Source organism: Micromonospora sp. CA-269861, from assembly GCF_050948505.1.
Lineage (GTDB): Bacteria > Actinomycetota > Actinomycetes > Mycobacteriales > Micromonosporaceae > Micromonospora.
Genome location: NZ_CP192014.1, coordinates 5,479,224 through 6,388,842, shown reverse-complemented (window position 1 = coordinate 6,388,842; position 909,619 = coordinate 5,479,224). Strand labels below are relative to the sequence as shown.

General features: G+C 71.1%; 832 protein-coding genes, 12 tRNA genes, 3 rRNA genes, 21 pseudogenes and 3 riboswitches (2 of these 871 only partly in view). Of the genes and pseudogenes, 540 read left to right on the top strand and 328 right to left on the bottom strand.

Going from position 1 to position 909,619, the window contains the following annotated elements; translation table 11 throughout:
• The 5 genes and pseudogenes from ACQP0U_RS29335 to ACQP0U_RS29315 all read left to right on the top strand — a co-directional run.
• Window positions 1–69, top strand: a pseudogene (locus ACQP0U_RS29335) (NADH-quinone oxidoreductase subunit 5 family protein) (it extends 1,862 nt beyond the left edge of the window).
• Between the two features lie 114 nt (window positions 70–183).
• Window positions 184–1,692 (top strand): complex I subunit 4 family protein, encoded by a 1,509-nt coding sequence (locus ACQP0U_RS29330; protein WP_433313284.1) that lies wholly within the window; start codon window positions 184–186, stop codon window positions 1,690–1,692.
• A complete protein-coding gene (locus tag ACQP0U_RS29325; protein ID WP_433313281.1) occupies window positions 1,689–3,176 on the top strand; it encodes an NADH-quinone oxidoreductase subunit N in 1,488 nt (495 codons plus the stop codon). Before ACQP0U_RS29330 ends, ACQP0U_RS29325 begins: the two co-directional genes overlap by 4 nt.
• A 115-nt stretch (window positions 3,177–3,291) precedes the next feature.
• The gene (gene htpX, locus ACQP0U_RS29320) at window positions 3,292–4,167 is read left to right on the top strand and encodes a zinc metalloprotease HtpX (protein ID WP_433313278.1); all 876 of its coding nucleotides are present in this window, start codon (window positions 3,292–3,294) and stop codon (window positions 4,165–4,167) included.
• 147 nt (window positions 4,168–4,314) lie between these two features.
• The gene (locus ACQP0U_RS29315) at window positions 4,315–5,574 is read left to right on the top strand and encodes an MFS transporter (protein ID WP_433313276.1); all 1,260 of its coding nucleotides are present in this window, start codon (window positions 4,315–4,317) and stop codon (window positions 5,572–5,574) included.
• 328 nt (window positions 5,575–5,902) lie between these two features.
• Here ACQP0U_RS29315 and ACQP0U_RS29310 read toward each other — a convergent pair whose 3' ends face one another.
• On the bottom strand, window positions 5,903–6,397 hold the full coding sequence (locus tag ACQP0U_RS29310; RefSeq protein WP_124774541.1) for a YajQ family cyclic di-GMP-binding protein: 495 nt from the start codon (window positions 6,395–6,397) through the stop codon (window positions 5,903–5,905).
• A gap of 147 nt (window positions 6,398–6,544) precedes the next feature.
• Here ACQP0U_RS29310 and ACQP0U_RS29305 point away from each other — a divergent pair.
• Window positions 6,545–6,628 (top strand) — tRNA-Tyr (locus tag ACQP0U_RS29305).
• A 503-nt stretch (window positions 6,629–7,131) separates the two neighbouring features.
• Here the strand turns inward: ACQP0U_RS29305 and ACQP0U_RS29300 are convergent.
• A complete protein-coding gene (locus tag ACQP0U_RS29300; protein WP_433313274.1) occupies window positions 7,132–8,517 on the bottom strand; it encodes a pentapeptide repeat-containing protein in 1,386 nt (461 codons plus the stop codon).
• Between the two features lie 323 nt (window positions 8,518–8,840).
• On the opposite strand from ACQP0U_RS29300, the gene ACQP0U_RS29295 reads away from it, so the two are divergent.
• From ACQP0U_RS29295 to ACQP0U_RS29285, 3 genes are all read left to right on the top strand, one after another.
• On the top strand, window positions 8,841–9,950 hold the full coding sequence (locus tag ACQP0U_RS29295) for a DUF262 domain-containing protein (RefSeq protein ID WP_433313271.1): 1,110 nt from the start codon (window positions 8,841–8,843) through the stop codon (window positions 9,948–9,950).
• 6 nt (window positions 9,951–9,956) lie between these two features.
• On the top strand, window positions 9,957–10,637 hold the full coding sequence (locus tag ACQP0U_RS29290) for an MAE_28990/MAE_18760 family HEPN-like nuclease (protein WP_433313268.1): 681 nt from the start codon (window positions 9,957–9,959) through the stop codon (window positions 10,635–10,637).
• 405 nt (window positions 10,638–11,042) lie between these two features.
• Window positions 11,043–11,519 (top strand): hypothetical protein, encoded by a 477-nt coding sequence (locus ACQP0U_RS29285; RefSeq protein WP_433313265.1) that lies wholly within the window; start codon window positions 11,043–11,045, stop codon window positions 11,517–11,519.
• A gap of 11 nt (window positions 11,520–11,530) precedes the next feature.
• Here the strand turns inward: ACQP0U_RS29285 and ACQP0U_RS29280 are convergent, their stop codons facing one another.
• On the bottom strand, window positions 11,531–12,052 hold the full coding sequence (locus ACQP0U_RS29280) for a hypothetical protein (protein WP_433313263.1): 522 nt from the start codon (window positions 12,050–12,052) through the stop codon (window positions 11,531–11,533).
• Window positions 12,053–12,973: 921 nt separating this feature from the next.
• A complete protein-coding gene (locus ACQP0U_RS29275) occupies window positions 12,974–13,912 on the bottom strand; it encodes a hypothetical protein (RefSeq protein WP_433313261.1) in 939 nt (312 codons plus the stop codon).
• A gap of 347 nt (window positions 13,913–14,259) precedes the next feature.
• On the opposite strand from ACQP0U_RS29275, the gene ACQP0U_RS29270 reads away from it, so the two are divergent.
• From ACQP0U_RS29270 to truA, 57 genes are all read left to right on the top strand, one after another.
• Window positions 14,260–15,450, top strand: a complete 1,191-nt coding sequence (locus ACQP0U_RS29270) for an epoxide hydrolase family protein (protein ID WP_433313258.1) — start codon at window positions 14,260–14,262, stop codon at window positions 15,448–15,450.
• 690 nt (window positions 15,451–16,140) lie between these two features.
• Window positions 16,141–18,696, top strand: a complete 2,556-nt coding sequence (locus tag ACQP0U_RS29265) for a putative bifunctional diguanylate cyclase/phosphodiesterase (protein WP_433313255.1) — start codon at window positions 16,141–16,143, stop codon at window positions 18,694–18,696.
• A gap of 93 nt (window positions 18,697–18,789) precedes the next feature.
• A tRNA-Thr gene (locus tag ACQP0U_RS29260) sits at window positions 18,790–18,862 on the top strand.
• Between the two features lie 24 nt (window positions 18,863–18,886).
• Window positions 18,887–18,959 (top strand) — tRNA-Met (locus ACQP0U_RS29255).
• Window positions 18,960–19,091: 132 nt separating this feature from the next.
• Entirely contained in the window at window positions 19,092–19,259 is a 168-nt protein-coding gene (rpmG, locus tag ACQP0U_RS29250; RefSeq protein ID WP_007073056.1) for a 50S ribosomal protein L33, read from the top strand.
• A gap of 127 nt (window positions 19,260–19,386) precedes the next feature.
• Entirely contained in the window at window positions 19,387–19,833 is a 447-nt protein-coding gene (locus ACQP0U_RS29245) for a MaoC family dehydratase N-terminal domain-containing protein (protein WP_357355025.1), read from the top strand.
• Between the two features lies 1 nt (window position 19,834).
• Entirely contained in the window at window positions 19,835–20,227 is a 393-nt protein-coding gene (locus ACQP0U_RS29240; RefSeq protein ID WP_433313253.1) for a MaoC family dehydratase, read from the top strand.
• 129 nt (window positions 20,228–20,356) lie between these two features.
• A tRNA-Trp gene (locus ACQP0U_RS29235) sits at window positions 20,357–20,429 on the top strand.
• 212 nt (window positions 20,430–20,641) lie between these two features.
• Window positions 20,642–21,031 (top strand): preprotein translocase subunit SecE, encoded by a 390-nt coding sequence (secE, locus tag ACQP0U_RS29230; RefSeq protein WP_030329860.1) that lies wholly within the window; start codon window positions 20,642–20,644, stop codon window positions 21,029–21,031.
• A 38-nt stretch (window positions 21,032–21,069) separates the two neighbouring features.
• Window positions 21,070–21,792, top strand: a complete 723-nt coding sequence (gene nusG / locus ACQP0U_RS29225; RefSeq protein ID WP_112584800.1) for a transcription termination/antitermination protein NusG — start codon at window positions 21,070–21,072, stop codon at window positions 21,790–21,792.
• A 186-nt stretch (window positions 21,793–21,978) separates the two neighbouring features.
• Complete coding sequence (rplK, locus tag ACQP0U_RS29220) at window positions 21,979–22,410, top strand: 50S ribosomal protein L11 (protein ID WP_124820953.1); 432 nt, start codon at window positions 21,979–21,981, stop codon at window positions 22,408–22,410.
• Between the two features lie 78 nt (window positions 22,411–22,488).
• Complete coding sequence (rplA, locus tag ACQP0U_RS29215; protein WP_433313250.1) at window positions 22,489–23,205, top strand: 50S ribosomal protein L1; 717 nt, start codon at window positions 22,489–22,491, stop codon at window positions 23,203–23,205.
• Window positions 23,206–23,285: 80 nt separating this feature from the next.
• On the top strand, window positions 23,286–24,176 hold the full coding sequence (locus ACQP0U_RS29210) for an ABC transporter ATP-binding protein (RefSeq protein ID WP_433313248.1): 891 nt from the start codon (window positions 23,286–23,288) through the stop codon (window positions 24,174–24,176).
• Complete coding sequence (locus ACQP0U_RS29205; RefSeq protein WP_433313245.1) at window positions 24,173–24,862, top strand: hypothetical protein; 690 nt, start codon at window positions 24,173–24,175, stop codon at window positions 24,860–24,862. Before ACQP0U_RS29210 ends, ACQP0U_RS29205 begins: the two co-directional genes overlap by 4 nt.
• Window positions 24,863–25,200: 338 nt before the next feature.
• Window positions 25,201–25,746, top strand: a complete 546-nt coding sequence (rplJ, locus tag ACQP0U_RS29200) for a 50S ribosomal protein L10 (RefSeq protein ID WP_030489577.1) — start codon at window positions 25,201–25,203, stop codon at window positions 25,744–25,746.
• A gap of 54 nt (window positions 25,747–25,800) precedes the next feature.
• The gene (rplL, locus tag ACQP0U_RS29195) at window positions 25,801–26,187 is read left to right on the top strand and encodes a 50S ribosomal protein L7/L12 (protein WP_091402415.1); all 387 of its coding nucleotides are present in this window, start codon (window positions 25,801–25,803) and stop codon (window positions 26,185–26,187) included.
• A gap of 569 nt (window positions 26,188–26,756) precedes the next feature.
• Window positions 26,757–30,188 carry a DNA-directed RNA polymerase subunit beta gene (locus ACQP0U_RS29190; protein ID WP_091402413.1) on the top strand — a complete coding sequence of 1,144 codons (3,432 nt, stop codon included), beginning with the start codon at window positions 26,757–26,759 and terminating at the stop codon, window positions 30,186–30,188.
• A gap of 80 nt (window positions 30,189–30,268) precedes the next feature.
• A complete protein-coding gene (locus ACQP0U_RS29185) occupies window positions 30,269–34,156 on the top strand; it encodes a DNA-directed RNA polymerase subunit beta' (protein ID WP_433313241.1) in 3,888 nt (1,295 codons plus the stop codon).
• Window positions 34,157–34,250: 94 nt separating this feature from the next.
• Window positions 34,251–34,619, top strand: a complete 369-nt coding sequence (locus ACQP0U_RS29180) for a hypothetical protein (protein WP_433313238.1) — start codon at window positions 34,251–34,253, stop codon at window positions 34,617–34,619.
• A gap of 661 nt (window positions 34,620–35,280) precedes the next feature.
• Complete coding sequence (locus tag ACQP0U_RS29175) at window positions 35,281–35,661, top strand: hypothetical protein (protein ID WP_433321256.1); 381 nt, start codon at window positions 35,281–35,283, stop codon at window positions 35,659–35,661.
• A 508-nt stretch (window positions 35,662–36,169) separates the two neighbouring features.
• Complete coding sequence (gene rpsL / locus ACQP0U_RS29170; RefSeq protein ID WP_007465318.1) at window positions 36,170–36,544, top strand: 30S ribosomal protein S12; 375 nt, start codon at window positions 36,170–36,172, stop codon at window positions 36,542–36,544.
• A 1-nt stretch (window position 36,545) separates the two neighbouring features.
• Entirely contained in the window at window positions 36,546–37,016 is a 471-nt protein-coding gene (gene rpsG, locus ACQP0U_RS29165) for a 30S ribosomal protein S7 (protein WP_007465317.1), read from the top strand.
• 74 nt (window positions 37,017–37,090) lie between these two features.
• Complete coding sequence (gene fusA, locus ACQP0U_RS29160; RefSeq protein ID WP_355580501.1) at window positions 37,091–39,187, top strand: elongation factor G; 2,097 nt, start codon at window positions 37,091–37,093, stop codon at window positions 39,185–39,187.
• 212 nt (window positions 39,188–39,399) lie between these two features.
• Entirely contained in the window at window positions 39,400–40,593 is a 1,194-nt protein-coding gene (gene tuf, locus ACQP0U_RS29155; protein WP_433313234.1) for an elongation factor Tu, read from the top strand.
• Window positions 40,594–40,943: 350 nt separating this feature from the next.
• Window positions 40,944–41,252 carry a 30S ribosomal protein S10 gene (rpsJ, locus tag ACQP0U_RS29150; RefSeq protein ID WP_007073037.1) on the top strand — a complete coding sequence of 103 codons (309 nt, stop codon included), beginning with the start codon at window positions 40,944–40,946 and terminating at the stop codon, window positions 41,250–41,252.
• Between the two features lie 11 nt (window positions 41,253–41,263).
• On the top strand, window positions 41,264–41,929 hold the full coding sequence (gene rplC / locus ACQP0U_RS29145) for a 50S ribosomal protein L3 (RefSeq protein WP_030329888.1): 666 nt from the start codon (window positions 41,264–41,266) through the stop codon (window positions 41,927–41,929).
• A complete protein-coding gene (rplD, locus tag ACQP0U_RS29140) occupies window positions 41,926–42,576 on the top strand; it encodes a 50S ribosomal protein L4 (RefSeq protein WP_030489587.1) in 651 nt (216 codons plus the stop codon). The genes rplC and rplD overlap by 4 nt, the downstream gene beginning before the upstream one ends.
• A complete protein-coding gene (rplW, locus tag ACQP0U_RS29135; protein ID WP_007465304.1) occupies window positions 42,573–42,875 on the top strand; it encodes a 50S ribosomal protein L23 in 303 nt (100 codons plus the stop codon). Before rplD ends, rplW begins: the two co-directional genes overlap by 4 nt.
• A gap of 12 nt (window positions 42,876–42,887) precedes the next feature.
• Window positions 42,888–43,727: a 50S ribosomal protein L2 gene (rplB, locus tag ACQP0U_RS29130; protein WP_030329891.1), complete on the top strand. Its 840-nt coding sequence runs from the start codon at window positions 42,888–42,890 to the stop codon at window positions 43,725–43,727.
• Between the two features lie 12 nt (window positions 43,728–43,739).
• A complete protein-coding gene (gene rpsS / locus ACQP0U_RS29125; RefSeq protein ID WP_007465299.1) occupies window positions 43,740–44,021 on the top strand; it encodes a 30S ribosomal protein S19 in 282 nt (93 codons plus the stop codon).
• A gap of 41 nt (window positions 44,022–44,062) precedes the next feature.
• Entirely contained in the window at window positions 44,063–44,521 is a 459-nt protein-coding gene (gene rplV, locus ACQP0U_RS29120) for a 50S ribosomal protein L22 (protein ID WP_007465297.1), read from the top strand.
• Window positions 44,521–45,390 carry a 30S ribosomal protein S3 gene (gene rpsC, locus ACQP0U_RS29115; RefSeq protein ID WP_091402401.1) on the top strand — a complete coding sequence of 290 codons (870 nt, stop codon included), beginning with the start codon at window positions 44,521–44,523 and terminating at the stop codon, window positions 45,388–45,390. Before rplV ends, rpsC begins: the two co-directional genes overlap by 1 nt.
• Window positions 45,391–45,393: 3 nt before the next feature.
• Window positions 45,394–45,819 carry a 50S ribosomal protein L16 gene (rplP, locus tag ACQP0U_RS29110; RefSeq protein ID WP_053653940.1) on the top strand — a complete coding sequence of 142 codons (426 nt, stop codon included), beginning with the start codon at window positions 45,394–45,396 and terminating at the stop codon, window positions 45,817–45,819.
• Entirely contained in the window at window positions 45,819–46,055 is a 237-nt protein-coding gene (gene rpmC / locus ACQP0U_RS29105; RefSeq protein WP_007465283.1) for a 50S ribosomal protein L29, read from the top strand. The genes rplP and rpmC overlap by 1 nt, the downstream gene beginning before the upstream one ends.
• Window positions 46,052–46,330: a 30S ribosomal protein S17 gene (gene rpsQ, locus ACQP0U_RS29100; RefSeq protein ID WP_030489590.1), complete on the top strand. Its 279-nt coding sequence runs from the start codon at window positions 46,052–46,054 to the stop codon at window positions 46,328–46,330. Before rpmC ends, rpsQ begins: the two co-directional genes overlap by 4 nt.
• Before the next feature lie 93 nt (window positions 46,331–46,423).
• The gene (gene rplN, locus ACQP0U_RS29095) at window positions 46,424–46,792 is read left to right on the top strand and encodes a 50S ribosomal protein L14 (protein ID WP_023358185.1); all 369 of its coding nucleotides are present in this window, start codon (window positions 46,424–46,426) and stop codon (window positions 46,790–46,792) included.
• On the top strand, window positions 46,789–47,109 hold the full coding sequence (rplX, locus tag ACQP0U_RS29090; protein WP_030489591.1) for a 50S ribosomal protein L24: 321 nt from the start codon (window positions 46,789–46,791) through the stop codon (window positions 47,107–47,109). The genes rplN and rplX overlap by 4 nt, the downstream gene beginning before the upstream one ends.
• Window positions 47,109–47,675, top strand: a complete 567-nt coding sequence (rplE, locus tag ACQP0U_RS29085) for a 50S ribosomal protein L5 (RefSeq protein ID WP_433313230.1) — start codon at window positions 47,109–47,111, stop codon at window positions 47,673–47,675. The genes rplX and rplE overlap by 1 nt, the downstream gene beginning before the upstream one ends.
• A gap of 1 nt (window position 47,676) precedes the next feature.
• Window positions 47,677–47,862, top strand: a complete 186-nt coding sequence (locus ACQP0U_RS29080) for a type Z 30S ribosomal protein S14 (RefSeq protein WP_007465272.1) — start codon at window positions 47,677–47,679, stop codon at window positions 47,860–47,862.
• Between the two features lie 116 nt (window positions 47,863–47,978).
• Window positions 47,979–48,386 (top strand): 30S ribosomal protein S8, encoded by a 408-nt coding sequence (gene rpsH / locus ACQP0U_RS29075; RefSeq protein WP_007465270.1) that lies wholly within the window; start codon window positions 47,979–47,981, stop codon window positions 48,384–48,386.
• A gap of 16 nt (window positions 48,387–48,402) precedes the next feature.
• Complete coding sequence (gene rplF, locus ACQP0U_RS29070; protein ID WP_124860508.1) at window positions 48,403–48,945, top strand: 50S ribosomal protein L6; 543 nt, start codon at window positions 48,403–48,405, stop codon at window positions 48,943–48,945.
• On the top strand, window positions 48,942–49,331 hold the full coding sequence (gene rplR, locus ACQP0U_RS29065) for a 50S ribosomal protein L18 (RefSeq protein WP_091402381.1): 390 nt from the start codon (window positions 48,942–48,944) through the stop codon (window positions 49,329–49,331). Before rplF ends, rplR begins: the two co-directional genes overlap by 4 nt.
• Window positions 49,332–49,364: 33 nt before the next feature.
• Window positions 49,365–49,979: a 30S ribosomal protein S5 gene (gene rpsE / locus ACQP0U_RS29060; RefSeq protein WP_074314587.1), complete on the top strand. Its 615-nt coding sequence runs from the start codon at window positions 49,365–49,367 to the stop codon at window positions 49,977–49,979.
• A complete protein-coding gene (gene rpmD / locus ACQP0U_RS29055; RefSeq protein WP_007465262.1) occupies window positions 49,979–50,161 on the top strand; it encodes a 50S ribosomal protein L30 in 183 nt (60 codons plus the stop codon). The genes rpsE and rpmD overlap by 1 nt, the downstream gene beginning before the upstream one ends.
• Window positions 50,161–50,604, top strand: a complete 444-nt coding sequence (rplO, locus tag ACQP0U_RS29050) for a 50S ribosomal protein L15 (RefSeq protein WP_030329906.1) — start codon at window positions 50,161–50,163, stop codon at window positions 50,602–50,604. Before rpmD ends, rplO begins: the two co-directional genes overlap by 1 nt.
• A gap of 232 nt (window positions 50,605–50,836) precedes the next feature.
• On the top strand, window positions 50,837–52,165 hold the full coding sequence (secY, locus tag ACQP0U_RS29045) for a preprotein translocase subunit SecY (RefSeq protein WP_210820364.1): 1,329 nt from the start codon (window positions 50,837–50,839) through the stop codon (window positions 52,163–52,165).
• The gene (locus tag ACQP0U_RS29040; protein ID WP_088950228.1) at window positions 52,166–52,819 is read left to right on the top strand and encodes an adenylate kinase; all 654 of its coding nucleotides are present in this window, start codon (window positions 52,166–52,168) and stop codon (window positions 52,817–52,819) included.
• A gap of 87 nt (window positions 52,820–52,906) precedes the next feature.
• Window positions 52,907–53,758, top strand: coding sequence for a type I methionyl aminopeptidase (gene map, locus ACQP0U_RS29035; RefSeq protein WP_357279159.1), 852 nt, complete (start codon window positions 52,907–52,909; stop codon window positions 53,756–53,758).
• Between the two features lie 155 nt (window positions 53,759–53,913).
• On the top strand, window positions 53,914–54,465 hold the full coding sequence (locus ACQP0U_RS29030; RefSeq protein ID WP_433313226.1) for a DUF1707 SHOCT-like domain-containing protein: 552 nt from the start codon (window positions 53,914–53,916) through the stop codon (window positions 54,463–54,465).
• Window positions 54,466–54,842: 377 nt separating this feature from the next.
• Complete coding sequence (infA, locus tag ACQP0U_RS29025; protein WP_007073013.1) at window positions 54,843–55,064, top strand: translation initiation factor IF-1; 222 nt, start codon at window positions 54,843–54,845, stop codon at window positions 55,062–55,064.
• 91 nt (window positions 55,065–55,155) lie between these two features.
• On the top strand, window positions 55,156–55,269 hold the full coding sequence (gene rpmJ, locus ACQP0U_RS29020) for a 50S ribosomal protein L36 (RefSeq protein ID WP_043965539.1): 114 nt from the start codon (window positions 55,156–55,158) through the stop codon (window positions 55,267–55,269).
• A gap of 266 nt (window positions 55,270–55,535) precedes the next feature.
• Entirely contained in the window at window positions 55,536–55,916 is a 381-nt protein-coding gene (rpsM, locus tag ACQP0U_RS29015; RefSeq protein WP_030329917.1) for a 30S ribosomal protein S13, read from the top strand.
• A gap of 87 nt (window positions 55,917–56,003) precedes the next feature.
• Window positions 56,004–56,411: a 30S ribosomal protein S11 gene (gene rpsK, locus ACQP0U_RS29010; protein WP_007073011.1), complete on the top strand. Its 408-nt coding sequence runs from the start codon at window positions 56,004–56,006 to the stop codon at window positions 56,409–56,411.
• Window positions 56,412–56,424: 13 nt separating this feature from the next.
• On the top strand, window positions 56,425–57,051 hold the full coding sequence (gene rpsD, locus ACQP0U_RS29005; RefSeq protein WP_030489600.1) for a 30S ribosomal protein S4: 627 nt from the start codon (window positions 56,425–56,427) through the stop codon (window positions 57,049–57,051).
• A 98-nt stretch (window positions 57,052–57,149) separates the two neighbouring features.
• Window positions 57,150–58,172 carry a DNA-directed RNA polymerase subunit alpha gene (locus tag ACQP0U_RS29000; RefSeq protein ID WP_007465227.1) on the top strand — a complete coding sequence of 341 codons (1,023 nt, stop codon included), beginning with the start codon at window positions 57,150–57,152 and terminating at the stop codon, window positions 58,170–58,172.
• 34 nt (window positions 58,173–58,206) lie between these two features.
• Window positions 58,207–58,764 (top strand): 50S ribosomal protein L17, encoded by a 558-nt coding sequence (gene rplQ / locus ACQP0U_RS28995; RefSeq protein WP_053653920.1) that lies wholly within the window; start codon window positions 58,207–58,209, stop codon window positions 58,762–58,764.
• Window positions 58,765–58,832: 68 nt separating this feature from the next.
• Window positions 58,833–59,663 carry a tRNA pseudouridine(38-40) synthase TruA gene (truA, locus tag ACQP0U_RS28990; protein ID WP_433313222.1) on the top strand — a complete coding sequence of 277 codons (831 nt, stop codon included), beginning with the start codon at window positions 58,833–58,835 and terminating at the stop codon, window positions 59,661–59,663.
• Window positions 59,664–59,675: 12 nt separating this feature from the next.
• Here truA and ACQP0U_RS28985 read toward each other — a convergent pair whose 3' ends face one another.
• Window positions 59,676–60,752 carry a hypothetical protein gene (locus ACQP0U_RS28985; RefSeq protein WP_433313219.1) on the bottom strand — a complete coding sequence of 359 codons (1,077 nt, stop codon included), beginning with the start codon at window positions 60,750–60,752 and terminating at the stop codon, window positions 59,676–59,678.
• Window positions 60,753–60,854: 102 nt separating this feature from the next.
• Here ACQP0U_RS28985 and ACQP0U_RS28980 point away from each other — a divergent pair, with 102 nt between their 5' ends.
• From ACQP0U_RS28980 to ACQP0U_RS28970, 3 genes are read left to right on the top strand one after another with little or no spacing between them, the layout of a single operon-like run.
• Window positions 60,855–61,460: a class I SAM-dependent methyltransferase gene (locus ACQP0U_RS28980; RefSeq protein WP_433313217.1), complete on the top strand. Its 606-nt coding sequence runs from the start codon at window positions 60,855–60,857 to the stop codon at window positions 61,458–61,460.
• 41 nt (window positions 61,461–61,501) lie between these two features.
• On the top strand, window positions 61,502–63,181 hold the full coding sequence (locus tag ACQP0U_RS28975) for an ABC-F family ATP-binding cassette domain-containing protein (protein ID WP_433313214.1): 1,680 nt from the start codon (window positions 61,502–61,504) through the stop codon (window positions 63,179–63,181).
• A gap of 36 nt (window positions 63,182–63,217) precedes the next feature.
• Window positions 63,218–64,180 carry an aldo/keto reductase gene (locus tag ACQP0U_RS28970; RefSeq protein WP_433313211.1) on the top strand — a complete coding sequence of 321 codons (963 nt, stop codon included), beginning with the start codon at window positions 63,218–63,220 and terminating at the stop codon, window positions 64,178–64,180.
• 74 nt (window positions 64,181–64,254) lie between these two features.
• Here the strand turns inward: ACQP0U_RS28970 and ACQP0U_RS28965 are convergent, their stop codons facing one another.
• On the bottom strand, window positions 64,255–64,905 hold the full coding sequence (locus ACQP0U_RS28965) for a hypothetical protein (protein WP_433313208.1): 651 nt from the start codon (window positions 64,903–64,905) through the stop codon (window positions 64,255–64,257).
• 71 nt (window positions 64,906–64,976) lie between these two features.
• Window positions 64,977–70,808 carry a ThuA domain-containing protein gene (locus ACQP0U_RS28960; protein ID WP_433313205.1) on the bottom strand — a complete coding sequence of 1,944 codons (5,832 nt, stop codon included), beginning with the start codon at window positions 70,806–70,808 and terminating at the stop codon, window positions 64,977–64,979.
• Between the two features lie 312 nt (window positions 70,809–71,120).
• Window positions 71,121–71,230: riboswitch (TPP riboswitch) on the top strand.
• Between ACQP0U_RS28960 and thiE the strand changes: the two genes are divergently transcribed.
• The 7 genes from thiE (at window position 71,225) to thiC (ending at window position 77,098) form a co-directional block, all read left to right on the top strand.
• On the top strand, window positions 71,225–71,851 hold the full coding sequence (gene thiE, locus ACQP0U_RS28955; RefSeq protein WP_433313202.1) for a thiamine phosphate synthase: 627 nt from the start codon (window positions 71,225–71,227) through the stop codon (window positions 71,849–71,851). Its footprint overlaps the riboswitch before it by 6 nt.
• The gene (gene thiO, locus ACQP0U_RS28950) at window positions 71,845–73,002 is read left to right on the top strand and encodes a glycine oxidase ThiO (protein ID WP_433313200.1); all 1,158 of its coding nucleotides are present in this window, start codon (window positions 71,845–71,847) and stop codon (window positions 73,000–73,002) included. The genes thiE and thiO overlap by 7 nt, the downstream gene beginning before the upstream one ends.
• Entirely contained in the window at window positions 72,993–73,193 is a 201-nt protein-coding gene (gene thiS / locus ACQP0U_RS28945; RefSeq protein ID WP_433313197.1) for a sulfur carrier protein ThiS, read from the top strand. Before thiO ends, thiS begins: the two co-directional genes overlap by 10 nt.
• Window positions 73,190–73,969: a thiazole synthase gene (locus ACQP0U_RS28940; protein WP_433313195.1), complete on the top strand. Its 780-nt coding sequence runs from the start codon at window positions 73,190–73,192 to the stop codon at window positions 73,967–73,969. Before thiS ends, ACQP0U_RS28940 begins: the two co-directional genes overlap by 4 nt.
• Window positions 73,966–74,706, top strand: coding sequence for a thiamine phosphate synthase (locus tag ACQP0U_RS28935; protein WP_433313192.1), 741 nt, complete (start codon window positions 73,966–73,968; stop codon window positions 74,704–74,706). Before ACQP0U_RS28940 ends, ACQP0U_RS28935 begins: the two co-directional genes overlap by 4 nt.
• Complete coding sequence (gene thiD / locus ACQP0U_RS28930) at window positions 74,703–75,488, top strand: bifunctional hydroxymethylpyrimidine kinase/phosphomethylpyrimidine kinase (protein ID WP_433313189.1); 786 nt, start codon at window positions 74,703–74,705, stop codon at window positions 75,486–75,488. Before ACQP0U_RS28935 ends, thiD begins: the two co-directional genes overlap by 4 nt.
• A gap of 17 nt (window positions 75,489–75,505) precedes the next feature.
• Window positions 75,506–77,098 (top strand): phosphomethylpyrimidine synthase ThiC, encoded by a 1,593-nt coding sequence (gene thiC / locus ACQP0U_RS28925; protein ID WP_433313186.1) that lies wholly within the window; start codon window positions 75,506–75,508, stop codon window positions 77,096–77,098.
• Window positions 77,099–77,217: 119 nt separating this feature from the next.
• On the opposite strand, the gene ACQP0U_RS28920 is transcribed toward thiC, so the two are convergent.
• From ACQP0U_RS28920 to ACQP0U_RS28905, 4 genes are all read right to left on the bottom strand, one after another.
• Window positions 77,218–80,286, bottom strand: coding sequence for a hypothetical protein (locus ACQP0U_RS28920; RefSeq protein ID WP_433313184.1), 3,069 nt, complete (start codon window positions 80,284–80,286; stop codon window positions 77,218–77,220).
• Between the two features lie 76 nt (window positions 80,287–80,362).
• Complete coding sequence (locus ACQP0U_RS28915; RefSeq protein ID WP_030329959.1) at window positions 80,363–80,671, bottom strand: cupin; 309 nt, start codon at window positions 80,669–80,671, stop codon at window positions 80,363–80,365.
• On the bottom strand, window positions 80,668–81,618 hold the full coding sequence (locus tag ACQP0U_RS28910) for an LLM class F420-dependent oxidoreductase (RefSeq protein ID WP_433313181.1): 951 nt from the start codon (window positions 81,616–81,618) through the stop codon (window positions 80,668–80,670). Before ACQP0U_RS28910 ends, ACQP0U_RS28915 begins: the two co-directional genes overlap by 4 nt.
• Before the next feature lie 2 nt (window positions 81,619–81,620).
• Window positions 81,621–82,406 carry an ABC transporter ATP-binding protein gene (locus ACQP0U_RS28905; protein WP_433313178.1) on the bottom strand — a complete coding sequence of 262 codons (786 nt, stop codon included), beginning with the start codon at window positions 82,404–82,406 and terminating at the stop codon, window positions 81,621–81,623.
• A gap of 270 nt (window positions 82,407–82,676) precedes the next feature.
• Between ACQP0U_RS28905 and ACQP0U_RS28900 the strand changes: the two genes are divergently transcribed.
• Window positions 82,677–83,708, top strand: a complete 1,032-nt coding sequence (locus ACQP0U_RS28900) for an ABC transporter substrate-binding protein (RefSeq protein ID WP_433313175.1) — start codon at window positions 82,677–82,679, stop codon at window positions 83,706–83,708.
• A 103-nt stretch (window positions 83,709–83,811) separates the two neighbouring features.
• Window positions 83,812–84,669, top strand: coding sequence for an ABC transporter permease (locus tag ACQP0U_RS28895; protein ID WP_433313173.1), 858 nt, complete (start codon window positions 83,812–83,814; stop codon window positions 84,667–84,669).
• 210 nt (window positions 84,670–84,879) lie between these two features.
• On the opposite strand, the gene ACQP0U_RS28890 is transcribed toward ACQP0U_RS28895, so the two are convergent.
• Window positions 84,880–86,058: an ABC transporter substrate-binding protein gene (locus ACQP0U_RS28890; RefSeq protein ID WP_433313170.1), complete on the bottom strand. Its 1,179-nt coding sequence runs from the start codon at window positions 86,056–86,058 to the stop codon at window positions 84,880–84,882.
• 444 nt (window positions 86,059–86,502) lie between these two features.
• Here ACQP0U_RS28890 and ACQP0U_RS28885 point away from each other — a divergent pair, with 444 nt between their 5' ends.
• The 4 genes and pseudogenes from ACQP0U_RS28885 (at window position 86,503) to ACQP0U_RS28870 (ending at window position 91,104) form a co-directional block, all read left to right on the top strand.
• Window positions 86,503–89,640 carry a sensor histidine kinase gene (locus ACQP0U_RS28885; RefSeq protein ID WP_433313167.1) on the top strand — a complete coding sequence of 1,046 codons (3,138 nt, stop codon included), beginning with the start codon at window positions 86,503–86,505 and terminating at the stop codon, window positions 89,638–89,640.
• Complete coding sequence (locus tag ACQP0U_RS28880; protein ID WP_007465177.1) at window positions 89,637–90,044, top strand: roadblock/LC7 domain-containing protein; 408 nt, start codon at window positions 89,637–89,639, stop codon at window positions 90,042–90,044. Before ACQP0U_RS28885 ends, ACQP0U_RS28880 begins: the two co-directional genes overlap by 4 nt.
• A gap of 89 nt (window positions 90,045–90,133) precedes the next feature.
• Entirely contained in the window at window positions 90,134–90,499 is a 366-nt protein-coding gene (locus ACQP0U_RS28875) for a DUF742 domain-containing protein (protein ID WP_088950207.1), read from the top strand.
• Window positions 90,480–91,104, top strand: a pseudogene (locus ACQP0U_RS28870) (GTP-binding protein). The gene ACQP0U_RS28875 and the pseudogene ACQP0U_RS28870 overlap by 20 nt, the downstream one beginning before the upstream one ends.
• Before the next feature lie 44 nt (window positions 91,105–91,148).
• Here the strand turns inward: ACQP0U_RS28870 and ACQP0U_RS28865 are convergent.
• From ACQP0U_RS28865 to ACQP0U_RS28840, 6 genes are all read right to left on the bottom strand, one after another.
• Window positions 91,149–92,237: a uroporphyrinogen-III synthase gene (locus ACQP0U_RS28865; RefSeq protein ID WP_433313164.1), complete on the bottom strand. Its 1,089-nt coding sequence runs from the start codon at window positions 92,235–92,237 to the stop codon at window positions 91,149–91,151.
• The gene (nirD, locus tag ACQP0U_RS28860; RefSeq protein WP_387169419.1) at window positions 92,237–92,584 is read right to left on the bottom strand and encodes a nitrite reductase small subunit NirD; all 348 of its coding nucleotides are present in this window, start codon (window positions 92,582–92,584) and stop codon (window positions 92,237–92,239) included. The genes ACQP0U_RS28865 and nirD overlap by 1 nt, the downstream gene beginning before the upstream one ends.
• Window positions 92,581–95,118 carry a nitrite reductase large subunit NirB gene (nirB, locus tag ACQP0U_RS28855; protein ID WP_433313161.1) on the bottom strand — a complete coding sequence of 846 codons (2,538 nt, stop codon included), beginning with the start codon at window positions 95,116–95,118 and terminating at the stop codon, window positions 92,581–92,583. Before nirB ends, nirD begins: the two co-directional genes overlap by 4 nt.
• The gene (locus ACQP0U_RS28850; protein WP_433313158.1) at window positions 95,115–96,554 is read right to left on the bottom strand and encodes an FAD-dependent oxidoreductase; all 1,440 of its coding nucleotides are present in this window, start codon (window positions 96,552–96,554) and stop codon (window positions 95,115–95,117) included. Before ACQP0U_RS28850 ends, nirB begins: the two co-directional genes overlap by 4 nt.
• The gene (locus ACQP0U_RS28845) at window positions 96,551–98,683 is read right to left on the bottom strand and encodes a molybdopterin oxidoreductase family protein (protein WP_433313155.1); all 2,133 of its coding nucleotides are present in this window, start codon (window positions 98,681–98,683) and stop codon (window positions 96,551–96,553) included. The genes ACQP0U_RS28850 and ACQP0U_RS28845 overlap by 4 nt, the downstream gene beginning before the upstream one ends.
• A gap of 206 nt (window positions 98,684–98,889) precedes the next feature.
• Window positions 98,890–99,165, bottom strand: a complete 276-nt coding sequence (locus ACQP0U_RS28840; RefSeq protein ID WP_433313152.1) for a hypothetical protein — start codon at window positions 99,163–99,165, stop codon at window positions 98,890–98,892.
• A gap of 467 nt (window positions 99,166–99,632) precedes the next feature.
• Here ACQP0U_RS28840 and ACQP0U_RS28835 point away from each other — a divergent pair, with 467 nt between their 5' ends.
• The 10 genes from ACQP0U_RS28835 to glmM all read left to right on the top strand — a co-directional run bounded on the left by ACQP0U_RS28835 (window position 99,633) and on the right by glmM (window position 107,041).
• Window positions 99,633–100,400 (top strand): DUF5753 domain-containing protein, encoded by a 768-nt coding sequence (locus ACQP0U_RS28835; protein WP_433313149.1) that lies wholly within the window; start codon window positions 99,633–99,635, stop codon window positions 100,398–100,400.
• The gene (locus tag ACQP0U_RS28830) at window positions 100,391–100,591 is read left to right on the top strand and encodes a DUF397 domain-containing protein (protein ID WP_433313147.1); all 201 of its coding nucleotides are present in this window, start codon (window positions 100,391–100,393) and stop codon (window positions 100,589–100,591) included. The genes ACQP0U_RS28835 and ACQP0U_RS28830 overlap by 10 nt, the downstream gene beginning before the upstream one ends.
• 134 nt (window positions 100,592–100,725) lie before the next feature.
• Complete coding sequence (locus tag ACQP0U_RS28825) at window positions 100,726–101,418, top strand: class I SAM-dependent methyltransferase (protein ID WP_433313144.1); 693 nt, start codon at window positions 100,726–100,728, stop codon at window positions 101,416–101,418.
• Window positions 101,419–101,484: 66 nt separating this feature from the next.
• A complete protein-coding gene (locus ACQP0U_RS28820; RefSeq protein WP_433313141.1) occupies window positions 101,485–102,249 on the top strand; it encodes an SDR family NAD(P)-dependent oxidoreductase in 765 nt (254 codons plus the stop codon).
• 106 nt (window positions 102,250–102,355) lie between these two features.
• Window positions 102,356–102,613, top strand: a complete 258-nt coding sequence (locus ACQP0U_RS28815; protein ID WP_203149772.1) for a DUF6364 family protein — start codon at window positions 102,356–102,358, stop codon at window positions 102,611–102,613.
• The gene (locus tag ACQP0U_RS28810) at window positions 102,603–102,896 is read left to right on the top strand and encodes a type II toxin-antitoxin system PemK/MazF family toxin (RefSeq protein WP_433313139.1); all 294 of its coding nucleotides are present in this window, start codon (window positions 102,603–102,605) and stop codon (window positions 102,894–102,896) included. Before ACQP0U_RS28815 ends, ACQP0U_RS28810 begins: the two co-directional genes overlap by 11 nt.
• A 142-nt stretch (window positions 102,897–103,038) precedes the next feature.
• Complete coding sequence (locus ACQP0U_RS28805) at window positions 103,039–104,421, top strand: nitrate/nitrite transporter (protein ID WP_433313137.1); 1,383 nt, start codon at window positions 103,039–103,041, stop codon at window positions 104,419–104,421.
• A gap of 209 nt (window positions 104,422–104,630) precedes the next feature.
• The gene (gene rplM / locus ACQP0U_RS28800) at window positions 104,631–105,074 is read left to right on the top strand and encodes a 50S ribosomal protein L13 (protein WP_053653864.1); all 444 of its coding nucleotides are present in this window, start codon (window positions 104,631–104,633) and stop codon (window positions 105,072–105,074) included.
• Between the two features lie 20 nt (window positions 105,075–105,094).
• A complete protein-coding gene (gene rpsI, locus ACQP0U_RS28795) occupies window positions 105,095–105,568 on the top strand; it encodes a 30S ribosomal protein S9 (protein ID WP_112626216.1) in 474 nt (157 codons plus the stop codon).
• Between the two features lie 117 nt (window positions 105,569–105,685).
• Window positions 105,686–107,041, top strand: coding sequence for a phosphoglucosamine mutase (glmM, locus tag ACQP0U_RS28790; RefSeq protein ID WP_433313134.1), 1,356 nt, complete (start codon window positions 105,686–105,688; stop codon window positions 107,039–107,041).
• 90 nt (window positions 107,042–107,131) lie between these two features.
• Here the strand turns inward: glmM and ACQP0U_RS28785 are convergent, their stop codons facing one another.
• Both ACQP0U_RS28785 and ACQP0U_RS28780 read right to left on the bottom strand, forming a co-directional pair.
• Entirely contained in the window at window positions 107,132–108,289 is a 1,158-nt protein-coding gene (locus ACQP0U_RS28785; RefSeq protein ID WP_433321253.1) for a pyridoxal phosphate-dependent aminotransferase, read from the bottom strand.
• Between the two features lie 81 nt (window positions 108,290–108,370).
• Window positions 108,371–108,868, bottom strand: a complete 498-nt coding sequence (locus ACQP0U_RS28780; protein ID WP_433313132.1) for an MmpS family transport accessory protein — start codon at window positions 108,866–108,868, stop codon at window positions 108,371–108,373.
• An 838-nt stretch (window positions 108,869–109,706) separates the two neighbouring features.
• Between ACQP0U_RS28780 and glmS the strand changes: the two genes are divergently transcribed.
• A complete protein-coding gene (gene glmS / locus ACQP0U_RS28775; RefSeq protein ID WP_433313129.1) occupies window positions 109,707–111,620 on the top strand; it encodes a glutamine--fructose-6-phosphate transaminase (isomerizing) in 1,914 nt (637 codons plus the stop codon).
• A 3-nt stretch (window positions 111,621–111,623) separates the two neighbouring features.
• Here glmS and ACQP0U_RS28770 read toward each other — a convergent pair whose 3' ends face one another.
• From ACQP0U_RS28770 to ACQP0U_RS28760, 3 genes are read right to left on the bottom strand one after another with little or no spacing between them, the layout of a single operon-like run.
• Window positions 111,624–112,646: an alpha/beta hydrolase gene (locus ACQP0U_RS28770; protein WP_433313127.1), complete on the bottom strand. Its 1,023-nt coding sequence runs from the start codon at window positions 112,644–112,646 to the stop codon at window positions 111,624–111,626.
• Window positions 112,610–113,230, bottom strand: a complete 621-nt coding sequence (locus tag ACQP0U_RS28765; RefSeq protein WP_433313124.1) for a hypothetical protein — start codon at window positions 113,228–113,230, stop codon at window positions 112,610–112,612. Before ACQP0U_RS28765 ends, ACQP0U_RS28770 begins: the two co-directional genes overlap by 37 nt.
• Window positions 113,227–113,523, bottom strand: a complete 297-nt coding sequence (locus ACQP0U_RS28760; protein WP_433313122.1) for a hypothetical protein — start codon at window positions 113,521–113,523, stop codon at window positions 113,227–113,229. The genes ACQP0U_RS28765 and ACQP0U_RS28760 overlap by 4 nt, the downstream gene beginning before the upstream one ends.
• A 174-nt stretch (window positions 113,524–113,697) precedes the next feature.
• On the opposite strand from ACQP0U_RS28760, the gene ACQP0U_RS28755 reads away from it, so the two are divergent.
• From ACQP0U_RS28755 to ACQP0U_RS28710, 10 genes and pseudogenes are all read left to right on the top strand, one after another.
• Complete coding sequence (locus ACQP0U_RS28755; protein ID WP_124860243.1) at window positions 113,698–114,066, top strand: holo-ACP synthase; 369 nt, start codon at window positions 113,698–113,700, stop codon at window positions 114,064–114,066.
• Window positions 114,067–114,120: 54 nt separating this feature from the next.
• Window positions 114,121–115,588: pseudogene (locus tag ACQP0U_RS28750) on the top strand (NAD(P)H-hydrate dehydratase).
• Between the two features lie 90 nt (window positions 115,589–115,678).
• Window positions 115,679–116,797 (top strand): alanine racemase, encoded by a 1,119-nt coding sequence (gene alr / locus ACQP0U_RS28745; RefSeq protein ID WP_433313119.1) that lies wholly within the window; start codon window positions 115,679–115,681, stop codon window positions 116,795–116,797.
• Complete coding sequence (locus ACQP0U_RS28740; protein WP_433313116.1) at window positions 116,794–117,897, top strand: alpha/beta fold hydrolase; 1,104 nt, start codon at window positions 116,794–116,796, stop codon at window positions 117,895–117,897. Before alr ends, ACQP0U_RS28740 begins: the two co-directional genes overlap by 4 nt.
• Window positions 117,894–118,376, top strand: coding sequence for a tRNA (adenosine(37)-N6)-threonylcarbamoyltransferase complex ATPase subunit type 1 TsaE (tsaE, locus tag ACQP0U_RS28735; RefSeq protein ID WP_433313114.1), 483 nt, complete (start codon window positions 117,894–117,896; stop codon window positions 118,374–118,376). Before ACQP0U_RS28740 ends, tsaE begins: the two co-directional genes overlap by 4 nt.
• A gap of 65 nt (window positions 118,377–118,441) precedes the next feature.
• Window positions 118,442–119,143, top strand: a complete 702-nt coding sequence (ung, locus tag ACQP0U_RS28730; protein WP_433313111.1) for a uracil-DNA glycosylase — start codon at window positions 118,442–118,444, stop codon at window positions 119,141–119,143.
• Window positions 119,144–119,243: 100 nt separating this feature from the next.
• A pseudogene (gene tsaB / locus ACQP0U_RS28725) lies at window positions 119,244–119,920 on the top strand (tRNA (adenosine(37)-N6)-threonylcarbamoyltransferase complex dimerization subunit type 1 TsaB).
• A complete protein-coding gene (gene rimI / locus ACQP0U_RS28720) occupies window positions 119,917–120,399 on the top strand; it encodes a ribosomal protein S18-alanine N-acetyltransferase (protein ID WP_433313108.1) in 483 nt (160 codons plus the stop codon). Before tsaB ends, rimI begins: the two are co-directional and overlap by 4 nt.
• Window positions 120,392–121,438, top strand: coding sequence for a tRNA (adenosine(37)-N6)-threonylcarbamoyltransferase complex transferase subunit TsaD (gene tsaD / locus ACQP0U_RS28715; protein WP_433313105.1), 1,047 nt, complete (start codon window positions 120,392–120,394; stop codon window positions 121,436–121,438). The genes rimI and tsaD overlap by 8 nt, the downstream gene beginning before the upstream one ends.
• A gap of 14 nt (window positions 121,439–121,452) precedes the next feature.
• A complete protein-coding gene (locus ACQP0U_RS28710) occupies window positions 121,453–121,707 on the top strand; it encodes a hypothetical protein (protein WP_053660576.1) in 255 nt (84 codons plus the stop codon).
• 24 nt (window positions 121,708–121,731) lie between these two features.
• Here ACQP0U_RS28710 and ACQP0U_RS28705 read toward each other — a convergent pair whose 3' ends face one another.
• The 8 genes from ACQP0U_RS28705 to ACQP0U_RS28670 all read right to left on the bottom strand — a co-directional run bounded on the left by ACQP0U_RS28705 (window position 121,732) and on the right by ACQP0U_RS28670 (window position 129,280).
• Complete coding sequence (locus ACQP0U_RS28705; RefSeq protein WP_433313102.1) at window positions 121,732–122,472, bottom strand: DUF4142 domain-containing protein; 741 nt, start codon at window positions 122,470–122,472, stop codon at window positions 121,732–121,734.
• 125 nt (window positions 122,473–122,597) lie between these two features.
• A complete protein-coding gene (locus ACQP0U_RS28700) occupies window positions 122,598–122,894 on the bottom strand; it encodes a DUF1707 SHOCT-like domain-containing protein (RefSeq protein WP_433313100.1) in 297 nt (98 codons plus the stop codon).
• 19 nt (window positions 122,895–122,913) lie between these two features.
• Window positions 122,914–124,095 (bottom strand): ROK family protein, encoded by a 1,182-nt coding sequence (locus ACQP0U_RS28695; protein ID WP_433313097.1) that lies wholly within the window; start codon window positions 124,093–124,095, stop codon window positions 122,914–122,916.
• Between the two features lie 22 nt (window positions 124,096–124,117).
• Entirely contained in the window at window positions 124,118–125,380 is a 1,263-nt protein-coding gene (locus tag ACQP0U_RS28690) for a sugar ABC transporter permease (protein WP_433313094.1), read from the bottom strand.
• Complete coding sequence (locus ACQP0U_RS28685; protein ID WP_433313092.1) at window positions 125,377–126,195, bottom strand: ATP-binding cassette domain-containing protein; 819 nt, start codon at window positions 126,193–126,195, stop codon at window positions 125,377–125,379. The genes ACQP0U_RS28690 and ACQP0U_RS28685 overlap by 4 nt, the downstream gene beginning before the upstream one ends.
• Before the next feature lie 114 nt (window positions 126,196–126,309).
• Entirely contained in the window at window positions 126,310–127,395 is a 1,086-nt protein-coding gene (locus ACQP0U_RS28680; protein WP_433313089.1) for a sugar ABC transporter substrate-binding protein, read from the bottom strand.
• 179 nt (window positions 127,396–127,574) lie between these two features.
• On the bottom strand, window positions 127,575–128,054 hold the full coding sequence (ybaK, locus tag ACQP0U_RS28675) for a Cys-tRNA(Pro) deacylase (protein WP_433313086.1): 480 nt from the start codon (window positions 128,052–128,054) through the stop codon (window positions 127,575–127,577).
• Window positions 128,055–128,083: 29 nt separating this feature from the next.
• The gene (locus ACQP0U_RS28670; protein WP_433313083.1) at window positions 128,084–129,280 is read right to left on the bottom strand and encodes a THUMP-like domain-containing protein; all 1,197 of its coding nucleotides are present in this window, start codon (window positions 129,278–129,280) and stop codon (window positions 128,084–128,086) included.
• Window positions 129,281–129,625: 345 nt separating this feature from the next.
• Between ACQP0U_RS28670 and groES the strand changes: the two genes are divergently transcribed.
• The 3 genes from groES to ACQP0U_RS28655 all read left to right on the top strand — a co-directional run bounded on the left by groES (window position 129,626) and on the right by ACQP0U_RS28655 (window position 133,539).
• On the top strand, window positions 129,626–129,940 hold the full coding sequence (gene groES / locus ACQP0U_RS28665; RefSeq protein ID WP_030330046.1) for a co-chaperone GroES: 315 nt from the start codon (window positions 129,626–129,628) through the stop codon (window positions 129,938–129,940).
• Window positions 129,941–130,010: 70 nt separating this feature from the next.
• Window positions 130,011–131,651 (top strand): chaperonin GroEL, encoded by a 1,641-nt coding sequence (gene groL / locus ACQP0U_RS28660; protein ID WP_433313080.1) that lies wholly within the window; start codon window positions 130,011–130,013, stop codon window positions 131,649–131,651.
• Window positions 131,652–131,781: 130 nt separating this feature from the next.
• Window positions 131,782–133,539: a molybdopterin-dependent oxidoreductase gene (locus tag ACQP0U_RS28655; RefSeq protein WP_433313077.1), complete on the top strand. Its 1,758-nt coding sequence runs from the start codon at window positions 131,782–131,784 to the stop codon at window positions 133,537–133,539.
• A gap of 301 nt (window positions 133,540–133,840) precedes the next feature.
• Here the strand turns inward: ACQP0U_RS28655 and ACQP0U_RS28650 are convergent, their stop codons facing one another.
• Both ACQP0U_RS28650 and ACQP0U_RS28645 read right to left on the bottom strand, forming a co-directional pair.
• Entirely contained in the window at window positions 133,841–134,401 is a 561-nt protein-coding gene (locus tag ACQP0U_RS28650; RefSeq protein ID WP_433313074.1) for a hypothetical protein, read from the bottom strand.
• Between the two features lie 704 nt (window positions 134,402–135,105).
• The gene (locus tag ACQP0U_RS28645) at window positions 135,106–135,489 is read right to left on the bottom strand and encodes a WhiB family transcriptional regulator (protein WP_091406539.1); all 384 of its coding nucleotides are present in this window, start codon (window positions 135,487–135,489) and stop codon (window positions 135,106–135,108) included.
• Between the two features lie 253 nt (window positions 135,490–135,742).
• On the opposite strand from ACQP0U_RS28645, the gene ACQP0U_RS28640 reads away from it, so the two are divergent.
• Window positions 135,743–136,564: a response regulator transcription factor gene (locus ACQP0U_RS28640; protein WP_433313072.1), complete on the top strand. Its 822-nt coding sequence runs from the start codon at window positions 135,743–135,745 to the stop codon at window positions 136,562–136,564.
• 83 nt (window positions 136,565–136,647) lie between these two features.
• Here ACQP0U_RS28640 and ACQP0U_RS28635 read toward each other — a convergent pair whose 3' ends face one another.
• Window positions 136,648–137,067 (bottom strand): DUF5319 domain-containing protein, encoded by a 420-nt coding sequence (locus tag ACQP0U_RS28635; protein WP_357358508.1) that lies wholly within the window; start codon window positions 137,065–137,067, stop codon window positions 136,648–136,650.
• Window positions 137,068–137,253: 186 nt separating this feature from the next.
• Here ACQP0U_RS28635 and guaB point away from each other — a divergent pair, with 186 nt between their 5' ends.
• Window positions 137,254–138,816, top strand: a complete 1,563-nt coding sequence (guaB, locus tag ACQP0U_RS28630; protein WP_433313068.1) for an IMP dehydrogenase — start codon at window positions 137,254–137,256, stop codon at window positions 138,814–138,816.
• Window positions 138,817–138,846: 30 nt separating this feature from the next.
• A complete protein-coding gene (locus ACQP0U_RS28625; protein ID WP_433313065.1) occupies window positions 138,847–139,965 on the top strand; it encodes a GuaB3 family IMP dehydrogenase-related protein in 1,119 nt (372 codons plus the stop codon).
• Window positions 139,966–140,032: 67 nt separating this feature from the next.
• On the opposite strand, the gene ACQP0U_RS28620 is transcribed toward ACQP0U_RS28625, so the two are convergent.
• Both ACQP0U_RS28620 and ACQP0U_RS28615 read right to left on the bottom strand, forming a co-directional pair.
• The gene (locus ACQP0U_RS28620) at window positions 140,033–143,350 is read right to left on the bottom strand and encodes a ThuA domain-containing protein (protein WP_433313062.1); all 3,318 of its coding nucleotides are present in this window, start codon (window positions 143,348–143,350) and stop codon (window positions 140,033–140,035) included.
• A 214-nt stretch (window positions 143,351–143,564) separates the two neighbouring features.
• Entirely contained in the window at window positions 143,565–144,680 is a 1,116-nt protein-coding gene (locus ACQP0U_RS28615) for a sugar phosphate isomerase/epimerase family protein (RefSeq protein WP_433313059.1), read from the bottom strand.
• A 332-nt stretch (window positions 144,681–145,012) separates the two neighbouring features.
• On the opposite strand from ACQP0U_RS28615, the gene ACQP0U_RS28610 reads away from it, so the two are divergent.
• Together ACQP0U_RS28610 and ACQP0U_RS28605 are read left to right on the top strand one after the other, a co-directional pair.
• Complete coding sequence (locus ACQP0U_RS28610; protein WP_433313056.1) at window positions 145,013–146,419, top strand: M1 family metallopeptidase; 1,407 nt, start codon at window positions 145,013–145,015, stop codon at window positions 146,417–146,419.
• Between the two features lie 108 nt (window positions 146,420–146,527).
• Entirely contained in the window at window positions 146,528–147,985 is a 1,458-nt protein-coding gene (locus tag ACQP0U_RS28605) for a M1 family metallopeptidase (RefSeq protein ID WP_433313053.1), read from the top strand.
• 6 nt (window positions 147,986–147,991) lie between these two features.
• Here ACQP0U_RS28605 and ACQP0U_RS28600 read toward each other — a convergent pair whose 3' ends face one another.
• Window positions 147,992–149,110 carry an LCP family protein gene (locus ACQP0U_RS28600; protein WP_433313050.1) on the bottom strand — a complete coding sequence of 373 codons (1,119 nt, stop codon included), beginning with the start codon at window positions 149,108–149,110 and terminating at the stop codon, window positions 147,992–147,994.
• Window positions 149,111–149,253: 143 nt separating this feature from the next.
• On the opposite strand from ACQP0U_RS28600, the gene ACQP0U_RS28595 reads away from it, so the two are divergent.
• The gene (locus tag ACQP0U_RS28595; protein WP_433313047.1) at window positions 149,254–150,951 is read left to right on the top strand and encodes an FAD-dependent oxidoreductase; all 1,698 of its coding nucleotides are present in this window, start codon (window positions 149,254–149,256) and stop codon (window positions 150,949–150,951) included.
• Between the two features lie 151 nt (window positions 150,952–151,102).
• Entirely contained in the window at window positions 151,103–152,659 is a 1,557-nt protein-coding gene (guaA, locus tag ACQP0U_RS28590) for a glutamine-hydrolyzing GMP synthase (protein WP_433313045.1), read from the top strand.
• Between the two features lie 127 nt (window positions 152,660–152,786).
• Here guaA and ACQP0U_RS28585 read toward each other — a convergent pair.
• Window positions 152,787–153,095 (bottom strand): annotated as a pseudogene (locus ACQP0U_RS28585) (PspC domain-containing protein); the annotation flags it as partial.
• Window positions 153,096–153,238: 143 nt separating this feature from the next.
• Here ACQP0U_RS28585 and ACQP0U_RS28580 point away from each other — a divergent pair.
• From ACQP0U_RS28580 to ACQP0U_RS28570, 3 genes are all read left to right on the top strand, one after another.
• On the top strand, window positions 153,239–154,201 hold the full coding sequence (locus ACQP0U_RS28580; RefSeq protein WP_433313042.1) for an NUDIX hydrolase: 963 nt from the start codon (window positions 153,239–153,241) through the stop codon (window positions 154,199–154,201).
• Window positions 154,202–154,899: 698 nt separating this feature from the next.
• On the top strand, window positions 154,900–155,832 hold the full coding sequence (locus ACQP0U_RS28575) for an NUDIX hydrolase (RefSeq protein ID WP_433313039.1): 933 nt from the start codon (window positions 154,900–154,902) through the stop codon (window positions 155,830–155,832).
• Between the two features lie 345 nt (window positions 155,833–156,177).
• A complete protein-coding gene (locus ACQP0U_RS28570) occupies window positions 156,178–157,128 on the top strand; it encodes a CDP-alcohol phosphatidyltransferase family protein (RefSeq protein ID WP_433313037.1) in 951 nt (316 codons plus the stop codon).
• Between the two features lie 57 nt (window positions 157,129–157,185).
• On the opposite strand, the gene ACQP0U_RS28565 is transcribed toward ACQP0U_RS28570, so the two are convergent.
• The 3 genes and pseudogenes from ACQP0U_RS28565 to ACQP0U_RS28555 all read right to left on the bottom strand — a co-directional run bounded on the left by ACQP0U_RS28565 (window position 157,186) and on the right by ACQP0U_RS28555 (window position 161,063).
• Window positions 157,186–158,439, bottom strand: a complete 1,254-nt coding sequence (locus ACQP0U_RS28565; protein WP_433313034.1) for a phosphatidylserine decarboxylase — start codon at window positions 158,437–158,439, stop codon at window positions 157,186–157,188.
• A gap of 567 nt (window positions 158,440–159,006) precedes the next feature.
• Window positions 159,007–159,255 (bottom strand): annotated as a pseudogene (locus tag ACQP0U_RS28560) (hypothetical protein); the annotation flags it as partial.
• Window positions 159,252–161,063, bottom strand: a complete 1,812-nt coding sequence (locus tag ACQP0U_RS28555; RefSeq protein ID WP_433313032.1) for a PspC domain-containing protein — start codon at window positions 161,061–161,063, stop codon at window positions 159,252–159,254. The gene ACQP0U_RS28555 and the pseudogene ACQP0U_RS28560, both read right to left, overlap by 4 nt.
• Before the next feature lie 155 nt (window positions 161,064–161,218).
• Here ACQP0U_RS28555 and ACQP0U_RS28550 point away from each other — a divergent pair, with 155 nt between their 5' ends.
• The 7 genes from ACQP0U_RS28550 to ACQP0U_RS28520 all read left to right on the top strand — a co-directional run bounded on the left by ACQP0U_RS28550 (window position 161,219) and on the right by ACQP0U_RS28520 (window position 169,490).
• The gene (locus ACQP0U_RS28550) at window positions 161,219–162,484 is read left to right on the top strand and encodes a PspC domain-containing protein (RefSeq protein WP_433321250.1); all 1,266 of its coding nucleotides are present in this window, start codon (window positions 161,219–161,221) and stop codon (window positions 162,482–162,484) included.
• Window positions 162,485–162,486: 2 nt separating this feature from the next.
• On the top strand, window positions 162,487–163,173 hold the full coding sequence (locus tag ACQP0U_RS28545; RefSeq protein ID WP_357602689.1) for a response regulator transcription factor: 687 nt from the start codon (window positions 162,487–162,489) through the stop codon (window positions 163,171–163,173).
• A 580-nt stretch (window positions 163,174–163,753) separates the two neighbouring features.
• A complete protein-coding gene (locus ACQP0U_RS28540; protein ID WP_433313029.1) occupies window positions 163,754–165,394 on the top strand; it encodes a peptide ABC transporter substrate-binding protein in 1,641 nt (546 codons plus the stop codon).
• A 148-nt stretch (window positions 165,395–165,542) separates the two neighbouring features.
• Window positions 165,543–166,469 carry an ABC transporter permease gene (locus tag ACQP0U_RS28535; protein WP_433313027.1) on the top strand — a complete coding sequence of 309 codons (927 nt, stop codon included), beginning with the start codon at window positions 165,543–165,545 and terminating at the stop codon, window positions 166,467–166,469.
• A complete protein-coding gene (locus tag ACQP0U_RS28530) occupies window positions 166,462–167,430 on the top strand; it encodes an ABC transporter permease (protein ID WP_433313024.1) in 969 nt (322 codons plus the stop codon). The genes ACQP0U_RS28535 and ACQP0U_RS28530 overlap by 8 nt, the downstream gene beginning before the upstream one ends.
• 25 nt (window positions 167,431–167,455) lie before the next feature.
• Window positions 167,456–168,484 (top strand): ABC transporter ATP-binding protein, encoded by a 1,029-nt coding sequence (locus tag ACQP0U_RS28525; RefSeq protein ID WP_433321246.1) that lies wholly within the window; start codon window positions 167,456–167,458, stop codon window positions 168,482–168,484.
• Complete coding sequence (locus ACQP0U_RS28520; protein ID WP_433313022.1) at window positions 168,477–169,490, top strand: ABC transporter ATP-binding protein; 1,014 nt, start codon at window positions 168,477–168,479, stop codon at window positions 169,488–169,490. Before ACQP0U_RS28525 ends, ACQP0U_RS28520 begins: the two co-directional genes overlap by 8 nt.
• Before the next feature lie 139 nt (window positions 169,491–169,629).
• Here the strand turns inward: ACQP0U_RS28520 and ACQP0U_RS28515 are convergent, their stop codons facing one another.
• Window positions 169,630–170,019: a chorismate mutase gene (locus ACQP0U_RS28515; RefSeq protein ID WP_433313020.1), complete on the bottom strand. Its 390-nt coding sequence runs from the start codon at window positions 170,017–170,019 to the stop codon at window positions 169,630–169,632.
• Between the two features lie 352 nt (window positions 170,020–170,371).
• Here ACQP0U_RS28515 and pcrA point away from each other — a divergent pair, with 352 nt between their 5' ends.
• Both pcrA and ACQP0U_RS28505 read left to right on the top strand, forming a co-directional pair.
• Window positions 170,372–172,777 carry a DNA helicase PcrA gene (gene pcrA / locus ACQP0U_RS28510; protein WP_433313017.1) on the top strand — a complete coding sequence of 802 codons (2,406 nt, stop codon included), beginning with the start codon at window positions 170,372–170,374 and terminating at the stop codon, window positions 172,775–172,777.
• Between the two features lie 240 nt (window positions 172,778–173,017).
• A complete protein-coding gene (locus tag ACQP0U_RS28505) occupies window positions 173,018–174,223 on the top strand; it encodes a DUF418 domain-containing protein (RefSeq protein ID WP_433313016.1) in 1,206 nt (401 codons plus the stop codon).
• Window positions 174,224–174,328: 105 nt separating this feature from the next.
• Here ACQP0U_RS28505 and ACQP0U_RS28500 read toward each other — a convergent pair whose 3' ends face one another.
• Complete coding sequence (locus ACQP0U_RS28500) at window positions 174,329–175,099, bottom strand: M23 family metallopeptidase (RefSeq protein WP_433313013.1); 771 nt, start codon at window positions 175,097–175,099, stop codon at window positions 174,329–174,331.
• Between the two features lie 273 nt (window positions 175,100–175,372).
• Complete coding sequence (locus ACQP0U_RS28495) at window positions 175,373–176,080, bottom strand: M23 family metallopeptidase (RefSeq protein WP_238644686.1); 708 nt, start codon at window positions 176,078–176,080, stop codon at window positions 175,373–175,375.
• Between the two features lie 475 nt (window positions 176,081–176,555).
• Between ACQP0U_RS28495 and ACQP0U_RS28490 the strand changes: the two genes are divergently transcribed.
• From ACQP0U_RS28490 to sucD, 3 genes are all read left to right on the top strand, one after another.
• Window positions 176,556–176,960 (top strand): cobalamin B12-binding domain-containing protein, encoded by a 405-nt coding sequence (locus tag ACQP0U_RS28490; RefSeq protein WP_088987674.1) that lies wholly within the window; start codon window positions 176,556–176,558, stop codon window positions 176,958–176,960.
• A gap of 432 nt (window positions 176,961–177,392) precedes the next feature.
• Window positions 177,393–178,571, top strand: a complete 1,179-nt coding sequence (gene sucC / locus ACQP0U_RS28485; RefSeq protein WP_433313009.1) for an ADP-forming succinate--CoA ligase subunit beta — start codon at window positions 177,393–177,395, stop codon at window positions 178,569–178,571.
• A 2-nt stretch (window positions 178,572–178,573) separates the two neighbouring features.
• On the top strand, window positions 178,574–179,461 hold the full coding sequence (sucD, locus tag ACQP0U_RS28480; protein WP_433313006.1) for a succinate--CoA ligase subunit alpha: 888 nt from the start codon (window positions 178,574–178,576) through the stop codon (window positions 179,459–179,461).
• A 73-nt stretch (window positions 179,462–179,534) separates the two neighbouring features.
• Here the strand turns inward: sucD and ACQP0U_RS28475 are convergent, their stop codons facing one another.
• Entirely contained in the window at window positions 179,535–179,801 is a 267-nt protein-coding gene (locus tag ACQP0U_RS28475; RefSeq protein ID WP_433313003.1) for a DUF4190 domain-containing protein, read from the bottom strand.
• A gap of 200 nt (window positions 179,802–180,001) precedes the next feature.
• Here ACQP0U_RS28475 and ACQP0U_RS28470 point away from each other — a divergent pair, with 200 nt between their 5' ends.
• A complete protein-coding gene (locus ACQP0U_RS28470) occupies window positions 180,002–181,291 on the top strand; it encodes a cell division protein PerM (protein WP_433313001.1) in 1,290 nt (429 codons plus the stop codon).
• A gap of 54 nt (window positions 181,292–181,345) precedes the next feature.
• Here the strand turns inward: ACQP0U_RS28470 and ACQP0U_RS28465 are convergent, their stop codons facing one another.
• Window positions 181,346–181,897, bottom strand: coding sequence for a DUF4190 domain-containing protein (locus ACQP0U_RS28465; protein WP_433312997.1), 552 nt, complete (start codon window positions 181,895–181,897; stop codon window positions 181,346–181,348).
• A 99-nt stretch (window positions 181,898–181,996) separates the two neighbouring features.
• Between ACQP0U_RS28465 and ACQP0U_RS28460 the strand changes: the two genes are divergently transcribed.
• From ACQP0U_RS28460 to purH, 3 genes are read left to right on the top strand one after another with little or no spacing between them, the layout of a single operon-like run.
• Window positions 181,997–182,191, top strand: coding sequence for a hypothetical protein (locus ACQP0U_RS28460; protein WP_433312995.1), 195 nt, complete (start codon window positions 181,997–181,999; stop codon window positions 182,189–182,191).
• Window positions 182,188–182,808: a phosphoribosylglycinamide formyltransferase gene (gene purN, locus ACQP0U_RS28455; RefSeq protein WP_433312992.1), complete on the top strand. Its 621-nt coding sequence runs from the start codon at window positions 182,188–182,190 to the stop codon at window positions 182,806–182,808. Before ACQP0U_RS28460 ends, purN begins: the two co-directional genes overlap by 4 nt.
• Entirely contained in the window at window positions 182,805–184,376 is a 1,572-nt protein-coding gene (gene purH / locus ACQP0U_RS28450; RefSeq protein ID WP_433312990.1) for a bifunctional phosphoribosylaminoimidazolecarboxamide formyltransferase/IMP cyclohydrolase, read from the top strand. The genes purN and purH overlap by 4 nt, the downstream gene beginning before the upstream one ends.
• A 96-nt stretch (window positions 184,377–184,472) precedes the next feature.
• Here purH and ACQP0U_RS28445 read toward each other — a convergent pair whose 3' ends face one another.
• The 5 genes from ACQP0U_RS28445 to ACQP0U_RS28425 form a co-directional block, all read right to left on the bottom strand.
• On the bottom strand, window positions 184,473–185,510 hold the full coding sequence (locus ACQP0U_RS28445) for an ABC transporter ATP-binding protein (protein WP_433312988.1): 1,038 nt from the start codon (window positions 185,508–185,510) through the stop codon (window positions 184,473–184,475).
• Window positions 185,491–186,522: an ABC transporter ATP-binding protein gene (locus ACQP0U_RS28440; protein ID WP_433312985.1), complete on the bottom strand. Its 1,032-nt coding sequence runs from the start codon at window positions 186,520–186,522 to the stop codon at window positions 185,491–185,493. The genes ACQP0U_RS28445 and ACQP0U_RS28440 overlap by 20 nt, the downstream gene beginning before the upstream one ends.
• A gap of 6 nt (window positions 186,523–186,528) precedes the next feature.
• Window positions 186,529–187,485, bottom strand: coding sequence for an ABC transporter permease (locus tag ACQP0U_RS28435; protein WP_433312983.1), 957 nt, complete (start codon window positions 187,483–187,485; stop codon window positions 186,529–186,531).
• Window positions 187,486–187,580: 95 nt separating this feature from the next.
• Window positions 187,581–188,519, bottom strand: coding sequence for an ABC transporter permease (locus tag ACQP0U_RS28430; RefSeq protein WP_433312981.1), 939 nt, complete (start codon window positions 188,517–188,519; stop codon window positions 187,581–187,583).
• Window positions 188,520–188,716: 197 nt separating this feature from the next.
• The gene (locus ACQP0U_RS28425) at window positions 188,717–190,318 is read right to left on the bottom strand and encodes a peptide ABC transporter substrate-binding protein (protein WP_433312979.1); all 1,602 of its coding nucleotides are present in this window, start codon (window positions 190,316–190,318) and stop codon (window positions 188,717–188,719) included.
• A gap of 449 nt (window positions 190,319–190,767) precedes the next feature.
• On the opposite strand from ACQP0U_RS28425, the gene ACQP0U_RS28420 reads away from it, so the two are divergent.
• A complete protein-coding gene (locus ACQP0U_RS28420; RefSeq protein ID WP_433312976.1) occupies window positions 190,768–191,628 on the top strand; it encodes a bifunctional methylenetetrahydrofolate dehydrogenase/methenyltetrahydrofolate cyclohydrolase in 861 nt (286 codons plus the stop codon).
• Window positions 191,629–191,768: 140 nt separating this feature from the next.
• Window positions 191,769–192,719: a malate dehydrogenase gene (locus tag ACQP0U_RS28415; RefSeq protein ID WP_357764224.1), complete on the top strand. Its 951-nt coding sequence runs from the start codon at window positions 191,769–191,771 to the stop codon at window positions 192,717–192,719.
• A gap of 55 nt (window positions 192,720–192,774) precedes the next feature.
• Here ACQP0U_RS28415 and ACQP0U_RS28410 read toward each other — a convergent pair whose 3' ends face one another.
• The gene (locus ACQP0U_RS28410; protein ID WP_433312973.1) at window positions 192,775–193,611 is read right to left on the bottom strand and encodes an MBL fold metallo-hydrolase; all 837 of its coding nucleotides are present in this window, start codon (window positions 193,609–193,611) and stop codon (window positions 192,775–192,777) included.
• 137 nt (window positions 193,612–193,748) lie between these two features.
• On the opposite strand from ACQP0U_RS28410, the gene ACQP0U_RS28405 reads away from it, so the two are divergent.
• Entirely contained in the window at window positions 193,749–194,966 is a 1,218-nt protein-coding gene (locus tag ACQP0U_RS28405; RefSeq protein WP_124773753.1) for an NADP-dependent isocitrate dehydrogenase, read from the top strand.
• Window positions 194,967–195,279: 313 nt separating this feature from the next.
• Here the strand turns inward: ACQP0U_RS28405 and galT are convergent, their stop codons facing one another.
• The 4 genes from galT to ACQP0U_RS28385 form a co-directional block, all read right to left on the bottom strand.
• Window positions 195,280–196,356: a galactose-1-phosphate uridylyltransferase gene (galT, locus tag ACQP0U_RS28400; protein WP_433312970.1), complete on the bottom strand. Its 1,077-nt coding sequence runs from the start codon at window positions 196,354–196,356 to the stop codon at window positions 195,280–195,282.
• Window positions 196,357–196,368: 12 nt separating this feature from the next.
• Complete coding sequence (locus ACQP0U_RS28395; protein ID WP_433312968.1) at window positions 196,369–197,178, bottom strand: DeoR/GlpR family DNA-binding transcription regulator; 810 nt, start codon at window positions 197,176–197,178, stop codon at window positions 196,369–196,371.
• A gap of 111 nt (window positions 197,179–197,289) precedes the next feature.
• Window positions 197,290–198,819 (bottom strand): adenylyl-sulfate kinase, encoded by a 1,530-nt coding sequence (gene cysC / locus ACQP0U_RS28390; RefSeq protein WP_433312965.1) that lies wholly within the window; start codon window positions 198,817–198,819, stop codon window positions 197,290–197,292.
• Window positions 198,820–198,907: 88 nt separating this feature from the next.
• A complete protein-coding gene (locus ACQP0U_RS28385) occupies window positions 198,908–200,398 on the bottom strand; it encodes a glycosyltransferase family 2 protein (protein WP_433312963.1) in 1,491 nt (496 codons plus the stop codon).
• A gap of 262 nt (window positions 200,399–200,660) precedes the next feature.
• Here ACQP0U_RS28385 and ACQP0U_RS28380 point away from each other — a divergent pair, with 262 nt between their 5' ends.
• The 5 genes from ACQP0U_RS28380 to ACQP0U_RS28360 all read left to right on the top strand — a co-directional run bounded on the left by ACQP0U_RS28380 (window position 200,661) and on the right by ACQP0U_RS28360 (window position 204,834).
• The gene (locus ACQP0U_RS28380; protein ID WP_425782177.1) at window positions 200,661–201,575 is read left to right on the top strand and encodes an ABC transporter ATP-binding protein; all 915 of its coding nucleotides are present in this window, start codon (window positions 200,661–200,663) and stop codon (window positions 201,573–201,575) included.
• Window positions 201,568–202,473: an ABC transporter permease gene (locus tag ACQP0U_RS28375; protein WP_433312960.1), complete on the top strand. Its 906-nt coding sequence runs from the start codon at window positions 201,568–201,570 to the stop codon at window positions 202,471–202,473. Before ACQP0U_RS28380 ends, ACQP0U_RS28375 begins: the two co-directional genes overlap by 8 nt.
• Window positions 202,473–203,384 (top strand): ABC transporter ATP-binding protein, encoded by a 912-nt coding sequence (locus ACQP0U_RS28370; RefSeq protein WP_433312957.1) that lies wholly within the window; start codon window positions 202,473–202,475, stop codon window positions 203,382–203,384. Before ACQP0U_RS28375 ends, ACQP0U_RS28370 begins: the two co-directional genes overlap by 1 nt.
• 1 nt (window position 203,385) lies before the next feature.
• Entirely contained in the window at window positions 203,386–204,096 is a 711-nt protein-coding gene (locus ACQP0U_RS28365) for an ABC transporter permease subunit (RefSeq protein WP_433312954.1), read from the top strand.
• A 93-nt stretch (window positions 204,097–204,189) separates the two neighbouring features.
• Entirely contained in the window at window positions 204,190–204,834 is a 645-nt protein-coding gene (locus ACQP0U_RS28360) for a hypothetical protein (protein ID WP_433312951.1), read from the top strand.
• 44 nt (window positions 204,835–204,878) lie between these two features.
• On the opposite strand, the gene valS is transcribed toward ACQP0U_RS28360, so the two are convergent.
• The 8 genes from valS to ACQP0U_RS28320 form a co-directional block, all read right to left on the bottom strand.
• Window positions 204,879–207,443: a valine--tRNA ligase gene (valS, locus tag ACQP0U_RS28355; protein WP_433312949.1), complete on the bottom strand. Its 2,565-nt coding sequence runs from the start codon at window positions 207,441–207,443 to the stop codon at window positions 204,879–204,881.
• A gap of 93 nt (window positions 207,444–207,536) precedes the next feature.
• Window positions 207,537–209,420: an ABC transporter ATP-binding protein gene (locus ACQP0U_RS28350; protein ID WP_433312946.1), complete on the bottom strand. Its 1,884-nt coding sequence runs from the start codon at window positions 209,418–209,420 to the stop codon at window positions 207,537–207,539.
• Complete coding sequence (locus tag ACQP0U_RS28345) at window positions 209,417–211,273, bottom strand: ABC transporter ATP-binding protein (protein ID WP_433312943.1); 1,857 nt, start codon at window positions 211,271–211,273, stop codon at window positions 209,417–209,419. Before ACQP0U_RS28345 ends, ACQP0U_RS28350 begins: the two co-directional genes overlap by 4 nt.
• A 37-nt stretch (window positions 211,274–211,310) precedes the next feature.
• Entirely contained in the window at window positions 211,311–211,820 is a 510-nt protein-coding gene (locus tag ACQP0U_RS28340; protein WP_433312940.1) for a methylated-DNA--[protein]-cysteine S-methyltransferase, read from the bottom strand.
• Window positions 211,817–213,295 (bottom strand): DNA-3-methyladenine glycosylase 2 family protein, encoded by a 1,479-nt coding sequence (locus ACQP0U_RS28335; RefSeq protein ID WP_433312937.1) that lies wholly within the window; start codon window positions 213,293–213,295, stop codon window positions 211,817–211,819. Before ACQP0U_RS28335 ends, ACQP0U_RS28340 begins: the two co-directional genes overlap by 4 nt.
• Window positions 213,296–213,373: 78 nt before the next feature.
• Window positions 213,374–214,717, bottom strand: coding sequence for an FAD-binding oxidoreductase (locus ACQP0U_RS28330; protein ID WP_433312934.1), 1,344 nt, complete (start codon window positions 214,715–214,717; stop codon window positions 213,374–213,376).
• A gap of 349 nt (window positions 214,718–215,066) precedes the next feature.
• A complete protein-coding gene (locus ACQP0U_RS28325; protein ID WP_433312932.1) occupies window positions 215,067–215,567 on the bottom strand; it encodes a hypothetical protein in 501 nt (166 codons plus the stop codon).
• Window positions 215,564–216,073, bottom strand: coding sequence for a SigE family RNA polymerase sigma factor (locus ACQP0U_RS28320; RefSeq protein WP_433312929.1), 510 nt, complete (start codon window positions 216,071–216,073; stop codon window positions 215,564–215,566). Before ACQP0U_RS28320 ends, ACQP0U_RS28325 begins: the two co-directional genes overlap by 4 nt.
• 139 nt (window positions 216,074–216,212) lie before the next feature.
• Here ACQP0U_RS28320 and ACQP0U_RS28315 point away from each other — a divergent pair, with 139 nt between their 5' ends.
• Together ACQP0U_RS28315 and ACQP0U_RS28310 are read left to right on the top strand one after the other, a co-directional pair.
• Entirely contained in the window at window positions 216,213–216,716 is a 504-nt protein-coding gene (locus tag ACQP0U_RS28315) for a hypothetical protein (RefSeq protein WP_433312926.1), read from the top strand.
• Between the two features lie 58 nt (window positions 216,717–216,774).
• Window positions 216,775–217,509, top strand: coding sequence for a peptidase E (locus ACQP0U_RS28310; RefSeq protein WP_112583751.1), 735 nt, complete (start codon window positions 216,775–216,777; stop codon window positions 217,507–217,509).
• A 3-nt stretch (window positions 217,510–217,512) separates the two neighbouring features.
• Here ACQP0U_RS28310 and ACQP0U_RS28305 read toward each other — a convergent pair whose 3' ends face one another.
• Window positions 217,513–218,082 carry an exonuclease gene (locus ACQP0U_RS28305; protein ID WP_433312923.1) on the bottom strand — a complete coding sequence of 190 codons (570 nt, stop codon included), beginning with the start codon at window positions 218,080–218,082 and terminating at the stop codon, window positions 217,513–217,515.
• A 144-nt stretch (window positions 218,083–218,226) separates the two neighbouring features.
• On the opposite strand from ACQP0U_RS28305, the gene ychF reads away from it, so the two are divergent.
• Window positions 218,227–219,312, top strand: a complete 1,086-nt coding sequence (gene ychF, locus ACQP0U_RS28300) for a redox-regulated ATPase YchF (protein ID WP_433312920.1) — start codon at window positions 218,227–218,229, stop codon at window positions 219,310–219,312.
• Between the two features lie 10 nt (window positions 219,313–219,322).
• Here the strand turns inward: ychF and ACQP0U_RS28295 are convergent, their stop codons facing one another.
• On the bottom strand, window positions 219,323–220,507 hold the full coding sequence (locus ACQP0U_RS28295; protein ID WP_433312917.1) for a hypothetical protein: 1,185 nt from the start codon (window positions 220,505–220,507) through the stop codon (window positions 219,323–219,325).
• A 23-nt stretch (window positions 220,508–220,530) separates the two neighbouring features.
• Between ACQP0U_RS28295 and ACQP0U_RS28290 the strand changes: the two genes are divergently transcribed.
• Entirely contained in the window at window positions 220,531–221,565 is a 1,035-nt protein-coding gene (locus ACQP0U_RS28290; protein ID WP_433312914.1) for a hypothetical protein, read from the top strand.
• A gap of 226 nt (window positions 221,566–221,791) precedes the next feature.
• Here the strand turns inward: ACQP0U_RS28290 and ACQP0U_RS28285 are convergent, their stop codons facing one another.
• Window positions 221,792–222,202 (bottom strand): hypothetical protein, encoded by a 411-nt coding sequence (locus ACQP0U_RS28285; RefSeq protein WP_433312911.1) that lies wholly within the window; start codon window positions 222,200–222,202, stop codon window positions 221,792–221,794.
• 197 nt (window positions 222,203–222,399) lie between these two features.
• Here ACQP0U_RS28285 and ACQP0U_RS28280 point away from each other — a divergent pair, with 197 nt between their 5' ends.
• Window positions 222,400–223,191, top strand: coding sequence for a class I SAM-dependent methyltransferase (locus ACQP0U_RS28280; RefSeq protein ID WP_433312908.1), 792 nt, complete (start codon window positions 222,400–222,402; stop codon window positions 223,189–223,191).
• Between the two features lie 34 nt (window positions 223,192–223,225).
• Here the strand turns inward: ACQP0U_RS28280 and ACQP0U_RS28275 are convergent, their stop codons facing one another.
• The 3 genes from ACQP0U_RS28275 to ACQP0U_RS28265 are packed head-to-tail and all read right to left on the bottom strand — an operon-like array spanning window position 223,226 to window position 225,077.
• Window positions 223,226–224,032: a hypothetical protein gene (locus tag ACQP0U_RS28275; RefSeq protein ID WP_433312905.1), complete on the bottom strand. Its 807-nt coding sequence runs from the start codon at window positions 224,030–224,032 to the stop codon at window positions 223,226–223,228.
• Window positions 224,033–224,086: 54 nt separating this feature from the next.
• Complete coding sequence (locus tag ACQP0U_RS28270; protein WP_433312902.1) at window positions 224,087–224,689, bottom strand: NAD(P)H-dependent oxidoreductase; 603 nt, start codon at window positions 224,687–224,689, stop codon at window positions 224,087–224,089.
• A 13-nt stretch (window positions 224,690–224,702) separates the two neighbouring features.
• On the bottom strand, window positions 224,703–225,077 hold the full coding sequence (locus ACQP0U_RS28265) for a VOC family protein (RefSeq protein ID WP_433312899.1): 375 nt from the start codon (window positions 225,075–225,077) through the stop codon (window positions 224,703–224,705).
• Between the two features lie 114 nt (window positions 225,078–225,191).
• Between ACQP0U_RS28265 and ACQP0U_RS28260 the strand changes: the two genes are divergently transcribed.
• Genes ACQP0U_RS28260 through ACQP0U_RS28250 form a run of 3 tightly spaced genes read left to right on the top strand, consistent with a single transcriptional unit; the run spans window position 225,192 to window position 226,443 of the window.
• A complete protein-coding gene (locus tag ACQP0U_RS28260; RefSeq protein WP_433312896.1) occupies window positions 225,192–225,650 on the top strand; it encodes an SRPBCC family protein in 459 nt (152 codons plus the stop codon).
• Between the two features lie 56 nt (window positions 225,651–225,706).
• Window positions 225,707–225,997: an ArsR/SmtB family transcription factor gene (locus ACQP0U_RS28255; RefSeq protein WP_433321243.1), complete on the top strand. Its 291-nt coding sequence runs from the start codon at window positions 225,707–225,709 to the stop codon at window positions 225,995–225,997.
• 2 nt (window positions 225,998–225,999) lie between these two features.
• Complete coding sequence (locus ACQP0U_RS28250; RefSeq protein ID WP_433312893.1) at window positions 226,000–226,443, top strand: SRPBCC family protein; 444 nt, start codon at window positions 226,000–226,002, stop codon at window positions 226,441–226,443.
• Between the two features lie 541 nt (window positions 226,444–226,984).
• Here ACQP0U_RS28250 and ACQP0U_RS28245 read toward each other — a convergent pair.
• From ACQP0U_RS28245 to ACQP0U_RS28230, 4 genes are all read right to left on the bottom strand, one after another.
• Window positions 226,985–227,719: a class I SAM-dependent methyltransferase gene (locus ACQP0U_RS28245; protein ID WP_433312891.1), complete on the bottom strand. Its 735-nt coding sequence runs from the start codon at window positions 227,717–227,719 to the stop codon at window positions 226,985–226,987.
• 223 nt (window positions 227,720–227,942) lie between these two features.
• Window positions 227,943–228,305, bottom strand: a complete 363-nt coding sequence (locus ACQP0U_RS28240; RefSeq protein ID WP_030337500.1) for a PH domain-containing protein — start codon at window positions 228,303–228,305, stop codon at window positions 227,943–227,945.
• A 10-nt stretch (window positions 228,306–228,315) separates the two neighbouring features.
• A complete protein-coding gene (locus tag ACQP0U_RS28235) occupies window positions 228,316–229,071 on the bottom strand; it encodes a class I SAM-dependent methyltransferase (protein ID WP_433312888.1) in 756 nt (251 codons plus the stop codon).
• Complete coding sequence (locus ACQP0U_RS28230) at window positions 229,068–229,952, bottom strand: LysR family transcriptional regulator (RefSeq protein ID WP_433312885.1); 885 nt, start codon at window positions 229,950–229,952, stop codon at window positions 229,068–229,070. Before ACQP0U_RS28230 ends, ACQP0U_RS28235 begins: the two co-directional genes overlap by 4 nt.
• Window positions 229,953–230,066: 114 nt before the next feature.
• Here ACQP0U_RS28230 and ACQP0U_RS28225 point away from each other — a divergent pair, with 114 nt between their 5' ends.
• Both ACQP0U_RS28225 and ACQP0U_RS28220 read left to right on the top strand, forming a co-directional pair.
• Window positions 230,067–230,420 carry a DUF1801 domain-containing protein gene (locus tag ACQP0U_RS28225; RefSeq protein WP_433312882.1) on the top strand — a complete coding sequence of 118 codons (354 nt, stop codon included), beginning with the start codon at window positions 230,067–230,069 and terminating at the stop codon, window positions 230,418–230,420.
• Window positions 230,417–230,830: a VOC family protein gene (locus ACQP0U_RS28220; protein WP_433312879.1), complete on the top strand. Its 414-nt coding sequence runs from the start codon at window positions 230,417–230,419 to the stop codon at window positions 230,828–230,830. Before ACQP0U_RS28225 ends, ACQP0U_RS28220 begins: the two co-directional genes overlap by 4 nt.
• On the opposite strand, the gene ACQP0U_RS28215 is transcribed toward ACQP0U_RS28220, so the two are convergent.
• On the bottom strand, window positions 230,817–231,125 hold the full coding sequence (locus ACQP0U_RS28215; RefSeq protein WP_112604995.1) for a 4a-hydroxytetrahydrobiopterin dehydratase: 309 nt from the start codon (window positions 231,123–231,125) through the stop codon (window positions 230,817–230,819). The genes ACQP0U_RS28220 and ACQP0U_RS28215 overlap by 14 nt on opposite strands.
• A 183-nt stretch (window positions 231,126–231,308) precedes the next feature.
• On the opposite strand from ACQP0U_RS28215, the gene ACQP0U_RS28210 reads away from it, so the two are divergent.
• Entirely contained in the window at window positions 231,309–231,758 is a 450-nt protein-coding gene (locus ACQP0U_RS28210) for a (deoxy)nucleoside triphosphate pyrophosphohydrolase (RefSeq protein ID WP_433312875.1), read from the top strand.
• Window positions 231,759–231,915: 157 nt separating this feature from the next.
• Here the strand turns inward: ACQP0U_RS28210 and ACQP0U_RS28205 are convergent, their stop codons facing one another.
• From ACQP0U_RS28205 to ACQP0U_RS28185, 5 genes are all read right to left on the bottom strand, one after another.
• The gene (locus ACQP0U_RS28205; protein WP_433312872.1) at window positions 231,916–232,980 is read right to left on the bottom strand and encodes a succinate dehydrogenase/fumarate reductase iron-sulfur subunit; all 1,065 of its coding nucleotides are present in this window, start codon (window positions 232,978–232,980) and stop codon (window positions 231,916–231,918) included.
• Window positions 232,977–234,905, bottom strand: a complete 1,929-nt coding sequence (locus ACQP0U_RS28200) for a fumarate reductase/succinate dehydrogenase flavoprotein subunit (RefSeq protein ID WP_433312869.1) — start codon at window positions 234,903–234,905, stop codon at window positions 232,977–232,979. The genes ACQP0U_RS28205 and ACQP0U_RS28200 overlap by 4 nt, the downstream gene beginning before the upstream one ends.
• Before the next feature lie 12 nt (window positions 234,906–234,917).
• Window positions 234,918–235,724, bottom strand: a complete 807-nt coding sequence (locus tag ACQP0U_RS28195; protein WP_433312867.1) for a hypothetical protein — start codon at window positions 235,722–235,724, stop codon at window positions 234,918–234,920.
• 245 nt (window positions 235,725–235,969) lie between these two features.
• Window positions 235,970–237,376, bottom strand: a complete 1,407-nt coding sequence (locus ACQP0U_RS28190; protein WP_433312864.1) for a TldD/PmbA family protein — start codon at window positions 237,374–237,376, stop codon at window positions 235,970–235,972.
• Window positions 237,377–237,494: 118 nt separating this feature from the next.
• Window positions 237,495–238,931, bottom strand: a complete 1,437-nt coding sequence (locus ACQP0U_RS28185; protein ID WP_433312862.1) for a TldD/PmbA family protein — start codon at window positions 238,929–238,931, stop codon at window positions 237,495–237,497.
• Between the two features lie 576 nt (window positions 238,932–239,507).
• Here ACQP0U_RS28185 and ACQP0U_RS28180 point away from each other — a divergent pair.
• The 7 genes from ACQP0U_RS28180 to ACQP0U_RS28150 all read left to right on the top strand — a co-directional run bounded on the left by ACQP0U_RS28180 (window position 239,508) and on the right by ACQP0U_RS28150 (window position 246,481).
• Complete coding sequence (locus ACQP0U_RS28180) at window positions 239,508–240,563, top strand: ABC transporter ATP-binding protein (protein ID WP_433321240.1); 1,056 nt, start codon at window positions 239,508–239,510, stop codon at window positions 240,561–240,563.
• Window positions 240,564–240,618: 55 nt separating this feature from the next.
• Window positions 240,619–241,635 (top strand): ABC transporter ATP-binding protein, encoded by a 1,017-nt coding sequence (locus tag ACQP0U_RS28175; RefSeq protein ID WP_433312859.1) that lies wholly within the window; start codon window positions 240,619–240,621, stop codon window positions 241,633–241,635.
• Entirely contained in the window at window positions 241,632–242,639 is a 1,008-nt protein-coding gene (locus tag ACQP0U_RS28170) for an ABC transporter permease (RefSeq protein ID WP_433312856.1), read from the top strand. Before ACQP0U_RS28175 ends, ACQP0U_RS28170 begins: the two co-directional genes overlap by 4 nt.
• Before the next feature lie 11 nt (window positions 242,640–242,650).
• A complete protein-coding gene (locus tag ACQP0U_RS28165) occupies window positions 242,651–243,637 on the top strand; it encodes an ABC transporter permease (protein WP_091406222.1) in 987 nt (328 codons plus the stop codon).
• 146 nt (window positions 243,638–243,783) lie between these two features.
• Window positions 243,784–245,526 carry an ABC transporter substrate-binding protein gene (locus tag ACQP0U_RS28160; protein WP_433312853.1) on the top strand — a complete coding sequence of 581 codons (1,743 nt, stop codon included), beginning with the start codon at window positions 243,784–243,786 and terminating at the stop codon, window positions 245,524–245,526.
• 143 nt (window positions 245,527–245,669) lie between these two features.
• A complete protein-coding gene (locus ACQP0U_RS28155) occupies window positions 245,670–246,026 on the top strand; it encodes a PadR family transcriptional regulator (RefSeq protein ID WP_433312850.1) in 357 nt (118 codons plus the stop codon).
• A 2-nt stretch (window positions 246,027–246,028) separates the two neighbouring features.
• Window positions 246,029–246,481, top strand: a complete 453-nt coding sequence (locus ACQP0U_RS28150; protein WP_433312848.1) for a hypothetical protein — start codon at window positions 246,029–246,031, stop codon at window positions 246,479–246,481.
• Window positions 246,482–246,502: 21 nt separating this feature from the next.
• Here the strand turns inward: ACQP0U_RS28150 and ACQP0U_RS28145 are convergent, their stop codons facing one another.
• The gene (locus ACQP0U_RS28145) at window positions 246,503–246,646 is read right to left on the bottom strand and encodes a hypothetical protein (RefSeq protein WP_433312845.1); all 144 of its coding nucleotides are present in this window, start codon (window positions 246,644–246,646) and stop codon (window positions 246,503–246,505) included.
• A 169-nt stretch (window positions 246,647–246,815) separates the two neighbouring features.
• On the bottom strand, window positions 246,816–247,718 hold the full coding sequence (locus ACQP0U_RS28140; RefSeq protein WP_433312843.1) for an NADP-dependent oxidoreductase: 903 nt from the start codon (window positions 247,716–247,718) through the stop codon (window positions 246,816–246,818).
• A 105-nt stretch (window positions 247,719–247,823) separates the two neighbouring features.
• On the opposite strand from ACQP0U_RS28140, the gene ACQP0U_RS28135 reads away from it, so the two are divergent.
• Window positions 247,824–248,222, top strand: a complete 399-nt coding sequence (locus ACQP0U_RS28135) for a winged helix-turn-helix transcriptional regulator (protein ID WP_433312840.1) — start codon at window positions 247,824–247,826, stop codon at window positions 248,220–248,222.
• A 405-nt stretch (window positions 248,223–248,627) separates the two neighbouring features.
• Here ACQP0U_RS28135 and ACQP0U_RS28130 read toward each other — a convergent pair whose 3' ends face one another.
• A complete protein-coding gene (locus ACQP0U_RS28130; RefSeq protein ID WP_433312838.1) occupies window positions 248,628–248,840 on the bottom strand; it encodes a DUF1737 domain-containing protein in 213 nt (70 codons plus the stop codon).
• A gap of 155 nt (window positions 248,841–248,995) precedes the next feature.
• Window positions 248,996–251,140: a prolyl oligopeptidase family serine peptidase gene (locus ACQP0U_RS28125; RefSeq protein ID WP_433312835.1), complete on the bottom strand. Its 2,145-nt coding sequence runs from the start codon at window positions 251,138–251,140 to the stop codon at window positions 248,996–248,998.
• An 86-nt stretch (window positions 251,141–251,226) separates the two neighbouring features.
• On the opposite strand from ACQP0U_RS28125, the gene mshB reads away from it, so the two are divergent.
• The 3 genes from mshB to ACQP0U_RS28110 all read left to right on the top strand — a co-directional run bounded on the left by mshB (window position 251,227) and on the right by ACQP0U_RS28110 (window position 253,177).
• A complete protein-coding gene (gene mshB, locus ACQP0U_RS28120; protein ID WP_433312832.1) occupies window positions 251,227–252,153 on the top strand; it encodes an N-acetyl-1-D-myo-inositol-2-amino-2-deoxy-alpha-D-glucopyranoside deacetylase in 927 nt (308 codons plus the stop codon).
• A 17-nt stretch (window positions 252,154–252,170) separates the two neighbouring features.
• A complete protein-coding gene (locus tag ACQP0U_RS28115; protein ID WP_433321237.1) occupies window positions 252,171–252,608 on the top strand; it encodes a hypothetical protein in 438 nt (145 codons plus the stop codon).
• Window positions 252,609–252,712: 104 nt separating this feature from the next.
• The gene (locus tag ACQP0U_RS28110; RefSeq protein ID WP_433312830.1) at window positions 252,713–253,177 is read left to right on the top strand and encodes a hypothetical protein; all 465 of its coding nucleotides are present in this window, start codon (window positions 252,713–252,715) and stop codon (window positions 253,175–253,177) included.
• A 57-nt stretch (window positions 253,178–253,234) separates the two neighbouring features.
• On the opposite strand, the gene ACQP0U_RS28105 is transcribed toward ACQP0U_RS28110, so the two are convergent.
• A complete protein-coding gene (locus tag ACQP0U_RS28105; protein WP_433312827.1) occupies window positions 253,235–254,206 on the bottom strand; it encodes a GNAT family N-acetyltransferase in 972 nt (323 codons plus the stop codon).
• A 79-nt stretch (window positions 254,207–254,285) separates the two neighbouring features.
• Here ACQP0U_RS28105 and fdxA point away from each other — a divergent pair, with 79 nt between their 5' ends.
• From fdxA to ACQP0U_RS28080, 5 genes are read left to right on the top strand one after another with little or no spacing between them, the layout of a single operon-like run.
• Window positions 254,286–254,612 carry a ferredoxin gene (gene fdxA / locus ACQP0U_RS28100; protein WP_030490464.1) on the top strand — a complete coding sequence of 109 codons (327 nt, stop codon included), beginning with the start codon at window positions 254,286–254,288 and terminating at the stop codon, window positions 254,610–254,612.
• A complete protein-coding gene (gene dapC, locus ACQP0U_RS28095; RefSeq protein WP_433321234.1) occupies window positions 254,609–255,715 on the top strand; it encodes a succinyldiaminopimelate transaminase in 1,107 nt (368 codons plus the stop codon). The genes fdxA and dapC overlap by 4 nt, the downstream gene beginning before the upstream one ends.
• 17 nt (window positions 255,716–255,732) lie before the next feature.
• On the top strand, window positions 255,733–256,761 hold the full coding sequence (locus ACQP0U_RS28090) for a prephenate dehydrogenase (protein WP_433312825.1): 1,029 nt from the start codon (window positions 255,733–255,735) through the stop codon (window positions 256,759–256,761).
• A 10-nt stretch (window positions 256,762–256,771) separates the two neighbouring features.
• Complete coding sequence (locus ACQP0U_RS28085; protein WP_433312822.1) at window positions 256,772–257,422, top strand: SIMPL domain-containing protein; 651 nt, start codon at window positions 256,772–256,774, stop codon at window positions 257,420–257,422.
• Window positions 257,422–258,069 (top strand): nucleoside/nucleotide kinase family protein, encoded by a 648-nt coding sequence (locus tag ACQP0U_RS28080; RefSeq protein WP_433312820.1) that lies wholly within the window; start codon window positions 257,422–257,424, stop codon window positions 258,067–258,069. Before ACQP0U_RS28085 ends, ACQP0U_RS28080 begins: the two co-directional genes overlap by 1 nt.
• On the opposite strand, the gene ACQP0U_RS28075 is transcribed toward ACQP0U_RS28080, so the two are convergent.
• On the bottom strand, window positions 258,066–258,623 hold the full coding sequence (locus ACQP0U_RS28075; protein WP_433312817.1) for a sugar O-acetyltransferase: 558 nt from the start codon (window positions 258,621–258,623) through the stop codon (window positions 258,066–258,068). The two genes, ACQP0U_RS28080 and ACQP0U_RS28075, sit on opposite strands and share 4 nt — an antisense overlap.
• Window positions 258,624–258,778: 155 nt before the next feature.
• On the opposite strand from ACQP0U_RS28075, the gene ACQP0U_RS28070 reads away from it, so the two are divergent.
• Complete coding sequence (locus ACQP0U_RS28070; protein WP_433312814.1) at window positions 258,779–262,120, top strand: S8 family serine peptidase; 3,342 nt, start codon at window positions 258,779–258,781, stop codon at window positions 262,118–262,120.
• A 50-nt stretch (window positions 262,121–262,170) separates the two neighbouring features.
• On the opposite strand, the gene dapD is transcribed toward ACQP0U_RS28070, so the two are convergent.
• Window positions 262,171–263,130, bottom strand: a complete 960-nt coding sequence (dapD, locus tag ACQP0U_RS28065) for a 2,3,4,5-tetrahydropyridine-2,6-dicarboxylate N-succinyltransferase (RefSeq protein ID WP_112675716.1) — start codon at window positions 263,128–263,130, stop codon at window positions 262,171–262,173.
• Window positions 263,131–263,208: 78 nt separating this feature from the next.
• Between dapD and dapE the strand changes: the two genes are divergently transcribed.
• Complete coding sequence (gene dapE, locus ACQP0U_RS28060) at window positions 263,209–264,282, top strand: succinyl-diaminopimelate desuccinylase (protein WP_433312811.1); 1,074 nt, start codon at window positions 263,209–263,211, stop codon at window positions 264,280–264,282.
• A gap of 68 nt (window positions 264,283–264,350) precedes the next feature.
• Here dapE and ACQP0U_RS28055 read toward each other — a convergent pair whose 3' ends face one another.
• A complete protein-coding gene (locus ACQP0U_RS28055) occupies window positions 264,351–264,518 on the bottom strand; it encodes a hypothetical protein (protein ID WP_433312808.1) in 168 nt (55 codons plus the stop codon).
• 154 nt (window positions 264,519–264,672) lie between these two features.
• Between ACQP0U_RS28055 and ACQP0U_RS28050 the strand changes: the two genes are divergently transcribed.
• The 8 genes from ACQP0U_RS28050 (at window position 264,673) to ACQP0U_RS28015 (ending at window position 275,703) form a co-directional block, all read left to right on the top strand.
• Complete coding sequence (locus ACQP0U_RS28050; protein WP_433312805.1) at window positions 264,673–265,527, top strand: TIGR00730 family Rossman fold protein; 855 nt, start codon at window positions 264,673–264,675, stop codon at window positions 265,525–265,527.
• Window positions 265,527–266,072, top strand: a complete 546-nt coding sequence (locus tag ACQP0U_RS28045; protein ID WP_433312802.1) for a TIGR00730 family Rossman fold protein — start codon at window positions 265,527–265,529, stop codon at window positions 266,070–266,072. The genes ACQP0U_RS28050 and ACQP0U_RS28045 overlap by 1 nt, the downstream gene beginning before the upstream one ends.
• Before the next feature lie 337 nt (window positions 266,073–266,409).
• Entirely contained in the window at window positions 266,410–267,885 is a 1,476-nt protein-coding gene (locus tag ACQP0U_RS28040; RefSeq protein WP_433312799.1) for an ATP-dependent helicase, read from the top strand.
• An 11-nt stretch (window positions 267,886–267,896) separates the two neighbouring features.
• Entirely contained in the window at window positions 267,897–269,810 is a 1,914-nt protein-coding gene (locus ACQP0U_RS28035; RefSeq protein ID WP_433312796.1) for a PD-(D/E)XK nuclease family protein, read from the top strand.
• Window positions 269,811–269,832: 22 nt separating this feature from the next.
• Entirely contained in the window at window positions 269,833–273,291 is a 3,459-nt protein-coding gene (locus ACQP0U_RS28030) for an ATP-dependent helicase (RefSeq protein ID WP_433312793.1), read from the top strand.
• Between the two features lie 226 nt (window positions 273,292–273,517).
• Window positions 273,518–273,721 (top strand): transcription antiterminator/RNA stability regulator CspE, encoded by a 204-nt coding sequence (gene cspE, locus ACQP0U_RS28025; protein ID WP_007464836.1) that lies wholly within the window; start codon window positions 273,518–273,520, stop codon window positions 273,719–273,721.
• Window positions 273,722–273,943: 222 nt separating this feature from the next.
• On the top strand, window positions 273,944–275,257 hold the full coding sequence (locus ACQP0U_RS28020) for a DEAD/DEAH box helicase (RefSeq protein WP_433312791.1): 1,314 nt from the start codon (window positions 273,944–273,946) through the stop codon (window positions 275,255–275,257).
• A gap of 245 nt (window positions 275,258–275,502) precedes the next feature.
• A complete protein-coding gene (locus tag ACQP0U_RS28015; protein WP_433312788.1) occupies window positions 275,503–275,703 on the top strand; it encodes a hypothetical protein in 201 nt (66 codons plus the stop codon).
• 220 nt (window positions 275,704–275,923) lie between these two features.
• On the opposite strand, the gene ACQP0U_RS28010 is transcribed toward ACQP0U_RS28015, so the two are convergent.
• The 4 genes from ACQP0U_RS28010 to ACQP0U_RS27995 are packed head-to-tail and all read right to left on the bottom strand — an operon-like array spanning window position 275,924 to window position 279,082.
• Window positions 275,924–276,364: an RrF2 family transcriptional regulator gene (locus ACQP0U_RS28010; RefSeq protein WP_433312785.1), complete on the bottom strand. Its 441-nt coding sequence runs from the start codon at window positions 276,362–276,364 to the stop codon at window positions 275,924–275,926.
• 3 nt (window positions 276,365–276,367) lie between these two features.
• Window positions 276,368–277,252: an ABC transporter permease gene (locus tag ACQP0U_RS28005; RefSeq protein ID WP_433312783.1), complete on the bottom strand. Its 885-nt coding sequence runs from the start codon at window positions 277,250–277,252 to the stop codon at window positions 276,368–276,370.
• Complete coding sequence (locus ACQP0U_RS28000) at window positions 277,242–278,021, bottom strand: ABC transporter ATP-binding protein (RefSeq protein ID WP_433312780.1); 780 nt, start codon at window positions 278,019–278,021, stop codon at window positions 277,242–277,244. Before ACQP0U_RS28000 ends, ACQP0U_RS28005 begins: the two co-directional genes overlap by 11 nt.
• Complete coding sequence (locus ACQP0U_RS27995; RefSeq protein ID WP_433312777.1) at window positions 278,018–279,082, bottom strand: ABC transporter substrate-binding protein; 1,065 nt, start codon at window positions 279,080–279,082, stop codon at window positions 278,018–278,020. Before ACQP0U_RS27995 ends, ACQP0U_RS28000 begins: the two co-directional genes overlap by 4 nt.
• A gap of 173 nt (window positions 279,083–279,255) precedes the next feature.
• Between ACQP0U_RS27995 and ACQP0U_RS27990 the strand changes: the two genes are divergently transcribed.
• From ACQP0U_RS27990 to nudC, 4 genes are read left to right on the top strand one after another with little or no spacing between them, the layout of a single operon-like run.
• Complete coding sequence (locus ACQP0U_RS27990; RefSeq protein ID WP_433312774.1) at window positions 279,256–280,371, top strand: LLM class flavin-dependent oxidoreductase; 1,116 nt, start codon at window positions 279,256–279,258, stop codon at window positions 280,369–280,371.
• Between the two features lie 10 nt (window positions 280,372–280,381).
• Window positions 280,382–281,692, top strand: a complete 1,311-nt coding sequence (locus tag ACQP0U_RS27985; protein WP_433312771.1) for a M16 family metallopeptidase — start codon at window positions 280,382–280,384, stop codon at window positions 281,690–281,692.
• The gene (locus ACQP0U_RS27980; protein ID WP_433312768.1) at window positions 281,689–283,038 is read left to right on the top strand and encodes a M16 family metallopeptidase; all 1,350 of its coding nucleotides are present in this window, start codon (window positions 281,689–281,691) and stop codon (window positions 283,036–283,038) included. The genes ACQP0U_RS27985 and ACQP0U_RS27980 overlap by 4 nt, the downstream gene beginning before the upstream one ends.
• The gene (nudC, locus tag ACQP0U_RS27975) at window positions 283,035–283,994 is read left to right on the top strand and encodes an NAD(+) diphosphatase (protein ID WP_433312765.1); all 960 of its coding nucleotides are present in this window, start codon (window positions 283,035–283,037) and stop codon (window positions 283,992–283,994) included. The genes ACQP0U_RS27980 and nudC overlap by 4 nt, the downstream gene beginning before the upstream one ends.
• Window positions 283,995–284,121: 127 nt before the next feature.
• Here nudC and ACQP0U_RS27970 read toward each other — a convergent pair whose 3' ends face one another.
• The 3 genes from ACQP0U_RS27970 to ACQP0U_RS27960 all read right to left on the bottom strand — a co-directional run bounded on the left by ACQP0U_RS27970 (window position 284,122) and on the right by ACQP0U_RS27960 (window position 285,952).
• A complete protein-coding gene (locus ACQP0U_RS27970) occupies window positions 284,122–284,397 on the bottom strand; it encodes a hypothetical protein (protein WP_433312762.1) in 276 nt (91 codons plus the stop codon).
• 260 nt (window positions 284,398–284,657) lie between these two features.
• Window positions 284,658–284,897, bottom strand: coding sequence for a DUF397 domain-containing protein (locus ACQP0U_RS27965; protein ID WP_433312761.1), 240 nt, complete (start codon window positions 284,895–284,897; stop codon window positions 284,658–284,660).
• A 74-nt stretch (window positions 284,898–284,971) separates the two neighbouring features.
• Window positions 284,972–285,952 carry a helix-turn-helix domain-containing protein gene (locus ACQP0U_RS27960; protein ID WP_433312758.1) on the bottom strand — a complete coding sequence of 327 codons (981 nt, stop codon included), beginning with the start codon at window positions 285,950–285,952 and terminating at the stop codon, window positions 284,972–284,974.
• Between the two features lie 214 nt (window positions 285,953–286,166).
• Here ACQP0U_RS27960 and ACQP0U_RS27955 point away from each other — a divergent pair, with 214 nt between their 5' ends.
• Window positions 286,167–287,540, top strand: coding sequence for an MFS transporter (locus tag ACQP0U_RS27955; protein WP_433312755.1), 1,374 nt, complete (start codon window positions 286,167–286,169; stop codon window positions 287,538–287,540).
• Here ACQP0U_RS27955 and ACQP0U_RS27950 read toward each other — a convergent pair.
• Window positions 287,530–287,772, bottom strand: a complete 243-nt coding sequence (locus ACQP0U_RS27950) for a mycoredoxin (protein WP_030337579.1) — start codon at window positions 287,770–287,772, stop codon at window positions 287,530–287,532. The two genes, ACQP0U_RS27955 and ACQP0U_RS27950, sit on opposite strands and share 11 nt — an antisense overlap.
• Window positions 287,773–287,864: 92 nt before the next feature.
• Between ACQP0U_RS27950 and ACQP0U_RS27945 the strand changes: the two genes are divergently transcribed.
• The 3 genes from ACQP0U_RS27945 (at window position 287,865) to ACQP0U_RS27935 (ending at window position 290,897) form a co-directional block, all read left to right on the top strand.
• Window positions 287,865–290,030 (top strand): ATP-dependent DNA helicase UvrD2, encoded by a 2,166-nt coding sequence (locus ACQP0U_RS27945; RefSeq protein WP_433312752.1) that lies wholly within the window; start codon window positions 287,865–287,867, stop codon window positions 290,028–290,030.
• A 155-nt stretch (window positions 290,031–290,185) separates the two neighbouring features.
• On the top strand, window positions 290,186–290,401 hold the full coding sequence (locus ACQP0U_RS27940) for a hypothetical protein (protein WP_433321231.1): 216 nt from the start codon (window positions 290,186–290,188) through the stop codon (window positions 290,399–290,401).
• Between the two features lie 130 nt (window positions 290,402–290,531).
• Window positions 290,532–290,897 (top strand): WhiB family transcriptional regulator, encoded by a 366-nt coding sequence (locus tag ACQP0U_RS27935; RefSeq protein ID WP_030337583.1) that lies wholly within the window; start codon window positions 290,532–290,534, stop codon window positions 290,895–290,897.
• A 306-nt stretch (window positions 290,898–291,203) separates the two neighbouring features.
• Here ACQP0U_RS27935 and ACQP0U_RS27930 read toward each other — a convergent pair whose 3' ends face one another.
• From ACQP0U_RS27930 to ACQP0U_RS27920, 3 genes are all read right to left on the bottom strand, one after another.
• Window positions 291,204–292,550 carry an ABC1 kinase family protein gene (locus ACQP0U_RS27930; RefSeq protein WP_433312749.1) on the bottom strand — a complete coding sequence of 449 codons (1,347 nt, stop codon included), beginning with the start codon at window positions 292,548–292,550 and terminating at the stop codon, window positions 291,204–291,206.
• Window positions 292,547–293,659: a TOMM precursor leader peptide-binding protein gene (locus ACQP0U_RS27925; RefSeq protein ID WP_433312746.1), complete on the bottom strand. Its 1,113-nt coding sequence runs from the start codon at window positions 293,657–293,659 to the stop codon at window positions 292,547–292,549. Before ACQP0U_RS27925 ends, ACQP0U_RS27930 begins: the two co-directional genes overlap by 4 nt.
• A gap of 222 nt (window positions 293,660–293,881) precedes the next feature.
• Complete coding sequence (locus ACQP0U_RS27920) at window positions 293,882–294,052, bottom strand: DUF5679 domain-containing protein (RefSeq protein WP_167457767.1); 171 nt, start codon at window positions 294,050–294,052, stop codon at window positions 293,882–293,884.
• 513 nt (window positions 294,053–294,565) lie between these two features.
• Here ACQP0U_RS27920 and ACQP0U_RS27915 point away from each other — a divergent pair.
• Window positions 294,566–295,096: a M48 metallopeptidase family protein gene (locus tag ACQP0U_RS27915; RefSeq protein ID WP_238661599.1), complete on the top strand. Its 531-nt coding sequence runs from the start codon at window positions 294,566–294,568 to the stop codon at window positions 295,094–295,096.
• A 63-nt stretch (window positions 295,097–295,159) separates the two neighbouring features.
• Window positions 295,160–295,768 carry a hypothetical protein gene (locus tag ACQP0U_RS27910; RefSeq protein WP_433312743.1) on the top strand — a complete coding sequence of 203 codons (609 nt, stop codon included), beginning with the start codon at window positions 295,160–295,162 and terminating at the stop codon, window positions 295,766–295,768.
• Window positions 295,769–295,888: 120 nt separating this feature from the next.
• Here ACQP0U_RS27910 and ACQP0U_RS27905 read toward each other — a convergent pair whose 3' ends face one another.
• Window positions 295,889–297,127 (bottom strand): zinc-dependent metalloprotease, encoded by a 1,239-nt coding sequence (locus ACQP0U_RS27905; RefSeq protein ID WP_433321228.1) that lies wholly within the window; start codon window positions 297,125–297,127, stop codon window positions 295,889–295,891.
• Between the two features lie 184 nt (window positions 297,128–297,311).
• Here ACQP0U_RS27905 and ACQP0U_RS27900 point away from each other — a divergent pair, with 184 nt between their 5' ends.
• From ACQP0U_RS27900 to ACQP0U_RS27875, 6 genes are all read left to right on the top strand, one after another.
• Window positions 297,312–298,325 carry a YlbL family protein gene (locus ACQP0U_RS27900; RefSeq protein ID WP_433312740.1) on the top strand — a complete coding sequence of 338 codons (1,014 nt, stop codon included), beginning with the start codon at window positions 297,312–297,314 and terminating at the stop codon, window positions 298,323–298,325.
• 96 nt (window positions 298,326–298,421) lie between these two features.
• The gene (locus ACQP0U_RS27895; protein ID WP_433312738.1) at window positions 298,422–301,406 is read left to right on the top strand and encodes a UPF0182 family membrane protein; all 2,985 of its coding nucleotides are present in this window, start codon (window positions 298,422–298,424) and stop codon (window positions 301,404–301,406) included.
• Window positions 301,407–301,594: 188 nt separating this feature from the next.
• On the top strand, window positions 301,595–302,104 hold the full coding sequence (locus ACQP0U_RS27890) for a SigE family RNA polymerase sigma factor (protein WP_433312735.1): 510 nt from the start codon (window positions 301,595–301,597) through the stop codon (window positions 302,102–302,104).
• Window positions 302,094–303,026, top strand: a complete 933-nt coding sequence (locus tag ACQP0U_RS27885) for a hypothetical protein (RefSeq protein ID WP_433312732.1) — start codon at window positions 302,094–302,096, stop codon at window positions 303,024–303,026. Before ACQP0U_RS27890 ends, ACQP0U_RS27885 begins: the two co-directional genes overlap by 11 nt.
• Before the next feature lie 88 nt (window positions 303,027–303,114).
• Window positions 303,115–303,188, top strand: a tRNA-Met gene (locus ACQP0U_RS27880).
• Window positions 303,189–303,325: 137 nt separating this feature from the next.
• Window positions 303,326–303,399: transfer RNA gene (locus tag ACQP0U_RS27875), tRNA-Met, on the top strand.
• Between the two features lie 119 nt (window positions 303,400–303,518).
• Here ACQP0U_RS27875 and ACQP0U_RS27870 read toward each other — a convergent pair.
• Window positions 303,519–307,307: a S8 family serine peptidase gene (locus ACQP0U_RS27870; RefSeq protein WP_433312729.1), complete on the bottom strand. Its 3,789-nt coding sequence runs from the start codon at window positions 307,305–307,307 to the stop codon at window positions 303,519–303,521.
• A 163-nt stretch (window positions 307,308–307,470) separates the two neighbouring features.
• Here ACQP0U_RS27870 and ACQP0U_RS27865 point away from each other — a divergent pair, with 163 nt between their 5' ends.
• Complete coding sequence (locus tag ACQP0U_RS27865; protein WP_030336617.1) at window positions 307,471–307,719, top strand: hypothetical protein; 249 nt, start codon at window positions 307,471–307,473, stop codon at window positions 307,717–307,719.
• A 23-nt stretch (window positions 307,720–307,742) separates the two neighbouring features.
• Here the strand turns inward: ACQP0U_RS27865 and ACQP0U_RS27860 are convergent, their stop codons facing one another.
• Entirely contained in the window at window positions 307,743–309,098 is a 1,356-nt protein-coding gene (locus ACQP0U_RS27860; protein ID WP_433312726.1) for an ABC transporter substrate-binding protein, read from the bottom strand.
• A gap of 137 nt (window positions 309,099–309,235) precedes the next feature.
• Here ACQP0U_RS27860 and ACQP0U_RS27855 point away from each other — a divergent pair, with 137 nt between their 5' ends.
• A complete protein-coding gene (locus tag ACQP0U_RS27855; protein ID WP_433312723.1) occupies window positions 309,236–310,069 on the top strand; it encodes a phosphoribosylaminoimidazolesuccinocarboxamide synthase in 834 nt (277 codons plus the stop codon).
• A 15-nt stretch (window positions 310,070–310,084) separates the two neighbouring features.
• On the opposite strand, the gene glpK is transcribed toward ACQP0U_RS27855, so the two are convergent.
• On the bottom strand, window positions 310,085–311,569 hold the full coding sequence (gene glpK, locus ACQP0U_RS27850) for a glycerol kinase GlpK (protein WP_433312721.1): 1,485 nt from the start codon (window positions 311,567–311,569) through the stop codon (window positions 310,085–310,087).
• Between the two features lie 101 nt (window positions 311,570–311,670).
• Here glpK and ACQP0U_RS27845 point away from each other — a divergent pair, with 101 nt between their 5' ends.
• A complete protein-coding gene (locus ACQP0U_RS27845) occupies window positions 311,671–312,609 on the top strand; it encodes a ribose-phosphate diphosphokinase (RefSeq protein ID WP_433312718.1) in 939 nt (312 codons plus the stop codon).
• Window positions 312,610–312,726: 117 nt separating this feature from the next.
• On the opposite strand, the gene ACQP0U_RS27840 is transcribed toward ACQP0U_RS27845, so the two are convergent.
• Window positions 312,727–313,185, bottom strand: a complete 459-nt coding sequence (locus ACQP0U_RS27840; RefSeq protein ID WP_433312715.1) for an ATP-binding protein — start codon at window positions 313,183–313,185, stop codon at window positions 312,727–312,729.
• Between the two features lie 120 nt (window positions 313,186–313,305).
• Here ACQP0U_RS27840 and macS point away from each other — a divergent pair, with 120 nt between their 5' ends.
• Both macS and ACQP0U_RS27830 read left to right on the top strand, forming a co-directional pair.
• Window positions 313,306–314,439 carry a MacS family sensor histidine kinase gene (gene macS, locus ACQP0U_RS27835; RefSeq protein WP_433312712.1) on the top strand — a complete coding sequence of 378 codons (1,134 nt, stop codon included), beginning with the start codon at window positions 313,306–313,308 and terminating at the stop codon, window positions 314,437–314,439.
• A gap of 14 nt (window positions 314,440–314,453) precedes the next feature.
• Window positions 314,454–315,107: a response regulator gene (locus ACQP0U_RS27830; RefSeq protein ID WP_196924633.1), complete on the top strand. Its 654-nt coding sequence runs from the start codon at window positions 314,454–314,456 to the stop codon at window positions 315,105–315,107.
• Between the two features lie 7 nt (window positions 315,108–315,114).
• On the opposite strand, the gene ACQP0U_RS27825 is transcribed toward ACQP0U_RS27830, so the two are convergent.
• The 3 genes from ACQP0U_RS27825 to ACQP0U_RS27815 form a co-directional block, all read right to left on the bottom strand.
• Entirely contained in the window at window positions 315,115–315,687 is a 573-nt protein-coding gene (locus tag ACQP0U_RS27825) for a DUF5709 domain-containing protein (protein ID WP_112583682.1), read from the bottom strand.
• Between the two features lie 89 nt (window positions 315,688–315,776).
• Entirely contained in the window at window positions 315,777–316,568 is a 792-nt protein-coding gene (locus ACQP0U_RS27820; protein ID WP_433312708.1) for an ATP-binding protein, read from the bottom strand.
• Entirely contained in the window at window positions 316,568–317,566 is a 999-nt protein-coding gene (locus ACQP0U_RS27815; RefSeq protein WP_433312705.1) for an SDR family oxidoreductase, read from the bottom strand. The genes ACQP0U_RS27820 and ACQP0U_RS27815 overlap by 1 nt, the downstream gene beginning before the upstream one ends.
• A 224-nt stretch (window positions 317,567–317,790) precedes the next feature.
• Between ACQP0U_RS27815 and ACQP0U_RS27810 the strand changes: the two genes are divergently transcribed.
• Window positions 317,791–318,990, top strand: coding sequence for a glycosyltransferase (locus ACQP0U_RS27810; protein WP_433312702.1), 1,200 nt, complete (start codon window positions 317,791–317,793; stop codon window positions 318,988–318,990).
• Here the strand turns inward: ACQP0U_RS27810 and ACQP0U_RS27805 are convergent.
• From ACQP0U_RS27805 to aroA, 4 genes and pseudogenes are all read right to left on the bottom strand, one after another.
• A pseudogene (locus ACQP0U_RS27805) lies at window positions 318,948–319,892 on the bottom strand (hypothetical protein). The gene ACQP0U_RS27810 and the pseudogene ACQP0U_RS27805 overlap by 43 nt on opposite strands.
• A gap of 59 nt (window positions 319,893–319,951) precedes the next feature.
• Window positions 319,952–320,770, bottom strand: a complete 819-nt coding sequence (gene hisN / locus ACQP0U_RS27800; RefSeq protein WP_433312699.1) for a histidinol-phosphatase — start codon at window positions 320,768–320,770, stop codon at window positions 319,952–319,954.
• 28 nt (window positions 320,771–320,798) lie between these two features.
• Window positions 320,799–321,794, bottom strand: a complete 996-nt coding sequence (gene rsgA / locus ACQP0U_RS27795; protein WP_433321225.1) for a ribosome small subunit-dependent GTPase A — start codon at window positions 321,792–321,794, stop codon at window positions 320,799–320,801.
• Window positions 321,795–321,930: 136 nt separating this feature from the next.
• Entirely contained in the window at window positions 321,931–323,232 is a 1,302-nt protein-coding gene (aroA, locus tag ACQP0U_RS27790) for a 3-phosphoshikimate 1-carboxyvinyltransferase (protein WP_433312697.1), read from the bottom strand.
• A gap of 102 nt (window positions 323,233–323,334) precedes the next feature.
• Between aroA and ACQP0U_RS27785 the strand changes: the two genes are divergently transcribed.
• The 5 genes from ACQP0U_RS27785 (at window position 323,335) to rsrA (ending at window position 326,650) form a co-directional block, all read left to right on the top strand.
• Complete coding sequence (locus ACQP0U_RS27785) at window positions 323,335–324,045, top strand: SOS response-associated peptidase (RefSeq protein WP_433312695.1); 711 nt, start codon at window positions 323,335–323,337, stop codon at window positions 324,043–324,045.
• A 196-nt stretch (window positions 324,046–324,241) separates the two neighbouring features.
• The gene (locus ACQP0U_RS27780) at window positions 324,242–324,634 is read left to right on the top strand and encodes a WhiB family transcriptional regulator (protein ID WP_433312692.1); all 393 of its coding nucleotides are present in this window, start codon (window positions 324,242–324,244) and stop codon (window positions 324,632–324,634) included.
• Window positions 324,635–324,685: 51 nt separating this feature from the next.
• A complete protein-coding gene (locus ACQP0U_RS27775; protein WP_433312689.1) occupies window positions 324,686–325,303 on the top strand; it encodes an alpha/beta hydrolase family protein in 618 nt (205 codons plus the stop codon).
• A 233-nt stretch (window positions 325,304–325,536) separates the two neighbouring features.
• Window positions 325,537–326,361, top strand: a complete 825-nt coding sequence (locus tag ACQP0U_RS27770) for a sigma-70 family RNA polymerase sigma factor (RefSeq protein WP_366335934.1) — start codon at window positions 325,537–325,539, stop codon at window positions 326,359–326,361.
• Between the two features lies 1 nt (window position 326,362).
• The gene (gene rsrA / locus ACQP0U_RS27765; protein WP_030336658.1) at window positions 326,363–326,650 is read left to right on the top strand and encodes a mycothiol system anti-sigma-R factor; all 288 of its coding nucleotides are present in this window, start codon (window positions 326,363–326,365) and stop codon (window positions 326,648–326,650) included.
• 138 nt (window positions 326,651–326,788) lie between these two features.
• Here the strand turns inward: rsrA and ACQP0U_RS27760 are convergent, their stop codons facing one another.
• A complete protein-coding gene (locus ACQP0U_RS27760; RefSeq protein ID WP_369814844.1) occupies window positions 326,789–326,863 on the bottom strand; it encodes a 50S ribosomal protein bL37 in 75 nt (24 codons plus the stop codon).
• 221 nt (window positions 326,864–327,084) lie between these two features.
• Here ACQP0U_RS27760 and ACQP0U_RS27755 point away from each other — a divergent pair, with 221 nt between their 5' ends.
• A complete protein-coding gene (locus tag ACQP0U_RS27755) occupies window positions 327,085–327,306 on the top strand; it encodes a biotin/lipoyl-binding carrier protein (protein ID WP_030490397.1) in 222 nt (73 codons plus the stop codon).
• On the top strand, window positions 327,303–327,812 hold the full coding sequence (locus ACQP0U_RS27750; RefSeq protein ID WP_433312685.1) for a GNAT family N-acetyltransferase: 510 nt from the start codon (window positions 327,303–327,305) through the stop codon (window positions 327,810–327,812). The genes ACQP0U_RS27755 and ACQP0U_RS27750 overlap by 4 nt, the downstream gene beginning before the upstream one ends.
• 43 nt (window positions 327,813–327,855) lie before the next feature.
• Here ACQP0U_RS27750 and ACQP0U_RS27745 read toward each other — a convergent pair whose 3' ends face one another.
• Complete coding sequence (locus ACQP0U_RS27745; RefSeq protein ID WP_433312683.1) at window positions 327,856–328,431, bottom strand: TetR/AcrR family transcriptional regulator; 576 nt, start codon at window positions 328,429–328,431, stop codon at window positions 327,856–327,858.
• A 111-nt stretch (window positions 328,432–328,542) separates the two neighbouring features.
• Between ACQP0U_RS27745 and ACQP0U_RS27740 the strand changes: the two genes are divergently transcribed.
• Window positions 328,543–330,129, top strand: coding sequence for an MDR family MFS transporter (locus tag ACQP0U_RS27740; protein ID WP_433312680.1), 1,587 nt, complete (start codon window positions 328,543–328,545; stop codon window positions 330,127–330,129).
• A 157-nt stretch (window positions 330,130–330,286) separates the two neighbouring features.
• On the opposite strand, the gene ACQP0U_RS27735 is transcribed toward ACQP0U_RS27740, so the two are convergent.
• A complete protein-coding gene (locus ACQP0U_RS27735) occupies window positions 330,287–332,116 on the bottom strand; it encodes a tetratricopeptide repeat protein (protein WP_433312678.1) in 1,830 nt (609 codons plus the stop codon).
• Window positions 332,117–332,305: 189 nt separating this feature from the next.
• Here ACQP0U_RS27735 and ACQP0U_RS27730 point away from each other — a divergent pair, with 189 nt between their 5' ends.
• Window positions 332,306–333,337, top strand: coding sequence for an SIS domain-containing protein (locus ACQP0U_RS27730; RefSeq protein WP_433321220.1), 1,032 nt, complete (start codon window positions 332,306–332,308; stop codon window positions 333,335–333,337).
• A 25-nt stretch (window positions 333,338–333,362) separates the two neighbouring features.
• The gene (locus ACQP0U_RS27725) at window positions 333,363–334,955 is read left to right on the top strand and encodes a histidine kinase N-terminal domain-containing protein (protein ID WP_433312675.1); all 1,593 of its coding nucleotides are present in this window, start codon (window positions 333,363–333,365) and stop codon (window positions 334,953–334,955) included.
• 35 nt (window positions 334,956–334,990) lie between these two features.
• Here ACQP0U_RS27725 and ACQP0U_RS27720 read toward each other — a convergent pair whose 3' ends face one another.
• Complete coding sequence (locus ACQP0U_RS27720; protein WP_433312672.1) at window positions 334,991–336,499, bottom strand: glycosyltransferase family 39 protein; 1,509 nt, start codon at window positions 336,497–336,499, stop codon at window positions 334,991–334,993.
• Between the two features lie 36 nt (window positions 336,500–336,535).
• The gene (locus ACQP0U_RS27715) at window positions 336,536–337,561 is read right to left on the bottom strand and encodes an aldo/keto reductase family protein (protein WP_433312669.1); all 1,026 of its coding nucleotides are present in this window, start codon (window positions 337,559–337,561) and stop codon (window positions 336,536–336,538) included.
• 62 nt (window positions 337,562–337,623) lie between these two features.
• On the opposite strand from ACQP0U_RS27715, the gene ACQP0U_RS27710 reads away from it, so the two are divergent.
• The 5 genes from ACQP0U_RS27710 (at window position 337,624) to ACQP0U_RS27690 (ending at window position 342,241) form a co-directional block, all read left to right on the top strand.
• Complete coding sequence (locus tag ACQP0U_RS27710; RefSeq protein ID WP_433312666.1) at window positions 337,624–338,535, top strand: ArsR family transcriptional regulator; 912 nt, start codon at window positions 337,624–337,626, stop codon at window positions 338,533–338,535.
• A gap of 292 nt (window positions 338,536–338,827) precedes the next feature.
• A complete protein-coding gene (locus ACQP0U_RS27705) occupies window positions 338,828–340,540 on the top strand; it encodes a nitrite/sulfite reductase (RefSeq protein ID WP_433312663.1) in 1,713 nt (570 codons plus the stop codon).
• Window positions 340,537–340,698, top strand: a complete 162-nt coding sequence (locus ACQP0U_RS27700; RefSeq protein ID WP_433312661.1) for a hypothetical protein — start codon at window positions 340,537–340,539, stop codon at window positions 340,696–340,698. Before ACQP0U_RS27705 ends, ACQP0U_RS27700 begins: the two co-directional genes overlap by 4 nt.
• Window positions 340,695–341,456, top strand: coding sequence for a phosphoadenylyl-sulfate reductase (locus ACQP0U_RS27695; RefSeq protein WP_433312658.1), 762 nt, complete (start codon window positions 340,695–340,697; stop codon window positions 341,454–341,456). The genes ACQP0U_RS27700 and ACQP0U_RS27695 overlap by 4 nt, the downstream gene beginning before the upstream one ends.
• Entirely contained in the window at window positions 341,438–342,241 is an 804-nt protein-coding gene (locus ACQP0U_RS27690; protein WP_433312656.1) for a sirohydrochlorin chelatase, read from the top strand. The genes ACQP0U_RS27695 and ACQP0U_RS27690 overlap by 19 nt, the downstream gene beginning before the upstream one ends.
• Before the next feature lie 86 nt (window positions 342,242–342,327).
• Here the strand turns inward: ACQP0U_RS27690 and ACQP0U_RS27685 are convergent, their stop codons facing one another.
• Together ACQP0U_RS27685 and ACQP0U_RS27680 are read right to left on the bottom strand one after the other, a co-directional pair.
• On the bottom strand, window positions 342,328–342,585 hold the full coding sequence (locus ACQP0U_RS27685) for a WhiB family transcriptional regulator (protein ID WP_088950012.1): 258 nt from the start codon (window positions 342,583–342,585) through the stop codon (window positions 342,328–342,330).
• Between the two features lie 447 nt (window positions 342,586–343,032).
• Window positions 343,033–343,983: a diacylglycerol/lipid kinase family protein gene (locus ACQP0U_RS27680; protein WP_433312653.1), complete on the bottom strand. Its 951-nt coding sequence runs from the start codon at window positions 343,981–343,983 to the stop codon at window positions 343,033–343,035.
• Window positions 343,984–344,026: 43 nt separating this feature from the next.
• On the opposite strand from ACQP0U_RS27680, the gene ACQP0U_RS27675 reads away from it, so the two are divergent.
• The gene (locus ACQP0U_RS27675; protein ID WP_433312650.1) at window positions 344,027–344,416 is read left to right on the top strand and encodes a hypothetical protein; all 390 of its coding nucleotides are present in this window, start codon (window positions 344,027–344,029) and stop codon (window positions 344,414–344,416) included.
• A gap of 22 nt (window positions 344,417–344,438) precedes the next feature.
• Here ACQP0U_RS27675 and ACQP0U_RS27670 read toward each other — a convergent pair whose 3' ends face one another.
• From ACQP0U_RS27670 to sodN, 3 genes are read right to left on the bottom strand one after another with little or no spacing between them, the layout of a single operon-like run.
• The gene (locus ACQP0U_RS27670; RefSeq protein WP_433312647.1) at window positions 344,439–344,846 is read right to left on the bottom strand and encodes an ATP-binding protein; all 408 of its coding nucleotides are present in this window, start codon (window positions 344,844–344,846) and stop codon (window positions 344,439–344,441) included.
• Between the two features lie 32 nt (window positions 344,847–344,878).
• A complete protein-coding gene (locus ACQP0U_RS27665; protein WP_433312644.1) occupies window positions 344,879–345,400 on the bottom strand; it encodes an N-acetyltransferase family protein in 522 nt (173 codons plus the stop codon).
• Window positions 345,397–345,801, bottom strand: coding sequence for a superoxide dismutase, Ni (gene sodN / locus ACQP0U_RS27660; RefSeq protein ID WP_030490383.1), 405 nt, complete (start codon window positions 345,799–345,801; stop codon window positions 345,397–345,399). Before sodN ends, ACQP0U_RS27665 begins: the two co-directional genes overlap by 4 nt.
• Before the next feature lie 117 nt (window positions 345,802–345,918).
• Here sodN and ACQP0U_RS27655 point away from each other — a divergent pair, with 117 nt between their 5' ends.
• From ACQP0U_RS27655 to ACQP0U_RS27645, 3 genes are all read left to right on the top strand, one after another.
• Complete coding sequence (locus ACQP0U_RS27655; protein WP_231398030.1) at window positions 345,919–346,236, top strand: S24/S26 family peptidase; 318 nt, start codon at window positions 345,919–345,921, stop codon at window positions 346,234–346,236.
• Between the two features lie 145 nt (window positions 346,237–346,381).
• Complete coding sequence (locus ACQP0U_RS27650; RefSeq protein WP_433312639.1) at window positions 346,382–347,560, top strand: NAD(P)-dependent malic enzyme; 1,179 nt, start codon at window positions 346,382–346,384, stop codon at window positions 347,558–347,560.
• Between the two features lie 74 nt (window positions 347,561–347,634).
• Window positions 347,635–348,597 carry a zinc-binding dehydrogenase gene (locus ACQP0U_RS27645; protein WP_433312636.1) on the top strand — a complete coding sequence of 321 codons (963 nt, stop codon included), beginning with the start codon at window positions 347,635–347,637 and terminating at the stop codon, window positions 348,595–348,597.
• Between the two features lie 60 nt (window positions 348,598–348,657).
• On the opposite strand, the gene ACQP0U_RS27640 is transcribed toward ACQP0U_RS27645, so the two are convergent.
• Window positions 348,658–349,626, bottom strand: a complete 969-nt coding sequence (locus ACQP0U_RS27640; RefSeq protein WP_433312634.1) for an alpha/beta hydrolase family protein — start codon at window positions 349,624–349,626, stop codon at window positions 348,658–348,660.
• 64 nt (window positions 349,627–349,690) lie between these two features.
• A pseudogene (locus ACQP0U_RS27635) lies at window positions 349,691–350,595 on the bottom strand (alpha/beta hydrolase family protein).
• Between the two features lie 157 nt (window positions 350,596–350,752).
• On the opposite strand from ACQP0U_RS27635, the gene ACQP0U_RS27630 reads away from it, so the two are divergent.
• On the top strand, window positions 350,753–350,926 hold the full coding sequence (locus ACQP0U_RS27630) for a hypothetical protein (RefSeq protein WP_433312631.1): 174 nt from the start codon (window positions 350,753–350,755) through the stop codon (window positions 350,924–350,926).
• A 60-nt stretch (window positions 350,927–350,986) separates the two neighbouring features.
• Here the strand turns inward: ACQP0U_RS27630 and ACQP0U_RS27625 are convergent, their stop codons facing one another.
• From ACQP0U_RS27625 to ACQP0U_RS27595, 7 genes are all read right to left on the bottom strand, one after another.
• Complete coding sequence (locus tag ACQP0U_RS27625; RefSeq protein WP_433312628.1) at window positions 350,987–352,102, bottom strand: acetate/propionate family kinase; 1,116 nt, start codon at window positions 352,100–352,102, stop codon at window positions 350,987–350,989.
• Window positions 352,099–354,168: a phosphate acetyltransferase gene (gene pta, locus ACQP0U_RS27620; RefSeq protein ID WP_433312625.1), complete on the bottom strand. Its 2,070-nt coding sequence runs from the start codon at window positions 354,166–354,168 to the stop codon at window positions 352,099–352,101. Before pta ends, ACQP0U_RS27625 begins: the two co-directional genes overlap by 4 nt.
• 107 nt (window positions 354,169–354,275) lie before the next feature.
• A complete protein-coding gene (locus ACQP0U_RS27615; RefSeq protein WP_433312622.1) occupies window positions 354,276–354,461 on the bottom strand; it encodes a DUF6104 family protein in 186 nt (61 codons plus the stop codon).
• A 133-nt stretch (window positions 354,462–354,594) separates the two neighbouring features.
• The gene (locus ACQP0U_RS27610) at window positions 354,595–358,353 is read right to left on the bottom strand and encodes a multifunctional oxoglutarate decarboxylase/oxoglutarate dehydrogenase thiamine pyrophosphate-binding subunit/dihydrolipoyllysine-residue succinyltransferase subunit (RefSeq protein ID WP_433312620.1); all 3,759 of its coding nucleotides are present in this window, start codon (window positions 358,351–358,353) and stop codon (window positions 354,595–354,597) included.
• Between the two features lie 239 nt (window positions 358,354–358,592).
• The gene (locus ACQP0U_RS27605; protein WP_433312617.1) at window positions 358,593–359,417 is read right to left on the bottom strand and encodes an ABC transporter permease; all 825 of its coding nucleotides are present in this window, start codon (window positions 359,415–359,417) and stop codon (window positions 358,593–358,595) included.
• Window positions 359,414–360,349: an ABC transporter ATP-binding protein gene (locus ACQP0U_RS27600; protein ID WP_433312615.1), complete on the bottom strand. Its 936-nt coding sequence runs from the start codon at window positions 360,347–360,349 to the stop codon at window positions 359,414–359,416. Before ACQP0U_RS27600 ends, ACQP0U_RS27605 begins: the two co-directional genes overlap by 4 nt.
• A 142-nt stretch (window positions 360,350–360,491) precedes the next feature.
• On the bottom strand, window positions 360,492–361,139 hold the full coding sequence (locus tag ACQP0U_RS27595; protein WP_433312612.1) for a hypothetical protein: 648 nt from the start codon (window positions 361,137–361,139) through the stop codon (window positions 360,492–360,494).
• 159 nt (window positions 361,140–361,298) lie between these two features.
• On the opposite strand from ACQP0U_RS27595, the gene ACQP0U_RS27590 reads away from it, so the two are divergent.
• The 9 genes from ACQP0U_RS27590 to ACQP0U_RS27550 all read left to right on the top strand — a co-directional run bounded on the left by ACQP0U_RS27590 (window position 361,299) and on the right by ACQP0U_RS27550 (window position 370,642).
• On the top strand, window positions 361,299–362,072 hold the full coding sequence (locus ACQP0U_RS27590; protein WP_433312609.1) for a GNAT family N-acetyltransferase: 774 nt from the start codon (window positions 361,299–361,301) through the stop codon (window positions 362,070–362,072).
• Window positions 362,069–363,007, top strand: coding sequence for a lysophospholipid acyltransferase family protein (locus ACQP0U_RS27585; RefSeq protein WP_433312607.1), 939 nt, complete (start codon window positions 362,069–362,071; stop codon window positions 363,005–363,007). The genes ACQP0U_RS27590 and ACQP0U_RS27585 overlap by 4 nt, the downstream gene beginning before the upstream one ends.
• Before the next feature lie 98 nt (window positions 363,008–363,105).
• Window positions 363,106–363,930, top strand: coding sequence for a DUF4097 family beta strand repeat-containing protein (locus ACQP0U_RS27580; protein WP_433312604.1), 825 nt, complete (start codon window positions 363,106–363,108; stop codon window positions 363,928–363,930).
• Complete coding sequence (locus ACQP0U_RS27575) at window positions 363,927–364,538, top strand: PadR family transcriptional regulator (RefSeq protein WP_433312601.1); 612 nt, start codon at window positions 363,927–363,929, stop codon at window positions 364,536–364,538. The genes ACQP0U_RS27580 and ACQP0U_RS27575 overlap by 4 nt, the downstream gene beginning before the upstream one ends.
• A gap of 86 nt (window positions 364,539–364,624) precedes the next feature.
• The gene (locus ACQP0U_RS27570) at window positions 364,625–365,326 is read left to right on the top strand and encodes a response regulator transcription factor (protein WP_030336721.1); all 702 of its coding nucleotides are present in this window, start codon (window positions 364,625–364,627) and stop codon (window positions 365,324–365,326) included.
• Entirely contained in the window at window positions 365,323–366,879 is a 1,557-nt protein-coding gene (locus ACQP0U_RS27565; protein WP_433312598.1) for a sensor histidine kinase, read from the top strand. The genes ACQP0U_RS27570 and ACQP0U_RS27565 overlap by 4 nt, the downstream gene beginning before the upstream one ends.
• Window positions 366,880–366,941: 62 nt before the next feature.
• The gene (locus tag ACQP0U_RS27560) at window positions 366,942–368,585 is read left to right on the top strand and encodes a trypsin-like peptidase domain-containing protein (RefSeq protein WP_433312596.1); all 1,644 of its coding nucleotides are present in this window, start codon (window positions 366,942–366,944) and stop codon (window positions 368,583–368,585) included.
• 181 nt (window positions 368,586–368,766) lie between these two features.
• A complete protein-coding gene (locus ACQP0U_RS27555) occupies window positions 368,767–369,438 on the top strand; it encodes a BON domain-containing protein (RefSeq protein WP_433312593.1) in 672 nt (223 codons plus the stop codon).
• A 148-nt stretch (window positions 369,439–369,586) separates the two neighbouring features.
• A complete protein-coding gene (locus ACQP0U_RS27550; protein ID WP_433321217.1) occupies window positions 369,587–370,642 on the top strand; it encodes a glycosyltransferase family 4 protein in 1,056 nt (351 codons plus the stop codon).
• An 18-nt stretch (window positions 370,643–370,660) separates the two neighbouring features.
• Here ACQP0U_RS27550 and ACQP0U_RS27545 read toward each other — a convergent pair whose 3' ends face one another.
• Entirely contained in the window at window positions 370,661–372,166 is a 1,506-nt protein-coding gene (locus ACQP0U_RS27545) for a protein kinase domain-containing protein (RefSeq protein WP_433312590.1), read from the bottom strand.
• A 165-nt stretch (window positions 372,167–372,331) separates the two neighbouring features.
• Between ACQP0U_RS27545 and ACQP0U_RS27540 the strand changes: the two genes are divergently transcribed.
• The 9 genes and pseudogenes from ACQP0U_RS27540 to ACQP0U_RS27500 all read left to right on the top strand — a co-directional run bounded on the left by ACQP0U_RS27540 (window position 372,332) and on the right by ACQP0U_RS27500 (window position 380,597).
• Window positions 372,332–373,165: a patatin-like phospholipase family protein gene (locus tag ACQP0U_RS27540; protein ID WP_433312588.1), complete on the top strand. Its 834-nt coding sequence runs from the start codon at window positions 372,332–372,334 to the stop codon at window positions 373,163–373,165.
• The gene (locus ACQP0U_RS27535; RefSeq protein ID WP_433312585.1) at window positions 373,165–374,181 is read left to right on the top strand and encodes a 1-acyl-sn-glycerol-3-phosphate acyltransferase; all 1,017 of its coding nucleotides are present in this window, start codon (window positions 373,165–373,167) and stop codon (window positions 374,179–374,181) included. The genes ACQP0U_RS27540 and ACQP0U_RS27535 overlap by 1 nt, the downstream gene beginning before the upstream one ends.
• A gap of 9 nt (window positions 374,182–374,190) precedes the next feature.
• Window positions 374,191–374,511, top strand: coding sequence for a divalent-cation tolerance protein CutA (gene cutA / locus ACQP0U_RS27530; protein WP_091406014.1), 321 nt, complete (start codon window positions 374,191–374,193; stop codon window positions 374,509–374,511).
• Window positions 374,512–374,559: 48 nt separating this feature from the next.
• Window positions 374,560–375,567: a hypothetical protein gene (locus ACQP0U_RS27525; RefSeq protein ID WP_433312582.1), complete on the top strand. Its 1,008-nt coding sequence runs from the start codon at window positions 374,560–374,562 to the stop codon at window positions 375,565–375,567.
• Window positions 375,543–376,481, top strand: coding sequence for a hypothetical protein (locus ACQP0U_RS27520; RefSeq protein ID WP_433312579.1), 939 nt, complete (start codon window positions 375,543–375,545; stop codon window positions 376,479–376,481). Before ACQP0U_RS27525 ends, ACQP0U_RS27520 begins: the two co-directional genes overlap by 25 nt.
• Complete coding sequence (locus ACQP0U_RS27515) at window positions 376,367–377,095, top strand: hypothetical protein (protein ID WP_433312576.1); 729 nt, start codon at window positions 376,367–376,369, stop codon at window positions 377,093–377,095. Before ACQP0U_RS27520 ends, ACQP0U_RS27515 begins: the two co-directional genes overlap by 115 nt.
• A gap of 67 nt (window positions 377,096–377,162) precedes the next feature.
• A complete protein-coding gene (locus ACQP0U_RS27510; RefSeq protein WP_433312573.1) occupies window positions 377,163–378,026 on the top strand; it encodes an SCO7613 C-terminal domain-containing membrane protein in 864 nt (287 codons plus the stop codon).
• 136 nt (window positions 378,027–378,162) lie between these two features.
• Complete coding sequence (locus ACQP0U_RS27505; RefSeq protein ID WP_433312571.1) at window positions 378,163–379,218, top strand: fatty acid desaturase family protein; 1,056 nt, start codon at window positions 378,163–378,165, stop codon at window positions 379,216–379,218.
• Window positions 379,219–379,443: 225 nt separating this feature from the next.
• A pseudogene (locus ACQP0U_RS27500) lies at window positions 379,444–380,597 on the top strand (FHA domain-containing protein).
• 53 nt (window positions 380,598–380,650) lie between these two features.
• Here ACQP0U_RS27500 and rocD read toward each other — a convergent pair.
• The 3 genes from rocD to ACQP0U_RS27485 all read right to left on the bottom strand — a co-directional run bounded on the left by rocD (window position 380,651) and on the right by ACQP0U_RS27485 (window position 383,958).
• Complete coding sequence (gene rocD, locus ACQP0U_RS27495; RefSeq protein WP_238662032.1) at window positions 380,651–381,865, bottom strand: ornithine--oxo-acid transaminase; 1,215 nt, start codon at window positions 381,863–381,865, stop codon at window positions 380,651–380,653.
• The gene (gene ddaH, locus ACQP0U_RS27490; protein ID WP_433321214.1) at window positions 381,865–382,680 is read right to left on the bottom strand and encodes a dimethylargininase; all 816 of its coding nucleotides are present in this window, start codon (window positions 382,678–382,680) and stop codon (window positions 381,865–381,867) included. The genes rocD and ddaH overlap by 1 nt, the downstream gene beginning before the upstream one ends.
• A gap of 363 nt (window positions 382,681–383,043) precedes the next feature.
• Window positions 383,044–383,958 carry a thrombospondin gene (locus tag ACQP0U_RS27485; protein WP_433312568.1) on the bottom strand — a complete coding sequence of 305 codons (915 nt, stop codon included), beginning with the start codon at window positions 383,956–383,958 and terminating at the stop codon, window positions 383,044–383,046.
• Window positions 383,959–384,150: 192 nt separating this feature from the next.
• Here ACQP0U_RS27485 and ACQP0U_RS27480 point away from each other — a divergent pair, with 192 nt between their 5' ends.
• Window positions 384,151–384,960: an Fpg/Nei family DNA glycosylase gene (locus ACQP0U_RS27480; protein ID WP_433312566.1), complete on the top strand. Its 810-nt coding sequence runs from the start codon at window positions 384,151–384,153 to the stop codon at window positions 384,958–384,960.
• 158 nt (window positions 384,961–385,118) lie between these two features.
• On the opposite strand, the gene ACQP0U_RS27475 is transcribed toward ACQP0U_RS27480, so the two are convergent.
• Together ACQP0U_RS27475 and ACQP0U_RS27470 are read right to left on the bottom strand one after the other, a co-directional pair.
• Window positions 385,119–386,000 carry an aminoglycoside phosphotransferase family protein gene (locus tag ACQP0U_RS27475; RefSeq protein ID WP_433312563.1) on the bottom strand — a complete coding sequence of 294 codons (882 nt, stop codon included), beginning with the start codon at window positions 385,998–386,000 and terminating at the stop codon, window positions 385,119–385,121.
• Window positions 386,001–386,019: 19 nt separating this feature from the next.
• Window positions 386,020–386,478, bottom strand: a complete 459-nt coding sequence (locus tag ACQP0U_RS27470) for an Lrp/AsnC family transcriptional regulator (RefSeq protein WP_433312560.1) — start codon at window positions 386,476–386,478, stop codon at window positions 386,020–386,022.
• Window positions 386,479–386,571: 93 nt separating this feature from the next.
• Here ACQP0U_RS27470 and ACQP0U_RS27465 point away from each other — a divergent pair, with 93 nt between their 5' ends.
• The 4 genes from ACQP0U_RS27465 to ACQP0U_RS27450 all read left to right on the top strand — a co-directional run bounded on the left by ACQP0U_RS27465 (window position 386,572) and on the right by ACQP0U_RS27450 (window position 390,297).
• Window positions 386,572–387,423 (top strand): TIGR03619 family F420-dependent LLM class oxidoreductase, encoded by an 852-nt coding sequence (locus ACQP0U_RS27465; RefSeq protein ID WP_433312558.1) that lies wholly within the window; start codon window positions 386,572–386,574, stop codon window positions 387,421–387,423.
• On the top strand, window positions 387,420–387,845 hold the full coding sequence (locus tag ACQP0U_RS27460) for a nucleoside deaminase (protein WP_433312555.1): 426 nt from the start codon (window positions 387,420–387,422) through the stop codon (window positions 387,843–387,845). The genes ACQP0U_RS27465 and ACQP0U_RS27460 overlap by 4 nt, the downstream gene beginning before the upstream one ends.
• A gap of 236 nt (window positions 387,846–388,081) precedes the next feature.
• On the top strand, window positions 388,082–389,347 hold the full coding sequence (locus ACQP0U_RS27455) for an AGE family epimerase/isomerase (protein WP_433312552.1): 1,266 nt from the start codon (window positions 388,082–388,084) through the stop codon (window positions 389,345–389,347).
• The gene (locus tag ACQP0U_RS27450) at window positions 389,344–390,297 is read left to right on the top strand and encodes a carbohydrate kinase family protein (protein ID WP_433312549.1); all 954 of its coding nucleotides are present in this window, start codon (window positions 389,344–389,346) and stop codon (window positions 390,295–390,297) included. Before ACQP0U_RS27455 ends, ACQP0U_RS27450 begins: the two co-directional genes overlap by 4 nt.
• A 16-nt stretch (window positions 390,298–390,313) precedes the next feature.
• On the opposite strand, the gene ACQP0U_RS27445 is transcribed toward ACQP0U_RS27450, so the two are convergent.
• The 3 genes from ACQP0U_RS27445 to ACQP0U_RS27435 all read right to left on the bottom strand — a co-directional run bounded on the left by ACQP0U_RS27445 (window position 390,314) and on the right by ACQP0U_RS27435 (window position 393,900).
• A complete protein-coding gene (locus ACQP0U_RS27445) occupies window positions 390,314–391,282 on the bottom strand; it encodes a LacI family DNA-binding transcriptional regulator (protein WP_433321211.1) in 969 nt (322 codons plus the stop codon).
• 72 nt (window positions 391,283–391,354) lie between these two features.
• Window positions 391,355–392,734, bottom strand: a complete 1,380-nt coding sequence (locus ACQP0U_RS27440) for an FAD-dependent oxidoreductase (RefSeq protein WP_433312546.1) — start codon at window positions 392,732–392,734, stop codon at window positions 391,355–391,357.
• Between the two features lie 23 nt (window positions 392,735–392,757).
• Window positions 392,758–393,900 carry a carboxylate-amine ligase gene (locus tag ACQP0U_RS27435; protein ID WP_433312544.1) on the bottom strand — a complete coding sequence of 381 codons (1,143 nt, stop codon included), beginning with the start codon at window positions 393,898–393,900 and terminating at the stop codon, window positions 392,758–392,760.
• Window positions 393,901–394,056: 156 nt separating this feature from the next.
• On the opposite strand from ACQP0U_RS27435, the gene ACQP0U_RS27430 reads away from it, so the two are divergent.
• From ACQP0U_RS27430 to ACQP0U_RS27415, 4 genes are all read left to right on the top strand, one after another.
• Window positions 394,057–394,350 (top strand): DUF6412 domain-containing protein, encoded by a 294-nt coding sequence (locus ACQP0U_RS27430; RefSeq protein WP_433312541.1) that lies wholly within the window; start codon window positions 394,057–394,059, stop codon window positions 394,348–394,350.
• 102 nt (window positions 394,351–394,452) lie between these two features.
• A complete protein-coding gene (locus ACQP0U_RS27425) occupies window positions 394,453–395,208 on the top strand; it encodes a YidC/Oxa1 family membrane protein insertase (RefSeq protein WP_433312538.1) in 756 nt (251 codons plus the stop codon).
• Window positions 395,209–395,280: 72 nt separating this feature from the next.
• Window positions 395,281–396,687, top strand: a complete 1,407-nt coding sequence (locus ACQP0U_RS27420) for a carbohydrate-binding protein (RefSeq protein ID WP_433312535.1) — start codon at window positions 395,281–395,283, stop codon at window positions 396,685–396,687.
• Between the two features lie 144 nt (window positions 396,688–396,831).
• Window positions 396,832–398,232: a chitinase gene (locus ACQP0U_RS27415; protein ID WP_433312533.1), complete on the top strand. Its 1,401-nt coding sequence runs from the start codon at window positions 396,832–396,834 to the stop codon at window positions 398,230–398,232.
• A gap of 51 nt (window positions 398,233–398,283) precedes the next feature.
• Here ACQP0U_RS27415 and ACQP0U_RS27410 read toward each other — a convergent pair whose 3' ends face one another.
• Entirely contained in the window at window positions 398,284–398,955 is a 672-nt protein-coding gene (locus ACQP0U_RS27410) for a DedA family protein (protein ID WP_433312530.1), read from the bottom strand.
• A gap of 69 nt (window positions 398,956–399,024) precedes the next feature.
• The gene (locus ACQP0U_RS27405) at window positions 399,025–399,639 is read right to left on the bottom strand and encodes a DUF1349 domain-containing protein (protein ID WP_433312527.1); all 615 of its coding nucleotides are present in this window, start codon (window positions 399,637–399,639) and stop codon (window positions 399,025–399,027) included.
• Between the two features lie 78 nt (window positions 399,640–399,717).
• Here ACQP0U_RS27405 and ACQP0U_RS27400 point away from each other — a divergent pair, with 78 nt between their 5' ends.
• Together ACQP0U_RS27400 and fabG are read left to right on the top strand one after the other, a co-directional pair.
• Complete coding sequence (locus tag ACQP0U_RS27400; RefSeq protein ID WP_433312524.1) at window positions 399,718–401,370, top strand: alpha-amylase family protein; 1,653 nt, start codon at window positions 399,718–399,720, stop codon at window positions 401,368–401,370.
• Window positions 401,371–401,413: 43 nt separating this feature from the next.
• On the top strand, window positions 401,414–402,172 hold the full coding sequence (gene fabG, locus ACQP0U_RS27395) for a 3-oxoacyl-ACP reductase FabG (RefSeq protein WP_433312522.1): 759 nt from the start codon (window positions 401,414–401,416) through the stop codon (window positions 402,170–402,172).
• A gap of 128 nt (window positions 402,173–402,300) precedes the next feature.
• Here fabG and ACQP0U_RS27390 read toward each other — a convergent pair whose 3' ends face one another.
• Complete coding sequence (locus ACQP0U_RS27390; protein ID WP_433312519.1) at window positions 402,301–402,717, bottom strand: hypothetical protein; 417 nt, start codon at window positions 402,715–402,717, stop codon at window positions 402,301–402,303.
• Entirely contained in the window at window positions 402,710–403,093 is a 384-nt protein-coding gene (locus tag ACQP0U_RS27385) for a hypothetical protein (RefSeq protein WP_433321208.1), read from the bottom strand. Before ACQP0U_RS27385 ends, ACQP0U_RS27390 begins: the two co-directional genes overlap by 8 nt.
• 497 nt (window positions 403,094–403,590) lie before the next feature.
• Here ACQP0U_RS27385 and ACQP0U_RS27380 point away from each other — a divergent pair, with 497 nt between their 5' ends.
• Window positions 403,591–404,499: a Gfo/Idh/MocA family protein gene (locus tag ACQP0U_RS27380; RefSeq protein WP_433312516.1), complete on the top strand. Its 909-nt coding sequence runs from the start codon at window positions 403,591–403,593 to the stop codon at window positions 404,497–404,499.
• A 121-nt stretch (window positions 404,500–404,620) separates the two neighbouring features.
• Here ACQP0U_RS27380 and ACQP0U_RS27375 read toward each other — a convergent pair whose 3' ends face one another.
• Window positions 404,621–404,812: a DUF2795 domain-containing protein gene (locus tag ACQP0U_RS27375; protein ID WP_433312513.1), complete on the bottom strand. Its 192-nt coding sequence runs from the start codon at window positions 404,810–404,812 to the stop codon at window positions 404,621–404,623.
• Between the two features lie 128 nt (window positions 404,813–404,940).
• On the opposite strand from ACQP0U_RS27375, the gene ACQP0U_RS27370 reads away from it, so the two are divergent.
• Window positions 404,941–406,197 (top strand): erythromycin esterase family protein, encoded by a 1,257-nt coding sequence (locus tag ACQP0U_RS27370; RefSeq protein WP_433312510.1) that lies wholly within the window; start codon window positions 404,941–404,943, stop codon window positions 406,195–406,197.
• A gap of 53 nt (window positions 406,198–406,250) precedes the next feature.
• On the opposite strand, the gene ACQP0U_RS27365 is transcribed toward ACQP0U_RS27370, so the two are convergent.
• From ACQP0U_RS27365 to ACQP0U_RS27355, 3 genes are all read right to left on the bottom strand, one after another.
• Entirely contained in the window at window positions 406,251–408,494 is a 2,244-nt protein-coding gene (locus tag ACQP0U_RS27365) for an MMPL family transporter (RefSeq protein WP_433312507.1), read from the bottom strand.
• The gene (locus ACQP0U_RS27360) at window positions 408,494–409,081 is read right to left on the bottom strand and encodes a TetR/AcrR family transcriptional regulator (RefSeq protein WP_433312504.1); all 588 of its coding nucleotides are present in this window, start codon (window positions 409,079–409,081) and stop codon (window positions 408,494–408,496) included. The genes ACQP0U_RS27365 and ACQP0U_RS27360 overlap by 1 nt, the downstream gene beginning before the upstream one ends.
• Before the next feature lie 102 nt (window positions 409,082–409,183).
• On the bottom strand, window positions 409,184–409,618 hold the full coding sequence (locus tag ACQP0U_RS27355; protein ID WP_433312502.1) for a winged helix-turn-helix transcriptional regulator: 435 nt from the start codon (window positions 409,616–409,618) through the stop codon (window positions 409,184–409,186).
• 75 nt (window positions 409,619–409,693) lie between these two features.
• Between ACQP0U_RS27355 and ACQP0U_RS27350 the strand changes: the two genes are divergently transcribed.
• The 5 genes from ACQP0U_RS27350 to ACQP0U_RS27330 all read left to right on the top strand — a co-directional run bounded on the left by ACQP0U_RS27350 (window position 409,694) and on the right by ACQP0U_RS27330 (window position 415,507).
• Complete coding sequence (locus tag ACQP0U_RS27350) at window positions 409,694–411,178, top strand: MFS transporter (protein ID WP_433312499.1); 1,485 nt, start codon at window positions 409,694–409,696, stop codon at window positions 411,176–411,178.
• A 31-nt stretch (window positions 411,179–411,209) separates the two neighbouring features.
• Window positions 411,210–412,169: a non-homologous end-joining DNA ligase gene (ligD, locus tag ACQP0U_RS27345; protein WP_433312496.1), complete on the top strand. Its 960-nt coding sequence runs from the start codon at window positions 411,210–411,212 to the stop codon at window positions 412,167–412,169.
• Between the two features lie 70 nt (window positions 412,170–412,239).
• Window positions 412,240–412,689 carry a helix-turn-helix transcriptional regulator gene (locus ACQP0U_RS27340; RefSeq protein WP_433312493.1) on the top strand — a complete coding sequence of 150 codons (450 nt, stop codon included), beginning with the start codon at window positions 412,240–412,242 and terminating at the stop codon, window positions 412,687–412,689.
• A 5-nt stretch (window positions 412,690–412,694) separates the two neighbouring features.
• Window positions 412,695–413,105: a VOC family protein gene (locus ACQP0U_RS27335; RefSeq protein ID WP_433312490.1), complete on the top strand. Its 411-nt coding sequence runs from the start codon at window positions 412,695–412,697 to the stop codon at window positions 413,103–413,105.
• Window positions 413,106–413,134: 29 nt separating this feature from the next.
• A complete protein-coding gene (locus tag ACQP0U_RS27330; protein ID WP_433312488.1) occupies window positions 413,135–415,507 on the top strand; it encodes an ATP-binding cassette domain-containing protein in 2,373 nt (790 codons plus the stop codon).
• Window positions 415,508–415,517: 10 nt separating this feature from the next.
• Here the strand turns inward: ACQP0U_RS27330 and ACQP0U_RS27325 are convergent, their stop codons facing one another.
• The gene (locus tag ACQP0U_RS27325) at window positions 415,518–415,976 is read right to left on the bottom strand and encodes a hypothetical protein (protein ID WP_433312486.1); all 459 of its coding nucleotides are present in this window, start codon (window positions 415,974–415,976) and stop codon (window positions 415,518–415,520) included.
• Between the two features lie 172 nt (window positions 415,977–416,148).
• Between ACQP0U_RS27325 and ACQP0U_RS27320 the strand changes: the two genes are divergently transcribed.
• A complete protein-coding gene (locus ACQP0U_RS27320; protein ID WP_433312483.1) occupies window positions 416,149–417,510 on the top strand; it encodes a hypothetical protein in 1,362 nt (453 codons plus the stop codon).
• Between the two features lie 62 nt (window positions 417,511–417,572).
• Here the strand turns inward: ACQP0U_RS27320 and ACQP0U_RS27315 are convergent.
• From ACQP0U_RS27315 to ACQP0U_RS27300, 4 genes are all read right to left on the bottom strand, one after another.
• Window positions 417,573–417,644 (bottom strand) — tRNA-Arg (locus ACQP0U_RS27315).
• Window positions 417,645–417,734: 90 nt separating this feature from the next.
• A complete protein-coding gene (locus ACQP0U_RS27310; RefSeq protein ID WP_433321206.1) occupies window positions 417,735–418,427 on the bottom strand; it encodes a winged helix-turn-helix domain-containing protein in 693 nt (230 codons plus the stop codon).
• A 210-nt stretch (window positions 418,428–418,637) separates the two neighbouring features.
• Window positions 418,638–419,306, bottom strand: coding sequence for a DUF305 domain-containing protein (locus tag ACQP0U_RS27305; protein ID WP_433312480.1), 669 nt, complete (start codon window positions 419,304–419,306; stop codon window positions 418,638–418,640).
• 8 nt (window positions 419,307–419,314) lie between these two features.
• On the bottom strand, window positions 419,315–420,115 hold the full coding sequence (locus ACQP0U_RS27300) for a DUF3105 domain-containing protein (RefSeq protein ID WP_433312477.1): 801 nt from the start codon (window positions 420,113–420,115) through the stop codon (window positions 419,315–419,317).
• Between the two features lie 97 nt (window positions 420,116–420,212).
• Between ACQP0U_RS27300 and argS the strand changes: the two genes are divergently transcribed.
• From argS to ACQP0U_RS27250, 10 genes are all read left to right on the top strand, one after another.
• Window positions 420,213–421,880, top strand: a complete 1,668-nt coding sequence (gene argS / locus ACQP0U_RS27295) for an arginine--tRNA ligase (RefSeq protein ID WP_433312474.1) — start codon at window positions 420,213–420,215, stop codon at window positions 421,878–421,880.
• Between the two features lies 1 nt (window position 421,881).
• Window positions 421,882–423,267 (top strand): diaminopimelate decarboxylase, encoded by a 1,386-nt coding sequence (gene lysA, locus ACQP0U_RS27290; protein WP_433312472.1) that lies wholly within the window; start codon window positions 421,882–421,884, stop codon window positions 423,265–423,267.
• An 8-nt stretch (window positions 423,268–423,275) separates the two neighbouring features.
• A complete protein-coding gene (locus ACQP0U_RS27285) occupies window positions 423,276–424,586 on the top strand; it encodes a homoserine dehydrogenase (protein ID WP_433321203.1) in 1,311 nt (436 codons plus the stop codon).
• 139 nt (window positions 424,587–424,725) lie between these two features.
• On the top strand, window positions 424,726–425,775 hold the full coding sequence (gene thrC, locus ACQP0U_RS27280) for a threonine synthase (protein ID WP_433312469.1): 1,050 nt from the start codon (window positions 424,726–424,728) through the stop codon (window positions 425,773–425,775).
• 141 nt (window positions 425,776–425,916) lie between these two features.
• Window positions 425,917–429,195 (top strand): efflux RND transporter permease subunit, encoded by a 3,279-nt coding sequence (locus ACQP0U_RS27275; RefSeq protein WP_433312466.1) that lies wholly within the window; start codon window positions 425,917–425,919, stop codon window positions 429,193–429,195.
• A gap of 128 nt (window positions 429,196–429,323) precedes the next feature.
• A complete protein-coding gene (locus tag ACQP0U_RS27270; RefSeq protein ID WP_433312463.1) occupies window positions 429,324–430,172 on the top strand; it encodes a polysaccharide deacetylase family protein in 849 nt (282 codons plus the stop codon).
• Between the two features lie 11 nt (window positions 430,173–430,183).
• Window positions 430,184–431,428 (top strand): MFS transporter, encoded by a 1,245-nt coding sequence (locus tag ACQP0U_RS27265; RefSeq protein WP_433312460.1) that lies wholly within the window; start codon window positions 430,184–430,186, stop codon window positions 431,426–431,428.
• 64 nt (window positions 431,429–431,492) lie between these two features.
• Complete coding sequence (gene thrB / locus ACQP0U_RS27260; RefSeq protein WP_433312457.1) at window positions 431,493–432,437, top strand: homoserine kinase; 945 nt, start codon at window positions 431,493–431,495, stop codon at window positions 432,435–432,437.
• A 297-nt stretch (window positions 432,438–432,734) separates the two neighbouring features.
• The gene (gene rho, locus ACQP0U_RS27255; RefSeq protein WP_433312454.1) at window positions 432,735–434,861 is read left to right on the top strand and encodes a transcription termination factor Rho; all 2,127 of its coding nucleotides are present in this window, start codon (window positions 432,735–432,737) and stop codon (window positions 434,859–434,861) included.
• A gap of 158 nt (window positions 434,862–435,019) precedes the next feature.
• Window positions 435,020–438,496, top strand: coding sequence for a phosphodiester glycosidase family protein (locus tag ACQP0U_RS27250; RefSeq protein ID WP_433312452.1), 3,477 nt, complete (start codon window positions 435,020–435,022; stop codon window positions 438,494–438,496).
• Between the two features lie 54 nt (window positions 438,497–438,550).
• On the opposite strand, the gene ACQP0U_RS27245 is transcribed toward ACQP0U_RS27250, so the two are convergent.
• Window positions 438,551–439,447: an AAA family ATPase gene (locus ACQP0U_RS27245; protein WP_433312449.1), complete on the bottom strand. Its 897-nt coding sequence runs from the start codon at window positions 439,445–439,447 to the stop codon at window positions 438,551–438,553.
• 275 nt (window positions 439,448–439,722) lie between these two features.
• On the opposite strand from ACQP0U_RS27245, the gene rpmE reads away from it, so the two are divergent.
• Window positions 439,723–439,947, top strand: a complete 225-nt coding sequence (gene rpmE / locus ACQP0U_RS27240) for a 50S ribosomal protein L31 (RefSeq protein ID WP_030333150.1) — start codon at window positions 439,723–439,725, stop codon at window positions 439,945–439,947.
• Window positions 439,948–440,083: 136 nt separating this feature from the next.
• The gene (gene prfA, locus ACQP0U_RS27235) at window positions 440,084–441,172 is read left to right on the top strand and encodes a peptide chain release factor 1 (protein ID WP_433312446.1); all 1,089 of its coding nucleotides are present in this window, start codon (window positions 440,084–440,086) and stop codon (window positions 441,170–441,172) included.
• 97 nt (window positions 441,173–441,269) lie between these two features.
• On the opposite strand, the gene ACQP0U_RS27230 is transcribed toward prfA, so the two are convergent.
• The gene (locus ACQP0U_RS27230; RefSeq protein WP_433312444.1) at window positions 441,270–442,814 is read right to left on the bottom strand and encodes a diguanylate cyclase domain-containing protein; all 1,545 of its coding nucleotides are present in this window, start codon (window positions 442,812–442,814) and stop codon (window positions 441,270–441,272) included.
• Between the two features lie 73 nt (window positions 442,815–442,887).
• Between ACQP0U_RS27230 and prmC the strand changes: the two genes are divergently transcribed.
• From prmC to ACQP0U_RS27210, 4 genes are all read left to right on the top strand, one after another.
• A complete protein-coding gene (gene prmC, locus ACQP0U_RS27225; protein ID WP_433312441.1) occupies window positions 442,888–443,835 on the top strand; it encodes a peptide chain release factor N(5)-glutamine methyltransferase in 948 nt (315 codons plus the stop codon).
• Window positions 443,835–444,482 (top strand): L-threonylcarbamoyladenylate synthase, encoded by a 648-nt coding sequence (locus ACQP0U_RS27220; RefSeq protein WP_091406475.1) that lies wholly within the window; start codon window positions 443,835–443,837, stop codon window positions 444,480–444,482. Before prmC ends, ACQP0U_RS27220 begins: the two co-directional genes overlap by 1 nt.
• Complete coding sequence (locus ACQP0U_RS27215) at window positions 444,483–445,094, top strand: phosphotyrosine protein phosphatase (RefSeq protein WP_433312438.1); 612 nt, start codon at window positions 444,483–444,485, stop codon at window positions 445,092–445,094. It begins immediately after the preceding gene.
• A gap of 106 nt (window positions 445,095–445,200) precedes the next feature.
• Window positions 445,201–447,312: a transglycosylase domain-containing protein gene (locus ACQP0U_RS27210; protein WP_433312436.1), complete on the top strand. Its 2,112-nt coding sequence runs from the start codon at window positions 445,201–445,203 to the stop codon at window positions 447,310–447,312.
• 37 nt (window positions 447,313–447,349) lie between these two features.
• Here ACQP0U_RS27210 and ACQP0U_RS27205 read toward each other — a convergent pair whose 3' ends face one another.
• A complete protein-coding gene (locus tag ACQP0U_RS27205) occupies window positions 447,350–448,813 on the bottom strand; it encodes an SDR family oxidoreductase (protein WP_433312433.1) in 1,464 nt (487 codons plus the stop codon).
• A 35-nt stretch (window positions 448,814–448,848) separates the two neighbouring features.
• Between ACQP0U_RS27205 and glyA the strand changes: the two genes are divergently transcribed.
• The 13 genes from glyA to ACQP0U_RS27140 all read left to right on the top strand — a co-directional run bounded on the left by glyA (window position 448,849) and on the right by ACQP0U_RS27140 (window position 459,851).
• Complete coding sequence (glyA, locus tag ACQP0U_RS27200) at window positions 448,849–450,138, top strand: serine hydroxymethyltransferase (protein ID WP_433312430.1); 1,290 nt, start codon at window positions 448,849–448,851, stop codon at window positions 450,136–450,138.
• Window positions 450,131–450,556: a hypothetical protein gene (locus tag ACQP0U_RS27195; RefSeq protein ID WP_433312427.1), complete on the top strand. Its 426-nt coding sequence runs from the start codon at window positions 450,131–450,133 to the stop codon at window positions 450,554–450,556. The genes glyA and ACQP0U_RS27195 overlap by 8 nt, the downstream gene beginning before the upstream one ends.
• 181 nt (window positions 450,557–450,737) lie before the next feature.
• Window positions 450,738–450,974 carry an AtpZ/AtpI family protein gene (locus tag ACQP0U_RS27190; RefSeq protein ID WP_196929737.1) on the top strand — a complete coding sequence of 79 codons (237 nt, stop codon included), beginning with the start codon at window positions 450,738–450,740 and terminating at the stop codon, window positions 450,972–450,974.
• 11 nt (window positions 450,975–450,985) lie between these two features.
• Window positions 450,986–451,783 (top strand): F0F1 ATP synthase subunit A, encoded by a 798-nt coding sequence (gene atpB / locus ACQP0U_RS27185; RefSeq protein WP_433312424.1) that lies wholly within the window; start codon window positions 450,986–450,988, stop codon window positions 451,781–451,783.
• 67 nt (window positions 451,784–451,850) lie between these two features.
• Window positions 451,851–452,093 (top strand): F0F1 ATP synthase subunit C, encoded by a 243-nt coding sequence (locus ACQP0U_RS27180; RefSeq protein ID WP_130404096.1) that lies wholly within the window; start codon window positions 451,851–451,853, stop codon window positions 452,091–452,093.
• A gap of 28 nt (window positions 452,094–452,121) precedes the next feature.
• A complete protein-coding gene (locus ACQP0U_RS27175) occupies window positions 452,122–452,661 on the top strand; it encodes a F0F1 ATP synthase subunit B (protein ID WP_433312421.1) in 540 nt (179 codons plus the stop codon).
• The gene (locus ACQP0U_RS27170; RefSeq protein ID WP_433312418.1) at window positions 452,661–453,482 is read left to right on the top strand and encodes a F0F1 ATP synthase subunit delta; all 822 of its coding nucleotides are present in this window, start codon (window positions 452,661–452,663) and stop codon (window positions 453,480–453,482) included. Before ACQP0U_RS27175 ends, ACQP0U_RS27170 begins: the two co-directional genes overlap by 1 nt.
• 141 nt (window positions 453,483–453,623) lie before the next feature.
• Window positions 453,624–455,276: a F0F1 ATP synthase subunit alpha gene (gene atpA / locus ACQP0U_RS27165; protein WP_433312415.1), complete on the top strand. Its 1,653-nt coding sequence runs from the start codon at window positions 453,624–453,626 to the stop codon at window positions 455,274–455,276.
• A 4-nt stretch (window positions 455,277–455,280) separates the two neighbouring features.
• Complete coding sequence (locus ACQP0U_RS27160; protein ID WP_210785814.1) at window positions 455,281–456,210, top strand: F0F1 ATP synthase subunit gamma; 930 nt, start codon at window positions 455,281–455,283, stop codon at window positions 456,208–456,210.
• Window positions 456,210–457,646, top strand: a complete 1,437-nt coding sequence (atpD, locus tag ACQP0U_RS27155; protein WP_433312413.1) for a F0F1 ATP synthase subunit beta — start codon at window positions 456,210–456,212, stop codon at window positions 457,644–457,646. Before ACQP0U_RS27160 ends, atpD begins: the two co-directional genes overlap by 1 nt.
• Before the next feature lie 224 nt (window positions 457,647–457,870).
• Window positions 457,871–459,013, top strand: a complete 1,143-nt coding sequence (locus ACQP0U_RS27150) for an LCP family protein (RefSeq protein ID WP_433321199.1) — start codon at window positions 457,871–457,873, stop codon at window positions 459,011–459,013.
• Between the two features lie 88 nt (window positions 459,014–459,101).
• On the top strand, window positions 459,102–459,383 hold the full coding sequence (locus ACQP0U_RS27145; protein WP_030333186.1) for a F0F1 ATP synthase subunit epsilon: 282 nt from the start codon (window positions 459,102–459,104) through the stop codon (window positions 459,381–459,383).
• A gap of 12 nt (window positions 459,384–459,395) precedes the next feature.
• Complete coding sequence (locus tag ACQP0U_RS27140; protein WP_433312410.1) at window positions 459,396–459,851, top strand: DUF2550 domain-containing protein; 456 nt, start codon at window positions 459,396–459,398, stop codon at window positions 459,849–459,851.
• A 231-nt stretch (window positions 459,852–460,082) separates the two neighbouring features.
• Here ACQP0U_RS27140 and ACQP0U_RS27135 read toward each other — a convergent pair whose 3' ends face one another.
• Window positions 460,083–460,655: a cob(I)yrinic acid a,c-diamide adenosyltransferase gene (locus ACQP0U_RS27135; RefSeq protein ID WP_433312408.1), complete on the bottom strand. Its 573-nt coding sequence runs from the start codon at window positions 460,653–460,655 to the stop codon at window positions 460,083–460,085.
• On the opposite strand from ACQP0U_RS27135, the gene murA reads away from it, so the two are divergent.
• Together murA and ACQP0U_RS27125 are read left to right on the top strand one after the other, a co-directional pair.
• A complete protein-coding gene (murA, locus tag ACQP0U_RS27130) occupies window positions 460,654–462,096 on the top strand; it encodes a UDP-N-acetylglucosamine 1-carboxyvinyltransferase (RefSeq protein ID WP_433312406.1) in 1,443 nt (480 codons plus the stop codon). The genes ACQP0U_RS27135 and murA overlap by 2 nt on opposite strands.
• A gap of 99 nt (window positions 462,097–462,195) precedes the next feature.
• A complete protein-coding gene (locus tag ACQP0U_RS27125; protein WP_433312403.1) occupies window positions 462,196–463,044 on the top strand; it encodes a 3-hydroxyacyl-CoA dehydrogenase family protein in 849 nt (282 codons plus the stop codon).
• Between the two features lie 40 nt (window positions 463,045–463,084).
• Here ACQP0U_RS27125 and ACQP0U_RS27120 read toward each other — a convergent pair whose 3' ends face one another.
• The gene (locus ACQP0U_RS27120) at window positions 463,085–463,930 is read right to left on the bottom strand and encodes an ABC transporter permease (RefSeq protein WP_433312400.1); all 846 of its coding nucleotides are present in this window, start codon (window positions 463,928–463,930) and stop codon (window positions 463,085–463,087) included.
• Entirely contained in the window at window positions 463,927–464,778 is an 852-nt protein-coding gene (locus ACQP0U_RS27115; protein ID WP_433312397.1) for an ABC transporter ATP-binding protein, read from the bottom strand. Before ACQP0U_RS27115 ends, ACQP0U_RS27120 begins: the two co-directional genes overlap by 4 nt.
• 151 nt (window positions 464,779–464,929) lie before the next feature.
• On the opposite strand from ACQP0U_RS27115, the gene ACQP0U_RS27110 reads away from it, so the two are divergent.
• Window positions 464,930–466,936 carry a protein meaA gene (locus ACQP0U_RS27110; protein WP_433312394.1) on the top strand — a complete coding sequence of 669 codons (2,007 nt, stop codon included), beginning with the start codon at window positions 464,930–464,932 and terminating at the stop codon, window positions 466,934–466,936.
• 19 nt (window positions 466,937–466,955) lie between these two features.
• Here the strand turns inward: ACQP0U_RS27110 and ACQP0U_RS27105 are convergent, their stop codons facing one another.
• On the bottom strand, window positions 466,956–467,252 hold the full coding sequence (locus ACQP0U_RS27105; protein ID WP_433312392.1) for a DUF1540 domain-containing protein: 297 nt from the start codon (window positions 467,250–467,252) through the stop codon (window positions 466,956–466,958).
• Window positions 467,253–467,332: 80 nt separating this feature from the next.
• Window positions 467,333–467,950, bottom strand: a complete 618-nt coding sequence (locus tag ACQP0U_RS27100; RefSeq protein WP_433312389.1) for a DUF4126 domain-containing protein — start codon at window positions 467,948–467,950, stop codon at window positions 467,333–467,335.
• Window positions 467,951–468,021: 71 nt separating this feature from the next.
• On the opposite strand from ACQP0U_RS27100, the gene nucS reads away from it, so the two are divergent.
• Window positions 468,022–468,681, top strand: a complete 660-nt coding sequence (gene nucS, locus ACQP0U_RS27095) for an endonuclease NucS (RefSeq protein ID WP_433312387.1) — start codon at window positions 468,022–468,024, stop codon at window positions 468,679–468,681.
• A gap of 8 nt (window positions 468,682–468,689) precedes the next feature.
• Here nucS and ACQP0U_RS27090 read toward each other — a convergent pair whose 3' ends face one another.
• Complete coding sequence (locus ACQP0U_RS27090; RefSeq protein ID WP_433312384.1) at window positions 468,690–469,346, bottom strand: methyltransferase domain-containing protein; 657 nt, start codon at window positions 469,344–469,346, stop codon at window positions 468,690–468,692.
• An 80-nt stretch (window positions 469,347–469,426) separates the two neighbouring features.
• Window positions 469,427–470,923 (bottom strand): aldehyde dehydrogenase family protein, encoded by a 1,497-nt coding sequence (locus ACQP0U_RS27085; protein WP_433312381.1) that lies wholly within the window; start codon window positions 470,921–470,923, stop codon window positions 469,427–469,429.
• Window positions 470,924–471,252: 329 nt separating this feature from the next.
• Between ACQP0U_RS27085 and ACQP0U_RS27080 the strand changes: the two genes are divergently transcribed.
• The 7 genes from ACQP0U_RS27080 to ACQP0U_RS27050 all read left to right on the top strand — a co-directional run bounded on the left by ACQP0U_RS27080 (window position 471,253) and on the right by ACQP0U_RS27050 (window position 477,608).
• Window positions 471,253–471,597: an FHA domain-containing protein gene (locus ACQP0U_RS27080; protein ID WP_433312378.1), complete on the top strand. Its 345-nt coding sequence runs from the start codon at window positions 471,253–471,255 to the stop codon at window positions 471,595–471,597.
• 80 nt (window positions 471,598–471,677) lie between these two features.
• Window positions 471,678–472,748, top strand: a complete 1,071-nt coding sequence (locus tag ACQP0U_RS27075; RefSeq protein WP_433312375.1) for an alpha/beta fold hydrolase — start codon at window positions 471,678–471,680, stop codon at window positions 472,746–472,748.
• 137 nt (window positions 472,749–472,885) lie between these two features.
• Window positions 472,886–474,676, top strand: coding sequence for a 3-hydroxyacyl-CoA dehydrogenase family protein (locus tag ACQP0U_RS27070; protein ID WP_433312372.1), 1,791 nt, complete (start codon window positions 472,886–472,888; stop codon window positions 474,674–474,676).
• A gap of 41 nt (window positions 474,677–474,717) precedes the next feature.
• Window positions 474,718–475,212, top strand: a complete 495-nt coding sequence (locus tag ACQP0U_RS27065) for a SigE family RNA polymerase sigma factor (RefSeq protein ID WP_433312369.1) — start codon at window positions 474,718–474,720, stop codon at window positions 475,210–475,212.
• The gene (locus ACQP0U_RS27060; RefSeq protein WP_433312366.1) at window positions 475,209–476,363 is read left to right on the top strand and encodes a hypothetical protein; all 1,155 of its coding nucleotides are present in this window, start codon (window positions 475,209–475,211) and stop codon (window positions 476,361–476,363) included. Before ACQP0U_RS27065 ends, ACQP0U_RS27060 begins: the two co-directional genes overlap by 4 nt.
• Window positions 476,364–476,379: 16 nt before the next feature.
• Window positions 476,380–476,703, top strand: a complete 324-nt coding sequence (locus ACQP0U_RS27055) for a hypothetical protein (RefSeq protein WP_433312363.1) — start codon at window positions 476,380–476,382, stop codon at window positions 476,701–476,703.
• A gap of 92 nt (window positions 476,704–476,795) precedes the next feature.
• A complete protein-coding gene (locus ACQP0U_RS27050) occupies window positions 476,796–477,608 on the top strand; it encodes an alpha/beta hydrolase (protein ID WP_433312360.1) in 813 nt (270 codons plus the stop codon).
• Between the two features lie 46 nt (window positions 477,609–477,654).
• Here ACQP0U_RS27050 and ACQP0U_RS27045 read toward each other — a convergent pair whose 3' ends face one another.
• From ACQP0U_RS27045 to ACQP0U_RS27035, 3 genes are read right to left on the bottom strand one after another with little or no spacing between them, the layout of a single operon-like run.
• Window positions 477,655–478,866: an AI-2E family transporter gene (locus ACQP0U_RS27045; RefSeq protein ID WP_433312357.1), complete on the bottom strand. Its 1,212-nt coding sequence runs from the start codon at window positions 478,864–478,866 to the stop codon at window positions 477,655–477,657.
• A gap of 15 nt (window positions 478,867–478,881) precedes the next feature.
• Entirely contained in the window at window positions 478,882–479,070 is a 189-nt protein-coding gene (locus ACQP0U_RS27040; RefSeq protein ID WP_433312354.1) for a DUF397 domain-containing protein, read from the bottom strand.
• On the bottom strand, window positions 479,061–479,840 hold the full coding sequence (locus tag ACQP0U_RS27035) for a helix-turn-helix domain-containing protein (RefSeq protein WP_433321196.1): 780 nt from the start codon (window positions 479,838–479,840) through the stop codon (window positions 479,061–479,063). The genes ACQP0U_RS27040 and ACQP0U_RS27035 overlap by 10 nt, the downstream gene beginning before the upstream one ends.
• Before the next feature lie 388 nt (window positions 479,841–480,228).
• Here ACQP0U_RS27035 and ACQP0U_RS27030 point away from each other — a divergent pair, with 388 nt between their 5' ends.
• Window positions 480,229–480,567, top strand: coding sequence for a hypothetical protein (locus tag ACQP0U_RS27030; protein WP_433321193.1), 339 nt, complete (start codon window positions 480,229–480,231; stop codon window positions 480,565–480,567).
• Window positions 480,568–480,660: 93 nt separating this feature from the next.
• Window positions 480,661–481,635 (top strand): hypothetical protein, encoded by a 975-nt coding sequence (locus ACQP0U_RS27025; RefSeq protein ID WP_433312351.1) that lies wholly within the window; start codon window positions 480,661–480,663, stop codon window positions 481,633–481,635.
• Between the two features lie 72 nt (window positions 481,636–481,707).
• On the opposite strand, the gene ACQP0U_RS27020 is transcribed toward ACQP0U_RS27025, so the two are convergent.
• From ACQP0U_RS27020 to mce, 4 genes are all read right to left on the bottom strand, one after another.
• Window positions 481,708–483,798: a hypothetical protein gene (locus ACQP0U_RS27020; protein WP_433312349.1), complete on the bottom strand. Its 2,091-nt coding sequence runs from the start codon at window positions 483,796–483,798 to the stop codon at window positions 481,708–481,710.
• Between the two features lie 177 nt (window positions 483,799–483,975).
• Window positions 483,976–485,238: a DivIVA domain-containing protein gene (locus tag ACQP0U_RS27015; RefSeq protein WP_433312346.1), complete on the bottom strand. Its 1,263-nt coding sequence runs from the start codon at window positions 485,236–485,238 to the stop codon at window positions 483,976–483,978.
• 360 nt (window positions 485,239–485,598) lie between these two features.
• On the bottom strand, window positions 485,599–486,954 hold the full coding sequence (ccrA, locus tag ACQP0U_RS27010) for a crotonyl-CoA carboxylase/reductase (RefSeq protein WP_433321190.1): 1,356 nt from the start codon (window positions 486,952–486,954) through the stop codon (window positions 485,599–485,601).
• A 342-nt stretch (window positions 486,955–487,296) separates the two neighbouring features.
• A complete protein-coding gene (mce, locus tag ACQP0U_RS27005) occupies window positions 487,297–487,773 on the bottom strand; it encodes a methylmalonyl-CoA epimerase (RefSeq protein ID WP_433312343.1) in 477 nt (158 codons plus the stop codon).
• A 61-nt stretch (window positions 487,774–487,834) separates the two neighbouring features.
• Here mce and ACQP0U_RS27000 point away from each other — a divergent pair, with 61 nt between their 5' ends.
• The 6 genes and pseudogenes from ACQP0U_RS27000 to ACQP0U_RS26975 form a co-directional block, all read left to right on the top strand.
• A complete protein-coding gene (locus ACQP0U_RS27000) occupies window positions 487,835–489,034 on the top strand; it encodes an acetyl-CoA C-acetyltransferase (RefSeq protein ID WP_433312341.1) in 1,200 nt (399 codons plus the stop codon).
• 55 nt (window positions 489,035–489,089) lie between these two features.
• Window positions 489,090–490,094 carry a methylmalonyl Co-A mutase-associated GTPase MeaB gene (gene meaB / locus ACQP0U_RS26995; protein ID WP_433312339.1) on the top strand — a complete coding sequence of 335 codons (1,005 nt, stop codon included), beginning with the start codon at window positions 489,090–489,092 and terminating at the stop codon, window positions 490,092–490,094.
• Window positions 490,095–490,273: 179 nt separating this feature from the next.
• The gene (locus ACQP0U_RS26990) at window positions 490,274–490,690 is read left to right on the top strand and encodes an Asp23/Gls24 family envelope stress response protein (protein ID WP_433312336.1); all 417 of its coding nucleotides are present in this window, start codon (window positions 490,274–490,276) and stop codon (window positions 490,688–490,690) included.
• 114 nt (window positions 490,691–490,804) lie between these two features.
• Window positions 490,805–492,493: an acyl-CoA mutase large subunit family protein gene (locus ACQP0U_RS26985; RefSeq protein WP_433312333.1), complete on the top strand. Its 1,689-nt coding sequence runs from the start codon at window positions 490,805–490,807 to the stop codon at window positions 492,491–492,493.
• Window positions 492,494–492,745: 252 nt separating this feature from the next.
• On the top strand, window positions 492,746–493,669 hold the full coding sequence (locus ACQP0U_RS26980) for a tetratricopeptide repeat protein (RefSeq protein WP_363889790.1): 924 nt from the start codon (window positions 492,746–492,748) through the stop codon (window positions 493,667–493,669).
• Window positions 493,670–493,735: 66 nt separating this feature from the next.
• Window positions 493,736–494,702: pseudogene (locus tag ACQP0U_RS26975) on the top strand (arginase family protein); the annotation flags it as partial.
• 712 nt (window positions 494,703–495,414) lie between these two features.
• Here ACQP0U_RS26975 and ACQP0U_RS26970 read toward each other — a convergent pair.
• On the bottom strand, window positions 495,415–497,379 hold the full coding sequence (locus ACQP0U_RS26970) for a penicillin-binding transpeptidase domain-containing protein (protein ID WP_433312330.1): 1,965 nt from the start codon (window positions 497,377–497,379) through the stop codon (window positions 495,415–495,417).
• A gap of 289 nt (window positions 497,380–497,668) precedes the next feature.
• Here ACQP0U_RS26970 and ACQP0U_RS26965 point away from each other — a divergent pair, with 289 nt between their 5' ends.
• Window positions 497,669–502,750, top strand: coding sequence for an NAD-glutamate dehydrogenase (locus tag ACQP0U_RS26965; protein ID WP_433312327.1), 5,082 nt, complete (start codon window positions 497,669–497,671; stop codon window positions 502,748–502,750).
• Window positions 502,751–502,823: 73 nt separating this feature from the next.
• On the opposite strand, the gene ACQP0U_RS26960 is transcribed toward ACQP0U_RS26965, so the two are convergent.
• Window positions 502,824–503,516: a class F sortase gene (locus ACQP0U_RS26960; RefSeq protein WP_433312324.1), complete on the bottom strand. Its 693-nt coding sequence runs from the start codon at window positions 503,514–503,516 to the stop codon at window positions 502,824–502,826.
• Between the two features lies 1 nt (window position 503,517).
• Window positions 503,518–504,660 (bottom strand): hypothetical protein, encoded by a 1,143-nt coding sequence (locus ACQP0U_RS26955; RefSeq protein ID WP_433312321.1) that lies wholly within the window; start codon window positions 504,658–504,660, stop codon window positions 503,518–503,520.
• A 602-nt stretch (window positions 504,661–505,262) separates the two neighbouring features.
• On the opposite strand from ACQP0U_RS26955, the gene ACQP0U_RS26950 reads away from it, so the two are divergent.
• Complete coding sequence (locus ACQP0U_RS26950) at window positions 505,263–507,053, top strand: glycoside hydrolase family 6 protein (RefSeq protein WP_433312318.1); 1,791 nt, start codon at window positions 505,263–505,265, stop codon at window positions 507,051–507,053.
• 124 nt (window positions 507,054–507,177) lie between these two features.
• Here the strand turns inward: ACQP0U_RS26950 and ACQP0U_RS26945 are convergent, their stop codons facing one another.
• The 5 genes from ACQP0U_RS26945 to ACQP0U_RS26925 form a co-directional block, all read right to left on the bottom strand.
• Window positions 507,178–507,564 (bottom strand): hypothetical protein, encoded by a 387-nt coding sequence (locus ACQP0U_RS26945; protein ID WP_433312315.1) that lies wholly within the window; start codon window positions 507,562–507,564, stop codon window positions 507,178–507,180.
• Window positions 507,565–507,699: 135 nt separating this feature from the next.
• Complete coding sequence (locus ACQP0U_RS26940; protein ID WP_433312313.1) at window positions 507,700–508,008, bottom strand: hypothetical protein; 309 nt, start codon at window positions 508,006–508,008, stop codon at window positions 507,700–507,702.
• Window positions 508,009–508,024: 16 nt separating this feature from the next.
• On the bottom strand, window positions 508,025–509,683 hold the full coding sequence (locus ACQP0U_RS26935) for a sodium:solute symporter family protein (protein ID WP_433312310.1): 1,659 nt from the start codon (window positions 509,681–509,683) through the stop codon (window positions 508,025–508,027).
• A 196-nt stretch (window positions 509,684–509,879) separates the two neighbouring features.
• Window positions 509,880–510,959, bottom strand: a complete 1,080-nt coding sequence (locus ACQP0U_RS26930) for a hypothetical protein (RefSeq protein ID WP_433312307.1) — start codon at window positions 510,957–510,959, stop codon at window positions 509,880–509,882.
• Between the two features lie 11 nt (window positions 510,960–510,970).
• Window positions 510,971–511,564 carry a hypothetical protein gene (locus ACQP0U_RS26925; RefSeq protein WP_433312304.1) on the bottom strand — a complete coding sequence of 198 codons (594 nt, stop codon included), beginning with the start codon at window positions 511,562–511,564 and terminating at the stop codon, window positions 510,971–510,973.
• Window positions 511,565–511,697: 133 nt separating this feature from the next.
• Here ACQP0U_RS26925 and ACQP0U_RS26920 point away from each other — a divergent pair, with 133 nt between their 5' ends.
• The 8 genes and pseudogenes from ACQP0U_RS26920 to ACQP0U_RS26885 all read left to right on the top strand — a co-directional run bounded on the left by ACQP0U_RS26920 (window position 511,698) and on the right by ACQP0U_RS26885 (window position 522,013).
• Window positions 511,698–513,185: a catalase gene (locus tag ACQP0U_RS26920; protein ID WP_433312301.1), complete on the top strand. Its 1,488-nt coding sequence runs from the start codon at window positions 511,698–511,700 to the stop codon at window positions 513,183–513,185.
• A 284-nt stretch (window positions 513,186–513,469) separates the two neighbouring features.
• Window positions 513,470–515,891 (top strand): annotated as a pseudogene (locus tag ACQP0U_RS26915) (nitrate- and nitrite sensing domain-containing protein).
• On the top strand, window positions 515,891–516,313 hold the full coding sequence (locus ACQP0U_RS26910; protein WP_350858603.1) for a roadblock/LC7 domain-containing protein: 423 nt from the start codon (window positions 515,891–515,893) through the stop codon (window positions 516,311–516,313). The pseudogene ACQP0U_RS26915 and the gene ACQP0U_RS26910 overlap by 1 nt, the downstream one beginning before the upstream one ends.
• A complete protein-coding gene (locus ACQP0U_RS26905; RefSeq protein ID WP_433312298.1) occupies window positions 516,303–516,692 on the top strand; it encodes a DUF742 domain-containing protein in 390 nt (129 codons plus the stop codon). The genes ACQP0U_RS26910 and ACQP0U_RS26905 overlap by 11 nt, the downstream gene beginning before the upstream one ends.
• Window positions 516,673–517,275, top strand: a complete 603-nt coding sequence (locus tag ACQP0U_RS26900; RefSeq protein WP_433312295.1) for a GTP-binding protein — start codon at window positions 516,673–516,675, stop codon at window positions 517,273–517,275. Before ACQP0U_RS26905 ends, ACQP0U_RS26900 begins: the two co-directional genes overlap by 20 nt.
• 86 nt (window positions 517,276–517,361) lie before the next feature.
• Window positions 517,362–518,399, top strand: a complete 1,038-nt coding sequence (locus ACQP0U_RS26895) for a lactonase family protein (protein WP_433312292.1) — start codon at window positions 517,362–517,364, stop codon at window positions 518,397–518,399.
• A 157-nt stretch (window positions 518,400–518,556) separates the two neighbouring features.
• On the top strand, window positions 518,557–520,314 hold the full coding sequence (locus tag ACQP0U_RS26890; protein ID WP_433312289.1) for a substrate-binding domain-containing protein: 1,758 nt from the start codon (window positions 518,557–518,559) through the stop codon (window positions 520,312–520,314).
• 217 nt (window positions 520,315–520,531) lie between these two features.
• A complete protein-coding gene (locus ACQP0U_RS26885; RefSeq protein WP_433312286.1) occupies window positions 520,532–522,013 on the top strand; it encodes a sugar transferase in 1,482 nt (493 codons plus the stop codon).
• A 7-nt stretch (window positions 522,014–522,020) separates the two neighbouring features.
• Here ACQP0U_RS26885 and ACQP0U_RS26880 read toward each other — a convergent pair whose 3' ends face one another.
• Window positions 522,021–523,151, bottom strand: coding sequence for a PP2C family protein-serine/threonine phosphatase (locus tag ACQP0U_RS26880; protein WP_433312283.1), 1,131 nt, complete (start codon window positions 523,149–523,151; stop codon window positions 522,021–522,023).
• Between the two features lie 96 nt (window positions 523,152–523,247).
• Between ACQP0U_RS26880 and ACQP0U_RS26875 the strand changes: the two genes are divergently transcribed.
• Entirely contained in the window at window positions 523,248–523,862 is a 615-nt protein-coding gene (locus ACQP0U_RS26875) for a MarR family winged helix-turn-helix transcriptional regulator (RefSeq protein ID WP_433312280.1), read from the top strand.
• A 28-nt stretch (window positions 523,863–523,890) separates the two neighbouring features.
• Here the strand turns inward: ACQP0U_RS26875 and ACQP0U_RS26870 are convergent, their stop codons facing one another.
• Both ACQP0U_RS26870 and ACQP0U_RS26865 read right to left on the bottom strand, forming a co-directional pair.
• The gene (locus ACQP0U_RS26870; RefSeq protein ID WP_433312277.1) at window positions 523,891–525,501 is read right to left on the bottom strand and encodes a SpoIIE family protein phosphatase; all 1,611 of its coding nucleotides are present in this window, start codon (window positions 525,499–525,501) and stop codon (window positions 523,891–523,893) included.
• A 128-nt stretch (window positions 525,502–525,629) separates the two neighbouring features.
• The gene (locus ACQP0U_RS26865; RefSeq protein ID WP_433312275.1) at window positions 525,630–526,868 is read right to left on the bottom strand and encodes an ROK family protein; all 1,239 of its coding nucleotides are present in this window, start codon (window positions 526,866–526,868) and stop codon (window positions 525,630–525,632) included.
• Between the two features lie 78 nt (window positions 526,869–526,946).
• Here ACQP0U_RS26865 and xylA point away from each other — a divergent pair, with 78 nt between their 5' ends.
• The 3 genes and pseudogenes from xylA (at window position 526,947) to ACQP0U_RS26850 (ending at window position 531,097) form a co-directional block, all read left to right on the top strand.
• On the top strand, window positions 526,947–528,134 hold the full coding sequence (xylA, locus tag ACQP0U_RS26860) for a xylose isomerase (protein ID WP_433312272.1): 1,188 nt from the start codon (window positions 526,947–526,949) through the stop codon (window positions 528,132–528,134).
• Window positions 528,135–528,143: 9 nt separating this feature from the next.
• Window positions 528,144–529,570 (top strand): annotated as a pseudogene (xylB, locus tag ACQP0U_RS26855) (xylulokinase).
• Between the two features lie 93 nt (window positions 529,571–529,663).
• A complete protein-coding gene (locus ACQP0U_RS26850) occupies window positions 529,664–531,097 on the top strand; it encodes an MFS transporter (RefSeq protein ID WP_433312270.1) in 1,434 nt (477 codons plus the stop codon).
• Window positions 531,098–531,184: 87 nt separating this feature from the next.
• Here the strand turns inward: ACQP0U_RS26850 and ACQP0U_RS26845 are convergent, their stop codons facing one another.
• From ACQP0U_RS26845 to ACQP0U_RS26825, 5 genes are all read right to left on the bottom strand, one after another.
• Entirely contained in the window at window positions 531,185–532,858 is a 1,674-nt protein-coding gene (locus ACQP0U_RS26845) for a glycoside hydrolase family 13 protein (RefSeq protein WP_433321188.1), read from the bottom strand.
• 30 nt (window positions 532,859–532,888) lie between these two features.
• The gene (locus ACQP0U_RS26840) at window positions 532,889–533,935 is read right to left on the bottom strand and encodes a LacI family DNA-binding transcriptional regulator (RefSeq protein ID WP_433312267.1); all 1,047 of its coding nucleotides are present in this window, start codon (window positions 533,933–533,935) and stop codon (window positions 532,889–532,891) included.
• 69 nt (window positions 533,936–534,004) lie between these two features.
• On the bottom strand, window positions 534,005–534,973 hold the full coding sequence (locus tag ACQP0U_RS26835; RefSeq protein ID WP_433312264.1) for a carbohydrate ABC transporter permease: 969 nt from the start codon (window positions 534,971–534,973) through the stop codon (window positions 534,005–534,007).
• A 1-nt stretch (window position 534,974) separates the two neighbouring features.
• The gene (locus tag ACQP0U_RS26830; protein WP_433312261.1) at window positions 534,975–536,021 is read right to left on the bottom strand and encodes a carbohydrate ABC transporter permease; all 1,047 of its coding nucleotides are present in this window, start codon (window positions 536,019–536,021) and stop codon (window positions 534,975–534,977) included.
• Window positions 536,022–536,091: 70 nt separating this feature from the next.
• Window positions 536,092–537,438: an ABC transporter substrate-binding protein gene (locus ACQP0U_RS26825; RefSeq protein WP_433312259.1), complete on the bottom strand. Its 1,347-nt coding sequence runs from the start codon at window positions 537,436–537,438 to the stop codon at window positions 536,092–536,094.
• Between the two features lie 249 nt (window positions 537,439–537,687).
• Between ACQP0U_RS26825 and ACQP0U_RS26820 the strand changes: the two genes are divergently transcribed.
• Complete coding sequence (locus ACQP0U_RS26820; protein ID WP_433312256.1) at window positions 537,688–538,461, top strand: peptidoglycan DD-metalloendopeptidase family protein; 774 nt, start codon at window positions 537,688–537,690, stop codon at window positions 538,459–538,461.
• Between the two features lie 51 nt (window positions 538,462–538,512).
• Here ACQP0U_RS26820 and ACQP0U_RS26815 read toward each other — a convergent pair whose 3' ends face one another.
• The 5 genes from ACQP0U_RS26815 to ACQP0U_RS26795 all read right to left on the bottom strand — a co-directional run bounded on the left by ACQP0U_RS26815 (window position 538,513) and on the right by ACQP0U_RS26795 (window position 540,922).
• On the bottom strand, window positions 538,513–539,007 hold the full coding sequence (locus ACQP0U_RS26815; protein WP_433312254.1) for a TspO/MBR family protein: 495 nt from the start codon (window positions 539,005–539,007) through the stop codon (window positions 538,513–538,515).
• Window positions 539,008–539,144: 137 nt separating this feature from the next.
• Entirely contained in the window at window positions 539,145–539,288 is a 144-nt protein-coding gene (locus tag ACQP0U_RS26810; protein WP_007464364.1) for a GPGG-motif small membrane protein, read from the bottom strand.
• Entirely contained in the window at window positions 539,279–540,055 is a 777-nt protein-coding gene (locus ACQP0U_RS26805; RefSeq protein ID WP_091405690.1) for a metallophosphoesterase family protein, read from the bottom strand. Before ACQP0U_RS26805 ends, ACQP0U_RS26810 begins: the two co-directional genes overlap by 10 nt.
• Before the next feature lie 10 nt (window positions 540,056–540,065).
• Entirely contained in the window at window positions 540,066–540,341 is a 276-nt protein-coding gene (locus ACQP0U_RS26800) for a hypothetical protein (RefSeq protein ID WP_433312251.1), read from the bottom strand.
• Window positions 540,338–540,922, bottom strand: a complete 585-nt coding sequence (locus tag ACQP0U_RS26795) for a nucleotidyltransferase (RefSeq protein ID WP_433312249.1) — start codon at window positions 540,920–540,922, stop codon at window positions 540,338–540,340. The genes ACQP0U_RS26800 and ACQP0U_RS26795 overlap by 4 nt, the downstream gene beginning before the upstream one ends.
• A gap of 182 nt (window positions 540,923–541,104) precedes the next feature.
• Here ACQP0U_RS26795 and ACQP0U_RS26790 point away from each other — a divergent pair, with 182 nt between their 5' ends.
• Window positions 541,105–541,773 (top strand): dTMP kinase, encoded by a 669-nt coding sequence (locus ACQP0U_RS26790; protein ID WP_433321185.1) that lies wholly within the window; start codon window positions 541,105–541,107, stop codon window positions 541,771–541,773.
• Here the strand turns inward: ACQP0U_RS26790 and ACQP0U_RS26785 are convergent.
• A pseudogene (locus ACQP0U_RS26785) lies at window positions 541,758–542,449 on the bottom strand (SDR family NAD(P)-dependent oxidoreductase). The gene ACQP0U_RS26790 and the pseudogene ACQP0U_RS26785 overlap by 16 nt on opposite strands.
• Before the next feature lie 163 nt (window positions 542,450–542,612).
• Here ACQP0U_RS26785 and ACQP0U_RS26780 point away from each other — a divergent pair.
• The 4 genes from ACQP0U_RS26780 (at window position 542,613) to ACQP0U_RS26765 (ending at window position 546,924) form a co-directional block, all read left to right on the top strand.
• Window positions 542,613–543,629, top strand: a complete 1,017-nt coding sequence (locus ACQP0U_RS26780; RefSeq protein ID WP_433312246.1) for an NAD-dependent epimerase/dehydratase family protein — start codon at window positions 542,613–542,615, stop codon at window positions 543,627–543,629.
• Window positions 543,630–543,704: 75 nt separating this feature from the next.
• Window positions 543,705–544,619, top strand: a complete 915-nt coding sequence (locus ACQP0U_RS26775) for a MurR/RpiR family transcriptional regulator (protein ID WP_238684507.1) — start codon at window positions 543,705–543,707, stop codon at window positions 544,617–544,619.
• Entirely contained in the window at window positions 544,616–545,557 is a 942-nt protein-coding gene (gene murQ / locus ACQP0U_RS26770; protein WP_433312243.1) for an N-acetylmuramic acid 6-phosphate etherase, read from the top strand. Before ACQP0U_RS26775 ends, murQ begins: the two co-directional genes overlap by 4 nt.
• Before the next feature lie 377 nt (window positions 545,558–545,934).
• Complete coding sequence (locus ACQP0U_RS26765) at window positions 545,935–546,924, top strand: sigma-70 family RNA polymerase sigma factor (RefSeq protein ID WP_196919428.1); 990 nt, start codon at window positions 545,935–545,937, stop codon at window positions 546,922–546,924.
• Window positions 546,925–546,996: 72 nt separating this feature from the next.
• Here the strand turns inward: ACQP0U_RS26765 and ACQP0U_RS26760 are convergent, their stop codons facing one another.
• Window positions 546,997–547,974, bottom strand: coding sequence for an NlpC/P60 family protein (locus ACQP0U_RS26760; RefSeq protein WP_433312241.1), 978 nt, complete (start codon window positions 547,972–547,974; stop codon window positions 546,997–546,999).
• A 500-nt stretch (window positions 547,975–548,474) separates the two neighbouring features.
• Between ACQP0U_RS26760 and ACQP0U_RS26755 the strand changes: the two genes are divergently transcribed.
• Entirely contained in the window at window positions 548,475–548,996 is a 522-nt protein-coding gene (locus ACQP0U_RS26755; RefSeq protein ID WP_433312238.1) for a DUF6232 family protein, read from the top strand.
• A gap of 16 nt (window positions 548,997–549,012) precedes the next feature.
• On the top strand, window positions 549,013–549,138 hold the full coding sequence (locus tag ACQP0U_RS26750; protein ID WP_433312236.1) for a hypothetical protein: 126 nt from the start codon (window positions 549,013–549,015) through the stop codon (window positions 549,136–549,138).
• A 21-nt stretch (window positions 549,139–549,159) separates the two neighbouring features.
• Here ACQP0U_RS26750 and ACQP0U_RS26745 read toward each other — a convergent pair whose 3' ends face one another.
• Both ACQP0U_RS26745 and ACQP0U_RS26740 read right to left on the bottom strand, forming a co-directional pair.
• On the bottom strand, window positions 549,160–549,486 hold the full coding sequence (locus ACQP0U_RS26745; protein WP_433312233.1) for a DUF3817 domain-containing protein: 327 nt from the start codon (window positions 549,484–549,486) through the stop codon (window positions 549,160–549,162).
• 25 nt (window positions 549,487–549,511) lie between these two features.
• A complete protein-coding gene (locus tag ACQP0U_RS26740) occupies window positions 549,512–549,934 on the bottom strand; it encodes a hypothetical protein (protein ID WP_433312230.1) in 423 nt (140 codons plus the stop codon).
• A 131-nt stretch (window positions 549,935–550,065) separates the two neighbouring features.
• Between ACQP0U_RS26740 and ACQP0U_RS26735 the strand changes: the two genes are divergently transcribed.
• From ACQP0U_RS26735 to ACQP0U_RS26725, 3 genes are read left to right on the top strand one after another with little or no spacing between them, the layout of a single operon-like run.
• Window positions 550,066–550,407 (top strand): DUF6158 family protein, encoded by a 342-nt coding sequence (locus ACQP0U_RS26735; RefSeq protein WP_433321182.1) that lies wholly within the window; start codon window positions 550,066–550,068, stop codon window positions 550,405–550,407.
• Window positions 550,407–550,745: a hypothetical protein gene (locus ACQP0U_RS26730; protein ID WP_433312228.1), complete on the top strand. Its 339-nt coding sequence runs from the start codon at window positions 550,407–550,409 to the stop codon at window positions 550,743–550,745. Before ACQP0U_RS26735 ends, ACQP0U_RS26730 begins: the two co-directional genes overlap by 1 nt.
• A 54-nt stretch (window positions 550,746–550,799) precedes the next feature.
• Window positions 550,800–551,339: a DUF1360 domain-containing protein gene (locus tag ACQP0U_RS26725; protein ID WP_184177957.1), complete on the top strand. Its 540-nt coding sequence runs from the start codon at window positions 550,800–550,802 to the stop codon at window positions 551,337–551,339.
• 56 nt (window positions 551,340–551,395) lie between these two features.
• Here the strand turns inward: ACQP0U_RS26725 and ACQP0U_RS26720 are convergent, their stop codons facing one another.
• From ACQP0U_RS26720 to ACQP0U_RS26700, 5 genes are all read right to left on the bottom strand, one after another.
• Complete coding sequence (locus tag ACQP0U_RS26720) at window positions 551,396–551,590, bottom strand: hypothetical protein (protein ID WP_433312225.1); 195 nt, start codon at window positions 551,588–551,590, stop codon at window positions 551,396–551,398.
• A 23-nt stretch (window positions 551,591–551,613) separates the two neighbouring features.
• Window positions 551,614–551,847, bottom strand: a complete 234-nt coding sequence (locus tag ACQP0U_RS26715; RefSeq protein ID WP_433321179.1) for a hypothetical protein — start codon at window positions 551,845–551,847, stop codon at window positions 551,614–551,616.
• 52 nt (window positions 551,848–551,899) lie between these two features.
• The gene (locus ACQP0U_RS26710; RefSeq protein ID WP_433312222.1) at window positions 551,900–552,583 is read right to left on the bottom strand and encodes an SDR family NAD(P)-dependent oxidoreductase; all 684 of its coding nucleotides are present in this window, start codon (window positions 552,581–552,583) and stop codon (window positions 551,900–551,902) included.
• Window positions 552,584–552,704: 121 nt separating this feature from the next.
• Window positions 552,705–553,559, bottom strand: coding sequence for a helix-turn-helix domain-containing protein (locus tag ACQP0U_RS26705; protein ID WP_433321176.1), 855 nt, complete (start codon window positions 553,557–553,559; stop codon window positions 552,705–552,707).
• Window positions 553,560–553,875: 316 nt separating this feature from the next.
• The gene (locus tag ACQP0U_RS26700; protein ID WP_433312219.1) at window positions 553,876–554,970 is read right to left on the bottom strand and encodes a 3-deoxy-7-phosphoheptulonate synthase; all 1,095 of its coding nucleotides are present in this window, start codon (window positions 554,968–554,970) and stop codon (window positions 553,876–553,878) included.
• A 273-nt stretch (window positions 554,971–555,243) separates the two neighbouring features.
• On the opposite strand from ACQP0U_RS26700, the gene ACQP0U_RS26695 reads away from it, so the two are divergent.
• From ACQP0U_RS26695 to ACQP0U_RS26675, 5 genes are all read left to right on the top strand, one after another.
• The gene (locus ACQP0U_RS26695) at window positions 555,244–555,462 is read left to right on the top strand and encodes a hypothetical protein (RefSeq protein WP_433312216.1); all 219 of its coding nucleotides are present in this window, start codon (window positions 555,244–555,246) and stop codon (window positions 555,460–555,462) included.
• Window positions 555,463–555,674: 212 nt separating this feature from the next.
• A complete protein-coding gene (locus tag ACQP0U_RS26690) occupies window positions 555,675–556,964 on the top strand; it encodes a M16 family metallopeptidase (protein ID WP_433312213.1) in 1,290 nt (429 codons plus the stop codon).
• Window positions 556,961–558,298 carry a M16 family metallopeptidase gene (locus ACQP0U_RS26685; RefSeq protein WP_433312210.1) on the top strand — a complete coding sequence of 446 codons (1,338 nt, stop codon included), beginning with the start codon at window positions 556,961–556,963 and terminating at the stop codon, window positions 558,296–558,298. The genes ACQP0U_RS26690 and ACQP0U_RS26685 overlap by 4 nt, the downstream gene beginning before the upstream one ends.
• Before the next feature lie 220 nt (window positions 558,299–558,518).
• Window positions 558,519–559,544 (top strand): aspartate-semialdehyde dehydrogenase, encoded by a 1,026-nt coding sequence (locus ACQP0U_RS26680; RefSeq protein WP_433312209.1) that lies wholly within the window; start codon window positions 558,519–558,521, stop codon window positions 559,542–559,544.
• A gap of 166 nt (window positions 559,545–559,710) precedes the next feature.
• Window positions 559,711–560,151 (top strand): PPOX class F420-dependent oxidoreductase, encoded by a 441-nt coding sequence (locus ACQP0U_RS26675; protein WP_433321173.1) that lies wholly within the window; start codon window positions 559,711–559,713, stop codon window positions 560,149–560,151.
• 14 nt (window positions 560,152–560,165) lie between these two features.
• Here the strand turns inward: ACQP0U_RS26675 and ACQP0U_RS26670 are convergent, their stop codons facing one another.
• Complete coding sequence (locus ACQP0U_RS26670; protein WP_433312207.1) at window positions 560,166–560,747, bottom strand: nucleotidyltransferase family protein; 582 nt, start codon at window positions 560,745–560,747, stop codon at window positions 560,166–560,168.
• 114 nt (window positions 560,748–560,861) lie between these two features.
• On the opposite strand from ACQP0U_RS26670, the gene ACQP0U_RS26665 reads away from it, so the two are divergent.
• The 7 genes from ACQP0U_RS26665 (at window position 560,862) to ACQP0U_RS26635 (ending at window position 567,188) form a co-directional block, all read left to right on the top strand.
• The gene (locus ACQP0U_RS26665) at window positions 560,862–561,545 is read left to right on the top strand and encodes a TMEM175 family protein (RefSeq protein ID WP_433312205.1); all 684 of its coding nucleotides are present in this window, start codon (window positions 560,862–560,864) and stop codon (window positions 561,543–561,545) included.
• A 73-nt stretch (window positions 561,546–561,618) separates the two neighbouring features.
• Entirely contained in the window at window positions 561,619–562,035 is a 417-nt protein-coding gene (locus ACQP0U_RS26660) for a CBS domain-containing protein (RefSeq protein ID WP_433312203.1), read from the top strand.
• Between the two features lie 207 nt (window positions 562,036–562,242).
• Window positions 562,243–562,614 (top strand): SCP2 sterol-binding domain-containing protein, encoded by a 372-nt coding sequence (locus ACQP0U_RS26655; protein WP_124822132.1) that lies wholly within the window; start codon window positions 562,243–562,245, stop codon window positions 562,612–562,614.
• Window positions 562,614–564,674: an amylo-alpha-1,6-glucosidase gene (locus ACQP0U_RS26650; RefSeq protein WP_433312199.1), complete on the top strand. Its 2,061-nt coding sequence runs from the start codon at window positions 562,614–562,616 to the stop codon at window positions 564,672–564,674. The genes ACQP0U_RS26655 and ACQP0U_RS26650 overlap by 1 nt, the downstream gene beginning before the upstream one ends.
• 95 nt (window positions 564,675–564,769) lie before the next feature.
• On the top strand, window positions 564,770–565,522 hold the full coding sequence (locus ACQP0U_RS26645) for a lysophospholipid acyltransferase family protein (protein ID WP_433312196.1): 753 nt from the start codon (window positions 564,770–564,772) through the stop codon (window positions 565,520–565,522).
• A 93-nt stretch (window positions 565,523–565,615) separates the two neighbouring features.
• Window positions 565,616–566,203 carry an isochorismatase family protein gene (locus ACQP0U_RS26640; protein ID WP_433312193.1) on the top strand — a complete coding sequence of 196 codons (588 nt, stop codon included), beginning with the start codon at window positions 565,616–565,618 and terminating at the stop codon, window positions 566,201–566,203.
• 4 nt (window positions 566,204–566,207) lie between these two features.
• Window positions 566,208–567,188, top strand: coding sequence for a GlxA family transcriptional regulator (locus ACQP0U_RS26635; protein WP_433312190.1), 981 nt, complete (start codon window positions 566,208–566,210; stop codon window positions 567,186–567,188).
• On the opposite strand, the gene ACQP0U_RS26630 is transcribed toward ACQP0U_RS26635, so the two are convergent.
• The 5 genes from ACQP0U_RS26630 to ACQP0U_RS26610 all read right to left on the bottom strand — a co-directional run bounded on the left by ACQP0U_RS26630 (window position 567,070) and on the right by ACQP0U_RS26610 (window position 571,441).
• Entirely contained in the window at window positions 567,070–567,792 is a 723-nt protein-coding gene (locus ACQP0U_RS26630) for a hypothetical protein (RefSeq protein WP_433312187.1), read from the bottom strand. The genes ACQP0U_RS26635 and ACQP0U_RS26630 overlap by 119 nt on opposite strands.
• A 72-nt stretch (window positions 567,793–567,864) precedes the next feature.
• Complete coding sequence (locus ACQP0U_RS26625) at window positions 567,865–568,578, bottom strand: response regulator transcription factor (RefSeq protein WP_433312185.1); 714 nt, start codon at window positions 568,576–568,578, stop codon at window positions 567,865–567,867.
• Window positions 568,551–569,759: a hypothetical protein gene (locus ACQP0U_RS26620; RefSeq protein WP_433312182.1), complete on the bottom strand. Its 1,209-nt coding sequence runs from the start codon at window positions 569,757–569,759 to the stop codon at window positions 568,551–568,553. Before ACQP0U_RS26620 ends, ACQP0U_RS26625 begins: the two co-directional genes overlap by 28 nt.
• Window positions 569,749–570,927: a sensor histidine kinase gene (locus tag ACQP0U_RS26615; RefSeq protein WP_433312179.1), complete on the bottom strand. Its 1,179-nt coding sequence runs from the start codon at window positions 570,925–570,927 to the stop codon at window positions 569,749–569,751. The genes ACQP0U_RS26620 and ACQP0U_RS26615 overlap by 11 nt, the downstream gene beginning before the upstream one ends.
• Before the next feature lie 118 nt (window positions 570,928–571,045).
• Window positions 571,046–571,441: a VOC family protein gene (locus tag ACQP0U_RS26610; RefSeq protein ID WP_433312176.1), complete on the bottom strand. Its 396-nt coding sequence runs from the start codon at window positions 571,439–571,441 to the stop codon at window positions 571,046–571,048.
• Window positions 571,442–571,598: 157 nt separating this feature from the next.
• Between ACQP0U_RS26610 and ACQP0U_RS26605 the strand changes: the two genes are divergently transcribed.
• Both ACQP0U_RS26605 and ACQP0U_RS26600 read left to right on the top strand, forming a co-directional pair.
• Window positions 571,599–572,585: a hypothetical protein gene (locus ACQP0U_RS26605; protein WP_433312173.1), complete on the top strand. Its 987-nt coding sequence runs from the start codon at window positions 571,599–571,601 to the stop codon at window positions 572,583–572,585.
• A gap of 31 nt (window positions 572,586–572,616) precedes the next feature.
• Window positions 572,617–573,051: a VOC family protein gene (locus ACQP0U_RS26600; RefSeq protein WP_433312171.1), complete on the top strand. Its 435-nt coding sequence runs from the start codon at window positions 572,617–572,619 to the stop codon at window positions 573,049–573,051.
• Between the two features lie 8 nt (window positions 573,052–573,059).
• On the opposite strand, the gene ACQP0U_RS26595 is transcribed toward ACQP0U_RS26600, so the two are convergent.
• A complete protein-coding gene (locus tag ACQP0U_RS26595) occupies window positions 573,060–574,103 on the bottom strand; it encodes a hypothetical protein (protein WP_433312168.1) in 1,044 nt (347 codons plus the stop codon).
• Window positions 574,103–574,600, bottom strand: a complete 498-nt coding sequence (locus ACQP0U_RS26590; protein WP_433312165.1) for a SigE family RNA polymerase sigma factor — start codon at window positions 574,598–574,600, stop codon at window positions 574,103–574,105. The genes ACQP0U_RS26595 and ACQP0U_RS26590 overlap by 1 nt, the downstream gene beginning before the upstream one ends.
• Before the next feature lie 168 nt (window positions 574,601–574,768).
• On the opposite strand from ACQP0U_RS26590, the gene ACQP0U_RS26585 reads away from it, so the two are divergent.
• Window positions 574,769–575,377: a hypothetical protein gene (locus ACQP0U_RS26585; protein ID WP_433312162.1), complete on the top strand. Its 609-nt coding sequence runs from the start codon at window positions 574,769–574,771 to the stop codon at window positions 575,375–575,377.
• A gap of 40 nt (window positions 575,378–575,417) precedes the next feature.
• On the opposite strand, the gene ACQP0U_RS26580 is transcribed toward ACQP0U_RS26585, so the two are convergent.
• Window positions 575,418–575,840 carry a hypothetical protein gene (locus ACQP0U_RS26580; protein WP_433312160.1) on the bottom strand — a complete coding sequence of 141 codons (423 nt, stop codon included), beginning with the start codon at window positions 575,838–575,840 and terminating at the stop codon, window positions 575,418–575,420.
• 635 nt (window positions 575,841–576,475) lie between these two features.
• Here ACQP0U_RS26580 and ACQP0U_RS26575 point away from each other — a divergent pair.
• On the top strand, window positions 576,476–577,717 hold the full coding sequence (locus ACQP0U_RS26575) for a hypothetical protein (RefSeq protein ID WP_433312157.1): 1,242 nt from the start codon (window positions 576,476–576,478) through the stop codon (window positions 577,715–577,717).
• Between the two features lie 502 nt (window positions 577,718–578,219).
• Here the strand turns inward: ACQP0U_RS26575 and ACQP0U_RS26570 are convergent.
• The 6 genes and pseudogenes from ACQP0U_RS26570 to ACQP0U_RS26545 form a co-directional block, all read right to left on the bottom strand.
• Window positions 578,220–578,789: pseudogene (locus ACQP0U_RS26570) on the bottom strand (hypothetical protein); the annotation flags it as partial.
• Window positions 578,790–578,875: 86 nt separating this feature from the next.
• A complete protein-coding gene (locus tag ACQP0U_RS26565) occupies window positions 578,876–579,181 on the bottom strand; it encodes a cytidine deaminase family protein (protein ID WP_433312154.1) in 306 nt (101 codons plus the stop codon).
• Window positions 579,182–579,261: 80 nt separating this feature from the next.
• Entirely contained in the window at window positions 579,262–581,724 is a 2,463-nt protein-coding gene (locus ACQP0U_RS26560; protein ID WP_433312151.1) for a hypothetical protein, read from the bottom strand.
• A 465-nt stretch (window positions 581,725–582,189) separates the two neighbouring features.
• Window positions 582,190–582,405, bottom strand: coding sequence for a winged helix-turn-helix domain-containing protein (locus tag ACQP0U_RS26555; RefSeq protein ID WP_433312148.1), 216 nt, complete (start codon window positions 582,403–582,405; stop codon window positions 582,190–582,192).
• Window positions 582,339–583,496, bottom strand: a complete 1,158-nt coding sequence (locus ACQP0U_RS26550; RefSeq protein ID WP_433312145.1) for a tyrosine-type recombinase/integrase — start codon at window positions 583,494–583,496, stop codon at window positions 582,339–582,341. Before ACQP0U_RS26550 ends, ACQP0U_RS26555 begins: the two co-directional genes overlap by 67 nt.
• 251 nt (window positions 583,497–583,747) lie before the next feature.
• Window positions 583,748–583,820 (bottom strand) — tRNA-Arg (locus ACQP0U_RS26545).
• A 160-nt stretch (window positions 583,821–583,980) separates the two neighbouring features.
• On the opposite strand from ACQP0U_RS26545, the gene ACQP0U_RS26540 reads away from it, so the two are divergent.
• Window positions 583,981–584,676, top strand: a complete 696-nt coding sequence (locus ACQP0U_RS26540; protein WP_433312142.1) for a hypothetical protein — start codon at window positions 583,981–583,983, stop codon at window positions 584,674–584,676.
• Between the two features lie 21 nt (window positions 584,677–584,697).
• Here the strand turns inward: ACQP0U_RS26540 and ACQP0U_RS26535 are convergent, their stop codons facing one another.
• Window positions 584,698–585,723: an alpha/beta hydrolase gene (locus ACQP0U_RS26535; RefSeq protein WP_433312139.1), complete on the bottom strand. Its 1,026-nt coding sequence runs from the start codon at window positions 585,721–585,723 to the stop codon at window positions 584,698–584,700.
• A gap of 179 nt (window positions 585,724–585,902) precedes the next feature.
• Complete coding sequence (locus tag ACQP0U_RS26530) at window positions 585,903–586,322, bottom strand: HPF/RaiA family ribosome-associated protein (protein WP_433312136.1); 420 nt, start codon at window positions 586,320–586,322, stop codon at window positions 585,903–585,905.
• Window positions 586,323–586,626: 304 nt separating this feature from the next.
• Here ACQP0U_RS26530 and ACQP0U_RS26525 point away from each other — a divergent pair, with 304 nt between their 5' ends.
• From ACQP0U_RS26525 to ACQP0U_RS26515, 3 genes and pseudogenes are all read left to right on the top strand, one after another.
• Complete coding sequence (locus ACQP0U_RS26525; protein ID WP_433312133.1) at window positions 586,627–587,379, top strand: single-stranded DNA-binding protein; 753 nt, start codon at window positions 586,627–586,629, stop codon at window positions 587,377–587,379.
• 256 nt (window positions 587,380–587,635) lie between these two features.
• Window positions 587,636–588,636, top strand: a pseudogene (locus ACQP0U_RS26520) (cobalamin biosynthesis protein); the annotation flags it as partial.
• A gap of 83 nt (window positions 588,637–588,719) precedes the next feature.
• Entirely contained in the window at window positions 588,720–590,261 is a 1,542-nt protein-coding gene (locus ACQP0U_RS26515) for a cobyric acid synthase (protein ID WP_433312131.1), read from the top strand.
• A 337-nt stretch (window positions 590,262–590,598) separates the two neighbouring features.
• Here ACQP0U_RS26515 and ACQP0U_RS26510 read toward each other — a convergent pair whose 3' ends face one another.
• Entirely contained in the window at window positions 590,599–591,000 is a 402-nt protein-coding gene (locus ACQP0U_RS26510; protein WP_433321170.1) for a rhodanese-like domain-containing protein, read from the bottom strand.
• A 366-nt stretch (window positions 591,001–591,366) separates the two neighbouring features.
• On the opposite strand from ACQP0U_RS26510, the gene ACQP0U_RS26505 reads away from it, so the two are divergent.
• The 5 genes from ACQP0U_RS26505 (at window position 591,367) to ACQP0U_RS26485 (ending at window position 596,524) form a co-directional block, all read left to right on the top strand.
• On the top strand, window positions 591,367–591,981 hold the full coding sequence (locus ACQP0U_RS26505) for a uridine kinase family protein (protein ID WP_433312128.1): 615 nt from the start codon (window positions 591,367–591,369) through the stop codon (window positions 591,979–591,981).
• A 67-nt stretch (window positions 591,982–592,048) separates the two neighbouring features.
• Complete coding sequence (locus ACQP0U_RS26500) at window positions 592,049–593,194, top strand: M48 family metallopeptidase (protein ID WP_433312125.1); 1,146 nt, start codon at window positions 592,049–592,051, stop codon at window positions 593,192–593,194.
• 36 nt (window positions 593,195–593,230) lie between these two features.
• Entirely contained in the window at window positions 593,231–594,574 is a 1,344-nt protein-coding gene (locus ACQP0U_RS26495) for a dipeptidase (protein ID WP_433321167.1), read from the top strand.
• 77 nt (window positions 594,575–594,651) lie between these two features.
• Window positions 594,652–594,858, top strand: coding sequence for a hypothetical protein (locus ACQP0U_RS26490; RefSeq protein ID WP_030333429.1), 207 nt, complete (start codon window positions 594,652–594,654; stop codon window positions 594,856–594,858).
• An 85-nt stretch (window positions 594,859–594,943) separates the two neighbouring features.
• Window positions 594,944–596,524, top strand: coding sequence for an ATP-dependent DNA ligase (locus ACQP0U_RS26485; RefSeq protein ID WP_433312122.1), 1,581 nt, complete (start codon window positions 594,944–594,946; stop codon window positions 596,522–596,524).
• Between the two features lie 20 nt (window positions 596,525–596,544).
• On the opposite strand, the gene ACQP0U_RS26480 is transcribed toward ACQP0U_RS26485, so the two are convergent.
• Window positions 596,545–597,366: an SURF1 family cytochrome oxidase biogenesis protein gene (locus ACQP0U_RS26480; protein ID WP_433312119.1), complete on the bottom strand. Its 822-nt coding sequence runs from the start codon at window positions 597,364–597,366 to the stop codon at window positions 596,545–596,547.
• Between the two features lie 229 nt (window positions 597,367–597,595).
• Between ACQP0U_RS26480 and ACQP0U_RS26475 the strand changes: the two genes are divergently transcribed.
• Window positions 597,596–598,999, top strand: a complete 1,404-nt coding sequence (locus ACQP0U_RS26475) for a cobyrinate a,c-diamide synthase (protein WP_433312117.1) — start codon at window positions 597,596–597,598, stop codon at window positions 598,997–598,999.
• Complete coding sequence (locus ACQP0U_RS26470; RefSeq protein WP_433312114.1) at window positions 598,996–599,565, top strand: GNAT family N-acetyltransferase; 570 nt, start codon at window positions 598,996–598,998, stop codon at window positions 599,563–599,565. Before ACQP0U_RS26475 ends, ACQP0U_RS26470 begins: the two co-directional genes overlap by 4 nt.
• Window positions 599,566–599,649: 84 nt before the next feature.
• Here ACQP0U_RS26470 and ACQP0U_RS26465 read toward each other — a convergent pair whose 3' ends face one another.
• Entirely contained in the window at window positions 599,650–601,779 is a 2,130-nt protein-coding gene (locus ACQP0U_RS26465; RefSeq protein ID WP_433312111.1) for a transglycosylase domain-containing protein, read from the bottom strand.
• Between the two features lie 121 nt (window positions 601,780–601,900).
• Here ACQP0U_RS26465 and cobC point away from each other — a divergent pair, with 121 nt between their 5' ends.
• Genes cobC through cobA form a run of 3 tightly spaced genes read left to right on the top strand, consistent with a single transcriptional unit; the run spans window position 601,901 to window position 605,344 of the window.
• Entirely contained in the window at window positions 601,901–602,986 is a 1,086-nt protein-coding gene (cobC, locus tag ACQP0U_RS26460) for an Rv2231c family pyridoxal phosphate-dependent protein CobC (protein WP_433312108.1), read from the top strand.
• Window positions 602,986–604,071 carry a nicotinate-nucleotide--dimethylbenzimidazole phosphoribosyltransferase gene (gene cobT, locus ACQP0U_RS26455; protein ID WP_433321164.1) on the top strand — a complete coding sequence of 362 codons (1,086 nt, stop codon included), beginning with the start codon at window positions 602,986–602,988 and terminating at the stop codon, window positions 604,069–604,071. The genes cobC and cobT overlap by 1 nt, the downstream gene beginning before the upstream one ends.
• 40 nt (window positions 604,072–604,111) lie before the next feature.
• On the top strand, window positions 604,112–605,344 hold the full coding sequence (gene cobA / locus ACQP0U_RS26450; protein ID WP_433312105.1) for a uroporphyrinogen-III C-methyltransferase: 1,233 nt from the start codon (window positions 604,112–604,114) through the stop codon (window positions 605,342–605,344).
• A gap of 1,095 nt (window positions 605,345–606,439) precedes the next feature.
• On the opposite strand, the gene otsB is transcribed toward cobA, so the two are convergent.
• Together otsB and ACQP0U_RS26440 are read right to left on the bottom strand one after the other, a co-directional pair.
• Window positions 606,440–609,004: a trehalose-phosphatase gene (gene otsB / locus ACQP0U_RS26445; RefSeq protein ID WP_433321161.1), complete on the bottom strand. Its 2,565-nt coding sequence runs from the start codon at window positions 609,002–609,004 to the stop codon at window positions 606,440–606,442.
• A gap of 41 nt (window positions 609,005–609,045) precedes the next feature.
• A complete protein-coding gene (locus ACQP0U_RS26440; protein WP_030333449.1) occupies window positions 609,046–610,446 on the bottom strand; it encodes an alpha,alpha-trehalose-phosphate synthase (UDP-forming) in 1,401 nt (466 codons plus the stop codon).
• Between the two features lie 317 nt (window positions 610,447–610,763).
• On the opposite strand from ACQP0U_RS26440, the gene ettA reads away from it, so the two are divergent.
• The 4 genes from ettA to ACQP0U_RS26420 all read left to right on the top strand — a co-directional run bounded on the left by ettA (window position 610,764) and on the right by ACQP0U_RS26420 (window position 614,355).
• A complete protein-coding gene (gene ettA / locus ACQP0U_RS26435) occupies window positions 610,764–612,440 on the top strand; it encodes an energy-dependent translational throttle protein EttA (protein ID WP_433312102.1) in 1,677 nt (558 codons plus the stop codon).
• A gap of 12 nt (window positions 612,441–612,452) precedes the next feature.
• Window positions 612,453–612,899 carry an acyl-CoA thioesterase gene (locus tag ACQP0U_RS26430; RefSeq protein ID WP_357366480.1) on the top strand — a complete coding sequence of 149 codons (447 nt, stop codon included), beginning with the start codon at window positions 612,453–612,455 and terminating at the stop codon, window positions 612,897–612,899.
• A complete protein-coding gene (locus tag ACQP0U_RS26425; RefSeq protein WP_433312100.1) occupies window positions 612,896–613,639 on the top strand; it encodes a hypothetical protein in 744 nt (247 codons plus the stop codon). Before ACQP0U_RS26430 ends, ACQP0U_RS26425 begins: the two co-directional genes overlap by 4 nt.
• 131 nt (window positions 613,640–613,770) lie before the next feature.
• Complete coding sequence (locus tag ACQP0U_RS26420; protein WP_030333460.1) at window positions 613,771–614,355, top strand: YbjN domain-containing protein; 585 nt, start codon at window positions 613,771–613,773, stop codon at window positions 614,353–614,355.
• Window positions 614,356–614,376: 21 nt separating this feature from the next.
• On the opposite strand, the gene ACQP0U_RS26415 is transcribed toward ACQP0U_RS26420, so the two are convergent.
• From ACQP0U_RS26415 to ACQP0U_RS26390, 6 genes are all read right to left on the bottom strand, one after another.
• Window positions 614,377–614,805 (bottom strand): globin, encoded by a 429-nt coding sequence (locus ACQP0U_RS26415; RefSeq protein ID WP_433312097.1) that lies wholly within the window; start codon window positions 614,803–614,805, stop codon window positions 614,377–614,379.
• Window positions 614,806–614,929: 124 nt separating this feature from the next.
• Complete coding sequence (locus ACQP0U_RS26410) at window positions 614,930–616,315, bottom strand: MFS transporter (protein WP_433321158.1); 1,386 nt, start codon at window positions 616,313–616,315, stop codon at window positions 614,930–614,932.
• 232 nt (window positions 616,316–616,547) lie between these two features.
• Window positions 616,548–617,591, bottom strand: a complete 1,044-nt coding sequence (locus ACQP0U_RS26405) for a mechanosensitive ion channel family protein (protein ID WP_433312094.1) — start codon at window positions 617,589–617,591, stop codon at window positions 616,548–616,550.
• Between the two features lie 154 nt (window positions 617,592–617,745).
• Entirely contained in the window at window positions 617,746–618,153 is a 408-nt protein-coding gene (locus ACQP0U_RS26400) for an arsenate reductase ArsC (RefSeq protein WP_433312091.1), read from the bottom strand.
• Window positions 618,150–618,884: an aquaporin gene (locus ACQP0U_RS26395; RefSeq protein WP_433312089.1), complete on the bottom strand. Its 735-nt coding sequence runs from the start codon at window positions 618,882–618,884 to the stop codon at window positions 618,150–618,152. The genes ACQP0U_RS26400 and ACQP0U_RS26395 overlap by 4 nt, the downstream gene beginning before the upstream one ends.
• Window positions 618,881–619,252 (bottom strand): ArsR/SmtB family transcription factor, encoded by a 372-nt coding sequence (locus ACQP0U_RS26390; protein WP_433312086.1) that lies wholly within the window; start codon window positions 619,250–619,252, stop codon window positions 618,881–618,883. The genes ACQP0U_RS26395 and ACQP0U_RS26390 overlap by 4 nt, the downstream gene beginning before the upstream one ends.
• Before the next feature lie 94 nt (window positions 619,253–619,346).
• Between ACQP0U_RS26390 and ACQP0U_RS26385 the strand changes: the two genes are divergently transcribed.
• Together ACQP0U_RS26385 and ACQP0U_RS26380 are read left to right on the top strand one after the other, a co-directional pair.
• Entirely contained in the window at window positions 619,347–619,805 is a 459-nt protein-coding gene (locus ACQP0U_RS26385) for an ArsI/CadI family heavy metal resistance metalloenzyme (protein WP_433312083.1), read from the top strand.
• Window positions 619,806–620,063: 258 nt separating this feature from the next.
• The gene (locus tag ACQP0U_RS26380) at window positions 620,064–620,600 is read left to right on the top strand and encodes an HNH endonuclease (RefSeq protein WP_030333470.1); all 537 of its coding nucleotides are present in this window, start codon (window positions 620,064–620,066) and stop codon (window positions 620,598–620,600) included.
• Window positions 620,601–620,615: 15 nt separating this feature from the next.
• On the opposite strand, the gene ACQP0U_RS26375 is transcribed toward ACQP0U_RS26380, so the two are convergent.
• Window positions 620,616–622,199 (bottom strand): DUF6194 family protein, encoded by a 1,584-nt coding sequence (locus ACQP0U_RS26375; protein ID WP_433312080.1) that lies wholly within the window; start codon window positions 622,197–622,199, stop codon window positions 620,616–620,618.
• A 3-nt stretch (window positions 622,200–622,202) separates the two neighbouring features.
• Here ACQP0U_RS26375 and ACQP0U_RS26370 point away from each other — a divergent pair, with 3 nt between their 5' ends.
• Window positions 622,203–623,027 (top strand): MerR family transcriptional regulator, encoded by an 825-nt coding sequence (locus tag ACQP0U_RS26370; RefSeq protein WP_433312077.1) that lies wholly within the window; start codon window positions 622,203–622,205, stop codon window positions 623,025–623,027.
• Here the strand turns inward: ACQP0U_RS26370 and ACQP0U_RS26365 are convergent.
• From ACQP0U_RS26365 to ACQP0U_RS26355, 3 genes are all read right to left on the bottom strand, one after another.
• Window positions 622,970–623,746: a class F sortase gene (locus ACQP0U_RS26365; RefSeq protein WP_433321155.1), complete on the bottom strand. Its 777-nt coding sequence runs from the start codon at window positions 623,744–623,746 to the stop codon at window positions 622,970–622,972. The genes ACQP0U_RS26370 and ACQP0U_RS26365 overlap by 58 nt on opposite strands.
• A gap of 75 nt (window positions 623,747–623,821) precedes the next feature.
• Window positions 623,822–624,346, bottom strand: a complete 525-nt coding sequence (locus tag ACQP0U_RS26360; protein WP_433312075.1) for a hypothetical protein — start codon at window positions 624,344–624,346, stop codon at window positions 623,822–623,824.
• A 143-nt stretch (window positions 624,347–624,489) separates the two neighbouring features.
• The gene (locus ACQP0U_RS26355; RefSeq protein ID WP_433312073.1) at window positions 624,490–624,954 is read right to left on the bottom strand and encodes an Lrp/AsnC family transcriptional regulator; all 465 of its coding nucleotides are present in this window, start codon (window positions 624,952–624,954) and stop codon (window positions 624,490–624,492) included.
• Between the two features lie 147 nt (window positions 624,955–625,101).
• Here ACQP0U_RS26355 and ACQP0U_RS26350 point away from each other — a divergent pair, with 147 nt between their 5' ends.
• From ACQP0U_RS26350 to ACQP0U_RS26285, 14 genes are all read left to right on the top strand, one after another.
• Entirely contained in the window at window positions 625,102–626,004 is a 903-nt protein-coding gene (locus ACQP0U_RS26350) for a tryptophan 2,3-dioxygenase (protein ID WP_433321152.1), read from the top strand.
• A 20-nt stretch (window positions 626,005–626,024) separates the two neighbouring features.
• Window positions 626,025–627,332, top strand: a complete 1,308-nt coding sequence (gene kynU, locus ACQP0U_RS26345) for a kynureninase (RefSeq protein ID WP_433312070.1) — start codon at window positions 626,025–626,027, stop codon at window positions 627,330–627,332.
• A complete protein-coding gene (locus tag ACQP0U_RS26340) occupies window positions 627,329–628,666 on the top strand; it encodes an FAD-dependent oxidoreductase (protein ID WP_433312067.1) in 1,338 nt (445 codons plus the stop codon). Before kynU ends, ACQP0U_RS26340 begins: the two co-directional genes overlap by 4 nt.
• A gap of 23 nt (window positions 628,667–628,689) precedes the next feature.
• Entirely contained in the window at window positions 628,690–630,171 is a 1,482-nt protein-coding gene (locus ACQP0U_RS26335; RefSeq protein WP_433321149.1) for a 2-hydroxymuconic semialdehyde dehydrogenase, read from the top strand.
• 20 nt (window positions 630,172–630,191) lie between these two features.
• A complete protein-coding gene (locus ACQP0U_RS26330) occupies window positions 630,192–630,989 on the top strand; it encodes a 2-keto-4-pentenoate hydratase (protein ID WP_433312064.1) in 798 nt (265 codons plus the stop codon).
• Window positions 630,986–631,918, top strand: a complete 933-nt coding sequence (locus ACQP0U_RS26325; RefSeq protein WP_433312062.1) for an acetaldehyde dehydrogenase (acetylating) — start codon at window positions 630,986–630,988, stop codon at window positions 631,916–631,918. Before ACQP0U_RS26330 ends, ACQP0U_RS26325 begins: the two co-directional genes overlap by 4 nt.
• Window positions 631,915–632,979: a 4-hydroxy-2-oxovalerate aldolase gene (gene dmpG / locus ACQP0U_RS26320; RefSeq protein ID WP_433312059.1), complete on the top strand. Its 1,065-nt coding sequence runs from the start codon at window positions 631,915–631,917 to the stop codon at window positions 632,977–632,979. The genes ACQP0U_RS26325 and dmpG overlap by 4 nt, the downstream gene beginning before the upstream one ends.
• Window positions 632,976–633,749, top strand: coding sequence for a 2-keto-4-pentenoate hydratase (locus tag ACQP0U_RS26315; protein ID WP_433312056.1), 774 nt, complete (start codon window positions 632,976–632,978; stop codon window positions 633,747–633,749). The genes dmpG and ACQP0U_RS26315 overlap by 4 nt, the downstream gene beginning before the upstream one ends.
• Window positions 633,746–634,168, top strand: coding sequence for a RidA family protein (locus ACQP0U_RS26310; protein ID WP_430497308.1), 423 nt, complete (start codon window positions 633,746–633,748; stop codon window positions 634,166–634,168). The genes ACQP0U_RS26315 and ACQP0U_RS26310 overlap by 4 nt, the downstream gene beginning before the upstream one ends.
• The gene (locus ACQP0U_RS26305) at window positions 634,165–634,689 is read left to right on the top strand and encodes a 3-hydroxyanthranilate 3,4-dioxygenase (RefSeq protein ID WP_433312052.1); all 525 of its coding nucleotides are present in this window, start codon (window positions 634,165–634,167) and stop codon (window positions 634,687–634,689) included. Before ACQP0U_RS26310 ends, ACQP0U_RS26305 begins: the two co-directional genes overlap by 4 nt.
• Entirely contained in the window at window positions 634,689–635,690 is a 1,002-nt protein-coding gene (locus ACQP0U_RS26300) for an amidohydrolase family protein (RefSeq protein ID WP_433312049.1), read from the top strand. Before ACQP0U_RS26305 ends, ACQP0U_RS26300 begins: the two co-directional genes overlap by 1 nt.
• A 164-nt stretch (window positions 635,691–635,854) precedes the next feature.
• On the top strand, window positions 635,855–637,318 hold the full coding sequence (locus ACQP0U_RS26295) for an amidase (protein WP_433312046.1): 1,464 nt from the start codon (window positions 635,855–635,857) through the stop codon (window positions 637,316–637,318).
• Between the two features lie 51 nt (window positions 637,319–637,369).
• Window positions 637,370–637,690 (top strand): aa3-type cytochrome oxidase subunit CtaJ, encoded by a 321-nt coding sequence (gene ctaJ, locus ACQP0U_RS26290; RefSeq protein ID WP_433312043.1) that lies wholly within the window; start codon window positions 637,370–637,372, stop codon window positions 637,688–637,690.
• Window positions 637,677–638,084: a DUF5130 family protein gene (locus ACQP0U_RS26285; RefSeq protein ID WP_354945602.1), complete on the top strand. Its 408-nt coding sequence runs from the start codon at window positions 637,677–637,679 to the stop codon at window positions 638,082–638,084. The genes ctaJ and ACQP0U_RS26285 overlap by 14 nt, the downstream gene beginning before the upstream one ends.
• A 168-nt stretch (window positions 638,085–638,252) precedes the next feature.
• Here the strand turns inward: ACQP0U_RS26285 and pepN (ACQP0U_RS26280) are convergent, their stop codons facing one another.
• On the bottom strand, window positions 638,253–640,802 hold the full coding sequence (gene pepN, locus ACQP0U_RS26280) for an aminopeptidase N (protein ID WP_433312039.1): 2,550 nt from the start codon (window positions 640,800–640,802) through the stop codon (window positions 638,253–638,255).
• A 221-nt stretch (window positions 640,803–641,023) separates the two neighbouring features.
• On the opposite strand from pepN (ACQP0U_RS26280), the gene ACQP0U_RS26275 reads away from it, so the two are divergent.
• The 4 genes from ACQP0U_RS26275 (at window position 641,024) to ACQP0U_RS26260 (ending at window position 644,178) form a co-directional block, all read left to right on the top strand.
• Complete coding sequence (locus tag ACQP0U_RS26275) at window positions 641,024–641,650, top strand: mycothiol-dependent nitroreductase Rv2466c family protein (RefSeq protein WP_433312036.1); 627 nt, start codon at window positions 641,024–641,026, stop codon at window positions 641,648–641,650.
• Between the two features lie 180 nt (window positions 641,651–641,830).
• Window positions 641,831–642,310, top strand: coding sequence for a hypothetical protein (locus ACQP0U_RS26270; RefSeq protein ID WP_433312033.1), 480 nt, complete (start codon window positions 641,831–641,833; stop codon window positions 642,308–642,310).
• Window positions 642,311–642,423: 113 nt separating this feature from the next.
• Window positions 642,424–643,623, top strand: a complete 1,200-nt coding sequence (locus ACQP0U_RS26265; RefSeq protein ID WP_433312027.1) for a DUF1015 family protein — start codon at window positions 642,424–642,426, stop codon at window positions 643,621–643,623.
• A gap of 87 nt (window positions 643,624–643,710) precedes the next feature.
• Window positions 643,711–644,178: a ribose-5-phosphate isomerase gene (locus ACQP0U_RS26260; RefSeq protein WP_433312024.1), complete on the top strand. Its 468-nt coding sequence runs from the start codon at window positions 643,711–643,713 to the stop codon at window positions 644,176–644,178.
• A gap of 11 nt (window positions 644,179–644,189) precedes the next feature.
• Here ACQP0U_RS26260 and ACQP0U_RS26255 read toward each other — a convergent pair whose 3' ends face one another.
• The gene (locus tag ACQP0U_RS26255; RefSeq protein ID WP_433312021.1) at window positions 644,190–644,531 is read right to left on the bottom strand and encodes a hypothetical protein; all 342 of its coding nucleotides are present in this window, start codon (window positions 644,529–644,531) and stop codon (window positions 644,190–644,192) included.
• A gap of 137 nt (window positions 644,532–644,668) precedes the next feature.
• Here ACQP0U_RS26255 and ACQP0U_RS26250 point away from each other — a divergent pair, with 137 nt between their 5' ends.
• On the top strand, window positions 644,669–645,214 hold the full coding sequence (locus ACQP0U_RS26250; RefSeq protein ID WP_433312019.1) for a hypothetical protein: 546 nt from the start codon (window positions 644,669–644,671) through the stop codon (window positions 645,212–645,214).
• 185 nt (window positions 645,215–645,399) lie between these two features.
• Here the strand turns inward: ACQP0U_RS26250 and ACQP0U_RS26245 are convergent, their stop codons facing one another.
• The gene (locus ACQP0U_RS26245; protein WP_433312016.1) at window positions 645,400–646,164 is read right to left on the bottom strand and encodes a class I SAM-dependent methyltransferase; all 765 of its coding nucleotides are present in this window, start codon (window positions 646,162–646,164) and stop codon (window positions 645,400–645,402) included.
• A gap of 130 nt (window positions 646,165–646,294) precedes the next feature.
• Between ACQP0U_RS26245 and ACQP0U_RS26240 the strand changes: the two genes are divergently transcribed.
• The 3 genes from ACQP0U_RS26240 to fxsT are packed head-to-tail and all read left to right on the top strand — an operon-like array spanning window position 646,295 to window position 650,898.
• Window positions 646,295–646,666 carry a CU044_2847 family protein gene (locus ACQP0U_RS26240; protein WP_433312013.1) on the top strand — a complete coding sequence of 124 codons (372 nt, stop codon included), beginning with the start codon at window positions 646,295–646,297 and terminating at the stop codon, window positions 646,664–646,666.
• A gap of 57 nt (window positions 646,667–646,723) precedes the next feature.
• Window positions 646,724–647,701: a trypsin-like peptidase domain-containing protein gene (locus ACQP0U_RS26235; RefSeq protein WP_433312010.1), complete on the top strand. Its 978-nt coding sequence runs from the start codon at window positions 646,724–646,726 to the stop codon at window positions 647,699–647,701.
• Entirely contained in the window at window positions 647,698–650,898 is a 3,201-nt protein-coding gene (fxsT, locus tag ACQP0U_RS26230; protein ID WP_433312007.1) for an FxSxx-COOH system tetratricopeptide repeat protein, read from the top strand. The genes ACQP0U_RS26235 and fxsT overlap by 4 nt, the downstream gene beginning before the upstream one ends.
• A gap of 34 nt (window positions 650,899–650,932) precedes the next feature.
• Here the strand turns inward: fxsT and ACQP0U_RS26225 are convergent, their stop codons facing one another.
• The 3 genes from ACQP0U_RS26225 to ACQP0U_RS26215 form a co-directional block, all read right to left on the bottom strand.
• On the bottom strand, window positions 650,933–652,033 hold the full coding sequence (locus tag ACQP0U_RS26225; RefSeq protein ID WP_433312005.1) for an aKG-HExxH-type peptide beta-hydroxylase: 1,101 nt from the start codon (window positions 652,031–652,033) through the stop codon (window positions 650,933–650,935).
• Between the two features lie 86 nt (window positions 652,034–652,119).
• Window positions 652,120–652,314: a hypothetical protein gene (locus ACQP0U_RS26220; RefSeq protein ID WP_433312002.1), complete on the bottom strand. Its 195-nt coding sequence runs from the start codon at window positions 652,312–652,314 to the stop codon at window positions 652,120–652,122.
• A gap of 131 nt (window positions 652,315–652,445) precedes the next feature.
• Complete coding sequence (locus ACQP0U_RS26215; RefSeq protein ID WP_433311999.1) at window positions 652,446–654,596, bottom strand: M14 family zinc carboxypeptidase; 2,151 nt, start codon at window positions 654,594–654,596, stop codon at window positions 652,446–652,448.
• 168 nt (window positions 654,597–654,764) lie between these two features.
• On the opposite strand from ACQP0U_RS26215, the gene ACQP0U_RS26210 reads away from it, so the two are divergent.
• Window positions 654,765–655,274, top strand: coding sequence for a SigE family RNA polymerase sigma factor (locus ACQP0U_RS26210; RefSeq protein ID WP_433311996.1), 510 nt, complete (start codon window positions 654,765–654,767; stop codon window positions 655,272–655,274).
• Entirely contained in the window at window positions 655,271–656,101 is an 831-nt protein-coding gene (locus tag ACQP0U_RS26205; protein ID WP_433311993.1) for a hypothetical protein, read from the top strand. The genes ACQP0U_RS26210 and ACQP0U_RS26205 overlap by 4 nt, the downstream gene beginning before the upstream one ends.
• Window positions 656,102–656,285: 184 nt before the next feature.
• Here ACQP0U_RS26205 and ACQP0U_RS26200 read toward each other — a convergent pair.
• Window positions 656,286–656,359 (bottom strand) — tRNA-Gly (locus ACQP0U_RS26200).
• A gap of 318 nt (window positions 656,360–656,677) precedes the next feature.
• Here ACQP0U_RS26200 and ACQP0U_RS26195 point away from each other — a divergent pair.
• The 6 genes from ACQP0U_RS26195 (at window position 656,678) to ACQP0U_RS26170 (ending at window position 662,239) form a co-directional block, all read left to right on the top strand.
• Window positions 656,678–656,751 (top strand) — tRNA-Pro (locus tag ACQP0U_RS26195).
• Between the two features lie 138 nt (window positions 656,752–656,889).
• Window positions 656,890–658,236, top strand: coding sequence for a trigger factor (tig, locus tag ACQP0U_RS26190; protein ID WP_433311990.1), 1,347 nt, complete (start codon window positions 656,890–656,892; stop codon window positions 658,234–658,236).
• Between the two features lie 247 nt (window positions 658,237–658,483).
• Entirely contained in the window at window positions 658,484–659,125 is a 642-nt protein-coding gene (locus tag ACQP0U_RS26185; RefSeq protein WP_007464111.1) for an ATP-dependent Clp protease proteolytic subunit, read from the top strand.
• Window positions 659,126–659,135: 10 nt separating this feature from the next.
• Window positions 659,136–659,798 carry an ATP-dependent Clp protease proteolytic subunit gene (locus tag ACQP0U_RS26180; protein WP_030333536.1) on the top strand — a complete coding sequence of 221 codons (663 nt, stop codon included), beginning with the start codon at window positions 659,136–659,138 and terminating at the stop codon, window positions 659,796–659,798.
• A gap of 209 nt (window positions 659,799–660,007) precedes the next feature.
• Window positions 660,008–661,303, top strand: coding sequence for an ATP-dependent Clp protease ATP-binding subunit ClpX (gene clpX / locus ACQP0U_RS26175; protein WP_030488273.1), 1,296 nt, complete (start codon window positions 660,008–660,010; stop codon window positions 661,301–661,303).
• Between the two features lie 138 nt (window positions 661,304–661,441).
• Complete coding sequence (locus ACQP0U_RS26170) at window positions 661,442–662,239, top strand: carbon-nitrogen hydrolase family protein (protein WP_433311987.1); 798 nt, start codon at window positions 661,442–661,444, stop codon at window positions 662,237–662,239.
• Window positions 662,240–662,242: 3 nt separating this feature from the next.
• Here ACQP0U_RS26170 and ACQP0U_RS26165 read toward each other — a convergent pair whose 3' ends face one another.
• Window positions 662,243–662,467 (bottom strand): hypothetical protein, encoded by a 225-nt coding sequence (locus tag ACQP0U_RS26165; RefSeq protein ID WP_112676081.1) that lies wholly within the window; start codon window positions 662,465–662,467, stop codon window positions 662,243–662,245.
• A gap of 698 nt (window positions 662,468–663,165) precedes the next feature.
• Between ACQP0U_RS26165 and ACQP0U_RS26160 the strand changes: the two genes are divergently transcribed.
• The 3 genes from ACQP0U_RS26160 (at window position 663,166) to rrf (ending at window position 668,373) form a co-directional block, all read left to right on the top strand.
• A 16S ribosomal RNA gene (locus tag ACQP0U_RS26160) occupies window positions 663,166–664,680 on the top strand.
• 382 nt (window positions 664,681–665,062) lie between these two features.
• A 23S ribosomal RNA gene (locus ACQP0U_RS26155) occupies window positions 665,063–668,171 on the top strand.
• A gap of 85 nt (window positions 668,172–668,256) precedes the next feature.
• Window positions 668,257–668,373 (top strand): 5S ribosomal RNA (rrf, locus tag ACQP0U_RS26150).
• Together the 16S, 23S and 5S rRNA genes form the textbook arrangement of a ribosomal RNA operon.
• Before the next feature lie 99 nt (window positions 668,374–668,472).
• Here rrf and ACQP0U_RS26145 read toward each other — a convergent pair.
• Entirely contained in the window at window positions 668,473–669,159 is a 687-nt protein-coding gene (locus ACQP0U_RS26145) for a hypothetical protein (protein ID WP_433311984.1), read from the bottom strand.
• 69 nt (window positions 669,160–669,228) lie between these two features.
• On the opposite strand from ACQP0U_RS26145, the gene ACQP0U_RS26140 reads away from it, so the two are divergent.
• The 3 genes from ACQP0U_RS26140 to ACQP0U_RS26130 are packed head-to-tail and all read left to right on the top strand — an operon-like array spanning window position 669,229 to window position 673,609.
• Entirely contained in the window at window positions 669,229–671,847 is a 2,619-nt protein-coding gene (locus tag ACQP0U_RS26140) for a valine--tRNA ligase (protein WP_433311982.1), read from the top strand.
• Entirely contained in the window at window positions 671,844–673,178 is a 1,335-nt protein-coding gene (locus tag ACQP0U_RS26135; RefSeq protein ID WP_433311979.1) for a bifunctional folylpolyglutamate synthase/dihydrofolate synthase, read from the top strand. Before ACQP0U_RS26140 ends, ACQP0U_RS26135 begins: the two co-directional genes overlap by 4 nt.
• Complete coding sequence (locus tag ACQP0U_RS26130; protein ID WP_433311977.1) at window positions 673,175–673,609, top strand: DUF4233 domain-containing protein; 435 nt, start codon at window positions 673,175–673,177, stop codon at window positions 673,607–673,609. The genes ACQP0U_RS26135 and ACQP0U_RS26130 overlap by 4 nt, the downstream gene beginning before the upstream one ends.
• 45 nt (window positions 673,610–673,654) lie before the next feature.
• On the opposite strand, the pseudogene ACQP0U_RS26125 reads toward ACQP0U_RS26130, so the two are convergent.
• Window positions 673,655–675,188: pseudogene (locus ACQP0U_RS26125) on the bottom strand (VOC family protein).
• Window positions 675,189–675,330: 142 nt separating this feature from the next.
• On the opposite strand from ACQP0U_RS26125, the gene ndk reads away from it, so the two are divergent.
• Window positions 675,331–675,756 carry a nucleoside-diphosphate kinase gene (gene ndk / locus ACQP0U_RS26120; protein WP_091409968.1) on the top strand — a complete coding sequence of 142 codons (426 nt, stop codon included), beginning with the start codon at window positions 675,331–675,333 and terminating at the stop codon, window positions 675,754–675,756.
• A 37-nt stretch (window positions 675,757–675,793) separates the two neighbouring features.
• On the opposite strand, the gene sigJ is transcribed toward ndk, so the two are convergent.
• Together sigJ and ACQP0U_RS26110 are read right to left on the bottom strand one after the other, a co-directional pair.
• Entirely contained in the window at window positions 675,794–676,618 is an 825-nt protein-coding gene (gene sigJ, locus ACQP0U_RS26115; protein ID WP_433311976.1) for an RNA polymerase sigma factor SigJ, read from the bottom strand.
• A gap of 50 nt (window positions 676,619–676,668) precedes the next feature.
• The gene (locus ACQP0U_RS26110) at window positions 676,669–677,100 is read right to left on the bottom strand and encodes a carboxymuconolactone decarboxylase family protein (protein ID WP_433321147.1); all 432 of its coding nucleotides are present in this window, start codon (window positions 677,098–677,100) and stop codon (window positions 676,669–676,671) included.
• 229 nt (window positions 677,101–677,329) lie between these two features.
• Between ACQP0U_RS26110 and ACQP0U_RS26105 the strand changes: the two genes are divergently transcribed.
• From ACQP0U_RS26105 to ACQP0U_RS26095, 3 genes are all read left to right on the top strand, one after another.
• On the top strand, window positions 677,330–678,880 hold the full coding sequence (locus tag ACQP0U_RS26105; protein WP_433311973.1) for an alkaline phosphatase D family protein: 1,551 nt from the start codon (window positions 677,330–677,332) through the stop codon (window positions 678,878–678,880).
• A 381-nt stretch (window positions 678,881–679,261) separates the two neighbouring features.
• Window positions 679,262–682,426, top strand: coding sequence for an isoleucine--tRNA ligase (gene ileS, locus ACQP0U_RS26100; protein ID WP_433311970.1), 3,165 nt, complete (start codon window positions 679,262–679,264; stop codon window positions 682,424–682,426).
• Window positions 682,427–682,531: 105 nt separating this feature from the next.
• Complete coding sequence (locus tag ACQP0U_RS26095; protein ID WP_357191444.1) at window positions 682,532–683,221, top strand: lysophospholipid acyltransferase family protein; 690 nt, start codon at window positions 682,532–682,534, stop codon at window positions 683,219–683,221.
• Between the two features lie 74 nt (window positions 683,222–683,295).
• Here ACQP0U_RS26095 and ACQP0U_RS26090 read toward each other — a convergent pair whose 3' ends face one another.
• Window positions 683,296–684,222, bottom strand: a complete 927-nt coding sequence (locus ACQP0U_RS26090) for a hypothetical protein (RefSeq protein ID WP_433311966.1) — start codon at window positions 684,220–684,222, stop codon at window positions 683,296–683,298.
• A gap of 432 nt (window positions 684,223–684,654) precedes the next feature.
• On the opposite strand from ACQP0U_RS26090, the gene ACQP0U_RS26085 reads away from it, so the two are divergent.
• The 11 genes from ACQP0U_RS26085 to ACQP0U_RS26035 all read left to right on the top strand — a co-directional run bounded on the left by ACQP0U_RS26085 (window position 684,655) and on the right by ACQP0U_RS26035 (window position 697,928).
• Window positions 684,655–686,649 (top strand): TIGR03960 family B12-binding radical SAM protein, encoded by a 1,995-nt coding sequence (locus ACQP0U_RS26085; protein ID WP_433311963.1) that lies wholly within the window; start codon window positions 684,655–684,657, stop codon window positions 686,647–686,649.
• A gap of 250 nt (window positions 686,650–686,899) precedes the next feature.
• On the top strand, window positions 686,900–687,340 hold the full coding sequence (locus tag ACQP0U_RS26080; RefSeq protein ID WP_433311960.1) for a hypothetical protein: 441 nt from the start codon (window positions 686,900–686,902) through the stop codon (window positions 687,338–687,340).
• A gap of 10 nt (window positions 687,341–687,350) precedes the next feature.
• The gene (locus ACQP0U_RS26075) at window positions 687,351–688,835 is read left to right on the top strand and encodes a WXG100 family type VII secretion target (protein ID WP_433311957.1); all 1,485 of its coding nucleotides are present in this window, start codon (window positions 687,351–687,353) and stop codon (window positions 688,833–688,835) included.
• 10 nt (window positions 688,836–688,845) lie between these two features.
• Window positions 688,846–690,249, top strand: coding sequence for a type VII secretion-associated serine protease mycosin (mycP, locus tag ACQP0U_RS26070; protein ID WP_433311955.1), 1,404 nt, complete (start codon window positions 688,846–688,848; stop codon window positions 690,247–690,249).
• A 274-nt stretch (window positions 690,250–690,523) separates the two neighbouring features.
• Window positions 690,524–691,219, top strand: a complete 696-nt coding sequence (locus ACQP0U_RS26065) for a TIGR03936 family radical SAM-associated protein (protein WP_433321144.1) — start codon at window positions 690,524–690,526, stop codon at window positions 691,217–691,219.
• A gap of 131 nt (window positions 691,220–691,350) precedes the next feature.
• Window positions 691,351–694,494, top strand: a complete 3,144-nt coding sequence (locus tag ACQP0U_RS26060) for an Rne/Rng family ribonuclease (protein ID WP_433311953.1) — start codon at window positions 691,351–691,353, stop codon at window positions 694,492–694,494.
• 116 nt (window positions 694,495–694,610) lie between these two features.
• Entirely contained in the window at window positions 694,611–695,090 is a 480-nt protein-coding gene (locus tag ACQP0U_RS26055; RefSeq protein ID WP_433311950.1) for a hypothetical protein, read from the top strand.
• Window positions 695,091–695,256: 166 nt separating this feature from the next.
• Window positions 695,257–695,571, top strand: a complete 315-nt coding sequence (gene rplU / locus ACQP0U_RS26050; protein ID WP_007464063.1) for a 50S ribosomal protein L21 — start codon at window positions 695,257–695,259, stop codon at window positions 695,569–695,571.
• 11 nt (window positions 695,572–695,582) lie between these two features.
• Window positions 695,583–695,837, top strand: a complete 255-nt coding sequence (gene rpmA / locus ACQP0U_RS26045) for a 50S ribosomal protein L27 (RefSeq protein ID WP_007464062.1) — start codon at window positions 695,583–695,585, stop codon at window positions 695,835–695,837.
• Window positions 695,838–695,932: 95 nt separating this feature from the next.
• A complete protein-coding gene (obgE, locus tag ACQP0U_RS26040; protein ID WP_433311947.1) occupies window positions 695,933–697,408 on the top strand; it encodes a GTPase ObgE in 1,476 nt (491 codons plus the stop codon).
• Window positions 697,409–697,478: 70 nt separating this feature from the next.
• The gene (locus ACQP0U_RS26035; RefSeq protein WP_433311944.1) at window positions 697,479–697,928 is read left to right on the top strand and encodes a GNAT family N-acetyltransferase; all 450 of its coding nucleotides are present in this window, start codon (window positions 697,479–697,481) and stop codon (window positions 697,926–697,928) included.
• A gap of 75 nt (window positions 697,929–698,003) precedes the next feature.
• On the opposite strand, the gene ACQP0U_RS26030 is transcribed toward ACQP0U_RS26035, so the two are convergent.
• The gene (locus tag ACQP0U_RS26030; RefSeq protein ID WP_433311942.1) at window positions 698,004–698,495 is read right to left on the bottom strand and encodes a DUF4383 domain-containing protein; all 492 of its coding nucleotides are present in this window, start codon (window positions 698,493–698,495) and stop codon (window positions 698,004–698,006) included.
• 230 nt (window positions 698,496–698,725) lie between these two features.
• On the opposite strand from ACQP0U_RS26030, the gene ACQP0U_RS26025 reads away from it, so the two are divergent.
• Genes ACQP0U_RS26025 through ACQP0U_RS26015 form a run of 3 tightly spaced genes read left to right on the top strand, consistent with a single transcriptional unit; the run spans window position 698,726 to window position 700,708 of the window.
• Entirely contained in the window at window positions 698,726–699,595 is an 870-nt protein-coding gene (locus ACQP0U_RS26025) for a hypothetical protein (protein WP_433311939.1), read from the top strand.
• A 31-nt stretch (window positions 699,596–699,626) separates the two neighbouring features.
• Window positions 699,627–700,094 (top strand): phage holin family protein, encoded by a 468-nt coding sequence (locus ACQP0U_RS26020; protein ID WP_433311936.1) that lies wholly within the window; start codon window positions 699,627–699,629, stop codon window positions 700,092–700,094.
• Entirely contained in the window at window positions 700,091–700,708 is a 618-nt protein-coding gene (locus tag ACQP0U_RS26015; RefSeq protein WP_433311933.1) for a DUF3618 domain-containing protein, read from the top strand. Before ACQP0U_RS26020 ends, ACQP0U_RS26015 begins: the two co-directional genes overlap by 4 nt.
• An 81-nt stretch (window positions 700,709–700,789) precedes the next feature.
• Here the strand turns inward: ACQP0U_RS26015 and ACQP0U_RS26010 are convergent, their stop codons facing one another.
• On the bottom strand, window positions 700,790–701,821 hold the full coding sequence (locus ACQP0U_RS26010; RefSeq protein ID WP_433311930.1) for a glycosyltransferase: 1,032 nt from the start codon (window positions 701,819–701,821) through the stop codon (window positions 700,790–700,792).
• Window positions 701,822–701,858: 37 nt separating this feature from the next.
• Entirely contained in the window at window positions 701,859–703,106 is a 1,248-nt protein-coding gene (locus tag ACQP0U_RS26005) for a cytochrome P450 (RefSeq protein WP_433311927.1), read from the bottom strand.
• Window positions 703,107–703,265: 159 nt separating this feature from the next.
• On the opposite strand from ACQP0U_RS26005, the gene ACQP0U_RS26000 reads away from it, so the two are divergent.
• On the top strand, window positions 703,266–703,655 hold the full coding sequence (locus tag ACQP0U_RS26000) for a hypothetical protein (RefSeq protein ID WP_433311924.1): 390 nt from the start codon (window positions 703,266–703,268) through the stop codon (window positions 703,653–703,655).
• 120 nt (window positions 703,656–703,775) lie between these two features.
• Here ACQP0U_RS26000 and ACQP0U_RS25995 read toward each other — a convergent pair whose 3' ends face one another.
• Entirely contained in the window at window positions 703,776–703,994 is a 219-nt protein-coding gene (locus tag ACQP0U_RS25995) for a DUF397 domain-containing protein (protein WP_124817462.1), read from the bottom strand.
• A 69-nt stretch (window positions 703,995–704,063) separates the two neighbouring features.
• Here ACQP0U_RS25995 and pepN (ACQP0U_RS25990) point away from each other — a divergent pair, with 69 nt between their 5' ends.
• Window positions 704,064–706,580 (top strand): aminopeptidase N, encoded by a 2,517-nt coding sequence (pepN, locus tag ACQP0U_RS25990; RefSeq protein ID WP_433311921.1) that lies wholly within the window; start codon window positions 704,064–704,066, stop codon window positions 706,578–706,580.
• Window positions 706,581–706,628: 48 nt separating this feature from the next.
• Here pepN (ACQP0U_RS25990) and ACQP0U_RS25985 read toward each other — a convergent pair whose 3' ends face one another.
• Together ACQP0U_RS25985 and ACQP0U_RS25980 are read right to left on the bottom strand one after the other, a co-directional pair.
• Entirely contained in the window at window positions 706,629–707,834 is a 1,206-nt protein-coding gene (locus ACQP0U_RS25985; protein ID WP_433311919.1) for an FAD-dependent monooxygenase, read from the bottom strand.
• Window positions 707,835–708,023: 189 nt separating this feature from the next.
• Entirely contained in the window at window positions 708,024–708,686 is a 663-nt protein-coding gene (locus tag ACQP0U_RS25980; RefSeq protein WP_433311916.1) for a PadR family transcriptional regulator, read from the bottom strand.
• 166 nt (window positions 708,687–708,852) lie between these two features.
• Between ACQP0U_RS25980 and nadD the strand changes: the two genes are divergently transcribed.
• The 5 genes from nadD to ACQP0U_RS25955 all read left to right on the top strand — a co-directional run bounded on the left by nadD (window position 708,853) and on the right by ACQP0U_RS25955 (window position 712,273).
• The gene (nadD, locus tag ACQP0U_RS25975; RefSeq protein ID WP_433311914.1) at window positions 708,853–709,449 is read left to right on the top strand and encodes a nicotinate-nucleotide adenylyltransferase; all 597 of its coding nucleotides are present in this window, start codon (window positions 708,853–708,855) and stop codon (window positions 709,447–709,449) included.
• 110 nt (window positions 709,450–709,559) lie between these two features.
• Window positions 709,560–709,967 (top strand): ribosome silencing factor, encoded by a 408-nt coding sequence (rsfS, locus tag ACQP0U_RS25970; protein ID WP_433311911.1) that lies wholly within the window; start codon window positions 709,560–709,562, stop codon window positions 709,965–709,967.
• Window positions 709,964–710,593 carry a histidine phosphatase family protein gene (locus tag ACQP0U_RS25965; RefSeq protein ID WP_433311908.1) on the top strand — a complete coding sequence of 210 codons (630 nt, stop codon included), beginning with the start codon at window positions 709,964–709,966 and terminating at the stop codon, window positions 710,591–710,593. Before rsfS ends, ACQP0U_RS25965 begins: the two co-directional genes overlap by 4 nt.
• A gap of 48 nt (window positions 710,594–710,641) precedes the next feature.
• Entirely contained in the window at window positions 710,642–711,496 is an 855-nt protein-coding gene (locus ACQP0U_RS25960) for a DegV family protein (RefSeq protein WP_433311905.1), read from the top strand.
• Between the two features lie 3 nt (window positions 711,497–711,499).
• Window positions 711,500–712,273: an SDR family NAD(P)-dependent oxidoreductase gene (locus tag ACQP0U_RS25955; RefSeq protein ID WP_433311902.1), complete on the top strand. Its 774-nt coding sequence runs from the start codon at window positions 711,500–711,502 to the stop codon at window positions 712,271–712,273.
• Between the two features lie 23 nt (window positions 712,274–712,296).
• On the opposite strand, the gene ACQP0U_RS25950 is transcribed toward ACQP0U_RS25955, so the two are convergent.
• Window positions 712,297–712,518, bottom strand: a complete 222-nt coding sequence (locus tag ACQP0U_RS25950; protein ID WP_433311899.1) for a GntR family transcriptional regulator — start codon at window positions 712,516–712,518, stop codon at window positions 712,297–712,299.
• A gap of 251 nt (window positions 712,519–712,769) precedes the next feature.
• Here ACQP0U_RS25950 and ACQP0U_RS25945 point away from each other — a divergent pair, with 251 nt between their 5' ends.
• Window positions 712,770–712,973, top strand: coding sequence for a hypothetical protein (locus ACQP0U_RS25945; protein WP_433311896.1), 204 nt, complete (start codon window positions 712,770–712,772; stop codon window positions 712,971–712,973).
• Between the two features lie 229 nt (window positions 712,974–713,202).
• Window positions 713,203–713,577 (top strand): VOC family protein, encoded by a 375-nt coding sequence (locus ACQP0U_RS25940; protein ID WP_433311893.1) that lies wholly within the window; start codon window positions 713,203–713,205, stop codon window positions 713,575–713,577.
• Here the strand turns inward: ACQP0U_RS25940 and ACQP0U_RS25935 are convergent.
• Window positions 713,558–714,007, bottom strand: coding sequence for an integrase (locus tag ACQP0U_RS25935; RefSeq protein ID WP_433311890.1), 450 nt, complete (start codon window positions 714,005–714,007; stop codon window positions 713,558–713,560). The two genes, ACQP0U_RS25940 and ACQP0U_RS25935, sit on opposite strands and share 20 nt — an antisense overlap.
• A 101-nt stretch (window positions 714,008–714,108) precedes the next feature.
• Between ACQP0U_RS25935 and ACQP0U_RS25930 the strand changes: the two genes are divergently transcribed.
• Window positions 714,109–714,852, top strand: a complete 744-nt coding sequence (locus ACQP0U_RS25930) for a hypothetical protein (protein WP_433311887.1) — start codon at window positions 714,109–714,111, stop codon at window positions 714,850–714,852.
• A gap of 69 nt (window positions 714,853–714,921) precedes the next feature.
• On the opposite strand, the gene hemC is transcribed toward ACQP0U_RS25930, so the two are convergent.
• Window positions 714,922–715,857 (bottom strand): hydroxymethylbilane synthase, encoded by a 936-nt coding sequence (hemC, locus tag ACQP0U_RS25925; protein ID WP_433311884.1) that lies wholly within the window; start codon window positions 715,855–715,857, stop codon window positions 714,922–714,924.
• Between the two features lie 188 nt (window positions 715,858–716,045).
• Between hemC and ACQP0U_RS25920 the strand changes: the two genes are divergently transcribed.
• The 4 genes from ACQP0U_RS25920 to ACQP0U_RS25905 all read left to right on the top strand — a co-directional run bounded on the left by ACQP0U_RS25920 (window position 716,046) and on the right by ACQP0U_RS25905 (window position 720,906).
• Window positions 716,046–716,873 (top strand): helix-hairpin-helix domain-containing protein, encoded by an 828-nt coding sequence (locus ACQP0U_RS25920; RefSeq protein ID WP_433311881.1) that lies wholly within the window; start codon window positions 716,046–716,048, stop codon window positions 716,871–716,873.
• A gap of 116 nt (window positions 716,874–716,989) precedes the next feature.
• Entirely contained in the window at window positions 716,990–719,329 is a 2,340-nt protein-coding gene (locus ACQP0U_RS25915; protein ID WP_433321141.1) for a ComEC/Rec2 family competence protein, read from the top strand.
• A gap of 177 nt (window positions 719,330–719,506) precedes the next feature.
• Window positions 719,507–720,487, top strand: coding sequence for a DNA polymerase III subunit delta (gene holA, locus ACQP0U_RS25910; RefSeq protein ID WP_433311878.1), 981 nt, complete (start codon window positions 719,507–719,509; stop codon window positions 720,485–720,487).
• The gene (locus ACQP0U_RS25905; RefSeq protein ID WP_433311876.1) at window positions 720,484–720,906 is read left to right on the top strand and encodes a hypothetical protein; all 423 of its coding nucleotides are present in this window, start codon (window positions 720,484–720,486) and stop codon (window positions 720,904–720,906) included. The genes holA and ACQP0U_RS25905 overlap by 4 nt, the downstream gene beginning before the upstream one ends.
• Window positions 720,907–721,030: 124 nt before the next feature.
• On the opposite strand, the gene rpsT is transcribed toward ACQP0U_RS25905, so the two are convergent.
• Both rpsT and ACQP0U_RS25895 read right to left on the bottom strand, forming a co-directional pair.
• Window positions 721,031–721,297, bottom strand: coding sequence for a 30S ribosomal protein S20 (gene rpsT, locus ACQP0U_RS25900; protein ID WP_030491765.1), 267 nt, complete (start codon window positions 721,295–721,297; stop codon window positions 721,031–721,033).
• A gap of 250 nt (window positions 721,298–721,547) precedes the next feature.
• Window positions 721,548–722,534, bottom strand: coding sequence for a phosphotransferase family protein (locus ACQP0U_RS25895; RefSeq protein WP_433311873.1), 987 nt, complete (start codon window positions 722,532–722,534; stop codon window positions 721,548–721,550).
• A 61-nt stretch (window positions 722,535–722,595) separates the two neighbouring features.
• Here ACQP0U_RS25895 and ACQP0U_RS25890 point away from each other — a divergent pair, with 61 nt between their 5' ends.
• The 8 genes from ACQP0U_RS25890 to ACQP0U_RS25855 all read left to right on the top strand — a co-directional run bounded on the left by ACQP0U_RS25890 (window position 722,596) and on the right by ACQP0U_RS25855 (window position 730,311).
• On the top strand, window positions 722,596–723,132 hold the full coding sequence (locus tag ACQP0U_RS25890; RefSeq protein ID WP_433311870.1) for a DUF4240 domain-containing protein: 537 nt from the start codon (window positions 722,596–722,598) through the stop codon (window positions 723,130–723,132).
• Window positions 723,133–723,248: 116 nt separating this feature from the next.
• Complete coding sequence (gene lepA, locus ACQP0U_RS25885; RefSeq protein ID WP_433311867.1) at window positions 723,249–725,126, top strand: translation elongation factor 4; 1,878 nt, start codon at window positions 723,249–723,251, stop codon at window positions 725,124–725,126.
• Between the two features lie 323 nt (window positions 725,127–725,449).
• On the top strand, window positions 725,450–725,734 hold the full coding sequence (locus ACQP0U_RS25880; RefSeq protein WP_124820451.1) for a GlsB/YeaQ/YmgE family stress response membrane protein: 285 nt from the start codon (window positions 725,450–725,452) through the stop codon (window positions 725,732–725,734).
• Between the two features lie 250 nt (window positions 725,735–725,984).
• Window positions 725,985–726,269 carry a GlsB/YeaQ/YmgE family stress response membrane protein gene (locus ACQP0U_RS25875; RefSeq protein WP_179780541.1) on the top strand — a complete coding sequence of 95 codons (285 nt, stop codon included), beginning with the start codon at window positions 725,985–725,987 and terminating at the stop codon, window positions 726,267–726,269.
• 251 nt (window positions 726,270–726,520) lie between these two features.
• Window positions 726,521–727,807 (top strand): sugar ABC transporter substrate-binding protein, encoded by a 1,287-nt coding sequence (locus ACQP0U_RS25870; protein ID WP_433311862.1) that lies wholly within the window; start codon window positions 726,521–726,523, stop codon window positions 727,805–727,807.
• A complete protein-coding gene (locus ACQP0U_RS25865; protein WP_433311860.1) occupies window positions 727,804–728,790 on the top strand; it encodes a carbohydrate ABC transporter permease in 987 nt (328 codons plus the stop codon). The genes ACQP0U_RS25870 and ACQP0U_RS25865 overlap by 4 nt, the downstream gene beginning before the upstream one ends.
• Complete coding sequence (locus ACQP0U_RS25860) at window positions 728,787–729,617, top strand: carbohydrate ABC transporter permease (RefSeq protein ID WP_433311857.1); 831 nt, start codon at window positions 728,787–728,789, stop codon at window positions 729,615–729,617. Before ACQP0U_RS25865 ends, ACQP0U_RS25860 begins: the two co-directional genes overlap by 4 nt.
• A 52-nt stretch (window positions 729,618–729,669) precedes the next feature.
• Window positions 729,670–730,311, top strand: a complete 642-nt coding sequence (locus ACQP0U_RS25855; RefSeq protein WP_433311855.1) for an MOSC domain-containing protein — start codon at window positions 729,670–729,672, stop codon at window positions 730,309–730,311.
• Between the two features lie 140 nt (window positions 730,312–730,451).
• Here ACQP0U_RS25855 and ACQP0U_RS25850 read toward each other — a convergent pair whose 3' ends face one another.
• Together ACQP0U_RS25850 and ACQP0U_RS25845 are read right to left on the bottom strand one after the other, a co-directional pair.
• Window positions 730,452–731,354 carry a phytanoyl-CoA dioxygenase family protein gene (locus ACQP0U_RS25850; RefSeq protein ID WP_433311852.1) on the bottom strand — a complete coding sequence of 301 codons (903 nt, stop codon included), beginning with the start codon at window positions 731,352–731,354 and terminating at the stop codon, window positions 730,452–730,454.
• 221 nt (window positions 731,355–731,575) lie between these two features.
• On the bottom strand, window positions 731,576–732,436 hold the full coding sequence (locus ACQP0U_RS25845) for a hypothetical protein (protein ID WP_433311849.1): 861 nt from the start codon (window positions 732,434–732,436) through the stop codon (window positions 731,576–731,578).
• A 322-nt stretch (window positions 732,437–732,758) separates the two neighbouring features.
• Between ACQP0U_RS25845 and ACQP0U_RS25840 the strand changes: the two genes are divergently transcribed.
• Window positions 732,759–733,523 carry an SDR family NAD(P)-dependent oxidoreductase gene (locus ACQP0U_RS25840; protein ID WP_433311846.1) on the top strand — a complete coding sequence of 255 codons (765 nt, stop codon included), beginning with the start codon at window positions 732,759–732,761 and terminating at the stop codon, window positions 733,521–733,523.
• 48 nt (window positions 733,524–733,571) lie between these two features.
• Here the strand turns inward: ACQP0U_RS25840 and ACQP0U_RS25835 are convergent, their stop codons facing one another.
• On the bottom strand, window positions 733,572–734,360 hold the full coding sequence (locus ACQP0U_RS25835) for an enoyl-CoA hydratase-related protein (RefSeq protein ID WP_433311843.1): 789 nt from the start codon (window positions 734,358–734,360) through the stop codon (window positions 733,572–733,574).
• 19 nt (window positions 734,361–734,379) lie between these two features.
• On the opposite strand from ACQP0U_RS25835, the gene hemW reads away from it, so the two are divergent.
• Window positions 734,380–735,603 carry a radical SAM family heme chaperone HemW gene (gene hemW, locus ACQP0U_RS25830; protein ID WP_433321138.1) on the top strand — a complete coding sequence of 408 codons (1,224 nt, stop codon included), beginning with the start codon at window positions 734,380–734,382 and terminating at the stop codon, window positions 735,601–735,603.
• A gap of 66 nt (window positions 735,604–735,669) precedes the next feature.
• Here hemW and ACQP0U_RS25825 read toward each other — a convergent pair whose 3' ends face one another.
• The gene (locus ACQP0U_RS25825) at window positions 735,670–736,296 is read right to left on the bottom strand and encodes a DUF4870 domain-containing protein (RefSeq protein ID WP_433311840.1); all 627 of its coding nucleotides are present in this window, start codon (window positions 736,294–736,296) and stop codon (window positions 735,670–735,672) included.
• A gap of 225 nt (window positions 736,297–736,521) precedes the next feature.
• Between ACQP0U_RS25825 and hrcA the strand changes: the two genes are divergently transcribed.
• The 4 genes from hrcA to ACQP0U_RS25805 all read left to right on the top strand — a co-directional run bounded on the left by hrcA (window position 736,522) and on the right by ACQP0U_RS25805 (window position 740,231).
• A complete protein-coding gene (gene hrcA, locus ACQP0U_RS25820) occupies window positions 736,522–737,544 on the top strand; it encodes a heat-inducible transcriptional repressor HrcA (protein ID WP_354946410.1) in 1,023 nt (340 codons plus the stop codon).
• Between the two features lie 75 nt (window positions 737,545–737,619).
• Complete coding sequence (gene dnaJ / locus ACQP0U_RS25815; protein WP_181518639.1) at window positions 737,620–738,765, top strand: molecular chaperone DnaJ; 1,146 nt, start codon at window positions 737,620–737,622, stop codon at window positions 738,763–738,765.
• A 1-nt stretch (window position 738,766) separates the two neighbouring features.
• Window positions 738,767–739,501, top strand: coding sequence for a 16S rRNA (uracil(1498)-N(3))-methyltransferase (locus ACQP0U_RS25810; protein WP_433311837.1), 735 nt, complete (start codon window positions 738,767–738,769; stop codon window positions 739,499–739,501).
• A 49-nt stretch (window positions 739,502–739,550) separates the two neighbouring features.
• Window positions 739,551–740,231 carry a hypothetical protein gene (locus tag ACQP0U_RS25805; protein WP_433311834.1) on the top strand — a complete coding sequence of 227 codons (681 nt, stop codon included), beginning with the start codon at window positions 739,551–739,553 and terminating at the stop codon, window positions 740,229–740,231.
• A 31-nt stretch (window positions 740,232–740,262) separates the two neighbouring features.
• Here the strand turns inward: ACQP0U_RS25805 and ACQP0U_RS25800 are convergent, their stop codons facing one another.
• The gene (locus ACQP0U_RS25800; RefSeq protein WP_433311831.1) at window positions 740,263–741,024 is read right to left on the bottom strand and encodes an SDR family NAD(P)-dependent oxidoreductase; all 762 of its coding nucleotides are present in this window, start codon (window positions 741,022–741,024) and stop codon (window positions 740,263–740,265) included.
• A 96-nt stretch (window positions 741,025–741,120) separates the two neighbouring features.
• Here ACQP0U_RS25800 and ACQP0U_RS25795 point away from each other — a divergent pair, with 96 nt between their 5' ends.
• From ACQP0U_RS25795 to ACQP0U_RS25760, 8 genes are all read left to right on the top strand, one after another.
• Window positions 741,121–741,480 (top strand): histidine triad nucleotide-binding protein, encoded by a 360-nt coding sequence (locus ACQP0U_RS25795; RefSeq protein ID WP_124774517.1) that lies wholly within the window; start codon window positions 741,121–741,123, stop codon window positions 741,478–741,480.
• A gap of 11 nt (window positions 741,481–741,491) precedes the next feature.
• The gene (locus ACQP0U_RS25790) at window positions 741,492–742,874 is read left to right on the top strand and encodes a serine hydrolase domain-containing protein (protein WP_433311828.1); all 1,383 of its coding nucleotides are present in this window, start codon (window positions 741,492–741,494) and stop codon (window positions 742,872–742,874) included.
• A gap of 131 nt (window positions 742,875–743,005) precedes the next feature.
• Window positions 743,006–744,064, top strand: coding sequence for a PhoH family protein (locus ACQP0U_RS25785; protein ID WP_130403659.1), 1,059 nt, complete (start codon window positions 743,006–743,008; stop codon window positions 744,062–744,064).
• Between the two features lie 15 nt (window positions 744,065–744,079).
• Window positions 744,080–744,553, top strand: a complete 474-nt coding sequence (gene ybeY, locus ACQP0U_RS25780) for an rRNA maturation RNase YbeY (protein ID WP_272613012.1) — start codon at window positions 744,080–744,082, stop codon at window positions 744,551–744,553.
• On the top strand, window positions 744,529–745,953 hold the full coding sequence (locus ACQP0U_RS25775; protein WP_433321135.1) for a hemolysin family protein: 1,425 nt from the start codon (window positions 744,529–744,531) through the stop codon (window positions 745,951–745,953). Before ybeY ends, ACQP0U_RS25775 begins: the two co-directional genes overlap by 25 nt.
• Complete coding sequence (locus tag ACQP0U_RS25770; protein WP_433311824.1) at window positions 745,946–746,332, top strand: cytidine deaminase; 387 nt, start codon at window positions 745,946–745,948, stop codon at window positions 746,330–746,332. Before ACQP0U_RS25775 ends, ACQP0U_RS25770 begins: the two co-directional genes overlap by 8 nt.
• A 5-nt stretch (window positions 746,333–746,337) precedes the next feature.
• Complete coding sequence (era, locus tag ACQP0U_RS25765; protein WP_091409997.1) at window positions 746,338–747,234, top strand: GTPase Era; 897 nt, start codon at window positions 746,338–746,340, stop codon at window positions 747,232–747,234.
• Window positions 747,235–747,379: 145 nt separating this feature from the next.
• The gene (locus tag ACQP0U_RS25760; protein WP_433311821.1) at window positions 747,380–748,510 is read left to right on the top strand and encodes an acyltransferase family protein; all 1,131 of its coding nucleotides are present in this window, start codon (window positions 747,380–747,382) and stop codon (window positions 748,508–748,510) included.
• On the opposite strand, the gene ACQP0U_RS25755 is transcribed toward ACQP0U_RS25760, so the two are convergent.
• Window positions 748,497–749,306, bottom strand: coding sequence for a DUF4097 family beta strand repeat-containing protein (locus tag ACQP0U_RS25755; RefSeq protein WP_433311818.1), 810 nt, complete (start codon window positions 749,304–749,306; stop codon window positions 748,497–748,499). The genes ACQP0U_RS25760 and ACQP0U_RS25755 overlap by 14 nt on opposite strands.
• Window positions 749,307–749,408: 102 nt before the next feature.
• On the opposite strand from ACQP0U_RS25755, the gene recO reads away from it, so the two are divergent.
• From recO to ACQP0U_RS25730, 5 genes are all read left to right on the top strand, one after another.
• On the top strand, window positions 749,409–750,275 hold the full coding sequence (recO, locus tag ACQP0U_RS25750; protein WP_433311816.1) for a DNA repair protein RecO: 867 nt from the start codon (window positions 749,409–749,411) through the stop codon (window positions 750,273–750,275).
• A gap of 4 nt (window positions 750,276–750,279) precedes the next feature.
• Complete coding sequence (locus tag ACQP0U_RS25745) at window positions 750,280–751,092, top strand: isoprenyl transferase (RefSeq protein WP_433311814.1); 813 nt, start codon at window positions 750,280–750,282, stop codon at window positions 751,090–751,092.
• 71 nt (window positions 751,093–751,163) lie between these two features.
• Window positions 751,164–751,349 carry a hypothetical protein gene (locus ACQP0U_RS25740; RefSeq protein ID WP_030491795.1) on the top strand — a complete coding sequence of 62 codons (186 nt, stop codon included), beginning with the start codon at window positions 751,164–751,166 and terminating at the stop codon, window positions 751,347–751,349.
• A gap of 183 nt (window positions 751,350–751,532) precedes the next feature.
• Complete coding sequence (locus tag ACQP0U_RS25735; RefSeq protein WP_225855276.1) at window positions 751,533–751,733, top strand: thioredoxin reductase; 201 nt, start codon at window positions 751,533–751,535, stop codon at window positions 751,731–751,733.
• Window positions 751,730–752,491, top strand: coding sequence for a pirin family protein (locus ACQP0U_RS25730; protein WP_433311811.1), 762 nt, complete (start codon window positions 751,730–751,732; stop codon window positions 752,489–752,491). Before ACQP0U_RS25735 ends, ACQP0U_RS25730 begins: the two co-directional genes overlap by 4 nt.
• A 154-nt stretch (window positions 752,492–752,645) precedes the next feature.
• Here the strand turns inward: ACQP0U_RS25730 and gndA are convergent, their stop codons facing one another.
• Both gndA and ACQP0U_RS25720 read right to left on the bottom strand, forming a co-directional pair.
• On the bottom strand, window positions 752,646–754,088 hold the full coding sequence (gndA, locus tag ACQP0U_RS25725) for an NADP-dependent phosphogluconate dehydrogenase (protein WP_433311808.1): 1,443 nt from the start codon (window positions 754,086–754,088) through the stop codon (window positions 752,646–752,648).
• A 178-nt stretch (window positions 754,089–754,266) separates the two neighbouring features.
• Complete coding sequence (locus ACQP0U_RS25720; RefSeq protein WP_196919265.1) at window positions 754,267–754,563, bottom strand: thiamine-binding protein; 297 nt, start codon at window positions 754,561–754,563, stop codon at window positions 754,267–754,269.
• A 290-nt stretch (window positions 754,564–754,853) separates the two neighbouring features.
• Between ACQP0U_RS25720 and ACQP0U_RS25715 the strand changes: the two genes are divergently transcribed.
• Window positions 754,854–755,360, top strand: coding sequence for a hypothetical protein (locus ACQP0U_RS25715; RefSeq protein ID WP_433311805.1), 507 nt, complete (start codon window positions 754,854–754,856; stop codon window positions 755,358–755,360).
• 406 nt (window positions 755,361–755,766) lie between these two features.
• Here the strand turns inward: ACQP0U_RS25715 and ACQP0U_RS25710 are convergent, their stop codons facing one another.
• The 3 genes and pseudogenes from ACQP0U_RS25710 to ACQP0U_RS25700 all read right to left on the bottom strand — a co-directional run bounded on the left by ACQP0U_RS25710 (window position 755,767) and on the right by ACQP0U_RS25700 (window position 758,692).
• Window positions 755,767–756,567 carry an energy-coupling factor transporter transmembrane component T family protein gene (locus ACQP0U_RS25710; protein WP_433311802.1) on the bottom strand — a complete coding sequence of 267 codons (801 nt, stop codon included), beginning with the start codon at window positions 756,565–756,567 and terminating at the stop codon, window positions 755,767–755,769.
• Window positions 756,564–757,993 (bottom strand): annotated as a pseudogene (locus ACQP0U_RS25705) (ABC transporter ATP-binding protein). The gene ACQP0U_RS25710 and the pseudogene ACQP0U_RS25705 overlap by 4 nt, the downstream one beginning before the upstream one ends.
• 111 nt (window positions 757,994–758,104) lie before the next feature.
• The gene (locus ACQP0U_RS25700) at window positions 758,105–758,692 is read right to left on the bottom strand and encodes an ECF transporter S component (RefSeq protein ID WP_433311796.1); all 588 of its coding nucleotides are present in this window, start codon (window positions 758,690–758,692) and stop codon (window positions 758,105–758,107) included.
• Window positions 758,693–758,767: 75 nt separating this feature from the next.
• A riboswitch (TPP riboswitch) is annotated at window positions 758,768–758,872 on the bottom strand.
• Between the two features lie 106 nt (window positions 758,873–758,978).
• Here ACQP0U_RS25700 and ACQP0U_RS25695 point away from each other — a divergent pair.
• From ACQP0U_RS25695 to ACQP0U_RS25675, 5 genes are all read left to right on the top strand, one after another.
• Window positions 758,979–759,809, top strand: coding sequence for an alpha/beta fold hydrolase (locus ACQP0U_RS25695; RefSeq protein WP_433311793.1), 831 nt, complete (start codon window positions 758,979–758,981; stop codon window positions 759,807–759,809).
• Between the two features lie 6 nt (window positions 759,810–759,815).
• Window positions 759,816–760,616 (top strand): aminoglycoside N(3)-acetyltransferase, encoded by an 801-nt coding sequence (locus ACQP0U_RS25690; RefSeq protein ID WP_433311790.1) that lies wholly within the window; start codon window positions 759,816–759,818, stop codon window positions 760,614–760,616.
• A complete protein-coding gene (locus ACQP0U_RS25685) occupies window positions 760,613–761,362 on the top strand; it encodes a sugar isomerase domain-containing protein (protein ID WP_433311787.1) in 750 nt (249 codons plus the stop codon). Before ACQP0U_RS25690 ends, ACQP0U_RS25685 begins: the two co-directional genes overlap by 4 nt.
• Before the next feature lie 143 nt (window positions 761,363–761,505).
• Window positions 761,506–762,009 (top strand): DUF6328 family protein, encoded by a 504-nt coding sequence (locus tag ACQP0U_RS25680; protein WP_433311784.1) that lies wholly within the window; start codon window positions 761,506–761,508, stop codon window positions 762,007–762,009.
• 104 nt (window positions 762,010–762,113) lie between these two features.
• Window positions 762,114–764,111, top strand: a complete 1,998-nt coding sequence (locus ACQP0U_RS25675; RefSeq protein WP_433311781.1) for an acyl-CoA dehydrogenase family protein — start codon at window positions 762,114–762,116, stop codon at window positions 764,109–764,111.
• An 8-nt stretch (window positions 764,112–764,119) separates the two neighbouring features.
• Here ACQP0U_RS25675 and ACQP0U_RS25670 read toward each other — a convergent pair whose 3' ends face one another.
• From ACQP0U_RS25670 to ACQP0U_RS25635, 8 genes are all read right to left on the bottom strand, one after another.
• Window positions 764,120–764,287, bottom strand: coding sequence for a hypothetical protein (locus tag ACQP0U_RS25670; RefSeq protein WP_179780499.1), 168 nt, complete (start codon window positions 764,285–764,287; stop codon window positions 764,120–764,122).
• 9 nt (window positions 764,288–764,296) lie between these two features.
• Window positions 764,297–764,905 carry a hypothetical protein gene (locus tag ACQP0U_RS25665; RefSeq protein ID WP_433311778.1) on the bottom strand — a complete coding sequence of 203 codons (609 nt, stop codon included), beginning with the start codon at window positions 764,903–764,905 and terminating at the stop codon, window positions 764,297–764,299.
• A gap of 99 nt (window positions 764,906–765,004) precedes the next feature.
• Window positions 765,005–765,403, bottom strand: coding sequence for a Fur family transcriptional regulator (locus tag ACQP0U_RS25660; protein ID WP_145792480.1), 399 nt, complete (start codon window positions 765,401–765,403; stop codon window positions 765,005–765,007).
• Window positions 765,400–765,699, bottom strand: coding sequence for an ArsR/SmtB family transcription factor (locus ACQP0U_RS25655; protein WP_088988100.1), 300 nt, complete (start codon window positions 765,697–765,699; stop codon window positions 765,400–765,402). Before ACQP0U_RS25655 ends, ACQP0U_RS25660 begins: the two co-directional genes overlap by 4 nt.
• A 64-nt stretch (window positions 765,700–765,763) precedes the next feature.
• Window positions 765,764–766,630 carry a metal ABC transporter permease gene (locus tag ACQP0U_RS25650; protein WP_433311773.1) on the bottom strand — a complete coding sequence of 289 codons (867 nt, stop codon included), beginning with the start codon at window positions 766,628–766,630 and terminating at the stop codon, window positions 765,764–765,766.
• A 3-nt stretch (window positions 766,631–766,633) separates the two neighbouring features.
• On the bottom strand, window positions 766,634–767,395 hold the full coding sequence (locus ACQP0U_RS25645; RefSeq protein ID WP_433311770.1) for a metal ABC transporter ATP-binding protein: 762 nt from the start codon (window positions 767,393–767,395) through the stop codon (window positions 766,634–766,636).
• On the bottom strand, window positions 767,392–768,342 hold the full coding sequence (locus ACQP0U_RS25640) for a metal ABC transporter substrate-binding protein (RefSeq protein ID WP_433311767.1): 951 nt from the start codon (window positions 768,340–768,342) through the stop codon (window positions 767,392–767,394). Before ACQP0U_RS25640 ends, ACQP0U_RS25645 begins: the two co-directional genes overlap by 4 nt.
• Window positions 768,343–768,396: 54 nt before the next feature.
• A complete protein-coding gene (locus ACQP0U_RS25635) occupies window positions 768,397–768,654 on the bottom strand; it encodes a hypothetical protein (RefSeq protein WP_030338196.1) in 258 nt (85 codons plus the stop codon).
• Between the two features lie 29 nt (window positions 768,655–768,683).
• Here ACQP0U_RS25635 and ACQP0U_RS25630 point away from each other — a divergent pair, with 29 nt between their 5' ends.
• The 4 genes from ACQP0U_RS25630 to dusB all read left to right on the top strand — a co-directional run bounded on the left by ACQP0U_RS25630 (window position 768,684) and on the right by dusB (window position 772,261).
• The gene (locus ACQP0U_RS25630) at window positions 768,684–769,025 is read left to right on the top strand and encodes an antibiotic biosynthesis monooxygenase family protein (RefSeq protein WP_433311764.1); all 342 of its coding nucleotides are present in this window, start codon (window positions 768,684–768,686) and stop codon (window positions 769,023–769,025) included.
• 25 nt (window positions 769,026–769,050) lie between these two features.
• Window positions 769,051–769,530 (top strand): hypothetical protein, encoded by a 480-nt coding sequence (locus ACQP0U_RS25625; protein ID WP_238678531.1) that lies wholly within the window; start codon window positions 769,051–769,053, stop codon window positions 769,528–769,530.
• A 114-nt stretch (window positions 769,531–769,644) separates the two neighbouring features.
• Window positions 769,645–771,024: a glycine--tRNA ligase gene (locus ACQP0U_RS25620; RefSeq protein ID WP_433311761.1), complete on the top strand. Its 1,380-nt coding sequence runs from the start codon at window positions 769,645–769,647 to the stop codon at window positions 771,022–771,024.
• Between the two features lie 145 nt (window positions 771,025–771,169).
• A complete protein-coding gene (gene dusB, locus ACQP0U_RS25615) occupies window positions 771,170–772,261 on the top strand; it encodes a tRNA dihydrouridine synthase DusB (protein WP_433321132.1) in 1,092 nt (363 codons plus the stop codon).
• A 679-nt stretch (window positions 772,262–772,940) separates the two neighbouring features.
• On the opposite strand, the gene ACQP0U_RS25610 is transcribed toward dusB, so the two are convergent.
• Together ACQP0U_RS25610 and ACQP0U_RS25605 are read right to left on the bottom strand one after the other, a co-directional pair.
• On the bottom strand, window positions 772,941–773,603 hold the full coding sequence (locus ACQP0U_RS25610) for a C39 family peptidase (RefSeq protein WP_433311759.1): 663 nt from the start codon (window positions 773,601–773,603) through the stop codon (window positions 772,941–772,943).
• Window positions 773,604–774,511: 908 nt separating this feature from the next.
• A complete protein-coding gene (locus ACQP0U_RS25605; protein WP_433311756.1) occupies window positions 774,512–776,179 on the bottom strand; it encodes a beta-N-acetylhexosaminidase in 1,668 nt (555 codons plus the stop codon).
• A gap of 317 nt (window positions 776,180–776,496) precedes the next feature.
• On the opposite strand from ACQP0U_RS25605, the gene ppdK reads away from it, so the two are divergent.
• Window positions 776,497–779,205, top strand: a complete 2,709-nt coding sequence (ppdK, locus tag ACQP0U_RS25600) for a pyruvate, phosphate dikinase (protein ID WP_433311753.1) — start codon at window positions 776,497–776,499, stop codon at window positions 779,203–779,205.
• A gap of 41 nt (window positions 779,206–779,246) precedes the next feature.
• Here the strand turns inward: ppdK and ACQP0U_RS25595 are convergent, their stop codons facing one another.
• A complete protein-coding gene (locus ACQP0U_RS25595) occupies window positions 779,247–779,747 on the bottom strand; it encodes a roadblock/LC7 domain-containing protein (RefSeq protein WP_433311750.1) in 501 nt (166 codons plus the stop codon).
• Window positions 779,748–780,001: 254 nt separating this feature from the next.
• On the opposite strand from ACQP0U_RS25595, the gene ACQP0U_RS25590 reads away from it, so the two are divergent.
• The 3 genes from ACQP0U_RS25590 to ACQP0U_RS25580 all read left to right on the top strand — a co-directional run bounded on the left by ACQP0U_RS25590 (window position 780,002) and on the right by ACQP0U_RS25580 (window position 782,592).
• Window positions 780,002–780,355, top strand: coding sequence for a VOC family protein (locus ACQP0U_RS25590; RefSeq protein WP_091408941.1), 354 nt, complete (start codon window positions 780,002–780,004; stop codon window positions 780,353–780,355).
• A 101-nt stretch (window positions 780,356–780,456) separates the two neighbouring features.
• Window positions 780,457–781,728: a deoxyguanosinetriphosphate triphosphohydrolase gene (locus ACQP0U_RS25585; protein WP_433311748.1), complete on the top strand. Its 1,272-nt coding sequence runs from the start codon at window positions 780,457–780,459 to the stop codon at window positions 781,726–781,728.
• A gap of 15 nt (window positions 781,729–781,743) precedes the next feature.
• Window positions 781,744–782,592: a siderophore-interacting protein gene (locus ACQP0U_RS25580; protein ID WP_433311745.1), complete on the top strand. Its 849-nt coding sequence runs from the start codon at window positions 781,744–781,746 to the stop codon at window positions 782,590–782,592.
• A gap of 7 nt (window positions 782,593–782,599) precedes the next feature.
• Here the strand turns inward: ACQP0U_RS25580 and ACQP0U_RS25575 are convergent, their stop codons facing one another.
• A complete protein-coding gene (locus ACQP0U_RS25575) occupies window positions 782,600–783,805 on the bottom strand; it encodes a low temperature requirement protein A (protein WP_433311742.1) in 1,206 nt (401 codons plus the stop codon).
• A 135-nt stretch (window positions 783,806–783,940) separates the two neighbouring features.
• Here ACQP0U_RS25575 and dnaG point away from each other — a divergent pair, with 135 nt between their 5' ends.
• Both dnaG and ACQP0U_RS25565 read left to right on the top strand, forming a co-directional pair.
• Complete coding sequence (dnaG, locus tag ACQP0U_RS25570) at window positions 783,941–785,821, top strand: DNA primase (RefSeq protein ID WP_433311739.1); 1,881 nt, start codon at window positions 783,941–783,943, stop codon at window positions 785,819–785,821.
• Entirely contained in the window at window positions 785,822–786,358 is a 537-nt protein-coding gene (locus ACQP0U_RS25565) for a hypothetical protein (protein ID WP_433311736.1), read from the top strand.
• 9 nt (window positions 786,359–786,367) lie between these two features.
• Here ACQP0U_RS25565 and ACQP0U_RS25560 read toward each other — a convergent pair whose 3' ends face one another.
• Window positions 786,368–787,387, bottom strand: a complete 1,020-nt coding sequence (locus tag ACQP0U_RS25560) for a TAXI family TRAP transporter solute-binding subunit (RefSeq protein ID WP_433311733.1) — start codon at window positions 787,385–787,387, stop codon at window positions 786,368–786,370.
• Window positions 787,384–789,648 (bottom strand): TRAP transporter permease, encoded by a 2,265-nt coding sequence (locus tag ACQP0U_RS25555; RefSeq protein WP_433311730.1) that lies wholly within the window; start codon window positions 789,646–789,648, stop codon window positions 787,384–787,386. The genes ACQP0U_RS25560 and ACQP0U_RS25555 overlap by 4 nt, the downstream gene beginning before the upstream one ends.
• Window positions 789,649–789,791: 143 nt before the next feature.
• Between ACQP0U_RS25555 and ACQP0U_RS25550 the strand changes: the two genes are divergently transcribed.
• Both ACQP0U_RS25550 and ACQP0U_RS25545 read left to right on the top strand, forming a co-directional pair.
• Entirely contained in the window at window positions 789,792–790,724 is a 933-nt protein-coding gene (locus ACQP0U_RS25550) for an ABC transporter ATP-binding protein (protein ID WP_433311727.1), read from the top strand.
• An 86-nt stretch (window positions 790,725–790,810) separates the two neighbouring features.
• On the top strand, window positions 790,811–791,350 hold the full coding sequence (locus tag ACQP0U_RS25545) for a hypothetical protein (RefSeq protein WP_433311724.1): 540 nt from the start codon (window positions 790,811–790,813) through the stop codon (window positions 791,348–791,350).
• A gap of 11 nt (window positions 791,351–791,361) precedes the next feature.
• Here ACQP0U_RS25545 and ACQP0U_RS25540 read toward each other — a convergent pair whose 3' ends face one another.
• On the bottom strand, window positions 791,362–791,589 hold the full coding sequence (locus tag ACQP0U_RS25540) for a flavin reductase (RefSeq protein WP_433311721.1): 228 nt from the start codon (window positions 791,587–791,589) through the stop codon (window positions 791,362–791,364).
• 267 nt (window positions 791,590–791,856) lie between these two features.
• Here ACQP0U_RS25540 and ACQP0U_RS25535 point away from each other — a divergent pair, with 267 nt between their 5' ends.
• The 5 genes from ACQP0U_RS25535 to ACQP0U_RS25515 all read left to right on the top strand — a co-directional run bounded on the left by ACQP0U_RS25535 (window position 791,857) and on the right by ACQP0U_RS25515 (window position 795,766).
• On the top strand, window positions 791,857–792,645 hold the full coding sequence (locus tag ACQP0U_RS25535) for a helix-turn-helix domain-containing protein (protein ID WP_433311718.1): 789 nt from the start codon (window positions 791,857–791,859) through the stop codon (window positions 792,643–792,645).
• On the top strand, window positions 792,636–792,827 hold the full coding sequence (locus ACQP0U_RS25530; RefSeq protein ID WP_433311715.1) for a DUF397 domain-containing protein: 192 nt from the start codon (window positions 792,636–792,638) through the stop codon (window positions 792,825–792,827). Before ACQP0U_RS25535 ends, ACQP0U_RS25530 begins: the two co-directional genes overlap by 10 nt.
• A gap of 229 nt (window positions 792,828–793,056) precedes the next feature.
• Complete coding sequence (locus tag ACQP0U_RS25525) at window positions 793,057–793,845, top strand: ABC transporter permease (protein WP_433311712.1); 789 nt, start codon at window positions 793,057–793,059, stop codon at window positions 793,843–793,845.
• Window positions 793,846–793,866: 21 nt separating this feature from the next.
• The gene (locus tag ACQP0U_RS25520; protein WP_433311709.1) at window positions 793,867–794,676 is read left to right on the top strand and encodes an ABC transporter permease; all 810 of its coding nucleotides are present in this window, start codon (window positions 793,867–793,869) and stop codon (window positions 794,674–794,676) included.
• 61 nt (window positions 794,677–794,737) lie between these two features.
• The gene (locus tag ACQP0U_RS25515) at window positions 794,738–795,766 is read left to right on the top strand and encodes a YihY/virulence factor BrkB family protein (RefSeq protein ID WP_433311706.1); all 1,029 of its coding nucleotides are present in this window, start codon (window positions 794,738–794,740) and stop codon (window positions 795,764–795,766) included.
• A gap of 72 nt (window positions 795,767–795,838) precedes the next feature.
• Here the strand turns inward: ACQP0U_RS25515 and ACQP0U_RS25510 are convergent, their stop codons facing one another.
• On the bottom strand, window positions 795,839–796,312 hold the full coding sequence (locus ACQP0U_RS25510) for a hypothetical protein (protein ID WP_433311703.1): 474 nt from the start codon (window positions 796,310–796,312) through the stop codon (window positions 795,839–795,841).
• A 542-nt stretch (window positions 796,313–796,854) separates the two neighbouring features.
• Between ACQP0U_RS25510 and ACQP0U_RS25505 the strand changes: the two genes are divergently transcribed.
• From ACQP0U_RS25505 to ACQP0U_RS25425, 17 genes and pseudogenes are all read left to right on the top strand, one after another.
• A complete protein-coding gene (locus ACQP0U_RS25505) occupies window positions 796,855–798,033 on the top strand; it encodes an ROK family protein (protein WP_433311700.1) in 1,179 nt (392 codons plus the stop codon).
• Window positions 798,034–798,166: 133 nt separating this feature from the next.
• On the top strand, window positions 798,167–799,675 hold the full coding sequence (locus ACQP0U_RS25500; RefSeq protein WP_433321129.1) for a sugar ABC transporter ATP-binding protein: 1,509 nt from the start codon (window positions 798,167–798,169) through the stop codon (window positions 799,673–799,675).
• On the top strand, window positions 799,672–800,799 hold the full coding sequence (locus tag ACQP0U_RS25495) for an ABC transporter permease (protein ID WP_433311697.1): 1,128 nt from the start codon (window positions 799,672–799,674) through the stop codon (window positions 800,797–800,799). Before ACQP0U_RS25500 ends, ACQP0U_RS25495 begins: the two co-directional genes overlap by 4 nt.
• A 97-nt stretch (window positions 800,800–800,896) precedes the next feature.
• Window positions 800,897–801,949: a substrate-binding domain-containing protein gene (locus ACQP0U_RS25490; protein WP_433311694.1), complete on the top strand. Its 1,053-nt coding sequence runs from the start codon at window positions 800,897–800,899 to the stop codon at window positions 801,947–801,949.
• A gap of 54 nt (window positions 801,950–802,003) precedes the next feature.
• On the top strand, window positions 802,004–803,179 hold the full coding sequence (locus ACQP0U_RS25485) for a Gfo/Idh/MocA family protein (protein WP_433321126.1): 1,176 nt from the start codon (window positions 802,004–802,006) through the stop codon (window positions 803,177–803,179).
• A 644-nt stretch (window positions 803,180–803,823) separates the two neighbouring features.
• Window positions 803,824–804,990: an inositol-3-phosphate synthase gene (locus tag ACQP0U_RS25480; protein ID WP_433311691.1), complete on the top strand. Its 1,167-nt coding sequence runs from the start codon at window positions 803,824–803,826 to the stop codon at window positions 804,988–804,990.
• A pseudogene (locus tag ACQP0U_RS25475) lies at window positions 804,974–805,567 on the top strand (SCO3242 family prenyltransferase); the annotation flags it as partial. The gene ACQP0U_RS25480 and the pseudogene ACQP0U_RS25475, both read left to right, overlap by 17 nt.
• 378 nt (window positions 805,568–805,945) lie before the next feature.
• Entirely contained in the window at window positions 805,946–806,875 is a 930-nt protein-coding gene (locus ACQP0U_RS25470; RefSeq protein ID WP_433321123.1) for a sugar phosphate isomerase/epimerase family protein, read from the top strand.
• 20 nt (window positions 806,876–806,895) lie between these two features.
• Window positions 806,896–807,504, top strand: a complete 609-nt coding sequence (locus ACQP0U_RS25465; protein ID WP_433311689.1) for an EboA domain-containing protein — start codon at window positions 806,896–806,898, stop codon at window positions 807,502–807,504.
• A complete protein-coding gene (locus ACQP0U_RS25460; RefSeq protein WP_433311687.1) occupies window positions 807,505–808,362 on the top strand; it encodes a TatD family hydrolase in 858 nt (285 codons plus the stop codon).
• Window positions 808,362–809,561: a metabolite traffic protein EboE gene (eboE, locus tag ACQP0U_RS25455; RefSeq protein WP_433311684.1), complete on the top strand. Its 1,200-nt coding sequence runs from the start codon at window positions 808,362–808,364 to the stop codon at window positions 809,559–809,561. The genes ACQP0U_RS25460 and eboE overlap by 1 nt, the downstream gene beginning before the upstream one ends.
• Window positions 809,558–810,973, top strand: coding sequence for an alkaline phosphatase family protein (locus ACQP0U_RS25450; RefSeq protein WP_433311681.1), 1,416 nt, complete (start codon window positions 809,558–809,560; stop codon window positions 810,971–810,973). Before eboE ends, ACQP0U_RS25450 begins: the two co-directional genes overlap by 4 nt.
• On the top strand, window positions 810,970–812,037 hold the full coding sequence (locus ACQP0U_RS25445; protein WP_433311678.1) for a polyprenyl synthetase family protein: 1,068 nt from the start codon (window positions 810,970–810,972) through the stop codon (window positions 812,035–812,037). The genes ACQP0U_RS25450 and ACQP0U_RS25445 overlap by 4 nt, the downstream gene beginning before the upstream one ends.
• Window positions 812,038–812,255: 218 nt before the next feature.
• Window positions 812,256–815,111: a PQQ-dependent sugar dehydrogenase gene (locus ACQP0U_RS25440; protein ID WP_433311675.1), complete on the top strand. Its 2,856-nt coding sequence runs from the start codon at window positions 812,256–812,258 to the stop codon at window positions 815,109–815,111.
• A gap of 75 nt (window positions 815,112–815,186) precedes the next feature.
• A complete protein-coding gene (locus tag ACQP0U_RS25435) occupies window positions 815,187–817,298 on the top strand; it encodes a ThuA domain-containing protein (protein ID WP_433311672.1) in 2,112 nt (703 codons plus the stop codon).
• A gap of 216 nt (window positions 817,299–817,514) precedes the next feature.
• A complete protein-coding gene (locus ACQP0U_RS25430) occupies window positions 817,515–818,018 on the top strand; it encodes a sensor histidine kinase (RefSeq protein WP_433311669.1) in 504 nt (167 codons plus the stop codon).
• Between the two features lie 210 nt (window positions 818,019–818,228).
• Complete coding sequence (locus ACQP0U_RS25425; RefSeq protein ID WP_433311666.1) at window positions 818,229–819,236, top strand: sugar phosphate isomerase/epimerase family protein; 1,008 nt, start codon at window positions 818,229–818,231, stop codon at window positions 819,234–819,236.
• 64 nt (window positions 819,237–819,300) lie between these two features.
• Here the strand turns inward: ACQP0U_RS25425 and ACQP0U_RS25420 are convergent, their stop codons facing one another.
• Window positions 819,301–819,705 carry a hypothetical protein gene (locus tag ACQP0U_RS25420; protein WP_433311664.1) on the bottom strand — a complete coding sequence of 135 codons (405 nt, stop codon included), beginning with the start codon at window positions 819,703–819,705 and terminating at the stop codon, window positions 819,301–819,303.
• 262 nt (window positions 819,706–819,967) lie between these two features.
• On the opposite strand from ACQP0U_RS25420, the gene ACQP0U_RS25415 reads away from it, so the two are divergent.
• The 7 genes from ACQP0U_RS25415 (at window position 819,968) to ACQP0U_RS25385 (ending at window position 830,009) form a co-directional block, all read left to right on the top strand.
• Window positions 819,968–820,040, top strand: a tRNA-Asn gene (locus ACQP0U_RS25415).
• Window positions 820,041–820,194: 154 nt separating this feature from the next.
• A complete protein-coding gene (locus tag ACQP0U_RS25410; protein WP_433311661.1) occupies window positions 820,195–822,312 on the top strand; it encodes an MMPL family transporter in 2,118 nt (705 codons plus the stop codon).
• A complete protein-coding gene (locus tag ACQP0U_RS25405; RefSeq protein WP_433311658.1) occupies window positions 822,302–823,540 on the top strand; it encodes an NAD(P)/FAD-dependent oxidoreductase in 1,239 nt (412 codons plus the stop codon). The genes ACQP0U_RS25410 and ACQP0U_RS25405 overlap by 11 nt, the downstream gene beginning before the upstream one ends.
• A 121-nt stretch (window positions 823,541–823,661) precedes the next feature.
• Window positions 823,662–823,738 (top strand) — tRNA-Ile (locus ACQP0U_RS25400).
• A 442-nt stretch (window positions 823,739–824,180) separates the two neighbouring features.
• Window positions 824,181–824,405 (top strand): helix-turn-helix domain-containing protein, encoded by a 225-nt coding sequence (locus ACQP0U_RS25395; protein WP_433311655.1) that lies wholly within the window; start codon window positions 824,181–824,183, stop codon window positions 824,403–824,405.
• 703 nt (window positions 824,406–825,108) lie between these two features.
• Entirely contained in the window at window positions 825,109–829,167 is a 4,059-nt protein-coding gene (locus ACQP0U_RS25390; RefSeq protein ID WP_433311652.1) for an AAA domain-containing protein, read from the top strand.
• Window positions 829,167–830,009, top strand: coding sequence for a hypothetical protein (locus ACQP0U_RS25385; RefSeq protein ID WP_433311649.1), 843 nt, complete (start codon window positions 829,167–829,169; stop codon window positions 830,007–830,009). Before ACQP0U_RS25390 ends, ACQP0U_RS25385 begins: the two co-directional genes overlap by 1 nt.
• A 503-nt stretch (window positions 830,010–830,512) precedes the next feature.
• On the opposite strand, the gene ACQP0U_RS25380 is transcribed toward ACQP0U_RS25385, so the two are convergent.
• From ACQP0U_RS25380 to ACQP0U_RS25360, 5 genes are all read right to left on the bottom strand, one after another.
• Complete coding sequence (locus ACQP0U_RS25380; protein ID WP_433311646.1) at window positions 830,513–831,079, bottom strand: hypothetical protein; 567 nt, start codon at window positions 831,077–831,079, stop codon at window positions 830,513–830,515.
• 42 nt (window positions 831,080–831,121) lie between these two features.
• Window positions 831,122–831,793: a TMEM175 family protein gene (locus ACQP0U_RS25375; RefSeq protein ID WP_433311643.1), complete on the bottom strand. Its 672-nt coding sequence runs from the start codon at window positions 831,791–831,793 to the stop codon at window positions 831,122–831,124.
• Between the two features lie 147 nt (window positions 831,794–831,940).
• Window positions 831,941–832,393, bottom strand: coding sequence for a hypothetical protein (locus ACQP0U_RS25370; protein WP_433311640.1), 453 nt, complete (start codon window positions 832,391–832,393; stop codon window positions 831,941–831,943).
• 56 nt (window positions 832,394–832,449) lie between these two features.
• Window positions 832,450–833,082 (bottom strand): dihydrofolate reductase family protein, encoded by a 633-nt coding sequence (locus ACQP0U_RS25365; protein WP_433311637.1) that lies wholly within the window; start codon window positions 833,080–833,082, stop codon window positions 832,450–832,452.
• A gap of 76 nt (window positions 833,083–833,158) precedes the next feature.
• Window positions 833,159–836,242, bottom strand: coding sequence for a tetratricopeptide repeat protein (locus ACQP0U_RS25360; protein WP_433311634.1), 3,084 nt, complete (start codon window positions 836,240–836,242; stop codon window positions 833,159–833,161).
• Window positions 836,243–836,455: 213 nt separating this feature from the next.
• On the opposite strand from ACQP0U_RS25360, the gene ACQP0U_RS25355 reads away from it, so the two are divergent.
• The 5 genes from ACQP0U_RS25355 to ACQP0U_RS25335 all read left to right on the top strand — a co-directional run bounded on the left by ACQP0U_RS25355 (window position 836,456) and on the right by ACQP0U_RS25335 (window position 842,648).
• Window positions 836,456–837,250, top strand: a complete 795-nt coding sequence (locus ACQP0U_RS25355; RefSeq protein ID WP_433311631.1) for a hypothetical protein — start codon at window positions 836,456–836,458, stop codon at window positions 837,248–837,250.
• 127 nt (window positions 837,251–837,377) lie between these two features.
• Window positions 837,378–840,143, top strand: a complete 2,766-nt coding sequence (locus ACQP0U_RS25350) for a BTAD domain-containing putative transcriptional regulator (RefSeq protein WP_433311628.1) — start codon at window positions 837,378–837,380, stop codon at window positions 840,141–840,143.
• A 94-nt stretch (window positions 840,144–840,237) separates the two neighbouring features.
• Complete coding sequence (locus tag ACQP0U_RS25345; RefSeq protein ID WP_433311625.1) at window positions 840,238–840,957, top strand: hypothetical protein; 720 nt, start codon at window positions 840,238–840,240, stop codon at window positions 840,955–840,957.
• Window positions 840,958–841,000: 43 nt separating this feature from the next.
• Window positions 841,001–841,885 carry a hypothetical protein gene (locus ACQP0U_RS25340; protein WP_433311622.1) on the top strand — a complete coding sequence of 295 codons (885 nt, stop codon included), beginning with the start codon at window positions 841,001–841,003 and terminating at the stop codon, window positions 841,883–841,885.
• Between the two features lie 268 nt (window positions 841,886–842,153).
• A complete protein-coding gene (locus ACQP0U_RS25335) occupies window positions 842,154–842,648 on the top strand; it encodes a hypothetical protein (protein WP_433311619.1) in 495 nt (164 codons plus the stop codon).
• Here ACQP0U_RS25335 and ACQP0U_RS25330 read toward each other — a convergent pair.
• Complete coding sequence (locus ACQP0U_RS25330; RefSeq protein ID WP_433311617.1) at window positions 842,638–843,822, bottom strand: NAD(P)/FAD-dependent oxidoreductase; 1,185 nt, start codon at window positions 843,820–843,822, stop codon at window positions 842,638–842,640. The genes ACQP0U_RS25335 and ACQP0U_RS25330 overlap by 11 nt on opposite strands.
• Before the next feature lie 82 nt (window positions 843,823–843,904).
• Complete coding sequence (locus tag ACQP0U_RS25325) at window positions 843,905–844,849, bottom strand: RNA polymerase sigma-70 factor (RefSeq protein ID WP_433311614.1); 945 nt, start codon at window positions 844,847–844,849, stop codon at window positions 843,905–843,907.
• A 55-nt stretch (window positions 844,850–844,904) separates the two neighbouring features.
• On the opposite strand from ACQP0U_RS25325, the gene ACQP0U_RS25320 reads away from it, so the two are divergent.
• Window positions 844,905–845,498 carry an HD domain-containing protein gene (locus tag ACQP0U_RS25320; protein WP_433311611.1) on the top strand — a complete coding sequence of 198 codons (594 nt, stop codon included), beginning with the start codon at window positions 844,905–844,907 and terminating at the stop codon, window positions 845,496–845,498.
• A gap of 6 nt (window positions 845,499–845,504) precedes the next feature.
• Here the strand turns inward: ACQP0U_RS25320 and ACQP0U_RS25315 are convergent, their stop codons facing one another.
• The 4 genes from ACQP0U_RS25315 to ACQP0U_RS25300 all read right to left on the bottom strand — a co-directional run bounded on the left by ACQP0U_RS25315 (window position 845,505) and on the right by ACQP0U_RS25300 (window position 848,378).
• The gene (locus ACQP0U_RS25315) at window positions 845,505–846,725 is read right to left on the bottom strand and encodes an MFS transporter (RefSeq protein ID WP_433311608.1); all 1,221 of its coding nucleotides are present in this window, start codon (window positions 846,723–846,725) and stop codon (window positions 845,505–845,507) included.
• Between the two features lie 86 nt (window positions 846,726–846,811).
• The gene (locus ACQP0U_RS25310; RefSeq protein ID WP_433311605.1) at window positions 846,812–847,291 is read right to left on the bottom strand and encodes a hypothetical protein; all 480 of its coding nucleotides are present in this window, start codon (window positions 847,289–847,291) and stop codon (window positions 846,812–846,814) included.
• Between the two features lie 9 nt (window positions 847,292–847,300).
• Window positions 847,301–847,774 (bottom strand): N-acetyltransferase family protein, encoded by a 474-nt coding sequence (locus ACQP0U_RS25305; RefSeq protein WP_433311602.1) that lies wholly within the window; start codon window positions 847,772–847,774, stop codon window positions 847,301–847,303.
• A gap of 10 nt (window positions 847,775–847,784) precedes the next feature.
• Entirely contained in the window at window positions 847,785–848,378 is a 594-nt protein-coding gene (locus ACQP0U_RS25300; RefSeq protein ID WP_433321120.1) for a TetR/AcrR family transcriptional regulator, read from the bottom strand.
• Between the two features lie 141 nt (window positions 848,379–848,519).
• On the opposite strand from ACQP0U_RS25300, the gene ACQP0U_RS25295 reads away from it, so the two are divergent.
• The 5 genes from ACQP0U_RS25295 to ACQP0U_RS25275 all read left to right on the top strand — a co-directional run bounded on the left by ACQP0U_RS25295 (window position 848,520) and on the right by ACQP0U_RS25275 (window position 853,167).
• A complete protein-coding gene (locus ACQP0U_RS25295; protein ID WP_433311599.1) occupies window positions 848,520–849,539 on the top strand; it encodes an aldo/keto reductase in 1,020 nt (339 codons plus the stop codon).
• A gap of 56 nt (window positions 849,540–849,595) precedes the next feature.
• Window positions 849,596–850,390: a class I SAM-dependent methyltransferase gene (locus ACQP0U_RS25290; protein ID WP_433311596.1), complete on the top strand. Its 795-nt coding sequence runs from the start codon at window positions 849,596–849,598 to the stop codon at window positions 850,388–850,390.
• A 429-nt stretch (window positions 850,391–850,819) separates the two neighbouring features.
• On the top strand, window positions 850,820–851,089 hold the full coding sequence (locus tag ACQP0U_RS25285; RefSeq protein ID WP_433311594.1) for a hypothetical protein: 270 nt from the start codon (window positions 850,820–850,822) through the stop codon (window positions 851,087–851,089).
• Window positions 851,089–852,126: a hypothetical protein gene (locus ACQP0U_RS25280; RefSeq protein WP_433311591.1), complete on the top strand. Its 1,038-nt coding sequence runs from the start codon at window positions 851,089–851,091 to the stop codon at window positions 852,124–852,126. Before ACQP0U_RS25285 ends, ACQP0U_RS25280 begins: the two co-directional genes overlap by 1 nt.
• Window positions 852,127–852,237: 111 nt before the next feature.
• Complete coding sequence (locus tag ACQP0U_RS25275) at window positions 852,238–853,167, top strand: LLM class F420-dependent oxidoreductase (RefSeq protein ID WP_433311588.1); 930 nt, start codon at window positions 852,238–852,240, stop codon at window positions 853,165–853,167.
• Window positions 853,168–853,200: 33 nt separating this feature from the next.
• Here the strand turns inward: ACQP0U_RS25275 and ACQP0U_RS25270 are convergent, their stop codons facing one another.
• Entirely contained in the window at window positions 853,201–853,623 is a 423-nt protein-coding gene (locus ACQP0U_RS25270; protein WP_433311586.1) for a hypothetical protein, read from the bottom strand.
• Window positions 853,624–853,724: 101 nt separating this feature from the next.
• Here ACQP0U_RS25270 and ACQP0U_RS25265 point away from each other — a divergent pair, with 101 nt between their 5' ends.
• From ACQP0U_RS25265 to bdeA, 3 genes are all read left to right on the top strand, one after another.
• A complete protein-coding gene (locus ACQP0U_RS25265; RefSeq protein WP_433311583.1) occupies window positions 853,725–854,495 on the top strand; it encodes a hypothetical protein in 771 nt (256 codons plus the stop codon).
• Window positions 854,492–855,763: an FAD-binding protein gene (locus ACQP0U_RS25260; protein ID WP_433311580.1), complete on the top strand. Its 1,272-nt coding sequence runs from the start codon at window positions 854,492–854,494 to the stop codon at window positions 855,761–855,763. Before ACQP0U_RS25265 ends, ACQP0U_RS25260 begins: the two co-directional genes overlap by 4 nt.
• Window positions 855,764–855,906: 143 nt before the next feature.
• Entirely contained in the window at window positions 855,907–856,815 is a 909-nt protein-coding gene (gene bdeA, locus ACQP0U_RS25255; RefSeq protein WP_433311577.1) for a bis(hydroxyethyl) terephthalate hydrolase, read from the top strand.
• A gap of 72 nt (window positions 856,816–856,887) precedes the next feature.
• On the opposite strand, the gene ACQP0U_RS25250 is transcribed toward bdeA, so the two are convergent.
• Entirely contained in the window at window positions 856,888–858,027 is a 1,140-nt protein-coding gene (locus tag ACQP0U_RS25250) for a site-2 protease family protein (protein WP_433311574.1), read from the bottom strand.
• 67 nt (window positions 858,028–858,094) lie between these two features.
• Window positions 858,095–858,949, bottom strand: coding sequence for an alpha/beta hydrolase (locus ACQP0U_RS25245; protein WP_433311571.1), 855 nt, complete (start codon window positions 858,947–858,949; stop codon window positions 858,095–858,097).
• A 176-nt stretch (window positions 858,950–859,125) separates the two neighbouring features.
• Here ACQP0U_RS25245 and ACQP0U_RS25240 point away from each other — a divergent pair, with 176 nt between their 5' ends.
• The 4 genes from ACQP0U_RS25240 to ACQP0U_RS25225 are packed head-to-tail and all read left to right on the top strand — an operon-like array spanning window position 859,126 to window position 862,601.
• Complete coding sequence (locus ACQP0U_RS25240) at window positions 859,126–859,998, top strand: ABC transporter ATP-binding protein (RefSeq protein WP_433321117.1); 873 nt, start codon at window positions 859,126–859,128, stop codon at window positions 859,996–859,998.
• A gap of 1 nt (window position 859,999) precedes the next feature.
• Window positions 860,000–860,818, top strand: coding sequence for an ABC transporter permease (locus ACQP0U_RS25235; RefSeq protein ID WP_433311569.1), 819 nt, complete (start codon window positions 860,000–860,002; stop codon window positions 860,816–860,818).
• A 26-nt stretch (window positions 860,819–860,844) separates the two neighbouring features.
• Window positions 860,845–861,975: a sensor histidine kinase gene (locus ACQP0U_RS25230; protein WP_433311566.1), complete on the top strand. Its 1,131-nt coding sequence runs from the start codon at window positions 860,845–860,847 to the stop codon at window positions 861,973–861,975.
• Complete coding sequence (locus ACQP0U_RS25225; RefSeq protein ID WP_433311563.1) at window positions 861,972–862,601, top strand: response regulator transcription factor; 630 nt, start codon at window positions 861,972–861,974, stop codon at window positions 862,599–862,601. Before ACQP0U_RS25230 ends, ACQP0U_RS25225 begins: the two co-directional genes overlap by 4 nt.
• A 16-nt stretch (window positions 862,602–862,617) precedes the next feature.
• Here ACQP0U_RS25225 and ACQP0U_RS25220 read toward each other — a convergent pair whose 3' ends face one another.
• Both ACQP0U_RS25220 and ACQP0U_RS25215 read right to left on the bottom strand, forming a co-directional pair.
• The gene (locus ACQP0U_RS25220) at window positions 862,618–863,529 is read right to left on the bottom strand and encodes a L,D-transpeptidase (protein WP_433311560.1); all 912 of its coding nucleotides are present in this window, start codon (window positions 863,527–863,529) and stop codon (window positions 862,618–862,620) included.
• 75 nt (window positions 863,530–863,604) lie between these two features.
• Window positions 863,605–865,050, bottom strand: coding sequence for an alpha-amylase family glycosyl hydrolase (locus tag ACQP0U_RS25215; protein ID WP_433311557.1), 1,446 nt, complete (start codon window positions 865,048–865,050; stop codon window positions 863,605–863,607).
• 277 nt (window positions 865,051–865,327) lie between these two features.
• Here ACQP0U_RS25215 and ACQP0U_RS25210 point away from each other — a divergent pair, with 277 nt between their 5' ends.
• Genes ACQP0U_RS25210 through ACQP0U_RS25195 form a run of 4 tightly spaced genes read left to right on the top strand, consistent with a single transcriptional unit; the run spans window position 865,328 to window position 870,003 of the window.
• Window positions 865,328–866,956: a hypothetical protein gene (locus ACQP0U_RS25210; RefSeq protein ID WP_433311555.1), complete on the top strand. Its 1,629-nt coding sequence runs from the start codon at window positions 865,328–865,330 to the stop codon at window positions 866,954–866,956.
• Complete coding sequence (locus ACQP0U_RS25205) at window positions 866,956–868,419, top strand: NADH-ubiquinone oxidoreductase-F iron-sulfur binding region domain-containing protein (protein ID WP_433311552.1); 1,464 nt, start codon at window positions 866,956–866,958, stop codon at window positions 868,417–868,419. Before ACQP0U_RS25210 ends, ACQP0U_RS25205 begins: the two co-directional genes overlap by 1 nt.
• A gap of 52 nt (window positions 868,420–868,471) precedes the next feature.
• Entirely contained in the window at window positions 868,472–869,107 is a 636-nt protein-coding gene (locus ACQP0U_RS25200; protein ID WP_433311549.1) for a redoxin family protein, read from the top strand.
• The gene (locus tag ACQP0U_RS25195) at window positions 869,104–870,003 is read left to right on the top strand and encodes a cytochrome c biogenesis CcdA family protein (protein ID WP_433311547.1); all 900 of its coding nucleotides are present in this window, start codon (window positions 869,104–869,106) and stop codon (window positions 870,001–870,003) included. Before ACQP0U_RS25200 ends, ACQP0U_RS25195 begins: the two co-directional genes overlap by 4 nt.
• Window positions 870,004–870,031: 28 nt before the next feature.
• Here ACQP0U_RS25195 and serS read toward each other — a convergent pair whose 3' ends face one another.
• The 5 genes and pseudogenes from serS to ACQP0U_RS25170 form a co-directional block, all read right to left on the bottom strand.
• Entirely contained in the window at window positions 870,032–871,315 is a 1,284-nt protein-coding gene (serS, locus tag ACQP0U_RS25190; RefSeq protein WP_433321114.1) for a serine--tRNA ligase, read from the bottom strand.
• Window positions 871,316–871,411: 96 nt separating this feature from the next.
• Window positions 871,412–872,475, bottom strand: a pseudogene (locus ACQP0U_RS25185) (MerR family transcriptional regulator).
• A 43-nt stretch (window positions 872,476–872,518) separates the two neighbouring features.
• Window positions 872,519–873,700: a saccharopine dehydrogenase family protein gene (locus ACQP0U_RS25180; protein WP_433311544.1), complete on the bottom strand. Its 1,182-nt coding sequence runs from the start codon at window positions 873,698–873,700 to the stop codon at window positions 872,519–872,521.
• 51 nt (window positions 873,701–873,751) lie between these two features.
• Window positions 873,752–874,900: an alcohol dehydrogenase catalytic domain-containing protein gene (locus ACQP0U_RS25175; RefSeq protein WP_433311541.1), complete on the bottom strand. Its 1,149-nt coding sequence runs from the start codon at window positions 874,898–874,900 to the stop codon at window positions 873,752–873,754.
• Entirely contained in the window at window positions 874,897–875,337 is a 441-nt protein-coding gene (locus ACQP0U_RS25170) for a hypothetical protein (RefSeq protein WP_433311538.1), read from the bottom strand. Before ACQP0U_RS25170 ends, ACQP0U_RS25175 begins: the two co-directional genes overlap by 4 nt.
• Window positions 875,338–875,481: 144 nt before the next feature.
• Here ACQP0U_RS25170 and ACQP0U_RS25165 point away from each other — a divergent pair, with 144 nt between their 5' ends.
• Entirely contained in the window at window positions 875,482–878,355 is a 2,874-nt protein-coding gene (locus tag ACQP0U_RS25165) for a LuxR C-terminal-related transcriptional regulator (protein ID WP_433311535.1), read from the top strand.
• A gap of 11 nt (window positions 878,356–878,366) precedes the next feature.
• Here the strand turns inward: ACQP0U_RS25165 and ACQP0U_RS25160 are convergent, their stop codons facing one another.
• The 3 genes from ACQP0U_RS25160 to ACQP0U_RS25150 all read right to left on the bottom strand — a co-directional run bounded on the left by ACQP0U_RS25160 (window position 878,367) and on the right by ACQP0U_RS25150 (window position 880,176).
• Window positions 878,367–878,915: a DsbA family protein gene (locus ACQP0U_RS25160; protein WP_433311532.1), complete on the bottom strand. Its 549-nt coding sequence runs from the start codon at window positions 878,913–878,915 to the stop codon at window positions 878,367–878,369.
• Window positions 878,912–879,409, bottom strand: coding sequence for a redoxin domain-containing protein (locus ACQP0U_RS25155; RefSeq protein WP_433311529.1), 498 nt, complete (start codon window positions 879,407–879,409; stop codon window positions 878,912–878,914). The genes ACQP0U_RS25160 and ACQP0U_RS25155 overlap by 4 nt, the downstream gene beginning before the upstream one ends.
• An 80-nt stretch (window positions 879,410–879,489) precedes the next feature.
• Window positions 879,490–880,176, bottom strand: a complete 687-nt coding sequence (locus ACQP0U_RS25150; RefSeq protein WP_433311527.1) for a BON domain-containing protein — start codon at window positions 880,174–880,176, stop codon at window positions 879,490–879,492.
• 359 nt (window positions 880,177–880,535) lie between these two features.
• Here ACQP0U_RS25150 and ACQP0U_RS25145 point away from each other — a divergent pair, with 359 nt between their 5' ends.
• Entirely contained in the window at window positions 880,536–883,229 is a 2,694-nt protein-coding gene (locus ACQP0U_RS25145; RefSeq protein WP_433311524.1) for a cellulose binding domain-containing protein, read from the top strand.
• Between the two features lie 152 nt (window positions 883,230–883,381).
• On the opposite strand, the gene ACQP0U_RS25140 is transcribed toward ACQP0U_RS25145, so the two are convergent.
• Window positions 883,382–883,780 (bottom strand): hypothetical protein, encoded by a 399-nt coding sequence (locus tag ACQP0U_RS25140; protein WP_433311521.1) that lies wholly within the window; start codon window positions 883,778–883,780, stop codon window positions 883,382–883,384.
• 169 nt (window positions 883,781–883,949) lie between these two features.
• Window positions 883,950–884,090, bottom strand: coding sequence for a hypothetical protein (locus tag ACQP0U_RS25135; RefSeq protein WP_167457621.1), 141 nt, complete (start codon window positions 884,088–884,090; stop codon window positions 883,950–883,952).
• A gap of 385 nt (window positions 884,091–884,475) precedes the next feature.
• On the opposite strand from ACQP0U_RS25135, the gene ACQP0U_RS25130 reads away from it, so the two are divergent.
• Complete coding sequence (locus ACQP0U_RS25130; protein WP_030330302.1) at window positions 884,476–884,838, top strand: STAS domain-containing protein; 363 nt, start codon at window positions 884,476–884,478, stop codon at window positions 884,836–884,838.
• 18 nt (window positions 884,839–884,856) lie between these two features.
• Here ACQP0U_RS25130 and surE read toward each other — a convergent pair whose 3' ends face one another.
• Complete coding sequence (gene surE / locus ACQP0U_RS25125; protein WP_433311518.1) at window positions 884,857–885,684, bottom strand: 5'/3'-nucleotidase SurE; 828 nt, start codon at window positions 885,682–885,684, stop codon at window positions 884,857–884,859.
• Window positions 885,681–886,658, bottom strand: a complete 978-nt coding sequence (locus ACQP0U_RS25120; protein ID WP_433311516.1) for a 1-phosphofructokinase family hexose kinase — start codon at window positions 886,656–886,658, stop codon at window positions 885,681–885,683. The genes surE and ACQP0U_RS25120 overlap by 4 nt, the downstream gene beginning before the upstream one ends.
• Window positions 886,659–886,844: 186 nt before the next feature.
• Between ACQP0U_RS25120 and ACQP0U_RS25115 the strand changes: the two genes are divergently transcribed.
• Window positions 886,845–887,312: an SRPBCC family protein gene (locus tag ACQP0U_RS25115; protein ID WP_433311513.1), complete on the top strand. Its 468-nt coding sequence runs from the start codon at window positions 886,845–886,847 to the stop codon at window positions 887,310–887,312.
• Window positions 887,313–887,344: 32 nt separating this feature from the next.
• Here the strand turns inward: ACQP0U_RS25115 and ACQP0U_RS25110 are convergent, their stop codons facing one another.
• From ACQP0U_RS25110 to ACQP0U_RS25090, 5 genes are all read right to left on the bottom strand, one after another.
• Window positions 887,345–887,845 carry a hypothetical protein gene (locus ACQP0U_RS25110; RefSeq protein ID WP_433311510.1) on the bottom strand — a complete coding sequence of 167 codons (501 nt, stop codon included), beginning with the start codon at window positions 887,843–887,845 and terminating at the stop codon, window positions 887,345–887,347.
• A gap of 142 nt (window positions 887,846–887,987) precedes the next feature.
• On the bottom strand, window positions 887,988–889,052 hold the full coding sequence (locus tag ACQP0U_RS25105; RefSeq protein ID WP_433311508.1) for a coiled-coil domain-containing protein: 1,065 nt from the start codon (window positions 889,050–889,052) through the stop codon (window positions 887,988–887,990).
• 5 nt (window positions 889,053–889,057) lie between these two features.
• Window positions 889,058–889,189, bottom strand: a riboswitch (cyclic di-AMP (ydaO/yuaA leader).
• Between the two features lie 118 nt (window positions 889,190–889,307).
• Window positions 889,308–890,225, bottom strand: coding sequence for a cation diffusion facilitator family transporter (locus ACQP0U_RS25100; RefSeq protein ID WP_433311505.1), 918 nt, complete (start codon window positions 890,223–890,225; stop codon window positions 889,308–889,310).
• A gap of 106 nt (window positions 890,226–890,331) precedes the next feature.
• The gene (locus ACQP0U_RS25095; RefSeq protein WP_433311502.1) at window positions 890,332–892,449 is read right to left on the bottom strand and encodes a HelD family protein; all 2,118 of its coding nucleotides are present in this window, start codon (window positions 892,447–892,449) and stop codon (window positions 890,332–890,334) included.
• Window positions 892,450–892,557: 108 nt separating this feature from the next.
• The gene (locus ACQP0U_RS25090) at window positions 892,558–893,505 is read right to left on the bottom strand and encodes an alpha/beta fold hydrolase (protein ID WP_433311499.1); all 948 of its coding nucleotides are present in this window, start codon (window positions 893,503–893,505) and stop codon (window positions 892,558–892,560) included.
• 171 nt (window positions 893,506–893,676) lie between these two features.
• On the opposite strand from ACQP0U_RS25090, the gene ACQP0U_RS25085 reads away from it, so the two are divergent.
• Complete coding sequence (locus ACQP0U_RS25085) at window positions 893,677–894,303, top strand: carbonic anhydrase (protein ID WP_433321111.1); 627 nt, start codon at window positions 893,677–893,679, stop codon at window positions 894,301–894,303.
• Between the two features lie 74 nt (window positions 894,304–894,377).
• Here ACQP0U_RS25085 and ACQP0U_RS25080 read toward each other — a convergent pair whose 3' ends face one another.
• A complete protein-coding gene (locus ACQP0U_RS25080) occupies window positions 894,378–894,707 on the bottom strand; it encodes a hypothetical protein (protein WP_354942397.1) in 330 nt (109 codons plus the stop codon).
• A gap of 308 nt (window positions 894,708–895,015) precedes the next feature.
• Between ACQP0U_RS25080 and ACQP0U_RS25075 the strand changes: the two genes are divergently transcribed.
• Window positions 895,016–895,507, top strand: a complete 492-nt coding sequence (locus ACQP0U_RS25075; RefSeq protein ID WP_272612885.1) for a DUF3145 domain-containing protein — start codon at window positions 895,016–895,018, stop codon at window positions 895,505–895,507.
• Between the two features lie 94 nt (window positions 895,508–895,601).
• Window positions 895,602–897,323: a glycoside hydrolase family 3 protein gene (locus ACQP0U_RS25070; RefSeq protein WP_433321108.1), complete on the top strand. Its 1,722-nt coding sequence runs from the start codon at window positions 895,602–895,604 to the stop codon at window positions 897,321–897,323.
• Window positions 897,324–897,364: 41 nt separating this feature from the next.
• On the opposite strand, the pseudogene ACQP0U_RS25065 reads toward ACQP0U_RS25070, so the two are convergent.
• A pseudogene (locus ACQP0U_RS25065) lies at window positions 897,365–898,029 on the bottom strand (lipoprotein).
• A 132-nt stretch (window positions 898,030–898,161) separates the two neighbouring features.
• On the opposite strand from ACQP0U_RS25065, the gene ACQP0U_RS25060 reads away from it, so the two are divergent.
• Window positions 898,162–898,380: a hypothetical protein gene (locus ACQP0U_RS25060; RefSeq protein ID WP_030488757.1), complete on the top strand. Its 219-nt coding sequence runs from the start codon at window positions 898,162–898,164 to the stop codon at window positions 898,378–898,380.
• Between the two features lie 49 nt (window positions 898,381–898,429).
• Here the strand turns inward: ACQP0U_RS25060 and fabF are convergent, their stop codons facing one another.
• The 7 genes and pseudogenes from fabF to ACQP0U_RS25025 form a co-directional block, all read right to left on the bottom strand.
• On the bottom strand, window positions 898,430–899,656 hold the full coding sequence (gene fabF, locus ACQP0U_RS25055) for a beta-ketoacyl-ACP synthase II (protein WP_433311494.1): 1,227 nt from the start codon (window positions 899,654–899,656) through the stop codon (window positions 898,430–898,432).
• Between the two features lie 2 nt (window positions 899,657–899,658).
• Window positions 899,659–899,898 carry an acyl carrier protein gene (locus tag ACQP0U_RS25050; RefSeq protein ID WP_030330276.1) on the bottom strand — a complete coding sequence of 80 codons (240 nt, stop codon included), beginning with the start codon at window positions 899,896–899,898 and terminating at the stop codon, window positions 899,659–899,661.
• Window positions 899,899–899,983: 85 nt separating this feature from the next.
• Entirely contained in the window at window positions 899,984–900,928 is a 945-nt protein-coding gene (locus ACQP0U_RS25045; protein WP_433311491.1) for a beta-ketoacyl-ACP synthase III, read from the bottom strand.
• A 5-nt stretch (window positions 900,929–900,933) separates the two neighbouring features.
• Window positions 900,934–901,851 (bottom strand): annotated as a pseudogene (locus ACQP0U_RS25040) (ACP S-malonyltransferase); the annotation flags it as partial.
• Window positions 901,852–901,929: 78 nt separating this feature from the next.
• Entirely contained in the window at window positions 901,930–903,231 is a 1,302-nt protein-coding gene (locus ACQP0U_RS25035) for a PucR family transcriptional regulator (RefSeq protein ID WP_433311488.1), read from the bottom strand.
• 26 nt (window positions 903,232–903,257) lie between these two features.
• The gene (locus ACQP0U_RS25030; RefSeq protein ID WP_433311486.1) at window positions 903,258–903,959 is read right to left on the bottom strand and encodes a response regulator; all 702 of its coding nucleotides are present in this window, start codon (window positions 903,957–903,959) and stop codon (window positions 903,258–903,260) included.
• Window positions 903,956–905,140, bottom strand: coding sequence for a sensor histidine kinase (locus ACQP0U_RS25025; RefSeq protein WP_433311483.1), 1,185 nt, complete (start codon window positions 905,138–905,140; stop codon window positions 903,956–903,958). Before ACQP0U_RS25025 ends, ACQP0U_RS25030 begins: the two co-directional genes overlap by 4 nt.
• 311 nt (window positions 905,141–905,451) lie before the next feature.
• On the opposite strand from ACQP0U_RS25025, the gene ACQP0U_RS25020 reads away from it, so the two are divergent.
• Window positions 905,452–905,781: a hypothetical protein gene (locus ACQP0U_RS25020; protein WP_433311480.1), complete on the top strand. Its 330-nt coding sequence runs from the start codon at window positions 905,452–905,454 to the stop codon at window positions 905,779–905,781.
• A 55-nt stretch (window positions 905,782–905,836) separates the two neighbouring features.
• Here the strand turns inward: ACQP0U_RS25020 and ACQP0U_RS25015 are convergent, their stop codons facing one another.
• A complete protein-coding gene (locus ACQP0U_RS25015) occupies window positions 905,837–906,487 on the bottom strand; it encodes a hypothetical protein (protein WP_433311477.1) in 651 nt (216 codons plus the stop codon).
• Between the two features lie 252 nt (window positions 906,488–906,739).
• Here ACQP0U_RS25015 and ACQP0U_RS25010 point away from each other — a divergent pair, with 252 nt between their 5' ends.
• Window positions 906,740–907,345, top strand: a complete 606-nt coding sequence (locus ACQP0U_RS25010; RefSeq protein ID WP_433311475.1) for a copper resistance CopC family protein — start codon at window positions 906,740–906,742, stop codon at window positions 907,343–907,345.
• A 149-nt stretch (window positions 907,346–907,494) separates the two neighbouring features.
• On the opposite strand, the gene gltX is transcribed toward ACQP0U_RS25010, so the two are convergent.
• Together gltX and ACQP0U_RS25000 are read right to left on the bottom strand one after the other, a co-directional pair.
• Entirely contained in the window at window positions 907,495–908,865 is a 1,371-nt protein-coding gene (gene gltX / locus ACQP0U_RS25005; RefSeq protein WP_433321105.1) for a glutamate--tRNA ligase, read from the bottom strand.
• Between the two features lie 90 nt (window positions 908,866–908,955).
• Window positions 908,956–909,619 carry the 3' portion of an MFS transporter gene (locus ACQP0U_RS25000; RefSeq protein WP_433311472.1) on the bottom strand. It continues 614 nt past the right edge of the window, so 664 of the gene's 1,278 nt are visible here — the last part of the coding sequence; the start codon falls outside the window, past its right edge; the stop codon is at window positions 908,956–908,958.

Here is a 909,619-nt window from a genome sequence, read left to right as displayed (position 1 = left end):
GCCGCCGGCGTCCTGGCCGGCGCGCTGCTGATCGGGCTGGCCGCCGCCCTGATCGGAGTGAACCAGTGAGCGCGAGGAGTGAGCCGGGTTTGCGAGCCCCGCAGTCGCGATCGAAGGCGGTCCAGTGAGCGCGAGGAGTGAGCCGGGTTTGCGAGCCCCGCAGTCGCGATCGAAGGCGGCCCCATGACGCTCGGGCAGGGATTGCTGGTCGCCGTCCTGGCGCTGCCGGCGCTGGGTGCGGTAGCGGTGGCGGCGACGCCCCGGGACCGGGCGGCCCGGCTGGTCGGCACCGTCGCGGCGGCGCTGACCCTGCTGGCGGCGGTGCCGCTGGTGTTCGGCGGTCGGGGCTGGGTCGCCTGGTCGGCCGACGAGCCGGCGGTGCGCCCGTGGCACCAACTGGATCTGCCCTGGGTGCCAGGTCTGGAGTTGCGCTTCCACCTCGGCGTCGACGGCATCTCGTGGCCGCTCGTGGTGTTGACCGCGTTGCTCACGCTGCTCTGCTGCGCGTACACGATGTGGCGGGTCCCGGACGGCGGCAGCGGCCGGGCGCTTGTCGCGTTGCTGCTGGTGGTCGAGGTGGGCATCCTGGGCACCTTCCTCGCCCTGGACCTGGTGCTGTTCTTCCTCTTCTTCGAGGTCGTCCTGCTGCCGATGTACGCGATCATCGCCGGCTGGGGTGGCGCGGACCGGCGTCGGGCGGCCCGGAAGTTCGCCCTCTACACGCTGTTCGGGTCGGTGCTGCTGCTGGTCGGCGTGTACGTCGTGGTCGCCGCCGCCGGCACGGCCGACCTGGTGACGCTGACCGGTGGCGCGGGGATGTCCAGAGGCACCCAGTTGGCCGCGTTCACACTGCTCGCGTTGGCGTTCGCGGTGAAGAGCCCGCTGTGGCCGCTGCACTCCTGGCTGCCCGACGCGCACACCCAGGCACCAACGGTGGGCAGCGTGGTGCTGGCCGGTGTGCTGCTCAAGATGGGCACGTACGGCCTGATCCGGGTCGCGGTGGGGGTGGCGCCGGAGGGTGCCCGTTGGGCGGCGCCGGTGCTCGGTGTGCTGGCCGTCGCCGCGATCCTGATCGGTGCGCTCGTCTGCCTGGCCCAGTCGGACGTGAAGCGGCTCATCGCGTACTCCAGCGTGGGGCACATGGGCTTCGTGCTGCTGGGCGTCGCCACGCTGACCGCCACCGGCATCCAGGCGGCGTTGATCGGCAACGTGGCGCACGGCGTGGTCACCGGCCTGCTGTTCTTCCTGGCCGGGGCGGTGAAGGACCGTACCGGCACGGGCACCCTTGCCGAGCTGTCCGGGCTGCGGGAGACCGCGCCCCGGTTGGCGGGTCTGCTGGCGTTCGCGGCGATCGCGTCGCTGGGCCTGCCCGGGCTGGCCGGCTTCTGGGGGGAGGCGTTCGCGGTGATCGCCGCCGTGCAGGTGGGCGGCCCACTCTGGACCACCCTCGGGGTGCTGGCGGCGGTCGGCGGGGCGCTCACCGCCGCGTACTTCCTGCGGTTGCTGCGCCAGGTCACCCACAACCGTCCGAGCCCCGCCGTCGGGCCGGTCGGCCCCGGCCTGGCCGGTGCGGAGCTGACCGCCTGGGTGCCGCTGGTGCTGCTCGCGTTGGCCATCGGGCTGGCACCGACGTTGGTCCTCGGCGTCGCCGAGGCCCCCGTCGACGCCCTGATCGGGGTGGTCAAACCATGAACGTCGCGCAGAGCGTCGACAGCGTCGCCCTGCTGCCGGCCTACCTGGCCGCCGGCACCGCCGTGCTCGTGCTCATCACCGATCTGCTCGTGGCGCGGCCACGGGCCACGATCGCGGTGGCAGCGCTCGGCGCGCTCGCCACCGCAGTCGGCTCCGCGCTGGTCGGGGCGGATGCGGAGCGGCGGACGTTCTGCGTGGGCGCCGACTGCTCCTGGATCTTCGGCGGTCGCGCGGCAGTGGTCGGCGTGGTGGTCGCGCTGCTCACAGTGGGCGTGCTCGGGCTGTCGGTGCCCGCGCTACGGGCCGGGCGGTCACCGGTCGGGGAGTACGCCTTCCTGCTGGCCTGCTCGATGACCGGCGGCGTGGTGCTCGGCGCGGCCGGCGACCTGATCACGCTGATCGTCGCGCTGGAGACGCTGACCCTGCCGCTGTACGTGCTCGTCGGCCTGCGCCGGGGGAGCCTCGCCAGCGCCGAGGCGGCGTTGACCTTCTTCGTGGTCAGCGTGGTGGCCACCACGCTCACCCTGCTCGGCGCGGCGCTGCTGTACGCGGTGACCGGTGGGCTGCACCTGGACCGGCTCGGCACGTTGCTCGCCGAGCAGTCGGAGGTGCGCGACCTGCCGTTGACCACCGCCGCGGTGGCGGTGCTGCTCGTCGGCCTGGCCTTCAAGGTGGCGGCGGTGCCGTTCCACGCCTGGGCGCCGGCCACCTACGACGGCGCGCCGCTGCCGGTGGCCGCGTACCTGTCCACCGCGTCGAAGCTGGGTGGCCTGGTCGCCCTGCTCGCCGTGGTGCAGCGGGCGCTGCCGGCGGACCAGACCGGCCCGGTGCTCGCCCTGCTCGCGGTGCTCACCATGACCGTCGGCAACCTTGTCGCCCTGCGTCAGCGGCGGACCGTCCGGCTGCTCGCCTGGTCGTCCGTCGCGCAGGCCGGGTACATCCTGGCTCCGCTGGGGGCGTTGGCGCTGGCCGCCGGCCGCACGGACGAGGCACGTTCCGCCGCGTACGCGGCCGCCGTGGCGTACGCCGTCTTCTTCGTGGTGTTGGAGCTGGCGGCCTTCGCCGGAGTGACGGCCCTACGGCCGACGGGTGCGGACGGCGGCACGCTCGACGACCTGCGCGGGGCGGCCCGCCGGCACCCGTGGCGCGGCGCTGCGCTCGGCCTCGCGCTTGTCGGTCTGGCTGGTCTGCCGCCGGGGCTGGCTGGCCTGTTCGCGAAGGTGACAGTGGTCCGAGCGCTGCTGGACGGTGGCGCGGCCTGGCTGGCGCTGGTGGTGGCGCTGAACGCCGTGATCGGGCTCGCCTACTACCTGCGGGTGACCGCCGCACTCTGGGCGCCGACCCCCATCGCCCTCCCGAATGGCGGCGGCGCTGCGACCGTACCCCTGGTGGGTGTGGTGGCGGTGGTGCTGGCGGTGGCGACGGTGGCCGCCGTGGTGCTCGGCCTTGCCCCGCAGTTGGTGCTGGACCTGGCCGGCCGCTGACCTGACCTGCGGTGCAGTCTCAGTCAACTCTCAGCGTTGAGACGGATGGTTGACGGGTACCGGGTTGTTACACCGGTCAGCGGATCCCGGTGATCCGTGCACCGAAGGAGACATCGTGCACCACAACCGTCTGAAGACCGCAGCGCTGCTCGGCCTGCTCAGCGCCCTGATCCTGGCGGTGGGCTACTGGTTCGGCGGCAGCGGCGGCCTGGTCATCGCCGTCCTCGTGTCTCTGGTCATGAACGGCGTTTCCTACTTCTACTCCGACAAGCTCGCACTGCGCTCGATGGGGGCGCAACCGGTCACCGAGGCACAGTTCCCCGAGCTGTACCGGATGGTGCGCGAGCTGGCCACCGACGCGAAGCAGCCCATGCCGCGGCTGTACGTCAGCCCGACCGCGCAGCCCAACGCGTTCGCCACCGGCCGCAACCCGCAGCACGCGGCCGTCTGCGTGACCCAGGGCATCACCGAGATCCTCGACTACCGCGAGCTGCGCGGCGTGATCGGGCACGAGCTGTCCCACGTCTACAACCGGGACATCCTGATCTCCAGCGTGGCGGCCGGCCTGGCCAGCATCATCACCCTGCTGGCGAACCTCGCCTTCTTCATCCCGATCGGCGGCGGGGACGACGAGGACCGACCCAACCCGGCCGTGCTGCTGCTCACCCTGATCCTGGGTCCGATCGCGGCCACGGTGATCCAGTTGGCGATCAGCCGGAGCCGCGAGTTCCAGGCGGACGCCTCGGGCGCCGAGTTGAGCCGCGACCCGCTGGCCCTGGCCAGCGCGCTCCGCAAGATCGATGCGGTGGCCCGACGCCGGCCGTTGCCGGCCCAGGGCCAGCTCACCAGCACCGCCCACCTCATGATCGCCAACCCGTTCCGGGGCGGCGGCATGGCCGCGCTCTTCTCCACGCACCCGAAGATGGAGGACCGCGTCGCCCGGCTGGAGCAGATGGCCCGCAACTCGGGGCCCGTGCAGTTCCAGCGCTGATCCGCTGATCGACCGCATCCGCCCGTACCCGGTAGCGCCGGGTACGGGCGGATCGCTGTGTCGCAGACCTATTCCGCTGTCTTCCGGTCAGGCACCGGCGTTAGGGTCATAACGGCTCACGCTCATTACATCCTCGGGAGGTTCACGGTGACCGCGCTGCGTCAGTACCTGGGTGTCTGGCGGATCCCCGGAGCGCCCATGCTGCTGATCACCGGCATCATCGGGCGACTCGGAATCGGCATGACCCCGCTGGCGCTGCTCCTCGTGGTCGAGCAGGTGACCGGGCGCTACTCGCTGGCCGCCATCGCGGGCGGCATCTACGCCCTCGCCGGTGCCGCGCTCAGCCCGATCGCCGGACGGATCGCCGACCGGGTCGGCCCCAGCCCCGTCCTGCTGCTCACCGCCCTGGCCCACCCGCTGGCGCTCGTCGGGTTGCTGCTGGCCAGCCGCTCCGGCGACGACGCCCTCCCCGTCATCTACCTCGCCGCAGGTGTGGCCGGCGCCACCTACCCGCCGCTCACCGCCGCCATCCGAGGCGCCTGGAACGACCTGACCAGCCCCGCCTCCGGGCGATACCCCCTCCGCAACACCGCGCTTGCCGCCGAAACCACGCTGTTCGAAATCGTCTTCGTCCTCGGCCCGCTGCTCGTCGCCGGCTTCGTCCTCGTCGCCGACGCGGCGGCCGCCCTGATCGGTGCGGCAGTGGTCACCCTGGTCGGCACGACAGCCGTGGCCCTCGGCCGGGTCATGCGCGGCTGGCGCCCGCACCCGCGGGAGCACCACGCCCGCGGGCTCGGCCCACTGCGGGTTCCCGGCTTCCCGGCCCTGCTGATCTGCGTGGCCGGCCTGGGCATCGCCTTCGGGGCCGCCGGAGTGATCGTGCCGGCGTTCGCGAGCGACCACAGCACCGGCGACCCGGAGAGCCTCGCCGGCGTGCTGCTCGCGGTCTGGGGGGTCGGCAGCGCCATCGGTGGGCTGTGGTTCGGCGTCCGCAAACCAGCACCGAACATGACCCGACAGTTCGCCCTGCTGCTCGCCGCCCTGGCCGCCACATTCGCCGTGTTCGCGGTGATGCCCACCCCACTGGCGTTGGGCGTCGCGCTGGTCGCCGGCGGAGCCACCATCGCGCCCGCGCTGACCCTGGAGAACACCCTGGTCGGCCGGATCGCCCCGACCGGCATGCTGAACGAGGCGTACACCTGGGTGGTCACCGTCGCGGTGGCGTCGAGCGCCGCCGGCGGCTCGGTGGCCGGCGTGATCGTGGACCACGCCGGCGGCGTCCGCTGGGCGTTCCTGTTCGCCGGGGCGGCGGTCGCCGTCGGAGCTGCGGTCGCCGCACTGCCCGCCGGGCCCATCGCCCGCGCGGAAACCACAGCGGTACGCACCGAACAGCCCGTCCCCGTCTGACCGCCCGTCGGTTGAAGGCCCGCGCGCCTCGGCCTGGCTGGCCTGTCCCTCGGCCTGGCTGGCCTGTCCCTGGCCTGCGCGGCTCGCGCCTCGGCCTGTGCGGCCTGTGCCTAGGCCTGTGCGCTCGGGCCTCGGCCTGTGCGGCTCGCGCCTCGGCTTGTTCGCTGGCTGGCCTTGCCCTCGGGGCGGCTTCGCGCCTTGATCGACTCGGGTTCCTGAATGTCGCGGTATCCCAGTCGCCCGGATGCCCCGACATTCAGGAACCCGAGTCGATCTCAGCCGGGCGCGTTACGCCCGGGGATCGGTGGTACGCCGGGGTGGGCAGCCCTCAGCGGTAGTTGTTGAACTGGAGAGCGACGCCGAAGTCCTCGCCCTTGAGCAGCGAGATGACGGCTTGCAGGTCGTCGCGCTTCTTGCCCGTCACGCGCAGCTGGTCGCCCTGGATCTGCGCCTGCACGCCCTTGGGGCCCTCGTCACGGATCTTCTTGCTGATGGCCTTGGCCTTGTCCGTCTCGATGCCCTGGATCACCTTGCAGTCGATCTTGAAGATCTTGCCCGAAGGTCGCGGCTCGCCAGCATCCAGCGACTTCAGCGAGATGTTCCGCTTCACGAGCTTCTCCTTGAACACGTCCAGCGCGGCGCGGACACGCTCCTCGGTCTCTGCCTGAAGGCCGATCGCCTCCTCGCCGGACCAGGAGATCTCAGCGCCGGTGCCGCGGAAGTCGAACCGCGTCGCAAGCTCCTTCTCCGCCTGCCGAAGGGCGTTGTCGACCTCCTGGCGGTCAACCTTGCTCACGATGTCGAACGACGGGTTCGCTGCCATGTATCTGCTCCTGCTGTCTGGCGGTCTGGGCCTGCCGTCGGCCGCCGACCAGCGGCACGACCCCCTGACCGTACCCGGTTGCGTCGGTACCGGGGGGAGCCGCTATTCTTGCTTCCGCCGCCGCGTTGCGACGCGGTGGGGTGCCCTGGCGGGTTGCCCGAGCGGCCAATGGGAGCGGACTGTAAATCCGTCGCGAAAGCTTCAGAGGTTCGAATCCTCTACCCGCCACCAGGTGCAGCAACGGCCCCTGACCAGCAGAGATGCTGATCGGGGGCCGTTGTCGTTTGTCTGGCCGAGTCCGGCTGAGTCCAGCCCGTGACGACTGGTTGTGGGCAGATGGTGGGCAGGTCGATCTTGCCTGTCAGGGCTTCTCTGGGGCTGCGAACGCTCGTGCTCTGGGGAGTTGGCGCGAACACGCCTGTAGTGACCGGCTAAGGGCTGCTTGTGGGCTTCGCTGACGGCGGCTAGGCCGGGGGCAAGCCAGTCCCGGGGTTGGACTGGCGCGGCAGTCGGAAGCCCCCGCCCGCGCTCAGGTTGACCTGCCGGCTTCCGTGCCGCCTGGCCGTGGTCGTGCTGCGTCTGGATCAGTGAAGTTCGGGGCGGCGGTCCGGCGGCAGTCGGTGGCTCTCCGTCCCGGCGCCGGAGGCGGCCGGGGCGGCTTGCCGCCGGCCGGCTCACCGGCCGCGCCGCGCGGAGCGCGGTGCCTTGATAACCAATAGGACGATTCGGCAAAGCTATTCGGCGACTCGCTTCGGCCCGTCGTAGCTCGCCCCGCCGAGCGTTGCCCCCTCAAAGTCGGCGTCACCGGTGAACGTGGTGTCGTCGAACCTGGCGACGTTGCTGAAAGTCGTCTCGACGAATATGGCGGTATCGCCGAAAGTCGCCTTACTGAACCTGGCGTCATCGCTGAACGTCGTCTGGACGAACCGGGCGCTTCCGCTGAAAGTGGCCTTGCTGAACCGGGCAACACCGGCGAACGTCGTCTGGTCGAACCACGCACCATCGCTGAACGTCGCCTCGTCGAACCAGGCGTCACCGCTGAACATCGCCTGGACGATCCCGACGGCACCCTTGAACGTCGTCCTGTCGAACCTGGCGACGTTGCTGAAAGTCGTTCCGACGAATGTGGCGGTGCCACTGAACGTGGCCCCGTCGAACCTTGTGAAACCGCGGAAGGTTGCTGCAGTGAAGTCGGCGTTGTGGAGGTGGCAGCCGGTGAATTCGGCGTTGATGAGGGCCGCCTCGGTGAGGTCCAGAACCAGCGTTGGGCCCCAATACGAGGGATTAGGTTCTCTGCCCTGAGTGGCGGGACGCAGGTGGCGAGCGAGGATACGTTGAGCGGCGAGGCGGACTTGTTGTTCTTCTCGTAGCTCTACCGACGGCGTGTCCGGGGCGGTGTCGCCGGCTGCGGCCGTCGGAAGAGTCGGGGCAGGGCTGGTGGGAAGGGACTCGGTGTACTGCAGAGCGTGGGGCATGCGCAGGTAGGCGCAGATCACCTCCACGATGCTCTGCCGGTGGGCAGGATTGTCATGAGCGAGGCGTTCCAGGGCGTAGAGGCCCGCGAGGCGGACCGGGGCCTTGTCCGAGCCAAGCTGGTCGGCAGCCTTGACGTACAACTCGGTGACGCGCTTCTCGCCGGCGTCGTACTCGGTGGCCTGCTGAGTGCGCTCGGCCAACTGCTGCCGACGGAATGCCAGCAGCAGCGCGAAGGCGCCGGTCACCGCTGCGCCGATGGTCAGACCTGTACGGATGGACTCCACCCGCAATTGCGCCCGATGCGTGCCGTCATCCATGGCGGGCAACGAGCCCTGCAGCCAGGCGATCGCGGCCCAGGTGACCACTGCCACCAGGACCATCCCGACCGGGATCACCCACGACCGCAGCGGCTGCACTTGCCGGATTGGCGCTGTCGGCGCAGCCGATGCCTGGCGCTCTTCGGTGGTGCGATGCCAGAACAGCACGCCTACGAGCAGCACCGTCAGGCTCGCCGTCACCGGCAGCAGGACCGGCCACTCGGAGGCCAGGACAGGCCACCATGAACCGGGAACCCGCACCAGCGCGACACCGAGCAAGCCCAGCACCCCGGCGGCAATCAGGGAAACGCTCCACCGCTTCGTCACACTGCAGAATCATGCCCGTACCGAGCAAGCGCAACGCGTCCGCCACGGTGAGGGCTCAAGCGTTGGGCAGCCAGGTGCTGACTCTTGCCTCCTATTCACGCAAGTAACCTAAAGAGGCTTGAGGAATAGGCGGCGGGAAGGGTCTGCTGATGCTTTGGCGGTGGGCACGTGCAGATGCCTTGCAGCGTGGATTCTCGGTCGTGTGATCACGTTTGATCGACAAAGGTGGTCTGCATGCCTAGCCAGATCGTCTGGGCGCAAGTAAAGTTTGCGAGGCTGCACGCTTGTGGCTGGAGTTAGTGGATTGAGTATGGGGGTTCTTGATGAATTTAGAACAAGAGGTAGAGCAGAACCGCCAAAGCATTCGATCCGACGGCTATCAAATGTCAATCGGTGAGGTTGCCAACCTATACCGGGATGGCGAGATCATCATCAGGCCAGAATTCCAGCGGCTGTTCCGATGGTCGATCGAGCAGCAGTCTCGGTTGATTGAATCTATTTTGCTTGACATTCCGTTACCTACGGTCTTCGTCGCCCAAAGAGAGGACGGCGTCTGGGAGGTAGTGGACGGCCTTCAGCGGCTGTCGACTATTCTCCAATTTATGGGTGAGCTTAAAGATGCTGTAACAGGCGAGCTTAAGGGTCCGACCAGACTGGTCAGAACGAAGTATCTTCCGTCGCTCGAGAATGCCACCTTTTCGGAAGGTGCAAACCCCTTTCCTAGCTCGCTGCGGATCAGTTTCAAGAGAGCTCGTCTCGACTTTCGTATTCTCCTTAAAGAGAGCGACGAAGCGGTCAAGTACGAGGTCTTTGATCGTTTGAATAGCGGTGGTTCGCCGACATCCCCTCAAGAGGTGCGGACCGCGCAGCTGCTCATGGCCAACCCTCGCTTTTATGACTGGCTCGACGGACTGCGAAAGTATAACGATTACGTGGACTGTGTACCACTCACGGAGCGTCAGCTCGCGGAGCAGTATGATCTAGAACTCGTAATCCGGTATCTCGTATTCCGCAACAGTTCCAATGCCGAACTGCGTTCGTTCGCTGATGTAGATACCTTTCTAACTGACAGGTCTCTTGAATTCGCTCAAAACAAATCCTTCGCCTACGGCGATCGAGAACGAGAGTTTAAAGACTTGTTCAAAGTGCTCAGCGCTTCAGGGGCGGAGGTTTTCCGCCGCTACAACCGGCCCAAGAAGAAGGCCTCTGGTGCTTTCAGTGTTTCGGCGTTTGAGGCAGCGACCCTCGGCGTGGCGAGTCACTTGGCAGCTTGGCAGGATGTTGCGCCGGAGCGCCGAGCCTCACGGCTAAAAGTTAGGGTTTCTGAGCTGTGGAACGATTCCGAGTTTAACAAAAATTCCGGAGCCGGTGTTCGCGCGACGACAAGGATCCCCAAGATGGGTTCCATCGGCTCTCGGATCTTCCTCCCCTGACCCGCGATGAGCGTCAGGACGATTGAACAACTAGAGGCCGCGCTGACCGAGGAGTTGAAATGGCGGCGGCGCGAGATTCAGCAATGGGAGGGTGTTGCGCGATCTGTGCGGGAACACGAGCTAGCAGCCGTCCTCCGCGGCGGGCTGAGCATTGTATACGGGCACTGGGAGGGATACGTGAAAGCCGCAGCGGCGATGTACTTGGAGTTTGTCGCCAGGAAAGGCCTCTCGATTTCTCAACTGCGCCCCGAGTTGGCGGCGGTGGCCCTTCGAGGGCTACTAGGATCCGGCGAGTCGTCAAAGAAGTCATCGGATCACACCAGGATTGTGGTGGCGCTAAGGGAGAAGTCGCTAGAGCCTGCCCGGCTGCCATACGATCGGGCGACGATCCGAACTTTTTCGAATCTCAGCTTTGACCGGTTTGAAGACATTATGCATTCGATCGGCTGTGATGCGTCTGGTCATGAGATACATAGATCCCTTATTGACAACCGGCTTCTTAAAAACCGGAACTCGATCGCCCATGGGCGGGAGCAGTACGTCACCATCGATGACTGGAAGACAATCCAAGAACGAGTATTTGACATACTTGCAGACGTTCGAACGCAGATATCCAATGCTGCCGCAGTAGGTGCGTATCTGAGAGTCGACCCCGGTGTGCCGAAGCCGCGACACGCACTGGAATGACGATCCGGCGAAAGTCCTCCCATTCTGCAAAATCTATGTTCTGGGCCATCCGATATTGCTCGGCTATGAGGCTGCGGCGTATGGCCCAAGCACTCCGGGCGGCATGGGCTGCCATCAATCATTGCTCCGGGGCGTCACAAACCTCCGGGTTCCAAGGCGTCCCGTAGGACTCTGCGGAGAGACTTAGCGCTCACAACTTGAAGGGATGAACGCGTAACCTCCGCGCTGCATCTCCACCCCGGGGGCCGACGGTGACACGTGGTCCTACGGCACGTCGGCGCGCGCCCGGTCGTACGCGTGTGTACCCGGTTTCCTGTCATTCTGCGGCGGCTCGTCGGGCCTCCGCGAGGCGCTCATCGCGGGGCATTGGCGGGCCGGAGCATAGCGAAAGCGTGCCCGGACCGGGTGGCTGGCGGGAGCGGCCCGCTGTGGGTCGCTTTCAAAGAGGATCGAAGGTGCGGCCGGGGCACTACTTCGCTCAAGGCTCAAGCACCGGGGGAGGGCCGAGACTCGTACGGTCCCGATCCCGCCCGGCTCGTCGAGCTGCTGTGCGCGCACGTCGACAATCACGGCGTCGGCCCGGACGGTCGGTTCTTCCGGGGCCTGCACGGTGGGCCGCTCTCTGAGTCGGTCTACGACCGGTGGTGGAAGCTCGCCCGGGAGAAGGCGCTCACCGAATCGCAGGTCGCCTCGCCGCTCGTACGCCGTCCCTACGACCTGCGGCACGCGGCGGCCTTGCTCTGGCTGAATGCCGGCGTCCCGCCGAACGAGGTCGCCCGGCGCCTGGGCCACGACGTCGCCGTCCTGCTCCGCGTCTACGCCAACTGCATCGACGGCGGAGACGACACGATGAACGACAAGATCGGCGACGCGCTCGGATGAGCGCCCGTGCTTCAGTCCTTCTCGGCGGTCGTTGCGTGGCCGAGAAGGCGCCGAGCTTCACTGACGACGTCCGCGTCAATATCGCTGGTTGCGGTGCTGGTGTGCGGTTGCCAGTCGTGGATGGCGGCTACGAGGTCGTAGGCGTTGTCCAACGCGATCAGTTCGGCTGCCAGGGGAGTGCCGTCGTAGGAGATGAATCGGTATGCCCAAGAGGTGAGATCACGGGGCGCGATGGTCTGTACGAGCAGTCGCCGGGCCATGATTCGGAGGGCTTCCTCCGCGCTCTCTCGGCTTCCCTCACCGTAGTAATCCAGAGAGAGTTCCGACAGCGCGCCTTCGAGCCAACGCCGCAGCTCGTCATTCTCCTCGCCCTTCACCGGCGAGATGCCGGCGAGGATCCCCAGAGTCGGGCTGTCTATACCCGCGGTGAGGCAGTCGCAGGCGGCTTCGATCACCTGAGCCGCGGTGCCAGAACCGACGCTCCAGAAGACAGCGGCGTCCTGGAGGCGAGCGAGAGCATCCTGACCGAGCATCGCTACATGATCCGGCAGCGCGCCCCCGCTGTCGCTGGCTTATCCGCGGCTCGTCTGCTGGCCGTACGATCTGCGGCAGGCGGCGGCCTCGCGGTGGCTGAATGCCGGTGCCCCGCCGGCCGAGGTTGCCCGGCGCCTGGGCCACGGCGTCGCCGCCCTGCTCCGCGTCTGTGCCAAGTGCATCGACGACGGCGACGACACCATGAGCGACAAGATCGGCGAGGCGCTCGGGTGATGTTGCAGCTCAGTGCCATTATCGTGCCCGTGGCAATGAGTCGTGAGCGTCGGCGGAAGGTTGTGAGTGCCTTCGTCACGGCAGGCGCGACCTGGACAGCGGCATCTGCTGGCTTCGCGGAGGCCCCGTCGCGATTCCAATTGATCATGTCGGGCGTCGCTGCTGCCCTAGCCGCCAGCGCGGCGGCCTTCAGCCCGGACGCGTCGGCGCGGTCGGCCGACTCAAAAAAAGGGCCATCTTGCTATGAAACCCTTCGGATGCGACTGCTCGGCTTGGCCCGGGTCCTGGCGCAAGCAGCGGCCTCAAAAAAAATCGTCGAAGCTTAAGTCTGGAAGGTTAGACCGCCTGCGTGGGCGTGGGCAGATGGTGGGCAGTCAGGCGTGCCGGGGCGTTCGGCGGAGTCAAAACCGCAGCTGAGGCGACCTAAGTGGGCCAAGATCACTGGCGCCCTATAGATCCGCCGCGAAAGCTTCAGAGGTTCGAACCCTCTGCCCGCCACCAGGTGCAGACACGGCCCCTGATCAACAGAGATGCTGATCAGGGGCCGATGTCGTTGATCTGGCCGAGTCTGACTTTGCCCCACACGCGTCACTGAGATCAACTCGGTCCGGCTCTCGGAGGTACGTGTCCGGCACCAGCGCGGGGCCGCGACCAGCCGCATGGGTCACCGCCCGGGACTGGCCCCGTCAGCGCGGGCGGTAGATGACCGCTCTGCCGCCGGCGACCGTGGGGACCGACGCGGCGATGCGGCCACGGTCATCGAGGTCGACGACCTCGTCGTACCTGTCGATGCCGGCCAGGGTGAGGTCGTGCAGGACGCCGCGCCGCCACAGCGCCGGGCGGGAGCTTCCGTCGCTGGCCTCGGAGGTGGCCAGGATCTCGCCGCGGTTGTTGATCGCCCGCAGCTCGGTGGAGCTGCCGCCTAGAGTGCCGACATCGACGGCGTGGCTGTGCCGCCAGAGGATGCCGCGCGGGTACAGATCGGCTGAGAACTGCCAGCCGATCACCCACCCGCGGTCGTTGAGGGCGTACGTGTTGCTGCGGTTGAAGGGGCCGGCGCCGAGGTCGGTGACCCGGCCGTCGTGCCAGCGAACGGCGTGGAACCCGTTCGGTGGCATGAATATCCCGCCCGAGACCTGGCCGTGCTCGTTGACGTCGGACACCTCGCTGAGAGGTAGGGGCCGGGCGCGGCCATTCGTCCAGAGGACGGGGCCTGCGTCTGTGTGGCCACCGACCTGACCGCGGTTGTTGATCGCCACGGGCCGGGCGGACGGGCCCAGCGGCCGCAGAACACCGTGGTCCCAGACGTACCCGCCGGAGCCGTCGTCGGGGTAGCCGACGACCTGGCCGCGGTCGTTGACGTCGGTCGGGGTGAAGGCACCGAGATCGGTCATCCGGCCGTGCCGCCAGAGGAACCCGCGGTGCGTGCCGTCGGCGGCCTGGGCGCGGCCGACCACGTCGCCGCGGTTGTTCATGGCGCTGGCGAAGCTGCTGTCGCCGCCGAGGGTGCCGAGGTCCACCATGCGATAGCCGGCCGGGGCGCCGGGGGCGGCGGACGCGGCGCCGGCGGTTGGTGCGGCCGTCAGGGCGGCTACGAGGAGGGCGGTGCCGAGGATGGATGGCATGGGACGGCTCCTTCGGAGCGTCGCCGGGCGAACCGTGCGCTCAGCGTAGGCCCCTCCCGTCGCAGCGCCAGGGTCCCGTCACATGGCCGACAGCCTCGCCGTCCTGCTGCCCCACGTGCCGGGGAGGTGCTGAGACAGGGCGACGGGCCGTCGCGTACGCCGCCGCGCCGTGCTCGGGTTCCGGGGAGGGACGCGGGGGCACCTAATGATCAGGAGCAGTCTGGCTCGTCGAAGGGATCGCTGGTGATCGGCGATTCGCGTTTCGGCCCGGGGTTCGCCGGCCCGCTGTGAGACTGGGCGAGTGCCAGCACCGTCGCTGGCCGGCTCTGACCTGGCGGGTGGGGAAGATGTCCAACGACAACGAAATTCGTCCATTTCGGCTCGACGCGCCGGAGGACGCGATCGCCGATCTGCGTCGCCGGATCGCGACCACCCGCTGGCCCACTCGCGAGTTGGTCACCGACCGTTCGCAGGGGGTGCAGCTGGCGATGATCCAGGAGCTGGCCCGCTACTGGTCGACCGAGTACGACTGGCGGGCGTTCGAGACGAAGCTGAACGCGTTGCCGCAGTACACGACGATCATCGACGGCGTCGAGATCCACTTCATCCACGTGCGCTCGCAGCACGAGGACGCCCTGCCGCTGATCATGACGCACGGCTGGCCGGGTTCGGTCGTCGAGCTGCTCGGGGTGGTCGGCCCGCTCACCGACCCGACCGCGCACGGTGGTGCCCCCGAGGACGCGTTCCACCTGGTGCTGCCGTCGCTGCCCGGCTACGGCTTGTCCGGCGAGCCGATCGAGCCCGGCTGGGACTCCAACCGGATGGGAGCTGCTTGGGCGGTGTTGATGCAGCGCCTCGGCTACTCGCGTTACGTCGCCCAAGGGGGTGACGTGGGTGCCGCCGTCACGGACGCGATGGGTCGCCAGGGTCCCGAAGGGCTGCTCGGCATCCACGTCAACCTGCTCGCCGGGGCGATCGGGATCAAGGACCAACTGCCGGCGACGTCCGCGCAGGAGCGCGCGGCGCACGACGCGCTGAACCTTTTCACGATGGATGGCTTCGGCTACTTCCTGGAGCAGTCCACCCGACCGCAGACGATCGGGTACTCCCTGCTGGATTCGCCGGTCGGGCTGGCTGCCTGGATGTTCGACCATGACACGGACAGTTACTACAAGATCTCCCGCGCGCTCCTCGACGGCGCGCCGACGGGTGGTTTCACTCGCGAGTCCATCGTGGACAACGTGACGTTGTACTGGCTGACCGGCACCGGAGCGTCGTCCGCCCGGTGGTACTGGGAGTTCGGGCGTTTCCTGGCTGCGGCTCAGGCGGCCGGTCAGACTCCGCCGCCGGTCACGGTTCCGGTCGGTTTCACCACGTTCCCCGACGAGATCTGGGCCGCTCCGCGTAGCTGGGCCGAGGCGGTCTACCCCGGCCTCTCGTACTTCAACGAGGCTGACCGGGGTGGTCACTTCGCGGCCTGGGAGGAGCCGGAGCTCTTCGCTGCCGAGGTGCGGGCCGCGTTCCGGCCGCTGCGGTAGGCCCGGGCCCACGCTGCCGAATCGTCGCGAAGGCTACAAAGCCTCGAACCATCCCTCTCCGGCGGTGATAATCGAGAGACTCCGATCCTATGGATCGGAGAGGATTGTTGTGTTCAACTGGTCACCGGTTGCGAACCCGGCCAACCGGTGCTCATCGTCCTGGGGGAGTGGGGAAGGTCCGGTGCCGCCATAGCTGCCGGCTTTGTGTTTCAGGCGGGCTTTGCTACTGGAAGCGGCATCCATGACGTAGATCCAAATTGCGGCTATAACTTGAACACGCATCATCTGCGCGTCTCCTGGGACGAGCCAACGACCTTGCTGGGCATCCGTCGTTGAAGCGTTCGGGCCGGCTGGACGGGCCCGCGCTGCTCAGCCGTCCGACCGCTTTGCGGGCTGCCTCGTGTGTGGCACCATCGTGGAATCTTGCCTTCCCGACACCCCTGCCACGAGGAGCACACGATGTCTGGTCAAAGGCTGGCCCGGCGGGTCGGCATGGTTTTCGCAGTTCTGGCTCTCACTGTGATGGCCGGCGGGGCTTCCGGAAGTTTTGGGGAGTTTCAGGCCTTTGACTACGTCTGGACGGCGCCGCAGCACTAGTCGAGGCAGGCGACACCTCTGTCGCATCGGACGGTGTCGTCAGCCTCGTTCCCGGCCGCGCGTCCTTCGCGGCAGTGACCGGTAAGGAGTGGGATGGCTGGCCGCCGGTCCGCGTCGGGTGGCTCGGGGTCTCCTCGGCGCCCGGCCCAGTACGCATGGTTCATCACCGGCCCGTTGATGTTCCTGGCCGTCGTCTTCTCGATGACGATCGGGCTGGTCACCCCGAACCGACCGCATCCCTCCGGGTCCTGGGGGCTCGCCGCGGTCCTGCTGGGCGTGATGGTGATCGCCGGCCTGCCGATGCTGAACTTCGTCATCGGGCGGCAGTCCTTCGGGGTGCGCCTCGTCGAGATCCCACTCGTGCCGGCGTTCGTCTTTCTTCCGCCGCTGATGGTGGTCCTGGTTTACACCCTCTCCACGCTGATCACCCATCTGCGGTACCGCTTCGGCGCGGAGAAGCTGGCCTTCAACGTCGCCAACGCCGCCGCGGCCGTGTCGCTGGCCGGTCTCGTGCTGCTGGCGCTCCCACCGGTAGTGGGCGTCGGGCCGCGCACGTGGGGCGTGCTCTTCGCATCCGTCGGTACCGTCGTGGTGTCGACCCTCGCCGGCGTGGCCGGAGTGATCGCCATCATGCACGGCCGGCACGCGGCGCTGGGTGTGCTGCGCAGCGGGTTGCCGTCCCTGCTGGCCAACGGTGTCAACCTCGTGGTCGGGTTGATCGTCCTGATCGCGGTCGACAGCACCTGGTGGTCGGCCGTGTTGATCGTCGTGCTCGGGGTCGCGCTCGCGAAGATCTACCGGTCGTACGAGCAGTTCTTCCGCCAGCACCGGACGCTCGGCGACATGTACGAACTCACCCAGGCGATGACCGCCAACGGGCAGAGCGGCAACCTGGCTGACGTCCTTCTCGGTCGGATCCGCGGGCTCATGCAGGCCGAGTACGCGACGCTGTGGCTGCCCGCCCAGGGGCGTCACCCGGAGGTGATGCTGACCGCGCGGGTCGACGACGCCGGCCTGCTGGACACGTCGCCGACGCCGGTGGTCGTTCGCGAGGAGGCCCGCCGTCAGCGCCGCAGTCTGGCGATGGGTGTTCGCCTCGGGGACGAGGAGAGCCTGCGGGGGTCGCTGCGCGCCACCGGGGTGAAGGACATCATCGTGGTGCCGCTCTACTCGGGTCAGGCGGTGATCGGCACCCTCGAGGTGGTCAACCGGCTCAGTGACGTCGGCCATTTCACGCCCGGCGACATCCCCGTCTTCGAGACGGTCGCCGCGCACGCGGCAGTGGCCCTGGAGAATTCGCGGCTGGTCGACAGGCTGCGGCACGACGCGCACCACGACACGTTGACCCGGTTGCCGAACCGGCGGCGGATCACCGGGGCGTTGGACGAGTCGGTCAAGATCCGCGCGCCGGGCGAGGTGGTGGCGCTGCTGCTCTTCGACGTCGACGGGCTGCGCCAGGTCAACGAGTCCCTGGGTCACGCGGCAGGGGACAAGGTCCTCATCGAGGTCGCCAACCGGCTGCGGGCCAGCGCGCCGTCGTCGGCTCTGGTCGGCCGCGCCGGCGGGGACGAGTTCCTGGTGACGCTGCGGTTGGAGAGCGCCGAGGCCGCGCTCGAGCTGGCCGCTCAACTGCGCGACCAGATCCGCGACGAGATGGTCTTCGACGCGCTCACCCTCGACGTGAACACCGCCGTCGGGGTGGCCGTACACCCGGATCACGGCAGTGACGCGGCGACCCTGTTGCTCCGGGTCGACCTCGCCGCCACCGCGGCCAAGTCGGTGCCGGGCAGCGTGCAGCTGTTCAACCCCGCGCTGGAGTCCCGTTCACTGCGCCGGCTGGGCCTGGCCGGCGATCTGCGCCGAGCACTGGACCAGGACGAGCTGGAGGTCTACTTCCAGCCCAAGGTGACTCTGCGGGACCGACGCCTGGTTGGTGTCGAGTGCCTGGCCCGGTGGGAGCACCCGGCGCACGGCACCGTCGCCCCCGAGGACTTCGTGGCGGTGGCCGAGCACACCGGCCAGTTGAGCCGGCTCACCGAGGTGGTGCTCCGCGAGGGCCTTCGCCGCAGTCGGGACTGGGCGCTGGCCGACCAGCCGCTGCCCATCGCTGTCAACCTCTCCGCCCGTACGCTCATCGACCAGCATTTCCCGGACCGGGTCCAGGAGTTGTTGACCGAGTACAAGGTGCCGGCGCAGCGCCTCACCCTGGAGATCACCGAGTCGGGGGTGCTGGACGGCACGGACCGGCCCATCCCCACCCTGCAACGGTTGCGGGATCTCGGCGTACGGCTGTCGGTTGACGACTTCGGCACCGGCGACTCGTCCCTGGCGCACCTGCGCCGGTTGCCGGTGCACGAGGTGAAGGTGGACCGCTCCTTCGTGCAGGGCATGGCGACCGATCCGGGGGACCTGGCGATCGTCAACGCGGTGGTGACCCTCTCCCAGCAGTTCGGCCTGGCTGTGGTGGCCGAGGGGGTGGAGAGCGAGCTGACCCTGGAGCTTCTGCAGGACATCGGCTGTGAGATCGGGCAGGGCTTCCTGTTCAGCAGGCCGCTGCCGTACGAGCGGTTGGCTGCCTGGTTCGGCGCGCAGGTCGAGCCGGAGACGACGGCCAACGGCGAGCTTCCGCGCCTTCGTGTCGTGCCCTGAGCAGGGCGCGGACGATCACCGGGGATCCGATTTCACCTGTCGAGCCGGGCCGTGTACTCTTACTTCTGCGCGCCCCACGGGGAGATCGCGCAGGCCCCCTTAGCTCAGTCGGCAGAGCGTCTCCATGGTAAGGAGAAGGTCTACGGTTCGATTCCGTAAGGGGGCTCGAGGGTTCAGCTGGACCCATCGCAGCGGTGTAGCTCAGATGGTAGAGCAAGCGGCTCATAATCGCTGTGTCGCCGGTTCAAGTCCGGCCACCGCTACTCTCGTCTTCCGGGCTCGTTGCCGGTGGTCGTAAGAATGGGCGCTTCTGGCGCCCACTTTGCATGTCCGCGCTGTCAGCGTCTAGGCTGGCGCGTCGTAGTTGTTTCCGTTAGCGAGGAAGGCACTCCGCCGTGGCGAAGGCTACCGATGTCCGGCCGAAGATCACTTTGGCGTGTGTGGAGTGCAAGGAGCGCAACTACATCACGCGCAAGAACCGGCGCAACGACCCCGACCGCATCGAGCTGAAGAAGTTCTGCCCGCGCGACGGTCGGCACACGGTCCACCGCGAGACCCGCTGATTGCTGGCCGGTCCTCAGGGCCGGCCACTTTCGCAGCTTTTCAATCGCCGATCTGACCGGTTTGGCGCGGCTCCGCCGCCGCCTACCGATCAGGTCGGCGATTGGGCTTTCCGTGTAGGTTCGCGGCATGCCTCTGGACCCTTCCTTCGTCGGCCGGACCTATCCGCCGACGGCCCCCTACCAGGTGGGCCGAGAAAAGATCCGCGAGTTCGCCAGCGCCATCGGCGCCACCGACCCGGCCCACCATGACCCGGAGGCCGCGCAGGCGCTGGGCCACCCCGACGTGGTGGCTCCGCCGACCTTCCCGGTGATCGTGACGATGGCCGCGAGCCGCCAGATCATCGAGGACCCGGCCCTGGGTGTCGACTACAGCCGCCTGGTGCACGGCGACCAGCGGTTCGCGTACACCCGGCCGGTCGTCGCCGGCGACGAGCTGGTCTGCACCAACACCATCGAGGATGTCAGCACCCGGGGTGGGCACGGCTTCCTGACCACGCGCACCGACGTGAGCACCGTCGGCGGGGAGCCCGTGGTCGCCGTCTGGGCCAGGTATGTCATTCGCGGGGAGGCGTGAGATGGAGTTGCCAGCACAGACGTTTCGGGTGACCCGCGCGGACCTGATCCGCTACGCCGGCGCCTCGGGCGACTTCAACCCGATCCACTGGAGCGACCGGGTCGCCACCAAGGTAGGTCTGCCCGGGGTGATCGCGCACGGCATGTTCACCATGGCGCTGGTCGGCCGGGCGGTCACCGAGTGGGCGGGGTCGGCGGACGCGGTGGTCGAGTACGGCGTGCGCTTCACCCGGCCGGTGGCGGTCCCGGACGACGACCAGGGGACCGAGATCGAGGTCACCGCGCGGGTCCGTGAGGTGACCGAGGACGGCCTCACCCGACTGGAGGTGACGGCCACCTGTCTCGGTGAGAAAGTGCTGTCGCAGGCGCGGGCAACCATCCGGACGGCACGCTGAACCGAGCCCGCCACGCGTGGCGGAGAGACCGGTTGGGAAAGTCGGGCGGCTACCCGTACACTGGTCCGCCGTGGGGCAAGTGACCCCTGCTCGGTCGTCTGTGGCCGCGTGGGGCGAGTGTTGCCGCATAGGGGTGTAGCTCAATTGGCAGAGCAGCGGTCTCCAAAACCGCAGGCTGCAGGTTCAAGTCCTGTCACCCCTGCGCCTCAGGCCTGACCGTTCCCGTGGGTCGCGCCGCCAGCTTGGCGGCGTCCGGCCCGTGGTGGTGGCATCGGCGGGGTGGTCCGAGGCAATCGGGCCCTCCGGGTGATCCACCGGCCGCGGCCCGTCGCGGGACGGTTGGGTCCGGCCGGCGTGACCAGCGCCGCGTACGCCACTCGGCGTGCGACCCCAGATTCCGCGACGGAGGGCGAAGTGGCCGACAACAAGCGGCGCGACGACGACGGCGACGATCGTCTCGACGACGAGATCGTCGACGACGTGGCCGACGACGACGCCTCCGGCGCGGACGAGCCGGTTTCCCGGGGAGGCACCGCCACGCGGTCCCGCGCCCGGGCGGAGTCGGCGGACAGCCGACCGACCACGCGGTCGGAAACGGGTCGGGTGGGCGTCTTCGGCCGCATCGCCCGGTTCTTCCGCGAGGTCGTGGCGGAACTGCGTAAGGTCATCTGGCCGACCCGCAAGGAGTTGCTGACCTACACCGCCGTGGTGGTGGCGTTCGTCGCGGTGATGCTGACGATCGTGGGTGTGCTGGACTTCGGCTTCGCCAAGGTCGTGTTGTTTGTCTTTGGCAACTCGGACTGACCGGCTGCCTCCAGCCATAGTGACGGAAGTGAGCGAGCGTGCCTGAGTACGACGAGACCGCCGGACCGGTGGACGAGCAGTCCACGGTCGCGACGGCGGCTGGTGACGAGTCGGTTGAGGCCGCCAGCGAGCCGGAGTTCCCAACGACCGAGCCCGCACCGGACGAGGACTACGACCCCGTCGCGGAGCTGAGGCAGAAGCTGCGCTACGCGCCGGGTGACTGGTACGTGGTGCACTCGTACGCCGGCTACGAGAACAAGGTCAAGACCAACCTCGAGACCCGGATCACGAGCCTCGACATGGAGGACTTCATCTACCAGGTCGAGGTGCCGACCCGGGAAGAGGTCGAGGTCAAGAACGGTAAGCGTTCGCAGATCCAGGCCAAGGTCTTCCCTGGTTACATCCTGGTCCGGATGGAGTTGACCGCCGAGTCATATTCCTGTGTCCGGAACACCCCGGGTGTGACCGGCTTCGTCGGCGCGACCGACCGTGCCGACCGGCCCGCTCCGCTCTCGCTGGACGAGGTGCTGAAGTGGCTGGCGCCGGCCGTCGAGACCGAGCAGAAGAAGGCGAAGCCGGAGATCAAGGTCCTCGACTTCGAGGTGGGCGACTCCGTCACTGTCACCGACGGCGCGTTCGCATCGCTGCCGGCCACGATCAGCGAGATCAACGCCGACCAGCAGAAGCTCAAGGTGCTGGTGTCGATCTTCGGTCGCGAGACTCCGGTGGAGCTCAACTTCAACCAGGTCGCCAAGATCTGACTGGTCGTCGGCGGCGGGCCCGGCCCGCCGCCGACGACGGCGTACGCGCTCTCGCTCGACCTCGGCGGACGAGTGGGCTGCGGCCTGCGCTACTCTAGAATGTCGCCGCTGTCGCACCGCGCTGACCGTGCGCGCCCGAGGGCGGCGACAGCCGCATTTTCCCAGCTCCAAGCCCCAGGAAGTGACATGCCTCCGAAGAAGAAGCTCGTCAAGACGTTCACGCTTCAGCTGCCGGCGGGCCAGGCCACGCCGGCGCCGCCGGTCGGCCCCGCGCTCGGCCAGCACGGCGTGAACATCATGGAGTTCTGCAAGTCCTACAACGCGCAGACCGAGTCTCAGCGGGGCGACATCGTCCCCGCCGAGATCAGCGTGTACGAGGACCGGTCCTTCACGTTCGTGCTGAAGACCCCGCCCGCTGCCCGGCTGCTGATCAAGGCCGCTGGTGTGCAGAAGGGTTCGGGTGTTCCGCAGTCCGAGAAGGTCGGCTCGGTCAGCCGCGCCCAGCTGCGTGAGATCGCCGAGAAGAAGATGGCCGACCTCAACGCCAACGACATCGCCCAGGCCGAGAAGATCATCGCCGGCACCGCCCGGTCGATGGGCATCACCGTCAACGACTGACGTCGGCCCCGGCCTTCGACCCGACCGTGGGAGGGCTCGCGCCGAGCGGCCCGCCAGAGACCACAGGAGTAATCAGCAATGCAGCGCAGCAAGAGCTACCGCAAGGCCGCCGATGTCATCGACCGGTCGAAGCTCTACACCCCCACCGAGGCCGTGAAGCTGGCCAAGGAGACCACCAACGTCAAGTTCGACGCCACGGTCGAGGTCGCCATGCGCCTCGGCGTCGACCCCCGCAAGGCGGACCAGATGGTCCGCGGCACGGTCAACCTGCCGCACGGCACCGGTAAGACCGCCCGCGTGATCGTGTTCGCCAGTGGCGCGAAGGCCGAAGAGGCCGCCGCCGCGGGTGCCGACGAGGTGGGCACCGATGAGCTGGTCGCCCGGATCCAGGGTGGTTGGCTCGACTTCGACGCGGCGATCGCCACGCCGGACCAGATGGCCAAGATCGGCCGGATCGCGCGGATCCTGGGCCCGCGCGGTCTCATGCCGAACCCGAAGACCGGCACGGTGACCATGGACGTCACCAAGGCGGTGCAGGACATCAAGGGCGGCAAGATCACCTTCCGGGTGGACAAGCACTCCAACCTGCACCTGATCATCGGCAAGGCCTCCTTCACGGAGACCCAGCTGGTGGACAACTACGCCGCGGTGCTCGACGAGGTGCTGCGTGCCAAGCCGTCCGCGTCCAAGGGCAAGTACCTCCGCAAGGTCATCCTGACCACCACGATGGGCCCGGGCGTTCCGGTCGACCCGAACCTGGTGAAGAACCTTCGGGAGGACCAGGCCGACGCCTGAGTCGACAGATCGCTCCGCCGGGGCGCCACCACGACAGTGGTGGCGCCCCGGCGCGTTCGAGGTGTGGCAGGCTCGACGCCATGCGGCTGGAGAACGTCTGGTTGCGGTACCACCGGCGGGGGCCGTGGGTGCTGCGGGGCATCGACGTGCGGATCGGTCCCGGCGAGGCGGCGATCGTGCTGGGCCGCAACGGGGTGGGCAAGTCGACTCTGCTCCAGGTGGCCGCGGGGGTCCTCCGGCCGGGCCGGGGCCGGGTCACCGACCGGCCGGCACGGGTGGGCTGGGTGCCTGAGCGTTTCCCCGCCGACCAACCGTTCACAGTGACCCGCTATCTGACCGCGATGGCCCGGGTGGCGGGGCTGGGCAGGGCGGCTGCCGACGAGGCGGTGACCTCCTGGACCGATCGGCTCGGGCTTTCCGCCTTCCGCTCGGTCCGGTTGCCGGAGCTGTCCAAGGGCACCGCGCAGAAGGTCGGGCTCGCCCAGGCGATGCTGCGCACGCCGGGCCTGCTGGTCCTCGACGAGCCGTGGGAGGGGCTGGACGCCACCACCCGCGAGCTGGTGCCCGAGCTGATCGCCGAGGTGCTCGCCGCCGACGGGTCCGTCCTGGTCAGCGACCACCGCGGCGAGACGGTCCGGTTGCCGGCCGCGCGCCGCTGGCTGGTGGCCGACGGCTCGCTCACCGAGGAGACGCCGTCGACCGACGAGACCTTCGCGGTGGTCGAGGTCGCGGTGCCGACCGCGCGGGTCGCCGGCACCGTCGCCCGGTTGCGCGCCGAGGGCCACCAGGTGCTGCGGGTACGCGCCGACGCCTCCACCGCCGCACCCCAGGCCCGACCCGCCGAGCCGTCCCCGTCGGCCGGCGCTGCCCGACCCGCCGAGCCGCCGCTCGGAGTGACCGGCGAGTTGACCACCGAGCAGCCGAGGGCCGCCGATGCGGTGGTCGAGCCGGCAGCGGGGGAGACCCGATGAGCGCCCTGGTCCGGATGCGGCTGGCCGGTCTCCTGCGGACCGGCCGAGCGCTGGCACCGTTGCTCGCCGGCCTGATCACCCTCGGCACCCTCTATGGCGGTGGCCGCGCCCAGCCGGCGGAGGCGTACGGCGTCTCCGCGGTCGTGCTCTTCCCGGTGCTCGCCTGGCAGACCAAGATCCTGTTGGACGTCGAGCCGGACGTGCAGCGTCGGCTGGCACAGGTGACGGTCGGGGTGGCGCGGGAGCGGTTGGCCGGGCTGCTCGCCGCCGGAGTCGCGGCGCTGGTGACAGTGGCCGTCGCGTTGCTCTTTCCGTGGCTGGTCGGCGGGGTGTCCGGCCCGGTCGACCCGGGGGACCGGTCGATTCCGGTCGGGCTCGCGCTGGGATTGTGGGCGCACCTGCTCGTCGTACCCGCTGCGGTTGCTCTTGGGGCGCTGGCCAGCCGGGCGTCGGTGGGCGGCGCCGCGTACGGCGTCGCGGTGTTGGCCCTCGGCGGGGTCGGTGCGGTGGTGTTCGGCCTGACCGGTTCGGTGGCTCCCTGGCTGGCGCCGCCGATCATGGCCGCCGCCCGCACCACAGGTGGCGACGCCGCCGCGCTGACCCTGCTCGGGCTGAGCGGGTGGGCGCTGGCCTGGAGCGCTGCGGTCGTCGGCGGCTACCTGTGGCGGCGGCGGGCCGAGGGCTGACCGCCGGCCGGGCGGGTGGCGTGGCTCACCTGACGCGATTTGGCGCTGCTGGCCTGGGCGCGTACTCTTCAACAGTCATCCGTGTTCTCATGGATGAGGAACCACCCAGAGACCGCTGGTCACCGTGCTCCGGCACGGTCGAAGGTCCCGCGACAACGGGCGACCCGCGTAGGGCGGCAAGCGTAACTCGGCAGTGAACGTGGTCCGCCGACCAGGTGATCTCCGGCCCTCGCCCCGTGCGCCCTGCGCCGGGGCTTTTTCGTTGTCGTGCTGCCTCCGCCCCCGTTCCGGCTTCGGCCGAGACGGGGACCAGCCTCGAGTAACGAGAGAGGAGGGACATGGCGGACAAGCCGATTCGGGCCGACAAGGCCACGGCCGTCGCTGAGCTGACCGAGAGCTTCCGCAGCTCGGGCGCCACCGTGCTGACCGAGTACCGCGGTCTGACGGTTTCCCAGCTCACCCAGCTTCGGCGCTCGCTCGGCGCCGAGACCAGCTACACGGTCGCGAAGAACACGCTGGCCAAGCGTGCTGCGACGGACGCGGGCATCACCGGCCTCGACGAGCTGTTCACCGGTCCTACCGCGCTGACTTTCGTTTCGGGCGACGTCGTCGAGGCGGCGAAGGGGCTTCGCGACTTCGCGAAGGCCAACCCGAAGCTCGTCATCAAGGGCGGTGTCTTCGAGGGCAAGGCCATCACCGCGGCCGAGGTCACGAAGCTTGCCGACCTGGAGTCCCGCGAGGTGCTGCTGGCCAAGCTGGCCGGCGCGATGAAGGGCAACCTGAGCAAGGCCGCGGCCCTGTTCCAGGCCCCGCTGTCGAAGACCGCCCGTCTGGCGGCTGCACTGCAGGACAAGCGCGAGAAGGAGGGCGCCGAGGCGGCCTGAGGCCCCCACGGCGCACCAGTTCTTACTTAACAGAATCAGGAAAGGACGCCAGATATGGCGAAGCTCAGCACCGACGAGCTGCTCGACGCGTTCAAGGAGATGACGCTGATCGAGCTCTCTGAGTTCGTGAAGCAGTTCGAGACGACCTTCGAGGTCACCGCTGCCGCTCCGGTCGCGATCGCCCAGGGTGGCGGTGGCGGCGGCGCTGCTGCCGAGGCCGAGCCGGAGCAGGACGAGTTCGACGTCATCCTCGAGGCTGACGGTGGCAAGAAGATCCAGGTCATCAAGGTCGTGCGTGAGCTGACCGGCCTGGGCCTCAAGGAGGCCAAGGACGCGGTCGAGTCCGCGCCGAAGGCCATCCTGGAGAAGGTCAACAAGGAGACCGCCGACAAGGCGAAGGCCAAGCTCGAGGGTGAGGGCGCCAAGGTCACCCTCAAGTGACCTGACGTTCCACAAACGCGTACCCGGCTCGTGGGCTGGGACACCATCGCGTCGCGGCGGGCGGTGATCCGACACGGATCACCGCCCGCCGTATTGGTGGAGCTGGCTCCGATCGGCCCTGAGCTGGCCTCCGACCAGCGGCTCCGTCGACCGGAACGAGGGCGGCGGGTCGCTCTCCAGGGGGAAACACGGAGTGAGGGCAATACCGGCCCTTGACGCGGCCCGGGGCTGCCAGGCACGCTGACACCAGCAAGACACCGCGCTTGCGACGGCCACGACGTGGGTATGACAGCGGCGGCACCATCGGCCGCAGTAACCCGAGCGGCCCAGTGGGGAGTTGCGTTCTGAGCGGCCCGGCAGACCCCGGTTGACGGGGGCCGAGGCGCGCTCCGCAAACAACCTGCGGGGTGGGCTGGACAGCGGTTAGCCTCTCGGCTACACTGCTAGTTTGCGCTGCCTTCCGACTTGACCCCTGCTCGGAAATGTCCGTTTACGGATATTTCTGGTGGGGTCATTGGAGTGCACGCGTACCAGCCGTTCTGCAGCACCGGTCCTCGGAAGGACGCATCTTGGCAGCTTCCCGCCCTGCGAAGACCAGTCGTACGTCGAGCGCATTCGCTCCCCGCCGAGTTTCATTCGGCAGGATCACCGAACACCTCGAGGTCCCCAACCTCCTTGCCATCCAGAACGAGTCCTTCGACTGGCTCGTCGGCAACGAGGCTTGGCAGGGCCGGTCGGCGGACGACCCGCACGCACGCTCGGGTCTCGCGGAGATCCTTGAAGAGATCAGTCCCATTGAGGACTTCTCCGGCACCATGTCGCTCTCCTTCTCAGCGCCGCGCTTCGACGAGGTCAAGGCCTCGATCGAGGAGTGCAAGGAGAAGGACCTGACCTACTGCGCTCCGCTCTTCGTGACCGCGGAGTTCACCAACAACACCACTGGCGAGATCAAGAGCCAGACGGTGTTCATGGGTGACTTCCCGATGATGACGCCCAAGGGCACCTTCGTCATCAACGGCACCGAGCGCGTCGTGGTCAGCCAGCTCGTCCGGTCTCCGGGCGTGTACTTCGACAAGCAGCCGGACAAGACCTCCGACCGCGACCTCTCCAGCGTCAAGGTCATCCCGAGTCGGGGTGCCTGGCTGGAGTTCGACATCGATAAGCGCGACACGGTCGGCGTACGTATCGACCGCAAGCGTCGGCAGGCCGTCACCGTCCTGCTCAAGGCCATCGGATGGTCGGCCGAGCGGATCCGTGAGAAGTTCGGCTGGTCCGAGCTGATGATGACCACGCTCGAGAAGGACCACATCGCCGGCGCCGACGAGGCTCTGCTCGACATCTACCGCAAGCTGCGCCCTGGCGAGCCGCCGACGCGCGAGAACGCCCAGACCCTGCTCGACAACCTCTTCTTCAACCCGAAGAGGTACGACGTCGCCAAGGTCGGGCGCTACAAGTTCAACAAGAAGCTCGAAGTCGGCGTGCCGATCACCACCGGCACGCTCACCGAGGACGACATCGTCGCCACCGTGGAGTACCTGTGCCGGCTGCACGCCGGTGAGGACGGCTACGAGGCCGACGACATCGACCACTTCGGCAACCGGCGCCTCCGTACCGTGGGCGAGCTGATCCAGAACCAGGTTCGGGTCGGCCTGTCCCGGATGGAGCGGGTCGTCCGCGAGCGGATGACCACGCAGGACGTCGAGGCGATCACCCCGCAGACCTTGATCAACATCCGCCCGGTGGTGGCGGCGATCAAGGAGTTCTTCGGGACGTCCCAGCTGTCCCAGTTCATGGACCAGACCAACCCGCTGGCGGGCCTGACCCACCGGCGTCGGCTGAGCGCGCTCGGCCCGGGTGGTCTGTCCCGGGAGCGGGCCGGCTTCGAGGTCCGCGACGTGCACCCGTCCCACTACGGCCGGATGTGCCCGATCGAGACGCCGGAAGGCCCGAACATCGGCCTGATCGGCGCGCTGTCCACCTTCGCCCGGGTCAACCCGTTCGGCTTCATCGAGACGCCGTACCGGAAGGTCGTCGAGGGTCGGGTCACCGACCAGATCGACTACCTGACCGCGGACGAGGAGGACCGGTTCGTCAAGGCCCAGGCCAACGCGCGCCTGAAGGCTGACGGCACGTTCGCCGAGGACCGGGTGCTCTGCCGTCGTAAGGGCGGCGAGACCGAGGACGTCGTCCCCGGTGCCGTCGACTACATGGACGTCTCGCCCCGGCAGATGACCTCGGTCGCGACCGCCATGATCCCGTTCCTCGAGCACGACGACGCCAACCGGGCACTGATGGGCGCGAACATGCAGCGCCAGGCGGTGCCGCTGGTCAAGGCCGAGGCGCCGCTCGTGGGTACGGGCATGGAGTACCGGGCCGCGGTCGACGCCGGCGACGTGGTTGTCGCCGAGGTCGGCGGTGTGATCGAGGATCTCTGCGCCGACTACGTCACCATCCACCAGGATGACGGCCACCGCCGGACGTACCTGCTGCACAAGTTCCGCCGCTCCAACGCCGGCTCCTGCGTCAACCAGAAGCCGGTGGTCTTCGAGGGCGACCGCGTCGAGGCCGGCCAGGTCATCGCCGACGGTCCGTGCACCGACGAGGGCGAGATGGCACTCGGACGCAACCTGCTGGTGGCGTTCATGTGCTGGGAGGGCCACAACTACGAGGACGCGATCATCCTGTCGCAGCGCCTCGTGCAGCAGGACGTGCTCACCTCGATCCACATCGAGGAGCACGAGGTCGACGCCCGGGACACCAAGCTCGGTCCGGAGGAGATCACCCGCGACATCCCGAACGTCAGTGAGGAAATGCTCGCTGACCTCGACGAGCGCGGCATCATCCGGATCGGCGCCGAGGTCGTCCCCGGCGACATCCTGGTCGGCAAGGTCACGCCCAAGGGTGAGACCGAGCTGACCCCGGAGGAGCGACTGCTCCGCGCGATCTTCGGTGAGAAGGCGCGTGAGGTTCGGGACACCTCGCTGAAGGTGCCGCACGGCGAGACCGGCACGGTCATCGGTGTGCGCACGTTCTCCCGCGAGGACGGCGACGAGTTGCCGCCGGGTGTCAACGAGCTGGTCCGGGTCTACGTCGCCCAGAAGCGCAAGATCCAGGACGGCGACAAGCTCGCCGGCCGGCACGGCAACAAGGGCGTCATCTCCAAGATCCTGCCGATCGAGGACATGCCGTTCCTTGAGGACGGCACCCCGGTCGACATCGTGCTCAACCCGCTCGGTGTGCCGAGCCGGATGAACATCGGCCAGGTTCTGGAGACCCACCTCGGTTGGGTCGCCAAGACCGGTTGGAAGGTCGAGGGTGACGACGCCGACTGGAAGCGCCAGCTGCGCTCCATCGACGCGCACGAGTCCGAGGGCGACACCAACGTGGCCACCCCGGTCTTCGACGGTGCCCGCGAGGAGGAGATCTCCGGTCTGCTCGAGTCGACCCTGCCCAACCGGGACGGCAAGCAGCTGATCGGGCGTACCGGCAAGGCGCAGCTGTTCGACGGTCGTTCCGGCGAGCCTCTGCCGGACCCGATCGCGGTCGGCTACGTCTACATCCTGAAGCTCAACCACCTGGTCGACGACAAGATCCACGCTCGGTCGACCGGCCCGTACTCGATGATCACGCAGCAGCCGCTGGGTGGTAAGGCGCAGTTCGGTGGTCAGCGTTTCGGTGAGATGGAGTGCTGGGCGATGCAGGCGTACGGCGCTGCCTACGCCCTGCAGGAGCTGCTCACGATCAAGTCCGACGACGTGCTCGGCCGGGTGAAGGTCTACGAGGCCATCGTCAAGGGCGAGAACATCCCGGAGCCGGGCATCCCGGAGTCGTTCAAGGTGCTGCTCAAGGAGCTGCAGTCGCTGTGCCTCAACGTTGAGGTGCTCTCCAGCGACGGTGTGGCCCTGGAAATGCGCGAGACCGACGACGAGGTGTTCCGGGCCGCTGAGGAGCTGGGCATCGACCTGTCCCGGCGCGAGCCGAGCTCGGTCGAAGAGGTCTGAGGTGAGCGGGCGGGGGCCGGTTCGCCGGCCCCCGCCCCCACTCGAGAATTAGCAGTACAGACGACGACATAGGGGACATAGTGCTCGACGTCAACTTCTTCGACGAGCTGCGCATTGGTCTCGCCACCGCCGACGACATCCGTCAGTGGTCGCACGGCGAGGTCAAGAAGCCTGAGACGATCAACTACCGCACCCTGAAGCCGGAGAAGGACGGGCTCTTCTGCGAGAAGATCTTCGGTCCGCAGCGGGACTGGGAGTGCTACTGCGGTAAGTACAAGCGCGTCCGGTTCAAGGGCATCATCTGTGAGCGCTGCGGCGTCGAGGTGACTCGCTCCAAGGTCCGCCGTGAGCGGATGGGGCACATCGAGCTCGCCGCTCCGGTGACCCACATCTGGTACTTCAAGGGCGTTCCGAGCCGGCTGGGCTACCTGCTGGACCTCGCCCCCAAGGACCTCGAGAAGATCATCTACTTCGCCTCGTACGTCGTGACGAGCGTGGACGCGGAGTCGCGTCACCGTGACCTCTCGACGATCGAGAACGAGATCCTGGCCGAGAAGCGGCAGTCCGAGAACAGCCGCGACTCGGAGATCGAGAAGCGGGCCGCCAAGCTCGAGGCCGACCTGGCCGAGCTGGAGGCCGAGGGTGCCAAGGCGGACGTCCGGCGCAAGGTCAAGGAGGGCGGAGAGCGCGAGATGCGCCAGATCCGCGACCGGGCCCAGCGCGAGATCGACCGCCTGGACGAGGTGCTGGACACCTTCCGCAAGCTGGAGCCGAAGCAGCTGGTCACCGACGAGCTGCTCTACCGCGAGCTGCGCGACCGGTTCGGTGAGTACTTCACCGGGTCCATGGGCGCCGAGGCGATCAAGGCGTTGGTCCAGAACATGGACCTCGACGCCGAGGCCGAGAGCCTGCGGGAGACCATCCGGTCCGGCAAGGGCCAGCGGAAGATCCGGGCGCTCAAGCGACTCAAGGTCGTCGCGGCGTTCCTGAACACCCGCAACTCGCCGCTCGGCATGGTGCTGGACTGCGTCCCGGTCATCCCGCCGGACCTGCGCCCGATGGTGCAGCTCGACGGTGGCCGCTTCGCGACCTCGGACCTGAACGACCTGTACCGCCGCGTGATCAACCGGAACAACCGTCTCAAGCGGCTGATCGACCTCGGCGCGCCCGAGATCATCGTCAACAACGAGAAGCGGATGCTCCAGGAGGCCGTCGACGCACTGTTCGACAACGGCCGTCGCGGCCGGCCGGTCACCGGCCCGGGTAACCGCCCGCTCAAGTCGCTGTCCGACATGCTCAAGGGCAAGCAGGGCCGGTTCCGCCAGAACCTGCTGGGCAAGCGCGTCGACTACTCCGGCCGTTCGGTCATCGTGGTCGGCCCGAAGCTCAAGCTGCACCAGTGCGGTCTGCCCAAGCAGATGGCACTGGAGCTGTTCAAGCCGTTCGTGATGAAGCGGCTGGTCGACCTCAACCACGCACAGAACATCAAGTCCGCCAAGCGGATGGTCGAGCGTCAGCGCCCGGTCGTGTGGGACGTGCTGGAAGAGGTCATCGGCGAGCACCCGGTGCTGCTCAACCGTGCACCGACCCTGCACCGCCTGGGCATCCAGGCCTTCGAGCCGCAGCTGGTCGAGGGCAAGGCGATCCAGATCCACCCGCTGGTCTGCACCGCGTTCAACGCCGACTTCGACGGTGACCAGATGGCGGTGCACGTGCCGCTGTCCGCCGAGGCTCAGGCCGAGGCGCGGATCCTGATGCTGTCGTCGAACAACATCCTCAAGCCGGCCGACGGTAAGCCGGTCACCATGCCTACCCAGGACATGGTCATCGGTCTCTACCACCTCACCCACCGCACCAACGGTGAGAAGGGCGAGGGCCGGGCGTTCAGCTCGGACGCCGAGGCGCGGATGGCCTTCGACAACGGCGAGCTGCACCTGCAGGCGCCGGTGAAGATCCGCCTTCGTGGCGTGATCGGTGTCGACAACGGCGCTGGCTCCGAGGCGTGGACCGCCCCGGAGGGCTGGGTCGAGGGTGACCCGCTGACCGTGGAGACCACCCTGGGTCGGGTGCTGTTCAACGAGACGCTGCCGCAGGGCTACCGCTTCGTGAACTACGAGATCCGCAAGGGTCAGCTCTCCGCGATCGTCAACGACCTCGCCGAGCGCTTCCCCAAGGTGGCGCTGGCCGCCACCCTGGACGGGCTCAAGGAGGCCGGTTTCCACTGGGCCACCTGGTCCGGCGTGACGATCGGTATGGAGGACGTCATCGCTCCGCCGCGCAAGGCGGAGATCCTGGCGCGGTACGAGAAGGACGCCGACCAGATCGACAAGCAGTACCAGCGTGGTCTGATGACCGCCGAGGAGCGTCGCGGCGAACTCATCGAGATCTGGACCAAGGCGACCAACGAGGTCGCCAAGGAGATGGACACCGCGCTGCCGCAGGAGAACCCGCTGTGGAAGATGATCAACTCGGGTGCCCGCGGTAACCTGCTCCAGCTCCGGCAGATCGCGGCGATCCGTGGTCTGGTGGCCAACCCCAAGGGCGAGATCATCCCGCGGCCGATCAAGGCCAGCTACCGGGAGGGTCTGTCCGTGCTGGAGTACTTCATCTCCACGCACGGTGCCCGTAAGGGTCTCGCCGACACCGCGCTGCGGACCGCCGACTCGGGTTACCTCACCCGTCGTCTGGTGGACGTCTCGCAGGACGTCATCATCCGCGAAGAGGACTGCGGCACCGACCGGGCGATCCCGATGCAGATCGGCGAGAAGCTGGACGGCAAGCTCGTCGTCCACACCCACGCCGAGACCAGCGTGCACGCCCGTACCCTCGCCGACGACATCAAGGGGCCGGACGGCACCGTGGTGGCCGAGCGCGGTCAGGACATCAACTCCATCGGGGTCGACAAGATCGTCGCCGCTGGTGTGGAGACTGTCCGGGTGCGCAGCGTGCTCACCTGCGAGTCGAAGCTGGGCGTCTGCGCGGCCTGCTACGGCCGGTCGCTGCCGACGGGTAAGTCGGTCGACATCGGCGAGGCGGTCGGCATCATCGCCGCCCAGTCCATCGGTGAGCCGGGTACGCAGCTGACGATGCGTACCTTCCACACCGGTGGTGTCGCGGGTGAGGACATCACCCAGGGTCTGCCGCGTGTTCAGGAAATCTTCGAGGCTCGGGTCCCGAAGGGTAAGGCGCCCATCGCCGACACCCCCGGCCGGATCCGGATCGAGGACGGCGAGCGCTCGCGCAAGATCATCGTGGTGCCGGACGACGGCAGCGAAGAGATCGTCTACGACAAGATCTCGAAGCGGGTCAAGCTCCGGACCCACGACGGCGGTCACGTCGCGGTCGGCGAGAAGCTGACCGAGGGCACCATCGACCCGCACGAGCTTCTGCGGATCATGGGTCCGCGGGCGGTCCAGGTCCACCTGACCAGTGAGGTCCAGGAGGTCTACCGCTCGCAGGGTGTGCTCATCCACGACAAGCACATCGAGATCATCATTCGCCAGATGCTCAAGCGGGTGACGGTCATCGACTCCGGCTCGACCGAGTTCCTGCCGGGTGTGCTCGTCGACCGGGCGCTGTTCGAGTCGGAGAACCGCCGGCTCGTCTCGGAGGGCGGCGAGCCCGCCGCTGGTCGTCCGGTGCTGATGGGTATCACCAAGGCCTCGCTGGCCACCGACTCCTGGCTCTCGGCGGCCTCCTTCCAGGAGACCACCCGGGTGCTGACCGACGCTGCGATCAACTCGCGCAGCGACTCGCTGGTCGGCCTCAAGGAGAACGTGATCATCGGAAAGCTCATCCCGGCCGGTACCGGCATCAGCAAGTACCGCAACGTCCGGGTCGAGCCGACCGAGGAGGCCAAGGCCAAGGTCTACTCGATGACCGGTTACCCGGAGACCGACTACGGGTTCGGGCCGGCCAGCGGGCAGGCCGTGCCGCTGGACGACTTCGACTTCGGGTCGTACCGCTAAGCACCAGTCACACGACGAGGCCCCCGGTGAAAGCCGGGGGCCTCGTCGTGTCCGTGCCCACCCACCTCCGGGCCGGGTTCGGCATGATGGGGGGATGACGACCGCACCCGGGCAGGTGTCCGTCGCCCAGCAGGGCCTGCGCCACCCGCTGGACCCGGACCCGGCCCGCGCCACGAAGGCACGGGCGGTCTTCGCGCTGGGCCTGATCGGCATGCTGACCGGGCTGTTCATCGGTGGCGTGGTGCCGGCCACGGTGGCCCTGCAACTGGCCCGGCAGGCGCGCCGCGAGGCGTACGCCTCGGGGGGTTTCCTGACCGGCAGCGTCTGGCTGCGGCGGGGGGAGTGGATGGCCTGGGCCGGCCTGGTGCTGGTCGCGGTCAGCGTGGTGGCCGTGGTGGTCATCGGGGTGGTCCGTCTGGCCGGCGCACCGTTCGGCCACGACTACCCGGCGAACATGGACTGAGTCGCCGGTGGCCGCGCCCGGCGCGGGCGACGGCGCTCGCGACGGTAACCTGGCCGATGTCCGCCGTGTGGCGGTGGCGGCCTTTCGACAGGAGGACCTCGTGACGGAACCGGCGCGGCCCCCTGCGGACGAACCGGCCGGCCCTCCGGACCCGCCGGCCCCTCCGTCCGAGCCGAGTGACTGGGCGCGACCCGGCCCGAGCGGCGAGCCACACCCACAGGTGTCCACCCCGGCCGCGCCGCGCCCTCCGGCGCCGCACCCCGGCTGGGGTCCGACCACGGCACCCGGCTCCGCGCAGCCGTACCCGGTCTCCAGCGCGCCGGCCTCGACGCCGCCTGGCTGGGGCCCGCCGCCGTCCGGTCCCGGTGTGCCGTACGGCTGGGGTCCGCCCTCGTCGGGGCCTGGTGCGCCGCACGGCTGGGGCCCGCCGCCCGGTGCCGCGCCGGGCTGGGGCCCGCCCTCGTCGGGGCCCGGTGTGCCGTACGGCTGGGGCCCGCCCGGGGGTGGACCGGGAGCGCCGTACGGGTGGGGTCCACCGTCCTCCGGTCCCGGTGTGCCGTCCGGGTGGGGCCCGCCGCCGGGGCACGCTCCCGGGTGGGGTGGTGCGCAGGGGCGTTCGGTACCGCCGCCCACCGACGACCAACGCCGGCCGCCGAAGCGGGTGGAGACGGTTTCGGGTACGCCGTTCGGCGTCGTGCACCTGGACGTGGCGCCGGTCACCTCCGGGCTGGCCATCGGGGCGCTGGTGGCGGGGGTCGCCTCGGTCCTGGTCTCGCTGCTGGTGATCTGCTTCGGCGTGGCCTTCAAGAATGACGGCGGGGCCTGGGCGTCCGGAGCGTTCACCGCGCTGGGTGTGCTGGCCGGCGGCGCGGCGGTCGTCATCGGGCTGCTCGCCCGGCGGCAGATCCGTCGGCCGGTCGCGCCCTCAGCAGTCCAGTTCACCGGCCGGGGGCTGGCGATGGCCGGGATCTGCTGCGGTGGGGCGGGGGCACTGCTCAGCCTCCTGGGCCTGGGTCTCGCCCTGCTGCTGACCCTGACGTGAGGGTTGTCACCGATAGATTCGGCACCTGACGGGGGTTTCCCGCGGAAGGCTTCCGGTCCCCCCGGGGGCGATGGGTGCTTCTGCGGGGAAGCCGGTACACTTGTATTCGTAGGTGCCCATCGCGGGCGACGGGGCAGGACGAGATCCGGCCGGCGGGTGTGAACAAGTCGCCGGGCCATTCCGTTTTGACCTGGGCGGTTGTGGTAGGTACTCTTTCCCCTTGTGCCCGGGCATGCCCGGGCAACTCGTGCGTGCGCTGTTTCCGGCTTACGGGCGGCGGCACGACAAGCCAAGGATCCGGGGCGGGGCGACCCGCGCGCCGGTGACAAAACCCGGTACGCACGCGAGAGCGTCGCAACGGGGCCGTGACGAGGGCGACACGCCCGACCGCGGGTGCCGGGGTCTCCGCAAGGCGACCCTGGTCGGAATGTAGGAGAGCCGGTCATCAGGCCGGCTAACGAGCAGACGGCGCGGCCGCGGATGCGGCCGAAGGGAGCGGAGAAACCCGGTGCCCACGATCCAGCAGCTGGTCCGAAAGGGCCGCCAGGCGAAGACGACCAAGACCAAGACCCCGGCGCTGAAGGGTTCCCCTCAGCGGCGCGGCGTGTGCACCCGCGTGTACACCACCACCCCGAAGAAGCCGAACTCGGCGCTGCGCAAGGTCGCTCGCGTGAAGCTCAGCAGCCAGATCGAGGTGACCGCCTACATCCCCGGCGTCGGTCACAACCTGCAGGAGCACTCGATCGTGCTCGTTCGCGGTGGCCGGGTGAAGGACCTCCCCGGCGTGCGTTACAAGATCGTTCGCGGCTCGCTGGACACCCAGGGTGTCCGCAACCGCAAGCAGGCGCGCAGCCGTTACGGCGCGAAGAAGGAGAAGAGCTGACATGCCGCGTAAGGGACCCGCTCCGCGGCGGCCACTGGTCGCTGACCCGGTGTACAACTCGCCGCTGGTCACCCAGCTGGTGAACAAGATCCTGCTCCGCGGCAAGCGTCAGCTCGCCGAGTCCATCGTGTACGCGGCCCTCGAGGGCTGCCGCGAGAAGTCCGGCACGGACCCGGTCGTCACCCTCAAGCGGGCGATGGACAACGTCAAGCCGACCCTCGAGGTGCGTAGCCGTCGTGTCGGTGGCGCCACCTACCAGGTTCCGGTCGAGGTCCGCCCGACCCGGGCGACCACCCTGGGCCTGCGCTGGCTGGTCACGTACTCCCGTGCCCGCCGCGAGAAGACCATGGTCGAGCGGCTCATGAACGAGCTGCTGGACGCGAGCAACGGCCTCGGTGCCGCCGTCAAGCGGCGCGAGGACACGCACAAGATGGCCGAGTCGAACAAGGCCTTCGCGCACTACCGCTGGTAACACCCTGGTTCCGGCGCCTCCGGGCGCCGGAACCGCCACCAGTTGAGTCGAGACGACGATAAGTAGGGATTGAAGTGGCCGCCGCAGACGCGCTCGCCAAGGTACGCAACATCGGCATCATGGCGCACATCGATGCCGGTAAGACCACGACCACCGAGCGAATCCTGTTCTACACCGGCATCACGTACAAGATCGGTGAGGTCCACGAGGGCGCTGCCGTCATGGACTGGATGGAGCAGGAGCAGGAGCGTGGTATCACCATCACCTCCGCTGCTACCAAGTGTGAGTGGAAAGACCACACGATCCAGATCATCGACACGCCTGGCCACGTCGACTTCACGGTCGAGGTCGAGCGGTCGCTGCGGGTCCTGGATGGTGCGGTCGCGGTTTACGACGGTGTCGCCGGCGTGGAGCCGCAGACGGAGAACGTCTGGCGGCAGGCCGACAAGTACAACGTCCCGCGTATGTGCTTCGTCAACAAGCTCGACCGGACCGGCGCCGACTTCTTCCGCTGCGTGCAGATGATGATCGACCGGCTGAACGCCACCCCGCTGGTGCTCCAGATCCCGATCGGGCTCGAGGGCGACCACATCGGTGTCGTCGATCTGATCGGCATGCGCGCCCTCACCTGGCGCGGGGAGACCCAGAAGGGTGAGGACTACGCGGTTGAGGAGATCCCGGCCGACCTGGCCGACTCCGCAGCCGAGTGGCGCGAGAAGCTGATGGAGACCCTCGCCGACGTCGACGACGCGGTGATGGAGAAGTACCTGGAGGGCGAGGAGATCTCCGTCGAGGAGATCAAGGCCGCCATCCGGCGTGCCACCATCGCCGGCAAGGCCAACCCGGTGCTCTGCGGCTCGGCGTTCAAGAACAAGGGCGTCCAGCCCATGCTCGACGCCGTCGTCGACTTCCTGCCGTCGCCGCTGGACGTTCCGGCGATCGAGGGTACGGCCACCGACGGCGAGACCCCGCTGCTGCGTAAGCCGTCCAACTCGGAGCCCTTCTCCGGCCTGGCGTTCAAGATCCAGACGGACAAGCACCTGGGCAAGCTCACCTACGTGCGGGTCTACTCCGGCACGCTCGATTCCGGTTCCCAGGTGGTCAACTCCACCAAGGACCGCAAGGAGCGGATCGGCAAGATCTACCAGATGCACGCCAACAAGCGGGAAGAGCGTCCGTCGGCGCAGGCCGGCGACATCATCGCCGTGCAGGGTCTCAAGCAGACCACCACCGGCGACACTCTCTCCGACCCGGCGAACCCGGTCATCCTGGAGTCGATGACCTTCCCGGAGCCGGTCATCTCGGTGGCGATCGAGCCGAAGACCAAGTCCGACCAGGAGAAGCTGGGTACGGCCATCCAGCGCCTGGCCGAGGAGGACCCGACCTTCCGCGTCCAGCTGGACGAGGAGACCGGTCAGACGGTCATCTCCGGCATGGGTGAGCTGCACCTGGACATCCTGGTCGACCGGATGCGCCGCGAGTTCAACGTCGAGGCGAACGTCGGCAAGCCGCAGGTGGCGTACCGCGAGACCATCCGCCGCAAGGTGGACAAGGTCGAGTACACCCACAAGAAGCAGACCGGTGGTTCCGGCCAGTACGCCCGCGTCATCGTGAGCGTCGAGCCGCTTCCGCTGGACAACGACTCGCCGACCTACGAGTTCGCCAACGCCGTCAGCGGTGGCCGCATCCCCCGGGAGTTCATCCCCTCGGTGGACGCCGGTGCGCAGGACGCGCTGCAGTACGGCATCCTGGCGGGCTTCCCGCTGGTCGGCGTGAAGCTGACCCTGCTGGACGGCCAGTACCACGAGGTCGACTCGTCGGAAATGGCATTCAAGATCGCCGGCTCGATGGTGATGAAGGACGCGGCCCGCAAGGCCGATCCGGCACTGCTCGAGCCGATGATGGCCGTTGAAGTCACCACTCCTGAGGAGAACATGGGTGACGTCATCGGTGACCTCAACTCCCGCCGCGGCATCATCCAGGCGATGGAGGAGCGCAGCGGCGCCCGCATCGTCCGGGCCCTGGTGCCGTTGTCGGAGATGTTCGGCTACGTCGGCGACCTGCGGTCGAAGACCCAGGGCCGGGCTAGCTACAGCATGCAGTTCGACTCCTACGCCGAGGTTCCGCAGAGCGTCGCGAAGGAGATCATCGCCAAGGCAACGGGCGAATAAAGCCCTGAGCAGGTGATTCGTGGTTGGTCGCGGGAGGTTTGACCCGCCCGCGGCCACCACGATCGGATCGCGTGAGACCGGGCCTGTAGGCTTCATCGCCGCAGAACCCACAAAGGCTCTCCGGCCGTCAGGCCGGAAAGGCTGTCGACAGAGTCCTAAGCGCCGACCGGCGCGCCGGGCGTACGAACCAAGAAGTCCACAGGAGGACACCAGTGGCGAAGGCTAAGTTCGAGCGGACTAAGCCGCACGTCAACATCGGCACCATTGGTCACATCGACCACGGTAAGACGACGCTGACGGCGGCCATCACCAAGGTCCTGCACGACCAGTACCCGGACCTGAACCCCTACACGCCGTTCGACGAGATCGACAAGGCGCCGGAGGAGAAGGCCCGCGGCATCACGATCTCGATCGCGCACGTCGAGTACCAGACCGAGTCGCGGCACTACGCGCACGTCGACTGCCCTGGGCACGCCGACTACATCAAGAACATGATCACCGGTGCCGCGCAGATGGACGGCGCGATCCTGGTGGTCGCGGCGACTGACGGCCCGATGCCGCAGACCCGCGAGCACGTGCTGCTGGCCCGTCAGGTCGGTGTGCCGTACATCGTCGTGGCGCTCAACAAGAGCGACATGGTCGATGACGAGGAGCTCCTGGAGCTCGTCGAGCTCGAGGTCCGCGAGCTGCTCTCCTCGCAGGAGTACCCGGGTGACGACCTGCCGGTCGTTCGGGTTTCGGCGCTGAAGGCCCTCGAGGGTGACCCCGAGTGGACCGGCAAGCTGCTGGACCTGATGACCGCTGTCGACACCTCGATCCCGCAGCCGGAGCGCGAGGTTGACAAGCCGTTCCTGATGCCGGTTGAGGACGTCTTCACGATCACCGGTCGTGGCACCGTCGTCACCGGGCGCGTGGAGCGCGGCGTTCTCCTGCCGAACGAGGATGTTGAGCTCGTCGGTATCAAGGAGAAGAGCTTCAAGACCAAGGTCACCGCGATCGAGATGTTCCGGAAGACCCTGGACGACGCCCGCGCAGGTGAGAACGTCGGCCTGCTGCTGCGTGGTACCAAGCGCGACGAGGTCGAGCGCGGCATGGTCGTCGTGAAGCCGGGCTCGAACACCCCGCACACGGACTTCGAGGCGACGGTCTACATCCTCTCCAAGGAGGAGGGCGGCCGGCACACCCCGTTCTTCCAGAACTACCGTCCGCAGTTCTACTTCCGGACCACGGACGTCACCGGTGTCGTCACCCTCCCCGAGGGCACCGAGATGGTCATGCCGGGTGACAACACGTCCATGTCGGTGAAGCTGATCCAGCCCATCGCCATGGAGGAGAACCTCAAGTTCGCGATCCGCGAGGGTGGCCGCACCGTCGGCGCCGGGTTCGTCACCAAGATCGTCAAGTGAACTAGGTAACCCCGATTAGACCCGCCGCCGGTCGTGCGGCATACTAGTCAGGTTGCGTAACGACAGTTCGTCGCCTGTGTTCGGCTTTCGCTGAACCTCCGGGTGGCGAGGCAGTCGAGCGTAGGGTGGTTGGCGGCCCAGTCGCCAACCACCCTCGCACGGCGTTCAGGTCGCGGTAATGCGATCGGCGCCTTGACCCACCGCGCGGTCAGCACCACTCCGGAACCACGGGGCGGAGCCCGGCCCGAGGGCGCGACACGCCCGACCGCGGGGGTCGGCGAAGTGGGCCTGCACCAGCCGGTGCAGGCGCCCGCAACACAGCGGCATCGAGAGAAGGAACAGAAGCCACCATGGCGGGACAGAAGATCCGCATCCGGCTCAAGGCCTATGACCACGAGGTCGTCGACTCCTCGGCTCGGAAGATCGTCGAGACGGTGACGCGCACCGGGGCGCAGGTCGCGGGCCCGGTGCCGCTGCCCACGGAGATCAACCGTTTCTGCGTTATCCGCTCGCCGCACAAGTACAAGGACTCGCGCGAGCACTTCGAGATGCGCACGCACAAGCGGCTGATCGACATCATCGACCCGACCCCGAAGACGGTCGACTCGCTCATGCGCCTCGACCTGCCGGCTGGCGTCGACATCGAGATCAAGCTGTAGGGACCGGACAAATGGACAGGCAAGTCAAGGGGATCCTGGGCGCCAAGCTCGGCATGACCCAGGTCTGGGACAACAACCGTGTTGTTCCCGTGACCGTGGTCGAGGCCGGCCCGTGCGTCATCAGCCAGGTTCGTAGCGCCGAGAAGGACGGTTACTCAGCGGTCCAGCTGGCGTACGGCACCATCGACCCGCGCAAGGTCAAGAAGCCGATCAGCGGGCACTACGCCAAGGCGGACGTGGCGCCGCGCCGGCACATCGTCGAGCTGCGCACCACTGACGCTGGGGAATACTCGCTCGGCCAGGAAGTCACTGTCGAGGAGTTCCCGGCCGGCGTCACCATCGACGTCACCGGCAAGACCAAGGGCAAGGGCTACGCCGGCCCGATGAAGCGGCACGGCTTCCACGGTCTGCGCGCCAGCCACGGTGTCGAGCGGAAGCACCGCTCGCCCGGCTCCATCGGCGCCTGCGCCACTCCGGGTCGTGTCTTCAAGGGCACCCGGATGGCCGGCCGGATGGGTGGCGTGCGCTACACCGTGCAGAACCTCACCGTCCAGGCGGTCGACACCGAGAACAACCTGCTGCTCGTCCGGGGTGCCATTCCTGGTCCCAAGGGCGCGCTCGTTCTGGTCCGTACCGCGGCCAAGAGCAAGGTGAAGAAGGGCGGTGCGGCCAAGTGACCACCGTTGACGTGCGCACCGTCGAAGGCACCACCAGCGGCTCCGTTGAGCTGCCGGAGGACATCTTCGACGTGCAGGCCAACGTCGCGCTGATGCACCAGGTCGTGGTGGCCCAGCTCGCGGCGGCCCGACAGGGCACGCACAAGGCCAAGACCCGCGGCGAGGTCGCCGGTGGCGGCAAGAAGCCGTACAAGCAGAAGGGCACCGGTCGCGCCCGGCAGGGCTCGATCCGCGCGCCGCAGTTCGCCGGCGGTGGCGTCGTGCACGGTCCCGTGCCGCGCGACTACAGCCAGCGGACCCCGAAGAAGATGAAGGCCGCCGCTCTTCGCGGTGCCCTCTCCGACCGGGCCCGCGCCGGGCAGGTGCACGTCGTCGAGGCGTTCGTCTCGGGCGAGAAGCCGTCTACCAAGGCGGCCCTGGCCACGCTGACCAAGCTCACCGAGGCCCGTCGGGTCCTGGTCGTGCTGAGCAGCACGGACGAACTGAACTGGGTGTCGCTGCGCAACGAGCCGCGGGTGCACCTGATCGAGTCCGGCCAGCTGAACACGTACGACGTGCTCGTGGCTGACGACGTGGTCTTCACCAAGGACGCCCTGGACGAGTTCCTGGGCGTGCCCGCCGAGACCACCGAGGAGGGTGGCAAGTGAGCACGATCGCCGACCCGCGCGACATCATTGTGGCGCCGGTCGTCTCGGAGAAGAGCTACAGCGAGCTGAACCGGAACTGGTACACCTTCCTGGTGCACCCGGACGCGAACAAGACCGAGATCAAGATCGCTATCCAGCAGATCTTCAACGTCCGCGTCCTGACGGTCAACACGCTCAACCGCCAGGGTAAGCGCAAGCGCACCAAGACCGGCTTCGGTCAGCGCAAGGCGACCAAGCGGGCGATCGTGAAGCTGGCTGACGGTGACCGCATCGAGGCCTTCGGCGGCCCGGTCAGCTGAGGGGTGTAGACAATGGCTATCCGTAAGTACAAGCCGACGACGCCGGGCCGACGTGGCTCGAGTGTCGCTGACTTCGCCGAGATCACCCGGTCCACGCCGGAGAAGTCGCTGCTGGCTCCGTTGCCGAAGAAGGGCGGGCGTAACGCCCACGGCCGGATCACCACGCGGCACCACGGTGGCGGTCACAAGCGTCAGTACCGTCTGATCGACTTCAAGCGGGTCGACAAGGACGGCGTGCCGGCGAAGGTCGCTCACATCGAGTACGACCCGAACCGCACGGCGCGCATCGCGCTGCTGCACTACGCCGACGGCGAGAAGCGGTACATCATCGCGCCGAAGGACATGAAGCAGGGCGACCGCGTCGAGTCCGGTCCGGGCGCCGACATCAAGCCGGGTAACAACCTGCCTCTGCGCAACATCCCGGTCGGTACCACGATCCACAACGTGGAGCTGCGTCCGGGCGGCGGGGCCAAGCTGGCCCGTTCCGCAGGCGTCGGCATCCAGCTGCTCGGCCGCGAGGGCGCGTACGCGACCCTGCGTATGCCGTCCGGTGAGATCCGGCGTGTGGACGTGCGCTGCCGCGCCAGCATCGGCGAGATCGGCAACGCCGACCAGTCGAACATCAACTGGGGCAAGGCCGGCCGGATGCGGTGGAAGGGCAAGCGCCCGACCGTCCGTGGTGTCGCCATGAACCCGGTCGACCACCCGCACGGTGGTGGTGAGGGTAAGACCTCCGGTGGTCGCCACCCGGTCAACCCGCAGGGTAAGCCCGAGGGCCGCACCCGCCGTAAGGGCCAGCCGAGTGACCGGCTGATCGTCCGCCGCCGCTACGCCACGCGTAAGCGCGGCTGAGGGAGATAAGACATGCCTCGCAGCCTGAAGAAGGGCCCGTTCGTAGACGACCACCTGCTCAAGAAGGTGGAAGTTCAGAACGACAAGGGCTCCAAGAACGTGATCAAGACCTGGTCGCGGCGCTCGACGATCATCCCGGAGATGCTGGGGCACACGATCGCCGTGCATGACGGACGCAAGCACGTCCCGGTGTTCGTGACCGAGGCGATGGTCGGGCACAAGCTCGGCGAGTTCGCGCTGACCCGCACGTTCAAGGGTCACGAGAAGGACGACCGGAAGAGCCGTCGGCGCTGACGCCGCGGGCATACGGATAGAGGGAACAAGGGGTTACAGCGATGCCAGGAAAGGGCGACGCTCCGGTGCTTCCGGGCGCGCGGGCGGTTGCGCGGCACGTGCGCATCTCGCCGATGAAGGCGCGCCGGGTGGTCAACCTCGTCCGCGGCCTGCCCGCGAAGGAGGCGCTCACGGTGCTGCAGTTCGCGCCGCAGGCTGCGAGCGAGCAGGTGTACAAGGTGCTCGCTAGCGCGATCGCCAACGCGGAGAACAACGAGCGGCTGGACCCCGACGCGCTGCTCGTCAGCGAGGCCTTCGTGGACGAGGGCCCGACGATGAAGCGGTTCCAGCCGCGGGCGCAGGGTCGGGCGTACCGAATCCGCAAGCGCACCTGCCACATCACTGTGGCGGTCGAAGCGGTCGCGCCGGCAGCGCCGAGGAAGGCCGCGGCGAAGAAGGCCGCCCCGGCCACGGAGGCCGCACCGGCCGAAGCGCAGAGCAAGACGGAGGACGCCGAGTAATGGGTCAGAAGGTTCACCCCACTGGGTTCCGGCTCGGCATCTCGACCGACTGGAAGTCCCGCTGGTTCGCGGACAAGCTCTACAAGGACTACATCGGCGAGGATGTCAAGATCCGCCGCATGATGTCCAAGGGCCTCGAGCGTGCCGGGATTTCCAAGGTCGACATCGAGCGCACCCGCGACCGGGTCCGGGTCGACATCCACACCGCCCGGCCGGGCATCGTCATCGGCCGTAAGGGTGCGGAGGCCGACCGGATCCGCGGCGAGCTTGAGAAGCTCACCGGCAAGCAGGTTCAGCTGAACATCATCGAGGTGAAGAACCCCGAGTCGGACGCTCAGCTGGTCGCGCAGGGCGTGGCCGAGCAGCTGTCCAGCCGGGTCAGCTTCCGTCGGGCGATGCGCAAGGCCATGCAGTCGGCGATGAAGAACCCGGTCTGCAAGGGCATCCGGGTTCAGGTTTCGGGTCGCCTCGGCGGCGCCGAGATGAGCCGGACCGAGTTCTACCGTGAGGGCCGGGTTCCGCTGCACACGCTGCGGGCCAACATCGAGTACGGCTTCTTCGAGGCCCGTACCACGTTCGGCCGGATCGGTGTGAAGGTCTGGATCTACAAGGGCGACGCCGTCCCGGGCCGGGAGGCTCCGGCCGAGGCCGGTCCGTCCCGCCCGCGTCGTGGTGAGCGCGGCGACCGTCCCGAGCGTCCGCGCCGTGGCCGGTCGGGTTCGTCCGGCACCACGGCTGGTGGCACCGAGGCCGGTCGGGCTGCTGCGACCACCATCGCGCAGCAGGCCGAGACGCCGAGCGGCGAGCCGGTCGACAGCGCAGCTGTCGCCGCCACTGCTGCTCCGGCAGAAACGCAGCAGGAGGGCTGACAGATGCTGATGCCGCGCAAGCCCCCGAAGGGCTTCCGCAAGCCGCACCACCCGGACCGCAGTGGCGCGTCCAAGGGTGGTAACCGGGTGGTGTTCGGCGAGTTCGGGATCCAGGCTCTCGAGCCGGCGTACGTGACGAACCGACAGATCGAGTCGGCACGTATCGCGATGACTCGCCACATCAAGCGTGGTGGCAAGGTCTGGATCACGATCTTCCCGGACCAGGCCCTCACCAAGAAGCCTGCCGAGACCCGGATGGGTTCCGGTAAGGGTTCGCCCGAGTGGTGGGTCGCCAACGTCAAGCCGGGGCGGGTTCTCTTCGAGATGTCCTTCCCCAACGAGCAGACCGCGCGAGAGGCCATGCGTCGCGCGATCCACAAGCTCCCGATGAAGTGCCGCATTGTTACGCGCGAAGTGGGTGAATCCTGATGGCAGCGGGCGTTAAGGCGACCGAGCTGCGTGAGCTCTCCGAAGAGGAGCTGGTCACGAAGCTGCGGGAGGCCAAGGCGGAGCTGTTCAACCTCCGCGTGCAGGCCGCAACCGGGCAGCTGGACAACAACCGGCGGCTGCAGGTCATCCGTCGGGAGATCGCCCGGATCTACACGATCATGCGTGAGCGCGAGCTGGGGCTCTCGGCCGCGCCGACTGAGGTGACTGCATCATGACCGAAGAGACCGCCACCGCCGCCGCGCGGTCGCGCCGCAAGGTCCGCGAGGGCCTGGTGATCAGCGACAAGATGGACAAGACCGTCGTTGTCGAGGTCGAGGACCGGGTTCGGCACGCGCTGTACGGCAAGATCATGCGCCGTACGGCCAAGCTGAAGGTGCACGACGAGCAGAACGCCGCTGGCACCGGTGACCGGGTTCTCATCATGGAGACCCGGCCGCTGAGCGCCACCAAGCGTTGGCGGATCGTGGAGATCCTGGAAAAGGCCAAGTAGCGAAGGCTCGAGCCCGGCGTTGCGTCGGGCGTAGGTTCCGCCAGGCTCCGGCCGCTACGGCGGCCGGAGAACCGGCAGACATAGGAGATAGACGTGATTCAGCAGGAGTCGCGACTGCGCGTCGCCGACAACACGGGTGCTCGGGAGATCCTGTGCATCCGGGTTCTCGGTGGCTCGGGTCGGCGCTACGCGAGCATCGGCGACGTCATCGTGGCCACGGTCAAGGACGCGATCCCGGGTGCCGGTGTGAAGAAGGGCGACGTCGTCAAGGCGGTCATCGTTCGCACGGCCAAGGAGAGGCGCCGGCCGGACGGCTCGTACATCCGCTTCGACGAGAACGCCGCCGTCATCATCAAGGACGGCGGGGACCCGCGTGGAACCCGCATCTTCGGCCCGGTGGGCCGGGAGCTGCGGGACAAGCGGTTCATGAAGATTATTTCCCTCGCGCCGGAGGTGTTGTGACCGTGAAGGTCAAGAAGGGCGACACGGTCGTCATCATCGCCGGCAAGGACAAGGGTGCCAAGGGCAAGGTCATTGCGGCCTACCCGCGGCAGGACAAGGTCCTGGTCGAGGGCGTGAACCGGGTCAAGAAGCACACTCGAATCAGCACCACCCAGCGTGGCGCCAAGACCGGCGGCATCGTCACTCAGGAGGCCCCGATCCACGTCTCGAACGTGCAGGTCCTGGACTCCGACGGCAAGCCGACCCGTGTCGGTTACCGGTTCGACGACAACGGCCAGAAGGTCCGCATCGCGCGTAGCACCGGTAAGGACCTGTGATGACCACGGCTACCGAAAAGACCCTGCCGCGCCTCAAGGAGCGGTACCGCAACGAGATCGTGGGCCAGCTGCGCGAGCAGAACAGCTACGGCAACCCCATGCAGGTGCCGCGGCTGGTCAAGATCGTCGTCAACATGGGTGTCGGCGAGGCTGCTCGCGACGCCAAGCTGATCGACGGTGCGGTCCGCGACCTCGCCACGATCACCGGCCAGAAGCCGCAGGTGCGGCGGGCGACCAAGTCCATCGCGCAGTTCAAGCTCCGCGAGGGCATGCCGATCGGCGCGAAGGTCACCCTTCGTGGCGACCGGATGTGGGAGTTCATGGACCGGCTGCTCTCCATCGCGCTGCCGCGTATCCGCGACTTCCGCGGCCTGGACGGGCGCAAGCTGGACGGGCACGGCAACTACACGTTCGGTCTGACCGAGCAGTCTGTGTTCCACGAGATCGACCAGGACCGGATCGATCGCCAGCGGGGCATGGACATCACGGTGGTCACCACCGCCACGACCGACGACGAGGGCCGGGCGCTGCTCAAGCTCCTGGGCTTCCCGTTCAAGGAGAACTGAGATGGCCAAGAAGGCGCTGATCATCAAGGCGGCCGCGAAGCCGAAGTTCTCGGTTCGCGCGTACACCCGCTGCCAGCGGTGCGGGCGTCCGAAGGCGGTCTACCGCAAGTTCGGGCTCTGCCGGGTCTGCATCCGGGAGATGGCTCACCGCGGTGAGCTGCCGGGCGTGTCCAAGGCTTCCTGGTAAGGGCGACCGCGTCCCGGCCGTCGGCCGGGAACTCCTGCACCGATTAGGTATTGCTCTTCGCCGTAGGCCCGGGGCTGATGCTCCGGGAACCCCGGCGAGAAAGGCTGACGAAATCCATGACGATGACCGACCCGATCGCAGACATGCTCACGCGTCTGCGTAACGCCAACCAGGCGTACCACGATCAGGTGAAGATGCCCTACTCCAAGATCAAGGCGAACATCGCCGAGGTCTTGAAGGCCGAGGGTTACATCGCCACCTGGTCGGTCGAGGAGCCCGAGGAGGGCGCCGTCGGCAAGCGACTGGTCGTCGAGCTGAAGTACGGCCAGAACCGCGAGCGGAGCCTGGCCGGCATCAAGCGCGTGTCCAAGCCCGGTCTCCGGGTGTACGCCAAGTCGGACGGGCTCCCGCGGGTGCTCGGTGGGCTGGGCGTGGCGATCATTTCGACGTCCCAGGGGCTGCTGACCGACCGGCAGGCCCGCAAGCGGAGTGTTGGCGGGGAAGTCCTCGCCTTCGTCTGGTAACGGGAGACTGGTAGAAATGTCGCGAATTGGACGTAAGTCGATCCCGGTACCAGCCGGCGTCGACATCACGATCGACGGGCAGACCGTCAAGGTCAAGGGCCCCAAGGGCCAGCTCCAACACACCCTCGCCGAGCCGATCACGATCGAGCGGGCCGAGGATGGGCAGCTGAGCGTCAACCGGCCGAACGACGAGCGCAAGGCCAAGGAACTCCACGGCCTGAGCCGTACGCTGGTTGCGAACATGATCGTCGGGGTCACCGAGGGCTACCGCAAGAGCCTGGAGATCGCCGGCACCGGTTACCGGGTCACCGCCAAGGGTTCGGACCTCGAGTTCGCGCTCGGGTTCTCGCACCCGGTGGTCGTCCCCGCCCCGGCGGGCATCACCTTCACGGTGGAGCGGCCGACCCTGTTCCACGTGGCTGGCATCGACAAGCAGCAGGTCGGTGAGGTCGCCGCCAACATCCGGAAGATCCGCCCGCCGGAGCCCTACAAGGGCAAGGGCGTCAAGTACCAGGGCGAGGTCATCCGCCGCAAGGCTGGAAAGGCAGGTAAGAAGTGAGCGCCACGCTGCTCAAGCGCCGCCGCGGTGTCGCCGCCAAGCGCGCCGTTGGGCGTGCGCGTCGACACTTCCGCGTCCGCAAGAACGTCAGCGGTACGGCCGAGCGTCCGCGCCTGGTCGTCACCCGCTCCCTGCGGCACATGGTCGCCCAGGTCGTCGACGACACCAAGGGTCACACCCTGGCGTCGGCGTCGACCCTGGACGCCTCGCTGCGCGGTGCGGAGGGCGACAAGAGCGCCCTGGCCGGCAAGGTGGGCGCGCTGCTCGCCGAGCGGGCCAAGGCCGCCGGCGTCTCCAAGGTCGTCTTCGACCGCGGTGGCAACCGGTACGCGGGGCGAGTCGCCGCGCTTGCCGACGCCGCCCGCGAAGCCGGGCTCGAGTTCTAACAACCCCGTCACGAGAGAGAAGGAAGGCTGCTGATGCCAGGTCAACAGCGCCGTGGCGGCGGGTCCGGTGGCAACGAGGGTGGTCGCCGCGACAACCGCCGTGAGGGCGGCCGCGGAAACGCGCCCGTCGAGAAGACCCCGCACCTTGAGCGGGTCGTCGCGATCAACCGCGTCGCCAAGGTCGTGAAGGGTGGTCGTCGCTTCAGCTTCACCGCCCTGGTGATCGTGGGCGACGGCGACGGCACGGTCGGCGTGGGCTACGGAAAGGCCAAGGAGGTGCCCGCGGCCATCGCCAAGGGTGTCGAGGAGGCCAAGAAGCACTTCTTCAAGGTTCCGCGGATCGGTCAGTCGATCCCGCACCCGGTGACGGGTGAGGACGCCGCTGGTGTGGTGCTGCTCAAGCCGGCCTCGGCCGGTACGGGTGTCATCGCCGGTGGCCCGGTGCGCGCCGTGCTGGAGTGCGCCGGGATCCACGACGTGCTCTCCAAGAGCCTCGGCTCGTCGAACCCGATCAACATCGTGCACGCCACCGTGGCGGCCCTGAAGGGGCTTGAGTCCCCCGAGCAGGTCGCGGCGCGTCGTGGTCTGCCGGTGGAGGACGTCGCGCCGGCCGCCATGCTGGCGTCGCGTGCGGGGGTGGCGCACTGATGGCACGCCTGAAGGTCACCCAGCTCCGGTCCGGTATCGGGACCAAGCACAACCAGCGTGAGTCGCTGCGTTCGCTCGGTCTCAAGCGGATCAACGACGTGGTGGTCAAGGAGGACCGGCCCGAGATCCGCGGCATGATCTTCACTGTGAGCCACCTCGTGAAGGTCGAGGAGGTCGAGTAATGACGATCAAGGTGCATCACCTGCGCCCGGCGCCCGGTTCCAAGACCGCGAAGACCCGTGTGGGTCGCGGTGAGGGTTCCAAGGGCAAGACCGCTGGTCGCGGTACCAAGGGTTCCAAGGCCCGCAAGAACATCTCGGCGGCGTTCGAGGGTGGGCAGATGCCCATCCACATGCGCCTGCCGAAGATGAAGGGCTTCAAGAACAAGTTCAAGGTGGTCTTCCAGGTGGTCAACCTGGACCGACTCGCTGAGCTGTTCCCGAACGGTGGTCAGGTCGGCCCGCTGGAGCTCGTCGAGTCCGGCGCGGTCCGCAAGGGTCACCCGGTCAAGGTCCTCGGCACCGGGGATCTCGGCGGTGTGGCGCTCCAGGTGTCTGCGCACGCGTTCAGTGCGTCGGCCAAGGAGAAGATCGCCGCCGCCGGTGGCTCCGTCACCGAGCTGTAAGGCCTACGACCATGGCGCCCGTCCAGTTGTGAGCAACTGGCGGGCGCCATGGTCTGCCTGGGGCCTGAGCGCCCGGTAACATCGGAATCGATTTATGTAGTCGGGCGCATCTGCCCGGACCGGGGTGAGGCTGTTAGAGTCCCATCCCAGCCATGGATTGCGGGCACTCGCCCGTGATCCACCCCGACCCGCCAGGGATCACCGGCGGCCCGCCTCGCGCAGGAGGAAGAAGTTGCTGTCCGCCTTTCTCAGTGCGTTCCGTACGCCTGACCTGCGCAAGAAGCTGCTGTTCACAGTAGGCATCATCGCGGTCTACCGGCTGGGTGCAACGCTCCCCAGCCCGGGCGTCTCGTACGGCAACGTGCAGAAGTGCCTCGACACCATCCAGGGTGACACCACCGGGGTGGTGAACCTTCTCAACCTCTTCTCCGGCGGAGCGCTGCTCCAGCTCTCGGTCTTCGCGCTGGGCATCATGCCCTACATCACCGCGTCGATCATCCTGCAGCTGCTGACCGTCGTGATCCCCCGCCTGGAGCAGCTCCGCAAGGAGGGCCAGGCAGGTCAGGCGAAGATCACCCAGTACACGCGCTACCTGACCCTCGGTCTCGGTGTGCTGCAGGCCTCGGCGTTCGTGGCCCTGGCCCGCTCGGGCCAGCTGTTCCAGAACCGCTGCGACCAGTTCCCGATCATCCCGACCGGCACCGGCATCCCGGACTGGCTGACCCTGGCCATCCTCGTGATGACGATGACCGCCGGCACCGGCATGGTCATGTGGCTCGGTGAGCTGATCACCGACCGCGGCGTCGGCAACGGCATGTCCGTCCTGATCTTCACCTCGATCGCGGCGCGACTGCCCAGCGAGGGTTGGCAGATCAAGACCAGCAAGGGCTGGGACATGTTCGCCCTGGTCATCGCGCTGGTCCTGGTGGTCATCACCGCTGTCACCTTCATCGAGCAGGCGCAGCGCCGCATCCCGGTGCAGTACGCCAAGCGGATGATCGGCCGGCGGATGTACGGCGGCACCTCGACCTACATCCCGCTCAAGGTCAACCAGGCGGGTGTGATCCCTGTCATCTTCGGGTCGTCGCTGCTCTACCTGCCGCAGTTGGCGCTGCAGTTCTTCGACCAGACCGACCCGGGCAAGACCCAGTCGTGGATCCAGAACAACCTGGTCAACCCGAGCAGCCCGATCTACATCGCGGTCTACTTCCTGCTGATCATCTTCTTTACGTACTTCTACGTCTCGATCACGTTCAACCCGACCGAGGTCGCGGACAACATGAAGAAGTACGGCGGGTTCGTGCCGGGCATCCGCCCGGGCAAGCCGACCGCCGACTACCTGGACTTCATCCTCAGCCGGATCACCCTGCCGGGCGCGCTCTACCTCGGCGTCATCTCGATCCTGCCGAACTTCTTCTTCATCTGGCTGGACAACCAGCAGTACCAGAACTTCCCGTTCGGCGGCACCGCTGTGCTCATCATGGTCGGCGTCGGTCTGGAGACCGTGAAGCAGATCGAGAGCCAACTCATGCAGCGGAACTACGAAGGGTTCCTGCGGTAGATGAGACTCGTTCTGGTTGGCCCGCCGGGCGCGGGCAAGGGCACGCAGGCCGAGTTCATCGCCGCGCACCTCTCGGTGCCGAAGATTTCGACCGGAGACATCTTCCGGTCGAACGTCACCCAGGGCACGCCGCTCGGTGTCGAGGCGAAGCGGTACATGGACGCGGGCGAGCTGGTTCCGGACGAGGTCACCATCAACATGGTCCGGGACCGGCTGGCCGAGCCCGACGCCAGCGAGGGTTTTCTGCTCGACGGCTTCCCGCGGACGACTCCGCAGGCGGCCGCTCTGGACAAGCTCCTCGCCGATCTGGGCACCGCCCTGGATCTGGTCCTGGAGCTGGTCGTCGACGACGACGAGGTGATTCGGCGGCTCTCCGGTCGGCGTACCTGCCGGGGTTGCGGCAAGATCTGGCACGTCGAGTTCGACGCCACCACCCGGCCCGGCATCTGTGACAGGTGTGGCGCCGAGCTGTTCCAGCGTGACGACGACAAGCCGGAGACGATCGCCACGCGGCTTCGCGAGTACAGCGAGAAGACCGCACCCCTGGTCGACTACTACGGCGCCCAGGGCAAGCTGGTCGGGATCGACGCCACCGGCCCGGTGGAGGACGTCACCACCCGGGCCATCGACGCGTTGCGGTCGTACGGCGGCTGAGGTCCGGCCGGGCCACGGCGGATAGAGTGCGAACAGCGGGGTGCGCGTTATGTGCCCCGCTGTTCGGCAACGAAAGGTAACCGCTCCATGCGTCGTCCCCAGCTGGACATCCAGCTGAAGACCCCTGACCAGATCGAGAAGATGCGGGCCGCCGGGCTGGTGGTGGCCGAGGCGCTTCGCCGGATGCGGGAGGCTGTTGCCCCCGGCGTGAGCACGGCCGATCTGGACGCCATCGCCGAGGCGACCATCCGCGAGGCGGGTGGCGTCCCGTCGTTCAAGGGCTACCACGGTTTTCCGGCGTCGATCTGCTCCTCGGTCAACGAGCAGATCGTGCACGCCATCCCGTCGCCGAAGCAGGTGCTGCAGGCCGGTGACCTGATCTCCATCGACTGCGGCGCGGTGCTGGACGGGTGGCACGGCGACTCCGCGATCACGGTGGGGGTCGGCGACGTCGACCCGGCGCTGCTGAGGATGGCCGAGGTCGCCGAGGACGCGATGTGGGCCGGCATCGCCGCCGCCGCGCGCGGCGCGGCCAGTGGCAAGGGCCGCCTCACCGACATCTCGCACGCCGTGGAGACCGCTGTCCGCAAGGGCGGCCGGTACGGCATCGTCGACGGCTACGGCGGGCACGGCATCGGCACCGAGATGCACCAGGACCCGCACGTGCTCAACCACGGTCGGCCGGGCAAGGGCCCGCGACTGGTCCCCGGAATGGCGCTGGCCATCGAGCCGATGATCACCATGGCGTCCCCGCGTACCGCCGAGTTGGCCGACGGGTGGACGGTCGTCACCCGGGACGGCTCGGTGGCCGCGCACGTCGAGCACTCGATGGCCCTGCTGCCGGACGGGGTCTGGGTGCTCACCGCGTTCGACGGTGGCCGCGCCCGCCTGGGCGACCTGGTAACGGCACGCCAACCAGCAGCCACCAAAACCCCCTAACCCCACCCCCGACCCACGTCGGCCCAATCGGGCCGCATCCCCCGGTCGATCATGAAGTTATTGCCCTGACACGCCGGTGCGGCTGGCAACAACTTCATGATCGACCGAGGTTGGGGGTCGGGCGGGACTGGCGCGACGGTGGCATGCTTGCCGACATGGACGGGCGCGACGGGATGCGAGCCGCTGATTCGGACCGTGCGGCGGTGGCCGACCGGTTGCGGGTCGCCCTCGACGAGGGTCGGCTGGATCTGCACGAGTACGACGAGCGGTTGCAGCGGGCCTACGCGGCACGCACGTACGCCGACCTTGAGGCCCTGCTCACTGACCTGCCGCCGGTGACGCCTGCGCAGCGGTCGGGCCTGGCACCGGCCGCCGGGTCGGCGGTGAGCCTGCCGGGTGACCAGTTCGATCAGGCCCCCACCAGGGGGGTCGCCGCCCGCTGGTTGGCTGAGGTGTGGTTCCCGTACCTGCAGGTGATCCCTATCGTGGTGGCCATCTGGGCGGTGACGTCGCTGCTCAGCCAGGATCTGCTCTACTTCTGGCCGGGCTGGGTGGCGGGGCCGTGGGGCGCGGTGCTGGTGGTCCGCACGGTCACGGGGTTGGCCGGGGGAGAGCCCCAGCGCCAGGCCGTCAAGCGCCAGCGCCGCCGGGAGCGCAAGCAGGCAAAGCGCGCCGCCAAATCAGACAACCCCCCAACAACCCCCTGAACAACCCCAACCCCCCGACCCCCGCCCCCCAACCCCAACCCCCGACCCCCGCCCCCCGGCCCAGGCCCCGACCCCCGCCGTTGATCATGAAGTTATTGCCGCCGGCTCCGGCGTGTCGTGACAACAACTTCATGATCAACGGCGCTGGGAATGGGGCCGTTGGGGTTGCCGCACTGCGGGGTGGGTGGTCGGTTTGGCGGCGGACTGCAGGCGGGCGTACACTTTCAGATCGGCGCACAGCGTCCACTCCGGCATGCCCACCCTGCGCTTCGGTGGGAGCTGGAGCCGCGGCTGGCGCGGGCTTCTGATTCTGATCAGATTTCCGTGTAAGACGTTGTGGGCCGCCCGGAGCAATCGACGTCAGGACAGCGGAGGACATGCCGAAAAAAGACGGAGCCATTGAGATCGAGGGTCGGGTCATCGAGCCCCTGCCGAACGCCATGTTCCGGGTGGAGCTCGCGAACGGCCACAAGGTGTTGGCTCACATCAGCGGCAAGATGCGGCAGCACTACATCCGCATCCTTCCGGAGGACCGGGTCGTCGTCGAACTTTCGCCGTACGACCTGACCCGCGGGCGCATCGTCTACCGCTACAAGTAGTCCTGACGACGGCCGGGAAGTCCCGTGTCCGTCTTCGACGTCCGGTGTCGCGCATGGCGCGTCCCCGGGCCAGATGGGAAGTAAGGCAACCGTGAAGGTCAAGCCGAGCGTCAAGAGGATCTGCAACAAGTGCCGGGTTATCCGCCGGCACGGCCGGGTCATGGTCATCTGCAGCGACCCGCGCCACAAGCAGCGCCAGGGCTGACTCAGCCCGTCCGGCCGGAACTCGGCCGGGTGGCGTTGGTCCAGGCAGATCCGCAGCGACACACACATCACACATGCTCGTCCCAGCCACGAGCGGTACGCCAGACGTACCTCTGCGTGGCTGACCCCCGGTCGGAGGCCGGGGCCCGCTCGGGCAGCGACCGATCCCGGTCGCCGGCGCTCAACGCGTCGGAAAGACGGGACGGCCGGTAGCGGGGTGGGACGGGTCCACACCTCCGCCACACATCACGAGGAGTACGCCCGCACATGGCACGTCTAGTCGGCGTGGATCTCCCCCGCGAAAAGCGGTTGGAAATCGCGCTCACCTACATCTTCGGGGTCGGTCGCACCCGCGCCCTGGAGACACTCGCCGCCACCGGCATCTCGCCGGACAAGCGCGCTCGGGACCTCACGGACGAGGAGCTCGTGCAGCTCCGCGACCACATCGAGGGCAACTACAAGGTTGAAGGCGACCTGCGCCGCGAGGTCGCCGCTGACATCCGCCGCAAGGTTGAGATCGGCTGCTACGCCGGCATCCGGCACCGCCGGGGCCTGCCCGTGCGTGGCCAGCGGACCAAGACCAACGCACGGACCCGCAAGGGCCCGAAGCGGACCGTCGCCGGCAAGAAGAAGCCCGGCAAGAAGTAGTTCTTAACCGGATGACGGGGTCGGCCACCACCGAGGTGGGTCAGGCCGCAACCCAATCCGGAAAGTCAACTAGGAGCGCACAGACTTATGCCACCGAAGGCTCGTGCCGGAGCCGCTGTAAAGAAGGTCCGGCGCAAGGAACGCAAGAACGTCGCCCACGGGCAGGCGCACATCAAGAGCACGTTCAACAACACCATCGTGTCCATCACGGACCCGACCGGTGCGGTCATCTCCTGGGCCTCCGCCGGCCAGGTCGGCTTCAAGGGCTCCCGCAAGTCGACTCCGTTCGCCGCGCAGCTGGCCGCCGAGGCTGCCGCGCGTCGCGCCATGGAGCACGGCATGCGCAAGGTCGACGTGTTCGTCAAGGGTCCCGGCTCCGGCCGGGAGACCGCCATCCGTTCGCTGCAGGCAGTGGGCCTCGAGGTCGGGCAGATCTCCGACGTCACCCCGCAGCCGCACAACGGGTGCCGTCCGCCGAAGCGTCGCCGGGTCTGAGAGGTAGAGAGAGATGGCTCGTTACACCGGTGCAGACTGCCGCCGTTGCCGGCGGGAGAAGATGAAGCTGTTCCTCAAGGGCAGCAAGTGCGATGGTCCGAAGTGCCCGTTCGAGTCCCGGCCGTTCCCGCCCGGGCAGCACGGCCGTGGCCGTACCAAGGAGACGGAGTACCTGCTCCAGCTCCGTGAGAAGCAGAAGGCCCGCCGGGTTTACGGCGTGCTGGAGAAGCAGTTCCGCGGTTACTACGAGGAAGCCGTTGGCAAGCAGGCGAAGACCGGTGAGGTCCTCCTGCAGATCCTCGAGTCGCGGCTGGACAACGTCGTTTACCGGGCCGGCTACGCCCACTCGCGGGACATGGCCCGCCAGCTGGTCAAGCACGGTCACTTCACGGTGAACGGCAAGAAGGTCGACATCCCGTCGTACCGCGTCAAGGAGCACGACATCATCGAGGTTCGGGGCAAGAGCAAGGAGCTCACCCCGTTCATCGTCGCGCAGGCTCAGGCCGGCTCGAAGACGGTTCCGGCGTGGCTTGAGGCCATCCCGAGCCAGATGAAGGTGCTCGTGCACTCCCTCCCGGCCCGGCAGGTCATCGACACGCAGGTCCAGGAGCAGTTGATCGTCGAGCTCTACTCCAAGTAGTCCGAGCTCGTTCGGTGGCCCGCCCTTCGGGGCGGGCCACCGGAACAGTTTGTGTCGTGGGCGTCAAATAGCGGGCGTCCCGGAAGAGAAGAGAAAAGATGCTCATCAGCCAGCGACCCTCCCTCTCCGAGGAGTCGATCAACGAGACCCGGTCGCGGTTCGCCATCGAGCCGCTCGAGCCGGGCTTCGGCTACACCCTGGGCAACTCGCTGCGGCGCACGCTGCTGTCGTCGATCCCGGGCGCGGCCGTCACCTCGATCAAGATCGACGGTGTGCTGCACGAGTTCACCACGATCCCCGGTGTCAAGGAGGACGTGGTCGAGCTCGTCATGAACATCAAGGAGCTGTGCGTCAGCTCCGAGCACGACGAGCCGGTCAGCATGTACCTGCGCAAGCAGGGCCCGGGCGACGTGACCGCGGGCGACATCCAGCCGCCGGCCGGCGTCTCGGTGCACAACCCGGATCTCAAGCTCGCCACCCTGAACGGCAAGGGCCGGCTCGACATGGAGCTGACCGTCGAGCGGGGCCGGGGCTACGTGACGGCGGCGCAGAACAAGCAGTCCGGCGCCGAGATCGGCCGGATCCCGGTCGACTCGATCTACTCGCCGGTGCTGAAGGTGACCTACCGCGTCGAGGCGACCCGTGTCGAGCAGCGCACCGACTTCGACCGGCTGATCATCGACGTCGAGACCAAGCCGTCGATGGGCCCGCGTACCGCGCTGGCCTCCGCCGGTTCGACGCTCGTGGAGCTGTTCGGGCTCGCCCGGGAGCTGGACGAGACCGCCGAGGGCATCGACATCGGGCCGTCCCCGCAGGACGCCCAGCTGGCGGCGGACCTTGCCCTGCCGATCGAGGAGCTGGACCTCACCGTCCGCTCCTACAACTGCCTCAAGCGCGAGGGCATCAACTCCGTTGGTGAGCTCATCGGGCGTACCGAGGCCGACCTCCTCGACATTCGCAACTTCGGTCAGAAGTCGATCGACGAGGTCAAGATGAAGCTCGCCGGGATGGGTCTCGGGCTGAAGGACTCGGCTCCGAACTTCGACCCGGCGCACGTCGTGGACACCTTCGGCGAGGCCGACTACGACACCGACGACTACCGCGAGACCGAGCAGCTCTAGTCCGCGCTGCCGCCACAACTGAGGAGCACCAAAAATGCCCACGCCCACCAAGGGCCCCCGCCTCGGCGGCAGCCCCTCGCACGAGCGGCTGATGCTGGCCAACCTGGCGACCGCGCTGTTCCAGCACGGCAAGATCCAGACCACCGAGACGAAGGCCCGGCGGCTGCGCCCGCTGGCCGAGCAGCTCATCACCAAGGCCAAGCGCGGTGACCTCGCCTCGCGGCGGCGGGTGCTGGGTGTCGTCAAGGACAAGGACGTGGTCTACGCCCTGTTCGACCAGATCGCGCCCCGGTACTCCAACCGCCCCGGCGGTTACACCCGGATCGTGAAGACCGGTCCGCGCAAGGGTGACAACGCGCCGATGGCCATCATCGAGCTGGTGGAGGAGCTTCAGGTCGCCGAGCCGAAGGTGAACAAGAAGACCGCCGCCCGCAAGGCCGCGCAGCAGGACAAGGTCGAGGCGCTCGCCCCGGCCGACGAGGCCCCGAAGTCGGCTCCGGCCGACCAGGACTCCGAGGCGCCGGTGTCGGCGTCCGGTGACACCGACGCCGCCCGCGAGGACAGCGACGAGGCCACCGAGAACAAGGCCTGATCAAGGGCATTGTCGGGCCCGGCACCCCATCGGGGGTGCCGGGCCCGACCCGTAACAGGAGGTACGAGGTGGACGAGCGGATCCGGCTACGGCTGGACGTCTCGTACGATGGCACCGACTTCTCCGGCTGGGCTGCCCAGCCGACCCGGCGCACCGTGGCGGGGGTGCTCGTCGAGACCCTGGACCTGGTCCTCGGCGCCGGTACGGCGACCGGGCTGACGGTGGCCGGGCGGACCGACGCGGGGGTGCACGCCACGGGGCAGGTGTGCCACCTGGACGTGCCGGTGGACGTGTGGCGACAGCACGAGGGACGGCTGCTGCGTCGCCTGGCCCGGCTGCTCCCCACCGACGTGCGCGTACGGGCGATGACCGAGGTGCCGGCCGACTTCGACGCCCGGTTCTCGGCCACCTTCCGACGCTACGAGTACCGGGTCACCGACGCGCCCTTCGGTGCGGAGCCGCTGCGCCGGCACGAGGTGCTGGCCTGGCCGAAGCCGTTGGACCTGGCCGCGCTGAACGCCGCCGCGACCGGGCTGGTGGGGGAGCACGACTTCGCCGCGTACTGCCGGCGCAAGGAGCACGCGACCACGCTGCGCGAGGTGACCCGGCTGGACTGGCGTCGGGACCCGGACGGCATCCTGGTCGCCACAGTGCAGGCCGACGCGTTCTGCCAGGCGATGGTGCGCAGCCTGGTGGGGGCCATGCTGGTGGCCGGGGACGGCCGCCGCCCGGTGGAGTGGCCGGGCGGGCTGCTGACCCAGCGGGAGCGGTCCAGCGAGGTGACAGTGGCGCCCGCGCACGGGCTGACCCTGGTCGCCGTCGGCTACCCGGCCGATCCGGCCGAGTACGCCCACCGCGCCACCCTCACCCGCCGGCTGCGGGTCCCGATCGAGGGCTGACCGTCCGCGGGGTCAGTTGCCTGGCAGATCGCCCTGGTTGGCGTTGCTGCCGGTCGGTGCCGCCGTGGGTTGTGCGGCGGTGCCACCGTCGGCCCGGCTCTGCAGCACTCCCCGGCTGAGGTGCAGCTCGATCATGTCGAACAGGATCTCGCGGACCTTGGCGTCACCCGCCTTGACCGCCGCCCCGTCCTTGCGGACCACGAGCGCGTACGCCAGGTAGTGGCCACGTACCTGCCAGCCGACGCGTGCCGGAGCGCTGGCCAGGACATCGGTGCCGTCGCTGTCTCCGGCGGTGAGGCCACGGAAGCGGCCCTGCCGCTCGTCGAGCAGTTGCCGGAGCCGGTCCCGGGCTCGTTCCGCGCTGACCTTGTCGGTGAGGTTGAACAGGCCGGCGGTGACCAGGTGACCGCCGTCGGGCGTACTCAGCGTGGCCCGGACGACCTGGTTGCAGCCGAGCCGGACCAGCAGGTCGGCGACCTCGTCGGTGGCGGCGACGGCGCAACTGCCGCTGGACTGGGTCTTGAGCACCTGGTAGCTCGGCTGGCCGTCGGTGAGCTTCAGCTCCTTGCCGGGGAAGAGTTCCTTTGCGGTGAGCGGGGCCTGGTCGGTGTCCCGGGAGTCGAGCGCCAGCCGTTCCGCCGCTGCCGAGGTCGGGGCGGCGTTCGGCTGGTACGTCGGGTTGCTCTGCGGTTGACCGTTCCGGTCGTTGAGCAGCGCGGCGGCACCGAGGCCGCAGAGGGCGAGGAGCACCAGGACGGCCGCGCCGCCGATCAGTACCTGCCACAGTCGGCCGCCGCCGCGCCGAGCCGGCGGCTCCACAGGCGTCGCCGAGGTGTAGATCTGGCTGCGAGGCGGGGCGGGCGGGATGTCGGCACGGGTCGGCGCGGGCTGCGGCACGTTGGCGCGGGTCGGCCCGGGCTGCGACGAGGGCAGTGAGAGCTGGTTCGGCCGGGGCAGCGACGGCGTGGGGAAGCGTGACGGAGAGGGCCCGGCCGGCGGGGGCGGACCGGCGCCGAGCACCGACAGGTCGGACCCGGGCTCCGGGTACTCCTCGAAAGCGTCCTCATCGGACTGGTACCGATACACCATGTCGCCCAGAGTAGGAGTCATTGTCCCTTTAGGGGGTAATTTCGGGTAAATGTACGCGTGGGCCGTGTCAGGTGGGCCCCGGGCCGGTGCGAGAATTGCCGCGTGACCGGCGACCACTACTTCACCGCTCAGCCGACCAGCGACGCCCCGGCGCGCGAGGTCGAGTTCTCCGTCGCCGACCGCGACTACCGGCTCGCCTCGGCCGGCGGGGTCTTCTCCGCCAGCCGACTCGACCCGGGCACCGCGGTGCTGCTGCGCAAGGCCGAGCTGCCCGCCGCCGACACCGCCGGCGACCTGCTCGACCTCGGCTGCGGGTTCGGGCCGATCAGCTGCGTGCTGGCCGACCTCGCGCCCACGAGCACCGTCTGGGCCGTCGACGTCAACGCCCGGGCGCGCGAGCTGACCGCCGTCAACGCGGCCCGGATCGGCGCGGTCGACAGGGTCCGGGTCAGCGCACCGGACGACGTTCCGGAGGGCGTCCGCTTCGCGCAGCTCTGGTCGAACCCACCCATCCGGATCGGCAAGGACGGGCTGCACGACCTGCTGCTGCGCTGGCTGCCGCGACTCGCCCCGGACGGCGTCGGCTGGTTGGTCGTCGCCCGGCACCTCGGTGGCGACTCGCTCCAACACTGGCTCACCGAGCAGAGCTGGCAGGTCGAGCGGTACGCCAGCCAAAAGGGCTTCCGGGTGCTGCGCGTCACCCGGTAATTGGATATACCCCCCGACCCTCACTGGGGCAGGATCCCGGCGTGGGATACGTGGACGTGGCAGGGGTCGGGCACATCCTGCCCGACGGTCGGGAACTCTTCGCCGATGTGTCGTTCCGGGTCGGCGAGGGCAGCAAGGTCGCCCTGGTCGGGCCGAACGGCGCGGGGAAGACGACGCTGCTGAGGATGGTCGCCGGTGACCTGCCGGTACGCAGCGGCGTCGTCGCGCGCGCCGGCGGGCTGGGCGTGATGCGCCAGTTCATCGGCATGATCGGCGACGAGTCGACCCTCGCCGACCTGGCGTTGTCACTGGCACCGCCGGCACTGCGCGACGCCGGCCGGCGGCTCGGCGAGACCGAGGCGGCCATGCGGGCGGCCGAGGCCCACGGCAAGTTCAGCAACGCCGCGGGCAAGGCCCAACTGGCGTACGCCGATGCGCTCGGCGCCTGGGGCGAGGCCGGCGGGTACGACGCCGAGGTGCTCTTCGACACCGTCGCGACCATCGTGCTCGGCCAGCCCTGGGACGCCGTACGGGATCGACCCGTGCGCACCCTCTCCGGCGGCCAGCAGAAGCGCTTCGCCCTGGAGTTGCTGCTGCGTGGCCCGGACGAGGTGCTGCTGCTCGACGAACCTGACAACTTCCTCGACGTGCCCGGCAAACGCTGGCTGGAGGCGCGACTGCGCGAGTCGACGAAGTCGGTGCTCTACGTCTCGCACGACCGCGAGCTGCTGGCCCAGAGCGCCGACCGGGTGGTTGCCGTCGAGGGTGGCAGCGCCTGGGTGCACCCGGGCGGCTTCGCGAGCTGGCACTCCGCCCGGGTGGCTCGGCACGCCCGCCTCGACGAGCTGCGCCGGCGCTGGGACGAGGAGCACCAGAAGCTGCGCGAGCTGATGCTGATGTACAAGCAGAAGGCCGCGTACAACGACGGGTTGGCCTCGCGCTACCAGGCCGCGCAGACGCGGTTGCGCAAGTTCGAGGAGGCCGGGCCGCCGCCCGTACCGCCGAAGGACCAGGACATCCGGATGCGGCTCAGCGGCGGGCGGACCGGCAAGCGCGCGGTCGTGTGCGAGCAGCTGGAGCTCGACGGCCTGACCTTCCCCTTCGACCTGGAGATCTGGTACGGCGATCGGCTCGCGGTGCTCGGTGCCAACGGCACCGGCAAGTCGCACTTCCTGCGGCTGCTGGCCCGCGGCGGCACCGACCCGGACCCGGCGAACGGGCCGGTCGACGGCGCGGGCGCGCTCGCCCCGGTGGCGCACGACGGCACGGCCCGCCTCGGTGCCCGGGTCCGCCCCGGGCACTTCTCCCAGACCCACGACCGGCCGGAGCTGATGTCGAAGACGCTTGTCGAGATCCTCTGGCGGGGTGACGAGCATCGCACCGGGATGGACCGGCACGCGGCGATGGGAGTGCTCAGTCGCTACGAGTTGGCCGCGCAGGGCGACCAGCGCTTCGGCACGCTCTCCGGTGGGCAGCAGGCCCGGTTCCTGGTGCTGCTGCTGGAGTTGTCCGGGGCGACCCTGCTGCTGCTCGACGAGCCCACCGACAACCTCGACCTGGCCAGCGCCGAAGCCCTCGAAGCGGGGCTGAACGCCTTCGAGGGGACGGTGATCGCCGTCACCCACGACCGATGGTTCACCCGCTCGTTCGACCGGTTCGTGCTGTTCCGCGGCGACAGCGAGGTGGTGGAGACCCCGGAACCGGTCTGGGACGTCGGGTGAGCGGTCCCCGGCGACGGTGCGTCCGGCCGGCATAGGGTGGATCTCGTGACTCAAATGACCTATCGCCGGCTGGGCGACTCCGGGCTCGTGGTGTCCGTGGTCGGCATCGGCTGCAACAACTTCGGCCGCAAGCTGGACCTCGACGGCACCCGCGCGGTGGTGGACGCCGCCCTGGACGCCGGCATCACCCTGTTCGACACCGCCGACATCTACGGCGAGCCGCAGGGCGGCTCCGAGGAGCTGCTCGGGCAGGCGCTCAAGGGGCGCCGGGACGACGTGGTGGTGGCCACCAAGTTCGGCATGGATATGAACGGCCTCAACGGGCCAGACTTCGGGGCCCGCGGATCGCGGCGCTACATCGCCCGCGCGGTGGAGGCGTCGCTGCGCCGGCTCGGCACCGACCACATCGACCTGTACCAGATGCACGAGCCCGACCCGGGCACCCCGATCGACGAGACCCTCGCGGCCCTGGACGACCTGGTCCGTGACGGCAAGGTGCGCTACCTGGGCAACTCCAACTTCGCCGGCTGGCAGATCGCCGACGCGGACTGGGTCGCCTCGTCCAACGGCCGGTCCCGCTTCATCAGCGCGCAGAACCACTACAGCCTGGTGGAGCGGTCGGTGGAGGCCGAGGTGATCCCGGCATGTGAGCGGTTCGGCCTCGGCATGCTGCCGTTCTTCCCGCTCGCCAACGGTCTGCTCACCGGCAAGTACAAGCGCGAGGGTCAGCCGCCGGCCGGCAGCCGGCTCTCCGGTGGTGGCCGGTACGCGGAGCGGCTCGCCGCTGCCGACTGGGACACCATCGAGGCGATCGAGGCGTACGCGGCCGAGCGGGGTCTCACGATGCTCCAGGTGGCGATCGGCGGGCTGGCCGCCCAGCCGGCGGTGACCTCGGTGATCGCCGGTGCCACCACGCCCGAGCAGGTGCGTGCCAACGCCGCCGCCGGCACCTGGGAGCCCAGCGACGACGACCTGGCCGCGCTGCGCGCCATCCTCTGAGCCCAACGACACCGGGCCGGGCCGCTTGTCGCGGCCCGGCCCGGTCGTTGTTACTGCGCTTGAGCGCCTGTCGGTCAGTCGCTGCGGCGGCGGCCGAACAGCATGGCCACCCCCATCGCCGCGGCGACGAGCACGAGACCGGCCGCTGCGAACGGCCACCAGCCGGCGGCCCCGCCTGCCGCGTCCGCCGGCTTGGTCACCGCGACCGGCTCGGGCGCCGGCGGTGACTGCGCCGCCCTGGCCTGCACCGTGGCGGTGGCCTCGCTCTGCAGTGGAGCCGGGGACTTCACAGTCACCTTCCACTTGCCGGCGGAGAGCACCGGGCCGCTGCTGTAGAAGCCGTGCCCCTCAGGCTGCGGATCCAGCTGCACCGGCCCGATCCGCTGCCCGTCCGGGCCGGTGGCGGTGAGGACCAACCGCACCACCTGCTCCAGCCGGCGGCCATCGGTGTGGGTGGCCTGGATGGTGACGCCCTCGGCCCCGTCGCCGGCAACCGTGAGTTTGAGCTTGTCGGCCTGCGCAGCCCGAGCGGCCTGAGCCGCCCCGGCGGCCTGAGCGGCCTGAGCCGCCCCGGCGGCCTGAGCGGCCTGAGCCGCCCCGGCGGCCTGAGCGGCCTGAGCCGCCCCGGCGGCCTGAGCGGCCTGAGCCGCCGCCGGGGCGGCGGCGACCAGGGTCAGGGCCAGTCCGACGGACACGGCGGCCAACACCTTGCGGATACCCGTCACGGACATCTCCTCACTACCGATGAGGGAGGCCCCTCCCCGACGCCGCAGCGCCGGGGAGGGGCCTCGTCGGATCAGAGCTGGCGACCGGGTGCCAGCCGGGTGGCATCGCCACCAAGCCGTCCGGTGCCCTTGACCGAGTCACCGTCGTTCGCCTTGACCCCGGCCTTGCTGGCCGCGCCGCCGAGCCGAACGATCATGGCGTCGGCGTCCCGGATCAGGACGTCCCGGATCTCCCCTTCACCCACCAGCGTGGCGTCGGAGGCGAGCGTCCGGAATGCGGTCAGTTGCCGGACCGCCGCCTTGTCGTCACCGGCCGCCTCGGACGCGCGCACAGCGTCGAGCTTGTTCGACAGCTGCTTGTGCGCCTTGGTCGAGAGCCGCCCCGTCGCCTTGAACCGGTCCAGCAGACTCTGCATGTCCCGGAACGAGGTGGTGACGAAGAACCTGACCGTCGAGGTGGTCTTGTTGCCCGCCTTGTCGGTCGCGGTCACGGTCAGCTCGTGCAGGCCGAGCGACAGGTCGTACATGGCCTGCAGAGTGCCGCTGGCATACGCCTGGCCGTCCAACTGGCCGACCACGCTCGCGATGCCCGAGCTCGGGTCGACGGCCTGCCACGACACCCGGATGTCCTGGCTGTCGCCGTAGAGCTGGCCGTCGGCGAGCCCGGACACCAGCAGCGTCGGCTTGGTGCCGTCGATCTTCAAGACCGCCGACTTGAGCGTCTCGGCGTTGCCCGCCTTGTCGGTCGAGCGGTACAGCAGCTCGTGCTGCCCGTCACCGGTCACCTCGACCGGCTCCGAGTACGGCGTCCACGCGCCACCGTCCAGCGACCACTCCACCGTCTTGACGCCGGAACCGGCGTCGGTGGCGGCCAGCACGACCGGGATGGTCCCGTTGTGCCAGCCGGCGTCGTTCGCCGGAGCGAACGTCGCCGAGGTCACCGGCGCAGTGGCGTCGATCTTGACCGAGACGGTCTTCGTCGCCTCCACGTTGCCGGCCTTGTCCGTCGAGCGGAACCGGAGCTCGTGCTCGCCGTCCCCGCTGACCGCCACCGGAGCGGTGTAGGCCGTCCAGGTGGTGGCCCCGTCCAGCTGGTACTCAGTGCTGTCGAGCCCACTACCGCCGGCCTCGTCAGCCCCGCTGAGCGTGATCGTCACCGGCCCGGTGTGCCACCCCTCGGTCGGGGTACCGGAAACCGCCGCTGTGGTGACCGGCGCCGTCTCGTCGGCCACCTCGGTGCTGAGCCGGAAGTAGTCGAACGAGGCGGTCTTCGACGCCGTCTGGTTGGCGCCGAGGGTGAACAGCCCGACCTTCGGGGTGGCCCCGACCGCGCTGTTGGTCAGCGCCGTCAACGCGGTCCAGGTCGTCCCGTCGGCCGAGTACGACGCGGTGAACGTGTCGCCCGTGCGGGCCAACCGCAGGTGCCACACCGCCGAGGTCAGGTTGCCCGCCTCGGGCTGCGGGTTCTGGACCACCCCGGCGATCTCGCTGCGGAACTCGATCCGCCGCGTCACCGCCTGGCCGGCCTGGTTGTCCGCGATGAAGTCGAACTTCAGGTAGTTGTCGTCGTCGGCCTGCACGAGCAGACCGGCCTGCTGGTACTGCTCGTTCAGCAGACTGCCGTCGACCTTCGTCTCCAGGGTCCAGTCGCCCGAGGGCGCGGTCTGGAGGATGAAGTTCTTCGGCCCGGTGTTGTCGGTGCCGTAGATGTCACCGTTGGGCACGTCGATGCGCAGCGCGCCATCGGCGACCCGGTAACCGGCCGGGTCCTCCCGAAGGATCGCGTCCCACCGGCACTTGTCCAGCGTGCTGCCGGTGAACTCGTCCGACGGGTCGACCGGCCCGGCCGGGGCGTCCGGCGTCACCTGGAACGAGTCGAAGGCCGCGTCGACGACAGGTGCCTCGGTGCCACCGTTGAGCGCGAAGACCCCGATCCGCGGGTTGGTGATGCCGGCGAGCGCGGCCGAACGGCCGACCGGGGTGAAGGTCTGCCCGTCGCCCGATGCGGACGCGGTCAGGTTCGTCCCGTCGCTGGTGATCCGCAGGTACACGGTGTCACCCGCCGGTGCGGCGGCGCTGTCGGCGGCCTCGTTGCGAGGCGTGGCAGCCGTCTCCCGGATGAACTCCACCCGCCGGCTGCCGTTGTACAGCAGGTCCAGCTTGGCGTAGTTGTCGTCGTCGCCGTACACCAGAACGCCGGCCTGCTGGTAGTTGGCCGTCACCGGCAGGGTGACCTTTGTGGTCATCTCCCACGCGCCGGTCGGGGCCGCCTGGAGCACCAGGTTGGTGGCGTCGTTGCGAGCGCCGTAGAGGTCACCCACGCCGGTGGGCAGCCGCAGCGCGCCGCCACTGAGCGAGTAGAGCTGGTTCTCCCTGATGACGCTGGTCCAGCGCGCCTTGTCGAGGCTGTTGCCGTTGAAGTCGTCCGAACGCGCCCCGAAGCAGGACGTGTCCGGGGCGTCGACCCGCACCGGCACGGTGGCGTACGACTTGGCGCCCTTGCTGTCGGTCACCGTGAGGGTGGCCGTGAAGGTGCCCGGGCTGGTGTAGGTGTGGCTTGCGTCCAGGGTGGATGCCGTGCCTCCGTCACCGAAGTCCCAGGCGTACGTCAGCGGGGTGTCGCCCTCGGCGTCGGTGGCCGTGCCGTCGAAGGCAACGGTGACCGGTGCGGTGCCGGTGGCCGGGGTGGCAGTGGCGCTGACCACCGGCGGGCCGTTCTCGGTGACACCGCGGCCGACGAAGTCCATCCAGTTGACGTTGAACAGCGAACCCGTTCCGCCGTTCGGGTCGCGGGCCAGGAAGTACAGCGAGCCGCTCGCGGCACCGGTGACCGGTGCGCTCACGTCGGTGTACGTCTGCCACGCGCCGGTCGCCGGCACGGTGGCCGTGGCGACCACCGGTCCGTCAACCGCACCCGCGCGGACCTCGATCCGACCGCCGGCGGCGGCGGAGGCGGCCCGGAACCGGATCTCGGTGATGTTGGTCAGGTCCGCCGGGGCCACCGACCACCAGTCGCCGTCCTCGATGAACCCGATGTTCTGGCCGCCACCGGCGGTGTCGGCGCCGGTCTCCCGCTGCACGCCGGCGTCTCCGCCGCCGGTGCTCACCGGGGCACGCCCGGTGGCGGTGAAGTACTCGGCCTGCTTCTGCTTCGGCTGGAGGACCTCGATCTGCCGGCCGGTCAGGGCACCGGCACCGCCGGCACCACCCTTGTCGGTGTAGGTGGCCTCGAAGACCGCGAAGACGTTCGCCTCGGCGCCGTGCCCGGAGGCGAGCGACGTCTGGACGGTGCCGGTGCAGCCGGTGTGCTGCTCCAGCGGGTGGGCGTGCTCGTCGTGACCGAGCAGCACCTGCAGCCCGACCCGGTCACAGTCGATCTGCCCGTCCTCGGGGTCGGTCACCTTGATCGAGTAACGGACCTGGTCGCCCCAGTTGAAGAAGCCGCCGTCCGGTGGGAACTCGATGGAGACCGTCGGCGCGGTGTTGCCCACGGTGACCGGAACGTTGGCCACCGCGGTCCGACCCTTGGGGTTGGTGACGGTGAGCTGGGCGGTGTAGTTGCCCGCCGTGGCGTACGTGTGGGTCGGGTTGGCCTCGGTGGAGGACTGCCCGTCGCCGAACGTCCAGGCGTAGGTGAGCGTGCCACCGTCCGGGTCCCGTGAGCCGGCGCTGGAGAACGTGACGGTCAACGGCGCCGGACCCGAGGTCGGGTTGGCGGACGCCGCCGCGATCGGTGCGCGGTCACCGGCGGTGTAGTCGATCCGGTAGACGCCGGAGTTGTCGTTGTTGCCGCCGAAGCCGCTGCCCCACTCGATCAGGTACAGCGCGCCGTCCGGGCCGAACTCGAAGTCCATCGGCCGGATCATGCTCAGCCCGGTGAGCAGCTGGTTGATGTCCACCAACGACTTGCCGTCGGGGGTCACCTGCATGGTGTACATCTTGTTCTGGTTCCACTCACCGAGCAGCGCCTTGCCGTCGTAGTACGCCGGCCACTTGCGGTTCGAGTTGAGGTCGGCGTCGTACCGGTAGACCGGGCCGCCCATCGGGGCGCCACCGCCACCGATCTCCGGGTAACGCGCGTCACCGGCGTACCCGTAGTCGACGGTCGCCGGAACCACCGGCGGGAGGTTGGTCAGGCCGGTGTTGTTCGGCGAGTTGTTCACCGGCGCGGCGCAGTCGAACTTCGCGCCGCTCGGGCCGGACGGGAACGTGTAGTCGTTGTACGCCTCGTTCGTGCCCGTGCAGTACGGCCAGCCGTAGTTGCCCGGGGTGACGATGTTCCACTCGACCAGACCGCGGGGGCCCCGGTTCGGGTTGTCCGCGTTGGCGTCCGGTCCGTAGTCCGCTACGTACAGCGTGTTGGTCTTCGGGTCGGTGCCGATCCGGAACGGGTTGCGGAAGCCCATCGCGTAGATCTCGGGACGGGTCTTTTCGGTGCCCGCCGCGAAGAGGTTGCCCGACGGCACGGTGTACGTTCCGTCGTCCTCCGGGTGGATCCGGATCACCTTGCCGCGCAGGTCGTTCGTGTTGGCGGAGGTGCGCTGCGCGTCGTAGTCCTGGCGGCCCGACCGCTCGTCGATCGGCGAGTACGAGTTCGACTCGAACGGGTTGGTGTTGTCACCGGTGGCCAGGTAGAGGTTGCCGTCGCCGTCGAAGGCCATGCTGCCGCCGGCGTGGCAGCAGGTGTTGCGCTGGGTGTCGACCCGCAGCACCTGCTTCTCGCTGGCCGGGTTAATGGTGTCGCCGGTCACCGTGAAGCGGGACAGCAGGTTGCGGGTGACCCCGTCGTTCGGGGCGTAGTACAGGTACACCCAGTTATTGGTGGCGAAGTCCGGGTCGAGCCGGATGCCGATGAGGCCGTCCTCGTTGCCGGTGAAGACGTCCAGGTCGACGGCGGTGACGGTGTTGCCGGTGTCCGGCTTCACGATCTGCACGCGACCGTCGCGCTCGATGTAGAAGACCCGCCCGTCGGGGGCGATGTCCAACTCCATCGGGTTGCTGGTGTTGCTGTCCAGCGTGACCTTCTCGAAGTTCGAGGTCTTCGAGGCGCCGCAGTCGGCGTTCTCGACACCTGCCGCGGTGCGGATGCCGCCGAGCAGGTGGGAGAGGAAGCCGGGCTCGGCGTACGACTCCCGGGTGTGCCCGCCTCCGGTGTACCAGGACCGACCACCGTCGAAGTCCTGACACCAGGCGATCGGGTGGTCCGCACCCATCGCGCCGGCGCCGGCGGTGTAGCTCTTCTCGTCCAGGCTGGCCAGCACGTGGACGTCCGGCCGGGGGTTGGTCTGGTAGTTGTACCACTCGTCGAACCGGGACCAGCGGTCCGGCAGTCCGGCAGTGGACGGGTGGGCGTGATCCTCCACCTTGACTGTGGCCTGCTGGTTCTGCGGGTGGTTGGCGAAGTACGCGCCGACCAGGTCGCCGTACCAGGCCCAGCTGTACTCGGTGTCCGACGCCGCGTGGATGCCGACGTAGCCGCCGCCCGCCTTCACGTAGCGCTCGAACGCCGCCTGCTGGTCGGCGTTGAGCACGTCACCGGTGGTGGAGAGCCAGATCACCGCCTTGTACTTCGCCAGGTTGGCGTCGTTGAATGCGGCGCCGTCCTCGGAGTTGTCCACGGTGAATCCGTTGTCGACGCCGAGTTGTTGGATGGCGGCGATGCCGGTGGGGATGGAGTCGTGCCGGAAGCCGGCGGTCTTGGAGAAGATGAGGACGGAGAAGGGATCGGCTGCGGCCTTTGGCGCCTTCGGCGCCACCTGGCTGACCGGGGATGCGGCTTTCGCATCCCGTGGGGGGACCTGGGCGGCCGCCTGGGCGGGCGCGCCGAACAGGGTGGTCGAGGCCATGGCCAGGGAGATCAGGGTTGCGGTGATGGGTACGCGGGCACGACGAGAACGGGACACGCCGCCTCCTGTGTCGTAGTGACAGAGCTCGCGGGAGTCGGCACGCCGAAGGCCGTCCCTGATGGAGCCGGTGGTCACACCGTGCCAGGGTGTCCCCACCGACATTTTGTCGAATCGCTGAACAAATTAATTCGGCTGGCTCGATGTCGGGCAAGATGCGGACGGGTAACGGTTCTGCAACGGGGGGCGACATTCCGAACAGGACCGCATGAAGTGCCCCATGGATCTTGATCGTTCTGACGCGGCCCGGTCCACCGGCCGCCGCCGCCCCCTCGCCTTGGCAGCCCGGCGGATCTGTCGTACGGTGACACGCAAGTAACCCACGGGAGCCCGGTGTACCGGGCTGAGAGGGGGGCTGACAGCCCCCGACCGTCGAACCTGATCCGGGTAATGCCGGCGCAGGGAGGAGCGTTGCCGTGCCGTCCCTGGGGCGATTGCATCTCATCACCGACACCCGACCCGGTCGCGACCCACTCGCCGTGGTTCGCGCCGCCCTCACCGTGGCCCACGCCGACCTGGTGGTGCAGGTCCGGGTCGAGGATTCCGCCACCGACCGCGAGGCGTACGACCTGACCCGGCGGGTGCTGGCGCTCTGCACGCCGTACGGGGCAACCTGCCTGGTCAACGACAGGTTGCACGTGGCGCTGGCGGTGGGAGCCGCCGGTGGGCACGTCGGTGCCGACGACCTGCCGGTCGCCGCCGCCCGCCGGGTGCTCGGCCCCACCGGCGTGCTGGGGGCCACCGCCCGCGCGCCGGGCACGGCGGGCGAGGCCGTCGCGGCGGGAGCCAGTTACCTCGGCGTCGGGCCGTGCCACACCACCAGCACCAAGACCGGCCTGCCGGACCCCATCGGGCCCGCCGGGGTACGCGCCGTCGTCGACGCCGTCGACGTCCCGGTCATCGCCATCGGCGGAGTGACAGCCGCGCGGGTGCCGGAGCTGAGGGCCGCCGGGGCGTACGGGGTGGCGGTTGTCGGTGCCGTCTCCACAGCCGCCGACCCGGCACGGGCGACCGCCGAGCTGATCGAGGCCCTGACGTGCTGACCGGCCGGTACCCGTCAGCGCCGTCGAGCGACCGGGTCCGGCCGGACGTGGCAGTGGTGGGGGCGGGGCCGATCGGGTTGGCGATCGCCTGGCGATGCGCCGGGCGAGGGTTGCGGGTGGCGGTGCACGATCCGGCACCCGGCTCGGGGGCGTCGGCGGTGGCCGCCGGCATGCTCTCCCCGGTCGCCGAGGCGTACTTCGGTGAGCGGGAGCTGACCGGGTTGCTGCTGGCATCCGCCTCCCGCTGGCCGGCGTTCGCCGCCGAGCTGACCGAGGCCGCCGGAGTCGGGATCGGCTACCGGACCGAGGGCACCCTGATGGTCGGGCTCACCGGCGACGACCTGGCCGAGGCGCGGCGGCTGTGGGCGTACCAGCAGGGTTTGGGCCTGCCCGTGACGCCGCTGCGCCCCAGCGAGCTGCGCGACCGCGAACCGGCGCTCGCCCCACGGGTGCGCGGCGGCGCGCTCGCGCCCACCGACCACCAGGTCGACCCCCGGCTGCTGGTGCCGGCGCTGCGCGCGGCTGCGCAGCGGGCCGGCGCGGTGCTCGTGCCACAGCCGGTCCGACATTTGTCCGATGTGGATGCCGGGGTCACGGTGGTCGCCGCCGGCTGCGGGGCCGCCGCGCTCACCGGCCTGCCCGTGCGGCCGGTGAAGGGCCAGATCCTCCGGCTGCGCGCGCCCGACGGCGTCGCGCCGGGCTTCCGGCACGTGATCCGGGGGTACGCCGACGGCGAGCACGTCTACCTGGTGCCCCGCGCCGACGGCGAGGTAGTGCTCGGCGCGACTGTCGAGGAGCGCTCGGACACCACTGTCACCGCCGGCGCGGTGCAGCGGCTGCTGCGCGCCGGGGTCGACCTGCTGCCCGAACTGGCCGAGTACGACCTGGTCGAGGCGGTCGCCGGGCTGCGCCCGGGCACCCCGGACAACGCGCCGATCCTCGGGCCGCTGCCCGACCGGCCGGGCGTCCTGGCCGCCACCGGGCATCACCGGCACGGCATCGTGCTCACCCCGATCACCGCCGACCTGATCGCCGATCTGGTGCTCGGCGGCGTACCCGACCCGCTGCTTGCGCCCTTTCGCGCCGACCGTTTCGGCGCTGCCGCGGTGGGCGGACCTGAACCGACGATGGAGGGGGACCCGTGGAGTTGACGGTGAACGGGGCCGGACGCGACGTCGCGGCCGGCGCGTCAGTGGCGGACCTGGTCCGCGACATCGTGGCGCACCCGCGTGGGGTGGCGGTCGCGGTCAACGGCGAGGTGGTGCCCCGGACCGGCTGGTCGGCGCGGACGCTGCGCGACGGTGACCGGGTCGAGGTCCTCACCGCGGCGCAGGGCGGGTGAGCGGCATGCCGTTCGAGCTGGGTGGGGAGACCTTCACCTCACGGCTGATCCTCGGCACCGGCGGCGCCGCGAACCTGCACGTGTTGGAGCAGGCGATCCGGGCGTCCGGAACCGAGCTGGTCACCCTGGCGCTGCGCCGGGTGGGCACCGCGCCGGGCTCCACCGGTGGGCTGCTGGACCTGCTGGACCGGTGCGGCGTACGCCTGCTGCCGAACACCGCCGGCTGCCACACCGCGACCGAGGCGGTGAAGGTGGCCCGGCTGGCCCGGGACGCGTTCGACACCGACTGGATCAAGCTGGAGGTGATCGGCGACGAACGGACGCTCCTGCCCGACGGGGTGGAACTGCTCCGCGCCGCCGAGGAGTTGGTCGCCGACGGCTTCACAGTGCTGCCGTACACCAGCGACGACCCGGTGCTCGCCCGCCGTCTCGCCGACGTGGGCTGCGCCGCGGTGATGCCGGCCGGCTCCCCGATCGGTTCGGGGCTCGGCATCGGCAACCCGCACCACATCCGACTCATCCGACAGGGTGTGGACGTGCCGGTGATCCTCGACGCCGGCATCGGCACCGCGTCCGACGCGGCCCTGGCGATGGAGCTGGGCTGCGACGGGGTGCTGCTGGCGAGCGCCGTCACCCGGGCCGCCGACCCGGTGGCGATGGCCACCGCGATGCGGTACGCGGTCGAGGCCGGGCGTCTGGCGGCCGGCGCCGGCCGGATCGAGCGCCGCTTCCACGCGCTCGCCTCCACCCCCGACGAGGGAAGACCCGACCTGTGACCCCGCCGTCCGGAGTTGTCGTGTTGACCGATCGGCTCGTCGCGCGGGCCGCGCTCGACCGGGTCGTGGCGGGAGCCGTGGCCGGGGGAGTGCGCTGGGTGGTGCTGCGGGAGAAGGACCTGCCCCGCGCCGAACGCGCCGCCCTCGCGGCCGACCTGCGCGCGATCCTCGCCGACGTCGGCGGAACCCTCATCGTTGCCGGCCCGGACCCGCTCGGCGGCGACGCCGTGCACCTGCCCGCCGCCGGCCCGTACCCGCCGCCGGCCCACGGCCTGGTCGGCCGCTCCTGCCACCACCAACCCGAGCTGAACCGCCTGACCACCGAGCAGTACGCCACGGTCTCCCCGGTCTATCTCACGAAGACGAAGCCGGGTTACGGCCCACCCCTGGGACCGAATGGCCTGCGAACGCTGGTCGAGGCCAGCCCGGTGCCGCTGCTGGCCCTGGGCGGAGTGGAAACCCCACAACAGGTAACCGCCTGCGTCCAGGCGGGAGCCGTCGGCGTGGCGGTGCTGGGCGCACTCATGCGAGCAAAAGACCCCACCGAAACAGCAGCCACCCTGACCAGCGCTTTCCAAGAGGCGGTCACCCCTGAGCTGACCCAAACCCGGCGCGGAGGCACCAGGTCTCCACGACAGGGGCTGCGGCCGACCGTGCCCACGCAGGGATCAAGCCTGACCGCCCGAAGTGGGCACGGTCGGCCGCAGCCCCAAACCGCAACCAAGGAGGAGAAGTGACACCGCGCACCATCCTCACCATCGCCGGCTCGGACTCCGGCGGCGGCGCAGGTATCCAGGCCGACCTCAAGGTCTTCGCCGCGCTGGGCGCGTACGGCACCAGCGTCCTCACGGCGGTCACCGCGCAGAACACCAGGGGTGTCGACGCGGTGCTGCCGCTGCCCCCGCGCACTGTCACCGAGCAGTTGGACAGCGTGCTCACCGATTTCACCGTCTGCGCGGTGAAGACGGGGATGCTCGGCACCCCGGCGATCGCTGACGTGGTGGCCGAGGCGGCCCGGGACGGTCGGCTGCCTCAACTCGTCGTGGACCCGGTGCTGGTCGCCACGAGCGGTCACCGGCTCGGCGTGGTGGGCGCGGTGGAGCGGCTGCTGCCGTACGCCAGGGTGGCGACCCCGAACTGCGCGGAGGCCGCGGCGATCACCGGACGCCCGGTGGACGACGTGGCCGCGATGGTCGTGGCCGCCGAGGCGCTCGCGGCCGGCGGCCCGGAGTACGTGGTGGTCACCGGGGGCGACCTGGACGGGGGCGAGGCGGTCGACGTGCTGCACGGCGGCGGCGTCACCACCCTGTTGCGCGCGCCCCGGGTGACGACCCGGCACACGCACGGCACCGGGTGTTCGTTCTCGGCGGCGATCGCCGTGCGGCTCGGTCTGGGCGATCCGGTGCCGGCCGCCGTGGGGGCCGCCAAGGAGTACGTGCTCCGTGCGCTGACCGGCGCGCGGAGCTGGGAGCTGGGCGCGGGGCGCGGGCCGCTGAACCACTTCGGCTGGTCCGCTTGATCACCAGGGAGGCTGTCATGCACGCACGAGGCAAGGTGTACGTCGAGGGTTCGCGGCCGGATGTCCGGGTGCCGTTCGCGGAGGTGGGACTGACCGGAGATCTTCCGCCGGTGCGGCTCTACGACACGTCAGGTCCCGGTTCCGACCCGGAGGTGGGGCTGCCGCCGCTGCGCGGGCCGTGGATCGCCGAGCGGGGTGACGTGGCGCCGGTGCGAGGTGCGGGCACGCCACTCGCCGGGGTGGACGGTCGCCGGCCCACCCAGCTCGCGTATGCGCGGGCCGGCGTGGTGACGCCGGAGATGGAGTTCGTGGCGATCCGGGAGAACGTCGACCCGGAACTCGTGCGGGCCGAGATCGCCGCCGGCCGGGCGGTGCTGCCGCTCAACGTCAACCACCCGGAGTGCGAACCGGCGATCATCGGCAAGGCGTTCCTGGTCAAGGTGAACGCCAACATCGGCACCTCGGCGGTCAGCTCGTCGGTCGCCGAGGAGGTGGAGAAGCTCACCTGGGCCACCCGCTGGGGCGCGGACACCGTGATGGACCTGTCCACCGGCAAGCGGATCCACGAGACCCGCGAGGCGATCGTGCGGAACTCGCCGGTGCCGATCGGGACGGTGCCGATCTACCAGGCACTCGAGAAGGTCGGCGGCGACCCGGTGAAGTTGAGCTGGGAGGTGTTCCGGGAGACCGTGATCGAGCAGGCCGAGCAGGGCGTGGACTACATGACTGTGCACGCCGGAGTGCTCCTGCCGTACGTGCCGCTGGCCGTGGACCGGGTCACCGGGATCGTGTCCCGGGGCGGTTCCATCATGGCTGCGTGGTGCCTGGCGCATCACGAGGAGAACTTCCTCTACACCAACTTCGAGGAGCTGTGCGCGCTCCTCGCCAGGTACGACGTGACGTTCTCCCTCGGTGACGGGCTGCGTCCCGGCTCCATCGCCGACGCCAATGACGAGGCGCAGTTCGCCGAGCTGCGCACCCTTGGCGAGCTGACGAAGGTCGCCTGGGCGTACGACGTCCAGGTGATGATCGAGGGCCCCGGTCACGTGCCGATGCACAAGATCAAGGAGAACGTGGACCTTCAGCAGGAGTGGTGCCACGAGGCGCCCTTCTACACGCTCGGTCCGCTGACCACCGACATCGCCCCGGCGTACGACCACATCACCTCGGCGATCGGCGCCGCGATGATCGGCATGTTCGGCACCGCGATGCTCTGCTACGTCACGCCGAAGGAACACCTCGGCCTGCCGGACCGGGACGACGTGAAGGCGGGCGTGATCGCGTACAAGATCGCGGCACACGCGGCGGACCTGGCCAAGGGGCACCCCGGCGCGCAGGCCTGGGACGACGCCCTGTCGAAGGCGCGGTTCGAGTTCCGCTGGGAGGATCAGTTCAACCTCTCACTGGACCCGGAGACGGCACGCTCGTACCACGACGCGACCCTGCCCGCCGAGCCGGCGAAGACCGCACACTTCTGCTCGATGTGTGGCCCGAAGTTCTGCTCCATGAAGATCACCCAGGAGCTCAAGGAGTACGCGGCACGCGGCATGAAGGACAAGTCGGAGGAGTTCGTCTCTGGCGGCAGCCGGGTCTACCTCCCGCTCGCCTGACCCACCCGGTTCCCCCCGGGGCACGGCCGGGCCGTCCTCGCGGCGTCCCGGGGGGCAACCCGAGTGGATCAGGTGGCGGCCGGTCGGTACGCCTGCGCGGCGCGGTGAGTCGCGGCGGTTCAGTCGCGGTGGTGTCGGCCGGTGGAGCGCAACGACCGGCGGCTGTTCTCCTGCTCGGGCTCGTTGTCCGACACCGGCTTGCTCAGACCGGCGACCCAGTCGACGAATTCCTCGTCCTGGGTCGCCAGCGGCTCGGCCGCGTCCGGCGTCCTCGGGTTCTCCTCGTCGGCGCGGGACCGGTTGCGGCGGAACAGCCCGCCGAGCCGCCCTCGCCGGGAGGGCTGCTCTGCCACCTTCGGAGCTGCCGACGTGGCGTCGGTGGGTGCCACATCGCCGCTGTCTGCGGCGGCGCTGGTGCCAGCCGCGTCGGAGGGCGCGCCGAGCGTGCCCGGGAACCCCGTCGGGCCGGGGTGTTCGGCCGGAGCGGTCGTCTCGCTGGCTTCGGTCGGCGCTGTCCGTGCCGTCGAGCTGTCCTGCGATCCCGTCGACCTGGCACGTCGCGAGGTGTCGAACGCGTTCCAGGTGCCGGCCCGGCTCAGGTCCGGCAACGGTGCCCGATGCCGGGGCCTGGGCGTCGGCCCGGTCGGCTCGTCCGACCCGCTCGATCCCTCCGATGACGTTGCCCCCGTTGTCTCCGGCGCGGAGGTCTGCGGTGGCACCGTCCACGTCGAGGTGACCGGCCAGGCCGACGGCGCGGGCGTCCACAGGTCGGCGTCCGGGTCGCTGGCGGCGGCCCCGAACAAGCCGGCCGTGGGGACGTCCTCGGCGGGCCGTGCGCTGCCGGTGCCACCGGCCGCGGCGACTGCGGAATCGGTTGTCGCGTCGGCCGGTGCTGCCTTGCTGCCCGTGCCGGTCTTCGGAACGCGCGGAGATGGCGCGGCTTCCGCACCGGCGTCGCCGGTCGCGGTGGTCGATGTGTGCGTTCCGTCGGTCGCCGTGGTCGGGGACTCCGGGCTGGCCGGCACCTGCGCCGCGCCGGTGCCGGCGGTCGTCGAGGTGGCCGGCGCTCGCTTCGCGCCGGTGGCGGGGCTGGCAGGTGCTCGCTTCGCGCCGGTAGCGGTGGCCCGGGCTGCTGCCGTGCCGGAGGACATGGCCGAGGCGACCTCGGAGGTCGAGCTTGACCGCTCACCCGGGGTCTCCTGGCCGGGTACCGGAGTGGCGGCGTCGGAGCCGGTGCTGTCGGCGGACCTGCCCGGCCGGGCACCCTTCGTGGCACGGCCGGTGACCGTCCCGCTGGTGGCCGTCGCGTCGGCGGTCGTCGCGCTGGTGACCGTTCCGTCGGTGGTCGTCGCGCTGGTGACCGTTCCGTCGGTGGTCGTCGCGCCGGTGGTCGTCGAATCGGCAGGGGACGTGTCGTCAGCCGCGTCGGAGGTGGGGGCGTCCGGAGTGGTCTTCGACTTACGGGTCCGTCGTGGCTTGATCGCCGGCGGCGTCTCGTGCGTGCCGTGGTCGGCCGTGCCCGAGCTGGTCGCCTCAGTGCCGGTCGCGGCCGCGCTGGTCCGGGCCGTGCCCCCGGTGGCGGGGACGGAAGCGTCCGAGCTGATCGGCGTGGTCGGCGCGTCAGTGCTGGTGGTGCCGGCACCGGGTGCGTCAGTGCTGGTGGTGCCGGCACCGGGTGCGTCCGTGCTGGTCGGGACGGCACCGGGTCCGTCCGTGCTGGTCGGGACGGCGGCGGCCTTGCGGGTGGTGCGTCCACCGGTCGGACCGCCGCTCGTGCCCGTCGCCGTGCTGCCGGTCGGCTCGTCGACCGCGCGGCCACCCGCCGGGGTCGTGGTGTCGGCGCGTCCGGCCGTGGTGCTGGTCGGGGTGGCGTCGGTGCTGGCCGAGGGCTCGGTCCTGGCGGGGACGTCATCCCGGGTCGCCGGGGGCGTCTGCCCTGCGGCGGTGAACTCACCTGTCGGCGCGGTCAGCCAGGCTGCGGGCTGAGGCGGACCGGCGGGAGTCGGGCCGACGGGAGACCGAGGAGCGGCGGGAGACGAAGGAGCGGCGGAAGACGAAGGAGCGGCGGGAGTCGGGACGTGCTGGCCGCTCGCGGTGGTCGTCGGCCAGTCCCAGTGGGCCGGGACGGTGCGTACGCCATCGGGGTCGCCCGCTGCCCACGGACCCGCAACGACGCCGCCAGGTTGTGCGGTGGCCAGCTCGGCGTTTGTCGTCTCCGTGTCGGTGCGCTCGGCGGCGTCCCGGTCGTCCGCCGACGCGGTGCCGGGCAGCGCCGGGCCGGCGGGCAGGGGGCGCAGGATGGCGGACGGCTCGATCGCCTGCGGATCGGCGGTACGGGTGCCCGTCGGCCAGCGCAGCAGTGCGGCGGCGGCCGCGCCGAGTGCTCCGGCGAGAATCGCGATCAACGAGCCGTAGTAGGGGGTGGCCTGGTAGCGGTCCACTGCGTCGCCCGGGCCGGCGGTCAGGTAGGCGAACGCCACAAGCACCGGGCCGGCCACCCCGGTGGCCCCGCTGACAAGTGGGGCCTGGCCCCGCCAGCGAGCCAGCCCGGCGGTCGCCGCGCCGGCGAGCAGCGCGATGGTGGGCAGCAGGAGCAGCGCCAGGCGCTGTGCGGCGGCGGCGTCGAGCCAGCTCGGCTCCAGTACGCCGAGCCGGACGGTCGGCAGCGGGCCGGCCGTGCCGAGCGACGGTAGGACGGAGATCAGCGCCAGCAGCCAGACCGCGCCGGCCACGGCAGCCATGTTCCAGCCCAGCTCGGGGCGGAACAGGACGGCGATCGCCGCGCCGGCGCCGATCACCGCACCGACCACGGCGCAGATGCCCACCGCCCAGACCGGGTCAACGGAGATCAGCTCCGCGGCGCGGGCGGGCTGCATGCAGAGCGGGGCGATGACGGTGGCGCCGAGCGCTGCCGCGCCACCGACCGCCAACTGCCGGCCGGTGCTGGCCGCCGGGGCGTCGCGGCGGGCGAGGCGTCCGGTCAGGACGGCGCCGGCGACGGCGGCGTTCGCGGCGAACCAGCCCACCCAGACGAGCTGGGCCGGCCACTGGTTGACGGTCGTACCGGTGAATGCGCCGGTCAGGCGGACGATGCCGAAACCGTACGCGACGCCGAGCTGGCCGGCTCCGGCCAGCACGCTCACCCCGAGCGCCGTGAGCAGCAGTCTGCCCCAGGTCCGAAAGGCCATGTCCGGCACGTTACGCACCTGGTACACCCGATCGCCACCGGCGCGCCGCGCGGCACGCCGGTGGCCATCGGCGGGTCTACTTGAGTTCGACCAGCCGGGCCAGGTAAGTCGTATCCCCGACATTGGTCAACATGTGCACAGCGCCCGGGTCCCGGTAGACCACCCCACCGGTGGGCTCGTCGGCGTCGATCCGGGTCCCGTCGACGGTCTGTACGACGTTCTTGGCACCCTCGATCGCCACCACCAGGTAGGGGTGGTCGTGCCGGTGCAGCGGTTGCCGCTCGCCCGGTTCGAGGCGGATGTGCCAGACCCGGACCCGGTCGTTCTCGTACACGATCTCCTGACCCACCGGTCCGAGTTCGGTTCCGTCGATCACGTCGGTCATCGTGCTCCGTCCAGTTGGGGCAGCACCTCGGCGGCGATCAGCTCAAGGTGGTCGAGATCATCGAAGTCGATCAGGCGTAGGTGGACCCGCGTGGCGCCGATCGCGGCGAACTCACCGATCCGTTGGGCGAGCTGCGCGGGGGAGCCGACCACCGGGTCCTCCGGTGGCAGCGCGCTCTTTTCGTGCAGGGGCGCGGCCCGACGCTGGGCCTCCGCGTCGGTCCGGCCGATGGCGACGACGATCCCGGCAGAGAGCACCAACGGGTCGCGCCCGGACTCCGTCCGTCCGGTGCGCTCACACGCCTCGCGCACCCTGTCGTACGCCTCGGCGGTGGCGGCCACCGACTTGAACGGCATGTTGAACTCGTCGGCGTACCGGGCGGCCAGCTCGGGTGTGCGCTTGGGGCCGCGCCCGCCCACGATGATCGGCGGCCCGGGCACCTGCACCGGCTTGGGCAGGGCGGGAGCGTCCACCAGCCGGTAGTGGTCGCCGGTGAAGCTGTAGGTCTCGCCGACTGGGGTTCCCCACAACCCGGTGATCACGTCAAGCTGCTCGGCCAGCCGGTCGAAGCGCTCGCCAACCGCCGGGAACGGGATGCCGTACGAGGTGTGCTCGCGCTCGTACCAGCCGGCGCCGATGCCGAGGTCAACCCGTCCACCGCTCATCTGGTCGACCTGCGCGACCATCACCGCGAGGGGGCCGGGCAGGCGGAACGTGGCCGACGTCACCAGGGTGCCGAGCCTGATCCGCTCGGTCTCCCGGGCCAGCGCGGCGAGGGTCAGCCAGGCGTCCGTCGGGCCGGGCAGGCCCGGGTCGGCGCCCATCGACTGGTAGTGGTCGGCGCGGAGGAAGCCCTCGTAGCCGCAGGCCTCGACCAGCCGGGCGAACCGGAGCTGGGTGTCGTAGCTGGCACCACGGTTCGGCTCGGTGAAGACCGACACCCGCATGGTCAGTGTCCTTCCGCGCCGGCGGTGGCCGGCTGCTCGCGTTCCATCAGCAGTTCGTGCAGGTCGGCGCTGACCTGGGCGACGTCGGCCAGGTGCGCGTTGCGGCCCAGGGTGCGGGGCCGGGGAATGGCCACGTCGACGACCTTGCGGATCCGGCCGGGGCGGGGGCTCAGCACGACCACCCGGTCGGCGAGCAGCACCGCCTCGTCGATCGAGTGGGTGACGAAGACGATCGTCGGCTTGTTCTCCATGTGCACCCGCTGGAGTTCGCCGGAGAGTTCCTCGCGGGTGAGCGCGTCCAGCGCGGAGAACGGCTCGTCCATCAGCATCACCCGGGGCTCGCCGATCAGCGACCGGCACAGCGACACCCGCTGCTGCATGCCGCCGGAGAGCTCGTGCGGCAGCCGCTTCTCGAAGCCGGCCAACCCGGCCACGTCGAGCAGTTGCCGGGCCCGCTCCCGGTGCTTGGCGCGGCCCCAGCCGAAGACCTCCACGGGCAGCAGGACGTTGTCCAGCACGGTGCGCCAGGGCAGCAGCGCCGGCTTCTGGAACAGCATGGCGATGTCCTGGCGGGGGCGGGTGATCGGCGTACCGCCGACGGTGATCTCACCGGCGGTCAGCGGGAGCAGCCCGGCGATCAGCCGCAGCAGTGTGGACTTGCCGCAACCGGAGCGGCCGAGCACCGCCACGAACTCGCCCTCGGCGACGTCGAGGTCGATGCCGCGCAGCGCCTCCACCCGGCCGGATCGGCCCTCGAAGGTACGGGACACCCCGGACAGTCGGATCATCTCCGGCGCACCTCCGCTGAGTCGACGGTCAGGAATCCGACAAAGGCTAGCCGCCCTGTCGAGGTATGGCACCGCGTGGGGTGGTCGTCAGGTTGTTTCCGTTCCGCAACCCGATACGCCTGGCGTCGCAACTGTGGGTTTCTCGTACGCTGTGCCCGCGAAGAGTCCCCCCACGACGGCGGAGCCCGGCTTCGACCCCTCCCGCCGGCCCGTCATAACAACCCCCTCCGGTGGCCTGCCGGCCCCGGTCGGAAAGGACATGGTGCACAGATGAGAAGGCTGACCCGTACGGTCGCTACGGCCGCGCTGGCCACCGCCCTCGCCCTTGTCTCCGCCTGCAGCAGCGGGTCGGATTCGGCCGACGATGCCAAGGGTGGCGACGGCAAGACGCTGGAGAAGGTGACCTACCTCACCTCGTTCGGCAACTTCGGCCGTGACTCCTACGCCTGGGTGGCGAAGGACAAGGGCTTCTTCAAGGAAGCCGGCTTCGACGTCGAGATCAAGGCCGGTCAGGGCACCGGCGGTGTGATCCAGACCGTCGTCGGCGGCCAGGCCGACTTCGGCCCGATCGACCTCACCGGCGGCCTGCTCCAGCTCGGCAACGGCCAGGCGAAGGACTTCACCGCGGTGGCCGCGATCCAGCAGCGCACGATGGCGGGCATCGCCACCGTCGAGGGCAAGAACATCAGCTCGCCGAAGGACCTCGAGGGCAAGAAGCTCGCGGACACCCCCGGGTCCGTGGTCCGCAACCTCTTCCCGACGTACGCCCGGCTCGCCGGGGTGGACGCCAGCAAGGTGACCTGGGTCAACGGTGAGGCGCAGAACCTGATCGGCACGCTGGCCTCCGGGTCGGTGGACGGCATCGGTCAGTTCGTCGTCGGTCAGCCGACGATCGAGGCGGTGGCCAGGAAGAAGGCCGTCATGCTGCCGTACAGCAACGTGATGCAGGACCTCTACGGCAACGTGCTGATCACCTCCTCGAAGATCGCCAAGGAGAAGCCCGAGATGGTGAAGCGGTTCACCGCGGCGCTGCTCAAGGGCCTCGAGTACAGCCTGGCGAACTCCAAGGAGGCCGCCGACATCCTGAAGAAGAACGTCGACGCCACCAACCCGGTCTCCGCCGCCGCCGAGCTGGAGCTGATGGCCGCGTACGTCCGTTCCGGCAACACCGGCACCGCGATCGGCACCCTGGACAGCGGTCGGGTCGCCAAGAGCATCGCCATCCTGCAGGGCGCCGGCGCGCTGAAGCAGAACATCACCCCCGAGCAGATCATCGACTTCAGCCTCGCGCCGAAGGCCTGATCGTCCGGTCGTCATCAGGGGGTACGTCCCGCCGATTCCGGTGGGGCGTACCCCCGTCGCTCGTCGGCCCCCGGCGGGCCGTGGGATTTCGAGGAGGACAGAGATGACCGACGTCCGGTCAGCGGACCCGGCGGTGGCGGAACCCCCGCCCCCGAGTGCTGGCCCCGAGGCGGGGCGCACGGGTCGAGGTGCCGGCCTCCGGGCCGGGACCGAGGCGGCGCTACCCGCGGTCGGCATCCTGGTCGCGCTGGCGGCGTGGTGGCTGATCGCCCGACTGGAACTGGTCCACCCTGTCGCCCTGCCGCCGCCCGGCGACGTGTTCAGCGCGTTCGCCGAGAAGCCGGCCCAGATGCTGGAGCACACCTGGGACACCACGCTGGAGATCCTGACCGGCTTCGCCCTCTCGGTGGCCGCCGGTGTGCTGATCGGGCTCTCCCTGGCCAGCTCCCGGACGGTGGAGCGGATGTTCACGCCGCTGCTGGTCGCTGTGAACGCGGTGCCGAAGATCACGCTCGGCCCGCTGCTGGTGGTGGCGCTCGGCTGGGGCCAGAAGCCGATCCTGACCATGGTGTTCCTGCTCTGCTTCTTCCCGATCGTGCTGTCCACCGCGACCGGGCTGACCACCACGCCGGCCGATCTGGCCGAACTGGTGCGTTCCTGGAACGCCTCCCGCTGGCAGGCGTTCCGCAAGGTGCGCTTCCCGGCCGCGCTGCCGCAGATCTTCGTCGGGCTCAAGGTCGCCATGCCACTGGCCGCGATCGGCGCGGTGATCGGTGAGTTCCAGGCCGGCGAGAGCGGTCTCGGCTACGTCATCACGCAGTACGCCGGCATCGGCGACGCCGCCACCGCCTGGGCGGCGATCATGCTGGTGGCGCTGGTGAGCATCCTGCTCTACTCGGCGCTCCTGCTGATCGAGCGGTTCGCCCTGCCCTGGGTCCGAGAAACCACAAGCAGCCGCTGACCAAACAGAAGAATTCAATCCCGAACGCGAGCGGGCCGGCCCCCCCAATGAGGAGGCCGGCCCGTTCCGTCGAAGCCGCAGGCGAGAAAGGGTGTGGCCGACCGTGCCCGGCGGAGGGATCAAGCCTGACCGCCCGGAGCCGGGCACGGTCGGCCACACCCCCCACCCGGCACCCGACGAAGCGCCGGAAAGAACCAGAGGCCCGAGCGTCTACCCCGCCAACCGCCAGCGACCATTGCGGGCGACAAGCGTGGTGAGCGCCTGCGGCATCAGGCCGCTGTGGTTGTCCGGCGTCATGCGGATCGGGCCGGACAGGCCGTCCATCTGGGACGTCTCCAGCACGTCCCGGATGCCGTTGCGGTCCACCTTGCCGATCTCACCACCGGCGCGCAGTTCGGCGTCGGCGATCAGCTGGACGGCGTCCGCGGCGAACGACGAGGACCCGTTGTAGCCACCGAAGCGTGCCGTGTAGTCCTGGAACCACTGCCGCCGGGCCGCCTTGGCCGGCGTGGTCGCGATCACGTCGTCGATCACCATGGTCTGCGTGAAGATCAGCGTGGCCTTCTCGGTCGCCTTGGCCGCCGCGCCGAGGAAGAGGTCCCCGGCGGCTGCGGCGTCGAAGTAGATCGACCCGCGGAAGGTGGTCTGCTGGGCGCTGGTGGCGGCAAGTGTCGCCTGCTCCGGCGGGGTCCAGAAGACCATCGCGTCGGGCTTGCCCGAAGCGAGTTGCTGGACCTGCTGGTTGACGTCGGTGTCGGTGGTCTTGATCCGCTGCTGCCGGAGCGAGATCCTGGCCTTGTCCAGCTCGTTCTTGAGTGCGGTCGCGCCCTCCTGGCCGTAGTCGTCGTCGCTGACCAGCATCCCCACCTTGCGGATGTTGTTGCGGCGCAGCTCGGTGGTCAGCGCGGCGGCGCTGTCCGGGGCGTTGGGGCCCAGCTTGAACACGTAGCGCCGTTCGGCGGCCGGCGCGGCGATCGCGCCGGAAGCGGCTAGCGCAATGGTGGGAATCCGCTTCTCGTTGATGGTCCCGACTGCTCCGACCGCGCATTCGTTGCAGCCGCCCATGATGATGGCGCTGACCCGCGAATCGCTGCTGAAGTCGACGATGTTGCGAAGTGACTCGGCCGAGTCGGAACGGTTGTCCTTCACCTTCAGATCGATCTTCCGGCCGTTCAGTGCTCCGGAGGAGTTCAACTGCTCGACCTTGAGTTCGAGGGCTCGCTGGTAAGTCCGGCCAACCGTGGCGGCGGCGCCGGAGAGTTCGAGATCGGCAGCGATCACGATCGGACTCGTGTCCTGCTCCGCCTCGCCGAACTGACAGCCGGTGAGCGTGGTGGCCACTACGGCCGATGCGAGCGCCGCGATGGTCGCGGAGCGGATGGGGCTCAACTCAGTCCTCCAGGTGCGGGCGCGGGCGCTGCCCGGTCACCGCCGCTAATCCGTCCTCAGTGGAGGACGGGATCTCCTCTGCCGTACGGTGTGCGCGAAGCCTGCAAAACCTTGCCAATGGCCGGCGCTGTGGTCAAGCGCGGACCCCGGCAGCATTTTCGGGACGGCCATCCCACATGCTGGGGTAACGCAATGTTTGCAAAAGCTCACTTTGCATACACGCGTGACCACTCTGGAGTTACATGCCCTGATCAGGGGCTTGCGGAAATGAAGGTATCAGTTGCCCGGAACACGGGATGCGCTCCGTCCGACCGTTTCCTACCTCACTGCGGCTTCCCAAACAGGATCATCTCTGATGAAATCGCGGCCGTGCCGCGCGTGGTCCCCTCCGCTTACGGCATGGCTCGGCGGCTCAGGCGGGGAAGAAACGACGGAGGCGATGTCGTGAGCACCGGACCGACGACCCTGCCCGCGCTCGGCGACAGCGGTCGGCGCGCGCGCCGACGGATGCCGAGACTGCGTGACGCCCGGATCCGGTCCAAGTTGGCATTGATTCTGGTCGTCCCGGTGGCGGCGGTGATCGCGCTGGCCACGGTCCGCCTGATCTCCGTCGGCGAGGGTGCCTTCGACGCGACCCGGGCCCGGTCACTGACCGCGCTCTCCGTCGACGTCAGCGCCCTCACCCAGGACCTCCAGGCGGAACGGATGGCCGCGGCCGCCTACCTGGCCGCTCCGCAGCAGCCGGCCGACGCGTACAACCTGAGGGTCCGCCAGACGCAGCAGCAGGTGGACGAGTACCGCGCCGAGCGGGGCCGGATCGGCGAGGTGCCGACCGCCCTGCGGGACCGGCTGGCGGCCATCGACGACCACCTGGCCACCCTGGACGGCACCCGGCAGGAAGTGCTGGACCGCCGGCAGATGGCCGTCGCCGAGGCGGTCCTCCGCTACGGCGTCATCCTCACCGACCTGGTCTCGTACGGGGACGGTCTGGCCCAGTTGCCCGGCGACGAGAGCCTGGCGGACAGCCGTCGCGCGGTCTCCGCCTTCGCCCGCGCCAAGGCTTCCGTCGCCGAGGAGGAGGCCGTCGCCTTCACCGCGTTGTCGGCCGGCCAGCTCGACTCGGAGCAGTTCTCGTCCTTCGTGGCAACGTTGACCGGTCAGCAGGAGGCCCTGGTCGCCTTCTCGCTGGCCGCCGATCCGGTGCAGCGCGCCCTGGTCGACAGCACCGTCTCCGGCGACGCGGTCGGCCTGGCGGACCGGGTGGCCACCGACATCACCCGCTCGGTCGGGCAGCGCCCGCTGGTCACCGCGCAGGACGCCACCGCGGCCATCGGCGCCGTGAACGACCTGATGCGCTGGGCCGAGATCCAACTGCAGGACCGACTGCTCCAGCAGGCCGACGAGGCGCGCGCGAACGTCATCCGGCAGGCCGTGGTCGAGTCGATCCTGGTGCTGCTGACCCTGATCATCGCCGTGTCGCTGGCCGTGGTGCTGGCCCGCTCGCTCAACCACTCGCTGCGCCGGCTGCGTGAGGGCGCCCTCTCGGTGGCCAACCACGACCTGCCCGACGCGGTGCAGCGGCTGCAGAACATGGGCAGCGTGGGTGACGGCGGGGTGGACGAGATCGTCCGACAGGTCCGCGACCCCATCCAGCTCAACACCCGCGACGAGGTCGGTCAGGTGGCGCTGGCCTTCAACGTCGTACACCGGGAGGCGGTGCGGGTCGCCGCCGAGCAGGCGGCACTGCGTACCAGCGTCTCGGCGATGTTCCTCAACCTGGCCCGCCGTAGTCAGACCCTGGTCGACCGGATGATCGGCGAGCTGGACGCGATCGAGCGCGGCGAGGAGGACCCGAAGCGGCTCGCGCAGCTCTTCGAACTGGACCACCTGGCCACTCGAATGCGCCGCAACGACGAGAACCTGCTGGTCCTGGCCGGCGCCGACTCCGCCGTACCGCGTCGTGACGACGCGTTGGTGGTGGATGTCCTGCGCGCCGCCCAGTCCGAGGTGGAGCTGTACAACCGCATCGAGTTCGGGACCGTGGACACCGACATCTCGGTGGCCGCGCACGCTGTCAACGACGTGGTACGTCTCGTCGCCGAACTCCTCGACAACGCCACCAGGTTCTCGCCGCCGAACACCACCGTCGTCGCCGACGGTCGGCGGATCCGCGACTACGTCCTGATCCAGATCGAGGACCGTGGGCTCGGCCTCACCGACGAGCAGCTCGACTCGCTCAACCGGCGGCTGGCCGCCCCGCCGAGCGTCGACGTCGCCGCGTTCCGGCTGATGGGTCTGGCCGTGGTGAGTCGGCTCGCCTCCCGCTACGGCATCCGCGTGGAGCTGCGCCGCAACGTCGAGGGCGGCACCGTCGCCCAGGTGACGCTGCCCGCCGCCACCGTGGTGCTGCCCAGCAACCGAGGCCGCGAGCAGGTGCTCACCCGGCCGCGTCAGCCGATGGCGGTCGAGCAGAACCCGCTCACCCCGGTCGGTCACACCGAGCAGTTCGCCGGTGCCGCCACCACGACGGCCGCGACGCTGCCCGACCAGTGGCGGACCAGTACGCCGGCACCCGCCCAGTGGCAGTCGCCGCTGGACTCGCGGGACACCACCCCGGCCGTACAGGCTGGTGGCTACACCGGTCCGCGCTCGGCCATGCCACCCGCACCCGCCGCGCCGGCACCCGCCGCCCCGCTCCCGCCGGCACGGCCGGCCTACAGCAACGGCGCGGGCGCCTCGCTGGGCAGCCCGACCGTGGCCTACCCGACCGTCGACCCGCTGCCTCGGCGCGGCTCCGGCGCGGACGCCGCGGACGCCGCCGATGGGCGCGGTGTCCAGGGCCTCCCGGTCGGGCCGGTCGCCGGTCCGGGCGCGGTGGCACCGCCGGCCGCGCCGTCGGTGCCCGCCGCGCCGGTCAGCACCCGACCCGACTTCCCCGCCGAGGCGCCGATCTTCCGGGAGATGGAGGCGGTCTGGTTCCGGTCGCACGGCGACGACGCCACCGCGATCTTCACCCGGCCCAACTTCGACGAGCCACCAGCGCCCGCCACCACCGCTGCGGCCGACGCCGGCCTGCGCACCGGCAACGGCGGCCAGCCGAGCGCCGCGCCCGTGCCGGCCGCGCCGCTGGCCCGACCGAAACTGCCGACCCGCACCCCGGGCAGTTCCGGCACCGACGGCACGACCACACCGGGCGCCGGAGGCCTCGGCACCACCATGGACGGGTTCGGCGCGCGGCCGTCGGCGCCACCGACGTACACCCCGCCCCCGGCCGAGCGGACGGCTCCGGCCGCGCCCGCCCCCGACCCGGGGGCATGGCGTACGGCGGCGGACGAAGGCTGGTCCCGGGCCAGCCGGGCTGCCGAGCCGGCTCCCGCCGGGACCACCCGCTCCGGACTGCCCAAGCGGGTGCCGCAGCAACAGCTCGTGCCGGGTGGCATCGAACCGAAGAGCGGCCGGGACCGCAGCCGGCGGACCCCGGATGAAGTACGTGGTCTGCTGTCGGCCTACCACCGTGGTGTGCAGCGCGGTCGCACGGCCGGAACGGATCTGAACAGCACCTCGACCAAGGAGAGCCGATGAACAGGCCAGCTGCCATGCAGGACATGGGTTGGCTGCTCACCAACTTCGCCGACAGCGTGGCGGGCATCGCCCACGTGGTGGCGGTGTCCGCCGACGGGCTGCTGCTCGCGTCCTCCCGGGATCTGCCGGGGGACCGGGCCGACCAGCTCGCCGCGATCACCTCCGGGGTGGTGAGCCTGACCGAGGGCGCGGCCCGGATGTTCAGCGCGGGCGGGGTGTTGCAGACAGTCATCGAGATGGACAGCGGGTACCTCTTCCTGATGTCGATCAGCGACGGGTCTTCGATGGCCGTGCTGGCCGCGCGCAGCTGCGACGTGGGCCAGGTGGGTTACGAGATGGCGCTGCTGGTCGAGCGGGTGGGTGCCGCGCTGGTGCCGCTGCCGCGCGACGCGGTGCGTTCTTAGCACCGGAAGACGGCGCTCGTTCCGAGCGCCGGACCAGGGACGAGAGGCGGCACAGTCCGGCTCGGAAGGGGACGAGGAGGTGATCGGGGATGGACCAACGACGCGTTGACCCGCGTGGCGCGCTGGTACGTCCGTACGCGGTCACCCGTGGTCGTACCGAGCCCCGGCAGGACATCGCCCTCGAGGCCGTCCTCACCGCCTCTCTCACCCAGGTCGCCGAGTCCCGCTTCGCCGGGCACGACAAGCACCGCATCGCCACGGTCTGTGAGGGCCGAGCACAGTCGCTGGCGGAGATCGCCGCGTACACCCGGATGCCGCTGGGCGTCGCCCGGGTGTTGGTCGCCGACATGGTGGCCGAGAGCCTGCTGACGTTACACACTGCTGCTCCCGCCGAGGGGTTCGAGGAGCGGATGGAACTGCTTGGAAGGGTGCTAAGTGGACTTCGCAGGCTATGACCCCGCAGGGGGGGCGGCCGGGCCGGGGAATCGTCTCCGCGAAGATCGTCGTCGCGGGCGGCTTCGGCGTTGGCAAGACGACACTGGTCGGGGCGATCTCCGAGATCACACCGCTGACCACCGAGGCGTTGATGACCGCGGCGGGTGTCGGCATCGACGACCCGTCCAAGGTGCCGGGCAAGGAGACCACCACGGTCGCCATGGACTTCGGCCGTATCACCATGGCCCAGGACCTGATCCTGTACCTCTTCGGTACGCCCGGTCAGACCCGGTTCTGGTTCATGTGGGACGAGATCATCCGGGGGGCGGTGGGTGCCGCCGTACTGGTGGACACCCGCCGGATCACCGACGCGTTCGCCCCACTGGACTACTTCGAGAACCGCAACCTGCCGTACGTGGTGGCGCTGAACAAGTTCGACGGCGCTCCGCAGTACGAGGCCGAGGAGGTCCGCGAGGCCCTGGCCATCTCGCCGCAGGTGCCGCTGGTGATGACCGACGCCCGGCAGCGGGACTCGGTCAAGCAGGTGCTGGTGACCGTGGTCGAGCACGCCATGCTCCGGCTCCAGTCGGAGCACGGGCGGGGCTTCCCGACGCCGGTCGGCTGAACCGTCGCGTCACGGCCGGCACGCGACGGCCGGCCGTGACGTACTCAGTCGACCCGGAGCCGGTAGCCGCGCTTCACCACGGTCTGCACCACCCGGGGCGCGCGCAGGCCGGCCCGTAGGCGGGCGACGGCCATCTCCACGGCGTGCTCGTCCGCGCCCCGGGGCAGCGTCCGCAGCAGCGCCGTACGGGACAGCACCCGGCCCGGGGCCTGGGCCAGCGCCCGCAGCACCGCCATCGGTGCGGGCGCGAGTGGCCGCAGCTCGCCGTCGATCACCGCGGCGTGCCCGCGCAACGTGAGCAGGTGCCCACCGGCCTTGAACGTCACGGTCCGGCGGGGCAGTTCGTCGACGATGGTCCGCACCAGAGCGCCCAACCTGGCCCGGTTGGGCGCGCTCACCGGCACCCCGTGCCGCAGCAACGGTTCGGCGGTCACCGCGCCGACGCAGCTCGCCAGCACATCACCGCGAAACGCGGACAGCACCGCGTCGGTGCGGTCACCGGCGGCACGCAGCAACGCCTCGGCCGCCGGCGCCGAGGTGAACGTCACCGCGTCCACCAGCCGGCCGGCGATCAGGTCGATCAACCGGTGCAGCGGGGCCGGATCGGTCGGCGGTGCCCAACGGTAGACCGGCACCTCGATGACAATGGCGCCCGCCGCCTCCAACGCGAGCGTGCACTCGGGCTGCCGCTCGCCGTGCAACTGCATGGCGATCACCTGCCCGGCCACGCCCCGCCGACGCAGATGGTCGACCACCTCGTCGCAGCTCTCCGAGGCGGGCGACCACTGGTCGTGCAGCCCGGCCGCCCGGATCGCGCCGCGTGCCTTCGGGCCGCGCGCCACCACGTACGAGCTGCCCAGCACGGAGCGCAGCGGCTCGGCCAGCCCCCAGCCCTCGGCCGCCTCCAGCCAGCCGCGCATGCCGATGCCGGTGTTGGCCATCAGGATGTCCGGCGGCTGGTCGAGGCAGGCGCGGGTCGCCTCGCGCAGCTCGGTGTCGTCGGACAGCGGCACGATCCGCAACGCCGGGGCGAGCACCACCCGGGCGCCCCGTCGTTCGAGCAGCGCGGCCAACTCGTCGCGCCGCCGGTCGGCGGTCACACCGATGGTGAAGCCCGCCAGTTCTTCGCGCATCAACCCTCCTGTCGCAGCCGTACCTCGACCAGCCCGTTGCGGCAACGCGCGTCGTGTCGGGCCACGGCCACCCCGGGCAGGTCGAGGCAGTGCCCGCTGCGCAGGTCGTACACCTGCTTGTGCAGCGGTGAGGCGACCGTCGGCACTCCGCCACGGCTGCCGACGATGCCCCGGGACAGCACGTACGCCCCGGAGACCGGATCGCGGTTGTCGATCGCGAACAGCCCGTCGGCGGTTCGGAAGAGGGCGATCTGCACCCCGTCGACCAGGGCGGCGACGCCCCGGTCCGGTTCCAACCGGTCGAGGAGGCAGACGGTGGTCCAGGTCAGTGTGAGGGTCTGGGTCATCGCCGTACCTCCGGTAGGCCGAGGGTGACCGGTTGCCGACGGTGACCGTTGGTCGGCTCGGAGCCGGTCGGGGGATGGTCGCGTACGGGTACCGGCTGGCCGCGTTCCCTGGTGAAGGTGATCGACGGATCCGGTACGTCGGGGGCGTTGACGAAAGAGGTGTAGCGGCGCAACCGCTCCGGGTCGTCCAGGACGTCGCGCCACTCGTCGGAGTACGACGACACGTGTCGGGCCATCGCCGCGTCGAGGTCCTCGCAGAGCCCCAGCGAGTCGTCCACGATGACCGAGCGCAGGTGGTCCAGGCCGCCGTCCATCGCCTCGACCCAGCCGGCGGTGCGTTGCAGCCGGTCGGCGGTGCGGATGTAGTAGATGAGGAATCTGTCGATCAGTGTGATCAGCGCGTCGGTGGACAGGTCGGTGGCGAACAGGTCGGCGTGTCGGGGCCGAAAGCCGCCGTTGCCACCCACGTAGAGATTCCAGCCGGTCTCGGTGGCGATGATGCCGAAGTCCTTGCTGCGCGCCTCCGCGCACTCCCGGGCGCAACCGGAGACCGCCGACTTGAGCTTGTGTGGCGCGCGCAGCCCGCGATAGCGCAGCTCCAGGGCGACGGCCAGCCCCACCGAGTCCTGTACGCCGTACCGGCACCAGGTCTCGCCCACGCACGACTTCACCGTGCGCAGGGCCTTGCCGTACGCGTGACCGGACTCGAAGCCGGCGTCCACCAGCCGCCGCCAGATCTGCGGCAGCTGCTCCACCCGCGCCCCGAACAGGTCGATCCGCTGCCCACCGGTGATCTTCGTGTAGAGCTGGAAGTCCCGGGCCACCTCGCCGATCACGATCAGCTTCTCCGGGGTGATCTCGCCGCCCGGGATCCGGGGCACCACCGAGTAGCTGCCGTCGCGTTGCAGGTTGGCCAGGAAGTGGTCGTTGGTGTCCTGCAACGACGCCTGCTCGCCGTCGAGCACGTGCCCGTTGCCCAGCGAGGCGAGGATCGACGCCACCACCGGCTTGCAGATGTCGCAACCGCGCCCCCGACCGTGTTCGGCGACCAACCGGGAGAAGGTGCGGATGCCGCGTACGCGGACGATCTCGAACAGCTCCCGCCTGCTGACGTCGAAGTGCTCACAGAGCGCGCTGGACTGCGCCACTCCGGCCGCGTCGAGGAGCTGCTTCAGCATCGGCACGCAGGAGCCGCAGCTGGTGCCGGCCCGGGTGCACGCCTTCAGCGCCGGCACGTCCGCGCAACCGTCGGCGATGGCGGCGTCCACGTCGCCCCGGGTCACCGCGTTGCAGGAGCAGACCTGCGCGGTGGCCGGCAGCGCCCCGGCGTCCGCGCCACCGCCGTCGGGAGCGAGCAGCGCCAGCGGCGCGGCCGGCAGCGGACCGCCCACACTGGCGCGCAGCGTCGGGTACGCGCTGGCGTCGCCGACCAGCACCCCGCCGAGCAGGGTGCGCGCGTCGTCGGAGAGGACCAGCTTCGCGTAGACCCGGGTGGCCGGGTCGGTGAACGTGACGTCCAGGCACCCCTCGGTCGCGCCGTGGGCGTCGCCGAAAGAGGCCACATCGACGCCGAGCAGCTTGAGTTTGGTGGCGGTGTCCGCGCCCGGGAAGGTCGCCGCGCCGCCGACCAGGCGATCGGCCACCACCTCGGCAGTCGCGTACCCCGGCGCGACCAGGCCGTGGCAGGTGCCGTCGACCGCCGCGCACTCTCCGACGGCCCAGATCCGCTCGTCGGCGGTGCGGCAGGTCGCGTCGACAAGCACCCCGCCGCGTGGGCCCAGCGGCAGACCGGCGTCCCGGGCCACCTGGTCCCGGGGCCGGATGCCGGCGGCCACCACCACCAGGTCGGCGTCGATGGCGGTGCCGTCGGAGAGTTCCAGGGCCGCGACACCACCGTCCGGGCCGGGACGGATCGCGGTGGTCGCCACCCCGAGGTGGGTCCGTACGCCCAGGTCGTCGACGTACCGGCGGAGCATCGCGCCGCCGGCCTGGTCCACCTGCACCGGCATCAACCGGGGCGCGAACTCGACAACGTCGGTGCTCAGGCCGAGCAGTCGCAGGGCGTTCGCGGCCTCCAGACCGAGCAGCCCGCCGCCGATCACCGCGCCGGCCCGCCGGCCCTTCGCGTACGAACGGATCGCCGCAAGGTCGTCCAGGGTCCGGTAGACGAAGACCCCGGGCAGATCCGTGCCGGCCACCGGCGGCACGAACGCGTACGACCCGGTGGCCAGCACCAGCGCGTCGTAGCGGTATTCGCCGACGGCGGTGGTCACCACCGCTCGGTCCCGGTCGATGGCGGTGACCGGCTCGCCGAGTCGCAGCCGCACCCCGTCGTGCGCTGTGTGCAGGTTGAGTTCGCTCTCGCTCACCCCGTCGAAGTACGCCGAGAGCCGCACCCGGTCGTACGCCGGGCGCCCCTCCTCAGCCAGCACTGTCACCCGCCAGCTGCCCTGTGGGTCACGGGCGCGCAGCGCGTCCACGAAACGCTGCCCGACCATGCCGTTGCCGATGACGACCAGTTCGCCGCCGCTCATCGCGTCACCTCCACCGATTCCGCCTGGCGCAGCCAGTCGACGATGCCGCTCACCGCGTCCCGACATCCGCCGCATCCGGTGCCGGCCCGGGTCGCGGCCACCACCGCATCGACAGTCCGGGCGCCGGAGCGCCAGCTTCTGACCAGTGCGCCCTTGCTCACCGTGTTGCACTGGCAGACAGTGGCCGCGTCCGGCATCAGCGCCGGTGAGGCGGCCGGGCTCGCGCCGACCGCGCCGAGTGCCCGGCCGAGCAGCAGCGCCCGCCTGTCACTCGGCACCGGCTGACCACGGTCGAAGAGTTGGATCACCGTGCCGACCGCCGGGTTGTCGCCGAGCAGGATCGCGCCGATCAGCCGCTCGTCCCGGATCCGCAACCGGGCGTACGTGCCCCGGGTCGGGTCGGCGAAGGTCAACTCCTCGCCCGGCCCGCCAACGGCCGCGTCACCCATCGAGGCGAGGTCGATCCCGGCGGCCTTCAGTCGGGTCACCACCGGCCGGGGCCGGTACCGGGCCAGTGGTTCCGTACCGGTCAGCACGTCCGCGAGCACCTGGGCCTGGGCCCAGGCGGGCGCGACCAGCCCGGTGAGCACGCCGTCGTGCTCGGCGCAGTCGCCGATCGCCGAGATGGACCGGTCGCTGGTGCGCAATCGGTCGTCCACCACCACGCCCCGCCGCACCGTCAGGCCGGCGGCCTGCGCGAGAGCGGTGTCCGGGCGTACGCCGCAGGAGAGCACCAGAAGGTCAGCGTGGATCGACCGGCCGTCGGCCAGGTCGAGGCGGACACCGCTGGCGTCCGCGGCCACGCCGGTCGCCGACACTCCCAGTTGGACGGTGACCCCGAAACCGGCGAGCGTGCCCGCGAGTACCGCACCGGCAGCCGGGTCCAGTTGCCGTTCCATCAGGTGCTCTCTCGGGTGCACCACGGTGGTGGCCAGACCTCGGGCGGCCAGACCTCGGGCGGCCTCCAGACCCAGCAGTCCACCGCCGAGCACCATCGCGGTGCGGGCACCTTCGGCGGCGGCGAGGATCCGCCGGCAGTCGTCAAGGGTCCGGAAGGGGACCACCCGCTCCGGCAGGTTCGCCGGGTCGAGGCCGGGGAGCGGCGGCACCACCGCACGGGCGCCGGTGGCCAGCACCAGGTGGTCGTATCCGATTCGTTCGCCGTCGTCGGTGCGGACCTCCCGGGCGGACCTGTCGACGGCGGTCACCGATACGCCGCTGCGCAGGTCGACGCCGTGCCCGGCGGCCTCGGTCAGTTCCACGTCCGGCTCGTCGATCCGGCCGGCCAGCAGGGTGGAGAGCAGGATCCGGTTGTACGCGCGGTGCGGCTCGGCCCCGAGCACTGTGACCTTCCGGTCGCCCTCCCGGGCGTGCAGCTCACCGGCGAGACGCGCACCTGCCATCCCGTTGCCGACGATCACCACCCGGGCGGTCATGCCTTCTCCACCCGGACCGCGCAGATCTTGAATTCGGGCATCCCGGAGATCGGGTCCACCGCGTCATTGGTCACCGAGTTGGCGCGTCCCGCCCCCGCGTAGTGGAACGGGGCGAACACGGTGTCCGGTCGGATCCCGGTGCTGAATCGGGCCGGAGCGCGGAACTCTCCTCGACGCGAGGTGACCCGCACCGGGTCGCCGTCGTCGATGCCCAGCCGGGCGGCCAGGTCGGGATGCAGTTCGACGAACGCCTCCGGGGCGGCCCGCCGCAGCGCGGCCACCCGTCGGGTCTGCGTGCCCGACTGGTACTGCGCCAGCACCCGACCGGTGGTGAAGTGCAGCGGGTACGTGGCGCAGACCTCCTCGGCGGCCGGCCGGTGGTCGACGGGGTGGAAGCGGGCCCGACCGTCCGGGGTGGCGAACCGGTCGGCGAAGAGTCGCGGCGTGTCCGGCCCGTCCTCGGTCGGGCACGGCCAGTAGACGCCGTCGTCGGCGTCGATCCGGTCCCAACTGATGCCGGCGTAGTCGGCGGCCCCACCGGCGGAGGCGCGACGCAGTTCGGCGAAGACCGCCGCCGGGTCGGCCGGGAACCGGGCCGCCGCGACGGTGGCCGCGGTGTCGTCGGAAGGCAGCCGCGACGCCAGGTCGGAGATGATGGCGAGGTCGGTCCGGACGCCCGGCGGGGGTGGTCGTAGCGCGTGCCGACGCAGCACCCGACCCTCCAGGTTGGTCATGGTGCCGTCCTCCTCGGCCCACTGTGCGGTGGGCAGCACCACGTCCGCCAGCGCGGCCGTCTCGGAGAGCAGGAGGTCGGCGACGACCAGCAGGTCGAGGTCGCGCAACCGGCCCTCGATCCGGGCCGCCCGAGGTGCCGAGACCACCGGGTTCGACCCGAACACCAGCAACGCGCGCGGGCCACCCGGAGTGCCGAGCGAGTCGAGCAGTTGGTAGGCGGGCACTCCCGGGCCGGGAAGCTCGTCGGCCGGCACGCCCCAGACCCCGGCCACGTGCTCCCGGGCCGCCGGGTCGTCGATCTTCCGGTACCCGGGTAGCTGGTCAGCCTTCTGCCCGTGCTCCCGACCGCCCTGGCCGTTGCCCTGGCCGGTGAGGCAGCCGTACCCCGAACCGTCGCGGCCGGGCAGGCCCAGGGCAAGGGCCAGATTGACGTACGCGGTCACCGTGTCGACCCCCTTTGCGTGCTGCTCGGCGCCGCGTGCGGTCAGGATGATCACGCGGCCGCCGGTGCCCAGCGCGCGGGCGGTCGCCTCCAGGTCGGCCACCGGCACCCCGGAGAGCTGTTCCGCGCGGGCCGGCCACCAGGCGGCGACGCCCCGGCGGACGGCGTCGAACCCGGTGGTGCGGTCGGCCACGTACTCCCGGTCGACCCAACCCTCGGTGAGTGCGATGTGCAGCAGCGCGTTGGCCACCGCGAGGTCGGTGCCGGGCAGCGGTTGCAGGTGCAGGTCGGCCTGGCGGGCGGTGGCGGTGACCCGGGGGTCGACGACGATCAGTCGGCCGCCGTTGCGGCGCTGCTCGGTGAGCCAGCGCACCAGCGGCGGCATGGTCTCCGCCGGGTTCGCCCCGACCAGCAGCAGGGTGTCGGCCCGGCCCAGGTCGGCGAGCGGGAACGGCAGCCCACGGTCGATGCCGAAGGCGCGCATTCCGGCGGCTGCCGCCGAGGACATGCAGAACCGTCCGTTGTAGTCGATGTTTCGGGTACGCAGCCCGATCCGGGCGAACTTCCCCAACGCGTACGCCTTCTCGTTGGTCAGGCCGCCACCGCCGAACACGGCGACGGCGTCCCGGCCGGCGTCGTTCTGGACGGCGCGGAGGCCGGCGACCACCCGGTCGAGCGCGGTGTCCCAGCTCGCCGGCTGCAGCGCGCCGGTGGCCGGGTCGCGCACCAGCGGCGTGGTCAGCCGCTCCGGGTGGTCGAGCAGCTCGGCCGCGGTCCAACCCTTCTGGCAGAGCCCGCCCCGGTTGGTGGGGAACTGGCGCGGGTGGACGGTCACTCCGGCGTCGTCGTCGCGCAGCGTCATCCCGCACTGCAGTGCGCAGTACGGGCAGTGCGTCGCCACTTCCCGGGGCGTCCGCCCCGGTGGAGTTGCCGACCGTGCACCGTCTGTCATGTCGGGAAAGCGTGCCGCCGGGCGGTTTCCGGTCCGGGTCCCTTCTGTTTCGGTCCTGTCAAGTGGGGCTCACACCGCACCGGGGCAGCGAGCGCGTTGGAGGGTGCGAGTCGGAGCCTGTGGAGCTGAATCGTTTACGACATCGACGGTTGATTCGTTTGCGACATCAGCTCCAAAGCGGCAGCGCACGTCACCTCGCCGGGCGGTCAGCGCACGTCGTGGCGGTGTGGTCGGCGGGTCAGGGACAGCCAGCCGAGGAACCGGGCGTGGAGTGCCCGCGGGTCAGGGTGAACGCCCAGGGAGTACAGGTCGTGAACCGCGTCCTGCATGTTCGCTGCCAGGTAGAACGCCAGGGCGATCGAATGGCCGTAGAACTCGGTCGCGAGGTGAAGCTGAGCCGGCGCACACGGCCAGGGCGCCGCGCAGTTACGGCAGAGCCACGCCGGGCGCATCGGCTGGTGCGGACGAGGTCGGCGGCTCATCCGGCCCTCACCGGGCCGCGCTTGACCGGCGTGCGGATGGTCGGGCGACGGGCCGCCGAGGCGAGAACGCGAATCACCCGGACGAGGATCGGGCGCAGGAACTGCACACTCGCGGCGCGGGTCAGGTGCAAGACGTCACCCGAGCACGGCTCCTGCGGTATGGGCTTCGGCTCGGGTCTCCGATCGGGCGGCTCATCCGGCACGGTGCTCTCCCCTGGTCGTCACTGTGGGAAGGGGCCGCCCCGTGGTGCTCGCCGTGGAGATCTTGGACAGTTTCCGTTACGCGAGAACGGCAACTGTCCAAGATCTGTGGCAGGCCAAGGGTGGCCCCGACACGAACGCGCCCGACGGGTCTCGGGTCCCTACCGGCCGCGCCGTCTGCCGGTTACATTGCCGAGAGCGATGGGATCAGTACACGACGTAGCTTTATTCCCGGGGACGTTCGGGACGTTCATCGTGGAGGCAGGATGAATCATGCACTTCAAGTGGCCATGGCTGAAGCTGGCGAGACGGCCGAAAGCCTGGCAGCTCAGACGGGGGTAGATCCGAAAACGGCAGCGCGGTGGATAAGCCCGGGACGCGTGCCGCAGCCCCGTCGGCGCGCAAAGCTGGCCGCGCTCCTCGGGAGGGACGTTGGGGACCTCTGGCCGGATGTCCTCAAGCGGCGCGAGCCGCAATGGCTGCGCGAGTGGGTTGACTGGGAACGCGAAGCCGTTGCGATTCGGTGGTTCGAGCACACCTGGGTGCCCGGCCTTCTGCAGACGGACGCGTATGCGCGGGCGACATTGGCGGGCGAAGCGTTGACGCTTGGCGAAGTTGACGATGTGGTCGCCTCCCGCATCGACCGACAGGCCATCCTCCGCCGCGAACGTCCACCCCTTTTGGTTGCAGTCGTCCACGAACTGGTCCTGTACCAATCGGCCTATGGCGACCGATCATTGATGCGTGAGCAGGTCGCCCACCTTGCGCAGTGCGCGGCACTGCCCGCTGTTCAGGTGCTCCTAGTGCCGCAAGGCGTCGGGATGTATCCGGGCCTTGGCGGGGGGTTCATCGTGGCCGAGCTGCCCGACGGCGGGCAGGTCGCACATATCGACAGCCAGGTGCGGGCGCAGATCCTTAATGGAGCTGCGGACGTTGCTACGCTCAATCGCAGGTGGGAACGCATCAGAAGTGAAGCTCTTTCCCGTCAACAGTCCCTCGACCTGATCAGGAAAGCAGCGGGATCATGGACCTGACCGGCGCTCAGTGGCGTAAGAGCACGAAGAGCGGAAACAACGGAGGCTCGTGCGTCGAGGTCGCTGACAACCTCCCCGGCGTCGTCCTCGTCCGCGACACCAAAGACCGCGACGGCGGGATGCTGACCTTCGGGCCGGCGGCATGGGCCGGCTTCGTCGATCTGGCGAAGGTGATCGGCCCCGTCGGCTGACCAGCGCAGCACTAACTGCCCCGGTGTCGTGTAGGTCCCACGGAACCGGGGCCTTCCGTGTGTCCAGGAGGAGGTCCGCGCACCACGCAGCGCTTATAATGTGGGAAAACTGTCTCAAAATTTGGGAGATGGCGATGAGCGTGACGGACGTCTTCGACGCGGTGGCCGGCACCTACGACGAGGCGCGCAGGCGGTTGGTGCCCTGCTTCGACGCCTTCTACGGCACCGCCGTCCAGGTGGCCGCGCCGCCGCTGCGCGCCGCGCTCGCCGCCGGGCGTACCCCGGAGGTGTTGGATCTGGGCGCGGGCACCGGACTGCTCTCGCTGCTGCTGGCAGCCGCGGTGCCCGGAGTCCGGCTGACCCTGGTGGACGGGGCGTCGGCGATGCTCGCTCGCGCTAGCGACCAGTTGGACGCGCGGTCCGTGCCGCACCGGACGGTCCGGGCCGACCTCGCCGACGAGCTGCCGCCGGGCCGGTACGACGCGGTGGTCAGCGCGCTGGCGATTCACCACCTGGACGACGCCGGCAAGCGTGCGCTCTACCGGCGGGCCGCCGCCGCGCTGGCACCGGGCGGGGTGTTCGTCAACGCCGAGCAGGTCGCCGGCCCGACCCCGGAGCTGGACCGGCGCTACGACGAGGAGTGGACGGCGCGGATCACCGAGCTGGGCTCGCCCCCCGAGGAGATCGCCGCCGCCCGGGAACGGATGCGCCACGACCGGCCGGCGACGGTGGCCGACCAGTGCCGGTGGCTCGCCGAGGCTGGTCTGGTCGACGTCGACTGCTACTTCAAGGAGTGGCGCTTCGCGGTGTTCGGCGGTCGGGCCTGACCTCTGTCGTCCATGCTCGGGGAATCGCCGCCGCCGGGCGGGGAACCCGGGTACGAGGAGGACGGCATGGCGGGACGGCTCGACGGCACGGTGGCGCTCGTGACCGGGGCCAGCAGCGGCATCGGCGCGGCGACCGCGCGCAGTCTCGCGGCCGACGGCGCGACGATCGCGGTGCTTGCCCGCCGCCGGGCGAAGCTCGACGAGTTGGCGCAGAGCCTGCGGGACGGCGGTGGGGCAGCGCTGGTGGTCGAGGCGGACATCACCGACCGGTCGCAGGCGGAGTCGGCCGTCGACCGGGTGGTGGCCGAGTTCGGCCGGCTCGACACGGTGGTGAACAACGCGGGGCTCATGCTCGTCGGCCCGGTCGCCGAGGCCCCGCCCGAGGAGTGGGACCGGATGCTCGCCGTCAACGTGCAGGGCATGCTCCACGTCACCCGGGCCGCGCTGCCGCACCTGCTCGCCGCCGCCGAGGCCGCTCCCCGCCGGGTGGCGGACCTGGTCAACATCAGCTCGACGGCGGGCCGGGTGGCCCGGCCCGGGACGGCTGTCTACAACCTCACGAAGTTCGGGGTCAACGGGTTCTCGGAGGCGCTGCGGCAGGAGGTCGGGTCGAAACGGGTAAGGGTGAGCGTGATCGAGCCGGGGACGGTCGAGACCGAGTTGGCCTCGCACGTGCGCGACGGCATCCGGGAGGCGATCGTGCGGCAGACCGAGGGGTTGGAGCTGCTGCAGCCCGCAGACATCGCCGACGCGGTCTCCTACATTGTGACCCGGGACCGGCGGGTGGCCGTCAACGAGATCCTGGTGCGGGCCGCCGAACAGACCTGGTGAGTTCGCGGTATGTCGCAAAGGTCACCGGAGTGCGTTTCGCCGCCTGCGCTGTACGGGCATCCTGCGCGGATGACTGGTGGTCACACCGCTGGGTAATGTGCTCGGCATGACTGCCAAGGTGACTCTCTCGTTCACGGACGAGACGATCGAGGAGGCGCGGCGGTTCGCCAAGCGCGAGGGGCTGTCGCTCTCCGCGTGGATGGACCAGGCCGCCCGGGAGAAGGCGCTGCGCGAGGTCTTCACCGCGCACGCCGCCGCCGTGGGCCGCGCCGGTCTGGATCTGGAGTCCGCCGCCCTCGCCGACGCCCGCGAGGTGGGCATGGTCAACGACCTGTTCTCCGGCGGACGGCCGCGTGCTGCGTAGGGGTGAGATCTGGCGCATCGAGGGCGCCCGGGAACGCCTCGGCCTCGTGATCAGCTCGGACGTCTACAACTCCACAGGCGTGCCCATCGTGATCGTGGTCGAGGTGGTCGAGGAGTCGCTCCTGCGGGACTCGCCCCTCGCCGTCTCGATGGGCCGCTACGTGGTGATGCCCGACCGGATCTCCTCGCCCATGAAGAAGTGGTTCACCGAGTGCGTGGACGTCGCGGACACCGACACCATGCTCCGGGTCGCCCGCGCGCTGCGCATTCTTCAGCAGCTCTGACCGCGCCGGCCGAGCCGCGTGCTCACCATCGCCGCCGGCCGGTGGTGCGACAGCCGTTTCCGGCGCGACCCGCGACGGGCACTGCGAGGTAACCGGGCGTTCCTAGCGTTTCCCCTCGTCACATCGACGAGGAGGAGCCGCCGTGAGCACGCTCACCAGCACCGCAGTCATCGCCGAGCCGCCTGCCGTCACCGGTCGCCGGCAACCGCTGCACGACTGGCGCCCCGAGGACCCGGACTTCTGGCGGGCCACCGGCGCGCCGATCGCCCGGCGCAACCTCTGGGTCTCGATCTTCGCGGAGCACGTCGGCTTCTCGGTGTGGAGTCTCTGGTCGGTCACCGTGCTCTTCCTCGGCCCCGCGTACGGCATCGACCCTGCCGGGAAGTTCCTGCTCACCGCCGTTCCGGCCGCGTTGGGCGCGGTGCTGCGGCTGCCGTACACGCTCGCGGTGGCCCGCTTCGGCGGGCGACGCTGGACGATCATCAGCGCGTTGCTGTTGCTGGTGCCCGCGGTGCCGATGACGGTGCTGCTGGAGCCCGGGGTGTCCTACTCCACCCTGATGGTGCTCGCCTGCCTCACCGGGGTCGGTGGCGGCAACTTCGCCTCCTCGATGGCGAACATCAACCTGTTCTACCCGTCTCGGCTCAAGGGGCGGGCCCTCGGGCTCAACGCCGGTGGCGGCAACCTGGGCGTACCCGCCGTGCAACTGGTCGGCCTGGCGGTGCTCGCCACCGCGGGCGCCGCGTACCCCCGGTTGGTGCCGGCGGTCTACCTGCCGCTGATCGTGCTGGCCGCGCTGGCGGCGGCCCGGTGGTTGGACACCGTGCCCGGGGCGCGCAACGAGCCGGGCGCGCTGCGGGAGGCGGCCCGCGACCCGCACACCTGGGTGATGTCGCTGCTCTACATCGGCACCTTCGGCTCGTTCATCGGCTTCGGCTTCGCCTTCGGCCAGGTGCTCCAGCTCCAGTTCGCCGAGCGGTTCCCCACCCCGGTCGACGCGGCCTGGCTGACCTTCCTGGGCCCGCTGGTCGGCTCGCTGATCCGGCCGCTGGGCGGGCACCTCGCCGACCGGCTTGGCGGGGCCCGGGTGACCTTCTGGAACTTCGTGGCGATGGCGGCCGGCGCGAGCACCGTGCTGTACGCGGCCCGGGAGCGCTCGTTCGGGCTCTACCTGGCCGGGTTCCTCGCCCTCTTCGTCTTCTCCGGCATCGGCAACGGTTCCACGTACAAGATGATCCCGGCGATCTTCCGCGCTCGGGCGGCGGACGCGGTGGCCACGGGTCAACGTGATCCGGAGGCCGCCGCGAGGTGGGCGCGAAGGATGACCGGCGCGTTGATCGGCATCGCGGGGGCGATCGGCGCCTTCGGTGGGGTGCTCGTCAACATCGCCTTCCGCCAGTCGTTCCTCAGCTCGGGCAACGCCGACGCCGCCTACCTGGCCTTCATCGGCTGGTACGCGTTGTGTTTCGCGGTCACCTGGGTCGTCTACCGTCGTCCGAGGGCCGTTCGACTCGCCAACGTGTGAGCTGGGCCACCGTCGGCGCGTCGCCGCGCGGCACCGCACCCCCGTTTTGACCTGCGGACGGGGCGCCGGGTATCGTTGCCTGCTGTTGTACGACATCCAGAGGCGTGCCCCATCAGGTACGCTTGGTCGTTCGTGCGCGCTGGTCCGGCCTGCAAGATCTGGTCACCTCGGCGCGCGACCCCAGACCGACGACGAGACAAGGTAGACCTGTGCGTACGTACAGCCCGAAGCCGGGTGAGATCGAGCGTCAGTGGCACGTCATCGACGCCTCTGATGTCGTGCTGGGCCGCCTGGCCACCCACGCCGCCACGTTGCTGCGTGGTAAGCACAAGCCGACTTTCGCGCCGCACGTCGACACGGGCGACTTTGTCGTCATCGTGAACGCGGGCAAGGTTGCGTTGACCGGCAACAAGCGCCAGACCAAGGTCGCTTACCGCCACTCCGGTTACCCGGGTGGTCTGAAGCAGATCGGCTACGACGAGCTGCTGACCAAGCGTCCCGAGCGGGCCATCGAGCTGGCCGTGAAGGGGATGCTCCCGCACAACAAGCTCGGCCGTCAGCTGATCAAGAAGCTGAAGGTCTACGCCGGTGCCGAGCACCCGCACCTCGCGCAGCAGCCGGTGCCGTTCGAGATCAAGCAGATCGCGCAGTGAGCGCGGGCGAAGGAAGCAGCATGACCGACATCATCGAGACCGAGGTCGCCCCGGAAGCCCCTGAGGCCACCGAGGCGCCGGCGCCCGTCGCCCGCGCGCCTCGTGGTGACCGGCCGATCCAGACCGTGGGCCGCCGCAAGGAGGCCATCGTCCGGGTCCGTATCGTCCCGGGCACCGGCAAGATCACCTGCAACGGCCAGGACCTCGAGGCCTACTTCCCGAGCAAGGTGCACCAGCAGCTCATCAAGGACCCGCTGGTCACCGCCGAGAAGCTTGAGCAGTTCGACGTGATCGCCAACCTGCGTGGCGGCGGCACCACCGGCCAGGCCGGTGCGCTCCGGCTGGGCATCGCCCGCGCGCTGATCATCAACGAGCCGGACGACCGCCCGGCCCTCAAGAAGGCCGGCTTCCTCACCCGGGACGCCCGGGTCAAGGAGAGCAAGAAGTACGGCCTCAAGAAGGCCCGTAAGGCTCCTCAGTACTCGAAGCGCTGACCTTTCCCAGCGCGTTGTACTTCTGACGGACGGCCGGTCCGCCTCCCCTCCACGGGGAGGTGGGTCGGCCGTTCCGCTTTCTCCTCACTGGCAGTGCTCATTCGGAGGTTGGCGGGTATGGGTCGGTTGTTCGGCACGGACGGCGTACGCGGGCGGGCAAACGCGGATCTCACCCCGGAACTGGCGCTGGCGCTCGCGGTGGCCGCCGCGCACACACTCGCCGAGACGGACCGCAGCCATCCGCCGCTCGCCGTCGTCGGCCGGGACACCCGCGCCAGCGGCGAGATGCTGGAGGCCGCAGTGGTCGCCGGCCTGACCAGCGCCGGTGCCAACGTGGTGCGGGTCGGCGTGCTGCCCACCCCCGCGGTGGCGTTCCTCACCGCCGAAGCCAAGGCCGACCTGGGCGTGATGCTCTCCGCGTCACACAACCCGATGCCGGACAACGGCATCAAGCTCTTCGCCGCCGGCGGCCACAAGCTGCCCGACGAGATCGAGATGCAGATCGAGGCGGCCGTCGAGACGAACGCCACCACCGCCTGGGACCGGCCGATCGGTGCCGGCGTCGGCCGCGTGCACGATCTGCTCGACGGTGCCGACCACTACGTCCAGCACCTGGTGGGCACCGTTCCGCACCGGCTCGACGGGATCAAGGTCGTGGTCGACTGCGCCAACGGCGCCGCCGCCGAGGTCGCCCCCGTCGCCTACCGGGAGGCCGGCGCGGAGGTCATCGCCATCTACGCGGAGCCCAACGGGCTGAACATCAACGACGACTGTGGCTCCAACCACATCGAGGCGCTGCGCGCCGCAGTGGTCGAGCACGGCGCCCACCTGGGCATCGCCCACGACGGCGACGCCGACCGCTGCCTGGCGGTCACCGCCGACGGCGACGAGGTGGACGGCGACCAGGTCATGGCGATCCTCGCGCTGGCCATGCGGGACGCCGGCACGCTCACCCAGGACACCCTGGTGGCCACCGTGATGAGCAACCTCGGGCTGCGGCTCGCGATGTCCGCACAGGGCATCCGCCTGATCGAGACGAAGGTCGGCGACCGGTACGTGCTGGAGGAGCTGCGCGCCTCCGGGCTGGCGCTCGGCGGTGAGCAGAGCGGCCACATCGTCATGCCCGCGCACGCCACCACCGGCGACGGGGTGCTCACCGGCCTGCACCTGATGGCTCGGATGGCGGCCACCGGCCAGTCCCTCGCCGAGCTGGCCTCGGTGGTCACCAAGCTGCCCCAGGTGCTGATCAACGTGCCGGTCGGTGACCGGACCGTCGGCGCCGCCGCGCCGGCCGTACGCGCCGAGGTCGAGCGGGCCGAGGCGGAGCTGGGGGAGACCGGCCGGGTGCTGCTGCGTCCGTCGGGCACCGAGCCCCTGGTCCGGGTGATGGTCGAGGCGGCCACCGAGGCGACCGCCCGTGAGGTCGCCGAGCGGATCGCCGAGCTGGTCCGCACCGCGAGCCCCGTCGCCTAGGTCGATTGGACGCTGTGGAGCTGAACCGTTCACGGCATCAGCTCCACAGCTCCCGGAAGTGCCGGAGCTCCCGGAAGTGCCGGCCCGCAGTCAGCCGATCGGCGTCAGAGAGCGCAGCCGGGTGACCGCCTCGGTCAGCACCTCGGGGCGCTTGCAGAAGGCGAACCGGACCAGCCGCCGGCCCGCGTCGGTGTCGTCGTAGAAAACCTGGGTGGGCACCGCCACCACGCCACAGCGCTCCGGCAACGACCGGCAGAACTCCACCCCGTCCCGGCCGCCGAGGGCGGTGATGTCGGCGGTGACGAAGTACGTGCCCTCCGAGTCGAGCACCTCGAACCCGGCGTCGGTGAGACCACCGACGAGCTGGTCACGCCGCTGCTGGAGGCTGTCCCGGAAGCCGGTGTAGTAGTCGTCCGGCAGGGCCAGCGCCACGGCCACCGCCGGTTGCAGCGGCGCGGCGTTGACGAAGGTGAGGAACTGCTTCACCCGCAGCACCGCCGAGACCAGCGCCGCCGGGCCGCTCGCCCAGCCGACCTTCCAGCCCGTGCAGGAGAACGTCTTGCCGGCCGACGAGATGCGCAGCGTCCGCTCCCACATCCCCGGCAGCGCGGCCAGCGGCACGTGCGGGCTCGCCGCGTCAGTGAAGACCAGGTGCTCGTACACCTCGTCGGTGACCGCGTACGCGCCGAACTCCTGGCACAACTCGGCGACCTGCGCCAACTCGGCCGGTGTGAAGACCTTGCCGGTCGGATTGTGCGGCGAGTTCAGCAGCACCAGCCGGGTACGCGGGCCGAACGCCGCGCGCAGCGCCGCCGGGTCGAAGGCGTACCGGCCGTCGACCGTGGGACGCAGCGTCACCGGCCGGCGGACCGCGCCGGCCAGTGCGATCGAGGCGGCGTACGAGTCGTAGTACGGCTCGAAGCAGACCACCTCGTCGCCCGGTTCGCAGAGAGCGAGGATGCTCGCCGCGACCGCCTCGGTCGCGCCCGCCGTGATCACGATCTCGCTGTCCGGGTCGTACGCCAGGTCATGGAACCGCAGCTGATGGGCCGCGACCGCCGCGCGCAGGGCGGGGATCCCCGGCCCGGGCGGGTACTGGTTCTGCCCACTGCGCAGCGCCTCGGCGGCGGCGGCCAGCATCTCCGGCGGGCCGTCGGTGTCGGGAAACCCCTGGCCGAGGTTGACCGCGCCGGTGCGTACGGCGAGGGCGGACATCTCGGCGAAGATCGTCGTGCCGAACGGCCGCATCCGGGCCACCAGCGGGTCGACATCGGTGCTCGTCGTCACCTGCGCCAGCCTACGGCCACCCCGGGTCGGAGCCCAGCCTCACTACGGCGCACAGCGGATGCCGAAGTACCCGCTCTCCTTGATGACCACCGGCTTGCCAGCGCCGGTGATCGTGACGGTGCAGTCCAGCGACCCGTGGTAGTCGATGTCGAGCCAGTCGGCCTCCACCATCACCCGGCTCTGACCGTTGGTTCGGATGGTGGTGCGCCACGGCAGCTTCACGCCGTCGACGTGAATGAGGTCGCTCTCGGCGTCGTAGTACGCGACGTCGACGACACCCGAACCGCTCAGCTCGTAGACCACAGTCACCGGGGCGGGGCCGGACGTCGGTCGGGTGATCGGCTTCTTGCTGGGGGTGGGTGACGCGGTGGGCGGCGCGCTGGGTCGCTCGGGGATGAGCGGCCCGGTGGTCGGCTCGGTCCAGCCGTCGTCGTCGGGAGTGACCCAGGGTTCCTCGGCGAACGGGTCCGAGCCGCTCCCGTCGAGCAGCAGGCTGCCCGCGCAGAGGCAGCCGCAGACGGTCAGCACCAGCGCCACCACGACGGCGATGACGATCCCGACGGCACGGCCGCTGTGCGTGGCCGGGCTGCCGCCGGGCTGCTGATGACCGGGATAGGCGTACGGCGGGGGATAGCCGGGCGGCGGCGGGTAGCCGGGCGGCGGCGATCCGGCTGACGGCGATCACCGTGCTTGTGGCGGTCCGGCGGGCGAGGGCCAGCCGGCGGGCGGTCCGGCGGGCGAGGGCCAGTCTGGGAGCGGCGTCGCGCCAGGTGTGGGCCAGCCCGGTGTCGGGCCGGGAGACGTCGGGCCGGGCGGCGTTGGGCCGGGCGCCGTTGGGCCGAAGGCGTCGGGTGGGGACGGCGTCCACGGCGCGGGCGGTTGGGGCATCCACTGGGTCGCGGGCGGGGGCGGTGCCCACGGCGCGGCCGGCGGTGCCGGTGCCCACGGCGTCGGTGCCCACGGTGTCGGCGGCGCCCATGGCTGGCCCGGGGCCAGCGGGTCGGGTGCTGGGAACGGAGCCGAGGGCGGTGCCGTCGGATCCGCTGCGGGAGAGCCCGCACCCGACGACCCCGACGCGCCGCCGGCTGACGGGTCCGGTGGGGGAGAGGGGGACGGATCGGGCGGGGGCGCGTCGGACATGGCTGCTCCGGGCGGGAGTGGGTATGGGACGAACGAGCCGAGGACGGCCGCGCCGAACCCGCCGAGAGACTGTCGTACCCGATGGCGTGCCGCAACCCCGTCGTGCCGGACGGACCCGAGGTGGGCCGCGAAGCTCGTCCCGGTTGCGACCTCCCAACCACCGATCGCTCAGATTCCGTGATTGATAACCCGACTTTCGAGCACCCAACATGAGTGAAACTGGGTTAGGCTGCGGGCCATGTGTGGAATCGTGGGATACGCGGGCGCGCGCCCCGCACTCGGCATCGTCCTCGACGGTCTGCGGCGGCTGGAATACCGCGGCTACGACTCGGCAGGCGTCGCAATCGTCTGCGACGACCAACTGCTGACCGAGAAGAAGGCCGGCAAGCTGGCCAACCTGGAGAAGGTGCTGTCCGAGCGGGCCGCCGACGACCCGACCTCCTGCGCGGCCAGCCCGATCGGCATCGGTGACGGCACCACAGGCATCGGGCACACCCGGTGGGCCACCCACGGCGGCCCGACCGATCGCAACGCCCACCCGCACGTCGCCCCCGACGGCCGGGTCGCGGTGATCCACAACGGCATCATCGAAAACTTCGCCAAGCTCCGCGCCGAGCTGGAGGCCGACGGCGTCCAGTTCACCAGCGACACCGACACCGAGTGCGCCGCGCACCTGCTCGCCGCCGCGCTGGCCGACCTGCGCGCCGCCGGCCAGCCGGACAGCCCGCAGCTGCTCGCCGCCGGCATGCGCGTGGTCTGCCAGCGGCTGGAGGGCGCGTTCACCCTGCTCGCTGTGGACGCAGGCGTGCCCGGTGCGGTCGTCGGCGCCCGGCGCAACTCGCCGCTGGTGGTCGGCCGGGGCGACGGGGAGAACTACCTGGCCAGCGACGTGGCCGCGTTCATCGAGCACACCCGGGAAGCGGTCGAGCTGGGCCAGGACCAGATCGTGCTGATCACCGGTGACACCATCGAGATCACCGACTTCGAGGGCCAGCCCGCCGCCGGCAAGGACTTCCACATCGACTGGGACTCCTCGGCCGCGGAGAAGGGCGGCTACGACTGGTTCATGCTCAAGGAGATCGAGGAGCAGCCGCAGGCCATCGCCGACACGCTGCTCGGCCGGCTCACCGAGAGCGGTGAGATCGCCCTCGACGAGGTCCGCCTCAGCGACCAGGATCTGCGCGACGTCGACAAGATCTTCATCGTGGCCTGTGGCACGGCGTACCACGCCGGCATGGTCGCCAAGTACGCCATCGAGCACTGGACCCGGATCCCGTGCGAGGTGGAACTGGCCAGCGAGTTCCGCTACCGCGACCCGGTCCTCGACAGGTCCACGCTGATCGTGGTCATCTCGCAGTCCGGCGAGACGATGGACACCCTGATGGCGCTGCGCCACGCCAAGGAGCAGAAGGCCCGGGTGCTGGCGATCTGCAACACCAACGGCTCGACCATCCCCCGCGAGTCCGACGCCGTGCTCTACACCCACGGCGGGCCGGAGATCGCCGTCGCCTCGACCAAGGCGTTCCTCACCCAGGTCGTCGCCTGCTACCTGATCGGCCTGCACCTCGCCCAGGTGCGCGGGATCAAGTTCGCCGACGAGGTGGGCGCTGTCGTAGCGCAGTTGCAGGAGATTCCCGGCAAGCTGCGGGAGCTGCTCGACCGGATCGAGCCCGTCCGTGAGCTGGCCCGGGAGCTGAAGTCCGAGCCGACGGTGCTGTTCATCGGCAGGCACGTCGGCTACCCGGTGGCCCTGGAGGGCGCGCTGAAGCTCAAGGAGTTGGCGTACATGCACGCCGAGGGCTTCGCCGCCGGTGAGCTGAAGCACGGCCCGATCGCCCTGATCGACAAGGGCACCCCGGTCATCTGCGTGGTGCCCTCGCCGGTCGGCAGGGGCATGCTGCACGACAAGGTCGTCTCCAACATCCAGGAGGTCCGGGCTCGTGGCGCACGGACCATCGTGATCGCGGAGGAGGGCGACGAGGCCGTCGTCCGGTACGCCGACCACCTGATCTACGTGCCGCGTACGCCCACCCTGCTGGCCCCGCTCGTCACCACTGTGCCGTTGCAGGTGCTCGCCGCCGAGATCGCCGCCGCCCGGGGGCACGACGTCGACCAGCCCCGCAACCTGGCCAAGTCGGTCACCGTCGAGTAACCCTCAGCGGCCCAGCACGACCCGGGCCATCCCGTCCAGCGCGGGATTGCCCGGGTCCCAGTAACCGGTGTGGCCACCTCGCCCGCTGCCGAAGACCCGACCGCCGAACCCGGGATCGGACGGGTCGTGCCCGAACCACAGCTCGTGCCCGGTCCGGTCGGGCCAACCGAGCACGGCGGCGAGTGGTGCCGCGCCGAGCAGGGCCCGTCGGCCCAGGTCGTCCGGTGGTCGGGCGGCCCGGATCACGTCGTCCGGGGCGGTGCTCGCCCAGACCTCGCCGGGCGGCACCCCCAGGTCGGCGGCGTGTGGCGCACCGACACCGGGGGAGCCGACGAAAACCAGCGCGTCGGCGGCGAGCCCGTGCTCCCGGGCCGCCACACCCACCACCAGCGACCCGTAGCTGTGCCCGAGCACCGTCTGCCGGGCCGGTGGCCCGTCGTGGCTGGCGCGCAGTCCCTCCTGGAAGCGGTGCAACGCCGGCCCGGCGTCCCGGGCCTGGCCCGCCGAGGCGGCCTCGGTGAGCAGATCCGGAGCGTCGTAGTCCAACCAGAGCACCGCCGCGCTGCGCTCACCCGGGGCGAGCGCAGCGCACCGGTCCAGCACCCGGGCCGCCCTGCCCAGCTCGCCGGGGGCGTCGTCCAGGCCGGCGGTCATCCCCGGCACGTAGGTCAGCACCCGGTCGGCGTGGTCCGGGTCGCCGAGCGCCACCACCGCCCGGCCCTCACCGGCCGGGTCCAACCCGAGCAGGTACGCCCGCGGCACCCCGCTGGCCGTCAGCCGCCCGACCAGCTCGTCCAGGCCGGCCAACCGTCCGGCCACCCCGCGCAACCGGATCGACGCGAGCGGCCCCGGCGGCACCCGGGACAGCAGCCGTCGCCGCTCGGCCAGCAACTCCGTACGCCAGACGTCGAGCCGTAACCTGTTGGCCTGGTCGCGGGCGGCCACCGGCAGCCCGTCCAACCGGCCGACCAGGGCCGGCTCGCGCCCGATCAGCCACCGCCGCTGCGCGGGGTCAACCCGGACCACCAGGCGTTGACCAGCGCGGGCGCGGCACCGGGAGCCGGTCGGCCCGGTGGGGGCGGGGACGCCCAGCCGGTGCCGGCGGCCCGGGCCAGCTCGTCCAACCGGTCGGCGGCGACCCGGTCCGCCGCTGCCGCCCCGTCGAGCGCGGCACGCAGGATCGCGGCCACCCCCGTCACTGCCACCCCGGCCGCTGTCCTGCCGGCCAGGTCGGCGGGCCGCACCCGGGCGGGATCGACACGCACCCCGCCCGAGCGGTCCACCAGCAGGCCCGCCGCATCGGCCTGGGCGACCGCCTCGGTGAGGCGTGCCTTCGCCACCGTCAGCCGACCGGCCAACTCGGCAAGCACCTGGTCGACCTCGATCAGCGCGGGTGCGATCGAGGTCAGCTCGTCACGGAGACCGGCGAGCCGAGTGTCCGCCGCCGTGGCTGCCGCACCCGACCAACCGCTCCCCAACCGTCCTCCGGCCGTGCGCAGCCCGCCGACGCGCCGATCGAGCGGCCCGGTCAACCCCGCCCACGCCGCCCCGGTGGCCCGCCACCCGTCCGGATCGGCAGCCCACAGCTGTCGGTACCCGACGCTGCTCACCGGGGCAGGGTGGCGAAGCGGTCGGCGGCCCGGTCGTCCACCGTCTCGTACGCCTCGGCCGCCGCCCGGACCGCCCCGGAGGCCGCCGCGACCCGGACGCCCACCCGGCAGAACCAGGCGTGCCCGGCTGCCTCCAACCCGGCCAGGGCCGCGCCAGCCCGCCACCCGGGTGCCGCCATGACCAGCCCGGGCAGCCCCGCGAGGCCCGACGCCAACCGGCGCGCCTCGTCGTCGAGCAGGACGGCGACCGCCCGCAACTCCTCCGGCTGGACGGCGAACTGCTCGTCGGTCATGACCACACCCCCGTGGACGATCGGCATCGACGCGCTGACGTTAGGCGCGTACCGGAGGTCGCACGGTGCCCTGTGGACAGCCGGCTTCGAGGCGTACCCCGGGGTGTCCACAGGCGTTGCCCAGCGCGAGCCCGACGGCTAATCTGCGGCCCCGACCGCCGGTAGGGTGGTGTGGTGATCGTCGCTGTCGGCATCGACGTCGTCCTGGTCGACCGGTTCGCCCGGGCCCTGGCACGGACGCCGCTGCTCGCCGACCGGCTCTTCACCGAGGCCGAGCGGCACACCCGCTCCGGCAGCCCTCGCTCGCCCGAGTCGCTCGCCGCCCGGTTCGCCGCCAAGGAGGCGGTGGCCAAGGCGCTCGGCGCTCCGGCCGGGCTGAGCTGGCACGACTGCGAGATCGTCCCCGACCCGGATGGCCGCCCCTGGCTGGCCGTCTCCGGCACGGTCGCGGCGGTGGCCGACGCGCGCGGGGTCAACCACTGGCATCTCTCGTTGTCGCACGACGGCGGGATCGCGTCGGCGATGGTGGTCGCGGAACGATGACGTCGGCCGGGAGGGCCGGTCAGGCCCGCCCGCGAACGGAATGGGGCACGTGGCATGAGAGCGGTGTGGCGGGTGGCCGACGTACGGGCGGCCGAGGCGGGGTTGATGGGCACGCTGCCGGAGGGGACGCTGATGCAGCGCGCCGCCGCCGGCCTGGCCCGCCGCGCCGCGCTCCTGCTCGCCGAGCGGGGCGGGGTCTACGGGGGCCAGGTGCTGCTGCTGGTCGGCTCGGGTGACAACGGCGGCGACGCGCTGTACGCGGGGAGCGGTTGGCCCGCCGAGGCGTCCAGGTGTCCGCCCTGCTGCTCACCCCGGCCGGGCGCACGCCGCCGGCCTGACCGCGCTGCGGGCCGCCGGCGGCCGGGTGGTGCCGGACCTCACCGGCACGGTCGACCTGGTCCTCGACGGCATCGTCGGCATCGGCGGCACCGGAGGGCTACGGGCGAACGCGGACGAGGTGGTCCAGCGCCTCGGCGAACTACGCGGACGCGACGGGGCGCGGGCCACAGTGCTGGCGGTCGACGTGCCCAGCGGGGTCGCGGTCGACACCGGCAACGTGCCGCTGACCGCGTCCGGCCGGCCCAGCGCGGTCCACGCCGACGTGACTGTGGCCTTCGGCGCGCTGAAGCCAGCCCTGGTGGTCGGGCCGGCCGCCGCGCTGGCCGGGCAGGTCGAGCTTGTCGACATCGGGCTGCGGCCGTGGCTGCGCGGCACCCCGGCGCTGCGGGTCACCGAGTGGTCCGACCTGGTCGACTGGTGGCCCGAGTTGGGCCCGGCGTCGGAGAAGTACACCCGGGGCGTGGTGGGGGTGGCGACCGGCTCGGCGACCTACCCCGGCGCGGCGGTGCTCTCCGTGGGTGGCGCTCTGGCCGGGCCGACCGGCCTGGTCCGCTACGCCGGCGGCGCCCGCGCGGAGGTGCTGCACCAGCACCCCTCGGTGATCGCCAGTGCGCGAGTCGCCGACGCGGGCCGGGTGCAGGCCTGGGTCTGCGGCTCCGGGCTGGGCACCGGTGCCGACGCGGCAGCCGAGCTGCGTGCCGTACTGGCCGCCCCGGTGCCGGTGGTGCTCGACGCCGACGCCCTGACCCTGCTGGTGGACGGCTCGCTGGCTGACCGGCTGCGGGGTCGGGACGCGCCCATCGTGGTCACCCCGCACGACCGGGAGTTCACGCGTCTCTGCGGGGAGGAACCGGGCGCCGACCGGGTCGGCGCCGCGCTGCGGCTGGCCGCCTGGATGAACGCGGTGGTGCTGCTCAAGGGCGACCGCACGGTGATCGGCACGCCGGACGGTCGGGCGTACGTCAACCCGACCGGCACCCCGGCGCTGGCCACCGGCGGCACCGGCGACGTGCTGGCCGGGCTGCTCGGCTCGCTGCTGGCGGCCGGAGTGCCCGCCGACCGGGCGGCGGCCTCGGCCGCGTACCTGCACGGGCTCGCCGGTCGGGAGGCGGCCCGGGGCGGGCCGGTGACCGCGCCCGACGTGGCGACCGCGTTGCGTCCGGTGCTGGCCCGGCTGGGCTGAACCTGTCGGTTCCGGAGGCGGTGACCGGATCGCCGCGCCGGGACGTGCGTCGCCGCCCGCGGTGATCACGGCGGAAAGTAGGCTGGGCACATGTGGCAGGCCGAGGTACGCGTCGATCTTGACGCCATCCGCGAGAACGTGGGCAGGCTCCGCTCCGGCACCACCGCCGAGTTGATGGCTGTGGTGAAGGCCGACGGGTACGGCCACGGCATGCTCCCGGCCGCCCGCGCGGCGCTCGACGCGGGTGCGGACTGGCTCGGCGTCTGCACCCTCGAGGAGGCGCTCACCCTGCGTCGGGCCGGGGTGACAGTGCCGGTGCTGGCCTGGCTGCTCGCGCCCGGGTTGCCGCTGCACGAGGGGGTCAGCGCCGGGGTGGACCTCGGCACGGCCAGCATGGCGCAACTGGACGAGATGATCGAGGCGAGTCGCCTCGCCGGGCGTCCAGCCCGCCTCCATCTCAAGATCGACACGGGGTTGTCCCGGGGCGGCGCGACAGTCGCCGACTGGCCCGCGCTGCTGGACGCCGCCGCGAAGGCGCAGGCCGACGGCCTGGTCGAGGTGGTCGGCGTGTGGAGCCACTTCGTGTACGCGGACTCGCCCGGCCACCCCACCACCGACCGTCAACTGGCCGTCTTCCACGAGGGGCTGGCCATGGTCGAGCGGGCCGGGCTGCGCCCCCGCTGGCGGCACCTCGCCAACTCGGCCGCCACCCTCACCCGCCCGGACACCCACTTCGACCTGGTCCGCCCGGGCCTGGCGATCTACGGGCTCTCCCCGGTGGCTGGCGAGACGTACGGGTTGCGGCCGGCGATGACCGCCCGGGCCCGGGTGATGCTCACCAAGCGGGTGCCCGCCGGCACCGGCATCTCCTACGGGCACGCCTACACGACACCGGCCGACGCGAACCTGGCAGTGGTCCCGCTCGGGTACGCCGACGGGGTACCCCGGCACGCGTCCAACACCGGGCCGGTGCAGCTCGGCGGCGTACGCCGGACGATCTCGGGGCGGGTCTGCATGGACCAGTTCGTGCTCGACTGCGGCGACGACCCGGTGGCCGACGGTGACGTGGCGACGCTCTTCGGTAGCGGCGTCGACGGCGAACCGACAGCGGACGACTGGGCGAAGGCGGTCGGCACGATCAACTACGAGATCGTCACCCGGTTCGGCGGCACGCGGGTGCCCCGGGTCTACGACGGCGAGAAACCATGAGCTACCGCATTCCGCGTCCCCGGACGGCCGCGGGCCGGGTCGCGGGGATCGTCGGCGCGGCGGTCGGGGTCGCCGCGGCGGGTCTGGCGGCTGGCGTCGCCACCGAACGGACCCTGGTCCGCCGGCTCAAGGCCGACCCGGCCGACCGCTACGCGCACGAGACGTTCGACGAGCAGCGGTACGACGAGGCGTTCCGCCTGGAGCTGCCGGACGGCACGGACATCCACGTCGAGGTGGTCGAGCCGACCCGGCCGGTGCCGGGGCGCCCGACAGTGGTGCTGGTGCACGGCTTCTGCCTGGACATGGGGACGTTCCACTTCCAGCGCCAGATGCTCGCCGCCCGCGGTGACTACCGGGTCGTGGCGTACGACCAGCCCGGTCACGGCCGGTCCGGCCGGCTGGAGACCGGGGAGTACGACCTCACGGTGCTCGGCCGGACGCTGCGCCAGGTGATCGACCGAACCGCCCCGGACGGTCCGCTGGTGCTGGTCGGCCACTCGATGGGCGGCATGACCATCATGGCGTTCGCCGAGCTGTTCCCGGAGCTGTTCGGTGACCGGGTGGTGGGCACGGTCCTGATGGCCACGTCGGGCGGGCTCATCGCGGAGACCAAGCTGGTCGCGCCCGCGCTGCTCGGCCGGGTCGGTGGCCCGGTGCTGTACATGGTCAGCAACGCCACCCGGTACGGCGGCCCGGTGATCGACAAGGCCCGCAAGTCGACGTCGAACGTGGCCTGGCTGCTGACCCGCAAGTACGGCTTCGGCACCCGCAAGCCCAGCCCGTCGCTGGTGTCCTACGTGGAGACGATGAACTCCCGGACGTCGGCCGACACGGTGACCCGCTACCTGCGGACCCTGGCCACCCACTCGCGCTTCCCGGCACTGGCCGCGCTGGCGTCGACTCCGGTGCTGGTGGTGGTCGGTGACAAGGACATGATCACTCCGGTGACCCATTCCGAGGAGATCGTCCGCCGGTTGCCGCACGCCGAGTTCGTGAAGATCAAGGACAGCGGCCACGTGGTGATGTTGGAGCACGCGGACGAGGTCAACGCCGCGCTGGCGCGGTTCCTGGAGTCATTGCAGAGCGTGGAGGAACGGTGAGTCACGTCGTCAAGCTGCCGACCGTCGAGGACACGCGGGAATTCGGCCGGCGGCTGGCCGGGCTGCTGCGGGCCGGCGACCTGGTGCTGTTGACCGGCCCGTTGGGCGCCGGCAAGACCGCGCTCACCCAGGGCATCGGCGCCGGGCTCGGTGTCCTCGGGGACATCACCTCGCCGACCTTCGTGATCGCCCGGGTGCACCGCCCCGATCCGGCCCGGGGCGGCCGGGTGGCACTTGTGCACGCCGACGCGTACCGGTTGGGCACCGCCACCGACCCGCGCGCCGAGATCGACGACCTGGACCTCGACGCGTCGGTCGACGACTCGGTGACCGTGGTCGAGTGGGGCGAGGGCCTGGTGGAGCAGTTGGTGGACGCCCACCTGCGGGTTCGCATCGACCGCCGCGACGACGACACGCGCATCGTCGAGCTGGACCCGATCGGCGGTGACTGGGCCCGGCGGCTCGCCGACCTGGGCTAGGCCGGCCGCTGTCGTACCCGATGCCTAGAGTGCGGGGGACCGACCCGCGCTGTGAGAGGTTTCTGATGCCCGACGACGCTCCCGCCCTGGATCTGCTGGCCCTGCTGCCGGAGCAGTGGCGTGCCGTGCTCACCCCGCACCTCGACCCGGCGCGCACCGCCGCGCTGGCCGAGTTCGTCGCCCGGGAGTACGCGACGCAGACGGTCTTCCCGCCTCTGGAGGACCTGTTCTCGGCATACCGGCTCTGCCCGCCGCAGGGCACCCGGGTGCTGATCCTCGGGCAGGATCCTTACCACCGGGCCGGGCAGGCACACGGGTTGAGCTTCAGCGTCCGCGAGGGTGTGACGGTGCCGCCGTCGCTGCGCAACGTCTTCAAGGAGCTGGGCGAGGACGTGGGCGTCGCCAAGCCGCGCAGCGGCAACCTCGACGGTTGGGCCGCCCAGGGCGTGCTACTGCTCAACGCGGTGCTGACCGTCCGGCAGGCCACCCCCGGCTCGCACGCCAACGCCGGCTGGGAGGAGTTCACCGACGCGACCATCCGGGCACTGAACGCGGCACCGGACCGGGTGGTATTCCTGCTCTGGGGTGGCTACGCCCGCAAGAAGGCCGCGCTGGTCACCAACCCGCAGCACGTGGTGCTGGAGGCGGGTCACCCCAGCCCGATGAACCCGCGCGGCTTCCTCGGCAGCCGCCCGTTCAGCGCCGCCAACAAGGCGCTCGCCGACGCCGGCCTGCCGACCATCGACTGGGAGCGCACCGCCGGCTGAGCTGGCCCTCGGCTGTACGCGCCGCCTGGTCGGGGCGTGCGCTGGGGGCGGGGCGGGGCGTCACCCGGGGCTCCGGGCGGGGCGGCTAGGCTGGCTTACCGTGCTCGTACTCGTGGTGGACAGCTCGACCCCGCGGTCACCGCGGCGCTGGTGGAGGTCTCGGCAGCCGGCGTGGCGTCGCGGGCGCACCGGTGCACGGTCGACGCCCGCGCGCACGGTGAGCTGCTCGCGCCCCAGGTGGACGCGGTCCTCGCCGACGCCGACGCGCGCCCCCGTGACCTGACGGCCATCGTCGCCGGGCTCGGTCCAGGGCCGTTCACCGGGCTGCGGGTCGGTCTGGTCACCGCCGCGACCATGGGTCAGGTGCTCGGCATCCCCACGTACGGTGTCTGTTCGCTGGATGCCATCGGCTACCCGGCGGCGTCCGGCACGCCGGTCCTGGCCGCCAGCGACGCCCGCCGCAAGGAGCTCTACTGGGCCGTCTACGACGGTGCCGGCCAGCGGATCGTCGGGCCCGAGGTGTCCGCGCCGGCGGTGGCCGCCGCCCGCGCCCGCGAACTGGGCGCGACGATCGCGGTCGGTGACGGGGCGCACCGCTACGCCGAGGTCCTGGACCTGCCCGTTCGGGTCGAGCCGCGCTACCCGGACGCGACAGTGCTGGCGCTGCTCGCCGCCGAGCGGATCCGGGCCGGCGCGTCCAGTGAGCGGCTCGTCCCGCTCTACCTGCGCCGCCCCGACGCGGTCGCGGCGACCGGCCGCAAACCGGTCCTGCCATGACGGCGGTACGGCTCGAACCGTTCCGCTGGTGGCACATCGACGACGTGCTGCCGATCGAGGCGGATCTCTTCGGCGCCGAGCAGTGGTCGCCCGCCATGTTCTGGAGCGAGCTTGCCAACCGGCACCACTACCGGGTCGCCGTCGACGAGGACGGTTCGGTACTCGGCTACGCCGGGCTCGCCGGGGTTCCGCCGGACGAGGTGTGGGTGCAGAACATCGCCGTCCGCCGGGACGCCCAGCGGCGCGGCGTCGGCCGCGCCCTGCTGGAGGAGTTGCTCGCCGAGGCGGTCCGGCGCGATGCCCGCAGCACCCTACTGGAGGTCGCCGTGGACAACGCCGCAGCCCAGCGCCTCTACGCGATGTACGGGTTCGAGCCGATCGGGGTGCGACGCGGCTACTACCAACCGAGCAACACTGACGCGCTGGTCATGCGGCGCGACGCCGAGCCGACCGGGGACGGACCACACGACCATGGCTGACGAACCACTGATCCTGGGTATCGAGACCTCCTGCGACGAGACCGGTGTCGGCATCGTGCGGGGGCACACCCTGCTGGCCGACGCGCTCGCCTCCAGCGTCGAGGAGCACGCCCGGTTCGGGGGTGTGGTGCCGGAGGTGGCCAGCCGGGCACACCTGGAGGCCATCGTGCCGACCATGGACCGGGCGCTGCGCGAGGCCGGCGTCACGCTTGCCGACATCGACGCGATCGCTGTCACCTCCGGGCCGGGGCTGGCCGGCGCGCTACTCGTCGGCGTCGCCGCCGCCAAGGGGTACGCGCTCGCCGCCGAGAAGCCCATCTACGGCGTCAACCACCTCGCCGCCCACGTGGCGGTGGACACCCTTGAGCACGGCCCACTGCCCGAACCCGCCATCGCGCTCCTGGTGTCCGGTGGCCACTCGTCCCTCCTGCTCGTCGACGACCTGGCCCGGGGTGTCACCCCGCTGGGCGCCACCATCGACGACGCGGCAGGGGAAGCGTTCGACAAGGTCGCCCGGCTGCTCGGGTTGCCGTTCCCGGGCGGTCCGCCCATCGACCGGGAGGCCCGGGCCGGCGACGCCGCCTCGATCGCCTTTCCCCGTGGCCTGACCGCCGCGAAGGATCTCGCCGCCCACCGGTACGACTTCTCGTTCTCCGGCCTGAAGACGGCGGTGGCCCGATGGGTCGAGGCCCGTCAGCGTGCCGGCGAGCCGGTGCCGGTGGCCGACGTCGCCGCATCCTTCCAGGAGGCGGTCTGCGACGTCCTGACCAGCAAGGCGCTCGCCGCCTGCCGGGCGCAGGGCATCGAGACCCTGGTCATCGGTGGGGGAGTGGCGGCGAACTCGCGGCTGCGGGCGCTGGCCGAGCAGCGGGCCGAGAAGTACGGCATCCGGGTCCGGGTACCCCGGCCGAAGTTGTGCACCGACAACGGCGCGATGGTGGCCGCGCTCGGTTCGCACCTGGTCGCCGCCGGGGTCGCTCCGAGCCGACTGGACCTGCCCGCCGATTCGGCACTGCCGTTGACCACGGTCAGCGTGTGACGGCGGCAGCGGACATGATCGTGCGGATGTGGGAGGCGCGTGCCGAGGCGTACGGAGTCGCCGACCTGATCACCTGGGTGTGCGACACGGCCCTACCCGAGTTGGAGCACGACCCGCTCCACGTCTCCAGCGAGGTCTTCTCCTCCACCGACCACCGCGTGGTGGTCATCTCCAAGTGGCGCAGCAACCCTCGCCCACTGCCGGACCCGCCAGCCCTGCTGGTGGCCCGCGCCCCGCACTCCTGGGATTTCACCCAGGTCGACAGGTGACGCGAGCCACCAACGGGAGCAAGGTCAGCTGCGGCGCAGCATCCGGTAGGTGGCGATGCCGCCGGTGCCCAGCGCGGCGAGGAAGACCAGCCAGACGACCGTGCTGCTGACTCCGGGCTGCGGGCCGGCGTTCGCCCCGGCGGCGGCCAGCAGGCCGTCCTGGCCGGGGGCGGGCAGCGCGGCCGGCGGCAGTTCGGGCCACCGAACCAGTCCGGTGGACTCCAGCATCTGCATGTGATGCGTGACGAAGCCGGTGGCGTCCTCGCAGAGCTTGCGGACGGTGGCGTCCCGGGTGCTGGCCCGTACTGCGCTGATCACCGGGAGAATGCTGCCGTGGGCGACCCGGAGGCGGGTCACGAAGATCTGGTCGAACCGAGCGCCGGAGGCGTCCTTCATCTCCGTCAGCCAGCCCTTTTGTTGGGCCGTCGGCTCGCTCGGGATGGTCGCGCCCAACTTGTTGGCCGCGTCGACCACGAGCTGGTCGAGCCTCTGGTGCTCACCGGCGATGCCGGCGCCGATCTCCCGTACCTTTGCCGACTGTCCCTTCTCGGCGGCCATCTGGCCGGCCGGCATCTCCCACAGCCCGGCCAACCGCACGCCGTTGAGCAGTGTCATGTCGGCGGCGTTGAGCTGTCGCCCGCCGGAGGGGGCGGCGACGGCCGCGCCGGGCAGGACACCGACCCCCGCGATGATCGCGATGAGCAGCATCGCCGCTCGGTGGGTCCGATTGCCCAGTCGGCGATGGGCGGATCTGAGCGGTGCCATGTCTGTGGTGCCTCCTCGGTCCGGACCGGATCGCGTCTGGACCGGGCAGCCGTACCCTGCCGGTTGCCCGTCCGCCCACTGGTACGGACTGATCGCGCGATCAGTTCACCGCAGGGCGACCCGGATCAGCGGGTGACGGAGAGCAAGGCGCCGAGCAGCAGCAGGGTGAGCGCGGCGGCGGCGAAGACCATCAGCAACTCCTGACGCCCGCGCCCGACCGGGCCGGCGTCGACGATCGGATCGGGCAGGGCCGGTAGGTCGCGGGTCAGCGCGGCCAGGTCACCGAGGGTGCGCGCCGTCCACACCGCACCGGCCCGATCGGAGAACTCGTCAAGCGTCAGCCGGCCCGCCGCGGTGTGCTGGTGCAGCGCGGCGACCACCCGGTTGCGGTCGTCGTCGGAGGCGCGCAGCTCGACATCCACGCCGGACAGCGTACGCGGGTCAGCCGACGTCGAGGGGGTCGGCGAGGAGCCGTTCGAAGGCCAGCTCGGCGGCACCGATCAGGGGCGCGTCCGTACCGAGTTTCGGCGTGCGCAGCCGGACGTGCTCCAGGCAGGCCCCGAGCGCGTTGGAGTTGAGCCGGCTGCGGATCTGGGCCGCCGCCGCGAGGTAGAGGTCACGCATGGTCCCCCCGAAGATGACCATCTCAGGGTTGAAGACGTTCACCAGGTTGGCCACCCCGAAGCCGAGCCAGTCACCGGCCTGGCGGACCGCCGTCTGCGCCCGAGCGTCCCCCCGGTCGGCGGCGTCGAAGACCTCGAGCAGCGCCTCACGACCCCGGGCATCGGAGCGTCCGGCGGCGCGCAGGAGGCCGTGCTCGCCGATCTCGGTCTCCCAGCAGCCCCGGGAGCCGCACTCACAGGGCCTGCCGTCACGGACCACCTTCATGTGGCCGACCTCGCCGCCGTACCCACCGTGCCCGGTCAGCCGGCGCCCACCGGCGATGATGCCGGCACCCACGCCGACATCGCCGTACAGGTAGAGGACGTTGTCGCAACCCGCCGCCACACCCCGTGCGTGCTCGGCGAACGCGGCGACGTCGGCGACGTTGCCCACTGTGATCGGCACGTCGATGCCCAACTCGTCGGCGAGGGCCGCGCCGATCGGTTCGTCCACCCAACCGGTGGTGGGGCCGAGTCGGACCAGGCCGTCGTCCCGGCGGACCATGCCGCAGACCGCGACGCCGGCACCGACGCAGATCGCGTCCGCCGGCACCAGTTGCTGCATCTCCTTGACCGCGCCGGCCAGCAGCGGCGCGGCCTCCGCGGCCAGCAGGCCGCGCGGCCGGTCCAGATCCCGGCGGTCCAGGACCGCGCCGCCCAGCCCGATCCGGGCCGCGCGCAGCCGGTCCACCTCCACTGAGTACGCGTACGCATAGACCCGGGCCGACTCGGGCCGGACGACAAGTGACGGTCGTCCGGCCCGGCCGGTCTCCTTCGGTGCCCCTTCGCTGACCAGCCCCACTGCGGACAGGTCGGCGGTGAGCGCACCGATGGTGCTGCGGTTGAGGCCCAGCGTGGTGGTCAGTTCGGCACGCGTGGTCGCCCCGTGGACGTGCACGTGCCGCAGCAGGGCCCCGAGGTTCTGCCGTCGGACGTCATCCTGGCTCGGTCCTGGGCGCATGCTGGTGCTACCTCCCGCGCGGTCAGCGGGTGCCGGTGGCTGCCGCGCGGCGGCGGGAGAGCGCGTCGACGCTGGCGGCGAGCAGCAGCACGACGCCGGTGACCACGTACTTGACTCCCGCGCTGTACCCCATCAGGCCCATTCCGTTTTCGATGACCGCGACCACCGCGCCGCCGAGCACGGCGTCGAGGACGCGGCCCTTGCCGCCGAAGAGGCTGGTGCCACCGATCACGGCGGCACCGACCGCATAGAGCAGTACGTTACTGCCCCCGGTGTTCGGGTCGACGGAGTTGGCCCGGCTGGCCGCCACGATGCCACCGATGGCGGCCATGGACGAGCAGATGACGAAGACCGAGATCCGGATCCGGTCGACGTCGATGCCGGCCCGGCGGGCCGCTTCCCGGTTGCCGCCCACTGCGTAGATGTGCCGGCCGTAGCTGGTGCGTTGGAGCACGAAGGTCCAGATGACCAGCAGCACCGCGATGATCGGCACCACGATCGGCACACCCTTGAGCGAGACGATGAGGACGTTGCGGCTGCGCTCCAGGTTGAGGACGTACATCGCGGTGCCGAGGATGACGGCGAGCCCGCCGATCCGCAGCGCCACCACGGCGATCGGGTCGGTGATCAGACCGCGGGCCACCCGGTTGCGGTGGCGCAGCAGTTGAACCGCCGCGTAGCCGACGACCGCGAGGGCGGTCAGCGCCCAGCCCAGGGTGGGGGCGAGGTTGCGGTTGGCGATGGCGACCAGCACCTCGTCGCGGACCGAGATGTTGGTGCCCTCCTTGACGAGCAGCAACACCACACCCTGGAAGGCGAGGAAACCGGCGAGGGTGACCACGAAGGACGGGATGCCGATCTTCGCGACGAGCATGCCGAGCGTGGTGCCGATGACCACACCGGTCGCGACCGCGGCGAGCACGGCGACCCACCACGGGTAGCCGAGCACCGTGACCACATTGGCCAGCACCGCCGCGCAGACGCCGCTGGCGAACCCGGCGGAGAGGTCGATCTCGCCCAGCAGCAGAACGAAGACCAGGCCCATTGCGATCAGCGTGACCGCCGCGCCCTGGGTGAAGAGGTTGGCGAAGTTGCCGGCCGACAGGAACGACGACGGCCGCATGATCGCGAAGACGGTGCAGAGCACGATCAGGCCGAGCACTGCTGGTAACGCGCCGACGTCGCCACCGCGTACCCGACTCAGGTAGTTGCGGACGTGGCCTCCGACGGTCGGCGCCGGTGTGACGGCCGCGGGGCCGTCGTTCCGCACGGCGGTGGTGGTCATCGGACGCCTCCTGAGATCGAGTCGGCCGGCTGCGGGCCGTCGCCGTTGCTGCCCGGGTCGGTGGCGAGGCCGAGCCCGCCCGAGCGCCCGGCGGTGATCAGCTCGACCACCTGGGCGTGGGTGATGTCGGTGGTCTTCACCTGGGCGACCATCTGACCGAGGTACAGCGCGGCGATCCGGTCGGAGACGGCGAAGACGTCGTTCATGTTGTGCGAGATGAGCACCACGGCCAGGCCGTTGTCGGCGAGTCGGCGGACCAGTTCGAGCACCTGGGCGGTCTGTGCCACGCCGAGCGCCGCGGTCGGCTCGTCCAGGATGACGAGCCTGCTGTTCCAGAGCACCGCCTTGGCGATGGCCACGGTCTGGCGCTGGCCGCCGGAGAGGCTGGACACGTGCTGGCGGAGTGAGGTGACGGTGCGGATGGAGAGCCCCGCCAGGGTTTCCGCGGCGAGCTGTTCCATGGTCGGCTCGTCCAGGACGATGCCGCTGCGCTTCTCCCGCCCGAGGAACATGTTCTGCACGATGTCCAGGTTGTCGCAGAGCGCGAGGTCCTGGTAGACGACCTCGATGCCGAGCGCGGCGGCGTCGCGGGGGCTGCCGATGTGCACCGGTTCACCGTTGAACAGGAACTCTCCGGCGTCGGTGGGGTGGATGCCGCTGATGCACTTCACCAGGGTCGACTTGCCAGCGCCGTTGTCGCCGACAAGTGCTGTCACTTCGCCCGGGTGGACGGTCAGGGCGACGTCGCGGAGCACCTGGACGGGACCGAAGCTCTTGTCGATCCCGCGGAGTTCCAGCAGGGGGGTCGCGGACACGGGGGTCTCCTTCTTAAGGGAGGGTCGGGGCCCGTCCGGCGGGCGCCGCCCGGCACGGGAGGGTGCTCCCGTGCCGGGCGGCGATGGTCGTTCCGGCGGGTACTGCGGCGTCGGTCAGCTGATGCCGGCTTCGGCGCAGAACTTGACGTACGCCGCGGTGCAGACCTCTTCCTTGGTCACGTAGCCGTCGGCGATGACGTCCTTGACGCTCTCCTTGTAGATGGCCTTCGGGGTGAGCAGCACCGAGGGGACGTCCCGGTCACCGTCCTTCACCGTCTGGCCGGTGTCCTTCTTCTCGCCCTTGGCGAGGGCGATGGCCAGGTCGGAGGCGGCCTTTGCCTCTTCCCGGACCGCCTTGTAGACGGTCATGCACTGGTCGCCGGCGAGGATGTTCTGCAGGCCCTCGGTGCTGGCGTCCTGCCCGGTCACCGGCACCTTGCCGTTGAGCTTGTTCTTCTTGAGGATCGAGATGGCCGCGTTGCCGAGACCGTCGTTGGCGGCCAGCACGCCGTCGATCTTGCCGTTGGCCGTGGTGAGCTGCTGCTCGAAGATCGTCGCGGCCTGCGCGTTGTCCCACGCCGGCACCGCGTCCTCAGGGCCCTTGACGTATTCCTTCGAGTCGAACTTCGGCTTGAGCACCGAGTCGTAGCCGGCCTTGAAGAGGGTGGCGTTGTTGTCGGTGGGGGAGCCGTTCAGGTACGCCACGACGGGGTTCTTGACGTTCTTCTCAGTCAGGCACTTCGACAGACCCTCGCCCTGGAGCTTGCCGACGGTCTCGTTGTCGAAGCTGACGTAGTACTGGGCGGAGCCGCCGAGGGTGAGCCGGTCGTAGTCGATGGTCGCGACGCCCTGCGACTTGGCCTTGTCGAGCACGGCCTTGCCGGTGCCGGAGTCCAGGTTGACGATCATCAGGGCGGTGACGCCGCCGGTGATCATCTGGTCGGCGATGGTCTGGAAGGCGGTCTTGTCGTTCTGGGCGTTCTGGATGTCGTACTGGACGCCGGCGGCCTTGAACGCCTCCTCCAGGAACCGACGGTCCGCTGTCTCCCAGCGGGCCGAGGACTTGCTGTCCGGGAGGATCACGCCAATCTTGGGGGTCTTGGCGGCGGCGCCCTTGTCGCCGGAGTCGTCGCCACAAGCGGTCAAGCCGCCGGTCGTGAGCAGGCCCACGGCGGCGATGGTGAGGATCCCCTTACGCATGTGCAGGGTCCTTTCGGAGGTGGGGGAGGTGTTGTTTTGTTGTGTCCGGCAACGTATTTCGCGTCACACCGGCTCCACAAGACCGCGCAGGTGGCTAGTTTGTTGGGAGCGATAACAATTCAGCAACGCGACTGTTACTCCGCGGGTATCCCGTGGAGCAGTCGACGTAACGAAGCTCGTCAGTGGGTCTGCAACGGCGCGGTGCGGGCATCGGTGAGCGCCACCAGATCCGCCGCGGCCAGTTCGAGTTGCAGACCACGCCGACCAGCCGAGACGTAGATCGTCGGCAGGTCCAGCGCGGATTCGTCAAGCACGGTGGGCAGTCGCTTGCGCTGCCCGAGCGGGCTGATCCCACCGCGTACGTAGCCGGTTGCCCGCTCGGCGACCGCGCGGTCCGCCAGCGCCGCCCGCTTGCCGCCGACCGCCGCCGCGAGCGCTTTGAGATCCAGCTCGCCGGTGACCGGCACGACCGCCACGGTGAGCGCGCCGTCGACCTCGGTCACCAGCGACTTGAACACGCGCTCCGGTGCCACGCCGAGCGCCACCGCCACCAACGCGCCGTAGTTCGGGGCGTCCGGCGCCACCCGGTACGGATGGGTGCGATGCGCGATGCCGCGCTTGACCAACAGTGCCGTTGCCGGCGTGCCCTGTCCCGCCACAGCGACGACGTTAGTGCCTGTGTCAGGTGCTAATCGACCGGCCGGCCGACCAGCACCGTCGGTGCGCCGTCGACCCGGGTGAGCACCAGACTCGCCGCCTCGTCCCCGGCCAACCGCAGGTCCCGTCGGAGCTGCTCCGGGGTGAGCGCGGAACCCCGCTTGAGGATCTCCACGCGGCCCACCCGCCGCTCGCGCAGCAGCGCCCGCAGTCGCTTGAGCGAGAACGGCAGCACGTCGGTGATCTCCAGACAGCGCGCGTACGGGGTTCGGGTCGGCTGGTCGGCGTAGAGGTACGCGATGCTCGGATCGCCAAGGGTGGCGTCCAGGTCGGTGGCCAGTTCGGCGACGAGGTGCGCGCGGACCACCGCCGGGTCCGGGTCGTACAGGTAGCGGCGCGGCGGCCCGACCGGCGCCTCGGTGGCGCCCGAGCCGGTGAGCTGGTGGCGGTGGGCCTCGGCGCCCCGCTGGCGGTAGAGGGTGGCACGACGGGGCACCTCCGCCAGCTCACCGCACCAGAGCGCGGCCTCGACCAGGTCGCCGTCCACGCCGACCCACTCCGCCTCCGCGCCGGCCGGGATGAGCGCGTGGTCCAGGCCCGGCGCCACCTTCACCACTGTGCGCGGCACCCGCTCGGCCAGCCCGGTGACGAAGTCCCACGGTGGCGAGTAGGCGCGCGGGTCGAAGATCCGCCGCCCGGTGCCGGTGGCGCGGCGGGCCGGATCACAGAAGACCCCGTCGACCCCTGACACGTCGAACCCGGTCGCGTCACCGCACTCGACAGTGAACAGGTCGGCCAGCCCGGCCGCCTCGGCGTTGGCGGCGGCCATCGCGGCTGTCACCGGATCGGCCTCCACGCCGTACACCCGGATGCCGGCACGGGCGGCGGCCAGCGCGTCGGCCCCGAGCCCGCACCCGAGGTCGGCCAGGGTGCGCACGCCGGCCGCGTACAGCCGGGCGGCCCGACGGTCGGCGACCACCCGGCGGGTGGCCTGCTCCAGGCCGGGACGGGTGAGGAACATCCCAGCGGCGGCCGTGCCGAACTTGCCGACCGCCCGGTGGCGCAGCTCGGCCTGGGTGAGTGCCGCCGCGGCCAACGTCGGCGGCACACCGGCCGTGCGCAGCGCCGACGCCGCGGTCAGTGGGTCACCGCCAGCCAGCCCGGCCGCCGCCGCGAGCGCGGCCGACCCCTCGGGGGTACGCAGCGCCGCCAGCTGATCGAGATCCACCCGGCCATTGTCCCGGCCCGGTCAGGCTGCCCGGACGGTGGTGTCAGCCGGCAGGCCAACCGACGGTAGGAGCATGGCCGCGCGGGGGCGTGTTGCGGTAACCGCCGGCGGAACTGTGGCGACACGGACAGCGGCGCGCTGGCACTCTCCTTGACGGAGTGCTAGCCACGGAATAACCTGCGATTAGCACTCTCACCCTGAGGGTGCCAGCTTCCGGGTCTCGCGACCCGGGTGCGCACGCCAGGCGGACCGGCACCCGCGACGACGGCACCGCCCGGTGGCATGAGGCAGATTGACGCTGGTCAGCCCCGCTGGCCAGCAACGAAACCAGTACCCCAGGAGGGTATGCCCGTGACTACCGCGACCAAGGTTGCGATCAAGCCGCTCGAGGACCGCATCGTGGTCCAGGCGAACGAGGCTGAGACCACCACGGCGTCGGGCATCGTGATCCCCGACACCGCCAAGGAGAAGCCGCAGGAGGGCACCGTCCTCGCTGTGGGCCCGGGGCGCGTCGACGACAACGGCAACCGGGTTCCGGTTGACGTGCAGGTCGGCGACACCGTCCTCTACTCGAAGTACGGCGGCACCGAGGTCAAGTACGCCGGCGAGGAGTACCTGGTGCTCTCCGCCCGCGACGTCCTCGCGGTCATCGAGAAGTAAGCAACCGATCAGTGCCACTGCCCCGGTCCGGCTCGCCGGGCCGGGGCAATGGCGCTTCGAAGGGACATTAATGGCGAAGATCCTGAGCTTCTCGGACGACGCCCGGCACCTGCTGGAGCACGGTGTCAACGCCCTCGCGGACGCGGTCAAGGTCACCCTCGGCCCGCGCGGGCGCAACGTCGTCCTGGACAAGAAATTCGGTGCGCCGACGATCACCAACGATGGTGTGACCATCGCCAAGGAGATCGAGCTCACCAACCCGTACGAGAACCTTGGCGCGCAGCTGGTCAAGGAGGTGGCGACCAAGACCAACGACGTCGCCGGCGACGGGACCACCACCGCGACCGTGCTGGCCCAGGCCATGGTCCGCGAGGGTCTGCGCAACGTGACCGCCGGGACCAACCCGGCCGGCCTCAAGCGGGGCATCGACGCGGCGGCCGCCAAGGTCTCCGAGGCGCTGCTCGGCCGTGCCGCCGAGGTCACCAGCAAGGAGTCGATCGCGAACGTGGCGACGATCTCCGCGCAGGACTCCACGATCGGCGATCTGATCGCCGAGGCAATGGAGCGCGTCGGCCGCGACGGTGTCATCACCGTCGAGGAAGGCTCGATGCTCACCACCGAGCTGGACGTGACCGAGGGTCTCCAGTTCGACAAGGGCTTCATCTCGCCGAACTTCGTCACCGACCTGGAGGGTCAGGAGTCCGTCCTCGAGGACGCGTACATCCTGGTCACCACCCAGAAGATCTCGGCGATCGAGGAGCTGCTGCCGCTGCTGGAGAAGGTCCTGCAGAACAGCAAGCCCCTGCTGATCATCGCCGAGGACGTGGACGGCCAGGCGCTGTCCACCCTGGTGGTCAACTCGCTGCGCAAGACCCTCAAGGTCTGCGCGGTCAAGGCCCCCGGCTTCGGTGACCGGCGCAAGGCGATGCTCCAGGACATCGCGATCTCCACGGGCGCCGAGCTGGTCGCCCCGGAGCTGGGCTACAAGATCGACCAGGTCGGCCTGGAGGTGCTCGGCACCGCCCGGCGCGTCGTGGTCGACAAGGAGAACACCACGATCGTCGACGGCGGTGGCCAGAAGGCCGACGTCGCCGACCGGGTGTCCCAGATCCGCAAGGAGATCGAGGCCTCCGACTCCGACTGGGACCGGGAGAAGCTGGCCGAGCGGCTGGCGAAGCTCTCCGGTGGCATCGCCGTCATCAAGGCCGGCGCGGCGACCGAGGTCGAGATGAAGGAGCGCAAGCACCGCATCGAGGACGCCATCGCGGCGACCAAGGCTGCGGTCGAGGAGGGCACTGTGCCCGGCGGCGGCGCCGCTCTGGTGCAGATCCTCTCGGTGCTCGACGACGACCTGGGCTTCACCGGTGACGAGAAGGTCGGCGTCTCGGTCGTGCGCAAGGCGCTCGTCGAGCCGCTGCGCTGGATCGCCCAGAACGCCGGTCACGACGGTTACGTCGTGACGCAGAAGGTCGCCGACCTCAAGTGGGGCAACGGCCTCGACGCCGCCAAGGGCGAGTACGTCGACCTGGTCAAGGCCGGCATCATCGACCCGGTGAAGGTGACCCGCAACGCGGTCACCAACGCCGCCTCGATCGCCGGTCTGCTGCTCACCACGGAGAGCCTCGTGGTGGAGAAGCCGGAGCAGGCCGAGCCGGCTGCCGGCGGCGGTCACGGCCACGGTCACGGCCACCAGCACGGCCCGGGCTTCTGATCCGGTAGCGACGACACCGGGGCGCACCGCCGTACGGCGGTGCGCCCCGACTCGTCTGGCAGGCTCGCAGGTCATTACCGAACGCTGACGTTGTTGGCGACCCGGCGAGATGATCGCGCACACTGGGCCGATGAGCACCACATCAGGGCGGTACGCCGCGCTGGCCGGAATCACCGCCGCCGCCGTCGCGATCGGGATCGCCGAACCGGTCGCGGTGTTGACCGGCCCCCGGTCGGCGCCCCTGGTCGCTGTCGGCGGGGTCGTCGTCGACGCCGTCCCCGAGTCGCTGAAGCAACTCGCCATCGACCTCTTCGGCACCGCCGACAAGATCGCACTGCTGGTCGGCACGGCAGTGCTGCTGGGAGGCTTCGCCGCGCTCTTCGGCGTACTCGCGGTTCGCCGGCTGGTACTCGGCCTGGCCGGCATCGCCGCGTTCGGCGCCATCGGCGTGGCCGCCGCGTTGACCCGCTCCGGCGCGGACCTCGCCGACGCGCTGCCCTCCCTGGTCGGCGCGGGTCTCGGCGCCCTGGTGCTCTGGCTGTTCATCGCCGGACCGTTCGAGCTGAACCCCTGGCCCTGGTCACCACCCACCCCGACCGCTGGCCCGGTGCCGCCTGCCGGCCCGGTGCCGCACGGAGGTCCGGTTGCGCCCGGCAGTCCGGTGTCGCCTGGCGGTCCGGTTGTGCCCGGCAGTCCGGTGTCGCCTGCCGGCCCGGTGCCGCCCGGCGAGTCGGTGCCGGTGTCGCCGGCGGAGTCGGTGCCGGTGACTCCCGCCGGGCCGACGGCGGCGGTCGAGCCGGTCAGGCCCGCCGAAGTGGACCCGGAGTCGCGACGGCGGTTCCTCACCGGCAGCGGGGTGCTGCTCGGCACGGCCGTGGTGGCCGGACTCGGCGGGCGCTGGCTGGCCGGTCGGCGCGGCGTGTCCGCAGCCCGGGACGCCATTCGCCTGCCCGCGCCTGTCGCCCCCGCGCCGGCCGTGCCGGCCGGCGCGGACCTCTCACTGACCCAGCTCGCGCCGTACGTCACCCCGAACTTCGGCTTCTACCGGATCGACACCGCGCTGGTGGTACCCCAGGTCGACCCGGACACCTGGCGGCTGCGGATCCACGGGCGGGTCGGCAGGGAGCGCACCTACAGCTACGCGGATCTGCTGGCCCGACCGCTCGTCGAGCGGTACATCACGCTGGCCTGCGTCTCCAACGAGGTGGGCGGGGACCTGATCGGCAACGCCCGCTGGCTCGGCGTACCCCTGCGGGAACTGCTCGACGAGGTCGAGCCGGACGACGACGCCGACCAGGTCGTCGGTCGGTCGGTCGACGGCTGGACCTGTGGTACCCCCACCGCCGCGCTCCGCGACGGACGTGACGCACTGCTGGCCGTCGGGATGAACGGTGAGCCGCTGCCGGTCGAGCACGGCTTCCCGGTCCGGGTGGTGGTGCCGGGCCTCTACGGCTACGTGTCAGCCTGCAAGTGGGTGACCGAACTGGAGCTGACCCGGTTCGCCGACTTCGACGCGTACTGGGTGCCGCGTGGATGGTCCCCGCAGGGACCGATCAAGACCCAGTCGCGGATCGACGCACCCCGGGGGCGCAACCGGCTGACCGCCGGGCCGGTGACCGTCGCCGGGGTGGCCTGGGCGCAGCACCGAGGCATCCGCCGAGTCGAGGTACGCGTCGACGACGGCCAGTGGCAGGAAGCCTCGCTGGCCCCGACCGTGTCGGTGGACACCTGGGTGCAGTGGTCCTGGCGCTGGGACGCCACGCCGGGCGAACACCGGCTCCAGGTTCGAGCGACGGACGCAACCGGCGAAACCCAGACCGAACGCACGCAGGACGTCGTCCCGGACGGCGCGACCGGTTGGCACACTGTCACCGTCACCGTCCGCTGATCCACGGCCCAGCGTCCGGGCTGGCACCCCGGACCGTGCATGCAGATCTTGGACACTTTCCGTTCCGCGCGAACGGAAACTGTCCAAGATCTGCGGGCAACCACCCGCCGAACCGTGCCAACCGCCTCCGTCAGGCACCCGGCGGCGCGGCAACCGCGGCCAGCGGACCGCATCCATGCGCTCGCCCGCACGGCACGGGAGACGCCGCTGGCCGGCACCCCGGGGTTGCGGGTGCCGGCCAGCGGTCGGTGTCGTGCGGTGGTGCGGGTGGTGCGGTGCTGCGGTGGTGCGGGTGTGTGGGTCAGCTGTTCCAGTGCTGGGCGACCAGGTCGGTGGCCTGCTGCTCCCACTGGGCGTAGGCGTCCGGGTACGCCGACACCTGCACCGTCTGGGCGGCGTCGGTCAGCGGCATGTCCTGCCACCCGTCAACCTGCTTCAGGCCCTTCAGGAACGCGGTGGTGGAGTAGGCGGGGTCGGTGATCTGCTCCGGCGTACCCCAACCCGAGCTCGGGCGCTGCTGGAACAGGCCCAGCGAGTCATGGTCGTTCATGTCGCCGAGGTGGCCGAGGTTCTCCAGCTTCGACTCCTGCAGGCTCGTCGCGATCGAGATGACCGCGGCGCGCTCGGGCAGGCCGGCCTTCTTCGTCGCGGCGATGATCGCCTTGACGTTGGCGGTCTGCTCGTCGTTGAGGCTGATGTGCGACTGGTCGCCCTGCGGCTTCGGCGCCGCCGACTGCACGGCCACCGCGACCGGCTTGGCATCCACCGGGTTGGCGTGGGCGGCGATCGGACCGGCGAACACACCACCGGCGAACGCGAGACCAGCAACAGACAGCACGCTCTTACGCATGATCGTGTTCATGGGGGAAGCTCCTTCGGGGGTAGGACACCCTGAACGCCAAGGGGGAACAGCGGCAGGGTGTGAGCACCTCGTCCGGCGCTGCACAAACAACAGGGGAGAAGTCTTCAAGGTCGGCGGCCTGCGAGCGGGGGGCTCGTGGCGCCGGGTCCAGGTGTAACGACCGGGGGGCCGGGGTCATTCCGCGGTGGCCCACCTGCCGGCACCCTCATCGTGGCGGTGGCCGGGCGGTCGTTCGTGGGGACTGTAACGACCGGGTGGTGGCTGGCATTCCCACCTGCGCGACCAGCCCAGGGGACCAGGGCCGGACGGCGGTCGGTGGTGCTGCGATCGTCAGGGTATGTAACGACCCCGGCCCGGCCATGATTCCGGCCCACGTGTGCGGCCGGCCACCAGCAAAAGCCGCATACCGCGCAGAAGCCTACCCCGCGTCGAGCTTGAACAGCTCAGACCGGACAAACCGCCCAGGATGTCGTCTTCGCTTGCCTCAAGAGCTGCATAGTCGGACTTGATCCACTCGGCGTCACGGAAGTCGGGGCGTCCGGATGGGCGGGATGCCCCGACATCAAGGAACTCGTGTTGATCATGACCGTGCTGGTGGCGGTGGCGGTGGCTGGCCGAGACCCGTACGCATAAGCGGTCAAACGCGCGAAACCGCGCCTCCCGGGTCGGGGGCGCGGTTTCGCGGATGTTGGGGACGCGTCGGGTCAGGCGACGTTGCGTTGGGCTGGGACTGTCGACTTGTGCGGGCGGCCCAGGCGGGCCTCGAGCCGTGCGACGTCGACGCGGGCGTGTCGGCGGTCTGCCAGGTCCTCCCAGCCGACGGCGAGCAGTCGCAGGCGCTCGGACTCGCTGAAGCCGCCCCACACGCCGTACGGCTCGCGTACCGACAGGGCGTGGGCGGCGCACTCGGCGCGAACCGGGCAGGCGCGGCAGACCGACTTGGCGGCAGACTCGCGGCGCAGCCGGGAAGAGCCACGCTCACCGTCGGGGTGGAAGAACTGGGCGCTGTCGCGCCCTCGGCAGGCACCGAGTCGCTGCCAGTCCCAGAGGTCGACGATGGGTCCGGGCAGTCTACGTACGTTCGACATCAGCACCCCTCCTCCCGCGCGGCTCCGCGAGAATCCTTATGGCCGGCATCCGGGCGGCGGGCCGCGCAGGCGCACCGTTCCCGGCCTGGATCTCCCGGTACCCGGGCTGTCGTCAACTCACACGTGTGTGATCGAAAACGTCCGGGAAATTGCGGCTTTTGCCCCATCTGTCGGAAAAGTTCGAAGGATTGCCGGGAACCCCCTCCCCAGCCGACCGCGTCATGGTCTGCTCGTTGGCGGAGAGGAGACCACAGTGCGTAGCGTTCTTGTATGCGTTCGGACACCACTCGCGGCCCAGCACCTTACTTCTGCTGCCGCGCGACTGGGGTTGTCCGCGATTGTTCGTACCGCCGTCTCTGATCCCGAGGTGATGCTGCGGCTGGCCGAGCGACCGGCCGACGTCGTCCTGGCCGACACGGCCCTCACCCGGCCGGACAGCGCCGGTTTCGTCCGCCGGGTGTTGGCGCGGGCGCCGCAGGCGGCCGTGCTGCTGCTCGGCACCGAGGAGTCCGAGGCGGCGGCGGCCACCATCAGCGCCGGTGCCCGGGGGCTCATCCAGAATGTCGACCATGACCTGACCAGTGCGGTGGCGAAGGCTCTACTGCTGCTCACCGCACCTGGCCGAGCCTCCCGGCAGCGGATCACCGATCCGGCCCGCGACGCTGCGGCGGTGGGTGGTTCCGGTTCTGGTCGCTCCGGGCCGTCGCCGCGTGGCTCCGGCGATCCCGGCTGGGCGGCTACTGCCGCTGACGGCCCGGCCGGTGTGGCGTCGGTGCCGGTGCAGCGGGGCGACGACGAGGCGGAGGCGGGAACCGGCGAGCCGGCGACGCAGACCGACCCGGGCCGTCCCGCCCCGACCGCCCGACCCAGTCGGGCGTCGATCGGCCTGACCGAGCGTGAGCTTCAGGTGCTGCTCGGCATGGCCGAGGGCAAGAGCAACGCGGAGATCGGCCGGGAGCTGTTCGTCTCCGAGGACACCGTCAAGACGCACGCCCGCCGGTTGTTCCGCAAGCTTGGCGCCCGGGACCGGGCGCACGCGGTGGCGGCGGGCTTCCGGGCCGGTCTCGTCGCCTGACGTACGCGCCTGGCAGCCGCGGGGCAAGCCACACGCCCGGGTACGCCTCGCAGCAGCCCGGGTACGCCGGCCGTGCGGCGGCGTCACTTGGTGGCGGTCGGAGTGCCCGGCTCGTCCTCGGTGCCCTCGGACAGGGTGTCGTGCACCCCGTCGGCGTACCCCCGGGCGTAGTCCCAGGTCACGTAGTGGTCCGGGTCGGGGTCGTACGCGGGCTCGTGCACCCGGGGCCGCCCGGAGTTGAGGAGGTGCCGCAGGTTGCCGCGGAGCAGGTCCCAGTCGAAGTAGTGCGGCTCCCGACAGTCCTCGCATTCGATGACCAGCCCGCGGACCCCGATCGGGGCCAGCAGAGCCTGGTAGATCTCCAGGTCGGCGAGGTCTTCCAGCACATCCTGCCGCTCGACGTCGGTCAGCGGATCCGGCGTCGCGTCATCGCCCGGGTCATCCAGACCCGCGGTCGGATCGGCCGGGTCGCCATTGAACGGGTCGATGGGCTCGTCGTGCACCCCCTCACCGTAGACCCAACGCGGCGCGAACGTCCGCCCCCCGGCCTCCGTGCCGGGCCGGCCTGCCACGGACGGGTCGCCCAGCTCACTGGGTACGATGAGGCGACGTGCCGGCATCGTGGCGCGCTCCGGTGCCCGCCCGCGCCACCTCGCTGAAGCCCATCCGAGCAGCTCAGGGGAGCAATCGTGGAAAATTCGCCCAGCACCGATCTTCCGGCCGGCGTCGAGCACGCCGACCTGGGCGGCCACCTGCCCGAGCTGCCGGCCGGCTCCGCCCGGGTGGTTCCGCTCGGCCTCACCTTCGACGACGTGCTGCTCCAGCCGGGCGAGTCGGACGTGGTGCCCAGCCGGGTCAACACCCGGACGAAGCTGACCCGCAACATCGAGTTGTCCATTCCGCTGCTGTCCAGCGCGATGGACACGGTGACCGAGGCCCGGATGGCGATCGCCATGGCCCGCCAGGGCGGCATCGGCGTGCTGCACCGCAACCTCTCGCTGGAGGACCAGGCCCTCCAGGTCGACCTGGTCAAGCGCTCCGAGTCCGGCATGATCACCAACCCGGTGACCGCGAGCCCGAACGACACGCTGCGCGAGGTCGACGAGCTGTGCGGGCGTTACCGCATCTCCGGCGTTCCGGTGGTGGACGGCGACGGCCAGTTGGTGGGCATCGTCACGAACCGGGACATGCGTTTCGTCTCCGAGCCGAACACTCCGGTCCGCGAGATCATGACCCACACTCCGCTGGTCACCGCGCGGGTCGGGGTGAGCAAGGACGACGCCCTGGCGCTGCTGCGTCAGCACAAGGTCGAGAAGCTGCCGATCGTCGACGAGTCGGGTCGGCTGCGCGGCCTGATCACGGTGAAGGACTTCACCAAGAGCGAGCAGTACCCGGACGCCAGCAAGGACGACGCCGGCCGCCTGCGCGTCGCCGCCGCCATCGGTGTCGGCGAGGACGCCTACAAGCGGGCCCGCGCCCTGGTCGACGCGGGTGTCGACGTGCTGATCGTGGACACCGCGCACGGTCACCAGCGGGCCGTGCTGGACATGGTCCGCCGGCTCAAGGCCGACGTGACTGTCGACATCATGGGCGGCAACGTGGCCACGTACGCCGGCGCGAAGGCGCTTGTCGACGCCGGCGCCGACGGCGTCAAGGTGGGCGTGGGTCCGGGCGCGATCTGCACCACCCGGATCGTCGCCGGGGTCGGTGTGCCGCAGGTGACCGCGATCATGGAGGCGGCCCGGGCCGCCCGCCCGGCCGGCGTGCCGGTGATCGGCGACGGCGGCATTCAATACTCCGGTGACATCGCCAAGGCCCTGGTGGCCGGCGCCGACACGGTGATGCTCGGCAGCCTGCTGGCCGGCTGCGAGGAGAGCCCCGGTGAGCTGATCTTCGTCAACGGCAAGCAGTTCAAGACGTACCGCGGGATGGGGTCGCTCGGCGCGATGCAGTCCCGGGGCCAGGCCAAGTCGTACAGCAAGGACCGCTACTTCCAGCAGGACGTGCTCAGCGACGACAAGCTGGTCCCCGAGGGCGTGGAGGGCCAGGTGCCCTACCGGGGGCCGCTCTCCCGGGTGGCCCACCAGCTGGTCGGCGGTCTGCGACTGGCCATGGGGTACGCCGGTGCGGAGAACATCCCCGATCTGCACCGCCGCGGCCAGCTCATCCGGATCACCGCGGCTGGCCTGAAGGAGAGCCACCCGCACGACATCCAGATGACCGTCGAGGCGCCCAACTACCACACCCGCTGACCCATCACCCCCAACCACCTGGAGTCCCCCATGCGTGACGTGGTCGAGATCGGGCTGGGCAAGACCGCGCAGCGCGGCTACCACCTGGACGACATCGCCATCGTGCCGAGCCGCCGTACCCGGGACGTCGACGACGTCTCGACGTCCTGGCAGCTCGACGCGTACCCGTTCGACATCCCGTGCGTCGGTCACCCCTCCGACGCCACCATGAGCCCGTCCTCGGCGGTGCGTCTCGGTCAGCTCGGCGGCCTCGGCGTGCTCAACGTCGAGGGGCTCTGGACCCGCTACGAGAACCCGACCAAGGTGCTGGACGAGCTGGCCGGCCTCGACGAGGAGGCCCGCGCCACCAAGCGGCTCCAAGAGGTGTACGCCGAGCCGATCCGCCCGGACCTGATCGCGGAGCGGGTCCGCGAGCTGCGCGCCGGTGGCGGCACGGTGGCGGTGCGGGTCTCCCCGCAGCACACCCTCGCGCTGGCCCCGGTGATCCTGGACGCCGGGGTGGACATCCTGGTGATCCAGGGCACCATCGTCTCGGCCGAGCACGTGTCCACCACCGACGAGCCGTTGAACCTCAAGGAGTTCATCGCCGACCTCGACCTGCCGGTGATCGTCGGTGGCTGCACTGACTACAAGACGGCGCTGCACCTGATGCGTACCGGCGCTGCCGGCGTGATCGTGGGCATCGGTGGCGACGAGTGGTCGACCACCGAGTCGGTGCTGGGCATCCGGGTGCCGATGGCCACCGCGATCGCCGACGCCGCGGCGGCCCGGCGCGACTACCTGGACGAGACCGGCGGCCGGTACGTGCACCTGATCGCCGACGGTGACATCCAGACCTCGGGCGACATCGCCAAGGCCCTCGGCTGCGGCGCGGACGCGGTGATGCTCGGTGAGCCGCTGTCGCTCTGTGACGAGGCCCCCGCCGGTGGTGCCTGGTGGCACTCGGCGGCGAGCCACCCGTCGCTGCCCCGGGGCGCCTTCGAGGTCTCCGGTGAGCCGCTCGGGTCGATGGAGCAGTTGCTCTTCGGGCCGGCGGACGAGGCCGACGGCCAGCTCAACCTGTTCGGCGGGCTGCGTCGGGCGATGGCCAAGTGCGGTTACCGCGACCTGAAGGAGTTCCAGAAGGTCGGTCTGGTCCTCGACCGCTGACCGATCCGTCAGACGCCGGAAGGCCGGCCCCGCCTGGTGCGGGGCCGGCCTTCGTCGTACCGGCGGGTCAGCCCTCGGTGAATTCCACCCAGTTCAGGTTGCCCAGGCCACTGGTCGGACCGCCGGGTACGGCGCGGTAGACCAGATAGAGCCGGTGCGCCCCGGCCGGTTGGGTCACCGGCACCGCGGTGTTGATGAAGGCCGAGTTTCCGGTGGTCGCGTTCAGCGTGGCCGTGGCGATGACCGGGCCGGTCGGCGAGTCGAGTCTCAGCTCCACCGCCGCCCGAGGTGTGCCGGCGGTGGCGGCCGAGCCGCCGGAGTGCCGCAGCGTCACGGTCGAGACCCCGCCCAGGTTGATCGGGTCGAACGCGACGTGGTCGCCAGGGTCGATGGCGCTGACGTGCTGCCCGCCGCCGGCGTCGCCGGTGGTGGCCACCTCGACGCCCTGCTTCACCTGGGCGTTCTCGGCCTGTTGCCGGGGCGTCTGGATGATCGCCTGGCCCACCGTGGTGAGGGCGGCCTGGCCGCCGCCACCCAGGTCGGTGTACGAGGCGCTGATCCCGCCGTACAGGTATCCGCCGGCGTGGTCACCGCCGTCGGCCGGGGTGGCGAGGGTTCCGGTGCAGCCGGTGGTCGAGCTGTCCGGGTGGCCGTGGCTGTCATGGCCGAGAACGAAGGTCACGGTCACCCGCGAGCAGTCCACCGGTCCGTCCTCCGGGTCCGTCACGGTGACCGTGAACGGCACGCTTTCACCCCAGGTGAAGAAGCTGCCACTCACTGGGGAGGTGACGGTCACCGTGGGCGCGGTGTTACCGACCACGATCTCCCTGGTGAGCACGGCCGTCTTCCCGCTGGAGTCGGTCACCGTCAGCTTTGCGGTGTACGTCCCGTTGGTCGTGTAGGTGAACGACGGGGCCGGATCGGCCGAGTCGACCGTGCCGTCGCTGGTGAAGTCCCAGGCGTACGAGATGGACTCGCCCGGGTCCGGGTCGTAGCTGCCGGCCGAGGAGAACCGCACGGTCAGCGGCGCCGATCCTGAGGTGGGGGTGGCGTCGAGCTTCGCCACCGGTGACCGCTTGCCCTTGACGTACCGGATTACCGACAGCTGCGCGTCCGGGTTGGCCCGGAAGAAGCCGTCGCCGTACTCCAGCAGGTAGAGCGAGCCGTCCGGGCCGAACTCCATGTCCATCGGGTTGTCGAAGACGATGCCCGGAAGGAACTGCTCGACGCCGGTCAGGGTGCCCCGGCCGTCGGTGCGCATCATGAAGATCTTGTCTCGGGTGAACTCACCGAACACCACAGCGTTCTGGTAGTACTCGGGGAACTTCACCTCGGAGGTCGACGTCGGGTCGTACGAGTAGATAGGACCGCCCATCGGACCGACCCCTCCGGTACCGATCACCGGCCACTTGAAGTCGCAGCCGGTCGGCGGGTTTTCCAGGTACGACCCGGCACACGGGGTGCGCGCGTCGAACGTGTACCAGAACTGCGGCTGCTCGACCTTCGGCAGCACCCGCAGACCGGTGTTGCGCGGTGAGTCGTTCACCGGGGCGCCGCAGTTGAACGGGGCGCCGGAGGTCCGGGTCACGAAATCGAAGTCGATGTACGGCAGGCTCGGCGAGTAGCAGTACGGCCAGCCGTAGTTGCCGGCCTTGTTGGTGGCGAACCAGCGGCCGGTGCCGTCCGGCCCCCGGGTGGCACTGGGTACGCGGGAGTCCGGCGAGTAGTCGCCGACGTAGACGATGCCCTTGGCGTCCACGTCGTACCGGAAGGGGTTGCGAAGCCCCATCAGGAAGATCTCCGGTCGCGTCTTGGCGGCGGTGTCCTGCTCCTCGGGGAAGAGGTTGCCGTTCGGGATGGCGTACGTGCCGTTCGCCCGTACCTTGATCCGCAGCAGCTTGCCCCGCAGGTCGTTGGTGTTGGCCGCCGAGCGCTGCGCGTCGTAGCCGGGGCCCTGGGTCGGCGATTCGTTGATCGGCGTGTAGCCGTCGGAGCCTCCGGCGTTGGTGTCGTCGCCGGTGATCAGGTAGAGCAATCCCTTGCCGTCGAACTTGATCTCGCCTGCCACGTGGCAGCAGATGCCGCGGTCCACGTCGACCCGGAGGATCTGCTGCTCGGTGCTCATGTCCAGGCGCGGGGTGGGGGAGTCCACCATCTTTACCCGGGAGAGCTGGTTGTAACCCTTGAACTTGTCCCACACGGTCGGGTCGGTGGAGGTGGCCGGGGCGTCGCCCTCGTTGACACCCGGGGTGGCCGGGTCGTCGACCGGGGTGTTCAGCCTCGGCGCGTAGTAGATGTAGACCCACTTGTTGGTCGCGAAGTCCGGGTCGATCGCCACCGATTGGAGGCCGTCCTCGTCGTGCTGGTACACGTCGACGGTGGTGATCACCGGGCTGGCGCCGGTGGCCGGATCGTAGAGCCGCACCTCACCGCCCCGGGTGTTGTGCAGCACCCGGCCGTCCGGAAGCACGGCCAGCGACATCGGCTCGCCCGGGTCGTCGTTGAGGGTGACCTTCTCGTAGTTGCCGAGCACCGTGGCGCCGCAGTCGCCCTCGACCACGCCGGCGGACCACTGGATGCCGCCGAGCAGGTGCTCGCGGAACCTCGCCGAGCGGTACGTCTCGATGCTGTGCCCGAGGCCGGTGTAGAAGGAGCGGCCACCCTGGTGGTCCTTACACCACGTGACGGGGTGGTCGTACCCCATTGCGCCACCGGTGTAGGTCTTCTCGTCGACAGTGGCCAGCACATGTGCGGTGCCGCGGACGTTGCGGTTGAAGTTGTACCACTCCTCGGTGAGGGTGAGCGTGCGCGGCAACGTCTCGGTGGCCGGGTGGGCCCGGTCGGCCACGTCCACCACGCCACGGACGGGCGGCGTGGCACCGGCCACCTTCGCGCCGACCAGGTCCTGGTAGAAGGCCCAGTCCGGCTCGGTCTCGGCCGCCGCGTGCACGCCCACGTAACCGCCGCCAGCCTTGACGTACGCCTCGAAGGCCGCTTCCTGGCTGGCGTTGAGCACGTCGCCAGTGGTGTTGAGGAAGACCACCGCACGGTACTTCGCGAGTTCGGTGGCGGTGAAGACGGCGGCGTCCCGGCTCACCGCGACGGTGAAGTCGTTCGCCCGGGCAAGCTGCCGGATGGTCTCGACTCCGTCGGGAATGGACGCGCGACGCTCACCGGCGGTCTTGGTGAACACCAGCACCCGGTAGGTCTGTGGGGCGCGGGCGGTGGAGCGCAGCGCGGCCGGTCCGTTCTCCACGACTGCCGGCGTGGTCAGGGCCACGTCGTCGGTCGGTGCGGCGGTCGCGGGGACGGCAGAGGTGAGGGGGATGGTGAGGATCAGTCCAGCGGCGACGGCGAACCATCGTCGTCCGGTCGGTCGGGGCATCGGTTCCTCCGGTGGTCGGCAGACGCGCGGCATCCCCAGCCCGTGGAGGCCGGCAGCACGTCTGCGTGGGGGATGGACCGGGGCGCGTCCCGTCGCCGTACGGGAGGCGCGGGTGAAGGGGCCGGTGTCGATCGGACCCGTCACCGAAAGCCGGCGCGGTGGCCGGTGGAGGGGGCGCGACCGGCGTCCACCGGACGCCGGTCGCGCCGGGGGCTCACTTCTCGACGTAGATCGTCAGGTCGGACATGTTCTGGTAGCTGGTCGCCGCGAAGTCGAGCGACTGGCCCCTGTTGTCCGTGCCGCCGGGGGCGGTGTCCATCTCCCAGTTGGCGTGGTGGAAGTTGCGCTCGCCGATGGTCTGGAAGAACTGCTGGAAGTTGAGGTCGCCGTCGCCCAGCGGGGTCATCTGGTAGCCGTTGGGGACGCTGGTGTCCCGGTCGCCGTCCTTGGCGTGGAAGAGCGGGAACCGGGTGGTCCGGTCTGCCACGGTGAGGATCGGGTCGAACAGGTCGGTCACCTCCTGGCCGGCCGGGTTGACGTACTTCTGGTGCTTGTAGCGGGCCACGTAGGCCCAGTAGATGTCCAGCTCGAAGAAGACGTACCGCGGGTCGGTGATCTCGAAGAAGTACTCCAGCCGGCGGATACCCGAGGAGCGGGTCTGCCGGCCCTGCGCATCGCGCGGGCCACGGTCGATGAGGAAGCTGTACGCGGCGTCGTGGTTGTGCGTGTAGAGCCGCATGCCCCGGGCCTTGGCCTGCCGGCCCAGCTCGTTCCAGATGTCCGCGGCGGCGTCCCACTCGGCCTTGTACGCGCTGTTGGTCGGGTCGCTGCCGGTGCCGATGTTCTTCATGCCGAGTTCCTCGGCGATGTCCAGTTGTTGCTGGAAGGTGGCCGGCTGGATCGAGGCGTGGGTGCCGTTGGCCACCAGGCCGTTGTCGTCGAGGATTTTGCGGATCTCGGCGGGGGTGATCTGCCGGCCCAGGATCTCGGTGCTCTGGGTGTAGCCGGCGAACTCGATCTCCTTGTAGCCGATCTCGGCGAGCCGGGCGAGGACGCGCTCGAAGCCGTACGGCACCCCGCTGTCGTCGGGCGCGGCCGTGATCCGGTCGCGGACGCTGTAGAGGATGATGCCGCGGTTCCTGGCCGGGATCAGCGGTTCGACCCGCAGTTTGCTCGCGTTGCCGGGGTTGGCGAGCGCGGGGGTGCCGGTGGCGAGGACGGGTAGGCCGGCCGCGCCGATCGCGGCGGCGGCGCCGGCGGAGGCGGCGAGCAGGGACCGGCGGCTGAGCCGGCCGGTGGGGGTGGCGTCGGGGGCGGTGTGATCTGGCATCGTTCCACCTTTCGCGACGGCGGTTGCCGTCGATGACGATCAGCAGAGGCGCGACGTGGTCCCGTCGCAGGGCGCCGCCGAGCGCCCGTTGGCCAGGACGTGGGGTGCCGTCCGGACTGTGGCCGACGTGAATGTTCCGACCACGTTACATCTTGGAGACAGACACTAACGTCGGTCTAAGTCGAAAGATAGGTTCGATCGACGGCAGCTTTTGCTCGTTTCGACGAAAGTCACTGATGATCGTCGATACCGGCCGCACGGCCGGCGACGCTGACTACGCTCGTCCTGACCGGAATGCCGCAGGAGGCCGGAATGCCGCAGGAGGAGTGCGCATGATCCTGACCGGACGGAGACTGCGCGTCGCCTCCGCGCTGACCTGCGTGATCGGGCTGGTCACGACCGGTTGCACGGGCAGCGACCGCGACGGGTTCCGGCCCGGTGCCGCCGACGTCGGTGACCCGTACGTGCCGGGGCACGGCAACGGCGGCTACGACGTCGCGCACTACGGCCTCGACGTCCGCTACGACCCGTCGACCGACCGGCTGACCGGTCGAGCCGCCATCACGGCCACCGCCACCCAGGACCTGTCCCGCTTCAATCTGGACCTGGCCGGCCTGGAGGTCCGCGCCGTCACCGTGGGCGACACGGCTGCCGACCACCGCCGCGGCGACGGCGAGTTGGTGGTGACGCCCCGCGACGGCCTGCCGCGCGGCCGGCAGTTCACAGTGACCGTCGACTACGCGGGTGTCCCCACTGCCGTCGACGACGGGGCGTTGGGCAGCGGCGGCTTCCTGCACACCGCCGACGGCGCGGTGGCGCTCGGGCAACCCGACTCGGCAGCCACCTGGTTCCCGGTCAACGACCACCCGTCGGACAAGGCCACCTACGACCTGGCGGTGACCGTCCCGGACGGCCTGGCCGCGCTCACCAACGGCGTGCCGGGGCCGAAGAGCAGCGCCGACGGCTGGACCACCTGGCGCTGGTCGGAGCGCGCCCCGATGGCCAGCTACCTGAGCACGCTCGTGATCGGTGACTACCGGGTGGTGACCGGCACGCACGCCGGCCGGCCGATGGTCACGGCGGTGGCCGCGAGCCTGCCGGCGACCGGCGGCGCGGCCACCTCACTGGCCCGCACCGGCGCGATCGTCGACTTCCTGGCCGACCGCTTCGGCCCGTACCCGTTCGACTCGTACGGGGGGATCGTGATCGCCGACGACCGGATCGGGTACGCGCTGGAGACCCAGTCCCGGCCGGTCTACGGGCCTGGCTTCTTCGCCGACGACCGGCCGAACCCGAGCGTCGTCGCGCACGAGCTGGCGCACCAGTGGTTCGGCGACAGTGTGTCGTTGACCAGGTGGAGCGACATCTGGCTCAACGAGGGCTTCGCCAGCTACGCCGAGTGGTTGTGGGAGGAGCACGACGGCGGCCGGACCGCCCAGCGCAACTTCGAGATCCAGTACGCGGCGACCGACTGGTCGCAGCCATCGGTCGAGCCCGGCCGGGAGCAGATGTTCGGCACTGCTGTCTACAAGCGCGGGGCGCTCGCCGTACACGCGTTGCGCCGGACCGTCGGTGACGACCTCTTCTTCCGCATCCTGCGCACCTGGACCACCGAGCGGGCGGCGGGTAACGCCACCACAGCGGACCTCGTCGCGCTGGCCGAACGGGTCACCGAGCGGCAACTGCGGCCCTTCTTCGACGCCTGGTTGGTGGGTGGGTCGGCCCCCACACTGCCGTGACCCGGCCCTGCCGCCCGGTCGATATGCTGCCGCCTGCGAACGGCGGGTAGCGCCAGTTCGCGCGGAGCGGCGGAGGCCGTGACCGGCCACCGTGCGGAAGGGTGTGGGATGCGGGGGACGCGGCACAAACTGCGAATGGGTGCCGGCCTGCTGGTGACAGGTGCTCTCGCACTGTCCGGATGCAACTCGACGGGCCCGGAGACGGCGTCACCACCGAGCGCGTCCCCCACACCGTCGCGGACGTTCACCGCGGGCGCCGACGGGGTCGGCGACGCCTACTTCCCGACCTACGGCAACGGCGGCTACGACGTCGGGCGGTACACCGTGAAGGTGCGCTACGACCCGGCCAAGGACCAGCTCACGGGTACGACCACAGTGCGGGCCACCGCGACGGCGGACCTGTCCACGTTCAACCTCGACCTGGCCGGCCTGACCGTCAGCGCGGTCACCGTGGACGGCGCACCGGCGACCCACACCCGCAAGCGCAACGAGCTGGTGATCAAGCCGGCCTCCGGCCTGATCAACGGCAACGGGTTCGTCGCCGAGATCACCTACGCCGGCAAGCCGAAACCGCTGAAGAACGAGACGCTCGGCGACGGTGGCTTCCTGCACACCGCCGACGGCGCCATCGCGCTGGGCCAGCCCGAGTCGGCGAGCACCTGGTTCCCGGTCAACGACCACCCGTCGGACAAGGCGGCCTACGACTTCGAGGTCACCGTTCCGGACGGCCTGACCGCGATCAGCAACGGCGTTCCCGGTGGGAAGACCAGCTCGGGCGGTTGGACCACCTGGAAGTGGTCGGAGAAGTCGCCGATGGCCAGCTATCTGAGCACGCTGGTGATCGGCAAGTTCCGGATCACCACCGGCGAGCACAAGGGCCGCCCGGTCTACAACGCGGTCACCACCACCGAGGCCAAGGGGAACGCGGACGCGTCCATCGCACAGACCGTCGCGGTGGCCGACTACCTGGAGAGTGTGTTCGGGCCGTACCCGTTCGACGCGTACGGCGGGGTGGTGATCTCCGACAGCCGGATCTCCTACGCCCTGGAGACGCAGAGCCGACCGGTCTACGCGGCGAGCTTCTTCCGGCAGGGCGAGAACACCGAGGTCGTCGCCCACGAGTTGGCCCACCAGTGGTTCGGCGACAGCGTCGCGTTGGCCAGGTGGGAGGACATCTGGCTCAACGAGGGCTTCGCGACGTACGCGGAGTGGCTCTGGGCCGAGCACACCGAGGCGTACACCGCCAAGTCGGCGTTCGACCGCCGGTACGCCGAGATGTCCGCACAGGTGTGGAGGACGCCGCCCGGCAAGCCGGGCGTGGAGAAGCTGTTCAGCGAGTCGGTCTACCAGCGCGGCGGCATGACGCTGCACGCCCTGCGGGTGGCCGTCGGTGACAAGGCGTTCTTCGAGATCGTCAAGACCTGGGCGGCGGAGAAGCGCGACGGCATTGCCACCACCGCCGAGTTCGTGGCCCTGGCCGAGCGGATCTCCGGCAAGCAGCTCGACGCGCTCTTCGACGCCTGGCTCTACGGCACCAAGAAGCCGGCCCTCCCCAAGCGCCTCTGAGCAGGGTCAGTTCTTGACGACCAGGTTGGGGTGGGCGGACAGGTACGCATCGGCGCGGCCGGCGCGGAGTTCGGTGAGGAACTTCCGGCCGTCGGCGGTCAACTGTTCGCCCCGGTAGGCGCTGCCCTTGCCGACGCCGGAACCGGGTAGGCCGACCAGCGTGAAACGGTTCTCCGGCAGGCCACTGAGGGCGTACGCGATGTCGACGATCTTCCGCCCGCCCACGTAGACGAGCGTGTCGCCCAGCGCCGAGACCACCTGGTCGACGCGTTCCGGTTGCTTGGCCAGGCCCTCGTCCAGGATCTTGCGGGTCATCGCCCGGATCAGCTGCTGCTGGTGACGCTGCCGTGCGTAGTCACCGCCGGTGATGTAGCGCTGCCGCGCGTAGTCCAGCGCCTGCCAGCCGTTGAGGTGCTGCTCGCCCTTCTGGTAGACCTGCTGCGGCCCCTTGTAGCCGCCCGGCGCGCTCTCCCGGTACTTGCCGTCCGGTCGGCGGTGCAGCGACTCGACCCGCTGGTCGACGTAGATGTCGACCCCGCCCAGGGCGTTGACCAGCCGATCGAACCCGTTGAAGGTGAGCACCGCGCCGGCGTCGATGCGCAGGCCGGTGTAACCGCTGACCGTGCTGCGCAGCAACTCGTACCCCTGCGCAGTGCTTGGTTGTTTGGGTTTGCCCGGCACCCGGCTGCCGAAGCTCATCGCGTGCGTGAGCTTGGTCTTGCCGCCCTTGTAGCCGGCCTTCGGGAACGCCGGGATGTCCACCAGCAGGTCGCGGGGGAGCGAGAAGAGGTACGCCCGATCCAACCCCTTGGGGACGTGCAGCACCAGCACGGCGTCCGAGTGCGGCTCCCACCCGGGCACGCTGACCCGGGTGTCCACACCGACGAGCAGCAGGTTGAGCGGGCCGGTGATGTCCGCGCCAGGTGGCGGACCGCTGGGGCTCGGGGTCGGCGTGCCGACAGGTGACGGGGTCGGTGAGCCGGCCACCGGCCCGCCGCCCGGCTTGTTGTCGCCGGTCAGCCGGGTGACCACCACCGCGCCGGCCGCGATCAGCGCGACGGCGGCGAGGGCCGTCAACCCCAGCAGCAGCCACCGTCGGCGCGGCGCCATCGACCCGAGAACCATCGTGTGTTCCTTCCCCGTCTGGTGAACAACGCTCCGACGGGTGCTCCGGGTTGCGGCCGGGAGGCGCCGGGTCGGTCGGCCGGAGCATGATCGCGCGAAAACTGCCGCTGGCGCGAGCGCTACTCGCGAGTAATGATGCGTCCATGCGGTACGACGTGGTCGTCATCGGGTCCGGCTTCGGTGGCAGCGTCACCGCGCTCCGACTGGCCGAGAAGGGTTACTCGGTCGCGGTGCTGGAAGCCGGCCGCCGCTTCGCCGACGACGAGTTCCCGCAGACGTCCTGGCGGGTCCGCCGGTTCCTCTGGGCGCCGAAGCTGGGCTGCTACGGCATCCAACGGCTCGATCTGCTCCGCCCGGCCGACCGACGGTCCGGCGGTGGCGTGCTGGTGCTCTCCGGCGCCGGGGTGGGCGGTGGCTCGCTTGTCTACGCGAACACCCTCTACGAACCGTTGCCGGCGTTCTACAGCGACCCGCAGTGGCGCGACATCACCGACTGGCGCGACGAGTTGGCCCACCACTACGACCAGGCGAAACGGATGCTCGGCGTCACCACGTACCCGGTGGACACCGGCGCGGACCGCGCCATGCGCGCGGTGGCCGTGCGGATGGGGGTGGGGCACACCTTCCACGCCACCCCGGTGGGCGTGCACATCGGCCGGCCCGGCCAGCGGGTCACCGACCCGTACTTCGGCGGTGCCGGCCCGGACCGCACCGGCTGTCTGCACTGCGGCTCGTGCATGACCGGCTGCCGGCACGGGGCGAAGAACACGCTTGTCAAGAACTACCTCTGGCTCGCGGAGCGGCTCGGGGTCACGGTCCACCCGTTGACCACTGTGACCGCCGTCCGGCCCGCCGACGAGGGCGGGTACGAGGTGCGCACCGAACGCACCGGCGCCTGGCTGCGCAAGGGGCGGCAGGTCATCCACGCCGACCAGGTGGTCTTCGCCGCCGGGGCGCTCGGCACCCAGCGGCTGCTGCACGCGATGCGGGCCGACGCGGCACTACCGGGGCTCTCGCCCCGCCTCGGCGAGCTGACCCGGACCAACTCGGAGGCGATCCTCGGCGCCTCGGTGCCCCGCCAACGGGCGCGGTCCGAGCGGTTGGACTACACCGAGGGGGTGGCCATCACCAGTTCGTTCCACCCCGACCCGCAGACGCACATCGAGCCGGTCCGCTACGGGCGGGGTTCCAACGCGATGGGTCTGCTCCAGTCGCTGCTCGTCGACGGCGGCCCGCATCGGGTACGCCGCTGGCTGGGCAGCATCGTGCGGCAGCCTCGGTTGGCCGCGCGGATGCTGTCGGTGCGCGGCTGGTCGGAACGGACGGTGATCGCTCTCGTCATGCAGTCCGTGGACAACTCGCTGACCACCCGCTGGCGGCGTGGCCCGTTCGGCCGCAGGTTGGTCACCGGGCCGGGGCACGGCACGCCCAGCCCGACCTGGATCCCGGCCGGCAACACCGCGGCCCGGATGCTCGCCGACGAGATCGGCGGTACCCCGGGCGGTTCGCTCACCGAACCCTTCGACATCCCGATGACCGCGCACATCCTGGGCGGGGCGGTCATAGGGGCGACCCCGGCCGACGGCGTGATCGACCCCTGGCACCGGGTGTACGGGCACGCCGGGTTGCACGTGGTCGACGGCGCGGCCGTCTCGGCCAACCTGGGTGTGAACCCGTCGTTGACGATCACCGCCCAGGCGGAACGCGCGATGTCCTTCTGGCCCAACAAGGGCGAAGAGGACCCCCGCCCGTCCCTGGGCTCCCCGTACCGCCGCCTACCCGCCGTACCCCCCAGAAACCCGGCAGTCCCGCCAGGTTCCCCAGGCGCGCTGCAACCCTGACCCCTGGCCTCGCCGATCTTGCAGTTTCGGTCGTCGTTCTGTGGCATTTGTGGTTTTTGTCGGGACAGAAAGTGCAAGATCGCGGGGGGTAGAGGATTGCCGGCGAGCCGGGTGCCGGGAACGGTCGTGACTGTCGGTAGGCTTCGTGCACATGAGCCTGCCTCGCCCCGTCCTCGTGGTGGACTTCGGAGCCCAGTACGCCCAGCTCATCGCCCGCCGGGTCCGTGAGGCGAAGGTCTACTCCGAGATCGTGCCGCACTCGATGCCGATCGCCGAGATGCTGGCGAAGAACCCGGCCGCGATCATCCTCTCCGGTGGCCCGTCCAGCGTCTACGCCCCGGACGCGCCGCAGATCGACGCGGGCCTGTTCAGCGCCGACGTGCCGGTCTTCGGCATCTGCTATGGCTTCCAGGCGATGGCCCAGGCGCTCGGCGGCACGGTCACCAGGACCGGCAACCGTGAGTACGGCGGTACCCCGCTGCGCCCCCGCCTCCTCGACCCCGGCGTGCTGCTGCGTGACCTGCCGGCGGACCTGCCGGTCTGGATGAGCCACGGCGACTGCGTCACCGAGGCGCCCGAGGGCTTCACGGTGACCGCCGAGTCGGCGGGCGCGCCGGTCGCCGCATTCGAGGACCTGGCCGGGCGTCGGGCCGGCGTGCAGTTCCACCCGGAGGTCGGGCACACCGCCCACGGTCAGGAGATGCTGACCCGCTTCCTCTACGACATCGCCGGCATCGAGCCGACCTGGACGCCCGAGAACATCATCGACGAGCAGGTCGCCCGGATCCGCGCCCAGATCGGCGACAAGGAGGTCATCTGCGGCCTGTCCGGCGGGGTGGACTCGGCGGTCGCCGCGGCGCTCGTGCACAAGGCCGTCGGTGACCAGCTCACCTGCGTCTTCGTCGATCACGGCCTGCTGCGCGCCGGCGAGGCCGAGCAGGTGGAGAAGGACTACGTCGCCGCCACCGGCATCAAGCTGAAGGTGGTCGACGCCGCCGACAGGTTCCTCGGCGCGCTCGCCGGGGTGACCGACCCGGAGCAGAAGCGCAAGATCATCGGCCGGGAGTTCATCCGGGTCTTCGAGGCCGCGGCCCGCGAGATCGCCGCACACGGCGACGTCGAGTTCCTCGTCCAGGGCACCCTCTACCCCGACGTGGTGGAGTCCGGCGGCGGCACCGGCACCGCCAACATCAAGAGCCACCACAACGTCGGCGGTCTCCCGGAGGACCTGAAGTTCGCGCTCGTCGAGCCGCTGCGCACCCTGTTCAAGGACGAGGTCCGCACGCTCGGCCTCCAACTGGGCCTGCCCGAGGCGATGGTCTGGCGGCACCCGTTCCCCGGCCCCGGCCTCGCCATCCGGATCATCGGCGCGGTCGACCAGGAGCGCCTCGACCTGCTCCGCCAGGCCGACCTGATCGCCCGCGAGGAGCTGACCGCCGCCGGCCTCGACCGGGGCGTGTGGCAGTTCCCGGTGGTGCTCCTCGCCGACGTGCGCAGCGTCGGCGTGCAGGGAGACGGGCGCAGCTACGGGCATCCCGTGGTGCTGCGCCCGGTCTCCAGCGAGGACGCGATGACCGCCGACTGGTCCCGGCTGCCCTACGACGTGGTGGCCCGGATCTCCACCCGGATCACCAACGAGGTCGCCGAGGTCAACCGGGTGGTCCTGGACGTCACCAGCAAGCCGCCGGGCACCATCGAGTGGGAGTGAGCGCCGCTCACGCGGCCGGCGGCGTGCTCGACGGGGTCGTGTTGGACGGGGTCGTGCTGGACGGGGTCGTGCTGGACGGGGTCGTGCTCGACGGGGTCGTCGGCGGGTAGGGCGGCGTCGGGGCGTACCCCTGCGGTGGCCCGCCCGGCGCGGGCCCGGCGGTGGGCGGCGGGCCGTTCTGCGGCGCGACGCCCGCGGCGTGCGGCCAGGCCGGCGCGCCGGTGGGCTCCTCCGGCATCAGGAACCACATGATCGGGTACGCGAACAGCGCGAGCCCGCCGGTGAGCAGGCCGGTGACCGCGAAGATCACCCGGACCAGTGTGGGATCGACGGCGAAGTAGCGGCCGACGCCGCTGGCGACCCCCGCGACCATGCGGTCGGTGGTGGGTCGCCGAAGCTGCTTGTACGGGGCGCGAGGAGCGGTGGTCGATGTCATACCCCCACGGTCCGCGCTGGTGCCCGCCCCGCCCTCGGTGACCGCCCGGATCATTACCCTGACCAATCCCTGACCGGGGCCGGAAAGTCAGGAATCCGACTCTTTTCCGTTCCGGTAACCCGGCCCGGGGAGAATTTGCTTTCGTGACCACCTTGCTGAAGCCGCTCCGCAGGATCGCGGCATACGCAGTTTGTGCTGATTCAAGCGGCCGTGTGTTGCTGGTCCGCGCATCGGAGCGCTCCGGCACCCCCGGCGTGTGGTCGCTGCCCGGCGGGGCGGTCGACCACGGCGAGGACCCGAACCACACAGTCGTTCGTGAGACCGCCGCCGAAACCGGCCTCTCGGTCGCCGTCTCCGGCCTGGCCGACGTGCTCGCCGACATGCGGGCACTTCCGGACCGGGGCATCACCATCCACACCGACCGGCTGATCTACCGGGTGGCCGTACGCGGTGGCACCCTCGCAGACCGGGTCGGCGAACGCCCCACCGACCTGGCCCGGTGGTACACCCTCGACGAGGCGCGCGAGCTGCCGCTGCGCTCGTTCACCGCACGTGCCCTCGGGTTGCCCGCCTCCTCGGCCGACGTGGTGCCCGACGAGGCACCCGAATTCCCCTCCTTCTACGCCGTGCCCGGCCCCGACGGGCTGCACCGGGCCCAGCGCTTCGCCGCGTACGCGGTCTGCACCGACCCCGCCGGCCGAGTCCTGCTCACCCGCATCTCCGACGGCTACCCCGGCGCCGGCTGCTGGCACCTGCCCGGCGGCGGCACCGACTACGGCGAGCAGCCCGGCGCGGCACTGATCCGCGAGCTGGTCGAGGAGACCGGCCAGGCCGGTCGCCTCGTCGAACTGCTCGGGGTCGCCAGCCACCGCGACGCCGCCTCACTCGGTCCCGAGGGCTACCCGATCGACTGGCACGGCGTACGCGCCTTCTACCGGGTCGTCGTCGACCAGCCCAACCCACTGACCGTGGCCGACGTGGGCGGCTCCACCTGCGAGGCCCGCTGGTTCGGCCGCGAGGAGTTGGGCGCCCTCCCCGCCGACCGCCTCACCGAGGTGACCGCCGAAGCAGTCCAGGCAGCCCAACTCACCCGACCGCTCACCTGACCGCGAGGGGCCCCTCGCCCCTCGCCCCTCGCGCCCCGGCCCCGGCCCCGGCCCCGGCCCCGGCCCCGGCCTCGGCCTTGGCCCCGCCCCCGGCCCGGCCCTCGGCCCTCGGCCCTCGGCCCTCGGCCCTCGGCCAAGATCGTGCTCGAACCAGGATGTAGTGGCCTCACCCGCGCACCGATGCCACTACATCCTGGATGTTGCGCGATCTTGCCGAGGGGCACCGCAGCAATGGGGTTCCGAGGGTCTCCCGAGGTAATCCTTGCGCGGCCTGGGGACCCCGCTCGCTGATCAACTCGGGTTCCTTGAAGTCGCGGTGTCCGGAGCGCTGGGATACCGCGCCTTCCGTGAACCCGAGTGGATCACTGTTCGTCTCGACTGCCGTGACGCGAATGGGCTCCACGATGAGGGCTGATGGAGTGGAGCGGACACGCATGCGACCGGGCTTAACGTGCCTTAAGGGGCCAAAAGGGGTCCTAGTCAAGGGTCAGTCACTTCGGTCGGGTCGCCTCGGCTCGGCAGCTCGGCGGGGTTCCCATGCGCCGCTTCGCGTTGATCATGAAGTTATTGTCAGGGCGCGAGATGGATGGCGATAAGTTCATGATCAACGGGCCTGTGGTGCGAAGCGGGGGTAACCAAAGGTGCGATTTACGCGGCGAGTCGGTGCCTATGGGCTTTTGTGGGATTCTGGCCGGGTCTTGGTGGTTCGGGACGGGGTCGAGGGTGAGTTTCCGGGGGCCTGGCGGTTGCCTGGCGGTGTCGTCGGGCATGCCGAGGACCCGGAGCGCGCCGTCGTCCGCGAAGTCGCCGAACAGGCCGAACAGGCCGAACAGGCCGGGCGGACGGCGGCGGTGACGGTGACGCGACTGCTCGCGGTGGTTGCCGATGTGGCCACCTTTACGGAGTACAAGGTCGCGCTGCACACCGACCGGCTGCTGTTCGAGCTCAACATGTCCGAGAGCGCGCGCCCCGAGAGCGCGCGGCCCGAGGGCGCGCGGCCCGAGGGCGCGCGGCCCGAGGGCACGCGGGGTGATGTCGGGGCTGGTCTGGTTGATCAGGCTCGCTGGCTCCCGTTGGCGGAGGTGGCGCAGTTGCCGCTGACCCCGTTCACCGCCGAGGCGCTCGGCCTGCCTGTCACTCCACTGCCGCCCGGGACGCGCCGGTCACTGGATCCGTTCCCGCCGACGCACCCCGACCGTCGGCTGCGCTTCGGGGCGTACGGGCTGGTCACCGACCCTGCTGGGCGGATCCTGCTCACGCAGATTGCGGAGGGCTATCCGGGGGCCGGGCTGTGGCATCTGCCCGGTGGTGGCACCGACCACGGCGAGCAGCCGGCCACCGGGTTGCTCCGGGAAGTGGTCGAGGAGGGTGGGCAGGTGGGCCGGGTCGTGGAGCTTCTCGGCGTCAACAACCTGCACAATCCCGCCGCGCTGGGCCCGGAGGGTCGGCCTCTGGACTGGCATGGCGTACGGGTGATCTATCGGGTGCTGGTGGACGTACCTACTGACGCGGTGGTCACCGAATCCGCCGGTGGGTCGACGGCGCGTGCGGGGTGGTTCACCCGGGCCGAGGCGGTTGACCTGCCGTTGAGCGACATCGCTGCCCTGGCAATCGGACAGAGTGGCCGATAGCACCCCGCTCGGTGAGCCGAGATGGTGACCCTCCGGTACAGTCGAAGGCGGGAATGATGGAGGAAACGGGCGATGAGGCCCGGGATGGGAACAAGCGAGCGGTTCGAGCGGTTTAAGCCAGATATAAGTACCGCCGGCAGCTATCGCCAAGCCATGTTCCCCTATGCGATGGTGTACTCCGCAAAACGGCTGCCGGGCCATGCAAGGTCCGGCACGAGACAGCCGGACACCCGCCACCTGGCGGCCAGCAGATCCGGTGATGGAGGAAACGTGCCGAGAGCCCCATGGCGCCGGCGTCGTACTACTGACAGTCCGCGCCCCGCTGGGCGTCGCTGGGCGGGCCGGTTGCGCCGCAGCAGCACGTTCGCCCGCCAGGTGCTGTTGGTCCGGGTCGGTCGCCGCGACGGTGACCTGCACACGACCGACCTGGCCCCGACCGAGCACCGGTACGCCGACCGGCAGCGCCGTCGCTACGGCCTGGACCGGCTCAGCCGGCCGACACTGGGTGTGGACCCGACACTTGGCCTGGACCGGGCGGACATCGACGCGGTCATGCCGGTCAGCCCGGCGATGCCGCCGATGGCGCAGGCCGACGAGGCCCGCTCGATCCCGCTGCTCCCCGGCGAGCGCACCATCGCGCGCCGGATGAAGTTCGGCCTGGTCAATGCCTGCACGCTGGCCAGCCTGATGCTCGGCATGCTGGCCATCTTCCTGGCCATGCAGGGCGAGGTGCGCATCGCCGCGCTCTGCCTGATCGCCTGCGTCGCCTTCGACGGTCTGGATGGCGCGCTGGCCCGACGGCTCGGTGTGGCCAGCCCGTTCGGCGCACAGATGGACTCACTGGCCGACATGTGCTCGTTCGGTCTCGCCGCGCCGGTCGTGGTCTACGCCTCGCTCGCCGGCTCCGTCTCCACGGCCGCGGCGGCGGTGGCGTGCGCCCTGGTTGCGGCGTGTGCCGCGATCCGACTGGCCCGCTTCAACGTCTCGCCGAAGGACGGCCGGTTCTTCTGCGGTGTGCCCACCACCATGGCGGCCGCGGTGCTTGCCGTGACCGTGGCGATCGGCCTGCCGGTGCCCGGTGCCGTGCTGGTCGCCGGGGTGGCGCTGCTGGCCTTCGCGATGGTGTCGAGCTTCCCGTACGCCAAGCTCGCCCGCCTGGTGAAGCTGCCGCCGTGGCTGTGGTTGGCCCCGGTGATCGGCGCGTTGGTCGACATCCGGCTCACGTTCGCCCTGATCGTGGTGGGCTACCTGGTCAGCGGGCCGGTTCTCTGGCTGCGGCAGCGTCGTACCGCCTGATTTGAGCAGACAGAACGGGGCGCCGCGGACAGCGGCGCCCCGTTCCTCGTTCCGGGGTCAGCGCCAGCGGGCAATGACAGTGGACCCGCCGACCACCTTGTCGCCCGGCCCGACCAGCGGGTCCGCGGCTTCGGCGGGCAGGTAGACGTCGGTCCGGGAGCCGAACCGGATCAGCCCGAAGCGCTCGCCCTTGGCCAGCAGCGCGCCGATCGGCGCGCGCTGCACGATCCGGCGGGCGATCAGCCCGGTCCGCTGCGCGACCACCACAGTGCCGCGAGAGGTGTCCAGCACGGTGTACGCGGCGACGTTGTGCTCGGCGTCCGGCTTCATCGCGTTGACGAAGCCGCCGTCGGCGACGAAGTAGTCGACCACCTTGCCGGCGACCGGGGCACGGTTGACGTGCACGTCCAGCACCGACAGGAACACAGCGATCCGTAGCCACTCGCCGTCGCCGAAGCGCTCGTCGTGCAGCCGCTGCACCGACAGGACCTTCCCGTCCGCGCTGGCGACCACGGCGTTCGGGTCCTCCGGCACGTCCCGCTCGGGGTCCCGGAAGAACGCGGCGACCGGCCCGGCAGCCAGGGCCGGCAGCAGCCACAGCTTGGACGACGGACGCGCCACCCGGGCCAGTGCCGCGAGGCCCAGCGTGATGCCCGCCGCCGCCACGCCGTTGGAGTCGATGTGCATGCCCCGGGTCAGCGGCACGCTCGACGGCCGGTACGCGGGGGCCAGGCTGTCGGCCGTGGCCGGGCTGGCCGGGGTGAACCGCAGTCGGTAGACCCGCACCGGTGGTGAGTTGCGCAGCACCAGGTCGGCGCCGACGCCGTAGAGGGCGTCCTGCCGGGCCAGTTCGGCGGCGGCGCCCTCGGTCCGGCCGGGCGTGGTGACTGTCGCGACGCTCAGCACCGCGCCGTCGGTCAGGTACTTGGCCAACCCCTCGATGCCGCTGCGGGTCGCCTCGGCGGTGCCGGTGAACACCTCGCCGGCGATGACGACCGCGGCGGCCTCGGCTTCGGCCAGCGAGTCGACGACGTTCACCCGGTCGGCGACCCAGCGGCCCTGGGCGGTGACGTGCTCGCGGAGCGCCGCGGCGCCGAACGGCTCGGCGGGCACCACGGTGAGCCGGTCACCGGGGAGCAGCGCCTCGACCGCCGCGGCCAGCACCGCGGAGTCCGGGTTCACCCCGACGAGCAGGGCGGCCTTGGCGTCGTTGATCCGGGCCAGCTCGGCGACGAGGGTACGGGCGGCTCGCTCGCCGATGCGGACCGGACCGGACCGGCCGGTGGTACGCACGGCGGGGGACTGGGTCATGTCGGGCGGGCTCCTGACGGGGGTAGAGACGGGAATCGCGGCGGGGCCGCCATGGGCGGGACGGGCCGGCCGGCGGAGGCGAGATCTCCACCGACCAGCATATGCGCCTGGCCGCGCCGGCCGCACCGCGTGGGGATGCGGTGGACCGACGCGGCCAGGCGCCCGAGGTCAGGCTTCCCTGCGGGGCCCCTCCTGCTCGTCGCCCGGCTGGTCGTCTCCGTTGCCGGGTTGCCCGGAGACGGGCTCGGTCGGCGGCTCCGACGGCGGATGTGCCAGCCAGGCCGGGTGGATCACGTCGGTGGCCGGCGCATCCTCCGCCCGCACCTCGGTGGTCGGCGTCCGCAACGTCGGGTCCGAGGAGAGCGTGGGCTCCGAGGTGAGCGTCGGGTCCGAGGTGAGCGTCGGGTCCGAGGACAGCGTGGGGTACGAGGTGAGCGTCGGGTCGGAGGAGGGAGTGTCCCAGGTGGACCGTTCGGCTTCCCAGACCGGCAGAGCGGCGCCGGAGGTCGACGTGGCGGCACCGGAGACCGGCACGGGCGCACCGGAGCTGGGCGCACCGGAGACGGACGTGCCGGAGACGGGCGCGACGGCCTCGGCGGCGCCGGCCTGGATGGTCGGCTCCGGCTGGCTCGGCCGACCCGAGCGCAGCGCGCCGACCAGCCCGAAGACCCCGATCAGGATGAGTGCGCCGGCCAGGAACCAGCCGACCGGCGGCAGCGCGAGCCCGAGCAGTTGGGCGAGCAGCCACCAGGCGGACAGCGCCAGGAACACGAGCCCGAAGGCGAACGACACCAGATCCGTGCGGTGAGCCTTCACCGGGTCACCTCCAGGTTGCCGGCATTGACGTGGATGTAGAGGCGCAGGGTTCCGCCGCCGGGCCCGTCCGCGCCGACGTCTGTGGATTCCCGCAGGCGGCCGTCCAGCCCGCCGGAGCGGTTGCCGAAGATGGTGGCGTCGCCAGCATTGACGTCGGCCACTGTGGTGACGTCGACGTTCGGCGGCACGACCACTGTCGCCTGCCCGAAGTTGACGGCCACCGTCACCTGGCTGTCCCGTTTCGCGAAGTCGATCCCGCGCAGGTCGAGCACGGCGTCACCGAAGCTGTTCTCGTACCGGTCCGCCAGGTCGCGGTAGTCGGTGGGCGCCCAGGTCACTGCACCGTCGACCCCCCGAATCCGGTCGTAGGACTCGGCGACGGTCGCCGTGCCCAGCGCCGCTGCGGTCACCAGACCGAGCGCGATGAGCCAGCGGGCCCGCCCGAACCACGTGCCGACCAGCAGCCCCAGCGCGATCGTGGCCAACGCGGCAGCGAAGTACGCCGAGGCGCTGATGGCGAAGACGTCGAGCAGGTCGAGCAGGGCGATCAGGCCGAGCACCAGGAAGATCAGCGAGAAGGTCACCGCGCCGAGCGGCGACCGCTCCTTGGGGCGCTTCGGCGGCTTCGGCGGCTTGGGCGGAGGGGGCGCGGCCGGGGTCGGCGAAGCGTACGGGCCGTGCGGCGCGAACGGGGGACGGTAACCGGAGGGCGGCGGGGCGGTCGGATAGCCGGCCGGGGCAGCGGGTGTGCCGCTCACCGGGGCGGACGGCCAGCCGGCGCTGGGCATGGCGGTGCTCGGCCAGCCGGGCTGGGCAGCCGTCGTGCCGGCCGGTTGCCCGGACACCGGGCCCACCCCGGACACCTGCTGCGTCGCGGTGGACGGCAGCGGACCGCTCGTCGGCGGCACGCCGTACGCCGGGATGGTGACGGTGGGCGCCGCCCCCGTCGTGGCGGTGGCGTACTCCCCACCGGTGCTGAACATCGGCGGCGTCGCCGCCGGGCCGGTCGACGGCGCCGCGCCGTACGACGGTGCGGGCCAGGTGACCGGCGGTACGACCGGGCCGGCCGGGTTGCCGGACGGCGCGGCGGGCGGCGGGCCACCCGGGGTGCCCGGCCGTGGATTGCGGCCGTCCCGGTTGAGCAGGAGCGCGCCGGCGACCAGGATGGCCGCGCCGAGCAGCACCGCGCGGAAGGCGTCGGTGACGATGTACGCGAAGCTCGCCGCGACCAGGATGCCCAGGACGATCACCGTCACCGGCGACATGCTGGAGCGACCGCGCCCGAGCATGGACTCGACCGGGGACGCGGTGTCGCCCTCGTTCGGGATGATCAGCCAGGCGGCGACGTACACCAGGATGCCGATGCCCCCGAAGAACCCGAGCACCGCGAGCAGCACCCGCCAGAGCACCGGATCGGTGTTGGTGGCGCGCCCGATCGCCGCGCAGACGCCGGCCAGATACCGCCCCTCGCGCGGTCGGACCAGCCCGTACCGCGAGGTGAAGCCGGTGCCGCCCAGCGGCGGTGGCGGCGCGGACGGACCGGGACCACCCGGCCCCGGTGGCGTGCCGCCCGGGCCGTAGCCGGTGCCCGCCGCGAACTCCGGGCCCGGGCCGTAGCCCGCCGCGGGCGGCGCGTAGCTGTCGGCCGGATCGCCAGGCGCGGTGCCGGCGGTCGCGTCGGTGCCGGAGTGCGGGCCGAACGTGCGGGGCTCGGTCCATTCGCTGGGCGTGGTGGTGGGCGGGGGCGGTGCTGAACCGCCCGGCTGTGCCGACCCCGGTCGGGGCGGCGGGGCAGCTTCCTCGGTCATGCTTCGATCCTGCTGCCCGGTCCACCCGAACGACCTCAGGACCCGACCCTGACCCCACCCTGAGATCCGGCGGCCGGAATGTCGGGGGCGTCCCCGTGGTCGCGGACGCCGCAGCGTGTGACGATCGAATCACCCACCTCGACCTGTCCGCCACTGTGACCAGGGAGCCTCCGATCAGCACCGTGACCCCGCCCCCGCGCCTCTACCGCGCCCCGGAGCACCGGATGGCCGCAGGCGTCGCCGCCGGTATCGCCGACCATCTCGGCATCTCGGTGCTGCGGGTGCGCGTCGCGTTCATGGTCCTGCTCGGGCTGAGCGGGCTCGGCCTGCTGCTCTACGCGGCCTTCTGGGCGGTGGTGCCGCTGCGCCCCGGTGACACCGCGGTGCCGCCGCGGCGGGACGTCGCCCAACTCCTGCCGTTCGTGGGGATCGGGCTGGGTGTCCTGCTGATCCAGGTGATGGTCTTCGACTCGGTCGGCGCGGCGGGCACCGCCGGTTGGTTGGTGGCGATCATCGCGGTCGGCGCCGGGGTCATCTGGCACCAGTCCGCGCCCGAGCGGCGGCGTCAGTGGGGCGACGCGATGCCGGTACCGTGGCTCGGCGCGGTCGTCGAGGAGAGCGACAGGCGCGCCTTCGTGCTCCGGTTCATCGGCGGGGGAGTGCTGGTCGCGGTCGGCATCATCGGCGTCGCGGCCGTCTACTCGCCGGCACAGAACTTCGACGCGGTGATCAATGGCGTGATCTTCGCGCTGGTCGGGCTGGCGGGCGTCGGTGTGGTCGCCGCGCCGGTGCTCTGGCGGACGTACAACCAGCTCCGTTCGGAGCGCGAGGGGCGCATCCGCGAGCAGGAGCGGGCCGAACTGGCTGCGATGGTGCACGACCAGGTGCTGCACACGTTGGCCCTGATCCAGCGCAACGCCAGCGACGTCAAGACGGTGCAGCGGCTGGCCCGGGGGCAGGAGCGTTCCCTGCGCAACTGGCTGTACAAGCCGACCGCCTCGCCGAGCGAGCGCTTCGCCGCCGCGTTGGAGCAGGCCGCTGCCGAGGTCGAGGACACCTTCGCGATCAGCGTGGAGACGGTGGTGGTGGGGGACCGGGAGACCGACGAGAAGGTCGGGGCGCTGGTCGCGGCCGCGCGGGAGGCGTTGGTGAACGCAGCTCGGCACGCAGGCGTGCAGACCGTGTCGCTCTACGCCGAGGTGGAACCGGATCAGGTCAGCGTCTTCGTCCGGGACCGGGGAAAGGGCTTCGATCCGGATACCGTGGAGGACCACCGGCACGGCGTACGCGGCTCGATCATCGGGCGGATGAAGCGGCACGGCGGACGGGCCGAAATCCGGTCCGGCCCGGGGGAGGGGACCGAGGTCCGGTTGATCCTGCCGATCGCCCGGGACTCGTCCGCAGCGGAGAGGAACAGATGACCATGGCCGAGCAGCCGACCGAGCACCTCGACCCGGCGGATGCCCGCCCCGAGCGGCTGCGGGTGTTCCTGGTGGACGACCACGCCATGTTCCGGGCCGGGGTGCGCGCGGAGTTGGGCGCCCACGTCGAGGTGGTGGGCGAGGCGAGCACGGTGGCCGAGGCGGTCACCCGGATCGCCGCCGTCGGCCCGGACGTGGTGCTGCTCGACGTGCACATGCCCGACGGCGGCGGTCGTGCCGTGCTGGAGGCGATGCGGCGTACGCATCCGCAGGTCAAGTTCCTCGCGTTGAGCGTCTCCGACGCGGCGGAGGACGTGATCGGGCTGATCCGTGCCGGTGCCCGGGGGTACGTCACCAAGACCATCTCTCCGGACGAGTTGGCCGCCGCGATCCGTCGCGTGGCCGACGGGGACGCGGTGTTCAGCCCACGGCTTGCCGGGTTCGTGCTGGACGCCTTCGCGGCCCGGCCGGACGCGCCCGTGGCCGATCCGGAGCTGGACCAGCTCACCAACCGTGAGCGGGAGGTGCTGCGGCTGCTGGCCCGGGGGTACGCGTACAAGGAGATCGCCAAGGAGCTGTTCATCTCCATCAAGACCGTGGAGACGCACGTGTCGAACGTGTTGCGCAAGCTTCAGATGTCCAACCGCTACGAACTCTCCCGTTGGGCGGCGGACCGCCGGCTCGTGTGATGGTGCGTCGACACCGGTGAGGATCAGAGAAACCTCCTGCGCGCCCTCGTACACCCAGCCGGTGATCGTGCCCGGGTAGCCCTAGGCGCCCTCATCCGGATGGGTCGAAACATGAGCGGTGACGGACCTCCCATCGGGCCGGGGTGACCCCTGGGTGTGCGCACGGCCCGAGGCTGGATCTTGGGGTGGTGCAACGTATTTCCTGGTCAGTGCCGCCCGCGACGACCGCTTTATGATCATTTTTCAAGTATCGGCAACGTGGCGGGCAACTAACGGCTTGATAACGGCACCTTCACGGAAGCGGCCAGTGGGTGTCACAGTGGCAGCACCTCACCATCGGTGTGTGGCACTCCGTACGCCCCACGACCACGATTCCGCCGATCACGGCGGCCCGTGGCTGTGTCGATTGCGTCGTGTCGCGCCTCGTTGGCGGGGGAGCCCGGCGGATCGGAACATCAGGGGTGTCCCCAACTTCCCTGTGGTCCCGGCGACCCGCGCCCCGGGGTGGTCGGGCGGTGTCACCCCCAAACGTGCGTGAAACCCACGACGGAACCTGGTTAGAAAGAGGAGGCCCCTCGGAATGAGAGTCTCGAAGCGGGCGACGGGCGCGATCGCGCTCAGCGCGGCTGTCGCGCTTGTCGCGACCGGTTGCTCGAGCGGTGACGGCGACGGCGATACCGCCGCCAGCAAGGACGGCTCGATCTCCGTCCACGGCGTCCAGCCGGAGAACCCGCTGGTCCCGTCGAACACCACGGAGACCGGCGGCGGTAAGGTGATCGACTGGCTGTTCACCGGCCTGGTCGAGTACCCGAACGACGGTGGGGCCCCGCGTAACGCGCTGGCCGAGTCCATCAACACCACGGACTCGAAGGTCTTCACCATCAAGATCAAGTCGGGAACCAAGTTCCACGACGGCACCGAGGTGAAGTCGAAGAACTTCGTCGACGCCTGGAACTGGGCCGCCTACTCGCCGAACGGCGCGCAGAACGGCACCTTCTTCTCGGACATCGCGGGCTTCGACAAGACCTACACCTCGGACCCGGACGGCCCGGACGGCCCGCAGAAGGCTCCGGAGCCGTCGGCCAAGGAGCTGTCCGGCCTGAAGGTCGTCGACGACCAGACCTTCGAGGTCACCCTGGCGGCGCCGACCGCGGTCTTCCCGACCAAGCTCGGCTACAGCGCCTTCATGCCGCTGCCGGACGCCTTCTTCACCCAGAAGCCCGAGGAGTTCGGCAAGAAGCCGATCGGCAACGGCCCGGTGAAGTTCGTGTCGTGGGAGGACAACGTCCTCATCAAGCTGACGCGCTTCGACGACTACAACCTTCGCGACAAGATGAAGGTCAAGGACGTCGACGTCAAGCTGTACCAGGATGAGACGGCCGCCTACGCCGACCTGCTGTCGAACAACCTCGACTTCATGGAGGTTGTCCCCACCTCGGCGCTCGCCGGCGACAAGTGGAAGACCGACCTCGGTGACCGGGGCCGCTCGACCGTCACGCCGTCGACCGCACTGATCGCGTTCCCGACCTACGACAAGCGCTTCCAGAACCCGAAGCTGCGTCGTGCCGTGTCGCTGTCGATCAACCGGCAGGAAATCTCGGACAAGATCTTCTTCGGCACCCGCAAGCCGGCCGACAGCTGGGCGAACCCGCTGACCCCGGGCGCCAAGCCGGGCAACTGCACCGCCTGCAAGTTCGACCCGACCACGGCCAAGCAGCTGCTGACCGAGGCCGGCGGCTTCACCGGTGAGATGGTCTTCTACTACAACTCGGACTCCAGCCACAAGGAGTGGATGGACGCCGTTGCGCAGCAGGTCAAGACCAACCTCGGCATCAACGCTCGGGCCGAGGGCGTGCCGACCTTCGCGGTCTTCCGGCAGGGCATCAACGCACACCAGATGAAGGGCCCGTACCGCGCTGCCTGGCAGCAGGACTACCCGGACGTCGAGAACTGGGTCAACCCGCTTTACGTCACGGGTGGCTCCTCGAACGACGGCCTCTACAGCAACCCTGAGGTCGACGCTCTTGCCAAGCAGGCCAGCGGCGCGCCGAGCCTGGAGGCCTCGCACGAGGCGTTCTCCAAGGCCGTCGAGAAGGTCGACCAGGACGTCCCGAGCATCCCGATCTACTTCTACGGCCAGCAGTCCGGCCACTCGGAGAAGATCAAGAAGCTCGAGCTGAACAACGTCGGCGAACTCGACATCACCTCGGTCGAGCTCTGATCCGAACGGTCTGACCCCGGGTCGGGCTCGCCACATCCGGTGAGCCCGACCCGGGGCCGTTCCGCGATTGGGTGTTACAACACTCCACTCGCACGTTGTCACCACCGTGTCGGCCGTCCGACGCGCCCCCTGTCTGGAGGACCACCCCATGGGCCGTTATCTGTTGAGACGGCTGCTCCAACTCGTGCCTGTCTTCATCGGTACGACGTTCCTGATCTACTGGCTCGTCTGGGCCGTCCCGGGCGATCCGTTCGCCGGCAAGTGCGGCGAGCGCCGCTGCCCGGACCAGTACATCGCCTTCATGACCGATAAGTACCACCTCGACCAGAACGTCTTCGTGCAGTACGGCAACTACATGAAGAACCTGCTCCAGGGTGACTTCGGTCAGACGTTCTCGCAACGCGATATCGGCGACATCATCGCGACGGCGTACCCGAACACGCTGAAGCTGGCCCTGGTGGCGCTCGCCATCGAGGCCGTGATCGGCCTGGGCGCCGGCGTGCTGACCGGTCTGCGCCGCAACGGCTTCCTGGACAACCTGGTCCTGGTCTCCACGCTTTTCCTGATCGCGCTGCCGGTCTTCGTCGTCGGCTTCGTGTTGCAGTGGCTGCTGGGCGTGCAGTGGGGCATCGTCAAGCCGACCGTCTCCTCGGAGATGCGGTGGTCCGAGCTGATCGTGCCGGGCTTCGTGCTCGGCAGTGCGTCAGTGGCCTACATCGCCCGCGTGGCACGAACCAGCATCGCGGAGAACCGCCGCGCCGACTACGTGCGCACCGCGATCGCCAAGGGTCTGCCGATGCGCCGGGTGGTGGGCGTGCACCTGCTGCGCAACTCGCTCATCCCGGTGGTCACCCTGCTCGGCACCGACCTCGGTGCGCTGATGGGCGGCGCGATCGTCACCGAGGGAATCTTCGGCATCAACGGGATCGGCCGCGCGGTGTACCGCGCGATCGTGACCAAGGAAAGCGCCACCGTGGTGGGCATCGTGGTCGTCCTGGTGCTGGTCTATCTCGTGATGAACCTGCTGGTTGACCTGCTCTACGCCGCCCTGGACCCGAGGATCCGTTATGAGTGACCCAAGCACCGCATCGATCGTCAGTACCCCTGGCGCGCACCCCACCGACTCCGGCACCCCCGCCACCGCGGGCCAGCCGCAGAGCAACGAGAAGCCCCGTGGCCTGCTCGGTGACGCCTGGCAGGACCTCCGCCGCAAGCCGCTGTTCTGGATCGCGAGCACGCTGATCGTGATCTTCGTGTTGATGGCGCTCTTCCCGGCCCTGTTCGCCCCGGGCGACGCGGTCAACGGATCGCTGTCCCGCAGCCTGGACAAGCCGTCCGGGCACGCCTGGTTCGGGTACGACCTGCAGGGCCGGGACGTCTACGCTCGCGTCATCTACGGCGCCAGCGCCTCCATCCAGGTCGCCGTGCTCGCCGTGCTCGGCACTCTGCTGGTCGGCGGCACCATGGGCATCATCGCTGGCTACCGCGGTGGCTGGGTGGACGGGCTGCTGAGCCGGATCGCCGACGTCTTCTTCGGCCTGCCGTTCGTGCTCGGCGCGATCGTCATCCTGACCACGTTCAACGGCTCGGGCTCGGGCAACAGCAAGATCAAGATCATGAGCCTGGTGACCATCTCGCTGATCGTGCTGAGCTGGCCGGTCGTGATGCGCCTCATGCGGTCCTCGGTGCTCGCCACCAAGGAGGCCGACTACATCGTCGCGGCCCGCGCCCTGGGCGCCGGCACCGGTCGGATCATCCTGAAGCACCTGCTGCCGAACTGCCTGGCCCCGCTGCTGGTCTACGGCACGATCATGGTCGGCTCGTTCATCGGTGCCGAGGCCACCCTGTCGTTCCTGGGCGTCGGTCTGAAGTCGCCGGTGGTCTCCTGGGGCATCATGATCAGCGACGGTAAGGACTTCCTCCGGGTCGCGCCGGGGCTGGTCTTCTTCCCCGCCGCGTTCCTCGTCACCGCAGTGCTGAGCTTCGTGATGCTCGGTGAAGCGGTCCGCGAGGCCCTCGATCCGAAACTCCGCTAGGGGAGATCCAGTGTCCGACATTCTCGTGTCCGAGCAGTCCGCGCCGGGATCCGGCGGGTCCGGGCGTCCCTCCGGCCGGCTGCTCGAGGTCGACGACCTGCGTGTGGAGTTCCGTACCCGGGACGGCGTCGCAAAGGTCATCAACGGGGTCACGTACCACGTCGACGCGGGGGAGACCCTCGCCGTGCTCGGCGAGTCCGGCTCCGGCAAGAGCGTCACGGCGCAGACCATCATGGGCATCCTCGACACGCCGCCCGGCTTCGTGACCGGTGGGCAGGTCCGCTTCCACGGCAAGGACATGCTCCGCATGTCCGACGAGGAGCGCCGCCGCATCCGCGGCGAGGGCATCGCGATGATCTTCCAGGACGCGCTCTCCGCGCTGAACCCCGTCTTCACCGTCGGGTTCCAGATCGCCGAGCAGTTCCGGGTCCGGCGGGGCATGGGCCGCGCGGAGGCCAAGAAGCGCGCGATCGACATGCTCGACCAGGTCAAGATCCCGAACGCCAAGGGTCGATTCAACAACTACCCGCACCAGTTCTCCGGCGGTATGCGGCAGCGCGCGATGATCGCGATGTCGCTGGCGCTCGACCCGGAGGTGCTGATCGCGGACGAGCCGACCACCGCCCTCGACGTGACCGTGCAGGCCCAGATCATGGACCTGCTGGCCGAGCTTCAGCGCGAGCGGCAGATGGGCATGATCCTGATCACCCACGACCTCGGTGTGGTCGCCGACGTCGCGGACCGGATCGCGGTCATGTACGCGGGCCGGATCGTCGAGGAAGCGGACGTGTACGACCTGTACGCCAAGCCGGCGCACCCGTACACGATGGGTCTGATCGACTCGATCCCGCGCCTGGACGAGAAGGGGCAGCAGCTCCGGACGATCAAGGGCCTCCCGCCGAACCTGATGAACATCCCGCCGGGCTGCCCGTTCAACCCGCGCTGCCCCATGGCTCAGCCGGTGTGCCGGGAGAAGGTCCCGCCGCTGCTGCAGGTGGGCAACGCCCGGGCCAGCGCCTGCCACTTCGCCGAGGAGCTGGTGAACCGTGTCTGAGAACATCCTCGAGGTCCGTGACCTGGTCAAGCACTACCCCGTCACGCAGGGTGTGGTGTTCAAGAAGACCGTCGGTCAGGTCAAGGCGGTCGACGGGGTCTCGTTCGGTCTGCGCGCCGGCGAGACGCTCGGCGTGGTCGGCGAGTCCGGCTGCGGCAAGTCGACCCTCGCCCGGGTGCTGATGAACCTGGAGAAGCCGACCGAAGGCAGCGTGGTCTACAAGGGCCAGGACATCTCCACCCTGTCGGGTGGGGCGCTGCGACGCCTGCGTCGGCAGATCCAGCTGGTCATGCAGGACCCGTACACCTCGCTGAACCCGCGGATGACAGTCGGTGACCTGCTCGGTGAGCCGTTCGAGATCCACCCGGAGGTGGCGCCGAAGGGCAGCCGCCGGGCCAAGGTCAGGGAGCTGCTCGACCTGGTCGGGCTCAACCCCGAGCACATCAACAGGTACCCGCACCAGTTCTCCGGCGGTCAGCGTCAGCGCATCGGCATCGCCCGCGCGCTCGCGCTGCGGCCCGAGATCATCGTCTGTGACGAGCCGGTGTCGGCGCTCGACGTCTCCATCCAGGCCCAGGTCATGAACCTGCTGGAGCAGTTGCAGGGCGAGTTCGGGCTCTCGTACGTCTTCATCGCGCACGACCTGTCGGTGGTCCGCCACCTCTCGGACCGGGTCGCGGTGATGTACCTCGGCAAGATCGTCGAGATCGGCACCGAGGACGAGATCTACGAGCGACCGACCCACCCGTACACCCAGGCTCTGCTCTCCGCGGTGCCGGTGCCGGACCCGACGCAGCGGAACAACAAGACGATCATCCGGCTCACGGGTGACGTGCCGTCGCCGATCAGCCCGCCCTCGGGCTGCCGGTTCCGGACCCGCTGCTGGAAGGCACAGGACGTCTGCGCCGAGCAGGTCCCGTTGCTGGAGATCCGGCGGGACTCGGACCACCCGAGCGCCTGCCACTTCGCGGAGAAGCGCGAGATCGTCGCCACCCACGAGGTGTGAGTCACCGAGGCCGCCTGCCGCCGTCACCACGACGACGGCAGGCGGTTTCGTCTGTCCGGAGACCCGGGTCGGCCGCGTGTTGTCCAGCGGCCCCCGCCGTCTCAGTGGGCCGGTTGGCCCAACCGCGGGCCGGTGCGGCTCACAGCGGGCCGCGGCCCGCGCGGAGCAGCAGCAGGGCCAACTGGGTGCCGTCGGCACCGAGCGCGACCCGGAACCGCTCCAGGATCTCCCGTTCACGGGAGAGCACCAGGCGGGTCCCGCCGGACGCCATCCGGGTCACCCCGACCTCCTGGGACAACGCGGCGCGCTCCTGCCAGAGCGTGATCAACGCGTGGTCGATCTCGTCGATCCGTTCCCTGATCTGCACGATCCGCGCGGCGGCGGACGGCTCCTCGGTGCCGGTCTGCTGCTCGGCCGGCTCGGCGTCCGCACCCGTCGGCGGTGTCGCCACCGCGGACTCGGCGCCCTGCGCCGCGGGCTGCCCCGGTCGGATCGGGCCGCCGCTCTGCTCCATCACGTCTGCCATCATCGGGTACCTCTCGCACTGTGGTGCCCGGTGCCCGGAACCTGGGACGGAAAAAGCCCCGGACTCCAGGAGCCCGGGGCTTTAGCAGGTCTGAATCGATCAGGCGCGACCTACGGCAGCCGGACTCCCGGTGCCATAGTAAAAGTAGTAGCGCTCAGCGATCACGCCGTCGAGTATGCCCACGTCGTCGCCGGGTGCGCAAGCATTCCGCGTCGTGAAGGGCGCCTTTCTCACCGGTGGGCGGACCCGGTGGTGGTGCGCGCCGGAGGCGCACGAGCTGCTGAGCGCCGAAGGCGCACGAGCTGCTGAGCGCCGAAGGCGCAGTGTCCGACCGGCGGCATAGACTTGTCGGGCGATGCATCCTCTCTTCGACATCCCCGCGTCCCCGCCTGCGCCGGAGTCCGCGCCGGCCCGCCCGCACCGACCCGGGGCGGCAGCCGCGCGCCTCGATCCGCAGCAGCTGCTCGCCGGGCTGAACGGGCCGCAGCGCGACGCCGTCAGCCATGCCGGCTCGCCGCTGCTGATCGTTGCCGGCGCCGGGTCCGGCAAGACCCGGGTGCTCACGCACCGGATCGCCTACCTGCTCGCCGCTCGGGACGTGCACCCCGGTGAGATCATCGCGATCACCTTCACCAACAAGGCCGCCGGTGAGATGAAGGAGCGCGTCGCCGCGCTGGTGGGCCCCCGGGCCCGCCTGATGTGGGTGTCGACGTTCCACTCGGCCTGCGTGCGGATCCTGCGGGCCGAGCACGAGCACGCCGGCCTGAAGTCGACGTTCTCGATCTACGACGCGGACGACTCCCGTCGGCTCATGCAGTTGGTGACCCGCGAGCTGGATCTCGACCCGAAGCGCTACCCGGCGCGTGGGCTGGCGGCCCAGGTCTCCAACCTCAAGAACGAGCTGGTCGACCCGGAGCAGTTCGCGGCGCGGGCCACCGGGCCCAACGAGCGGGCGCTGGCCGAGGCGTACACGCTCTACCAGCGCCGGCTGCGTGAGGCGCACGCCCTCGACTTCGACGACCTGATCATGACCACCGTGCACCTGCTCCAGTCCCACCCGCACGTCGCGGAGAGCTACCGCCGGCGGTTCCGGCACGTGCTGGTGGACGAATACCAGGACACCAACCACGCCCAGTACGTCCTGATCAAGGAACTGGTCTCCGGCACCGACGGGTTGGAGCCCGCCGAGCTGTGCGTCGTCGGCGACGCCGACCAGTCGATCTACGCGTTCCGGGGTGCGACGATCCGCAACATCCTGGAGTTCGAACGGGACTTCACCGACGCGCGGACGATCCTGCTGGAGCAGAACTACCGCTCCACCCAGACCATCCTGAACGCGGCCAACGCGGTGATCGACCGCAACACCTCCCGCAAACCCAAGCGGCTGTGGAGCGAGGCAGGCGCCGGGGAGCAGATCGTCGGCTACGTGGCCGACACCGAGCACGCCGAGGCCGACTGGGTGGCCCGGGAGATCGACCGGCTGGTCGACGCCGACGAGACCCGCCCCGGCGACGTGGCGGTCTTCTACCGCACCAACGCCCAGTCCCGCGTCTTCGAAGAGGTGTTCATCCGCGTCGGCCTGCCCTACAAGGTGGTCGGCGGGGTGCGCTTCTACGAGCGCAAGGAGGTTCGCGACGCCCTGGCGTACCTGCGGTCGGTCGTCAATGACGACGACACGGTGAGCCTGCGGCGAGTGCTGAACACCCCGCGCCGGGGGATCGGCGACCGCGCGGAGGCGTGTGTCGAGGCGCTCTCCAGCCGCGACCGGATCTCGTTCGGCGCGGCGCTGCGCCGGGCCCGGGAGGCCCCCGGCATCTCCAGCCGGGCGGCCAACGGCATCGGCGACTTCGTGGCGCTGCTCGACGGCGCCCGCGAACTGGCCGAGACCGGCACCCCGGAGGAGGTGCTGGAGGCGCTGCTGACCCGTTCCGGTTACCTCACCGAGCTGGAGGAGAGCCTGGACCCGCAGGACGCCGGCCGGGTGGACAACCTCCAAGAGCTGGTCAGCGTCGCCCGGGAGTACACCGAGCGGATCGAGGCGCTGGGCGAGGAGGGGGAGCGGGCCACGCTTGCCGGCTTCCTGGAGCAGGTGGCGCTGGTCGCCGACGCCGACCAGATCCCCTCCGACGACCCCGACCACCAGGGCGTGGTCACCCTGATGACGCTGCACACCGCCAAGGGGCTGGAATTCCCTGTGGTCTTCCTGACCGGGCTGGAGGACGGCGTCTTCCCGCACCTGCGCTCGCTCGGCGACACCCGCGAGTTGGAGGAGGAGCGCCGACTGGCGTACGTCGGCATCACCCGTGCCCGACAGCGGCTCTACCTCTCCCGGGCGGTGACCCGCTCGGCCTGGGGGCAGCCGTCCTACAACCCGCCGTCGCGCTTCCTGGAGGAGCTACCGACCGAGTTGGTGCACTGGGAGCGCACCGAGGGGTCGTACACCTCGTGGGCCGGCGGGGGCGGCGGCGTCGGCGGCCGTGCGGACCGCGCGCCCGGTGGTCGCGGCAATTTCACCGGTGGCACACCGAAGGCGGCCCAGCTGGCCCAGCGGCTCGGCGTGGACGCCAGCCGGCTCACCACGGCCAGCGAGCTGCCGCAGGGGCCGAAGGTGTCCGCGGGCGACCGGGTCAATCATCAGCGGTACGGGCTGGGGCGGGTGCTCGCCGTCGAGGGGCACGGCCCGGGTGCCCGCGCGCAGATCGACTTCGGCGACCAGACCATGTGGCTGGTGCTCCGGCACGCCCCGGTCGACAAGCTCTGACCCGCCACCTCACGATCGCACCAAATCGAGGAGAGAGTGGCCTCGGGCACCGCTGAGGCCACTCTCTCCTCGTTGTGGTGCGTATCCAGCGGATCGTCGGGCGCGCGTCGCTGTCGGTCCCGGGTAGGGCCAACCCCACCGGTGACCTTCCCGCTCACCGGCTGTCACCCGGACACGCCGCTTCGTACGGTCACAGGACAGTCATCGAACGCGATTCCTGTCCGTTCCGGAGGTTGTCACGTGAGCCAATCCATCAAGGGCCCGCCCGTCGAGAATCGAATGTCGCCCGGGACGCTCTCCCGGATCGTCGATGTCGACGCGTTGCGCGCCGTGGCGCTGCTCCTCATCCTGGTCGTCAACATCGCCTTCTTCGCCTCCGGCTATCCGTTTCACCTGGTTGCGGATCCCGCGCACGACTCGTGGGGCGACAAGGCGGTTCTGTGGCTGGTCGAGCTGCTCTTCACGATGAAGGCGTACCTGCTCTTCTCCTTCCTGTTCGGCTACAGCTTCACGCTCCAGCTCGATTCCGCCGCGCGGCGCGGCGTCGACGTCGTCCCACGGTTCCGGCGACGGCTGGCCGGGCTCTTCGTGCTCGGCATCCTGCACGCGGTGCTGCTGTTCCAGGGCGACATCCTGACCGCGTACGCGTTGCTCGGTCTGGTCCTGCTCGCCATGCGGAGAGTCGGCATCGGGACCGCGCTGCGCGTCGCCGTACTGCTGACCGGCGGGATCGGCTTCGTCCTCGCGCTCGCCGCCACGGGCGGGACCCAGTTGGTCACCGATCCGGCGACCGCACTGGCGGCGGGGCAGCGGTCCACCGAGGCCCTGCAAGGTGGGATCGGCTCGGTGATCAGCGAGCACGTACGGCAGCTGCCGGCGATGTTCGGCACGCTCCTCGTGCAGGGGCCGCTCGCCCTCTCGGCCTTCCTCTTCGGTTACGCGGCCGGGCGGCGCCGGCTGCTCACCGACGTCGCCGGGAATCGGCAGCTCCTGCGCCGGGTGCAGCAGCTGGGCTATCCGATCGGCCTGGCCGGTGCGGTGATCTTCGCATCGGGCGGGGGCACCGCCAACCTGACCGGGCTGACGGCGGGCGTGCTCACCGCGCCGCTGCTCGCGGCCGCGTACGCCGCCACCCTGCTCCAGTTCTTCCAGACCGACCGGGGGCGGCGGGTCGTCACAGTGCTCGCGCCGGCCGGCCGGATGTCCCTGTCGAACTACCTGGGCCAGTCGCTGCTCTGCGTGCTGGTCTTCACCGGCGTCGGGTTGGGCCTCGCCGGTGCCGTCGCGCCGCCGGTCGTCGTCCTCATCGCGATCGCGATCTACGGTGTGCAGCTCGCCGCCAGCGCGGCGTGGATGGCCCGGTTCCGGTACGGGCCGGCGGAGTGGCTGTTGCGGGCCTGGACCGAGCAGCGGTGGCCGCGGCTGCGGACCGGAGACCCCGCATAGTCGGGATCGGTCGCTGCCACGCCGGGGGGTTTCTCATGGACACGGCACAACTCGGGTGCCATGTCCATGAGAAGACGCCACCTGCGACGAGAACCTACAGTCGCCTCAGCAGCCCAGGTCGACGCCGCGCGCCCGCATGAACGGGGCCGGATCGATCTGGTTCCACATGCCCTGGTGCACCTCGAAGTGCAGGTGCGGGCCGGTGGCGTCGCCGGTGGCGCCCTCGTAGCCGATGACCTGACCGGCCTTGACCTTCTGCCCGACGGTGACCGCGATGCGGCTCTGGTGGGCGTAGTGGGTCAGGTACCCGTTCCCGTGGTCGATGAAGACGGAGTTGCCGTACCCGTCGGAGGCGTCGCCGGCCTGGGTCACGGTGCCGGCGGCCGCGGCGTGGATCGGCGTACCGGAGGGCAGCGCCAGGTCGATACCGGCGTGCAGGGTGCCCCAGCGCTGCCCGTAGCAGGATGTGACGGCTGCGCCCGGCATCGGGTCTACCCAGGCGGGTGTGGGCTTGGTGGTCTTCTTCGGCTTCGGCTTGGCCTTCGCGACGGCCGTCTTCGTGGGGGCCGGGCTGGCGCTGACCACCGCCGGGCTCGGCGTCGGGCTGAGCGAGGGGGTGACAGGGGTGCTCGACTCACGGACCGAGCGGTCGGCCCGGCTCGCGGCCTCGGCCCGGGACTGCGCGTCGAGGGAGACGGCGGCGGGTGCCGGGCGGTCGGTGCCGCTGGTGGCGACGGCGACACCACCGAGGCCGAGGGCTACCAGGGCGGCGGCTCCGAGCACGATGAGGCGGTTCCGCCGGCCGGTGCGCTGCGGCTGCGCGGTCTGGCTGGTGTCGGGGGTGTTCTCGTTCTGGACGGGGCTGTCTTCCTGCACGGCGGACCTTCACAGTCGAGGGGCACTTGACCTCGAAATACTGGTGTCGGGCCGAGTTGGGGCAGGCGCGGGGATCGAACCCACGGACCGAGGGTGGACGGTCGGGTGCCCGGATATGACCCACTGTGCGGCGCTACATCCGGAAAAGTGATCATGTTGGCGGGTGCCGTCGGTCACAATCGACTCTGTGACCCGGGACACATCAGCCAGGGTCCCGTAACGCAGAACCGCCCGGATCGACAGATCCGGGCGGTCAACGGTCGTTACGCACCGTCAGGAGGCGGCTACCTCGCTGTAGATTGCCTCGACTTGCAGCTTGATGTCCACTCCGCGCTCCTGGAGGAACGGCACCGGGTCGATCGGCTGCCCCTTGACATGGATCTCCAGGTGCAGGTGGGTGCCGTACGCGTGGCCGGTCTGACCCACGAGGCCGAGCTGGTCGCCCGCCTTGATCTGCTGGCCTTCCTTGACGCTCACCGCGGAGGAGTGGCCGTAGATGGCCTCGCTGCCGTCGGCGTGCTGAACGATCACCGCGTTGCCGTACCCGCCGAACCAGCCGGCCTTGGTGACCAGCCCGTCGTGGATCGCCACGTAGGGCGTGCCCTCGCCGGCGACCAGGTCCACGCCGGTGTGCAGCTTGCCCCAGCGCATCCCGTACGGGGAGTTGAAGTCGTAACCCTGCAGCGGCAGCAGCCAGACCTCGGGCTCGGCGCTGTCCTTGCTGCGGCTGTCCCGGGAGGCGCGGTCGGCGTTGTCCGCACGGGCCGCGGCGTCCTGACTGGTGACCGACGCCTGCTTGAGCTCGTCGAGGACCGTCGGGCTGACGTCCTTGGCATCCGGCAGGGCGCTCGCGCCGAGGGCCACGATGCCGGCCCCGACGAACGCGGTGGTGACGACAGCGGCGTAACGGCTGCGGGGTGGGGTGGGTACGCGGCGGCGACCGCGATATCGATCGGGCTCAGACGACAGGCGCTGGCGCACGCACACCCTCCGTTGTCGGGGTTCCGAAGCGGCCGGTGGGCGTCCCCTGAAGCTCCAGTGAACGTCCGCTGACCGCGTCGTCACCCGTCCATGGACCTGATGACAACCGTGGACACGTTAGCCAACCGGCAGGCGAGTCACAAGCTAGAGCGGAAAATTGGCGTGTCGATCTGTCCGTTTGCGTCCATTATTGTCATGCATCGCGACGCCGAACGGTGCCCCCGTCGCTGCCCGTTCGTCGCCGAGCGTGACCGTTCCGGCGGAGTCGTCCGGCTTGACTCCGGACGGCGCCGGGAGGGTGTCGACGGCCTGCCAGGAACGTGGTGGGGATGGTTCCGGGCCGGACCGTCTCCGGGTTGCTCGGCGGGGGCGCCGGGTGACGGCCGGTGACAGAGCCCGGATTTCCCGAGCCGGGTCCGCCGGGTTACCGTTCGTTAAGGGTGAAGGTCGTCAAGCCGGTGAAGGGTGTGCGCTGATGAGCTCTCGTATTCGGGTCGTCGTCGCCAAGCCTGGCCTGGACGGCCACGACCGGGGCGCGAAGGTCGTCGCGCGTGCCCTGCGGGATGCCGGCATGGAGGTCGTCTACACCGGCCTGCACCAGACGCCCGAGCAGATCGTGGAGACCGCCATCCAGGAGGACGCCGACGCGGTCGGCCTGTCCGTTCTCTCCGGCGCGCACATGACGCTCTTCCGTCGGGTGCTGGAACTGCTCGGTGAGCGGGACGCCCGCGACATCGTCGTGTTCGGCGGCGGCATCATTCCGAACGGCGACATTCCCGAGTTGGAGAAACTGGGCGTCGCGAAGATCTTCACGCCGGGCGCAACGACCCAGGCGATCGTCGAGTGGGTCCGAGAGAACGTGGCCCAGCCGGTTTCCTGAAACACGCAGGTCTGCTGCGGCGACCGGATTTGGGCACGGGGGAGGGGCCGGACGCACCCCTCACACGTCCGGCCCCTCTATGCACGATGCCCCGCCGCCACCCCTCGACCGACAGGGCATCGGCCGTCTCCCGTCATTGCGCTGTTCAGCGCTCCGACACCTGACTCAACGACGCCCCCACGGCAGGGTTACGCAAGCCGGACAACATCGCCCGGACGGTGGATGCCACCCGAGTCATGGCCGGAAACCGGCCACACCTGATGTCCGGTTGTGCATTACCGCACACCGCGCACCCGCTCGGTTGCCGGTGGTGCCGACCTCGCTAGGCTGCGGCCAATGGCCTGTTTCAACTGATGACAGGCGTCAAACTGTTTTCTGAACGCTGGTGGCGGCGCGACGGCGCGCCGCGGAGACGGGACGGGACGCGCAATCGTGGACCTGTACGAGTACCAGGGGCGGGACCTGTTCGAGCGGCACGGCTTGCCCGTGCTGGCCGGCGGCGTCGCCACTACCCCGGAAGAGGCCCGCGCGATCGCCGAACGCCTCGGCGGCCGTGTGGTCGTCAAGGCGCAGGTAAAGGTCGGCGGCCGAGGTAAGGCCGGCGGCGTCAAGCTGGCCGAGGGCCCGGATGAGGCGGTGGCCCGGGCCACGGACATCCTCGGCATGGACATCAAGGGCCACACCGTCCACAAGGTCATGATCACCGTGACCGCGGACGTGGCCGAGGAGTACTACTTCTCGTACCTGCTCGACCGGGCGAACCGCACCTTCCTCTGCATCGCCAGCGTCGCCGGCGGCATGGACATCGAGCAGGTCGCCGCCGAGACCCCCGACAAGGTCGTGAAGGCCCCGATCGACGCCGTGAAGGGCGTGGACGAGGCCAAGGCCCGCGAGATCGTGACCGCTGCCGGCTTCCCGGCCGAGGTCGCCGACCAGGTGGTCGAGATCGCCGTGGGTCTGTGGCAGGCATTCGTCGCCGAGGACGCCACCCTGGTCGAGGTCAACCCGCTCGCCAAGAACGGCGACGGCCGGATGCTGCTGCTCGACGCCAAGATCAGCCTGGACGAGAACGCGGCGTTCCGGCACCCGGACCACGAGGCCCTGGTCGACCAGGCCGCGGTGGACCCGCTGGAGCAGGCCGCCAAGGCCAAGGACCTCAACTACGTCAAGCTCGACGGGTCGGTCGGCATCATCGGCAACGGCGCGGGTCTGGTCATGTCGACCCTCGACGTGGTCGCGTACGCCGGTGAGCGGCACGGCAACGTCAAGCCGGCCAACTTCCTCGACATCGGCGGCGGCGCGAGCGCCGCGGTGATGGCGAACGGGCTGGAGATCGTGCTCTCCGACCCGGCCGTGAAGAGCGTCTTCGTCAACGTCTTCGGCGGCATCACCGCCTGCGACGAGGTCGCCAACGGCATCATCCAGGCGCTGGCCCTGCTGGAGCAGCGCGGCGAGCAGGTCACCAAGCCGCTCGTCGTCCGTCTCGACGGCAACAACGCCGAGGCTGGCCGGGCGATCCTGGACAGCGCGAACAACCCGCTCGTGCAGCGGGTGGACACCATGGACGGTGCGGCCGAGCGGGCCGCCGAGCTGGCAGCTGCGGGGGTCTGATCATGGCTATCTGGCTGACCAAGGACTCGAAGGTCATCGTCCAGGGGATGACCGGTTCTGAGGGTTCCAAGCACACCCGGCGGATGCTGGCCGCCGGCACCAACGTGGTGGGTGGCGTCAACCCGCGCAAGGCGGGCCAGACCGTCGACTTCGACGGCACCGAGCTGCCGGTCTTCGCGTCCGTCGCGGACGCGATGGCCGAGACCGGGGCCGACGCCACTGTCATCTTCGTGCCGCCGCAGTTCACCAAGGCCGCCGTGGTCGAGGCGATCGACGCCGCGATCCCGCTGGCCGTGGTGATCACCGAGGGCGTTCCGGTGCACGACACCGCGTCGTTCTGGGCGTACAACGTGGCGCAGGGCGAGCGGACCCGGATCATCGGGCCGAACTGCCCGGGCATCGCCTCGCCGGGCGCTTCCAACGCCGGCATCATCCCTGCCGACATCACCGGCTCCGGCCGGATCGGCCTGGTCAGCAAGAGCGGCACGCTGACCTACCAGATGATGTACGAGCTGCGCGACATCGGCTTCTCCACCTGCGTCGGCATCGGCGGTGACCCGATCATCGGGACCACCCACATCGACGCCCTCGCGGCGTTCGAGGCCGACCCGGAGACCGACGCCATCGTCATGATCGGTGAGATCGGTGGCGACGCCGAGGAGCGGGCCGCCGAGTTCATCAAGGCCAACGTCACCAAGCCGGTGGTCGGCTACATCGCCGGCTTCACCGCTCCTCCCGGCAAGACCATGGGTCACGCCGGGGCGATCATCTCCGGCTCGGCCGGCACCGCCGAGGCGAAGCAGGCGGCGCTTGAGGCAGTCGGCGTCAAGGTCGGCAAGACGCCGACCGAGACCGCGAAGCTGATGCGGGAGATCATGTCCGGCAGCTAGGGCGTGTCAGGCAACACGAAGGGGGTCGACCGCAACGGTCGACCCCCTTCGGCGTACGCGGGCTCTCCGCTTGTCAGTCGTTGTTCCAGAACGGGTAGTTGCCGCTCGCGCGCAGGATCGCCCCGCCGATGATGTTGATCACGCCGAACGCGATGGCGAGGTAACCGAGCAGCGGCGACTGCCCGTACCGCCGCGCGTCGCGGATGGACAGGTAGCCGAAGACGATGCCGAAGATGCCGCAGCAGATCAGCCCCAGCACGATGCCCAGCACGCCCCAGAGGGTGGTTCGGTCGCGTCCCTGGGCCGGTGGCGGTGGGGGAGGCGGGTATGGCGTCGTCACAGCTTCCTCCGAGCGCTCGTGGGCGACGTGCCGGCCCGGACCGCGACCGGCGGGCCCGTCCCGGATGGCGGCGACTCGCGCCCCCTCTGGGCCGAGGCTAGACCGGCCCGGGTGGGCGGGACGCCGGTTCGGTGAACTCGCCGTCCTTAGGAGGGGTTAACGGACTGCCCACGCCCGCGCGACGTGCCAGAGTAGAGCGGATGTCCCCCGTCACCCCTGACCGTCCCAGCCGTCCCGGCGGTGTGAGCGCCGACGACCGGCCGGTCGACCGTGCCGCACCGGCCCGGCGGGTGCCCGCGCCCCGCGCGGGCGGGTCGCCGCGCGGGCGTGCGCCGTTGCCCGTCGCCGCCGGGGTGGCGGCGTGCTGGGCCGCCCTCACCTCGTACCTGCCGGTTGCCATCGTGCTCGGCCTGGTGCAGCTCAGCGCGGACTCCACCACCCTCACCGGCACGATGCGCACCGCGCTGGCCGGCTGGCTGCTCGGGCACGGGGTGCCACTGCACACCGAGTCCGGTCCGCTCGGGCTCGCCCCGCTCGCGCTGACCGTGCTCGCGTTCTGGCGGTTGACCCGCGCCGGGGTGCACGTCAGCCGCGCGATCGGCGCTCGCGACACCCGTTCGCCGCGCCGGGCGCTGCTCGCCGCGGGCGCTGTCGGCATCGCGTACGCGCTGCTCGGCGCGCTCGCGGCGGTGCTTGTCGGCACCGGCGGTCCGGACGTGTCAGTGATCCGGGCGGGCATCACGTTCGCGGTGGTCGGCGCACTCGCCGCGTTGGTCGGCGCGGTTCGGATCACCGCCGTGACCCGGCTGCTCGTCGCCCGGATGCCGGGCCCGGTACGCGACGGCGTCCGCACCGGTCTGGTGGCCGGGCTGCTGCTGCTCGGCGCGGGCGCGGGCGCGGCCGGCCTGGCGGTGGCCACCGGCGGTGGCGACGCGGCCGACATGATCGGGGCGTACCGGACCGGGGTCGCCGGGCAGGCCGGCATCACCCTGGTCAGCGTCGCGTACGCGCCCAACGCGGCGGTCTGGTCGACGAGTTACCTGCTCGGGCCGGGCTTCGCGGTCGGGACCGACACCGCGGTCCGCACCAGCGAGGTGTCGGTCGGCGCGCTGCCGGCCGTGCCTCTGCTCGCTGGCCTGCCGCGCGGGCCGGTGGACGGCTTCGGCGCCCTGCTGCTCGCGGTGCCGGTGCTGGCCGGGATGGTCGCCGGCTGGTTGCTCGCCCGTCGGGTGGCTCGACTCGCCGGGTCGGAGCGGGCTCCGCAGCGCTGGGCCGAGTTGCTGGCGCCGGCGGTGCTGGCCGGGCCGGTGGCCGGGGTGCTGCTCGGTGCGGCTGCCGTGGTCTCCGGCGGGCCGCTCGGCGCCGGTCGGCTGGTCCAGGTCGGGCCGGTGGGTTGGCAGGTCGGGGCGGTGGCGGCCGGTGTCATCGCGGCCGGCGCGCTCCTCGGCGCCGCCGCCACCCGGGCACTGGCCCGCGGGCCCGCGCAGTAGACGAGCGCGGGGCGCCCCAGGTGAACCCGGAGCGCCCCGTCGAATCCGAGCCTGTCAGGGCTGGGTGGGCAGGTTGACCTGCGCCACGACGCTCAGGATGAGCAGCAGGATGCCCAGCCCGACGCCGACCGCGCCGCAGATCAGACCGGCCTTGGCCTGGCCCGCGTTGTTGGCCTGGCCCTGGGCCACCTTCTGCTTGGCGAGGTAACCGGTCACGATGCCCGCGATGCCGACCGGGATGCCCAGGTACAGGCAGCAGACCAGCGGGATCGACGCGATACCGAGGATCATCGACACCAGGCCGAGGGTGTTGTTCTGCCCCTGCGCCTGCGGGTACCCGGCGTTCGGGTAGGTCGGGGCGCCGTACGGGGGCTGCTGCTGGGCGTACGGGTCCTGGTACGGCGGCTGCTGGCCGTACGGCTGCCCCGAGGTGGGCTGCTGACCGTACGGGGCCTGCGGCGCGGCGTACGGGTCGTGCGGCTGCTGGCCGTACGGCTGGCCGGAGGTGGGCTGCTGGCCGTACGGAGCGGCCGGCGGCTGGGGAGCGGTCGGGTCCTGGTTGGGCTGCTGGCCGTACGGGTCCTGACCGGGGTTACCGGGCTGCATTCGAGAAGCTCCTTGGACTGGTTCCGTCAGTTGGTGCTCTTTGTTTCCATCCATGATCGCGGTCAGTCCTCCCGATGCCCAGTACAGCAGCAGGACGACATGTCTCCCAAAGCAGGCAAACTTGCCCTTGTCGACCGCTTCGTGTGCCGGATCAGGGGCGGTGTGTGGGCCGGCGCGGCGTTCGGCCCGAGCGAGCGGCAGCGTACCGGGTCGACGCACGTCGGCACTGTCGAAGATCGGCGTGCCGCCCAGCCGAAGGGCGTACCTGACCTGCCGGATAGGGTGGCCCGGTGACCGAGCCCGCGCCTGTCGCCCGCATCGTCGTCCTCATCTCCGGCTCCGGGAGCAACCTTCAGTCGCTGCTGGATGCCGCCGCCGACCCCGCGTACGGCGCACAGGTCGTCGCGGTCGGCGCGGACCGCGACGGCATCGCGGGCCTGGACCGGGCCGACGCGGCGGGGGTGCCGACCTTCGTCGAGCGGGTCCGCGACCACGACACCCGGGAGGCCTGGGACCGGGCGCTCACCGCGCACGTCGCGAAGCACCAACCCGACCTGGTCATCTCCGCCGGTTTCCTCAAGCTGGTCGGTCCGCACTTCCTCGCCGCCTTCGGCGACCGCTACCTGAACACCCACAACACGCTGCTGCCGGCGTTCCCCGGCATCCACGGCCCGCGTGACGCCCTCGCCTACGGCGTGAAGCTCACCGGAGCCACCCTCTTCTTCGTCGACGCCGGCATGGACACCGGGCCGATCGTCGCGCAGGTGGCGGTGCCGGTGCTCGACGGCGACGACGTGGACACGCTCACCGAGCGCATCAAGGAAGCCGAGCGGCGCCAGCTCGTCGAGCAGGTCGGTCGCCTGGTCCGCGAAGGCTGGACCATCACCGGAAGGAAGGTCACGGTTCCGTGAGTCCCACTCAGGACGGGCGCCGCCCGATCAGGCGGGCGCTGGTCAGCGTCTACGACAAGACCGGGCTGGTCGAGCTGGCCCAGGCCCTGCACGCGGCCGGCGTGGAGATCGTTTCCACCGGCAGCACGGCGGGCACCATCGCCGCCGCCGGGGTGCCGGTGACGCCGGTGGAGACGGTGACCGGGTTCCCCGAGGTGCTCGACGGCCGGGTGAAGACCCTGCACCCGAAGGTGCACGCAGGTCTCCTCGCGGACCTGCGGAAGGACACGCACGTGGCCCAGCTCGACGAGCTGGGTGTGGCGGCGTTCGACCTGCTGGTCTCCAACCTCTACCCCTTCCAGGCGACCGTCGCCTCCGGCGCCGACGTCGATGAGTGCGTGGAGCAGATCGACATCGGCGGTCCGGCCATGGTGCGGGCCGCCGCCAAGAACCACGCCTCGGTCGCCGTGCTCACCGACCCGACCGGTTACCCGGCGCTGATCGGAGCGCTCAGCGAGGGCGGCTTCACGGTGGCCCAGCGTCGCGCGCTGGCCGCCCGGGCGTTCGCCGACATCGCCGAGTACGACGTCGCGGTGGCCCAGTGGTGCGCCCGGGAACTGGCACCCGCTGACGACTCGTGGCCGCAGTTCGCGGGGCTGGCGCTGCGCAAGTCGACAGCGCTGCGCTACGGCGAGAACCCGCACCAGCCCGCCGCGCTCTACACCGACCCGGACGCCCCGGCGGGGCTGGCCCAGGCCGAGCAGCTGCACGGCAAGGAGATGTCGTACAACAACTACGTCGACGCGGACGCCGCCTGGCGGGCCGCGAACGACTTCGCCGACCAGCCGGCCGTGGCGATCATCAAGCACGCCAACCCGTGCGGCATCGCGGTCGGCGCTGACGTCGCCGAGGCGCACCGCAAGGCGCACGCCTGTGACCCGGTTTCGGCGTACGGCGGCGTCATCGCGGTCAACCGGCCGGTCTCGGTGGAGCTGGCCCGGCAGGTCGCCGAGATCTTCACCGAGGTGGTGGTCGCCCCCGGCTTCGACGAGGGCGCGGTCGAGGTGCTGCAGGGTAAGAAGAACGTCCGGCTGCTGCGGGCACCGGCCTGGACGCCGGCGCTCGTGGAGCTGCGGCCGGTGACCGGTGGTGTGCTGGCCCAGGTCGCCGATCGGGTGAACGCCCCCGGCGACGACCCGGTGAGTTGGCAGTTGGCGACCGGCGAGGCCGCCGACGAGGAGCTGCTGCGGGACCTCGCGTTCGCGTGGCGCGCGGTGCGCGCGGTGAAGAGCAACGCGATCCTGCTCGCCAAGGACGGCGCTACCGTCGGGGTCGGCATGGGTCAGGTCAACCGGGTCGACTCGGCGCAGCTCGCGGTCACCCGCGCGGGCGCCGACCGGGCCCGCGGCGCGGTCGCCGCCTCGGACGCGTTCTTCCCGTTCGCCGACGGCCCGCAGATCCTCATCGACGCCGGCGTCCGCGCCATCGTGCAGCCGGGCGGCTCGATCCGCGACGAAGAGGTCATCGAGGCAGCCAGGAAGGCCAACGTGACGATGTACCTGACCGGCACCCGCCACTTCTTCCACTAACGGTCCCGGCCGACCTCGTTGATCATGAAGTTATTGCCCGTCGGACCGGCGTGTCGGGGCAATAACTTCATGATCAACGGCTGAGGGGCGGGTGGGTCAGGCCGGGGTGACCGGGCGGAGTTCGGCGAAGTGGCAGGCGGACGGGTGGGGGTCCGCTGCTCTCGGGACCGTTTGCGGGTCCTGGGTGGCGCAGATGTCCTGGGCCTTCCAGCAGCGGGTCCGGAAGTGGCACCCGCTCGGCGGGTCGGCCGGGCTGGGCACGTCGCCGACCAGCCGGATCATGTTGCGCTGGTCGCGGGCCTCCGGGTCCGGCACCGGCACGGCAGAGAGCAGAGCCTGGGTGTACGGGTGGGTGGCCCGCTCGTAGATCTCGTCCTCGGTGCCGATCTCGACGATCCGGCCGAGGTACATCACCGCGACTCGGTCGGCGATGTGCCGCACCACGGACAGGTCGTGCGCGATGAAGATGTACGAGAGCCCCAGCTCGCCCTGTAGCTGCTTGAGCAGGTTGATCACCTGGGCCTGGATGGAGACGTCGAGCGCCGACACCGGCTCGTCGCAGACGATCACCTCGGGCTTCAGCGCGAGCGCGCGGGCGATGCCGATGCGCTGACGCTGACCGCCGGAGAACTGGTGCGGGTACCTGTTGATGTGCTCGGGGTTGAGCCCGACCAGGTCCAACAGTTCCTGGACCCGCTTGGCCTTGCTGCCCTTCGGGGCGGCATCCGGGTGGATCTCGAACGGCTCGCCGATGATGTCGCCGACTGTCATCCGCGGGTTCAGCGAGGTGTACGGGTCCTGCATCACCATCTGCATGTTGCGGCGCAGCCGGCGCAGCTCACCCCCGGAAGCCTTGAACAGATCCCTTCCCTCCAGGGTGGCGCGTCCGGAGGTGGGCGTCTCCAACCGCATCAGCAGTCGGGCGAGGGTGGACTTGCCGCAGCCGGACTCGCCGACCACGCCGAGCGTCTCGCCCCGACGCAGCTCGAAGCTCACCCCGTCGACGGCCTTCACCGCCCCGATCTGCCGCTGGAACAGCACGCCCTGGGTGATCGGGAAGTGCTTCACCACGTTGTCGACGGAGAGGATGGTCTCGCCGCGGACCTTGGTGGAGTTAGCGGGCGACGCTGTCATCACGGACCTCCTGCGCGAAGTGGCAAGCGCTGGTCCGGCCGTCGCCGAGGACCAGGTCGTGCGGCACCTCGTCCACGCAGACCTGCTGGACGTACGGGCACCGGGGGTGGAACGGGCAGCCGGACGGGATGCGCATCAGGTTCGGCGGCAACCCCTTGATCGTCGACAGTTCCTGGCCGCGGACGTCCAGGCGCGGGATCGACTCCAACAACCCCTTGGTGTACGGGTGGGCGGGCGCCTTGTAGAGCGAGCGGACATCGGCGTGCTCGACGATCCGGCCGGCGTACATGACCGCGATCCGGTCCGCGACACCGGCGACCACGCCCAGGTCGTGGGTGATCAGGATCATCGCCATGTTGAATTCCCGGCGCAGGTCGGCCAGCAGGTCCATGATCTGGGCCTGCACTGTCACGTCGAGTGCCGTGGTGGGCTCGTCGGCGATCAGCACCTTCGGGTCCAGCGCCAACGCCATGGCGATCATGACGCGCTGCCGCATACCGCCGGAGAACTGGTGCGGGTAGTCCCCGATCCGCTTGGCGGCACCCGGGATCTTGACCAGATCCATCAACTCGATGGCACGACGTCGAGCATCGGCTCGGGACATGCCGGCGCGCTGGCGCAGCGTCTCACCGATCTGCCAACCGACCGGGAAGACCGGGTTGAGGGCGGAGAGCGCGTCCTGGAAGATCATCGCGATCTCCTTGCCGCGTACCTGCCGCCGCTGCTCCTCGGAGCGGGTGAGCAGGTCCTCACCCCGGTAGAGGATCTGGCCGGAGCGGACGAACGCGGGCGGCGTGTCCAGGATGCCCATGATCGCCTGGGCGGTGACCGACTTACCCGAGCCGGATTCGCCGAGCACCGCGAGGGTCTCGCCGGCGTCCAGGTGGTACGACACCCCGTTGATCACCCGGGCGACACCCTCGTTGGTGCGGAACTCGACGTGCAGGTCCCGCAACTCCAGCAGGTGACCGCTTTCAGGTGTGGCAGAGGCGGGCGTGGGTTGAACGGTCATGAGGTATCACCGCAGCTTCGGGTCGAAGGCGTCACGGATCGCGTCGCCGAGCATGATGAACGCCAGCACGGTCAGCGCCAGGAAGGCCGACGGGACGATCAACGGGGTGGCCGCCTCCCGCATGTGGATCCGGCCGGTGTCGATGTCCTGGCCCCACGAGATGGTGGGCGCCTTCAGGCCGATGCCCAGGAAGGAGAGCGTCGCCTCGGCCGCGATGAACGAGCCCAGCGCGATGGTCAGTACGACGATCGCCGGGGCCAGCGAGTTCGGCAGGATGTGCCGCCACATGATCCGGCTGTTGCCGGCGCCGAGCATCCGCGCCGCTGCGACGTAGTCCTGCTCCTTGGCGGTGATCACCGAGGACCGCACCACGCGGGCGGCGGTGGTCCAGCCGAGAAGCGCCAACACGAAGACGACCGCGCCGATCCGCGCCCACTGGCTGTCACTGGACACCCGCTTGAGCAGCACGATCGCGGCCAGCAGCAGCGGGATGCCGAGCACCACGTCGATCACCCGGGAGAGCACCGCGTCGACCCAGCGGCCGAAGTAACCGGCCAGCATGCCGATCACCAGCGCGATGATCCCGGTGCCGAGCGCGGCGAGCGCGCCGACGAGCAGCGACGCCCGGGTGCCGTAGACCGCGCGGGCGTACGTGTCGCAGCCCTGGAAGTCGTACCCGAAGATAGCCCCGCCGGACGGCCCGGCGTGCTGCCGGGAGAGCAGGCAGTCGTTCGGGCTGTTGGCGGTGAACACACCGGGGAGCAGCGCCATCAGGGTGAAGATGACGACAAGCGCCAGCGAGATCCAGAAGATCGGGTTACGGCGCAGGTCGCGCCAGGCGTCCCCGGCCAGGCTGCGAGGCTTCTGCGGTGCGCCGACCTGGTTGGGTGTGCCCGGCTCGCCCGAGGGACCACGCCGGGCGGCCTGGTTCTCGGTGGCCGCCACAGTTTCGAAATCACTCATGACGCCACCTCGCTGCGCTCACTCCTGCCTGCACCTCGCTGCGCTCGGCGCCGGCAGGAGCCCGGAACGCTGCGCTGATGATTCGTCCGCTGCGCTCACTCATAGCGGATCCTCGGGTCGAGTACGGCGTACAGGACGTCCACCACCAGGTTCGAGACCAGGTAGACCACGACGAGCACGCTGACGATGCCCACCACCAGGGGGCCGTCCTCGGTGCGGATGCCGCGGAAGAGGTTGAAGCCCACGCCGGGAATGTTGAAGACGCCCTCGGTGATGATCGCGCCGCTCATCAGGTTGCCCAGTTCCACACCGAGGAACGTGACCACCGGGATCAGTGAGTTGCGCAGCACGTGGACGATGACGATGCGCCGCTTGACCAGGCCCTTGGAGCGGGCGGTCCGGACGTAGTCGGCGCGCAGGTTCTCCGCCACCGACGCCCGGGTGAGTCGTAGGGCGGTGGCCAGCGAGAGCGACCCGAGCACGATGCCCGGCAGCAGGAGCGCGTAGAACGTCGGGTCGGAGCCGGCGGTGGGTGGGAAGAGCTGCCACTTGACGCCCAGGAAGTACTGCGCCAGCGGCGCCAGCACGATGGTCGGGATGCCCAGCACCAGCAGGGTCAGCACCAGCGTCGAGTTGTCGAAGATGCTGGCCCGGCGGATGCCGGCGAGGACCCCGGCGGTGACGCCGAAGATGATCGCCACAGCGAGCGCGATGAGCGCGAGCCGCACGGTGACCGGCCAGGCCTGCTGGAGGATGTCACCGATGTTCCGACCGGTGAGCGACTCGCCCAGGTCGCCCTGGAGCAGGTTCTTCACGTAGTCGAAGTAGCGGTAGAAGAAGCCGCCGACGCCCGTGGCGTCCAGGTGGTACTTCTCGGTCAGGTAGGCCCGTTGCGCTGGCGTCACCGGCCGTTCGCCGGCGAGCGCCTGGATCGGGTCGCCCTGGCCGGCGAATGTCAGCGCGTAGACGATCAGGGTGGTCCCGAAGAACGCCAGGACCATCTGCAGTAGGCGCCGCAGGATGTAGCGGAACATGCTTAGCAGTCTCTCCGGAAATATGCGAAAGGGTCGCAGGACGGCATCTCTGGTCGTACCCGAAATATCTGATACGCGCCGTCCGGCCCGGGGGAGCCGGCACCACCGACGCCGGGTCCGCTGCTGCGGCCCGGCCCCCGTGGTGCGGACCGGGCCACCCGGGCTTGATCGCCCGGGTGGCCCGCACCATGCTCAGCTCAGCTGGCTGCTTCGATCTTGACGAGGTTGACCCGCTGGAACAGGTCCATCTCCACGTTCTTGACCTTGGACGAGTGGCCGAACACGTTCTCGCCGAAGCGGAGCGGGATCACCGGCATGTCCTTGGCCAGGATGTCCTCCGCCTGCTGGTACTTGGCGATCGCCTCGTCCTGCGTCTTGGCGGCGGAACCCTCCTTGACCAGCTTGTCGAACTCCGGGTTGCTGTAGCCGTAGTAGTTCGACGAGCCGTTGGTGCTGTACAGCGGGCCGAGGTAGTCCTCCATGGTCGGGTAGTCCATGACCCAACCCATCCGGAACGCACCCACCGGCGTCTTCTTCTCGACCTTGGTCAGCAGGTCGGCGAACTTCGGCTCGGCCGAGCCGACCGCGTCGACGCCCAGGTTGGCCTTGAGCTGGTTGACGGTGGCGTCGACCCAGTCCTTGTGCCCGCCGTCGCCGTTGTACGAGATGACGATCTTCGACGGGCCGCCGGCGGCCTGGTAGAGCTTCTTGGCCTCGGTCGGGTTGAACTCGCCGGCCTTGCCCGCGGTGTTGTCCCGGTAGCCCGGCAGGACCGGCGAGACGAAGGAGCGCGCCGACTGCTGCGAACCCTTGAAGACCGACTTGGTGATCTCGTCACGGTCGATCGCCATCGAGATGGCCTTGCGCACGTCCGGGTTGCTGTAGTCCTTGTCGAACGTCGGGAACGCGAGGAACTGGAACGACGACATCGGGCTGGTCTTGTACCGGTCGCCCAGGTCGCTCGGCGCGGTGCTCAGGCTCTCGGTCGGGATCGTGGGCAGCACGTCCAGGTTGTCCGCCTGGACGTCTGCGTAGGCCGCGGTGAGCTGCTGGTAGATCCGGAACTCGACGTTCTTGACCTTGGGCTTCTCGCCCGGGTAGGCGTCGTAGCGCTCGACATCGATCTTGCTGTCGTGCTGCCAGGAGCCCTTCATCTTGAAGGGGCCCTGCCCGATCGGCGCCTGCTCGTAGGAGTCCTTGAGCACGCCCGGAGCCGAGAACGCGGCGTCCGGCAGCGGGAAGAACGCGTTGTAGCCCAGCGTCGTCTTGAAGTCGATGTACGGCTCGGACAGCGTCGCGGTGAAGGTGAGGTCGTCGACCTTCTTCAGGCCGGACATCTCCTTGGCCTTCGGCGCCTTGCCCTGCAGGTCGGCGTAGCCAGCGATCTTCTCGAAGAAGTAGTTGCTGTCCTGGCCGTTCGGGGCGTACGCGCCGTAGTTCCACGCGTTGATGTAGTCCTCGGACGTGACCTTCTCACCGTTGTGGAAGGTGAAGCCGTCCTTGAGCTTGATCGTCCAGACCTTGTTGTCGGTCGAGGTGATCGACTGCGCGGCGACCTCGTACGGCTTGTTCTGGGCGTCGTAGTCGACGAGCGGGCTGAACAGGCCGGCGAGCACCTGCGACCCGGACGTCTCGGTGGTGTTGGTGGGAACCAGGTGCTTCGGCTCGGCGATCTGAATGCTGACCGCCGAACTGTCGCTGCCGCCGGATCCACCGTCTCCGCCGCTGCCGCAGGCCGCGAGGCCCAGCGTCACCGCGAGCGGGAGGGCGGTCCAGGCGGCGAGTCTACGAACTCGCATTGAGCCTCCTCATCTCCTCACGCTGCGCAGTCAGGCCCGACGCTGGGTTACGCTGCGCAACAAGCGGTAACGGTAGGTCGGCGGCGGGCCTTCGGCAACGACGCGGTTGCGGGTGGGTAACGGTCCGGGGGTGCCTCTCTTGTTGGAGGCGAGCGAATCTGCTACACGAAACCGGATTTATCGGCGGTGGCCTGCGGGTATCCGGATGGTTGACGAGTTGCTTGGGCCCTCCTGGGTGCAGGTGACGCCGCCTGGGGTGGGGGTCCGGTTTCCGAGACATCGGTCTCGCCTGTCTGGTTCGACCGTGATCGAATCCACAGATTGTGACCGAGAGTGACTAGCGACACGTCACGTACGGTCACTCCGACGATGGTCCGCTCAACTCGGCCCGGACGGCCCCGAGCTGAGGTCGTCTGAATCGCGGGTACCGGCCGTGAGACGATCTGGTCGTGACGGCGACGCTTCTGGACGGCAAGGCAACCGCAGCGCAGATCAAGGACGAGCTGCGCATACGGGTGAAGGCGCTCGCGGAACGCGGCATCACCCCGGGGCTCGGCACGGTCCTGGTCGGCGCGGACCCGGGCAGCCAGGCGTACGTCAACGGCAAGCACCGCGACTGCGCCGAGGTGGGCATCGCCTCGATTCGCCGCGAACTGCCGGCCGACGCCACCCAGCAGCAGGTCGACGACGTGCTGGCCGAGCTGAACGCCGACCCGGCCTGCCACGGCTACATCGTCCAACTGCCGCTGCCGGCCCACCTCGACACCCAGCGCGTGCTCGAGTTGATCGACCCGGACAAGGACGCCGACGGCCTGCACCCGGTCAACCTGGGTCGGCTCGTGCTCGGCTACGACGGTCCGCTGCCGTGCACCCCGCGCGGCATCGTCGAGCTGCTCCGCCGGCACGACGTGGCGCTGCGCGGCGCCACCGTCGCGGTGGTCGGTCGCGGCAACACCGTCGGTCGACCGCTCGGCCTGCTGCTCACCAGGCGCAGCGAGAACGCCACTGTCACCCTGTGCCACACCGGCACCCTCGACCTCGCCTCGCACACCCGTGCCGCCGACATCGTCATCGTCGCGGCCGGCGTACCGGGCCTGCTCACCGCCGACATGATCAACCCGGGCGCGGTGGTGGTGGACGTCGGCATCACCCGCGTGATCGGCGCCGACGGCAAGGGCCGTTACACCGGCGACGTGGCCCCGGAGGTGGCCGAGACGGCCGGCGCGCTGGTCCCCATGCCCGGCGGCGTGGGCCCGATGACCCGGGCCATGCTGCTCACCAACGTGGTGGAGCGCGCCGAGCGCGGCTGAACCGCCCCGTCGGCAGCGCCGAACACGGACGGCGGTGACGTTCGCCCCATCCCGGCGATGGCCGCCGCCCCTGGCCTGATCGGTGCCAGGATGACTGATACGGTCCGGAAAACCGACTGGTATCAGGGAGTGGGACGACCATGGGTAAGAAGGTCACTGTCGTCGGGGCTGGCTTCTACGGCTCCACCACCGCACAGCGCCTGGCCGAGTACGACGTCTTCGACACCGTAGTGATCACCGACATCGTGGAGGGCAAGCCCGCGGGCCTCGCGCTCGACCTCAACCAGTCCCGGGCCATCGAGGGCTTCGAGACCAAGGTGGTCGGCGTGACCACCGGCCCCAACGGTGAGGGCTACGAGAGCATCGAGGGCTCCGACGTCGTCGTGATCACCGCTGGTCTGCCGCGGAAGCCCGGCATGAGCCGGATGGACCTGCTGGAGACCAACGCCAAGATCGTCCGTCAGGTCGCCGAGAACGTCGCCAAGTACGCCCCGAACGCCGTCGTCATCGTGGTCTCCAACCCGCTGGACGAGATGACCGCGCTGGCCCAGCTCGCCACTCAGTTCCCGAAGAACCGGGTGCTCGGCCAGGCCGGCATGCTCGACACCGCCCGGTTCAGCAACTTCGTCGCCGAGGCGCTCAACGTGCCGGTGGCCTCGGTACGCACGCTGACCCTGGGCTCGCACGGCGACACCATGGTCCCGGTGCCGTCGAAGAGCACCGTCAACGGCAAGCCGCTGCGTGACGCGATGCCGGCCGAGCAGATCGAGGAGCTGGTCGTCAAGACCCGCAACGGCGGCGCCGAGGTGGTCGCGCTGCTCAAGACCGGTTCGGCCTACTACGCCCCGTCCGCCGCCGCGGCCCGGATGGCGAAGGCCGTCGCGGAGGACTCCGGCGACGTCATGCCGGTCTGCGCCTGGGTCGACGGCGAGTACGGCATCTCCGGTGTCTACCTGGGTGTCGAGGCCGAGATCGGCGCCGAGGGCGTCAAGCGGGTCGTCGAGACCGACCTGGACGCCGACGAGCGCGCCAGCCTCCTGGAGGCTGCCGAGGCCGTCCGCGCCAAGCAGGGCGACATCTCCAGCATGTAGTCCCCCCGAACCACCCGCACCAGTGAAGGGCGCGTCGGCAGAGCCGGCGCGCCCTTCACCGTCCCCACCCGCCCCGCCCTGCTTCAGGCGGCGCTTCGTGGGGGAGGAAGGGGGTGCCCAGGTGCGGGGTCGCCAGGATGGTGGGGGAGTGGGTGCGGAGGGTGGTCAGCCGGGAGGTGCGGGCCAGTGCCGGGTCCTCCTCGTGGGCGTACGCCAGGTCGGGGTCGACGAGCTGCACCGTGTGCACCAGCAGGTCCCCGGTGAGCAGCATCCGTTCGTCGGCCGAGGTCAGGAGCACCGACTGGTGACCGGGGGTGTGGCCGGGGGTGGGCAGCAGACGTACCGCCTGGGTGAGAGCTGTCTCGCCGTCGACCACCCGGAGCTGGCCGGCGGCGCGCAACGGCGCGATGAGGCCGGCCGGTAGCCCGGGGTTGAGCGTCTCCGCCGCGTCGACCTCGGCGCGCTGCACCAGGTAGCTCGCGTTCGGGAAGTACGGCCGCCCGGGCGTGCCGGTGACCGCCCAGCCGATGTGGTCGCTGTGCAGGTGGGTCAGGACGACTGTGTCGACGTCGGCCGGGTCGATGCCGGCGGCGGCCAACTCGGCGGGCATCCGGCCGGGGACCGGTGCCCAGCTCGCGGCGGGTGCGTCGGCCGGGCCGATGCCGGCGTCGACAAGGGTGACCGGCCCGTCGCCGGCACGGATCGCGAAGCTGCGGAACGGCAGCCACCACTGCCCGTCGGCGGTCACCGAACCGGGGTCGCGCCTGTCGGCCTCGGCCCACTGCGCCGCCGTGGCCTGCGGAAACGCCTCCGCGCGAGGCTGGAAGAAGGCACCCTCGCCATCGGCGAGCGCGGTGACCGTGATAGACCCGAGGGTGCGGTTCAGTGGCATCGGACGATGATTCCAGGGCATTCCTGTTCCGCGCAGCCCAGTTCTGCCGGCCGGTCGAGGCCGGCTGGGGGCTGCCGGCCCAATTGCAGTACGCTCGTACTGCTTGAGCACGTGTCCCCCGAGAGGAGCGCCGGCCGATGGCGAAGATCAAGGTAAACAACCCGGTCGTAGAACTCGACGGCGACGAGATGACCCGGATCATCTGGAAGCAGATCCGGGAGCAGCTGATCCTGCCCTACCTCGACGTCGACCTGCACTACTACGACCTGTCGATCCAGCACCGCGACGAGACCGACGACCAGGTCACGATCGACGCCGCCAACGCCATCAAGGAGCACGGCGTCGGCGTCAAGTGCGCGACCATCACCCCGGACGAGGCCCGGGTCGAGGAGTTCGGCCTGAAGAAGATGTGGCGGTCGCCCAACGGCACCATCCGCAACATTCTCGGCGGCGTCGTCTTCCGTGAGCCGATCATCATGTCCAACGTGCCGCGGCTCGTCCCCGGCTGGACCAAGCCGATCATCATCGGCCGGCACGCCCACGGTGACCAGTACAAGGCCACCGACTTCGTCGTCCCCGGCCCGGGCACGGTGACCATCACCTACACCCCGGCCGACGGCGGCGCGCCGATGGAGATGGAGGTCGCCAACTTCCCCGGCGGCGGCATCGCCATGGGCATGTACAACTACGACGAGTCGATCCGGGACTTCGCCCGGGCGTCGTTCCGGTACGGCCTGGACCGCAACTACCCGGTCTACCTGTCCACCAAGAACACCATCCTCAAGGCGTACGACGGCCGGTTCAAGGACATCTTCGCCGAGGTGTTCGAGACCGAGTTCAAGGCCGAGTTCGCCGCCGCCGGCATCACCTACGAGCACCGGCTCATCGACGACATGGTCGCCGCCGCGCTCAAGTGGGAGGGCGGCTACGTCTGGGCCTGCAAGAACTACGACGGTGACGTGCAGTCCGACACCGTCGCGCAGGGCTTCGGCTCGCTGGGCCTGATGACCTCCGTCCTGCTCTCCCCGGACGGCCGGACCGTCGAGGCCGAGGCCGCGCACGGCACTGTCACCCGGCACTACCGGCAGTACCAGAAGGGCGAGAAGACCTCGACGAACCCGATCGCGTCGATCTACGCCTGGACCCGGGGCCTGGCCCACCGGGGCAAGCTGGACGGCACCCCGGCGGTCACCGAGTTCGCCAACACCCTGGAGCAGGTCATCGTCGACACCGTCGAAGGCGGCCAGATGACCAAGGACCTCGCGCTGCTCATCTCGCGCGACGCCCCGTGGCTGACCACCGACGAGTTCATGAACGCGCTCGACGAGAACCTGGCCCGCAAGATCGCCGCCTGACCAGGGCGTACTGCGTCATCGGAGCCCGCCGGCACCCTGCCGGCGGGCTTCGGCGTGTCCGGGGCCGCCGCGCCGGTCGGCGTCACTGCGCCCGGCGCGCCTCGTTGACCAGGATGGACGAGATGCCAGTCGCGTCCACGGAAGGTTGACCACGGTCGACCCGCGGCACCCGTGCGCCGATCAGCCAGCCTTCCCGGCTGTGCCGTGCACAGCCAGCCGTCCCTTCCCTGCGGGGGGCCCTGTCCCGGGCCCCCCGCGCCCTGTTCCCCGCGCCCGCCTCGCCGGCTTCGGGGCCCACGCCCAGCAGACTTGCTCAGGCGGCGCGCAGCAGATCGGCGGCGCGTTCCGGCGAGATGTCGTTGATGAAGACGCCCATCCCGGACTCGGAGCCCGCCAGGTACTTCAGCTTGTCCGTGGCCCGCCGGATGCTGAACAGCTGCAGATGCAGGTGGCCCAGCTCGCGGTCGATCCGCACGGGCGCCTGGTGCCAGGCCGAGATGTACGGCATCGGCATGTCGAACAGGCCGTCGAAGCGGCGCAGCAGGTCCAGGTAGAGCGGCCCGAAGGCGTCCCGCTCGCTGTCGCTGAGAGCCGGGATGTCCGGCACCACGCGGTGCGGGGCGACGTGCACCTCGAACGGCCAGCGCGCGGCCGCCGGGACGAACGCCGTCCAGTGTTCGTTCTCGGTGACCACCCGATCACCGGTGGCACGCTCGGCGGCCAGCACGTCCGCGTACAGGTTGCCCCCGCCGGTCCGCTCGGCGTGCCGGCGCGCCGCGGCCAGCAGCGCGCGGGTGCGCGGCGTCACGAAGGGGTACGCGTAGATCTGCCCGTGCGGGTGGTGCAGCGTGACACCGATCTCGACGCCCCGGTTCTCGAAGCAGAAGATCTGCTCGACGCCGGGCAGGTCGCCGAGCACCTCGGTGCGGTCGGCGAGCGCGTCCAGGACGGTGCGGACCCGGCGCGGCGGCAGGCTGGCGAAGGAGGCGTTGTGGTCGGACGTGAAGCAGACCACCTCGCACCGGCCGAGGCCCGGCCGGACCGGTGTGAACGGGGTGATCTCCCCGGGCTCCTCGGCCACCCGTCCGCTCAGTGACGGGAACCGGTTCTCGAAGACCACCACGTCGTAGTCGGGTGCGGGGATCTCGGTCAGCCGGTCGCCCACCGACGGGTCGAGGGGGCACTCGTTCGCCGGCGGGAGGAAGGTGCGGGTCTGTCGGTGCACGGCGACCGCCACCCACTCGTCGGTCAGCGGGTCGTAGCGCAGCTGGGACGCGGGGGGAGGCGGCGGCAGGTCCCGGCGGTCCGGCTGGTCGCGGACCGCGTCGTCGCGCTCGTCGAAGTAGATCAGCTCCCGGCCGTCGGCCAGGTCGATCGCGGTGCGCTTCACGGCGCCGTCCCCTCAGTTGTCGGCGTGCGCGTCACGCGGCCCGCCCCTTGTCGCCTTCACCATGATCAGTTCGCCCACCTGTTCGCCGAGTACCCGTCGTGCGGGTGGAGGCAACCGGTCGTCACTGACCAGTACGTGGGCCGCCGTCAACTCGACGATCGAGGAGATGCCGACGGTGCCCCACTTGGTGTGGTCGGCGAGCACCACCAGCTGGTCCGCCGCGGCCACGAGCGCCCGATCGGTCTCCGCCTCCATGAGGTTCGGGGTGGTGAAGCCGGCCCGCTCGGTGATGCCGTGGACGCCCAGGAAGAGCAGGTCCAGGTGCAGTGACCGGACGGCCCCGACCGCGAGTGGACCGACAAGCGCGTCCGACGGTGTGCGTACGCCGCCGGTGAGCACCACCGTCTGGTCCGGACGGCCGCCGGCGTGCAGGATCTCGGCGACCGGAAGCGAGTTGGTCACGACGGTCAGCTCGGGCACGTCCACCAGTCGGCGGGCCAGCTCGGCGGTGGTGGTGCCGGCGGAGAGCGCGACCGCCGCTCCCGGTCGGACCAGCCGGGCCGCCCGGTCGGCGATGGCGGCCTTCTCCGGCAGTTGGCGGACCGACTTGGCGTGGAAGCCCGGCTCGTCGGTCGAACTCGGCCCGGTTGTGGTGGCGCCGCCGTGCACCTTGGCCAGCAGGCCGCGCTCGTCCAGCGCATCCAGGTCACGTCGGATGGTCATGTCGGACACGCCGAACTCGGTGGCCAGCTCGCTGACCCGGACGCCGCCGGTCGAGCGGACCCGCTCCAGGATGGCCGCCTGCCGCTGCTGAGCGAGCATCCGCCGTGCCTCCCGGGGGTCCACGCACCCTCACGCGGTCAAACGTGTTCCAACAAAGATGAACACTATCGCGTAGCGGACAGCTGTGGAAGGAACGGGTACGGCGACGCCTCAGGCGGTGGCGATCTTCAGCTCCACCCAGCCGGTTTCGGTCAGATGGTGCAGCACGGCCTGCACCGCGTCCGCCACGCTCAGATCGGTGGTGTCCAGCACCAGATCGGCGTCGGTCGGCTCCTCGTACGGGTCGTCGATGCCTGTCATCCCGGTGAGCAGGCCGGCCCGCGCCCGCGCGTACAGGCCCTTGCGGTCCCGTTGCTCGCACACCTCCAGCGGGGTGGCCACGTGCACCAGCACGAAACCCGCCCCGGCGGCGAGGGCCATCTCCCGGGCGGTGGCGCGGGCCGCCGCGTACGGGGCGATCGGGCAGCAGATGCCCACCCCACGGTGCCTGGCGATCTCGGCGGCCACCCAGCCGATCCGTCGGACGTTGAGATCCCGGTCGGCCTTGCTGAAGCCCAGCCCGGCGGAGAGCTCCCGGCGCACCACGTCCCCGTCGAGCAGGGTGATCGTGCGGTCGCCGCTCTCCCGCAACGCGTCCGCCAGCCCTCGGGCGATCGTCGACTTGCCGGAGCCGGAGAGACCGGTCAGGAAGACCACGAGCCCTCGCTCGCGACGCGGCGGACGGGCCCGGGCCAGCTCCCGCGCCACGGCGGGCGGGGTGTGCCACTCCGGCAGCGGGAAGCCCCGGTCGAGCAGGTCGTCGATCTCCGGCTGGGTCAGCGCGAGCCGGCGGTTGCGCGGTGGGATGTCCTCCCGCCACCGCCACTGCCCGTCCCGGTTGTCGTACGCGAGTTCGCGTGGCACCAGCACCCGCAGCCCGGCGCCGGAGAGCATCTCCCCGGTGGAGAGCAGGTGGGTGACCCCGTACGCGGCGGAGACCCGGGCACGCAGCAACGCGTCGCTGATCTCCTCGCGTCGGTGCGACAGCGGCACCGCGACCAGGGTGGCCGGCGGCATCCGGTCCCGCGCGGCGAAGATCGTACGGACCAGCGCCTCCGGCGGGAGCCCGTCGGCGCCACCCTCACCGACCGGGATCATCACGAGCAGATGAGCCGCCAGGGTACGGGCGGCATGCGCGATCTGGGCGAGCTGCGGACGGTGCAGCGGCCGATCGGCGATCACGCCGAGCACCCGGCCCGGGGGCAGCAGCGCGCGGACCTCCTCCGGGTTACGGCGCAGTCGCTGGAACGGACCGTGCCCGCCGTCGCCCAGTCGTCGGACCTGGCCGCCCACCCCGGCCACGCCCTCGCGCACCGGCCAGACGTCGGCCACGTCGAGGGCGGCCGCCGGGGCGCCCTCCCCGTCGGTCAGCACGAGCGCCCGGCGGGCCGGGTCGCGCGGATCGAAGCTCTGCGCCAGTGCGGCAGGCACCTGGAGGACGACCGCGACCTGCCACGGTGTGCCGTCGGCCAGCCGGGCGCGTCGGCTCACCGAGACCAGGTCGGCGCGGGTCATGAAGCCGGTCAGAGGGGCGTACGCGCCGGTCAGCAGCAGCTCCAGATCCGCGAGCTCACCGGGACGTGGCGTGTACGCCGGTGCGTCCCGCAGCACCTCGTCGGGCAGCACCCAGCCGTTGCTCATCCACACCCCCCACTCGCTGACCGGCACACAGTTTCGCAGCCGACCGCCGATCGGTCGAGGGCGCCACTCCACGACCCGCGCGGGCGGATCAGCGCTTGATCCGCCGGCCCACCGCCGACCGCACCCGGTTCCACACCTTCCGCTCGTCGCGGATCCGGGGGCGCGAGCCGTCGGCCCGGCAGATGAACACCAGCGGCAGTCGCGCGTCCTCGGTCCAGCCCACGTTGGTGATCCGGGCCTTGAGCAACCAGCTGCCCCTGGTCCGTCCGCCGTTGAGGGCGGCGAAGTCGATCGTGGCGGTGGCCCGGTGCACCAGGTGGACGGTGTCCGCTCCGGTCGTACCGGTGATCCGCTCGGTCTGGAAGGTGAGCGGAAGGAAGATCTCGTCGCCGGTCTCCCGGTGGCGGGCCACCAGGTCCAGGCGGGCCTTGCGCACCTGCGCGGTGGCGTCGAGCACCTCGGGGGCGATCTCCTCCATCGGCAGCATCAGCACGTCGCGGCCGTCGTCGGCACGGAAGCCGACCGGCTGGTTCGCGGAGCGCAGCTCGGCGGCGACGGTCAGCGTGACGGCGTGGTCGGCGTGCCGGAGTTCGTCGATCGTGCCGTGTGCGGCGATGCCCGCCTCCCAGCGGGCCAGCCTGCGCAGGTCCGCGACGCGACCCCGCTCGGCCAGGTACGCCACGGCGCGGAGCAGGGGCGGCAGCCCGGCGGCGACACCAGGGGCGAAGCGGTCCTGGATGACCTTCTGGGTCTCCAGCGCGACCTCCTCCAGCCACGCCTCGGGGGCGTCCAGCAGCCGCTTGCCGCGCAGGCGGCTGAGCATCTCGTTGCGCAGCCAGCGCCGGTGCAACCGGTCCCGCAGCGGACCCGGCTCGGTGTTGGCGTCCACGACGTCCAGCGCCTCCCGCACGCTGGCGAAGTAGCTCGACGGGTCCAGTTGGGCCGCTGTGACGTTACGCGCGTCGCCCCGGTGGACGTGGTGGTAGCAGGTGTAGTCGGACAGCACTGAGGTGTGCCGGGACAGGAAGTAGGCCCGGACGACAAGTGAGTGGTCCTCCAGCCGACGCTTGCCGCCCTCCGGGAACCGCAGACCGTGCTCGTTGAGGAACGACCGCCGGAACAGCTTGTGGCAGGTCAGGCTGTCGATCAGCGGGGAGTTGCCGAGGGTGGCGTCGAAGCGGTTCTTCCGGAACAGCTCCCGCGGCACGGGGCGCCCGTAGCCGGCCATCTTCCCGACCACGATGTCCGCGTCGTTCGCCTTCGCGCAGGCGTACAGCCGCTCCAGCGCCTCGTCGGCGAACCAGTCGTCGTCGTCGGCGAAGAAGACGTACTCACCGTTGGCCTGCTCGATGCCGAGGTTGCGCGGACGCGACGGCCAGCCGGAGTTCTCGATGTGCAGCACCCTGATGTGTGGGTGCTCGGCGGCCAACCGATCCAGTCGCTCGGCCGTTTCGTCGGTCGAGCCGTCGTCGACGAAGATCGCCTCGAACTCGTCCGCAGGCAGTGACTGGCGCAGCAGCGAGGCGACGAGCTTCTCGATGTGCGGGCCGCAGTTGTACGCCGGCACCACGACGCTCACCTTGGGGACGCCCACCTTGGCTATCAGGATCCCTCCCACGTCGTCGGTCGATCACCGGGCGGGTCGCTGCCTGGTGAACGGGAGGTGAATGGTGTCACCTCGGATGCCTCTTTCCCAAGGCGGGGTCCCGCCGAACGCGGGACCGGCGGAAACGTCGCGAGCGTCCCCGGTGGGACCTTAGGGGTCCGCCGGCGAAAGGATCAGGGGAGCGCCGGGGGCGTGCCGGTGTCCATGCTGGGCATCGACTCCCTACGCTGGGCGCGTGACACTGATCGCGACCCAGTCGCTCACCAAGACGTACGGAGGTCGGGTCACCGCGCTGGCCGACCTCACCGTCGCCGTCGAGCCCGGGATCATCGGCTTGGTGGGCGCGAACGGCGCCGGCAAATCCACGTTGATCAAGATCCTGCTCGGCCTGATCGCACCAACGAGTGGTCAGGTCTCGGTGCTCGGCATCGACCCGACCGCGGACCCGGCGGCTGTCCGCAACCGGGTCGGCTACATGCCGGAGCACGACTGCCTCCCCCCGGACCTGTCCGCCGCCGAGCTGGTCACCCACCTCGGCCGGATGAGCGGCCTGCCCCGCACGGCGGCTCGCGAGCGGGCCTCGGAGGCGCTGCGGCACGTGGGGCTCTACGAGGAGCGCTACCGCCCGGTCGGTGGCTACTCGACAGGCATGAAGCAGCGCGTCAAGCTGGCCCAGGCGCTGGTGCACGATCCCGACCTGCTGTTGCTGGACGAGCCGACGAACGGCCTGGACCCGGCCGGCCGCGACGCCATGCTGGCCCTCGTGCACCGGATCGGCACCGAGTTCGGCATCTCGGTGCTGGTCTGCTCGCACCTGCTTGGCGAGGTCGAGCGGATCTGCGACACGCTGATCGCCATCGACGGCGGCCGGTTGCTGCGCGCCGACAACATCTCCGCGATGACCACGGCGACCGACGTGCTCGCCGTGGAGGTCAGCGAGGGCATCGACGAGCTGGCCGCCCGACTCGCCGAGCTGAAACTGCCGGTGGCGCGGGACGGACGACTGCTCCTCGTGCCGCTCGCCGACGACGGCACCTACGACCTGATCCTCGGTGCGGTCGCCGAACTGGACCTGCCACTGCACCGACTGGACCAGCGCCGGCACCGGGTGGCCGAACTCTTCGCCACGAGGGAGCTCACTCATGCCTGAGCCGTCCACCGCCGCCGTGCGCCCCACGCCGACCGGCGTCATCCACGACATCGGCTACCAGCGCTACGAGGGTCCGAGGCTGGGCCGCCGGCAGGTCTTCGGCGCGCTCTACCTGCACGGTCTACGCACCGCGTTCGGGTTCGGGCGCAGCGCCAAGGCCAAGATCTTCCCGTGGCTGGTGGTCGGCATCGTCTCTCTGGTCGCGATCGCCCTGGCCGCGATTCGCAGCCAGACCGGTGAGCCGGCCGCCACGTACGCCCAGTTCGCCGACGCGATGAGCTGGCTTGTCATCTTCTTCGTCGCGGTCGTCGCCCCGGAGCTGGTCTCCCGGGACCTGCGCAGCGGCGTGCTGCCGCTGTACTTCTCCCGGCCGCTGCCCCGCGCCGACTACGCGCTGGCCAAGCTGCTGGCGCTGGTCACCGCCCTCTGGCTGCTGCTCGGCGGCCCGCAGTTGCTGATGTTCCTGGGTGCCGCCTTCACCACCAAGCAGGGCATGCGCGGGGTGTGGAACGAGCTGCTCGACCTGCTGCCCGGGCTGCTCTACGCCGGGCTGTGGGCGGTGGTCTTCGCCTCGATCGGGCTGCTGGTCGCCTCGCTGACCGGCAAGCGCGCCTTCGCCGCCGGTGGAGTGGTGGCGGTCTTCCTGATGACCACCCCGATCGTCGGGGTGCTGAGCATCCTGCCGTCGCGTGCCGCCAACGAGCTGGCCGGGCTCGCCTCGCCCTCGACGCTGGTGCAGGGGGTGGGCATCTGGTCACTCGGTGACCTGCTGGTCGAGGGCGATCCGGGCGAGATGATGATCGGCGGGTTCGGCCCGGTCTACGCCCTGGCGGCGGTGCTGCTGGTCGCCGGCGCGACCACCCTCCTGCTGGCCCGCTACCGGAAGGTCGCCTCCTGATGAGCACGCTGAGCCTGACCGGGGTGTCCCGGTGGTACGGCAACGTGGTCGCGGTCAACGACATCAGCATGGCCCTGGGGCCGGGCGTGACCGGGCTGCTCGGCCCGAACGGCGCTGGCAAGACCACGCTGCTGCACATGATGGCCGGGTTCCTCGCCCCGTCGCGCGGCACTGTCACCCTCGACGACGAGCCGACCTGGCGCAACCCCGACGTCTACCGGCGGTTGGGCCTGGTCAGCGAACGGGAGGCGGTGCAGGGCTTCCTCACCGCGTACGAGTTCGTGCTGGCCAGCGCGAAGCTGCACCGGCTGCCCGACCCCGCGGCCGCGGCCCGACGGGCGATCGACCTGGTGGAGCTGGAGTCGGCGCAGGACCGCCGGATCGGCACGTACTCCAAGGGCATGCGCCAGCGCGCCCGGGTGGCCGCCGCGTTGGTGCACGACCCGCAGGTGCTGCTGCTCGACGAGCCGTTCAACGGCATGGACCCGCGCCAGAGGCTGCACATGATGCAGCTGCTGCACACCCTGGGTGACGCTGGCCGGACGATCCTGTTCAGCTCGCACATCCTGGAGGAGGTCGAGCAGGTCTCCGGCACGGTGCAGGTGATGGTGGCCGGGCGCTTGGCGGCCTCCGGCGACTTCCGGACCATCCGCCGGTTGATGACCAATCGCCCGCACGTGTTCGCGGTGCGGTCGACGAACGACAGGGCGCTGGCCGTCGCGCTGATCGCCGAGCCGTCGGTCACCGGGGTCGAGTTGGACCCCACGGGCCTGACCGTGCGGGCCGGTGACTACGGCGCCTTCACCCGGGCGCTACCCCGGATCGCGCTCAAGCAAGGCATCCGGGTGCGCCAGCTGGTGCCGTCCGACGAGTCTCTGGAGAGCGTCTTCTCCTACCTGGTGGAGGCCTGACATGTCGACAGTTACCTGGATCACCGCGCGCGGGCTGTTCGGCCGGCGTCGGTTCCTGCTGCTGCTTCCGTTGCCGTTGGTGCTGCTCGGGCTGGCTGTGCTCTGCCGGTCGCTGGGGGTGGACCCGGGCGAGTGGGGGCCGCCGGTGCTTGTCGGCCTCGGGCTTGCCGTGGTGCTGCCGGTCGTCGCGCTGATCATCGGCACGGGCGTGCTGGGTGCCGAGATCGACGACGGCACCGTGGTGCACATCCTGACCAAGCCGCTGCCACGGTGGCAGATCGTGCTGCCGAAGCTCGCGGTGGCCGCCGGGGTCACCGCGGTCACCGTCGCGGTGCCGCTCTACGTCGCGGGCGTGCTCGCCGACTCGGTACGCCTCGGTCTGGCCCTGGCTGTCGCGGGGGCGCTCGGCGCGCTGGCGTACTCGGCGTTGTTCCTCGCGCTCAGCCTGGTCACCAGGCGGCCGGTCCTGCTCGGCCTGGTCTACGTGCTGATCTGGGAGGGGCTGCTGGGCAACTTCGTCAGCGGCACCAAGGTGCTCTCCATCCAGCAGTACGTGATCGCCCTCGCCGACCGGATCGCCCCCACCGGGCTACTGGAGACCAGCGTGTCGGTGCCGGTGGCGTCGGTGATGACCGCGCTGGTGAGCGTCGGCTTCACAGTGCTCGCCATCGACCGCCTGCGCTCGTTCAGCGTGGCTGGCGAGACGAGCTGACACCGGTGCGGGCCGCAGTTCCGGCCAGCCCCCGCGCGGCGGTAGGGCTGGCCGGATGGACCGGTCGGGCCCCATCGGGCCAGGCTGATGGGCGTGAGCGTCGAAGCGGAGCAGACGTCGTTGGCTGAGCCATACTCCCGGAGCAGCCGGCCGTGGCTGACCAGCCTGGCCGTCGCCGGGCTGGCCTGTGCCACTGTCGCCACGGCAGCTCAGGGCAGCGGCCAGTTCCACTGGTGGGCGGTGTTCATCCTGATCCCGGCCGCGTTGATCGCGGCGAGCGGCGGGCCGTTGCTGGCCCGTGGCGGTGGCCGGGCCTTCGCCGGGTACATGCTCGCCTGCGTCGGCACTATTGTCTTCGCGGTCGGTGCGCTGCTGATGTTCGGCGTGATGGGGCGAGGGTGGCCGCTCATGGTGGTGCTGCCCTGCCTGGCGGTCGCCGGCACCTACGGCTGGCGGGCGGCCCACCCGCTGGCCCGTGGTCTGCACCGGGCGGTGGCCCTGCTCGCGCTGACCGGAGCCCTGCTCGGCCTGACCCTGCAACTGATCCGGGTCGAGCTGATCCACCTGGAGACCGGCTGGTGGGGCGCGTTCCTGATGCTGGCCGGGGCCATCGTGCTGGGCAACGCGGGGGAGCTGACCCGGCACCGGATGCCGTACCGCCTCCAGGCGATCACCCTGCTGGTGGGGCCCGCCGTGGTCGCGTTCCTGCTCGGGCTGCGTTTTCTGCGCGGTTGGTGACCCGCCGGTCCGCCGCCGCCCGCTCGGGCGGCGGCGGACACCTGTCAGAAGGCGCAGGCGATGACCAACTCCGGGGTACGGTCCGGGAGCAGGTCGAGTTTGCCGATCCGCCCCGCCGCCCGTAGGTCGTCGGCGACCAGGGTGAGCTGCTCCAGCAGCGCCGCCGGGCCGAGCGCCTCCGCCAACGGCACCTCCGCCTTCATCGACAGCTTCCGCTCCGACTTGGCCCGTCGCACCTGGCTCAACGCGTCACTGGCGAGCCGCAGCAGCGCCGGCTCACCCGACCCCTCGATCGTCCTGGCCACCTCGTAGGTGGTGGGCCACGTCGCCCGGTGCACCGAGCCGTACCGCCACCACGACCAGATTTCCTCGGTCACGTACGGCAGCACCGGGGCGAACAACCGCAGCAGCACCGACAGGGCCGAGGCCAGCGCCGCCCGTGCGGAGTCGGCCGCCGCGCCGGTGCCGTAGGCGCGCTCCTTGACCAGCTCGATGTAGTCGTCGCAGAACCGCCAGAAGAACGCCTCGGTCACCTGCAACGCCGCCGTGTGGTCGTACGAGTCGAAGGCGGCGCTCGCGGCGGTGACCACGGTGGCCAGCTCGGCGAGCATGGCCCGGTCCAGCGGGGCGGTCGCCGACGCGCGTAACGCGTCCGCCGCGCCCAGCCCGAGCGCGAACTTGGACGCGTTGAGCAGTTTGGTGGCCAGCCGCCGGCCGACCTTGATCTGCGCCGGGTCGAATGCCAGGTCCATGCCGGGCTTGCCGCTGGCCGCCCAGTAGCGCACCGCGTCCGAGCCGTGCTGCTCCAACAGGGCCAGCGGGGTGACCACGTTCCCCTTCGACTTGGCCATCTTCTTGTGGTCGGGGTCGAGGATCCAGCCCGAGAGCACGGTGTCCCGCCAGGGCAGCACCCCGTGCTCGAAGTGCGAACGGACCACGCTGTCGAAGAGCCAGGTCCGGATGATCTCCTGCCCCTGCGGGCGGAGGTCCATCGGGAAGACCCGGGCGAACAGGTCCGGGTCGGTCTCCCAGCCGCCGACGATCTGCGGGGTCACCGAGGACGTGGCCCAGGTGTCCAGCACGTCCGGGTCGCCGATGAAGCCGCCCGGCCGGCCGCGTTGCGACTCGTCGTAACCGGGCGCCGGATCGCTCGATGGATCGACCGGCAGCGCGGACTCGTCAGGCATGAGAGGGTGGGACCAGTCCGGCTCGCCAATGTCGTCGAGCCGGTACCACACCGGAACCGGCACCCCGAAGAAGCGTTGGCGGCTGACCAGCCAGTCCCCGTTCAGGCCGCCCACCCAGTTGTCGTAGCGGTGTTTCATGTGCGCCGGCACCCAGTGCAACTGCTCGCCCCGGGCCAGCAGCGTGGCTCGCAGCGTCTCGTCCCGGCCGCCGTTGCGCAGATACCACTGTCGAGTCGAGACGATCTCCAGTGGCCGGTCGCCGCGTTCGTAGAACTTGACCGGGTGGGTGATCGGGCGCGGCTCGCCGATCAGGTCACCGGCGTCGGCGAGCATCCCGACGATCTCCCGGCGGGCGCCGTTGACGGTCTGCCCGGCCAGCGCCGCGTACGGCTGCGCCGGCACCCCGTGCGGGGGATCGGGGAGCAGCCGACCGTCCCGGCCGATCACCACACGGGTGTCCAGTCCCAGCTCACGCCACCAGGTCACGTCGGTCAGGTCACCGAACGTGCAGACCATCGCGACGCCGGTGCCCTTACCCGGTTCGGCGAGTGGATGGGCGTACACCGGCACCTCGACGTCGAACAGCGGGCTGCGGACCGTGCCGCCCACCAGGTCGGCGTACCGCTCGTCGTCGGGGTGACAGACCAGCGCCACACAGGCCGGCAGCAGCTCGGGCCGGGTGGTGTCGATGAGCACCTCACGGCCGTCGGCCGTGGTGAACCGCAGCCGGTGGTACGCGCCGGGGCGCTCCCGGTCCTCCAACTCCGCCTGGGCGACAGCGGTGGCGAAGCCGACGTCCCAGAGGGTCGGGGCCTCCGCCTGGTACGCCTCGCCCCGGCGCAGGTTGCGGACGAACGCCCGTTGGCTGGTGGTCCGGGCGATCCGGCCGATCGTCGTGTACGTCAGGGACCAGTCCACCGAGAGCCCGAGCCGCCGCCACAGCGCCTCGAAGGCCTGCTCGTCGGTGACCGTCAGCCGTTCGCACAGCTCGATGAAGTTGCGCCGGGAGATCGGGGTGGGGTCGCGGCGGGCCGCGTCGTCGACCGGAGCCGCAGGTGGCCGCCACACCGGGTCGTACGCCAGCGCCGGGTCGCAGCGCACCCCGTACACGTTCTGCGCCCGACGCTCGGTGGGCAGGCCGTTGTCGTCCCAGCCCATCGGGTAGAAGACGGCCTTGCCGCGCATCCGCTGGTACCGCGCGGTGGTGTCGGTGTGCGTGTACGAGAACACGTGCCCCATGTGCAACTCGCCCGATACGGTCGGCGGCGGGGTGTCGATCGAGAACACGTCGCCGCGCTGCTTCGAGCGGTCGAACGCGTACGTGCCTTCCTCCTGCCAGCGGCGTGCCCAGCTCTCCTCGAGCCCGTCCAGGGTCGGACGCTCGGGACTGCCGGCGCGGGCCGTCCTCGCCGTATCGGTCATACGGCGATCGTAGGCACCTCCCGGGTGCGGGGCGACGTAGTTGCGGCCGAACACACCGGCCGGCGGCGAACGGCAACGACCGGGGCGGCCCCGCTAGATCAGCGAGTCGCGCCACTGGCGGTGCAGGGCGGCGTACCGGCCGTCGGCCTCGGCCAGCACTGCGGGTGGGCCGTCCTCGACGACCTCTCCGCCGTCGAGGACGAGCAACCGGTCAGCCGTCTCCACTGTGGAGAGACGATGGGCGATCACCAGTGCGGTGCGGTCGCGCAGGATGGTGCCGAGTGCCCGCTGCACCAGACGTTCGGTCGGCACGTCGAGCGACGACGTCGCCTCGTCCAGGATGAGCACCGTCGGGTCGGCCAGGAACGCGCGGGCGAACGCGACGAGCTGCCGCTGCCCGGCGGAGAGCCGGCCACCACGTCGGTGCACCTGGGTGGCGTACCCCTCGGGCAGTTGGGCGATGAAGTCGTGCGCGCCGATCGCCCGCGCGGCGGCCTGGACGGCGGCGTCGTCGGCCCCCGGGCGACCGAACCGGATGTTCTCCGCGACGGTCCCGCTGAACAGGTGGTTCTCCTGTGTCACCAGCACCACGGCGCGGCGCAGGTCGGCGTCGCGCACCTCGCGCAGGTCGACCCCGTCCAACCAGACCGTGCCGGTGTCCGGGTCGTGGAACCGGGCGACCAGCTTGGCGATCGTCGACTTGCCCGCCCCGGTCGGCCCGATCAGCGCCACGGTCTGCCCGGCCGGCACTGTCAGGTCCAGCCCGCAGAGAATCGGGGTGTCGGCCCGGTAGCCGAAGCTGACCGCCCGGAAGACCAGCTCGCCTCGGCCGGGCCCGGTCGGCAGCGGTGTGGGCCGGGCCGGTTCGGCGACTGTTGGTCGTTCGTCGAGCACCCCGGCCAGCTTCTCCAGTGCGGCGGTGGCCGACTGCAACGAGTTGTAGAACTGGCTCAGCTCCTGCATCGGCTCGAAGAAGCGGCGCAGGTAGAGCAGGAACGCGGCGAGCACGCCGATCTCGGTCTGCCCGCCGAGCACCCGCCAACCGCCGTAGCAGAGCACCACAGCCACCGTGACGTTGCCGATCAACTTGATCGCGGGCGAGTACGTGGCGATCAGCCGGAAAGCGTGCAGGCTGCTCCGTCGGTAGTCGTCGCCGAGCGCCACGAAGATCCGTTGGTTGCGGGGCTCCCGGCGGAACGCCTGCACCGCCCGGATGCCCCGCATCGACTCGACGAAGTGCACGATGACAAGCGCGACCGCGTCCCGGGTCCGTCGGTACGCGCTCGCCGACGACCGGGCGAACCAGCGGGACAACCAGAACAGGAACGGGAAGGCGAACAGCGTCACGGCCGCCAGCGGCAGGTCCAGCCAGAGCAGGATTGCGGCCACCGACAGGATCGAGAGCCCGGCCAGCACCAGGCTGTCGATCCCACCGTCGACGAGTTCGGCTATCGAGTCCAGGTCGCTGGTGAGCCGGGAGACCATCCGGCCGGACGTGTACCGCTCGTGGAAGCCGACCGACAGCCGCAGGAAGTGCCCGAACACCCGCTGCCGCAGGTCGAGCAGGACGGCCTGGCCGATCCGGGCGGAGAGGGTGAGGAAGCCGCGGCGGGCCGCGTACTCGGTCACCGAGGCCACCGCGAACGCCCCGGCGACGGTGACCAGCGGGCCGGGGTCGCCGGCGCGCAACGGCGGGATGGCCCGGTCGATGCCGATCATGACCAGGTACGGGCCGGACATCGCGGCGGCGTTCTGGGCCAGCAGCAGGGTGACCGCCGTGGCGAGTCGCCTTCGGTGCGGGCGGAGCAGGTTGCCCAACAGGGTGCGGCTGAGCCGGCGCAGCCGGGCCACCGCCTCGGGGCTGGTGTCCTCGGCTCGACTGCGGTCGGCCTCCGGGTCGGTGGCGGTTCCGCGCCAGCGGGTGAGCTCGGGCTCCTCCTCCTCCGGCGGCGGGTCGGCCTGCTTCGGCACGCTCACGAGCGCACCAGCCCCCACCCGTCCGAAGGGGACGGGCTCGGCCCGCTGGCTCCGGGCTGCGGTGGATGCCCGGCGGGCGGCTCGGCGGCGAGCAGCGCCCGGTACGCGGGGACGGTGGCCAGCAGGTCCGAGTGCCTGCCGGTCGCGGTGATCCGCCCGTCCTCCAGCAGGGCGACCCGGTCGGCGAGCGCGATCGTCGACGGCCGGTGCACCACCAGCAGCGCGGTGCTGTCCCGCAGGACCCGGCGCAGCGCCGTTTCGACCAGGGCCTCGGTGTGCACGTCGAGGGCGGAGAGCGGGTCGTCGAGCACCAGCACCGCCGGTCGGCCGAGCACGGCCCGCGCCAACGCCAGCCGTTGCCGTTGCCCGCCGGAGAGGGACAACCCCTGCTCGCCCACCCGGGTGGCCAACCCCCAGGGCAGGTCGTACGCGAAGTCGGCCTGGGCCAGCGCGAGGGCCGCGCGGACCTCGTCGTCACCGGCGTCGGGGCGACCCAGGGTGAGGTTCTCCCGCACCGACATGGAGAAGAGCGTGGGCTCCTCGAACGCCACCCCGACCAGCCGGCGCAGCGAGGCCAGCCGCAACTCGCGCAGGTCGTGCCCGTCCAGGGTGATCCGGCCGGCGGACACCTCGTGCAGCCGGGGCACCAGGGAGAGCAGCGTGCTCTTGCCGCAGCCGGTGGCACCGACCAGGGCCAGCGTCTCGCCCGGCTCGATGCTCAGGTCGATCTCGCTCAGCACCGCAGTGGTGGCACCGGGGTAGCTGAACGCGACCCGCTCGAAGCGCAGTCGACCGTGCACCGCGTCGCGGGGCAGCGCGACCGCGCCGGGAGAATCCACGATCTCCGGCGGGGTGTCCAGCACCTCCTGGATCCGGTCGGCGGCGGTGGCCGCCTCCTGGCCGTTGGCGATGATCCAACCCAGCGACTGCACCGGCCAGATGAGCATCAGTTGCAGGCTGACGAACGCGACAAGCTCGCCGATGGTGAGCGCGCCGTGCGCGGCGGCGGCCGCCCCCGCCGCCAGCACCACGCCCAGGGTCACGTTGGGCACCAGGTCGAGCAGTGCCGAGGTGTTCGCCAGCAGCCGTCCCTTGCCGACTCCCGTGTCGTGCAGCCGCCGGGCAGCGCCGGCGAAGCGGGCGGCCAGCTCGGGCCCCCGCCCGTACGCCTTCATGGTGCGCAGGCCCTGCGCGGTCTCCTCGACGAGCGTCGCCACGTCGCCCTGCTGGTCCTGCATCCGGCGGGACGCCGCGTGGTAGTGCCTCCCGAACCGGCGACTGATCAGCAGCAGCGGCACCGCGCTCGCGGCGACCAGCACCCCGAGCGCCGGGTGCAGATTGATCAGGAGCACCACCACGACCACGTACGTGGTCAGGTTGAGCACCAGGAAGAACACGCCGAAGGAGAGGAACCGGCGGATCACCGACAGGTCGCTGGTGATCCGGGAGAGCAACTGGCCGGACTGCCAGCGATCGTGGAAGCTCGTCGGCAGCCGTTGCAGGTGGGCGTACACGTCGGCGCGCAGCGCCGCCTCCATGCCCACCGCCGAGGACGACTGCACCCACCGGCGGATGAAGATGAGCACCGCCTCGACGACGCCGAGCAGCAGCGCCAGGCCGCCGAGTTGGAGCAGCCCGGCCGGTTCGTGCCGGGCCACCGGCCCGTCCACGACCCGTTGCACGACAAGCGGTACGGCGATCCCGGCCGCGGTGCCGGCGAGCCCCGCGACGAGCAGCCAGGCGAACTCGGCGGCGTACGGGCGCAGGTAGGGGCGTAGCCGCCAGAGGTTGTGCACGGGGCGGGTGCCCGCGGCGGCCCGGGCGGCCGGGTCGCCGTCGCTCTCCACAGGCACTACCAGACGGTAGCGTCAATAGGTGTCGATGCCCCTGTCAGCTTGTTGTCAAGCGCCGCTCATGACCGAGAAGCCACTTCTTCACGTCCAGTCCCCAGCGGTAGCCGCCGAGCGTGCCGTCGGTACGAAGAACCCGGTGACAGGGCACGAAGAGAGCTGCCGCGTTCCGGGCGCAGGCGGCCGCGGCGGCCCGCACCGCCGGCGGTCGACCGGCCAGCGCGGCGTACCCGGTGTAGGTGACAGGGGTGCCCGGTGGCACCTCGCGCAGCACGTCCCAGGCGTGCGCCATGAACTCTCCGCCGGTGCGTTGCCGAACCGGCACCGCGTCGATGGCGGCGAGGTCACCGTCCAGGTAGGAGTGGACCGCCGCGCTGACCGGGCCGAGGTCGGCCCGCTCCCGCAGCGGTGCCCGCAGGGCCGGGTGGACCAGGGGCAGCAGCGCCGCCGGGTCCGGGGTGAAGCCGGCTGCCCGTACGTCACCGTCGGGGCCGGCGAGGATGCTCAGTGGGCCGGTCGGTGTGCTCAGGACGGTGCTGTCGATGTTCATGCCGCTCTCCAGAGTCTGATCGTGGCGTAGGACCGCCAGGGACGCCAACGCTCGGCGTACCCGTCGAGGGCTTTTTGGGTGTCGGGCAGGCCGAGCGCGGCGGCGCCGCGCCGGACCGCGAGGTCGGAGCTGAGCAGGATGTCCGGGTCGCCGAAGGCGCGCATGGCCAGGTAGTTGGCGGTCCACGGGCCGATGCCGGGCAGCGCGAGCAGCCGCCGGACGGCCTCCTCCCGATCCACCCCAGGGGCGAGGTCGACGGACCCGTCCACCACTGCCCGAGCCAACCCCCGCAAGGCCTCCCGCCGCCCCACAGGCATCCCGAACCCCGAGTCCGGCAGGGCCAGAAGGTCCTCGGCGCTCAAGAACCCCCGCAGGTCACCGTGTTGATCATGAGGTTGACCTGGAGTTCGATCTCCATCGACCTCGTCAACCTCATGATCAACATGGTGGGTGAGGAGGCGGGTCAGGGTTGTTCTTGCCGAGGTGACCGAGATCTGTTGGCCGATGACGGCGCGGACTGCCAGCTCGAAGGCGTCGACCGACCGGGGGACGCGGATGCCGGGTTCGGCCGCCACTGCCGTGGCCAGCGCCGGGTCGGCGGCCAGGGTGGCGTCGATGGCCGCCGGGTCCGCGTCCAGGTCGAGCAACCGGCGGCAGCGGGCCACCGCCGGCGCCAGGTCACGCAGGTCGGCGAGCCGCAGGGTCGCCGCCACGTGCCCGTCCGCCGGGGTCAGCGCCACCTGGCCGGTGCCGTGCGGCAACCGCAACCCCCGGTGGTACGTCCCGTCGCGGACCTCCTCCACTCCGGGCAACGCCCGCACCGCGAGGAAGTCCAGCAGCGCTTGGGCGTGCAGCGGCGGGCGGTACGCCAGCCGGAGCGCGATGGTCCCCGCCCCGGCCGGCGCCTGCTGGCGGCCACGGGCCGTGCGCAGGTCCGACGGGGCGCTCGCGTACACCTCGCGAAGCGTGTCGTTGAACTGCCGCACGCTGCCGAAGCCGGCGGCGAACGCGATCTCGGCCATCGCGAGGTCGGTCGTCTCGATCAGGATCCGGGCGGTCTGGGCGCGCTGGGCCCGGGCCAGTGCCAGCGGCCCGGCCCCCATCTCGGCGCTCAACATCCGGTGCAGGTGCCGCTCGGTGTAGCCCAGCCGGGAGGCCAGCCCCGGTACGCCGTCCCGGTCGACAACCCCGTCGGCGATCAGCCGCATCGCCCGACCGACCACATCCGCACGGACGTCCCAGAGCGGCGAGCCGGGCGCGGCGTCCGGCCGGCAGCGACGGCACGCGCGCAGTCCGGCACCCTGCGCCGCAGCGGCGGACGGGAAGAACCGGACGTTCTGCCGCTTGGGCGTGATCGCCGGGCAGGACGGCCGGCAGTAGATGCCGGTGGACGTCACACCGGTGTAGAACCAGCCGTCGAACCGCTGGTCACGGCTGTCCACGGCCCGGTAACACCGCTCGAAGTCCATCTCCATGTCACCGATGATGCCCCGCTCGACAGGCCATCGGCTGGCGGGAATCGGACCTGGGTGTGCAGGTGCGGTGCGGCCGGGTCAGCGGGGGCGTCGGCGGCGTCGGTGCGGCTGACCAGATCCAGTGGGCTGGGCGGACCGGTTCGACTGCCCGGCCCCGGTGGGCAGGCCGGCGCGGTTCGGTTGGGCGGCGCGGTTCGGTTGGGCGGCGCGGCTTGGCTGGGCGGCGCGGCTCGGCTGGGCGGAGCGGCTCGGCTGGCCGGTCAGCAGGGCCGATCGGAACACGCCGTCCGGGTCGTACCGCTTCCACAGCCGCCGGACCCGGGCCCCGGTCTCGCCCGGGTAGATCCGGGCGAACGCGGCCGGATCCGGCCGGCTCTCGAAGTTGACGTACGCGCCGTCGGCGCGCGCCCCGGCGGCCCGCCAGGCGGTGTGCAACGCGGTGTCGGCCTGCGGCGGAAACACCGAGGCCACGATCAGCGTGTCCTGGTGACGATGCGGGTACGCGGTCGCGTCGGCGGCGACGTCGTTGACCGCCCCACCCAACGAGCGGAGTTGAACCACCGCCCGCCCCGGCCCGGTCACCGCTCGCGTCACTGCCCGCGCCCCGCCGTCGTCGAGCGCCGTGAACAGACCGTTGGTGGTCGTGCCACGCTGCTGCCCGACGTTGGGGTTGAGGTGTGCGGTCGGCACCAACGTCGGGTAGGGCAGCAGGTCGGTCCGGTGTTCGAGCACCTTGCCGATGGCGAGCAGGGGTTCCACCGCCGGTCGGGCCCGGCGCAGGCTCTCGGCGGCGACCACGGCGGTGATGGACATGAGGACCGATCGGCCCTCCGCGAACACCACGGCGGCCGCTGACAACTCCCGTGGGGCCTGCGCGAGGTAGCTCGTCCACTCCCGGACGGTGCGACCGTCCGGATGCGCCTCGACGACCAGTTGCGCGACACCGACGTTGCGCTGCTCGGCCGCCTCGATCTCGAAGGCCACCACGATTCCCGCGCCGGCCCCCGCCCCCCGGACCAGCCAGAACAGCTCCGGCTCGTGGTCGGCGTCGGCGCGTACCAGAGTCCCGTCCGCCAGCACCACCTCGACGGCGCGGACGCGGTCGATGGTGAGGCCGTGGGCGCGGACCAGCCAGCCGACACCACCGCCGGTGGCCAGCCCGCCGACGCCGACGCCGCCGTAGTCACCAGAGCTGATCACCAGGCCGTACGGGGCCAGCGCCTTCGCGACGTTCGCCCAGCGGGCACCGGCCTCGACCCGGACCAGCCCGGCCCGCTCGTCGATCACCTGAACCCGGTTGAGCATGGAGAGGTCGATGACCACCCCACCGTTGTTGGACGAGGCGCCGGAGAGGCCGTGGCCGCCGCTGCGGACCGCTATCGGCAGCCGCTGCTCGCGCGCGTAGCGGAGCGCGTCGACCACCTGAGCTGTGGTCTTCGGCAGCAGTACGGCGGCCGCGACGCCGACCTGGTGTACGTCGAGCGCAGGTGCGCGTACCGGCGGTCGCCCGGTGTGACGATCTGCCCCCGCAGGGAGTCGGGCACCCGGGTCATGGCGGTGCTCATCGTTGCCCCCGCAGCGCGCACCTCGGGTGTCCCTGATCGGTCATGACCCAAGAATGAGCGGGCCCACCGGCCTCGACAAATCTGCCTCCTGTCGGAGGGACGCCCGGCGCTCGCCTGTACGGGGAGCGCCACGCGAAGGTGACCGGGATCTCCCGGGTCGACCGGTCAGGCCGGGGCGGAAGCGCCACCGACCTGACCGGTTCCGCTCAGCGCGACGGGCGCGGCGAGGCCGTCGGCCGTCCCGGCACACCGGGCGGGCCCAGCGGAGTCGACGGGCTTGGTGAGGCGATCGGGTTTCCCGGTGCGTCTGGCCTGCCGGGCCGGCCCGGCGGAGTCGACGGGCTCGGCTTGACCGTCGGCTGGCCCGGCCTCTTGGACGGGTCCGCCTTCGCGCCCCCGGGGCTCGGTTCGATCGTCGGCACCACTGTAGGTCCGGACGGGGTGGGTACCGGCGGGCTGGGCACGGCCGGCGGGCCGGCCGGGCTGGGCACGGCCGGCGGAAGCTCGTCCGTGCTGGTTGCGGCCAGCGCGAGCGGAGTGGCGATCAGGATCGCCGCCAGTGTGCTCACCGCCCCCACCGTCACCGTGGCGCGGCGTCGGTTACGCACCCGCCGTTCCGCTCGGCTCAACTGGTCATGCACGATCGGTGCCTCCTCGGCGAGGTCGGTGAGGGTGGAGCGGATGAGGTGCTCGAAGGGTTCGGTCATCGCCGTACCTCCAGCATGTCGACGTCCGGCAGCAGGTCGCGCAGCCGTTGCACAGCGCGATGGGTACGGCTGCGTACGGTGCCCACCGAGCAGCCCAGCAACTCGGCCACCCGGGCTTCGGGCAGGTCCTCGTAGTAGCGGAGGACCACCACCGCCCGCTGCGTCGGTGGCAGGTGACGCAGCGCGGCACGCATCGCCAACCGCACGTCGGAGCCGCCGCTGGGGTCGCCGCCGACCGGTTCGTCCGCCGGGTTGAGCGGTGTCTCCCGCCACCGGCGAAGTCGCCGCCACCAGCTGATCTGCTCGCGGTACATCACCACCCGCAGATAGCCCTCAGGGTCGGCGTGCCGAATGGTTCCCCACTTCGGGATGGTCCGCGCCAACGCCGACTGGAACAGGTCCTCGGCGGCGTTGCGGTCCCCGGTCAGCAGGTACGCGACCCGCATCAGCGCCGGAGTCCGGCTGCTGACGAACTCGGCCAGTCGCGCGCGCTCGTCCTCGTCCACCCACCACCCCCGTTTCGATGTCACAGATACAGACGCCCCAGGTCATCGTCGCTATCCATGATCTGTGGGGTTTTTCGGCCCGAAAGTGTCGGTCGTGCCGGGTAGCGTCCGGCCACCAACTGAAGAAGGGGTGCGGCGGATGACGAGCGTGGCGGGTTGGGCGGCGGCGTCGACACCTGGTGCGTTCCCGCCGTTGCCCCGCGCGGTGGCGCAGTCCTTCTACCGCCGGATGCGGGCCGTCGCGCCGGCCGCGGTGGGCGCCATCGAACGGGACCGGGCGGGCGACCCCGAGCAGAGCTTCCCCCAGACTGCCTGCGGCAGGTTGGTCGGCTCGCTCGACGACGCGGGTCTGCGGGCGCTCGGAATGTGGACGCACCACAGGTGCATGCGCTTCTACGACGACGACACGACGGTGGGTCGCCGGTTGATCCGCGAGATCGCGGCGCGGCCGGGGCTGGGCTGGACGGCCGACGAGGTGCGGTGGATGCTGCGTGAGTCGTTCTCAGCCGGGCCGGCCGCGGCCGACCGGTTCACACTGCCTCGCGCCGCCGCCGCGCAACTGCCGGCGGCCGACCGCCCGGAGCTGGGCCATTGGCCCGAGATCGAGGTGCCCCGCCAACGGCGGCCCGACCAGTCTCGTTGATCATGAGGTTGGCTGCGGCAGGATGGACGTCGCACCGCCCCGACGGAAGGACGCTCCGATGCCCGCCAGCGAACCGACGATCATCGCCACCAGCATGGGCTTCTTCCGGGGCGACCGCGGGCCCTACGACCTGCGGCCCAGCCCGGTCTTCGAGCTGGCGGCCGAGCTGGCCGAGGCCGGTCCGCAGCCGCGGGTCTGCTACCTCGGGCAGGCCGTCGGCGATCAGCCCACGTCGCTGACCGCCGTCTACGGCGCGTTCGCCGACACCCGGTTCCGGCTGTCACATCTCGCCCTGTTCCCCATGCCGAACGTCGAGGACGTCCGCGCTCACCTGCTCGCCCAGGATGTGATCTGGGTCGGCGGCGGCAGCGTGGCCAACCTGGTCGCGGTGTGGCGGGTGCACGGGCTCGACGAGATCCTGCACGAGTGCTGGCAGGCCGGTGTGGTGCTGGCCGGCGTCTCCGCCGGCTCGATCTGCTGGCATGTCGGCGGTGCCACCGACAGCTTCGGCCCCCGGCTGCGCGGCTTCACCGAGGGCCTGGCCTGGCTGCCCTACGGCAACGGGGTGCACTACGACAGCGAGGGCCAGCGCCGCCCGCTGATGCACGAGCTGGTCGGTGACGGCACGCTCCCCACCAGCCACTGCACCGACGACGGCGTCGGCCTGGTCTACCGGGGCACCCGGCTGGTCGAGGCAATCGCGGACCGCGAGGGCGTCTCGGCGTACGAGGTCAGCCGGGGTGCGGACGGCAGCGTGCGCGAGGCGGTCATCGCCCCCCGCCTGCTCGGCTGAGCGTCACGCCTCCTCGACCGCCTGTCGGCGGCGGAGCACCGCGTCGAAGACCTGGGCCAGCTCGGCGGCGTCCTCCCCGGCGTGGTGCGTGTGCGGCATGTCGTGCAGGCCCAGCTCGTGCTTGATCGTGCCCTGCCGGGTCTGGGCCCACTCGCTGCCGGTCAACCCCATCCAGTAGCTGCGGAGATCGACGCCGGAGCCGGTCGCACCGAACGGGCTGTGCCCGACGAAGCGGACGAAGTACCAGTGCACGAACATGCCGTCCCAGACGGCCGGGGCGGCGAGGAAGACCGGACGGCCGACCCGGCGCAGCCCGTCGACCCAGGCCGCAGCGGCGGACATCGCCTCCTGCGCGGTGGGCGCCTCCCGCAGCAGACGGTCCCGGTCCAGGCCGGAGACGGCCAGCGCCGCCGGGACGAACTCGTCGGAGATGGGACGCAGCTCGGTGTAGAAGGTCAGGTCCGGGCGGCCGGCGACGGCCATGCCCAGCGAGATCATGCTGTACGGCCCGGGGATCGGCCCGTCCGCCTCCACATCGACGGCGACGTACAGCTCGGGCAACGTCGAGGTCATCCCACCTCCAGCAGCGGACCCATCGAACCGGGAGGGTAGCAACGCCCAGCGGGGCCCGGAGGGAGCGACGATCGACCATCTGCCGCGCGCCGAATCGGAGCCGCCTGGACCGGCCCGGCCGGGACCGGCGTAAGCTGGCCCGTCGTGAGTCTCACCATCGGCATCGTCGGCCTGCCCAACGTCGGCAAGAGCACGCTTTTCAACGCGTTGACCAAGAACGACGTGCTGGCGGCGAACTACCCGTTCGCCACCATCGAGCCCAACGTCGGCGTGGTCGGTCTGCCCGACGAGCGGCTGGGCAAGCTGGCCGAGATCTTCTCCTCGCAGAAGGTGCTGCCGGCGCCGGTGTCGTTCGTCGACATCGCCGGTCTGGTCCGTGGCGCGTCGAAGGGGCAGGGCCGGGGCAACGCCTTCCTGGCCAACATCCGGGACGCGTCGGCGATCTGCCAGGTCGTCCGGGCCTTCTCCGACCCGAACGTGGTGCACGTCGACGGCAAGGTCTCCCCGGCCGACGACATCGAGACGATCAACACCGAGCTGATCCTCGCCGACCTGCAGACCCTGGACAAGGCGCTGCCCCGGTTGGAGAAGGAGGCCAAGCTCCGCAAGGACCGGCTCGCCGCGGTCGCCGCCGCGAAGGCCGCGATCGAGGTGCTCGACGGTGGCACCACCCTCTACTCCGGGGCCGCCGCCGCCAAGATCGAGCTGGAGCACCTGCGCGAGCTGCACCTGCTCACCACCAAGCCCTTCCTGTACGTCTTCAACGTCGACGAGGCCGAGCTGGCCAACGAGACGTTCCTCGACGAGCTGCGCGCCCTGGTCGCCCCCGCCGAGGCGATCTTCATGGACGCCAAGATCGAATCCGAGCTGGTGGACCTGCCCGAGGAGGAGGCCCGCGAGCTGCTGGAGTCGATCGGGCAGAACGAGCCGGGCCTCAACCAGCTCGTCCGGGTCGGTTTCCGCACCCTCGGCCTCCAGACGTACCTCACGGCCGGCCCCAAGGAAGCGCGCGCCTGGACCGTCCCGGTCGGCGCCACCGCGCCGGAGGCCGCGGGCGTCATCCACAGCGATTTCCAGCGCGGCTTCATCAAGGCCGAGGTGGTCTCGTACCACGACCTGGTCGAGCACGGTTCGATGGCGGCAGCCAAGGCGGCGGGCAAGGTCCGCATCGAGGGCAAGGAGTACGTCATGCAGGACGGCGACGTGGTGGAGTTCCGCTTCAACGTCTGAACCGGGCCTGTCAGGTAGCCTCGGCCTCCGCCAGGAGCTTCTGTGTGTTGGCGCCGTGGGCGGCGGCCTGGTCGTGCAGGCGGGCGGCGGGCCCAGGGCCCCACAGGCGGGCGGCCAACTGCTGGTACTCGGGAAGCTTGGGCATCTTGCTGTCCAGGCGGAACAGGATGGCCAGCGGGCGGCGGCGCCACCAGCGGCTGATCCAGTCGACAGATTGCGTCACCAGCAGCGCGCCGTAGCTCGTCGGCAGGGTCGGGGCGGCGGCCACCTTGACCGCCTTCTCCGTCAGGTTGAGCATCTCGGTCACGGAGACCGCCTCGCGTCGCGGGCCGCTCGCCTCCTCCAGCAGGGTGCGGTAGCGGGCCAGTAGTCTGCGGCGCTCGCGGATCGTGTCAGCGGCCTGCAACTCGGCCTTGAAATCAGCGAAGTAGCGGCGGTATCCGCTGAACTCGTCCCGGACTCGGAGCAACTGCTCGGGAATGTCCTTCAGACTGGACGCGCGGGACAGTACGAGCGCCGCGATCGGCGGGATCGGGATCGTCGACATGGCCGTCCACTCGGCAACGACGTCGCCTCCGGTGAGCGGCTCCTCAAGTGATTCGGCGATCCTGTCGTACAGCTGGCGCGGCAGCGACCGATAGGTCTTCTGGAGCGTGCCGGCGACGAACGGCACGCGGTCGAAGTCGGGGAAGTAGTCGAGGCCGTGCGCGGCGGCCACGACCAGGTAGCCGTTGCCCCGGTACATCCGGTCCCGGACCGAGGAGTCACCCGCGCTGGCGTAGCCGCCGAGGCCGTCGACCTGGGCGAGGAGATTGTTCAGACCGGTCGTGTAGTCCAGGCCGGCCACCGCGCCGTTCTCGCCAGCCTCGGACGGGTCGGTGCCGTTGCCGTCGGTGACCCGCTTGGCGAACTCGTCGGGCAGTCGCAGCGCGACCCGGCGGAGTTCGTCGCGCGACAGGGTCGGAGCGAACGTCCGGTACAGCCCTTCGCGAGCGAGCCGGCTGCTGAGGCCACTGACGTACTCGCCCGAGGCGCCCAGTGCCTCCATGCGGTCGAGGAGTACCGCGGCCTCGCAGAGTGAGCAGAGATCGAGGAACCGGGGCAGGGACAGCGCCTCCGGCCGGGACAGGACACCGCTGGCGTTGGCCATCAGCGTCTGCGTCACCAGCGCCACGTTCTGTTCGATCCCGGCCACGAAATCCATTCTAGGATCGGCCCATGATGCTGGGATCGACGGGCGTCGAGGCGATCGAGTTCGCCGGAACGGATCTCCTGGCCGTGCGCGAACTGGTGGCGGGCGGTCAGATCGTCCTGCTCCGCGACGACGTGCCCGCCGACCGCAGACCGGATCAGTGGCCGTTGGACGTCGTCGAGTCGGTCGGCGAATGTGCTGCGGTGCCGCTGTCCGGTCTCACCGGCGAGGGTGGGCCACGCTATCCGCTGGTCATCGGGCAACGCGAGAGCATCCGTTACCTGTGCTCCTATGCCGACCGGGTGCCATCGCCGCCCTATCCGTACGAGGCCCGGCCGGTGGTGACCGACTACCGCGAGTTCCGGGATCTGTGGGTGGCCGAGCCGGGCCGGTTCACACCGGACGCCGACAGCTACGCCATCGGCCACACGCTGGCGCGCCTGCACTCCCTCAAGATCCTGCACGGCGACGCGCATCGCGGCAACTGGCTGTTCGACCGCGAGGGCCGGGCGATGGTGGCCGACCTGAGACCGGTCTTCCTCCACTGCCCGCCGAGCCCCGAGCAGTGCGCGACCGACATCCGCCCGCTGCTGCCCTCCCTGAACCCGAACGGTTGGATGAGTTTCCGGCTCAGCTACCGCAAGACCTGGCCAGCGGAGGGTCGGGTGATCGACCTGATCCAGCTCACCGACCTGACCGGCTGGGCGGCCGCGTTCCGCACCCGGGACTACGAGCGCGCCGCCGAGCTGATGGGCCGCCAGCTCACCGGCGAGTGCACCCCGATCGTGCGCGTCATGCTGCTCGCCAACCGGGCGATGGCGCGCAGCCGCGCCGGCCGCCACGACGACGCGTTGCGGGACATCGTCGACGCCGCCCAGTTGGCGAAGGCGCGCAGCCCGCACGTGGCCAACGGACTGGGGATCGCCCTGGCCGTCGTGTGGTGCGACAAGGGCGACCGGACGGCGGCACTGGACACGCTGTCGAAGGTGACCGGGCAGCCCGAGCAGTTGCTCGCCCGGCTGGAGCCGGGCGACGCGCAGCTCCCGATTATGAATATGTGAGCCAACGGCCGGTGGACGTCGAGGTGGAGCTCGTTGAGACTCTCGATCCGGAGAGCATTGAAGCGCTCTGGGGTCAGGGGGCAAGGTTGGATGTCCGGCAGGACGGTGCACCCTGCCGCCCTGACTCCATCACTAACGATGGGTGAGGCGAGTCGCTAGGTTAAGGTTCGTTCTTTTCTGAGCTGAGTACGCTGCTTGTTGGGCTGACTCACCATTGTGGGCGTGGTCAGTTGTAGTGGGCGAACTCGGTGTAGTCGTTCCAGATCCAGCCCTTGACGCCGGTGCAGCAGTCCGAGTGCCACCACAGATTTCCGGCGTCATTCACGCAACGCTTGTCGATGCGGAATAGCGTCTTGGACTTCCAGTGGGCGATCACCGAGGACGACCCCGAATAGCTGGTGTGCACTGCGGCGCTGCCGACGATGACCCGCCTCATGTGCGGCGTCCAGTTCGAGCAGGAGGCCAACGTGCCGACCTCCGCCGGTACGGCACCCATCTCGCTCACCATTGCGCTCGGAACGGGCTCGACCGCGGCAGCCGCCGGTGCCGCGATCGGAAGAATGCCGGCAAACGCGAGCGTGAGTGCCCCACCCGCCGCTGCGATTCTCCTCGAGATTGCTTTCACAAATTTCTCCATATCTGTAGGTGTTCTGAGTTGGACGGTATAGCTAGCGCTGTCTCCGCGAAGTCCGCCTCTGGTAACGGATCGATAAACGTGGTTTGACCAGGGGTTAGGTTGTTAGGTCCTCGTAAATGGGCTCAGTGATTACCGCCTCTGTCTGCTGAAGCGGTCTCGGTGCGGGCAGCGGCCGCGAGCGGCGGTACGTTGACCGCATGACGGATCAGTTGCTGCGATCGTCGTTCGGTGCGGCCGCTGCCGCGTACGCCGAGCACCGCCCGGACTACGCGCAGGCCGCCGTGCGGTGGGTGCTTGAGGTTGCGCCCGGCCTGCGGGTGCTCGACCTGGGCGCTGGCACCGGCAAGCTGTCCGCGACGCTGGTCGCGGTGGGCGCTGATGTCGTGGCGGTCGAACCCGACCCGGCGATGCTCACCGAACTACGCCGTACGCTGCCAGCCGTCCGTGCCCTGGCGGGCAGCGCGGAGGCGATCCCGCTGCCGGACGCATCCGTCGACGCCGTGCTGGCCGGCAACGCGCTGCACTGGTTCGACATGGCCGTCGCAGGGCCGGAGATCGCCCGCGTCCTTGCACCCGGCGGCGTACTGGCCGGTCTGTGGAACATCATGGACGACCGGATCGACTGGGTTGCCGGGCTCGAACGGGTCAGCGGGAGTGCGGCCATCGGCCCGCGCGACACGGTGAGCAGTTGGCGCACGGCGACCGCAGACATGCTCGTTCCGGGCGCCGGCCTGGTCGCCCGGTTCGGGTCGGCGGAGCAGGCCGAGTTCCCGCACGGGCAGCGCCGTACCGCCGACTCGCTCGTTGCGACGCTTGCCACGCGGGCCGGGATGCTGGTCATGCCGGCAGAGGAGCGAGAAGCCATGCTCGGCCGGATCGGCGCCTTCCTGGAGAGCAGACCTGAGACCGCCCACGGCGAGTTCACCCTGCCGATGCTGACCGGCGTGCTGCGCGCCCGACTCCGGAGCGCGACACGTCCTACCGGGTGATCCGTCCTGAATGGCCAGCAGGCACATCGCAGCGTCAGGGACGGGCAGCCTTCTCGCCATGGACGGCTGCGTACTCTGCGGCGAGCCAGGGCCCGAGGTCGTCGATGAGCTCGCGGAGCACATCCGGGGATGGCGAGGGCGTGCGGCCGATAGTGGCAGCTCTCCGCATCTGCCCGGCACGTTGCGGGTAGTAGAGCCCGAACACCTCGGCCGACTCGGTGAGATCGCTGGTCCAGCCTCCCCACCGAGGCATGATCAGCGTGAATCCGGTCCTGACGATGCGCCGAGCGACGAGGCGGCTGAGGGCCGCACGTTGGTGGTCGGTGTGCGCTTCGGCTGCCTGGCGGCGCCAACCCGCAAGCGCACGTGACAGGTCACCGTTCGTCTCGCGGGCGAGCAGGGGAGTGGGTCGGTACCGGGGAAGTTGGTCGGCGAGGTCGTCGCCCAGCAGTGGTGTGCACAGGCAGGCGACGAAGAAGCCGAGGTCGTGCCGCTCAAGCTCGCTGAGCAGCGTACGTGCGCTGAACAGCAGAATGCCCACGCCGTCGATCTGCGTAAAGGACCTGTCGAGAGCTTGCTCGACCGCGGTGGCAGCCGCCCGGTCGGCCTCGGTTGGTGCGGTGTGCAGGGCGAGCAGCAGGTCGAGATCGGAGAGCCCGGGGGTGGCGGTGCCACGCGGGATGCTGCCGTAGATGTAGGCGCTGTGCAGCCGTCCATCGTCGAACGAATCGGCGATCCGCGCGCGTGCCGCGTCGACGACACCGGCGAACGCGGCCGGGACCCGACTCAGTGCACCCTCACGCGCAATCGTTCCCTCGACGTCCAGTCCTCTTCCGGCCATGGGGACACTCTGCCGGAGCTGGCGACGACGCTCACCCCCTCGGGAGCGATCTCGCTAGCGCGCGTCGAGCGGTACGGAGATGGCGTCGCGGATCAGGTCTACGGCCTGGTCGACGTTCCGTGTCGTGGACTGGGCGTCGTCCTGCTCGGACTCGTGCACGAACGCTGTCACGCCCCGGCGGCTGCCGCAGTAGTCAACGATCCCGTGCTCGATCTGTGTCCGCAGCGCGTGCCCGTACCCGTGTCGCTCGTAGAGGCCGGCGTCGTCACCGGCGATGGGGAGCAGGTGAGTGGTGAGGCGGTGCAGCCGCGGTCGGATGCCTGTGGACGGGGCGTAGTCGAAGGCCCAGCCCTTGATGAACACCCGGTCGATCCACCCCTTGAGCAGCGCCGGCATCGACCACCAGTAGACCGGGAAGACCAGCACCAGATGATCGGCTCGGCCGATGCGCCGCTGCTCGTGCAGCACGTCGGGCGGGGGCCCGCCGCGCTGCTGGTACGCCAGGCGATCGGCCGGGGTGTACCTCGGGTCGAAGCCCTCCCTCGCCAGGTCGGCGATCTCGACCGGCCCCGGGAGCAGCGCGGCCTCAAGTCGCCGAACCACGTGGTGCGTCAGGGACTCGGGCTCGGGGTTCACGGCTACCAACAAGGTGTGCATGGGTGCAACTGTCCTACTGCTCGGCCCAGGCGCCCAACTCGTTGCCGCTGGGGTCCGTGAAGTGGAAGCGCCGGCCACCGGGGAACTCGTACGGCCCGTTCACCACCTGGCCGCCGGCTTCCTGCACGGCCTGCACGGACCGATCCAGGTCGCTTGAGTAGAGCAGCACCAGTGGGCCGCCCGGCCGCACCGCCTCGTCCAGACGGAGACCGCCGACCTCGGGTGCGGGGTCGCCTTGCGGGCTGCGGATGCCTGCGTACTCCGGCCCGTAGTCGTTGAACTGCCAACCGAACGCGTCGGCGTAGAAGCTCTTGGCCACGGCGAGGTCGGTCACCGTGAGCTCGATGTAGTCGATGGCGTGGTGCCGGTGTGGAGATGGCTCAGACATGCGTCGATCGTGCATGAGGGGTACGACGGAACCGCGACATGCAACGAAAGGTTGCGCGATGGGCGCGGGTCGTCGTAGGTTAAGCGCAACAAAAGGTTGCGAAAGGTGGCGAGCATGGAACAGGGAACGATCGAACGCGACATCCACGTCAACGCGTCCCCCGAGGTCGTCTTCGAGGTGGTCAGCCAGCCCGAGCACATGCGGGAGTGGTGGCCCGACGACGCGCGGTTCGAGTCGGTCGCGGGCGCGCCCGGCGAGCTGGTCTGGCGCGACGATGACACCGGCGAGACGAAGACCGTCGCGTTCGCCGTCGTCGAGGTCGACCCGCCGAAGCGGTTCTCCTTCCGGTGGTGCTTCACCGAGCCGGACCGGAGCGGGCCGGCGCTGCTCGTCACCTTCGACCTGATCCCTGACGGCACGGGGACGCAGATCCGGATGACCGAGACCGGGTTCCGCGAGCTGGGCTGGGAGGTCGCTGTCCTGGAAGAGCAGTACCGCGACCACGAGAACGGTTGGGACCACTACATGCCCCGGCTGGGCGCGTACGTCGCGCGGCTGGTCGCGACCCCGTGAGCGCGGCGGTCGACGACGAGCTGTGGTCGGCGATCGGTGACCCCATTCGGCGTACGATGATCGATCTTCTTCTCTCTGACGGGCCGGGCACGGCCACCTCGTTGAGCAGGCGGTTACCCGTCACCCGTCAGGCCGTCTCGAAGCACCTGGCGGTCCTGGACCGGGTTGGGTTGATCCACGCCGAGCCGGCCGGCCGCGAGCGTCACTACCAGGTGGACGAGGCGCAACTCGCCCGCGCTGTCGCCCAGTTGTCGGCGGTCGGCTCCACCTGGGATGCCCGACTCCGCCGGATCAAGCGCATCGCCGAAACGATCGAACGCCACCGCATCACCAACCAGGGAGGCTGAAAGTGGTCGACATACTGCACCAGGTCGGCGTCGTCGCTCCGCTCGCCGACGTCTACCGAGCGGTGGCAACTCCTGAGGGCGTCGCCGGTTGGTGGTCGATCGACACGACCGGCAAGAGCGAGGTCGGCGGGCAGTTGGCCGTGCACTTCGGTGACGAGGGCGGGTTCGACCTGGAGATCCTTGAGCTGGACCCCGCCGGCCGCGTGCGGTGGCGGGTCGTCGGTGGCCCCGACGAATGGATCGGCACCGAGATCGGTTGGCGTCTCGGCCAGCGAGGTCGGTACACGATCGTCGATTTCACGCACGCGGGTTGGCGCGAGCCGACCGAGCTGATGCACGAGTGCAGCACCAAGTGGGCGATCTTCCTGATGAGTCTCAAGGAACTGGTGGAGACGGGGCGCGGTCGGCCCGCGCCGAACGACGTCCAGATCGGCGACGGGCACTGACCTCGGTGCCGGTTGGACTGCCGGGGGGTCGCGCGCTTCGCCGCGAGATCGCGATCCCCCCGGCGGCCAGGCAGAGAGCGGCTATCGCCAGCGGCCGGTACGGCGATGAGCGCGGGAATCGGGCGGCGTCCGAAAGGCTCGATTTATCGGCTCGGGCGGTCGTCTTCGCTGCGAGGACGGTCAGGGCGCTCGTCTGCTCCCGATTCGGGGTGGTTGCCGAGGAGCGCCGCGCGTAGTCGGTCGTTCTCGCGCTTGGCCCGACGTGCCTGGCTGATAGCGGCCACGAACCAACAGATCCAGCCCAGGGGCACCAACACCCGGCCGATCGTATGGGCCCCGCCGTGCCCCTCCCCCTCGAGGATCCAGCCGACAGCGAGTAGGCCGAGCGCAAGCGCCAACAGAGCCCGTTCGACTCGTTTGGTCATCGTGGGCACCCGCTTCCGCGACGGAGATCGACCCCAGCCCTTCGGTGACAGGTCGTCGTACCCACAGTGACACAGCCACGCCCATGCCCCCGGGAGCCGGAGTCGATCAACCGCTGCTACTCCGCGCGGTAGACGGAGATGTGCGACGGGCTGTCGGCCTCGAACGGTCGTCGGTGCCAGTCGGCGTACCGCTCGGTGAGCCGGAGCCCTGCCTGCTGTGCCATCTCGTCGATCTGGTGCGGCCAGGCGTACCGCATGGCGAACGGCTTCAGGTGCACACCGTCCACGTCGAACGTGATCGTCTGCCGGATGAACCGCTGCGCCGGCCGGTCGTACCTGTGCAGTCGGATCGTCGCGGCGTCCTCGGTGACGGCACGCACCTGCACCTGCTCGTCCGAGTCGAAGCTGCGCGGGTCGGGCACGAACGTCTCGATGACGAACGCGCCGCCGGGCGACAGCACCCGGGCGACGTTGCGGAAGCAGTCCGCCTGCCGCTCGGCCTCCACCAGGTTGAACAGGGTGTTGAAGACCAGGTACGCGAGCCGGAACTCGCCCTGCACCGGTACGTCCGCCATGTCGGCGACGACCACCGGGATTCGCTCGCCGCCGGGTTTCGCCCGCAACTGCGCGAGCATCTCCTCGGACGCCTCGACGCCGTGCACGGCGAGGCCGCGCTCAGCGAGCGGAAGCGCGACCCGGCCGGTGCCGATCGCCAGCTCGAGAACCGGGCCGCCGTCGGCCAGGTCGGCAAGGAAATCCACGGCCGGGGCCGGGTCGGGGTTGGTGCCGCCGTCGTCGTATCCGGCGGCCCACAGTCGGCCGAAGAGGCCAGGATCATCGAAGACCGACATCAGCGGCCTCCGGTGTATGGGTCAGTGGCGCCCAACAGCGCCAGGGGAACAATCCTGCTCACGAAGTCTCGATTCCTCAGGTCGGATGACGGTGGGTTCGGGGGACCTCGTCGTGTTGGCCATGGTGGCTGCTCCCTTCGCGCGGCTGTCGACTCAGGACACCAGAGACGCCGCGGGCCCGGCAAGGCGATTACGCCAGCCGGGCCCACGACGGGACGTACCGTCAGGAGATGTGGTGCAGGATCACGTTGTGCACGTGGTGGCTCTTCTGCGCGCCACGGAACTCCACCTCGTAGGTGTGCGTGCCGACATGGATGGCGATGGCGCCGGTGGAGAAGAACGACCCACCCCACGACTTGTTGCTGACCACGCTCACGCTGGTGATCTTCGAGTACGGGATGCTGGTGATCGCGAACCGCTTCCCGACGAAGGAGCGGTCCTGGATGATCACGCGGCGGTCGGTCAACCCGATGAACCCGGTCCCGGTGCCGACGGCGTCGTAGACGGCGATGATCTGCTCGCCTTCGAGGAGGCCACTCTCGATCTGCTGGACCTGCTCTTTGCGGTCATACGCGATGTTCGCCATACGATCCAGGCTAGAAAACCGACGCCACCGTGCCCACCCGGGCGAGGACCACGAACTCCCCGTCGCCGTGGCCGACGGGCTCGCCGTGCCAGCCCCCGTGCACGCGGTCCACGATGAAGCCCGCCCTGGTCAGCGAGTCGCGCAGCTCGGCCTCGGAGCGGAAACGCAGGGTCGCCGAGCTGAAGATCTCTTCGCCGTCGTCGAAGTGGTAGTGGTGGGTGAAGTCGACCACTCCGTCGCGTACCCCGGTGACCTTGGTCCACGCGCGGACCTCGCCGCCGTCCGGCAGCGTGACCAGCCGGTGCGAATCCACCGGGTTCCACCGCTCCCAGCGACGGTCCGCCGGGTCACGGGCGTCGAACACCAGCCGGCCGCCGGGCACGAGCGCCCCGGCCAGGTCGGCGAGGGTACGCGCCCACTCGGCGTCGTCGACGAAGAACTGCGCGACGTGGCTGGTCAGCACCGCCACGTCGAACGCCCTCTCCGGCAGCAGTGCCGAGGTGCCCTCGATCCAGGTCACCCGCTTGCCGCCCGGCCTGGCACGGGCGGCAGCCAGGGACGCACCGGCCGGGTCCACACCGGTGACGGAGTGGCCGGCGGCGGCGAGGGCGACTGTCAGCCGGCCGGTACCGCAGCCGAGGTCGAGCACCCGGGCGGCCGGAGTCTCGTCGACCGCCGCCTGGAAGAAGTCGTCGTCCGGCCCCCACCGGCACTCGGCGTCGTACACCTGGACCAGCCGGTGGTGGCGGAACTCGGCGTGTCTCATCGGGGGTTCGCGTCGGTCGCGGCGCGGACGAACTCGCGTACCCGGGTGGTGGTGTTGCTGGGCAGCCAGACCGGCCCGCGTTCGATCGGTGGCGCGTCGTGGATGGGCACGTACGCCACGTCGGGGCGCGGGTAGTAGCGCCGCGTGTGCGCGCCCACCGGCAGGACACCCCGGCCCAGCGCGACAAGGGACAGCATCTCGGAGAAGGTGTTCCCGGCGGGCCCTCTCGGCACCGGCCGGCCGGCCGGGGTGTGCTCCGGGGTGCGGTCCCGCTTGAACTCCACCGAGGTCACTGTCGGGTACTGCACCACCGGGTGGTCGGCGAGCACCTCCAACGACACCGAACGCTCCCGGGTGAGCGGGTGACCCGCCGCCACCGCCAGCACCCGATCCTCGGAGAGCAGTGCCGGGCCGGTGGCCATCCTGTCGAACGGGTACGAGGCGATCAACACGTCCGTCGAGCCGTCGAGCAGGCCGGATCGGGTGGTGGACAACTGCGCCTCGTGCACCTCCACCCGGCAGTCGGGGTGCCGTTCACCGAACAGGGCCACCGCCCGGAGCAGCACCGGCGCGGTCCACTCGCCGAGGAACGCCACCCGCAGCGTCCCGGTGACGCCCCGGGCGGCGTCGGTCGCGCGGCGGACGGCATCGTCCATCCCGGCGACCAGCGGGGCCAGCTCGTCGGCGAGCTGCCGGCCGATCGGGGTCAGCCGGACGACGCGGCTGGTGCGGGCGAACAGCGGCGCGCCGATCTGGCGTTCCAGCTTCTTCACTATGTGGCTGACCCGACCGGTGCTGACGGTCAACCGCTCGGCGGTGCGACCGAAGTGCAGTTCCTCCGCGAGCGTCAGGAACGTCTCGACCTCGTACCGCTCCAGCACAGCATTCCCATCGTTGACCTGTGGGCAACGATCGTAGCGGCATCAGGTCTTGGTCGGCGGCCCTCGTCCGGGAATCGTGAACGCGGCAGGAAACACCGAGCGAAGGGCTCTGACGTGAGCATTGACGACTACCTGACCGGCCTGGCCGGCCCACTTCGCGAGATCGGCGAGAAGCTGACGCCGATCATCACGGCGGCGCTGCCCGGGGCGACCGGGGCGATGTGGCACGGGCACCCGGTCTGGGGCCTGGGCGACCGGCCCGGCCAACGTCCGGTGTGCCTGGTCAAGGCGTACGGGTCGTACCTCACCTTCGGGCTGTGGCGGGGGCAGGAGATCGCCGACCCGTCTGGGCGGCTGGTGCCCGGTGCGCGGGAGATGGCGGCGGTGAAGTTGCGCGGCGTCGCCGACGTCGACCCGGCGCTGTTCAGCGGCTGGCTGCGCGCGGCGGCCACCCTGGAGGAGGCGTGAGCGCGGTGCGGGTTACCGGTTTCGACCACCTGGTGCTGACCGTCGCCGACGTGGAACGGTCCCTGGACTTCTACTGCGGCCGGCTCGGGCTGGCACCGGTACGGGTCGACGAGTGGCGTGCGGGCAGCGTCCCGTTCCCGTCGGTGCGGATCAGCCCCGGCAGCATCATCGACCTCGTCCGAGGGGAGCCGCAGGGCGCGAACGTGGACCACTTCTGCCTGGTGGTGGCACCACTGGACTGGGCGCAGGTGATCGAATCGGGTGTCTTCACGGTGCTGACCGGGCCGGTCAGCCGGTTCGGTGCCCGCGGTTCGGCAACCTCGATCTACGTGCGGGACCCGGACGGCAACTCGGTGGAGCTGCGCTGGTACCCGCAGGACGGAGGCTTGGGAACGGTCAGGCCTCGGTGACCGCCCGGTACGCGTCCTCAATGCGGGCGGCCAACAGCACCTCGCCCTCGGTCAGGGGCTCACCGCTGCCGTGCCCGACCCGGATCTGGGTGCTGTCGGCCCGGCGGCTGATCTCGGGTCGCAGATGCAGCGCATCCGCGACGACCTTGACCCGTTCAGTTAGTGCGGCGTGTTGGGTATCGTCGATCACGAGCGTCCTTCGGATCTGCTCGCCCTCGCGTGTCCAACCAGATAGCAAGGTCAACGCGTCGGAAAGGTAGTCGTGCTTGGCCCTGCTGTTGAACAGCACGCGCATCACCGCACCCCCCAAGCGCCGTTGCCGGCTTGTGGCCAAATCGTCGCCATCCCGTGTCTTGTCGGTGTCCCCTAGTCTCTCGCTGCCCGGAGGGGGTGTCCACGCCCACACTTCCGTGTCTTATTGGCCTAGCGGACGGCTACGGTACCCAAACCGCCGATTGATCTGGCACCCTGGACGCCCGTGCGGACCGAACGGGCTAATGGTGGCGGGCAGGCCGAACGACGGGACCTGAAGGTGATCGTCGGTGCGGCGATCATCCGGGATGGGAAGGTGCTCGCCTGTGCGCGTTCCGCCCCACCCGAGGTAGCGGGCATGTGGGAGTTTCCGGGCGGAAAGGTCGAGCCGGGTGAGGCCGAGACCGACGCGTTGATCCGGGAGTGCGCCGAGGAGTTGGCTGTACGCGTCGAGATCGGCGACCGGGTCGGCCGCAACGTACGGATGGCGCACGGCCGCTCGGTGCTCAAGGTGTACGCGGCCCGGCTGCTCGGCGGTGACCAGCCGCAGGCGCTGGAGCACGAGGCGCTCCGCTGGCTCACCGTGGACGAGTTGGACTCGGTCACCTGGCTCCCCGCCGACGCCCCCATCGTGGCAGCGCTCCGCCCCCTCCTCCTCAACTCTCGTCGATCATGAAGTTATTGCCACGACACGCCGCGAGCGATGGCAATAACTTCATGATCACCGGGGGCTGAGGCCGGGGGGCCGGGAGGGGCGGGGCCGGGGGCGGGGTGGGGTGGAAGTGGGACGGGGGCCGTCGCTATTGCCACGGCCCCCGTTGTTGTTCAGGTGATCAGTGCTTGTTGTCCTGCTCCGGGTGGGCGAAGTTGAGGTGCTCCGGAGGCAGCGGGAAGGTCACGTCGTCGCCGAACGGCGACGGCGCGGCGGCCCGGTCGAAGGTGAGCTCGGTCAGCGGCAGCTTGCCCCGGTCGTCGACCGCCGGAGCGGTCGGGTGGGGCACCTCCCGGTGCCAGTTGACGCCGCTCTGCGCCTGCGCCTCAGCCCGCGAATCGTGGGAACCACCCGCGTGCGAGTGCACCCCATCCCGGGCGGAGCCCGGCGTCGCCGAGCCCTGACGGGCGGTGGTCACGCTGGTCTGGGGCGTCTCGCCCCGACGGAAGATCTTGCTACCAAGCCACACAAGGGGATCGTACCTGCGGTCGACGACCCGTTCCTTCATGGGGATGATCCCGTTGTCAGTGATCTTGATGTGCTCGGGGCAGACCTCGGTGCAGCACTTGGTGATGTTGCAGAAGCCGAGGCCCTGTTCGGCCTGCGCGTACTCCTTGCGGTCGGTCCGGGCGTCCAGCGGGTGCATGTCCAGCTCGGCGGCCCGGATGAAGTACCGCGGGCCGGAGAACGCCTGCTTGTTCTCGTCGTGGTCACGGATCACGTGGCAGACCGTCTGGCACAGGAAGCACTCGATGCACTTGCGGAACTCCTGCGAGCGCTCGACGTCGACCTGCTGCATCCGGTAGTCACCCGGGGCCACGTCCGCCGGAGGGGCGAACGCCGGGGTTTCCCGTGCCTTCTCGTAGTTGAACGAGACGTCGGTGACCAGGTCCCGGATGACCGGGAAGGTGCGCAGCGGGGTGACCGTGACGGTCTCGTCGTCGCCGAAGGTCGACATCCGCGTCATGCAACCCAGCCGCGGCTTGCCGTTGATCTCCATGGAGCAGGAGCCGCACTTCCCGGCCTTGCAGTTCCACCGGCAGGCCAGGTCGGGCGCGTCGGTGGCCTGCAGGCGGTGGATGACGTCGAGGACGACCTCGCCCTCGTTTACCTCCACCATGTAGTCCTGGAGGTCACCGCCGGTCTCGTCGCCCCGCCAGATCCGGAACTGACGCTTCGCGCTCATCGGTTGTCCGCCTCTCCAGCGTCGGCAACGAGGGCGTCGAAGTCGGCGAGCTCCTCGTCGGTGAGGTACTTGGCCAGCTCGGCCCGGTCGAAGAGGCCGATCAGCTCCGGCCGCATTTTCGGCAGCGGCTTGCGGATCAGCTGCACGGTGTCGCCGTCCAGCGCGCAGACCAGGTTGACCTGCCGCCACTTCGGCTCCATTGCCGGGTAGTCCTCCCGGGTGTGCCCGCCGCGCGACTCCTGCCGCTCCAGCGCCGCCTTCGCGGTGCACTCCGAGACCACCAGCATGTTGCGCAGATCCAGGGCCAGGTGCCAGCCCGGGTTGTAGCGCCGGCCGCCGGCCGCGCTCACCTTGGCCACCCGCTCACGCAGTTCGGCGAGCCGGACCAGCGCGTCGGCCAGCTCACCCTCCCGGCGGATGATGCCCACCAGATCCCCCATGACCGCCTGGAGGTCCTGCTGAAGGGTGTACGGGTTCTCGCCGGTGTCCCGCTGCAGCGGGGCGAGGGCGGTCTCCACGGCAGCCTCGACCTCGTCCACGGCGACCTTCGGCCGGGCGGCCAGCCCGTCGGCGTAGCTGGCGGCGTGCCCGCCCGCCCGCTTGCCGAAGACCAGCAGGTCGGACAGGGAGTTGCCACCGAGTCGGTTGGAGCCGTGCATGCCGCCGGAAACCTCACCGGCGGCGAACAGCCCGCGTACGTGGCCGAAGGCGGCACCCGAATCCGGGTCCACCTCGACACCGCCCATCACGTAGTGGCAGGTCGGCCCGACCTCCATCGGCTCGGCCGTGATGTCGACGTCGGCCAGCTCCTTGAACTGGTGGTACATCGACGGCAGCCGGCGACGGATCTCGTCGGCCGAGCGTCGGCTCGCGATGTCTAGGAAGACACCACCGGCGGGGGAGCCCCGGCCGGCCTTGACCTCGCTGTTGATGGCGCGGGCCACCTCGTCGCGGGGCAGCAGCTCCGGTGGGCGGCGGTTGTTGTCCGGGTCGGTGTACCAGCGGTCCGCCTCCTCCTCGGTCTCCGCGTACTGCTTGCGGAAGACGTCGGGGACGTAGTCGAACATGAACCGCTTGCCGTCGGAGTTCTTCAGGACACCGCCGTCGCCGCGCACCGACTCGGTGACCAGGATGCCCTTCACCGAGGGCGGCCAGACCATGCCGGTCGGGTGGAACTGGAGGAACTCCATGTTGATCAGCGTCGCCCCGGCACGCAGCGCCAGCGCGTGCCCGTCCCCGGTGTACTCCCAGGAGTTCGAGGTGACCTTGTAGGAGCGTCCGACGCCACCGGTGGCCAGCACGACCGCCGGCGCCTCGAAGAGGATGAACTCGCCAGACTCGCGGTAGTAGCCGAACGCGCCGGCCACCCGGTCACCGTCGAGCAACAGCTCGGTGATCGTCGTCTCGGAGAACACCCTGATCCGGGCGTCGTACGAACCGAACTCCCGCTGGTCCTCCTGCTGCAGCGAGACGATCTTCTGCTGGAGGGTGCGGATCAGCTCCAGGCCGGTCCGGTCGCCCACGTGCGCCAGGCGCGGGTACTCGTGGCCGCCGAAGTTGCGCTGCGAGATCTTGCCGTCCTTGGTGCGGTCGAAGAGCGCACCGTACGTCTCCAGCTCCCAGATCCGCTGCGGCGACTCCTTCGCGTGCAGCTCGGCCATCCGGAAGTTGTTGAGGAACTTGCCGCCGCGCATGGTGTCGCGGAAGTGCACCTGCCAGTTGTCCCGGCTGTTCACGTTGCCCATCGCGGCGGCCGCGCCGCCCTCGGCCATCACCGTGTGCGCCTTGCCGAACAGCGACTTGGAGATGATCGCGGTCTTCTTGCCGGCCAGCCGGGCCTCGATCGCCGCGCGCAGACCGGCGCCGCCGGCCCCGATGACGACGACGTCGTAGTGGTGTCGTTCGATGCGAGTGGTAGTGGTCATGTCAGGGGCCCTTTAGTTGATGAACCGCAGGTCGGAGAACCACTCGGCCGCGAGCGCCATGATGTAGAAGTCGGCCAGCGCCAGGGTGCCGAGGGTGATCCAGGCGAGCTGCATGTGCCGGACGTTCAACGCCGAGACGAAGGTCCAGGCCTTGTACCGCACCGGGTGCTTGGAGAAGTGCTTCAGCCGGCCGCCGATGATGTGCCGGCAGGAGTGGCAGGAGATCGTGTACGCCCAGAGCGCCACCACGTTGACCAGCAGGATGATGTTGCCCAGCCCGAAGCCGAAGCCCTTCGGCGAGTGGAAGGCGAGGATCGCGTCCCAGGTGTTGATCAGCGAGATGATCGCGGCGGCGTAGAAGAAGTAGCGGTGCAGGTTCTGGCCCAGCAGCGGGAAACGGGTCTCACCGCCGTACTCCTTGTGACCGTCCGGGACGGCGCAGGCCGGCGGCGACAGCCAGAACGACCGGTAGTACGCCTTGCGGTAGTAGTAGCAGGTCAGCCGGAACAGCAGCAGGAACGGCAGGGTCAGCGCGGCGTCCGGGATGATCCACCAGCCGGGCAGGAACCGGCCGAAGTGCGAGGCTGCCTCGACACACCTGTCGGTCACGCACGGGGAGTAGAACGGGGTCAGGTAGTGGTACGCGTCGACCCAGTAGTTGTCATGCTGAAAGACCCGGACCGTCGCGTACGCGACCCAGGCGCTGAGCCCGATCACGGTGATCAGCGGGGCGAGCCACCATCGGTCGGTACGCAACGTCTTCGCCGCGATGGCGGCGCGCGCCCGCGCCCCCCTCGGCCTCGTTGCCGTTGAAGTCATTCGAGTCGTCTCCTCGACGGGCCCGTACGGGCGGGCTGGTCTCTCTCCGGTCGGCACGCGGACCGGCGAACCCGCACCCGCTGCCACGTCATGCGCACACCAACGACCACGCCGGATCGACCGACGCAGCTAAGTGACACACGTTACGCCGATCTCTGCGAGCCGTCCGCGCAAGGGACCGTCCCGTGTGTCTGGCCTGCGGAAAAGCCCCCGACGCGCCGGTTTTTCGCGCTCCGGCGAGAACGTCAGCCGGAGGCGCCTCCGGTGAAGTGCCAGGACGCCAGCCGCAGCGAGGGCGCCGCCCACCAGGCACCGTCCACCCGCTCCGGTTGGCGCACCGCCCGCGCACCCAGCCCGAGCACCGCCCCCGGCCCGAGCGCCCTCGGGTACGACTCGGTGAACCGCAGGTCACGGACCGCCCGGACGACAGTGCCGTCCTCGATCAGCCAGACGCCATTGCGGGTCAGCCCGGTGACGACGAGGCTCTTCGGGTCCAGCACCCGCGTGTACCAGAGGTCGGTGACCAGCAGCCCCCGGCGTACGCCAGCCACCAGCGCCGCGGTGTCCGCGTCGACGACCGCGCCGGCCGCCGCGCCGCTGGTGCTCCGGCCCGCCGCGCTGGCCGGCCCCGCCGCCACGCCGGCCAGCCGTAGATTGCGGGGCATCGGCCCCCAGGTCGAACCCCCCGCGACCGCGTGCCCGGTGGACTCCGCGCCCGCCTCGGCGGCGGTCCGGCGATCGTGCGCCACCGCCCGGGTGGTGCCCGCCTCCACAAGCGTCAACGCCCGTCGACCGGTGCCCTCCGCGTCGAACGGCAACCCGGACCCGGCCAGCGGGTCGTCCACCAGCGTCACCGCCCGGTCGAACTGGACTGCGCCCGGCTCCGCGAACGACTGCCGTTCGGCGTACCGCTTGCCGTTGAAGCCGTAGAAGGACAGGTTCTGCAGGAGGTCCGCCACAGCGGCCGGCTCGAACACCACCTCGTAGTGCCCCGGCGGCAGCTCGACCGGGTCGGCCGCCGCCTGCGCCTTCGCCGCCGCCTGCGCGCCCAACTCGGCGCCGTCGAGGTCGGACAACCGGTCGGCGCTGCGCCGGGCCACCCCGTCCGCGCCGTCACTGCGGGCGATGCCGTCCATCGCCGCCTCCACCGAGCGGCCGTACGCCGAGTGCCCGGCCGAGTTGGCGAACGCCGACGACCGGTGCGCGGTACGGCAGTAACCGGCGGTGCTCAGGCCCCCGGCCGCGGCCACGAACGCCCCGACCCGGTCGGCCCGCTGATCCGGCTCGGCGTGCGCGGTGGCCTCGTCGACGGGCGGCGCGTCCGGCGTGGGCATGGGCGGTGCGAGCCCCGGCCAGCCCGGGTCGGGCGGGCAGAGCCGCGCCGCGGTCAGGGTGCGCTCCACCAGGGCGCTCAACCCGTCGGCGGTGACCACGCTGCCGCCGCCGGCGGCCGTCCGACCGTCGACGTGCACCCGCAGTCGGACCCCGACTGTCGACTCGGAGACGTTCTGGTGGATACCGGAGTTGGCGAACCGGGTCAGCGCCAGATCCGCCCGCGTCACCACCGCCTCGGCCTGCGCGCCCGGCCCACCGAGACGCCGAACCAGCTCAACAACCTGCCCTGCCAGCTCCGGCTCACTCCTCGCGCTCACGCTGAGCCACCTTTCGTTCGCGACTGCGGGGCTCGCAAACCCGGCTCACTCCTCGCGCTCACTGAGCCACCTTTCGTTCGCGACTGCGGGGCTCGCAAACCCGGCTCACTCCTCGCGCTCACGCTGAAACCCCCACGCGGACGTTGCGGAACCGGGCCGGCGCGGCCGGGTGGCCGGTGTGCCCGATCTGGCCCGGCTGGCCCTTGCCGCAGTTGGGCGTCCCCCAGGAGACCGTCTCGCTGGAGAGCATGTCCATCGAGCGCCAGAACAGCGGGCCGATCCCGGTGTACGTGGGGTTGCGCAACATCCGCCCCCGCCGCCCCTTCTTGATCTCCCAGCCGACCTCGCAGCCGAACTGGAAGTTGAGCCGCTTGTCGTCGATGGACCAGGACCGGTTGAGGTCCATCAGCACGCCGTCGTCGGTGGCCGCGATGATCTCCTCCAGCGTGTGCGGGCCGGGTTCCAGGCCGACGTTGGTCATCCGCACCATCGGCAGCCGGGCCCACCCGTCGGCCCGTACGCTGCCGCCGTAGTCGAGGCTTGCCATCGCGGCGGAATCCCGGCCGGCGAGCACACCCACCCAGCGGCCATCCCGGACCGCGTCCCGCTTGACCGCCGGGGAGCCCTCGTCGTCGAAACCGAAGCTGCCCAGCGCGCCCGGAATCGTCGGGTCGATAGTGATGTTCATCAGCTCCGAGCCGTAGCGCAACGAGCCGAGCTGGGCCAGGTCCAGCCAGGACGTGCCGGCGAACGCCGCCTCCCAGCCGAGGATCCGGTCCAGTTCGATGGCGTGCCCGACCGACTCGTGGATCTGCAGGGCCAACTGCTCGCCGCCGAGGATCAGATCCGTCTCGCCAGCCGGGCAGGGCGGCGCGGTGAGCAGCGCCCGGGACTCCTCGGCGATCTGCGCTGCGTGCGCGGCCAGGTCCAGTGACTCGACCAGCTCCCACCCCGTGGTGCCGTACTGCCCGCGGTAGCTCGGCCAGGACCGGCGCTGCGTCTCGCCGTCACCGATCGAGGTGGCCGAGATGCCGCCACCGCACTCGCGGATCCGCTGGTCGATCCGGTGGCCCTCGCTGGAGACGAACCACTTCGTGGTGTCCCAGATCTGGTACAGGCCCTCGGCCAGGTCCGCGCCGTGCTGGGCCATCGTGCGGGTCGCGTCGACCAGCAGATCGCCCTTGTCCGAGAGGGGGACCCCGAGCGGGTCGATCTGGCAGCCGGAGGCCCAGCTCGCGGTGACCGCCTCGACCGGCACCAGGTCGACCGGAGGGCCCGGCACCCGCGCGCTCGCCATGGCGGTCCGCGTCGCGCGCCGGCCGGCGTCGCGGGCGGCGGCGTCCGACAGATCGGGTACGGCGTGGAAGCCCCAACTCGCCCCGACCAACGCCCGGACTCCCAGCCCGATGCTCTCGTCCTGGGTCAGTTCCTCCACGTCACCGTTGCGCGCGGTCATCGACTCGTAGCGGCGGTGCATCACCCGGGCGTCGGCGTACCGGGCACCCGCGTCGAGGGCGGCCTGGACGGCGGCGGTGGCCGCGTCGAACTCGGTCATGGACCGACCCTAGGCCAGCCGACCGACACCCGTCAGGCGAGCAACTCCTCCGGCCGAATGGTGGCCCCGCATCTGACGCCGCTGGCGCGGTAGCCCGTTCTCGCCGGTCCCGCTGCCTGCGCCGCTCACGCCCCGCTTGATCGCGCAACATCCTGGTTGTAGTGGTATCGGCGCGTCGGCGATGCCACTACATCCTGTTTCGAGCGTGACCTTGGTGGCGGTGGGCGCCCCAACCCCGCTTCCGGTCTTTCGGGCAGGTGCTCGTTCTCAAGATCCGCGCAGTATCGGGGATGTTGCTGTCTCCTGCTGGTCGGAGGCAGCAACATCGGGGAAGTTGCTCGGATCTTGGCGCGGGGCGCGGGGCGCGGAGCACGGCCATGAACGGGTGTGGATGGCGAGGTGACGGGGGTGCGGCGCCGATGCCGACTCGTTACGCTCGGGCCCGCTGACACGTGCCGGCTTTGTAGCTTATTTTCACCCTCGGGACTTTCCTGTAAGTTCTCTTCGTCACTGAGGGAGGTGGCCGTGGACAGCTCGGAACCGTTGCCGTCCGGCGAACCGGACGACCGACCCGCCGTGCCGGCACAGCGCTCCGACCAGGACGCCTACCTGCGGGTTCGCGATCTCCGGGTGCGGTTCGACACCGAGGACGGTGTGGTGCGCGCGGTCGACGGGGTGTCGTTCGCCGTCGAGCGGGGCCGCACTCTCGGCATCGTCGGTGAGTCCGGCTCCGGCAAGAGCGTCACCTCGCTGGCCATCCTCGGCCTGCACGACCCCAAGCGGACCACCATCACCGGGGAGATCTCCGTGGGTGGCCGGCAGGTGGTCGGCCTCGGAGACGAGGAGGTACGCCGGCTGCGCGGCCGGGACATGGCGATGATCTTCCAGGATCCACTGTCAGCGCTGCACCCGTACTACACGGTGGGCCGGCAGATCGCCGAGGCGTACCGGGTGCACCACCCGAAGGCCAACCGGCGCGAGGCCCGCCAGCGGGCTGTCGACATGTTGGACCGGGTCGGCATCCCGCAGCCGGCGCGCCGCTTCGACCAGTACCCGCACGAGTTCTCCGGCGGCATGCGGCAGCGGGCGATGATCGCGATGTCCCTGGTCAACGACCCGGCGCTGCTGATCGCCGACGAGCCGACCACCGCGTTGGACGTCACCGTGCAGGCGCAGATCCTGGACCTGCTCGCCGACCTCCAGGCCGAGTTCCACTCCGCGATCATCCTGATCACCCACGACCTCGGCGTGGTCGGCCAGGTCGCCGACGACGTGCTTGTCATGTACGGCGGGCGTGCCGTCGAGCGGGGCAGCGTCGAGCAGGTGCTCCGTGCGCCGCAGCATCCGTACACCTGGGGGTTGCTCTCCAGCGTGCCGTCGCTGCACGGCGACGCGGACGCGGACCTGGTGCCCATCCCCGGCAACCCGCCCAGCCTGATCAACCTGCCGTCGGGCTGCGCGTTCCACCCCCGTTGCCGGTACGCGGACCGCAACGGCGACCGGTCCCGGACCGAGGTGCCCGAGCTGCGCGAGGCCGGCGGGGACGGTCACCTGGTCGCCTGTCACCTCGGCGCCGAGGAGCGCGCCACGTTCTACGCCGAGGACATCGCACGAGTGGGGGTGGCTGTGTGAGGGCGAGGAACGCAGCGCAGCGGAGTACCGCAGTCCCGAATGGAGGACTGTGGAGATGACCGATGAGCCACTGCTGCGGGTACGCGGCCTGAGCAAGCACTTCCCGGTACGCCAGGGGCTGCGCGCCACCGGTCTGGTGCGGGCGGTGGACGGGCTCGACTTCGACGTGCGACCAGGCGAGACGCTTGGCCTGGTGGGGGAGTCGGGCTGCGGCAAGACCACCACCGGCCGGATGCTGGTGCGGCTGCTGGAGCCGACGAGCGGCAGCATCGAGTTCGACGGGCGGGACATCACGCACGCCGGCCGCCGCGAGTTGCGCCCGCTGCGCCAGGAACTCCAGATCATCTTCCAGGACCCGTACGCCTCACTGAACCCTCGGCACACGGTGGGCCGGATCGTGGCGATGCCCCTGCAGGTCAACGGCATCAAGCCGCCGGGTGGGATCAAGGCCCGGGTGCAGGAGTTGCTGGAGTTGGTCGGGCTGAACCCGGAGCACTACAACAGGTATCCGCACGAGTTCTCCGGTGGTCAGCGTCAGCGCATCGGGATCGCCCGCGCGCTGGCCCTGCGCCCGAAGCTGATCGTCGCGGACGAGCCGGTGAGCGCGCTCGACGTCTCGATCCAGGCGCAGGTCGTCAACCTGCTGCGCGACCTGCAACGGGAGCTCGGCCTGGCCTTCGTGTTCATCGCGCACGACCTGGCCGTGGTTCGGCACTTCTGCCAGCGGGTCGCCGTCATGTACCTGGGTCGGATCGTGGAGATCGGCGACCGGGCGGACATCTACGAGCGCCCGCAGCACCCGTACACCCGGGCGTTGCTCTCGGCGATCCCGGACGTCACCCAGCTCGGCCCGGCGGGCCGGATCCGGCTGACCGGTGACGTGCCCACCCCGCTGGACCCGCCGTCCGGCTGCCGGTTCCGTACCCGGTGCTGGAAGGCGCAGGACATCTGCGCCACCGAGGAGCCGGCGCTGGTCCCCCGCGACGGTGGCCGGCAGGCCACCGCGTGTCACTTCCCCGAAGGGGAACCAGCCGGGTCGGCTGCCCATGTCGCCGAGGAGGTGTCGTCGTGAGCCTGTCCCCGGTGGAGGGTGTGGCGCTGGCCGAGATCGAGTCCGGTGGGGCCGAGGGCGGGCCCGCGACCAAGGGCGTCGTCGGCCGCTCGCCAGGTCAGCTGGCCTGGCTGCGGCTGCGCCGCGATCGTACGGCGATGGTCAGCGGCGTACTCCTGGTCTTCTTCCTGCTGTTGGGGTTGGCCGCCCCGCTGATCGAGATGGTCTACGGGATCGGCCCTCGGGAGCAGTTCCAGAGTCTGCTGGACGGTTTCGGCATGCCTCTGGGCTACGCCGGCGGCGTCAGCGGCGAGCACTGGTTCGGTCTGGAGCCGGGGCTGGGCCGGGACATCTTCATCCGGCTGATCTACGGGCTGCGGACCTCGCTGTTCATCGCGTTCGCGGCGGCCCTGATCACCGCGACGATCGGGGTCGTGCTGGGCGCGCTCGCCGGCTACCTGGGCGGCTGGCTCGACGCCGTGATCAACTGGATCACCGACCTGACCCTGGCCATGCCCTTCCTGATCATCGCGCTGGCGCTCACCCCCACCATCACGCTGCGCTTCTACGGTGAGCGGGGGCAGGTGTCGTCCGCCTTCGGGGTGGGTGTGCTGATCGCCGTGTTCGCCATCTTCGGCTGGACCAGCACGGCCCGGCTGGTACGCGGGCAGGTGATCGCGCTGCGCGAGCGGGAGTTCGTGGAGGCTGCCCGCGCGAGCGGGGCCGGGCTGGGGCACATGCTCTTCCGGCAACTGCTGCCGAACATCTGGGCGCCGATCCTGGTGTCGTTCTCCCTGGCCGTGCCGCAGTTCATCACCAGCGAGGCGGCGCTGTCGTTCATCGGCGTCGGCCTCAGCGACGAGACGCCGAGCTTCGGCCGAATGATCTACCGCAGTCTGGACTTCCTCCAGACCGACCCGGCGTACGTGTTCTTCCCGGGCATCACGATCTTCGCGCTGGTGTTCGCCTTCAACCTCTTCGGCGACGCGTTGCGGGACGCGCTCGACCCGAAGTCGTCCCGGTAGGGGTCAAAATCATGGCGCGATTTCTGCTCAAGCGACTCTTCTCCGCCACGCTGACCCTGTTCGCGGTGAGCGTGCTGACCTTCCTGATGTTCTTCGCCCTGCCACGCGACCCGGTCAGCAGCATCTGCTCGAAGAACTGCAACCCGGAGCGGCTGGAGCGGGTCCGCGACGACCTGGGCCTCAACGACCCGCTGATCAGCCAGTACGCCGGTTACATGAAGGGCATCGTCACCGGTCGGGACCTGGGCAGCGCCCAGGGCGGCCGGTGCGACGCGCCCTGCCTGGGCTGGTCGTACGTCACCAACGAGGCCGTCTCGGACACCATCGCCCGGGTACTGCCGGTGACGCTGAGCATCGTGATCCCGGCGGCCATCCTCTGGTTGCTGCTCGGCGTGGGGCTCGGCATGGTGTCCGCGCTGCGGCGGGGCACCTGGCTGGACCGGCTGGCGATCGGCTTCTCGCTGACCGGCGCCTCGTTGCAGCTCTACTTCGTGGGCGCGGTGCTGCTGCTGGTCTTCGTCTACAACCTGCGACTGCTGCCGGTGCCGAGCTACACCTCGATATTCGACAACCCGGCGAAGTGGGCCAGCGGGCTGGTGCTCGCCTGGGTGGCGCTGGCCTTCCTCTTCTCGGCCATCTACGCGCGGTTGTCGCGGGCGCAGATGTTGGAGACGCTGTCGGAGGACTTCGTCCGGACCGCGCGGGCCAAGGGCCTGGCCAAACCCAAGGTGTACGGGCGACACGCGCTGCGCGCGGCGATCACGCCGGTGGTGACGATCGCGGGGCTGGACGTGGGCGGGGCGCTGGGCGGGACGGTGATCACCGAGACGACGTTCGGCATTCAGGGGCTGGGGCGTACGGCGGTGGACGCGGTGCGCTCGGGCGATCTGCCCACCATCATGGCCACCGTGCTGATCGCCGCGGTCTTCGTGGTGTTGGCGAACGTGCTGGTGGACCTGCTCTACGCGGCCATCGACCCCCGGGTGCGGCTGCGCTGAGCCGACCGGTGGCCAGCGCCCGGCCGGTGGCGAAATTTATCGACAACTGTTACACAACTCGTAGGTTTTCTTCCTTACGATCCTCGGGACGTCGGCGGTTCTCGCCCCGACGAAACCGCACGGCACATGGGTGAAGGGGGTACTTCATGAGACCACGCGTGGCGGTTGCCGCAGGCGGCGCGATCGCTCTGGTTGTGGCATTGGGTGCGTGCTCGAAGAACACGGGCGAGGGCACCACGGTGGACACCGACCGGACGCAGACCGGGGTCATCGCGACCGACCCCAAGGACTCGCAGGGGCCGGCGGCCGAGGTGAGCGGCGCTGCGAAGGGCGGCACCTTCAGCATCATCCGGGAGTCGCCGATCTCCCACCTCGACCCGCAGCGGACGTACTCGTTCGCCGGTCTGATGGCCAACCCGCTCTTCGCCCGCTACCTGACCACCTGGAAGGACGACGGCAAGGGTGGCCTGGTCCTGGTGGGCGACCTGGCCGAGACGCCGGGCAAGAACGTCAACAACGACTGCAAGGTCTGGGAATTCACTGTCAAGGACGGCGTGAAGTTCGAGGACGGCCGGCCGATCACCTCCAAGGAGATCGCGTACGGCATCGCCAGGTCCTTCGACCCGGACCTGTCCGGCGGCCCGACCTACATCCAGGAGTGGCTGGCCGACACCCCGCAGTTCGACACCAAGTGGGACTTCAAGAAGAACAAGACGTCGCTGCCGCCGGGCCTGAGCACGCCGGACGCCAAGACGCTGCGCTTCGAGTTCGCCAAGCCCCGCTGTGACCTGCCGTTCGCGGTCTCGCTGCCGACCACCGCGCCGCTGCCCGCCGACAAGGACACCGGCGTCGACCTGGACAAGCAGCCGTTCTCGTCCGGCCCGTACAAGGTCGCCAAGAACCAGGTCGGCGTGCAGATCACCCTGGACCGCAACCCCAACTGGGACCCGAAGACCGACCCGGTCCGGCACCAGTACCCGGACCAGTTCGTCTGGAGCTTCGGCCCGACCGCGGACGCCGCCAACAACCGGGTGATCGCCGACAACGGCGCCGACCAGAGCGCGCTCGCCTTCAACACCGTGCCCGCCTCGCTGGTCGCCAAGGTGGCCGGTGACGCCACGCTCAAGTCACGCAGCATCCTCTCGCCGACGCCGAGCGCCAACCAGCTGGTCATCAACAACCAGCGGGTCACCGACCTGAAGGTCCGTCAGGCGCTCAACTACGCGATCGACCGCGAGGGCTTCATCAAGGCGATGGGCGGGCAGACCGTCGCCGCGCCGCTGACCACGCTGATGCCGCCGGCCACCATCGGCTTCAAGGCGTACGACGCGTACCCGGCGGGCGCCAACGGCAACGTCGACAAGGCCAAGGAACTGCTCGGCGGGAAGACGCCCGAGCTGGTCCTCGGTGTCGCCGACAACTCCACCGAGCAGCAGCAGGGCGCCCAGCTCAAGGCCAACCTGGAGCGCGCCGGCTTCAAGATCACGCTGCGGAACATCTCCGACGACGCCAAGCTCGACGAGATCAAGAAGAAGAACAACCCCTGGGACCTGTACATCGGTAACTGGGCGGCGGACTGGCCGAGCGGGGCCTCGATCCTGCCGGTGCTCTACGACGGCCGCACCATCAAGGCCGAGGGCAACAGCAACCAGGCCTACTTCAACGACCCGGCGATCAACACCGAGATGGACCGCATCTCGGCGCTGCCCGCGGGCGAGCAGGGCCCGGAGTGGGCCAAGCTCGACGAGCGGATCATGAAGGAGCACGCGCCGGTGGTGCCGCTCTTCGTCGACGTGGCCTACAACGTGCACGGGTCCAAGGCGGGCGGGATCTTCATCTCCAGCGTCTTCGGCTACCCGTCGTTCGTGAACGCGCACGTCAAGCCGTAAGTCACACCGCAGACCAGAAGGGTCCCCTCCCGACAGCGCCGTCGGGAGGGGCCCTTCTGTTCGAGTGCGGCGTCCCGACGAGATCCCTGGCGAAAACCGGCGAACCGCTTGACCTATATCCGTCACGGATATAGTTTCGCCTCATGGCGAGCACCAGAACCGGCGGGCCCCTCACCCCTGCGGTGCTGCACATCCTGCTCGTGCTCTCGACCCAGGAACGCCATGGCTACGGGATCATGAAGCAGGTCGAGGCCGACTCCCAGGGGAGAGTCACGATGGGGCCAGGGACGCTGTACGGCTCGGTCCGCCGGATGACCGATGCGGGCCTGATCCGCGAGAGCGACAAGAAGATCGACCCGAACCTGGACGATGAGCGCCGCGTCTACTACGGCATCACCGCTCTCGGTCGACAGACCCTCGCGGCAGAGTTGCAGCGATACCGTCAGGTCGTCGCGATCGCCCACGAGCGATCCCTCGTACCCAGGGCAATGGGTATCTGACCATGGACGGACAGGCGCGATACCGGCGTTGGTACCGGAGGGTGCTCGGTCTCTATCCGAGGCCGTACCGCGAACGCTTCGCCGACAGCATGGAGCAGACGTTCGCCGACCTCTGCCGTGAGCGGGCCGGCGGGGGTCGTGGAGATCTCGCCTTCATCCTCTGGATCTTCACCGACACGTTCGCAGGCATCATCCGGGAACGCGCGACAGACCTTGCGAGGTTGACCATGGCCAGGAATGCAACCACCGTCTTCAGGATCGTCAAGTGCCTCGCGCTGGCCATCGGTGGCCTGATGGTGGCGGGGATCGCCACGGTCATGGTGCTGGCGCGGGGAACCGGCGAAGACATCACAGGTGTCGTGGCGCCGGCGCTGCTGCTCACACTCCTGTCAGCGGTGGCTGCCGTCGTCGCGGCCGTCCTGCAGGGCGCGAGCGATCGTCGCAGGCGCGGCTGACGCCGCATCGGCCTTCCGATCTCAGGTCCGCGTCATCGTGGAGGCGTAGCCACCTCCGCCGGGGTAGGTCCACTCGCCGGTGACCGTTGTGTCGTCGGCGCTGAACGTGCCCTCGTAGTACGCCGGGCTGCCCTTCGCGCCGGCCCAGATGGCGTCCAAGGTCACGCTCGATCCTGGATCGAGTGGCTATCTGCCGCCGGGATGCCACTCCATCCTGGATCGAGCGCGATCTTGGGGAGTTGGCCGCGTATCGACGCCCACTGTGCGATCTCCAGCGGCTTGAGATACAAGCCCTGGCGAGCGGCAGGTGCGACGGCCAGGCGTTCGTCGCGGATCAGGGGACGATCACCACGCCGCCGCGTACGCCGCCTTGGGCCAGCCGCTCGTGGGCCGTCGCCGCGTCGGCGAAGGGGTACACGTCAGCGACCCGGAGCGGGATGTCGCCGCTGGTGACGAGTTTGACCAGTTCGCCCAGCCGGGATCCGTCCGGTAGCACCTCCAGCGCGAGGGTCCGGATTCCCCGCACCGGCTCCGGGCGCAGCGGGGGCGACGCGGCCACGTAGCCGCCGCCGTCCCGGATGAGGTCCAGCAGCGAGGAGCCGATCACGGCCAGGTCGATGACCGCGTCGAACGGTCCCGTCGGATCGTCGGTACGCGACAGGAACGCCGCACCCAGCGACTCGACGAACTCGCGGTCGCCGGCCCCGGCGAGTCCTGTGGCGTGCAGACCTGTCGCCCGGGCCAGCGCCAGAACGAACCCGCCGACCTGCCCGGCGGCTCCGGTGACGAGCACTGTGGAACCCGCCGGGAGCGCGAGCAGGTCGAGTGCCTGGGCGGCGGCGAGGCCGTTGGTCGGCAGGGTCGCCGCCTCGGTGGCGGGGACGTCGGCGGGCGCGGAGGTCAGCCAGGCCGCGTCGAGAACCACGTACTCGGCGTGGGCGCCGGCCGTGGTCTGTAGCCATGGCGAGAAGCCGATGACCTCGTCGCCGATCGAGAACTCCTCGACCGACGGGCCGACCGCGTCGACGCTGCCGGCAACGTCCCAACCCGGGGTGTACGGCAGACCGGTCGGCAACGGGGCCGGGAACCGACCGGAGCGGACCATCAGATCGACCGGGTGTACGACTGACGCCGCGACCCGTACCCGCACCTGCCCCGGCCCCGGCTCGGGCACCGGCACCTCGGCCACGTGCAGGACCTCCGGCCCTCCGAACTGTGCATAGCTGACTGCGCGCATCGCCGTCTCCTTCGTGGGATTTCGTGATCACCACGACCGTACGAACCATAGACACTGTGAGAAAGTAGGTACCTTGAAGTGCCTAGGGCACCAAAGGGGGCAACAATGGCGACGTCGACCGCAGCGCAACGCCGCGAGCAGGCCAAACGCGACTACGATGCGTTCCTGGAACAGTGCCCGACCCGTGAGCTGCTGAGCAGGCTCACCGACAAGTGGGTCGCCCTGGTGATCCCCGCGCTCGTCAACGGCCCGCAGCGGCACGGCGAGCTCGCCCAGCGCATCGTCGGCGTCAGCCAGAAGATGCTCACCCAGACCCTGCGCACCCTGGAACGCGACGGCCTGGTCACCCGCACGGTCACTGCCTCGGTGCCGGTCCGCGTCGACTACGAGCTCACCCCGCTCGGCCATGAACTGTTCCCGGTCATGATCGCGATCAAAAGCTGGGCGGAGACGCACATGGACCGCGTCTTCGAAGCCCGGACCCAGTACGACGCACGCCCCTGAGCACCTGCGGCGTCGATTACGTCAGACTCCGCCGCACCGTATCCGTTCATCGGCCTCGCTGACGTGGACTGCCAAGATCACCGCCGCTTGCCGCTGCGCGCACAGGAGATCTTGGACAGTTTCCGTTTCACGCTGACGGAAACTGTCCAAGATTCACGTCCCGGCGTGGGCGCGACTGGTGATCGCCGACGCCCGCTTCGCGGCCCTGCTGCTCGACGTTCGCGTCGGTGACGAGCAGCAGGACGCGTGCGTCTGGTGGAGATGTCCGAGCATGGGCTGATCAGCAAGATCGTCGACCACTGGCCCGAACCGTACGATCCGCCGCAGGGTCGGGAACACCTCATCGAACGTTGGTGATCGTCAGCCTGCCGCTGGGTAACGCGCGTTGGGCTTGAGTGTGCGTCGCTACCTGGCGCTTCCCACGGGCGCCTCGGAGCCGACGGGGCGCGGCAGCACCAACGCTTGAGCGGCGATGACGCGTTCGCCGTCGAAGGTCAGCGCCGGCGATCCATGCAGCTGATAGCCCTGATCGAGAAGCGCGCTGACGCGGGCGCAGAATTCAGCATCATCGGGCCCGGTGATGAGGCGGTAGCCGAGTGGCTTCGTGAGATCCGACACCGCTGCATTGTGCCTGCTCGGATGCCCAAGCCCAGTCCCGGCCAGCTTGCCCAAGGTCACGCTCGATCCTGGATCGAGTGGCCATCTGACGCCGGGGACACCACTCGATCCTGGATTGAGCGCGATCGTGCGAGTGCGGGCCACCCGGCTGCCGCTCACAGCAGGTGGGTACGGAGGAAATCCAGCTCCAGCGGGAGCAGCCTTTCGGCGGTGCCGTTCGCGGCCAGGTGGGTGGCCCCGGTCAACGGCAGCACGGCGTGCGGTCGACCGGCGCTCAGCAGGGCCGCGGAGAGCCGGAGCGTGTGCGCGGCCACCACGTTGTCGTCGGCCATGCCGTGCACCAGCAGCAACGGGCGGGCCTGGTCCGGCCCGGTGACCGGTTCGGCGGCCAACTCGACGAGCGAGTGGTGTGCGTAAATGTCCAGGCCGTCTTCCGGCAACCCCAGATAACGCTCGGTGTACGCGGTGTCGTACAGCGCCCAGTCGGTCACCGGGGCACCCGCGATCCCGCACCGGAACAGCTCCGGGTGGCGCAGCACCGCCAACCCGGCCAACCACCCGCCGAACGACCACCCGCGTACTCCCACCCGACCCAGGTCCAGATCGGGGTGCTTTCCGGCGAGCGCGGTCAGCGCGTCGATCTGGTCGGTCAGGATCACGTCGGCGACCCGACGGTGGATCGCCTTCTCGAACGACGGCGCCACGCCCGGCGTACCCCGGTTGTCGATGGTGACCACCGCGAACCCGGCGTCGGCCCACCACTGCCGCTCCAACCACGCGGCCCGCGCCGCCACTACCTCCTGGTGCCCCGGGCCGCCGTAGATGTCCAGCAGCACCGGCAGCCGCCGGCCCGTCACGTGGTTGTCCGGGTAGAGCACCGCCGCCGGTAGCCGCCGGTCGGTCACCCGTTCCAGCAGCGGCAGCGGAGAGTACGGCGGGGCGGCGGCGAACGACCGCAGCTCGGCGATCTCCTGATCGCCGCGGCGCACCGTCCAGCGCACCCCGGCATGATCAAGCGACGCGACGCCGACGGCCAGCACGTCCCCGCCCACGGCGGCGGTGTACCAGCCGGAGTCGGTGGTGAGCCGGCGTGCGTCCACCCCACCGCCGATGGTGGTGCGGACCCGGAACAGGTGCCGCTCGCTCGGCTCGCCGTCACTCGCCTCCACCAGCAGGTCGGCCGGGCCGGCGGCGGCCGGCAGCCGACCCACCACCCGCCGCACGTACAGCGACGGCGGGGTGAGCAGGGTGCCGTCGGCGAACAAACAGCGGGCGTCGTACCCGTCGTGGGCCAACTCCCCACCGACCAGCACCCGGCCGTCCGGCAGGTGTGCCGGTGTGCCGGCGATCGGCTCGACCCAGCGCGGATCGGCCAGCTCGGCGTGCACCTGCGTCTCACCCGTCCGTGGGTCCACCGCCAGCACCAGCCCGTGCTGCTGCGAACGGCGCAACACGGTGATCAACGGGCTGCCCTCGCCCCAGCTGACCCCGGTCAGGTACGGGTACGTCTCCCGGTCCCAGTGCACGTCGACCCAGCCGTCGTCCAGGTCCAGCAGGTGCAGGCTGACCTCCGCGTTCGGCCCACCAGCCCGGGGGTACGCGACGGCCGTCGGCGCGCTGGCCGGCTCCGCCGGGTCGTGCAGGTGCCACCGCTCCAGCCGGGACTCGTCGACCCGGGCGGCGAGCACCATGCGGCCGTCCGGCGCCCACCAGTACCCCCGGAACCGGCCGAACTCCTCCGCCGCGATGTGCTCGGCCAACCCCCAGCTCACCCCGGCGTCCTCGCCGGCCAGCAGGGTGTCGGTGCCGTCCGGGTCGATCACCCGCAGCTCACCCCGGCGCACACCGTCGGCCGCGTCCGTCACGTACGCCAGCCGCTGCCCGCTCGGATCGGGGCGTGGGTCCAGCACCGGGCCGACGGCGGCCACCTCCACCACGTCGCCGTGCACAAGGTCGGCCCGGAACAAGCGCCCGGCCAGCGCGAACACCGCAACCCGACCGGCGGCGTCCAACGCGTACGAGCCGATGCCGGCGGCGCTGAGGCGCAGCCGCTCGCGCAGCGCGCGTTCGCCGGGGGAGAGGGACCGGACGTCCCCGTCCTCGCCCAGCAGGGTCGCCGGATCGGCGACCAGCCGCTCCGCACCGGTGCCCACGTCCAACAGCCAGAGCGCGTCGGCCGGATCCTCGGGACCGGCCGAGCGCAGGAAGATCACCCGGGAGCCGTCCTCAGCCACCGAGACAGCGCGTGGCGCGCCGTGGCTGAACCGGCGGGTGCGGGCGGCCAGCTCCGGAAAGTCCACAGCCCAAATCGTAGAGCGGGAGCGGAGGTGATGTGGCCGACCTGGGTGGACGCGTCAGCGTTGGCCGGGCCGAACTGCCAGTTAGAGTGACCGTCGTGACGATGCTGCCCGACCGCCGCCTGCTGCTGGTCCACGCGCACCCCGACGACGAGTCGATCGGCACCGGCTCGACGATGGCCCACTACGCCGCCGACGGGGCGCACGTCACGCTGGTGACCTGCACGCTCGGCGAGGAGGGCGAGATCCACGTGCCCGCGCTGGCCCAGCTCGCCGCCGCCGAGGCCGACCAGCTCGGCGGGTACCGCGTCGCCGAGCTGGCTGCCGCGTGTGCCGCGCTCGGCGTCGGCGACCACCGCTTCCTCGGTGGTGCCGGCCGCTACCGCGACTCCGGGATGATGGGCCTCGCGACCAACGAGCACCCCCGAGCCTTCTGGCAGGCCGACCTCGACGAGGCCGCCGGGCATCTCGTGGAGATCATGCGAGAGGTACGCCCGCAGGTGCTCATCACGTACGACCCGAACGGCTTCTACGGCCACCCCGACCACATCCAGGCGCACCGGGTGGCCATGCGTGCCGTCGAGCTGGCCGCTGCCGAGGGCTGTGCCCCGGTCAAGGTCTACTGGACGGCCATGCCGCTCAGCGTCCTGGAGGCCGGCATGACGCACTTCGCCGAGTCCTCCGACAACCCGTTCGGCGGCATCGAGGACATCGCCGACCTGCCCTTCGGCACCCCGGACGCCCAGATCGCCGCCCGGATCGACGGCACCGACCAGCACGCGGCCAAGGAGGCCGCGATGCGGGCACACGCCACCCAGATCCCGGCCAACTCCTGGCTCTACTCGATCGCCGGCAACTTCGGCGGCGAGTTCATGGGCGTGGAGTACTTCACCCTCGCGGTGGGCGAGAAGGGCCCAGGCGCCGGGCCGTACGGCTGGGAGAACGACCTCTTCGCCGGCCTGCCCGCGGAGACCGCCCCGGACCGGTCCCCGGTCGCGGCGGCGGGTCTCCGGTGACCCTGCCGGCCGCACCGATGACGGTCGTGGACGACCAGGAAGCCCCGCCCCCGGCGGGGCCACCGCCGCGACTGGTGGACCTGGGTTTGCGGGTGATCGGTGCGATCGTCGTGGCCGTCGCCGGAGTGCTGACCGGCGTACTGGAGCTGCTGCTCGCCACGCTCCGCGTCGGCGGGCAACTCATCGGCGTGTCGGTAGTCCTCGCCATCGGCGCCAACATCGTGCTGAGCTGGTTCGCGTACGAGGCGGTCGGGCGTCGCTGGGCGGTGGCGCTGCCGGCGGTGCCGTGGTTCGCGCTGATGGTGGTCGCCGCCATCCGGACCAACGAGGGTGACCTGCTGCTGGCCGGCGACAACTGGGTCGGGCTGGCCATGATCGTGGCCGGCGCGATGACGTTCGCGGTGATGGGCTTCCGGCAGATCCTCGCGCCGCAGCCGCCCATGCTCGGCGGCTGACGCCGGGGTGCTGCCGGCTGATGACGTCTCCCAGGTAAGGGTGGTAAATATTCCTGCCAGGGATGCGAACCCCGCGACGGGGCGCACGGCAGGAGGGTCCGGCGATGGACAAGCGGTGGCGTGACATCGGGGTGCTCGTAGCGGCGCTGTTCGCGGTCAACGTGGTCGCCCGACTGATCATCAGGTTCGGCTTCGACGGTGACGACGTCGCCGCCGACCGGGTCTCGCTGGCGATGTTCACGGTGATCGGGCTGATCCTCGCCGTGGTCGCCTTCCGCTGGGGTAGCCGCCGGCCACTGGCGGGATGGTCCGCCGACATGGCCCTCGTGGTGCCGGTGGCGATGCTGCTGACCGTGCTGGTGGGGCCCCTGCTGGTCGGTCACAACCCGTTCGCCGGTGGCGCGGGGACCTTCTTCGCCCAGATCTGGCTCTACCTGCTCGCCACCGGCGCCGGGTTGCTGATCGGCTACCTCGTGCTCACCGCGCTCGGCCGTGACTACCGCTCCCAGCAGCTCAAGCGGTACGCGCAGGTCAAGGCCGCCAAGCCCCGCCGGGTCGTCCGCCGCTGACCACCGCCCAGCCCGACTCACCCTCGTCCGGGCCCGCCTCGTCTGGGGCGGTCCGGGTCAGTCTGGGGCGACCCGGGTCAGGTAGGTGTGGTGGGTGACCAGGCCGAGCCGCTGGTAGAGCGTGACCGCCGCCGTGTTGCGCTGCTCGACCTGAAGGAACGCGTGCGTCGCGCCGCCGGAGGCGCCCCAGGTGGCCAGTTCGTGGATCACGCGGCGGGCCAACCCCTGTCGGCGGGCCGCCGGCAGTACCTCGATCAGGCTGAGGCCCAGCCAGCGCCCCTGGCCGGTCACCGTGCCGCGGCCGACGGCCACCAGGGCGCTGTCGGCGTACACGTGGGCGAAGCGGACCCGGTCCACGGCGGTGAGTACGTGCCGGGCGGCGTCCGGCAGGCCGCCCTTGCGGCCGGCGGCGATGGCGAGCCACTCGTCGCTGGGCGCGGTGTCCAGCTCGACGTTCGCATCGCCCCATCCGCCGGCCTGGCCGTTGGCGGGCGTCGACGTCAGCACTGCGAGCGGTGCGGTCTGCACCAGCGTCGGTGGACGGGCGCTCCAGCCGCGGGCGTCCAACTCGGCGCCGACAGGTGCGGCGAGGGGCAGCGGCGTGTTGATCAACGCGGGTTGGCCCAGGTCGGCGTACCAGCGCTCCACCGCGTCGACCGCGGCCGCCAGCGGTCGGTCCGGGTCGCCGATCGGCAGCGCCGAGTTGGCCCGCCCGGTCCAGCCCTCGGCCGACCGGAGCAGCCAGTCGCCGAGCCGGCCCCGGGTCGGTGCGGGCCAGGCCTCGTCGGCGGCCCGTTCCAGCGCCACGACCGAGGCGGCGGTCGGCCGACGGGTCGGGGGTACGCGCTTGGCGCGGTGGACCTGCGCCACCGGGACCCGTAGCTGTCCCTGCGCGGTGGCCAGGGTGAGATGAGTCTCGCTCAGCTCGACCAGCTCGCCGAGGGCATCGGAAAATTGCGGGCGGCCCTCGCGAATCCCCACAATCCGGCGGACCACGATTCGGTGTCCCACATCCTGCTGTCGGAGCACGATCGACCCCCTCCCCGGCGAGATACTAGGCTCTTACCGTCGCGGGAGATCGCGGCGAGTCTTGCGGAGGAGAAGACCGGTGACCTACATCATCGCCGAGCCGTGCGTAGATGTGCTCGACAAGGCATGCATCGAGGAGTGCCCGGTCGACTGCATTTACGAGGGCAATCGGATGCTCTACATCCACCCCGACGAGTGCGTCGACTGTGGTGCCTGTGAGCCCGTCTGCCCCGTGGAGGCGATCTTCTACGAGGACGACGTTCCGGAGCAGTGGAAGGACTACACCGGCGCGAACTACGAGTTCTTCGAGGACCTGGGCTCGCCCGGTGGCGCCTCGAAGGTCGGCAAGGTGGAGAAGGACGCCACCTTCGTCGCCGCGCAGCCGCCGCGCGGCGAGGGCCACTGAACCGGCCCGCGCCGGTCTCGTCGCGGCTGCCCGAGTTCACCTGGGACACCCTGGACGCCGCGGCCACCCTGGCCGCGGCGCATCCGGAGGGCCTGATCAACCTCTCCATGGGTACGCCGGTCGACCCGGTGCCCGAGGTGATCCGGCGGGCGTTGGCTGACGCGTCCGATGCTCCCGGTTACCCGCTGACCGCCGGCACCCCGGCGTTGCGGGCCGCGATCGCGGCGTGGGTGTCCCGAGCCTGCGGGGCCGGCGTCGACGGTCTCGGTGTGCTGCCGACGATCGGCTCGAAGGAGCTGGTGGCCTGGCTGCCCACGCTGCTCGGCATCGGCCCGGGTGACGTGGTGGTGGTGCCGTCGATCGCGTACCCCACCTACGAGGATGGCGCCCGGCTGGCCGGCGCCACGGTCATCCGTACCGACTCGCTCACGTCGGTCGGGCCGACCCCGCGGGTCCGGTTGGTCTGGGTCAACTCGCCCGGCAACCCGACCGGCCGGGTGCTGCCCGCGGCGCACCTGCGCAAGGTGGTCGACTGGGCCCGCGAACGTGGCGCGGTGGTCGCGAGTGACGAGTGCTACCTGCCACTGGGCTGGTCGGCCGAGCCGGTCTCGGTGCTGTCTCCGCAGGTCAGCGGGGGCAGCTATGCCGGGGTGCTCGCCGTGCACTCGCTCTCCAAGCGGTCCAACCTCGCCGGCTACCGGGCCGGTTTCGTCGCCGGCGACCCGGCGCTCGTCGCCGAGCTGCTCAAGGTCCGCAAGCACGCGGGCATGATCGTGCCCGCGCCGGTGCAGGCGGCCATGGTCGCCGCGCTGGAGGACGAGCGGCACGCCGAGGAGCAGCGGGAGCGTTACCGCGCCCGGCGGGAGGTGCTCAGCGCGGCGTTCACCGGTGCCGGGTTCACCGTCGAGCACTCCGAGGCGGGCCTCTACCTCTGGCTGACCAGGGGTGAGGACTGCTGGCAGACGGTCGACTGGCTCGCCCGTCGCGGCATCCTGGCCGCCGCCGGCGTCTTCTACGGCCCGACCGCCGGGCAGTACGTCCGGGTTGCGTTGACCGAGTCCGACGAGCACATCGCCGCGGTCGCCGGCCGGCTCCGGGCCTGACCCCGGGCGGCCCGGCGATGACCGACGGCATGACCGGGCGGTACGCCAGGGTGCGCGCCGCCGTGATCGGCACCGGGCTGATCGGTGGCTCGGTGCTGCTGCGTCTGGCCGACGCCGGCCTGGACGTGGTCGGATGGGATCCGGACCCGGCCACCCGGGAGCGCGCCCAACGCCGTGGTGTGGTCGCCCCGGCCACGATCGAGCAGGCCGTGGCCGACCGGGACGTGGTCTTCCTCTGCGGCCCGCTGCCCACGCTGCCGCACACCCTGGCCCGGGTCGCCGAGCTGACCGGGCCCGGCTGCGTGCTCACCGATGTCGGCAGCACCAAGGTGGAGGTGACCGAGACGGCCGATCGGCTCGGGCTCACCCAACGGTTCGTCCCGGGGCATCCGATGGCCGGCGCGGAGTCCGCCGGCCTGACCGCCGCCTCGCCGACCCTGCTGGCCGGTGCGGCCTGGGTGCTCTGCCCTGCTCCCGGTGCCGCGTTGGCCGCTTTCCGTTGGTTGACCGGGCTGCTCGCGGAGCTGTTCGACGCCCGGGTCGTGCCGATGTCCGCGCCGGCACACGACTCGGTGGCCGCGCTCGCCTCGCACGTGCCGCACCTGCTGGCGGGTGCGCTGGCCGGGGCGACGCAGCGGGCGCCACTGCGGGACGCGGTGCTGGCGCTGGCCGCGGGGAGTTTCTCCGACGGTACGCGGGTCGCCGGCACTCCGGCGGAACGGACCGCGAACATGCTGCTCGGCAACCGGGACCGGGTACTGCACGAGTTGGCCGAGGTCAGCGCGTTCCTGGACGGGCTGGCCGCCGCCCTGCGGGCCGACGACGCCCAGGCGCTCATCGCCCGCTACACGGAGGCCAGGGCGGCCCGGTCGGCGCTGCGGGACCGACGGTTCACCGGTCAGTCCCGGCGGTTTTCGTTCGACGGCGACCAGGACGCCGAGGTGACCTGGCTTCGCGAGTTGGGCGGCGCCGGTGGGCATCTGACGGGGTGTCAGGTCGACCCGGACGCCGTTTCCTACGCCGCGTGGCTTCCCGTGGCTGACTAGGCTGAGGGGCATGGCGGTGGACGGTCCGGTGGTGCAGGTGCGCGGCGAGGCGTACCGGGAGGTGCCGCCCGAGCTGGCCCGGTTCGCGGTCACCGCGACGGCCCGCGACCGGGACCGGGAGGCGACGCTGACCCGGTTGGCCGAGCGGGCCGCGGCGGTCCGGGTGCTGCTGGACGGCTCCGGGCCGGCGGTGGCGCGGCGGGAGACCGGCGACCTGCGGGTGCGACCGGAGACCCGACGCTCGGGTGAGCGGGTGGTCGCCTGGCACGGGAGCGTCACCACCACCGTCACGGTCACCGACTTCACCGCGCTGGGTGAGCTGATGCTCCGGCTCGCCGACCAGGATCAGGTCGAGGTGGCCGGCCCGTGGTGGGAGCTTCGTCCGGACAGCCCCGCCCATCGTGCGGCCCGGCACGACGCGATCAGCGACGCGCTGCTGCGGGCCCGGGAGTACGCGGAGGCGCTGGGCGCCCGGGTCACCTCGTTGATCGAGCTGGCCGACGCGGGCCCCGCCGACCGGCCGATGTTCGCCCGTGCGGCCTTCGCCGGGGGCGGCGGCGCGGGCGGTGGTCCGCCGGAGCTCGAGCTGGACCCGCAACCGCAGACCGTGCAGGCCGCGGTGCAGGCGCGGTTCACCATCAGCGACCCGGTTCTGGGCTGATGCCGCCGGCCCAGGTGCTGTCCGCCGACGAGTTGGTGGCGCGGGCGTTGTCGCTTGCCGAGGCCGGCCCGCGACAACTGCTCGGCATCGCCGGTGCGCCGGGTGCCGGGAAGTCCACCCTGGCGGAGCAGATCGTCGCCGAGGTCGGGTCGGCTGCCCGCCTGGTGCCGATGGACGGGTTCCACCTGGCGCAGTCGCAGCTGGTCCGGTTGGGCCGCGCCGACCGTAAGGGCGCGGTGGACACTTTCGACGCCAACGGGTACGTCTCGCTGCTGCGCCGGTTGCACCGGTTGGAGCCGACATCGGTCTACGCGCCGGAGTTCCGCCGGGAGCTGGAGGAGCCGGTGGCCGGCGCGATCGAGGTGCCGCCGTCGGTCCGGTTGGTGGTGACCGAGGGCAACTACCTGCTGTTGGAGGATTTCCCCTGGCAGGAGATCCGACCGTTGCTGCACGAGGCGTGGTTTCTCGACCTGAACGCCGAGGTGCGGCATCGTCGGCTGACCGCCCGGCACGAGGCGTTCGGTCGGTCCCCGGAGCAGGCGCGGGCGTGGGCGCTGGGCAGCGACGAGTCGAACGCCGCCCTGATCACCCCCACCGCCGGCCGGGCTGACCTGGTGGTCCGCCTGTCGGAGCCTCCGGCGGCCTAGCCGAGTTCGCGGATCGGCCGGGCCGGGTTGCCGACCGCCACCACGTTGGCCGGCAGGTCACGGGTGACCACCGCGCCCGCGCCGACGACTGTGTTCGCGCCGATCGTCACGCCGGCCAGCACGATCGCGCCACCGCCGAGCCACACGTTGTCACCGATGGTGATCGGCTTGGCCGCCTCCCACTTGTCGCGTCGCGGGCCGGGCTCGACCGGGTGCGTCGGCGTGAGCAGTTGGACGTTCGGGCCGACCTGGACGTCCGCGCCGAGGGTGATCCGAGCGACGTCGAGGAAGACGGCGTTGTAGTTGACGAAGCTGCGCGGGCCGATCCGGATCTGCCAGCCGTAGTCGCAGTAGAACGGTGGGCGGATCCAGGCGTCCTCGCCCAGTTCGCCGAGGAGTTCGCGAAGTGCCGCGATCCTTGCCGGTGGGTCGGCCGCGGGACTGGTGTTGAAGCGTTCCATCAACCGGGCGGCCCGATCCAGGTCCGCGATGATCTCGGGATCGTCGGCGATGTATGGCTCGCCGGCGAGCATCTTGTCCTTCATGGAGGTCACCGCCCGATCATGCCGGCCCGGTTCGTCGGCTTGTGGCGGGTCCGTCATTTTTCGGCCTTCATTTTACATACGCAGTATGCAATTCTGGGTTGTCAATGTGACTCCCATACATCAAGACGCTTGACGAGGAGGATCCGTTGCACCAGGGAAGAAGATTGGCCGCTCTCGGCCTCGTGTTCGTGCTGGCGCTCTCCGCGCCGACTCCCGCCTCGGCCACGGCCGCCGCGCCCGCCCCATCCGGCGGCGCCGGCCAACAGACCGCCCCCAGTGGACCCACCGCCAACCGCTCGACCACCGTCACGCTGATCACCGGTGACCGCGTCACCGTCACCGCCTCCGGTGCCTCGGTCCGGCCCGGTGTCGGCCGCGAGGACGTGCAGTTCCTGGTCCAGCGCGAGCGCGGACGCCTCTCGGTGACGCCGACGGACGCTCTTCCGTTGCTGCGCTCGGGCCGGGTGGACCGGCGACTCTTCGACATCACCGGGCTGGTCGAGGCGGGTTACGACGACGCCCACCGCAACACCCTGCCGCTGCTGGTGGCGTACGGCTCGACGGGCAACGCGCGGCGCACCCCGGCCGCACTTCCCGGCACGCGGGTGATCCGCGACCTGCCGGTGATCCGCGGTGCCGCCCTGAACAGCGACAAGGCTTCCCTCGGCGCGGTCTGGTCGACGGTCACCACCGGTCCCGCTGCGGCCCGGCTCGACGCGGCGGGGGGCGTCGAACGGATCTGGCTGGACGGCCGTCGACGGGTGACCCTCGACCACAGCGTGCCGCAGATCGGCGCGCCCGCCGCCTGGGCGGCCGGGTTCACCGGCTCGGGAGTGTCGGTCGCGGTGCTGGACACCGGCGTCGACGCGACCCACCCGGACCTGGCCGGCAAGGTGGCCGAGGCGCGCAACTTCACCGAGGTCGCCGACGCTCGGGACACGGTCGGCCACGGCACCCACGTGGCCTCGACCATCGCGGGCAGCGGCGCCGCCTCCGGCGGCAAGTACCGGGGTGTGGCGCCGGACGCGACGCTGCTGGACGGCAAGGTCTGTGAGGATGCCGGCTGCACCGACTCGGCGATCCTGGCCGGCATGCAGTGGGCCGCGGTGGAGAAGAAGGCCGCCGTCGTCAACATGAGCCTCAGCGGCTGGGACACCCCGGAGGTCGACCCGGTGGAGGAGGCTGTGCAGACCCTGACCGCGCAGACCGGCACGCTCTTCGTCCTCGCCGCCGGCAACGACGGCGTGGACGGCTCGGTCGGCTCCCCGGCCAGCGCCGACGCCGGGCTCGCCGTGGGCGCCGTGGACCGCGACGACGAGTTGGCCGACTTCTCCAGTCGGGGTCCCCGGGTCGGCGACGACGCGCTGAAGCCGGACATCACGGCGCCCGGCGTCGACATCGTCGCCGCACGGTCCGCCAACGGCGTCATCGGCGATCCGGTGGGGGACCGCTACGTCACGCTCTCCGGCACCTCGATGGCCACCCCGCACGTGGCCGGGTCGGCGGCGCTGCTCGCCCAGCAGCACCCGGGATGGCGGGCCGACCGGCTCAAGGCCACCCTGATGGCCGCCGCCAAGCCGCACCCGGAGCAGACCGCCTACCAGCAGGGCGCCGGTCGGGTCGACGTCGCGCACGCGATCACCCAGCAGGTCACCACCGACCCGGTGAGCGTCTCCTTCGGGCGTACGCTCTGGCCGCACGCTGACGACGCCCCGATCACCCGCACGGTGACCTGGCGCAACGACGGCCCGGCACCGGTCACGCTGGACCTGAGCATCGAGGGCGCCGGCCCCGGCGGTCGAGCGTTGCCGGCCGGCCTGTTCGAGCTGGGCGCCGACCAACTCACCGTGCCGGCGGGCGGCACGGCCGCCACCACCGTCACCACGGACACGCGGCTCGGCGACGCCGACGGTTACTGGACCGGGCGGATCGTGGCCCGATCCGGTGCGGCGGTCGCGGTCACCCCGCTGGCCGTGAACCGGGAGGTGGAGAGCTACACGCTGACCGTTGAGCACCTGAACCGCGCCGGTGCGCGCACCGCGGATCACTGGACCCTCCTGCTCGGGTTGGACACCTACGGCGCCTGGGACCTCGTCAGTTCGGACGGGGTGGCCACCGTGCGGGTGCCCAAGGGGCAGTACGGCCTGAGCGGCCTCGTCTTCGAGCCCGGTCCCGAGGATGAGCAGCGCGGGATGTCGCTGTTGATGCAGCCCGAAGTGACAGTCGAGCGGGACACCCGGATCGTCGTCGACGCCCGCCGGGCCAAGCCGGTACGGACGACAGTGCCGGACCGAACCGCCGTCCCGCAACTGATCGACGTCAGCGGCAACTTCACGGCCGACGACGGCAGTGGGTACGGCGTCGGGCTCTGGGCGGAGACGTTCACCGGCCTGACCAGCGGTCAGATCGGCAAGCCGATCTCCGCCGACAAGTTCGTCGCCACCGTCAGCAGCCAGTGGACCAGGGCGGACCCGGACAACAGCCCGTTCCTGTACGCGCTGGCCGAGGCGATCCCGGGCCGGATGCCCACCGGGTTCGTCCGCAACTACACCCGACGCGACCTGGCCACCGTCGTGCACCGGTTCCGTGGTGGCAACCCGGGCATCGAGGCCGAGCGGATCGTGTACCCCGTGCTGGAGTACAACGTCGGCGGCTCCGCCCTGGTCCTGCCCACCGCCGTGCCCGGCGAGCGGGTCGAGCACTACAACACCAAGGGTGTGAAGTGGGAATCCGACATCTACTTCGGAACGCGGGACGAGGAGGGCTGGTTGATCCCGCAGGCGGTGCTCTTCTCCACCCCCACCGCGTACCGGGCCGGGCGGACGGTGCAGGAGATCTGGAACCAGGCCCCGTACGCGCCGTCCTTCCCGAACCCGCGCTGGCCGGAACAGAGCGTCACCCGGCTCGGCGACACCATCCTGGTCGACGTGCCGATCTTCAGCGACGCGGCCGGGCATCCGGGCGGCTCGCTGAGCGACAGCGAGGGCACCAAGCTCTGGCGGGACGGCAAGCTGGTCGGCGAGAGCGAGTACGCCGGCTACGGACAGTTCACAGTGCCACCGGGTAGGGCGGACTACCGGCTCGTCACGTCGTCGAAGCGGAGCCTCACCGACCTGAGCACCGAGGTGGAATCCAGCTGGACCTTCCGGTCGCGGCACGTCGCCGGCGAGACGCCGGCCCGACTGCCCCTGTCGGTGGTGCGCTTCGCGCCGCCGTTGCGGGTCGACAACAGTGCTCCGGCCGGTCAGGGCTTCGTCGTCCCGGTGCGGGTGCAGCGGCAGCCCGGCGCTCCGGCGGCCCGGGTGGAGAAGCTCGCTGTCGACGTCTCGTACGACGGCGGGAAGACCTGGGGCAAGGCGCGGCTGGTCCGCACCTCCGCTGACGGCTGGTCGGCCCTGTTGCGGCATCCGGCCGGTGCCGGCCACGTGTCGCTGCGGGCCACCGCCCGGGACGCCGACGGCAACACGGCGACCCAACGGATCATCCAGGCGTACCGGTTGCGCTGAGGCGTACCCCGCCGGGTCCGCGGCCGAATGCCGCGGACCCGGCGGGTCCGTCAGTCGTTGGCGTGCAGGGCGGCGTTCAGCTCGATGCCCCGGCCGGTGCGCGGTCGGGCCTCCAGCCCGCCGGTGACCGAGTTGCGCCAGAACAGCAGGCCGTCGACACCGGACAGCTCCCGGGCCTTCACCACCCGGCCGTCGGGGAGCGTGATCTTCGACGCGGCGGTGATGTAGCAGCCCGCCTCGACCACACAGTCGTCGCCGAGCGAGATCCCGACGCCGGCGTTCGCGCCGACCAGGCTCCGCTCGCCGATGCTGATCTTGTCGGTGCCGCCACCGGAGAGGGTGCCCATGATGGAGGCCCCGCCGCCGATGTCGGAGCCGTCGCCGACCAGCACACCCTGCACGATCCGCCCCTCGACCATCGAGGTGCCGACGGTGCCGGCGTTGAAGTTCACGAAGCCCTCGTGCATCACCGTGGTGCCGGCGGCCAGGTGAGCGCCGAGGCGTACCCGGTCGGCGTCCGCGATCCGCACACCGGAGGGCACCACGTAGTCGGTCATCCGGGGGAACTTGTCGACCCCGTACACCGCCAGGTGCCGGCCGGCGGCCCGCTCGATCACCCGCAGCTCGTCCACCCGCTCCGGGGGGCACGGCCCGGCGGACGTCCAGGCCACGTTGGCCAGCTTGCCGAAGATGCCGTCCAGGTTGAGCTGGTTGGGTCGGACCAGGCGGTGCGAGAGCAGGTGCAACCTGAGGTACGCGTCGGACGCGTCCTTGATCGGGTCGTCGAGCGAGCCGATCACGGTGACCACCTGCACGGTACGCAGACCGGGCAGCGGCCGGTCACCGAGCGCTGCCGGCGGCAGGTCGAGCACGTCCGCCTTGTCCTCGCCGGCGACCAGTGGCAGCTCGCCCAGGCCCAGCTTGCCGGTCGGGTACCAGGTATCGAGCACCTGCTCGTCTGCGGTGACCGTAGCCAGGCCGATGCCCCAGGCGGAATCTGCGGACGTCACTGTTACACCTCTCGGTCGCTGCCGGGCTGACCTCGGCTCGCTCCTCGCGCTGACAGACCTGAAGGTACCGTGCGAACCATGGAGAACCCGCTGACCCCCGAGGTCCTCGCCGATCCGGTGCAGCTGACCCGCGCTCTGGTCGACATAGAGTCCGTGTCCTTGAACGAGAAGGCGATCGCCGACTGTGTCGAGGAAGTGCTGCGGGGCGTACCGCACCTGACCACCCACCGGTACGGCAACACGGTGATGGCGCGTACCGACCTCGGCCGATCGCAGCGTGTCGTGCTGGCCGGGCACCTCGACACGGTGCCGTTGAACAACAACTTCCCGTCGACCATGCGCGGCGACCTGATGTACGGCTGCGGCACCTCCGACATGAAGTCCGGCACCGCGTACGCGCTGCACCTGGCGGTGACGCTGCCCGAACCGCGCTACGACGTGACGTACTTCTTCTACGAGGCCGAGGAAATCGAGTCCCAGTACAACGGGCTCAACCTCGTCGCACAGGCGTTCCCGGAGTGGCTGGAGGCGGACTTCGCGGTGCTGCTGGAGCCGACGTACGGCATCGTCGAGGCGGGCTGCCAGGGCACGATGCGCTCGGTGGTCACCACTACCGGCGTACGCGCCCACTCGGCGCGCTCCTGGCACGGGGTGAACGCCATCCACGCCGCCGGTGAGGTGCTGCGACGCCTCCAGACGTACGAGGCGCGCCGGGTCACCATCGACGGCTGCGACTACCGCGAGGGCATGAACGCGGTGCGCATCAACGGCGGCGTGGCCGGCAACGTGATCCCCGATCACTGTGAGATCGAGGTCAACTACCGGTACGCCCCGGATCGCTCCCCGGCCGAGGCGGAGGCGCACCTGCGTGAGGTGTTCGCCGGCTTCGAGGTGACAGTCACCGACGCGGCTGCCGGTGCCGCGCCCGGGCTCGACGCGGCCCCCGCGAAGGAGTTCCTGGCGGCGGTCGGCGCCGCGCCGATCGGCAAGCTGGGCTGGACTGATGTGGCTCGGTTCGCGGCGATGGGCATCCCCGCGCTGAACTTCGGCCCCGGCGACCCGAACCTCGCCCACCACCCCGACGAGCACGTCGAGATCAGCAAGATCCGCGACGGCGCGGCAACCCTGCACCGCTGGCTGGCCCCGGCCTGACCCCGACCCCGACCCCGACCCCAGCTCCGGTCCCGCGCCGCGGCCCGCCGGTGATCAAGAGGTTTGCGTCAGCCGGGCCCGTTATCGGCGACGCAAACCTCTTGATCGGCTCCGGACGGGATGGGGGAGCTGGGGATCGGGTTCTGCTGGCGGGTGCGGCGGCGTTCGGCCACCACGTCTCGGATCCGTCTCTGCATCTGGCGACGGATCCGGATCATCTCGCTGTTGCTGATCACGCTGTCTCCTCCCCCGAAGGCGCGCGCCCGGGCATACCCGGTATGTGAATAGTAAGACGTACGGGAGCGCCGAATAGTTGCCCATGATCCCGAGATATTTCTCGGCGTTCCCGCCCCGCGCACCCGACCGGTGCTGCTCCACTACGGTTGCCCCATGAACCAGAGCAACGGGCGGGAGGCCGGTCGCGGTCCGGGACAGGAACGGCATCGCGGTGCGGTCACTCTGCGCAGGGGGGCGATCTCGAGCAGTACCGCAGACCAACGGTTGCTGGATTCACGGGGGCGTGGCGACTGGAAGACCAAGGACGCCTGGCGCGCGCTGCGCATCCTCGCCGAGTTCGTCGAGGGCTTCGACACGCTCGCCGACGTGCCGTCGGCGGTCAGCGTCTTCGGCTCCGCGCGCAGCGCACCGGACAGCGTCGAGTGTCAGTTGGCCGAACGGTTGGGCGGCGCGCTGGCCCGAGCCGGCTACGCGGTGATCACCGGAGGTGGGCCCGGGGTGATGGAGGCCGCCAACCGGGGCGCCAGCGAGGCCGGTGGGCTCTCCGTGGGGCTCGGCATCGAGCTCCCGTTCGAGCAGGGCATCAACGACTGGGTCGAACTGGCCATCGACTTCCGCTACTTCTTCGCCCGCAAGACGATGTTCGTCAAGTACGCCCAGGCGTTCGTCGTGCTGCCCGGTGGGTTCGGCACCATGGACGAGTTGTTCGAGGCGCTCACCCTGGTGCAGACCGGCAAGGTCACCCGGTTCCCGGTCGTGCTGATGGGTGTCGCCTACTGGCAGGGTCTGCTGGACTGGCTGCGCGACACGATGGCCGCCACCGGCAAGATCGGACCGGTCGATCTGGACCTGATCTGTCTCACCGACGACGTCAACGAGGCGGTCCGGTACATCGTCGCGGCCGAGGCCGCGCTCTCCGCCGAGCAGGAGGCGGTCCGCGAGGAGGCCGTCGCCCGCACCGGCGCGGACCAGCAGGCCGCCGCCGAGCAGGCCCGGGACCACGACTGATGGCGGCGATCTGCGTCTTCTGCGCCTCCTCTCGTACCCTCGATCAGCGCTGGTTGGACCTGGCCGCCGAGACCGGCGCGGAGCTGGCCCGGCGCGGGCACACCCTGGTCAGCGGTGGTGGCTGCGTCGGCATGATGGGCGCGCTGGCGGACGGCGCCCGATCCGCCGGTGGGCGCACCATCGGCGTGATCCCGCAGTCGCTCGTCGATCTGGAGGTCGCCGACCTGGCCTCGGACGAGCTGCTGGTGACCGACTCGATGGCCAGCCGCAAGACCCTGATGATCGACAAGTCGGACGCCTTCCTCACCCTGCCCGGCGGGCTGGGCACCCTGGACGAGTTGTTCGAGGTCTGGACCACCGCCACCCTCGCCCTGCACACCAAGCCGATGGTGCTGATCGACACCGACGGGTTCTACCGCCCCCTGCTGGACTGGCTGGACGCGCTCGCCGACCAGACCTTCCTCAAGCCCGCCGGCCGCGACCTCCTGACGGTGACCACCACAGTCCCCGAGGCCCTCAACGTCCTGGAATCCCACCTAACCTGACCCCCGCCCCGCCCCGCCCCGCCCCTCCGCCCTGCCCACCCCCGCCCCACTGCCGGTGATCATGGAGTTGGCGACGTCGCTCTCGGCGTGTCGCGCCGCTAACTTCGTGATCGACAGGGGTGGATGGTGGGGTGGGGTCGGGATGGGACGGGGGTGGGTGGGGGATTGGGTGGGTGTCGTATGGGTCTGATGGGATGAGCTGATGCAGGCGTACCGGTTGGTGCGGCGGTCCGGAGGGCCGGCGCGGGGGGACGGGGCGACGCCTGACAGCGCTTCCGTGCCCGCCGGCGGCGGCACGTCAGGGGGCGGTGTCGGTGCGTCGGCCGGGCCCGATCGCTTGGCCGGGCCCGCGCTGACGGTTGGCGACAGCGGCTGGCGGGCCGATCCGGTGCAGGCCGAGGTGGTCGGGCACACCGACGGGCCGATGCTCGTGCTCGGTGGCCCGGGCACCGGCAAGACCAGCACCCTTGTCGAGGCGGTCGCCGCCCGGGTGACCGAGGGGGTCGACCCCGAACGGATCCTCGTGCTGACCTTCGGCCGCCGAGGCGCCACCGCGCTACGGCAGCGCATCGAGGCCCGGATCGCGCAGGACGGCCACCGGGTGCTGCGGGAGCCGCTGGTGCGCACCTTCCCGGCGTACGCCTTCGGGCTGCTCCGCCGCGCCGCCGCCGAGCGGGGCGAACCGTCGCCCCGGCTGCTCACCGGCCCCGAGCAGGATCTGATCATCCGTGAGCTGCTGGACGTGGTGGGCGAGGAGCCCGAGGACGACCCGGTCGGCTGGCCGACCGACCTGCGCCCCGCCCTGCGGACCCGGGCGTTCGCCGGCCAGCTACGCGACCTGCTCATGCGCGCCGCCGAACGCGGCGTGGGCCCGATCGACCTGGCCCGGCTGGGTGACAAGCTCGGCCGCGCCGACTGGCCGGCCGCCGCCCGCTTCCTCCGGGAGTACGTCGCCGTGCTGGCGTTGCGCGACGTCAGCAACCGGGGCTCCATCGCGTACGACCCGGCGGAGCTGGTCCGGGCGGCCACCGGGCTGCTGCGCGACGACGAGGAGTTGCTGGCCGCCGAGCGCCGCCGGCTCTCCCACGTCTACCTCGACGAGCTGGCCGACACCGACCCCGCCCAGTTCGAACTGCTCTCGGTCATCGCGGGCGGTGGCAAGTCGCTTGTCGCGTTCGCCGACCCGGACTCCTCCACGTACGCCTTCCGGGGCGCCGATCCGGCCGGGGTGGCGACGTTCCCGCACCGTTTCCGGACGGCTTCCGGTGCGCCGGCCGCACAGGTGCTGCTGAGCACGTCGTACCGGGCCGGGCCGGCTCTGCTCGCCGCGATCGCCCGGCTGGGTCGTCGGCTCCGGGGTCCAGCCGCGCACCGTCGGCTGCACCCCCTGCCGGACGCGCCGCCCGGCGTGGTCGAGGTGCACACGTTCCGCTCGGCGACGAGCGAGGCCGCCTGGCTGGCCCACGCGCTGCGCTCGGCGCACCTGCTCGACGGCGTGCCCTGGTCACGGATGGCGGTGCTGGTGCGGTCCACCGCGTTGCAGCTGCCCACCCTACGACGGGCGCTGCACGCTGCCGGCGTACCCACAGTGGTGCACGGTGAGGATCTGCCCCTGCATCTGCAACCGGCGGTCGCGCCGCTGCTGCTCCTGCTGCGCTGCGCGCTGGAGCCGGAACGACTCGACGAGGAGACGGCCGTCGCGCTGCTGCACTCGCCGCTGGGCGGGGCCGATCCGCTGGCCGAGCGGCGGCTGCGGCAGGGCCTGCGTGCGCTCGCGCTGGCCGGCGGTGACCGACGCCCTCCGGGGAGCTGATCGTCGAGGCGTTGCGCGATCCGGAGGAGCTGGCCAGCATCGACCGCCGCTGGGCGGAGCCGGCGCAGGCGGTGGCCGGGCTGCTGGCCATCGCACGCGAAGCCGCCGCCCGGCCGGGTTCGACAGCCGAGGACGTGCTCTGGGCCGTCTGGCACGCCAGTGGTCTCGCCGAGCGTTGGGCCGGCGCGATCAACCAGGGGCGTCCGGAGGCCGGCGAGGGCGACCTGGCCCGGCGACGGCGAGCGGAGGCGGCCGACCGCGACCTGGATGCCGTGCTGGTCCTCTTCGACGCGGCGGCCCGGTTCACCGACCGGCTGCCCGGTGCCCGCGCCGAGGTGTTCCTCGACCACGTGCTCGCCCAGGACCTGCCGGCCGACACCATCGCCCCGACCGCCGACCGGGGCGCGGCGGTACGCCTGCTCACCGCGCACGCGGCGAAGGGCCTGGAATGGGACCTGGTCGCGGTGGCCGGCGTGCAGGAGGGCATCTGGCCGGACCTGCGGCTGCGCGGCAGCCTGCTCGGCTCCGAGCGCCTTGTCGACGTGCTGGCCGGCCGGTCGGTCGACGGCGCGACCGTGGCGAACGTGGTGGGTCAGACCTCGGCGTTGCTGGACGAGGAGCGCCGGCTCTTCCACGTCGCCGTCAGCCGGGCCCGGCACCGGCTGCTGGTCAGCGCCGTGGCATCGGCCGCCGTCGGCGGTGACGATCACGAGGAGCAGCCCAGCCGGTTCCTGCACGAGTTGGGCCCGAGCACGCCGCCGCCGAGCACGCCGCCGCCGAGCACGCCGCCGAGCACGCCCGGCCCGCCGCCCGGTCCACGCACCGAGCCGTCCTCCGGCGGCGGCACCGGCGGTGCTGCGGCAGGCGAGACCGGGGACGAGGAGCCGGACCGTTCCGGGGCGCTGCCGGTGACCCGTCCACCTCGGGCGCTCACCCTGCCGGCGTTGGTCGCGGAACTGCGTACCGCCATCACCGACCCGGCAGCCCCGGCGGCCCGGCGGCGCGCAGCGGCGGCCGAACTGGCCCGGCTCGCCGCCGCCGGAGTGCCCGGTGCGCACCCCGACGACTGGTGGGGGTTGCGCGTGCTCTCCGACGATCGCCCGCTCGTCGACGACGGAGATCCGGTGCGGGTCACCCCGTCGGCCATGGAGAGCGCGTTGCGGTGCAGCCTGCGGTGGCTGCTGGAGCGGCACGGCGGCAGCGGCCCGACCAGCACCGCGCAGGGCGTGGGCAACCTGGTGCACGCCGCCGCGATGCTCGCCGAGGACGCCAGCGCCGACCGGGGCGCGCTGCTCGACTACGTGGCCGCCCGGTTCGACGCGATCGAGCTGGCGGCCCGGTGGATGGCCGGGCCGGAGCGGGAACGCGCCGAGGCGATGGTCGACAAGTTGCTGCGCTGGCTGGCCACCAACCCGCGTCGGTTGCTCGCCATCGAGCACGAGTTCGCTGTCCGCCTGGACGACCCGAACCGGCCCGTCGACCTGACCGGACGGGTCGACCGGTTGGAGGTCGACGAGGCCGGGCGGCTCGTGGTGATCGACCTGAAGACCGGCAAGTCCACGGCTGTCACCGGCACCGACCTGGCGGAACACCCACAGCTCGGCGCCTACCAGGCGGCGGTGGAGGCGGGGGCCTTCGCCGAGTTCGGTGACGAGTCCGGGGGCGCCGCGCTGGTGCAGCTCGGGACGTCCGCCAAGGACGCCAGGGAGCAGAATCAACCGGCCGCGAGCGAGGGGCCGGCGGCCGGTTGGGCGACCGCGCTGGTCCGGCGCACCGCCGATACGATGGCAGCCGCCACGTTCGCCGCGGTGGCCAACTCGAAGTGCCGGGTCTGCCCGGTGCGCACCAGCTGCCCGGTCTCCGGGCAGGGGCGCCAGGTCGTCGAGCCGCCCACCGTCCGACGCACCCGTGAGGGCGAGGAGTGAGCTTGCGAGGTGTGACAGCACCGTGAGTCAGCCCACCCTGTTCGGCGCGGGTCCCGCGCCGACGCCGCGGCTCGCGGACTCCGGCCCCCGGTACACGCCTGTGGAGCTGGCCAAGCTGCTGCGGTTGCCGGCGCCCACCCGGGAGCAGGCCGCGATCATCGCCGCCCCGGTGGAGCCGCTGCTGGTGGTCGCCGGCGCCGGGTCGGGCAAGACCGAGACGATGGCCGCTCGGGTGGTCTGGTTGGTGGCCAACTCGTACGTGCGGCCGGAGCAGATCCTCGGGCTGACCTTCACCCGCAAGGCGGCAGGCGAGCTGGCCCATCGCGTACGGACCCGGCTCGACCAGCTGATCCGCCGCCTCGGCCGGCAGGGACGGGACCCGCTCGACGATCCACTCGCGGGTGAGCCCACCGTCTCCACCTACCACTCGTACGCGGGGCGGATCGTCACCGAGCACGGGCTGCGGGCCGGCTACGAGCCGTCCACCCGGCTGCTCACCGAGGCGTCCCGCTGGCAGTTGGTCGACCTGCTGGTGCGCAACTACGACGGCGACATGTCCGAGGTGGACCGGATGCCGAGCACCATCACCGACGCGGTGCTGGCGCTCGCCGGGGAGCTGGACGAGCATCTCGTCGCGCCGGACCAGCTGGCGGCCTGGACCGGTCGGTTCTTCGCCGAGGTGCAGTCCCGGCCGGGTCGGGTGTACGCCGACGTGCGCAAGGCGCTCACCCTCCAGCAGACCCGGTTGCGTCTGCTGCCGCTGGTGCGCGCGTACGCCCGGCGCAAGGAGGACTTCGAGGCGATGGACTTCGCCGACCAGCTCGCCCGGGCGGCCCGGGTGGCCCGGGACCACCCGGGGGTCGGCGTGATCGAGCGGGACCGCTTCCGGGTGGTGCTGCTCGACGAGTACCAGGACACCAGCCACGCCCAGGTGGTGTTGCTCAACGCGCTGTTCGGTGGTGGGCACCCGGTGACAGCGGTGGGCGACCCGTGCCAGTCGATCTACGGCTGGCGGGGGGCCAGCGCGGGCACACTGGACCGGTTCCCCACCGAGTTCGCCCGCGCCGACGGTGAGCCGGCCCCGGCGCTGGGGCTCACCACGAGTTGGCGCAACCGACCGGAGATCCTCCGGGTGGCGAACGCGCTGTCCACTCCGCTGCGGGCGGCGGGCGCCCGGGTGCCGGAGCTGCGCTCCGCGCTGACCGTCCGGGACCCGATCCCGCACCGCAGCCCGGGTGGCGCGGCCGGCGGCACTGTGCACTGCGCGATGCTGCCCACGTACGCCGACGAGGCCGACTGGATCGCCGACAGCGTGCTCGCCGCCTGGCGCGGGGCGGCCGGGACGCCCGGCGCGGCCCCGGAGCACATCCCGGTGGCGCGGCGCCCGACGACCGCCGTGCTGGTCCGGGTCCGCAGCCAGATCCCGGCGATCGAGTCGGCGCTGCGTGAGCGTGGCCTTCCGGTCGAGGTGGTCGGGCTGGGTGGCCTGCTGGACACTCCCGAGGTACGCGACGTGGTCTGCACGCTGCGCGTACTGGCCGACCCGACCGATGGCGCCGCGCTGCTGCGGTTGCTCACCGGCGCCCGTTGGCGGATCGGGCCGCGTGACCTGGTGGCGTTGCACCGGCGGGCTCGGGCCATCGCGAACGCCCGGCGACAGGTCGCCGCCGACGAGGCCTCGGAGATCAGCCCTGACCTGTTGGACGAGGCGACTCTGGTGGAGGCGTTGGCCGACCTCGGGCCGGCGCAGGCGTACTCGGCGGAGGGGTTTGCGCGGCTGCGCGCGTACGGCCGGGAGCTGGCGCTGCTGCGCTACCGACTGGACCAGGCGCTGCCGGACCTGATCGCGGACATCGAGCGGACCATCGGCCTGGACGTGGAGGTCGCGGTGCGGGCCGGCCGGGACGGCGCTGGCGACGCGGGCCTGGCCCGGGGGCACCTGGACGCGCTCGGCGACGTGGCCGCCCGATTCAGCGGGGAGACGCCGGGCGCCACCCTGTCCGGCTTCCTGTCCTACCTGGCCGCCGCCGAGGACGAGGAGCGTGGTCTCGCGCCGGGCGAGGTCGAGGTGGTGGAGGGCGCGGTGCAGGTGGTGACCGCTCACGCGGCCAAGGGCCTGGAGTGGGACGTGGTGGCGGTGGCCGGGCTCAGTCGTGGGCTGTGGCCGGGGCCGGTCCGCAACTCCGACCACTGGCTGGGTGGGCTGGGAGTGCTGCCGTTCCCGCTGCGCGGTGACGCCGACGGCCTGCCCGAGCTGGCGCTCGACGAGGCGGGGGACCAGCGGGCCGTGGCGCGGGCGGTGACCGACTTCACCGACGCGTGGCGGGCCCACGACGAGCGGGAGGAACGCCGGCTGACGTACGTGGCGGTGACCCGGCCGCGCCGGCTGCTGCTCTGCTCCGGTTACTGGTGGGGAGAGGGCACGAAGCGGCCGCGAGGTCCGTCGGTCTTCCTGCGTGAGGTGTACGACGCCTGCCTCGACGGCGGGCCGGGGCACCTGATCGACGCGTGGGCGCCGGAGCCGACCCCCGACGCGACCAACCCCACGGCCGAGGTGGTGCTCCGCGCGGAGTGGCCGGCCGACCCGCTGGGCGGTCGCCGGCCGGCGTTGGCCGAGGCGGCCGGGCTGGTGCGTCGCCTGATGGCCGACGGTCCGACGGCGGCGCTCCCCGGGCCGGTCGGGTCGGTGCCTCCCGGGCCGGTCGGGTCGGTGCCTGCCGGGCCGGTGACGCCGATCGGGTCGGAGGCCGAGCCGGTCGAGCCGACCGGGCCGGAGGTGGATCCGGAGGTGGCGCGCTGGCAGCGCGAGGCGGACCTGCTGTTGGCGGAGCGCGCCGAGCTGACCCGGCTCTCCGGAGCGGTCGAGGTGGCTCTGCCCGGAGCGCTGAGCGTCACCCAGCTGGTCGCGCTGCGGCGCGATCCGGCGGCGCTGGCCCGTACGCTGCGTCGCCCGGTGCCGGCCGAGCCCAATCCGTACGCCCGTCGAGGCACCGCCTTCCACGCCTGGTTGGAGCAGCGCTTCGGCGCCGACCGCCTGCTGGACCTGGACGAGCTGCCCGGTGCGGCCGACGCCGATGCCGCACCCGACGAGGCTCTGGTCGAGCTTCAGGAGCGGTTCCTGGCCAGCGAGTGGGCCGACCGGTCACCGGTGGAGGTGGAGGTGCCGTTCGCCACGGTGATCGCCGGAGTGGTGGTGCGGGGCCGGATGGACGCGGTCTTCGCCCGGCCGGGTGGCCGGTTCGACGTGGTCGACTGGAAGACCGGTGCACAGCCCGGCGGGCCGGCGGCTGACGTGGCCGCCGTGCAGCTGGCCGTGTACCGGCTGGCCTGGGCGGAGCTGGCCGGCGTGCCTGTCGACCGGGTGGGTGCGGCGTTCCACTACGTCCGGCACGGGGTGACCGTCCGGCCTGCCGATCTGCTGGATGTGACGGGCCTCACGGCCATGATCGCCCAGTTGCCTGAGGATTCTGCCCAACATTGACCACTGCGGGGAAAACCGTGGTAGGTTGACCGGGTTGCAGTTTTGGTTACCAGAGACTCTGTGTGCGCCTGGCGGGATTGTGGCCCCAGGCGCTCTTTGTTGTGTCCGGAGTTCTCCGGGCGGGGCGACCAGAAGCGACAGGCGATTCGCGCATCCCCGCGCGGAGCGCTCCTCTTCGGGCACGCAACAAGTGCGTGTCCGACGTTCCGTCAAGGAGACGAAACACATGGCTATTGGCACCGTGAAGTGGTTCAACGCTGACAAGGGCTTCGGCTTCATCACCCCGGACGGCGGCGGCGCCGACGTTTTCGCCCACTTCTCGGCGATCCAGTCCTCCGGCTACCGGAGCCTGGACGAGAACCAGCGGGTCGAGTTCGAGGTGACCCAGGGCCAGAAGGGCCCGCAGGCGGAGAACATCCGCCCGCTCTGATCTTCGGATCGGTCAGCATTACCTGTCGCGCCCTCCGGGTGTGACGGTGACGGGACCGGCCCGCCCCGCTGTCGCCTGCCTACGCAGGCGGCGGCCCGGCGGCGGGCCGGCCTGTACTCCCTTCGGTTCGTGCTTGTGAGTCCTGGCGGCCTTTTTCCGCTGGTGACAGCGCCGACTTCGGCGCCCTCCCTCGACACGTGCCGCGTCGAGGAAGGCTTCCGCATGACCACAGTTATTCCTTCTTTCGCTCATACCGGTCTGGCGCCGGCGCTGCTCACCGCGCTGACCGCGCAGGGCATCACGGAGCCGTTCCCGATCCAGTCGGCGACGCTGCCCGACTCGCTCGCCGGCCGGGACGTGCTGGGCCGGGGTCGTACCGGCTCCGGCAAGACCCTCGCCTTCGGGCTTCCGCTGCTGTCCCGCACCGCTGGCCGTAAGGCGCGGCCGGGTCGCCCGCTGGCCCTGGTGCTGGTGCCGACCCGCGAGCTGGCCCAGCAGGTCACCACCGCCCTGGCCCCGTACGCCCGCGCCGTCGGGCTGCGCTGCGCCACAGTCGTCGGCGGGCTGTCACTGCAGCGGCAGGCGGACGCCCTGCGCGCCGGCACCGAGGTGGTCGTCGCCACCCCCGGCCGGCTGCACGACCTGATCAACCGTGGCGACGCCCGGCTCGACCAGGTCGAGATCACCGTGCTCGACGAGGCCGACCAGATGGCCGACATGGGCTTCCTGCCGCAGGTCACCAAGCTGCTGGAGCAGGTCGCGCCGCAGGGGCAGCGGATGCTCTTCTCCGCGACCCTGGACGGCGGCGTGGACCGGCTGGTCCGCCGCTTCCTGAGCAACCCGGTCACCCACTCGGTGGACCCGGGCACCGCGACGGTCACCGCGATGACCCACCACGTGCTGCACGTCGACGCTGCGGACAAGCCCGACGCGCTGACCCGGATCGCCGCCCGTGAGGGCCGCACCATCCTGTTCATGGGCACCAAGCACCGCGCCGACCGGCTGGCCCGTCAGCTGCTCTCCAAGGGCGTACGCGCGGCAGCGCTGCACGGCGGCAAGTCCCAGCCGCAGCGCACCCGGATCCTGGAGCAGTTCCGCAACGGCCAGGTGACCGCCCTGGTCGCCACCGACGTGGCGGCCCGTGGCATCCACGTGGACGGCCTGGACATGGTGGTCAACGTGGACCCGCCGACCGAGGCGAAGGACTACCTGCACCGGGGCGGCCGTACCGCCCGGGCCGGCGAGTCCGGTTCCGTGGTCACCCTGGTCCTGCCGGAGCAGCGCCGGGACGTGTCCCGGCTGATGGCCACCGCCGGCATCCGGCCCGAGTCGGTCCAGGTGCGCCCGGGTGACGGGGCGCTGGCCCGGGTGACCGGTGCCCGCGAGCCGTCAGGTGTGCCGGTGACCATCGTCGCTCCGCCGGCGCCCGCCACTCGGGCACGTACCTCCGGTGGCGCGTCCGCCGAGGGTGGCGCCCGGCCGGCACACCGCGCGTCGGGTCGGTCCCGTCGCCCGCGTCGCCCGCGTACCGTCTGATCCTCTGCGCGTCGACCGACCCGTCCCGCTTCGGCGGGGCGGGTCGGTTTTGTCTGCGCGGTGCCCCGGGCCGGTCGGTGGTCCGTGCCGCCCGACCGGCCAGCCGACCGCGCCGGGTGGCCCACACTTCTGAGTCGGTAATCAGCCTCCGCTGGGTCGGCTGGCCGACTGCGCACCGGGCGGTCGTGGTCGAGGCTGACCGACGGGGGAAGTCGGGCGGGGGGCCCGGCGCGGGAGGGGTGACCATGGCGGGCGAAGCCGGCTCGGGAGCGCTGCGTGAACTGATCCTGGTGGTCGCGGTCGCGCTCGCCGGGTTGTTGCTCGCCATGGTTGCGGCCTTCGCACCCTGGCACGCCACCTCGGCGGGTAACGCTCCCGCCGGTCTGGTGGAGCTGCACAGTCCTGGCGGCCCGGGCCCCGGCCCGGCGAACGCACACGTGGGCTGAGCAGCGACCGGCCTACCGGTGCCGGCGGAGGGGCAGGCCCGGTCAGGATCGGTACGAGATGTGGTCGGGTCGGCGGGGCACCGACCCGACCACATCACCGTCGCCCCCCCGGCGCCCCCGTTCTCATGCGTCGATCTTGCACTTTCGGTTGCCGGTATGCCCGGTAACACCCGTGATGTGAGTGCAGAAAGTGCAAGATCGGCGGGGCGTGGGGGTGGGGTCAGGTTTTTGTGGGGGCGTGGGTGAGCAGGTTGGCCAGGGTGGTGCTGTCGACCACGGTGGCGATCGCCCCGTGCACCGCCAGCCAGACGTCGGTGAGGCCCGCGGCCACTCCGTGATAGCCGGCCCGCTCGGCCGGCAGGCCGCGCACCGTCGTGAGCGAGCCGCCGACCGCGCGCAGCACGTCTCCAACGGTGATCTCGTCGGGTGGGCGGGTCAGCGCGTACCCACCGTCGGCACCGCGATGGCTGTGCAGCAGACCGGCCCGGCGCAGGTCGAGCAGGATGCCCTGCAGGAAGCTGAGCGGGATGTCCTGCACCTCGGCCAGGCTGGCCGCCTTCACCAACTCGCCCGACCTGTCGCCGTCGCCGCCACCACCGGCAGCGGCGGCGACGGCGAGCATCGCCCGGAGCGCGTAGTCGCTGCGCGCGGAGACGTACACGGGTCAGTTGCCCGCCTGGTCGAGCACGCCCCAGCGACGCCGGATGGCCTTGTCCGCAGCGCCGAACGCGGTGTCCACGAGGAGCCCGACGACCAGGATGACGATCATGATGGCCATCAGCCGTTCCGCGTCCGAGAAATCCCTGGCGTAGGTGAGCTGAGCGCCGATCGACGTTCGCGCGGCGATGACCACGAGCAATTCACCGGCCATCAGACTGCGCCACGCGAAGGCCCAACCCTGCTTGAGGCCGGCGACGATCGCGGGCAGTGCGGCCGGCGCGATGACGTATCGGTACAGGTTGAGACCTCGGGCACCCAGGTTGCGGCCGGCGCGCTGCAGCAGTGGCGGGACGTAGTCCACGCCATGGATGACACCGTTGGCGATGGACGGCGCGGCGCCGAGCACCACCACGAAGAAGATCGCCTGTTCGCTGAGTTCGAACAACAGGATCGCCAGGGGGAACCAGGCGATCGACGGCATCGTCTGCAGTGCCGTGATCATGGACCCGATGGCGGCCCGGAGCACCTTCGATCGAGAGACGCCGAGGCCGAGCAGCAGCCCGACGGCTACCGCGGCGGCAAAGCCGATCACCGCACGCCGTGCGGTGGTGGCCAGCCCGTCCCAGAGCGCTTGACTCAGGAAGTAGTCGGCGAGGTCGGCGAAGACCGGCCCCGGGCCAGGCAGGGCCCACGGGTCCTTCCACCCGGTCCAGACCACGGCCTGCCAGATCCCGATGGCGATGGCGAGGGCGGCGAGCTTGGGCCAGGTGGCGGCCCAGATGCGGGCGCCCCGGGAGACCTCCTTGTCCCGGCCGGCGATCTCCAGCGCGTCGAGTCCGGTGATCTCCGCGTCGGTACGCGCCGAGCTGGTGAGGGTGTCACTGGCCATGGCGGCCCACCTCCGTACGGAGCCGCTCGGTGACCTCCGCGGCGATGGCGGCGACCTCGGGGGAGTCGATCCGACGAGGGCGCGGGATGTTCACCTCGGTGGAATAGATGATCCGGCCGGGTCGGCTGGAGAGCAGGATGATCCGGTCGGCCAGCCGGGCCGCCTCGCGGACGTTGTGCGTCACGAACAGCACCGAGAGGTTGCGCTCGGACCAGATCCGCTCCAGCTCGTCGTGCAGGATGTCCCGGGTCATCGCGTCAAGCGCGCCGAACGGCTCGTCCATCAGCAGCACCGGAGTGTCCAGGGCCAGCGTGCGGGCCAGTGCGACGCGCTGCCGCATGCCGCCGGAGAGTTCGTGCGGGCGTTTGCGGCCGAAGTCGGCCAGGTGCACCGTGCGCAACAGCTCGGCCACCCGCTCGCGGCGCTGGGCCCGGGGCAGCCGGCGCAGCTTGAGGGGTACCTCCACGTTGGCGTCGACGGTCAGCCACGGGAAGAGCGCCGGCTCCTGGAACATCAGGCCCGGGTTGGCGTCGCCGGCCAGGGTGATCTGCCCACCGCTGACCCGGTCCAGCCCGGCCACCAGGTTGAGCAGGGTGCTCTTGCCGCAGCCGGACGCGCCGACCAGACAGACGAACTCGCCGGGCGCGACGTCCAGCGACACACCGTCCAGGGCCAGGACGGCGTTCGCCCCGCGCCCGTACACCTTGGTCACGCCGGAGAGCGCGACCGCGGTGGTCGCGCTCTCCGGCGTCGTCGTGGTCGACGTCATGGCTGGACGACCTCGGGCTTCCCCTGCGCCTTCAGCGCGTTGTTGAGGTACTTCAGGTCGTACAGGCCCTTGAGGTCGACCGGCTCGGTCAGGTCCACGTCGACGGCGTGGTCGAGCCCGGCCTTGAGCGAGGACGAGATCGGGTCGTTGGTGAACTCCAACGTCGGCCACGCCTGCTTGATCAGCTTCAGGTCCAGCGGCTTGCCGGTGATCTTGCCGATCGCGTCGGAGATGGCCTGCTGCGCCTCGTCCGGCTTGGTGTTGACGAACTCGTTGGCGGCCACCTGGCCGTCGACCAGCTTCTGCACCACGTCCGGGTGTGCCTTGAGGAACTTGGTGCTCACCAGCAGGTTGGTGATGACGAACTTCTTGTCCGGCCACAGGTCGCGCTCGTCGACAAGCACCTTGCCGCCGGCGTTGACCAGGCGGGAGACGAACGGCTCGGGCACCCAGGCGCCGTCGATCGCGCCGCTGTTGAACGTCTCGACGGTCTGGGCGTTCTCCTGCGGCACGATCTTGACGTCGCCACCACCCTCCTTGGTGGTGGTGAGGCCCTGCTGCTTGAGCCAGTAACGGATCGCCACGTCCTGGGTGTTGCCCAGCTGCGGGGTGGCGATCTTCTTGGCCTTCAGGTCCTGCGCCCCGGCGATGCCGGGCTTGACCACCAGCGCCACGCCGCCGGAGGCCGCGCCGGAGATGACCCGGACGGCCTCACCCTTGGACTTGGAGAAGGCGTTCACCGTCGGGTTCGGACCGATGTAGGTGGCGTCCAGCGCGCCGGAGAAGACCGCCTCGATGGCGGCCGGGCCGGCGTTGAAGGTCTTCGGGTCCAGCTTGACGTTGGTGCCGAGCTTCTCCGCGAAGATGCCCTTCTCCACGCCGACGACCGCCGGCGCGTGGGTGATGTTGGGGAAGTAGCCGAGGCGCAGCGTCACCGGGCCGGAGCTGCCGCCGGCGCCATCGCTGTCGTCGCCGCACGCGGCGGTGCTGCCCAGGGTCGCCGCGCCGACCACGGCGAGGGTGGCCAGGGTGACCAACCGGCGCAGGGGGAGCCGTCTCATCGTCCATCCAATCCGCAGTATTCCTACTTAGTTGGTAGGAAGAGTGGGCCAGGGCGCGGTCAGCGTCAAGACCCATCCACATGGCGGGATGGCCCGTCTCAGTTATGTCGGTATTTCCTACCAGCTTGCTAGGGTAATCGGCATTCGGTCACCGGCAGAGAGGCGACTTCGCGATGACCTTCCACTGGTTCCTGCCCACCTCCGGCGACGGCGACCAGGTCGGTGCCGCCACCGTCGCCGCGGGGGCCGCGAGGCACGACCGGGCAGCGACGGTGGCCTACCTGGCCGAGGTCGGCCGGGCTGCCGAGACCAACGGGTTCACCGCCGTTCTCACGCCGGTGGGTGCCGGCTGCCCCGACCCGTGGATCGTCTGCGCGGCGGTCGCCCAGCACACCGAGCGGCTCGGCATGCTTGTCGCGGTTCGGGCCGGTTTCGCGCTGCCCACCCTCATCGCCCAGCAGGCCGAGGCGTTCCAGGCCATCTCGGGCGGCCGGCTGTCGCTCAACATCGTGACCGGGGGCGACCCGGCCGAGCAGCGGGCGTACGGCGATTTCCTCGGGCACGACGACCGCTACGCGCGTACCGGCGAGTTCGTCGAGGTGCTGCGCCGCGCCTGGGCCGGCGGGCCGTTCGACTACGCCGGAGAGCACTACCGGGTCGAGGGCGGGGGCCTGGCCACCCCACTCGCCGCGCCGCCCCCCGTCTACTTCGGCGGCGCGTCCCCGGCTGCCGAGACGGTGGCCGCCCGACAGGCCGACGTGTACCTGATGTGGGGTGAACCGCCGACGTCGATCGCCGCCCGGGTCGCCCGGGTCCGGGCGCTCGCCGCCGAGCAGGGCCGCACCCTGCGCACGGGCCTCCGGCTGCACGTCATCGCCCGGCCGACAAGCGCGCAGGCGTGGGCGGAGGCCGACCGGCTGCTGGCCGGGATGAGCCCGGAGCGGATCACCGCCGCCCAGGCCCGGTTCCGCCGGATGGACTCGGTGGGCCAGGCCCGGATGGCCGCGCTGAACGCCGGCCGCACCGACGGGCTCACCGTCGCACCGAACCTCTGGGCCGGCGTCGGCCTGGTCCGCGAGGGCGCCGGCACCGCGCTGGTCGGCAGCTACGCCGAGGTCGCGGCCCGAATCGACGAGTACGCGGCGCTCGGCGTCGACGAGTTCATCCTCTCCGGCTGGCCGCACCGCGAGGAGGCCGAGCGGGTCGGCGCCGAGGTGCTGCCGCTGGTGACGGCCCCGGTCGCGGCTGCTCCGGGAAGGTCGCGGGTGGCGGAGGTGTCGACGCGCTAGGGTCGACTCCGTGGCGGCGCGGAGATCCAGAATTCCAGCGACGAAGTATCCGGTCGAGCGGTTCACCCTCGACAACGGCCTGCGGGTGGTGCTCACCCCCGATCGCAGTGCCCCGGTGATCGGGGTGGCGGTGGTCTACGACGTCGGCATCCGTTCGGAGCCGGAGGGGCGTACCGGCTTCGCCCACCTCTTCGAGCACCTGATGTTCCAGGGCTCGGAGAATCTGGAGAAGCTGGCCCACTTCCGGCATGTGCAGGGCGCGGGTGGCACCTTCAACGGCTCCACCCACCTGGACTACACCGACTACTTCGAGACGCTGCCGAGCAACGCGTTGGAACGCGCGCTGTTCCTTGAGGCGGACCGGATGCGTGGCCCCCGGCTGACCGAGGAGAACCTGCGCAACCAGGTCGACGTGGTCAAGGAGGAGATCCGGGTCAACGTCCTCAACCGGCCGTACGGCGGCTTCCCCTGGCTGACCCTGCCGCCGGTCATGTTCGACACCTTCCCGAACGCCCACGACGGCTACGGCTCCTTCGACGACCTGGAGTCGGCGACCGTCGCCGACGCCGCGGACTTCTTCCGCCGCTACTACGCCAGTGGTAACGCCGTGCTGGCCGTCAGCGGGGACATCGACGTGGCCGAGGCGACCGAGCTGGTCACCCGGCACTTCGGCGACGTGCCGGCCCGGCCCGCGCCGCAACGGCCCGACTTCACCGAGCCCGACCTGACCGCCGAGCGGCGCACCTCGTACACCGATGCGCTGGCGCCGCTGCCGGCGGTGGCCGGCGCGTGGCGCGTGCCCGACCCGGTCACCGACTTCGCCGGCTACCTGCCGTACGTGGTGCTGGCCGAGGTGCTCACCGACGGCGACGCGTCGCGGCTGGTCGAGCGGCTGGTGCAGCGGGACCGCACGGTGACGAGCCTCGGCGGATACCTCGGCTTCATGGGCGATCCGTTCGACGTCCGTGATCCCACCGCGCTGCTGTTGCAGGCGCACCTGCCGCCCGGGGGCGATGTGGACAAGGTGCTGCGCACCATCGACGAGGAGTTGGACCGGCTGGCCACCGACGGGCTCACCGACGGTGAGCTGGCCCGTACCCAGGCCCGGATGGCGACGCACCTGCTACGGGACACCGACGCGGTGCTCGGTCGGGCGCTGCGGATGGCAGTGCTGGAGCAGCAACGCGGCGAACCGGGCCTGCTCAACGAGCTGCCCCGGCTGGTCGGCGAGGTCACCGAGGAGCAGGTCCGGGCCGCTGCGGCCACCCTGCGCCCGGAGCGTCGGGCCGCCATCGAGGTCATTGCCGGAGGTGCCCGATGACGACGACCGCCACCACTGCTCCGGTCGGGCCGCGTACGCTGCCGCCGCTCGGTCCGACCCGCAAGCTCAAGGTGCCCAAGCAGGCCGAGCGCACGCTGCGCAACGGTCTCACCGTGATCGCCGTACGCCGGCCCGCCGTGCCGCTCGTCGAACTGCGGCTCTGGGTGCCGTTCGGCCGGGTCCACCTGGCCCGCGGCGCGATGCTCTCGCAGACCATGCTCTCCGGCACCGAGTCGATGACGAGCGTGCAGATCGCCGCCGAGTTGCAGAAGGTGGGCGGCGGGCTCTCCGCGGGCGTCGACCCGGACCGGCTGATGCTCTCCGGCGCGGGCCTGGTCACCGGTCTGGACCGGATGCTGGAGTTGCTGGCCGAGGTGCTGACCGCCGCCAGCTACCCCAGCGACGAGGTGGCCACCGAACGGGACCGGCTGGTCGACCGGATCCAGGTGGCGCAGAGCCAACCGGCGCACCTGGCCCGGGAGGCGCTGCTCAAGCGGGTCTACGGCCGGCACCCGTACGCGACGCAGACGCCGGAGCCCGGCCAGATCCGTGCCGTCCGACCGGCGGCGCTGCGCACCCTGCACGCCGAGCGGGTCCACCCGACCGGCGCGCAGTTGGTGCTGGTCGGCGACGTGCAGCCGGAGAAGGCACTGGACGCGGCCGAGCGGGCGCTCGGCGGCTGGTCGGGTGCCGGGCGTACGGCCGACCTGCCGGCGACCCCGCCGCTGGAGCCGGGGCCGCTGCTGCTCGTCGACAGGCCGGGCTCGGTGCAGTCCTCGCTGCGGATCGCGCTTCCGGCGGTGTCGCGCACCGACCCTGACCACGCCCCGCTGCAACTGGCCAACCTGATCTTCGGCGGCTACTTCTCCTCCCGGTGGGTGGAGAACATCCGCGAGGACAAGGGCTACACGTACGGCCCGCACTCGGTGATCGAGCACTCCGTCGCCGGGTCGGTGCTGGTCGCCGCCGCCGACGTGGCCACCGAGGTCACCGGTCCGGCGCTGTTGGAGACGACGTACGAGCTGGGTCGGTTGGCGTCGCTGCCACCGAAGCCCGAGGAGTTGGAGCAGGCCCGGCAGTACGCCCTCGGCACCCTCCAGCTCGGCATGTCCACCCAGGCGGGGTTGGCGGCGTTGACGAGCGCGTACGCGGGCAACGGTCTGCGCCTGGACTTCCTCGCCGAGTACGCCGCGAGGTTGGCGGGGGCGAGCATCGACGACGTCGCGCAGGCGGCGGCCCGGTACCTGGCACCGGCTCGGGCGGCGATCGTGGTGCTCGGCGACGCGGAGCGGGTCACCCCCGGGCTGGCCGCGTTGACCACGGTGCACACCGAGCAGAAGGCGTGAGCGGGGAGGCGGCGCCGCCGTTGGCGCGGTCCACGCTGGATCGGGCGGCGCACCGGCGGGGTGACTCGCAGTGGTTGACCGAGGCGTGGTTGCGCGCCCGGGTGCTTCTGCTCGACTCGACCGACGAGGGTCGGACGCTGGCCCGCACCGAGACGTCGCCTCCGACGTTGGTGCTGTTCGGTGCGGGTGACGTGCCCGTCGGGTCGGAGTCGACGGCGATGTTCCTGGGTGTCGAGCCGGACGGGGTGCCGGTCTTCGCTGTGGACGCGCCGCTGCCGACGATCCCGGGGACCCGGGCGGTCCACCTCCGCGAGGTTGGCCACCTGCTCGCCGACCGGGAGGCCGGCATCTTCACCACGGCATTGGCGCTTGTCAACTGGCACACCCGCCACGGTTACTCGACGAGCACCGGGGCGCCGACAGCGATGGACGAGGCCGGTTGGTCCCGGGTGGACCGCAATGGTGGGCGGATCTGGCCGCGTACCGACCCGGCGATGATCGTGCTCGTCCACGATGGCGTGGACGGCCCGGACGGCCGCTGCCTGCTCGGCAACAACGTCAGTTGGCAGGGGACCCCGGGTGGTCGGCGCTACTCCTGCCTGGCCGGTTATGTGGAGCCGGGCGAGTCGGCGGAGGCGGCCGTGCTGCGCGAGGTCCGCGAGGAGGTGGGGATCGGGGTCGAGCGCATCGGGTACGTGGGCAGCCAGGCCTGGCCGTTCCCCGGCTCGCTGATGCTGGGCTTCCTGGCCACCGCGAACCCGACCGAGCCGGTGCGGGTCGACCCGTCCGAGATCGCGTACGCCAGGTGGTTCTCCCGCCGGGAGATCGGGGCGGCGTTGGCCGGGCAGACGGTGGACGTGGGGGATGGGGCCCGGCTGATCCTGCCGCCTCCGTCGTCCATCGCGCTGTTCCTCATTCATCGCTGGCTGGACGGCTGGGTGGACGGGGACCGCTGAGCACGGTCCCGACCCGTGGCCGCCGTTGCCGCGGCGGTCACGGGCCGGGAACACGGGCCGTCGTGGTCGGTGGGTGCGAGAAACGCGGCGGGGGAGCCGGTCCGACCACGACGGACGACCTGTGGAATCAGGTGCCGGCGCGGCCCGGTCTGTGTCGGAAGGCGGGCCGCGGCTCGATCAGCGGCAGGACCTTGACCCGTTGCCTGCCGGCGCGGACCGCGCCGACCGTGGCCAGGGCGCGGGCCAGCAGCAGTGCGGCGTCGCGGTCCTCGGCGTGCACGATCTGCCGTCGCGGCTCGGGCGTGGTCGTCTCGTCGCGAAGTCGGTGGCCGTCAGCCCAGGCGGCGGCGATGTCCCCGTCAGCGACGGCGCGGATGTCGGTGCGAACGATCAGGAACCGCATGAGGGTCTCCGGATGAACCGCGACGGATAGCCAGTGTGGAAGTTCCACGTACTCGAGGGTCATGTTACGCCCCGTGTTCGTCCCAGCAACTGAAACGCGCCTATCGTTTTCGAGCCTCGTCCGATCGGCGGATGGCTGCTCAGCATGGTCGGCGGGTCGTCGAGAGCCAGGATTCGGCGGGTCGGCGGGTGTCGGGTTGGCGGGTGCGACGCGACGGGGCCGCCGGCAGTGTGCCGACGGCCCCGTACCCGATCATCGAATCAGTTCAGATCGAACTGGCCCTTCTTCGCTCCGGTGATGAAACCGAGCCATCCGGCACGGTTGAAGAGCAGCACCGGGCCGCCCCGGTCCTTGCTGTCGCGCAGGGCGATCGCCGACGGGCCGGTGGCGAGCGGGGCGACCTCCACGCAGTTGGAGGTCTGGCTGCGCGTGCTGGTACGCCACGGGGCGTCCGCCAACGAGTGGGCGGAGACGGACGGCGTGTTGCGGATGTCGTTCATGGTTCTGCTCCTGATGTGCAGCGATCCGATGGGACGAGTGGTGCCGCACGTCCCGACGGAGGGTCCCCCGTGGATCACCGGTCCGTCAGTCGCCCCGAGTCGCGGCGGCGTTGGGTCGGCGCCGTTGCCGGCCCGAACGCCACTGTGGATGGGGGCGTCGCCTCGGTCAGCCGTCCCGTCGCCTCGATCAGCCAGGAGAGGGTGTCCGAGGCGTTAAGTGCCGCCGTGCATAGCCACTCGAACACCACTTTATAGCGATTTAGCGTGATTGACTCGGTCGACATGACGTCGGTGAAGCCACCTTCGATGGCCAATGTCTCCGGATCGAGGGGATCGGCGAACCGATAGACGGAGAAAGCGGTCGGCGGAAGGTACCAATTTCCGATCTGCGTGTCGCGGAGCAGCACGTGCAGGGCCACGTTGGGCAACAGGGCCAACTCGCAGAGTTGCAGCAGTTGCTCGTGCAGCACCTCCGGCGGCCCGGCTCGGCGGCCGAGAGCCGCCTCCTCCAACACGGCGGTGTAGCGGGGAGCGTGCGGCTCCCGGGTCAGCAGCGACTGGCGAGCCAGCCGCGCCTGCACCTCGGTCTCCGGCTCGTCGCCGGGCTCCGGCTCGCCCGCGCCGGCGTTCACCTGTCGGGCCGACACGATCCGGAGCTGGGCGTACCCGGGAGTCTGCAACAGGCCCGGCACCAGCACAGGGTTGTACTCGGAGATCTCCGCGCAGCCCGCCTCCAGCTCGGCCCAGCCGCGCTGTTGCTGCGTCATCACCGGGAAGTTCTTCAACCAGCCGCGCATGTCGCCGGCCTCGTTGGTGATGCCCAGCAGTTCGTCGTGCAGCGCCTGGTCGGCGCCGTAGAGGTCGAGCAGGTCGCCGACGTCCTGCGGGTCCGGTCGGCTGCGGCCGTTCTCCAAGCGGGACAGTTTGGACGCGGAGGCCCAACCAATACGCTCGATGACCTGATCGCCCGTGAGGCCCGCGGCCTCACGCAGGCGGCGCAGCTCGACGCCCAACCGGCGACGACGCAGGATCGGGCTGGGTGCGGCAGGAGGCACAGTGTCCTCTTTCCCGTCGACCGCCGCAGACGCGACGGTAACTGTATGAAATTCGCCCCCCACGGTCAGTATGGACGGCGCGACCAGTGTCGGAGGGTCCGGCGAGGGCGTGTCTTGCGAAAATCGGACCACGGGAATGCCGGATGACGACGGACCCGCGGTCGCGGCCGTCGACCTCGCCCACCTGGGCACGCCATCCCGCCGGAGGGACCCCATGCGCACGATCCTGCGCCGACCCGACTTCCGCCTGCTCTTCGGCGGCCTGCTGGCCAGCATGACCGCCGAGTCGATCCTGGTGCTGGCACTCGCCATCTGGGTCAAGGATCTGACTGGCTCGAACGGGTTGGCGGGTGCCACGATCTTCGCGGTCATCGCGCCGATGACGCTGGCGCCGCTTGTCGGCTGGGTCGTCGACAGGTACCCGCGCCGGCCGTTCTTCGTGGTCGCGAACGTGGTGACCGCGGCCCTGCTCGTCCCGTTGTTCACGGTGCGCGACGCGGGCGACGTCTGGGTCGTCTATCTGGTGGCCGCCCTGTACGGACTCTCGTCCATCACGCTCGGCGCGGCGCTCAGTGGGCTCATCCGCGAGATGGTGCCTGTCGAGTTGCTGGCCGATGCGAACGGCGTCCTGCAGACCGTACGTCAGGGGATCCGGCTGGTCGGCCCACTGGTGGGCGCGGCGCTCTACGCGGCGCTCGGCGGATGGGCGCTGGCCGGGATCGGCATGGTCGGATTTCTGACCGCGGCGGCGGTGGTGACCGCGCTGCCCACCCCGCAACAGCTGCCGCCGGCCGTACGACTGCGATGGCCGGCCGAACTGGTCGCCGGCCTGCGGCACCTGGCCGGCGAGCCGGCCCTGCGGCGGGCCCTGCTCGGCTACGGGCTCGGGTCACTGGTGATGGGCTTCAGCGAGTCGCTCATCTTCGCCTACGTCGACCAGGGGCTGAACCGGGACGCCGCCTTCGTGGGCGTGCTGCTCACCGTGCAGGGCGTGGGCGGGTTGCTCGGGGGGCTCTGCTCACCGACGTTGGTTCGCCGGCTCGGGGAGGTCGGCACGCTGGCCGCCGGGGTCGCCTTCTTCTCTCCGGCCGCGTTCGCGCTGGCGTACCCCGATCTGCGGCTCGGGTTCGCGGCGGTGCTGCTGGCCGGGGTCTCGCTCCCGCTGACGATGGTGGGGCTGCACACGCTGATCCAGCGTCGGACCCCGCCCGCGCTCGTCGGCCGGGTGGCCGCAGCCACCCAGGCGATGGTCCGCGGGCCGCAGGCGGTCTCGATCGGGGCGGGTGCCCTGCTTGTCGGGTTCCTGGACTACCGGCTGCTGTTCGCGCTGGTCGGGCTGGCCACGCTGGCCGCTGGTAGCTACCTGTGGCGGGGCCGGCACCTGAGCGAGCCCACCGGGGCCCACCCGCCGACGCCGCCCACCTGCCCGACACTCCCGGCGCCCCGCCGACCGGTCGAGGACACCGACCGACCCGGGCCTGCCGCACCCACCGACCGTCGCCCCCGTGACCCGGTCCCGAACACGACGAGCGGCCGCCCCGGGTGGGGCGGCCGCGCACCGAGAATGAACCGGCAGATCAGGCGTTGAGCGTCTCCAGGTGCTGCTTGACCTGGGTGATCGAGGGATTCGTCAGGGCACTGCCGTCGGCGAAGCGCAGCGTCGGCACCGTCTGGTTGCCACCGTTGACGCTCATCACGAACTCCGCAGCCTTCGGGTCCTGCTCGATGTCGACCACCTCGTACCCGATGCCCTCCCGGTCGAGCTGCGACTTCAGCCGGTGGCAGTAGCCGCACCAGGGGGTGGAATACATCGTCAGCATGGTCGGATCCTCCAACTCCTCCGGCCGCGGCTTGCGGATCAAGCCGAGGCTGTTCGCTGCAACGCTAGGAGGAGCTGAGATGATTCCTGGTTGTGGTGGTTCACTCAGCGTCGGAACAGGTGCTCGCCGGGCTGGACCCGGAGCAACGCGCCGCGGTGACCGCACCTGCCGGCCCGGTCTGCATCCTGGCCGGCGCCGGCACCGGCAAGACCCGCGCGATCACCTCCCGAATCGCCCACCGGACGCTCTCCGGGGAGATCTCCCCCCGGCACGTGCTCGCTGTCACCTTCACCGCCCGCGCCGCCGCCGAGATGCGGCACCGTCTCACTCTGCTCGGGGCGCAAGGTGTCCAGGCACGGACCTTCCACGCCGCCGCGCTGCGACAGGTGCGGTACTTCGCCCCCCGGCTGCTGGCCGGCCGCGCCATGCCCGAACTGCTGGACAGCAAAGTTCGACTGGTCACCCTCGCCGCCGCCCGGGTCGGTCTGCGTACCGACCGGGCCGCCGCCCGCGACCTGGCCGGCGAGATCGAGTGGGCGAAGTCGTCGCTCGTCGAGCCGACGGACTACGTGGTGGCCGCGGCCCGGGCGCTGCGCGACACACCGCACGAGCCGGCGAAGGTCGCCGACGTGTTCACCGCGTACGAGCAGCTCAAGCGCTCGAACGGCGTGATCGACTTCGAGGACATGCTGCGCGCCGCAGTGTGGGGCATCGAGGAGCATCCGGACGTCGGCGAGCAGGTCCGTGGCCAGTACCGGCACTTCGTGGTCGACGAGTACCAGGACGTCAACCCCCTCCAGCAGCGGTTGCTGGACGCCTGGCTGGGCGGGCGGAACGACCTGACCGTGGTCGGGGACGCCAGCCAGACGATCTACTCGTTCACCGGGGCGACCTCCGCGTACCTGGTCGACTTCCCCCGCCGGCACCGCCGCGCCACGGTGGTCCGGCTGGTCCGTGACTACCGCTCCACCCCGCAGGTGGTCGGGCTCGCCAACGCGGTGATCTCCCAGGCCCGGGGCACCGAGGCGCGCCTGCGGTTGGAGTTGAGCGGGCAGCGTCCGCCCGGCCCCGAGCCGGACCTGCGGATCTTCACCGACGAGCCGGCCGAGGCGAACGCGGTGGCCGCGCGCTGCCGGTCGCTCATCGACGCGGGTACGCCGGCGAAGGAGATCGCTGTGCTGTTCCGCGTCAACGCGCAGTCCGAGGCGTACGAGAAGGCGCTCACCGAGGCCGCGGTGCCGTACGTCGTGCAGGGCGCGGAGCGGTTCTTCGAACGAACCGAGGTGCGCCAGGCGATGGTCGCGCTGCGGGCCGCCACCCGCTCGATCCCGGGGGAGACGCCGTTGCCGGCCGCCGTCGTCGAGGCGCTCACCGCCGTCGGCTGGGCCCCGGACGCGCCCCCGGCCGGTGGCGCCGCCCGCGAACGGTGGGAGGCGCTGTCCGCGCTGGTCCAGCTCTCCGAGGAGTACGCGGCCACCCCCGAGGTCGTGCCGATCGGCGAGGCCGCCTCGGTGGAGCGCCCGGTCACCCTCACCGACTTCACCGAGGAGTTGGCGCGCCGGGCCGCCCAGCAGCACGTACCGACGGTGGACGGCGTGACGCTCGCGTCCCTGCACTCGGCCAAGGGGTTGGAGTGGGACGCCGTCTTCCTGATCGGCCTCGCCGAGGGCACCCTGCCCACCACGTACGCCAAGACCGTCGAGCAGGTCGAGGAGGAGCGCCGGCTGCTCTACGTCGGGATCACCCGCGCCCGGGAGTGGCTCTGGCTGTCGTACGCCGCCGCGCGCTCGCCGGGCGGACGAGCCCGGCGGCCGTCGCGGTTCCTGCCCCAACTGGACCGCTCCGGCGGCACCGAACGGGCGACCGCCGGCGTCGGCCCGGCCCGCCGTCCCGAGCGGCGGCGAACCCAGATCGTCTCCTGCCGGATCTGCGGCGCCACCCTGCTGGCCGGCCCGGACCGCAAGCTCGGCCGCTGCCCCACCTGCCCGTCCGACATCGACGATGAGCTGCACGAACGGCTGCGCGAGTGGCGGCAGCGGGTGGCCGGTGCGCAGAAGGTCCCGGCGTACGTGGTCTTCACCGACGCGACGCTTGTCGCGTTGGCCGAGCGGCGACCCGGCCGGTCCGAGGAGTTGATCGCCATCGCCGGTATCGGGCCCCGGAAGTTGGGCCTCTACGGGGAGTCGGTGCTGGCCCTCGTGGCTGGTGCCGGGGTGGACGATGTCTGCCCGGAGAAAACTTTCGAAATCCAGTCGTAAATTCGTTTGCCCTCGCCCCGGCGCGAGGAATAGCCTCAGGACACACCACGCGAGCGGCGCCATTCCGGCTGCTCACGGGGTCGGTCCAGTCGATACGAGGAACGTTGAGGGAGGTGGCACCCGTGAAGATCTTCACCTATGAGCGTCTGACGGCGATGCCGTCTGTCCACGCTCCGCTGTCGGCTGTCCGGGTGGCCCTCGCGGCTGCACGACCGTCGGTTCCGCAGGTGCACCAGGTTCAGGCCGAGCTGATCCTGACCGTCGCGCCCGCTGGAGTCGAGGGGACCAGTGGCTTCACGGGCAATGGCATCCGGGTCGCCAAGAAGCGCATGGATGTCCGCGGCGTTCCACCTCGAGGTAAACCGGTCTGACCATCAGACTCCGGCTCACCTCGAGGCCGCGGAACCCGCTTACCGGGATCCGCGGCCTCAGTTTTTTGCCCGCCGTAAGTACGTCGGAATGCGATCCACGAGATCGAAGTGAGAGAGAGGTGACCGGGAGATGAGTCTGGCGTTGGCCCCCCTCGACATGAGCGTCGAGATGGAGGCGAACCTGCCCTGCCGGAAGTTCGACCCCGACCTGTGGTTCTCCGACTCGCCCACCGAGCTCGAGCTGGCCAAGTCGCTCTGCGGGGACTGCCCGCTGCGCGTCGAATGCCTGGCCGGAGCCGTTGAGCGAGCGGAGCCCTGGGGCGTCTGGGGCGGCGAGATCTTCGAGCGTGGCGCGGTTGTCCCGCGTAAGCGGCCCCGTGGCCGTCCGCGTAAGGAGGACGTCGCCCGTGACGCCGCGCTTCGGGTCGAGGCCGAGGCGCGCCTGGCGGCCAGTGGGCTGTCCGAGGTGCGTGGCGCGGTCCGGCTGGCAGCCTGACATGTTCCCGACCCGTTCCAACTACGCCGGTGGCACACCGGCAGTGAGTGAGAAAACGATGTTGAACGTTCCGAGTGGAGCCTTCGAGATGCAACTACTCCACGAAGCGTTGACCCGGGCTCGAATGCGCCGGCCTCAGGCCGGTCGTACCACCACGAGCACTGAGGCAACCCGATCCGCCCGTACCGTCGCCATGACCAGCCGCAGCAAGGCGGCTCGCGACCTGGGCGTTCTCTAGTACCACCCCACGCAGAAGGGCGGGTGCCGACAGGCACCCGCCCTTCCCCATGTCGTCTCTTGACGCCCTCAGGCGACCGGGGCGAAGCCGGGCAGCCAGCGTTCCAGGATGCTCCGGTACGGGGCTTTCGCCTCCAACTGGCAGAGCACCCCGATCGACCCGAGCGTCACCCGGTGGATCAGCAGGTACGACGGTGGCAGGTTGAGCTGCCTGCTCAGCTGGTACGTGGGGGAGCGTGGGCTGGCCAGTCGACCCGCCTCGCCCCGCAGCCAGGCCCGGGTGAACCGGAAGCCGTCCGCCGCGATGGGCTCCAGCATGGGGCGGATGAAGTCGAGCACCCCCTCGGCGTCGATCTCCTCGGCCGAGCCGATGAACCCCTCCGAGCGCAGCCCCGCCACGACCTCGTCGGCGTCGCCGCGCAGGGCCATCGCCGCGATACGACCGATCGGCTCCGGGGTGCCCTCCGGCATCCGGGCCACCGCACCGAAGTCGATCACTCCGAGCCGACCGTCGGGCAGCAGCCGGAAGTTTCCCGGGTGCGGGTCGGCGTGCAGCAGCCCGGCCCGCTGCGGGGCGGAGAGGTGCAGGGTGGCCATCAGCCGGCCCGCCTCGTCCCGATCCTCCTCGGTGCCCTCGCGGATGATGTCGGCAAGCGGGGTGCCCGTCACCCACTCGGTGACCAGCACCCGGGGCGCGGCGTTGACCACCTCCGGGATGTAGATCTCCGGGTCGCCGGCGTACGCGGTGGCGAAGGCGCGCTGCGACTCGGCCTCCAACTCGTAGTCCAACTCTTCGGTGATCCGTTCGCGCAGCTCGGCCAGGAGCGGCTTGACGTCCAGGCCGGGCTGGATGGCCCGGAACATCCCGCCGAGTCGGGAGAGCTGCTTGAGGTCGGCGAGCAGGGCGTCGCCAGCGCCCGGGTACTGGATCTTGACTGCCACGTCGCGGCTGTTCGGAGCGCCCGACTCGTCGAACCCCGGCTCGCGCCAGCGCGCCCGGTGCACCTGGCCGATGCTCGCGGCGGCGGCCGGGACGTCGTTGAACTCGACGAACAGGTCCCGCCAGTCGGGGCCGAGCTGCTCGGCCAGCACCTTGTGCACGCTCGCGACCGGCAGCGGAGGCGCCGCCTCCTGCAACTTCGTCAGCGCCTGCCGGTAGGGCGCGGCGATCTCCTCCGGCAACGCCGCCTCGAAGACCGACAACGCCTGGCCGAACTTCATCGCCCCGCCCTTGAGCTGGCCCAGCACGCTGAAGAGCTGCTCGGCGGTGCGCTGCTGGATCTCCGCGGAGATCACGTCGGAGGCGAGCCCGGTGACGCGCTTCCCCATCCCGAGAACAGTCCGGCCGGCGAAGCCGAGCGGCAGGGCGGCGAGCTTGGCGGTGCGGGACACGGCGCGGCGCGGGATGTCGGTCACCCGGTCATTGTTACCGACCGGAGGGCCCCGTTGCTGCTCTGCGGCCGGGCTGGTGCGGACACTCGGCCCTGTGAGCACCCACACGCCGGATGCGGTGGCCAACCCCGACGACGGAAACGGCCGGCACCGGTGATCTCGATGGCGCCACCCAGCGTCTCCGGCTGACCCCCGTCCAGCTGCGTCAGCGCCTCGGTCAGGGCGTACCCGCAGGCGGCGAGCACCGTGCCTGTCGTTCCGGCGGCCACCGGGTCGGCGGCGGCGAGTTGGGCGGCGAGCCGAGGCCAGTCCGGGTCGCGGTCGGCCCGGTGCAGCTCGACGCAGTGCAGGCAGGGTCCGGCGGGCGGGCGGACCAACGGCCCGATCACCGGTACGCCCTCGCGCAGCGTGACCAGCAGGTGCGGTTGCCGGCGCTGGGCGAGACCGGCGGCGAGCAGCGCGGCAGGCCGGTCCGTGCCGAGCTGGATCACCAGGTCGATCCGCCCGGCGCGGCTCGGGTGGGTGCCGGTGCCCGGTGCGACGCGGTTGACCGCAGCCCGCACCGCCGACGCCAGCGGGCGACCCAGTTCGGTGGCGGGGATGCCCGTGCCGATCAGGTCGACGGGGCGTACCGGGCCGGTGAGCTGGGGGATCACCTGCCCGATGCCGGACTGGGCCAACGCCACAGTCAGCGGCCCGCCGAGCGCCCCGGCGCCGGTGAGCAGGACGCGGGCGGCCCGCCGCCGACGCAGGACCTGCGCCGGTGTGCCGGGCAGTCGGGCGGCGGCCAGGGCCAGCGCGCCGGCCTCCGCCACCAGCCGGGCACGGACCGGACCGGTCAGGTCGCGGGGGAGCAGGCTGTGCGCGGGCACCAGCAGCCCGGCGGCCCGCAGGGCGTCGAGCAGGGTACGCGCGTCGTCGGCGCTGACCTGGGCGCTCGCCGCCTGGGCCAGCACGGTGCGCTCGCTACGGGTGCCGTCGAGCAGGTCGAGCAGGTGGGCGGCCCGGGGGTTGGCCAACTCCAGCAGGACGGCCGGCCCGGGGCCGACGCCGAGCTGGAGGGTGTGCCGGTCCCGCCAGAGCCGGTTGAGACCGGGCAGCAGGGTGGGGCGGGGCAGTACGGTGCGGCTCATGGTCACGAATCGTGACCGCATCTTCGCGTTCGGTCGATCGTTGTCCACAGGTGGTCAGGCTGCTGTCCAGCGCTATCCACAGGTTTTGACGGGTTATCCACAGCCCGTCGTCCGTGTTGTCGGTCACCCGACAGGTCGCCGACGCCCGGCCGCGCCGTACTTCCGATCGGCAACGGGGGCGGGGTGGCCACCGGCCACCCCGCCCCCGTTCACCCGTTCGGGTCAGACCTTGGCCTTACCCAGGATGCGGTTCACTGTTGTACCGCATACCGGACACTTGCCCTTGGCCATGTTCATTCCGGTCTTCGAGACCTCGACGTGCCCCTCGAAGTCCCGCTTCTCCTTGCACTTCACGCAGTAACCGTTGTAGGTCGTCTGGGCCTGGTCGGCCACGGTGCCCTCCTCGTCTCGTCCGCCGGTCAATGCCGTCCCGGCGGGGTGCCCGGCGGCGGGCCACACGGGGCGCCGGCGCTGGGTCTCACTCCGCGGCCACCCTCGTGACCGCTGGTCCGCGGACCCTACCCAGGTCTGGGCAGTTCCATGTCAGCTGTGCATCGACACTGTGAGCAAGTCGACGTCGAGAGTGTGCATGGCGAAATAGGTCGGATAAGTCAGTTTGGCGGGGACACGCCGACCAAACCCTGACAGCCACCCGTGCGAGTGCCCCCGCGGCGGCATCCGGGACGGTGATCACCTACGGTGGGGACGTGCCGCGTACCGGCGCCATCGGCGTTCACGAAGGGTGACGAGATGGCGCGATGGCGCTTTGGTCAAGAAATTTTCGGGACGCCTGGCGACCAATCACCATTTTCTGGGCGCGTGTCGTGCGGTTGACTCTTGCGGACCCCTGGTCAGTGGGCATTAGCTTTCCTTCGTGACACGTAGTCGAGGCTGCGCGGGCCACTGATGGCGGGGACGCGCAAGCCGGTCGTCGAGGTGCGGCGCAGTCAGCGCCGACGACGCACGGTGTCCGCGTACCGTGACGGTGAGCGAGTTGTCGTCCTCATCCCCGACCAGTTCTCCCGCGCCGAGGAGAGCGAGTGGGTCGACCGGATGCTCGCCCGACTCGCCGCCCGGGAAGGGCGCCTCGCCCGCTCCGACGCCGAGTTGCTGGCCCGCGCGAACCGGCTCATCGACCTCTACCTCGCCGGGTACGCCACGAAGGCGGTGCCGGCCAGCGTCCGATGGGTCACCAACCAGAACGGCAGGTGGGGCTCCTGCACGCCGGCCGACCGCAGCATCCGAATCTCGCACCGCGTCCAGGAGATGCCCGAATGGGTGATCGACTACGTGTTGCTCCACGAGCTGGCGCACCTCATCGTGCCCAGCCACAACGCCCGGTTCTGGGCGTTGGTCGGTCGCTATCCCAAGGCGGAACGCGCCCGCGGCTACCTCGAAGGGGTCGCCGCCGCCTCCTGCGCACCGCTCCCCACCTGATCCACACCCCTCTCCCGAGCCGCTGAGCGCAGTGCGTTGGGGGTGGGGCGCTAGGGTCGGGGGATGGCGCGACGGGTGGTGGTGGCGTTGCTCGGGCCGGCGCACTGGTCGCCGCCCGGCGTCGACCTGGCGGAATGGCGAGCTGCCCTCGCGGAAGACGTCATCGACCTGCTCGCCACGCTCAACGAGGTGGAGGTCGCCGTCGCGGTGACCCCGGCCGACCGGGCGCTGGCCGATGCGCTGGTCTGGCCCGGCACGGCGGTGTACGAGGTGGCCGAGCCAACGCCGAACGCCGTGTTCGCCGCGCTGGAGGGGTACGACCAGGCGGCCGTGCTGGTCAGTGACGTTCCTGACCTGCCCGCACTGACCGTCGGCAAGCTGCTCCGCCCACTCACCACCCGACCGGTCGCGGTGGCGCCGGTCGAGGGCGGCGGCCCGGGTCTGCTCGGGGTCGCGGTACGTCTGCCCGCACCGGGCTGGCTACCGACGCTGGAACTGGACACCGCTACGCCGGCGCAGGCGCGCGCCAACGCCCCGCGCCCGGGTGACGTGGCGGTCACCGCCGGCTGGCGACGACTGCGCGGCCCGGCTGACCTGGCCACACTGGACCCAGCCTTCGAGGGTTGGGAAGCGACACGCGCCCTTCTCTCCGGGTCGGGCCGACCCGCCTGAACCGTCAGCCGGCCTGCCGACAAGACCCGAGCCACTGCCCACCAGACCTGCCGAACGCGCGCCCGGGTGCCCGCTGTCGATCATGCGGGCACCCGGGCGCGGGTCGTCGTTGCGCGGACGTCAGGACTTGGCGTCGCCCTCGCCGTCGGTCTCGTCGGGCTTACCGGGCTGGTCCGGCTGACCCGGGGCCTTCTCCTCCACCCCGCCGGGGGCGCTGAAGTCGAAGCTGTCCAGCTCGCTGAGGTCCATGTCGTTCATGGCGAAGGCGACCGGGTCGGCGAAGTCGTCGTCCGACGGGAGCAGGTCCGGGTGGCCCCAGACGGCGTCGCGGCCTTCGATGCCACGGTGCTGGGTGAGCGCGGCCCAGAGCGCCGCGGCCTCGCGCAGTCGGCGGGGGCGCAGCTCCAGGCCGACAAGCGCGGCGAAGGTCTGCTCGGCGGGGCCGCCGGCGGCCCGGCGACGGCGGAACGCCTCGCCCAGCCGGACGACGTTGGGCAGCCGGTCGCTGGCGGCGCTGTCCACGACGTGGCACACCCAGCCCTCGACCAGGGCGAGTGCGGTCTCGAGGCGGGCCAGTGAGGCCTTCTGCGCCGGGGTGTCCTCCGGGGTGAAGATGCCCTCCAGGGCGATCGCCTGCATCGACTCCGGGTCGGTCGGGTCGACCCGGCCCATCGCCTCCTCGATCGCCTCCCGGTTGACCCGGATGCCGGAGGCATACATCTCGACCGCGCTGAGCACGTGCCCACGCAGCCACGGGACGTGCTGGAACAGCCGCTGGTGGGCGGCCTCGCGCAGCGCCACGTAGAGGCGGACCTCGTCCTCGGGCAGTTCCAGGCCCTCGCCGTACGCCCGGATGTTGGCCGGGATCAGCGCGGCCGTGCCGGCCGGGCCGAGCGGCAGCCCGATGTCGCCGGCGGAGAGCACCTCCGCGGCGAGCGAACCGAGGGCCTGGCCGAGCTGACCGCCGAAGAGGGCGCCACCGAGGGAGGCGACCATCGACTGCATCGGGCCGAGCTGGGCGCGCGCCTCCGGTGGCACCAGGTCGCCCATCGCGCCGACCATCCGGCTGGCGACCGGGTCGCAGAGCTTGCGCCACACGTCCAGCGTCTTGAAGATCCACTCGTTGCGGTTCCACGCAACGGGGTTCTGGATGCCGGAGGGCCACGCCGAGGCGGGCTCCAGCCACAGGTCGGCCAGGCGCAGGGCCTCTTCGACCGCGTTGCGCTCGTACATCGACACGGCTGGGTCGCCGGCGGCCGCGAGTTGGCTGGCTGCTACCTGTCGGGCCAGGTCCCAGTTGACCGGCCCGCTGCCCGGCGCGGAGAGCAGGTGCTGCAACTGCGACATGAACTGCTGCATCTGCGCGGGATCGTTGGGGTCTGGTGGCTGCCCACCCGGGAGCGCGAAACCGAACGGAATATCAGGCACGACATCTACGGTACGCGGACCGCGCCCCAGGTCGCCGCTGCTGGCGTTGCGCTGAGGGCGAAGTCGCGTGGCGCATCCGGCGGGTGGCCCGCGCCTGGTCGGTACGCTCTGCGGCATGAGACGTCGTGGCCTGACGGTCCTGCTCGGTGCCCTGTTCACCGCCCTGCTGAGCATCGGTGTGCTCCGGGTGCCGATTCCGTACGTGGTGCTGGGCCCGGGGCCGACGGTCAACACCCTCGGTACGGCCGACGGTAAGGAGGTCATCCAGGTCTCCGGCCGGGAGACCTCGACCTCGGCCGGTCAGTTGCGGCTGACCACGGTGGGAGTGCAGCCCACGGTGCGGTTGCGTGGGGCGATCGCGGGCTGGTTCTCCGACGACGAGGCGGTGGTGCCGCGCGAGCTGGTCTACCCGCCGGGGGAGTCGACGGAGCAGGTCGAGCAGCGCAATGCCGAGGACTTCAAGGCGTCGCAGACCAGCGCGGAGACCGCCGCGCTGCGGGAGCTGGGCTTTCCGGTGCAGGTGGTGATCAAGACGGTGGCCGCGGACGGCCCGGCGGCCGGGGCGCTGAAGGCCGGCGATCTGGTCACCTCGGTCGACGGCCAGCCGGTGCCGGTGGCCGCGAAGGTCACCGAGCTGGTCCGGGCCAAGCCGGCGGGCACGGCGTTGACCATCGGCTACACCCGTGACGGCGTGCCGGCCACCGCGACGGTGACCAGTCGGGAGCAGGACGGTCGACCGCGGATCGGTGTCGAGATCGATCAGCAGCAGCCGCACCCGTTCACCCTCGGCATCGACCTGGGGGACATCGGTGGGCCGAGTGCCGGTCTGATGTTCGCCCTGGGGATCGTGGACAAGTTGACCCCGGCCGACCTCACCGGCGGTCAGATCATCGCCGGCACCGGCACGATCGACGACGAGGGCGCCGTCGGCCCGATCGGCGGGATCGCCCAAAAGCTGGTCGGCGCCAAGCGCGCCGGGGCCAAGGTCTTCCTGGTGCCGGCGGACAACTGCGCCGAGGCGGTCCGCAATCCGCAGCCCGATCTGCCGCTGTTGCGGGTGGGCTCGTTGGACGAGGCGATGACCGCTCTGGAGACGTTGCGCGCGGGCGGTCAGCCGACGCGTTGCTGACCGGTGTGACCGTGCCCCGCCACGCTCAGGAACACCCCGTACTCTGGGTGCCTGGTCGGTGCCGATCATATCGAGCGTGCGGAGCCAACAGTGGTCATGCGTAGCAGCAGCCCCCTCCCGAGGATGAGCCGGCGCGGGCGCGTCACCATCGCTGTCCTGGTCGGGGTGTTCGTGCTCTTCACCCTGCTCGGCTGGGGTGTCCAGGCGTGGACCGACTGGCTCTGGTTCGACGAGGTGCGCTACACCGAGGTCTTCACCGGCGTCCTGCTCACCCGGCTGGTGCTCTTCCTCGCCATCGGTCTCGGCATGGCGGTGATCGTCGGTGGCAACCTGTGGCTGGCCTACCGGTTGCGCCCGCGTCTGCGTCCGCACTCGGTGGAGCAGGCGACCCTTGAGCGCTACCGGATGGTGCTCACCCCGCGTCTCGGCACCTGGATCTCGCTGACCGCCGCGGTGGTCGGGCTCTTCGCCGGCCTGTCGGCGCAGAACCGGTGGAACCAGTGGCTGCTCTTCCGCAACGGCGGTGACTTCGGCATCAAGGACCCGGAGTTCGGCGTCGACATCGGCTTCTACGTCTTCCAACTGCCGTTCTGGCGTTACCTGCTCGGGGTCGCCTTCACCGCTGTGGTGCTGGCCGTGATCGGCGCGCTGGCGGTGCACTACCTCTTCGGTGGGGTCCGCCTGCAGGGCGTCGGCGACCGGATGAGCAACGCCGCCCGCGCACACCTGAGCACCCTCGTCGCGGTCTTCGTGCTGTTGAAGGCCATCGCGTACGTGTTGGACCGGCGGGCGATGCTGCTGGAGTACAACGAGGGCGCCAAGTTGTACGGCGCCGGCTACGCCGACGTCAACGCGTTGCTGCCGGCGAAGGAGATCCTCGCCTACATCTCGATCGTGGTGGCGATCGCGATCCTCGTGTTCTCCAACGCCTGGATGCGCAACCTGGTCTGGCCGGGGATCTCGCTGGCGCTGCTCGGCGTGTCCGCGGTGGCCATCGGCGGCATCTACCCCTGGGCGGTGCAGACCTTCGAGGTCAAGCCGAGCGCCAAGGACAAGGAAGCGCCGTACATCCAGCGCAGCATCGACGCGACGCGGGCGGCGTTCGGGTTGGGGGCCACCGAGACGACCCCGTACGCGGCGAGCAACCTCACCCCACCGGGCAACCTGGCCACCGACACGTCTGTGGTGTCGAACGTGCGGCTGCTCGACCCGCAACTGGTGAGCGAGACGTACACCCAGCTCCAGCAGGTGCGTGGCTTCTACGACTTCGGCCCGAAGCTGGACATCGACAGGTACGGGGTGAACGGCAAGGTCTCCGACTACGTGGTCGGCGTCCGGGAGATCAACTACGGCGAGTTGACCGACCAGCAGAACACCTGGATCAACCGGCACACCGTCTACACCCACGGGTACGGGCTGGTGGCCGCCCCGGCCAACCAGGTGGTCTGCGGTGGGCAGCCGTTCTTCGTCTCCGGCTTCCTCGGCGAGAAGACCCAGGAGGCGTGCTCCTCGCAGACCGAGCAGATCCCGGCCAAGCAGCCGCGCATCTACTACGGCGAGCGGATGGCGGCCGACGACTACGCCATCGTCGGTCAGGCCGACCCGAACAAGAAGGCAGAGTTCGACAGGCCGGTCGGTGAGGGCGGCGGCGAGTCCTACACCTACACCGGTGAGGGCGGCGTGGAGATCGGCTCCTTCACCCGGCGGCTGCTGTACGCCATCAAGGAGCAGGAGTCGAACTTCCTGCTCTCCGAGGCGGTCAACAAGGACTCCAAGCTGCTCTACGTGCGTAACCCGCGCGACCGGGTGGAGAAGGTCGCGCCGTTCCTCACGCTGGACGGCGACCCGTACCCGGCGGTGGTCGACGGTCGGGTGCAGTGGATCGTGGACGGCTACACCACGGCGGCCTCCTACCCGTACGCCGAGAAGGTCAACCTGCAGACCGAGACCACCGACGAGTTGACCAACCGGGGCACCTTCCAGCTGGCCCGCGAGGACGTCAACTACATGCGCAACTCGGTGAAGGCCACCGTCGACGCGTACGACGGCACTGTGAAGCTCTACGAGTACGACGACACCGACCCGGTGCTCAAGGCGTGGAACAAGGCGTTCGGCGGTGACCTGGTGCTGCCGAAGGCGGAGATCCCGGTCGAGCTGAGCGAGCACCTGCGCTACCCGGCGGACATGTTCAAGGTGCAGCGCAACCTGCTCACCAAGTTCCACGTGACCAACCCGGGTGACTTCTACTCCGCGCAGGACTTCTGGCAGGTGCCGAACGTGCCGGACGCCCCGGACAGCGGTCAGAAGCAGCCTCCGTACTACCTGTTCACCCAGTTCCCGGGGCAGGAGAGCCCCCGGTTCCAGCTCACCTCGGCGGTCACCCCGAACGGTCGGCAGAACCTCGCCGCGCTGATCTCCGGGTCGTACGTCGACGGGAAGCCCCGGCTGGAGGTGCTGGAGTTGCCGGATCAGACCCGGATCTCCGGCCCGGTGCAGGTGCACCAGCAGATGACCAACAACGCCAACATCCGCCAGCAGCTCAACCTGCTCTCCAGCAACCAGGCGCAGGTGCAGTACGGCAACCTGCTCTCGTTGCCCTTCGCCGACGGGATGCTCTACGTCGAGCCGGTCTACGTGAAGAGCAACCAGCAGGACGCGTACCCGCTGTTGCAGAAGGTGCTGCTCTCGTACGGTGACGGCGGCTCCTTCGTGGCGCTCGCCGACAACATCAACGACGGCATCAAGCAGTTGGTCGAGCAGGGTAAGAAGGCCGGGCAGGGCACGTCGCCGCCCCCGACGACCGGGGGCAACCCGACGACCCCGACGCCGACGCCTTCGGGGTCCGCGGCGCCGACGCCGACGCCTACCCCGAGCGCCGGCACCCCGCCGCCGGCAGGTGACCTGGCCGCCGCCGCGGACCGGGTGCAGACCGCGATCACCGAGGTCCGGGCCGCGCAGGCGTCCGGTGACTTCGAGCGGTACGGGCGTGCGCTGAAGGCGTTGGACGAGGCGCTCACCGCGTTCCAGCAGGCGCAGCAGGCCGCCGGTGCGCCGAGCGGCAGCCCGAGCGCCGGCGGCTGACCCGACACCGCAGGTAGTTCCTCGCCGAGCCCCCGTCGTCCGGACCACTTCAGGTCCGAACGGCGGGGGCTCTGCCGTGCCCGTCGGTGCGTAGCTGTCACGTCACCGACAGTGCCGTCCAGCACCGCAACCTGCGACGCCGCTCCTCCGTCCTCATTGCGACGGGGTGGGAACGAGGGGGGTCAGCCGTGCGGGACGCGCAGAGCTTCGATGACTTCTACCGCAGCACCGCACGGCGGATGGTGCGGTACGGCTACGCGGTCGCTGGCGACCACAGCGAGGCGCAGGACCTGGTGCAGGAGGCGTACACCCGGGCCTGGCGGCAGTGGGGGCGACTGTCGTCGCATCCGGCGCCGGAGGCGTGGCTGCGGCTCGTGGTGGCCAGGTTGGCGACCGACCGTTGGCGACGTCTGCACAGTTGGCGGGTGCTGCTGAGCCGCAGCGGACCACCGGCGGTCGCACCCCCGCCGAGCGAGGACGGGGTGCTCCTGGTCGGAGCGCTCCGGCAGTTGCCCGCCACGCACCGGCAGGCGCTGGCCCTGCACTACCTCTTCGACATGTCCGTCGAGGAGATCGCCCGGGAGACCGATGTCCCGGTCGGCACCGTGAAGTCCTGGCTGTCCCGAGGCCGGTCCCGGCTGGCCGCGCTGCTGCCCGACCTCTGCGCCGTGGAGTTGGAGGCGAACGATGTCAGTTGAACTGTCTGACCTGTACCGGTCGCTCGGCACTGTCGCGGACGGCCACGAGTTGACGCATCCCGAGTCACTGCGGCGGTTCGCCGACCGGCGTGCCCGAGCCCGGATCGCCGGCTCGACGCTCGCGGTGGCGCTGCTCGTGGGCGGGGTGGCCGTCGGTGGCCGACTGGCGTACCCCGCGGACGGCTCCGCACCGCTGCCGCCGCCCGCCGACACGGCGGGTCCGGTGCCGACCGGGGCGACTTCCCGGCCGTCACCCACGCCGACCCCGGCGTCGACACCGTCGCCCCCGCGGCCGTCGCGGACCGCCCCGAGTGGTACGCCGTCGCAGCCGCCCTCCGGCACGGCGACGCCCCGGCCGCCCACCTCGATCCCGGACCGTGCCTTCTTCGTGCTGGCGGCCCCGAACCGGACCGGCTTGGAATCGTCGGGGGAGGGCCCGGCGCTGCCGGCGCTGTGCGGGACGCGCCTCTCCAGCGAGTCGGCACTGGTCCAGCGCCGGGGCCGGTATCTGGCCTACAAGTTGCCGGAGACGCCGACGGGGAACGTGCCGGACGGCAGCTACCGGCACACCATCACCATCTACCGGACGGGCCGCGCCGACGACGCGTTGCGGGAGTTGCGCCAGGCCGTGCGCGGCTGCCCCGACCAGAAGCTGCCCGACGACAGCAGGACGTGGCGACAGCGGCTGCTGGCCTCGGGGGTGTACGGCGACGAGTCGGTGCTGTTCGAGATGCGGGCCCCGATGCCGGACGGGATGGGTGAGCCGGGCACGGAGGAGGTTCGGCTGGTCCGGGCGGTCCGGATCGGCGACGTGGTGACGGTGCTCTGGGAGCAGGGTTGGGAGCACACGGCAGTCGTTCGGTCCCAGGTCGATGCCGACAGCCGGCGGGCGGTCGCGGCGATCGAGAACTGGCTCGACTGACAACGACCCAGGTCAGCGGTGTGGGTGTCGGCGGTATCGGAGTCGTTTTGCGGTGCCCCGGGTCGGTGCGCTACGGTTAGCGAGCCGACGCGGGGTGGAGCAGCTCGGTAGCTCGCTGGGCTCATAACCCAGAGGTCGCAGGTTCAAATCCTGTCCCCGCTACGAGAGAAACACCAGTTCGAAGCCCGTCTCCGGGTCACCGGAGGCGGGCTTTCGACATTCTGGGACACCGGGCCACAGCGGTTGGTGACCCCCGCTGATCATCGCCGGGGCGGGATGGGTTAGTCTTAACCAGTCGACGCGGGGTGGAGCAGCTCGGTAGCTCGCTGGGCTCATAACCCAGAGGTCGCAGGTTCAAATCCTGTCCCCGCTACAACTGGAAATGATATGAGTCCGGCCCCCACAGTGTGGGGGCCGGACTTGTTTGCTGCCTCTGCGGCATGAGTGCCCCGAAGGGGGCCGGCACCTCGCAGGCGCCGACCCCCGCGGTTCCTACCGCAGGCCGAAGGCCCGGGTGACGGTCTGGGTGACGCCGCCACCGTTGCGCTGCTTGGCGGTTACCCGGATCGACACGAAGTCGGCCCGGTGCGGCGCGTTCAGGGACGCCTGCCAGGTGCCCTTCTTCTCCTTCAGGTCCTGCCGCTGCCAGGTCGCCCCGTCGTCGTAGGAGATCTCCAGTCGGAGCGACGACACGGCGTCCCGAGCCGCGGTGCTGCCCACCACCACCGGCGTGATCGCGAACTCGGTGCGACGCTTCGTCCGACCCGCGAAGTCCACGTCCGTTCCGTAGTCCAACTGGACCAGCGGGATGGCCTGCACCTCAGTGCTGCCCCCGGAGACGAAGCTCCACTCGGTGTGCGTGGCTGTCGAGTAGGGGCTGAACTCGGGCTTGCCCACGGTGTCGACGACCAGCCGGTACGGCAGTTTCTCCGGCGACAGGTCACCCGCACCGACCTCCGGCCAGCCGTCGAACTGGGTCAGCTGCTTGTCGCCCTGATAGAACGTGGCGATCTGCGACATGCTGGCCCCGCCGCTGTGCGCGGCGCCCGCGTCGCCGAACCCCTGGATGTAGGCGCTCATGGCTGTCTCACCACGGAACGGGATCTCGGTGCTCAGCAGCCGTGGCCGGGTGATGGGCCCGAACCAGCGGTCCTTCTGGACGCTGCCCGGCCGGTAGGCGATGGCCTCCGTGTTGGACCGTGCCCAGTCGACGACGTCGGCGTACTGCATCCACCTGATGCCGCCGCCCGCCGAGACCCAGTCGGTACGCGGCCCCGGCGCGACCGGCTCGAACGGGAACGGGCGTGCCGCCGCGTACTCGTACGGCGGGAAGTCCATCCGCGTCTCGCTGGACTGCTTCCCCGGGGGCGGGGAGAAGGTGAGATCGATCCGGGCGAGGTTGCGCGGGTCGGTCTTGGCGGACGGATCCTTCGGCACCCCGCCAATGTGGTAGTCCACCAGGTCGTACAGGTACTTCGCCCGGGGGTGGGCGACGACGACAAGTCGTACCGCGTTGCGGCCCGCGGCGGTGATCTTCTTGATCAGCGCCTCGCCCTCGTCCATTGTCACCGAGGCGACCGGGATCGGCCCGGTCGTCACGGCGTCGGGGTTGCCGTACCAGTCACTTTTGCGGCCCGCGCGGTCGTTGACCACGACGAGCATCGCCGCACCGGCGGTGTGCGCCGCCGCTGCCTGATCCGTGGGGGTCACCGAGTCGTTGCCACGGACGACCACGGCCCTGCCTCGGGCGGAGAGGCCGGCGTAGTCGGCGGTGCCGCCGACGCCCGCGAAGACCGCGTCCAGGCCCGAGGTGCCGTCGGGCAACGGCGGGGAACCGGGCTGGGCGAGCGGGTCGCTGAGGCGCCGGCCGTGGTAGCTGATCGCCAGCGGCGTCTGCTCGGCGCGGATCCGGGTGGTGAAGACGAAGCTGCCCTTCTTCACCTTGTCAGTGGTCGGGAGGGCCCACAGGCTGTCGTAGGCGGCGCCCGGCCAGAAGGTCTCGCGGAGGGCGCTCCAGTCGGTGGGTGTCGGCTCGCTCGAGGTGAAGGAGCGGTAGACGTCGATTCTGCTGTTGACGACGGCGGTCGGTTGGGGTGTCGCCACCTTCACCTGGCGGGCCCGCGAGGCGTCGAGTTCCACTACCCGGTTGGTCGTCAGGTCGACCTCGGGGGCGGTCAGCATCGCGAGCCCGAGGGAGCGCGGCCCGTGCAGGCCTTCCACGTCCGCCGCCGTGACGACCGTGTAGGAGCCGGGCGCCAGGCGGGCGGTGAGCTTTCCGTCCGGCACCCACATGAAGGCGGAGCCGGTCTCGGCGTTGACGACCTCGACCTCGCCGCTCATGGGCCGGCCGGAGCGGTCCTTCAGGTGGATGGTGAGGTCGTACTTCCTGGACTCGACGGCGACTCCGACGGCCGTGTGCACCGCACCGGCTGCGAAGCGGGCCGTGACCTGGGCGGAGTACCTGCCGGCGGTGAGGCCGGCCGGGGCCACCACGACGTCGACAGTCGCGCTCCCGCGACCGGGCACCGTGACCCGGTCGGCGGTCGCCGTGAACGTCCGCGCGGGGGAGGTGCCGCTGTCGACCGAGAGCTGCAACTCGATCGGGCTGTCAGTGGTGTTGGTGTAGGTGATCGTCCGCTTGATCGGCTGTGGGGCGGTGCCCCAGCCGACGAGCCCGGCATCCACCGAGCCGGTCGCGATGACCTGGTCCTGGTGGTAGGCGGCGGCGACGTTCAACCGACCGCTGCCCGCCTGGTAGGCGGTGTAGTCGGGCGTGCGGACGCTGGTGCTCATCAGCGCGTCCTTGATCTGGCGCGCACTCCAGGTCGGGTGTTTCTGCACCAGCAGGGCGGCCGCCCCGGCGACGTGCGGCGCTGCCATCGAGGTGCCACTGTCGACGTAGTAGTAGCCCTCACCCCAGGGGATGTGCTGCGAGCGTGCCGCCAGCACGTTCACGCCGGGAGCGGTCATGTCGGGCTTGAGGGCCTCGTCGTTCAACCGGGGCCCGACGCTGGAGAAGTCCGCCAGGTGGTCGGAGGTGTCCACCGCGCCGATGGTCAGCGCGGCGTCCGCGGTGCCCGGCGCACCAAGGGTGTACGGATCTGGCCCGCTGTTGCCGGCGGCGACGACGAAGAGCGCACCCGTCTCGGCGGTCAGTTGGTTGACGGCCTGGCTCAGCGGGTCGTCCTGGGTGTGCCACGCGCTCACGCCGAGGCTCATGTTGATCACTTTGGCGTGCTCGGCGCGCGCCGCCCACTCCATGCCCGCGATGATCCCGGAGATCGACCCGCTGCCGTTCTGGTCGAGGACCTTTCCGATCACCAGGTCGGCGTCGGGGGCCACGCCCCGTTCCGTACCGCCGGAGGCGGCGCCCGTCCCGGCGACGGTGGAGGCGGTGTGGGTGCCGTGCCCGTTCCGGTCGATCACGTCCTGGCCGGGGATGAAACTGCGGGAGGCGACCACCCGGTCGGCGAGATCCGGGTGGGTGGTGTCCACCCCGCTGTCCAGGACGGCGACCCGGACACCGTTGCCGGTGCCGCCCGCGGCCCACGCCGCGGGCGCTCCGATCTGCGCGGTGGTGTCGGCCAGGGTGGCCTCCGCCCTGCCGTCGAGCCACACCTTGTCGATGCCGGCAGCGAAGGAGGGCACCGGCGCCGCGCCGCTGCGGGCCGACGGCGACTGACCGCCGCGCTGTGCGCCACCGGTGAGGGCCGACCAGAAGTCCGCGGCCTGCGACCTGCGGGTACGGATCGCCTCACCACTGACGGAGGGAAGCTCCAGCGTGGTCTGCGCGCCCGGCAGCGTGGTGCCGGTCTTGAGCTTCGCCGAACCCGTGGTGCGGGTGACGATCAGGGGGAGTTCGGTGGTCCGCGCGTCGTCGTAGCCCTGGGCGATGAGCTGGGTGACGTCGAACAGTTGCTTGTCGAGTCGGCCGGTGGCGAGGTAGGGCACCGCCTCGTCCGGGTACACATAGGTGTCCCGGCCCTCGGTGGAGATACGCACGGAGCCGGTGGCGCCGGGCGCGCGCTTGACGTCCACCGAGGGGGTTGCGCCGTGGACGCCCGGGGTCACCGTCACCCGGTCGCCGGTGATCAGCGTGACAGTGACGGGCGTGCGGTCCGCGTTGCCGCTCTGGGCGGGTCTCGTCGGCGGTGGTGTGGGCGGTGGGGCACCGTGCGCCGCAGTGGGGGTGAGGAGAGCGGCGACCAGGGTGACGCCGACCGCTGCCGCCGCAGATCTTCGGGTGCGAGAGATCCGCGCACTGTCTACAGAGTTGACCATGAGGCGAATCCGATCACCTCAAGACATTCATGTAAAGATCATCATCTTTGCCGGGACGTTGCCAGCACGTTGCGCGCCGGCCGGAGAGTTTCCGCACCATCCGGTCCCGTGATTCGGCGTGGACCGACGTGCCGAGGTTGCACCCTTCAGCGAGGATGGGCACATGTCTTCATTCGGTAAGTGGTGGGGCCGCCTGAGCGCGGTCTTCGGTGCGGTCGTACTGGCGGTCTTCGTGCCTGTCGCGGCCTGGGCGTCCACGGGCACCGGCGAACTCGTGGTGGAGGCCGCCCGGCGGCGGGGCCGCAGCGGCTTCGGGGTGCTCCCGCTGCTGTGCTGCCTGGTGGTGGTCGCGATCGTCGTGTTCCTGGTGCTGCGTCTGATGCGCAACCGTCGGGGTGGCCCGCCGCGCTGACCGGGCCGGCGGCGCCGGGCGGGTCACCAGCGGCCGGCTCCGGGCTGGCCGCCGGTGCTCACGGCCGCCAGGGCCGCGATGGCCTGGGACAGGAAGCGCGCGGTGGCCTCGCGGGTGCCGTCACGCTTGACGCGGATCCGCTCGGCGGCGGTGACCAGCAGCGTCCGCACCTTGGCGTGCCCCAGCGGCGGCGGGGCCGGCGCCGGCCCGAGCAGGTCGGCGATGCTGGCGCCGAACGCGGCGGCCCGTCGCTGGGCCGGGTCGGTGATGCTGCCCTCGGCGTAGCGGCGGACCGCGGCGCTGGCGTTCAGCCCGCGCTCGTGGCCGAGGACGGTGCCAGCCTCACCATTGTTGGTCAGAAAGTTGATTACGTCGATGACCGCGTCCGGGTGGCGGGTGCCCCGGAACGCCGCCCAGTACATCGACGCCCGCGCCCACTGCGCCCCCGGTGGGCCGGGGAAGCCGACGATGCCCAACTCGGACTTGGTGAGTCGTTGCAGCTCCGGTAGCTGGTGCGACCAGGCGAAGGACGCGGCGGTCACCCCGTTCACCACCAGTTGCCGGGCCGGCTCGCCGCTGTCGGCCTGCTCGACGAGCGCCGCGCTCGGCGTGGCCCGCCCCCGGCGGGCCCGCTGCCACAGCTCGAACCACGCGATCAGCTCGTCCGCGCCGAAGCCGAGCTGGTTGCCCCGGTAGAACTCGCCGCCCTGCGACCGCAGCCAGAGCCAGAGCGCCCGGTAGTCGCCCGACCCGTCCATGGTGCCGGCGACCCGGCCGTCGCTGGCATCGGTGACCTGCGTGGCCCAGGAGATGTAGTCGGCCCAGGTCATCCCGGCGCGTGGCTCCGGCATCTGGAGCTCCCGCAGCAGGTCCCGGTTGAACACCACGACGGCGTGGGTCTGCCCGGCGGCCACCGCCATCGTCCGCCCCTCCACAGTGCCGTAGCGGATCAGACCCTCCGGCAGGCCCCGAAGATCCAACTGGCGGTCGGTGAGGTCGAGGATGACCTGACGTTGGGTGTACTCGGTGAGCATGGCGTCGTCGATCTGGATCAGGTCCGGTACGTTCCCGCCGCCGGCCTGGGTGGCCAGCCGGTCGTAGTAGCCGTCGGCACCCTGCCAGGTGACCCGGAAGCTGACCCGGGGGTTGCGGTTCGAGTAGAGCCGCAGCGCCTTCTCGGTGAGCTCGGCCCGCTTGGTGCCACCCCACCAGAAGACCGACAGCTCGACGGGCCCGTCCTGGGTCGAGGTGGCGGCGTCGTCACTGCACCCCGCCAACCCGCCGGACGCGAGCAGAGGTGCGCCGACCAGCGCGCCGAGCAGTCGGCGTCGGCCCGGGTCGGCGCCGAGTCGGTCGAGCGGAGGTCGAACAACGGGCACGGGGCTCTCCTGGACCTACGGGGGTGGCGGTCGGACCATTCACGCAGGCAGCGCACGAAGGTGTCAACGTCCGTCCGGTCACCCTCGGCCGGGTGGTCGAATCAGGCCCGGCGATGTCGCGTGGTGTACTAGGGCGCGTGGAACTTCTGCACTCGGGCAAGGTTCGGGACGTCTACGCCGACGGCGACGACCTGATCCTGGTGGCCTCAGATCGCATCTCGATCTACGACGTGGCGCTGCCGACGCCGATCCCGGACAAGGGTCGCCTGCTCACCGCGCTCTCGCTCTGGTGGTTCGAGCAGCTCGCCGACCTGGTGCCGAACCACGTCATCTCGGCCACCGACGTGCCCGCCGAGTTCGCCGGGCGGGCCATCCGCTGCCAGCGGCTGGACATGGTCCCGGTCGAGTGCGTCGCCCGCGGTTACCTGACCGGCGGTGGCCTGCGGGAGTACGAGCAGACCGGCGCGGTCTCCGGCGTGCCACTGCCGCGCGGGCTCGGCGAGGCGTCGATCCTGCCCGAGCCGATCTTCACGCCATCGAGCAAGGCTCCGGCTGGCGAGCACGACGAGCCCATCACGTACGACGACGTGGTGGACAAGGTGGGCCAGGCCACCGCCGAGCGGCTACGGCAGATCACCATCGACATCTACCGGCGTGGCGCCGAGCTGGCCGCCGACCGGGGCATCCTGGTCGCCGACACCAAGATCGAGCTGGGCTGGGCGCCGGACGGCACCCTGGTCCTCGCCGACGAGCTGCTCACCTCCGACTCGTCGCGGTTCTGGCCGGCCGAGTCGTACCAGCCGGGCCGGGTGCAGTTCTCCTACGACAAGCAGTACGTGCGGGACTGGGCCACCGGCAGCGGCTGGAACAAGCAGGCCCCGGCACCGGACATGCCGGCCGAGGTGGTCGAGGCGACCCGGGCTCGCTACGTCGACGTCTACGAGAAGCTCACCGGCAACCGCTGGGAGTGACCGCCGCAGCGGCGGTCACTCCACCCAGTCGAGGGTGCGCTGCACGGCCTTGCGCCAGTTGTGCAGCTCCCGGTCGCGCAGGTCCGGGGCCATGGCCGGCTCCCACTGCGCGTCGGAGCGCCACTGCGATCGCAGGGTGGCCAGGTCCGGCCAGAAACCGACCGCCAGACCCGCCGCGTACGCGGCGCCCAGGCAGGTGGTCTCGGTGATCCGGGACCGGACCACAGGCACGTCGAGCACATCGGCGAGGAACTGCATGAGCAGGCCGTTCGCGGTCATCCCGCCGTCCACCCGGAGTCGGCGCAGCGCCACATCCGAGTCGGCGTTCATCGCGTCGACCACCTCGCGGGTCTGCCACGCCGACGCCTCCAGCACCGCACGCGCCAGGTGCCCCTTGGTGATGTAGCCGGTCAGGCCGGCGATCACCCCGCGGGCGTCGCTGCGCCAGTGCGGCGCGAACAGCCCCGAGAACGCCGGCACCACGTAGCAGCCGCCGTTGTCGTCAACGGTGCGGGCCAACGCCTCCACCTCGGCCGCCGTGGAGATCAGCCCGAGATTGTCCCGCAGCCACTGCACCAGCGAGCCGGTGACCGCGATGGCACCCTCGAGGGCGTACGCCGGCGGGTGGTCCTTGATCTGGTAGGCGACGGTGGTGAGCAGGCCGTGCGTCGACGGGACCGGGCTGGCGCCGGTGTTGAGCAGCAGGAAGCTGCCGGTGCCGTAGGTGCACTTCGCCTCGCCCGGCTGGAAGCAGGTCTGCCCGAAGAGGGCGGCCTGCTGGTCGCCGAGCGCACTGGCCACCGGCACCCCGGCGAGGACCCCGGTCGCCGTGCCGTACACCTCGGCGGAGCAGCGGATCTCCGGCAGCATCGCCGCCGGGACGCCCATCGCGTCCAGCAGATCCGGTGCCCAGTCCAGGGTTTCGAGGTCCATCAGCATGGTCCGGCTGGCGTTTGTCACGTCGGTGACGTGCTCACCGGTCAGCTTCCAGATCAGCCAGCTGTCCATGGTGCCGAAGAGCACCTCGCCGCGCTCGGCGCGCTCGCGGAGGCCGTCGACCTCGTCGAGCAGCCAGCGCAGCTTCGGCCCGGCGAAGTAGGTGGCCAGCGGCAGGCCCGTGCGGGCCCGGAACCGCTCCTCGCCGTACGCCGAAGCAAGCTCGCGCAGCAGCGGCCCGGTCCGGGTGTCCTGCCAGACGATGGCGTTGGCCACCGGGCGGCCGGTGGCCCGGTCCCAGACGACAGTGGTCTCCCGCTGGTTGGTGATGCCGACGGCGGCCAACCCGGACACGTCGGTGCCGGCGGCCCGCAGCGCCTCCCCGACCACCTGCTGGACGTTGTCCCAGATCTCCTCGGCGTCGTGCTCCACCCAACCCGGTCGGGGGAAGATCTGCCGGTGCTCGCGCTGGGCCACGGCGACGATGTCCCCGGCCCGGTCGAAGACGATGCACCGCGAGGAGGTGGTGCCCTGGTCGATGGCGGCGACGTACTCGGGGGTCACCGCAGCACCGTACCCGGACGGCGGCGCGGCGCGACAGGCGTCACTGCGGGTTCCGGCCCGCCGCCGTCGGTGGCCATCCGCTTCGCCTACGATGTGCGAACGTGCGCGACATCGCAGTTTTCAGTGGAACCGCCCACCCCGACCTGGCCGCCGAGATCTGCGCGCACCTGGGAGTGCCGCTGCACCCGGTGCGGGTCTCCCGGTTCGCGAACGACTGCCTGGAAGTGCAGTTGCAGGCCAACTGCCGGGAGCGGGACGTCTTCCTGATCCAGCCGCTGGTGCCGCCGGTGCAGGAGCACCTGGTCGAGCTGCTGCTGATGATCGACGCCGCCCGGGGTGCCTCCGCCGGCCGGATCACAGTGGTGCTGCCGCACTACGCGTACGCCCGTTCGGACAAGAAGGACGCGCCGCGGATCTCGATCGGCGCGCGGCTCGTCGCCGACCTGCTCACCTCGGCCGGTGCGGACCGGGTGCTCGCGATGACCCTGCACTCGCCGCAGGTGCACGGCTTCTTCAGCGTCCCGGTGGATCACCTGCACGCGCTGCGGGAGCTGGCCACCCACTTCCGGCGCTACGACCTCAGCAACACCGTGGTGGTCTCGCCCGACCTGGGCAACGCCAAGGAGGCCGCGGCCTTCGCCCGGTTGCTCGGCACGCCTGTCGCGGCCGGGGCGAAGCAGCGGTTCAGCGACGACCTGGTCAAGATCAGCGCGGTGATCGGCGAGGTGGCCGACCGGGACGTCATCGTGCTGGACGACGAGATCGCCAAGGGCAGCACCGTGGTCGAGCTGATGGAGCATCTTCGGGGCCTGAAGGTCCGGTCGATCCGGCTCGCCTGCACGCACGGCCTCTTCTCCGGCGACGCGTTGCAGCGGCTCAGCGACCAGGAGGGCGTCCTGGAGATCGTCTGCACCAACACGGTGCCCATCCCTGCCGAAAAGCGGGTCCCCAAGTTGCAGGTCCTGTCGGTGGCACCGGCCCTGGCCGAGGCGACGCGCCGAATCCACAACGGCGAATCCGTCTCCGCCCTCTTCGCCTGACCCCCGCCCCCGCCCCTGACCCCCGCGATCTTGCAGTTTGTGTCGCCGGGCTGAGGGGGTTCGGGTGATTTGTCGGGACAGAAAGTGCAAGATCGCGCGGGGGTGGAGAGCGCGGGGTTAGCGCGGGGTGGTGTGGGAGCGGCTGGTCAGGCCGGTGGTTATGCGGACGGTGGTGCCGGCGGTGCCGGTGACGACCTCCATCGCGTCGGTCAGCTCGCGGGCCAGCCAGAGGCCCCAGCCGCCTGCGGTGTCCGGGGTCGGTCGACTGCGGTCGCCCAGCCGCTGCGGGCTGATCCCCTGCCCGTGGTCGGCGACCTCGCAGACCAGCACACCCGACTCGTGCCAGAGCCGCAGCCAGCCGCGCCCGCCGCCGTGGCGCACCGCGTTGGTGATCAATTCGTTGATCGCGAGCACGAAGTCGTCAAGACGTTGGCCGCTGAGACCCGAGGCGTGCGCGCAGGAGGTGACCGAGTGTCGAATCTCGGTCACCTGGGCCTGGTCAAAGGCTTCGGCGATCAGGAGGGCAGGGTCGATGGGCACAACCGTACGCGGTGCGTGCGGATCTGCGTTCGTCATGGGCCCGTCCCGGCGGCGCATCTCGGAGTATTTCGCGGCTTTTCCACCGTACGTCAGGGTTTCCCGAACCGCACTCGCTGCTCGCCGTGTGGCCGGACCGGTTGTGGCATTCTGACCGCCATGCCGTCGCCGCCGGGTGGATTCGAGGTGCCGCTGTGGCGTGCGCTCACCGTGTTCAGGCTGGCCTCCCTGGTGTACGTCTGCGCGCTCGCGGTGCGCGACGCCGACCGGTACGCCCACCCGTACGCCGTCGGCGCCCTGATCCTGCTGATGATCGCCTGGACCGCGGTGACCGCGATCGGGTACTCCCGACCCGCCTGGCGGCGCTGGCCGCTGCTGCTGGCCGACCTCGGGGTGGTGGTGGCCATCGTGCTGGCCACCCCGTGGGTGGTCGGCCGGACGGCGCTCACCCACGGCGTACCCACACTGGGGGTGGCCTGGATGGCCGGCCCGGTGCTGGCCTGGGCCGTCTCCGGCGGCCGGCGGCGGGGCACTGTCGCCGCGCTGCTGGTCGCCGGCGCGGACCTGGCCACCCGGGAGCGGATCGGTCAGTCCTCGTTCACCGGGGTGATCCTGATGCTGCTCGCCGGAGTGGTGGTCGGGCACGTGGCCCGGCTGGCGGCGAGCGCCGAGGAGCGTCTGCAGCGCGCCGTGGAGCTGGAGGCCGCCACCCGGGAGCGGGAGCGGTTGGCCCGGGGCATCCACGACTCGGTGCTCCAGGTGCTGGCGCTCGTGCAGCGGCGCGGCGCCGACCTGCCCGGGGAGGCCGGCGATCTGGCCCGGCTGGCCGGCGAGCAGGAGGTTGCGCTGCGGGCGCTGATCGCCGGTGCCGGCCCGGCCACCGGCAGCCTCCCGGACGGCGGTGAGGCGGTGGACCTGCGGACCCTGCTCGGCCGGTACGCCTCGGCGGCGGTGGCGCTCTCCGCCCCGGCCACACCGGTGCCGCTGCCCCGACGGGTGGCCGGCGAGTTGGCCGCCGCGACGGGTGCGGCCCTGGACAACGTGGGGCGGCACGCCGGTGGGCGGGCCTGGGTGCTGATCGAGGACGAGGGGGCGACGGTGACCGTGTCGATCCGCGACGAGGGGCCGGGCATCCCGGACGGTCGGCTGGCCGAGGCGGCCGCCCAGGGGCGGCTCGGTGTGACCCAGTCGATCCGGGGCCGGGTGGCCGACGTGGGTGGGACGGTTCGGATCGTGTCCGGCCCCGAGGCGGGGACCGAGATCGAGCTGAGCGTGCCGAGGTCATCGCGGTGAACCCGATCCGGGTGATGGTGGTGGATGACCATCCGATGTGGCGGGAGGGGGTGGCCCGCGACCTCACCGAGGCCGGTTTCCTGGTGGTGGCGACCAGCGGCGAGGGGCGACAGGCCATCCGGGTGGCCGCCGCCGCCCGGCCCGACGTCGTGGTCCTCGACCTGCAACTACCGGACATCTCCGGCGTCGAGGTCATCCTGGGGTTGCGCGCCGCACTGCCCGCCGTGCGGGTGCTGATGCTCAGCGCCAGCGGCGAACAGCAGAGCGTGCTGGACGCGGTCAAGGCCGGGGCCACCGGTTACCTGGTGAAGTCGACAGCGCCCGCCGAGTTCCTGGAGGCGGTGCACCGCACCGCGGCCGGCGACGCCGTCTTCACCCCCGGGCTGGCCGGGCTGGTCCTCGGCGAGTACCGCCGGCTGGCCGCCGGACCGGGGCGGGGGACCGGCCCCGCCGGCGCTGCCGAACCGGCGACGCCCCAGCTCACAGAACGGGAGACGGAGGTGCTGCGGCTGGTGGCGAAGGGGATGTCGTACAAGCAGATCGCCCAGCGGCTCGGCCTGTCGCACCGCACGGTGCAGAACCACGTGCAGAACACCCTGGGCAAGCTGCAACTGCACAACCGGGTCGAGCTGACCCGGTACGCCATCGAACGCGGCCTGGACGACTGACCGGGCGTCAGACCGAGCGCGGCGGCTCCGTCTCGTGGATCGCCAACTCCTCGGCCGTCGCCCCGCCCCCGGCCGATCCGGCGTCGTACGCCACCGAGTCGGTCTCCTGGTCGGTGTGCGACCCCTCGTCCGGCTCCACCAGCCGACCCACCGTGGCGTCGGCCACCGTGCCGAGCTGACCGTGGTCGTAGAGCGAGACAGGTGAGTTCGGGTCCGAGGTCGGCCCGGGATCCATCACGTCGGCGTCCAGCTGAGCCTCCGCCGCGGCCTCCAGGTTGTCCGCCTCGAAGGCGATCTTCGGATCGATCGTGCCGGCCAGCGGGTCGTCCGCCGGGCGCTCGTAGACCTCGCGGTCGAGTTTGTAGTCCAACGACTCACCGTCGAGCTGCTCCTCGGCTGTCGTTCCGAACCGGTCCACCGCCACCGGCGTCCGGTCGCCGGGCAGTTGGGCCGGGTCCGGGCCGTCCGCCTCGCGCCCGGTGAGGACGTCGTCGTTGGCCGTCGAGTCGTCATCGGCGGTGTCGGGCAGCCCCTGCGCCTCGGTGTCGGACACGGGGGTCGGGTACTCGTTGTCGCGCATGTCTGATCACTACCCGCTGCCCTCCCGCCATAACCGGGCGAGCTTCGGCGGTACGGCGCCGAACCGGGCGTCGACGGCGAAAGACCCCGTCAGGCGGCCTCGTCGTCCGGGTGCAGCACACACCAGACCACCTTGCCGTCCGGTACGGCACTGCTGCCCCAGCGACGGGTCACCGTGTCGATCAGCAGCAGGCCCCGGCCGCCGGCCCGGGTCGGTGGGGAGATCCCGGCGAACGTCGGCCTACGCGGGGAGTGGTCGCGAACCGCCAGGTGCAGGGTGCTCTCCTGGGGTGCCAGCCGAACCGTCATCGGGGTCCGGGCGTGCGCCACCACGTTGTTGACCATCTCGGTGATCGCGATGCACGCCGGATCGGCGAGCGTCGCCATGCCCCAGCGCTCACAACCGGTGGCGACCAGCTCGCGCGCCTGCCGGGCGGCTCCCACCGCCGGGGTCAGCTCGGCGGTGAGCACCGCCGCCAGTGGTGACGCCGCGACCGCGGCCAGCGCGCCGTCGAGCGTCGGCCAGGCCGGCACGCCAGCGAACGCGGCGTCCGGGTGGGCGGGCCCGTCCACCGCCGGGTCGCACAGCAGCAGATCCGCGGCGGGCCAGTCGGCGACCTCCCGGCGAACGTCGGCGAAGACGCTCCGCCCGGCCGGGTCGACGACCCGCAGACCTGTCACGTCGGCCACCACCGGACCGGGCCGGGCCACGAGGCGGGCGAGCAGCGCGCCGCGTACCGCCTCGGCTCCGGCGGCGTCGAGCACACCTGTCAGACGGACCACCGCCGACGATTCGTCGACTTCCACGAGACAGCTCGACATGATCGGCCCATTGTGCGCGTCGGTGACGGCCAGCGCATTCTGGCGCTCGACATCGGCCATCAGCGGTCCGACCGGGAGCGGCGGTTGATGGCGGCCAGGGTGCCGACAGCGGTGCCGGCGGCAGCCAGACCGAACGCGGCGGTCATCCGCACCAACTGTCGCCGTCGACCGTTCCAGCCCCCGTCCGGGCGTGCCTGCGCGTCGGCGTGGAACACGTTGCCGCTGCTGTCCACCCGGGCGCCCGGGCCGAACTGGGTGCGGTGGGCGTACCAGCCGAGGGTGCGTTCGACCAGCGCGGGGGCCAGCCGCCACTGCAGGCCGAGCAGCCGGGCCGCCCCACCGGCGTACGCCTCGCGGCGGGGCCGGCGCAGCAGCCGGACGATGGTCTCGGCGACCACCTCCGGTGGGTAGATCGGAGGAGGCGGCACCAGCTCCCGGCCGCTGTGGTTGCCGGTGTGCCGAAAGAACGGGGTGTCGATCGTGGCCGGCAGCACTGTGCAGACCGAGATCTGACCCCGGCCGGTGACCCGCAACTCCTGTCGGACGGTGTCGGCCAGCCCCCGGATGCCGTGCTTGGTGGCGTTGTACGGCGACTGGTACGGCATGGCGACCTCGGCCAGCACCGAGGCGTTGTTGACGAGCACACCGCCACCGGCGGCACCCAGGTAGGGCAGGGCCGCCTTGATGCCGTGCACCGTCCCGAGCAGGTTGACCTCCAGCACCCGGCGGAACTCGGCGACCGGGATCTCGTCGAACAGACCCACTGCGCCCACCGCTGCGTTGTTCACCCAGGCGTCGATCCGGCCGAACTCGGCCGCCGCCTGATCGGCGAGCCGCCGTACCGACTCCAGCTCGGTCACATCTGTCGGTACGACGAGCGCCCGACCGCCCAACTCCCGGCAGCGCTGCGCGACCTGCCGCAGGGCGGGCTCGCTGCGGGCGGCCAGTACGACGGCGGCGCCCCGGCGGGCCAACGCGTACGCGGTTGCCGTGCCGATCCCGCTGGACGCGCCGGTGATCACCACGGTCGATTCGTCGAGGCTGCGGGTCAGCGGCATTCCTCAGCGGTACCCCCGGCCGGGCCTGGTCACACCGGACACGGCTTGTCGATCATCGTCGAACCGTGCCGTCGCGTGCCGCATGTGCTTGCCGTGGCGCAAGTGTCGGTGGCACTCGCGCGGACTCTTCCTGATCTGCCAGGTTTCGGCTCAGCGTCGCGGGGTTAATGGGACGCTCTGACCGGGAGGACCACCGCCGAGGAAAGATCGCAGGGAGGTGACCCATGCGCGTCGGCCTCGTCTGCGCGCACGCCAGTTCCTACCGCCACGCCGACGGGCCGCCGGTCGGTACCCGACAGCACATCGCGCGGGTCGCCGCCGAGCTGGCCGAGCGAGGCCATGACGTCCGGCTCTACGACCGCCGGGACGACCCGGCGCTGCCGGCGACGATGAACGTCGACGGCTACCAGGTGCACCAGGTGCCCGCCGGTCCGCCCACCCCACTACCCACCGCCGAGCTGATCCCGTACGTGACGGAGGTCGGCCGCTGGCTGGCCGACGAGTGGTCGGGTGCCTGGCGGCCCGAGGTGGTGCACGGGCACTACTGGGTCGGTGGCCTGGCCGCCGCGCACGCCGTTCGGGAGACCGACATCCCGGTGGTGCAGACGTTCCACTCGCTCGGCATAGAGCAGCTGCGTCACCTGGGCGGCCACTACGACGGGCCGGGGCAGCGGATCACGCTGGAACGCGCGTTGACCCGGGCGGTCGACATCGCCGTGGCCCAGTCCAACGACGAGGTCGACGAGTTGACCCGGATGGGTCTGCAACGCAGCTCCGTCGCGTTGGTGCCGGCCGGCGTCGACATCGACCTGTTCCATCCCGACGGCGAGGCCGCACCGCGCGAACAGCGACCCCGCATCCTCTCGGTCGGCTCGCTCGCCGCCGGGCACGGCCAGGAGGACCTGGTCCGGGCGATGCGGCTGGTCGGTGACGCCGAGCTGGTGATCGCCGGTGGGCCGCCGGCCGACCAGATGGCCAACCACGCCGAGGCGCGACGGCTGCGCGAGCTTGCCGAACAGCTCGGCGTCGTCGACCAGGTACGGCTCGTCGGGGCGGTGCCGCACGACCAGATGGCCACCTGGTACCGGTCGGCGGACGTGGTCGCCTGCACGCCGCACTACTCCTCGGCCGGGCGGGTCTCACTGGAGGCGATGGCCTGCGGGGTGCCAGTGATCGGCTACGCGATGGGTGGCCTGGCGGACGCCGTCGTCGACGAGGTCACCGGCCGTCTGGTGCCCCCCGGAGACGTACGGGCGCTCGGCGTGTCGATGCGCCGGCTGCTCGCCGACAACGCCGGGCGGTTCGCGTACGGGCACGCCGCGGTGGACCGGGTGCGCAGCAGCTACACGTGGGAGCGGACCGCGGGTGCGTTGGAGCGTCTCTACGAGCGGGTGGTGAGTCGCCGCAAGCCGGTCGAGGCCTGAGCTGACGGTTTTCCTCGACACGTCGGCCGTGGTGCGGTGCCGGACGGTCAGCCCGGCCGGCCGACGCCGACCATGGCGCGGTCCCGACGGCGTGCCACCGAGCGGTGCTGCTGCGGTTCGGCGTACCGGGTCAGACCGATCACCGCGGCCAGGGTGACCAGGAAGCCGGCCGCGGCCAGCCACTCCCGCCCCGGCCAGATCTTGTCGTTGAGCAGCAGCAGGCCGACGATCGCGGCCGGCACGGCGCCCGCCGCGTCCATCGCGGCGACCGCTGCGGTCGTCGAGCCGCGCTGCATGGCCAGACCGAGCAGTAGCTGACCGACGATCGAGTGGGCGATCAGCAGGTAGAAGAGCGGGTCGGCGAGGAACGCCTCGGCGGACGGCGCGGATGCCAGTGGTCGGGCGGCGACCGCGGCCGAGCTGAACGCCAGCCCGGCCAGTGAGCCGAGGGCCACCGAACCGGGTGCCCCGTGCAGCCGGACGGCGAAGACACCGAGCACCGCGATCACGCCGAGCGCCACCAGCAGGGCGATCGAGCCGGCGGCGCCGAGTTGCTTCGACGGCGCCGGCCGGGCGGACAGCACCAGCGCGGTGATCCCCGCGAAGAGCAGTGCCAGCAGCACCACCTCCGCCGCCGGTAGTCGCCACTTCAGCACCAGCACCCCGAGGATGGCGGTCACCCCGAGCCCGGCGGCCACGCTGGCCTGCACGAGGAACAGCGGCAGGTCCCGCCGGGCCAGGAAGGCGAGTACGAAACCGCCGATCTGGCAGCCGAGGCCGACCAGGTACGTCCGGTGCCCGGCGAGGCGCAGCAGCAGGCCCGGATCGAAGGTGTGGTGCACCGTTGTGCGGGCCGCAGCCACCGACTGGAGCAGGTTGGCGAAGCCGTACGCGACGATCATCGCCGCGAGAAAGCACCAGCCGGAGGAGACCACCTGGCGAGGATAGAGGTTGCCGGGGGTCAGCGCTCGGCTGGTCGATTGAGGCGGGCGAGGATGTCGGCGTGCAGCACACCGTTGGTGGCCACCACGCTGCTGTCGGTGCCCGGAGCGCCGGCGGGCGCCGGTAGACCGGCCAGATCCGTGACCGTGCCACCCGCCTCCGTGACGATCGGCACCAGCGCCGCCACGTCCCACAGGGACAACTCCGGCTCGGCCATCACGTCGAGTGCCCCCTCGGCCAACAGCATGTAGCCGTAGAAGTCGCCGTACGCCCGGTTGCGCCAGCTGTCCCGCATCAGGTCGAGCACCGCGTCGAGCCGCCCGGCGCTCTCCCACCCGTTCAGCGACGAGTAGCAGAAGCTGGCGTCCGCGATCCCGCGCACCGCGGACACGCCGATCCGCTCGCCGGCGGCGGGGCCCGGCCCGGCGTACGCGCCCGCGCCCGCGCTGGCCCACCAGCGTCGTCCGAGCGCCGGTGCGGACACCACGCCGACCGCCGGCCGGTCGCCGTCGTAGAGCGCGATCAGGGTGGCCCAGATCGGCACGCCACGGACGAAGTTCTTGGTGCCGTCGATCGGGTCGATGATCCACCGGCGGCCGTCCGGGTCGGCGGACGGCTGTGCGCCGTACTCCTCACCGAGCAGCCCGTCGGCCGGCCGGTGCTCGGCCAGCAGGGCGCGGATCTCCCGCTCCACGGCGGTGTCCGCGTCGGAGACCGGTGTCAGGTCGGGCTTCGCCTCGACGCGCAGGTCGAGCGCGCGGAACCGGGCCGTGGCGATGGCGTCGGCCCGGTCGGCGAGCAGGTGTGCGAGGGCGAGGTCGTCGGCGTACCCGGTCATGCCGGCAACCTAGCCCACGCCCGTCGGGTCACTCGTCGGGCCCGCGCCGGTCGCCCTCGCCGGGGCCGCGCTGGTCGCTGTCGCCGCGCGAGTCACCCTCGCCGGCGCGGGAGGCCAGCAAGCGACGGTACGAGGCCAGCCGACGCGGGTCTGCCTTACCGGCTGCCACCCAGGCGTCCAGCCCACAGTCGGACTCGTCGGCCGTGTGCGGGCAGTTCGGTGGGCAGTCGACGGTGCCCTCCACCAGGTCCGGAAAGCCGTGCAGCAGGCTGTCGGCCGAGACGTGCGCCAACCCGAAGCTGCGGATCCCGGGGGTGTCGATGATCCAGCCCGGGTCGGTGTCGATCCCCGGCACCGGCGGCAGTCGCAGCGCCACCGCGCTGGTCGAGGTGTGCCGGCCCCGGCCGATCGCGCTGACCACGCCCACCGCGCGCAGCGCGTCCGGAACGAGGCGGTTGACGAGCGTCGACTTGCCCACCCCGGAGTGCCCGACCAGCACCGACACCTTGCCGCTCAGCAGCGCACGGAGCGCGTCGAGGTCGGAGTCGGGGCGGTTGAGCACGTACGGCAGCTCCAGCTCGGTGTAGTAACCGAGCACCTCCTCCGGCCCTGCCAGGTCGGCCTTCGTGAGACAGAGCAGCGGCTCGACGTCCGCGTCGTACGCGGCCACCAGGCAGCGGTCGATGAACCCGGTGCGCGGCGGCGGATCGGCCAACGCGCTGACGATCACCAACTGGTCGGCGTTCGCCACCACCACCCGTTCCAGCCGACCCTCGGCGGTGGTCTCGTCGTCGTCGGCGGTGCGCCGCAGCACCGAGCGGCGCTCGGCGATCCGGACGATGCGGGCGAGAGCGCCCTCCGCGCCGGACGTGTCGCCGACCAGGCTGACCCGGTCACCGACCACCACCGACTTGCGGCCCAGCTCGCGGGCCCGCATGGCGGTGACGGTGGGCAGCTCCGCGCCGACCACGCCCCGCTCGGCCCCGGACAGCACGCAGGTGTAGCGCCCCCTGTCGACGGCGATGACGAACCCGTCGACCGCGTCGGCGTGCTGCGGGCGGGTGCGCGTACGCGGGCGCGACGACTTTCCGGGCCGGACCCGTACGTCGTCCTCGTCGTACTCCCGCCGTCTGGTCGCCAGGACCTGTCCTCTTCTCGCGTCAGCTCTTGCCGGTCACCATCGCTGACCATAGTGCCGGGAACTCCGGCATGGTCTTGGAGGTACACCCCACGTCGTCGACCTCGATGCCCGGAACGGCGAGCCCGGCCACCGCTGCGGCGTGCGCCATCCGGTGGTCGTGGTAGGTGCGGAAGACCCCGCCGCGCAGCGGGCGGGGCCGGATCTCCAACCCGTCCGGTGTCTCGGTGATGTCCGCCCCGAGCCCGCCGAACTCCCGCGCGAGCGCGGCGAGCCGGTCGGTCTCGTGGCCGCGGATGTGCCCGACGCCTGTGAAGACCGACGGCGAGTCGGCGAGCATGGCCAGCGCGGTCAGCACGAGGGTCAGCTCGCCCACGTCGGAGAGGTCGGCGGTCAGGCCGTGCACCACGCCGGTGCCACGGACGGTCAGCCCGTTGGTGGTGAGGGTGACCTCGCCGCCCATCCGTTGGAGCAGTGAGCGGAGTTGCTCGACCGGCTGCGCGCTGCTGTGCGGCCAACCCTGCAGGGTCACCTCGCCGCCGGTGACCAGGGCCGCGGCGAAGAACGGCACGGCGCCGGAGAGGTCCGGTTCGATGTCCCAGCCGCGCCCGGTGAGCGGGCCGGGCTCGACGGCCCAGACGTCGGGGGTGCTGTCGTCGACCGCCGCGCCGGCTGCCCGCAGCATCTGCACGGTCATCCGAAGGTGCGGCGCGGAGGGCACCGGCGGCCCGACGTGGCGGACCACGACGCCCCGGTCGAAGCGCGGGGCGGCCAGCAACAGCCCGGAGACGAGCTGGCTGGAGGCGGACGCGTCGATCACCACCTCGCCCCCGGTGACCCGGCCGGTGCCGAGCACTGTCAGCGGAAGGCTGCCGGTGCCGGTGACGTCGATCCGGACGCCCAGCGAGCGCAGCGCGTCGACGAGCGGGCCGAGCGGCCGGGTGCGGACGTACGGGTCGCCGTCGAAGGTGACCTGCCCGTCGGCCAGGCCCGCCACCGGGGGCGCGAACCGCATCACGGTGCCGGCCAGCCCCACGTCGACGTGCGCGGGACCGACCAGCGGGTGCGGCCGGATCAGCCAGCGCTCGTCGTCGCTTATCGACACGTGTGCGCCCATCGCCCGCAGGCCGGCGGCCATCAACTCGGTGTCGCGGGCGCGCAGCGGCCGGGCCAGCGTCGACGGGCCGGCGGCCAGCGCGCTGAGCACCAGGGCACGGGCGGTCATCGATTTGGAACCGGGCAGGCGCAGCGTCGCCGCCACCGGGTCGGATGCGGTCGGTGCGGTCCACGGCTGCGGCGGCCGGGTCGCTGTCAGGTTCCCCACGGTTACATTCTGCCGTGTCGGCGGGTGGGCGGCGGAGCCCGGCATTCGTACTCCCGGTTGGCGGGACAGCCGACCCGGCCTCCGACGCGTTAGCGTGTGCCCATGTGCGGCAGGTACGCGACGACCCGGAGCTCCGGCGAGCTGAGCGCGCTGTTCGAGTCGTCGGACGACTCCGACGGCCTGGTCCGGGCCGATCACAACGTCGCGCCGACCGATCCGGTGCCGCTGGTCCGGGTCAGCCCGGAGGGGCACCGCAGCCTCTGCGTCGGTCGCTGGGGGTTGTTGCCGCACTGGTCCCGGTCCGCCTCGGGTGCCGCCCGCATGATCAACGCGCGGGCGGAGACGGTGGCCACCAGTCGGGCGTACGCGGGCTCCTTCTCCCGTCGCCGGTGCCTGGTCCCGGCCGACGGTTGGTACGAGTGGGTCCGTCTGCCCGACGGCGGACGACAGGCGTACTTCATGACCCCCCGGGACGGCTCGGTGCTCGCTCTGGCCGGCATCTGGTCGGTCTGGGAGTCCGACGCCGACACCCGGCTCACCTTCAGCGTGCTGACGACCGCGGCGCTCGGCGACCTGGCCGAGGTGCACGACCGGATGCCGGTGCTGCTGCCACCCGATCGTTGGTCGTCGTGGCTCGCGCCGACCGACGAGCCGGCACGGCTGCTCACTGCGGCGTCGGAGGAGCAGTTGGCGGGGTTGGAGATCCGCCCAGTGGGTGCGGCGGTGGGAGACGTTCGCAACGACGGTCCGCAACTGACCGCCCGGGTGGCGGTGGCCCCGACGGTGACGCCGCAGGAGTTGACTCTTTTCTGACGCCGACGTGCATTGTCGGCCGCCGATTTGCCAGGGTTCCGCGCGATTCGTCTCCTGGCTGTTCAGTCATGTTCCCGGCAGACCCTTGTCCCGGTGTTGCGAAGTGCGATAGAACACAGCGCCGGTAGTGGCTGTCGATCCGCACGGGGCGGACGACGTCCACAGATCTTGCCGGTCCCACGGGGGAGGTGGGCGGATGACACGGGCACGTATGCCGCGCCCGCACGAGGTGGCGGCGGCGCGGCGAGATCCGCGACTGCTGCGGGCCGTGCGGGAACGGCAACAGGACGACGCGTGGCGTACCAGAGGAACCTGCCAGAGCGTCGATCCGGAGACATTCTTTCCGGCACCGAACGAGCCGGCGGACGCCGCCGTCGCGCTGTGCCGCAGTTGTGACGTGCAGGGGTCCTGCCTGGCCTGGGCCCTCGACGTCGGTGACTGCCATGGCGTGTGGGGCGGCACCACGCCGCGGGAACGGCGGGCGATGCTCGTCGCCTGGCGTGGCGAGGTCGACCCCGACCCGGACGCCATCGACGACGCCGGCCCGCCGGTGCGTGACCGCCTGCTCGCCCTGGTTCCGCTGAGCTGATCGGCGGCCGGGTTCGCACCCGTCGCCCGTCCAACGGCGCAGAATAGGCCGGTGCCACCCAGCAACGAGATCGACACCCCGCGCGGTCCGGCGCGGATCGACACCGACCTGCCGGTCCGCCCGGCCACCGCCCTGCTCGTGCTCGGGCACGGCGCGGGCGGCAGCGTCGACGCGCCCGACCTGCTCGCGGTCCGGGACGCGTCGGTCGCGGCCGGCCTGGCGGTGGTCCGGGTGACCCAGCCCTACCGGGTCGCCGGTCGACGTGCGCCAGCCCCGGCGGGTCACCTCGACGAAGCCTGGGCAGCGGTGCTCGCCGTGCTGCGTGACCGGCATGCCGATGTGCCGACGGTGGTGGTCGGCGGGCGTTCCAGTGGCGCACGGGTGGCCTGCCGGACGGCCCGTGCGGTGGGCGCGGTGGGCGTGCTCGCGTTGGCCTTCCCGCTGCACCCGCCGGGACGGCCGGAACGCTCGCGGGCCGCCGAACTGGACACCGGCCTGCCGACGCTTGTCGTCAACGGCGACCGGGACCCGTTCGGGACGCCGGAGCCGGGGCCGGCCGTGCAGGTGGTGAGCCGTCCGCGTGAGACGCACGATCTGCGCCGGGATCCGGCCGGCACCGCCGCCGCCGTCCGCGACTGGCTGTACGCCCAGGGCTGGGCGGCCAACTGACCCGTCGCCCGGCTCGCCGGGGCGACCGTTTCCGGGGCCGGGCACGGGTCGTTGCATCCGATGGTGCCGTCGTCCCGAGCAGGGCCGGTGACACAAGTCCTCCCAGGCCCTTCCTGGTCCCAGCGCCGGCCGCCGTCGGGGCCGGGACCAGGAACGGGAGGGCCGGCCGGAATGCCCCAAGGGTCATCTCGCGTTACTACCCCCGGACGACTTTTCTGCGAGGGGGGTGACCGGTGCCAACCGAGACACGAAGCCTGGAACAGGACGAACGGGACGCCCGGCAGCTGAAGCGGCTGCTGGATGGCCCGGAGTGGCCGGCGACGGCGGGCCCGGGCGGGGTGGGTGCGGTGAGCACGGGCACACCAGCCGGAAGTGAATCTGCGGGCAGGTCCGTGCGCGTATCCTCGGCGGGAAAGCATCCGACGCGAGGGGATGTGCGGTTGACCACCGAGAAGACGGACGAGCGCAGGGCCCGATTCGAGCGGGACGCGATGCCATTCGTCGATCAGCTCTACGCTGCTGGGCTGCGGATGACACGCAACCCGGCGGATGCCGAGGACCTGGTCCAGGAGACCTACCTGAAGGCGTACGCGGCCTTCCACCAGTTTGAGCAGGGCACGAACCTGAAGGCCTGGCTCTACCGGATCCTGACCAACACCTACATCAACTCCTACCGCAAGCGGCAGCGCCAGCCGATCCAGGCGCCCACCGAGGAGATCACCGACTGGCAGCTCGCCGAGGCCGAGTCGCACACCTCCAGCGGGTTGCGCTCCGCCGAGACGGAGGCACTGGACCGGCTGCCGGACAGTGACGTCAAGGAGGCCCTCCAGCAGTTGCCGGAGGAGTTCCGCCTGGCCGTCTACCTCACCGATGTCGAGGGCTTCTCCTACAAGGAGGTCGCGGACATCATGGGCACGCCGATCGGCACCGTGATGTCGCGCCTGCACCGGGGCCGTCGTAATCTGCGCAAGCTGCTCGAGCGCTACGCGGGGGAGCGGGGCTTCAGTGCGGCCCGCTCAGCGAAGGGCTCGACCGCCGCTGCCGGCCGGGAGGTGTGACGTGAGCTGTGGGGAGCCGCACGAGACGGACTGCCGCGAAGTGCTCGCGGAGGTGTATCTCTACCTGGATCTGGAGTGCGCCGACGAGCGCCGCTCGCTGATCCGGCACCACCTGGACGAGTGCGGGCCCTGCCTGCGCGAGTACGGGCTGGAGCAGGAGGTGCGGGCGCTGGTGGCTCGTTGCTGTGGCAACGAGACCGCACCGGACGAGCTGCGCGAGCGGCTGCGGGTCAAGCTCACCGAGCTGGTGGTCTTCGAGACCAGCGACTCCCGTGAGCTGGCCGACTGAGCGACTGAGCTGGCCGACCGAGCGTCGGCACAAGCTGCGAGACCGGTGGCCCGGGTCGACGTCGACCCGGGCCACCGGTGTGCCCGGCCTCGGCCGGGTCGGGCTGAGCGGCGACGGGCAGCCGGCCCGTCGACCCGTTCAGGAGTTGGGACGCTTGCCGTGGTTCGCGGCGCTCTTCTTACGAGCCTTCTTCTTCCGGGACTTCTTCGCCATGCTGACCTCCTCGTGATGGGTCGGATCCGTCCTGCGCACGACCTCGGCGCCGATGCGGCCACCGGCGGTCCGGCGTCGGGTCCGACCCGCTGATGGTAGTGCGGTCTACACCCGCCGCCTTCCCCAGGGCGGGCCTGCCATCCCGGCTGTGCCGCTGCGCGCCCACCGCCGGTCGACGCATGATTGGATACATCGGCAGGCACGTCGCGAAGAGGGAGGGCCTGGACATGGCCGAGGAGATCCGCGCCGAGATGGTGGCCAACGTCTGGAAGGTCGTCGCCACGGCCGGTGACACGGTGGCCGAGGGCGACACCCTGGTGATTCTCGAGTCGATGAAGATGGAGATCCCGGTCATCGCCGAGTCCGACGGTGTGCTCCAGCAGCTCGCCGTGCACGAGGGCGACGTCGTGCAGGACGGTGACCTGATCGCGGTGATCGCTTGACCGGGTTGCGGGTCCGTTCGGCCGAACCGGCCGACTTCCCGGCGGTGGCCCGGCTGACAGTGGCCGCGTACGAGGCGGATGGCCAGCTCAAGGGCGAGCACGGGTACGGCGAGGTGCTGGCCGACGTGTCGACCCGAGCCGCCAGCGGCGCGGTGCTGGTCGCGGTCGACGAGGTGACCGAGGCGGTGCTCGGCTCGGTCACGTTCGTGTTGCCGGGCACTCCGTACGCCGAGCTGTCCGGGCCGGGCGAGGCGGAGTTCCGGATGCTCGCCGTCGACCCGGGCGCGCAGGGGCGGGGTGTCGGTGCCGCGTTGGTCGAGGCGTGCGTCGACAGTGCGACAGCGTTGGGTTGCACGGCTGTGGTGATCTGCGTCCGGGCCGGGATGGCCGATCCGGCGCACCGGCTCTACTCGCGGCGCGGGTTCGTCCGCTCGCCGGAGAAGGACTGGTCACCCGCGCCTGGTGTGGACCTGCTCGGCCTGCGTCTGGACCTCACGCGCGGCTGAGCCGCCGACCGACGAGCCCTGGGCGTGACGATCGCCCGCCCGGTCAGGCGTCGGGCTCCGTGCCGATGGCGGCCAGCAGCTCGTCGGCCACCTCCAGTGCGAGTTTGCGGCGTTCATCGTCGGTGATGTGCGGCGCGCGTACCGCGAACCAACTGGTGTGCACCGCGAACAGGGACAGCGCGGCCCGCAGTTGGGCGGCGGGGGAGTCGTCGCCCCGGCAGAGCGCCTCGGCCAGCTCCATCATCCGGCCGCGCATCTTCTGGCCGGAGGAGAGGCTCTTGAGCGCGGTCTGGTTCTGCTCGAAGAAGCGCATCACCGACGGCTGGGTGCCGTCGAACATCGTGTCGGCGTACCGGGAGATCAGCTCGCGTCGCATCGCCAGGGTCGCGGGCTGGGTGGCGGCCCAGGCGGTCAGCGCGTCCATCCGCTCCAGCCGGTCCTCGACGAAGCTGGCGACGATGTCGTCCTTGCTCTTGAAGTGGTAGTAGAGCGCGGCCTTGGTGACGTTGAGGCGCTCGGCGATTTCCCGGAGCGAGGTCTTCTCGTACCCCTGCTCGGTGAAGAGCTCGAGCGCGACGGTCTTGATCCGTTCCCGCGTCCCGCCTGTGCTCTCGCTCACCCATGCCCTCCAAATGGCTTGACCGTTGCTCGTACCCAACTTACCGTGCGGCTAGTAAGGTGACTAGCCGGGCGGCAAGTAAGTAAGGCAATCCTCGGGGGGAGCTTACCCATGACTCAGGCAACCCAGGCCGGCACGCGACCCAACAACATCAGGGTCGTGCTGTTCGGGCTGATGATCGCGATGATGCTCGCGATGCTCGACAATATGATCGTCAGCACCGCGTTACCGCGGATCGTGGGCGAGTTCGGCGGGCTCAACCACTTCACCTGGGTGGTTACCGCGTACGTGCTGGGCACCACCGTCTCCACCCCGATCTGGGGCAAGCTCGGTGACCTCTACGGCCGCAAGTCGGTCTTCCTGACCTCGGTCGTCGTCTTCCTGGTCGGCTCCGCCCTCTGCGGCATGGCCGGCTCCGGGATGTTCGGCGGCCCGCAGGACGGCATGGTCCAGCTCATCGCCTTCCGGGCCGTGCAGGGCCTCGGCGCCGGTGGCCTGATGGTCGGCGTGATGGCGATCATCGGTGACCTGGTCCCGCCCCGCGAGCGCGGGCGCTACCAGGGCATGATCGCCGGCATCATGGCCATCGCCATGGTCGCCGGCCCGCTGGTCGGCGGCTTCATCACCGACCACCTCTCCTGGCGCTGGGCGTTCTACGTGAACCTGCCGCTGGGCGGTGTCGCGCTGCTCGTGCTGATCACCACCATGCAGCTCCCGAAGTACCGCACCGAGCACCGGATCGACTGGCTCGGCGCCGGGCTGCTGTCGGTCGGCATCACAGCGATCGTGCTCATCACCACCTGGGGTGGCAACGAGTACGACTGGACCTCGCCGCAGATCCTCGGCCTGGCCGTGCTGGCCGTCGTCGCCCTGGTGGTGTTCGGCCTGGTGGAACGCCGCGTCCAGGAGCCGATCCTGCCGCTGGCGCTCTTCGCCAACCGCAACTTCGCGCTGATCTCGGTGATCGGCTTCCTGCTCGGTTTCGCGATGTTCGGCGCGATGAACTTCCTGCCGCTTTACCAGCAGACCGTGCAGGGGGCGTCGGCGACAAACAGTGGTCTGCTGCTGCTGCCCCTGATGTTCGGCATGCTCGTCGTCTCGCTGGTCATCGGCCGGGCCATCACCAGGAACGGCAGGTACCGGGCGTACCCGATCATCGGTGGTGTGGTGATGACGGGGGGCATGGCGCTGCTGTCCATGCTCGACACCGACACCAGCAAGCTGATGTCCTCGCTGTACATGGTCGTGCTCGGTGTCGGCATGGGCTTCCTCATGCAGACGTCGATGCTGATCGCGCAGAACAGCGTCGAGCAGAAGGACCTCGGCGCGGCCAGCGGCGCGGCGACCTTCTTCCGGTCGATCGGTGGCTCGTTCGGCATCTCGCTGTTCGGTGCCATCTTCGCCAACCGGCTGGCCAACTCCGAGGGCGGTCGGGCCTTCGGTGGCGGCGGCGAGGCCGGTGGCGGGATGGACCTGGCGAAGCTCAAGGAGCTGCCGGCCCAGGCGCGGGAGGCGGTGCTCGGCGGTCTCTCCGACGCCATCTCGCACGTCTTCCTCTGGGCGGTGCTGTTCACCATCGTGATCCCGGTGCTCGCCTGGTTCATCAAGGAGATCCCGCTGCGCACCGCGAACGAGGCACCGCAGGCCACCCCGGAGGAGGAGGCCGAGGTCGCCCTCGGCAAGGCCCCGGTCGCCTGACCCAGTCGCCCCTACTACGCGCCGCGCCAGCCCACGAGGCTGGCGCGGCGTTCCTCATTCCCCCGCGATCTTGCATTTTCTGCACCGACATAAGCCCCCCTTTTCCCACCGAACCGCCAACAGCAAGTGCAAGATCGCGGGGGAAGGGCGGGGCGGGTCAGGCGTGGCGGGTTAGGCGTTGCCAGAGGCGGCGCAGGGGATTGCGGGGGCGAGGGAGTCGGGGAGCCTGGCTGCCCAGCAGTTCGGTGGCCAGGGCCGCCGTCGCCGGGTCCAACTGCGGGGCGGCGAGTGCCAGGTGAGCCAGCGAAGCGGCGATCGGGACCGGTCGGCTCCGTGCCACCGCAGCCGCGTCGGCCAGCCGCTCCGCCACCACCCGGGCCACGTCCGGGCGCACCGAAGGGTCTACCCAGGCGGCGGTGACCAGGGCGAACAGCGCTGCCTCGGTGACCCAGTCCTCGACGCCCCAGATCAGGTCGAGCAGCACCCGGCGTCGGGTCGAGCCCTCCCACGGCTCGTCGGTGCGGTGGTGCAGCAGCCCCAGGCAGGCCCACACCTGCACGCCCCGGACCCAGACCGACGGGTCGTGGGCCGCCAGCAGCCGACCCACCGCGTTGGCCGGCGCCGCCGGTGGGTGCACCAGCAGGCCGAGCAGGTCGGCCAGGTCGAGGCCGGCCAGGCCGACCGCCGCGTCGTACGCCGCCGGTGGGTGCGCCCAGGCCGGGTGGGCGATCTGCCCGATCCGTTCGACGGCCGTCGCCGAGGGCGCCGCCAGGGCGGGCGTGGGGACGGCGTCCGCGTAGTGCCACAACCGCTGAGCTGTCGCCCGTCGGGGCTCGCGCGGGTCGGGTTCCGGTGCGCCGACGACCTCGATCCGCAGCCCGGGGGCTGTGGAGATCGCCGTCCCGACCGCGCTCGGCGGGGCGGCGGCGGGTAGGCGTACGGCACCGCCAAGACCGTTGTCGTCATCGGCCACCGCCTGGCGCATGGCGTCGACAAGGGGCCCGCCGGCCGGGGTGAGTTGGCCGAGCCAGGGCCGACCTCGGCAGCACTGGGCCAGGTCGCCGTGCTCGTGGCTGTCGTCCGGGTGGTCCCGCACGAAGTCGGCGAGCGCGACCAGGTGGGCGAGGTCACCGTCGCGCAGGTGCCGCAGGCGGTGGGCGGTGTGCACCGCGCAGTCGAACGACGGATCGCGCGCCAGTGCCCGCTCGGTCCACTCCAACGCCTCGTCCAACCGGCCGATCTCGGCCAGGGTGCCGGCGATGTCCGCGTAGATCGCCAGGTCGTCGGGGTCCAGCTCGACGGCCCGACCGAGGGCCGCGAGGCCGTCGCGGGTCCGGCCCGAGCTGCGGTACGCGTACCCGAGCCACACCTCGCCCATCTTCGAGGGCTGTGCGCGTACCCCCCGGGTGGCCCAGCGGACCGCCAGCTCGACCTCGCCGAGGCGCCGGGCCAGCGCGGACGCCGCGCCCAGCAGCAGGCCGTGTTCGGGGTGCACGGTGGCCGCGTTGCGGGCAAGCGTGAGGTACGGGGTCAGCGGGGCCCGGCCGATCCGTGGCACCGGGTCGGGCAGTGCGGCGCAGACCTGCATGAGGACGCGGGCGATGTGCTCCGGGTCCAGTCGTTCGGCCAGCTCGGGTGCGGTGACCCAGGGCACTCCGGCCCACTCGGTGCTGGGCGCGTACCCCGTGGCGGCGGCCAGCAGCTCCAGCCCTTCGGCGGGGCGGCCGGCGGTGGCCAGGAGGTGGGCGCGGGCGACTACCGCGCCGACGAAGGTGTGGTGGTTGAGCGGGAAGAGGTCGAGGCCACCGCCGCTCGTCGCGGCGAGACGGGCCAGCGTCTCGTGCACCTCAGGGAGGGTGGGGGCCCGTGCCAGCGCGCCGGCGAGGTGGCCGGCGGCGTGGTGCAGGTCGCCCTCGTCGAGTGCCAGCCGGGCCAGCGCCAGCTCCTCCGTCGCGGAGAGCGCGGGGTCGTCCGTTCCCTCGGGCACGTCGTCCTCTCGTCGCGGGCTAGACCGGGTACATCGGGGAAGTCTAGTTGATATTGAGATCAACTGGTGATCACCTGCGCAGTCCTGCTCGTTAGATTGCTGAAGTACGGTTAAAAGTGCAAGACTGAGCAAGAATCGCGCGGCAACCGCGCAAGGGGAGGGGTTTCCGTGACACGTGCAGGGGCTGGAATGGCCGCCGACATCGACGAGCAGCCGGCCGGCTACGCGCGCCTGCTCTCCGCCGCCAACGCCGCCGAGATCGCCCGGGTGGCGGCGGTCATCGCCGAACGTCGGCCACGGCACGTGGTCTTCACCGCGCGGGGCACCTCCGATCACGCGGCGCTCTACGGGGCCTACCTGACCGAGATCCGGCTCGGCCTGCCCGCCGGGCTCGCCTCGCCCAGCGTCGTCACCCTGTTCGGGGCCCGCCCCGACCTGTCCGACGCGCTGGTCGTCGGGGTCAGCCAGAGCGGCGGCTCGCCCGACCTGGCCGAGGTGCTGCGCGCCGCCCGAGCCTCCGGGGCGCTGACCCTCGCGGTGACCAACGCCCCCGACTCGCCGCTTGTCGACGTGGCCGAGTTGAGCATCGACATCGCCGCCGGGCACGAGCGGGCGGTGGCCGCCACCAAGACGTACACCGCGGAGCTGCTCGCCCTGCTGATGCTGGTGGAGGGGATCCGGGCCGGCGACGGCGTGCTCCCGACCGCCGAACGGGAGGCGCTCGACGCGCTGCCCGAGCTGGCCACCCGCACCCTGGCCGACGCCACCCCGGCCCAGCTCGCGCCGCGCTACCGGTTCGCCCGCCAACTGGTCACCACCGGCCGGGGGTACGCCTACCCGACCGCCCGGGAGGCCGCGCTGAAGCTGATGGAGACCTCGTACCTGCCGGCGCTCGCCTTCTCCGGCGCCGACCTGCTGCACGGCCCGCTCGCGATGACCGACCCGGAGGTCCCGGTGCTCGCCGTGGTCGGCTCCGGCCCGGGTGGCCGGTCGATGGGTGAGGTGCTGCCCCGCCTCGGCGAGCGCCGCGCCGACGTCGTGGTGGTCGGCTCCGCCGACGTGCCGGGCGCCACCCGGCTGGCCGTTCCCGAGGTCGACGAGCGGTACGCCCCGCTGCTGGACATCCTGCCGATGCAGCGGTTGGCGCTGGCCCTGGCGCTCACCCGGGGCGAGGACCCGGACGCGCCGCGCGGGTTGAAGAAGGTCACCGCGACGATGTGAGGCGTGGCGTGGCACCCTGGTCACCGTGTCCACGCTGCGCGACCTCGCCGAGGAGCACACCCATCTCCGTCCGGCCGACATCGACCACCTGCACCGGATCGCCGGCGACTGGCAACTGCTCTCCGATCTGTCCTTCGCCGACCTGCTGCTCTGGGTGCCTGTCGACGCCGACGGCACGTTCCTCTGCGTCGCCCAGGTCCGTCCGACCACCGCGCCGACCGCCTACCAGGACGACCAGGTGGGTCGGATCGTCGGCGGGCCGGAGGTGGCCCACCTGGGGGTGGCGTACTCCCAGGGTCGGATCTGGCGCGAGGGCGACCCGGTCTGGTACGGCGACGTGCCGGCCCGGCACGAGGCGATCCCGGTCCGGCTGCGTACCGCCGAGGGGGAGGCCGGCGAGGTGATCGCCGTGGTGGGGCGGGACACCAACCTCTCCACCGCGCGTACGCCCAGCCAGCTGGAGCTCAACTACCTCACCACTGCCGACGACCTGGCACAGATGATCGCGGACGGCACCTTCCCGCCGCCGAGGCATCCGGGCGAGACCACCTCGGCGCCCCGGGTCGGCGACGGCCTGGTCCGGCTCGACGCCGGCGGCAAGGTCACCTACGCCAGCCCGAACGCGCAGTCCGCGTACCGCCGACTGGGCTACGCCTCCCACCTGGTGGGGGAGGACCTGGCCGCGCTGCACCGCAGGCTGGCCGGCGATCCGCTGGACGGCACCGAGGCGGCGAACGGCATTCTGGCCGCCCTGCGCGGTGAGGCGCCGCCCCGCCGGGAGATCGACGCGCGAGGTGCCACGATGCTCACCCGGGCGCTGCCGCTGATGCCGGCCGGGGTGCCGATCGGAGCGCTGGTGCTGGTCCGGGACATCACCGAGGTCCGCCGCCGGGACCGGGCCCTGATCACCAAGGACGCCACCATCCGGGAGATCCACCATCGGGTGAAGAACAACCTCCAGACGGTGGCCGCGCTGCTGCGGTTGCAGGCCCGCCGGGTGGCGATGCCGGAGGCGCGTGTCGCGCTGGAGGAATCGGTCCGTCGGGTCGCCTCGATCGCCCTGGTGCACGAGACCCTCTCGATGTCCAGCGACGAGGCGGTGGAGTTCGACGGCATCGTCGACCGGGTGGCCAGCGCGGCGACCGAGGTCGCGGCGACCGAGGTGAGCGTCGGCATGCGGCGGCGGGGCAGCTTCGGCGTACTGCCGGCGGAGATCGCCACCTCGCTGGTGATGGTCCTCAACGAGTTGCTGCTCAACGCCGTCGAGCACGGCTTCCCGCCAGCCGAGGAGGGGGAGGAGGCGCTCGTACCCGCCGCCTCGGGCATGGTGCCGGTCGCCGCTCCCGAGGTCGACCCGTCGCTGCGACCCGAGGTGGTGGTCTCGGCACACCGGTTCCGCAAGATGCTGCACGTCTCGGTGACCGACAACGGGCGTGGGCTACCCCCGGACTTCGACGCCGAACGCGGCAGCCGGCTCGGCCTCCAGATCGTCCGGGCCCTGATCACCGGGGAGCTGCGCGGCACCATCGAACTGCGCGCCGGCGCCAACGGCGGCACCGAGGCAGTGCTCGTCGTCCCGCTGGGCCGCAACGCCCACGACGGTCGCTCGCAGACCTGACCGGCCCGAGGCAGCGACCGGGCCGCGTCGGCGGGTCAGTTGTCGGGGCGGCTGGTCAGCAGGGCCACGGTCAGGCCGGGGCGCTGCCAGACCTGGGTGACTGTGAAGTCCGCGCGTAGCGCGTCGCCCTTGGCGTCGGGCACGGCGGCCAGCGGCTGGGCGTGTCGACCGGAGACGACGAGCCACACACGTGTCGTACCGGCCAGGCACTGTGCCGGCTGGGGGCACTCGGCGGCCCACAGGTCGCCGCGGCGTACCTCGTCCTCGGTGACCAGCACGTCGCGTGGCGGGTCGCCGAGGTGGTACTCGATGCCGAGGTCGAGGAAGAGCCAGCTGTGCCGGGGGGAGTAGACCACCGCGTCCCCCGGTCGTTGGCCGTCGGCGATCACCCGTGCCGCCCCGGCGTAGTCCACTGGCGCGCTGCGTGGCCACTCGTGGGTCCGGCGCAGCGCGGCCTGGTCGGGCAGGCCGAGCAGCCCGGCTAGGACCACCACGACGAGCGCGGCCGGAGCGGCCACGGCGGCCAGCGCCGCGCCCGCCAGCAGGCACGCGAAGGGCACTACGAAGACCAGGTACCGGGGCACCCACAGGGGTACGACAGTGCCGGCGGCGAAGAGCAGCAGCACGGGCAGCAGCACCGCGCTGACCGGCAGCAGGGCGCGCCGCCCGAGCCGGGCCGCGCCGAGGGCGGCGACCCCGACCAGCAGACCACCGACCACGCTGCTCTGGGCGACGCCGCCGGGCAGCGCGGTCAGGTCGTCGAGCCGGGCCAGGTGGACCCAGTTCAACTGCCGGGACTGCTGGGTCCGGGCCTTGACCAGCAGCGGGCCGGCCAGCAGCGCGACCGGCAGCACGGCGACCAGCCACCGCCACACCCGCCGGTCCCGCTCGGCGTCGACCTGCGCCGGGGAGGCGATGCCAGCCGCGGTCGGGCCGCGCCACCACGCGATGAGGACGACGAGCGCGTGGGCGGCGAGCACTGTGAGCGCGATCAGGTGGATGAGCCCGAGCGCGGCGACGGCTGCGGCGTAACCGGCCCACCGGGGCCAGCTCGGTCGACGCAGCGCGGTCACCAGCAGCACCGTGGCGAGCACGGCGAGCATGGTGGCCAGCGCGTACGGGCGTGCCTCCTGCCCGTACCGGGAGGTGCCGGGGAGCACCGCGAACAGCAGCCCGGCGAAGAGGCCGCCGCGCCGGTCGACGAGCTGCGCGCCGAGCACGGCGAGCAGCCCGGCGGCCACGGTCATCGCCACCACGGCCGGTACGCGCAGGGCGATCGTGGAGTCGCCGAAGATCCTGGTCCAGCAGTGCATCAGCAGGTAGTACGGCCCGGTGGCGGCGTCGATGGTGTTGGCCAGCCGGGCCAGGTCGCCGGGCGACCGGGTGGCCGCGCTCCAGGTCGCCAGCTCGTCGCGCCAGAGCTGGGCCGAGCCCAGCCCGGTCAGCGTCACCGCCACTGTCACCACCGCCGGGGGAAGCCAGACCGGCAGGCGGCGCAGGTGCTCCCATGCCGCCCCGGCCGACCTCTCGGACAATTGCCCCACGCTCCGAGCCTGCCACGGCCACCCCCTCCGTGGGCGTCAGCCAGCGGCAGGCGGTGGACGCCAGGCGGGCATCACGTCGTTCGGCCGGGCGGTCTTCGCCGGATCACGCTCCACGAGCTCGTCCAGCACGGCGTCGATCCGGGACAGCAGCTCGTCGTCGAGTCGTACCGTGGCGGCCCTGGCCGTCTCGGCGAGCTGTTCGGGCCGTGACGCGCCGACGATCGCGCCCGCGACGGTCGGGCGGCTCAGCACCCACGCCACCGCCAACTGGGCCATCGTGCAGCCGGCTTCCTCGGCGATCGGGCGGAGCTGGCGTACCCGGGAGAGCAGCAGGTCCGACGAGTAGCGGGCGATGAACGAGCCACCGAACCCGTCGGTGGCCCGGGACCCGGCGGGCGGACGTCGGCCAGGTTGATACCGGCCGGTCAGCACGCCCATCGCCAGTGGCGACCAGGCGAGCTGGCCGATGCCGAGGTCGGCACAGGCCGGCGAGACCTCGGCCTCCACCACCCGCCACAGCATCGAGTACTGCGGCTGGTTGGCGACGAACGGGATGTGCAGCTCGGCGGCGAGCCGCAGGCCCGCGCGCAGCTGCGGGGCGGTCCACTCGGAGGCGCCGACGTAGAGCACCTTGCCCTGGCGGACCAGGTCGGCGAAGGCGAGCATCGTCTCCTCCAGCGGCACGCTGTCGTCGTACCGGTGCGCCTGATAGAGGTCGACGTAGTCGGTGCCCAGCCGGCGCAGCGAGGCGTGGCAGCCCTCGATGACGTGCTTGCGGGACAGCCCGGCGTCGTTGGCCCCCGGCCCGACCGGCAGGCACACCTTCGTGCACAGCTCGATCGAGCTGCGCCGGACGCCGCTCAGCGCCTTGCCCAGCGCCTCCTCGGCCCGCCCCTGGGCGTACCGGTCGGCGGTGTCGAACGTGGTGATGCCCGCGTCCAGGGCGGCGGCCACGCACGCTGCCGCCGCGTCGTCGTCGAGCTGGTTGCCGTGGGTGACCCAGTTGCCGTACGCGACCGCGCTGACGCGCAGGCCCGACCGGCCCAGTTGCCTGTACTCCATACCGGGATCCTCGGGCCGCCCCGCGCTGTCGCCGAACCGTTCGAACGTGGTCGAATCCTCAGGTGATCGAGGTTCGGTTCTCGCCCGACGACCTGAGCCGGGTCCGGTTCGTGCACTCGCCCCTGGCCGAGCTGGTGGCCAGCTCCTGGGCGTTGCGCAAGCCCGCGAAGTACTGGATGCACCGCCCGTGGCGCGAGCGCGCGGAGCGGCTGCTGCCGGATGCCGGTCTGGAACCGCTGTTGGCGGTGCTCAGATCGTCGAACGGCTACGTGCCGGACTTCCTCACCCCGATCGGGGTGGCGCCGAACCTGGCCGCCGAGTTGCGGGCGGTCGCCGGCACCGACAGGTCCCGGGTCCGGCGGCAACTGGAGCGGGCCGGCGCGCCCCGGCTGGCCCCGGACGAGCTGGCCGCGCAGCTCCACAGGTACTTCACACTGCTGATCGCACCGGACTGGCCCCGGCTGCGGGCGCTCGCGCTCGCCGACATCCGGCGGCGGACGCTGCTCGCCGGCGAGCAGGGCGGGCGCACCCTGCTCCGCGGGCTGCACCCGTTGATCCGCTGGGACGGCGCGGCGCTGCGGGTGGCCGTCGGCACGACCCGCCCGGCCGGCCTGGACGGACGCCCGTGGACGCTGCTGCCCACCTCGTTCTCCGGGCCGACGGTGCACGCGATCTTCGAGGGCGACGCCGGACCCGCCCTCTGCTATCCGCCCACCGGGCTGGGCGGGCTGTGGGATGCGCCGCCGCCCAGCGCCGCGCTGGGTGCCCTGCTCGGCGGTACGCGGGCGGCGGCGCTCGCCCTGCTCGACTCGCCGCTGAGCACCGGCGAGTTGGCCGCGATGCTGGGTCTCGCGCCGGCGACCGCGTCGCACCACCTCACCACGCTGCGGGACAACGGCCTGATCGCCGGCGTACGGCAGGGTCGGGTGGTGCGTTACGCCCGAACTGTCCTCGGTGACCAGTTGGTCGGCTGACCCTCGGCCCGTGATGTGGGATCCAGCACGCGGACATTGGCCGGCCCCGTTGGGGTGTGGCAGCATGGGCCCATGACCGCCGCAGTCGTCCGCCGCTTCGTGGCACGTCGCCACGTTGATTACGGCCGCGTGCGCAGCGCGATCTGTCCGGCCTACTGACGACGCCCGACCAATCTGTCTCGGGCGCGCTCCGCGCCGGCTGTCTGAAGACACCGTTGTCCCGCCCGCTTCGCCGGGCCGGCCGCCGCGCCCCGCGTACCCCGAGGCACAGCAGACAACGGAGGACGCCGCGATGGCGGTCAGCAGCATCCCGGCCCGTTCCGAGGACCCGACGGCTCGCCCGACCCGAGCGCCGCGCCGGCCACGGGGCGAGGGCCAGTGGGCGCTCGGCCACCGCGAGCCGCTCAACCCCAACGAGCGGATCAAGAAGGACGACGACCCGCTCAACGTCCGGGCCCGCATCGAGACCATCTACGCGCACCGGGGCTTCGCCTCCATCGACCCGCAGGACCTGCGGGGCCGGTTCCGCTGGTGGGGGCTCTACACCCAGCGCAAGGCGGGCATCGACGGCGGCCGCACCGCCGTGCTGGAGCCGCACGAGCTGGAGGACGAGTTCTTCATGCTCCGGGTCCGCATCGACGGCGGCCAGCTCAGCCTGGCCCAGCTGCGGGTGATCGCGGACATCTCCCGGGAGTTCGCGCGGGACACCGCCGACATCACCGACCGGCAGAACATCCAGTACCACTGGATCCGGGTCGAGGACATGCCGGAGATCTGGCGCCGACTGGAGTCGGTGGGCCTGCAGACCACCGAGGCGTGCGGCGACTGCCCGCGGATCGTGCTGGGCAGCCCGGTCGCCGGGGTGGCCCGCGACGAACTGCTCGACCCGACCCCGGCGGTCGACGAGATCGTCTCCCGGTACGTGGGCGACAAGCAGTTCTCCAACCTGCCCCGCAAGTTCAAGACGTCGATCTCCTGGCTGGTGGACACCCCGTACGAGTCGAACGACATCGCCTTCCTCGGTGTCGACCACCCCGAGCACGGGCCCGGCTTCGACGTCTGGGTCGGCGGGGGTCTCTCCACCAACCCGATGCTCGCCAAGCGGCTCGGTGTCTGGGTGCCGCTGGCCGAGGTGCCGGACGTGTGGGCCGGGGTGGTCGGGATCTTCCGCGACTACGGCTACCGCCGACTGCGCAGCCGGGCCCGGTTGAAGTTCCTGGTGGCCGACTGGGGCGTGGAACGCTTCCGCGAGGTCCTGGAGAAGGACTACCTCGGTCGTACTCTGCTCGACGGCCCGGCGCCGACCCTGCCGTCGAAGCCGGTCGACCACGTGGGCGTGCACGAGCAGGCCGACGGGCGGCACTACGTGGGCGCGGCCCCGGTGGTCGGGCGGGTCTCCGGCACGCAGCTCAGCCAGCTGGCAGACGTGGTCGAGGCGCACGGAAGCGACAGGGTGCGGCTCACCCCGTACCAGAAGCTGCTGGTGCTCGACGTGCCGTCGGAGCGGACGGAGTCGCTCGTCGACGCGCTGCGCGGGATCGGCCTGGAGGCCCGGCCGTCGGCCTGGCGGCGCGGCACGATGGCGTGCACCGGCATCGAGTACTGCAAGCTCGCCATCGTCGAGACGAAGGCGCGCGGCGAGGAGTTGGTGGCCCGGCTGGAGCAGCGGCTGCGCGACTTCGACGCGGACATCTCGATCCACATCAACGGCTGCCCGAATGCCTGCGCGCGCACCCAGGTGGCCGACATCGGCCTCAAGGGTCAACTGGTGGTCGGCCCGGACGGCCGGCAGGTCGAGGGTTTCCAGGTGCACCTGGGTGGCGGGCTGGGCATGGCCCAGGGGCAGACCGCCGGCTTCGGCCGCAAGCTACGCGGCCTGAAGACCACCGCCGAGGAGCTTCCCGAGTACGTGGAACGACTGGCTCGTCGCTACCTGGCCGGCCGGAGCGAGGGCGAGACGTTCGCCAACTGGGTGATCAGAGTCGACGAGGAGGAACTGCGGTGAGCAGCGAGAACCGAGCGGCACCTCTGTACTGCCCGTACTGCGGCGAGGAGGACCTGCGGCCGCACGAGGCGGGGCACGGCGCCTGGGAGTGCCGCGCCTGCACCCGGGTCTTCTCGGTGAAGTTCACCGGGCTGCTCAGTCGGACGGTGACCTCGTGAGTCTCGTCTCGGCCGCGAGCCTGCGCCTGGTCGGCCCGGGCGGCGCGACGCCTACCGACCCGGCCCGGCGCGGCCCGGACGAGCTGCGGGCGCTGGCCGAGCAGGCGGCTCGGGACCTGGAGGGCGCCCCGGCGCTGGAGATCGCCCGTTGGGCGGCGCAGACCTTCGGGGACCGGTTCTGCGTCACCAGCTCGATGGCCGACGCCGTGCTGGCGCACCTGGTGTCCCGGGTGGCTCCGGGGGTGGACGTGGTCTTCCTCGACACCGGCCTGCACTTTCCCGAGACGCTTCGGGTGCGCGACGAGGTAGCCCGGACGCTGCCGGTGAACGTCCGGTCGATCCGGCCCCGGCTCACCGTCGGGCAGCAGGACGGCCAGTACGGCCCCCGGCTGTTCAACAAGTCGCCGGACGACTGCTGCCAGCTGCGCAAGGTGGAGCCGCTGGAGCGGGCGCTGACCGGGTACGACGCCTGGGCCGCCGGGCTGCGCCGGGACGAGTCGCCGAGCCGGGCCAACACCCCTGTGGTGACCTTCGACGCGCGCCGAGGCAAGGTCAAGGTCAACCCGATCGCGGCCTGGTCGCAGAAGGACGTGGACGCCTACATCGCCCGCTTCAACGTGCCGGTGAACGAGCTGTTCAAGCAGGGGTACGGGTCGATCGGCTGCTGGCCGTGCACCCGCCGTACCAAGGCCGGCGAGGACGCGCGGGCCGGCCGGTGGGCCATGTTCGAGAAGACCGAGTGCGGGCTGCACGTCTGACCTCCCCGGCGACAACCCTGACCGGCCCCGGTGCGGCCGGCGGGGCGGACCCGGTGGTGCTCGTCGCGCACGGCAGCCGTGATCCGCGGGCGGCCGATGCCACCCGGGCGCTGGCTCGGGCGGTGTCGGCGGCCCGGCCTGGCACACAGGTGTGGGCGAGCTGGCTGGACCACACCGAGCCGGGGCCGACCGAGGTGCTTCGCGACCTGGCCGTGGCCGGTCACCGCCGGGCGGTGCTGGTGCCGCTGCTGCTGACCGCCGCGTACCACCACCGGGTGGACATTCCGGCGGCGGTCGCCGCGGCGGCGCAGTCCGGTCCACCGCTGGCGGTACGGGTGACAGATGTGCTCGGCCCGGCGGACGACACGCCCGATGCTGGGCTGCTGGCGGGGCTGTGCCGTCGGCTGGGTGAGACGGGTCCGGGCCGCTTCGACGCGTTGGTGCTGGCCGCGGCGGGCACCCGGGACGCGCGGGCACGCCGCTCGGTGGGTCGGGTGGCCGATGCGCTCGGCGCGGAGTTCGGGGTGCCCTGCCGGGTGGCGTACGCGTCGGCGGCTCCACCGGCGGCCGGCCTGGCGGTGTCTCGGCTGCGGGCGGCCGGCGCGCGCCGGGTCGCGGTGTCCGCGTACTTCCTGGCACCGGGGCTGTTCCACGATGCGGTGGCCGAGGCGGCCTGGGCGGCTGGCGCGGTGGCGGTCGCCGCGCCGTTGACCGACGCACCGGAGTTGGTCGAGTTGGTGTTGCGTCGGGTCGACGACCGGCCGGTGCTGGCGTCGACGGGGTGACCCGTGCCGGCACGGTGATCCGGCGCCGGACAGCGGAACGCCCCGGCGGGCGAACCCACCGGGGCGTACAGCGTGTCGTTGGGGGATCAGGCGGAGTGAGCGCGCAGGACCCGGAGACCACCGCGCCGCTTGACAGCGCGCCGCTCCTCCTCGCTCATTCCGCCCCAGACGCCGGCGTCCTGACCGGACTCGAGTGCCCACTGCAGGCACTGGTCGGTCACGGAGCAGCGCCTGCAGACGGCCTTGGCCTGCTCGACCTGCAGCAGAGCCGGTCCAGACGTCCCGATCGGGAAGAACAGCTCTGGGTCCTCGTCGCGGCAGACACTATGGTGACGCCAGTCCATGGCGGCAACACTCCTCATTCTGGATGGGTGGCAACAATTGCTTGTCGTGCTTTTCCTATATGCATCCGCGTGCCGGTGGTGACAGTTAGCGTCCGACCATTCGGCAGTGCGTGAGCAGGCGGTTATCGCCGGGGACCTGCTGGAACAGCTCAACCTGACGAGCATATCCAGGCAATGTCCCGGTAACTCAAGTTCGCTTGTGAATACTTTCACGAACAAACGCGATGTCAAGGGTGACGCTCGGAAAAACTCCGGGCGGTGAGCAAGCCCACAACCCATTTGTCCGGGTTCCAGTGCTTTCCTGGTTACCCGCCGTGCCACAGTCGAGGATCAATATAGTACAGTCCGCGTGACATTGCTGACATTTCCGGCACCTGCCCCTCGGTGTGGCGGCGGCCAGGTCGGTCGGTTGTGGCCACCGTGTCGACCAAGGGCAGTACCCGAGACCTAGCAGATTACTCTCAGTGCGGCGGGAACGGAGGTGAATCTGACTTTTTCCCGCTCGCCAAGATAGTCCCCGTCGAGCTGGAACGCCTGCGGGCGGCTGGAGACCAGCGTGAACTCCGCTGTGTCATGGAGTCGTAACACCTGCCGGCCGCGAGGATTCGCTTGCCGGGACAGGAACTGCGTCACTGTCCGTGTTGTGCTAGCCACCCGGAGCTGACGCAACGCCAGCACATCCAGCCCGAGATCGAACGACGCCGCCGGGTTCGGGTTGACCTCCCGGTCGCCCAGGTACGTCCAGGGCGCCGTGTTCTGGATGATGACTGTGGCCAGCTCGGCCTCCGCCGGCTCGCCCGGACGCTCCAGAACGATCGCCGGGTGCCGCCGGTCCGAGGCGAAGAAGTACTGGTTCATGATCGAACGCAGATAGAGCGACGGCGTGGACACCCGCCCCTTCCGCCGGGCCTGCTCCACCCGGTGGATCACCGCGGCGTCCAGACCGAACCCGGCGCAGAAGGTGAAGTAGCGGTCGTCGGCGCGGCCCAGCCCCACCGTCCGGCTCCGGCCCAGCCGCAGCCCCTCCAGGATCATGCTGGTCGCCTCCGGCCACTCCCGGGGCAGACCCACCGCGCGGGCGAACACGTTCGTCGAGCCACCGGGGACGGTCGCCAGCGCGGGCAGTCGCTCGGCCATCGGGGCATCGCCGGCGCGAGCGGGCGGTTCGGCGGTCATCAGGCCGTTCACCACCTCGTTCACCGTGCCGTCGCCACCCAGGGTGACGACCAGGTCGACCCCCTCGGCGGCTGCCTCCCGGGCCAACGCCACGGCGTGCCCACGCCGACGGGTGTAGCGCACGCTGAGATCGACTTCGCTGCGCAGCGCCCGGACGAGCACGTCCCGGCTGCGTTCGCTGGTGGTGGTGGCCTTCGGATTGACCACCAGGACGGCCCGCATGGGCGGCACTGTACCTCTCGGCAGCCCGGGTATCGTGGCGCGCGTGACCATCGACTCGGACCCGATCCCCGTCACGCTCCGCTGGGCGGTCCGGCTGCTGTGGGCAGAGGCGGCAGTCGTCGGGCTGATCGCCGTCTGGCTGATCTGGGCCGACCTCACCGCCACCCGCACCGACCTGCTGGCGGCGCTGCTGGTGACAGTGTTCGCCATCGGGGCGGCGGTCGTGCTCTGGGCACTGGGCCGCGCGCTGCTGCGCCGTCAGGCGGGCGCACGCGCCCCCGCGATCGTGCTTCAGCTGATGCTGCTGCCGATCGGGTGGTTCATGATCCAGGCTGGTCTGGGCTGGCTGGGCGTGCCGCTGATGGCGCTCGGCCTCGGCGTGGGCTGGCTGCTGGTCTGCCCTCCGACGACCCGCGCCCTCGGCTTCGAGTGACAGCGACGGCGGGTCGGGCCGGTCAGTAGCCGCCGGAACGGCGGGTGAGCAGCGCGATCGTGGCCCGACCATCGGTGGACGTGGCGGACGCCGAGGTGGTCAGCGCGGTGAGCACCTTCCAGGCGAAGGACGACTCGCCGGGCAGGGTGGCGCCGCGCACGGTCGGCACGGTCACCTCGACGGTCAGCGCGTCCTCGGTGACCGCGAAGCGGCACTCCAACTCGGCGTCGCGGGTGGCGATGGCGAGCAGCATGGCGCACGCCTCGTCGACAGCGATCCGCAGATCCTCGATCTCGTCGAGCGCGAACTGCAACCGGGCCGCGAGACCGGCGGTGGCGGTGCGAAGCACGCCGAGGTAACCGCCGTCGGCAGGCACCGTGAGGTGCACCACGTCGTCGTCGGTCGCTGGCTGGCCAGTCAGTTGAGTCACGCCTCATCCCCCCGGTCGGGGACTCTACCCGGTCAGTCGCCCGTACGCGTGCCGGCGGTGGTGGCGTGGTCGGCCAGCTCGCGGAGCGCGTCGCCGCTGAGCCGGTAGGGAAGCCATTCGCTCATCTGCTCGGCGCCGATCGAGGCGTAGAAGCCGGCTGCCGGATTCCAGTCGATCATCCACCACTCCAGCCGCTGGTAGCCGCGTCGTACGCAGATGTCGGCCAGGGCGGCGAGCAGCAGTCGACCGGCTCCGGTGCCCCGGGCGGCCGGCCGGACGTAGAGGTCCTCCAGGTGGATGCCGTGCACGCCGGCCCAGGTGGAGAAGTTGAGGAACCACAGCGCGAAACCGAACGGCTCGTCGTGTTCGTCCACCGCGACGTGACCGAAGAGCGCCGGAGCAGCGGCGAACAGGGCCGAGGTCAGCTGCTCGGTGGTGAGATGGCACTGCTCCGGGGCGCGTTCGTACTCGGCCAGCTCGTGCACCATGGCGACGACGGCCGGCACGTCCTCGGGACGTGCCGGCCGGATCGTCGGAATGACCGGAGAGGTCACGCCTTCTTGGTCTCCCAGAAGATCTTCGAGATTTCGTCGATCTTCGCGAGCAGCTTGTCGGCGGTGGCCGGGTCGAGGCTGCCCTTGACGCCACCGGCGCCGGCGAGCTTGGTGGCCTCGTTGAACAGGCTGTGCAGGTTCGGGTACTTCTCGAAGTGCGGCGGCTTGAAGTAGTCGGTCCACAGCACCCAGAGGTGGTGCTTGACCAGCTCGGCGCGCTGTTCCTTGATGATGACGGCGCGGGTGCGGAACTCCGGGTCGGTGTTCGACTGGTACTTCTCGCAGATCATTTTGACCGACTCGGCCTCGATCCGGGCCTGAGCCGGGTCGTAGACACCGCACGGTAGGTCGCAGTGAGCGCTCGCGGTGACGCGGGGCGCAAGGATGCGCGGAAGTCGCATCGGGATCCTCCATGGGAAGTTTGCGATGATCAAAGGCGACATTACTCCTGGGAATGCTCCCCGAACCGGGTGGAGGTGAAACCAGTGGCCGCCGATCACCCGGCTGAGGCCCCCCGGATGCGCAGGCCGCTGACCGCCGTCCTGGTGACCGGCCCGTCCATGGCGCCGACGCTGCGCCACGGCGACGCGGTGCTGGTTCGCCCCGGTGGCCGTCCGATCCGAGCCGGCGACGTGGTGGTCGCGGTCTTCCGGACCCGACCCGATCTGCTGGTGGTGAAGCGTGCGGTCCGGCCGCAGGACGGCGGCTGGTGGCTGCGCGGCGACAACGACCTGATCACCGATGACTCCCGGGCCTACGGGGTGGCCGACGTACGCGGACGGGTGGTGGCCCGTTACTGGCCGCGCCCCGGACGGGTACCTCGTCGTCAGTTATGACCCTGCTCACATCCGAGGGGTGGTGTCGACACTATGCTCGGAAAGTGCCCGGGTGACCCCCCGCACCGCGTGCCACCGCTCGCCGCCCACCTCGCGGCGGGGCCGGCCGCCTCACATCTGCTCGACAGATCCTGGAGTCACCACCATGTCTTCGTCCACCGTGGACCCCGCTGATCCCGTCTTCCTGCTGCACCGGGGCGGCAAGATGGCCGTCACCTCGACCGTGCCGCTCACCAGCCGGGAGGACCTCTCCCTGGCGTACACCCCGGGGGTGGCCCGGGTGTGTGAGGCGATCGCCGCCGACCCCGCCCTGGTGGACGAGTACACCTGGGTGTCGCACACGGTCGCTGTGGTCACCGACGGCTCGGCGGTGCTCGGGCTGGGCAACATCGGCCCCCGGGCGGCGCTGCCGGTGATGGAGGGCAAGGCGGTGCTGTTCAAGCAGTTCGCCGGGGTGGACGCGGTGCCGGTGTGCCTGGACACCCAGGACGTGGACGAGATCGTCGCTGTGGTGCGGGCGCTGGCCCCCTCGTTCGGTGGGATCAACCTGGAGGACATCAGCGCGCCGCGGTGCTTCGAGATCGAGCGTCGGCTCGACGAGGCGCTGGACATCCCGGTCTTCCACGACGACCAGCACGGCACGGCGATCGTGGTGCTCGCCGCGCTGCGCAACGCCGCGACGTTGCTCGACCGCAAGCTCGGTGACCTGCGGGTGGCGGTCAGCGGCGCGGGCGCGGCCGGCGTGGCGGTGACGAAGATGCTGATCGCCGGGGGCGTCAACCCCGACCAGGTGGTGGTCTGCGACTCCAAGGGGATCATCGGCCGACACCGCACCGAGCTGACCGGCACCAAGGCCGAGCTGGCGGCGAGCACCAACGCCGACGGCCGCCAGGGCGACATCACCGAGGCGCTGCGCGACGCGGACGTGCTGGTCGGGGTCTCCGGCGGGCAGATCCCCGAGGCGGCGGTGGCCGGGATGGCACCCGGCGGGATCGTGTTCGCGCTGGCGAACCCGACCCCCGAGGTGCACCCCGAGGTGGCCGCCCGGCACGTCGCGGTCGTCGCCACCGGGCGTAGCGACTACCCCAACCAGATCAACAACGTGCTGGCCTTCCCCGGGGTGTTCCGCGGTGCGCTGGATGCCGGTGCCACCCGGATCACCGAGGCGATGAAGGTCGCCGCCGCGGACGCCATCGCCGGTGTGGTGGCGGAGTCCCTGACCGCCGACGCGATCGTCCCGTCCCCGCTCGACCCGCGCGTCGCGCCGGCCGTGGCCGAGGCGGTCGCCGAAGCCGCCCGCCGCGACGGCGTCGCCCGCCGGTAACACGCACGGCCGGGGGCGCTCCGGCGCGGCACGCGCCGCCGGCCACCTTCTTAACGAGCGCTCAGCTTGTTACCGTGCCGATCATGCGTGCTGCCTTTGCCTCCCGTTTCGACGACGCCGATCCGCTCGCCGCGCTCACCGTCGGCGAGCGGCCCGAGCCGACCCCTCCGGCCGACGACTGGGTGACCGTGCAGTTGCGGGCCACCTCGCTCAACCACCACGACCTCTGGTCGCTGCGCGGGGTGGGTCTCACCGAGGCCCAGCTGCCGATGATCCTCGGCTGCGACGCGGTCGGGCTGGACCCGGAGGGGCGCCCGGTGGTCGTGTACCCGGTGGTCGTCACCCCGGGTGACCCGCGTGGGGTCTCCATCCTCTCCGAGCACTTCGCCGGGACGCTCGCCGAGCGGGTGGCCGTACCCCGATCGAACCTGATCCCGCTGCCCGACGGCATGGCGGAGACCGACGCGGCGTGCCTGCCCACGGCCTGGCTGACCGCGTGGCGGATGCTGACCACCAAGGGCCGCGTCGCGGACGCCGACAGCGTGCTGGTCCAGGGCGCGGGCGGTGGCGTGGCCACAGCGGCCGTCGCCCTCGCCGTCGCGATGGGCAAGCGGGTGTACGCGACCAGCCGCGACGCCGCCAAGCGCGACCGGATCTCGGCCCTCGGCGCCACCGCCGTGGAGCCCGGCGCCCGGCTGCCGGAACGGGTGGACGTGGTGATCGAGACGGTGGGCGCGGCCACCTTCGACCATTCGCTGAAGTCGGCCGCGCCGATGGCCCGGATCGTGGTCTCCGGCGCGACCGCCGGGCACGAGCCCTCGGTCAACCTGCGCCGGGTCTTCGCGATGCAGCTGGAGATCCTGGGTACCTCGATGGGCACGCCCGGCGAGCTGTACGAGCTGCTGGCGTTCTGCTCCGAGAACGAGGTGCGCCCGGTGGTGGACAGCGTCGTCCCGTTCAGCCGGGTCGAGGACGCCTTCGCCCGGCTGCACTCCGGCGACGCCTTCGGCAAGGTCGTCATCGACCACACCGCCTGACGCCGCGCCGCCCCGGCCCCGCCTCGCTGCGATCTTGAGGTGGGGCCGTCGGGCCGGGCGTCAGAGGTGGTCGTCGAAGGTGGCGATGTCACCGCGCGTCGCGTCGGTGGAGATGCGCTTCTTGGCGTCCGCGTCGCCGTAGAGCGACCAGCGCAGGAACTCGACAGACGTGTCCGAGACGACCCGCAGCGTCGCGCCGTCGCCGAGCAGCGCCCGCCCGTGATCGCCCTTGGGCAGGCTCAGCATCGCCTTCGGCCAGGGCACCTTGTCGTACGCGGCCTTGCCCGCCGCGTACTCGACCACCTCGTCCAACTCGCCGTGCACGAACAGTTGCGGCGCGGCCGCGCCGGCGAACGCGGTGCCCACGCCGAGCGCCGTGCCCGCGAACACGACACCCGAGTCCAGTCGCTCGTCCCGGCTCGCCGTGAAGAGGCCGATGGTGGTCACCCCGCCCGCCGAGTGCCCGGCCGCGGCCACCCGCTCGCCGTCCAACCGGCCACGCAACGCGTCACCGGCCTTGCCGTCCAACGCCAACACCTGATCCAACGCGTACGACACGTCGGCGGGCTGGTTGAGCACGTCGAGGACGTTGTTGTCGGCGCCCCGGGAGGTGTGCGGGAACGTCGGAGCGGCCACCACGAAACCCGCCGCCGCCCAGCGGGTCAGTAGCGTGGCGTAGTCGTCCGGCCGCCCACCCAGGCCGTGACTGAACATCACCACCGGGAACCGGCCCTCGGCCGCCGTCGCCGACCGCTTGGCCGCGCCGCCGGACTGCCCGGCCGCCGGGTACCAGAGCGTCGTCGGCAGCGCGCGGCCGTCCCGGTTCAGCTTGAGCTGGCGTACGCCGACCGCGAAGGTGCGCTCCGGTGCCTTGCCGGCCGGGACCTGCGGTGTCGGCGTGGCGGCGGCCTTCGGCTCGGCCGGCGGTGCCTGCCCGCTCCGGCCCGGACGGGTGTCCGTTGAGCAGCCGACCAGACCGGCGATGAGAACGGTGCTGGCCATCAGTGCCTGAGTGACGCGACGCGACATGAATCCGATTGTGCCCTGTCCGGCGGGCGGGCTCGGTCGGGTTCGGCGCGGCGTGCCCATCCGCTCACCCGCCGTCGTGGGCCGGGCGGGACTCGTAACGGGTCAGGGTGGGGGAGTGGGCGTCGGCGGGGAGGCGCGCACCGGCGGCCCGGTCGCCGTAGAGGGTCCAGCGCAGGAAGTCGGTGGTGGTGGCGACGACCGGGCCGAACCCCTGGTGGCCCGGCGTGAGGTACGCGCCGTGGTCCTGGCCGAGCAGGCTGAGGAACGCGGCCGGCCCGGGGTGCGCGCGTACGCGGCCCGGCCGACAGTCACCGGCACCACCGGGTCGGCCGTGCCGTGCACGAAGAGCACCGGCGCGGCCGGCCCGGCGAAGCTGCCCGGCAACCCGCCACCGGCGATCACGATCCCGGCGCGCAGCCGGGCCGGGTGGCCCTCGCTGAACATGCCGGAGGTGGTGAAGCCGCCCGCCGAGTGCCCGGCGGCGGCCACCGAGGTCAGGTCGAGATGCCCGGCGAGGGGATCGACCCGGCTCCGGTCGAGGCCGCCCAGGTGCCGGATCAGCCGCCAGGCGTCGGCCGGCTGGTGGCGTACGTCGGCGCGGGTGAAGTGCGCGGCGCCCTGTCGGGTGTGCGGGTACGCGGGTGCGGCCACCACGAAACCGGCCGCCGCCCAGCGGGTGGTCAGGCCGGCGTGCAGCTCGGGCAGGCTGCCAAGCCCGTGGCTGTAGATCACCACCGGGAACCGTCCGGCCGCCACCCGATCGGTCGACGCCGGGTACCAGATCGTCACCGGCAGGGGGCGCGCCGAGCGCGGATCGAGGGTGAGCGTACGCACGCCGACGGCGTACGACCCCTCGGGCGCCCGACGCGCCGCCACCTGTCCGGTGGACCCGCCGGCCACGGCCGTGGCCGGCGCGCAGCCGGCCAGCAGCGCTGTCACCAGTACGGCCATCAGCCGTCCCGCCCCCATCGTTCCACGGTAGGTGCCCGGGTGGGCGTTACGGCCCCGCCGTCCGGTCCGGGTGCACCCGCCACCCGGTCGGGTCACCTCCACCGGCCGGGTCCACCCCCGGGACGCCGTGGGCCGGGGACGGTGCCGCGTGACCAGCTTCGCTAGGGTCACCGGCATGCCTGAGAACTACACGGACCCCAGCGGCAACACCGAGGCGTTCCGCGCCTTCAACCAGACGCCGGAGGCTGCGGCGCCGACGGAGGCCCCGTCCCGCCTGCCGCTCATCATCGGTGCGGCGGTGGTCGTCGTGGTGCTGGTGGCACTCGTCGCCTGGCTGGCGGCCGGCTGATCGAGCCGCCCCGACTCGTGCGCACCCTCGGGCCTCCCGGGGGTGCGCGCCCTATCGGCGTCAGGCCGCTCCGATCACGTCCCGGGTCTGCCGGGCGATCTCCCGCTCCTCGTCGGTGCGGATGACGTAGACGCTCACCTCGGCGCCGTCGGGCGAGATCACCCGGTCGCCGTCGCCGTCGTTGCGGGCGTCGTCAACTGTGATGCCGAGCCGGCCCAGGCCGGCCAGCGCGGCGGCCCGCACCGGCGCGGCGTGCTCGCCGACCCCGGCGGTGAAGGCGATCGCGTCGACCCGGCCGAGCAGCGCGTAGTACGCCCCGACGTAGCCGGTGATGCGCCGGCAGTACACGTCGAAGGCCAGCGTCGCGGCCCGGTCACCGGCGGCGCGGCGTTCCAGCACCTCGCGCATGTCGTTGACGCCGGTCAGCCCGAGCAGACCGCTGCGGTTGTTGAGCAGGTCGTCGATGTCGTCCACCGACAGCCCGCCCTCCCGGCGCAGGTGGAAGATCACGGTCGGGTCCACGTCGCCGCTGCGGGTCCCCATCACCAGCCCCTCCAGGGGGGACATGCCCATCGAGGTGGCGACGCTGCGACCGTTCGCCACCGCGCAGGCGCTGGCTCCATTGCCCAGGTGCAGGGTGATCGTGTTGACCTGCTCGTACGGGCGGCCCAGCAGTTCGGCGGTGCGCCGGGACACGTACGCGTGTGAGGTGCCGTGGAAGCCGTACCGGCGGATGTCGTACCGCTCGGCGGTCTCAGTGTCGATCGCGTACGTCGCGGCGGCCTCCGGCAGGGTGTGGTGGAAGGCGGTGTCGAAGACGGCGACCTGCGGGACGTCCGGCAGCGCCGCGCGGGCCACCTCGATGCCGGCCAGGTTGGCCGGGTTGTGCAGCGGGGCGAGCGGCACCAGATCCCTGATCGCGGCCAACACCGCGTCGTCGACGAGCACCGGCGCGCTGAACGTCCGGCCACCGTGCACCACCCGGTGCCCGACCGCCGCCAGCCCGGTCAGGTCCAGCCCGCCGAGGATCTGTCGGACCGCTTCGGTGTGGTCCTTCGGGCCACCGCCGGGCTCACCGATCCGCTCGACGGTGCCGTGGTCGAGTGCCCGGTCACCGTCGTAGCGGCGCCACTTCACCGACGACGACCCGCAGTTGAGCACCAGCACCCGGCTCACGACGCCTCCTCGGTGGCCGCCTGGATGGCGGTGATCGCCACCGTGTTGACGATGTCCGGCACGCCCGCGCCCCGGGACAGGTCGTTCACCGGTCGGCGCAGGCCCTGCATGACCGGGCCGACGGCGACCGCCCCGGCGGAGCGCTGCACCGCCTTGTACGTGTTGTTGCCGGTGTTCAGGTCCGGAAAGATGAACACCGTGGCGTGGCCGGCGACCGGGCTGTCCGGCAGTTTCGTCGCCGCCACCGCCGGGTCGATAGCCGCGTCGTACTGGATGGGCCCCTCGACCAGCAGGTCGGGTCGGCGCTCCCGGACCAGCGCGGTGGCCGCGGCGACCTTCTCCACGTCCGCGCCGGCGCCGGAGCTGCCGGTGGAGTACGACAGCATCGCCACCCGGGGTTCGATACCGAACCGGGCGGCGGTGTCGGCCGACGAGATCGCGATGTCGGCGAGCTGGGCCGCGTCCGGGTCGCGGTTGACCGCGCAGTCGCCGTAGACCAGCACCCGGTCGGCGAGCAGCATGAAGAAGACGCTGGACGCCACCGAGACGTCCGGCAGCGTACGGATGATCTCGAACGCCGGCCGGATGGTCGCGGCGGTGGTGTGCGTCGCGCCGGAGACCATGCCGTCGGCTCGACCGGTGGCCACCATCAGGGTGCCGAAGTAGTTGGGCTGCGCCACGATGTCGTGCGCCAACTCGGCGGTGACGCCCCGGTGGGCGCGCAGTCGGGCGTACTCGGCGGCGAAGTCGTCGCGCCACCCGCTGCTGCCCGGGTCGACCAGGTGCGCGTCGCCGAGGTCGATGCCCAGCTCGCGGGTGCGCCGCGCGATGTCGTCCGGCCGCCCGAGCAGCGTCAGCTCGGCCACTCCACGACGCAGCAGGATCTCCGCCGCGCGCAGGATCCGCTCGTCGTTGCCCTCCGGCAACACGAGGTGCCGGGGCTTCGAGCGGGCCCGGTCGATCAGTTCGTTCTCGAACATCAGTGGGGTGACCCGCGCCGACCGGCTGACCCGCAGCCGACGGGCCAGGTCGTCGGTGTCCACACAGCGCTCGAACGCGCCGAGCGCGGCCTCCACCTTGCGGGGGTTGGCCGCGCTGGGCCGGCCCTCGATGCGACTGGACGCGGCCACCGTGTCGTAGCTGTCGAGACGCACGGAGAGCACCGCCAGCCCGGTGTTGAGCCCCTCCACCAGCCGCATGACCCGGGGGTCGGGCTGCTCGCCGAGGGTGAGCACCAACCCGGCCACCGACACCTGCCCGGCCACGTGCGCGGCGCTCGCGGCGACGAGCAGGTCGGCCCGGTCCCCGGGGGTGATCACCAGGGCGCCCTCGGTGAGGTGGCCCAGCAGGGTCGGCACATGCGCCGCGCCGACCACGAAATCCAGCACGTCACGACCGAGCGCGGCGTCGTCCCCGGCCAGCAGGGTCGCGCCGAGCGCCGCCGCGACCTCGGCCACCGTCGGCGCCGACACGCTCGGCACCTCCGGGATGGCGTACGCGGGGACCGGCAGGTCGGGCAGCGTCATCGGCCCCGGCACCCGGTTGGCGATCACCGCGAGCACCGTCGCGCCCAGGTCGGCCAGATCGTGGTACGCCCCCCGCACGGCCGCCGCGACCGCTGCCGGCTCCTGCCCGAAGCCGTCCACCACCGGCACCACCACGCTGCCGAACTCGGTGGCCAGCCGGGCGTTGAAGGCCAGTTCGCGGGGGCGGGCCGGATCGCCGGGGTCGTCGAAGTCGCTGCCCACCACTACCACCGCCGGGCACTGCCGCTCCACCGCCCGGTAGCGCTCGACGATGGCGGAGATCAACTGCTCCCGTCGGCCGTCGGCGACCAGCGCCGCAGCCTCGGAGTAGCTCGCCCCGGCCAGCTCGGACAGCGGGACCTCTACCCGGTACCGCTCGCTGAGCAGGGCGAGGATCGGGTCCTGGCCGGTGTCGGCGACCAACGGCCGGAACACGCCGATCCGCCCGACCTGGCGGGACAGCAACTCCGCCAACCCGAGGGCAATCGTCGACTTGCCCCCGCCGGACCCCACGCTGGTGAGGTAAACACTCCGAGCCACGTTCCCACCCCCTGCCCTGCCCTGTGCTGCTCGTTGATCAAGAAGTTTGCGTCAGCTCCGGCCCCCATCGTGACCGAAACTTCTTGATCACCGGGTGGGGAACGGGGTTAGGCGTCGTTGTCGTCGGGGTCGTCGAGGCGGGCCAGGTAGGTGGCCAGGCGTTCGATGGGGGTTTCGAAGTCGGGGTTGAGGTCGACGAAGTCGCGCAGGCGCTCGCCGAGCCACTCCAGGGTCACCTGCTCTTCGCCCCGGCGCTCGACCAGCTCCTCGATGCCACGGTCGGTGAAGTACATGGGTACGTCCTTGTGCTCGGCCCGGCCCGGCTCGGACCGGGCGGGGTGGGTGGTGAAACCGGGCGTGACCCACGAGAGCCGGGGCAGGACCGTGGTGAAACGGTCCTGCCCCGGCTTCCGTGCTCAGATCAGGTCACGGGCGGGGGAGAGCCGCCTCGATCAGCGCGTTCTGCTCGACCTCGTGGGTCTTGGCCGAGCCGACCGCCGGGGCGGCCGCGGCCGGGCGGGAGATCCGCCGCAGCCGAACGTCGGTGAGGTGCTCCAGCAGGTTGAGCGCGACGAACGACCAGCCGCCCTGGTTGGCCGGCTCCTCCTGCACCCAGGCGAAGTCCTCGGCGTTCGGGAACTGCGCCAGGGCCGCCCGGATCTCCTCCACCGGCAGCGGGTACAGCTGCTCGAGCCGCAGGATGGCGGTGTCGGTGACGCCGCGCTCCTGCCGGGCCTGGAACAGGTCGTAGTAGACCTTGCCGGAGCAGAGCAGCACCCGCTTCACCGCCTCCGGTGCCGGGGCGGCCGTGTCGCGCAGCACCGGCTGGAAGGTGCCGGTGGTGAAGTCCTCCACCGACGAGACGCAGAGCTTGTGCCGCAGCAGCGACTTCGGCGTGAACACCACGAGCGGCTTGCGCTTGGGCGACAGGGCCTGGCGGCGCAGCAGGTGGAAGTAGTTCGCCGGGGTCGTCGGGATGGACACCCGCATGTTGTCCTCGGCGCACATCTGCAGGAACCGCTCCGGCCGGCCGGAGGTGTGGTCCGGGCCCTGACCCTCGTGGCCGTGCGGCAGCAGCAGGGTGATGGCGGAGCGCTGGCCCCACTTCACCTCGCCGGACGAGATGAACTCGTCGATCACCGACTGGGCGCCGTTGACGAAGTCGCCGAACTGGGCCTCCCAGGCGACGAGGGCGTTGATGTTCTCCACCGAGTAGCCGTACTCGAAGCCCATCGCCGCGTACTCGCTGAGCAGCGAGTCGTGCACGAAGAACCGGGAGCGGTCGCCGTCGCCGGTGAGCGACTTCAGCGGCAGGTAGTCGTCGCCGGTGCGGGAGTCGACCACCGAGGCGTGCCGCTGGACGAACGTGCCGCGACGCGAGTCCTGCCCGGCGAGCCGGACGGTGACACCGTCGTGCAGCAGCGCCCCGAGCGCGATGATCTCGCCGAAGCCCCAGTCGATGTTGCCCTCGACGGACATCTTGGCCCGCCGGTCCAGCAGTTGCTGGATCCGCTTGTGCGGGGTGAAGCCCTCCGGCAGGTTGATGTGCGCCTCGCCGACGGCCTTGACCACTGACGCGTCGGTGGCGGTGTCGACCTGCGGCTCCGGCTCCTCCTCGCGGCGCGGCCGGTTGAGCTGGCGCGGTGCCGAGGCGGCGTCCCGGGTGGCCTTGAAGACCTTTTCCAGCTGCGCCTGGTAGTCGCGGAGCAGCTCCTCCGCGTCCTCCACGGTGATGTCGCCGCGACCGATCAGCTCCTCGGTGTAGAGCTTGCGGACCGAGCGCTTCGAGTCAATGATCTTGTACATCTGAGGGTTGGACATCGACGGGTCGTCGCCCTCGTTGTGCCCGCGCCGGCGGTAGCAGACCATGTCGATCACGACGTCCTTGTTGAACGTCTGCCGGTACTCGAACGCCAGCCGGGCCACCCGGACCACGGCCTCCGGGTCGTCGCCGTTCACGTGGAAGATCGGCGCCTGGATCATCCGGGCCACGTCGGTGCTGTAGAGGCTGGACCGGCTGTACTCCGGGGCGGTGGTGAAGCCGACCTGGTTGTTCACCACCACGTGCACGGTGCCGCCGGTGCGGTAGCCGCGCAGCTGCGACAGGTTGAGCGTCTCGGCGACCACGCCCTGCCCGGCGAAGGCGGCGTCACCGTGCACCGCCAGCGGCAGCACGGTGTAGCCCTCCAGCTTGAGGTCGATCCGGTCCTGCTTGGCCCGGACGATGCCCTCCAGCACCGGGTCGACGGCCTCCAGGTGCGACGGGTTGGCCACCACCGACACCTTGACCGCGTGCTCGCCGTCCGGAGTGGTGAACTTGCCGTTCTGGCCCAGGTGGTACTTCACGTCGCCGGAACCCTGCGTCGAGCGCGGGTCCAGGTGGCCCTCGAACTCCGAGAAGATCTTCTCGTACGGCTTGCCGACGATGTTGGCGAGCACGTTGAGCCGACCCCGGTGGGCCATGCCGATGACGACCTCGTCCAGCCCGTTCTCGGCGGAGGACTCCAGCACCTCACCGAGCAGCGGGATCAGCGACTCGCCGCCCTCCAGCGAGAAGCGCTTCTGGCCGACGTACTTCGTCTGGAGGAAGGTCTCGAACGCCTCGGCGGCGTTGAGCCGGTTGAGCACGTGCTTCTGCTCGTCGGCGGACGGCTTCTCGTACTTGCGCTCGATCCGTTCCTGGACCCAGCGCCGCTCCTCCGGGTCCTGGATGTGCATGTACTCGATGCCGACCCGGCGGCAGTACGAGTCGCGCAGCACGCCGAGGATCTCGCGCAGCTTCATCCGCTGCCGGCCGGCGAAGCCGTTGACCGGGAACTCGCGGTCCAGGTCCCACAGGGTGAGCCCGTGCTGGAGGACGTCCAGGTCGGGGTGCTTGCGGATCTTGAATTCCAGCGGGTCGGTGTCGGCCATCAGGTGACCGCGCACCCGGTACGCGTGGATCAGCTCGTGCACCCGCGCGGTCTTGTTGATCTGACCCTCGGAGTTGACCGCGACGTCGCGCATCCAGCGCACCGGCTCGTACGGGATGCGCAGCGCGGTGAAGATCTGGTCGTAGAAGCCGTGCTCGCCCAGGATCAGCTCGTGCATCACCTTGAGGAACTCGCCGGACTGCGCGCCCTGGATGATCCGGTGGTCGTACGTGCTGGTCAGCGTGATGATCTTGCTGACCGCCAGCTCGGCGAGGGTGGCCTCGGACATCCCCTGGTAGGGGGCCGGGTACTCCATCGCGCCGACGCCGATGATCGCGCTCTGCCCCTGCATCAGCCGCGGCATCGAGTGCACGGTGCCGATGCCGCCCGGGTTGGTCAGCGAGATCGTGGTGCCGGAGTAGTCCTCCATGGTCAGCTCATTGCGCCGCGCCCGCCGGACCACGTCCTCGTACGCCTGCCAGAACTGCCGGAAGTCCATCTGCTCGCAGCCCTTGATGGAGGGGACCACCAGGTTGCGGCTGCCGTCCGGCTTGGCCAGGTCGATCGCGATGCCGAGGTTGACGTGTGCCGGGCGGACCACCGCCGGCTTGCCGTTGGCCTCGGCGAAGGAGTTGTTCATCTCGGGGTGCTGGACCAGCGCCCGCACCATCGCGTAGCCGACCAGGTGGGTGAAGCTGACCTTGCCACCCCGCCCGCGGGCGAGGTGGTTGTTGATCACGATGCGGTTGTCCACCAGCAGCTTGGCCGGGACCGCGCGCACGCTTGTCGCGGTGGGCACGCTGAGTGAGGCGTCCATGTTCTGGACGATCTTCGCCGCGACGCCGCGCAGCGGGGTGGTCTGTGGGCCGTCGGCGCTCGGCGCGGCGGCCTTGGCAGCCGGCTTGGCCGGGGCGGCCTTCTCCGGCGTGGCCTTGGGCGTGGCCGGAGCGGCGGCGGTCTTGGCCGGCGCCGACTGGGCGGCGGCCGGCTTGCTCGCGGTCGCCGGCTTGGCCGGGGCGCTTGCCTGGGCGACGCTGGCGGCTGCCTCCGGCTGGCCGTCCGGCTCGGGGGCGGCGGCCGGCTTGTCCGACGATTCGGCGCCGCGCGGGGTGCCCGCGCCCGGTGCCGGGTGGTAGTCGGCGAAGAAGTCGTGCCAGGCCGAATCGACGCTCGATGGGTCGGCGAGGTAGCGCTGGTACATCTCCTCGACGATCCACTCATTCGGGCCGAAACCCGCCAGTGGGTTCTCCTGCGAAGTCTGCTGGGTCGACACGGCCGGTAATCGCCTCTTTCACGCGGGTTTGTGTGGCACGCGGTGTGTCCGTCGCGCCCGATTAGGAGCACGGACTGGACGGCTCCCAGGCTACGCCGTACCGATCCCGCAGGCATTTCCGCCTCGGTCCCGTGGCCGGTTTCACAGAAGATGCCAGAAGTTCAGCAACGCCTGCGTGCTCTCTCGACGGCTGCTAAGGGATCCGGGGTGGCGGCTGCGCAGCCGCCACCCCGGGACCGTCAGGAGATGTCGCGTCGACGCATCAGCAGGGTGCCGACCACGCCGGTCACCACCGCGTACCCGATGAGCACGGCGGCGCCGGCCCAGCGCGGCGGGTTGCCGGGGATGTCCGCCCCGGTCACCATCAGCGACGAGGCCAGCGACGGCACCAGCAGCTGCAGGTTGTTGATCCAGTCGCCCCAGCGCTCTGCCAGGATGGCGATCACGAAGATGGCGCCGATCGAGCCGCCCAGGTAGAGCAGGATGCCGGTCACCGTGGCGCCGATCTGGCTGCGGATCAGCACGCCGATGCCGACGCCGAACACCGCCCAGAGCAGGTACGCGAGCAGGTTCAGGCCGATCGCCCGCCAGGCCGCGTCGTTGCCCAGTTGGGAGTCCAGCCCGACCGCGCTCAGCACCGCCGAACCGAAGACCAGGTTGAGCGCTGTGGTCACCAGCCAGAACAGCAGCGCCAGCACACCCGCCGCGACCAGCTTGGCGCTCATCACGGCGGTGCGGTGCGGGTTGGTGAGGAACGTGGTGGTCACCGTCTGGTGGAAGAACTCGCTCGTCACCACGATGATGCCGAGCAGCATCACGATCAGGAGGCCGAAGAACTGCCCGGTGGTGAACAGGTTGGACGAGAGGGCGTCCGTACTGGCCGCAGCCTCGAACTGGGCGGCCTGCTCGGCCGACACGTCGCCGAGGTTGTTGCTGGTCAGGGCGTCGGCCTGCAACCAGTTGATGAGCAGCGTGAGCGCCCAGAGCGGCAGGCTGATCAACGCGAAGATCCACCAGGTGTTGGTGGTACGGATCTTGAGTAGCTCGGATCGGACCAGGTTCATCGGATGCCCGCCTTTCCGGCCGTCAGCTCCAGGAAGACCCGTTCCAGATCGGGCCGTTCGGTGGTCAGTTCGTGCAGCTCCACGCCGGCCGCGAGGGCGGCGCGACCGATCGCCGGGGCGTCCACCCCGCCGACCAGCAGCACGCCCTGGTCGTCGGTCTCGATTGTTGCCGACTGCGCCTTCAGGGCGGCGGTCAGCGCCTCGGCCTGCGGGGTGCGGACCCGGACCCGGGCGCCCTGCGCCATCGAGCCGAGCACCTGCTCGACCGGACCCTGCCGGACCAACTGCCCGGCCGCGATGATCACCACGTCGTCGGCGAGCAACTGCATCTCCGACAGCAGGTGGCTGGAGACCAGCACCGTACGGCCCTCGTGGGCGAGGTTCTTGAGGAACCCACGCATCCACCGGATGCCCTCCGGGTCCAGCCCGTTGGCCGGCTCGTCGAGGATCAGCACGCGGGGGTCACCGAGCATCGCGGCGGCGATGCCGAGCCGCTGCTTCATGCCCAGCGAGTAACCCTTGAACTTGCGCTTCGCCGCCGGCGTCAACCCGACCAGGGCCAGCGCCTCGTCGGCCCGCTGCTTGGGCAGCCCGGCCGCCGCGCAGATGACCCGGAGGTGGTTGATGCCGGTGCGGCCCTTGTGCGCGCTCGACGCCTCCAGCACCGCGCCGACCTGCCGCAGCGGGTCGGTGAGGTCGGCGTACCGCTGGCCGCTGATGGTGGCCGTGCCGGCGGTCGGCGTGACCAGGTTCAGCAGCATGCGCAGCGTGGTGGTCTTACCGGCGCCGTTCGGGCCGAGGAAGCCGGTCACCCGCCCCGGTGCCACGGTGAAGGACAGGTTGTTCACCGCCCGGACGCTCTTGTACTGCTTCGTCAGACCGGACACCACGATCTGACCGTCGCTGGTGGGGCTTCGCTGCCCGTCAGTCATCGTTCTCCTCCCGTGTGTGGCGTCGAGGTACGCCGTGGCACAGCGTGACGGCCCGTGGCAACAAGGTCAATCAGGCGCGGTCCGTACGTTCGCCTCCGTCGCGGGGCGGAGGCGGCTCCTCCCTGCGGACTACGGCGGGGGTTCAGCGGGCGATCCAGGTTGCCCGGGCCGCGCCGAGCAACGCGCCGTCCGGGCCGTACAGGCTGGTGTGCACGAGCGCCTTGCGCCCATCGACGCGGAGCAACGCCCCGGTCACCACGCACTCGTCGCCCGGCCCCGGCAACGCCGCGACCACGGCAGCCATCCGGCCCAGCAGGTACGGGCGGCCCGGCGCGAGCACCGCCCAACCGCCGGGACAGTCCAGCGCCGCCCAGACCGTAGCGCCGCTGACCTGCTCGGGCGCGCGGAACGGCGCGGCGGTCCCCCCATCCGGCAGCCGGCCGGGGAAGATCCGCAGCCCGTCGGCCCGCTGCGGCCCGCAGACGTAACAGCCGGGGAACGGGTGCTCGACCAGGCCGGGGTAGCGGGTCGCGGCGGCCACCGCCGTCTCCAGGTCGACAGGGGGTACGACGACATCGATCGCCCCGGCCGGGCGCACCTCGGCCACCAGCTCGCCGGACGGGTCCCGGACCTCGCCGTCGACCAGGGTCAGCTCGGTCTCCAGCGGTGGTGGCCGGCGCAGCGTCACCTCGACCGGCCCGGCGTCGCCCGCCTCGGCGGCGAAGATCCCCGCGCTCCAGCCACCGTTGCCGGAACCGGCGGGCCCGTTGTAGCGGCTCTCGATGCGCATCGTCGACCTCCGGTGGTGCGTGTCGGCGCCTTCGCCGGCCTGCCCGGGCAGCCTCGCACGCTCTGCGCCGGGCCTCGCTCGCGGTCTCGCCTGCCGGCGTTCATCCGATCGACACCGGTGGTCCCCGTGAATGGCAACCCGGGCACCTACACAGATCCCATGGCCGTTCTGCATGCCGCTGGCGCACCCCTGAAGACCAGCGGATACACCCTGCTGATCGCCGACGACCCCACCCAGGTCGCGGCCGCGCAACGCCTGCGCCACGAGGTGTTCGCCACCGAGCTCGGCGCCACCCTCCTTCCCGGCGAGGCCGGGTTGGACGTGGACCCCTTCGACGCGTACTGCGACCACCTGATCGTCCGCGAGGACAGCACCGGCGAGGTGGTCGGCACGTACCGGCTGCTGCCGCCGGGGCGCACCACTCGGCGCTACGCCGAGGACGAGTTCGACCTGAGCCCGCTCGACCCCCTCAGCGGCGACCTGGTCGAGGCGGGTCGGTCCTGCGTGCACCCGGACCACCGCTCCGGCGCGGTGATCAACCTGATGTGGGCCGGCATCATCAGGTACCTGCACCTGCGCGGCTCCCGCTGGCTCGGCGGCTGCGCGTCGGTGCCGGTGGCCGACGGCGGGCGGACGGTCGCCGAGGTGTGGACCCAGGCCCGCGCACGGCACCTGTCACCGCCGCCGCTGCGGGTCCGCCCCTTGCGGCCGTGGTTCACCGAGGCGGCCTCCGCCGGCCCGGTCGCCGTTGCCCCGGCCGGACGGGTAGCGGTTCCGCCGCTGCTGCGTGGCTACCTCCGGCTCGGCGCGTGGATCTGTGGCGAGCCGTCGTACGACAGCGACTTCGGGTGCGCGGACTTCTACGTCCTCTTCTCCCTGGACCGGATGAACCCGCGCTACCTGCGGCACTTCCTGGGCGGGGAGCAGCGGTGACCGCCGTGCCGCGCGACCTGTGGCGGCCCTCCTCGGGCTGCGACGACGACTGCCTGCCGGCGGCCGGCGAGGTGCCGACGGTGCCGGTGGCCCGCCGGGTGCTCCGGCTGGTCGCCGCGCTCGGCATGCTGCTGGCCGGGATCGCCGTGGTGCTGCTCCTGCCCGTGCTCCCCATCCGGGAACGACAGGCGCTGGTCAGCGGGTGGGCACGGGCGACCGCGCGCGCCTTCGGCGTCCGCCTCGTGGTCCGGGGCCGGCTGCCCCGGCGGCGGGCACTGCTGGTCGCCAACCACGTCTCCTGGCTGGACATCCTCGCGGTGCTGGCGGTCGCGCCCACCCGGATGGTCGCGAAACGGGAGATCCGTTCCTGGCCGGTGGTCGGTCTGCTGGCCGCGGCGGCGGGCACGGTCTTCGTGGACCGCTCCCGGCCGCTGGCGCTGCCGACCACCGTCGACCGGGTCGCCGACGCGCTGCGCGCCGGGCGGTCGGTGGCGGTCTTTCCGGAGGGTACGACGTGGTGCGCCGGGACCGACGCCACCGACTGCCGCCCCGGCGGTGGTTTCCGGCCCGCGACGTTCCAGGCGGCCATCGACACGGGCAGCCCGGTGGTGCCGCTGCGGTTGACCTATCGCTGCGAGGCCACCGGGTCGACCACCACGGCAGCCGCCTTCCTCGGTGCGGACACCCTGCTGCGCTCGGTGGCACGGGTGGTCACGGCGCGGGAGCTGGTGGTCTCGGTGACGATCGCCGGTGCGCTGCACCCGGCCCGTGATGCCGATCGGCGGTTGCTGGCCCGGGCCGCCGAGTCTGCCGTACACCTGGTGCCGACGGCGGGTGCCGCGGCGCGGGCCCGGCTGCGGCCGGTGCCCACGGTGACGCCGGCCGTCCCCATGCCGACGCCCGCCGCCAATCGGGAGCTGGACCTGGCGGCCTGAGGCGCGAGACTCGCGACAGTCTTGTGGTGTCGCGATGTATCGCGTTACATTCTCCTTCTGTTCGGCGTGCGTCCGCGCGTCGTCGAGAGGGGGACGCCATGGCCGGCTGGACGGTCGAGAGCCCGCAGCGGCTCACACTGGACGCTCCGGTCATCCGGCTGGACGTCCGGCTGATCAGTGGGCGGCTCAACGTGGTCGCCGCCGACGGGCCGACCCGGATCGACGTGACCCAGGTCGGCCGTCGGCCGGTCCTGATCGACCACACCGACGGCCGGCTCAGCATCCGCCAGGAGCGCGGTCGGGGCTGGTCGGACGTCCTTCGCTGGTTCCGGATGATCCATCGCTATCCCCGGGTGGACGTGTCCGTCGCCGTGCCCGCCGACGTCCTTGCCGATCTGAGCCTGGTGGCGGGCTCGGTGGTCGCCTCCGGCCTGCGCCGGCAGACCACCGTCGACGTCGTCGCCGGCCAGATCACCCTCATGGGGCTGCGCGGCAGCACCTCCGCGAAGATCACCTCAGGGCCGGTGGAGGCCCTCGGCGTCCGCGGCGACCTCACCCTGGAGACGGTCTCCGGGGAGGTGATCCTCGCCGACAGCGCCGCCGACCGGGTCCGGGCGCAGACCGTCTCCGGCGCGATCACCTGCGACCTGGACAACCCCCGGCGCAGCGAGATCCGGCTGACCACCATCTCGGGCAGCATCACCGTCCGGGTCCGCGAGGACAGCGACCTCGCCGTCCGGCTGAACACGGCGTCCGGCCGCATCACCAGCGGCTTCTCGCAGCTGCGCCCCTCGACGTTCCCACTGCCCAGCAGCGAGGGGGTGCTCGGTGCCGGCGAAGGTAAGCTCTGGGCTTCCGCGACCTCGGGGAGCATCGCCCTGCTCGCCCGAGCTGTCGACAACGACGTGGAGGAGCTGCCGTGACCGCCGTGTTCAGCCACGGGCGGCTCCGGCTCTACCTGCTCAAGCTCCTCGACGACGGCCCGAAGCACGGCTACGAGCTGATCCGCCTGCTGGAGGACCGGTTCCTCGGGCTGTACGCGCCCAGCGCCGGCACCATCTACCCCCGCCTGCAACGGCTGGAGGTCGAGGGTCTGGTCAGCCACACCGCTGCCGGTGGCCGCAAGACGTACGACATCACCGACGCCGGCCGTGCCGAGCTGCGCCAACGGGCCGGCGAGCTGACCGCGCTGGAGACGGACATCGCGGCCTCCGTGGCGGACCTCTCCAGCCTGGCCGGCGAGATCCGCAGCGAGGTACGCGGCTCGGTACGCGACCTCAAGCGGGAGCTGAGCGAGGCCACCCGGCAGACCCGGCGGGCCCGGTGGGAGCCGCCCGCACCGCCGCCCCGGCCGACGTCGACCGCCGGACCGCAGGCGGAGTTGCTCGACGAACTGGACCAGCGGCTGGCCGCGTTCACCGTCGAGGTGGGCCGGCTGATGCGCGCCCGACAGTTCAGCGACACCCAACTGCGCACCGCGATCCGCCTGCTCGACGGCGCCCTCGACGGGCTACGTCGCCTGCTGCGCTGACCGACGCCACGGACCGGTCGGCGACTCACAGCCTTTTTGCAGGAACCGTCCAGCGCTGGCGCAGTGATGTCACCGATGATGGGCGCATGCCCGCTACCCAGACCGAGGCGCGACTGCTTGTCGTCGAGGACGACCCCAACATCCTCGAACTGCTCTCCGCGAGCCTGCGGTTCGCGGGCTTCGACGTGGCCACCGCGACAAGTGGTAGCGCGGCGCTCAACGCCGCCAAGGACCACCGGCCCGACCTGGTGGTGCTCGACGTGATGCTCCCCGACCTGGACGGCTTCGAGGTCATCCGGATGCTCCGCGAGGGCGGCACGCGTACCCCTGTGGTGTTCCTGACCGCCCGGGACGCCACCGACGACAAGATCCGCGGGCTGACCCTGGGCGGCGACGACTACGTCACGAAGCCGTTCAGCCTGGAGGAGCTGACCGCCCGGATCCGCGCCGTGCTGCGCCGCACCACGACCGGCGAGCAGGCCCCGTCCCGGCTCACCTTCGCCGACCTGGAGTTGGACGAGGAGACCCACGAGGTGCACCGGGCCGGCCAGCGCGTGCAGCTCTCGCCCACCGAGTTCAAGCTGCTGCGGTACCTGATGCTCAACGCCAACCGGGTGCTGTCCAAGGCGCAGATCCTCGATCACGTCTGGAACTACGACTTCCGGGGCGACGACAACATCGTCGAGTCCTACATCTCGTACCTGCGGCGCAAGGTCGACACCACCCAACCCCGGCTGATCCACACTCTCCGCGGCGTCGGGTACGTGCTGCGCAAGCCGGCGGCGTGAACGCGGTCCAGCAGGCGAAGGGACGGGTGCGCAGCGTTCCTCTGCGGGTGAAGCTGGTCACCTCGGTGCTGGCGCTGGTCGCCGTCGCGCTTCTGGTGATCAGCTCGCTGACCGCGTACTTCCTCCGCAACTACCTGGAGGGCCAGGTCGACGGGCAGGTCCGGTCGACCGCCCAGGGCCTCGGCCAGCTGCTTCCGAAGCTGCGCAGCGGTGAGGTCGGCGCGATGCTGCCCAGCGACTACGTCGTCATCGTGGCCGACGAGCGCCAGGTGTACCCGCCCAAGTACGACGACCTCAGCTACGACCCCGACCAACTGCCCGCGGTCCCCACCAGCCGCGCGGGTTTCGAGGCGGAGGAGGGCGAGCCGCAGACCGTCCTGTCCCGCAACGGCTACACCCGCTGGCGGGTGTACTACGCCCCCCAGCCGGACGGCTCCGTGCTGGCCGTGGGTCAGCCGTTGACCGACGTGGACCGGGCGGTGAAGCAGCTCGTCTGGATAGACCTCCTGGTCGGTGGCGCAGTGCTGATCATGCTGGCCTCGGTCGGCGCCGCGATCGTCCGGACCAGCCTCAAGCCCCTCGTCGAGATCGAACAGACCGCCGCCGCGATCGCCGGCGGTGACCTGACCCGCCGGGTGCCCGACCCGGAGGAGGGTCAGGCCGAGCCAACCTCGGAGCTGGGCCGGCTCTCCCGGGCGCTGAACGCGATGCTCACCCAGATCGAGGCGGCGTTCACCGCCCGAGCCGCGTCCGAGACCTCGGCCCGGTGGGCGGAGAGCGCCGCCCGGGATGCCGCCGCCGCCGCTCAGGCGTCCGAGGCGCGGGCCATCCGCTCCGAGGAGCGGATGCGGCAGTTCGTCGCCGACGCCTCGCACGAGTTGCGGACTCCGCTCACCACCATTCGTGGCTTCGCCGAGCTGTACCGGCAGGGTGCCGCCCGTGCGCCGGAGCAGACCGCCGGTCTGCTGCGCCGGATCGAGGACGAGGCGGCCCGGATGGGGCTGCTGGTGGAGGACCTGCTGCTGCTCGCCCGGTTGGACATGGAACGACCGCTCTCGCTGACCCCGGTGGAGCTGCCGGTGCTCGCCTCCGACGCGGTGCAGGCCGCCCGGGCGATGGCACCGGACCGGCGGATCGAGCTGGAGATCGCGCCCGAGTCGGGCCCGCTCGTCGTCTCCGCCGACGACGCGCGGCTGCGCCAGGTGATCGGCAACCTGGTCACCAACGCGCTCGCCCACACCCCACCGGAGGCCGAGATCCGGGTACGGCTGCGCGCCGAACCGGGTGGCTTCGCCGTCGTGGAGGTGGCCGACACCGGCCCCGGCCTCTCGGCGGAGCAGGCGGAACGGGTCTTCGAGCGGTTCTACCGGGCCGACGCGGCACGTACCCGACGGGCCGACGGCAACACCGGCACCGGCCTCGGCCTGGCCATCGTGGCGGCGCTGGTAGCGGCCCACCACGGCTCGGTCGAGGTGGCCGAGACACCCGGCGGTGGGGCCACCTTCCGGGTGCGGCTGCCGCTGCTGCCGCAGGTCGACGGAGCGGGCGAGTGACTTTCAGCCAACTTCCAGGACGGTTCCAGGTTGATTGCAGTGCCGGGGGAGAAGGTAGTGCCATGACCGAGTTCGAGTCCGACCCGCAGCGCCGGCCGGCACCCACCGACGCCGAGCCGTCGCACCCCACCGCCGAGCTGCCGCGCGACGAGCGCGTGCAGTCCGACTCCCCGACCACTCCCGTACCGGTCGTCTCGACCGCTGGTGAGCCGACGGTCGCCACGACCGCCGGTGACGCGGAGACCACCGCCGTCACCCCGGCCGGGTACGCCGGCTCCGCCGCGCCCGCCGGGCCGCCGGCCACCGCTCAGCCGACCGGGTACGAGCCGCCGACCGGCTACGAGCCCCCGGCCGCCACCGCGTCCGCGCCGCCGTATCCGGTCTCCGGCCACCCGACGCCCGGCCAGCCCGGCTACCCGCAGCCGGCCGCCGGCCACTACCCCGGTGCCCCCTGGTACGCGGGGCAGCAGTCCGGCTGGGCCGGCGGGGGCCAGCCGGGTATGGCGTACGCCCAGCACCAGCAGCACCCCCAGCACGCCCAGCACCTGGGACAGCACCCCCAGCACCCCGGGCAGCACCCGCAGCACCCTGGCCAGCCGGTTCCGCCGTGGGGCCCGCAGGTCGCGCCGCCCGGCAGTGGTCCCCGGCCGGGTCGGATCGCCAAGTTCGCCGGTGCCGGCGTCGCGGTGTTCGCCCTGATGCTCGGCTCCGGCGTGGCAGGTGGGGCGCTCGCGCTGGCCCTCGACGGCGACGGCGGCGGTATCACCCGCACCTACTCCGCGGCTCCCGTGATCAACGGGGCTGACCTGCCGAAGATCGCCGCGTCGGTGCAGGACAGCGTCGTCTCGATCACCACCGACAGCGGTGAGGGCTCCGGGGTGGTGCTCAGCGCCGACGGCTACGTGCTGACCAACAACCACGTGGTCGCCTCCGCGGCCGGCGGCGCCGTGCAGGTGATCTTCGCTGACGGCAAGAAGGCCGACGGGAAGGTCATCGGTACCGACCCGAAGACCGACCTGGCCGTGGTGAAGGCCAACGGGGTCAGCAACCTCAAGGCCGCCAAGTTCGGTGACAGCGACGCCATGCAGGTCGGCGACCAGGTGCTCGCCCTGGGCAGCCCGCTCGGCCTGCAGGGTTCGGTGACCTCGGGCATTCTCAGCGCCCGGGACCGCACCATCCGGGCCGGCGAGGGCCAGCCGCAGGACCCGACCCAGCAGCAGAGCCAGTCGGTCAGCTCGATCTCCGGCCTGCTCCAGACGGACGCGCCGATCAACCCCGGCAACTCCGGCGGCGCCCTGGTCAACACCCGGGGCGAGGTGATCGGCGTCAACACCGCCATCGCGACCTCCGGCCAGAGCACCGGCAACATCGGTGTCGGGTTCGCCATCCCCAGCAACAAGGCCAAGGACGTCGCCGGCAAGCTCCAGCGCGGCGAGAAGGTCAGCCACCCGTCGCTCGGGGTCGGCGTCAACCAGGCCGAGGGCGGCGGCGCGCTCGTCGCCTCGGTCACCCCGGGTAGCCCGGCCGAGAAGGCTGGCCTCCAGCGCGGTGACGTCGTCACCCGGTTCGGCGACAAGCCGGTCAACGACTCCGACGACCTGGTCGGCGCGGTGCAGGCCGGCAAGGTCGGCGACCGCGTCGAGGTGCAGTTCAAGCGCAACGGCGCCGACAAGTCGGCAACCGTGACGCTCGCCGAGACGTCCTGACCAGTTATCTGAACCTGCTTCCTCCCTCCGGCGGCGGGTGGCGGGGCCGAGGGGGTCGGCTCCGTCACCCGCCGCTTTTTCCGCCCGGACGGCGGTTCACCCGGATCGGGTGAACCGCCGTCACCCGTCTGCCCGGCAGGTTCGGTGGGCGAGTGTTCGGCGACCGGGACCGGGGGGTGCCATGACCGAGGTGGTGGGTGTCCGCGACGACCAGCGGATCCAACGCGACGTCCTGGCCGAGCTGGCCTGGGACGCCCAGGTGCAACCGAACGAGATCGGTGTGACAGTCGACCAGGGCGTCGTCACCCTGACCGGATTCGTGGACGGTGCCGCGCGCGGCTGGGCCGCGACGCGGTGCGCACAGCGGGTTCGCGGCGTACGGGCGGTGGCCGACGAGATGGAGGTGCGGCTGCCCGGCACTCCGGGGCGTACCGACGCCGAGATCGCCGTCGCCGCCACCCGTGCTCTGGAGTGGGACAGCTTCGTGCCCGCCGAACGGCTGGACGTGACAGTGGCCAACGGCTGGCTGATGCTGCGCGGTGAGGTCGAGTTCGGGTGGCAGCGGCGGGCCGCCGAGGGCGAGGTGCGCCGACTCGACGGCGTACGGGGGATCACCAACCTGATCGAGGTACGGCCCGCGGCACCTCCGGCCGGCGAGCGGCTGCGTCGGGACGTCCAGCGGGCGCTGCTGCGCACGCTCGGCGGCGAGCGGGTGACAGTCGAGGTGGATGGCGACACGCTGGTCCTCGCCGGGGTGGTCCGTTCCTGGTGGGAACGCGATCAGGTCGAGCGGGTGGCGTGGTCCGCGCCCGGGGTGCGGGTGGTCCACGACCAACTCCTGGTGGGCGGGTGATCGTCCGCGATGTCCGGTTTACCCGGGACGCCACTGGGAAACCGCCGCCGACCGGCGGTGCCGCCGCACCGGGGATCAACGGGGAGGACTCGTGGCCGTGAACCACCCGCCTGCGGGCCGCCCCGAGGAGCGGTCGTTGCGCATCGCGATGGTGGTTCCGCCGTGGTTGTCCGTACCGCCGCCCGGTTACGGCGGCCTTGAGCAGGTCGTCGCCGCCCTGGTGGACGCGCTCTGCCGGCAGGGGCACGCGGTGACCCTGTTCGGTGCCGGCGGCGGCCACGGCACGGCGGCCGACGGCTTCGTCTCCACCGTCGCCGAGGTCCAGTACGAGCGGCTCGGCGAGTCACTGCCCGAGCTGGCGCACCTGGCTCGGGTGAATCGGCTGATCACGGCGGCGGACTTCGACGTGATCCACGACCACACCACGATCGGCCCGCTGGTCGCCGGCCGCCGGGCCGTGCCGACGGTCGCGACAGTGCACGGGAACCCCGTGGGGGAGTACGGCGACGTGCTGAGCGACATCGACTCGGGCGTCGCCCTGGTGGCGATCTCGCACGCGCAGCGTCGGTTGAACCCGAATCTGCCCTGGGCCGGCACCGTGCACAACGCGCTGGACATCCAGGGTTTTCCGCGCAAGCACACGCCTGGCGCGGGGCCGGTGCTGTGGCTGGCCCGGTTCAGCCCGGACAAGGGCCCGGACACCGCCATCCGAGCCTGCCGGGCTGCCGGGTTGCCCCTGCTGCTGGCCGGCAAGTGCAACGAGCCAGCCGAGCGTCGCTACTACGAGCAGGTCGTCGCGCCGATGGTCGACGAGGATGTGACAGTCGTGCTCAACGCGGACCGCGCGACGACGCTGCGGATGCTTGTCGACGCCCGCTGCCTGATCATGCCGATCCAGTGGGACGAGCCGTTCGGCATGGTGATGCTGGAGGCGATGGCGACCGGCACACCTGTGGTCGCGCTCAACCGGGGTGCGGTGCCGGAACTGGTCCGGCCGGGGCTGACCGGTCTCGTCGTCGAGCGGTCGGAGGAGCTACCCGCGGCGTTGCTCGCGGCGGAGCGCCTCGACCCGGAGGACTGTGTCGAGCACGTCGCGCAGAACTTCTCCGTCGATCGGATGGCGAGCGGCTACGCGGAGGTCTACCGGCGCTTCGCCCTCGGCCGGCGCGACGTCCGTGAACCGGCCCGGGTGCCGGCGCGCTGACCCACTGGTGTCGCCCTGTCAGGCCCCGGTCGCGCCCAGTTCGGCGATGGCGGCGTCGAGCCGCGACGCGTACGCCGGACTGATGCCGCCCTCACCGAGGCGGACGGTGACCTTCTCGCGCAGCCGGGCCACCGGTGGCGCCAGCTTCTCGCGGCCCGAGCTGACCGCCACGGTCAGGTTGCGCAGCTCGTTGCGCAGGTCGAGGGCCACGTCCTCGCGGATCTCCCCGGCGCTCAGCCCGGCGCCGATCAGCCCGTCGACCCGGTTGGCGGCCTCGGTCAGGGTGCCCGGGTTCGTGGTGGGCGGGCCGGTGGTCGGCTTCGTCGACGGTGGCGCGCTCGGCGCGGTCGGCGTGGTCGGGGTCGACGACTCGGGGGGCGGCGGGTCCGTCGACGGGGTCGTCACCGGGCCGGCGGAGGGTTGCGCCCGGCGGTCCGGTTGCTGCTCGGGCAGCAGTGCCACCCCGGCCAGCGTCACCCCGACGGCCAGCACCAGCAGCAACACCAGCCTGCGCCGGGACCAGCCCGACCCGGTCGCCGGCTCGTCGGCGTCGGAGGAGGCCGCACCGTCCGCTGTGCCCGTGTCAGGGCTTGCCGGGGGCGACGTCGGGACCCTGGCCGTCGCGACGGCGGGCGACTGCGGTGGCAGGGGCTGGGTGGGCACCTGGATGGTCGCGGTCGGGGGCTCGACGGGCAGCGAGTGGTCGCGGAGCGCGGTGGCGACCTGCCGGGCGGTCGGCCGGTCCGCCGGGTTGCGGGCGAGGCTGCGCAGGCAGATCTGGGCCACCGGTGGGGGCAGGTCCGGTAGGTCGGCCAGCGTCGGCGGGGGACCACTGGCCAGCGCGGCGCTGAGCTGCTCCCAGGTGTCCGCCGGATACGGAACCCGGCCGGTGAGCGCCTCGTGCAGCAGCACACCGAGCGAGTAGACGTCTGTGGACGGCTGGGCCGGCGCGCCGTCGAGGCGTTCCGGGGCGACGTACGCCGGGGTGCCGAAGGTCTCGCCGTCCTCGTCCTCGTCGGGTGCGCCGATCCGGGTGGCGATGCCGAAGTCGAGTACCTTGACGCCCGTCCCGGTCATCATCACGTTGGCCGGGGTGATGTCCCGGTGCACGATGCCGAGCCGGTGCGCGGCGGCCAGGGCGTCCGCGACCTGCGCGCCCACCTGGACCGCCTCGGTCCACGGCAACGGCCCTTCGGTGAGCCGTAGCTTCAACTCCTCGCCGGTGAGCAGCTCCATCACCACGAACGAGGTGATCGAGCCGTCCGGGTCGACAGTCTCGCCGTAGTCGTGCACGGAGGTCAGGTGCGGGTGCACCAGCTGGGCGGCGGCCCGTGCCTCCTCGCGCACCATGCCCCGAAATCGCGCGTCGGCGGCGAGGGACGGGGCGAGCACCTTGAGCGCGACCACCCGGTCCAGCACCTCGTCCCGGGCACGCCAGATGACCGACATGCCGCCGGCGCCGATCTGGTCCAGAAGTCGGTATCTGCGAGCCAGCAATCGGCCCGGATGCAGTGCTGCCTTCACGGATCGCACCTGCCTCAGGGGTGGGAGCCGTATCAGGTTGCGCGAATGTGTCCTGCCTGTCAACGCCGTCACCACCCGCCGTCGGCGGACGGTGCCTGCCGTGCGCTGACCGCCCGTCGGCAGCGGCCCGCCGGTCGGCGGCGGGCCCGTGCCAGGATGAGAGACATGGCGGCGGGACCTGTGGCGTTCGTGCTCGGCGGCGGGGGAGTGCTCGGCGCGGTCGAGGTCGGCATGTTGCGCGCGCTGTTCCGCGCCGGCATCCAACCCGACATCGTGCTCGGCACCTCGATCGGCGCGGTGAACGGCGCACTGGTCGCCGCCGACCCGTCCGAGGCGGTGACCGACCGGCTGGTCCGGCTCTGGGCCTCACCGGAGGCGAGCGAGGTGTACGGCGACTCGGTCGCCCGGCAGCTGCGCCGCTTCGCCGCCCGTACCCACCTGCACTCACCCCGGCCGCTGCGTCGCCTGCTCGAGACCGAGCTGGGGGTGGACACCACGTTCGCCGATCTGCGGGTGCCGTTCCGTTGCTGCGCCGCGCACATCGAGCGGGCCGCCGAGCACTGGTTCGACAGCGGTCCGGTGGTGCCGGCGGTGATGGCGTCCGCCTCGGTGCCGGGCCTGCTTCCGCCGATGCAGATCGACGGCGCGCACTACGTGGACGGCGGGATCGTCAACTCCATCCCGATCGGCGAGGCGGTGGCCGTCGGCGCCCGCCGGATCTACGTCCTCCAGGTGGGGCGGATCGAACGGGAGCTGACCCCGCCCCGCCGGCCGTGGGAGATCGCGCAGGTCGCGTTCGAGATCTCCCGCCGGCACCGGTTCTTCCGGGAGATGGCGGCGCTGCCCGAGGGGGTCGAGGTGCACGTCCTGCCGACCGGCGGGCTCAACCCCCGCGACGACACTCCGTGGGCGTACCGGGACATGGCGGCGGTGGGGCGGCGGATCAGTCGCGCGTACACCGCCTCCCGGCGCTACCTCGCCACCCACGTGGAGCGGTGATGCCGCTGCCTCCCCGGTGGCTGCGTCGACTGCTGCTCGCCCCCGCCGTCGTGCTGCTCGCCTTCTTCGTGGTCACCACCTTGCCGGTCTGGGCGCTGCTCGCCGCCGCCGCGTCCCCGCTGGTCCCGGGCCGGTTGCGTCCGCTGCGACTGCTCTGGATCGGCTGCTTCTACCTGGTCTGGGACGCCGCCGCGCTGCTCGCGCTCTTCGTGCTCTGGGTCGTCTCCGGCTGCGGCTGGCGGACCCGGTCGCCGGCCTTCCAGCGTGCGCACTACGTGCTGGCCGGCTGGTTCCTGCGGGTGCTGTTCTGGCAGGCACATTGGACACTGCGGTTGCGCATCGACGTGGTGGGCACCGATCCGGACACCGCGCTGCCCGGCCGGCCCGAGCTGGTGCTCTGCCGGCACGCCGGGCCGGGCGACTCGTTCATCCTGATCCACGGGCTGGTCAACTGGTTCCACCGGGAGCCACGGATCGTCCTGAAGGACAGCCTCCAGTGGGATCCGGCGATCGACGTGCTGCTCAACCGGCTGCCCAACCGGTTCATCGCGCCGACCCCGGAACGCGGCGAGGAGACGGTGCGCCAGGTCGGGCACCTGGCCTCCGGCCTGGACGACAACGACGCGTTCGTGATCTTCCCCGAGGGTGGCAACTTCACCCCCAAGCGGCGGCTGCGCGCTATCGCCCGGCTGCGTTCCCTGGGCCTGGACCGGATGGCCCTGCGTGCCGAGCGGATGCGCCACGTGCTCGCCCCGCAGCCCGGTGGGATGCTCGCCGCGTTGGACGCCGCACCGGACGCCGGGGTCATCTTCGTCGCCCACACCGGGCTGGACCGGATGCTCACCGTCGCCGACGTGTGGCGGGAGCTGCCGATGGACAAGCGGATCGTGATGCGGTTCTGGTCGGTGCCACCGGAGGACGTACCGACCGGACGGCAGGAACGCATCGACTGGCTCTTCGATTGGTGGGCGCAGATTGACGCCTGGATCGCCGCTAATCGGGCTGATGCCGCGTAGGGTGCGGTCGTGGACGAGATCTGCGTGGTGACAACGGTGGTGGATGCGCGCTCGGTCGCCGACGTGCTGGCGGCTGCGGCCGTCGCCGGCAGGCTCGCCGCCTGCGCCCAGGTGGGTGGTCAGGTGGACAGCACCTACTGGTGGCGGTCCGGGATGGAGACGAGCACCGAGTGGTCTGTGCAGTTCAAGACCGCACCGGACCGGCTCACCGCGTTGCTCGACCAGATCCGGGTCAGCCACCCGTACGAGGTGCCGGAGATCCTGGTGTCCAGGGTGGAGAGCGGCAACCCCGACTACGCCACCTGGGTGTACGAGCACACCCGTTCCTGAGTACGCGCACTCTGGGTCGCACCCCGGTCGGCTGTCGATGATGACCGGGTGGATGACACCCGTTACCCCTGCCCCGCCTGCGGTGCACCTGCCGATCTGAGCGCCGGTTGCTCCGGCTGCCGGCGTGCGCCCGATCCGATCGCCGCCGAGGTGGTTCGGCTGAGCCGGCAGGTCGCCGAGCTTGAGCCGGAGGTGGAGCGGGCTCGCCACACGTACACCGAACTGGCCGGACGCCTGTCGGCCGTGTCGCGGCGGCGGGCCGAACTGGCGGCGGTCGTCCGTGCCGGGTTGGCAGCCCCGGTCGCGGCGCGCCCGGTGTCTCCCGTCGGGCCGGTGCCGTCGATCGGCCCGGGTCCCGGGGTCGCTGCCGATGCGCGGCCGGGTGCGGCGGAGACCTCGACCCGGACGATCCAGGGTCTGCTCTTCGTCCTCGGTGGACTCCTGCTGGGCACCGCGGCGGTGGTGTTCACCGCTGTCGCCTGGGCGTCCGTGGGGGTCGGCGGGCGGGCGTTGATCCTGGCGGCGTTCACCGCCCTCGCGCTGGGCGTACCGCTGCTGGCGGCCCGCCGGGGGCTGCGCGGCACGGCGGAGACGTTCGCCGCTGTGGGGTTGCTGCTGGTGGTGCTTGACGGTTACGCGGCCTGGTCGGTGGACCTGGCCGGTGTGGCCGGCTGGCCGGGCAGCCGGTACGCCGCGCTGGTCGGGGGCCAGCGCGGCGGTCGCCGTGGCGTACGGCCGGTGGAGTGGGCTGACCGGGCCCTGGTTCGCCGCTCTGGTGGCTGCCCAGCCGGCGTTGCCGCTGCTCGCCGCCGAAGCCGGGCCGGGTGCGGCCGGGTGGGCGTTGGTCCTGCTCGGGGTGGCGTTGCTGAACCTGGCGGTGCTGGCCGCGCTGCGCGGCCGGGAAGGGCGGCGCAGCTCGTCGGCCGGGTGCTGGCCGGTGTCGGTCACGTCGCCGCGCTTGTCGGCGCTGCCGCCTGCGCGGTGGTGCCGCTGGTCAGTGGGCGGGCGGGGGCTCGCCACTGCTGGCCGGGTTGCCACTGTTGCTCGTCGCGCTGACCGGGCTCGGTGCGGCCTGGCTCGTCGGGGGGCGGGCGCTGCGGGCGGTGGCGGCCGGGCTGCTGGTGCCGGTGCTCGCGGCCGCCCTGCTGCGTCCGGTGGCGGAGCTGTCGCCGAACCTGCTCCTGCTCGCGGCGGCGACGGTGGCGCTCGGGCTGGTCGCTGCCGTGCGGCTCCTGCCGGTGGCGGCCGGGGCGGCTGTGGAGGGTGGCGGCGGTTGGCGGACCGGTCCGCGTGCCGGTGCGCTGTTCGTCGCGGCGGGCACCGCGCAGGTTGCCGTGCTGATCACCATCGGGTTGGCGGTCGCTGCCGTCGGCCGGTCGCTGCCGCCGTGGGGCGGGGCGGGGACGGGGCCGGACCTGCGCTGGGGCTGGCAGCTCGCACCTGCCGTGGCGCTGGCGATCGGCGCGACGGTGCTCCTGCTGCCCGGGAAGGCGCGGGCGGCGCTCGCCACGGCCGGTGCGGTGGTGGTGCTGTTCGCCGTGCCCGCCGGCTGGCCGGCCTCCTGGCCCCAGGTGGTGGCCGTCGACCTGGTCGGCGGGGTTGCGCTCCTGCTCGTCGTGCTGGCCCGCCCGACGACCCCGTCGGTCGCCCTGCTCACCCGTGCGCTCGGCGCTGCCGTCCTGCTCGGGCACCTGTTGCTTGTCGCCCTGGCCGCCCCGACCGGTGCCCTGGTGGCGCTCGGCGTGCTCGCCGTGGCCGGGCTGGCACTTGCCGTGCGACGGGGGCCGGGGCGTACCGGGAGGTGGCCGGTGCGGGTCTGCTGGTCGGGCAGCTCGCGCTGCCCGGGATCGCGGCGGTGGCGCTGTTCGCCGCTGGCGCGCCGCCCTGGTGGCAGGCCCGGCTCGCGCTGGCCGCCGCCGGGCTGTCGCTGGTCGCGGCGCTCGCGGCGCGTCGCCACCGGGTGGAACTGATCGGGTACGCGGTGACCGGCGCCGTCGTCGCGGTGACAGTGCCCGCCCTCGCTCCGCTGGTCGGGGCGGGTGAGGAGCCGCTCGCGCTGTACGCCGCGCTGGCCGCGCTGGGCGTCGCGTTCGTCGTCTGCTGGCTGCCGTCGGCGAGCGCCTCCGGCCAGGCGGCCCTCGGGGACCGGCCGATGGCCGCCGAGCGAGAGTCGGCCCGGTCGGCGCTGGTGCTGGCGGCGGGCGGAACGCTTGTGGTGGTCGCCGTGCTGGCGGCCCTGCCGACGGTGTTGACAGCGCTCGTGTCGCCCCACGGCGGCCGGGACCGGGTGTGGGCAGGGGTGCCCGCTGTCGTCGCCGACCCGACGGTGCTTCCGGTCGGGTTCGCGCTTGTCGTGCTGGCGGTGGCCGCGGCGCTGGCCGGTCGGCGGGTCGGCCTGCCGGTGCTGCCCGCGCTGCCGTTCGTCGCGGCGGCGCTGCCGGTGCTGCTCGTCGCGATCGGCGCGCCGTGGCCGGTGCTGCCGGCCGCCGTTCTGCTCGCCGGCCTGGCCGCGCTGCTGTTCACCGCGTTGGCCGCGGCGCGCCCGCGCTCGCGCCGATCGCCGTACCGGTGGGCGTGGTGCTGATGGCCTCCGGTGTGCTCGGTCTGCTCGCGACCCGGGCCGGGACGCTCGCGGCCGAGGGGCGCTGCTGGTGGCGGCGGTCGTGGTCGCCGCCGGGGCGTGCCGGTTCGAGGTACGGGTCGCCGGTTGTCTCACCGCCGTGGGCGCGGCGTCCGCGCTGGCGGTGACCGCCCCGCTCGCCAGCGGGCTGCCGCTGCGGGCCGCCGCGTACCCACTGCTGGCGGTGGCCGCGTTGGTGCTGGCCGCCGCGGCGGTCAACCCGGCGCGGGCCCGGCTGGGACGGGTGCTGGACGCCGCCGCGCAGGCCGTCGCGCTGGTGGCGGCGGTGCTCGCCGTCGAGGTGGCGCGGGACCTCGCCACCGTCTGCGTGCTCTGGGGTGTCGCCGTCGCGCTGCGACTGCTGCGGCGGGGTGAACCGGCCGGTCGGCGGTGGGCCTTCGCGGGGATCGCCGCCGGCAGCGAGTTGGTCGGGGCCTGGGTGCTGCTGGCCGCCGGTGGGGTGACAGTGGTGGAGGCGTACACCCTGCCGGCCGCGGCGCTCGCCGTCGGCGCGGGTCTGCTGGCGCTGCGCACCCGGCCGGGGCTGACCAGCTGGCCGGCCCTCGGCCCGGGGCTGGTCGCGGCGTTGCTGCCCAGTCTCGTGTCGGTGCTGGTCGGGCCGGACCCGCAGCCGTGGCGGCGACTGCTCCTCGGCGCGGCGGCGACCGGCGCGGTGCTGGCCGGCGCGACCCGCCGCTGGCAGGCCCCGGTGCTGCTCGGCGGCGGGGTGCTGACGCTGTTGGCGCTGCACGAGCTGGCCCGGGGATGGGATCTGCTGCCCCGGTGGATCTACCTGGGGGTCGGCGGGCTGGCGCTGGTCGGGCTCGCCGCCACCTACGAGCGGCGGCGACGTGACCTGGCTCGACTGCGCGCCGCGGTGGGCCGGCTGGGCTGAGCCGAACCACTAGGGGTAGGGCCTGCCCTACCCCCCATTCGGGGGTTGCCGGGGTTACTCAGTGCTACCGCAATCGGGAGACTTGACAATAAGCCCGAACCACCCTGGGACGGGCGCAAGTGGAACGGGAGCATCGATGGCGCTCGGAGCGGTGGCGGAACCGCCGGTACGACGGCGAGGTAGTGACTACGCACAGTTGTCCCGACGGATCAGCCAGGCGGGCCTGCTGGAACGGCGTCCCGGCTGGTATGTCACCCGCATCGCGCTCACCCTCGGTGCCTTCGTGGCCGGCTGGGTGGCCGTGTTCCTGCTCGGCGACTCCTGGTGGCAGCTTCCGCTCGCGGCCCTGATGGCGGTGGCCACCACCCAGGTCGCGTTCCTCGGTCACGACGCCGGGCACCGGCAGATGTTCCGTCGGCGTGGCCCCAGCGAGTTGGTGGGGCTGTTCGCCGGCAACGTGGCGGTGGGGATCAGCTACGGCTGGTGGGTCGACAAGCACAACCGGCACCACGCCAACCCGAACCACGAGGACGAGGACCCGGACGTCGGCGCGGGTGCCCTGGTGTGGACGCCCGAGCAGGCGATGGAGACCCGTGGGATCGGTCGCTGGATGGCCAAGCGGCAGGCGTACCTCTTCTTCCCGATGCTCCTGCTGGAGGGCCTGAACCTGCACGTGGCGAGCATCCGGGCGATCATCGGCCGGGAGCCGAACGGCGGCGGGTACACCGTCCCGATGCGGCACCGGGCGGTCGAGGCGACGCTGCTCGTCGTGCACACCGCCGCCTACGTGGCACTGCTGTTGGCGGTCATGTCCCCGGTCAAGGCACTGCTCTTCGCCGTCGTGCACCAGGCGCTGTGGGGCCTCTACATGGGCTGCGCGTTCGCGCCGAACCACAAGGGCATGCCGATGCCGACCGCCGAGGACGAGTTGGACTTCCTGCGCAAGCAGGTGCTGACCTCCCGCAACGTGCGCGGCAGCCGTTTGGTGGACACCACCCTCGGCGGTCTCAACTACCAGATCGAGCACCACCTGTTCCCGAACATGCCCCGCGCCAACCTGCGCCGGGCCCAGCCGATCGTCCGTGCCTACTGCGTCGAGCAGGGCATCCCGTACGCGGAGACCGGGCTGGTCGAGTCGTACCGGCAGGCACTCGGTCATCTGCACGAGGTGGGGCGGCCGCTGCGCGGCTGAACACCGGGTGGGGGGAAGGCGGGGGCGGTGCCGGACGGCACCGCCCCCGCCTGCGCGTACCGGGTCGATCGACACCCTGCTACCGCTGGTCGATGCCGGCCGTCGTCCCCGGTAGGGTCGGCGCATGGCAGACCTGCTCACCGCGGAAGCGGTGCGAGATGAGCTGGGCGGGCTGACGGGCTGGTCCCCGACCCGGCCGATCGACGACATCGTCGGGAGCGTGGCATGAGATTCGAGATCAGCAAGGTGCTGGACGCCATCGAGGGGCGGGTCTGCACCGACCCGTCGCTGGCCCGAGCCGTGATCGACCTGGCCGAGGTGATCCGCTACCAGGACATCGACGGTGGTCGGCCGGCCAGCCTGCTACGCCTCGGCATGGTCATCGACGCGCTCTCCCGCGAGCTGGAGGAAGACAGCGTCCAGGTCTACGCGGTGGTGCACCGGGCGTTGCTCTCCGACGCCGACCTCACCTCGAATGAGCGGATGGTCGTCCGCCGCTGGGCCGACGACGGGCTCGTCGAAGTGCTCGACAACCCGGGCGACCGGATGCTGGAGGTCGCCGACCTGCTCGGTCTTCCGGTGCTCAGCCGGGTCCGCTTCGACGGGTTGCGCGGTCGGTTCCCGTGGCTCGTCGAGCAGCCAGGTCGGGTGGTCGCCCCGGTGCCCGGCGCCGGCGGGCCGGTGTTCATCGCACACGTCGGTGGTGGGCACGCGCCGGTGGCCGGCAAGCGTTCGCCGACCGGCGTCAAGCTGCTGGCCCGCCAGTGGCGCTGCCCGGAGTCGGGCTGCGCCCTGTTCGGCGGCGGTGGTGGGGGCGGCGCATTCGCCGACCTGGCCGGGGTGCCGACCGCAGCCCCGCCGCGCAGCCGCCGCCCGCGCTGCGCAACGGTGTGCCGACCTGCCCCCGGCACGGCGTACGGCTCGGTGACGCCGGCCCGCGTCCGCGTACCGAGGTGCTCGCGGTGCGCGTCGGCGGCCTGGTCCGGCGGCGGTTCGTGCTCAGCGAGGAGCAGCCGATCGTGGCTGGCCGGGCCCCCGAACAGGACGGCGGGATCATGCTCGGGCAGTGGCTCAACGACGAGGCCCGGCGTTGGATCAGCCGTGGTCACGTCCGCTTCGAGCTGCGGGTCGGCGAGGTCATCGTGACCGACGTCAGCACCAACGGCTCCGGCATCCGCCCGGCGGGCTCGATGGCCGAACCGGACCGGATCCCCCTGGCCCCCCAGCAGTCCCGGGTCCTGGGCGAGAACGACATGGTGGAGCTGTACCCGGGGGTGCAGATCGGTCGGGCCGAGGAGCTGCCCACCGGTGCTCCGTTCACCCCCACCTCGGTGATGGCCGAAGCCCCGACGATGGCCATGCGCCTACCCCGTCCCTGACGCGGAAGGCGGGCGCCGGCAACCCGACGCCCGCCTTCCACCACGTTCCTCGTTCAGCCGGCCAGCACCTCGGCCAACTGGGCCACCGCCAGGTCGATCTCCTCCTCGGTGATCACCAGCGGTGGGGCGAGCCGGATGGTGGATCCGTGGGTGTCCTTGGCGAGCACTCCGCGCGCGGCGAGCCGCTCACACGCCTCCCGGCCGCTCATCAGCGCCGGGTCGATGTCCAGACCGGCCCACAGGCCACGGACGCGTACCCCGACGAGACCCTTGCCGACCAGCCCTTCCAGGCCGGCCCGCAGCCGCTCACCCAGCTCGGCCGAGCGGCGCTGGAACTCGCCGGTGGCCAGCAGTCGGACCACCTCGATCGCCACCGCGCAGGCCAGCGGGTTGCCCCCGAAGGTGGAGCCGTGCTGGCCGGGCTTGAGAACGCCGAGTACGTCGGCGTTCGCGGCCACCGCGGACACCGGCACGATGCCGCCGCCGAGCGCCTTGCCGAGCAGGTACATGTCGGGCACGACGCCCTCGTGGTCACAGGCGAAGGTCGCGCCGGTACGCCCCAGACCCGACTGGATCTCGTCGGCGATGAACAGCACGTTGCGCTCGGTGCAGACCTGGCGTACGCCCGGCAGGTAGCCCTCCGGCGGCACCACCACACCCTGCTCACCCTGGATCGGCTCCAGCAGCACGGCCACTGTGTTCTCGTCGATCGCGGCCGTCAGCGCGTCCAGGTCGCCGTACGGCACGACAGTGAACCCCGGGGTGTACGGCCCGAAGTCGGCGCGGGCGTCCTCGTCGGTGGAGAAGCTCACGATGGTGGTGGTCCGGCCGTGGAAGTTGCCCTCGGCGACCACGATGTTGGCCTGCCCGGCGGCCACCCCCTTGACCTGGTAGCCCCACTTGCGGGCCACCTTGATCCCGGTCTCCACCGCCTCGGCGCCGGTGTTCATCGGCAGCACGAGGTCCTTGCCGCACAGCTCGGCCAGCTCCCGGCAGAAGTCGGCGAACTGGTCGTGGATGAACGCCCGGCTGGTCAGCGTGAGCCGGTCCAGTTGGGCGTGCGCGGCGGCGATCAGCTGCGGGTGCCGGTGACCGAAGTTCAGCGCCGAGTAGCCGGCGAGGCAGTCCAGGTAGCGGCGGCCGTCCACGTCGGTGAGCCAGGCGCCCTCGGCGGACGAGATCACCACCGGCAGCGGGTGGTAGTTGTGCGCTGTCCAGCGCTCGGCGTCCCGGACCGCTCCCGGCGTACGCAGCTTGTCATCCACGATCACTTGCTTGCCTTTCCCTGACGGAGTCGCAGCGTGCAGCACTTCGGTCCGCCGCCGGCCTTACGTAGCTCGGACAGGTCGACCCCGATGGTTTCGTAGCCCCGGTCGCGCAGCTTGGCGGCCAGGTCGGTGGCCTGCGCGGGCAGCACCACGTGCCGCCCGTCGCTGACCGCGTTCAACCCCAGCACCTCGGCGTCGGCCATGGTGGCCTGCACCGCGTCGGGGAAGAGCCGACGCAGCACGGCCTGGCTGCCGGGGGAGAACGCCTCGGGCAGGTACGCCACGGTCCGCTCGTCGAGCACTGTCAACGCGGTGTCCAGGTGGTAGAAGCGCGGGTCGACAAGTTGCATGGTGATCACCGGGTAGCCGAAGACCTCCTGCAACTGGGCGTGTGCGGCGTGCGCCGTACGGAAACCGGTGCCGGCCAGCAGGTGGTCACCGGCCAGCAGGACGTCGCCCTCGCCCTCGTTGACGTGCTTCGGGTCGTACATCTCGAAGCCGGCGGCCTCGAACCAGGCCCGGTACGCCGGCGCCTCGTCCGCGCGCTGCGGGTCACGGAACTGCACGGCCATCGCCTTGCCGTCGATCACGGTGCCACCGTTGGCGGCGAAGACCATGTCGGGCAGGCCGGGCACCGGAGTGATCTCCTCGACGGTGTGGCCCAGGTCAAGGTACGTCTGGCGCAGCTGCTCCCACTGCCGGACGGCCAGCGCGGCGTCGACCGGCGCGCTCGGGTCCATCCAGGGGTTGATCGCGTAATCGACGGCGAAGTACGTCGGCCGGCACATCAACAGGCGCTGGCTGGTGGCGTCCATCGTCATTGTCCTGCTCCCAGGGTCGGGCGCGCCCGGCCACCGTGGCCCACGGGCTGGCGCCGTGGCTCAACGTTATGCGGCGTCAGCGGCAGGATCCACCACTGAGAGTTGCAAATACCGAACATTCATTGCGTCTGAATGGTCCGCGGCTGCGAATCGTTGCGTGCACGGCCGCGTGGGTTGTGATTCGTGTGTCGAGCCACTTGCGGCAGGGAGACTGCCAGACCCCGGACACACTTCAGGGGCGGCGAACCGCCGCCCCTGAAAGGGTGTCGCCCGGCCGGTGAACCACCGGACTGGTCGGGCTGCCGGCGAACCGCCGGCCGTTCGCCGATGCATCACCGGCGAGCGGAACAGTGCCCGCTAGAAACGATCGACAAACTGTGAGTCAAGCCACTCGCGCAGGCGCTGCACCCAGTCGCCGTCGGTCGTCGGCCAGTCGAACTGACCTGTCATCGCGAGCACCCCGATCACGACCGCGGCCAGCCCGATCAGCACGCCGAAGAGCGCGTCGGTCTTGCCGGCCACGTGCCGACGGCGGGTGGCCATCAGGCCGAGCACCGAGAGCACCGCACCGAACGCGCCGAGCCCGATGCCGTACCCGGCCAGGGTCCCGGTCAGCACGAACATCGCACCGACGACCGAGACGATCAGGCCGAGGGTGGCGAGCAGGCTGGCTCGCGGCTTCGGACCGCGCGTCACCGGCGGCTCGGGCGCGGTCGCGCCCGGGGTCGGGTCGACCGGGCGGTCGGTGGTGACCCGGTCGGTGGTGTCGGGCCGACGGGTGGTGCTGTCGAGGTCGGCGTCCCGCTCGGCGGTGCGCGCCGTGGCGTCCCGCTCGGCGGTGCGTGCCGTGGCCGCGACGACGGCGGGCCGGGAGTCGGTCTCCACCTTGTGGGCGGTGCGAGGCTCAGGTGCGACAGTGCCGTTCTGGGGCTCGGGTGCGACGGGGCGGGTCGTGCCGTTCACGGGCTCGGGTGCGACCGGGCGGGCGGTGCCTCGGGACTCGGTCTCCACCGGTCGCGCGGTGGCGGCTCGGGCCACCGCCGCCCGCTCGTTGGCCCGTCGCTCGGCCTCGCTGGTCTGGCTGCCGGTCGCGCCGCTGCGGTACGTCGTCTGGTCGGCATCCCGGTCGGTGACCACCGGGCGGCCGACGCTGTCGTCGGACTGACCGGTCTCGGTGACCGGGGCGTCGCGGCCGTCCACGCGGCCGTCGAGGTTCTCGTCCCGCGTCGGCGCCGGCTCGGACCGGCGGGACAGCGAAGGAATCCTGACCACTACACACCTCCTGTTGAATGCGTGGTGGCCGACGGAAGGGTGGCACCCACGCGGTGTCGCCCCTGGAATACCCACCTGGGCGTTTCCTGACACCAATCCTGGGTACGGACGCCGAGACCGGCCATGCCAGCCGTTGGTCGTGGGCCTGTTGCGCGCGGCCCGGTCGGGCGGGGCTGGCTATCCTTGGCACCCGTGCCAGAGGGACACACGATCCATCGCCTGGCGGCCCGGCACGCCGAGCTGTTCGCCGGGGACAAGCTGCACGCCGCGAGCCCGCAGGGGCGTTTCGCCGACGGCGCTGCCCGGCTCTCCGGGACGGTGCTGGAGGGCACCGAGGCGTACGGCAAGCACCTGCTGCACCACTACGCCGGCGAGCTGACGCTGCACGTACACCTCGGGTTGTACGGCAAGTTCGCCGACGGGCCGGGGGAGCCGCCGGAGCCGATCGGTCAGCTTCGGCTGCGACTGACCAGCGACCGGCACTGGCTGGACCTGCGCGGGCCGACGGCCTGTGAGCTGCTCACCCCACCCGAGGTGGCCGTACTGCGGGACCGCCTCGGGCCGGATCCGTTGCGTGGCGACGCCGATCCGGAGCGGGCGTACGCGCGGATCGCCCGCAGCCCCACACCCCTCGCCGCGCTGCTGCTGGACCAGTCGGTGGTGGCCGGCACCGGGTTGATCTTCGTGACCGAGGCGCTGTTCCGGGCCGGGCTGCCGCCCACGATGCCGGGCCGGCAGTTGACCAGAGGCGGCTGGGACGCGCTCTGGGCCGACCTGGCCGGGTTGATGCGGCTCGCGGTGGCGCACGGCCGGATCGACACGGTCCGCGACGTGCACCTGCCGGAGGCGATGGGCCGGCCGGCCCGGGTCGACCGGCACGGCGGCGAGGTGTACGTCTACCGCCGCCCGGGCGCACCCTGCCACGTCTGCGGCACCAAGGTCAGCCGCGGCGAACTAGCCGGCCGCAACCTCTACTGGTGCCATACCTGCCAAGCCAGCTAACCCCGCTGCCCCCGCCCCGCCCCGTCCCCGCCCTCCTTGCGCCGATCTTGCAGTTTCTGTTGTCGCTATGGGTGGATATGCGCCTTGGGTCGGGACAGAAAGTGCAAGATCGCGGAGCTGGGTCAGGCGCCACCACCTCTTGATTGCCGGGCCGGGCCTCACCCGCCGTCGAGCAGCCAGCGGACCACGTCGATCTTCTCCGGGAAGACGGTGTCGTCGGCGACGCCCCAGGCCAGCGTGTGCCCGATCGTCCAACCTCGGACCCGTTCCCGGTCCAGTCCCAGTTCGGTGCTGAGCCGGTCCAGCCGGTGCCGGACGGCGGCCGGTGAGTGGCCCAACTCGGTGCCGCGCACCATCGGCACGACCGAGAACTCACGCTCCCCGAGAAGCGGCTTCGGGTCGATCGCCAGCCACGGCCCCCGGTCGGCGGCGAGCGCGTCGGCGGCGAGGATGTTGCCGGCGTGCAGGTCCTGATTGACAAGCACCTGCTCACCCTGGCTCGATGCCAGGCCGCTGAGCAGGTCGAGCGCCGCGTCGAGCAGCCGCCGCTCGTACGGTCGGCCGGCCCGTTCCCAGGCCCTGGGCATCCGGTCGGCCCAGCCGGCGGCCTCCTGCGCCAGCGGGGTGAACGGCGTGCCGGCCGGTCGCCAGAGCCGGGGGAGCAGCCCGGTCACCGCGTCCAGCGCCCGGTCCGACGGAAGATCGCGCAGAGGAGTGCCGGGCTGACACCGTTCGAGCAGCAGAGCGCGCCGCCCGGGGTCGTGGGCGAGCAGGCGGATCGCCCCGTCGCCGTCCCAGTGGGCCAACGCGTCGGCCTCGTGCCGGCTCTCCTCGTCGGGGTACTGGAGCTTCAGCACCGCCGCCGTGCCGTCGGGCAGGTCGGCGGGGAGCGCCAGTGAGGCGTACGCGTACCGGAAGGGTCTGCCGAGTCGCAGCGACCACCGCTCCGCGCACTCCGTCAGCCACGTCGGGAGTGTGGTCAGCCAGGCACGACCGGCGGGTGATCCGCGTACCCAGTCGAGCCCTTCGGGTAGATCCATCCGGTCATTCACCGCGGCGTCACGACCGGGGCGGCGTCAGGCGCGGGCCGCGATAGGGCAGGGTGGCGCTGTAGACGACGTTCGTGGTGGTGCTGCCGAACCCGGCGAGATCGTTGACGATCTGTTCGAGGTGCGCCATCGACGTGGCGGCCACCTTCAGCACGTAACAGTCGTCCCCGGTGGTGCGGAGGCACTCCAGGATCTCCAACCGTCGATCGAGTAGTTGGTGCAGCGGTTCGTGCCGGCTGCCGGGGTATTTCAGCCGGACCACCGCCAGCACCGCGAAGCCCGCCTTGGACAGGTCGACCTCGGCGCGGTAGCCGCTGATCACGCCGGTCGCCTCCAGCCGTCTCACCCGTTCGGTGGTGGCCGACGCGCTCAGCTTGACCCGGCGGCTGAGTTCGGTGATCGGCAGGCGACCGTCGCCCTGCAACTCGGAAAGGATCGACCAGTCGAGATTGTCAAGATTCTCGGCCATTCGGCCAATCTATCGGTGAATCAACGGTAGATAACGGCGCAGGCAGGGATCTTGGTGTTCCCGCGCCGGGTCCAGAATGGCTAGCGTGTACGGGTGCAGATTGGCGTGAACGTACCGAACTTCGCCCCGGGTACGGATCCGGACGTGCTGCGGCAGTGGGCGCAGACGGTGGAGGGCCTCGGGTTCGACCTGCTGATGGTCTCCGACCACATCGTGGTGACCCCGGACGTGGCCGAGCAGTATCCTGCGCCGTTCTACGAGCCGTTCACCACGCTGTCCTGGCTGGCCGGGGTGACGAGCCGGGTTCGGTTGGGCACCACAGTGCTCATCGTTCCGTACCGGCATCCGCTGCTCACCGCCCGGATGGCGGCGAACCTCAACCGGCTCAGTGGCGGTCGGTTCGTCCTCGGCGTCGCCGTCGGCTGGGCCCGGCAGGAGTTCGAGGCGCTCGGCGTGCCGTTCCGGCGGCGCGGTGCGCTGACCGACGAATATCTACGCGCCATGCGCGACGCCTGGCAGAACACCGAGGACTACGACACGGCTGCCATCCCGATCTGGGTCGGCGGCAACAGTGACGCTGGCATGCGGCGCGCCGTACTGCTCGGTGACGCCTGGCATCCGCTGCGGGTCACGCCGGGATGGCTGGCCGAGGCGGTCGGACGACTGAGGGCCATCGCCGACGAACTCGGTCGCCCGATGCCCACGCTGGTGCCGCGGATCGCGCTCCAGGAAGCCCGAGAGCCCATCACCGACCCGGACCGGCTCGCCGGTGTCGGCACCATCGATCAGATCATCGCCGACCTCGACCAGTTTCGTCTGCTCGGCGCCGAGACGGTGGTGCTGGACCCGTTCAACGGGGACCTGGCCGAGATCCGTCAGCCCGAACGCGCCTGGCGGACCCTTGCGGCCGTGGCCGCGTACCGCAAATCCCAGGAGGATCGATGACCCCCGACGACGAGAAGTTTCTCCGCCACGCCGTGGCGATCGCCAGCCGGGCCGGGGCTTCCGGCGAACGGCCGTTCGGCTCGTTGCTCGTCGACGCGGACGGCGTCGTGCTCATCGAGGACCACAACACGGTGGTCTCCGACGCGGACATCAGCGCCCATCCGGAGTTGAAGTTGGCCCGCTGGGCGGCTCGGGAGCTCTCGCCCGAGGTGGCCGCCGGCACCACCATGTTCACCAGTTGCCAGCCGTGCGCGATGTGCGCGACCGCGATCGACCGGTCCGGCCTCGGACGTGTGGTCTACGCCCTGTCGACCGAGCAGTTCGAGGAGGTCAAGCCGGCTACCCCGGCGCTGCCCCCGGTTCGCTACGAGGGGCCGGCCCTGTTCGACGAGGCGCGCCAGCCGATCGACAACTACTACTGACCGGAGTTGTTTCGGGGCGGTGTGACGCAGCCGGAATTGACAGTCGGCCGGCTGCCGGAGCAGGGTTGAGAACGTGACAACGATGTCAACGGACAAAAGGGGAGGGAGCGTACACATGATTCTTCCCCGGCCGCGCCCGGTTCGCGGTGTCCCGTTGACGGTTTCCCGGCGCGGACCTGGTCCGTCCGCCGATCCTGGCCGTATGTCCCTTTCCTACCCCACGGTGACCAGCTGAGATGACCGACGTGCCCCGATCCGACGCCGAAACGACCCCCGCTCCGGCGGGGTCGCCAGACCTGCCCGATCTGGACGAGTTCCTCGTCGACCAGACCCGGACGCTGTTCGACACCACCCGCCGCTCGGTCCGGCCCGAGGGCGGGTTCTGGTGGCTCACCGACGACCGCACCCCGGATCGCGGCGAACCGATCCACACCTGGATCACCTGCCGGATGACCCACGTGGCCGCCCTCGCCCATCGCAACGGCGACCCGGACGCCGCCGCCCTCGTCGACCACGGGATCGCCGCGCTCAGCACCCTGCTGCGCGACGACACGTACGGCGGCTGGTTCGCCGCGGTGGACCAGCAGGGAGTGCCCGTCAACGATCGCAAGGCCGGCTACGACCACGCGTTCGTCCTGCTCGCCGCCTCCAGCGCCGCGCGCGCCGGACGCCCCGGCGCGGACCGGCTGCTCGCCGACGTGCTGACCGTCGTGCGGGAGCGGTTCTGGGACGACGCCGCAGGCGCGGTCCGCGAATCCTGGAATCGGGACTGGACGGTCACCGAGGACTACCGGGGCGCCAACAGCAGCATGCACATGGTCGAGGCGTTCCTCGGCGCTGCCGCCGCCACCGGCGACGCGAGCTGGGCCGACCGGGCCCTGCGGATCGCCACCCATCTCGTGCACGGTGAGGCGGCCCGGCACGACTGGCGGCTGCCCGAGCACTTCACCACCGACTGGACGCCGCTGCCCGACTACAACCGGGACCAGCCCGCCGACCCGTTCCGGCCGTACGGCTCCACGATCGGGCACTGGCTGGAGTGGGCCCGGCTGCTGCTGGAGTTGGAGGCGGTGCTGCCGCAGCCACCCCGCTGGCTGCTCGCCGACGCCCGCGCCCTGTTCGCCGCCTCCGTGCGTCGCGGCTGGGCGGTCGACGGCGCTGACGGCTTCGTCTACACCATCGACTGGGACGACCGGCCGGTGGTGCGCGCCCGGATGCACTGGGTTCTCGCCGAGGCCATCGGGGCGGCGATCACCCTGCACCGCCGCACCGGGGACGAGGTCTACCTCGACTGGTACCGGGTCTTCTGGGTGTACGCCCGCCGCAGTCTCATCGACCAGACCGGATGGCGGCACGAGTTGGACCCGCAGAACCTGCCCGCCGATTCTGTCTGGCACGGCCGACCGGACGTCTACCACGCGTACCAGGCGGTACTGCTGTCCCGCGCGGCCGACGGGCTCGGTGGCCCCGGCCCGCTCGCACCGGAGGAGGTGACCGCGTGATCGTCGTCGCGGGTGAGGCGCTGATCGACCTGGTCGTCACCGCCGAGGGTCAGCGGGCCGTGCCGGGTGGCTCCCCGGCGAACGTCGCGGTCACCCTGGCCCGGCTCGACCAGCCGGTACGACTGCTGGCCCGGCTCGCCGACGACGAGTACGGTCGGCAGCTCCTCGAACACCTGAGCGTCAACCGGGTGGGCCTGGAGTGGGCCGTTCGCGCCGAGGAGCCCACGTCGGTGGCGGTGGCCACCCTCAACGCCGCCGGGCAGGCCAGCTACGAGTTCCGGCTGGCCGGTGCGGCGGACTGGCAGTGGACGCCGCAGGAGCTGCCCGAGCTGGCCGGATCACCGGCGATCGCCCTGCACACCGGGTCCCTCGCGCTCGCGTTGGCGCCCGGCGCGGAGGCGCTGGAGGGCCTGCTCGCCCGGGAACACCAGCGGGACGGGCTCACCGTCTCCATCGACCTCAACCTGCGGCCGAGCATCGTCACGGACCGGGCGGCCGAGCAGGAGCGGGTACGCCGGCAGGCGCCCCTCGCGCACCTGGTCAAGGCCAGCGACGAGGATCTGGCCTGGCTCTACCCGGACCGTTCGGTGGCCGACGTGATGACCGAATGGCGTACGGCCGGGGTGTCCTGCGCCGTGGTGACCCGGGGCGGGGAGGGCGCCTGGCTGCTCGCGCCCGACGGCTCGCTGCACGAGGAGCCAGCGGTCCGCACCACTGTTGTCGACACCGTCGGTGCCGGCGACTCGTTCACCGGTGGCCTGCTGGCCGCGCTGGCCGACCTCGACGCGCTCGGTGACCGGCCGGCCGACCGGCTCGCCGCGGTCACCCCGCAGCAGTGGGCCGGGGTGCTCCGGCAGGCCGCCACAGTGGCCGCGCTGACCTGCGCCCGCCGAGGCGCCAACCCACCGACCCGCGCCGAGCTGGAGAAACTCCTCAACCCCGCAAGCTAACCCGGGGCGGGTCAGGTCAGGTCAGGCCGCGCTTGAGCAGCCTGGTGGGGAGGACTGTCGTGGAGGGCGGGGTGTCGTCGCCGGCTACCCGTTGGAACAGCCGCTCGGTGGCGACCCTCGCCAACTCCCTGGTGTCGTACGCGACGACGGTCAGCGGTCGGGGCATCAGGTGGGCGAGTTCGAAGTCGTCGAAGCCGACGAGCGCGGCGTCACTGCCCCGCCGGTGCAGCTCCTGGAGCGCACCGACGGTGAGCCGGTTGTTGGCGCAGAAGAACGCGGTGGGCGGCTCCGGGAGGTCGAGCAGTGCGGCGACCGCCCGCCCGGCCTCCTCGGGAGCGATGAGCCGCTCGCGGACCAGCGACTCGTCCGGCTCGACCCCGGCGGCGTCCAGCGCCGCCCGCGCCCCGGCCAGCCGCTCACGCATCGTGGGCACGCTCGGCGCGCCGAGCAGCAGCCCCACCCGTCGGTGCCCCTCGTCGAGCAGCGCGCTCACCCCGGCGTGGCTGCCACCCCTGTTGTCCAGCAGCACGGCGTCGGCTTGCAGCCCCTGCGGCGGCCGGTCCAGGAACACCACAGGCATGCCCAGCTCGACCTCACGACGCAGGAACGAGTGGTCGAGGCCCGCCGGCACCACCAGCAGACCGTCGACCCGGCGCTGGGTGAAATCCTGGAGCAGAGCGCGTTCCCGCTCCGGGTCCTCCTCCGACGACGCGGTGATCAGCATGGTGCCGTGGGCGGCGGCGATCTCGGCGGCGACACTGGCGATGGTGGCGTAGAACGGGTTGGCGATCTCCTCGATCAGCAACCCGACGGTGGCGTTGAGCTGCCGGGAGCGCAGGTTACGAGCGATGTCGTTGCGCCGGAAGCCCAGCTCGGCGATGGCGGCCAGCACCCGGCCGACCAGTTCCTGCCCCACCGGCTCGTCGTTGACGACGCGGGAGACCGTCTTCAGGCTCACGTCGGCGCGCCGGGCCACGTCGACCATCGTGGGACGCCGACGCATGGTCGGCCGGGTCGGGGTCTGGGTCACGGGGTGGTCCTCCACGGCGGGCGCGGGTCAACGGTTGAGCGCGGCGAGCGCGTCGACCGCTTTTCGGGCGGCGATGAGCACCGGATCCCACACCGGCGCGTACGGCGGAGCGTAGCCCAGGTCGAGCTGCGTCATATCGTCCACCGTCATGCCGTTCCACAGCGCCACGGCCAGCGTGTCTATCCGTTTGGCCGCTTCGGACCAACCGACGATCTGCGCGCCGAGCAACCGACCGCTGGGGCGCTCGGCGATCAACTTGACGGTCATCGGCCGAGCACCGGGATAGTAGCCGGCCCGGTTGGTCGACTCGGCGATCACCGAGACGAACTCGAAACCGGCAGCCGTGGCGTCGCGTTCGCGCAGGCCCGTCCGACCCACCTCCAGGTCGCAGACCTTGGTCACCGCCGTGCCGATCACGCCGGTGAAGGTGGCGTACCCGCCGCCGATGTTGATCCCGGCGACCCGGCCCTGTTTGTTGGCGTGCGTGCCGAGAGGCACGTGCACAGGCAACCCGCTGACCCGGTGCAGGGTCTCCACGCAGTCGCCGGCCGCCCAGATCCCGGGGAACCCGGGCACCCGCATCCGGCGGTCGACCCGGATCGCGCCGGTCGGCCCGAGGGGTAGCCCGGCCGCCTCCGCGAGCGCGGTGTTGGGGCGTACCCCGAGACCCATGACCACGACGTCGGCCGGAATCGGCCCCTCCGCGGTGACCACGGCGGACACCCGGCCGTCGCGCTCCTCGAGGCCGGTCACGGACAGGCTGTCGCGGATCGTGATGCCGAGGCCGCGCATCGCCTCGGCCACCAGCTCGCCCATGTCGCCGTCGACCGTCGACATGGGCTGCTCACCCGACTCCACCAGGGTCACCGAGAGGCCGCGTTGGATCAGGGCCTCGGCGATCTCGACGCCGATGTACCCGCCGCCGACCACCACGGCCCGACGCGGCTGCGGCTCGGCGTCCAGCCAGTCGCGCAGCGCCGAACCGTCGTCGAGGGTCTGCATGCCGAACACGCCGCCCGCGTCGGTGACCGCCCACGGTGGCTTCACCGGCACCGCGCCCGTTGCGTACATGAGGTCGTCGAAGCGCTCGCGGACCTCGCCGCCGCCCGCCAGGTCCCGGGCCACCACCTCGCGGCGTTCCAGGTCGATGGTCGTGACCTCGTGGCGCATCCGTACGTCCATCGCGTACTTCGTGCGGAACGTCTCCGGCTCCCGGGCGATCAACGCCTCGGGGCCGGGCACCAGGCCACTTATCCAGTACGGGATGCCGCACGCCGAGTAGGAGGTGAAGTGGCCCCGCTCGAAGACCACGATCTCCAGGTCGCCGCGGTCGCGGCGGCGTCGGGCCTGGGACGCCGCCGACATTCCGGCGGCGTCCCCGCCGATGACGATCAGCCGTTGCGCCACGGGTTCATCCTGTCACGCGGTGATCAGCCGCGGGTCTGCCGCGCGACGTCCTGCACCACGTCGGTGAGCTTGCCGGTGCGTTCGAACACCGCGCGCTGCCGTGCCGCGCCGCTGCCGTGCCGGCGCAACCCACCCAGCAGGTCGGTCACCTCGGCCCAGTCGCCGTGCTGCTCCAGCGCCGGCCGCATCCGCTCGACGAACCGGTCCACCAGCTCCCAGGCCGGGCGCAGCTCGCCGTTCGTGACGTCGACGGCCTCGCCTTCCAGGCCGTCATGGGCTGCCCGCCAGTGTGCCCCGACCAGCAGGTGGTGGTCGGTCTGCAACGCCGCCCGGCCGGCCTCCACATCCGTCATGGCGGTGGCCACCAGCGCCCGGACCAGCGCGGCGACCAGCACCGCGTCGTCCACCGACGGGCAGACGTCGCCGATCCGCAGCTCCACCGTCGGGTACTTCGCCGACAGGCGGGCGTACCAGTAGAGCATCCCCTCGTCGAGCATCACCCCACTGGAGATCAACTGGCGGATCAGCCGCTGGTAGTGCTCGTGCGACTCCAGGAACGGCGTCGGCGCCACCGACGGCCAGCGCTCCCACTCCACCGAGCGCCAACTGGCGTAGCCGGTGTCCTCGCCACGGGCGAACGGCGAGTTGGTGGTCACCGCGTGCAGCAGCGGCAGCCACGGCCGGACGTGGTTGAGCACCTGCACCCCGGTGTCCGGGTCGGGCACCCCCACGTGCACGTGCATGCCGTTGTTGCCGGGGCCGGGGACGAGCAGCCGGAACCGCTCGATCATCCGGTCGAAGCGGGGCTTGTCCACCACCGGTGGCACCGGGCCGTCCACCGGGCCGGTGCCGATGGCGAGCAGGCGTACGCCGGCCCGCTCGGCCGCGTCGGAGAGCGCCCGACGCAGTACGCCGAGGGAGTGCCGGATCGACGAGAGTTCCAGGCCGGGCGGGCTGCCGATCTCGATCTGACTGGTCTGGAACTCCCGCTCCACCTGTCCGCGAAGTTCGGCCGGCACCTGCTCCATGACCAGGTCGACGGCCGGAACCGCGGCCCCGGTGTGCGGGTCGACGAGCAGGAACTCCTCCTCGACACCCACGGTGAGCAACCCGGTCGCCGCAGCCATGTCGCTGGGCGCCTCTGCCACCTGACCGGTCATCGACATCACCCGTCCGTTCCTACCGTTCGCGGGCCGTCCGCGTTGGTCCGCCGTTGGTTACCCAACGTGGCGATACCGGGAAACGTGGCGGCGGCGCGCCGTACTCGGTGCGGGCCGCCGGATTCGGCTGAGCGACGTGACAGCGGGGCCTACGCTGGGCCCGTGCCGGTGCTGCTGGGCTATGTCGGGGTCGCGTGGATGTCCGCGTTCGCCCAGCTCACCCTGCTCGCGGGCCGACCGGTCGACCTGCTCGCGGGCGCCGCGTTGACCGCCCTGGTGCTGCTCGCGGTGGTGCTGGCGGCCCGGCTGCACGGTCGGGCGGGCGCGGCCGGTGCCGGGCCGCGGTGGGCCGGCCTGCGGGCCCGCTCCCGAAGTCGCCGAATGCCCCGCCAGATCGACCCGGATGCCGCCGGTCGGCCTCGCCCCCGCGCTCCGGGGTGCCCCTCGGCCGCGTAGCGCCTCGCCGCCGCGCTGCCGATCCCGCCGTCACCGGCCCCCCTTGCTGAGCGGATGCCGCCCGGGGGAGGGCCTCACCGGAATCGGACCGAGGGGTTTCCCATGCTTGCCTTCGCACCTCTGCACGACACTGTCGGCGCTGCCGGCAGCGCGCTGTCCTGGCTCACCGGGCTGCTCGAACCACTGGCCGGCGGTGCGGCGACCGCCGCCGCCATCGTGCTCTTCACCATCGCCGTCCGCCTGCTGATCTCGCCGCTGACCGTCGCGCAGGTCCGCGGCGAGCGGCGCCGCGCGGCGCTCGCCCCACAGGTGCGTGACCTTCAGCAGCGGTACGCCGACGACCCGGCGACGCTTCAGCGCGAGGTGTTCGCGCTGTACCGCGCAGCCGGCGCGAACCCGATCGCCGGCTGCCTGCCGTTGCTCCTCCAGGCGCCGTTCCTGCTGGTGCTGTACCGGTTGTTCAGCACCAGCGAGGGTGGCACCGGGCTGCTCGACGAGCGGCTGGCCGGCGTGCCGCTGGGCCACCATCTCAGCGACGGGCTGGCCGGTGCGGCGGGGCCGCTGTTCGGCGTACTGCTGGCGGTGTTGCTGGCGGTGGCCTGGTGGTCGTCGCGGCGGGCCCGCCGGGCGTCGGCGGCGGTGGGCACGGTGGCCGGTACGCCGACCGAGGGGCCGGGTGCTGCCACGCTCGGCCGGCTGCTGCCCCTGCTGCCGTTCACGACGGTGCTGGTGGCACTGGTGCTGCCGCTCGCCGCGGTGATCTACCTGGTGACCACGAGCGTGTGGTCGGCCATCGAGCAGGCGGTGTTGCGTCGTCCGCAAGCGGTTCCGGCGAGCGCCACAAGAGATCGACGTTGACAACTGTTTCGGCTGGACGTACAACTCTGAGAGAGCGCTCTCTCGATCCCGTCCCCGCAGAGAGGCACGTCCATGTCATCTCCCTCGGCGGCAGCCGCCGCCCCGCTCGTCCGACGCCGGCTCCGGCTGGCCTCCGTCCTGCTCGCCACCACCACCGTCCTGGCCGGCGTCACCGTCACCGCGCAGGCGGCCGTGCCGCCACCCCCGGCCGGCTGGAGCACGGTCTGGAGCGACGACTTCACGGGTGCCGCCGGCACCCTGCCGTCGGCCGCCAACTGGATCATCGACACCGGTCACAGCTATCCCGGTGGTCCGGGCAACTGGGGCACCGGCGAGATCCAGAACTACACAGCCAGCACCGCCAACGTCAGCCACGACGGTGGTGGCAACCTGCGGATCACGCCGCTGCGTGACAGCGGTGGCGGCTGGACCTCCGCCAGGATCGAGACCGTGCGCAGCAACTTCAAGGCTCCGTCCGGCGGTGTGCTGGCCATCGAGGGCCGCATCCAGATGCCGAACGTGACCGGCGCCGCCGCCGCCGGCTACTGGCCGGCGTTCTGGGCGCTCGGCGCGCCCTACCGGGGCAACTACCAGAACTGGCCGGGCATCGGTGAGTTCGACGTGATGGAGAACGTCAACGGCATCAACTCGGTCTGGGGCGTGCTGCACTGCGGCGTCGCGCCAGGCGGGCCGTGCAACGAGTCCAACGGCCTCGGCGCGTCCCGGGCCTGCCCGGGTTCGAGCTGCCAGTCCGCGTTCCACACGTACCGGTTCGAGTGGGACGCCTCGATCAGCCCGCAACAACTGCGCTGGTACGTCGACGGGCAGCTCTACCACACCGTCACGCAGAGCCAGGTCGGCGCGTCCGCCTGGTCGCAGATGACCTCGCACGCGGGCTACTTCCTGCTGCTCAACGTCGCGATGGGCGGCGCCTTCCCGAACGGCGTCGCCGGCAGCGGCACGCCGACCGCGGCCACCGTCCCGGGTCGGCCGATGCTCGTCGACTACGTGGCGGTGTACCAGCGTGGCGGTGGCGCCACCCCGCCGCCCACCACGCCGCCCCCCGGCGGCACGATCGACGCGTACGCGCAGATCCAGGCCGAGTCGTTCAGCGGGCAGAGCGGCGTGCTCGTCGAGGCATGCGCGGAGGGCGGGCAGAACATCGCCGCGCTGCGCAACGGTGACTGGGCGCGCTACGACAACGTCGAGTTCGGCTCCAGCGGGCCCCGGGACTTCGTGGCCCGGGTCGCCTCCGGCGCGGGTGGCGGTGCGAGTGGCCTCGTCGAGGTGCGGTTGGACAGCCCGACCGCGGCGCCGATCGGCAGCTTCGCGATCGGCAACACCGGCGGCTGGCAGAGCTGGCGCTCGGTGCCGGGCAACGTGGGTGCGGTGACCGGCCGGCACTCCGTGTACCTGACCTTCACCAGCGGTCAGCCGAACGATTTCGTCAACGTCAACTGGTTCACCTTCCGCCGCTGAGCGGACGCTACCGGGCCGTCCGTCGCCGCGTCACGCGACGGGCGGCCCGATCCGTGCCGACCCCTGGACAGAAACAGTTAACTGTCTTAATAATTGGCGTACACGTCGATGTCCATGGATGCCCGTCCGGGCGCGGAGGGTCGCATGAAACGCTCCAGATCCCTTGTCCTGTCCCTCGTCGCCGCCCTCGTGGCGACACTCGGCGCGGCGTGGGTGGCACTGCCCGCGTACGCCGCCGGGGCCACCGCCAGCTTCGTCAAGACCGCCGAGTGGGGCTCCGGCTGGGAGGGGAAGTACACAATCACCAACGGCGGCAGCTCGACGATCAACGGCTGGAGCCTCGCCTTCGACCTGCCGGCCGGCACCACCCTCGGCAGCTACTGGGACGCGTTGCTCAGCTCCGCCGGCCAGCGGCACACCTTCACCAACAGGTCCTGGAACGGCACCATCGCACCGGGTGCGTCGGTCTCCTTCGGCTTCCTGGCCAGCGGCTCCGGCTCGCCGAGCGGCTGCCAGCTCAACGGCGTGTCCTGCGGCGGCGGCACCCCTCCCACCACGCCGCCGCCGACCACGCCCCCGCCCACCACGCCCCCACCGACCACACCGCCGCCGACGACCCCACCGCCGACGAACCCGCCCACCGGTGGGCTGCCGAAGCACCTGCTCACCGGCTACTGGCACAACTTCGACAACCCCGCCGTGGAGCTGCGGCTGCGCGACGTTCCCGCCGAGTACGACCTGGTGGCTGTCGCGTTCACCGAAGCCACCGCGACGCCCGGCGCGCTCACCTTCGGCGTCGACCCCGGACTGGCCGCCGCGCTCGGCGGCTACACCGACGCGGACTTCACCGCCGACGTACGCACCCTGCACAGCCGGGGCAAGCGGGTGATCCTCTCCGTCGGTGGCGAGACCGGCCGGGTCACCGTGAACAACGCCGCCTCGGCCACCGCGTTCGCCGACACGGCCGCCGCGCTGATCGCCAGGTACGGCTTCGACGGGATCGACATCGACCTGGAGAACGGGCTCAACCCGACGTACATGGGGCAGGCGCTGCGCGCGCTGCGGGCCAAGGTCGGGTCGGGCCTGATCATCGCGATGGCACCGCAGACCATCGACATGCAGAACCCGGCCGGCGGTTACTTCAAGCTGGCGCTCGACATCAAGGACATCCTGACCGTCGTCAACACCCAGTACTACAACTCCGGCGCGATGCTCGGCTGCGACCAGAACGCCGCGTACGGCCAGGGCACTGTGAACTTCATCGTCGCGCTGGCCTGCATCCAGTTGGAGGCCGGGCTCCGCCCCGACCAGGTCGGTCTCGGCCTGCCCGCCGGAGCGGGGGCGGCCGGCGGCGGCATCGTCGCGCCCAGCGTGGTCAACGCCGCCCTGGACTGTCTGGCCCGGGGCACCAACTGCGGCAGCTTCCGCCCGCCGCGCACCTACCCCGGCATCCGTGGCGCGATGACCTGGTCGGTGAACTGGGACGTCAGCAACGGCAACGGCTTCGCCAACACGGTGGGCCCGCACCTGGACACCCTGCCCTGACCGTGCTCGCCGGCGTCCGTCCAGGGCGCCGGCGGTGGGCGGTAACGCGGATCAGCGACCGGCGGTCACCGACCGCCGGTCGTCGCGCGCCCGACGCTTGCGGATCTTACGGACGACCCAGCTAGCCACCATGACGACGAAGACCGCGACGATCGCGTAGTTGAACCAGTCGCTGTAGCGCTCGACGTCCTGCCAACGGCGTCCGAGCGCGTAACCGGCCCCCACGATGAGGCCGTTCCACACGCCGCTGCCGATGGTGGTGAGCAGGATGAACTCACCGAGCGGCATCCGGTTGGCCCCGGCCGGCACGGAGACCAGGCTGCGGACCACCGGCACGACCCGGCCGATCAGCACCGCCCACCGACCGTGCCGCTCAAACCATTTGTCGGCCTTCTCCAGGTCGTCGCTGTCCACCAGCGGGATGTGGTCCAACCAGCGCTTGAGTCGTTCCTCGCCGAGGGCCGCGCCCAGCCAGTAGAGCACCAGCGCGCCGACCAGCGAGCCGACCGTCGCGGCCAGCACCACGAGGAAGACGTTGAACTCGCCCTCGTGCGCCAGGAAACCCGCGAGCGCCAGCACGATCTCGCTGGGGATCGGAGGAACGATGCTCTCCAGCGCCACCAGCAGCGCCACGCCGACCGGGCCCATCGCCTCGATCACCGAGGCCACCCAGCCGGTCAACCCAGTGAACTCGGACGGGTCGCCAGCCTGGGCGTACGCCATGGTCGTCCTTCCGGTCGGCTTGCGGGGATCAGAGGGTCATACCCACCGGGGCCCGCACTACACCTGCGCTCAGTGCTCCGGGTGCAGCGCGGTGTCCGCCGGCCCCTGCCGCCAGCCGGTGAAGACCACGCTAAGACCAGCGCGGGACGGCGCGCAGCAGAACGGACCGGCCACGGCGTCGGCCGTCGGGTCCAGTGGGGCGAGCCGGACCAGTCGCCACGGCTCATCGTCGACCCGGGCGCGGACCGTCAGCGCGTCGCCGGCCCGGCTGACCCGGACGGTCACCTCCCGACCCGCCCACTCCGGCACCGGCCCCACCGACCAGTCGGAGAACTCCCGGGTCACCACCGCGCCGAGCTGCACCTCGGCGTCACTCACCTCGACGCCAGCCTTGGTCCAGGTCCGTTCGTCGACGCGGACGAACACACCGGCCTGGTCGAACTGCGCCGAGAAGTCGAGCCGGAAGCTCACCTCCATGGCGGCGCCCACCGGCAGCGGCGCCAGCAGGGCCGGACCGTTGTCGTGCACGAAGCCGTAGCTGGTCCGCCGCCAGAAGTCGCTGTCCGCCGCCGGCTCGACGATCAGCTCGCCGGCCGGGCCCTCCTCGACGCGTACCGGCGGGTGCAGCCAGGCGCCCCGGGACCAGTCCAACGGTTCGCTCGGCGGTACGAGGTCGTTCTCCATGACGGCACGGTAACCAACGTCGCCCCACGGCCGCCGAACGGGTTTGCCGCGGTGATCGATCGGAGATGTTCCTCCGGCATGGGTGACCGTTGGTATTCCGAAGCCGTCGTCTACTGCCTCGACATCGACACGTACGCCGACTCGGACGGCGACGGGGTCGGTGACATCCGTGGGTTGATCGGGAGGCTCGACTACCTGGCCCGGCTCGGGGTGACCTGCCTGTGGCTGCACCCGATCCACCCGTCGCCCAACCGCGACGACGGCTACGACGCCACCGACTTCTACAACGTGGACCCGCGCTTCGGCACCCTTGGCGACTTCGCCGAGCTGCTGCACCAGGCGCAGAACCGGGGCATCCGCGTGATCATCGACCTGGTGGTCAACCACACCTCCGACGAGCACCCGTGGTTCCAGTCCGCCCGATCCTCGCCGGACTCGCCGTACCGGGACTGGTTCGTCTGGTCCGACACCGAACCGGACGACCGGCACCAGGGCATGGTCTTCCCCGGCGAGCAGGACGAGACCTGGAGCTACGACCGGACCGCGAAGGCGTGGTTCTACCACCGGTTCTACAAGTTCCAGCCGGACCTCAACTTCGCCAATCCGCAGGTCCGGGCCGAGATCAAGAAGATCATGTCGTTCTGGCTCCAGCTCGGCGTCTCCGGCTTCCGGATGGACGCGGTGCCGTTCATCATCGAGCTGACCGAGCCGGGCAACCCGAACTCCCCGAAGGACTTCGAGTTCCTCACCGAGATGCGCCAGCACGTCCAGTGGCGGCGCGGCGACGCCGTCCTGCTGGCCGAGGCGAACGTCGAGCCGGACCAACTACCGACGTTCTTCGGTGACGCCAGCGGTTCCGGCAACCGGATCCACATGCTCTTCGACTTCATGCTCAACGGGCGACTCATGCTCGCCCTGGCCCGCGAGGACCCGGAGTCGCTCATCGAGGCGCTCCGCGACACCCCGAAGCTGCCGGTCGGCGGGCAGTGGGCCACCTTCCTGCGCAACCACGACGAGATCGACCTGTCCCGGCTGACAACCGAACAACGCAACCAGGTGTACGCGAAGTTCGGCCCGGACGAGACCATGCGCATCTACGACCGGGGCATCCGTCGCCGGCTCGCCCCGATGCTCGGCAACGACCGGCGGCACATCGAGCTGGCGTACGCCCTGCAGTTCTCGATGCGCGGCACGCCGGTGCTGCGCTACGGCGAGGAGATCGGGATGGGCGAGGACCTGTCGCTGCCCGGTCGGGAGGCGATCCGTACCCCGATGCAGTGGTCGTACCAGCCGAATGCCGGCTTCTCCACGGCGGACCCGGAGAAGCTGGTCCGCCCGGTGATCGACAAGGGTGAGTTCGGCTACCAGAATGTCAACGTCACCGCCCAGCGGGGCGACGCCAAGTCGCTGCTCGCCTGGTTCGAGCGCATGATCCGTACGCTGCGTGAGGCCCCGGAGATCGGCTCCGGCTCGACCACCCACATCGACGTGGCGATGCCGGCCGGAGTGCTCGCGCACCGGGCCGACGGGCCGACCGGGACGATGGTCTTCGTGCACAACCTGGGCACCGAGGACGTCGAGGTGGACCTCAGCAGTCTTGAGCCGGAGGCCGACCTGCCGATCGACGTGCTGGCCGACCGGGGCTACGGCGAGCTGGGCAAGCTCGGCGCGGTGAAGGTCTCCGGCCACGGATACCGGTGGATTCGCCTATGCCGGGGCTCGGCCTGTTGACGTTAAGCTCCTCCGATCGACCCCACGTTACCGGGAGGTAATCATGTCGGAGGAGTCCCGCGTCGCCATCGTCACCGGAGCCGCACGCGGCATCGGCGCGGCCACCGCCCGACGGCTGGCCGCCGACGGGATGGCCGTCGCAGTGGTCGACATCGAGGAGGCGGCCACCAAGGAGACGGTGGACGCCATCGCCGCCGCCGGCGGCCGGGCGCTCGGTGTGGGCGCCGACGTGTCCGACCGGGACCAGGTCGAGGCGGCGGTGAGCCGTGTCGCCGCCGAGTTGGGCGCGCCCACCGTGCTCGTCAACAACGCAGGTGTGCTCCGCGACAACCTGCTGTTCAAGATGACCAGCGCCGACTGGGACACGGTGATGGGGGTGCACCTGCGCGGCGCGTTCCTGTTCAGCCAGGCCGCCCAGAAGCACATGGTGGACCGCAAGTGGGGGCGGATCGTCAACCTCTCCAGCACCTCCGCGCTGGGCAACCGGGGCCAGGCGAACTACGCCGCCGCCAAGGCCGGTCTGCAGGGCTTCACCAAGACGCTCGCCATCGAGCTGGGCCCGTTCGGGGTGACAGTGAACGCGGTCGCGCCCGGCTTCATCGTCACCGACATGACAGCGGCCACCGCGGCCCGCATGAAGGTCGACTTTGACGACTTCCAGAAGCACGCCGCCGCCGAGATCCCGGTCCGTCGCCCGGGCCGGCCCGAGGACGTGGCACACACCATCTCGTTCCTGGCAAGCGAGGGCGCCGGCTTCGTCTCCGGCCAGGTCATCTACGTCGCGGGCGGCCCACGGGACTGACAGGTACTCCGGACGAGGGCGTTCCCTGAGCGGGACGCCCTCGTCGCCGGGCCCTCGCCCGGTCTTCCCCCCGGTCCTCGCCGGTGTGCGGCGGGCCCGCGCCGGGTGTGCGGCGGGTGTGCGGCGGGTCAGGCGGGTGCGCGGCGGGTGCGCCAGAGCCAGATCAGCCCGAGCACCGGCAGCACCAGCGGGATGTAGCCGTACCCGCTGCCGAACTGCGACCAGACCGTCTCGTCCGGGAAGAGTTCCTTGTCGACAAGGCTCAGGACGCCGACCACGACCACCCCTACCAGCTCCACCGAGCAGCACGCCAGCGCGACCCGTCGGCCGGTGTGCCCGGCGCGGGCCAACCCCACCGCCGCCACGATGTAGATGAGCGCGGCCACCCCGGAGAGCAGGTACGCCACCGGCGCCTCGTCGAACTTGGTGGCGATCTGCAGGCCCGCCCGGCTCGTCGCCGCGATGGCGAAGAGCAGGTAGACCGCGATGAGCAGCCGACCCGGGCCGGAGTTCGTACGCTGCCGAGCCGGCCCTGTCTCAACCACCGAGCACCTCCCAGGTCTGCTGCAGGCGGACCACCACCACCGGGGCCACCAGGCAGACCGCACACACGATCGCCGAGCCCCAGCGGGTCGGCTCCATCCGGGCCAGCACCCAGGCCAGCGGCGGCAGGCACACCAGCGTGACCAGGTAGCCGAAGAAGGCGCCGGGCTCGCCGGGCTGATCCCCGCCGCCGACCGCGACGAGCGCCAGCACGGTCAACACCAGCAACGCCACTTCGAGTACGGCCAGACCGACGAACTGCACCCGATCCGGCGTTCGGTGGCGTACCGCCGCCACCAGCGCCCACGCCGCGACGAGCAGTGACAGCACGATCGGCACGATCGCGACGATCCCGTCCACCGGCGATTCGGCGCCCATTCTGGTCACCGGGCCCACCCGGTCGTTGCCTCGGTCACCGGCACAGCCTACTAACCGTCGTAGTAATGGGGTGACCCCGCCTGGCTGCTCTCGGTCTGGCCGCTCCCGGCGTCTCCGCTGTGGGGCCGGGCCGTCCTGCACCGCCCGCCGCACCTCGGCCGTGTTCCCGGCTCTGCGTCGTGAGATCTTGGACAGTTTCCGTTCGCGCGGAACGGAAACTGTCCAAGATCTGCGGGCCACCAGCGACGGAACCCGTCGTCCGCCTCCGGATGGCGGGCGGCGATCAGCGACCAGGGGGTATGGCTCGGGTCGGGTGCCGGGCGGGCCGCACGGATCTGGTTCGCTCCGCAGGCATCGACCGGAGCGCGTTCGGCCCGGGCGGCACGGGCTGTGAGCTGCTCCGGTTGGTCGACCCGACGCCGGTGCCCCTGGTGGGGCGACTAGCGTGGATCAGGTCCGTGGCGTTGCCGCGGGGTGGGGAAACAGCGGAGGTACACGTGCTGCGGTTCGGTTTGTTCGGCACCGGTCACTGGGCGATCGAGACGCACGGGAAGGCGCTGCACGCACATCCCGACGCGGAGCTGGTGGGGGTCTGGGGTCGCAACCCGGAGCGGGCCTCCGCACTGGCCGAGCGGTACGGGGTGCCCGCCTACGCCGACGTCGACGCGCTGATCGAGCAGTGTGAGGCGGTCGCCGTCGCCCTGCCGCCGGACATCCAGGCCGACATCGCGGTCCGGGCGGCCAGCGCCGGCCGGCACCTGCTGCTGGACAAGCCGCTGGCGCTCAGCGTGGGCGACGCCGACCGTGTCGTGGCCGCCGCGCAGGAGTCCGGGGTCGCCTCGGTCGTCTTCTTCACCCAGCGGTTCCAGCCGAACGTGACGGCGTTCCTCGCCGCCACCGCCGCTGCCGGGGGCTGGCAGCACGGCCGCACCACCGCGTTCGCCTCGATCTTCCAGGACGGCAGCCCGTACGGCGGCTCGTTGTGGCGTCGAGAGCACGGGGCGCTGTGGGACATCGCCCCGCACGCGCTCTCGATCCTCCTGCCGGTGCTGGGCCGGGTGACGCAGGTGGCCGCGATGGACGGACCGAGCGGGATGGTGCACCTGCTGCTCACCCACGAGGGCGGTGCCACGAGCAGCGCCTCGCTCTCCCTGGATGCCCCGACCGAGTCGATGGCCCGGGAGTTCGTGTTCTACGGCGAGAACGGCATCGAGAACGTCCCGTTCGGTGAGAACGACGCCGCCACCGCGTTCGGCGTCGCCATCGACCAGCTCATCGAGCAGGTACGGGCCGGCACCCGGGACCACCGCTGCGACGTCCGCTTCGGCCGTGAGGTGGTCGGCATCATCGCCGCCGCCGAAACCGCCCGCACCGAATCCCGCACCATCCAGGTCCCCCTCCCCTGACCCCAGACCTCGCTGATCATGAAGTTAGCGGCGCGACACGCCGTGCGGAACGGCAATAACTCCATGATCACCGGGGCTGGGCTGGGCTGGGGCGGGGCTGGGCTGGGCTGGGCTGGGCTGGTTAGGTGGGGGTGGAGAGGGCTGCGTTCAACTCGTCGGGGGAGGTGAACTGGTCGGCTGGCAGCGCCTGCAACATCTGCAACATTGCCGTGCTGGCGCCGTTCTCCTGACCCCAGCGGATCAGGTCCTCCCGCGAGACCGGGTAGTCGAGCCCGGCCAGGTACTCCTGCAACTGAACCCCGGTGACGGTCATGTCGGCCGGCTACCCGCTCGCTGTGGTCGTACACCGGCGTGGTCGGCACCCACGACGGCCCGGCGGCCGGCGTGTCGGCTCGCGACGCGCCCACGGTTTGCCGCAGCGGCGGCCGGGTAGCCGCTGGCATGCTGGTTCAGCGGCTCGGCGCGCCGAGCGATTTCGACCCGTTGCTGGAGCGCGTTCGGGACGCCCGGGTGGTGATGATCGGTGAGTCCACCCACGGCAGTTACGACTACTACCGGTTGCGTGAGCAGCTCACCCGCCGGCTGATCGCGGAGTGCGGCTTCTCCTTCGTCGCCGTGGAGGGTGACTGGCCCGACTGTGATCGGGTGCACCGTTCGGTGACGGCCGCGCCGGGCGGCGCGCTCGAACCGCAGCTCGCGCTCGACCAGTTTGAGCGATGGCCGACCTGGATGTGGGCGAATGCCGAGGTGGCCCGGTTCGCCAGCTGGCTGCGGGCCTGGAACGTGGAGCGGCCGGAGGGGCAACGGGCCGGGTTCCACGGGCTCGACGTGTACAGCCTCTGGGAGTCGATGCAGGCGATCTTCGACTACCTGGGGGAGGAGGACCCGAAGTCGCTGGAGGCGGCGCAGGACGCGTACCGGTGTTTCGAGCCGTACGGCAAGAGGGTCGAGGAGTACGGCGCGGCCAGCCGGTTCGTCTCCGCCCGCTGCGAGGAGGAGGTCGTCCGGTTGCTCGCCCGGACCCGCGAACACGCCCTCTCCGACGGCCCGGATCGCTTCTCGGCCTGGCAGAACGCGGAGGTGGTGGCCGGCGCGGAGCGTTACTACCGGGCGATGGTGGCCGGCGGGCCGGACTCGTGGAACATCCGCGACACCCACATGCAGGACACCCTGGATCGGCTGCTGGACCGGTACGGCCCCGACGCCCGGGGCGTCGTCTGGGCGCACAACACGCACGTCGGAGACGCGCGGGCCACCGACATGGCCGCCGACGGGATGGTCAACATTGGTCAGTTGGCCCGGGAGCGGCACGGCGAGGACGCGGTGGCCCTGGTCGGCTTCGGCAGCTACCGGGGCACGGTGATCGCCGCACCCCGTTGGGGTTCGCCGCCCGAGGCGATGGTGGTGCCCCCGGCCCGGGAGGGGTCGATCGAGCGGCGGCTGCACGAGCTGATGCCGGAGCGGGCGCTGCTGATCTTCGGTGGCGACGACCAGCCGGGCTGGGTGACCGACACCGTGGACCACCGGGCGATCGGGGTCGTCTACGACCCGTCGTTCGAGTCCTGGGGCAACTACGTGCCCACCCGGCTCGGTGACCGCTACGACGCCTTCATCTGGTGCGACGACACCACGGCCCTGCATCCGCTGCCGGTGCCGGCGGTCCCCGGCGAGATGGAGACCTACCCGGCGGGCGTCTGACGCAGTGGAGGTGTGGTGCCCGGCGGGGCGCCACACCTCCACCGTCGGACGGGTCAGACGCGCGTCGGGGTGCGGTCTTCGAGGTGGGTGCGCAGGCCCTCGCCTTCGATGTCCACGTTGGGCAGGGCGCGGTTGAGCCAGCGCGGCAGCCACCAGGCACGGTCGCCGAGGAGCGACATCACCGCCGGGACGATCGTCATCCGGACCACGAACGCGTCGATGGCGACGCCGATGGCGAGCGCGAAGCCCATCGACTTGATCACCGGGTCCTCCAGGAAGACGAAGCCCCCGAAGACCGAGATCATGATCAGCGCGGCGGCCGTGACCACCCGTGCGCCGTGCCCCATGCCGCTGATGGTGGCCTGTCGGGCGGTCTCACCGTGGACGAAGTCCTCCCGCATCCGGGACACCAGGAACACCTCGTAGTCCATGGCGAGCCCGAACAGGATGCCGATGAGCAGGATCGGCAGGAAGCTGATCAGCGGGCCGGGCGTGTCCAGGCCGACGAGGTCGGCGAGGTGTCCCTGCTGGAAGACCGCCACCGTGATGCCGAACGTGGCGGCGACGGTGAGCAGGAAGCCCAGCGCCGCCTTGATCGGCACCAGCAGCGAGCGGAACACCAGCATCAGCAGCAGCACCGAGAGCCCGACCACCAGCAGCAGGTAGATCGGTAGCGCGTCGGAGAGCTTCTCGGAGACGTCGATGCCGATAGCGGTGACGCCGGTGAGCAGCACGTCCGCGTCACGGATCCCGCCCACCGCGCCACGGATGTCGTGCACCAGGGTCTCGGTGGCCTCGTCGGTCGGGCCGGTCTTCGGCACCACGCCGAGCAGCGCGGTCCGGCCGTCCGGGCTGAGCTGGGGCGGTGCCACCGCGAGGACGTTCTCGGTGCGCTGGAGCAGGGCGGTCACCTGCGGCACGGCCGCCGAGGTGGCCTGTGGGGTGTCACCGGCGACGACCACCGCGAGCCGGCCGGTGAAGCCCGCTCCGAAGCCCTCGACGGTCAGGTCGTTCGCCACCCGGGCGGGTGAGCCGACGGCTGCCGTCGCGGCGCCCGGCAGGGCCAGCCGCATGTCCGGCGTGGGCAGCGCGAGCAGGCCCAGGCCGAGCAGACCGACCAGGATGACGGGTACGCGGAAGCGGGTGATCAGTCGCGCCCAGCGGAAGCCGAACCGGTTGCGCTCTTCGGTGGTGGTGGTGGTGGTGGTGGTCGTCGTCGCGGCCGGCCGGTCGGTCACGTCCGAGTCGTCCTCGTCAGCGGCGGTGCCGTCGGCGGTGGGAACGGTGCGGAGCCGGCGGGGGAGCACCCGGCGACCGGCGAAGCCGAGCAGCGCCGGCTGGAGGGTGATGGCGACGAGGACGGCGACGGTGACAGTGCCGGCGGCGGCGAGACCCATCACGGTGAGGAACGGAATGTCCACCACGGCAAGCCCGGCCAGGGCGATGACCACCGTGGCGCCGGCGAAGACCACTGCCGAGCCGGCGGTGCCCACGGCCCGGCCGACCGCCTCCTCCGGGGAGAGGCCGTCGAGCAGGTTCTGCCGGTGCCGGGAGGTGATGAAGAGTGAGTAGTCGATGCCGACCGCGAGACCGAGCATCAGCGCCAGGATCGGTGCGGTGCTGGTGAGCTGGATGACGCCGCTCAGCGCGAACAGTCCGGCCATTCCGGCGCCGACGCCGATCAGCGCGTTGAGCATCGTCATGCCGGCGGCGACCAGGGAACCGAACGTGATGATCAGGACGATCGCGGCGACGAGTACGCCGAGCGCCTCGGTGGAGCCGATCTCCGGTTCGCCGCCGAGCACCTCACCGCCCGGGGCGACCTGCCAGCCCTGCGCCTTGGCCGCCGCGCCGACCTCCTCGTACGCGGTGCGCTGCGCGTCGGTCACGTCGTCCCCGCCGCTGGCGAACTGGACCTGGACCAGCGCGTACCGGCCGTTGGGCGAGACCGCGCCGACCTGGAGCGGGTTGACCGCTCCGACCACGCCGGGCAGCGTCGACGCCTGCTGGACCAGCTCCTGCACCACGGCCTGACCCTGCGGGGTGGCCAGTTGGCCGTCGGCGGGCGCCTTGATCGCGATGGTGCCGGTGGCGCCGCTGGCCGCGGGGAACTGGTCGGCCAGCAGGTCGAGCGCACGCTGGCTCTCGGTGCCGGGCATGGTGAAGTTGCTCGCCGTCGGGCCGCGCAGGGTCGCCGCGGCCAGGCCGGCAGCGACGAGTACGACGAGCCAGAGCGCGACGACGAGCCGTCGCCGGCGCAACGCGCCCCGGCCGAGCCGGTAGAGCAGGGTGGCCATCAGGAGTCCTTGTCCTCGGTCGTGGGTGGATGGGGCAGGGGTGCGTCGACGGGCTCGACGGCCCGCCGGGCGAGGGTGAGCAGGGCGGGGCGCAGTTCGTCGTCGGGGATGTCGACGAACTCGGCGCACGCCTCGGAGATGCCGGCGAGCAGCACCAGCGCGGCGATCCGGGCGCCCGGCCGGTCGGAGTGCCCGGCCAGCGCGCCCCGTAGCCGATCGGAGATCTGCTGGATGTGCGCGAACGCTGGCTGGCACAGCAGCTCCGGGAACTCGCCGCGCAGTACCGCGATCTCCTGCCGGAACCGGACCGCGAGGTCGACGAAGCCCTGTGCGGCGACCTCCTGCGCGGCGGCTCCGGTCAGGCCGTTGAGCTTGTCGTCGAGGCTGCGGAGCACCTCGATCGCGGGGGCCATCAGCTCGGCGAGCAGGGCTTCCTTGTTGGCGAAGTGGTACAGCACGGTGGCCTTGGAGCAGCCGACCTCCCGGGCGATGTCCTGCAGGGAGGTGCCCCGGTAGCCGGTCACCGTGAACCGCCGCGCCGCCGCGGCGAGGATCTCGCCGTGCGTGTCGGGTACCGCTCTGACCATGGCCGGTCCACCTCCCGCGATCCAGCATGCCTGACCGATCGGTCAGACCCTGACCGATCGGTCAGACGGAAGCGGTGGCGTTCACCACACCCCTGGCGGGGTTCAGCCGGCGTGCTCGGCGTCGTACCTGGTCCGCGCCTCGGCGATGGCCCGGCGGTGTCGCTCGGCCCAACTGGTCAGCGCGACAAGTGACTCGTACAGCTCCAGCGCCATCGGGGTGGCGGTGTATTCGACCTTGGGCGGAACGGTCGGGTAGACCGTGCGGTGCAGCAGGCCGTCCCGTTCCAGGTTGCGCAGCGTCAGGGTGAGCATCCGGCGGCTGATGCCCTCGATGTGTCGCTCCAGCTCGGTGAAGCGCACCGGCCCGTGCGAGGCGGCCACCAGGATGCCGATGCTCCACTTGCCGCCGACCCGGTCCAGTACCTCGCGGACGGTGCAGGCCCGAGCCTGACCCGGGGTGAACGGCACGTTCTCGGCCGCGCAGGTCAGCTCGGCCTGGACCAGCGCGGACACATCGCTGTTCCTCTGGGACATCAAAGTGCCTCCTTCCGCTCCGGTTCATGGTCACAGACGATGACCTCGGTAACAAACCGTGCACCAAGGAGGGGTTTCGTGGAGCGTGTCGTTGCATCCCGCTGGCCGGCGCTGCTGGTGCTCTGCGCCGGCAGCCTGATGATCATCCTGGACGGGACCGTCGTCGCGGTGGCGCTGCCCGCCGTGCAACGCGACCTGGGCTTCACCGCCGCCGGCCTGGCCTGGGTGGTCAACGCCTACCTGGTCGCGTTCGGCGGGCTGTTGCTGCTCGCCGGCCGGCTCGGCGACCTGCTGGGCCGGCGGAGGGTCTTCCTGGCCGGCGTCGCGCTGTTCACAGTCGCCTCGCTGGCCTGCGCGGTCGCCACCGGTCCGGCCCTGCTGGTGGGTGCGCGGTTCGGGCAGGGCGTCGGCGGGGCGCTGGCCATGGCGGTCAGCCTCGGCATGATCGTCCGGCTCTATCCCGAAGCGGCCGAACGGGCCCGCGCCATCGCCATCTTCAGCTTCACCGGCGCGGCCGGTGCGTCGGTCGGCACCGTCGCCGGAGGGGTGCTCACCCAGGCCGCCGGTTGGCGGACGATCTTCCTGGTCAACGTGCCGATCGGGGCGGCCATCCTCGTCGCGGCCCTCCGCCGCCTCCCGGCCGAGCGGGGGATCGGCCTGCGGGCCGGCCTGGACCTGCCCGGCGCGCTGCTGGCCACCACGGGTCTGATGGCCGCCGTGCTGGGCATCGTGGGAACGGGCGAGCACGGCTGGACCAGCCCTCGGACGCTCGGGGCGGTGGCCCTCGCGGCGCTGTTGCTCGGCGGGTTCGCGCTGCGTCAACGGGTGGCGGCGACCCCGCTGGTGCCGTCCCGGGTGCTGCGCGTCCCGGGCCTGGTGGCGGCGAACGCGGTGCAGTTCCTCATGGTCTGCGCGTACTTCGGGTTCCAGTTCCTGCTCGCCGTGGAGTTGCAACTGGTGCTGGGGCTGGACGCCGCCGCGACCGGCTGGGCCTTCCTGCCCACCCCGGTCGTGATCGCCGTGGTCTCGCTCGGACTGGCCGGGCGGCTGATCGCCCGCTGGGGTGCCCGGACCGTCCTGCTGGCCGGGCTCGTCCTGGCGACCGTCGGCTTCCTCCTGCTCGCCCGGCTGCCCGCCGACGGCGCCTACGTCGTCGACGTACTCCCGGCGATGTTGATCTTCGGGGTGGCCGGCGGCCTCACCCTGCCGGCGGTCACCACACTTGCCATGGCCGGCGCGACCGACACGGACGCCGGGCTCGCCTCCGGCCTGGCCAACACCACCCAACAGGTCGGCGGCGCGGTCGGCCTGGCCGCGCTGGCGACCCTGGCGGCCGCCCGCAGTGACGGGCTGCGGGCCGCGGGTTGGGCCGAGACCGCCGCGCTCGCCGGCGGTTACCGGACCGCGTTCGCCGTGGCCGCCGGTCTCGTGGTCGCCGCGTGGCTGGTGGCGCTGACCACTCTGCCCCGACGCTCGGCCGGGCCGTCCTCGGCCGCCGGTTCGCCGGGCCCGGCGACGGTGGGTACCGCAACCGATTCGTTCCGAAGCGCCGCGTCCGGTTGACCGACGGCATTCAGGCCGGGAGGGTGGTCGGGTGAGTGAGGCTGACGAGACCCGGGACGGCGTGGCCCTGACCAACCTGGACCAGCCGCTGTCCGACCGTGACGACGCGACGAAGCGTGACCTGGTCGACTACCTCGACGCGGTGGGGGACCGGATCCTCCCGCACCTGCGGGGCCGGCCGCTGTCGGTGATCAGGGTCCGCCCCGGCCAGCCGCCGTTCATGCAGAAGAACTTGCCGCGCTACACCCCGGACTGGGTGGGCCGGGCGTCGGTCTGGGCGGAGGCGTCGCACCGGGAGATCTCGTACGCCCTCTGCGACGACCGCCGCACGCTGCTCTGGTTCGCCAACCAGCGGGCTGTGGAGTACCACCCGACGCTGGCCACCGTGGCGGATCTGCACCGGCCGACCCACCTCGTCCTCGACCTGGACCCGCCGGAGGGCGACGGGTTCCGTGCGGCGGTCGACGCGGCCCTGCTGGTCCGCCAGGCGCTCGCCGACGCCGGCCTGGCCGGCGCCGTCAAGACCAGCGGCGCCAAGGGCGTGCACGTCTTCGTCCCGGTGACCGAGGAATCCACCGCCGAGGAGTTGGCCGCCGCCACCCGGGCGCTTGCCGTCCGCGCCGAGCGGCTCGACCCGGAGTTGGCCACTACGGCCTACATCAAGGAGGACCGGGGCGGCCGGGTCTTCGTGGACGCCACCCGGGCGGGCGGAGCGACAGTGGCCGCCGCGTACAGCCCCCGCCTGCGCCCCGGGATGCCGGTCTCCTTCCCGGTCGACTGGGCCGACCTGACCGAGGTGACCCCCGCCGACTTCACCATCCGGACCGCGCCCGCGCTGCTCGCCGGTGGTGATCCGTGGTCGGCGCTGATGCCGGACCCGCAGCCGCTCCCCGCCGACCTGGTGGCCGAGGGTCGGACCATCCCGGTGGCCCGGGTGCAGGCCATGCACGAGGGGAAGCGTCGGGCCCGCGCCCGCCGCGAGGCCGGCTGACCGGCGAGTCGGCCCCCGCCCGCGCCCGGCGAGCGGCCGATTGTCGGTGGGTTGTGGCACGATTTCCCAGGTGAGCAGCAAATCCGACGCGACCCAACGGCTGGGCGACCTGGCGCGGTTGCGCCGGGTCCGCGACCGGATCGACCGGGAGTACGCGCAGCCGCTGGACGTCGAGGCGCTCGCCCGTGGCGTCCACATGTCGGCGGGGCACCTCAGCCGTGAGTTCCGGCTCGCCTATGGCGAATCTCCGTACAGCTACCTCATGACCCGACGGATCGAGCGGGCGATGGCGCTGCTGCGCCGTGGCGACCTCAGCGTCACCGACGTCTGTTTCGCTGTCGGTTGTTCGTCGTTGGGCACCTTCAGCACCCGCTTCACCGAGCTGGTGGGCGTGCCGCCAAGCGTCTACCGGCGGCAGTCGGCGCAGGCGACGGCGGGCATGCCGTCGTGCGTGGCGAAGCAGGTGACCAGACCGGTCAGGAATCGAGAAGCGCGGGTCGCCGAGGCGCAACTAGCGTGACCAGCATGGACATCACCATTCACTCGAGCTTCCTTCCGCACACCGATCCGGACGCCTCCCTGGTCTTCTACCGCGACGTCCTCGGCTTCGAGGTCCGCCTCGACGTCGGGTACGAGGGGATGCGGTGGATCACCGTCGGGCCGGTCGGCCAGCCCAGCACCTCGATCGTCCTGCACCCACCGGCCGCCAATCCCGGCCTCACCGACGACGAGCGGCAGACCATCCTTGAGCTGATGGCCAAGGGCAGCTACTTCGGCGTCAACCTGGCCACCACTGACCTCGACGCCACCTTTGCCAAGCTGGAGGCCAGCGACGCCGAGGTCGTCCAGGAGCCGACCGAGCAGCCGTACGGCGTGCGCGACTGTGCCTTCCGGGACCCGGCCGGCAATATGCTCCGCATCCAGCAAGTGCGCTGAACCGTCCGCGCCCGACACAGGGAGACACGATGAGCACGGCCAGCAAGCCGCACGTCGCCGACAGCCACGACCTGATCCGGGTGCAGGGCGCGCGGGTGAACAACCTCAAGGACGTCAGCGTCGAGATCCCGAAGCGGCGGCTGACGGTGTTCACAGGTGTCTCCGGCTCCGGCAAGAGCTCGCTGGTGTTCGGCACCATCGCCGCCGAGTCGCAGCGGATGATCAACGAGACCTACAGCGCCTTCGTGCAGGGCTTCATGCCGTCGTTGGCGCGGCCCGAGGTTGACCTGCTGGATGGCCTGACCACGGCGATCATCGTGGACCAGGAGCGGATGGGCGCCAACTCCCGCTCCACGGTCGGCACCGCCACCGACGCCAACGCGATGCTGCGCATCCTGTTCAGCCGGCTCGGGCAGCCGCACATCGGCTCGCCCAACGCGTACTCCTTCAATGTGCCCTCGGTGAAGGCGACAGGTGCGATCACCGTCGAGCGGGGCGCCGGCAAGACGAAGACCGAGAAGGCGACCTTCAACCGTCTCGGCGGCATGTGCCCGCGGTGCGAGGGCATGGGCGCGGTGACCGACATCGATCTGTCGGCGCTCTACGACGACAACCTCTCGCTCAACGAGGGCGCGATCACCATTCCTGGTTACAGCATGGAGGGCTGGTACGGCCGGATCTTCCGTGGCTGCGGCTACTTCGACCCGGACAAGCCGATCGCCAAGTTCAACAAGCGGGAGCTGCACGACCTGCTCCACCGGGAGCCGACCAAGATCAAGATCGACGGCATCAACCTGACGTACGCGGGCCTGATCCCGTCGATCCAGAAGTCCTTCCTGGCCAAGGACATCGACGCGTTGCAGCCGCACATCCGCGCCTTCGTGGAGCGTGCGGTGACCTTCACTACCTGTCCCGACTGCGCCGGCACCCGGCTCAGCAAGGAGGCCCGGTCGTCGAAGATCAAGGGAAAGAACATCGCCGAGGCGTGCGCGATGCAGATCAGCGACCTGGCCGCCTGGGTGCGCGGGATCGACGAGCCGTCGGTGGCCCCGTTGCTGGCGGGCCTGCAACACCTCCTCGACTCGTTCGAGGAGATCGGGCTGGGCTACCTGTCGCTCGATCGGCCGTCGGGCACCCTCTCCGGCGGCGAGGCGCAACGCACCAAGATGATCCGCCACCTCGGCTCCTCGCTCACCGACGTCACCTACGTCTTCGACGAGCCGACGATCGGGCTGCACCCGCACGACATCCAACGGATGAACGAGCTGCTGCTCCAACTGCGCGACAAGGGCAACACCGTGCTGGTCGTGGAGCACAAGCCGGAGGCGATCGTGATCGCCGACCACGTCGTCGACCTCGGGCCCGGAGCCGGTACGGAGGGCGGCGCGGTCTGCTACGAGGGCACCGTGGAGGGCCTGCGGGCCAGCGGGACCATCACCGGCCGCCACTTCGACGACCGGGCGGCACTCAAGGAGACGGTGCGGACGCCCACCGGCAAGCTGGAGATCCGGGGCGCCACGGCCAACAACCTGAAGGACGTGAACGTCGACGTACCCCTCGGGGTGCTCGTCGTCGTGACAGGTGTCGCCGGCTCCGGCAAGAGTTCGCTCGTGCACGGGTCGATCCCGGCCGGCGCGGGCGTGGTGTCGATCGACCAGGGCGCGATCCGCGGTTCGCGGCGCAGCAACCCGGCCACGTACACGGGGTTGCTCGACCCGATCCGCAAGGCGTTCGCGAAGGCCAACGGTGTGAAGCCGGCGCTGTTCAGCGCCAACTCCGAGGGTGCCTGCCCGAGCTGCAACGGCGCTGGCGTCATCTACACGGACCTCGGGATGATGGCGGGCGTCGCCGCCCCCTGCGAGGACTGCGAGGGCAAGCGGTTCCAGGCGTCGGTGCTGGAATACCGTTTCGGCGGTCGCGACATCAGCGAGGTGCTCGCGATGTCGGTGACGGAGGCCGAGAAGTTCTTCGGCGCGGGCGAGGCACGTACGCCGGCAGCGCACGCCATCCTCGACCGGCTCGCCGACGTCGGGCTCGGCTACCTGAGCCTGGGACAGCCGCTCACGACCCTCTCCGGTGGGGAGCGGCAACGCCTCAAGCTGGCCACCCACATGGCCGAGAAGGGCGGCGTCTACGTCCTCGACGAGCCGACCACCGGCCTGCACCTGGCCGACGTCGAGCAACTGCTCGGCCTGCTCGACCGCCTCGTCGACGCCGGTAAGTCGGTGATCGTCATCGAGCATCACCAGGCGGTCATGGCCCACGCCGACTGGATCATCGACATCGGCCCCGGTGCCGGCCACGACGGTGGCCGGATCGTCTTCGAGGGCACACCCGCGGCCCTCGTCGCCTCGCGCCCCACCCTCACCGGCGAGCACCTGGCGGCGTACGTCGGCAGCTGACGGCCGACGTTCACGCCACCGACGGTCGGGCGCTCCGTGCCGTCGTGGCGGCGAGGACTCCGCAGGTGGCGGTGATCAGACCGAGAGCGGCAGTGGCCTGGTTGACATACCCGGGCACGGACGAGGTGACGTACGTGCCGCCACGGCTGAGGCGGCACTCGAAGCGGAGCGGTAGGAAGCTGACGTCGTACCCGACGACCAGGCTTGCCATCTGTGGTCCGGCCTGGCGACAGGGCTCGATCGGGGAGGATCCCGCGCCGCCGTCCTCGGCCTGGAGCACCGCGTGGCTGAGGTGGAGCAGACCCCAGGCGTACATGGCGACGGCGCCCGCACCGACGAGGAGCGCCGCCGCCCGCAGGCGACCCGACCGTTCGCTCTTCCGGAACACCGCGCGCAGCCCACGAACGGTGAGGGCGGTCGCGATGGCGGCCCCACCCAGCGCGGCGAGGAGTAACCCGAGAAACAGCATGGCGTCATTCTTGATCTCGTGGCATCGCCGGTCCACGTCGGGTGTGTGAGCGCGGCGGCTGGCACTTGCCTGCTCCTCGCGGGTCGGCCGGGAGGGCGACTCTCTCCTCAGGGTGGGGAGCGCGACGCTGACAACGCGCGACGCGGGGTGCCGGACGGTCGTTGCACCGGGTGTGACCGCCGTCCCCGCCGATTCGCCCACCGCCACCCGCTGGGGTCGCCGCATCGTCATCGGACTCACCGTGGCCGCGTTCGGCCCGTACCTCGCGCCAGGCCTCCGTACCGAGCAGGTGGCCGTGTACGGTGCCGCCGCGCTCCTGTGCCTTGCCGGGTTGTGGGTGCGCCCCCGCTTGACCGCCACCGCGGCCTGGGCCCTCGGGGCACACCTCTGCCTGGCCGCTGTGGCCACCATCGGGGTGGTCCTCCCGCCGGAGAACTACACGCTGTACGAGACCGGGGACGTCGTCGGGGGCCTCGACAACATCGTCCTGCCGCTCGTGGTCGTCGCGGTCGTCGCGATGCTCGTGGGGGCCGGCGCGGACGCGGCCCGGATGCTCCGTGCGGTGTGCACTGTGACAGTCCTGGCGATGGCCGCCAACGCGCTCATCGCCGTGTCCTCGGCGGCAGGTGTCGAGAGCGATCTGCTGGCCGGATTCCGGATCTTCGGGGAGGACGAGAGCGTCGCCGACCGTGCCGAGCAGTTGGGTCGCTACTCGGGGATCTTCAACCAGCCGGCCGAGGCGGGGGTGCTGTACTCGATGGCCGTCCTCGCCGCCCTCTACCTCTACCAGCGGCAGGTCGGCAGGCTGGCGGTCGTGCTGCTGCTCCTCAGCGTCGGCGGGGTGCTCTCGGTCTCGAAGATCTTCCTGCTGGTCGGAGCACCGATCGGGATCGCCTACATCATCCTGGCCACCGGCCGGTGGCGGCGACTGTCGGCCGCCGCCGTCGCGAGCATCGCCGCCTGGTTCACCGCCGACGCCTACCTTGATCAGTGGGACGGGCAGCGGTTCGCCATGCGGCTGTTGCCCGGCAGCGGCGGCGACGACCAGCTGGGCCTCTACACCGCCGGCCGGGTCGGTGGCCAGTCCAGCGTGCAGCATGCCGTGGACGTCTTGACCACACTGTCCCCGGCGACCGGGATGGGCTTCGGCGGGCTGCGGGTCGCCTACGACAACGGCTGGGTGGAGGCGCTCGTCGTCGCGGGCGTCGCAGGCGTCATCCTGCACACCGCCGTCCTGGTCGCGCTCGCCATCGGGTGGTTGCGCACCCGCAATCACCGCCCCGAGTCGCCGTTCACCGGCGCGCTGATCCTGCTGCTCATCGGCGCCTCGACCGGGTTGCCCGCCCTCACGGCCAACCGCTGCGCGACGGTCGTGTGGCTCCTGCTCGGGCTCCTGCTGCTCGTGAGAGCGGACGGTCGCGCCGGCACCTGGTGGCAGCGCCCCGGCCGCGGGCAGCATCGGCAACCACCGACGTTCGTTCCGACCCAGGTGGCAGCGGCCGCACTGCCGGCGGTTGCTCAGCAGACACGATGAAGGCTCCTGACCGATTTCCTGGTCAGGAGCCTCTCGTGGTGGTCAATCTTTCTTAGCAAGTGTGCCCCCGGCAGGATTCGAACCTGCGCCCCCGCCTCCGGAGGGCGGTGCTCTATCCCCTGAGCTACGGGGGCTCAGCGACTGGAGAAGACTAGCAAACCTCCCCTGCGTACGCCGAATCGGTATCGGGTGAGCCGATCGTGTCGGACCGGCCCACCCGGTGCTCAGGCGGCTACCGCCCGCCCGCAGCTGGGCAGCGGGTGCAGGACGATTCGCCGGGGGAGCCGGCGCGGCCACTCGTTGCGCGGCCAGGAGCCGTCCACGATGAGGTGGACGGTGCGCTGCTCCTCGCCGCTGAGCCGCAGCACGAAGTCGCGGGGGAGCGGCGGGTCGACGGTCGGCGTGGTGATCATGAAGCGCACCCGACCGCGAGACGAGACAGCGGAGATGACGTCGGCGGCCGGCATGGTGCCACGTAGCCGGACCCGACCGATCCAGTAGACCTCCGCGAGGTGCTCCTGGGCGGCCCGGGTGATCGCCGGGTACTCGCTGCGGACCCAGCGCTCGACCGCGCTGACGCAGAGCCCGCAGGCCCGCTCGCGCGGCTCGCGCGGACCCAACCCCCAGGCCCGCAGGTACGCCCCGACCGCGCCGGCGTCCAACGGCAGCTCGAAGCGCCGCTGGATGAGCGTGGTGAGGCTCTGCCTCGTCCACAACTCCTCGTCCAGGCCGAACTCGTCGGGGTGGACGCCCCGCAGCGTGTCGATCAGCTCGAGTTCCTGTTCGCGGCTGAGCATTCCCGGCTCGCCCTGCCGCTGTCCGCGACGGACGGCTGCCACCGCCCCGTCACCACCGATGGTGTGGCGTCGGCACCAGCTGGTGACCGAACGCCGTGCGTCTCTGAGTGCAACCCCCACGTCTTGGGCAACGAGCCCGAATCGCAACTGGTCACGATATGTGGGGAGAAAACTCTCTAAGCAACGTAATCGCCTGTGCCGCGCAAAACGCCCACAAGGTACTAATGGGGATGTTCGGGTCGCACCGGCCAGTCCACCCACCCTGATCGACTCGGCCCGCGTCATCGCCGATGTGGCGGGGACGCGGGCCGGGTGCGCCCGTCCGGTCGCTCAGCCCTTGGCCTGCGCCTGGAGCTGCCGGAGGTTGTTCAACTCGGTCTGCTGGGTGGCCTTCATGGTGTTCGCCACCCGCACCACCTCGGCGTTGTCGGTCGCGCCGAGCGCCGCGTCGATCATGTGGATGCCGCCCAGGTGGTGGGCGTACATCAGGGTCAGGAACTGCCTGTCGACCTCGATGCCCTGAGCGTCGCGCAGGGCGGTCATCTGTTGCGGCGTGGCCATGCCCGGCATCAGACCGTCCTTGACGGTCGCCCCGTCGGACATCCACGACATCGGCGGGTTCGACCCGGTCGGGCTGAGACCCCATTCGCGCAGCCAGGTCTGCATCGCGCCGATCTCGCCCTGCTGCCCGGTGGCGATGTCGACGGCGATCTGCCGCACCTCGGGGAGGGTTGCCGACCGGTACGCGATCAGGCTCATCTCCACCGCCTGCGCGTGGTGGGTCGTCATGTCCCGGGCGAAGCCCGCCTCGACCGAGGCGTCACCGGGACGGGTGAGCCGCGGGGTGAGCAGACCGCCCGCGTACCCGAGGAGGAGCCCCACCACCAGCATGATGGCGAGCGCCAGCACGCCGTAGCGCGACGCCGGGGCCCGGCCGCCCTCGTCCGGGACGGCCGGGATCTCGTCGTGCTCGCTGTCGGTGGTCGCCGGAGCGGTCATTGCTGTCCTTACTGGGTGGGCTGCTGCTGCTGGAGCTCGCGCGGCGTGGTGCCGGTGGCGGTGATGCCGGTGTTGCAGAGTGCCGTCGGGCCCTCGACGGAGGCGTTCACCCGCAGGTCCTTGATGAACTCGTCGATCCGCGAGTCGTCGGCGTTGTCGACCTTGAGCTGGTAGCCCCAGGCCTGCAGCGAGATCGGCTTGTCCAGGCCCTCGTACGGGCTCATCAGCATCTTCTCGACACCGCGCACCTTGCCGGCGAGCTTGTCGACCTGGTCCTTGGGCAGGTCCGGGCGGTAGGTGATCCACACCGCGCCGTGCTCCAGGCTGTGCACCGCGTGCTCGCTGGCGATCGGGGCGTCGTAGACGTCGCCCATGCAGTTCTGCCAGGCGGCGTTGTGCACCCCACCCACCGGCGGCGAGTACTTGTAGGTCAGCGGGCCCGACTTGTGCGACTCGTACTTCAGGCTCTCCGGGTCGGACTTGCGGATGTTCGTGATGCCGTCGATGGCGTTGGCCCGCTTGTCCCACGGCTTGGAGCCCTGGAACGACGCCCAGGCGCCGTAGCCGATGATGCCGGCCGCGAGCACGCCCACCGCGACGAAGAGCGCGATCGGCCCCCACGCGCGGCCCTGGCTCACCTTGACCGGGGTGACCGGCTTGCGCGGGCCCTTGCCACCGGCCCGGGGGGAGCCCGTCGGCTTGCCGGAACTGGCCTTGGCGCCGGACGCCGGCCGGCCAGCGGCCGGCTTCTTGCCGGTGCTGACCACGGTCGGGCGGCGCTCAGGGCCACCCGGGGTGCTGATGCTCATCGTGCCTCGTCAAGTCGGTCGGTCAGGGGAGTGGCGGGCCGGATGACGCGCAGGGGAGCCGCCGAGTGCCCGAGTCTACCCCCGATAACATGGTTGGGTGACTCCTGCAGAACTAGCCTCGGTCGTCCTTGCCGCCGCCCACGCCGTCTTCGAGCAGCGTGGGCTCGACCGCGCCGCGCTGCCGGCGACCACGGTGGTGGAGCGACCGCGCAACCCCGAGCACGGCGACTACGCCTCGACGCTCGCGCTGCAGTTGAGCAAGAAGGTGGGCGTTCCGCCCCGGGAGTTGGCGACGGCTCTGGCCGACGAGCTGGGCCGGGCACCGGGTGTCAAATCGGTGGAAATCGCCGGGCCGGGCTTCCTGAACATCCGGCTCGACGCCGCCGCGGCCGGTCAGCTCGCGCGGGTGATCGTCGAGGCCGGCGCGGAGTACGGCCGCAGTGACCGGCTCGTCGGCGAGAAGATCAACCTGGAGTTCGTCTCGGCCAACCCGACCGGCCCGGTGCACATCGGCGGGGTCCGCTGGGCGGCCGTCGGTGACGCGCTGAGCCGGCTGCTGCGGGCCACCGGCGCCTACGTCGGCACTGAGTACTACTTCAACGACGCCGGTTCGCAGATCGACAGGTTCGCCCGGTCGCTGCTCGCCGCCGCGAAGGGCGAGGCGGCGCCGGAGGACGGCTACGGCGGGGCGTACATCGCCGAGATCGCCACCGAGGTGCAGGCCCGCCGGCCGGAGGTGCGCTCGCTCGACGACGACGCGGCCCAGGAGATCTTCCGGGTCGAGGGCGTCGCGCTGATGTTCGACGAGATCCGCAGCTCGCTGCGGGACTTCGGGGTGGAGTTCGACACCTACTTCAACGAGAAGGACCTGCACGACCGGGGTGAGCTGGACCTGGCGTTGAACCGGCTGCGCGAGCAGGGGCACCTCTACGAGTCCGAGGGCGCCACCTGGCTGCGCACCACCGACTTCGGCGACGACAAGGACCGGGTGTTGCGCAAGTCCAACGGCGAGTGGACGTACTTCGCCGCGGATTGCGCCTACTACCTGGACAAGCGCGAGCGCGGCTTCGATCGGGTCGTGATCATGCTGGGCGCCGACCACCACGGCTACATCGGCCGGATGAAGGCGATGTCCGCCTGCTTCGGCGACGACCCGGAGCGCAACCTGGAGATCCTCATCGGGCAGCTGGTCAACCTGCTGCGCGACGGCGCCCCGATGCGGATGAGCAAGCGGGCCGGCACCGTGATCACCCTGGAGGACCTGGTCGACGCGATCGGCGTGGACGCCTCCCGGTACGCGTTGGCCCGCTACTCCAGCGACTCCCCGATCGACATCGACATCGAGCTGTGGACCCGGGCGACCCGCGACAACCCGGTCTACTACGTGCAGTACGTCGCGGCCCGGACGGCGGGCGTTGCCCGCAACGCCGCCGAGGTGGGGCTGGTTCCGGGCGACGCCGACGCGTTCCGCCCCGAGCTGCTCGTCCACGAGAAGGAGAACGAGCTGCTCAAGGCGCTCGCCCAGTTCCCCGCCGTGGTGGCGACGGCCGCCGAGCTGCGGGAGCCGCACCGGGTGGCCCGCTACCTGGAGGAGAGCGTCGCCGCCTCCTACCACCGGTTCTACGACAACTGCCGGGTGCTGCCGCTGGGCGACGAGGAGATCACCGACCTGCACCGCGCTCGGCTCTGGCTCAACAACGCCACCCGCACGGTGATCGCCAACGGCCTGTTCCTGCTCGGCGTCTCCGCACCCGAGAGGATGTGACATGAGGGCTCATGAGGCTGGTGCGCTGCACGGCGACATCGGCAGTCGGGGGCCGGCCTGGCTGCGTACCCCGGAGGACGTCAACGCCCTGCTGCCGGGCCTCTGGCCGCGCAGCGTGGCGCGCGGCGCGGACGGCGCGGTCGCCGTCGCGGGCCTGAGCGTCCGCGACATCGCGGCCGAGTTCGGCACCCCGGTGTACGTCCTCGACGAGGCCGACCTGCGCTCGCGCTGCCGCGACTTCCGGGCGGCCTTCCCGACCGAGGACGTCTTCTACGCGGGCAAGGCGTTCCTCTGCCGCGCGGTGGTCCGGATGATCGCCGAGGAGGGGCTGCACCTGGACGTCTGCACCGGTGGCGAGCTGGCCACCGCGCTCTCGGCCGGGATGCCGCCGGAGCGGATCGGCTTCCACGGCAACAACAAGTCGGTCGCCGAGCTGGGCCGGGCGCTGGACGCAGGGGTGGGGCGGATCATCGTCGACTCGTTCACCGAGATCGACCGGCTCACCGCGCTGGCCCTCGAGCGCGGGGTCCGGCCCCGGGTGCTGGTCCGGGTCACGGTGGGCGTCGAGGCGCACACCCACGAGTTCATCGCCACCGCCCACGAGGACCAGAAGTTCGGCTTCTCGCTGGCCGGCGGCGCCGCCGCGAACGCCGCGTTCAAGATCCTCGACGAGGGTGTGCTGGAGCTGCGCGGTCTGCACTCGCACATCGGCTCGCAGATCTTCGACGCCAGCGGCTTCGAGGTCTCGGCCCGTCGGGTGCTCGCCCTGCAGGCGCAGATCCGCGACGCGCGCGGCGTGGAGCTTCCCGAACTGGACCTGGGCGGCGGCTTCGGCATCGCGTACACCACCCAGGACGACCCGGCGACACCCCAGGATCTGGCCAAGCGGCTTCGCAAGATCGTCGATTCGGAGTGCGCGGCGGAGAACCTGGCCGTGCCGCACCTGTCGATCGAGCCGGGCCGGGCCATCGTCGGGCCGGCCGTCTTCACCCTCTACGAGGTGGGCACGGTCAAGGACCTCGAAGGCATCCGGACGTACGTCAGCGTCGACGGCGGGATGAGCGACAACATCCGTACCGCCCTCTACGACGCGTCCTACTCGGCCACGCTGGCCTCGCGGGCCTCCACCGCGCAGCCGATGCTCGCCCGCGTGGTGGGAAAGCACTGTGAGTCCGGGGACATCGTGGTGAAGGATGAATTCCTGCCCGCCGACGTGCAGCCCGGAGATCTTGTTGCAGTGCCCGGCACCGGTGCGTACTGCCGAAGCATGGCCAGCAACTACAACCATGTGCCCCGGCCGCCGGTGGTCGCGGTGCGCGATGGCCAGGCGCGCCTGATCGTCCGGCGGGAAACCGAAGAGGACCTGCTCGCTTTGGATGTGGGATGACGTCACCTGTGCGCTTGGCGCTGCTCGGCTGTGGCACGGTCGGCCAGGAGGTGGTGCGGCTGCTGCACGAGCAGTCGGCCGACCTGGCCGCTCGGATCGGCGCTCCGCTGGAGATCGCCGGCATCGCCGTCCGTCGGCTCGGCCGCGACCGGGGTGACCTGCCGGTCGACGAGGACCTGTTCACCACCGACGCGCTCGGCCTGATCAAGCGCGACGACGTGGACGTGGTGATCGAGGTGGTCGGTGGCATCGAGCCGGCCCGTGGCTGGCTGGTCGAGGCGCTGCGCGCCGGCAAGAGCGTGGTCACCGCCAACAAGGCGCTGCTGGCCGAGGACGGTGTGGCCCTGCACGAGGCGGCGGCCGAGGGCGGCGGCGACCTCTACTACGAGGCGTCAGTGGCCGGGGCCATCCCGCTGCTGCGCCCGTTGCGGGAGTCGCTGCACGGCGACCGGATCAACCGGGTCACCGGCATCGTCAACGGCACCACCAACTTCATCCTCTCCGCGATGGACGCGACAGGCGCCGGCTTCGCCGAGGCCCTGGAAGAGGCCACCGCCCTGGGGTACGCGGAGGCCGACCCGACCGCCGACGTGGAGGGCTTCGACGCGGCGGCGAAGGCGGCGATCCTCGCCTCGCTGGCGTTCCACACCCGCGTCGGTGCGGCCGACGTGCACCGCGAGGGCATCACCGAGGTGACCGCCGCGGACATGGCCAGCGCCCAGGCGATGGGCTGCACGATCAAACTGCTCTGCATCGCGGCCCGGGGCGTCGACTCCACCGGTCGGGAGACGGTGAGCGTCCGGGTGCACCCGGCGATGATCCCGCGCAGCCACCCGCTGGCCAGCGTCGGGGACGCGTTCAACGCGGTCTTCGTGGAGGCGGACGCGGCCGGGCAGCTGATGTTCTACGGTCGGGGCGCCGGCGGCGCGCCCACCGCCAGCGCGGTTCTCGGTGACGTGGTCGCGGTGTCCCGCAACCGGCTCGCCGGGGTGCGCGCGGCCAGCGAGAGCGCGTACGCGGACCTGGCGGTCCGGCCGATGGGTGAGGCGCTGACCCGCTACCACGTCAGCCTCGACGTGGCCGACCGCCCGGGTGTGCTGGCCTCGGTGGCGAGCGTGTTCGCCAGGCACGACGTGTCGATTGCGACGGTGCGGCAGGGCTCGGCCGGCGGGCCGGCGGGCCGTGACGGCGACGCCGAGCTGGTCATCGTCACCCACGTGGCACCGGACGCCGCGCTCGCCGCGACAGTCGGCGAGCTGCGCGGTCTGGACATCGTCCGGTCGGTGACCAGTGTGCTGCGGGTCGAGGGCGACGCCTGATTCGTTGCATCATCGACGGGACGGCTCGCGCATCCCGCCAGGTGGGTAAGCCGGGGTGTGCCATCGACCGCTGCGGCAGGCTGGTCCAAGGTTGCCCTGATGCTCGGGTGGGCGCGGCGGTAGAGGCGAGGAGAGCGACATGTGGCGGGGTCTGATCGAGGCGTACCGGGACCGGCTGCCGGTCACCGCGGCCACGCCGGTCGTCACGCTGCACGAGGGGAACACCCCGCTGTTGCCGGCGCCGGTGCTGTCCGCCCGGCTCGGTTGCGACGTGCACCTCAAGGTGGAGGGCGCCAACCCGACGGGTTCCTTCAAGGACCGGGGGATGACCCTCGCGGTGTCCAAGGCGGTCGAGGCCGGCAACAAGGCCATCATCTGCGCCTCCACCGGCAACACCAGCGCCTCCGCCGCGGCGTACGCGGCTCGGGCCGGGTTGACCTGTGCCGTGTTGGTGCCGCAGGGCAAGATCGCGTTGGGCAAGCTGGCCCAGGCGTTGGTGCACGGCGCGAAGCTGCTCCAGGTGAACGGCAACTTCGACGACTGCCTGGCGACGGCCGCCAAGCTCGCCCAGGACTACCCGGTCGCCTTGGTCAACTCGGTCAACATCGACAGGCTGCACGGCCAGAAGACCGCCGCCTTCGAGATCGTCGAGGCGCTCGGTGACGCGCCCGACATCCACTGCCTGCCGGTCGGCAACGCCGGCAACATCTCCGCGTACTGGATGGGATATTCGGAGGAGATGGCCACCGGCGCCACCACCCGGACGCCGAAGATGTACGGCTTCCAGGCCGCCGGGGCGGCCCCGATCGTGACCGGCCAGGTGGTTCCGGAGCCGTCGACGATCGCCACCGCGATCCGGATCGGCAACCCGGCGAGCTGGACCAAGGCGCTGGATGCCCGGGACGCCTCCGGTGGTCTGATCGCGTCGGTGACCGACCGGGAGATCCTCTCCGCGTACCGCCTGCTCGCCCGTGAGGTGGGGGTCTTCGTCGAGTTGGGCAGCGCGGCCAGCGTGGCCGGGCTGCTTCAGCAGGCCGCGGCGGGCGCCGTGCCGCCCGGTTCCACTGTGGTCTGCACGGTGACCGGCCACGGGCTGAAGGACCCGGAATGGGCGATCTCCACCGCGCCGGCGCCGGTGACCATCGCGAACGACCCGCTGGCCGCGGCCCGCGCGCTCGACCTGGCCTGAGCGCGCCACCGTCCGGGTGGTGACCGGCGGCGGGCAGGCGGACCGCGGGACGGCCCGGGGGCGGCGGGGGTCGAGCTATGCGAGTCCGGCACACTTTCGGGTATCCCCGCCCGCATTCTCGTTCAGGAGTGAACCAGGCCGATGTCGCTGCTCGCCAGATTCAGCCTCGCCAACCGAGGGCTGATCGCCCTCATCGCGGTGGTGACCACGGTGTTCGGAGCGTTCGCCGTACCGTCGCTGAAGCAGCAACTGCTGCCGTCGCTCGAGTTCCCGGCCGCGTTCATCGTGGCCCCCTATCCCGGCGCCGGCCCCGAGATCGTCGAGTCGCAGGTGACCGAGCCGATCGAGAACGCCCTCCAGGGCATCCCTGGGCTGGACAAGGTCACCTCGACGTCCCGCGAGGGGGCGGCCACCGTCCAGGTGACGTACGAGTTCGGCACCGATCTCGACGACGTGGTCAACAAAATGCAGACCGCGCTGAGCCGGATCGACGCCCAGCTCCCGGAGAGCGTCGACCCGCAGGTCATCGCGGGTAGCACCGACGACCTTCCGGCAGTGGTGCTGGCCGCGGCCGGCGCGGCGGACGAGCGGGCGCTCGCCGAGAAGCTGCGCGCGACTGTGGTGCCGGAGCTGGAGGGCATCGAGGGGGTCCGCACGGTCGAGGTGACCGGCACCCGCGACGACGTCGTGGTGGTCACCCCGGACCCGGCGAAGCTGGCCGCCGCGAAGGTCCAGCCGACGGCCATCGGCGCGGCGCTGAAGACCAATGGCGTCGCGGTTCCGGCCGGCGCGGTGACCGACGGCCCGCTGGCTCTCCCGGTGCAGGTCGGCACGCCGATCGCCACCCTGGAGGACCTGCGCGGCATCGTGGTGGCCCCGGGCGCGGCACCTGTTCGCCTCGGTGACGTGGCGTCGGTCGAGCAGCAGCTCGCGCCGGCCACGGCGATCACCCGGACCAACGGCAAGGACAGCCTGGGTATCGCGATCACCGCGGCGCCGGACGGCAACGCCGTGCAGATCTCGCACGAGATCCGCGACCGGCTCGACGACCTGAAGGACGCCTCCGGCGCGGAGCTGACAGTGGTCTTCGACCAGGCGCCGTTCGTCGAGAAGTCGATCGAGTCGCTGACCACCGAGGGCCTGCTGGGCCTGGTGATGGCGGTCATCGTCATCCTGGTCTTCCTGCTGTCGGTGCGCTCGACGGTGGTCACCGCGGTCTCCATCCCGCTCTCCGTGCTGGTGGCGCTGATCGCCCTGTGGATCGGTGACTACTCGCTCAACCTGCTCACCCTCGGCGCGTTGACCATCGCGGTCGGTCGGGTGGTGGACGACTCGATCGTGGTGTTGGAGAACATCAAACGACATCTGGAGTACGGCGAGGAGAAGCGGCACGCCATCATCACCGGCGTCCGTGAGGTGGCAGGTGCGGTCACCGCGTCCACCCTCACCACGGTGGCGGTGTTCGCGCCGATCGCGCTGGTCGGCGGGTTCGTGGGTCAGCTCTTCGCGCCGTTCGCGATCACCGTGACGGTGGCCCTGCTCGCCTCGCTGCTGGTGTCGCTGACCGTGATCCCGGTCCTCGCGTACTGGTTCCTCAAGCCGCGCGGCGGCACCGCGGACGACGAGGCGGTGCGACGCGCCGCGGAGGAGAAGGAGCTGCGCAGCCCGTTGCAGCGGGCGTACCTGCCGGTGATCGGGTTCGCCACCCGCAAGCGGTCGACCCGCTGGATCACCGTCGGGCTCGGCCTGCTGGTGCTCTTCGGCACCTTCGGTCTGGCACAGAAGTTGGAGACCAACTTCCTGGACGACTCCGGCCAGGACACCCTCAACATCAGCCAGGAGCTGCCGGCCGGCAGTGGCCTGGCGGCCACCGACGCGGCGGCCAAGCAGGTCGAGTCGGTGCTGTCCGGCACCAAGGGCGTCGAGACGTACCAGGTGACCGCCGGCGGTGGGGACAACCCGTGGGCGGGCGGCGGCGGCAACAACGTCGCCAGCTGGTCGCTGGCGCTCGACGGTGACACCGACGCGAAGCAGATGCGTGAGGTGCTGCGCAAGGAGTTCGACAAGCTCGGCGCCGGTGTGGGTGAGATCAGCTTCGGTGGCGGGCAGGAGGCGTCGACCAGCCAGCTTGAGGTGATCGTCCAGGCCAGCGACCCGGAGGCGCTGACCCGGGCCGCCGAGGAGGCGCGGGCCGCGATGGCAGGCGTTCCGGACGTGGAGGACGTCTCCACCAGCCTGGCCGATCGGGTGCCGCGCGTCGATGTGACTGTCGACCGGGTCGCCGCCGGGCGGGCCGGGCTCACCGAGGCCGCCGTGGGGCAGCTCGTGTCGCAGGCGTTCCGGGGAGCGCCGCTGGGTCAGGTCGCGCTCGACGGTCAGCAGCAGAACGTGGTGCTGCGGTTGGGCACGCAGCCGCCGATGACCGTGGAGGAGCTGCGGGCCCTGCCGGTGGGTCCGGTCAAGCTGGGCGACATCGCGAAGGTCACCCAGGGCGAGGGGCCGCAGCAGGTCACCAGGATCGACGGTGAGCGCAGCGTGTCGGTCACCGGCGCGGCGACCGGCTCGAACCTGGGCGCGACCAGCACGGAGTTGCAGAAGCGGCTGGACGGCATCGACGTGCCGGGCGCGAGCTTCACCATCGGTGGTGTCAGCGCGGATCAGGCGGACGCCTTCGCGGACCTGGGCCTGGCGGTGCTGGCCGCGATCGCGATCGTCTTCCTGATCATGGTGGCCACGTTCCGCAGCCTCACCCAGTCGCTGATCCTGCTGATCTCCATCCCGTTCGCGTCGACAGGCGCGATCGGCCTGCTGTTGATCACTGGGACGCCGCTCGGTGTGCCGGCGCTGATCGGTGTGCTGATGCTTGTCGGCATCGTGGTAACCAACGCGATCGTGTTGCTCGACCTGATCAACCAGTACCGGGCGCAGGGCATGGGGGTCCGGGAGGCGGTGGTCGAAGGTGGCCGTCGCCGGCTGCGCCCCATCCTGATGACGGCGGTGGCGACCATCTTCGCGCTGCTGCCGATGGCGTTCGGGCTGACGGGTGAGGGCGGCTTCATCTCTCAGCCGCTGGCGGTCGTGGTGATCGGTGGTCTGCTCAGCTCGACGCTGCTCACGCTGATCCTGGTGCCGACGCTGTACTCGATGGTGGAGCACACCAAGGAGTCGCTGCGGGCGCGGCGCGCACGGCGGCGCTCCGGAGGGTCGGAGGCGACGACGACGGAGACCGACGAGGTGTCGGCTCCCAACCAGGTAGCGGTGCCGAGCGGCGCCCCGGCCCCGGCTGCGGGCGAGGGCCCGCGTCCGGCTGGGCGACCCGCGCCGTCGGCCGCGCTGGTGGAGGGCACGGACCAGTTCGAGGTGCTGCGGCTGCCTCGTAGCCGTACCTCGCCACTGCCTCCGGCGGAGCCGACCGAGTAGGTCGCAGCGCAGTTCGGAACGCCCCCGGCTTGATTCTGCCGGGGGCGTTCCTGGTTCATTTGAGCCGAAACACTCCGCCCCGACCGTCCCATACTTTGTGTAACTTCTTGCATACTCCTCGTAGATGGGTGGGGGTGTGGGTGAAGCGGGGCGGGCGGACGGCCGAGGGCGCGCGCGGGTGGGGGCGACGCGACCTGCTGCGCCGTGGCCTGCTGGTGGTGGGTGGTGTGGCCATCGGCGCGGGGACGTCCGAGGCGTGGTGGGTCACCCATCGCCGGATGCCGATCGCCGGCGGCCCCGCCAGTGCCACCCTCGGTAACGGCCAGCAGGATGTCGGCTCCGGCGCGCTGGAGGTCGTCTGGTCGGGGCGGACCGACCAGCGCCTGGTGGCCCTCACCTTCGACGACGGTCCCGCGCCACAGTGGACGCCGATGGTGCTCGACACCCTGGCCCAGCACCAGGTGCCGGCCACCTTCTTCATGGTCGGCGCGCAGGTCCGCCGGCACGCCGACGTCGTCCGCGACCGGCTCGCCGGGCACGAGGTGGGCAACCACAGCTGGGACCACCGGGACCTGGCCGAGCTGGACGCTGCCGAGGCGTACGACGACCTGCGCCGCAGCCACGACGCGATCGCCGAGCTGACCGGGAGGCCGCCGGCACTCCTCCGTCCGCCGTACGGCCACCTGGGCGGGGCGGTGCTGCACGCGGCGGCCCGGCTGGACTATCGGCTGGTGCTCTGGTCGTTGCAGATGGTGGAGCGCGAGTTCCCCGACGATCCGGCCGGCCACGCCCGGCGGATCGTGGCCGCGGTGCGACCGGGAACGATCGTGCTCGGCCACGATGTGGGGGCGCGCCGGCGGCTGGTCGCACTGCGCGGTCTGACCGACATGATCAACGGGCTACGGTCAAGTGGCTACACATTCGTCACGGTCTCGGCGCTGCTGGGAGCGGGTGTGACTCCGACACTGACCAGGTAGGGTCGCGCTCCGTGGCGTCCACCCTCTCAGTTCTGACCGGCAATCGGAGCTTCCGCAACCTGTTCCTCGCCGAGTTGGTGGTCTTCGGCGCCGACTGGTTCGTCATGGTGCCGTTACTGGTGCTGCTGCCGCACCTGACCGGCAGCGGGGTCTGGGGCGCGCTGGTGCTGGCGGTGGACACCGGCATCGTGGCGTTGCTGCTGCCGTACACCGGCACTATCGCCGACCGCTTCGACCGCCGGAAGATCATGATTGCCGCGAACGTGGCAGCGCTGGCGGGTGTGCTGCTGCTGCTCGGCGTGCGGAACGCCGGAACGGCGTGGCTGGCGCTTGTCGCGATCGGCGTGGTGGCGGTCGCCAAGGCGTTCTACTCGCCGGCCGCCCAGGCCGCGCTGCCCAACGTGCTGGAGCCGCACGAGCTTGCCGCCGGCAACGCCGTCGCCGGCTCGGCCTGGGGCACCATGACAGTGGTCGGTGCCTCGCTCGGCGGCGTGCTCAGCACCGCTGCCGGCCCGTACGCCTGCTTCTGGGTGGCGGCGGCGGGCCTGGCGGTGGCCGCGGGCGTCGCCACGCGGATCCGCCGGCCGTTGCAGGTGCCCCGGGACGCCGACCAACCGGCCCAGCGGACCTGGTCGGCCGTCCGCGAGGCGCTCGGCTACATCGGTCACCGGCCCAGGGTGCTCGCGCTGGTCACGGTCAAGTCGGCGGTGGGCCTCGGCAACGGCGTGCTGACCGTGTTCCCGCTGCTGGCCGGTGTGTACGGTGTCGGCCCGCTCGGCGCCGGCCTGCTCTTCGCGGTACGCGGCGCGGGAGCGTTGGTGGGGCCGATCCTGATGCGTCGGGTGTTGACCAACCGGGCCTGGCTGCTGCCCGGGCTCGCGTTGTCCATGTCGCTCTACGGCCTGTCCTACCTGGGCACCTCGGTGGTGCGATGGTTTCCGCTGGTGCTGCTGCTGGTCTTCGTGGCGCACTTCGCGGGTGGCAGCAACTGGGTGATGTCGAACTTCGCCCTGCAGGGCGAGGTCCCGGACCGGTTGCGTGGTCGCGTCTTCGCCACCGACATGATGCTGGCGACGTTGGCGATCTCGGTGAGCCAGCTGGCGGTGGCCCTGGTGGTGGACGTGGTCGACGAACGGGTGGTGCTCGCCGGCTGCGGCCTGATCACCCTGGTCTACGCGGTCGGCTGGCGGATCGCCACCCGCCGACTCTCGCTCACCGAGCCGGCCGTCGAGCCCGTTCCCGACCCGGCCGTCTGAACGCGGCGGTCCCAGGCAGCGGGCGCGGCGCCGGTTCGTCGGTGCTGAGCCCTAGCATGAGCGCGTGCCGACGAACTTCACCGCCGGGCCGGTCCGGGTCCGGGTTCCCGCGACCAGCGCCAACCTGGGCCCGGGCTTCGACGCGTTGGGTCTCGCCCTCGGGCTCTACGACGACGTGGCCGCCGAGGTCGCGTCGGGCGGCGTCCGGGTCACGGTGACCGGCCAGGGCGCCGGTGAGCTGCCCGACGACGACCGCCACCTGGTGGTGCGGGCCATGCGTGCCGCGTTCGACGTGCTCGGGGCCCACCCGGGAGGGCTGAGCGTGGAGTGCGTCAACCGGATCCCCCAGGCGCGTGGGCTGGGCTCCTCGTCCGCCGCGATCGTCGCCGGGGTGCTGCTGGCCCGTGCCCTCGTCGTCGATGGGGAGCGCCGCCTCGACGACGCCGGCGCGCTCCGGCTGGCCGCCGAGATCGAGGGCCACCCCGACAATGTGGCGCCGTGCCTGCTCGGCGGTTTCACGGTGGCCTGGTCGGAGCCGGGCGGTGCCCGGGCGGTGTCCCTGCCGGTCGCCGACGCGGTGCGGCCCACCGTTTTCGTCCCGGCGGAACGCGGATTGACAGCGATCGCGCGGGCGGCTCTGCCGGCCAGCGTGCCGCATGGTGACGCCGCGTTGACCGCTGGGCGGGCGGCACTGCTGGTGCACGCGCTCACCGCGGACCCGTCCCTGCTGCTGCCGGCCACCGTCGACCGGCTCCACCAGGATTACCGGGCAGCCGGGATGCCGGGCACGTCTCTCCTGGTCAGCGCGTTGCGAGCGGCTGGTGTGGCGGCTGTGGTCAGTGGGGCGGGGCCGACTGTGCTGGCGCTCAGCGAGCCTCCAGCGGGCTTCCCAGAGGGAACAGACTGGGAGATCTGGCAGTTACCGATAGACGTCAGCGGCGCGCGGGTTGCGCGGGGTAGACTTGGACACGCCGAGCGGGACCCTGTTGCCGCAGGTCGGAAGAGTTGATTACGCTCTAGACCTAGCACAGCCGCGAAGCACGCGATCTCCTGCGGGGCGGCGCACCCCCGAAGCTCTCGGCGGTCAGCCCGTCTACCCCTGCCAAAGGCCCACGCCGCGCCGCAGTTTCCACAGGTCGCCGCAGACGGCGAGACCTGCTCACCGACGTTGGTGAGTCGGGATACCGACCGGCTGCTGTGTCACAGACTCCCGCGACGCGTCCTTGCGAGGCGGGTGCACCGAGGCCGCCCGGCCACCTGAGCTCCGACTCCGGGCAGTCCCGGCCTTATCGAGGGAAGGAATCCATTGAGCGACACCACCGACGTGACGTCGGATGTTTCCAACGTCGCTGGCGATGCCACCGCAGCTGCTCCCGCCCGTCGTCGGCGTAGCGGCACCGGTCTGTCGGCGATGCTGCTGCCAGAGCTGCAGAGCCTGGCCGCGTCGCTCGGCATCTCCGGCACGGCTCGCATGCGCAAGGGCGAGCTGATCGCCGCGATTTCCGAGCGGCAGGGCGGCAACGCCGCCGGGACCCCTCGACCACGGGCCGAGGTCGCGGCCGCGGCCGCACCGACCCGCGAGGGGGTGCGCGCCGAGGTGCGGGAGACCGCTGACCGGCCGGCAGCCGAAGGGCGCGGTGCCGAGCAGGCGCCGGCCGAGCCGGCCGCCGAGACCGAGGGCCGCAGCCGCACCCGGCGGAGCCGGACCGCGACGGCGGAGGCCCGTGCCACCGAAGCGCGCCCCGCTGAGGCACGTGCGACTGAGGCACGTGCGACTGAGGCACGTGCGACCGAGACGCGTGCGACTGAGACGCGTACCGACGAGGCGGAAGCCGGCGAGCGGGCCGACCGTGGCGAGAACCGCCGCGACCGGGCCGAGCGTGCCGACCGGGCCGAGCGTCCGGAGCGCGCCGAGCGTTCCGACCGGGGTGAGCGGGGCGAGCGTGCCGAGCGGACCGAGCGTTCCGACCGGGGCGAGCGTGCCGACCGGGGTGAGCGGGCCGAGCGCAACGACCGGGGCGAGCGGGCCGACCGGGGCGAGCGCAACGACCGGAGCGAGCGTTCCGACCGGGGTGAGCGGGCCGAGCGCAACGACCGACCCGACCGCAACGACCGTAACGACCGCAACGACCGTGGTCAGCGTGCCGAGCGGGACACCGACGACGACGACGGCGAGGGTGGCGGTCGGCGCGGCCGGCGCAGCCGTTTCCGGGACCGTCGCCGCGGGCGCGGCGAGCGCACCGAGACCGGTGCCGACACCGGCGGCCGTGAGCCGCAGGTCAGCGAGGACGACGTGCTCGTCCCGGTGGCCGGCATCATCGACGTGCTCGACAACTACGCCTTCGTACGGACGACCGGCTACCTGGCCGGCCCGAACGACGTGTACGTCTCGATGTCCCAGATCAAGAAGTACGGCCTGCGCCGCGGTGACGCGATCACCGGTGCGGTGCGGGCGGCCCGCGAGGGCGGCAACAGCGGTGACCAGCGGCGCGACAAGTACAACCCGCTGATGCGGCTGGACACGATCAACGGGATGGAGCCGGAGGAGGCGCGGCGTCGTCCGGAGTTCTACAAGCTCACTCCGCTCTACCCGCAGGAGCGCCTGCGGCTGGAGACCGAGCCGCACATCCTGACCACCCGGGTCATCGACCTGGTCATGCCGATCGGCAAGGGCCAGCGGGCACTCATCCAGTCTCCGCCCAAGGCGGGTAAGACGATGGTGCTGCAGGCGATCGCGAACGCGATCACCCGCAACAACCCGGAGTGCCACCTGATGGTGGTGCTGGTGGACGAGCGGCCTGAAGAGGTCACCGACATGCAGCGGTCGATCAAGGGCGAGGTCATCGCGGCCACGTTCGACCGTCCGCCGCAGGACCACACCACGGTGGCCGAGCTGGCCATCGAGCGGGCCAAGCGCCTCGTCGAGCTTGGGCACGACGTCGTCGTGCTGCTCGACTCGGTGACCCGGCTCGGTCGGTCGTACAACCTGGCGGCGCCGGCCAGCGGCCGGATCATGTCGGGTGGTATCGACTCCACCGCGCTCTACCCGCCGAAGCGCTTCCTCGGCGCGGCCCGCAACATCGAGAACGGCGGGTCGCTGACCATCATCGCCACGGCGCTGGTGGAGACCGGGTCCATGGCGGACACGGTCATCTTCGAGGAGTTCAAGGGCACCGGCAACGCCGAGTTGAAGCTGGACCGGAAGATCGCCGACAAGCGGACCTTCCCGGCCATCGACATCAACCCGTCCGGTACGCGTAAGGAAGAGGTCCTGCTCGCACCGGAAGAGCTGGCCATCATCCACAAGCTCCGGAAGGTGCTGCACTCGCTGGACTCGCAGGCTGCGATGGATCTCCTGCTGGACCGGCTCAAGCAGTCCCGTACCAACATCGAGTTCCTGATGCAGATCGCGAAGTCGACGCCGGGGGAGTAACCCTCTCCGGGTGACCGACGACGAAGGGGCACGGCCGCTGTGGCCGTGCCCCTTCGTCATGCCCGCTACCCGTCCCCGGAGATACCGATGTGAAGTTTTCCTTCGCTTCAATCCAGGGGTCTTGAAACTTCTATTCATCACCGGGTTGACTGTCGTCCATGCGTACCCGCAGACGATCCGCCCGCCGCACCGGCGTCCTGCTGCTGACGCCGCTGCTCTCCCTGGCCGCGCCGCTGCCGGCCACCGCCGCCCCTCCGGCCCCGACCGTCGTCGCCCCGTCCACCGTCGCCGAGGACGTGCCGTCCGCGTCGTCCAGGCCAGCCGGCTCGATCAGCCTGGCCGCTGACCCTGCCGCCGCGACCGCCTCGAAATCCGCCGCCGACGGCCTGGAGCCGGCCGGCGGCCTGGAGACCACGAAGGCCACCCGGCCGGTCGCGCCGGGCGTGCAGCTCACCTCCTTCGACAGGTACGACGCAGATGGCTGGCTGCGCGCCGACGCGCTCACCACCGACCTCGCCGGCGGGTCCACCGTCGACTACGTCAACTCCGGGGCGGTCAGCAGGGCCGAGCCGTTGCGCAAGGCGGCGGACGCCACGCGGGCCGTCGCCGCGATCAACGGCGACTTCTTCGACATCAACAACTCCGGTGCCGCCCAGGGCGTCGGCATCCGCGGCGGTGAGCTGATCCAGTCGCCGGTCGCGGGTCACCACAACGCGGTGGCGGTCACCACGAACGGGCTCGGCCGGGTGATCGAGGTGAACTTCGACGGTAGCGCCACCCTGCCCACCGGACCGGTGCCGCTGACCCAGTTCAACAACATGGTGCAGGCCGACGGCATCGGCGCGTTCACCGAGCTGTGGGGGACGTACTCCCGGCAGCGAACTGTGGAAGGCGCGGCGCGGGTGATCGAGGTGACCGTTTCCGGCGGTCGGGTGGCCGCGGTGACCGGCGTGGCCGGCAGCGGCCCGATCGCCGCCGGCAGCACCGTGCTGCTCGGCCGTGACGCCGGCGCGGACGCGCTGGCGGGACTTCGCGCCGGAGACCCGGTGACGGTGGCCTGGCGTCCGAAGCCGTCCGACGGCAGCAGCCTGCGCGCGGCCATCGGGGGCAGCAACGTCCTGGTCCGCGACGGCGTCGTCCAGAGCATCGCCGACCCGACGCTGGCGCCGCGCACCGCTGTCGGCTTCACCGCCGACGGCCGCAAGATGATCATGTTGACGGTGGACGGCCGGCAGGTCGACAGCCGTGGCGTGACGCAGACCGAGATGGGCCGGATGATGGCCGAACTGGGCGCCCACCATGCGCTCAACCTGGACGGCGGCGGCTCGTCCACGCTGCTGGCCAGGGAACCGGGCGCACCGGCCGTGCAGGTGGAGAACGGCCCGTCGGACGGCAGTGAGCGGGCAGTGCCCAACGGTCTGGCCATCTACGCGCCGAAGGGCAGCGGCCGGCTCACCGGCTACTGGGTCGAAACGGCCAGCGACCCCACCGCCGCCCCGGGAATCTCGCCGACGCGTGGTGGCCGGCCGGACCGGGTCTTTCCCGGTCTGACCCGCATTCTCAAAGCCGCCGGCTACGACGAGACGTACGGCCCGGCGGCCGGCGCGCCCACCTGGCGGGTGACCCCGGCGGCACGCGGCCGGGTCGACCGTGCCGGGGTGTTCCACGCCGGCGCGCCGGGTGCCAGCACTGTCACAGCGACACGTGGACGGGCCACCGGCTCGCTGGGTCTCACAGTGCTCGGCCCGCTGACCCGGATCGGCTCCACACTGCCGCGGGTAGGGCTGACCGGCCGGGACGGCCAGGCCCTGGTGGGCGTGGTCGGGTACGACGAGAACGGCAACACCGCCCCGATCGAGCCGGCCGACCTGACCCTCGACTACGACAGTGACCTGCTGCGGATCGCCCCGACCGGGGACGGCAACCTCGCGGTCACCGCGCTGCGGGACACCGGCTCCGCTCTGGTCACCATCCACGTCGGCCGCACCAGCACCGTCCTGCCGGTAACCGTCGGGCTCACCGACGTGCCGGTGGCCGGCTTCGACGACGCCGGCTCCTGGCGGTTCAGCCAGGCCCGCGCCAGTGGATCGGTCGCGCCGGCCCCGGGGCACACAGGCACGGGCCTGCGGATGACGTACGACTTCAGCCAGTCCACCGGCACGCGGGCCGCGTACGCCGACCCGCCCGCCTGGATCGAGGTGCCCGGCCAGCCACAGGCGTTCGGCATGTGGATCCACGGCAACGGCACCGGGGAGTGGCCCAGCCTGCACCTGCACGACGCCCAGGACACCCAGCACGTGCTGCGCGGACCACTGATCACCTGGACCGGCTGGCGGTACGTGGAGTTCGCGGTGCCGGCCGGGGTGCAGTACCCGGTGCGGGTGCGCCGGTTCTACGTGGCCGAGACGAACGCCGCGGCGCAGTACTCCAGCGAGGTGATCATCGACGACCTGGTGGCGAAGGTGCCACCGACTGTCGACGTGCCGGCGGTCGCGCCGCGTACCGATCGGGTGGTGATGCGCGACGGCACTGTTGACGGCGCGCCCTGGCGGTTCGCGGTGCTCTCCGACGCCCAGTTCGTCGCCGCCGACCCGGACAGTGACCTGGTCGCCCAGGCCCGGCGGACGCTGCGCGAGGTGAAGGCCGCCAAGCCGGACTTCCTCCTGATCAACGGCGACTTCGTGGACACCGCCTATCCGGCCGACTTCACGCTGGCCAAGCGGATCCTCGACGAGGAGTTGGGCGATGCCCTGCCCTGGTACTACGTGCCCGGCAACCACGAGATCATGGGCGCGCCGATCAGCAATTTCGAGGCCGCGTTCGGTGCCACCTCGCGGGTCTTCGACCACGCCGGCACCCGGTTCGTCACGCTGAACTCGTCCACCGGGACGCTGCGGGGCGGGGGCTTCGACCAGGTACGGATGCTGCGCGAGGCGCTGGACACGGCGGCCACCGACCGGCGTGTCGGCTCTGTCGTCGTCCTGCACCACCACCCGCCGCGTGATCCCAGTCCGGCGCAGGCCAGCCAGCTCGGCGACCGCAAGGAAGCGGCGCTGCTGGAGCAGTGGCTGGCCGACTTCCAGCACCGCACCGGCAAGGGCGCGCTGTTCGTGGGCGGGCACGTCGGCACTTTCCACGCCGATCGGGTGGACGGGGTGCCCTTCACGATCAACGGCAACGCGGGCAAGACGCCGTCCACCCCCGCCGACGAGGGCGGCTTCACCGGCTGGACGGAGTTCGGCGTGGACCCGGTCACCCCGGCCGAGGCCGACCGTGCCCGCCGTGACCCGCTCGTCGAGGGCCCAGCCTGGGTGGACGCGGAGTTCCACGCCCACGTCGACCGGCTCACGATGACGGCCCCGGCCAGCGTCGCCGTGGGCGCCCCGGCGTCGGTCACCGCCACGCTGACCCAGCCTGGCGGGCGTACGGTCCCGGTGGCCGCACCGGTGAGCGCCGACTGGTCCGCGTCGCCGGGGGTGCACATCGGCCCGGCGGTCGGGGTACGCCCATGGCACACCGCACGCTTCGATCCGGCCACCGGCACGCTGACCGCGCTGCGCCCCGGCGCTCCGGTGCGCCTCACCGTCACCGTCAACGCCGTCCGCGCCGAAACCACCATCGCCCTGACCCGGTGAGCGCACGGAGGGCCTTTCCGCACACGGGTGTGTGGGGAAAGGCCCTCCTCGCACTCAGAAGTCGCCGTCGGCCACCTGGAAGACGGTGAGGCCGAGGGATCGCCACATCTGGACCACCTGGACGCGGTCGTCGAAGACGCCAGCCACCCGGTAACGGTCCCGGATCTCCCGGTCGTAGATCTCCCGTTTGACGATCGAGTCCTTCCGGGCGTCGCCGACGGCCCGCAGGTGCAGGCCGAGGTAGGGCACGCGTACGTGTCGGGCCAGCCACGCCTCGGTGGCCGCGCGGGCGGAGGCGTCCCGCCCGGAGCAGAAGACCACCCCGTACCCGGCTGCGTGCATCGCCCGGACCGCCGCGATCACCGCCGTGTTCGGCTGGTCCTGGCCCACCCGGGTCATGTCGTACGGGCTGCGGGAGACGGCCAGCGCGACGGTGCCGTCGATGTCCACCAGAACGATCTCCGTTGGCTCGGTCGACGGTGGGTGCACCACGGCGGGGCGTCCGGTGCGGGCCGATGGCACCGGCAACGGCAGTGTCCGCCCCTGCAGGTACCGCTCGTGCAGCCGGCGGATCGCGTCCTCGCCGACCTGCTCGGCGGCCGGGCGGGCGGCGTCGCGGCGCAGGCACTCGGCCAGCGGCACGTCGGTGAAGTCGTGCACCTCGAAGTCCGCGCCGTGGCGGGCGGCCAGGTCCGCCCAGCCCCGCAGGGTCCGTGCGCGCAGGTTGGTGTCGTCCACGCAGACGTCCGCGCCGGCCCGCAGCAGCGCCTCGACCTGAGCCTGCTGGACGGCGGTCACCTGCGCCTCGGCCCACTGGGTGAACAGCCGCTCGCCGTGCAGCATCCGGCGCAGGTCGTCCCGGTTGACCCGGGAGACGGACGGTTGGAGGGTGCGGGCGAACGTCGTCTTGCCCGAGGCGGGCAGTCCCCGGGTGGCGATCAGGCGGGTCATCGACGTTTCTCCGGCTGGGCGGATGTACCCCGGTCGGGGTACCTGGCGGCGGTCCGTCGGGTGCGCGAATGCCCGGTCGGCGGGCGGGAATGCGGACGGGTGGGCACGTGTTGACGATGCCGGACGAGGTGTGCGGCCCGATTACCGGGTCGGCTCAGGCCCATGGCACACTGGTCAATCGGCCACCGGTTCCGGTTCACGCCCGAGCCCGTCGCGTACGGCGCGACGAGCGATGACGGCGACCCGGCGACCACCAACGAGAGGACCGAGGCGAGATGAAGGCAAACATCCACCCGGAGTACGTGACCACCGAGGTCAGCTGCTCCTGTGGCAACACGTTCACGACCCGCAGCACCGCCAAGGGCGGGGCGATCCACGCCGAGACCTGCAGCGCCTGCCACCCGTTCTACACCGGTAAGCAGCGCGTTCTCGACACCGCCGGCCGGGTCGCGAAGTTCCAGCAGAAGTACGCCAAGGTTCAGGCCAAGAAGGCCAAGTAACTCCTCGTTCGGCGCCCGCGTCCGGTTTTGCACCGGACGCGGGCGCCGTCCGCGTTTTCCTCCATTTCTGCCCGGCCGTTGGCCTCCCGGCCTGCCCGGCCCGGTCGTCGCGCACCGTCGAAGGAGCATCCGCAGCATGAGCAGCGAGCGTCTGGCCGGCCTTCTCGACGAGTACGCGGAGCTGGAGAAGCGGTTGGCTGATCCGGCCATCCACGCCGACCAGGCCACCGCGCGCAGGGTCGGCCGCCGGTACGCCGAGCTGGTGCCGCTGCACAAGGCCGCCGACGAGTTGGAGCAGGCCCGCGCCGATCTGGCCGCGGCTCGCGAGCTGGCCGCCGAGGACCCCTCCTTCGCGGGTGAGGCGGAGTCCATCGCCGGGTCCCTGCCGGTGCTCGAGGAGCGCCTCGCCGAGCTGCTCATTCCGCGCGACCCGCACGACGCCAAGGACGTGATCGTCGAGATCAAGGCCGGTGAGGGTGGCGAGGAGTCGGCGCTGTTCGCCGGTGACCTGCTGCGGATGTACACCCGGTACGCCGAGCGGCACGGCTGGGTCACCGAGGTGATCGACGCACAGGATTCCGACCTCGGCGGGGTCAAGGACGTCTCCCTGGCGATCAAGACCAAGGGTGTGCCGGACGGCGGCAACGGCGTCTGGTCGCGGCTCAAGTGGGAGGGCGGCGTCCACCGGGTGCAGCGCGTCCCGGTGACCGAGTCGCAGGGCCGCATCCACACCAGCGCCGCAGGAGTGCTGGTGCTGCCGGAGGCCGAGGACGTCGACGTCACTATCGACCAGAACGACCTGCGCATCGACGTGTTCCGCTCATCCGGCCCGGGCGGCCAGTCGGTGAACACCACCGACTCGGCGGTGCGGATCACCCACCTGCCGACCGGCATCGTCGTCTCCTGCCAGAACGAGAAGTCCCAGTTGCAGAACCGGGAGCAGGCGATGCGGATCCTGCGGGCCCGGCTGCTCGCCGCCGCCCAGGAGCAGGCCGACGCCGCCGCCTCGGACGCGCGCAAGGCCCAGGTGCGCACCGTGGACCGCTCGGAGCGGATCCGCACCTACAACTTCCCGCAGAACCGGATCACCGATCACCGGATCGGCTACACCGCGTACAACCTGGACCTGGCGCTCGGCGGCGAGCTGGACGGGGTGCTGGACGCCCTCACCGAGGCCGACCGTGCCGCCCGGCTGGCCGGCGACACCGAGCTGACCCGCCGCTGACCGCGCGGCGTCGAGCTGACCGCGCGGCGTCGAGCTGACCCGCCGCTGACCGCAGCGCCGAACTGACCGCAGCGCGCCGTGGCTTCGGCTGGGGCGATCAGCTCGCGCGGGGGCGGGTCTTGGCGCGGAGCATCTCGCGGTCGGCCTGTTCGAAGGCGACGCTGAGCGCGTCGCGCAACCCGCTGCCGCCGGAGACCTCGGCGAAGCCGATGCTCACCCCGACCGGGGTGCCCGGCACCAGCGACTCCCAGTCCTCCAGGCGGACCGCGGCCTCGATCCGGCGGGCCACCTCGGCGGCCTCGGTCATGCCGGTGTCCGGCAGCACCACCACGAACTCGTCACCGCCGTAGCGAGCCACGAAGTCGCCCCGGCGCATCACCCGGTTGATCACACCGGCGATGCGTTGCAGCACGAGGTCGCCGGAGTGGTGCCCGTGCCGGGTGTTGACAGCCTTGAAGCCGTCCAGGTCGCAGACGCCGATCACCACCCGTTCGCCGCGGGTGACCACGGCCGTGATGTAGCGCTCCAGCCGGCGGCGGTTGGGCAGCCCGGTGAGCGGGTCGGTCAACGCCTCGCCCTCGAAGCGCGCCGCCTCGCGGCGCATCTCCTCGTGGTCGATGCGCGCGGCGATGCCGTCGATGTAGACGTCACGCAGCCGGTCGTTGCGCTGTGCGGCGAGCCGGAACGCCAGCCGGTCGGCCCGGTGCGCCGCCAGGTGGTCCCCGGCGCGGGTCAGCGCGATGCTGCGCAGCCGGGCCGGCTCGGCCGCCCCGAGCGTCTCGTTGGACACCTGGACGGTGTCGAGTCGGGCTACCGCCTCGATCGGTCGACCGTCGGCGACGGCGAGGCACACCTGCCCGAGCTGACGCAGGTCGCGGGCGCGGGCGCTGTCCCCACCGTGGCTGATCAACCGGGCCGGCTCGGGGCCCTCGGTCGCCACCTGGTCGCCGAGCGCGGCCTGCCGGGCCGCCGCGTAGCCGTACGCGGCGAGGCTGCTCGGGCGTAGCTGGTTGGCCCGGCCGGCGCGGACGAAGCGGGTCAGGTCGGCGGCCACGTCCCGGAGCACCCGCAGACAACCGTCGCTGTCGCCGTTGTGGTCCAGGGCCACGGCGTTGCGCAGCCGGATGCCCGGCGCGGCGAACGTCTCCTCCGGGATCCCGGCGGTCAGCCCGAGCTGCCGGGCCCGCTCGATGGCGCCCAGGGCGTACCCGTGGAAGCTGAGGTAGCTGTAGGCCATGGCCAGGTCGTGCCAGCCCCAGGCGGTGTCCCGGTCCGGGTCGGCGACGGCGCCCAGCGCCCGGGCCGCTCGGACGAGGTGCATGACGCAGCGGTCCAGTGCGCCCTGGTGGTGCGCCGCGAGCGCGGCCAGGGCGTTGAGGTGGCCGTGCAGATAGGGCTCGGCGAGGTCGCGGACCGCCGCGGACGCCTCTTCGATGGCCCGGGTGAACTCCGCGGTCCGACCGAGATTGATCAGCGCGGAGAGGCGCTGCACCATCGCGTCCGCCCGCGCCGCCGGGTCGGTGGTGGTGCGGATCACACGCTCCAGCAGGACGTACGCCTCTGCGGAGCGGCTGGCCTCCTGCAACGCCCGGGCGTGCGTGAGGGCGTCAACCTGGTCAGCGACCCGGTCGAGCCAGCCCACCCGCCAACCTCCTGTCGTGCGCGCCTGGGCGCACCTGTTCGTCACGTCGCCCGCGACGCTTCATGATTATGTCGTGAGTACTTTGCCGCAACACCCCCCCGAAGGGACAGGCCCCATCCGGCCGTCCGCCGCGGTGGCCCGAGCGGCCCGCGCGCTCGCCGCCGCCGGGGTCGGCCCGGCCCGGGTGGAGGCCGAGGTGCTGACGGCGTATGTGCTGGGGGTCCCCCGGGGTCGGCTGGCTCTCGCCGACGACCTCGCCGACGACCAGCTGGTGCGGCTCGACGAGCTGACGCGCCGCCGCGCCGCGCGTGAGCCGCTGCAGCACCTGACCGGTCGGGCCGGGTTCCGGCACCTGGAGTTGTCGGTCGGCCCGGGTGTCTTCGTGCCTCGGCCGGAGACCGAGCTGTTGGCCGGCTGGGGCGTCGAGCAGGCCCAGGGCCGACCCGACCCGCTGGTGGTGGACCTGTGCAGCGGCTCGGGGGCGATCGCCCTGGCGGTTGCCCAGGAGCTGCCGGGGGCGCGGGTGATCGCGGTGGAGCGGTCCCCGGCGGCGCTGGTCTGGCTGCGGCGCAACGCGGCGGAGCGGGCGGCGGCGGGGGACCGGCCGATCGAGGTGGTCGAGGCCGACGTGACCGCGCCGGACCTGCTTGCGGAGCTGGTGGGCCGGGTGGACGTGCTGCTCTGCAACCCGCCGTACGTGCCGGACGACGTGGTGGTCCCGCCGGAGGTTGCCGGGCACGACCCGGCGGAGGCGGTCTTCGGCGGCGCGGACGGTCTGGTGGTGATCCGCCCGGTCGTCGCCCGGGCGGCGGCGCTGTTGCGCCCGGGGGGCGTGTTCGGTGTCGAGCATGACGACACCCACGGCGCGGCGGTGCCCGGGCTGCTCGCCGAAAACGCCGGCTTCACCGCTGTGGCGGAGCATCTGGACCTCACCGGGCGCCCCCGCTACGCCACCGCGTCCCGACGGGCGGACGGCCAGCACGCCCCGATCGGCGCGGCGTGGCAGACTGACTCCTCGTGATGCTCTACGACTGCCGGTCGCCCGCCGATCGGGACCGCGGCATCGCTGCGGCGATCGAGGCGGTCAAGAACGGCGAGCTGGTCGTCCTCCCGACGGACACCGTGTATGGGATCGGCGCTGACGCGTTCACCCCGTACGCGGTGAAGGCGCTGCTGGATGCCAAGGGCCGGGGTCGGCAGATGCCGCCGCCGGTGCTGATCGGCTCGCGGCACACCCTCGACGGGTTGGTCTTCTCGCTGCCCACCGCCGCACGGGACCTCGTGGAGGCGTTCTGGCCGGGTGCCCTGACGATCGTGGTCGAGCACTCGCCGAGCCTGCAATGGGACCTGGGCGACAAGACCGGCACTGTGGCGGTGCGGATGCCGCTGCACCCGGTGGCGTTGGAGGTGCTGCGCGAGACCGGCCCGATGGCTGTCTCGTCGGCCAACAAGACCGGCCAGCCGGCTGCGGTCACCGCCGACGAGGCGCGTGACCAGCTCAGCTACTCGGTGCGGGCCTATCTGGAGGCCGGGCCCTGCCCGGACCCGGTGCCCAGCACGATCGTGGATCTGACCGGTGAGGTGCCGCAGCTGTTGCGGGCCGGGGCGATCCCACTGGAGAAGCTGCGCGACGTGGTTCCGGATCTCGTCGACGGTCGGGCGGTCTGAGTGCCCCCGTTCACGGTTCTGCACGTCTGCATGGGCAACATCTGCCGCTCGCCGATGGCGGAGCGACTGCTCGCCCTGGCGGTGCGGGAGCGGCTGACCCGGCGTGCACAGGACCCGGCTCAGGCCGAGGAGCTGGTGCACAGCCACAGCGCCGGCACGGGCGGCTGGCACGCGGGCGAGGAGATGAACCCGCCGGCGGCCCGGCAGGTCACCGGCCGTGGTGGGGACGTGGAGGGGTTCGCCGCACGCAAGCTGCGCTCGGACCACATCGACGCCGCCGACCTGGTCCTGACCGCCACCGCCGACCAGCAGGAGTACGTGGTGGCGCTTCGTCCGGACGCGGCGGCCCGTACGTTCGTGCTCGGCGAGTTCGGCAGGCTGCTGGCCGCGGTGGACGCCGCCGCGCTGCCGCCGGGCGACGCCACCCCGGAGGCCGTGTACGCCCGGGGGTTGGCCCTGGTGGCAGCGGCTCACGACGCGCGCCTGGGCGCCTCGGCGCTCGCCACCGATGATCTGGACGACCCGTGGGGTCGTGGCGACCAGTGCTTCAGCCGGGTCGCCGACGAGATCGAGGAGACGGTCCACCCGCTGGCCGGCGCGCTGCTGCCCTGAGCGTGGTGCGAGTTTCCTCCGGGTTTGGGGAAAACCCGGGGCTAAAGGGGTGTTCCGGGTCATTCTGAACGGGTCCTAGCGTGACCGGCTCCTGCGGGGAGAGCTGATGATCCGGGCCCAACTCGACAAACTGCTGACCGTGGTGATCGCCGGAGTGCTGGCCGGTCTGGTGCTGGCCGCCGCCGCCCTGCCCGCGGCCCTGGTCTTCGGAATCGGCTTCAGCGCCCTGTCGACGCCGTACTCGGAGTTGCCGAACACACTCCGTACGCCGCCCACCGCGCAGCGCTCCAACCTCTACGCCAACGACGGCACCACCCTGATCACCTCCTTCTACCAGGAGGATCGAGTGGACGTGCCGCTGCACGAGGTGGCTCCGGTGATGCGCCGAGCGATCGTGGCCGCCGAGGACGTCCGGTTCTACCAGCACAGCGGGGTCGACCTGCGGGGCGCAGTGCGCGCCTTCACAGTCAACAAGCGCGACGGCCGGACCCGGCAGGGCGCCTCGACGCTGACCATGCAGTACGTCCGCAACGTGCTCAGCAACGACCCCCGACTGACCGAGGCGCAGCGGGACGCCGCCACCGAACTCACCACCGTGCGCAAGCTCCAGGAGATGCGGTACGCGCTCGCGTTGGAGCGGGAGCTCGACAAGGACGAGATCCTGACCCGCTACCTCAACATCGCCTACTTCGGCGCCGGGGCGTACGGCATCGCGGCGGCCAGCAAGCGGTACTTCTCCCGGGCCCCGGCCGAGTTGACACTGGCCCAGGCGGCACTGCTCGCCGGTCTGGTCCGCTCGCCGGACAGCGACGATCCGATCAACGGCGACGCCGACAGCGCGGTGGCGCGGCGGTCGTACGTGTTGGAGCGGCTCGTGGAGACGGGGCAGGTGTCGGCGGACGTGGCGGCGGCGGCGCGCGCCGAACCGCTGCAACTGCGGCCCAGCGCGACCCCGAACGACTGCACCGGCGTGCCCGAGGCGCACAACGACTGGGGCTTCTTCTGCGACTGGTTCACCCGCTGGTGGAGCAGCCAGTCCGCGTTCGGGGCCACCGCCGACGAGCGGCAGCGCGCGCTGCGCCGGGGCGGCTTCTCCATCGTGTCGTCGCTGGACCCGGGGGTGCAGCGGGCGACCACCGAGCAGGTGCTGAAGATCTATCCGACGACCCGGGCGGAGGCGGTGCCGACCGCTGTGGTGCAGCCGGGCACCGGGCGGGTGCTGGCGATGTCGGTGAACCGCGCCTACAGCGTGGAGGACAACCCGGTCGGGCAGAAGAACCGCCCGAACACCGTCAACCAGTTGGTGGCCGGCGGCGGCGCGATCGAGGGGTACCAGGGCGGCTCGACGTTCAAGCTCTTCACCCTGCTGGCCGCGCTGGAGTCCGGCCTGCCGCTGTCGACCGAATTCGTGGCGCCGACCCAGCTGCTCACCCGCTTCCCGGTGACCGGGGAGGCGAGTTGCGACGGACGGTGGTGCCCGGCGAACGCCAGCCCGTCGTCGATGGACGGCCCGCGCACCATGTGGAGCGCGTTCGGCCGCTCGGTGAACACGTACTTCGCCTGGCTCACCGAGAGGGTCGGCGCCGACCGGGTGGTGGAGATGGCCGAGCGGCTCGGCATCGTGCTGCGGGCCGAGTCCGACGCCAAGCTGGCCCGCTACGGCGCGAAGGACTGGGGTCCGTTCACCCTGGGCGTGGCCGCGACCACCCCGCTGGACCTGGCCACCGCGTATGCCACGGTGGCGGCCGAGGGGACCTGGTGCGCGCCGCTGCCGGTGGTCTCGATCACCGACTCGGGTGGCCGGCCGGTCGACGCCGCCAAGCCGGACTGCCGGCAGGTGCTCGACGCCGACGTGGCGCGGGCGGCCACCGACGCGGCCCGCTGCCCGGTCGGCGACCAGTCGATGTACGGGCGCTGCGACGGCGCCACCGCACCCGGGTTGCGGGCGAAGCTCGGCCGTCCGGTGGCGGGCAAGACCGGCAGCTCCGAGCGGTACGAGACGGAGACGGTGGTGGCGTTCACGCCGCAGCTCGCGGTCGCCTCGATGGCCGCGAACCCGGACGATCCCCGCGACGCGGTCGGTCAGGCGGTGCAGGCCCAGATGGTGAACGCGGTAGGTGAGGTGCTCGCCTTCGCCCTGCGCGACCAACCGGTCCGCGACTTCGTCCCCCCGAGCGGCCGGACAGCCTTCCAAGCCCAACCGCAAGCCGGCAACTAACCCCCTCCGCCCCGGGACTGGATGGGGCGGGGCGGGGTCAGGGGGATTGTTCGGCGTTGCGGGCTATGTTGCGGGCCATTCCGCCGAAGACCACCGCGTGGAACGGGGCCACCGAACCCCAGTAGGCGTGCCCGGCCAGGCCGCGCGGCAGGAAGACGGCGCGCTGCTGGTAGCGGCTGTGGCCGCCGTCGGCCGGCAGTACCCGCATCTCCAGCCAGGCCCGGCCGGGCAGCCGCATCTCGGCGCGCAGCCGCAGCAACTCGCCCGGCACGATCTCCTCGACCCGCCAGAAATCCAGCGCCTCACCGACCTGGAGGCGGTGCGGGTCGCGTCGCCCCCGACGCAGCCCAACCCCACCGACCAGCCGGTCCAGCCAGCCCCGGATCGACCAGGCCAGGGGGAACGAGTACCAGCCGTGTTCGCCGCCGACGCCCTCGACGACCCGCCAGAGCGCCGCGGGTGACGCCTCCACCGCCCGCTCCCGGACGTCGGTGTACGCGGTGCCGCCGGACCAGTCCGGGTCGGTGGGCAGCGGCTCGGCGGGCGCGTCCGGGCCGCTCGCTGTGGACCAGCGGGTCTCCACCTGGGCGTCGCGCACCTTGGCCAGCGCCAGCGCCACCGCCTCGTCGAAGCCGGTCAGCCCGTCGGGCGGGTCCGGGACGTAGCTGGCGATGTCGTGTTCGTGGGCGACCGCCTCGTGGATCAGGCTCTCCACCAACGGGCGGGCGATCTTGTTCGGCACCGGCGTGATCAGACCGACCCAGTGCGAGGAGAGCGACGGGGTGAGCGGACGGACCGGCACGATGATCCGCCGGCGCAGCCCGGCCACCCGCGCGTAGCGCTGCATCATGTCGCGGAAGGTCAGCACGTCCGGGCCGCCGATGTCGAAGCCCCGGTTGACCTCGGGCGGCAGGTCGGCGCAGCCGGCCAGGTAGCGCAGCACGTCGCGGACCGCGATCGGTTGGATCCGGTTGCGTACCCAGCGCGGGGTGACCATGGCGGGCAGCCGCTCGGTCAGGTAGCGCAGCATCTCGAACGACGCCGAGCCGGACCCGATGATCACCGCGGCGCGGAGCACCGCCGTGGGCACCCCGCTGGCCAGCAGGATCCGGCCCACCTCGGCGCGGGAGCGCAGGTGCGGGGAGGGGACCTCCTCGTCGGACGCCGGCTCCGGGCCGCCCAGGTAGACGATTCGACGTACGCCGGCGGCGCGTGCCGCCGCCGCGAAGTTGGTCGCCGCCGTCCGATCGGCCGCCTCGAAGTCGGACCGGCCCAGCGAGTGCACCAGGAAGTACGCGACGTCCACGTCGGCGAACGCGGGAGCCAGCGTCTCCGGTCGACTCAGGTCCCCCTCGACGATCTCGGCCGCCGAGGCCCACGGCACGTCACGCAGCCGCACCGCCTTGCGGGCGAGGCAGCGCACTGTGTGTCCGTCGGCGAGCAGCAGCGGCGTCAGCCGCCCGCCGATGTAGCCGGTCGCGCCGGTGACGAGGCATCTCACGGGTCCCAGTGTGCGGCCGCCTAGACTCGTTCGCTGTGGAGACCGAGACGAGCACCTTCTGGGGGCCGGATTTCGCGCAGCTCAGGGCCACCGATCCGGAGATCGCCGGGGTGGTCCTGGGTGAGCTGGACCGGTTGCGGGGCGGCCTGCAGCTCATCGCCAGCGAGAACCTGACCTCGCCGGCGGTGCTGGCGGCGCTCGGTTCGACGCTCACCAACAAGTACGCCGAGGGCTACCCGGGCCGGCGTTACTACGGCGGCTGCGCCGAGGTGGACCGGGCCGAGGAGATCGGCATCGCCCGGGCCAAGGAGCTCTTCGGGGCCGAGCACGCCAACCTCCAGCCGCACTCCGGGGCGAGCGCCAACCTGGCCGCGTACGCCGCGCTGGTGCAGCCGGGCGACACGGTGCTGGCGATGGACCTGCCGCACGGCGGGCACCTCACCCACGGCAGCCGGGTGAACTTCTCCGGCAAGTGGTTCAACCCGGTCGGCTACCCGGTCCGGCCGGACACCGAGCAGATCGACTACGACGAGGTACGGGATCTGGCGCGGGCGCACCGACCCAAGCTGATCATCTGTGGGGCCACCGCGTACCCGCGCCTGATCGACTTCGCGCGCTTCCGGGAGATCGCCGACGAGGTCGGCGCGTACCTGATGGTGGACGCGGCGCACTTCATCGGCCTGGTCGCCGGCCGGGCCATCCCGTCCCCGGTGCCGTACGCCGACGTCGTCTGCGCCACCACCCACAAGGTGCTGCGCGGGCCGCGCGGCGGCATGATCCTGTGCCGCGAGTCGCTGGCTCAGCGGATCGACAAGGCGGTCTTCCCGTTCACCCAGGGCGGCCCGCTGATGCACGCGGTCGCGGCCAAGGCTGTCGCGCTGCGCGAGGCCGCCCAGCCGGAGTTCCAGACGTACGCCCGCCAGGTGGTCAGCAACGCCCAGGCGCTCGCCGCCGGGCTGGCCGACGAGGGGATGCGCCCGGTCTCCGGTGGCACCGACACCCACCTCGCGCTGATCGACCTGCGGGAGCTGGGGGTGACCGGCACCGAGGCCGAGCGCCGCTGCGACGCCGCGTCGATCACCCTGAACAAGAACGCCATCCCGTACGACCCGCAGCCGCCGATGGTGGCCTCCGGCATCCGGGTGGGCACACCGAGCGTCACGACGCAGGGGATGCGGGAGGGGGACCTGCGTCAGGTGGCGACAGTGATCGCCCGTGCGGTGCGCACCGATCCCGGCGCTCCGGGCGGGGCCGACGAGCTGACCCGACTCGGTGCCGAGGTGGCCGAGCTGGTCGCGGCGTTTCCGGCGTACCCCCGTGGCTGAGCCCGGGGTGGTCGCGCCGGACACCGACCGGCGGTGGCGACTGCGGCACCTTCCGGTGCTGCTGGCCGCGTCGGCGGCGCTCGCCGCGGTCGCCGCCGTGGTGGGTGCGGTGACCGGCGGCGCTACCGCCGCGCTCGGCGCGGCGGCCGGCGTGGGTGTCACGGTGCTCAGCTACACCCTCACCACAGTGGTGCTGGCCCGGGCCGACCAGATCAACCCGCAGTTGCTGCTGCCGCTCGGCCTGGGCCTGTACGTGCTGAAGTTCAGCCTTCTGGGTGCGGTGCTGGTGGCGGTGGCGTCGACAGGTTGGTCCGGGTTGGTGCCGCTCTGCCTCGGCATCGTCGCCGGGGTGGCAGTGTGGACGGCGGTGCACATCTGGTGGCTGACCACGGTGCACGCCCGACGGTCGCACAGCTGACCCGACGGTCGTCCCACCTTTCGGACGCGCGGCAATGTGTCGGCCTCCGGTCATTTTCCGACGGGCGGAAGGGGAGTAGCGTGCCCACAGACGACGGCGCCCACGAGAAGCCCACACAACCACGGTTGTGCGGGGGGTGAGGCACAGCCTCGTCTTCCCGGCTGATATCGTTCGCCCCGTCATGGCTGGTGACCAAACCCCCCGTCCCGCCGGTGAACCGGACGATTATCCGTCCGGCGCCGGTCAGGGTTGGACCGCGCTCAGCTACCTCATCGGAGGCATGCTCGTGTGGGGTTTCATCGGTTGGCTTGTTGACCAGTGGCTCGACACCGGCGGCGTCGCCACCGGGATCGGCGTCGTGCTCGGTATGGCCGGGGGCATCATCCTGGTCATTCGCCGACTCGGCACGCCTACTTAGGAAGGGACGCGGTGTTCGGACAGGCGAACGTTCTGGCAGCGGGCCAGGCGGGATTCCCACCCACGGTGGACGACTTCTACCTGCCCAGCATCCTGCCCTGGGGTGCGGAGAACTCGTACTGGTTCACCAAGATCACGGCGATGGTCTGGATCGCCGTCGGCGTTCTGATCATCTTCTTCCTGGCGACCTACCGGAACCCGCAGCTGGTGCCGACCAAGAAGCAGTGGTTCGCCGAGTCGATCTACGGCTTCGTGCGCAACAACATCGCTGTCGACATGATCGGGCACGCGGGCGTGCGGTTCGCCCCCTACTTCACGACGCTCTTCTGCTTCGTGCTGCTGACGAACGCGTTCGCGATCATTCCGCTCTTCCAGATCTCGCCGAACTCGCACATCGCCTTCCCGGCGATCCTCGCGATCATCAGCTACGTGCTGTTCAACTACATCGGCATCAAGAAGCACGGCTTCGTCAAATACTTCAAGAACTCGCTGATCCCGCCGGCACCCTGGTACATCCTGCCGCTGCTGATCCCGATCGAGCTCTTCTCCACCTTCATCGTCCGGCCGTTCTCGCTCGCGGTTCGTCTCTTCGCGAACATGTTCGCCGGTCACATGCTCCTGCTGGTCTTCACGCTCGGCGGCTTCGCGATGCTGAGCGCCAACGCCTGGCTGGCCCCGGTCTCGGTGCTCTCCTGGGTGATGACCATCGCGCTCACCTTCCTCGAGTTCCTGGTGATCTGCCTGCAGGCGTACGTCTTCACCGTCCTCACCGCCAGCTACGTACAGGGCGCGCTCGCCGACGAGCACTGATCCACCCGCACCATCCGTTGTCGTCCCGCGTGAGAGTCACGCGTGATAACCAGGAGGAACCACACCAATGGACGCTAGCGTTCTCGCCGAGGTCACCGGTAGCACCGCTGCCATCGGCTACGGTCTCGCCGCCATCGGCCCGGGCATCGGCGTTGGCCTGGTCTTCGCTGCCTACATCCAGTCGACCGCTCGCCAGCCGGAGTCGTCGCGGATGACCCTGCCGTACGTCTGGATCGGCTTCGCCGTCATCGAGGCGCTGGCGCTGCTCGGCATCGCCTTCGGCTTCATCTGGGCCGGCTCCGCCGCCTGATCCAGCCCCTCTGACCGGGAGGTCTTCCATGTACTTCCTCGCCGCTGAGGGTGGTGAGTCCGCCCACAACCCGATCATCCCGCTCTGGCAGGAGGTCGTGGTCGGTACGGTGGCCTTCGCCGTGCTCTGCTTCGTGCTGATGAAGTTCGTCTTCCCCCGCATGGAGCAGACGTTCCAGGCTCGGGTCGACGCGATCGAGGGCGGCATCAAGCGCGCCGAGGCCGCCCAGGCCGAGGCGAACCAGCTGCTCGAGCAGTACCGTGCCCAGCTCGCTGAGGCCCGGACCGACGCCGCCAAGATCCGTGACGACGCGCGGGCCGACGCCGAGGGCATCCGGCAGGACATCCTCGCCAAGGCACGGGAAGAGTCCGACCGGGTCATCCAGGCGGGCAAGGACGCACTCGCCGCCGAGCGGGCCACCATCGTGCGCGAGCTGCGCGCGGAGGTCGGCACGATCGCGGTGGACCTGGCCAGCAAGATCGTTGGCGAGTCACTGGCCGACGAGGCACGGCGTAAGGGCACCGTCGACCGGTTCCTGAGCGGTCTCGAGAGCACGGGGGCCCGCTGATGCAGGCCGCCAGCCGGGAGTCGTACAAGGTCGCGGCCGAGCGCCTCGACGCGTACGTCCGCGGCGCGGAGCCGTCGGCGGTGGCCTCCACCGCCGACGCCATCCTCTCCGTGGCGACCCTGCTGCGGCGGGAGCCGCGGCTGCGTCGGGCGCTCTCCGAGCCGGCTCGCACCGGTGAGGATCGCGGCGCTCTGCTCGGCGACATGCTCGGCGGCCGGATCGGCGCAGACGCGCTCGACCTGCTCGTGGCGCTCGTCGCCGGCCGGTGGTCGGCACCGTCGGAGTTGCTCGACGGCGCCGAGCGGCTCGGCGTGGAGGCGCTGCTGGCCAGCGCCGACAAGGCAGGCGAGCTGGGCGAGGTCGAGGACGAGCTGTTCCGCTTCGGTCAGGTCGTGGCCGGTCAGTCGGCGCTGAGCAACACGCTCGCCGACCCGGTCGCCCCGGTCGAGCAGCGGGCCACCCTGGCCCGTGAGCTGCTCGCCGACAAGGCCCGTCCGGTCACCGTCCGCCTCGTCGAGGTCGCACTCGGCGGGTACGGGGGGCGCTCCTTCACCGGCGCGCTCACCCGGCTCGTGGAACTCGCCGCCGAGCGACGTGACCGGCAGGTGGCGTACGTGACCGTCGCGGCCCCGTTGAGTGACGAGGACGAGCGCCGGCTGGGTGCGAGCCTCAGCGCGATATACGGTCGAGAGGTCTCCATCAAGCAGATGGTGGAGCCCCACGTCCTGGGTGGCGTGAGCGTGCGGGTCGGCTCCGACCTGTACGACGGCACCATCCTGCGCCGCCTCAACGAGACCCGCAACGCGCTCGCGAAGCGCTGATCGGCTTCGCCGCCCCGCGGCTGAGCGGCTCTGCCGCCCAGCGTCGGGGTGGCCGGACCGCACAGCGCCCGGAATGACAGACGCCATTCGGACCGGTCGGTACTAGGTATCCCGGGCCCCTGAATTTTAAGGAAGCAGAGGATGGCCGAGCTGACCATCTCGACGGAGGAGATCCGCGGCGCCCTGGAGCGCTACGTCTCTTCCTACTCGTCCGACGTCTCCCGCGAGGAGGTCGGCACCGTCGCCGACACCGGCGACGGCATCGCCCACGTCGAGGGCCTGCCTTCGACCATGACCAATGAGCTCCTGGAGTTCGAGGACGGCACGCTCGGCGTGGCGTTGAACCTCGACGTCCGGGAGATCGGCGTCGTCGTTCTCGGTGACTCCGCCAAGCTGGAGGAAGGGCAGCGCGTTAAGCGCACCGAGCGGGTTCTCTCCGTTCCGGTCGGCGACGCCTTCCTCGGCCGCGTGGTCAACGCGCTCGGTGAGCCGATCGACGCGCTCGGCGACATCGCCAACGAGGGCTTCCGCGAGCTGGAGCTGCAGGCTCCGAACGTGATGTCCCGGCAGTCCGTCGACGAGCCGCTGCAGACCGGCATCAAGGCCATCGACGCGATGACCCCGATCGGTCGGGGCCAGCGGCAGCTGATCATCGGTGACCGGAAGACCGGTAAGACCACAGTCGCTCTGGACGCCATCCTCAACCAGCGGGACAACTGGCGCACCGGCGACCCGAAGAAGCAGGTTCGCTGCATCTACGTCGCCATCGGCCAGAAGGCCTCCACGATCGCCTCCATCAAGGGGCAGCTCGAGGAGGCGGGCGCGATGGAGTACACGACCATCGTCGCCTCGCCGGCGTCCGACCCGGCCGGCTTCAAGTACCTCGCCCCGTACACCGGCTCGTCCATCGGGCAGCACTGGATGTACGGCGGCAAGCACGTCCTCATCGTCTTCGACGACCTGAGCAAGCAGGCCGAGGCGTACCGCGCCGTGTCGCTGCTGCTGCGTCGCCCGCCGGGCCGTGAGGCGTACCCGGGTGACGTCTTCTACCTGCACTCCCGCCTGCTGGAGCGCTGCGCGAAGCTCTCCGACGAGCTGGGTGGCGGCTCGATGACCGGTCTGCCGATCATCGAGACGAAGGCCAACGACATCTCGGCCTTCATCCCGACCAACGTCATCTCGATCACCGACGGCCAGATCTTCCTGGAGACCGACCTGTTCAACCAGGGCGTCCGTCCGGCGATCAACGTCGGTACCTCGGTCTCTCGGGTCGGTGGCGCCGCGCAGGTGAAGCCGATGAAGAAGGTCGCCGGTTCGCTGCGGCTCAACCTCGCCCAGTACCGCGAGCTGGAGGCGTTCGCCGCCTTCGCCTCCGACCTGGACCGGGCCTCCCGTGCCCAGCTGGACCGCGGTTCGCGTCTGGTCGAGCTGCTCAAGCAGCCGAACTACTCGCCGTTCCCGGTGCAGGAGCAGGTCGTCTCGGTCTGGGCCGGCACCGAGGGCAAGCTGGACGACGTTCCGGTGGGTGAGGTTCGGCGCTTCGAGTCGGAGTTCCTCCAGTACCTGCGGCACAAGCACCAGGGTGTGCTGGCCGGCATCGCCGACAACCAGTGGAACGATGACATCATCGGCTCACTGGACAGCGCGATCGCCGAGTTCAAGCAGGTCTTCCTCAACAAGGACGAGGAGCGTCGGGTCAACGACGCGCCGGCCGCGCCGCTTGAGGGCGACGAGAACCGCGAGACGGTGACCCGCTTCCGCGACGGCGCGACCGACCGCCCGGCCGAGAGCTGATCCCATGGCGGCCCAGGTACGCGTTCTTCGTCAACGGATCCGCTCGGCGAAGTCGATGAAGAAGATCACCAAGGCGATGGAGCTCGTGGCGACGAGCCGGATCGCCAAGGCTCAGGCCCGGGTGCAGGCGTCCCTGCCGTACGCCCAGGCCATCACCGGTGTGCTCACGGCGCTGGCGTCCAACGCGCGGATCGACCACCCGCTGCTCACCCCGCGCGAGCGGGTGCGGCGGGCGGGCGTCCTGTTGGTCACCAGTGACCGTGGCCTGGCCGGTGGTTACAGCTCCAACGCGATCAGGATGGCGGAGTCGCTGATCGCGCGGCTCAAGGCGGACGGCAAGGAGCCGGTGCTCTACGTCATCGGGCGTAAGGGCGTCGGGTTCTACCGGTTCCGCGAGCGGCCGATCGAGGCGAACTGGACCGGCTTCAGCGAGCAGCCGTCGTTCGAGGACGCCCGTACCGTCGGTGAGACGCTGATCAAGGCGTTCACGGCCGGTGCGGACGACGTCGACGGCGGCGCCGGAGCGGACGGGGTGCTCGGCGTCGACGAGTTGCACATCGTCTACACCGAGTTCCACTCGCTGATGACGCAGAACCCGGTTACCAAGGTCATCGGTCCGATGCAGGTGGAGGACCGGCCGCGCTCCGAGGGGCTGCTGCCGGCGTACGAGTTCGAGCCGGAGGCGGAGGCGCTGCTCGACGCGCTCCTGCCGAGGTACATCAACACGCGGATCTACGCGGCGTTGATCGAGTCGGCGGCGAGTGAGTCGGCGGCACGGCGGCGGGCGATGAAGAGCGCCACCGACAACGCCGAAGAGATGATCGAGAAGTACACGCGCGAGATGAACTCGGCTCGCCAGGCCGGGATCACCCAGGAGATCAGCGAGATCGTCGGCGGCGCCAACGCGCTGGCCGCGTCGGGAAGTGAAGTGTGATGACTGCACCAGTAGAGACCAAGACGGCCACGGGTCGCGTGGTCCGGGTCATCGGCCCGGTCGTCGACGCCGAGTTCCCGCGCGACGCCATGCCGCCCCTGTTCAACGCCCTGAACGTCAAGGTGAACCTGTCCGGCGGTGAGAAGACGCTGACCCTGGAGGTCGCCCAGCACCTGGGTGACAACCTGGTCCGTGCCATCTCGATGCAGCCGACCGACGGCCTGGTCCGTGGCGCCGAGGTGCGCGACCGCGGCGAGCCGATCACGGTGCCGGTGGGCGACGCGGTCAAGGGCAAGGTGTTCAACGCGATCGGCGAGGTGCTCAACCTCAAAGAGGGCGAGACGTTCGAGGCCGACGACCGGTGGGGCATCCACCGCAAGGCCCCGGCCTTCGCGGACCTGGAGCCGAAGACCGAGATGCTGGAGACCGGCATCAAGGTCATCGACCTGCTCGCCCCGTACGTCAAGGGCGGCAAGATCGGCCTGTTCGGCGGCGCGGGCGTGGGCAAGACGGTGCTCATCCAGGAGATGATCACCCGGGTTGCCCGTAACTTCGGTGGTACCTCGGTGTTCGCCGGCGTGGGTGAGCGCACCCGTGAGGGCAACGACCTCATCGCCGAGATGACCGAGTCCGGCGTCATCGACAAGACCGCGCTGGTCTACGGCCAGATGGACGAGCCGCCGGGCACCCGGCTGCGGGTGGCGCTCTCCGCGCTGACCATGGCCGAGTACTTCCGGGACGTGAAGAAGCAGGAGGTGCTGCTCTTCATCGACAACATCTTCCGCTTCACGCAGGCCGGTTCGGAGGTGTCCACCCTGCTCGGGCGTATGCCGAGCGCCGTGGGTTACCAGCCGACCCTGGCCGACGAGATGGGCGAGCTCCAGGAGCGGATCACCTCCGTCCGGGGCCAGGCCATCACCTCCATGCAGGCGATCTACGTGCCGGCGGACGACTACACCGACCCCGCCCCGGCCACCACGTTCGCCCACCTGGACGCGACCACCAACCTGGAGCGGTCGATCTCCGACAAGGGCATCTACCCGGCCGTGGACCCGCTGGCGTCCTCGTCCCGGATCCTCGCCCCGGAGTTCGTCGGCAACGAGCACTTCCAGGTGGCCACCGAGGTGAAGCGGATCCTGCAGCGCTACCGCGACCTGCAGGACATCATCGCCATCCTCGGTATCGAGGAGCTCTCCGAGGAAGACAAGATCACCGTGGCTCGCGCCCGGCGGATCGAGCGCTTCCTCTCGCAGAACACCTACGCGGCGGAGCAGTTCACCGGCGTGCCGGGCTCGACGGTCCCGATCAAGGAGACCATCGAGGCGTTCCGGAAGATCAGCGAGGGTGAGTACGATCACTTCCCCGAGCAGGCGTTCTTCATGTGCGGCGGTCTCGAGGACCTGGAGCGCAAGGCTGAGGAGCTGATGAAGGGCTGACCAGCCCCCATCCGATTCGTAGCAAAAAGACTGCCCCGGCAATGCCGGGGCAGTCTTTTGTTCATGTTCGCGCCTTACCATCGTCGCGGTCCGTTACTCGTGGTCGTCACTCCCGAGGCACCCGAGCTACGGTTCGTTCCGCGCGCTCACCTGAACGAGCGTTGATCTTTGCAACCTTTCGACGACGTGCGCCCGTCTTCTCGTTGTGGGCGTAACGAACGGAGCTGCTCGTGGGTAAGGCCGGCAAGAGTGGCCGCAAGCCGTCCATCTGGCGGGGTGTGCCGCGGTGGGCCAGGATCTGCACGGTGTTCGGCACCGTGCTGACCGTGCTCAGCGGCGCGGTGCTGGTCGGCACCGAGGTGCTCATGGCCCGCTACGAGGGGTCCGTCGGCAAGGCCGACCTCTTCGGCGACCAGGCGGCGGGTGCCCAGGCGAAGAAGAGCGACATCAAGGGCCCGCTCAACATCCTGCTCGTCGGTATCGACCCCCGTACGCCGACGGCCGCGCCGCTCGCCGACTCGATCATGGTGCTGCACGTGCCGGCGTCGATGGACCGGGCCTACCTCTTCTCACTGCCACGTGACCTCTACGTGCACATCCCGGAGTTCAAGAAGGCGAACTTCCCGGGCGAGACCACGAAGATCAACGCCGCGATGTCGTTCGGCAGCAAGGTGCCGGGCGCCAACCCCGACGCCGCACGGGGCTTCGAGCTGCTGGCCACCACCGTGCAGAAGGTGACGGGCATCAAGCGCTTCGACGCCGGCGCGATCATCAACTTCACCGGCTTCCAGAAGATCGTCGACGCCATGGGTGGTGTCGACATGTACATCGAGCGCGACGTGAAGTCCGAGCACAAGCAGCCGGACGGCAAGCCGCGTCCGGGCAACACCCGCGGTGAGGGCTACGTCGGCCCGCAGGCGCTCTACAAGAAGGGCAACCGGCACCTGAGTGGGTGGCAGGCGCTGGACTACGTCCGGCAGCGCTACCCGAAGAACGGTGTCCCGGATTCCGACTACGGCCGGCAGCGCCACCAGCAGCAGTTCGTCAAGGCCATGGTCGGCCAGGCGTTCAGCGCCGACGTGGTGTCCAACCCGATCAAGCTGGACAAGGTGCTCCGCGCCGCCGGCCAGTCGCTGATCTTCAACGGTCGGGGCAACAGCGTTGTCGACTTCGGGCTCGCGCTGAAGGACATCCGCCCGAACACCATCGAGATGATCAAGCTCCCCGGTGGCGGGCTCTTCGAAGGTAAGAAGTACCTGGGCGAGCAGTTCCAGGATGGGGTCCCGGACTTCTTCACCGCCCTGCACAACGAGCAACTCGACCCGTTCCTGCTCGAGCACCCGGAATTCGTGAACAAGGCCAAGTAGTCAGGGCGCCGTTGTCCCCACCCGCGTTGGGCGGGCCGCGTCGTCAGGCTAGACTTTCGGCAATCCGTAGCCGCAGCAAGGAGACAGCGTGGCACAGCAGCTTCACGTCGAGCTCGTCGCCGTCGAGGAGAAGGTCTGGTCCGGTGACGCCGAGATGGTCGTCGCCCGGACGACCGAGGGCGAGCTCGGTGTCCTGCCGGGGCACGCGCCGCTTCTCGGCCAGCTCGCCGAGCCCGGCCAGGTTCGCATCAAGCTCGCCGGCGGTGAGCAGGTCGCCTACGAGGTGGCCGGCGGCTTCCTCTCGGTGAGCGCCGACGGTGTCACCGTGCTGGCCGAGAGCGCAACCCCGGTCTCCGCGCAGAGTCGCTGAGCCACACCGCGGATGGAGATCGTCGAAGGGTTCGGGGTCGGCGTTGTCGTCATCCTCGGCGCGCTTCTGACCCTCTTCGTCCGGCGAGCTCTGGTCACCCGCAGCGGTGGCATCATCCGGCTCAGCGTCCGGGTCTCCACCATGCTCGACGGCCGTGGCTGGTCGCCCGGCTTCGGCCGGTTCGCCGGTGACGAGCTGCGCTGGTACCGGATGTTCAGCTTCGCGATCCGCCCCAAGCGTGTGCTCTCCCGCAAGGGGTTGGCCGTGGAGCGCCGCCGGTTGCCCGAAGGTCAGGAACGGTTCTCCATGCCGGCCGACTGGGTGATCCTCCGCTGTACCAGTCACCACGCACCGGTGGAGATCGCCATGGCGCGATCGACCGTGACCGGTTTTCTCTCCTGGCTCGAGGCCGCCCCTCCGGGGGCGGTCTCGCCGCGTATGGCCTCCCAGGACTGGCCGGCTGCCTGAGCCGTCCTTGGTCGCTCTTCCGGGTTTCCGGGGAGCCCGCCCGGCTCCGGGCGGTCAGGCTTGATCCCTGCGCCGGCCGAGCTCCCCCGGAAACCCTTCGTCGGGCACTGTGCGTGTCCCGCTGGTCTGGATGCCCCTGTTTTCATTAGCCCGAGTGGATCAAGCCTCGGCTACGCGTGGTGGGGGCCAGATTGGGAACCCACACCTCGACGTGGTGCGCAGCGCCGACGTTCAGCGGTTGCCGCCCGGTACCCATAGCACATCTCCTGCCGGATTTGCCGTTCTTGACAGGATAAAGAGCAGATCGGAGAGCCGGTTGAGATACTTTGCCGGGAGCGTGCTGGTTCGTTCCGGATCGTGGCTGACCAGCGCCCACGCTGCCCGTTCGGCACGCCGGGCGACGGTCCGCGCCACGTGCAGCAGCGCCGCACCCGTGGTGCCGCCAGGGAGGATGAAGGAGTCGAGCTTGCTCAGGCGTGCGTTGTACTCGTCGCACCAGCCCTCCAGGCGCTCGACGTACTCCTCGGTCACCCGCAGCGGCGGGTACTTCGGCTCCGGCTCGACCGGGGTGGACAGGTCGGCGCCGACGTCGAAGAGGTCGTTCTGCACCGACCCCAGCACGCCGCGAAGCTCCTCGTCGAGGTTTCCCAGCGCGAGCGCGACACCGATCGCCGCGTTGCACTCGTCGACATCCGCGTACGCGGCGATCCGTGGATCGGTCTTCGGCACCTGCTCGTTGTTGCTCAGCCTGGTCATGCCGGCGTCGCCGGCCTTGGTGTAGATGCGCGTGAGGTGGACGGCCATGACGCACAGCCTACGGATTCCCGACCTGACGATCCCGGCGCGGCCGGACAGCACCGCCGGCTGGCCGGTGGTGGTGGGCCCCGGCGACGCCGGCGATCCGGCGGTCAACGATGTCGACGTCATCCGGGTACGCGGTGACGCCCGACTGACCGGCACCGTGCACGTGGTCGGTGCCAAGAACTCGGCGTTGAAGCTGATGGCCGCCGCGCTGCTCGCGCCGGGCCGCAGCGTGATCACCAACGTCCCCCGGATCACCGACATCGCGATCATGGGGGAGGTGCTGCGTCGGCTGGGCTGTGACGTCCAGTTCGACGCGGATGATCCGGTCGACCCGATGGTCGCCCGTGGCGGCGTGGCCCGGTCCCGGTCGGTGACGATCGACGTGCCCGAGCAGCCGGGCGCGGAGGCCGACTACGACCTGGTCCGACGGTTGCGCGCGTCGATCTGCGTGCTCGGCCCGCTGCTGGCCCGTCGGGGGTACGTGCGGGTGGCCCATCCCGGCGGCGACGCGATCGGGTCGCGGGGGTTGGACATGCACATCTCCGGGCTGACCCGGATGGGCGCGGAGATCTCCGGTGAGCACGGGTTCGTCATCGCCTCCGCCCCGCAAGGGCTGCGCGGCGCGGACATCGTGCTGGACTTCCCCAGTGTCGGCGCGACCGAGAACCTGGTGATGGCGGCGGTGCTGGCCCAGGGCACCACGATGATCGACAACGCGGCCCGGGAGCCGGAGATCGTCGACATCTGCACGATGCTCAACCAGATGGGCGCGCGCATCGCCGGCGCGGGCACGTCCACGTTGCGGATCACCGGCGTGCCCGGTCTGCGCCCGGTGCGGCACGCCACGGTGGGGGACCGGATCGTCGCCGGCACCTGGGCGTTCGGGGCGGCGATGACCCGGGGCGACGTGACGGTGACCGGGCTGGACCCGGCCTTCCTGGAGATCGCCCTGGACAAGGTGGTGGCCGCCGGCGGGCTGGTGGAGACCCGGGGGGACGGCTTCCGCGTACGGATGGACGAGCGGCCCCGGGCGGTGGACGTGGTGACGTTGCCGTATCCCGGCTTCGCCACCGACCTGCTGCCGATGGCGATCGGGCTGGCGGCGGTCAGCGACGGCGCCTCGCTGATCACCGAGAACATCTTCGACGGGCGGTTCATGTTCGCCAACGAGATGATGCGGCTCGGCGCGGACATCAAGACCGACGGGCATCACGCGGTGGTCCGGGGGCGGGACCGGCTCTCCGGTGCCCCGGTGCGGGCCACCGACATCCGTGCCGGAGCGGGGCTGATCATCGCCGGGCTCTGCGCGGAGGGGGTCACCGAGGTCTCCCACGTGCACCACGTCGACCGGGGCTACCCGGACTTCGTGGCCGACCTGCGGGCGCTCGGGGTGGCCGTCGAGCGGGGCACCACGCCTGAGGAGCCGGCACTGGAGATCTGAGGTCGGACCCGGCAACCCGGCCCGACCGCCACTTAGCCATCGTTCAGGCTCGCCGACTAGGGTGCAGGCAGGCACTCAATCGCAGCGAGGGAGAAGTAGATGGCGGGTCGACTCGCGGTCGTCGGGGCCGGGTTGATGGGTTCCGGCATCGCCCAGGTGGCGGCGCAGGCGGGCTGGCAGGTGACGCTGCGCGACCTGGACGACGCGGCCACCAGCAGGGGTCTCGGCGGCATTCGGAAGTCACTGGAGAAGTTCGCCGAGAAGGGTCGGATCGAGGCGTCCGAGGTCGAGGCGACGCTGGCCCGGATCACCCCGACCACCGACCTGGAGGCGGCGGCTGACGCGGACATCGTGGTCGAGGCGGTCTTCGAGCGGCTGGAGATCAAGCACGAGGTGTTCCGCGCCCTGGACAAGATCTGCAAGTCGGACGCGGTGCTCGCCACCAACACCTCGGCCATCCCGGTCACCCAGATCGCCGCGGTGACCGAGCGGCCCGAGGCGGTCGTCGGCACCCACTTCTTCTCCCCGGTGCCGATGATGCAGCTCTGCGAGCTGGTGCGCGGCTACAAGACCAGCGACGCCACGCTGGACACCGCGCGGGTCTTCGCCGAGGAGATCGGCAAGACGGTAGTCGTGGTCAACCGGGACATCGCCGGCTTCGTCACGACCCGGCTGATCTCCGCCCTGGTGATGGAGGCGGTCAAGCTGGTCGAGGCCGGGGTGGTGTCGGCGGAGGACCTGGACACGGCCTGCCGTCTGGGCTTCGGGCACGCGATGGGTCCCCTGGCCACCACCGACCTGACCGGGGTGGACGTGCTGCTGCACGCCTCGAAGAACATCTACACCGACACCGCCGACGAGAAGTTCTTCCCGCCGGAGTTGCTCCAGCGCATGGTCACGGCCGGCGACCTGGGCCGCAAGACCGGCAAGGGCTTCTACACGTACTGAGTCGGAGCGACCGGGGCGGGAAGCCGCCCCGGTCGACCGCTCAGCCGTCGCGCTTGGTGGTCCAGCGGAAGGTGGTCAGGCAGAGCACCACACCGATCACGCACCACAGGGCCAGCACCACAGCCACCCGGCCCAGCTCGAACGAGCCGCCCGGCTCCTGGGCGCCGAAGCTCTCCGGCAGGAACACCGACCGCAGCCCCTGGCACATCCACTTGAGCGGGAACAGCGCCGCCACCTGCTGCATCCAGGTGGGTAGGTCGGTGAAGACGAAGAACACCCCGGAGATGAACTGGAGCACCAGGGCGACCGGGGTGACCACCGCCGAGCCGCTGCGGGCGGTGCGGGCCAGCGACGAGATCGCGATGCCGCACAGCGTGCACGCGGTCACCCCGAGCACGGCGACCCAGCCGAAGGTGAACCACTTCGCGGCGGTGCCCGGCAGGTCGAGATCGAACAGCGCCACCGCGACGGCCAGCAGCAGCGCCGTCTCGGCGATGCCGATCGCCACCACCATGATCACCTTGCCGGCGAACCAGACCCACTTCGGCATCGGCGTGCCCCGGTAGCGCTTGAGCACGCCCCGGTCCCGTTCGATCGGGATCCAGATGCCGAGGTTCTGGAAGCTGACGGTCATCAGGCCGGTCGCGATCATGCCGGTGATGAAGTACTGGGTGAACTTGACCCCGCCGCCGATCGTGCCGTCGAAGATCGACGCGAAGATCAGGATCATGATGATGGGGAAGCCCATCGTGAAGACCACCGACTCCCGGCTGCGCAGGAACTGGGTGATCTCCAGTCGGCCCTGGCGCACTGCGAGCGCGCCGGCGTTCGGCCGCTGGCCCCGAGGCGTGGCGACCGCGGAGGCCGGGTTTGTCGTGGTCGTCATCGCGCGTGTCCGATCATGGTGAGGTAGACGTCCTCCAGGCTCGGCCGGGTCACCGTGAGCCCGGGGACCTCGCCGCCGTAGCGCGTGGCGAGGTCGGCCACGAGGGCCGTCGGCGTCGCGGTTTGCGCAAGCTCCAGCGTCCCTTCCGGGGTACGCCAGGAGACCGTCGCGAGGGCCTCCTGGCGATTGCCCAGCCGGTTGGGAGCTGCGACCTCGACCAGCCGGCCGCCGGCGATCACGCCGACCCGGTCGGCGAGGGCCTCGGCCTCGTCCAGGTAGTGGGTGGTGAGCACGATTGTGGTGCCGGCTGCAGCGAGGTCGCGGATCAGCTCCCAGAACTCGCGGCGGGCCTCCGGGTCGAAGCCGGTGGTCGGCTCGTCGAGGAAGAGCAGCTCGGGGCGGCCGATGATGCCCAGGGCCACGTCCAGGCGGCGCTTCTGCCCGCCGGAGAGGGTGTGCGTCCGGGCCTTCGCCTTGTCGGCCAGCCCGACCCGCTCGATCACCTTGTCCGGGTCGTCCGCGTCGGGGTAGAAGCCGGAGAAGTGTCTGATCACCTCGGCCACGGTCAGCTCGTCGAACTCGCCGGTGCCCTGGAGCACGATGCCGACCCTCGACCGCCAGCCCGCGTCCGGCTGGGCCGGGTCCGTGCCGAGCACTGTGACCTCGCCGGCATCCCGGCGGCGGTAACCCTCCAGGATCTCCACCGTGGTGGTCTTGCCGGCGCCGTTCGGGCCGAGCAACGCGAACACCTCGCCACGGCGGACGTCGAGATCCACACCCGCCACCGCCACGTTGTCGCCGTACGCCTTGCGCAGCCCTCGGACGGAGATGGCCAGCTCGTCATCCATGCCGTCAAGTGTGCGTCCTGACCTCGCCCGGGTGGTGCCCGGGGTGTGGCGGTCCGCGCTACTGCGGGCGCTTGGCACCCGGACGTCCCCGACATGGACCTGTGTGGTTTTCCACAGCCCCTTTTACTGAACGGTAACTTAGACTCCGGCCATGGATGAGACGGCATTCCCGGGGCGACTGCCCGAGCGGGACCGCCCGTGGGTGATGCGCACCTACGCCGGCCACTCGTCGGCCGCGGCGACCAACGCCCTCTTCCGCCGCAACCTGGCGAAGGGGCAGACCGGGCTCTCGGTCGCCTTCGACCTGCCCACCCAGACCGGGTACGACCCGGACCACGAACTCGCCGCCGGTGAGGTCGGGCGGGTCGGCGTGCCGGTGGCCCATCTCGGCGACATGCGGGCGCTCTTCGACGGTCTCCCGCTCGCCGACACGAACACCTCGATGACCATCAACGCCCCGGCGATGTGGCTGCTCGCCCTGTACGGCACCGTCGGGCTGGAGCAGGGCGCCGACCTGACCCGCTGTGCCGGCACCACCCAGAACGACATCATCAAGGAGTACCTGTCCCGGGGCACCTACATCTTCCCGCCGGCGGCGTCGCTGCGGCTCACCGCCGACGTCGTGGCGTACACGCTGCGCGAGATGCCCCGGTGGAACCCGGTCAACATCTGCTCGTACCACCTCCAGGAGGCCGGCGCCACGCCCGTGCAGGAGGTCGGCTTCGCGCTGGCCACCGCCGTCGCCGTGCTCGACGAGGTCCGTGACTCCGGCCAGGTGCCGGCCGAGCGGATGGGCGACGTGGTCCAGCGGATCTCGTTCTTCGTCAACGCCGGGGTGCGCTTCGTCGAGGAGATCGCCAAGATGCGCGCCTTCGGTGTGCTCTGGGACGAGATCACCCGGGACCGGTACGGGGTCACCGACGCCCGGCAGCGGCGGTTCCGCTACGGCGTGCAGGTCAACTCGCTGGGCCTCACCGAGGCGCAGCCGGAGAACAACATCCAGCGCATCGTGCTGGAGATGCTCGGCGTGACGATGTCCCGCGACGCCCGGGCCCGCGCCGTCCAACTGCCCGCCTGGAACGAGGCGCTCGGCCTGCCCCGACCGTGGGACCAGCAGTGGTCGCTGCGGATGCAGCAGGTCCTGGCGTACGAGTCGGATCTGCTCGAATATCCCGATCTCTTCGCCGGCTCGCACGTGATGACCGCGCTCGTCGACGAGATCGTCACCGGGGCGCGGGTCGAGCTGGACAAGGTTTTGGAGCTGGGCGGCGTCGTCGCCGCGGTGGAGACCGGCTACCTGAAGAGCGCGCTCGTCGGGTCGCTTGCCGAACGCCGTCGGCGGATGGAGTCCGGTGCCGACGTGGTGGTCGGAGTCAACAGGTACACCGAGACCGAATCCTCACCGCTGACCGCCGCCGGTGCCGGAGCCGTCGAGCAGGTCGATCCGGCGGTCGAGGCGGCTGCTGCGCACGCCGTACGCCGGTGGCGGGCCGACCGGGACGCGGCCGCCGTCGACGCGGCGCTGGCCCGGCTCCGCGCGGACGCCGCGACCACCACCAACCTGATGCCGGCAACCCTGGAGTGCGTGCGGGCCGGGGTGACCACCGGCGAGTGGGCCGGCGCGCTGCGCCAGGTGTTCGGCGAGTACCGGGCGCCGACCGGCCTGGCCGGCGCCACCGGCAGCGGCGGCGAGCCGGGCCTCGCGGCGGTCCGCGAGCGGGTCACCGCCACCGCGCGGGAGCTGGGCAGCGGCCGGTTGCGGCTGCTGGTCGGCAAACCCGGCCTGGACGGGCACTCCAACGGCGCGGAGCAGATCGCGGTACGCGCCCGCGACGCCGGCTTCGAGGTCGTCTACCAGGGCATCCGGTTGACCGCGGGGCAGATCGTCGCCGCCGCCGTGGAGGAGGACGTCGACCTGGTCGGGCTCTCCGTGCTCTCCGGGTCGCACCTCGCCGCCGTGCCCGCCGTGCTCGACGGGCTGCGCGCCGCCGGCCGGGCGGACCTGCCGGTGGTCGTGGGCGGCATCATCCCGGCCGGTGACGCGGACACCCTCCGGGCGGCCGGGGTCGCCCGGGTCTTCACACCGAAGGACTTCGCGCTCACCGGCATCATCGACGACCTGGTGACCGTCATCCGGCGCGCCAACGACCTGCCCTGACCGACGCTGTCCTGGCTGGTCAGCGACCGGTGTAGGTCATGCAGTCGGCCATGTCGTTGTCCGGGCCGACCCGGATGGACGCCGCGTGGCACTCCAGCTGCTCGTTGTGCCGGCAGTCGGAGCGCTGGCATGCGCCCACCTGCGCGATCAGGTTCTCCACGCCGCCCCGGACGGGCGACTCGACGAAGGTGTGGCAGTGGGCGTGATCCATGCTGCCGATCGTGATCGCGAAGGCGTGGCAGTCACCCGACTGGTTGTACGCGCACGCGGCGACCACACATTCCTGGACTCGGGGCATCTCCAACGCTGCGGTCATGCCGACCTCCTCTAGGCTCCTGCCCCGATCCTAGGCATTTGTCGGCCCGCAGAACCCCGGTTCGGCGGCTCCGCCAGCCCTCAGACGCGGAAGCCGGCGGCGCGTGCCGCCTCCCGTTCGCGGCGTCGTTCGGAACGACGGCGGACGAACCAGAAGGTGAAGATCACCAGGCCGACGAGGAAGACGAGCACCAGCACCGGCAGGACGATCGCCACCAGCGAGACCACCACGCTGGTGGCGTCCTCGGCGGTGCTGGCGACCGGGGCGCCGATACCGGCGGTGGTCGCGTTGATCACCGGGCGGGCCGCTGACTTGAGCAGGTGCACACCCAACGCCAGCAGTACGCCGGTGACGACCGGCACCCACTGGTGGGACGAGAAGAAGCTCCCCGGGTCGCTGACCGTCACCGTCTCCGCCGAGGAGCCGGCGCCGAAGGCCAGGCCACCGGCGGTGGGCCGGACCACTGTCTGCACCACGTCGTTGATGTGGTCGACGACTGGCACCTTGTCGGCCACCATCTCCACGGCGAGCAGCAGGGCCATGATGGCGATGACCCAGCCGTTGCCGAGCCAGGTCCAGCCGCTGGGCAGGTCGATCAGGTCGGTGTAACGGCCGAGCAGACCGAGGATGAGCAGGGGTATGTAGGCGTTCAGACCCGCCGAGGCGGCGAGACCGGTGCCGGTGAGGACTTCGAACACGGTCTCAGCATCCCATCGACGCGCCAGTGCCGCTCGCTGGCGACGGGTGGGTGCTCGGCTACCCTCGTCGGGTGCGGTTGGTCATTGCGAAGTGCTCGGTGGATTACGTCGGACGGCTCTCGGCTCACCTGCCGCCGGCCACCCGGTTGTTGATGGTGAAGGCGGACGGGTCGGTGTCCATTCACGCCGACGACCGGGCGTACAAGCCGTTGAACTGGATGAGCCCGCCGTGTCGGCTGGAGGAGGCCCCCGGTGTGTGGCGGGTCGTCAACAAGGCTGGCGAGGAGCTGCGGATCACCCTGGAGGAGATCTTCCAGGACACCTCGTACGAGCTGGGTGTGGATCCGGGCCTGCGCAAGGACGGGGTGGAGGCGCACCTGCAGGAGTTGCTGGCCGCCAACCCGGGCGCGCTGGGTGAGGGGTTCACGCTGGTCCGCCGCGAGTACATGACGGCGATCGGCCCGGTCGACCTGCTCTGCCGGGATGCCAACTCGGGCTCGGTCGCCGTCGAGGTCAAGCGGCGCGGCGACATCGACGGGGTGGAGCAGTTGACCCGCTATCTCGAGTTGATGAACCGTGACCCGCTGCTCAGCCCGGTCGCCGGGGTCTTCGCCGCTCAGGAGATCAAGCCGCAGGCCCGGGTGCTCGCCACCGACCGGGGCATCCGGTGTGTGGTCGTGAACTACGACAAGCTGCGCGGCATCGAGAAGGACGAGCTGACCCTCTTCTGACCGACGCCCTACCGGGTGCGCACCGCGATCAGTGACTTCGGCAGGCCGAACACCCGCTCCACGAGCATCGTCGAGTCGGGGAAGTAGTGGCGCATCTGCGAGCGGTCCAACAGCTCGGTCCAGAGCACCTGGTGGATGGCGGCGTCGTGGCTGCGGGTCGGCTTGTGCCCCAACGGCCAGCGTCGGGCGAGCGCGGTGCGCAGTCGTACCGGCAGGAACTGCATTCCCGGTGCGATCCAGTGTGGCTCGATGGGGAAGTAGCGGTAGGGCGTCTGCACCCAGTGTCGGTCGGCCATCGACCGGGCGGCACCGGCGAAGCGGAGGCGGCGTTCGTGCCCGCCCACATGCTCCAGCACCGAGTTCGAGAAGACCAGGTCGAAGGTGCCCTTCGTCAGGTGCGGCGGCAGGTCGCAGGCGTCTGCCTGCTCGACGTGGGCCCAGTCCGGAACGACGGTGGGCGGCTTCTCCAGGTTGACGACTGTCACGCGGGCCGGTCGGACGGTCGCGCGGTGCCAGGTGCCGAGCCGGCCACCGAGATCGACCACGTGCATGTCGCCGATGTCGGGGAAGGTGCGCGCCAACCAGTCCGATCGGTGCCGACGCCGTCGGGCGCTCCACGACTGGTCACTGTCGACAAGGCGGTAGCGCAATCGATTGGGGCCCATTTAACGCAATGTACCGCCGCGACCACGGTGTATAAACATGTGGATACACCGATCCTTGTTGATGATCGGTAATCCGACACTTACCTCCCGTACATGACCTTGATGGCCTTGACGAGCCGCGCCACGTCGGTGGGGGTGCGGTCGAACGTCATCGACGGCAGCAGCGACCGGGCGCGACGTCGGGTGATCGACTTGGCCCGACCGAACTCACGCAGGCCGTCCTCCCCGTGGATCCGACCGAAGCCGGAGTCGCCGACACCGCCGAACGGCAGGGTGGACATGCCGGCGAAGGTCAGCGTGGAGTTGATCGAGGCCATCCCGGAGCGCAGCCGCCGGGCGATGGCCACCGCGCGCCGCCGGCCGAAGACCGAACCCCCGAGGCCGTACGACAGGGCGTTGGCGCGGGTGACGGCCTCGTCGGCGTCGCGGACCCGGCTGATGGTCAGCGTGGGGCCGAAGGTCTCCTCGCGGACGGCGGCGGACTCCTCCGGGACGTCCACCAGCACTGTGGGGTGGACGTACGGCGGCTGCACGGCGCTCGGGCCGCCGAGCACGGCACGGCCTCCGGAGGTGATCGCGGCGTCGATGTGCCGTCGGATCACCTCGATCTGCTGGGGCATGGTGATCGGGCCGATGTCGGTGCCCTCCGGCCCGACCGTCAGCCGACCGGCGCGGGCCACCACCTTGTCGACGAAGGCGTCGAAGACGGCGTCGACGGCGTACACCCGCTCGATGCCGATGCAGGTCTGGCCAGCGTTGGTCATGCCGCCCCAGACGCACGCCTCGGCCGCGGCGTCCAGGTCGGCGTCGCTGTCGACGATCATGGCGTCCTTGCCGCCGCCCTCGATGAGCACCGGGGTCAGCGTCTCGGCGCAGGCGGCCATCACCTTCCGGGCGGTGGCGGTGGAGCCGGTGAAGGCCAGCTTGTCGACCCCGGAGCGGCACAGCGCCGCGCCCACGTCGCCCAGCCCGTGCACTGCGGTGAACACCTGCTGCTCGGGCACCACCTCGGCGAAGCTGTCCACCAGCCACTGGCCGACGGCGGGCGTGTACTCGCTCGGCTTGAGCACCACGCCGTTGCCGGCGGCGAGGGCGTACGCGGCGGAGCCGATCGGCGTGAAGACCGGATAGTTCCACGGCCCGATCACGCCGACCACCCCGTACGGCTGGTATTCGAGGTGCCCGGAGAACTCGGCGAGGATGAGCCGGGACCGCACCCGGCGTGGACCGAGCACGCGGCCGGCGTTGCGGGCGGCCCAGTCGATGTGCTCGATCGCGGTGACGATCTCGACGATGGCGTCGGCGATCGGCTTCCCGCCCTCGGCGTGCACCAACTCGGCCAACTGCTCGATGCGCTTGGCGAGCAGGGCCCGCCACCGCAGCATCCGCTCGCGGCGGCCGGTGAAGCCGAGACCGGCCCACCACTCGCCGGCAGCGCGGGCGCGGTCGACGGCCTGCCGCACGTCTGCCTCGGTGGCGACCGGGAGGCGACCGGCCTCCGCGCCGGTCGCCGGGCTGGTGGAGACCAACTGACCCGCCTCGATGACCGGAACGCCCGGGATATGCACTGCCGTCATGGCGGAAGTCTAGACCCGAGGATTACTCGCCGGTAGGGTCCCCGATTCGGGGCGGCGGGACCGGCGTCGCACCGACCCGACCGATCGTTGATCAGTGCAGGTCAGGGCGTTGGGGGCGGATGCGGCCCGCCCGAATCGTCGAACGGCAGGTGGCCGGGAGGTGACGAGAGGCTGACCGGCCGGTCGGTATTGACGACTACCGTCTGATGGCAAGCTGACGCGCGGAGTGACGGTGTGGGGTGGAGGGCTGACTGTCCATGGAGGAACATCCGGAACTGATGCCGCTGTTGACGGTCGCGGGTGGACCGATGCGCGGAGCAAGCTTTCGCATGCGCGCCGAACCACAGGTGATCGGCCGCGCGCCGACCGGTCAGGTGGTCATCAACGACCCACACCTGAGCCGCCGCCACGCCGAGGTGTGGCTGGCACCGGAGGGCCCGTCCCTGCGCGACCTGGGCTCCACCAACGGCACCTGGCTCAACGACCGACGGATAACCGATGTGGAACGACTCTCCGACGGTGACGTCATCCGGCTGGGCCGCACCGAGCTGCGTCTGTTCGACCCCGGGGTGGCTCTCACCGACCCGGTGGGGTTGAGCTTCGGCCCGTCCCGACGGGACGTCCGGCCGACCCTGCCACTGCCGCTGGCCGCGCCGCCGGCCACGCGTCGCTGACCGGCTGGCGGTCAGCCACATCGCGCACCGCCGCCGGGTGGCGGTCCGACACCTGGACCGGCGGTCACCCGCGTGGCAGCATGCCGCGGATGGAAACCGAGCAGCGGACCGTGACGGCGAACGGCATCACCCAGGCGGTACGGGTGGCCGGCCCGCCGGACGGCACACCGGTGCTGCTGATCCACGGCAACTGCTCGTCCGCGCTGTTCTGGGAGCCGTTGGTCCGGCGTCTGCCACCGACGCTGCGGGTGGTCGCCCCCGACCTGCGGGGGTACGGCGACTCCGCGACGGCCCCGGTGGACGCCACTCGGGGCCTGCGGGACTTCGCCGACGACGTGGCCGCCCTGCTGGACGACCCGACGCTCTTCGACGCCGACGCGCGCCCGGTGGTGGTCGGGCACTCCCTCGGCGGCGGGGTGGCGATGCGCCTGCTGGTCGACCATCCCCATCGGGTGGGGGCGTTGCTGCTCGCCGCGCCGGTCTCCCCGTACGGCTTCGGTGGCACCCGTGACCTGACCGGCACGCCGACCACCCCCGACTTCGCCGGCACCGGCGCCGGCACGGCGAACCCGGACTTCGTCGCCCGACTGGCGGCCGGCGACCGGAGCACTGACGCGCCGGCCAGCCCGCGGGCCGTGCTGCGAGCCACCTATGTGGCCGATCCCGCCTCGTTGGGCGCGGACGAGGATCTGCTGCTGGACACCGTGCTCTCCACCGCCACCGGGGACGACAACTACCCGGGCACGGCGGTGCCGTCGGAGAACTGGCCGGGCACCGCGCCGGGGGAGCGCGGGGTGCTCAACGCGCTCGCGCCGACCTGGTTCCGGCTCGCCGACGAGCTGGTGGCCGTCGCCGAGAAGCCCCCGGTCACCTGGGTACGCGGGGACGCCGACGTCATCGTCTCGGACACCTCGCTCTTCGACCTGGCGTACCTGGGATCGCTGGATCTCGTGCCCGGCTGGCCCGGCGCGGACGCCTGCCCACCGCAGCCGATGGTCGGCCAGACCCGGGCGGTGCTCGACCGGTACGCGGCGGCCGGCGGCTCGTACCACGAGGTGGTGCTGCCCGCCTGCGGTCACAGCCCGCACCTGGAGCGCCCGGCGGAGTTCGTCGCGGAGCTGCTGGCCCTGACCAGCGCGGCCGCCGGATAAGCGGTCGGTGTCGGCCCCGCTACGGCGTGGGTGAAATAGGCCACGGCGTCTCGACAACTCACCGTCACGTGGCAGACTCGCGCGCATAACCTTAGCGGCCGTTCAGCGGTCGTGCGGAGTCTCTGGGGAGGCCGGTCGTGGCGCGCGAGTTCAGCACCGTTGGCGTGGTGGGGCTGGGCACCATGGGTGCCGGCATCGTCGAGGTCTTCGCCCGCAACGGCATCGACGTGGTGGCCGTGGAGATCTCCGCGCCGGCGCTGGAGCGCGGCCGGGCCACCCTCAAGGGGTCCACCGACCGGGCGGTCGCCAAGGGCAAGCTCGCCGAGGCGGACCGCGACGCCCTGCACGAGCGGGTGCACTTCGCGGTCGGGCTGGACGCGCTGCACTCCGTCGACCTGGTCATCGAGGCGGTGCCCGAGCACCTGGACCTCAAGCAGCGGATCTTCGCCGAGCTGGACCGGGTCTGCCCACCGGAGACGATCCTCGCCACCAACACCTCGTCGTTGAGCGTCACCGAGATCTCGGTGGCCACCAGCCGACCCAACCAGGTGATCGGCATCCACTTCTTCAACCCGGCCCCGGTGATGAAGCTGGTCGAGGTTGTCCGCACTGTCGTCACCGCACCCGAGGTGGTCGCCGACGTGGAGGCGCTCTGCGCCCGGCTCGGCAAGGTCGACGTCACCATCAACGACCGGGCCGGCTTCATCGCCAACGCGCTGCTCTTCGGTTACCTCAACCACGCCGTCGGCATGTTCGAGTCGCACTACGCGACCCGGGAGGACATCGACGCCGCGATGAAGCTCGGCTGCGGCCTGCCGATGGGCCCGCTGGCGTTGATGGACCTGATCGGCCTGGACACCGCGTACGAGATCCTGGACACCATGTACCGGCGCGGTGGGCGGGACCGCCGGCACGCCCCGGTGCCGCTGCTCAAGCAGATGGTCACGGCAGGGCTGCTCGGCCGGAAGTCCGGCCGGGGCTTCTACACCTACGAGCGGCCCGGCTCGCCGGTGGTCGTACCGGACGAGGCGACGCCGCTGGCCACGGAGTCGGCGCTCGCCGACGGCGCGCGCGCCATCGCCAAGGTCGGCGTGGTCGGCTCCGGGACGATGGCCACCGGGATCATCGAGGTCTTCGCGAAGGCCGGCTACGAGGTCGTCTCGGTGACCCGCGGCATGGAGAAGTCCGCGAAGGTCTGCGAGGCGGTGAAGACCTCGCTGAACAAGGGCGTGGTGCGGGGCAAGCTCGCCGAGGCCGACCGGGACGCCGCCCTGGGCCGGATCAGCTGGTCCGCCACCCTCGACCACCTCGCCGACGTCGACCTCGTGGTCGAGGCGGTCGTCGAGGAGCTGAGCGTCAAGAAGGCCCTCTTCGCCAGCCTCGACGAGATCTGCAAGCCGGGCGTGGTGCTGGCCACCACCACCTCGTCGCTGCCGGTGATCGACGTGGCGATGGCCACCCAACGGCCGGCCGACGTGGTGGGGCTGCACTTCTTCAACCCGGCGCCGGTCATGCCGCTGGTCGAGGTCGTCCGCACCATCCGCACCTCCCCGGAGGCCACCGCCACCGCCCGCGCCGTCTGCGCCGCGCTCGGCAAGACCGGCGTCGTCTGCGGTGACCGGTCCGGCTTCATCGTCAACGCGCTGCTCTTCCCGTACCTGAACGATGCGGTGAAGATGCTGGAGGCCAGCTACTCGACGGCCGACGACATCGACCACGCCATGAAGCTGGGCTGCGGCTACCCGATGGGCCCGTTCGAGTTGCTCGACGTCGTCGGGTTGGACGTCTCCCTGGCCATCCAGCGCGAGCTGTACCTGGAACTGCGCGAGCCGGGCTTCGCGCCCGCGCCGTTGCTGGAGCACCTGGTCACCGCCGGCTACCTGGGCCGCAAGACCCGCCGCGGCTTCCGCGACCACTCGCACCGCTGACCGGTGTCAACAGCGGGTGCCGGTGACGGCGTCTGAGTGGTGTGACCTTCGAGGAGTACGTCAGCAGTCGCGGGCCGGCGCTCGTCCGGCTGGCCCGGCTGCTGACCGGTGACGAGCACCGGGCCGAGGACCTCACCCAGGACGTGTTGGCGCGCGCGTACGTGCACTGGCGGAAGATCGCCCGTGCCGACCACCCCGACGTGTACGTGCGCCGGATGATGGTCAACGCCAACACCTCCTGGTGGCGCCGCCGATCCAGCAGGGAGTTGGCCACTGCCGAGTTCGCCGACCGGCCGGGGCGCGGGGACCTGGGCGGCGATGCGGCCGACCGGGACGAGATGTGGCGGCTGATCCTCGGCCTGCCCGACCGGCAGCGCGCGGTGCTCGTGCTGCGCTACTACGAGGACCTCGACGACCCGACCATCGCCCAGATTCTCGGCTGCTCCCCGGTCACCGTCCGCACCCATGCGATGCGGGCGCTCAGCCAGCTGCGGGAGCGCCACGGCGTTCCCACGACGAACGGGAGCCGGCCGTGACCGACCTCGACGAGCGGATCGCACGGGCACTCCGGGAGCAGGCCGACGGGCCCGTGGACACCGACAGCCTGCTGACGGCGGCGGTGAACGGGGGACGGGCCCGGCGGCGGCGACGGCGTGCCGTCATCGGGGCAGCGCTCGGCGTCGCGGTGCTGCTCGGGGCCGGTGTGGCCCTGCGTACGCCGTCGGCCGCGCCGCCACAGCCGGCCGTCACGCCCAGCCCGGTCGTGGTCACGCCGCCCCGGGCACCGGGGATTCCGGGGGCAGCGGCGCAGCCCGCCTTGATCGGCTCGGACCCACAGTTGCTGCACTTCGGGGTCGATCCGTCAGCGGCGAAGCCGGTAGCCTGGCGCTCCGCGGGTGATGTCGAGAGCATGCGACTGGACCTGGGTGGCGGCGTGCAGGCCATGGCGATCGTCGCCGCTGACCCACACACGGCCGAGATCGGTGACCCGAGCCAGCTTTCTGACATCGGCCGCGACAAGGCGAGCGCCGTCACCAGCGACGCGGATCGTGCCTCGCCCGACCGGGTCGTCGACCCGGCGTCGAGGTACAACGGGGTGATACGTCAGCTCGACCGGGTCACAAGGGGTTGGGTGCTGCGCTGGCAGCCCGTGCCGGGCCTGTACGTCCGGGTCGCGGCTCTCGGGGAGACCAGCGCCGAGGTCCGCCGGGCGGCGGCGGCGCTCCGGTTCGACGAGGCCCGCCGCTGTGTCGCGCCGGTTCAGTTGACCGCTTTGCCGCCAGGCGCCCGGATCAGCGCGTGCGAGGTGGCGGTACGGCAGCTGTTCTGGCCCCGGATCGTGAATGTGACGGGAACCACGACGCCCACGCAGATGCCCATCGCGACGTCGGATGACACCGAAGCGGCGTTGACTGTCGCACTCAACGGCGCGGCCACCTTGCCGGTGCGGGTCTACTACTCGCCCCGCCCATCTTCCACCGACAGGGCCAAGGCCAACCGCACGATCGCCGGCAGGCCGGTGTTCGACATGGGTGACTTCTGGCACGTGCTCGGCATCCCGAACACCCTGCTGTCCATGGGGCACGAGAACCGCTGGGAGCGGTCGCCCACGGACGCGGAGGTCAGCACGGTGATTGGCGGGCTCCGGGTCGCCGACGACCTTGGCGACCCGGCCAGCTGGGAGTGACCGTAACCTTGGGCAGGTGAGCCCCCGTCGCAATCGCCCTCGCCGGGACGAGAACGCCAACCTGGACTCCGATCGGGTCCGGCAGGGCGTCGCCTCGGTGCAGCAGTGGACCGACGGCGCCTGGCAGGTACGCGGCATCGGGGCGGGCGCGTCGGTCAAGACGTACCGTTGCCCCGGTTGTAACCAGGAGATTCCACCCGGGGTGGCGCACCTGGTGGCCTGGCCGGCGGACGGCCTGGGTGATCTGACCGACCGGCGGCACTGGCACAGCGGCTGCTGGCGTGCGCGGGAGCGGCGCGGCCCGGCGGTGCAGCGCGGCCGGGGCACCCCGCGCTACTGAGCGGCTCGCCCGGTGCGCCCCGCTGAGCGACCTGGGTCACCCTGTTCGTGCCTGGGCGGGCGGCGGCGGCGACTTCGCGACAGACTTGGGCGGTGAGCACAGCGATCCGCGCGTCGTCGATCCTGCCCGGCCGCCGGGAGGACATCGAACTGCACACCGCCGACGGTCTGCGGCTGGTCGGTGAGCTGGCAGTGCCGGCCGACCGGCCGCCGGTGGCCACCCTGGTCTGCCTGCACCCACTGCCCACCCACGGCGGAATGATGGACAGCCACGTGTTCCGCAAGGCGGCCTGGCGGCTGCCCGCGCTGGCCGACCTGGCGGTGCTGCGGTTCAACACCCGCGGCACCAGCAGCGTGCGCGGCACCAGCGAGGGAGCCTTCGACGGCGCGGTGGGCGAGCGGTACGACGTGGCCGCCGCCATCGAGTACGCGGAGTTCGCCGAGCTGCCCAACATCTGGCTCGTCGGTTGGTCGTTCGGCACCGACCTGGCGCTGAAGTACGGCTGCGACCCGACTATCGCCGGGGCGATCCTGCTCTCCCCGCCGCTGCGGTTCTCCGCCCCCGACGATCTGGCCACCTGGGCCAACTCGGGTCGTCCGCTGGTGGCGTTGGTGCCGGAGTTCGACGACTACCTGCGGCCGGCCGAGGCACGGGAGCGGTTCGCCGCCGTACCGCAGGCCGAGGTGGTCGGGGTTCCGGGCGCCAAGCACCTCTGGGTGGGCGACGCCGAGACGGTGCTCGACGAGATCGTCCGACGGGTCAACCCGGCCGTCGAGGTGCCGCTGCCGACGACCTGGGACGGCCCGATGGAGGCCGGCGACGTCAGCGCGTACGCCGACCGGACGGTGGCAGCCTTCGCCGACACGCCAGTCCCCGGCCCAGCCGCCGGTCAGGCCGGCGGCTGACGTCCCGGCCGCCAGTCACCCGACCGCCGGTCCGGCCGGCTGACGCTCAGCGGCGCTCCTGGCGGGGCAGCACCACCTCGCGGAGGATCAGTTGCAGCGCGGCTACCGTGGGGATGGCGATCAGCGCGCCCACCACACCCAGCAGCGCCACCCCGAGCAGCGCGGCCAGCAGGGCGGCCACCTCGTTGACCTCCACCGAGCGCCGCATCACCTTCGGGTAGATGAGGTAGTTCTCCACCTGCTGGTAGATCAGGAAGAAGACCGCACAGGCGATGCCGGTGGGCAGGTCAGCGGCGAAGCCGACCAGACTCACGATGACCGCGCCCAGGGTCGCGCCGATCTGCGGGATCAGGTCGGTCACCGCGACCACCACGGCCAGCGCGAACGGGTACGGCAGGTCGACGATCAGCGCGAACACGAACGTGGTCGCGCCGGCCAGCACCGCGATGCTCAGCGCGCCGACCATGTACGCGCCCACCTTGGCCAGGATCTCGTCACCGATCAGCTGCACCCGCTGCCGTCGGGATCGGGGCACCAACGAGTAGCCCAGGGAACGCAGCCGGTCGAAGTAGGCCAGGAAGTAGATCGTCAACACCAGCACGGTGAGCGTCCGGAACACCGTGCCGAAGATCAGTTGCGCGCCGCCCAGCACCCCGCCGAGCGCCCGTCCGACCGTCTCCGCGTTGGCCGCGCCCTGCACCCGCTCCACCACGTCGTACCGCTCCACCAGGTCATTGACCGTCGGGTTGCGGCGCAACTCGTCGAGCAGGCTCGGGATCTGGTCGATGAACTGCCCCGACTGGGTGACGATCGGCGGGACCAGCGCCACGATGCCGCCGCACAGCAGCAGCACCACCGTGAGGGCGACCGCCGCCACCGCCAGGCCGTGCGGCACACCCCAGCGGCCCAGTCGGACCACCGCCGGGTTGAGGCCGACCGCGAGGAAGAGCGCGATCACCACCAGCACGAGGATGCCGCCGGCATTGCGAATCCCCAGATAGAGGGTGTACGCCAGCAGCACGCCCAGCGCACCGGTGAAGCCGATCAGGAAGCTGCTGCGGCGCAGTGGCCGCCCCGGTGTGCCGAACTTTCCGGACGGGACCGCCGGTGGCTCGTCCGGGTCGATCCCCGGGGCGGGGACCGGCACCGGCGGTGGTGTCTCCGGCGGCTGTGGCGTTTCCGGCGGCTGTGGCGCCTCCGGCGGTGGGGGGCCGGTGGTCACGTCCGGGTCGTCGCGGGACGGGTCGTGCTGTGGCACCAGGGACCTCCCGGCTCAGGCCGTCGGACGACGGGCGACCGCCACGAACGCCCGCCACGCGGCAGGCGCGAACACCAGCACCGGACCTGTCGGGTCCTTACTGTCCCGCACCCCCACGACCCTGGGCAGGTTGTCCGCCACCTCGACACACTCTCCGTTGCCGCTACGGCTGGACGTGCGCCAGAGCGCGCCGGTCAGGTCCATGAGGTCACAACTTCCTTCATCAGTTCGATCGACTGGCGGCGGGGCAGCGCTCTGTTTCTGATCATCTCCCAGCGCGCCAGCAGCGTAGCCACCTCATGGTCGCCATCGACCACGAGACCGTCAATCTGGTGCTCCATGTGCCCCACCCAACCACCGTCGGTGCCTCGGGCCAGATTGAACGGTCCGGAGAGGCCGACGTGCAGCCCGGTCTCGGCCGGGACGATGTGCAGGCTGACGTGTGGTCGCTCCAAACTGGCGACGAGGTGGGTGATCTGCTCGACCATCAACCCGCGGACCTCCTCGCCGGCACGCCGCAGCACCAACTCGTCGACCACCGCGACGAACTGCGGCGGCTCCGGCTGCACCAGCAGCGACTGGCGGTCCAGGCGGGCGTGGACTCGGCGTTCCACCTCGTCGTCGCTGAGCAGGTCGTCGCAGCGGATCACCGCGCGGGCGTAGTTCTCGGTCTGGAGCAGGCCGGGGACCAGCGTGGGTTGGAAGCAGCGCAGTTGGCGGGCGGTCCGCTCGGCGTCCAGCCAGGGCCGGAACCAGCTCGGCTGGCCGTCCCGCTCGGCGAGCTTGAGCAGGTGGACGAGCAGGCCGCCGGTGGTCAGCACCTCGTCGGCGCGGGCCAGGAAGAGCCGGTCCAGCGGACGCTGGCCCAGCTCCAGCGCCGACACCATCGAGCCGGAGTAGTGCACCAGCCGGCCGAAGTCCTCCTGGCTCATGCCGGCGGCGATCCGCAGCCGGCGCAGTTGCGCCCGGATCATGTCGGCCGTCGGCGCGGCGTCGCGTTCCACAGTGCCTCCGCAGGTCGAGGGTCGTCTCCACCAGATGTCCCGGCGGGCCACGCCGTCGACGCAGTCCCGCCGCCGAGCACGGTGACGCCTTCCGACCGTAACGGTGTTCTCAGCAGACTGTCACGTACCGGATCGGTATGGCTGCGCGTCACCTGTGACCAGCCCGCGTCCGGGCCCACCGCGCGGGCCTGCCGTTGCACGGCGGCGCGTCCGCGCCCAGTCGAGGAGGTCACCCATGTCGACGTCTCGCCATGCCGGCCGGTCCCGGCCCGTCACCGTCACCGTCACCTCGGCGTCGCGGTCGCCCGCCGGCTGCACCCCGCCGGGCTCCGGCTCGGGCGGGAGGGCACGTACCCCGATGTCGGGGCTGCCGCAGCCGCGGCTCGGGCCGTACCCCGTGTTTCCCCGACCCTGCGGCGCGCGGACGCCGCACACTCCGCTGCGACCCATGTGGTGCTGCCGGGCGGACGGCCTGCCGTGGCCCTGCGCGGACGCCCGGCTGCTGCTCAAGGCGGAGTTCGACGAGGATCCGGCCGCGCTGACCATCTACCTCGCCGGTCTCTACCACGAGGCGGCGCACGACCTGTACCAGCTCAATCCCTACGGCGGCCCGGCGCCCAGGGAGTTGTTCGAACGCTTCGTGGCGTGGGGCCCGTTCCGCCGCCCGATCATCGACCCGCCCCCCGACGTCGGCTAAACCCCGCAGATCTTGGACAGTTTCCGTTAGGCCGTAACGGAAACTGTCCAAGATCTGGTGGTGCGGCGGCGGTCAACGGCGAAAGCTGTTCGGATGCTGCCCGCCGATGACGCTGACGCACTCGACTGGCTCGCCTTCGAGCAGGCGGGCGTTGTGACGACCGCGCAGGTCGCCGGGCTGCTCAGCGAGGGGACGGTGCGGGGTCGGATCAGGTCCGGTCGGTGGCGGTCGATCTGCCGCGGAATCCTGCTGGCCGGCAACGGTCGACTCACCCGCGACCAACAACTCTGGGTGGCGGTGCTGGCAGCCGGGCCGGAGGCGGTGCTGGCTGGGGTGTCCGCCGCCGCCGAGGCCGGGGTACGGGGGCTGCGGCGCGAGCCACTGCACGTGCTGGTGCCCGCCGCTCGCCGTGCCGCGCGGACCACACTGCGTCGACTTCCGATCGACATGCCCGCCGTCCTGGTCCATCGCACGACGGTCCTACCCGAGGCCCATCTCCAACGTGCCCGTCCGCCGCGCACCACGACGGTGCGGGCGCTGGTGGACGCGGCCGGCTGGGCGGCCGGCGTGGACGAGGCGCAGGCGGTGCTGGCAGCCGGTTGCCAGCAACGCCGGGTGCTGCCCGAGGAGTTGCAGGCGGTGCTCGACGTCCTGCCCCGGGCCCCGCGTCGGCGGTTGATAAGGCAGACCATCAGCGACATCGCCGGCGGGGCGCAGGCGCTCTCCGAGATCGACTTCCTGCGGCTGTGCCGCCGGGGCCGGCTGCCCGCCCCCGACCTCCAGGAACACCGTGTCGACGCGGCCGGCCGGACCCGCTGGTTGGACGCGTACTGGCGGGAGTGGCGGGTGCAGGTGGAGATCGACGGCGCGCACCACATGGACGCCAGGCAGTGGGCGGCGGACATGCGTCGGCAGAACGACGTCTGGACCAGCGGCGATCGGATTCTGCGCTTCCCGGCCTGGCTGGTCCGGGCCCGCCCCGACGAGGTCGCCGAAACCGTCCGTCGCGCGCTCGTAGCAGCCGGCTGGACGCTCACCCCGACCCTGCGCCACCCGGTGCAGAAGTGAATCTTGGACACTTTCCGTCAGCGGCTGACGGAAAGTGTCCAAGATCTCGAAGCCTGGACGGGCGGGTGCCCGTCACTCCTTCTCGATGGTGACCTTGCTGGGCTTGGCGCTGCGCTCGTCGGTGGTCGGCTTGGTGGGTCGCTTGCCGTTCTCACCGGTGCTAGTGATCTTGGTGGGCTTGGCGCCCCGGCCGCCCTCGCCCGGAACGGCGGCCACTGTCGGCTCTCCGTCCACCCCGGCGCTCGCCGTCCCACCATCCACGGTGGTCACCGGCTCGGCCACCGGACGCGTGGTGGACTGCCCGGACTCGTCCGCGCCCGCGCTCACCGGCTGCTTGTCGTCGGTGGGCTCCGCCTTCAGCCCGGTGCCCGTACCCGACCCGGAGGCCGCGCCGGCGACAACGCTCACGCCGTCGTCACCACCGCCTGGCACGCTGCCGCTCGCGCTGGCGTCCCCGGCCGGCGCGGTCGGGCCGTCGATCGGGCCGGCGACACTCTGCAACCGCAGCTCGGACATCTGACGCTGGAACTCGTCGGACTCCTGCCGGGCCTTCCAGGTCTCCTGCCGCAGATCCGCGAGCTGCTGCTGGGCCTGGGCGATCTCCAGCATCACCTGGGCCAGCTGCTGCCGGCCCGCCGCCGACTCCTGCTGGGTCGCCGCCAGGTGCTGCTGGGTGGTGGCCAGGTGCTGCTGCGTGGTGGCGGCGTACTCCTCGAACTGCCGCCGGGACGCCGCGACATGCTCGTCGGCCTTGCGGCGCTTGTCGGCGGCCTCGGTCTCGGCCTGGCTCAACAGCTCGGCGGCCTCCGCCTCGGACCGCTGGCGCAGAGCCGCCGCGTCCTGCTCGGCCGCCTGCCGGACGCCGGCCGCGCCCTGCTCGATCTCGTTCTTGCGAGTGGTGTACTCGGTCTCCAGCTCGTTCTTGCGACCGGAGTATTCGGTCTCCAGCTCGTCCCTGCGGGTCGTGAAGCCGGTCTCCAGCTCCTGCTGACGGCTGGTGAACCCGGCCTCCAGCTCCTGCTGGCGCGACGTGTGCTGCTTGTCCAGCTCATCGCGACGCTTGGCGAACTCCTGCTCGGCCGTGGACCGTCGCTGCGCCAACTCCCGGTCGGCCGCCTCCCGACGGGAGTTGACCTCCTGCTCCACCCCGGCCCGCCACGCGCCCAGCTCCTGCTGGGTCTGCGCCCGGGTGTGCTGCACGTACGCCTCGGTCTCGGTGCGCATCCGCTGCACGTACGCCTCGGTGTCGGCGCGGCTGCGCTTCGCCGACTCGCTGGCCTGCGTCGTCAGCCGCTCGGCCTCCTGCTGCGCCTTGGCACGCGTGGCCCGGCCGGCCATCGACGCGTCGTCGATGATCTGCTTGGCCTCCTGCTGCACCTTGGCGTGGGTGGCCCGCCCGGCCTCGGTCGCGGTGTCGGTGAGCCGCTTGGCCTCCTGGAGGGCCTTGGCGTGCACCTCCTTGGCGGCATCGCGCAGGTCACTGGCCTCCTGCCGGGCGGTGGCCAGCGTCTCGCGGGCCGTCTCGCGCAGCTTGGTGGCCTCCTGCTGGGCCCGGGAGTGGATCTCCTTGGCGGTGTCCCGCAGCTGGGTGGCCTCCTGCTGGGCCTTCGCCAGCGCGTCCTGCGCCGCCTTGCGCAACTGCGCCGACTCGTCCTTGGCCGACCGCAGTGTCGCGTCCGCCTCGGCACGTCGGGCGGAGCTGTGCCGTTCCTCCTCCGCGCGTCGGGCGGCGAGGGCGATCTCGAAGTCCTTCAGAGCCCGCGCGGCCTGCTCGCGGGCCTCCTCGATGATGTGCTCGGCGGCGGCACGACGAGCCTCGATCTCCCCGTTCGCGTCGGTGAGGATCTGCTCGGCCTGCTCCTCGGCCAGGGTGAGGATCGACTCGACCCGCGGGCCGAGATGCCGGAACGACGCCCTGTCGACCACGTTCATCTGCTTGCGCACCTGGGTCAGGTCGCGCTGGAGAACCTCGACCTGGCCGGCGAGCTTGTGGATCTGTGTGTACGCCTGTTCCCGTTCCGAAGCGAGGGTCGCGATCTCGTGCTCAGCACGCGCGACATAACGGTCGACCTGTTTCTTCTCGTACCCCCGCAGAGCGGACTCGAAGCTGGGCTCCGTCGTCACGTCCCCGCCAAGAGCGAACAGTTCCTCGCCGTGCGACATGCCCCCATCCTCACACGCAACGGGCCCGGCTGGGGCGATACGGACGGGCCTTGTGGGAGCTACTTCACTCCATTGCGGCCGGGAGATACCACGGGCTGGGAAACGCATACGGCGCGAGGTGGCACCGGTTACCCGGTGTCACCTCGCGCCGTCGATGCCCCGACCTGACGCCTCGCGTCAGCCGGCGGTCTCCGCGGGCACCCGCTCCTGACCACCGTCGGTCTTCTTGGCGTCCGGCTTGGCAGCCGGGGCGGCCTGCGCCGGCATTCCCGGAACGATGCCGGCGAGCCCGGACAGCATCTGACCCAGCTGCGAGGTGACAGCGTCCTTCTGCCGGGTGAGGTCCTCGACCTCGCGGCGTGCGGCCTGCGTGGTCAGCTCCGCCTCGGTGCGAGCCTCGGTGAGCAGGCGCTGCGACTCGGCCTTGGCCTCGTTGAGGGTCTTCTCCGAGTGCGCCTTGGCCTTGTCGACAGTCTCGGCGGCGTTGCGCTCCGACTCGACCCGCCGCGCCTCGGCGCGCTGCTCGATCTCCTTGGCCCGCTCCTGTGCGGCCCGGGCACGCTGCTCGGCCTCGCTGACCAGCTTCTGGGTCTGCGCGACCTGGGCGGCGTGGCGCTCGGACTCCTCGCGCTCGGCCTTCTCCCGCCGCTCGGCCAGCTGAAGCTCCAGGGCCTGCAGGTCCTTGTCGCGCTTGTCCCGTGCGTCGGTGAGCAGCTTGGTTGCCTCGGCGCGCTTCTCCTCAGCCTCGCGGGCGGCCTTCGCCCGCTGCTGGGTGATCTCCCGCTCGGCGGTGGCGCGGAGGGTGGCGACCTCCCGCTCGACAGTCGACTTCAGCTCGGCCACCTCGTGCGCGGTGACCGTACGCAGCTGCTTGGTCTCACGGTCGGCGTCGGCGCGCAGCGTGTCAGCCTCGCGGCGGGCCTGCACCCGGACCTCGGCGGCCTCGCGCTCGGCGGCCGTACGCAGGTTGCCCGCCTCGCGCTCGGCGCTCGCCTTCATGGCCGCGGCCTCGGCGCGGGCCTTGTCGGTGATCTCACGGGCCTCGAGGCGGGCGGCGGAGAGGATGCCCTCCGACTCGCGCTTGGCCTCGTTGCGGTGGTCGTTGGCCTGCTCCTCGGCGAGCCGGAGGATCTGCTCAACGCGGGTGCCGAGCCCGGAGAGGGTGGGCCGGCTGTTCTCTTCGAGCTGCTTGTTCGTGTCGGTGAGCTTCTGCTCCAGCGCACTCATGCGCTGCTCGGCCTGGCGGAGCCGACGCTGGGCGTCGTTCATCCGCTGCTCGGCCTCGGCACGGGCCTGCTCGGACTGGGTCAGCGCGGCGGTCATCCGGCCGAGGAAGTCGTCGACCTGATGGGTGTTGTATCCGCGCAGGCCAACGGTGAAATCTGGCTGCGAGTTCGCGTTATCGAAGAACGCGAGAGGGGAGGACTGCTGCTGGGGCATTGGGACATACTGGCAGACGCCCCAGGGTGCTTCGCAAGAGCGGTGCGAAGCTTTCGTGCCCTCTTTACATGGTCAACTCCCGCGATCGGCGAGGTTGGACCAATCGGCGATCTTGGCAGGTCCCGGCTGGTCGGACACCACGCAGCGTGACGCGGAAAAGGGCCCCGGGGTTACCCCGAGGCCCTTTGTTCGATCCGGGTGGCTTATCCGCTAATGGGGGCGGAAGAACAATGAGCGATCAGCGCAATGGTCATCCAGCGTTCCACCGTCCGGCCGGGACCCCGGTGCCGGCGCTGGCGGTCAGTGACCCCGGGACCGGCGCGGTGGCGGTCAGTGACCCCGGGACCGCCGCGGTGGCGGTCAGTGACCCCGGAACCTGTTGATCGCGTCCTCGTGCCGGGCCCGCAACTCCCCGTCGCGTACGCCCAGCCCGTCGGTGGGCGCGAGGCAGCGCACGCCGACCTTGCCCTGGTGGGCGTTGCGGTGCACCTCGTACGCGGCCTGGCCGGTCTGCTCCAACGGGTAGGTGCGGGACACCGTCGGGTGCACCTTGCCCAGCGCGACCAGGCGATTGGCCTGCCACGCCTCGTGGTAGTTGGCGAAGTGGCTGCCGACGATCCGCTTGAGGTGCATCCACAGGTAGCGGTTGTCGTACTGGTGCTGGAAGCCGCTCGTGGAGGCGCAGGTGACGATGGTCCCGCCGCGCCGGGCCACGTAGACGCTGGCGCCGAAGGTCTCCCGACCCGGGTGCTCGAACACGATGTCCGGGTCCTCGCCGCTGGTCAGCTCGCGGATCCGCTCGCCGAAGCGCCGCCACTCGTCCGGGTCCTGGGTCTCCTCGTCCTTCCAGAAGCGGAAGCCCTCGGCCGCCCGGTCGATGACCAGCTCCGCGCCCATCCTGCGGCACAGCTCGGCCTTCTCCGGTGAGGACACCACGCAGACCGGGATCGCGCCGCCGTTGAGCGCCATCTGTGTGGCGTACCCGCCGAGGCCGCCGGACGCGCCCCAGATCAGCACGACGTCGCCCTGCTTCATGTTGGCGCCGTGGTGCGAGACGAGCTGCCGGTACGCGGTGGAGTTGACCAGCCCGGGGCTGGCCGCCTCCTCCCAGCTCAGGTGCCGCGGCTTGGGCATCAGCTGGTTGGCCTTGACCACTGCCAGCTCGGCCAGCCCGCCGAAGTTGGTCTCGAAGCCCCAGATCCGTTGCTGCGGGTCGAGCATGGTGTCGTCGTGCCCGGCCGCGTCCTCCAACTCGACGGAGAGGCAGTGCGCGACCACCTCGTCGCCGGGCGCCCAGCGGGTCACCCCGGGGCCGGTACGCAGCACCACGCCGGCCGCGTCCGAGCCGACCACGTGGTACGGCAGGTCGTGCCGGCGGGTCAGCTCGGAGACCCGGCCGTAGCGCTCCAGGAACTTGAAGGTGGGCAGCGGCTCGAAGATGCTGGTCCACACCGTGTTGTAGTTGATCGCGCTGGCCATCACCGCTACCAGCGCCTCGCCCGGCGCCAGCTCCGGCGTCGGCACCTCCTGCACGTGCAGGGCCTTGCGCGGGTCCTTGTCCCGGGTGGCCATGCCGTCGAACATCCGGGCCTCCTCGGCGCGGACCACCACGCCCCGGTAGGTCTCCGGTACGGGCAGCCCGGCGAGGCCGGCGAGTTCGCGGTCCGGATCGTTCGATTCCTCCGCCGCCATGATCGCTTCGAGGATGTCCTGCACGGTGACCTCCGGTTCGTCCGCACCCGCACGGGCCCGGGTGCTGCCATCGTCGGCGCCGGTGGGCACGACCGCCATGTCGGCATTCGACACATCCGGCACCGGTCGCGCTCCTGTGGGGCCGGACGTTACTGAACGGTAGCTAGGCCGGGAAGTCCTCTGTGAAAAACTGCATCCGCCGATGCGTGAAGGTGTCCAGCGACCCCGCCAACCGCGCACTGACGTGCGCGCACCCCGGGCTCGCCGGCACGCCACCCCCTGTTGATCAAGAGCTTTCGGTCATCTCCGCGGCGCAGGATGACGCAAACCTCTTGATCAACAGGGGTGGGGCAGGGAGGCGGGCGGTCAGTGGTTGGTGGGGGCGGGTTCGACCAGTTCGATGAGGACGCCGCCGGCGTCCTTGGGGTGGACGAAGTTGATCCGGCTGTCCGCGGTGCCGCGCCGGGGAGCGTCGTAGAGGAGGCGCATGCCGCGCTCGCGCAGCGCCGCGCAGGCCGCGTCGATGTCCACCACGGTGTACGCGACCTGCTGCACGCCCGGCCCGTTGCGGTCCAGGAACTTCGCGATCGTCGACTTCGGCGTGAGCGGGGCGAGCAACTGCACGCAGCCGCCCTCGGTGGTCGGCCCGACCGCCAGCATCGCTTCCCGGACACCCTGCTCGGCGTTGGTCTCGACGTGTACGCAGCGCATCCCGAACGTCCGCTGGTAGAAGTCGATCGCGGCGTCCAGGTCGGCCACGGCGATCCCGACGTGGTCAATCTTGCGAAGTCCGATGTCTGTGACGTAGTCCGCACCGGGCTCGACGGGGGAGTTCTCTGCCATGGCGCTAGTCTGGCCGAACAATCGTTAAGGCGTACAGCTCGGCACCCCTTCGGAGGCAGGCATGGCTTCGGTGATCGTCAGCGGCGCGCGGACCCCGATGGGCCGGCTGCTGGGCAACCTCAAGGACCTCCCGGCCACGAAGCTCGGCGGGATCGCCATCAAGGCGGCGCTGGAGCGTGCCGGCGTCAGCCCCGACCAGGTCCAGTACGTGATCATGGGGCAGGTGTTGCAGGCCGGCACCGGTCAGATCCCGGCTCGGCAGGCGGCGGTCGAGGCCGGCGTGCCGATGTCCGTGCCGGCGCTGACCATCAACAAGGTCTGCCTCTCCGGCCTGGACGCGATCGCCCTGGCCGACCAGCTGATCCGCGCCGGCGAGTTCGACATCGTGGTGGCCGGCGGCATGGAGTCGATGACCAACGCCCCGCATCTGCTGATGGGTCAGCGCACCGGCTACAAGTACGGCGACGTGGTGGTCAAGGACCACATGGCACACGACGGGCTCAGTGACGCCTGGGACTGCTGCTCGATGGGCGAGTCGACCGAGCGGCTCGGCGTCAAGCACGGCATCTCCCGCACCGAGCAGGACGCCTTCGCCGCCGCCAGCCACCAGCGGGCCGCCGCCGCACAGAAGAACGGCCACTTCGCCGACGAGATCGCCCCGGTGGTCATCCCGCAGCGCAAGGGCGACCCGCTGGTGATCACCGAGGACGAGGGCATTCGCCCGGACACCACTGTCGAGTCGCTGGCCAAGCTGCGCCCCGCCTTCGCCAAGGACGGCACCATCACCGCCGGCAGCTCCTCGCCGATCTCCGACGGCGCCGCCGCGGTGCTCGTGATGAGCAAGGCCAAGGCGAAGGAGCTGGGGCTGACCTGGCTGGCCGAGATCGGTGCGCACGGCAACGTGGCGGGCCCTGACAACTCCCTGCACTCGCAGCCGTCCAACGCGATCAACCACGCCCTGAAGAAGGGCGGCCTGAGCGTGGCCGACCTGGACCTCATCGAGATCAACGAGGCGTTCGCGCAGGTCGGTGTCCAGTCCACCCGTGACCTCGGGATCAGCCCGGACAAGGTCAACGTGAACGGCGGCGCGATCGCGCTGGGGCACCCGATCGGCATGTCCGGTGCGCGTCTCGTCCTCACCCTCGCCCTGGAGCTGAAGCGGCGCGGTGGCGGCACCGGCGCGGCGGCGCTCTGTGGCGGCGGTGGCCAGGGCGACGCGCTGATCATCCACGTGCCGGGCAAGGCCGCAGGCAGCCAGTGAGCGCGAGGAGTGAGCCGGTTTTGCGAGCCCCGCAGTCGCGAACAAAGATGGTGCTGTGAGCGAGGCGGCCGAGCACGTCCCGGCAGCGGGCACCACGTCGGTGCGCCGCAGTCGGGACGTACCGCTGCTGGTCGAGCGGGCCCGCGCGGGTGACCCCCGCGCGGTGGCCCGCCTGATCACGTTGGTGGAGAACGGTGACGCGCTGTTGCCGGCGATCGCCGCGGCGCTGGCGCCGTACGCCGGGCAGGCCCAGGTGGTCGGGCTGACCGGTTCGCCGGGCGTGGGCAAGTCGACCACCACGAACGAGCTGGTCCGCGCGCTGCGGGCGCACGGGCACCGGGTGGGCGTGCTGGCGGTCGACCCGTCCAGCCCGTTCACCGGCGGGGCGATCCTCGGCGACCGGGTGCGGATGCAGGACCACGCCACCGACCCGGGCGTCTACATCAGGTCGATGTCCAGCCGGGGGCACCTCGGCGGGTTGGCGGCGGCGACGCCGCAGGCGGTCCGGGTGCTGGAGGGCGCCGGCTGCGACGTGGTGCTGGTGGAGACCGTCGGCGTCGGGCAGGCGGAGGTGGAGGTCGCCTCGCTCGCCGACACGACGCTGGTGCTGCTCGCGCCCGGGATGGGTGACGCGATCCAGGCGGTCAAGGCCGGCATCCTGGAGATCGCCGACGTGTTCGTGGTGAACAAGGCCGACCGGGACGGCGTCGACGCCACCGTCCGTGACATCCAGGGCATGATCGCTCTCGGTGAGCGTGGGCCGGGGCAGTGGCGGCCTCAGGTGGTCCGGTCGGTAGCTTCGCGCGGCGAGGGCATCGACGACATCGCCGCCGCCATCGACAAGCACCGGGGTTGGCTGGTCGAGCACGGCGAGCTGCGCCGCCGCCAGGAGGCGCGGGCCGCCGCCGAGATCGAGGCGATCGCGCTCGGCACCCTCCGCGCCCGGATCGGCTCACTGCGCGACGGTACGGAGCTGAGCACGCTCGCCACCAAGGTGGCCGAGGGTGCGATCGACCCGTACACGGCGGCGGACGAGTTGCTCGCCCAGCTCGCCCGCTGACCCGTCACGCAGACCGGGCCGGCGCCGTCGCGTCGACGCTGTGCTCCGGTTGCCTGGAGGCGAAAGTCGTTTCGATTCTTTAGTAGGCTCGCGGCGCGTGGCCGCCGCACGGTCGGCCACGCGAGCGGGCTGACGAATCGGTCGGTCCACAGTGCACCGGGACCAGGGGAGATGTGATCATGACGGACGCGGTGGAGAACGCCGGTGCAGTGCAGCCCGCGACGGGTGCGGCCCGGGGTGTCACGTCGGTTTCCGACGAGGTCGTGGAGAAGATCGCCGGCGCGGCCGCCCGTGCGGTGCCCGGTGTCGCCGATCTTGGCGGTGACGTGGCCCGGTTCTTCAACAGCGTGCTGGACAAGGTCGGCCTGGACGAGGTGGGCGACTCTCGCCGGGGCGTCTCGGCCGACGTGAAGGGCGGCTCGGCAGTCATCAACGTGGTCCTGGTGATCGACGCCGGGCACGTGGTGGCCGACGTGACCGAGGCGGTGCGGGCCGCGGTGATCGAGGCGGTGGAGAAGTACGGCCTGACCGTCACCCAGGTCAACGTCACGGTGGACGACATCGAGCTGAACCAGCCGGGGGCGGCAGCGGTCTGAGGCGTCGACGCCTGCCAGCTCACGTTACCCGTGGGTACGACGCGACTTAGCGATCGTTCAGGTAGGGGCCTTACACTCGACGTGCAGTCGAGGACCCGAGGAGGAGCCCTGCTCATGGACGCCGACGAGATCGACGCCGGACGGGCGCGCTGGCAGGCCCGGTACGACGCCGCGCGCAAGCGGGACGCGGACTTCACCACGCTCTCCGGAATGCCGGTGGAGCCGGTGTACGGCCCGCCCGAGGGCGCCACCTATCCGGGCTTCGAACGGATCGGCTGGCCGGGCGAGTACCCGTACACCCGGGGTTTGTATCCGACCGGCTACCGCGGGCGGACCTGGACGATCCGGCAGTTCGCCGGCTTCGGTAACGCCCAGCAGACCAACGAGCGCTACAAGATGATCCTCGGCGCCGGCGGTGGCGGCCTCTCGGTGGCGTTCGACATGCCGACGCTGATGGGCCGCGACTCCGACGACCCGCAGGCGCTCGGCGAGGTCGGCCACTGCGGTGTGGCCATCGACACCGCCACCGACATGCAGGCGCTTTTCGACGGCATCGACCTGGCCGACGTCACCACCTCGATGACCATCTCCGGCCCGGCGGTGCCGGTGTTCTGCATGTACCTGGTCGCCGCCGAGCGGCAGGGCGCCGACCTGTCCAAGCTGGACGGCACCCTGCAGACCGACATCTTCAAGGAGTACATCGCGCAGAAGGAGTGGCTCTTCGACCCCGAGCCGCACCTGCGCCTGATCGGCGACCTGATGGAGTACTGCGCCCGGGAGATCCCGCGCTACAAGCCGCTGTCGGTCTCCGGCTACCACATCCGCGAGGCCGGCTCGACCGCCGCGCAGGAGTTGGCGTACACCCTGGCCGACGGGTTCGGCTACGTCGAGCTGGGCCTCTCCCGAGGGCTGGACGTGAACGTCTTCGCGCCGGGGCTGAGCTTCTTCTTCGACTCGCACCTCGACTTCTTCGAGGAGATCGCCAAGTTCCGTGCCGCCCGCCGGATCTGGGCCCGCTGGCTGCGCGACGTCTACGGCGCGACCAGCGAGAAGGCCCTGTGGCTGCGGTTCCACACGCAGACCGCCGGGGTGTCGCTGACCGCGCAGCAGCCGGTCAACAACGTCGTACGCACGGCAGTCGAGGCTCTCGCGGCGGTGCTCGGCGGCACGAACTCGCTGCACACCAACGCGCTGGACGAGACCCTCGCGCTGCCCACCGACGAGTCGGCCGAGATCGCCCTGCGTACCCAGCAGGTGCTGATGGAGGAGACCGGCGTCGTCAACGTGGCCGACCCGCTCGGCGGCTCCTGGTACGTCGAGGCGCTGACCGACAAGATCGAGGCCGAGGCGGAGGAGATCTTCGCCCGGATCCGCCAGCTCGGCGGGGACGGGCCGCACCAGATCGGGCCGATGACCTCGGGCATCCTGCGCGGTATCGAGGACGGCTGGTTCACCGGGCACATCGCCGAGTCGGCCTTCGTCTACCAGCAGGCCCTCGAAAAGGGCGACAAGAAGATCGTCGGGGTCAACTGCCACACCGGCACGGTCGCCAAGGAACTGGAGATCCTGCGCATCTCGCACGAGGTGGAGCTGGAGCAGCGCCGGGTGCTCGCCGAGCGCAAGGGCGCGAGGGACGAGTCAGCTGTCCACGCGGCGGTGACCCGGATGGTCGAGGCGAGCCGTACCGACGAGAACATGATCCCCGCCATGCTCGACGCGGTCCGCGCCGAGGCGACCCTGGGCGAGATCTGCGACGCCCTACGCGCCGAATGGGGCACCTACCGAGAACCAGCCCGCTTCTAACCCCACCCCTGCCCCGCCCCTGCTTCAGACCCTGCACCCCCACCCTCCGTCGATCTTGCGGTTTCTGCGGTGACATAAGCCGCAGAAGACCACATATGGGCAACACGTAGCGCAAGATCGGCGGGGTTGGGCGGGGTGCGGGGAGCGGGGTTGGGGAGGGGCTGGGCGGGGGTGGGGGTTGGGGGTGAGAGTTGCAACGTCGGGGTTGCGGGTGAGCTGAGATCTGGGGCTCACGTGCGAGACTAGGTAACCATGAGCGACCCACGGATCACCTCGTCGATCTTCACCCGCGGCGCGGTCGACCTCAGCACGCTGCGTGGCCCCGCACCAGCAAGTACCCGCCCCGGCACGCCCCCGCAGGGCGGCCCGTCCAACGGCGCCCCCGGCGCGCCCACCGCCGGCGGTGACACCGCCATCGTGGACGTCACTGAGGCGACCATCCAGTCCGACGTGCTCGAACGCTCGATGGCCACGCCCGTCGTCGTGTTCTTCGGCGCGGCCGGCTTCCCGGAGAGCGACGAGTTCGCCCCGGTCCTGGAGCGGTTGAACGCCGAGGGCGGCGGCACCTGGGTGCTGGCACGGGTCGACGTGCAGGAAAATCCCCGAATTGCCCAGATGTTCCGGGTTCAGGGCATTCCCATGGTCTACGCGGTCGTCGGCGGCCAGCCGGTCGACGCCTTCTCCGGCGTGGTGCCCGAGGCGCAGCTGCGGCAGTGGATCCAGGCCGTCCTCAAGGCCGGCGGCGTGACCGTCGCCGAGCCGGAGGACCCGCGCCTCGACGAGGCCGACGACGCGCTGATGAGCGGCGATCTGGACGCCGCCGAGCAGGCGTACCGGAAGATCCTCGCCGACGCCCCGGCGGACGCCGCGGCCACGGCGGGGCTGGCCCAGGTCGGGGTGGCCCGTCGCGTGGCCGGCGCCGACCCGTCCACCGCGCTGGCCGCCGCCGAGAGCGCCCCCGACGACGTCGCCGCCCAACTGCTGGCCGCCGACATCGAGGTGCTCAGTGGCCTGGCCGAGCAGGCGTACGCGCGGCTCGTCGGTCTGGTCCGGCGCACCGCCGGTGAGGACCGGGAGACGGTACGCCAGCACCTGGTCTCGCTCTTCTCCATCGCCGGCCCGGACGACCCGGCCGTCGCCTCGGCGCGTCGGGCCCTGGCCAGCGCCCTGTTCTGAGTTCGTAGCACGTTAGCGCGGGCCGGCGTTCCGGCCGGCCCGCCCGACCACCGAGGACGGGAGCTCATGATGCGCCGGATCGCCGTCCTCGACGCGCCGACAAATCTCGGTCTACGGCCACCGACGCCCACGTCGGTCCCCGGTTGCGCCAAGGCGCCCGGCGCGCTGCGTGACCACGACCTGCTGGCCCGGCTCCGCGCCCGCGACGCCGGCTGCGTCACTCCCGCCCGGTACGACCCCGGCGACTGGCGGCCCGGCGACGGGGTGTGCCACGCCCGGGAGATCGCCGACTACTCGCTGGCCCTCGCCGAACGCATCGGCTCGATCATCGACCGGGGCGAGTTCCCGGTGGTGCTGGGCGGCGACTGCTCAGTGCTCCTCGGCTCGGCCCTGGCCATGCACCGCCTCGGCGAGGCCGTCGGCGGGCGGATCGGGCTGGTCTTCGTCGACGGGCACTCCGACTTCCGGCACCCCGGCAACGCCTCCTACGTCGGCGCTGCCGCCGGTGAGGACCTGGCCCTGGTCACCGGGCGTGGGCAGGCCGACCTGGCCGCGCTCGAGGGCCGCCGGCCGTACTTCCGTGACATCGACGTTGTGGTGCTCGGCATCCGCGCTCAGGACGAGTACCGGCTCGACCTCCAGGCCGCCGGGATCACCACCCGACCGGTGCCGGCGCTGCGCGCCGAAGGCGCCGCCCGGACGGCCCAGTGGGCGCACGAGCAACTCGCTGACTGCGCGGGCTACTGGGTGCACATCGACGTGGACGTGCTCGACCCGGCGGTGATGCCTGCCGTGGACGCTCCCGACCCGGGTGGGATCGCCTTCGCCGAGCTGGAGATCCTGCTCGCCGGCCTGGTCGACACCCCGCACTGCCTGGGCGTGGAGTTGACAGTCTTCGACCCCGACTACGACCCGGACGGCTCGTACGCGGCCGAGATCGTCAACACCGTGGTCGCCGGTCTGGCACCGGTGACCGCCCCGGAAGCCGTGCCGCCCCGACTGCTGTCGGCCCGGCCGACGCCCTCCCCGCGGCGTGGCAACGGCCGCACCGCGACCGCCACCGAGCGCGTCGACCGTGCCGAGCGCGCCGACCGTGCCGAGCGGCCCGATGCGGTGGCTGTGCTTGACAGGCTCAACAGCGCTGAGCGGATTGCCGGGCGTGATGTCCCCGCTGACGGCGATTCCGCCGGTGTCGGGCCTGCTGCCCGCGGACCTGCCGGTGGCGGGCCTGCCGCTCTCGGGTCTGCTGGCGTCGGTACACCTGCGGTCGGCGCCCCCGAGGTCGGCAACGCAGGGGTCGGCAACGCAGGGCTCGGCAACGCAGGGCTCGGCGACGCAGGGCTCGGCAACGCAGTGGTCGGCACTCCCGGCACCGGCAACGCAGGGGTCGGCTCAGCGACAGGCGGGGTGTCTTCCGGCGTTCCGGTCGAGGCCGAGTCACCCGCCGGCCGGGCCCAACCCGAGCCGTCGGGCATCGCGGCCGGTATCGCGCCTCTGGTCGAGCGCGAACCGGTCGGCCCGCCGGCGTCGGCCGGCCCAGGGCTCCTCCGACGCACCTCCCCGGCCACGGAGAACCCGCCGGAAAGGCACAAAGCCGACACCGCCTGATCCGGCCCCGGCCACCCGGCCTTGATCGACTCGGTATCAGTGAAACCGGGATGTCCGAGTGGCTCGGATACCGCAGTTTCAGCGAAGTCGAGTCGATCAAGGCCGGGCAGCAGCCGGGCAGCGCCCGGGCGGTCGGGTCAGGAGGCTGGCAGGGCGCGGAGGAAGCGCTCGGCGATCGGGACGGCCGAGGCGGTGCTGGCCCCGCCCTTCTCCACGAAGACGGCGAACGCCACGTCGCCCCGCCAGCCGACGAACCAGGCGTGGGTGTGCGCCGGGTTGTCGTCGTACTCGGCGGTGCCGGTCTTGCCGTACACCTCGCCGGGGACATCCTTGAGCGCGCTGCCGGTGCCGGCGGTGACCACCTCGCGCATCATCGTGCGCAGCGCCGCGACGGATTCTGGCTTCAGTTGCTCGCCCGCCGGGGCCGGCTTGGCCGGCGCCGGGTCGATCAGCAGCTTCGGCTGCTCGAAGCGGCCGCGGGCGACGGCGGCGGTGGCACCGGCCATGGCGAGCGGGCTGACCAGCGTGGTGCCCTGCCCGAACGACGCGGCGGCCTGCTCGGCCAGGCTGCCGCCCGTCGACACCTTGCCGGTGAAGGCGTCCGTGCCGAGGTCCCATTGACCCTCCAGGCCCAGCGAGCGGCCGGCGGCGGCCAGCCCGTCACCGCCGAGCTTCGGTGCCAGCGCGGCGAACGCGGTGTTGCAGGACTTGGCGAAGTCGGTGCGGAACGGGACCGAGCCGAGCTCGAAGTTGTCCGAGTTCTTGAAGGACCGGCCGTCCACGGTGAAGGTCTTCTTGCAGTCCACCGGCCCGTCCAGGGTGACCGCGCCCCGGTCCAGTAGGCCCAGCGTGCTGACCATCTTGAACGTGGAGCCCGGAGGCACCTGGGCGTTGAAGGCCAGATTTTCCCCGGCCGGGCCGGGGCCGTTCGCCGCGGCGAGCACGGCGCCGTCGCTGACCCGGATCGCCACCAGGGCGGACCGGCGCGACTCGGCGCGCAGTGCCCCGTCGGCCGCGTTCTGGACGGCGACGTCCAGTGTGGTCTTCAGCGCCTGCCCGGGCTGCGGCTCCCGGCGGAACAGCTCGGTGCCTGTGGGTTCGAGTTTGCCGCCCTCGACCGGACGTTCCACCACCACGGTCAGCCCGGGGCCGCCGCGCAGTCGCTCGTCGTAACGGCCCTGCAGCCCGCCGTGCCCGACCAGATCGCCGACGACGTACCGGTCGGGGTGTGCGGCGAGGTCGTCGGCCTGCGCCGGGTCGACCGAGCCGAGCACCGCACGGGCGAACTCACGGGTGGGCGCCAGGTCGATCTTGGCGGAGACGAACTTGGTGCCGGGCAGGTCGTAGATCCGGGGCTTGATCTGCCGGTACGCCTCCTCGCGGAGCGACACCACCTCGACGAACGCACCCGGCTCGGCCTTGGACACCCGCTCGGGCAGGTCGGCCAGGTCGACGCCGGGGACCAGCGCCGGGCGGATGGCCTTGAACGCCGCGTCGAGGTCCTTGACGAGCTTCTTGAGGTCGGCCACCCCGTCGGGCTGCACACCCACCCGGACCACCGGGCGCGGGGTCACGAGCGGCTTGCCGGCGTTGTCCAGCACGGCGGCGCGGGCACCGGCGTCGCGGCGCAGCGCCAACCGGTCACCCTTGGTGAGCTGCTCGTGCACCACGGTCGGCTCCCAGATCACCTGCCACTGGTCGTCGTCGCCGTGGGCGAGCCGCACCTCCCGGTCGTACGCCCAGCGGGTCTGACCGGGCAGGGCCCACTCCACCTGGATGGTCGTGGTCGCGATGTCCTTCGTGATCTTCGGCTCACCGCGACGCGTCAGCGTGGGCGGGGTGGCCGCCAGCTCACCGGAGAGCTCCTTGATCTCGCGCGCCACGTCGGCCGACGGCAGCTTCGTGCCGAGCGGGTCGATCAGGCCGACGGCCTGGAGGTCACCGCTGCGCCAGCCCGCGAGGAAGGCGTCGACGGCGCGCTGCGGCCCGTCCTCGCCCGAGCAACCGACCAGGACACCCGCCGCGAGCAGCGCCGTGCTGACGGCGGCGGCCAGCCGGCGGGCGGGGTTCGGCCGGTGGGGCCGGGGGTACGACAAGGGCATGAAGCTGGTCCTTCCGATCTCGGACTGCCCTCGCACGGTAGTACGCGAACGCCGTCCCCAACGTCCCCCAGGTGCTCGGCCGCGCTCAAAGACGGGCCGCGCCCGTGTGATGAACATCGCGTGGCGGGGTATCCCGCAGCCGGCCAACCTCGGACCCGCAACGGGTGAAAGGACAAAGTCCCGATCCGGACGTCTGGCCAGTGGTCCGCCGACGAAGGCGCACAACGGCAGGGCCTAGGCTGGGCGGCAGAGTGACCCACAACGCGGTGGGTCGAGGGGAGTGGCACCGATGGACCGGCGTCCGGCGATCAAACCGGAACCCGACCTCCGGCAGGATGACTCCGGCCGGGACGATGACAGCTTCGATTCGGCGACCGACGGGGACGGCTACGGCCGACTCGACACGGGAGTCACCGGGCTGACCGGGTCGAGCATCGACACCATCTACGATCTGGGCCTGCCGACCGAGGCGTTGGCCGACGACGTGGAGGACGCCGAGCTCGACGAACCCGTCCCCAACGCGGAGCGCCTGGTGGCCCAGGCCGTCGCGCTCGCGGGGGACGACCACGACGCGGCGACACTTGTCGGCCGTTTCTGGCGGTTCGCCCCGGACGAGGAGCTGGTCGGCTTCACGGCAGAGGAGATGCTCGACGCGGCCCGGGCACACCGGGATCTCGCCCAGCAGCGGGTGCCGGGAGAGTTGAAGCTGCGGATCCACGAACCGCACGCGGACCAGCACCACACGGTCGTCGAGATCGTCACGGACGACATGCCGTTCCTGGTCGACTCGGTGACGGCGCTGCTCAACTCGTACCATCTCGACGTGCACCTGCTGGTGCACCCGCTGGTGGTGGTGCGGCGTGAGCCGCTGGGCCGGCTCACCGAGGTCTCCGCGGACGTGGAGCCGGACGACGCGATCGCCGGCGACATCATCGAGAGCTGGATGCGGATCGAGATCGACCCGGTCCGGGACGCGGCCGAACGGGACCGGCTGCGCCGCGAGTTGCAGCGGGTGCTCACCGACGTGCGGGAGGCGGTGGAGGACTGGCCGAAGATGCGGCAGCGTGCCCTCGCGCTCGCCGACGAGCTGGCCTCGGCGCGTACCTCCGACAACCGCCCTCCGGTGCCGGAAAAGGACATCACCGACTCGGTGGAGCTGCTGCGGTGGCTCGCCCACGACCACTTCACCTTCCTCGGTTACCGCGAGTACCGGTTGGTGGACGCCGACGGCGGCGACGCCGCCGACCAGGTCGACGGCAAGGCGTTGGAGGCGGTGCTCGGCACCGGGCTGGGCATCCTGCGCTCGGATTCGCCGGAGGCACGGTCGCTGTCCTCGATGACGCCCGAGGCGCACGAGAAGGTGCTGGAGAAGCGCCTGCTCATCATCACCAAGGCCAACTCCCGTGCCACGGTGCACCGCTCGGCGTACCTGGACTACATCGGCTTCAAGATCTTCAACTCCGCCGGTGACGTGATCGGTGAGCGGCGCTTCCTGGGCCTGTTCTCGACGGCCGCCTACCGGACCAGCGTCCGCGAGCTGCCGGTGGTCCGCCGCAAGGTGGCCGAGGTGCTGGACCGCTCCGGCCTGAGCCAGCGCAGCCACTCGGGCAAGGATCTGATCCAGATCCTGGAGACCTACCCGCGCGACGAGCTGTTCCAGATCAAGACCGACGACCTGTACCACGCGGTGATCGGCGTGCTGCGGATGGCCGGCCGCCGGCAGCTGCGGGTCTTCCTGCGTCGGGACGCGTACGGGCGGTTCATCTCCTGCCTGATCTACCTGCCCCGGGACCGGTTCACCACGCAGAACCGGCTGCGCATGCAGGACATCCTGCTGCGTGAGCTGAACGGCGTCGGAGTGGACTACACCACCCGGGTCACCGAGTCGATGCTGGCTCGGGTGCACTTCATCGTCCGTACCGACCCGACGCGGCCGCCCGGCGACATCGACGCCGACCTGCTGGCCGAGGAGTTGGCCGACGCCACCCGGCTGTGGGACGACGACTACCGCCTGGTGCTGGAGCGCAAGCTCGGCGACGAGCAGGCCAAGCACCTGTTCACCAGGTACGCCGACGCGTTCCCGGAGGGCTACAAGGACGGGCACACGCCGTACGAGGCGATGAAGGACCTGGCGAAGCTGGAGCTTCTGGAGGAGCCCGGCCAGCTCGAGATGCACCTGTTCCGCAAGCAGTTGGCGCCCCGGCCCGGCACCCGCGTGCCGGGTGCGGACCTGGCCGAGGCGATGGACGTCCGGTTCAAGGTCTACCGGTACGGCGAGCCGATGATGCTCTCCGCCGTGCTGCCGGTGCTGCACTCGCTCGGCGTACGGGTGGTCGACGAGCACCCGTACGAGGTGGACCGGATCGACGGTCGGGTCTACCTGTACGACTTCGGCCTCATGCTGCCCGAGGGGCATCACGAGCTGGCCGAGGTGCGCCCGCACGTGGAGAACGCGTTCGCGGCGGCCTGGCGCGGCGAGGCCGAGGTGGACCGGTTCAACGAGCTGGTGCTGCGCGGCGGGTTGACCTGGCGGCAGGTGGTGGTGCTGCGGGCGTACGCGAAGTACCTGCGGCAGGCCGGCACGGTCTTCTCGCAGGACTACATGGAGCAGACCTTCATCGCGTACCCGAAGCTCGCCGCGCTGCTTGTGGAACTCTTCGAGACCCGGTTCGCGCCTGGCGAGTTGAGCACCGAGCAGCGGCAGCAGCGCAGCGGTGAGCTGGTGGAGACGATCCGGGGCGCGCTGGACGACGTGGCCAGCCTCGACCAGGATCGGATCCTGCGCTCGTACCTGACGTTGATCGAGGCGACCCTGCGGACCAGCTTCTACCAGAAGCGCGCCGACGGGCGGCCGAAGGCGTACGTCGCGTTCAAGCTCGACCCGCAGGCCATTCCGGACCTGCCGGCGCCGCGACCGAAGTTCGAGATCTTCGTCTACTCGCCCCGGTTCGAGGGTGTGCACCTGCGGTTCGGGCCGGTGGCCCGGGGCGGGTTGCGCTGGTCCGACCGTCGGGAGGACTTCCGTACCGAGGTGCTGGGCCTGGTCAAGGCGCAGATGGTGAAGAACACCGTGATCGTGCCGGTCGGCGCCAAGGGCGGCTTCGTGTTGAAGCAGAAGCCGGGTGACCGGGACGAGGCGGTCGCCTGCTACCAGGAGTTCGTCGGCGCGATGCTCGACGTCACCGACAACATCGTCAGTGGGCAGATCGTGCCGCCCGAGGACGTGGTCCGGCACGACGGCGACGACCCGTACCTGGTGGTGGCGGCCGACAAGGGCACCGCGACGTTCTCCGACATCGCCAACGAGATCTCCAAGACCCACAACTTCTGGATGGGCGACGCGTTCGCGTCCGGCGGATCCGCCGGCTACGACCACAAGAAGATGGGCATCACCGCCCGGGGCGCCTGGGAGTCGGTCAAGCGGCACTTCCGGGAGCTGGGCCTGGACACCCAGACCCAGGACTTCACTGTGGTCGGCGTCGGTGACATGTCCGGCGACGTGTTCGGTAACGGGATGCTGCTCTCCGAGCACATCCGGCTGGTGGCCGCCTTCGACCACCGGCACATCTTCCTCGACCCGGAGCCGGACGCCGCCACCTCGTACGCGGAGCGTCGGCGGCTGTTCGACCTGCCCCGTTCCTCGTGGGAGGACTACAACACCGAGCTGATCTCGGCGGGTGGCGGCATCTTCCCGCGTACCGCGAAGTCGATTCCGATCACGCCGCAGGTGCGGGCGGCGATCGGCCTCGACGACGACGTCACGCAGATGTCGCCGCAGGACCTGATGAAGGCGATCGTCACCGCCCCGGTGGACCTGTTCTGGAACGGCGGCATCGGCACCTACGTCAAGGCCTCCACGCAGACCAACGGCGAGGTGGGCGACAAGTCCAACGACGCGATCCGGGTGGACGGGCGCAACCTGCGCTGCCGGGTGGCGGGCGAGGGCGGCAACCTGGGCTGGACCCAGCTCGGCCGGATCGAGTACGCGTTGACAGGTGGCCGGATCTACACGGACTTCATCGACAACGCGGCCGGGGTGGACACCTCCGACCACGAGGTGAACATCAAGATCCTGCTCAACACGGCGGTGGCCGACGGGGAGCTGACCACGGCGGACCGGGACGAGCTGCTGGCCGGGATGACCGACGAGGTCGCGGAGCTGGTGCTGCGGGACAACTACGACCAGGCTCGGGCGATCAACAACGCCCAGGCCCAGGCCGCCTCGCTGCTCCCCGTGCACCGCCGGATGATCAACGAGCTGGAGCGTTCGGGCGGGTTGGACCGGGCCCTGGAGGCGCTGCCGCCGGACGAGGAGCTGGCGGTTCGCAGCGAATCCGGCCTCACCGCGCCGGAGTTCGCGGTGCTGCTCGCGTACGTGAAGATCGTCCTGGAGCGGGAGATCCTCACCGAGGGGTTGGCCGACGAGGAGTGGACGACCGACGTCCTGGTCAACTACTTCCCGACGCCGATGCGCGAACGGTTCGCCGACCGGATGGGCCGGCACCGGCTGCGCCGGGACATCGTCACCACAGTGCTCGTCAACGAGGCGATCAACAGGGGTGGCATCTCGTTCATCTTCCGGGTGGTCGAGGAGACGGCGGCCAGCGCGGCAGACGTGATCCGGGCGTACGTGGTGGTCAGCGAGGTGTTCGGCCTGCGCGACCTGTGGGACGCGGTCGAGGCGCTGGACAACAAGGTGGCGCCGGAGCTGCAGACCAGCGTGTACCTGGACACCCGCCGGCTGCTCGACCGGGCGGTGCGGTGGCTGGTCTCCAACCGGCGCTCGCCGATCGACGTGCCGGCCGAGATCGCCCGACTGCGGGACGGGGTCACCCGGTTGCTGCCGGGGCTCGAGGAGCTGTTCTACGGCAACGAGCGCCAGGGCATCGCCGCGCACATGGACTCGATGACCGAGCGTGGGCTGCCTCGCGAGCTGGCGGAGCGGGCGACCCGGCTGATGTACAGCTTCGGCCTGATGGACGTGGTGGAGACCGCGAACGCCAGCGGACGGGACGTCAGCGAGGTGGCCTCGGTCTACTTCGTGCTGTCCGACCTGTTCCGGGTGGACTCGCTGCTGTCGAAGATCTCCCTGCTGCCGCGGGAGGACCGTTGGCAGACGCTGGCCCGGATGGCGCTGCGGTACGACCTGTACGCCGCGCTGGCCGCGCTCACCGCGGAGGTCCTCGACTCCACCCCTGGCGACCTGCCGCCGCACGAGCGGGTGCAGCAGTGGGAGCAGTCGAACGCCACCTCCATCCACCGCGCGCGACGGGCGATGGGGGAGTTCGACGAGTCGCGGGCGGACCTCGCCGCGCTGTCGGTGCTGCTGCGTCAGATCCGCACCCTGGTGCGGACCTCCGCAGCCGCCTGAGTCAGGTACGCCGGACGCGGTCCGGCCGGTCGGGGTGACCCGACCGGCCGGACCGCGTTTCGTTCGTCGCCGGTCACGCCGCCAGGGTGGCGAAGACGACGATGTTGTCCGGGTAGCTCTTCGCTACCTCGTCGAACTGGCCGCCGCAGGTGACCACCCGCAGGCTGGGCCGGTCGCTCGGTCCGTACACCAACTCGGTGGGGAAGGCCGTCTTCGGGTACGACTTGACCGAGTCGACAGTGAAGGTGGCCGGCACTCCGTCGGCGCGGCGCACGGTGATGGTGTCGCCGGGGGTGAGAGCGCCGAGGTCGAAGAAGACGGCAGGGCCGAGCACCGCCGAGTCCACGTGCCCGACGATGACCGCGTTACCCGTCTCACCGGGGCTGGCCCCGGGCTCGTACCACCCGGCCTGGTCGGCCTTGTCCAGTGCGGGGACCTGAACGGTGCCGTCCGGGTTGGTGCCCAACGACATGATCGTCGCGTCGACACCGATCCGGGGGATCTCGATGCTTGTCGGTGCCGAACGGGCCAACCCGGCCGGAGCGTTGTTCCCCTGACCGGCCGACTGCCCGTCGTCGGCGGTGCTCGCCGGCCCGGTGACCTCGGGACCGGCCTGCGCCAGCGGCTGCGGCGGTCGGGGAGTGGGCGTGGTCTTCAGGGAGGCGCCGATCATGCCGGCGCCGATCATGGCCATGGTGACGACGACGGCCGTGCCGGCGGCACGCCACGGTCTCCCGCGACGGCCGCCGGCCGGTGTCGTCGTCACGTCAGACGAGCGAACCATCGGTCCGCCGACGACGCATCAGCACGATCCCGCCCAGCGCGGCAGCGCCGAGCAGGCCCGCCCCGCCGGTGGCCAGACCCCGGTCGGTGCCGGTGCTGACGCCGCCGTCACCACCGTCGACACCGCCGTGCGGCAGCACGACGAGCTCGCCCTCGCCGCAGGAGCCCTTGAGCTCGTAGCGACCCGGCTTGGCGTCCTTGTCGACCTTGGCTTCGCCGTAGTAGACGAACTCGCGCTCCTTGTCCCAGTCACGCTCGTCCGAGCCGTGCTCGTCCTTGTTCTCCCAGCCCTTGTCGGAGCCGTTGTCGGAGCCGTACTCGGAGCCGTGCTCGTCCTTGGACTCCCAGCCCTTGTCCGAGCCGTATTCCGAGCCGTGCTCGTCCTTGTTCTCCCAGCCCTTGTCGGAGCCGTTGTCCGAGCCGTATTCCGAGCCGTGCTCGTCCTTGGACTCCCAGCCCTTGTCGGAGCCGTTGTCCGAGCCGTACTCGGAGCCGTGCTCCTCCTTGGACTCCCAGCCCTTGTCCGAGCCGTTGTCCGAGCCGTACTCGGAGCCGTGCTCGTCCTTGGACTCCCAGTCCTTCTTGTCCTCGTCCTTGGAGTCCCAGTCCTTCTTGTCACGGCTGTCGTCAGCGTCCTGGCCGTGCTCCTCGCCCTTCCAGTCCTTGCTGCCCTCGTCGCCGTAGGCGTCAGCGGCAGCGCCGCCACCCTGGCCGCCCTTGCCGTTCTCGTCCTTGCCCTTGTCGTCCTTGCCGTGCTCGTCCTTGCCGTTCTCGTCCTTGCCTTCGTGGTCCTTGCCGTTCTCGTCCTTGCCGTGCTCGTCCTTGCCCTTGTCGTGGTCGGAGGAGTTCTCCTCCTTGCTCCACTCGCGGTCCTCGCCTCGGTCCTCATCCGCCGGCTTGAGCTTGACCTTGCCGGTGACCTTGGACCACACGTACGCGTGCTCCTGCCGCTCCGGGCAGATCTCGAGGAGCTTGACCTCGTCGCCAGCCTTGACGACGTGCGGCTTGGCGTAGACCTTGCCGTCGTCGTGGCCGTCGGCGAACGCGATCCCCGGTGCGAACACCAGGAGCGACGCGCCGCCGAGCGCGGCGCCCGCAACGACCTTCCCGAGCATCTTCTTAGCCATGACCTGCGTCACTCCATCCCTGTTGTCCTGAGCCCGGCGACAACCGAGCTAAGACCGACGTTAGACCGTTTCATGACTTATGAAGTGAAAGATTCGCGTTTTGACCTTTGATCCAAGTAAGAGGTGAAGGGGTGCTACGCGGCTTTCGCCACACTGAGCGTCGTGTCAGGCGTCGCGCATCCGTCTGAGCGCGGCACGGTGTTCTGTGCTGGCCATGCCCGGCCGGCGTCGGTCATCCGTTGGCGACGGCTCCGGGTTGGTACGCGTCGCTCGGACCGCAGTCGGGGGTATCGTCCGAAACGGCTCCGGCAACACATCGAGCCATTGCCATGGAAGCGCTCCCATGCAAGAATCGGCGAACGCGGTTCTGAGAGCCACACCGCGCAGGCAGGGGAGTCGAGGGCACCCGGTTCACCGGGCGACATCCCGCCGCCGATCAACCGGCCGACGCATCGGCCGGGCACCACCACCACCATCGCCCGTCCGGGTCGGGCGCCCCCCAAAGAATCCCGTTGGCGCCGACGGCCGTCCGTGCAGGACGCCCATCGGGCCGTCTCGCCGGGCCGTACGTGGGCCCGGTCTCGCCCAAGGAGATCAGTGGCATGAATGTGTGGAGAAGGCTAACCGGCCCACGCCGGGCCCTCGCGCTCGCCGGCGCGGGTGCCCTGGTCGCCGGTGGGCTCGTCACGATTCCGGTTACCGCGGCGCAGGCCGCGACGCAGTGCGACATCGCGTACACGAGCAACGACTGGCCCGGCGGGTTCACCGCGAGCGTCACCATCAAGAACGTCGGCGACCCGCTGAACGGCTGGACGCTGGGCTGGACCTTCCCCAACTCCAGCCAGCGGGTGCAGCAGGGCTGGTCGGCCACGTTCACCCAGTCCGGCAGCCAGGTCACCGCCCAGAGCCTGTCCTACAACGGCACCCTGGCCACCGGCGCGTCGACGAGCATCGGCTTCAACGGCGCGTGGAGCGGCAGCAACCCGAAGCCGACCTCGTTCACCCTGAACGGCGTGGTCTGCAACGGTGGCACCACCCCGCCGACGACGCCCCCGCCCACCACGCCCCCGCCGACGACCCCGCCGCCCACCACCCCGCCGCCCACGACCCCGCCGCCCACCACGCCGCCGCCCGGCACCAAGGTCGACAACCCGTACGCCGGGGCGCGCGGTTACGTGAACCCGGAGTGGAAGGCCAAGGCGGACGCCGAGGCCGGCGGAAGTCGGGTCTCCAGCAACCCCACCGCCGTCTGGCTGGACCGGATCGCCGCGATCAACGGCACGCCGGACAGCAGCTCCAACGGCGCCTTCGGGGTGCGGGACCACCTGGACGAGGCGCTGCGCCAGGGCGCCGGTTACATCCAGTTCGTGATCTACAACCTGCCCGGCCGGGACTGCGCCGCGCTCGCCTCCAACGGTGAGCTGGGCCCGGACGAGCTGCCGAAGTACAAGGCCCAGTACATCGACCCGATCGCCGCTATCCAGGGTGAGTCGAAGTACAGCAGCCTGCGGATCATCAACATCATCGAGATCGACTCGCTGCCGAACCTGGTCACCAACACGTCCGGGCAGGCCGGCGGTACGGCGATGTGCGACACGGTCAAGGCCAACGGCGCGTACGTCAACGGTGTCGGCTACGCCCTGGCCAAGCTGGGCTCGCTCGGCAACGTCTACAACTACATCGACGCCGGTCACCACGGCTGGCTCGGCTGGGACTCCAACTTCGGCCCGACCGCCGACATCCTGCGGACCGCCGCCGGCGCCTCTGGCAGCACTGTCAACCACGTGCACGGGTTCATCGTCAACACGGCGAACTACTCGGCGCTGCGCGAGCCGTACTTCAAGGTCACCGACAACGTGAACGGCCAGTCGGTGCGGCAGTCCAAGTGGGTCGACTGGAACTTCTACGTCGACGAGCTGTCCTTCGCCCAGGCGTTCCGCACCAAGCTGGTCTCGGTCGGCTTCAACTCCAACATCGGCATGTTGATCGACACCTCCCGCAACGGTTGGGGTGGCTCCGCGCGGCCCACCGGGCCGGGCGCGACGACCAGCGTGGACACCTACGTCAACGGGGGTCGCGTCGACCGCCGGATCCACCTCGGCAACTGGTGCAACCAGTCCGGCGCCGGCCTCGGCGAGCGGCCCCGGGCCAACCCGGAGACCGGCATCGACGCCTACGTCTGGGTGAAGCCTCCGGGTGAGTCGGACGGCTCCAGCAAGGAGATCCCGAACAACGAGGGCAAGGGCTTCGACCGGATGTGCGACCCGACGTACGGCGGCAACGCCCGCAACGGCAACAACGCATCGGGTGCGCTGCCCAACGCGCCGATCTCCGGTGCGTGGTTCTCGGCCCAGTTCCAGGAGCTCATGCGCAACGCGTACCCGGCGCTCTGATCGGGTAGCTCACGCACCAACCCGCTGCCAGTGGTTGGTGAGGCACTGTTGGCAGCAGGTTCCCCCCGGGGTCCCCGGCTCGACCGTCACAGGTCGGGCCGGGGACCCCTCTTTGCGGGCCCGATCAGGGCACCGTGCGCTCGATCGCCGCCCGGCCCTGCTCGGCCAGGTCACGACGGGCCTTGTCCAGGTTCTCCGGCGTCAGGTCCTGGCCGCGGGCCATCACCAGGTCCTCCGGCTCCCAGGGCTGTTCGCCGCCGGTTCGGATGTTGTCCCCGCCTGCGCCGGTGCCCGTCCCGGTCGCCCCGGTGCCGGCGGCGTACGGGTCGCCGATCAACTCGTCGGTGTCGGGTGCGAGGTCGGCGGGTCGGCTGCGGGGTTCGGCGAAGCCTGGCGTGTCCCGGTCGGGGCCACCTCCGGTCCGCAGCTGCGGCACTGTGGCGTCGTCATCCACCGCCGAGGCCACTTCGGGGCTGTCCTCCAACGGCCGTTGGCGATCGCGATCGGTCATGGCGCTGCCTCCTGTGTCCGACACCGTGCCTGGTTTCCTCGCGTACCCCCTCGTGCCGCGCTCATGCCGCACGGCCCGGCGATCATGCGCCGGGCCGTGCGGAGGGCGTACGGTCGGGCCGGGCAGCCCCGGCGGTCAGGCGCCGGGCTGCTGCTCGTTGGGGGCCGGCGGTTCTGCCGGGCGCAACCACTGCCAGAGCAGCATGAGCAGGCCGAACACGAGCATCGTCAGCCCGGCCCACAGGTTGATCCGTACGCCTTCGGCCTTGTCGATCTCGGCCCGGCTGTCGAAGATGCCGATCAGCGTCACGATGATCCCGTACGCGACGAAGAGGCCACCGATCACCCGGCGGATGTCGAACAGTCGGGCCGCGGCGGAGCGCCGCTGCTCCGCCTGCGTCTCGTCGATCAGTGGGTCCTGTGCCGGCTGGCCGTCGTTGCTCATCTGCCGACCCCTTTCCTCAGAAGACCGGGATGTAGAAGAGGGCGGCCAGCGCGACCGCGATCAGACCGAGCAGCACCGGGGAGCGGTACCAGACGGCATCCCCGGCGAGCACGTCGCCCTTCAGGTCGACGCCGCCCATGCCGTACACCAGCCCGCGCAACTCCTCGTCGCGCTTGGGCGCGGTGAGCGGGGTGAGGATCACGGCGACGACCGCCACCGTGACGAACGCGATGCCGGCGCCCCAGAAGCTCTCCTCCAGGTCGGAGTTGAAGCCGATCACACCGCCCTTGTACAGCAGATACGTGGCCAGCGACGCCAGAGTGCCCAGCAACAGTGACCAGAAGCCGGCCAGCGCGCTCATCCGCTTCCAGAACATGCCGATGATGAACGTGGCGAACAGCGGCGCGTTGAACAGCGAGAAGAGCGCCTGGATGTAGTTCATGATGTTGCTGAAGCCGGCCGCGATGAACGCGGTGCCGATTCCGATCACCACCGCGCCGACAGTCGCCCACCTGCCGATCCGCAGGTAGTAGTCGTCGGACCGGCCGGGACGGATGTACGCCTGCCAGATGTCGTAGGTAAAGACAGTGTTGAAGCCGCTCACGTTGGCCGCCATGCCGGCCATGAACGAGGCGAGCAGGCCGGTGACCGCCACCCCGAGCACGCCGTTGGGCAGCAGGTCGCGCATCAGCAGCGGGATCGCGTTGTTGTACTGCAGGTCGCCGCTCTCCGCGCCGAGCCCCTTCACAGTGACCAGGGCCACCAGGCCGGGAATGACCGTGACCAGGGGAATGAACAGCTTCGGGTACGCGGCGATGATCGGCGTACGCCGCGCGGCGCTCATGTTCTTGGCCGACAGGGCGCGCTGCACCTCGGCGAAGTTCGTCGTCCAGTAGCCGAACGACAGCACGAAGCCGAGGCCGAAGACGATGCCGATCCAGTGCGCGCCGAGCGGGTTGGCAGTGCTGCCGGTGTCCTGCCACGCGTGCAGGCCGGCCTCGCCGAGTTTGGTGTCGCGGACCGAGTCCATCAGGCCGTTCCACCCGCCGACCTTGACCAGGCCGATCACGGTGACCGGGATGAGACCGGCCAGGATGACGAAGAACTGGAGCACCTCGTTGTAGATCGCCCCGGACAGGCCGCCGATGGTGATGTACGCCAGCACGATCGCCGCGCCGACCACGACCGCCGTCCAGAGCGGCCAGCCGAGCAGCGCCTGCATGACCAGGGCCAGCGCGTAGAGGTTCACCCCGGCGATCAGCACCTGGGCGACGGCGAAGCTGAGCGCGTTCAGCAGGTGGGTGGGGCGGTTGAACCGCAGCCGCAGGTACTCGGGCACGCTGCGGACCTTGGAGCCGTAGTAGAAGGGCATCATCACGATGCCCAGGAAGACCATCGCCGGGACCGCGCCGATCCAGTAGTAGTGCAGCGTCATCACGCCGTACTGGGCCCCGTTCGCGGCCATCCCGATGATCTCCAGCGCGCCCAGGTTCGCCGAGACGAAGGCGAGACCGGTCACCCAGGCCGGCAGCGACCGGCCGGAGAGGAAGAAGTCGACGCTGGTCCGGATCGCCCGGCGTGCGGCGAAGCCGACCCCGAGGACGGTGACGAAGTACAGCGCCAGAATCAGGTAGTCCAGCCCGTTCATGTTGAGCCGAAGACCGCCGCCGTCCATCCCGTCACCCCTCGTCCCGACGTCCGCGCTGGTTGCTGCGCGCGCCCTATTACCCCGTCCGCGCGGTTTCACTCCCGAAGGGGGAGACCGCCTCGTTCAGGCCCGGTCGGGCGGTATCGCGCGCGCGACGGCGGTCAGCGCACAAGCTGGCGCCCCGGCCGTCGCGGCCGGGGCGCCAGTTGGTGGTCGGGGTGATTCAGCGACCGAGTACGCGGTCCAGGAAGTCCCGGTAGTTGCGGACCGCCATCCGCAGTTGCTCGGTGTCGGCCGAGCCGGCGTCCTGCCACCCGCCCAGCGTGGTCTTCTGCGCGGCCAGCGCCGAGGAGAGGGCCTGGATGGCCTCCTCCACCAGCGACTGCGCCTCACCGGCCGCCGCCTGCGGGTCGTCGACGAAACGCAGCTGCACGTCCCGCCAGCGGTCCCGGAAGCCCTGCGCGGCGTCCGCGTCGAGGAGCGTGGCCGGTGCGGCCGCGACCGTCGACCCGGCGGGTAGGGATGTTCCGGCGGACTCCAGCGTGGGGCTGGTGTCGTCGCCGGGGGCCGGCTCGCCGTCGGCGTCCGGGTCGACCATCTCCGGTGTCGCGCTGCCGTAGCCGGCCGCGCCCGCCGTGGCGGCGTCCCGGTCGCCGGTCAGATCGGCGCGCCGCTCGGGGTCGCCGTCCGTGCTCCCCGGCGGGACGACGGTCCGCGCGGACGTGTCCGCGTCGGTGCGGTCGTCGAAGTCGGTGCTGTCGTCAGCCTCGGGACGGTCGTCGGCGTCGGTGCGGTCGTCGACGACCACGCTGTCGTCGTCGTCCGGGTGGCGGCGGTGCAGCTCGGCGGTGGGGTCGGCGCGCAGGCCTTCCCGCTCGCCGTCCTCGGCGCCGTCGCCCGGCTGGGCGGTCCGCTCGGCGCGGGGGTCCGGCTGATCCTGCGGGCGTGGGCTGGCCAGCGCGGAGGCGGCCACCGCGTCGGCCACCGTGGTGGCGCCGAACGTCGTGGGCAGCGGCCCCGGCTCGTGGAAACCGCCCTCGTCGGTGGACCTTTCGTCGCGCCGGTGGCGCGGGTCGGAGTCGTCGGTCAACTCGTCGTCGGCCGGGTCGTACGCGGCATCCCGGTCGGTGTCGTCGGTCCGCTCGTGGGCGGCGGTCTGGTCGTCGAAGGTGCCCCGGTCGTCGAGGGCGTCCTCAGGGACGTCGGAGCGACCGGCCCGGTCGCCGGCCGGGGGTACCGGCACGGGCGCGGACCGGACGGCCTCCGGGTGGTCGTTGCTCACCTGCTGCTCTTCCTGGCGCATCGGTGGCCTCCTCAGCGGCTCGTGGCGTCGTGGTCCGGGTGGTGGCGCTGTTCGGGCGTGCGGTGGCCGACCGGCTCCTCGCCCAGCAGGTCGGCGAAGAGTGCGCGGTAGTGCACGACCGCCTGCCGCAGCTCCTCGGTGTTGGCCTCGCCCCGGGAGTTGCGCAGGTGGATCTCGTGCGCGTCCCGGTAGTTGGTGAGCGTGCGGGCGTGCTCGACGGAGAGGTGGGCGATCTGGTCGGAGAAGTCCCCGGTCGGGTAGCCCTGCTCCTCGATGAGCCGGGTGACCAGTTCGTCGGCGTCGCCCACGGTCTCGCCGGGGGAGTCGATGAAGCGGACCTGGAGTTCCTCCCAGGCCGCGGCGTAACGGGCCCGGGACTCCGGGCTGAGTGGGGTGAGCGTGAGCTCGGCATGCCGGCGTTCCCGGTCGCGCAGTTCGCGCTCGGCGGCGGACCGGCTGTCCTGTTCCGCCACCACCCGGTCGTACTCCGGCCCGAACCGGTTGCGCAGCGAGCGACGGCTGTTGAGCGAGCGGGCGGCCACGGCCAGCACCGCGACGATCACCAGCACGACGAGCACGATGACGATTATCTGCGTGGGCGACATGGGCTCCTCCTTCGTCATCTGGTATTCCCTCCCCGCAGTGATCGCCAATCCCGATCCGAGAGACTTTCCTGACGAGGGCACGACTGCCCCACCAAAACTTGACTCATTCCAGAGAAGGCGCTTGGGTGGTGTGATGCACCCACAGGCCAGCAAGCCGATCCTCACCACCCGGCAGGGTCACCCCGTGCACAACAACCAGCAGCAGCGGACGGTCGGCTCGCGCGGCCCCGCCACTCTGGAGAACTACCACTTTCTGGAGAAGATCAGCCATTTCGACCGGGAGCGGATCCCGGAGCGGGTGGTGCACGCGCGTGGGTTCGTCGCACACGGCGAGTTCGAGGCGTACGGGACCATCGGCGACGAGCCGGCCGCGACGTACACCCGGGCCAAGCTGTTCCAGGTCAAAGGCCGCAGGACGCCGGTGAGCCTGCGCTTCTCCACGGTCATCGGCGGCCGGGACTCCTCCGAGGCCACCCGCGACCCACGTGGCTTCGCCGTGAAGTTCCGCACCGAGGACGGCAACTGGGACCTGGTCGGCAACAACCTGCCGGTCTTCTTCATCCGAGACGCGATCAAGTTCCCCGACGTCATCCACTCGCTGAAGCCGGACCCGGTGACCTTCCGACAGGAGCCGAACCGGATCTTCGACTTCATGTCCAACACCCCCGAGTCGATGCACATGCTGACCTGGCTGTTCAGCCCACGGGGCATCCCGGCCAACTACCGGACGCAGGACGGCTTCGGTGTGAACACCTACCGGATGGTCAACGCCGCCGGCGAGGGAGTGCTGGTCAAGTACCACTGGAAGTCGCAGCAGGGCATCGAGTCGCTGACCGAGGAGCAGGCCGCGGCCATCCAGGCGAGCGAGTTGGGCCACGCCTCCAAGGACCTCTACGAGGCCATCGCGCGCGGCGAGTACCCCCGCTGGGAGCTGCACGTCCAGATCATGAGCGACGACGAGCACCCGGAGCTGGACTTCGACCCGCTGGACGACACCAAGACGTGGCCGGAGGACGCGTTCCCGCTGCGCCCGGTCGGCATGCTGACGCTCAACCGCAACGTGAGCAACGTCCACAACGAGAACGAGCAGATCGCCTTCGGCACCGGTGTGCTCGTCGACGGCCTGGACTTCTCCGACGACAAGATGCTTGTCGGCCGGACGTTCTCCTACTCGGACACCCAGCGCTACCGGGTCGGCCCGAACTACCTCCAACTACCGATCAACGCGCCGCGTGAGGACGTCCAGGTCAACACCAACCAGGACGGCGGCCAGATGTCGTACGGGGTGGACAACCGGGCCGGCAACCCGCACATCAACTTCGAGCCGTCCTCGGTGGCCGGTCTCGACCAGGCCGACGAGTCGTACCGGGAGTACCGGCCGTTCGTCTCCGGGCAGGCCATGCGGGCGCCGATCGAGCGGCAGAACAACTACGCCCAGGCCGGTGAGCGCTTCCGCACCATGCCCCAGTGGGAGCGCGACGACCTGGTGAAGAACCTGGTCAACCTGTTGGGTCAGTGCGACAAGCACATCCAGGAGAAGATGGTCTGGCACTTCAGCCAGTGCGACGATGCCTATGGTCGGCGGGTCGCCGAGGGCCTCGGCATCGCCGACCACGCCTGATCCCGCACGTTCGTCGCCGGCTCCGCCGACAGTTGCGACGACGGCCTTCCCACCGCACGCGAGCGCCCCGCCGGTCCGCCGACGGGGCGTTCGCCGTTCCCACCCCGCGCACATCCCGGAGCGTCGATGTCGGCGCGACGGGCGGTAGTGCAACGGCCGTCGATTACGTATCCTGCCCAGGGCGCCCGCGCCGGTGCCCGGCGACGCAGCCGGGCGCGCAGTCGGTCGGCGCGTTGCCCGGCGGTGCCGGCACCCCTCCTGCCACCCTGCACGGGCGAGGTCTGATGAAAACCCGCGACTGGCCGATCCGCTCGAAGCTGACCGCGTTGGTCGTCGCGCCGGTGACCGCCCTCCTGGCGCTGTGGATCTTCGCGACCACACTGACCTTCGGTCCCGCCCTGAACCTGCTCTCCGCCCGCACCCTGCTGTACGACCTGGGCCGCCCCGGCGAGACAGTGGTCACCGAGCTGCAACGGGAACGCCGGCTCTCGGTGGTGCAGCTCGCCGGCGGCACGGAGCTGCCCGCGCTCGCCGAGCAGCGCGGGCGCACCGATCGGGCGGTCGCGGAACTGCGCCGCCGGGTGGACGGGGAGCCCCTGCGCGACGCCGCGGACGACCTGCTGGAGAGTCGGGTCGACCAACTGGTCACCGCCCTGGCGGCGCTACCCAGCGGGCGGAAGTTCATCGACGACCGCAAGGTGGACCGTTCCGGTGCCATCGGCCTCTACAGCGGCATGGTCGCCGCGGCCTTCCAGGCGTTCGCCGGCATGGCGACCCTGAGCGATCCGGACCTCAACCGGCAGGCGCTGGCGCTCACCGCGTTGGGTCGCTCCCGGGAACTGCTCGGCCAGAGCGACGCGCTGCTGGCCGGTGCGCTGACCGCGGGACGGTTCGCCGAAGGCGAGCACACCCAGCTCGTGCAGGCCATCGGCAATCAACGGTGGCTCACCGAGAGCGCCGTGGCCGACCTGCCCGAGACCAGCCGGGTCGCGTACCAACGGTTGACCGAGGGCGAGGCGTTCACCCGGCTGCGCACCTTGCAGGACGCGCTTGTGGTGCCCAACCGGTCCGGTCGGCCGTCGGTCGACGCGGCGGACTGGCAGGCCAGTCAGGACGCGGTGCAGCAGCAGTTGCGGGACTTCGAGCTGTCCGAGGCCGACGCTCTCACCGACCGTTCGGTGCCGATGGCGGTCCGCATCCTGGTGCGGCTGGCCGCCGCCGGCGTGCTCGGGCTCATTGCGGTGGTCGTCTCGGTGCTGGTGGCACTTCGGGTCGGCCGCACCCTGGTCCGGCGGCTCAGCGGTGTCCGCACCGCGGCGCTGGAGCTGGCCGAGCACCGGCTGCCCGACGTGGTGACCCGGCTGCGTCGTGGCGAGCAGGTGGACGTGGCCCGGGAGGCACCACCGCTGGAGTACGGCCACGACGAGATCGGCGAGGTCGGGCGTGCCTTCACCGAGGTGCAGCGCACCGCCGTCCAGGCCGCGGTGGACGAGGTCACCCTGCGTCGCGGGCTCAACGAGGTCTTCCTCAACATCGCCCGGCGCAGCCAGAGCCTGGTGCATCGTCAGCTGCACCTGCTGGACCGGATGGAGCGGCGCAGCGAGGACCCGGACGAGCTGGCCGAGCTGTTCCAGGTCGACCACCTGGCCACCCGACTCCGTCGGCACGCCGAGGACCTGGTCATCCTCGCCGGCTCCGCACCCGGCCGGGGTTGGCGCAACCCGGTCGCGATGGTCGACCTGATCCGCGGCGCGATCTCCGAGGTCGAGGCGTACGAGCGGGTGGACGTCACCGCCGTGCAGCCGGTCGGCGTGCTGGGGCGGGCGGTCGGCGACGTCATCCACCTCCTCGCCGAGCTGGTCGAGAACGCCACAGCCTTCTCCCCACCGGACACCCGGGTCACCGTCACCGGGGCGCAGGTGGCCAACGGGTACGCCCTGGAGATCACCGATCAGGGTCTGGGCATGTCCGTCGCGGCGCTGGAGACCGCCAACACCCGGCTGGCCAGCTCGCCCGAGTTCGACCCGGCGCAGAGCGCCCGACTCGGCCTGTTCGTGGTGGCCCGGCTGGCAGCCCGCCACGGCGTGCGGGTGCGCTTGCGCCCCTCAGGGGAGGGCGGTGTGACAGCCGTCGTGCTGGTCCCCGGCGACCTGGTCACCACCGAGCCGCCGGCCGGCCCCGACCCTGCCACGCTCGGCACCGCGTCGGCCGACCCGAGCCGGCGGCTGGCCCGGACGGCGCGTCGCGGCACCGTGACCCGCCCCCGTACCCGCCCACCGACGGCCCCGTCCGCCAGCACGGCCCCACCCGCCCCGCCCACCGGAGCACCGACCTCGACCACCCCGCCCGACCACGGGCGCGACGAGGGCGGCGGCCTCCGACGAGCCGGCCGACGAGCTGGATGGCCTGCCCCGCCGGGTGCGACGCCGCACCCCCGCCGCCCAGCCCCGGTCGACGGTCACCGACACGCCGTCGCCCCGCTCGCCGGAGGAGGTCCGCCAGGTCATGGCGGCGCTACAGGCCGGCACGGCGCGCGGACGCGCCACCGCCATCACCACCCCGCCGGCACCGACGGGTTCGACGGCACCGGCGGGTTCGACGGCACCGACCGGTCCGGCGGTTCCGGTGGCCCCCACCGACCCGCCGACGACAGCCGAACCGCCGACGACAGCCGAACCACCGACCGCGACTGAGAGGGACGCCTAGTGCGGCATTCGACGAAGCAGAGCGCCGGCCTCGACTGGTTGCTCGATGAGCTGGTGCAACGGGTACCGGCCGCCCGGGAGGCGGTGGTGCTCTCCGCCGACGGCCTGCTGCTCGGCTGCTCGGCCGAGTTGGAGCGCTCCGACGCCGAGCACCTCTGTGCGCTCGCGGCCGGCTTCTCCAGTCTCGCCCGGGGCGCCAGCCGGCACGTGGACGGCGGCCCGGTGCGGCAGACAGTGGTGGAGATGGAGGCGGCGTACCTCTTCGTCACCACCGCCGGGCAGGGTGCCTGCCTGGCCGTGGTGAGCGACGCCGACGCGGACATCGGGCTCGTCGCGTACGAGATGGCGATGCTGGTGATCCGGGTGGGGGAGAGCCTCGCCGCGCCGGCCCGATCGGCAGCGGGTGCCGGAGATGCGGACTGAGCCGCCCGGGCCGCAGCACGAGTGGCTGGACGGCGAAGCCGGCCCGGTAATGCGCCCGTACACGCTCACCGGAGGCCGGGTACGCTCCGCCGTCGATCATTTCAACCTGGTCGCGTTCGTGTTGGCCGGTCCGGACGTCGACGCGGCGAGCTGTCCGCGCCTGCTGCCGGAGCATCGACGGCTGGTCGCGCTGGCCCACCGGCCGGTGTCGGTGGCCGAATTGGCAGCCGAGCTGGACCTCGCGGTCGGCGTGGTCCGGGTACTGCTCGGTGATCTTCTCGCCGAGGGCCTGGTCGCGGTGCACGAGCCGCCGGCCGCCGGCATCCTTCCCGACGACGACATCCTCAAGGCGGTGGTCAGTGGACTCCGTGCGCTATGACCAGGTGGGCACCAGCACCACCGTCCCGCTGGCACTGAAGATCCTCATCGCGGGAGGCTTCGGTGCTGGCAAGACGACCTTGGTGAGCGCCCTGAGCGAGGTCCGTCCCCTGCAGACCGAGGAGGTGTTGACCGGCGCCGGGATCGGCACCGACGACATCTCCGGCGTGGAGGGCAAGTCCACCACCACTGTGGCGATGGACTTCGGCCGGATCACGATCAACGACGACCTTCAGGTCTACCTGTTCGGCACGCCGGGTCAGGACCGGTTCTGGTTCCTCTGGGACGAGCTTGCCTTCGGCGCGCTCGGGGCTGTGGTGCTCGCCGACACCCGGCGGCTGGCCGACTGCTTCCCCTCCATCGACTACTTCGAGCAGCGCGGCATCCCGTTCGTGGTGGGCGTGAACTGTTTCGACGACTCCCGCCGATTCAACCTGGAGACCGTACGCCGAGCTCTCGACCTGGACCCGGACGTGCCGATGGTGCTCTGCGACGCCCGGGACCGGCAGTCCGGAAAGATGGTGTTGATCTCTCTGGTGGAGCACGTCGCCCGACAGCGCGGCGAGCCGGTGTCGGCGGCCTGAGATCCGGGCCGGAAAGCGGGTTAACGGGCGGGCAACGCGGGCAGCCTCTGGTTGGATCACTAAGGATGCCGGCGGAGGAGTTGGACGTGAGCGGTCAGGGTGAGGTCGTCCACATCGGGGGTTACACCGCGCAGAGCGGTGGGCGGGGCAGCGGCATTGTCGCGGCACATCGCGACCCGACGACCGGGGCGCTGACCCCGCTCGGCACGGTGGCGGTCACCCCGTCCCCCTCCTTCCTGGCCCGGCACCCCACCCAGCCGGTGCTCTACGCGGTCAACGAGCTGGCGGACGGGGAGGTCAGCGCCTGGCAGGTCGGGGCGGACGGCGCGTTGGACCCGCTCGGCCGTCGGTCGACCGGCGGCGCCGAGCCCTGCCACCTGGCGGTGCTGCCCGGCGGCGAGCACCTGCTGGCGGCCAACTACGGCAGCGGCAGCATCGCGGTCTTCCCGCTCGACCCGCAGGGCGTGCCCGGCGAGCGCACCGACCTGGTGGTGCACGAGGGGCACGGTCCCGACCCCGAGCGCCAGGACCACGCCCACGCGCACATGGTCTCGCCGGGGGCGGGCCGGGGGCCGATCCTCGCCGTGGATCTCGGCACCGACTCGGTCTACCGGTACGACCTGGACGACGCGACCGGACGACTGGTGCCACGTGCGCCTCGGATCCGTACGACGCCCGGCACCGGCCCCCGGCACCTGGCCCGGCACCCGGACGGGCGGCGCTGCTACCTCGTCGGTGAGCTGGACGCCTCGGTCACCGCGTACGAGCTGACCGACGACGGCGCGTTGCACCAGCGTGGGCGGGTCGAGGCGAGTGAGCGGGCCGGGCACGTCCAGCCGTCGGAGGTCGCTGTCGCCCCGGACGGCCGGTTCCTCTACGTCGCCAACCGTGGTGTGGGGACCGTGGCGGTCTTCACCCTGGCCGGGGATTTGCCCGAGCTGGTGGCCGAAGTGGACACCGGCGGCGAGTGGCCTCGGCACTTCGCACTGATCGGGGAGCACCTCTACGTCGCCGACGAACGGGCGGACATGGTGCGGGTGTTCCGGCGCGACGCCGAGACCGGCGTACCGGAGGCGGTCGGCGAGCCGGTGCCGGTGTCGAGCCCGACGTGCATAATGCCCTGAACGATGGTTTAGAGACGTGAGTGCCGCACTGATTCGGCAACGCCACGGGACTGCTACGTCACTCTGTGTTGCAAAAAGGTGGTCAACTGTTTCTCCTCCGTAACTTTAGTCCGAACGGATGTGGCAGAGACGGCACCTAGTACGCAAGATGGTCACCGTGTCAGCAGGCCGCCATCGCATGCGTTCAAAACTCCACCTAGCCGCCGCCGCCGCAACGGTGGGGGTGCTCGTCGTGACGACGGGCGCGTGGTTCGGCTATCGGGAGTTGATCCAACCCAGCTGCTCGGGGGAGATCCGACTCGCCGTGGCGGTCGCCTCCGAGCTCGCGCCAGCGGTGGACGCCGCTGCGTCCCAGTGGGTCAAGGACGGTGCCGCGGTAGGCCCGACCTGCATCCGCGTCGACGTCTCCGCGTCCGACCCGGTCGACGTGGCGGCCGTGGTGGCTGCGAAGCACGGCGCTGTGCTGGCCGGTGTGGGGCAGGCCAGCGGCACCGCCGTCAGCCCGGATGTCTGGGTGCCCGACTCCTCGACCTGGCTGCTGCGGTTGAAGAAGGACGCGACCGCGTTCGCTCCGACCAACGGCGCGTCCATCGCGCGCAGCCCGATCGTCGTCGCGATGCCCGAGCCGATCGCCACCCGGCTGGGCTGGCCGGACAAGAAGTTCAACTGGACCGACCTGCTCAAGCAGGTCAACAACACCAGCGCGCCGCTGCGGACGGGGATCGTCGAGCCGACCCGCGACGCGGCGGGCCTGTCCGGTCTGCTCTCGCTGACCGCGGCCGCGAACAGCGCCGGCGGCGACGCCCAGCGCAACACCGTCGGCGCGCTCCGCGCACTGGCCACCGGCCGCTCCTCGCTCCGCAACGACCTGCTGGCCCGCTTCCCGACTGCCAACGACTCGACGTCCATCGCCAGTGGTCTCGGCGCGGCCGCCCTGTCCGAAGAAGACGTGATCGCGTACAACAGCAAGAAGCCGCCGGTGCCGCTCGCCGCGCTCTACATGGAGCCGGCGCCGATGCCGCTGGACTACCCGTTCGCGGTGCTGCCCGGCATCGAGCCGAGCAAGGCGTCGGCGGCCCGGGTGCTGTTCGAGCTGCTCACCAGCCCCACCTTCCGTAACCGGCTCGCCGCGCAGTCGCTGCGCGCGCCGGACGGCAACTGGGGCGACGGCTTCAAGGCGCCGCAGGGTGCTCCGAGCCCGTCCGGCGGCGCGCCCACCGCGCCGGCGAACGGCGGCACCGCCGCGGGTGGCCTGGACCCGGCCGCCATCCAGCGGGTCGTCTCCAGCTGGTCGATCGCCACCCAGTCCGGTCGGATGCTTGCCGTCATCGACGTCTCCGGCTCGATGAAGGACGAGGTGCCGAGCGCCAACAACCGCAGCCGGGAAGAGGTCACTGTCGACGCGGCCCGCCGCGGCCTCGGCCTCTTCGACGACTCCTGGTCGATCGGTCTGTGGACCTTCTCCACCAAACTCGTCGGCAACCGGGACTACCGGGAGTTGGTCCCCATCGGGCCGCTCTCCGGCCAGCGGGCCCAGTTGGAGGGCGCGCTCGCCACCATCAAGCCCTCCAGCGGCGACACCGGCCTCTACGACACGATGGCGGCCGCGTACCAGGCGGTGCAGGAGAACTGGCAGCCCGGTCGGGTCAACTCGATCGTGCTGTTCACCGATGGCAAGAACGAGGACGACAACGGCCTCAACCAGCAGCAGCTGCTCGCCAAGCTCAAGCAGCTCGCCGACCCGGAGCGACCGGTCCAGGTCATCATGATCGGTATCGGCGAGGGCGTCAGCAAGGCGGAGCTGGAGTCGATCACCAAGGTGACCGGTGGCGACGTCTTCGTCACCAAGGACCCGAGCGAGATCGGCAGCATCTTCCTCAGCGCCATCGCGCGGCGTCCGCCAGCGCCTCGCTGATCCGACGCTCAGACGTCCAGGGGGCCTGCCGTACCGGCGATTCGGTGTGGCAGGCCCCTTTTCGGCCACCAGGTTGTTGAACAAAAGTGACGGCAATACGTCGGAAGCAATCGGCAGTCATAGTTGTCAAGGCAGGATGTCGACTGTTCCGGCATAGTCGGTCCGCCTCCGGTCCGACCCGTCGGCCGGGGCCATCCTGTACAGAGTGGGAGGGCCGGTGAGCGTGGCGACACTGTTGACCCCCGCCACATCGGCGGAGCCGGAAGGTCGACGCGGCGGGCTGGTGGCGCGCGCCGACGAACGGTCCTACGTCCGGGTCCTGGTCGTGCTGGACACCACCATCCTCATCATCGCGCTGTTGGTCGGGTACGTCACCCGTTTCGGTGACGGTGAACCCACCGGCTCGGAGATCCCGTACGTGCTGGTCGCCCCCGGGTTGGTGCTGGCCTGGCTGATCTCCCTCAAGGCGCTCGGCTGCTACGACGACCGGGTGATCGGCTACGGGGCGGACGAGTACCGGCGGGTCAGCTCCGCCAGCCTGCGCCTGGCCGGGGCGATCGCCATCATCGGCTACATCGCCGACGTCGGCGTCTCCCGGGGCTTCCTGGGCATCTCCTTCGCGGTGGGCACCGTTGGGCTGGAGGTGGCGCGGTTCGCCGCCCGCAAGCGGCTGCACCGGGCCCGCTCGCTCGGCAGCGGCTGGTCCCGCAAGGTGCTGGTGGTCGGCGACACCGCCCACGTGTTGGAGTTGGTCCACACGCTGCGCCGCGAGCCGTACGCCGGCTACCAGGTGGTGGGCGCCTGCATCCCGGACGCGCTGCTCGCGCCGGTGGCACAGCGGTTGGGTGACGTGCCGGTGGTGGGGTCGTTCCGGGGCATCCCGGAGGCCGCCACCGCGATCGGCGCGGACACTGTCGCGGTGACCGCCTCCGGTGAGCTGACCGCGGCCCGGTTGCGCCGCCTCGGCTGGCAGTTGGAGGGGACCGGCGTCGACCTGGTCGTGGCACCCGCGCTGACCGACGTCGCCGGCCCGCGGATCCACACCCGCCCGGTCGCCGGCCTGCCGCTGATCCACGTCGAGGCGCCCGAGTTCCGCGGGGTCCGCAAGCTGGTGAAGGGTCTCGTCGACAGGTCCGTCTCGTCGCTGGCGCTGGCGGTGCTGCTGCCGCTGATCGCGTTCATCGCCCTGGCCATCAAACTGGACAGCCGGGGGCCGGTGCTCTTCCGACAGGTCCGCGTCGGCCGGGGCGGCCAGGAGTTCGGCGTGTTCAAGTTCCGCACCATGGTGGTGAACGCGGACGCGTTGCTCGCCGAGTTGACCGCGCGCAACGAGACCGACGGCCTGATGTTCAAGATGCGCCACGACCCCCGGGTGACCCGCGTCGGCCGGCTGCTGCGCAAATGGTCACTGGACGAGCTGCCGCAACTGGTCAACGTGCTGCTGGGTCAGATGAGCCTGGTCGGGCCCCGCCCGCCGTTGCCCTCCGAGGTGGCCCGCTACGACGGCGACGTGGCCCGCCGGCTGCTGGTCAAGCCCGGTATGACCGGCCTGTGGCAGGTCAGTGGCCGCTCCGACCTGAGCTGGGAGGACGGCATCCGGCTCGACCTCTACTACGTGGAGAACTGGTCCCTCGCCGCCGACCTCACCATCCTCTGGAAGACCTTCGGCGCGGTGCTGAACGGCCGCGGAGCGTACTGAGGACCGGTCAGGCCTGCGGACCGGTCCAGTCCAGGCAGACGACCACCGCGTCGTCGACCAGGTCACCGGCCACGAACGCGCGCAGGTCACCGATCAGTGACCGGACGGCGTCCAGGGGTGCCATCGGCCCGGTCCGCCGCAGGAACCGGTCCAGTGCCGTCTCGCCGTAGCGCACGTTCTGACCGGTGGCCTCGACCACCCCGTCGCTGACCACGAAGACCCGGTCGCCGCGCTCCAGCGGGAACTTCTGCTCGTGGTAGTCGGTCGCCTCGAACATGCCCAGCGGGAACTGCGCCTCCAACGGCTGCTCGGCGACGTCCCCGTCGCGGAGCAGGACCAGTCGGGGCGACCCGGCGTCCACAACCGTCATCATCCCGGAGCGCAGATCCAGCTCCATCAGCAACGCGGAGAGGTGCTGCTCGCCCCGGTACAGGTCGTAGATCGCCTGATCGGCGAGGGCGGCCTGGTCGGCCAGGCTCAGCCCGGCCCGACGCGCGTTGCGCAGCGCGTGGGTGGCCAGCGAGGTGAGCAGGGACGCGGCCACGCCCTCACCGGTGCCGTTGATTGTCGACAACCAGAGCCGTTCCCCGTCGTCGGACCAGTCGAAGCTGTCGCCGCGCACCGCGTACGCCGGCTCCAACTGCCCGGCCAGGCTGAACGAGGGGCGGATCCGGCTGCGGCCGGGGAGCAGGTCCCACTGCATCTCGGCGGCCAGGGTGAGGCGTTGGGTGCGCCGGGCCGCCCGGTAGACGTCGGTGCCGGCGGATACCGCCGCCACCTCGTGGGCGAGCGCGGTGGCGATCTCGGCCAGCGCGGCCACGACCTCCCGGTCGTCCGGAACGGGCGACAGGTGCAGCACCCCGCGACGCTCGCCGCGCATGGTCACCGGCAACCAGGCGGTGCCATCGGTCAGTATCGGCGACTGGTGGTCGAAGGCGCGCCAGGCCGGGTGCCCCGGGCTGGTGATCGAGTCACCCTCGGTGAGTGGCAACAGCTCCGCGAGCCGGTAGTCGACCTGGTAGAGCTCGACGTCGGTGATCCCGTACGACCGGGCGACCACATCCCCGATACCACCGACGAGCCGGTCAGCTGGTGTCTCGTTCAGGGCACGTCGTGCCTGACTGACCGGTTCGCTCATGTCACTCCCTCGCTGCAAGCTCGACCACCAGTGGGTTCGGAGTACTCTCGGGCCACCATGGCCGAACTGAACCGTCCGACGGACCCTGAGACGAGTATGGCTGCCGCGCTGGACGCGGCGGCTGCTGCCCTGCTTGGCATCTGGGAGTCTGCCCGGGAGGGGACCGCCAACCGCGTGTCCGGCGCGCAGTTACGGGCGGTGATGGTGGTGGAGCAGTCCGACGGGATCAACCTGCGCCGGCTCGCCACCCGACTCGACATGCTGCTCAGCTCCGCCAGCCGCCTCTGCGACCGGCTGGTCGCCGCCGGCATGCTGGAGCGCGAGCCGGGCCGCTTCGACCGGCGGGAGATCTCGCTGCACCTCACCCCGGAGGCCCGCCGGCTCGTCGCCGAGCTGCGGGCCGATCGCCAGGCCCAGCTCGACGCGGTGTTGGCAGGGATGAGCCGGGAGGGCCGCGACGCGCTGCTGCGCGGGATGCGGGAGTTCGACGAGACCGCCCGCCGCCAGCAGGCGCAGAACGCGCCGACACCGGGCCAGGGTGACTGGCCGGACGACCCGGACCGGCCCGGTGGCCGGTCGGGGGACTGGTCGGGCGATGCGGGTCGGCAGACCCGAGCGGTGTGGACGGGTCCGTCGGGTGGCCCGGAACGATCGGTAGGCACCACCCGAGAATGGCCTGCCGGCGAGCCGCCGGTGGCACGTACCGCCTGACCAGGGCAGTCGAGCCCGCGCCGGTCGGTCATGCCGGCGCCGGCGCGCCCACGGCCAGCATCGCGATGTCGTCGTGGGCCTGGCCGTCCAGCCAGTCGTCGACCGCCCGGAGCACCCCGTCGATCAGCGCCGCCGGCGGTTGCCCGGCCGCCGGCACGAGCGCGGCACGCAGCCGGGCCTCGCCGAACATCTCCGCGTCGCGCGGGCCGCGCGCCTCGATCACCCCATCGGTGTACGCGAGCAGCAGGTCGCCCGGTTCGAGGTGTACCCGGGTCTCGGCGAACCGTGCGGCGCTCAGCGCCCCCACCGGCATGCCGCCGACCGGGATCGGGGTGACCGTGCCGTCGACGGTGACCAGCAGTGGCGCCGGGTGCCCCCCGCCGGCGATCCGGACGTCCAGCCCGGACGGCCGCCGGTCGAGTGAACCGAGCAGCACCGTGGTGAACTGGCTGCGCCGTGCCGCGTCCGGCGCGTCGAACAGCGCCTGGTTGAGCAGCTGGATCAGCTCCAGCGGGCGTTGCTCGACGAGCCGCAGCGTCTGCAACGACTGGCGGACCCGGCCGGTCAGCACCGCCGCGCCCACGCCCTTGCCGCACACGTCCCCGAGCGCGAACAGGGCACCGCGCGGGTGCGGGAACACCTCGTAGAAGTCACCGCCGATGCGCAGTGTGTCGCCCGCTGCCCGGTAGCCGCCGGCCATGGTCACGCCGGGCACGACGGGCAGCTCAGGTGGGAGCAGGCTGGTCTGCAGCACCCGCGCCAGGTGGGCCTGCTCATCGTGCAGGTCGGCGGTGGCCAGCGCGGCACCCGCGCGGGCGGCGAACTCCCGGGCCAGCTCCACGTCGCGCGGGTCGAAAGCGTCCCGACCGGGCCGACGGATGAGCAGCAGCGCGCCGGCCGACCCGCTGGCGCTGAGCAGCGGGGTGACCAGCACCGTGCCCGCGGGCCCGAACCCGGGCGGCAGCAGGTCGGCGAGGTCGGTACGCGTGGCGGCAGGCCAGGGGCCCGGCTCGGCGCGGTCGCCCGCCAGGGCCTCGGCCAGCCCGGGCACGGTGCCGGTCAGCGCGGGACTGGCCAGCCCGGTGACCGGGGCGGGCTCGCCGTCGGCGTACCGGATCCAGCGGGCGTGCTGCTCGGCCGGTGCGATCGGTCGGGGCAGTGCCACGGCGACGTCGGCCAGATAGGGGACGGCGAGCGTGGTGGTGGCCAGGAGGACCTGGTCCCGGTGCAGGGCCAGCGCCAGCCGGCTGCCGGCCTGGGCGAGGAACGCGGTGCGGGAACGTTCGGCGAGCAGCGCGTCGGCGCGGGCGTGCTCGTCGGTGACGTCGCGGACATACCACGCCCAGCGGGAGCCGGCGAGTTGTCGCCGCACGCCGCGCAGTCGCCGGCCGTGGTGGTCGGCGTCGAAGCGGTCAGCGCCGTCGACGACCGCCCGGGCCAGAGCAGCCACCGGGCAGCGGGCCAGCTCGGTGCCGGCGTCGATCTCCGGGATCAGCTCGGCCGCCATGGCGTTGACCAGGGTGACCCGGCCCGTCCCGTCGGTTGTCAGCACGGCCTCGGCGAGCCCGTCGAGCAGCTCGCGGGCCAACCGCTCATCGGCCGGCAGCGGGGCGCCGCCGGGTTGCCGGGTCGTGGTCAACGCCGGACGCCGGCTCGCGTCTGACGACGTGTGCGCATGCTGCTTCTCGACTCCTCACCGGGGATCGTTGCCTGGGAGCAAGGATACCGATCCTCCCCGACGGAGGCCCACGGCGCTCAGGGTGACGATCAGCCGCAGCGGGCCAGCCAGCCAGCGGGCTGGGCGACGATCCGGCGGGCCACCGAGCCGGCGGCACCTACCGCGGCGGCCTCCGCGCCGAGCGTCGACGGCCGAACCGTGACCGGCGACCACGCGGCGGTGAGCACCCGGGCGCCGATCTCGGCGAGGACCGGGGGACACAACCAGGGCGCGAGCGCCGCGTAACCGCCACCGAGCACCACGGTGTCCAGGTCGAGCAGGTTGACGACGCCGGCCACCGCCACGCCGAGCGCCGTACCGGCGTCGTGCAGCGCCCGCAGCGCGTCGGCGTCGCCGGCCTCGGCCAACTCGGCGAGCCGGGCCGTCGCGGTGTCCGCGGGGAGCTCCGCCCGGGCCAGCCCGGCGGCGGCCACGATCGCCTCCTGGCCGGCGTACTGCTCCAGGCAGCCCTGCCCGCCGCAGCGGCACGGACGGCCCTCGGGGTGGACCGGAAGGTGCCCGATCTCGCCGCTCCACCCGCGTACGCCGCGAAACAGCGCGCCGTCCAGCACGATACCGGCGCCGATGCCCACCTCCCCGGAGATGTGCAGGAAGCTGGACGGGCCGGGTGGCTGGGAGTGCAGCTCGCCGAGCGCCGCGAGGTTGGCCTCGTTGTCCACCACCAGCGCCGGGACGCCGGGAACCTGCTCGATCAGCGGAGGGTGCTCGGCGAGCAGCGCGGGCACCGGCACGTCGCGCCAGCCGAGGTTCGGTGCGAGCCGGACCAGCCCGGCGTCGTCCACCAGGCCGGGCACCGCGAGCGCGGCCCCGATCAGGGTGAGGCCGTGCCGGGCGGCATCGTCGCGGGCTGTCCCGGCCATCTCGACCAGGTGGGCCAGGGCGTCGGCGGGGGCCACCGGGCGCAGGTCGGCGCGGTGCACCGTACGGTGTCGGACCTGGCCGGCGAGGTCCACCACGCAGACCGCCAGGTAGTCGACGTTGACCTCCAGGCCCAGCCCGGCCGGCCCCTGATCCGCCAGGACCAGTCCACGCGCCGGGCGGCCGGCGCCCGAGCGGGGCGCGGGGTCGGACTCACTGACCAGTTGGCCGGCGAGCAGGTCCTCGACCACGGCGGACACGGTGGCTCTGGTCAGGCCGGTAGCGGTCGCCAGGTCGGCCCGGGAGGGCGGTCGGTCGGCCGCTGCGATGCGGCCGAGGACCAGGGCGAGGTTGAGCTCGCGCAGACTGCCCTGACGGACTGCGCCGGCCGGGGCGTGGGTGAGGCTCACCCCTTGACAGTGCCATATGGTGGGCAAATAATTCAATCGCTGAACAAATAGCGGACAACACCACCCCGGAGGTCGCTCATGGCACCCCGTCCCACCCCCGCCGACAAGTTCTCCTTCGGGCTCTGGACCGTGGGCTGGCAGGCCCGTGACCCGTTCGGTGACGCTACCCGTCCCGAGCTCGACGCGGTCGAGGCAGTGCACCGGCTCGCCGAGCTGGGCGCCTACGGCATCACCTTCCACGACGACGACCTGATCCCGTTCGGCGCCGACGCCGCCGGCCGTGACCAGCACATCGCCCGGTTCCGCAAGGCCCTCGACGAGACCGGCCTCGTGGTGCCGATGGTCACCACCAACCTCTTCACCCACCCGATCTTCAAGGACGGTGGCTTCACCAGCAACGACCGCGACGTCCGCCGCTTCGCGCTGCGCAAGGTGCTGCGCCAGGTCGACCTCGCCGCCGAGCTGGGTGCGAGCACCTTCGTCATGTGGGGTGGCCGCGAGGGCTCCGAGTACGACCTCGCCAAGGACGTCCGCGCCGCCCTGGACCGCTACCGCGAGGCGGTGGACCTGCTCACCCAGTACTCCATCGACAAGGGCTACGGCCTGCGGTTCGCTCTGGAGCCCAAGCCCAACGAGCCGCGCGGCGACATCCTGCTGCCGACCATCGGGCACGCGCTCGGCTTCATCTCCCAGCTGGCCCACCCGGAGCTGGTCGGCCTCAACCCGGAGGTCGGCCACGAGCAGATGGCCGGGCTCAACTACGCCCACGGCATCGCCCAGGCGCTCTGGCAGGGCAAGCTGTTCCACCTGGACCTCAACGGCCAGCGCGGCATCAAGTACGACCAGGACCTGGTCTTCGGCCACGGTGACCTGATGAACGCGTTCGCCCTGGTGGACCTCCTGGAGAACGGCGGCCCCAACGGCGGGCCGGCCTACGACGGGCCGCGGCACTTCGACTACAAGCCCTCCCGCACCGAGGACATGGACGGCGTGTGGGCCTCCGCGGCGGCCAACATGAGCACCTACCTGCTGCTCAAGGAGCGCGCTGCGGCGTTCCGTGCCGACCCCGAGGTGATCGAGGCGCTCGCCACCAGCAAGGTCGGCGAGCTGAGCACGCCGACGCTCGGCGACGGCGAGGGCTACGAGGAGTTCCTGGCCGACAGGTCCGCGTTCGAGGATGTCGACGTCGACGCGGTGGCCGCCCGGGGCTTCGCCTTCGTCCGGCTCAACCAGCTCGCCGTCGAGCACCTGCTCGGCGCCCGCTGAGGCCCCGCCATGCCGTTGGTCGCAGGCGTTGACTCGTCCACCCAGTCCTGCAAGGTGGTGATCCGGGACGCGGAGACCGGCGCCCTGCTCCGGCAGGGCCGGGCACCGCACCCGGACGGCACGGAGGTCGACCCGGAAGCCTGGTGGCAGGCGCTGCGCAGCGCCGCCGACCAGGCCGGCGGCTTGGCCGACGTGGCGGCGATCTCCGTCGCCGGCCAGCAGCACGGCATGGTGTGTCTCGACGAGGACGGCCGGGTGGTCCGCCCGGCGCTGCTGTGGAACGACACCCGATCCGCCGACGCCGCCGCCGACCTCATCGAGGAGGCCGGTGGCGGCTCGGCCGGGAGCCGGTTCTGGGCCGAGGCCACCGGCAGCGTTCCGGTGGCCAGCTTCACCATCACCAAGCTGCGGTGGCTGGCCCGACACGAACCGGAGCTGGCCGCCCGGGTGGCCGCCGTCTGCCTGCCACACGACTGGTTGACCTGGCGGCTCGCCGGCGCACCCGGGTTGGGCGCGCTGCGTACCGACCGCGGTGACGCCAGCGGCACCGGTTACTGGTCGCCGGCGACCGGCGACTACCGACTGGACCTGCTGGAGCGGGGCTTCGGTCGGCGGTTGGTGGTGCCCGAGGTGCTCGGCCCGGCCGAGTCGGCCGGGAAGCTCGCCGACGAGCTGGGCGGGCCGGGCGGAGCGCTGCTCGGCGCGGGCACCGGGGACAACGCCGCCGCCGCGCTGGGCGTCGGCGCAGGTCCGGGCGACGTGGTCGTCTCGATCGGCACCTCCGGCACCGTGTTCAGCGTCGCCGACGTGCCGGCCGCCGACGAGAGCGGTGCCGTCGCCGGCTTCGCCGACGCGTCCGGCCGTTTCCTGCCCCTGGTCTGCACGCTCAACGCGGCCCGGGTGCTGGACGCCGCCGCCGCCATGCTCGGCGTCAACCTGGACGAGCTGGCCGAGTTGGCGCTCTCCGCGCCGGCCGGGGCGGACGGGCTGGTCATGGTGCCCTACCTGGAGGGTGAGCGGACGCCGAACCGGCCGCTCGCCACCGGCGCGGTGCACGGCCTGACCCTGCGTACGTCGACCCCCGCGCACCTGGCGCGGGCCGCCGTGGAGGGCATGCTCTGCGCGCTCGCCGACGGCCTGGACGCGTTGACCGCGCAGGGTGCCACCGTCCGCCGGGTCATCCTGGTCGGCGGCGGGGCCCGGTCGGCCGCGGTGCGTCAGATCGCCCCGCAGGTCTTCGGCTGCCCGGTCGTCGTCCCGCCGGCGGGGAGTACGTCGCGGACGGGGCCGCCCGGCAGGCCGCCTGGCTCGCCCTGGGTGGTGCCGCGCCGCCGGTCTGGGCGGTCGAGGGCACCGAGGAGTACGCGGCGGAGTCCGTCCCCGCCGTCCGCGACCAGTACGCCGCGGCTCGCGGGTTGGTGCTCGACCGGCGCTGAGCGTCGGGATCGACGCGGGTGGGTGCCTGTCGGCGGTGACCGGCACCCACCCGCGTGACGACCGCCTCCACGGAGTCTGGTTGGCTGCCGGTCATGACGGTGACCAGTGGCGGGCCCGGGCTGCGCCCGCACGGTCGGGGCGGTGGGCGGGCGCACCGGTTGTACAGCGTCGTGGTGTTCGTGCTGCTCGCCTCGCTGGACAATGTGGCGATCGGGCTGGTCCCCCCGCTGTACGGCCCGATCTCCGACGCGTTCGACGTGTCCGGGCGGCTGCTCGGCGTGGTCACCGCGGTCAGCTTCCTGGTCAGCGCGGTCGCCGCGGTCGGCTGGGCGTACGTCGGGGACCGGACCAACCGCAAGCCGTTGCTCATGGTGGGCACGCTCCTCTGGGCGGCCGGCACCGGCGGTAGCGCGCTCGCCGGCGGTTACCTGACGTTCCTGGCCGCGCAGCTGGTCGCGGCGATCGGCCTCGGCGCGGTCGGCTCGGTGGGCTTCTCCGTGGTCACCGACCTGATCTCACCGACCCGGCGCGGGCTGGTGATGAGCTTCTGGGGGCTTTCCCAGGGGGTCGGAACCCTCGCCGGAACCCTCGTCGGCGGGCTGCTCGGGGCGACCGACTGGCGGCGACCGTTCCTGCTGCTGACCGGCGTCGGTCTGGTCGCCACCCTGGCCTACCTGTTCACGTACGACGTCAGGCGTGGCCAGAGCGAGCCGGAGCTGGCCGGCAGGCTCGACGCGGGCGCCGAGTACGACTACCGGATCAGCCGCGCAGACCTGCCGCGCATCCTGGCCCGGCGGACCAACCGGTGGCTGATCCTGCAGGGTCTGACCGCGCAGGCAGCGTTCGGCTCGCTGGTCTGGCTGCCGGTGCTCTTCGCCGAACGGGCCGAGGCCCAGGGCTACTCGACGTCGACAGCGGTGGTGGTGGGCAGCGTCTTCGCCACCCTGTTCCAGCTCGGTGGGGTGCTGTCCATCGTGGGTGGGCTGATCGGCGACGCGGTGCAACGGCGTACGCCGCGCGGGCGGGCACTTGTCGCAGCGGTCGGCATCCTCGCCGCGCTGCCGTTCTACCTGGTGTTGTTCTTCGTCCCGGTGACCATCGACGTGCCGGACGGCGCGAGCGGCGGCGCGGTGGTCGGTGCGGTGCTGGCCAGTGTGTTCACCGAACCCTCGGTCGGGTTGAGCCTGCTCACCGCGATCGTGGCGCTCGCGCTGACCTCGGCCAACTCGCCGAACTGGTTCGCGTTGATCGCCGACGTCAACCCGCCGGAGCACCGGGGCACGGTCTACAGCCTGGGCAACCTGGTCAACGGGGTCGGTCGCGCGGCCGGCAACGGGCTGGTCGGGGTGGCCTTCCAGGCACTGCGAACGGCATTCCCGCCACCGCTGAACTTCGCCGTCGGGCTGGCCGCGTTCCAGCTCTTCTTCATCCCGACAGGTGTCATGTACTGGCTCGCCTCGCGGACCTCACCCGCGGACATCGACAACGTGCACGACCTGCTCCACACCAGGGCGGACCGCCTCTGACGCGCCATCGCCACGTGCTGCCTCGGGCGAGCGTGAGGGGCCAACATCCGTGCTGTTGCGCGGATCTTGGCCCCCCGCTGCGTCAGATCAGCCGCGCAGCCAGACGGTCACGTCAGCCGGGACCGCACCGTCGTCGTCCAGGGCCGCGCTGGCGGCGAGCACCTCGGCGCCGGCCGGCACCGCCACCGGGGTGGCACCGAAGTTGGTCAGCACGGTCAGCGCACCGTTGCGGAAGCTCAGCACCTCGTCGCCGGAGGGCAACCACTCCAGGGTGCCGCGACCCAGCCCGTGGGCACGACGCAACCGCAGCGCCGTGCGGTACAGCTCGTACGTCGAGCCGGGCACGTCGCGCTGGCGGTCCAGCGCGTACTCCGCCCAGAGAGCGGGCTGCGGCAGCCAGCTCGCGTCGGTCGGCCCGAAGCCGTACGACGGGGCGTCGGCCTCCCACGGGATCGGCACCCGGCAGCCGTCCCGGCCGCGCTGGGTGTGCCCGCTGCGCGCCCAGGTCGGGTCCTGCCGGGCCTCGTCGGGCAGGGTGGTGTGCTCGGGCAGCCCCAGCTCCTCACCCTGGTAGAGGTACGCCGAGCCGGGCAGCGCGAGCATCAGCAGAGTGGCCGCCCGGGCCCGCCGCAGACCGAGCGCGGCGTCCGGCTGCGGGTCGCCGATGCCGATGCCGTTGGGGCGTACGGTGCCGATCGGCAGGCCGAGCCGGGAGGCGTGCCGCACCACGTCGTGGTTGGACAGCACCCAGGTGGTCGGCGCGCCTACCGAGTCGGTCGCCTCCAACGAGCGGGTGATCACCGCGTACTGGGCCGGTGCGGTCCACGCGGCGAGCAGATACTCGAAGTTGAACGCCTGGTGCATCTCGTCCGGGCGGACGTAGCGGGCCAGCCGCTCGGCCGGCTCCACCCAGGCCTCGGCGACCAGCACCCGCTCACCGGGGTAGCTGTCCAGAACCTGCCGCCACTGCCGGTAGATCTCGTGTACGCCGTCCTGGTCCCACATCGGCGGGCGGGGCTTGTCGCCCTCGTTGCCGGAGAGGATCTCCTGGGGCTCCTGCCAGTCGGCCAGGTCGGCCTGCTTGATGAGGCCGTGCGCCACGTCGACGCGGAAGCCGTCCACCCCACGGTCCAGCCAGAACCGGAGCACGTCCAGGAACTCGGCGTGTACCTCGGGGTTGTCCCAGTTGAGGTCCGGCTGCCCGGTGTCGAACAGGTGCAGGTACCACTGGCCGGGCTGCCCGTCGGCGTCGACCGTCCGGGTCCAGGCTGGACCGCCGAAGACGCTCTGCCAGTCGTTCGGTGGCTGGTCGCCGGCCGGACCGCCGCCGTCCCGGAAGATGTACCGCGAGCGTTCCGGGCTGCCGGGCGCGGCCGGCAGCGCGGCCTGGAACCAGCGGTGCGCCGAGGAGGTGTGGTTCGGGACCAGGTCGACGATCACCCGCAGGTTGCGGGACCGGGCCTCGGCGATCAGCTTGTCCGCGTCGGCAAGGGTGCCGAAGAGCGGGTCGATGTCGCGGTAGTCGGCCACGTCGTAACCGGCGTCGGCCTGCGGCGAGGGATAGAAGGGAGAGAGCCACACCGCGTCCACGCCCAGCTCGACGAGGTGGTCGAGGCGGGCGGTGATGCCGGGCAGGTCACCGATGCCGTCCCCGTCCGAGTCGGCGAACGAGCGGGGGTAGATCTGGTAGATGGCGGCCTCGGTCCACCAGCCGGTGGGCGGGTGACCGGAGGGGGTCTGCTGCGTCGGGTCGGTGTTCAGGGTCGTCTCCCGTGTTGCGGTGTGTGGATTTCAGTGTGCCCGGGGCGGTGCGGTCGAATCCCGGACCACCAACCGAGTGGGCAGGACAACCGGAGTGTCGCAACCGGCGCCCCGTTGACTGACGATGGGGCCCGGCGGCCGGGCCCCGAGCGGGTCGAGCAGCATCTGGGCGGCCAGCCGGCCCTGCTCGGCGGCGGGCTGGGCGACGGTGCTGAGCCCGAGCACACCGGCCAGGTCGTGGTCGTCGATGCCGATGACGCTGACGTCCTGCGGCACCCGCAGTCCGACGTCGCGCAGGGCGGTCAACGCGCCCATCGCCATCTCGTCGCAGGCGGCCACGATCGCGGTCGGCGGCTCGCCGCGGGCCAGCAGCTCGGCGGTGGCCCGGTTGCCGCCGTCGATGGTGAAGGTGGACTCGATGTCCAGGGTCGGGTCGGGTCGCAGGCCGGCGGAGCGCAGCGCCGCCTGGTAACCCCGGCGTCGGTCGAGGTGGGTGGTGAAGGCCAACTCGTCATCCGGGTCGCCGGAGATGTGGGCGATCCGGTGATGGCCGAGGTCGATCAGATGCCTGGTGGCGGCCCGCGCGGCAGCCACGTCGTCGATCCGTACGCACGGCCAGTTGGGCACCCTGCTGCCCGAGCTGATGGTGACACCGGGCAGCTCCAGCGTGGCCAGAGCGGTCAGGTCGGCCGGGCGCAGCGGCGTGGCGACGAGCATCATCGCGTCCACCCGCTTGTGCAGGTTGGCCGTACGCAAAACCCGCTGGCGGACCTGCTCCCGGCCGCCCAGGTTGTAGAGCAGCAGGTCGTAGCCGGACTGGTGGAGGTACTCCTCGACCGCCTCGACGACGGTGCTGAAGAACCAGCGGGTGATCCGGGGGACCACCACCGCGACCGTGCCGGTCCGGCCGCCGGCGAGCCGGGACGCGCTCGGCGAGACCTCGTAGTCCAGTTGCTCGGCGGCGGCGAGCACCCGGCGCCGGGTGGCGGCCGAGACCGTCGGCAGCCCGCGCAGCGCCCGCGAGACGGTGGCCGTGGACACTCCGGCCAGCCGGGCCACATCATCGATCCTCGTCACGGTTACCCCCGCTCGGTGCCCGGAGCGCCCGCCGCCGCCCGAGGGGCCAGGCGGCGGCGGGCGCGCGGGTCAGCCCTTGACGCTGCCGGCGAGCAGACCTCGCACGAAGAAGCGCTGCAGGGACAGGAACACGATGAGCGGTACGACGATGCTGACGAACGCACCGGCGGTGAGGCGCTGCCACTCGTTGCCCCGGGTGCCGGCCATCTCGGCGAGCCGGACGGTGAGCGGAGCGGTCTCGTCGCTGCCGCCTGCGAAGATCAGCGCGACCAGCAGGTCGTTCCAGACCCAGAGGAACTGGAAGATGCCGAACGCCGCCAGCGCCGGGGTGATCAGGGGCAGCACGATGGTGCGGAAAATCTTCGGGTGGGTGGCCCCGTCGACCCGGGCCGCCTCCATCAGATCACCCGGCAGTTGCGAGATGAAGTTGTGCAGCAGGAAGACGGCGAACGGAAGCGCGAAGCAGGTGTGCGCGAACCACACCTGGGCGAACTTCTGCTCGTCGACCAGATCCCAGGCCGGCATCAGGGTGACACCGCCGAGGGTGACACCTGTGGAGAAGAACTTCAGCAGCGGCACCAGGGCCATCTGCAACGGCACGATCTGCAACGCGAAGATCGCGATGTAGAGCCAGTCCCGGCCGCGGAAGTTGATCCACGCGAGCGCGTACGCGGCGAGGGACGCGAAGGCGAGCGGGAAGAGCACCGACGGGATGGTGATCGCCAGCGAGTTGATGAAGGACCCGGCGAGCTGCCCGGAGGACGCCGATCGCCCGAACAGGACCTGCTCGTAGTTCTCGAACGTGAACTGCGGGTTGGTGAAGGCCGTCCACCAGCCGGTGGTCTTGATCTCGTCCTCCGGTCGGAGGGAGGAGACGAGCAGACCGAAGGTCGGGATGGTCCAGACCACCGCGATGACGATCGAGACGAGCGTCGCGGTGCGGCTGTTCAACCGCCTGCGGACCCGGCCGGCCGTGGTGGACGGGGTGCCGTCGGTCTTCTGGGTGCCGGCGGCGACGGTGGGCGTTGCGGCAGTCATCTCAGCCCTCCCGCTGTTGACGGAGGTTGCGGATCTGGTAGATCACGACCGGGATGACCAGGATGAAGAGGAAGACCGCGAGCGCGGAACCCTGCCCGCTCTGGCCGTACCGGAACGCCTGGTTGTACATCTCGTTGGCGATCACGCTGGTGTCGTAGTTGCCGTTCGTCGAGGTCCGGACGATGTCGAAGACCTTGAGCGTGGCGATCGTGAGGGTGACCATCACGACGATCAGCGCCGGTCGGATGCTCGGCATGGTGATCTGCCAGAACATCTGCCACGGGCTGACGCCGTCGAGCCGGGCGGCTTCGACGATGTCGCCGGGGATCGCCTTGATCGCGGCGGAGAGCACCACCATGGCGAAACCGGCCTGGATCCAGATCATGATGACGATCAGCAGCAGCGTGTTCAGTGGTGATTCGAGCAGCCACTGCTTGGGTTCACCGCCCAGGCTGACGACGATCTGGTTGAGCAGACCGATCTGGTCGCCCTCACCCCGGTAGGCGTAGACGAACTTCCAGATAATGCTGGCGCCGACGAACGAGATCGCCATCGGCAGGAAGATCAGTGACTTGGCCATGGCCTCGAACCGGGCCTTGTCCACGAGTACGGCGTAGATCAGGCCGAACCCGGTCGCCACAAGTGGGACCAGGAGCACCCAGATCAGGGTGTTGGTCAGGACCCGGAGCATCGCGTCGTCGGAGAACAGGAAGCTGTAGTTGCGCAGCCCTACCCATTCGGTGCTGTCCCCGTTCATCAGGGAGAGCAGCACGGTGCGGATGGCCGGCACGACCAGACCGATGGTGAGCAGCAGCAGCGTCGGCAGCAGGAAGAAGAGCGCGAAGACCCCCTCCCGCTGCCTGCGTCGGCGGGGCAGTGGCGCCCCGCTCACGGAGGCGGCGACGAGCTGCGCCTCCCGTCGCCGGGCGAACCAGGCCGGCACCACGTCGAGCAGCAGTAGCAGACCGCCCACCACCAACACGAAGGCGAGCAGCCCATACATCAGCATGAGGAACTTCGGCTGCTGATCGGCGAAGTCGAACTCCATCAACCCTCCCTTCCGGGTCCACCTCGGCCGGTGGCCCGGCCCGCGTCAGCGGACCGGGCCACCGCCGGGATCACTTAGGCCAGCTGCTCTCGATGCCCTGGAGCACCGGGGCGGTCGCCTTGCCGTTCAGCCACTCGACCATGCCCTTCCAGAACGTTCCCGCGCCGACGCCGGCCGGCATCAGGTCGGATCCGTCGAAGCGGAAGGTGCCCGTCTTGTCCTGCAGAATCTGGACGGACAGCTTGTCGATGGGGCTGGCGACGTTGGCGATGTCCAGCTTGTTGTTCGCCGTGACCCAGTTGCCGAGCTTCGCGCGGCTGTTCACGTACTCCGCGGAGGCGAGGTAGGTCTGCACCGCCTGGACCTCGGGACGGTCCGCGTAGGCGACGACGAACTCGCCAGCGCCCAGCACCGGCTTGCCCTTGGCCGGGTCGATGGCCGGGAAGTAGAAGGCGAACGCGTCGCCGTCCTCGGCCACCTTGGTGCCCTCGGGGAACTGGTTGGCGTAGAACGACGCCTGTCGGTGCATCGCGCACTTGCCGGTGGTCACCGGCAGGCCCGCCTCCTGGAAGGCGGTGGTGGTGATGCTCTTGACGCCGCCGAAGCCGCCGTTGACGTACTTCTCGTTCTTGAGGATGCTGCCGGCGCGGTCGACCGCGTCGACGATCTTCGGGTCGTTGAACGGGATGCCGTGGGTGGTCCACTGGTCGTAGACCTCGGGGCCCTGCGTACGCAGGATCACGTCCTCGATCCAGTCGGTGGCCGGCCAGCCGGTGGCGTCACCGGACTCGACGCCCACACACCACGGCTTCGTGCCGCTGGCGGCGATCTTGTCGCTCAGGGCGATGAGCTGGTCCCAGGTGGTCGGAACCTCCCAGCCCTTCTCCTTGAACGTCTTCGGCGAGTACCAGACGAAGGACTTCACGTTGGCGCCGAGCGGCACGCCGTAGAGCGTCCCGTTCACGGTGCCGTACTTCAGCCAGTCGGCAGGCATGTTCTGCTCGGCGAGGGCCTTGGTGTCGGCGCCGAGGGACTTGAGCTTGCCGGCGTCCGCGAAGCGCTTCACGAGGCCCGGCTGGGGCACGAAGGCGATGTCGGGGGCGTTGCCGCCGTCGACCCGGACGGGCAGCTGCGCCTCGAACTCGCCGCTGCCCTCGTAGGCGATCTCGATGCCGGTGCACTCGGTGAACTGCGACCACGACCGCTCCAGCAGGTCGGCCTCGGCGTCACGGATGGACGCGTAAATGGAGACCTTCTTGCCGTCGTTACCCTGGTACTTGTCGTATGCGGCGCACTCCGCGGAGCCCGCTTTGCTGCTCTTCTTGTCGTCGCCGGTACCGCAGGCGGTGGCGCTGAGCGCCAGCCCGAGTACACCGGCGATCACGAAGGCCTGGCGTGGTCTGGTAAAGACCGCCATGCCGTCCTCCTTCCTAGCCGGCGCGGTCGTGCTGGGACCCGTCGCCGGTCCGATTGGGCGTGCACACATGTAAGCGCTTGCATCCGGCCCGGTCCACCCCCTGTCAGACACGAGCGAGTAACAATCCGGAAACCTGAAGGCTGCCTGGTGGGCGCGCTCCCGGGACATGCTGTGGACTCTTTCGAAGATTGACGATATCTGTCAGGCTGAGCCCACCGTATCGAAGGTTTTCGACATAGGAGGAGCTGTATGCGTAAGCGGTGGATCAGCCTGCTGGTGACGGGTCTCTTCGTCGGGGGAGCGCTGGTGCCGGCGACTCCCGCACTCGCCGCGCCGACCTTCAAGGTGCCGTTCCCGTGCGGCCAGTCCTGGTCCGGGCAGACCCGGTCGGGCCACAGCCCGGCGTACGCCGTCGACTTCAACCGCACCGACGACTCCGGCGACCCGGTGGTCGCCAGCGCCCCCGGCACTGTCGACCGGGTGACCGACCTCGGCGGCACGAGCTACGGCAAGTACGTCCGAATCAACCACGGGGGCGGTTACAGCACCTACTACGCGCACCTCAACGGCTTCAACGTCTCGGTCGGGCAGACGGTCGGGTACGGCAAGGTACTGGGCTGGGTCGGCAGCACCGGGGGCTCGACCGGCCCACACCTGCACTACGAGCAGCGCCTCAACGGCGCCGACATCCAGGTCCGCTTCAACGGCACCCTCGGGCTGTACTGGGGCACCAAGAGCTACACCAGTGACAACGGGTGCTCCTCGGGCGGCGGCAACGGCACCGTCGACACCAGCGGGACGCCGCTGACCGTCCGCTCCGGCCCCGGCACCGGCTACGCCTCGGTGGGCACCGTCGCTGACGGCACCCGGGTGACCATCGCCTGCCAGACCAGTGGCACCACTGTCACCGGCACCTACGGCACCAGTTCGATCTGGGACCGGATCGGCTCCGGCCGCTACATTGCCGACGCGTACGTGTACACCGGCTCCGACGGATACATCCCCGGCGTACCCCGCTGCTGACCCGGCAACAGCCACGGTCCCCGGCGGGCGCCGCCCCCGGGGACCGGTTGGTCAGTTGTTGAGCTGCCAGATCGACAGGTTCAAGGCGGCCGCGAAGGTGACCCAGGCCCAGTACGGCAGCAGCAGCGCCGCCGCCACCCGGGACACCCGGGCGAACAGCACCACTGTCAGGCCGATCGCCAGCCACATCAGCACGATCTCGGCGAACGCCAACCCGTACTGCCCCGCGCCGAAGAACAGCGGGGTCCAGATCGCGTTGAGCACCAGTTGGGCGGTCCACGCCCAGAGGGCGGGGGAGAAGCCGACCCGCCGCCACACCAGCCAGCCGGCCACCGCGATCAGCGCGTAGAGCAGAGACCAGACCGGGCCGAAGAGCCACGAGGGCGGGGCCCAGCCGGGCTGCCGCAGGCTCGCGTACTCGTCGGTGGTGCCCTGTACGCCCAGTCCGCCGATCGCGGCCGCGACGAAGACCGCCGCCGCGAAGCCGGCAAGGGCCCACCATGATCGCCGGCCGGAGGCCGCTGGCGCACCCCGAGATGTCTCCATGGTCGAGATATTTCCACCCGACGAAGGGATCGAACGCCACAAAAACGCCGGGATCGCTGCGGCCGGTGCTCCTGTCGGGAGGACGAAGCTCCGGTCGCGGCGACCCCGGCGGGTCCCGGTACTACGGCTGACGAACGCTAATTGAAGATGCTGACACCACCCGGGCCGACCAACAGCCCGACGACGATGAGGACGATGCCCCACAGGATCTGCCGGCGGAACAGCGCGAGGATGCCGGCGACCACGAGTACGACTGCGAGAATCCAGAGAATCAGCTCCATGACCTCTGACTACCCGACTGGCCGATCGGGGAAACCTGGTCGGTGTCGAGTTGATCGCCAACGTGAAACACGCTGTACGCCTGCTTGATCACGGGGTGCGCGACGTTGCGGACGCGTACCCCTCCGGGGGTCGTGCCGCGCTCGGTGCCGGCGTGCGCGTGCCCGTGCACGGCCAACGCCGTGGGCGCCGAGTCGATCGCCTGCCCCAACTGGTACGACCCGAGGAACGGGTAGATCTCCAGCGGCTCTCCGGCCAGCGTGTCCGGCACCGGTGAATAGTGGGTGAGCGCGACGAGCATGTCGCAGTCCAGTGAGCGCAGCGCCGCACCGAGACGGTCCGCGCTGTCGGTGGTGGTGCGGACGAAGGCCTTCATCTCCGGCTCGCCGAAGTCACTCGCGCACCGCCCGGCGAACCCGCCGCCGAAGCCCTTGACGCCGGCGATGCCGAGCCGACCGCCCGCGCAGTCCAGCACGACCCCGTTGCCCTCCAGCACGGTGATGCCCGCGTCCTCCAGCACCTTGACCACCTGTGGCACCTGGTCACACTGGTGGTCGTGGTTGCCGAGCACTGTCACCACCGGTACGGCCAACCCACCGAACTCCTCTGCCACGCAGCGCGCCTCGGCCTCGGTGCCATGCCGGGTCAGGTCCCCGGCCAGCAGCAGAACGTCGGCGCACTCCGGCAGCTCCTCCAACGCCGGTCGGAACCGGCCGACCACGTCCTCGTCCAGATGCACGTCGCCCACAGCGGCGATCCGGATCACCATGGAACCTCCCTCAGGGCAGTTGCTCGATCTCCGTGGGCGCCTGGGCGCGGATCACCCCGATGTCACTGGTGATCGGCACGTCCGGGAAGCGCTCAGACACCCGACGCAGGATCTCCTCCCGCCGGTGCGCGCTCTCCACCTCGCCGTAGAGCACGAGGGCGCGTTCCCGCCGAACCACTGTGATCCCCTGTTCGGCGACGGCAGGGTCCTCGACGAGCAACCGTTGGATCTCCGCTTCGACGTACTCGTCCGGTGGCGCGGCGCCGATGTCGCGATCGTGGGTCACGATGTCCCCTCTCCTGGCTGGGTGCCGGCGGCCGGCACCACCTCCAGCCGGTCCAGCAGCACCAGGAACGCCTCGGCGTACGGCGAGTGCTGCGTCTCCTTGCGTACCCGTTCCCAGTCGATCTGCTCCCGCAGCGAGCGGGCCAGCGGCAGACCGCGGGCGAAGTCGCAGTAGTGCTGGGAGAAGCTGAGCAGTTTGTGCACCATCAGCTGGCTGGCGGACAGCACCGGCATGTGGATCGCGTCCACCGGGCGGACGACCGTGTCGGCGAACGTCTCCTCGGTCACCGGCGTCTCGATGGGCCGGTGGATCAGGTCCACCATCCGGCCGTCGTCGAAGACCTTCACGAGCCAGTCCTCCGGTGGGCGCTCGGCGACGAAGCCGGCGGCCACCAGAGCCTCCAGCGCCTGCTCGACGTCGGCCTCCCGGATCAGGAAGTCGACGTCGTGATCGCTGGAGTGGCCCCCGTGGGCGTAGACGGCGAAGCTGCCGCCCAGGGCGAACGGAATCTCGGACTGCTTGAGCACGGCGGCGACCTTCTTGAGGGTGTGCACAAGACTCTCGTCCCCGCGCTCAGCCATCTGGTTCCTCCGTCGTCGTGTTGGTGGACCGGCGGTTGGATTTCAAACTCCGGTACCCGGCATTCCGGTCGGCCACACCTGCCGGTGTCGCGGTCGGGCGTCAACAGGGATGAACCATCACAAACCTCGCGGAGCAGGTGCGTGGGTCGGATAACCTGTGGAGAGTGGCCAGATCATCGGGGATGCGACGACGCAAGGCCCGATTGCGCACCGTCGCCCTGATCGGCATCGACGGTTCGGGCAAGACCACTCAGGCACACCGGCTGGCCGACGCGTTGAACGCCGCCGGGCGCCCCGCCACCTACCGCCGTAACGCCAGTGGTCGGCGCTGGCTCGGCCGGCTCGCCCACCGACTCGGCCGGCCGGACGCGCAACGCCTCGTCGGGCGTGACGGCGTGCTGGCCGTGGAGTCGGTGCTGCGCTGGCTGGCCATCGCCGTCGCCCTGATCAGCTGCCTGCTCACCGGCCGGACAGCGGTGATGGACCGCTACTCGGCCTGCCAGTACGCGAGCATCCGGGCGCACGGAGGGCAGCGCTGGGAGCGGCTCGCCCGGGCCGGTTACCGGCTCTTCCCGACGCCGCAGGTGACCTTCCTGCTCGCCGTCGACCCGGCGGAGGCGTACCGGCGCATCGAGGAGCGCGGCACCGACCACGAGACGATGGGGTGGCTGACCGCCGCCGACACCGCCTACCGGGCACTGCCCGAATACCCCAGCTTCGTGCTGGTGGACGCGGGCCGCCCGGCCGAGGAGGTGACCGAGCAGATCCAGGCGCACCTGGAGACCTGGCTGCCGCCGTCCGCGTCGGCCGGGGACGACCTCGGCCCGATGGTGGCTCAGGCCCGCCCGTAGACCGGAACGGTGGCGCCACTGGTCGGGGCGGACTCGGCCGACGCGAGGAACCGGATCACCGGCGCGATCTCGTCCGGAGTCACCCAGCGGGAATGGTCGGCGTCGGGCTGGGCCGCCCGGTTCGCCGGGGTGTCGATGACGCTGGGCAGTACCGTGTTGCAGCGCACGTGCTGCGACCGGTACTCCACCGCCACCGCGTTGGCGAAGGCCAGCACCGCCGCCTTGGCCGTCGAGTAGCCGGCCGCGCCGCGGAACGGGGCGACCGCCGCGCGGGCCGAGACGCAGACCACCGCGCCGCCGCCGGCCGCCACCAGGTGCGGCAGCGCGGCCTGGGTGACCAGGTAGGTCGGCCGCAGGTTGACGGTGAGCATCCGCTCGAACTCCTCGACCGGGGTCTCGTGCACCAGCCCGCCGCTGGCGTACCCCCGACGAGGTTGACCACGGCGCGCAGCGGTGCCGCCGGGTTTCCGGCGGCGGCCTCGACCGCCTGCGCCGCGCCCGCCGGATCGCCCAGGTCCGCGACGACCCGGACCAGTCCGGCCGCCGCCTGCTCCGACCCGGGCCGGGCTTTCCGCTCCGGTACGACCACCCGCCAGCCCGCCTCGACGAACGCGGCGACGACAGCCCCGCCGAGCCCACCGGAACCTCCGGTCACCAAAACGCTGCGCCCTGCCATGAACCCCACGCTAGTGCCCCCGCCCCGTCCCCCGCGCCCCGCTGCGTCGATCATGAAGTTGTTGCCGCTTGGATCGGCGTGTCGCGGCAACAACTTCATGATCGCCGTCTGCCCTGGGCAGACGGGTTGGGTTGTGTGGACTCCGGGGGCGCAGGATCGGTTCATGCGGATCCTGATTCTTGGTGGCACGCGGTTCCTTGGCCGGGAGACGGCCCGGCTCGCCGTCGCGCAGGGGCACGAGGTGACCTGCGCGGCCCGGGGCGTGTCCGGCGTCGTGCCGGCCGGCGCGCGGTTCGTGGCGGCCGACCGCGACGATCCGGAGGCGCTCGTCCCGCTCGCCGACGCGGGCTTCGACGCCGTGATCGACGTGACCCGCCAGATCAGCCACGCCCGGCACGCGCTCGCCGCGCTTGCCGACCATGTCGGCCACTGGTCGTTCGTGTCGACGATCTCGGTGTACGCGGACCACACCACCCCGGGCCGGACCGTGGCGGACGCGCCGGTGCTGGCACCGGCGCCGCCGGACGTGGACGGTCCGATCGGCCCGGATCACCGCTGGTACGGCGAGTGCAAGGTGAGCATCGAGGAGCTGGTCCGCGAGCGGGTCGGAGTGGACCGTTCGTTCATCTGTCGAGCGGGGCTGATCGTCGGCGCTGAGGACCCGAGCGACCGTTTCCCGTACTGGGTGCGGCGGCTGTCGGCAGGCGGCGAGGTGCTGGCCCCCGGGCGCCCGACCGACCGGGTGCAGTTCGTGGACGTCGCCGATCTGGCGCGCTGGTTGCTGCACGCCGCCGGCACCCGCCTCGGCGGCACGTACGACGGCAGCGGTCCGGCGATGTCCCGGGCCGAGATGTTGGCCGGGGTGGCTGCCGGGGTGGGCGTCGCCGATCCGGTCCTGACCTGGGTCGATCAGGAGTTCCTGGTGTCCCAGGACGTACGCGAGTGGTCGGGGGAGCGGGCGCTGCCGCTCTGGGTACGACTGCCGGAGAACGCTGGCCTGATGGACCGGGACGTCCGGCCGGCCCTGGACGCCGGACTGACGGTCCGTCCGCTGGTCGACACCGTTCGGGCGACCGCGTCCTGGATGGCCGCGCACCCGGCGGCCGTCCGGCAGGGTGGACTCGACCCGGCGGATGAGGCGGCGATCCTGGGGAAGTGGCAGGCTGTGCAGGACCGGTGATCCTGGCGATCGAAGTTTCCCCCACCTCGGACAGTCATAGTTGACGCTCACGCTTGGTGAAAGTAAGTTTCATCCGTGGCGAAGAGTCCGAAGATTTCTGCGAGTCACGAGCCCGGTGGGCTGATCGTCCACATCAGCGGGCTGTTGCCATCGCTGTCGCCCGCCGAGCAGCGGGTCGCCCGGCTGGTCGTCTCCGACCCGGCGGCCGCCGCCCGGCGGACAATCACCGACCTCGCAACCGCCGCCGAGACATCGGAGGCGACAGTCATCCGGTTCTGCCGTTCGGTGGGCATGGACGGCTACCCCCAGCTGCGCATCCGCCTCGCCGCCGAGGCCGCCCGCCGGATCGAGCCACCGGACGCCCGAGTGGTCGGCGGTGACATCCCGCCCGGTGCCGACCTCGCCCAGATCATCGCCACCATCGCGTTCAACGACGCCCGCGCCGTCGAGGAGACTGCCGAGCAACTCGACCCTGCCATCTGCGAGCAGGTGGTCGAGGCGATCAGCGGCGCCGGTCGGATCGACATCTACGGCGCCGGCGCCAGCGGGTTCGTCGCCTCGGACTTCCAGCAGAAGCTGCACCGCATCGGCCGGATCGCCTTCTACTTCCCGGACGTGCACACCGCGCTGACCTCGGCCGCCCTGCTCGGCCGGGGTGACGTCGCCATCGGCATCTCGCACACCGGCACCACCTCGGACGTGATCGAGGTGCTGGAGCAGGCCCGTACCCGCGGTGCCGCGACAGTGGCGTTGACCAACTTCCCGCGCTCGCCGATCACCGACGTGGCGGACTTCGTGTTGACCACGGCGGCCCGGGAGACCACCTACCGCTCCGGCGCGACGGCCAGCCGACTGGCCCAGCTCACAGTTGTCGACTGCCTCTTCGTCGGGGTGGCCGCCCGCAACCGGGCCCGGGCCCGCAAGGCACTGGAAGCGACAGCCGAGGCGGTCCAGTCGCACCGGGTGGGTGCCAACCGGAGGCGGGCATGACGGCCGGTGCGGAGATGCCCGCACCGCCCGCTCGCCCGACGGTCCGGGTGGGCGCACCCACCGAACGGCGTAACCCGCTCAGCGTCGACCTGGACCTGATGTCGACCCGGGACGTGCTCACCGTGATCAACGAGGCGGACCGGCGGGTGCCGGCGGCGGTCGCCGCGGTGCTCGACGAGATCGCCACCACCGTCGACCTGGCGGTCGAGGCGCTGCGCGGGGGTCACCGGGTGCACTACTTCGGGGCCGGCACCTCCGGCCGACTGGGGGTGCTCGACGCGGCCGAGCTGGCCCCCACCTTCAACTCGCCCCGACACTGGTTCTGCGCACACCTCGCGGGGGGCCCGGACGCCATGTGGCGGGCCGTTGAGGACGCCGAGGACGACGACCGGGGCGGCGCGGTCGAGGCCGCCAGTTGTGTACGTGCCGGGGACCTGGTGGTCGGTCTGGCGGCCAGCGGACGCACGCCGTACGTCCTCGGGGCGCTCGCCGCAGCCCGCGCGAAGGGCGCTTCGACGGTGCTGCTCTGCGCCAATCCGGAGGCGGAGGCCGCCCGGTCGGTCGACGTGTTCATCGGGGTGGACACCGGACCCGAGGTGGTCACCGGGTCGACCCGGATGAAGGCGGGCACAGCACAGAAGTTGGTGCTCAACACGTTCTCGACAGCCGTCATGGTGCGCCTGGGCCGGGTCTACTCGAACCTCATGATCGATATGGTGGCCACCAACGCGAAACTCCGCGGACGAATGATCTCGATTCTGGTCGAGGCGACCGGCTGCTCCGAGGAGATCTCCCGCCGGGCCCTCACCGAGGCCGACGGCGACCTGAAGACGGCGCTCGTCTCCCTCGTCTCGGGCGCCGAGATCGACGCCGCCCGGGCCGCGCTGGCCCGCTCGGCCGATCAGGTGCGCGGCGCCCTCGCCCTGCTCGCCTCCTAGCGCCAGCCGCCCCGGGAAGCGAACGGGGCCTCGGATTGTTCATCTGGCCGGGGGGTAATAACACCCCCGTGGATGAACCGACCGGTCCACCGGTGCGTATTTGGCAGTGACCAGGATCGCACTGCAGTGGTGACCCGGGTCGCTGTGCCCCCGCGGCGGGCGGTGTTGCCATGGTGCGGTAACCCGTACGTGGTGCCCAGTGGCGAGCCACCCGATGGGGTGCTGACAGCAAACATGGACCGTGCTCTCAGCTACTACTCAGGCATTCGTGACACTTTCGACTCACGACGAGGAATCCCCGACACGTCTCATCTGTTGTGTAGGTGTCAGCACCGATGGGCACAGCAGAAGTTACCAGGGGCTGACAGGCGTGGGGAATGGCAAGGAACCGGGCAACCGGCGCGAGCGAGGGGACCGTGGGCAACGTGGACAAGAACATCGGCATGCGAACCGACGAGGTTGCCGAGGAGCGCGACCTGGTCGGCGTCTACCTGCACGAGATCTCCCGGACGCCACTGCTGGACGCCGCCAAGGAGGTCGATCTCTCCAAGGCGATCGAGGCCGGCCTCTACGCCGAGCACCTGCTCGGTGAGGAAGCCGTTCCCGCCGGTGTCGACCGGGCCGACCTGGAGTGGCTGGTCGTCGAGGGGGAGCGGGCGAAGGACCTCTTCATCCGCGCCAACCTCCGGCTGGTCGTGTCGATCGCCCGGCGCTACGTGCGCTCGGGGATGCCCATGCTGGACCTGATCCAGGAGGGCAACACCGGCCTCGTCCGGGCGGTCGAGAAGTTCGACTACGAGCGCGGCTACAAATTCTCCACCTACGCCACCTGGTGGATCCGGCAGGCGATCAGCCGGGCGATCGCCCAGCAGGAGCGCACCGTCCGTCTGCCGGTGCACCTGGTGGAGGACGTCAACCGGATGCGCAACGTGGCTCGGCAGCTGACCCGTGAGTTGGGCAGCGACCCGGAGCCGGAGCAGATCGCCACCGCCCTCGGCGTCACCGTCGAGCGGGTGAACGAGCTGCGCCGCTGGTCGCAGGACACCGTTTCGCTGGACACCCCGGTGGGCGACGACGGCGACACGAACCTCGGTGACCTGGTCGCCGACAGCGACGCCCCGTCGCCGGAGGACATCGTCCTCAGCGGCCTGGAGCGGCAGCGCATCGAGGGGCTGCTCAACCACCTGGACGACAGGTCCGCCGGCATCATGCGAGCCCGCTACGGGCTGGAGGACGGCCGGGAGCACTCGCTCACCGAGGTCGCGTCCCGCTTCTCGCTGTCCCGCGAGCGGATCCGGCAGCTCGAGATCCAGGCCCTCGGCCGGCTCCGTGAGCTGGCCCGGGCAGAGGGGCTGCAGGCAGCCTGACCTGGTAGTAATGACGGCGAACGGCCGGCGTCCGATAGGGGGACGCCGGCCGTTCGCCGTTGCCGGTCGTGGTTAGCGGACCCGGCCGTAACCCTGGATGGACATCATGTTCATCCCACGCTTGAGCACGTTGCGACCGGCGCTGGGTGCGTCGATCACCTGGCCGTCGCCCACGTAGAGGGCGACGTGCCCGAGCCCGCTGTAGAAGACCAGATCGCCGGGGCGTAGGTCGCCCCGCCCGATGTGGGCGACCGCGCTCCACTGCATCCGGGTGTTGTGCGGCAGCGACCTACCGGCCGCCCGCCAGGCCGCCGAGGTCAGCCCGGAACAGTCGTAGCCGTTCGGCCCGTCGGCTGCCCAGACGTACGGCTTGCCGATCGCGCCGAACGCGTAGCGCACAGCGGTGCCGGCAGCACCGGACACGGCGGGAATGTTCTTGGCCTCGGTCGTCGCCGCCTTGGGCTCGGGTCGCTCGGTGGCGGCCCCGTATGCCTGCCGACGCAGCTCGTACAGCTTGGCCAGGTCCTGCTCGATCTGCTTCTTACCCGCCGTGAGTTGGCGAGCCTGTGCGGCCTGCCGGGTCAGCGTGGCGTCCAGGCGGGCCTTCTCGTCGAGCAGCCGCCGCTGGTTGGCGGTGAAACCGGAGATGCTCTCCTGCCGCTGGCGGGTCAACTGCTCGATCGTGCCGAGCCGGTCCAGTAGTGCGGCCGAGCCGCCGGGACGCAGCAGGGCGTCCGCGGTGCGCAGGCCGCCACTCTTGTACGCGGTCGAGGCGAGCTTCGCCACGTCGGCCCGGCTCTGCTCGACCTGCTGCTCGAGCGGGCCGATGCGGGTCTGTAATCGGGCCACCGCGGCCTCGTTTGTCTTGATCTCCTCACGCAGTTTGTTGTACGACTCGACGACCCGCTCCAACTCGGCCGAGGACGTCTCGATCCGGCGGGTCAGGTCGGCGGGGGACGGCTCGGCCTGGGCCACCGCCGTCGGGGCGATCAGCGCGGCCGACATGCCGACCAGCGCCACTGTGCGCAGCAGATTTCTCAGGGATGACAAGAGCGGAAGGCCCCTCTCCCACGGCCGCCGGGGCTGCTGACGCCCTCGACGACACCGGCCGGGGCCATCCGAGCGGACGGCACTGGGCCGGACCGGCTCGCCCAACCTAACCCGGGACGGTTGTCACTCGCAGTTGAAGCAGGGGCGAAAGTTGGGAGAGTTGCGGGCCGTGCCCCTGGGCTGGGTGGCGCCATCGTGGCTGATGACGCCTCCGAACGAGGGAAGAACGCCCCCTTTGCCGCCTATTGACGGATATACGACTTTCGTCGTTCCGGGCGTATGCCGCCGGATTCCTGGCCTCCATAACCGATAAAACCTGAAATGGATGCTGTTTCTCGGCGATGTCACCCGGTCCTCGGGAGCTGTCGGGAGCCCGTAAATGCCCAGGTCGACTGGCGGTGCCGCAACACAATGAAGTCCGGAGCCGGGAATCCCGTCGACAGGTAGCGATGAATGTCACCGGCGGGTCCACTCGGCCAACCGTCCCCGCGGGAGGAACCGTGAATCGTGAAGGCGCACAAACGCGACCGCCGCGAACGGTGCCGGGCGCCCGGCCGACCCTGCTCTACGCGCGGCCCGGCATCATCGTGACCGTCGACAGGTTCACCGTCGGTCGCACCAGTTACCAGGTCGCCGACCTGACCCATCTGCGTACCACCCGGGGCCCGCACGACCGGATCGCCGTCCGGGCCGTCGTCATCACCGCCAGCATGCTCGGCGGCGTGGGAGTGCTCCTCGGCTTCACCGGCGGTCTGCAACGCCTCACCGCCGAGGCGTACCTGATCCTCGGCGCGGTGTTCCTGCTCCCGGCCGCTCTCGCCCTGGTCGGCGATCGCTGGCGCCCACCACCCCACGAGTTGTGGGGCTGGTACCGGGGATCCGAGGTGCTGCTCTTCAGCGCCGACGACGAGCGGCAGTTCGGCCAGGTCACCCGGTCGCTGCTGCGCGCCCGGGAGGTCAACCGCTACGGCAGTTGGGTCGACCCGCTCGCGTCGGCGGACCCGTGGCGGCCCAACCGCTGACAGAAGACTGAAGATCGTGTCGTGGCGGCCCCGGCCGGGCTATCGCGATGTCCTGGACGCTGATTCGGTCGGTCTGGTGTTGACCGTCATCGGGGCCGGTCTGCTGTTCGTGGTGCTCAGGGACAAGGACAGTTGGGCCTGAGCAGGCCGCCAGCCGCCCGGCTCAGCTGGCGACCGGCTCCGGGGTGCGCTCCGTCGGCCGGGTCAGCCACCCGCTGACCCGGCGCTCGGCGTAGAACGACACGAACGGCACGGTGCCGGCCAGCATCACCAGCAGCATCCGCTTCAGCGGCCAGTCGGCTCGGCGGCTCAGGTCGAACGCGGCCACCAGGTAGATCATGTAGAGGAAGCCGTGCGCCGGCCCGATGGTCTCCACGACGACCGGGTTGTCGAACGCGTACTTCAGCGGCATCCCGATCACGACCAGCAGGATCAGCACCACGCCCACGATCCAGGCGATCACGCGGTACCGGGTAAGGGCAGCGCCCACCTTCGTCCGTCCTTCCGAGCCCGGCTCAGCCGGGATAGTCACCGGGCCGGGCGCCCGGATTGGCGTTCAACCATGACAGGTAGTGGTTGTAGGCGGCCAGGTCGGTGTCCTCGACGACATCGCCTGCGGCCGGCACCCGGGACACCCGCACCGGTCGGCGTACCGCCGGTCGGGACCCGGCGGTGACCACCGGCATCGGCTCGGCGGCCGGATCCGCGGGCGGCGCGTCGGCCTCCACCGCCCTGCGGCGGGCCAGCTTCACCTCACGCCACCACACGTAGACCACGAAGCCAGCGAAGATCGGCCACTCGACCGCGTACCCCCAGCTCAGGCTGTTGCCGGCGGTGGCCCGGCTGATCTGCCACCAGCCCAGCCCGAGGAATCCCACGACCAGCACGACCATGGCCACGTGGCGCGCGATCCACGCCGGGGTCCAGAGCCGCCTCATGGCATCGAGGGTACCGGGGGCGCTGCCGGTCTCCGACACCGTGTCGTAGGTGTCGCCTCGGCGGCGTGGTTTGGCATCTCCACGCCTGGGCAATCGTCTAGACGCCAGCCCAAACGAGATCAAGGGGGGCGATCATGACCGGATCGGTACGTGAGGACGGCTTTGCGTCCAGCGGCAGCGCGGAGATGAGCCCGGAGCAGCGAGTGCCCGAGTGGGGTGGCGACCAGGTCGCCGACCCGGCCGGCGCAACCGGTCTCGACGACGACCTGCCCGGCATCGACCCGACGGAGCTGACCGACGAGGACCTGGTCCGCGAGATGCACAGCCTGCACCGCACCCGCCTGGACACCCTGCGGCACGCGGCGGACTCCGCACTCGCCAACCACCTGCGACGCACGGCAGAGCTGGAGACCGAGTACCTGGCCCGCCACCCGGGTCGCGAGGTCGATCCCAGCCGCCTGCGGGACGCGTGATGCCGGCGCGCGCCGTGCGCGGCATGTCCGCGCCACCCGAGGTGGTCTTCAGCACGGCCACCGACCCCGACCGTGCCTCGGCCTGGCTGCCCGAGCCGCTGCGCGGCGACGGCAGCCCCGCCGCGGAGATCAGTGGTGAGGAGCTGCGCGCCCGCTGGGGCGACGGCCACGCCGACGACTGGTCCGCCGAGATTCGGGTCGAGCCGGCGGATTCCGGCGGCGCCCGGATCCAGCTCGACCTGGCCGACGGGTCGGGCGGGCCCGGCCCGGACCAGCTGGCCGACGAGGCGCTCACCAACCTGGCACGCGAGGTCGCCGACAACCTCCAGGCCGGCTGAGCCGGCCAATGCGGGACGCCGCTCCCGCACCACCACGACACGTGAGGAGATCGGGTGAGCGACACTGGCCTGCGACAGAAGGCGACCCGGCTGCGCCGGGCGTACGCGCCGCACGAACACCGGCCGCTCGGCGGCTACCTGGTCGCGATGGGCGCCTACGCCGGGGTGACCGGGGCTCTCGCCGGCCTGGTCAAGGCGACAGGTCGGCCGGTGCCGGAGCGTCCCGCCCCGTCCGACGTGGTGCTGCTCTCCATCGCCACGCACAAGCTGAGCCGGTTGCTGTCCAAGGACGCGGTGACCAGCCCGCTGCGGGCGCCGTTCACCCGCTACGACCGCCCGATCGGCAGCGGCGAGGTGATGGAGCAGGTCCGCGACTCGGGCAGCCCGACCCGGCACGCCATCGGTGAGCTGCTGAGCTGTCCGTTCTGCCTGGCGGTCTGGGTGGCCACCGGGCTGACCGGCGGCCTGGTGCTCGCGCCCCGGCTCACCCGCCTGGTGGCCACCGCGCTGACGGCGGTCGCCGCGTCCGACTTCCTCCAGATGGCGTACGCGACGGCGCAGCAGGCCGCCGAGGGCGGGCACGACGACGACTGACGAGCAGGACACGAAAGGGGGGCCGGCAGACACCGGCCCCCCTTTTGTCGTACGCCTCAGCGCTGCATGCCGGACCAGCCGTGCGGCGACTCCGGCTCCCGTTCGTCCTCGTCCGCCCCGGTGATGATGTCCCGATCCACGGCCGTGCGGTCGTGCTCGTTGGCGAAGTCCGGCTCGGGCGTGGTGTCAGTGCCCTTCGGGGGCTGGCCCAACGCCGGCACCTTCTCGTCATGATCCTCGTGGTTCGACATGTCGGTGTCCCTTCTGCGGTCGCTCAGCCGACCGAGCCGCCCAGCAGGTCGCTGACCTCGTCCACCGAGTACTCACCCTCGGGGAGCGCGTCGATGCGGGCGAGCAGCTCCGGCGGGAGTTCGGCGGCCACCGCCTGGCGGTAGATCTCCGCCTGCTCAACCCGCTCCTGCGCGCGGAAGATGCCGTCGAGCAGGTCGTCGAGTGCCCGGCTGTCCGGCTCGTCGGTCAGTCGTGCGTCGTCGGTCACGTCGATCAGCTACCCGGGGCGGAATCGGTCAAACGTCACGCCGACGGCCCACGTACGGTGCTCACCAGGGCAGCTCCCCTGCTTCGTCCTGGAAGGTCCCCGTCGGCCCGGTCGGCTCCAGGGTCGCCAGGCGTACGACCTGTCGGGCGCTCTCCTCGACCGATCGACCGATCCCGAAGGCGGCGGTCATGTCGGTGGCGGTGGTGCCCGGTTCGAGGGCGTTGAACTTGATGCCCGGCTGCGACTTGGCGTACTGCACCGTGAGCATGGTGGCCGCGGACTTGGACGCCGAGTACAACGCGAGCGACATGCCGAACTCCGGGCGCTCAGGATTGTTAACCGCCCAGAACGATCCGGCGCTGCTGGAGATGGTGACGACGTTGGGGTTCGACGACTTGCGAAGTAGGGGCAGTGCCGCCTCGGTGACGCGCACGATTCCCACCGCGTTGGTGTCGAAGGACCGCAGAGCGGCGGGGCCGTCGAGCCCGGTCTCCAGAATGCCCGCGTTGTGCACCAGGACGTCGAGTCGGCCCTCGGCCGCGTCGATCGTGGCTAGTGCGGTGCGCACGGATGCATCGTCGGTGACGTCGAGCTGGACGAATCGCGCTCCGAGCGCCGCGGCGGCCTTCTCGCCCCGCTCGACATCACGCGCGCCGATGTAGACGACATGCCCCAGCTCCAGAAGCTGTTTGGCGGTCTCGAAGCCGATGCCCTTGTTGGCGCCGGTGATCAGGGTGACAGTCATGTCCGTCCTCTCGGGGTACATGACCCGAACGGGCCGTGCTGAACGCTATGCGCGGCACGTCGCCGTACCCAGAGCCCTGTGGAGCCCGGGGTCTGGGAGGACCCCCGCTGACCGCGTCTCCTCAGGTGCCGGCCGGCGAGACCGCCGGTGCTGCCCTGCGGGCGACGTGCAGGCCCGCGGAGGCGAGGAGGGCCAGCTTCTCGGCGTTGCTCGACCCGGCGTCGGGGTGATAGACGACGAGCATCAGGCCCTCCGCTCCGGCGATGCTCAACCGTTCACGGTTGAGGATGAGCTCCCCGACCTGCGGATGATGGAGCCGAATCGGCGTCCCACGCTGTCCGCGTACTTCGTGGCGCGCCCAGAGCTGGCGAAACCGGGCGCTCGCCAACGAGAGCTCTCCGGTGAGTTCGATGAAGCGCGGGTCGTCTATGTCGGTGCCCACGGCCTGTCGCAGGTTCGCGATGAAGCACTCGGTGATGTTTTCCCAGTCCGGATGCAGTGCTTGCTCGGCGGGGTTCAGGAACAGATCCCTGAGCTGATTGCCGCCTTCGGCAAGGCTTGGGGAGAGCGCTCTGGCGAGGCTGTTCGAGGCAAGGATGTCGAAATACCGTCCCTCGATGAAGGCCGGCTGGACGAGGGAGCCCAGGAGTTTGAGCGCACCAGCCGGAACGGTTTCCCTACGCGGTCGACGTCTGCGCTTTCGAGGAGTGTCCGCAACCAGCTTCAGCAGGTAGGCCAGGTGCTCGTCGTCGAGCTGGAGTACGCGTGCGATGGACTCGAGCACCTGCACGGACGGGTTGCGGTCGCGGCCGCGCTCCAGGCGCAGGTAGTAGTCCGCGCTGACGCCGGCGAGCATGGCGACCTCCTCGCGGCGCAGGCCCGGCACACGTCGCACGCCCACGTCGGGGACGCCGGCCTGCTGAGGTGTCACCAATGCCCGTCGAGCACTCAGAAACGCGCCAAGGTCGTTCGACATCTCGCTCACAGAATCAATCGTATGACCGGGAGAGACTGTTGACGGGGGCCCTGTCGCACCCCCCGTTGCAGCGGGACCGGGGCAACGCGCGCTGCCCGGCCACCCACGTACGGACAGCGCCGCCCCCGGCCTTGTGGGCCGGGGGCGGCGCTGGTGTCGGTGTGCAGGTCGCCTCTCGGCGAGTGGCACTACGCGGCTCCAGCCGGACGGTATTCCGCGAAGGCTATTTAGGTGAGGCCCGGGGACACTGGACACACCGACACCCCAGTCAACGAGCCGACCCCCGCTCGTGTTCCGGACGCCGAGGTGTCGGCGGTCACACTGTCGTTGGCAGTGTGGCCCGGCGGGCCCGCACGGCCGACGCGAGGTGGTCGAGCACCTCGGCGGTGTCGTCCCAGCCGAGGCAGGCGTCGGTGACCGACCGGCCGTACTCCAACTCCCGGGTCGGGTCGAGCTCCTGTCGGCCGGGCAGCAGGAACGACTCCAGCATCACGCCGGTGATCCCACGCTGGCCGGCGGCCAGTTGGGCGGCCACGTCCGCGGCGACCAGCGGCTGGTTGCGGTGATCCTTGCCGCTGTTGGCGTGGCTGGCGTCGATCACCAGGCGCTCCGGCAGGTCGGCGGCGCGGAGCAGGTCGAGAGCCCCGGCGACCGACTCGGCGTCGTAGTTGGGCCGACCGCCCCCGCCGCGCAGCACCAGGTGCCCGTCGGTGTTGCCCCGGGTGTGCATGATCGCCGGGGTGCCGGAGAAGTCGATGCCGGGGAAGACGTGCGGCACCCCGGCGGCGCGGATCGCGTCCACGGCCGTGCCGATGCTGCCGTCCGGGCGGTTCTTCATGCCGATCGGCATGGACAGGCCGGAGGCGAGCTGGCGGTGCACCTGGCTCTCCACCGTGCGGGCGCCGATCGCGCCCCAGGCCACCGTGTCCGCGATGTACTGCGGGGTGATCGGGTCGAGGAACTCGCAACCCACCGGCAGGCCGAGCCGGACCACGTCGAGCAGCAGCGCCCGCGCCAGCCGCAGGCCGGTGTTGACGTCCCCGCTGCCATCCAGGCCCGGGTCGTTGATCAGGCCCTTCCAGCCGACAGTGGAGCGGGGCTTCTCGAAGTAGACCCGCATGACGATCAGCAGGTCGTCGGCCAGCCGGTCGGCTGCCGTCCGCAGACGCTGCGCGTAGTCGAGGGCGGCGGCCGGATCATGCACCGAGCAGGGGCCGACCACCACCAGCAGGCGGTCGTCTTCGCGGTCCAGCACGCGACCGACCGCGCGGCGGCCGGTCAACACGGCCGACGCGAGCGGGGCGTCCAGGGGCAACTCGTGGTGCAGCAGGGCGGGCGTGGTCAGCGGCACGACACGGTCGATCCGCTGATCGCTGACCCGATCGGTCTCCGGGGTCGTCACGGTGGGCATCCTTCCGCCGACCGTGCCCGGGGCCGGTGCCCGGGACGAGCCGGCTGCTCGTACGCAAAAGGGCAGGAACGACAGCTCCTGCCCAGCCGGCTCGGTCCGTGGTGACGTCAGTTCATGGTGAAGTCACCGGCGTGCGAGCCGGCTGCCTAAACCATCGATAGGAACGCGTCACCGGGCCAGCGTACCCGACCGAACGCGGTCACCCGGCCTGTCGTCCCAAGATGCGGGGCGAACATCGCGTGCCGGAGGTGCGGTCGGGGTAACAGGGGTGCCATGACAGACGAGCAGAGCGACCAGGCGCGGGTGGAATCCCGCGCGCACCATCTCCTGCCCGAGGAGAAGGCGGTGGGCAGCGACGACCCGGAGGCGCAGGCGGAGGCCATCCTCGCCGAGTCGGACATCCGCGCGGCGGACCAGAACGCCGCACCGGACACGGTGCTGGAACGTCGTACCTCGGATCAGACAGTGGCCGCGGTCGAACCGCCGGACTGAGCGGTCGCCCCGCGGGCCCGGCGCGACCCCCGGTAGCTGTGGCCGCGCAGCCGGGCCAGCGGACCTGCCACCCGCAGCTGGGGTGGCAGGTCGCGCCGCGCCCGGTCGAACGCGAGCGGCGCGCCCTCCTCGGCGCTGAGCTGGCGCCCGGGTCGGCTCGCCGACCGACCGCACGTCACCTTTCCGCCCCCGAGATCGGATAGCGTCGGGGGATGCCCGACAGTGGTTACCCCTGGCCCATTCAGACGTCCCGACTGGACAACGGCCTGCGCGTGGTGGTGAGTGAGGATCGCACCGCGCCCGCCGTGGCCGTCAACCTCTGGTACGACGTCGGCTCCCGGCACGAGCCGGCCGGGCAGACCGGTTTCGCTCACCTCTTCGAGCACCTGATGTTCGAGGGCTCGGTGAACGTGGCGAAGACCGAGCACATGAAGCTGATCCAGGGCTCCGGCGGCTCGCTCAACGCCACCACCAACCCGGACCGGACCAACTACTTCGAGACGGTCCCGGCCGAGCACCTGGAGCTGGCGCTCTGGTTGGAGGCCGACCGGATGGGCGGCCTGGTCCCCGCCCTCACCCAGGAAACGCTGGACAACCAGCGGGACGTGGTGAAGAACGAGCGCCGGCAGCGCTACGAGAACGTGCCGTACGGCGACGCCTGGCTGCGGTTGCTGCCGCTGCTCTACCCGCCGGGGCACCCCTACCACCACGCGACGATCGGCTCGATGGCCGACCTGAACGCCGCCGGCCTCGCCACCTTCCAGGCGTTCCACCAGACCTACTACGCGCCGAACAACGCCGTGCTCACAGTGGTCGGCGACGCCACCGCCTCGGACGTGTTCGCGCTGGCCGACAAGTACTTCGGCGCGCTGCCCGCCCGCGACGACATCCCGCCGGCACCGGACGGCCGCAGCGTCCCCGCCACCGGGCAGACAGCCGTCGAGTCGGTGAGCGCCGACGTGCCGGCGCCGCGGGTGTACATCGCCCACCGCAGCTACCCGTTCGGCAGCCCGGGGTACAACGTGATCACCGTGCTCGCCACCATCCTCGGCAGCGGCCGGGGCAGCCGGCTCTACCAGCGCCTCGCCGACGGCGAGAGGATCGCCCAGCCGGACCTGGTCGGGGCGTACGGGGTGGACCTCGCACACGCCCCGGCCCCGCTGATCGCCACCGCCACCGCCCGCCCCGGAGTGAGCGCCGAGCGGCTGGCCGAAGGGCTGGCCGAGGTCGTCGACGAGTTGGCCACCGTGCCGGTCACCGCCGCCGAGCTGGATCGGGCCAAGGCGTTGCTGAGCACCGGGTGGTGGCGTCAGCTGTCCACCGTCGACGGCCGCGCGGACCTGCTCGGCCGGTACACCACGCAGTTCGGTGACCCGGCCCGCATCGCCGACCAGTTGCCGGCCCTGCTCGCGGTCACCGCCGAGCAGATCGCCGAGGCCGCCGCCGACGTGCTCGCCACCGACCGGGTGACCCTGACCTACCTGCCCGAGGAGACCTCATGACGCTGATCGCCGACCGTCCCGGCCCGGGTGCCGCCCGCCCGTACCGGTTCCCGCCGGTGGTCCGCCGCACCGCGGCCGGTGGTCAGGTCGTCGCCGCGCACCTGCCGGGGCAGAACCTCGCGGTGGCCCTGCTGCTGCTCGACGTGGGCGCGGGCCAGGAGCCGGTCGGCAAGGAGGGCCTGTCCGGCGTGCTGGCCAAGGCGTTGGAGGAGGGGACCGCACTGCGGGACGCCGCCGCGTACGCGCTCGCCGTCGAGGGGCTCGGCACCGCGTTGTCGACAGGTCTGGACTGGGACTCGTTCCAGGCCAGCGTGGTGATCCCGGTGGACCGGCTGAGCGCGGCCGTGGAGCTGCTCGCCGAAGCGGTCCGGACACCCAGGCTCGACCCCGCCGACGTACGCCGGGTCCGCGACGACGAGGCCACAGCGCTCCGGATGGACTGGGCCAACCCCGGCCCGCGCGCCGACGCCGCGCTGCGCGCCGACCTGTTCGGCGCGCAGAACCGCTGGGGGCGGCCGATGCACGGCGACCCGGAGTCGGTCGCCGGGCTGGACGTGGAGGACGTCACGGTCTTCCACTCCGAGTGGTTCCTGCGCCCCGGCACCCTGATCGTCGCCGGTGACCTGGACCGGATCGACCTGGACGCCCTGGCCGCCGCGGCGTTCGCCGGCACCGGTGGTGGCCCCGCCGAGCGGGGCGGCCCCATCGAGGTGCCGCTGCACAGCGGTCGGCGGATCATCCTGGTGGACCGGCCCGGCTCGGTGCAGTCCACGCTGCGGCTGGGCCACCCGTCAGCGCACCGGGCGCACCCCGACTACGTGCCGATGACGCTCGCCGGCACGGTGCTCGGCGGGGCGTTCACGTCCCGACTCAACCACCTCCTGCGCGAGGTGCACGGCTACACCTACGGCATCCGTGGTGACTTCGCCGCGTCGCGGCGGTTCGGTCGGTTCGCGGTCAGCTCCGGCGTGCAGACGGCGGTCACCGCGCCGGCCCTGGTCGAGGCGGTGGGCGAGATCACCCGTACCCAGGCCACCGGGGTGACCGAGGACGAGCTGGAGGTGGCCCGCTCCTGGCGGGCCGGGCAGCTCTCGGTCGAGTTGCAGAGCCCCCGGGCGATCGCCTCCGCGCTGACCACCCTTGTGGTGCACGACCTGCCGGACGACTACCACGCGCGTCTGCGCGAGTCGCTGCTCTCCGCCGACGTGGACCAGGTCTCCGCGGCGGCGGCCACCCACCTGCACCCGGAAGCCCTCACCCTGGTCATCGAGGGCGACGCCGCAGTGATCCGCGACGACCTCCAATCCACCGCCCTGGGAAACCTGCTCCCCTAACCCACCCACCCACCCACCTCACCCCACCCGGCCCCGCGCCCCCGGCCCGCCGCGCCGTTGATCATGGAGTTGTTGTCACTCGACACGGCGTGTCGCGGCAATAACTTCATGATCGACGGGAGCGGGGTGGGGGAGGGGGCCGGGGGGTGGGTGTGAGGTGGGACCCGGGGGGTGGGAAAGGGCTCCCGGTTTCGGTGGTGGGGTCGGTAGCCTCGCGGACATGAGGATCGGCATTGTGGGGGCCACCGGCCAGGTCGGTGGCGTGATGCGGCAGGTGCTGGCGGAGCGGGAGTTCCCGGCGGAGCAGGTGCGGTTGTTCGCGTCGGCGCGGTCCGCCGGGCGTACGCTGCCGTGGCGTGACGGCGAGGTGACCGTCGAGGACGCCGCGACGGCTGACTATTCCGAGCTGGACATCGTGCTCTTCTCGGCAGGTAAGGGCACCGCCCTGGAGTTGGCGCCCCGGGTCGCCGAGACCGGCGCCGTGGTGATCGACAACTCGTCGGCGTTCCGGATGGACCCGCAGGTGCCGCTGGTGGTCGCCGAGGTCAACCCGCACGCCGCCCTGGCCCGGCCCAGGGGCATCATCGCCAACCCCAACTGCACCACGATGGCCGCGATGCCGGTGCTGCGTCCGCTGCACGCCGAGGCTGGCCTGGTCGGCCTGGTCGTCTCCACCTACCAGGCGGTCTCCGGCGCCGGGCTGGCCGGTGTGGCCGAGCTGGACGAGCAGGTCCGCAAGGTGGCCGAGCACGCCGCCGGGCTGGCCTTCGACGGGTCGGCAGTGGAGTTCCCCGCGCCGCGCTCGTTCGCCCAGCCGATCGCCTTCAACGTCCTCCCGCTGGCCGGTTCGATTGTCGACGACGGCTCGTTCGAGACCGACGAGGAGCAGAAGCTCCGCAACGAGAGCCGCAAGATCCTGGAGATCCCCGACCTGAAGGTCTCCGGCACCTGCGTCCGGGTGCCGGTCTTCACCGGGCACTCGCTCCAGATCAACGCCCGGTTCGCCCGGCCGCTCACCCCGCAGCGCGCCCACGAACTGCTGGCCGACGCGCCCGGGGTGGCGCTGACCGATGTCCCGACGCCGTTGCAGGCCGCCGGCCAGGACCCGACCTACGTGGGCCGGATCCGCGCCGACGAGACAGTGGAGTACGGGCTGGCCCTGTTCTGCTCCAACGACAATCTGCGCAAGGGCGCCGCGCTGAACGCGGTGCAGCTCGCCGAGCTGGTCGCCGCCGAGCGCCGCTGACCGGCACGGTCGCCGCAACACCGAGCCCACACCGGGCCCCCGCCGTCCGTCGGCGGGGGCCCGGTGCCGTTTCGGGTGGATGCCCCGCCGTTGCGGTGGTCGCCCGCGACGGCCGGCAGGTCGTGCTTGGATGGGTCGGAGACGATCGTCCAACCTGGAGGACACCATGCCGGATGACCGCACCCAGCAGGCGCTGACCGATCTGGTGGCCGACCACTCGATGGGCGTGCTCGCCACCATCAAGCGGGACGGGCGTCCGCAGCTGTCCACGGTGCTCTACTCCTTCGACCGGGACGAGGGCCTGATCCGGGTCTCGGTCACCGACGGCCGCGCCAAGACCGCCAACCTGCGCCGCGATCCGCGTGCCAGCTTCCACGTCAGCAGCGAGGACGGCTGGGCGTACGCGGTGGTCGAGGGTCGCGCCGAACTGACACCACCGTCCGCCGAGCTGGGCGACGACACTGTCGAGGAGCTGGTGGCGCTCTACCGGGGGCTGAGTGGTGAACACCCCGACTGGGACGAGTACCGCCAGGCCATGGTCGACGAGGGACGGATCGTGCTGCGCCTGCACGTCGAGCGGCTCTACGGCATGCCGCCCCGAGGCTGACCCGCCCGCAGCGGTCAGCCCGGCTCGATCACTGTCACGCCGGGCCAACGCCGCGCCGGTTGGTGCCGGGCCAACCGCTGCCGGGATCGGGCCACGTCCACCCGGGCCGGATTGTGCCGCCACACCCCGCCCAGCAGATCCGCCAGGCCGTACGGGGCGCAGACCTTGAGCCGGTCGGCCGAGTCCAGGCGGACGGCCACCGCTGTCGCGTACTCCGGCCAGGTGGCGACGGCCTCGGCCACGCTGCGGTACGGCTCGATCGGGTCGCCGCCGAACCTGGCCGCGTACCAGGTGTGCACCGCGGCCTGGTTGCGTGCCTCCCACGGCGGCTGCGGCCACATGTCGGTCAGCCGGGTGGTGGCCCGGTCGTCGTCGACGCCGGTCAGCCTCGCCGGGTCGAAGAAGACGACGTCCACGTCGCGGACCCCTGCCGGGTCGAACCCGTCGCCGTACCGCTCGCCCCAGACGAGGTCGCGCAGGGCCCCCGCGCCGATCCAGGCGTCCGGCAGCCCGGAATCACGCACCACGGACAGCGCGCGGGTCAGCCAGTCGCTGCCGGCGACCAGGTCCCGCAGCTCGTCCTCGCCCGTCATCATCCGCCCAGGGTAGGCAGCCGAGCCGACGCGTGCCGCCCGTCGGAGGGTGTGCCGCCCGTCGACGGGTATACCGCCCTGCTTCGCCGTCGCGGAACGTCGGGGAGGGGGTGGGCGATGGGTGCCGGCACGAGCAGCGACGAGACCCTTCCGGGCGGTCCGCCCCTGCGGCGGGAAACCTCCCGGTTGCTGTCGTTCAGCGACGGGGTCTTCGCCATCATCATCACGCTGCTGGTGCTCAACCTCCAGCCTCCTCGGGTCGGCCGGGGTCAGCTGCTGCACGCGCTGGTCGAGCAGTGGCCGGCGTACCTCGCCTATGTCACGTCGTACCTGTATGTGGCGGTGAACTGGCTGAACCACCGGGCCGCCTTCAACCGGGTGGAGAACAGCGGAAAGGCCCTCCAGTGGTACAACCTCGGAGTGCTGTTCAGCACCGCGCTGCTGCCGTTCGCCACCTCTGTCGTCTCGCAGGCCATGCGCGACGGCGACCAGGCGGACCAGCGGACCGGCGTGGTCGTCTACGGCCTGGTCGGTGTGCTGGTCTCGGTGAGCTGGCTGGGGCTGTACCACTACCTCACCCGGCATCACGATCTGCTGGACCGGACGGTGCCGCGTCGGTTCTTCCCGGCCGAACGGGCGCGGGCCGCGATCGGCCTCCTGGGGTACGCGTTGGCGATCCTCGTCGGATTCGTGGCCAGCCCGCTGTTCGCGCTGGTGATCTTCCTGCTGCTGCCGGCGTTCTACAGCCTGACCAGCAGCGGTCTGTACGAGCTGCGCCGCCTGCGGCACCCGCGCGGATAGGCCGGGGCCGTCGGCGTTACCCCCTCCCGAGCGGCGGGTAGACGAGCCGTGCCGACACCGAGAGGGGAGCACCATGACAACGGTCGGAGAGTTCATGACGACCCGGTTGGTGACGATGGACGGCAACGACACGCTCATCGCCGCAGCGCAGGAGATGCGTGACAGCGCGATTGGCGATGTGGTGGTGACCGATGGCGACAGTGTGGTCGGCATCGTCACGGACCGGGACATCACGGTCCGAGGTGTCGCGGAGAACATGGACCCGGGTTCGACCCGGTTGAACCAGATCACCACTCGCGACGTGATCACGGTGAGTCAGTACGACGATGCCGTGGCCGCCGCGGACCTGATGCGGACGTACGCCGTACGCCGACTCCCGGTGATCGACGACGGGCGTCTGGTCGGTCTGATCTCGATGGGTGACCTCGCGGTCGAGCGCGAACCGCAGTCGGTGCTGGCCGACATCAGCGCCGACGATCCGAACAACTGACCGTCCGCCGCGGCGCGCGCCGGCTCTCCCCTCCGGGGAGGGCCGGCGCTGTGGCGTCCGTCGACCCTGGTCGGCCGCTCACCCCATCTGGGCGAGGTTGACCGGGGGAGCGGCGGGGACCCGTGCGGGGACGTACAACGCCGGCCGTCCGCGCGACGCGAGCGCGGTGGGTGGACCCCGGCCCGGCAAGTGGGAGGAGTGGACCCGATGGTGGACGCGACCACGAGGTTCTTCGAGGACCTGGACCGGCGGGGGTACGAACCCCTGCTGGCCAAGACCTCCGGGACGCTGCGGATCGACCTGCACGAGGGGGCGCAGACCCGGCACTGGCTGCTGAGGATCGATCACGGTCGGCTGAACGTCAGTCAGGAGGACCGGGAGGCCGACACGGTGATCGGCGCCAGCCCGGTCCTCTTCGACGACATCGCCTCGGGGCGCGAGCACGGCCTGGCCGCGTTGTTGCGGGGGGACATGACGGTGTCGGGCGACGCTCGTCTCGTCGTACAGGTGGAGCGGATCTTCCCGGGTTCCCCGGACGCCCGTGGGCCGCGTCGGCGTTTCGCCGGGGAGGTGCACTGATGGGGCAGAGCAACACGATCCGGATCCTGGACGGCAACACGTTCGTCGTCTGCGAGGACACCGGTGACATCGAGGCGACGCCGAGCGAGCCCACCGGGCTCTTCTCCATCGACACCCGGTTCCTGTCGACCTGGGTGCTGACCGTCAACGGTGAACGACTCAACTCGCTCTCCTTCGACGACCTGCAGTACTTCGAGTCGCGATTCTTCCTGGTCCCGGGGATGGCCACGCACTACATAGACGCGAAGCTGTCGATCATCCGGGAGCGCGCGGTGGGTGGCAGCTTTCGGGAGCAGTTGACCATCCTCAACCACGACGAGAAGCCGATCGACCTGGAAGTCCGGATGGACGCGGCGTCGGACTTCGCCGACCTGTTCCAGGTCAAGGACGAGATCCTCAACAAGAAGGGCGAGATCTACACCGAGGTGGAGTCGGACCGGCTGCGGCTGGGGTACCGGCGGGGGAACTTCCGCCGGGAGACGGTGATCTCGTCGTCGATGTCGGCCCGGTACGACAGCAAGGGCTTCGCGTACACAGTTCACCTGGAGCCCAACGAGCAGTGGGAAGCATCGATCGACGTGCAGACCCACGCGGTCGGGCCCGGCGGCCGGGACCTGCGTTTCGGGCTGCGCATGCACGGCACCGAGCGGCTGGCTCTCCAGCACGACCTGGAGCAGTGGATCGCCGACGCGCCCAAGGTCAACAGTCAGCACGGCCGGGTGGCCAGCACGTACCGGCGAAGCCTGATCGACCTGGCGGCCCTGCGCTTCTCGCCGCTGTCGCTGGGTGGCGCCACCCTGCCGGCCGCCGGTCTGCCCTGGTTCATGACCATGTTCGGTCGGGACAGCATCCTCACCTGCCTCCAGACGCTGCCGTTCACCCCGCAGCTGTCGAAGACGACGCTGCGCATCCTGGCGTCCCTGCAGGGCAGCCGGTTCGACGACTTCCGGGACGAGGACCCGGGGCGCATCCTGCACGAGATGCGCTACGGCGAGACCGCCGCCTTCGAGGAGCAACCCCACTCGCCGTACTACGGCTCGGTGGACGCGACGCCGCTGTTCATCGTGCTGCTCGACGAGTACGAGCGCTGGAGCGGGGACGTCGCTCTGGTCAAGGAGTTGGAGCAGGAGTGCCGGGCGGCACTGAGGTGGATCGACAACTACGCCGACCTGGTCGGCAACGGCTACATCTGGTACGAGCGACGCAACACCGACACCGGCCTGGAGAACCAGTGCTGGAAGGACTCCTGGGACTCGATCTCCTACTCCGACGGCACGCTGCCGCCGTTCCCACGGGCCACCTGCGAGGTGCAGGGGTACGCGTACGACGCGAAGGTCCGCGCGGCCCGGTTGGCTCGCGAGTTCTGGGGTGACCCGGAGTTCGCCGTCCAGTTGGAGCGGGAGGCGGCGGAGCTGAAGGAGCGGTTCAACCGGGACTGGTGGGTGGACGACGGCGAGTTCTTCGCCCTGGCGCTGGACCCGGACGGCCGCCAGTGCGACATCCTGAGCTCCAACATCGGCCACCTGCTGTGGAGTGGGATCGTCGAACCGAAGCGGGCGGAGAAGCTGGCCGCGCACCTGGTCGGGCCGCGGCTCTTCACCGGCTGGGGGGTGCGCACGCTCGCCGAGGGGGAGGCGCGGTACAACCCCATCGGCTACCACAACGGCACGATCTGGCCGTTCGACAACTCGTTCATCGCCTGGGGTCTGCGCCGCTACGGCTTTGCCGAGGAGGCCGCGACCATCGCCAACGGCATCCTCGACGCGGCCACGTACTTCGGTGGCCGGTTGCCGGAGGCGTTCGGCGGCTACCCACGGGAGTTGACCAAGTTCCCGGTGGAGTACCCGACGGCGTGCAGCCCGCAGGCCTGGTCGACGGGCGCGCCGCTGCTGCTGCTGCGCACCATGCTCGGTCTGGAGCCGCACGAGGGTCACCTGGCGGTCGAGCCGCGGCTGCCGGTGGGGATGGGTCGCATCGAGGTGCTGGACATCCCGGGTCGCTGGGGCCGGGTGGACGCGTTCGCCAGGGGTCGGCTGGACCTGGACAGCCTCGGCGACTGACCGTTTCGACAGCCGAACCGGCGGTGACGCGCCACCCGCGTCGCCGCCGGTTCGCCGCTCAGCCGAACCCCAGCCGGTCAGGGTAGATTCTGCGAATGCCGGAGCTCGTGTACCCGCCCGTTATCGCCACCGCCAAGACGCTGTTCCGGGTCCTCGACCTGAAGATCACCATCGAGGGCGCCCACCACGTACCCCGCACGGGCGGGGCGGTGCTGGCCAGCAACCACGTCAGCTACCTCGACTTCATCTTCGCCGGTCTGGGCGCGAACGCGTCAGGTCGGCTGGTTCGGTTCATGGCCAAGGACTCGGTCTTCACGCACAAGATCTCCGGCCCGCTGATGCGCGGCATGCGGCACATTCCGGTGGATCGGCAGGCCGGCGCGGCCTCGTTCCGCGCCGCCGTGGGCGCGCTCAAGCAGGGCGAGGTCGTCGGCGTCTTCCCCGAGGCGACGATCAGTCGGTCGTTCACCGTCAAGGAGCTCAAGAGCGGCACGGTCCGGATGGCCCGTTCGGCGAAGGTGCCGGTGCTGCCGGTCGCGTTGTGGGGCACCCAACGCCTCTGGACCAAGAGTCGCCCGCGCACCCTGACCCGCCGGCACACACCGATCACCATCCTGATCGGCGAGCCGATCGACCCGGCGGACTTCCCCGACCCGAACGTGCTGGCCGCCGAGCTGACCACGCGGCTCAGCGCCCTCGTCGACCGGGCGCAGCGGGACTACCCGGACACTCCGGCCGGCCCGGAGGACACCTGGTGGCAGCCCGCGCACCTCGGTGGCAGCGCGCCCACACCGGAGGAGGCCGCCGCGCTGGACGCCGCCGCCGAGCAGCGCACCCCCGCGCCGTAGTTGGCCGGATCGTTCCGCACTCGGGCAGGATGGTGTCTGCCGGCGCGAACGCCGTCCGGCCAGGATCGACGTATGAGCAGAGCAGCACTAGTCGTGATCGACGTACAAGAGTCCTTCCGTCAGCGCCCGATCTGGGCGTACGGCTCCAACCCCGACATGATCCGCCAGGTCGACCGGCTGGTGGCTGCCGCCCGGCAGCGCGGCGACCTGGTGGTCTGGGTGCTGCACTCGGAGCCCGGTACGGGCGGGTTGTTCGACCCCGCCCTCGGGTACGTGCGGCTGATCGACGGGCTGGTCCCCGCCGAGGGTGAGCCGACGCTCGTCAAGACCGCGCACAACGCGTTCACCACCACGAACCTCCAGCAGCTGCTCACCCAGGCGGGCAGCACCGACATCACCGTCTGCGGAATCCGCACCGAGCAGTGCGTGGAGACCACCGCCCGGGTCGGCGCGGACCTCGGCTACCGGATGACCTTCGTCACCGACGCCACGCTGACCTTCCCCATCCCCCACCGGGACCTGCCGGAGACCGCCACGGTCGCGGAGATCCTCGCCGACCCGCGCACCCTGACCAACGAGGAGATCGTGACCCGCACCGAGTACGCGCTGGCTGGCCGCTTCGCGACCATCCGGACCGTGGACGAGGTGACCGGCGCGACCCTCGCCGGCAGCCGGGGCTGACGTCGTGACCCGGGTCGTCTTCCTGCTGGTCCCGCAGTTGCACCTGCTGGACCTCGCCGGGCCGGCCCAGGTCTTCTCCAGCGCCGCCGACCTCGGGTACGACTATCAGCTGCACTACGTCGCGGAACGCGAACAGGTGCCCACCGTGCAGGGCGTACCGCTGGTCGCCGACACCCGGTGGCCCGACCTGACCCCGGACGACCTGGTGATAGTGCCCGGTTGGCGGCCGGCGGCGCACGGGCCGCAGGGGCCGGTGTCGCCTGGCGATCTGCGGCGGCTCGCCGAGCACCACACGTCCGGCGGCACGGTGGCCAGTGTCTGCGCCGGGGCGTACGCGCTCGGGCGCGCCGGGCTCCTCGACGGCCGACGCTGCACCACCCACCACGAGGTGCAGGACGACCTGGCCCGCCGGCACCCGGCGGCCCAGGTCGTCCGCGATGTGCTGTACGTGGTGGACGACCGGGTGGTCACCTCGGCGGGCATCGCCAGTGGCATCGACGTGGCGCTGCACCTGGTGGCGACCCGGCACGGCCCGGCGACCGCCGCGAAGATCGCCCGCACGCTTGTCGTCTACGCCCGCCGCAACGGGCACGAGCCGCAGGCCAGCGCGCTGATGCGGCACCGCTCCCACCTGTCCGACTCGGTGCACCGCGTGCAGGACCTGATCGACAGCCGGTACGCGGAGCCCCTGCCACTGGCCGAGCTGGCCGCCGCCGGCGGCGTGGCCGAACGAACCCTGACCCGGCTGTTCCGGGCGAGCACCGGCCTGACCCCGCTCGGCTACCAGCAGCTACTGCGGGTGGAGCGGGCCGAGCACCTGATCGGCCACGGCACCACCGTGGAGGCCGCCGCGCGGGCTGTCGGCTTCACCGATGCCCGGATGCTGCGCCGCCTGCGAGCCCGTCCCACGAGGTCGGCTCCGGTCTTGAGCGGTAGTAGTCGTCCCGGGAGTGGAACTCCACAGGCAACGAGCCGGGCAGCGTGATCCGGGTGTCGCCGGCGAGCAGACCGGGGCCGGCCCGCAGCAGCAGCACGTCGCGCTCCTGGGCCGAGAGGTCGACCAGTTGTGGACGGGTGAGCCGGAACATGGCCACCGCCCGGCGGACCTGCCGGGCCAGCGCCACGACCTCGGCGGCCGCTCCGCTGAGGGCCAATGCCGGCTGCTGGATGGTGCGCAGCGCGTCGCAGACGATCAGCAGCTGCGCCGGGTCGTCCTGCTCGGTCGCCGGCAGCTCCAACCGGGACGGCCACTGCCAGCGGATCTGACCGCTCATCAGGCCGTTCACCCGAGCGGGCGGCCGGGCCCGGTGCGTGCCGTCGGCGACCAGTGACAGGTGCGAGCCGCTGCCCACCCAGCAGATGCGCTGATCGGTGACTGTCACCGCGACCGGCTCGGGCAACTGCCAACGGCACCGCGCCTCGCTCGGCCCCAGCAGGTAGCCCGCGACCAGCAGCCGGTGTCGCCCGAGCAGCCGTTCACCGGGCCTCGGTCGCAGGTTGTAGCGGCGGTCCAGGCTCGGGCCCACGTCGTCGTCCGGGGCGTCGAACCGGTGGGGACCGATGAAGAAGGGGGACGTGTCGGCGTGCATCGTCACGACCTTCCGGTCAGCTGGCTGTGTACTGAAGCCTTGCCGACCGGAGCGCCCCTGTCATGACGCCTGTTAGGGGGTCGGCCGGTCGTGTGTCGCCTGTGACCGGTAGATGCCGATCTCCTCCGGGCGGACGAGACCGTCCTCGATCGCACGGGCGAGTAACGCTGCCTTTGTGGCGGCTGGCCGTCCCGCCCGGGTGTACTTGATCCGCGCACGGTCGACGTACTGCTTTACCGTGTGCTCGCTGATCTGCATCCGCCGAGCCACCGAAGCCTTGGACATCGACTGGAACCAGAGCAACAGCGCCTCACGCTCCTTGTCGGACAGCATCGGCCGGTCCGGTCGCGGGTCGCCGACCATCGCGCCGGCCAGCGCCGGCGGCACGTACGGGCGGTCGCTCGCGGCGGCCAGCACCGTCGCCACGCAGTGCTCCCGGCCCTCGTGCTTGGCCAGGAACGCCACCGCCCCGGCGTCCAGCGCGGCAAGCATCGTCTGCGGGTCGGTGTGCTCCGAGTAGACAACCACCCGCCGCCCGGCGGCGCTCAGCTCGGCCAACTTGTCCAACGCCATCCGCCCGTGCAGCCGCAGGTCGAGCAGGACGACGTCGGCGTCCGGCGCCACCCGCAACACCTCGTCCGGGTCGTCGCCGGTGGCGAGCACCGTCAGGCGCGGCTCGGTGGCGAGCCAGGCGCGGACGCCCTCGACCACCACCGGGTGGTCGTCGACGATCGCCACCCCGACCGGCCGATCGCCGGTCACCGCCGCCACCGGGTCTGCGCCCATCTGATGTTCCCGTCCCGTTCGTAGAGGTACCCCACCGGCCCGTCGTCGTGCTCCCCGGATGGCGGGCCGGTCGCCTCCGGCCCCTCCCGGTCCGGTGTGACGAGGCTGACCACCACCTCGTCCGGTCCGGAGACCACTGTCAGTCGCGCCCATCCCCGGGCGTCGGCGAGGGTGCCGGTGAGCGGATCGGCCAGCCGGCGGCGGACCTCCACCGGCAGCGGCGGCGGGGTGCCGATGGTGACCAGGTCGATCGGTAGGCCATTGCGTTCGGCCAGGTCGGCGGCGGCTCGCAACTCGTGCAGCAGCGGGTCGGGCACGTCGTCGGACTCGGCGATCAGCCGGCGCAGCCGAGCGGCGGCCAGCATGCACCGGCGCTGCACCTCCGGGTCGTCCGGGTCGCCCTGACCGGCGGCCAGGTCACCGAGGACCCGCCCGGCCGCCGAGCTGACCAGGGCGAGCCGGTCCCGGCGTTCCCGGAGGCCACGCTCGGCGGCGTCCCGCTCCGCGGCCATCGCATGACCGGCGGCCGAGACGGCGGCCCGCTCCCGAGCCAGGCCGACGATGACAGTGCTGCCCACGAAGACCGCCACCGGCAGCGAGAACGTGCCGTAGACGTACATCACGTAGCGGGCCACGTCGGCCGGGTCGGGGCCGTGCCCGAGCACGGCGACCAGTGCGATCAACGCATGCGTGCCGAGGAGCGCGATCAGCCCCACGACGCGCCGACCCCACACGGCGAGCACGAAGAACCAGCCGAGCGTGCCCCACACCCAGTTCGCGGCGGTGAACAACTGCCGCTCGCCGGCCGCGGCGAAGACGGCCGCGTCGACGACCAGCAGCAGCCCGGCCAGCGGCCACGGCGGCAGCGGGGACCCTTGCAGCAGCCGGACCCCGGCCACCGCGCCGGTCACGGCGACAAGTATCCAGGCGCCGAGCACCACCGCCGGCGCGGCGAACTCCGCGCGGGCGGCCAGCACCGCCGGCAACGCGATCGCGACGTGCCAGGCCAACGCGATGGCGACGGCGGCGATCCGGGCACCCCGGTCGGAGGCGTGCGCGACGGCGGCCGGCGCGGCGAGCGCCGCGGGGGAGGCCGGCTCCCGGGGCGTCGGAACGCTTGTCCGGTTCGGTGCCTCCGGAGCGTCGGTGGGATGCGCCGGGGCGTTCAGGTCAGCCGACACCGGGCCACTCCAGTCGAATACGGGTGCCCGCGCCGACCGCCGAGCGCACCTCGGCCCGCCCGCCGACCGTCGCCATTCGGCCGTGGATCGACTCGCGCAAGCCGTACCGGTGCGGTGGGACGGTGGCCAGGTCGAAGCCGGGGCCGTCGTCGACGACCTCGACCACGACGCCGATCGCGTCGCGGGTCAGCCGCAGCGTGGCCCCGGCGCCCGGTGCGTGGCGGACCACGTTGGACAGCGCCGCGTAGGTGCTCTCGCTTATCGCGTCGGCCACACCGACGGGGACGGCGCAGGACGCCAACTCCAGCCGCACCGCAAGCTCGGGCAGCCGGCTGACCACGGACCGTAACCGTCCGTCGAGCGGCACCGGGCCGTCGCCGGCCACCGGGCCGCCGTCGGTGAGCGAGACGAGGGTACGCAGGTCGGCCGCGCAGCGGTCCCGGAAGGCATCCGAGGGTCCGGCCACCGCGCCCAGCCCCACCATGGTCAGCGTGCCGAGCACCGTGTCGTGCAGATCGCGATTCTGTTGGCGTTCCGCCTCGCGGGCGGCGCGTGCGACCAACGCCTGCCGGGTCAGCCGCTGGTGTTCGACGAAGGCGCGGTCCGCCCGGCCGATGCGGCGGCGCATGACCGCCGCCATCATCGCCGTGCAGGCGGTCTGGGCCAGCAGCGTGGCCGCGTGCGCTCGAGCTTCGGTGGGGTTGCCGGCCGCCTGCGCCCCGGTGACGTAGGTGGCGATGACGAGTAGCCCGGCCGGGATCGACCAGCGCGCCGGCGCGGTGGCCTGCGCGTTGATCACCGTGGTGCTGGCCAGCACGGCGATCCAGCTGCCTTCGCCGGGCAACACCTCGGGCGCCACCAGCACGGGGATGAGGAGGCAGGCCAGCGCGGTCACCGCCACGTCACCGGCGACGAGGGCGGGGCCGATTCCGTGGCGCAGCGCGCGGTGTGCGTACCAGAGGGACCAGCCGGTCAGTGCGCCCACAGCGGGCAGCAGCACCGCCTGTTCGACGGGCGGGGTCTGCACCGACACTGCCACCGCCGCGCCGAACAGCCCGCAGGACAGCCGCAGCAACGCGGGCAACGTGGTGAAGATGAGACCCAGGGCCCCGCCGGCCGGATTGTCCAACGTGGGCGGTGGCACGGCTGGAGTGGCAACGGTCGGCATCGGGAAGTGTCCTTCCGACAACGACCCGGTCCGGGTCCACACGGCGTAGATCGACATCGGACAATAGCATGGGGGCCGCGATCGAGCACCCGATTGTGTGCGGAGTGTCGCTAATGTGTCACTCTGTGCTGCGCGGCTGGAGGAGGTCCCACCGGTTGCCGTAGAGATCGACGAACACCGCTACCGAACCGTACGCCTCGTGCCGCGGCTCCTCCAGAAAACGCACCCCGGCCGCCACCATCCGGGCGTGGTCCCGGGCGAAATCCTCCGTGTACAGGAACAGCCCGACCCGGCCGCCGGTCTGGTCGCCGACCCGAGCCCGCTGCTCGGCGCTGCTCGGCCGTGCCAGCAGCAGGGCCGTCTCCCGGGCCCCGGTCGGGCGGACCACCACCCACCGTGAGCCGTCCGGTCGGGCGGTGTCCTCCACCAGCTCGAAACCGAGGTCGCCGACGTAGAAGTCGATCGCCTCGTCGTACTCCCTGACCAGCAGCGCGACAAGTCCCAGATGTGCCATTCGGCCATTCTGCCGGCGGGTCCTTCGCGCCCCGCCGCCGACGTCCCCACCGGTCATCCGCGTCACGCCTCCGTCCCGGCGGGCCACGACCGTGCGGCCGGGGAACCGGGCGCGCCTGGTCTCCGTCTCATCCTCGGGTGGAAAGGTGGTGAGCCGCATGCGCTCGTCCCGGACGGTACTGGCGGTGGCACTGCTCGGCATGGTGCTGAGTGGCTGCAACGACACGGTGGCCCTGACGCCTGGGAGCGATGAGCCCGCTCTCGCCCAGATCGTCGACGGGTGGACCTCCTGCGCCAAGGAGGCCCCACGGGCCGGTGAGATGATCATGGAGGCGTCGCCGCCGGCCGTGAACGAGCCGGCCATCGGTCGTATCGACCCCGCGTTCACCCCGGTCACCGCCGTGATCTGCGGGCGGGAGATCCGGCCGGGCCCCAACGGCGGCCAGGAGCAGATCGCCACCGAGCGACACGCCAGGGAGATCACACCGCTGCTCACCGCGCTGCGCCTGCCCAGCGAGCAGGCTGGCGGGGAGATCGCCTGCACCCTCGACATGGTCATCCCGCCGTGGCTGGCCCTGGTGGACGACCGGGGACGCTGGCTGCGGCCGCACATCCCCACGGACTCCTGCGGCAAGCCTCGTGCCGAGGTGATCGCCGCGTCGGCCGGGCCGCACTGGACCACCGTGGACACCCGTACCATCCGGCAGATCGAATCCGCGGCGGCCGAGGCCGCCGGATGCGCGCAGCAGTGGACGGACCTGGTGGGGGTGGAGACCAGAAACGGTCGCCCCGGGCCGGTCAGCCCGGCCATTCCGCCGGCCGCCGGGCCGCTGCGCCTCTGCGTCTACGAGGTGCCCGCGTCACTCCAGGACGGCGAGAAGCCGGCGGGCGATTTCGTGTACGGCGGGCCGCTGCCCACCGAGCGCCAGACGGGCGTGCTCCGGGCGCTGTCCAACCGTCGGGCGGTGGTCGACTGTGCCACCCCGGCGACCCGCTTCGCGGTGCTGCGCCCGATCGACGGGACGGGCCCCGATCGGTACGTGGAACTCGACGGCTGCCGACGGTTCCTGGTCGCACCGGCGACAGGTGGCGCGCAGCTCGGCCAGGGCGACGACGCGCTGGCTGCCCTGTTGGGGCCGGTCTAGAAAGTCGGAGGTGGGCGCTACCGTCCCGGTCATGGCAGCTCGGATCTCCCTGACAATGGACTCCACCGACGCGCAGGTGCTCGCCGCATTCTGGAAGACGGCCCTGGGCTACATCGACGAGCCACCACCACCGCCCTTCGCCACCCGCGAGGAGTGGCACGCGCAGTTCGACCTGCCGGAGGACGACCTCCCCGAGCACGGCGCGTGGCTGTGCGACCCGGACGGCGTCGGCCCCTTCCTCTCCATCCTCAACGTGCCCGAGCCCAAGACGGCGAAGAATCGGCTGCACATCGACGTGCGGGTGCCCGGCCACGGCAGCCCCGACGAGCGGTGGGCGCGGATCAGGGCCGAGTCCGAGCGGCTGGTGCGGGCCGGCGGGCGGGTTTTGGAGGAGTTCGACAGGCAACACGTGGTGATGGCCGACCCGGAGGGCAACGAGTTCTGTGTGGCGGCGGCCTCGGCCTGAGAACGCCGTCACCAGCTGCCCGGGCGGTCGAGATCGGGGGCCGGCCGGTACCCGCCGAGGATCGCCAAGCCTTCCGCCTCGGTGTAGCCGTTTCCCCAACCCGTGCGGAACGCCTCGACGACGCACGGCTTGACTGCCATCTCCAGCACGTCGCTGCCCTGCCGCCGTACCCGGTAGGGTCCGGCGACGAGATCCCCCGGCCGGGCCTCACGGCTGTCCGGGGCGAGTTGCGCCCGAACCGTCAGCCAACGACCGGCGTCGTCACCGACCACGAGTGAGCCCTCGACGAACGAGCCCCGCGCCGACCGGCCGAGCGTGACCGAGCATTCCAGCAGCCGTCCGCCGGGTGGCAGCGACTCCAGGCGGAACGGCACGACACAGCGGCGGGCGCCATCGAACCGGACCCGGCTCGCCGTGCCCGTCGCCTCGTCCCTGGTGGTCGCGTACGTGTCCAACTGAGCCCAGAGCCCGTCGGCGGGTTGCCAGCGAACGAACCACAGTTTCCGGTCACCGGAGGGGTCGAACCAGGCGAACCCGGGGCGGTCACCGATCCGTACGTCGGTGCGTGGCTGCGGCCGTCCCTCTGAGGACAAGGTCTGCTGGAGCTCGTTCAGCAACACCTCGCTGCGGGCCAGCACGAAGCGGGCCTGGCCGGTCGGGCCCCGGAACTCGACGCTCTCGGTGCCGCGCCCGGCGCGCCAGGCTGCGTACTCGGCACCGTTCACCAGGGAGTCGGTCGAGAAGTGCACAGTCGCGGGATCGGCGCCGACATCCTCGGGGCGGGTGGTGGCATCGCTCTGTGCTGCCGGCAGCATGAGCGCCGCGGCCGGCGCGAACGGTTCGTCGGTGCGCGGACCGCCCGGGATCGCCAACACCATCGAGGTGAGAGCGACGCACGCCGCCGCCACGCCTCCGGCGATCAGCCCGCGCCGCCGCACTCGCAGCCGCCGGCCGCGATGCCGGGCCTGCTCGACGATCGGTGTCGGGTCGACGTCGCCGCCCGCACGATGCTTGAGAGTGGTGGCGAGCTGCTGATCGAGGTCGCTGAACATCAGAACTCTCCTGCCCGTGCGGGGGTTTCGGCAAGCTGTCGTTGACGCAGCGCCGCCAGGGCGCGGCTCGCATGTGTGCGAACCGTCCCGGCCGAGCAGGAGAGGATCTCGGCGATCGCCGTGTCGTCGAGATCCTCGTAGTAGCGCAGGACGACCACGGTGCGCTGACGCGCCGGCAGATCACAGACCAGCCGCCACAGTGCGTCGCGTTCGGCGACCCCGGCGGCCTCGTCCACGTCGCCAGCCTGATCGAGCACCGCGGCGACGGAGATCTCCCGGCTGCTGCGTCGACGCCACCAGGAGTTGTGGGCGTTGACGAGCATGCGACGGACATAGGCGTCAGGACGGTCCGTCCGCGCGATACGTCCCCACCTCGCGTACGCCTGGGCCAGGACATCCTGAACCAGGTCCTCGGCCCGGTGCTCGTCGCCGGTCAGCAGCCGGGCGAGCCGCACCAGCGCAGAAGTGCGAGCGAACGCGTACTCCTCGAACGTCACGCCCTATTAACGCCGTAGGCGGGCCAACCCGTAGACATCTGCCGGGCACTTTGTGCGAAGCAGGCCCGGATCGACCACGTGACATGCCTACGTGGCCTGACGGACGGTTGCTTCGGGGTCATGGTGATCGGGTGGCCTCGTGCGGATAGGTCGTGTTGAATGCCGGCCATGTCGCTGACGATCGGACCGGCGTTCACCATCCCCGGGTACACCACTTCGGCGCCACCCGATGACGACAGTGAGTCCGAGGTGACCCTGTACGCCGCCGACGTCGTGATGGGCTACCCGGCCTTCTGGTCGTACTACCTGGCCGGGCCACTCGGAGCGGATCGAGAGTCGGGCGCTGCCTTCGCGGTCACCGCAGCCGACTACCAGGAGATGTGCGCGGTCCTCAACGACCCGGAGCGCTGGCCGGTCGTGTCCGTGCGGCTGGATCGGGACGCCTGGCTGCGGATCGTGCACCGCAACGTCGAGGAGGACGAGGCGCTCGACTTCGTGGAGGTGCGACCGGGCCAGCCGGTAAAGGTCTTCACCCTGGATCAGGATGCTGGTTCTTCCACGATGACCTGGGCCGAGCTGCTCGTCGCCGCAGATCTGCCGGACGATCGGCTGACGTGGGGGCAGCGCTTCATCCTGATGCTGCCGATGCTGGACCTGCAGGAACTACCCGCTGACGCCGCAGAGGTCATCGACCGGGCGCTGGAAGGGATCGGCGCCGCGAACCGGGCGGCGGTTGTGGCGGTTGTGCTCGACTCGCTGAACTGGCCTGCCGACTAGGCTGGCGGCCGGCCGGGCGGGCTTGGTTGCACGGCACCGGCTAACGCCGCTTGCCGAGTCGAGGCAGGGGCTGGCGGCTGCGCCACGACTCCGCGCCGCCTCGCAGCCGGTTCCAGTTTCGTCGCAGCCACCACGCGTACGCCAGTGCCAGCACCGCGCCACCAGCGAGGAGGAGGGTTGGGAACAGCACGCCCGGTTCGTCGCCCGACAGGTAGGCACTCCCAGTGGGGTCCATCCGGTCGTAGATCACGTCGACCTTTTCCCCGAAGCTTGGCTCGTCCCAGGGCGAGTGGCTGATCCAGGTGGTGACCTCGTCGCCGCTTCGCGTGGTGAAGCTGACCGACACCCACCACTGCCGGCCGTGTGCCTCGCGCACCGTCCCGACCGCCCGCTCGCCCCGTTCGACCATGTCGTTTCGGTGGCGCAGGTTGCCGAGGCCGCAGGTTACGAGGACAACTGCCATCAGGGCCCCGAAGGCGACGCCGAGGGCCGGGTGCCGGAGCCAGTAGCCGGGGCGCCATCGGCTGCGGATGCTCGGGTCGACCGACTCAATAGGCTGCCCTGTGGTTCGTGGTGCCGTCGCTCGCGAGCGCCGTCGGTACCGCTTGACCACCGCGCCTCCCGTACGTCGCCCTCGCGATGTTTGCGCCCACGGTAGTTGGCTGCGCAAAGCCCTATCGATCTCTTGCGGCTGGGGCTGGCCCCTGCTGTCGTCGCCGTGGGCGAGGCCGCCAAACAGTCTCGACTGGCTCGGCCCTACGAAGGGCTGCACGCGCGCCGTGGTGACCGACTGGCCCGGGAGCGACAGAGCAGTTGACCTGCGGTGGTGAAGGTGCGCCCGGCAGGATTCGAACCTGTGGCCTTGGGATTAGAAGTGGCGTCGACCTGCCACCCGTCTCTGTCTTTGCCTTCTTGAGCTGCTGTTCCTCCGCACCCCGGGTGCCGGAAGTTTCTAAGAGCGCCTTTTCTCTCGCACCACGGATGGCCCCACGGCTTGGCGTGCTGTCATTGGTCCTGCAGCAACAGGCAGCGCAAGAACATGCTTGACCCTGTGAATACCCTGAACTCATGCCTTCGCCGCAACAAGTCCCATCGTCGGTGACCGTCGATGTGCCCTCATGGCTGTGGGGCGGCGCACCAGGCGAATTCTTTGCCAGAGCAAATCTTCGAGTTCGGCGGAGTGCCGCTCAATCTCAGCATTGGCTAGTCCAGACCGAGGAAAGCTATCGTCGGGTTCGACCGGGACTCGTGATTGCAGAACATCTGGCGGGGCCGGCGCAGCGAAGGGTGAGGTTTGACGTCCTAACTCGCCTTGCCCGAGGTGCGGAGGAGCCCGTCAGCCTCAAAGACAAAGTGTCGCTTGACCAAGTGAATGAACTGGGTCAACGTGCCGAAAGCTCTGGCAATTTGGCTGATCTCTTTTACTATTGGCAATTGCTTGCAATGGTTGCTGGTTCAGAAGAGATCGCGACGGTCGTTAAAGAAATACACGCTCGCCTTGTTGACATGCCCGCCGAGGGTAGGACCGATCTGAAACTATTCCAAGACGCGGGTGTTCATTTAATCCACCGGTCGGACGTGCTGATTCACCGAACCAAGCTAGTAGGGGTGTTGCTGCGAATCGCGTATGACGAGACGCTTGCGAGTGGAGATGTGCGGCACCTAAAGGAGTTGAGCGCTGTAGGGGGGCGCGTCTTCTCTAGCAGTGAAAACCTCCTCCAAGGCATCTTGCTGTTTGACACATATTTGGGGCCGCTCCTAGGTGCCATGACCCCGACTTTTTGGGCGTTTGCAGCTCACCGCACCTCCGGCCAGCTGATCTTTAGCTTGGGTCATACAATCAACGGGACGAGGTCGGGGCCTGGGGACCTTTTGCACCTGTTGCCGAGCCAAGGAGCTGTCCGGGCAACGTGGTCAATCACCGACCTGCCGGGATTGGCCTGTTCTGAGGCGGTGTCGTGGTGGGGTGCTCGGCTTGATGCACTGTTCGGTGTCGTTAGCGACCTAGCCGTTTTCGGTGACGGCCAAGGATTCTACAACCCGCGCAAGCATTTGCAGGTGCTCCTGACGGTTGAGCAACTATTCCGCAGAGTAAGTTCCATCTTGACTTCGCCGCGCGATGCTCATGTTCAGCGTGTGCTTCTGTTCACAGTGCTTGATACGCTTGAAAGGTTGACGGGCAGGGATATCGACAGGCTTTGCAACCTGCCGTTCGCCGAGAAGAAGTTGCAGGATTTGGAGTCGAGCATACCGTCTGGGGCTGCCACCATCCTGCTGCCGCTAGCGCGGCGTGCGGTGGCTGCTCTAAGGGAACTTCAAGATGGTTTCTTTATTCAATGAGCCACGCCTGGAGGGCGGATAGTAGGTCTCGCCAGAGATGTTGCTGCAGCCCGTTACGTGAAGCTACTACGAAATGCTACTCATGGACATGGCACTAATAACCCCAGCTTGGTAGATCAGACCAGCGCATTGTTGGCGCACCATGATGGTGACATACCGCACGATCTGCCCTTGTTGGGCTACCTGTACTTGCTGGACTGGCTTTCCCGGATGGAAGACTCCCGGCTCTTTCTCCATAAGAGGAGTTAGCGATGGGGGAGGGGCTGAACCATCTCCGCATCTCCGCATCTCCGCAAACATGGCCTTGAGCTGGGCAAATGCTTGCGGAGATGGAGCGGGGTGGTGAGGGTTTATCTCCGCAAAGAGGTGGGATCTCCGCAGTTGGTTGCGGAGATGCGGAGATCGACGACTCTCTCTGGTCTGATCTCCGCAGGGTGTCTTCCCTGGTGGTAGGGGGCCGGTGCGGCGTTGCGGAGATGCGGAGATGGTTCAGCGGGTTCCACCCCTCGTGCCGCTCGACCCAGAGCACGGAGCGGTCGCCGCGGTCGTTGCGGCCGGCGCGGACGACGTGTTCACCGCGCCAGCGTCCGGCCTGTCCGGTGAGGAGTCGGCCGAGTTGTAGGGGGTTGGGTAGGCGGCCGTTGTGGGTGGTGATGAATTGCCCGTCCCAGGGGTCGTGGGCGTCGCTGCCGAGGTGTATCGGTTCGCCGTCTTGGCGGAGTTCGGCGGCGGTCATCGCACGGCCGCCGTGGCGGTCGTGCCAGCAGGTGAGGAACGCGCGCCAGCGCGTTTCGTCTTCATCGATTTCACGGATGTCGGCGGCGTTGGTGAGGAATCCGTCGATGCCGTGGTGGGCGAGGAACCCGCCGAGGGCTTGTGCCCATGGGGTGAACTGCCGCATCGACAACCCCGATACCCGGGGTGCTCCCCGCCGCGTCCAGTTGAGTACCAGCACGAGTAGGTGCCACAGGACGGTGAGTTGGTTTGCCGGGTCGGTGATCCACTGGTCGAGGTGGGGGATGCCGAATCCGCGTTGGTCGCGTAGCTCGGGGCGGGGCATGTCGGGGTCGAGGCTGTCCGCACTGGTGGTGGGCCCACCCGAAGCCCGTGCAGCGACGTCGGGCGGCCCGCCTAGCTTGCCAACAGCAACATCGCTATTCAGTATGGATAGAAGGGCATCAGGGCGCTGGCGAGATGCTCGGAGGTAATAAGACCTTCGGAATTCGTAATATACACGATGCATTGTGGACCGCCGAGTTCGAAAATCCAGTCCATGCAACTTCCGCAAGGCGTAAAATGCTCCCTCTTGCTTACGATTGCTATGGCGACTGCGCGAGTGCCGCCATTCGTAATCATCGAGGTGAGAGCATTCACTTCGGCGTGCACATCATGCGATCGGAACTTGTGCTCTACGTTGCAGCCGCCGTACACAATGCCGTTGTCGGCTAGGACGGCTGCACCCACCTTGGTCTTCCCTAGCACCCTAGCGTTTTCACGTGCTCTCCAAGCGATGCTGGCAAGCTCCAAGGGAGAGGGTTCCCCGTTCACGAACTCTCCCGTTCCCACCAAGTCTTGAACGCCTCTAACCGAGCTTTCCAAAGTTCTTTCCCTTCCTCAGTTTCCTGTAGATCCCGAGCATGCTCGAGGAGGGGCCAGACTCGATCGGCCCAATGCGCCGAGGCGCCTTCGTATTGAGTTGCCCACGCCACCTGGGATAGGGGCTCCGCAGGAAGCTGGGCAAGTCTAGCGTCTACCTGTGACAAGAACCTGTCAGTGGCATCCACGTCAGAAAGCGCCGCCATTTCTAGAAGCGAGCGAACTGCGCCATAGACGACCCACGAGTACGCGTCACTGTCGATTGCTTCTAAAAGTAGTTGCGCATTTTCGCTGGAGGGGTGGCGTCCTAGCGCATGCACCGCCCTCCATCTAATAGAGTGCGATATGTCGTCTGACGCATGCCGAGCGCCGCGGTACATTGCCCGTATTTGCCGAGCGCCATCGAGGCCCAGATCGCAATGCCTGGCGACCTGGGTGGCCGTCCAGCCAATGAATGGGTCAGGGTTGCTTATTTCCGAAACCGCAAGCTCATCTATTGTGCGAGAGGGCTCCTTCAATTGTCGAAAGAGGCCGTACCAAACTCTGAACCAGCTCGGGCCGGATCCGTCTGAGATCCTTTCGACCTCTTCTACCAGTGCGGCAATGGTCGATGCCTGACCGAATCGAAAGCTAGTTACCCCATCCAGCTTCTCGGTCCACTGCTCCGCCCTGGCACGTGATCCGTTGACCGGGTCGAAGCGTTTCTCCCCCAGCATCGCAGATAGAACCACGGTGAGATGGCGAGGTAAACGCCAGTCGTCCCGCAGTGCGCGTTCTACGCATCGGATAGTGCCGAACCAGTTCCAGTCGTACAGGGCGGTGATGTAGTCAGAGATCCCTTCTTCTGACTGGATTTGGTCCAAAACCATTATGAGTGACTCGTACGTGTTGGCGTCAAAGCTTAATGCGTCAAAGTATTTCGGGGTCCACGCATCGGGTCGTTTTGCAAGGCTGCGGCTCGCAAGGTAGTCATGAAGAAGTTGGTGGTAGAAGGCCGCACTATCGTCATCTGGAATCAGCAGAACGCGAGATTCAATCAGTCGACGTGCAACCAGGGGTCCGGCAGTTGCAACCAGCTCACGGAGGGGGAAGGTTAGGCCCTCCCTTTTTGTGTACATCGCGAGGGCGAAGTCGGCGAGCTTGTCGATGTCGTCTTCACTCAGGCTTAGCCGTTCCCCGAACATGCCATGGATGGCTTGAACGCTGGTCTCCCAGGTCCACCTGCCATCGGTCATGGCGACATCTAGGAAGAACGGGGTCGTTAGTAGTTGCCGTCGGCCTGAATCTTCAAGGGCGTTGTTCCGGGACCTACTGTTTGCCTCGGAGGTATTGGCCAACTCGGAGGGAAGGAGGAGATCGACGTCTGTTTTTCTTAACGGGTTGATCTCCAGGAGCGACCATTCCGGCGGTGAATATCGGGTTGGCGACCTGTCCGTGACTACGAGCGACGATCGGACGATTCCACGTAGATAGGTAGTCAGGGATTCGAGTACTGGCCTACTCAGTCCGCTTGGAAGCTCATTTATGCCGTCGACTAGCCAGTACTGCCTCGCATCTGCGGTCGCGAGGTCGCGATGGATACCTTGAATAAGGGCTGCAGTTGCAGGAACGGCGGACGCTTCGAGGATCTGGTCGACAGTCGGACTCTCACCATCAGCGACGAACTGCTTGTTGCGTTCATGTGCCCATGGCTTCAGGTCCACGAGAACAACAAGAGCGTTTTCGCTTGAATTCAGGCGTGAAGCGAGATCTGTCAATGCGGCACTTTTGCCGGAACCCGCCTTTGCGTGGATTGCTACCTGGCGGTGCGCGGCGACCACTTCCGGCAGGACGTCTAGCGGCTTCTCCGGCGCCTCATTGTCGTGGAACGTCAATGGAAAAAGTCTTGTTGGTCGGCGCCATGTAATTGCTTGCTGGAGTTGACGTCGGTACTCGGCGAGGTCCGCCGAGAGTGACGTGGTGGCCTTTGGCTCGCGATATTCGGAGACCAGTTCGCGAATCTCACGCACTTGATCCGACAAATGCCGATTCTGGTATGAACTCAGAACCACGCGATCGTCTGGGTCGAGCGAAGCCGGAAGTTCGGAAATCGCAAGTTCGGCGAAGTCGGCGGCCATGCTGCGCCGGGTGGCAGCGTCGCGGTCTCCGGAAAAGCAAGCCTCTATACCTCGAACAAGTTCAGGGCTGACCTCCACGCTTGTTTCGATGAGAAGAGACCATGTCTCTTCCAGCGCGAAAAAGCGTTCGAGCCTACGCCGTTCCGCAGCGCTTGGTTCCGGAAGGTTTGTGTTCCTTTTCGAAAGCGCGCGCTGGGCCAGCTTCTCTGCTCTGTTGCGGTCGCCGAGCCTGCCCAGCGCCCGGAAAAGAGAATCCACAGCCTTGCCTGCTAGCGCCCCAGTGAGTGGCTCCATGCTTGACCGCCTTCCTTCGGAGGTTCGGCCTAGGGAGCGGAGACGGCTTAGCTTAGTACGGCAGCAGCATTTTGTGATCACGCGGTGGAACGAGCTGAATCGCCGTTGGCAGCGGCTGTCCCGGCTCGGGGGAGTCCGCGCTGGTAGTGATACCTGACCCCGATGCTGAGTGGTCTGTGCTGACAGAACTCGCGCTTGGTAGGGCCGAGGCCGCGTCTGGGTCGGTGTCCGAAGGGCGGTGTCCTGGCTGCGAAGGTCTATGCCCCGGTCAAGCAGGATTGGGGATGCTCCCCCGGATCTGGGCGCCCCGATCCCCCCCCAGCCGAAGGGCGAAGCCAGGCGGCTCTGGTCGCCCCTGTCTGCCAAAATGCGACCCGCTGGGGAGGGACGCCCCCACGGCTCCTGACGTTCCGCCAGAGGCAAGGGCAGCCGCGACCCGTCATGTGCTAAGCGCACAGTTGCTGCTCATGCGCCTGCGACGGTTGCTCGACGACCTCGGACGACGCTTACCAACCCCTCCGCGGTCAGTAAGGCGGCAGCTCGATGAGCGGTGCCGACCGAGACCCCATAGCTACTAGCTAGGTCGGCGACCGCGGGCACTTGCTCGCCCGGTGCTAGCCGGCCCGTTGTGATCTGATCACGAAGATCGGCGGCGATCGTCTGGTAGGGACTGCTCGCCATGGTTTGCTGCGTCGGTGCGACCGGGCGGGGAGGCATCCGAGCAGCGAGCGTTCCAGCAGCTCGCTGGTCGGACTCCGACAGCCAAGGCGGGCATAGACCCTGAGCGTCGTTGTCCCACCGCCACCGTGGCCGAGTCGCCCCGCGACCGTCCGCACATCAACGCCCGCATTGATCAGCTCCGTCGCCGAGTAGTGGCGCAGGGCGTGGACGTGGCTGTCGATGCCGAGCCGGGCGGCGAGCCGGCCGTACCGCTGGGTGATGGTGTCGGGCCGGTAGCCACGACTGTTGTCCGGCTCAGGGGAGAAGACGTAATCGGCAGGATCGGCGTCGGCGTCGAGCTGCGCCAGGCGGTCAAGGTACCGACCGTGCAGCTCGCGCAGTACCTCGATGGTCTCCGGGTCGAGCGCCACCCGCCGCTGCTGGTGCGTTTTTGTGTCCTTCTCCCGCAGCTCGCCGTGTTCGTCCAGGTAGGCACTGCGCCGCAGCGTCAACACCCCGGCGTCCAGGTCGAGATGCCGCCAGCGCAGCGCACACAGTTCACCGCGTCGGGCGCCCGTCGTCATCGCGAGCCAGACCAACGCGCCCCAGTCCGGGTCGCGCCACGCCTCGGTGATGATGCGGGCCGCGTCGGCCGGGTTAGGTGGCTGAGGGTCGGGGTGGGGCGGCGCAGGTGGCTCGGCCTGCCCGACGGGATTGACGGCGATCCAGCGCCACCGGACGGCGCGACTGAGCGCACCACTGAGGATCCAGTGAATTTGTCGCACGGACGAAGCGCTGAGCGGCTTGCAGGCGTGCGGCCGGCACTTCGCCGTGCAGGTGTGCTCACCTTCTATGCGGTGCTTCACGTACGCCTTACCGCCGCACCAGTCGCGGCAGCGACGCAGGCTCGCGTAAAACGACTCCAACGTCTCGGCGTCGAGTCGGCCAACCGGCAGCTTGCCCAGCACCGGGCGGACGTGCTTGTTGAGCTTGTTCACGTAGCCCATACGGGTGGTGGCCTCAATGTCGGCAACCTCAAACCATCGGTCTAGGAGTTGGTCGAGCGTGGCGCGGGTGCGTGGGTTGCGTCGCTCGTCCACCTGCGCCAGCAACCGCGTACGCGCCTTCTCGGCTTCCTTGGCGGCTGTGCGGCCGGCGGGGATGACTTCGCTGAGGTAGTGCGCCGCTTACCGCTGATCGGGTCGATCCCGGCATAGACCTGCACCCGCAGTGACCCGCTGGGCAGGGTTTTCGATCTCACCGCGCTGGCGCTTGGTGCGTCCGTTCGAGGCTGCCACGGCCACCGGAGCGCGCTCGCACCAGGAATAGCCCATGGGAGCTGGTCAGATTGAGGAAATACCTGTGCGCCCGGCAGGATTCGAACCTGCGGCCTTGGGATTAGAAGTCCCCTGCTCTATCCGCTGAGCTACGGGCGCGTGTGGCGTGGATGTCGCGCCCAGAGGGTACCGCCGTCCCACTGCCCGACGGCGAAAAGGGTGCCCGCGTCCACGTTGCCGAGCAGAGTCTCACGTCCGCCTCGTGGCGGGCATCCGGGTTACCGCGGACCGACCTGGCCTCGGACCGTACCTTTGGCTGGTGTTGCTGGATTCCGACGCCGAGAGCGACGTCGCCTACGAGCTGTGCCAGGTCGTTGGCCGCGCCATCCTGCCGTACCGGTCCTCGGGCGACTTCGGCACCGCGTTCTTCTTTCGCAGCGGTGCCGACCCGGTGGGGGAGTCGCTGCTGACGGCGGCCGACCTGGTGGGGGCGCCGGGTGGCGAGCTGAGTCTGCGGGCGAGCGTCACCGAGCCGGCGGGGGTCGCGCCGGCTGTTGTCGCCGAGGCCGAGATCGTGCCCGGCTGGGCCCGCTTTCCGGGCGACGGGGTCGCGGTGTTGCCGACCGCTGGCCTGCACCGCTATGCCGGCGACGGCGGCTGGCGGTGGCGCGTCCAGCCGGTGCCCGCGGGGATCGCCGCCGGGCCCGAGGTGGTCGCCCGGCTCGGCGCCGACGCCAGTTCCGCTTTCGTGCTGGCCCATGGGGTACGCGAAGACCTGTCGCGCCCGCTGGAGGTCGCGATCGAGCGGGTGGTCCGCGACGGGGACGCCGTGCTGATCACCACGGAGCTGCCGCCGGGGTACGTCGGCGCGCCGGTCTTCATCGTCCAGGCTGACGCCACCGGCGAGGTCTCCCCGTACTGCCTGGGTCTGGTTCTGCCCGGTGTCGGCGCGCACCCGGTGGCGACCTTCGACCGGATCCGTGCCGTCCTACCGGCGACGCCGGGCGACATCTGAGCCGCGACGCCCTCCGATTAGTCAGTTGCCGGGCGTCGCCGCCCCCGTCGCGTCGGCTGTCGGCGTGCTGGTTGGTGGGGCGTCGGCCGGGGCGGTGGGGCCGGCGGCGAGGAACGCCTCGGCCCAGCGGCCCACCTCGTCGAAGACCTTCCTCCGTACGGCGGGGCCGGAGAGCGTGAGGTCGTGCAACCCGCCGTCGAAGCGGGCCAGGGTGACATGGCGACCGAGGCGGGGCGCGTAGCGGACCATGTGTTCGACGTCCAGTACGGCGTCGGCCAGGGTCGCGTTGTCGTGCCACTTGGTGCCCCGGAAGGACCGGGTCGAGCAGGCCAGCAGCACCGGCACCTGGATGTCCAGCCCGGCGCGGAGCCGGCGTTGCCCGGTGCGGATCGCGTTCAGCCAGCCGGCCCGGACGGGGAACCCGGCCAGCGGCTTCCACGCCAGGTCGTAGGTCCACTCGCCGCGGTGGTCGGAGTGGATGCTCTCGCCGTACACGGTGCCCAGCCCGAACGGGAGGATGCGGTGCGGCGCCCTGCGGCCCAGCCGGGACGCGGCGGCCGCGAGGGGTCGGCGGACCGCCCAGGGGGCGTTCAGGTCGAAGAAGGGGCTGTTGAGCACCAGGCCGTCGATGGTGCCGGTGTCACGGCGGGCGTCCGCCCAGAGCGAGATGATCAGGCCGCCGGTGGAGTGGCCCATCGCCAGCAGGGTTTCGTGCCCGTCGTCCTTGCGGATGATCTCGGCGGCGGCGTCCAGCTCGGGGAAGTAGTCGTTGATGTCGTGGCAGAAGTTCGGGGTCTGGCCCGGGAGCAGACTACGACCGTATTTGCGCAGGTCGAGCGCGTAGAAATCCCAGCCCCGCTCGGCGAAGAAGTCGGCCAGGTGCGTCTGGAAGAAGTAGTCGACGAAGCCGTGCACATAGAGCACGGCCCGTCCGGTGGGCTGCTCGGCCCGCCGCCGGACCAGGGTCGCGACAACAGGGCCCTCGTCGTCGGTGCCCAGGTCGATCGTCTGCCGCTCGTACGGCGGCCCCAACACGTCCGGTTCCACGAACGCGACGCTACGCCGCCCGCCCTACCCAGCGGTAGCCCACGCCCTGCCTGGCCCTGCCTCCGCGCCCCGCCCTCGCCTCACCCGCCCCGCGATCTTGCACTTTCTGTCCCGACATACGGGGTGATAGCCGCTATTCGGCATCCGAAAGTGCAAGATCGCGGGGGTGAGGGCGTGGGTCAGGCCGTTTCCGCGTCGGCGCGAAGGGTCGGGTCGTCGGACTCGTCGGACTCGACCTGCGGCTGGGGAACGTCGCGCAGGTGCTTGTTGTGCCGGGGCTCCTGGCGGGTCTTGGCGTCGTTGAGCCGCCGCCGCAGGTCGTCACGGACGTCGTTGAGGGCGGCGTGCAGATCCTCCTCGCCGGAGGTGGTGACGATCTTCTGCCGACCGGCGATCCAGCACTCCAGAGTGACCTTCTGCCCGCGTGCCTCCCGGTCCTTCACTGACACCTCCAGCTCGGTGGCGTCGGCGTGGAAGCCGGCGAGCCGGGCGTCGAGGGTGGCGAACTGCTCGGCGATCCAGTTGCGGTCGCCCTGGGAGAACCCGGCGCCCACCCGCAGGCACTCAGCCACGGTGGCCGGGTTCGCCACGGCGCTCATCGCCGCGCCTCGGAAGCGTTCGCGGAGCCGATGGTGGTGATCGTCATGGCGCTGACCTCTCGTCGACGTGGTGCTGTCGGTGGTGCGTTGATCAAGTCCTTACCCAGTTCGGGCGGGCTGGGAAACCGTGGACGGCGGGTCGGGCGGGTCGGGCGTACCACATCCGGGCGTGATCAGGGCGTTGTCCACAGGTGGGTTCGTCATCCACAGGTCAGGGATGGGCGGTGGCGACGGGCGCCTTCAGTGTCGAGGCTCGGTGTCGAGTCGACTCGCGCTAGCAGGCCCCGATCCCCCTGGAGGGACGATGTTCGACACCTATGTGACTATTGTCGGTAATGTTCTGACTACCCCTGAATGGCGACGTACGACGCAGAGCAACACCCTGGTCGCCAACTTCAAGGTCGCCTCCACCGCCCGCCGCCTCGACCGGGACAGCGGCCGGTGGGTCGACGGCAATTCGCTCCGCGTCCGCGTCAACTGCTGGCGCAAGCTCGCCGAGGGGGTGGCGGCCTCTGTCATGGTCGGCGATCCGGTGGTGGTCTGCGGGCGGCTCTACACCCGCGACTGGACCGACGACGCCGGCAACCACCGCACGCTCTACGAGCTGGAGGCGGTCGCCGTCGGCCACGACCTGTCCCGGGGCCGGGCCCGGTTCCTGCGCAACCGGCCGAGCACGACGACCAGCGCCGTGGAGGACGCAGAAGCCGAGAGCCGGGTGCACGGCGAGCCCACCGAGCCGGTGCCCGCCGGGCAGGCACCCGTGCTGCCCGACGACCGTCCGCTGGACGACGACTTCGAGCTGCCCGACTACGCCGACCTGCGAACCAGCCCGTTCGGCAACATCCCGGTGGACGACGACAGCTCCCCGAGCGGCGGGCAGGTCGACGTCGCGCCGGGTCTCGACGACGAGTTGGCCCCTCCGCCCGAGGCGGACGACGACAACGCCGACGGTGACCTGGACATCGAGTTGGGGCCGGTGCCCGGCGAGGTGCAGCCGGAGCCGGCGCAGCCCGGGCGAGGGCGGCGCGGGCGGGGCCGGATCCCACAGCCAGCCTGACCTGTCGCGTCGACAGTCGCGGGCTGGGCGGCGGTCGAGCTGTCTGCGGTCTCCGGGCTGCGGGGCGCGGCACGACGGGGGCGGGGTGGCGGCGTGACAAGCGTCGTCACCCCGCGTGGCGGCCGTCGGCGGGGCTGGCCTGTCTGGTCGGTTCCGTGGCTCTGGCGTCCGTGCGGCACCGTGGGTTGGGCCGGTTCACGGGGTGCTCGTCTAGGCTGGCCGGCCGGAGGTGGTGCGGGTGCGACGGACAGCGCCGATGGCGAACGCGGTGGGGCTGCTGGCCGGGTACGCGCTGGACAGGCTGCTCGGCGACCCACGCCGGTGGCACCCGGTAGCCGGCTTCGGGCAGGCCGCAGGCGCGCTGGAGCGCCGCCTCTACCGCCCGGACCGAACGGCGGGTGCGGCATTCACCGCGCTGGCCGTCGGGGGCCGGTCCTGCTCGGGGCGGTCGCTGCGGCGGCCACCCGGCACCGGCCGGTGACCCGGGCGGTGATCGTGGCGGCCGGCACGTGGACCGTGCTGGGCGGCCGCACGCTGCGGCACGAGGCGACAGTCATGGGTCGTACGCTGCGCGACGGTGATCTGCCCGCCGCCCGGCGACGCCTCGGCCACCTCTGTGGTCGGGACCCGTCGACGCTCGGCGAATCGGAGCTGGCCCGTGCCACAGTCGAGTCGGTCGCGGAGAACACCTCCGACGCGGTCGTCGCTCCGCTGCTCTGGGGTGCGGTCGCCGGCCTGCCCGGGCTGCTGGGCTACCGCGCGGCGAACACCCTCGACGCGATGGTCGGGCACCGGTCGACGCGCTACGCGCGGTTCGGCACCCCGGCCGCCCGGCTGGACGACGCGCTCAACCTCGTGCCGTCCCGGCTGACCGGGCTGCTCACCATCGCCGTCGCACCGGTAGCGCACGGGGATCGGAACCGCGCCTGGCAGGTGTGGCGGCGGGACCGCAACGACCACCCGAGCCCCAACGCCGGTCAGTGCGAGGCGGCGATGGCCGGTGCGCTCGGGGTCCGCCTCGGAGGTCGCAACATCTACTTCGGGCGCTCCGAGGTGCGGCCGTTCCTCGGTGACGGTCCCCGCCCTGAAGCCCGGCACCTGAAACGGGCCGCCCGGATCTCCGGCGCGGTCGGGCTGGCCGCCGTCGGGCTGGCTGCCGTGTACCCGGTGACCCTCGGCCGGCTGGTCGGCGCGGTGAGCCGGCGTGCGCTGCGCGGTGCCGTGGGTCGGCGAGGGCTGGCCGGCGTTGCGGGTCGGCACGGGCTGGCCGGCGTTGCGGGCCGGCGCGGGCTGGTTGGTGCGGGCGGAGGGGCCGCCGAGGTGCGGCGGGGGAGCGGGCGGTGAGCGGCGGGCTGCTGGTGGCCGGCACGACGTCCGACGCCGGCAAGAGTGTGCTCACCGCTGGCATCTGCCGCTGGCTGCACCGGCAGGGCGTGAAGGTTGCCCCGTACAAGGCGCAGAACATGTCGAACAACTCGGCTGTCGTCGTCGGGCCGGACGGGCGCGGCGGCGAGATCGGGCGCGCCCAGGCCATGCAGGCTGCGGCGTGCGGGCTCGCACCCGACCTGCGGTTCAACCCGGTGCTGCTGAAGCCGGGCAGTGACCTGGCCAGTCAGGTGGTGCTGCTGGGCGAGGCGGTCGACACGATCACCGCCGGCACCTTCCGGCAGCTACGTCCCCGGCTCGCCGAGACCGCGTACGCCGCACTGGCCGAGTTGCGCGAGACGTACGACGTGGTGATCTGCGAGGGCGCCGGCAGCCCCGCGGAGATCAACCTGCGGGCCGGCGACTACGTGAACATGGGGCTGGCCCGGCACGCCAACCTGCCCACCATCGTCGTCGGTGACATCGACCGGGGTGGCGTCTTCGCCTCGATGTTCGGCACAGTGGCCCTGCTCGACCCGGCCGACCAGGCGCTGATCGCCGGCTTCGTGATCAACAAGTTCCGGGGTGACCTCGGGCTGCTCCAGCCGGGTCTGGACATGCTGCGTCAGCTCACCGGCCGCCCCACGTACGGGGTGCTGCCCTGGGCACTGGACCTGTGGCTCGACGCGGAGGACTCACTCGCCTACGGCCGGGTACTCGGCCGACCCGCCGCCCCGCACGGCAGCGAATGGCTGGACGTGGCCGTCGTCCGCCTGCCCCGGATCAGCAACGCCACCGACGTGGAGGCACTCGCCACCGAGCCGGGCGTCCGCGTACGCCTCACCATCGAACCGGCCGAGCTGGCCGCCGCCGACCTGGTCGTCCTACCCGGCTCCAAGTCCACAGTCGCCGACCTCGGATGGCTTCGCGAAACCGGCCTCGCCGACGCGGTGGCCAATCATGTGGCGGCCGGCAAGCCCCTGCTCGGCCTCTGCGGCGGTTTCCAGATGCTCGGCCGCGCCATCCACGACCCGGTGGAGAGCCGGCAGGGCAGCGTGCCGGGGCTCGGTCTGCTGCCCATCGAGATCACCTTCGATCCGCGCAAGACCGTCCGGCAGTCGGTGGGCACCGGCCGTGGTGGCGTCCCGGTGGGTGGCTACGAAATCCACCACGGGTACGTCTCGCACGCCGACCCCGGCCTGACCCCGTTGCTGACCAGCGACGCGGGTGCCGGCGAGGGGGCGGTGCTCGGCGCGGTGCACGGCACGCACTGGCACGGGGCGTTCGAGTCCGACGGGTTCCGCAGGTGGTTCCTCACCGAGGCGGCTCGCCTGGCCGGCCGCAGCGGGTTCCGGGTCGCACCGGCCACCAGCTTCGCCGCCGCCCGGGAACGCTCACTCGACCTGCTCGGCGACCTGGTCGAGGAACACCTGGACACCGATGCCCTCTGGCGTCTCATCGAAGCCGGCCCACCGGCGGGCCTTCCCTTCATCCCACCCGGTCCTCCACCGTCCTGACCGGTCGACCGTCCCTAGTGGAGCGCGGTGGCGCGGCTCCCGCCCGGGGCACCACGGCGCGACAGTGAACCGGCCGCCCTTCACGGCGGGCCCGCGGGTCGCCACGTCCGAAAGATCGTGCTCGATCCTTGATGTAGTGGCCTCGTCCCCGCGACGAGGGGCCTGTTTCCTGGATCGAGCGCGATCTTAAGCCGGGATCGACCGCGAGGCGGCGCGGTGGCGAGGCGGCGAGGTGGCTCGACCGCGCGGCGGTTCGGCCGCGCGGCGGCGTGGTTGCGCGGCCGCTAGATGGCGAGGCGGGCTCGACGGCGCGATGGCGGGAACGCGGTGGTGGGAGTCAGGGGCGGATGTCGGCCGCGCGGTCGGTTGTGGGGAGGCCGGCGGCGAGCCAGGCGTCCACGCCGCCGATCATGTCGGTGGCCCGGCGCAGGCCGAGGGTCTGCAGGCTGGCGGCGGCCAGACTGGAGCTGTAGCCCTGCCGGCACACCAGCACGATCTCCCGGTCGTACCCGGTGGCTTCCGGGATCCGCCAGGCGCTGGCCGGATCGAGGCGCCATTCCAGTACGGTCCGGTCGATGACGACCGCGCCCGGCAGGTCGCCCTGTTCGCGGCGCTGCAGTTCGGTACGGGTGTCGACCAGCAGCGCACCGCCGCGGACCGCCTCGACGGTCTGCTGCGGAGTCAGTCGGTGCAGCCCGGCGCGGGCCTGTTCGAGGAGGGCGTCTATGCCGGGGCTCATCACGTCTCGGAGCACCACCCGATCATGCCGATTCGGTGGCACCCCGGGCGGCGAACGGGCCGCCCGTCACCCGTCGCCGCCCCAATTCCCCCGGACGTGACGGTGGCCGACCAGGACGGTCAGCCGGACGTGTCAACGCGGCCCACGGTGGCCCACCAATCGGCGTGATCGACACGGTCACTGGCAACCTGTGGTCTCGCCGACAGGGACGTCGATGAACCGGAGTCGATCACCCTGCCAGCAGCGCTGACGGCATACTTCGGTCATGCACCACGCGAGGCTGCGCTGGACCCGGAGGCTGCGCTGGACCCGGAGGCTGCGCTGAACCCGGAGGCTGCGCTGAACCCGGAGACTGGCGCGCCGACCGTGGCGGTCGTCGAGGCGTACGCCGAACTGGCTCGTCGGGTGCTCGCGGGCCCGGCGCGGTTGGGGCGGACCCGGCTGGTCGCCGTCGACGGGCCGAGCGGCGCGGGTAAGAGCCGGTTCGCCGCGCAGCTCGCGGATGCCCTGGCGGGGCCGCTCGGCGGCCGACCGCCGGTGGTGCACACCGACGACCTGCTCGACGGGTGGGACGACCAGGTCACCTTCTGGCCCCGGCTCGACGAGTGGGTGCTCGCCCCGCTGCGCGACGGGGAGCCGGGCGCCTACCAGCGGTACAGCTGGGTCCGGCAACGCTTCCTGCCCCGGCCGGTTCCGGTGCCGGTGGCTCCGGTGCTGGTGGTCGAGGGGGTCAGCGCCGCCCGTGCGGTTGTCCGGCCGGAGCTGACGCTTGCCGTGTTCGTCACCGCGCCCGCGTCGCTGCGACTGGCTCGCGCGGTCGCCCGGGACGGGCCGGAGATCCTGCCCGAGCTGCGCCGCTGGCATGACGGGGAGCGGGCGCACTTCGCCGTCGACGAGACCGCGACCCACGCCGACCTGGTGGTGGACGGCGCGCCGACGCTGCCGCACGACGCCGAGCGGTACTACGTGCGGCTGCGCTGAGCGGGGCATGGACGTCGGGCAGCGACTGCGGCACGATGCGGGGAGCTACGGCGAACGGGGAGCCACCATGACGGCAGCGGACGCGCCAGCGCGGCGTCGGATCACCCTCACCGGCATCAGCTCGCGGGCCTGGGAGCATCCGGCCGACCGAGGTGCCCTGGTCGCGCTGCGGGAGCTGCGCGGTTTCGACGACGTGGTGCGGGCGTTCTTCGGGATGTGGAACGAGCGGGGTTTCCGGCTGTCCGTGCTGGCCTCCGGCATCCGGGTCGACCACCGGCAGTACCCGGCGGTCTGGCAGCGCTACACCGAGGCCGCGGCGGCGCTCGACGTGGCCGAGCTGCCCGAGCTGTACGTGACCCAGTCGCCCTGGTTGGGCGCCGAGGCGGTCGGCCTGGAGCGGCCGTTCATCGTGCTCAACTCCGCGTGCGTGCAGCAGCTCGACGAGGACGAGCTGCGCTGCCTGCTCGGCCACGAGTTGGGGCACGTGGGCAGCGGGCACGCGGTCTACAAGACCATGCTCATGATCCTCACCCGCTGGGCGGCGAACCTGAGCTGGTTGCCGGTCGGCGCGATCGCGCTGCGGGCCATCATCGCGGCGATGCTGGAGTGGTGGCGCAAGGCGGAGCTCTCCGCCGACCGGGCCGGCCTGCTCGCCGGTCAGGACCCGGCCGCCGCGCTGCGGCTGCTGATGAAGCTGGCCGGCGGTGGTGACCTGTCCCAGGTCGACACCACAGCTTTCCTGGAGCAGGCCGCCGAGTACGCAGGCGGCGGCGACCTGCGCGACAGCCTGCACAAGATCCGGATGACAGCGTGGAGCACCCACCCGACGCCGGTGGCGCGGGCGGCGCAGCTGCGCCAGTGGATCGACTCCGGGGCGTACGGGCAGGTGCTGGCCGGGGACTATCCGCGCCGCGAGGACGACAGCTCGACGAGCGTCTCGGAGGAGATCAAGGCCGCCGCCGAGTCGTACCGGGAGGAGTTCAGCCGGTCCACCGACCCGCTCGTCGGGTTGCTGCGCCGCCTCGGCGACGGCGCGAGCGACGTCGGCGAGTGGGTGGGCGGCACCGCCGGTCGGGCCCGCTCGTGGATGGATGCGGCCACCGAGGCGGCGGGCCGGGCACACCGTGCCGGCCGGGCCGCCCCGGGCGCGCGGGCCGGTGCCGGCCCGTCCGGAAATGGCGAGGGCACGGGCTCCGCCGACACGCCCAGGTAAGGCCGGCATACGATTCCGGTCATGACCTCACCGATCATGTCCGAGTCCGAGGTGCGGGCCGCCGTCGAGCGGGAGATGCCCGGCGTCCGGGCCGACCTGGAGCGGCTCGTCCGCATCCCCGGCATCGCCTTCGAGGGCTTCGACCACTCGCACGTGGAACGCTCCGCCGAGGCGGTCGCCGAGCTGCTGCGCGGCTGCGGCCTCGACGTCGACATCGTGCGATCCGGCGGCCAGCCGGCGGTGATCGGCCGTCGGGCCGCCCCGCCCGGCGCACCCACCGTGCTGCTCTACGCCCACCACGACGTCCAGCCGGTCGGCGACCGGTCGCTGTGGGAGTCCGACCCGTTCGAGCCGGTGGAACGGGACGGCCGGCTCTACGCCCGGGGCGCTGCCGACGACAAGGCCGGCATCATGGCCCACGTCGCGGCGCTGCGCGCGTACGGTGACGCGCTGCCGGTCGGTGTGGTCCTCTTCATCGAGGGCGAGGAGGAGTACGGCTCCGACTCGCTGGAGCAACTGCTGGTCGAGCACCGCGACGAGATCGCCTCGGACGTCATCGTGATCGCCGACTCCGGCAACTGGGACATCGGCGTACCGGCGTTGACCACCTCGCTGCGGGGCCTCGTCAACTGCTTCGTCGAGGTGCGCACGCTGGACCACGCGGTGCACAGCGGCATGTTCGGCGGCGCCGTGCCGGACGCGCTCACCGCGCTGGTCCGGTTGTTGGCGACGCTGCACGACGACGCCGGGAACGTGGCAGTCGACGGGCTGGTCGGCCGGGAGGGCGCCACCGTCGACTACCCGGAGGACCGGGTCCGGGCCGAGGCCGGGCTCGTCGACGGTGTGCAGTTCATCGGCACCGGCCGGATCACCGACCGGCTCTGGACCAAGCCGGCGCTGGCCATCCTCGGTATCGACGCGCCGTCCACCGGCGAGGCGCCGAACGCCCTGGTCCCGGCCGTAAAGGCGAAGCTCAGCATCCGCCTCGCCCCGGGCGACGACCCCAAGCGGGCGTACGCGGCGGTGCGCGCGCACCTGGAGCGGCACGCGCCGTGGGGTGCGCAGGTGACTGTCATCTTCGAACACGACGGCAACCCGTGCGTGATCGACGCGTCCGGGCCGATGTTCGACGCCGCCCGTTCGGCCTTCCGGACGGCCTGGGACGGCACCGATCCGGTGGACATGGGCGTCGGCGGCTCGATTCCGTTCATCGCCACCTTCCAGGAGATGTTCCCGAAGGCGGCGATCCTGGTGACGGGTGTGGAGGATCCGCACGCCCGCGCGCACGGCCCGAACGAGAGTCTGCACCTGGGGGAGTTCGCCCGGGTCTGCCTCGCCGAGGCGCTGCTCCTGCGCAACGTGGCGGCAGCGAGCAGTTAGGTGTCAGAACGGCAACTTTGGGCCTGATCTGGGAGTTTACGGCGTGTCGGATGGTCAGCTGTTATAGCCTTTCGTACATGAGTACGAACGAGGTGATGGCCCGGTTGGGGGCCGCTGTCAGCGCACTGGGAGACGTCGATGTCTCCGCGTGGTCCGAGGACACGCTCAACGAACAGCTCGGTGAGCTCTCCGCTGCCCTGGTCGCCCTCGACTCGGTGCTCTCCCGGGTTGCCGGCGAGGTCCGCGCCCGAGGGTTGCGCATCGAGGAACCCGTCTCCGCCTGAACCGTCGTCCGCGTGAGCGGGCGGCACCCTGCCGACACCGCCCGGGCACGGCAATGCCCGGGCGGTGTCGGAGGTGACTGGCAGGATGAGCTGTGTGCGGTTCCTCGATCTGGCAGCCACCTCCGCCGCCGTCGGCGCCACCAGCGGCCGACGGGCCAAGGTGGCGCTGCTCGCTGACGCGCTTCGCCGGCTCGACCCCGGCGAGGTCGAGCCCGGCGCCGGCTATCTCGCCGGTGAGCTGCGCCAACGGCAGACCGGGGTCGGCTACGCGAGCCTGCGTGATCTGCCGCCACCGGCCGCCGAGCCGACGTTGACCGTGGCCGCGGTGGACGCGGCCATCGCGCAGATCGCCGCGGTGCACGGCGCCGGCTCGCAGGCTCGCCGTCGGGCGCTGCTCGGTGCCCTCTACGCGGCGGCGACAGCCGACGAGCAGCGCCTGCTCACCGGCCTGTTCAGTGGCGAGCTACGTCAGGGCGCCCAGGCCGGGCTCCTCGCGGACGCGGTGGCCCGGGCCGCCGAGGTGCCGGTGGCGGCGGTCCGCCGGGCGCTGCTGCTCGCCGGTGACCTGCGGGCCGTGGCGGTGGCCGCGCTGGCCGGAGGGGCCGCCGAGCTGGCGGGGTTCGGTCTGCAGGTCGGTCGGCCGCTGGCGCCGATGCTCGCGCAGAGCGCCCCCTCGGTCGACGAGGCCCTCGCCGCGACCGGCACACCGGCGGTGGTCGACGTGAAGCTCGACGGCATCCGCATCCAGGTGCACCGCTCCGGCGCCGACATCGCCGTGTTCACCCGCAGCCTCGACGAGATCACCACCAGGGTGCCCGAGGTGGTCGCCGCCGTCCGTGCCCTGCCCGGCCGGGAGATGGTCCTCGACGGCGAGGCGATCGGCCTGGACCAGACCGGCCGCCCGCTGCCGTTCCAGCAGACGTCGAGCCGGGCCGCCCGACGCACCACCCCCAGCACCACCGGGCGTACCCCGGTCGCCCCGGCGGTGCTCGCGGCGGCCTCCAGCACGGGCGCGACGGTGCTCACCCCGTACTTCTTCGATCTGCTGCACCTCGACGGCCAGGACCTGATCGACCTTCCCGGCCGGGAGCGGTGGGCCGCGCTCGCCGGTTCGGTGGATTCGTCGCTGCTCGTCGGTCGGATGGAGGTCGACGATCCGGAGCAGGCCGCCGCCGCGTTCGCCGCCGCGCTCGACGCCGGGCAGGAGGGTGTGGTGGTCAAGGCACCGGACGCCCCCTACGACGCCGGCCGGCGCGGTGCCGCCTGGGTCAAGGTGAAACCGCGGCACACCCTCGACCTGGTGGTGCTCGCCGTCGAGTGGGGCAGTGGCCGACGCAAGGGCTGGCTGTCCAACCTGCATCTGGGCGCCCGTGACCCGCGCACCGGCGACTTCGTCATGCTCGGCAAGACGTTCAAGGGGCTCACCGACGAGCTGCTGCGGTGGCAGACCGAGCGGTTCCTCGACCTTGCCGTCGAACGCGGCGACTGGGTGGTCCGGGTCCGGCCCGAGCAGGTGGTGGAGATCGCCTTCGACGGGGTGCAGACAAGCTCGCGCTATCCCGGTGGGGTGGCGCTGCGGTTCGCCCGTGTGGTGCGTTATCGCGACGACAAGTCCGCCGCCGAGGCGGACACCATCGACGCGGTTCGCGCCATCCACGCCGGCTGACCGACCGGAGGCGGCTCGGGTCAGGCGGACGCGGTCGGCGTCGGCTCGGCGGCCCGGTCCAGGGGAGCCGGTGTGGTGCCGATGCCGGCGGCCCGGCGGGCCTCTCGACGGGCCACCCAGCCGTAGCCGAAGAGGGCCATCACCGCGAAGAGCCACCACTGCACGACGTAGCCGAAGTTCTGCCAGTTGTTGGTGTGCCCGACCGGCACCGCCTTGAACACCGGATCGGCCGCCGGGGTCTGCTCGTCGAGCAGCAGGTACGCGCCGTAGACCGGATAGGGAAGCTCGTCGGCCAGCCGCGGCACCCCGATCCGCCGGATTTCCAGCAGCCCGTCGCGTCGGTCCACCGCGCCGGCGCCGCTCTCGGTCTCGTGCACCCGACCGACCACCGTCACGTCGCCGCTCGGCGCGGCGGGCACCGACGGCTGGGCGATCGCCCCACCGGGTGCCGGCGGGATCCAGCCCCGGTCCACAAGCAGCGCCGTGCCGTCGGCGAGCACCAGCGGGGTGAGCACCTCGAAGCCGACCCGGCTGTCCACCGTCCGGCCACGGACCAGCACGGTGTTCGTGGGGTCGTACCGGCCGGTGACGGTGACCCGGGTCCAGACCTTGTCCTCGGCGGGGGCCGGACCGGCCGTCCCCGCGCCGCCGGTGGGAGCGCGCAGCGCGTCGGCCAGCGGCACGGGAGCCATCCGCTGGCCCGCGTCGATCCGCTCGTTGACCTCGGTGCGCCCGCGGTAGCGGTCCAGCTGCCAGTTGCCGAGGAACACCATGACGGCGGCGGCGACCAGGGTCAGCGCGAGAGCGCCCAGCCAGCGTGGGCTCAGCAGGAACCGGTACACGGCACCGAGGCTACTCGTATGACCGGCGCCACTGACCTGGACCGGGCCGGGACCGGGCCAGGGCCGCGCCGGGACCGGGCCGGGACCGACGCCCGGGGGCCCGGCCAGGGCCGGGCCGCCCGCCCCGGTTGGCGGTGCTCGCGCCTCCAGCCGGGCGGGTATCGTCACGCCGACGGATCGGCCTCGGTCGTCCCGTCGCGTACCCGCCGCCGCTCGCGAGGAGTCGATGATGACCGTCGTGCCGCGCCTGGTGCTCAGCGCGCCGTCCTCCGGGCACGGTAAGAACGCGCTGGCGATCGGGCTGCTCGCCGCTCTGGCCGAGCGAGGGATCGACGTCGCCGGGTTCAAGCTCGGGCCGGACCACGTCGACGCCGCCTACCTCGGCCTCGCCTCCGGTCGGCCGGGTCGGGTGATCGACCCCCGGCTGGTCGGCCTCGACCGGCTCGCCCCGCTGGTGGCGCACGGTGCCGCCGGTGCCGGGCTCGCCGTGGTGCAGGGCAGCATGGGGCTGTACGACTCGGTAGGTGGCCGTCCCGAGCAGGAGTCCACCGCTGCTGCCGCCGCAGCGCTGCGCAGCCCGGTGGTACTCGTTGTCGACGTGGCCGCGATGGGTCAGTCGGTGGCCGCCCTGGTGCACGGTTTCCGCTCGTACGACGAGCAGTTGTGGCTCGGCGGGGTGATCCTCAACCGGGTGGCGTCGTCGCGACACGAGGCGATGCTGCGCGAGGCGTTGGACGACGTGGGAGTGCCGGTCTACGGCGCGCTGCGTCGCCAGGACCTGCCGGCGGTGCTGCCGTCGCGTCGACACGGTGTGGCCCCGGTGGTCGACGACTCGGCCGACGCCGCCCGTGCGGTCCGCCGGCTGGGCGAGGCGGTCGCCGCCACTGTCGACCTGGAACGGCTGCTCGGGCTGGCCCGCTCCGCCCCGCCGCTGCCGGCGCCGGCCTGGTCTCCCGAGGAGGCCCTCGGCACGTTCACAGCTCCGGCGAACCGCCCGCTGGTGGCGGTGGCCGGTGGGCCGGGCGGCAGCTTCAGCCACCCGGAGACGAGCGAGTTGCTCCGGGCCGCCGGCGCCGAGGTGGTCGTCGTCGACCCACTGCGCGACGAGGCGCTGCCGGTCGGCACCCGCGCGCTTGTCGTCGGCGGCGCGCTGCCCGAGGCGTACGCCGAGCAGTTGTCGGCCAACCGGCGGCTCTGCATCGCGGTGGCCGAGTTGGCGCGGACCGGGCGTCCGGTGATCGCCGAGGGCGCCGGGCTGCTGTGGCTGGCCCGGGAACTGGACGGGCTGCCGATGTGCGGTGTCCTGGACGCGGTCGGTGTGAGCCGGGACGGGGTGGTGGCCGGTTACCGGGAGGCGACCGCCCAGACCGACAGCGTTGTCGCCGCCACCGGCACCGTGCTGGTCGGGCACAAGGCGCACCGTGCGGTGCTCACCCCCCGCGCTGGTCAGCGCCCGGCCTGGAGCTGGGACGGCGGCGCGCCGGAGGGCTTCGTCTGGCGCAACGTGCACGCGTCGCAGCTCACCCTGCACTGGGCCGGTCACCCGGCGACGGCCGCCCGGTTGGTCGCCGCGGCGGCGGCCGACCCGACGAGCGAGGTGGTGCCCGCGCAGCCGGGCGGGGTGTCGGTGTGATCGGTCAGGTGGCGGTGCGCCGGTTCCCGGCGTTGACCGTGTCCACCCCGCGTACCGAGGTGCGTCAGCTCACGGCGACCGACGCGGCGGCGGCCGGGGACATCTTCGCCGACAAGCTGACCCGGCGGTGGCTGCCGCTGCCCGACGACTCCGGCCCGATCGACGGGCTGGCCTGGTGCACCGACCTGGCCCGGCAGCGGCGCGACAGCGGGGAGGGCGACCACTACGCGGTGCTCCGGCGGGAGGACGACCAGATGGTGGGCTCGCTGTGGACGCGGCGCACCGACTGGGGCGCCCGCCTCACCGAGATCTCCTACGCGATGGCGGCGCACGCGCGGGGCTTCGGCCTCGCCGCCGAGGCGGTCGACGCGGTGGCCATCGCGCTGATCCTGGAGCACGGCTTCCAACGGGTCGAGCTGCGGGTGGCACCCGGCAACCTGGCCTCGCGCCGGGTCGCCGAGAAGGCCGGATTCAGCTACGAGGGTCTGCTGCGTAACGCCGGGTTCGTCAGCGGCGGCCGGGTGGACCTGGAACTCTGGTCGTTCGTGGCCGCCGACCTGCGCTGAGCCGTACCCGACCTGCGCTGAGCCGTACCCGACCTGCGCTGAGCCGTACCCGACGTGCGCTGAGCCGGGCCGATCTGGGACCCGTCAGCCGACGATGGCGTCCGATGGTGGGGTGAACTGACGGGTCGGCGTGCCCTTCAGGCCGTCGCGCAGGGTCTCCGAAACCGCCCTGATCGGGATCTGGGACTGCCCGTCACCTACCGCGTTGAACGGGTTGTCCGGGTCGGAGATGAAGCTCGCCGCGGCCAACTCCGGGGTGTAGCCCACGAACCAGGCGGACCGCGTGCTGTCGGTCGTACCGGTCTTGCCGGCCACCGGGCGTCCGACGGTGCCCCGCACGCTGTCGGCGGTGGACCAGCCCCCGCAGCTGCCGCGCGCCGGGCTGTCTCCGGTCGGGCAGCGGGCCGCGTCGGTGGCCGCCCGTGCCGCGTCCGCGTTGACCACCTGCCGGCAGCGGGGCTTGGCCACCTCACGGTGCAGGCCGCCGGGAGTGGCGTACGTGGCGGGTGTGCCGTCCCGGTTCATGATCGCTTGCACCGGAATGGCCTCGCAGTAGCGGCCGTCGGCCGCGATGGCGGCGTACGCGTTCGCCATCTCCAGTGGTGTGGCGTCGGAGACGCCCAGGGTGAACGCGCCCCACTTCTTCGCCTTGGCCGGGGACGCGTGGTCCCGGTCGACGTCGGTGCGCCACCGCAGCCCGAGTTGCTCGGCCAACCGGACCGCCCGGTCCGCGCCGACCTTCTCCTCCAGCCACACGAAGTACGTGTTGACCGACTTGCCGAAGCCGGACCACATGGTCTGCTGACCGGTCATGGCGCCGCTGGCGTTGGAGGGCGCCCACCCGTCGTAGACCTCGGACCGGTAGCGGTGCGGGGCGTTGAACGAGGTGTTGAGGGGCATCCCGGCGTCCAGCGCGGCCAGCATCGGGAACATCTTGAACGTCGACCCGGCCTGGTAGCCCGCCAGGTCACCGCCGCCGAGCAGTGGTGCCACAGTGTTCGGGTAGTTGGCCTTCACCTTCGGCCCGGCCTCGGGGTTGGAACTCTGCGGGTTCTCGGCCAGGTCCAGTGAGTACGTCCGGTTCACCGCCATGGCCTTCACCCGACCGGTGCCCGGCTCGGAGACCACGATGCCGTTGGCGAACGGGCTTCCGGTGGCGTCCTTGGCGCCGACGTTCTTCTCCGCCGCCTCCTGGACCTTCGGGTCGAGGCTGAGCACGATCCGGTAGCCGCCCCGGCGCAGGTTGTCCATCCGTTCCAGCCGGTTCGCCCCGAACGCGGGCTGTGCGCTCCACCAGTTCTTCAGGTAGTCGCAGGCGAAGCCCCAGCTGTTGTACTTCTCCGGCACCGCGGCGCAGTCGTGCGGTGGGGTGGTCAGCTTGAGCCGGATCGGCTCGGACTTGGCGGCGGCTGCCGAGTCGGGGGAGAGGTAGCCGAGTTGACTCATCCGGTCCAGCACGTAGTTGCGCCGCCCGGTGGCCTCCTTCTGGTCGGAGTCGGCCGGGTCGTACTCGGAGGGGGACTTGACCAGTCCGGCGAGGGTGGCGGCCTCGACCGGGGTGAGGTCCTTCGGGGTCTTGGAGAAGAAGATCTCGCTGGCCGCGTAGATGCCGTACGCCCGGTGCCCGAAGTACGCCGAGTTCAGGTAGCGCTCCATGATCTGTTCCTTGCTCAACTCCTTCTCCAGGTCCAGCGCCATCCGCATCTCCTTGACCTTGCGCAGGCTGGTCTGCTGGGTGGCTTCCTGGACCTGCTTGGGCGTGGTCGCGCTGTCCCGCAGGGCCATCCGGACGTACTGCATGGTCAACGTCGAGGCGCCCTGGGAGCCGCCGGAGCGGGCGTTGGACACGAAGGCCCGGGCCACGCCCTTGGGGTCGACGCCGTGGTGCTTGTAGAACCGGGAGTCCTCGGCTGCCACGATCGCCTGCTGGATGTTCGGCGACATGTCCGACAGCTTGGTGTACTGCCGGTACTCCTCGTAGAACATGGTCAGGACGGTCTTGCCGTCGGGGGCGTAGAGGTACGAGGTCTCGGCGGGCAGTGCGGTTTTCAGCACCCGGGTCTTCTGGTCCATGGCGTGCGCGGTGGCCTTCGCGCCGAGCCCGGTGAGGGCGACCAGCGGGTACGCGACGGCGGCGATCACGATTCCGGCGATCAGCCCGGCGCGGAGTAGAGGGACGAGTCGACCAGCGGCAGCAAGGGGTCGGTTGCTCACAGGGTCAAGTTATGACATTTCCGATACGTACATGAGAAGAACTCTTAAACCGGCGAGTGGTGACGCGGCTTACGCCGGGATCGACTGTCCCACCGGCCACCTTCCCGGCAGGATCGCGGACATGTCTGATCAGCCGAGCGCGCTCGACCCACCCACCGGGGTCGAGCCGGACCTCGCCCACCACGGCGACGCGGAGGCCACCGCCGGCCTGATCGACCTCGCCGTCAACGTCCGCCGTGCGCGGCCTCCCGCCTGGCTGGCCGACCCGATCGCCGCGACCCTGACCGACCTGGCCCGCTATCCGGACCCGGCGCCGGCCCGGGCCGCGGTCGCCGCCCGACACCGCCGTCACCCGAACGAGGTGCTGCTCACCGCCGGCGCCGCCGAGGGCTTCGTGCTGATCGCTCAGGCGCTACGCGGCGTTCGCCGCCCCGTGGTGGTGCACCCTCAGTTCACCGAGCCGGAGGCGGCGCTGCGGGCCGCCGGGCACCCGGTCGAGCGGGTGCTGCTCGACGCCGCCGACGGCTTCCGGCTCGACCCGTCCCGGGTGCCCGCCGACGCCGACCTCGTGATGATCGGCAACCCGACCAACCCGACCTCGGTGCTGCACCCCGCCCAGACGGTGGCCGCGCTGGCCCGCCCCGGCCGGGTGCTGGTGGTCGACGAGGCGTTCGCCGACACCACCATCGCCCCCGGGCACCCCGGCGAACCGGAGTCCCTGGCCGAACGCCGCGACCTGCCCGGGCTGCTCGTGGTGCGCAGCCTCACCAAGACGTGGGGCCTGGCCGGCCTCCGGATCGGCTATCTACTCGGCGCTGCGGAGCTGCTGTCCCGGCTGGCCGCCGTCCAACCGCTCTGGGCCGTCTCCACGCCCGCGCTGGCGGCCGCGTCGGCCTGCGCCAGCGACGTCGCGGTCCAGGCCGAACGCGCGATCGCCGCCGACCTCGCCGCCGACCGCGACCACCTGGTCGCGCGCCTCACCGACCTGCCCGGCGTACGCGTCGTCGGCAGTCCCGCCAGCGCGTTCGTCCTGCTGCACCGGCCGGGTGCGACAGTCCTCCGGGCCGCCCTGCGTGAGCGCGGCTGGGCGGTGCGCCGAGGCGACACGTTCCCCGGCCTCGGCGCCGACTGGCTGCGGGTAGCGGTACGCGACCGAAACACCACAGACGCGTTCATCGACGTGCTGCGCGAGATCATGGAGGCATGATGCTGGAGACCACGATCGCGGCGATCCGCCCGGCGGACGAGGCGGCCATGGCCGCCGCCCGGGAGCTGCACGGCCGACTGACCAAGCCGGCGGGCTCGCTGGGCGCGCTGGAGGAGCTGTCGGTACGCCTCGCCGGCCTGGCCGGGGCCTGCCCGCCACCGCTGCCCGAGCCGGCCGCGGTGGCCATCTTCGCCGGCGACCACGGGGTGCACGCCCAGGGGGTGAGCCCGTGGCCGCAGGAGGTCACCGCGCAGATGATCGGCAACTTCCTGGCCGGCGGAGCGGTGGTCAACGCGTTCGCCCGACAGGCCGGCGCCTCGGTCACAGTGGTCGACGTCGGCGTGGCCACCGCACTGCCCACCGAACCGGTCGCCGCGCCGGCCGTCCTCGACCCGGCCGTGCCCCGGCTGGTGGTGGCGTCAGTGCGCCGAGGCACCCGCGACCTCACGGTGACCGCCGCGCTGACCCGGGACGAGGCGCTGGCGGCGGTGCAGACCGGCATCCGGATCGCCGACGAGCTGATCGACGCCGGAGCGGGCATCCTGCTCACCGGAGACATGGGCATCGCCAACACCACCCCGGCCGCCGCGCTGATCGCCGCGTTCACCGGCGCCGACCCGCTCGACACCACCGGCCGGGGCACCGGGGTCGACGACCCGACGTACGCGCACAAGGTGGCAGTGGTGCGTGCCGCGCTGGCCCGGCACACCCCCGACCCGACCGACCCGCTGGGGGTGCTGGCCGCCGTCGGTGGCCTGGAGCACGCCGCCCTGGCCGGGCTGATCCTGGGCGCCGCGGCGCGCCGCACGCCGGTGCTGCTGGACGGTGTCATCGCGGTCTCGGCCGCGCTCGCCGCCGCCGCGTTCGCCCCGGCGGCGGTCTGCGCCATGGTCGCCGGCCACCGCTCGGCCGAGCCCGGTGCCACGGCGGCGCTGCGCCACCTCGGCCTCGACCCGCTCATCGAACTGGGGCTGCGCCTCGGCGAGGGCACCGGCGCGCTGCTGGCGTTGCCTGTGGTCACCGGCGCGGTCCGGGTGTTGCACGAGGTTGCCACCTTCGACTCCGCCGGGGTGGCCGAGAAGTGACCACGCGCAACGAACGAGCCGTCCGACCCGGTGGTGCGGCGTGACCTCCAACCCGTACCCCCTTGGTCTGCGGCTGCACGGGCGGCGGGTGGTCGTGGTGGGTGGCGGCGCGGTCGCCACCCGGCGCGTACCCGCGCTGCTGGACGCCGGTGCGGACGTCCTGCTGGTGGCCCCGGAGCTGACCCCGGCGTTGCGTGCCCGGGCCGACGCGGGTCGGCTGCACTGGGTGCCGCGCCGGTTCGTGCCGGAGGACCTGGACGGCGCGTGGCTGGTCCAGGTCGCGATCGACGACCCGACAGCTGCGGCTTCGGTGAGCGCCGTCGCCGCCGAGCGGCGGATCTTCTGCGTCCGGGCCGACGACCGGACGGCCGCCACCGCCTGGACCCCGGCGGTGACCCGGCACGGCCCGGTCACAGTGGCGGTGCTCGGCGGCGGCGACCCCCGACGGGCGATGACAGTCCGCGACGCGATCCGCGACCTGCTCGCGGTTCGCCTGGCGCCGACGCAGAGCCGGCCCGACGGTGCGACCGCTGCTGTTGGCGTAACAGCCGGGCGGGTGGCGCTGGTCGGGGCGGGGCCGGGGGACCCGGAGCTGATCACCGTGAAGGGGTGGCGGCTGCTCACCGAGGCGGACGTCGTTGTCGCCGACCGCCTGGTGCCCGGGCTGCTCCTCGACGAGCTGCGCCCGGACGTCGAGCTGGTGGACGCCTCGAAGATCCCCTACGGCCCGTCCCGGGCCCAGGAGGAGATCAACCAGATCCTGGTCGACCGTGCCCTGGCCGGCGCCTTCGTGGTGCGGCTCAAGGGCGGTGACCCGTACGTCTTCGGCCGGGGCGGCGAGGAACTGCTGGCCTGCGCGGCGGCCGGCGTGCCGGTGACGGTGGTGCCCGGGGTGACCAGCTCGATCGCCGCACCGGCGGCGGCCGGTATTCCGGTGACGCATCGCGGGGTGGCGCACGAGTTCACTGTGGTCTCCGGGCACCTGGCACCCGACTCACCGGCCTCGCTGGTGCGCTGGGACGCCCTCGCCGGTTTGCACGGCACCCTGGTCATCCTGATGGGGCTGAAGAACCTCGCTGCCATCACCGCCACCCTCATCGCGCACGGTCGGTCACCGCAGACACCGGCCGCAGTGGTCCAGGAGGCCACCACGGGCACCCAACGGGTGCTGCGGTCGACACTCGGCGCGATTGCCGCCGACCTGGTCGCGGCCGACCTGCGCCCGCCCGCAGTCGTGGTGGTCGGCGATGTGGTGGACGCCCTCAACGGCTGACACATCGTCGGATCCGTGCCACCCTTGCCCCGTTCCGGACACGAACCTGACCAGCGGCCCGACGGCTGACTGCGGCGGTGCGCCCCGCTCGTGGCGATTGCCTGCCTGATCCGCGCGATGCGCGTAGCTACCAGCCCGATGCGGGCCGCGGCAGCCGCCACGCCCGTGGTGCCGGTGCCGGCACCACGGGCGTGGCAGGCTAGCGGAGGGGTGTTGCCAAACGCGCCGATGTGGGATATCCCGGCTCTGCTTTAGGCAATAGGAGCGCAATCCCCGGCGCGGTCCGTCACTGGCTGTTGCTGATCCAGCTCGTCCAGGCGCTGCAACTATCGTTACCCACCGGGGAGGGAGCGCACAATTGCCATCTGAGCTGACTTCCCTGGCCGCCATCCGACCGCACCGTTGAGTGCTCGTAGAAATCCTTGTTGCAGATCCCCCAGTTCGGGGCGTCCAGCATGTTCCAGCACTTACCGGCGCGGTAGAGCGACCAGGATCCGTTGGGGCCGCGAAGCTGGTTCTGCCAGTGCAGGTAGGGGCTGCTCCCGTTGGCTCGGGAGTCCTGCACATAGAAGACATCGCCGTATCGCCTGAAGCAGCCTGCGGCGAAGCTTGCAGAAGTGCAGGTCGAATCTTGCCCGGGAGGTCCAAAGGATTCCGCAAGGTCGGGTTCCACTGGCACGATAGGCCCTTCTGCCGCCGCAACCAATTTGTCGACAGAGGTGGCAGATGAAGCCTGGGACGGGGCAATTCCAAAGGCCAGTAAGGCAGCTCCAGCAACGGCGGCCAACCGTATCGCATTGCGTTTTAGCACAGCGTCTCCCGATTTGTTCGAGGTGGTTACCGCAGCGGATGAGCCGGAGTGGCCGGCACCCGACCATCGTGCGCTGTGGCAATTCCGCCGTGAAGGGTTCAGCCTGTTCGGGACTGTCCCGAACACTCCGCGCGGATCAGCCCGGCAAAGCCCGACGCGCGGGCGACCGCAGGCCGCGGCGTACAGACTGACCCGGCGGAGTCGGTGCGGCCACAGTCTGAGGGCCGGACAGACGACGGGGCCGGAGCATGCGCTCCGGCCCCGTCGTCGTGCGTGCGGTCGAACTACTGCTTGAGCATGTTGTCCAGCAGCAGGGCACAGCGGATCAGACCGAGGTGGCTGTACGCCTGCGGGTGGTTGCCCAGGCCGCGCTCGGCGAGCGGGTCGTACTGCTCGGGGAGCAGCCCGGTCGGGCCGGCGGTCAGCACCATCTGCGCGAACAGCTCCTCGGCGTCGGTGCGGCGACCGGTGCGCAGGTACGCCTCGATCAGCCACGCCGTGCAGATGTGGAAGCCGCCCTCACGGCCGGGCAGGCCGTCGTCCCAGTGGTAGCGGTAGACGACCGGGCCGCTGCGCAGGTCCGCCTCGATCCGCAGGACTGTGGAGAGGAAGCGCGGGTCGTCGCCCGGGAGCAGGCCGGAGAGGCCGATCCAGAGCGACGAGGCGTCCATCTCCTCGTCCCCGTACGCGACGCTGTACGCCTCGACGTCGGAGTGCCAGCCGTGCTCCAGCACGTTGGCGCCGATCCGGTCGCGCAGGTCCTTCCACTCGGGCCGGTCCTCACCGCCGTGCTCGCGCATGACGTGCAGCGCCCGGTCGACCGTCATCCAGCACATCACCTTGGAGAAGACGTGGTGCCGGGGTGGCAGCCGGGCCTCCCAGATGCCGTGGTCGGGCTCGTGCCAGCGGCGGCGGACCGCCTCGACCATGTTCTCCAGGACCCGCCACTCGTCGTCGCGGACCGAGCCACGGGCGTCGGCGACGGCCGCGATCAGGTCGGCGATCGGGCCGAAGACGTCCAGCTGCAACTGGTGGTTGGCGAGGTTACCGACCCGGACCGGCCGGGAGCCGGCGTACCCGGGCAGCGTGTCGATGACCGCCTCGGCGCCCAGCTCGTACCCGTCGATGGTGTAGAGCGGGTGCAGTCGCTCCGGGTGCCCGCCGGTGCGCTCGATGCAGCCGTCCACCCAGCGCAACAGCGCCTCGGCCTCCTCGACGGAGCCCAGGTCGACAAGTGCGCGGGCGGTCAGCGCGGCGTCGCGCAGCCAGCAGTAGCGGTAGTCCCAGTTGCGGACGCCGCCCAGCTCCTCGGGGAGCGAGGTGGTCGCCGCGGCCAGGATCGAGCCGGTGGCTTCGTGGCAGAGCCCACGCAGGGTGAGGGCGCTGCGCGCGACCAGGTCACGGGCGGTGGACGGCAGCCGCAGCGAGGCCACCCAGTCCTTCCACGGCTGCTCGGCGGCGGCCTGCCGCTCGTGGATCGGCACCCGGTGGTGCTCCAGGCTGTGCGTGCCGAAGCGCAGCTCCAACACGACCTGCCCACCGGCGGCGGAGAGGTCGACGACCGCCTTGGCGGTCTCGTACCCACCGTCGTTGCCGACCTCCCACTCCACGCCGGGGGAGTAGAGCGCGACCGGCTCGTTGGAGCCGAGCACCAGCAGACCGTCGCCGATCGGCTGCAACTGCACGGCCACCTGACCGAACTCGGGCCTCGGCGCGAACTCGACTTTGGCCTTGCCGCCGCCGGTCAGCACCCGAACCAGTGTCGAGTCGCCGGTGATGACCGCGGGGCTGTCGTCTGGTGTGGTTTCCCGGGCCGGCTTGTCCAGCCAGTCGGTGACGGTGAGCCCGGACCAGCGGGTCTCCACTGTCATCGTGCCGGAGCGGTAGCGCTGGCCCAGCGGGATGCCCCCGCGTTCCGGGGTGATGCTGAAGTGGCCGGCCGGGCTGCCGCCGACCAGGTCGGCGAAGATCGCCGCCGAGTCCGGCTTGGGGTGGCAGAGCCAGCTCACCTTGGCCTCGGGGGTGAGCAGAGCGACGGTACGACCGTTGGCCAGCATGGAGTGCCGTTCGATGGGCACCGCCCGCTCGCCGAACAGCCAGTGCCGCCGGGTCTCCAGCAGCAGCGCCAGTGCCCGTGCGGCCTCCAACGGGTCGGCCACCCGGTAGCTGGCCTGGGTGTCACCGGGGCCGATCTTGATGCCGAGGTCGGGACCGTGCAGGTTGCCGAACGCGTTCTCGTCGGTGATGTCGTCACCGATGAACAGCACCGCGCTGGCGGCGAGCTGGGTCCGGAGCTGGTCGACCGCCGTGCCCTTGTGGGTGGCCACGACGGACAGCTCGATGACCTCCTTGCCCTGGGTCACCGTGACGCCGTCGAAGCTGGCCGGGCCGTTGCGGACCGCCTCGATGGCGGCGGCGGCGATCTGCGGGTCGACGCCGCGGGTGTGCACCGCGACGCTCGCCGGCTTGCGTTCCAGCCGGATGCCCGGGTGTTGTGCGGCGATCTCGCGCAGGGCGTCCCGGACCTGGGTGCGCACGGCTACCAGTTCGGGGGAGAGCCGCTCGACGAAGCCGATGTCGAACTCGGAGCCGTGGCTGCCGACGAGGTGCACCTCGCTGGGCAGCCGCGAGAGCGCGGCCAGGTCGCGCAGCGCCCGGCCGGAGACCACCGCCACGGTGGTCTGCGGCAGCGCGGCGAGGGCGCGGACCGCGGCCACCGACTCGGGCAGCGGGACGGCCGTGCTCGGGTCCTCCACGATCGGCGCCAGCGTGCCGTCGTAGTCGCAGGCGACCAGGAGCTGGGGGACCCGGGCGATCCGGCCGATGGCGGCGCGCAACTCAGGGTCCATGACCCCGGTGGCGACTGCCGCCCCATCGTTGACGGACGTGTTCACTCGGCCTCCGCCTCGGGAACTCCGAGCTCCGAGAGGAAAGACTTGGCCCAGTGGCCCACGTCGTGGGTACGCAGGTGACGTTGCATTGTCCGCATCCGGCGGCGTGCCTCGGTTTTCTCCACGTGCACTGCCCGGAGGAGGGCGTCCTTGACCGCGTCCGGGTCGTGCGGGTTACACAAAAATGCCTGGCGAAGCTCGGTGGCGGCGCCGGCGAACTCACTGAGTACGAGCGCTCCACCCTGGTCGGCACGTGATGCTACGTATTCCTTCGCCACGAGGTTCATTCCGTCTCGGAGCGGGGTCACCATCATCACGTCGGCAGCAACGTACATCGCCGCCAGCTCACTGCGACTGTACGACTGATGGAGGTAATGGACCGCCGGCACGCCGACCCTGCCGAACTCGCCGTTGATCCGACCGACCTCGCGCTCCACCTTGACCCGTAGTGCCTGGTAGTGCTCCACGCGCTCGCGGCTGGGGGTGGCGACCTGAACCATGACCGCGTCGGGAACTGTCAACTTTCCGTCAGCCAGCAGCTCCCGGAAGGCCTTGAGCCGCAACTCGATGCCCTTGGTGTAATCCAGCCGGTCCACGCCCAGGATTATCGTCTTCGGGTCGCCCAACTCGGCGCGAATCTGCTTGGCCCGAGCCTGGATCGCCGGATCGGCGGCCATCCGCTCCATCTCCTGGGTGTCGATCGAGATGGGGAAGGCGCCCGCCTTCACCTGCCGACCGTCGACCTGGATCATCTGGCCCTCGTAGCGCAGCCCGAGCAGGTGCCGGGCCAGCCGGACGAAGTTCTGCGCGGCCAGCCGCTGCTGGAAACCGACGAGGTCGGCGCCGAGCAGACCGCGCAGGATCTCGGTGCGGAACGGCATCTGCATGAACAGCTCGATCGGCGGGAACGGGATGTGCAGGAAGAACCCGATCCGCAGGTCCGGGCGCAGCTCACGGAGCATCGCCGGCACCAACTGGAGCTGGTAGTCCTGCACCCAGACCGTCGCGCCCTCGGCGGCCACGTCGGCGGCGGCCTCCGCGAACCGGGCGTTGACCAGGCGGTACGCCTCCCGCCAGCGGCGCTTGTAGGCAGGTGTCTCCACCGCGTCGTGGTAGAGCGGCCAGATCGTCGCGTTGGACTGGCCCTCGTAGTAGCGCTCCAGCTCCTCGGCGCTGAGCGGGACCGGGTGCAGCCGGATGCCCTCCAGGTCGAACGGCTCGGGGGCCGCGCCGGTGCCACCGGCCCAGCCGACCCAGGTGCCCTTGTGTTCGGCGAGCACGGGATGCAGCGCGGTGACCAGCCCCCCAGGGCTGCGTCGCCACTGCCGGCCCTCGGGTGTGCTCACCTCGTCGACCGGCAGACGGTTCGCCACTACGACAAAGGAGCTACGGACGGTCACGATCGGCCACCTCCGGGTACTGACGGGTCCACCGCGATGAGCGTACTGAGCGTAGCTGCGGCGTCTTGTGCCCCGTGCCGGAGTCTCCTACCCGCCTCGGTCTGGCCGAATCCTAAAGGTGATCTTGTCGACAGCCGGTGGTTCCCGGCACTCTCGCGTACTCCTGAGGCGGGGTGATGTGGGCGAAGCGCGCCGTACCTGTCAGGATTGACGATGGCGTGCGTGTGGCCGGCTCCCGGCCGGCGGCGGCGGGCGGATCTGACAGCCCGCGCCGCGCCGCCGATCAGCGACAGCAACCGACGGAGGTAGCCCGCACCGTGGCCCAGTACATCTACGTCCTGGAAAAGGCGCGCAAGGCGCACGGCGACAAGGTCGTGCTCGACAACGTCACGTTGAGCTTCCTGCCGGGGGCCAAGATCGGTGTGCTCGGTCCGAACGGCGCCGGCAAGTCCAGCCTCCTCAAGATCATGGCAGGGCTGGACAAGCCGAGCAACGGCGAGGCCCGACTCATGCCCGGCTACACCGTCGGGATGCTCGCCCAGGAGCCCCCGCTCAACGAGGCCAAGACCGTGCTCGGCAACGTCGAGGAGGCGGTCGCCGAGACCAAGGCCAAGCTGGAGCGGTTCAACAAGATCGCCGAGCAGATGGCGACCGACTACTCCGACGAGCTGATGGAGGAGATGGGCAAGCTCCAGGAGGAGCTTGACCACCTCGACGCCTGGGACGTCGACTCCAAGCTCGAACTGGCCATGGACGCGCTGCGCTGCCCGCCGCCGGACGCCGACGTGACCCAGCTCTCCGGTGGTGAGCGGCGCCGTGTCGCGCTCTGCAAGCTGCTGCTGGAGGCGCCCGACCTGCTGCTGCTCGACGAGCCCACCAACCACCTGGACGCGGAGAGCGTCTCCTGGCTGGAGCAGCACCTGGCGAAGTACGCCGGCACCGTCATGGCGATCACGCACGACAGGTACTTCCTCGACAACGTGGCCGGCTGGATCCTGGAGCTGGACCGCGGCCGGGCGATCGGGTACGAGGGCAACTACTCCACCTACCTGGAGAAGAAGGCCGCCCGGCTGGCCGTCGAGGGCCGCCGCGACGCCAAGATGAAGAAGCGCCTCACCGAGGAGTTGGACTGGGTCCGCTCCAACGCCAAGGCCCGGCAGACCAAGTCCAAGGCCCGCCTGGACCGGTACGACGAGATGGCCAGCGAGGCGGAGAAGACCCGCAAACTGGACTTCGAGGAGATCCAGATCCCGCCGGGCCCCCGCCTGGGCAGCACGGTGATCGAGGCGCAGAAGCTCAGCAAGGGCTTCGGCGACCGGCTGCTGATCGACAACCTGTCGTTCTCGCTTCCGCGCAACGGCATCGTCGGCATCATCGGCCCCAACGGCGTCGGCAAGACCACGCTGTTCAAGACCATCGTCGGGCTGGAGGAGCCGACCAGCGGGTCGGTCCGGGTCGGCGAGACGGTCTCGCTGTCGTACGTCGACCAGAACCGGGAGGGCCTCAACGGCGACAAGACCGTCTGGGAGGTCGTCTCCGACGGTCTGGACTACCTGATGGTGGGCAAGGTCGAGATGCCGTCGCGGGCGTACATCGCCGCGTTCGGCTTCAAGGGCCCGGACCAGCAGAAGCCGACGAAGGTGCTCTCCGGCGGTGAGCGTAACCGGCTCAACCTGGCGCTGACCCTGAAGATCGGCGGCAACGTCATCCTGCTCGACGAGCCGACGAACGACCTGGACGTGGAGACGCTGTCCAGCCTGGAGAACGCGCTGCTGGAGTTCCCCGGCTGTGCCGTGGTCATCTCGCACGACCGGATGTTCCTGGACCGCGTCGCCACGCACATCCTGGCCTGGGAGGGCGACGACCAGGACCCGGCGAAGTGGTTCTGGTTCGAGGGCAACTTCGAGGCGTACGAGAAGAACAAGATCGACCGTCTCGGCGCCGAGGCCGCCCGGCCGCACCGGGTGACCTACCGCAAGCTGACCCGCGACTGACCGGCCGAGACGGTGTCTGACCGCTTCGTCTACCACTGCACCCTGCGCTGGTCCGACCTGGACGCGTACGGCCACGTCAACAACTCGCGCTTCCTCACCCTGTACGAGGAGGCGCGGGTCGCGTTGATGTTCGCCGGCGGCCGGGCCTGGGGAGTCGGGTCGTTCGCCGACGGCGTGGTGATCCGCCGGCACGAGGTCGACTACCTGCGCCCGGTCGACTACGCGCTCGGCCGGGCCACCGCGGAGGCGGCGCCCACCGTGCGGATCGAGCTGTGGGTGGAGGAGATCCGGGCCTCCCGGTTCACCGTCGCCTACGAGCTGTACGACGGCGAGGTGCTGGCCAGTCGTGCCCGCTCGGTGCTGGTGCCGTTCGACCTGACCCGGCAGGTGCCCCGGCGGATCACCACCGAGGAACGGGACTTCCTGCTCACGTACGCGCCGCAGGGCGGTGTGGGGTGACCCGGCCGGGCACCGCTGAGCCGGGCCGGGTCGCGGGGTCGGCGTCCACGCATGGTGTCGCCGGGGTGGCGGACGCGGGCGCCTTCCTGGCCCGGCTGGTCCGGTTGGATCCGGTCGCGCCGGTCCGGCTGCGGCCGGCCGGCGCACCCGGCCGGGTCGCCCTGTGGGCCCGGCTGCCGTGGCAGGTTCTGGTGGTCCGGACGGTTGCCGGTGGGCCGGCCGACGGTGTCGCCGAGGACGTCACGGTGGCAGCCGCGGAGCTGCTCGCCGAGTTGGAGCGGGGCGGCACGGCCCGGCCGACCCGCCGGGACGCCCAGTGGCGGTGGCCGCTGCCGCCGACGCGGAGCCGCCAGGTGGAGGCGCTGCCCGCTGCCGAGGTGCGACGGATCGCGGACGCGGCGGCCGGCACCCTGCGGACGGCGAGCGAGGAGGGTGTCGCCGGCCGTGCCGTGGGCCAGCGGGCCCTGCGTGACGCGTTGCTCGACCACGTGGCGGTGCTGATCACCCCGGACGGGACGCCCGCCGCGCCGGTCGAGGTGCCGCAGCGGCTGGTGCAGGGAGTGGTCCGGATGGGCTTCCTCGGCACCGCCGACGGCTCGGCGGCCGGCGAGGGAGCGAACACCGTTCAGGTGCGGGTGGCGGGTCGTTGGGTCGGTCTGGTGGGACCGCACGGAGCGGCGTGGTTGCAGAAGGCCACGGATCTTGCCGTGACACCCCTCACTGCTCGTCCGAACGGATGACCCCGGGTCATTCTTCTGGTCAGGGGCGGTCGTTGGGGGGGTGCTTCAACCCGGCTGTCCGGGTACCGTCCATCCTCGGATCCAACGCACCGTAGGCGAGTGGATCCGCTGGGGAGTGAGGTGCGCGAGCGATGCCGTGGTGGTCATGGCGCCCCGGTCCCGCCGACGGCGGCGATCCGGAAACCCGAAGCGGGATCACAGTCGATAGCGCGGTCCGGATCGGGCCGCCCAGCCCTCGCCAGCCGGGGGATGACTGCCCGTCCAACGAGCGGCCCGTGCTGACCGAGATGCCCGCCACCGTCGAGCCGGTGAGTCTGCGCCGGGTCTGTGACGCACTCGATCTGCTCGACGTGCGCTACCTGGCCGATGGCGACGGCAACCTGCTGGCGATGTGGGAGCGGCACGCTGTGCTGGTCACCCTCGAAGGCCCGGAAGACGAGATCCTGGTCATGCGGGCACGTCCGCACGCCACGGTCCCGCCGGACTGGGCCGACCGGGCGTACCGGGTGGTCAACGAGTGGAACCACACCCGCCGGTTCTGCAAGGCGTACATCGGTGACCCGACCGAACGCGGTCAACTGCCGATCTACGCCGAGCTTCAGGTGCCGCTCGGCGCCGGCACCCACGACGCGCTCCTGGTCGAGATGCTCGACTGCGGCGCGGCGGTCGCGACCAGCTTCGTGGACTGGCTGCACGACGAGGGCGCCCTGCTCTGACGCCGTTTCCGGTCGGGCGGGTCAGCCGGCGTTGGCCGGGTCGTCCTCGGCGTTGACCATGAAGTACGCGGCCCGCTCCAGGTAGTCCCAGAGGGTGACGGCGATCTCCGGCTCAAGGTCGAGCCGGTCCACGGCGCGGCGCATGTTCCGCAGCCAGGCGTCCCGTTCGGCAGCGCCGATCCGGAACGGCGCGTGCCGCATCCGCAGCCGCGGGTGCCCACGCTGGGCGGAGTACGTGTTCGGCCCGCCCCAGTACTGCATCAGGAAGAGGGTCATCCGGTCCGCGGCCGGGCCCAGGTCCTCCTCCGGGTACATGGGCCGCAGCAGGGGATCGGTGGCGACGCCGGCGTAGAACTCGTCGACCAGCTTGCGGAAGGTGGGTTCGCCGCCGACCGCTTCGAAGAGGGTCATCGACGCACCGGGACGGTCGGATTCGCCTGCGGAAGTCACAGTTCCATCCTGCCAGGTGCGCCCGGTGACCACCCGACCCGCACGGCGTGCGTCGGATCACGCCGGTTCGACGTCCCCGAATGCCGGGCACCCGGCCCGCTCGGGTCGGCGTCCGGCCGACGGGTCAGGTGACCGCGTGCCGGCGGTGGCCGTTACCGGCATGCGGGTCGGACGTGCCTCCCACAGTGCCGTCGCTGGCCGGCCCGTCCGGTCCGGAGGGCGGCGGATCGGCGTTGGCCACCGAGGCGGCAGTGATCGCGTCGTCCACCGTCTGCCGGTCCGGCCAACTCAGCGCGGCCACCGTCATCAGCACCACCCCGGCCGCGCTCCACACCCCGACCACGATCGGGATGGGGAACCGCTCGGCGAGCACCCCGGTGACCAGCACCGCGAGACCCTGGATGACCTGCACACCGGTAGCCATCACACCGAAGGCGCGGGCCCGGAACCCGTTCGGCAGCGCCTGGACGAACAACCCGTTCGCCATCGGCAGCATGCCGGCCACCGCGAACCCGCAGAGCGCGGCGAGCAGCGCGACCACCAGCGGCGGGGGGTCGAACAGCACCGGCACGAGCACCAGTGGGGCGAGCACCGCGAGCGGTCGCATCAGCTTCAGCCGGCGAGCCGGCCCGAACAGGCGACTCACCAGCAACCCGCCGAGAATGAAGCCGACCGGGTTGGCCACCATGATCGCCGCTTGTGCGGTGCCCGCGCTCACGGCCCCGCGGCCCTCCTCGTTGGCCCAGGCCGCGGCCAGCCCCTCGGGGACGATCGAGAAGAGCATCGCGCTGAACACCAGCACCGCGATGGCCCGCAGCACCGGCGTACGGAACACGATGCCGAACCCCTGGCGAGTCTCCCGCAGCAGGTGGCTGCGGTGCGCCGGGTTCATCACCGCCGGACGGTTGCGCACACCGAGGCGGACCAGCAGGGCCGAGAGACCGAACGTGGCCGCGTTGAACAGCAGCGCCACCTCCGGGTCGATCGCAGCGACAGCGGCGCCGAAGACGTACCCCACGACCTGGGCGGCCTGCCCGACGCTGCTGTTCAGCGACAGCCCCACCACCAGCCGGTCCCCGGTGAGCAACTGCGGAATCAGCGCGGACTTCGCCGCCTGGCTCGGTGGGTTGGCCAACGTGGCGGCGAAGATGAGCACCAGCACCGCCTGGTAGGGCAGGCCGGGAATGGCGATGAGCAGCATCAGCGCCATGCGGATGAGGTCACACGCCACCATCACCCGTCGGTACGCGTACCGCTCCGCGAGTGCGGCGAGCACGGGACCGCCGAGCAGCCAGGGCAGGAAGCTGACCGCGAAGGCAGCCGCGGACAGCGCGACGGACTCGGTCTGCTGATAGACGAGCAGGGTGACGGCGGCCTTCGCGACGTAGTCGCCGACCCAGGAGAGCGCGCCGGCCACGAACACAGCCCGGAACTCGTGCTGGGCGAACACTTCGCGAAATGTGGCGGGGCCTTCCGCGGAAGGTCGCTCGTCAGGCACCGTCGCCTCCATCGGCCCCGGCTCGGCCGCTCGTGGCAGCACGGCCGGAAGCTCTCGTCAGATCTACGGATCAGCGAGGATGTGATCACGCTTTGGTGGGAACGCGTGCTCCGGATTCTGCCCGATCGTCTGACAACTAGCTAGGTCGAACGGGTCGTTCGTCGCCTCCCCGACTGAACGAACGGACGATACCCGAGGGGCCGGCCGGATCGCGACCCCTGAATTACAGGACAGCGTCGCGAAGTCAGGTGGCGCCGCCCTGACCTGTCTCACCCTCGGGCAACGGCCGGGTCGACAGACCGGGATAGATGCGGGCGGCCGCGATCTGCGCGGTGATCCCCGAATTCTCCAGCGCCTCCGCCAGACGCCGACGCAGCTCCCGGCCCACCGCGAACTGCCCGTCCGCGGTCGTCTTCACCACGGTGCGGATGACCGCGCCGTCCACAGTCACCTGCTCGACACCCAGCACCTCGGGCGCCTCCACGATCTCCGGCGACAGCTCTGGATCCATGGCAACCGAGGCGGCCGCGGTCCGTAGAACCGCCGTCGCCTCCTCGGTGCTGTTGAAGCCGATCGGCAGGTCGACCACCACGAGGGCCCAGCCCTGGCTCTTGTTGCCCACCCGGATGATCTCGCCGTTGCGGATGTACCAGAGCACGCCGCGGCCGTCGCGCACTGTGGTGACCCGCAGGCCGACCGCCTCGACCACGCCCATCGCCTCGCCCAGGTCGACATTGTCGCCCACGCCGTACTGGTCCTCGATCAGCATGAAGAGGCCGGCGATCAGGTCCTTCACCAGGCTCTGCGCACCGAAGCCCAGCGCGACACCGGCGATCCCCGCACTTGCCAGCAGCGGAGCCAGGTCGAAGCTGAACTCGCGCAGGATCATCAGCAGCGCGATGCCGAAGACGAACGCGGTGGTCAGGCTGCGCAGCACCGACCCGATCGCCTCGGCCCGCTGCCGCCGCCGCTCGGGTACGAACTCGGCCGGGTCGACCGCGGCGGTGGGCACCCGCTCGCGCAGCGGCCGCAGCATCGTCGGCACCGCACCGTCGGTGGTCGTGCGGACCAGCCGGTTGATCGTCCGGTGCAGCGCCCAGCGGGCCACCATCGCCAGTGCCACGATCAGCAGCACCCGGAGCGGTTTGAGCAGGATCCAGTAACTTCCCTCGGCGAACCAGGCCGACCTGGTGATGTCGTAGATCCACTCGCAGGAGGTGCTGCCCTGGCAGTTCACCGATTCGGTGTTGGACAGGGCTAGGGGCGTCACGCTGGCGGCACTCACCATGTCTTCGTACCGTAAGGAGCCCGAGGGCCCGCCGCCGACCCACCGGCCGGGTGACCGGGCAGCGCGGCGCGCCGGTGGCGCACGGTGGCAGCGGACAGCTTGTCAATCATGCCCGTGACCATAGGAGCCGAGGGCGAGCGCGGGGGCGTTGCGCTCAGCGGTTCGGTTGGATGCTGGCGAGCAGTTCGGTGATCCTCGTCCTGATGTCGTCGCGCACCTGGCGGACGACGTCGAGGGGTTGACCGGCAGGGTCGGTGAGCTTCCAGTCCTCGTAGCGTTTGCCGGGGAAGACGGGGCAGGCGTCGCCGCAGCCCATGGTGATGATGACGTCGCTGCCCTGGGCGGCGTCCCAGGTGAGCCGGGCCGGGGTCTGTCCGGTGATGTCGATGCCGACTTCGCGCATGGCGTCGACGGCGACGGGGTTGATCTGGTCGGCGGGTTCGCTGCCGGCGGAGCGAACCTCGATGGTGTCGCCGGCGAGGTGTCGGAGCCAGCCGGCGGCCATCTGGGAGCGCCCGGCGTTGTGGACGCAGACGAAGAGGACGCTGGGCCTGTCGGTCATCGGGCTTCTGTCTCCTGGGCGAGGTGGGGCACGACCACGGCGTCGGCGGAGTCCTCGGCGTCGGGGTACCAGGCGGCGAGGGCGGCGACGGCGACCAGGCCGCCGACGAGCTGGGCGCCGACGAAGCCGGGCAGGGACGTGGGGGCGATTCCGGCGAAGGTGTCGGTGAGTGCGCGGCCGATGGTGACGGCGGGGTTCGCGAATGAGGTGGACGAGGTGAACCAGTAGGCGGCACCGATGTAGGCACCCACGGCGGCCGGAGCGGCAGTGCCGCGGCCGGTGCGGGCGAGGGCGAAGATCAGGACGATCAGGCCGGCGGTGGCGATGATCTCGGCCAGCCACAGGTTCGCGCCGATGCGGTCGGTGCTTGACCACGTGGCGGCTGGTAGGTCGAACATCAGGTTGGCCAGAACGGTCCCGGTCAGCGCGCCGCAGACCTGGGCGGCGACGTAGGCGGCGAGATCACCGGCGGTCAGGCCGCTGCCGGTGTGACGGCCGAGCCACCAGTCGACGACGGAGACGATCGGGTTGAAGTGCGCGCCCGACACCGGCCCGAAGGTCAGGATCAACGCGCCCAGCGCCAAGGCGGTGGCGATCGCGTTCTCCAGGAGTTGGAGCCCGACGTCGGTGGGTGAGAGCCGGGCGGCGGCGATCCCGGAACCGACGACAGCGGCGACGAGCAGAGCCGTACCGACGAACTCCGCCGACGCGCGACGGGCCAGCAGGCTCACGCGGTGGCCTCCGCGGAGGTGGCGGGGAGGTCCAGAAGCGCGCGGAGTTGCCGGAACGCATCCGGGCGGACCCGGTACCAGACCCAGGTGCCGCGTCGCTCGGACTCGACAAGGCCCGCCTCCCGCAAGACCTTCAGGTGATGGGAGATGGTCGGCCCGGACAGTTCGAACGCGGGGGTCAGATCGCAGACGCACATCTCCGGCACCGAGGCGATCATCGACATCAGCCGTAGCCGGACCGGGTCGCCCAGGGCCTTGAACATCGGTGCGACCACCGCTGCCTGGTTGTTGTCCATCGGACGAACCGCGATCGGCGCGCAACAGGCAACCGCGTCCAGGTTCACCACCGCCAGGGCTTGTTTCGACATTCCTCTAGGTTGACAGATTTCAAAACAGGGCGCAACGTGGGTCCTGTTTCGAAAAGCATCAAGACAAGCATCCGCCAGACCTGGAAGGAGAGTCATGTCCCGCGTACAGCTCGCCCTGCGTGTGTCCGACCTCGAAGGCTCCGTCGCCTTCTACTCCAAGCTGTTCGGTGTCGAGCCCGCCAAGCGCCGACCCGGCTACGCCAACTTCGCCGTCGAGAACCCGCCGCTGAAGCTCGTCCTGCTCGAAGGCGAGCCCGACCAGCCCACCGTGATGGACCACCTGGGCGTCGAAGTGTTCAGCACCGACGACGTCAACGCGGCCACCCGGCGCCTCACCGACTCCGGTCTGATCACCCTGGAGGAGAACAGCACCGAGTGCTGCTACGCCCTCCAGGACAAGGTGTGGGTGCGCGGCCCTGGTGACGAGCCCTGGGAGGTCTACACCGTCAAGGCCGACTCGGACCAGTTGGAGAAGGCCGCCGAAGGCGCCTGTTGCACACCCGCCGCCGAGAAGGAGCCGGCCACCGCCGGGGCCGCCGGTAGCTGCTGCTAGACGTCAGAACGCTGCCCCCGCTTCTCGATCCGGAGGGCGGGGGCGGCGGCGGTTCTCCCGGGCCGGGCCAGCGATCCGCCCGGTTGTGGATGATCCTCATACCCCATGCGGGATTAGTACGTGCAATCCGGGGTCCGATCAGGGACTATTGGCGCAACGGACGTCGGTGATCGGCCCGGCGTCGACCGTGTGGGCCGTTGTGCCCGGCCCCGGTCGGCGGCGGTCCCCAGCAGCCGCTGAACCGGGAGGGTGAGCGCGATGCCTGACATACGACCCACGGTGGGCTCCGGCGCGTTGGTCCTCAACGCCACCTACGAGCCGCTGTGTGTCGTGTCGGTGCGTCGCGCCGCGATCCTCGTCCTCTCCGCGAAGGCGGTCTGCGTCGCTGATGGTGACGGCATCCTGCACAGCGCCCGGGACGCGCTCCCGGTGCCGTCAGTGGTCCGGCTGACCCGCTTCGTCCGGGTGCCGTACCGAACGCATGTCGGGCTGTCCCGGCGGGCGATCTTCGCCCGGGACGGGTGGCGGTGCGCCTACTGCCGGGGTCCGGCCGAGACCATCGACCACGTCTTTCCGCGCAGCCGGGGTGGCCGGCACGCCTGGGAGAACGTGGTCGCCGCGTGCGCACGGTGCAACCACACCAAGGGTGACAAGACCCCTGCCGAGATGGGGTGGCGGTTACACGCGTTGCCGGCCGCACCGAAGGGCACCGCCTGGCGGGTGCTCGGGCACCGCGCCCCCGACCCCCGCTGGGCCGACTGGCTGGATCTGCGGGAGCCGGAGGCGGCCGCCTGATTCCGCAGGGCGTGCTCAGGCTTGGGCTGCCCGGCGCGCTGCGCGTTCGTGGCGGTCGACCGCTCGGCGGTACGCGATCGCGAGTAGCCGGTCGATCTCGGGCAGCAACTGCGGACCGGGCATGACGATGCTCGCGAAGCCGTATTGCGCGTAGCCCGGGTGCGGCACGAGAGTGTCCAGTCGGGCGAAGTCGAACTCGTGCCGGTGCTGCTCGAATGCCTTGGGCGGGAAGCCGAACAGCCGCTCGAACTCGGCCCGGCCCAGGTCCAGGTTGAGGCGGAAGACACCGGGGCGGTCCAGCTGTGCGGCCTCGTCGAAGCCGGGCACGTCGTGCTCGACGATTGTGGCGAACGGCTGGCGGCGGTCCGGGCCGACGAGGAAGAACCTGTCGCCCCAGGCCGCCTCGGGTGATCCGTCCTCCTCGCTCGCCACGACCTGCTCGACGCCGGGCAGCGCGACGATCCGATCGGCGAGCATCGCCGCGTCGACGCCGGTCGGGACGTGCAGGAGCACGTCGGCGTGTTCGATGGTGGCCCGGTCCAGCGGGAAGTAGCGGTAGTCGTGCGTCCGCTGCTCGGCCGCTCCGACGTCCGACGCCGGCAGGTAGCGAGGAGTGCTGGCCTCCTGCTGAAGTCCGCCCTCGTAGGTGGCGGGGTCCGGCGGTCCGATGCCGAGCGCCGGGCTCGCGCCGAGGCTGCCGGCGATCACCGCGTACCGGTCGCCCAGCAGCGCCGCGACGATCGCTCCGGCGCCGGCCCAGGCCACTTGCACGTCGGCAAGCGTCATCGTGCTCTGGTGGCGCTGGAGGTGGGTGTTGTGCGCGAAGACCAGCGTGGGCCCGCGGTGTGCCTCGGCCGATCGGATCGCGAGCAGGTTCTCGGCCATCAGCGCGTCCCGGACGGCAGCCAGGTGGGCGAAGCGTTCCTCCTGGGCCAGCGGCGCGGCGGCCGCGGCGTGGTACCGCAGCAACGCGACCGCGGCGGTGGCGTGCACGAATGCCGCCGGCCAGCCCACTGACCTCTGCGGCGCCCGCAGGTACAACTCGGTCAGCAGGTCGTCGGCGAGCACCCGCAGTCGCTGGGCGTCGGTCGAGCGCCCGACTGACCGGCCCGGTTCCCAGATCGCGGCCGTGTCGCTCCACAGCGCCTCGTCGCCGACCAGGTCGTCGATCTCGGCGGACCGGTCCAGACCGAGGAAGAGGCAGACCTGGTTGAGGTGGTGGCGCGGACTCGGGGCGTTCTCCAACTCCACCGGCGCGTCGAAGCCGTGGAACGTCAGTCGCTCGGCCGCCGGCCGTCCGGCGTTCCACTCCCGCATCCGCAGCAGGAGGTCGCGGTTGGCCGGGGCCGCGCCGAAGTCGTGGCTGAACCCTTCGGCGAGCGCACGGTCGAGCGTCACGGCGGCGACGCCCTGCACGAACTCGTTGGCGATCAGCCCGGCCGCCCGGTCGCTCTCCACGGCGATCGAGCGGTAGCCGTGCTCCGCCAGCGACAGGAAGGCCTCGTTGCGGAGCTGAGGGAAGGCGGACTCACCATGCGTCGGTTCGCCGAGCGCGAGCAGGTCGGGGGATACCGCCAGCAGGTCGAGAAAAGGTGGCATTCCATGAACCGTATCGTTGAACCAGCGTTTGAGACTCACGAGCGGTGGAGCACGGTGACGGCCACAAAACCTTCAAACCCAGGGTTACGCCGACCGGTCGACCTCGCGCGCGCCCACGGTCTCTCCGCACAGGCCGTCCGTAACTACGAACGAGACGGCGTCCTGCCGCCGGCGCAGCGCACCAGTAACGGCTACCGGCGCTTCACCGAACTGCACGTCAAGGCGCTGAGTGCCTACCTCGCGTTGATCCCGGGTCACGGCTATGCGGCCAGCGGCGAGATCATGCGCGCCGTCAACCGGGGTGGGGTCGACGCCGCGTTGCGCACCATCGACCAGGGCCATGCCCAGCTCCAGCGCGATCGGGAGACCCTGGACGCGGTCGAGACGGCGGTGGCGACGCTCACCGGAACGGGACCGCAACCGCAGAGCCGGAGAGCTGTGCCGGTCAGCGTGCTGGCGCACCGGCTCGGTGTGCAGCCGGCCACGCTGCGCAAGTGGGAGCGGGCCGGGGTGTTGCAGCCGGTCCGTGACCCGGTGACCCACTACCGGCTCTACCGTCCCGACGACGTCCGCGACGCCGAACTCGCCCACCTGTTGCGGCGCGGCGGGTACCGCCTCGACCACATCGCCGACGTGCTGCGTCGAGTGCGCGACGCGGGCGGCGCCGAACCACTCGCCGCCTCGCTGCGTCAGTGGCGGCAACGGCTCACCGAGCGAGGCCGGGCCATGCTCACCGCTGCCGCCCGGCTCGCCGAGTACGTCGACGCCTGTCAGCCACCGGAACGCGCCTTGACCAGCGACGCGAAGACCACGACGTTGTCCGCGTAGCCGGTCTCGCCACCGACCCACTGGCCGCCACAGGTGATCAGTCGGAGGCTCGGGCGGCTGAAGTCGCCGTACACCTCGTCGACCGGCAGTCGGCCCTTGTCGAACTTCTCCACCGAGTTCACCTCGAAGACCGCCACGCGCTGGTCGGTGCGGGTGACCTCGATCTCGTCACCGGAGCGCAGCTCGCGGAGTTTGTGGAAGACCGCCGGCCCACTGGTGGTGTCGACGTGCCCGACGATCACGGCCGGACCGTACTGGCCCGGGGTGGGCCCCTGGTCGTACCAGCCGGCCTCCTGGGCGCGGGCCGCGTCCGGCACGGCGATCGTGCCGTCCGGGGCGATGCCCACGTCGTGTACGGGAGCCTGCACGTCGATCTTGTCGATGGCGAGGCCGGTCGGATGGCTGGCCGGGAGCACCGGGAACTTCTTCGGCGGCGGTCGCAGGCCGGCGCTGAGCCGGTCCGGCAGCAGGCTCATTCCGGTCACCTGCTCGACGCCGAGCATCGCCACGATCAGCACCATCAGCGCGGCGATGGCCAGCACCGGCAACCCGGGGCTCGTACCGAAACGGTGTCGGGCCAACGGCGGCCCGGCCGGACGCCTCGGCGGCAGCGGGCGGGCGGCCGGATCGGTGGTGGTGACGCTGGCCGACACCGCCTGCCCGGCGACCCGGCGCAGCCGCCCGGACACGCGGGCCACCAGCCGGCCGGACGCACGCAGCGCCGGCCCGGCCCGGAGGCGGGCGCGGCGATCTGGCCGCGCACGCGCGGATCTGCGGGTCATTGGTGATCCGGCTCAGGAGCCGGCTCCCGGTCGACGTCGGCCGCCGGCCATCCCGAGCACGATCGCGGTGGCCACCAACGCCACGCCGCCGAGCACCAGCAGCGAGCCGGTGCCGCGACCGCCGGCCATCCCGCCGCCACCGGTCGCCGGGCCCTTGCTGGGTGAGGCCATGTTCAGCACTGTCACCGTGGTCGACGACGTCTGACCGTTGTCGCAGCGCAGGTCGACCGGGTAGTCACCGGCCGGCTTGTCACGCGGAATGGTGGCCTGCGCGGTCAGGAAGCCCCTGTCCGGTTTGAGCTGCACGTGCCCGAACGCGTCGGAGTGCACGCTGGACTGCCGGTTGTTGTTGTCGTTGTCGCAGCTCGCCTTGATGCTGACCCGGCTGCCGGCCTGGGCGCTGTTCGGAGTCACCTCGACGAAGACGTTCTCGCCGGCTCGCGCCGGTGCGACAGACAACAGGACGAACGCCCCGACCAGCCCCACCAGTGTCAGTGCGGACGAGAGCGCGCGGTTGATCGTGCGGATTCCCTGCATGATTTCCCCCCAACCGGCGACGACCGCCGGAACCCTCCCCTGGGCACGCCCGCTGCTTTCCCGCTGCCCCAGAGGCAAACCCGCCCCCCACCCCACCCCCACCCCAGAAAACGCAAGATCGCGGGAGGGAGGGGAGAGCGGGGTCAACGCGGGCGGGGGGTGGGGTTGGGGGCGGGGAGGGGGGTGATGGGCTGCCAGTTCAGCGGGGAGGAGAGGACCATCGTGCTCGACGGTTGGCCGTACGGGGCGAGGCGGTCGATGACCCCCTCGAACGCGCCGATCGAGCCGGCCGCCACCTTCAGGACGCTGCACGCGTCCCCGGTGATCCGGTGGATCTCCAGGATCTCCGGCCAGCCGGCCACCGCCGGGTCGTGCAGGATGCAGCGCGCGCCGTAGCAGGACATCCGGATGAGCGCGACCACGGTACGGCCGGCGCGGGTCAGGTCGACCTGGGCGTGGTAGCCGGTGATGACCCCGGTCTCCTCCAGTCGGCGGACCCGCTCCGCGACGGACGGTGGTGACAGGTGCACCCGCCGGGACAACTCGCTGAAGGAGAGCCGCGCGTCGGCCTGCAACTCGCGCAGCAGCGCCCAGTCCATGTCGTCCACGCTCAGACCTTACTTTCGTGAACCGACTTCGCCTAGTTGCCTTTGGTTTGCCAGGAGAAGGCGGCGAGAGCCGTTGATTCGGCATTCCGTAGGCCGATCCGACCGCGAGATCATGGCCTCGGCTAGTCCGGCGGAGGAGACGAGATGGTGGATCAGACGGAGCGGCGGGCGCCGAACCGCCACGCCACGGTGCAACCGGTGACCCCGGGGCAGCGTGCCGCGCAGGCGGCGCGCACCGGTGGCGAGCCGACGTTGGAGTTCGCCGACATGGTGCCGTACGACGCGTACGTGCAGGCCAGCGCCCTGCACAAGATGCAGCACCCGCTCAGCAGCGACCCGGGCGAGATGTCCTTCCTGATGGTCAGTCAGATCATGGAGCTGTACTTCGGGCTGACCTGCCACGAGCTGCGGGAGACCCAGCGGCTGATCCGCGCCGACCAGATCTGGGAGGCGCTGGCCCCGCTGGGCCGAGCCAAGCTGCACCTGGAGGGGCTCAACGCCGCCTGGCAGGGCCTGCGCTGGATGAGCCCGGCCGACTTCAACAGGTTCCGCAATCTGCTCGGCGAGGCGTCCGGCTTCCAGTCGGCCATGTACCGGCAGTTGGAGTTCCTGCTCGGGCTGCGTGACCCGACGCTGATCCGCCCGTTCCGCCGGCAGACCGAGGTGTACGCCGCGCTGACCGCCGGGCTGGCCACCCCGAGTCTCTGGGACGACGTGCTCGCCCTGCTCGCCCGTCGCGGCTTCGACCTCCCCGCCGACCTGCTGGAGCGGGACGTGGCGGTCGAGCACGACCCGCAGCCGTCGGTCGAGGCGGCCTGGGTACGGATCTACGATGACGCCGGCCCGGACAACCACCTGCGGCTGCTCGGCGAGGCGCTGAGCGCTGTCGCCGAGGAGTTCGGCGACTGGCGCTGGAACCACGTCAAGGCGGTGCAGCGGACGATGGGTGCCAAAGTCGGCAGCGGAGGCTCCGCCGGCCTGGCGTGGTTGCAGCGCAGCATGGCCCGGGTGGTCTTCCCGGAGCTGTGGTCGGCCCGCACCGCGATGTGACCGGAGAGCGAGAAGAAGCAATGACGACCCCAGAAGCTGAGCTGCCGGGCTTCGCTGCTGGCGAAGCGCAAGCGCATCGCCGCGACGAGGCCGACCCGGGCCACCGGCACCTGTTCCACGTGCCGCCGGCCGACGGCGGCGACCACCCCGAGTCGGCGTACCTGGCCGGCAACTCGCTCGGCCTGCAACCACGGGCCACCCGCGACGAACTCCTGGCCGACCTGGACGCGTGGGGGCGGCTCGGCGTGGAGGGGCATCTGGAGGCGGAGCGCGCCTGGCTGCCGTACCACGAGTTGTTGACCGGGCCGGCCGCGCGACTCGTCGGCGCCCGGCCCGCGGAGGCCGTGGTGATGAACTCGCTCACTGTCAACCTGCACCTGCTGATGGTGAGTTTCTACCGACCGGCCGGGGCGCGCACCCGCATCGTCATCGAGGACGCCGCGTTCCCCTCGGACAGCTACGCCGTGCGCAGCCAGGCCCGGTTCCACGGCCTGGACCCGGACGACACTGTGGTCCGGCTGCGTCCGCGCGCGGGTGAGGACGCCCTGCGCACCGAGGATGTGACCGACTACCTGGCGGCCGAGGGCGACAAGGTTGCCCTGCTGCTGCTCGGCGGGGTCAACTACCTCACCGGCGAACTGCTGGACATCCCGGCGATCACGGCTGCCGGCCGGGCCGCCGGCGCGGTGGTCGGTTGGGACCTGGCCCACGCGGTCGGCAACGTGCCGCTCGCCCTGCACGACTGGGACGTCGACTTCGCCGCGTGGTGCTCCTACAAGTACCTGAACTCCGGCCCGGGTGCCCTGGCCGGAGTCTTCGTGCACGAGCGGCACCTCGGCGACGCGGACCTGCCCCGCTTCGAGGGGTGGTGGAGCACCGCGGCGGCCACCCGGTTCGAGATGACGCCGGTGTCCCGGCCACCGGCCACTGTGGAGGCCTGGCAGATCTCCAACCCGCCGATCTTCGCGATGGGTCCGGTGCGTACCTCGCTGGAGCTGTTCGACGCGGTGGGGATGACCGCACTGCGCGCGCGTAGCCAGCGCCTCACCGGCTGGCTGGAGTCGCTGTTCGACGAGGTGACGGCCGGTCGGCCGCTGCGGGTGGTCACCCCGCGCGACCCGGCCCGCCGGGGCTGCCAGCTCTCCGTGCGCATCGGGTCCGGCAGCGCCGCCGAGCTGACCAAACGCCTCCGGTACGAACACGGGGTCATCGCCGACGCCCGTGAACCGGACGTCGTCCGGTTCGCCCCGGTGCCGCTGTACTCCACGTACCTCGACTGCTGGCGGGCCGCGGCGGCGCTCGCCGCGACGGTGGGGGCGACCGCATGACCGCTCGGCGCGACGAGATCGCGATCATCGGTGCCGGGCTGGCCGGCTGTCTGGCGGCCTGCTTCCTGGCCCGGCGTGGCTACCCGGTGGCCCTCTACGAGCGCCGCTCCGACCCGCGTGCCGGCACCGCCGAGCGCGGTCGCTCGATCAACCTGGCGCTCTCCGAGCGCGGCCTGGACGCGCTGCGCCGGATCGGGCTGGACGAGCAGGTGATGACCGACGCGCTGCCGATGCGCGGCCGGATGATCCACCCGGTCGAGGGCGAGCAGCAGTTCCAGTCGTACAGCGCGGCAGGTGACCGGGCGATCAACTCGATCAGCCGGGGTGCCCTGAACAACGCCCTGCTGGACGAGGCCGCCGCGCTGCCCGGGGTGCGGGTCGTCTTCGACCACCGGCTGGTCGGGCTCGACCCGACCGACGGCGCCCTGAGCTTCGAGACCCCGCAGGGCCCGGTCGCGGCGAAGGCGTCGGTAGTGCTCGGCGCCGACGGTGCCGGCTCCGCGGTGCGCGGGCAACTGCTGGCGTACGGACTGCTGGACGAGAGCGTGGACTTCCTCGACTACGGCTACAAGGAGCTGACGATTCCGCCGCTGGGCGGGGACTTCGCCCTGGACCCGGACGCGCTGCACATCTGGCCACGCGGCACCTCGATGATGATCGCCTTGCCGAACCCGGACCGCTCCTTCACCTGCACGCTGTTCTGGCCCAACGACGGTGCCGGCAGCTTCGCCTCGCTGACCAGCCCGGCGGAGATCGAGCGGCACTTCAGCGAGCACTACCCGGACGTGGTGCCGCTGGCCCCGAACCTGGTCGACGACTACCAGCACAACCCGGTGGGCGTGCTCGGCACCGTGCGCTGCACTCCCTGGCAGGTCAACGGGAAGGTCGGCCTGCTCGGCGACGCGGCCCACGCCATCGTGCCGTTCTACGGCCAGGGCGCCAACTGCGCCTTCGAGGACGTGGTGGAGCTGGACCGCTGCCTGGACGAGTGCGCCGACGACTGGTTGGCGGCGCTGCCGCTGTTCCAGCGGCGCCGACAGGAGAACGCCGAGGCCATCGCGACGATGGCGCTCACCAACTTCGTCGAGATGCGGGACAAGGTCGCCTCCCCGGTCTTCCAGACCCGGCGGCGGGTGGAGCACGCACTGGAACGGGCACTGCCCGGCCGGTACGTTTCCCAGTACGAGCTGGTGTCGTTCTCCACCACCCCGTACGCGGAGGTTCGCCGCCGGGTGCGCCGACAGCACCGGGTGCTCGGGGCGGTCGTCGGCGGGGCCGCGCTGCTGCTGGTCGGCGCGATCGGCGCGGCACTGAGCCGAGGGGGGCGGGCATGACCGGCAACTGGGATCCGCGACTGATGGCCGGCCACGCGCCGGACGGCCCGCAGCGGCTGCGCAACTTCGTCGCCGGCGAGTTCGTCGACGGCGGAACGACGTTCGCCAAGGCCAGCCCGGTCACCGGGGAGCAGGTCTTCGCGGTGGACGAGGCGTCCAGGTCCACAGTGAACGACGCGGTGGCCGCCGCCCGGGCGGCACTGCGGGGGCCGTGGGGCCGGATGGGGGAGCGTGAGCGCGCCGAGGTGCTGCGCCGCGTCGCCGACGAGCTGGAGCGTCGCTTCGACGACCTGGTCACCGCCGAGGTCGCCGACACCGGCAAGTCCATCGCCCAGGCCCGCACGCTGGACATCCCGCGCGGCGCGGCGAACTTCCGGGCGTTCGCGGAGATCGTGGCGACCGCACCCACCGAGTCGTTCACGACGGTCACCCCGACCGGCGGCCGGGCGCTCAACTACGCGCTGCGTAAGCCGGTCGGCGTGGTCGCGGTGATCGTGCCGTGGAACCTGCCGCTGCTGCTGCTCACCTGGAAGGTGGCCCCGGCGCTGGCCTGCGGCAACGCCGTCGTGGTCAAGCCCAGCGAGGAGACCCCCGCCTCGGCGACGGTGCTCGCCGAGGTGATGGCCGCCGCCGGCGTACCCGCGGGCGTGTTCAACCTGGTGCACGGCTTCGGACCGGACTCGGCGGGCGAGTTCCTCACCCGCCACCCGGGTGTCGACGCGATCACCTTCACCGGCGAGTCGGCCACCGGCGGCGCGATCATGCGGGCCGCCGCCGACGGGGTGAAGGCGGTCAGCTTCGAGCTCGGCGGCAAGAACGCCGGCCTGGTCTTCGCCGACGCCGACCTGGACGCCGCGGTGGCCGGCTCGGTGCGCTCCAGCTTCACCAACGGTGGGCAGGTGTGCCTCTGCACCGAGCGCATCTACGTGCAGCGCCCGGTCTTCGAGGAGTTCACCGCCCGGCTGGCGAAGCGGGCCGGCGAGCTGGCGTACGGCTGGCCGACCGGCGAGGCCACCGCCACCATGCCGCTGATCTCCCACCAGCACCGCGCGAAGGTGCTCGGCGCGTACGAGCTGGCCCGGTCCGAGGGCGCCGAGGTGCTCACCGGCGGCGGCGCGCCCACGTTCGGCGACGCCCGCGACGGCGGGTCGTACGTGCAGCCGACGGTGCTCACCGGGCTCGCCCCGGACGCCCGTACCAACCGGGAGGAGATCTTCGGCCCGGTGGTGCACGTCGCCCCGTTCGACACCGAGGACGAGGCGTACGCCCTCGCCAACGGCACCGAGTACGGCCTGGCGGCGACAGTGTGGACCCGGGACGTGGGCGTCGCGCACCGGGCCGGCGCCCGGCTCGACGCCGGCATCGTCTGGGTCAACACGTGGTTCCTGCGTGACCTGCGTACCCCGTTCGGCGGGGTGAAGGCGTCCGGGATCGGTCGCGAGGGCGGCGTGCACTCGCTGAACTTCTACTCCGAACTCACGAACGTCTGCGTGGACCTGTCGTGAGCCGTAGCGAGGGAGCGGGCATGGAAGCTGACATCGAGGCCGCCAACCGGGAGTTGGCCGACGCCCGCAGCACCGGCAAGCCGTGCGCGCCGCTCCGGGGCCGACTGCTGCCGGAGGGAGACGTCGAGGCCGCGTACCGGGTGCAGCAGCTCCAGGCGCGGGCCTGGCAGGGCCGCGGCGAACGCCGGGTCGGCGCGAAGATCGGGTTGACCTCCCGGGCGGTGCAGGAGTCCTTCGGGGTGTTCCAGCCGGACTTCGGCATGCTGACCGACGCGATGGCGGTCGGCGACGGCGTCGAGGTGCCCATCGAGCGGCTGCTCCAGCCCCGCGTCGAGGCGGAGATCGCCTTCGTGCTCGACAAGGATCTCTCGAACCCGCAGCTCACCACCGTCGACCTGATCCGCGCTGTCGACCACGTGCTGCCGGCGATCGAGATCGTCGACTCCCGGATCGCCGCCTGGGACATCTCCATCGTGGACACTGTCGCCGACAACGCCTCCAGCGGGCTCTTCGTGCTCGGCACCACGCCGCGCCGGCTCGCCGACCTCGACCTGCGACTGTGCGGAATGGTGCTGGAGCACGCCGGGGAGCCGGTCTCGGTGGGCGCGGGCGCTGCCTGCCTGGGCAACCCGCTGCACGCCCTGCAGTGGCTGGCCGGCACCCTCGCCCGCGCCGGTGACCCGCTGCGCGCCGGGGACGTGGTGCTCTCCGGTGCGCTCGGCCCGATGGTCCCGGTCACCCCGGGGGCCGCGTACGAGGCCCGGATCTCCGGGCTCGGCTCGGTGCGTACGTGCTTCAGCAAGGGAGGCAACCAGTGACCACTGACGTGGCGGTGCTGGGATCAGGAAACATCGGCACGGACCTGATGATCAAGGTGTTGCGGCTGAGTGACAGCCTGCGGATGGTGGCGATGGCCGGCATCGACCCGGCCTCCGACGGCCTGGCACGTGCTCGCCGGCTCGGCGTCGCCACCACCGCCGACGGTGTGGACGGGCTCGTCGCGCTGCCCGAGTTCGCCGACGTCGAGCTGGTGTTCGACGCCACCTCGGCCGGGGCGCACCGACGCCACGACGAGGTGCTGCGCGCCCACGGCCGCACTGTGGTCGACCTGACGCCTGCCGCGCTCGGCCCGTACGTGGTGCCGCCGGTCAACCTCGACGAGCACCTGCACGAGTCGAACGTCAACATGGTGACCTGCGGTGGGCAGGCGACGGTGCCGATCGTCGCCGCGGTCCGCCGGGTCACCCCGGTGGCGTACGGGGAGATCGTCGCGTCGATCGCGTCGAAGTCCGCCGGGCCGGGCACCCGGGCCAACATCGACGAGTTCACCGAGACCACGGCTCGGGCCATCGAGGTGGTGGGCGGTGCCGAGCGGGGCAAGGCGATCATCGTGTTGAACCCGGCGGACCCGCCGCTGCTGATGCGGGACACCGTCTACTGCCTCTGCCCGGACGCCGACGCCGACACGGACGCCATCGCCGCCTCGGTCGCCGAGATGGTGGCGGCCGTGCAGGAGTACGTCCCCGGCTACCGGCTCAAGCAGGACGTGCAGTTCGACCGGGTCGAGGCGTACCTGCCGACGTTCGGGCGGCAGCTCACCGCCCTGCAGGTGTCGGTCTTCCTGGAGGTCTCCGGTGCCGGGCACTACCTGCCCGCGTACGCCGGGAACCTGGACATCATGACCTCGGCCGCGCTGCGTACCGCGGAGCGGCTGGTCGCCCTGCGGGCCAAGGGGGTCCCGGCATGACCGAGCTGTACATCCAGGACGTGACGCTGCGCGACGGCATGCACGCCATCGCCCACCAGTACACAGTCGACCACGTCCGCACCATCGCCGCCGCGTTGGACGCCGCCGGGGTGGCCGCCATCGAGGTGGCGCACGGTGACGGCCTCGCCGGCTCCAGCGTCAACTACGGCCACGGCGCCGCCACGGACGCCGAGTGGATCTCCGCGGCTGCCGAGGTGCTGACCACTGCCAAACTGACCACCCTGCTGCTGCCGGGTATCGGCACGATCGCCGATCTGAAGGCGGCGAAGGCGCTCGGGGTGACAAGCGTCCGGATCGCCACCCACTGCACGGAGGCGGACATCTCCGCCCAGCACATCTCCTGGGCCCGGGAGAACGGCATGGACGTGGCCGGGTTCCTGATGATGTCGCACATGAACGACCCGGCCGGGCTCGCCGGGCAGGCCAAGCTCATGGAGTCGTACGGGGCGCACTGCGTCTACGTCACCGACTCCGGCGGCCGGCTGCTGATGTCGGACGTGGCGCAGCGGGTCGACGCGTACCGGCAGGTCCTCGCCCCGGAGACGCAGATCGGCATCCACGCCCACCACAACCTGTCGCTCGGGGTGGCCAACAGCGTCCTCGCCGTCGAGCACGGCCGGGTCACCGGGTCCGCGCCGGTCGGCCCCGACGCGGCGCACGGCCGGACCGTCCGCGTCGACGCGTCCCTCGCCGGCATGGGCGCGGGCGCCGGAAACGCCCCGCTGGAGGTGTTCGTCGCGGTCGCCGAGTTGCACGGCTGGAAGCACGGCTGCGACGTGTTCGCGCTGATGGACGCCGCCGACGACATCGTCCGCCCGCTACAGGACCGGCCGGTCCAGGTGGACCGGGAAACACTCTCCCTGGGGTACGCGGGGGTCTACTCCAGCTTCCTGCGGCACGCCGAGCGGGCCTCCACGAAGTACGGAGTGGACGTCCGTTCGATCCTGGTCGAGCTGGGCCGCCGCCGGATGGTGGGCGGCCAGGAGGACATGATCGTGGACGTGGCACTCGACCTGGCCGACCAGGAGGAGCATTCATGATCGGCGTGGACATCGTGGGGATCGCCGACAAGCTGGGCGCGGCGGCCGACACGGCCACCGCGATCCCGCAACTCGCCGCCGAGACCGGCCTCGACGTGGACACCGCGTACGCCGTGCAGGCCGCGCTGCTGCAACGTCGGCTGAACGCCGGTGAGCGGTTGGTCGGGTTGAAGATGGGGCTGACCAGCAGGGCGAAGATGGCCCAGGTCGGCGTGGACGAGGTGATCTGGGGGCGGCTCACCAACGCGATGCGGGTGCCCGACGGCGGTGCCGTGGACCCGGCCGCGTACATCCATCCCCGGGTCGAGCCGGAGGTGGCGTTCCTGCTGGACCGGCTGCCGGAACCGGGCGAGCCGGTCGGCGACTTCGCCACGGCGGTCCGCGCTGTCGCCCCGGCCATCGAGTTGATCGATTCCCGGTACGCGGACTTCCGCTTCTCGCTGCCGGACGTGATCGCTGACAACACCTCGGCCGCCGCCTTCGTGATCGGGCAGTGGTCGCCGGTGCCGGCGGGGCTGGACAATCTGGGCGTGCTGCTGGAGGTCGACGGGCGGGTGGCGCAGGTCGGCTCGACGGCGGCGATCCTCGGTGATCCGCGTCGGGCGCTCGACGAGGGCATCCGGCTGGCGGGCCGGCACGGGGTGCGGCTGGAGTCCGGGTGGGTCTTCCTGGCCGGTGCCGCGACCGCCGCTGTGCCGCTGCGTCCCGGTGCCCACGTCCGTGCCGTCGTCGAGAAGCTCGGCACGGCGTCGCTGCGGGCGTCGTCATGACCGCCCGGGTGGTGGCCGGTAAGGCGGTGCCGCGGGGGGCCTTCCCGCACGTCAAGGTCGCCGGTGGGTTCGTCTTCGTCTCCGGTACGTCCTCCCGGCGTGCCGACAACACCTTCGCCGGTGTCGAGGTGGACGGGTTCGGCACCACCAACCTCGACATCCGGGTGCAGACGCGGGCCGTCATCGAGAACGTGCGGGATCTGCTGCGTTCGGTCGGCGCGGACCTCACCGACCTGGTCCAGGTGACGACGTACCTGGTCAACATGAACGACTTCGGTGGTTACAACGAGGTGTGGGCCGAGTTCTTCGACGCCTCCGGCCCGACCCGTACGACGGTGGCGGTGCACCAGCTGCCGCACCCGCACCTGCTCATCGAAATCCAGGCCGTGGCCCTTCTTCCCTCGGGAGGTCAGTCGTGAGTGAGATCGCCGAGCCGTTCAGCTTTCCGGGCTGGATCGCTGACAACCAGCACCTGCTGAAGCCCCCGGTGGGCAACAAGGAGATGTTCCCCGGCGGGGACGACTTCATCGTGATGGTGGTGGGCGGGCCCAACCAGCGCACCGACTTCCACGTGGACCCGTACGAGGAGTTCTTCTACCAGGTCAAGGGCAACATGCACATCAACCTGGTCACCCCGGAGGGGCCGCGTACGGTGCACGTGCGCGAGGGTCAGATGTGGATGTTGCCGCGCAACACCCCGCACTCGCCGCAGCGGCCGGAGGCCGGCTCGATCGGCGTGGTCGTCGAGCGGGTCCGCGAGGAGGGCACGCTGGAGACGTTCCAGTGGTACTGCCCCGGGTGCGGCAGCAAGGTGCACGAGGTGGAGTTGCAGGTCCGCGACATCGCCGCCGATCTGCCCCCGGTGTTCCAGGCGTTCTACGCCGATGAGCAGGCACGCACCTGCGCCAACTGCGGCACCCTGCACCCGGGCAAGGGCTGATGCCCGCAGGCGTGGTCGACGTGCACACGCACGTCGTACCGAAGGGTTGGCCGGACCTCGGCGCGGCCTGCGGCGGGTCCGGCTGGCCGTGGTTGCGGGTCGACTCCGAACGCGCCGCCATGATCATGGTGGGGGAGACGGAGTTCCGCCCGGTGGGCGCCGAGTGCTGGGACGCGTCGCGCCGACTGGCCGACATGGACGCCGACGGCGTGGCCGTGCAGGTGGTCTCGCCCACCCCTGTCTTCTTCAGCTACGACCGCCCGGCCGACCAGGCGGTGAAGGTCGCCCGGATCTTCAACGACCTGACCCTGGAGGTCACCGCGGCCGGAGGTGACCGACTGGTGCCGTTCTGCCAGGTGCCGCTCCAGGACCCGGACGCCGCCTGCGCCGAGTTGGATCGCAGCCTCGCCGCCGGGCACGTGGGCGTGGAGATCGGCAACCACGTCGGCGACCGCGACCTGGACGACGCCGGAGTGGTCACCTTTCTCCAGCACTGCGCCGAGGTGGGAGCACCCGTCTTCGTCCACCCGTGGGACATGCCGGGCGGGCCGCGCCTGGACCGGTGGATGGCTCGTTGGCTCACCGGGATGCCCGCCGAGACGCACCTGTCGGTGCTGGCGCTGATCCTCGGCGGCGTCTTCGACCGGGTGCCCGACACGCTGCGGATCTGCTTCGCGCACGGTGGCGGCAGCTTCCCGTTCTGGCTCGGCCGCGCCGACAACGCCTGGCACCGCCGTGGCGACCTGGTCCGGGGCGCGTCCGCCGGCCCACCCAGCAGCTACCTCGACCGGTTCAGCGTCGACTCGGTGGTCTTCGCGCCGCCAGCCCTGCGCCTGCTTGTCGACACGCTGGGGGAGGACCGGGTGCTGGTCGGCAGCGACTACCCGTACCCGCTGGGCGAACGGCCGGCCGGTGCGGTGGTGCACGCGGCCGACTTCCTCAGCGACGACCAACGCGACAAGCTCCTGTCCACAAACGCGAGGCGTTTCCTGTACGGCTGAGCACACCGCCTCGCCCTCGGCGTGAGGAGATCTTGGACAGTTTCCGTTCGCCGGGGACGGTAACTGTCCAAGATCTGCGGCTGGACAGGCCCGGCGGGCGTCCGGCGTCCGGTTGCCAGCGCGTGTCGGCTGCGCGGAGGGCCGACGGCCGGCAGGATGACGGCATGGCCGAGCCGCACGACCTGACCGCGTTGGAGCAGGCCGCCGCGATGACCTGCGGCGAGCTGTCCAGCGTCGACCTGGTCGAGCACTCGCTGAGCCGGGTGGCGGCGCTCGGCGACACAGTGGGCGCGTTCGTGACCGTCACACCGGACCTCGCCCGACAGGCCGCCCGCGCCGCCGACGCGGTGCCGATCGAGGAGCGCGGCCCGCTGCACGGCGTGCCGACCGCGATCAAGGACCTGACGCTCACCGCCGGGATCCGCACCACCTTCGGCTCGGCCGCCTTCCTCGACTTCGTCCCGCCGGTCGACGCCGACGTGGTCCGGTTCATGAAGGCCGCCGGCCTGGTCAGCCTGGGCAAGACGACCACCTCCGAGCTGGGTTGTTCGCTCTACTCGGAGGGCCGGGTCGCGCCGCCGGCCCGCAACCCGTGGCAGTTGGCGTACACCGCGGGCGGGTCCAGCGGTGGCGCGGCGGCGGCGGTCGCGGCCGGGCTGGTCCCGGTCGCCCAGGGGTCCGACGGCGGTGGATCGCTGCGCATTCCGGCGTCGCTCTGCGGCCTGGTCGGCTACAAGCCCAGTCGGGGCCTCGTCTCCGGCGGGCCGATCGGCTCCGGCGCGTTCGGCCTGCCCACCAGTGGCCCGCTCGGGCGGACGGTCACCGACGTCGCCGCGCTGCTCGACGTGATGGCCGTCCCGGTCGCCGGCGAGCCCTACCTGCCGCCGCCCGCGCCGTCCGGCGGCTACCTGGCCGTCGCGCGCCGGGCCGAGCCCGGCCCGCTGCGGGTCGGCCGGTTCACCACGCCGATGCTGGCCGACGAACCCGTGCACCCGGACTGCGTGGCCGCCGTGGACCGGGCTGCCGCGCTGCTCACGGCGGCCGGCCACGAGGTGGTCGAGGTGCCGCCGCCGCTCGGGCCGGCGGCGTGGCCGCTGTTCGAGATCCTCTGGTACGTGCTGGCGCTCTCCCCGGTGCCGCCGCAGCGGGAGGCGGAGCTGCTGCCGTTGACCCGGCTGCTCCGGTCCCGGGGCGCCGAGCTGTCCGCCGGCACCCTGTCCGCCACCCTCGGGGAGTTGCAGGCGCAGGTCCGCCTCGGCGCCCGCCGTACCGCCGGCTGCGACCTGCTCCTCTGTCCCACCCTGGCCACCCCGCAGGCGCCCGTCGGCTGGTTCACCGCCGACGCCGACCCGGCCGCCGACTTCGACAGGCAACGCCGGTTCTCGCCCTACTGCGCCATCTTCAACGTCACCGGCGATCCTTCAGTCTCCCTGCCGCTGGGCACCACGACCGACGGCCTGCCCGTCGGGGTGCTGCTCACCGGCCGGTACGGCGACGACGCGCGGCTTATCGCTACCGCTGCGCAACTGGAGAACTCCAGTGACGGATGGGATCGGCACCCCGCAATCTGGCGGGCCGCCGACTCCGCTAACGTGAATGGCGACGGAGTCGGGCGGTCGGCAGCGTGATCGTCCATCCGACCCGGTTGTTCAAGGTCGTCCTTCTTCCGCCTGGGGGCGTTGGGATTGTCTGTTACCGAGACGTTGCTGGTCTTCGTCGGCATCCCGTTGGCCGCGGTGCTGGTCATCGCCGGCCTGTCGTACGCCGGTAGCCGTGGGGGTGCCACCGGCGGTGGCGGTGGCGCCAAGCGCTACCGTCCGGGCCGACCCTTCGACTTCACTCCGGTCTGGTTCCTGGGCCGTCCGGAGCAGCTGGCCGACTCGGCCGGCACCGCGCTGACGGCGGGGGCGCAGGCGCCCGCGCTGACCAGCCACAAGCTTGAGCAGGCCAGCGTCGAGGCGCCGGCCGGTGGAACCGGAGGCGCAAGTGACCGTTGGTGAGAAGCAGACCGGGTCGGAAAATCCGCCCGAGGTGCTGGACGGGCCGTTCTCGACCCGCCAGCTGCTGCGCATCGACGAGGCGTTGCGCCTGGCCGACCAGGGCACCGGCCTGGTCTTCTCGGTCTTCGTCGGTGGTCTCGACGAGCCGATCCGCGAGCATGCCCAGCGGCTGCACCGCCAGCTCGCCGAGCCCGACAAGTCGGTGCTGATCGCCGTGTCGCCCAACCAGCGTCAGCTGGAGATCATCACCGGGCGTTACGCGCGCAAGCGCATCCCCGACACGTACGCCAAGCTGGCCGCGCTCTCCATGGTCGGCGCGTTCAGCGGCGGTGACCTGGCCGGCGGCATCATCAACGGCCTCGACCAGCTCGCCAGCCACGCCGGCAAGGGCTGACCGACACACACGACGCGCGTGCACGCAAGATCGTGCCCGATCCAGAAAACAGGGGTCCCAGCTGCGGCTGAGGCCCCTGTTTCCATGTTCGAGCACGATCTTCGCAACCGACGGCCCGGGGCCGGCGCGGGCTAACACCCACGCCGGCCCCGGGCCGGTCAACGCTGCTCAGGCGCTCTGGGCGTCCTTCGCGCGAGCCTTCAACGCCCGCACCACGCCGTCGCGGCCCTCGGCCACCAGCCGACGCAGCGGGGCGGGGTGCCCGTCACCGGCCAGCCACGCGTCGGTGGCCGCCACCGTGTCGTCGTCCACCAGGTAGGTCGGGTACGCCAGCTGGGCGAACTCCTGTGCCGGCTCGCTGTCCCGGGTCGCCCACACCTGCCCGACCGCCGCGAAGTATCGCTCCCGGTACGGGGCGACCAGCTCCACCTGGGCCGGGTGGGCGAAGCCCTGCAACAGCGCCCGGTGCCGCCAGTTGGGCAGCGAGTCCGGGCCGGTGAGCAGTGCCCACACGGCCGCCTTGTTCTCGGCAGTCGGCATCAACGCGTGCGCGTACGCGGCCTCCCGCTCACCGCTGGCCGTGCGGTCGCCGCTCAGCTCCGCCTCGATCTCGGCGGTGCCGGCAGCGCCGTTGGCCACCAGCGCGGCGAGAACCGACCAGCGCAGCTCGGTGTCGACGGTCAGCCCGGCCGGCACGCCGGTGCCGTCCAGCCAACCGCGCAGCGTCGCCAGGTCCTCCTCGGAGCGGACCGCCGAGGTGAACGCACGGGCCCAGGCCAACTGGAACCCGCTGCCGGGCTCGGCGGCGGCGAGCGCGTCCCGGGCGGTACGGGCCAGGTCGGCCCAGCCGGTCGGCGCCCAGGCCGGGTCGGCGTACAGGGTGAGCGCGGTGGTCGCCTGCCGCAGAGTGGCGGTGACCAGGTTGATGTCGGTCTCCGCGGGCAGCCCGCTCAGCGTCAGCGCCACGTAGTCGCGGGCGGACAGCTCGGCGTCGCGGATCATGTCCCAGGCGGCGGTCCAGCAGAGCGCGCGGGCCAGCGACGAGTCGAAGCCACCGATGTGCTGCACCACTGTCGCCATCGAGCGGTCGTCGAGGCGAAGCTTGGTGTAGCTGAGGTCGTCGTCGTTGAGCAGCAGCACGTCGGCCGCCCGGACGCCACGCAGCGGGGCGAGATCGGTGTGCTCGCCGGTGACGTCCACCTCATACCGCTCACGACGGACCAGCCGCCCGTCGGTCAGGTCGTACAGGCCCACGCCGATCCGGTGCGTCCGCAGCGTCGGGTACGTCGCCGGCGCCTCCTGCCGCACCAGCACCTGCTCGTACGTGCCGTCCGCCCCGATGGTCACCTCCGGCCGCAGCGTGTTGACCTGCGCGGTCTCCAACCACTGCGCGGCGAACTTGCGCAACTCCCGACCGGATGCGGCCTCCAGCTCGGTGAGCAGGTCGTCGAAGGTGGCGTTGCCCCAGGCGTGCTTGCCGAAGTAGGCCCGCAGCCCGGCCACGAACGGCTCCTCACCCACGTACGCGACGAGCTGCTTGAGCACGCTCGCGCCCTTGGCGTAGGTGATGCCGTCGAAGTTGACCTCCACGGCCTCCATGTCCGGCATCTCGGTGTACACCGGGTGGGTGGAGGAGAGCTGGTCCTGCCGGTAGCCCCAGTTCTTCCGGATGGACAGGAAGGTCGTCCACGCCTCGGAGAACCGGGTGGCGTTGGTGTTGCACCAGTGGCTGGCCCACTCGGCGAACGACTCGTTCAGCCACAGGTCGTTCCACCAGCGCATGGTGACCAGGTCACCGAACCACATGTGGGCCAGTTCGTGCAGGATCGTGTTGGCCCGCTGCTCGTACTCGAAGTCGGTGACCTGGGAGCGGAACAGGTAGTGCGACTCGGCGTGCGTCACACAGCCGAAGTTCTCCATCGCGCCGGCGTTGAAGTCGGGCACCCAGAGCTGGTCGTACTTCGGCAGCGGGTAGCGCACGCCGAACTTCTCGTGGAAGAAGTCGAAGCCCTGCTTGGTGATCAGGAACAGGTCGTCCGAGTCCAGGTACTGCGCCATCGACGCCCGGCAGAACACACCCAGGTCGATGCCGTCGTGCGCGTCGCGCACCTCGTGGTACGGCCCGGCGCACATCGCCGTGATGTAGGTGCTCATCCGGGGCGACTCGGTGAAGTGCAGCGTCTTGAGCGCCTCACCCGCCGGCTCCTCGCGCTGCACCGGCATGTTGGACACCGCCCGCCAGTGCGCCGGCACCGTGACGTGCCAGGTGTAGACGCTCTTCAGGTCGGGCTGGTCGAAGCAGGCGTAGACCCGCTGCGCGTCGGCCGTCTCGAACTGGCTGTAGAGGTACGTCTCGCCGTCCACCGGGTCGACCGTCCGGTGCAGACCCTGGCCGCTGTTGGAGTAACCGAAGTCGGCCTCGACGACCAGGACGTTGTCACTGTCCAACCTGGACAAGGTCAGGCCCCTCTCGGCCGACCAGTCGGAGAGGTCGACGGGCGCGCCGTTCAGCGTCGCGGACCGCACCGACTCGGCGGCCAACTCGATGAACGTGCTCGCGCCCGGTTCGGAGCAGCGGAACCGCACCTCGGTCGTCGACCTGAACGTGCGGCCGTCGGCCGCCAGCACGGCGGTGGACAGGTCCAGACTGATGTCATACCCCGTCACGTTGAGCAGGCGTGCCCGCTCGGTCGCCTCGACCTGCGTCAGGTTGCGCACTCCCGGCACTGTTCGTCTCCATCCCACATGTCGCCGTACGCCCGGCGGCGCCCGTTCGCCTACCGCTCGTGACGGCCGGCCCGATTCGAGTCTTCCATGTACGGGCAGCCCGCGGTGGCCGAGGTCACGCTCTCATTCGGGTGCCGGTCGATGCGCTGCGGGGTGAAGATTCTCCTGAGACGCCGACCCGTCGGCGTCACCCGTCGCGAAGGGATCTCACCGTGACCGAACGTGTCACCGCCGACATGTGGTTCGACCCGGCCTGCCCGTGGGCGTGGATCACCTCCCGTTGGCTGCTCGAGGTCGAACAGATCCGGGACGTGGACATCCGCTTCCACGTGATGAGCCTGGCCGTGCTCAATGACGGCCGGGACGAGCTGCCCGAGGACTACAAGGAGTTCCTGAAGACCGCGTGGGGCCCGGTGCGGGTCTGCATCGCCGCCGAGCAGCGCCACGGCAATGAGGTGCTGCGTCCGCTGTACACCGCGCTCGGCACCCGGATCCACCTGCAGAAGCAGGAGCGGGGTCCGGAGCTGTACGTGGCCGCGCTCACCGAGGCCGGCCTCGACCCGGCGCTGGCCGCGGCCGCCGACAGCACCGACTACGACGAGGCGCTGCGGGCCAGCCACGAGGCGGGCATGCGTCCGGTCGGTCAGGACGTGGGCACTCCGGTCGTGCACGCGCCCGGCCCGGACGGCGCTCCTGTCGCGTTCTTCGGCCCGGTGATCACTCCGGCTCCGAAGGGGGAGGCCGCCGGCCGACTCTGGGACGGCGTGCTGCTGGTCGCCGGCACCCCGGGCTTCTACGAGCTCAAGCGCACCCGCGAGCAGAGCCCGATCTTCGACTGAGCGACGCCCGCCGCGCCCCGTCCGTGCCTCGTCAGCGGCGCGGACGGGGCGCGTTCCGGGTCGGACGCCGAGGTCGGCGGACGGTCGTGGCGTCACCGGGAGGCGGGCGGCGTCGTTTCCCTCGGTGTCCGCCGCAGCGACCCGCAGGGCCGCGCGCCGCAGCTCGTGGAGGCAATCCCGATGGCCAAGCACCGTGCGTCCGGTGACGATCAGTTGACCCGGCAGGGGGTGATCGAGACTCCCGGCGCGGACTACTGGTCCGTTGACGACTCCCGCTGGCCGACGGTCCGCCCGGACCTACCCGCCCACCTGGTGGATCTGCTCGCGCCGCCCATCGTGGTGGGCGTGGCGCGGGTCCCGGTGACCTCCCGACTCACCCCACCCACGTCGGTCGACCCGCTACCGTCGCCCGTCGACGCGGTGCCGACAGATGTGCCGGCGCTGGTGCCGTCGGGGGCGGCGCCGGCCGAACCGGCGCCCCCGCCGCCGGCGCCGGCTCCTCCGCGCCCGGTGCCGACGCCGCCGCTGAACCCGCGGCCCGTTCCGGCGCCTCCCCCGACCGTCCGGTGCCGGGGCCCCCGCGTCGCCCCGCCGCACCCTGAACACCGGGCCGATCGGCGGCGGTCGACGCGGCAACGGTGGGCCGGTGAGCGCGGGTAGGCACCGCCGGGGCACCTCCGACCGCGCCGGCTGACCACCAGGGCACTTTCATCTGGTGGACGCCGCGCGGGTCCCCGTCGGCGGCGACACCGTCGCCGGTAGCGTCAGTGGGCATGACGGTCGTGCATCCGATCACCCGGGCCTGGGTCACCACTGGCGGCACCAGCGCGCAAAACTACGACGAGTTCGCCGACGACGCGGAGATCACCGCGATCATCGAGTCGAACCCGCACAGCGCTCTCGGCATCGAGATGCCGCACCGCGCCCCGCAGAGCCTGGGCAAGTCGTTCCTCGACGCGCTGCCGGACGCGGTGGCCCGCCTCGCCGAGGCCAAGGCCGACGGCAGTTACACCCCTGCCGAGCAGGTCGTGGTGCTCTACCGGATCAGCGCACCCGGCGAGGAGCCGGCGTACGGGCTGTTCGCGATGGTGGACACCGACCAGATCTCCACCCGGGCGGACGAGCCGGGCCTGGTCATCCGTAACGAGGACGTCTTCATCGCCAAGGTGCGCGAGCGGGTGGCGCTTGCCGACGCGCTGGGCCACCTGCTGTCACCCGTACTCCTGCTCCAGACCGGGCGTGGCGACGAGCTGCACGCCGCGCTCGCGGCGGCGACCGACACGGCCGGCGCGCCCGCCGCGACCGACACCGACCAGGCGGGGCGCACGCACGCCATCTGGCTGCTCGGCCCCGGCCCGGAGCAGGCCACGCTCACCGCCCTCGCCGGTGGCGGGGACCTGGTCGTCGCGGACGGCAACCACCGCAGCCTGGCCGCCCAGACCGGGGGGCTGCCGCGCTTCCTGGCCGTGGTCACCACCCCCGCGTCGGTGGCCATCCAGCCATACAACCGGCTGGTCAGCGAGCTGACCACCTCACCGGCCGAGCTGCTCGACCGGCTGCGGGCCGCGGGCGCCGAGGTCGAGCCGATCGACGGCCCGGTCGAGGTCCCGGCGGCCGGCGGCACCGTGCACCTCCGCCTCGACGGCCAGGGGTACGCGGTGCGCCTGCCCGCCACCGCCTCGGCCCGCCTGGAGAACCTGGACCACGCCCTGGTCGAGCGGCTGGTGCTGCGCGACGCTCTCGGTCTGGACCCGGGCGACAAGCGGATCACCTACGTCGGTGGTGACTACCCGGCGAGCTGGCTCACCGGTGAGGTCGACGCCGGGCGGGCCGAGTTGGCCATCCTGATCGCGCCGGTGACCGTGGCGGATTTCGTCGCCGTCAACCTGGCCAGGGAGAAGATGCCCCGCAAGAGCACCTGGTTCACCCCGAAGGCGCGCGGCGGTCTGGTCGTCGCCGAACTGCCGCGTTGAGTGCCACCCGCACGACCGTGTGACGAACCCGGCTCGGGGACGCCGCCCCTGTGACGTCCCCGAGCCCGGCCTGACAGACTGCCCGGTATGCGCGTCTACCTGGGATCCGATCACGCCGGTTTCGAGTTGAAGGTGCACCTGGCCAACCACCTGGCCATGCAGGGCTACGACGTGGTCGACGTCGGCCCGCACGGCTACGACCCGGACGACGACTACCCCACGTTCTGCCTGCACACCGGCGACCAGGTGGTGGCCGACGAGGCGGGCCTCGGAGTGGTCATCGGTGGCTCCGGCAACGGTGAGCAGATCGCCGCCAACAAGGTCGCCGGCGTCCGCGCCGCGCTGGCCTGGAGCGTCGAGACCGCTCAGCTGGCCCGTCAGCACAACGACGCGAACGTGGTCGCCATCGGGGCCCGTCAGCACACGCTGGACGAGGCGACAGGCATCGTCGAGGCCTTCCTGAACACGCCGTTCTCCGGCAACGAGCGGCACGCTCGTCGGATCGCCCAGGTGGCCGAGTACGAGCGGACCCGGAAGCTGCCCGACCTGCCCTGACCGTGCGTCGCTCAGCGTGGCGAGCGGGGCAACTCCTCGCGGGGCACCCAGTTCCGTCGGACGACCACCACCCGGGCCTCCGCCTCGGCCAGGTCGTCGTCGTCGGGGCGGGCCGCGTCCCGGGCCCGTAGGGCGGCGCTGAGCCCCACCTGGGACGAGCCGGAACCGACCAACCCGCGCAGCCCCCGCTCGCCGTCGCGCTCGTCGCCGCCGGCGTTCCTGCGTCGCGGCGGTGGGTCGTCACCGTCGTGCACGGCCGGCGTGCTTGTCGTCGGGCTGTCGGCACCCGGTCTGGCCGTCTCGGTGTCGGCGTGGTGGCGCAGCCGTCGCCGTCGCCGGTCGGGGTCACCCATCAGCCGACCGTACCCTGCCCGGCCTGATCCGGCAGCGTCGTGCGGTCGCGCGTCCCGGCCGGGGTCGGCGACCGATTTGCCGGCTGGCTACCCTCGAATGCAGGCGGTGCTGTTGCCGTCGGTCAGGGGGAGCACAGATGGCAGACCAGACGCAGCCGTGGGCGGAGCGGACCGTGGAGGTGCCACCGCAGGCCGGCGTCGGGGTGCCGCCGCAGCGCGACGGGTTCCGCCGGGGGGTCGCTCCGGTGGGTCAGCCGCGCACCCCGCGGACGGAGCCGTTCCCGGTGGTCGAGCAGGAGCCGACCGGCACCGGGTGGCCGGGCGGGCCGGTGCCGCGCCGCTCACTGAGCGCGCGGATGGCGCAACTGCGTCGCGGCGGTGAGTGGAGCGCGGCGGGCGGCCTCTTCGCGTTCGTGTGCTGGGGGATCTGGGCGCTGTCCGGCCAGGGTGACCTGAGCGGCCCGCTGCTGGTGCTGGTGCTCAGCCTGCTGGTGGCGGTCGGCCTGTTCGCCCTGTTTAGGCTGGTCGGCCGGGTGGTGCTGGAGCGGCAGCTGGGCCGGGTCCGGCGTAGCGCCCGAGGTGCCCACCTGGCGACGGCCGTCTTCCTCGCCGGCCTCGGTGTGGCGTGGCTCCAGCAGACCGAGTGGGTCGTCTCGGCCTGGAACTGGATCTCCTCGAACTGACCCGGGGAACGCCGGGCGGGCCGGCCTTCGCCGCCCGCCCGCGCGCCCGGTCGCGGCACGCCGCGACACCGGTCGTCTCCCCACCAGGCAAGGCTGCCGCTTACCCGGCCGGCCGCCGTTCATCCGTGGCCGGCCGGTCCGACTGGTTACCCGTTCGGGGAGCCTGCTGCCCCGGTGCGCTCGCGTCAGCGCTCGGGTTTGTGCGCCCGGACCAGGATGCGTTGGGCGTGGGCCACGAACGGACCGTGCCGGCGGATGTGGTGGTGCAGATCGGCGAGGCGGGCCCGGTAGCGGTCCACGGTGAAGTCCGGCACCGTCCAGATGACCTTGCGGAGGAAGTGCACCACCGCCGCGACGTCGTTGAAGGTGGTCGGTAACGCCTCGTGCCGCAGCTCGTCGATGACCAGGCCGGCGGCCTGCGCGCCGGCGGCGGCGCGGGCTGGGCTGCGTTCGTCGCTGATCTCACGGGGACCGGTGAGGAACTGGGCCAGCTCCCGGTTGGAGCCGGGGCCGATTTGCTGGGCCAGGTACCGCCCGCCGGGTGTGAGCACCCGCGCGATCTCGTCCCAGAGCACGACGTTGGGATGCCGGCTCACCACCAGGTCGAACGTCTCGTCGGGAAACGGGAACGGGGCGTCCTCGGCAACGTCGACCACCCGCACGCCGCGCGGTTCGAGCGCGCGCCGGGCCAGTTCAAGGTTGGGCGGCCAGTGTTCGGTGGCCACGATCACCGCGGGAAACGCCGGCACCTCGGAGAGCACCTCCCCGCCCCCGGTCTGGATGTCCAGCGCGGCGCGGGCCACCCTCATCTGGGCTGCCATGAGTTTCAGATATCCCCAGGACGGCCGCTGTTCTGTCGCGCGGCCGTGGAACCAGGAGAAGTCCCAACCGTCCACGGATGCGTCGGCACCTTCGCGGAGCAGATCCTCGAAGGTCGCCGTGTCCTGCATCAGGCCAGGCTGACAGGCCGTGGTGGCGATGGCAAGAAGGAATGGCCCGTGTCGGCGCAGGGTGCATGCAATGACTCCTGTCAGTGATCTGACACCGATTCCGAACGATCTTTCGGCGAGAATTTGTCACGTGGCGGATCTCCTTCGTTTCGAGACTGATCAGGGCGTCCTCCTCGTCGAGGAACACGCGGGCACCGACCTGGAACGGGTCGGCCTCCTCGACCGGATCCGCCCCGCCCGGCAGACGCTGGAAATGGCACTGGCCCAGATCAAACCGGCGCTCGACGCGGCGCTGGGCGTCATTCACGGGGTGTCGGTCCGCCCCGATCAGCTGGAGGTCGAGATCGGCGTCACCCTCACCGCGGAGGCCGGCGCCGTGGTCGCCCGTACCAGCGCGCAGGGCCACCTCAAGGTCAAGCTGATCTGGAGCTCGGGCGTCGCCGCCCTGCCGTCGCCGACTGAGGACGGGCCCGTCGCGCAGGAGACCGTCGCGCATGACTGACCGCAGCGCCGGCCGCCGGCCGCCGACCGTCCGGGTCGAATGGTCGGTGGAGCAGGGATGACCGGCACCCGGTCGCTCGCCGGCCGGGTTCGGATCCTCGGCGGCCACTCCCCGTCGGTCGTCGGCGCGGGCATCCAGCTGACCACCGACCTGGTGCTGACCTGCTGGCACGTCGTCAACGACGGCACCGGAGCCGACCAGCCCGGGTTGCTCGTCGACACACCGAGCCAGCCCGGCACCCGGATCGCCGCCGAGGTGACCTGGTCCCGGGCTGTCGGCCCGGCGGGCGAGGGAGACGTGGCGGTCCTGCGCTGCGCGACACCACTGCCGTCCGCCCCCGCGACCCTGGCCGATCGCGGCGACGACGAGTTCGACGTGCGGATAGTGGGTTACCCGGCGAACACCCCGGCGTCGGTGCTGGTGATGGCACGGGCCGTCGGTCCGGTCGACGCGAGCACCCGGTGGCGTCAACTCGACCGGGTCTCCTCGGCCACGGCGGCAGTCGACAGAGGGTTCAGTGGTTCCGGGGTGTACGCCTCGGATGGCGCAGTGGTGGGCATGGTGCTGGCCCGCACGAGCGTCGGCCAGCAACTGGTCGCCTGGATGCTGCCGGTCGGGCAGTGGCCCGCCCTGCTGCCGCCCGACCTGCTCCCGCCCGGTCTGCTGCCCCCTGCCGTGCTGCCGTCCGGCCCTCGGCCGGCCGTTGCCCGGCCGGTTCCCGCACCGCTCTCATTCGCGCAGAAGATGGCGCTGGCCCGGCTGCTGGAGGAAATCCCCGTACTCCGACACCCCGACAGCCGTCAATTGGTCATTCAGTCGTTGCCATCACACATCAGTCGGATGGTGAAACCATTCGGACCACTGGGTCTCGACATGTTCGGCCTGATTCGAACGGGCTTAGAATACGAGGATGGGATCGCGGCTCTCTATCGCGTCCTGCTGTTGACGGAAGGGTCGGGAAGCACACCACTGCGGGCCTTCCGTGACCTTGCCGAGAGCCTCGGTCTGCTGACGGGTACGGAGGACAATCGGTGACGACGCCCCGGATGCCGAGCGCCCAGGTGCAGGCCATCTGCGCCGCGCTGCTGTCGATGACGTCGATCAACGACGGGAACACCCGTTCGCTCTACCTCGACGAGGTCGAGGGGGAGCTGCGCAAACGACTCTCGGTGTCCCGGCACCCGGAGGTCCAGTACGACGTCTATCGCATCGTGCGCGCCTGCGCACAGGAGCCTCGGGGCGTGCCGACGCTGTTGCAGGTCATCGGCAACTTCCACCCGGGCGCCGCCGGGGTCACCCTCGCCCAGCAGGTCTACCTCTCCTGGCTCCTCGTGCAGGTGCTCACGGACGTCCCGACCGACGTGTTGACCGGGGCCGTCGCGGCAGTCGCGGATGGTCCGTTGTCTCCGGAGGACCTGCCCGGCCTCGTGGACGCCGTCGGCTGGCAGCCGGTGGGCGACTGGCCGGTCCCGGCGGCCGTGGCCTTGGCGGGCCTGGTCCAGGCGGGTCTGGAGTCGGACGGTACGCCGGTGGAGCAGTGGTTGCGGGATGCGGCGGCGGCCCTGCGGCTGAGCGCCGCCGACCTCGACGATGTGCGCGTGGCTGCGAAGGCGCACTGGACGTCGCTACGATCCCCGCACCAGGCGGCACCGGCCGAGGCCGGTGGAGAGGAACCTGAATCCGACATGCGCAGGACGATCATCATCGAGGAGACGACGCCCCAGCGATCCCGAACTCTCATCCGGGGCGGCGTCCCACCGCGCAACCTGTACTTCACCGGCCGGGAGAAGCAGCTCGTCGCGCTCGACGAACTGCTCTCCGCACAGCACCGGGCCTCGGTGCTGCCGGAAGCGGCGCTGCGCGGTGTCGGTGGGGTCGGCAAGACCCAGCTCGCGGTCGAGTTCGCCTACCGGTACGCGGACCGTTACCAGCTGATCTGGTGGATGGCCGCCGAGGATCTGACTGCGCTGCGTACCTCGATCGCGGCTCTCGGCGAGCGGCTCGGCCTGGCGGCGAGCGCCAGCCTGGAGCAGACAGTGCGGACGGTGCTCGACTCCCTGTCGACGAGTTCGCTCAGTTGGCTGCTGGTCTACGACAACGCCGACGACCCGCACGAGCTGGCCCCGCTCATGCCCTCGTCGAACCTCGTCGGCGAACGCGGCCACGTCCTCGTCACGTCCCGCAACATGGCCTGGTCGGCGAGCGCCCTGACCCTTGACGTCGACGTGTTCACCCGGGCCGAGAGCGTGGAACTGCTGCTCAAGCGACGCCCGGCGACCACCCCTGAGGATGCCCGCCGGCTCGCGGCGGAGCTCGGCGATCTGCCGCTCGCCCTGGAACAGGCCGCCAGTTGGCTGCTCACCATGCTGTCGTCGGTCGACGAATACCTCGTCGACCTCAAGGAACACGCCCGCGAGTTGCTGGGTGAGGGGCAGCCCCGGCAGTACCGGGGCACCGTGTTGACAGTGGTGTCGATGGCGCTCGCCGCGGTACGCGAGCAGAACCCGGCCGCCGCGCAGCTGATCCAACTGCTCGCCTTCCTCAGCCCCGACCCGGTCCCGATGCGCCTGCTGTGGGAGGGGCGTCGCGCCGGGTTGGACGAACCACTCCGCACCAGCCTGCAGGAGCGCAACGACATAGCCCGGGCCATCCGGCAACTGGCGTCGCTCGGGCTCGCGAAGGCGGACAACGCCGGCCGACACGTACAGGTGCACCGGTTGGTGCAGGCGGTCCTCCGGGAAGGGCTCGCCGAGCAGGGCGACGACAGCGCGCTGACGAACGCCCGCCGACTGCTGGCCGCCGCGAACCCGGGCTTCCCCGACGACCGGAGCACCTGGCCGCGCCACGCCGACATCGCGCCGCACGTCCGCGTCGCCGGCCTGATCCACGGTGACCTCGACTCCCGCCGGACGGCGATGGACCAGCTGCGCTACATCTACAACCTGGGCGACTTCGAAGGCTGCCGGGACTTCGCGGAGGAGATCCTGGCCGCCTGGGACCAGCCCGGCCCGGACGGCGAGCGCAGCGGCGATCCGCTGACCCTGCTGGCGATGCGACGGTACGCGGACGCCCTGCGGCTGCTCGCCGACCCGCGCGCCGCCGAGTTCGGCCTTCAGGCGCTGGAGCGGATGCGGACCAGCCTCGGTGAGGAGCACGAGTACACACTGGGCGCGGCGAACAGCGTCGGCGCGGACCTGCGGCGGATCGGCGACTTCGCGGCCGCCGCCGATCTGGACCGGCGCAACCTCGACGTGCACCGCCGGGTGCTCGGCGACGGGCATCCGAGCACGCTGCGGGTGATGAACTCGATGGCGATCAACCTTCGCCTGACCGGCGACTTCGAGGGGGCGTACCAGCTCAACCTCGAAGTGGCACGGCACGCCGGCGCGGCCGCGGAGGACGGCACCTATGCGCTGGTGCTGGCCCAGGAGGCCCAGGCGCGTGACCTCTACCTCCTGGGCCGGTACGCCGACGCGCTGGAACTACTGGACAGCTCCCTGCCGGTGCAGCGTTCGCTGCTGGGCGCGGAGCACCTCACCGTGCTGCGTGCCACCTGCATCCACATCGCCTGCCTGCGCAAGACCGGGCGGCTCGACGCCGCAGTGGTGGAGGGCGCTGCCAACTACCGCCTGGTGACCCGCCGCTTCGGGACCGACCACGTGCTGGCCGCGGAGGCCGGCATGACCTGCGCCAACGCCATGCGCGCAGCGGGCGACGCCACGCAGGCGTACGCCCTGGCCGCCCAGGGGCACGCCACCTTCCGAGCCGTCTTCGGGGAGCGGCATCCGGTCACGCTCTGCGCCGCGGTCAACCTCGGGGTGATCCTGCGGGCGCGCAACTTCGACCGTGAGGCGCGGGAGCTGGGCGCGGCCACCCTGCTGGGGATGGGCGAGGCGCTGCCGCCCACCCATCCGTACCTGCTGAGCGCGCGCTCGGCGCAGGCGATCAACCTGGTCCGGTCGCACCGGTTGGAACAGGCGCAGGTGCTCTCCGAGGCGATCCTCGAGGACTCGCGTCGCCTGCGTGGGCCGGGGCACCCGTACACGCTCTACTGCGCGGTCAACGCGGGGGTCGATCTGATCGAGGTCGGCGAGGAGGCTCGGGGCCGCGAGTTGCTCGACGAGGCTGCCGCAGCGCTGGAGGCGTTGTTCGGGCCGGACCATCCGGAGGTGGACGCGGCCCGGGGGCAGCGTCGCATCGAGTGCGACATCGAGACCGTCGGGCTGACCTGACGCCTCGCGCGACGGCCGTGCGCCAGCCGCGGGTTCATCCGGTGGTGATCGTCGGTCGATGTGCGCGCTCGGCCTCCGCCACCTCCCGCCGCCCGGCGGCGTCGGCCGACGCCGGGATCGGCACGGCGGCCAGCCGGCCGATCCGTTCGGACAGGCGGTCCGCCCAGAGCCGCCCGGCCGAGGTGAGACTTCCGGCCCGGGCGAGTTCGACGAGCGCGCGCTCCAGTTGCGCGCGTACCACCGCGAATCGAGCGGTGGCCTGGGCCGCCAGTTCCGGATCGGCGCGCAGCGCGGCCCACACCTCGGCGACGGCTGTGAACGCGTACGTGCCGTGCAGCAGGCCGCCGATCGGGCGCGGGTCGGGACGCCAGGGCGCGAAGTACCGCACCGGATCGGCCGGTTCGTAGAGCTGGACCAGACCGAGGACGGCGTTGAGTTTGCTGTGTTGCAGCTCGTGCACCATCGTCACGGCCAGGTCCACCGGGTCGAGGTCGGCGTCGGCGGCGAACGCCCCGAAGGCGTCGGCGTGCGTGACGCTGTGCCCGCGCTCGGCACCACCGGCCAGCGGCACGAACGTGGTGATCCCGGCGGCCACCTCGGCGGCGTGCGTCGGGGCGTACGCGACGAGCAGGTGCCAGGCGTGCCCGACGGACCGCTCCAGCTCCGCGGCGCGCGGTGGCGTGAGCCGCGCGGCGACAGGTAGCCCGAAGCAGTCGCGGTAGGGGTCCAGGTCGTCGACGCGGAGGTCGAGGGTGACCGACTGGTCGGTGAGGCGCCACCAGCGGGTGGGTGCCCACTGTCGCCCGGTCAGGTCGGCAGGCGTCACAGTCGTGCTGCCGCCGCGTCGGCGCACCACCCCGAGGCCCGGCACGGGCACCAGCCCCGCGCACGGCGTGACCGGTACCGCCGCGTCCGACCAACCGCTGAGGGCGGCCGCCGCGAGCGCCGCGAACGGCAGGTAGTCCGGTCGGCCGGTGGTGCCGTGCCGGACCCGATCGACCGCCCAGACGGCCAGCCACGGATGGTCGAGCAGCACGTCCGCGGCGGCGGGGTCGAGGCGGTGGGCGTGGCCGAGCAGGCGCGCCGCCGCCGCCAGCGTGTCGTCGGTGTCGGCGAGGTTCTTGAGGACGAGCATCGTGCGGTTGCGTTGCGCGTGCCGCAGACCGCGGATGGAGGCCGGGCCCGCGCTGCCGTCGGCCAGTCGGGTGAAGTCCGACCGCGTCAGGTGGAGTCGGCGCCGGGATCGAGGAAGCTGTTCCAGCCGGTCAGCGTCGTCTGCCGGGGACTCTTCAGTGTCGCGACCAGTTCCTCGATCCATCGGGCCAGTTCCGGATCCTCGTCGCGTAGCAGGTGGCTCAGGCCCTGCGTCAACACGTCAACCACGACGAGGTGATCAGGTGCGGGTTGCTCAGTCATCGATGTCCCGGGTTGGCGCAGGCGTGCTGACATGAAAACACGTCAACGTCTGTGATCACCATCGCCTTACCGTCCGCCGCCGCGCCCGTACCGCCGCCGGTCGTGCCCGGCGGCGGTACGGGACCCACTGGTCAGCCGGCAGCCGCCTCGGCGGCCGCGTAGTCGCGGGCCACCCGGACCATCTCCACCAGCCCGCCGGCGTACTCCTGGGACTCGCCGTGCGCCTCGTCGAACGGCGGCTGGAAGCCGACGCCCTCCCACTGGTTGGTCGCCGGGTTCCACAGGTCGTTGCCGACCTCGAAGTCCCAGGCGAAGATGCCCAGCTCGTAGTAGAGCTGGTCGGCCGAGTTGCCGGCGGCCGAGTAGAGCACGTCGGCGACCGGTCCGGTCTGCGACGGCCAGGTGACGGTGCCGCGCTCCTGGGCGATGGCGCCGACGATCCGCCGGGCACTGTTGAGGAACAGCGTCGACTCGTCGATCGACGGTCGCGGCAGGGTGACCCTGCCGTCGGCCCGGTACGCCCCCGGCGGCCACATGAAGTACCCGCCGTAGGAGTGCACGTTCATCGCGAACTTGATGTTCGGGTGGTCCTCGGCGAGCGCGATCACGTTGCGGCTCTCCGCCTCGGACAGCTCCGCGGTGCCCGCGAAGTTGCCGGACAGGCAGTTCGCGCTGGCACCCACGTAGCCGTCGAAGTACGACCCGACGGTGTAGTTGCGGTTGATGTCGACGCCCCACGAGGTGCGGTTCTTCGGGTCGCGGGCCGCCCCGGTGCAGTGGTTCACGAGATTCTTGCGCTGGAAGTTGAAGTCGTTGAACGAGTAGTTCGCGCCGTCCGGGTTGACCGTCGGGATGATGAAGATGTCGACCTGCTCCAGCAGCTCACGGGTGGCCGGGTCGGTCCGGGCGTTGGCCAGCATCCGCTCCGCGAACTCCAGTGTCACCAACGGCGTGGCCCACTCCCGGGCGTGTTCCTGGGAGTACGCGAGCACCCCGACCCGGGAGCCGTCCCGGTGTACGCCGAGGCGCAGCGCCTGCACCGTCCACGGCCGCGTCGGCACCTCGGTGCCCTGGAGGCCGTCGTCGAGCCGGGCGGGGCCGGCGACGGGCATCGGCAGCCCGGCCGAGCCGTCCTCGACGGTGGCCCGGAACCGGTCCGGTTGACGGGAGTTGATCGCCGCCGCGACCTCGTCGGTGGTGCTCACCGTCTTCCCGGCGGTGTCGGTGGCCAGCGACACGGTCAGCACACGATCCCGGTAGCCGACGGTCAACGGTCGGTTCGCCCGGCCCGGGTCGACCGTCCGCACCTGTACGCCGTTCATGTTCTGGTCGCCGAAGCGGACCGATTCGACCACCAGGGCGGCCACGGCCGGGTCGCCCAGGTACGCGGCGGCGGTGCGCCGGTATCCCTGGGTCTTGTTCGGCAGGTCGATCACGTCAACCAGGTCCCGGTACTGGCGGGCCAGCCGTTTGATCCGCGCCTGAATGTCCACCGGCGTCAGGTACGCGTCGATGAAGTCCTTCTGGTAACCGGCCGGCAGCGGCGGCGGCGTGGCGTTCGGCCAGAGCGTCGGCGTGACCGCCCGGCTGACCCCGCCGAGGCTTGAGGTGGCGCTCAGCTGGACCGGCCGGCTCGGCACCGGCTGGGGGAGCGCGTAGTGGTACTGGTACTCGCCGGAGTCCTCGAACCGGTACAGCGGGAACGAGCCGGTGGTGCCGTCCGCCGTCCGCCAACTGACGGTGATCTCGACATCCGGGTCGTCGGTGGCGGTGGTGGCCACCTGGGCCTGCAGGAAGGTCTGTCCGGTCGTCGTCCACCAGTACGCCTGCTGCACCTGGAGGGTGTCCACGGCAGCGGCGGCGGTGGTGGACCGCTGGCCGGCGGCCGGTGCGCGCAGTCCAGCGGCGGTGCGGGCCTGCGCCGCGCGGACGCTGTCGGCGTAGTGCCGGTTCCCGTCCCCGGCGTGCTGCACGATCTGCACGGCCGTCGCACCCTGTGCGGTCAGTTCGGCGAGCTGCGTGCCGCTGAGCACCAGGTCGGCGAGGATCCGGCCGTCCCGTGCGCGGGGCCGGTTGGCCAGGTCCGCGCCGGTGGCGACGAGCCTGTCCAACTGGGCCTGGTCCCGGAGTTGGACCCGGACCACTGCGGTCTCGGTGGCGCTCAGAGTGATCGGTGCTGCCGGTGCGGCGGGGGCCGCCGCTCCGGAAGCGGGATGGGACAACACTGCGCTGAACAGGATCACTGTGGTGGCGGCAGCTGTCCACCGTCGTCGGACGATCATGTGCCCTCCTGTGACGGACGTCGATGTGCTTGGTCCTTACACCAGTGCACAGATCGACACCTGTCAAGGTGGTGGTGCGTTGATCCCTGTGACATCTGCGGGAGTTCCGGCGCAACCCTCCGAGCCGGACCCCGCGTGACTATCTCGAAACGGGGATCGGAGGCCTGAATGAGCGATCGCGACGAGGCGTTCGCCGAGTACTTCGCGGCACGGTCCGGTGCCATGCGCGGCACCGCGTACCTGCTGTGCGGCGACTGGCACCGTGCCGAAGACCTGGTCCAGACCACGTTCGTCAAGCTCTACCGGGTCTGGAACCGGGTCTCCCGGCACGAGGTGCTCGACAGCTACGTGCGCCAGATCCTGATCCGGACCTTCCTCGACGAGCGCCGCCGCGGCTGGTGGCGGCGTGAACAGGTGGGTGGCGAGGACGCCGAGCAGGTGGCCCCGCCCGACTCACCGGAGAGCCGACTGGTGCTGCTCCAGGCGCTGGCCCGGGTGGCGCCGCGCCAGCGGGCCGTGCTGGTTCTGCGCTACTGGGAGGACCTGTCGATCGAGGACGTCGCGGCGTTGCTGGAGTGTTCTCCAGGGACGGTGAAGAGCCAGGCGGCACGCGGGCTCGACGCGTTGCGCGGCCTCCTGACACCCACCTACAGCGGGATCGAGATGGGGGAGCGATGAACGAGCAGGAGTTGCGCGAGGGGCTGCGCAGCGAGATGGCGGGGATAACCCCGCCACCACCATTGAGTACGACGGCCGCGCTCGGCGCGGCACGGCGGACGCGCTTCCGCCGACGCGCGGTGTGGGCGTCCCTCGGATCGGCGGCTGTCGTGCTGGCGGTCACCGGCTTCGCGGCCGTCGCCACTCCGGACGGCCGCGTCTACCAACCGGCGGGTCAGGGGTCACTGGCGTCTCCGGACACCAAGGAGCCGTGGCCGACCGGGCCGAACGGCCAGCCGCAGGAGGACCGGACCGCGCGGGCCGGGTCCAAATACGACCAGGGTGTGCACCTGCTCAGTGAGGTTGTCTCGGTGGTACCCGCCGGCTACACCACACCGGAGGATCCGCCGGGCCAGCCCGCCGAGGAACGGACGTTGCGGACCCACCAGGCGCAGTTCGAGGCAAGGGTGGACGGCGCCGACGTGTGGAGCTACTCGTCCTCGGCGGCCGTGGCCCAGGGCGGGGGCACCGGGCGCGTGATCGTCGAGGTGCACGACGCCGGTAACCCGCTGCCGGCCGAGCCGTGCGACCTGGCCCAGAAATTCTGGGGCATGCGGGGCGAGTGCCGGGTCGAGACCGTCGGCGCGATGCGGGTCGGCGTGGTGGTCCGACCGGGCAGCGACGATCGGCTCGACCAGTGGTCGGCGTACCGGCACCCGGACGGCGTGGTGGTCTTCGTGGCGCAGGGCGTGCGGCTGGACGAGAGCCGGCCGGCGTTGACGAGGCTGCCGTTCTCCGTGCCGCAGTTGGCGGCTCTCGCGGTCGACGAACGGTTCCACCTGAAGTGACACGGCGACTCGGCCTCGCCGAGTGGGTCCAGGTGCCGCCACCGGCGGTCCACCTGGGCCCTGCTGTGTCTCAACGGCGGGCCGTGCGAGGCACGAGGACGAGGAGGACCGGATTTGCGACAGTGGCATCCCGTGCGCCGAGTCCTGTACAGCAGTGCGCCCCCCGACCTGGGCCGGAGGGCGTTGGAGCGGGCGACGAGAATCGAACTCGCGTAGTCAGTTTGGAAGACTGAAGCTCTACCATTGAGCTACGCCCGCGTGCATCCCGCCGAAACAGGACGCGCCCCTAGCGTACCCAATGCCGTTGCCCGACGCGTAACCGCGCCACCGCCCCGCGGTGCCGCGCCGTCCCCGACGCGGCGGCACGGGGACCCAAGATCCCCGCAACATCCGGGACGTAGTGGTCTAGGCGCGCCGTGAGGCCACCACATCCGTGAAGTTGCGCGGATCTTGGCGCGAGGCGCACGAGCACGCCGAGCGCGTGGGGTGGAATGGGAGTTTTCGGGGGTTCTGTCCGGGTGGGGGATGCCCCGGCACCGACTGAGGCGTGGCGACGGCATAGACTGCACGTCGCCACGGGGTGTGGCGCAGCTTGGTAGCGCACTCGCTTTGGGAGCGAGGGGCCGTGGGTTCAAATCCCGCCACCCCGACTGTCGTCCGCGGCCGGGCCGACCCGGGTGCCGCCCAGTGCGGTCCCCGGGCGATGCCGGAGCGTCAGGCCGGCTCGCCTACACTCGATGGGCTGAATCACGCCCAGACTCAACTGAGATCCGTCAAGGAGTACGCCTGTGAAGAGCACCGTCGAGACTCTGAGCCCGACGCGCGTGCGGCTCGCCATCGAGGTGCCGTTCGTCGAGCTCGAGCCGAGCCTCAAGAAGGCGTACCGGGAGATCGGTTCGCAGGTCCAGATTCCGGGCTTCCGCCGGGGCAAGGTGCCGACCGCGGTGATCGACCAGCGGGTGGGCCGGGGCACCGTCCTCAACGAGGCGGTCCAGGAGGCCATCCCGGAGAACATCCTCGCCGCGGTACGCGAGCACGACCTCAAGACGCTGGGGCGCCCGGAGGTCGAGATCACCGAGTTCAACGACGGTGACTCGCTGAACTTCACGGCCGAGGTCGACGTCCGTCCGGAGATCACCATCCCGGACGCGAGCACCATCGAGGTGACCGTCGACGAGCTGCAGATCGACGAGAGTGAGATCGACGAGCAGGTCAAGAACCTGCGGGAGCGTTTCGCGACCCTCAAGACCGTCGAGCGGGCCGCCGCCGAGGGCGACTTCGTCCAGATCGACCTCAACGCCACCGTCGACGGCGAGGACGTGCCGGGCGGCCAGGCGAGCAACATCTCCCACGAGGTGGGCAGCAAGCAGCTCCTGCCGGGCCTGGACGAGGCAGTGGTCGGCCTCGCCGCCGGCGACGACACCACCTTCACCACCCAGCTGGTCGGCGGCGACTTCGCCGGTCGGGACGCCGATGTGGCGGTGACCGTGCGCACGGTCAAGGAGAAGGAGCTGCCGGAGCTGAACGACGAGTTCGCCCAGATGGCGAGCGAGTTCGACACGATCGAGGAGCTGCGCGGCGACCTGCGGGCGCGGGTCACCCAGGGCAAGCAGGTCGAGCAGATCTACGCCGCTCGGGACAAGGCCCTGGCCGAGCTGGTCGAGGCCGCCGACATCCCGGCCCCGGAGGGTGTCGTCCGCGAGGAGGTCGAGAGCCGCAAGCAGGCGATGGTCGACCAGCTCGAGCGGATCGGCGCCTCGATGGAGGAGTACCTCGCCGCCGAGGACAAGACCGAGGAGCAGATCGACGCCGAGCTGACCGAGGCGGCGACCGAGGGCGTCAAGGTCCAGCTCCTGCTGGACACGCTTGCCGACGCGGAGGACGTGCAGGTCTCCGACGACGAGTTCGGGCACGAGATCGTGCACCGGGCGCAGCGTGCCGGGATGGCCCCGCAGCAGTACTACGACCAGCTGGTGCGCTCCGGCGCGGCCGCCGCCGTCTTCGGCGACGTGCGGCGGGGCAAGGCGCTCGCGGCCGTCATGGAGCGGATCACGATCAAGGACTCGGCCGGCAACGGGATCACCCTCGACGCCCTGCGCGCCGCCAACGAGGCGGAGCACAACCACGACCACTGATCGTCGGGTGCGGCCGCCGTCCGCCGCTCAGCGGCAGACGGCGGCCGCTTCCCTTTCCGGGTACGCCCGGGCAGCAGGCACTGCCGGGTTCGCCCGGGCAGCAAGCACTGCCGGGTACGCCCGGAAGCCCGCGCCGCGGGTACCCCGACACAGCTGCGCTGAGAGCGAACAGTGCCCCGACCGGGACTCTGCCGCCCCGCACAGCGGTTAGTGTCGGGAAAGACGGTACGGAGAGCGAAGGGCTGCCATGACCGACATGCACATCCCCAAGAAGTCGCTCCGGGCGATTGACGCGCGCGGTGGCGACTCCATTGGCAACCTCGACGACTCGGTCTACAACCGGTTGCTCAAGGAACGCATCATCTTCCTGGGCAGTGAGGTGACCGACCAGGTCGCCAACCGCATCTGCGCGCAGCTGCTGCTGCTCGCCGCGGAGGACCCGGACCGCGACATCAACCTGTGGATCAACTCGCCGGGTGGCTCGGTCTACTCCGGCATGGCGATCTACGACACCATGCAGTTCATCGACAACGACGTGTCGACCGTGGCGATGGGCATGGCTGCCTCGATGGGTCAGCTGCTGCTCTGCGCGGGCACCAAGGGCAAGCGGTACGCCCTGCCCCACGCACGGATCATGATGCACCAGCCGTCCGGTGGTCTGGGCGGCACGGCGTCCGACATCGCCATCCAGGCGGAGCAGATGCTCTACACGAAGCGGATGTTCCAGGAGCGGGTCGCGCACCACACCGGCCAGAGCCAGTCGCAGATCGAGGCCGACTCGGACCGGGACCGTTGGTTCACCGCCCAGGAGGCCATGGACTACGGCTTCATCGACAAGGTGATCATCGGAGCCGCACAGGTTCCGGATGGCGCCGGGACCCTGAGCTGAGGAGCTGACGATGACCGATCTGAGCCTGCCGCCCCAGTTCGCGGCCGTGCACAACCGCTACGTGCTGCCGTCGTTCGTCGAGCGCACGTCGTACGGGGTCAAGGAGTCGAACCCGTACAACAAGCTCTTCGAGGACCGGATCATCTTCCTCGGCGTCCAGGTGGACGACGCGTCGGCCAACGACGTGATGGCCCAGCTGCTGACGCTCGAGGGCACCGATCCGGACCGCGACATCATCATGTACATCAACTCGCCGGGTGGGTCGTTCACCGCCATGACGGCGATCTACGACACCATGCAGTACGTCCGTCCGGACATCTCGACGGTCTGCCTCGGGCAGGCGGCGAGCGCGGCGGCGGTGCTGCTCTCGGCGGGCACTCCGGGTAAGCGGATGGCCCTGCCGAACTCGCGGATCATCATCCACCAGCCGGCCACCGAGGGCGGCTACGGGCAGGGCTCGGACATCGAGATCCAGGCCCGGGAGATCCTGCGGATGCGTACGCAGCTGGAGGACATGCTGTCCCGCCACTGCAACCGCCCGATCGAGCAGGTTCGCAAGGACATCGACCGTGACAAGATCATGACGGCCGAGGAGTCCAAGGAGTACGGGCTGGTCGACACGATCCTGACCAGTCGCAAGAAGGGTCTGCTGGCGGCCAACGCCGCCCGCTGAGCAGCATCGGGTCAGAGGTTGGCCGGGGCTCCGTTCCCGGCCGACCTCTGACACACCCGTTTTGGGGGTCGGAGAATGCCCCGGCAGCGGGTAACGTCGGGTCCGTACCGCTTCGCCGGTTGAGCCGGCGGCGCGAACTAAGCCGGGCGGCGCGCAACGTCCGCAGGTCAGGGCCGGGTCTCCGGCCGATGAGTGCAGGGAGAACGTAGGTGGCACGGATCGGTGACGGCGGCGACCTACTGAAATGCTCCTTCTGCGGCAAGTCGCAGAAGCAGGTCAAGAAGCTCATCGCGGGCCCAGGGGTCTACATCTGCGACGAGTGCATCGATCTCTGCAACGAGATCATCGAAGAGGAGCTGGCCGAGTCCGGCGAGGTGAAGTGGGAAGAGCTTCCCAAGCCGATGGAGATCTGCCAGTTCCTCGACACCTACGTCGTGGGCCAGGATCAGGCCAAGAAGGCGCTCGCCGTCGCGGTCTACAACCACTACAAGCGGATCCAGGCCGAGGCGGCTGGCGCGCCAGGCTCCGGCAATGATGCCGTCGAGCTGGCCAAGTCCAACATCCTGCTGCTCGGCCCGACAGGGTGCGGCAAGACCCACCTGGCGCAGACCCTCGCCCGCATGTTGAACGTCCCGTTCGCCATCGCCGACGCCACAGCGCTGACCGAGGCGGGCTACGTGGGCGAGGACGTGGAGAACATCCTCCTCAAGCTGATCCAGGCCGCTGACTACGACATCAAGCGCGCCGAGACCGGCATCATCTACATCGACGAGGTCGACAAGATCGCCCGTAAGTCGGAGAATCCGTCGATCACCCGGGACGTCTCCGGTGAGGGCGTGCAGCAGGCCCTGCTCAAGATGCTTGAGGGCACGGTGGCCAACGTGCCGCCGCAGGGTGGCCGCAAGCACCCACACCAGGAGTTCATCCAGATCGACACCACTAACGTGCTGTTCATCTGTGGTGGCGCGTTCGCCGGTCTCGACCAGATCATCGAGTCCCGCACCGGGCAGGGCGGCACCGGCTTCGGTGCCCGGCTCCGGTCGGTGTCCGAGCGGTCGACCGACGACATCTTCAGCCAGGTCATGCCGGAAGACATGCTCAAGTTCGGGCTGATCCCCGAGTTCGTCGGCCGGCTGCCGGTGATCACCAACGTGCGCAGTCTGGACCGCAGCGCCCTCGTACGGATCCTCACCGAGCCGCGCAACGCGCTGGTCCGGCAGTACCAGCGGCTGTTCGAGCTGGACGGTGTCGAGCTCGAGTTCGACGAGCCGGCGCTGGAGGCCATCGCCGATCAGGCCATGCTGCGGGGCACCGGTGCCCGTGGTCTGCGGGCCATCATCGAGGAGGTTCTGCTCTCCGCGATGTACGAGGTGCCGAGCAACCCCGACGCCGCCCGCGTGCTGATCACCCGCGAGGTGGTCCTGGAGAATGTCAACCCGACGATCGTGCCGCGTGAGTTCACCGGGCGTCGGGCCCGGCGCGACCGCGAAGAAAAGTCCGCCTGATCCTTCCCGCGTCACGCCGGCCGTTCAGTCCTGACACGGCCGGCGTGTTCGTGTTCGGCGGCCACTGCCCCGTGGACCACCCGCGCCGGCCGGACGGTGACGCTGTCCGTGAGCGCCTTCCAGTCGTACCCTTTGCTCATGCGTGTCGCCGTCTGCCAGCTGAACGCCCGGGACGACCGTAAGGCCAATCTGGCGGCCGCAGAGGCCCTGCTGGAGCGCGCCGCCGCCGGCGGCGCGGATCTCGCCGTCCTCCCGGAGTACGTCGACTACCTCGGCCCCGCCGCTGGGCTGCCCGAACCGGAGCCGGTCGACGGGGAGGTGGGGAGCTTCTTCGCCGGGGTCGCCCGGAGGCTCGGGATCTGGCTGGTGGCCGGCTCGTTCCACGAGGCCGGCCCGGACCCGGACCACACCTGGAACACGTCGCTGGTCTTCGACCGTTCCGGCAGCCTGGCCGCGAGCTACCGCAAGATCCACCTGTACGACGTGGAAATCCCCGGTCGGGTCTCCTACCGGGAGTCGGCGAGCGTCGCGCCCGGGGTCCAACCGGTGGTGGTCGACGTCGAAGGGCTGCGGGTCGGCCTGTCGATCTGCTACGACCTGCGCTTCCCGGAGCTGTACCGGTTGCTCGCATCCGATGGTGGAGCGCACCTGCTTGTGGTGCCGGCCGCGTTCATGATGCACACCGGCCGGGACCACTGGGAGGTCCTGCTGCGGGCCAGAGCGATCGAGAATCAGTGTTTCGTGGCGGCGGCCGGTCAGACCGGCGACCACGAGCCGGGTCGCACCTGCTTCGGCCGCAGCATGGTGGTCGACCCGTGGGGGACGGTCATCGGCCAGGTGCCGGACGGCCCGGGAGTCTCCGTCGTCGACCTGGACCTCGACCGGCTCGACGCGATCCGCGCCGAGCTGCCCAGCCTGGCCAACCGCCGGCTCTGAGCCTCAGCCCTCCAGCAGGACGCCGATCACCGCGAACCCGGCGATGGCCGCCGCGGTGACCAGCAGCGCCGTGGTCATTCGGGACCTGCCCCGTCGGGCCAGTCGTCCCACCGAGAGCACGAGTACGACAAGCACGACAGCACCGATCACCACCTGCCAGAACGGCCCGATGAGGCCGAGCAGCGCCTCCTCGGCGAACACCCTGGCGCCGCGCCCGGACTCATCCATGCCTGACACTCTGGCACGTCGAGGTGGCCCGCGTCCTCGGCTGCACCGAGGACCGTGACGGGCGGATCGTCCGAACCAGTGATGAACCCTGATTTGCCTTCTCCGGGCCGTCCGCGTAACTTTCTCTCTGCACGGGGGAGGCCGGACAAACCGGCCGAGACCGGGCACCAGGCTCGTGGCGGGAACGCCGAGCGAGACTGAGGATCGGGCGGTGCGGAACACTCCGGAAACGGGGTTGCGAACGCGAAGCCGACCGGGTAGAGTTCTGAAGCCGGCAGGAGCCGGGCGGAGAGCCGCGAAGCGGCGATCGGCCGGTCTGCGGTTTCCCACGACAGAAACGAACGTCGGTAACGACGTGCGTCATCGTGGACTCGAACGAGTAACAGTATCCGAATTCTCGGGTGAAGCACGACGAACCGCGAAATATCGGTTTGACACGGCGGAAACGAGCGGGTAACGTAGTAAAAGTGCCTGGCGCTGAAAGCGCCGGACATTGAGTAGTGAAAAGCCCCGGTTGGGGTTCCACTGTGGTGGGGCTTCTGGCTGGTGTGTGGTTGTTCTTTGAGAACTCAACAGGGTGCTTGTAAAGCCAGTGCCAATTATGATTTATACCCCGGACTGGTCGGTTCTTGTAACTGGCTGGTTGGGATTCCTTTGGCAACATTTGTTTGTTGTCAGGATGCTGTTCAACTAATTTTTTGTTGGAGAGTTTGATCCTGGCTCAGGACGAACGCTGGCGGCGTGCTTAACACATGCAAGTCGAGCGGAAAGGCCCTTCGGGGTACTCGAGCGGCGAACGGGTGAGTAACACGTGAGCAACCTGCCCCAAGCTTTGGGATAACCCTCGGAAACGGGGGCTAATACCGAATAGGACTTCTGGCCGCATGGCTGGTGGTGGAAAGTTTTTCGGCTTGGGATGGGCTCGCGGCCTATCAGCTTGTTGGTGGGGTGATGGCCTACCAAGGCGACGACGGGTAGCCGGCCTGAGAGGGCGACCGGCCACACTGGGACTGAGACACGGCCCAGACTCCTACGGGAGGCAGCAGTGGGGAATATTGCACAATGGGCGGAAGCCTGATGCAGCGACGCCGCGTGAGGGATGACGGCCTTCGGGTTGTAAACCTCTTTCAGCAGGGACGAAGCGAGAGTGACGGTACCTGCAGAAGAAGCACCGGCCAACTACGTGCCAGCAGCCGCGGTAAGACGTAGGGTGCGAGCGTTGTCCGGATTTATTGGGCGTAAAGAGCTCGTAGGCGGCTTGTCGCGTCGACCGTGAAAACTTGGGGCTCAACCCCAAGCCTGCGGTCGATACGGGCAGGCTAGAGTTCGGTAGGGGAGACTGGAATTCCTGGTGTAGCGGTGAAATGCGCAGATATCAGGAGGAACACCGGTGGCGAAGGCGGGTCTCTGGGCCGATACTGACGCTGAGGAGCGAAAGCGTGGGGAGCGAACAGGATTAGATACCCTGGTAGTCCACGCTGTAAACGTTGGGCGCTAGGTGTGGGGGGCCTCTCCGGTTCCCTGTGCCGCAGCTAACGCATTAAGCGCCCCGCCTGGGGAGTACGGCCGCAAGGCTAAAACTCAAAGGAATTGACGGGGGCCCGCACAAGCGGCGGAGCATGCGGATTAATTCGATGCAACGCGAAGAACCTTACCTGGGTTTGACATGGCCGCAAAACCTCCAGAGATGGGGGGTCCTTCGGGGGCGGTCACAGGTGGTGCATGGCTGTCGTCAGCTCGTGTCGTGAGATGTTGGGTTAAGTCCCGCAACGAGCGCAACCCTCGTTCGATGTTGCCAGCGCGTTATGGCGGGGACTCATCGAAGACTGCCGGGGTCAACTCGGAGGAAGGTGGGGATGACGTCAAGTCATCATGCCCCTTATGTCCAGGGCTTCACGCATGCTACAATGGCCGGTACAATGGGCTGCGATACCGCGAGGTGGAGCGAATCCCAAAAAGCCGGTCTCAGTTCGGATCGGGGTCTGCAACTCGACCCCGTGAAGTCGGAGTCGCTAGTAATCGCAGATCAGCAACGCTGCGGTGAATACGTTCCCGGGCCTTGTACACACCGCCCGTCACGTCACGAAAGTCGGCAACACCCGAAGCCGGTGGCCCAACCCTTGTGGAGGGAGCCGTCGAAGGTGGGGCTGGCGATTGGGACGAAGTCGTAACAAGGTAGCCGTACCGGAAGGTGCGGCTGGATCACCTCCTTTCTAAGGAGCACCTTCACCTGAAAGGGTGCAAGGAGCCCGCGGCCCACGAATGTTGGGTCGGGGTGCTCAGATGGCGGAGACACTGGCAAGTTTGTTCTCGGCAACGGCCGGCAGCGCTTAGTACAGCCACTCTTCGGGGTGGTGGGAACGGATGCTGGTGGTGCGGCTGAGAAGGAATGTAGGCACCCTGTTGGGTCCTGAAGGAACAACCTCGTGTTGTTGTTTCAGAGACTTGTCCGGCCCCCTTGGTGGGGCTGGAAGTCTGCCAGGCATGGCCTGGCCCCATATACCGCTGGTCTGAGGATCGGGTTTGGTGTGGGGCGGATCGGGTTGTGGGTTGGTCGTTTGTTGAGAATTGCACAGTGGACGCGAGCATCTTTGTGGTCAAGTTGTCAAGGGCGAACGGTGAATGCCTTGGCACCAGGAGCCGATGAAGGACGTGGGAGGCCGCGATAGGCCTGGGGGAGCTGTCAACCAAGCTGTGATCCCAGGGTGTCCGAATGGGGAAACCTGGCACCAGTCATGTGGTGTCACCCACACCTGAACACATAGGGTGTGTGGAGGGAACGCGGGGAAGTGAAACATCTCAGTACCCGTAGGAAGAGAAAACAATTTAGTGATTCCGTGAGTAGTGGCGAGCGAAAGCGGATCGAGGCTAAACCGGCTGCGTGTGATACCTGTCAGGGGTTGCGTGGTCGGGGTTGTGGGACCCCGCTGAACAAGCTGACACTTGTTCGAGGAGTTACAAAGTCAGTGGCTAGTCGAACAGTCTGGAATGGCTGACCGTAGACGGTGAGAGTCCGGTAGGTGAAAGTTGCTGACCTTCTGTGGGTGTTCCCGAGTAGCGGCGGACCCCTGAAATCTGCCGTGAATCTGCCAGGACCACCTGGTAAGCCTAAATACTTCCTGGTGACCGATAGCGGACAAGTACCGTGAGGGAATGGTGAAAAGTACCCCGGGAGGGGAGTGAAATAGTACCTGAAACCGTTCGCCTACAATCCGTCGGAGCCTTGCGGGGTGACGGCGTGCCTTTTGAAGAATGAGCCTGCGAGTTAGTGGCATGTGGCGAGGTTAACCCGTGTGGGGGAGCCGTAGCGAAAGCGAGTCTGAATAGGGCGATTCAGTCGCGTGTCCTAGACCCGAAGCGGAGTGATCTAGCCATGGGCAGGCTGAAGCGCGGGTAAGACCGCGTGGAGGGCCGAACCCACCAATGTTGAAAAATTGGGGGATGACCTGTGGTTAGGGGTGAAAGGCCAATCAAACTCCGTGATAGCTGGTTCTCCCCGAAATGCATTTAGGTGCAGCGTCGCGTGTTTCTTGCCGGAGGTAGAGCACTGGATGGTCTAGGGGGCCCACAAGCTTACCGAAATCAGCCAAACTCCGAATGCCGGTAAGTGAGAGCGCGGCAGTGAGACTGCGGGGGATAAGCTTCGTAGTCGAGAGGGAAACAGCCCAGATCACCAGCTAAGGCCCCTAAGCGTGTGCTAAGTGGAAAAGGATGTGGGGTCGCATAGACAACCAGGAGGTTGGCTTAGAAGCAGCCACCCTTTAAAGAGTGCGTAATAGCTCACTGGTCAAGTGGTTCCGCGCCGACAATGTAGCGGGGCTCAAGCACACCGCCGAAGCTGTGGCATTCACATTTTATCCTCGCTTGGACTTGATTCCTTGTGCAGGTGTGTGGATGGGTAGGGGAGCGTCGTGCCGCGAGTGAAGCAGCGGGGTGACCCAGTTGTGGACGCGGCACGAGTGAGAATGCAGGCATGAGTAGCGAAAGAAGGGTGAGAAACCCTTCCGCCGGATGACCAAGGGTTCCAGGGCCAGGCTAATCCGCCCTGGGTGAGTCGGGACCTAAGGCGAGGCCGAGAGGCGTAGTCGATGGACAACGGGTTGATATTCCCGTACCCGCGAAAGAGCGTCCCTGATGAACCTCGTTGTGCTAACCACCCGAACTTGGTGAGGTCTTCGGACTGAGCTGAGGGAGCGTGGGAACCTGATGGGTAGTAGTCAAGCGATGGGGTGACGCAGGAAGGTAGCTGAGCCCGGCCGGTGGTTGTGCCGGGGTAAGCGTGTAGGCCGTGTTGTAGGCAAATCCGCAACACATGAAGGCTGAGACGTGATGCCGAGCCGATTCAGGTGAAGTCAGTGATCCTATGCTGCCGAGAAAAGCCTCTAGCGAGTTCTTAGCGGCCCGTACCCCAAACCGACACAGGTGGTCAGGTAGAGAATACCGAGGCGATCGGGCGAACTGTGGTTAAGGAACTCGGCAAATTGCCCCCGTAACTTAGGGAGAAGGGGGGCCGGAGACGTGAAGCCCCGCGCGGGTGGAGCGTTGTATGGCCGCAGAGAGCAGGGGGAAGCGACTGTTTACTAAAAACACAGGTCCATGCGAAGAAGTAATTCGATGTATATGGACTGACGCCTGCCCGGTGCTGGAACGTTAAGGGGACCTGTTAGCTCTTCGGGGCGAAGCGGAGAACTTAAGCGCCAGTAAACGGCGGTGGTAACTATAACCATCCTAAGGTAGCGAAATTCCTTGTCGGGTAAGTTCCGACCTGCACGAATGGCGTAACGACTTCCCCACTGTCTCAACCACAGGCCCGGCGAAATTGCAGTACGAGTAAAGATGCTCGTTACGCGCGGCAGGACGGAAAGACCCCGGGACCTTTACTATAGCTTGACATTGGTACTCGAATTAGCTTGTGTAGGATAGGTGGGAGCCGGTGAAGTCCATACGCCAGTATGGGTGGAGGCAATCTTGAAATACCACTCTGGTTGATTTGGGTATCTAACTTCGGACCGTTATCCGGTTCAGGGACAGTGTCTGGTGGGTAGTTTAACTGGGGCGGTTGCCTCCTAAAAGGTAACGGAGGCGCCCAAAGGTTCCCTCAGCCTGGTTGGCAATCAGGTGTTGAGTGCAAGTACACAAGGGAGCTTGACTGTGAGACTGACAGGTCGAGCAGGGACGAAAGTCGGGACTAGTGATCCGGCACTTGCGAGTGGAAGCGGTGTCGCTCAACGGATAAAAGGTACCCCGGGGATAACAGGCTGATCTTCCCCAAGAGTCCATATCGACGGGATGGTTTGGCACCTCGATGTCGGCTCGTCGCATCCTGGGGCTGTAGCAGGTCCCAAGGGTTGGGCTGTTCGCCCATTAAAGCGGTACGCGAGCTGGGTTTAGAACGTCGTGAGACAGTTCGGTCCCTATCCGCCGTGCGCGTAGGATACTTGAGAAGGGCTGTCCCTAGTACGAGAGGACCGGGACGGACGAACCTCTGGTGTGCCAGTTGTCCTGCCAAGGGCACGGCTGGTTAGCTACGTTCGGAAGGGATAACCGCTGAAAGCATCTAAGCGGGAAGCCTGCTTCAAGATGAGGTATCCCACCCACTTTGTGGGGTAAGGCCCCCAGCTAGACGACTGGGTTGATAGGCCGGAAATGTAAGCCCGGTAACGGGTTCAGTTGACCGGTACTAATAGGCCGAGGACTTGACTACTAAGCTGCTACGCGTCCACTGTGCAACTCTGAACAAGCGAACACCCGTGAGTGTGTGCCGGTGTTGTTTGATATGTTCATAGAGTTACGGCGGTCATGGCGGAGGGGAAACGCCCGGTCACATTCCGAACCCGGAAGCTAAGCCCTCCAGCGCCGATGGTACTGCACTCGTGAGGGTGTGGGAGAGTAGGACGCCGCCGGACAATCTTCCAGAAAAGGCCACCCCTAACGGGGTGGCCTTTTCTGCGTTCCACCAAAGGTCCTCAGGGCCCGCCTGAGCGGGCGGCCGGTGGGTGGGTGGGTCAGTCTCGGGTCTGCATGCCGTCGCGGAGGTTGCGCAGCAGGCCACCGGCGTCGCTGACGGACCGACCCGGGAACATGGCCATCACCACGCTGCCGTGGTCGGCCCAGCCACACACCGCGAAGTCCCCGCCCTCGCCGCTGGTGTTGCCGCACTTCAGCACGCCACCGAAGCTGCCCGCGGGCAGCTCGCGCAGACCGTTGACCGCGCCTGTCTCGTCCGACATCAGGCGGAAGAGGCTGTCCAGGTCCCGTTCCGGCTGCCAGAGCAGGGTGGTGCCGCCGAAGATGAGGACCGAGCGCTTGTCGTCGGCCGGGTCGCGGTAGACCGTGCCGAAACTGCGGTCCAGCTCGATGTTCGCGGCCAGACCGCTGCGCAGATAGTCGGCAGTGCTCTTCGCCCGCTCGCTGTCGTCGCGGGTCAGACCCGCCACCTGATCGGGTGAGGTCAGTTGGGTGTCCTTCTGTTGCGCCACCCGCCAGCCACCGACGCCGAGCACCGCGGCGCCGGCGAGGCCGACCACAAGTGCGGCCGTCCAACCGATCTTGCGACGGCGCGACCAGCCGCCGGACCGCTCGTCGGGGTCGCCTCCGGAGTCCCTGGTGCTCAGCTGGATCGGCTCTTCGGTCAGCTCGACCGGCTCGCGGCCGCCGTCGCGCGACCGCTCGGTGAGATGTGCGTCGGACATAGCCGACACCGTACGCGAACGGCAGGTGGCGCACGTCAGGTCTGCGGAAGCCCTCCGTAGACTTGTCCGGTGACCGAGAGACTGGATGCCCACCGCCCCGACGCCCCGACCCTTGCCGGCCAGTATCAGCCGGGTGAGGTAGAGCAGCGACGGTACGAGCAGTGGGTAGCCGGCGGGCACTTCCGGGCCTCCGCCGACAGCGACAAGCCCCCCTTCACCATCGTCATCCCGCCGCCGAACGTCACCGGCTCGCTGCACATGGGCCACGCGTTCGAGCACACGCTGATGGACGCGTTGACCCGACGTAAGCGGATGCAGGGCTTCGAGGCGCTGTGGCTGCCCGGCATGGACCACGCCGGCATCGCCACCCAGAACCTGGTCGAGCGTCAGCTCGCCGCCGAGGGCCTGTCCCGGCACGATCTCGGCCGGGAGAAGTTCGTCGAGCGGGTCTGGCAGTGGAAGGCCGAGTCCGGTGGCGCCATCCTCGGCCAGATGCGCCGCCTCGGCGACTCCGTCGACTGGGACCGCGAGCGCTTCACCATGGACGCGGGGCTGACCCGCGCCGTCCAGACGATCTTCAAGAAGCTGTTCGACGACGGCCTGATCTACCGGGCCAACCGGATCATCAACTGGTGTCCGCGCTGTCTCACGGCGCTCTCCGACATCGAGGTCGAGCACACCGACGACGACGGCGAGCTGATCTCGATCCGCTACAGCGACGAGGTCGTGGTGGCCACCACCCGGGCCGAGACGATGCTCGGCGACACCGCCGTGGCGGTGCACCCCGACGACGAGCGCTACCAGCACCTGATCGGCACCGAGGTCGAGCTGCCGCTGACCGGCCGCCGGATCCCGATCGTCGCCGACGCGCACGTCGACCCGTCCTTCGGCACCGGCATGGTCAAGGTGACGCCCGCCCACGACCCGAACGACTTCGAGATCGGCCAGCGGCACGACCTGCCCGCGCTGACCGTGATGGACGAGCGCGGTGTGATCACCGTGCCCGGCCCGTTCGAGGGGTTGGACCGGTTCGAGGCGCGGCCCGCGATCGTGGCCGCGCTGCGGGAGCAGGGCCGGATCGTCGCCGAGAAGCGCCCGTACGTGCACGCGGTCGGGCACTGCTCGCGGTGCAAGACCACCGTCGAGCCACGGCTGTCGCTGCAGTGGTTCGTCAACACCGCCCCGCTGGCCCAGGCTGCGGGTGACGCGGTGCGTGACGGCCGGGTGCGCATCGAGCCGGCCGAGTTGGCCAAGCGCTACTTCGCCTGGGTCGACAACATGCACGACTGGTGCATCTCCCGCCAGCTGTGGTGGGGGCACCGCATCCCGGTCTGGTACGGCCCGGCTGGTGAGATCGTCTGCGTCGGCCCCGACGAGGCGCCGCCGACCGGCGAGGGCTGGCACCAGGACGAGGACGTCCTGGACACCTGGTTCTCCAGCGGTCTGTGGCCGTTCTCAACCCTGGGCTGGCCCGAGCAGACCCCGGACCTGGCGAAGTTCTACCCGACCAGCGTGCTGGTGACCGGGTACGACATCCTGTTCTTCTGGGTCGCCCGGATGATGATGTTCGGCCTCTACGCGATGGACGGCCGGCCGCCCTTCGACGTGGTCGCGCTGCACGGCATGGTGCGCGACCAGTTCGGCAAGAAGATGTCGAAGTCGTTCGGCAACGTGGTCGACCCGCTGGACTGGATCGACAGGTACGGTGCCGACGCCACCCGGTTCACACTGGCGCGCGGCGCGAACCCCGGCCAGGACGTCCCGGTCAGCGAGGAGTGGTGCCAGGGCTCGCGCAACTTCTGCAACAAGCTGTGGAACGCCACCCGGTTCGCCCTGATGAACGGCGCGCACACCGCCGGCGACCTGCCCCCGGCCGAGCAGCTCTCCACCGTCGACAGGTGGATCCTGTCCCGGTTGGCGCACGTCACCGCCGAGGTCGACGAGCAGTTCGAGGCGTACGAGTTCGCCAAGGTGTGCGACCTGCTGTACCACTTCGCCTGGGACGACGTCTGCGACTGGTACGTCGAGCTGAGCAAGCCGGTGCTCGCCGAGGGTGGTGAGCGCGCGGAGGCCAGCCGTCGGGTGCTCGGGCACGTGCTCGACCAGCTGCTGCGGCTGCTGCACCCGGTCATCCCGTTCGTCACCGAGGAGCTGTGGCTCGCGCTGACCGGCGGCGAGACGGTGCAGGCCGCCGTCTGGCCGGTAGCCGACCGGTCGCTGATCGACGACGCCGCCGAGGCTGAGCTGGTCGGCGTGCAGCGGGTGGTCACCGAGATCCGCCGGTTCCGGTCCGACCAGGGGCTGCGCCCGACGCAGCGGGTGGCCGCCCGCCTGGACGGGCTGGCCGGCGCGGGTATCGCGGCCCATGAGCCGCTGATCCGTTCGCTGGTTCGGCTGGATCCGGCCGGTGACGACTTCCAGGCCAGCGCCACACTGGCCATGCCCGGTGCGGTGGGTGTCGCGTTGGACACCCGGGGGTCGATCGACGTGGCCGCCGAGCGGGCCCGGCTGACGAAGGACCGCGCGGCGGCCGAGAAGGAGGTCGCGCAGGCCCGGGCGAAGCTCGACAACCCTGCCTTCATCGGCAAGGCCCCCGAGCCGGTGGTCGCGAAGATCCGCGACCGGCTCGCCACCGCCGAGGCCGACCTGGTCCGGATCGACGCTGCTCTGGAGACACTGCCCTCGTGACCGACCGTACCGATTTCGCCGCCGTCGAAGCCGAGCTGAACGCCCGCGGTTTCACCCGCATGGTCTTCGAGCTGGACCGGATCGAGTCGCTGCTCGACCTGCTCGGCAGCCCACAGCGGGCGTACCCCGCGATTCACCTCACCGGCACCAACGGCAAGACCTCCACCGCGCGGATGATCGACTCGCTGCTGCGGGCGTTCGGGCTGCACACCGGCCGGTACACCAGCCCGCACCTGGAGACCGTCCGGGAGCGGATCAGTCTGGACGGGGAGCCGGTGAGCGAGGAACGGTTCGCTGCGGTGTACCGGGAGATCAAGCCGCTGGCCGAGCTGGTCGACGCGCGGTCGGACGAGCCGCTGACGTACTTCGACATGACCACCGCACTGGCCTTCGCCACGTTCGCCGACGCGCCTGTCGACATCGCGGTGGTCGAGGTCGGCCTGGGCGGTGCCGAGGACGCCACGAACGTTCTCCAGGCCGGCGTCTGTGTGATCACCCCGATCGGGCTGGACCACACCGAGTGGCTCGGCGACACGCTTCAGGACATCGCGCTGGCCAAGGCCGGCATCATCCACCCGGGCGCCACAGTGATCGCGGCGGCCCAGGAGGAGGAGGCGGCGGGCCCGCTCCTCGATCGCTGCGCCGAGGTCGGGGCCACCATCGCCCGCGAGGGCGGCGAGTTCGGTGTGCTGGGTCGGGCGGTAGCGGTCGGCGGTCAGGTGCTCAGCCTGCAGGGCCTGGGTGGCGTGTACGACGACGTGTTCATTCCGCTGCACGGTGCCCATCAGGCGCAGAACGCGGCGGTGGCGCTCGCCGCCGTGGAGGCGTTCCTGGGTGCGGGGGCCCGACGTCAGCTGGACATCGAGGCGGTCCGGGAGGGCTTCGCCTCGACCAGTTCTCCGGGCCGGCTGGAGCGGGTCCGTAACGCCCCGACCATCCTGCTGGACGGGGCGCACAACCCGCACGGCATGAAGGCCACCGTCACCGCGCTCCAGGAGGAGTTCGCGTTCAGCAAACTGGTGGCCGTGATCGGCGTACTCGCCGACAAGGACGCGGAAGGTCTGCTGGAGCTGCTGGAGCCGGTGGTCGACCAGGTGGTGGTCACCCGCAGCAGCTCGCCACGGGCGATGCCGACGGAGGAGCTCGCCGCGCTGGCTGGCGAGATCTTCGGCGAGGAGCGGGTGGCTTCGGCCGAGGAGATGCCGGACGCCATCGAACTGGCGGTGGCGATGGCCGAGGAGGACGTCCCGGGTGAGCTGAGCGGGGTCGGTGTGCTGGTCACGGGGTCCGTGGTGACCGTCGCCGACGCTCGCCGGCTGCTGAAGCGATGACCAGCCCGGAACAGGACCCGCACACCACCGGGGACCAGACCGGCCTGCCGGTCGAGCAGCCGGTGGGGGAGGAGCCCACGGCCGGGCAGCCGCGGCGCTCCGGGTTGCGCAACCCGGAGCGGGCGGTACGCGGTCTCGGTGCCGGCACGCTCAGCCTGGAGGCGCTGGTGCTCCTGCTGGCGATCCAGCCGATCCGGGTGGTCGGCGGTGACCTCGGCGGCGCGGCGATCGGTGCGGTGGTGGCTCTGGCGGTGGCCGCCGTGGTGCTGGCCGGCATGATGCGCCGCCCCTGGGCCTGGAACGCCGGCACCGTGCTGCAGGGTCTGCTGCTGCTCGGCGGTCTGCTGCACTGGTCGCTGCTCGGGCTGGGCATCATCTTCGCCCTGGTCTGGGCGTACGCGTTGCACGTTCGCCGCGTCATTCTCGGCTGACGCCGGACCCGGCCGGCGGCGTCCCGAGGGCGGGAGCGGGCCGGGTCAGGCGTCAGCGCGTTCGCGCCACTGGGTGAGCGCGACGCCGTGGCCGTCCGGGTCGCGGAAGGCCGCCGCCCACACCTCCAGCTTGGTGCCCCGGTTGACCACCCGAGGGGCGTACGTGAAGCGCACGCCCGACTCGCGCAACCGCTCGTACGCCGCCTCGATGTCGTTCACCTCAAGGTTGACGTGCACCAGCCGGCGGCTGATGGGCGCTGCCCCGGTCACCTCGCGCAGGACGATCCGGGTCGTCCCGGAGGCGAGGACGGCGTTGTGGGCACCCTGGTCGACCTCGCTGAAGCCGAGCACGTCGCGGTAGAAGCCGAGCGACCGGGGCAGGTCGGTGACCAGCAGGGTGAGGCCCACCCCGCTGATCGGCCCGGACGGGTCCGCGGCCGAGCCGGCGTCGAACCCGAAGATCGCCTGGTCCAGTTCCTCGTCGGTCACACTCGCGCGTGCGGCTCCGCCCGGGGAGGGGTCGTCCAGCGGTAGGTCGAGTGGGTCCAGCGGGTCGGCGGCGCCGGGACCGGACCGCTGCGCGGGCGGCGGGTCGGAGCGCTGCGCGCTGAGCGGGTCGGGCGCTGCGCGCTGAGCGGGTCGGGCGCTGCGCGCTGAGCGGGTCGGAGCGCTGCGCGCTGAGCGGGTCGACGGGGTCGTCGGCGGGCCGGGTAGTCGCGCCGTCCTCCGCCGGAGCGTCGAGTCGGTCGGCGGCGGGCTCGTCGAAGCGTTCCTCGGCGGGCGGGCGCGGTGCCGGGGTGGCCCGCCGGGGCAACCCACCGGCCTGCTGTTCGACGACGACGCCCTCCAACACCACAGGCCCACCCGGGCTCTGGTGCATCACCACGGGCTCACGCTCCTCGGGCACGACACCCGGATCATCGCGGCGGAGGTCATCGCGCCGGTGCTCGGAACGCGAAGCGTCGGTGCGCAGAGGGTCACCGAGCGGGTCCCGGAACGGGTCACCGACCGGGTCGCGGAAGTCGTCGCGGAAGTCGTCGTCCGGCGCGCGGTCGGCCCACGGTGGCGCGTCCTGCTGGATCAGCAACTCGTCCATCGCCTCCGCGTCGGCGAACTCCGGCGGGAGATCGGCGACGGCGGCGGCGGTCTCGGCGTGGGTCGGCACCTCGTCCCAGAGGACCTTGACGTGCCGCTGGTCGTCCAACGCGACGCGGATCGGCAGGGTCTGGCCCAGCGACGGCCACTTGGAGACCGGCACCCTCGGCTCGATGATCTTCTTGGATCGTGGCGGCAGACCGGGGGCGTCGATCACCAGTTGCAGTTCGCAGCGGCCGAACGCGTACTGGGTGGGTGGTTCGGAGGCGCTGTGGACGTGCCCGACACCGACGACCCACGTGCGACCGCCGCCGCGTACGGTCGCCAGCGCGATCGCCAGCACCAGCAGGGCGACCCCCAGAGCCACGATGGCCCAACTGGTCATGCCCAGCCCGAACAGGACGACGAACGTGGCCACGGTGCCCAGCACCGTGCCGATCAGCTTGCGTACCGGCGCGATGGGCCGGTTACCGCCATTCGCCACAGTGGACCTCCCGGGGGTCAGGGCCAGGCTAGGCCGGATCGGCCACCGGGGGAAAGACCGGCCGCCGCGCCGGCGCCGGGACCGGGTCGCTAGGCTGACCGTACCGATCCCGAGCGTTCAGCGCGTACAGGAGGAACCCAGCGTGTCCAGCAACAGCCCGGATGAGCGCAGCCTCGTTCTGATCAAGCCCGACGCGGTCCGCCGCGGCCTGGTCGGCGAGGTCCTCTCCCGCTTCGAGCGCAAGGGGCTGCGGATCGACGCGATGGTGCACCGGACGATGGACGCCGCGCTCGCCGACGAGCACTACGCCGAGCACGTCGACAAGGCGTTCTACCCGCCGTTGAAGGACTTCATGACCGGCGGCCCGTTGGTCGCCCTGGTGCTCTCCGGCGACCAGGTCATCGACGTGGTCCGCGGGCTGGTCGGCGCCACCGACGGGCGCAAGGCCGCCGCCGGCACCATCCGGGGTGACCTGTCGCTGTCCAACCGGGAGAACCTGGTGCACGCCTCCGACTCGACGGACAGCGCCAAGCGCGAGATCGCGCTCTGGTTCCCCGAGCTGGGCTGACGCCCACCGGCCCGGGGTCGACCGACGACTCCCGGGTTCAGTCGACCGCCGGCACCTTCGCCGGGTTGCCGACCACGTAGATCCCGGTGATCCGGCCGTCGGCCGCGGCGATGGTCAGCGTGTACCGACTGCCGTCGGCGCGGGTGATCAGCATCGCCGGTTCCCCGTTGAGCTCGATCGGATCCATTGTCACCCGGTGACGTGGGCCGTAGACCCCGGCGTAGAACCGGGCGATCCGGTCCGCGCCGGTGACCGGGTTGAGGGCGGCCCGCACCCGACCGCCACCGTCGTTCCACGCGGTGGCGTCGGCGGCCACCAGGTCGGTGAGCGTCGCCAGGTCGCCGTCGCGGGCGGCGGCGAGGAACGCGTCCAGCAGCCGCTCCCGCTCCGGGCGGCTGGCGGTGAACCGACGCTGCTCCTGGCGTACCCGCGCGGTCGCCCGGTGGTACAGCTGCCGGCAGTCCGCGGGGGAGCGTTCCAGGATGTCGGCGATCTCCGCGTACGGCAGGTCGAAGGCCGTGTGCAGGACGTACACGGCCCGCTCCGGCGGGGTGAGCCGCTCCAGAACGTGCAGCAGCGCGGTGGAGAGCGAGTCGCGCAGCTCCACCCGGTCCAGCGGCCCGAACGGCGAGGGCGCGGTGGGCACCGGCTCGGGCAGCCACGTCCCGACGTACGTCTCGCGGGCCGCCTGCCGGGCGCGCAGCCGGTCCAGGGCCAACCGGGTGACCACCCGGGACAGGTACCTGCGGGGCTCGTCGACCCGTGCGCGGTCCACACCGAGCCAGCGCAGGTACGCCTCCTGGAGTACGTCCTCCGCGTCGTGCCGGCTGCCGAGCAGGCGGTACGCGAGCCCAAGCAGCATCGGCCGGTGCGCCTCGAGCGCACCGGCCGCCTCTGCTGCCGCCTCGGTGGTCACACCTGGGCCGGAGGCTCCAGCCGCAACGTCACCCCGATCCGATTCCACACGTTGATTGTGGCAATCGCCATGACCAGGTCGGCCAGTTCCTTCTCCGACCAGACCTTCGCGGCGTCATCCCACACCTCGTCCGGCACCCCGTGCTCACCGAGCCGGGTGACCGCGTCGGTGAGGGCCAGCGCGGCCCGCTCCCGCTCGTCGAAGAAGGGCGCCTCCCGCCAGGTGGCGACCGCGAACAGCCGCCGGCTCGACTCGCCGTCGGCGAGCGCGTCCCGGCTGTGCATGTCCACGCAGTACGCGCACCCGTTGATCATCGACGCGCGCAGCTTTACCAGCTCCAGCACGGTGTGGTCGACGTTCGCCTGGACGTACTTCTCCAACCCCATGACGGCCTTGTACGCCTGCGGTGCGACCTCGGCCGGGTTCATCCGTTGCACGACTACCTCCTGATCGGTCCGACACCCAGACGACGGTTCAGCCGGGGTGGGTCGTGACAACCGGGGCTGTGACGCCGCTCATGCCGCCGGAGTGGCCGGGTGGGCGGCGGGCCCGACCGACGAGCGACGACAGGCGTTCGCGTTCGCGTCACCCGGGCCGCCGCTCACCGTCACCTCCACCCGATAGACCCACGGGGTCAACCCATGATCGGGAGGAAGCATGACCGAGCTTGATCGACGTACCCTGCTGCGGACCGGCCTGGTGGTCGGTGCCGGAGCCGCCGGCGGCGCACTGCTGGGCGGTGCCGGCGCGAACGCCGCCCCGGCCTGGCGCCCGGCGGCGCGCCCGGTGCTCACCCACGGCGTGCAGAGCGGCGACGTGACCGCGGACTCGGCACTGGTCTGGACGCGGGCCGACCGACCGGGTCGGATGCTTGTCGAGGTGAGCCGTCGGCCGGACTTCCGGGGCGCGCGCAAGCTGCGCGGCCCGGTGCTCACCCCGAACGGTGACTTCACCGGGAAGGTCCGGCTGCGGGGCCTGCCGGACTCCGAGCGGCTGCACTACCGGGTGCGGGTGGAGAGCCTGGACCGGCACGGGGTGGTCAGCGAGCCGCTGACCGGGACGCTCACCACCGCGCCGGGGCGGCACCGGCGACGCGACGTGAAGTTCGTGTGGACCGGCGACGTGGTCGGGCAGGGCTGGGGAATCGACACGAACTTCGGTGGGATGTCGATCTTCCGGGCGATGCGGCAGACCCGACCGGACTTCTTCCTGTGCAGCGGCGACACGGTGTACGCCGACGGCCCGCTCGTCGAGTCGGTGACGCTGCCCGACGGCAGGATCTGGCGCAACCTGGTCACCCCGGAGAAGAGCAAGGTCGCCGAGACGCTCGCCGAGTACCGCGGGCAGTTCGCGTACAACCTGCTCGACGAGCACCTGCGGGAGTTCGCCGCGGCGGTGCCGCAGATCAACCAGTGGGACGACCACGAGGTCCTGAACAACTGGTACCCGGGTGAGATCCTGGACGACCCGCGCTACACCGAGCGGCGGGTGGACGTGCTCGCCGTGCGGGCCCGCCAGGCGTTCAACGAGTGGCTACCGGTGCCGGTCGACGGCCCGATGTACCGGCGGCTGTCGTACGGGCCGTCGCTCGACGTGTTCGTGCTCGACATGCGTACCCACAAGGACCCGAACGACGGCAACACGTACGCCGACCCGAAGCGTGGTCTGCTCGGTCGGCAGCAGCGGGAGTGGCTGATCCGGGAGCTGAAGCGCTCCACGGCGACCTGGAAGGTGATCGCCAACGACCTGCCGATCGGGGTGGTGGTGCCGGACGGCCCGGGCGCGCAGGAGGGTGTCGCGCAGGGCGACCCGGGCGCGCCGGCGGGCCGGGAGCTGGAGTTCGCCGAGGTGTTGCGGGCCACCCACCGGGCCGGGGTGACCGGCATGGTCTTCCTGACCGCCGACGTGCACTACTCGGCCGCACACCACTACGACCCGTCCCGCGCGGCGGTCGGCGACTTCACCCCGTTCTGGGAGTTCGTCTCCGGCCCGGCGCACGCCGGCGCGTTCGGCCCGAACGCGCTGGACGGCACGTTCGGGCCGCAGGCGGCCTTCGTGCACGCGCCGCCGGTGGCCAACACGGGCCCGGCGGGAGGCTTCCAGCACTTCGGCGAGGTCACCATCGACGGTGAGTCCGAGGCCCTGACGGTCCACCTGCGCGACCGCGACGGCGCCTCGCTGTGGAGCACCACCCTCCCGGCCCCCTGACCCCCGCCCCACCACTCTGGTTGATCATGAAGTTGTTGTCACGACACGCCGAGCCGGAGGGCAATAACTTCATGATCGCCGGGGTGGGGGCGGGGTGCGTTTACTCGGCGGCGGGGTGGGGGGCGGGTCTTGTATCGTTGAGCACCGTAAGGCGATGACCCGGCCATCACCGGTGAGCCTCCGGAAGAACAGCCGGGCAACCGGCCCAGTAGAACCGGACGGGTGCGGCCCGTCACAGCCGGCAAATGAGCGGGCGGTCGATCCTGACCGCCAAGCGGGGTGGTACCGCGGGCCACCGGGAGCGCCGTTCCAGGCGTACCCCGGAAGGTTCGTCCTCGCAGACCCACTGTTGAGTGAGCTGCGCGAGGAGAGCGACCCCCGATGGCCTATCCGTTGCACGACCCGACCGCCGCCGGTGTGCCGGCGAGCCCGGACCTGCCCGCGGTCGAGCGCCGGGTGCTGGAGCACTGGACGGCCGACAAGACCTTCGAGGCCAGCATCGAGGCCCGTCCCGCCGGCACGGACGGCAAGAACGAGTACGTCTTCTACGACGGCCCGCCCTTCGCCAACGGCCTGCCGCACTACGGTCACCTCTTCACCGGCTACGTCAAGGACGTGGTGCCGCGCTACCAGACCATGCGCGGCCGGCACGTCGAGCGGCGCTTCGGCTGGGACTGCCACGGCCTGCCCGCCGAGGTGGTGGCCGAGAAGCAGCTCGGCATCACCAGCAAGGCGGAGATCATCGACCTGGGCGTGGCCCGGTTCAACGAGGCCTGCCGTACCTCGGTGCTGGAGTTCACCCAGGACTGGGAGCGGTACATCAACCGGCAGGCCCGGTGGGTCGACTTCACCAACGACTACAAGACCCTCGACCTGGACTACATGGAAAGCGTCATGTGGGCCTTCAAGACCCTGCACGACAAGGGTCTGATCTACGAGGGCTTCCGGGTCCTGGCGTACTGCTGGCGTTGTGAGACGCCGCTGTCGAACACCGAGACCCGGATGGACGACGTCTACCGGGACCGGCACGACCCCACCCTGTCGGTGTGGTTCGGGCTGACCGCCGACGAGTCCGCGCCCGAGCTGGTGCGCGGGCCGGTCAAGCTGGGTGTCTGGACCACCACGCCGTGGACCCTGCCGTCGAACCTGGCGCTCGCCGTCGGGCCCGACATCGAGTACGCGGTGCTCGAACGCGACGGCGACCGCTTCCTGGTGGGGGCGGCGCGGCTGGCCGCGTACGCCAAGGAACTGGACGGCTACGAGCAGGTCGGGACGGTGTACGGCCGGGACCTGGTCGGGCGCCGCTACACGCCGCTGTTCGACTTCCTCGTCGAGCAGGCCGGGGAGAACGCCTACCAGGTGCTCGGCGCGGAGTTCGTCACCACCGAGGACGGCACCGGGATCGTCCACCTGGCCCCGGCCTTCGGTGAGGACGACCAGAACGTCTGCAACGCCGCAGGCATCCCCACCATCGTCACGGTGGACGACCACACCCGGTTCACCGCGCTGGTCCCGCCGTACCAGGGTGAGCAGGTCTTCGACGTCAACAAGCCGGTGATCCGGGAGCTGAAGGACCGGGGGGTGGTGCTCAAGCAGGACACCTACACCCACTCGTACCCGCACTGCTGGCGCTGCGACACCCCGCTGGTCTACAAGGCGGTGTCGTCGTGGTTCGTCGCGGTGACCCAGTTCCGGGACCGGATGGTCGAGCTGAACCAGGAGATCAACTGGACGCCCGGCCACATCAAGGACGGCTCGTTCGGCAAGTGGCTGGCCAACGCCCGGGACTGGTCGATCAGCCGGAACCGGTTCTGGGGCTCGCCGATCCCGGCGTGGAAGTCCGACGACCCGAACTACCCGCGCCTGGACGTCTACGGCTCGCTCGCCGACATCGAGCGGGACTTCGGCGTACGCCTGACCGACCTGCACCGGCCGGCGGTGGACGACCTGGTCCGCCCCAACCCGGACGACCCGACCGGGCAGTCGATGATGCGCCGGGTGCCGGAGGTGCTGGACTGCTGGTTCGAGTCCGGGTCGATGCCGTTCGCCCAGGTGCACTACCCGTTCGAGAACGCGGACTGGTTCGAGCACCACTACCCGGGTGACTTCATCGTCGAGTACATCGGGCAGACCCGCGGCTGGTTCTACACGATGCACGTGCTGGCCACCGCGCTGTTCGACAGGCCGGCGTTCCGCAACTGCCTGAGCCACGGCATCCTGCTCGGCTCGGACGGGCGCAAGATGTCCAAGAGCCTGAAGAACTATCCGGACGTCTACCACGTCTTCGACTCGTACGGCTCGGACGCGATGCGGTGGATGCTGATGTCGTCGCCGGTGCTGCGCGGTGGGGACATGGCGGTCACCGAGTCGGGCATCCGCGACGCCGTTCGGCAGGTGCTGCTGCCGCTGTGGAACGTGTGGTACTTCTTCACGCTCTACGCCAATGCCGACGGGTACCAGGCGCGGCGGCGCACCGACTCCACCCACCTGCTCGACAGGTACGTGCTGGCGAAGACGAACGAGCTGGTGTCGACGGTCGGCGCGCAGATGGACGCGTACGACATCTCCGGTGCCTGCGTCACCGTCCGGTCCTACCTGGACGCGCTGACCAACTGGTACGTGCGCCGGTCCCGGGACCGGTTCTGGTCCGGTGACGCCGACGCCTTCGACACGTTGTCGACGGTGCTGGAGACCCTCTGCCGGGTGGTGGCGCCGCTCGCGCCGCTGACCGCGGAGGAGATCTGGCGTGGCCTGACCGGGGAGCGTTCGGTGCACCTGACCGACTGGCCGGAGGCGAGCGAGTTCCCGGCCGACCACGACCTGGTCGCCGCGATGGACAACGTCCGGGCGGTCGCCTCGGCGGCGCTGTCGCTGCGCAAGGCCAAGGGGCTGCGGGTGCGACTGCCGCTGTCGACGTTGACCGTGGCCTCGCCTGTCGCGGAGCAGTTGCGGCCCTTCGCCGACCTGGTCGCCGACGAGGTCAACGTGAAGGCGGTGGAGTTCAGCGCGGAGCTGTCCGCGTACTGCGAGCAGGTGTTGACAGTGGTGCCGCGCGCGCTCGGCCCGCGGGTCGGCAAGCAGGTGCAGCAGGTGATCAAGGCGGTCAAGGCGGGCGAGTGGGAGCTGGTCGACGGCGCCCCGGTGGCCGCCGGCATCACCCTCGCCGAGGGTGAGTACGAGCTGCGCCTGGTCGCCGCCGACGCCGAGCACTCCGCGCCGCTGCCCGGCGGCGAGGGCGTGGTGGTGCTGGACACCGACGTCACCCCGGAACTGGCCGCCGAAGGGCTGGCCCGCGACGTGGTGCGGGTGGTGCAGCAGGCCCGCCGGGACGCCGACCTCGACGTCTCGGACCGGATCGTGGTGTCGGTGTCGGCGTCCGACGAGGTGCGCGCGGCGGTGGCCGCGTACGTCGACTTCGTCTCCGCGGAGGTGCTGGCCGACTCGGTGGACTTCACCGAGGGCGGCTCCGCCGGTTCGGGCCCGGAGGGCTTCGCCGGCGAGGTCGGCGATGGTGAGCGGGTAACGGTGGTCGTCCGCCGGGTATAAGGGAGCATCGCCAGGGTGCGGACGCCTCACCACCTCCGTCTGGGAGGTGTGGAGGCGTCCGCTACCGTGACACCGCCTGTTCGCACCTGATCTGCCGGAGGACCAGTGCCCCTGCTCTACACCATCGGCAAGCTCACCGTGGCGCCCACGCTGCGGTTGGCGTTCCGCCCGACCGTGGAGGGGCTGGAACACGTGCCGGAGACCGGCGGCGCGGTCTTCGCCGGCAACCACCTCTCGGTGGCCGACGAGCTGTTCCTCGGCACTGTCGTGCCCCGGCACCTGGCGTTCTGGGCCAAGTCGGAGTATTTCAAGGGCGCCGGCGTGAAGGGTGCGATCTCCAAGTTCGTCCTCACCGGCCTGGGCGCGATCCCGGTCGAGCGTGCCGGTGGCCGGGCGGCGCTGTCCGCGTTCGACGCGGCGATCCCGGCGCTCAAGGGCGGTGACCTCGTCGTGGTCTACCCGGAGGGCACCCGTTCGCCGGACGGCAAGCTCTACCGGGGGCGGACCGGCGCGGCCCGGCTGGCGATCTCGGCCGGCGTGCCGATCATTCCGGTCGGCATGATCGGCACGGACAAGGCGCAGCCGATCGGTGCCCGGGTGCCCCGGCCGGGCACTGCCAAGATCACGGTGCGTTTCGGCAAGCCGCTGGACTTCACCGGCCGTCCGGATGACCGCACCTCACTGCGGCAGATGACCGACGAGCTGATGAGCGAGATCCAGAAGCTCACCGGCCAGGAGTACGTGCCCCGCTACGCGCCACCGCGCGCCCACCCGGACCCGACCCGCGACGCCTGACCCCGGCGGGCGCGCCCGACCTCCCGGAGCGCGCCCTCGGTAGTCGGTCTGCCGGCGGTATCAGGCACCGCGGCTCAGCCCCGCTCGGGCTGCACGATCTGGGCGCGCAGGGTGCCCAGCAGCTCGGCGCTGTCGGCGACGGAGAGCCGGGTGAACACGCCGGTGGCGATGCTGCCGTGGTCGACCGACGTGCAGACCACCACGGCACTGCCGTCGGCGCTGCCCACCGCACAACGTTCGTGCCTGCCGCGCACACCGGTGTCCACGCTCTCCGGGGTGTCCAGTGCGTACCGCTCGGTGAGCCGGCTGATCTCGGCCTCCGCGTCCGACTCCGGACTCATCCGGAAGCCGGTGCCACCGAAGACCGTCACCCGCTTGCCGCTCGTCGTCGAGTAGACGCCGGCGAACGTGTCCTCGGCCAGCCAGTGCTCCTTGCGTACCTCGCCCTCCAACTTCCGGGCGGTCTCCGTGCTGCGGTCGTCCTGCCGCAGGCTGAGGTCGTCCACCTGGACGGGCAGTGCCGCGCGCGCCGGGTACTGGGCCGAGATCGGGAACCCGTAGTAGGCGGGGCAGCCGCAACAGCAGGCAAGGGTGAGCAGCAGCAGCCACGGCCAGCGGCGTCGCCGACGGACCGGGACCGGGACGTACCCCTTGGGGGCCTGCCAACCGGGCGGTGGTGTCGGCGTCGGCGGCGCTGTCGATCGCCGGCCCCGGCGCTGCTTCGGCACCTTCGGCGGCGCGGGTGGCGACACCGGTCGGGCCGGCACCACGGGTCCGACGGCCCGCGGCGCAGCCGGGGCGGCCGGCGGCGACACCGGATGCGACCCGGCCGGGGAAGCGGGTGGTCCGGACCACTGCCGGGTGTCCGGCGGCGTCGGGTACGACATCGTCGGCGGCATCGTCGGCGGCAGCGGGGGCAGTTCGGCGGAGGGCAGGTCCCAGCCGCCGGTGTCCACGCCGGCCCACGGGTCGACAGGCGTCTGGTGCTCGGGCGGCCCCACGGGGACCGGAGGGGAGGGTCGGCTCGGCCGACTCGCCCCAGGCGGACCGGCGTGGCAGCGGCGGCGGCACCGGCGCCGAGCCGCTCCACCTGGGTGCCGGGACCTCCTCGGTGGCAGCGGGTTCCGGCTGCTCCGGGGCGTCCGGCGGGCTCGGCTGGTCCGGGGGATCAGGCTGGTCCGAGGGGTCCGGCTGGTCCGAGGGGTCCGGCTTGTCCGGGGGTACGGGTGGGGAGGTCGGCTCGTCGGCGACCGCCGGGTCCCGCTCCGGCTCCGCGCCCGGGGTACTCCCGTCGGCCGGCCGTGCTCCCGGCTGGGGCTCCGGCATCGCGGCAATCTCCTCTCGCGCCGATCCGAGGTTAGTACCGCGCCGCCACCACCGCCGATCGGGCGTGCGCGCGATGGCCGCCGGGTGAACGCGTACCCTTGGGCATCATGAGTGCCCCGTCCACGACGCCGCGCGCGGCCGCGACCAACTCCGTGTGGTCCCAGCTCGAGCCGCTGCTACCCCAGGTCTCCAAGCCCATCCAGTACGTCGGGGGCGAGTTGGGTGCGGTGACGAAGGACTGGGACGCGACAACCGTGCGTTGGGCGCTGATGTATCCCGACGCCTACGAGGTGGGCCTGCCCAATCAGGGCGTGCAGATCCTCTACGAGGTGCTCAACGAGCTGCCCGACACCCTCGCCGAGCGGACGTACGCGGTCTGGCCGGACCTGGAGACGCTGATGCGCACGCACGGCGTGCCGCAGTTCACTGTCGACGCGCACCGGGCGGTGCGTGGGTTCGACGTGTTCGGCATCTCCTTCTCCACCGAGCTGGGCTACACCAACATGCTCACCGCGATCGACCTGGCCGGCATCCCGATGCTGGCCGCCGACCGCACCGACGCCGACCCGGTGATCGTGGCCGGCGGGCACGCCGCGTTCAACCCGGAGCCGATCGCCGACTTCATCGACGCCGCCGTGCTCGGCGACGGCGAGGAGGCGGTCCTGGAGATCACCGCGATCGTCCGGGAGTGGAAGTCCGAGGGCTCACCGGGCGGCCGCGACGAGCTGCTGCTGCGGCTGGCCCGCACCGAGAGCGTCTACGTGCCGCGCTTCTACGACGTCGACTACCTGCCGGACGGCCGGATCCAGCGGGTCGTGCCGAACCGGGCGGACGTGCCGTTCCGGGTGCACAAGCGCACGACGATGGACCTGGACGCCTGGCCGTACCCGAAGAAGCCCCTCGTGCCGCTGGCCGAGACGGTGCACGAGCGGTACGCGGTGGAGATCTTCCGGGGCTGCACCCGGGGTTGCCGGTTCTGCCAGGCCGGGATGATCACCCGGCCGGTCCGGGAGCGGTCGATCACCACGGTCGGGCAGATGGTCCGCGACGGCCTGGAGTTCTCCGGCTTCAACGAGGTCGGCCTGCTGTCGCTCTCCTCGGCGGACCACTCCGAGATCGGCGACATGTGCTCGGGCCTCGCCCAGCAGTACGAGGGCACGAACGTCTCGCTGTCGCTGCCGTCGACCCGGGTGGACGCGTTCAACATCGACCTCGCGCAGGAGCTGTCCCGCAACGGGCGGCGTACCGGCCTGACCTTCGCCCCGGAGGGCGGGTCGGAGCGGATCCGCAAGGTCATCAACAAGATGGTGTCGAAGGAAGACCTGATCCGTACGGTCGTCACCGCGTACACCAACGGCTGGCGGCAGGTGAAGCTCTACTTCATGTGCGGCCTGCCCACCGAGACCGACGAGGACGTCCTCGAGATCGCGGAGATGGCCCACGAGGTGATCAGGGCCGGCCGGGCCGCGACCGGTTCCAAGGACATCCGCTGCACGGTCTCCATCGGCGGTTTCGTGCCGAAGCCGCACACCCCGTTCCAGTGGGCCGGGATGGACCGTCCGGAGGTCATCGACCACCGACTCAAGATCCTCAAGCAGGCGATCAACGCGGACCGGTCGCTGGGCCGGGCCATCGGTTACCGCTACCACGACGGCGAGCCGTCGCTCATCGAAGGGCTGCTCTCCAGGGGTGACCGCCGGGTCGGCTCGGTGATCCGCAAGGTCTGGGAGAACGGCGGCCGGTTCGACGGGTGGAGCGAGCACTTCTCGTACCAGCGCTGGGTGGACGCGGCGGCCGAGACGCTGCCCGCGTTCGGGGTGGACCTCGAATGGTTCACCACCCGTCAGCGCGACGAGCTGGAGGTCCTGCCCTGGGACCACCTCGACTCGGGCCTGGACAAGGACTGGCTCTGGCAGGACTGGCAGGACTCGGTCAGCGGGTTCGAGCAGGACGACTGCCGGTGGACGCCCTGCTTCGACTGCGGCGTCTGCCCGTCGATGGACACCGAGATCCAGATCGGCCCCACCGGCAAGAAGCTGCTGCCGCTCACCCCGCTGGGCGGCAACGGCATGAAGGTCCAGACGGGCCACTCGCACCCCTGACCGGGCCGCCTCGGGGCAGTGCCGACCACCACCCTCCACATCCGACATGTCGTCCAACGGGCCCGCGTCTCGCGGGCCCGTTGTCGCTGTTCGAGCTTCGCCGTGTTGTCGCCCCGCACCGGCTCTTCCGCGAGATCGGCCGCCATCTGTACCACGTGGTGGTGGCTGGGGCTGCCCCGACTAGGTCAGACTCGATACGCTGCGTCTGACATGGACCGACCCCGCGGGTCGGGAACGGGGGAGGAAGCGCATGGGTAGCATCCCGCCGCCGAACACCGGCGATCTGCACGTCAGCGTCGAGGACCTGGACGCCGCCGCAGCGTACGTCGAGCGGCTCAAGCAGTACGTGGACGACACAATCAGCTACGAGATGGAACGCATCAAGGAGCGGATGAAGGGCGACAGCAACAACGCCCAGACCGTTCCGAACGGCACCCCCTTCGGCGCCTACGAGGACGCCCGCATGCAGTGGGCTGCCCTGACCACGTCCACTGGCAACATGGAGGCCCATCTCGCGACGCTCTCGCAGAAGCTCGCCGCGCTCAAGGAGGGCACCGAGGACATCGCGAAGGCGTTCCGCGACACCGAGGCGCGCAACGGCGCCAACGGCAAGGAGATCGAGCGGCTGCTGGAGTCGGCGGCGCCGCCGCCCACCGCCAGCGGCGCACCCACCTACCCGTACACGGCCTGAGGGGGACGTCATGGCTGGAGGAACCTGGGAGCGGTGCGTCCGCGAGGTGACGCTCTCCGCGGACCCGGAGACTGTCGGATCGGTCGGAGCGGGCTGGAGCAATCTCTCCAGCGGGCTGCAACAACTGCGGGACGCGCTCGTCGGTCGGTCGTTCGTCGGCCCGATCGCGACCGGCCAGGAACGCCCGAACGTCGGCGGCCTGCCCGGGATGCTCGCCGGTTGGAAGGGCAGCGGTGGTGACGCGTACCGCGAGCACCTGGGCAAGATCGGCAAGCAGATCGAGGATCTGATCACCGACGCGACAAACGTCAGTGGCGCGTTGACGCGGATCGAGGGCGACATCCGCAAGTCGGTCTCGACGATCCCGATCCCGCTGATGGACGACTTCGGCATCAACGAGTGGAGCCTGCCCAACGGCACCGAGCTCGACGATGCCCGCGACGGCGAGAGTTCATCGGGGTTCCTCGCCGCCCTGCGCAAGGACTACCAGAGCAACCCCGGCTCGTACGCCGACGGCGCCTTCCGGGACAAGGCCGACGACCTCGAAGCGACGATGAAGGTCGACGGCCAGGCCGGTGACAGCAAGCGGGGCGGCTGGTGGGACACCAAGTCGCACCTGGACAACTGGTACCGGGACAACCAGCAGGCGGCGAACACGGCGATGTCGCCGCTGCCCCAGGCGGTCTACACCGAGCGACCCAAGCTGACCGTGGTCCCGCCGGACGGCAAGGACGATCGGACCGACATCACTCGCGACCCCCGGGTTCCGCCGTCGGGGCGGCCCGACATCGGTGGTGGTGAGTTCGGCGGAAAGCCCGACATCGGTGGCGGCGGCCCCTCGATCGGCAGCAAACCACCGGGCATCGGCGACGGAGGCGGTCCGACGTCCACCGTCGACCCGTTCTCCCCGACGACGTCCGGCGGGATCGGCAGTGGCCCCAACGCAGGCGGCACCAGCGGGCTCACGCCCCCACCGACCGGTTCCGGTTACCCGGGTCCCGACGACGGCTACAGCAGCGGTCTTGCTGGCGCCAGCCCGAGCGGCGTCGGTGGCCTGGGCGGTGGCATCGGCGGCTCCGGCGTCGGCAGCGCCGGTCTCGGCGGTGCCGGCGGTGGGTTCGGCGGCGGTGGCGCAGGCCTCGGCGCGGCCGGCGGGATCGGCGGTGGCGCCGGCGGTGGCCTGGGCGGGGGTGCCGGGATCGGCGTGGGTGGCATTCCCGGCATGGTGGGCGGCGGCAACGGAAAGGTTCCGCCGATGACGAGCGCGGCGAACGCGTTGCGTACCGCCGCTGGCGCGGGTGGCGCCGGGATGGCGGGCGGCGCGCGTGGTGCGGGCGTCGGCGGCGCCGGAATGATGGGCGGCGGCATGATGGGCGGCGCGGGTGGCGCCGGGCACGGCGGCGGTGGCACCGGCTCCGAGCACTCGTCGTGGTTGACTGAGGACGACGATCCGTGGGGTCCTGGTGACGGTGCGTCCCCGGGTGTCCTTCGATGAGGATGGACGGATGAGGGTGAACGGTGCAGCTCTCCGGCCGGTGACCGCCTGCCTGCTGGCGGGGTTCCTGGTGGTGGGGGCCGCTCAACCGGCGGCCGCCGCGCCCCGGCGGGCCGAGCAGTGGTATCTGGACGAGCTCCGGATCGACCAGGTGCAGAAGATTTCGACCGGGCGGGGCGTGGTCGTGGCCGTGCTCGACAGTGGCGTCGAGGCCAGCCATCCCGACCTGCGCGGTCAGGTGCTTGCCGGTGGTCGCAGCTACGGCGCCTCCGGGGACGGCCGGGCCGACGAGGACGGGCACGGCACGCACATCGCCGGCATCATCGCGGCGAAGGCCAGCCCCGACGGCGTGGACGGCATCGCCCCCGGCGCGAAGATCCTGCCCATCAAGCTGCGCAAGGGCACCGGGCTCAACAGCAACGCGGCGGTGGCCGCCGGCATCCGGATGGCCGTCGATGGCGGTGCCAAGGTGATCAACATGTCCTTTGGTGGCCGGGGCTCCGGCAGCGCGGGGGAACTGAGCGCGATCAAGTACGCGTTGGATCATGACGTCGTGGTGGTGGCCTCCGCCGGCAACACCGCCAAGGGCGACACCGCCGTGGGCAACCCCGCCAACACCCCGGGTGTGATCGCGGTGACCGGGACGACCAGGGGCGGCAGGTTCTGGTCCGGGTCGGTCCAGGGGCCGGAGGCGGTGGTTGCCGCACCCGGCGACGGCATCTACAACGCCCTCAACGAGGGGGGCTACGGCTGGGGTGACGGCACCTCCGACTCCAGCGCGATCGTCGCCGGTCTGGCTGCGCTGATCCGCTCGAAGTATCCGGATCTCAGCGCTCCGAGCGTGATCAACCGGATCATCCGGACCGCGCGGGACGCCGGCCCGTCCGGGCGAGATCCGCAGTACGGCTTCGGGGTGATCGACCCGATGAAGGCGCTGACCGCGAACGTGCCGCCGGTCACCGCGAACCCTCTGCTCGACCCGGCCGCAGCGGCACCCGACCCGGGCCCGGCCCGCACCGACGGCGCGGACGAGGAGTTCGACGTCACCCAGCACGGCGATCGCGGTGGCCCCACCGACCAGCAGGTCATGGTGGTGGGCATCGGCATCGCTGTGGTGCTGGTGTTGCTGCTGGGGCTGGCGGCCTTCCTCATCTGGAACCGCCGTCGGTACCGGCAGGAGACGGCCCGAGCCGCCGACATCCCGGACGAGGTGTTCGACCCGGCGGCCCAGGGCGCGTACCCACCGCCGGACGCGGGTTACGCCCCACCACCGGGCTACCCGCCGCCACCCGGCTACGGCCCACCCTCCGGTTACGGCCCGCCGTCCGGTTACGGCCCGCCGTCCGGTTACGGCCCGCCGTCCGGTTACACCCCGCCGGGCGGGCCGCCACCCGCCCCGCCGAGGGAGCGGTAACCGGTCCCGATCGTGGTGGCCGGCTGGTGACCTCCGCGTCACCGGCCGGCCATCGGCTTTCGCGGCGTGTGGTCACGACCCCGACGACCGGTTTGCACCCGTCTGCCGGGGCGCTCCGACCGCCCCGGCTGCGTACCGTCACGAGCCCTGCGCCAGGATGAGCGGACACGCAGGTACACCCGAGGAGCCCACGATCGCCAAGAAGCCTCAACCCGAGGGCGGCCAGGCACCGGTCGTCCAGCGCGTCCGCATCCGGTACGCCAAGCGCGGGCCGCTGCGATTCACCTCGCACCGGGACTTCGCCCGGGCGTTCGAGCGCGCGCTACGCCGGGCCGCCGTGCCGGTCGCCTTCTCCCAGGGTTTTCACCCGCATCCGAAGATCTCCTACGCCAGCGCCGCGCCCACCGGGGTGGCGAGCGAGGCGGAATACCTGGAAATCGCCCTTCAGGCCACGGTCGACCCGGAGGCGTTGCGCGCCGCGTTGGACGCCGCGCTCTCGCCGGGGCTGGACGTCCTGGACGCCGTGATCGCCGAGGGAGGCAACCTGCCCGACCGGATCGAGGCGTCGCACTGGTACATCGAGTTGCCCGAAGTCGACACGGCGGTGCTGCGAGCCGCGGTGGACGCCTTCGTCGCGGCCGAGGAGGTGCTGGTCGAGCGGATGACCAAGCAGGGGCGACGTACTTTCGACGCCCGCGCTGCCGTGATATCGATCGATGTCCAACCGCCTACGCCGACGCCTTCCGGGGCGCCGGCCGTACCGTGTGCGATACTCGAACTGGTCGTGCGGCAGGTCACCCCGTCCGTACGGCCCGATGACGTCCTTTCCGGCCTCCGCGTGGTGGCCGACCTGGAGCCGCCGGTTTCGCCGAGGGTGACACGGCTGGCTCAGGGCACGTTGACCGCGCAGGGTGCGATCGTGGATCCGTTGGATGCGGACCGCGACGGGGCAGCCATCGTTGGGCACTGACCGACGGTCCGTGCTCTGGCAGGCAGACTTCGGCGGTCGCGCACCACGCGCGCCCGGCGGAAACACTTTTGCGGCGACCCTGCGTGGCAGCGCTCACCCGCGCCCGGGGTAGCCAGAACTGGAGAACGTCCATGCTCGAGAACGAGCCCGAGGGCGGCGAACGGACCGGTTCACAGCCGGCCAGCGACACCGCCGACCAGAGCAGCACTGCCGACGGCGCCGCCGTCGCGCCTCCCACCACCGCGGTCGGTTCGGCCTCGGTGGAACCGGCCGGTCCGGAGAGCGCTTCCGGTGAGGCCGAGCCGGCCGCGCCGGTCCGGCGCACCCGGGCGACCCGTCGTCGGGCGGCCCCGCTCAACCAGCCGGAGCAGACCGATGCCCCGGCCGAGGCGTCCACAGGTGGGGTCGGCAGCGCCGAATCGCCGCAGGCGGAGGTCTTCGCGCCGGTCTCCGGGGACCTGGACGTCGCCCCGAAGACCCCCCGGCGCCGCCGCAAGGCCACCGCCGTCGAGACGACGGCTGATGAGCCGCTGGTCGCCGCCTCCGCGGAGGCGGCCTCGGCCGAGGTGGTCCCCCCGGTCAAGGTGACCCGTACCCGGCGCAAGAAGGCCACACCGGCTGCCGTGGAGGAGCCGCCCGCCACCGAGCAGCCGCCCGCCACCGAGCAGCCGGCCGCCGCCGACGAGGTCCCCGCTGTCGAGGAGCCGGTCGTCGAGGAGCCGGCCGTCGCCGAGGAACCGGCGGACTCCGACCTGCGCGAGGCCGAGGCCGAGCTGAACGACTCCGAGGCCCTCCCGAGCACGTCCGCCGCCGAGCTGGCCTGGAGCGGTCGCGCACAGGAGCGCTCCGGCGAGGTGGCGCCGGGTGTGGCCGTCTCCGGTGTGGCGGATGAGCCGAACGAGCCCGCTGAGGTCGAGCCGGAGCAGCCGCGTACCCGTCGTCGGCGGGCTGCGCTCTCCGCGCCCACCGTGCTGTTCATGGCACCCCAACCGGACGCTGTGCCGGTGACCCGACCGGCGGAGCCCGCCGTGACGACCGAGGAGCCGGCCGCCGAGGAGGCCGCTGAGCCCTCCCGTCGCCGTCGGCGTGGTCGCCGCGAGGTCGAGCCGGTGGAGCCGGTGGAGGCGATCGAGGCCGAGGAGGAGCCGACCGAGGAGGCCGACGAGGCCACCGAGGCGGATGAGGACGACGAGGACAGCGCCGCCGCGCGCCGCCGCCGCCGGCGTGGTCGCCGCGGCCGGGGCCGGGGCAAGGGTGGAGCCGACGACGCCGAGGACGAGGAGTCCGAGGAGGCGGCGCAGGCCGACGAGGAAGAGACCGCAGAGGCCGAGGCCGAAGGCGACGAGGACGAGGAGTCCGAGGGCGGGGACGGCCTGACCCGTCGCCGCCGTCGTCGTCGCCGTCGTGGCGCCGGTGACACCGAGGGCGCGGCCGACGACGGCGTGCCGACCGTGGTGAAGATCCGCGAGCCGCGCCGGACCGTCGACGAGGTGCAGGGTGTGTCCGGCTCGACCCGGCTGGAGGCCAAGCGCCAGCGCCGCCGGGACGGTCGGGAGCAGCGTCGTACCCGCCCGCCGATCCTCAGCGAGTCGGAGTTCCTGGCGCGCCGGGAGGCTGTCGACCGGGTGATGGCGGTCCGCCAGCGCGGTGACCGCACCCAGATCGCCGTTCTGGAGGACGGGGTGCTCGTCGAGCACTACGTCACCCGCAACTCCTCCGGGACGATGGCCGGCAACGTGTACCTGGGCAAGGTGCAGAACGTGCTGCCGAGCATGGAGGCCGCGTTCGTCGACGTCGGCCGGGGCCGCAACGCGGTGCTGTACGCCGGTGAGGTCAACTGGGACACCTCCGGGCTGGAGGGGCGGGCCCGCTCGATCGAGCAGGCGCTGCGCTCCGGCGACTCGGTGCTGGTCCAGGTCACCAAGGACCCGATCGGGCACAAGGGCGCACGGCTGACCAGCCACATCGCGCTCTCGGGCCGGCACCTGGTCTACGTACCCAACGGCAACGCCTCCGGGATCAGCCGCAAGCTGCCGGACAACGAGCGCAAGCGGCTGCGCGACGTGCTCAAGAAGCTGGTTCCGGACGGCGCTGGCGTGATCGTCCGGACGGCCGCCGAGGGCGCCACCGAGGACGAGCTGGCCCGCGACGTCAAGCGGCTCCAGGCGCAGTGGGAGGACATCCAGGCCAAGGCCGCCGAGGGTGGCGCTCCGGTGCTGCTCTACGGGGAGCCGGACCTGGTCATCCGGGTGGTCCGGGACCTGTTCAACGAGGACTTCCGCGAGCTGGTGATCGAGGGCGAGCAGTCGTACGACATGGTCGAGTCGTACCTGTCGCACGTCTCCCCGGACCTGGTCGACCGGGTGCGTCGGCACGTCGGCACGAGCGACGTCTTCGCCGAGTACCGGATCGACGAGCAGATCATCAAGGGCCTGGACCGCAAGGTCTTCCTGCCCTCCGGCGGCTCTCTGGTGATCGACCGTACCGAGGCGATGACTGTCGTCGACGTCAACACCGGCAAGTACACCGGCTCCGGGGGCAACCTGGAGGAGACCGTCACGCGCAACAACCTGGAGGCGGCGGAGGAGATCGTCCGTCAGCTCCGGCTGCGTGACATCGGCGGCATCGTGGTGATCGACTTCATCGACATGGTGCTGGAGTCGAACCGTGAGCTGGTGCTGCGCCGGCTCACCGAGTGCCTGGGCCGGGACCGCACCAAGCACCAGGTCACCGAGATCACCTCGCTCGGCCTGGTGCAGATGACCCGTAAGCGGATCGGCGCGGGCCTGCTGGAGGCGTTCAGCGAGACCTGCGAGTGCTGCAAGGGCCGGGGCGTCATCATCCACACCGAGCCGGTGCCGGAGAAGCCGCGCCCCGCTGGTGCGGGAGAGAAGGTCAAGGCGGTCGCCTCGGCGGTCGCTCCCGCTCCGGCGGCCGAGCAGGGTGCCACGTCGTCCCGTCGCCGGGCGCGCAAGAACGCCCCGGCCGCGGCCGAGCGGACCGCCGTCGAGGTCGTCGACACCGACACCGACGCCAGGACCGAGCCGGACGCCGACTACCAGGACACCATGGGCTACGACCTGTCCCGCTACGAGTCGGACACCGCCGCCGCGCCGGCGATCTCCGACGCTCAGCAGGGTGAGTCGGCTCGGCTGGCCGCGGCGGACGACCCGGACGCGCTCGCTGACGGTGAGGGCGACGAGGAAACCACCGAGGGCGGTGGCGGCCGTCGCCGGTCGCGTCGCGGTGGCGCCCGTCGGCGGACCCGCCCCTGAGCGCCTGACCGGCCACGTGTTTGACGAGGTCCCTCTCCCGGCAAAGTGACGGGGGAGGGACCTCGCCGTTGCGGCCACCCGGCCCTCGATCGGCCGTCCCCGGTCAGGAGAAGAAGATGCGCCGTCTGCTCGCCGTCACCGCGCTGCTCACCGTGCTCGCCGGCGTGGCCGGCTGCTCCACCGACGGGTCCACCGGTGGGACGGCCGAGGCCGCTGGCACCTCTCCCGGACCTACCGGCATGCCGGCCAGCGGTGGTGTGGCGGGCGGCAACGCCACCCAGGTGTGCACCGCCGCGCAGGAGGCCGGCACCACTGCCGTCCGGACGTACGTGGCGGAGCTGGGCCGGATGCTCGCGGCGGTGGGCGCCGGAGACAGCCGCACGGCCGAGGCCGCTCGGGGTCGAGCCGAGGGGGCGCTGGCCGACTGGCGGACCGTACTGCGGGAGCAGTCGGCGCTGACCGACGATCCGCAGCTCAAGACTCTGCTCACCGACATCGGAACGGAAGTTTCCGCGCTCGGTGCCGACGTCGAGTCGATCGACGAGACCGAACTCGACCGACTCCAGCAGCGCCTCGACCAGCTCTGCGAGCGCTGACCAGGGCGGGCCGGTTTGGGGTCCGGGCCAGCAATGGCGTACTCTTGCCTGCGGCCCACCTTTGGTGTGCCGAGTTCCCGTGTGCCCGCGCCGCCGTGCACTGCTACCCGGCGAGCCGCTGCGGGGACGACCGCCAGCAGCCTCAACGACAGGGAGTCCGCCTCCGATGTACGCGATCGTCAAGACCGGCGGCAAGCAGTACAAGGTCGCCGAGGGCGACGTGATCGAGGTCGAGAAGCTCACCGGTGCCCCCGGTGACGCGGTGAAGCTCACCGCGGTGCTCCTCGTCGACGGTGACGACCTGGTGACCGACGCGGCGAAGCTTGCCGAGGTCGCGGTGTCCGGCGAAATCGCCGCGCACACCAAGGGCCCGAAGATCCGGATCCACAAGTTCAAGAACAAGACTGGCTACCACAAGCGCCAGGGTCACCGTCAGCCGTTGACCCAGGTCAAGGTGACCGGCATCTCCAGCGGGAAGTAGGTCGTCCTCTCATGGCTCACAAAAAGGGTGCGTCCAGCTCGCGTAACGGTCGTGATTCCGCGGCCCAGCGACTCGGCGTGAAGCGCTTCGGTGGTCAGGTCGTCAGCGCCGGTGAGATCATCATCCGGCAGCGTGGCACCAAGTTCCACCCCGGTGACCTGGTCGGCCGTGGCGGCGACGACACGCTGTTCGCGCTGTCCGCCGGTGCGGTCCTGTTCGGCACGAAGCGCGGTCGTAAGACCGTCAGCATCGTTCCGCAGCAGTAGTTCTCGGGCTAAGCGGGCCGCGGACCTCCGGGTCCCGGCCCGCTTAGCCTTTTTCGCGAAGTGCGGGGTTCGGCCTCGCTGGAAGGATTGACGCCGTGGCAACGTTCGTTGACCGGGTCGTGCTGCACCTGCAGTCCGGCGATGGCGGGCACGGTTGTGCCTCGATCCACCGCGAGAAGTTCAAGCCCTTCGGCGGGCCGGACGGCGGCAACGGCGGGCACGGCGGCAGTGTGTCGCTGGTGGTCGACCCGCAGGTGACCACGCTGCTCGACTTCCACTTCCACCCGCACGTCAAGGCCGACAGCGGCAAGGGCGGCGCCGGGTCGAACCGGGACGGGGCCAACGGCCAGAACCTGGTGCTCAAGGTGCCCAACGGCACCGTTGTGCAGACCGTCGATGGCACCGTGCTGGCTGACATGGTCGGCGCCGGCACCACCTTCGAGGTCGCCCGCGGCGGGCGCGGCGGGCGGGGCAACGCGTCGCTGGCCAACGCCAAGCGCAAGGCGCCCGGCTTCGCCGAGCTGGGGGAGCCCGGCGACCAACTGGACATCGTGCTGGAGCTGAAGAGCGTCGCCGATGTGGGCCTGGTGGGCTTCCCGTCCGCCGGTAAGTCGTCGCTGATCTCGGTGATCTCCGCCGCGAAGCCGAAGATCGCCGACTACCCGTTCACCACCCTGGTGCCCAACCTCGGCGTGGTGCGGATGGACAACCACACCTTCACCGTCGCGGACGTGCCGGGCCTGATCCCCGGCGCGGCCACCGGCAAGGGGCTGGGCCTGGAGTTCCTGCGGCACATCGAGCGCTGCGCGGTGCTGGTGCACGTCATCGACTCGGCGACCCTGGAGCCCGGCCGTGACCCGGTGGCCGACATCGACGCCATCGAGTCCGAGCTGAGCCAGTACGGCGGCCTCGCCGAGCGCCCACGGCTGGTGGCCGTCAACAAGGTCGACGTGCCGGACGGCCGCGACCTCGCCGAGATCGTGCGCCCCGACCTGGAGGAGCGCGGTTACCGGGTGTTCGAGGTCTCCGCAGCCACCCGGGAAGGGCTCAAGGAGCTGACCTACGCGATGGCCGAGCTGGTCGATGCGGAGCGTAAGGCCGCTCCGCCCGCCGAGCCGACCCGGATCGTGATCCGCCCGATGGCCGTGGACGACGACGGTTTCACCATCACGGCCGAGACGGACGGCTCGTTCACCGTCCGCGGCGTCCGACCGGAACGCTGGGTCAAGCAGACCAACTTCGACAACGACGAGGCGGTCGGCTACCTGGCTGACCGGCTGGCTCGGCTCGGGGTGGAGGACAAGCTGGGCAAGGCCGGCGCACAGCCCGGTGATCTGGTCCGGATCGGCGCGCGCGAGTTCGACTGGCAGCCGACGCTCTTCGCCGGGGTGGACTTCGTACCCGGCAACCGGGGCACCGACGTCCGCCTGGAGGAGAAGTCGAACCGGGCCTCCGCCGCGGATCGGCTCGCCGCCCGGAAGGCTCGCCGGGTGCGGTCGGCGGACCACCTGGGCGCGGACGCGTCCGACGACCTCGATGACGACATGGCCGACGAGGACGACGCCGAGTAGTTCGTTGCGCTCCGTGATGGGGTTGATTTCCGGAAACCTCCCCGAAATCCACGCGTCCTAGCGTGGGGTGATGCTGATCGAGTCCCGGCCTGCCATCGATCCGGAGATCGCCGCCATGGTGATCGCGCAGCAGCGTGAGCTGCGCGAGGCCGATGGTGGGTTGGACGGGCAGGTCTTCGTTCCCCATGACGATGTCCGCTACCTGGCGGTGGTGCTGAACGGTCGGGCGGTCGCCTGCGGTGGGCTCCAGGCGCTCGATGCCGAAACCGGTGAGGTCAAGCGGATGTACGTCCGGCCCGCGTACCGGGGGCGGGGGATCGGTCGTCAGTTGCTCGCCGCGCTGGAGGAGTGCGCGTTCCGGCAGGGGCACTCGGTGGTCTGCCTGGAGACGGGCACCTACCTGCCGGCCGCTATCGCCCTGTACACCTCGTGTGGCTACGAGCGGATCCCGGTGTACGGCGAGTACGTGGGCAACCCGTACAGCGTCTGTTTCGCCAAGCGGTTGCCGGTCGCGGCCTGACGGTCGCGTCGCCGCCGCCGGGCCGCCGTTCGGCCGGCGCGAGCACGAAACCGAGGCGCGAGCACGAAACCCAGGTCAGTGCCGGTCGGCGGGGTTGTCCAGGCGTCCGCCGGTGCCCGCCTGGTTCGACAGCAGCAGCCCGAGCGCGAGCATGCCGAAGCCGAGCGCGAGGTGCAGCCAGTTGTCGGCGTCGTTGACCGGAAGGATGTTCGCCCCGCCCTCCGGGTTGACCGCCTCGATCGCGAGGCCGTACAGCCAGAGAGCGAGGTAGATCGCGCCACCGGCGGCCAGGAACACGCGGGCGCCGGCGACGCTGCGGGCCAGCGCCAGGCCGGCCAGCCCGAAGAGCAGGTGCACCGCGTTGTGCAGGATCGACACCTGGAACAGCCCGAGCAGGTGGGCGTCCGAGTGGTGCCCGGCGAACCGCAGCTCGCCGTAGTCGGTGGTGATGCCGGGGATGAAGCCGAGGACGCCGATCAGCAGGAAGACCCCGGCCACGGCCAGCGCGGCCACCTGGACCCGGGGCCGGGGGCCGGCCGCTCGGCCGCCCCGCGCGTCTCGTGCCATCGCTGCCCCCTCCGTGGATCTGCCGGCCTTCGCGAACCTCACTGTCCGCAGCGGCGACGTGACGCAGCCCGACGATCCTCCATTTTGAAGTCCATCGGGTGGGCCGCGCAGAGAAATGCACGAAGAGGTATGGACGGCTGAACGCAGGGTAGGTGAATGGTCAGCGGCGGCGGCAACGCGACCGCATCCCCCAGCACAACCGCTACGACTTTCTGAGCGGAAGGGACATCATGACTTACGATCTTTCATCTACGTCTTCCACCTATGGGCAGCAGTCGACCAACGGCGGCGGCGTCCGCGACCAGGCGCGCCAGGCCGGGTCGGAGGCCGCGCAGGCTGGTGGCGCGGTCGCCCAGACCGCCAAGGAGCAGGGCACCGAGGTGGGCCGCGAGGCGGCCCGGCAGGCCCGCAACCTGTACGGCGAGGCCCGCAGCCAGCTCGCCAGCCAGACCGGTGAGCAGCAGCGCCGGGCCGCTGGTGGGCTGCGTTCGCTGGCCGACGAGATGCGCTCGATGGCCGAGCAGGGTGGCCAGGCCGGCCCGGTGAGCGAGCTGGCCCGCCAGGCCGCCGACCGGGTGCACGGCGTCGCCGGTTGGCTTGAGGAGCGCGAGCCCGGCGACCTGATCACCGAGGTACGCGACTACGCGCGGCGTAACCCGGGCACCTTCCTGGTCGGCGCGGCGGTCCTCGGTGTGCTGGCCGGCCGGCTGACCCGTGGTATCACGGCCGCTGGCGACGACTCCGGCAACGGTTCCTCGACCTATCGGGGTGCCGGGGCGTACGACCCGGAGCAGACCGCAGTGATCCCGACGCCGCCGCCGGCGCCCCGCGCGGTGCCGGACGCCGTCCCGCCGGGCGGCTACCTCGACCCGACCCCCGGTACGCACACCCCGCCGACGTCCGGTGGCTACGCGGACCAGACGCCCGGTACCTACGCCGACCCGGCGCCCGGTACCTACGCGGACCCGGCGCCCGGCGGCTACGACGAGCCCACCCGGGGCGACTACCCGGAGCACTCCGGCACCGGTCAGCCGTTGCCGCCGGTGACCCAGACCGACCCGCTGCCGGGCGTGCCGTCCAGCGGCAGCCCCCGCCCGTGAGCCGCCGAGTCATCCGAAGGGAGACGACGGCATGAGCATGCCGACGCAGGGGTCTGGACTGGACTCCGGTTTCCACCCCGACCCGGGTGCGCCGCACACAGCGGCGGAGGTGAAGGGCAGCTCGCTGGGTGACCTGATGCGTCAGGTCACCACCGACCTGTCGACGCTGATGCGTCAGGAGGTGGAGCTGGCCAAGGCCGAGATCCGCCAGGAGGGCAAGAAGGCGGGCAAGGCCGCGGGCCTCTTCGGCGGTGCCGGTTTCGGCGGCTACATGGTGGCGCTCTTCGTGTCCATCGCCGTGTGGCAGTTCCTGGACAACGTCATGGACTCCGGCCTGGCCGCGCTGATCGTGGCCATCATCTGGGCCGCGGTCGCCGCGGTCCTCTACTCGATGGCCAAGAAGAACGCCCAGCACGTACGCGGGCTCAAGCAGACAAACGACAGCGTGCAGCGGATCCCCGACGCGCTCAAGCCGCACCCGGAGGGAGTCACCCGATGAGCACCGATCCCGATCAGATCCGCCGGGAGATCGAAGCCACCCGTAACAGCCTCAGCTCCGATGTGGATGCGCTGGCGTACAAGGTCAGCCCCAGCCGCATCGTCGACGACCGTAAGCAGCGGGCCCGTTCCGCTCTGCAGAATGTGAGGGACAAGGTCATGGGAACCGCGTCCGACCTCGGCCACGGCACCGGCCAGGCCGCCCACTCGGTGGGTGACCGCGCCTCGTCGGCGGCCTCCAGCGTCAGCGACGCCGCGCATTCGGCGGCTTCCACCGTCAGCGACGCCGCGCACAGCGCGCCGCGGGTGATCCGGCAGAAGTCCCAGGGCAACCCTCTCGCCGCCGGCCTGATCGCGTTCGGGGTCGGCTGGCTGGCCTCGTCGCTGATCCCGGCCTCCCGCCGCGAGCAGCAGGCCGCCACCCAGGTGAAGGCCAAGGTCAGCGAGCACAGCGGGGCGGTGAAGGAGAAGCTGGGCGAGGTGGCGAGCGAGTTGCGCGAGCCGGCCCAGCACGCCGCCGAGTCGGTGAAGTCCGCCGCTCAGGACGCCGTGCACGCGGTCAAGGACGACACGAAGTCCGCCGCCCACGACATCAAGGACCACGCCACCCGCTAACCCCGATCACGACAGCTCGCGGGCACCCCAGGGTGCCCGCGAGCTGTCGCGTTCCCCCCACACCCCGACCCGATCTTGCACTTAGGGTTGGGGTTTTGTCGTCTCTGGGGTGTTCTGTCCGCACAGGAAGTGCAAGATCGCGCGGGTCTGGGGGGTGGGGGTCGCGGCCTGGCGGATTCGGGTGTTGTTGTAACGGACACCGCCTCCCAGGACGCGCTGGGCTACCGCGAGCCAGCTGCAGATGCCGCGTTCCAGCAGCCAGAGCGGGGCTGCCAGGGTCGTGGCCGGTGGGAACACGTGGCGTCCGTCGGCCCGGCGGCGGCCCAGCTCGGCCAGGCCGACAACCCCGGCCGCCGCGCCGAGCAGCAGCCTGGGCCGGCGCGACGCGACCGCCGCCGCCAGCGCCGGCAGCACCGCGAGCGCGGTCAGCAGGCGAGCCGGCTGAGCCAGATCGTCGTACGCCTGACGGACCCGTTGACCACGGAAATGCGCCGCGTCCGGAGGCAGCCGACGGACGTACAGCCACGCCGGGGCGGCCTCGGTGCCGTGGTACGCGCGCACGGTTCGGATCAGCTCCAGGTTCTCGAAGAGCACGTCCGGGTCGTACCCGCCCATGGCGAGGAAGGTGCCGCGCCGCACGGCGAGGGTGCCCGGGTAGTCCGCCCCGAGCGCCCGGTTGAGCAGGGTACGGCCGGTGTCCCACCAGGCGTGCCAGGGCAGCGGGTCGAAGTAGTTCTGCGGTCTTACCAGGTCGGCCCGGCCCAGCAGCCGGTGTACCGCGGTCAGCGCGGCCTCGTCGTAGCGGACGTCGTCGTCGGCGATCACCACGTGTTCGTGGCCGGCTGCGCGGACACCGGTGTGCACCCCGAGCACCTTGCCGTTGAGCCCGTGCTTGCCCGGGTCCGGTGCGAGGTGTCGGACCAGCCCCCGCCACGCCTCGGCGTGCCGGGCGAAGAGGTCCGGAGGTGAACCGTCGACCACGAGCACCTCGACCCGGTCACCCAGCCAGCGCAGGTGGTCGGTCAGCTCGGCCAGGCCGGCGTCGGTGTGCCAGCGCAGCGGCAGCACGTACGTCATCGGCAGGCGGATCGGTGGGGCACCGGTTCGCCGCACGGCTTCGTCACCTCGACCAGGCACGATCGTCGGCCGCTCAGGCGGTGCGCCGGATGTTGGTGAGGGTCAGGCCGAGGGGCGGCAACGCGGGCATCCGGTGCAGGTCCAGGGCCAGGTTCTGAACGGGGACGTCGTAGCGCATGGTGGCGGTCAGGTTGGTGACCGCCCGCTTCATCAGGTCGATGGTGATCCACTCGCCGGCGCAGCGGTGCCCGGCCCAGTGGTCGCCGCCGCCCTGCGAGATCAGTTCGAAGGGGTCCACCCGGCGGTGGGCGAACCGTTCCGGGCGGAACAGCTCCGGTTGGGGCCAGAGCGTCGGGTGGTGGTTGGTGCCGTAGAGGTCGAGCAGTACCCGCCGGCCCCTCGGGAAGTGGTGGCCCTGCCAGTCGAAGGAACGCCGGACCCGGGCCGCCGCCATCGGGAAGAACGGGTAGTAGCGGCGCACCTCCTGGACGAAGTTCCCGGTGGCCTCGTCGTCGTCGCGGACCCGTTCCCGCCAACCCGGGTGGTCGTGCAGGGCGAGCGCGGCGAAGGCGATGTACTGGTCGACGGCGACCACCGGGCGCAGCACGTTGAGCAGCTCCACCGCCGCGATCCGCCGGGGGAGGAGGTTGCCGCGCCCGTCGCGGTGTTCGGCGATCACGGCCAGGGCGCTGCCGGCCGGCGCCGGGGCGAAACCGACACGGGTCCGTTCGATGAGGTCGGCGAGCCAGCGTTCGACGCGGTACCGGGCGAGCCGTCCCCGCCAGTGCCGGGGTCCGATCACCGCCGGGGCCTCGATCATGGCGTGCAGCTCGACGGCGCGTCGCTCGACCTGCGACGTGGGCAGCGGCACCCCGGCCCAGGCGCAGACCACCCGGGTCAGCAACCGACCCAGCTCGTCGTAGAGCGACACCGGGCCGGCGCCCTCCCAGGCGGTGATCCGGGTCTGCCACTCGTCGTCGAAGAGCTGGCCGAGCTGCCGGATCGCGGCCGGAGTCATGATCGACATGAACATGGCCTTGCGGTCGGAGTGCTCCGGCCCGTCCAGCCCCTGCACCCCACCCCGACCGGTCAGGGTCCGCTGCACGCGCAGCGGCATCGCGGTGGCGCGTTGGAAGCGGTGGTTGTCGTAGAACAGCTCCGCCGCCGGACGGCCGCGCAGGCAGATGGTCGGGGTGAGCAGGATCCGGGTTCGGAAGACGTCGCTGCCGTACCGTTCGCAGCGTTCGCTGATGAACCGGTAACCGGCGCGGAGCAGCGCGAGGGTGCTGTCCGGGCTGCGGTCGGCCGGCATGGTCGCCATCGGGTCTCCTCACGCGCGGGGCGGCCGGTCGCCGCCGGCCGGCTGCGTCTACCCCCGTGGCAGCCGCTGAATCCCCCACGTCGGCGGCGTGCCGGCTGGCCCCTCCCAGGGGCGGCGAAACCTGGTTTGCTGCAGGTGGGACGACCACGGGGAGGGCTGATGCGCGACAACGGATCGCCGCACTGGCGACAGCGGCGAGCGGCCGGGGCACTGCGCGCAGGCCGCGACGGGCCCCCACTGATCGGGCCGCCCCGACGGCCCACCCGTCCGCACCGGTTCTTCACCGTGCACCTGGGCTTCACCGCGCCCGGCCCGGCCGAGGCGCGCGAGCTGGCCGTGGCGTACGCGGAGGCGCTGAGCCTGCTCCGCTCGGAGGTGGCAATCGGGGCGGCGGCCCTGTCACCGGCGGACGCCTGGCAGCGCGCCGAGCGGCTGTTCTGCGGTGCGGTCGGCCCGGACGGGGAGCGCTGCGTCGACGTGGCCGACCATCCGGGCTTTCACCACGCCCCGGGCCCCGGTGGCCTCGGCTGGGGCGACGGCGATGGTTGACCTCCGGCCCCGGGTGGTCGACCCGGCAGTGCGTCGGCCGGCCTGCCGGCGTGGCCGTGCCGGTGTCCCGACCACGGGCACCGGCACGGCGATCCGACTCCGACGAGTCGGCGGGCACGATCAGTCCAGGTCGAATTCGCCGTCCTGCGCGCCGGCCACGAAGGCGTCCCACTCGGCCTGGGTGAAGACCAGCACCGGCCCGTTCGGCTCGGCCGAGTTGCGCATCCCGATCAGGTCGTCGACGAAGGCGACCTCGACGGCGCTGTCGGAGGTGTCCCCCTCGGCCCGCTGCCAGACCGCCCGAGAGAGGTCGAAGTCGCCCTTGGGGTGCTGCGCCATGGTTCTTTCCTCCAGTGCCGAGGGTCGTGTGGTGACCGGGTGCCGATCCCCATCGGGCAGGATAAGCGGATGCCGAGCCTGACCCGTGTAGAGGCGACCGCGCGTGGCGCGGCGATTACTGTCGAGTCCTATCAGGTGGACCTCGACCTGACCGGAGACGGCGACGTCTTTCACTCCCTTGTCGAGATCCGCTTCCGGGCCACCGCCGGCGCCTCGACCTTCGCCGAGGTCAAGCCCGCCAAACTGCTTGGCGTACGCCTCAACGGCCGTGACCTCGACCCCGACCTGCTCGCCGACAACCGGTTGTCGCTCGACGACCTCGCCGCGGACAACACGCTGATCGTCGAGGCCGAGATGGCGTACTCCAAGACGGGGGAGGGGATGCACCGCTTCGTCGACCCGGCCGACGGCGAGACCTACCTCTACGCCCAGTCCTTCCTCGACAACGCGCCGCGCATCTTCGCCGCCTTCGACCAGCCCGACCTGAAGGCCCCGTTCACCCTGTCGGTCACCGCGCCGCCGCAGTGGATTGTCGCCGGCAACGCCGAGGTGGCCGCCAACCCGGCCCCCGGGCGCTGGGAGTTCGCCCCGAGCGAGCCCCTGGCGACCTACTTCTTCTCGTTGATCGCCGGGCCGTACCACGTCCGGCGGGCCGAGCACGACGGCATTCCGCTGGGCATCTACTGCCGCCGGTCGCTCGCCGAGCACCTCGACGCCGACGCCGACGAGATCTTCACAGTCACCCGGCAGTGCCTGGACCGGTTCCACCAGCTCTTCACCGAACGCTACCCGTTCGGCAAGTACGACCAGGCGTTCGTGCCCGAGTTCAACGCCGGCGCGATGGAGAACCCGGGCCTGGTCACCTTCCGCGACGACTACGTGTTCCGTTCGGTGGTCACCGACACCCAGCGCGAGCAGCGGGCCGGCACCATCGCCCACGAGATGGCCCACATGTGGTTCGGCGACCTGGTCACCATGCGCTGGTGGGACGACCTGTGGTTGAACGAGTCCTTTGCGGAGTACCTGGGCACCCGGGTCACCGCCGAGGCGACCCGGTTCGGTCAGGCCTGGACCACCTTCGCCATGCGTCGCAAGGCCTGGGGCTACGCCGCGGACCAGCGGCCCTCCACCCACCCGATCGCCCCGCAGGAGGTCGCCGACGCCGAGGAGGGCCTGCTCAACTTCGACGGCATCTCGTACGCCAAGGGGGCCAGCGTGCTGCGGCAGCTGGTCGCGTGGCTCGGCGACGAGGCATTCCTCGCCGGCCTGAACGCGCACTTCGCCGCACATCGCTTCGGCAACGCCGCCCTCGCCGACCTGCTGGCCAGCCTCTCTGCCAGCAGCGGGCGGGACCTGTCCGACTGGGCCGAGCTGTGGTTGCGCCGACCGCAGGTCAACACTCTGCGCGCCGAGGTCGCCGTGGACGCTGAGGGCCGCTACACCGAGGTGGCGGTGGTGCAGACCGCGCCCGAGTCGTACCCGGTGCTGCGCCCACACCGGATCGGTGTGGGCCGCTACTCGACGGACGGCACCGCGCGGCGCGACGAGGTCGACATCGACCCGAGCGCCGACGGAGGCCGGACCGTGCTCGGTGCGCTGACCGGCGAGCCGGCGGCCCGGCTGCTGCTGCTCAACGACGGTGACCTCACCTTCGCGAAGGTGCGCCTCGATCCGGCGTCGGCGGACGCCGTCCCGCTGGTGCTGCCCGGTCTGACCGATCCTCTGGCGAGGGCGGTGCTCTGGCGGGAGGCACTGGACGCGACGACCGACGGTGAGCGGCCGGTCAGCGGTCTGGTCGACCTGATGGTCGCCGCGCTGCCCGCCGAGACCGAGGTGATCATCGCGGAGGACGTGCTGACGCTCAGCCGGTCCCTTGTCGACCGTTACCTCGACCCGCTGACCCGTTCCGCGGCGCTGGCCAGGGTCGCGGGGGCGTGCCGGCGGCTGCTCGACGGCGCGCCGGCCGGGGAGTCGTTGCAACTCGCCGCTGCTCGGGGTTGGGTCGCCGCGACCACCGATGCGGATCTGCTCGTCGGTTGGCTCGCCGGCCGGGACGTGCCGGCCGGTCTGAAGGTCGACGCGGAGCTGCGCTGGTCGGTGCTGCGCCGACTGGTGGTCCTGGGGGCGGCCGGCGAGGCGGAGATCGCCATCGAGGCCGCTGCCGACAACAGCTCCGCGGGCGCGGAGCGGGCCGCCTACTGCCGGGCGGCCCTGCCCGACGCGGCAGCGAAGCAGGCGGCCTGGGAGGTCATCGTGCGGGACACCGAGCTGTCCAATCGGCTGCTGGAGGCGATCGCCGAGGGGTTCTGGCAACCCGAACAGGCCGAACTGACCGCCGTGTACGTCGACAGGTACTTCGCGGAGATGCCGGCCGCCGCGCAACGGCGTACCCCCTGGACGGCCGACCGGGTGGCGGCCCTGGCGTTCCCCCGCTACGCCGTGGCGCAACCGACCCGGGAGGCGGCCGCGGCGCTGCTGGCCCGCGACGACCTGACGCCCGGCCTGCGCCGGGTGGTGACCGACGCCGACGATGACCTGCGCCGCGCGCTGGTCGCCCGGACGGCGGTGGCCGCCGCCTCCGCCTGAACGCTGACCGCCGCGGGGTGGCGCGCCGGCCACCCCGCGGCCCGCAGCTCAGCGCAGGGCGGGCTCCGCCGTGACCGGCGCGTCCCAGTCGATGACGTAGCGCTGCTCGTCGGCGACGGTCTTCTCCGGGTCCAGCACCGTGCGCACCATCAGCGGCATGAGCAACGGCATCAGCGTCCGCGCGACCGCGCCGGGGGCCTTCGCATGGTTGATCCGGGCCGCGCGGGCGGCGACCTTCTCCACCCGGGTACGACGCAGCCGCACGTACGCGGCGAACGCCGCCTGGACGTCCGGCAGGTCGCGCAGGCATCGGGCGAGCTGCACCGCGCTCTCGATGGCCAGGGACGCGCCCTGCCCCGAACTGTTCGACGGCGCGTGCGCCGCGTCGCCGACAAGCACCATCCGGCCCCGATGCCAGTGCGGCACGGGCGGCATGATCTGCAACGACCCGACCACCTGGAGGTCGTCGGCGGTGCTTGTCGCCATCAGCTCCCGGCCCGGGTCGTCGTCGCCGTAGCTGGCGCGCAGCGTGTCCAGCCACTGCTCCGCCGGCACCGCCCGGGCCTCGACGAGGCTCATCGGCCGCTGCTGGGGCAGGTTGGCCCCCCACCGGGTGCCGCCGCCGGGCTCGGGCCAGTACAGGTAGTAGCCGCGCCGCCCGAACGCGAACGTCATCGTGCCCGGCTCGGCGTCCACCTCGTGTCGGGCGACCGCCTCGAAGCCGAGCAGCCCGGTGAACCGGGGGCCGGGCGCGGCCGGGTCGATGAGACCCCGGACCGTGGAGCGGATCCCGTCCGCGCCGACGAGGATGTCGGCGGTCGCGGTGCTGCCGTCAGCGAAACGCGCGGTCACCCCGTCGCCGGTCTGCTCGGCGTCGACCAGCCGCTTGCCGTACGCGAACGGCACACCCTCAGCGACTGCCTGGTCGTGCAGCACCTGGTACAGCTCGGCGCGATGCACCACGTGCAGCGGCGGCACCCCGGTCAGGGTGGGCATGTCGATGCGGCGGCGTCCGACGGCCAGGGCGCTGCGTTCGATAGGTGTGGCGATCGCCGTCACCGCCTCGTGCGCGCCGACGGTACGTAGAGCCGCCACGCCGTTGGGCGCGAGGGCGAGGGTGCCGCCGATGCCGTTGGCAGTGGTCGGGTACGCCTCGTAGACGGTTGCGGTGATGCCGGCGCGGCGCAGCGCGAGCGCCGTCACCGGCCCGGCGATGCCGCCGCCGATGACGATCGCGGTTCGTACCGTGGTCATGCTCTCTCCCTGGGTGTGGTCGGCGGTGCGCGGGCACACGGACCTGGTGTGGTCGGTGCGCGGGCGCGCGGACCTGGGAGGGAGCCCGGTTATCCTCGTGGTTGCCGCTTCGGGCCGGGTGCCTTCCCAGGCGTCGGTTCGGGGTCAGGGCCCCGGTGAGGTGTTGGCGCACCTCGCCGGGGCCGTTCTTCAGCCGGTGGGTTCGGTGCTCCGGCTGCTGGTTCTCTCGGCCAGCTCGGTCAGCTCGGCCGGCATCTCACCGGTCTCGTGGAAGGCCCGCCAGGTGTCCAGCCCGGGGTAGCTCCCCGAGGTCAGCTCCGCGAGCAGTGCCCGCAGCCAGGTGGCCTCCGCGCCCCGGATGGCGAGGTCGTACTCCGACTCCACCAGGAACAGCCGCGGAATTTCCCGCAGGTGCGCGTCGAGCGCTTCGCGGTCCTGGCGGATCGCGTCCTCCAGCAGGTCGAGCCGTTGCCGCAGCAGGCCGGTGGCCTCGTCGGGATGCAGCGCGGCGAGCACGGACAGGCCGGCCCGGAAACGGGGGTGCTCCGGCATCGGGGTGGAGACCAGCTCACGGGCCCAGTCGACAAGCTCGGCCCGCCCCGCGTCGGTGATCCGGTAGACGGTCCGTTCCGGGCGTCGGCCCTCGCGGACGCTCTCCACCGCCTCGATCAGGTGGTGTTTGTCCAGGTTGCCAATCACCGTGTAGAACGACCCCCACTTGAACTCCATGTCCTGGTCCTTGCCCCAGGCACGCAGTGCGGTGGCGATCTCGTACGGGTGCATCGGCCGCTGGACCAGGGCGGACAACACAGCCAGCGCCAGCAGGTTGCCGACCTTGCGCCGCTTCGGCACGATGAACCTCCTCGCTCGTCGACGGTTACTCGTCAACGAATATACGCCGACGGCTAGGGCTGGCGCGACCCCCTGCCGAGTGGATCATCGCGTTGCGCCGGGGGTGATCGCCAGCGCTGAGCCGGGCCGGGATGGTCGGCCACGACGCTCGGCCTACGATCACTGGGTGGAGGAAGATATCCGGCGGATCGGGATCATGGGTGGCACCTTCGATCCGATTCACCACGGGCACCTCGTCGCGGCCAGCGAGGTGGCGGACCGGTTCGGCCTGGACGAGGTGGTCTTCGTCCCCACCGGGCAGCCGTGGCAGAAGGCCGACGAGCCGGTCAGCCCGGCCGAGGACCGGTACCTGATGACCGTGATCGCCACCGCCTCCAACCCTCGCTTCCAGGTCAGCCGAGTCGACATCGACCGCAGTGGGCCGACCTACACGGTCGACACGCTGCGTGACCTTCAGGCCGAGTACGGCCCGAAGGTGCAGCTGTTCTTCATCACCGGCGCGGACGCCCTGCAGCGCATCCTGTCCTGGAAGGATCTGGACGAGATCTTCGAGCTGGCGCACTTCATCGGCGTGACCCGGCCCGGTTTCCCGCTGACCGACGAGCACCTCCCGGCGGATACCGTCAGCCTGATCCAGGTCCCCGCGATGTCCATCTCGTCGACCGACTGTCGCGCGCGGGTCGCCAGGGGTGAGCCGGTCTGGTATCTGGTGCCCGACGGTGTGGTGCAGTACATCGCCAAGCGGAGCCTCTATCAGCGCTGAACGCACCCGTTATGCCCAGGTTCGTCCCGCTAACCGACCAGAACTGGACGATCGGGGTGCCGCCGGGTATGAGACGCTTGGAGGATCGCACGCTTGATCGAAGGAGAACGGTGACAGTTTCCGAACGCGCTCACGAGCTGGCTATCGCGGCCGCCCAGGCCGCCGCCGACAAGAAGGCGCAGGACATCGCGATCATCGACGTCGGCGACCAGCTCGCCATCACCGACGCGTTCGTGCTCGCCGCTGCCCCCAACGAGCGTCAGGTGCTGGCCATCGTCGACGCCATCGAGGAGAGCCTGCTGGAGCTACCGGACAAGGCGAAGCCGGTGCGGCGCGAGGGCGAGCGGGGTGGCCGCTGGGTGCTGCTCGACTACGTCGACATCGTGGTGCACGTCCAGCACACCGAGGAGCGCGAGTTCTACGGGCTCGACCGCCTCTGGAAGGACTGCCCCACCATCCCGTTCGTCGATCGCGACCTCGTCGAGGCCGACGCCAGCGGGTCCACCGCCGCCGAATGACCCGACTGATCGTCTGGCGGCACGGCAACACCGACTGGAACGCCGCCAACCGTGTCCAGGGGCAGCTCGACGTACCCCTCAACGCGCTCGGTCGCGACCAGGCCCGCGCCGCCGCTCCGCTGCTCGCGGCGCTGCGGCCCGACGCGATCGTGGCCAGCGACCTGAGCCGCGCCGCGGAGACCGCCGCCGCGCTCGCCGCGCTGACCGGGCTGCCGATCCGCACCGACCCGAGGCTGCGCGAGCGGCACTTCGGCAGGTGGCAGGGTCTGCACCTGACCGAGGTCGCCGAGCAGTTCGGTGAGGAGTACGCGCGGTGGCGGGCCGGCGACCCCGACCCGGGCGCCGATCTGGAGCCCCTGCACGACCTCGGCGAGCGGGTCGGCGCCGCGCTCCAGGACGCAGCCGACGCGGCCCCGGGCGGCACCGTGGTGATCGCGACTCACGGTGGCGGCTCCCGGCAGGGCATCGGTCACCTGCTCGGGTGGGACACTGCCGTGCTGCGCACCGTCGGATCGCTGGCCAACTGCCACTGGACCGAGCTACGCCACGACGACGTGCGCGGGTGGCAGTTGCGGGCGCACAACGTCGGCCTGATCACCGCCCCGGTGTCTGTCGACGCGGTCTGAGCACTCGCGCCTCGGCGTTCGCGCCCTCGATCGGCTAGCGTGCCGGGCATGCCCGTCGCGGTTGTCATCGACTCCACCGCCTACCTCCCGCCCGAGCTGGTGCAGGCGCACCGGCTGACCGTCGTGCCGTTGACAGTCGTGCTCAACGGCGCGGAGGGGCTGGAGGGGGTGGAGACCCAGCCGGCCGACGCGACCCTGGCACTGAGCGCCCGACGGGTCACCGCGACCACCTCCCGCCCCGCACCCGAGCAGTTCGCCCGGACGTACCGTCGGCTGCTCGACGCCGGCGCCGACGGGATCGTCTCGGTGCACCTCTCCGCCGCGCTGTCCGGAACGGTGGAGGCCGCCCGGCTCGCCGCCGCGGACCTGGACGGCCGGGTGGAGGTCGTGGACAGCCGCTCGGCAGGCATGGGGCTGGGCTTTCCCGCCATCGCCGCCGCCATCGCCGCCGAGGCCGGCGCCGACCTTGCCGGTGTACGAGACACGGCGCTCGACGCCATCGCCCGCACCACCGTCTGGTTCTACGTCGACACGCTGGAGTTCCTCCGCCGGGGCGGCCGGATCAACGCGGCCGAGGCGCTGGTCGGCACCGCCCTGTCCGTCAAGCCGATCATGCACATGCCGGACGGGTCGATCGTGCTGCGCGAGAAGGTCCGCACCGCCAGCCGGGGAGTGGCCAGACTCGTGGACCTGGCCGTCGAGGCGGCCGGCGACGACGATGTGGATCTCGGGGTGCACCACCTGGCCGCGCCGCAACGGGCCGAGGCGTTGCGCGCCGCGCTGACCGAGCGGTTCGGCGACCGGCTGCACGACACGTACGTCTCCGAGGCGGGTGCCGTCGTCGCCGCGCACGCCGGGCCGGGCCTGGCCTGCGTGGTCGTCCACCGCCGACCGGAGCGCTGAGCGGTGCCCACGTCGTGCGTGGTGACCGGAGGTGGTCGTGGTGTCGGGCGGGCCGTGGTGGAACGGCTGGTGGCGACCGGTGCCACAGTCGTCGTCCTGGAACGCGACGCCGACGCGGTCGACTGGTTGGCCGACCATCCGGCCGCCGAACGGCTCGTCGCGGTGGTCGGCGACGCCGCCGACGAGCAGGTGGCCGAGCGCGCCGCTGAGCTGGCGGACCGCGTGGCGCCGCTGACCGGCTGGGTGAACAACGCGGCGGTGTTCCGCGACGCCACACTGCACTCCGCGTCGGCCGACACGGTGCTGGACCTGATCGGGTTGAACCTGCGCCCGGCCGTGGTGGGCGCCGCGGTCGCCGTCCGCCGCTTCCTGGCCCGCGCCACCGGCGGCGCGATCGTCAACGTCTCGTCGCACCAGGCCCGTCGACCGGTGTCCGGTGCCCTGCCGTACGCGACAGCGAAGGCCGCCGTGGAGGGGCTGACCCGGGCGTTGGCCGTCGAGTACGGGCGGCACGGCATCCGCGCCAACGCGGTGGCGCTCGGCTCGATCGCCACCGAGAGGCACGCCGAGTTCCTGGCCACGCAGGAGCCCACCCAGGCCCAGTGGATCGACGCCGAGCTGACCCGGTTACACCCGGTGGGCCGCATCGGGCGGGCCGACGAGGTTGCCGAGGCCGTCGCGTACCTGCTGTCGCCCGCGGCGAGCTTCGTCAACGGGGTGACGCTGCCGGTGGACGGGGGACGGGCCGTCCTCGGCCTCGACCCAGAGGCCCGCTGACCGGTTTTCGTGGCGCAGGGCTTCTAGCTGTCGGCGACGAAGACGCCCTGCCCCTGCTGACCGTAGATCAGATTGCGCTCGTGCAGCTCCTTGACGGCTCGATAGGCCGTGGAGCGTGCCACGTTGTAGAGCTCGCCGATCTCGGACACCGAAGGCAGTTGTTGGCCCGCCGAGTATTCGCCCGAGCGAATCTTCTGCTCGATGTCGTCAGCTACGCGGCGGTAGTGCGGTGGTCTCGTCGGCATGATCGATTCTCCTGGACTTCAGCGGAGATCATGTTTCCAGCCCGGATGTGATCGAGACAAGGCGACAAAGCAGCAAAGTGGAGATAGTGAGAACTTGACTACGGTGAGACAGTGAATACAGTGAGACAGTGGTCGGGTGCTCCTGGACTTCAGCACTCCCGAGGTATCCGGCCTGCCCACCCTGAGGGGCCGCACCGGATGGATCGGGCTCTCAGGGCGGGCTACTTCGGATCGCGCGGGAGGTGCCAACCATGCCAATCGACGAACCGGTGTCCACGGCGACCGAGCTGTTCATGGCTAAGCGCGTGGTGGACGTTCACTGGACCCGGGCGACTGACCGGCCGTGGCGGGCAGGCGGATGCCTGGAGTGCCGAGGACGCGACGAGTGCCGACAACTCGACTGGGCGTTGGCGCTGATGGCAGAGGTCGCTTCAGTCATGTTCCAGAAGCGGTGAATGACTTGCTCCGCGCCGCTGTGTTAGCCTCCGTGCGCGCCCCAGATGGGCCTACCCCCCGGAGGTTCTGGCTACTTCAGCCACTACGCCGAGATCGATGCGATGTACGCGTCTCTCGTGCGGGATCCGGGGCGTCGGTGCCCTCGGGGCTTTTGTCATCCGCGTGGTTGGGTCAACGCTGTGGGCCTCCGGTCGGGTCTTCGGATCGACCGGGAAGAAGACGGTACGCATGACAGTCACGTTCAACCACACCATCATCGCCAGCAAGGACAAGAGCGCCTCGGCAGCGTTCTACCGGGAGCTGTTCGAGCTGCCGGAGGCGCCGTCGTGGGGGCCGTTCGCCAACGTGCAGTTGGACGAGGGTGTGCTGCTCCAGTTCGCCGAGCCGCCGGTGGACATCCAGATGCAGCACTACGCGTTCCTCGTGGACGACGAGTTGTTCGGGCGTTGTCTGGCGTTCGTCGAGGGGCGGGGCATCACGTACTGGGCCGACCCGCAGCTGAAGCGGGAGGGGGAGACCAACACCGAGCACGGCGGGCAGGGCTTCTACTTCTTCGATCCGGCGGGACACGCCATCGAGATCATCACCCGGCCGTACCTGTAGCGGGCCCGTCGGCCGGTCGGGCGCGGTTGGCCCCACCGGCCGGCTGAGGCTCGTGGGTCGTGGGGTCCGCGCTCTCGCCGGGGCGCACGGGATTGGTCAGCCGGAACCCCGACGCCTCGAAGGTGGCCCCGTGCTCGCGATCGGACAGCACGAACGTCCCGCCCCGCTGCTCTGGGTGCCAACCACTCTTCAGGCCGCAGATGATGACCGCCCGCACGTCGGCGGGTGTGGGGTAGCCGTCGTCGACTATGTACGGACCGGGGGCCGACAACAGATCCGCTTCGAGTTTCTGGCCGTTCTTGCCGCCGGACTCCCAGGCGCGCACGTAGACGGCCCGCTGGTGGAAACCGTTGACCTGTACGCGGTGCAGCGCCGCGCGCCACGTATAGGTGTGCCCGTCGACGTGTATCTGCCGTAGTCGAGCCCGCATCTGAGCCACCTCCGATCCTTCAAGATCGATGAGGGCGTACTCTACGCCGCGCTCCCCGATGGATCGGCAGGAATTTGGCCTCCGGGCCTACTCTGCTGCCCATGAGGCCTCGTGGTCGCCGTCGGTTCTTCGACCGACTGGGCGCGTGGTATTTGCTGGTGTTCACAGTTACCGGCGCGATCGGTGCCCTGGCGGGGACAACCTGGATCCGAGCCGACAAGGTGGTCGTGCCGGGCACCGTGGTGTGGTGCGCCGCCCTGCTGGTGGCCGGGCTGGTGGTCACGCCCCCACCCCGGACGATCATGCTGTCGGCGGCCTGGCTGGTCAGTGCCTTCCTCATGTTCGTGGCTTCCGGCGGACTGTGGTCGACAGTGCTCACCCATCGCGGTGAACGGGTCGTGGCGACCGTGACCGGTGTGCGGGACGGCAGCGAGAAGGGCCGCCATCTCTACTACACCCTTGCCGACCAGTACGACCGGCGCATTCCCGGTGAGCTGGGGATGTGGCCGGGGAGCAGCATCGGCGCCTCGAACAACCCGGAAGGCACGGTGGGGCAACGCGTCGTCGTGGTGCGGGACCCCGAGGGCCTTGTCGACCCGCGCCCGCCCGAGGAGGTCGCCACCGGCCAGGGCAACCTGTTCCTCCTGCCGGTCGTCCTCGTCGTTCTGGCCGTGCTCTGCATGCTGGCCGGGCGGCCACGGCCCCTGCCCGACGACGACGCCCCCGAACCGTGGCGACCGCCCGATGGGACCGACGCCCCGCAACCGTGGCGACCGCCCGATGAGACTGAAGCCCCGCAGCCGTGGCGACCGCCCGATCCGCCCGACCCCCGGCCGACCTGGTGAACCCGCTGACCGGGCCCGTGACGCCGAGGATCGCGATCTGCGCCCCGTGACGGCGTACCCGGCAAGGGGTCAGGCGTGCGCGGACAGGTCGAGGAGGTCACGGGCGCCCTGCCGGAGCAGGGCGGCGGCGACGGAGGTCCCGAGGGTGATCGGATCCGCCGCCCATTCGTGTACGTCGAGCACTGTCTTACCGTCGAGGCTGATCACCCTCGCGCGTAGGCCGAGGCGTCCGTCGGGTTCGGTGCGGGCAAGCGCCGCGATGGGGGAGTGACAGTTGCCCTGCAGGATGTGCAGCATGGTCCGTTCCGCCACGGTCTCCCGCCAGGCCCGTGGGTCGCCGAGGCTGGCTGCCAGGTCACGGGTGCTGGTGTCGTCGTCCCGGCATTGCAGGACCAGGGTGCCGGAGCCGACGGCCGGGACCATCGTGTCGACGTCGATCGGGTGCGTGATCCGGGCAGCCTGCCCGATCCGCTCCAGCCCGGAGACCGCGAGCAGCAGCGCGTCGTACCTGTCGCCGGCGTCGAGTTTGGCGAGCCTGCTGTTCGCGTTGCCCCGGATGGCCACCGGCACCAGGCGCGGCCAGTGCAGCGCCAGCTGCGCGACCCGCCGAACGGCGGAGGTCCCGATGCGGGTGCCGGGGGGCAACTGGTCGATCCGCAGCCCGCCCGGGTGCACGAGGCAGTCCCGGACATCGTCCCGGGTCAGGTAGGCGGCCATCACCGTGCCGGCTGGTGCCGGCCGGTCCCCGGGGACGTCCTTGACGCAGTGCACCGCCAGGTCCACCTCGCCGGCGATCAGCGCGGCGTCGACCTCCTTGGTGAACGCCCCCTTGCCACCCAGGGCGGCCAGGTCACCGTGCCAGCGGTCCCCGCTTGTTGACATCGACATCACCTCCACGGTGACGTCCGGGTGCCGGTCGGCGAGCATCGCGCGGACCCGCTCGACCTGGGCGAGCGCCATCGGAGAGTTGCGGGTGCCGATGCGCAGCAGGCGTGAGTCGGACATACGGGTGAGGGTAGTCCGCTCGGCGGGGTCGTCGGCGGCCAGACCGGTCGCTCAGGCCAAGTGCCGAAAGTCGACTCCCGCATAGCACATCGAGGCATGATCAGGGCGTTGTCCACAGTGGCGTTGGTTGTCCACAGGGCGGCGTCGTCCCCCCTCCACCGTCCCGGCCGCCGCCATAGCGTCGCCCTGTGTCGCACGACGAGGAGACAGAGGTACGCCAGCGCCTGCGCCGGCTGACGGAGGCGGCTGTCGCACCGCTGTCCCGGCCGGAGGCGCCGCTCGCGGGCGTACCCCCGTCGGCCCTGGTCGGCGCGCCACCTGCGGACGTGCTGTCCCGGCCCGCCGCGCCGGTCGTGGAGTCGGCATCGGACGGCCTTACGGTCCCACCCGAGCCCCGGTTGCCCGGGCCGGGGGCGTTCGACCCCGGGCGGCGCGGTGTGCGGGCGTTGGCGGTGGTCGCCGTGGTGGTGGTCGTGGGTGCGGCAGGTTGGGCCTGGCAGGCCCGGCCGCGCTCGGAACCGGTCGCCCCGCTGGTCAGCGAGGCCGCGTCGGCCGCGCCTGCGGCCGACCCCAGCGTGTCCGGGACCGGCGATCTGGTGGTGGCCGTCGCGGGCAAGGTCCGAAAACCCGGTCTGGTACGCCTGCCGGCCGGGTCCCGTCTCGCCGACGCGGTGCAGGCGGCCGGCGGCGCGCTGCCCGGGGTCGACGTGGCGCTGCTCAACCCCGCCCGCAAAGTCACCGACGGCGAGCTGATCGTGGTCGGGGTGACGCCACCTGCCGGCGGTGCGGCCGGGCCCGCGGCGGGCGGCGCGGCACCCGCCCCCGGGCCGCTGAATCTCAACACCGCGACACTGGCGCAGCTCGACGCGCTGCCCGGGGTCGGGCCGGTGCTCGCCCAACGGATCCTCACCCACCGGGATCAGCACGGCGGGTTCAGGTCCGTTGGGGACCTACGCCAGGTCGACGGGATCGGCGATGCCCGTTACGAGCAGCTCAAGGATCTGGTGACGGTGTGAGCGGGCCTGCCGTAGCCGTTGACCCACCCCCGGTTGGTCGGGCCCGGTCCGAGCCGCAGGCTGGGCCGGCGCAGCCCACACCGCCGGGTGGTCCGGCTCCTTCCGAGCCGCCGGATCTGCGACTGGCTGGGCTCGCCGTGGCGGCCTGGCTCACCGCGCTCGCCGGCCTGCACCTCGGCAGCCGCACCGTCCTGCTGGTGGCGGGCACGGCTGCCGGTCTGACGGCGATGGGTGCTGTGCACCTGCTCGGCCGCCTCGGCCGTCCCCGCGCCGTGCTGCGGCGCTACGGGTGGGTGGCCGTGGCGGTCGGCCTCGGTGTGGTCTGCGGTGGCGCGGCCACCGCCGCCCGGCTCGCGGTTCGCGACGCACCGGCGATCCGTGCCCTGGCCGAGCAACGCGCTCCGGTCACCGCCGACCTGATCGTCCGGGACGACCCGCGTCCGATCCGGAGCGCCGGTCGGCCGGGCATGCTGCTGGTGTCGACCGAGTTGGTCCGGCTCACCGGGCCCGACGGCCGACGGATCCACGCGTCGGTGCGGCTGCTCGTCCTGGCGACCGACCCGGCGTGGCGGGGCCTGCTGCCCGGGCAGCGCCTCACCGCCGACGGCCGGCTCGGCGTTCCGCGCGGTGGCGACCTCACCGCTGCGGTGCTCAGCACCAACGCGCCTCCGGAGCGGCACGGCGCGCCGTCCTGGGCGCAGCGCGCCGCCGGGACGCTGCGGGCCGGCCTGCAACGCGCCTGCGCGCCGCTGCCCGACGACCCCGGTGGGTTGCTGCCCGGTCTGGTGGTGGGCGACACCAGCCGACTGCCGCCCGCCGTCGAGGAGGACTTCCAGGCCACCGGGATGACCCACCTCAACGCGGTCTCCGGCTCCAACGTCGCGATAGTGGTGGGTGCGGTGTTGCTGCTGGCCCGGTGGTCGCGCGCCGGTCCGTGGCTCGCCGCTGCGCTGTGTGCTGCGGCGCTTGTGGGGTTCGTCATCCTGGTCCGTCCGTCGCCGAGCGTCGTACGGGCCGCCACGATGGGAGCGATCGGGCTGGCCGCGCTAGCCGCCGGTCGTCCTCGGGCGGCGCTGCCCGCGTTGGCCGCCGCCGTGACAGTGCTGGTGCTCGTCGACCCGGAGTTGGCAGGCGATCCCGGGTTCGCCCTCTCCGTGCTGGCCACCGGTGGCCTGCTGCTGCTCGCGCCGCGCTGGCGGGACGGGTTGCGTCGGCGAGGCGTCCCGCCCGGGCTGGCCGAGGCGTTGGCCGTGCCGGCGGCCGCCCAGCTTGCGTGTGGGCCGGTCGTCGCCGGGATCTCCGGCACTGTGAGCCTGGTGGCGGTGCCGGCGAACCTGCTGGCGGTGCCGGCCATCGCGCCGGCGACCGTGCTGGGCGTGCTGGCGGCCATCGTCTCGCCGATCTGGCCGGCCGGTGCCGAGTTCGTGGCGTGGCTGGCGAGCTGGCCGGCCTGGTGGTTGGTGCTCATCGCCCGGCAGGGCGCTCGACTGCCGGGCGGCACCCTGCCGTGGCCCGGCGGAGTGCCAGGTGCCCTGCTGCTGACCGGGCTGACCGTTGCGCTGCTGATCGCGGTGCGCCGGCCCCTCGTACGCCGGCTGGTGGCGGTGGTCGGGGTCGCCGCGGTGCTGGGTGCCCTGCCGGTTCGGCTGTTGGCGGCGGGATGGCCACCCGCCGGTTGGGTGGTGGTGGCCTGTGCGGTGGGGCAGGGCGACGCCCTGGTGCTCCCGGTCGACAGCGGCCGGGCCGTGGTGGTGGACGCCGGGCCGGAACCGGGTGCGGTGGACGGTTGCCTGCGTCGGCTCGGCGTACGCGAGGTGCCCCTGCTGGTGATCAGCCACTTCCACGCGGACCACGTGGGCGGGGTGGCCGGGGTGTTCCGGGGGCGGCGGGTCGGTGCCGTGCTGACGCCGTCGTCGACCGACCCGGAGAGCGGCCGGGACCTGGTCCTCGCGGCGGCCATCGGCGGACGGGCCGCCCTGTTGACCACCGTGGCCGGCGCTCGCCATCCGGTGGGCGGGGTCGACCTGCTGGTGCTCGGCCCGCCGTACCCGCTGGCCGGGACCAGGTCCGACCCGAACAACAACTCGTTGGTGCTGCTCGCCACGGTGGCCGGGGTACGGATCGTGCTGGCCGGCGACGCGGAGACCGAGGAGCAGCACGCGATGGTGGCGCGGGCGGCGCCCGGCCAGTTGCGGGCTGACGTGTTGAAGGTCGCCCATCACGGTTCGGCGTACCAGGACCCGGGCTTCCTCGACGCGGTGCGGCCGGCAGTGGCGCTCGTGCCGGTGGGCACTGGCAACACCTACGGGCACCCGAGTCCGGGGTTGCTGGCCCACCTGAGCAGGGGCGGCGTGCGGGTGCTGCGCACCGACACGGACGGTGATGTGGCGGCGGTCCGAACGCGCGACGGTCTGGCGGTGGCCCGGCGAGGTGTGCCCGCAGGCCGACAGCCCTGACCCGCACAGTGGGCGGTCCGGTGCCGTGGTCGCCGTGATCCCGTGTGGATCAAGACCAGCAGGCGACTTGCGGATTAGATGGGGAATTGAGGTTGATGTCTGGATTTGCACTGTGTGCGGGCTGCGCCGATCAAGTAGCGAATGAGCAGGCACGATCCCGCCGCAGGCCGTGCGAATATGGGCGGCGTGACCCCCGCCAGCCTCGCCCCCATTCTGCTCGTCCTCGGTGACGAGGAACTGCTCGCCACGCGCGCGGTCACCGAAGCTGTCGCGAAGGTTCGCAGTGTGGACCCCGAGGTGGACGTCCGCGAGTACCAGGCCAGTGCGCTCACCGTCGGCGAGATCGCCGAGATGCTGAGCCCCTCGCTGTTCGGCGGGCGGCGGCTGCTGATCCTGCGCTCCGGCCAGGACGCCCGCAAGGACCTGGTCGCCGCGCTGCTGGCGTACGCGAAGAACCCCGACCCGGACGTCCAACTGTTGGTGCTGCACCTGGGCGGCGCCAAGGGCAAGGCGTTCGCCGACGGCCTGCGGGCGGCCGGCGCGACAGTGGTCCCGGCCGCCAAGCTCAAGGGGCACCGCGACCGGGTGGCCTTCGTCCGCGACGAGATCCGCCGGGCCGGCGGAAAGTGCACCGACGACGCCGCCGAGGCGCTCATCGCCGCGGTCGGCAACGACCTGCGCGAGCTGGCCGCCGCCTGCTCCCAGCTGATCGCCGACACCGATGGGCGGATCAGCGCCGAGACGGTCTCCCGTTACTACCGGGGCCGGGTCGAGGTGACCGGCTTCACGGTGGCGGACGCCACAATGGTCGGCGACGTGCCGGCGGCGCTCGAGGCCCTGCGCTGGGCCCTGCACGTCGGGGTCGACCCGGTGCCCATCGCCGACGCCCTGGCCGACGGGGTGCGCACGGTGGCCCGGGTGGCATCGGCCGGGCGGGGTAGCCCGTACCAGCTCGCCAGCAGCCTCGGAATGCCCGCCTGGAAGATCGAGCGGGCGCAGCGGCAGGGTCGGGGCTGGACGCCGGAGGGCCTGGTCCGGGCCATGCAGGTCGCCGCCGAGTGCAACGCGGCAGTCAAGGGCGGCTCCGACGACCGGGCGTACGCCCTGGAGCGTGCGGTCTTCTCCGTCGCGGCGGCCCGGCAGGGCAGCACCAGGTGACGGGGGCGAACCGCCCAGCGTGGGCCACCATCGCAGTGGACGAGGAGCGTTACCGGCCGCTCTACGCCCGGCTCCTCGGCCTGCGGTTCGTCAACCCCGGCGGTGTGCTGTGCTTCCTCTTCTTCGAGGGCGCCATCGCCCTGGCGGTGCTGCTCGCCCTCGCCGAGTTGGTGAGCTGGTGGGCGGTGCTGGTGCTGCCGGTCGTGGTGGCGGCCATGGTCAAGCTCAACGACATGGTGGCCGCGGTCGTGGTCCGCTCTGCCGCGCTCGTGCCCGAGCAGGAACGGGACAGGTTTCGCCGGCAGATGGAGCCGGTGGTCGGCCGAGCCCGGGTGGAGTGGGTCTCACACAGCGTTCCCGGCGTGGTGATCACCGCCGACCCGGTGCCACCACCCAGGCGTGCCAACCCGTCCGACTGAGCGCCGACCCCGTCGGGGCCACACACAGAACGGCCGGCCCGGAGAAACACGGCCGGCCTCTGGACACACGGAAGCCCCGGACCTGGGCCCGGGGCTTTCCGAATCAGTCTGACGGGTGAAGTCGTCAGGCGGAGAGCGACACCACGCGCTTTGCGATCGCGGACTTGCGGTTCGCGGCCTGGTTGGAGTGGATCACGCCCTTGCTGACGGCCTTGTCCAGCTTGCGAGAGGCGTCCAGCATGAGCGCGGTCGCCTTCTCGACGTCACCGGCCTCGGCAGCCTCGTGGAACTTCCGGACGGCGGTCTTCAGCGACGACTTGACCGACTTGTTGCGCAGCCGGGCCTTCTCGTTCTGCCGGTTGCGCTTGATCTGGGACTTGATGTTCGCCACGCGACAGCCTCGTCTTGATAGCTCGGGTTGGTCAGCTTATTGCGCGTGATGACGAACATGCGTCATCGCTGCGCGAAGAGCCAGGTTACCAGGTCGCCCGGGACGAGCCAAAACGGCTCGGCCTTCGCGCGGACGGACCCGGCCCGTCGGGGACCAGGTTACGCCCTCGGCCACGGCGGCGGCGTACCGCCAGCCCGACAGCGCGCCAGGCCGGCGTCCCCGCCAGGCCGGCACCCCGGCCCGGCCCGCGTCACCGCCAGCCTCGGCGGCGGGCCAGCCAGTCGAGCGACTGCTCGCCACTCCAACGCTGGTGGGCGGGCAGGTGTGGCGAGGCTGTCGGCGGTGCCGCCGCCGCGCCGGTGAGGTAGTAGCCGGCCAGCGCGGCAAGGGTCGCGTCCAGCGCGTCCGGGGGCGCGCCGGCGGTGGCCGGGTGCGCGGCGAAGAGCCGGTCCGCGTCCAGCCCGCTGGTGTACGCGGTGAGCAGCAGGCCGGCCAGGTCGAACCAGGCCGGCCCGGAGCAGACCCAGGTCCAGTCGCAGAACCAGGCTCGGCCGTCCGCGCCGATCAGCACGTTGTCGACCCGCAGATCGCTGTGGATCAGGCCGGTCGCCCCGTCGGCGTACCGGGGGAGGAGGGACTCCAACTCCACAAGCTCGGGAAGCCGACCCAGGAGCGGCGCGGGCAGTGGTGGCATCGGCTCGCGACCGGCGGCGACCTCCTCCCACCAGAGGATGTCCGACCGGGCCAGGTCGGCCAGACGCGGCAGGCCGAGCGCGGTCAGCTCGGCCGGCGGGTCGGCCAGGGCGGCGGCGACCTGCGCGTACCCCGCGAGGGTGGCGTCCAACTCGGCGGGCGCCCAGGGCAGGCGCGGGGTGTGCCCGTCGACGGCGTCCGTGCAGAGCACGAACCAGCCGGCCTCGTGCAGCGTCCACCGGTGGCGGGGCGCCGGCAGGTCGGCCGGCAGCCGGTCGAGGATCGCGGCCTCCCGGGCGTACCACTGGACCAGGTGCGGTTGCTCGGCGGCGGGTGCGGCCTTGACGAAGGCCCGACCGCCGTCGGCGGTGTCGAGCACGGCGGCGAACCCCCGGGTGAAGCCCGCGCCCGCGACCCGGGCGGTGACCACCGGCGCGCCGAGCCGTTCGGCGACCGCGGCCCGCAGCGCCGCCGGCAGCGTCGGCCACGACGGGCGCAGGGCGCTCGCGTGGTACGGCACCGGCGGCAGCGGGGGAGGGGACATCCCACCATGCTGCCCCGGGGTACGTGCGCGACGCACGGCGACACTGCCAGACTGCCAAGCCATGAGGACCGAGGACTTCTGGCAGCTGATCGACGAGGCTCGGGCCGGCGGCGGGGGTGAGCCCGGCCCGGTCGCCGCGCGGGCGGTCGCGCTGCTCGCCGCGCGCGACCCGGAGGACATCGTCGGGTACGCGCGACACCAGACGCGGGTGCTGGCCGCTTCGCACAAGGCGGATCTGTGGGGCGCGGCGTACCTGATCAACGGTGGTGCCTCGGCGGACGGCTTCGAACACTTCCGGGGCTGGCTGATGACCCAGGGGCGGGCCGTCTTCGCCCGCGCTGTCGCCGAACCGGACTCGCTGGCCGAACTGCCCCAGGTGCGGGCGGCCTCGCTCAGCGGTGAGGAGTTCTCCGCCGAGCCGATGCTCTCGGTGCCCTGGGACGCGTACCGCAAGGCCACCGCGACCGAACTGCCGGCGGACCGTGACCCGGTGCGGACGCCGGACCTCAACGACTTCTGGGACTTCGACGACGAGGACGAGGCGCGTCGGCGGCTGCCCCGGCTGGCCGCGCTCTTCGTCGAGCCGCCGATGGAGTGAGGGGTCCTCGGGCCGATCCATCGCCCGCGCAGCGGGCGCACCCCGGCGGCGTGGGAACATAGAGGGGGTCGGCGGCGCGCCGGCCTGTTCACGTCAGCCGACCAGAACGGACCGCTGTGCCACCGAAGCTCGATCCCGGCGCGAACGCCCCTGGTGCCACCGACCCCGGTCGCATCCGGAACTTCGGCATCATCGCCCACATCGACCACGGGAAGTCGACCCTGGCCGACCGGATGTTGCAGCTCACCGGCGTGGTCGACCCCCGGCAGATGCGCGCGCAGTACCTGGACCGGATGGACATCGAGCGCGAGCGCGGCATCACCATCAAGAGCCAGGCCGTCCGCATGCCGTGGACCATCCGCGAGGGTGAGCGGGCCGGTGAGCACGCGGTGCTCAACATGATCGACACCCCGGGGCACGTGGACTTCACCTACGAGGTGTCCCGGTCGCTGGCCGCCTGCGAGGGTGCCGTGCTGCTTGTCGACGCCGCGCAGGGCATCGAGGCGCAGACCCTGGCCAACCTCTACCTGGCTCTCGAGAACGACCTGCGCATCATCCCGGTGCTCAACAAGATCGACCTGCCGGCCGCGCAGCCGGAGAAGTACGCCGAGGAGCTGGCCCACCTCATCGGTGGCGACCCCGCCGACTGCATCCGGGTCTCCGGCAAGACCGGCGAGGGCGTCCCGTACCTGCTCGACGAGATCGTCCGGCAGTTCGTTCCACCGGTCGGTGACGCCGAGGCGCCCGCCCGGGCGATGATCTTCGATTCGGTGTACGACGTCTACCGCGGCGTCGTCACGTACGTCCGGGTCATCGACGGCCGGATCAGCGCCCGCGACCGGATCAAGATGATGTCCACCGGGGCGGTGCACGAGCTGCTGGAGATCGGCGTCATCTCACCCGAGATGGTCAAGGCCGAGGCGCTCGGCGTCGGCGAGGTCGGCTACCTGATCACCGGCGTGAAGGACGTCCGGCAGTCCCGGGTCGGTGACACGGTCACCATCAACAGCCGGCCGGCCACCGAGGCACTGGGTGGCTACAAAGACCCGAAGCCGATGGTCTACTCCGGCCTCTACCCGATCGACGGGTCCGACTACCCGAACCTGCGCGAGGCGTTGGACAAGCTCAAGCTCAACGACGCCGCCCTGGACTACGAGCCGGAGACCTCCGGCGCGCTCGGCTTCGGCTTCCGCTGCGGCTTCCTCGGCCTGCTTCACCTGGAGATCATCCGGGAGCGGCTGGAGCGCGAGTACAACCTCGACCTGATCTCCACCGCGCCCAACGTCGTCTACCGGGCGATCACCGACGACGGCGAGGAGATCGTCGTCACCAACCCGAGCGAGTACCCCACCGGCAAGATCGCCGAGGTGTACGAGCCGGTGGTCCGGGCCACCGTGTTGACGCCCAACGACTACGTGGGCGCGATCATGGAGCTCTGCCAGGGCCGGCGCGGCACCCTGCTCGGCATGGACTACCTCTCCGCCGACCGGGTGGAACTGCGCTACACGCTGCCCCTCGCGGAGATCATCTACGACTTCTTCGACCAGCTGAAGAGCCGTACCAAGGGCTACGCCTCACTCGACTACGAGCCCTCCGGTGAGCAGGCGTCCGACCTGGTGAAGGTGGACATCCTGCTGCACGGCGAGCCGGTGGACGCGTTCAGCGCCATCGTGCACAAGGACAAGGCGTACAACTACGGCGTCACCATCGCCGCCAAGCTGCGTACCCTGATCCCGCGCCAGCAGTTCGAGGTGCCGATCCAGGCGGCCATCGGCAGCCGGGTCATCGCCCGGGAAACCATCCGGGCGATCCGCAAGGACGTTCTCGCCAAGTGCTACGGCGGTGACATCAGCCGTAAGCGCAAGCTGCTGGAGAAGCAGAAGGAAGGCAAGAAGCGGATGAAGATGGTCGGCCGGGTCGAGGTGCCGCAGGAGGCCTTCATCGCCGCGCTCTCCTCCGACTCCGGTGACGGCAAGGCTGCCGGCAAGAAGTAGTTCACGACGCCGTACGCGCCCGGGTGCCACACGCACCCGGGCGCGTCGCGTTTCCGGGCGCCTCGCGTGCTGTGGTGCGGCGAGCGTGTCCGCCGGGCGCGGGAAAATTTTTCTGTCGCTGTTGTGGGGCCGGCAGGTCGACGAAGTGGCCTCCCACCTGTGTGGACGTGCTCACGCCTCAACCGACGCACCTGCAAAACATCGACGACCGGCGTTGTCGATTGCGGTGAGTCGGTTTGGGCTTTTGGTGGGTCGGGCACTTAGCCGCCACGACAGGAAGCACACACATCGTGTGTCAGACATTCTTTTGAAGGAGGGCGACCGTGGAGTTCACCGTGTGGGGCATCATCACTGCGATCGTTGTTGGTCTCATCGTCGGCGCGCTCGGCCGTCTGGTCGTCCCGGGCCGGCAGAACATGCCGATCTGGCTGCACATGCTCATCGGTATCGGCGCGGCCCTGCTGGGCACCGTCCTGGCGCGGGCCATCGGCATCGCGACCGAGACGAACGGTGTCGACTGGGGCGAGCTGCTGGTGCAGGTCGTGGTGGCCGCGATCGCCGTCGCGCTGGTGGCCGGTGTGGGTGGCCGCCGCCGCGTGACCCGGTAACACCGCAGCACAACCCGTACCACCGCGACACATCCGATGGGCGCCCGACCGACAGGTCGGGCGCCCATCGGCGTTTCGCCCGACGCGGTTCTGGTGACGTCGCCGCCGGCGGTGGAACGTGCTCGTGTTGGCCAAGTCGTGATCGTTTGGTGAGTGAAGTCGGTTTGGATTTTCGGTGGGTCGGGCAATTAACAGTCACGACAGGAAGCACACACACCGTGTGTCAGACATTCTTTGAAGGAGGGTGGCCGTGGAGCTCACCGTGTGGGGCATCATCACTGCGATCGTTGTTGGTCTCATCGTCGGCGCGCTCGGCCGCTTGGTCGTCCCGGGCCGGCAGAACATGCCGATCTGGCTGCACCTGCTGATCGGCGTCGGCGCCGCGCTGCTGGGCACGGTCCTGGCGCGGGCCATCGGCATCGCGACCGAGACGAACGGTGTCGACTGGGGCGAGCTGCTGGTGCAGGTCGTGGTGGCCGCGATCGCGGTCGCGCTGGTGGCCGGTGTGGGTGGCCGCCGCCGCGTCACCCGATAACGACCCGGCAACATCTGACGACACAGCACCACCTGTGGGACAGCACGACTCGAAAGAGCGCCCGGCCGAGAGCCGGGCGCTCTTTCGTGCTGAAGTGCCCACCTTTGGCCCGATGCCGGAGCGCCTGTCGTCGGGCCCCTGCGGTACGGTCGCCACGCTTCGGCCAGTCCCGCCCACTGTCGTAAAGGAATTCTCCGTACTAGGGTGCGGCGGAGAAGGTTAGTTCCAGGCGGCGCGAGGGGAGAAGTGGCGTGAAGAGGTGGAAACGGCTGGCCCCGGTCACCGCCATGGTGGCCTCGGCCGCGATGGTGCTGACCGGCTGTGGAGGCTCCGGCGACGACGCCGGCGACGACAGCAAGCTGACGGTCTGGATGATGGGCGAGGGCGGGGACGCGCAGAACTCCTTCCTCGACGGAGTCGAGGCCGAGTTCCGCCAGAAGCACCCTGACACGGACGTGGTCGTGCAGTACATCCCCTGGCTGGAGGCGCCCAAGAAGTTCCAGGCGGCGCTCGCCGGCGGTGAGGGACCGGACATCACCGAGCTGGGCAATACCGAGACTCAGGGCTGGGCCGCCCAGGAGGCGCTCGCCGACGTGAGTGGTCGGATGGGCGGCTGGGCCGACGGCAAGGACCTGCTGCCCGACCTGGTGCGCAACGCGCAGCTCGACGGCAAGCAGTACGGCGTGCCCTGGTACGCGGGTGTGCGCGCGATCTACTACCGCACCGACTGGTTCGCCGAGGCCGGCGTGCAGCCCCCGAAGACCTGGGACGACCTGGTCACGGTGGCCAAGGCCGTGCAGGCGAAGAAGAAGGGCACCTACGGCATCGCCCTGCCCGGCAACTCCGAGCTGCCCTTCTACTCCTTCCTCTGGGGCGCGGGCGGCGAGATCGCCAGCAACCAGGGCGGCACCTGGAAGTCCGGCTACACCACGCCCGAGGCGCAGCGGGCCGTCAAGTTCTGGACCGACCTGGTGACCGTGCACAAGGTCGCCCCGCCGGCGGCGGCGGGTTGGAACGAGATCGACGCGCGTACCCAGTTCGCCACCGGCAAGGCCGCGATGGCCTTCGCCGGTAGCTGGCAGCAGGGCGCCATCAAGAAGGACAACCCCGAGATCGAGAAGGTCTGGGGTACGTTCCCGATCCCCGGCCCGGACGGCAAGGCGGCGCCTGGTTTCGCGGGCGGCTCGGACGTGGCGATCTGGAAGGACAGCGAGCGGCAGGACCTGGCCTGGGACTACCTGACCGTGCTGCTGAACAAGAAGAACGCACAGAGCTTCGCGAGCAGCCTCGGCTTCTTCCCGGTCTACCAGGACCTGGTCTCCGGTGACGCGTACGCGAACGACAAGGTGATGGCGTCGTTCGCCACCACCATGCAGAACACCAAGCTCACGCCGCTCACCCCGAAGTGGGTGGAGGTCAGCCGGACGAAGACGGTGACCCAGGCGATGAACAGCTCGGTCATGAAGGGTCAGAAGACGGTCGAGAAGGCTACCGCCGATGCGGCCGGTGAGATGGAAAGCATTCTGAACAGCAAGTGAGCGTACAGACAGAGAACCTGGATACGGCCGCCGCGCGGGAGACCCCCGCGCGGCGGCGTCGCCGGGTGGACCGCCTGCCCTACCTGCTGCTCCTGCCCGCCCTGCTGATCATCGGGGTGCTGCTGCTCTGGCCGCTCGGCCAGGTGGTGGTGATGTCCTTCTACCGGCTGAACAGCGTCCGGCAGCTGCGCGGCGATCGGGAGTGGCCGTGGGTGGGGCTCGGCAACTACACCGAGATCCTCTCCGACCCGTTCTTCCTCACCGTGCTGCGCAACACGGTGCTGTTCGCCGCGGCCAACGTGCTGCTCACGATGGTGCTCGGCACCCTGGTGGGGCTGCTGCTCAACCGGCTCGGTCGCAAGATGGCGACGTTCGTGGCCAGTTGCGTGATGCTCGCCTGGGCCACGCCTGCGCTGACCGGCACCATCGTCTGGAAGTGGATCTTCGACGACACGAGCGGTCTGGTCACGTGGCTGTTCAACGCGTTGCCGGACGGGCTCTCGACCAGCCTGTTCGGGCGCAGCGACTGGACCGGCTACGGCTGGTTCAACTCGCCACTGCTCTTCTTCGCCATCCTCACCCTGGTGGTGGTCTGGCACTCGTTCCCGTTCATCGCGGTGAGCGTGCTGGCTGGCCTCAAGAGCGTGCCGAGTGAGCTGCACGAGGCGGCCCGGGTGGACGGCGCCAGCCCGTGGCGGGTTTTCTGGAAAATCACCTTCCCGTTGCTGCGCCCGGTCTTCGGGATCCTGATCGTGCTCTCCACGATCTGGGACTTCAAGGTCTTCACCCAGCAGTTCGTGCTGGCCGGCGGCACCCAGGACCGGCCGACATTCATGCTCGCCATCTACTCGTACGCCGAAGCCTTCTCTCCGCCGCCGAAGTACGGGCTCGGCGCGGCCATCGCGGTGATCCTCACGTTGATCCTGCTCGTGGTCACCGGCTTCTACGTCCGGATGGTGCTCAGGCAGGAGGACGAGTCGTGAAGAAGGTCGCCCTCAACGGCGCCGGGCTGCTCGTCGCGCTCTTCGCGGCGTTCCCGGTTTACTGGATGATCTCCACCTCGCTGAAGCCGAGCAGTGAGATCTTCTCGGCCACCCCGCAGCCGGTGCCGACCCATCCGACGTTGGCGCACTACCGGGAGATCCTGACCGGCAACCTGATCCCCGGCGTCAGCTTCCTCGACTTCTTCCTCAACAGCGCGCTGGTCGCCGTCGCCACGGTCGTGCTCAGCGGGCTGGTGGCGCTGCTCGCCGCGACAGCGGTGGCCCGGTTCCGGTTCCGGCTGCGGACCAGCTTTCTGATCATGCTGCTGGTGGTGCAGATGATCCCGCTGGAGGCGCTGGTCATTCCGCTGTTCCTGATGATCCAGCGGCTGGGGCTCTACAACACCCTGCCCAGCCTGATTCTCACGTACCTCGGTTTCTCGCTGCCGTTCGCGGTCTGGATGCTGCGCGGTTTCGTCGCCGCGGTGCCGAAGGAGTTGGAGGAGGCGGCGGCGATCGACGGCGCCAGCCGGGCCCAGACCTTCCGCCGGGTGCTCTTCCCGCTGGTCGCGCCCGGCCTGGTGGCCACCAGCATCTTCTCCTTCATCACGGCGTGGAACGAGCTGATCTTCGCGTTGACGTTCATCAACGACCAGGGCAGTTACACGCTGCCGGTGGCGATGACCTTCTTCTTCGGTCGGGACGACACCAACTGGGGGCCGGTGATGGCCGCGTCCACTCTGTTCACCCTGCCGGTCATCATCTTCTTCCTGCTGGTGCAACGTCGGATGGTCTCCGGCCTGGTGGCCGGCGCCGTCAAGGGCTGACCCCCGCGCCGCGCGGGCTGGCCCACGCTGATCCACCACTAGGCTGATGGTCATGACGGGCAGGGTGGCAGCGGTGAACCTCGGCATCGTGACCGAGGCCGAGTGGGCCGGCGACGCGAGTGGCCGCAGCGGCATCGACAAACGGCCGGTCGACGGTCCGGTGGCGCTGCTCACCGGCGGCCTGGCGGGCGACTTCATCGGCGAGCGGGCGCATCACGGCGGCGAGGACCAGGCGGTCTACGCCTACGCGGAGGAGGACGCCGCCTGGTGGGCGACCGAACTCGGTCGGGACGTGCGGCCCGGCGGCTTCGGCGAGAACCTCACCACCTACGCGGTCGACGTCACCGGCGCGGTGATCGGTGAGCAGTGGCAGATCGGGTCGGCCCTGCTCCAGGTGACCAAGCCCCGAACGCCCTGCACCACCTTCGCCGGTTTCTGGGGCGTACCGGACCTGATCAAGCGGTTCACCGTCCGGGCGCTGCCCGGGGCCTACCTGCGGGTGCTGCGCGAGGGGGAGGTGGGCCCGGGCGACCCGATCGAGGTGGTGGACCGGCCCGCGCACGGTGTGACCATCGGCGAGGTGTTCCGGGCGACCAGCCTGGAGCCGGAGTTGCTGCCCCGGCTGCTCGACGCGGAGGGCCTGCCGGAGCCGATCCGGGAGAAGGCCCGCCGACGCCTCGCCCCCCGGAGCTGACCGGCTGACGCGCCTCACGCGGCCGGCAGACGCCAAGGCCAACGCCAACGCCGACCAACGTCGGCTGCCGTCGTCGACAGGTGGAAACGGCCCCCTGCCATCGCTGAGCGTTGGCAGGGGGCCGTTCTACGAGCAGGGGATCAGCGGAGCCAGGGGATGTTGCGGTCGAGCTGGCCGCGCTCCTTGAGCTCCTTGCGCAGCGGGATCTCGTCGTCGACGTACCCGTCCCAGTTGATGCCCCAGTAGTTGGCGGTGTGGGTGCCCTCGCCGATCAGCTGGCGCTGCACGGGGGTGCGGTTGCGGTACCACTCGCCGTTCACGTCGGGGTGCAGCTCGTCCAGCGGGCGGATCCACCGGTAGGTGTAGCCGACGAAGAGCATCTTGCGGGTGATGGTCGACAGGTTCGTCGAGCGCGAGTGCCACTGCCGCCGGTCGAAGATGAAGGCGTCGCCCGGGTTGGCGGTGATCTCTACAGTGCCCTCCGGGTCGGGGTTCTGCACGGTGAGGTCCGCCGGCCGGGGCAGCGAGTTCTTCAGGTGGCTGCCCGGGATGACCTTGGTGGCGCCGCGGCCGGTCTCGGAGAGGTCCGACAGCACGTACGCGACCTTCAGCGAGAACATCGGCCGAGGCAGGTTCGGGTCCATCGTCTCCGGGTCGGAGTTCTGCCGGTACCCGTCCTGGTGCCAACCCCAGTACGGCTTCTCCGGCTCGGCGGCCGGCGGGGTCACGTCCAGGTGGTTGTGGTGCGTGTAGATGTTCCAGCCGGCCAGCCCCCACATGTACGGGAAGGCGATCGGGTGGGTCAGCAGCTCACCGAAGAGCTCGTCGCGCTCCAGGAAGCCCAGCAGGTGCAGGGTGCCGTCCTTCTTGGTGGTGCCCTTCGCCTGCTCCTCCGCGTAGACGCGGTCGACAGCCGCCTCCAGCGCCGCCCGGTGGTCCTCCGTCAGGACGTTGCGCAGCAGGAGGAAGCCCTGCTCGTGGAACTCCTTGCGGTCAGTGTCGCTGATCGGTTCGTAACCGGTCCGGTCGCCGTAATCGAACACCGTGTCGTACCCCTCCCCATGAGGTGAAACCTTTTCTGGCACAGGCCGCCGATCGTAACGCGGTGGCCCAGGCGTCGGGGAGGGTGTGTTGCGGGATCGGGCCGCAGTGGGACCCCACGCAGCGGGAGGAGCGCACAGAGTGAGATATCAGTGATCAATAGCGCGGTTTGGTACGCGTTGCCCGATTGTGCGGTGACTGCCGGTTAAGAGATCCGGGTCGGTCAACCCTCGTTGAAGACCTCGGCCACCACCTGGCCGGCGGGGCTCTGCTGGCCGTCCGCCCGGCCCCACGAGCCGTTCCGGGCGGTCCACTCCAGGTCGCCGAAGCGGACCCGCTTCACCCCGTGGTCCTGGGCGTGCGACACCAGCCAGTGCGCGTACCGCCAGCCGTCGCGTTGGTCGCCCGGAGTCACCGCCAGCCCGGTCGGGTCGGTCGGGTCGGTGCCCTTCAACCCCCAGTCCAGCACCAGGTTGCGGGTCAGCTGCGCGGCCGCCGCCGCGCCGTGCATCGCCGGGGTACGCCCCACCGTGCAGGCGACCGCGCCGCTGGCGTCGCCGAGCAGGGCCCGGCTGAGCACCTCGGAGTCGTCGGCCCACTTCTGGTACGCCTCGGGGAACGCCGAGCGCTGCACCCGCTGGGCGGCGTCGGTGACCCGCATCTTCTCCCAGCCGCGCACTTTCTTGAGAGCCGCGTAGAACCGGTTGGCCGCGTAGCGCGGGTCGCGGATCTGCGCCGGAGTGCCCCAGCCCTGGCTCGGTCGCTGCTGGAACAGGCCGACCGAGTCGCGGTCGCCGTCGGCGAGGTTGCGCAGCCCGGACTCCTGGTACGCGGTGGCGAGCGCGACCACGACGGCCCGCTCGGGCATTTTACGCTTCGCGCCGATCGCCGCGATTGTCGCCGCGTTGGCCATCTGGTCGGCGTCCAGCGCGACCCGTCCGTCGGCCTGCACTGTGCACTTCCGTGCCACCAGCGGCAACGTGAGGTTGTCGCCTACCTGCCGTACGACGAGCCAGATCGCGATCACGGCGACGAGGATGAGCACCACTCCACCCGCCACGGTTGCCCGAGTTCGCACCCACACCCCCAGATCGACAGTTCGCCAAGCGTACGTCCCCGCCGGCCCTCTCCGGGTCGTCCGAGCGGTTCGGGCCCAATCTGGCCGGCTCCGACCAGTTCGGGGGCGGCTCCGCTGCCGCGTACCGGTTGGCGACGTTCCCGCTCCGGTCGCGATCTCACCTGCCGGGTCGTTCTGTCACCCGCCCCGGTGCAGGGCTGTCGTGAGCGTCACCGGGTAAGCGGCAGTGGGAAGCGATTGACCGGTCAAGGACTTAACCCTGTTGACATGTCAATCCGACCTTCTGCCCATACCTGGGCGCGTCGGTCGCTGAACGAGGAGGAGTTCCATGGGAACGCTCGATGGCAAGGTCGTGCTGATCACCGGCACCGGCGGTGGTCTGGGTCGCGTCGCTGCTCTGACCTTCGCGCGCGAAGGCGCGAAGGTCGTCGGGGCCGACCTCCAGGTCGCCGGCAACGACGAGACAGTCGAGCTCGTCCGCAGCGCCGGCGGTGAGATGACAGGTATCGCGCCGGTCGACCTCACCGACCCCGAGCAGGTGCGCAAGCTCGTCGACGACGCTGCCGCCGCCTACGGTGGCCTCGACGTCGTCTACAACAACGCAGCCGCGCTCCGCTTCGGCCCGATGCCCGACTTCTCCGTGGAGGACTGGCGCTACACCATCACCGGAGAACTCGACATTCCGTACTTCGTGTCGAAGTTCGCCTGGCCGCACCTGGTCCGGCGCGGCGGCGGCGTCATCATCAGCGCCGCCTCCATGGCCGGGCTGATCGGCGGTCACGTCCCGCCGATGGTCGGTCACACCGCCGCGAACGCCGGCATCATCGGCATGACGCGACAGCTCGCGCTCGAAGGCGCGCCGCACGGGATCCGCGCGGTGGCGGTCAGCCCCGGGCCCACCCTCACCCCGGCCAGCGAACGCGACCTCGGTGACAACCAGGAGGCACGGGACGCCATCACCGCCAAGACGCTCCTCAAGCGCTTCGCGCGCCCCGAGGAGGTCGTCGAGCTGGTGGTCTTCCTCGCGTCCGACCGGGCGTCGTACATCACCGGGGCGAACTACCCGGTCGACGGCGGCGCGACCGCCTGGTGACCCGACCGGACACCGGGGCGCCGCCGCTCCTCGGCGGCGCCCCGACCCTCAGTCGTCGAAAGCGGGCACCCAGCGGGCCGGTCGACGCTCGCGGAACGCGGTGACCCCCTCGCGGCCCTCGTCGGACAGGAAGTAGCCGGTCGAGACGGCGGACAGCCGGGCCAGGTCGGCGCGCAGTTCGGCGGTACCCGGTCGGCGCAGCAGCTCCTTCGCGCCGGCCAGCGCCCCGGGCGCGCCGCGCACCAGCGAGTCGCAGTAGCCCCGTACCGCCTCGTCCAGACCGTCCGCCGGGACCGAGGCCGTGACCAGGCCGATCTCGGCGGCTCGGCGGCCGTCGAAGGTGTTCCCGGTCAGGTACAGCTCGGCGGCGGCGCGGGGGTGCAGCCGGGGCAGCACGGTCGCCGAGATCACCGCCGGGATCACCCCGATGCGCACCTCGGTGAACGCGAACGTCGCCTCGTCGGCGCAGACCGCCAGGTCGGCGGCGGCGATCAGGCCCAGCCCGCCGGCCCGCGCCGGCCCGCCGACCCGGGCCAGCACCGGCTTCGGGCACTCCCAGAGCGCCGCGAGCACGTCGCCGAGCATCCCGGCCGGCACCGTCCCGCTGGCGTACGCCGCGGCGGTCTCCTTCAGGTCCGCGCCCGAGCAGAAGACCGGCCCGGTGTGGTCGAGCACGATCACTCGGACCGCCTCGTCGGCGACCGCTTCCGCCAGCCCAGCCAGCAACTGGGTCATGAGGACGGTGGAGAGCGCGTTGCGGTTGTGCGGGCTGTCCAGGGTGAGGGTGGTCACCCCACGGGCCGTGGCGACCCGCACGAGGACGTCGGGAGAGGTCATGCCGGGCACACTAGTGGCCATGCCCGGCGTCCTTCCAGATGGTGAGACCGTCCCCGTCGACGGATCGTTGCCCGCCACCGCCACCGCGGCGGTCGGCGCGCGCGGCTTCGGCGTGTACGTGCACGTGCCGTTCTGCGCCAGCCGCTGCGGATACTGCGACTTCAACACCTACACCGCCTCCGAACTGGGCGGCGGCGCGAGCCGCGAGGGGTACGCCGACACCGTCCTGGCCGAGCTGACGCTCGCCGCCCGGGTGCTCGGCGACAACCCGCCGCCCCGGGTCGACACCGTCTTCGTCGGCGGCGGCACGCCCACCCTGCTCCCCGCCGACGACCTGGCCCGCATCCTCGACGGCATCGACCGCACCTGGGGGCTGGCCGCCGACGCCGAGGTGACCACCGAGGCCAACCCGGAGTCGGTCACCCCGGAATCGTTGAAGCTGCTGCGGGCCGCCGGCTACACCCGGATCTCGCTGGGCATGCAGTCCGCCTCCCCGGGGGTGCTGGCGATCCTGGACCGCAAACACAGCGCCGGCCGGGCCACCGCCGCCGCCCTGGAGGCGCGCGACGCCGGATTCGAGCACGTCAACCTGGACCTGATCTACGGCACTCCGGGGGAGCGGGCCGAGGACTTCGCCGCCTCGCTGGAGCAGGTCGTCGCCGCCGGGGTGGACCACGTCAGCGCGTACGCCCTGATCGTCGAGGACGGCACCCGGCTCGCCGCTCGGATGCGGCGCGGCGAACTGGCGTACCCCAGTGACGACGTGGCCGCGGACCGCTACCTGGCTGCGGAGGCCGCGCTCGACGCGGCCGGGCTCGCCTGGTACGAGGTCTCCAACTGGGCCCGCACCGAGGAGGCCCGCTGCCGGCACAACCTGCTCTACTGGACCGGCGCGGACTGGTGGGGGCTGGGGCCGGGAGCGCACAGCCACGTCGGCGGGGTGCGGTGGTGGAACGTGAAGCACCCCACGGCGTACGCCCAGCGGTTGGCCGCCGGCGCGTCTCCCGGCCTGGCCCGGGAGGTGCTCACCGTCGACGAGGCGCACATGGAGGACGTGATGCTCCGGCTGCGGCTGGCCAGCGGCCTTCCGCTGGCGGTGCTCGACGCCACCGGCCGGGCCGGCGCCGAGCGGGCGCTGGCCGGCGGCCTGCTGGCCGCCGACGAGTACGCCGCCGGCAGGGCGGTGCTCACCCTGCGCGGGCGGCTGCTCGCCGACGCGGTCGTCCGCGACCTGCTGCCCTGAGTGACCCACGTCGAACGGACCGGGGCGCCGGTGTTCCGGACCGGCCGGGGGAGCGGCCGGGCCGGTTCACTTGATGAAGTTGGCAGTCATCGGGTAGCGGTACGGGTTGCCCTCGTTGGCCTTGATGCCGGCGATGATCCCGAACAGGATCTGGATCACCACGACGGCGATGCTGGGTAGGAAGAGCAGGCACCAGCTCACGAAGAGCAGCACGAACGCGATGATCGACCAGAGGATCTGGAAGTTCAGAGCGGCGAGGGCGTGCGCCCGAACGGTCGGCGACTGCTGGCCGCGGGCCAGGTAGGCGATCAGCGGGGCGACGAAGCCCAGCGGACCGAAGCTGACAAGCGCGCCGGCGGCGCCGCCGAAGTGCGCGACAAGCGCCCAGGTCTTGTCCTCGTTGTTGGCGTAGCCACCGCCGGGGCCGCCGTAGGCACCTCCGGCCGGGTAGCCGCCGGGTGGGGGATAGCCCCCGGGCGGGGGGTAGCCGCCTGCCGGAGGGTAGCCGCCTGACGGCGGTTGGTCACCGGTGGGCGGCGGATAGCCACCGGCCGGGGGATAGCCGGCCGGGCCGGGAGCCCCGGACAGTGGTGCGGTGGGCGGCTCGGCCGACGGGAACGGGCCCGGTGAGGTGGGCTCCGGCGGGTAGTTGCCGGGGTCGCCCGACCCGGGAGGGCGAGGAGGTTCAGTCATGGATGTCACGGTAGGGGCCCGTGGCAACGCCGCACCAGAGCGACACCGCCGGGTAGTGCGGACCGATCGGCCCAGCGGGGTGGCGCGGGCCGCACCGACGGGTGGCCGTTGATCATCGCGTCGGCGGGCCCGCCGACGTAGACTGGCACTCGTTACAGTCGAGTGCCAGGACGGCCCGGCCGGCCCAGAGCGCCGGCGGCCGACGAGCGACAGGAGGTGCGGAGAATGGGTCTCGACGACCGGAAACTCGCAGTGCTCCGCGCCATCGTCGAGGACTACGTCTCCACCCAGGAGCCGGTCGGCAGCAAGGCGCTCGTCGAGCGGCACCAGCTCGGGGTCTCCCCGGCCACGGTCCGCAACGACATGGCCGTGCTGGAGGAGGAGGGCTACATCCGGCAGCCGCACACCAGTGCCGGCCGGGTGCCCACCGACCGCGGCTACCGCCTCTTCGTCGACAGGTTGTCGCGGGTCAAGCCGCTCAGCCCGGCCGAGCGCCGGGCCATCGAGCGCTTCCTGGTCGGTGCGGTTGACCTCGACGACGTGGTGCACCGCACGGTGCGACTCCTCGCCCAGCTGACCCGGCAGGTCGCCGTCGTGCAGTACCCGAGCCTGGCCCGCTCCTCGGTGCGTCACCTGGAGCTGGTGCCGATCTCCACCACCCGGCTGATGCTCGTCATGATCGCCGACACCGGTCGGGTGGAGCAGCGACTCGTGGAGCTGCCCGGCCCGGTGCCCGCCGACGACGTCACCGACCTGCGCCGACTGATCAACGAGAAGCTCGCCAACGCCCGGCTGTCCGAGACGCCACCGCTGGTGCAGGCGCTCGTCGAGGAAGCACCGACCGGGCTGCGTCCGACCATGACCACGCTCGCCACCGTCCTGCTGGAGACGCTCGTCGAGCGGCACGAGGAGCGGATCGCGCTCGCCGGCACCGCGAACCTCACCCGGGGCGGCCTGCTCGACTTCCAGGGCTCCCTGCGGCCGATCCTCGAGGCACTGGAGGAGGAGGTCGTGCTGCTCAAGCTCATCGGTGAGACCGAGCCGAGCACGACCCGGGTGCTGATCGGCGACGAGAACGAGTTCGACAACCTGCGCGCCGCCTCGGTGGTCAGCACCGGGTACGGCCCGGGCACCACGATCCTGGGCGGCCTGGGGGTGCTGGGGCCCACCCGGATGGACTACCCCGGCAACATCGCCACGGTTCGCGCCGTGGCACGCTACGTGGGCGAGTTGCTGGCCCAGAACTGATTGGTCAGGGCCGATGCGGCCGGCTGCGGCCGCCGACCGGCACAACGCGAGACGAACATGAGGACACGGAACGCAGTGGCCAGGGACTACTACGGCATTCTCGGTGTGAGCCGGGAAGCCTCCGATGACGAGATCAAGCGCGCCTACCGCAAGCTGGCCCGCCAGTTCCACCCGGACGTCAATCCGGACCCGGAGGCTCAGGAGAAGTTCAAGGACATCAACGCCGCGTACGAGGTCCTCTCGGACGACCGGAAGCGGCAGATCGTCGACCTGGGTGGCGACCCGCTCGCCCCGGGTGGTGGCGGCGCCGGCGGCCCGGGCGGCCCCGGAGGCGCCGGCCCGTTCGTCGGTTTCCAGGACATCATGGACGCGTTCTTCGGCGGTGCCGGCGGTGGCGCCCGTGGCCCACGGCCGCGTACCCGCCCGGGAGCCGACGCGATCCTGCGGCTCGAACTCGACCTGCACGAGACGGCGTTCGGGGTCGAGGCCCCGATCACCGTCGACACCGCGGTGCTCTGCACCACCTGCTCCGGTGCCGGCACGGCCGCCGGCACGCACCTGGCGACCTGCGAGGCGTGCGGCGGTCGGGGCGAGGTGCAGTCGGTGCAGCGCACCTTCCTCGGCCAGGTGGTCTCCGCCCGGCCGTGCACCGTGTGCCAGGGCTACGGCACCACCATCCCGCACCCCTGCCCCACCTGCGCCGGTGACGGCCGGGTGCGTACCCGCCGCTCGCTGACCGTCAAGATCCCGGCCGGCGTCGAGGACGGCATGCGGATCCGGCTGGCCCAGCAGGGCGAGGTGGGCCCCGGTGGCGGCACCGCCGGTGACCTCTACGTGGAGATTCACGAGCGCCCGCACGACGTGTACTCCCGCAAGGGCGACGACCTGCACTGCCGGGTCACCGTGCCGATGACGGCGGCGGCGCTGGGCACCCGGCTGACCATCAAGACGCTGGACAGCGAAGAGACAGTCGACGTCAAGGCCGGCACCCAGCCGGCCAGCACGCTGCGACTGCGCGCCCGGGGCGTGCCGCACCTGCGCGGCACCGGCCGAGGGGACCTCTACGTGCACCTGGACGTGCGGACTCCGACCAAGCTCGACCCGGACCAGGAGAAGATGCTGCGCGACTTCGCCAAGACCCGTGGTGAGGAGGTCGCCGAGTTGTCCAAGCAGGGCGGCTTCTTCTCCCGGATGCGCGACGCGTTCAACGGGCACGCCTGAGGTGTCCGCGCCGCTCTTCCTGGTCGAGGCGCTGCCCACCGGCGACGCGCTGACCCTGGACGGCCCGGAGGGGCACCACGCCGCCACGGTGCAGCGGCTGCGCGTCGGCGAGGAGCTGCTGCTCGCCGACGGGCGGGGTGGCACGGCCGCCGCCGTGGTCACTGCCGTCGGCCGGGGCAGCCTGGACGTCACCATCACCTCCCGGGGGTACGCGGACGCGCCCGTACCCCGGTTGGTGACAGTGCAGGGCATCGCCAAGGGTGACCGGGGCGAGCTGGCCGTGCAGGCGATGACCGAGGTCGGGGTGGACGAGATCGTGCCCTGGTCGGCATCGCGCTCGGTGGTCCAGTGGCGCGGCGACCGGGGCGTACGCGCCCGGGAGAAGTGGGTGGCCACCGCCCGGGAGGCGGCCAAGCAGGCCCGCCGGCCGTGGCTGCCGGTGGTGGCCGGTGCGCCGGACGAGTCCACCGCCACGGTGGCCCGCCGGATTGCCGGTGCCGCCGCCGGCTTCGTGCTGCACGAGGAGGCCGAGGAACGGCTCACCACCGCCGACCTGCCGTCGACCGGCGAGATCGTCCTGGTGGTCGGCCCGGAGGGTGGCATCGCCCCGGCCGAGCTGACCGCCTTCGCCGAGGCCGGCGGGCGACCCGTACGCCTCGGGCCGGCCGTGCTGCGCACCTCCACCGCCGGGGTGGCGGCCCTCAGCGTCCTCGCCACCCGCCTCGGCCGCTGGTAGTCACGCCGACCGATCGGCCGGTGTGGACAGTCGTGCATACCCTGGCGCGGTGCTCGCTGCCGAGGCTCCGAAGATCACCGACTGGATGCAGGCGTGGGGAAGTGTCGTCGGCCTGCTGCTGTCGGGTCTCGCCGCAATGGCTACCTGGCTTCTGTTTCGGCACGAGATCCGGGTGCGGCGTGAGGAGCAACGCGACAATGAGGCAGCTCAGGCTCGCCTGATCGTTCCGGTGTTGGACGACCTGCCGCAAGGCCCTGACGAGGTGCGAAGCTTCACCATCGCCAATTACAGTGGCGTGCCGTTCTACGACCTTCGGGTCATGCTCCTGAGGAATGAGCGGTTGATCGGCAACTATCCGTCCGCCCTGCACGTCCTGATGGGGGAGGTCGCGGGGAGCTTCTCCTATCTGGAGGTGCCGGGGGTCGACGTCGCACGGAGGGCCAAGACCGGTGATCTGGCGATCGGAATCTATTTCACCGACGCCTCTGGTTTGCGCTGGAGCAAACTCAATCGTGAGCCACCGACACGGGTGCGACGCGATGATCGTTGGGCGGTGATCGACCCCAGCACCACTCGGGACCGGCAGCGTGCGGCGGCGAGAGCGAGGCTCGAAAAGGAGATGGAGCTGCGGGCGATGACCCATCGAAGCAGATCAAGGTTCCGTATTGCAGCCATGAGCGCCCTGGTTGTCGCTGTGGCGATCTTCGTGGCCTTCCTCATCTACCGATAGCACACGCTGTCGCCCGCTGCGCGGTATCGGGTCAGCTGCGCAGGTAGGAGGCGCCGTTGAGGTCGACGATCGTGCCGGAGGCCCACTCGGCCTGCGGCGAGGCCAGCCAGTGCACGGCGGCGGCGATCTCCTCCGGCTGGCCCACCCGGTCGAACGGGCTCTGCGCGCGGATGGCAGCGCCCTGCTCGCCGCGCAGATGGTCGGTGACCATGTCGGTCGCCACGAAGCCCGGCGCGACGGTGGCGACAGTGATGCCGTACGGCGCGAGCGCCACGGCGAGGGACTGGCCGAGCGCGTTCAGCCCCGCCTTGCTGGCGCCGTACGCCGGCTGGTCCGGCTCACCGCGGAACGCGCCACGGGACGAGACGTTGACGATCCGCCCGCCTCGTTCGCGCATGTGCTGGGCGGCGCACCAGGTGACGTTGCCGGCGCCGGTCAGGTTGGTCTCCAGCACCTGCCGCCAGCGCTTCTGCCACTCCTCGTAGGAGGCGCCGAAGATCGGGTGCGGGTCGTCGCGGTCGCCGTACGTCCCGGCGTTGTTGACCAGCACGTCCAACCCGCCGAGCAGCTCGGCGGCCCGGTCGACCATGACCCGGACGGCGTCCGGATCGGTGAGGTCGGCGCGGACCACCACGTGCCCGGCACCGGGTAGCTGCGCGCGCAACTCCTCGGCCGCGTCGGCGGAGTCGCGGTGGTGGATCGCCACCCGGTCGCCGCCGGCTGCGAACGCCTTCGCCACCGCGCGGCCGATCCCACGCGAGGCCCCGGTCACGAGTACCGCCCGATCCGTCATGCCGGCCATCCTGCCTCAGCCACATGTCCCGGCGAACGGCCGGTGGCCCGTGCTGCGCCGGAGCGCCCCCGGCCGGTGGGTCCTTAGACTGCCCCGATGGGATCCGACTGCCTGTTCTGCCGCATCGTCGCCGGGGAGATCCCGGCCACAGTGGTCCGGGAGACCGACACCACGCTCGCCTTCCGTGACATCGATCCGAAGGCGCCGGTGCACGTCCTGGTCATTCCGAAGGAGCACTACGCCGACGTGGCCACGCTCGCCCAGGGTGACCCGGCGCTGGCCGCCGACGTGCTGGCGACGTCCGCCGCCGTGGCCGAGGACGAGGGCCTGCTCGGCGACGGTTTCCGGCTGATGTTCAACACCGGCGCGTACGGCGGGCAGGAGGTGTTCCACGTGCACGCCCACCTGCTCGGTGGTGCGCCGCTCGGCCCGATGCTCGCCCGGAACCTGGCGTGAGCGGAGGTTCGGTGCCTGGCTCTCGGGGCGATGAGCACCTGGGTCGGTTGGTGCGGCGGGTGCAGGCCGAAGCGCGGGTGCCGGCGGTGTCGGTGGCGCTGCACCGGGCCGACCGGCCGCTCTGGAGCTGCACCGTCGGCGGGACCGGCACCGACAGCCCGCTGGGGCCGGGCACCCAGTTCCGGATCGGCTCGGTCACCAAGACGTTCACGGCGGTGCTGGTCCTGCAGTGCCGCGACGACGGGCTGCTGGACCTGGACGACCCGGTGGGCCGGCACCTGGACCTCCCGGCGCACGGTGAGCTGACCGTACGCCGGTTGCTGTCGCACACCGGTGGCCTGCAACGCGAGCCGTTCGGCGATGTCTGGGACAGCCTGCGCGCACCGGACGACGCCCAACTGGTCGCCGAGCTGGACCGGGCCGAGCGGGTGCTGCCGACCGGCCGTCGGTTCCACTACTCCAACCTGGGCATGGCCGTACTCGGCCAACTCGTCGCCCGACTCCGGGGCGGGAGCTGGGCGCAGGCGCTCACCGAGCGGATCCTGACGCCGCTGGGGCTGACCGACACCACGGTGACCCCACGGCCGACGGCGGCGACCGGCTTCCTGGTCGACGCGTACTCCGACGAGGCGCACCCGGAGCAGCCGACCGACTTCGGCGCGGTCGGCCCGGCCGCCCAGCTCTGGAGCACCGCGACCGACATGGCCCGCTGGGCGGCGTTCCTGGCCGACCCGGCAGCGCTGGACCCGGCCGGCGCGGTCCTCGCCCCGGCCACCCTGGACGAGATGCGCTGGCCGCTGACCACCACCGACGAGACGCTCTGGGGCGCGGGCTTCGGGCTCGGGCTGATCCTGGTCCCGCAGGGGGAGCGGGTGATGCACGTGGGGCACGACGGGGCGATGCCCGGGTTCCTCGCCGGGGTGTACGGCCGCCGCGGCGGCGACGGCACGGCCGGCGCGATGGGCGCCGCGGTGCTCGGCTCGTCCGGCACGGCGACCGAACTGTTCGACCTGCCGCACAGGCTGCTCGCCGCGGCGGTCGAGCACGACCCGGCCGAGATCGAGCCCTGGCGACCCGGCGCAGCCGCGCCGGCGGCCCTGCGGGGTGCGCTCGGCCGCTGGTGGGGCGAGGGCTCCGAGTACGTCTTCTCCTGGCACGACGGCGCCCTGCGGGCGCGCGGGGTCGGTGACCCGGCCGGACGACCGCCGGCGATCTTCACCCCGCTGGCGGACCAGCCGGACGTGTTCCGCGTGGTGTCCGGTCGGGAGGTCGGTGAGCTGCTGCGGCTGACCCGGGACGGGTCCGGAGCGGTGGTCCGGATGCACTGGGCGACCTACCGGTTCACCCGCCACCAGGAGACCTTCGACAGGTACGACTTCCGGGCCGGGAGTTGATCGCGGCCAGCGGAAATGGGCGCGATGCGGCACGCGTTGAACCGATACGATGGGTGTAACGTCCGCACGCCAGGCCAGCAGGCCGGCGCCGAGATCGAGAGCAGGTGGCGCAGGGCCCTTCGGCCCGACCTATGACCGGCACCCCACCTCCCGGCCCGCCCCGGGTGCAGACCAGGATCACCGTGCCCGACCCGAAGATCATGGTCAATCTGCTCGGCGCAGGCGACGAGATCCTCCGACTCGTCGAACGCTCGGTCAACAGTGACGTGCACGTCCGCGGCAACGAGATCACCATCACCGGTGACCCCGCGGACAATGCTCTCGCCGAGCGGGTCTTCAGCGAGCTCCTCGAACTCATCGAGAAAGGCGAGACCCTGACCACTGACGCCGTCCGGCGTACCGTCGGCATGCTCGAGCAGGGCAGCGCCGAGCGGCCCGCCGAGGTTCTGACCCTCAACATCCTCTCCCGGCGCGGGCGCACCATCCGCCCCAAGACGCTCGGGCAGAAGAAGTACGTCGACGCGATCGACACCCACACCATCGTCTTCGGCATCGGCCCGGCCGGCACCGGAAAGACCTACCTGGCGATGGCGAAGGCCGTCCAGGCGTTGCAGGCCAAGCAGGTCAACCGGATCATCCTCACCCGGCCGGCGGTCGAGGCGGGCGAGCGGCTGGGCTTCCTGCCCGGCACGCTCAACGAGAAGATCGACCCGTACCTGCGCCCGCTCTACGACGCGCTGCACGAGATGCTCGACCCGGAGACGATCCCGAAGCTGATGGCCCAGGGGACGATCGAGGTCGCCCCGCTGGCCTACATGCGGGGCCGTACGCTCTCTGACGCGTTCATCATTCTGGACGAGGCGCAGAACACGACGCCCGAGCAGATGAAGATGTTCCTCACCCGACTCGGCTTCAACTCCAAGATCGTCGTGACCGGTGACATCACCCAGGTGGACCTTCCCGGCGGGACGAGCAGCGGCCTGCGGGTGGTTCGGGAGATCCTGGAAAACGTCGAGGACGTGCACTTCTCCCAGTTGTCCAGCTCCGACGTGGTCCGCCACCGGCTGGTCGGGGAGATCGTCGACGCGTACGCCCGCTGGGACGCCGAGCGGGAGAACCAGCAGGCGCAGGGCGTTCACGCCGTGCCTGGGCGACCCGCCCAGGGCGGCCGGGCCGGCCGCCGCCGCTAAAGCAGAGGAAAGCAGTTGTCCATCGAGATCGCCAACGAGTCCGGTGTCGAGGTCGACACCGACGCAGTGCTCGCCGTCGCCCGGCACGCCCTCGACGAGATGGGGGTCAACCCCCTCGCCGAGCTGTCCGTGCTGCTCGTCGACATCGACTACATGACCGAGCTGAACCACCGCTGGATGGGTGGCGACGGCCCGACCGACGTGCTCGCCTTCCCCATGGACGAGGGCAGCGTCGACCACGGCCCGGGTGAGTCCGCACCGGCCGGCGGCGAGCCCGCCCTGCTCGGCGACATCGTGCTCTGCCCGGAGGTGGCGGCCAAGCAGGCGGCGACCGCCGGGCACGCGCCGGCCGACGAGCTGCACCTGCTCACCGTGCACGGGGTGCTGCACCTGCTCGGCTACGACCACGCCGAGCCGGAGGAGGAGCGGGAGATGTTCGCACTCCAGGCTCGACTGCTGGCGAGCTGGCGGTCGACCCGCACCCAGTGATGTCCACTCCTCCGTTACTCGCGGCCGGCGCCCCCGCCGGCCTTCCCGACATCCAGCTGATCGTCTTCGCGGCCGGCCTGGTGGTGTTGGCCGGCCTGATCGCGATGACCGAGGCGGCCCTCGCCGCTGTCTCACCGGCCCGAGCCGCCGAGCTCGCCCGCGACGGCGTGCGTGGCGCCCGTACCCTCCAGGTCGTCGCCGGGGACGTCGTCCGGCACCTCAACCTGCTCCTGCTGTTGCGACTGCTCGCCGAGCTGACCGCCACCACGCTCGTGGCGCTTGTGGCAGTGGACAGCTTCGGCGCCGGCTGGCGGGCCGCGCTGGTGACCGCCGGCGCGATGACAGTGGTCAGCTTCGTGGTGGTGGGCGTCGCTCCGCGCACCATCGGCCGGCAGCACGCCTACGCCGTGGGGCGTACGGTGGCGCCGCTGGTCCGCTGGCTGGGCCGCGCGCTCAACCCGCTCGCGTCGTTGCTGATCCTGATCGGCAACGCGGTCACCCCGGGGCGCGGCTTCCGGGAAGGCCCGTTCGCCACCCAGGTGGAGCTACGGGAGCTGGTCGACCTGGCCGAGCAGCGCGGCGTGGTCGAACACGGTGAGCGCCAGATGATCCACTCGGTCTTCGCGCTCGGCGACACCATCGCCCGTGAGGTGATGGTGCCGCGTACGGAGATGGTGTGGATCGAGGAGGGCAAGACCCTCGAGCAGGCGCTGGCGCTCTTCCTGCGATCCGGTTTCTCCCGCATCCCGGTGATCGGTGAGAGCGTCGACGACGTGCTGGGTGTGCTCTACCTCAAGGACCTGATCCGGCGCTCCCGTGGCGGGGACCCGAGGGCCGAGCAGCTGCCGGTGGCCGAGCTGATGCGCCCGGCGACCTTCGTACCGGAGTCCAAGCCGGTCGACGACCTGTTGTCCGAGATGCAGGCGGCCCGCAACCACCTGGTCATCGTGGTCGACGAGTACGGCGGCACCGGCGGCCTGGTCACCATCGAGGACATCCTCGAGGAGATCGTCGGTGAGATCACCGACGAGTACGATGTCGAGCGCCCGCCCGTCGAACGTCTGGCGGACTCCTCGGTGCGGGTGACCGCTCGCCTGCCGGTGGAGAATCTCGGCGAGATGTTCGACACCGACCTGCCCACCGACGAGGTGGAGACGGTCGGCGGCCTGCTCGCCCAGTCGCTGGGGCGGGTGCCGATCCCGGGTGCCGAGGCCGAGGTGGCAGGTCTCCGCCTGGTCGCCGAGGGCACCACCGGCCGGCGCAACCGGATCGACACCGTCCTGGTCAGTCGGGTGGAGCCGGGCCATGAGCAGGACACTGCGGGGCGCGGCGAGCACGCCGGCCCCGGGGACGACACGGACAACTATCGAGACGACGAGAGGCAACCCGCCGATGCCTGACACACCCGCCGCGCCTGTAGCCCGGCCCACCCCCGCCGCGCCGGGAGCGCTGAGCGCCGAGGACGGCAAGCTCGTCGTCCTGGCCCGGGGAGCCCGCGCGCGGGTCGGCGCCGTGGAGGGCGCCGCGGTCCGCGACCAGGACGGCCGGACGTACGCGGCGGCCAGTGTCGCGCTGCCGTCGCTGACGCTCACCGCGTTGCAGTTGGCTGTCGCCTCAGCCGTGGCGGCCGGGGCGAGTCGGCTGGAGGCCGCGGTCGTGGTGACCGAGGCGTCGACGCTTGACGGCGCCGGGTACGCGGCGGTGCGGGACCTCGCGGCGGACGCGCCGGTCCACGTGGCTGCTCCGGACGGCACGGTCCTCGGCACGGTGACCGAGTGAGCCCGGTGCAGGATCCGGAGGCGCGACCGTACCGGGCCGGGTTCGGCTGTTTCGTCGGTCGTCCCAACGCCGGCAAGTCGACGCTCACCAACGCCATCGTCGGCACCAAGATCGCCATCACCTCGAACAAGCCGCAGACCACCCGGCACGTCATCCGGGCGGTGCTGCACCGACCGGAGTCGCAGCTGGTCCTCGTCGACACACCGGGCCTGCACCGCCCCCGTACGCTGCTCGGCGAGCGTCTCAACGACCTGGTCCGGTCCACCTGGACCGAGGTCGACGTGATCGGCCTGTGCATCCCGGCCGACGAGCCGGTCGGGCGCGGTGACCGGTTCATCACCGGCGAGCTGGCCGAGTTGAAGGCGACAGTGCTGGCGGTGGTCACCAAGACCGACCTGGTGGACAAGCGTCGCCTGGCGGAGCAGCTGCTCGCGGTCAGCAAGATGGGGGAGTTCGCCGAGATCGTGCCGGTGAGCGCGGTGTCCGGGCACCAGGTGGACACGCTCGTCGACGTGATGACCAAGTACCTGCCGCCGTCGCCGCAGCTGTACCCGGACGACATGCTCACCGACGACCCCGAGCAGGTGCTGGTCGCCGAGCTGATCCGGGAGGCCGCCCTGGAGGGGGTCCGTGACGAGCTGCCGCACTCCATCGCCGTGGTGGTGGAGGAGATGATCCCCGAGGGCCAGGTCATGAAGATCTACGCCGACCTGTACGTGGAGCGGCCCAGCCAGAAGGCGATCGTGCTCGGGCACAAGGCGAGTCGGCTCAAGGAGGTCGGCACCAACGCCCGCAAGCAGATCGAGGAGCTGCTCGGCGGCCGGGTCTACCTCGACCTGCACGTACGGGTCGCGAAGGATTGGCAGCGGGACCCGAGGCAACTGCGCAAGCTGGGCTTCTGACCTACTCCGTCGAGTGGCGGCGCCGGCCGGCGCCGCCGCCCTGGACGGGGTTGTTCACGTCCGGTTGGGGTCGTGGCCGTTTTGTACGGGCAGCGTGCGGGGTAGGGGATTCATGCCCCGCGTCCCCGACCCAAGATGCAGGCTGATGCGCAACAGGTACCTCGATCTCCTCCGTTCCCTGGCCATCGTCCGAGTGGTGGTCTACCACGTCACCGGATGGGCGACCCTCACCCTCGTCTTCCCTGCCATGTCGGTGATGTTCGCGCTGGCGGGCTCGCTGATGGCCGCGTCGCTGACCCGTTCCGGACCGGCGGCCGTCGGGCGTCGGCTGCGTCGGCTGCTGCCGTCGCTGTGGGTGCTCGCTGTGGTCTTCGTGCCGGCCATGCTGTTCACCGGGCTGCCGGTGAGCCCCCGGGTGCTGCTGTGGCTGTTCCCGATCGCCGACCCGCCGGCCAACCACTGGGGCGCGCTGGCGCTGAGCGTCATCTGGTACCTGCGCGACTACCTGTGGTTCGTGCTCGCCTCGCCTGTCGCGTTCTGGCTGTTCCGGCGTGCCCCGCTGCCGACCCTGCTCGCCCCGTACCTCCTGCTGGTGTCGATCGAGGTGGGGATCTACCCGGCGCCGCCGGTGCTGCGCGAGTTCGGGCTCTACTTCGGAGCGTGGTTGCTCGGCTTCGCCCACCACGCCGGGATGCTGCGCCGACTCTCCGGGCGGCTGCTGTACCCGTTGGCGCTCGCCCTCGCCGTGGGCGGCGGCGCCTGGATCGTCGGGCATCCTGGGCCGCGCGGGTACGACCTCAACGACAACCACCTGGGCAACGCCCTCTGGTCGGCCGCGTTCATCCTGATCGTGCTGGGTCGGGCACCGGACGGCATTGCCTGGCTGAGCCGAGCCCGCCTGGCCGACCGGGCGGTGACCCTGCTCAACCGGCGGGCGCTCACCGTCTACCTCTGGCACATGCCGTTCGTGGTGGCGCTCACTCCGCTTGTCGACGTGGTGGGCTGGTCCCACCAGGACCCGGTGGGTCTGGCCATCCGGGTGCTACTGGTCTTCGCACTGGTCGGGCTGGTCACGCTGGCCGTCGGCTGGGTGGAGGACGTCGCCGCCCGCCGACGACCAGAGCTGATCCCCGGTGGCCCGGCGCGGACCGCCGACGTGGCGGTCCGGCCGGGTGGCGACGCGGCGGACGGTGCCGGGACGACAGTCGGCCGCGCGGTGGTGCCGGCGCAGCGGACGGCTGGAGAGGCGGCCAGCGTCGAGATCAACGCTCGCTGATCGTGAGGTTGCCGCTGTCGGCCGAACCGTCGAGCACCAGGGTCGCCGCCGGGTTGTCGGCGACCGTGACGGTCTCGTCGCCGGAGTCGGCGTTGGACCGGACCCGGTAGCTGCCCACCGGCACCACAAGCGTGACGTCGCCACTGGAGGCGTGGACCCGGGCCGAGGCGGGCTTGTCCAGCTCCACGTTGACATTGCCCGAGCTGGCCTCGGCGTCGACAGTGCCGCCCAGCCGCCGCGCGGTGATGTCTCCGGACGAGGCGCGCAGCCGTACCGCCGCGGCGGCCTCGCTCACCTCGATGTTGCCGGAGCGGGCCTCGACCCCGACCGCTCCCGACGCGCCGGAGACCCGCACGTCGCCCGAGCTCACCTGCAGCTCCACGGTGCCGACCCGGGTCAGCTCGACGTTGCCGGAGCTGGTTTCGCCCTGCACCGCCACGCCCTCCGGCACCGTCACCTCGTAGGAGATGCTGCACCGCGAGCCGCAGTCGGTGTCCAGCACCAGCTCGCTGCCCTTGATCTCGTACCGGGCGTTGTCCGGTTCGCCGCCCTGATAGCGCACCACCCGCTTGATCCGCACCTCGGATGCCGGGCCGGTGCCGCGGACCACCACGTCGCCCGAGCCCCCGGAGAGCCGAACCGTGGTGATCCGGACCGCCTCGGTGTTGTCGTAGTCGAGTCGGCGGAACGACAGGTTGTCGCACCCGGCCAGCACGATGAGGGTGGTGGCGAGCCCCAGCGCGACGGGAGTGGCGACGCGACGACGGCGGGGGGTGGTGGTCAGCAGCAGTGCCATGACCAGCACGCTACGGCCGAGCCCGAGTCGGCCGCATCGGGGTTCAACCGCGCTTGCACCCCGAACCAACCCTGATTTCACACCCCGAGGGAGAATGGCCCGATGGCCGGGTATCGCCGACAGCTCTACCGCGACGACGCGGTGGTGCTGCGTGTGCAGAAGCTCGGCGAGTCCGACCGGATCATCACCCTGCTCACCCGCCGGCACGGCCGGCTGCGCGCGGTGGCTCGCGGCATCCGCCGCACCACGAGCAAGTTCGGCGCCCGGCTGGAGCCGTTCGGCCACGTCGACCTCCAGCTCGCCGGTGACCCGAAGGGCAACCACGGCAGCTCACTGCACACCGTCAGCCAGGTCGAGGGCATCGACCTGTACGGCAAACGGTTCCTGGGCGACTATCCGCGCTACACGGCGGCCAGCGCGATCGCCGAGACCGCCGAGCGGCTGACCCCGGTGGAACGGGAGCCGTCGCTGCGGCTGTTCCAGCTCACCCTCGGCGCGCTGAAGGCGCTGTCCCGGGGCGAGCACGCCACCACCCTGGTGCTCGACGCGTACCTGCTGCGCGGGATGTCCCTGGCCGGCTGGGCGCCGGCGCTTGTCGCCTGCGCGGTCTGCGGCACGCCCGGGCGGCACCGGGCGTTCTCGGTACCGGCCGGCGGGGCGGTCTGTCCGGATTGTCGACCACCCGGGGCGGCCCATCCCGCGCCGGCCACCATCGATCTGATGTCCGCGCTGACCACCGGCGACTGGGTGATCGCCGACGCCACCGACGCCGCCGTACGTCGGGAGTGCAGTGGGCTGGTCGCGGCTCACCTGCAGTGGCACCTGGAGCGCGCGCTACGCTCGCTGCCGCTGGTCGACCGGGGTTCCTCGGCGGCCGGTGCGGCCTCGCCGCCGGAAGGCGCCGGGGCCGTGGTGCTCCGGCCACGCGGCGACGTCGAGGCCGGGGCGGACGGCGCGAACAGGGAGTGACCGAGTGATCCGATCGAAGAAGGCGGGCCGGCGCGAGCCGACGCCGCCGGTGCCGCACCCGTCCGGGGCCCGACCCCCGGCGCTGCCCACCGAGGCGGTGCCGAAGCACGTGGCGGTGGTGATGGACGGCAACGGCCGCTGGGCCAAGGACCGCGGGCTGCCCCGCACCAAGGGGCACGAGGCGGGGGAGCACAGCCTCTTCGACACCATCGAGGGCGCCATCGAGATGGGCATCCCGTACCTGTCGGCGTACGCGTTCTCCACCGAGAACTGGCGGCGCTCGCCCGACGAGGTCCGGTTCCTGATGGGGTTCAACCGGGACGTGATCCGTCGCCGCCGTGACCAGCTGGTCGACCTCGGCGTACGGGTGGTGTGGTCGGGCCGGTCCGGCCGGCTGTGGAAGAGCGTCATCTCCGAGTTGCAGACCGCCGAGGAGATGTCCCGCGACAACTCGACGCTGACCCTGCAGTTCTGCGTCAACTACGGCGGGCAGGCCGAGATCGGTGACGCCGCCGCCGCGATCGCGCGGGACGTGGCCGCCGGCCGGCTCGATCCGGCGAAGGTCACCGAGAAGACCGTGGCGAAGTACCTCTACCACCCGGAGATCCCGGAGGTGGACCTGTTCCTGCGCCCCTCGGGGGAGGAGCGGATCTCCAACTTCCTGCTCTGGCAGACCGCGTACGCCGAGTTGGTCTTCCTGGACACGCTCTGGCCCGACTTCGACCGCCGCCACCTCTGGTACGCGTGCGAGCTGTACGCACAGCGGGACCGCCGCTTCGGCGGCGCGCTGCCCAACCCGGTCGCCCCGGTTATCTGAGCCGACGCGCTTACCCGCACGTCACTCTGGGTATCAGAGTCGTCAGAAGTCACTGACGGAGGTGAACCCACATGATCCAGAAGCGCATTGCCCAGTGGGCGGTGATGGCGGTCGCGGTGCCGTTGGCCGCTGCCGGTGCCCGCCGGCTCAGCCACACCCTGGAGGCCCGGCGTGGTCCCTCCGGGGCGACCCGGTTGCTGACCAAGGGGGCGGACCTGATCCGGCCGCAGAAGGCCAAGCGCCGCCGCTTCTTCTGACCAACCCCACCCGTCCCCGGCGCCGCCCGCACCCCCGTGCGGGCGGCGCCGTCGCGTCCCCGGTGCCGAGGTGGGCTGGTGCGGTCGTTTCGGGGTTCTGCGGAAGGGGGGCGGGTAGGGTCCGGAGGTGGTGGGACGACGGCGGTTGGGGGGGAAATGCGGGATCTCCGATTTAAGATGATCATGGCGCTGAACGCCGCTGACCTGGGCGACCCGATCTGCGAGCAGGTGGCCGAGATCTGTGCCGAGATCGCCGAGCAGCACTGCGCCGAGTTCGGCCACACACCACAACTGCGGACCGGTGAGATCGCCGAACTGGCCACCGGCGAGCCGGCCCTGACCTGGGCGCCGTCGACCCCCGACGCCGGGCAGCGTGCCTGGTGACCGCGCCCGCACCCTCCGTCGACATCCGTCGTGCCGATGATCGCTTCGCCACCCGGATCTCCTGGCTGGACTCCAAGCACTCCTTCTCGTTCTCCCGGCACTACGACCCGGCCAACACCCACCACGGCCTGCTGCTTGTCAACAACGACGACGTGGTCCGACCGGGGGCAGGCTTCGAGACCCACCCGCACCAGGACATGGAGATCGTGACCTGGGTGCTGCGCGGTTCCCTGGTGCACCAGGACTCCACCGGGCACTCCGGGGTGATCTACCCGGGTCTGGCGCAGCGGATGAGCGCCGGCACCGGCATCCTGCACTCGGAGAAGAACGACGCCTGGCGGCTCAACAACCAGGAGCCGCACAGCGACCCGGTGCACTTCGTGCAGATGTGGGTGCTCCCCGACGAGCAGGGCGTCGACCCCGGCTACGAGCAGTTGGAGATCGAGGACGAGCTGCTGCGCGGGGGCCTGGTGCCGATCGCCTCCGGGATGGACCGCTACGACGGTGCCTCGGCGATCCGGATCCAGAACAGGTACGCGACCCTGCACGCCGCCCGTCTCGCCCCCGGCGACGAGGTCACCATCCCCGACGCGCCCTACGTGCACGTCTACGTGCCCGACGGCACGGTGACCCTGGAGGGCAGCGGCCCGCTCGGCAGCGGCGACGCGGCCCGGCTCACCATGACCGGTGGCCGGCGGGTCACCGCCGACGATCCGGCCGAGATCCTCGTCTGGGAGATGCACGCCACTGTCGCCTGACGGTGCCGCGTCCCCTGATCCCGCCCCGAACATGGATGTAGTGGCCTCCCCGTCGGGGGAGACCACTACATCAAGGATCGAGCACGATCACGGCGGCGCAGGGCACCGCGTCGGTTAGGCCGGCGCCGTGTCGGTTAGGCCGGTGCCGCGCCGGCTACGCCGGGGACTCGGTGCGGTCCGCGGCCCAGGTGGTGTGGAACGAGCCGTCGCGGTCCACCCGCTGGTAGGTGTGCGCGCCGAAGTTGTCCCGCAGGCCCTGGATCAGCGCGGCCGGGAGCCGCTCCGCGCGCAACGCGTCGAAGTACGCCAGCGACGACGAGAACGCGGGCGTCGGCACACCGGCCCGGGCCGCGTCGGCCACCACCCGTCGCCAGCTCGGCACACCAGCGCTGACCGCCTCCGCGAAGTACGGCGCCACCAGCAGCGTCGGCAGGTCGGGCTGCTCGTCGTACGCCTCGCGGATCCGGTTCAGGAAGCGGGCCCGGATGATGCAGCCGCCCCGCCAGATCGTCGCGGTGCCGCCGAGGTCGATGTCCCAGTTGTATTCCTGGCTGCCCGCGCGGATGTGGTCGAAGCCCTGCGCGTACGCGACGATCTTGGAAGCGAGCAGCGCCCGGCGAACGTCCTCGACGAAGGTCTCCCGGTCGGAGACCTGCCACTTCTCACCCGCGTCGGGGAACGCCCGGCGGGCCGCCTCGCGCTGGTCGACGTGCCCGGAGAGCGAACGGGCGAACGTCGCCTCGGCGATCCCGGTGATCGGGATGCCCAGGTCCAGGGCACTCTGCACGGTCCACCGACCGGTGCCCTTCTGCTCGGCCCGGTCCTGCACGATGTCCACGAAGGACCGGCCCGTCGCCGCGTCGGTGTGCGCGAGCACGTCGGCGGTGATCTCGATGAGGAACGACTCCAACTCGCCGCTGTTCCACTCCCGGAAGATCTCCGCGATCTCGGCAGGCGTCGCGTCCAGGCCGGCCCGGAGCAGGTCGTACGCCTCGGCGATGAGCTGCATGTCGGCGTACTCGATGCCGTTGTGCACCATCTTCACGAAGTGCCCGGCGCCGTCCGGCCCGACGTGCGTGCAGCACGGCACGCCGTCCACCTGGGCGGCGATCTTCTCGAACATCGGCCCGAGCTTCGCGTACGACTCGGTGGAGCCACCCGGCATGATGCTCGGCCCGCGCAGCGCGCCCTCCTCGCCACCGGAGACGCCGGTGCCGCTGAAGTGCAGCCCCTGCGCCCGCAGCGCCTCCTCGCGACGGCGGGTGTCGGCGAAGTGGGCGTTGCCACAGTCGACGATGATGTCGCCCTCGTCGAGCAGCGGCACCAACTCGTCGATCACCGCGTCGGTGGGCGCGCCGGCCTTGACCATGACGATGACCGCGCGGGGTCGTTCCAGTGACGCCACGAAATCGGCCATCGTCTCGCCCGGCACGAACGTGCCCTCGTCGCCGTGCTCGGCGACCAGGCTGCGGGTGCGCTCCGGCGAGCGGTTGTGCACTGCCACCGTGAAGCCGTTGCGGGCCAGGTTGCGGGCCACATTGCGACCCATCACCGCCAGCCCGGTCACACCGATTTGTGCCCTCGCCTGATCAGCCATCCGTGCCGCCACCTCTCGTCACACCACTATCAGCGTTTGGAAACTTACCGTGACAGGAGCCGATACGGACCAGTGATCGACGTCCCGTTACTGCACGTGACGTGGACGTTGCCGATGCCTTCGCAGTGGTCGGTGGACCGCGCGCAGGGAAACGTGTCGTCATCCCGCGCCGTACGCGTCAGCCTTCGGCGAGGCGGGCTTCGATTCGGGCGATCTTCCCGGTGAGCGCGTCGGTGACCCCGGGCCGGACGTCGGCCTTGAGCACCACACTCACCCGGGGCGCCCGCGCGGCGACCACGTCGACCGCCTGCTTCACCACCGCCATCACCTCGTCCCACTCGCCCTCGACGGTGGTGAACATGGCATCGGTCCGGTTGGGCAGGCCGGACGCACGGACCACCCGCACCGCCTCGGCCACCAGGTCACCCACGGAGTCGTCACCGCCGAGCGGGGTGATCGAGAACGCGATCAGCATGTGCCGATCGTGCCAGTAAAAACGGGTGCGCGCCGGTCGGGCGGTGGCTACGGTACGGACATGCGTAACTGACGCCCCACTTCCGAGCCGGCCCGCCGTCCCGCGTCGCGGTCCGTGCGCTCCCGGGCGTCCCGCATCCCCTCCCCGCCGACAGGCGGCGATGGCCCTGGCAGACCCCGGTGAGCAGTCCCTTCCCCACTCGACCGTCGCGCGACGACGGTCACCAGCCGATCCGACCGACCGCCGCAGCGCGGGACCGGCCGTGCCGGTCGGCATTGAAGGAGGCCCGGATGCCTGCCAGGCGTAACCCGAAGAAGACCCGTACCCCGAGAGCGACGCCACTCGGCGTCGACCCGGCGGCCGGCCACGGCCCGCTGCCACCCACCCTCACCGACCTCGACCTCACTGCCGAACCGGCCCTACCGGCGGCGCTGGCCGAGCCGGCGTTCCCGGCGGTGCTGGCCGAGCCGGCGTTCCCGGCGGTGCTGGCCGAGCGGGCGCTGCCGGCGGTGCTGGCCGAGCGGGCGCTGCCGGCGGTGCTGGCCGAGCCGGCGCTGCCGGCGGCGGTCCCGGACGAGGTGGCGCTGCCGGTCGACGTGCCGGCAGCGGTCGATGTACTGGCAGCGGTCGACGTGCCGACGGTTGTCGACGCGCCGACGGTGGGAGATCTGCCGAAGCCGACCGGGCGACCGGCGGCACCGACGGCCGGGCCACCGCAGGGCGGCGGCAACCGCTCCGGCGGCGGCCGCAGTCAGCAAGCCGGCCAGGCCCGCCGCTACGCCTTCCGCCGCAGCTGATCAACCCACCCCACCCCACCCTGCCCCAATGCACCCCGCACAGCCCCCGCTCCGCCCCAGCCCACCCCGCTCCGCCCGGCCCGGCCCGGCCCGGCCCGACCCGCCGATCTTGCACTTCCTGTCCCCGCATTACCGGCAAATCGGGATGAATCAACGACAGAAATCGCAAGTTCGGCGGGCCGGGCAGAGCGGGCTGGGCGGAGCGGGCCGGGCGGGCGGGGCGGGGTGGGCTGGGGCTGGGGCGAGGGCTGCGGCGGGGCGTGGGCGCGGGGTGGTGACAGCAACATCAGGGATGTAGTGGCCTCCGCCGCCGACGAGGCCACTACATCCCTGATGTTGTGCGGATCTTGGCGGCGTGCGCAGCGGGGCGGCGGGCAGGCGGGCAGCGGGCAGCGGGGTGGCGGGTTCAGCTGATCAGGGGGCGGAAGGTGCCCAGGAGGACGCTCGTGGTCAGGGCGGCTGCGGCCAGCACGACGGCCCCGGCGATGAGGAGCGTGTCGGCGTGGGTGAAGCGCTGCTGGCGGGCGACGGTACGGGGGGTGCCGGCGTCGAAGCCGCGCGCGTCCATCGCCACGGCCAGTCGGGTGCCTCGACGGATCGCCCCGACCAGTAGCGCGAACGCGGTGGAGGTGAAGAGTCGCAGCTTCGCCACCGGATTGCGTCCCGCGTCGACGCCCCGCGCGCGCCGAGCCATGCTGATCATCTGCCACTCCTGGCCGAGCAGTGGCACCAGCCGGAACGCGGCCAGCGCCCCGATGGCGAACCGGGCCGGCGCCTTCGCGTTCTGGATCAACGCATCGGCCAGGTCGGTGGGGTCGGTGGTCGCGAAGACGATCACACCGGGCAGCGCCACCGCGAACACGCGCAGCACCAGGCCGAGCGCGGTGAGCAGCACGCCGGTGCTCACCAGCACCGGCCCCGCGTCCAGCAGGACCCGGCCGGACCGGTCGGCGGCGAACAGCACGAGGGTGACCAGGATGCCGGCGGCGCTGAGCAGCAGTGGCCAGGCCCGGCGGGCCAGCACCCGGTAGCGGATGCCGAACAGCGGCAGGACTGCCAGTTCGAGGGCGATGGCGATCGCCGGGGCGACCGGGTCCAGGGTCGCCAGCAGGATGAACGAGAAGGCAAGTGCGGCGGCGACCTTCGCCACCGGGTTGCGGCGGGCCAACGGCGCATCCGGCGCGGCGACCGGCTCGATGCTGATCATCTGTCGTCGTCCGAGGTGCGTCGCAGGGTGACGGTGCGGTCGGCGAGCGCGGCGACGAAGTCCGCGTCGTGGGTGACAGTGACCACGCCGTGCCCGGCGTCGCGCAGGTCGGCGAAGAGGTCGACAAGTTCCCGCCAGGTCCGCCGGTCCTGGCCGAAGGTGGGTTCGTCGCAGATCAGCAGGCGTGGCGCGGTGGCCAGGGCGGTCGCCACGCTCAGCCGCCGCGCCTCGCCACCCGAGAGGGTGTACGGGTTGGCGGCGGCGAGCCGGGCCAGCCGTAGCCGTTCCAGCAGCCCGGCCACGGTCTCCTTGACGACCGCCTCGGGTTGACCGGTGCGGCGCGGGCCGAGCGCCAGCTCGTCGAAGACCGTGCTGGTGACGAACTGGTGCTCCGGGTCCTGGAAGACCGACCCGATCCGTCGGGCCAGCGCGGGGGCCCGCCACCGGTGCGGGGGAGTGCGGTGGTCCGTGCCGGCCAGTTCGGCGGACGCGGTGACCCTCCCGCTGCCCGGCCGGAGCAGACCGCCGAGCAGCAACGCCAGGGTGGACTTGCCGGCACCGTTGGGTCCGCGTACGGCGAGTGCCTCGCCGGCGCGTACCGCGAGATCGGTGCAGCCCAGCCGGGGCGGCAGGCCGAGCCGGTCGGCGGTGAGCAACAGCTCCCCGGGGCCGGCGGTGGCCGGCCGGGGCGCGATGGGGTGACCCGGCACCCAGACCCCTCGGCGGCCAGGGCGGCGCCGTGGGCGGCGAAGACCGCCTCGGGCGTGCCGTCCGCGCGGACGCCGCCACCCGGTTCCAGGACGACCACCCGGTCGACGAGCGGCAGCGCCTCGGCGACCCGGTGCTCCACCAGGATCAGCGTGGTGTCGGCGTCCAGCGCGCCGGCCACCGCGTGTCGGACCAGGTCGGCTCCGGCCGGGTCGAGGTTGGCGGTCGGCTCGTCGAGCAGCAGCAGGGCGGGGCGCAGGGCCAGCGCGCCGGCCAGGGCGAGGCGTTGCTGCTCGCCGCCGGAGAGCGCGGCGGTGTGGCGGTCCCGGGAGTACGGGAAACCGACCCGGTGCAGCGCCTCGTCCACCCGGGGCCAGATCTCGTCGGCCGGCACTCCCCGGTTCTCCAGCCCGAACGCGACGTCGTCGCCGCAGCGCGCCATCACCAGTTGGGTTTCCGGGTCCTGGAAGACGATGCCGACCCGCTCCCGACCCTTGCGCGGGTCGAGCCCGTCGATCTCGACGGTGCCCTCCTGCTCGCCGGAGTCCTCGGGAAGCAGCCCGGCCAGCGCGCTGAGCAGTGTGCTCTTGCCAGCCCCCGACGGCCCGAGGAGCAGAACCCGCTCCCCGGCCTCGACCCGCAGGTCAACGCCGCGCACAGCCCAGGCGCGCCGTCCAGCGTGCCGCCACCCGAACCCCCGCAGCAGTACTCCGGCCACCAAACCCACCCCCTCCCGGCCCGCGCGCCCCCACCCACAGTTGTTGATCAAGAGGTTTGCGTCAGAAATTCGGCTTCCGTTGACGCAAACCTCTTGATCAACGGGACAGGGTCAGATCAGGGCGCGGTCTCGGCCTACCGGGAAGCGGTCCAGGACGCCGGTGTTGGCCAGGGCCTTCGTCAGCAGCCAGCCGCCCGCGCCGGCGATCACGGTGGCGCTGACGATGGTGAGCAGCGCGTACGGGATGCGGTAGTCGGTCAGCTCGTAGTCGACGTTCCAGACGAAGAAGTCGAACAGCGCGGCGCTGAGACCGGTCAGCGCACCGGCGAACACCGCGGTCGGCAGCCGGAACGACCGGTACCGGAAGGCGGCGAAGGCCAGCTCGGCGCCGATGCCCTGCACGATGCCCTGCGGAATCACCGTGCCGGCCCACTGGCTGCCCAGCAGCGCGGACAGGACGGCGGCCACGGTCTCGCAGTAGAGCGCGGCACCGGGCTTGCGGATCACCAGCCCACCGATCACCGCCGGCATCAGCCAGACGCCGTAGAGCAGCGTCTGCGCCGGCGGGAAGAAGGCGAACGCGCCCTCGGTGGCGCTCCAGACCAGGCCCCAGGCCCAGAAGATGACGCCGAAGGCGACCGCGATCACCGAGGCGACCACGATGTCGATGGTGCGCCAACGGTTGGTGGTGTTGTCCATGGTTTGCTCCCAGTTCAAGTGAAGAGAACCAGGAGAAGACGCACGCCGCGTCCGGTGGCACCGGACTGCGGCGCGGCTGGAGGTCGACCGAACTCCCTGCGCTGGCATTACCCAGATCAGGTTCGAGGGTCTGCGGGCGTGCCCGCACTCTCAGCGCTGTGCGCTCCCCTGTCGGATATGAAGTTGTCTCGCTGACGCTAGCACCGACCTGGGCGCGGGCCCAGCAGGGCATCCGCCTGACCTGCGGGAGCGACCGGCCCACCGCCGTCTGGGTACGCTTCCGATCATGCGGGTTGACGCGCGAGGCTTCACGTTCGAGGTGACCGTCGAGGGTCCACCGGACGGCGTACCCGTCCTGCTGCTGCACGGTTTTCCTCAGCACAGCGGCGAGTGGGACGACGTGGTGCCGGCGCTGCACGCGGGCGGGCTGCGCACGTACGCGCTGGACCAGCGCGGTTACTCGCCCGGCGCCCGGCCCACGGCGGTGGCCGACTACCGCATCCCCGAGCTGGTCACCGACGTGGTGGCGGTGCTCGACGCGCTCGGGCTGGACGCCGTCCACCTGGTCGGCCACGACTGGGGCGCGATCGTGGCCTGGGCGGTCGCCGCCCGGCACCCCGAGCGGGTCCACACGCTGACCGCGGTGTCCGTACCGCATCCGGCGGCCATGGCGCACGCCCTGACCACCGACGGCCAACAGAAGGCCCGCTCGTCGTACATCGCCCTGTTCCGCAAGCCGGACAAGGCGGAGAAGGTGCTGCTGGCGTGGCACGCCACAGCGCTGCGCAAGCTGCTCGGCGGGGTGGGCGACACGTCCCGGGTCAACCGGTACGCAGACCCGATGCGCGAGCCGGGGGCGCTCACCGCCGCGCTGAACTGGTACCGCGCGATGTCCCGCGCCGACCTGGCCGGCGTCGGCCCGGTCGCGGTGCCCACCACGTACGTCTGGAGTGACAAGGACGTCGCCATCGGCCGGACCGCCGCCGAAGCGTGCGCGGCGAACGTCACAGGGGACTACCGCTTCATGCAGTTGTCCGGGGTGAGTCACTGGATCCCGGACGCGGCGCCGGCCCCGCTCGCCGAGGCGATCCTGGCCCGAGCCGGCGGAACGGCCTGAGCGGCGGTGGACGCCAACGGGCCAGGGTCGCGGCGCTCGATCGCGGCGCAGCTGCGCGTGCTGGGCGTACGCCCCGGCGCGACGCTGCTGGTGCACGCCGCCCTGCGTCCGCTGGGCTTCGTCAGCGGCGGCCCGCACGCGGTGGTGCTCGCCCTGCGCGACGCGCTCGGCCCGGACGGCACGATCGTCGTGCCGACCCACACGCCCGACAACAGCGACCCCCAGCAGTGGCGCAACCCGCCGGTGCCGGCGGACTGGTGGCCGCTGATCCGCTCGGAGATGCCGGGCTTCGACCCGGCGGTCACCCCGAGCCGGTTCATGGGTGCGCTCGCCGAAACCGTCCGCGGCTGGCCCGGCGCGCTGCGCAGCTCCCACCCGCAGGTGTCGTTCGCCGCACTCGGGCCGGCCGCCGAGCAGGTGACCGCCGGGCACACAGTGGCGGACATGCTCGGCGAGGGCTCCCCGCTGGCCCGCCTCTACGACCTGGACGCCGACGTCCTGCTGCTCGGCGTGGACCACTCGGTGAGCACCTCGCTGCACCTGGCCGAATACCGCCGCCCCGGCTCGCCCCGGGAGCGGCTCGGCGCCGCCGTGCGTACCGCCGACGGTGGTCGGGAATGGGTGTGGTGGCAGGACGTACGGCTCGACGCGGACGACTTCGCCGTGTTGGGCGGGGACCTGGAGGCCACCGGGGCGGTACGCACCGGACCGGTCGGCGCCGGGACCGGCAGGTTGATGCGCCAGCGGGCGGCTGTCGACTTCGCGGTTCGTTGGCTGGCCCGCAATCGAACGACGGAGGACGTATGACGGTGAGTGCCGAGGACTACCTGGCAGTGGTGACCGAGACGATCGGCCGGGTGGCCGCCAGTCAGCGGGAGGCGGTGGGGCGGGCCGCCGACCTGATCGCCGAGGCCGTCCGAGCCGACGGCGTGGTGCACGCGTTCGGCACCGGGCACTCGGAGGCCCTCGCGATGGAGATCGCCGGACGGGCGGGCGGTCTGGTGCCGACCAACCGGATCGCGCTCCGCGACCTGGTGCTGCTCGGCGGTGAACCTGCCGAACGGCTCGGCCCGCTGCTGGAACGTGACCCGGCCGTCGCGCACCGCCTCTACGAGTTGGCCCCGGTGCGCCCCACCGACGTCTTCGTGCTCGCCTCGAACTCCGGGGTCAACGGCGCGATGGTGGAGTTCGCCACGCTGGTGAAGGAGCGCGGGCACGGGCTGGTGGCGATCACCTCGGCGCAGCACTCCGGCCGGATGACCTCCCGGCACCCGTCCGGGCGCAAGCTGAGCGACCTCGCCGACGTGGTGCTCGACAACGGCGCACCGTACGGCGATGCGACGCTGCCCCTGCCCGGCGGCGGCGCGGTCGGCGCGGTCTCCTCGATCACCGCGGCGCTGCTGGCCCAGCAGGTGACAGTGGAGGTGGTGGCGCGCTTGCTGGCGGCGGGGGAGCGGGCCCCGGTCTACCTGTCGGCGAACATCCCCGACGGCGACGCGCACAACAACGAGTTGGAAGCCCGGTACGCGGGCCGCATCCGCCGCGGGTCCTGACGCTCGCCGCCGCGGCGGCCGATCTGCGTCCGCGAGATGAACGGCAGATGTCGTGAACCTGTTTCGCGCTCGGCCGGGTGGGGCATTGGCGTTGCTGCCGGCGGCCGGGACCGCCGGCAGTAGCGTCTCACCGGAGGTAGCGCGTGTCCAAGGAGACCGAGAAGCAGCGCTGGCAGCGCAACTTCGCCGACCTGTTGCAGGAGTTGCGGGTCGCCCAGACCGGCGTGCAGATCCTCTTCGCCTTCCTGCTCACCCTGCCGTTCAGTAACGGGTTCACCCAGACCAGCGAGTTCCAACGCGACGTCTACATCGTGGCGTTGCTCGCGGCGGCCGCGGCCACCGCGATGATCATCTCGCCGGTGGCGTTCCACCGGGCGCTGTTCCGGCAGGGGCGCAAGCCGGAGCTGGTCCGCTTCGCCCACCGGATGGCCACCGGTGGTCTCGCCTTCATGCTGATCGCGATGGTCAGCGCGGTGCTGCTGATCACCGACTTCGTGCTGGACCGGCCGATCGCCTTCGTGCTCAGCGCCCTGACCGGGCTCTGGTTCCTCACCTTCTGGATGCTGCTGCCGTTCGCCAGGCGCAACTGGGGTGAGGACGACATCGACGACGATGACGACGACCCGGACACGATCAACAGTCGCTGACCGCGCCGATCTTCACGCAGCGCTACCCCTGGGTAACAACCGGGGGTAGCGTGGCGGTAGTCGCGCACGTCGACGCAGCCGCACCGAGCTTCGAGGGGGCAGCCGTGACCACGACGCAGAATGGCCGACCGGCACCGGACGGCCCCGACTCCGAAACCACCGCCGGTGCCGCCGCGCCGCTGCCCGCGGAAGCCGGGCAGGTCTCCGAGAAGGAGGCCCGGCAGGTCGCCGAGGCCGCCCGCGAGTCCACCTGGGACCGGCCCAGCTTCGGCAAGGAGCTGTTCCTCGGCCGGTTCCGGCTCGACCTGATCGACCCGTGGCCCCGATCCGATCCGGACGACGTGACCCGGGCGGAGGACTTCCTCGGTCGGTTCCGCGCCTTCCTGACCACCGAGGTGGACGGCGCTGCCATCGAACGGGACGCGTCCATTCCCGACTCGGTGTTCCACGGCCTGGCCGACCTCGGCGCGTTCGGCATGAAGATCGACCGGAAGTACGGCGGGCTCGGGCTGAGCAACCTGCACTACTGCCGGGCGCTCATGCTGGCCGGCTCGGTCAGCCCGGCCATCGGCGCGCTGCTCTCGGCGCACCAGTCGATAGGTGTGCCACAGCCGCTGAAGATGTTCGGCACCACCGAGCAGAAGGACCGCTTCCTGCCCCGGCTCGCCGCCGGTGAGGTGTCCGCGTTCCTGCTCACCGAGCCCGACGTCGGCTCCGACCCGGCCCGGCTGGGCACCATCGCCGAGCCGACCGAGGACGGCACGGGCTACCGGCTCAACGGGGTGAAGCTCTGGGCCACCAACGGCATCGTGGCCACCCTGCTGGTGGTGATGGCCCGGGTGCCCGCCGCGGAGGGACGTCGGGGCGGGATCACCGCGTTCGTGGTGGACGGCGACAGCCCGGGCATCACCGTCGAGCGGCGCAACGAGTTCATCGGCCTGCGCGGCCTGGAGAACAGCCTGACCCGGTTCCACGACGTGTTCGTCCCCGCCGAGAACGTCATCGGCGGCGAGGGCAAGGGGCTGAAGATCGCCCTCACCACTCTGAACACCGGCCGGCTCTCGCTGCCGGCCATGTGCGTGGGCGCCGGCAAGTGGGCGCTGAACGTGGCCCGAGGGTGGGCCGCCGACCGGGTCCAGTGGGGACGGCCGGTGGGCGAGCACGAGGCGGTCGCGCAGAAGCTCTCCTTCATCGCCGCCACCACGTACGGCATGGAGACGATGCTCGACCTCTGCTGCCTGCTCGCCGACGACGACCGCAACGACATCCGGATCGAAGCGGCGCTGGTGAAGCTGTACGCCAGCGAGATGGCCTGGAAGATCGCCGACGAGCTGATCCAGATCCGGGGCGGGCGGGGCTACGAGACGGCCGACTCACTGGCCGCCCGCGGCGAACGCCCGGCCGCCGTCGAACAGATGCTGCGCGACCTGCGGATCAACCGGATCTTCGAGGGCTCCACCGAGATCATGCACCTGCTGATCGCGCGGGAGGCGGTCGACGCCCACCTGTCGGTGGCCGGCGACATCATCGACCCGGACGCGGGGCTGGGTCGCAAGGCCCGAGCCGGCGCGCGAGCGGGCGCCTTCTACGCGAAGTGGCTACCCACGCTCGCCGTGGGCCGGGGGCAGAGCCCCTCGGCGTACGCCGAGTTCGGCCCGCTCGCCGCGCACCTGCGCCAGGTCGAGCGGTCGTCACGCAAGCTGGCCAGGTCGACGTTCTACGCGATGTCCCGCTGGCAGGGAAAAATGGAACGTAAGCAGGCGTTCCTCGGCCGGATCGTGGACATCGGCGCCGAGTTGTTCGCCATGTCCGCGGTCTGCGTCCGGGCCACCGCCGAACGGGACAGCCGCCCGGAGAACATCGAGCTGGCCGACCTGTTCTGCCGGCAGGCGCGGGTACGGGTCGACGCCCTGTTCGCCGCACTCTGGGACAACACCGACTCGGTCGACACCGCCGCCGCGAAGCGCATCCTCGCCGGCCGGTACGCCGGCCTGGAGGAGGGCGTGCTCACCCCGTCCGACGAGCTGCCCTGGGTGGCCCGCTGGTCGCCCGGCCCGTCCACCGCCGAGGACGTCCGCCGACGCATCCCGCCGAAGCCGTAGACCGGTGGTCAGCGGGAGACCGCCCAGGCCAGCACCCCCGCCAGGATCAGACCGTTGAGCCCGGCCAGGGCCAGGTACGCCGCGGGTGGGATCTTCCTGCCCCGGCGTACGAAGGAGACCAGGACGGCGGCGTAGCCGAGCAGCAGGACGGCGATGACGACGAGGAAGTAGAACACCCGACGACCTTAGCGGCCCCGGCCGCGCAGGCCGAGTTGGCGTAGCTCCAGGGCGGCCAGCGCGTCGACTGTCGCGTCGTCGCCGCGTCGCCACGCCTCGGCGACGTCCGGGCCGATCCGGGTCAGTTGACCCAGTGGCTGGGTGGCCAGCGCGCGCAGGGCGAGCAGGTCCCGGCCGGCCGGCCCGGCGGCCAGCTTCGCCGCTGACCCGGCTCGGCGCATCCAGCGGACCCGTAGCGGCAGCCAACCGAACAGCACGATGCCGAGCGGGAAGATCAGCACCGCGACGGCGAGGGCGAGGGCCAGTTGGTCGACAAGGTGCTGCTGGTCGCGGCCGGCGTCGGCGAGCCCTCGGGCGGCGTCGGCGGCCTGCCGGAACGGCGCGGTCAGCTCGTCACCGACAAGCGGCACCCGGCGGACCTTGCTCCCGGCGTCGGCGAGGTTGTCGGCGAGGCCACTGCCGGCGCCCTCCAACTTCTGCCCCGGTACGGCGAGCTTCTGCACCAGGTCGTGCAGCCACAGCGCGCCGCGGATCGCCACGTACACCCAGGCGACGACGAGCAGGTCGGTGAGCAACTGACGGGCGGCGGTCGGAAACCGATCGGCATAGATTTTCACGCCGGCCAGCGTGCCACGAAGGTGCCGCTCCGTGCAGCCGTGACATGAGCCCGGCACGCGACCGACCGACGAGGGTTGCGCCGGCCGCGGCGCTGCTCGTCAGCGGACGCAGGTCGGGCAGGTGCCGAAGATCTCCAGGGTGTGGCTGACGTCGGCGTAGCCGTGCTGCGCGGCGACCCGGTCGGCCCAGCTCTCCACGGCCGGGCCGGCCACCTCGACCGTACGCCCGCACACCCGGCAGACCAGGTGGTGGTGGTGCCCCTCGCTGCACCTGCGGTAGAGGTGCTCCCCGCCCGGCGGGCGCATCACGTCGATCTCACCCGCGTCGGCGAGCCCCTGGAGGGTCCGGTAGACGGTGGTCAGGCCGACCCGCTCGCCGCGCTGCCGCAGCATCGCGTGCAGGTCCTGAGCGCTGTGGAAGCCCTCCATCTCGCCCAGCAGCGCGCTCACTGCCGAACGCTGCCGGGTGTTGCGCACCGCGGCGCTGCTCTCGCTCATGATCCCTCCCCGGCGTGGCTGACCGCGTCGGCCACGATGTGCGCGACGTGCTCGTCGACCAGGCTGTAGGCGATTTCCCGGCCCCGGCGCGAGCCGCGCACCACGCCCGCCCCGCGCAGCACCCGCAGGTGCTGGGAGACCAGTGGTTGCGCTGCGCCGAGCTTCTCCACCAACTCGTGCACGCACCGCTCGCCGTCGGCCAGCTCACTGACGATGGCCAGCCGAATGGGCGCGGACAGGGCGCGGAGCAACTCGCTGGCCCCGTCGAAGCCGTCGTAGCCCGTTGCGCTGGTCATCCTGCAACGGTAACCAATACCACCGACGCCCCGCTGATCAGGCTCAGCTCAGCACGACTCAGGCTCAGCTCAGCACGACCTCGTGGGGTTCCGGTGTCGGTGCGGCGGTCGGCGTGGACCGGCGGCGCACGACCCGCCAGACCCCACCGGCCACGGCCACCACCAGGAACGAGGCGATCGCCACCAGCACCACCGAGGCGCCCGGCGCGGTGTCCGCCGTAGCCGCCACCCAGACACCCGAGCCGGCGGCGAACAACCCGAGCGCCATCGCGGCGGCCATCGTGCTGCGGAAGCCCCGGGTGACCTGCTGGGCGGTGGCGACCGGCACCACCATCAACGCGCTGATCAGCAGCACTCCGACGGCCCGCATGGCGATGGTCACGGTGACCGCGGTGGCGACAGCGATCAGCAGGTTGAGGGTGCGGACCGGGAGGCCGGAGACCCGGGCGTACTCCTCGTCGTGACTGACCGCGAAGAGCGCCGGCCGCAACGCGATCATCGTGACCAGGATCGCCGCGCCGAGCACCGCGATGGTGGTCAGGTCGGCGGGCGAGATGGTGGTCAGCGACCCGAACAGGTAGGCGTTGAGGTTCGCGCTCGTCGCGTCGGAGAGGCCGACCAGGAGTACGCCGCCCGCGATGCCGCCGTAGAAGAGCAGGGCCAGGGCAAGGTCACCCGAGGTACGCCCGCGGGCTCGGACGATCTCGATGGCGATCGCGCCGATGGTGGCGGCGATCACCGCGACCAGCACCGGTGAGCGGTTGAGCAGCAGCCCCGCCCCCACGCCGGTCAGCGCCACGTGCCCCACACCGTCGCCGATCAACGCCAGCCGGCGCTGCACCAGGTAGATGCCGAGCGCCGGCGCGGCCAGGCCGATCACCAGCGCGCCGATCAGGGCGCGCTGCATGTAGGGGTACTGGAAGAGTTCCATGGCTCAGTTGCTCCACAGCCCGGCGGGCTCGTCGTAGCAGTGCGGGTGCACGTGGTCGTGGTCGGGCTCCGCGTGATGGCCGGCCGGGTCCGGCACCGCGCCGTCGTGGGCGATACGACCCTCGTGTACGACCACAGCCCGGCTGATCACCGGCCGCAGCGGGCCCAGCTCGTGGGCGACGAGCAGCACCGTTCCGCCGTCGGAGACGAAGTCGCGCAGCGCACCGGCGAACGCCTCCTGGCTGGCCGCGTCCACCCCGGCGGTCGGCTCGTCGAGCACCAGCAGCTCCGGCTGGCCGGCCAGGGCGCGGGCGATCAGGGTGCGCTGCTGCTGGCCGCCGGAGAGCGTGGACACCGGGTCACCGGCCCGGTCGGCGAGCCCGACCGCCCGCAGCGCGGCGTCGACGGCGGTACGGTCGGCTCGACCCGGTGGACGCAGCACCCCTCGACGGGCCAGCCGGCCGGAGGCCACCACCTCGCGGACGGTGGCCGGTACGCCGCCGCCGGCGCCCAGGCGCTGCGGGACGTACCCGATGCGCGCCCACTGCCGGAAACGGCGCAACGGCCGGTCGAAGAGGGTGACCGAGCCGGCGCTGATCGGCACCAGCCCGAGCACGGCGCGGATCAGGGTGGACTTGCCGGAGCCGTTGGCGCCGAGAACCGCGACCACCTCGCCGGCGGTCACGGTGAGCGAGATGTCACGGAGCACGGGGCGGCCGTCGTAGCCGACCACCCCGTGCTCGACGGTGATGACAGGTGCGGTCACGAGCAGCTCAAGGCCGTCTTCAGGGTCTGCAGGTTGGTGCGCATCACCGAAAGGTAGTCCCCGTTGCTGCCGGCGGCGAGTCCTTCGATCGGGTCCAGCACCGTGGTCTTCGCGCCGACCTGACCGGCGATGGTCTCGGCGACCTTGGGGCTCACCAGCGTCTCGAAGAAGATCGTGGTGGCCTTGTGCTCCTTGGCCTCCTCGATCACGTGCGCGAGCCGCTGCGGCGAGGGCTCGACGTCCGGGCTGAGCCCGGTGATGCCGACCTGCTCCAACTGGTAGCGGTCGGCGAGGTAGCCGAACGCGGCGTGGCTGGTCACGATCTCCCGCCGCTGGCAGGTCGCCAGGCCGTTCTTGAACTCGCTGTCCAGGGTCGTCAGGTCGGTGTGCAGGGCTGCGGCGCGGGCGGTGTAGTCGGCGGCGTGGTCCGGGTCGGCCTTGCCGAGCCGCTGGGCGAGCTGGTCGCCGATGTCGGCCAGCCGGGTCGGGTCGAGCCAGACGTGCGGGTCCTTGCCGCCGTTGCCCTCCTCGCCGTGCTCCTCCTCGTCGCCGTCGTGGTTGTGCCCGCCGGCGGACGCGTCCAGCAGCGGCTGCACGCTCGTCACGTCGAACGCCCGGTCGCCGCCGTTCTGGGCCACGGCGTCGTCCACCGCCGGCTGGAACCCCTTGAGGTAGACGATCAGCTCAGCGTCGCTGACCTCACCGACCTGGCTCGGGTTGAGTTCCAGGTCGTGCGGCTCGGCGCCGGGCTTGGCCAGGTTGGTGACCCGGACCGCGTCGCCGCCGATCCGCTCGGCCAGGAACTGGAGGGGGTAGAACGCGGCCACCACGTCGACTCGCTGGGGGTCGGCGCCGGCGGCACCACCTGTGGAGCAGCCGGCCCCGGCGCCCAGGGCGAGGAGGGCGGTCGCGGCGGCCAGGACACGGTACGTGGCGCGGTTGGTCATACCGTCAACTGTCCGTGGCAACGATAATGATTGTCAAAAACGCATGATTGCATGTCAGAGGAGCTTCGCGAGGCCCACTGTCACCAGCAGGGTCAGCATCACCAGTCGGATCAGCCGGGTCTGCGGTGCCTGAACCGCCCAGGTCGTCGCCAACAGGGCGATAAGGACCCCGGCGAGCGCGAGCGTCAGCAGCCCGCCGATCACCCCGGGCGTGAAGAACGCCACCAGCACCACCACCAGGGTGAGCAGGAACACCGACGTCGGGTTCGCCCCGGCCAACCGGGCGAGCAGAGGGCGCTGCGTACGCTGCATCCCACAGACTCTACGAGGAGGAACCCCCGGTGCTGGTGACCAACCGGTTCGTGGTCGACGTCGACACCGCCGACGGCTTCGCCGAACGGGCGCACGCCGCCCTCACCGCGCTGGCCGCCCGGCCCGGCTACCTGCGCGGCCAACTGGTCCGGGCACTGGACGACCCCCGGTACTGGTCACTGGTCACCGAATGGGAGTCGGTCGGCACGTACCGGCGGGCGCTGGGCGCCTTCGAGGTCAAGGTCAGCGCCGTGCCGCTGCTCGCCGAGTCCGTCGACGAGCCGTCCGCCTACGAGGCGCTGGCCACCGCCGCCCCCGGCGGGGCCGTGGTCGTTGCCGAGAGTGATCGGGCTGCGGGTCCTTACCGCTGAGCCGTCGGACACTACGCTGCTCCTTATGACCGCACCCGCCCCGCCACCCGGTCCCGGGGTGGCTCCGCCGTTCGCCGCGCCGCCCACCGAGGGCCGCCGGACCCGGCTCTGGATCGGCCTCGGCGTCGGCGCGCTCGCCGTGGTGCTCTGCTGCGGCGGGGGTGGCACCGCCGTCGTCGGCCTGGCCGTCAGCGGAGTCCAGGCGATCCGGGAACAGGCCCGCACCGTGACCGGCGACTACTACCAGGCGCTGGTCGAGCGGAACTACGGTCGGGCGTACGACCAGCTCTGCGACGACGCGCAGCGGCGTGAGTCCCGGCCGGAGTTCGAGCGGCGGGCTGCCGCCGAACCGCAGGTGACCGGGTTCCGGGTGGGCGAGGTCGACACCACCTACCTGACCGTGCCGGTCGACGTGACCCTCGACGGCGGCGACCGGGAGCGGCAGCAGGTGAGCCTCGGCCAGGACGGGCAGACCGGCGGCGTGGAGGTCTGCGAGGTCAGCTGACCCGCCCCCGGTATTCTGCTGGGCTCGGGGGGACGGTGGTCGTACCGTTGTCCCGAACCGACCGTTCCATCCACATCTCGCCCCCGCCGACCGCCAGCCGGCGTAGGAGGAAACATGCCAGCCGACCGTATCGACGCCGTCGTCAGCCTCGCCAAGCGCCGAGGCTTCGTCTTCCCCTCCAGTGAGATCTACGGGGGCACCCGATCGGCGTGGGACTACGGCCCGCTCGGCGTGGAGCTCAAGGAGAACGTCCGCCGGCAGTGGTGGAAGACCATGGTCCAGCAGCGCGACGACGTCGTCGGCCTGGACTCCGCGGTGATCCTGGCCCGCAAGGTGTGGGAGGCGTCCGGCCACATCGCCGAGTTCGTCGACCCGCTCACCGAGTGCCAGTTCTGTCACAAGCGGTTCCGCGCGGACCACCTGGAAGAGGCGTACGCCGAGAAGCACGGCAAGCCGCTGACCTCACTGGCGGAGCTGAACTGCCCCAACTGCGGCAACAAGGGCACCTTCACCGAGCCGAAGATGTTCAACGGCCTGATGAAGACCTACCTGGGCCCGGTGGAGAGCGACGAGGGGCTGCACTACCTGCGCCCGGAGACCGCCCAGGGCATCTTCGTCAACTACAAGAACGTCGAGACGGTCGCCCGCAAGAAGCCCCCGTTCGGCATCGCGCAGACCGGCAAGTCGTTCCGCAACGAGATCACCCCGGGCAACTTCATCTTCCGGACCCGCGAGTTCGAGCAGATGGAGATGGAGTTCTTCGTCGAGCCGGGCACCGACGAGCAGTGGCACGAGTACTGGCTGCAGGAGCGCTGGAACTGGTACCTCGACCTCGGCCTCTCGGCGGACAATCTGCGTCTCCACGAGCACCCCAAGGAGAAGCTGTCGCACTACTCGAAGCGGACGGTGGACATTGAGTACCGCTTCCAGTTCGGAGGCACCGAGTTCGCCGAGCTGGAGGGTGTCGCCAACCGCACCGACTTCGACCTCTCCACGCACAGCAAGCACTCCGGCGTCGACCTGTCGTACTTCGACCAGAGCAAGAGTGAGCGCTGGATGCCGTACGTCATCGAGCCGGCCGCGGGTCTGACCCGCGCGGTGCTCGCCTTCCTGCTGGAGGCGTACGACGAGGACGAGGCGCCGAACACCAAGGGCGGCGTGGACAAGCGCACCGTGATGCGGTTCGACCCGCGGCTCGCCCCGGTCAAGGTGGCGGTGCTGCCGCTGTCCCGCAACGAGGCGCTGTCGCCCAAGGCCAAGGACCTCGCGACGCTGCTGCGCAAGCGCTGGGTGGTGGAGTTCGACGACTCGCAGGCGATCGGGCGTCGTTACCGCCGGCAGGACGAGATCGGCACCCCGTTCTGCGTGACCGTCGACTTCGACACCCTTGACGACAACGCCGTGACGGTGCGCAACCGGGACACCATGGCCCAGGAGCGCGTCTCCCTGGACCAGGTCGAGCGCTACCTGATCGAGCGTCTCCCCGGCTGCTGAGACTCTGCGCACGGGGCCCCGGCCGACGCGATAAGCGCCGGTCGGGGCCCCGTACACTTGTCCGGTGACTGCCTCGACCGTGCCCGCGCTGCGCCCGCTGACTCTCGGCCAGCACCAGGTGTGGCCGCCGGTCGTGCTCGCGCCGATGGCCGGGATCACCAACGTCGGGTTCCGTCGGCTCTGCCGGGAGCAGGGCGGCGGCATCTACGTCTGCGAGATGATCACCACTCGGGCGCTTGTCGAGCGCAACCCGAAGACGCTGCGCATGATCGCCTTCGGCGACGACGAGAAGCCCCGCAGCCTCCAGCTCTACGGCACCGACCCGGAGATCACCGCCGCCGCCGTGCGGATCGTCGTCGAGCGCAACCTCGCCGACCACATCGACCTCAACTTCGGCTGCCCCGTACCCAAGGTCACCCGGCGTGGCGGCGGCGCGGCGCTGCCGTGGCGACGCCGGCTCTTCGCGCGACTCGTGCGGGCCGCGGTGGCTGCCGCGGCACCGTCCGGGGTGCCGGTCACGGTCAAGATGCGCAAGGGCATCGACGACGACCACCTGACGTACGTCGAAGCCGGGCTCGCCGCCCAGGAGGCTGGCGTGGCCGCGGTGGCCCTGCACGGGCGGACGGCGGCGCAGCGTTACTCGGGCACTGCCGACTGGGACGCGATCGCCACGCTGAAGCAGGCCCTCGACGTGCCGGTGCTCGGCAACGGCGACATCTGGGAGGCCGACGACGCGCTGCGGATGGTGGCCCACACCGGCGTCGACGGTGTGGTCATCGGGCGCGGCTGCCTGGGCCGACCGTGGCTCTTCGCCGACCTGGAAGCCGCCTTCAACGGTCGGTCGGAGCGGCGGCTGCCCATCCTCGGCGAGGTGGCGGTGACCATGCGCCGGCACGCCGAGCTGCTGGTCGACCAGTTCACGGCCGGCGCCCGCAACCCGGCCCGAGGTGAACGGGACGGCTGCACCGACTTCCGCAAGCACGTCGCCTGGTACCTCAAGGGCTTCCCGGTCGGCGGCGAACTGCGTCGCTCGCTGGCGATGATCGAGAGCCTGGCCCAGCTCGACGACCTGCTCGGCAAGCTCGACCCGGCGGAGCCGTTCCCGGTGACCGCCCTGGGCCAGCCGCGCGGGCGTACCAACTCGCCCGGCAAGGTCTTCCTGCCGGAGGGCTGGCTGGCCAGCCGAGACGACGACACGGTCCCCGAGGGTGCCGAGATGGACGACTCCGGCGGCTGAGCCCTTGGCCGGCCGAGCCCTTGGCCGGCCGAGCCCTTGGCCGGCCGAGCCCTTGGCCGGCTGAGCCTTTGGCCGGCCGAATCCCTGGCGGGTCGAGTCCCTGGCCGGCCGAGTCCCTGGCCGGTCGCGCGGAGACCTCGCGAAGGTCCCGCCGAACGCGGGCTCCCAGCGCGCCGCCGTGCCGGTCACCCCCCGAGCCCCCGGGTCGCGGCGCTCGGTCTCTCCACGACACTCCCCACGGAGGCTGGCAGTTGAGTTAGGCGTCCTATCGAGCTGATGTCGTAAACGAATCATCGGCTCGGCTCGGCTCTGTTCGGCTCTGCTCTGCTCGGCTCGGCTCGGCTCTGCTCTGCTCGGCTCTGCTCTGCTCTGCTCGGCTCGGCTCGGCTCTGCTCGGCTCCGCTCCGCTTGGCTCGTCCGGCCTTGCCCTGATTCGTTTACGACATCAGCTCCAAAGGACCCGGCATCTAGTCGGCGCGGTGGCCTGGCGTGGTCGGGACGGCCTGGACCGGTGGGCGGCTTGCCGAGGTAGGTGCCCTAATCAGGCTGGATGACCCCTCGACTTCGTTTTGACCCTCGACTTCGTTTGGGCCTGACGAGGCGTGTGGACAGTGACTCGGTTATGCCGAAGGGCCGGGCCCCGTGGTGGGGTCCGGCCCTTCGGTCATGTGCGTGTGGCTTAGCTGGTGGCGTAGCCGCGGGTGGCGATCCAGTCGGCGAGGTGCTCGACGGTGATCCAGTAGGAGGCGGTGTTGGGGTCGGCGGAGTCGGCGATCTTGACGGTGTTGCCGTTGTCGCGGTAGCCGACGACGCTGATGTAGTGCCCGCCCTCGTAGGAGTGGCTCGCACCGTCGGTGTCGGTGCTGGTGCCGGCGATGTTGGCGACGACGGCCCGGCCGTCGTCGACGGTCGTGACGACGTCGGCGCGTAGCGTGTCGGTCTGCTTGGCGTCAGCGTCGGGGGTGCTGATTTCCACCGACCGGTAGGCGTCGTTCTTGCCGGTTTCCTTGTTCAGGACGGGGGTGATGTCGTTGATGGAGTTGGTGCCGGCCTCGGTGGTGCCCATCTCCTTGGCCATGTCGTCGACGTTGATGTTCTTGCCCTGCACGGACAGGGCGTTACGGGTCGCGGCGGGGCCGCAGTAGTAGAAGTTCGGCTGGGCTTCGTAGCGCACGCCGAGTTCGCGCTCACCGTGGCCGCCCTTGCGGTCGGTCTGGGTTTGCGTGGCCGGCTTGGCGTCGGACGCCGCGTAGGCGGTGGTGATGGGGCCGGCGATGGCGCCGCCGGTGAAGGCGAGGCCGGCGGCGGTCAGGGCGGTCTTACGGATCAGATCGGTACGCATGATGGCGTGCTCCTCTGCATCGGGGGTGCCCACACCACACCCGGGGGGGTGTGGTTGTGCGGGGGAAAGTTCGAGGGGGGAGTTCTGCCCGGCGACCCGCGAGTGGGGGTCGGCGTCGGGACAGGGTGTAACGGGTGCCGGTGGCGAATCATTCCGCCTACCCGGGGGCGGCTCACTTCGGCCTGCCCGGAGGGTCGGCCGGTGGTGGCCGGCCGGTGGTGGTGGTGCTCGGTTGTGCGGGGGGTGTAACCGGGGCGGCCTGCCGGATGTTCCCGGCGGCTGTTCCGGCCGGAGGGCCAGGCGGCTGTTCCGGCCGGAGGGCCTGGCGGCTGTTTCCGGCGGGGCCGGCGCACCATGACCCGGACTGTTGCGGTGGTCTGCCAGGTATAACGACCCGGCCCGGCCCCCGATTCCAGGCTGAGGGTGGCCCCGACCACCCGACACCAACGGTCAAACCCGACAACCCGCCCACCCGGCCAACCAGGCGAACCCGACACGACGGCCACAGCGGTCTGATCTACTCGGGTTCCTGAACATCGCGGTGTCCGCGTGCCGGGGATACCCCGATTTCATGAAAGCCGAGTGGATCACGCCGGTCTGCGCCATTCGCGCCCCCGGACCCGGCCCGCACCGACCGGACGACCGGACCCGGCCCAAGGAGCGCGCGAGGTCGAGGCTCGTTCACGATCGTCCTCGATCCAGAAATAGGCCCCATCCCACGCCAGGAGGCCACTACATCCTGGATTGAGCACGATCATGCGGGGCGGGACCGGCCGCTCACGGATGGGGTGAGCGAGGCCGGTGGGCGTCGTGTGGCCTGGCCCGCCGCGGGAAGGGCCGGGGGGTAGGGGCCGTGCGGACAGACCGGGTCAGCGGGCCGGGGGGTGCACCGAGGCCTGGGCTGAAGGTCAGGGGTTGGCGGTGTCGGTTTGGGGCACGTTGCGCTGTGTTGGGATGGTCGGTGCGGTCGGCCAGGGGATCTCGGGCGCGCGGTGGAAGGTGATGCCGGCGGTCGTCCAGCGGGGGCCCTGGCCGGCCAGGCGGTCGCGGAAGCCGGACCAGTCGTGGCTGGCCCGGGGTGACCAGCCCAGTTCGGCGATGGCCGGGAGGCGGGGTAGGAGCAGGAGTTCGATGTCGACGAGCGAGGTGACCGATTCGGTCCAGAGCGGGGCCTCCACGCCGAGGATGGCCTCGGCGGGTACGTCGGCGACGTGCGTAGCCGGATCCCAGTCGTAGGCCTTGCGTACGTCGATGAGGCCGGCCCAGTCGTGCCCGATCGGGGTGTCCGGGGCATACTTCATGTCCAGGTAGGCGTGGTTGCCGGGGGAGACGATCAGCCGGGCGCCACGGCGTACGGCGTCGACGGTGGTGGCGTCTTCGCCGTTCGTGCCCCACCACTGCAGGACCCGCCCGTCGAGGTGGGCGGCGGGGGCGAGCTGGTGCCAGCCGACGACGGTCTTGCCGAGGTCGGCCACGATGCGCTGGACCCGCTCGACGAAACCGGTGTAGACCTCGCCCTTCACCTTGAACGCCTCGTCGCCGCCGATGTGCAGCCAGGGGCCGGGGGTGAGCGCGGCGACCTCGCCCAACACGTCGGCGACGAAGTCGTACGTCCGCTCGTCGGCCGGGTCGACGTAGCTGAAGCCGACTTCGGTGCCGGTGTACGGCGGTGGTGCGGTCTTGTCCGGTGCCAGCTCGGGGTACGCGACAAGCGCCGAGTTGGTGTGCCCCGGGAGGTCGATCTCCGGGACGACTGTGATGTGGCGGGCGGCCGCGTAGGAGACGATCCGCGTGTAGTCGGTCTTCGTGTAGTGCCCGCCGGGGCCGCCGCCGACCTCGGTCGTCCCGCCGATGGCTGTCAGCTTGGGCCAGGAGTCGACGGCGATCCGCCAGCCCTGGTCGTCGGTGAGGTGCAGGTGCAGGTGGTTGAGCTTGTAGCGGGCCAGGTGGTCGACCACCCGCAGCACGTCCTCGACGGCGAAGAAGTGCCGCGCCACGTCGAGCATCGCGCCCCGGTAGGGGAAACGAGGGGCGTCGGTGATGGTCCCGCCGGGCAGCGCCCAGCGTTCGGTGACCGGGACGGGGCTCTCGATGGCAGCCGGCAGCAGTTGGCGCAGCGTCTGTACGCCGTGGAAGAGGCCGGCGGGGGTGGGGGCGGTGACGCGTACCCCGTCGGTGGCGATGTCGAGCCGGTAGCCCTCCGGGCCGAGGTCGGCGGTGTCGTCGAGCGCCAGCGCGATGCCACCAGCGGGCTCCGGCGTGGTGGCGTCGGTGACCGGCAGCGGGTAGCCGGTGGCCGGACGCAGGAGTTGGGCGAGCTGCTCGGCGACCGCGAGCGCGGCGGGGTCCGCGCTGGCCACGATGAACGCTTCGGCTGGCAGCACCCAGTCGGCGGTCGGGTCCGGCTGGACCTGCTGCGGGGCGGGGACGACGTCGGTCAGCCGGTGCGGGGCCGCCGGGGCGAGCAACGTGCCAGCGGTCTGCTCGGCCGCGTGGGCCAGCGTGGCCGCGTCCGGCTCCCCTGGCGACAGCGGCACGGGGACGGCGGTGGGGCCGGGGGAGGGGGTGGTCGACACGGCGGCGACTCCGGGGGGGTGTATTCGCGTCTGTTATGGCAAAAGTGAGGTTCACCGGCTGGCGTGCCGTCAAGCGTACGACGCTCGGCCGGAATGCGTGATGGTGCGCGTGGAAGCGTTCCCAAAAACCGGTACGAACACGGATAGTCGTGATGGCTGTGCCAATTGTCACCGAACGGTCCCAGGTCGCTCGATGTTCGCTTAACCTTCGCCCACCGATCGACGTCGACCCCGGGATTACCGGAGGTCCGTCCCGGGAAGAAGAAAACTGAACCTTCGTTAAGTGTCAATCCGGCGCGTGTGTTGTGGAGGCTCTGGTGGCAGCGCAAGAGACCGTCGATCACAAGTACGTCTACGACTTCTCCGAGGGCAACAAGGATCTCAAGGAGCTGCTCGGCGGCAAGGGGGCAAACCTCGCCGAGATGACCAACCTGGGCCTGCCCGTCCCGCCCGGCTTCACCATCACCACCGAGGCGTGCCAGGCGTACCTCGCGACGGGACGGGAGCCGGACGGGCTCGCCGGTCAGATCGAGGCGCACCTGGAAGCGCTGGAGCGCGAGATGGGCAAGCGCCTCGGCGACCCGCAGGACCCGCTGTTGGTGTCCGTCCGCTCCGGTGCCAAGTTCTCCATGCCCGGCATGATGGAGACCGTCCTCAACGTCGGTCTCAACGACCAGAGCGTGGTCGGGCTCTCCGCACAGGCAGGCGGTAACGACAGGTTCGCCTGGGACTCCTACCGGCGGCTCATCCAGATGTTCGGCAAGACCGTCTGCGAGGTGCCGGGCGAGGAGTTCGAGCACGCGCTCGACGAGGCCAAGCACGCCAAGGGCACCCACAACGACCTTGATCTGGACGCCGGCGACCTGCGTGGGCTGGTCGACGCGTACAAGAAGATCTTCTTGAAGCACACCGGTCGGGAGTTCCCGCAGCAGCCACGCGAACAGCTCGACCTGGCCATCCGCGCGGTCTTCGAGTCGTGGAACGCCGAGCGCGCGGTGCTCTACCGCCGCCAGGAGCGCATCCCGGCCGACCTCGGCACCGCGGTCAACGTGGTGACCATGGTCTTCGGCAACCTCGGGCCCGACTCCGGCACCGGGGTCGCGTTCACCCGCGACCCGGGCAGCGGCGCGCAGGGGATCTACGGCGACTACCTGGCCAACGCCCAGGGCGAGGACGTGGTCGCCGGCATCCGCAACACAGTGCCGTTGCAGGAGTTGGAGCAGCTCGACAAGTCCTCCTACGACGAGCTGCTCGGCATCATGGCCCGGCTGGAGGAGCACTACAAGGACCTGTGCGACATCGAGTTCACCATCGAGCGCGGCAAGCTGTGGATGTTGCAGACCCGGGTCGGCAAGCGCACCGCAGCCGCCGCGTTCGTCATCGCCGGGCAACTCGTCGACGAGGGCCTGATCGACCTGGACGAGGCTCTGCACCGGGTCAACGGCGCGCAACTGGCCCAGCTGATGTTCCCGCGCTTCCAGCTCGACCATGATTTCCAGCCGGTCGCCAAGGGCATCGGCGCCTCACCCGGCGCGGCGTCCGGCAAAGTGGTCTTCACCTCCGCCCGGGCCGTCGAGCTGGCCGCCGAGGGTGAGTCGGTGATCCTGGTGCGCCGGGAGACCAACCCGGACGACCTGAACGGCATGATCGCCGCGCAGGGCATCCTCACCTCACGCGGCGGCAAGACCAGCCACGCCGCGGTGGTGGCCCGGGGCATGGGCAAGACCTGCGTCTCCGGCGCCGACGAGATCGAGGTGAACGTGCCGGCGAAGCGGTTCACCGTGGCCGGGCAGACCGTCAACGAGGGCGACGTGGTGTCCATCGACGGCACCACCGGCAAGGTCTACCTCGGTGAGGTGCCGGTCATGCCCTCCGAGGTCGTGCAGTACTTCGAGGGCAGCCTCGACCCCGAGCACATCGACAACGCGCTGGTCCGCGCCGTACACCGGATCATGACGCACGCCGACGGGAAGCGGCGGCTCGCGGTCCGCACGAACGCCGACACCGGTGCGGACGCGGCCCGCGCCCGGCGCTTCGGCGCCGAGGGCATCGGGCTGTGCCGCACCGAGCACATGTTCCTCGGTGAGCGGCGTGAGCTGGTCGAGCGGCTCATCCTTGCCCGGGCTCCGGGCGAGCGGGAGGCGGCGTTGGAGGCGCTGCTGCCGTTGCAGCGCGCCGACTTCGAGGAGATCTTCCGCGAGATGGACGGCCTGCCGGTCACCGTCCGGCTCATCGACCCGCCGTTGCACGAGTTCCTGCCGCCGCTGGAGCAGCTCGCCGTCAACGTGGCTGTCGCCCAGGAGCGTGGCGAGGACGTGGCCAAGGAGGAGGCGTTGCTCGCGGCCGTCCGGCGGATGCACGAGGAGAACCCGATGCTCGGGCTGCGGGGCGTACGCCTCGGCCTGGTCATCCCCGGCCTGTTCGCGATGCAGGTCCGGGCCATCGCCGAGGCGGCTGTCAGTTGCGCCCGGAACGGGGGTGTGGCGAAGCCGGAGATCATGGTGCCGCTGGTCGGTGCCGTGCAGGAGTTGGAGACCGTCCGCGCCGAGGCCGAGAAGATCATCGCCGAGGTGGTCGGGGACAGCGGTGTCGAGGTGCTGATCGGCACCATGATCGAGGTGCCCCGGGCGGCGCTGACCGCCGGGCAGATCGCCGAGGCCGCCGAGTTCTTCTCCTTCGGCACCAACGACCTGACCCAGATGGGCTGGGGTTTCTCCCGCGACGACGTCGAGGGCGCGTTCTTCTGGCGCTACCTGGAGCTGGGCATCTTCGGCATCTCGCCGTTCGAGTCGATCGACCGCGACGGCGTCGGCCGGCTGGTGCGGATCGCCGCCGAGGAGGGCCGGGCCGCCCGGCCCGGGCTGAAGCTCGGCATCTGCGGTGAGCACGGTGGCGACCCGGACTCGGTGCACTTCTTCCACGAGGTCGGCCTGGACTACGTGTCCTGCTCGCCGTTCCGGGTGCCGGTGGCACGGCTGGAGGCCGGTCGGGCGGTCGTGGAAAGCGGCGGGTCGGACAGCCGCTGACGCACGTCGGTGGCGGCCGGTGACCCGGCCGCCACCGGCGTTCAGATCGGCGGACGACGCCAGGTGGGTCGGGACGGGCGGCGCAACTGTGTCGGCAGGGTCGCCATCGGGGTACGCGTGGCCAGCGGGGCGTGCGCGTCCGGCACGGAGGTCGCGCCGATGCCTCCGCCGCGAACGTCCAGGAAGGAGCCCGCCCGACGGGCCACCGCACGCGCCTCCTCGTGCAGCGCCTCCAGGTCGCCGGCGGCGGACGCGGTGACGAGGGTCAGCAGGGCGCTGCGCCCGGCCGGGTAGGTCACCACGCAGCCGGCGGTGGTGCACACGACCGACTCCCGGAACTCACCCTGCCGGACGGTGTCGGCCACCCGGTGACCGAGCCCGAAACTCGCGGCGGCGAGCGCGGCGAGATGGGTGGCGTCGGTGCTGGGCAGGTCGCTGGAGATGAGCAGGCCGTCGGTGCCCGCGAGCACCGTGCCGGCGATGTCGGGTCGGCGCTGGCGCAGCCCGCGTAGCTCCGTTCCCATCACCGTGTCTGCGTCCACGAGCGTTACCCCTCACCGGTCGGGCTCTGCGTGTCACTCGGCTGGTCACGTTCCGCGCTGGGAACGCTACCTGTGGCCACTTCCGACTGCGAGCCCGTAACCCTCGGCAATCGGTTGGCAACTGCGGGCCAATCGGTGGTTGTGTGCAGTTCATCGATGCGTCGTGAGCGGGTCGAGCAACGGGGGCGGGCGTAATCTTGGCTCGCTCGCACACGGCCGATTGGGCGCCGCGTCGAACGGGAAGAGGTGACTGCATGACCAGTGTCTGGGAGAGCCTGACTGTGGACGCCCGCGATCCGGCCCGACTGGCCCGTTGGTGGGCCGAGGCGCTCGGCTATCAGGTCGTCACCGAGACTCCGAGCGGCGTGGAGATCCGCCAGTCCCCGGACCAACTGCCCGCCCTGTTCTTCGGCCCGGTGGCCGAGGGCAAGGAGCGGAAGAACCGTCTGCACCTCGACCTGCGCCCCGCCAATCAGGAGGCCGAGGTCGAGCGCCTTGTCGACATGGGCGCGCGGCACGTCGACATCGGTCAGGGTGACGTCGACTGGACGGTGTTGAGTGACCCGGAAGGCAACGAGTTCTGCGTTCTCCGTGAGCGCGAGGAGTGAGCCGGTTTTGCGAGCCCCGCAGTCGCGAACAGCGGCGGCTCCGTGAGCGCGAGGAGTGAGCCGGTTTTGCGAGCCCCGCAGTCGCGAACAACAGCAGCCCTGTGAGCGCGAGGAGTGAGCCGGGGGCGGCGGACGCGCGGTTGGTCGAGGAGCCGCCCAAGGACACCGGGCATCGCCGGTCGCCGTACGAGCGCGACCGGGCCCGGGTGCTGCACTCGGCGGCGTTCCGCCGGCTGGCCACCAAGACCCAGGTGCACACCGCCGGCACTGACGACTTTCTGCGTACGCGGCTGACGCACTCGCTGGAGGTGGCCCAGATCGCCCGGGAGATGGGTGCCCGGCTGGGTTGCGACCCGGATGTGGTGGACGTCGCGGGGCTCGCGCACGACCTGGGGCACCCGCCGTTCGGGCACAACGGCGAGGCGGCCCTGGACCTGCTCGCCACGCCGTGCGGCGGCTTCGAGGGCAACGCGCAGACCCTGCGGGTGTTGACCCGCCTGGAGGCGAAGGTGCTCGCCCCGGACGGTTCGTCCGCCGGTCTGAACCTGACCCGGGCGTCGCTCGACGCGATCGGCAAGTACCCGTGGCCGCGCCGGCCGGGGGAGCGCAAGTTCGGGGTGTACGCCGACGACGCGGCAGTCTTCGACTGGATCCGGGCCGGTGCGCCCGGCGACCGGCGCTGCCTGGAGGCCCAGGTGATGGACTGGGCCGACGACGTCGCGTACTCGGTGCACGATGTGGAGGACGGGATCCACGGTGGCTACGTCACGTTGCACCCGTTGCTCACCGATGCCGACGAGCGGGCCGCGCTCTGCGCCGACGTGGCCTCCGCCTACTCGGGGGAGTCCGCGACGGACCTGGCTGAGGTGCTTGTCGATCTGCTGGCCGGTCCGCTGCTCGCCCCGTTCGCCGGGTACGACGGCAGCCATCGCGCGCAGGTGGCGCTGAAGGCCACCACCAGTGGGGTGACCGGGCTGTTCGTGTCCGCGGCGGTGGCTGCCACTGAGGAGCGCTTCGGTCCGGGCCCGCACCGCCGGTACGCCGCCGACCTGGTGGTGCCCCGACTGGTCCGGGCGCAGTGTGCCCTGCTCAAGGGCATCGCGCTCCGGTACGTGATGCGTCGCAGCGGCTTCCGGGGGCGCTACGAGCGGCAGCGGACGATGCTTGCCGAGGTGGTCGCCGCGCTGGTCCGTCGCGCCCCGGAGGGGCTCGACCCGATCTTTGCCCCGCTGTGGCGGGCAGCCCCGGACGACGCGGCCAGGCTGCGGGTGGTTATCGACCAGGTCGCCTCGCTCACCGACCCGGCGGCGGTGACCTGGCACACTCGCCTGGTCGGCAAGGGGACACCCCCGACTGTCTCCGAGCCAGCTTAGGCTAGCCTAACTGACATGACGGAACGCCCCAGGAACGTCACCTCGGCCCGGCTGCTGCGCACCGAGCGGCCCACCCCGCACCTGATCCGGCTCGTCCTCGGTGGGGACGAACTGGTCGGCCTGCCGGTGGGCGAGTTCACCGACCACTACATCAAGGTGGTCTTCCCGCAGTCGGGTGTCGCGTACCCGCAGCCGTTGGACCTCGCCGCGATCCGCCGGGACCTGCCCCGGGAGCAGTGGCCCCGGCTGCGCGCGTACACGGTGCGGCGCTGGGATCCGCTGGCCGGGGAGCTGACCGTCGACGTGGTGTACCACGGCGACGAGGGGTTGGCCGGTCCGTGGGCCGCCGCGCTGCGCCCGGGCGATCCGGTGCACTTCGTCGGCCCCGGCGGCGCGTACGCCCCGAGCCCGGACGCGGACTGGCACCTGCTGGTCGGCGACGAGAGTGCCCTGCCGGCGATCGCCGCCGCGCTGGAACGGCTGCCGCTGGGTGCTCCGGCCCACGTCTTCGTGGAGATCGCCGACCCGGCGGAGGAGCAGAAGCTGCTCAGCCCCGGAGCGGTCGAGCTGACCTGGCTGCATCGCGGCGACCGCCCGGTGGGCGAGGCGCTTGTCGCGGCGGTACGGGCGTTGGAGTTCCCGGCTGGCCAGGTGCACGCGTTCGTGCACGGCGAGGCCGCCTTCGTCCGGGAGTTGCGTCGGCTGCTGCGCCGCGAGCGGGGCGTACCCCTCGACCGGCTCTCCATCTCCGGCTACTGGCGGCGCGGAATGGACGACGAGGGCTGGCGCTCCACCAAGGCCGACTGGAACCAGCAGGTGGCGGCCGAGGAGGTTGCCATCCCGGAGCCTGCTGCGGCGGCCTGAGCCCCGCTCATCCTTCCTGGGTGTCCACCTCGTTGCCGGCGCGGGCGAGGCGCCTGCTGAGCAGTACGGCGTACCCGACGACCGCCAGGGCGAGCAGCGACAGCATCACCCTCGGCTGGTGCACCGTCGCGGTGATCAGGCTGACCGAGACCACCCCGTAGGCGGCGATCGCCAACCGGGCGGCGCTCGGCCGGGTCCAGAGCCAGTACAGGGCGAGGCCACACAGCGTCCACACCACCATCGAGGCGCCCAGCAGCAGCCGCAGCTCCAGCGGCAGCCGGGCGGCGTCGTCGTCGACCAGCCGGACCACTTGCCCGAGCGCCCAGCCGAGCAGCAGCAGCGCGCCGCCGAGCGGAATATGCAGGTAGCTGTACGCCTGCCCGCCGCGCAGCCGGCTCTGGGTCAGGCGGGTGGTGACGAAGGTGGTGTAGACCCACCAGACGGCCGCCGGGATCAGGAAGGCCATCGCGGCGGTGAGGATCATGTGCGGCGGGGGGTGGTCCGGCACGGCGAAGAGCAGGCTGGCCAGCGCGCTGCCCAGCACGATGATGGTGAACTGCCCGATCCGTTCCGGCAGATGCCTGTTGTCCACCGGCCAGCGGTTGAGCCACCGCACCCCGACCCAGGGCGTGGCCAGTTCGATGACCATCGCGACCACCCACAGGACCGGGCGCAGCCTGGTGGGCGCGGCCAGCGACGCCAGCCAGATCAACCAGCCCGACCCGAAGCCGATCAGGTAGACGGTCGTCACCATCCGGGCCTTCGAGCTGGTCGGGCGGGCCCGCAGGTACAGCAGGAGCAGCACGCCCCGCACGATCAGGTACCCGACCGGCAGGAGCACGCTCTCCGGCACCTCGTCCACGCCGAGGGTCATCGCGCCCGCGCCGACCAACGCGACAAGCACCAGTAGTCGGTGGAGCGCGTCGTCCGGATCGAACCGGGTGTCGTAGTAGACCTGCCCCATCCAGGCCCACTGGATCACCACGAAGAGCCCGATCACGGCCAGCAGGGCAGTCGGCGACGGGCTCGGCTCGTCGCCCAGCCGGCGTACCACGGCCGCCAGCGCGTACACGAAGATGAGGTCGAGGAAGAGTTCCAGCCAGGTGGCGTGGCGGTGCCCGGCCTCGTCGGCCTGCGGGGTCTGTCCGTCCAGCCCCAGCCAACCCGCCAGCCATCGCGGCACGTGGGGGCCGTCGGTCCGTACCCTGCGCATCTGGTCATGGTCCCCGCGCGGACCCGGCTCGCGGGCCGGAACCGTCCAGCCGGCAGCGGTCGTCGCCACACCGGCGTCCCCCGGCCGGCGTGTCGTCGGTCCGGCAGGGCAGGATGTACGGCGAGGGGGTGGCGAATGGCTGGGCGGATCCGGGACGAGGACATCGCACTGGTCCGGGAACGCACCTCGATCGGGGATGTGATCTCCGAGACGGTCACCCTGAAGTCCGCCGGCGGCGGCAACCTCAAGGGGCTGTGCCCGTTCCACGACGAGAAGAGTCCGTCGTTCAACGTCTCGCCGGCCCGCAACGTCTGGTACTGCTTCGGCTGCGGTGCCGGCGGGGACGCGATCAAGTTCCTGATGGACGCCGACCACCTCAGCTTCGTGGAGTCCGTCGAGCGGCTGGCCGGCCGCGCCGGCATCCAGTTGCGCTACATCGAGGACGACAAGGGCACCCCGCGCCCCCGCCCGCAGCAGGGTCAGCGGCAGCGCCTGGTCGCCGCGCACGCCGCCGCCGTCGAGTTCTACCGCGCGCAACTGAGCACCGCGGGCGCCCGGCCGGCACGGGAGTTCCTGGCGCGACGAGGCTTCGACCGGGCCGCCGCCGAGCGCTACGGCTGTGGCTTCGCGCCGGAGGGCTGGGACCTGCTCACCAAGCACCTGCGCCAGCAGGGCTTCAACCACCAGGAGCTGGTTACCGCCGGGCTGTCCCGGGAGTCCCGCTCCGGCACCCTGATCGACAGGTTCCGCCGTCGGTTGCTCTGGCCGATCCGCGACCTCGCCGGCGACGTGATCGGCTTCGGCGCGCGCAAGCTCTTCGATGACGACGACGGCCCGAAGTACCTGAACACCCCCGAGACGCCGATCTACAAGAAGTCGCACGTGCTCTACGGCATCGACCAGGCCAAACGGGAGATCGCCAAGCAGGGGCGGGCGGTGATCGTCGAGGGCTACACCGACGTGATGGCGTGTCACCTCGCCGGGGTGACCACGGCGGTGGCAACCTGCGGCACCGCCTTCGCCGCGGACCACATCTCGGTCCTGCGTCGGCTCCTGTTCGACAGCGACGAGGTGGCCGGCGAGATCATCTTTACCTTCGACGGGGACGCCGCCGGGCAGAAGGCCGCGCTGCGCGCCTTCGAGGACGATCAGCGCTTCGTCGGGCGCACGTTCATCGCGGTCAGCCCGGACAACATGGACCCGTGCGATCTGCGGCTGGCCAAGGGCGACCTGGCGGTGCGTGACCTGGTCGCCCGCCGTGAGCCGCTCGTCGACTTCGCGCTGCGACACGTGATCAGCCGCTTCGACCTGGACACCGTCGACGGCCGGGTCGAGGCCATGCGTCACGCCGCGCCGCTTGTCGCGCGACTCAAGGACCGGGAGAAGCGCCCAGAGTACGTCCGCAAGCTCGCCATGGACCTCGGCATGGAGATCGAGCCGGTGCAGCGGGCGGTGCTCGCCGCCGGCAACGCTCCGCCGCCCAGCGCCCGCGACGCCGCCCCAGCCGCCCGGCCCGCCTCGGCCCGACCGGAGCCGGAACTGGACAGCCCGCAGTCGATGGTCGAGCGGGAGGCGCTCAAACTCGCCCTCCAGCAACCGGTCCTGGCCGGGCCGATGTTCGACGCGGTCGAGGCCACCGAATACCGCCACCCGGTGCACGTCGCGGTGCGTGCGGCCATCGCGGCGGCCGGTGGTGCCGTGTCGGCGACCGGCGGCGCGGTCTGGATCGAGTCGGTGCGCGACGCCTGCGAGGACCTGGCGTCCGCGGCGCTGGTCGGTGAGTTGGCCGTCGAACCACTGCGGATCGACGGCGAACCGGACCCGCGCTACGTGTCGATCACCATGGCCCGGGTGCAGTTCGGGTCGGTGACCGCCCGGGTCCGGGACCTGAAGTCCCGCATCCAGCGGATCAACCCGGTCAACAACAAGGACGAGTACTTCGCCGCCTTCGGTGAGCTGCTGTCGCTGGAGCAGCACGCCCGGGCGCTGCGCGAGCAGGCTGCGGGAGGCCTCTAGATGGGACTGTTCAGCCGTAAGCCGAAGCTGCCACCGGCCGACCGGCCGCCGCTGACCGCCGATGAGCGGGTGCTGGCCTGGGCCGCAGTCGGCAACGGCGAGGGCGACGGGGTGGTGGTCGCCACCAACCTCGGGTTGTGGCTGCCCGGCCGAGGGCACCGGCTCGGCTGGCACATCATCCTCAAGGCGGTCTGGTCCGGCCGGGAGCTGACCGTGACACCCGCTGAGCCCGTCGTCGAGCGGGACGGCTACACGGTGGTCGCCGACGGTCCGGCCGAGACGTACCTGCTGCTCGACCCGGGGGAGCTGCCGCACCAGGTGCGGGCACGGGTGACCCGATCGGTCGCGTACACCGAGCACCAGCCGGTGCCCGGCGGCGCGGCGCGGGTCGCGGCCCGGCGTGAGGCCGGGGTCGACGGTCTGACCTGGACGGTCCGACTCGACCCCGGCACTCCGGCGGACGACGAAACCCTGCTCGCCGAGACCGACCGTCTGGTCGGTGCGGCCCGCGCCGCCACCGCGCCGGCCGACACCTGACCGGCCGGGTCAGCTCGCGCCGAGGTCCTTCAGCGCCTTCTCGGCGCCGCGGTGCAGCGGCACCGGCAGGGTCCTGCGGGCCCTCTCCAGCGAGATCCCCTTGGCCGCCGGGTTGGCCTGGGCCAGGGCGTCCCGCTTCTCGAACACCGTCCGGGTGATCGCGCAGGCCACGTTGGCGTCCAGGTCCTTGCGGACCAACAAGACGTTGGGTACGACGATGGTCGGGGTGTCGGTCGCCGTCCGGTACGCGTCCCGCCCGATCGTGCCCCCCTGGTAGCCGGGGCTCAGCGCGGTCACGTTCGGCAGCAATGGCGAGATGTCGACGAACTTCACCGAGTCGCCGGCCGTGGTGAACAGGTCGGTGAGGCCCCCGGTGGGCAGACCACCGGACCAGAAGAGGCCGTCGACGCTGCCGTCCTGGATTCCCTCGACCGTCTTGGTCAGGTCCAGTCGCTGCGCCCGGATGTCCTTGGCCGGGTCGAGGCCGGCGGCCTCCAACAGTCGGTTGGCGATCACCTCGGTGCCGGATTTCGGTGAGCCGGTGGAGATCCGCTTGCCCCGCATGTCGGCCACCGAGGTGATCCCGGAATCGTTGCGGACCACCACCTGGGTGTAGTTGTCGTAGATGCGGGCCAGCGCCTGCACCGGCTGCGGCGCGGTGAAGCTGCCCTTGCCCTCCACCGCGTTGACCGCCGTGTCGAACAGCGAGAACGCCACGTCGTACTGGCCACCGACGAGTTGCTCGACGTTCTGCACCGAGGCGCCGGTCTCGGCGGCGGTGCCGGTGAGCTTGCCGCCGGTCGCCCCGGACAACTGCCCGGCCAGGGCGTTGCCGACCACGTAGTAGACGCCTGTCGCGTTGCCGGTGGCGATGCCGACGCGGGTCTCCCGGGTCACCTCGCAGGTGACCTCGCTGGCCGCGTTGTCAGTGGCCGCGCCGCCCTGCTGACCACCGCAACCCGCGGTGCCGACAGTGGCGAGGGCGAGCACGCACAGACCCGCCGCGAGCCGTACGTCGATTCGTCTCACAGTTTTTCCTCCACAGGACTGGCTGGTGATCCGGACGATGAACGGCCGGCGGATCCGCGTCGGACGAACACACCCGCCGCCGCGACGGCGGCCAGCGCCGCGCCTACCGTGACCGGCACGGGTTCGAGCCAGAGCAGGGTGACACCGGCGAGGGCACCGAGTACGCGTTCCGGGACGCCGGCCGGACCGACGCCGGGCAGCCAGCCACCGGCGGCGACGGCGAGCACCGCCACGCTGAGCGCGACGACCACGGCCGCGAAGGCGATCCGCCCGACACCACCGATGCCGAGCAGACCGAGCCCGGCCGGCGTGATGACGAACGCGACAGGGGTCAGGTACGCCGGCAGCGCGTATCGCAGGGTCTGCCACATGGTCGGCACCAGCCGGCCGCCGGTGACCGCGGCGGCGGCCACCGCGGCGAGCGCGGTCGGTGGGGACACCTCGGACAGCACCGCGAAGTAGAAGACGAACATCGCCGCCGCCGGCGCGGTGACGCCCAGGTCGAGCAGGGCCGGACCGACGATCACCCAACCGATCACGAACGACGCGGTGACCGGCACGGCCAGGCCCAGCAGGGTGAGCGCGACGGCGGCGAGCAGTGCGGTGAGCACCAGCACCAGCGTCGGGTCCGATGTGACCGCCTGCGCCCCGCCGATCAGCAGCGCCGCCGCCTGCGGCCCGAGGCCGGTCTTCGTGGTGGTCGCCGTGATGATGCCGGCGGCGGCGCAGACCGCGGTGACGGCGAGGACGCCGCGTACGCCTGTGACGAGCGCGGTCACCAGCCGGCCCGGGGTGAGCCGGTGCGCGCGGTCCAGGAACGACAACGCGACGGCGAGCAAAATGGCGAAGACGACAGCCCTCGTCGCGGACACACCGACCGCGAGGAACACGATGATGGCGATCAGCGAGGCGAAGTGGTAGCCGAACCGGGCCAGCAGACGCCAGGGCGAGCCGACGTCGATCACCACGGGGCGTACGCCGGAGCGGCGGGCGTCGATCTCCACGGCGAGCAGGATGCCGAGGTAGTAGAGCACCGTCGGCACCGTTGCCCAGCCCAGTACCTGTAGGTACGAGACGCCCAGGTACTCGGCGATGATGAACGCCGCCGCGCCCAGGGTGGGCGGGGACAGGATGGCGCCCACACCGGCCGCGGCCAGCATGCCGCCGGCCCGCTCCGGGGGATAGCCGGCGCGGCGCAGCAGCGGCCAGGTGACAGCGCCGATGCTCACCGTCGTCGCCGCGCCGGAGCCGGAGACGGTGCCGAGCAGGAAGCCGGAGGCCACCGCCGTCCGGCCGGCGGCGGTACGCGAGCGCCGGAACGCCGCGGCCGACAGCTCGACGAAGAACCGCCCGGCCCCGGACAACTCCAGCACCGCGCCGTAGATGGTGAACAGCACGATGTACGAGGCGGCCACGTCGAGTGGCGTGCCGTAGAAACCGCTGTCGGAGTTGTAGAACGCGTCGACCAGTTGACTGAAGTCGAGCCCTGCGTGCGCGACCGGCCAGGACTGTGGCAGCAACCCGCCGTAGTAGCCGTAGCCGAGGAACAGCAGGCAGACCGCCGGCAGGATCCAACCGGTGGTACGCCGACATGCTTCGAGCAGCAGGAGCAACAGGACGGTGCCCAGCACCAGATCCGTCGGTGTCAGCAGGCCCTGCCGGTCGAGGAACGCGTTGTAGCCGCCGCCACCGCTGCCGATCCGGATCGGCAGGATGGGATAGAGACAGGCCGCGACCGCCAGGGCGACCAGGAGCCAGTCGGTCACGGTGGGTCGGGTCGACGCCGGTGCCCGGGTGTCGGTGTCGCTAGCGGTGTCGGCGTGGTCGCGCCGGTCTGGCGTAGTTGGCGGGCGTTCCAGCCGCCGGGGGCGGAGGCGGGCCGGCAGCCGCAGGTCGGCCGGGTAGGCGAGGAAGACCAGCGGGAGTACGCCGGCCAGGAAGATGATCAAGTAGTACTTGCTGCCCTGCGACAGGGGGCGGAACACCTGCCACAGGGCGAGAGCGCCGACCGCCAGCGCCGCCGCGGTGAGGAGCAGACCCGCCGGCCCGGAGAGCACCCGACCCGGCTTCTCGTCCTCGAACTGGGCCGCCAGGTCCCGGGTCGCCCGCTCGGCGATGCCCGATTCGTCGGGCTCTGCCGGCTCGGCTTCCGACCGTGGTCGGGGTGGCCCGCCCTTGGGGCTCGCTGCTGGCGCATCAATGGGAATGTTGGCTGGTCGGGCAGGTGACGACGAACCATCTGGCGGGCTGATGGGCGACACGGAAGGACGATACACGTCGATTGGCAGACCGGTGGGGCATCGATCGGCGTTTCGCCGCTGGTGTACGGGTTTCGGGGTGGCTGGCGGGCCCCGGCCGCTTATTTGCGTGGAGGGGTGTCGGACCCGGCGGTTAGGGTCGGGCGGTGACTTCGGGGCGACCACTGATTCAGGCTCGCGGGCTGGTGAAGCGGTTCGGCGATTTCACCGCCGTGGACGGCATCGATGTCGAGGTGCGCCCGGGTGAGGCGTTCGGCTTCCTCGGGCCCAACGGCGCGGGCAAGTCGTCCACCATGCGGATGATCGGCTGCATCTCCCCACCCAGCGGGGGTGAGCTGCGCATCCTCGACATGGACCCGGTGGCTGACGGGCCGGCGATCCGCGCGCGCCTCGGTGTGTGCCCCCAGCTGGACAATCTCGACCCGGAGCTGACCGTCCGGGAAAACCTCACCGTGTACGCCCGCTACTTCGGCATCTCCCGCCGGGCGGCCCGGGAGCGCGCTGCCGAGTTGCTCGACTTCGTCCAGCTCACCGAGCGGGCCGACAGCAAGGTCGAGCCGCTGTCCGGTGGGATGAAGCGTCGGCTGACCATCGCCCGCGCGCTGGTCAACGACCCGGAGATCGTGCTGCTCGACGAGCCGACCACCGGCCTCGACCCGCAGGCCCGGCACCTGGTGTGGGAGCGGCTGTTCCGGCTCAAGCAGCAGGGCGTCACGCTGGTGCTCACCACGCACTACATGGACGAGGCCGAGCAGCTCTGTGACCGGCTGGTGGTGATGGACGGCGGGCGGATCGTCGCGGAGGGCTCGCCCCGGGCGTTGATCGAGCAGCACTCGACCCGCGAGGTTGTCGAGCTGCGCTTCACCGCCGAGTCGCAGGAGCCGTTCGCCGGCAAGCTGGACGGGCTGGGGGAGCGGGTCGAGGTGCTGCCCGACCGGGTCCTGCTCTACGTGCCCGACGGCGACGCGGCGGTCGCCGAGGTCGCCGCGTTGGGGCTCCAGCCGGCGAACGTGCTGGTCCGGCGCAGCGGCCTGGAGGACGTCTTCCTGCACCTGACCGGCCGCACCCTGGTCGACTGACCGCTCGACTGCGTTTGATCTTGGGCGTAGCATCGGCCAGCCGATGCAGTGAATTCACCGAGTCGGCTTCCGACCACGGGGGTTTCATGTCTGATCTGGTGACCGCCAACCGACGTCAGGCCGGGCTTACCGCTCTCTACCTGGGCATCTTCGCGATGGTCTGGTTCAGCGTGCCGGCGGCGGAGCAACCGCTGCGTGCCCTGCTCGTGGTGGCCAGCATCATCGCGCTGCTCACCGCCGCGCTGGGCGGCGTGCTGTCCGCCCGACTCCGGGGTGCCGGTGGTCCTCGGGACCGGGCGGCCGACCGTCCGTACCTGCTCATCGTCGTCGCCGAGTTCGCCGCCGCCGGGCTGGGTGCCGCCGTGCTGGTCGCCGCCGGCTGGTCCGAGTACGTGCCGGTGCTGGTCTGCCTGGTGGTCGGTCTGCACTTCTTCCCGCTCGCCCCGCTCCTGCGGGACCCGCTGCTTCGTCCGCTCGGCGTCGCGCTGTGCCTGGTGGCAGTGGCGGGGCTCGTCACCGGCCTCGCCTCGGCGGTCGCCGCCGGTCTGGTGGTCGGCGTCGGCGCGGGAGTGCTGCTGCTCGGTTACGCCGTGCAGGCGCTGGTCCGCGCGTACCGACCGGCCTGACCGATCACCGTTCAGCGGGCTCTGGCCCAGGTGAGGAAGCGGTCGGTCAGCCCGTCGTGCCCGGCGAGGTCCCCGCTCGCCTCGTAGAGCAGCGCGGCGAGGTAGATGAGCAGGCCGATCCGGTTCTCGCGGTACTCGCCGAGCAGCGACAGGCGGGCCGGCGAGCAGGGCCACGCCGCCCCACAGACCCGGCAGCGCCAGGACGGGCGTGCCGCCACGTGTGGGCGGTACCTGGGCATCAGTGCCCGCCACCGTCATGAGCCGACCAGGTGAGTCGCACGAGGGAACCTCCATCGGGTGGGTGGGAGCGCCCCGGATCGGGGGGTCACGGGACGCTCCCGGCCTGGTTCCGCCCGCCGTCTGATCCCGTGAGCGGTTCCGCTGGGTGACAGTCTGGTGAGGACCCGACTACGGTGGGAGGTTCCGGACGCCGACGACCACGGCGTACGGCGCTCGGCCCGGCGCGGTACGGGAACGTACGGGGGTTGTCAGTGGAGAGTTCGTCCATGCTGGAGCACTTCGCCGAGGAGCTGCGGCTGGCTCGGGCCACCAGTGGGATGTCACAGGCGGCACTGGCCGAGGCGTTGAGCTATTCCGGTGCGCTGGTCGCCAAGGTGGAGACCTCCGAGCGCCGGCCGAGTCTGGACTTCGCCCGTCGGTGTGACGTCGTGTTCGGCGCCGACGGTCGGTTCGAGCGCATCCAGCGGCGGATCAGCCGGGAGGCCGTGGTGCCGTGGTTCCGCGACTGGGCCGGCATCGAGCAGGAGACCACGGCGCTGCGGTGGTTCGAGCCGCTGTGTGTGCCAGGTCTGTTGCAGACCGAGGGGTACGCCCGCGCGCTGCTGACCGGCGGCGGACTGTTCGCGTCGGACGAGATCGAGCAACAGGTGGCGACCCGGCTGGAGCGTCAGGGACTGTTCACCCGCGACCGGCCTCCGCTGCTCACCGCCGTCATCGACGAGCACGTGTTGCGCCGTACCGTTGGTGGGTCGGAAGTCATGCGCGAGCAGATTCAGCATCTGGTGAAGCTCGGCTCGGCGTTTCCCCGGGTCCGAATCCAGGTAGTGCCAGCTCCTGCCGGTGCTTACGCTGGGCTCGGGGGACCGTTCGTGATCGCTAGCTCGCCACAGGGAGATGATCTTGTCTACCTCGCCGGCCAACGCCATGGGCAGGTCATCGATCGTGTCGAGTACGTCCATCAGATGATCGAGGTGTGGGAGTCGATCCGCGGTGAGGCACTATCGCAGACGCAGTCCCTCGACCTGATGGCGGAAGTGGCGGAGACATGGATCTAACCGGTGCCCGGTGGCGCAAGAGCATCCGTAGCGGCCCGGATGGCGGCAACTGTGTCGAGGTTGCCGACAACCTGCCCGGGCTGGTCGCCGTTCGCGACTCCAAAAACCCGGCCGGCCCCGTGCTCGTCTTCCCGCCCGACGCGTGGCGCGCATTCGTCGATTCCGACGCCGTTGGCCGGTAGGTAGCGGTCACGCCATTTAGATCGACTCGGCTTTCAGGAAGTCGGGGCCTCGGGGTGGCTCTGCCACCCCGACTTTCAAGAACCCGAGTCGATCAAGCGTCTTGGGCCCGGGGCACGGCGGCGAAACCCGGGCGACACGTCGACCCGGTCGTCGTAGGGTGACCGGCGGTCTGTCGTACCCCGGGGGTAGACAGGTCGTGGTGGCCGGCGCGGTGGGCGGGGTGGTCGGGTGAGTGTGGCGAGATCGGCTCGGTTCCCCTGGGTGCCGGCGTACGCGGTGTTCGAGCACTACCTGGTGGGTCTGCGGCGCACCTGGCGGGCCGGGGTGTTCTCCTCGTTCCTGCTGCCGGTGCTGACGGTCCTCGGCTTCGGGCTGGGCGTCGGCGGCTACATCGACCAGGGCGTCGGTGGGGTGCGGTACCTCGACTGGCTGGTCCCCGGGCTGATCGCCTCGACCGCGCTCCAGGTGACGGTCGGCGACTCCACCTGGCCCGTGTTCAGCAACTTCCAGTGGATCAGGACCTACTTCGCGCAGGGCGCGTCGCCGCTACGGGTCCATGACATCGTGGCCGGGCACCTGGCCTTCGTGCTGTTCCGGGTGCTCACCACGATCGCGGCGTTCCTGCTGGTCACCGGTCTGTTCGGGGCGTTGCGGTCGCCGTGGGCGGTGGCCACCCTGCCGGTGGTGGCGTTGCTCGGGCTGGCCGTCGCCGCGCCGACCTTCGCGTACGCCGCGTCGGTGTCGAGCGACAGTTGGCTCGCGATGCTGTTCCGGTTCGCTGTCATCCCGATGACGCTCTTCGCCGGGGTGTTCTTCCCGGTCGAGTCGTTGCCCGACGCGCTGCGCTGGTTGGCGTACGCGACGCCGTTGTGGCACGCCGTGGACCTGTGCCGCGCGGCCACGCTGGGCGTCGCCCCACAGTGGTCGATCGTCGGGCACCTGCTCTACCTGGCGGCCTGGGCGGTCGCCGGCTGGTTGCTGGCGGTGCGCGCCTTCCGTCGCAAGCTCGTCGTCTGAGAAGCAAGCAGAGAGGCTGTCGTGCTCACGCTGATCCTGCCCCGGCTGGTCGACGTCTCCGCCGCGTCCCGGCGGTCGGCGTCGGTGGTCGAGCGCAACGTCGCGGCGTTGAAGTCGGTCTACTGGCTGCTGCTGCTCTCCGGCTTCGTGGAACCGCTGCTCTACCTGCTGTCCATCGGGGTTGGCGTCGGTGCGCTGGTCGGTGACCTGCCGCTGCCCGACGGGCGGTTGGTCTCGTACGCCGAGTTCGTGGCCCCGGCGATGCTCGCCTCGTCGGCGATGACCGGGGCGCTCGCGGAGACCACATTCAACTTCTTCGGCAAGATGAAGTACATGAAGCTGTACGACGGGATGATCGCCACCCCGGTACGGCCGTTCGAGATCGCCGTGGGCGAGTTGGGTTGGGCGATGCTGCGGGGCAGCGCCTACTCGGCGGCGTTCCTCGGGGTGATGGTCGCGCTGGAGCTGACAAGCGTCACCCGCGCGCTGACCGCCCTCCCGGCCGCGGTGCTGGTCGGGTTCGCGTTCGGGGCGCTCGGCATGGCGATCTCCACCTTCATGCGTAGCTGGCAGGACTTCGACCTGATGGGCTCCGCGCAGTTCACGCTCTTCCTCTTCTCCGGCACCTTCGTGCCGGCGCAGGCCTATCCGACAGTGCTGCACTGGCTCGTCGAGATCACCCCGCTGTACCGGTCGGTGCACCTGATCCGTGGGGTCGCGCTGGGCAGTGGTGGCTGGCTGTGGCTGCTCGACGTGCTCTACCTGCTGGCGATGGTTGCGGTCGGCCTGCTGGTGGCTTCTCGCCGAATGGCGAGGTTGCTCTACAAGTAGGGGTTACCCGCACCCGTCGACGGGGCATGTCCGGAGGTGACACCGACCAGGAGGAGGGGCGATGGCCTCGGACGAGTCTTCCGCCCAGCGGGAGCGTGAACGTGATCCCGCCAGTGCGCCGGTCGGGCCCGACGCGGGGCCGGACAGCCCCACCGACCTGCCCGGCAGCGGGTGGAAGGCGGCGTTGCGCCGGACGATCACCGAATTCCAGGACGACAGCCTCACCGACTGGGCGGCGGCGCTCACCTACTACGGGGTGCTGTCCATCTTCCCGGGTCTGCTGGTCCTGATCTCCCTCCTCGGCCTGCTCGGCGAGACCGCCACCGAGGGCGTGAAGGACACCGTCAACCAGGCGGTGCCGAACGACAGCATTCAGAAGATCATCGAGGGTGCGATCGACACCGCCCAGCGCAACGGTGGCCTCGCCAGCATCGCGGCGATCATCGGTCTGTTGGCCGCGTTCTGGTCCGCGTCTGGCTACATCGGCGCGTTCATGCGTGCCTCGAACACCATCTACGACGTGCCGGAGGGCCGGCCGATCTGGAAGACGCTGCCGATCCGGGCCGGCGTGACCGCGGTGATCGGCGTGCTGCTGCTGGCCTGCGCGGTGATCGTGGTCTTCACCGGTCGTCTCGCCGAAGCAGTGGGGGACGTGGTCGGCCTCGGCTCGACCGCGGTGACGGTGTGGGACATCGCGAAGTGGCCGGTGCTGCTGATCCTGATCAGCCTGATGTTCGCGATCCTCTACTGGGCCTCGCCGAACGCGCGGCACGGCGGCTTCCGCTGGGTCAGCCCCGGCGGCGTGCTGGCCGTGGTGATCTGGCTGGCGATCTCCGGCCTGTTCGCCTTCTACGTGAGCAACTTCGGCTCGTACGACAAGACGTACGGGACGCTGGCCGGGGTGATCATCTTCCTGGTCTGGCTCTGGCTGAGCAACATCGCGATCCTGCTGGGCGCGGAGTTCGACGCGGAGTTGGAGCGCGGCCGTGCGATCTCGGCCGGCCACGCGGTGGACGATGAGCCGTACGTCGAGCTGCGCGACGACCGCAAGCTCAAGAAGAAGCACCACCAGCGCGGTTCGGCCGATTGACGCGACGCGTCCTTGGCTGCCGGACTCCACCAAGTCGGCAGCCAAGGACGCGCGCATTTTTGGAGCTGATTACTAACTGCAGGCTGAGGTGAGGCACCAGCCGTTGAGCGTGACCTCTTGGAGGTCGTTCACCTTGTGCCAACCGGGGTAGTACTTGTTGCCCACGCTGTCGTAATAAATGTATCCGCTGGGCACCTGGAAACCGTCGGTGTCCCGGAATTCGTAGTAGTACGACGAGTCAGATGCGCTGCCCTGACCGGCCGGCAGCCACATCGTCTTGCTGTTGGTCGGCCAGTTGCCCGAGAGCTTGATGGATCGGCCGAGCCGGTTCTTCACCTCGCCGCAGAAGATCCCGGCGGTGCAGTTCCCGAGGGTGCCGAAGTCGCCCTCAGCAGCGGTGGAAGCGGCCTGTCGAACGGGCGTCGCGGCTGCGGCAGCAAGGTCGGAGCCGGTCGACGACGGTGCCGCCTGGGCTGCCGATGGGGCGAGAAGCGCGATGAACGCTGCTGCGGATACGGCCGCGACAAAGCGCGTCGGTCGATTCATTGGGGTCCTTCCCGTCGGGGTCTTCGGGCACGCCAGAACGGGAGGTCATCGCGATTGGGTAATTGCGGTGCGCGACTCGCCCCGTAGCTGTCGATGCCCAGGAACGTTAACGACCACGTTGATGACTGTCAACGTCCTTACCAATTGCGGCGACGCTGGAGGCGGCGATTCGGGTGTGCTGGCGTGGCCGCCTTGGCGGCGTAATCGCTGCTTGAGCGCATCGATACCGATCGACTCCGGCAGTGGCGCGTGCTGACCAGACTCGCCCGTCGGATGCGGCTGGAGGCGGGTGTCGCCCAGGGGGTCGGGGCGGGCGCGTCCGTCCGCCTCAGCCGACGGCGGGGTGCCGGCGCGGCCACTGTGCACAGCGAAATCCGTCCATCCCGTCGCAGGCGCGACCGAAACTTCTGTCCGTTTGAGCAAAAGTTAGCGTCGAAACAGCCGAAGCTCTGGACAGGCGATGCGACCGCTCTTACTGTGTCGGACACAACACATCGACATTGCGTCGATGTGAACGCTGTCAAGGAAGAGGGGGCTTTTCGGTGCGGACCGTCGACCCTCTACACGTGCGACTGTTGCGGTTGCTCCGCGACGAGGGCGCCGTGTCCCGGGCCGAGTTGGGCGACCGACTCCAGATGCCGCGTCCGCGCATGTTGGCCGAGCTGGACCGCCTGGTCGCGCTGGGCTACGTCGCCGAGGCAGGACTCGCCGCCTCCCGGGGTGGGCGTCGCTCGACGCTTGTCGAGTTGAACCCGAAGCTGCGCTTCGCCGCCGTCGACCTCGGCGCCAGTTCAATGGACGTCGAGGTGGTCAACGGCCGGCTCGAACCGGTGGCCCACTACGCCGAGACAGCCGACATCCGCAACGGTCCGAAGGTAACCCTGCAACGGGTCAACGAGCTGCTGCACAAGGCCCGGGTCGACGGCGCGTACGAGCGACTGGACGCGGTGGGCATCGGTGTGCCCGGCCCGGTCAGCTTCCGCGACGGCGTTCCGGTCTCACCGCCGATCATGCCGGGCTGGGACCGGTACCCGGTGCGTGAGCTGCTCAGCCGGGAGCACGGCTGCCCGGCGGTGGTCGACAACGACGTCAACATCATGGCGATCGGCGAGCGGCACGGTGGGGTAGCCCACTCGGTGGACGACTTCCTCTTCGTGAAGATCGGCACCGGCATCGGGTGCGGCATCTACCTCACCGGCGAGGTCTACCGGGGCACCGACGGCTGTGCCGGCGACATAGGCCACATCCAGGTCGACTCGCACGGTCCGATGTGTTCCTGCGGCAACGTGGGCTGCCTGGAGGCGCTGTTCAGCGGCGCCGCGCTGGCCAAGGACGCGGCCGCCGCCGCCCGCAGCGGGACGTCGCCGGCGCTGGCCGAGCGGCTGTCCCTGCGGGGTGTGGTGACCGCGCTGGACGTCGCCGAGGGCGCCGTCGAGGGTGACGTGACCTGCATCCAGTTGATCCGGGACGGTGGACGGCGGGTCGGCGGGGTGCTTGCCGGCCTGGTCAGCTTCACCAACCCGTCGATGATCGTGATCGGCGGCGGGCTGGCCCAGTTGGGCCACATCCTGCTCGCCGAGATCCGCAGTGTGGTCTACCGCCGGTCACTGCCGCTGGCCACCGGCAACCTTCCCGTCGTCCTGTCCGAGCTGGGCGGCCGTGCCGGTGTCGCCGGCGCGGCGGTGCTCGCGAGCGACGTCGCCTTCGGGGAAGCCGCATGAAGCTGTTCGAGATTCCGTCGTGAGCGAGGAGGAGACTGTGGCTCTGCCCGAGGATGACCACGCCACCGCGTCGGCCGAGGCCGTCGCCGGGGCGCCGCTGGTCGAGGCTCCCGCCGACACCGTCAAGGGCGAGGTGGTCCTGCGCCTCACCGATCTGGTGAAGACCTTCCCCGGCGTACGCGCGCTCGACGGCGTGCAGCTCGAGGTGCGTGCCGGCGAGGTGCACTGCCTGCTCGGGCAGAACGGTGCGGGCAAGTCCACCCTCATCAAGGTGCTCGCCGGGGTGCACCAACCGGATTCCGGGCAGGTGGAGTGGCGCGGTGAGCCGGCCACGTTCGCCAACCCGCAGGCCGCCATGAAGGCCGGCATCGCCACGATCTACCAGGAACTCGATCTCGTCGAGGATCTGTCGGTGGCGGAGAACGCGTTCCTCGGGCACGAGTACCGCAGCTTCGGGTTCATCCGGCGCGGCCGGATGGCCCGGCACACCCGGCAGATCCTCAGCCGGCTCGGCCACGGTGAGATCCCGCCCGGCCGGATGGTCCGGTCACTGCCGGCCGCGGGCAAGCAGATCGTCAGCATGGCGCGGGCGCTGTCGCACGAGGCCCGACTGATCATCATGGACGAGCCGAGCGCGGTGCTGGCCCACGACGAGGTCGGCAACCTGTTCCGGATCATCCGTGAGCTGACCGCACAGGGCATCGCCGTCATCTACATCTCCCACCGGCTGGAGGAGATCCGCGAGATCGGCGACCGGGTCACCGTACTCAAGGACGGCCGGACCACCGCGGCGAACCTGCCGGCGCGCGAGACCCCGACCCGCGATCTGGTGAGCCGGATGACCGGCCGCACCATCGAGTACGTCTTCCCGGACCGGCCGACCGACGACGCCGCGGGTGCCGACCTGCTCCAGGTGGAGGGGTTGACCCGCGCGGGCGAGTTCGCCGATGTCTCGCTGAGCGTGCGTGCCGGGGAGATCGTGGGCATCGCGGGGCTGGTCGGCTCCGGTCGGTCCGAACTGCTGGAGACGATCTACGGTGCCCGCCTCGCGGAGGCCGGCTCGGTGCGGATGGACGGCAAGGTCCTGCGTCCCGGCGTCGGCGCGGCAGTGCGGGCCGGCATGGGGATGGCCCCGGAGGAACGTAAGAGCCAGGCGCTGCTGCTCGGCGAGCCGATCTACCGCAACGTCACCCTTGCCACCTTCGGCCGGTACGCGCGGCTCGGCTTCACCAACGCCACCAAGGAACGCGCCGAGGCGGACCGGATCGCCGAGACCCTGGAGCTGCGGCCCCTGGACGTCGACCGACCGGTACGCACGCTGTCCGGCGGCAACCAGCAGAAGGTGGTGGTCGGGCGCTGGCTGCTCGGCGGCACCAAGTTGCTGCTTCTCGACGAGCCCACCCGGGGCGTGGACGTGGGCGCCCGGGCTGAGCTCTACCAGGTCATCCGTGCGCTGGCCGCTCAGGGCGTGGGGGTGCTGCTGGTCTCCAGCGAGGTCCCCGAGGTGCTGGGTCTGGCCGACCGGGTGCTGGTGATGCGGGAAGGGCGGGTCGTCCGCGAAGCCGCGGCCGGCGAACTCGACGAGAACACTGTGCTTGACCTCGTTATGGCGGGGTCCTTGATGGAAGGCGCACCGGCATGAGCGACGCGACTCCCACTCCCACCGCGACACCGGAGCGCTCGCAGCTTCCGGCGCAGTCGCCGCCGGTGGATCCGGCGGAGACGGCGGTGGCCAGCGACAAGGCACGATCCGCGGGCAAGCTCTCCTGGTGGTCGGGTGACGGTGGCGACGGCGCCAAGCGCAACCTCGGTCTGATCGGGGTGCTGGCCGCGCTCATCGTGGTCGGCGCGGTCACCAAGCCCGACCTGTACGGCGACCCGAACTGGGTCTGGAACAACGTCCTGGCCATCCTCCAGTTGGCCTCGGTCGTCGGTGTGGTCACGGTCGGGATGACCTTCGTGATCATCGGTGGTGGCATCGACCTGTCGGTGGGTGCGATCGTCGCGCTGGCCGGGGTCTGGTGCACCACGGTGGCCACCCAGAGCTACGGCGCCGGCGGCATGATCTTCACCGCCCTCGCGGTCGGCATCTGCGTCGGCCTCGTCAACGGCGTGCTCATCTCTTACGGGCGGCTGGTTCCCTTCATCGCGACGCTCGCGATGCTGGTGGCCGCGCGTGGGCTCGCGGCGTCGATCTCCAACAAGCAGACCCAGGTGTCGAGCAGCACCTTCATCAACGACATCGCGGCGCGCAAGGTGATCGGGATTCCGATCCTCGTCTACATCCTCGGCGCGGTGGTGCTCGCCGGTTGGGTGGTGCTCAACCGCACGACCTTCGGCCGGCGGACCATCGCCGTCGGCGGTAACCCGGAGGCAGCCCGGTTGGCCGGCATCAACGTCCGGCGGCACACCATGCTGCTCTACGCGCTCTCCGGTCTCTGCTGCGGTATCGCCGCCATCATGCTCACCTCGCAGGCGACCTCGGCGCAGGCGGCGATGGCCAACCTGTACGAGTTGGACGCGATCGCCGCGGCGATCATCGGCGGGACGTTGCTCAGCGGTGGTCGGGGCACGATCGTCGGCTCACTGCTCGGCGTCATCATCTTCGCCACGATCACGAACCTCTTCGCCATCAACGGCCTCTCCATCGAGGCGCAGAACATGGTCAAGGGCGGCATCATCGTCGCCGCCGTCCTGGTCCAGCAGTTCCAGTTCAAGTCCGTCACTCGGCTCCTCGCGCGGAACAGGGTCACCACCGCAACCTGACGCACCGCACCGTTGTCCTGGCGACGTCGAGAAATTCGACGGTGGCCGGGCCCCGCACACCCTCATTAGGTCAAATCCCGCTCCCAGGAGGTCATTCATGACCCAGCACAGTCGCGACCTGTCGCGCCGCCGGTTGCTCTTCGGTGGAGCCGCAGTAGGCGCTGCCACCCTGCTCACCGCCTGCACCAGCAACGAGACTCCGGCGGCGAGCACGCAGACCAAGGCCGCCGGAAACAGCGAAGGCAACAACGCCCCGGGCAAGAAGGTCGTCATCGGCTTCTCCGCCCCGGCCGCCGACCACGGCTGGATGGGCGCCATCCACGCCAACGCCAAGGCGCAGGCCGCGGCGTACTCGGACGTGGAGTTCAAGGAGGTCGACGGTGGGTCGAACTCCGAGGCCCAGCGCTCCACGCTCGGCACGCTGATCGCCCAGAAGCCGGACATCATCGTCGTGCTGCCGCACGACGGCAAGGAGGTCAACGCCGTTGCCCTCCAGGCCATGCAGGCGGGCATCCCGATCGTGAACCTCGACCGGGCGTTCCCCGACGCGCTGGCCTCGCGGCTGGTCATCAAGGGCGACAACTACGGCATGGGCGTCTCGGCCGGGCACTTCATCGGCAAGCAGCTCAAGGACAAGGGCATCGCCAACCCGATCATCGGTGAGATCGCCGGTCTGGAGATCCCGCTGACCGTCGAGCGCAGCGCCGGCTTCAAGGCCGCCCTGGCGACCTACGGGTTCAAGGTGGAGAACCGTCGTTCGGCCGAGTTCACCTCGGACAGCGGTCAGCGCGAGGCGTCCCAGCTGCTCCAGGCGCTGCGGAAGATCGACGCCATCTGGAACCACGACGACGACCAGGGCATCGGTGTGCTCGCGGCCATCAAGCAGGCCAACCGGTCGGAGTTCTTCATGGTCGGCGGCGCGGGCTCCAAGCTCGCGATCGACGCCATCAAGGCCGACAACACCGTGCTGAAGGCCACTGTCACCTACAACCCGTCGATGGCCTCCTCGGCAATCTCGCTCGCGCGGCTCATCGCGCAGGGTCGGGGCCTGGGCGACCTGACGGAGCTGCAGGTGCCCAAGGAAGTGACCCTGGCCTCGGAGACGATCACCAAGGAGAACGCGAGCAGCTACGACAAGCTCGGGTTCTGACATACCGGGGGGAGACCCACCTTGTCCACGACAGACAAAGAACTGCGGGTCGGCATGGTCGGCTACGCGTTCATGGGCGCCGCGCACTCACAGGCGTGGCGCACCGTGAACCGCGTGTTCGACCTGCCGGCGCGGGCCCGGATGGCGTTGATCTGCGGCCGAGACACAGCGAAGGTGGCGGACGCCGCCGACACGCTCGGCTGGGACGCGTACACCACCGACTGGCGTGACCTGATCAACCGGGACGATATCGACGTCGTCGACATCTGCACCCCGGGCGACAGTCACGCCGAGATCGCTCTCGCCGCGTTGGCCGCTGGCAAGCACGTTCTGTGCGAGAAGCCGTTGGCCAACACGGTCGAGGAGGCACGGGCGATGACCGCTGCGGCGGATCTCGCCCGGGCCGGCGGAGTGCGGTCGATGTGCGGGTTCAACTACCGCCGGGTCCCCGCTGTCACGATGATGCGCCAGTTGGTCGCCGACGGACGGCTCGGGGTGATTCGACACGTCCGTGCGACGTACCTGCAGGACTGGATCGTGGACCCGCAGTTCCCGCTGGTCTGGCGGTTGCAGAAGGACAGGGCGGGCTCCGGCGCGCTCGGTGACATCGGTGCGCACATCATCGACCTGACCCAGTTCGTCACGGGTCAGCGGATCAGCGGCGTCAGCGCGGTCACCGAGACCTTCGTCAAGGAGCGGCCGTTGCCGGCCGAGTCGAGTGGTCTGGCGGCCACCGTGGACGGCCACACCGCGCCCACCGGGACGGTCACCGTCGACGACGCCGCGGTCTTCGTGGCGCGACTCGACGGTGGCGCCCTGGCCACGTACGAGGCGAGCCGGTTCGCGACCGGCCGTAAGAACGCGCTGCGTGTCGAGATCAACGGCTCGCTGGGCAGTGTGGTCTTCGACCTGGAGCGCCTCAACGAGCTGGAGTTCTACGACGCGACCCGCCCGGCCGTGGAGCAGGGCTTCAGCCGCATCCTGGTGACCGAGGGCGAGCACCCGTACATGTCGGCGTGGTGGCCCCCGGGCCACATCATCGGCTACGAGCACTCGTTCACGCACGAGATGCGCGACTTCATCGAGGCGGTCGCCACAGGTGTCGACCCGACTCCTTCCTTCGCCGACGCGTTGCAGGTCCAGCTCGTGCTGGACGCGGTGGCCCGCTCGGCGGAGCTCGGCTCCTCCTGGGCCGAGGTGGAACCGACGCTGACCGCGGCGGTTGTCTGACCATCGACCATCCGCGACGGCGGTGTTCGCACCGCGGTCGCCCGACCAGCTTTCCGAAGCCGACCGGCGAGGGACCAGCCACGGATTGCGCCCCGTGGCCGGGACAGAGGCCGGCATCGGAGAGCGTGCGGCCGGGCCGTTCGGCCCGGTGGCGCACGAGCAGGACGGTCGTCCGGTGCGACCGGACCGGGATTCCCCGGCCGCACCGGAGGACCGCCACCACCGGTGACGTTCCGGAGGACCTGATGACACCGCCCGCGCCTGCCCCCACCCGTACCGCACCCGCTCGCCGGTTTCCGGCGGGTCATGGTTCGGCCGGTGTTCCGGTCGGCGCGGCGGCCTGAGACGCCCGGCCGGGGCGTGCCAACGCCCCGACCGGCCGGATGCGGGGGAGGCAGGGTCGAGACGCCGACCCGACCCTGCCTACCAGCCCCGTCTGCTCGCACCTGCCGGGATCCGGTCCGGCGTCGTCGCCGCCGACGCCGACGTCGGAAGCCGGTGCTGTTCCGGTGCGGGGCGGGCGGACGGGGCCCATCCAACCGGCCCGTATGTTTCCGAAACCGGGCCGTATCTTTCCGAAACATATTCTGATATTCCTATATTTAGCGGTACCGACGGTTCCTCGTGGACGGGGAAGGAGCACCATGCGAACAGGTGTCTGGCTGGTAGGAGCGCGCGGATCCGTCGCGACCACCAGCATCGTCGGGGGGCTCGCGCTGCGGGCCGGCCTGGCCGGGCCCACCGGCTGCGTCACCGAGCTTCCCGAGCTGCGTGGCCCGGCGCTGCCGGCCTTCGCCGATCTGGTCTTCGGCGGGCACGACCTCGCCACCACCCCGCTGTGCAAGCGCGCCGAGGCGCTGGCCGACGCCGGTGTCATCCCCTGGCGGCTGGTCGCCGCGCTCCGCGACGAGCTGGGCGTGGTCGAGCAGGAGCTGCGCCCCGCACCGGTCGGCGTCACCCAGGCCGACCGGGCCGCCGCCGTGGTCCGCGATCTCACCAGCTTCCGCGAGCGGCACGAGCTGGACCGGGTGGTGGTGGTCAACGTCTCCGCCACCGAACCGGCCCCTGCACCGCACCCAGGGCACGCCGACCCGGCCGCGCTGCGCGCCGCCCTCGACGGGCCGGACGAGGTGCTGCCGGTCAGCTCCCTCTACGCGTACGCGGCACTGCTGGCCGGCTGCCCGTACGTCGACTTCACCCCGTCCACCGGGCTGCGGCTGCCGGCGCTGGCCGCGCTGGCCGAGGAGGCCCGACTGCCGTACGCCGGGCACGACGGCAAGACCGGGGAGACCCTTGTCAAGTCGGTGCTCGCGCCGATGTTCGCGATGCGCAACCTGGCCGTGGGCTCCTGGTCCGGGGTCAACCTGCTCGGCGGTGGCGACGGCGCCACCCTCGCCGACCCGGCCGCGAACGCGGCGAAGGTGCAGAGCAAGCAGCGGGTGCTCGGCGAGACGCTGGGCTACGTCCCGCAGGGCGGCACCCGCATCGAGTACGTCGAGGAGCTCGGCGACTTCAAGACCGCCTGGGATCTGATCACCTTCAGCGGTTTCCTCGGCACCGGCATGCGGATGGAGTTCACCTGGCACGGCTGCGACTCCGCGCTGGCCGCGCCGCTGGTGCTCGACCTGGCCCGACTCACCGCCGCCGCGCACGCCGCCGGGCTGGTGGGGCCGCTGGCCGACCTGGGCTTCTTCTTCAAGGACCCGCTGGGCTCGCCCACCCACTCGCTGGGCGAGCAGTGGGCCCGGCTGACCGCCTTCACCCAGCGCCTGCACCACGGCGGGGACGGTGCTCATGACAACGTTGGCTGATCTCGCCGAGCTGGTCCGGGCACCGGCCGCGCTCTCGGTGCCGGGTGACGTGATCGCCGGGGCCGCGGCGGCCGGCGCGTTGAGCGCGCGTACCCCTGCCCTGGCCGGCGCCTCGGTGCTGCTCTACTGGGCCGGCATGGCCGCCAACGACTGGGCCGACAGAGGTCTGGACGCCGAGGAACGGCCCGAGCGGCCGATCCCCAGCGGGCGGGTCACCCCGGCCGCCGCGGTCGGTCTCGCGGCGGGCCTCACGGCCGCCGGCGTGGGCCTGGCCGCCGCCGTGGGCGGTCGCCGCGCCGCCGCGCTCGCCGTGCCGCTGGCCGCCACCATCTGGGGGTACGACCTGCTGGCCAAGAACACCGCTGCCGGCCCGGCCGTGATGGCCGCCTGCCGCGGGTTGGACGTGCTGCTCGGCGCGTCCGGCGGCCGGATGAGCCGGGCGTTGCCGGCGGCGGCGACCGTCGCCGCGCACACCTGGACGGTCACCGCGCTGTCCCGCCGGGAGGTCACCGGCGCCGACGCCACCCTGCCGATGCGTACCCTCGCCGGTACTGCCCTGGTCGCCGCCAGTGCCGCCGTCGCCGTGCCGGGCGCCCGACGCGCCGCCGCTCGAACGGCGGACCGGGCCGGGGCCACCGACCGGGCCGGGGCCACCGACCGGGCCGGGGCCGTCGACGGGGTCGGCACGCGCGGGGTCGCAGCCGCTCGGCCGGGATCGCGGCGGTGCTGCCCGCCGTGCTGGCCGGCTGGTACGCCGCCCGTTACGGTGCCGCACAGGCCGAGGTGGTCCGGGACCCGTCGGCCGGACGGGTCCGCGCGGCCGTCGGTGCCGGGATCACCGGGCTGCCGGCCCTCCAGGGGCTCTCACCGCGCGGGGTGGCGCAGGTCTGCTCGGGGTGGCCGTCGCGGCGGCTGCGCCGCTGGGTCGACGGCTGGCCCGGAAGGTCTCCCCGACATGACCGTCCCCGAGCCCCGGTCGGGCGCGCCGGCCGCCGACGCCCCGACGCTGCGCCTCGGGTACGGCACCAACGGCTTCGCCAACCACCGTCTCGACGACGCGCTCGCCGTCATCGCCGATCTCGGCTACGACGGGGTGGCGCTCACCCTGGACCACGACCACCTGGACCCGTTCGCGCCCGGGCTCACCCGCCGGGTCGCCGCTGTGAGCCGACGGTTGGAGTCGCTGGGCCTGGCGGTGGTCATCGAGACCGGGGCCCGCTACCTGCTCGACCCGTGGCGCAAGCACGCCCCGACCTTGCTGCACGACGACCCGACCCGACGGATCGAGTTCCTGCGCCGGGCCGTGCGGATCGGCGCCGACCTGGGCGCGGAGGCGGTGTCGTTCTGGGCCGGTGTCCGACCCGAGGCGGTGTCACCGCAGTGCGCGTGGGACCGGCTGGTGGCGGGCTGCGCCACGGTGGTCGACGCGGCCGACACCGCTGGCGTCACCCTCGGCTTCGAACCGGAGCCGGGCATGCTGGTGCAGGACATCGCCGACTGGCGTCGGCTGCACGCGGCTCTCGACAACCCGGCCCGCTTCGGCATCACCCTCGACATCGGCCACTGCCGCTGCCTGGAGCCCTGGCCGGTGCCGCAGTGCGTCGCCGAGGTGGCAGACCACCTGGTCAACGTGCAGATCGACGACATGCGCCGGGGCGTGCACGAGCACCTGGAGTTCGGCGTCGGCGAGATCGACTTCCCTCCGGTGCTGGCCGCCCTGGCGGCGGCCGGCTACCAGGGGCTGGTCGCTGTGGAGTTGCCCCGCGACTCGCACGCCGCGCCCGCCGTGGCCGCCCGGTCGATCGAGTTCCTGCGTGCCGCCGCCGCACCGGCCGGCAGCACGAAGGACGAACTGCCCGCAGACATTCCTGGGGTGCCTGCGTAGCAACAAGGGGAGGAGACGGGATGACACCTGATTCACTACGGACCGCGCTGCGGGGCGTACCCGATCCCGATTGGCTGGACACGGCGCTGCGCCGGGTCGCCACCGAGCCCACCGCGATCACCCGACTCTTCCCCGCCGTCGGCCGACGCTGCGGACGGGCCGAGCTGCCCGACGCCCCCGGCTGGACCGCCGACGACGCGGCCCGGGTGCTGCTGCTCACCAGCCTGCCCGGCGACCACGCGGCGTACGCCGAGAGCCTCTACCAGCACGGCGACGCCGCCGAACGACGGGCGGTGCTGCGGGCCCTGCCGCTGCTGCCGATCGGCGCCGAGGGGGTGCCGCTGCTGCACGACGCGATCCGGACCAACGACACCCGGTTGGTCGCCGCCGCGCTCGGTCCGTACGCGCGGCACCTCGACCCGGCCGCCTGGCGGCAGGCGGTGCTCAAGTGCGTGTTCAGCGGCGTCCCCCTGGCCGCCGTGGCCGACCTGGACACCCGGGCCGACGGCGAGCTGGCCGCGATGCTCGCCGCGCTTGCCGAAGAACGGCACGCCGCCGGCCGGGACCTGCCCGCCGACGCCACCGACCTGCTCCACCGGCTCACCGCCGCACTGCCCCGGGAGGCGTGAATGCGCATCTTCGACCCCCACATCCACATGACCTCACGCACCACCGACGACTACGAACGGATGGCCGCCGCCGGAGTGCGCGCGGTGGTGGAGCCGGCGTTCTGGCTGGGTCAACCGCGCACCAGCGCCGCCTCGTTCACCGACTACTTCGACTCGCTGATCGGTTGGGAGCCGTTCCGGGCCGGGCAGTTCGGGGTGCGCCACTTCGCCACCATCGCGCTGAACCCCAAGGAGGCCAACGACCCGCGCTGCCGCCCGGTCCTCGACCTGCTGCCCCGCTACCTGGACAAGGACGCGGTGGTGGCGGTCGGCGAGATCGGGTACGACTCGATGACGCCCGAGGAGGACGAGGCGTTCGCGGCGCAGCTCGCCCTCGCTGTGGCGTACGACCTGCCGGCGCTCGTGCACACCCCGCACCGGGACAAGGCGCGCGGGTGCGAGCGGACCCTCGCCGTGGTCGCCGAGTCCGGCATCGACGCCGCTCGCGTGGTCGTCGACCACCTCAACGAGGTGACCGTCAAACTGGTCCGCGACAGCGGTTGCTGGCTGGGCTTCTCCATCTACCCGGACACCAAGATGACGCCGCAGCGGATGGTGGAGCTGCTGCGGGAGTACGGCACGGAACGGATGCTCGTCAACTCGGCAGCCGACTGGGGACGCTCCGACCCGCTGCTGACCCGGGCCACCGGCGAGGCGATGCTGTCGGCCGGCTTCAGCGACGACGACGTCGACAAGGTGCTGTGGCGTAACCCGGTGGAGTTCTACGGGCAGTCGGGGCGGCTGGACCTCAGCGACCTGGACGTCGCCGCCGCCGTGGACCCGCAGACCGGCAACTCGATCCTGCGCGGCGGCAGCTGATGCGGCTGCGACATTCCGGCGGCGAGACCGTCCACCTCGGCTACTGCACGAACGTGCACCCCGCCGAGGACCTCGCCGGCATCCTCGGTCAACTGGACACCTACGCGGTGCCGGTCCGCGAGGCGCTCGGCAGCGACCTGCTCGGGCTCGGCCTGTGGCTGGCCGCCCCGGTCGCCGCCGAACTGGCCGCCGACCCGACGCTCCGCCGCCGGCTGCGCACCGAACTGGACGCGCGGGGGCTGGAGGTGGTCACCCTCAACGGCTTCCCGTACGCGGCCTTCCAGGCGCCGGTGGTCAAGCAGGACGTGTACCACCCGGACTGGACCACCGAGCAGCGCCTCACGTACACACTGAATCTGGCCCGGGTGCTCGCCGACCTGCTGCCCGACGACGCGGCCCGGGGTTCGATCTCCACCCTGCCGCTGGCCTGGCGTCAACCGTGGGACACCGACCGGGCCGACGCGGCCCGACGCCGGCTGGACCAGCTCGCCGCCGGCCTGGCCACGGTGCAGCGGGACACCGGCCGTGAGGTGCGCATCGCCTTCGAGCCGGAACCCGGCTGTGTCGTGGAGAGCACCGCCCAGGCGGCCACGCTGCTGTCCGGGATGGACACCGACCGGCTGGGTGTCTGCCTCGACCTGGCCCACCTGGCCTGCGCCTGGGAGGAGCCCGCCGAGGCGCTGCACCGCCTGCGGGAGGCCGGACTGCCAGTGGTGAAGGTGCAGGTCTCGGCCGCCGTCGAGGCCGCCGACCCGGAGGGTGGGGCCGAGGCGTTGCGCCGCTGGGTGGAGCCCCGTTTCCTGCACCAGACCCGGGGCGCCGGCTGCGCGGGTCTGGCCGACCCGGCCGACCCGGCGTACGCGGCCGACGACCTGGACCAGGCGCTGGAGCGGGCGCTGCCCGGCCCGTGGCGGGTGCACTACCACGTGCCCCTGCACGCCCCACCCGAGGAACCGCTCGGCTCGACCCTGCCGGTGCTCCGCGCGGCCCTGAGAGCGCTCTTCGACGGACCGTCCGCCGGCTGCGACCACCTCGACGTCGAGACGTACACCTGGGGGGTGCTGCCGGCCGCACGACGGCCCGGCACCGACGCGGAGCTGGCCGCCGGCATCGCCGCGGAGCTGGCCTTCGCCCGAGACGAACTGGTCGGCCTCGGTCTGACCACAGAGCGAACCGTGAGCATGGGGGTGACGCGATGAGCCGGCGACTGGTGGTCCTCGACGTGGTGGGGTTGACGCCCCGGCTACTGGCGCACATGCCTCGACTGCGGGGTGTCGCCGACGGCGGCTTCCGGGCCGAGCTGGGCACCGTGCTGCCCGCCGTGACCTGCTCGGTGCAGTCCACCTTCCTCACCGGTGAGCAGCCCAGTGGGCACGGCATCGTCGGCAACGGGTGGTACTTCCGGGAGCTGGGCGAGGTGCTGCTGTGGCGGCAGCACAACGCGCTGGTCGGCGGGGACAAGCTCTGGCAGGCCGCCCGTCGGGTCGAGCCCGACTACACGGTCGCCAACGTCTGCTGGTGGTACGCGATGGGCGCGGACGTCAACTGGACGGTGACGCCCCGCCCGGTCTACTACGCCGACGGGCGCAAGGAGCCGGACTGCTACACCGACCCGCCGGAGCTGCACGACGCGCTCACCGGGCGGCTGGGCACCTTCCCGCTCTTCACCTACTGGGGGCCGACGGCGGGGTTGCCGTCGTCACGGTGGATCTGCCAGGCGGCCGAGCAGATCCTCGCCGACGTGTCACCCGACCTGACCCTGGTCTACGTGCCGCACCTGGACTACGACCTGCAACGCTTCGGTCCCTCGTCCGCCCAGGCCGCTGCGGCGGCAGCCGAGCTGGACGCGGTGCTCGGCCCGCTCCTGGACGCCGCCCGCGCCCGCGACGCCACTGTGGTGGTGCTGTCGGAGTACGGCATCACCGACGTGTCCCGGCCGGTGGATGTCAACCGGCTGCTGCGCGCCGAGGGCCTGTTGCGGGTGCACACCCAGGCGGGCATGGAGTACCTCGACCCGTGGACGTCGAAGGCGTTCGCGGTCGCCGACCACCAGATCGCGCACGTCTACGTCCGGGACCCGGCCGACGTGCCGGCGGTGGCGAAGCTCTGCGCCGGCCTGCCCGGGGTGGCCGAGGTCCTCGACGCCGACGGCAAGGCCGCACACGGGCTGGACCATCCGCGCGCCGGTGAGCTGGTGCTGGTGGCCGAGCCGGACGCCTGGTTCACGTACTACTACTGGCTGGACGACGCACAGGCACCGGACTTCGCCCGGCTCGTGGAGATTCATCGGAAGCCGGGCTACGACCCGGCGGAGCTGTTCTTCGACCCGGCCAACCCCGGTGCCGCGAAGGCCCGCGCCGGGGTGGCCCTGGCCCGCAAGAAGCTCGGCATGCGGTACCTGATGAGCGCTGTCGGCCTGGACGCCGGGGCGCGGGCGGTACGGGGCTCGCACGGGCGGCTGCCGGACGACCCGGCGGACGGCCCGGTGCTGCTCTGCTCCGACCCGACCGCGGCGCGGGACAGGATCGCGGCGACCGAGGTCAAGGCGCTGCTGCTGGAGCTGGCCGGGCTGAGCCCCGGCGGCACGGGCGGTTCGGGGGAGGGGGTATGACGGTCACCGTCGCGCCCACCGACGCCAGCGAGCTGCGGGCGCGCTTCGACGCGGAGCTGGCCGGGTTCCTCGAACGGCAGGGCCCGGACTGGCCGGATGGCGCGCCGCGCGGCGTGTTCACCGCGCTGCAACGGTTCGTGCTGGCCGGCGGCAAGCGGTTACGACCGCTCTTCTGCTACTGGGGCTGGCGCGGCGCGGGGGCGGCCGACGGCACCCCGATCGTGGTGGCCGCGGCGGCCCTTGAGCTGTTCCACGCGTTCGCGCTGATCCACGACGACATCCTGGACGGCAGCGACCGCCGCCGGGGTGAGCCGTCCGTGCACCGGCTCTTCGCCGACCTGCACGCCCGCTCGTCGTGGCGCGGAGACCCCGAGGCGTACGGCCGCAACACCGCGCTGCTCTGCGGGGACCTCTGCGCGGCCTGGTCGGATCAGATGTTCCACGAGTGCGGGCTGAGCACCGAGCAGGTGCACCGGGGGTACGGCGTCTTCGCGCTGATGCGTACCGAGGTGATCGCGGGGGAGTACCTGGACCTCGTCTCGGGTGTGGGTGACGGCTCGGTGGCCAGCGCGCTCACCGTGATCCGGATGAAGGCTGCCCGGTACACGGTCACCCGCCCGTTGCAGATCGGCGCGGCCCTGGCCGGCGCGGGGCCGGAGCTGATCGCCGCGCTCGGCGAGTTCGGTGACCCGCTGGGTGACGCGTTCCAGCTCCGCGACGACGTCCTCGGCGTGTTCGGTGACCCCGCCGTCACCGGGAAGTCCGTCCTGGACGACCTGCGGGAGGGCAAGCCCACCGTGATGATGGCGTTGGCCCGCAGCGCCGCCGACCGGCCGCAGACCATCCGGCTGCGGGAGCTGTTCGGCAACCCGGCGTTGGACGCCGAGGGCGCGGCGGAGCTGCGCGACATCATCGAGGCGACCGGCGCGCGGGAGCGGATCGAGCAGATGATCCGGGTCCGCACCGAGGCCGCGCTCTCCGCGTTGCAGAGCGCCGTGGTGGCCGACGAGGCCCGGGTGGCCCTCATTGCGCTGGCCGGGCAGGCGATCGACCGACGCGCCTGATAGGCGACTTTCGATCAAATCGACAAAAGTTGATGCTGAACCGCCGGAAGGTATGGACACATCGACACACGCGACTTAGTGTCGTGACCAACACGAATATGTTTCGTCGAGGTGAACCGGCGGCGCGGTAACCCATCGACCCCCCACCACCGCTACGGCATCCGGCGCGACGGCGCGCGCCCGGCCTGGCAGTCACACGTCAGGAAGGGACAGCACAGATGTCCATGAAGGACGCACCCAGACAACGGTCCCGACGATGGTTCTCCGCCGGATCAGCGCTGCTGCTGGCGGTCGCCGCCGGCACTGTCACCTTCGCCGCCGGCTCGGCCCCCGCCCAGGCGCACACGATCGTCGCCAGTGACTTCCAGCAGGTCGAGCTGGCCCGCGGCGTGACCGACATGGGTGAGCCGATGTCACTGGCGGTGCTGCCGGACCGCTCGGTCCTGCACACCGCCCGCAACGGCACCCTGCGCCGCACCGACGCCAACGGCACCACCTCCGTGATCGGCACCCTGTCGGTCTACACGCACGACGAGGAGGGGTTGCAGGGCGTCGGGATCGACCCGGGCTTCGCCAGCAACCGCTACATCTACCTCTACTACGCCCCGCCGCTCTCCACCCCCGGCGGCGACGCCCCGGCCACCGGCACCGACTTCTCGGCCTGGAACGGGGTCAACCGGCTCTCCCGGTTCACCCTCAACTCGGACTTCACGCTCAACCAGTCCAGCAAGGTCGACGTGCTCGACGTCCCGGCCAGCCGGGGCCTGTGCTGCCACGTCGGTGGGGACATCGACTTCGACGCCGCCGGCAACCTCTACCTCTCCACCGGCGACGACACCAACCCGTTCGAGTCGTCCGGCTACTCACCGCTGGACGAGCGGACCAACCGCAACCCCGCGTACGACGCGCAGCGCAGCGCCGGCAACACCAACGACCTGCGCGGCAAGATCCTGCGGATCAAGGTGAACGCCAACGGCACGTACTCCATCCCGTCGGGCAACCTGTTCGCCCCCGGCACGGCCAGGACCCGGCCGGAGATCTACGCGATGGGGTTCCGCAACCCGTTCCGGATCAGCGTGGACAAGGCCACCGGTGTGGTCTACGTCGGTGACTACGGGCCGGACGCCGGCTCCACCAGCTCCACCCGCGGGCCCTCCGGCCAGGTGGAGTTCAACCGCGTCGCCGCACCGGGCAACTACGGCTGGCCGTACTGCACCGGCACCAACACCACCACCGAGACGTACAACGAGTGGGACTTCGCGACGAACGCCAGCGGCGCGAAGTACAACTGCACCGGCGGACCGACCAACAACTCGTTCCGCAACACCGGCCTGACCACCCTGCCGCCGGCCCAGCCGGCCTGGATCCGGTACGCCGGTGACGCCGGCACCCCGACCGAGTTCGGCGGCGGCTCCGAGTCGCCGATGGGTGGCCCGGTCTACCGGTACAACGCCTCGTCGACCTCCACCACCAAGTTCCCGCAGTCCTTCGACGGGCAGTTCTTCGCCACCGAGTTCGGCCGCGGCTGGATCAAGCCGATCCACGTCAACTCCGACGGCTCCCGGGGCACCATCGACACCTTCCCCTGGGTCGGCAAGCAGGTGATGGACTCGGCGTTCGGCCCGGACGGCGCGTACTACGTGCTCGATTACGGCACCGGCTACTTCAACGGTGACGCCAACTCGGCGCTCTACCGCTTCGACTACGTCGGCGGCGGCAACCGGGCGCCCACGGCGAAGGCCAGCGCCAACCGCACCTCCGGTGCGGCCCCGCTCGCGGTGACCTTCTCCTCGGCCGGCTCGTCCGACCCCGAGGGTGGCACGTTGACCTACTCGTGGGCCTTCGGTGACGGGACCACCTCGACGGCGGCCAACCCGACGAAGACCTACAGCACCAACGGCAACTACACCGCCACGCTGACCGTACGGGACCCGCAGGGTGCCACCGGCAGCAGCAGCGTGCAGATCAACGTCGGCAACACCGCGCCGACGGTGACGATCAACAACCCCGGCAACGGTCAGCTGTTCAGCTTCGGCGACACGGTGCCCTTCAGCATCACCGTGACCGACCCGGAGGACGGCACGATCGACTGCACGAAGGTCAAGATGACCTACGTGCTCGGTCACGACCAGCACGGGCACCAGATCACCTCGCAGACCGGCTGCTCGGGCTCGATCACCATCCCGGTCGACGGTGAGCACGACGACGCGGCGAACATCTTCGCGATCTTCGACGCCGAGTACACCGACGCCGGTGGGCTGACCACGCACACCCAGCACACGCTGCCGCCGCGGCACCGCCAGGCCGAGTTCTACGGCACCTCCTCCGGGATCAACGTGTTCAGCAAGACCCCGGCCGAGGGCGGCAAGACCGTCGGTGACATCAACAACGGCGACTGGATCGCGTTCCAGCCGTACCGGCTGGGCAACGTGACCTCGTTCAACGCCCGGGTCTCCTCGGCGGGCGCCGGCGGCACCCTCCAGGTCCGGGCCGGCTCGGCCACCGGCACGGTGCTCGGCTCGGCCACCGTCCCGGTGACGGGCGGCTGGGAAACCTTCACCACGGTCACCGGGACGATCACCAACCCGCCGACCGGCACGACCACGCTCTACCTGACCTTCGCCGGGTCGGGCACCGGGGCGCTCTACGACCTGGACGCCTTCACCTTCGTCACCGGGACGCCCCCGGCCGGAGGGGCCGGGGCGATCAAGGGTCTCGGCGGCAAGTGCCTGGACGTGCGCAGCGGCGCCACCGCCGACGGCACGCAGATCCAGATCTACACCTGTAACGCCAGCGCCGCGCAGACCTGGGCGGTCACCCCCAACTCCACGATCAAGTCGTTGGGCAAGTGCCTGGACGTCTCCGGTGGTGCCACCGCCGACGGCACCAAGATCCAGCTCTGGACCTGCAACGGCAGTGGCGCCCAGAACTGGGCCGCCCAGGCCGACGGCACGCTCCGCAACACGTCGTCGGGCAAGTGCCTCGATGTCTCCGGCAACAACTCCGCTGACAGCACGGTGGTCCACCTCTGGACCTGCACCGCCGCCGCCAACCAAAAGTGGACCCTGCCCTGAGCTGGCGGGAGGGGCCCTTCGACAACGCCTAGTGTGAGGCGAGGGGCCCCTCCTAACCGCAATTAGGAGAGCGATATGCGCAGACGCCTGCGACCCGTCCTCGGTGCGGCCTTGGCCGCACTCGCCGTCATCGCCTGCACCACCCCGGCCACCCCGGCCAGCGCCGCCGACGCCCCCTACGACGTGCTGGTCTTCTCCAAGACCGCCGGTTTCCGGCACGACGCGATCCCGGTCGGCATCCAGACCATCCGCGACCTGGGAGCGGCGAACAACTTCACAGTCACCGCCACCGAGGACGCCGCCGCGTTCACCACGAGCAACCTCAACCAGTACGAGGCTGTCGTCTTCCTCAACACCACCGGCGACGTGCTCAACGCCAGCCAGCAGACCGCCTTCGAGTCGTACATCGGCTCCGGCCGCGGGTACGTGGGTGTGCACGCCGCAGCAGACACCGAGTACGACTGGCCGTTCTACGGCAACCTCGTGGGCGCGTGGTTCGCCTCGCACCCCGCGATCCAGCAGGCCAACATGAAGGTGGAGGACCGGGGTCACGCGGCGACCGCTCACCTGCCGCAGACCTGGACCCGCACCGACGAGTGGTACAACTACCGCACCAACGCCCGGTCGAGCGCCCACGTGCTGGCCACCCTGGACGAGTCGTCGTACTCCGGCGGCGGGATGGGCGCCGACCACCCGCTGAGCTGGTGCAAGAGCTACAGCGGCGGCCGGTCCTTCTACACCGGCGCGGGGCACACCCAGGCGTCGTACGCGGAGTCGGGGTTCCGGAACCACCTGCTCGGCGGCATCCGGTACGCCTCCGGTCGGAGCAAGGCCGACTGCCGGCCCGAGACCGGCTACACGCCGCTGTTCAACGGCTCGACGGCCGGTTGGTCACAGGCCGGCCCGGGCAACTTCACCAACTCCGACGCCACCCTGACCTCGGTCGGCGGCATGGGGCTGTACTGGTACAACGCCAAGCAGTTCACCAACTACTCGCTGAAGCTGGACTGGAAGCTGGCCGGTGACGACAACTCCGGCATCTTCATCGGGTTCCCACCGTCGAGTGACCCGTGGTCGGCGGTGGACAACGGTTACGAGATCCAGATCGACGCCACCGACGCGACCGACCGGACCACCGGCGCGGTCTACACCTTCAAGTCCGCCGACATCGCCGCCCGCGACGCGGCCCTGAACGCGGCGGGGGAGTGGAACACGTACGAGCTGCTGGTCGAGGGCGAGCGGCTGCAGATCTTCCTCAACGGGGTGAAGATCAACGACTTCACCAACACCAACCCGGTCCGCTCGCTGGCCGGTCACATCGGCATCCAGAACCACGGCACCGGTGACGACGCCTCGTTCCGCAACATCCGGATCAAGGAGTTGGGTGGCAACCCGCCGACCGGGAACACCACCATCCAGGCCGAGGCGTTCAGCTCGGCCAACGGCGTCTCCGCGTTCACCAAGGCGGGCGCCAACGGCGGGCAGACCCTCGGCTACATCGAGCCGGGCGACTGGGCCGCGTACAACGGGGTCAACCTGGCCGGGGTCACCTCGTTCACGGCCCGGGTCGTCTCCGGCGGCGCGGGTGGCAACATCCAGGTGCGCACCGGTTCGGCCACCGGCCCGGTGCTCGGCACTGTCGCGGTGCCCAACACCGGCAGTTGGTCGACCTACGCCAACGTCACCACGGCGCTGTCCAACGTCCCGTCCAGCACCCAGAACCTCTACCTCACCTTCACCGGTAGCGGAACTGGGCTCTTCGACCTGGATGACTTCACCCTGGTCAAGGGCAGCAGCGGCGGCACCGGGGTCGGCCCGATCAAGGGTCTCGCCGGCAAGTGCCTGGACGTGCGCAGCGGCGGCACCGCCGACGGCACCCAGATCCAGATCTACACCTGCAACAGCAGCACGGCGCAGACCTGGACCGTGACGCCGAACTCGACGATCAAGGCGCTCGGCAAGTGCCTCGACGTCTCCGGCAGCGGCACCGCCGACGGCACCAAGATCCAGCTCTGGACCTGCAACGGCAGCGGCGCGCAGAACTGGGCGGCGGCGTCCGACGGGACCCTGCGCAACCCGTCGTCGGGCAAGTGCCTGGACGTCTCCGGCAACAACTCCGCCGACAGCACCATCGTGCACCTCTGGACCTGCCTCAACGCGGCCAACCAGAAGTGGACCCTGCCCTAACCCCATAACCCCTCACCCGTCGCCCCGCCGGCTCCACCCCGCCGGCGGGGCGACCCCCCGCGCCGCACCCCACCCCACCCCCCTGTCCCGTCGATCTTGCACTTCCTGTCGCGACAAACGCCACAATCGTGACCTTTCGTCAACACAAAGTGCAAGATCGGCGGGCCGGGGGGCGGCGCGGATCCTCTCGCAGCTTGCTGCCGTACCTTGACCTGCATGGGGTTGTTCGCGCAGTGGCGTGGGACGGTGCTGGCGCGAGGCCATCAGCTGCTCGGTGCGCTGGGCCGGGCCGAGGAGCCCGACGACCCGTCCGGGCCGACGCCCAGCCTGAACCGTCTCGACGCCCTGGTGGAGGGCTTCACCGCCGGTCAACCGGTGCGGTGGACCGTCGCCGGGCAACCCCGGCCGCTGCCCGGCCCGGTCGACGTGGTGGCGTACCGGATCATCGAGGAAGCGCTCACCAACGCGTGCCGGCACGCCCCGGGCGCTCCGGTCGGGGTCCGCCTGCGCTACGACGCCGCGGGCATCACCATCGAGGTCCGCGACGAGGGCGCCGGTCCCGCTCCGTCGGGCGGCGGCACCCACACCGCCGGGCGGGGTCTGCTCGGGGTACGCAGGCGCGCCGAGCGGTTGGGCGGCACGTTCTCCGCCGGCCCGCGCGCCGGTGGCGGCTTCACCGTACGGGCTGTCCTGCCCGCGCCCGAGGAAATGGTCGGATGATCGGCCGACCGCGGGGCTTCCCCGATGGGGTGGTGCGGAAATAGGGTGGGGGTCGGCGACCGTGCTGGTGGCCGGTGACCCGGTGGGAGGCGCAACCCGCCGGGTTCAGGTGCCCCGCACCCACCGGTGACCGCCCGAGCGCCGCGCACGTCCGGTCACCCTCGCCCCGGTCCGCACATGGAATCCCCATCACAACAGGGGAGAAGGACAATGGCGCGACCCATCACGCTCTTCACCGGCCAGTGGGCCGACCTTCCGTTCGAGGAGGTCTGCCGGCTCGCCTCCGAGTGGGGCTACGACGGTCTGGAGATCGCCTGCTGGGGCGACCACTTCGAGGTCGACAAGGCGCTCGCCGACGACTCGTACGTCGAGCGCAAGAAGGAGACCCTCGCGAAGCACAACCTCCAGGTCTTCACGATCTCCAACCACCTCGTCGGTCAGGCGGTCTGCGACCACCCGATCGACGAGCGGCACCAGGACATCCTGCCCGGCCGGATCTGGGGCGACGGGGAGCCCGAGGGGGTTCGCCAGCGGGCCGCCGAGGAGATCAAGGACACCGCGCGGGCGGCGGCGAAGCTCGGGGTGAAGACCGTCGTCGGCTTCACCGGTTCGTCGATCTGGCACACCCTCGCGATGTTCCCGCCGGTGCCGCCGTCGATGATCGAGCGCGGCTACCAGGACTTCGCCGACCGGTGGAACCCCATCCTCGACGTGTTCGACGAGGTGGGGGTGCGGTTCGCGCACGAGGTGCACCCGAGTGAGATCGCGTACGACTACTGGACGACGAAGCGGACGCTGGAGGCGATCGGCAACCGGCCCGCGTTCGGGCTGAACTGGGACCCGTCGCACTTCGTCTGGCAGGAGCTGGACCCGGTGAACTTCATCTTCGACTTCGCCGACCGGATCTACCACGTGGACTGCAAGGACGCGAAGGTGCGTACCGGGGACGGCCGGCGTGGCCGGCTCGCCTCGCACCTGCCCTGGGCCGACCTGCGTCGTGGATGGGACTTCGTCTCCACCGGCCACGGCGACGTGCCCTGGGAGGACTGCTTCCGCGCGTTGAACGCGATCGGCTACGACGGCCCGATCTCGGTCGAGTGGGAGGACGCCGGGATGGACCGGCTGGTCGGGGCTCCGGAGGCGTTGCAGTTCGTCCGCCGGCTCGCCTTCGACGCACCGAGCGCCGCCTTCGACGCGGCGTTCAGCAGCAAGGACTGACCGCACCCCGGACAGACCACGGGCCGGTCGCCCTGCGGCGACCGGCCCGTCAACGTGCGATTGGTCAGAGCGTGCTGGCGTTCGTGCCCGAGCCGGACGGCTTGGTGCGGGGGTTGGTGGACGACGGCGACCCGGAGGTCGTGCCGACCGTGCTGGTGCCCGCCTTCGCGCCCACTGTGGCGGGCGTGCCGGCGAACGCGTCGTCGGCGGCGGTCAACTGCTGTGTGCTGGTGCTGCCGTTGCCGGTGCCCAGCTTCTCGCCCAGTTTGGTCTGGCCGAGCTTGTCCTTGCCCTCGCTGTAGAGCTTGTTGGCCTGGGCCTGCGCGACCCCGGCCGCCTCCTGGACGGTCGGGTGGTCGAGCACCTTGCGGCCCCGGACCACTAGCTCTTCGTACTTTTCCCGGCCGGCACGGGCGCCCAGGACGAATCCCGCAGCCAGCCCGCCAAGAAACATGATCTTTCCGCGCATGGCGGCTCCTTCCGTACCTGACGCGCCGTCACCCCTGGCGAGTTGCCCCGTCGGAAGGCGACCTGTTCGCGCCTGCGTCCTCTGTCCGCAGCTAACTACCCATCCTGCTCTCCGCTCAAGCATGCTTGTGCCAGGATGGCGATTTACCCCGTTTGTCAATGCGACGGCGGGGAGGGAACCCACTGGACCGCCACCGGGGGATGTCCTGTACTCTTGTCCCGTCGCACGGCGTCGGGGAGATCCGAAGTCGCGCGGAGCACGATCCCCTGTAGCTCAATTGGCAGAGCAGCCGGCTGTTAACCGGCAGGTTATTGGTTCGAGTCCAATCGGGGGAGCTTCACCCACGCCCGTCAGCCACCGGCCGACGGGCGTTTTCGTGTGTGTGACCCGGTTTCACCCACCCTCGACCTGCTTGCCCGGCAGGATGGTCGATGTCGACTGAGGCTCCCGCTGCGTCGATTGATGCGTCGATCCTTGGGGTGAGTGCGGATGTCCGGACGAGGCGGCAAGGCCACGCTCATCGCGGTGGCGGTCGTGCTGGCCTGGTTGGTGATCGGCGGCGTGGCCGGCCCGTACGCGGGGCGCCTCAGCGAGGTCGCCACCAACGACAACGCGGCCTTCCTGCCCACCGACGCCGAGGCGACCCGCGCCCAGGACCTCGCCGGCGAGTTCGTCGACAGACAGACCATCCCGGCTCTGGTCGTCTACGAGCGGCCCTCCGGTATCACCGACGCCGACCGGCAACGGGTGAGCGCCGACGCCGCCCGCTTCGCCCAGATCCCCGGCGTGGTCACCCCGCTGCCCCCGCCCATCCCGAGCGACGACGGCCAGGCACTCCAGGTCGTCGTGCCGGTGGACGACGCCGCAGGCGAGGAGATCGGCACGGTCGTCGAGCAACTTCGCGACATCACCGGCGGTGACCGGGACGGCCTCACCGTGGACGTCTCCGGCCCGGCCGGCCTGCTCGCCGACCTGATCGAGGTCTTCGCCGCCATCGATGGACCACTGCTGCTCGTCACCCTGGTCGTGGTGCTGATCATCCTGCTGATCGTCTACCGCAGCCCGGTCCTCTGGGTCTTCCCGCTGCTCGCCGCCGGAATGTCGTACGCCCTCGCCTCGGTCTTCGTCTACCTGCTCGCCGACGCGGACGTGGTGAAGCTCAACGGGCAGGCCCAGGGCATCCTCACCGTGCTGGTCTTCGGCGCCGGCACCGACTACGCGTTGCTGCTGATCGCCCGCTACCGGGAGGAGCTGCACCGGCACGACCGTCCCTGGGACGCCATGAAGACCGCCTGGAAGGGCGCCGCGCCGGCCATCATCGCGTCCGGCGCCACCGTCATCGTCAGCCTGCTCTGTCTGCTGCTGTCCAGCCTCAACTCCAACCGGGCGCTCGGCCCGGTCGCCGCCATCGGCATCGCCGCCACCCTGCTGGTGATGCTCACCTTTCTCCCCGCGCTGCTGGTGCTCGGCGGGCGGTGGGCGTTCTGGCCCCGACGGCCACGGGAGGACCAGGCCGACCCGCAGGCCGAACACGGCATCTGGAGCCGCATCGCGGGCTTCGTGGCCCGGCACGCCCGGCCGATCTGGCTGAGCACCGCCGTCGTGCTGGCCCTGCTGACGCTCGGCCTCACCCAGCTCGGCGCCACCACCCTCGGCCAGTCCGACCTGTTCACCCAGCGCACCGAATCGGTCGACGGCCAGGAGGTGATCTCCCGGCACTACCCGGCCGGCACCGGCAGCCCGGCCACCATCTTCACCACCGAGCAGACCGCCCGGCAGGTAGCCCAGGTGGCGCAGGACGTGCCCGGCGTCGCCGACGTCCGCCCCCTCACCTCCGGCCCGCAGACCGGCCCACCCGACCCCAACGCCGCCCCGAAGGTCGTCGACGGGCGGGTGCAACTGGAGGCGACCCTCACCGACCCGCCGGACAGCGACGGCGCCGAGCGGACCATCCGCGAACTGCGGGTGGCCGTACACCAGGTGCCCGGCGCGGACGCTGTGGTCGGCGGCTTCACCGCGATCAACGTGGACACCTCGGACGCCGCGAAGCGCGACCAGAACGTCATCATCCCGGTGGTGCTCGTGGTCATCGCTGTCATCCTGGCCCTGCTGCTGCGCGCGCTGCTCGCCCCGCTGCTGCTGATCGCCACCGTGCTGCTCAGCTTCGCGGCGACCCTCGGCCTCTGCGCGCTGCTGTTCCGCCACGTCTTCGGCTTCCCCGGCGTGGACTCGGCGTTCCCGCTGTTCGCGTTCGTCTTCCTGGTCGCGCTCGGCATCGACTACAACATCTTCCTGATGAGCCGGGTCCGCGAGGAGTCGGTCAAGCGCGGCACCCGCGCCGGGGTGCTCGCCGGCCTCGCCGTCACCGGCGGGGTGATCACCTCCGCCGGCATCGTGCTCGCCGCGACGTTCTCCGCCCTCGCCGTCCTGCCACTCGTGGTGCTCGTCGAGTTGGGTAGCGCGGTAGCGATCGGGGTACTGATCGACACCATCATCGTCCGGTCGCTGCTGGTGCCCGCACTCGCGTACGACATCGGGCCGAAGATCTGGTGGCCGGGCCGGTTGTCCCGGGCGAACGGTGAGCGGGAGGCGCGCGGTGCTGGCTGAAACCGATGTGGTCGTCGTCGGCGGCGGCCTGGCCGGCCTCGCCGCCGCCCGCCGGCTGCACCGCGCCGGCGTGCCCTGGCGGCTGGTGGAGGCCGGCGGTCGGCTCGGCGGACGGGTCGCCACCGACGTGGTCGACGGTCACCTCATCGACCGGGGCTTCCAGGTGCTCAACACCGCCTACCCCCGGCTCGGGACGCTGCTCGACACCGGGCAGCTCAACCTCGGGTACTTCACCTCCGGCGTGCTGGTCCGCAAGGGCGACAACCTGCTGCGGCTGGTCAACCCACTGCGTGAGCCGACCGGCGGCCCCGGCACCGCGCTCGCCGGGGTCGGCTCCCTGCTCGACCGGCTCCGCTTCGCCGCGCTCGCCACCGGCTGCGCCACACTGCCCGCGTCCCGGCTGCTCGCCGCGCCGGAGACCAGCACCGAGACCGCGCTACGCCGCGCCGGCCTCTCCGACGCGATCATCGAGGAGCTGCTGCGACCGTTCCTGTCCGGTGTGTTCATCGACCGGGAACTCTCCACCTCCAGCCACGTCCTGGCGATGGTGCTGCGCTCCTTCGCCCGCGGCCGGATCGGCCTGCCCGCCGACGGAATGGCCGCGCTGCCCCGGGCCATCGCCGCCCCGCTGCCGGCCGACCTGCTCGACCTGGACACCCCGGTCGCGGAGGTCACCCCCGGCCGGGTCCGCACCCAGGCCGGCGACATCCGCTGCCGGGCCGTCGTGGTCGCCGTCGACCCACCCGCAGCGTCCGCGCTGCTGCCGACCCTGGCGACGGTACGCATGCACAGCTACACCACCTACTACCACAGCGCCGCCGAGCCGCCGCTCACCGAACCGATCCTGCTCGTCGACGGCGACCGACGCGAACTCGTCGCCAACACGGTGGTGCTCAGCAACGCCACCCCGACGTACGCGCCCACCGGACGACACCTGATCGCCACCTCGGTGGTCGGCCCGACGGCCCCACCCGAGCCGACCGTCCGGGCCGAGTTGACCCGGCTGTACGGTCGCAACACCGCCGACTGGACCCACCTCACCACCGTGGCCGTCCCCGAGGCGCTACCCGCCGCGCCACCGCCACAGGGACGGCTGCGCAAGCCGGTGGCGCTGGGGAAAGGCCTCTTCGTGGCCGGTGACCACCGGGACAGCCCATCGATCCAGGGCGCCCTCACCAGCGGCTGGCGCGCCGCCGGCGCCGTGCTGGACGAGCTGCGCGCCGGCTGACAGGCGTACCCGAGCACGCTGTTATATTCCTGTAGCCCATCGTGCTGGCGCAGGCGTGGGCACCGGCCGGCTCGGTGCTGGCTGCTGATCGCCGAGCGGGATAAGATCCGGCGCGGTGTTCGGGGCGGTAGCTCAGCCGGTTAGAGCAGGGGACTCATAATCCCTCGGTCGCGGGTTCGAGTCCCGCCCGCCCCACCAGCGAAAACCCTGACGCACGCAAAGATCAAGGGTGTACGTCAGGGTCAACACCGCTGCGTTAGCCATCCGGTTGCTGGGCGAAGGGCACAGTGAACTCCGACGCCCAGGTTCGTCACTCCGGAGACGCCCCGCCCGCGCCGATCTTGCAGTTTCGGTCGCCGGCATGCGCAAAATGCAAACTTATGTCGCGACAGCAAACGCAACATCGCGGAGGAGGAGCGGTCCAGCTTCGTCGATCATGGAGCTGTGCCTGGTTTGGGATGACACGGGCGCATCGTCACTCGCCACGACGCCATGATCGAGGGAACAGCCTGAGGTTGACGAACAGCCACTCCGTCTAACGCAACGGTGCACACCCTGACGACATGACTGGGATGACTCCTGTGCGGAGCTGCACGGCGGGGCCGAGGACGCGCTCGATGTAGAACGTTCCCGTACCCAGGTGTGGGTCAGTGCGTCTCAACTCGCTGAGGAGCGTAAGCGTCTCGGTCTCACCCAGCGGCAGGTGGCCGAACTGATGGGGGTGGCAGCCGGCCGGGTGAGTCAGATTGAGAACGGCGATCTGGAGGCTAACGAGGTGGCGACTCTCAGCCGGTGCGCACGAGCGCTAGGTGCCCGAATGCGGATTATCTTCGGCTACGGGAGCGACCTTCGTCAGATCGCCTGACCTCGGCCGCCTCGAATGACACCACGTCCGGCCACACCGGCTCCCGCGACGTAATACCCGGCCTGCATCACCGCGGATTGGTGGGCACGAATCGTTCCCATATGAATCGGTTCGAGTTCCACTGTTGAATCGACCCTTGATGCGTTCCGGCCGACCGGCCGCGTACGCGGGTAGGCGCCGTCGACTCCTTCAGCCCGCCGGGCGTGCCGAACCACGGCCATTCGGCGGCCGACTCGACCTCGCCGCTGTGACGTCCAGACTATCTGGTCCGACTGGGCCCGCCGCCGTGGCATTCCGTGAACCGAGCAGCCAAAACGCCTGTCGCCAAGCCGACAGCGCTCCTGACGGGGCGCATTCCAGCAGCCAACATCGACCAAGCCGCTTTAACAACAAGGAGCCGCCATCGGTTCACATCCAGCAACTTGGGCAACGACAGACTGAACGCCTCTGCGGCCGCGTCAGCCCGAGCAAGCACTCGCAGCGCGCTGGCGGCACGGCTGCGCCTTTGACCTTGCTTGATGACTGAAGCGGTAGCGCCGCAGTGTGGATAAGCGGTGTTTCCGACGGGTGTCGCCTCGCTGATGCTGCTGTCGGAAATCCGATGCATTCGCCGACGCCTCACGCGCCCTATCCTGGAGGGCTTTGCCTCGGGCCGACGGTCCGGCGGACCAGCACTGCCGCACGTCACTGACTTGGAGACGAGATGCTGTCGAACCAACCGGATGTGCTCAACCTCGTCCAGCAGGCTGCCGGCCGGTGGGCAGACCAACTGATCGACTTCGGTCCGCGTAACACCCTGCTCTATTTCAAGGAGCGGCAGAGCACCACGCTCGATCTTGCGGAGGCGGCCGCCGACGGAGTCGCTGGCCTGCTTCGGGGCCAGAAGGTCCGCCTGCGAACGCTCTTTCCGGACCAGGAGCGTCACACTGCCGCGTGCAACACGGCTCGCGGTCTTCGCCGGAAGCTTGTCGAGTTGGAGGAGGAGCAGGGGATCCAGGCAGGCTGGGTGACCCGGGGTCTGCTCTGCATGGTTGGTCCGTACACCCGGGGATCAGTTCCGATGCAGCCGCTGCGGGCACCACTGATCCTGCAGCAGTTGACGCTGGACAGCCGGACAGCGACTGAGAACGACTTCACACTGGAGCTTTCCGAGGCCCCCGAGATAAATCCGGTCCTCCTTTACGCACTTGAGCGGCAGTACGGCGTGGAGGCGGACATCAGCGCCCTCGGCGACAAGCTGAGCGTCATGCTGACCGAGATCGCTGACCCGGGTCAACAGTTGACCGCCGCCTACGAGCTCATCGCCAAGGCGGTGGCCCCGAGCGGCCTGTCTCTTCGGCTGGAGCCCGCGGTTCTCGCTGGTGTCTTCAGCTTTGACAAGTTGGCCATGGTCAAGGATCTGCGCAGCTCGGCCGAGCTGTTGGCTTCGCACCCGGTGATCGGTGCAATGGCAGGGTACCGCGTCGCTCGGCAGCAGTTGCGCACGGAGTTGGCCCAGGGCTTCGGGTCCAGCGCCGATCGGATCGATCTGGCCAAGGAGTTCCTGGTTCACGACGCGGACTCGTCGCAGCAGTGCGCGATCGATGCCGTCTTGTCCGGTAGGAATGTGGTTATCGAGGGCCCGCCCGGCACCGGTAAGAGCCAGACGATCGCGAACATCATCGCGTACATGGCGGCGATGGGTCGCAGTGTGCTATTCGTCTCCGAGAAGCGGGCGGCTATCGAGGCCGTGATGAACCGCCTCGGCGATGTCGGACTCGACAACCTGGTATTCGACCTTCACGACCGGAAGATCAACAAGCGTCAGATCGCTGAGCGCATCGCCAACGTCCTCGCCCAAGCTGGTACCGAGCCGCCGGTGGAGACGACGGAGCTTCATCGGCGGCTACACGGTCGGCGGGCTGCGGCACAGCGGCATCCGGCCGAGCTGCACGAAGTCCGACAGCCCTGGGGCATGAGCGCGTTCGAGGTCATCGAGCAGATGCTCGCCCTGCCCTCACGCGACACCAGCGGGTACAACCTGCGCGCATCCGAGCTGCGCAACCTCGACCGATCGGTGATCGAGTCCGTGCGGGACGACCTCCAGATGTTCGTGGATCGTGGTGGTTTGCGAATCTGGCGCAAGGAGTCGCCCTGGGCGCAGGCCGCAATCCACACTTCGGAAGACGTCAGGCAAGTACTGGTCCATCTCGACGGGCTCGCGTCAGACGCACTTGAGGGCGCACAGCGGCAAATCCGTGAGTTGGTTGACCGGGCCGGACTGGACGTGCCCGACGACCTCGCCGCGTGGACAGACCTATTTGACCTACTTAGCGAAGTCGAGCACAGCATCGTTGGCTACGGCGACCAGGTGTTCGGCCCGGATCTGGACGACTACTTCTATGCGACAGCGCCAGGGCGTTCGCGGCCTCGTCGGCCGGAACCACTCGGCCTCTACCGGCGCTTCCAGTTGCGTCGCGAGCTGCGGCGGATCTCTCCGGCCGCTCCACGGAAACGATCCGAGATCTACGAGGGCCTGCTCGCCGCGATTAACCAACGTGAGCGGTGGCGAAAGCTCAGCCGTCAAGACAGCGCACCCAGCGCGCTGGCAAACGCCGACCTCTGCATGTCGTCCTTCACGCGGGTGCGCAACCACCTCGCAGCGGTGGCGGCATGTGCCCGGATTGACGGCCTCGACCGTGGACCGAGCACCTTGGCCGCCGACACACTCGCCGAGTTGAATGCCGACCGCGAAACGCTGTTCCTGATGCCCGACCTCAACAAGCAGCAGCAGCTCTTCCGCTCGCTCGGACTGGGCTACATGCTCGATGACCTGGCTCAGCGACACGTCTCAAGCGGCGAAGCGGCCGATACCCTACTGCGTGCCTGGTTGCAGGTGGTCCTTGATGAGATGCGTATGCGTGTCCCATACCTCGGCCAGTTCGTGGGACAACAGCACGCCGCAGTGGTCGAGGACTACCGCACCGCGGACAGTCGGCACATCGAGATGGCAGCCCGCCGCGTCCGCCGCAACGTGGCGGTGAACCTGCGTAAGACCCGGGACGCACATCCCGACCAGAACGACCTCGTCCGACGGGAGGCGGCCAAGAAGCGGGGGCACTTGCCTCTGCGGAAGCTGCTCGGCAGCGCCCCGGAGGTGCTTCTCGCGGCGTTTCCCTGCTGGGCCATGTCACCGCTCGTGGTCAGCCGGACCCTACCGGCCACGCAATCGTTCGACGTGGTCGTCTTCGACGAGGCGAGCCAGATCGAGCCCCACGACGCGGTCGCCTCGATCATGAGAGGCGCACAACTTGTTGTGGCCGGTGATCCGAAGCAACTTCCGCCCACGCCGTTCTTCCGCCGCCTCGTTCAACAGACCGCCGCAGGCGAAGACGAGGATCCTAGCGACGACAGCCTTGAGGACTACGAGTCTATCTTGGACGTCCTCAGCGGCATGATTTCAAACCGGTACCGCTTGACCTGGCACTACCGCAGCCGTGACGAGCGGCTGATCGCGTTCTCCAACATAGAGATCTACGACCGGTCGCTCGTGACGTTTCCCGGCGTGCAGGTCGACAGCCCGCTGCGCCTCGAGACGGTCGACGGCCGTGTCTCTCCCGGGCAGAGCGGTTCCTCGATTGAAGAAGTCAACCGAGCCGTCGAACTCATCCTCGAGCACGCCGATCAGCGACCGAACGAGAGCCTCGGCGTGATAACCATGGGGCAAAAGCACGCCCTGCGGATCGAGGCGACCCTGCGCAGCCGACGCCGCGAGCACGAGCACCTCGACGAGTTCTTTACCCAGGACAAGGTCGCCAGCCAGCGGTTTTTCATCAAGAGCCTGGAGAACGTCCAGGGTGACGAGCGGGATGCCATCATCTTGAGCGTCGGCTACGCCAAGACCCGAGACGGTCGGATTCCGCTGCGCTTCGGACCGCTCAACCAGGATGGTGGCGAGCGGCGCCTCAACGTCGCGGTCACCCGAGCGCGGAGTCGGATGACCGTGGTGAGCGCCTTCTCCCATCATGACATGGACCCAAACCAAACCGCGGCGACGAGGAACCGCGGGCCTGAGCTGCTCCGTCGCTACCTGGAGTTCGTCGATCTCGGCGGCGACATCGGCGGACGGCAGCACACCGGAGTCGAGCTCAATGGCCTCGAACGCAGCGTGCTGCAGGCCATCCAGCAGCAGGGCATCAATGCGGTACCGCAGTGGGGGGTCTCCGGGTACCGGATCGATCTGGCGCTCGCTCACCCGGATCAACCCGGCCGCATGGTGCTCGCCGTCGAGACCGATGGGCACTCGTACCACCAGGCACACAGTGCCCGGGACCGTGACCGGCTGCGCCAGCAGCACCTAGAACGGCTCGGATGGGAGTTTCACCGGATCTGGTCGACTGACTGGTACGTCGACCCGGGAGGCCAGACGGCCCGGCTCGTGGCGAGGTGGCAGCAGGCGGTTGATCGTGCAGACCGCGCCGCGAAGGCCCCAGCCGCGCCAGCGGCTCAGCCACTAGTCAACGAGCCGTCGTCGCGCCCGGCCTCGCGCCGTGGTCCACGCCCTGAGGTGCCCATTGGACTCAAAATCACCGAGTACACCCGGGACCAATTGGTGCGGCTCTGCACCTGGCTGGTCAGCGACCAACTTCAGCGCGACCGGGATGAGCGCCTGCAGGAGGCCATGACCGAACTCGGATTCCGCAAACGGGGCTCGGTCATCCTTCAACGACTGACTGAGGCACTCGATATCGCGCAGCAGCGCGTCGACCGGGAGGTGTACTGATGATTACCCTCGACCTGCTCACTTTGGAACGAGTGGCTCGCCTGATCTGCGACGTCGACGGCCCGTACGAACGGACCGGATCACAGGTCGAGCGTTTCTTGCACCGCGTCCGGTGGCCTGGCAATCCGCAGTACGACGGCTCGCCGCGAGTGCCCTGGCTCACGGAAGTGCTAATCTCCCGCGCTGACGACGCCGCTGTACTCGACCGCTTGCTTTGTCGCATCTGTGACCCCCTTGAATACGATGGCGGCGTCGAAGCCGCAGAGCCGATTACCCAGGAGTTGAATCGCGTCCTGGCGCCCGAGCAGCTCACCATTACGTATGTCGGTGGGCGCCCGGTGCTCGGCCAGCTCAGCCAATCCGGCGACACACCCCTGTATGGGCCACCGCCGGACCTTCACGAACGCGTCCGACGACTAACGGCGGACAGCAAGCCCGCGGACATCGAGATCCTCATGGCCCGCGCCGACGAAGCATCGATCTGCCAGAACAACGGCGCATACGCATTGGCGATCATCGGGATCGGCAGTTTCGTCGAAGGGCTGTTGCACGTTGTGGTCACTGGCCGCGACGAGAACGTCCGCAGCAATGGACTCGTGGGCCGTAACGGTCGGAGGATTCCGGCCGACCGCGCCGGCCTGCAACTCCTGCTCGAGTACGCACACCAACAGCAGTGGGTTCAGACCGACGCGAAGGACTTCATGGAGAAGGTGCGGGACTACCGCAACTTTGTCCACCCTCGACACCAGATCGAACGCGGGCTCGTGCCCGACGTGGACACGGTGCGGATGTGCTGGGCGCCTGTGCACGCTCTCCTAAACGACCTGGAGTCCGCGCCCTGACTGCAGCCGTGCGCAGCCGGTGAAGGAACTGCCTACGGGTGGTCCAGGGGAGGGGGTCCGCGTACTCGCCAAAGGGCTCGATGGACCCGTCCCAACCGTTCCAACCCTGTTGGGTGATCTGCCCGTCGCCGTACGTGTATGACCAGCGGGCGCCGTCCTCGCCCTCGATGTCGACGGTTCCCGAGCGAACGAACGGCGCGATCGCGACGTAGAAGGCGGTCGCTCGGTCGGACCACTTGGGGTCGCCCTCGTCGTCGTACCCGAACTCGATCCAGTCTCCGTCGCGGACGATCGAGGCCCTGGCCACCTCCGCCAGGTCGACGAGCGTGCCGTTCGACGGAAGCCCATCCGGCTCGTACCACTCACCTCGCCCGGCCAGGGCGGCTCGGACGGCGGCGACCGCAGCGGGGTCCTCCGACTCCGGGAGGTTCAGGCGGCCTGAAGGAATCACCGTGTATCCCACGGCAGGCACCCTACAGCTGTCGATGCACCGCGCGCCCCAATCAGGAGGCGGTGGGGCGGCGGTCGCGGAGACGGAACTGGCCAGGAAGGTCGCAGCAGCCTTCGGCGTGGAGGTCGAGGGTGGGCGCGTGGAGGGTCGACGGCGTGAAGGAGGACGGGTCGAGGTGATAGGTCAGTCTGGTGCCGCTGCCAGGTGGTGCGTCGAAACCGTGGGGTGGTGCCGTGGGGCGTAGGCCCGCGAGGTTCTGCCGCAGGGCGTGGCCTGCATGCCAGGTCTCGACCGTGGTGTGGGTGCTCACGACGGCGGCCGCGGCGTGAACCATTCGGTACGAGGTCAGGAGGGAACCGAAGTAGCCGGCGGTCGAGCCGTCCGGGCCGGTCGGCCAGTTGTCGGTTATCGAGAATGCGAGGTCGTCAAGGATCTCCGCGTCGACCTCGGGTGGGCCGGTGGGCGCGACTCTCCGGCCTGGATGGAGCGACGCTGAGACAACCGCGGTCAGGACGGTGGTTGCCAGGTGCGCATCCGCCCCGAGGTACATGCCTGGCCGGCGGCGGACCGACTCGTCGAATTCCAGGACCGTGATGTTCGCCGCGCTGTACTCGCTCACGGCTATACGGTGCCTGAACCGGCCGAGAAGGAGAAGGTCGGGTTATGGAGTTCCGGGACTCTGCTCGCGCGTGCGCTTGATGCTGGCAACCTCGCCTTTGATCGGTAGCCAGTAGAAGGGGATGAACGCGATGACCACGACGAGGCCAACGACCGGATGAAGAGCGCCCAACGCGGTCCCGACGGCGATCCAGATCGGCGCGGGGCGGAAGCGTCTGCTGATCGCCCGCGCCGTGTCGTTGTCGGTGGCGGAGGTCAGCAGGCGACGACCGTGTCTGGCGTACTCCCAGATCACGTTGAAGAGGATGGCGGCCACTTCGTAGGTGGCGCCGTAGAAGATCAGCGCGGTCTGCTTGCCGTGGCCGGACTCGAACGCGTGGGCCAGGAGGGACGAGGCGAACGGCAGGAACGCGATCACCATCAGCAGCAGGGTGTTGAGCAGGAGCAGCATGCGGTCCGCGGAGCGGATGTGGTCGAACATGACGTGGTGGTTCACCCACATCTGCCCGATCAGCAGGAAGGTGATGGCGTACGCCACGTACGAGGGCCACAGGTCGATGAGGCCGCGGAGCAGGTGCTCGGTGTCCTCCGGCGGCTGGATCTCCAGGACGAGCAGGGTGACGGCGATGGCGATGACCGCGTCGCTGAAGGTGACTGCCCGCTTCGGATCTCGTTCCGCACCGATCGGGCCGCTGGAACTGGTCGCGTCCCTCACGGAGGCGTCGTGGGCCGCGCGAAACCAGCGCATGAACCTCCCCCAACGGTCAGCACCCCCGGCACCCGCACGGCAGCGCCGCGGGTTTCCCGCCGTCGCAAGAACCAAACCAGCCATCCAGCCACCGACCGAGGCGCTCGGTCGCCCTCAGCCGAGGTGCAGCAGCAACACCTGGTCGTCGCGGAGTTCGGAGATGGTGTCGCGGAGGAGCCTCAGCGTGTCCAGACCGGCCGCGCCGCTCTCCTCGAAGACCACCCCCATCTCCTCGAAGTGGGCGGCCAACTCCTCCCCGCGGTGCGCGCCGGGATCGAGCTGATCCACTAACCGCCGGGCTGGAGCGATGAGCGTGGTCAGGCCGTACGCGCTGTTGATGGCCTCCGACTCGGCATTGAACTCCGACGGTTCCAGGTCGATGCCGCGTTCCTCCAGATAGGTCAGGACGTACAGCATGCAGTAGCCGGACCAGTCGTACTCCTGCCGCGTCTTGCTCCCGTGTTCCGCCAGGTACGCGTGGAAGGACGACGGCGATGTGCGGGCCAGGCGGGCCAGCTCGGTGATGCTGTCCCTGGGGACCAGGGTCAGTGTCGCGATAGCAGACAACGCATCCTCCGTCGCATGACTCTGCCGCTACGGCTCTCCGCCGGCTCGTCGGCAGGCTACCGAGAGGGGGTGACGAGCACGCGGTAGGTCACGTGCAGGACCGAACTCGCCGCCCGGGCCGTCACCTGCTCAAGGTTCAGCGGCGGGACACCCTCGAACAGCCGCACGCCTGCGCCGAGGGTGAGCGGCACGATGTGCAGGCGCAGCTCGTCGACCAGGCCCGCGGCGAGGTACTGGTTGATGGTGGTGGCACCTCCGTGGATCGAGATGTCGCCGCCATCGGCCGCCGCGCGTGCCTGTGCGAGTGCCGACTCGATGCCGTCGGTGACGAAGTGGAAGGTGGTGCCGCCCTTCATCGGCTGCGGCTCGCGCGCGTGGTGGGTGAGCACGAACACCGGCCTGTGGAACGGCGGGTCCTCACCCCACCAGCCGTTCCACTGCCTATCCCACTCGCCACGCACCGGGCCGAACATGTTGCGCCCCATGATGACCGCAGCGGGTGCGCCGATCTGGTCGACCTCGGCCCGGTTCTCCTCAGCGGCGTCGAACATCCAGGCGTGCAGCCCACGGCCCCAGCCGTCACCGCCGTCGTCGCCGAACGGGCGATCCTCGGTCTGGTTGAGACCGGCCGAGTATCCGTCGACGGTGATCGTCTGATTCGCGATCACCTTGCCATTGCGTGTGGTCATTGCGCACTCCCCATTGACATGTGTGTGTGCAAGACAGTCAGCCTACGGCCGCGATGATCAGTGCGAGGCGTCCCAGCTACGCCATGGGGGTGTCGGAAGCCCGGCCGACGCCGCACAGCGTGCCGCGCGCCCGAGCCGGCACGCCGATGGCGGACATCGCCTCCACGTAGTGCCGGTACGCCGCTGCGGCCTCGCCGTGCCGGCCCGCAGCGGTCAACGTCCCGATGAAATCGCCGTGCACACCCTCGTCGTGGGGCTCCAGTTCGAGGGCACGGCCGAGGTGGCGGACGGTCTCGTCGATGTCGTCGGCGCCGCGGGCGAGCGAGGCCAGCTTGCGCACCACGCGCAGGTAGACCCGACGTGTTTCCTCTCGTGTCGGTCGGGACCAGTCGTCGTACGGCTCGTCCTCCAGGAAGTCGCCCCGGTAGCGCTGCTCGGCGAGGAGCAGCGCGGTGCGCGCGTCTTCGGTCTCGCCCTGCTCGGCCAGCCGGAGGCCGTGTGCCGATTCGGTGAGGAACTCCTCAACATCGAGTTCGAGGTGACCGACGTCGAGGGCGAGGCTCGGGTGCGCCGCGATGATGAAGTGGTCCGTCGGGCTACGGCGTTGCGGATCGAGCACGCCACGGAGGGTGGACAGCGCCACTGACAGCCGGTGGCTGACCCGGCCCGGGTCCTGGGCGGGCCACAGCATCTCGCCGAGTTGCTCCCGGGGCACCGCGCGACCACGCCGGGCGGCGAGGATCCGGAGCAGATCCCGGGCCTTCCGTGACTGCCAGGCCGCCGCCACCACCTGCGTGCCGTCCACGTACACCTCGAATCGTCCGAGGGTGCGGACGGTGACCTGCGCGACGCGGCGCGGGCCCTGCCGGCTGAGCGTCGGCGGCGGCACCCCGGCACTGGCCAGCCGTTCGGCGGCCAGCCGGGCGTCGACGCGTTCCTGGGGATCCGCCCCGGGAAGCCTGCTGAGCAGCACCGTGAGTCGGTCCGCGGCGACGACCGACGTGATGTCGCGCAGGGTCGCCGCCGCTTCCCGCCAGGCGCGCCGGGTGTCGTCGGTGTCGGTGGCGGCGGCCCCGCGCAGCTCCAGCGCCTCGGCGAGCGCCGCACGGTCACGATGCAGTCGGGCGGCGGCGGACGCCGTCAGCGCCACCTCCACGGCCCGTCTGCGGTCGCCGATCTCCAGCGCCACCCAGCCGAGCGCGAGTCGCGCGGTCGCCGAGTCCGGGCCGCGTTCCAGTTCGACGGCGCGTTGGGCCAGGGCGAACGCCGTGGCGCCGTCCTCGGCGGCCAGTACGCGGGCCAGTCCGGCGAGCGCCGGCACCTGGATCTGGAGATCGTTGACGGGTTCGCTGGCGCGCAGCGCCTCCTCGTACGCCGCGCGGGCCAGGTTGGTGCGGCCGCGCAGGGCGTGGATGTCGCCGATACCCACCAACGGGTACGCCACCTTGCGGGACCCCATCCGCTGCAGGAGCGGTACGGCGCGTTCGTAACACGCGGTGGCCTCGGCGAGCTGACCGAGGTGGAAGTGTGCCGAGCCCTCGTTGCAGAGCGCCAGCGCGAGCATCGCGGCGTACCCGTTGGTCTGGGCCAACTCCACAGCGGGCCGCACCTCCGTCAGGGCTTCGAGGTATCGGCCCTCGCCCACCAGGGCGGACGCGCGGTTAGCGCGGATGCGGGTGACCTGGACGGTGTCGCCCGCCGCCTCGGCAGCACGCAGCGCCTTCTCGTGATGCTCGTCGGCTGCCGGTCGATCACCGCGAAGCTTGGCGTCCAGGGCGAGCGCGGTGTGCGCGGCGGCGAGCGCGGCGTCACCCCCGATCGCTGTCGCCGCCGCGAGGGCCCGCTCGGCGTTGTCCTGGCACGCCGCGACGTTCCCGCTCGTCCACTCTGCCGCAGCGGTCCAGGCGAGCAGTCGGGCGTTGTCGGTGGACGGGTGCGGGTCGAGCACGCCGAGCCGGAAGACCTCCAGCGCGGAGTGCGGTTCGCCGCGCAGATAGTGCACGAGGCCGTACCGCCAGGCGAGCCCGGCCGTCATCGGCCCCTGACCATCGGCCAACCCGCCGTACACGGCGAGTGCGGTCTCGAAGTCGCCGCGCATCTGCTGCGCCTCCCCGTAGAGCAGCCGCAGGCCGTCGGACCGGGTGTGCTCGGGCAGGGACTGGAAGGCGTCGACGACGGCCTCGGCGCCGCCGGCGGCGAGCAGCGCCGCGCCGTGGTCGGCGAGGATCCGCGCGGCGGCCTCGGTGACACCCGATTCTTGGTACGACCGGAGAGCCGGGACGAGGAACCCGTGCTCGGCGTACCACGGTGCCGCTCTCGCGTGCAGGCGTTGCGCGGCCGCCGGGGTCAACGCGAATCGGCGGCGGGCGATGCTGGCGACGACAGGCACCATCCGGTACCCGTGGCCGTCCGTCGTCGCGGGGACGAGGATGCCGGCCCGGGTCAGCTGGTCCAGCCAGTGAACCCCGTGTCGGTGCCCGAGCAGGCGGGCCAGATCAGGGTGGAACGGATCGAGGTGCGCCGCGTCCCGCAGCAACCGGTGAACCTCGGGCGCCAACTCCGCGAACACGTCGCGCACCAGACAGGACTCCAGCGGCGTCCCCGGCTCGGTCAGGTCGTCCGAATCCGTGCCGCCGGCGGCGGCCGTCCGGGTGGCCAGGGTGACCAAGGCCGGCCAGCCGTTGGTCTCGGCGTGGATCCGGGCCGCGAGTGCCGGGTCGGTCAGGCCGTGCTCGGCGAGGAGGGACGCCACCTCATCGAGTGAGAGCCGGAGGTCCGGCGGGCCGTGCTCGGCGAGCAGCCTCGACTGCCGGCGGGAGAGCGTTGGCGGGTGGCGGGTCACGAGAACCACCCTGAGCTGCGGCGGAAGGCGTTCGAGGTCGTCCAGCAGCGCCTGAAGCCGGCGGCGGGGAAGTCGCGGCACGTCGTCGAGGACGAGCCAGCTCGGCTCGTCGACGGGCAGGTCCGGCACCGATCGTGCGCTCAACGAGACGAGGCGTTCCGGCCCGGCTGTCGCCAGCGCTGCGACGTCCGCCGCGTCGCACCAACGTGCCGGGCGGTCGCCCAGCCAGCCCCGTACGGCGACCGTCTTGCCGTACCCGGCCGCGGCGACCACGAGCGTGCACCGCCGGCTCAACCAGTGGTCCGCTGTCGCGCTCATCGGCCGCCTTCCAGTCGAAGCTGGTTCATGTCTCATTTGGCGCTTCGCCGGTGGACGTGCGTACGCGAACGTCGCCGTTACGACAGCGAATCCGCTGTGCAATTGACGCCACCTTGACGACGCTCTGAACCTCGCCTCGAAGGATGTCGACGGCACACAGAGGCGCGATCCGTCCGGGTCCGCGTCTCGGAACCGATCGGATGAGGAGTTGTGATGGCAAGAGTGCTGTCGAGACGCGCACTGCTCGCAGTGCTCGTCGTCCTGCCGACGATGGCCGCGTGGAACGCCGCGCCGGCCAGCGCCGCCGGGGGGTCGAGTTCGGTGGTGTACGACGACGAGCCCGTGGACCGCGAGATCGAGTTGGCGCGGCTGGGCTACCAGAACGGCGTGCGGGTGGTGTTCTCCCGCGACCAGGAGTCCGGCGACTGGGGCATCCGTCAGGACGGGGAGATGGGCCGCAACGCGCCCCTGGCGTACGACGACAAGCAGGGCATCCTGAAGACGTACCTGACCATCACGCCCCGGTCCGTTCCGGTGCCGCGGGAGCTGCTGTCGGAACCGCCGGCCGGCACGCCGACCCCGCCGGAGCTGGCCTACCGGACCATCGTGGCGTCAGTGGTCGTCGCCGACGATCTCGCCGTGCCGACGTCGGGTGGCATGGCCGCGGCGGCGGTGATGACCTGCTGGGACCTGTACTGGAACTCGTACAACTGGGCCGAGCTGCCCGGGTACCCGAACCCGGCCTCGGTGTGGCACCCGGCGAGGACGTACTACTCGTCCGACTTCGGCGGGATGAAGATGTACTCCTACAGCTACCTCGCCAACTGCGGCGGGTACGCCCGGCACCGGATCTACTACAAGTCGTTCGGTGACTACTACAAGCACCACGACTACGAGGTGGCGTCGTACCACTGGCAGGCGGTGAAGAAGGGTTCGGTGCACCGCTACCGCAAGGTGCTCTACGACGGCACGTCGGGGGATACCCGCAACGGCAAGTACACAGGCTAGCGGCGTCGGTGGCGGTGGCTTCCCGGTACGTCCACCGTCACCCGGCCCGGCCGTGGATCGTGTCCATTACGCGACGAATAGATCGAGTTCGCTGGGCCGGGGACGTTAGTTTGATCCGGTGATTTCCATGGCTGGCACGGGTGTGCGAGTCAGGCTGCTCGGGCCGGTGGAGGTGGTCGTCGCCGGCAGTCCGCAGGCGGTGAACGGCCTGCGCCGCAGGGCGGTACTGGCAACGTTGGCGCTGCACGCGGGCCGGGTGGTCAGCGTCGACCGGCTCATCGACGTGGTCTGGGGCGACCAGCTACCGGCCACCGCGGCGAACACGTTGCAGCGGCACGTCTCCTACCTGCGCGGGGTGCTCGGCGAGCCCGGGTCGATCGTGGCGCGCCAGCCCGGTTATCTGCTCGACACCGGGCCGGACTCCACTGACGTCCAGGCCGCCGAGCGCCTCATCGATCTGGCCCGACGGTCGACCGACCGCAACGAGCAGGTGAAGCACCTGACGGCCGCGGTGGCGCTGTGGCGGGGCCCACCGCTTGCCGACGTGGCCGGGTCCGCCTGGCTTGAGGAGCAGGCGGAACACCTGGCACGCCTGCGGTTGGAGGCCGAACGATCGCTCGCCGAGGCCCGGTTGTCAGTCGGCGAGCACGCGGGGCTCGTGCCCGGGTTGGAACGGCTCGTCCGACAGCACCCCTTCGACGAGCACCTGCACGCGCAGCTGATGCTCGCCCTGTACCGCGACGGCCGACAGGGCGAGGCGGTCGCCACGTACCGGCGGCTGCGCGACAACCTGCGGGAGAACCTCGGCATCGACCCGGGTCCCCGGCTACGGGACCTGGAGTGCGCCATCCTGCGCCAGGACACGGCGATCGCCGCACCGGCTGCGTCGGCGCCGGTGCGGGTGGCGGCGCAACTGCCTCCCCCCGTACCCACGTTCACCGGGCGCGACGCGGAGCTCGCCGCCCTCGACGCGCTCGTCGACCGGGGCGGCGCCGTCGTGGTCTCCGGGACCGCCGGGGTCGGCAAGACCGCGCTCGCCGTGCACTGGGCGCACCACGCGGCCGCGCGTTTCCCCGACGGGCAGCTCTACGTCAACCTGCGCGGCTTCGACCCGGCGGCCACACCCACCGAGCCGGCGCGAGCGCTGCACGGATTCCTGGAGGCGCTCGGCGTTCCGGTGGCACGAATGCCCAGCGACCCGGACACGATGGTGAGCCTGTACCGCACGACTGTGGCGGGCAAGCGACTGCTGGTGGTGCTGGACAACGCGCGCGACGCGGAACAGGTCCGGCCGCTGCTGCCCGGCTCACCGGACTGCCTCGCGATCGTCACCAGCCGCGACCAGCTCATCCCGCTGGTCGTCACCGAGAGCGCCCAACCGGTGCCCCTCGACCTGCTGAGCCCCGGTGAAGCCCGCGACATGCTGATCCGTCGGCTCGGGGCGCGTCAGGTCGCCGCCGAACCCGCCGCGGCCGACGACATCGCCGACCGCTGCGCGCGGCTGCCCATCGCCCTGGCCATCGTGGCGGCCAGAGCCGCCACCAACCGGCACTTCACGCTGGCCGCCGTCGCCGGTGAACTGGGCGACCTGGACGCCTTCCGGGCCGGCGACGACGCCACCGACGTACGGGCGGTCTTCTCCTGGTCGTGCCGGACGCTCAGCCCACCCGCGTCCCGGCTGTTCCGGCTGCTGAGCCTGCATCCCGGCCCGGACGTCACCGCCCCGGCCGTGGCCAGCCTGGCCGGCGTCGACGGGCCGGCGATCGGCCCCCTGCTCACCGAGCTGACCCGGGCGAATCTCTTCACCGAGCACACCTACGGGCGCTACGCGTTCCACGACCTGCTGCGCGCGTACGCGGTCAGCCTCGCCGACGAGGCCGAGCCGCCGGCCGAGCGTCGTGCGGCCGTGCACCGGCTGCTCGACCACTGCCTGCACACCGCCCACGCCGCCGACCTCGCACTGCACCCGCACTTCAGCGCGATCAGCCTCCCGTCACCCCGGGCGGACGTGACGCCGGAACGCCCCAAGAACCGGTCGGCCGCCACGGCGTGGTTCACCGCCGAGGTCCCCGTCCTGCTCGCCGCGGTACCGCTCGCGGCGCGTTCCGGTTTCGAGGGGCACGCCTGGCGGCTCGCCTGGACCATGGCCGGCTTCCTGCACCGGCAGGGGCACTGGCAGGACTGGCTCGGCACGCAGCGGATCGCGCTGGCCGCCGCGTCCCGCATCGGGGACCAGGCGGGGCAGGGCCACGCGCACCGCAGCCTCGGTCTCGCCTGCTCACGGCTCCGACGGTACGACGAGGCCGACGACCACCTGCGGCGCGCGCTCGAGCTGTTCACCGACGTCGGTGACGACGCCGGGCGGGCACACACCTGTCTGAACCTCGGTCAGCTGGCGGAGCGGCAGGGGCAGCACCAGCAGGCGCTGCGCCATTCCCGGCGGGCACTGTCCCTGTTCCGGGGGACCGGAAACCGGGCCGGGCAGGGGTACACCCTCAACGCGGTCGGCTGGCAGGAGGCGTTGCTCGGCAACTACCACAGTGCCCTCGCCTCGTGCGGCGAGGCGCTGCGGATGTTGCAGGAGGTCGACGACGTTCAGGGACAGGCCGACACCTGGGACAGCCTCGGCCACGCCCATCACCAGCTCGGGGACCACCGGCGCGCGGTCGCCTGCTACGAGCACGCCCTCGAACTCTTCACGCAGGTCAACGACAGGTACGCCGAGGCGAGCACGTACGTCAACCTCGGCGGCAGCCACCGCGCCCTCGCCGACCTCGGTGCCACACGTGCCGCCTGGAGTCGAGCCCTGACCATCCTCGACGAACTCGGCGACGCCGACGCCGACTCGATCCGCGCCGACCTCGAACACCTCGACGCCACGCGGCTGCGCTGACGTACCCCGCTTTCAGCGCCGTTTCCGGGCCGCTTCAGCGCGGCCCGGCACTCTTCGGACACCAGTCTCTTCCGCATCAGGAATGGAGCGTTCGATGAGTCGTTTGGCACACCGCCTCGCGGTGATCGGGGTGGTCAGCGGGACGGTGCTGGCCATGTCCTCCGCCGCCGTGGCCCAGACCGACAAGCCGCCGCAGAAGGGCGCCGACTGCGTGGTCCAGCACGTCGACGACCGCGGCGGCATCCTCCGCACCGAGACCGCGCCCGAGGGCCGGGAGTACGGCCCGTTCCGCTGCGCCGGCGGCAAGTGGACATTCGCCTGGAAGCCCTTCGGAGCGGACGACATGATCACGGCCAACGAGATCCAGATCGAACCGTCCGGTGCCGTGTCGGTCCGGCGGTTCACCGGTCCCGCGCTCGGCAACGACCTCACGGTGGGGGAGGTCGCCGGCATCGCCCAGGCCGTCAGCGGCAGCCGTGAGGTGCTCGTCGACCGCGCGATCGTGGCTGTCGACGACGGCAGGGAGCGGACCCCGGAGCAGGTCGAGGCGCTGCTGGCCGGCAAGGACGACACCGGCGTCAAGGTGCTGGACATTATCGAGAAGCCGAATGCCGCCATGTCGACGAAGGACGTCATCGACGAGGCCGGCGGCACACCCGAGACGACAGTCGTCTACTTCAGCCTCTGGGGCGCGATCAAGTCGGTGTTCGCCTGGATCGTGGACACGATCGGCGAGATCGGTGAGTGGATCGACGACCACTGCGACTGGGGGTCCCCGAACACCGTGGGCGACATCGTCACCTGTCGCTGGTAGCCCGTCCGACCCCGTCGACACCGATTACCGAAATGAGGACAGGATGACAACCCTGCGGGACATCACCAGGCGAGCCACCATCGTCACCACAGCCCTGATCGTCGGACTGACCGCTTCGTACGCCCCGTCGCACGCCGCCGAGGGCGAGGCCCGGACGACGGTCACCGACCACCCCGGTGCTCCGGGGACGATGCTGCAACAGTTCGAGGACCTGACCGGTCGGCCCGTCGGCGACCTGGACAAGGTGCTGGCCGTCGACACCGGCGGCCGGAACCTGACCGGCGACCAGCTCGAAGCGCTCGTCGCCGGTAAGGAGGTCGACGGAGTCAAGGTCGTCGGCACGATTCCGGGCAGCCGCGACGTCCTCGGCACGACCATGGCCGACCTCGCCGACGGGGCGTACGACGGCAGGGGCGACAGCGGGACGGCAACCTCCCTGCTCTTCGCCTCGTCCACGCCCGACGGGCGGGAGTGGTGCCTGACCATGTGCGTCGCCTCGGGCAAGTCGATCTGGGAGTGCCTGCTGTCGCGCCGGGCGGGCGCCCCGATCCTCACCCTCGACCTCGCCGGCAGCACCACGATCGGCGGGACGAAGGCAGCCTTCGAGAAGGCCAATGGCGTCGCCGTCGACGGCCCGTACAGCGTGGACACGCTGATCGGCGAGGGCGAGCCCTCGGCGGACGAGATCAAAGCGCTCCTCGACGGCAGAGACATCAGGTCACTGCGTCGGGTGGCGACAGTGGACCGGCCGGATCCCGGGTGGGAGCTGGCCGACATCGCGGAGAACTCCGGCGTCGTGTACGCGAAGACCAAGGGCCACCTCTTCACCCTCAACCTGCCCTTCCTCGGCAAGATCCTCGTGTTCTGCGTCTCGCAGGACGGCGGTAAGACCTGGAAATGCTCGGCCCGCCAGTGGAACGGGTTCTGACCGGTAGACCGTGCACGGTCCCGCTCCGCCTCGACCTCAGCGGTCGACGCGGAGCGGGATCCCGCGTGACCGACATGTGCGACCTCGCCGGAGTCCTCGCTCATACGCGCAGGCCGGTCAGTCAGATTCCGTGGGTCGACTCGGACAGCAGACGCGGCCGGCCTGAGCCTCCAGCGAGCCCTCGCGACAGTGCCTGGCACGTCTGTCCGAGATCGACGTTGCGTGGGGCACTGTCGTGGCATCGACGAAGGCTGACAGAATGTGACGCGTGGATGGGGAGCAGCGGGAGCGCGCCGTCTTCATCGCTGAAGCCGAGTTACTCGAACAGCGGCACGACTCGTGGGCTTCACTCCAGCGGAGGCAGGCCGCGTTCTGGCAACGCTGGAACACCCTGACCACTGTTTCGTCGGCGGTCCTCGCGGGCGCCTCGGGGGCGGCCGGGCTGGCCTCCGCCGAGCTGGGCACGGCGGCGGCGATCGCCGCCCTGGTGGCCGCCGGCCTCGCCTCGGTGGCCAGCAGTTCCGGGGCCGCCCACCGCAGCGAAGTGGCGTTCACCTCCGCTGCGGCCAACCAGTCCCTGGCCGACCAGGCCAGGGCCTTCCGGACCATCTGGGCGCCACACCAACCGCTGACCGATGTGCGAGCCCGGTTCGCCGAGCTCTCCCATCAACGTGATCAGGCGGTCACCAGCGCAGCGTTGAAGTTGGGCAGGCGGTCGTTGATGCGGTATCTCGGCAGGAGCGCGCCCTCGGTCAGCCCCTGAGGCGAATCTCCGAGCGGGTCTGGACGATGCGGTGGCGGCGCACCGGGTACAGGACCGGGTGCGAGATGGTCCAGGTCCCGCCCGTGCAGACGAACTCCTTGTAGCGGGCGGCCAGCTTCCCGGTGAGGAGGGACGGCTTGGCCCGGTCGTCGGCGGTCACGTACTGGATGATGCCGTCGCGCCGGCCGAGGCTGATGCACTGGTTGAAGTAGCGCAGCGGAGCCTTGGGGAACTTCGCCCGACCGGTCAGGCGGGCGGCGATGGCGTCGGCCGCCTGCCAGGCCATCGGGATGCCCGAGGCGCAGGACATCCGCAGCGGCTTGCCGCCCGGTCCTTCGGCGATCGCTGCGTCGCCCACCGCGTACACCTCGGGGTGTGAGACCGACCGCATGGAGGCGTCGACGATGATCTGCCCGGTCTCCGCGACCGCCAGGGTCGTGGCGGCGGCGATGGGGTGGACGGCGAAGCCGGTCGTCCACACGGTCACCTGGGCCGGGATCTCCCGACCGTCGCGGGTGACCGCGCCGGCCGCCTCGACCCGCGCGATGTCGGTGTGCTCGTGGACGGTGATGTCGAGCCGGTCGCAGACGCCGCGCAGGTGCTGCTGCGCCTTGCCGTTGAGCCAGTCGCCGAGAGCGCCGCGGGCGGCGAGCGCGACGTCGAGGTCCGGCCGGGCCTCGGCGATCTCGGTGACCGCTTCGAGGCCGGTGAGGCCCCCGCCGACGACGAGCACGGTCCCGCCGGCCGCGAGGTGGGCGAGGCGGTCGCGCAACCGCAGCGCCGACTGCCTGCCGGCGATGTCGTTCGCGTGCTCGGCGACGCCGGGGACGCCGTGGTCGGCGGTTGCGCTGCCGAGGGCGTAGACGAGCGTGTCGTACGCGATCTCGTCGGTGCCGTTGTCGTCGGCGAGCGCGACGGCCCTGCGCTCGACGTCGACCGCGGTGACCCGTGCCAGTCGAACGTCGACGCCGGTGCCCGCGTAGACGTCGGCCAGCGGAAGGCGCTTGAGGTCCTGCCCGGTGGCCAGCTGGTGCATGCGGACCCGCTCGACGAAATCGGCGTCGGCGTTGACGACGGTGATCTCGGTGTCGTCGGGGTGCAGCCGCTTGGCGAGGCGCCCGGCGGCGATCCCTCCGGCGTAGCCGGCTCCGAGGACGACGATGCGGTGTCTCATGGTGGCACTCCTGTCTCGGTGGTGGTCGCTTCCTGAACCGGACAGCGACGCGATTCCTGACAGGAGGTGGCTATGAGCTGGATCACCAGACGTGGAGGGTGGGCTCCTCGTGCTCGGACGCGGCCCATTGACGGGTGGCGCGGACGAGCTTGTCGGGGTTGACCTGGTTGTGGATGGCCGCGACACCGTCGGCGGTCACCTCCACGGACATGACGCCGATGACCCGGTCGTCGATCACGACCAGCAGCGCCGGAGCGCCGTTGACGGTGGCGATGTGCACGGCGGGGCTGCCGCCGACCAGGTCCCGCTTGACGTCGGCGGGCCGGAACAGGCCGCGCAGGAACTTCGCCACCGCCAGTGCGCCGACGATCGGGGTGGTCCGGGCCGGGATCTTGCCCCCGCCGTCGCCGAGACTCGTCGCGTCGTCGGTCAACAGCTCCACGAGCCGCTGGATCTCGCCGTTGTTGGCGGCCGTGAGGAACTCCGCGACGATCTTCCGCGCGGTGCTCCGGTCGACCTCAGCCCGGGCCCGCTCCGCGGAGACGTGCTGCTTGGCACGCCGGTAGGTCTGCTGGCAGTTCGACTCGGTGATGCCGAGGATCTCGGCGATCTCACCGTGCTGGTAGCCGAAGGCCTCCCGCAGCACGTACACCGCGCGCTCGTTGGGCGACAACCGCTCCAGCAGGGTGAGCACCGCCACCGAGACGGATTCGCGCTGCTCGGCGGTGTCGAGCGGGCCGAGCATCCGGTCCCCGGCGAGGACAGGTTCGGGCAGCCACGTGCCCACGTAGGTTTCCCGCCTGGCTCGCGCCGAGGTCAGCTGGTTGAGGCACACGTTGGTGAGGACCTTCGTCAGCCACGCCTCGGGAGTCTCGACGTGCTCCCGGTCGGCGCCCTGCCAGCGCAGGAAGGTGTCCTGGACAGCGTCCTCCGCGTCGCTGGCCGAGCCCAGCAGGCGGTAGGCGATCGCCTCCAGGCGAGCCCTGGAGTGCTCGAACAGCTCGACCTCGTCCGGACTGAGCGGCATGACTCGATAGTCAACCACGAGGGCGACCTCGCCAACCGGTCGTACCCTTGTCGCGGTGACGTCCGATCTGCTGCGCCGCGCCCTCGCCGCACCCGCGGACCCGCCGCTGCGGCCCCTGCCCGAGCAGGTCGTCGCCCTGCTGGAGACCCTGCACGCGCCGCCGCGCCTCGCCGCGCACCTACGGGCCGTGCACGACGTCGCCGCCCAGCTCAGCGACGCGATGGCGGAACGGTTCCCGCAGCTCCCGTTCGACCGCGAGGCGGTGCTCTTCGGCGCCGCCACCCACGACATCGGCAAGGTCCGGCACCCGGAGGAGTTGTCCGGGCCCGGGTCGGCGCACGAGCCCGCCGGCTACGAGCTGCTGCTCCAGCACGGCGTGGCCGAGTCGTCGGCCCGGTTCGCGCGCGACCACGCGTCCTGGCACCGGGACGGCATCGGCGTCGACGACCTGCTGGTCAGCGTGGCCGACAAGGTGTGGAAGGGGAAGCGGGTCACCGACCTGGAAGGGTTGCTCGTGGACCGCCTGGCCGACGCCACCGGCCGCGAGCGGTGGTCGGTCTTCCTCGACCTGGACGACATCCTCGACCAGATCGCCGCCGACGCGGACCGCCGGCTCGCGTTCCAGGCAATCCATCCGGTGCGTGGATGACCCCGGTCAGCGGGTCGCCGGGTCCGCTCCGGCCTTTCGGCGGGGCGTGGGCGCGGTGGGCGTTTCGCCGTACGGCGTCGACGGGCGGTGGAACGTGGCCGCCGCCACGGCTGTCAGGCAGATCGCCGCAGCGGCGATGACCGGCGGGCGCGCGCCGAGGTGGACGGCCGCGGAGCCGAGGGGGATCGCCACGACGAGCGGCCCGAACATCGCCGTGTTGGCCGTCGCGGAGACCCGTCCCAGCAGCGCCGACGGCGTGTGGGTCTGCACGGCGGTCACCGCCGCGACCAGGGTCCAGGGCAGGCCGACGCCGGCCACCACCGCGCCGAGCACCGTGGCCGGCCACCATGGCAGGCAGCGCGCCAGGCAGCCGATCGCGAACAGCGTCGCCCCGGCGACGCCGACGGCGACGGGACCTCTACCCGCGATGAGCCGGCCGACGATCAGGCCGCCGAGAATGGAACCGGCGCCCTGCGCGCTGGCCAGCACACCCAGGAACGTCGTCGGCAGGCGCAGCTCGGTGACGACGATCGCGTAGATCCCCGCCGTCGTGAAGCCGGACATGGCGATCGACACCCCGGCGAGCGCGACCGGCAGACGTGTCGCTCGCTGTCCGAACAGGACCACCAGTCCGGTACGCGGGCCGCCGCCGCGTTCGGTGGGCTGGTCGGCGGGCGTCCGGTTCAGGCGGAGCACCGCGTACAGGATGGCGACCAGGACCGGCATGGCCGCGCTGAGGACGGCGACCGCGTGGCCGCCCCGCCACGCGTAGAGGCCCGCCCCGGCCAGGGGAGCGACGAGCTTCATCCCCTCCTGCGCGCTGGAGCGCCACCCGTTGACGTCGCCGAGTTCCGTCGGTGCGAGCGCCGACGGCAGCAGCGCCGTCTCGCCGGCGTCGATCAGCACGTAGCTGACGCCGTAGGCGCACGAGACGACGAAGATGAGCCAGGTCTCTCCCGGCCCGCGCACCGCGAGGAGCGCCAGCAGGGCGGCGGCCAGCATGACGTTGACGGCGATGACCAGAGGCCGCCGGGGCGCCCGGTCGAGCAGACCGCCCAGCCACGGGCCGGTGAGCACCGGGGCGTACACGCAGAGCCCGGCGAGAGCGGCGCGGCTGGTGGAGCCGGTGAGGTCCAGGATCCAGATGCCGGCGACCAGGGACATGGCGCTGCTGCCGAAGCCGGACAGCAGGGAGATCGCCACGAACAGGCCCGCGTTGCGACGCATGAGCACTCCGAGTTGAGTCGAGATGACTCATATCGTGGAGCTTGAGCGGGGCGCGAGCAATAAGGCTGGGCCCTCTCAACGGGCTGTCAACGAGCTGTTGACAGGGCGGCGTCGATCTTCGTGGCGGCGGTTCGAGCGGGCGCGGGCAGTCGCTCGCCCGCCTCGGCGAGATCGGTGGCGAGGTGCAGGGCCAAGGCGTACAGCGAGCCCGGGGCGGCATCCAGCGCGGCGTCCACGGTGCTCCGCACGAGTGCGGCTCGGCTGAATCGGCCGTCCCACCGCTGATCGGCACCGATCCACCGGCCGAGGTCGGCCACAGCGACCCGCAGCGCCGAGATCTGCGGAGGCAATCGGAGGTCGAGCTGCTGCCGCCGCGACCACCGCGCCGCCACCAGCCGCTGTCGACGCTGCTCGGCGGCCTGCCGACTGCCGAGGCCGAGGGCCGTGGCGATCTGCGCCCACGTCGCGCCGCCGTGGCGCGCCCGGTCGATGATCTCCAGCTCCTGCTCGTCCAGGCGGGCGCGGGTAGCGCGCACGTCCGCCAACCGGGCCAGCTCCGACATCATCTGTCAACGCTACATTGACAGCGCCGGGGTCTCGGCGGTGATCGCCCTGGGTGCCCGGACCATGAACACGTCCACCGGATCCTCGGCGTCGGCAGTGAAGCCGTGCCGCTCATACAGTCGCCGGGCCGGGCTGCCCTGCAACACGTTCAGCCGGACCAGCGTGCCGTCGCGGTCGCAGCGGTCCAGCAGTTCGCGCAGCACGGCCGTACCGATGCCGCTGCCCTGGAGGTGCGGGGCCAGGTAGAAGTGCTCCAGCCAGTGGGCGTCCGCGTCGGGCCGCAGCGCCACGCAGCCGGCGAACGCGCCGCCCACCTCGACAACCCAGGTGTACGCCGGTGCGAACCCGTCCCGCAGGCGCTGCCGCACCCGCTGGTCGTCGTACCGCCCGAGCCGCTCCAGGTCGGCTCGCAGCACCACCGCCCGCAACTCGGCCACCGCCTCGACGTCCGCCGCCGAGGCCCGCCGCATCTCCCAGTCCGCCATGATCAATAAGTTAGCGCGGCCCGGCGCTCTGGCGTTGGCGCAGCCCCGCCACGAGGAGTTCGACCATGCGACGCGCGTCGTAGCGGGGTTGACCAGCGCCGACGCAGAGATTGCCGACACCGCGCAGCAACTCGAAGGCGGTCACGTCGGGGCGGATCTCGCCGGCCGCGGCAGCGGCGTCGAGCAGTTGGGCGCAGACCGGCACGAGGCGGTCCAGGAAGTAGGCGTGCAGGGTCTCGAAGGCCGCGTTGTCGGACTGTAGTGCCTCGGCGAGGCCGTGCTTCGTGACCAGGAAGTCGACGAAGAGGTCGATCCACTGGGCGAGGGCGGCGTGCGGCGTGCTGCTGTCGGCCAGCAGCGTCGGGCCGGCCTCCGCGCATGCCTCGACCTGGTGCCGGTAGACGGCGACGATGAGGTCGGCGCGGGTCGGGAAGTGGCGGTAGATGGTGCCCACACCGACGCCGGCCCGGGCGGCGATGTCGCGTACCGGCGCGTCCACGCCCGAGGTGACGAAGGCCGAGGCGGCGGCGTCCAGCAGTGTCGCCTCGTTGCGCCGGGCGTCGGCCCGCTTCCGTGGGGTCGACCGCCCGGAGCCGCTGTCGATGTCGTCCACCGCGGCGTTACCTCCATCACTTGGCAAACGGAACCGTGTTCCGTATTGTTCGTAGCGGAACATGGTTCCACTTGTTCAGGATGCCAGAGCGGGTGAGCCAGTGCCACCACACCCTTCCGTGGAGGAGCAGCCATGCAGTACCGCACCCTGGGGCGCACAGGCGTCCAGGTCAGCACCCTCGTGCTCGGCGCGATGAACTTCGGCAAGCTGGGGCGCACCACCCAGGGCGAGGCGACCGCGATCGTCGACGCCGCGCTGGAGGCCGGAGTCAACCTGATCGACACCGCCGACATGTACAGCCAGGGTGAGTCCGAGGAGATGGTCGGCAAGGCCATCGCCGGCCGCCGCGACGACATCGTGCTGGCCACGAAGGCCGGCATGCCGATGGGCGACGAGCGCCACCAGCGGGGCAGCTCGCGCCGCTGGCTGGTCACCGAGTTGGACAACAGCCTGCGCCGTCTGGGCGTCGACCACGTGGACCTCTACCAGATCCACAGGTGGGATCCGACCACCAGCGACGAGGAGACCCTGTCGGCCCTCACCGACCTGCAACGGGCGGGAAAGATCCGCTACTTCGGCGCCTCGACCTTCCCGGCGTACCGCCTCGTGCAGGCCGAGTGGGCCGCGCGGGAGCACCACCTGAGCCGCTACGTCACGGAGCAGCCCAGCTACTCGATCCTGCAACGAGGGATCGAGGCCCACGTCCTGCCCGTGACCGAGCAGTACGGGCTGGGCGTGCTCGCCTGGAGCCCGCTCGCCTCGGGCTGGCTCTCCGGCGCGGTCCGTGCTGGCCGGGAGATCACCACCAGCCGCTCGGCGCTCCTGCCCGACCGCTTCGACCTCAGCGTCCCGGCCAACCAGGCCCGGCTCGACGCCGTCGAACGGCTGGCCACCGTCGCCGACGAGGCGGGGCTCACCCTGATCCAACTCGCGCTCGGCTTCGTCACCGCACACCCGGCCGTGACCAGCGCGATCATCGGCCCCCGCACCATCGACCACCTGCACTCCCAGCTCGCCGCCGCGGACACTGTGCTCCCGGCCGACGTGCTGGACGCGATCGACGCGATCGTCGCACCGGGTGTCGACCTTGCCGCACACGAGAAGTTCGACACCCCGCCCGCCCTCCTCGACCCGGCACAGCGGCGTCGCTGAGCCTTCGGGCGCGCGGTCAGCCTCGGTCGGCAGCTTCCCTGTCGTATCGTTCCGGGATGGCGCAGCCGGTGTGGGCGAACGGTGACGCGTACGAGGCGTACGTGGGTCGGTGGAGCCGCCTGGTCGCTGTGGACTTCCTGCGCGGGTTGGCCGTGCCGCGAGGGCGGCACTGGGTCGATGTGGGCAGCGGGACCGGGGCGCTGACCTCGACGATCCTCACCTGCGCGGATCCGGTCCGGGTGACCGGCATCGACCCGTCGGAGGGGTTCGTCGCGGTCGCGCGTACCCGGGTCACCGACCCCCGGGCGGACTTCCAGGTCGGTGACGCCCGGACACTGCCGCTGCCCGATCGCGTCGCGGACGTGGTGGTCAGCGGGTTGACGCTCAACTTCGTGCCGGAGCCCGCCCGGGCGGTGGCGGAGTTTGCCCGGGTGGCCCGACCGGCGGGGGTGGTGGCCGCCTACGTCTGGGACTACGCCGAGGGGATGGCGATGATGCGGCACTTCTGGGCCGCGGCCGCCCAGCTCGACCCGGCCTCGGCGGAGCGGGACGAGGGCAGACGCACCACGGTGTGCCAGCCCGACGCGCTCCGCAGCCTGTGGGAGCAGGCCGGGTTACGGGACGTGACGGTCTGGCCGGTCGACGTACCGACGACCTTCACCGACTTCGCCGACTACTGGACGCCGTTCCTCGGCGGTCAGGGTTCGGCGCCCGGGTACGTCACGACGTTGGCCGAATCCGACCGGGCCGCGCTGCGGGAGGTGCTGGCCGCCCGGCTGCCGGTCGAGCCGGACCTGTCGATCCGGCTCACGGCGCGGGCATGGGCCGTGCGGGGCACGACGCCCGAGTAGCCGTCTCGCCGAGCCGCACCGGACGTTGTCGCAATTCGGACAAGACGGTAAAGCCCCTGGTAGAGCACCCTTGGGGCAGGTGGAGGTAGACGGGTGGCGGGCCACATCCCGATCCTCCGGACCGGCGGGGACAACATCGTCCGCACCGGTGCCGCCCTCACCCAGCCCGGCCTCGAAAGCCGTGGCGGTCACGGCACAGTTGCCGTGCCGGTCGCGCGTACGACAGGCCGTGGCTGTCACCGACACCCCTGCGGGCGCCCGCAGCGGTGCCTCCGCCCACCGGGACAAGGACGTCGGCACCACCGGCAGTCGCCGGCCGTGCCTGCCGTCCCCGTGCCCCGCCGGCCTTTCGCACTGTGGACCCCGCCGGGGTCCGGCGTCGCCAGACCGCGCGCCGTGCCCTGGCGACCGAGCCAGAAAGGGCCCGACATGGCCGCTCCCACCGCAACAGCCGCGTTGAACGCATCCGTCTTCACGCCGGGTGACCAGATGCTGCTGACCGTCACCTACTCGGACGCCGACACCAAACCGCTGACCGTCACCATCGTGGTCACCGACGCGCAGGGCAACAGCAGCGCTCCGGTCAAGGTCACGGCGGTCATCGACCCGCTCACCGTGACCGTCACCGACAACTCCGGGCGTACCTGGACCCGGGTCTCCGACAGCGGCTCCGTGGCCGTGTATCGGTCGGTGGCGTGATGGCGCGGGTCACCGTCCAGGTCCGCGACGCCGCCGGCAACACCGCGACGGCCTCCGCCGACTACAGCCTGGGCCAACCCGTGCTCGGCGGCTACTACCTCTCCGGTGGCGCCGACCCGACCGCCGACATGGCCGGCGGCAACTTCCGGTCGCTCACCCAGTACCGGAGCCTCGCCGACGGCTACATCTTCCCCGGCTACAACCGGCCCTGGCTGGTCAGCCTGGGCAAGGCCGGTGTGCAGATGAACATGGTCCTGGAGCTGAAGCACTACGGCGCTCCGGGCTACGGAACGCAGAGCTTCGCGGTGGACGGCACCAGCTACCACGTGCCGGCACCGACGATGACCATCCAACAGCGACCCGACACGACCTGGCCGAGGGCGTACGGGTACGGCCAGGTGATCAAGGGGCAGTGCGACGGTTTGCTGGCCCGTGCCCTGGCGCAGTACCGGACACTCGGCTTCGGGGTGAACATCCAGCTCGCCTCCGAGCTGGACACCGATCACGAGTTCGGCACCACCGAGGACGGCAAGGCGTACAACTGGGCCGAGTCGGACGCTCGGGCGGTGCAGGCGATGAACTACATCCTGACGTGGTTCAAGGCGCGGACGCTGCCCGCCGGGACGACCTTCTCGGTGGGGCTGGGCGGCTTCGACCGGGCCTGTTTCCAGCGCACCCACCCGGAGTCGCTGATGTCCCGCCTCGACCATCTCCAGTGGAACGTGTACGGCACCAACGCCAGCCACACCGCGCTGGCCCGGTTTCGTCGCACCAAGGACTGGGCGGTGGCGGATCTCGGTCCGGTGGCGCTGTCCCGGCCCGTGATCATCGCCGAGTGGGGGGTCCGGTCGGCCGAGATCCCGGACCAGGCGGCCTGGATCGCCACCGTGCCGGCGGCGATCGCCCAGCTCAACGCCGAGCGGGGGCCACGGATCGTGCGGACCAACTACTTCAACTCCGGGTGGGGCACGCTGACGCCGAAGGCGGTCGGGTTGGCCGCGCTCCGGGAGGCGTACGCCAAACGGCCGTACGTCTGACCGGGTTCCGGCGGCTCCGGGGGCTCCCGGGCCGCCGGGACCGTACCGGTCAGCCCGACCACCACCGCCGTCCCGCCGCGGCACCGCCGGCCGGCTCCCTATGCTCGGATCATGGAACTTCGGATCTTCACCGAGCCCCAGCAGGGCGCCAGCTACGACCAGTTGCTCGCCGTCGCCCGCTGCGCCGAGGACGCCGGCTACGGCGCGTTCTTCCGGTCCGACCACTACCTGATGATGGGTGAGGTCAGCGGCGAACCCGGCCCCACCGACGCGTGGACCACGCTCGCCGGCCTGGCCCGGGACACCAGCCGCATCCGGCTCGGCACGTTGATGACCGCCGCCACCTTCCGCCTGCCCGGCCCGCTGGCGATCACCGTGGCGCAGGTCGACCAAATGAGCGGCGGCCGGGTGGAGCTGGGCATCGGCACCGGCTGGTACGCCGAGGAACACAGCGCGTACGGCATCCCGTTTCCGCCGCTGGCCGAGCGGTTCGACAGGCTGGAGGAGCAGCTCGCCGTCATCACCGGGCTCTGGTCCACGCCGCCGGGGGAGCGGTTCGACCACGACGGCAGGTACTACCCGGTCCGTGACTCGCCCGCCCTGCCCAAGCCCGTGCAGCAGCCGCGTCCACCGATCCTGCTCGGCGGGACGGGCCCGAAGCGCACCCCTCGGCTGGCCGCCCGCTACGCCGACGAGTTCAACCTGCCGTTCGCCTCGGTGCCGGACACCGCAGCGCAGTTCGACAGGGTCCGCGCGGCCTGCGCCGAGATCGGCCGGGACCCGGCCGAGATGGTCTGGTCCAACGCCCTGGTGCTCTGCTGCGGGCGCGACGACTCCGAGGTGGCCCGTCGGGCCGCCGCCATCGGCCGCGAACCGGATGAGCTGCGGGCCAACGGTCTGGCCGGGACGCCCGGCGAGGTGCTGGACACCATCGGCCGGTACGCGGACATCGGCAGCGAGCGGCTCTACCTCCAGGTGCTGGACCTCAGCGATCTGGAGCACCTGGAGCTGGTCGCCAGCGAGGTGATGGCGAAGCTCTGAGCCGGTCGGTCGGCCGTGCGACGACGCCGCCGGTCAGGCCCGGTGGGCGCCCGTCCCGACCGCGTTCGGGTCGCCCAGCACGGTGTCCAGCCGTCCGTCGCGGTCACTGTCCACATAGGTGATGTCCGGGATCCCGTCGCCGTCCAGGTCGATCTGGACGATGTCGGCGACGCCGTCGCCGTCGAGGTCGGTGACCACCTCCACCGAGCCGTCCAGGTGGCGGGTCACGATCGACTGTGCGCCGGGGGCGCGCGGCGGTGGCCCCGGGGCCGGCACCGGCGTCGGGGCGGGCGCGGGCGCCGGCGTGGGTCGGGGACCGGGCGTGGGTGACGGGTGGCTCGGCAACCCGCCGGCCGGCGGCGCGCTGGCCTGCTCGACCCCGGTGCCGGTGGGGTCCAGCTCCTCCTCGGAGGGGAAGACGTCACCTCGTGCGGCCGGATCACGGTAGCTACTCATGGGCGTAGGGTTCCCCGACGATGACGAGAACAACCGTGCCCGATCGACCGGTGTCCTCGGTGCCCGGTTTAGCGGAAGATGCGGGGACCGACGCCACGGTCATGAACGGGGGTCCGAGCGTGGAACTGCGCCGGAGTCGGGGCGCCCGTGTGCTCGCCCTGGTCTGCGTACTCGGTGGAGTGCTCCTGCTGGTCTATCCCAGCGACGGCGCCCTGCTACGGACGATCATCGCGGTGGGGGCGATCGCGCTCGGCGCGCTGGCGCTGGTCAGCGCGTTGCGTCCGTTCCGATTCGGGATCCACGCGGAAGGGCTCAGCATCCGGCGGCCCGGCCTGCGCCGGGACATCCGGTGGGCCGAGGTCGGCGCGCTGGTCCTCGACGAGCCGCCCCGGCGCGACGGCCATCCGGAGCCGCCGCGACTGCTGCTGGTGCCCGTGCCGGGTGTGACGATCGAGCCGGCGACCGCCCGCCACCCGCTCGACGGCCGACCCGCCATCGAGGTGCTCGTCCTCGACCAGGTCCGCGAGCAGCCCGAGCAGGTGGCCGCCGCGCTCACCCGCTACGCCGGAGGCCGTTTCGTCGACCTGCTGGCGCTGCGTCGCGCCGCCTTCGACGCCCCGGATCTCCCGGTCGGCCTGCGCGGCTACCAGATGGACCGGGTCGACAGGTTGATCCGGCGCGGCCAGGACGCCCTGATGTCCGGGGACTCGTCGACCCGGCAGGCGGCCCGGGGAGAGATCGAACGCGCCACCATGGCTGGCCTGCCGATCGCCCAGCGTGGCTACCACACCGTCCAGACGGATACGGTTCTGGACGCCCTCGTCGCCGCGTTGGCCGACCAGCAGACCACCGATCGGGAGACCGCCACATGACCGCGCAGGGACCGCACGCCGCGTCGACCACCGACGTTCCCCGCCGCAACTGGGCCGGCAACGTGCGGTACGCCGCGAAGGCGTTCCACCGGCCCACCTCCGTCGACGAGCTGCGCCGGCTCGTCGCCGGCAGCAACCGGATCCGGGCGGTGGGCAGCGGGCACTCCTTCAACAGTCTCGGCGACACCGACGGTGACCTGGTCAGCCTCGCCGGGCTGCCCCCGGTCGTCGAGGTGGACCACGAGCGGCGGCAGGTCACCGTGAGCGGCGCGCTGCGCTACGGCGACATCGCCCGAGAGCTGCACACCCAGGGGTACGCGCTGGCCAACCTCGCCTCGCTGCCGCACATCTCGGTGGCCGGCGCGGTGGCCACCGCCACCCACGGCTCCGGCCAGACCCACGGCAACCTGGCCAGCGCGGTCGCCGCCCTGGAGTTGGTCACCGCCGACGGCGATCTGCTCCGGGTCGACCGCGACACCGACACGTTCGCCGGCACGGTGGTCGGGCTCGGCGCGCTCGGCCTGGTCACCCGCGTCACCCTGGACGTCGTGCCGACCTTCGCGCTGCGCCAGTACGTCCGCCTCGACCTCGACCGGACGGCCCTGGACGAGGCGCTCGGCTCGGCGTACAGCGTGAGTGTCTTCACCGACTTCCGTACCCCCCGGCTGCGCGAGGTGTGGCGCAAACAGTTGGCGGACCAGCCGCCGCCCCCGGCGGACTGGCTGGGCACCACCCCCGCCGACCAGCCCCGGCACCCGGTGCTCGGGATGCCGGCGGAGAACTGCACCCCGCAACTCGGCGAGCCGGGCCCGTGGCACGAGCGGCTGCCGCACTTCAAGCTCGGCTTCACCCCGAGCAGCGGCGACGAACTGCAATCCGAGTTCCACGTCGCGCGTACGGCGGCGGCCGACGCGCTCGCCGCCCTGGACGACGTGGCGGACCTGATCGCCCCGGTGCTGCTGGTGTCCGAGCTGCGGACCGTGGCGGGCGACGAGCTGTGGCTCAGCCCGAACTACCGGCGGGACAGCTTCGTGCTGCACTTCACCTGGATCGACGACAGCGCGGCGGTGCTGCCGGTGGTGGCCGCCGTGGAGGAGCGCCTGGCGCCCTTCGCGCCGCGCCCACACTGGGGCAAGGTCTTCGTCACCGATCCGGCCGAGCTGTCCACCCGCTACCCGAGGTACGCCGACTTCGCCGCGCTCCTGGCCGAGCTGGACCCGAAGGGCACGTTCCGCACCGACGCCCTGGACCGCTACTTCCCCCGCTGACTCATCCCGCGTCATAGCGCGACGGCATGGGTCGGGTGGGATTGGTGGGGCTCGGCACATCGGGAAGACACTGACTGTCGTCGATGTATCTCATCGACCGGCCCCCGTCCCGGGGCCGTCGGCTCCACCCCTCGGAGCGAGACATGCAGCCCGTACCCGCCATCACCCCCGATCCAGTCGCCCGACGCCCCCGTCGCGGTCTGCGCTGGGCGCTCGCAGTGGCCGTACTCGGCGCCGGACTGGGCACCGCGCCGGCCGCCCACGCCGCCGCCAGCCCGTACGAGCGTGGCCCGGCCCCCACCGTGGCCAGCATCGAAGCCAGCCGGGGCGCGTTCGCCATCGCCCAGAGCACCGTCGCCGCCTCCAGCGTCAGCGGCTTCCGGGGCGGAACGATCTACTACCCGACCAGCACCGCCGAGGGCACCTTCGGCGCGGTGGCGATCTCACCCGGCTACACCGCCACCCAGTCCAGCGTGGCCTGGCTCGGGCCGCGCCTCGCCTCGCAGGGCTTCGTGGTGATCACGATCGACACGTTGTCCCGCTACGACCAGCCCGCCAGCCGGGGCACGCAACTGCTGGCAGCCCTGGACTACCTGACCAACACCAGCAGCGTGCGTACCCGGATCGACCGCAACCGGCTCGCCGTGATGGGGCACTCGATGGGGGGCGGCGGCAGCCTCTCGGCGGCGAACTCACGACCCCAGTTGCAGGCCGCGATCCCGCTGACCGGCTGGCACACGGTCAAGAACTGGTCCGGCGTACGGGTGCCGACGCTTGTGGTCGGCGCGGAGAACGACTCGGTGGCGCCGGTCTCGTCGCACTCGGAGCCCTTCTACACCAGCCTGCCGTCCACGCTGGACAAGGCGTACCTGGAACTCAACAACGCCAGCCACTCCGCCCCCACCTCGACGAACGTGACGGTCGCCAAGTACAGCATCTCCTGGCTGAAGCGCTTCGTGGACGACGACACCCGCTACGACCAGTTCCTCTGCCCCGCCCCCCAAGCCTCCACAACCATCCAGGAGTACCGGGACACCTGCCCCCACTCCTGACCCCCGCGCCTCTTCCGTTGATCATGAGGTTGGCGGGTCCGATGTCGGCGTCTCGCCCCGTTAACTCCATGATCAACGGGAGGGGGTGGGGGTGCGGAGGGTGCTGCGTTGGACGGCTCGGCTGATGTCGCTGGGGGAGACGATTCCCGTCAGGTTGCCGTCTTCGTCTGTCACCAGGGCGCGGCCGTCGGCGCACTCGGTGAGCCGCGGGAGCAGGTCGTTGAGCTGTTCGTCGGGCTTCGCCAGCACCAACTGGTCGGCTCGGCAGGCCACCTCGGCAAGCGTTGTCGATGCCCGCCGCTCGGGCGGTACGCCCCGCACCCGGTCGACGGTGACCAGGCCGGTCGGCCGGCCGTCCTCGGTCAGCGGCAGCGCCGAATGCCGGTACGCGAACAGGTAGTGGTCGACGAAGTCCGCCACAGTCATCTCCGCCGAGGCGGTCTGCGGCTGCGAGGTCATCACATCGCCCACCCGGATCCCACGCAGCGCGGTGCCGGTGCGGGCCTGCCGCTCCTCCATCCCGGCCGCGCCGATCAGGAACCAGCCGATCAGCGCCAGCCACAGCCCACCGAAACCGACCCCGGACAGGAACTGCCACAGCCCCAGGCCGATCAGCAGCACACCCAGCACCCAGCCGGCCCGGGCGGCGACCACCGACGCCCGGGTCCGGTCACCGGTGGCCTTCCAGACCGCGGCGCGCAGCAACCGGCCACCGTCCAGCGGCGCGGCCGGCAGCACGTTGAAGATGGCCAGCAGCACGTTGATCCCCGCCAGCCAGGCCACCGCCCCGAACAGCAGCCCGCCCTGCCCGGCCAGCGCGAGCAGCGCCGCGATGGCACCGAAGAACGCCCCGATCAACAGGCTGACCAACGGGCCGACGCCCGAGATCCGCAACTCCGCGCCCGGATCACGCGGCTCGCCCCGCAACTCGGCGACGCCGCCGAACAGCCACAGCGTGATGCCGTCGACAGTCAGCCCGTTGCGCTTGGCCACCACCGCGTGTGACACCTCGTGGGCGAGCAGGCCGAAGAAGAAGACCACAGCCGCGGCCAACCCGGCGGTCACGTACGCCACGGGCGAGTGATCGGGGTACGAGCGGGGGAACTGGTTCGCGGCCAATCCCCACGCGATCAACGCGAAGATGACCAGCACGCTCCAGTTGACGCCTACCGGCACCCCCGCGACCCGGCCAAGCCGGAAACTGGCCCTCATCCCGCCGAGATACCCGGCTGGGCCGTGGACATGCCGACCCGGCCGCGCGACCCTGAGCTGAGCCGGGTCAGCGGCGGGGGGTCTCGCTGGCGATGGTCGCCTCCCGGGGCAGGGCCGCCGCGCGCAGCGCCCAGTCCAACGCGTAGTCGGCGATCGGCTCCCAGCCGGGCTGCCCGACGGTGAAGTGTGACCGGCCGGGGAACTGCTCGTACGCGGTGAGGGCCCGGGACTTCTGGTAGAGCCCGGCGTTGGCGCGGACCACCGACGCCGGCACCACGTGGTCGACCTCGCCGGCCATCAGCAGCAGCGGCGCCCGGTCGTTGCGCCCGACGTCGACCCGGGCCGGCGAGCGCGGGTCGAGGTTGGCGAACGCGCCCTCGAAGAAGACCCGTCCGGCACCGGGTACGGCGTACCGCTGCCAGGCCCGGTCGGAGTCCTCGCGGCTCATGGTGTTGCCGAAGGTGAACGCGAAGTCGTCAGTGGTGAACGGGACGGCCTTGCTCCGGTTGGCAGGGCTGCGCAGGATCGGGAAGCCGGAGCGGAGCTGGTTCAGCGGCACCTTGAGCACCCCCTTCACCGCTGCGGGGTGCACCCCCACCACCGCCGCGCCGAGACCCCGATCGGCGAGGACCTGGGCGAACAGGCCGCCGAACGAGTGCCCCATGATGATCGGCGGTCGGGGCAGCGCCCGGATGATCCGGTCGTAGTGCGCCACGATCGTGGCCATGCTCTGCTCGGCGATCGGGCTCGGATCGTCGCGCAACTGCTCCACGGACCGATCCATGCCGGGCCAGGCGGGGGCGATGACGTGCAAGCCCCGCTCGGTGTACCGCTGGGCCCAGCCCTCCCAGCTGCGCGGCGTCATCCAGAGCCCGTGGATCAGCACGACCGTGTCGACCTGACCCTGCGGTGTGGCACCCATCGCGTCCTCCCCGTGTCGCGGCTTTCGGCCGGCGGTTACCCGCTGCCGGGCCGGGAAACCCTCCGCGAACGAGGCCCTGACAAATGTCACGGTCGGGGCGTGACGACCGCTCCGGGCATCGGGGTACGCGCCGCCGGAGCATGATTGGCATGACCAGTACGCATCCGGCTGTCGAGTTGGACGGCCTCACCAAGAGCTTCGGCGCGGTCACTGCTGTCGACGGGTTGAGCCTACGGGTGCAGCCCGGCGAGGTGGTGGCGTTCCTCGGCCCGAACGGCGCGGGCAAGACCACCACCATCGACATGCTGCTCGGGCTGTCCCGCCCGGACGCGGGCACCGTCCGCGTCCTCGGCGGCACCCCGGACGACGCGGTGGCCCGAGGTCGGGTCGCCGCCGTCCTCCAGACCGGCGGACTGCTCAAGGACCTCACAGTGGGCGAGACGGTGCGAATGACGTCCCACTTCTACCGGCACACCCGCCCGGCCGCGGAGGTGCTGGAGCGGGCCGGCATCACCGACATCGCCGACCGGGTGGTCGGGCGCTGCTCGGGCGGCCAGCAGCAGCGACTGCGCTTCGCGCTGGCCCTGCTGCCCGACCCGGACCTGATGGTGCTCGACGAGCCGACCACCGGCATGGACGTCGAGGGTAGGCGGGACTTCTGGCAGGCCCTGCGCCGCGACGCCCGACGCGGACGGACCGTCATCTTCGCCACCCACTACCTGGACGAGGCGGACGCGTACGCCGACCGGATCGTGCTGGTCCGGCAGGGGCGCATCGTCGCCGACGGCACCACCGCCGAGATCAAGAACCTGGCCGCCGGCCGTACGGTGCGGGCCACCCTGCCCGGCGCCGACCAGGCCGCGCTCGCCGCGCTGCCCGGCGTGGACGCGGTGGAGGTGCGCGGCGACAGCGTGCTGGTGCGGACCGGCGACTCGGACTCGATCGCCCGGCACCTGCTGACCCGGACCGCCGCCCGGGACGTCGAGATCACCTCCCGCAACCTCGAGGACGCCTTCCTCGCCCTGACCACCGCGCAGACCGGAGCCTGAGATGACCACCTCCACCCCCGTCCGCGCCGGTGCGACCGAGCCGGACCGCGCCACCGAGCCGGACCGCCGGCTGCCCGCACTGGGCGGGTTCGCCCCCGCCGCTCTGCTCATCGAGCTGCGCCGGGTGCTGCGCAACCGCCGCACCCTCGCCTTCACGCTGATCATGCCGGGCGTCTTCTTCCTCATCTTCGGCCTGCCGCAGGGCGGGCAGTCACTGGACAACGGTCGGCCGGTGACGGCGTACGTCATGATCAGCCTGGCGGTGTACGCGGCAATGGTGGCGACCACGAGCGTCGGTGGTGCGGTGGCCACCGAGCGGGCGCTGGGCTGGAGCCGACAGCTGCGGCTCACCCCGCTGCGCCCGGCGGCGTACGTGGCCACCAAGCTGATCACGGCGATGAGCCTCGGTCTGCTCGCGGTCGCCGTCGAGTTCCTGGTGGGTGCCGTGGCCGGCGTCCGCGTCCCGGCGTACGTCTGGCTGCTGTCCGGGCTCGCCGCCTGGCTCGGCTCGCTGGTCTTCGCCGCGTTCGGTCTCTTCGTCGGCTACCTGGCGCCGGCCGAGAACGTCATGCAGATCATCGGCCCGGTCCTGGCGGTGCTGGCCATGTTCGGCGGGCTGTTCGTCCCGGTCGAGGTGCTGCCGGACGTGCTCCAGCAGGTCGCGAAGTTCACCCCGGTCTACGGCATGGGTGTGCTGGCCCGCGCCCCACTGACCGGCGACGGGGTGAGCATGGCGGCGGTCGTGAACCTCGTCGTCTGGGCGCTGGTCTTCGGCGTCGGCGCGGCCCGGCTGTTCCGCCGGGACACCGCGCGGGTCTGATCACCCGGGCCGCTAGCGTGAACCCGATGGACCTCTCGACCGGGCAGCCCTGGCCGGTGAGCCGCCACTGGCGGGTCACCGGCTGGCTGCTGGCCGCCGTCTGGCTGTTCTTCCTCAACGTGCCGCTCGCCACCGCGCTGCACCAACCGGAGCCGTGGCGGCGGGTCCTCGGTGTGGTGGCCCTTGTCGTCTTCAGCGTCGGTTACGTGCTGCTGTTCCAGTGGGCCCGCAAGCTGCGCCAGTCGCTGCTGCCGATTCCGGTCGGCCGGGCGCGGGCCGGGCTGGCGCTGCTGCTCGTGGTGGGCCTGGCCAGTCTCCCGGGCACCGACGGGGACTGGTTGGCCACCCTGGTCTATGTGGCCGCGGCTGCGGTGTTCCTGCTGCCGCCCTGGGAGGCGTTGGCCGCCGTGGCGGCCTGCGCCGTGACCCCCGCGCTGGCGTCCTGGCTGGTGCCGGGGTGGGAGGCGGAGAACGGCATCGTCTTCGCGGTGCTGCTCGCCTCGTTCGCCATGTTCGGGGTGTCCCGGCTGGCCCAGCGCAACAGCGAACTCCGGGCCGCCCAGCAGGAGATCGGTCGGCTCGCTGTCGCCGAGGAACGGGCCCGCGCCGCCCGCGATCTGCACGACATCCTCGGGCACTCGCTGACCGTGGTGGCGATCAAGGCAGAGTTGGCCGGGCGGCTGATCGAGGTCGACCGGGAGCGGGCCGCCACCGAGATCGCCGAGGTGGAGGCGCTGGCCCGGGCCGCGCTGGCCGACGTACGGCAGACGGTCGGGGCGTACCGCGAGGTCAGTCTCGCCGCGGAGCTGGCCGGCGCCCGCTCCGCGCTGGCCGCGGCGGGCATCGCGGCGGACGTGCCGGCCGAGGTGCCGGACCTGCCGGAGGAGTGGGACCGGTTGTTCGGCTGGGCGGTACGGGAAGGGGTGACGAACGTGGTCCGGCACAGCGGGGCGCGGTGCTGCGTGATCCGGGTGCACCCGGATCGGGTCGAGATCAGTGACGACGGTCGTGGCCCGTCCACTCCGGACGCGACCGGGTACGGGCTGGTCGGCCTGCGGGAGCGGGCGCGGCGGCTGGACGCGGTGGTGACAGTCGGTCGTCGGCCGGAGGGCGGCGGGTTTCTGCTGCGGGTGCACGTGCCGGCGGAGGCCCGGTGAGCGGGCCGACGCCGATCCGGCTGCTGCTCGCCGACGACCAGGCGTTGGTCCGGGGTGCGCTGGCCGCCCTGCTCTCGCTGGAGGAGGACCTGACAGTTGTCGCCGAGGTCGGCCGGGGCGACGAGGTGGTGCCCGAGGCCCGACGCAGTGCCCCTGACGTCGCCCTGCTGGACGTGGAGATGCCCGGCCTGGACGGGATCGCCGCCACCGAGGCGTTGCGGGCCGCGCTGCCGACCTGCCGGGTGCTGGTGGTGACCACCTTCGGCCGACCCGGCTACCTGCGCCGGGCGATGGAGGCCGGTGCGAGCGGTTTCGTGGTCAAGGACACCCCGGCCCGGCAGCTCGCCGACGCGGTCCGGCGGGTGCACGCAGGCCTGCGGGTGGTCGACCCGACGCTGGCCGCGGAGACCCTGGCCGCCGGGGTCAGCCCGCTGACCGAGCGGGAGACCGATGTGCTGCGCACCGCGCGCGGCGGTGGCACCGTCGCCGACCTGGCCCGGGCGCTGCACCTCTCCGAGGGGACGGTGCGCAACCACCTGTCGGCGGCGATCGGCAAGACCGGTGCGCGCAACCGGGCCGACGCGATCCGGGTCGCCGAGCAGAACGGTTGGCTGCTCGGCGAGTGACAGTGCGCGGCGGCGCTCAGGCGGTCGGCGGCGGGGCGGCCAGTTCGTCGACCACGACGACGCTGCTGCCCGGACGGACCTCGGCGAGCAGCTCCCGCTGACCGCTGCGGGTCAGTCGGATACAGCCGTTCGTGGTGTTCTCGCCCAACTCGTCGTCGTGGTGCCAGGTGTGCACCCCGATGTGCGCGCCGCGCAGCCCGGACGGCACCGACTCCGGGTCGTCGGGCACCGAACCGAGGGCGTAGATGTCCACGCCGCCGTAGACCTCCTCCGGCGGTGGGGTGCGACCCAGGATGAAGGTCCGCCCGAGTGGAGTCTCCTGGCCGGACTGGCCGAGGCTGACCTCCCAGGAGCGCACCGCCCTGCCGGCCCGGTACCAGGTGAGCCGGTGCGCCTTGCGTTCCACCACGATCTGGTCACGCAGCGGCACCGTCTCGAACCCGCCCGGAGGCAGCCAGGCGAGCTGTCGGTTGGCCGAGGGCAGCAGGACGGCGGTCCAGCCGGCACGCCGCTGGGCGATCGGCATGGTCAGCTCGACACCGCGGATCTGCGGTTCGAGGAAGGCGCGCGGACGACCGCCTGGCGCGTCGTACGCGGCGATCCGTCTGGTCGGGTGTGCGCCCTCGGTCAGCGGTGTGACGTCCATGGTGGCCGGATCGGCGGGGAACCCTCCGGGTGCGGGGTCGTAGTCGACCACCGGGAGCCCGTCCGGGGCGGGCGCGGCCGGTGGGACCGACTCCTCCGGGCTCTGCTCCACGCTGCTCGGGGTCGGGTCGGCCGCCACCACGTTGCGGTCGTCGGGGGCCGTCGAGCTCGGGGTGAGGGCCTGGCCGACCAGCAGCGCGGTCACCAGCAGCGCGGGTACGCCGATCGCGGCGGCCACCCAGACGCCGCGACGACGGTACGGAGTCTTTCGGTCAAACGGCACGAAACCACTCTATGGTGGCGGATGCTTCGGGGCCCCCGGTTCGGCGAGACCCGCCGTCCGGAGGCCCCTGTCGAATCAGATTCGTGCGCCGATGTGGATGGCCACGGCGTCGTGTGCCGGCACGTTGGCAGCGAACCAGCCGTTACCGTCCACCGTGATCACCGGTCCGCTGCACGTGCCGCCCGCGTACGTGCCGTGGATGACGTCGCAGTAACGACCGGCGGGCAGGCCCGCGTAGTAGGAGCGGCCGTTCACAGCGGCATCCTCGTCGTTGACGGTGATGAAGCCCTTGCCGCTGCGGCTGAACGCGATGTGGTTGTTGCCGTTGTCGTACCAGTTGGCCACGCCGGCACCCTCGGTGGCGTTGCGGAAGCCGACCATGTTGGCGATCACCGGCCAGCGGTGTTCGCACTCCCAGCCCGAGTAGCAGGTGGTGTTGAGCGTCTTGTTGGCGCCGTCCGACGGTGGGCCGGCGTCCCGGTTGCTGAAGGTGTAGCTGGACATGACGGTCGCCGACCCGTACGGCCAGGCCAGCATGAAGGCGTTCGCCAGCGCGTAGATGCCCCGGTCGCGGTAGGTCAGCACCCCGCCGGAGTCGCGCTGGGTGTCGTGGTTGTCGACGAACACCGAGGCCGGGCCGGTGGGCAGGTGACCCCAGCCCTCGCCGAAGTTGCGCAGGTACGCCAACCGCTCGGAGCGGAACACCCGGGCCAGGTCCTTGCCGTAGCGGAACTCGTGCACGTCACCGTTGCCGGTGTACTCGGTCGGCTGGACCGGCTCGCCGGCGCCGTGGATGACCTCCTGCACGATGTACGCGGAGCGGGACAGCTTGCCCCTGATGGCGGCGATGTCGGCGGCCGGCATGTGCTTGCTGGCGTCCATCCGGAAGCCGTCGACGCCGAGCGAGAGCAGGTCGTTGAGGTACGAGGCGATCTTCGTACGGACGTAGTCCGACTCGGTCTTCAGGTCGGAGAGGTTTACCAGCTCGCAGTTCTGTACCTCGTACCGGTCGTTGTAGTTGGCGATGTCGTCGCCGCCGTTGCGTCCGCAGTGGTGGAAGTCCTGGGTCTGGTAGATGCCCGGGTAGTCGTAGTGCGAGAACGACGAGCCGGCCCAGCCGGTGCCGCCGTTGTCCTGACCGGACATGTGGTTGATCACCGCGTCGACGATCACCTTGACCCCGGCCGCGTGGCAGGTGTTCACCATCGACTGGAACTGGGCCCGGGTGCCCTTGCGGGACTCGATCCGATAGCTGACCGGCTGGTACGCCAGCCACCACTGGTTGCCCCGTACGTGCTCCTGCGGGGGCGAGACCTGCACGAAGCCGTAACCCTTCGGGCCGAGGGTGCTCTGGCACTCGCTGGCCACCGAGGGCCAGTTCCACTCGAAGAGCTGGACGATGACCTTCTTGCCGCCGGACGGGGCGGCGACGGCTGGGGATGCCGGCACGGTGGTGGGCACGAGCAGGCTGGCGATCAGGCCGAGGGCGAGGAGCGCCGAGCCGCGTCGACGTCGGTGCATGGGGACTCCTGACGGGGGCGGGAGCGGGGGTGGTGGTGCGGTGGGGGAGTGCCGGGTTGACGGAATCTTGCAACCCTGGCTGAAATTTGCTGAAAGGTTACAAGTTTGTTGCGGGGACTGTCAATGTATGGACAACTGTCACTGCGGGGATCGGCGCATGGAGGCGGGTGCAACGCACGGCCGTGCCTCTCGGTTCGATTTCGGCAGAGAAATTTTCGTCGGCGGTGATCCGCGCGCCCCGCCGGTCCGTACTGGATGGGGGAGCAGGGGTCGGCCGGTGGTACGCCGCCGCGAGACGATCGAGGAGCAGATGGCCCGGGCACAGCAGGACACGAAGGCGGCGACCGTCCGGACCAGCGCCAGCAGTCGGGGGGTGCGCACCCCCTCGCGGCCGGCGGTCGGCATGCTGATCGCGTCGATGCTCGCCGCGCTCTGGGCGGCGATCATGCTGACCGGCGCCGGTCAAAAGGCGTACGCCTACGGCTTCTTCTTCACCGAGTTCTTCGCCGGGGTGATCTCCCTGGTGGCGTTGAGCCTCACCGTGATGCTCGGTCTGCTCGCCACCGACCGGCTGGTGCTGCGCATCCCGCACCGGGTGCTGATGCAGTCCGCGCACCGGGCCACCGGCGTGCTGGGCGTGGCCGGCCTCGGCTTCCACGTCCTCACCAAGATCGCCACCGGGCGGGCAGCGGCGACCGACGCGCTGGTGCCGTTCGTCGGTGGGCGGGGGCTCTACGTCGGGCTCGGCACGGTGGCGGCACTGCTGATGGTCAGCGTGATCTGGACCGGCATCATCCGCGCCCGCTTCGCCGACGTCGGTCCGAAGTGGCTGTGGCGGGCCCTGCACTCCGTCGCGTACCTGGCCTGGCCGTTCGCCGTGGTGCACGGCCTTATGGCCGGTCGGGCCGCGGCGCCCTGGGTGATGTTCAGCTACCTCGGCTGCATCCTGCTGGTGGTGCTGGCCCTGCTGGTCCGGTTCTCGGTCACCGTCGGTCGGCGCAGCCGCGAGCAGCACCAGGCCGCGGTACGCAATGCGGTGATGGCTGGTCGGGCCGAGGAGGCGAAGACCGCCAGATCGCTGCTGGCCGGGTTGGGTCGGCGCCCGAAGGCCGCCGACAAGCGTCCCGCCTGGGCGGAGACCACCACTGCCACCTGGGCCGCGCCGGCCGCACGGCGCGACCCCGAACGGTTCACCGTCCCGGTGGTGCCCGAGCCCGGTTCCCTCGTCGAGCCGACCCGGCCGAGCCGACGTCGGCGGGAGGAGGAGCCGGCGGCCCGCCGCGACACCGAACGGTCCTCGCGCAGCCGGCGTGCCGAGGAGACCACCACCAGCCGATCGGCCCGCCGCAGCGTGGAGGAGACCACCACCCGGCGCGACGAGGAGGAGCTGGAGCCGGTGACCCGGCGGCGCGGCTCCCGTACCCGCGACGAGGAGGCTCCGGCCGGCCGCCGCCGCGCCGAGGAACCGACCACCGAGCGGTCCCGCCGCCGGTCCCGCCGCGAGGACGAGGACAGCCGGTACTCGGCTCCGCCGCTGCCGACGGCCGAGCCGGAGGAGCCGTGGGACAGCCCGCGCCGCTGGCAGGCCGACGAGCCGATCTCCGCCGGCCCCGTCTCCGCCGAGCCGATCTCCAGCAGCCCGATCTCGTCGGCGCCGCGCAGCGGCAGCGGCCGGCACAGCATCGAGGACGACCTGCCCGAGGAGCCGGACTACTGGCGCCCGCCGGCCCGGTACGTGCCGGACGAGGTGGCCCCGCCCGTTGACGACACCCCGACCCTCGTCGACCTGGCGTCCCGCCGTGCTCGCCGGGCAGCCGGCGAGAGCAAGTCCGCCAAGCGCCGCAAGGCCGGCGCCGACGCGGTGGACGGGGCGTACTGGGCCGGGCTGCGGGGTGAGGCGAAGTGATGCGGACCGCCGTGCCACCTGTCGCCTGTGTGGGTGAGCCCCGGCTGACCGCCGGCTTCGCCGAGTACGGCCGGCTCGACCTGCTCGCGCACGAGGATGTGCACGGACCGATCGGCCCGATGGAGCCGGCGCAGCTACTCCAACTCGCCGAGGGCATGCAGCTCAAGGGCAAGGGCGGGGCGGGGTTCCCGTTCGCCCGCAAACTGCGCGCCGTGCTGGAGTCCTGCGAGCGGCAGGACCTCGCCGCCGTGGTGGTGGTCAACGCCACCGAGGGGGAGCCGGCCAGCTGGAAGGACAAGGTGCTGCTGACCCGCGCCCCGCACCTGATCCTGGACGGCGCGGCGCTGGCCGCGTACGCCTTGGACGCCGACGAGATCGTGATCGGCGTGGCGGACGACGGGGTCGGCCGGGACTCCCTGATGGAGGCCCTCGACGAACGCCGGATGCCGGTGCAGACGACAATCGTCACAGTGCCGCACCGGTTCATCTCCGGCGAGGGCGGCGCACTTGTCAACGGCATCAACGGGCTGCCGCACATCCCACCGGGCACCAAGAAGCGGTCCAGCGACTCCGGCGTGAGCGGCCTGCCGACCCTGCTGTCCAACGCCGAGACGTTTGCCCAGCTCGCCATCGGTGCCCGACTCGGCCCGTACGAGTACGCGGCGCTCGGCACCGACGACGAGCCGGGCACCGTGCTGCTCACCGTGACCGGCGCGGCGGGCCGACCGGCAGTGGTGGAGTGCACCGCCGGCATGCCGCTCCGCGACGTCCTCGACCTGTGCGAGGTGCCGGACGTCCAGGGCATCCTGATGGGCGGCTACCACGGCAAGTGGATCACCCCGGAGGCGGCGGAGAAGGCCGAGGTCTCCCGCAAGGGCCTGGCCGCTGTCGGCGGCACCCTCGGCGCGGGCATCATCATCCCGCTCGGCGTCGACACCTGCCCGCTCGGTGAGGCCGCCCAGGTGGTGCGCTACCTGGCCGGCGAGTCCGCCGGCCAGTGCGGGCCGTGCAAGATGGGCCTGCCGGACCTGGCCCGCGCGGTGGACCTGGCAGTCGCCGGCAGCCAACCGGCGGACGTGGTGCGGGCCGCCGCCGGCGAGGTGAAGGGCCGGGGTGCGTGCAGCCACCCGGACGGCACCGCCCGGTTCGCGCTCTCCGCGATCGAGGTCTTCGCCGAGGACCTGCGGCTGCACAGCACCGGCGACGGCTGTGGCCGACGGGTCAAGGGCGTGATGGGGCTGCCGGGCGCACCCGACGCGAACCCGCAGAAGCTCACCCTGGACTGGTCGCGCTGTGACGGGCACGGCCTGTGCGCGCACGTCGTACCGGACTTCATCCGGCTCGACGCGAACGGATATCCCGCCTTCCCGGCCACCCCCGTGCCGACCTGGCTGCGGGAGGGCGCGTTGAAGGCGGTCAAGGTCTGCCCGGAGCTGGCCCTCCGACTCGCCAAGGCCGAGTAGCGAAGCCTCAGATCCAGCAAGGGTCCCTTCCGGACCGGAAACGGAGAAGCGGATGCGGATCGGGATGGCGTGGACAGGGGCCGGGCGGCTGCGCCGGGCCGCCGTCGCCGGGGCGCTCGTCGGGGCCCTGCTGAACGTTGCTGCCTGTACCGGCACCGCACCGGGTGGGCCCGCCGCCGCCGGATCGGCCCCGGCCTCGACCGGCGCACCACCCGCGCCGACCAACCCACCCACGCCGACCAGCGCGGTGACCGGCACGCCACCCGCCGCCCCGGCGCAGGTCCCGGACGTGCTGCGCTTCACCGGGACCACGCTCGGCGGGGCCGCGTTCGACGCGGCACAGCTCGCCGGCAAGCCGGTGGTGCTGTGGTTCTGGGCGCCGTGGTGCGCCACCTGCGCCAGTCAGGCCTGGACGGTGGCCGAGATCGCACCCCGTTACCGGGACACCGTGCCGATCGTCGGCGTCGCCGGGCTGGGCGAGCGGAAGGCCATGAAGGAGTTCGTCACCGAGTTCGACCTCGGCGGCACGACGCAGATCGAGGACGGCAAGGGCGCGCTCTGGAAGCGGTTCAAGGTGACCGAGCAGAGCATCTTCGTGATCATCGACCGGGGTGGCAGGGTCGTCCACGATGGCTTCCTGGACGGTGAGGCGCTCACCGCCAAGGTCGCCGCACTGGCCGGGGCGTGACCGCCGGACTGCTGCTCGCGCTGACCGCCGGCATGCTCGGCGCGGTCAACCCGTGCGGCTTCGCGTTACTGCCCGCGTACCTCTCGCTGTTGGTCGCCGGAGGGTCGGACACCCGCGGCGCGGTCGGCCGCGCGCTCACCGCGGCGGCTGGGCTGACCCTGGGGTACGTGCTCGTGTTCGGCGCGTTCGGCCTGGCGCTCGCGCCGCTGGCCGGCTGGCTGCGGCCCCGACTGCCGTGGCTGACCGTGGCGCTCGGCGTGCTGCTGGTCGTGGCCGGCTGCTGGTTGCTCGCCGGCCGGCGGCTGCCCGCCCCCGGCTGGTCCACCCGGGCACCTCGACTGACCCGGACCTGGCCGTCGATGGTGCTGTTCGGCGCGGCGTACGCGCTGGCGTCGCTCGGCTGCGCCATCGCGCCGTTCCTGGCCATCGTGGTGACCAGCCTCCAGGCCGGCTCGACAGGTCAGGGGTTGGCGCTGTTCGGCGCGTACGCCCTCGGGATGGGTCTGGTGGTCGCGGTCGCCGCCCTCGGGGTGGCGCTGCTGCGCGACGGCCTGGTGGCCCGGCTGCGCGTCGCGGGCGCGCTGGTGCCCCGCCTCAGTGGCCTGGTGCTGCTGCTCGCCGGCGGCTACGTCGCCTGGTACGGCTGGTACGAGCTACGCCTCGCCGCCAACCGCCGCGACGCCCTGCACGACCCGGTGATCCGAGCGGCCTCCCAGCTACAACACACAGTGGCCAACGCCCTGGACGCCATCGGCCCGGCGTTACTCCTGGCAGCCCTGGCCGCCCTGGTGCTCACCGCAGCCCTGCTGCGCCCACCCCGCCCGGCCCTCACCCCGCCCCCCACTCCGGTTGATCATGAAGTTATTGCCCCGACACGCCGAGGTGCGGGGCAATAACTTCATGATCAACGTGGGGGTTAGCGGGTTAGCGGGGGGTTAGGCGGTCGGTGCCTAGGCGGTCCTGCAGGACCTTGGGGATCAGGACGCTGCCGTCGGCCTGCTGGTACTGCTCCAGGATGGCCGGGAAGAGCCGGCTGGTGGCCAGCGCCGACCCGTTGAGGGTGTGCACGAAGCGCGTCTGCTTGCCGCCCGGCTCGCGGTAACGGATGGCTGCCCGACGGGCCTGGTAGTCGCCGGCCCAGGAGACCGACGACACCTCCTTGTACTTGCCGGTGCTCGGCATCCACACCTCGATGTCGAGGGTCTTCTTCATCGAGGCGCTGGCGTCACCTGCCGAGAGCAGCGTGCGCTGGTAGTGCAGACCCAGCCCCTCGACCAGGCTCTCGGCATGGGCGAGCATCTCCTCCAGCGCCGCGTCGGCCTGCTCCGGCAGGGTGAACTGGAAGATCTCGACCTTGTTGAACTGGTGCCCCCGCACCGTGCCGCGCTCGTCCGAGTGCGAGCCGGCCGACTCCCGCCGGTAGCACGGGGTGTACGCGAACGCCTTCAGCGGCAGCTTCGGGGTTTCCAGGATCTCGTCCTGGTACGCGCCGAGGATCGCCGTCTCCGACGTGGGCAGCAGGAACTGGCCGCGCGGTGCGGACGCCGAGTCCAGGTGGTAGACGTCGTCGTAGAACTTGGGGAACTGCCCGGCGGCGAAGCCGGCCGAATCCAGCAGCAGGTGCGGCGGGAGCAGGAACTCGTAGCCGGCCCTGATGTGCTGGTCGACGAAGTAGTTGAGCAGCGCCCACTCCAGCCGGGCACCGACCCCGGTGTAGATCCAGAAACCGGACCCGCCGAGCTTGACGCCGCGCTCGTAGTCGACAAGGCCCAGCGCGCGGCTCAGCTCCACGTGGTCGCGGACCTTCTCGATCACCGGCGGCTCGCCGAAGGTCTTCACGACCCGGTTGGCTTCCTTGCCGCCGGCCACCACGTCGTCGCTGGGCAGGTTGGGCAACTCACTCATCGCGTCGCGCAGCCGGGCCTGCACCTCGTCGAGCTGGGACTCCAGCTCGGCGAGCTGCTTGCGCTCGGCCTCCGGCGCGGCGGCCTGCGGCTCCTCGCCGGCGCGCTTCGCCTGCGCGTACGCCCGGGCCTCGGCCTTGCGGCGCTGCCGCTCGGCGTCGATCTCCGTGATCAGGGCGCGGCGTTCCTGGTCGAGCCGCTGGATCTCGTCCAGGGCACGGGTGACCTCGGCGGGATCCAGACGCTTCGCCAGCGCGGTCGCCACCGCCTCGCGATCCTTCCGGATCAACTCCATGTCGAGCATGCTGCTCCGTACGCCTCCGTCCGGGGTCACAGGTGAACCACCAGATGCTACCGTCGCGGGCTTTTCCTCCCGGGACGGGGAGTGCTGGCCGCCTACTCAGAGCCGGATCGGCATGAGCACCGAGTAAGTGTCCGCGTCGTCAGTTCGGCGTACGGCCAGCGGGGCGATCGGCCCGTCCAGCTCCAGCACCAGTTGCGGCGCGCCGGCCGCGTTCAGCGCGTCCAGCAGGTAGCCGCCGTCCACCCCGACCCGCAGCGTGTCGGTGCCCAGGTCGGCGGCGGGGAGCAGCCGCAGCCCGCCCTGGTCGTCGACGCCGAGCACTGTCACCTCCCGGGTCGTGCCGTCGTGGTCGAGGGCGACAGTGGGGGCTGCCGGGTCGGCAAGCGCGGCGCGCAGCGTGGCCACGTCGACAGGGATCCGCCGCGCGGTCGGCCGCTCGCCGACGGACTTGCGCAGCAGCCGGTGGTAGTCCGGGAAGTCGTACGGCAGGGCGGTGCCGGTCACCGTGCGGTCGGCCGCCCGCACCCGCAGGTCCGTGCCCGCCACGGTCAGCCGCACCGGCCAGGCGTCGGTGGTGTCGAGCAGGGGCCGGAGCTGGTCGACGAGGGCCACCGGCACGAACACCCGTACCGGCGGTCCGTCGACGTCGGCTGCGGCCCGGGCCAGCGCGAGCCGGTACCTGTCGGTGGCGACGAGCCGGACGCCGTCGGGCTCCACGTCGAACAGCACGCCGGCGAGCATCGGCAGCTCCGGGTCGACGCCGACGGCGAACCGCACCGCGTCGAGCGCGGCGGCCAGGGCGGCGGGGAGACCAGGAGCGTGGTGGCGGTCGGCGGGGCCGGGTCCACCAGGGCCCGGAGCCGGTCGACCTCGCGGCGGGCGTCGCTGAGCCCGTCGGCGAGCCGGCGCAGGTGCGCGTCGAGCAGTTGGTGCACCACGGCCGGTTCGGCGCGTACCGCGGCGGCGATCTCCGGCACCGGCATGCCGATCCGGCGCAGCCCGGCCACCAGCCGGGCCGGAGCGACCTGCGCCTCGGTGTACCAGCGGTAGCCGGTAACCGGGTCGACGAGTGTCGGCTCCAGCACCCCCGCCGAGTCGTAGAAGCGCAGGGCGCTGACGGTCAGGCCGCTGGCCCGGGCCAGCTCGCCGATGCTGTGCAGGTCGCTCACGCTGGGCATCCTGCCCCCTCGACCCGCTTGAGGGTCAAGCCGAGGGCTCCAGCACCCGGAAGGTGAGGCCGGCCCGGACCAGCCGTTCGAGCAGCGCGTCACCCATCGCGGCGACCGGGGTGAGCTGGCCGGCGGTCGGCGGCAGCTCGTCGAGCGCCAGGCACAGCGCCGACTCGCCGAGCATCTTCGCCGTCTCGTCGTAGCCGGGGTCACCGCCGGCGACCTCGGTGACCACCCGCTGCCCACCCCCGGTGCCGACGAACCGGACCCGGAACCAGGACGACGCCCGCTGCTGTGCGGTGGGCCCCTGCCCGGACGCGAGCCGGGCGAGCAGCCAACGTCGGCTGGGCGGCAGCTTCACCAGCCCGATCAGCGCGCCGAGCCCGGCCGCGCCGGCCAGCACTGTGGGCAGCCGCTTCACAGCGGCGAAGTGCCGGTAGCGGAAGTCCGGGCCGTACTCCGGGCGGGCCGCGGCGGAGCGGCGGACCACCTGCGGGTCGATGGTCGGCAGCGGCACGGTCCAGATGCCCAGCTCCGTCGAGCGGGTGAGCCGGCCGGGCACCGCCCGGACCCGACGGTCGGTGGGGCGCGGCTCGACCGCCCGGCGGTCCCGGGCGGCCCGGCCGGCCTGTCCGGTACGGGAGAACGCGGTGAGCGCCGAATGGTAGGTGCCGGCGGAGATCCGGCCGCCGGCGCGCACGTACCCGTCCACTGTGATCGGGACGTCGGCGGGCAGTTGCTTGACGGTGAACCAGGCGCCCAGGTCGTGGGGGATGGAGTCGAAGCCGCAGGCGTGCACCAGCCTCGCGCCGGTGCGGCTCGCCTCGGTGTGGTGGCGTACGTACATGAGGTCGACGAACTCGGACTCGCCGGTGATGTCCAGGTAGTCGGTGCCGGCCCGGGCGCAGGCCGCGACCAGCGGTTCCCCGTGGTGGACGTACGGGCCGACGGTGCTGGCCACCACCCGGGCGCTGTCCGCCACCGCCCGCAGCGAGTCGGCGTCGGTCACGTCGGCGGTGAGCAGCGGCAGGTCGGCCAGTCCCGGGTCGATCGCGGCGAGCCGGTCCCGTACGGCGGCGAGGCGTTGCGGGTTGCGCCCGGCCAGCGCCCAGCGCAGCCCGGCCGGCGCGTGTCGGGCCAGGTATTCGGCGGTCAGGCCACCGGTGAACCCGGTCGCTCCGAACAGCACCACGTCGTACGTTCGCTCCACGGCCATCCCCGGAGTCTGTCATCTACCGCAGGCGATGAGGTGATCGCGAGTGGGGCGTCAGGGCGTGAACACGGCGCGTACGCAGCCGTCGGTCCGGTCCCGGAACAGCGCGTACCCCTCGGGGCCCTGCGCCAACGGCAGTCGGTGGGTGGCCAGGTGTTCGGTCCGCAGCTCGTCGCGGGCCATCCGGTCCAGCAGCATCGGCACGTCCCGCAGGTCCGGCCGGCCGGCGCCGCGCAGCGTGAGTCGCCGACCGGTCAGCGCACCCAGCGGGAACGCGTCGACGAACCCGCCCGCCTCGCCGAGCACCACCACCACGCCGCCCTTGCGACACGCGTGCACGGCCTCCCGCAGCGCGTCCGGTCGGTCGGCGTGCTGGCCACCGAACCGGTCGGCCATCGAGCGGGCCGGTGGCGTGCCGACCGCGACCACGCACACGTCCGGCCCGCGCCCACCGCTACGGTCGCCCAGCTCGGCCGCGATGTCGGTGCGGCGGTAGTCGAGCGGCTCGGCGTCGACGTGTCGCTCGGCCATCCGCAACCGCTCCTCGTGCCGGTCCACGACCAGCACCCGGGCGGCACCGCGCAGCACCGCGGCCCGGGCGGTCAACTGGCCCACCGCTCCGGCGCCCCAGATCGCCACCACGTCGCCGGCGCGTACCGCACCCAGCTCGGCGGCGAGCCACCCGGTCGGCGCCGCGTCCGCGGCGAACACCGCGCGGTCGTCGTCGACGGCGTCCGGCACCCGGAAGGCGCTCACGTCGGCGTACGGCACCCGCACGTACTCGGCGTGGCCACCCTGGAAGCCGCCCGCCGCCCGTGGCCTGCCGAAGCAGCCGGCGTCCGAGCGGGCCCAGTCGGGGTCGGCGCCGGCCAGGTCGGCTTGGGCGTTGTCGCAGCAGGAGTGCAGGCCCTGGCGGCAGTACCAGCAGCCGCCGCACGCCACACTCGCGCCGACGACCACCCGATCGCCGGTGCGGTGGCCGCGGACCCCGGGGCCGACCTCCACCACCTCGCCCAGGAACTCCGCGCCGAACACGTCGCCGGCCCGCAGCAGCGGGTGCCGGCCGGCCAGCAGCGGCAGGTCACCTCCGCTGGTGGCGCTGCGCCGGACCCGGACGATGACGTCCCGTTCGTTGCGCAGCTCAGGGTCGGGCACCTCGCGTACCCCCAGCTCGCCGGCGGCCACCCAGCACAGCGCCCTCACCCGCAGACCTCGGGACGGTCCAGCGCGGAGCGGTCCGCGCGGAGCACCTCACCGGCCTCCACCCGTTGCTTGATCTGGCGCAGGGTCCGGCGGACCAGCAGACCCGGGTCGTCGCCGACCAGGTGCGCGGCCAGCCCGGTGGGCGGGCTGACGCCGGCCAGCGGCCGGGCGGACAGCTCGGTGCCCCGGTCGCCGGGCGCCCGCCGCACCCGCACCTCGACCGCCCCGTCCAGGCGGCGCAGCGGCTCCGGCCAGCGGCCCTCGGGAAGCACCTGCTCCGGCGGCCGGTCGACGGTCACCACCTCCCACCGGGCCGGCGCGGCAACGTCGCCGTCCGCGCCGGGCCGGCCACCCCGATGGGGTACGCGCAGCAACCGTGCCGCCCCGGCCAGCGCCGCGCCACCGAGGGCGGGTCCCGCCCGCGCCAGCCGTCCCATCGGTACCACCCGTCCTCCCGGTTCACGTCCCCCGATCGTCGGTCGTGGCCGGGTGAAGCGCGCTCGCCCGGAAGGGGTGAACCGGCCCGCGTCGGGTAACCGCTCGCCGACCGGGGGCGGAACGCGTGGTGGGGGTGGGGCTGGGTGCCGGAACAGAATCGCGTACGGGTCGAGCCGGCACCGGGGCCACCGCTGTTGGCGTCCCGGCTGACGCCGGCCGTGCCGCCGGAGCCGGTGGTGGCCCGGCCCCGCCTGCTGCGTCGGTTGGACGAGGGCAGCGCGGGTCCTGTCACCCTGGTGGCCGCTCCCGCCGGCTGGGGCAAGACCACCCTGCTCGCCTCGTGGGTGCGGCTGGGCGGCGCTCCGCCCGACGTCGAGCCCGGCGCGGTCGTGCCCGACTCCGGCGACCTGTCGGTTTCCTCCGCCGACGAACCCGTTTCGGCGTGGATGTCGGTCGAGGCCGGCGACGACGGGGACCGGCTCTGGGCGTACCTCGCGGCGGCGCTGCGCTCAGCGACCGGAGCGGCGGACGGCGGTCCGGTGCCCGACCGGCCGCCGCGCCCCGAGCAACTGGAGGCGCTGGCCGCCACGCTCGCCGCCGCCGACCGACCGGTGCTGTTGATCCTGGACGACCTGCACCGGGTCGCCGACCCGGCGGCGTTGACCGGACTGGAGTTCCTGCTGCGGCATGCCGGTCGGCGACTCCGTCTGGTCATCGGGGCCAGGGCCGGCCTGCACCTGCCACTGCACCGGCTCCGCCTCGCCGGCGAGCTGACCGAGATCGGCAGGGACGAGCTGGCGTTCACCGACGACGAGGTGGCCGACCTGCTCACCGCCCACGCCGCCGCGCTGCCGGCGACCGCCGTGCACCGGCTGCGCGAACGCACCGGCGGCTGGCCGGCCGCGCTGCGCATCGCGGCCCTGGCGGTACGCGGACAGCCCGACCCGGAGCGCTGGGTGGGGCAGTTCGGCGGGGACCAGCCGGAGATCGCCGGTTACCTGCACGAGGAGGTGCTGACGACGCTCGATCCGGCCCAGGAGGATCTGCTGCGCCGCACCGCCCTCGTCGACACCGTCTGCGCCGACCTGGCCGAGGCCCTGACCGGTCGGGCCGACGCCGGGCAGGCGCTTGCCGACCTGGCCGGGGCCGGTGGTCTGCTGCACCGGGAGGACACCCGGCCGCCCTGGTACCGGTGCGAGTCACTGCTCGCCGACCTGCTCCGTGCCGACCTGGCCCGGTTGCCCGCCGACGAGCTGCGCGAGCTGCACGTCCGGGCCGCCGACTGGTACGCGGGCGACGGCCGGCCCGCCGACGGACTGCGGCACGCCCTTGCCGCCGGCCGGTGGGACCTGGCCGGTGACCTGTTCGTCGCGCACTGGCCGGAGCTGACCCGCTACGACACTGACCCGGTGCACGCCCCGGCACCCGCGCCGCCGCCGGCGCAGGTGATCCGCGCCGACCCGGAGGTGGCGTTGGCCTGCGCCGCCGAGCGCGCGTACGCGGGTGACCTGCCGTCCGCCACCGGTCACCTGCGCGTCGCCGCCGGCCACGCCGCTGGCCTGCCGGTGCCGCGCCGGGACCGGTTCCTGCGGTTGGTCACCGCGCTGGAGCTGACAGTGGCCCGGCTCGCCGACGACCGCGCGGAGGCGCGGGCCGCCGCCGCTCGCCTGCTGCGCACCCGCCCGACGGAGGCCACGCCCGCTGTCCCGGGTGCCGCCGCCGGCCCGGGCGCACAGCCGACCAGCGCCGCCAGTTCCGCCCCGACGGCAGGTGGCGGCGGCGCAGCCGACGACCTGGACCTCCGGGCGTTCACCGGCACCGCGCTGGGGCTTGTCGAGTTGGCCGACGGGGCGCTGCCCACCGCACGGTTCGTCCGGGCCCGGACGGCGGCCCGGGAGGCCGGCCGACCGCGTACCGAGCTGGTTGGCGCCAGCCGCGCCGCGCTGCTGCTCGCGATGCGCGGCGACCTGCGGGAGGCCGAGCAGGCGGCCCGGGACGCGCTCGGCATGCCGCCCTGTCGGGGCTGGTCCTGTCGGCTCGACTGCGGTTACGCGTACCTGGCCCTCGCCGTGGTGGCACTGCTGCGCGACCAGCCCGAGGAGGCCACGGCGAACCTCGCCCTCGCCCTCCCGGCGCTCGACGTGGCGGGCGGCTGGGCCGGCAACCCGGAGGCGAGTGACGACTGGTTGACCGCTGCTTCCGGCGAACCGGTGGCGGCGGCGGTGGCCGCACTGTGCCGAGCGCAGCTGCGCCGCGATTCCGGCGATCCGGCCGCCGGTCAGCGGCTGCTCGTCCGGGCCCGGGAGGCGCTTGTCGACCGGCCGTCCGCCGTCGAGCTGACAAATCTGCTGCGCGCCGCCGAAGCCGAACTGCGTGCCGCGCGCGGCGACCTGGACTCCGCCCGCGATCTGCTGGCCGACGCTGCCGACGAGGGCACCGACCCGGTGCTCGCTGTGACGTTGGCGAAGCTGGAGCTGCTGGCCGGCGATGCCGCCGCCGCCGAGCGGACGCTGCCGGACTGGCAGGCGCCGACGGCCACAGCCTGGCCGCTACCGGTACGCCTGGACGCGGGTCTGCTGGACGCGGTGCTGGCCGAGCGCGCCGGGAACGGGCGTCGGGCGGGTCGGATCCTGGAGCAGGCGCTGGACCTGGCCGGCCCCGAGGGCTGCCGACGGGCCTTCACCCGTGCCGAACCGCCGGTGCGGGACCTGCTGGCCGCCCATCTGGACGCCGGCACCGCGCACTTCGCTCTGGTCAGTGACCTGGTGCGGGGCGCGGGGCAGAGCGCTGCCGGGCCGACCGCCGGCCCGAGGGGCGCCCTCGACGAGCCGCTCACCGAGCGGGAGCTGACCATCCTGCGCTACCTGCAGAGCATCCTGTCCAACGTGGAGATCGCCAGCGAGCTGTCCCTCTCGGTCAACACGGTGAAGACCCACGTCCGCAACATCTACCGCAAACTCGACGCGACCCGCCGGCGCGAGGCGGTCCGGCGGGCGCGCGAGCTGCGGCTGATCTGAGCCGATGGCAATCAGGCGTTGGCGGCGGCGTCCGCGGCCGTCAGCAGGTCGGGCAGGTCGTACCCGCCGTCGTGCCGAATGCCGTTCACGAACAGGGTGGGGGTGCCGTTCACCCCGCTGCGGATGCCCCCCACGAAGTCCCGGCGCACCCGGTCCGCGTGCGCACGGTTCTCCACCTCGGCGTTCAACTCGTCCGGCGGCAACCCGATCTGCTCGACACCGAGCGAGAGGTGCACCGGGTCGAGCTGGTCCTGATGCTCGTAGAGCCAGTCGTGCATCTCCCAGAACCGGCCCCGAACCCCGGCGGCCTCGGCCGTCTCGGCGGCGCGTTCGGCGTACGGGTGCACGTTGGCGATCGGGAAGTAGCGGTAGACCAGCCGTACGGTGTCGGCCCGCTGCCGCAGCAACTCGTGCAGGTTCGGGTACGCGGCACCGCAGAACTGGCACTGGAAGTCGCCGTACTCGACGATCGTCACCGCCGCGTCGGCCGGCCCCCGGACGTGGTCCTCGGTGGTCACCGGGTCCCGAAGTCGGGCGGTGACCTGCAGTGGCGTGCTCATCCGGCCATCACCTTCCGATCGGCGGCGAGTTGGTCCAGCGCGTCGAAGATGCCGTCGGCGCCGGGGTTGACGTCGGGCGGCGACAGGTAGCTCCAGGTCACCTTCCCCGCCGGGTCCAGCACCACGAGCGCGCGGGCCGCCTCACCGTTCGACATGTACGCGCCGTAGCGGCGGGCCACCTCGCCCTTGGGCTCGAAGTCGGCAAGCAGGGGGAACTCGATGCCCCGGCTCTCCGCGAACGCCCGGTGTGACCAGATGCTGTCCACCGACAGGCCGAGCACCATCGCCTGGTACTGGGCGAAGACGGGTGCCGCCGACTGGTAGAGCGACATCTGGTCACCGCAGACCGGGCTCCAGTCGGCGGGATAGAAGGTGAGCACGACCGGCCGGCCACGGAACTGCTCGGGCCCCAGCAGAGCCCCGTCCGGGGTGGCCGGCAGGGTGAAACCGGGCGCGGTGCGCCCCGGTTGGATCAGCCCGTTCGGATCACTCATGCCACCAGCCTGCTCCCGGGGTGGGTGAGGCGGGCTCACCCACCCCGGGTGGTTCCGCCCCTGGGTGGTCCCGCGCTGGCTCAGCGCAGCACCGGGGCGACAGCGATGTGGTTCTGCACCTCCCGGATGCCCGGCGCGGACCAGGCCACCTGCTCCACCTCGGCCCGTTCGGGCATCGAGTGCACCAATCCGGCGAGTATCGCGGTGTCGCCGTGCACCCGGACGCTGATCCGTTCGGCCTCGGTCGCCCCGGCGCGGGCGAGGGCGTCGACGATCCGGTCGGCCAGGTTGCGGCCGTCCGGCGCGGTGGCCGGTCGGACGGTGATGCCGTTGCTCACCCCGCGTACGCCGGTCAGCCGGGCGACCGCGCGTTCGGCGGCCCGGCGCTGGTACTCCCACTCGACGTCGCCGTGCAGCGTCACCCAGCCGGCTGAGACGGTGACCTGGAGCTTCTCGATGGGCACGAACGCGTCCCACTCCAGCCCGTTGCTGGCCGCGGCGGCCAGGTCGGTGTCGGCGCGCTCGGTGTCGTTGGTGAGTTGCACGGCCACGTCGTTGGCGACCGCCCGGACCGAGGCGACCCGGTGGGCGGCCCGTTCGGCGGCCCACTTCTTGGCGTAGCTGTCCACGCGGCCGGTCAGGGTGACGACGCCCTCGGCGACGGTCACGCCGATCTCGTGCGGCTGCACCCGTGGTTCCCAGGTCAGCTCGTCGAGCACGGCGGACTGGATGTCCTGGTCGGTGCGGTTGATCTCCGCGATGGCCATCTGTCCCTCCTCCGCTGTTCCGATGGCGGACCGGGTGGTGGCTGCGGCCGGAGGTCCGCCGTGCTGCGATCCTGCCGCCGCCCCGGGTGAGCCGCCCTCGCCCGAACCGGGTGACGGCGTGGGCCGGACCTGGGCGGTACAGGTGGGGAGTACGGACGAACATCGATGGTGGGAGCGCTTCCAAAGCGAGCGGCTTTCGGTTACGGTAATCGCGTTCCTCGATCGCGGGAGCCGTCGCGTCGGGTGGTGGAGCCAGGGCAGCTCCGTCCGTCCCCGTCGTCGTGCTCGTCCCCCGGGCCACGGCGTCACCCAGGCGATCGACCCCGTCCCCCGGGGTTCCATCCCGAGAGGAACCGCAGATGCGGAGAAGTCTCGCCGGCACTGTCGTGTCCGTGCTGGCCGCCGCCACAGCCGTCGTGGTGGTCCCGTTCACCGCCGCCGGGTCGGCCCCCACCCCGACCGCAGCGGAGACGTACACCTGGCGAAACGTGCCGGTGGGCGGCGGTGGCTTCGTACCCGGCATCGTCTTCAACCCGACCGAGAAGAACCTCATCTACGCGCGCACCGACATCGGCGGGGCGTACCGCTGGGAACAGGCCAGCCAGTCCTGGACGCCGCTGCTCGACTGGGTCGGCGCCGACAGGTGGGGCTACAACGGCGTGGTCAGCATCGCCACCGACCCGGTGCAGACCAACCGGGTGTACGCCGCGGTCGGCATGTACACCAACGGCTGGGACCCGAACAACGGCGCGATCCTGCGCTCCGCCGACAGGGGCGCCACCTGGCAGGCCACCGAGCTGCCGTTCAAGAACGGCGGCAACATGCCCGGCCGGGGAATGGGTGAGCGGCTCGCCGTCGACCCCAACCGGAACAGCATCGTGTACTACGGCGCCGAGGGCGGCAACGGGCTGTGGCGCAGCACCGACCACGGCGCGACCTGGGCCCGCGTCGCCGCCTTCCCCAACGTCGGCAACTACCGGGCGGACCCCAGCGACCCGAACGGCTACAACGGGCAGAACCAGGGCCTGACCTGGGTCAGTTTCGACCGGAGCACAGGCACCGCCGGCTCCACCACGCAGACCATCTACGTGGGCGTGGCGGACAAGGAGAACCCGGTCTACCGCAGCACCGACGGCGGCGTCACCTGGACGCGCATCCCCGGTCAGCCCACCGGCTACCTGGCCCACAAGGGCGTCGTCGACCCGGTCGGCGGTCACCTGTACATCGCCACCAGCGACACCGGCGGCCCGTACGACGGCGGCAAGGGCGACGTCTGGAAGTTCACCCGGTCGACCGGGGCCTGGACGCGGATCAGCCCGGTGCCCTCCACCAGCGCCGACGCCTACTTCGGCTACAGCGGGCTGACCATCGACCGGCAACGCCCGAACACCCTGCTGGTGGCCACCCAGGTCTCCTGGTGGCCGGACGCCATCTTCTTCCGCAGCACCGACGGCGGGGCGAGCTGGACGCGGATCTGGGAGTTCAGCAACTACCCGCAGAGGTCCCGCCGCTACACGATGGACATCAGCTCGGTGCCCTGGTTGACCTTCGGTCTCAACCCGGCACCCCCGGAGGACGCGCCCAAGCTGGGCTGGATGAACGAGTCGGTGGAGATCGACCCGCACGACTCCAACCGCATGATGTACGGCACCGGCGCCACCATCTACGGCACCACCGACCTGACCAGGTGGGACACCGGCGGCCAGTTCACCCTCCGGCCGATGGTCCGCGGGCTGGAGGAGACCGCCGTCCTCGACCTGGTCAGCCCGCCCAGCGGCGCACCCCTGATCAGCGCGCTCGGCGACGTCGGCGGCTTCCGACACACCGACCTGGACGCGATCCCGTCGATGCTGTTCACCCAGCCGGTGTTCACGAGCACCACCAGCCTGGACTACGCGGAGGGCAAGCCCGCGGTGCTGGTGCGCGCCGGCAACTTCACCGACGCCGACCGGCCCAACGACAGCCACGTCGCCTTCTCCACCGACGGCGGCGCCACCTGGTTCCAGGGCGCCGAGCCGTCCGGGGTCAACCTGGGCGGCACTGTGGCCGCCGCCGCGGACGGCAGCCGGTTCGTCTGGGCACCCGGTGACGCCGGCCAACGCGTCGTCCACTCGGTCGGCTTCGGCAACTCCTGGGCGGCGTCCACCGGCATCCCGGCGAACGCGACTGTCGAGTCCGACCGGGTCGACCCCACCCGGTTCTACGGCTTCAGCGGCGGGCGTTTCTACCTGAGCACCGACGGCGGGGCCAGCTTCACCCCGACGGCGGCGACCGGGCTGCCCAGCACGGACGTGCGGTTCAAGGCCCTGCCGGGCCGGGCCGGCGAGGTGTGGCTGGCCGGGCCCGGTGGGCTGTGGCGCTCCACCGACGCGGGCGCCAGTTTCACCAGGGTGAACGGTGTCAGCGCCTCCGGCAACGTCGGGTTCGGCAAGGCGGCGCCGGGGCGTACCAATCCTGCCGTGTTCCTCTACGGCACGGTGGACGGTCAACCGGGCGTGCACCGTTCCGACGACGCCGGAGCGAGCTGGGTACGCGTCAACGACGACCGCCACCAGTACGGCAACCCGACCGAGGCGCTGACCGGCGACCCGCGCGTGCACGGCCGGGTCTACCTCGGCACCAACGGTCGCGGCATCCTGGTCGCCGACCGCGCCAGCGGCGAGCCCCCGACGACCCCGCCACCGACCACGCCGCCCCCGACGACCCCACCGCCCACGACCCCACCGCCCACGACCCCACCGCCGGCGGTCGGTTGTGCGGCGGCCTACCGGGTGACCGGCTCCTGGTCAGGCGGTTTCCAGGCCGAGCTGGTGGTCCGCAACGCCGGCAGTGCACCCATCGCCGGCTGGACGTTGAGCTGGACCTTCACCGACGGCCAGCGGATCAACCAGATGTGGGGCGGCACCCACACCCAGACCGGGGCCGCCGTGTCGGTCCGGGACACCGGCTGGAACGGCGCGCTCGCCGCCGGGGCCAGCACCACCGCCGGTTTCCTCGGCTCGTGGACCGGCAGCAACACGTCCCCGACCGCCATCACCTGTACGAGCCGCTGAACGCGTGATCCGGGCCGGGGCCCGGATCACCACCAGACACCGGTCCGCCGGGCCGCCTGAGGGGTCCGGCACCCGGCGGACCGGGCTTCACCCCACCGCACGGCGGGCCCCGCTCGACCTGGGTCGAGCGGGGCCCGTTGTGGTGCTGTCGTTCAGACGGCGGGGGAGCTGGGGCGGTCGACGTCGACGAACTCCACGTCGTCGACGGCACGGTCGTCCCGGCTGCCCGCGGCCCGAGCGGCGGAGCCGACAGCCCAGCCGACAGCCGCGCCGACGAGCGCGGCGCCGATCAGGAGCGTCCAGGGCAGTGCCGGCTGGCGGCCGGCAAGCGCGTCGAAGGCCAGCGAGGCACGGCGTCGCGCCTCGTCGGCGGCGGATCCCACCAGGTCACCCGCCCCGTCGGCGAGGTCGCTGCTGTTCTGACGGGCCGAGCGGGCGGTGTCCCGCACACTGTCGCCGGCGTAGCTGACTGCCGAGAGCAGGTGCTCCCAGGCCTGGTCCGCGATCCGCTCCGGCTTGCTGCGGCGGTCCAGCAGGTTGGTTCCGAACATCGTGGTTACCTCCTCAGGTGCCGAAGCCGCCGGCCACTTCGGACTTCGGCGTCTTTCCAGCGCGTCACGGTGTCGTCCACCCCGCAGTGCCCCGCGTCAGCCGACCGCAAACCCCGGCCGCCGCGGAGCACCTGTCGCTCGGCGCGCCCTGACACGGCGCGCCACCGACTCAGCGCACCGCCGACACGGCGACGCCGCGCGCGAAGTCGTCGTCATCGTCGTCATCGTCGCCTCCGCCACCGAAACCGCAGGCCAGAACGAGGGCGAGCAGAACACCGACGCCGGCCAACCCGGCAAGTCGCTTGATCATCGAAGATCCTCTCCGTCGCTGTGGTGTCCTGGCCGATGCTAGGGCGCGTCGGCAACCGTGGGCGCGGATCGCGCTCGCCGGCTGTGGGCGACACGCCGACGGCACACGGGGCAGGCGTACCCGTGGGCCGGTTGTCGGGTGTGCCGCGTCCGGACCGCTACCCTGGTTCGGCGGCGCGTCGGTCACGACCGATCACCGGTGCTCAAATAACAAAAAGTCTTGAGTAATCAGATACTGAAAAGTGCGGATATGGGCCGCTTTGTGGGCCCGGATCCGCGAATTGCTCATCCCGAGGGGTGGCGACCGAGGCCGTCGGAGGAATACTCTCGGTCGCGGCCCGCGTACTGATGAGGCGCCCGGGGGACGGGCGGGTGGAGGTGCTCGCGTGAGCCTGTCGATCGTGAAGTCGGTTCTGTCCGGTGGTGTCGTGGAGATCGCCCCACGGGGCGAGATCGACGTCGACACAGCGTACGAGGTGCGCGAAGCGATCGCGGAGGTGCTGGCCAAGGGCCGCCCGCTGCGCATCGAGCTCAACATGAGGTTGGTCACCTTCATCGACTCGGTCGGCATCAGCGCCATGGTTGCCGGCTTCCAGACAGCCGAGGTCAGCGACGTCAAGCTGGTGGTCACCGAGCCGAGCCGGTTCGTGCACCGGCAGCTCTGGGTCACCGGCCTGCTCGGCCTTTTCGGTGCCCCGGAGCCCTACTTCGCCGGCGCGGCCACCCCCGAGGTGCTGCCCGGCGCCTGAGCGCGTCGGGCACCCCCGTCAGGGCTGCTCGTCCAGGCCGGTCAGGTCGATGTCGGTCGCCTCGGTGACCGCTCGGATGGCCGTCACGGACGCGTACCCGGCGGCCAGCAACGCCACGTCCGTGCCGGGCTGTGCGGCCTGCCCCGGCTCCTCCAGCGAGGTGCGGACGAACCCGTGGCCCGATTCGGCCACCGTCATCTGCACCTGACCGAAGCTGGCCAGGGTGCCCCGTCGTACCCCGCGCAGTTGCCCATGCGGCAGGTCCGGAGCGTTCACGTTGAGCACGCTCTCCATCGGCGCGGAGATCAACCGGGGGAGCAGGTCCAGGGCGACCCGCGCCGCGGTGCTCCAGTGCCGCTCGGCGTCGCGTACCCGGGCAGCGGCGTCCACCGCGGCGCCACCGCTCGCGGCCGTCGCCTCGCCGGCCGAGAGCACGTCGAGGGAGACCGCGATCGCCCGGCAGCCGTTCGTGGCGGCGGTGAACGCGGCGCCAACGGTCCCGGAGTGCAGCACCGCCCGGCCGGCGTTGGCGCCCCGGTTGACACCGGAGAGCACCACCGACGGCGGTGGGCCGAACGCCCCGTGCAGGGCGATGAGCGTGATGAAGCCGGGGGACCCGGCCACCCCGTACGCCGGCACACCCGCCAGGTCCGGTAGCGGGTGGTCGTTCACGACGACCCGCCCGTCGCGCTCCATGGCGCTCATCGCGGCGCTGGTGCCGCTCGCCTCCTCCATCGGCGCGGCGACCACCACGTCCAAGCCCCGCTGCCTGGCCGCCCACGCCAGCGCCTGGATGCCGGGCGCCGCGATCCCGTCGTCGTTGGTGATCAGCACCCGCAGGGTCATCGCTCGACCACCCGGTCGGCCAACTCGTCAGGGGTGGTCCGCTCCTGTTGCCGGCTGTCCGCCGGCACCAGCCGGACCCGGTCGACCAGGCCGGTGATCGAATCCAGCCGTCCGGTGCCCAGGCCGTGCCGGGTCACGTTCAGCGCGCCGGCGGCGGCGCCGGTGCGGATGGCGGTCCGGATGTCCCCGCCCCTGGCCACGACGGCCGCCACCCCGGCGGTCATCGAGTCGCCCGCGCCGCGCGGGTCGGCGGCCTCCAGCCGGGGCATCTCGACCTGGAACAACTCTCCGTCGATGAGCGCCAACGCCGGCTGGTCGGCGCGGCTCACCACCACCGTCTCGGCGCCGCCCGCGTGCAGCTCGTACATGGCCCGGGTCAGCTCCCCGGTGTCGTCGCTGCGGGCACGGCCGTCGCGGATCAACTCCTCGTGACTCACCTTGAGGAAGAACACCCCGCTCTCCAGCACCGAACCGAGGTGATCGCCGGAGAGGTCGACCACCACCCGGCCGCCGTTCGCGCCGAGGTCGGCGGCGAAGCGTCGGTACAGGTCGGCGGGTACGAGCCAGGGTTCGTTCGGCCCACTGAGGATGCTCACCGAGGCCCGCAGGCCCTCGCCGAGGGCCAGGTTGTACAGCTCGTCGATCTCGTGCCGGCTCAGCGGCTGCCCGGGCACGTCGGCGATCTCCTGCCGGGAGCCGTCGCGGCGATCGTGCACGTACCCGCCGCTGCCGGAGTCACGGACCACCACCTTGAGGTCCACGCCCTCGCTGACCAGCAGCGGCTCCAGCACCTGGCCGATCTCACCACCGAGGGCGGCGCAGAGCACCACGTCGACACCGAGGGAGATCACCATCCGGGCCTGCCAGACGCCCTGCCCGCCGGGGTGCAGGTGCAGCTCGGGGTGGTCGTTGGGCTGGTCCACTGTCACCGTCAGCTGTGGAGTGGGCGCGAAGACCATCACGTGCCCGCTCATCGGTCGTCGCCGTTCATGCTGGCCGCCCTCCGGCACCTTGGAGATTTCGCACTTACCGACCTTAATGGGGCAGGTGGGGCCAGGTCGTCGCATCGGCCCGGTCCGGCGCGGCGCTGCGGGCCGTCGGGCGTTGCCAGCCAGACATCGGTACGGGACGATCGGGCGACAACGACGGCGGGAGACGGTGTGCTCAGCAGCGATACCTTCAGCTACACCGTCCAGGCCCGGTGCTCACCCGCCGAGGCGGCGGCGCTGCTCAGCGACCTGACCCGGCACGGTGAGCTGCACCCGTTGATCGTCCGGGTCCGTCGGGTGCCGCCCCGGCCCGGCGCCCAGGCCAGCTACACGATCAACGACCGGCTGGTGGCCGGCCCGCTGCGCTTCCAGACCACCTACCACGCGGACGTGCTGATCAGCGAGGCCGACGAGATCGTCATGGTGGCCCGCCAGTGGCCAGCCACCACGGTGCGCAACCACACCCGCCTACGCGCCGAGCCGGACGGCCTGGTCCGCATCGACGTCGAGATCACCCTGACCGCGCCGAGGCCGCTGTTCCGCTACGCGTTCCGCCAGGCCCGAGCCGCACACCTCGCCCTCGCCACGCGGCTGGGCGCAGCCCTGGACCGCACCAGCAACCCCCCACCCCCGACCTGACCCGGCACAGGAAGCAGGATCGCGGCGCGTGCCTAGGTTGTGGTGGCAGCGCCGGCGCGGGCGGGGCGGGTGGCGGGGCGTCGGCCCCACGGCTTGTAGGTGGACAGCACCGTCGCAATGATCATCAGACTGGTCGACACCGCCGGCGCGATGACCAGGTCGGCGCGATCGCGTGCGGGCAGGGCGGCGCCGACCGCTCCGGCGTGACGCAGGTTCGGGGTGAGCAGGAACAGCACCAGCCCGACCATCACAGTGGTGAGCACGAGCTTGACCAGCACCCAGCGGTGGCGCAGCAGGCCCCACGGGGTGAGCAGCGAACTGGCGACTCCGATCAGCCAGACCAGGACGCTCAGCGGCGCGAACAGCACCGTGCCGACCAGAGCCGTGACCGGATAGACAACCGCCGGGTCGGCGCCTCGCTGCACGGCGATGCCGAGGGTGAGCAGCACCAGGTCGGCGCCCAGCCAGCCGAGCGAGGTGACGAGGTGCAGGGTGAGCAGCGCCTTGCGGGTGGTGGGTCGGATCCGAGGCATACCGCGATGCTGCCCGCCGACCCCGGCCGGGTCGTCCGACGAGCGACGACATCAGGGGTACGCCCGGTGACGTAGCCCGACCCCGGACGCACGTGATGCCGGTGAGCCATCACGATGACTCACCGGCATCACCGAGCGTGGGTCAGTAGACCGACAGGTGTACGTGGTTGGTGTGGTCGGTGGACGGGGTGCCGTTCGCCCCGCTGTAGGACTTCCACCCGCTGCTGGGCAGCCAGATCTGCCTGTACCAGATCACGTAGAGCACGGCGAGCCGGTCCGCGTTGCGGATGAAGTAGGCGGCCAGGTTGTTGCCGTACGTCTTGTCGCCGCCGGTGGCGTTCCCGCCGAAGCCGTTCTTCTGTGCCGCGAAGTCGCAGGCCCGGCCCTTCGGGTGTTCACCGGAGCCGCTGGGGCGGTGGCACGAGACGTACCTGGTGAAGCCCGCGGCCTTGGCCTGGTTGAGCGCGTGCAGGGTGCGCGGGGTGATGCAGCCGTTGGCCGGCGTGGGGTCGTTGACACTGCACGACTCGGAGGGCCAGGAGCCGTCGGAGTTGCGCGGCGCGGCCTTCGCGTTGGCGCTGGAGGTGCCCCGGTTGGAGCCGCTGTCGGCGGTGGTCTGCGGCTTGGGTGCGGTGGCGACGGTCAGGGCCCGTTCGGCCTGTTCCTTGCGCTTGGCCATCACCGCGACCTGCTTGCGCTGTTCGTTGATCTCGCCGTCCAGGGCGACCCGGGTGCGGTTGGCCTTGTCCTTGCTGTCCAGCAGGTCGCGCAGCACCCGGTCCTCGTTGGCGGCCACCGCGTCCAGTGCGGCCGCCCGGTCCATGAAGCCTTCCGGGGTGTTGCTGTTGAGCAGCGCCGACATCGCGCCGAGCCGGCCGGTGCGGTACGCCACCTCGGCGATCTCGCCGACCTTGCCGTTGCGCTGGTCGATCTCGACCTCGATGGTCTTGAGCTGGGTGGCGAGTTGCTGCTGCCGTTGCAGGGAGGTGTCCAGGGCGCGCTTCGCGTCCAGGTAGCCCTTGCTGGCCGCCTCGAGTTGGGCGCGCAACGCCGGGGTGCCGCCCTCCTCGTCGGAGTCGGGTGCGGCGGCCCGCAGGCCGGTCGGGGGAGCGGCCGAGGCGGTGCCGGCCGGAAGCGCGACGCCGAGGGCGAACATCGCGACGATCAGGGCCGCCAGTCTGGCGGCGGGTGGTCGTGCTGGTGCCACTGCGCATGTCCTTCCGTCAGCCGCCGACCGGGTTAGCTGACGGGTTCGGGACGGAAGATCCCTACCGCTGACGCGGATGCACCCCAGGAACGTGGTTCCCCGGTTCGCCCAGCTGGGCGATTAGGCGGCGACCACCACCGGCGCCGGGAAGGCGCCGCCTGGTGGAGGCCGGGACCGAGCCTACCGGTGCCGATGGGGCTGCTGCAGCCAATGTGACGGACGGTGCGTGCGTCACCACGGAAAATTACGGCCGCGTCACCATTCGATGGAGCCGCACGCTCCGGAGGCGGCGCCGGGCTCGATCTGCAACGTGGCGTGCTCGATGCGGAAGTCGTCGTGCAGGGCCGTACGCGCCGCGGTGAGCACCGCGCCGACCTCCGCGCCGGGTGCCATGGTCAGGTGTGCGGAGGCCACCTCCATGCCCGAGGTGAGCGTCCAGACGTGCAGGTCGTGCACCTCGACGACACCGGGGACCGCGGCCAGCCGGTCGTGCACGGCTGTCACCTGAAGGTGCTCCGGGGCGGCCTGCACGAGGATACGGACGGCGGCGCGGGCCAGCCGCCAGGTGCGCGGCAGGATGAACACGCCGATGGCGACCGCGACGAGGGGGTCGGCCCACCACCAGTCGGTGACGGTGATGAGCAGCGCCGCGCCGATGACGCCGAGTGAGCCGAGCAGGTCGCCGAGCACCTCCAGGTAGGCGCCCTGGAGGTTGATGCTCTCCCGGGCCCCGGCGCGCAGCAGGGCGAAGGCGGCGATGTTCGCGAGCAGACCGAGCACGGCCACCGCGAGCATCGGGCCGGCGATGACCTGGTGGGGGTCGCCGAAGCGACGGATCGCCTCGATCACCACGTAGATCGCGACGCCGGAGAGCAGGACGGCGTTGGCCAGCGCGGCGAGCACCTCGAGTCGGTAGAGCCCGAAGGTGCGCTGCGGGTCGCCGGTGGCCCGCCGGGTCGCCGTGATCGCGGCGAGCGCCATCCCGATGCCGAGCACGTCGGTGAACATGTGGCCGGCGTCGGAGAGCAGGGCGAGCGAGCCGGTGTGCAGGGCGACCACCGCCTCGACCACCATCAGGGTGGCGAGCAGCCCGAACGCCGCCCAGAGTCGACCCCGGTGCTGGTGTGCGGCATTGGCGACGGACCCATGGTGGTGATCATGACCTGCGCCCACGAGAACCACCTTCCGCCGCTGGTCGGGACCCGGTCAAATGTATGCTCACATCGCTATGTGTGCAAGTGTACGGGCAGCGCTTCCCACTTGCGGCAGTCCGCACATGTCAGCCGGTCGGGTCGATGGTGGTGAGCCGCTGGGTGGCCCGGGAGAGCGCCACGTACAGGGTGCGTACCCCGGCGCCCGGATCCGCGCGGATCTCGCTCGGGGCGACAAGCACCACCCCGTCGTACTCCATGCCCTTGGCCTCCAGGCTGGTCACCACCTGCAACCTCGGCGCGCCGAGCGCGCCGAGCCAACCGGCGACCTCGTCGCGGCGGGGGACCGGCGTGATCACTCCGACCGTGCCCTCCACCTCGGCCAGCAGGCCGGCGGCGGCCTCCACGGTCGCGGTCTCCAGCCCCGTCGCGGGCACCACCAGCTCGACCGGCTCGACCCCGGTGGAGCGGACCGCGGTCGGCAGCGGCAGGTCGGGGTAGAGGCGGCGGATCTCCGCAGCCGCCACCGCGAAGATCTCCGAGGAGTTGCGGTAGTTGGTGGTGAGCGTGAAATCGTGCCGCTTCCGCCGACCCAGCGCCTGGTCGCGGGCCCGGTCCAGCTCGTCGGGGTCGCCGGTCCACGCGGTCTGCGCCGGGTCACCCACCACTGTCCAGGAGGCCAGTCGGCCACGTCGACCGACCATCCGCCACTGCATCGGCGAGACGTCCTGCGCCTCGTCCACCACCACGTGGGCGTAGTCGCGGTAGTCCTCCGGCCGCTCGCGGGCCGCCGCGCGGGCGGCCCGCTGCCGCTCGCCGAGGGTGCTCAGCTCACGGACGCCGCCCGCGAGCTGGAACGGGTCGCGCCGGGCCTTTGCCGGCTGCGCGGGCTTGCCGAGCAGTGCGTCCAGCTCGTCCAGCAGCGCGATGTCGGCGATGGTCAGCCCGGCCGAGTCCAGGTTCCGGTACGCGGCGTCGAGCAGCCGGATCTCCGCCGAGGAGAGGATTCCCCCGGCGTACCGGCGCAGCCGGTCCGGCTGCGCCAGCCAGCCGAGCACGTGCCGGGGGTGCAGCCGGGGCCACCACGCCTTGAGGAACTCCCGGAACTCCGGCCGCTCGGCGATCTCGGCCTCGAAGGCCGGTTGCTCCGGCAGCCGACCGCTGCTCAGCTCCCGGGCCTGCGCCCAGAGCGCGGCGAACACCCCGTCGAAACCGGCCCGGCGCACCTCGTTGCGCCGCGCGCCGCGGTGCAGCGCGCGGTCCCGGATCCGGTCCAGCGCCGCCCGGTCCAGCCGCAGCAGCGTGCCCCGGTAGAGCAACCGCAGCTCACCCGGGCCGCCCGGCACCGCGTCGCGGGCCGCCCGCTCCAGCACCCGGCGCATCCGCAGCGAGCCCTTCACCGCCGCCACCTCGGGCGGGTCGGGGCGGGTGGCGGTCATCCCCGGAAAGAGCGTGCCCAGCGAGTGCAGGGTCGCGGTGTCCTCACCGAGCGACGGCAGCACGGACCCGATGTACTCGACGAAGACCGACGACGGGCCGACCACCAGGATGCCGCCGCCCGCGTAGCGACTGCGGTCGGAATACAGCAGGAACGCGGCCCGGTGCAGGGCGACGGCGGTCTTGCCGGTGCCGGGACCGCCCGCGACGATCGTCACCCCGGAGCCGGGCGAGCGGATCGCCTCGTCCTGCTCCCGCTGGATGGTCGCCACGATGTCGCGCATGCCCCGGCCGGTGGCCTTGGACAGGGTGGCCAGCAACGCGCCGTCACCGACGACAGTCATGCCCTCCGGTGCGGCGGTCGGGTCCAACAGGTCGTCCTCGATCCGGGTGACCCGCTCGGCGCGGGACTGGATCGTGCGGCGTCGCACCACGTCCAGCGGCTGCGCCGGGGTGGCCTGGTAGAAGGCGGCGGCGGCCGGCGCGCGCCAGTCGACGACGAGCGTGCGGGCGTCCTCGTCGCGGATGCCGAGGCGCCCGACGTGCAGCACCTGGCGGTCGCGCAGGTCCAGCCGGCCGAAGACCAGCCCCTCGTGCTCGGCGTCCAGGGTGTGCCGCCGCTGCGCCGCGTGGAAGACCATCGCGTCGCGCTCGACAAGCGCGCCGTGCGTGCCCACCCGCGCCATCCGATAGCCGTCGCGCTCGGCGCGGACGGCCGACTGCCGCAGCTCGGCCAGTCGGGCGTACACCCGGTCGAGGTGTCGTTGCTCGACGGCGATCTCCTGCTCCAGGCCGGTCTGGTCGGTCAACGCACGCTCCTTCAAAGGTCGCCGGCAGGCGGCGGGAACCGCGCGGGCCAACCGCAGAAGGGTACGGCCCCGGGCCCGACCCGCCGCGCCCGAGGTGCGCGAACGTGCTCAGGCACCCGTCTCGGCGGGGGTCGTGTCACGGCGATTCGGTGCCGTTTCGGCGAGCACCCGCCACAGCACGCCGGTGAGCGCGGCGTTGACCTCGTCCGGACGCTCCATCATCAGCATGTGCCCGGCACCTGGGCAGACGGTCAGCTCGGTGGCCGGCAGAGCCGCCGCGATCGACTCGGCGCACGGCGGTGGGGTCAGCCGGTCCCGGTCGCCGACCAGGGCGGCGGCCGGCAGGTGGGCCAACGCGGTGAGGGTGTCCAGCCGGTGCTGGGTGCCGATGGAGGCGCGGAACCCGCCGATCGAGCGCAGCGAGGCCCGAGCCACCGCCGACGTCACCAGGCGGATGTCGGCCGGCTCGCAGCGGTCACCGAAGAGCATCCACCGGATGCTCGGTTGCAGCGCGTTCAGCAGCGCCCGGGGCGCCCGCCACGAGCCACACCGGGCCAACACGCCGGCGCCTGTCGTCTCGGCCAGCCGGATCAACCTGGCGATCCGCGGCGAGAGCCCGTAGACGGTGTGCGTGTGCCCTTCGGCGGTGGTCGAGACGAAGACCAGCCCGGCGGTACGGGCGGCGAAGTGCGCGGGGTGGCGGTGGGCGTACTCCATGATCGTCATGCCGCCCATCGAGTGCCCGACCAGCACCACCGGGCCGGTCGGCGCCACGGCGTCGATCACGGCCGCCAGGTCGTCACCCAACTGGGCCAGGGTGGCCGTGCGCAGCGCCATGCAGCTGGACCGGCCGTGCCCCCGTGCGTCGTAGGCGATCACCCGCACCGCATCCCCGAACGGCGCAGCGGAGAGCGCGTCGACCTGCCGATGCCAGGCGCGCCCGTCCAGCGTCCAGCCGTGTAGCAGGATGACCGTGACCTGGGCGTCCGTCGGACCCGTCGCCTCGACGTTGAGCCGTACGCCGTCCGGCAGGCCGACCTCGAACCGCTCCGGCATCGCCACCTCCCCAGGGCCGCCCAGGTACCACCAGCACCTCCGATACCCGGCGGTAACACCGGCTACCCGCCATGACACCACGCCAATCGCGCCGTGGCGAACATTCCCGACCTCGCCCGTGCCGCGCGGCGGCGGGCCAAGCTGAACGGCATGGGGTCGTCCGGAGCGCCCATGGGCGCGGCGTCGGGGCAGGAGCGGCAGGCCGGCGGCACGCCCCGCGCCGCGCTGGCCGATCTGCTCGCCGGAAATCGGCGGTTCGTCAGCGGCCAGCCGGTGCACGGACACGACGTCACGGCCGCCGCCGCTGCGGCCTCCGGCGACCAGCAGCCGTACGCAGTGGTGCTCGGCTGCATCGACTCCCGGGTGCCGCTGGAGGCGATCTTCGACCAGACCTTCGGCGCGATCTGCGTGATCCGTACCGGGGGGCACGTGCTCGATCGCGCGGTCTGCGGCTCGATCGAGTACGTGGTGGGCCAGCTCGGCGTACCGCTGGTGATGGTCCTCGGCCACGAGCGGTGCGGCGCGGTGGAGGCCAGTGTGCAGGCGCTGCGAACCGGGCAGCGTCCCGGGGGGTCGCTGGCGCACCTGGTGGACGAGATCGCCCCGGCGGTGATTGAGGCGGGGATCGACGATCCGGCCGTGCAGCCGTTGGCGATCCGCCGGCACGTGCGGCGCACGGTGCGCACCCTGCGCCAGGACGATCTGCTGGCCGGGCCGGTGGCCGCCGGCCGGGTGGCGGTGGTCGGCGGCCTCTACGACCTGGCCACCGGCGAGGTCGCCCTGCTCGATCCGGGCTGACCGACCGTGGACGCGCGAAACCGCCCGCCGGGAACTCCCGGCGGGCGGTTTCGGTTGGTGCGGTGGGGGAGGGCTCAGCCCTCGAAGACGCCGGCCGCGACCAGGCGCTTCTCGGTGGCCTCCCAGCCGTCACCCGGGTGGGTGGTGGCCAGGTTGTTGATCTCCGCCCGGATCTTGGCGGCGTGGCCGGCGGCGGCCAGCACGCGGATCTCCTCGACGAAGGCGTCGGAGTCCGTGCGCAGGTGCGCGGTCTTGCCGTTGGTCAGGTTCCGCACGTAGGCGTGCTTGCCGCCGTTGAGCGGGATGAGGTACTTGAACTCGCCCAGCACGCTGAGGGCGCCACCCTGGCCAGCCTGGCCGGCCCGGACGGACGCGCGCGCGGTCTTAGAGGTGTTGCTCGCCACGGAGGTACTCCTTGCAAGACGTACGGGAGGACTGGACGTCCGGGGGCTGTGTGCGGGTCGTACGTGACTCGACCCGCGAAGGTGTAACGCGGCATAAGCCGCCGGTGGAACTGTACAGGACCACGACATCATGCTGGTCGTCGCGGTGTCCTGAGAGGCAACGGCGACCACCCGTCCGGCTATTCCGCCCGGCGTTTTTTCCGATTCCCTGGCGCACCACCTGTCACAGGAGTCATCATGTGTTGCAGCAGCCACCTGGGTGGACGAGGTCGTAGGGGAAGACGCACCTCGCTCTCCGGGAGGTCACCGTGCCAACGCGTGGCGTCGTATACGTCCACTCAACCCCGCTCGCCGTGTGCTCACACGTCGAGTGGGCGATCGCGCGCGTCCTAGCCGCGCCGGTCAACCTGCAGTGGACGGCTCAGCCCGTCGACCCCGGCGCACGCCGGGCCGAGTGCGGGTGGACCGGTCGTCCGGGGACGGGCGCCGAGCTGGCTGCTGCCCTACGGCAGTGGCCCATGATCCGTTTCGAGGTCACCGAGGAGCCGAGTCCCGGTGCCGATGGTGAGCGCTTCATGTACGTGCCGGCCCGTGGCCTGTTCCGGGCGACCGTCGGTGTGGCCGGCGACATCCAGCTCGGCGAGGACCGCCTTCGGGCGCTGATGGCGGCCTCCCGGGCCCCGGAGGCGCTGGCGCACGCCGTCGACAAGGCGCTCGGCACGGCGTGGGACGCTGACCTGGAGCCCTACCGGTACGCCGGCGACGGCGCCCCGGTGACCTTGCTCACTCGGGTCGGCTGATCCGACACTCCGCGAGGCGGCGACGTGCACGTCCGCCGCGATGCGGCGTGCGGGCGGTAAGGTCAAGTTGCCCCGATAAGGGGGAACTGGTGGGATAGGCGGCGTGTCGAATCGCCCGTGGCGCGCCCGTGTCGCTGTCGCCGCCCTGACCGCCCTGCTCGTCTCCGGCTGCTCGGGCGGGTCGCCCCGACCCGCCCCGACGCCCAGCCCCGCCGCCTCGAGCGTCCCGGCCGCGCCGCCGGCCGGCGACCCCGCCAGCCGCGCCGCCGCGCTGGTCACGACGCTGTCCGACGAAGACCTGGTCGGCCAGGTGCTGATGCCGTACGCCTACGGCGACTCGGCGACGAAGGTCTCCGCCGGCTCGGCGGCCGGTAACCAGGCGCTCGCCGGGGTCGACACCCCCGCCGACATGATCGCCAAGTACCGGCTGGGTGGCCTGATCCTCGTCGGCTTCAGCGCCGACGACCCGACCAAGGGCAACCAGGAGACCACCAACGTCGACAATCCGAAGCAGGTGCACGAGCTCACCACCGGGCTGCGTACCGCCGCCGGTCGACTCGCCGCCGGTTCCGCGCCGCTGCTGATCGGCACCGACCAGGAGTACGGCGTCGTCACCCGCGTGACCGACGGGGTCACCGTGCTGCCCAGCGCCCTCGCGGCCGGTGCGGCAGGCGACCCGAAGCTCACCGAGGCCGCCTGGCGGGCCGCCGGCACCGAGTTGGCCGCGATGGGCATCAACATCGACTTCGCTCCGGTGGCGGACGTGCTGGCCACCCGCAGCACCGTGATCGGCTCCCGGTCCTACGGCACCGACCCGAAGCAGGCCGCCGCGCAGGTGGGCGGCGCGGTCCGCGGCCTCCAGGCGGTCGGGGTCGCGGCCACCCTGAAGCACTTCCCCGGGCACGGCCACAGCGCCGACGACTCGCACCAGGATCTTCCGGTGCTCACCCAGTCCGCCGCGGCGTTGCAGAGCGGCGCGTGGCCGCCGTTCACCGCCGGGATGGACGCGGGCGCGATGGCCGTGATGTCCGGTCACCTGGACGCGCGCGCGATCGACCCGGGGACCCCTGCGACGTTCTCGCACAAGCTGCTCACCGACGTGCTGCGCGGCCAACTCGGCTTCAAGGGCGTGGTGGTCACCGATGGCATGAACATGCCGCCCGCGAAGCGCTGGGCTCCCGGCGAGGCGGCGGTCCGGGCGCTCAACGCCGGTAACGACCTCATCCTGATGACCCCGAACGTCGGTCAGGCGTACGACGGGCTGCTCGCCGCGCTGCGCGGCGGATCGCTGCCCCGGACCCGGCTGGTCGAGGCGGTCACCCGGGTGCTGACCATGAAGTTCCAGCTCGCGGAGCTGCCGGCGGCGCAGATGTCCACGCTCAACACCCCGGCGCACCGGGCGGCGGCCGACGCGCTGGCCGCCGCCGCCGTCACAGTGCTGCGGGGCGCCTGCGAGAAAGCGGCACGCGGGCCGATCACCGTCACCTCGTCCGGCGGTCGGGACGGCACCCGGGCCACGCTCACCGCCGCGCTGACCGCCGCCGGGGTGCAGGTCAAGCCCAGCGGCGGCACGATCGTGCACCTGGTGGGCTACGGCGACGGCGCCAGCGACCTGCGCCCCGACGCGGCGGTCACGGTCGCCATGGACACCCCGTACGTGCTGGCCGACGCCAAGTCACCGACGCTGCTGGCCACGTACTCCTCCAGCCGGGCGTCGATGACCGGCCTGGCCGCCGTGCTCGCCGGCAAGGCGCGGCCGGGCGGCCGGTCCCCGGTGACCGTCCCCGGACTGCCCGCGACGACCTGCCGCACCTGACCGGCCGGCGCGGACGCGTCAGCGTCCGCGCCGGGGCGACCTCACTCGCTCTTCGCGAGCCCGCGTACCGCGAGCCGGTACGCCGGCAGCACGTCGGTCCGTTCGGTGATCAGCCCCTCGTTGACGGTGAAGACCAGCGTCTGCCCGGCCGACTGGACGGCCAGCGCCCAGTTGCGTGCCTCCTCCTCGGTCAACGGGCTGGTGGCGAGCCAGGTCATCTCGGTGGCGTCGAAGCCGCCGGCGCGGAGATCACGGAACTGTTGACCGGCGATCGTCTCGTCGGTCCCGGTGGCGAAACTCTCCAGCGCGGCGCGCGGCGTGACCGTCGGCGAGTCCGCCGCCCAGATCCGCAGGAATCCGCCGCCGGCCTGCCGGCCGTCCACCTCGCAGCGCACGGTGCTGCCGCCGCGCTTGGTGAGCGCCTCGCCGACCAGCTCGGCCAGCTCACCCTTGGGCGGCTCGACCGCCTTCGCCGTCCACCCGTCGGCCAGCGGAAACGACACCGGGACCGGGCAGGGGAACCCGTGCCGCCGGTCGTGCCGCTCGACGACGCCGGGGCCACCTCGTCGTACCACGGTTCGCCCGTGGCCGGCGCGGCCGGGCCGCCGGCCGCGGGCCCGGCGGGAGCGTCGGCGTCGTCGCCGCAGCCGGCCAGCAGGCCGAGGGCGAGCGCCGCCGACACGGCTACACGGGTACGAGTGTCCATTGTGCTGATCCCTGTCAGTCGATCTTCAGTCGGCCCATCTAAGCCGTGCGGTGTTCCGACGTCAATCGGCACCGCTCACCCGCCACCGAAATCGGGTCGCCCCACCCCCGGTCGGTCTGACAACCTGCCCCCATGGGAGCGGCAGAAGGATTCCGGCACGTGCAACGGGCGGACGGCACAGTGGTGATCACCCACCACGGACGGGTCGCCGGCACGTTGCGCGGCGCTCGGGCCGCGGAGTTCCTCGCCGAGGTCGACGACGACCCGCAGTTGGTGATGGCCCGCTGGACGGGCAACTACCGCCACGGCAACGAGCGCACCGCGAAGCAGCACCCCCGCAACCGGGGCTGAACGACGAAAGGGCCCCTCCTCGACGAGGAGAGGCCCTTTGCGCCGGAACTCAGGGTCGGGCGAAGACGAGAGCCACGTTGTGGCCGCCGAAGCCGAACGCGTTGTTCAACGCGGCCGGGATCTCCATGTGGCGGGCCTTGTGCGCGGCGACGTCCAGGGTGAGGCCGGGCTCCGGGTCGTCCAGGTTGATCGTCGGAGGGACGACGCTGTCGCGGATCGCCAGAATGGTGGCGATCGACTCCAGGGCGCCGGCCGCACCGAGCAGGTGACCGGTCATCGACTTCGTCGCGGACAGCACCGGGTGGTCGCCGAGCGCCTTGTGCAGCCCGCCGATCTCCAGCATGTCCCCGACCGGGGTCGAGGTGGCGTGCGCGTTGACGTGCACGATGTCCCGCTTGGCGATGTCCGCGTCGGCGATCGCCTTGGCGATGGCCCGGATGGCGCCCTCGCCCTCGGCGTGCGGCTGCACGATGTCGTACGCGTCGGAGGTGATGCCCGCGCCGGCGAGGCGCGCGTACACCCGGGCGCCCCGGGCCGCTGCGTGCTCGGCCCGCTCCAGCACCACGATGCCGGCGCCCTCGCCGAGGACGAAGCCGTCCCGGCCCCGGTCCCACGGGCGGGAGGCCCGCTCCGGGTCGTCGTTGCGGGTCGACATGGCCCGCATCGAGCTGAAACCGGCGATCGGCAGCGGGTGGATGACCGCCTCGGTGCCGCCGGCCACCACCACGTCGGCCCGGCCGGAACGGATGATGTCCAGACCGAGGGCGATCGCCTCGGCACCGGTGGCGCAGGCGCTGGCCACCGAGTGCACGCCGGCCTTGGCGCCCAGTTCCAGCCCGACCCACGCGGCCGGACCGTTCGGCATCAGCATCGGGATGGTGTGCGGGGAGACCCGCCGTGGCCCGGAGGCCTCCAGGATGTCGTCCTGGGCGAGCAGGGTGGTCGCGCCACCGATGCCGGAGCCGACGCTGACGGCCAACCGCTCCCCGTCGAGGTCGGAGCCGGCCAGGCCGGCGTCCGCCCAGGCCTGCTGTGCCGCGATGATCGCGATCGCCTCGGAACGGTCCAGGCGGCGCAGGCGGACCCGGTCCAGCACCTCGGACGGCTCCACTGCCAACTGGGCGGCGATCCGGACTGGCAGTTGCTCGGCCCACTCCTGGGTGAGGGCACTCACCCCGGAGCGGCCGGCGAGCATGGCGTCCCAGGTCGACGCGACGTCCCCGCCAAGCGGGGTCGTCGCGCCGAGCCCGGTGACGACGACGTCTGGACGACTCATGATCAGGACTGCGCCGCGATGTAGCTGACAGCGTCGCCGACGGTCTTGAGGTTCTGCACCTCGTTGTCCGGGATCTTGACGCCGAACTTCTCCTCGGCCGCGACCACGACCTCCACCATGGAGAGCGAGTCGACATCGAGGTCGTCGGTGAAGGACTTCCCCTCGGCCACGTCGTCCGGGTTCACCCCGGCAACCTCTTCGAGGATCTCGGCGAGGCCGGTGGTGATCTCGTCACGGGTCATTGCGGTTCGTTCCTTTCATCGGGGTTCTCCGGCGGTCGGCGTCGCCGACCGCCACTCCTGGACGCGTACGCGCCCGAGGGGGTCATCAGGGGCAGCGGACGACCTGACCGGCGTAGGTCAGGCCACCGCCGAAGCCGAACAGCAGCACCGGCGCGCCCGAGGGCACCTCCCGGCGCTCGACCAGCTTGGACAGGGCCAGCGGCACGCTCGCCGCGGAGGTGTTGCCGGACTCGACGATGTCCTTCGCGATGATCGCGTTGGGGATGTTGAGCCGCTTGGCGATGCCGTCGATGATCCGGGCGTTGGCCTGGTGCGGCACGAACGCGGCCAGCTCGGACGGGTCGACCCCGGCCCGCTCGCAGGCCTGCAGCGCGAGCGGCGCGATAGCGGTGGTGGCCCAGCGGAACACCGACTGGCCCTCCTGCTGGATGTACGGGCGCCAGCCCTCGATGCGGACCGCGTCGCTCTTCTCCGGCACCGAACCCCAGACGACCGGGCCGATACCGGTCGGCTCGTCGTCGGCCGTGGCGGAGACCACCGCGGCACCGGCCCCGTCCGCGAAGATGATGCAGGTGGAGCGGTCGGTCCAGTCGGTGAAGTCGGACAGCTTCTCCGCGCCGATGACTATCGCGTTGCGCGACGCCCCGGCCCGGATGGCGTGGTCGACGGTGCCCAGCGCGTACGCGAAGCCCGAGCAGGCGGTGTTGAGGTCGAACGCGCCCGGGGCGGTGATGCCCAGCTTGGCGGCGACCCGGCAGGCCACGTTGGGGCTGCGGTCGATGGAGGAGCAGGTGGCGACCACGACCAGGTCGATGTCGGCGGCGGTCAGGCCCGAGTTGGCGAGCGCCTTGCCGGCGGCCGCGGCGGCCATGTCGGCGACCGTCTCACTGTCGGCGATCCGCCGGCTGACGATGCCGACCCGGTCACGAATCCACTCGTCGTTGGTGTCGACGAGTTGGGCGATGTCGTCGTTGGTCACCACCCGGGAGGGCTGGTAGTGCCCCATCGAGACGATGCGACTGCCAGTCATGAACGACCTCCGATACGGGCGATCAGGTCCCGTGCGGCCGGCAGGTCGTCCGGGGTGTTGAGGGTGACGATCTCCGGGGCGCCGTCGCCCTTGAGTTCCCGCTTGACCAGCCCGGCGAGGGTGCCGGCCGGGGGCAGCTCGATCACGCCGGTGACCCCGAGGTCGGCCAGCGTGCGCATGCACAGGTCCCACCGCACGGGCGCGGTGACCTGACGGACGAGGCGCTGCACCATGGCCGGGCCGCTGTCGACTGCGGTGCCGTCGAGGTTCGACAGCAGGGTCCGGGTCGGGTCGGCGGGGGTGATTCCGGCGGCCTCCGCGGCGAGCGCGGTCTCGGCCGGAGCCATGTACGGGGTGTGGAACGCGCCGGCCACCTGGAGTCGGATGATCCGGGCCCGGGCGGGCGGCGCGGCGGCGAGCTTGTCGAGCCCGTCCAGGGCGCCCGCGGCGACGATCTGCCCGGCGCCGTTGCGGTTGGCCGGGTACAGCCCGTTCGCCTCGATGGCGGCGATCACCTCGTCGGGGTCACCGCCGAGCACCGCGGCCATGCCGGTCGGCTCCAGCGCGCACGCGGCGGCCATCTCCCGGCCGCGTACGCCGGCCAGGGTGATCGCGGCGTCGGCCGACAGCACACCGGCCAGGGCGGCAGCACCCAACTCGCCGACGCTGTGGCCGGCGGTGAGCGCGACGCCGTCCAGCGGCAGGTGCTCGGCCGCGAGCAACGCCGCGGCGACCAGCAACGGCTGGGTGCGGGCGGTGTCCTTGATTTCGTCGGCGTCGGCGTCGGTGCCCAGGTGCAGCAGGTCGACCCCGGCCAGTGCCGACCACTCGCGCAGTCGCGCCTCGGTGCCGGTCAGGTCGAGCCAGGGGGTCAGGAAGCCGGGTTTCTGAGAACCCTGGCCGGGACTAAGTACGGCGAGCACGCCTATGACTCTCCCGGATAAATGCGGGTAACGCTGTGCCGCCTTCGACCAAACCGTACTAGGACCTTTGGAGGTTTCCTACAAAGATCGGCGGGGATCATCCTCGTTTTGAGGGGATTTCCGGTTGGTCGGGGTCATTGTCTGAGTCGGGACCGGCGAGACGAGCGGGACAACCGGATCCAACCTACCCACGGTCAGCGCGACCTGGAGGGCGAACGCGTCGCGCGGAGACAGGGGCGAGAACCCGGTCACCTCGGCGATCCTCCGCAACCGGTAACGCACCGTGTTCGGGTGTACGAACAGTGCGCGGGCCGCGCTCTCCAGCGTGCCACCGGCGGCCAGGAAGGCGTCCAGGGTCGCCAGTAACTCCCCACCGGCGCGTACAAGCGTCGCGTACACATCGTGACGGAGCCGCCGACGGGCCTCCGCGTCGCCGGCGAGGGCCCGCTCCGGCAGCAGGTCCGCGGCCGGCACCGGCCGGGGCGCGCCGGGCCAGGCCGGCGCGGCCCGGAAACCGGACAGCGCGGCCCGCGCCGACTCGGTCGCCTCGTCCAGGCTCGGTACGGCGGGACCCACCACCACCGGGCCGTCCCCGAACGCGCTCAGCAGCTTCGCCGTGGCGGTCAGCGGGTCCGGTGCGCCGCCCAGCACGATCACCAGCCGGTCACCGTGGACGCCGCCGATCACCTCCACGCCGATCCGGCGGGCCTGCCGGTAGACCACGTGCAACACCGCGGAGACCTCGCCGCCGGGCGACCGGCCGACCGCCACCGCCACCGGCGGCGCGTCCGCCCAGCCGAGCGCGGCGGCCCGGCTGGCCAGGACATCCGGCGAGTCGCCGCGCAGCAGCGCGTCCACCAGCAGTGCCTGCAACCGGGCGTCCCAGGCGCCGCGCGACTCGGCGGCCCGCGCGTACACCCGGGCGGCGGAGAACGCGATCTCCCGGGAGAAGCGCAGCACCGCCTCGCGTAGCTGCTGCTCCTCGCCCTCGGCGGCCAGGTGCGACACCTGCTCCTCGACCACGTCGATCGTCACCTTGATCAACGCCACGGTCTGCTGAAGGGTGATCGACCGGGCCAGTGCCTGCGGGGCGGCGGCGAAGACCTCGTCCGAGACCTCCTGGGTGCTGTCCGCGGTGCCACCGCCGTCGCGCAGCCACTGCACGAGCGACCTCGCGCCGGCCTGGGCGACGAGCATCACCCAGGAACGCTGGTCGGCCGGCAGCGCCCGGAACCAGGGCAGCGTCTCGTCCATCCGGGCCACGCTGGAGGTGGCCAACGCCCCCGCCGATCGTTCGATCCGGCGCAGCGTGGCCGACAGCTCCCCACCGCCCGGCGTGCTCACCGCCCTAGCCTGACACGTCGTGAGCAGGCCAACCACGTCGGCACCGGTCCGCCGGGCCTGTTCTACGACACTGGGGGAGGGGACAGGCCCACCTCCTGGGCCAGGATCGCGGCCTGCACCCGGCTGCGCAGGTCCAGCTTCGCGAGGATCCGGCTCACATGGGTCTTGGTGGTGCTCTCCGCCAGCAGCAGCCGATCGGCGATCTGCTGGTTGGACAGGCCCAACCCGAGGCAGGCCAGCACGTCACGCTCGCGCGGGGTGAGGGTGCCCAGCGCGGCCCGGGCGTCCGCCGACGCGCCCGGTGCGGTGGCCGCGAACGCCGTGATCAGCCGGCGGGTCACAGTGGGCGCGATGAACCCGTCGCCCCGCGCCACCGTCCGCACCGCGCTGACCAGACCGTCGGCGTCGGTGTCCTTGAGCAGGAATCCGGCCGCGCCGGCCCGCAACGCCCCGAAGACGTACTCGTCCAGGTCGAAGGTGGTGAGCACCAGCACGTCGGCGAGCCCGTCGGTGACGATCGCCCGGGTCGCCCAGATCCCGTCCCGGTGCGGCATCCGCACGTCCAGCACCGCCACGTCGGGGCGCAGCTCCCGGCACAGCCGCACCGCGGCGTCGCCGTCGCCCGCCTCGCCGACCACCTCGACGCCCGGCGAGCCGTTCAGGATCAGGGCCAGTCCGGCCCGTACCGCCGGCTGGTCGTCGGCGAGCACCACCCGTACCGTCGCCGTGCCCGCGTCGCCCGGCGGCCGCGCCGGCCCGGTCACCCGCTCTCCCCGGTAGGCAGGGCGGCCCGCACCTGCCAGCGACCGTCGCGCGGCCCGGCGGTGAACCGGCCGGCCAGCAGCGTGGCCCGCTCCCGCATGCCGATCAGCCCGGCCCCGGCGCCCGGCAGCCCGGCCCCGCCCCGGCGCACCGGGTTCTCCACAGTCAGCACCACCTCGGCCGGCCGGTACGCGATCGTCAGCTCCGCCTCGCCCGTACCGTGCTTGAGCGCGTTGGTCAGCGACTCCTGCACGATCCGGTACGCGGCGAGGTCCACCCCCACCGGCAGCGCGCCCGGTGTGCCATCGGTCCGGACCCGCACCGCGAGGCCCGCCGCGCGAATGCGCTCGACCAGTCCGTCCGCCTCGGCCAGCCGTGCGGTGACCACCTCCGGCGTGGCCGGGCCGCCACCCGTCCTGGGCTCGCGCAGCACCTCGATCATCTGACGCATCTCCGCCAGCCCCTGCACGCTGCTCTCCCGGATCACCCGCAACGCCGACTCCACCTGACCGCGATCCAACCCGGGCACGGAGAGCACGGCGGTGGCGTGGATGGCCACCGCGCTCAGGTGGTTCGCGACCACGTCGTGCAGCTCCCGGGCCATCCGGGCCCGCTCGGCGCTGACCGCCTGCCGGCGGTCCAGCTCCACCAGCCGGGCGGTCTGCTCGGCCCGCGCCCGCTCGGCGGCGGCCTGGTCGCGGTACTGCCGCACGCTGATGCCGGTCAGGACCGGCAGCACACCGACGAGCACCACCAGCACCCCGAGCGCCGCCCCACGCCACTGGCCGTACCCGAGCACCCCGACGACCACCCCGACCACGCTCAGCGCCACGGTGATCCGCAGCAACCACCGCCACAGCCGGGGCGGGCCGTACACGCAGGCGTCGTAGAGCACCTGCGTGTAGACCAGGACCGTGCCCAGCGAGCCGCCCAGCACCGTGTCCACCACCAGCGCGCCGGTGCCCACGGCCAGGCTGGCGCGCGGCGCGACCCGCCGTAGGCCGACGGCGACGCACACCGCCACCAGCGGCGGCAGGAACAGCGCCGACGGCACCTCCACGTTCGGACGGACCTGCGGTTGCCAACCCAGGGCGTACAGCACCAGGCCGCCGGCCAGCGACGCGCCGGCCAGCACCAGGTCACGGCCGAGGGTGCCGGAGTCGAGCCACGGTGGCGGACGCATGCCCCGATCCCACCACAGCCGTCGCCCGTCGGACTCCGACCGGGGGAGGACCCCGACGCCACCGCCATGCGCCGAAAGGGGTACGCGGATGCTCTCCGACCGCCGGTGCGTCCAGCCGTGACGCGCCGGGTGAACGGTGCGGGAAGAAGCTGTGAACTGCGCGACCGGCTCCCGCGCTGAGCGGCGTCTTCGCGGACCGGCCGGTCCGGACCCCAGGTACGCTGCGCGCGGCCCGTCGGTCCCGGCCAGTACGGTGACAGGGCACCTCGGGGAGAGCACCCGAGGGTGAGGCGAGCGTGAGGAGACCGGGGATGGCGCACGGGGAGGCCGAGCACGGCTGCGCCCAGGGCGAGCCCTGCCGGCCGGGGCACCACGACCCGCAGGCGGCTGGCAAGCACCGCCGGGCGGTCGGCGGCGGGCCGGCGCACCCGGTGGAACCACTCGTCGGGCGTGCCGATGACGAGCCCGTGCTGCCGCGTCAGCGCTCCGCGGAGCCCGCCGGCCTCGCTGAGACCGACTCGGACTTTCCCGCTGGTTGCCTCAGCGAACTTCCCGGCTGGGCCGGGGCACATCGGCACGGCCCGGTCCGGCCGCGCCCACGGGCCACCCGCCGGGAGCGCCCACCGCGCCGCTGGTGCTGACCACCGCCAACGCGGCGCTGATCAGCGCGTACGACGGCTCAACGCGTACGACGGCTCAGCGCGTACGACGGCGGATCAGCAGGGCGATCCCGGCGAGGCCGACAGTGATGGTCAGCATCACGCCGACGTTGAGCAGCAGCAGGCGTTGCAGGTCGCTGAGCGCCTCGTCGAGGTCCTTCGCCGGGTCGAGCGTGTCCTCCGGGAGCACTCGCTCGCCACCGCCCGCGCCACCGCTGACCGTGTCGAACTGCCGCTCCAGCGGCACACCTGCGGTGCGCAGGGTCTCGGACATGCTGAGCCGACCCAGGAACCAGCCGGCGCTGGTCTTGCGGCCGTCCGGCTGCTTCGCCGGCCGATAGACGCGGGGGCCACCGATCGCCTTGGGATAGAGGTCGTACGTCTGCTTCGGCGTCTCGCCGGCGAGCACCACGACTGTGTATTTCGGACCGAGGTTGGCCGCCTTCGGACCGGTGGGCATGCCGGTGCGGGCGAGGAAGTTGACCTGGTCGATGACCGCGCCGACGAGGGCGGGCTCCTTGTCCGCGTGCATCCGCAGCGGCGCGGACAGCCCCGTGCCGGTGATGTCCACTCCGGCGGGTGCCGGCTTCGGCGCCGCCGAGGCCGAGCCGGCGGTGCCGAACGACAGCAACGCCGCCGACAGCGTGCCCGCCAACACGACGGCCAACCGCCTCATGTGTCGGACCATCCCGCCTCCTCGCCCCGTTCGATGGATGGCTTCGTCGTGACATTCGGACCAGCCTGCCGGTGCGACATCGACCAGATGGTCGCGTCCACTCCTACAGACTCCGCAGAACGTCGATGAGTTGCAGCTTTCGGAACAGTAATTGGAACTATCTGCGATCTCTGCTCGACTAATGAGGAGCCGTTTGATCAGCGGGCGGATCGTACCCTTACGGAGGGGTTCATGGGGGGCAGGGTTACACGTACGGTGCGGGTCATGCCAGTGGTGCTCGGCGTGGCGTTCGGTGTGTCGTTTCTGGTGCCGGCGACACCGGCTCTTGCTCACAACGAGCTGACCGGCAGCAACCCGCGCGACGGCGCCCGCATGGCGACGGCACCCGCCCGGGTCGAGCTGCGGTTCCTCGCCAAGCCGTCGCCGGCTACGACGAAGATCACAATAACCGGACCGGACAATGTGGTCGCTGGCGGGACTCCCGCCTTCGACGGCAGTCGGGTGCGGGTGCCGTTCAAGCCGGCCGCCGCGGGGCTCTACATCGTCGGCTACCAGCTCGCGTCGTCCGACGGGCATCCGGTGAAGGGCGAGGTGCGGTTCACCCTCACGACGGGCACCGCCGCCGACCCGTCCGCCTCGCCGTCGGCCGCTGCCGGCGCCAGCCCGACCGGGTCGCCCTCGGCCGTCACCGCACCCTCCACCGGGCCCGCGTCGGCGACACCTGGCAGCTCGACGGCCTCCACGGTGCCGGCCGCGTCGGAGCAGTCCGACTCCGGCGGTCGCTGGTGGATCTGGGCGCTCGGCGGCCTGCTGCTGCTCGCCGTACTCGGGGCCGGCCTCGTGTTCCGGAGCCGGCGCAGCGCTCGATGATCACCTGATCCCCGGTAGTTCAGGGCACACCCCTGAACCACCGGGCAACGCCCTGCCCCGCGATCTTGCACTTACTGTCCCGACACAAGGGGCATCCTGCTCACAGCGACAACCGAAACTGCAAGATCGGCGCGGCGAGGGGGGTGCGGTCAGACCAGGCGTAGGCGGGCGGCGCGGATTCGGGTCAGGGTGCGCTCGCGACCGAGCACCTCCAGCGACTCGAACAGCGGCAGACCCACGGTGCGGCCGGTGACCGCCACCCGCACCGGCGCCTGCGTCTTGCCGAGCTTGAGGCCCCGCTCGGCACCGACCGCCTCCAGCGTCGACTTCAGCGACTCGGCATCCCAGGACTCCAGCGCCTCGAACGCCGCGACGGCGTCGTCCAGCAGCTCGGCGGAGCCGTCCTTCATGGTCTTGGTCCAGGCGGCCTCGTCGATCAGCGGCGAGGCCAGGAAGAGGAAGTCGACGTTCGGCACGATCTCGCTGAGCACCGCGATCCGCGTCTGGGCCAGCTCCGCCACGGCCGCGAACGCGTCCGCGTCGAACTCCTCCGGCTGCCACGGTGGCGGCGCGATGGTCCCGGTGCCGGTCAGCCACGGCTGGCAGGCGTCGATGAACTCGGCCACCGGCAGCGCGCGAATGTACTCACCGTTGAACGCGCGCAGCTTCTTCTCGTCGAAGAACGCCGAGGAGAGGTTGACCTCGTCCAGCCGGAACTCGTCCTCGATGACCGACCAGGGAACGATCTCCCGGTCGCCGGAGGGCGCCCAGCCGAGCAGCATGAGGTAGTTGCGCATCGCGCCGGCGAGGTAACCCTCGTCGCGGTACGCCTCCAGGGCGACCTTGTCCCGGCGCTTGGAGAGCTTCTGCCGCTTCTCGTTGACCACCACCGGCACGTGCGCCCAGATCGGCGGCTTGACCCCGAGGGCTTCCCAGAGCAGCTGCTGCTTGGGGGTGTTGGGCAGGTGCTCCTCGGCCCGGATCACGTGGGTGATCCCCATCGTCATGTCGTCCACGACGTTGGCCAGCAGGAAGACCGGCGAGCCGTCGCCCCGGGCGATGACGAAGTCCTCGATGAGCTTGTTCTCGAACGTGGGCTCACCACGGATCAGGTCGACCACCACCGTCGCGCCCTCGTCCGGCGTACGGAAGCGCAGCGCGTGCCCCGGGCCGGGGCCGAGGCCACGGTCGCGGTGGTAGCCGTCGTAGCCCTGGTACTGCGAGCCGGTGCGGGCCTGCACGTCCTCACGGGTGCAGTCGCAGTAGTAGGCGCGGCCCGACTCGTACAGGCGCGCGGCGGCGGCGCGGTGCTCGCCCGCGTTCGCCGACTGGAAGTACGGGCCCTCGTAGCTGCCCCGGGAGATCCCGATCCAGTCCAGCGCGGAGAGGATGCCCTCGGTCCACTCGGGCTTGTTGCGCGCCGCGTCGGTGTCCTCGATGCGCAGCACGAACACGCCGCCCTGCTGCTTGGCGTAGATCCAGTTCTGCAGCGCCGAGCGGGCGCCGCCGACGTGGAACATACCGGTCGGGGAGGGGGCGAAGCGCACACGTACTGTCACGTCCCCCAGCCTACGGCGGTAGGCGACTGCTTTCCGCCACCGCCCCCTGGCTCACCGGACCGAACGGATCTTGACCACCAGGGCGCTGCCGAGCAGGGTGACCACGGCGGTGACCGCGTAGAGCGTGGGATAACCGCCCAGGTACACCACGAGCGGGGCGGAGAGCGCCGGGCCGAGCACCTGCGGCGCCGAGTTGGCGATGTTGATGACGCCCAGGTCCTTGGCCCGGTCGGTGGCCCGGGGCAGCACCTCCGTGATCAACGCGGCGTCCACCGAGAGGTAGACGCCGTAGCCGGCGCCGAGCAGCAGCGCCGCGACGATGGCCATCGGCCAGACCGGCGCGACCGCGAGCAGCAGTGCCGCCACCGCCATGATCAGCCCGGAGACGATCACGTAGATCTTGCGCCGGCCGGACCGGTCGGACATCCGGCCGGCGACCACCGCGGTCAGCATCATCCCGAGCGTGTAGAGCAGGATCAGCACCAGCAGACCGCCCTCGGGGTCGGGGTGGCGCACCCCGTCGCTGAGGAAGTACAGCAGGTAGAGGGTGCCCAGCGCGTTGCCGAGCTGGACCAGGAACCGGGTGATCCAGGCCCAGGCGAAATCCGGGTGCCGGCGGGGGCTGATCCACATCGAGGCCAGCAGCGCCCGGGCCCGGATCGCCGGCCGATGCGTACGCGGCAGGGGTTCGTCGGGGGTGAGCAGCGCGAACGGC

Excerpts from the sequence above, each read along its gene's own strand:
- ACQP0U_RS26790 (WP_433321185.1), top strand. The coding sequence starts at position 541,105 with ATGCGACGACGCAAGGCCCGATTGCGCACCGTCGCCCTGATCGGCATC.
- ACQP0U_RS25495 (WP_433311697.1), top strand. The coding sequence starts at position 799,672 with ATGAGCGACGCGACTCCCACTCCCACCGCGACACCGGAGCGCTCGCAG.
- ACQP0U_RS28000 (WP_433312780.1), bottom strand. The coding sequence starts at position 278,021 with ATGACGTCGACCACGACGACGCCGGAGAGCGCGACCACCGCGGTCGCG.
- ACQP0U_RS25230 (WP_433311566.1), top strand. The coding sequence starts at position 860,845 with ATGGACCTCTCGACCGGGCAGCCCTGGCCGGTGAGCCGCCACTGGCGG.
- hemW (WP_433321138.1), top strand. The coding sequence starts at position 734,380 with ATGCCCGGCGTCCTTCCAGATGGTGAGACCGTCCCCGTCGACGGATCG.
- ACQP0U_RS27080 (WP_433312378.1), top strand. The coding sequence starts at position 471,253 with ATGCGCGCCGAACCACAGGTGATCGGCCGCGCGCCGACCGGTCAGGTG.
- ACQP0U_RS29325 (WP_433313281.1), top strand. The coding sequence starts at position 1,689 with ATGAACGTCGCGCAGAGCGTCGACAGCGTCGCCCTGCTGCCGGCCTAC.
- ACQP0U_RS26830 (WP_433312261.1), bottom strand. The coding sequence starts at position 536,021 with ATGGAGTTCGACTTCGCCGATCAGCAGCCGAAGTTCCTCATGCTGATG.
- ACQP0U_RS25360 (WP_433311634.1), bottom strand. The coding sequence starts at position 836,242 with ATGAGCGCGACAGCGGACCACTGGTTGAGCCGGCGGTGCACGCTCGTG.
- rpsI (WP_112626216.1), top strand. The coding sequence starts at position 105,095 with ATGACCGACATCATCGAGACCGAGGTCGCCCCGGAAGCCCCTGAGGCC.
- ACQP0U_RS25785 (WP_130403659.1), top strand. The coding sequence starts at position 743,006 with ATGACCGGCACCCCACCTCCCGGCCCGCCCCGGGTGCAGACCAGGATC.
- ACQP0U_RS25695 (WP_433311793.1), top strand. The coding sequence starts at position 758,979 with ATGCGGGTTGACGCGCGAGGCTTCACGTTCGAGGTGACCGTCGAGGGT.
- ACQP0U_RS26060 (WP_433311953.1), top strand. The coding sequence starts at position 691,351 with ATGCTCGAGAACGAGCCCGAGGGCGGCGAACGGACCGGTTCACAGCCG.
- ACQP0U_RS28050 (WP_433312805.1), top strand. The coding sequence starts at position 264,673 with ATGAACCAGAGCAACGGGCGGGAGGCCGGTCGCGGTCCGGGACAGGAA.
- ACQP0U_RS28375 (WP_433312960.1), top strand. The coding sequence starts at position 201,568 with ATGCCTGAGCCGTCCACCGCCGCCGTGCGCCCCACGCCGACCGGCGTC.
- ACQP0U_RS25940 (WP_433311893.1), top strand. The coding sequence starts at position 713,203 with ATGACAGTCACGTTCAACCACACCATCATCGCCAGCAAGGACAAGAGC.
- ACQP0U_RS27325 (WP_433312486.1), bottom strand. The coding sequence starts at position 415,976 with ATGCTGTTTCTCGGGTTACTCCTCGCCGCGCTGGGTGGGGCCGCCATC.
- ACQP0U_RS28290 (WP_433312914.1), top strand. The coding sequence starts at position 220,531 with ATGATGCTGGGATCGACGGGCGTCGAGGCGATCGAGTTCGCCGGAACG.
- ACQP0U_RS27970 (WP_433312762.1), bottom strand. The coding sequence starts at position 284,397 with ATGCGGTTCCTGATCGTTCGCACCGACATCCGCGCCGTCGCTGACGGG.
- murQ (WP_433312243.1), top strand. The coding sequence starts at position 544,616 with ATGACGGCCGGTGCGGAGATGCCCGCACCGCCCGCTCGCCCGACGGTC.
- ACQP0U_RS26825 (WP_433312259.1), bottom strand. The coding sequence starts at position 537,438 with ATGGCGGTCTTTACCAGACCACGCCAGGCCTTCGTGATCGCCGGTGTA.
- ACQP0U_RS26475 (WP_433312117.1), top strand. The coding sequence starts at position 597,596 with ATGACCGTCGTGCCGCGCCTGGTGCTCAGCGCGCCGTCCTCCGGGCAC.
- ACQP0U_RS26130 (WP_433311977.1), top strand. The coding sequence starts at position 673,175 with ATGACCAGCCCGGAACAGGACCCGCACACCACCGGGGACCAGACCGGC.
- ACQP0U_RS25480 (WP_433311691.1), top strand. The coding sequence starts at position 803,824 with ATGCGAACAGGTGTCTGGCTGGTAGGAGCGCGCGGATCCGTCGCGACC.
- ACQP0U_RS29280 (WP_433313263.1), bottom strand. The coding sequence starts at position 12,052 with ATGCTCGGTCAGGATGCTCTCGCTCGCCTCCAGGACGCCGCTGTCTTC.
- ACQP0U_RS25800 (WP_433311831.1), bottom strand. The coding sequence starts at position 741,024 with ATGACGGATCGGGCGGTACTCGTGACCGGGGCCTCGCGTGGGATCGGC.
- ACQP0U_RS25945 (WP_433311896.1), top strand. The coding sequence starts at position 712,770 with ATGCCAATCGACGAACCGGTGTCCACGGCGACCGAGCTGTTCATGGCT.
- ACQP0U_RS27595 (WP_433312612.1), bottom strand. The coding sequence starts at position 361,139 with ATGCGCATCGAGAGCCGCTACAACGGGCCCGCCGGTTCCGGCAACGGT.
- ACQP0U_RS25275 (WP_433311588.1), top strand. The coding sequence starts at position 852,238 with ATGGAACTTCGGATCTTCACCGAGCCCCAGCAGGGCGCCAGCTACGAC.
- ACQP0U_RS28150 (WP_433312848.1), top strand. The coding sequence starts at position 246,029 with ATGGACGGACAGGCGCGATACCGGCGTTGGTACCGGAGGGTGCTCGGT.
- ACQP0U_RS25025 (WP_433311483.1), bottom strand. The coding sequence starts at position 905,140 with ATGCGTCCGCCACCGTGGCTCGACTCCGGCACCCTCGGCCGTGACCTG.
- ACQP0U_RS27015 (WP_433312346.1), bottom strand. The coding sequence starts at position 485,238 with ATGCCCCAGCAGCAGTCCTCCCCTCTCGCGTTCTTCGATAACGCGAAC.
- ACQP0U_RS28815 (WP_203149772.1), top strand. The coding sequence starts at position 102,356 with ATGACTGCCAAGGTGACTCTCTCGTTCACGGACGAGACGATCGAGGAG.
- ACQP0U_RS28625 (WP_433313065.1), top strand. The coding sequence starts at position 138,847 with ATGCGTGACGTGGTCGAGATCGGGCTGGGCAAGACCGCGCAGCGCGGC.
- ACQP0U_RS26965 (WP_433312327.1), top strand. The coding sequence starts at position 497,669 with ATGGACCGGCGTCCGGCGATCAAACCGGAACCCGACCTCCGGCAGGAT.
- ACQP0U_RS26795 (WP_433312249.1), bottom strand. The coding sequence starts at position 540,922 with ATGGCTGAGCGCGGGGACGAGAGTCTTGTGCACACCCTCAAGAAGGTC.
- ACQP0U_RS28605 (WP_433313053.1), top strand. The coding sequence starts at position 146,528 with ATGCGGGGGACGCGGCACAAACTGCGAATGGGTGCCGGCCTGCTGGTG.
- ACQP0U_RS25310 (WP_433311605.1), bottom strand. The coding sequence starts at position 847,291 with ATGATGTCGGAGCTGGCCCGGTTGGCGGACGTGCGCGCTACCCGCGCC.
- rpsD (WP_030489600.1), top strand. The coding sequence starts at position 56,425 with ATGGCTCGTTACACCGGTGCAGACTGCCGCCGTTGCCGGCGGGAGAAG.
- groES (WP_030330046.1), top strand. The coding sequence starts at position 129,626 with ATGCCCGTGACTACCGCGACCAAGGTTGCGATCAAGCCGCTCGAGGAC.
- ACQP0U_RS28395 (WP_433312968.1), bottom strand. The coding sequence starts at position 197,178 with ATGCTCGCTCAGCAGCGGCAGGCGGCCATCCTGGAGCGGGTCCGCTCG.
- ACQP0U_RS25965 (WP_433311908.1), top strand. The coding sequence starts at position 709,964 with ATGACCCGACTGATCGTCTGGCGGCACGGCAACACCGACTGGAACGCC.
- ACQP0U_RS27180 (WP_130404096.1), top strand. The coding sequence starts at position 451,851 with ATGGACGCTAGCGTTCTCGCCGAGGTCACCGGTAGCACCGCTGCCATC.
- ACQP0U_RS26495 (WP_433321167.1), top strand. The coding sequence starts at position 593,231 with ATGTCCGAGTCCGAGGTGCGGGCCGCCGTCGAGCGGGAGATGCCCGGC.
- ACQP0U_RS26260 (WP_433312024.1), top strand. The coding sequence starts at position 643,711 with ATGCGCGTCTACCTGGGATCCGATCACGCCGGTTTCGAGTTGAAGGTG.
- ACQP0U_RS26610 (WP_433312176.1), bottom strand. The coding sequence starts at position 571,441 with ATGGCACATCTGGGACTTGTCGCGCTGCTGGTCAGGGAGTACGACGAG.
- ACQP0U_RS28315 (WP_433312926.1), top strand. The coding sequence starts at position 216,213 with ATGACGAGCGTGGCGGGTTGGGCGGCGGCGTCGACACCTGGTGCGTTC.
- ACQP0U_RS28425 (WP_433312979.1), bottom strand. The coding sequence starts at position 190,318 with ATGCGAGTTCGTAGACTCGCCGCCTGGACCGCCCTCCCGCTCGCGGTG.
- ACQP0U_RS28160 (WP_433312853.1), top strand. The coding sequence starts at position 243,784 with ATGAGACCACGCGTGGCGGTTGCCGCAGGCGGCGCGATCGCTCTGGTT.
- ACQP0U_RS27740 (WP_433312680.1), top strand. The coding sequence starts at position 328,543 with ATGACTCAGGCAACCCAGGCCGGCACGCGACCCAACAACATCAGGGTC.
- ACQP0U_RS27780 (WP_433312692.1), top strand. The coding sequence starts at position 324,242 with ATGACACGGGCACGTATGCCGCGCCCGCACGAGGTGGCGGCGGCGCGG.
- ACQP0U_RS28175 (WP_433312859.1), top strand. The coding sequence starts at position 240,619 with ATGACCGATGAGCCACTGCTGCGGGTACGCGGCCTGAGCAAGCACTTC.
- hisN (WP_433312699.1), bottom strand. The coding sequence starts at position 320,770 with ATGACCGGGTACGCCGACGACCTCGCCCTCGCACACCTGCTCGCCGAC.
- ACQP0U_RS26500 (WP_433312125.1), top strand. The coding sequence starts at position 592,049 with ATGACGGCAGCGGACGCGCCAGCGCGGCGTCGGATCACCCTCACCGGC.
- ACQP0U_RS28460 (WP_433312995.1), top strand. The coding sequence starts at position 181,997 with ATGTCTCCCAAAGCAGGCAAACTTGCCCTTGTCGACCGCTTCGTGTGC.
- ACQP0U_RS26215 (WP_433311999.1), bottom strand. The coding sequence starts at position 654,596 with ATGATCGTCCGACGACGGTGGACAGCTGCCGCCACCACAGTGATCCTG.
- ACQP0U_RS28260 (WP_433312896.1), top strand. The coding sequence starts at position 225,192 with ATGGAACAGGGAACGATCGAACGCGACATCCACGTCAACGCGTCCCCC.
- ACQP0U_RS25420 (WP_433311664.1), bottom strand. The coding sequence starts at position 819,705 with ATGCGCGGAAAGATCATGTTTCTTGGCGGGCTGGCTGCGGGATTCGTC.
- ACQP0U_RS25985 (WP_433311919.1), bottom strand. The coding sequence starts at position 707,834 with ATGACCACGGTACGAACCGCGATCGTCATCGGCGGCGGCATCGCCGGG.
- ACQP0U_RS28595 (WP_433313047.1), top strand. The coding sequence starts at position 149,254 with ATGCGGTACGACGTGGTCGTCATCGGGTCCGGCTTCGGTGGCAGCGTC.
- ACQP0U_RS25435 (WP_433311672.1), top strand. The coding sequence starts at position 815,187 with ATGCGCAGACGCCTGCGACCCGTCCTCGGTGCGGCCTTGGCCGCACTC.
- ACQP0U_RS26650 (WP_433312199.1), top strand. The coding sequence starts at position 562,614 with ATGGGGCAGAGCAACACGATCCGGATCCTGGACGGCAACACGTTCGTC.
- ACQP0U_RS27020 (WP_433312349.1), bottom strand. The coding sequence starts at position 483,798 with ATGTCGCACGGCGAGGAACTGTTCGCTCTTGGCGGGGACGTGACGACG.
- ACQP0U_RS26820 (WP_433312256.1), top strand. The coding sequence starts at position 537,688 with ATGCGTAAGCGGTGGATCAGCCTGCTGGTGACGGGTCTCTTCGTCGGG.
- ACQP0U_RS28710 (WP_053660576.1), top strand. The coding sequence starts at position 121,453 with ATGATCGTGCGGATGTGGGAGGCGCGTGCCGAGGCGTACGGAGTCGCC.
- ACQP0U_RS27030 (WP_433321193.1), top strand. The coding sequence starts at position 480,229 with ATGTCGGGGCTGCCGCAGCCGCGGCTCGGGCCGTACCCCGTGTTTCCC.
- ACQP0U_RS28440 (WP_433312985.1), bottom strand. The coding sequence starts at position 186,522 with ATGACCGTTCAACCCACGCCCGCCTCTGCCACACCTGAAAGCGGTCAC.
- ACQP0U_RS28835 (WP_433313149.1), top strand. The coding sequence starts at position 99,633 with ATGAATCATGCACTTCAAGTGGCCATGGCTGAAGCTGGCGAGACGGCC.
- ACQP0U_RS25720 (WP_196919265.1), bottom strand. The coding sequence starts at position 754,563 with ATGCTGATCGCGTTCTCGATCACCCCGCTCGGCGGTGACGACTCCGTG.
- ACQP0U_RS27950 (WP_030337579.1), bottom strand. The coding sequence starts at position 287,772 with ATGCTGACGATGTATTCCACCCCCTGGTGCGGCTACTGCCACCGGCTG.
- glmS (WP_433313129.1), top strand. The coding sequence starts at position 109,707 with ATGTGTGGAATCGTGGGATACGCGGGCGCGCGCCCCGCACTCGGCATC.
- ACQP0U_RS29310 (WP_124774541.1), bottom strand. The coding sequence starts at position 6,397 with ATGGCAGCGAACCCGTCGTTCGACATCGTGAGCAAGGTTGACCGCCAG.
- rplP (WP_053653940.1), top strand. The coding sequence starts at position 45,394 with ATGCTGATGCCGCGCAAGCCCCCGAAGGGCTTCCGCAAGCCGCACCAC.
- ACQP0U_RS27570 (WP_030336721.1), top strand. The coding sequence starts at position 364,625 with ATGCCCGCTACCCAGACCGAGGCGCGACTGCTTGTCGTCGAGGACGAC.
- rpsE (WP_074314587.1), top strand. The coding sequence starts at position 49,365 with ATGCCAGGTCAACAGCGCCGTGGCGGCGGGTCCGGTGGCAACGAGGGT.
- rplC (WP_030329888.1), top strand. The coding sequence starts at position 41,264 with ATGGACAGGCAAGTCAAGGGGATCCTGGGCGCCAAGCTCGGCATGACC.
- ACQP0U_RS28185 (WP_433312862.1), bottom strand. The coding sequence starts at position 238,931 with ATGACCGAGTTCGACGCGGCCACCGCCGCCGTCCAGGCCGCCCTCGAC.
- ACQP0U_RS28270 (WP_433312902.1), bottom strand. The coding sequence starts at position 224,689 with ATGCACACCTTGTTGGTAGCCGTGAACCCCGAGCCCGAGTCCCTGACG.
- ACQP0U_RS26720 (WP_433312225.1), bottom strand. The coding sequence starts at position 551,590 with ATGTCGAACCACGAGGATCATGACGAGAAGGTGCCGGCGTTGGGCCAG.
- ACQP0U_RS28470 (WP_433313001.1), top strand. The coding sequence starts at position 180,002 with ATGTCCCCCGTCACCCCTGACCGTCCCAGCCGTCCCGGCGGTGTGAGC.
- ACQP0U_RS28760 (WP_433313122.1), bottom strand. The coding sequence starts at position 113,523 with ATGACCGACGAGCAGTTCGCCGTCCAGCCGGAGGAGTTGCGGGCGGTC.
- ACQP0U_RS26235 (WP_433312010.1), top strand. The coding sequence starts at position 646,724 with ATGACCGGCACCCGGTCGCTCGCCGGCCGGGTTCGGATCCTCGGCGGC.
- ACQP0U_RS25895 (WP_433311873.1), bottom strand. The coding sequence starts at position 722,534 with ATGTCCCCTCCCCCGCTGCCGCCGGTGCCGTACCACGCGAGCGCCCTG.
- ACQP0U_RS27820 (WP_433312708.1), bottom strand. The coding sequence starts at position 316,568 with ATGGCCGATGTCGAGCGCCAGAATGCGCTGGCCGTCACCGACGCGCAC.
- ACQP0U_RS27415 (WP_433312533.1), top strand. The coding sequence starts at position 396,832 with ATGAAACGCTCCAGATCCCTTGTCCTGTCCCTCGTCGCCGCCCTCGTG.
- ACQP0U_RS25710 (WP_433311802.1), bottom strand. The coding sequence starts at position 756,567 with ATGATCAGCATCGAGCCGGTCGCCGCGCCGGATGCGCCGTTGGCCCGC.
- ACQP0U_RS25160 (WP_433311532.1), bottom strand. The coding sequence starts at position 878,915 with ATGAGCACGCCACTGCAGGTCACCGCCCGACTTCGGGACCCGGTGACC.
- ACQP0U_RS26835 (WP_433312264.1), bottom strand. The coding sequence starts at position 534,973 with ATGACTGCCGCAACGCCCACCGTCGCCGCCGGCACCCAGAAGACCGAC.
- ACQP0U_RS25620 (WP_433311761.1), top strand. The coding sequence starts at position 769,645 with ATGCCAGCCGACCGTATCGACGCCGTCGTCAGCCTCGCCAAGCGCCGA.
- ACQP0U_RS27115 (WP_433312397.1), bottom strand. The coding sequence starts at position 464,778 with ATGGATGACGAGCTGGCCATCTCCGTCCGAGGGCTGCGCAAGGCGTAC.
- rpmA (WP_007464062.1), top strand. The coding sequence starts at position 695,583 with ATGGCTCACAAAAAGGGTGCGTCCAGCTCGCGTAACGGTCGTGATTCC.
- ACQP0U_RS25120 (WP_433311516.1), bottom strand. The coding sequence starts at position 886,658 with ATGAGCGGGCACGTGATGGTCTTCGCGCCCACTCCACAGCTGACGGTG.
- ACQP0U_RS27360 (WP_433312504.1), bottom strand. The coding sequence starts at position 409,081 with ATGGTCAGAGCGGTACCCGACACGCACGGCGAGATCCTCGCCGCGGCG.
- ACQP0U_RS29205 (WP_433313245.1), top strand. The coding sequence starts at position 24,173 with ATGAGCGCCCTGGTCCGGATGCGGCTGGCCGGTCTCCTGCGGACCGGC.
- ACQP0U_RS27840 (WP_433312715.1), bottom strand. The coding sequence starts at position 313,185 with ATGACGAACGCAGATCCGCACGCACCGCGTACGGTTGTGCCCATCGAC.
- ACQP0U_RS25735 (WP_225855276.1), top strand. The coding sequence starts at position 751,533 with ATGGCGCTGAACGCCGCTGACCTGGGCGACCCGATCTGCGAGCAGGTG.
- ACQP0U_RS26525 (WP_433312133.1), top strand. The coding sequence starts at position 586,627 with ATGTTCGACACCTATGTGACTATTGTCGGTAATGTTCTGACTACCCCT.
- ACQP0U_RS28240 (WP_030337500.1), bottom strand. The coding sequence starts at position 228,305 with ATGGCGAACATCGCGTATGACCGCAAAGAGCAGGTCCAGCAGATCGAG.
- ACQP0U_RS25340 (WP_433311622.1), top strand. The coding sequence starts at position 841,001 with ATGACAACCCTGCGGGACATCACCAGGCGAGCCACCATCGTCACCACA.
- ACQP0U_RS25950 (WP_433311899.1), bottom strand. The coding sequence starts at position 712,518 with ATGCCGACGAGACCACCGCACTACCGCCGCGTAGCTGACGACATCGAG.
- kynU (WP_433312070.1), top strand. The coding sequence starts at position 626,025 with ATGACGACCCCAGAAGCTGAGCTGCCGGGCTTCGCTGCTGGCGAAGCG.
- rplO (WP_030329906.1), top strand. The coding sequence starts at position 50,161 with ATGACGATCAAGGTGCATCACCTGCGCCCGGCGCCCGGTTCCAAGACC.
- ACQP0U_RS27905 (WP_433321228.1), bottom strand. The coding sequence starts at position 297,127 with ATGCAGCAGTTCATGTCGCAGTTGCAGCACCTGCTCTCCGCGCCGGGC.
- ACQP0U_RS28410 (WP_433312973.1), bottom strand. The coding sequence starts at position 193,611 with ATGCCACTGAACCGCACCCTCGGGTCTATCACGGTCACCGCGCTCGCC.
- ACQP0U_RS26170 (WP_433311987.1), top strand. The coding sequence starts at position 661,442 with ATGCGTGTCGCCGTCTGCCAGCTGAACGCCCGGGACGACCGTAAGGCC.
- rpmD (WP_007465262.1), top strand. The coding sequence starts at position 49,979 with ATGGCACGCCTGAAGGTCACCCAGCTCCGGTCCGGTATCGGGACCAAG.
- ACQP0U_RS26675 (WP_433321173.1), top strand. The coding sequence starts at position 559,711 with ATGCCGGATGACCGCACCCAGCAGGCGCTGACCGATCTGGTGGCCGAC.
- ACQP0U_RS27405 (WP_433312527.1), bottom strand. The coding sequence starts at position 399,639 with ATGGAGAACGACCTCGTACCGCCGAGCGAACCGTTGGACTGGTCCCGG.
- ACQP0U_RS29290 (WP_433313268.1), top strand. The coding sequence starts at position 9,957 with ATGAGCGTCAGGACGATTGAACAACTAGAGGCCGCGCTGACCGAGGAG.
- ACQP0U_RS26940 (WP_433312313.1), bottom strand. The coding sequence starts at position 508,008 with ATGAGCAACGACGGCCAGCCGGCACAGGACCCACTGATCGACGAGACG.
- ACQP0U_RS26375 (WP_433312080.1), bottom strand. The coding sequence starts at position 622,199 with ATGCCACCTTTTCTCGACCTGCTGGCGGTATCCCCCGACCTGCTCGCG.
- valS (WP_433312949.1), bottom strand. The coding sequence starts at position 207,443 with ATGACCGATACGGCGAGGACGGCCCGCGCCGGCAGTCCCGAGCGTCCG.
- ACQP0U_RS28690 (WP_433313094.1), bottom strand. The coding sequence starts at position 125,380 with ATGACCACCACCGCCGTGCGGAACGACGGCCCCGCGGCCGTCACACCG.
- ACQP0U_RS27980 (WP_433312768.1), top strand. The coding sequence starts at position 281,689 with ATGACGACGACCGCCACCACTGCTCCGGTCGGGCCGCGTACGCTGCCG.
- ACQP0U_RS25015 (WP_433311477.1), bottom strand. The coding sequence starts at position 906,487 with ATGGTCCGACACATGAGGCGGTTGGCCGTCGTGTTGGCGGGCACGCTG.
- groL (WP_433313080.1), top strand. The coding sequence starts at position 130,011 with ATGGCGAAGATCCTGAGCTTCTCGGACGACGCCCGGCACCTGCTGGAG.
- ACQP0U_RS26225 (WP_433312005.1), bottom strand. The coding sequence starts at position 652,033 with ATGCTCGTCCTCAAGAACCTCGCCGACACCGACGACACGCTGGCGGCG.
- ACQP0U_RS26310 (WP_430497308.1), top strand. The coding sequence starts at position 633,746 with ATGACCGCCCGGGTGGTGGCCGGTAAGGCGGTGCCGCGGGGGGCCTTC.
- ACQP0U_RS28600 (WP_433313050.1), bottom strand. The coding sequence starts at position 149,110 with ATGGTTCTCGGGTCGATGGCGCCGCGCCGACGGTGGCTGCTGCTGGGG.
- rpmE (WP_030333150.1), top strand. The coding sequence starts at position 439,723 with ATGAAGGCAAACATCCACCCGGAGTACGTGACCACCGAGGTCAGCTGC.
- ACQP0U_RS26555 (WP_433312148.1), bottom strand. The coding sequence starts at position 582,405 with ATGGCGAGCAGTCCCTACCAGACGATCGCCGCCGATCTTCGTGATCAG.
- ACQP0U_RS28430 (WP_433312981.1), bottom strand. The coding sequence starts at position 188,519 with ATGTTCCGCTACATCCTGCGGCGCCTACTGCAGATGGTCCTGGCGTTC.
- ACQP0U_RS26780 (WP_433312246.1), top strand. The coding sequence starts at position 542,613 with ATGCGGATCCTGATTCTTGGTGGCACGCGGTTCCTTGGCCGGGAGACG.
- ACQP0U_RS29030 (WP_433313226.1), top strand. The coding sequence starts at position 53,914 with ATGGACGGGCGCGACGGGATGCGAGCCGCTGATTCGGACCGTGCGGCG.
- ACQP0U_RS26105 (WP_433311973.1), top strand. The coding sequence starts at position 677,330 with ATGACCGAGCTTGATCGACGTACCCTGCTGCGGACCGGCCTGGTGGTC.
- ACQP0U_RS28365 (WP_433312954.1), top strand. The coding sequence starts at position 203,386 with ATGTCGACAGTTACCTGGATCACCGCGCGCGGGCTGTTCGGCCGGCGT.
- ACQP0U_RS26615 (WP_433312179.1), bottom strand. The coding sequence starts at position 570,927 with ATGCCGACCGTTGCCACTCCAGCCGTGCCACCGCCCACGTTGGACAAT.
- recO (WP_433311816.1), top strand. The coding sequence starts at position 749,409 with ATGGCCGGGTATCGCCGACAGCTCTACCGCGACGACGCGGTGGTGCTG.
- bdeA (WP_433311577.1), top strand. The coding sequence starts at position 855,907 with ATGCAGCCCGTACCCGCCATCACCCCCGATCCAGTCGCCCGACGCCCC.
- ACQP0U_RS25650 (WP_433311773.1), bottom strand. The coding sequence starts at position 766,630 with ATGGAACTCTTCCAGTACCCCTACATGCAGCGCGCCCTGATCGGCGCG.
- tsaD (WP_433313105.1), top strand. The coding sequence starts at position 120,392 with ATGGCTGACGAACCACTGATCCTGGGTATCGAGACCTCCTGCGACGAG.
- ACQP0U_RS27135 (WP_433312408.1), bottom strand. The coding sequence starts at position 460,655 with ATGGCCGTCCACCTCACGCGCATCTACACCAAGGCCGGCGACGCCGGC.
- ACQP0U_RS25365 (WP_433311637.1), bottom strand. The coding sequence starts at position 833,082 with ATGACCACACGCAATGGCAAGGTGATCGCGAATCAGACGATCACCGTC.
- ACQP0U_RS26625 (WP_433312185.1), bottom strand. The coding sequence starts at position 568,578 with ATGGGCGCAGACCCGGTGGCGGCGGTGACCGGCGATCGGCCGGTCGGG.
- ACQP0U_RS27600 (WP_433312615.1), bottom strand. The coding sequence starts at position 360,349 with ATGACTGACGGGCAGCGAAGCCCCACCAGCGACGGTCAGATCGTGGTG.
- ACQP0U_RS27125 (WP_433312403.1), top strand. The coding sequence starts at position 462,196 with ATGGCGGGTCGACTCGCGGTCGTCGGGGCCGGGTTGATGGGTTCCGGC.
- ACQP0U_RS26180 (WP_030333536.1), top strand. The coding sequence starts at position 659,136 with ATGACCGATCTGAGCCTGCCGCCCCAGTTCGCGGCCGTGCACAACCGC.
- ACQP0U_RS27965 (WP_433312761.1), bottom strand. The coding sequence starts at position 284,897 with ATGAACGACATCCGCAACACGCCGTCCGTCTCCGCCCACTCGTTGGCG.
- ACQP0U_RS29270 (WP_433313258.1), top strand. The coding sequence starts at position 14,260 with ATGTCCAACGACAACGAAATTCGTCCATTTCGGCTCGACGCGCCGGAG.
- ACQP0U_RS25660 (WP_145792480.1), bottom strand. The coding sequence starts at position 765,403 with ATGAGCGAGAGCAGCGCCGCGGTGCGCAACACCCGGCAGCGTTCGGCA.
- prfA (WP_433312446.1), top strand. The coding sequence starts at position 440,084 with ATGAGCAGCGAGCGTCTGGCCGGCCTTCTCGACGAGTACGCGGAGCTG.
- ACQP0U_RS26075 (WP_433311957.1), top strand. The coding sequence starts at position 687,351 with ATGGCTGGAGGAACCTGGGAGCGGTGCGTCCGCGAGGTGACGCTCTCC.
- ACQP0U_RS25640 (WP_433311767.1), bottom strand. The coding sequence starts at position 768,342 with ATGACCAACCGCGCCACGTACCGTGTCCTGGCCGCCGCGACCGCCCTC.
- hrcA (WP_354946410.1), top strand. The coding sequence starts at position 736,522 with ATGGGTCTCGACGACCGGAAACTCGCAGTGCTCCGCGCCATCGTCGAG.
- dnaG (WP_433311739.1), top strand. The coding sequence starts at position 783,941 with ATGGCTGGGCGGATCCGGGACGAGGACATCGCACTGGTCCGGGAACGC.
- ACQP0U_RS26020 (WP_433311936.1), top strand. The coding sequence starts at position 699,627 with ATGAGCATGCCGACGCAGGGGTCTGGACTGGACTCCGGTTTCCACCCC.
- cysC (WP_433312965.1), bottom strand. The coding sequence starts at position 198,819 with ATGAGCAACGGCTGGGTGCTGCCCGACGAGGTGCTGCGGGACGCACCG.
- ACQP0U_RS26925 (WP_433312304.1), bottom strand. The coding sequence starts at position 511,564 with ATGTCGCCCACGCAGATAATCGTCATCGTGCTCGTCGTGCTGGTGATC.
- ACQP0U_RS25285 (WP_433311594.1), top strand. The coding sequence starts at position 850,820 with ATGGCCGCTCCCACCGCAACAGCCGCGTTGAACGCATCCGTCTTCACG.
- ACQP0U_RS28340 (WP_433312940.1), bottom strand. The coding sequence starts at position 211,820 with ATGAACATCGACAGCACCGTCCTGAGCACACCGACCGGCCCACTGAGC.
- ACQP0U_RS27605 (WP_433312617.1), bottom strand. The coding sequence starts at position 359,417 with ATGAACCTGGTCCGATCCGAGCTACTCAAGATCCGTACCACCAACACC.
- ACQP0U_RS28020 (WP_433312791.1), top strand. The coding sequence starts at position 273,944 with ATGACCACAGTTATTCCTTCTTTCGCTCATACCGGTCTGGCGCCGGCG.
- ACQP0U_RS25050 (WP_030330276.1), bottom strand. The coding sequence starts at position 899,898 with ATGACCCGTGACGAGATCACCACCGGCCTCGCCGAGATCCTCGAAGAG.
- ACQP0U_RS27275 (WP_433312466.1), top strand. The coding sequence starts at position 425,917 with ATGTCGCTGCTCGCCAGATTCAGCCTCGCCAACCGAGGGCTGATCGCC.
- ACQP0U_RS26485 (WP_433312122.1), top strand. The coding sequence starts at position 594,944 with ATGAGCTGTGTGCGGTTCCTCGATCTGGCAGCCACCTCCGCCGCCGTC.
- nirB (WP_433313161.1), bottom strand. The coding sequence starts at position 95,118 with ATGAGCGGCGGCGAACTGGTCGTCATCGGCAACGGCATGGTCGGGCAG.
- ACQP0U_RS27940 (WP_433321231.1), top strand. The coding sequence starts at position 290,186 with ATGCCGTCTGTCCACGCTCCGCTGTCGGCTGTCCGGGTGGCCCTCGCG.
- ACQP0U_RS26905 (WP_433312298.1), top strand. The coding sequence starts at position 516,303 with ATGCGGACTGAGCCGCCCGGGCCGCAGCACGAGTGGCTGGACGGCGAA.
- ACQP0U_RS25470 (WP_433321123.1), top strand. The coding sequence starts at position 805,946 with ATGACCGTCCCCGAGCCCCGGTCGGGCGCGCCGGCCGCCGACGCCCCG.
- fabF (WP_433311494.1), bottom strand. The coding sequence starts at position 899,656 with ATGAGTCGTCCAGACGTCGTCGTCACCGGGCTCGGCGCGACGACCCCG.
- ACQP0U_RS29210 (WP_433313248.1), top strand. The coding sequence starts at position 23,286 with ATGCGGCTGGAGAACGTCTGGTTGCGGTACCACCGGCGGGGGCCGTGG.
- ACQP0U_RS27535 (WP_433312585.1), top strand. The coding sequence starts at position 373,165 with ATGCCGCTGCCTCCCCGGTGGCTGCGTCGACTGCTGCTCGCCCCCGCC.
- ACQP0U_RS25045 (WP_433311491.1), bottom strand. The coding sequence starts at position 900,928 with ATGACTGGCAGTCGCATCGTCTCGATGGGGCACTACCAGCCCTCCCGG.
- ACQP0U_RS27560 (WP_433312596.1), top strand. The coding sequence starts at position 366,942 with ATGACCGAGTTCGAGTCCGACCCGCAGCGCCGGCCGGCACCCACCGAC.
- ACQP0U_RS25315 (WP_433311608.1), bottom strand. The coding sequence starts at position 846,725 with ATGCGTCGCAACGCGGGCCTGTTCGTGGCGATCTCCCTGCTGTCCGGC.
- ACQP0U_RS28535 (WP_433313027.1), top strand. The coding sequence starts at position 165,543 with ATGGGCCGTTATCTGTTGAGACGGCTGCTCCAACTCGTGCCTGTCTTC.
- ACQP0U_RS27655 (WP_231398030.1), top strand. The coding sequence starts at position 345,919 with ATGCGCAGGCCGCTGACCGCCGTCCTGGTGACCGGCCCGTCCATGGCG.
- ACQP0U_RS27435 (WP_433312544.1), bottom strand. The coding sequence starts at position 393,900 with ATGTCGATGACCGGTCAGGTGGCAGAGGCGCCCAGCGACATGGCTGCG.
- rpsK (WP_007073011.1), top strand. The coding sequence starts at position 56,004 with ATGCCACCGAAGGCTCGTGCCGGAGCCGCTGTAAAGAAGGTCCGGCGC.
- rplQ (WP_053653920.1), top strand. The coding sequence starts at position 58,207 with ATGCCCACGCCCACCAAGGGCCCCCGCCTCGGCGGCAGCCCCTCGCAC.
- ACQP0U_RS26300 (WP_433312049.1), top strand. The coding sequence starts at position 634,689 with ATGCCCGCAGGCGTGGTCGACGTGCACACGCACGTCGTACCGAAGGGT.
- ACQP0U_RS26930 (WP_433312307.1), bottom strand. The coding sequence starts at position 510,959 with ATGCGCCAGGAAGAGCAGCAGGTGAGCAACGACCACCCGGAGGCCGTC.
- ACQP0U_RS28875 (WP_088950207.1), top strand. The coding sequence starts at position 90,134 with ATGGACCAACGACGCGTTGACCCGCGTGGCGCGCTGGTACGTCCGTAC.
- ACQP0U_RS26025 (WP_433311939.1), top strand. The coding sequence starts at position 698,726 with ATGACTTACGATCTTTCATCTACGTCTTCCACCTATGGGCAGCAGTCG.
- cobC (WP_433312108.1), top strand. The coding sequence starts at position 601,901 with ATGTCTGATCAGCCGAGCGCGCTCGACCCACCCACCGGGGTCGAGCCG.
- ACQP0U_RS27580 (WP_433312604.1), top strand. The coding sequence starts at position 363,106 with ATGGCCGGCTGGACGGTCGAGAGCCCGCAGCGGCTCACACTGGACGCT.
- ACQP0U_RS25995 (WP_124817462.1), bottom strand. The coding sequence starts at position 703,994 with ATGGCGCAGCACCCCAAGGGCGACTTCGACCTCTCTCGGGCGGTCTGG.
- ACQP0U_RS28540 (WP_433313029.1), top strand. The coding sequence starts at position 163,754 with ATGAGAGTCTCGAAGCGGGCGACGGGCGCGATCGCGCTCAGCGCGGCT.
- ACQP0U_RS26970 (WP_433312330.1), bottom strand. The coding sequence starts at position 497,379 with ATGCCCTTGTCGTACCCCCGGCCCCACCGGCCGAACCCCGCCCGCCGG.
- ACQP0U_RS28370 (WP_433312957.1), top strand. The coding sequence starts at position 202,473 with ATGAGCACGCTGAGCCTGACCGGGGTGTCCCGGTGGTACGGCAACGTG.
- ACQP0U_RS26955 (WP_433312321.1), bottom strand. The coding sequence starts at position 504,660 with ATGGCTAAGAAGATGCTCGGGAAGGTCGTTGCGGGCGCCGCGCTCGGC.
- ACQP0U_RS26660 (WP_433312203.1), top strand. The coding sequence starts at position 561,619 with ATGACAACGGTCGGAGAGTTCATGACGACCCGGTTGGTGACGATGGAC.
- ACQP0U_RS26595 (WP_433312168.1), bottom strand. The coding sequence starts at position 574,103 with ATGTTCAGCGACCTCGATCAGCAGCTCGCCACCACTCTCAAGCATCGT.
- dapE (WP_433312811.1), top strand. The coding sequence starts at position 263,209 with ATGGAGAACCCGCTGACCCCCGAGGTCCTCGCCGATCCGGTGCAGCTG.
- ACQP0U_RS29265 (WP_433313255.1), top strand. The coding sequence starts at position 16,141 with ATGGCTGGCCGCCGGTCCGCGTCGGGTGGCTCGGGGTCTCCTCGGCGC.
- ACQP0U_RS26815 (WP_433312254.1), bottom strand. The coding sequence starts at position 539,007 with ATGGAGACATCTCGGGGTGCGCCAGCGGCCTCCGGCCGGCGATCATGG.
- ACQP0U_RS25085 (WP_433321111.1), top strand. The coding sequence starts at position 893,677 with ATGGGCGCGGCGTCGGGGCAGGAGCGGCAGGCCGGCGGCACGCCCCGC.
- ACQP0U_RS26600 (WP_433312171.1), top strand. The coding sequence starts at position 572,617 with ATGGCAGCTCGGATCTCCCTGACAATGGACTCCACCGACGCGCAGGTG.
- ACQP0U_RS27335 (WP_433312490.1), top strand. The coding sequence starts at position 412,695 with ATGGACATCACCATTCACTCGAGCTTCCTTCCGCACACCGATCCGGAC.
- ACQP0U_RS29330 (WP_433313284.1), top strand. The coding sequence starts at position 184 with ATGACGCTCGGGCAGGGATTGCTGGTCGCCGTCCTGGCGCTGCCGGCG.
- mycP (WP_433311955.1), top strand. The coding sequence starts at position 688,846 with ATGAGGGTGAACGGTGCAGCTCTCCGGCCGGTGACCGCCTGCCTGCTG.
- ACQP0U_RS27175 (WP_433312421.1), top strand. The coding sequence starts at position 452,122 with ATGTACTTCCTCGCCGCTGAGGGTGGTGAGTCCGCCCACAACCCGATC.
- infA (WP_007073013.1), top strand. The coding sequence starts at position 54,843 with ATGCCGAAAAAAGACGGAGCCATTGAGATCGAGGGTCGGGTCATCGAG.
- ACQP0U_RS28005 (WP_433312783.1), bottom strand. The coding sequence starts at position 277,252 with ATGGCCAGTGACACCCTCACCAGCTCGGCGCGTACCGACGCGGAGATC.
- map (WP_357279159.1), top strand. The coding sequence starts at position 52,907 with ATGCGTCGTCCCCAGCTGGACATCCAGCTGAAGACCCCTGACCAGATC.
- ACQP0U_RS28985 (WP_433313219.1), bottom strand. The coding sequence starts at position 60,752 with ATGGTGTATCGGTACCAGTCCGATGAGGACGCTTTCGAGGAGTACCCG.
- ACQP0U_RS25440 (WP_433311675.1), top strand. The coding sequence starts at position 812,256 with ATGTCCATGAAGGACGCACCCAGACAACGGTCCCGACGATGGTTCTCC.
- ACQP0U_RS29000 (WP_007465227.1), top strand. The coding sequence starts at position 57,150 with ATGCTCATCAGCCAGCGACCCTCCCTCTCCGAGGAGTCGATCAACGAG.
- ACQP0U_RS25760 (WP_433311821.1), top strand. The coding sequence starts at position 747,380 with ATGCGCAACAGGTACCTCGATCTCCTCCGTTCCCTGGCCATCGTCCGA.
- ACQP0U_RS28195 (WP_433312867.1), bottom strand. The coding sequence starts at position 235,724 with ATGACTTCAACGGCAACGAGGCCGAGGGGGGCGCGGGCGCGCGCCGCC.
- ACQP0U_RS28680 (WP_433313089.1), bottom strand. The coding sequence starts at position 127,395 with ATGCGTAAGGGGATCCTCACCATCGCCGCCGTGGGCCTGCTCACGACC.
- ACQP0U_RS27075 (WP_433312375.1), top strand. The coding sequence starts at position 471,678 with ATGCCGCGGATGGAAACCGAGCAGCGGACCGTGACGGCGAACGGCATC.
- ACQP0U_RS28245 (WP_433312891.1), bottom strand. The coding sequence starts at position 227,719 with ATGTCGGTCTTCGATGATCCTGGCCTCTTCGGCCGACTGTGGGCCGCC.
- ACQP0U_RS27650 (WP_433312639.1), top strand. The coding sequence starts at position 346,382 with ATGTCTTCGTCCACCGTGGACCCCGCTGATCCCGTCTTCCTGCTGCAC.
- ACQP0U_RS26185 (WP_007464111.1), top strand. The coding sequence starts at position 658,484 with ATGACCGACATGCACATCCCCAAGAAGTCGCTCCGGGCGATTGACGCG.
- ACQP0U_RS26680 (WP_433312209.1), top strand. The coding sequence starts at position 558,519 with ATGAGGATCGGCATTGTGGGGGCCACCGGCCAGGTCGGTGGCGTGATG.
- glmM (WP_433313134.1), top strand. The coding sequence starts at position 105,686 with ATGGGTCGGTTGTTCGGCACGGACGGCGTACGCGGGCGGGCAAACGCG.
- ACQP0U_RS25610 (WP_433311759.1), bottom strand. The coding sequence starts at position 773,603 with ATGCGTACCGATCTGATCCGTAAGACCGCCCTGACCGCCGCCGGCCTC.
- ACQP0U_RS27470 (WP_433312560.1), bottom strand. The coding sequence starts at position 386,478 with ATGGCCGAGAATCTTGACAATCTCGACTGGTCGATCCTTTCCGAGTTG.
- sodN (WP_030490383.1), bottom strand. The coding sequence starts at position 345,801 with ATGCGACTTCCGCGCATCCTTGCGCCCCGCGTCACCGCGAGCGCTCAC.
- ACQP0U_RS27900 (WP_433312740.1), top strand. The coding sequence starts at position 297,312 with ATGAGACGTCGTGGCCTGACGGTCCTGCTCGGTGCCCTGTTCACCGCC.
- ACQP0U_RS26880 (WP_433312283.1), bottom strand. The coding sequence starts at position 523,151 with ATGAGCGAACCGGTCAGTCAGGCACGACGTGCCCTGAACGAGACACCA.
- ACQP0U_RS26255 (WP_433312021.1), bottom strand. The coding sequence starts at position 644,531 with ATGGGTGACCCCGACCGGCGACGGCGACGGCTGCGCCACCACGCCGAC.
- ACQP0U_RS27300 (WP_433312477.1), bottom strand. The coding sequence starts at position 420,115 with ATGAGCATCAGCACCCCGGGTGGCCCTGAGCGCCGCCCGACCGTGGTC.
- ACQP0U_RS25200 (WP_433311549.1), top strand. The coding sequence starts at position 868,472 with ATGCGGATCGGGATGGCGTGGACAGGGGCCGGGCGGCTGCGCCGGGCC.
- rplA (WP_433313250.1), top strand. The coding sequence starts at position 22,489 with ATGCAGCGCAGCAAGAGCTACCGCAAGGCCGCCGATGTCATCGACCGG.
- nirD (WP_387169419.1), bottom strand. The coding sequence starts at position 92,584 with ATGACCCAGACCCTCACACTGACCTGGACCACCGTCTGCCTCCTCGAC.
- ACQP0U_RS25540 (WP_433311721.1), bottom strand. The coding sequence starts at position 791,589 with ATGCCCAGGTACCGCCCACACGTGGCGGCACGCCCGTCCTGGCGCTGC.
- ACQP0U_RS25795 (WP_124774517.1), top strand. The coding sequence starts at position 741,121 with ATGGGATCCGACTGCCTGTTCTGCCGCATCGTCGCCGGGGAGATCCCG.
- ACQP0U_RS27475 (WP_433312563.1), bottom strand. The coding sequence starts at position 386,000 with ATGGATCTACCCGAAGGGCTCGACTGGGTACGCGGATCACCCGCCGGT.
- ACQP0U_RS25270 (WP_433311586.1), bottom strand. The coding sequence starts at position 853,623 with ATGAGTAGCTACCGTGATCCGGCCGCACGAGGTGACGTCTTCCCCTCC.
- ACQP0U_RS25700 (WP_433311796.1), bottom strand. The coding sequence starts at position 758,692 with ATGGACAACACCACCAACCGTTGGCGCACCATCGACATCGTGGTCGCC.
- ACQP0U_RS26250 (WP_433312019.1), top strand. The coding sequence starts at position 644,669 with ATGGCAGACCAGACGCAGCCGTGGGCGGAGCGGACCGTGGAGGTGCCA.
- ACQP0U_RS27425 (WP_433312538.1), top strand. The coding sequence starts at position 394,453 with ATGCTTGCCTTCGCACCTCTGCACGACACTGTCGGCGCTGCCGGCAGC.
- ACQP0U_RS26765 (WP_196919428.1), top strand. The coding sequence starts at position 545,935 with ATGGCAAGGAACCGGGCAACCGGCGCGAGCGAGGGGACCGTGGGCAAC.
- ACQP0U_RS26810 (WP_007464364.1), bottom strand. The coding sequence starts at position 539,288 with ATGGAGCTGATTCTCTGGATTCTCGCAGTCGTACTCGTGGTCGCCGGC.
- atpA (WP_433312415.1), top strand. The coding sequence starts at position 453,624 with ATGGCCGAGCTGACCATCTCGACGGAGGAGATCCGCGGCGCCCTGGAG.
- ACQP0U_RS27085 (WP_433312381.1), bottom strand. The coding sequence starts at position 470,923 with ATGACGGCAGTGCATATCCCGGGCGTTCCGGTCATCGAGGCGGGTCAG.
- ACQP0U_RS29295 (WP_433313271.1), top strand. The coding sequence starts at position 8,841 with ATGAATTTAGAACAAGAGGTAGAGCAGAACCGCCAAAGCATTCGATCC.
- rplL (WP_091402415.1), top strand. The coding sequence starts at position 25,801 with ATGGCGAAGCTCAGCACCGACGAGCTGCTCGACGCGTTCAAGGAGATG.
- ACQP0U_RS29080 (WP_007465272.1), top strand. The coding sequence starts at position 47,677 with ATGGCCAAGAAGGCGCTGATCATCAAGGCGGCCGCGAAGCCGAAGTTC.
- ACQP0U_RS28280 (WP_433312908.1), top strand. The coding sequence starts at position 222,400 with ATGACGGATCAGTTGCTGCGATCGTCGTTCGGTGCGGCCGCTGCCGCG.
- sigJ (WP_433311976.1), bottom strand. The coding sequence starts at position 676,618 with ATGCTGCTTGGGCTCGCGTACCGCCTGCTCGGCAGCCGGCACGACGCG.
- ACQP0U_RS26740 (WP_433312230.1), bottom strand. The coding sequence starts at position 549,934 with ATGAGGCGGCTCTGGACCCCGGCGTGGATCGCGCGCCACGTGGCCATG.
- ileS (WP_433311970.1), top strand. The coding sequence starts at position 679,262 with ATGGCCTATCCGTTGCACGACCCGACCGCCGCCGGTGTGCCGGCGAGC.
- ACQP0U_RS26390 (WP_433312086.1), bottom strand. The coding sequence starts at position 619,252 with ATGTCGAAACAAGCCCTGGCGGTGGTGAACCTGGACGCGGTTGCCTGT.
- rpsS (WP_007465299.1), top strand. The coding sequence starts at position 43,740 with ATGCCTCGCAGCCTGAAGAAGGGCCCGTTCGTAGACGACCACCTGCTC.
- pcrA (WP_433313017.1), top strand. The coding sequence starts at position 170,372 with ATGCATCCTCTCTTCGACATCCCCGCGTCCCCGCCTGCGCCGGAGTCC.
- lysA (WP_433312472.1), top strand. The coding sequence starts at position 421,882 with ATGAGGGCTCATGAGGCTGGTGCGCTGCACGGCGACATCGGCAGTCGG.
- ACQP0U_RS26335 (WP_433321149.1), top strand. The coding sequence starts at position 628,690 with ATGGCCGGCCACGCGCCGGACGGCCCGCAGCGGCTGCGCAACTTCGTC.
- ACQP0U_RS28085 (WP_433312822.1), top strand. The coding sequence starts at position 256,772 with ATGGCGGTGGACGGTCCGGTGGTGCAGGTGCGCGGCGAGGCGTACCGG.
- ACQP0U_RS25510 (WP_433311703.1), bottom strand. The coding sequence starts at position 796,312 with ATGAATCGACCGACGCGCTTTGTCGCGGCCGTATCCGCAGCAGCGTTC.
- ACQP0U_RS27615 (WP_433312622.1), bottom strand. The coding sequence starts at position 354,461 with ATGTACTTCACCGACCGTGGCATCGAGGAGCTGGTCGAGCGCCGGGGC.
- ACQP0U_RS28090 (WP_433312825.1), top strand. The coding sequence starts at position 255,733 with ATGACCGACGGCATGACCGGGCGGTACGCCAGGGTGCGCGCCGCCGTG.
- ACQP0U_RS26710 (WP_433312222.1), bottom strand. The coding sequence starts at position 552,583 with ATGACTGTCACCCTGATCACCGGCGCCAACAAGGGCATCGGCTTCGAG.
- ACQP0U_RS26295 (WP_433312046.1), top strand. The coding sequence starts at position 635,855 with ATGGCCGAGCCGCACGACCTGACCGCGTTGGAGCAGGCCGCCGCGATG.
- ACQP0U_RS25170 (WP_433311538.1), bottom strand. The coding sequence starts at position 875,337 with ATGGGACGGCTGGCGCGGGCGGGACCCGCCCTCGGTGGCGCGGCGCTG.
- ACQP0U_RS28825 (WP_433313144.1), top strand. The coding sequence starts at position 100,726 with ATGAGCGTGACGGACGTCTTCGACGCGGTGGCCGGCACCTACGACGAG.
- ACQP0U_RS27590 (WP_433312609.1), top strand. The coding sequence starts at position 361,299 with ATGGCCGTTCTGCATGCCGCTGGCGCACCCCTGAAGACCAGCGGATAC.
- dusB (WP_433321132.1), top strand. The coding sequence starts at position 771,170 with ATGGCCGGGATCACCAACGTCGGGTTCCGTCGGCTCTGCCGGGAGCAG.
- ACQP0U_RS25840 (WP_433311846.1), top strand. The coding sequence starts at position 732,759 with ATGGGAACGCTCGATGGCAAGGTCGTGCTGATCACCGGCACCGGCGGT.
- rpsG (WP_007465317.1), top strand. The coding sequence starts at position 36,546 with ATGCCGCGTAAGGGACCCGCTCCGCGGCGGCCACTGGTCGCTGACCCG.
- ACQP0U_RS25960 (WP_433311905.1), top strand. The coding sequence starts at position 710,642 with ATGCCCGTCGCGGTTGTCATCGACTCCACCGCCTACCTCCCGCCCGAG.
- rimI (WP_433313108.1), top strand. The coding sequence starts at position 119,917 with ATGACGGCGGTACGGCTCGAACCGTTCCGCTGGTGGCACATCGACGAC.
- ACQP0U_RS27400 (WP_433312524.1), top strand. The coding sequence starts at position 399,718 with ATGGGTGACCGTTGGTATTCCGAAGCCGTCGTCTACTGCCTCGACATC.
- serS (WP_433321114.1), bottom strand. The coding sequence starts at position 871,315 with ATGCTCGACATGGAGTTGATCCGGAAGGATCGCGAGGCGGTGGCGACC.
- ACQP0U_RS25425 (WP_433311666.1), top strand. The coding sequence starts at position 818,229 with ATGGCGCGACCCATCACGCTCTTCACCGGCCAGTGGGCCGACCTTCCG.
- ACQP0U_RS27170 (WP_433312418.1), top strand. The coding sequence starts at position 452,661 with ATGCAGGCCGCCAGCCGGGAGTCGTACAAGGTCGCGGCCGAGCGCCTC.
- ACQP0U_RS26920 (WP_433312301.1), top strand. The coding sequence starts at position 511,698 with ATGCACCCACAGGCCAGCAAGCCGATCCTCACCACCCGGCAGGGTCAC.
- ACQP0U_RS26530 (WP_433312136.1), bottom strand. The coding sequence starts at position 586,322 with ATGAGCGCCGTGGCGAACCCGGCCACCGTGGCTGAGTGCCTGCGGGTG.
- ACQP0U_RS29245 (WP_357355025.1), top strand. The coding sequence starts at position 19,387 with ATGCCTCTGGACCCTTCCTTCGTCGGCCGGACCTATCCGCCGACGGCC.
- ACQP0U_RS25205 (WP_433311552.1), top strand. The coding sequence starts at position 866,956 with ATGCGGACCGCCGTGCCACCTGTCGCCTGTGTGGGTGAGCCCCGGCTG.
- ACQP0U_RS27825 (WP_112583682.1), bottom strand. The coding sequence starts at position 315,687 with ATGCGCGACAACGAGTACCCGACCCCCGTGTCCGACACCGAGGCGCAG.
- ACQP0U_RS28235 (WP_433312888.1), bottom strand. The coding sequence starts at position 229,071 with ATGAGACACGCCGAGTTCCGCCACCACCGGCTGGTCCAGGTGTACGAC.
- ACQP0U_RS26210 (WP_433311996.1), top strand. The coding sequence starts at position 654,765 with ATGAGCGATCGCGACGAGGCGTTCGCCGAGTACTTCGCGGCACGGTCC.
- ACQP0U_RS25590 (WP_091408941.1), top strand. The coding sequence starts at position 780,002 with ATGACCAGTGTCTGGGAGAGCCTGACTGTGGACGCCCGCGATCCGGCC.
- ACQP0U_RS28405 (WP_124773753.1), top strand. The coding sequence starts at position 193,749 with ATGGCGAAGATCAAGGTAAACAACCCGGTCGTAGAACTCGACGGCGAC.
- ACQP0U_RS27375 (WP_433312513.1), bottom strand. The coding sequence starts at position 404,812 with ATGACCGTCACCGGGGTTCAGTTGCAGGAGTACCTGGCCGGGCTCGAC.
- ACQP0U_RS27190 (WP_196929737.1), top strand. The coding sequence starts at position 450,738 with ATGGCTGGTGACCAAACCCCCCGTCCCGCCGGTGAACCGGACGATTAT.
- ACQP0U_RS25460 (WP_433311687.1), top strand. The coding sequence starts at position 807,505 with ATGCGCATCTTCGACCCCCACATCCACATGACCTCACGCACCACCGAC.
- ACQP0U_RS25535 (WP_433311718.1), top strand. The coding sequence starts at position 791,857 with ATGCTGGAGCACTTCGCCGAGGAGCTGCGGCTGGCTCGGGCCACCAGT.
- ACQP0U_RS25450 (WP_433311681.1), top strand. The coding sequence starts at position 809,558 with ATGAGCCGGCGACTGGTGGTCCTCGACGTGGTGGGGTTGACGCCCCGG.
- ACQP0U_RS25635 (WP_030338196.1), bottom strand. The coding sequence starts at position 768,654 with ATGCAGCGTACGCAGCGCCCTCTGCTCGCCCGGTTGGCCGGGGCGAAC.
- ACQP0U_RS28920 (WP_433313184.1), bottom strand. The coding sequence starts at position 80,286 with ATGGCCTTTCGGACCTGGGGCAGACTGCTGCTCACGGCGCTCGGGGTG.
- rpsH (WP_007465270.1), top strand. The coding sequence starts at position 47,979 with ATGACGATGACCGACCCGATCGCAGACATGCTCACGCGTCTGCGTAAC.
- ACQP0U_RS25290 (WP_433311596.1), top strand. The coding sequence starts at position 849,596 with ATGGCGCAGCCGGTGTGGGCGAACGGTGACGCGTACGAGGCGTACGTG.
- ACQP0U_RS25020 (WP_433311480.1), top strand. The coding sequence starts at position 905,452 with ATGGCGCACGGGGAGGCCGAGCACGGCTGCGCCCAGGGCGAGCCCTGC.
- ACQP0U_RS25140 (WP_433311521.1), bottom strand. The coding sequence starts at position 883,780 with ATGTTCGGAACCAACCTGCTGGACCGCCGCAGCAAGCCGGAGCGGATC.
- ACQP0U_RS27555 (WP_433312593.1), top strand. The coding sequence starts at position 368,767 with ATGACCGAGGTGGTGGGTGTCCGCGACGACCAGCGGATCCAACGCGAC.
- ACQP0U_RS27925 (WP_433312746.1), bottom strand. The coding sequence starts at position 293,659 with ATGAGCCGCACCGTACTGCCCCGCCCCACCCTGCTGCCCGGTCTCAAC.
- ACQP0U_RS25575 (WP_433311742.1), bottom strand. The coding sequence starts at position 783,805 with ATGCGCAGGGTACGGACCGACGGCCCCCACGTGCCGCGATGGCTGGCG.
- ACQP0U_RS27035 (WP_433321196.1), bottom strand. The coding sequence starts at position 479,840 with ATGATCCGGGCGCAACTGCGCCGGCTGCGGATCGCCGCCGGCATGAGC.
- ACQP0U_RS25445 (WP_433311678.1), top strand. The coding sequence starts at position 810,970 with ATGACGGTCACCGTCGCGCCCACCGACGCCAGCGAGCTGCGGGCGCGC.
- ACQP0U_RS25930 (WP_433311887.1), top strand. The coding sequence starts at position 714,109 with ATGAGGCCTCGTGGTCGCCGTCGGTTCTTCGACCGACTGGGCGCGTGG.
- ACQP0U_RS26330 (WP_433312064.1), top strand. The coding sequence starts at position 630,192 with ATGGAAGCTGACATCGAGGCCGCCAACCGGGAGTTGGCCGACGCCCGC.
- ACQP0U_RS28255 (WP_433321243.1), top strand. The coding sequence starts at position 225,707 with ATGATCGATCTTCTTCTCTCTGACGGGCCGGGCACGGCCACCTCGTTG.
- ACQP0U_RS25345 (WP_433311625.1), top strand. The coding sequence starts at position 840,238 with ATGAGTCGTTTGGCACACCGCCTCGCGGTGATCGGGGTGGTCAGCGGG.
- ACQP0U_RS28785 (WP_433321253.1), bottom strand. The coding sequence starts at position 108,289 with ATGCGGCCGTTCGGCACGACGATCTTCGCCGAGATGTCCGCCCTCGCC.
- ACQP0U_RS27640 (WP_433312634.1), bottom strand. The coding sequence starts at position 349,626 with ATGTCGCGTCGCGTCACTCAGGCACTGATGGCCAGCACCGTTCTCATC.
- ACQP0U_RS25145 (WP_433311524.1), top strand. The coding sequence starts at position 880,536 with ATGCGGAGAAGTCTCGCCGGCACTGTCGTGTCCGTGCTGGCCGCCGCC.
- ACQP0U_RS28915 (WP_030329959.1), bottom strand. The coding sequence starts at position 80,671 with ATGACCGACGTGATCGACGGAACCGAACTCGGACCGGTGGGTCAGGAG.
- rpsJ (WP_007073037.1), top strand. The coding sequence starts at position 40,944 with ATGGCGGGACAGAAGATCCGCATCCGGCTCAAGGCCTATGACCACGAG.
- ACQP0U_RS25245 (WP_433311571.1), bottom strand. The coding sequence starts at position 858,949 with ATGGGTGCCACACCGCAGGGTCAGGTCGACACGGTCGTGCTGATCCAC.
- ACQP0U_RS27330 (WP_433312488.1), top strand. The coding sequence starts at position 413,135 with ATGAGCACGGCCAGCAAGCCGCACGTCGCCGACAGCCACGACCTGATC.
- ACQP0U_RS26080 (WP_433311960.1), top strand. The coding sequence starts at position 686,900 with ATGGGTAGCATCCCGCCGCCGAACACCGGCGATCTGCACGTCAGCGTC.
- ACQP0U_RS27730 (WP_433321220.1), top strand. The coding sequence starts at position 332,306 with ATGGCCGCCGACATCGACGAGCAGCCGGCCGGCTACGCGCGCCTGCTC.
- ACQP0U_RS28515 (WP_433313020.1), bottom strand. The coding sequence starts at position 170,019 with ATGATGGCAGACGTGATGGAGCAGAGCGGCGGCCCGATCCGACCGGGG.
- ACQP0U_RS26645 (WP_433312196.1), top strand. The coding sequence starts at position 564,770 with ATGCCGGAGCTCGTGTACCCGCCCGTTATCGCCACCGCCAAGACGCTG.
- ACQP0U_RS27815 (WP_433312705.1), bottom strand. The coding sequence starts at position 317,566 with ATGCCGCTGACCCGCAGCCTCGACGAATCGACCGTGGTGATCACCGGC.
- alr (WP_433313119.1), top strand. The coding sequence starts at position 115,679 with ATGTGGCAGGCCGAGGTACGCGTCGATCTTGACGCCATCCGCGAGAAC.
- ACQP0U_RS26165 (WP_112676081.1), bottom strand. The coding sequence starts at position 662,467 with ATGGATGAGTCCGGGCGCGGCGCCAGGGTGTTCGCCGAGGAGGCGCTG.
- ACQP0U_RS26630 (WP_433312187.1), bottom strand. The coding sequence starts at position 567,792 with ATGCACGCCGACACGTCCCCCTTCTTCATCGGTCCCCACCGGTTCGAC.
- ACQP0U_RS25325 (WP_433311614.1), bottom strand. The coding sequence starts at position 844,849 with ATGCCGCTCAGTCCGGACGAGGTCGAGCTGTTCGAGCACTCCAGGGCT.
- ACQP0U_RS25490 (WP_433311694.1), top strand. The coding sequence starts at position 800,897 with ATGACCCAGCACAGTCGCGACCTGTCGCGCCGCCGGTTGCTCTTCGGT.
- ACQP0U_RS26370 (WP_433312077.1), top strand. The coding sequence starts at position 622,203 with ATGAACCGTATCGTTGAACCAGCGTTTGAGACTCACGAGCGGTGGAGC.
- ACQP0U_RS28310 (WP_112583751.1), top strand. The coding sequence starts at position 216,775 with ATGCCCGCCAGCGAACCGACGATCATCGCCACCAGCATGGGCTTCTTC.
- ACQP0U_RS27810 (WP_433312702.1), top strand. The coding sequence starts at position 317,791 with ATGCGCGTCGGCCTCGTCTGCGCGCACGCCAGTTCCTACCGCCACGCC.
- rpmC (WP_007465283.1), top strand. The coding sequence starts at position 45,819 with ATGGCAGCGGGCGTTAAGGCGACCGAGCTGCGTGAGCTCTCCGAAGAG.
- ACQP0U_RS26510 (WP_433321170.1), bottom strand. The coding sequence starts at position 591,000 with ATGAGCCCCGGCATAGACGCCCTCCTCGAACAGGCCCGCGCCGGGCTG.
- ACQP0U_RS28110 (WP_433312830.1), top strand. The coding sequence starts at position 252,713 with ATGGACAAGCGGTGGCGTGACATCGGGGTGCTCGTAGCGGCGCTGTTC.
- ACQP0U_RS28555 (WP_433313032.1), bottom strand. The coding sequence starts at position 161,063 with ATGACCGAGGAAGCTGCCCCGCCGCCCCGACCGGGGTCGGCACAGCCG.
- ACQP0U_RS25545 (WP_433311724.1), top strand. The coding sequence starts at position 790,811 with ATGTCTGATCTGGTGACCGCCAACCGACGTCAGGCCGGGCTTACCGCT.
- ACQP0U_RS26605 (WP_433312173.1), top strand. The coding sequence starts at position 571,599 with ATGCGCTCGTCCCGGACGGTACTGGCGGTGGCACTGCTCGGCATGGTG.
- ACQP0U_RS28275 (WP_433312905.1), bottom strand. The coding sequence starts at position 224,032 with ATGGCCGGAAGAGGACTGGACGTCGAGGGAACGATTGCGCGTGAGGGT.
- ACQP0U_RS26730 (WP_433312228.1), top strand. The coding sequence starts at position 550,407 with ATGCCGGCGCGCGCCGTGCGCGGCATGTCCGCGCCACCCGAGGTGGTC.
- ACQP0U_RS25295 (WP_433311599.1), top strand. The coding sequence starts at position 848,520 with ATGCAGTACCGCACCCTGGGGCGCACAGGCGTCCAGGTCAGCACCCTC.
- ACQP0U_RS26000 (WP_433311924.1), top strand. The coding sequence starts at position 703,266 with ATGCGCGACAACGGATCGCCGCACTGGCGACAGCGGCGAGCGGCCGGG.
- ACQP0U_RS28845 (WP_433313155.1), bottom strand. The coding sequence starts at position 98,683 with ATGACAGACGGTGCACGGTCGGCAACTCCACCGGGGCGGACGCCCCGG.
- macS (WP_433312712.1), top strand. The coding sequence starts at position 313,306 with ATGCCGTCGCCGCCGGGTGGATTCGAGGTGCCGCTGTGGCGTGCGCTC.
- ACQP0U_RS27110 (WP_433312394.1), top strand. The coding sequence starts at position 464,930 with ATGGATGAGACGGCATTCCCGGGGCGACTGCCCGAGCGGGACCGCCCG.
- ACQP0U_RS28205 (WP_433312872.1), bottom strand. The coding sequence starts at position 232,980 with ATGAGCGCGAAGCGTCAGTTCCGGATCTGGCGGGGCGACGAGACCGGC.
- ACQP0U_RS27460 (WP_433312555.1), top strand. The coding sequence starts at position 387,420 with ATGACCCCCGACGACGAGAAGTTTCTCCGCCACGCCGTGGCGATCGCC.
- ACQP0U_RS27715 (WP_433312669.1), bottom strand. The coding sequence starts at position 337,561 with ATGGAGTACAGGCAACTGGGCCGGTCGGGCCTGCGCGTCAGCGCGGTC.
- ACQP0U_RS26015 (WP_433311933.1), top strand. The coding sequence starts at position 700,091 with ATGAGCACCGATCCCGATCAGATCCGCCGGGAGATCGAAGCCACCCGT.
- ACQP0U_RS25890 (WP_433311870.1), top strand. The coding sequence starts at position 722,596 with ATGAGGACCGAGGACTTCTGGCAGCTGATCGACGAGGCTCGGGCCGGC.
- ACQP0U_RS25530 (WP_433311715.1), top strand. The coding sequence starts at position 792,636 with ATGGATCTAACCGGTGCCCGGTGGCGCAAGAGCATCCGTAGCGGCCCG.
- ACQP0U_RS27630 (WP_433312631.1), top strand. The coding sequence starts at position 350,753 with ATGCCTGAGAACTACACGGACCCCAGCGGCAACACCGAGGCGTTCCGC.
- ACQP0U_RS26985 (WP_433312333.1), top strand. The coding sequence starts at position 490,805 with ATGGACGCCGACGAGATCGACGCCGGACGGGCGCGCTGGCAGGCCCGG.
- ACQP0U_RS27895 (WP_433312738.1), top strand. The coding sequence starts at position 298,422 with ATGCGTAGCAGCAGCCCCCTCCCGAGGATGAGCCGGCGCGGGCGCGTC.
- ACQP0U_RS25755 (WP_433311818.1), bottom strand. The coding sequence starts at position 749,306 with ATGGCACTGCTGCTGACCACCACCCCCCGCCGTCGTCGCGTCGCCACT.
- ACQP0U_RS26980 (WP_363889790.1), top strand. The coding sequence starts at position 492,746 with ATGAGCGACCCACGGATCACCTCGTCGATCTTCACCCGCGGCGCGGTC.
- ACQP0U_RS27785 (WP_433312695.1), top strand. The coding sequence starts at position 323,335 with ATGTGCGGCAGGTACGCGACGACCCGGAGCTCCGGCGAGCTGAGCGCG.
- ACQP0U_RS27455 (WP_433312552.1), top strand. The coding sequence starts at position 388,082 with ATGACCGACGTGCCCCGATCCGACGCCGAAACGACCCCCGCTCCGGCG.
- ACQP0U_RS26705 (WP_433321176.1), bottom strand. The coding sequence starts at position 553,559 with ATGTCGAACGACCTTGGCGCGTTTCTGAGTGCTCGACGGGCATTGGTG.
- holA (WP_433311878.1), top strand. The coding sequence starts at position 719,507 with ATGGGCGGCGTGACCCCCGCCAGCCTCGCCCCCATTCTGCTCGTCCTC.
- ACQP0U_RS26805 (WP_091405690.1), bottom strand. The coding sequence starts at position 540,055 with ATGGTGATCCGGATCGCCGCTGTGGGCGACGTGCATCTGGACGAGGAC.
- ACQP0U_RS27220 (WP_091406475.1), top strand. The coding sequence starts at position 443,835 with ATGCTCTACGACTGCCGGTCGCCCGCCGATCGGGACCGCGGCATCGCT.
- ACQP0U_RS25265 (WP_433311583.1), top strand. The coding sequence starts at position 853,725 with ATGAACGGGGGTCCGAGCGTGGAACTGCGCCGGAGTCGGGGCGCCCGT.
- ACQP0U_RS27540 (WP_433312588.1), top strand. The coding sequence starts at position 372,332 with ATGGCGGCGGGACCTGTGGCGTTCGTGCTCGGCGGCGGGGGAGTGCTC.
- ACQP0U_RS27955 (WP_433312755.1), top strand. The coding sequence starts at position 286,167 with ATGCGCACGATCCTGCGCCGACCCGACTTCCGCCTGCTCTTCGGCGGC.
- ACQP0U_RS25565 (WP_433311736.1), top strand. The coding sequence starts at position 785,822 with ATGGGACTGTTCAGCCGTAAGCCGAAGCTGCCACCGGCCGACCGGCCG.
- ACQP0U_RS28045 (WP_433312802.1), top strand. The coding sequence starts at position 265,527 with ATGGCGGCGATCTGCGTCTTCTGCGCCTCCTCTCGTACCCTCGATCAG.
- guaA (WP_433313045.1), top strand. The coding sequence starts at position 151,103 with ATGAGCCTGCCTCGCCCCGTCCTCGTGGTGGACTTCGGAGCCCAGTAC.
- gltX (WP_433321105.1), bottom strand. The coding sequence starts at position 908,865 with ATGTTCCACGTCGGCGGCGCCCGCTCGGCGCTGCAGAACTGGATCTAC.
- ACQP0U_RS25655 (WP_088988100.1), bottom strand. The coding sequence starts at position 765,699 with ATGACCAGCGCAACGGGCTACGACGGCTTCGACGGGGCCAGCGAGTTG.
- ACQP0U_RS26110 (WP_433321147.1), bottom strand. The coding sequence starts at position 677,100 with ATGAACCCGGCCGAGGTCGCACCGCAGGCGTACAAGGCCGTCATGGGG.
- ACQP0U_RS25155 (WP_433311529.1), bottom strand. The coding sequence starts at position 879,409 with ATGAGTGATCCGAACGGGCTGATCCAACCGGGGCGCACCGCGCCCGGT.
- ACQP0U_RS25825 (WP_433311840.1), bottom strand. The coding sequence starts at position 736,296 with ATGACTGAACCTCCTCGCCCTCCCGGGTCGGGCGACCCCGGCAACTAC.
- ACQP0U_RS26315 (WP_433312056.1), top strand. The coding sequence starts at position 632,976 with ATGATCGGCGTGGACATCGTGGGGATCGCCGACAAGCTGGGCGCGGCG.
- ACQP0U_RS27420 (WP_433312535.1), top strand. The coding sequence starts at position 395,281 with ATGTCATCTCCCTCGGCGGCAGCCGCCGCCCCGCTCGTCCGACGCCGG.
- ACQP0U_RS25515 (WP_433311706.1), top strand. The coding sequence starts at position 794,738 with ATGGCCTCGGACGAGTCTTCCGCCCAGCGGGAGCGTGAACGTGATCCC.
- ACQP0U_RS28015 (WP_433312788.1), top strand. The coding sequence starts at position 275,503 with ATGGCGGGCGAAGCCGGCTCGGGAGCGCTGCGTGAACTGATCCTGGTG.
- gndA (WP_433311808.1), bottom strand. The coding sequence starts at position 754,088 with ATGGCTGATCAGGCGAGGGCACAAATCGGTGTGACCGGGCTGGCGGTG.
- ACQP0U_RS26935 (WP_433312310.1), bottom strand. The coding sequence starts at position 509,683 with ATGGACGGCGGCGGTCTTCGGCTCAACATGAACGGGCTGGACTACCTG.
- ACQP0U_RS28620 (WP_433313062.1), bottom strand. The coding sequence starts at position 143,350 with ATGCCCCGACCGACCGGACGACGATGGTTCGCCGTCGCCGCTGGACTG.
- ACQP0U_RS25305 (WP_433311602.1), bottom strand. The coding sequence starts at position 847,774 with ATGGCGGACTGGGAGATGCGGCGGGCCTCGGCGGCGGACGTCGAGGCG.
- ACQP0U_RS28080 (WP_433312820.1), top strand. The coding sequence starts at position 257,422 with ATGCCGCCGGCCCAGGTGCTGTCCGCCGACGAGTTGGTGGCGCGGGCG.
- ACQP0U_RS26145 (WP_433311984.1), bottom strand. The coding sequence starts at position 669,159 with ATGTCCGACGCACATCTCACCGAGCGGTCGCGCGACGGCGGCCGCGAG.
- thrC (WP_433312469.1), top strand. The coding sequence starts at position 424,726 with ATGTGGCGGGGTCTGATCGAGGCGTACCGGGACCGGCTGCCGGTCACC.
- ACQP0U_RS28615 (WP_433313059.1), bottom strand. The coding sequence starts at position 144,680 with ATGCCAGATCACACCGCCCCCGACGCCACCCCCACCGGCCGGCTCAGC.
- ACQP0U_RS27210 (WP_433312436.1), top strand. The coding sequence starts at position 445,201 with ATGATCCGGGCCCAACTCGACAAACTGCTGACCGTGGTGATCGCCGGA.
- ACQP0U_RS25770 (WP_433311824.1), top strand. The coding sequence starts at position 745,946 with ATGCCTGACACACCCGCCGCGCCTGTAGCCCGGCCCACCCCCGCCGCG.
- ACQP0U_RS29180 (WP_433313238.1), top strand. The coding sequence starts at position 34,251 with ATGACGACCGCACCCGGGCAGGTGTCCGTCGCCCAGCAGGGCCTGCGC.
- eboE (WP_433311684.1), top strand. The coding sequence starts at position 808,362 with ATGCGGCTGCGACATTCCGGCGGCGAGACCGTCCACCTCGGCTACTGC.
- rpsC (WP_091402401.1), top strand. The coding sequence starts at position 44,521 with ATGGGTCAGAAGGTTCACCCCACTGGGTTCCGGCTCGGCATCTCGACC.
- ACQP0U_RS28705 (WP_433313102.1), bottom strand. The coding sequence starts at position 122,472 with ATGGCACCGCTCAGATCCGCCCATCGCCGACTGGGCAATCGGACCCAC.
- ACQP0U_RS28530 (WP_433313024.1), top strand. The coding sequence starts at position 166,462 with ATGAGTGACCCAAGCACCGCATCGATCGTCAGTACCCCTGGCGCGCAC.
- ACQP0U_RS27445 (WP_433321211.1), bottom strand. The coding sequence starts at position 391,282 with ATGGTCGACGTGGCCCGGCGCGCCGACGTGAGCCTGAAGACGGTCTCC.
- rplK (WP_124820953.1), top strand. The coding sequence starts at position 21,979 with ATGCCTCCGAAGAAGAAGCTCGTCAAGACGTTCACGCTTCAGCTGCCG.
- ACQP0U_RS27160 (WP_210785814.1), top strand. The coding sequence starts at position 455,281 with ATGGCGGCCCAGGTACGCGTTCTTCGTCAACGGATCCGCTCGGCGAAG.
- ACQP0U_RS26990 (WP_433312336.1), top strand. The coding sequence starts at position 490,274 with ATGACGGACGCGGTGGAGAACGCCGGTGCAGTGCAGCCCGCGACGGGT.
- ACQP0U_RS27995 (WP_433312777.1), bottom strand. The coding sequence starts at position 279,082 with ATGAGACGGCTCCCCCTGCGCCGGTTGGTCACCCTGGCCACCCTCGCC.
- ACQP0U_RS25215 (WP_433311557.1), bottom strand. The coding sequence starts at position 865,050 with ATGCACCGACGTCGACGCGGCTCGGCGCTCCTCGCCCTCGGCCTGATC.
- dmpG (WP_433312059.1), top strand. The coding sequence starts at position 631,915 with ATGACCGAGCTGTACATCCAGGACGTGACGCTGCGCGACGGCATGCAC.
- ACQP0U_RS27090 (WP_433312384.1), bottom strand. The coding sequence starts at position 469,346 with ATGGGCCCCAATCGATTGCGCTACCGCCTTGTCGACAGTGACCAGTCG.
- ACQP0U_RS28695 (WP_433313097.1), bottom strand. The coding sequence starts at position 124,095 with ATGCGCCCAGGACCGAGCCAGGATGACGTCCGACGGCAGAACCTCGGG.
- ACQP0U_RS27870 (WP_433312729.1), bottom strand. The coding sequence starts at position 307,307 with ATGGTCAACTCTGTAGACAGTGCGCGGATCTCTCGCACCCGAAGATCT.
- ACQP0U_RS26420 (WP_030333460.1), top strand. The coding sequence starts at position 613,771 with ATGCCGTGGTGGTCATGGCGCCCCGGTCCCGCCGACGGCGGCGATCCG.
- rpsQ (WP_030489590.1), top strand. The coding sequence starts at position 46,052 with ATGACCGAAGAGACCGCCACCGCCGCCGCGCGGTCGCGCCGCAAGGTC.
- ACQP0U_RS29275 (WP_433313261.1), bottom strand. The coding sequence starts at position 13,912 with ATGCCATCCATCCTCGGCACCGCCCTCCTCGTAGCCGCCCTGACGGCC.
- ACQP0U_RS26035 (WP_433311944.1), top strand. The coding sequence starts at position 697,479 with ATGCTGATCGAGTCCCGGCCTGCCATCGATCCGGAGATCGCCGCCATG.
- ACQP0U_RS26085 (WP_433311963.1), top strand. The coding sequence starts at position 684,655 with ATGAGTGCCCCGTCCACGACGCCGCGCGCGGCCGCGACCAACTCCGTG.
- ACQP0U_RS25625 (WP_238678531.1), top strand. The coding sequence starts at position 769,051 with ATGACCGCACCCGCCCCGCCACCCGGTCCCGGGGTGGCTCCGCCGTTC.
- ACQP0U_RS28155 (WP_433312850.1), top strand. The coding sequence starts at position 245,670 with ATGGCGAGCACCAGAACCGGCGGGCCCCTCACCCCTGCGGTGCTGCAC.
- rpsM (WP_030329917.1), top strand. The coding sequence starts at position 55,536 with ATGGCACGTCTAGTCGGCGTGGATCTCCCCCGCGAAAAGCGGTTGGAA.
- ACQP0U_RS26585 (WP_433312162.1), top strand. The coding sequence starts at position 574,769 with ATGTCGCTGACGATCGGACCGGCGTTCACCATCCCCGGGTACACCACT.
- ACQP0U_RS27385 (WP_433321208.1), bottom strand. The coding sequence starts at position 403,093 with ATGGGCGCCGAATCGCCGGTGGACGGGATCGTCGCGATCGTGCCGATC.
- ACQP0U_RS27990 (WP_433312774.1), top strand. The coding sequence starts at position 279,256 with ATGACCTTCCACTGGTTCCTGCCCACCTCCGGCGACGGCGACCAGGTC.
- ACQP0U_RS27910 (WP_433312743.1), top strand. The coding sequence starts at position 295,160 with ATGGCGCGACGGGTGGTGGTGGCGTTGCTCGGGCCGGCGCACTGGTCG.
- ACQP0U_RS26410 (WP_433321158.1), bottom strand. The coding sequence starts at position 616,315 with ATGGAGGCGACGGTGCCTGACGAGCGACCTTCCGCGGAAGGCCCCGCC.
- ACQP0U_RS28465 (WP_433312997.1), bottom strand. The coding sequence starts at position 181,897 with ATGCAGCCCGGTAACCCCGGTCAGGACCCGTACGGCCAGCAGCCCAAC.
- ACQP0U_RS27705 (WP_433312663.1), top strand. The coding sequence starts at position 338,828 with ATGGCGGTCAGCAGCATCCCGGCCCGTTCCGAGGACCCGACGGCTCGC.
- ACQP0U_RS26700 (WP_433312219.1), bottom strand. The coding sequence starts at position 554,970 with ATGCCCACCGTGACGACCCCGGAGACCGATCGGGTCAGCGATCAGCGG.
- ACQP0U_RS25135 (WP_167457621.1), bottom strand. The coding sequence starts at position 884,090 with ATGATCAAGCGACTTGCCGGGTTGGCCGGCGTCGGTGTTCTGCTCGCC.
- ACQP0U_RS27365 (WP_433312507.1), bottom strand. The coding sequence starts at position 408,494 with ATGGCCACCCTGCTCTACCGGCTCGGCCGGGGCGCGTTGCGCCGGCGA.
- ACQP0U_RS28490 (WP_088987674.1), top strand. The coding sequence starts at position 176,556 with ATGAGCTCTCGTATTCGGGTCGTCGTCGCCAAGCCTGGCCTGGACGGC.
- rplB (WP_030329891.1), top strand. The coding sequence starts at position 42,888 with ATGGCTATCCGTAAGTACAAGCCGACGACGCCGGGCCGACGTGGCTCG.
- ACQP0U_RS25580 (WP_433311745.1), top strand. The coding sequence starts at position 781,744 with ATGACGGAACGCCCCAGGAACGTCACCTCGGCCCGGCTGCTGCGCACC.
- ACQP0U_RS28850 (WP_433313158.1), bottom strand. The coding sequence starts at position 96,554 with ATGACCGCCCGGGTGGTGATCGTCGGCAACGGGATGGCAGGTGCGCGT.
- ACQP0U_RS27025 (WP_433312351.1), top strand. The coding sequence starts at position 480,661 with ATGCTGCCCGCCGATGACGCTGACGCACTCGACTGGCTCGCCTTCGAG.
- ACQP0U_RS28135 (WP_433312840.1), top strand. The coding sequence starts at position 247,824 with ATGGCGACGTCGACCGCAGCGCAACGCCGCGAGCAGGCCAAACGCGAC.
- ACQP0U_RS26560 (WP_433312151.1), bottom strand. The coding sequence starts at position 581,724 with ATGGAGCCACTCACTGGGGCGCTAGCAGGCAAGGCTGTGGATTCTCTT.
- ACQP0U_RS27410 (WP_433312530.1), bottom strand. The coding sequence starts at position 398,955 with ATGGCGTACGCCCAGGCTGGCGACCCGTCCGAGTTCACTGGGTTGACC.
- ACQP0U_RS28200 (WP_433312869.1), bottom strand. The coding sequence starts at position 234,905 with ATGACCACTACCACTCGCATCGAACGACACCACTACGACGTCGTCGTC.
- ACQP0U_RS25385 (WP_433311649.1), top strand. The coding sequence starts at position 829,167 with ATGATTACCCTCGACCTGCTCACTTTGGAACGAGTGGCTCGCCTGATC.
- ACQP0U_RS26850 (WP_433312270.1), top strand. The coding sequence starts at position 529,664 with ATGACGGTGACCAGTGGCGGGCCCGGGCTGCGCCCGCACGGTCGGGGC.
- otsB (WP_433321161.1), bottom strand. The coding sequence starts at position 609,004 with ATGGACCCTGAGTTGCGCGCCGCCATCGGCCGGATCGCCCGGGTCCCC.
- ACQP0U_RS28165 (WP_091406222.1), top strand. The coding sequence starts at position 242,651 with ATGGCGCGATTTCTGCTCAAGCGACTCTTCTCCGCCACGCTGACCCTG.
- ACQP0U_RS25260 (WP_433311580.1), top strand. The coding sequence starts at position 854,492 with ATGACCGCGCAGGGACCGCACGCCGCGTCGACCACCGACGTTCCCCGC.
- ACQP0U_RS26055 (WP_433311950.1), top strand. The coding sequence starts at position 694,611 with ATGCGCCGTCTGCTCGCCGTCACCGCGCTGCTCACCGTGCTCGCCGGC.
- ACQP0U_RS28545 (WP_357602689.1), top strand. The coding sequence starts at position 162,487 with ATGGCCGAGCAGCCGACCGAGCACCTCGACCCGGCGGATGCCCGCCCC.
- ACQP0U_RS26945 (WP_433312315.1), bottom strand. The coding sequence starts at position 507,564 with ATGACCGATCGCGATCGCCAACGGCCGTTGGAGGACAGCCCCGAAGTG.
- ACQP0U_RS29240 (WP_433313253.1), top strand. The coding sequence starts at position 19,835 with ATGGAGTTGCCAGCACAGACGTTTCGGGTGACCCGCGCGGACCTGATC.
- ACQP0U_RS26665 (WP_433312205.1), top strand. The coding sequence starts at position 560,862 with ATGGGTGCCGGCACGAGCAGCGACGAGACCCTTCCGGGCGGTCCGCCC.
- ACQP0U_RS28305 (WP_433312923.1), bottom strand. The coding sequence starts at position 218,082 with ATGACCTCGACGTTGCCCGAGCTGTACGTCGCCGTCGATGTGGAGGCG.
- ACQP0U_RS27935 (WP_030337583.1), top strand. The coding sequence starts at position 290,532 with ATGAGTCTGGCGTTGGCCCCCCTCGACATGAGCGTCGAGATGGAGGCG.
- ACQP0U_RS26655 (WP_124822132.1), top strand. The coding sequence starts at position 562,243 with ATGGTGGACGCGACCACGAGGTTCTTCGAGGACCTGGACCGGCGGGGG.
- ACQP0U_RS26580 (WP_433312160.1), bottom strand. The coding sequence starts at position 575,840 with ATGGCAGTTGTCCTCGTAACCTGCGGCCTCGGCAACCTGCGCCACCGA.
- fabG (WP_433312522.1), top strand. The coding sequence starts at position 401,414 with ATGTCGGAGGAGTCCCGCGTCGCCATCGTCACCGGAGCCGCACGCGGC.
- ACQP0U_RS25350 (WP_433311628.1), top strand. The coding sequence starts at position 837,378 with ATGGCTGGCACGGGTGTGCGAGTCAGGCTGCTCGGGCCGGTGGAGGTG.
- ACQP0U_RS28335 (WP_433312937.1), bottom strand. The coding sequence starts at position 213,295 with ATGGAGATGGACTTCGAGCGGTGTTACCGGGCCGTGGACAGCCGTGAC.
- ACQP0U_RS25150 (WP_433311527.1), bottom strand. The coding sequence starts at position 880,176 with ATGGCCATCGCGGAGATCAACCGCACCGACCAGGACATCCAGTCCGCC.
- ACQP0U_RS28435 (WP_433312983.1), bottom strand. The coding sequence starts at position 187,485 with ATGAGTGATTTCGAAACTGTGGCGGCCACCGAGAACCAGGCCGCCCGG.
- ACQP0U_RS25330 (WP_433311617.1), bottom strand. The coding sequence starts at position 843,822 with ATGAGACACCGCATCGTCGTCCTCGGAGCCGGCTACGCCGGAGGGATC.
- ACQP0U_RS25485 (WP_433321126.1), top strand. The coding sequence starts at position 802,004 with ATGGTCGGCTACGCGTTCATGGGCGCCGCGCACTCACAGGCGTGGCGC.
- ACQP0U_RS25740 (WP_030491795.1), top strand. The coding sequence starts at position 751,164 with ATGATCCAGAAGCGCATTGCCCAGTGGGCGGTGATGGCGGTCGCGGTG.
- ACQP0U_RS26490 (WP_030333429.1), top strand. The coding sequence starts at position 594,652 with ATGAGTACGAACGAGGTGATGGCCCGGTTGGGGGCCGCTGTCAGCGCA.
- ACQP0U_RS28115 (WP_433321237.1), top strand. The coding sequence starts at position 252,171 with ATGACGGTCGTGGACGACCAGGAAGCCCCGCCCCCGGCGGGGCCACCG.
- ACQP0U_RS27915 (WP_238661599.1), top strand. The coding sequence starts at position 294,566 with ATGGCGGGGACGCGCAAGCCGGTCGTCGAGGTGCGGCGCAGTCAGCGC.
- ACQP0U_RS28840 (WP_433313152.1), bottom strand. The coding sequence starts at position 99,165 with ATGAGCCGCCGACCTCGTCCGCACCAGCCGATGCGCCCGGCGTGGCTC.
- thiC (WP_433313186.1), top strand. The coding sequence starts at position 75,506 with ATGCACGCACGAGGCAAGGTGTACGTCGAGGGTTCGCGGCCGGATGTC.
- ACQP0U_RS28265 (WP_433312899.1), bottom strand. The coding sequence starts at position 225,077 with ATGTCTGAGCCATCTCCACACCGGCACCACGCCATCGACTACATCGAG.
- ACQP0U_RS25430 (WP_433311669.1), top strand. The coding sequence starts at position 817,515 with ATGGGGTTGTTCGCGCAGTGGCGTGGGACGGTGCTGGCGCGAGGCCAT.
- ACQP0U_RS28865 (WP_433313164.1), bottom strand. The coding sequence starts at position 92,237 with ATGCGCGAAGAACTGGCGGGCTTCACCATCGGTGTGACCGCCGACCGG.
- ACQP0U_RS26385 (WP_433312083.1), top strand. The coding sequence starts at position 619,347 with ATGTCCCGCGTACAGCTCGCCCTGCGTGTGTCCGACCTCGAAGGCTCC.
- ACQP0U_RS25465 (WP_433311689.1), top strand. The coding sequence starts at position 806,896 with ATGACACCTGATTCACTACGGACCGCGCTGCGGGGCGTACCCGATCCC.
- ACQP0U_RS25235 (WP_433311569.1), top strand. The coding sequence starts at position 860,000 with ATGACCACCTCCACCCCCGTCCGCGCCGGTGCGACCGAGCCGGACCGC.
- ACQP0U_RS27370 (WP_433312510.1), top strand. The coding sequence starts at position 404,941 with ATGCTGGTTCAGCGGCTCGGCGCGCCGAGCGATTTCGACCCGTTGCTG.
- ACQP0U_RS27830 (WP_196924633.1), top strand. The coding sequence starts at position 314,454 with ATGGTGGTGGATGACCATCCGATGTGGCGGGAGGGGGTGGCCCGCGAC.
- ACQP0U_RS26695 (WP_433312216.1), top strand. The coding sequence starts at position 555,244 with ATGACAGACGAGCAGAGCGACCAGGCGCGGGTGGAATCCCGCGCGCAC.
- ACQP0U_RS26400 (WP_433312091.1), bottom strand. The coding sequence starts at position 618,153 with ATGACCGACAGGCCCAGCGTCCTCTTCGTCTGCGTCCACAACGCCGGG.
- hemC (WP_433311884.1), bottom strand. The coding sequence starts at position 715,857 with ATGTCCGACTCACGCCTGCTGCGCATCGGCACCCGCAACTCTCCGATG.
- rplV (WP_007465297.1), top strand. The coding sequence starts at position 44,063 with ATGCCAGGAAAGGGCGACGCTCCGGTGCTTCCGGGCGCGCGGGCGGTT.
- ACQP0U_RS28830 (WP_433313147.1), top strand. The coding sequence starts at position 100,391 with ATGGACCTGACCGGCGCTCAGTGGCGTAAGAGCACGAAGAGCGGAAAC.
- ACQP0U_RS26875 (WP_433312280.1), top strand. The coding sequence starts at position 523,248 with ATGGCTGCCGCGCTGGACGCGGCGGCTGCTGCCCTGCTTGGCATCTGG.
- ACQP0U_RS26380 (WP_030333470.1), top strand. The coding sequence starts at position 620,064 with ATGCCTGACATACGACCCACGGTGGGCTCCGGCGCGTTGGTCCTCAAC.
- ACQP0U_RS25010 (WP_433311475.1), top strand. The coding sequence starts at position 906,740 with ATGCCAGTGGTGCTCGGCGTGGCGTTCGGTGTGTCGTTTCTGGTGCCG.
- ung (WP_433313111.1), top strand. The coding sequence starts at position 118,442 with ATGCCCGACGACGCTCCCGCCCTGGATCTGCTGGCCCTGCTGCCGGAG.
- xylA (WP_433312272.1), top strand. The coding sequence starts at position 526,947 with ATGGCACCCCGTCCCACCCCCGCCGACAAGTTCTCCTTCGGGCTCTGG.
- rplU (WP_007464063.1), top strand. The coding sequence starts at position 695,257 with ATGTACGCGATCGTCAAGACCGGCGGCAAGCAGTACAAGGTCGCCGAG.
- ACQP0U_RS27550 (WP_433321217.1), top strand. The coding sequence starts at position 369,587 with ATGGTGGTTCCGCCGTGGTTGTCCGTACCGCCGCCCGGTTACGGCGGC.
- ACQP0U_RS27000 (WP_433312341.1), top strand. The coding sequence starts at position 487,835 with ATGGCTTCGGTGATCGTCAGCGGCGCGCGGACCCCGATGGGCCGGCTG.
- ACQP0U_RS26030 (WP_433311942.1), bottom strand. The coding sequence starts at position 698,495 with ATGGCACGAGACGCGCGGGGCGGCCGAGCGGCCGGCCCCCGGCCCCGG.
- atpD (WP_433312413.1), top strand. The coding sequence starts at position 456,210 with ATGACTGCACCAGTAGAGACCAAGACGGCCACGGGTCGCGTGGTCCGG.
- ACQP0U_RS28880 (WP_007465177.1), top strand. The coding sequence starts at position 89,637 with ATGAACAGGCCAGCTGCCATGCAGGACATGGGTTGGCTGCTCACCAAC.
- ACQP0U_RS25250 (WP_433311574.1), bottom strand. The coding sequence starts at position 858,027 with ATGAGGGCCAGTTTCCGGCTTGGCCGGGTCGCGGGGGTGCCGGTAGGC.
- ACQP0U_RS25090 (WP_433311499.1), bottom strand. The coding sequence starts at position 893,505 with ATGCCGGAGCGGTTCGAGGTCGGCCTGCCGGACGGCGTACGGCTCAAC.
- ACQP0U_RS28140 (WP_433312843.1), bottom strand. The coding sequence starts at position 247,718 with ATGCGCGCAGTCAGCTATGCACAGTTCGGAGGGCCGGAGGTCCTGCAC.
- ACQP0U_RS25280 (WP_433311591.1), top strand. The coding sequence starts at position 851,089 with ATGGCGCGGGTCACCGTCCAGGTCCGCGACGCCGCCGGCAACACCGCG.
- cspE (WP_007464836.1), top strand. The coding sequence starts at position 273,518 with ATGGCTATTGGCACCGTGAAGTGGTTCAACGCTGACAAGGGCTTCGGC.
- ACQP0U_RS29040 (WP_088950228.1), top strand. The coding sequence starts at position 52,166 with ATGAGACTCGTTCTGGTTGGCCCGCCGGGCGCGGGCAAGGGCACGCAG.
- ACQP0U_RS27105 (WP_433312392.1), bottom strand. The coding sequence starts at position 467,252 with ATGACCGCAGCGTTGGAGATGCCCCGAGTCCAGGAATGTGTGGTCGCC.
- ACQP0U_RS28610 (WP_433313056.1), top strand. The coding sequence starts at position 145,013 with ATGATCCTGACCGGACGGAGACTGCGCGTCGCCTCCGCGCTGACCTGC.
- ACQP0U_RS25935 (WP_433311890.1), bottom strand. The coding sequence starts at position 714,007 with ATGCGGGCTCGACTACGGCAGATACACGTCGACGGGCACACCTATACG.
- ACQP0U_RS28285 (WP_433312911.1), bottom strand. The coding sequence starts at position 222,202 with ATGGAGAAATTTGTGAAAGCAATCTCGAGGAGAATCGCAGCGGCGGGT.
- ACQP0U_RS28215 (WP_112604995.1), bottom strand. The coding sequence starts at position 231,125 with ATGCGCGTGCTGTTCAACAGCAGGGCCAAGCACGACTACCTTTCCGAC.
- ddaH (WP_433321214.1), bottom strand. The coding sequence starts at position 382,680 with ATGGACGCCACCAGCCAGCGCCTGTTGATGTGCCGGCCGACGTACTTC.
- ACQP0U_RS28650 (WP_433313074.1), bottom strand. The coding sequence starts at position 134,401 with ATGAACACGATCATGCGTAAGAGCGTGCTGTCTGTTGCTGGTCTCGCG.
- ACQP0U_RS28445 (WP_433312988.1), bottom strand. The coding sequence starts at position 185,510 with ATGACAGCGTCGCCCGCTAACTCCACCAAGGTCCGCGGCGAGACCATC.
- mce (WP_433312343.1), bottom strand. The coding sequence starts at position 487,773 with ATGGCAGAGAACTCCCCCGTCGAGCCCGGTGCGGACTACGTCACAGAC.
- ACQP0U_RS25855 (WP_433311855.1), top strand. The coding sequence starts at position 729,670 with ATGACGGGCAGGGTGGCAGCGGTGAACCTCGGCATCGTGACCGAGGCC.
- ACQP0U_RS26270 (WP_433312033.1), top strand. The coding sequence starts at position 641,831 with ATGGCCAAGCACCGTGCGTCCGGTGACGATCAGTTGACCCGGCAGGGG.
- ACQP0U_RS26340 (WP_433312067.1), top strand. The coding sequence starts at position 627,329 with ATGACCGCTCGGCGCGACGAGATCGCGATCATCGGTGCCGGGCTGGCC.
- ACQP0U_RS25410 (WP_433311661.1), top strand. The coding sequence starts at position 820,195 with ATGTCCGGACGAGGCGGCAAGGCCACGCTCATCGCGGTGGCGGTCGTG.
- ACQP0U_RS25390 (WP_433311652.1), top strand. The coding sequence starts at position 825,109 with ATGCTGTCGAACCAACCGGATGTGCTCAACCTCGTCCAGCAGGCTGCC.
- ACQP0U_RS27685 (WP_088950012.1), bottom strand. The coding sequence starts at position 342,585 with ATGGACTGGCGTCACCATAGTGTCTGCCGCGACGAGGACCCAGAGCTG.
- ACQP0U_RS25110 (WP_433311510.1), bottom strand. The coding sequence starts at position 887,845 with ATGCCTCGGATCCGACCCACCACCCGCAAGGCGCTGCTCACCCTGCAC.
- ACQP0U_RS28910 (WP_433313181.1), bottom strand. The coding sequence starts at position 81,618 with ATGCGGGTGTCGGTCTTCACCGAGCCGAACCGTGGTGCCAGCTACGAC.
- ACQP0U_RS27865 (WP_030336617.1), top strand. The coding sequence starts at position 307,471 with ATGTCTTCATTCGGTAAGTGGTGGGGCCGCCTGAGCGCGGTCTTCGGT.
- ACQP0U_RS28415 (WP_357764224.1), top strand. The coding sequence starts at position 191,769 with ATGGGTAAGAAGGTCACTGTCGTCGGGGCTGGCTTCTACGGCTCCACC.
- ACQP0U_RS28900 (WP_433313175.1), top strand. The coding sequence starts at position 82,677 with ATGAGAAGGCTGACCCGTACGGTCGCTACGGCCGCGCTGGCCACCGCC.
- ACQP0U_RS28740 (WP_433313116.1), top strand. The coding sequence starts at position 116,794 with ATGAGCTACCGCATTCCGCGTCCCCGGACGGCCGCGGGCCGGGTCGCG.
- ACQP0U_RS26685 (WP_433312210.1), top strand. The coding sequence starts at position 556,961 with ATGACGCTGATCGCCGACCGTCCCGGCCCGGGTGCCGCCCGCCCGTAC.
- rplF (WP_124860508.1), top strand. The coding sequence starts at position 48,403 with ATGTCGCGAATTGGACGTAAGTCGATCCCGGTACCAGCCGGCGTCGAC.
- sucD (WP_433313006.1), top strand. The coding sequence starts at position 178,574 with ATGGCTATCTGGCTGACCAAGGACTCGAAGGTCATCGTCCAGGGGATG.
- ACQP0U_RS28325 (WP_433312932.1), bottom strand. The coding sequence starts at position 215,567 with ATGACCGAACCCTTCGAGCACCTCATCCGCTCCACCCTCACCGACCTC.
- cobT (WP_433321164.1), top strand. The coding sequence starts at position 602,986 with ATGCTGGAGACCACGATCGCGGCGATCCGCCCGGCGGACGAGGCGGCC.
- pepN (WP_433311921.1), top strand. The coding sequence starts at position 704,064 with ATGCCGAGCCTGACCCGTGTAGAGGCGACCGCGCGTGGCGCGGCGATT.
- ACQP0U_RS27140 (WP_433312410.1), top strand. The coding sequence starts at position 459,396 with ATGGAGATCGTCGAAGGGTTCGGGGTCGGCGTTGTCGTCATCCTCGGC.
- ACQP0U_RS27245 (WP_433312449.1), bottom strand. The coding sequence starts at position 439,447 with ATGACCCGCCTGATCGCCACCCGGGGACTGCCCGCCTCGGGCAAGACG.
- ACQP0U_RS28820 (WP_433313141.1), top strand. The coding sequence starts at position 101,485 with ATGGCGGGACGGCTCGACGGCACGGTGGCGCTCGTGACCGGGGCCAGC.
- ACQP0U_RS28565 (WP_433313034.1), bottom strand. The coding sequence starts at position 158,439 with ATGACCCAGTCCCCCGCCGTGCGTACCACCGGCCGGTCCGGTCCGGTC.
- ACQP0U_RS25180 (WP_433311544.1), bottom strand. The coding sequence starts at position 873,700 with ATGGCCGTGGAGCGAACGTACGACGTGGTGCTGTTCGGAGCGACCGGG.
- rplE (WP_433313230.1), top strand. The coding sequence starts at position 47,109 with ATGACCACGGCTACCGAAAAGACCCTGCCGCGCCTCAAGGAGCGGTAC.
- ACQP0U_RS25060 (WP_030488757.1), top strand. The coding sequence starts at position 898,162 with ATGGGAGCGGCAGAAGGATTCCGGCACGTGCAACGGGCGGACGGCACA.
- ACQP0U_RS26690 (WP_433312213.1), top strand. The coding sequence starts at position 555,675 with ATGCCCGACAGTGGTTACCCCTGGCCCATTCAGACGTCCCGACTGGAC.
- ACQP0U_RS28655 (WP_433313077.1), top strand. The coding sequence starts at position 131,782 with ATGAGCACCACATCAGGGCGGTACGCCGCGCTGGCCGGAATCACCGCC.
- ACQP0U_RS25355 (WP_433311631.1), top strand. The coding sequence starts at position 836,456 with ATGGCAAGAGTGCTGTCGAGACGCGCACTGCTCGCAGTGCTCGTCGTC.
- ACQP0U_RS26205 (WP_433311993.1), top strand. The coding sequence starts at position 655,271 with ATGAACGAGCAGGAGTTGCGCGAGGGGCTGCGCAGCGAGATGGCGGGG.
- ACQP0U_RS27250 (WP_433312452.1), top strand. The coding sequence starts at position 435,020 with ATGCGTACCCGCAGACGATCCGCCCGCCGCACCGGCGTCCTGCTGCTG.
- ACQP0U_RS26950 (WP_433312318.1), top strand. The coding sequence starts at position 505,263 with ATGAATGTGTGGAGAAGGCTAACCGGCCCACGCCGGGCCCTCGCGCTC.
- ACQP0U_RS26245 (WP_433312016.1), bottom strand. The coding sequence starts at position 646,164 with ATGCAGGACACGGCGACCTTCGAGGATCTGCTCCGCGAAGGTGCCGAC.
- ACQP0U_RS26220 (WP_433312002.1), bottom strand. The coding sequence starts at position 652,314 with ATGACTGAGCAACCCGCACCTGATCACCTCGTCGTGGTTGACGTGTTG.
- ACQP0U_RS27680 (WP_433312653.1), bottom strand. The coding sequence starts at position 343,983 with ATGCGGGCCGTCCTGGTGGTCAATCCGAAGGCCACCACCACCAGCGAA.
- ACQP0U_RS27505 (WP_433312571.1), top strand. The coding sequence starts at position 378,163 with ATGGCGCTCGGAGCGGTGGCGGAACCGCCGGTACGACGGCGAGGTAGT.
- ACQP0U_RS27305 (WP_433312480.1), bottom strand. The coding sequence starts at position 419,306 with ATGACCGCTCCGGCGACCACCGACAGCGAGCACGACGAGATCCCGGCC.
- ACQP0U_RS28645 (WP_091406539.1), bottom strand. The coding sequence starts at position 135,489 with ATGTCGAACGTACGTAGACTGCCCGGACCCATCGTCGACCTCTGGGAC.
- ACQP0U_RS25835 (WP_433311843.1), bottom strand. The coding sequence starts at position 734,360 with ATGACCTCTCCCGACGTCCTCGTGCGGGTCGCCACGGCCCGTGGGGTG.
- ACQP0U_RS27040 (WP_433312354.1), bottom strand. The coding sequence starts at position 479,070 with ATGGACCTGACCGGCGCGCTCTGGCGCACGTCCAGCCGTAGCGGCAAC.
- ACQP0U_RS28905 (WP_433313178.1), bottom strand. The coding sequence starts at position 82,406 with ATGATCCGACTGTCCGGGGTGTCCCGTACCTTCGAGGGCCGATCCGGC.
- ACQP0U_RS26360 (WP_433312075.1), bottom strand. The coding sequence starts at position 624,346 with ATGCAGGGAATCCGCACGATCAACCGCGCGCTCTCGTCCGCACTGACA.
- ACQP0U_RS26265 (WP_433312027.1), top strand. The coding sequence starts at position 642,424 with ATGACGGTCGTGCATCCGATCACCCGGGCCTGGGTCACCACTGGCGGC.
- ACQP0U_RS26670 (WP_433312207.1), bottom strand. The coding sequence starts at position 560,747 with ATGATGACGGGCGAGGACGAGCTGCGGGACCTGGTCGCCGGCAGCGAC.
- ACQP0U_RS25685 (WP_433311787.1), top strand. The coding sequence starts at position 760,613 with ATGACGGTGAGTGCCGAGGACTACCTGGCAGTGGTGACCGAGACGATC.
- ACQP0U_RS27885 (WP_433312732.1), top strand. The coding sequence starts at position 302,094 with ATGTCAGTTGAACTGTCTGACCTGTACCGGTCGCTCGGCACTGTCGCG.
- murA (WP_433312406.1), top strand. The coding sequence starts at position 460,654 with ATGACGCACAGCCTACGGATTCCCGACCTGACGATCCCGGCGCGGCCG.
- surE (WP_433311518.1), bottom strand. The coding sequence starts at position 885,684 with ATGACCCTGCGGGTGCTGATCACCAACGACGACGGGATCGCGGCGCCC.
- ACQP0U_RS25715 (WP_433311805.1), top strand. The coding sequence starts at position 754,854 with ATGCCTGCCAGGCGTAACCCGAAGAAGACCCGTACCCCGAGAGCGACG.
- ACQP0U_RS26405 (WP_433312094.1), bottom strand. The coding sequence starts at position 617,591 with ATGGTGAGTGCCGCCAGCGTGACGCCCCTAGCCCTGTCCAACACCGAA.
- rplJ (WP_030489577.1), top strand. The coding sequence starts at position 25,201 with ATGGCGGACAAGCCGATTCGGGCCGACAAGGCCACGGCCGTCGCTGAG.
- ACQP0U_RS27120 (WP_433312400.1), bottom strand. The coding sequence starts at position 463,930 with ATGACGACCACGACAAACCCGGCCTCCGCGGTCGCCACGCCTCGGGGC.
- ACQP0U_RS26005 (WP_433311927.1), bottom strand. The coding sequence starts at position 703,106 with ATGGCGACCATGCCGGCCGACCGCAGCCCGGACAGCACCCTCGCGCTG.
- ACQP0U_RS28895 (WP_433313173.1), top strand. The coding sequence starts at position 83,812 with ATGACCGACGTCCGGTCAGCGGACCCGGCGGTGGCGGAACCCCCGCCC.